Genomic DNA, 922746 nt, shown 5'->3' on the forward strand with positions numbered 1-922746 from the left:
CCGGGTTATTGATTCCCCGAGAACACCTGCCGAGCGCTGGCTGGTGGATACCGTAGCCGAGTTGGCGAAGAACGCCGGTATCGGGATGCCGGAGGTGGCTATTTTCCCGGCGTCCCAATCCAACGCCTTCGCAACGGGCTGGAACAAGAACGATGCCCTGGTTGCCGTCAGCGAGGGCCTTTTGCATCGCTTCAACAAGGACGAAATCCGGGCAGTTCTGGGCCACGAAATCGGCCACGTGGCCAATGGCGACATGGTGACCCTGGCTCTGATTCAGGGTGTGGTGAACACGTTCGTGATCTTCGCCTCCCGGGTCATCGGTTCGTTTGTTGACCGGGTGATATTCAAGAACGAAAGTGGGCATGGCCTTGGGTTTTTCGCCGTCAGCATCGTTGCCGAGATTGTCCTGGGCATTCTGGCCAGCACGATCGTGTTCTGGTTCTCCCGCCGGCGGGAATTCCGGGCCGACATCGCTGGCGCCCAACTGGCGGGGCGCACAGCCATGATCAGCGCGCTTGCAAGACTGAAACAGGAAAGTGAAGTGCCGGATCAGATGCCGGATTCGCTCCAGGCATTCGGCATCAATCGCGGAGCCCGGGGCGGCCTGAGCGCCCTGTTTATGACGCATCCGCCCCTGGAAGACCGGATACAGGCATTGCAGCACGCCAAGCTGTAAAAAAACGGGGCCCGAGGGCCCCGTTTTTTGTTGTACAAGTGAGACTCGTTCAGATTTTCAACTTGAACCCAATGGCCCGGAAACTGTCCTGCAGCGATTTGCTGGTGCCCTTGAGCTGAATCTTGAGACTGGAACACTCCCGACGGACCGGGTAATCACGACGGAGCCTGTCAAAGGCCGCACCTCGCTCTTCAACGGATCCGGTCATGGCATTCCGCAGCCGGGCATCGTCGGGACGAGGGTCATAGCAAGCCCTCAGCGCAATGCGGATGGCATCGTCTTCGTCGGCCGAGCTGGTAAAGGAAATCTTGCTGAGCGCCGGCTCGGGTAAAAACTGGCCGGCTTTTTTGCGAACCGGCAAGCCCAGAAACTGGCTAAGCGCCTGGTAGATCATTTCCGTCCCCTGAACCTTGCCTTCGAGGCTGTATCCGGCGATGTGCGGTGTCGCCAGCCAGACCCGGTCAACCAGTTCGGGGTGAATCCTCGGCTCCTGCTCCCAGACATCCAGCGCCACGGTCGGCGCGTTACCCTGGTCAAGCCGGGCCAGCAATGCTAACGAGTCGATGACTTCTCCACGACCAGCATTGATAAGGAGCTGATTTGCGCCCAGAGCCTCAAGCTCGGGATGACCAATCATATGCAGCGTGGGGTGGTCGCCTTCTCGCGTCAAAGGTGTGTGCAGGGACACCACATCACACTTCATGGCCTCTTCCAGCGACACAAACTCCTGATCTTCCTCTTCCCGATCCGCCCTGGGCGGATCACAGAGACGCACATCAAATCCAAGGCGCTCCAGTTTGTGGGCCAATTCACCACCGACATTGCCGACCCCCACAATACCAACGCTGAGCTGGGACCAGTCAGCAAGGCCACGCCGCTCCGCATGCAGCGAGAGCACAGACAACACGTACTCGGCAACACTGTTGGCGTTGCAGCCGGGCGCCGCCGAGAAGCGAATACCCGCGCCCTCGAGCCAGTCGAGATCGACATGGTCGGTACCGATGGTGGTTGTGCCAACAAACCGAACCCGACTGCCCTCAAGGAGCTCACGATTTACCCTGGTGACGGAACGAACCAGCACGATATCGGCATCCAGGACATCCTCGTTCGACATGGAACGGCCGGATACCCGGCGAATCTCGCCGATATCGCCGAAAAAGGAATCCAGTAAGGGAATGTTTTCGTCTGCTACGATCAACATGATGATATTCGGCCCTGTCAGTTCCTGCGCTGACGCTGATTGCGCCCACCCTGACCTCGTCCGCCGCCACCCTGCGGGCGACGACCGCGCTTGCGGGTAATTGGCGGATTGTCCATCGGCGCCATGAGCGCCTCATCGGGCACGGCAGTCTTCAGCTTCTGGCTGATGTAGGTTTCGATGGCGGGAAGCGCGAACGAGTCATCCTCACCGGCAAAACTGATGGAAACCCCGTGCTTGCCAGCCCTGCCTGTGCGGCCAATCCGGTGCACATAATCTTCGGCATTATCAGGCAGATTGTAGTTGAAAACGTGGGTGACGCCGTTGACGTGAATACCACGGCCAGCCACATCGGTGGCCACCAGGACCTGGATGCTGCCTTTTTTGAACTGGTCCAGGGTTTTGAGGCGCTTGTTCTGGGCTATTTCGCCTGACATCAGGGCAACTTTGACGCCCTGGTTCCTCAGATCTTCTTCCAGGTCACGGCACTGATCCCGGCGGTTGGCAAATACCAGCGCCTTTTCCACTTCCGGCCGCTTCAGGAAATTGACGAGCACCGGCAGCTTTTCATCGTCGCCCACCAGGTAGACGGTCTGTTCAACCCGCTCCGCCGTTTTCTGCTCCGGTTCAATTTCGACAAACTCCGCGTTGCTGGTCCACATGGAGGCGAGGTTCAGCACGTCCTGGTTGAACGTGGCACTGAACAGCAGGGTCTGGCGCTCCTCTTTGGGTGTGCATTTTCGGATAATGCGCTTCACATCGGGAATGAAGCCCATGTCCAGCATGCGATCAGCCTCATCAAGGATCAGGATGTCGAGCTGGTCCAGAAACACGTCCTGGGATCCGAGAAAATCGATCAGACGGCCCGGGGTAGCAACAAGGATGTCGACGATCTCATTCTGCAGCTGATCGCGTTGCTTGTCATAGTTCATGCCACCGACAACGGTTACTACGTTGTGGCCGGTATGCTGGCACAGTTGCTCAGCGTCTTTCGCGATCTGCATCGCCAGTTCCCGGGTTGGCGCCAGGGCCAGAACCCTCGGCTCGGAGGCAAAACGGTCCTTTTCGGGAATCGGGGTTTCCAGCAAACTCTGGATCGCCGTAATCAGAAACGCAGCGGTTTTGCCGGTGCCGGTCTGCGCCTGACCAATCAGATCTTCGCAGGCCAGTGTCCAGGGCAGTGTTTCGGCCTGAATGGGTGTGCAGTATTCAAAACCAATGGCCGTAATGGCATCCAGCAAACGTTTGTCGAGGTTCAGATCGCTGAATCTCAGATCGCCGGTGTGTTTTGGGTCAGATGTCATAAAGTCTCAGTTTTCCTGGGAATGTCCTGATTCAGAATATAGCGGAGCGATACGTCGGGCATCTTCATGCCAGCGTTCTTCTAGGGTTTCTCCGGTACCGTAAAATGTGGCCAGCGAATCAAAAAAACTCTGGGCCCGGGGCGGCAACCCCTGTTCCAGATACTCACCTGCCTGGTCTCTGACTCTATGCCGAAACCGCTCTTCATCGGCGGCGCCAACGCCGGAGAGGTTGTCCACGCTGATGTGAAAACGGGACCCTGCGGCCACCGAAAACAACCACTCAATGGCCTGGGGCTTGACCTCAACCTGCTCGAACGCCTGTTGCTGCTGCAGTGTCCGGCCATCCGGACAGTACCAGTAACCATAGTCATGAAGTGTGCGCCGGTGCTCACCAGCAATACACCAGTGGCTTATTTCATGCAAAGCACTGGCATAATAGCCATGAGCGAAAACGACCTGTGCGAGACCTTCCGGATCGCTGGCAGGCAAGTATTCAGGTTCATTACTGCCTTTGACCAGAACTGTCCGGTATGCTTCCCGGAAAAGGTCATTAAACAGCATGATAAGATCATTTGGACTGTGATTCATTGGGTGGCTATTGTGCGACTTTACCGCCCCCAATACCAGAGGGAACTTTGACAGTCACGTCGTGTCCATGGCTGGCGTGCGCCGGCGCCGATTGCGGTGTAACAGTCGCAATTGAAAAGACTCTGAACAGAGAGACACCAACCGGGAAATCTTACAATCAATGATGGCTTTTGCTGCAGTAACGACGATAAAACGCCAATGGGCAAATCCTCTGGGCCTGATTCTGGCACTCGCCCTTGTGTGTTTGAGTTCCCCCTCCGCCTGGGCACTCGGCGGCAATGGAGGCTCGCTTTTCGGTGGCCAGGGTAGCGACTTTCTGCCCGTCGACGAAGCGCTGCCCTTCAGTTTCTCGACCGACGCTGACACCGTGGTTCTCTCCTGGAATATCACGCCCGGGCACTACCTGTATCGCGACCGGATCAGCATCACCGCGACAAATCCCGAGGTAAGCCTGGGCGAACCCGCTTTCTCGGCGCCAGGCACGGTGACCGAGGACGAATTCTTCGGCAAAACCACCGTTTTCTTTGATCCCGTTGACGCCCGTGTGCCTGTCACGCTGCCTGCTGGCCTTCGGGAAGCCGAACTTCAGGTTACCTACCAGGGCTGCGCCAAAGCAGGCTTGTGTTACCCGCCCCAGACCCGGGATGTACTCTTCTACCAGGGTAGCGGCGGATCCGGCTCACAGGCCGCCGCAACAGCGGGTTTTGCGTCAGGCGACAGTGTTCCCGTCGACACGGAAACCGCCACCGGCCTCGCCGGCTTTCTGGCCCAGCAATCCACCCTGGTCATTGCCGGTGTATTTTTGCTCCTCGGGTTGGGACTCACCTTCACCCCCTGTGTGTTGCCCATGGTCCCGATTATTTCCTCGCTGGTTTCCGGCAGAAACACCCGGACAACCGGCCATGCCCTGCTCCTGTCCGGTAGCTATGTACTGGGCATGGCACTCACATACGCTGCGGCCGGCGTGCTGACCGGCCTGCTGGGGGCCAGCTTCAATCTTCAGGCACAATTGCAGTCACCCTGGGTTCTGAGCGTCTTTGCGCTGATGTTTGTCGTTTTCGCACTGTCGATGTTCGATCTGTTCGAAATCCAGCTGCCTCGCTTTATTCGCGAACCACTCAATGATGCCAGTCACCGGCTCACGGGGAGTCGGGTATTCAGTATTTTCGGTATCGGCGCCCTGTCAGCGCTGATCGTATCGCCCTGCGTATCTGCGCCACTCGCTGGCAGCCTGCTGTACATCTCGACGACCCAGGACGCCGTAATCGGCGGGGTTGCCCTGTTTGCGCTTGGACTTGGAATGGGCATTCCTCTGATTCTGGTGGCGGTGGGCGGCCGTAAACTCCTGCCAACAACCGGCCACTGGATGACCGCCGTGAAGCACTTCTATGGTGTGATGTTGCTGGCCGTAGCCATCTGGCTGGTAGAGCGCCTGGTGCCGGGGTGGCTGGCACTGACCCTATGGGGCCTCCTGGTCGCCATCACCGGCGTTCAACTGGGGGCCTTTGACGCTGCCAAGGCGGGCTGGGAGCGCACTCGTAAAGGTCTGGGTCTGGTCCTCTTCGCCTATGGTCTGGCGTTACTGGCAGGCGCCGTGGGTGGCGCCAATGACCCATTAAAACCTCTGGCACCATTCACCATTGCCTCAGCATCGTCAGGCGGCATTGGGACCGCTGGCATTCAGCACGCTGATTTCGTGCGGGTCGAACGGCCAGCGGATATCCAGGCGATGCTAGAACAGGCTCGTGAGCAGGGCCGGCCCGTGCTGCTCGATTTCTACGCCGACTGGTGCATCTCGTGCAAGGTGATGGAACGCAATGTTTTCAGCAAACCGGATGTAATCCAGGCGCTCAGCCCCTACACACTGCTTCAGATCGACATGACGGACAACACGCCCGAGCAGCAGGCTATGCTGGACGAACTGGGTCTGTTCGGGCCGCCAGCCATACTATTTTATGGCAGCAACGGGCAAGAACTTGCCCAACGAAGAGTGCTGGGCGAAATGGATCGGGAGGAATTCCTTGGTCACCTGCAGACGCTGAAGCCGGAAGTCTGACTGACAAAATCGCTATTGCCCCCGGCGTATCAGGTAGATAAACAGATCGTCCTCTTCCAGCTGTTTCACCAGTTCATGGCCGAGAAACTGGCAGAACCTCGGTATGTCCCGGGTGGTAGAGGGGTCTGTCGCCACAACCCGCAACACGCCACCAGGTTGGACATCGTTGATCCGATTATGAAGCATCATGACCGGTTCCGGGCAGAAAAGGCCCCGGGCGTCCAGCTCAAGGTCGTAGTCAGTTGCGGTCACACATCGTCTCCTGTCAATGAACCTGATTTTTCGTAAAAACCTGCTAAATTATTGTTTATAACAGTTAAACCACTTGGAGGTTTCTCATGATCCGGGTTCTGATCGAACGCCATATTGCCGAAACCCTTGAAACAGCCTACGAAGAACGGTCGCGCAAAGTTCTGCAGCAGGCTGTCAGTGCCCCCGGTTTCATTTCTGGCGAAACCCTGCTCGACAGCCACGACCCCAATCACCGGATAACACTGGCGAACTGGCGCTCCGAAGCAGACTGGGATCGATGGTTTCACTCCGATGAGCGCCGTGAACTCATGCTGGAGCTTATCCCCATGATGGACGAAGAAGAGCACATTACAGTGTTGGAGCAAAGCGCCTTTTAACCCGTCCGCTCGATGAAACAGGTTATTTCTTCCCTGTCATGGTAAAGGTGGCGGGCCTTAAGGCGAAAACCGATGCCCGCCTCTTTCAAGCCATCAACGAGAATGTCCCGGCAAATCAGCCACTCGTCATAGCGCTTTTTCATAGGCAACTTCAGATTGAAAACCGTGTAACGGCAAAGGCCGTAACCTAGCCAGGCCACAGCCAATTTTGCCGTTTTCCGGGGCTGATCCACAATGTCGCAGACCATCCAGTCGATGCCGCGCCTGGGCCGCCAACCATAACCATCCGCCTCAACATGCTCCACCTGTCCAGAGGCCATCAATTCAGGGTTCATTGGGCCATTGTCCACTGCGGTTACCATCATCCCCTGACGCACAAGCTGCCAGGTCCATCCGCCCGGAGCGGCCCCAAGATCCGCGGCCTTCTTGCCACCACCAAGGTAGTCCAACTCCTGTTCCGGGGGCAGAAACACCTTCCAGGCCTCTTCGAGCTTGAGGGCAGAACGACTGGGCGCTGATGCCGGCAGCCGCAGGCGCGGGATGCCACCAACGTAACGTGCCCGGTTATCCGCCAGACTGAAACCGACGACCGCCGACGTAAAATCGGGGAGGAAAACCTCCAGACGCGCCGGCGCAGGAGCATTCTGGTCAGCCTTCAGGAGGCCGGCTCCTCGCAAACCGCGGGAGAGCGGAGACACCCACTTTCGGGCAAAGTTTCCAAGGTCTCCATCCGCGTTGTTTTCCGGTAACCGGACTTCCAGCCGCGCACAACCCGGAAAACCGCGCCCAAGTCCACGGATTCCCTCGATAACAGCACCGACCCTGTCAGTCTCTGGCAGGCTGAATTGCCCGAGAACGACAATCCAGTCACGGACGAAGACCAGCTCATCAAGAGGCAGACGAGCCATCACATCATCGGCAGTTTCCGGAGCTGCCGGGTAGAAGCGCACCAGCCCCTGGTCTTTCAGGGGCTCGAAATACCCGAAAATACCTCGCTCCGAGGCTGAGTCGGTCATTTCACGGCCGGCTTCGGTTTCAAAGCCTGGCCGGCAAAACACAAGAATCTGTTCCATGCATTTCCTGAATCAGGGTCGGAGACCAACCCGTAAAAGTTGAAACTGTTTAACAGCTTAGATTGTCTTCTCTGGCTACACTTCCCGCTCTGATAACCGCGGGAAGCCATGAATGTCGTCCGTTTTGCATTTGATTGCCATTCTCTGCCTTTTGCTGGCCCCTGCCCTGGCGCTGCCAGACACGGGGTCGATGGCGTCGGACTGCCCCGTCCTCGAGGCCACCGATACTGCTGCCCGCGCTTCCCTGATGCAATACGTTTGCTATTACAGTGCGCCGCCGGGCGCGCCCGGACATGAAGCAAGGAATCCGGACCAACTCCCCCGAAGTATCGATTGGACCCCGGCAAACGGCCGGGACCTGGTATTCAGCCACACCAAATCCGTTTACTGGGTACACCTGCACGTCAGGAACTCCGGCGCTGAGCGGGCCGCCTGGTACCTGAAACTCAACTACCCGCTGCTGGACGAAGTCACATTCTGGCAGGCGGGTAATGATACTACAGAGACACTGGTTACCGGAGATCAGCGGCCTTTCGGGTCCAGGGCGGTAGACTACCGGTACTTTCTGCTTCCCGTCACACTGGATGGCGGTGAAACCCGGTCCCTGACGATCCGGATCCACAGCAATGGCGCTCTGAACGTGCCGCTCAGCTTTGAAACCCCGGCGGAAGTCATTGCCCGCAGTAATCATCTGACACTGACCCACGGGCTATTCTACGGCGCGCTCCTGGTCTTTGCGGTCTTCAACCTGCTGCTGTTCTTCAGCTCCGGCACCGGCTATTACTTCTACAACGCGTTTTACCTGGCAGCACTCGGACTGTTTCTGTTCGCCATGGGCGGCTTCGCGAACCAGTACTTCTGGCCAGACAACCCGGGCTTTGCCAATACATCCATCCCCCTGTCTTTGTCCCTTTGCGCCCTGGCCATGATCCTTTTCGGCCGGTCCTTCCTGGAAGTAGACCGCGGAACCATCTCGGAAACGGTCCTCAAAGGGCAGGCCTGGTTCTGCATTGGCTTCCTGGCACTGACACTGATACTGCCCTACAACAAAACCATTCTTCTCAATACCGTTCTCGCACTGACGGTTATTTCAAGCCTGTTCATCATCGCAGCGGTTCGTTGGCAACAGGGGTATCAGCCGGCCATGTGGTATCTGCTGGCCTGGCTGATCATGCTCGTTGGTGGTCTGATCTATGCCCTGGCGGCTTTTGGCTATCTGCATGACTTTCTTGCACGGGAGGCGCTGATGCAATCAGCAGTGGGAGGACAGGTGATCCTGCTGAACTATGCGATGGTGCAAAGGTGGCGCCTGCTGAACCAGAAGCTTCTGGACGTGGAACACAATGCAAGGACAGAACTGGAATTCAAGGTGCATGAACGTACCGCGCAGCTGCGGAACACCATGCGGGAACTGGAAAAGGCCAACCGCAAGCTATCGACACTGAGCCTGAACGACGCCCTGACCGGCCTTTACAATCGAAGGCACCTGAACAACATATTCCCGGAATTGTGCGCCGAAGCTCGGCGCACGTCCCAGCCACTGACCCTGGCGCTGGTCGATGCCGACCATTTCAAGAACATTAACGACACCTGGGGCCATGGCTTTGGGGACAGCTGCCTTCAGTTCATCGCCGAAATGCTGACCCGGCACGTGAAACGTCCCCGGGATGTTGCCATCCGATTCGGTGGTGAGGAGTTTGCGTTACTGCTGCCCGGAACCGATGCAAACGGAGCTTTGAATGTCTGTTCTGCATTGCTGCAAGACATCGCCAGGACGCCACTACTCTCCCCAGACGGCACCAAAGTGAGAATAACCCTCAGCGCAGGTATCGCATCACTCGACTCCGGAGAGACCCAGAACCAACTGTTCGAGCGGGCCGATGAGGCCCTGTACCGTGCAAAAAGCAAAGGCCGCAACCGCGCTGAGCTCTCTGAGGCTGTCGGGGTGCAGTAGAGATGAGGCTCAAAGCCGCTCGTCCACAAAGATCCGGGTTTCCCGGGCAGCCGCCACGATCAGCTCCTTTTGGGTCTGTGGCTGGCTTTTCAGCGGCTGGAAATCATGATTACCCCCTTCCAGCCAGTGCAAACGGATTCCCTCCAACTCCTGCTCATGGCCAGCCATCTCGGACGGTTTCCCGAACGGATCCCTTGTCCCCTGAAGCACCAGCATAGGGCAGTTCACATCCTGGAAGTGCCCGGTACGCCAGCGGTCGGGCTTACCGGGCGGATGGAAGGGATAACCAAAGCAGGCGACACCATCAATACCTTCCCGACGGCTCGCCAGAATGCTTGCCATGCGTCCACCCATGGATTTGCCACCCACCAGCACCCTGCTGCCAGATCCGCAATCTGATAGAACCTGGTCGACCACCCGGGTAAAACAGTCCAGCAACACTTGCTCTCTGTCGGGCGGTCGCTTCTTTCCATCCAGACGCCTTTTCTGCATATACGGGAACTCAAAACGTACTGTCTCAATGCCCTCTTGCTCCAGCGCTGCCGAAAGCTCCTCCATGAAGCTCGAATCGGCCGGCGCGCCGGCGCCGTGTGCCAAAATCAGTACAACTTTCGGCTCATCCTCATAGCCTTTGGTCTTAATCAACTCCACAGAATTCACCTCATTCAGTTAAGCGACTATCATTGCACTCAGGCAACACACATTCCCTTCGCTGAAACAACTCCAATAACGGCACTGAAAAGGAAGCCATGTTGCTGATTTCGGCGCATTTGACGGATGTCAGGACTTGACCTGAGTCATTGCAAACAGCTAATCGTTTCTCCATACTTGCGCCCGCATATTTCCCCACTTTAAACCCATTGGTAAGGCTATGAGCACAGTAAATGCAAACCTGACATACAACTACAAGGTGGTAAGGCAGTTCACCATCATGACAGTGGTATGGGGTATTGTAGGTATGTCCCTGGGTGTGCTGATCGCAGCGCAGCTGGTCTGGCCATCCCTCAACCTCGACCTGCCCTTCACCCACTTCGGCCGTCTCCGGCCGCTGCATACCAACGCCGTCATATTCGGCTTTGGTGGAAGTGCCCTCTTCGCTACCTCCTACTATGTTGTGCAACGCACCTGTCAGGCCCGTCTGATTTCAGATGGACTGGCGTCGTTCACTTTCTGGGGTTGGCAAGCGATCATTGTCTCGGCAGCCATTACCCTGCCGCTCGGCCTTACCTCTTCCAAGGAATATGCCGAACTCGAATGGCCGATCGATATCGCCATAGCCATTGTCTGGGTAACCTACGCACTCGTGTTCTTCGGAACCGTAATGAAGCGCAGCACCCCGCACATCTACGTGGCCAACTGGTTCTACGGTGCCTTCATTATTACGGTTGCGGCACTCCATATCGGCAATAACCTGGCCCTGCCAGCGAGCGCCTTCAAGTCCTACTCTGCATACGCAGGTGTCACCGACGCCATGATGCAGTGGTGGTATGGCCACAACGCCGTTGGCTTTTTCCTGACCGCCGGCTTCCTCGGGATGATGTACTACTTCGTTCCCAAGCAGGCCAACCGCCCGGTTTACTCCTACCGCCTGTCAATCGTCCACTTCTGGGCGCTGATCGCAACTTACGTATGGGCTGGTGGTCACCACCTGCACTACTCTGCACTTCCAGACTGGGCACAGACTGCAGGCATGGTAATGTCTCTGATTCTGCTGGCACCCTCCTGGGGCGGCATGATCAACGGCATGATGACTCTCTCAGGCGCATGGCACAAACTGCGCACTGACCCTATTCTGCGCTTCCTCGTGGTCTCCCTGTCGTTCTACGGCATGTCCACTTTCGAAGGCCCGATGATGGCCATCAAGACAGTCAACGCGCTTTCCCACAACACTGACTGGACCATCGGCCACGTTCACTCCGGTGCTCTCGGCTGGGTTGCCATGATCAGTATCGGTGCGGTTTATCACCTGGTGCCCAAGCTTTGGGGTGTTCAGGCGATGTACAGCTCTGCCCTGATCAACGTGCACTTCTGGCTGGCGACAGTAGGGGTTGTTCTGTACATCGTCGCGATGTGGGTAAACGGCATCATGCAAGGCCTGATGTGGCGCGCTGTCAACGAAGACGGCACCCTGACATACAGCTTTGTTGAAGCCCTGGAGGCCTCCTACCCCGGTTACTTTGTTCGCTTCATCGGCGGAGCCATTTTCGTGAGCGGCATGCTGCTGATGGCTTATAACGTCTACATGACCGTTCGCCAGAAAGATGCGGTTGCGCAGGACAACGCGGCAACACAGCCGGCGTAACGGGAGAGAATCAGAATGAAACATGAAATAGTCGAAAAGAACCTTGGTCTGATGATCGTACTGATCGTCCTGGTCATCAGTGGCGGCTTTCTGGCGGAAATAGTGCCGCTGTTCTTCCAGAAGAGTGTGAATGAGCCTGTCGAAGGCCTTGAGCCCCTCAGTGCTGTTGAGCTGGAAGGCAGGGACATCTACATTCGCGAAGGCTGCCACGTTTGTCATACCCAGCAGATCCGTCCGTTCCGTGCGGAGACTGAGCGGTATGGCCACTACTCCGTTGCGGGCGAGTTTGTTTATGACCGCCCGTTCCTGTGGGGATCCAAGCGCACCGGTCCGGATCTGGCCCGTGTAGGCGGTCGCTATTCGGACGCCTGGCAACGCCAGCATCTCTATAACCCGCGCAGCGTGGTTCCCGAATCAAACATGCCGGCCTTCCCGTGGCTGTTTGAGGACAAGGTAGACCACACCAAGACTGCTGCGAAGATGGAGACACTGCAAACACTTGGCGTGCCCTACACCGATGAGCAGATTGCCGAGGCGTCCGCTCAAGTGGAAGGCAAATTTGAAATCGAGGCTCTGGTCGCTTACCTGCAACAACTGGGCACAGTGATTTCAGAAAGACGGTGAATCAATGGATATCAATGAGTTACGCGGAGTTCACACACTTCTGGTGATGGCAGCCTTTTTCGGCATCGTGTGGTGGGCTTACAGCGCCCACCGCAAGAAAGCCAACGACGAGGCCGCACACTTGCCCTTCGATGATGACGACGTGGAAAAGCGTACGCTCGAACAGGAAAAAGCGGAGAAAAAACAATGAGTACCTTCTGGAGTATCTGGATCAGCGTGATCACGCTGGGTACTGTGTTTGGCTGCTGGTGGCTGCTTTGGGCGACCCGCAAGAGCCAGACGAGCGATACCGAAACCGACCGCACCATGGGCCATTCCTTTGATGGCATTGAGGAATATGACAACCCACTCCCCAAGTGGTGGTTCTACCTGTTCCTCGCTACCTGTGTATTTGCGCTAGGATACCTCGCGCTCTATCCGGGTCTGGGTAGTTTCAAGGGCTTGCTGGGCTGGACGTCGACCAACCAATGGGAAGCCGAGGTTGCCGAGGCTGAAGAGAAGTACGGGCCGATTTACGCCCAGTACGGACAGACCCCGGTGCCCGAGTTGGCAGAAAACAGCGATGCCATGAAAATCGGCCAGCGCCTGTTTGCCAACAATTGTGCGGTATGCCATGGCTCCGCCGCTCGCGGCCAGGTGGGCTTCCCCAACCTGACGGACGACGACTGGCTTTATGGTGGAACTCCCGAGGCCATCCTGAGTACGCTGCACAACGGTCGTATGGGCGCCATGCCTGCCATGGGAACGATGCCAAATATGACCAGCGAACAAGTCGACCAGGTGGTTAACTATGTTCTCAGTTTCAGTGGACGGGAAAAGGATGCCGACGCAGCCAAAGCCGGAGAGCAAGTGTTTGCCCAGGCTTGCGTTGCTTGCCACGGCGCAGACGGCAAGGGCAATCAGGCCATTGGCGCACCGAACCTGACAGACAACACCTGGCTCTACGGTTCTACCTATGAGTGGATCAAGGAGACTGTCGTGAACGGTCGTCAGAATATGATGCCCGCTCAGGATCGCCTGCTTTCGGACGATCAGATTCAGATTCTCGCGGCTTACGTCTACAGCCTCTCGAACTGAGTCAGCCGGCCGGGGTCAAGCCCCGGCCCGGTCTTTTCAACCCTGTGTCTGCGATGCGGGCACAGGCTTGAAAAGATCAGCAGCCTAACGGCCTGTTGCCCCGCATTACCATTTTCCTGGAGGTAACGATGAGCAGTGAGATTCCGGTCAAACAGGTTGACCCATCCTCTGACCCCTCCGACAACAACAATAAATCCGGAACCGTCGAGCTATACGCCAGCCGTAAGAAGATTTACGTCAAGGAAGTCAAAGGCTTCTTCCAACGCATCCGTAATGTCAGTCTTTTGCTGCTGATGGGGATGTACTTTGCGTTTGTCTGGTTCACCCTGGACGGACAACCACTGATTCATTTCGATCTCCCGGCCCGTGAATTCCACCTTTACGGGGCGACCTTCTACCCGAAAGATTTTATCTTGCTCTCGGGAATGCTGATTATCAGCGCTTTTGGTCTGTTTTTCATTACCACGCTATTTGGCCGGGTCTGGTGTGGCTACACTTGCCCCCAAACCGTATGGACCTTCATATTCATGTGGGTTGAGGAGCGTATTGAAGGCAGCCGAAACAAAAGGATGAAGCTGGATAAAGCTCCCAGCTCAGCAAACAAAATCGCCAAGAAATCCGCCAAGCACGCGGTATGGTTGCTCATAGCCCTGGCTACCGGGCTAACCTTTGTCGGCTATTTCTACCCCATTCGGGAATTGATTACCGATCTGTTTACCCTGCAGGCCAATGGCTGGGCCTATTTCTGGGTTGCCTTTTTCACTGTAGCCACCTACCTCAACGCCGGGTGGATGCGTGAGCAGGTTTGTCTGTACATGTGCCCTTATGCCCGCTTCCAGTCGGTCATGTTCGATCCCGATACCCGTGTGGTCTCTTACGATCCCAACCGCGGCGAGCCCCGGGGCGGACGAAAGAAAGGCGTGGATCCTGCGGAAGCGGGCTTGGGGGACTGTATCGACTGCGGTCAGTGCGTTCAGGTCTGCCCCACCGGCATTGATATCAGAGATGGCCTCCAGTACGAGTGTATCGGCTGCGCCCTTTGCATTGATGCCTGTGACGAGATCATGGACAAGATGAACTACCCCAGGGGCCTGATCCGCTACACCACAGAAAACGAGCTGGAGGGCAAAACCTCGAAGCTCCTGCGGCCCAGAACCTTTGGCTACGGCGCCGTGCTGTCTTTGATGATTGCAGCAATCATATTCACGATTGCCACCCGGGTCCCGGCCCAGATGGATGCTCTGCGTGATCGCGGCGCGCTGTTCAGCTTCAATGGCGAGGGTCGTATCGAAAACTCCTACACCCTCAAAATCGCCAACATGACAGAGGTTCCTCAAACCTTCTCCCTGTCGGTGACCGGGATGAAGGGAATTCGTATCCTGACTGACAGCTCGGTGACCGTAGAGAGTGGCGAAAACCGCGCGCTGCCCACTGTTGTCGATGTGCCGCCGGAATCCATTACCGAATCCAATAACGACATTCTGTTCAGGGCTCAATCAGAGTCAGATTCTTCACTGAGCCTGGAAACCGAAAGTCGATTCGTCGGTCCAACGCGCTGATCATTGATCAGCGTGCGCATCCGAACGTCTAAATGAGATAGAGATATATGACTACTGAAACACCCGTCGCACCCTGGTATCGCCAGCCCTGGTTCTGGTTCCTCCTGATTTTCCCGGGTGCGTCCATCATTTATTGCGCCGTTGCGATTACCATCGCTATCAACACGGAAAACTCAATGGTGACAGACGACTGGTCCAAGGAAGGCCGTGGGATCAACATGTCCATCGCGAGGGACCAGAAGGCCGCGGACCTTGGCATGGAAGCCCAGATTGACTTTCAGAACCGAAACGTCACGGTCAACCTGAGTACCGTGGAAGGTCCCGCGGACTTCCCGTATCTGATTCTCAACCTGTTCCATCCGACCCTCTCGGACAAAGACCGCACTGTCCAGTTCCAGCAGATCGCTCCGGGCCGGTTTGCCGGGAAACTGCACAGTGACATCGATGGTCGCTGGTACTATGACCTCAGAGGTCCCGCCAATGAGTGGCGCCTTAAGGGTGAAACCTGGTTACCTTCTGAAAGCGGCATTACCATCAAGGCCGGGGAGTCTGCCCAAGGTTGACGCACCTGGATTGCTTCCATTGCGGTGAGCCGGCTGACGGTGAGCCGCCCATTACCCTCGAGCTTGATGGCACAACCCACCACTTCTGCTGTCAGGGCTGCAAAGCGGTTTGCCAGACGATTCACAGCGAGGGTCTGACCGGTTTTTACGATTTCCGGACTGAACCGGCAGTCACGCCAAAGCAACTGACCAACGCCGAAGTGAACCGCCTGAGGGAACTGGATCACCCCCTGGTTCAGGAGTCCTTCGTGGCGCCAGTAAAAGGCGCACAGGAAGCTCAGTTGCTGATTGGCCGCATCACCTGCGCTGCCTGTATCTGGCTGCTTGAAAATCACATGAAGCAGCAAACTGGTGTCGTATCTTTTTCGGTGAATCACACCACACAGCGTGCCCGCCTGGTCTGGTCCCAGGATCAAGCGCCTCTGAGCGACCTTTTGATTGCCATCCATGAGCTTGGCTATACGGCTCGCCCCTATCAGGCAGACGAGGCAGAACAGGCCCTGAAGGCGGAACACCGTTCTATGCTGATCAGGGTCGCCATCGCGGGCATCGGCTCTTTCCAGAGCATGATGCTGGCATTTCCGTTGTACTTTGAACTGGTCAATGATCTCTCACCGGAGTTTGTCAGTTTTTTCCGCTGGTTCAGCCTGCTGGTCGCCACTCCAGTGGTTCTCTACAGCGCCGCCCCCTTTTTCCGGAACGCTCGCCGGGACATCCAGAGCCGGCACCTGACCATGGATGTGCCGGTTGCCATTGCAATCGGACTGGCCTACCTCGCCAGTGCCTGGGTAACAATAGTTGGTGGGGACGAAGTCTACTTCGAGTCCGTGTGCATGTTTACATTCTTCCTGCTGTTGGGTCGTTATATTGAAGTGCAGGCCCGCTACCGAGCCGGCCTGACCGGAAACGCCCTTGCGGGGTTCCAGCCGACCGTTGCCACACTGGTGAGCGGTGACGATACGGACATAGTCCCGGCGCATCAGATTCGCCCGGGAGATATCGTTCGGGTTCGACCCGGAGAAACTTTGCCAGTGGATGGAGAAATCGTGCGGGGCGAGTCCACCCTGAACGAAGCCGCGTTGACGGGAGAGTATCTGCCCGAAACCCGTTACCCCGGGGATACGGTTCATGCCGGCAGTGTGAACGGCGAAAACCCACTTGATGTCCGGGTGGTAAAAGCAGGTGCTCAAACGCGGCTGTCCGGTATTCTCCGGGTGTTGGATCGGGTGCAATCTGAAAAGCCCCAGGTCGCAATGATGGCGGACCGGATGGCGGGGAAATTTGTGGGACGGGTACTGATACTGGCACCCGTTGTCTGGATTGGCTGGTGGCTGGCAGGCGCTGATAATGCCTTCGACATCACCCTTTCGGTACTGGTGGTCACCTGCCCCTGTGCTCTGTCGCTGGCGACGCCCACCGCGATCACCTCCGCCACCGTCAGGCTGCGCCGTCTCGGGTTTCTGCCCACTCGGGGCCACACCCTCGAATCAATGAACACCATCGATACCGTGGTGTTCGACAAAACCGGGACATTGACCCGCGGCGAACTCAGCCTGACCGGAATCGATATTGTTGGCAGCATGGATGAAACAACCTGCCTGAAGCTCGCCGCCGGGCTCGAGAAATATTCCGAGCATCCCATCGCCCGCGTATTCCATCGGCGTGACACCGCAGCCGTCGAAAACGTAGAAAACCACGTCGGTGGGGGCCTCTCTGGCCAGCTGGGAGACAGGCCATTGTTCATCGGCCACCGGGGTTTTGTCCAACAGCATGTCAGTACACCCGCGCCCAGCGCCGAACCTCACCAGGGCATGGAGATCTGGCTCGCTTCGGATCGCGAGTGGCTGGCGTGCTTTCGGTTGGACGACCAACCCCGAGCCGATGCCCGTGCGGCGATCAGAGCTCTTCAGGACGCTGGTATTCGCACATTGCTCCTGAGTGGCGACCGGTCCGGACATGTTGAGCAGGTAGCAGGCATGCTGGGCATTGACGAAGCGATAGGACAAGCCTCTCCGGAAGAAAAACTGGCGGTACTGCAGAAACTTGAATCTGAAGGCAGGCACATCATGATGGTCGGCGACGGGCTGAACGATCTTCCGTCTATGGCCGGAGCGGGAATCTCGGTCGCCATGGGCACTGCTGCGGACCTGACCCAGCTCAAAGCCGATGCGGTACTTTTGAATGGCCAGTTGCTGCAGTTGGTTGAGGCCCTGAAAACTAGCCGTCAGACCCGGCGCATCATCCGCCAGAATCTCTGGTGGGCCCTGGCCTACAATGTCTGTGCGCTGCCCCTGGCTGCCGCAGGCATGGTGCCACCCTGGCTGGCAGCGATCGGGATGTCCCTCAGTTCCCTGGTGGTGGTGTTAAATGCACTTCGGCTTGGCAAAGCGCCTGCACAACCGCATCAGGATAATCCCCCGGTTGGCGCACAGGCGCTGTCCTGATACCGTAGCTTTATACTCGTTTTTTGAGGGTTCGCTGTGAAAATCGTAATGTTCCTCGTTCCGGTGATGCTCATCCTGGTAACTCTGGGTGTCGTGCTTTTTTCATGGGCGGTCAAGAACGGCCAGTACGATGACCTGGAAGGCCCAGCCCATCGGATACTTTACGATGACGATAAAGATATGATTCCGGACGACGCCCGCACTGACAAGACCGCCAAAGAGGCTTCTCCCCCAGAGCAAGCCGTTGAGGTCAGCGAGGCTGACAATCCCGATGAGGATAAACCTCAAAAAGGATGAGCCCGGAACTTTACCTCAGCTATCCAAGCGCCTTCCTCATAGGACTCCTTGGCAGCACGCACTGCCTTGGCATGTGTGGCGGCATCAGCGCTTCCCTCTCAATGGCACTGCCTGTAGGCCGGGGTTTCCGGGTACGACAGACGGTCATGCTGCTGGCGTTCAACTTTGGGCGCATCGGTAGCTATGTGCTGATCGCCACACTGGTCGCGCTGGCCAGTACCACGGCGGCCAGTCAGTGGAGCACGGCCGGTCTTGTGCTTCGCAGCCTGGCCGGGGTTTTGCTGATCTTCATGGGATTATCCATGGGGCAATGGTGGCAGGGTATTCGTTACGTCGAACGGGTCGGCGCTCCAGTCTGGGCTCGTCTCTCTCCCCTGACCCGTCGCTTCCTGCCGGTAAATCACGGGGGACAGGCGCTTGCCCTCGGAGCACTCTGGGGCTGGCTGCCCTGCGGGCTGGTTTACAGCACTCTCGGATGGGCAGCGCTACAACCGACGGTGGGCTCGGCAGCACTAACCATGCTGTTTTTCGGGCTTGGTACCCTTCCTTCCATGCTCGCAACAGGTTTTGCGGCCAACTGGATCCGAGGCTTGCAGAGCCACCAGTTGTTCCGGAAGGTCACCGGTGGACTGCTTATCCTCTTCGGGCTATGGACCCTGCCTTTCCTGCATCTGTTCGGACACTAGTGTCCCGTCTGGTTAATTCGTTGACCTACTGCGTGGCGCTGAGGCCCCTGGCCAAGGCGCCAGTACGCAGGTGTGGTGGTTCCACAACAAGTGCTGGCAACACCCGGCCAGGGGCCTCAGCGCCGCGCCCTTCGGGAGCCACTGAGAGCCTTGATAGCCGCGTTGCGCTGACTCGATTTGGAACCACCAAACCTTCGCCATCGCGCCTTGCTCTCAAGGCTCTCAGTGGCTCAGTAGATCAGCGAATTAACCAGACGGGACACTAGCTACCTAGATATTCAACACGTCCAGGCGACCGAAGTCAGTAGTGGCCTCAGGTTCGGCAGTGTGAACGGCCTGGCGTTTACCGCCGAGGCGCTTTCCTTCCCGAAAATCATAGAGGTTGGTATCAGCCAGGTGCGACGGCTCCACATTGCACATGGCCCGGAACATTGTCTCCAACCGGCCGGGGTGCTGCTTGTCCCAGCTCTGGAACATGTCCTTGATAACCTGGCGCTGCAAGTTCTCCTGAGAACCACACAGGTTGCAGGGAATAATTGGAAACTCTCTCAGACCGGCGTAGCGGGCGATATCCTTTTCGCGGCTGTAAGCCAGCGGCCGGATAACGGTATTGCGGCCATCATCACTGTGCAGAACTGGCGGCATGGATTTCAGTTTGCCGCCATAGAACATGTTCAGGAACAGGGTTTCCAGCAGATCGTCCCTATGGTGACCGAGCGCAATCTTGGTTACTCCGTGCTCTTCGGCGAAATTATAGAGAATTCCGCGACGTAGCCGGCTACACAGACCGCAGGTAGTCTTCCCTTCGGGGACTTTTTCCTTAACAATACTGTAAGTGTCCTTTTCGATGATGTGGTACTCGATACCCATGGAGGACAGGTACTCAGGCAACACCTCTTCCGGGAAACCGGGCTGTTTCTGGTCAAGGTTGACGGCAATCAGCTCGAACGAGACAGGCGCGCTCTTCTGCAGGTTAAGCAGGATATCGAGCATGGCGTAAGAGTCTTTTCCGCCGCTGAGGCAGCACATGACTTTGTCACCGGCCTCAATCATCGAAAAATCGGCAATCGCCTGCCCGACTTCGCGGCGCAGACGTTTCTGCAGCTTGTTCAACTCCAGCTTCTGGCGGCGTTCCCGCTCTGAGTTGAGGGATTGTTCGGCACTGGCGATCATTGCTTCGGACATACCAACTACGTTCACAGGTTAAATGGACGTGGGATTATACGCGTCACATGGATTCAGGGACAGGATACCAACATGGATACGTTGCAATCGAGTGAAGAAGCCGCTGGTAAACGGGAACAGAACCGCATCCGGAACCGGAGGGCTATCCTTCTCGCGGCGAGGGAATGTTTTCGCGAGCGGGGATATGAAAAATCGACCATCCGCGACATCGTCCGCCGCACCGGTCTTGCCGCCGGAACCTTCTACAATTATTTCTCCAGCAAGCAGGACATCTTCGCCGCCCTGCTCACTGACTTCCTGACCAACCTGAATAACAACCTCACGCGCCATCGGCGCGCTGCGCACACCACAGAAGATTTTATCCACTACGCCTACATGGCTTTGTTCACTGCGACCGCCCGGGATCCACTGGTTTACGAGCTCGCGCACCGAAATGATCGAGCGCTACGGGAGCTGTTTGGTTCGGATATTCTCGGTCTGACCATGCTGTCCCTGGAAGACGATGTTCGCGAGGCGATGGCGCGGGGACTGCTTCCGCAGATCGATCATGAATACCTGTGTGCCGCTTTTTTCGGCGTCGCCTATGAGACCAGCCTGACGCTTGCCAGGCGGGCCCACAGGAACCCGGATTCAGCGGAAGCTGAAGCGTTGACTGCAACCCGATTCTCGACCGCCCTGTTCATGGGCGGGCTTCCGCGGCTGGCTGCACTTCCCTGATGGCCGGGAGTACCCTACCATGGACTCCATGACCGAAAGCCAAGCCCCGATCAAAATGTCCTACCCTGGAGCGGTGAACGAAGATGACTGCCTGGAGCAGCAGATTCAACACCTGCTGGTGGCTGTTGAGCATGAAATCCGGTCAACACCGGCGGGCATGAATGAGCTGTCGCTGATCAAGGCGCTCCAGGGGCAACCGTGGGAGTTGCTTGGAGACGTTGTTTTCAGCGAACCCGAAAAACTCTACCCGGTTCATTTTCTGCTGTTCCACGTACTCTACCGTCTTCGGGACCAGTTGTCCGAGGCCGGCGAAAACCTCCAGATATCGCCTCTCAATATACGCATCGAAAAGCAGAGTGTGGTCAGTGGCGAGGGCGTTCCGGACGGTGTCGACACGCTTCGTCAATTCTATCTGGATCTTTCCCAATACCGTCTGCCGGAGGAAGCGATCCAACGGATGATGAATGATTTCTGGGCCGGTGAGCCCGGGCAGGCACCGGCCCAGGCCGAAACACGGGAAGCAGCGGAAATACTGGGCTTCCAGGCTGTCCCTTCTGATTTCCCGACCGTCAAGAAGCGTTTCCGCCGGGCGGTTATGAACGCCCACCCGGATCGCGGAGGCAAGACCGAAACCATTCAGGATCTGAATCAGGCCTTTGCCGTACTCAAAGCACACTTCCGTCACAACATCTGACCGGCCGGTTTGATCGCGTCGGAGCGAAGAAACACAGGAGACGATATGCCGCTCAAAGCATTCCTGAAAATTACCCTGGCTGTCGCGGTTATGTCGACCGCAACCTCGGCCCGGGCAGACCTCGTTGTTCTGCAGTATCATCATGTCAGTGATTCAACGCCGCCCGCCACCAGCACGTCTGTATCCCTGTTCGAGGGCCAGTTGGACATGATCTCGGATCTGGAGCTGGACGTTGTGGATCTACAGGAAGGCACCGAAACAACGCTGGCCGGTACCGATGAACAAGGCAATCGCATCGCCATTACCTTTGATGACGCCTACGACTCCGTCTACCATACGGCGGCACCACTGCTGGCCGAAAAGGCCTACCCCTACACGATTTTTGTAAATACGGAAGCCGTTGGCCGAACCGGCTACATGACCTGGGATCAGATTCGGGAGTTGGCCGAAAGACCGGGCGTAACCATTGCCAACCACAGCGCTGACCATGGGCATCTTGCCCGTAAACCGAACGAAAGTCAGAGTGACTGGCAAGCCAGGGTTACCAGCAGTCTCGACTCAGCCCAGGCGACCCTCTCAAGGGAATTGAAGGCGCCTGCCCCCATGTTTGCGTACCCTTATGGCGAGTTCGACGAAGCACTGGAGCGCAAAGTGGCTGAGCGGGGCTGGTACGGTTTTGGCCAGCAATCTGGCGCCATCGGCCAACAAACCGAGAAAACCCGATTGCCGCGTTTCCCGATGGCAAACGCCTACGGCCAGTTGGGAAGCCTTGAAAACAAGCTTCGCAGCAAAGCCTTCCCTGTTGATACCGGCACGCTGCCGGACGGGGTGATTTCGGAGAATCCGCCGACCCTGGTTTTCCCGCTGGTTGATCCCATTGATGCCAACAGGTTGACCTGCTTTGCCTCCGGCCAGGGACGTATCGACTTTAACGTGACTGATGGCAATGTAGCGGTAGAGGCCCCTAAAGCCTTCAATAGCAGGAGATTCCGTTACAACTGCACCCACCCTGCAAGCGATGGCAGCTACTACTGGCTGTCGCAACAGTGGCTGGATCTTAGCAGGCCAGAGGACTGAAACCTCATTCCTCCACCTGCATCAGGCCGATTTCACCGTGGCTGATGTGGGGGATTTTGCGGGGGCCGGCGGGGGTTTCGATAACAGTCTGACCGTTCAGGTCTTCATCTCGTGTAAACAGGACCAGCCAACGCTCGTCCTGTCCCGGGAAAGCGGGCACCCATGCTTCCAGGTAACCGCGCCGATGCCAGTTCTCCGGGGTAAAATCCATCACCAGGTCTGTTACCAGTCTCAACGGTGTCATCGACTCATCAAGAAACACCAGCGAGGGCACAAACACGCCGTCTTTGGCGTAGGAGCGCAGGCGGATAACCAGACTGCGATGCGTGCCCGCGTCCGGGAGTTCAATCAGTTGATAGGGGCTGGTGCCGGTGAGAAACGGATGGGTGGCTGAGTCGTCAGAGAGAGAAATGCCGAATTCCCTTCCCGATTGCCAGCTTTGCCGATCAGGGACATCCATGGATTCACAACAGCTGGCTGAAAACCGGGCAAAAAAATCATCGGTTTTAGCTTCAATACCCAGTATCGCGAAGGCGTCCGGATCATAACCCTCTACGGGAGCAGCGCCCGCTACAGCGGGGCCTGTCTGGTAAACGCTGGCCTCGGTGATCTGAACAGGCGGTTCAACCAGCCCTTTCTCAAGGTCAGAGCGGGTATCTGGTCGGTAATAGCTAACGCGTACATTGCCCTCGGCGTCGCGCCAGGTGAAATAGGGCTGCCGCTCGCCCGGCCGAACGTAACCGTCTTTCGCAAGCGCTTCGGCATCCGGATAGTTTTCAAGCGTGTACTCGGTTTCTTCTTTCAGCCCTGTCCCGGGGCTCGCGTCACTCTCTGAGCGGGCCGGTCCCTCGGCGGACGCTTGATCACGGGACGCCCCAGCATGGTCGCCCGTCCCCCTGGTTGCAGCCTCAACGATCGGCGAATATCGAACCCTGCCCTGCTCGTCTACCCAGGTAAAATAGCCTTCCCTTTCGGTGATCGTGGAGCCCCCTATCTGGCAGCCTCCGAGCAAGGCGGCCAGGAAAAGGCACGAAGCGGGTTTCAATAGCGAAGCGTTCATCACTGCAAATGACTACCTTCAGGTTAATGGCACCACTCAGAACCTGGTCCGGAAACTCAAGCCAGCCATGACAACCCGCAGCGATGTCTTGATATCGAGCCCCGCATACGGGTTATAAATAATATTGGTGATATTGTCGCAGTTTACGTTACAGCTGGTGTCCGCGGGAATCGACTCCACCGAGTGAAGGTAACTGAGATTCATGTCAATCTCGGTGTCCTTGTCCCACTGGTACCCCATACCAATGCTGTAAAGATTCGCCCCACCAAACGGCGCCATGACCTGTCGCTGATCATCCGGGATAACGGAATCCCGTATTTCCACGCCGGCACGCAGGTCCAGACGGGAGGACGCATGAAACTCCATACCAAACGCCCAGTTCCACTGGCTCTTGAACCCCAGAGGCAGCCTCAGGGTGTTTGGAGTGGCATTGTCCGGTGACAGGATCCGCGCCGCATTGAGGAACTCCAGGTTGCGGTCGAACCGGAAAACGAAGGCATCCCACTGTTCGTAATCGGTCCAGCCGATGTCAGCGTTGAGGGTCAGCTTTGGATGCACATCAACGCTGATGCCGGTCTGGAAGTGCTGGGGGTAGACCAGATCCATACTGACGTTGCCGGATTCCTTGGGCGCACCTGACGGAAGACTCAGGATCGCCGAGGTAATCGCACCCAGCACGGATCCGTTAACGCTCTGCCAGAAGCCGGACCAGTCATCGGTGTACTGGATTTCGAAGGTGCCCTTCATGTTCATTTCAGCTTCAGAGGTATAGCTCGCCCCCCAGCTGAACCAATCAGTTGGCTCCCACATCACCCCTAGTGCATAGGTGGGTGACAGGGTTTCCTGAACATTGATGTTCAGGGCTCCAATGTCATCCCAAGGACCGACATTACCGCCACAAAGCGCTAGCCAGGGCTGCAGGGGCTCGTCACCACTCTCGCAGTTGAAGGCGTCCTGCAGAACTTCAGCCACCCCCAGCAGCAGGTTGGGCGCCCGCATGTACTGGTCTGCCGCGATTCCCATATGGGACAGGTGGATACCGGCACCCACGGACCAGTCGTCATTGATTTCATAACCAACCGTGGGTGAGAGATAAGTCGTGCGCTGCAGCGCCGTGGCCTGGGGCTGGTAACGGCCAGGGTCGTCCTTGTCGCGATAAAAGCCGGCCGCCAGCGGCAGGTAGAACGCATTACCAAAGGTCAGTTTCGAGCCCGGCGGGTTGATGCTGATCCCCGCCGAAGGGGCCAGGGCCGGCCCCGGAGGCGCGCGAAGAATACCGTATCCGGGCAAATACAGGGCCACGTTGTTGGAGTGGCTGTGAGTATTGGCAACAGGGTCCCGTTGCTTTCCGGTCAGCGGATCCGTTTCGAGGCCGTCGATACCGAAAATTTCATACCCTTCCGGCGCTGTGAAGTCTGCGTCAATGTCGAGATAGACGCTCATCAGGTTTACTTCCAGCTGGCGCCCGTCCAGTTTGGTCAGGCCCGCTGGATTGTAGTGAATGGCCATGATCCCCGGCGGATCGGCAGTCACGGCATTGCCGAGCGCCAGCGCCTTGGGGTGAATGGTCAGGTTCTGCGCCAGCTGGGCATGGGCACCACACGATAGGGTCGTGGCAATCAGCGCCGCGAGAATCTGACGGTTGTGGATTTTCTGTCCCATGAAGTCCTTCCCTTCCCGTAGATCGTCAACGACACCAATCACTCTTTGAGACCGGAGAAGTTAATGGGCAGGGAGACCCCAAGAGAAAAGTCCGGGGCGTCCTCGGTGAGACCAATCCCGAGACTGGTATTCACGATAGTGGTATCGCTGATGCGCGTTCCCAATGACATGCTAAGGAAACCGGTCATCTGGTCCTGGGCAACGGCCTGATCGCCATTGGAGAAAGTCAGAATGGTTTCATCGCTGTAGCTGAGCTGAGCGGAAATACTCAGTGAAATATCGTAAGACAGGGAATAGGCAAAACCCGCCGAGCCGGACAGCCCGAACCCTGGATCCACCTCTTCAAGAAGCCGCGCACCCCTTACCTGCTGCAGGTTTTCAGCCGGCAAGTTATAGGTGGCACTGACGGACCCAAAGATCACCACCGGATCGAGGACTTTGGAAAGGCTTGCGCCGCCGCCGATCGAATAGTAACCGCTACCAGTAGACAGCTGCTCGTTGATATCGATTTCGTAGGGACTGACGCCGGTCTTGGTGGACAGGGTTCCAAACAGTGTGGTCGACATCTTGCCAGGCACATAGGCGAACGGCTGCCAGCGCCCGGTAAATGAAATATCGCCAAAGTCATAGACGTTGAGCTCATCCTGAGTGTCGTATTTGACCACCAGCGGAATTCGGGTTCCGACCGTCAGGTTGTCCAGCAGGCCATAATCATAGGAAAAGGAATTCGTAAAGCTGTGGGTCGCCGATGGCACCACATCCAGGTTTCTCACCGATCCATTGGTAATGGCCAGGTCAAGACGCTGGTCCGCAGTGTAGGAATAATCGAACGAGTAATTCAGGGAATGAGAGCCCTTTTTCTGCAACGAATAGTTCTTCTCGGCAGCCTGGAACACTTCCTCCAGTTGTTGCGAAGCATCTTCGTCGCCCTCTTGTTTGGCCAGGGCTTCCCGCGCCTGATCCACACTCCCTTCCTGCGCCAGGGCCATGCCCGGAAGCAGACCTGCCGTGGAAACAAGGATAAAACCTCGCACAAACCAACGATTCATCCTGACTCCCTTATTTTATTTGTAGTGTTCCTGACCCGGGACTACCCGGTAAATTAGTTCCGACGGTAGTGCAACTGCTTGCGGGTGTTCTCCACACTGCCGTCGGGATTGTTTTTCTGGCGTTCAAGCAGATTCTGGATCCGCCGCTGGGTGGACTCGTGAAACGCCGGTATCCTTTCCAGCGCCAGAAGGGTCATTGTCTGGTCATCCACAAAGCGAAGGTCTTCTTCCTTCAGCTCGAGGTTGTCCAGTGGTTTATCGCTGCCCGGGAAGACAATGAAGAGCACATTGTCGTCCCACTTCTCCTCGAACTGAGCCAGCGTGAAGGAGATATTCCCCACCGAGGGGTCTGCCAGATAGGCACGCCCGTCGCGAATCGTCCTCAATACCACGAAGTGTTTGAAACCCGCGTGATGGATGGGCACGATCGCCGGGTGATCAAGATCCTTGAGGTCATCAATCGTTGCCCGGAAGCCGCCTGAGGGATAACCGAGCGCTGTCACCAGTCGCTTCATATCCAGCATGGAAAAGGCGCGACGTTCCACGATACGTTCGCTTTCGCCGTAATGAAGCAGCCCCTCCATGACCTGACGTTCCGACAGGGTCCGACCCAGGTAGAAGTTCAGCACGGTGGTCAGCGCTGCACTTCCGCAGCTGTAGTCATAGGCCTGACGAACGATGTTGCGGAACTTCTGCTCGACCAGTGGCTCGACCCTGACATCCGATCGCAACTTTATCGGGCTCGAATCCACGTCCTGCTCAATAACAATCTGACCCTTCTCAAAAGGCTCCACCACGGTGGCTTCCTGCACCATGGTGAATGTAAGAATGGATCCAGCGAGCACCAGCAGCATGTCAGACGAAGTCCCTGTTTTTATTGGCCCCGTTATTCATCGGGTTACATGTTGTTACGGTAAGATACCGAAAAGCCTGCGCCCTTAAAGATAACTGTGCCTCAAATCTGTCGCTGCAGGAGGGGCCTTACGGAGGGGAATTGAGAACTGCTTCAAGACATCGGGAGGAATAAGGCGGCAGGCCCGGTTGCCGGGCCTGATGAGGGTCAGAGGGTAAAGACCACTCCGAGTAGCAGATAGCTCAGGACAGTCACCACCACTATGCCGAGCAGGTTCAGGGCGAACCCAGCTCTGATCATGTCGCCGATCTGCATGTGGCCACTGGAGAACACGATGGCATTGGGCGGGGTAGCTACCGGCATCATGAAGGCACAACTGGCGGCAATTGCAGCCGGTACTGTCAGTAGCAACGGCGACACCCCCTGACTAAGGGCCAGCGCCCCCAGCAACGGCAGAAACGCCGCCGCAGTCGCTGTATTGCTGGTAACTTCGGTCAGAAAAATGATCACGCCAACCACCAGCAGGATCATGACGAGCATCGGCAGGGCGCCGGCCACTCCGAGACTTTGGGCGATCCACTCCGCAAGGCCCGAACTGCTGATCACGCCGGCCATGGCCAGCCCCCCGCCAAACAGGAGCAGTACGCCCCAGGGAATACCCTTTGCAGTTTCCCAGTCCAGCAGAAATTCACGGTTGCGGGTATTCACCGGGATCAAGAACATGGCGATGGCCGCAGCAATGGCAATGCCGGTGTCGCTTAGCCAGGGCATCAATCTGTCGGATAACAGAGGCCTGAAGATCCAGGCACTTGCCGTAACAAGGAACACCAGTGCCACGAGCTTTTCGCCCTTTCCGAGCGAGCCCAACGCCTCAAGCTCTTGCCGAATGGCCTTGCCACCGTCGCCAGAGTTGCCAAGACCGAAGTCCCGGCGGGTCAGCCACCACCACGCCAGAACCAACATTACGATCGTTACCGGAACGCCAAGAAGCATCCATTGGGCAAAGCCCACGGAGACGCCCTGGTTTTCGCTCAGGTAGGCGGCCAGCAAGGCATTTGGCGGTGTGCCAATAAGTGTGGCAATGCCACCGATACTGGCAGAATAAGCGATAGCCAGCAGCAGGGCCGTGGCATAACGCCGAACGCCCTCAGGGTTATCATTGGTATCCATCATGGCTGCCACCGACAGACCAATCGGCAGCATCATAATGGCGGTTGCCGTATTGCTGACCCACATGCTCAGAAAGGCCGTGGCCAGCATGAATCCGGCAATCTGGCGTCGGGGCTTGCTACCCACAGCCTTCAGCGTCATCAGGGCGATTCGCCGGTGCAGGTTCCACCTCTGCATCGCAAGCCCGAGGGTAAATCCCCCCAGGAACAGGAAAATGATTGGATTGGCATAGGGCTCGGTGGCTTCACCAACGGTTCCAAGCCCGAGCGCGGGAACCAGCACGATCGGTAACAGGGCAGTGGCGGGGATCGGAATGGCCTCGGTGGACCACCAGGTCGCCATGAGCAGCATCAATCCGAGGGCGGACCATGCTTGCCCAGACATGGTTTCAGGAGGTGGAAGGAGAATAGTCGCCAGAAGAAACGCGGCTCCGAGGATGAGCCCGATCACCTGGCTGCGGGGCATTCCCTCCGGTTGGTTGTCAGCATTGAGTTCTTCCGACATACAGTCCTGTTCCATTAATCAGACATTCCACTCCGGCTCGCGGCACAGCGTCATAGCTCCTGAAGCTGGCGATCATGAAAACGCCCAAGCAGGATAAGCGCCAGGATGGCCCCGGACAATGCCCAGGCCATATCCGACTGAGTGTCCCAGACGTAACCCTGGGTGCCCAGAAATGCCTCGGCGGCTTCATCGCTGAGCAAGGCTACCCACCATTCAATCAACTCGTAAAAGGCGCTTACAGCAAGGCAGAAGCAGACAATAAAAAACGCAGCCCAGCGGCGACTGGAGAACACCTCGAAGCTAATGACCACTTCCCTGGCGACCATTGCGGGGATAAAACCCTGCGCCAGATGGCCAAGCTTGTCGTAGTTGTTACGCTCCCAGTCGAACCATTCCCGAAACCAGTCGAACAAAGGTACTTCCGCATAGGTATAGTGCCCGCCAACCATCAAGATGATGGCATGCACCAATATCAACACATAAACCAGCGGCGTAAGTGGATAACGGAAGAAACACCAGACAACCGCTGCGAAACCAACGGCGGCAGGCAGCACTTCCAGAACCCATGTGGCCCGATCCGTGGGCTCGATGGCAGACCAGACAAATACAGCAAGGAAGACCACCACCCAGACTGCGGGTGCAAATCGCTGGCTCATAAGTTTCCTTTTGTCCGTGATTATCCAGAGGCCCCGGCGCGCAGGAAGTGTCCGTATCCAGATTCCCTGCCCAACGCAGGTTGCACCTCACCATTCGTTACCGCAGGCCGGCCATTGATCAGCACCTCTCTGACACAACCAGGGACACGGTTAACCATTCTTTCCAGTCCGAAGTTTTCCATCTCGCCCCATTCAACCTGCTCCAGATCCTGATCAAGGCCACGGGGATCAAGTACCGTTATATCGGCCCGGTCCCCTACCCTGATATGACCTGCATCAACGCCAAGCCAATCTGCCTGTTCGCCGGTCAATCGGTGCACGGCCCGTTCGAGGGACATGATCGGCTCGCCCTCCCCGTGGCTTTCATTCACCAGCTTCAGAAACCGAAGCGGCAAGTTGTAGAAGGCCATATTCCGGATGTGGGCGCCGGCATCGGAGAAGGTGATCAGCGCGCCCGGATTGGTTACCATTTTTCGGAGCCTATCCTTTCTGTGATTCCCCACCGTGGTAAACCAGCGCAGCGAACGTCCATGGGCCACCACCATGTCGAGGAAGAAATCGACAACGTGGATGCCGCGGTCTGCCGCCAGTTCAGCGAAGTTTCGCCCGACGACACTCTTGTCCGGGCAATCGAGAATGACAGCATCACCGAAATCCCGCTGCCAAACGCGCGGAGAGAGCTTTTCCTTATAGAATTTCCGGAACTTCCGGCGGTACTGTTCGTCCTTGAGGAGATCGTTGCGCTCAAGCTGATCCCGAATATCCAGGGCCATTTCACCGGCACCGAATTCTTCGAACAGCACGATATCCATGCCATCGGCATAGACCGTGAACGGTGTCGGGAGCAGCTGCCAGCGAAAATTACCTCCAAAGCTGTTGGCCAGCCATCCAACCAGACTCGCCATCGGTTTGACCGTGGGGTTACCCTTGAGGTCGATCATCGCAATGAGGGTTGTTTTCAGCGGCTTTCTCAACCAGCCCAGGGTCTCTTTCAGGTACTGGGTCACCTGCAACGGATTGGCCGCATTCGGTGCGCCCTGGTGCACCCGCCCGTACCGCCGCAAAAGTGCATTCAGACGGCTGACCTCCCGCCATCGGGCGTAGGTGCTTGGCAAGCTCTTGGACCACTCCCGATCACCGTCCACCTTGTCCCATTTCAGGCACATGGTGGAAAGACCGAGGAACCCTTCCTGAAGCGCCTCCTCCAGCAGAGCCTCCATTTTTTGCTGTTCTTCGGGAGTCGGCGTCACGTTCCTGTCGGTGGCGCGATGAAGACCCATCACGGCGGTTCTCAGATCACTGTGGCCAAGAAAGCTGATGACATTGGGCCCCAGTGGATGCTGGTCCATGAACGCCACCCACTCTTTTGGTGTCTGCCAGGACTTGTGCTGCTTCAGAATGGGCAGCACTTTTTCCCTCGGGACCGTTTCCACCCGGGTAAAAATATCCGAGGCGTCCTCCGGATCGGAACAGACCATGCTCAGGGAACAACTGCCGATCAGCACCGTGGTAACACCGTGACGCACGGATTCAGACAGGGACGGCGCTACCAGCAACTCGGCATCGTAATGGGTATGGGTATCGAGAAATCCCGGCGTTACCCAGCAACCGCTGGCGTCAATCGTGCGCGTCGCAAGGCCGGGTTCGGGCTGCTGGTCAAAGACTTCGGCAACCCGCCCATCTTTGATGCCAACATGGGCGATGCGTGAGGGGCCGCCGGTACCGTCAAAGTAGCGGCCGCCGACAATAAGCGTATCGAACTGGTTCACCGTGCCAGTCTCCTTTTTGTTTTTATGTGCCGTCAGTCTAGCCAGCCAAACGTGATATGTCCTCTCATTTTAGCCTGCGGACCGTGCAATGCAGGCCATTAACGAAGACGGATACGGCTGCCGTCTTCAAGCTGACGATCCGGGTGTCGGACGACGTTGTCTGCCTCAGTCAATCCTTTCTGGATAACTGTATGAAATCCGTTTGTGCGACCGACCGACACGTCTGTCAGAACCGCAATGTCATCGACAACGCGGAATACCTGGTGCTGCCCATCAGTGACAAAGATGGCGGATCCCGGAACCTGAAGGACATTGTCGGAACGCCAGAGCAGAAACTCGGCGTCTACCCGATAGCCGTCCCCCAGGCTTTGCCAGGCATCAGCAGGACTGGTGATATCCGCAACCACCTGTACCCGCCTTTCTTCCACACCCAGGGCCGACACATCCTCGAATCCAACCGGCTCAACGCGCCGGACGGAAGCGTCCAGGGTGCCGCCACCCCACCCGGTGAGGCGCGTCACCATACCGGGTTGGAGATTCACGGCATCAAAACTCAATACATCCACAACCACCTCAAGCGCCCCGGGATCCCCCAGTTCCAGAATGGCTTCACCGGCCTGAATCACACCCTCGCTTTTTCGCGCAATTCCCAAAACAGAGCCGTTTACAGGGGACCTGACCGGCACACGTTCAACCGCTCCATCGCCGTTCGCACGCGCGGCAGACACCTCAAGGCGGGTTCGGGCCGCTGCCAGTTCGTGGGCCATCACTTCTTCGTCAAAGCGCGCGGAACGCAGAATGGCCTGGGTTCTGGCCGCAGCGGCCCGGGCCTGCTGCAAACGCTCGTCGGAAACAAAACGATCATCACTGAGTGCCTGGAGGCGGGCCAGCTCACGCACGGCGAGGTCTGCTTCAGCCTCGGCCGCCGCCACTTTTTGACGAGTGGAGTTCAGCGCCGAGCGGGCCGACTGCACCTTGGCCTCTGCTTCGGCCCGACTTCGGGCATCAAGGGTGCTGGCAGGCATGGGGTCAACCTCCGTCAGCAGCTCTCCCGGAATCACCGGATCCCCCACTTCCAGCAATACCCTGTGCAGATAGCCGGCAACCGGTGATGAAACGACGTATCGGTCACGCACCCGCGTTTTGCCCTCCTCCTTGATAGTGATTTCCATGGGGCCACGGGTTACCGGCGCCAGATCCACCCAGACCGGATCCGGTCGGATCGTGACCACAACCGCAACACTGGCGAGCATTACAAACACCCCCCAGAACAACCATTTTCCGGCAAACCCTTTTTTCGCCATAACCTCAGTTCACTCCCCGATTGCTTTCGCACCTATTCCCGTGTTTTCAACACCGCTACCAGATCCAGCCGTTTCAGGCGCCACCAGGCAATGGCCCCGGAAGCGATCGCCGATACCACCACGACCAACGCGGACATGCCAAGTGTCTGGCTGGTGATCGTCAAGGGCACCCGATACAGTTCGGTTTGCATGGCAGTAACAATCATGAGCGCCAGACCCTGGCCAATCAGCCAACCGAGGGGAATGCCCAGAAACAGCAAAAGCGCAACCTCTCCCAACAATATATGCGCAACTTCATTCTGGGTGTATCCCAGCACTCTCAGGCTCGCCAACTCCCGACCTTTTTCCGCCAGTGAAATCCGGATCGTGTTGTAGACCACTCCAAAAGCGATGATTCCGCCCATCAGGCTGTTGAAAAAGGTGAACGTCAGGAAGGTTCTCGCCAGGGTGTCGTAGAAGCTGTCGAGCATGGCCTGCCGGATGCTCAGGCCAAGCACTCCCGGGGTTTCGCGAAGACTGTTATAAACTTCCGAAGCCTTGTCCGGGTCCAGGTTGATCAGGGCCTGATTGATCAGGGGCCCGTCCCCCAGTGCCCGGTTGAGGGCATCCAGATCCATGTAGGCACCAACCCCGAGAAACTCGCTGGTGATACCGGCGACCGGAACCATAACCGTTCGGCGGTCGCCCTCCAGGAGCTCCAGCTGCAGAACATCTCCTGGACCGACACCCAGTTCATCGGCCAGAAAATCGGTCAACAACAACCCCTCCCTGGGGAGCGGAACCGGCTGCAGGTCACTGTCGATGACAAATTGCAGGCGCGCCTCGGAGGGTATTCCGGTGACTGCGCTTCGCCACTCCCGATGGCCGGAAACAAGACGTGCCGGGACCGAGCGTCGCCCCTCCACGTAACGTATCCCGGCTTGCCGCTGCAAGCCGAACAACGCCGCGCTGTTCACCGGATCAATAAAGGTCGCGGACAGATCCTGTTGCTGAACCCGTGCAAACTGCGTGTGGACCATCAGGGACACCGAGTCGAACTGGAAGTTGCCCACCATCACGATGGCAGTGGCCATAGCGACCCCAGTCATGGATAACAGGGTCCGGACCGGACGACGGGAGAGCTGGCGCACAATCATTCGGGAGGGCTGGGCGAAACGGATTCCCGAGAGCAGCTTTTCCACTATGGTCACCCGGTACCTGGCGGGCCCCTCAGGCCTCATGGCTTCAGCGGGCGGCAGTGCCGCTGCCTGCCTGATGGCTCGCCAGGCACCGAGCCAGGCGACCACAATTGTCATCAGCCCCAGCAGCACAACCCATGCGGGGTCAATGCGAAACAACAGCCCCGGAAAGCGGTAATAATCCATGTACAGTTCGCCGAGAGAGCGTCCAAGCCATAGGCCAAGGCCAAGCCCCGCCAGCAAACCGATGACGGCGATCACGATGACCAGTTTGCTGTAATGCCAGGCGATCTGACGGTTGCTATAGCCGAAGGCCTTGAGTACCGCGACGATATCCCGTTGGGTGCTGATCAGACGGCCAATCACCACATTCAACAAAAACATGGCGACACTCATGAAAATGAGGGGGAAAACCGTCGCCATGGTTTTCAGCTGATTGAGCTCGTCACTCAGAAAACGGTGGGAAAACTGGTCGTCCCGGCCAAAAGCCCCCGTTGCCCCATACCGGGCCAGCAATCGATCCAGAGCATCAATGACGGAGGCAGCAGAATGGCCAGGTTTGAGCGTCACCACCAGGCTGTTGAAAGCGCCCCGCATATCCATGGCGGATTCCAGGGACTCTCTGTTCATCCAGAGAACACCATACCGCTGATAGTCCGGCAGCATACCGCCCGGAGGAATGACGTAGATGAATTCCGGAGACTCAACAATGCCGGTTATCGTAAGAGCCTGCCGGCGGCCGTTGATAATGGCTTCAAACTGATCTCCCAGAACCAACTCATGCGCTTCGGCAAAGCTTCCGATCACTGCGATCTCCTGGCTTCGACCAGCAGCCGGGAGCCGTCCCTGGCGAATAAAAAGGCGGTTGACGTCAGGCTGACCTTCCGGCGGAACAGACACCAGGCGAGCCGACACCGGATCCGGGAACCCGGGTATTTCCAGTTTCGCAGCGCCTTCGACCCGCCCCTCGTACCTGGCGATACCAGACAGCGCAGCGATGTCCTTGAGGGTATGGCGTGGAGCCCGTTTGACCGGCGCAAAGACCTCGGCAAATTCGTGTTGTTCGTAATACTGGGCTCTGGTTGCCAACAGCGATGAATAGTTCACGAGAGACATCACGCACACGCCCACGCCTCCGGCAATAACCAGTGCGATGGCCAGTACCTGACCGCGCATCTGCCAGAGTTCCCGCCGTAACTTTACGTTCAGAACCGTGTTCAATCCCTTCGGGGACATCGCTGTTACTCTTCAGTGCCATTACCAGGACAAAGTGCGGGGGTCCTGGCGACGTTCATTAAGACGCTCACCGCTGATGTTGCCGTCCGAGAGCGTTATCACGCGATCCGCCATGCCGGCGATGGAAGCATTGTGGGTAATGATGACGGTAGTCGTGCCGGTCTCCCGGTTGGCTTTGTCCAGTGCCTCGAGCACCAATACGCCGGTGGCGGAATCGAGGGCGCCGGTTGGCTCGTCGCACAGGAGTACATCCGGTCGTTTGGCAATGGCCCGGGCAATGGCAACGCGCTGCTGTTCACCACCGGAAAGCTGGGCCGGAAAATGGTCAATGCGGCTCTTGAGCCCAACCAGTTCAAGTGCCTCTTCCGGCGTCATTGGATTGGTCGCTATCTCGTTCACTGCCGCCACATTTTCCCTGGCGGTGAGGCTGGGAATGAGATTATAGAACTGGAACACGAAACCCACGTGTTCACGGCGATAACGGGTGAGTTCGCGGTCGCCGGCAGTACTGAGATCAAAATCCCGATACCGGACTTCGCCGGTCGATGGCACATCCAGCCCGCCAAGAATGTTAAGGAGTGTGGATTTGCCAGAACCGGAAGCGCCCAGCATGACGACCAGTTCGCCGCCATAGAGATCCAGATCTACGCCACGGAGGGCATGAACCTGAACCTCCCCCTGATCATAGGTTTTCGTCAGGCCCCGGGTCTGGAATACGGCCGAGCCGGTCGTGGATGCCTGCAGTGGCTCCATGGTGTCACTCAGTCTTCGGCACAGTCCACGCAAACCGTGGTATATGGCAGAACCTGCAAGCGGCGTGGGTCAATGGCCTCGCCGCAGGATTCGCATTCGTCACCCACACCGTTATCAATCCGAGCCAGTGCATGTTCAATCTGAGCGAGTTCGGAACGGGTTTCGGTTTCCAGCGAATCGACCACTTCGTCGTTCTGGGTCTGGGTAGCCTGCTCCTCGAAATCCTTGTCTAACGCGCCCCCTTCCCGATGCTGATGCGCCTCATAACGGGAAAGTCTGGCCGTCAGGTCGGCTCTCAGTGTTTCAAGTTCGGATTTCCGGTTGGTCATATGGCGCCTCCTGCCTTGCCGGGAAAACATGTTCCTACAGTAAAGCATAAGCTGAACCCGGGATTGATGCTTGTCAAAATTGCGTCACGCAGGATGAGGCAGAATAGAATTCCATCAAACCCATACGCAAAGGAGTTGTGACCATGAACACCGAGCTTTTCGAAAAAGCGACCCGTCTGAACGAAACCCTGTTCGAACAATTTGGCAAGGCTGCAGAAATGCAGGTGAACGCCTTCCGACGCTATGCCGATGTCACCATGGAGCAGGCTAAAAAGGTATCGGAGGTCCGTGATCTGGAGAGTCTGAAAAGCCTGACTGGCGATCAGGCGGAAACCCTGAAATCACTGAGCGAGCAGTTCACCGCAGACTGGAAAGCCTGGCAGGACTACTTCAACGAAAGCAGGGAGCAGATTCAGAAGGTGTTCGAGAAAGCACCCGAGGCACCGGCCAAACCCGGCCCGAAAACCGCCAAATAAGGGATAGTTATGTTCGGTCTGGATACGCTCGGGAAAGCCGTAGGTCAGCTCGTCAACGGCTTCGAAACCAACGTCCGCCAGGGACAGCAGCAACTGGAGAAAGCATTGGGAGATGCTGGCGTCCTGGATGCGGCAACGCTCTCCACGATAACGGAAATGTCCGATGCCTACCGCACAATGGCCGAGGACCTGCTCCTGCACCCGCTCCGGTTTGCAGGAGCGGAACTGGATCTGGCCCGCAAACATGCCGCGCTGGGGTACTACACCCTTGTACGGCTCGTGGGCAAGGACAAGAAGCCCGTTGTCGAACCAGAGGCCGACGACCGACGCTTCCAGGCCGAGGAGTGGCACAAGCATCTACCTTTTGATGTCCTCCACCAGGCCTATCTGATCAACTCACAGGCCTTTCTGAACTGGGCGGCCGGCATGGAAGGGATTCCCCCGGCAGGACGAGACCAGATGCTGTTCTACGCCCGACACCTGACCAGCGCACTGTCACCCTCGAATTTCCCGGCCACGAATCCGGAAGTGCTCAGGATTACCTGGGAACGCAAAGGGATGAACCTGATCGACGGTGGACGGCAGCTGATCGAAGACCTGCGCCAGAATCCTTCCCTGTTCAATGTTGGCATGACTGATCGCTCTGCCTTCGAGGTGGGACGTAACCTGGCAACTACCCCGGGCAAGGTCGTGTTCCAGAACGAACTGATGCAGTTGATCCAGTACTCGCCAACAACAGAGACCGTCAGCAAACGCCCGTTGCTGATTGTTCCGCCATGGATCAACAAGTACTACATCCTGGACCTCACCGCCAGGAACTCCTTTATCCAGTGGTTGGTCAACCAGGGACAGACTGTTTTTATTATTTCCTGGCGAAATCCCGGGCCCTCCCTGCGGGACAAAGGCTGGGAAGACTACATGGAACTCGGGCCACTGGCGGCCATGGATGCGGTTACCGAAGCCACCGGCGAAGACCAGATGAATCTGATCGGCTATTGCATCGGTGGCACCCTGCTGGGCTCAACATTGGCCTGGCTCAAGAAAAAAGGCCGTAATCCGGTAGCCAGTGCTACCTATCTGACGACACTTCTGGACTTCTCGGACCCTGGCGGAATCGGTGTCTTCATTAACGACCACTCGATCCGGGGTATTGAGAAAATGCTGGAGCGCAAGGGCTACCTGGACGGTCGCGCTATGGCGTTCACGTTTAACCTGTTGAGAGAAAACGAGCTGTTCTGGTCGTTCTGGACCAATAACTACCTTAAAGGCCAGAAGCCCGCGGCTTTTGACCTGCTGTACTGGAACACCGACGGCACCAACCTGCCAGCGCGAATGCACAGTTACTATCTGCGCCAGATGTACCTGAATAATCGTCTGGTGAAACCAGATTCCCTGAATCTGCTCGGCGAGTCCATCAACCTGTCCGAAATCGATGTACCCTCTTTTTTCCTGTCCGCCAGACAGGATCACATCGCCAAATGGAAAACCACCTACAAAGGGGCGCTGGCCCACGGCGGTGATGTCCGCTTTGTGCTCTCCGGCTCCGGCCATATCGCTGGCGTGATCAACCCGCCCTACAAGGAAAAGTACGGCTACTGGACCAATGACACCCTGGTGCCGGATGCAGACGCCTGGTTCGAGAAGTCCGAACACCATCCGGGATCCTGGTGGCCTCACTGGCTCGAGTGGATTGCCCGTTTCTCAGACGGCGACGTGCCGGCTCGCATCCCCGGCGAAGGGAAACTTCCTGCGATTGAGGATGCACCCGGCAGCTACGTCAAAGTCAAAGCTGCCGAGGCCGTGAAGCAGTAGAGCTCTGCGTGGCCCGCATTCCTGCGGGCCAACGTATCTCGCCCCGCTTCCGCCGTTGTGGCACTATGGCCCGCTTGATGAACGGCGGAGAACCTCCCGATGTTTTATACCACCCTCGCGGCGATCGTGGTCGCCATGATCCTGTTTGCCTGGCTCGGACTCAGAGCCCGTCTCGCCGACGGCGGACTGGATGACTATGTAACGGCAAGAAACAGTCAGGGAGCCAGGGCCCTCGGACTGTCCTTCCTCGCTTCCGGCATGGGCGGCTGGATTCTGTTTGCCCCGCCTGAGGTTGGCGCACTGGTCGGCCCTCTGGCCTTGGCTGGCTATGCCCTGGGCGCCGCATTGCCGTTTATCGTGTTCGCCTTCTGTGGCCCCGCTATTCGCCGCTTCCTTCCGGAGGGACGCAGCATCGGCGAATTCGCCAACGCCTGTTATGGCAATGGCGTACGCCGCTACGTTTCGACGATCTCGGTACTCTATATGCTTTGCTTTCTGACCGCGGAGCTTACTGCCATTGGTGCCATAACGTCGCTGCTTTCCGGTATTGATGGCGGCATTGTGGTCATTGGCGTTGCCATAACCACACTGGTATACACCGCTGTCGGTGGTCTCAGGGCCAGCATCGTTACTGACCAATGGCAGGCGCTGTTACTGATCGGCTTGCTGGCTATCGTCAGTTTTGTTGCCGTAGGCAAGCTTCCGGACGCAGCACCCGCAGCGCTACCGGATATCCCTGCGTCGGCGGCCCTGAGCGTGGCGCTGACTCTGGTAATTGCCGTCACCGCCGCCAACCTGTTCCACCAGGGATACTGGCAGCGTTTATGGTCGGCTCGTGATACGGACGCCCTGAGCCGCGGCGCGTTGTTGGGCGGCGTGGTCACCATCGCCGTTGTCGCCGTGGTTGGCGGGCTGGGAATACTGGCGGCCATGAGCGGCGCCGACCTTGGCAGCCCGCCGATTCCGTTTTTTGCCTTGCTTGCTGATGCGCCGGCCTGGCTCGCTTTGCCGGCCCTGATCCTGGCCATCACACTCGTGGCATCCTCGGTGGATACCCTGCAGAACGCACTTGCGTCGCTGGCGGTTACCGAAAAACAGGGGTTGTCCATTGTAAGTGCCCGATGGTTTACCGTGCTGCTGATGATTCCTGTGGTTCTGGTGGCACTTCAGGGGATTTCCGTGCTGCGGCTATTTCTGATCGCAGACCTGCTTTGCGCCACGGCGGTTCTGCCTGTACTGATGGGGCTCTGGGGAAAAATGACCACGAAGGCGGCGATCCTGGGCTGTCTGGCGGGACTTTTCGGCGCGATTCTGCCCGGATGGATTACCGGTGGCAGCCTGATGGCCGGATTGGAAGCTGCCAGCTTCCCCGGCAGCATTCCCACCCTGATGCCTTTCGTTGGTGCCCTGGTAGGCTCCGGACTGGTCAGTGTCGTGATCGCGACCACAACCCGGAAACGCTAAGCGGCATCCTTGCTGTCCAGCGCCCTAGCTGGACAGCAATTCGATCGGATAACGGATCTTGGTTTGATCAACGCCCGGTCGGGCCCCGAAATCCACCAACCTCAGACGATTGCAGATCTTGCTCTCCAGCGCCGGCTCATTGAGTGTAGATTCCACCACCGAACAACTCGATACTGCACCGTTCGGCTCAATGACCAACTCCGGGGTAATACTTCCCTGCAGCGACGGTTTGCGCCGAAGCTCCCGGTTGTAGATGCTGTAGATCGCAGATTTGTTGGCATCCATGGTCCGGCGCAACTCTTCCTTGCTCCGGGTTCTGGCCGCAGTTTCCTGCTGTTCCTTGCGTGCCGCCTCTTTCACCGCAGCAACTCTCTCTGCTTCGGCAACTTCCGCGCGCTGACGCTCGGCCAGGGCGACCTGACCGGCCTCCCGGTTGAGCACTTCCTCGTTCACCCCACTGCTCTTCGCGCTCGCGGTCGCGCGCGAGGCCAAAGTATCACCGGTTTTGCGGGCAATAGGTTCCGCTGTATTGGCAACCGGGCCATCCAGCTTGACCGACTCCGCCAGCGAACTGAGTTTCTTCAGTTCGTTCCCCATTGCGAGAATACCGGTATTCTTTGCCTTCTCCCGCGCCTTGGCGACCTCTTCAGGCTTGGGTTCTGGCTTGGGCTCCGGTTTTTCGGCTACCTGAGGCTCCGGCTCGGGTTCCGGCATCACCGGTTCAGGAACCGGCTCCGGCTTGGGCTCTGGTTTGGCCTGTTCCACCGGCTTTTCCTCAGGCTTCGGCGGTTCGGGCTCCGGCTCGGGCATCACCGGTTTTGGGGGCTCCTTTTTCTCGATGATCAGCTTGGCCAGCTGAGGCGGCAGAGCTTCCTGTTCCTGCCTGTCACGTTCTGGCAGCTCTACCCAGCTGACATAACCTGCAATTGCAAGGAACAATGGCATCACAAAAACAGCGGCGGCCAACAACCGCTTACGTTCACCACGCTCCTGATTCCAGGGCAATCCGTACCGATAATCCATCATGGTCAGGCTCCCTGTTCCGCACGCTGATTAACCGCCAGGGAAATACTGGCGTAACCGGCGTCCACACAGGTGGACATGATTTTTTTCAGCAGCTCGTAGGGCAGTTCGCGGTCTGCAAGAATGGTAATGGGTCGACCCGCATCCGGGGCAGGTGCCGACGAGCGACTGGCCTGATAGTCCAGCTCCTGCTTCAGGGCAGGCTCCACCTGTCCGTCAAACGTCTGGAAGGCGTCGCGTTTCACTACCAGCCGACCGTTCACCAGGATATCCCGGTCTGTGACGGTCAGGGCCAAGACATCACCAGGAGGTTGCTGAGCGGTGGAATCCGGCAGTTTGATAGTGTTGTTCTGGTTCAATACCTGTACGTCGGAGGAGGAGTTCACCATCAGGAAGAACACCAGGATGGTGAAGATATCCATCAACGAGACCAGGTTCATCTTTCCCTGGCTTTTGTTGCGCCGGTAATGGCGTTTCTGGCGGCGGGCCTTGGCAGATTCTTTCATGAACTCACCTCCGCGGATCCCGAAGGCTGTGCGGGCGCATCGCCGAGAGAGATCTCGGGGAACAGCTCCGCTTCAACCACACTACCAGCCACAACCGCCTCGTATGAGCGCACCGTGTCCATCACCGAGACCAGAGACTGATAGGACGTCTGCCGGGACGGCATAATAATCACATCCTTCTTGTCCGGCACACGGCTCTTGATTTCCTTCATGACATCCTTGAGCAGAACGAAATCATACTCGCCCTCGCGCTGGGGGATGCTCTTGATCACGCCGCCCTGGTTATCCGCGACGACCAGGCGATCCTCATAGATCACCACCTGGATCTGCAGCTCTTCCGCCTGCTCGCCCGACAGGCTCTCACCGGTCGGGAAGTTGAGTTCCAGAACGCTGGTGTGGGCGAACACCATATTCAGCAGCAGTACCGGCACCAGCACAATCATGAGATTCATGAAGGGCGTGATGTCGAGATCGGCCTCACTTTGTAGGCGACGATGTTTCCGTCTCATGGCCTGACATCCTTCTGGCTGGTTATCAGGCCGGGCTACCGGCCGGAGTCGCTACCTGTGCCGGCGCAGCGGCATTCTGTCCCTGTGGTTGAGCGGCGGTCTTACTCCCGGAACCATCGCTGAGGAGGTTCAGGACCTTGATGCCCGCCATCTCAAAGCTGTCGACGATCTCATTGGTCTTGGTCTGCAGCAGTGAGTGGATCAGCAGCATGGGAATTGCAGACATAAGGCCGAAGGCGGTGGTGTTCATGGCAACCGAGATACTCTGAGACAGAAGGCTCGCCTTCTGGGCCGGATCCGCTGCAGCTACCGCGGTAAACGCTGCAATCAACCCAATAATGGTACCCAGCAGGCCGAGCAGCGTGGCAATGTTGGCCAGCGTGGCCAGATACTGGGTACGCTTTTCCAACCGCGGCATCACATCCAGCAACCCCTCTTCCATCGCGTATTCGATCTCTTCACGACCCTGGCGGCGGGCCAGGCGCTGAAGGCCGAAGCCGATCATCGTCGACATGGCACTACCGGATTCCTGGGTGTAGTTCAGGGCGCCCTTCAGATCACGCTTGGCGATCATCTGATGCAGGCGGTTGAAGTCCCGTCGGTTGGTCAGTTTCTGGGCGGAAAGGTAAACGTAACGTTCAATGGCAACAATGAGTCCGACAATCAGCACAACCGCAATCGGAAACATAAAAAAGCCACCTTCCTGGAAGAAGCGAACGGCGGTATCGATCATTTTCTGGGCACTCCATGGTCCGGTTTTCAGATCAGTCTAAGCGCGTCACTCCCCTGCAAGGGTAAGTTCGCGAAAGTCTGTGTGAGGGTTTGTTTAATCTTGCGCAGGAACACACTCATGACGTGACAGGCATCACACTCTACTGCCCTGTGTTGGCCTGTGTCTGTTTGATAAACACTTCGTGATACTTGATAAAACGCTGGAACTCATAGCGTTCCAATGGCCGGAGACCCTGATCAACCATCAGGCGCTCTTCTGGCGCACGCAACTCGTCCACTTCCGGTGGCTGCCAGGGCACCAGATACATCACCGTAGGCACTTCCTGATCGCCACGGATTCGCGTGCCCTCAATGGTAACCACACCCGGGGCGTCCTGGGCGAAGACCATCGGCGCCGTGGGCACCAGCGCGGAAACTGCCAGAGCGATTAGCGCGAGACGTTTCATATCACATAGTCCACATCAGATTCTGTTTTTGGCATCGAAGATCCAGTCTTCCAGTCTGGGGTGCGGCTCACTGGCCGCGGACTGATAACGCTCATAAAGGTCGACCGCCTCGGAAGGTTTACCCAGGTAGATATCAAGCAGGAAGGCCAGATTAAGGATAGCAGGCGCGTAATCCGGATCAGCAGACAGTGCCGCGCGATAATACCGTTCTGCTTCCTCGAATTCTCCTGCGTTCCGGGCAATTACTCCCAGATGATTCAGCGCCTGCACATGTTCAGGATTCATCGCCAGCGTGCGTTCAAACCAACTTTTCGCGGTCTCGGTATCCTCTTCGGTGAACGCAATAATGCCAAGGTTGGCCATGGGGCCGGCTTTTCCGGGGTAGTCGCTCACCAGTTGCTCGAATCGGGTTTTGGCCTCGGCGAGATTTCCCTCCTCCATGGCACTCACGGCCTTGGCGAATGACGCTTCCAGTGCAGCCTGCTCAACTTCTGCCTCAGACTCCGGCGGCGCCGGCGCCGTCACACACCCCGAAAGCGAAAACATCACGAAAAGACAGAGTCCGCAGGCCTTAATCGAGCTCATAGACAACCCCCTGGGTAACTTCTTCTTTCCGATAACGTCCGGGCAACAGGGCTTTCAAGGCCTCGTAACTGCGCTTGACCCATTCATCGAAAATGCCCTCCCGGGCCCGCCGGATATTCTGCTCGTGGATATCGATGGCGTTGTCCTCAAACGGGTAGGCCTGCTCTTCCAGGAGAAGCTCGTACTGAGCCAGTTCAAGCTCGCTCAATCCGGTGGGCCGCTCCGAGTCCATGAGATCGGCACCGAGGCGTGCATAGATGTGGGCGATCTGGTAACCAGCCTCGGTTGCAAATGATGAAAGGCCATAGCTGGCCGTCTTCTTGTAGGCGTTGACCGCTCGTTCAAGCGCATCGGTCTTCGCTGTCATGCTTTGATTGAGTGGCAGAGTCAGCCTGATGCCGTCATACCGGGCAAGGGCGTCGCGGGCGAGGATTGCAGAGGCTGACGCCGCAAGGTACCTCATGCGATCGTCCGCGGCGTCCGGGTCCCGGTCCACCGTTTCCATCTGCTTTCGCAACCAGTAATCCCTGCTTTCGGCATCCCCGTCTTCCTGATAGAGCTCAGCCAGCCGATTGGCCGCTTCCATGTAGACGTCCGTCGGCTCGGGGTGGCTGTTGGCGTAATTTCGCCAGGTATCAATCGCCTTCTCCCGGTTACCGGCCTGATCGTACAGTTCTGCTGCAATCAACAGGTTTTCCCTTCGCTCTTCCGGCGTCTTGGCGAGGGAGACCATTTGCTGGAGTTCGTCGGCGGCTCGCTCCCACTGCTCCGTTTCACGGTAGGCCAACGCCAGTTTTGCAGGGACTGTGTCAATCAGCTCGTGATTGGGGAAAGACCGCCTGAAACTGGTCAGCACACCGATGGCCTGCTCCCAGAGATTGGCGGTGATAAGAAGTGAGGCAGCATCGTATTCGGCGTTTGCCCGCAGAGCGGATTCTGGAACGGCCGTGCCGACTCGCAGGAATTCGCTCACCGCAGCCTCCACATTTCCGGCATCAGCTAACTGCTCCGCCTGTCGATAGACCGCGGCTGCCAGATTTTCACGAACGCCGCTTCTGCGTTCATCGTCTTCGGCCATTGTTGCCAGGGCGTCACGATAAGCCTGTTCAGCCTCGGCGTATCGGGCCAGTTCGGAGAGGCTGTGCCCGGATAACAGCAAAGCTTCCGTCGTCAATTCATCCGGGGGCGTGGGTTGCCAGGTAACAAGTCGGGCCGCCATATTGACGGTCTCTTCCCAGTTGTTCAGGTCAAATTCACGCTGCAGCGCAATGTAATACACCGCCGGCGCCCGGGCGTCGCCGGGAAACGCATTTGCGAACCGCAGCCGGTTCAGTTGTTGCAGCTCCTGATAGGCCATCCGCTCCGATACCGGTTCACTCTCCCAGGTTTGCGAGTACTCCCGGAATGCCAGCACCGAGGCATACCCGGCTTCAGCTGCCCGATCGGCTACTGTGTCTTCCGGATAGTCATAGGCCACGCGTTCGAAAGCTGCGATTGCTGCCGGCCAGTCTTCCAGCTCCAGGTAAGTCTCACCCAGAAGGAACAGCCGCTCCGGTGTACGGGGGTGGTCCGGGAAGGTAGCCGCAAATTCGGCGTAATAACTGGCGGCTTTGCGGTAATGATCGTCCGCCTGCTGATCATCCTCCGCCTCCCCTGCCAGCAGGTACTGGCGGTCCGCCAGTTCCGGCAACAGTTGTTCCAGTTGTTGCTCGATAAAGCCAATTGCATCGGGGCCCGCTGACTGCCAGTAATCGCTGTAGATTCCGTAAAGGCTGACAAAGCCGGCCTTTCGTTCAGGGATCGTACGGGTGAAACCGGCCAGCTCAAGGGTATCAATGATCCGGATGTGGTAGCGCGGCGCCCAGGGACTCTCCGGATGGTCTTCTATGTAGGCTTCGAAGACATCGATGGCATCACTGTATTGCTCTCTCTCGAGCAAGAGCTCGCTGTAGCGGTCGTAGACCAGGATTTCGTAGGGGCGACCACCCGTTTGGCGGAAAAGCGCCTGGAGGGTTTCCGCTCCGTCAAGGTACGACAGGGACAGCCCTACCACCCTGAACAGATCTTCGATCAGTGTCTGGCTTCGCTGATCCACGTCCGCCACCGGCCTGCCCTCGGGCATGACAAGATCAAGCACTTCAACGTAACTGAAGAGCGCTTCCTGGTATTGCGCCTGTTTGAAAAGACTCCAGCCCTTCATGTAATGCGCGTTCACCAGGAACGAGGGATCGGCCATGCGTTCCTGGCTCGCGAGGGTAACCTCGTCGAAAGCCTGTTCCGCTTCCCCGTATCGGCCATCGATAAACAACAGATCGCCGCGGCGGAATTGAGCCTCAACCCAGTATTCTGAATCCGGGTAGCGGCGGACCAGAGTATTCAGTGCATCAAGCTGCTGCGGCGTCGCGCCTCGAAGCTCCCAGGCTCTGGCAAGCTGATAATAGATCTGGTCATTGCCCTCACGCTCTGGATATTCCGACAGAAGGCGCTGGTAGGCATCGATGGCGCCGGACAGTTCATCGACAGCCGAATCCGCCATTTTCCGCTCCGCACGCTGGAATTCCAGATCGGCCAACCGATGCCTGATGGTAACCTGCTTGCGGGGATCCTCTACGAGTGGCAAAAGCGCCTTGTAACTGTCCATTACCGTTTCAATGGAAACATCTTCTGCGGGGTCGCTGACCGCCGCTGCATCGGCACTTTCCTGCCGCGTTTCGATCGCCGGAAGCGCAGCCAGTGTGCCCTCACGGACTCGCGGCATTTCTTCGCCACCGGCAGGCATCATCGACTGCAACATCTGGCAGCCACTCGCCATGACAAGGGCCCCAACCATGAGGAGGCCTTTAACAGTCCTGCCGGCCATCCGATTATTCATCACCGGCACCTGCATTTTGCGATGCGCGGAACAACTGGTCCGCCAGCCTCGCCTGGGCGTGGCGAGAGGCCAGCAGGTATCCATTAAGCTCCTGTTGCTGGGCAGCCAGCATCCGATCAACCTGCGCCAGGAGTGTTTGCCGGGCACTGCCTAATGCCTCGGACACCTCTGTTCCAAGAGTCGCGAGTTCCCGTTCGCTGGCAGCGATCCGCCGAGCCAGTTCCGCATGGCGGGCATCATCGGCCATCAGGCTTTCAACCCGTTGCCGCTGGGCCTGAAAGCTTTGCATCTCGCGATCCAGTTGCATGAGCTGTTTTTGCGCCGCCCAGCGATTGATTCCATAGTCATCCGCAATCCACCAATCGAAGTAGGCACGCATCCGCCGATACGTCGCACGCTGCCTGGCGGTCGTCGCGTCGTCAGGCAAATCCGCCAGAGTTTTCTCAACCTCAGCGAGCTTGTCTCTGAGCGCTTTTTGTTGCGAGGTCATGAAGAATCCCGCATCTTCGTCTGCCAGCGCCGAGGAAATTCTGTCCGTGAAGTCCTCGTGCAACTGCTGCCACTGGTCTGCCTGTTGGGTTTCGAGTGCCCGACGGGTCTCGGCAATACGAATCTGCCGTTGCTGCTCACGGGTCTCCAGCATGATCCGGAACGATTCAAACCTGGACTGCCGCTCGGCGATGAAGGACTGTATTCGGTAGAGTTCGTTCAATTCGGCAAGCGCCTGCTGGAACGTCTCCGAAGCCAGCACTTCCGCCATACCAGAATCGAGGGGCTGCACGCGCAGCCGGCCATAGGAATCTGTAAGAATCCCGTCGCTGTCACGGCTGAACTCAAGCTGGGCCATAAGGTTTTCTTCATTCAGCCGATCCCGGATGTTGTCGAGCTCCCTGATACGGGCCTCGTAATGGTCGGCCGCCTTTTTAAACGCAGGCAATGCTCGCTGTGGAGCGTTCATCTGCTCAAGAACATAGGCGCGGGCAAAGGGAACCTGCTGGCGCCAGGGCAAAAACAGTTCACGGTTCGCGAGAGTATCAAGGGCGTCGAGAGCCCTCTCCGGCCTGCCCTGGCCCGCCGCGGCAACGGCGTAGTCAAAGAGAGCCTGATCGGCGAACACGCCGGTCAGTGGCATGGCTCCCAGGACCTCCAGAGCTGCCTCAAACTGGTTATCACGCAGGTACAGGCCCGCAAGCGAGAGGCGAGCGCGGCCCAGCAGGCCCTCCCGTTCGGCATCTGGCTCGACGGAGTCAATGGACTGGTCGAGGATGGCGATGAGCTTTTTCAGTTCCTCTTCGGCGGCAGCTACGTCTGCCGCATCGAGAGCGGAGACCGCGGAATTGTACCGGAGGTAAAGGGACCAGATGTCCGTTTCGTCCAGCTGCTCCCGAAGCGAAGCCAGTTCGGGTTCATCATCAGGGCGGGCAGACATCATGACCAGCCGGGAGCGCAGATAAATCCATTCGCGGAAAAGATCGTGGTCGGCCTCGGCCAGTATCTCGCCATCGACACGATCGAGGTTCTCACGTGCGAGCGCCTGATTCCCCTCGAGGTAAAACACCTTACCGAGATAGAACCAGGCCTGGTTGCGAACATCAGGCGACAGATTGCTGCCGGCGCCATCGGCCCCGAGTAGCTGCGTAAACAACCTGCTCGCCTCTCGGGTCATCCCCCAGGACAGCATGAGCCCGCCCTCGACGAGAGCCGGATGATCTCCGTGTCCCTCAATGCCGCCCCGTTCGCGCGCCACGGCCAGCTGGGTCAGAGCCTCGAAGGCGTTACCCTGATGGTATTCGTACAGCGCCCAACCATAACGAAGGTCCTTCGCCCGCTCGGGTTGCGCCTCGTCGGCATGAACCGGAGTCATCATCAGCCACAGTAGGGCACCCGCGTAAATGAACGGGCGTCGACCTGAGAACTGGCTTGCTTTCAATCCCACGACGCGGCTTACTCCCACTCCACAATGGATACGGAGGGTTGGTAGTTGGAGGAGCGATCTTCAACGCGGATTTCCAGAGCGGCCGTTCCAGTGCCCTTCTCAAACTCCAGGGAGGCCGCCTGCTTGTAAGGCCGCTGATCCGGGCCGATTCCCTCAACAAACGCCGTCATCTCATGGACGCCGGTTTTCAGGTTGCCGACGTATAGCCGCTGCATGCCGCCGCGTTCAAGGGCAGTCACCTGTCGCTCCGTATACAGGTGGGAAGCAACAATCTCGTCGTCGACTTTCAGTTTGACCGCATCCAGCTTCAGAAACTTCCCGGCATCAACGCTGAGAAACACGGCAACCTGGGTATTGGCTGGAAAAAGCAGATCTTCCTCAAGGATAAACAGGTCACGATTCAGGCGTATCACTTTCTTCTTGAGCGCCTCCACCTGCTCGGCGACGGCTGTATCATCTTTCTCCGCCCCGGGATTGGTCTGGGCAAATGCGGGGGCTGTCAGGGCGAGGGTCAATGCCGCTAAAAGCACCGGAAATCGGGAGTTCAAGCAAGTGGCCATGGTCGTTCTTCCTGCATGCTCAGTATTCAAGAATCAACGACGCCCGGGTTACGTAGGCATCGAAGGAATATAGGGGTTCTTCGCCCGGGAGAAAGTCACCTGCTGCGGTGACATCCCGGAAGTTGTCATATTCAAAATTCAGCCAGTCCACCAGTAAGCTGAACTGCAGGCGATCGATGCCGGGAAGCGACGTCTGCTTCCATTCGTAGACCGCGCCCACCGCCAGGGTTGTCCCGGATAGGGAGCTGAGCTCCTTGTCACGGGCCAGGTGTGTCTGGGAGTTCTCGAATGGGAAAAGATCGCTGTAAAAGTCCGCCTCGCTCTGGCTGTAGTAACGAATGGAACCTTCAAGGGTCCAGTGCTGGTTCAATCCGTGCACGTATCCCAGTTCGACCGTGTGGGCATTGATGCCCCAGGTATCGGAAAAATAACGGTATTCACCGCGAATTGAGGCGCGATATGGCAGATAATAAAGCGCTCGCATGGCCACGGAGGTACTTGTTCGGGTTTCCGGATAACGTTCTGGTTGATACAGGAACGCTGTGGAATCGTTCGGGTCAATGTAGCGGTTCTGTCGGTAAGGGTTCTGCAGGAAGCCCTCATCCGTAACCACCTCAAGATCCAGGCCTACCAGGCTGTTGCGGGTGACGACCTGGCTCAGTCCGAGCTGATAGTTCCGACGATCAGCTTCCTCGCTGAAGGAATCGTTGCCGACCCGGCCCACTTCATCCCAGCCGCTGGCATAGCCCATGGTTACTGTGGACATGCCCCCGAAAAACTCCTGGCTGAGCGAGAAGTAAACGGTGTTGGCCTCGTAATCGTTTTCGGAACTGTTGGTGAAACCCAGACTCAAAATGGACTTATCGTGCAGGTAATCGACACCAAAAGTGTACTCGTTGCGTTCTTCCTCGTAGGGGCTCGCCGTGGCCAGAACGTCCACAGAGGCAGCCGAAACGGAGTCAACATAGTACTGGCCGGAAAACGAAACCGACGAGCCAATACCCTTGCGCACCAAAACTGAGGGGCCATCGATGACCATGCCACCACCGTCATAGCGGTGGTAGAGAACATCCACGTTATCCACTGGCAAGGTCGCCGCAATCGCCTGTTGCCCGGCCAACATCAGCACGAACAGAGCGCAGACGGAGCGTACTAACCTCTTGCCGTCAGTTACAGCCACAGCCACCCCCAGAACCGCCTTCTGCTCCCCGCGCAGACTCCCGGGACTGATAGACGTGATGCATATAGGAATCCGCCTTGCCATGACGGCTGAGACTCATGACCGGATCCGCCAGATTATCCCGTTCATAGGGTTTTACCCACGGCTTGATTGAGCTGCATCCAGAGATCGTGAAGGTCGCGACCAAAAGAGCAGAGGCAGTGAAGATCGACAAATTACGCATAAACGTTCCGTCCGAAAATTATTCGCGCACCAGCTCGCGAATCTGCTGTTCGTACTCGTCTTCGTAACCCGGCTGATAGCCGTAGTGGAGATACCGGGCATTACCATCGCGATCGATCATCACGGTCGTTGGCATGGCCTGGACTTCATAAAGCTCGCTCACCGAACTCTCCGGATCGTAGAGGATCGGGTAATTCACGGGTACCTTGTCCAGGAAGCGATGGGCCTCTTCCCGATTCTCATCCACATTGACCGCCAGAATCGTGAAGCCGAGATCCTTGTATTGGCTGTAAAGCTCATCCATCAGCGGCATTTCCTGGCGGCAGGGACCACACCATGATGCCCAGAAGTTCAGCATCACCACTTCACCACGATGGTCCTCCAGCCTCAGGTTTTCGCCGGAACGGCTTTCCAGGGTGAAATCCGGAGCTGGCACATTGATGGCCTCGGCGCCCGCCATGGGGCTAAGACAGGCCAGGACGCCCGCCACCGCCAGTGATTTTATGGATGCTTTCATAACCATTGCTCCTGTAATCAGAAAAAGACCGACAGGCCAGTGCTGACCCCTGTGTTCATGGAGGTTTTCTCGGCCCCAAGAACGTCTATTCGGTAGTAGTGCTGTCTTACACCAATCTGAACTGCAACGCTGTCCGTCAACAGAACCTGATAGCCCGCGCCGGCATTCAGGGTAAACCGGGTGTCACCCGCAAAATCGGTAGCGCCGGCACCCGCAATCAGATAGAAATTGGTGTTGAACGCGTAGTTCTCGGTGAGGAAGGCCTCACCCGGAAGCACGTTGTAACCCAGGTTGATGTTGTAATAGCTGTAATCCCGCTCGCTGTCGGTAAGCACCTCCACGTTACCGGCCAGTTTCTCGAAACTGGTTTCTCCACCCTCCGCGAAGCCGACTCCTGCCTCGAAAAAGAAGGACTCGCTGAGGTGGTAGGTGAGCTTGCCGCCATAAAGCAGCGATGACTCGAAGTCCTCGATATTGAGCACGCCCACAAAAGCGCCAATTTCAAAGTTCTCGGTGTCAATCAGCGCCTCGGTGACCGGCACCGGCGTAACATCCGGCTCGATCAGCGGCCGATCATCCTGGGCCTGGGTTGCTGTGGCTATGCATAGCCCTGCCCCGAGACACAGCGTTTTCAGAAAAAGATGCTTAGTCCGATTTTCCATTCTGTCGCTTCTTCGTTGGTGGACCGGGTAGTGAACACTTTGTAGTCCTTCACTTCGGCACGGATGAAATATCGATCGGTGATGTAGGCGCGGATGCCAAGCCCTGCATGGCCAATGCTGTTATCCCGTTCTTCGGGCTGAGCCAGAGTGGCCTTGGGATCAACCCAGATATGCCCGACCCCCAGGGTAAAAAAGGGTGATACCCGCCAGTCAGGAAATGGCTGATGCACCAGATTCGCATTAACCATCCTAATTTCCGAGGCGCTGCCCAGAATCTGAGAAGCCCAAAGCTCGGCGGACAGGTTTCTGGTCATCCAGAAGCCTCCGTAGCCTGCCGTGACAGCGGCACCGTCAAACTCCCCCATCATCAATCCGGCTTCCACCCGCCGGCTTTCAAAAGCCTCAAAATCCGGCACCTGAAGATCCACACGATTACCCGTGGCATCCACCGTCTGCGCAATATCCGCAACCGCTATCCAACCCTCCCGGCCACGGGCATCCGTCACTTTGATCCAACTTGTCTTGCGCTGGAGAATGGTCAGCCATTCCCCTTTTTCGCTGGTATGAAAAACCGGATAGCCCGTTGCCGGTCCGGTTCGCCAGGACACATAGGGCTCCGCCACCTGCACTTTCAATTCATCGTCTTCAGCCTGCCCCCACAGCCAGCCGGCCCAGCTCTGGGCCGGCAACAACAAAAGAAAGATAAGAATGGCGATGGGCATGGTGCGAGTTTCAGTCCTTGGATCAGTCTTCCGGAGCGTCGAACGGATTGTTGAAATACTGGCCGCCAATATCCAACCACTCTGCAATCAGTCGCAGTTCGGCGGGCGAGAGGAAATCCCTGTGTGAACCGTCGTCGGCGAATACATCGAAGAAACGACTGGCACGGGCACCGTTGACGGACATTGAAGCCTGCACCGGCACTGTTACCAGGATGGGTTGTTCATCTCCGTTGGCGTCCAGAATGGGATTGCCTTCTTCGTCCCTCAAAACCTCCCCGGAGTCCACGAGCACATCGATCAGGGCGCCGTTCACCAGTTCCTGCTCACTGTCCGGGAAGAGCAGTTCTCTGTAGGCGTTGAAGTGTAGCGGTTCATCGGGTGACGGGCCATCGCCCAGATCCAGTTGTCCAGCCGGCACTTGCTGAGCGTCCGCAGCATCGGTGTCCGTATGGCAACTGGTACAGGTGTAGTCATCCACGACCGCCATGGTGTCCGGGTCCAATACCTCCCGATTGACGCTCCACAGCGGATGAATATGCTGCTCGTAGTTGATCACAATCCGGCAATTCGGCGCCCAGTCGGTGGCACATACGCCGGATATCGGCGGCGGTGTCTGCAGATCGGCATAGGCGTAGGCAAAGCTGTCAGGCTTGGGATCCACGGCATCTCCGGACCATTCATCGGCATAGACCACATCCGGCGTCGGCCGGCGAATCTCGTTGATGCGGGCAAACACCTGAGCCATGGTTTCACCCATGTCGGCAAACAGAGCCGGGTCGGTATTCGGGAACGGAAGGCTGGTGGTTGCGGCCCCACCCCACACGGACGCTGGACCGGCATCCGGTCTGCCATGGGGTGTCGGACTGTTCGGGTTGTGGCACCCTGAACATTCAAGGGTCTCGCCGGGGCGCACCGTGAGCCAGTTCTGGTGCCGGTTGCCCATAGCGCCACCAACACGCTGGCCTTTCTCATCGAGAATACTGATGGCAAATGCAACATTGGCGGGCACCGCCACCTTCACTGACCCATCGGGCTCTATCGGCACGTAGCCCAGTATCTCCCGCATCAGCTGAGCCCGGCTGCGGCCAAAGGCGCTGTTGTCGAAATCCCGGACGTTCTCATCGGGGATGGCCACGGGCTTTTCCAATCGAAGGAATCTTGCCGGGCGATCTTCCGGCGGCGTTTGCAGCGGATCAGCCATTGCAGCAATACCAGTCGGCGTGGTGTCCACTCCATCGATATCATAGACGCTTCGAATGTGCAGGACGCCGTAGCCGGCATCGCCGAGGGCCCCCTCATCACCCGTGAACTGGGATTCCGGGATGAACCCTTCCAGAGGCCGCTCCTTCATCAGGACCGCCTCATCAAACTGAACGCCCTCTACCGGCGGGACCACCGGCCGCTGGGTTTCGCTGTTGATATCCAGAAGCCACAAACCGTAGACGGGCTCTGCGGGTTGATAGTCTTCGGATTGCAGGCGATCTTCCGTGCAGTTCACAATCCGGTCGGTCGCTGTTTCACGCAACCGGCAAGGTGTCCAACTGACCAGGTAGCGGTTGGTACCATCAAGCAGCGGTGAAACCGATGCATAACTGCCTTTCAGCGACAGTTGGCCATCCAGGCCCACGCCGGGCACAAGCGAGCGCTGGCCCGAACCTTCGGTGCCATCGAGACGAAGATTGGCCTCAACAAATTGGTCAACATCGACTTCCGCCAACACAGACGCGTAATCATCCGTTTCAAACGGCCTTAGCTGCACGAGCAGATTGCCGCTGTCTGATTTTCGTGGCTGCAGGTACTGTATGTCGTTCGCTTCTGGAACCGAATCGTGGGAGTGACGACCGAAAAGATAACTCAGGCCAGTGCCGTCAGGGTTGACGCGGTAGAGGTTCACACCGTTGTTCCGGGTTTGGCCGGCATTATCCCAGCGGCTGAAAACAATGGTGCCATCATCCGCCACCATGGGGTCGAGGTCGTGGCTCTGATTGAAGGTGATCTGTTCAATGTTCTGACCATCGTCGTCCATCACATGCAGAACAAACCCGGGGCTATCACCCTCCTCGTCCAGACCGGAGTACTGGGGTTTGCCTTCATCAAGCAGCACCGCCTTGGAAATCCGCTGACGTGTTGACGAGAAAACGATTCTGCCATCAGGCAGATAGGCTGGCGCAACGTCCTGCCCGGCCCGGGCGGTAACGTCCGAATCGATGATCCGGCGCAGGATGTCGGTACTAACGTCGTATTCCCAGATATTCCAGGTTGGCTGATCCTCGTCGTCTGCGTCCTCGATTTCCGGCGCACGCATGGCAAACAGCAGTCTGGAGCCGTCGTGGGAAACGTGGAGATCTTTCACGTCGTAACGCAACTGACCATTGTCATCAAGGAATTGCGGCCCCGCGAATGCTCTTGAGGCAATATCCCGCGTCTCGGCGTCCGCAGTGGCACTGGCCTTCAGAAACAGCCGCGCTCCGGGGCGGAAAGCGCTCGGGTCGGCCAGGTTGTCCTCGACAAGGGCCCCGGTGTTTTCGTCAAAAAGCAGAGCCCGTTCGACATAAGCCACAGGGTTCTCGACGACAACCGGATCCGCCTGCTGACTGTCGCTGCTCGAAAGACAGCCAGACAGAGCAGCAAGCGAGCCGAGTGCGACAGCCAGGCGAGCACTGCGAGAAATGGTTAGAGTGGGCGACTTAATTTCCAACGTGAGAAACCCTGTTTCGGATGACATTCCATGACATAAATTAAGTCGGTTCCGCTGGCAGGCTCCAAGGGTTTTACGTAACGCAATGTAATAACGTGGCCTACGGCTCAAAACGAAGGATATAGCAAGCCGTAAACTTTTAACAATTGTCAAAAAGCATTAATGTGCACATGCTATCGATCACCGAGGGAAAGGACATGACCGCCCGGAACAGGATCAGAAGCCTGCTTTGCAAGGCTTGCAGTACCGCAGTTCTCGTCGCATTGGTGTCTGGACAGGCCAGCCTTGTTCAGGCTGGACCCAGGGAGCAGGCCAAAAGAATCCACGATCGGGTCGCCGGCGTGCCACCCTCTGAAGTCGTCCTTGACGATATGGCGAGCGACATAGAGTCCGGCAGAGCGATTGATGCCGCCTTCACGGCCATGCAAGACAGCGCTTTCTACGACGTCACCCTGAAGAATTTTGCAGCCCCCTGGACCAACGAGGCGATGTCAAAGTTCGTGCCCCTCAATGATTACATTGCCACGGTGATTGGCCTGGTGCGGGACGGGGAAGACTTCCGAAAAGTTCTGTATGACGATGTTCTTTACATCGGGAATGCATCCCTGAACCTGCCAAACTACTCCACCAGCAACAACAACCACTATGAATCCCTCGAGAACAGTGGAGCCAGCCTTAAGGACAACCTGGAGCGGGTAAACCAGTCGACCTACACGGGCCTTCCTCCCTCGGCCACCGCCGGCGTCATTACATCAAGAGCTTCCGCCCGGGCTTTCTTCAGTGCCGGCACCAACCGGGCGATGTTCCGCTTCACACTGATCAATCACATGTGCAACGACCTGGAGCAGGTTGCGGACGTTACCTTGCCCACGGACCGCATTCGCCAGGATGTTTCCCGCAGCCCGGGTGGTGACAGCCGGGTATTCCTGAACAACTGCGTTGGCTGCCACACCGGCATGGACCCCATGACCCAGGCGTTTGCCTACTACGACTACGAGTATGACGCCAACACCGACCCCGATGGAGAACTGGGCAGGCTGGTCTACAACGCTATTGGCGAAACAGATCCAGAAACCGGCTCCAGGGTTCAGGGCAAGTACCACATCAACTCTGCAACCTTCGAGCAGGGCTATGTCACACCTGACGACAGCTGGGATAACTACTGGCGCCAGGGCGCCAATCGCCGACTGGGATGGGATCCCTCACTCCCGGGTTCCGGCAGCGGTGCCAAGAGCCTGGGTATGGAATTCGCGAATTCCGAGGCCTTCGCAGAGTGCCAGGTCAAGAAGGTGTTCGAGAATGTTTGCCTGCGACCTCCCTCCGACAGCGCAGACCGTTCGCAGGTAAGCAGTATGGTTGCCAGCTTCGCAAGTCAGGGTTACGACCTGAAGCAGGTATTTGCAGAATCCGCCGTGTACTGCATGGGGGAGTGAGGACGCTATGAAAACATTTAAAGGAATTTCCATGAGCTCCCTCAAATCGGTCCTTGCCATCACTGCCCTGGCCCTTCTGCTGTCAGCCTGCGGGGGCGAATCCACGGAACAACTGCCGAATACCTCCCAGAATTCCGGCACGGTTACCTACAACGGGCCTGCCCCCTCGACGGATGATGTGGCCAACTTCAAACGCACCGTGTGGGACAACCTCGTCACCCAGGATAAATGCGGCGCGTGCCACGGCTCCAATGGCCAGGCACCCACGTTCGTCAATGAGCAGGACGTTAACCTGGCTTACGCACAGGCGAATTCTATTGTTAACCTTTCTGATCCATCCCAGTCCACAATGGTGATAAAGGTGGCAGGTGGCCACAATTGCTGGCTCCAGAGCACGTCAGCCTGTGTGGACATTCTCACCACCTATATTTCCAACTGGGCAGGCGGGTCAGAAGGCTCTGCCAAAACCGTGGAACTTCGCGCTCCGGCGCTCAAAGAACCGGGTGCCACGGTTGCCCTGCCAAGCGACACTGGCCTGTTTTCCACCACGGTATACCCCGAACTCAGACAGTATTGCAGCGACTGCCATGCTGATGGTGGGCAAACCCCTTACATTGCCAGCGCCGATGTTACTACTGCCTACGATCAGGCGAAAAGCCGTATTGATCCTATGAATCCGGGCGCATCCCGACTGGTTGAACGTCTGCGCTACGACTTCCACAACTGCTGGGACGACGACTGCGAAGCCTCAGCCGATTTGATGGAACTGAAGATTCTTGAAATGGTCCAGGATCTGAGCGCCCAACCCGTGGACCCGGCAATCGTTGCTAGCAAGGCACTCAACCTGCAGGCAGACGGCCTGCTCGCAAACTCCGGCGGCCGGTTTGAAGACAACGTGATTGCCCTGTACGAATTCAAGTTTGGTGAAGGCCAGACTGCCTTTGATACCAGCGGCGTATCGCCAGCGCTGGATCTGACCCTGAGCGGAAACGTTGACTGGGTTGGCGGCTGGGGCATCGACCTTGGCCCGGCGGGCGAAAACGAGCAGGGCTTCATGATCCCCGCGGGCAAGGCCCAGGGCAGCACCACCGCCAGCCGGAAGCTGCACACTCTGCTGACCGCCTCCGGCGAATACAGCATCGAGGCCTGGGTCGCCCCGGGCAACATCACCCAGGAAGATGCCCGGATCGTGACCTACTCCGGCTCATCCACCACCCGCAACGTCACCCTGAGCCAGTCGCTCCAGCGTTACGAGGTACTGCATCGCAGCACCACCAGTGACGAAAATACGCCTTTCGCAACCCAGGACGCCGACATGCTCCTGCAGGCAACGCTCCAGCACGTAGTGGTTAACTACACCCCGGCGACCGGTCGCCAGATCTTTGTGAATGGCGTTCCAACCGGCGATGTTGATCCGGACGACGGCGGACTGCTGAGCGAATGGGACGACAGTTTTGCCCTGGTCCTGGGCAACGAGACCGATGGCAACTCGCCCTGGCAGGGCGCGATCCGGATGGTCGCCATCCACAATCGGGCGCTGACACCGGAACAGGTCCAGGCCAACTTTGAGGTGGGCGTTGGCCAGAAGTTCTACCTTCTGTTCGGGGTCTCTCACCTGATCGACCTGCCCGAGAGCTTCATCGTGTTCGAAGTCAGCCAGTTCGACAGCTACGCCTACAGATTCACCAGTCCCTTCTTTATCAGCCTTGATGACTCCGTCGAGCCATCAAATATTCCGCTGCGTGGCATGCGACTGGGTATTAACGGCAAGGAGGCAACGGTGGGACAGGCCTGGGCCAATCTGGACGTTACCCTCGACAGTGGCAGCTATGAACCGGGTACCGGGCAACCTCTCTCCTCCCTGGGCACCATCATCGCTCTTGAGAATGGGCCCGGAAACGATGAGTTCTTCCTGACGTTCGACCAACTGGGCGGAAACAACTTTGCCCGCTCCGAACCCTCGCTGCCGCCGCAGCCGGAACCCGCTGACCTGCCACCGTCATCGGAGATCGGCTTGAAGACTTTTGACGAGATAAACGAGTCCATGTCGAGGATGACCGGTGTTCCCACAACCAATCAGGCTGTATTCAACACATACACCACCGTGAAGCAGCAATTGCCTACGGTAGAGACTATTCAGGGTTTCCTGTCCTCTCATCAGATGGCCGTTACCCAGATGGCCATCCAGTACTGCGATGCCCTGGTCTCAAATGCGCAGCTTCGGGACCAGATGTTCCCAGGGTTCGATTTCTCCGCCCCGGCCAGCACCGCCTTCGACCACGGTGGCAAGAGCCTGGTTACCGGGCCATTGCTGTCGCGCTTTGTGGGCAGCAACCTGGCATCACAGCCTGGTGACAGCGCAATCGAAACGGAGCTCAGCGAGCTCATGGATAGACTGACCAGCTGTGATACAGGGTGTGAGCCTGACCGCACAGAAACAGTCGTGAAAGCAAGCTGTGCCGCCGTGCTTGGCAGCGCCACCACCCTGGTTCAGTAGAGGAAGCCGATCATGTTTATACGCAAATCCCGTAAAAAGCCTTTGGCCAACGGCAGCCCACTGCTCCACGACGATCACGGCAAGCCACGGACCCGCCGCGAATTTATCGCACAGGGCCTGATGGCAGGCTCAGCGACGGTGTTCGGTGCTTCCCTGTTCAGCCTGTTCGGTAATCCGAGAACAGCATCCGCGGCGCTCTCTTCAGACCTGGAAACGCTGAAAGCAAGCTGTGGCATCGCGGTTCAGGGCGCCGGCAAGATTCCGTTTATCTGCTTTGACCTGGCAGGAGGCGCCAACATTGCCGGCTCTAACGTGCTGATGGGCAAATCCGGTGGGCAAATGGATTTCCTGAGCACCGCGGGCTACAACAAACTCGGGTTACCAGGTGACATGCTGCCGAACGACCCGGCGTTCGTGAACACTGAGCTGGGCCTGGCGTTCCATTCGGACAGTGGTTTCCTGCGCGGCATTCTCCAGAGCACGAGTGCCGGCACCCGAGCAGGAATCGACGGCGCCATTATTGCGGCCCGCTCGGAAAACGACACCGGAAACAACCCCCACAACCCGATGTACGGCATCCATCACGCGGGTGCCGACGGCTCCCTGCTCTCCCTCATAGGGTCCCAGAGTTCGGAATCCGGCGGTAACTCGCTGGCACCGATGAACCTGATCAATCCGGAGGTTCGCCCCACCAAGATTGACCGGCCATCAGACGTTACCGGCCTGGTAGATGTGGGCGACCTGATTGGCATTCTGGATCAATCAGACGCGGTCGCCGTGATGGAATCCATTCAGCGCATCAGCGACGCCAAAATGAATCAGGTCAACACCGGCATCTCTACAGACGACGTCGTCAAGGATCTGGTTCGTTGCGGCTACATCAAGAGTGCAGACCTGGCAGACCGCTTCGGCAATCCGGCAGAACTGGATCCAGAGCTGGACCTCGAAATCGTGGGCCCTACCGGCATCTTCACCCGCGATGAGTTCAATAATAACCGTGAGTTCCGCAAAACTGCGTCTGTCATGAAGCTGGTGCTGAACGGCTACGCTGGCGCCGGCACGATCACCATGGGCGGCTACGACTACCATACGGGTGAGCGCGGAACCGGCGAACGTCGTGATGAACAGGCCGGTCGGTGTATGGGCGCCTGCCTGGAATACGCAGCCCGGGCAGGAATGCCATTGATGCTCTATGTGTTCAGTGACGGCTCGGTGTCGAGCAACGGCCGAATCGACGATTCCATGGACGGTCGTGGCAAGGGCGAATGGACCGGCGACAACCAGCAGACGGCCGCCTCGTTCTTCCTGGTTTACAACCCGGCGGGCCGCCCCACTCCGATTCGCAGGCAGATCGGCTTCATGCGCTCTGATGCGTCGGTGGAAACTGCCTCCAGTCCTGCGGCCAACAACGTCAACCAGTTGGTTCAGACCGTGCTGCTCAACTACATGGCATTGCACGGGGAACAGGGTGACTTCGGCACCCGTTTCAACGGCCACGGGCTGGGCAATGGGACATCTCAGGACAGCTTGATTGCGTTCTCGAATGTCGTGAACGGCACTATCGGAAATTGACGGAAACTGCTCGTTCCGCCCCTAGTCTGATTGGGGCGGAACGAGGCCTTCCGAAACGTGCATCATGCGCTGATCATCGATAACCACAACATCGATACCCTTCAAACGCTCTATCATCTCCAGTCCCTTTTTGGGCCCGAGCACGAAAACCGCCGTGGACAGGCCGTCGGTTGTTAACGCATCCTCGCCGATAATGGTCACGCTTTGGACACCCTGGACCGATTTGCCGGTCTCAGGCGACAGGATGTGATGAACCCTTTCTCCCGCCTCATCCACGAAGAACCGCTCGTAGTCGCCGGAGGTGGACACGGCCACATCCTCGAGCGGCAAAACCACCGCGTTGCGCCCTTCTGAACGGGGGTCCCGAATGCCCACGTACCAGGGCCGGCCCCGCTTGTCCCCTAACAGTCGCATGTCGCCGCCAGCACTCAGCCGGGCATGGCGAATGCCAAAACTGACCAGACGCTCGATTCCCAGATCCACTGCATACCCTTTGGCGATACCACCGAGGTCTACCAGAATCCCTGCCTGCCGGTATTCGACCGTCTGATCATCCTCATCAAGAATCACATCCCGAAAATTCACCCGCGGCAAGCCGGATCGAAGCTCCTCGTCCGTGGGCTTTTTGCCGGCCCTGAAGTCATACAGGTAACCCACTGAGCCAAAGGTGATGTCGAAGGCGCCCTGGCTGAGTAGAGAAACCTCCCGTGCTTTTTCAATCACCTCGAACAACCCGTCACTGACTTCTACTGGCCCGTCGGGTGCATTGCGGTTGAGCCTGGAGACCTCCGACTCTTCCCGATAGCGACTCATCTGTTCATCAACCTGATGAAAAACCGCCAGCACCTCTTTGCCAACCCGGTTCGCCAGCTCTTTATCCTCCGCCCAGAACTCCAGTTCGATAGGCGTGGTCATTGCGGTATCCGAAAACCGATACCACTCGGCGCTGGCCGACATCGGGACGATGACAAGCCCCATTGCCGCCACAAGAGACGAGAGAGTCGATCCAAGCCCGAATTTCCTGCGCTTTATAGTTACCAAGACCCACAAAACTCCATTGGCTGCCGCGAAGCCCACACCGGGCAATTCCGGAAAGTATATCCATTTCTTCGGCTGCAGCCGAACCGATTCATGGGAACAACATAGGCCAGACAAGATGCAGATCACTAACCTACAATTTGTTACCCAAAATTCCACTTTTGTCCCATTGTTGGCCTCATAATCAGCAGAGACACTAGCGTTGCTTAACAAATAATCAAAACAATGATTGGCAGCCCTTTTCCCCATTGGCGCTGCAATTCCGGAGGCCAACCTGAATGAACGTCAGAAAAGTACTCTTTTCTGCTTGTCTGCTGTTGCTGGCGAGCACCACTGTGTATGCCGAAACCCTTAAAATCGGCCTGAATTATCCCCAAACCGGTCGTTACAAGGATCAGGGTCTGCAACAACGTCTGGGCGCCTTTCTGGCGGTTGATGAAATCAATAAAGCCGGTGGCGTGATGGGGCGTCAGCTGGAGCTGGTGATCAGAAATACCCGCGGTGACCCTGCCCAGGGCGCAAAGAACACCGCAGAACTCATCGACCGTGAAGGCGTCCAGATGGTGTTCGGCGGTGTGTCCAGCGCCGTTGCCATTGCCTCAGGCAAGGCTGCTCGCGATCGCAACCGGATCTACTTCGGCACGCTGACCTACTCGAACGCCACCACCGGCGCCGAAGGGCATTCATACATGTTCCGTGAGCCCTACAACGCCTGGATGACTGCAAAGGCGCTCAGTCAGTATCTGACCACCAATCATGCGGAAGACGATTACTTCTACATTACCGCCGACTACACCTGGGGCTGGTCTGTGGAGGAGTCTGTTCGCAAGTTCTCGGGAACCGAAGACACTGACCGCCACCAGGGCGTGAAAACGCCTTTCCCCCGGGCACTGATTACCGATTTCAGGGAGGCGCTGGAGCAGGCAGAGGCCAGTAACGCCAAGGTTCTGATGATGGTCCTGTTCGGCGACGACATGGTGAGAGCACTGAACGTTGCCTACGAAATGGGCCTTACCAAGAAAATGCAGATTGTTGTGCCCAACCTGACCCTGGGCATGGCTCGGCAGGTAGGTCCCACCATTATGGAGGGCGTTATCGGTGGCTCCCCCTGGGTATGGAACGTACCCTACGAGCTGAACTATCCGAGAGGAAAAGAGTTTGTTGAGGCCTTCTCAGCTCGGTATGAAATGCGGCCTTCTACCGCTGCGGCCTCAGCTTACAGCATCGTCTATCAATACAAGGATGCAGTGGAACGTACCGGAACCACCAATACCGCCAGCCTCATCAGGGCCCTGGAGGGACATCGATACACGTTCCTGAAGGATGAGCAGTACTGGCGCGAATTCGATCACCAGAATGTCCAGACGGTGTATGTGGTGAAAGTAAAACCACGCAACACCATCATTGCTGACGAATACAGTTCCGATTATTTCAGCATCATTGATTCCATGCCCGGTGATCAGGCCGCACAAACCCGGGAAGAATGGGAAGAGCGGCGCCGGGAGGCTGGCAAGCCCCTCCAGCTCTAGATCCAAGACAGAGGGTCCGGCGATCAGAACAGATAGTCGGTTGTCAGTATTTTCGAGCTTCGTCCCCGCACAATGCCGGTCACCAGGTCCCGATTGCTCTCACTGGACTTGGTGGCCACGGTTGTGCGAATCGAGAACACCCGAAGGGCATCCGATACCGAAAGTGTGCCTTCCGCAGAGTCTTTGCGTCCGTTAAATGGCAGGGTATCGGGCCCCCTCTGGCACTGGGCATTGAGGTTGATCCGACCCACCTGATTTGCAAGCAGATCAATCAGCCTGCCCACCGTGTCGGAATCCGAACCGAAGATACTTAGCTGCTGCCCGAAGCTGGAATCCCGAACGTGCTCAATCACTTCCTGCTCATCCGAGAAAGCAGCAACAGGAATGACCGGCCCGAACTGTTCTTCATGATAGATGCGCATCTCGGCAGTGACCGGGTAAAGCACGGCAGGGTGAAAATACGTGCCGTTGACCTCGCCACCACACTCATTGACCACGGATGCGCCCTTGGCGATTGCGTCGTCTACCAGTTCCCTGAGAAACCCGATCTTGCCCGGCTCGGGCAATGGCGTCAGCGATACGTCCTGCTCCCATGGCATGCCCGCAACCAGTTCATTGACCGCATCCGATAGCTTGCTGACAAACTGGTCCGCAAGGGAATCATGGACAAACAGCAGTTTCAGGGCGGTGCAGCGCTGACCATTGAAAGACAGCGCTCCGCTGATACATTCACTCACGGCAAGCTCAAAGTCCGCATCCGGCAGCACGATGGCCGGATTGTTAGCGTCCAGGCCCAGCACTGCCTTTAAGCGATGCGGTTTCGGATGCATCTGTTTGAGCGCTGACGCACCCCGGTGGGTTCCTATAAAGGCGAACATGTCGACCTTGCCGCTTTCCATCAATGGCCCAACCGTATCCCTGCCCCGTCCGAAAATAATGTTGATGACTCCTGGCGGAAACGACTTCCGGAATGCATCCATCAGCGGGCCAATCAACAGCACACCGTATTTGGCGGGTTTGAAAACCACCGTGTTGCCCATGATCAACGCCGGAATCAGCGTCGTGAAAGTCTCATTGAGCGGGTAATTGAACGGCCCCATGCAGAGGGCTACCCCTACCGGTAGGCGACGAGTCTGAGCCACCACGCCACCGACGATTTCAAATCTCGAGGACCGGCGGTCAAGCACCTTAAGCTCATGAATCGTATCGTTTATATAGTCGCAGGTCCGGTCAAATTCCTTGCAGGCATCTTTCCGGGTCTTGCCGATTTCCCACATCAGAAGCTTTACCACGGCCTCCCGATGGTTACGCATCTCCGCGAGGAACTGCTCGACATGTTCGATTCTGTTGGCGACAGACATGCTGGGCCAGTCGCCACTTCCCTGACCGTAGGCCTGAACCGCCGCGTCCAGTGCTTCCAGAGCAGCCGCCTCATCCATCAGAGGCGTCCGCCCGATCAGCAGAGGTTGAGGAACTCCGTCGCCTTGCGCTGCTGAGCAAATCGGGCTGCGAACCTCTGCATAAGAACCGTCCCAGGGACGCAGTTCGCCGCCAACCAGGGTATGATTTAAGTTCACGCCTCCCTCACGGAACTCCTCCGGCACATCGGTTTCTTTCGGGAAAAACGTGGTTTGCATCCAGCGTGTTGGATCCATTTACATCTCCATCAGTGGGTTTCGCATTCGCCGGCCAGAATTCCGGAAGCCTCAGCCAGGGCTCCGGCGATCGTTCCGAATTCATCCGCGTGCAGTGAGGCACCGCCAATCAAGCCGCCATCAACGTCGGCAAGGCTGAACAGTTCATAGGCATTGGCAACTTTAACGCTGCCCCCGTATATCACCCGCAGCTCCTCGCTGATGTCGTCGGCTGACTCGGGCGCGCTTTTGGCGAGGAACTGACGGATCTGTTGATGCACCTCCGAAACCTGCTCCGGCGTTGCTGTTTTGCCCGTTCCGATAGCCCAAACCGGTTCATAGGCAACGATTCCATTAGCCATGGCCGCCAGGCCGACCTCGTCAATCACTGCCTGTAGCTGCTGTTCGATAATCAGACCGGTACGGCCCGACTCCCTGTCTTCCAGAGTCTCACCGACGCATAGCACCGGTGTAAGGCCGGACTGCAAAACCGAGCGGTATCGGGCTGCCACCTCCTGGTTGCCCTCGCCGAACAGTAGTCGGCGCTCGGAGTGACCCACGAGCGCATACCGGCAGCCCATTTCCTGAAGCATGGTGGCGCTGACCTCGCCGGTGTAGGCACCAGAGACAAACCCGGATGCATTCTGGGCGCCCAGCATGATGCCGGTATAGCCAAGCAGATCACGCACCTGGAACAGGTACGGATGCGGCGGGCATACCACCAGATCAACAGACTTACGGAACATCCGAAGTCGGGGTAAGACGCGCACCATCAGGGCCTGGTTTGCCTGGAGGCTGCCATTCATTTTCCAGTTTCCAATCAGAATCGGTTTTCTCATGGTGTTTCTCCCGCAAAGAAAGTCATGTATCGAGGGCACAACGTATAGCGCCGACACCCGGATAAAACGCGTGAGCGCCAAGATCCTGTTCAATGCGCAGCAGGCGGTTGTACTTGGCAACCCGGTCTGATCGGCAGAGAGAGCCGGTTTTTATCTGGCCTGATCGCGTTGCAACGGCCAGATCCGATATGAAGGTATCTTCGGTCTCGCCGCTACGGTGGGAAATCACCGTGGTGTAGCCGGAATCCTGAGCCATTCCGATAGCATCAAGGGTCTCGGTCAGGGTTCCGATCTGGTTAAATTTAATCAGCACTGAATTGGCAATGCCCTTCCTGATGCCTTCGGTAATGATTGAGGTATTCGTGACGAAAAGGTCGTCCCCTACCAGTTGGACGCGTTCGCCAAGTTTTTCGGTCAGAAGCTTCCAGCCGTCCCAATCGCTTTCATCCATACCATCCTCAATCGAGGCGATCGGGTACTTCATGGCCAGATCGAGCAGGTAATCCGAGAACTCTTCGGAAGTGAACTGCTTTCCAGCGCTCTTAAGGTTGTAATGGCCATCTTCATAGAATTCCGACGCGGCGCAATCGAGGGCAAGGACCACATCGGATCCGGGCCGATAGCCCGCCTTTTCGATGGCCGCCAGAATCAGATCGAGGGCTTCCTCGCTGGAACGCAAATTCGGCGCGAAGCCACCCTCATCGCCAACCGCGGTGGAAAGGCCGTTTTTGCGGAGCAACGCCTTCAGGGCATGGAAGGTTTCCACTCCCATGCGTAGCGCCTCACTGTAACTGGGCGCCCCGACGGGCTGGATCATGAACTCTTGGATATCAACGTTGTTGTCTGCATGGGCGCCGCCGTTGATGATGTTCATCATGGGCACCGGCAGGATGCTGGGGCCGTTGCAGCCGTATAGCTCGGCAAGATACCGGTACAGAGGCTGTTGCCGATAATTGGCCCCGGCGTTGGCCGTGGCCAGGGACACGGCAAGAATCGCATTGGCGCCAAACTCTGCCTTGTTGGGCGTGCCATCCATTTCGCACATGAGCCGGTCCATCACCAGTTGGTCAAACACCACACGGCCCTCCAGTGCTGGTGCTATGCATTCGTTAACGCACCGGACGGCTTGCAGAACGCCCTTGCCGTTATAGCGCCTGTCATCACAGTCTCGCTTTTCAAGCGCTTCCCGGGTTCCTGTCGAGGCACCGGATGGCACCCGGCCCTGCCCGACCACGCCGTTTCGGAGTTCCACGTCCACTTCCACTGTAGGCAATCCTCGGGAATCCAGAATCTCTCGAGCCGTCACTGTTTTTATATGTTCCATGGTGTCGTTCCTGTCACATCATTGTTGTTTGTGAATTTTATTTTCGGATAACGAACATTCTAAACATCTTAATATTCGTAAACGAACATCTTCAAGCGAAAATGAACGTTGGATCAGACAAATTTGTTATATGAAAACAAAAGTTGGTCAGTTGCCGATTTGTTTATTGGATCCGAAAGCGAGCCATCAGTGACTCAATGTTTGTCACCGAATCCTCCAACCGGTCACAGGTTGTGACCAAATCATCAATGCTTTCAAGCCCTTCAGCCGCAGAACCGCTGATATCACTGACCTGTCGGGCCACCGACTGACTGACGTTTTCCTGCTCGTCCATGCCGTGGCGGATGTGCTCAGCACCCTGATGAATCCGCTCCATCGCCGAGCCAATTCTGCCTGCGCCCTCGGAAACGCTGGCCATCAGCTCACGCACAGATCGCAGCTGTTCGAAGCTGGAGTTCATAGAGCTGACCGATTCCGACGCTTCTGCCTGAAGCCCTTCTACGAGGCTCCGGATACTATCGGTGCTCTCAGTAGTCTTTTGGGCCAGACCCCGCACTTCATCGGCGACCACTGCAAAACCGCGACCGGCATCACCGGCGCGTGCCGACTCGATGGCGGCGTTGAGGGCCAACAGGTTGGTCTGATTGGCGATGTCATCAATTGCCTCGGTAATCCTGCCAATATCGAAGGACGCCTGCTCAAGCTGACGCAGCTTCCCTGCGGTCTGCTCCGCCTGGACCTCCAGATCTGCAACACAGTCCATGCCGCGTTTAGCGGCAGAGAGATTGTCGTCCACCTGGATATTGACCTTGCCAACCAGATCATGGGTATCCCGAACCGATCTTGCCACCTCCCTTGCAGAAGCCTCCATTTCAGTCATGGCAGCCGCAATGGAACCAAGTTCGTCAGACTGAGTCCTTGTCCGTTCGTTGAATTCGCGGGCGAACCTCGCGTTGCCCGACGCAATCACCGAGATGTCTGACCCCGCCTGTTGCAAACTACCCAAAACCGTGGCCATGGCCTCCGACAGCCGGTTAACAGAACTCTTGAGATCAATAAATTCGCCGCAGGCAGGAAACTCGAGAACCTGTGAGTAGTCACCCTCGGCCATTGCAGCAAGATGAGCCTGGGTCACCTGCAGTGGCCTGCTGATCATTCGCCCCAGCCTGAACGAGGTTGCGAGCGTCAGAAGAACCACCACGGGCAACAACCAGTAGACCAATTTTTCCGAAGTCAGAGCGGTTGCATCCAGTGTGAACACCGAGGCGCTGGCACGATCAGAGACCGTCTTCGCAGCCTCATCCAGGGCTGACGCCAATGCTGCCAGATTCTCCTCGACCTCTCTGGCAACATTATCCAGCTCTAGCCGCCTCTGGCGATAACCCGAGTACTGGCTGATTATCCCGGCCTGGTCATTTACCGCAGACAGAAACGTCGTCACAAGTGCCGGCAAACCATCCAGACGTGGTACCTCCTCAACCAGGGCCGATATGTCCTGCTCGATGGTCTGGGTATTGAATCGGAGATTCTCGACTATGGCATCGAGCTGACGCGCATCCTCGGTGCTGACCATCTGCATGACCAACAACTCGATGTTCGCCAGATTCTCCATGACGGTAGTAAACAGATCACGGATGTAAATATCCCGGCCTGCCGGTTCGGTACCCTCCCGAACCAGGGTTCGTTTGATTTCCCCGTTATTGGCGAGAAATTCAGTCAGGCCAGTATTCACCGCATCCGAAACCGACAACACCCGTGCCTTGAGAGAGGCCAGCGCGTCAGTGCTGCGATCAAGTTTCGACAGCTGTGACTGAGCTGTCCTGTTGACAGCCTGCAGTGGAGGAAACATGGCAGAACTGTTCGTGGTTAACAGCGTGTCACCACTGCCGCGCAGTCGCTCAATGCTGTTGGAAAGCTTTTCCAGCCTGGCATCCAGTGCCTCCGGATCGTCGGCCGAGACTACCTCCACCACATACTTGGCGGTTTCAGAACGATGGGCTTCCATTTCCTGAATCAAACCGCTGAGCGGAAAAACATCCGATGTTAGTTTGTCCGTAGTTCCTGAAAAGGACGACATGACGCTGATATTGAACGCTCCCCAGCACACAATAATCACGCAAAGCAGGCCAAAGCCAGCGTACAAACGATGAATTACGGAGATTTTGTTCATTGGAAACACCCTTCCCGCTATCGACATGCAGAGGCGGGCCAAACGGTAGAAAAAGGGCCGGCAGGGTTAACCCCGGGAGGGGCTACCTTGAAATGCTTGATAAGGGGGGGACTATAAGCAACCGGCCAAAACCCACCGTGACAACGGTGCTCTGCCTGCCGCAACCAAAGGGTCCTGTTGCGACAGGCATTGCTCTTCAGGAATCAGCTCGCCTTAGCGCGCCTCTTCCCAGGTTTTCAGCAGCTCATCATAAGCAACGGTTTTGCCTTGCGGCTTCTCGTTTGCAAGCTTGGGCTTGGGTGCGCCTGGCTGGTCCAGCCAGTATTGCGGATCGCGCGGCTCATTCAGCTTCGGACCACAGGTCGGCTGGACATTGGCGCGCTCGAGGCGCTCCATGACACGATCTTGAGCCTGCGCAAGACCATCAAGGGCTTCTTGCGGAGTAGCTTCGCCACTGGCTGCCTGAGCGATGTACTGCCACCACAGCTGGGCCAGCTTCGGATAGTCCGGTACGTTGGTACCAGTGGGAGACCACTGAACGCGCGCAGGGCTGCGATAGAACTCAACAAGACCACCGAGCTTGGGAGCCATTTCAGTCATCGCCTCAGACTCGATATCGGATTCCCGGATCGGAGTCAGACCGGCAATGGTTTTTTCTAGAGAAACGGTCTTGGATACGGTGAACTGAGCATACAGCCACGCTGCAAGACGACGCTTCTCGGGCGTTGAGTCCAGGAAGGTCCAGGAGCCGACGTCCTGGTAGCCCAGCTTCATGCCTTCTTCCCAGTATGGCCCGCGTGGCGACGGCGCCATGCGCCATTTGGGTGTGCCATCTTCGTTCACCACCGGCAGGCCATCCTTGATCATGCTCGCGGTAAAGGCTGTGTACCAGAAGATTTGCTGGGCAACATTACCCTGAGCAGGTACCGGGCCGGCCTCGGAAAAGGTCATGCCTTGGGCTTCGGGTGGCGCATACTCACGCAGCCAGTCCACGTATTTCTCGGTGGCATAAACGGCAGCGGGACCATTGGTTGCACCGCCACGGCTGACGCTGGACCCTACCGGGTGACACTCTTCAACCCGAATACCCCACTCGTCGACCGGCAGACCGTTGGGCAGGCCCTTGTCGCCAGCACCCGCCATGGAGAACCAGGCATCGGTGAAACGCCAGCCCAGAGATGGATCCTTCTTGCCATAGTCCATGTGGCCGTAAACGCGCTCGCCATCAATTTCCTTCACGTGCACCGAGAAGAATTCGGCAATATCCTCGTAGGCTGACCAGTTGACAGGTACACCCAGGTCGTAACCGTAGATGTCCTTGAACTGCTTTTGCAGATCTTCACGTTCAAACCAGTCGGCACGGAACCAGTAAAGGTTTGCAAACTGCTGGGAGGGGAGTTGGTAAAGCTTGCCGTCAGGCCCGGTGGTAAAGTCGAGCCCGATGAAATCATCGAGATCCAGGGTGGGCAAAGTGAGGTCCTTACCAGCACCATTCATGATGTCTTCAACAGCCACCACTTTTCCATAGCGGAAGTGGGTGCCGATCAGGTCGGAATCGTTCACGTAGCCATCGTAGATGTTCCGTCCAGACTGCATCTGAGTCTGGAGTTTCTCGATAACATCGCCTTCCTGAATCAGCGTGTGGGTAAGGTTGATCCCGGTGATTTCGGAAAACGCCTTGGCCAGAACATTGGACTCATACTCATGAGTCGCTATGGTTTCGGAAACCACGTTGATGTCCATGCCACGAAACTGCTCAGCGGCTTTGGTAAACCACTCCATTTCCTTGAGTTGCTCTTCCTTGCTCAGAGTGGAGTTCTTGAACGCTTCATTAACCCACTTCTCAGCTGCTTCACTATATTGATCGGCACTGACATGCAGGCTCAAACCCAAGCTGGCAACACCAACGGCGGCGCTGAGCAACAGGGTCCTCGGATATTTATTGTTGTTGAACATATCCAACCTCGTTCGTCTTGTTATGAATGGAACGAAACAGCCGGGTTTCGTTTCCGCATTTATAGCGCTCTGGTCGCTATTCTTTTCACCGGAATCTCCCGTGATCGATTCCGATCATTAAAATAAAAATAGTTCGTTTACGAAATCATTACAAGTGTTTTTGCAGATTTTCTCGGGCGAAATGTTCGCAAAAACAACATAGCGAACATCCGGCTTCAAATTCATCCCCAACGCAACAACACCAGTAACCAGGCCACCGAAACCGCCAGCGCCACCCAGAGGGTGATATCGCTGACCGCCAGGAAGGTTAGATGTATATACGCAGCCGATAACAATCCGATAAACAACCGGTCACCACGGGTGGTGGCTATCGGCAGAAACCCCTTTCTCTCGGTGCACGGGGAGACAATTTCGTAAACCGTCATTACCGCTAGAATTCCCGCAATCACTGCAAAGAAGATGGCGACGGTCGGCGTCCAGTTCATCCAGGCAATCATAAAACGTCTCCTTACACGCGTCCGAGGGCGAAGCCTTTGGCAACATGGTTACGAACGAACCAGATCACCAGCAGGCCGGGAATAATGGTGAGCGAACCGGCGGCAGCCAGAACACCCCAGTCGATACCGCTCGCCCCTATAGTTCGGGTCATAATCGCCCCGATCGGCTGGGCATCCACGGACGTTAGCGTCCGGGCCAGCAGCAGCTCTACCCAGGAGAACATGAAGGCAAAGAAGGCCGTCACCCCGATCCCGGAACGAATCATCGGCAGGAACACCTTCACGAAAAATTTCGGAAAGCTGTAGCCATCAATATAGGCCATCTCGTCATACTCACGGGGAACACCGGACATGAACCCTTCCAGAATCCAGACAGCCAGGGGCACGTTGAACAGGCAGTGAGCCAGTGCCACCGCAATGTGGGTATCGAAAAGGCCAATGGATGAATAAAGCTGGAAGAAAGGCAGCAGGAAGACCGCCGGCGGCGCCATCCGGTTGCTCAGCAGCCAGAAAAACAGATGCTTGTCACCCAGGAACTTGTAGCGACTAAACGCATAGGCGGCAGGCAGGGCCACAAGTAACGTGATGACCACGTTGATCGACACGTAGATCATCGAATTGATGTAGCCGTTGTACCAGCTGGGATCCGTAAAGATCACGGCATAGTTATCCAGGGTGAAGTTCTGGGGCCAAAGGGTAAGCCCGCCCAGAATTTCCTGGTTGGTCTTGAACGACATGTTCAACAACCAGTAGATCGGAGTCAGAAGCAAAAGAATAAACAGCGTAATCCCGACGTTTTTCGAACGTGTCTGTCTCATCACACTCTCCTTATTTTTCTTTGTCGGCGTGCGTAATGGCGGTAAAGAAGAGCCACGAAATCAGCAAGACGATCAGGAAATAGATCAGCGAGAACGCGGCCGCGCGCCCGAGATCGAACTGCCCGATGGCCATAGTTGTAAGAGTCTGGCTCAGGAAGGTCGTGGAACTGCCGGGACCACCACCAGTCAGCACAAAAGGCTCTATGTAAATCATGAAACTGTCCATGAACCGCAGGAGAACCGCGATGATCAGAACGCTTTTAAGCCTGGGGAGCTGGATATACCGGAACACGGCCCATTTCGAGGCGCGGTCGATCTCAGCCGCCTGGTAGAAAGCTTCCGGAATCGCCCTCAGCCCGGAGTAGCAGAGCAGGGCCACCAGGGGCGTCCAGTGCCAGACGTCCATCAAGAGAACCGTCAGCCAGGCATCGAGGGTGTCTCCGGTGTAGTTGTAATCTATACCCAACTGGTTAATGCCCCATCCGAACAGACCGATATCGCCGCGGGCAAAAATCTGCCAGATGGTGCCAACCACATTCCAGGGAATCAGCAGTGGAATGGCCAGAAGAATCAGGCACAGGGAACCCTTGATACCGGATTTCGGCATCATGAGGGCAACACCGATACCCAGAGGAATCTGGATCAGCAGTACCGCACCCGAGAATATAAATTGACGAATCAGGGAATCCTGCAGGCGCTCATCAGTCAGTACCTCTTTAAACCACTCTGTGCCTACAAAGAACGCCTGGCCCGGGCCAAAAATATCCTGGACCGAGTAATTCACCACGGTCATCAGGGGAATCAGCGCCGAGAAGGCAACGAGCAGGAATACCGGCAGCACCAGCCACCAGGCTCTATTGTTTTGTACCTTTTGCATCACTGTTGCTCCTGTACCAGGAATTCATCCACATACAGCTTCAGCCATTGCCTCGGGAACGAGAGGTGAACCTTACTGCCAATCGATGCGGCGAACTCCTCGCTCTGCCGGACTTTCATTTTTTCATGGTCAAGCTGAACGGTAACAATCTTGTAGGTACCCAGGTCCTCTACATCCAGGACCTCGGCCTCGAAGGTGTCGTCTGAAGCCACAGAGGACACTTCCACAAACTCGGGACGGATTCCGATCTTGATGTTGGTGGACCTGGTCCGCTGCAAGACATCTACCTGCCAGGACTCGAGTGACACAACTGTGCTTCCGAAACACACGCCCCGGGGACACCGCTGCACTTCAATAAGGTTCATGCCGGGGCTGCCAATGAAAAAGCCCACGAAGGTATGGTTGGGCTGTTCGAACAGCTCGGTCGGCGTACCAAACTGGACAATCTGCCCGCCGTACATCACCGCTATCTTGTCGGCAAAGGTGGAGGCCTCGAGCTGGTCGTGGGTGACATACACCATGGTGATGTCAAACTGCTCGTGAATCTGCTTTAGCTTGCGGCGCAGTTTCCACTTGAGTTGCGGATCGATCACCGTCAGTGGCTCGTCGAACAGAATCGCGGACACGTCCTCCCGAACCAGGCCGCGGCCCATGGATACCTTCTGCTTTTCATCCGCGGTCAGGTTCTTCGCCTTCTTGTAGAGCTTGTCCTCTATTTCGAGGACCTCTGCAATCTCATGGACGCGGGCCTTGATCTTGGAGGCTGGCACCTTGTTGTTCTTCAGTGGGAACGCCAGGTTGTCGTATACCGTCATTGAGTCGTAAATGACGGGGAACTGAAAAACCTGGGCGATATTCCTGTCCCGGGGAGACAGTTCATTGACCCGCTTGCCGTCAAACAGAACATCACCTTCCGAAGGCTGAACAAGACCGGAAATAATGTTCAGCATGGTGCTTTTTCCGCAGCCCGACGGACCGAGCAGAGCGTATGCCCCACCTTTGTGCCAGACATGGTCAAGCTGGCGAATCGCGTAATCATCCGGCCCGGTAGGCATATCGCTGTAGCTGTGGGCGAGTGATTTCAATTGAATTTCAGCCATCAGACAGACCCTCCTGAAACCTGGGACGGTGTGTGCACCAGTTGCTCGTCGTTGTCGAAAACGAAAAGCTTGTTGATTGGCAGGTACACCTTGATGGGTGAACCCGTGTGGTACTGATGCACGCCCATCAGTTGCAACACCATTTCAAAGTGGCTGTTCTCAACGTGCATGAAGGTTTCAGAACCACTGATCTCACTGAGCTCCACCTCCATGGACATCTCCAGGTCATCATCACTGGTGGGCACCAGACCGATATGGCTGGGACGGATCCCGAACCAGTAATCACCCGGTTTCAGCTTCGCCAATTCCTGCGTGAGCGCGTGGTGGGAGTATTCGTCGAAGGTCACCTCGGTTTCGGAAACCCGGCCACGAATCATGTTCATTGGAGGCTCGCTGAACAATTGTGCAGCGAGAGTGTTCACCGGTGCCCGATAGACATCCATCACCGGGCCGGTCTGAACGACCTGCCCCTCGTGCAGTAATGTTGTTGTACCGCCGAGTGCAAGGGCTTCATTGGCCTCTGTGGTTGCGTACACCGCAATACACTGGCGCTCGCGGAACAGATCCCGCAGTTCCGCCCGGAGCTCTTCGCGCAGCTTGTAATCAAGGTTGACCAGTGGCTCATCGAAAAGCACCAGGGTCGCATCTTTAACCAGCGCCCGGGCCATGGCCGTTCGCTGCTGTTGACCACCCGACAGTTCCAGGGGATAGCGCTTCAGCAGAGGGTCAATCCGGAGCATCGACGCGGTTTCTTTCACCCGACGATCAATCTCGGAATCGGTCATCTTTGCAAGCCGCAGGGGCGAAGCAATGTTTTCGTAGACCGTCAGGTTGGGATAATTGATGAACTGCTGGTAGATCATCGAAATATTACGGTTCTGTACGCTCTGCCCTGTTACGTCCTCGCCGTTGTATATCAGACGGCCATTATCGGGCTTGTCTAACCCGGCCATCAATCGCATCAGCGAGGTCTTTCCGGCCAGTGTCCGGCCGAGCAGAACGTTAAAGGAACCTGCCTCAAAGGTGAGGTTGGCATCCCGTATGTAGTCGACACCGTCGACCTCACGTGAGAGATTCTCCAGTGTTAAGGACATAGGCTTTCCTTTTTGTTCTTGTGGAAACGCGCTTCGGGACCGGCATACACCGACCGCGAAAATTCGATTTCGAATCCACTAACGCAAACGGTGTACCACTTCTTTAAGGTTTGTAGGTATCTCTACCTACAGCACTGTTTTTCAAGACTTTAAATTTTTATGACGATTTCCTATCCGAAAATAGCAATGTTCGTTTAGCAATACTCTGTTCAAAATGAACATTGACGTGAACAGCATTTGCACAGATTATTGAGCAACAGCAAGGACAGGCCTGTTCCACTTTGCTGCTCGAATCGTCAACCAGAACAACAAACGAAAAACTGAGTGACGCCTGATGAGAAAAAACGAATATTCGGATTATCGAAGTGTGATTGCCGATTCCTGGAACCGCTGTATTGCCTGGGGCCTTGATCACGATCATGAGCCAGCACCGTTGAGACCAGAGCCCGCGAGGTTAGAGGAGATAAATCGACAGCACAGCGAACTGCTTTCGGTGACCGAAGCAGAAGTTCTGCCCTATTACCGAAACGTCCTATCAAACAGCCGATGTCTCATCCTGCTTGCCGATCAGCACGCAACCGTACTCAGCAGCTGGGGTGATGAACGCATCACCGAGACCCGTCTCAAACCCTGGTTCCAGACCGGTGCAAACTGGCAAGAGCAGAACTGCGGTACCAACGCTATTGGCACATCAATTGCGGTGGGGGGCCCCGTTCAGATTCAGCGTAATGAACATTTTCTGAAAACAAACCGGAGCATCATCGGCTCTGCCGCACCGATTTTCGATGCCCACCGCCAGATCGCGGGTGTTCTGAGCGTGTTTAGCGACGCCTATCTGCCTCAGGCTCACACGTTAGGCATGGTGCGACTGCTGTCCCAATCTGTGGAAAACCGCCTGATCAATCGTCAGTTCGGGCCGGATCACTTCCAGATCACCCTGAATACAACGGCGGACAACTTCGATAGCCCCTGGTCCGGCATTCTCGTGTGTGATGATTCCGGTCAGGTGATCGCCAGCAACCAGAGGGCAGATCAGCTTCTGGGAATGAACACCGTCGAAGCCAGGCTGGATGAGCTATTCACCCGCCACCGGAATCACATCCTCGGCCACCCTGAAACAGAAACCCTGCAACTGACCACCCGGAGCAAGGTCCGTCTTAGTGCCCGGATCAAACGCCCCACCCGAATCCCCGACGCCAACGGAAAAACAAAGCCTTCTCCAGTACCGGAGGACCTCCGACAATCCGCCCGACCGCTCGACATCGACAATCTTGATTACGGCGATTCCGCGGTCAAACGCTGTGCTACGCAAAGTCTCAAAGTTCTGGAGCGGGGTTTACCGGTACTCATCACCGGCGAAACGGGGGTAGGCAAGGAAGTGCTGGTGAAAGCTCTTCACCGCGCATCCCACCGCAAGGACCAGCCGCTGGTCGCGGTCAACTGCGCAGCCATTCCGCCGGAGCTGGTCGAATCGGAATTGTTCGGTTATGAAGCCGGTGCTTTCACCGGCGCAAGGGCGCAGGGATCACTGGGGTTCATACGAAAAGCGCACAAGGGCGTTCTGTTCCTCGACGAGATCGGCGAAATGCCTCTTTCTGCGCAGTCGCGTCTATTGCGTGTTCTACAGGAAAGGGTCGTTACACCGGTGGGATCCACCGACAGCGTCCCGGTCGATATTCTGTTGGTTACGGCAACCAATCGACCGCTGACCACCCGGATTGAAAACGGCCACTTCCGGGCCGACCTCTACTACCGCATCAACGGGTTGTGCGTCGAACTCCCAGCCCTTCGAAACCGTGCCGACAGGCGGATGCTGATACAGAGCCTGTATGCCCGGCACCGGGATCCGGGTCAGTCTGAGCAACTTTCACCGAAAGTCCTTTCGGCCCTGGAAGCCCACCCCTGGCCCGGTAACATCCGCCAACTGGTAAATGTGCTGAGGGTCGCCATCGCAATTGCCGACGGCGAGCAGGTGCAGGTTTGGCACCTGCCAGAAGATTTTCTTGCAGAGTTCGAGGCCAACCCCCTTGAACAGAGCGATCCACCGATGCAGGAACAGCCAGTTGCTGGTTCCGAAGCAGAAACCGAGGACACCCTTGCTAGAACCCTGCAAATTTACCGGAAATGCACCGGCAATATCTCGCAGGCGGCCAGAGAACTGTCCATCAGCCGCAACACCCTCTATAAGCGCCTGCGGGAAATGGGTGTTCGCTGACGTTCGTTGCCGCGGCCGCTTTGTTGTGTCAAAGCTTTTGCACCGCTTGGCTCCAGCCGTCGTAGAGCTTATCCCGATGCTCTTTAGTCATAACCGGCTCAAAATTCCGATCGCATCGCCACAAGTCCGAAAGCTCCTCGAGAGAGCCATAGACCCCGGCTTCCAGACCGGCGAGGTAGGCGGCGCCAAGCGCCGTGGTTTCAACCAGTGAAGGTCGATCCACCCGGGCGCCGAGAATGTCTGCCAGGAACTGGAGGACCCAGTTGTTGGCCACCATACCACCGTCGACTCTGAGGTTGACTGGGCGGATGCCGTCCTTTTCCATGGCTTTTTGCAGATCCTTGGTCTGGTAGCAGACCGATTGCAGACCTGCCGTCACAATCTCCTTGATACCGGTATCACGAGTCAGGCCGAATATCGCGCCTCTCGCGTTGGGGTCCCAATAAGGTGCCCCAAGCCCGGTAAACGCAGGCACCAGATAGACGCCGTGGTCGACCGGCGTCCCCTCTGCCAACGGCTCTGTTTCACAGGCATCCCGGATAAGCCGAAGCCCGTCCCTCAGCCATTGAATGGTGGCCCCGGCAATGAAAATACTGCCCTCAAGGGCATAGGTAGGCTTGCCATTTACCCGGTACGCCACCGTCGTAAGCAAACGGTGCTTCGACTGCAAAGCCTTGTCGCCAGTATTGAGCATCAGAAAGCAACCCGTGCCGTAGGTGCTTTTCGCCATGCCAATGCCAAAGCAGGTCTGACCGAACAGGGCCGCCTGCTGATCGCCGGCCACCCCCAATACCGAGGTGCCGTTGAGTGCCCCGCCCTCGGTGATCCGCCCGAACTGATCGGCGGAATCCATCACCTCCGGCAACAGCGATTCGGGAATATCGAAAAGTTGCAGAAGCTCCGGATCCCATTTCTGGTTGTGAATGTTGAACAGCAGCGTACGACTGGCATTGGTGGCGTCAGTACGGTGCTCACGGCCACCGGTCAACCGCCACAACAGGAAGCTATCAACCGTCCCGAACGCAAGCTCTCCGCGCTCCGCACGCTCCCTGACTCCAGCGACATTTTCCAGAATCCAGCGGAGTTTGGTGGCCGAGAAATACGGATCAACCAGCAACCCGGTTTTGCTGCTGACCCACGGCTCAAGCCCCTCACTCTTCAGGGATTCGCAGTAGGAGGCTGTCCGCCGGTCCTGCCAGACAATAGCGTTATATACGGGCTCCCCGGTTTGACGATCCCATACCACAGTGGTCTCGCGCTGATTGGTAATGCCCACCGCGATCACTTCATCGCGATCACCACATTCCTCAGCCATCACCGCGTCGCAGGTCTGCTTAACCGATGACCAGAGATCCTCCGGATTGTGCTCTACCCAGCCACTGGCCGGGAAATGCTGCGGAAACTCTTGCTGGCGGGTGGCGTGTATGTTGCCCTGCAGGTCAAAGAGTATGGCTCTGGAACTGGTAGTTCCCTGATCAATGGAGAGTATGTACTGGCTCATAGAATTTCGACCTCGGTTTCTTATTTTTTCGTATTTTTACTTTTTTGAACATAAATGCCAAGTGGTTTTCACGGCAAGCGCGCATCTGGCCAACCTGTCCCGGTAAAAAAGCTGCATAACCCGCTGAAAACCACTAAACTTTGGGGATGTTTTCGGACGCACTATATTTCGCATGAGAAAAATGACAGAGCGGAGGAGGTTTTAATGGCACAGCGTCGCCGACAGGATCTGATTATGGAGCTGATCCAGCAGAACGGTTTCGTCACCACCGAACAGCTGGTAGACCAGTTCAAGGTGACGCCTCAGACCATCCGCCGGGACCTGAATGAACTCGCCAAACAGAAGAAACTCCGCAGGCACCATGGTGGAGCCGGCATTGACTCCAGCACTGTGAACACCGCCTATCAGGCCCGCAAGATCATGGATCTTGAAGCCAAGGAACGAATTGCCGAAGCACTCGTGGAGCTTATTCCTGATAACTCCTCAATGTTCATCAACATCGGCACCACCACCGAAACCATTGCCAAGGCACTGCTTGAGAAAAACAACCTGCAGATCGTCACCAACAACCTGCACGTCGCATCTATTCTCTCCGCCAAAGAAGACTTCCATGTCATCATTGCCGGTGGGGAAGTACGTAACCGCGACGGCGGCATCGTCGGTGAAGCCACACGGGACTTCATCAATCAGTTCAAAATGGACTTCGGCATTATCGGCATCAGCGGCATTCATAACGATGGCTCCCTGCTCGATTTCGATTACCGCGAAGTCCGCGTCGCCCAGGCAATCATTGCCAACTCCAACCAGGTTCTTCTTGCTGCCGACCATTCCAAGTTCGGGCGCAACGCCATGGTCCGTCTCGGCAGCATCTCCCAGGCTGACCACGTGTTTACCGACCAGCAACCTCCTGTAGAGATCCGCCAATTGCTGACCGAGCATAACGTACAGCTTCATATCGTCTGATTTCTTTTCGGTCCCTCCTGTTCGAAAATGTGACCGCCTCGCTCTTTTCGTTTTTTTTCTATTTTTTCCTTTACGAATATCCTTGCCTTTCGCATAATAGTTCCATACCGCTTATTGAACATTGAAAAGTGCGCATCACAACAAAGCGTCTTTTCCAGTGGCGTCAGGAGATGACCAACAATGACTATGGAGCACGAACAGTTTGACGTTATTGTCGTTGGCGGCGGAGTCAACGGCACCGGCATTGCCATGGACGCAGCCGGGCGAGGTCTGAAAGTCCTGCTATGTGAAATGAATGATCTGGCTTCGGCTACCTCATCCAGCAGCAGCAAGCTGATACACGGCGGCCTTCGTTATCTTGAGCACTACGAATTCCGACTGGTCCGGGAGGCACTGGCTGAACGCGAGTCTCTGCTTCGCAACTCGCCACACATCATGTGGCCAATGCGCTTTCGGCTACCTCACCGCCCTCACCTGCGCCCGGCATGGATGATTCGAACCGGCCTCTTCCTTTATGACCATCTGGCAAAGCGTGAGATCCTGCCGGGCTCTCGCTCGATCAAATTCGGGGCAGACGATCCGCTCAAACCCGATATCACCAAGGGCTTTGAGTACTCGGACGGTTGGGTTGACGATGCCCGCCTGGTGGTTCTGACCGCAAAAAAAGCCCAGCAATTCGGTGCGCAGATTCTTACACGCACCAAATGCGTCAAAGCTGAACAGGGCTCCCGAGAGTGGCAAGTGACCCTCCGTGACATGACCGATGAGACCGAGAAAACCGTCTCGGCAAAGGCAATAGTGAACGCTTCGGGCCCCTGGGTGAGCCGGTTGTTCGGAGAAACGCTGTCGATGCCCGCCCCGAAGATGATTCGCATGGTTAAAGGCAGTCATATCGTTGTTCCGAGGCTGAACAAGGGAACCGAAGCCTATATTCTCCAGAACGAAGATGAGCGGATAGTGTTTGTTATTCCCTACGAGGATGAATTTTCGCTCGTGGGCACAACCGACGTGGACTACGAGGGTGACCCTAAAAAAGCCAAGATTTCGCCCGAGGAAACTGATTATCTTCTCAACATTGTGAACTCTCACTTCAAGCGACAACTTGTACCTTCAGATGTGATCTGGTCGTACTCCGGCGTACGCCCTCTGATGGATGATGAGCAGGAAAACGCTCAGAAAGCCTCGCGGGATTATTCTTTTGAGATCAACAGCGAGAAAGGCAAGGCACCGCTGATTTCAGTCTTCGGGGGCAAGATAACGACCTACCGCAAGCTGGCCGAAGCCGCGACTGACAAACTGTGCCAGTTCTTTCCCGAAGCCGGCGGACGCTGGACCAAGAAAGGGGTTTTACCAGGCGGTGACTTTGCCAATCACGAGGCTCTGGAGGAAACTCTGCGTCTCGACTATCCATGGCTCGCCGAGAAGGTCATCAGCCGCTATGTTCGCACTTACGGCACAACCAGCTATGACATTCTCAGAAATTGTACGTCTATGGAAGACCTCGGTATTCATTTCGCCGGAACTCTCTATGAACGTGAGGTCGAACACCTGGTCAAGAACGAGTGGGCCATGACGTCGGAGGATATTCTCTGGCGCAGGACCAAACAGGGGCTATACGCCAGCGACTCCGATATCGAATCCCTGGAACGTTATCTGATGAAAACTGTCACCACTGAAACTCGCAAAACTGCTCTCCACCACAGCGCCTGAAGCTCTCTCAGGCATCCTTGCTCCGGCCGGATAATTCCGCCCGGAGCTTTTTTCGGCGCTTCCACGGCCAGGGATTTTTGGCTTGGGAGAAGTCGGCCAGGCAGAGGAGACTCCTAAAACACGCTGTAAATACTTCCCTGTACGCTCGGCTCCGCCATCCATGGCTCCGGACGGTTTTAGGAGTCTCCTCTGCCTGCCCTCCCATACATTTTCGGAATCTCGGACAATAAAAAAGGTTGAGGAATTAACCTCAACCTTTTGAGCACCGACTTCCGAGGGTGCTTGCCTCTTTTTGAGACAATCAGAACGTCAGTTGCGAACCAAAGATGATCGCATCGTATTCGCCCTGACCATTCCCCGTGCCCAGTGTCGTGTATTCCGCCATCAGGGTGAGGTGGTCTGTTGCTGCGTAGCGGGCAAACAGCATGGTCAGATCGGTATCGTCACCATCACCGGCGATGAAGTCGTCCTCACCTTCACCATAACTGACACCGAGTGTGGTCCGGTTGATCTGATAGGTTGTTTCAACATACCACTGGCTTGCGTCTTCTTCGTTCGGGTCCAGGCGCGCGGCAAACACACCGTTGCCTGTGCCCTGGGTGATGCCGTAGTTGCCACGAACACTCAGACCACCCAGCGAGACGGAACCACCGAAATCGATACCAGACATAGTGTAGTCATCGAAGGTGCCGGTTTTGGAGTCCACATCCTGGGTAAAGCCACTGGACCAAAGGGAGAAGTTGTCGCCGGAATAGACCACGTTCGCTTCGATGCGGGGCATGGTGTACTCGGCATCAGTAACGCCATCCACTTTCGACGGGCTAAACAGACCAACCTTGAATTGCAGGCCACCCAAGTTGTTGGAGGTGTACATCACACGGGGCGTGAAGTTGGCGTAAAAGTACCCGTTACCGATGCGCCCGGCGGTGGCCGCCACCTGGTCTGGCCCGCCAATGAGGCCGACACCCAACGCGCTGCCGTTATCACCAATGGCAGGAACCCCATAGATCCCGAAGCCTTTTCCTATATTAACCTTGCCAAAATCACCTGCCACTGCAATCTCCGAGACCCGACTGCGGAACTCCGTATTGGCATCACCGGGCGCAATATTGGCATTCATCTGGAAGTGGCCTGACACCTCCAAGCCGTTCTGGGTGGGCGCATAGATGTTCGTTTGCAGTGTTGCGGGGTTAAAACCGGTTGTGATGGTGAAAGAATCCTCATCGGTTGGCTCGTCATAGTTTCCGAACACCGCAAAGATCGGAATATGGCCGTTGAAGCCCGCCTTCCACCCATTATCGGACTCGAAAGAAACTTCCGCCATGACTGGAGAGGAGACACCTGCCGCCAATACCAGTGCGGCTGCCATTGGGGCTTTCCGGAAAGAGCGGTTGTTGGACGATATAAAAACGTTGTTATTTTCGATCATGTTAATTTCCTGTTTTTGTTAGCGCTGAACTTTAGCCAGCCAACCGAAACACCTCGCCAAAAGCCTTAGCCCCGGCCAGGCGCGTGGCAGCCAACTGCGTTAACGAACCGATTTATTTTCGCTTTAAGACAAAACAGTTCGAAACAGCACAAATTTAGCGCTCAAAATTCCAAATGAAAAGTTTATGATCGAAAAAATTTTCGTTTAGACGTGCCGCACATAGGAAAAAATTCCATTTAATGACTTTAACTTGTTGTATTAAAGGTATTAAATCTCAAATAGCCTAATCCTAAAATTTTTCGTTGACGAACCTTTTAGCGAACCATATGATCGTAAATTGTACGAAAAGCAACAAAAACAAGAGACGATCATGAACAAACTCGCGTTGTTAATAGGGCTGACACTACTGATTGGCCCACCGGTAACCGCCGGGCCTCTTTTCGAGTCGCTCTCTGGGGAGAAGCAGTCGCAGATCCGCACGCTGATCGAAGACCATTTCCCGGATTCAACTCTGTCCGCGGATGAACAGGCGGAAGAGCTGGCCTGGTTTGCCCATGCAGCCTCTGAGCTAAAGGGAACAGAGATCTCGGTTCTGTCCGAACAACTGCCGACCCACGATTACGAGGCAGAAGTCCTGGCACCTGCTTTTTCCGAGCTGACGGAGATTCCGGTAACACACGATAGAAGGCCAGAGGGCGAAGTCATTCGCCAGATCAATCTCCAGCGAATCATGGCTGCCAAGGGCCGATACGATGCGTTCGTTAACGACTCAGACATGATCGGCACCCACTCCCGCAGCGGCTGGGCTCTCGCACTCAGCGATTACATGGAGGGCGCGGGCGAGGCATTTACCCTGCCTACCCTGTCACTGGAAGATTTCATTGGGCTGGAATTTGTTACTGGGCCGGATGGGAAGATGTACCAGTTGCCCGATCAGCAGTTCGCCAACCTTTACTGGTTCCGATACGACTGGTTCCAACGCCCGGAACTGAGGGTTCGGTTCATGGAGCGTTACGGTTACGAGCTTGGCGTGCCCGTCAACTGGTCTGCCTATGAAGATATTGCAGAATTTTTCACGGTACACGTTCGGGAAATTGATGGTGAAAGGGTTTACGGCCACATGGACTACGGCAAGCGTGATCCCTCCCTGGGATGGCGCTTCACCGACGCCTGGTTTTCCATGGCAGGCGCGGGTGATCGGGGTATTCCCAACGGCCTGCCCGTCGATGAATGGGGCATTCGTATGGAAGGCTGCCATCCTGTTGGCTCTTCTGTCAGTCGCGGCGGCGCCACCAACAGTCCTGCGGCGGTCTACGCACTGGCAAAATACATAGACTGGTTACAGCGCTTCGCGCCTCCTGAAGCCGCAAACATGACGTTTTCAGAAGCCGGACCCGTGCCGGCCAGAGGCCAGGTAGCACAGCAGATTTTCTGGTATACCGCCTTCACATCCGACATGGCAAAAGAGGGTTTACCCGTCGTCAATGAAGACGGCACTCCGAAATGGCGCATGGCGCCCTCTCCTCGCGGCGCCTATTGGCAAGAGGGAATGAAACTGGGATACCAGGACGTTGGCGCCTGGACCATTCCCAGGGCCATGGGTTCGAACCAGCAGAAAGCAGCTTGGCTTTACGCCCAATTTACCGTCTCGCGTACGGTATCACTGCAGAAGACCCTCTATGGCCTCACCCCGATTCGCCTCTCAGACCTGGAGTCGCCGCAAATGCAAGAAAAAGCGCCGACACTGGGCGGTTTGGTCGAATTCTATCGGAGTCCTGCCAGGACAGCCTGGTCGCCGACGGGTGTGAACGTGCCAGACTATCCCCGCCTGGCCAAACTATGGTGGCCTAACATCGCCGATGCGGTAACAGGCAAAGTCACTCCTCAGCAGGCGCTCGATAACCTGGCCGCAGCGCAGGACAGGACTCTGTCGGTCATTGAGCGTAATTTCCTGGCCGGTGATTGCGGCCCGAAAATGGCAAAGGAAGAGCAATTAAAGGACGCCGACTGGTGGCTGGCGCAGCCGGGCGCGCCCAAACCACGTCTGCGCAACGAGAAACCGCCGGGCAAAACCATCCGATACGAGGATCTGCTCAAGCAGTGGGACGTTGCTGCCAAATGAACACCGATGAAACTAGAGACTCCAGCGGACGTTGCCGGCTGAGCACACCGGCTATCCGTACTCGGGTGCGAGAAGAAGAGCCACCCGACGCTGCAGTTCAGGCACAACATCACTTTCGAACCAGGGATTGCGACGCAGCCACAGGTTGTTTCTCGGGCTGGGATGAGGCATCGGGAGAACATCTGGCCAGTAGTCCTGCCAATGTTGCACGTTGGCTGTTACGGATTTTCGGCCGTCGGCAAGGTGCCAGGCGTGCGCATACTGCCCGATAACCAGCGTGAGCCCAATCTGCGGCAGACGATCCAGCAGCAGGTTCCGCCAGGCTGGCGCGCACTCCGGCCGCGGCGGAAGATCTCCGGACTTGCCTGTGCCCGGATAGCAAAACCCCATCGGCAGGATCGCGAGCTTCTGCTCGTCATAGAAGGTATCCCGGGTAACCCCCATCCATTGCCGAAGCCTATCGCCGCTGGGATCGTTGAAGGGCAGCCCGGTTTCATGCACGCGCCTACCCGGAGCCTGCCCGACTACGAGAATTCTGGCGCTTTCAGATATCTGTATGACAGGCCTCGGCCCGCGTGGAAGAACGTCGGCGCAAATCGTACACGCCCGCACGCGCCGAACCAGGTCATCGAAGGGAAGCCGGGAAAGGTCCTCTGTCATGAGCGTTCCGTTATCAGGGTGATTGCATATACCGTCATTTCCCGTAACGATAGAGGCACAATCACGACACAACAAGTCTCGAAGGACACATCATGAATGCGAAAGCAGGCTCTCTCCCGCTGCCGGAAATCGATATCGAAGAGTTCCGGAAAGTTGTTCGCACGCGCCGCTCCATCAGGCGCTTCACCGATGAGCCGATTCCTGAGGCCGTGCTTAAAGATTGCCTGGAACTGGCAACCCTGGCTCCGAATTCCAGTAACCTTCAGCCCTGGGAATTTTTCGTTGTCCGCACGCCGGAGCTCAAGGCAGAACTCGCCCACGCCTGTCTTGGCCAGAATGCAGCGAAAACCGCCGCTGCGCTGATCGTAGTGGTTGCCCGACCGGATAGCTGGCGGGCTCATGCACGGCAAGCTCTTGAGGATTGGCCAGAAGAAAAACTGCCGCCCATCGTCGAAAAATACTACCGCAAAGTCGCCCCGATTCATTACAACCAGGGGCCGCTTGGTATTCTGGGTTTAGCCAAAAAAGCGGCAGGCCTTGCGGTGGGAATTACCAGGCCGGTGCCCCGGGGGCCCTACTCCAATTGCGAGATGAAAATCTGGGCTACCAAATCCACAGCCCTGGCTGCCCAGAACCTCATGCTTGCGCTCCGCGCCCACGGGTATGATTCCTGCCCCATGGAGGGTTTTGACGAGCATCGCGTGAAGAAGCTTATTAATCTGCCCGGAAAAGGATTGGTAACCATGGTACTGGCAGCCGGCCGACGGGCTGAAAACGGCGTCTATAACCGCCAGTACCGTTTTGATCAGCGCCAGATGGTGCACTACCTCTGATCCAGTAACGGCAATCCGGCCTCATACTTCCGGATTGCCCAGTGCCTCGGCAGCCCCCAGCAGGCCGGTGTAGGGCTCGGTGACCACATAGACCGGTGTGAACTCCAGCAGCGGGCGCATTCTTCCCTTATCCTCAAAGCCATTTCGGAACGGGCTTTCGAGAAAGAACTCGAGGAAACGGGGCAGGATTCCGCCACACAGGAAGACACCGCCTGTGCTACCCAGGGTCAGAACGCCATTGCCGGCTACCCGACCGAGAATTTCACAGAAATGGCTGAGCGTGTGGCGGGCCAGCCTGTCGGTGTTTTCTACCGCAGCCGCGGTGATTTTCTCCGGCGCATCCAGTGGCGCCGCAACGCCCTGAATCTCCGCATGGGCCTGATACAGGTTCAACAAGCCCTGACCGCACAGAATCCGTTCCACGGACACCCGGCCAAACCGGGCCTTGAGAATCCGCAGCACAGCCATTTCGGCATCGTCCGTGGGCGCGAAATCCACGTGGCCACCCTCGGTCATCAACGGCACCCAGCCATGCTCGATGGGCACTAACCCTGAAACACCGAGCCCGGTTCCCGGACCCATCACCAGCCTGGGGCGCCGGCTGTCACCGGGGCCGCCGCAAACATGCACCAGATGGTCGTTCGCAACGTGAGGAACGCCGAGGGCCATGGCGGTAAAATCGTTGATCACCTTGAACCTGGACCAGCCAAACTGTGCTCGGACTTCTTCGGTATCAAAAAGCCAGTGGTTGTTGGTCATCCGAACCTGGGTCCCGCGAACCGGTGAGGCAACAGCCAGACAGGCCCCGTCGACCTCCGAAACCCCAACCCTAGCCAGGTAATCCCGCACTGCGTCATCGAGGTTCGCATATTCTCCGCAGGGCAAAATCTTGATGGCGCGAGGCTGCACGGTTCCCTGTTCTACCAGGGCAAAACGCGCATTGGTGCCACCAATATCACCGACCAGTGAATAGTGTGTTGCTGTCATGCCTCGTGATTCCAGAAAAAGCTGGCCCCTTCCTCGGGATTGCTGGCAGCGCGTCGCATCCAGCCAAATAACTCCCGACCGTAGCCGCGATGATACCCGGTCAGGTCCGCTTTTTCAGATTCCCGGCCGGCGAACTCCTGATCATCCACGCGGATGGCAAGAACACCACTCTCGGCATCCAGACAAACCATGTCGCCATTCTTGACCTTGGCCAGCGGGCCACCGTCCAGCGCCTCCGGGTAGACATGGATCGCCGCAGGTACCTTGCCCGACGCACCGGACATACGGCCATCCGTCACCAGACCAACCTGGAATCCGCGATCCTGCAACACGCCAAGGTAGGGGGTAAGCTTGTGCAGCTCTGGCATACCATTGCTCTTGGGACCCTGGAAACGCACGATCACAATACAATCCCTGTCCAGATCCCCTGCCTCAAAGGCTGCCTTGAGTTCGTTCTGGTCGTTGAACACAACGGCCGGCGCTTCAACTTTACGGTGCTCCGGGGCAACGGCAGAGACCTTGATAACGCCCCGACCGAGGTTGCCATCAAGCACCCTCAGCCCACCATCGGGTGCAAACGGCTCGGCAACCGGGCTGAGCACATCCGGGCGAAGACTTTTTTCCGGCGCGGGCTTCCACACCAGTTGCTCATCCGACAACTCCGGCATCTCGGTATAGCGCTCAAGGCCATAGCCAACCACTGTGTTCACATCGTTATGCACGTATCCGCCGCTCAGCAGTTCCCTGATCAGGAACGGCGTTCCGCCAGCCTCGTGGAACGCATTCACGTCTTCCTGCCCGTTAGGGTAGATCCGGGTCATGGACGGAACCACGGAGGAAAGCTCGGCGTAGTCGTTCCAGTCGATGATGATCCCCGCCGCCCGGGCAATCGCTATCCAGTGAATGGTGTGATTGGTGGAACCGCCAGTAACCAGCAGCGCCACCAGAGCATTAACAATGCTCTTTTCATCCACCATATCGCCCAGACCCAGCTCGCCACCGTGAGGCTTGGACAGCCTGATCACCTGCTCGGTCGCCGCCCGGGTAAGCTCATCACGGAGCGGCGTATTGGGGTTCACAAACGCAGACCCCGGCATATGCAGGCCCATGACTTCCACCAACAGCTGGTTGCTGTTGGCGGTGCCGTAAAACGTACAGGTGCCGGGGCTGTGATAGGACTTGCTCTCGGCCTCCAGCAATTCTTCCTTGCCAACTTTGCCCTCGGCGTAAAGCTGGCGGATCCGCTGTTTCTCCTTGTTCGGGAGCCCTGAAGGCATTGGACCTGCCGGAAGCAGAATAGTGGGCAGATAGCCGAAGCTCAGCGAGCCTATCAGAAGGCCAGGCACAATCTTGTCGCAGATCCCCAAAAGCAGCGTGGCATCGAACATGTTGTGACTGAGGGCCACGGCCGTACTCATGGCAATGGTGTCCCGGGAGAACAGGCTCAGCTCCATACCCGGCTGGCCCTGGGTTACGCCGTCACACATGGCCGGCGTGCCCCCGGCCACCTGAGCCACCGACCCCATTCCACGGGCCGCCTCCCGAATAATATCCGGGAACTTTTCGTAGGGTTGGTGGGCCGAAAGCATATCGTTATAGGCCGTTACCATGGCCACGTTGGCCTTGTTCATGAATTTCAGGGTGTCTTTGTCGCCCTGATTACAGGCCGCGAAACCGTGGGCCAGATTGCCGCAGGACAGAGAGCTCCGGTGTGGAGACTGGGCTTTGAGGGCATTCATGCGGTTCAGGTAATCCTGCCGCGTTGGGCGACTGCGCTCGATGATTCTCTGGGTAACCTTATCTACGGTCGGGTGCATGGTGGGCTCCATTGCGTAATTTATTAGAGTGGTCGCTTTTAGACGTAATTTTACTTCCTTTTTTTGGCATTTCCACCGTTGAATCGTTCATTTCTTCTTTTTTTGTTGTTATATTTACTACATTACTAAGGTAAAACGAACAAAAAACGACCACCCGAGGAGTCAGACAATGACAATCCGTATCGCAATTAACGGTTTTGGCCGCATCGGTCGCAATGTTCTCAGAGCATTGTATGAAAATAACTACCGGAGCCAGCTACAGGTTGTTGCCATTAACGACCTTGGCGACGCCGAAACCAACGCCCATCTGCTCAAGTATGACAGTGTTCATGGTCGATTTGAGGCCGATGTCAGCCACGACTCAGAATCGCTGACAGTGAACGGCGACCGCATTGCCATCACAGCACTGCGCAACCCCGAAGAACTGCCCTGGAAAGATCACCGTGTCGATGTTGTTTTCGAGTGCACCGGGCTTTTCACCAAACGGGACAAGGCGGCAGCTCACCTGAAAGCCGGCGCGCGCAAGGTCATCATCTCTGCACCCAGCCCCGATGCGGATGCCATGATTGTCTACGGCGTGAATCACGAAACCCTGACCACCAATCACGACATTATCTCCAACGCGTCTTGCACTACCAACTGCCTGGCACCGGTTGTTGAAGCTTTGCACAAGGCCATCGGCATCGAGAGTGGCCTGATGACCACCATCCACTCCTACACCAACGACCAGAAACTGAGCGACGTGTACCACTCTGATCTTTACCGCGCTCGCTCTGCCACTCAATCGATGATTCCAACGAAGACCGGCGCGGCTGCCGCCATTGGCAAGGTTATTCCGGAACTTGAGGGAAAGCTTGATGGCCTCGCAGTTCGCGTCCCCACCATCAACGTATCATTGGTGGACTTTGGCTTTATCGCCAGCCGCGAAACGACCGTTGACGAAGTAAACGAAGCGATAAAAACAGCGGCCGAGAAAAATCCGGTTCTTGGTTATAATATCGAGAAACTGGTCAGCATCGACTTCAATCACAACGCACTTTCCAGCATCTATGATGCCAACCACACCCGCGTCCTGGGTCGTCACGTAAAAGTCATGGCCTGGTACGATAATGAATGGGGCTTCTCGAATCGTATGCTGGATAATGCCCTCGCCCTCATCGAGGCCGGCCAGTAAATCTGGCCGTTTCGGCTGATTCCGCTACTCTGTTCGAGACCATTTTTAAGAACCAAAGGACACCAACCATGCTCAGGCGTACCAAGATTGTCGCCACTCTCGGCCCGGCCACCGATTCACCGGAATCCCTCGCGGCCATTATCGCCGCCGGTGTGGATGTCACCCGACTCAACTTTTCCCACGGCAGCGCCGAAGAGCACATCGGGCGAGCCCGCCGGGTTCGCGAAGCAGCAGCGGCCCAGGGCCGGTTCGTCGCACTGCTGGCCGATTTGCAGGGCCCCAAGTTACGCATCGCACGGTTCTCGGAGAACAAGGTCACCCTCAAGGCAGGCCAGACGTTTATCCTGGACGCTGCCATGGACAAGGAGGCGGGTACCGAGGAAAAGGTCGGCATCGACTACGAGCAACTGATCGAAGATGTGGAACCGGGAGACATTCTGGTTCTGGACGATGGCCGCATTGAGATGGAAGTGCAGTCGGTCAGCGACCACAGCATCACTTCCACCGTGCTTATCGGAGGCCCGCTCTCGAATAACAAGGGCCTGAACAAGCGCGGCGGCGGCCTGTCCGCCGAGGCGCTGACGGAAAAAGACAAACAGGACATCGTGACGGCCGCCAAACTGGGCGCGGATTACGTGGCGGTTTCGTTTGTGCGTACTGCCGAGGATATGCACATCGCCCGGCGCCTGCTGAAAGAGGCCGGCTCCGACGCAGGCCTGGTCGCAAAAATCGAACGGGCGGAACTGGCCGACGATGTGGAAGCCCTGGACGCGGTAATCGAAGCATCCGATGCCGTGATGGTTGCCCGTGGCGATCTCGCCGTTGAAATCGGCGACGCCCAGTTGGTGGGCGTACAGAAGCACATCATCTCCCGCGCCCGCGTTCTCAACCGCGCGGTGATCACGGCCACGCAGATGATGGAGTCGATGATCACCAGCCCGATGCCAACGCGAGCCGAAGTCTCAGACGTTGCCAACGCGGTGATGGACTACACCGATGCAGTGATGCTGTCTGCGGAAACAGCCGTGGGCGATTATCCCAAGGAAGCTGTCGAAGCCATGGTGCGCATCTGCCTGGGCGCAGAAAAGCATCCGTCGATGCATCAGTCCAAACACCGGATTCACGAGAGCATGGAGGAAGTTGATGAAGCTATCGCTCTTTCCGCCATGTACGCCGCGAACCACCTTGAGGGTGTCTCGGCCATTATCTGCATGACCGAGACGGGTGCCACGCCGAGGTTGATGTCTCGCATCAAGTCGAGCCTGCCAATCTTTGCGTTTTCGCGCCATCACTCCACCCAGCATCGGGTCGTTATGTTCCGTGGCGTTCAGACGGTGCCTTTCGATTCAGCCAAGATTCCGAACGAGCGGACCAACGCTTTGGCGGTGTCGGAGCTGGTGAATCGCGGAGCAGTCAAGGACGGTGATCTGGTGGTGATTACCAAGGGTGATTATGTGAATGCCCAGGGTGGGACCAACACCATGAAGATTGTTCGGGTTGGTTCTGATATTCGCTGACTGTAAGCCTTCTTTCCAGCCCTTAGTCTATTGTGGCGTGGCCTTGTAGCCTGCGACAATGTGCGAATCGGCAGTGGGGTTCCCCTTTCCAAAAAACGCTACGAGCACATCCATGTGCGCTTGGCTGTGGCCATCCTTGGCCACAGACATTTTTGGAAAGGGGAACCCCACTCCCTCGTTCAGAATGTTGCAGTTTTCTCGGCGTGACAGTTTCTCGAGTATTGAGACCTACAAGGTTGCGACGAATACTCGCGTTATCGGAAGTTTTGCTAAGCGCTTCTGGGCGGGGCTGACGGGAATGTCGCTGGCCATGGATGGCCAGCGCCAAGCGCACATGGATGTGCTCGTAGCGTTTCCCGTCAGCCCCGCCCAGAAGCGCGCAAACGCCGAAACCGTCAGGCTACAAGAACGAGAACAAGACCAAAGTCAGAGGTCCGCCAGACTCCCCCGCGCAATCTCGGTAATCTGCGCCCAGTCTTTAGCCGCCACCACATCTGCAGGGGTCAACCAGGTGCCACCAACGGCCTGGACGTTGCCCAGTGCCAGGTAGTCTGCCGCGGTGTTTCGGCGGATGCCGCCGGTTGGGCAGAAGGTAACGTCCGGGAATGGCCCGCTAAAGGCTTTGAGGGCCGGGATGCCGCCGGCGACTTCGGCGGGGAAGAATTTGAATTCGCGGTACCCGAGGTTATAGCCAATCATCATTTCCGAGATGGTGGCAATGCCCGGCAACAGCGGGGCTTCGGAGGTTAGGCCGAATTCCAGAATGGCTTCGGTTACGCCCGGGGTGATTACGAACTGGGCGCCAGCGGCCTCTACCTGTCGGTACTGGGCAATGCTGGTAACGGTGCCCGCACCCACCCAGGCGTCCGGGATGGCTTTGCGGACTTCTTCGATGGCTTTTAGGCCGTGTTCAGTGCGCAGGGTAATTTCGAGGACGTTGATGCCGCCATCAACGAGAGCCTGGCAGAGGGGCACGGCGTCGTCGAGGTCTTGAATGGCGATGACCGGCACCAGGGGTGAGGATTGCAGTACTGACCTGACGCGCTCGCGATGGTAATCGGAAAGTTGGCTCACGGTTTTCTCCATAACAAATGTCGGGCGTTTCAGGGACTCCAGAACACCTGGAGGCCTGGTTTCAGGAAAGCTCTGATTGGCATCTCGAGCACCTTGTCCGGTTCAGACATAGCACGGTCCAGCGTCTGCAATTTGTCCTCGCCCTTCAGATGCAACGCGGTGAATCGGGCATCTCTAAGGGGTGGCCAGGTCAAGGTGATGCGTTTCTGCGGCTGCGACGCGGGCGTGGCGGGCGCAACGATTTCCTGGCATTCAGGATTCATCGCACTTTCCAATTCGGGTGCGTCGGGAAACAGTGAGGCGGTATGGCCGTCGTTGCCCATACCAAGAATCAGCACGTCGATGGGCAGGGCCAGGTTCACGAGCTCGGCCTTCACTCGCTCAAGACCCTCTGAGGGTGTCGCACCAGGCTGTTTGAGCGACAGGAACCGGGCCGAGGCCGCCTTATTCTGCAGCAGGTTCTCCCGAACCAGGCGGGTATTGCTGGCGTCATCGTTTTCTTCCACCCAACGCTCATCCGCCAGCAGAACGTCTACCCTGCCCCAATCCAGATCCTTGCCGGACAGCGCCCTGAAAAATGGCAGCGGCGTGGAACCGCCGGATACCACCAGGCTCGCCCTGGGCACCTCTCTCAGGCGGGCCGCCAGAAATCCCGCCACGGCATCAGCAAGATCCAGGGCCACGCCATCAGCGGTTTCACCTGAGCGATCACTGACACCCTCGGGCAAACGCAGATCAGACATCTTCATACCAGCTCCTGCCATCCCGGGTAATCATGGCGATGGAAGCAACGGGGCCCCAGGTTCCCGCCGCGTAACGTTTTGGCGGCTCGCCGCCATCCTTCCAGTTCCGAATAACCTGATCGACCCAGCGCCAGGCATACTCCACCTCGTCACGGCGCACGAACAGGTACTGGTTACCCTTCATTACCTCCCAAAGCAAACGCTCGTAGGCGTCGGGAATCCGATCGGTAACAAAGGTCTCAGAAAAGGTGAGCTCCAGAGGGCCTTGACGAAGTCGCATGCCCTTATCCAGGCCCTGGTCCTTGGTGAGGATCTTCAGGGCCATGCCTTCGTCAGGCTGAAGACGGATAATCAGCTTGTTGTTGGCAAGGTGCTTCTGGTCCGGATCAAAAATGTAATGCGGCGCAGGCTTGAAGTGGATGATGATCTGGGACAGCTTTTCGGGGAGGCGTTTACCAGTGCGAATGTAAAACGGGACACCTGACCAGCGCCAGTTGTCGATCTCTGCTTTCAGGGCAACGAAAGTTTCAGTAGCGCTGCCCTTGTTTGCCCCCTCCTCTTCCAGATAGCCGGGCACCGGCCTGCCGTTACTGGTGCCGGCGGTGTACTGGCCACGCACCACGTAACTGTCCATCATATCGGGCGTTATGCGCTTCAAGGCCTTGAGAACCTTGACCTTCTCATCCCGGATGCTGTCGGCAGACAGGTCCGAGGGCGGGTCCATGGCGATCAGGCACAGCAGCTGAAGCAGGTGATTCTGGATCATATCGCGAATCTGGCCAGCTTTGTCGAAATAGCCCCACCGTCCCTCGATTCCAACGCTCTCGGCCACCGTGATCTCCACGTGGGAAATGTGGTTCTGGTCCCACTGGGAGGCAAACAGGTTATTGGCAAAACGCAGAGCGATCAGATTCTGGACCGTTTCCTTACCCAGGTAATGATCAATCCGGAACAGCTGGTTCTCGTTGTAGACCTCGCCAAGCTCATCGTTGATCACCTTCGACGACTCCAGGTCGTGACCGATCGGCTTCTCGACCACTACCCGCGTCTTCTCGGTGCAGCAACTGGCGGCCCGCAGGTTTCGGGCTATGACGCCATACATGGACGGCGGGGTGGCCATATAAACAATAAGCTCATTATTGGCGTCATCACGCCACTCGTTGAGCACAGCAAAAGCGTCGGGCTCGTTAAAATCCAGAATCTGGTAATCGACCCGCTTCAGGAAGGATTCGGCCAGTCCAGCATCGAACTCTTCCGGCTTTACGTGCTGCTTGAGTTTGTCAAACAACTGCTGGCGCACGGTCTCGGTATCGGCATCTGAGCGGGCAATGGCCAGAACCCGGCTCCCCTCCGCCAAGAGGTTGGCGCGCTCAAGCTGGTACAGCGCCGGAAACAGTTTTCGCTGGGCAAGGTCACCCAAAGCTCCGAAGAGCATCAGGTCACAACGGGTATTGATCTTGTTGACCATTGGTTCCTTCTCTCTGGTGGGCAGTCCGTCGCAAAAACTCAACGACAGAACTCAATGTAGTAATTTTAACCAAATAATGACATCCAAAAATCGTTTTTCCAAGAAAAAACTGCGCTTTGTGATACTTTTACTACCCCAAAACCGGTAAAAAAGCGGTATAATCACCGCGTTTTCAAGACAACGACCGCCCATGATTCAGGGAGTACCATTGATGGCCGCGAACCAGGCGCACCGTGACGACAATCTGCTTGAGGACATCCAGTCCAGGCTGGAGACCCTTAACAAATCCGAGCGGAAAGTGGCCGAGGCCATTCTCCGTGACCCAAGCGCGGCCACCCGTTACAGCATAGCTGCCCTGGCGAGAGCCGCCGACGTCAGCGAACCCACCGTTAACCGTTTCTGCCGGGGTTTCTCGGCAACAGGTTTCCCGGATTTCAAGATTCGCCTCGCCCAGAGTATCGCCACCGGCACCCCCTACATCGGCCAGAACGTGGAGCCCGACGACACCGTTGCCGAATTCGCCGACAAGATCATGCTCAGTACCATTGCCAGCCTGGACAAGGCTCGGCAAGCGCTCGACCCGAAAGCCCTGGCAACGGCCATTGATTACCTGATCCAGGCCAAACAGATCAATTTCTTTGGCATGGGCGGATCTGCTGCTGTGGCTATGGATGCCCAGCACAAGTTTTTCCGCTTCAATATCCCGGTCATGTCCTACGACGACGCCCTGATGCAGCGCATGGTGGCGGCCGGAGCAAACGTGGGCGATGTTATCGTGCTCATTTCCTACACGGGCCGCACCCGGGAAACCGTGGATATCGCGCAACTTGCGCGGGCCAACGGTGCTACGGTGATCGGTATCACCAACCCCGATTCCCCCCTGGCGGAAAGCTGCACGGTAGTGCTGGGCGTCACCGCGCCGGAGGACACTGAGGTCTATATGCCAATGTCCTCTCGCATCATTCATCTGAGCGTTATCGACATTCTTGCAACTGGCGTAACCCTCAAACGCGGCGCGGATTTCCTCGGGCACCTCAAGAAGATCAAGGAAAGCCTCAAGCCCACCCGCTTCCCGCCGACCTGAGTCTCAGTGCCACAATAGAAGGGGTCAGCAGATACAAGAAAGCCCGGGCATTCGCACCGGGCTTTTCGCTGATCGCGGGGCGCCATTCGGCGCCTTTTTCATGAGGCGGATATCAGGGTCTCTCGACCTCCGCCCGATTTCGAAGGAACTGCTGGTACGCGGCGTATTCCCTCTGGCCTTCAAGAGATGCCAGGAATTCCCGAAGCTGGTTCAGTTCGATACCATCTTCCGAGACCTGCCCGTCCGTGACCTCGTCCAGCGCGATCACCGCGGCAGAATTGGCCATCACAGCCTTGCCAAACCGGGCGCCATCCGCCGGGCGCGGCAAAGAAAACACCTGCTGGAGAATGGCGGGACCTGCCTCGGAGGCGTTCCGTGCCAGCCCTTCATAGCTGGACCACTCACCAATACCCTCGGGGCTCTCACCTGACTCAAGGTCAGCGATAATCGCGTCAGCCCTTTCAGAAAGAGCTTCCCGCGTCTTGCGCTGCTCCAGCGTCGTCCGGATCTGATCGCGAACCTGATCCAGGGGCAGCTGCTCGGCTTCATGATACTTATTCACCCGGGCAACGACAGACACGTTGTCACCCACATCGATCAACTCGGTGTTGTAACCCGCGTCGAGGACATCTTCGGAAAACAACTGTCGTACCAGACCGGCGTGGTCAAACGGCGCCCGACCACCGTCACGGGTAACGCCGTTGGCCTCCCGCACCTCAAGCCCGAGCTCTTCGGCGGGGCCAGCCAGATCATCGGCGGCATACGCGGAGTCGGCAAGCTCTGCCCGGACTTCAGCAAACTGCTCACGAGCCTTTTCACGGGCCAGCTCACGACGGAGCTGGTCTTCCATTTCATCCAGAGACGGCACCTCGGACTCCCTGACATCCTCGAGGCGAATAAGATGAACCCCGAACGATGTCCGAACCGGCTCGGAAACTTCGCCTTCCTCAAGGGCAAACAGAGCTTCCTCGAAGGGCTCGGCGTAAATGCCACGACCGGCATAGCCCAGATCGCCGCCGTCTTCGGCCGAAACGGTATCAATGGAGTACTCCCGCGCCAGGTCAGCAAATGACTCCCCAGCCGCCAGGCGCTCCTGGATCGTTGCCATGGTTTCGTCCGCGTCACTGCCCTCTTCGATCAGGATGTGGGACGCCCGACGCTCCTCACTGGCCAAATCGGCCGCCTGCTGCTCGTAGTAGGCCTGAAGCTCCGCATCGTCAACTTCAATGCTCTCAGCAAGGGCACCCAGCGAAAGTGTGATGTAGGCAGCGTCTACACGCTCTGGCTGCTGAAACGCGCCCGAGTTTTCTTCATAGAAGGCTTCAACGTCAGCATCAGAAACCGATACTGCGTCCGCCACTGAGCTGGCAGGAATATCCAGTACCCGGAAACTGCGTGTCTGGTTCTGAATCTGGAGCAGCTGTTCGGCATTCTCATCCGCCACCAGGCCACTCTGAACGATACCCGCACGGATCTGGTTCACCACATATTGCTTGCGCATGGCTTCCCGAAACTCGCCCACGCCCATGCCCATATTACGGACTGTGGCCACAAAGCGGTCGCGATTGAACTGGCCATCCACCTGGAACTGCGGCATCTGGGTAATCAACGCATCGATATCAGCATCATTGAGCTCCAGTCCCTGAGCGTTGGCATCCTGGATCAGGACCTGCTCCTGGATCAGGGAATCCAGAACGTCTGTGCGAATCTGGTCTTCGTCAAGCATCGAGGGATCCGGGTTTTCCATTCTGGATAGCCGGCGCTGGCTCTCCATCTGGACCACGCGGAGAAACTCCCGCTCGGTAATATCCTCGCCGTTGACGGTTGCCACCTCAGGCTCGCCGGAGAAGCCGCCGACAATGGCGTCCATCCCCCAGATGGATAGCGACACAATAAGAAGACCAATGATGACCTTGGCGATCGTGCCCTGGGCATTGTTCCGAATATCTTGAAGCATGTTTCTCCCGGATCCCTGTTCAAGGTAGTGCAGTTTTATTCGTTTCAGCGCGCGGCGAAGGGCGGACCTAACGTAAAAAGGCGCACCCGGTGTGGAATGCGCCTTGAATTCTTCTTGGGTGGCTTCCTGCGACAGAAGCCACCGGAGAAAGAACCGTTACTTAACGGCGTCTTTCAGGGCCTTGCCTGCTTTGAACCCAGGCACTTTGGAGGCCGGAATCTTGATCTCGGCACCAGTCTGCGGGTTACGACCGGTACGAGCAGCACGCTCTTTTACGGAGAAGGTACCAAAACCGATCAGAGTTACCTGATCGCCTTTTTTCAGGGCACCGGTGATTGAGTTGGTCATTGCGTCCAGAGCACGGCCAGCGGCGGCTTTGGAGATATCTGCGGACTCTGCAATTGCATCGATAAGTTCGGACTTGTTCACACTAAACCCCTTCGATTTCAGGTTGAAGATGTTATAGGTTGGTTTGTTTTTTCTCGGACGTTCTCGACTATCGCATAAGCGGTCGGAGAATTCCATTCTTCACTTTTCTTATTCCTTTCGGCTTTATACCGGCATTCGGAATAGGGACTGACTGCGCGGGAGCCCTTGGTATTGGCTGCTTCACGGCGAAACAGTTATACCAATGGGCTCTCAGGCATGTCAACAACTCATCAAGGCTTTAATGTGTATTTATGCGCTCTGACGCGTCGCCTTCTTCGTCACGCGGCTTGCCAGAACCCGTTTCCGGAGATGAATCTTCAGCCCTGGGCTCGGGTGGATAGGCCAGTGCAATATCCAGCACTTCGTCGATCCACTTCACGGGACGAATCTCCAGCGACTCCTTGATGTTTTCAGGTATCTCCTTGAGATCCCTGACATTCTCATCCGGAATGATCACCGTCTTGATGCCACCCCGATGCGCTGCCAGAAGCTTTTCTTTCAACCCACCGATGGCAAGAACACGTCCACGCAGAGTGATTTCACCGGTCATTGCAACGTCGGCGCGAACCGGAATCTTGGTCAGAGAAGAAACCAGCGCTGTGCACATACCGATACCGGCACTGGGACCATCTTTCGGTGTCGCACCCTCCGGTACATGCACGTGCAGATCGTGCTTCTCGTGGAAATCATCGGCAATTCCAAGACCGGGTGCCCGGCTACGTACCACCGTCAATGCCGTCTGGATGGACTCCTGCATGACATCACCCAGGGAACCCGTCTTCACGACCCGGCCCTTGCCAGGGGTGAGGGCGCACTCAATATGCAGCAGTTCGCCACCCACCTGGGTCCAAGCCAGACCGGTCACCTGACCAATCTCGTTCTTTTCCTCGGCGAGGCCGTACTTGAATTTCTTGACCCCCGAGTAATCTTCGAGCATGTCCTGCGTGAGAGTGACAGAGACCTTCTCTCCGCTCTCCACATGGTCACGCACCACCTTGCGGCAGATCTTGGCAATCTCGCGCTCCAGGCCACGTACACCGGCTTCACGGGTGTAGTAGCGGATCAGGTCGCGAAGGGTGTCCTCTGGCAACTTGAGCTCATCCTTGCGCAGGCCGTTGGCCTTGATCTGCTTCGGCAACAGATAACGCAGCGCAATATTGACCTTCTCGTCCTCCGTGTAACCCGGGATACGGATGATTTCCATCCGGTCCAGCAGGGCAGGAGGAATGTCCATGGAGTTGGAGGTACACACGAACATCACATCGGAGAGATCGTAATCCACTTCCAGATAGTGATCGTTGAACGTGTGATTCTGTTCCGGGTCGAGGACCTCCAACAGCGCTGAGGCCGGATCACCACGATGATCCATGCCCATCTTGTCGATTTCATCGAACAGGAACAGCGGATTCTTCACGCCCACCTTGGACAGCTTCTGGAGAAGCTTACCAGGCAACGCACCAATGTAGGTTTTCCGGTGGCCGCGGATTTCAGCTTCATCACGCACGCCGCCGAGGGCCATCCGGGTGTACTTCCGGTTGGTCGCACGGGCAATGGACTGACCGAGCGAAGTCTTGCCCACCCCGGGAGGACCAACCAGGCAGAGCACAGGACCCTTGACCTTCTTCACACGGCTCTGAACCGCAAGGTATTCGAGAATGCGCTTTTTGACTTCATCGAGGCCGTAGTGGTCCCGATCGAGAATTTCACGGGCTTTTTCGATGTCGTGACGGACACGGCTGCGCTTCTTCCAGGGAATCGCCAGCATCCAGTCAATATAGCCACGGACGACGGTCGCTTCCGCAGACATCGGAGACATCATCTTGAGCTTGTTCAGCTCCGTTTCAGTCTTTTTGCGGGCCTCTTCCGGCAATCCGGCTTCTTCCAGCTTCTGCTCAAGCTCTTCGAAGTCGTTGTTGCCTTCGCCCAGGTTACCCATCTCTTTCTGGATAGCCTTCATCTGTTCGTTCAGGTAGTACTCCCGCTGGCTGCGCTCCATCTGCTTTTTCACGCGGCCACGGATGCGCTTCTCAACCTCGATCAGGTCGATTTCGCCATCCAGCTTGCCGAGCAGCAAGTCCACCCGCTTGCGGATATCCAGCGCTTCCAGCAGTTCCTGCTTTTCCGGAATACGCATTTCCAGGTGAGCAGCCATTGTGTCGGCCAGGCGCTCAAGCTCCTCAATACCGGTGAGAGCATTGGAGACCTCAGAAGGGACCTTTTTGGAGAGTTTCACGTACTTCTCGAACTCGTCCATCAGGGTCTTTATCAGGACCTCCTGCTCGCGCTCGGGCAGCCCCTCTTCATCCATCAGGACAGCGCCACCGGACAGGTACTCACCCTCGGAGATATCGCTGATGGTGGCTCGGGCGTTGCCCTCTACCAACACCTTGACGGTACCATCGGGCAGGCGAAGCATCTGCAGAACCGTTGCCAGCGTGCCCATGTCGAACACATCCTTCGGACCCGGCTCATCAGTAGAGGCGTCTTTCTGGGCTACCAGGAGGATTTCCTTGCTTCCTTCCATCGCGGCTTCCAGAGCCTGAATGGATTTTTCTCGGCCCACGAACAGTGGGACCACCATGTGCGGAAACACCACTACGTCACGCAGCGGAAGCAGCGGGTACTCTTGCACGGCATCTTCGGGTATACGGGTCATTGGGAATCCTCTGACGGTATTTACTTCAGCATATCACCCTTCATTGGGGCGCCCGCAAAAATTGCAATCTTTTTACTAAACGAAACAGGGCGGGAATATCGCGATACAAAAACGCGAAAAGGGGCGTTGCCGCCCCTTCTCATTTCAACTGCTAACCTAGACTCAATCCTCGGGCACAGCCTTGGCGTGATCACTGCTGGCGTAGATCTTGAAGGGCTCGGAGTCCCCGCTGATCACGCTCTCATCGATCACCACTTTGGTCACGTCATGCTCAGAGGGAATCTGGTACATGGTGTCCAGAAGCGTCGCTTCCATAATGGAACGCAGACCACGGGCGCCTGTCTTTCTCTCCATGGCCTTGCGGGCAACAGCCCGAAGCGCATCTTCACGAAAATCAAGCTCGACCCCTTCCATATCAAACAGCTTCTGGTACTGCTTGGTCAGGGAGTTCTTGGGCTCGGTCAGAATCTGCACCAGCGCTTCTTCATCAAGTTCGTTGAGGGTTGCCACTACCGGCAAACGACCCACAAACTCCGGAATCAGGCCGTACTTCACGAGGTCCTCGGTCTCCACATCCTTGATAACGTCGCCGGTGTTCTTGGCATCGTCCTGACTGGCAACCGAAGCAGAGAAACCGATGCTGTTCTTCTCGGTACGCTCGCGAATTACCTTGTCCAATCCGGCAAAGGCGCCACCGCAGATAAACAGCATATTGCCGGTATCAACCTGCAGGAATTCCTGCTGCGGATGCTTGCGACCTCCCTGCGGCGGGACCGATGCAACGGTACCCTCGATCAGCTTCAACAGTGCCTGCTGAACACCCTCACCGGAAACATCCCGGGTAATGGAAGGGTTGTCAGACTTGCGGGAAATCTTGTCGATCTCGTCAATGTAAACTATGCCCCGCTGAGCCTTGTCGACATCGTAATCGCATTTCTGCAGCAGCTTCTGGATGATGTTCTCGACATCCTCACCAACGTAGCCGGCTTCAGTCAGCGTGGTGGCGTCGGCGATCGTGAAGGGCACGTTCAGCATCCGCGCCAGAGTCTCGGCCAGCAGAGTTTTACCACTACCGGTTGGGCCAATCAGCAGAATGTTACTCTTGCCTAGCTCGACATCACCCTTGCCTTCGCCATAACGCAAACGCTTGTAGTGGTTGTAGACCGCCACCGACAAGACGACCTTGGCCCGATCCTGACCAATCACGTATTCATCAAGGGTATTGCGGATCTCGGCCGGTGTAGGAAGGCGATCGCTCGGCTCTTCCTGTGCATTCTCCTGGATTTCCTCCCGGATAATGTCATTGCACAGGTCGACACACTCGTCGCAGATGAACACCGAGGGCCCTGCAATGAGCTTTCGGACTTCATGCTGGCTCTTTCCACAAAACGAGCAGTAGAGCAACTTGCCGTTATCGTCGCCCCTGCCGTTTCTTTCATCTGCCATTGAAATACCTCTGATCTCGTTTTGCCGGCGTCACTGCCTGATACGCCGGCCAAGTATGATGCGATTACTTCCAGTATTATTTATTCGGTACGCGCTTATCAAGTATTGAATCGATCAGCCCATACTCTTTCGCCTGAGCCGGATCCATGAAGTTGTCACGGTCCGTATCCTTGGCAATAGTCTCCAGATCCTGACCGGTGTGATGGGCCAGGATCGAATTCAGGGTATGACGAATCTTCAGGATTTCACGGGTGTGAATCTCGATATCCGTTGCCTGACCCTGATAGCCACCCAGCGGCTGGTGGATCATCACTCGGGAGTTCGGCAGGCACGCCCGCTTCCCGGCAGCACCGCCCGCCAAAAGGAAGGCACCCATGCTGGCCGCCTGGCCAACACAAAGTGTGGCTACATCCGGCTTGATAAACTGCATGGTGTCGTAGATAGACATACCTGCAGTTACCGAGCCGCCGGGGCTGTTGATATAGAGGTGAATATCCTTGTCCGGGTTTTCAGACTCGAGGAACAGGAGCTGGGCCACAATCAGATTCGCCATGTGGTCCTCAACCGGACCCACCATGAAGATCACCCGCTCCTTGAGCAGACGGGAATAAATGTCGAACGACCGCTCGCCGCGAGCTGTCTGCTCGATAACAATCGGTACCAGTCCGGAATTGGTAACCATTGCGGGACCATCAATTGGTTTCTGCGTCATGATGCGCCTGAACTCCTTATGGACAATGGGTCGTGGACTCGCGCCACGGCAGTTTCAATAAAGTTGCACCCCATACTTTGCCAGCAGCGGCCCCAGATGAAAACAGCCGGGCATGCCGGCTGTTTTCAGGGGTCGGCCTTCGGGACCGGCTTTCTACTCCGATCCCGGGCAAAATCAGCGCTGGGGCTGACCGGCCTGAACGGCCTCTTCATATTTGACTTTCTTTTCTTTGACCTGGGCCTGCTCCAGCACGTGGTCAACAACTGCATCTTCCAGGACTGAAGACTCAATCTGAGACTTCTGCTCCGGGTTGCTGTTGAAGTGTGCAACCACTTCTTCTGGCTGTTCATACGTAGACGCGATCTCCTGGATCTTTTCGTCTACCTTGGCCGGGTCGGCTTTCAGGTCGTTTTTCTTGACCACTTCCTGGAACAGCAGGCCAGTCTTCACGCGGCGCTCAGCCTGCTCCTGGAAAATTTCCTTGGGCAGCTGCTGCGGATCAATCTGGCCGCCGAAACGCTGGACGGCGTCCTGACGGAGACGATCGATTTCCTGATCAACCAGGACAGCCGGAATATCCAGCTCAGTGGTTTCCAGCAGACCGTCAACAACGTCGTTCTTGACCTTGTTGGAAACCGCCTGCTTGAGCTCGCGCTCCATGTTCTTTTTGACTTCTTCGCGGAAAGTCGCTTCGTCTTCGGCATCAATACCGAACTTCTTGAAGAATTCGGTGTCAAGTTCCGGCAACTGCGGCTCTTCAACCTTGTGAATCTTGATCTCGAACTTGGCCGGCTTACCCGCCAGATCTTCGTTGTGGTAATCCTCCGGGAAGGTAACCTCGATTTCCATGTCTTCGCCGGCCTTACCACCAACGATGGCCTTCTCAAAGCCCGGAATCATCTGGCCGGAGCCCAGAGTCAGACGATGGCCTTCAGCGGCTCCGCCTTCGAATTCTTCACCGTCGATAAAACCTTTGAAGTCAATGGTCAGCACGTCCTTGTTCTTGGACTTGCGCTTGACTTCTTTCATGGTGGCCTGCTGACGACGCAGGTTGTCGATCATGTTGTCGACATCTTTGTCGGTGATCTCGGAAGTCAGCTTCTCGACTGAAATCTTGCTGAGATCGCCCAGCTCGATTTCCGGCAGCACTTCGAAGATGGCGACAAATTCCAGGTCTTTGCCCTCTTCCATGGTCTTTGGCTCGAACTTCGGCCAACCTGCCGGGTTGATATCCTGTTCCTGCAGTGCCTTGATGTAGTTGTCGCGCATAACCTCGCCAACGATTTCCTGGCGGACGCTGTCACCGAAACGACGCTTGACGACGCTCATGGGCACCTTACCCGGACGGAAACCGTTCAGGCGCACGGTACGCGCTGTTTCCTGCAGGCGTTTCTGGACCGCCTGGTCGATTTCCTGGGCGGGCACACCAATCGTCATTCGACGCTCGATGTTGGAGGTCGTTTCAACAGACACTTGCATGGAAGATCCTCAAATTACAGGTTCGGTATGTGAATGAAATTAAACCTAAAAGTCCGGTCCAAGGGAGATTCCCGGAAAAGGACCGAAAATTAAAAGCCGGTAGTTTATCATGCTTTGCACCGCCGAGAGAATCACCCTGCAATGTAGTTTGATGCTGCACAGTCACGGGACCGGCCGAATCTTGAAGACAGAGATGGGGACGAAAGAGGAAAAAGAAAGGGGTGGTGCGCGAGGAGAGACTCGAACTCTCACGGGTTGCCCCACTGGAACCTAAATCCAGCGCGTCTACCAGTTCCGCCACTCGCGCACAACAGAATGAAGAATGCCCGATGGCAAGCCTGCCATCAATCTATTCAACAAACGCGGAATCTACTCTGAAAGAAAAGTGGGGTGGACGAAGGGGATCGAACCCTCGACCGCAGGAGTCACAATCCTGAGCTCTACCAACTGAGCTACGTCCACCACATCGGGACATGCCTTTACTTTTCAACTTTGCTGGTTACGGTCGCTCCGGCGCGGACCAAGCCAACGACTTGATGGCGCGCCCGGCAGGACTCGAACCTGCGACCACCCGCTTAGAAGGCGGGTGCTCTATCCAGCTGAGCTACGGGCGCTTAACCGTTCGCCCACCTGAACATTCAGAAATTTGGTCGGGGTAGAGAGATTCGAACTCCCGACATCCTGCTCCCAAAGCAGGCGCGCTACCAGACTGCGCTATACCCCGTCTGAACTGAACAACAAGTGCCTCAGCAAAGTTGGCGCGCATATTACCGGCGCCGGAGGGTCCCGTCAACACGTATTTCCAAATTCCCTGAAACAACAGTCTCTTCAGTGACAAAGCGCCCTGACAAAAGTTCCGGCGCGCGCCGCCCAGACAACCGTCCAATTGGAGTTCCGGCGGAAGCATGAGACAATGCGGACCCTTCAATTTACCGATGCCCAACCGACAAGACGAGACATGACCGCCAAACTGATCAACGGAAAAGAGATTGCCGCCGAAGTAAGACAGCAAGTCGCCGCAGGGGTGGAAGCAAGAACCCAACAGGGGCTCAGAGCGCCCGGACTGGCCGTAGTCCTGGTCGGCAACGATCCCGCATCCCACGTTTACGTGGGTAATAAACGGAAGGCGTGCGACCAGGCGGGAATCCTCTCACTCTCATACGATCTGCCGGAAGACACTTCCCAGGAAGCGCTGGAAGCACTGATTGATGAGTTGAACGAGAACCCCACCGTGGACGGGATCCTGGTGCAACTCCCCCTGCCCTCGCATCTCGATGCAGATCCGATTCTGGTAAAAATCCGGCCAGATAAAGACGTTGATGGCTTCCATCCATACAACATCGGTCGCCTGATGCAGCGTAAGCCCACCCTGCGCCCCTGCACACCGGCCGGCATCATTACCCTGCTCGACAGCATCGACACGCCCTACAAAGGCCAGCACGCCGTCATCGTTGGCGCCTCCAACATCGTCGGCCGCCCCATGAGCATGGAGCTGCTATTGAAGGGTGCCACGACAACCGTGTGTCACCGATTCACGCCGGATCTGGAGAAGTTTGTTCGTGAGGCTGACATCCTGGTTGCAGCCGTCGGCAAGCCAGGCCTGATCAAGGGCGATTGGGTAAAACCGGGTGCAACCGTGATTGATGTGGGCATCAACCGGATGGACGACGGGAAACTGCATGGCGACGTTGATTTCGCAGCCGCTTCGGAGCGCGCAGCCTACATAACGCCCGTTCCCGGCGGCGTAGGGCCGATGACCATCGCCACCCTGCTGCAAAACACCCTCTATGCGGCTGATGTCTTGCATAGGGACTGAGCCCAGAGTCAGGGTTCAGGCTCTGCCTGATCCGACGTGCCACAAAAAACCCCGCCGAAGCGGGGTTTTTTATTTCGCAGCTCTTACTGCCCGTATTTGGCTTTCGCCTTCAGACGGTAAGCGTGCAGTAGCGGCTCAGTGTAGCCATTAGGCTGCTCGCGGCCCTTGAGAACCAGATCCAGCGCTGCCTGGAAGGCCACACTGTCATCGAAGTTCCCGGCCATCGGGCGGTACGCCGAATCACCGGCGTTCTGCTTGTCGACCACCGCTGCCATACGCTTCATGGTCTCCATGATCTGATCTTCAGAGCAGATACCATGGTGCAGCCAGTTGGCCAGCAACTGGGAGGCGATACGCAGAGTCGCACGGTCTTCCATCAGGCCGACATCGTTGATGTCCGGCACCTTGGAGCAGCCAACGCCCTGGTCAATCCAGCGCACAACGTAACCGAGGATACCCTGGGCGTTGTTGTCCAGCTCCTGCTGGATGTCCTCAGCGCTCAAAGAAGCAGGATCATCCATCACCGGTACTGTCAGGATATCGTCCAGCGCAGCGCGTGTGCGGCTTTCCAGCTGCTTCTGGACATCAGCCACACTTACCTGATGGTAGTGAGTGGCGTGCAGTGTAGCCGCCGTGGGAGATGGAACCCAGGCAGTGTTCGCACCAGCCTTCGGATGCCCGATTTTCGCTTCCAGCATGCCGGCCATCAGGTCAGGCATGGCCCACATGCCCTTACCAATTTGGGCAACGCCACGGAAACCGGTTTCCAGGCCGATGTCCACGTTCCACTGCTCGTAGGCATTGATCCAGGTCGCCTGCTTCATCGCACCCTTGCGGATAAACGGACCCAGCTCCATTGAGGTATGGATCTCGTCCCCGGTGCGATCCAGGAAACCGGTGTTAATAAACACAGCCCGCTCTTTCGCGGCGTGGATACAGGCTTTCAGGTTAACTGTGGTGCGACGCTCCTCGTCCATGATGCCGACCTTCAGGCTGAAGCGCGGCAGGCCCAATGCATCCTCCACACGACCGAAAAATTCGTTGGTGAATGCCACCTCTTCCGGCCCGTGCATCTTAGGCTTCACGATATACATGGAGCCTTTGGTGCTGTTCTGGAACTTGCCATTGCCCTTCATGTCGTGAATGGCGATCAGTGAGGTGATCAGACCGTCCATCAGGCCTTCCGGCACTTCGTTACCGTCTTTCAGCAGGATGGCCGGGTTGGTCATCAGGTGGCCGACGTTACGGATAAACATCAGGCTGCGGCCTTTCAGGCTCAGCTCGCTGCCATCTGCCGCGGTGTAGGTGCGATCCGCATTCATCTTGCGGGTCAACTGCTCGCCACCTTTCTCGAACGTTTCCTGCAGATCGCCCTTCATCAGGCCCAGCCAGTTGCGGTACGCAAGTGCCTTGTCGTCGGCGTCTACGGCAGCTACCGAGTCTTCGCAATCCATGATGGTGGTCAGTGCAGACTCCATCAGCACGTCTTTGACGTGGGCACCGTCGTCTTTGCCAATCGGGTGGCTGGCGTCAATCTGGATCTCGAAGTGCATGCCGTTCTTGACCAGCAGCACGCCGGTGGGCGCATCAGCAGCACCGGTGTAGCCAACAAAGCCGGCTTCGTCTTTCAGGCCCGTGGACTCACCGTTCTGCAGCTTGACGACCAGTTTGCCACCTTCAACTACATACTTGGCAGCATCTTTGTGACTGCCAGAGGCCAGCGGTGCCGAGCTGTCGAGCAGGTTGCGGGCCCACTCGATAACTTTGGCACCGCGAACCGGATTGTAGCCACGGCCTTTTTCAACGCCGTCTTCCTCGGAAATCGCGTCGGTACCGTACAGCGCATCGTACAGGCTACCCCAACGCGCGTTCGCAGCGTTCAGAGCAAAACGGGCGTTCATGATCGGCACCACCAGCTGAGGACCGGCCATGGTTGCCACTTCCGGATCGACATTGGAGGTGGAGATCTTGAACTCGGAAGGCTCGTCAACCAGGTAACCAATGTCTTTCAGGAAAGACTTGTATTCGGCCATGTCGAGCTTCTGGCCCTTGTGATCCCGGTTCCAGCTGTCCATTTTTTCCTGGATAGCATCACGCTTGGCCAGCAATTCACGATTGCGTGGCGCCAGCTCGTTCACGATCTTGTCAAATTCTGCCCAGAATTTATCGGCATCGATTCCGGTGCCCGGGATCGCTTCGTTGTTCACGAAATCATACAGATTCTTTGCGACCTGAATGCCGCCGACTTGTACGCGTTCTGTCATCGTTGTCTGCCTCAGTGGGTTACGTTTCCCGACTCCCCCTTCATCTTGAGGGGGCATTCTAATTTGAGCGCCGCATTGTAAGGGAAAATCCTTACAAGATCATTCCTGCAGGCGCAAAACTGGTCTGACCAACCGGCAGCTCCCGGAAATTCAGGCTTTACGCCAGGTCGTCCCCTCCCGGGAATCGTCCAGAATAATACCTTTCTCGAGGAGCTCATCGCGGATCCGGTCGGCCTCGGCGAAATTCTTTGCCTTGCGGGCATCAGCCCTGGCCTGGATCAGTGCTTCGATGTCTTCGGCGCTAAGCTCACCACCCGTGTCTGCCTGGAAGAACGCCTCGGGATCCTGCTGCAGCAGCCCCAGAACACCACCAAGCCTTACCAGAATCGCCGCACTTTGCTTGGCATCGTCTTCACGACCATCGCGACGATGCTGATTGATCTCGTTGGCAACAGCGTGCAGGACGGCAATTGCACCCGCGGTGTTGAAGTCATCGTCCATCGCCTCGGCAAACCGCTCGTCGTGCTCGGATTCCGGCACATCGGCGGCCTTGGCGGGCACGATGCCTCTAAGCGCATGGTACAAACGGGTCAGAGTTCGGCCGGCCTCAGCCAGATTTTCCTCAGAGTAATCCACCTGGCTACGATAGTGGCTGGAAACCAGGAAGTAACGGACCACTTCTGCCGGGTACTTCTCCATGATCTCGCGGATGGTGAAGAAGTTACCCAGGGACTTGGACATCTTTTCTTTGTTCACCCGGATGGCACCCGCGTGCATCCAGGTGTTCACAAAAGTGTGGCCAGTGGCACATTCTGACTGGGCAATCTCGTTCTCATGGTGCGGGAACAACAGATCCGGGCCACCGCCGTGAATATCGAATGTGTCGCCGAGACAGCAGGTGGACATCGCAGAGCACTCAATGTGCCAGCCGGGACGACCGTCGCCCCAGGGCGACGGCCAGCTGACCTCCCCTGCCTTTGCCGCTTTCCACAACGCGAAATCTGCAGGGCTTCGCTTGGCTTCCTGAACATCCACCCGCGCGCCCGCCAAAAGATCCTCCAGCTTTTTCTTGCTGAGCTTGCCGTAGTCATCAAAGGAATCGACCGCAAAGTAGACGTCACCATTGTCCGCTGCGTAGGCGTGGCCGCCGGCAATCAGTTTGTGGATCATCGCGATAATTTCGTCGATATACGCGGTGGCCCGGGGCTCTTCATCCGGTGACAGCACGCCGAGACGGGCTTCGTCTTCGTGCATGGCTTTGATCATCCGGTCCGTGAGCTCGTCATAGGGCTCACCGTTTTCATCCGCACGGCGCAGGATCTTGTCGTCAATATCGGTGATATTGCGCACATAGTTCACGTCGTAACCGCGATGACGCAGGTAACGGGTAATCACATCAAAGGCTACCAGCACCCGGGCATGCCCCAGGTGGCAGTAGTCATAGACTGTCATACCGCAGACATACATCCGGACCTTGCCAGGCTCAATTGGCCGAAACTCTTCCTTCTGTTGGGTCAGCGTATTGTAGATGCGGATCACTTGCCCCCCTTGCCCCAGGAATCCCTGAGCGTAACAGTGCGGTTGAACACCGGCCGACCGGCAGCCTCGGTATGGGCCTGATCACAGAAGAAGTAGCCTTCCCGCTCGAACTGGTATGGAAGATCCATACGGGGCGCGACAAGACTCTTTTCGACGCGCGCGCCTTTGAGAACCACCAGCGATTCCGGATTCAGGTGATCCATCAGATCGCCTTCCTTGTCACTGTCCGGCGACTCGTGGTTAAACAGGCGGTCATACAGATTGATGTCTGCCTCTACACTGTCACTCGCCGAAACCCAGTGAATCACGCCGTTCGGTTTGTAGCCCTCGGGATTGACGCCCAGGGTGTTGGGATCGTACTCACACTTGAGCTCGACAATCTGGCCATGGTCGTCACGAATCACTTCCCGGCAGGTCATCACATAGCCGCCACGGAGGCGTACTGCCTGGTCCGGGGCCAGCCGCTTCCATTTACGCGGCGGCTCCATTTCGAAATCTCCCCGGTCGATATACAGAGTCTGGGTCCAGGGCACTTCCCGCTCGCCCATATCCGGATTTTGCGGGTGCACTGGCAAGGTGAGCGTTTCGCTTTGATCCGCCGGGTAATTGGTCAGCGTGACTTTCAACGGGCGCATCACACACATGGCTCTCGGGGCCCGGGTGTTGAGGTCTTCGCGAATGGCGTGTTCAAGCATACCCACATCCACAGTGCCGCCGGCCTTGTTCACCCCGATCATGTCGCAGAAGGTGCGGATGGACTCCGGCGTGTAGCCACGCCGGCGCATACCGGAAATGGTTGGCATACGCGGATCGTTCCAGCCATCAACTACATTCTCATCCACCAGACGCTTGAGCTTCCGCTTGGAGGTGATGGTGTAGTTCAGATTCAGCCGGGCAAACTCGATCTGACGCGGATGGCAGGGGCCGGAAATGTTATCCAGCACCCAGTCATACAAAGGCCGGTGATCTTCGAACTCCAGTGTGCACAGGGAATGGGTGATTCCCTCCATGGCGTCGGAAATCGGATGCGTAAAGTCGTACATCGGGTAGATGCACCACTTGTTGCCGGTCTGATGGTGTTCGGCATAACGGATACGATAAAGGATCGGATCCCGCATGTTGATGTTCGGAGAGGCCATATCAATCTTGGCCCGCAGCACCAGCTCGCCGTTCTGGTACTTGCCGTCCCGCATATCGCGGAACAGTTGCAGACTTTCTTCCACCGGCCGATCCCGGTAAGGGCTGTTCCTGCCCGGCTCTCTGAGGCTACCGCGATACTCGGCCATTTCATCTGCCGTCAGGGCGCAGACGTAAGCCTTGTCCCGGGTGATCAGCTCCTCGGCGAATTCATAGAGGGCATCGAAGTAATCCGATGCGTACCGCACGTCGCCAGCCCACTCGTAACCGAGCCATTCAACATCCTGCTTGATGGCGTCGATGTATTCCTGGTTTTCCTTTTCCGGGTTGGTGTCGTCAAACCGCAGGTTACAGTCGCCGGAAAAGGTCTCGGCGATGCCAAAGTTCAGGCAGATCGATTTGGCATGACCGATATGCAGGTAGCCGTTGGGCTCCGGCGGGAATCGGGTAACCACCTTGCCGGTATGCTCTCCGCTGGCGATGGCGTCTTCGATCAGGCTCTGGATAAAGTTGTGGGCTTTCTTCGACTCGGCGCTCATACAATCTCTGTTAAAAGGGGAGTGAATCTTAAACCGCGTATTATACTCACAAATCCTTGCCGGACTCATGCATAGCGGGAAACTCTTGAGTACAATGGGCCCGTTAACGTACCTAACCTTTCTGAACAGGAAAACCTGATGATTCTGCTGAAAACCAACTACGGTGACATCAAGCTGGAACTGGACTACGACAAGGCACCGGAAACCGCCAAAAACTTTGAACAGTACGTTCGCGACGGTTTTTACGATGGCCTGATTTTTCACCGTGTGATCAGCAATTTCATGATTCAGGGCGGCGGCTTCGAGCCGGGCATGACCCCACGTAAAACCCGCGATTCGATTCAGAACGAAGCCGATAACGGACTGAGCAACATGCAGGGAACCATTGCCATGGCACGCACCATGGACCCGCACTCTGCCACAGCCCAGTTCTTTATTAACGTTGAGAATAACGGCTTCCTGGACCACACCGCCAAAAACGCGGAAGGCTGGGGCTACTGCGTGTTCGGCAAAGTGGCCGACGGCATGGACACGGTAAACGCGATTCGAGCAGTGCGCACCACCATGCGTGCAGGCCACCAGGATGTGCCTGCCGATGACGTGGTAATCGAAAAAGCCGAGGTTCTGGAGGACGCGTGACCACGCTGTTTATTTCAGATCTTCACCTCGAGGAATCCCGCCCGGATATTACTGAGGCATTTCTGGGCTTTCTCGACGGGAAAGCCAGTGGTGTTGATCAGCTGTATATTCTCGGTGATTTCTTTGAGGCGTGGATAGGAGATGACGAACGCACGCCGCTCCAGGAGCAGATTGCGACTGCCCTTCGAAAACTGCGGGACAGCGGTACCAGGATTTTCCTGATGCACGGCAACCGGGACTTTCTGATCGGCCAGGACTTCTGCGACCGGGCCGGCGCAACGCTGCTGGACGATCCGACGGTGATCGATCTGTATGGTACCCCTACCCTGCTGATGCATGGCGACAGCCTGTGCACCGCCGATGCGGAATACCAGAAGTTTCGGGCCAACATGCGTAACCCGCAGTGGCAGCAGATGATACTCCAGCGCCCCCTGAAAGACCGCCAGCAAATGGCCCGCCAGCTGCGGGAAATCAGCATGGCGAAAAATCAGGGCAAGGAGGAGTTCATCATGGACGTAACGCCCGAGGAAGTGGTCAAGGACTTGGAAACGCACGGTGTCCAGCGAATGATCCATGGCCACACCCATCGCCCCGCGGTTCATGAACTGACGGCCAACGGGTCGCCGGCAAAGCGTATTGTACTGGGAGACTGGGACAAGAACGTCTGGTGGCTTGAGGCAGAGCCAGGCAAGGAGCCCGAGCTATTCAAGGAGCCATTGTAAAAAAGCCGGGCAAATGCCCGGCTTTTTTAGTCTTGGTTTCAGTGCGCGAGTATCTGCTGGAGGAACTTCTGAGTTCTGGCTTCCTGTGGGTTGGTAAAGAACTCGTGGGGAGGCGCCTGCTCCACAATCTCGCCACCGTCCATGAAAATCACACGGTCCGCCACCGTCTTGGCAAAACCCATCTCATGGGTTACGCAGAGCATGGTCATACCGCTTCCCGCCAATTCAATCATTACGTCCAGCACTTCCTTGATCATCTCCGGATCCAAGGCCGAGGTTGGCTCGTCGAACAGCATGATCTTCGGCTTCATGCAAAGCGCCCTGGCAATCGCCACACGCTGTTGCTGGCCGCCCGAAAGCTGCCCCGGGAATTTGTTAGCCTGATCCGGGATCTTGACCCGCTCAAGGTACTCCATCGCTGATGCCTCCGCCTCCTTTCGGGGCGTTTTCCGCACCCAGATCGGCGACAGGCAGCAGTTTTCCAGGACGGTCAGGTGCGGGAAAAGGTTGAAATGCTGAAACACCATGCCGACTTCCCGCCGAACCGTATCGATATGGCGGACATCATCGGTCAGCTCGATACCATCAACAATGATTTTGCCCTGCTGATGCTCCTCCAGCCGGTTTATGCAACGGATGAAGGTGGATTTTCCCGAGCCGGATGGCCCACAGATGACAATTCTCTCGCCCTGATCAACGGTCAGGTTGAGATCTTTGAGAACATGGAAGTCCCCGTACCACTTGTGCATGCCCTCAACCCGGATAATCCCCGGTTTTTTTCCCGGCTGGTCCTTCGGCGGGGTCTGCATTTCTGAGGTTTGTGTTTGGTCTGTCATAGGATTACCCGTCAGGTCTTATGACCAGTGTCTAGTTTTCGTTCAAGGTTCTGGCTGTATCTGGAGATGCCGAAGCAGAAGACCCAGAAACAGAACGCCACAAATACATAGCCCTCGATGGCAACATTCTGCCAGGCAGGGTCGGTAACCGTGGACTGGACTGTGCCGAGGATATCGAAGAGGCCGATAATCAACACCAGCGTGGTGTCCTTGAACAGGGAAATGAAGGTGTTCACGATACCCGGAATAACCATCTTCAGAGCCTGCGGCAGGATGACCAGCCCCATTTTGCGCCAGTATCCCAGCCCCAGAGCATCGGCAGCCTCATACTGGCCCCGGGGAATGGCCTGCAGGCCACCGCGAATCACTTCCGCCATGTAAGCGGACTGCCACAGGGTTATACCGATCAGCGCCCGGGCCAGTTTCTCGAAATTCACACCTTCCGGGAGAAAAAGCGGCAGCATCACCGAAGCCATGAACAGAACCGTAATCAACGGAACCGCCCGCCACACCTCGATAAAGACCACACAGATCCCACGGATGATCGGCATCTCGGAGCGACGACCCAGCGCAAGCAATATGCCAATGGGCAAGGACGCAATAATCCCGATGTAAGCCAGGATCAGGGTCAGCATCAGGCCGCCCCATTTCGAGCTCTGCACTTCTTCCAGGCCGAAACTGCCTCCGGGAATCAGGAAGTAGCCAACAATGGGCAAACCAAAGATACCGAACAGCCCGAGCCACTTGCGACCAGGGAAACGCTCGATGAACTGGGGCACAAAGGAAACCGCCAGCAGCAGGAACATCACGTCGACCCGCCACTGCAGTTCATCCGGGTAGAATCCGTAGATAAAGAAATTCAGACGCTGGCTGATAAACAGCCAGCAGGCACCCGCTCCCGTACAGGCGCTCGGATCACTGCCAACAAAGTTGGCGTCGAGGAAAAACCAGTTGAGCAAAGGCCCTACACTGGTCACCAGCAGATAGGCCACACCCAGCGTCAATACCGTGTTGAACCAGCCGGAGAACAGGTTCTCCCGCATCCACTTGACCGGACGGAGCGCCTTCTTGGGTGCTTTCATGGTTGACTCGGTCATCATCGCTCCTTAATGGCCACAGCCCGGTTGTAGATATTCATGAACAGCGAGATCAGCAGACTGATGGTCAGATATACCGCCATGGTAATGGCGACAACCTCGACGGCCTGCCCCGTCTGATTCAGCGTGGTGCCCATGAAGACCGCCACGAGGTCCGGGTAACCGATGGCCGTTGCCAGGGAGGAGTTTTTCACCAGATTCAGATACTGACTGGTGAGCGGCGGAATGATGACCCGCATGGCCTGCGGTATCACCACCAACCTGAGGGTAAGACCATTGGGCAGCCCCAAAGCCTTGGAGGCCTCGGTTTGTCCCTTGCTGACCGACAGAATACCGGAGCGCACGATTTCAGCGATGAAGCTGGCGGTGTACAGCGACAGTGCAATCCACAGAGCCGCCAACTCCGGAATGATGGTAATTCCCCCGCCAAAGTTGAAGCCCCTGAGCGCTGGCAAATCCCACTCAAGAGGCCGACCGGCCACGAGATAAGAGATTATCGGTACCAGCACCAGAATAGCCACGCCGACCTTGAAGGTCGGGAAGATCTGTCCGGTCGCCAACTGGCGTTTTTTCGCCCATATCCGAATCCCGACGACAGCAGCGATGGCAAGCAGAATACCGCCCCAGACAATTCCGAAACCCTCCTGGGTCACTGGATCTGGCAGGTAAAGGCCCCGGTTGTTCAGGAACAGCGCTCCACCGACATCAACACTCTGGCGTGGTGACGGAAGATTGCTGAGTACGGCAAAGTACCAGAAGAAAATCTGCAGAAGCAGCGGTATGTTGCGGATCACTTCGATGTAAACCAGCGCCATTTTGGCCACAAGCCAGTTACTCGAGAGTCGCGCAACACCAATGATGAAACCGAGAATGGTGGCGGCAACGACACCCATCGCGGAAACAAGCAATGTATTGGTTAGACCAACCCAGAAGGTTCGGCCATAAGACATGGTTGCATCATAAGGCACCAGATTCATGATGATGCCGAACCCGGCGGTTTCACCGAGAAAACCGAAACCGGTGCTGATGCCACGGCTTTCCATGTTGGAAAGCGTGTTATCGACGAGAATCCATCCGCCCCAGAACACGAGGGCAATGGCTACCGCCTGAAAGAAGAGTGAGCGGACCCGGGGGTCGTACCAGGGCTTGGGCCCTGCAGGTCGGGTATCGATTGTTTGTTTTTTCATGGATTGTCCTGAAGAGCTTCCCTGTGGTTTACAGCATCAGAGATGACGGCGAAGCCTCCCACAGGAGACTTCGCCGTATGCCTTCAGGTCTTAACGGACCGGCGGCGCATACATGATACCGCCTTCAGTCCAGAGCGCGTTGATTCCGCGATCCAGTCCCAGCGGGGTATCCGGTCCTACGTTGCGGTCATACATTTCACCGTAGTTGCCAACCAGTTTCACGGCCTGATAACCGAAGTCATCCGGCAGTCCAAGCTTGGCACCCATGTCGCCATCGGTACCCAGCAGGCGCTGGATATTCGGGTTGTCGGACTTCAACATGTCGTCGGCATTGGCGCTGGTCACGCCCAGCTCTTCGGCGTTGATCTGAGCGAAAAGCACCCACTTGACGATGTTGAACCACTGATCGTCACCCTGGCGAACAACCGGGCCCAGGGGCTCCTTGGAAATGGTGTTCGGCAGGATCTTGGCTGAACTCGGATCAGACAGCTTCGAGCGCAGTGCCGCCAGTTGCGAACGGTCAGAGGTCAGAACGTCGCAACGACCCGCCGCAAAGCCCTGAACGGTTTGCTCGGAGGTGTCGAACACGATCGGCTTGAATTCCATGCCCTTGGCACGGAAGTAATCCGACAGGTTCAGCTCGGTGGTAGTACCGGCCTGGATACAGATGGTGGCACCGTCCAGCTGGGTCGCATCGTCCACACCGATACCCTTGTTGATCAAAAAGCCCTGACCATCGTAGTAATTCACGCCGGCAAAGTTCAGGCCCAGGGACGCATCGCGGGTCAGTGTCCAGGTGGTGTTACGGGAGAGCATGTCGATTTCACCCGACTGCAGGGCGGTGAAACGCTCCTTTGCAGTCAGTGGAGTAAACTCAACCGCGTTTGCGTCACCGAAGATGGCGGCAGCAACCGCGCGGCAGGTATCCACGTCGATACCGGTCCAGTTACCTTTTTCATCAGGCTGCGAGAAGCCAGGCAAACCGCTGGTCACGCCGCACTGGAGGTGACCTTTCTCCTTGACGTTCTCCAGAGTTGTAGCTGCCATGGCACCAGTGGCCGAGAACGTACCTACGGCCAGAGCAATCCCCAGGGCAATCGATTTCGTCTTTCTCATTGTCTTTTCTCCGAACATCAGTTGGTTTTATCGCGACGAGTGTAATCAGCAATTTGCAAGCCACTCGGCGTAAGCCGATGATTTATATTATTTTTATCAATCACCGGTGCGTTTCAGGCGAATCTGGAACGAAGTAATACCATTTCATGCACCAGTTCGGCGCTTTCGCTCCAACCCCATGCGCCAAAAAAAGGCAGACCAAGGGCCGCGCCTATTAAAAGTAGAACAAGGTTCGGGAAATGAACTAGTTTTTATGCAAAATTATTTCGAAATTTTGAAGACTGGGGGCTCTGCGTAGGTCTCGAGGCGCTTCCGCCACCCCGGCAGCCAGCGCTCCCGCTCGATGGGATTCTCCGCGTTTGCTGCCCGTCGCGTCAGAACGGTGTCAGCTGCTTCCCTGAATTTAACAAGGGCGCTCTGATCTGGTGATTCAGACATTTCCAAAAGCACCTGAAGCAGCCCCCAGCCCTGGCCCTCGTAGCGCTCCGTAGGCGAAAGCCCCTCGCCCTTGAAATTCACATAGTCGATGATGGCGTAAACGCCACCGGGCGTCTGGCTCAGAGACTCCAGCCGGGCAGCGATCTCTGGCTTTTGGTTATCCGGGGCTGCCTCAATAACCTTTGCAAGCGATTGCCTGGCGCGACGGAATATGAATTCAGCCTGGATCCCCTGGGTACCCGCCAGAAACTCTCGCAGCTCTGCTACTCGTGGCGAATCGTCTACAGCCAGAAAGTCTGCTTTTTCGCGCCAGGGAGCGTCAAAAGGCTCGAGCGCTCGCAACCATTCGGGAATATTGACCTGACGCTGTTCCATGTATTCCATAAGAGCCGGAAAACTTTCCACGAATCGCCCTTCAACGCCCTCCGGATACCAGATGAAGTGACCAATACCCAATGACGGAAACGCCTCGCCGTCGTTCCAGTGGACCAGACACTGAAAACGCCCTGCGCACTCGTTCCGGAAAATCTGTTGGCCTACCCAGTCCAGCTGAGCGGAGGTCAGTGCCAGGGAGATATCAACATCCGGACCAGTCAGTGAAGTAAGTTGTGGGCCATTTGATTCGGGCGCGTTATCCTCATTAGTAGAATCACAACCAGTGACCACCAAAACACTCATCAGAGAGAGCAATACAAGGTATTTACCAAACACCAGCGCCTCCGGGAAAGTCAGAATTGTGCACGATCACGCTACCGCATGTTCTGCCAGCCTGGCTTTTATGTCCTCCGGAATCGGCAGTGCCTTCTCGGTTTCGTAATCAAAATGAATTAACACGGCGACACCCCGGGCAATCTGCTTGTCGCCCTGCCAGGCTTCCTGAATCACATGAAACGAGGAATTGCCGATCTTACCGATACCTGTTTTGATCTTGACCGGAATATGCCAGTAGCTCTGTGCCATCAGATCAATCTCCAGTCGTGCAATGATCAGCGGCCAGGTCTCGGCTTCTAGGGTCGGGTGAAAAATACGGAAAACCGGCGTCCTGGCCTGCTCGAACCAGACTGGCAGAGTGGTATTGCTGATATGCCCGAGGGCATCGGTATCGCTGAAACGTGGTTCCAGTTCCAGATGAAACATAGCGGCTTCCCTCTTTCTGAAAACCGCCTACTATACACTGGCCGGGCCCAAAGACCCCAGAGCCGAGACTAAGGCAGGATACGCAGAATCCGTCCATCCGCACTGTCAGTGAGCAGATACACCGCCCCATCAGGCCCGGTAGCCACGTCCCGGATCCGTTCGCCCATTGCTTCGAACAGACTCTCTACGTCGCTTGCATCGCCAGCTTCCAGTGTGACGCGGTGAACGCTTTTATCGGCAAGGGCGCCGACCAGGAGGTTTCCCTGCCAGTCCGGAAACAGCTCACCCCGATAGCGGGTCATGCCTGAAGGGGCAATTGAAGGGGTCCAGCGCAACAACGGTTGCTCCATACCTTCCCGCTCAACAAAGGGCGTGATCATCGCGCCGGTGTAATCGATGCCGTGCGTGATCACGGGCCAGCCATAGTTGTGTCCCGGCTCGATAATATTTATCTCATCACCGCCGCGGGGGCCGTGTTCATGGGCAATCAAGACGTTTTCGACGGAATCAAACACCAGCCCCTGAACGTTCCGGTGCCCGTAACTGTATATTTCCGGCAGAGCGCCTTCCCTGCCAACGAAGGGGTTGTCGGCGGGAACACTGCCATCCGGGTTCAGCCTCACGATCTTGCCCAGATGACTGGACAGGTTCTGCGCCTGCTCCCGATAGTCAAATCCGTCTCCCAGCGTCACGATCAGCGTACCATCCGGAAGCCAGGCCATTCGGCCACCGTAGTGGGCGCTGCCTTCCTTGGCCGGCTTGGCACGGAATATCTCGACAACCTCCGTCAAGGCCTCCGCCTGCAACTGACCACGGGCCACGCACAGGTGATTCGCAGAGGCCGTCCCGCAAGCGTAGGCGAGAAAGACCAGTTGGTTATTCTCAAAGTCCGGCGACAACAGCACATCGAACAGACCTGCCTGAGCATCATTGAAAATCGGCGGAACTCCGGTAATCGGCGCCTGGCCGAGCTCCCACTCCTCTGAAATCATCCGCAACCGCCCTGCCCGCTCCGTCACAAGGGCGCCACCGCCGGGAAGAAACGCCAGGGACCAGGGATGCTCCAGCCCGGAAGTCAACGTCTCGACGGTGTAGTCGCTCAAGGACTGGGCCTGTGTCGGACCTGGCAGCGCCCCGAGGCCAACCGCCAGGCAAAAGGCCAGCAGGGTGCCTGAGGCGTGGCTACTGACCCCGGTGGCAGGCCTGGCAGTAAGTCTGGCGAACAGGGCTCCGGCAAATGCCGCGGTTAACAGCATGGCAAGCAGACCTCCCCCGGTTCGGGTCGCCGCAATCAGGGTTGGCATGGGAGCCAGGGCGTTAACTAACACTAGTGCAACCCACAGCCCGGATGCCCCGGCCAGGGCGAACAGTGGCACCCGAAGTCCGCGCCCCACGAAACGGGAAACGACCGCCGCAGCGCCCTGGGAAATAAGGAAACTGAGACCAAAGAGGAGCAGGTAGAGCGGCGCAAAAGAGACCAGATCATGCCCGGTGGCAGAAATGCGGGCGTCAAGCCCAACCGCCACCCCCATAGTCTGAAGGGCCCACAGGTTTAGCTGGGTCTGAACCACGGTGCCAAGAATTACCCCGACCGCCAGTGCCACCAAAAAGCTGATGACGTTTCTCTTCGTTAACTGCCGTCCTGCCATTGGTCCGCCTCCAAAGCCCTTTGCCGTTTATACGACCCATTCTGTCAGATACAAACACAAAAAAGCCGGAGCATCACGCTCCGGCATTTTTCGAGGCGGATTCAGCCCGCGAGCTCACTGCTCCACGAACGCCCGCTCAATCACGTAATGACCCATATCGCCGCCCCGGGCTTCCTTGAAGCCCATGTTGTTCAAGATGGCGCAGGTGTCCTTGAGCATGCTTGGGCTGCCGCAGATCATGAACCGGTCATTCTCCGGGTCAAAATCCGGCAGGTCGAGATCACGGGTGATTTTGCCGGTTTCCATGGCATCGGTCAGCCTCCCCTGGTTGCGGAAGTCTTCCCGCGTCACAGTCGGATAGTAAACCAGCTTGCCCTGGACCATTTCGCCGAAGTATTCGTTCTCCGGCAGCTCCTCGATCTCCTTCTGATAAGCCAGCTCGGAGACGTAACGCACGCCATGGGTCAGAATAACCTTATCGAACGCCTCGTAGACTTCCGGGTCCTTGATGATGCTCATGAAAGGCGCCAAACCGGTACCGGTGCTGATCAGCCACAGGTTCTTTCCGGGCAGAAGGTTGTCCAGAATCAGCGTCCCTGTCGGCTTGCGGCTCACCAGAATCTCGTCACCTACCTGGATTTTCTGAAGGCGGGAGGTCAGTGGACCGTCCTGGACCTTGATCGAGAAGAACTCAAGCTCTTCCTCGTAATTGGCACTGGCGATACTGTAAGCGCGCATCAAAGGCTTACCCTCGGTCTCCAGGCCGATCATGACAAAGTGCCCGTTCTTGAAACGGAAGCCCGGATCACGGCTTGTGGTAAAGCTGAACAGGGTATCGTTCCAGTGATGGACGCTGGTAACTTTCTCTTTAATCAGGTTGCTCATGTAAACCTCTTGCCTGTTCGTTACGCTTTCTTACGGCGAATGATTCAATTTTGGATTGCGCTAAGTCTAACCCGACACTAACCTATCGGGAAAATGGGATATTCTCATAACCTTATTCGAGTGAGCCGATTAAGAGCGAAAAGTTATGAAGTACAGTTTTCGACAGCTGGAAGTTTTCCTGGCAGCCGCCCATTTCCAGAACATTACCCGTGCTGCCGAATCGCTGGCCATGTCGCAATCGGCAGCCAGCAGTGCGCTGAAAGAACTGGAAAACCAGTTCGACATCCAGCTGTTCGACCGCGTTGGCAAACGGCTCCAGTTAAACGAGCTGGGGCGGCTTTACCGCCCCAAGGTGGAGGCCGTCCTTGCCCAGGCCAATGAGCTGGAACAGGCCTTCAGCAAACACACGGAGGTGGGCGCCCTAAAAGTCGGTGCCACCCTGACTATCGGGAACTATTTGGCCGTGGGGGTCATGGCCCAATACATGAATACCCCTACCCATCCCAGAGTCTCCCTCGAAGTCGCCAATACCAGCACCATTGCAAGACGAGTGAGGGACTTCGAGCTGGATATTGGTTTGATCGAGGGGGAATTGCAGTCTTCAGAACTGGATGTATTGCCCTGGCGGGGAGATGAGCTGGTGGTGTTCTGTTCGCCCAGCCATCCACTGGCCCAAAAAACATCCCTGACGGATGAAGACCTGCGCACCGCCACCTGGATCATGCGTGAGCAGGGGTCAGGAACCCGCCAGAGTTTTGAGCGGGGCATGCACGGCCTGTTGCCGGATCTGAATGTGCTGCTGGAGCTGGAACACACCGAGGCCATAAAACGGGCAGTGGAAGCCGACCTGGGGATTGGCTGCCTTTCGGAAGTGGTGCTGGCCGACGCGTTCAAGCGCGGAAGCCTGGTGCCGCTGACGGTACCGGAAAACCGTCAGTTTGATCGGCAGTTCTATTTCATCCTGCACAAGCAGAAATACCGTAGCGCCGGAATTGATGCCTGGATAGAGCTTTGTCGGCAGTTACGCTGAAATGGGCCCGCTGTGAAAGCGAAACTCCTGATCCGGATCTTCAATCAGCGCCCGCTCCAGGGCCAGAAAATCCTCCACACGGGCCGCGATCGGTCCACCAGCGGCCTGCTCGGCCAGAGTCAAGTAGTCCTGGTAATGCCGGGCTTCGGACTTCAGCAAACTGGTGTAGAAATCGGCGAGCTTCTCATCCAGGAACGGAGCGAGCGCGGCAAACCGTTCACAGGATCGCGCCTCGATAATGGCGCCCACAATCAACACATCCACCAGGCGGCCAGGATCTTCTGACCGGACTTCCTGTCTTAATCCTGCCGCGTATCGGGCCGGGGTAAGATGGCAATAGTCCACGCCGCGCTTTTTCATAATGGCGAGCACCTGCTCGAAATGCCGGAGCTCCTCACGGGCCAGCCGGGACATCTTGTTCAGCAGGTCGGTGTTGTCAACGTACCGGTACATCAGGCTGAGCGCGGTGGAGGCGGCCTTCTTTTCGCAATGGGCGTGATCGATCAGCATCAGGTCCTGGTTCGCCAGGGCATTGTCGATCCATTGCTGAGGGGTCCGGCACGGCAGGAAGTTGTGAATCTCTTGCAGGGCGTCGTTCATGGTTGAATACAGTTGTTGATTTGCGGCCGGCGAGTATAGCGCACTTAACAGATTCCTCCGACCTCTGTCCAACTTAACTTTATAAGGGGTTTCCTATAGAATGCAGCGCCAGATAAAGGAGTCTCTGAATAAACCCTGAAACCCCATCGGTGATTTGAGGCATTATTCAGAGGCTCCTGCGGCCTTTCCGCCAAAACCTCCCGCCAAGGCATGAAGCCAACGGCGCGGGACATTCCAACTGATGAGGGTCCATATCGTGTTAGAAGCCTATCGTGAACACGTTGCCGAACGTGAAGCCCTGGGTATTCCTCCCAAGCCCCTGAACGCCGAGCAGACTGCTGCTCTGGTCGATCTGCTGAAAAACCCGCCGGCCGGCGAGGAAGACACCCTGGTGTATCTCCTGGAAAACCGCGTACCGCCGGGTGTCGACGAAGCCGCTTACGTAAAGGCTGCGTTCCTGACTGCTATCGTAAAAGGCGAAGCTTCCTCTCCGCTGCTGGACAAGCCGACAGCAGTCAAGCTGCTGGGCATGATGCAGGGTGGCTATAACATTGCGACCCTGGTTGATCTTCTGGACGACTCCGAGCTGGCCGAGCTGGCCGGTGAGCAGCTGAAGCGCACCCTGCTGATGTTCGACGCCTTCAACGATGTGAAGGAAAAGATGGACGCTGGCAATCCGGTTGCCAAGGCAGTTATCGAATCCTGGGCCAACGGCGAATGGTTCACCAACAAGAAGAAGGTACCAGAGAGCACCAAGATGGTGGTGTTCAAGGTCACTGGCGAAACCAACACCGACGACCTGTCACCGGCTCCGGATGCCTGGTCCCGTCCGGACATCCCGCTGCACGCCCGCGCTGCCTACAAAATGGAACGCGACGGCCTGAAGCCGGAAGAGCCGGGCGTAACCGGCCCCATGAGCCAGATCGACGAGATCAAGTCCAAGGGTCTGCCCGTTGCCTTCGTTGGCGACGTAGTCGGTACCGGTTCTTCCCGTAAGTCGGCCACTAACTCCGTTCTGTGGTTCTTCGGCGACGACATTCCGGGCGTGCCGAACAAGCGTGCCGGCGGTGTCTGCATCGGTAACAAGGTTGCTCCGATCTTCTTCAATACCATGGAAGATGCCGGTGCCCTGGTGTTCGAAGCGCCCGTCGACGACATGAACATGGGCGATGTTATCGAGATCCGCCCGTATGAAGGCAAGATCCTGAACGAGGCCGGCGAGACTATCTCCGAGTTCAAGTTCAAGTCTGACGTGATCCTGGACGAAGTTCAGGCCGGCGGCCGTATCCCGCTGATCATCGGTCGTGGCCTGACTGCCAAGGCCCGCACAGCACTGGGCATGGGCGCGACCGACCTGTTCCGCCTGCCAAAAGATCCCGAAGCCGGCACCAAAGGCTTCACCCTGGCCCAGAAGATGGTTGGCAAGGCCTGTGGCCTGGAAGAAGGCAAAGGCGTTCGTCCGAACACCTACTGCGAGCCGCACATGACCACCGTGGGCTCCCAGGACACCACCGGTCCGATGACCCGGGACGAACTCAAAGACTTGGCTTGTCTGGGCTTCCAGGCTGATCTGGTTATGCAGTCTTTCTGCCACACCGCTGCCTACCCGAAGCCGGTTGACGTGGAAATGCAGCACACCATGCCGGACTTTATCCGTACCCGCGGCGGTGTTTCACTGCGGCCGGGCGACGGCATCATCCACTCCTGGCTGAACCGCATGCTGCTGCCGGACACCGTGGGCACCGGTGGTGACTCCCACACCCGTTTCCCGATGGGCATCTCCTTCCCGGCCGGTTCCGGTCTGGTAGCGTTTGCCGCGGCGACCGGCGTTATGCCTCTGGACATGCCGGAATCTGTTCTGGTTCGCTTCAAGGGCGAAATGCAGCCCGGCATCACCCTGCGCGATCTGGTACACGCCATCCCGCTGTACGGCATCAAGCAAGGCATGCTGACCGTCGAGAAGAAAGGCAAGATCAACGAATTCTCCGGCCGCATCCTGGAAATTGAAGGCCTTGAGCACCTGACCGTTGAGCAGGCGTTCGAGTTGTCTGACGCTTCCGCCGAGCGTTCCGCCGCGGGTTGTACCATCAACCTGTCTGAAGACTCCGTGGCCGAGTACCTGCGTTCCAACATCACCATGTTGCGCTGGATGATTGCCGAGGGTTACGGCGATCCGCGTACCCTGGAGCGTCGTGCCCAGCAGATGGAAGAGTGGCTGGCTGATCCGAAGCTCATGCGTGCCGACAAAGATGCCGAGTATGCACACGTCATCGAAATCGATCTGGCTGACATCAAAGAGCCGATCGTATGCTGCCCGAATGATCCGGACGATGCCAAGTTCCTGTCCGAAGTGGCTGGCGACAAGGTTGACGAAGTATTCATTGGCTCCTGCATGACCAACATCGGTCACTTCCGCGCCGCCGGCAAACTGCTTGAGCAGCACAAAGGCCCGCTGAGCACGCGTCTGTGGATGTCGCCGCCGACCAAGATGGATCAGGCGCAGCTGATGGAAGAAGGTTACTTCAACACCTACGGCACCGCCGGTGTTCGCACCGAGATGCCGGGCTGCTCCCTGTGCATGGGTAACCAGGCACGCGTAGCGCCGAAGTCGACGGTCCTGTCCACTTCCACCCGTAACTTCCCGAACCGCCTCGGCGATGGTGCCAACGTGTACCTGACGTCTGCGGAACTGGCGGCTGTGGGTGCGGTTCTGGGCAAACTCCCCTCCCCTGCGGAGTACATGGAGTACGCGAAGGACCTGAACAGCATGTCGAAAGAGATTTACAAGTATCTCAACTTCGACCAGATGGAGAACTACACCAAGAAGGCTGCTGAGGCGAATGTTGCCTGAGCACTGACCTTCAGGGTTTAGCTCCACGGAAACGCCAGCCCCCGGGCTGGCGTTTTTTTATGCCTGATTACCCACCCGGGATGCCCCTCCAATCAGTGGATAATCAGCCTAACCAGAATCGCAGCCACCATGACAAGGGTTATCCCCTTGATCCAGCGTGCGCCGCGTTTGCTCATATTGACCCGGGTAGCAATGAAAGCGCCGGTAACGTTGCCCAGTGCCAGGGTCAGGCCCACGCCCCAGCGCACCTGGTCGTTGAGGGCAAACACCACCAGTGCAGCAAAGGTAAACGGCAACACAATCGAGACCTTGAGCACGTTCACCTGGCGCAAGTCGATCTTGAGCATGTGGTATAGCACCACAAGGAAAAGCACACCGACACCAACCTGGATGAATCCGCCGTACATGCCAACAACAAACATCGCCAGGTAGACAGCCGGGCCAAGGCGCTCGGGCGTCAATGGACGGGTATTGAGAACCGGCTGTGGCAACAACATGAAGACGGAAGCGCCGATCATGGCCGACACCAGCACCCATTCGAACACGGCGTCGGAGACCCAGGTAGCGACCCAGGCACCCACCAGAGAGCCCAGAACCGCAGGAATCGCCAGGTGCAGACTGACAACAAGGTTGCCATGCCCCATGCGGTAGAAGCTGCCTACAGCAGTGATACTCTGCAGGGTTATCGCCACCCGGTTCGTGCCGTTGGCGACCTGGGGCGGCAGACCCAGAAACATCAACAAGGGCAGGGTCAGCATGGAACCGCCGGCAGAGAGAACGTTTATAAATCCGGCAATGCCGCCGATCGACAGTAAAGCCACGATTTCCAGAACAGTCACTCAGTGCGCCCCATCGAAGATTGGAGGATTCGAAAGGAGGAAGCCCCCGATCCGGAATCATTATGACCAAAAAAAGGACTCCCGGAGGAGTCCTTTTCACTTCTGACAACGCGTTTTGCGCGTTCTCTGTTTACCGTTCGATATGTTGGTATTCTCCGGCATCGGCAGTTGCCGAGCTCACTACCAGGATGGCAATGAAGGCAGCGATGAAACCGGGAATGATTTCGTAAACACCTGGACCACCCATGAACGAACCGTTCCAGCCCAGTGAAATCCAGATCATAACGGTGGCTGCACCGACAACCATACCTGCGATGGCCCCGGCACCGTTGGTGCGCGGCCACATCAGTGAAAGGATGATCAGCGGGCCAAATGCGGCACCGAAGCCGGCCCACGCGTTAGCCACCAGAGCCAGAACCTGAGAGTTCGGATCGGATGCGATAACGGCAGCGACCAGGCCGACGAGGACAACGCACACACGGCCAATATTCACGCATTCCTTGTCGCTTGCTTCCTTCCGCAGGAACAGACGATAGAAATCTTCTGTAAGCGACGAAGACGACACCAGCAGCTGACTGGAGATGGTACTCATCACCGCCGCCAGCAGGGCCGCATACAGGAAGCCTGTAATCAGGGGATGGAACAGCATGTCTGACAGAATAATAAAGATGGTTTCCGGATCCTGTACGTCCATGCCATTTCGGATGGCGTACGCGCGACCGAACACACCCAGTGAAATCGCGCCGATCAGGGAAATCAGCATCCAGCTCATACCAATGTTCCGGGCAACCGGTACATCTTTCAGGGTGCGGATAGCCATGAAACGCACAATGATGTGGGGCTGACCAAAGTAACCCAGACCCCAGGTAACCGCAGAGAGCCAGCCGATGAAGGTCAGCCCTTCCGTCCAGGACAGCAAGGTGGGATCGACCTCATTCAGTGTTTGCGACGCCTGGGCAAAACCCCCGCCGCCTTCACCAAAGAGCACAACCGCCGGCATGATGACCAGCGCCAGCATCATGATACAGCCCTGGACAAAATCGGTCAGACTCACCGCCAGGAAACCGCCCACCACGGTGTATGCCAGTACCACACCGAGGGTGATCACAATACCTACGGCGTAATCGCTCAAACCACCAAAGTTGAAAATGCCGGAAAACGCGCTTTCGAACAGCTTGCCACCGGCGACGAGGCCGGATGCCGTATAAACCGCGAAGAAGATCACGATGACGATGGCCGACACCGTACGCAGGGACAGGGCCTGTGTCGGAAAGCGGTTCGCCAGGAAAGACGGGATAGTAATCGCATTGCCATAGTGAACCGTCTGTTCACGCAGACGCGGGGCGACCAGTGTCCAGTTGAAGAATGCCCCCACGAGCAGACCAATACCGATCCAGGCCGATCCCAAACCCGACGCAAACAGCGCCCCGGGCAGACCCAGGAGCAACCAGCCACTCATGTCAGAAGCACCAGCGGAAAGCGCTGCCACCTTTGGACTCAGGGCGCGACCGCCCAACATATAGTCCTCAGAGGAAGACGTCGCTCTGCGCATTGCGAAAACGCCAATGGCAATCATGAGCGCGAAATATAAAAAGAGACTTATCCAAACACCAATAGCCATAGGGGCTCCTCCGGTTTAATGAGTCGGACCAGGTCCGCTCGCAAAGCACATGGCTGACCTGACGCCAACTCGCTGCACTATTCTTCTTTTCTTTCCAAGTTCCATCTCGAATGAAGCAGGAATTTTCCTTGTAACAACTTCCTGAACCTGAGCACACAAAGAAGATTTGCGACTCGCGCCCCGCACGCATGCATGAGACCGGGGCTCAGTCGCTATAACTTAGTATTAGTACGGATTCCGGGCTTACGAAATCCTACGATTCTTTTGCACAATCCTACGGGACTGGGAAACCGGCATGCCAAATCAGGCCACTCGGTCACCAACCTGCAGTCGTGAGGGCGTAGTCCCTTTGTATTTACGCAGTGCATTTGTCAGTGCACTTTGAGATGAGAAACCGGTTCGGTAACTGATTTCAGACACCGTAAGGGTCGTTTTAGAAAGGAGAGTAGCGGCCTGATCGAGGCGTGTCTGTAACAGGAACTGGTGGGGCGTTATGCCTGCCAACTCTCTGAACACCTCATGGAAACGGCTAACACTCAGGCAAGCCTCTCCTGCCATATCTTCGACGGTGATCTTTTTGTGGAGATTTTTGAGAATGTAACGACGGACTGCCTCAGGGCTGATGGCATTCCGGTTTGAGGAGAACGAACGGCCTTCGGTAATACGATCGGCCATGCAGTACAGAATGCTCGAAGCAAGGTGTTGCTGGAGCGTAATATGATCCGGTGCCCGGTCGAACTCGCCGGCGGCAAACTGAACCAGCCCGTGCAAACGACTGTCCATTTGGAGAGTCCGCGGCTTTTCAAAAACCCGCATCATGCGCTCGTAATCGGCGTGTGCTGGCGAGTTGACGGCCGGAGTAAGCGGATCAAGATTGATCACAAGAACATGATTCTTGTCGTTACCGCGATAATCGTGGCGCGCTTCCGTGGGCACCAGATAAGCTCTCCAGGTATCCAGTTGAGCCCCGGCTCCATCGACGCTCAACTCGGCTTCGCCACGCACCCCTATGACAATCTGGTGGTGTTCATGCCGGTGCTGGTGCGCGGCCATGGGAAGCTTCAGAAGTTTCGCGTTAACCATTAAAACTGCCAGCGTTTAACTGAGAATGTTCCTCAATTAAAGCAGAACATTACAGAAAGTGCACGAATGGAACTGGAACCCGAGGGAAAACTCACAGTTTTCAGTCAGCCTGTGAACGACTTAACCAGTGATTCAACAATTCCGAAACCTGCTCGGAAACCTCGGCCAGCGGGCGTGCAGCGTCAATCACGTGATACCTGGAGGGCTGGGCCATGGCGCGAGCGAGATAGGTCTCCCTGATTCGCTGAAAGAATTCCAGATCTTCCTGTTCAAAACGATCGAGGTCGCCCCTCTTTCGGGCTCTGGCCATCCCGGTGTCCACGGGGGCATCAAGGACAATAACATGGTCTGGGCGGATATCACCCTGAACCAGTGTTTCAAGAAGCGCAATTCGCTCCTCCGGAACACCACGCCCCCCGCCCTGGTAGGCAAAGGTCGCATCGGTGAAACGGTCGCATAAGACCCACTGGCCCTGCTCAAGCGCAGGCAGGATTCGGGTATGCAGATGCTGGGCCCTGGCGGCAAACATCAGCAGCAACTCGGTGATTTCGTTGACCGGTTCATCCCTGGGCGCCAGCAAAAGCTCGCGAACAGCCTCAGCCATGGGCGTGCCACCCGGCTCACGGGTGACGATATAATCGACGCCCAGTCCAGCGAGCGTGTCGGCTGCATTCGTCAGCTGGGTCGATTTGCCAACCCCTTCCGTGCCTTCGAAGGTTATGAACTGCCCTCGTACTCTCATCCGGCATCCTCATCAGAATCACTGTTTTTTGGCGCCGGTGAAGAGCGGTAGTCTTCACGCCTGTTTAACTGAAACTCACGTACGGCTTTCTGATGCTCTGCGAGCGTGCGCGAGAATTTGTGGGTGCCATCTCCCCGGGCAACAAAGTACAGGGCATCACCGTCATCCGGGTGCAGGGCCGCATGAATAGCTTCGCGGCCAGGCAGGGCGATGGGAGTCGGAGGTAAGCCATTGATTCGGTATGTGTTGTAGGGCGTGTGCGTGCGCAGGTCCTTACGCCCGATCCGGCCCTGATAGCTGTCACCCATACCGTAGATAACCGTGGGGTCGGTCTGCAGTCGCATTCCCTTCTGCAAACGGCGGACGAACACCCCTGCCACCTGCTCCCGCTCATGGGGCGCACCGGTTTCGCGTTCTACAATAGAGGCCATGATCAGGGCTTCGTAGGGATTGTCATAGGGCAAACCCTCTTCCCGAGCCGCCCATTCCTCGGCCAGTACTGTCTCCATCCGGTTGAAGGCACGCTTCAACAAATCCAGATCGGTCTCGCTACTGGTAAAGGCGTAGGTATCGGGGAAGAATCTTCCTTCGGGATGCTCACCCTCGGCTCCAACTGCCGCCATGACCTGCTCGCTGGTCCACTCGCCGGTGATTTTCTGAAGTCGCTCGGCCTGCGCCAGAGCGGCTCGCATATCCTTGAAGGTCCAGCCTTCTATAAACTGGACGTACCAGTGCTTGGTGTCTCCCGACACCATGACACCGATCATGTCCCTGGGGCTCATGCCATCAAGAAACTCGTACTGACCGGCCTTGATCCGCGTCTGCTCGGGCTCCAGCCGACCGTATAACCTCAGCCAGAGCCGGTCTGAAACCAACCCCTCAGCTTCGAGTCGACCAACGACTTCAATAAATGAACTGCCCTGGGGAACGTCAAACAGAAGAGGTTCTTCAAGCACCACCGGCTTTTTCAAGCCTTGTAGCCCCTGCCATACCCACAGCCCGGATCCCGCAGACGCGAGGACGGCGACACAAACGCACGCAAGCAATAACTTCTTGAGCAAACGATTTATTCCAGTGTTTCGAGAGGATTGAAGATTGTCGCAAGTCCGCTATCCACAGGCAAATGATGGCCGGCAATAGTGAGAACCGGAACAATGCCCAGAACGCTGTTCAGGAGAAACATTCCCTGACAATCGGGACCCAGTACATCGGGCACAGTGACGGGGCGCTCTGTTACCGGTTCGCCTCTCTGCCTCAGACGCTCCAGCAGCCACTGCCTGAGAACACCGGCAACCGCCAGACTCGACGCCGGCGGCGTCACCCATCCATCAGCCTGCCGCAGCAGGATGTTGGTACGAGTGCCTTCAACCAGGTTTCCCTCACGATCGGCCATGATGACCTCGAACAGCGATGGCTTGAGCTCGGCGGCCGCCAGGACCTGCTCCATCCGGTTCAGCGACTTGACCCCGGCCAATAACGGATTAACCGCCAGAGTTACCTTGGAGAAATCAACGGCGACACCATCAGGGTCCGGTGTCGGCGGCAAAGCCGATGCCGAAACCAGCAAATTGGGCTCCATCCCCGGATCAGGGCGATACCCCCGACCGCCACTGCCGCGGGTCAGGGTCAGCTTCAGAACCCAGCCGTCGCCCTTGAAGCGGTCCGCAAAACGTTGCCCCGCCTCGACGCAAACGCTGGCGAGCTCTTTGCGCGACACCTCGATACCCAATCGGCCGGCATCGCGCGCCATTCGTTCCAGGTGGCGGGATAGCAGAACCCCCTTCTGACCGGACATCCGAATGGTTTCAAACAGCCCGTCTCCATAGGCCAGACCCCGGTCATTGGCGGGCAAGCCACCGTCGTCAGCCCAGAAAAGACGAAACACGGCGGGGGTCAGCCTTCGTAGCGACGGAAAATCAGGGTGCCGTTGGTACCACCGAACCCGAAGGAGTTGGATAGGGCTACCCGCACATCCGCCTTACGGCTCGTGTGTGCCACAAGGTCCAGATCGCAACCCTCATCCGGATTGTCCAGATTGATGGTGGGCGGCAGGACCCCATCCCGAATGGCCAGAACCGAGAAGATCGCTTCCACAGCACCAGCAGCTCCAAGCAGGTGACCTGTCATGGACTTGGTGCTGCTCATGGCCAGCTTTTCGGCATGCGCGCCGAACACCCGACGAACTGCAGCCACTTCGGCCACGTCACCAACCTGGGTGGAGGTTCCATGGGCGTTGATGTAGTCGATTTCTTCCAGATCAAGGCCAGCATCACGAACTGCGTTCGCCATGGATCGGGCGGCGCCCTCGCCATCTTCGGGCGGCGCTGTAATGTGGTGGGCGTCGTCGCTCATACCAAAACCGACAACTTCACCGTATATGGTGGCGCCCCGCTCCTTTGCGTGTTCAAGCTCTTCAAGCACAACGACACCGGCGCCATCGCTGAGCACAAAGCCGTCCCGGTCTTTATCCCAGGGGCGGCTGGCCTTTTCCGGTTCATCGTTACGGGTAGACAGAGCCCGCGCAGCCGAAAACGCAGCCATACCGGTACGCGTCGTCGCCATTTCCGAGCCACCTGCCAGCATGACATCGGCGTCGCCATAGGCAATCGTGCGGGCCGCGTAACCAATGTTGTGGGTGCCGGTAGTGCAGGCTGTCACGATCGCAATGTTGGGGCCACGGTATCCGAAACGGATCGCGGCATTGCCGGAGATCATGTTGATGACGGAAGCAGGCACGAAAAACGGGGAAACCTTTCGGGGCCCCGACTTGTCCATGGTCAGGACGCTCTTCTCTATGTACTCAAGGCCGCCAATCCCGGAGCCGATTGCAATACCTACTCGCTCCCGATCAAGCTTCTCAAACGACTCCAGCCCACTGCTGTCAACTGCCTGCTGCGCAGCAATCAGGCCATAATGGATAAAGGCATCAAGCTTTCTGGCATCCTTCGGGGACAGGTAGGACTCCATGTCCAGATCCCGAATGGCCCCACCAATTCTGGTGTTATAGGCAGACGCGTCAAAGCGGTCGATCATACCGATCCCGCTGCGCCCGGCCTGAATCGCTTCCCAGGACGACTCCACGCTATTGCCGACTGGCGACAGCATGCCCATACCTGTGATGACAACTCGCCGTTTAGTCATAACCTGTTGCACCTGATCTTGTCCGAATGAATCTGAACGCCGATTGAACCTGATTTTCGGCCAATAAAAAAGCCGTCCCTCGCTATTTCACAAGGACGGCTTTTTGCCTGGCTTTCTTAAATGCAGAGTATCAGGTGTGCGCGACGATGTAGTCGATCGCGTCCTGAACACTTGTCAGCTTCTCGGCTTCCTCGTCAGGAATCTCGGTTTCAAACTCCTCTTCAAGTGCCATAACCAGCTCAACGGTGTCCAGTGAGTCAGCGCCAAGATCCTCTACAAAAGAAGATGAGTTCTGAACTTCGGACTCTTTAACGCCCAACTGTTCACAAACGATCTTCTTCACGCGCTCTTCAACTGTACTCATAATGTCCTCACTTTGTGTGTCAACCAAGCAACTCTAGTGCTGCCAGTTTAGTTTAAACCCTACCTGCAAACAAGCAGGGATTCTGATAAACATGTTGTGCGACAAGGGGTTGCGCACAGACCCCGAAAGGGGCTTATCCCATGTACATTCCGCCGTTCACGTTGATGGTTTCACCCGTCACGTATCCGGCTGCATCTGATGCCAGGAAGGCAACCACGGCTGCCACTTCTTCCGGCTCACCCAGACGACCCGCGGGTATGATTTCCAGCATAGCCCCACGCTGCTTGTCGTCCAGTTTTTTTGTCATATCCGTGTCAATAAATCCGGGAGCCACGCAATTTGCAGTGATACCGCGGTTCGACATTTCCTTGGCCAGGCTTCGGGTAAACCCTTCAACCCCGGCCTTGGCGGCGCAGTAATTGCCCTGCCCCGCATTGCCCATACCGGCAACCACGGAGCTGATATTGATAATCCGGCCCCATTTGGCCTTGGCCATCCCACGAAGCACGGCCTTGCTGGTCCGATAGACGCTGGACAGATTGGTTTCCAGAACCGAGGCCCAGTCATCATCTTTCAACCGCATCAGGAGGTTATCACGGGTAATGCCGGCATTGTTGACCAGAATCAGGGGCGCCCCCGATTTTTCCGTCAGCTCCTTCAAACCGGCTTCAATGCTGGCAGGGTCTGCAACGTTCATGACCATGCCGTAACCCTTGTAACCGGCCGACTGGAGATCGTTGGTGATGGATTCTGCACCGGCTTCACTGGTTGCTGTTCCGACAACTTCGGCACCCTGCGCGGCCAGCGCACGGGCAATGGCCTGACCAATACCGCGGGTAGCACCGGTGACCAGTGCGGTTTTACCTTCCAGAGACATGAATAACTCCCTTTCGTTTCAGGACTGACCGAAAGCGTCCAGCGCCTTCGCCAGCGAATCCGGGTCTTCGATACTGTGAACGGCCAAAGCCCGGTCGATACGTTTGGCCAGCCCTGCCAACACTTTTCCAGTGCCGCACTCGACTGCAACTTCGACATCATTGGAAACGAGGGCACGCACAGAGTCCGTCCAGAGCACCGGAGAATAAAGCTGCTTGAGAAGGTTGGCCTTCAGTGTAGCGGATTCGGTCTCGGCGGCAGCGTTAACATTTTGTATAACCGGGATGACAGCATCATTAAAGCGAACATCCTCCAACGCTTTCGCCAGCTCCTCCGCGGCGCCTTTCATAAGTGCGCAATGGGATGGCACGCTTACAGGCAATGGCATGGCCTTCTTCGCGCCTTTTTCCTTGCAGGCTTCGATAGCCCGTTCAACTGCGGCTGCCGAGCCAGCAATAACCACCTGACCAGGGGCATTGAAGTTTACCGCAGATACCACATCGCCCTGTGCCGCATCCTGACAGGCTGCCACAACGGCATCATCCTCAAGACCAAGGATGGCTGCCATCTTCCCTTCTCCAGCCGGCACAGCGTCCTGCATGAGCTCACCACGCAGGCGAACCAGCTTGACCGCTTCAACAAAATCGAGGCTCTCTGCCGCTACCAGGGCGCTGTACTCTCCCAGACTGTGACCGGCGAGAAAATCGGGAGAAGAACCGCCGGCAACAAACCACTGCCGCCAGAGGGCAATACTGGCCGTCAGGAGCGCAGGCTGCGTCACCATGGTTTTATTCAATTCCTCCGCCGGCCCCTTCTGGCAGAGATCCCAGAGGTCATAGCCGAGAACATTGGAGGCTTCGGAAAAGGTTCTGTCGATGATGGGCCAGGCTTCAGCGGCAGCCGAAAGCATGCCCACCGATTGCGACCCTTGTCCTGGAAAAATAAAGGCTGATTTCATAAGCGGGATCTTATCGTCATTGGGTGGTTACGTGAGATTAGCCAATAGTACAAGTTAGGCCAATTATCCGCGAATGCGTGGCCAAACCGGGACAGACTTTAGTCTCAGGCACTCAAAGCATGAGATCGTCGAGACGCTCGTTGATACGGCGGGGTACTTCCAGCTCAACTTCCCGAACGGCCTGTCGAATGGCCGACAACATGGCCCGCTCATTGGCGTTGCCATGACTTTTGATCACCACGCCCTGGAGACCGAGCAAACTGGCACCGTTGTGTCGGGAAGGATCCATCAATTGCAGAAGCCGACCGATAATCGGACGGGCCAGCAGGCCGACCAGTCGGCCGTAGAGATTTCGTGTGAAGGCCTGTTCCATCAGCTCTATGAGGAGACCGGCAACACCCTCGCCGGTTTTCAGGGCTATATTGCCGACAAAGCCATCACAGACGACCACATCGGCGACGTCCCGGAACAGATCGCTACCTTCCACATAACCGATGTAGTTGATGGTATCGCACTGGGCCAGCATATGAGACGCCAGCCGCACCTGTTCATTGCCCTTTATCTCTTCCTCACCGACGTTCAGAAGAGCGACCCTTGGTTCCGCCTGGCTGCAGATCGCAGAGGCCATCAGGGACCCCATCAGGGCATACTGATAGAGATTCTCGGCGGTTGAGTCGACATTGGCGCCGAGATCAAGGACGTGACAGCGCCCCCTGAGCGAGGGAATCAGTTTGGCAATAGCCGGGCGCTCGATACCCGGATACATGCGGATAATGGTGCGCCCGAACGCCATCAATGCACCGGTGTTACCGGCACTGACACAGCCCTGGGCCTCGCCATCGCGGACAAGACTCAGGGCGATGGCCATGGAAGAGTTTTTCTTGTGGCGGAGAGCGTGGGAGGGGCGCTCGTTCATCCGAACAACGTCTGCCGCCTCGACAATGCGAATTCGGGCGTGCCCCTCACGCAACAAAGCCTCGAGCTCGCTCCGGATTCCCACCAGAACGATGCTCAAGGCTTCGTTTTCACGCACCGCCCGCAGCGATGCGGCAACCACGACGGCAGCGCCGCGGTCGCCACTCATTGCATCAATCGTGATGGTGACCGGCTTCACCGTTCTGCCATCCGATTCGGGACGGTGCATAGCGGCAACGAGATTACTCGTCGCGTGCTTCGATTACCTGCTTGCCGCGGTAGAAGCCGTCCGGAGACACGTGGTGACGACGATGAACTTCACCAGTAGTCGCATCGGTGCTCAGAGCAGCGGCGCTCAGGGCGTCGTGTGAACGGCGCATGCCACGCTTGGAACGGGTCTTACGGTTTTGCTGTACAGCCATGATTATGCTCCTGACCTGTTAACGTAAACTTGTATTGCTGAATAAGTAACGTCTGTTCGTTAAATGTGCGCCGGTCTCACGAGGGACGACCCACGCCCGGTTAATGCTTTGTCTTCTTGAGATCCGCCAGGACACTGAACGGATTCTCACCCGACTTTCTCACCGGCTCTGCCCCGGAGCTGTCCGGCTCGTAAGCTTCCAGATCTTCCCGGGCAGGACACTGGTCCCGTTCGTGAAGCGGAAACGGCGGCAAAACCAGCAACAGCTCGTCTTCCACCATCGACCAGAGGTCCGCCGTAAAATCATCGGTCAAAAACGGCTCGAGCTCTTTCGGCAGCTGTTGCGCCTGCTCGTCACTGGTAACAAGACCCAGCTTGAACTCGGAGACCAGAGTCACGCTCATGGCGCCCATGCACCGCTGGCACTCCAGATCAACCGGGGCCGCCAGCTCGCCCGAAACAACGCGACGACGCTCACCATCCATAAAAAAAGACAGTTTGACCCGGCACGCAGCACCTTCCGAAAACCCGAGAACGGATCCCCGAAAACGGCCAAGCCCGCTGATGGGAATCACTCCCTCCAGTGTGCTGTTATGTTCCGCTAACCGGTAAGGATCAACAGATTTGGGCAACTCGGCGTTGGACGCGTTTGACATAGGCGCGCAATTTTAGGGGCGCAGCCGGCCGCTGTCAAAGACTTCGTTGCTTTTTCACGGGGGTTCCAGTGCAGATAGGTGTAATTTACGATAATCGCACAGCAGATGCACCGGCCAGGTACTTAAAGGACTCGATCAATGCCCCCAAAACCGCTTTTACTGGCGTCTTCATCACCTTACCGGAGAGCGCTCCTGGAGCGGCTTGGCTTGCCGTTCACCTGCGCAAGCCCGGATATCGACGAATCACCCTATCAGGGCGAGACCGGAGAGGCCCTGGCGACACGTCTGGCCGAGAGCAAGGCCCGCGAATTGGCGGACCGGTTCCCCGGCCACTGGATCATCGGCTCGGACCAGGTCGCCTGCCTGCCCGACGGCTCGGTACTGAGCAAGCCCGGCAACCACGAAATGGCGACAGAGCAGTTACGCCAGAGCAGTGGTCACAGGGTACTGTTTCTTACAGGCCTGGCGCTGCTCGACTCCGATTCCGGCAAAATCGACAGCCTTTGCGAGCCGTTTAACGTCAGATTCCGGGAACTGGCTCATGAGGAGATAGAAGCCTACCTACTGCGGGAGAAACCTTACGACTGCGCCGGCAGCTTCAAGATGGAAGGCCTCGGTATTACTCTGTTCGAGGCCCTTGAGGGCCGGGACCCGAACAGCCTGGTGGGCCTCCCCCTTATTGCCCTGAACGATCTGCTGAGGCAATGGGGCCGGAATCCCCTGCTGGAAAACCAACCTGCCTCATAAGACATTACCGAAGCTCGAGCCGGGACTCGACCAGTTGACTGGCAAAACCCTCGCCAAAGGCGACGCCAAGCTGATCAACAATATCCTGGAACGGCGATTTGCGACGGCTGTAGTCCACCAGTTCCTCCTGACCTATGATCTGCCGAGCAACGTGTGATGCGCTGCCGAGCCCATCAGCCAGGCCAAGCTCAACGGCCTGCTCGCCACTCCATACCAGCCCGCTGAACAGGCGCTCATCATCCGCCAGGCGATCACCACGCCCTTGCTTGACCGCTTCGATAAACTGTTGGTGGGTGTTTTCCAGGACACTCTGCCAGAAAGTGACTTCCTCTTCCTGCTCCGGCGAAAACGGATCAAGGAACGCCTTGTTCTCACCGGCCGTGTAGAGACGGCGATCCACGCCGATCTTCTCCATAACCTCGGTAAAGCCGAAACCGCCAGCCACCACCCCAATCGAGCCGACAAGGCTGGCCCGGTTGGCATAGATCTCATCCGCGGCCGCAGCAATGTAATAGGCTCCGGAAGCGCCGATGTCCGAGATCACGGCGTAGACCTTTTTCTCGGGATACTCCTCCCGCAGGCGCTTGATCTCATCGTAGACATACCCGGACTGCACCGGGCTGCCCCCCGGGCTGTTGATGCGCAGAATCACTGCTACCGAGTTTGGCTCTTCGAAGGCTGTTCGCAGAGAACCTACAATATTGTCTGCACTGGCCAGTTCGTCGGCAGCGATCGGACCGTTTATTTCTACCAGAGCCGTGTGCTTCCCGGTTACACCCTCCAGTGAATCGCCCAGGGGAAACTTGATCAAAAACAGCAAGGCAATCAGGTAACCAAACGTCAGGAACTTGAAAAAGATACCCCAGCGCCGGCTCTTGCGCTGCTCAGACTGCAGTGACATGACGAGTTTTTCGATGAGCTTCCAGTCACGTCCGGACTCGGGCGGAAGCTTCGGTGACTTACGCCCGAAAAACGGCTTACTTTCTTTTTCAGGCTCCACCGGTTTGTCACCCCAATCGGCAGACTTGTCAGATTCCCAGTCACTCATGTGCGCATCCTGTCAGCAACGTCAATGAATTCGGTCTGTTTACAGCCCCAGCACCCGCCGGAGGTCTGGCACGGATTCAACAATGGCATGAGGCGAATAATCACCCAACACATCCCGCTTGTGCACACCCCATTCAACGCCGATGGAGGGCATGCCGATACGCCGGGCCATATCAAGATCGTATCGGGTATCGCCAATCATCACCGCCTCTTCGGGCTCAATGCGATAGAAACGAAGAATCTCCTCAAGCATGGCCGGGTCAGGCTTGGAGCGCGTCTCATCGGCACAACGAGTGATCTCGAAGTGGTCGCCAAGACCGCTGGAAGCCAGCGCAAAGTCCAGGCCGCGCCGACTCTTGCCGGTTGCCACGGAACAACTGCGACCGGATCCTCGCAGATCTGCGACCACATCGGCCATACCCTCAAACACGTTTTGCGGCGTTGTCACCTTGCTGAAGAAATAGCGTCCGTATCCGTCGCGAATCCTGTTCATTTCTTCCCGACTGATACCGGGATAAAGCTTCTCCAGCGCCTCGACCATGCCAAGCCCGATAATATCCCGGTAAGCCTCACGCTCCAGGGCCGGAAAGCCCAGTTCGGTTGCCGCCTGATGTAGGCTGTCAGCAATATGCTCAACCGAGTCCACCAGGGTCCCGTCCCAGTCAAAAATTACTACTCTGACGTTCATTGATCGTTTCCTTTAAGACGCCCGGAAAGTTTCCTGAGCACGTCATTGAATGCATCGTCGTAAGGCGCCTCAAGGCGCATAGCCTCACCCGAGACCGGCAAGGTAAACTCCAGGGCCCGCGCATGCAGCATCAGCCTTTGCCCGCCAATGGACCGGAACGCCTTGAGGCTGACATCATCCATATACTTGTCGTCACCCGCAATCGGATGACCGGCCCAGGCGCTGTGCACGCGGATCTGGTGTGTACGACCGGTAACTGGCGACGCCTCGACAAGGCTGTAGCCCGCGTAATGCTCGAGGCAGCGGAATGTCGTCAGCGAGGCCTTGCCGGCAGCGTCAACCTTCACCCGACGCTCGCCATTGGGCATCTCGTAGCGCAGCAGAGGCACATCCACCCGGTCAACGCTGGCCGGCCAGTCGCCGGCGACCAGCGCATGGTAATGCTTGCGGATTCGTTTCTGGCGCAGCTCATCCTGCAGGTACCGAAGCGCCGACCGCTTCTTGGCCACCATGATCAGTCCGGACGTATCCCTATCCAGACGGTGAACGAGCTCCAGAAACTTTGCCGCCGGGCGTGCGGAACGAAGCACCTCGATCAACCCGAAACTCAGGCCGCTGCCGCCGTGTACGGCGATACCGGACGGTTTGTTGACCACCAGCATCTGCTCGTTCTCGAAAACAACCGCGGATTCCATCACGCCCTGCACCCGGGAGCCGGGCGCCACCTGATCCGGCTTTTCCTTTCGGGTGATCGGTGGGATACGCACCTGATCACCGGTTCTCACCCGGGAATCCGGCTTGACCCGCCCTTTATTGACCCGAACCTCGCCCTTGCGGATGACACGATAAATAATGCTCTTGGGCACACCGCGAAGCTGGGCAAGAAGGAAGTTGTCCACCCTCTGACCATCGTTGTCTTCGTCCACGGTAACCCACTGGACGCCCTGACGGACTTCTCCACGAACAGCCTGACTCTCACTACCGGCCCTGCTGGTTTTTTTTGCCCTCTCGGGCCGCGGTTGGGCTGGCTTTCTGCTCGCAGACTTTCGAGACATGAAGTTCCTTGGCTACTGGAGTGATTGCAGGATTGAACGGCTGCATGAATACTGTTATATTCCGGCGTGCTTTGCCGTTTGTCTACGGCCTGACCAACTCAAGTCAGAAGCCGGAGCGGCAGAAGTATACCGACACTATTCGAGAGTTTGAACGCCGTGCACCCAATCACTACCGGGAACGGCGAGAGAAATGCTCCCGGAGGACCAGGACAGATCTTCGAAAGGCTGCATCCTGTACCCGGGAGAGAGAAAAACCGCGCGGAAAACCGCGGGCGACATCGCGAAGAATCACTGCCACCCAGGGCCGGGCCGTCCAGCATACGAATACGACGTGAGACCCAGGCACCTGAGTGAACCTGAAAACGGATAACATGCGTCAACAGACACGAACCTTACACGACCTCTCCCTGCCCACAGGCAGCCGGATCGTCGGCGTTGGTCTCAGACCGAAAGGCTCAAACCCCAGAAGGGTCTGATTCGTCTGGCCGCCGGTCCGCCCTTGATGTAACAGGGCCCGCGGCACGCACATCCTGCTTCGCTGATGCGATCCCCTCCGGTTTTCTGTCAAATTAAACGACAGGAACTCTTTCTTTCCATGAAAAGAATGCTTATCAATGCAACTCATCCCGAAGAGTTGCGCGTCGCCCTGGTTGACGGCCAGCGTCTATTCGACCTTGATATCGAATCCAGCTCCCGCGAGCAGAAGAAAGCCAACATCTACAAGGGCCGCATTACCCGGGTCGAGCCCAGTCTCGAGGCCGCATTTGTGGATTTCGGCGCCGAGCGCCACGGCTTTCTGCCGTTGAAGGAAATTTCCAAGGAATACTTCAAGAAGTCGCCCGGCCAGATCGAAGGCAAAATCAACATCAAGGACGTTGTTTCCGAAGGCCAGGAAGTCATCGTGCAGGTCGACAAGGAAGAGCGTGGCAACAAGGGCGCAGCCCTGACCACGTTTATCTCCCTGGCAGGTCGCTATCTGGTACTCATGCCCAACAACCCCCGTGCTGGCGGCATCTCCCGTCGCATTGAGGGCGATGAGCGGGCGCAGCTCAAAGAAGCGATGAACGATGTTCAGGTGCCGAAATCCATGGGCATCATCGTTCGTACCGCCGGCATCGGCCGTACCACTGAAGAACTCCAGTGGGATCTGGACTACCTGGTGCAATTCTGGGAGGCCATCACTCAGGCCGCCGGCGAGCGCAAGGCACCCTTCCTGATTCACCAGGAAAGCAACGTTATCATCCGTGCGGTCCGTGACTACCTTCGCCAGGACATCGGCGAGGTTCTGATTGACGCTAATGGCGTCTATGAGGACGTCCTGAATTTCGTTCGTGCGGTCATGCCCACCTTCGAAAACAAGATCAAGCTATATAAGGATGAAATCCCGCTGTTCAGCCGGTACCAGATCGAAGGCCAGATCGAGACCGCCTTCCAGCGGGAAGTGAAACTGCCCTCCGGCGGCTCCATCGTGATTGACCCGACCGAGGCCCTGGTTTCCATCGACATCAACTCTTCCCGCGCTACGAAAGGCCAGGATATCGAGGAAACCGCGCTCCAGACCAACCTGGAAGCGGCAGAGGAAATCGCCCGCCAGCTGCGCCTGCGTGACATGGGCGGCCTGATTGTCATCGACTTTATCGACATGACGCCTGCGAAGCATCAGCGGGAAGTTGAACAGAAGATGCGTGAGGCCCTGGAAATCGACCGGGCCCGGGTTCAGGTGGGCAAGATCTCCCGCTTCGGCCTGCTGGAAATGTCCCGTCAGCGCCTGCGCCCCTCCCTGGGAGAGACACGCAGCGAAGTGTGCCCCCGATGTGAAGGTCAGGGCACTATTCGTGGCATCGAGTCCCTCGCCCTGAGCATCATGCGCCTGATCTACGAGGAATCGTCAAAGGACAAGACCGGCGAAGTACGAGCCGTTGTGCCGGTTTCCGTCGCCACTTTCCTGCTCAACGAGAAGCGCAAGCAGCTGGCCGACATTGAAGCCCGCCAGGAAGTGAGCGTTGTCGTGGTGCCGGTTCCGCATATGGAGACACCGCATTTCGAAATCATCCGGATGCGCCAGGATGAAACAACGCCCGAGCACATTTCCAGCCATCAGGTGGCCCAGGAGTACAGCGAGCGTGAAGAAGAAATCTTCGAGGCGCCGACCCCTGAGAAGCCGGTACGCGAACAGGCTGCGGTAAAAGCGATCCGGCCGAGCGCACCCGCACCCGCGCCTGCCCCGGCCGCACCAAAGGCTGATGAAACCACTGAACAGGAAGAAGGCCTCTTCCGCCGACTGGGACGCAAGATCGCTGGTTTCTTCAGTGGCGAGGAAGAACAGAAAGTCGAGAATCGCGAGCAGAGCCAGAGCCAGCGCGAAGATCGTCGCAACCAGGGCCGTCAGGACCGTCGCAAATCCCGGGTAGCCCGCGGTGATGACCAGCGTGCAGGTGGCAACCGCAGTGGCAACGAACGTCGCCAGGGCGGCCAGCAGGGCCGTGGTGACGACAACCGTGGCCGCGGCCGCAACCGCAACGACGAACAGAACCGTGGCAACCAGAATCGCCAGGCATCCGAAAACAAAGGCCAGGATAATCGCGGAGGCGACAACAAGAGCGCCGACAACAAAGGCTCTGAAAATCGTCGTGACAACCGTCGCGACAACCAGGGCCGCGGCCGCAACAGGCCCCAGCGCGACCCGAAGGATAATCGCGAGCAGAAGGACCAGAAGGATCAGGGCCAGCAGGATAATGCAGCCAAGTCCGGTCCAGCGGACAAGACCGGTTCAGAAGAGAAACGCAGAAAGCCACGTCGCCAGCGCAACCGCGACGGCTCTCCGTCTGAAGCACCGGCGTCCGCTCCGGCTGATCGAAAAGCCGCTCGTAGCGAGAAGCATCAGAAGGACACGCAGCCGGAAAACGGTCGTGACGATGCCAAGCCCGAAGTGAAAGCCGAGCAGGTAAAGGAAACAGTCAACAAAGCGTCTGATAAGCCCGAAACCAGCGCTGAGACTGCGCCGGCAGCCAGCGAAGCACCGAAACCGGAAGCTGCTCAGAAAGAGCCGGCAAAAGAGCAGAAGCCCGAGAAGGCATCCGCAGACAAAGCGCCGTCGGAGAGCAAGCCGGAAGCGAAACCGGCAGCGGAAACAAAACCCGTTGCAGAGAGCCCGGTTGAAAAGCAGGAAGCTGTTCAAGCGAAACCTGAAAAAGCCGAGCCCGCCAAGGCTGAACAAAGCTCCGAACCCCTTGAGAAGCCTGAGAAAAAGAGCGAAAACGTTACCGAGCAGGCGCAAGGCGCAGCCACAGACAAAGAGCCTGCCAAGAGCACCGCGGCCACTGATGAGCCAAAGCCGGTGACTGACCAGGCTCCCGAGAAAAAAGAGGCAGCTCCGAGGCCAAAGCCGGAGTCCAGCGCCACGGCCGACGGTGAACAAGCGCCGCGGGCGAAGAAGCAGCCGGCGAAGCCCAAGGAAGCGCCAGCCGCCAAGGCAGAACCGGAGGAGGCACCACAACCCGAGAAGGCTGAAAAGCCAGCGGAGGAGAAGGTAGCACCAGAGCGTAAGGCTCCCGAGGCTCAACCGGAGCCAAAGCAGCCGGAAGCAGCGCAGGCCAGCCCCGAAAAGGCCGAGCCCAAGAAAGCCGAGCCCGAAAAAGTTGAGGCCAAAACCGCAGAGCCAGTGAAGGAAGAGACGCCTTCCGCTCCGGAGGCAACAGCCAAGGACACGCCTGCCGATGCCCCGGCAGTCGACGTTCCTGTAACACCGGGCCGCGCTTACAATGATCCAAGAGAAGTCCGCAAGCGCCAGAAGGCCGCGGAAGAGGCCAAAAAGGCCGGGAGTAACTAACTGATGCTATCGAACTCCGACATAGAAGCGCTGGAAGACATCCTCTTTGCCGAGCCCTGGGGCGATGAAGCCCTGGATTTCTTCGGTTTCCATGGGGTGGTCTGCGCCAGCGTCGTCGGCCCGGCTGAACTGAGCGCGGAAGAAATCTTCCGCCTCGCCACGGGCACCGATCAGGTGCCCGACACCGGGATTCCCGAGGTGTTCAGGCGCTGCTCGACCCAGCTGGCCAATGACATGGCCCATTCCCTGGACATGGGGCAGTCTCTGGAGCTGCCGGAGCCGGAGGATGGTGACCCCATGAACGCACTGGAAAATTGGTGCGCCGGGTTCGTGGACACCTTTCTGGAACACGAAGAAGAATGGCTCGAAGCAGCTAGCGAAGAAGAAGCAGCGGACCTGATGGTGCCTATGCTGACACTCTCAGGACTGTTCGATGACGAGGACTTCCAGAAGGTTCGCAACAGTGAAAAGCTATCCCGGCAGATGGCCGACGCCATCCCGGACTCACTGACGGATCTGTACCTGCTGTTCCACGCGCCGGATTAAGCCGGCGCCGCACCCGGAACAGGTTGTCTGAACGAATGCCAGACCGGCTCAAGCCCGTCTGGCATTTTCATGATACGGCCAAGCTCACACCAGGGAGCGCCGGGAAAGTGAAAATCACTGCCCTGGGATGCCAGCAATTTCTCTTTCCGACAAAGCTCTGCAAGAAACCCCAGATCACCACTGGATTGACCTGAGGTAGACACTTCAATTGCCTGCCCCCCTGCCCTTCGGAAATCCGCGGTCAGCTCCCTGAGTTTGGTTGCCGTAAGCTGGTATTTTCGGGGATGGGCAAGAACCGCAACGCCACCTGCGTCGGTGATCCAGCGCACGACTTCTGGAAGCTCCGGCCAGAAAGCTTTTACATCACCGGGCTTACCGTTACCCAGATATCGCTTGAATGCCTGGGCAGCATTGCGAACAACGCCAGCCTCTGTCAGAACCTGTGCAAAATGTGGCCGTCCAGGCACGTCGCCACTGGCAGCCTCGGAGGCCTTATCGAGAAGGCCATCAACACCAAGCTTACCCAGGCGGTCCGCGATCATGCGGGCACGAGCCCAGCGATTCTCGTTCTGCTGCTCCAGCGCCTGCCTGAAACCGGCCTGCCCGGGATCAAAATCCAGACCGACGATGTGGATGGTCCGGCTTTTCCAGAGGCAGGAAAGCTCAACCCCGGGAATCAGGATGATACCCTGCGCCTGCGCAGCCGCCTCGGCTTCGGCAAGGCCAGCGATCGTGTCGTGGTCAGTAAGGGCCAGGTGGGTAACCCCCCGACCGGCAGCGCGCTCGACCAGTGCCGCCGGTGATAGCGCGCCATCGGAAGCCGTGCTGTGGCAATGCAGATCAATGCACAAATGCGGGTCTTGCGGTATAGTCACAAAATATCCTGAATCTTCAGATAACTGGCGGCTTGCCAGGGTTTAACAGTGTACCAGCCAACCCTTGCACGACACGACCGCTGATTGTCTGATCAACTATCCTGTCTTTGAAAACCTGTTCGGAGAGCTGAATGTACTACGCCATTATCAGTGAAGATGTCGAGAACAGCCTGCCGTTGCGCCAGTCTGCGCGTCCGGCTCACATCGACCGGCTTCAGGCCCTGAAAGCCGAGGGCCGATTACTTGTCGCTGGCCCTCATCCGGCGCTGGATACTCCTGAGCCCGGCGATGCCGGCTTTACCGGTAGTCTGGTAATCGCGGAATTTGACTCTCTGGAAGCGGCCCAGGCCTGGGCGGATGCCGACCCTTATGTGGAGGCAGGCGTTTATGACAAGGTTGTGGTAAAGCCTTTCAAAGCCGTCCTCCCGTGAGCGGGCCTTGGGGCCCATGAGTTTATTGTAATGATGGCACGCTTGCACGGCGGGGCATCTGTGACAAAATTGCGCTTTTAATCAGACTCAGATTTCAACCGCAGAATTTCAGGGAACGTAACCAGTGACGCTTTTTCGTCTAGCAATCAGTGTGTTGTTCGCAGTGTCCTCCATTGCTGTTGCCCAGGCAAAGACTGTCTGGGTTGACGACCAGTTGTACCTGCCAGTGAGGTCAGGCGCAGGTTCCCAGTTCCGCATCATTGAAAACGCGGTTCCCAGTGGCACGCCGCTGGAAGTCATCGAGGCCTCCGATTCCGGATACACCCTCGTTCGCACTCCCAAGGGCACCGAGGGCTGGGTTTCCAGTCAATACCTGAGCGAGACACCCATTGCTGCAGATCGCCTGCGTACGGCCAACCGTCAGTTGGAAGAAACGCGCGCTGAACTCGCCCAGGTAAAAGAGCAGCTGTCTAACGTCGTCACTGAGCGCAACGCGCTGGAAAGCTCTGAAGCCTCGCTTTCTGACCGTTCACAGGAGCTCCAGGAAGAGCTTCAGCGGATCAAGAGTATCGCCGCCGATTCCATCAATCTGGAACGTCGAAATCGCGAGCTGCGGGAAGAGAACCAGAAGATTCGCAACGACCTTGAAGTGCTCACGGCTGAAAACGAACGTCTGGAAGCCAGCAAGGAATACGATTTCATGTTGCTGGGCGCGGGCCTCGTTCTCGGTGGCGTTTTGCTCGCACTGATCATTCCAATGCTCAAACCAACAAGAAAAACCGACAACTGGGCCTGATGCCATGAAGGATTATTCAGAGAAACGCGATTTCCACCGTATGCAGGTGAACTCGGAGATTGAGATCAGCGACAGCCAGGGCAACCGCTTCAAAGGGATCTGCCGTGATCTGAGCGCGACCGGCATGCAACTCTACGTTGAGCAGGCCGTGAACGTTGGCGAGGAACTTCACACGGTGCTTCACTCCAGCAGTGATCAGTTTCCGCCGCTGGAGACTGTCTGCGAAGTCATTCGCTGCGAACCGGAAGGAGACGGGTTCCTCCTTGGAACGAACATCAGCGAAGTCACTCGCTGAACGAAAAAACGGCGGCCATTGGCCGCCGTTTTTGTCTCTGCCTCGAAAAGCCTCAAACCAGAGGCTTCCCAGAAACAATGATACCGTTGTTGTCGGCGTAGACGTAGTGTCCGGGATGGAAGGTAACGCCGTGGAAGGTGACCGGCACATTCAGGTCACCCAGGCCACGCTTTTCACTCTTTCTCGGATGGGTGCCAAGGGCCTGCACACCCAGGGCGGTGTTGCCAATCTCATCCACGTCGCGCACGCAACCATAGATGATCAGACCTGCCCAGCCGTTGCTCGCAGCCTTCTCCGCGAGCATGTCGCCCAATAGCGCATGGCGCTTTGAAGCGCCACCATCCACGACCATCACACGACCGTTCCCTGGCTGGCCAACCTGCTCTTTCACCACGGAGTTATCTTCAAAACACTTCACGGTCACAATCTCACCGCCAAATGCCTTGTTGCCACCGTAGTTATTGAAGCCGGGCTCTACAACCAGCACTTCCGGAAATTCGTCACACAGGTCCGGGGTAATTATCGTCGTCACGTTGTCGCTCTCCTTATCCTGGAAATAAACTCAGTCGATTTTTTCGTCGGCCAGGAAGAACCAGGTGTCCAGTACCGAATCGGGGTTCAGTGACACCGTATCAATGCCCTGATCCATCAGCCACTTGGCGAGATCCGGATGATCCGATGGCCCCTGCCCGCAGATACCGATGTATTTGCCGGCCTTCTTGCACGCCTGAATGGCGTTGGAAAGCAGCGCCTTGACCGCATCGTTCCGCTCATCGAAGAGGTGCGCGATGATGCCCGAATCCCGGTCCAGACCCAGGGTCAGCTGAGTCAGATCGTTGGAGCCGATGGAGAAGCCGTCAAAGTGCTCCAGGAACTGATCCGCCAGCAGCGCATTGGCCGGCAGCTCACACATCATGATGACCCGAAGACCGTTGTCACCACGCTTGAGTCCGTTCTCCGCCAGCAGGTTCACTACCTGTTCCGCTTCACCCACGGTACGCACGAACGGAACCATCACTTCCACATTGGTCAGCCCCATCTCGTTACGCACCTTTTTCAGGGCACGGCATTCCAGCTCGAAGCAGTCCCGGAAGGTATCGGAGATATAGCGCGATGCACCCCGGAAACCGAGCATCGGGTTTTCTTCATCCGGCTCGTACAGAGTGCCGCCGATCAGGTTGGCGTATTCGTTGGATTTGAAGTCCGACAACCGCACGATCACTTTCTTGGGCGCGAACGCCGCTGCCAGGGTAGAGATGCCCTCAACCAGCTTGTCGACATAGAAATCCACCGGCGAGCTGTAACCGGAGATGCGTTTCTCAACGGTCTGCTTGATATCCCGGGGCAGTCCATCAAAGTTCAGCAGTGCCTTGGGATGAACACCGATCATCCGGTTAATGATGAACTCAAGCCGTGCCAAACCAACACCTTCATTCGGCAACGCCTGGAAATCAAAGGCCCGGTCGGGATTGCCGACGTTCATCATGATCTTGAACGGGATGCTGGGCATGGAGTCCACGGTATTTTCCCGCAGCTCGAAATCCAGGGAGCCCTCGTAGATCATGCCGGTATCACCTTCGGCGCAGGAGACGGTCACTTCCTGTGCGTCGGTCAGCAACTCGGTGGCATCGCCGCATCCGACCACGGCCGGAATGCCCAGCTCGCGGGCAATAATGGCCGCGTGGCAGGTACGACCACCGCGGTCGGTAACAATGGCGGAAGCCCTCTTCATCACCGGCTCCCAATCCGGGTCGGTCATGTCGGTAACCAGCACATCGCCGGCCTGCACCCGGTCCATTTCCTTGATGCTGGTAATGATCTTCACCGGGCCACTGCCGATCTTGTGGCCGATGCTCCGGCCTTCCACCAGCACCTTGCCGGTCTCTTTCAGCAGGTAACGCTCCATCACATTGGCGGAAGCGCGGCTTTTCACCGTTTCAGGGCGGGCCTGAACGATATAGATCTTGCCGTCATCACCATCTTTGGCCCACTCGATGTCCATCGGGCGCTGGTAGTGCTTCTCGATAATCATCGCCTGACGTGCCAGGTCTTCCACTTCGGCATCGGTGATGCAGAAGCGGTTACGGTCATCCTGCTCCACCTTCACCGTTTCAACAAATTCACCTTCACCGGGCTTGGTGTGGTAAACCATCTTGATGGCCTTGCTGCCCAGATTGCGACGCAGAACCGCCGGCCGGTTGGCCTCCAAAGTGGGCTTGTGCACGTAGAATTCATCAGGGTTTACAGCACCCTGAACGACGGTCTCACCCAGACCGTAAGAGGCAGTTACAAATACCACGTCACGGAAGCCGGATTCTGTGTCGAGGGTGAACATAACGCCACTGGCCGCGGTCTCACTGCGCACCATTTTCTGGATACCAGCTGAGAGCGCGACCATCTTGTGGTCAAAGCCGTGGTGGACGCGGTAGGAAATAGCGCGGTCATTGAACAGCGACGCAAACACTTCCTTGACCGAGGTACGCACCTGTTGCAGCCCCACCACGTTCAGGAAGGTTTCCTGCTGGCCTGCAAAGGAGGCATCCGGGAGATCTTCCGCCGTTGCAGAGGAACGTACCGCAACCGCCATGTGTTCGTTGCCATCCTGCAGGGTGGCAAACGATTCCTTCAGGGCGTTCTCCAGGACATCCGGAAATGGCGTTTCAATGATCCATTGACGGATCTGGGCACCAACCCGGGCCAGTTCGTTAACGTCGTTGATGTCCAGGGCATCGAGAGCGTTGTCGATACGCTCTTTCAGTCCGTCAGTAGCGAGGAATTCGCGATAGGCGTGCGCTGTTGTGGCAAAGCCACCTGGAACGGTAACACCTGCGTTGGCGAGATTACTGATCATTTCGCCGAGTGAGGCGTTCTTGCCGCCTACCCGATCGACATCGGACATTCCCAGGTGATCAAACCAGATAATGTAATCTTCCAAAGCATGTCTCCCTTGAGTCTGTGAAGCTAAGAGCAAAATCGGGCCAGCGGTATCAAGCGGTAAAAGCAGACAATATCCACTGCGGAGTCTCGAACTTGGCGTGTATGATACTGTAACCTGCGGAAATTACCTAGGCCACCAAGCCAGGAATCAAGAACCAAGGAACCGGACAATACAGCATGAAACGCACTGCTTTTTTCATTTCTGATGGCACCGGCCTGACAGCCGAGGCTCTCGGGCACAGCCTTCTAGCCCAGTTCGAAAAGATCGAGTTTGAACGGGTTACTGTTCCCTACATTGCGGACGAAGAAAAAGCCCGGGAAATGGTCAAACGGATCAACAAGGCGGCCGAGACAGACGGCGCACGGCCTCTGGTATTCGACACCATTGTAAACAGCGATATCCGGGAAATCATCGCCACCGCCGAGGGTTTCATGGTGGACATCTTCGGTACGTTTCTCAGTCCCCTGGAACAGGAACTCCAGTCTTCCTCTTCCTATACCGTCGGTAAATCCCATGCCATCAACAATGAAGGCAGCTATGAACGCCGGATCAATGCCGTCAATTTCGCGCTGGATAATGACGATGGCGCACGCACCCGGCATTACGACGAAGCAGACCTGATCCTCGTTGGCGCCTCCCGAAGCGGGAAGACCCCAACATGCCTCTATCTGGCACTGCAATATGGCGTGAAAGCGGCGAACTATCCGATTACCGAAGAAGACCTGGCAGACCAGCAGATCCCGAAAGCCCTGAAACCTTATAAAGAGAAAATTTTCGGGCTGACTATCGAGCCGGAGCGGCTGGCAACCATCCGCAACGAACGCAAGCCAAACTCTCGATACTCATCCATCAAGCAGTGCATGCACGAGATCGAGGAAATTGAATTGATGTATCGGCGTGAGCGGATTCCGTACCTGAATACCACCGCCTATTCGGTTGAGGAAATCTCAACCCGAATCATGGTGACAACCGGTCTGAAGCGGCAACGCTAGGGGTACAAACGGCTGGAGGGCGTCATCGCGGCAGAATAAGAAATGGGCCAGACCAAGAAGAGGCCAGATGAACACTTCATCTGGCCTCTGTTGTTTTGGCTTTACAGTTCCTGAATGTTCAGGCCAAGCTTCTCGGCCCTAGCACGGTTTTCCGGACTGGTTACCACGGCCGTACTGGCTTTCTCGGGCACCAGCCAGGTTCTGGCCACACGCTTCAGGTCATCCAGGGTGACGGACAGCACCCGCTCCCGGAACCTGGCACGCTGCTCCGGGCTTCGCCCAAACAGCTTGTTGTGAAAAGCATGCCGAGCAGCGCCCGCGGGCGATCTGGGCCTGTCGAGTTGACCAATTACACCAAGAATCGACTCTTCAAGCTCCTGATAGTCGTGGTCATTGTCCTGAAGCCACGCAACGGCCGCGTCGAAATCGTCCAGCGTTTCCTCCAGGCGCGGATCACGGTAGGAGAAGAACCGGAACGTGCCATTCACGCTGTCCTGCCCGGCGCCGCCACCGTAAGCGCCACCCTTCTCCCGAATGGCTCGGTGCAGATAACCGTTACGCAAGAAACCACCCAGCACGGTCAGTGCCGCCGCATCGGGATGATCCACAGCGACAGTGCTGTAGGCCTTGGAACAGAAGTTAACCTGGGTAGAGGTCAGCCACGCCTCACGGGTGGTGTAATTGACCGGTTCCATTTTCCAGCCTGCAATGCCCGCTCCGGAGGCATCACGCCAGCAGGATTTCAGATCATCAACCATAGCCGGGAGCTGATCCTCTTCACCAATCACCAGGAACTCCCGACCCTGCTTGCCGATCTTCTCGTGCAATGCAGAAAGCTTGTCACAGAGCGCCGTCAGTTCCTCTGGATCCTTCAGGGCCTGATCGAGCTGCTTGGTGCCGCGAATACCGGCAAGACCACCCAGCCGGAAAGAAAGCCAGGCACCCGGACTCATACCCTGTGAAGCCGCGCCCATGGCCAGTGCATGGCCACTGCCGGTTACGGCCTGCTCGCGACGGGCCCGGATCTGCGCAATGATCTCCCTGATTCGCTCTTTCTCATCGAAGCGGGCACTGGTGTAGACATCCCGCAGAAGACGGGTCAATTCACTGCGATTACGGGCCAGCGCCTTGCCGTTGAAGATGATGTAACCGGACAGCGCCTGAACGTCATCAATCCGGCCTTTGGCGCTGAACGCTGCGCCGATACCACCAGACTCCGCAGAGATACGATCCTGCATTTGCAGGTAGTCCAGATCACCACAACCCACTTCGGAAATCAGCGTGGTGTAGTAAGGCACCAGAAGCAGCTCCTCTTCGGTCAGCGCCGGCACCGGGACAACAATCTGCTCGTAAACCAGACCGTTGGTACCACGGGCATAAACGGTTGCCGAAATGTCGCCGTCATAACGCCCTTCCGGCTCCGGCATCTGCAGAGGCACGTCTGACAGATCCACCTTTGGCAGAATGGAGTCATCGTCCTTCTGCATCTGGCGTTCTTCCAGCGCCCTGGCCCGGTCGACAATCATCCGGACCTCGTCATCGGTAAGCTCGGCCTTGCGACGGGCCAGCGCTTCACGGATGGCTTCCTGCCGGCGGGACTCGAGCTTTTCATCCGGCCGCAGGGTCAGGGTGACCCGGTGCGGGTTCTCAAGAAGCTTGCGGCGGATCAGATCCGGCACGTATTGCGGGTCCCGGATTTTCTCCCGGAGCGTTGCCAGGACCGGCTCCAGATCCAGCAATTCAACCGGATCACCGCCGTGCACCATGGGTGCAATGGCACTCATGATCAGCTGCAGGCCGTACGGGAACTGGTCACCAGCAATTTCCCTCTGGTGCAGTTCGAGCTGATGCAGGATGGCTTCCAGACGTTCCTGGCTGACGCCCTCCTCCACGACCTTGAGCAGCGTGGACTCGAGCAGGGCTTCCAGATCCTTGTGCTTGTCCGGCTCGCTACCTTCGATGCCGCAAACAAAGGTCATTTCACGGTTGGAGTCTTCCAGACCACACATGGGCGAAGGTGCATGACCAAGATCCGTCGTTTCCAGGGCTCGCATCAGTGGTGAGGCACTGTTTTCCAGCAGTACCGCAGAGAGCAGTTGACCCTCCAGGTTCTCCTGCAAATCAAAACTGTGGCCCAGCAACCAGCCCACAACGATGTGAGTCTTGTTGTCGGTCCCCTCGCCTTCGTTGACCGCATAGCCCTGCTCTACCCTGACCGGGGCGAACATGCGCTTCTCGTCGCGAACCGGAAGATCGATGTCCAGCCGGTCGAACCGTTTCAGCGCCAGCTCTTCAAACTTCTCATGATGCTCATGAGCCGGGATATCGCCGTAGGTGGCAAATATCGCGTTGCTGGGGTGATAGTGGTGGCGGTAGAACTGCAGCAGGTCGTCGTAGCTCAGATCCACGATGTGGTCGGGCTCGCCACCGCTGTTGTAGTGATAGGTCGTGGTCGGGAAAAGGTGGCTGCTGAGGTTCTGCCACAGCTGGGACGTGGGCGAACTCATGGCGCCTTTCATCTCGTTGTAGACAACACCTCGATAAACCAGGTCGGTGGACGGATCTTCCGGCTTATCGAACTCAAGGCGATGACCTTCCTGCGCAAAATCCAGCGGATCGAGCTTGGAGAAAAATACACAATCCAGGTAAACCGACAGAAGGTTGTCGAAATCCTTTCGGTTCATGCTGGCGAAGGGATAGGCCGTCCAGTCGCTGCTGGTGAAAGCGTTCATGAACGTGTTCAGTGACCGCCGAATCATCATGAAGAACGGATCACGAACCGGGAAACGCTCGCTGCCACACAATGCCGTGTGTTCCAGAATATGCGCCACCCCGGTGGAATCCATCGGGAAGGTACGCAGGGCAACGAAAAACACGTTTTCGTCGTTGTCGGCTGCCAGATGCAGATGGCGGGCGCCAGTCTTCTTGTGACGATACTCCTCGACCTCGAGGTTGAGTGTATCGATCCGGTGACTGCGAAGTTTCTCAAAGGCCGGATGAGTTGCGTTGTCGATCACTGCAGCCATTCAAACTATCCTGTCTTTAAACAATTGGAGAATTGTAGGGTAACACGTAGTATCGCTTATCATGCATCACTCCAGAAGCTATAGGGTACCGCGCCGTACATGACAACACCTGCACCTCAATCAAAGGCCGTTGAGGCCCCGGAAGTAGCCGCCTACTGGGCAGAACGTCGGCGGTACCTCGAGCGGATCCGGAGAGTACCGGAAGTCAGACAGCGCTTCTGGCGGGAAGTTGCCCTTTATCTGCTCCGCCGATTGCTCTGGTCATTCGGATTCTTCCCGATCTTCATCGCCTTCTGGGTGCCACTGGTGATGGCCAGCTTCAACCCGGTTGCGATGGCATCGGATCTGATTCCGGTGTTACAGAATTTCGTCGACTCGAACCCGGAGGTACAGGCAACGACCATTAGCACCCTGGCCATCGCGTGGGCTTCCATCGGGTTTTTCTTTCTCGTCTTCGATTTCGTGCTAACCCCTTTCAAATCGCCTTATCAATACGAAGCCGACGTGTACATGAGATCATGGGAGCAGCTCAACCATGATCAGCTTCCGGATAAAGTGTGATTTGGCCTGCATTCTCGGTAACTCCCCGTCACTTTCTGTTACATAGCGTTGCACTCACTGGGTAAGATGAACCGGTAGACAGAATTCCAAGAATGCAGGATCAAGAGGTTCCGTCATGGTCGATTTCAGACCGCTTCTGTTCGTCAATGCCCTGGCGCTCATGCTGCTGGTAACCGCCGGGTTCGCCTCGGTTCGCGATGACCTTCAGATAACAGAAGCCTTCGAACCACCCTCGACGGATCAAGCTGTTGCCTCTATCACTACCGAGCCCGAGCCAGCCCCCGAGCCTGTTCCGGAGGCATCCGCCAGAACCGAACAGGCTGCCCGGGAGTCGCGCCCACCCGTGGTGGAGGCCACTCCGTTTACCGTGCCATCCATGCCGGAGAACCCGGAGGTTCTGGCTGTAGCTGAACCGCCATCGGTAATGGCAACGAGAACAGACACCGCCCCGGCAAATTCGCAACAACCGGAAAAACAGCAGGGACCCCAGCCACCGACGCAGGCTCTGCTGGTACTACGCTCAAACGTTGTCGGCGATCAGGTCACCATCAACGGCAAGAAATATGGCGCGACCCGCCTGGATCTTGAGCTGGACCCGGGCCGCTACGAGGTCACCATCACCAAGCCAGGTTTCAAACCCTGGAACCGCTCCATTGCCCTGAAAGCCGGCAATGAGGTGACTCTGGTGGGCGAACTGGAGGCTCTGACCACGGTGAATTTCCGTGACGGGATCTGGATCGGTGGCGTGAAGACCGGTGATGGCACCTACCAGGACAACGATGGACTGCGCTACGAGGGGCATTTCGTGGATGGTGAATTCCACGGCCAGGGCACCGCGTGGTATCCCGATGGTGGCCGTTACGAGGGAGGCTGGTCTGCAGGAAACCGCGAGGGCGACGGTGAATGGCGCAGTGCCGACGGCTCGCGCTATTCCGGCGAATTCCGGGACAACCAGTTTAACGGCAAAGGCACGCTTACACTGGCAAACGGCGACATACTGACCGGCCACTGGAAGGACGGACAGCTTAATGGCCACGGTTCCCTGACCACCGCGGATGGCATGCTCTACGTCGGCGGCTTCCGGAACGACGAATTTCATGGCACCGGCACACTAACCTACCCCGACGGTCGCCATTACGAAGGCGAATTTTCCAACGGCGCCTTCCATGGCACCGGGGCAGAGGTCTTCGCCAGCGGCAAGAAATACGAGGGCGAATACATTGAAGGAAAGTTCCACGGTAAGGGCTTGCTGAAGAATCCCAACGGCAGCTCGATCGAAGCGACATTCCGTCATGGCGAGCCTTACGGACAGGTACGCCTGACCACAGCGGCAGGGGAAATTTTCACTGCCCGAACCACTGAACCCGGTGTCTGTTATCGGGACAAGAGCTACCGGGCCACAGAGTGCCCGAAACTGGAAGGCTGGTAATCAGAACGGCCCGATAACAAACGCGTTTGCAGTAAACGATTGAGGTAGTGACATGGCGATCAAGAACGCTCTGCTGGTAGATGACTCCAAGGTGGCCCGATTTGCCCTGAGCAAACTGCTGGAAAGTCGCGATATGGAAGTCAATATGGCTGGCTCGGCTGAGGAGGCCCTCGATTTCCTGAACAGCCAGGGGCGTCCGGATGTCATCTTCATGGACCATCTAATGCCGGGGATGAATGGCGTAGAGGCGACCAAAGCCATCAAGGGCAACCCGGAGACCGCCGGCATCCCCATCATCATGTGCACATCCAAAAAATCGTCATCATTCATGGAGGAGGCCAGGAACTTCGGTGTTTACAACATCCTCACTAAACCGCCGCAGACCGAGGGCCTCAAAGAGGTTTTGGACCAGCTGGCCAGTGATGTCACAGGCGGAAACTTGCCGGAGCCACCGCTGCAATCTGAGCCGGCTGCCGCGGAAGAGGACGAACTGCTGAACGTACCTGCAGATGCGTCGGTGGAACTGTCGCCCAAGACGGGCGATGCAGCCAGCCGGAGCAACCCGCAAGCCAATGTGGTGCCCTTGACCAGCGAATTGATTGAGCAGATCGCCCGTTCCGCAGTCAAAACTCACATCAACAACCGCCTTCATGAACTACTCAGTTCCCTCTTTGACGAGCAGTTCGATCACCTGAAGCGGGCTCTGGATGAATCCCGCAGCAAACAGGACGCGGTGATTGAGGAGCGCCTGAACGCCGTCACCGAATTGGTCGACGAACGGACCAAAAATCTGCGGGACGAAGTTGCCGCGGAGGTCAACCTGAACCTTGGCAGCGAACTTGCCGTGCTCAAGAAGGAGCTGAAAAAGAATTCCGGCTTCACGAGCGAGCATATGGCCGAGCTGAAAGATCACATCACGAGTGTTCAGACGATTGATACCGAGTTCTGGCAAACCCTTCAGTCCGAGGCTATTCAGCAAGCCCACGAGATCTCGAGGGAAACCGCTGAAGACATAGCCCAGCGCACAATCGACCTTTTTGTTGCGCAGCAGCGCTCGGCATCGTCCCGGGTCTACACCATTGGTCTTGCCATAAGTCTAGGCATCTTCAGCGTCGGGATTGCCTGGCTGTCTGGCCTGTTCGGTTGAGCAGGGCCCTGATCCTGTGCCAGTCTGCCGGGGTGTCCACATCATCGTGGATCCCCGGAATATCTACCCGGGTTGCACGCACCTCTGCAAGCAGTCGCCCGGCGCCCCTATCCCCCTCCAGATCCAACGCCAGCGGCCAGAGCCACTTGGGCAAATAGGCGGGCACACCCGGCCGGCCACCGTAATCTGCAGCGATGGGCTGTTCCGGTACAGAGCGGGCCGCCTTGCCAAAGGCCTCGAGGGCGTTCAGATCCAGTAACGGCTGGTCCGCCACCAGAACAAATACGCCCTTTACCGCTGGCCCCAGGCTGCGAAGCCCCGCTGACAGAGATGCCGAGATGCCCTCCTGCCAATCCGGCGCCCGCAACCAGGAAGAAGGTTGCCTCCGACAACGAAAGCGTATGAGCGGGTACCAGGCCCCACACACCACTCGAACTTCCGGACTGAGGATTCGGCCCTGGGCAATGGCGGCGTCCACCAATGTGCGGTTACGGCAGTCCGTGTCTGTCCCGTCACCAGAAGCCAGCGGCAGGAGGGCTTTCGGCCGACCGAGGCGGCTCGAGGCACCGGCCGCCAGTATCAGTGCCGGAAATTGCTGATCAATGTGCGAGTCGAGGTTTAAAATGATGAGTCCGATAGCAAAAAGAAATGAAGCAGTGGCGAACCGCCAGACTGCTGTATTCGGTGATTTTTGCTAGAATTCGGCCATCAATCAACCATACCCGCCTGGAAATTTGATGAACCATCTGTTTGTAGACAACCTGACCGTTATCGATTTTGCCTACCTGGACCCGACCCGTGGGCTGGTGGGTGAAAGCTGGATTGCGGATGTGGTGCTTGGCGGGGAGCTGGACGAACAGGGCATGGTGTTCGACTTCAGTAACGTAAAACGCACCATCAAGCGAGTGATCGATGAGCGTGTTGACCATCGCCTGGTGATTCCCCGCGGCTACCAGGGGCTGTCCTGGAGTGAGGAGCAGCCAGACACTTTTACCTGGGCACTCACGGACGGCAGCCAGATCATTCACCGCTCACCGGACGAGGCCAGTGTCTGGTTGTCCGCCGATAGGGTTGTGCCCTCGGCCGTGGCCTCTTTGCTGGAACAGGAAATAAAGGCCGTGCTTCCGGCCAACGTGATTTCCGTCGAGATCAATCTCCGGGAAGAGGAGATCGATGGTGCCTACTACCACTATGTCCACGGCCTTAAGAAACACCTGGGCAACTGCCAGCGCATCGCCCACGGCCATCGATCACCGATTCGTATCGACCGGAACGGCCACCGCGATTACGATCTGGAGCGCCGCTGGGCCAAGCTCTGGCGGGATATCTACGTGGGGTCCGAGGAGGATGTGGTGCGTCGCCATGTTGGCGAAGACGGCGTTCGCTATGTGACCTTCGAATACGAGGCCAACCAGGGCGAGTTTGCACTGACCCTGCCAGAGGAGCGCGTGTACATGCTGGATACCGACACCACGGTGGAGCTCATTGCCGCCCACATGGCCGACAAGCTCAAGGTGGAGTTCGCGACAGACACCATCCGGGTGAAGGCTTATGAGGGTGTTGGGAAGGGTGCCATTGCCGAGCGCTGAATAAATCCGGGGTCAGATGGCAATTTCATTTGACCCCATTGTTGTCTGACCCGACATTCAGACACAAAAAAACCGCCAGAAGGCGGTTTTGTTGATGGCTTCCCGGTGGACTAAACCGTCAAGCCGTATTGGCGTCCCCTAGGGGGTTCGAACCCCTGTTGCCGCCGTGAAAGGGCGGAGTCCTAGGCCACTAGACGAAGGGGACTAGAAATTGGTGGAGCCAGGCGGGATCGAACCGCCGACCTCAACACTGCCAGTGTTGCGCTCTCCCAGCTGAGCTATGGCCCCTCAACGGCTGCGTATATTAAGGATCCGCCCTATGGGCGTCAACCTCTGAAACACACTTTTTTTCAGTTTTCTGAACATCCCTGTTCAAGCCGTTTATTAATTCACCAAAGCGGTTAATGAATACCCAGAGCCGCGTATTCCTTTTCCACCTTCTTGGTTTCCTTCTTGGAGAATCCACCCATCACTTCCAGGGCATGCCGAAGCCTTGAACGGGTCATGTCCGGGCCCAGCAGCGCCATGGAATCCATGACAGACCAGGAATTCGGGGTGCCAGCAACCGCCACAAAAATGGAGAACATGAAGTCACCCATCTTCAGGTCCATGGCTTTGGCCAACGCCTTGATATCCGCGAAGATGGTCTCCTTGCTCCAGTGTCGCTGCGCTTCAAGCTTCCAAAGCGTGAACTGAAGAACCCGCTTGATCTGGGCTTCCTCCAGCTTGTTGTGGGCAAAGTCTTCCGGCCTCAGGTTGAGCATGCCGGAGAACATGAACTGGGCCATGGGCGCCACATCCGAAAACACCTCTGCCCTGCCCTTGATGTGGGGCACCAGAGCACGCAGGGCATCCTCATTGAACCACCACTGGCGCATGCGCTCCATGAACTGCTCTTCAGTCAGCTCTTCGCGCAGCCACTGGCCGTTCAGCCACCGGAGCTTCTCCACGTCAAACACCGGACCACCAAGGGAAACTCGCTGGATGTCGAAGTTCTCGATCATCTCATCCAGGGTGAACTTTTCCCGCTCGTCCGGCATGGACCAGCCCATGCGCCCCAGATAGTTGGTGACGGCCTCCGGCAGAAAGCCCATGCGCTCATAGAAATTGATGCTGGTCGGGTTCTTGCGCTTGGACAGTTTGCTCTTGTCCGGGTTGCGCAGCAGCGGAAGGTGACACAGCACCGGCATATCCCAGCCAAAATACTGATACAGCAGCTTGTGCTTGGGCGCCGAGTTGATCCACTCCTCACCACGCAGAACGTGTGTGATTTCCATCAGGTGATCATCGACCACATTCGCCAGGTGATAAGTGGGCATGCCATCGGACTTGAGCAGAATCTGGCAGTCCACCTGAGCCCAGTCGATCTCAATGGTGCCCCGAAGCATGTCGTCGATCTCGCAGATGCCCTCATCGGGCACTTTCATACGAATCACGTATGGTTCACCTGCATCGAGGCGGCGCTTCACTTCGTCCTCGGGCAGCTCCAGATCGCCCTTGATACCCGGGTTCAGACCCTGGGCCTTGCGTTCTTCCCGAATGGCTTCCAGCTCATCCGGTGTGCGGAAGCAATAAAATGCGTGGCCGGCCGTCACCAGATCCTCGGCATACTGCCGGTACGAGTGCTTGCGCTCGGACTGGCGATAGGGGCCGTGAGGACCACCCACGTCGGGGCCTTCGTCCCAGTTCAGACCGAGCCAGCGCAGCGCCTTGAGAATGTCCTGCTCGGATTCTGCGGTACTGCGGGCCTGGTCGGTGTCTTCGATACGCAGGATAAACTGGCCGCCGTGCTGACGGGCAAAGCACAGGTTGAACAGGGCCACGTAGGCGGTACCAACGTGAGGGTCTCCCGTGGGTGACGGAGCAATTCGGGTACGTACAGTCATGAAACCTTCCTGAAAAATCGGTGGCCGTTTGATAAAGCGGGCATTATACCGGCCAACGGCAGGTTTCGCATGATCAGGAAGTTAACGGGCACACCAGAAATACTAAGTAAGAAGTTTCTTTTGCCGGCCCCGGCCGAGTTTGTTATATTATAACATTACACATTAGCATCGCAGGATCTCACTTATCATGCGCGTTACCGGAAAAGCACTTTCTATTGCACTCCGAGCCGGCACCCTTTTGTTTCACAGCGCCCTGCAGGCCGAGACCCGTATTGTTACTTCCATCAAACCGGTTGAGCTGATCGTCAGTGCGATCGCCACGGAAGACATGCAGACAACGAGTCTCGTCCCGCCCGGCTCCAGCCCCCACAATTACACCATGAAGCCATCCCAGCGCCGGGCACTGGAAAACGCCGACGTGATTTTCTGGGTCGGGCCCGACATGGAAACCTTCCTTAATCGCCTTCTGGCAGGGCAGGAATTCAGCGGTCGAACGGTCGCGCTCATGGATGCCGAGCACGAACCCGGGGAAGTTACCCACGATGACCACGCGCACGACGAGCACGCGGACGATCACCATGGCCATGCTCACGAAGAGGAGGCCAAGGAGGAAGAACACCACAACGAGGGGCACGGACACGGCCATGATCACGGAGAAGGCGAAGACCCGCACATCTGGCTGGATCCCGAATTGGCCATCGAAATGGCCGGGACGATACGCGATGCTCTCTCAGGACTGGAAGGTGTTGACGCTGGCGCGTTGAACGAAAATTTCGAGCAGTTCAAAGCCAGCGTTCGAGAAACCGATGCCACTATCCGTGACCGCCTTGCACCGGCGCACGAAATCAGCCTGTTCGCCTATCACGACGCCTTTACCCGATTTGCCGAACACTATGAACTGAAACTCGAGGGCGTTCTGACGCTGAACCCGGAGCTGTCGCCAGGGGCCCGGCATATCGCGGAAGTGCAGGAAAAACTGCGCAACGCAAACCACCCCTGCCTCCTGACCGAACCGCAGTTCAACCGGCAGTGGTGGCGCTCGATCACCGAGAGCCTGGACGTGACCTTCAGCACCTGGGACCCTCTGGCCACTGACATCGCGGCAACGCCAGAAGGTTACAACAACTTCCAGCACAGCATTGTCGACGCGGTGCTCAAGTGCCTACCAGAGAATACTGAGCATTAACGGTATGGTGACGATGGCCAGCAAGGTCTGACCACTGATGATGCCCGCCATCAGGGGGGCATCGCCACCAAGCTGCCGGGCCAGAATGTAGGCAGAGGTGGCCGTGGGAAGCGCCGACAACAGCACGGCCACCTGAACCATCATTCCCTCAAGACCCAGCAACAAGGCCAGCCCCGCAGTCATCAGCGGAAATCCGACCAACTTCAGCGCCGATGACACAATAAACGGCAGTGAAGCGCCTCTGAGGGCCTTGAGCTGAAGCCCGGCGCCAACCGTCATCAAACCCATCGGCAACGCCAGATTGCTTAGCGGCTCGAGAATGCCGCCGATCAGCGGATGAAATCCGATTTCGAAGAAACTCCAGACCACGCCAATCACCGAGCCCACGATGAGAGGATTGGTCACAATCGCCTTGAATACTGGCACCAGCCTCACCGGCCCTTCCGTGGCCACCAGTGAAAACATCAGTATGCACAGCAGATTCAGCAACGGCACCATGATGGCAACCGCAATCGCCGTGAGGGAAAGGCCCTGATCGCCGAGCAGCATGCCGCCAGCCGCCAGGCCCACGTAGGAATTGAACCGGATAGCCCCCTGGTAAACCGAAGAAAAAACCGGGCCGGACCAGCGCCAGGACCATTGGGCAATCGCCAGGATCAGCGTCATCGCGATCAGCATGGCGCCAATGAGCAATGCAATGTCGCCATAAGCGGAAGCCGGCAGCCTGGCCTGCCCCAGCTTGAAGACCAACATGGCCGGAAACAGCACGTAGTAGGTAAACCGCTCCGCCTGGGGCCAGAAATCGCCGCCCGGAAAGTCAATGCGGCGGAACACATGCCCAAGCATGATCAGGACAAATACCGGCAGCAGAGCCTGCACCATCAGGGGCATACGTTCAAACTCCAGGGCAAGGTTGTTAACTTGGGTTTTATCGGAGTACAGTTAAAGAAGGACGAAATCATAGCAGAAGGAGTGCTTCTCCTTCAGGGAGGTTTTTTGCTATGGGCACATCAAAGCCGAGACTTTGCAGGCTTATCTATTTCAGCAGCGTTTCTTCGCACCTGCAGGAATCCGATTTAGACGACATCCTGGCAGAATCCACCAAAAGAAACGAGCGTGACGGCATCACCGGCCTGCTGGCTTATGATCAATTCAATTTCATGCAGGTTTTGGAAGGTGAGGAAGAGGCTGTCAACAGACTTTATCTTGGCATCACTGCCGATCCTCGCCACCAGGATGTTCGGCTGATCCAGTACGAGCAAATCGATCATCGCCAGTTTGACGATTGGGCAATGGCTCTGGCGAAGCTTCCCGAGGTTCCGGGCAATTACATCAACAAACTCTATGGTGGCTTCAAGCCCCAGCTGTTCTCCACTCGAGACGCTCTAATCTACTTCAATTTTCTCCGCAACTATCTGAAACGCGCTGCCTGAAGCCCGTTGTGGATTTCGCCAAAGCCTTACGGAAATCGGAAACCAATGCCTGTTAAACTACCACCCTTGTTTTCAACGTAGTTTTTTTCGTCACCCGTTTTTCGTCGACAACAGGTATCGCAATGTCTGGAATACCATCTGAGGACACCCTGCTGCACAACTCCGGCCCCTCCCGGCGCTTCTGCGTGGCCCCAATGATGGACTGGACCACCAGTCACTACCGTTATCTGGCGCGCCAGCTTAGCCGGCATACCCTGCTATACACCGAGATGGTCACCACCGGCGCACTGATTCATGGCGACACCGCGCGCTTTCTGCGCCACGATGAGGCCGAGTACCCACTGGCCCTTCAGTTGGGTGGCAGCGATGCCGGCGAACTTGCCCACTGCTCCAGGCTGGCACAGCAATACGGCTTCGATGAGGTTAACCTGAACGTCGGTTGCCCCAGCGATCGTGTTCAGAACAACATGATCGGTGCCTGCCTGATGGGCCACCCGGACAAGGTGGCAGAGGGCGTGCGCGCCATGATTGAAGCAACCGACCTGCCAGTCACCGTGAAGCATCGAATCGGTATTGATGGGCGGGAGTCCTGGGACGATCTCTGCGAATTCGTGGAAAAAGTGTCGGAAGCTGGCTGCCGGACCTTTATCGTGCACGCCCGTATCGCGATTCTTGAAGGCCTGAGCCCCAAGGAAAACCGGGAAGTCCCTCCGCTTAAATACGACTGGGTCTACCGGCTGAAAGCGAAATACCCGCACCTGGAAATCATCATCAACGGCGGCATCAAGACCTTCGATGAGTGCCACGAGCATCTCCGGCATACCGACGGCGTGATGCTGGGTCGGGAGGCGTACCACAATCCCTGGCTGCTGGCGGGAGTTGACCCGGAGTTTTTCGGGCAGGCCGCACCGGTAGAAACCCGGCATCAGGCACTTCGGGCCATGCTTCCGTTCATAGGGAGCGAACTTGAGCGCGGCGTATTCCTGACTCACATGTCCAGGCACCTTCTCGGCCTGTTCCACGGCCAACCTGGCGGTCGGCAGTTCCGTCGCTATATCAGCGAGAACGCCCATAAATCCGGTGCTGGCCTGGAAGTGATCGAAACCGCTCTGGAAAAGGTTCGTGAACCGGCGGCGCCGGAGATTGCCGAAGCTTAATCGCAGGCAATTGCCACCATACCTTTTGTTGTCTTGTTCCTGTCAGAGCGGCCCGTTATTGTAGGCATATAGCCAGCGCCCGGGATTCGGGCGCACCAATAACAGATCAACCGGGACGACAGGAAGAATGACCAGCAAGCTCGACCAACTGAAGACCATGACCACGGTGGTAGCGGATACCGGCGATATCGAAGCCATTGCGAAGTGGCGGCCGGAAGATGCCACCACCAATCCATCCCTGCTACTCAAAGCTGCAGCTTCCGACGCTTACCGGCCGATGCTGGACAAGGCTGTGGCAGAAGCCCGGCGGCATGGCGGCTCAGACGCCGAGCAGCTGACCATGGCCACTGATATGCTGGCCGTACTCGCCGGCCGAGAAATCCTGAACCTGATTCCCGGTGTGGTTTCGACGGAGGTGGATGCCCGTTTGTCCTTTGATACCGCCGGTACGCTCGAGCGCGCCCGCCGCCTGATTGAGCTGTACGACAAGCAGGGCGTCGACACCAGTCGCGTACTGATCAAGATTGCTTCTACCTGGGAAGGGATCCGGGCCGCCGAGCAACTGGAGAAAGAAGGCATTCACTGCAACCTGACGTTGCTGTTTTCTTTCATTCAGGCCGCTGCCTGTGCCCAGGCCGGTGCATTCCTGATCTCGCCCTTTGTTGGTCGAATTCTGGACTGGCACCTTGCCAGCACGGGCCGGGACAGCTACCCGGCCGCAGAGGATCCGGGGGTGCTTTCGGTATCCCGCATCTACAATTACTACAAGGCCAACGGCTTTAAAACGGTGGTGATGGGTGCCAGTTTCCGGAACACCGGCGAAATTGAAATGCTGGCTGGCTGTGACCGCCTGACCATAAGCCCTACCCTGCTGCAGGAGTTGCAGGACGACCCGGGCGATCTGCCGCGTCGACTGGTCGCCGACACCGCCAGCTCACCGGATCAGTTTGGCACCATCGACGAGAAACTGTTCCGCTGGGAATCCAACGAGGACGCTATGGCTACCGAGAAGCTGGCCGATGGTATCCGCCGGTTCACAGCCGACCAGATTGAACTGGAAAACCGGGTCCGGCAGCTGGCCAAGGCGGCCTGACGCGGCGCCTCAAACCAAACACAGAAGTGGGACTGTCCGATCATGATCGAGCGCCTGAAAAAACTGTTTGCGGCACCGGAAGCTGAACGCGAGAAGCCCGACAACCATCAGCTCGCAGTGGCTGCCACGGCATTGATGGTTCAGCTTTCCCGTGTCGACCAGGATGAAGACGAGCGCGAACTGCAGGCCATTGTTGATGGCGCAGTAAAAGCACATCAGGTAACCCGGGCCGAAGCCGAGGAAATTCTGGAAGACGCCCTTAGCCACGCAGACGATGCCACGTCGCTCTATGAATTTACCGGCCAGATCAACGAGTACCTGGACCAGGAAGGAAAACAGGCCCTGCTGGAAAGTATCTGGCGCGTGGCCTTTGCGGATGGCCGCATCGACAAGTACGAAGAACACCTTATTCGCCGCATGGCAGACCTGCTGCATCTTAATCATCGGGAGTTCATGCAGGCGCGGCACCGGGCGCAAGACGCAGGTTCTTAAAAGGAGACAGCATGCTAGCGATTCTTCATCCGAATACCGCTCTGGACAGCGAAGAATACCGACAGACCATGCACTACCTCGAGAATCTCCCGAACGTGTCGGTTCGGGTTCATGAGGTTCAGGGCGCCACCCAGAGGCTGACCGAAATCTACCTTCTCGGGGACACCAAGCCCCTGAACAAGGAAGAGATCGAAGCCCTACCTGCGGTCGAACGGGCCATACGCATTTCGGACGACTACCGTATTCTTGGACGCCACCGGGATGATCGACGGCAAAGCGGCTTCACCTACAACGGTGTCGAGTTCAGTCAATCCAACCTGAACATCTTTGCCGGGCTGTGCGCGGTTGATGTGCCCGAACACGTCGACATGATGATGAAGGCCCTGGAAGACCATGGGGAAGTCTGCACACGAATGGGCGCCTACAAGCCGCGCACCAACCCTTATTCATTCCAGGGCCACGGCAAGGGCTGCCTCCCCTGGGTGTTTGAAAAGGCGGGGAAACACGGCATCAAGGTGATCGCCATGGAGATCACTCATGAGAGCCACATTGAGGAAATCGACAACTGCCTCGAAAAGCTTGGCCGTCCCACCGGTGTAATGCTGCAGGTGGGCACCCGCAATACCCAGAACTTCGAGCTGCTCAAGGCCATTGGCCGCCAGAGTACCTATCCGGTACTGCTCAAACGCGGGTTCGGGATTACCCTGAATGAATCCCTCAACGCTGCCGAGTATCTGGCCAGCGAAGGCAACGCTAATGTCATCTTCTGCCTGAGGGGCATGAAGACCGAAGCCGGCCAGCCCCATCGGAACATGGTGGATTTCGCCCATGTGCCGGCGGTCAAGCGCCTCACCCGTATGCCAGTCTGTGTGGATCCTTCCCATTCGGTGGGCAGCCGCGAGCAGTCTCCGGACGGCATCCTTGATGTCATGCACGCGACCGCCCAGGGCGTCGTCGCCGGTGCCAACATGGTCCTCGTGGATTTCCACCCCAAGCCGGAAAGAGCCCTGGTGGACGGGCCCCAGGCCCTGCTGATGAACGAGCTGCCGGCGTACCTCGAAGACATACGCCTTTGCCACGACACCTGGAAGAAGCGCCAGGCCATTTACCAACGCCTGAAGGATGATGCAGCGGAATGATTGTCTACGGACACAGAGGCGCCAAGGGAGAAGCTCCCGAAAACACCCTTCCGGGATTTACGCATGCCTACCGGCACGGTATCCGGCATTTCGAACTGGATCTCGTATTGTCAAAGGACGGCAAGCCGGTACTGGTGCACGATCTTTCGGTTGACCGCACGACCAGCCAGAAAGGCAGTATCAGTCAGTACACGGCTGCCGAACTGGCTGCCATGGATGCGCGAAGAAACACCAGCTCCTGGCCCACACCCACGGGAATTCCCGCGCTGGAAGACCTTCTGGACCGGTTCGACGACCTCGAACACCTGCAACTGGAAGTCAAAAAAGACACGCGTCAGCGCCTGAACATTCTCAGCAATCGCCTGACAGAGGTTATTCAGCGACGCAATCTGTATCAGACGGTGGCCATAACCTCTTCCGACACCTGGTTTCTGAAACAGATCCGGCGGCGGAACAAGAACATCCGCATCGGCCTGGTCGCAGAGCGCAAATTCCCGCGCCCCTTGAGCATCGCGGGCCAACTCGGCTGTGAGTATCTCTGTATCAACTGGAAGCTTTGCTCGAAAGCGCTGGTTGAAAAAGCCCATCGAAAGGGCATGCACGTGTCCACCTGGACGGTGAACCGGATTCACGACATGTTGCAACTGGAAGAAATGGGCGTGGACAGCATCATCACTGACTATCCCACCAGCACCCGCATATTCTTCGACAACAGGGCCAGGTCAGCTCTGTCACTGCCACAGAGTCACGCCGGGGTGTCCGCCAGTAAAGAAGCCCTGTCAGCGGGTTGAATTCGGGATATGAAAGGTTGAGCCGGGGTCAGTTGAAGGCTTTCTTCTGACCCCTCTTGCGGCCTGCCCCGTTAAAAGATCCGGTTCAGACCGTTCAACGCCGCGACACGGTAGGCTTCCGCCATGGTCGGATAGTTGAACGTGGTATTGATGAAGTAGTTCAGAGAGTTGGCCTCTCCTTCCTGATTCATGATCGCCTGGCCGATGTGGACGATTTCCGCCGCCTGGTCACCGAAACAGTGGATACCCAGAATCTGACGGGTCTCCCGGTGAAACAGGATTTTCAGCATGCCTACCGCTTCTCCGGTAATCTGGGCACGGGCGAGATCCTTGAAGAACGCCTGTCCAACCTCGTAGGGCACCTTGGCTTCCGTCAGTTCGCGCTCGGTTTTACCAACGGAACTGATTTCCGGAATGGTGTAGATCCCGGTCGGCACATCCGACACAAAGCGGAAGTATGCGTCATCCACAATATCCGAGGATGCAGAGCGGCCCTGGTCATAAGCGGCGCTTGCCAGACTTGGCCAGCCGATCACGTCGCCCGCCGCATAGATGTTGTCCACTTCGGTGCGATAGTGCTCGTCAACGGCTAGTTGCCCACGGCCATTGGGTTCCAGACCGATATTTTCGAGGCCCAGCTTCTCGGTGTTCCCGCTGCGACCATTGCACCACAGGAATGCATCCGCACGGATTTTCTTGCCCGATTGAAGCGACAGCACCACACCGTGGTCGTCGCCTACAACCGACTCGTACTGCTCGTTGTGGCGAACCAGAACGCCATTATTTCGCAGGTGGTAACTCAGGGCGTCGGAGATCTCGTCATCCAGGAAGGACAACAGCCGGCTACCCGGGTTGATCAGGTCGACTTTTACACCCAGGCCCGCAAAGATCGAGGCATACTCTGACCCTATGACGCCAGCGCCATAAATAATCAGTGTGCGAGGCGTGTGAGACAGGTTCAGAATGGTGTCGGAGTTATAGATACGGTGATGACGGAAGTCCACATCGGGTGGCAGGTAGGGCCTGGAACCGGTGGCAATGATCGCCTGCTTGAAGTGCAGCGTCTCGGAGGACTTGCTACCCCGGACTTCTATGCGGTTCTGGTCGACAAAAAACGCCCGGCCGTTTATCAGATCCACGCGATTGCGAGAGTAGAACTGCGTCCGGAGCTTGACCTGCTTGCCGATGACTTTCTGGGCATTCTGAAGCACGCGCGGGAAAGAGAACCACCGAGGCTCCCCGATATCCCGGAACATCTGATTGGTGTTGAACGTAATGATCTGTTTGACGGAGTGGCGCAGCGCCTTGGAAGGAATGGTGCCCCAGTGGGTGCAGTTCCCGCCAACGGTAGGCTTGTCTTCGATGATCGCGACACGTTTGCCGTGTTTCGTCGCATTCATCGCCGCGCCTTCGCCGGACGGACCGGCGCCGATAACGACGACGTCGTAATGATGTTCTGCCATGCGCGCAGTGACTCCTTATCTACGTCGTGAAAAGATGGTTGTAATTGTCAAAACAGATCAGTGCTTGCTGGCCTTGCTGGCGTCGTAAGCCAGAGCCTCGGGCTCTTTACCCTCGTTGGCCAACCGTTCGTTTTCTTCTTCGCACTTCTGGGTATTACCACCGCAGATATCACAGGACTGGCTGATACCGAGCGCGCCAATCCCGCCGCAGGTTCCGCTGATGGGCTTGCGCCCGAGGATCACGCCAATAGACATGGCTGCAACCAGCAAAACCACGATGAAAAGAACCAAAAGAAAGGTACCCATGTTGCCCTCCCCTCATTGAGTCACGTAGGACGAAAAGGCCGGCGTCTGGTGCGTCTCGAAGCCTTCATCCGTCCTGACAATAAAATAGGCCGGGATATTTTCCCTTACCGCGAGCTCATTTGCCCGCTCGTAGCCCATCACATTAAAACCGGTTGCCATAGCATCTGCCGTCATACAATCGTCCGCGATAACGGTTACTGATGCCAGCTTGTGAGCAATTGGCTCACCCGTTTCAGGGTCTATTGTATGGGAATACCGACGCCCTTCCGATTCGTAATAATTACGATAATCACCTGATGTTGCCATAGCACGTGATTCCAGCGCCACCACGCGGTTTACCGCGCGCCCCTCGGCCATCGGCTGTTCTATGGCCAGTCGCCAGGTGCTGCCATCAGGTTTACGGCCATTGACGCTAACCTCTCCGCCAATCTCCACCAGGTAAGCTTCGACGCCTTCGCTCTCAAGAAAACGGGCAACCGCATCTACACCGTATCCCTTGGCGATAGCCGACAGATCCACATATTGCGGTGGTGTCGCACGCACGGCGGGCGGATCGACCCGCAGCTCGAGCTTCTCGAAGCCAGTGACGGCAAGAGCCCTGGAGAGAGATTCTTCTGACGGAATCTGCTCCGGGCGCGCCTCGGGGCCGAACCCCCAAAGATTTACCACCGGGCCGATGGTCACATCAAAGGCTCCATCGGTCATCGTTGAGATCTCTTCAGCCTTCTGAAGAACACGGAGCAAGCCCGCTGACACCGGAACCCACTCGGATTGATCTGATCGTTGATTGAAACGGGACAGCTCCGAATCCTCGCGCCAGGTCGACATTGACGCATCAACCCCTTCGAGCACCTCATCGATACCGCTGGCCAGAGTTTCAAGCCTCTCCTGATCCTCGGTCAATACGACATTGATGTGGTAGCTGGTGCCGAAGACAGGTCCGGAGATTTCCCAGATTTTTTCCTCTGGCTCAAACGAACAACCCGCCAGAACGGCAAAGGCCAGCGCTGTAAAAGCGCTGCCCAGGGCCACCCTGGCGGGTCGTACCATGCTGAATGTCATCAGAACTGCTTAGCCTCCAAAGTCATCCAGCATGATGTTTTCATCCTCTACACCCAGATCTTTCAGCATCTTGATGCAGGACGCGTTCATGATTGGGGGCCCACACATGTAGTACTCACAGTCTTCCGGAGCCGGATGGTCCTTCAGATAGTTCTCGTACAATACGTTGTGGATAAACCCTGTGGGGCCTTCCCAGTTATCTTCCGGCAGTGCATCGGAAAGAGCTACGTGCCACTCGAAGTTATCGTTCTCTTCCTGCAGCCCGTCGAAATCCTCCACGTAGAACATCTCGCGAACACTGCGCGCACCATACCAGAAGCTGATCTTGCGCTTGGAATTTAGACGCTTGAGCTGATCGAAGATATGGGAACGCATGGGCGCCATGCCGGCACCGCCACCGATGAAGACCATTTCCGCGTCAGTCTTCTTGGCGAAGAACTCACCGAACGGTCCCATCACGGTCACCTTGTCTCCTGGCTTCAGGTTGAACACATAGCTCGACATGATGCCCGGGTTATGGTCCGTGCCCGGAGGCGGCGTAGCGATACGAATGTTGAACTTGAGAACACCCTTTTCTTCCGGATAGTTCGCCATGGAATAGGCCCGGATGGTCTCTTCCTTGTTGACCGCCTTGTAGCGCCAGATGTTGTGCTTGTCCCAGTCCTCGTGGAACTCTTCCTCGATGTCGAAATCCTTGAAGTCGATCTCGTACGGAGGGCACTCAAGCTGAACATAGCCGCCGGCACGGAAGTCCACTTCCTCACCTTCAGGCAGCTTGAGTACGAGTTCTTTGATGAAGGTAGCCACGTTGTGGTTGGAGACAACCTCACATTCCCACTTCTTCACGCCGAAGAACTCCTCCGGCACCTCCACCTTCATATCCTGTTTGACAGGAACCTGACAGGACAGGCGCCAGCCTTCTTTCTCTTCACGGTTGGTGAAGTGGGTCTTCTCTGTTGGCAGCATCGCACCGCCGCCTTCCAGAACCTTGCACTTGCACTGGGCGCAGGTACCGCCGCCACCGCAGGCAGAGGAGAGGAAAATACCACTGTTTGCCAGAGTACCGAGCAGCTTGCCGCCGGCTTCGGTCTTCAGCGTGTGTTCTGGATCATCGTTGATCTCAATGGTCACATCACCGGTGCTTACCAGCCTGGACCGGGCCGCAAGAATCACTGCGACCAGGGCCAGAACGATAACGGTGAACATGACCACGCCGAGAATAATTTCTGTATTCATGGTCTCGCCTTTTCGTTAAACCGAATCACCGGGTGAATTACAGTGAGATACCGGAGAAGGACATGAAGCCCAGGGACATCAGACCAACAGTAATGAAGGTGATACCCAGGCCACGCAGGCCTTCCGGAACGTCACTGTACTTCAGCTTCTCGCGGATACCCGCCAGGGCAATGATTGCCAGTGCCCAGCCGAGGCCGGCACCAAAGCCGTAAACCACACTCTCGCCGAAGGTGTAGTCACGCTCAACCATGAACAGCGAGGCACCAAGGATGGCGCAGTTCACCGTAATCAGTGGCAGGAACACACCCAGAGCGGCATAGAGCGCCGGTATGTACTTGTCCAGAACCATTTCCATGATCTGGACGATGGCCGCGATTACACCGATATACGTCAGCAATCCGAGAAAGCTCAGGTCGACATTCGGCAAGCCTGCCCAATCCAGGGCGCCTTCGCGAAGGATGGTGTTGTACAGCAGGTTATTCACCGGCACGGTTACGGTCAGCACCACAACAACGGCAATGCCAAGCCCTGTCGCAGCCTCGATCTTCTTGGAGATGGCCAGGAAGGTACACATCCCCAGGAAGAACGCCAGAGCCATGTTTTCAACAAAAACGGCCTTCAGAATCAGACTGATATAGTGTTCCATCAGAAGGCCTCCTTCGCGACATGACGTGACATTTTGTAGTCAGGCTCTTCAACCTGCTCCGGCTTCCAGGTCCGCAGACCCCAGATGGCCAGACCGATAATGAAGAACGCGCTCGGCGGCAGCAGCAACAACCCGTTCGGGATGTACCAGCCGCCCTCGTTGACCACCGGCATCAGGGACACGCCGAACAGGGAACCGGCACCCAGCAGTTCACGGAAGAAGGCAACAAAGATCAGGAGCACGGAGTAGCCCAGACCGTTACCAACGCCGTCCAGGAAGCTCAGCCAGGGGCCGTTCTTCATGGCGAAGCCTTCCGCGCGGCCCATGACGATACAGTTGGTGATAATCAGACCAACAAACACCGACAGCTGCTTGGAAATCTCGTAGGCGTAAGCCTTGAGTACCTGATCAACCACGATTACCAGTGAGGCGATGATGGTCATCTGCACGATGATCCGGATACTGCCCGGAATCTGGGTACGTACCAGCGACACTGCGAGGTTGGAAAATGCGGTAACGGCAATAACCGCTGCACACATAACAAGAGTAACGTTCATGCTGGTGGTTACCGCCAGCGCTGAACAGATGCCCAGAATCTGCAGGGCAATCGGGTTATTGCTGAAGATCGGTTCGAAGAGAACCTGTTTGGCTGATGCATCTGCCATGATCAGACCTCCCCTTCACGAAGTTTTTGCAGGAACGGCGCGTACCCGCGGTCGCCCATCCAGTAGTTGACCAGTTGCTCAACGCCGCGGCTTGTCAGCGTAGCACCAGACAGAGCATCAACCTTGTGCTCCTTGTCCTGCGCGTCGGCGCCAACACCGCCCTTGACCAGTCGCACCTGAGGCTCGGAACGGTCTTCGTTGTAGACCTCCTTGCCAACCCACTGGCGCTTCCAGCGCGGGTTGTCCACTTCGCCACCAAGCCCCGGGGTTTCTGCGTGCGCATAGAAACCCAGACCTTCGATGGTGTTCAGGTCACCCTCAAGAGAAATGAAGCCATACAGCGTGGACCAGAGCCCGTAGCCGTGGATCGGAAGAACCACGCGGTTGATCTGGCCGTTCTCGCTCATGGTGTAAACCTTGGCAACATTCGGGCGACGCTTGATGCCGGCCTTGTCTTCCGAAGAAGGAATGTTGGTGGACATCTGCGGATCAGAAGCAGCCTTGTACATGTCGTACTTCATGGGATCCTGGACACCCACGTCGGACGGCTCGACAAATTCACCGGTATCGAGGTCGACAAGGCGAACATCAAAACGTGCGAACGCATCTTCGATCTGCTCGGCACTGGAGCCAGACTCCAGCATGCCTGCAGCAGAGAGGATGTTGGTCTTGATATCCAGATTCTGGTTCTGGATCTGGGCCGGCCGGAGCAGAACCGCTGCAGTGGACACCACCACAGAGAAGGCAATACTCAGAACCAGCGCAACAACCAGCGTGCGGGAGACGGTTTCTTTAGCTTTAGCCACGAGCAAGCCTCCGTTTGATGTTGGCCTGGACCACGTAATGATCCATCAGCGGCGCAAACAGGTTAGCGAACAGAATCGCCAGCATGATGCCCTCGGGGAAGGCCGGGTTGATGACACGGATCAGGATGGTCATGACGCCCACCAGAATGCCGAAACACCAGCGACCGGTGTTGGTCATCGCCGCAGACACCGGGTCGGTTGCCATGAACATCATACCGAAGGCAAAACCGCCCATAACAAGATGCCAATGCGCAGGAATTGCAAACATCGGGTTGGTTTCGGATCCGACGATATTCAACAGCAGGGACATGCCGATCATACCAATCAGCACGCCGCCAACAATCCGGTAACTGGCAATCTTCATGACCAGCAGTATCAGACCACCTATCAGAACCGCCAGGGTCGAAGTTTCACCCATGGAGCCCTGAATGGTGCCCACGAAAGCGCTCATCCAGCCAATCTGGGTTTCCAGGGCTTCCAGACCGCCACTTGCGGCCCAGCTCAACGCGGTAGCACCACTGAAACCGTCAACCGCGGTCCAGACAGTGTCACCGGAGATCTGCGCCGGGTAGGCAAAGTAGAGGAATGCGCGACCTGTCAGGGCCGGGTTCAGGAAGTTCTTGCCGGTACCGCCAAACACTTCCTTGCCGATAACCACACCGAAGGTGATACCCAGTGCCACCTGCCACAGCGGAATGGTGGGCGGGCAGATCAGGGCAAAAAGAACCGATGTAACGAAGAAACCCTCGTTTACCTCGTGACGACGCACGGTGGCGAACAGGACTTCCCAGAAACCACCAACCACGAAGGTCACGAAGTAAATGGGGACGAAGTACGCCATACCATAAACGAAGTTATCCCATACGCCAGCACCGGCACCGGTGATGGCAAGTGCCTGAATGAAGGCAGTCCGCAGGCCGCCGTCGGCAACCATGGCGTCCGGGTTGGACGCGAGGAAGCTGTTGGCCTGGAAGCCGATGTTCCACATACCGAAGAACATCGCCGGGAAAGTACACAGCCACACGGTAATCATGATGCGTTTGAGGTCGACGCCGTCGCGCACATGAGCGGTTGTGGAGGTTACTTTGCCGGGGGTGTAGAAAATGGTATCCACGGCTTCGTACAACGCATACCAGCGCTCGTACTTGCCACCCTTTTCAAAGTGATGCTCGATTCCATCGAGAAACTGTCTGATAGCCATCGTATTAGCCCTCGATCTCGATTCGGGTCAGGTTCTCGCGGAGAATCGGACCATATTCATATTTGCCCGGGCACACGAACGTGCACAGCGCCAGATCTTCTTCATCCAGCTCAAGCGCTCCGAGCTTCTGTGCCATCTCGGTGTCACCGACAATCAGCGAACGCAGCAGCTGCGTCGGAAGAATGTCCAGAGGCATGATCTGCTCGTAAGCGCCAACCGGAACCATCGCCCGCTCACTACCATTGGTAGTGGTGGTAAAGTTGAAAAGCTTTCCGCTGGTCAGCTTGGACAGGTAAATGTTCAGCACCGAGAACCGGTTCGGGCCCGGAGACAGCCATCCCATGAACTCGCGCTTGTTGCCCTCTTCAAGTACGGATACCTGGTTGGCAAAGCGGCCAAGGTAGGCGCAGGGGCCATCGCCGCGGCGACCACCGAACACAGAACCCGAAATCGGCCGGATCTCACAATCTGTGGCAACTTCGCCCTCCAGAAGTTCCTCGAGGCTGGCACCCAGACGGGTACGAACCAGGCGCGGCTTCAGGGCCTTGGGACCACCAATCGCGACAATACGCTCCACCGGCACTTCTCCGGATTCGAACAGTTTCGCGATGTCGATGACGTCCTGATAATTGATGCTCCAGACCGTCTTGCTGCCGGATACGGGATCCAGATGATGGATGTGGGTACCAACGTTACCTGCCGGATGCTTGCCATCAAACTGGTGCACCTCAACAGCGTCGGATTTGGGTACCGCCACGTTGGATCCGGGCTTGCCGGTAACAAACACTTTGCCCGTGGTCAGCTTGGTGAGAAGCGTGAGGCCTTTTTCAAACGCCTGGCTGTTCTCGCCAATGATCACCGTCGGGTCCGCTGCCAGCGGGTTAGTGTCCATCACCGACACGAAAATGGAGTGAGGGGCGGAGTCGATCTCGGGAACCTTGCTGTAGGGGCGCGTCTTGAATGCCGTCCACAAACCGGATTCCACAAGATTATCAACCACCTGCTGGCGTTCCAGGCCGGCAAGATCCGCTTCGCTGTAGCGGGCAAATGTCTCAGCCTCGTCGCCATCGATTTCGATAACGACCGACTGGAATACCCGACGCTCACCGCGGTTAATCTCTTTCACCACGCCCGCGGCGGGTGAAGTATAACGAACGCCTTCGGTCTTCTTGTCCGTGAACAGCAGCGTACCGCGCTTGACACGGTCTCCCTCTTTCACAGCCATCGTCGGCTTCATGCCGATGTAGTCAAAACCGATCAACGCCACGTGGCGAACGGGTTTGCCGTCTGTAATGGTCTGTTCGGGAGCGCCGCTGATGGGAAGATCCAGGCCTTTTTTGATCTTGATCATTAGCCTCATCCAATCATCAGAAACTTTTCAATGGATTCGTAACGCCCGACACCTGCGGCCCAGAAAAAACCATGAGAAACGTAGTGCCAGACGTACCCAAAATCGCGCCAATTATAGAGATTAAGGAATCCTATTTCCACCAGAAACCGGAACGGGTTAAGAGCTGGTCGCCAATCGAGCCAGTCAACTGGCCATAAAAGCAAAAACCCCGGCAACGGTTGCTGCCGGGGTTTTTGATGACCTTTACCTCACCAATCAGGTGCGTTCCGCTCAGTCTCTCGCACGTTTGGGGAAGATCGGGTAATTTACGCCTGCCATCTGGTTGACCACTCGCACCACCTGGGCACTGTAGCCAAACTCGTTGTCGTACCAGACATACAGGATCAGACGCTTGCCACTGGCGATAGTTGCCTGGGCGTCAACGATGCCAGCGTGACGGGAACCAACAAAGTCGGTGGAGACCACTTCCGGCGAATTGACAAAGTCAATCTGCTTCTGAAGTTCTGAATGCAGCGCCATGTCGCGCAGATAGTCGTTTACCCCTTCTACATCAACGTCTTTCTTGAGGTTGAGATTCAGGATCGCCATGGAAACGTTCGGCGTCGGTACGCGAATGGCATTGCCGGTCAGCTTGCCTTTGAGCACCGGCAGCGCCTTGGCAACGGCTTTTGCTGCGCCTGTCTCGGTAATTACCATGTTCAGGGCGGCACTCCGTCCGCGACGGCTACCCTTGTGGTAGTTGTCGATCAGGTTCTGGTCGTTGGTGTACGAGTGAACGGTCTCAACATGGCCGTCTTCGATACCGTACTCGTCCTCAATTGCCTTGAGCACCGGCGTGATGGCATTGGTGGTACAGGACGCTGCCGACAGGATCTTGTCGTCGTCGGTGATCCAGTCGTTATTGATGCCATAAACAATGTTCTTGATATCACCCTTGCCCGGAGCGGTCAGGATCACGCGGCTGACACCCTTCGATTTGAGGTGCAGGCCAAGCCCCGCCTCGTCACGCCACTTACCGGTGTTATCGATCACGATGGCGTTGTTGATGCCGTACTCGGTGTAGTCCACCTTATCCGGACCATCGGAATAGATGACCTTGATGTAGTTGCCGTTGGCGATCAGGGCCGATTCTTTTTCATCAACCGTGATGGTGCCATCGAACGGGCCATGCACAGAGTCACGGCGCAGCAGGCTGGCACGCTTCTCGAGATCGTTTTCCGCTCCACCCTGGCGAACGACGATGGCACGCAGGCGCAGATTATTACCGCCACCCGCTTTCTCAATCAGAATGCGCGCCAGCAGACGCCCGATACGGCCGAAACCATACAGAACAACGTCTTTGGTGTCGTTGTGGGCATCTTCCTCGGACTGAGCGGCGTACTGCCCTACAACAGGACCGATTTCACGCTTCAGAAATTCGGTAAGATCACCGCCCTCGTCCTTGAACTTGACTGCAAGCTTGCCGATATCCACGTGGGCGCGACCAAGATCAAGCTTGTCCATGGCCTGCAGGATCGGCAGGGTGTCGTGAACAGAAAGCTCGCTGTCTTCAACCTGGCGCACAAAACGATGGGCGCGGATGATGTCGATAACCGACTGGTTGATGATGGCGCGGCCGTATACAGAAGTAACCACATTGTTTTTGCGGTAGAGGCGGCCGATCAGCGGAATCATGGCTTCCGCGGTGGATTCTCTTTCTGTCCAGTTGGACAGGTGCTGATTGATCTGTTCGTGACTCACGCTTGGACCTCTGCAATTGGCACTTGGAAATTGGGGCGCACATTATCCAATTTAATCCGGTCGACCGCAAATACGGCGGGGCATGACCTTCGTATAGGTCGCGCCGGCTAATAACGCAAACGCCGACCATGGCGCCGGCGCCATGACAGTGAGGGGCGCGAGCGTTAGAATACGCGCCTCACCGCTCCCGGACATCCACAGCAGGAGAACCTGACCGCCCATGAGCCAAGGTGCCAGCACACGCCCGTCACCCCTCCCCCTGATTGCGCCCGAATTTCCGTCTCGGCCGGCCGATCACCGAACATGGGGTCAACTGCACGGCAGCAGTGAGGCGCTGGCCATCTGCGAAAGTGCGCGCGCGCACAAGGGTCTGACCCTGGTCATTACCCGCAGCACCGCCGATGCCATCCGGCTTGAGCAGGCCATGCGCTTCTTCCTGGGGCTACCCCCGGAAGAAGACGGCCCGGCGGTCAGCGACGACGGGCTGGAACTGCTGTCGCTGCCCGACTGGGAAACCCTGCCCTACGATCTGTTTTCGCCCCACCAGGACATTATTTCCCGGCGAATCCGGACCCTGCACCGCCTGCCCGCAACCAGCCACGGGGTTCTGGTGGTTCCTGCACGTACGCTGATGCACAGGCTGCCGCCAGTAAATTACCTCCAGGGCAACACCCTGCTTCTGGAAGTGGGACAGTCCCTGGATATCGAGAGCTGGCGAATGCAGCTTGAGGCGGCAGGCTACCGGCATGCCGAGAACGTCTACGAGCATGGCGAATACGCGGTCCGGGGCGCCATACTGGACATTTTCCCCATGGGCGCCAGCCAGCCCTACCGGATTGACCTGTTCGATGATGAGATCGAAACGCTCCGGACTTTCGACCCCGAGACTCAGCGCTCAATCGACCGGATCGAACGCATCGAACTGCTGCCCGCCTTTGAATTCCCCTGGCACAAAGAGGCGCGATCCGGATTCCGCAGCCGCTGGTTCGAGCAGTTCCCGGATGCCGACAAAGACACCCCCATCTATCAGGACGTGACTCACGGCATTACCCCGCCGGGCATTGAGTACTACCTGCCGCTGTTCTTCGACGAGACGGCAACCCTGTTTGACTATCTGCCAGGCGCCACTCACGTTTTTACTGCGGACGGACTGAACGATGCGGTCAGCCACTTTGACAGTGAAACCCGCAACCGGTACGAAGATCGTCGTCACGATCGCCTGCGGCCGATTCTGCCGCCCAAGCTCCTCTTCCTGCAGCAGGAAGAGCTGTTCGGACAACTTAAGGCCTTCCCGAGGGTAACCGTCTCCGCGGAGACAAAGGATGCCGCGGGATCGGTTAACTGCCCCACGACAACCTTGCCGGATATCGCCATGGACGGTCGAGCCGCAGACCCTGCCGGTCGCCTCAAGCGGTTTCTGGGAGAGTTCGACGGCCACGTGCTGATATGCGCCGAATCGTCCGGTCGGCGCGAGGCGCTGATGGAGAATCTTGGCGAACAGGGTGTTGAATTGAAAACCCTGTCGGGCTGGCAGGCTTTTCTCGACGATAAGGAAAGCCCCGTGGCCATCACCATTGCCCCGATGGAGCAAGGCCTGGTGCTGCCCGAGCATTCCGTTGCCCTGATCACCGAGACCGCCCTGTTCGGCGAGCGGGTACTGCAGCGGCGGCGCCGCGAGAAACCTACGGAAACGGACGATGCCGGCTTCCGGGATCTGTCGGAATTGCGGATGGGTGCGCCGGTGGTTCATATCGACCACGGTGTTGGCCGTTACCTGGGCCTGGAGACCATCACCGTAGAGGGCGAAGCGAGCGAATTCCTGATGCTTGAGTACGCCGGAGGCTCAAAGCTGTACGTCCCGGTCTCCAGCCTGCACCTGATTTCCCGCTATGCCGGCAATGACACCGAACACGCGCCGCTGCACAAACTCGGGACGGACCGCTGGAGCACGGCGAAACAGAAAGCCCTTGAGAAGATCCGGGATACTGCCGCCGAGCTGCTGGATGTGTACGCCCGCCGGGAGGCGCGCAAAGGCTTCAGCTTCGAGGATCCCAAGGAAGCCTATCGCGCCTTTGCTGCCGGCTTTCCGTTCGAAGAGACACCAGACCAGCAGGTTGCTATCCAGTCGGTGTTCGAGGACATGACCAGCGAGCAGCCCATGGATCGCCTGGTGTGTGGCGATGTCGGTTTCGGAAAAACCGAGGTTGCCATGCGCGCGGCGTTCCTGGCTACTTGGTCGGGCAAACAGGTGGCGGTTCTGGTCCCCACTACCCTGCTCGCCCAGCAGCATTATGAATCCTTCCGGGACCGTTTCTCGGATACCCCTGTGCAAGTCGAGCTGCTCAGCCGGTTCCGCACGGCTGGCCAGACCAGCAAGGCGTTGGAAGCGGTGGAGAAAGGCCGGGCCGACATCGTCATCGGCACCCACAAACTGCTGCAGGGCGACATCAAGTTCAAGAATCTTGGCCTGGTTATCATCGACGAAGAGCATCGCTTTGGCGTTCAGCAGAAGGAAAGACTGAAAGCACTGCGGGCCGAAGTGGACATGCTCAACCTGACCGCCACCCCGATTCCGCGGACGCTGAACATGGCCATGGGGCATCTGCGGGATCTCTCGATTATCGCCACTCCTCCGGCCCGGCGGCTCTCGGTGAAAACTTTTGTGCGCCAGAAAGACAACGCCATGGTCAAGGAAGCCATACTGCGGGAGATTCTCCGGGGCGGTCAGGTCTACTTCCTCCACAACGACGTGGCCACCATCGAGAAGACGGCAGAGGATTTACGTTCGCTGATTCCGGAAGCGCGGGTGGGCGTCGCCCACGGGCAGATGAGAGAGCGTGATCTGGAAAAGATCATGTCCGACTTCTACCACAAACGCTTCAACGTGCTGGTGTGCACAACGATCATTGAAACCGGCATCGACGTTCCCAGCGCCAACACCATTATTATCGAGCGGGCAGACAAGTTCGGCCTGGCGCAATTACATCAGCTTCGGGGCCGGGTCGGCCGTTCGCACCACCAGGCCTACGCCTACCTGCTCACGCCACCGCCGAAATCCATCACGGCGGACGCCAAAAAGCGTCTGGATGCGATTTCGGAGGCGCAGGACCTGGGTGCCGGCTTCATGCTGGCCACTCACGACCTCGAAATCCGCGGTGCCGGGGAGTTATTGGGGGAAGAACAGAGCGGGCAGATCGAAAGTATCGGCTTTACCCTTTACATGCAGCTGCTGGACGAGGCCGTCAAGGCCATTCGCGAGGGCCGAACCCCGAACGCCGACCTGCCCCTTAGCCACGGCACCGAAATGAACCTGAGAATCCCGGCTCTGATCCCCGAGGATTATCTGCCGGATGTCCATAACCGCCTGATGCTCTACAAACGGATTGCCAGCGTGGACAGCCCGGAAGCATTAAAAGAACTTCAGGTTGAAATGATCGATCGGCTCGGATTGTTACCGGATCCGGCCAAAAACCTGATCCGCCAGACCGAGCTTCGATTGCGTGCAGAAGCCCTGGGCATCGTGAAAGTCGATGCCGGCAAGGAGTGGGCGCGGCTCGAGTTTGGCAGCTCGACACCGGTGGATCCGCTGGTTCTGGTTAAAAAAGTGCAATCCGCACCTGACCAGTACCGGCTCGAAGGTGCCAACAGCTTCCGTTTTCGGCTGAAGGATGCCACAACCGGTGGTAAACTCGACGGCATTTCCCGGATGCTTGGCGAGCTGGAGCCAGCAAAAAATGACGCGTCCGGCTCATGAACGGCCGACCAACAAGTGGAGTACGACCCTTGCAAATTGATGGAATTCGCTGGTGCCGATACCCGACCCGGGCCATCCTGGCAGCTCTGCTTCTGAGCTTTTCTCTAACAGGCGCCGCACAGCAGCCTGAAAGGGCAACCTTGCCTCTTGAGCCCGGCACGCCGGTTCCGGATGACTACTACCGGGCGGAGTTTGTCATTCTTGAGCGGATCGTAGAGCCGGAAGCTGTGAACGAGCGGATGTCTGATCGCTCGGTAGAGCCGCCCCTTGAGACCGAAGAGGTTCTCTGGTCATCGCTGGAGGATGGCACCACGGAAACCACACTGGAATTGGCGCCCCAAAAGGATCTCCATCTTGCCAGTGCCGCCGCCAGACTCGAACGCAGTGGCCGTTACCGTGTGCTTGTGGCTGCCGGTTGGTACGAGGCGTTTCCACCGGATTACGAGGGGACACCCTTGCGGGTTGAAGCAGGTGACTGGCTAAACGAGGCTCGCACCCGGGAGGTGGAGGGACACATCACCATCGACCGGCAACGCTATTTGCACGTCAATGTGCATCTGAACCACTGGCAACTGGCAGAAGAGCCATCGGAGCTGCCAATAGAGGCTGCGACCGAGCTCTCTGAAGAAACACCCCCCGCCCCGGACGCATCCGGAGCGAGTGACTCCGCCCCAATGTCAGCAGCAACCGGAGAAGCAGCCGGTCAGCAACTACCGGTTCTGGCTGAACCCGCGCCCCTAGAATTGTTGACCTGGATTCGGGAAACCCGCCGGATGCGCAGTGAGGAAATCCACTTCCTCGATTCCCCCACGATCGGCGTGCTGGTATTTTTCAAGAAGATTGAGGCAACGGAGTAAGCACCCCAAGGCCAGCCATCGAGACTTCGAGGATCCGCTTGACCCCGGACATTCCCTGCTCGATGGCCGCCTCAATTTCTTCCATGGTGATGATATGGTCGGATTTTCCAGCCGCCCAGTTCACCACCAAACCCAGACAGACGTAACGCATTCCAAGTTCCGCCGCCAGCGCGGCTTCCGGCATACCGGTCATTCCTACCAGGTCGCAGCCGTCCCGCTCCATCCGGATGATTTCAGCCGCGGTTTCCAGCCTCGGGCCCTGGGTTGCGCCATACACTCCGAAACCGGAAAACGGCACGTTTTCTGCTCCGGCGGCATCAATCAGGATCTGCCGCGCGCTCTCGTCGTAGGGCCAGGTGAAATCAATGTGGGTCACCGAGTCCAGACTGCCCTCGAAAAAGGTGCTGGCACGCCCCCAGGTGTAGTCAATAATCTGGTCGGGAATAACCACATGGGCAGGTCCCATATCTGCATGAATACCGCCCACGGCGTTGACACCAACGACCGTTCGCACACCGGCATCGTAAAGGGCCTTGAGGTTCGCCCGGTAATTCACCTGATGGGGTGGAATACGGTGTGGGTTACCATGGCGCGACAGGAACATCACCGGCTGATCACCCAAGCGCCCCTCTACCAATGGCGCGGAAGGCATGCCCCATGGCGTTCCGGCTTTATTCTCGCCGGTGATTTCCAGGCCAGACAATGAGGTCAGGCCTGTACCCCCGATAATCCCGACAGGGTGCATTTTCTCCGGTGACGTCATTCTGACTCTCCTGAATCTTCTACATCTCCGGTGGTCTGGCGATTCTGCGATTTCTGCGCACTTTTCCCGGAGGAGGCTTCCCCACGCTTATCTGCCGAGTCGTCGGATTGCGATCCGGACAGCCGAACCCCCTCGGGCAAGTGCAGAGTCCGGGTCGGGAAGGCGACCTCAGCTCCGTAGCCTTCAATAATATCGCTGATCTTCAGCAGCACATCCTGTTTCACCTCGTGGAAAGGAACCCACTGGGTTGTCTTGGTAAAGCAATACACCATGATGTCCAGTGACGAGGCATTGAAGGCCAGGAAATTCACAATCAGTGTCTCATCGCTCTCGATATCCTCATGCTGCTGAAGCATGGCTCTGATATCGTCCACGATCGTTGCCATCTGTGCGACATCCGCATAGCGGATGCCAATGGTCTCGTAGATCCGACGATTGCTCATGCGCGAGGGGTTCTCAACCGCAATGGTGGTAAACGCGGCATTCGGCACGTAAAGAGGACGCTTGTCGAAGGTACGGATGGTCGTCAGACGCCAGCCGATATGCTCAACCGTACCCTCGATGTTCCGATCGGGCGATCGCACCCAGTCCCCGACCTTGAAGGGTCGATCCAGGTGGATGATAAAACCGCCGAAAAAGTTCGCCAGCAGGTCCTTGGCGGCAAAACCAACCGCAATACCGCCCACGCCGCCGAAGGCCAGTACCCCCGAAATGCTGTAGCCCATGGACTGCATGGCAATGAGCACGGCCGTAATGAGGACAACGGCCCGGGACAGTTTGCTCACCGCGTTGACGGTGGTGTAGTCCATGGGCTGTTTCATTTTCAGAGGAGATACGAGAATCCCCTCCGCTTCTTTGATCAACCGCAGAACCGCCCAGACCAGTACGAAGATGAAACCAATCTGCAGCACCGACTCATTGGCCTTGAAGATCTCCGCTTCCGAGTATTTGTGAGCCACTTCGGCAGCCCAATAGACCCCCTGCAGCCAGACAAACGCGACCACCGGCTTTCGAGCCGCATGCAGCAAGGCATCGTCGAACAGGTTTTTGGTCTGGCTGAATTTGCGTTCAAGAGCCGCGATTATGTGGCTGGCAATGTAGGCGACCGTGGCCGTTCCAAAAACCAGCGCAAAGACAACAATTCCAACGCGCCAGGCTTCAGACAGCAGCCCGAAATTCTCGATCCAGCCATTCACCATGGCCATAACATCCCCGATCATCGGATTCCTCTGGTCTAGACAGTTTTATCGAATGGAAACGGCCGTTCCCGGCCTGACGCGATCAAACAGATCAATAATGTCTGCGTTGCGCATCCGCACGCAGCCATGGGACAACGGCACGCCCATGGGCTCGCTGTCCGGTGTGCCGTGAATGTATATGAAGCGGCGGAAAGTATCGACACCCGGGCCCCTGTTTTTGCCCCACTCGCGACCGCATAGCCAGAGAATCCGGCTCAGTATCCAGTCGCGTTCGGGATGAAGCCGGGCGAGATCCACGCTGTAGGTTTCGCCGGTGGGGCGCCGGGCACGGAATACTGTCCCAACAGGAAGACCGGCGCCAATACTGGCCCGGACATAGTGCTCACCACGCGGAGTGCATCCGCTGCCATCGCTCTCTCCCGGCCCGTTCAGGCCGGTGGAAACCGGATAGGTGGCAACAATCTCTCCGCCTTCGCTTTTCAGCTGCAGGCGCTGAAGGGTCAGGTCAATATCGATTCGAACAGATGCGGGGTGCGTCAAAACCGGCCAGGCTCCCTTGGAGGTTCAGAGGGAAGCCTAACCGAGAGAGAGGAATTCAGGCAACCGAGACCTTGCTGCCAGCTGGCGGGATCAGCATGGCGTCTTCGGCCTGCATGCCGGCTGCCAGGAAAGGCACCAGGCGGGCAGCAATTTCCTGGACGGTGGTTTCCACGCCCAGCTTGTTCTGAAGAATATCGCGAAGCGCATCGCTGCTGGACATGGTGAACGCCGTTGCCCCCAGCATGAACTGGATACGCCAGTAGCGATCCACCGAGGAAAGCTGAGGCGTCGCTTCCTTGAGCAGGCGCATGAACCGGCTGAAGGGCTCGCTGTACTCTTGCTCAAGGAACTTGCGGAGATGGCCCTGTGACTGGGTATAGGCAAGCCCAAGCAGGCGCATGAAGATCGAGATACCCTTTTCGTTACGCTGGGGCATGCGCACCGCACTCTCGGTAAGCGCCCAGAGCGTCTGATTCAAGGTTGGAGGCTTACCGCTGCACCGCTCTTCCAGCTCATCGAACGCGTTTTCCAGTGTGGCGGAAAACGGTGTCAGAAAGCGCGCAAACACCGCATGAATCAGTGCGTTCTTTGAACCAAAGTGGTAATTGACAGCGGCCAGATTTACTTTAGCCTTACTGGTAATCATTCGGAGCGAGGTTTCCGAAAAACCCCGGTCGGCGAACAGCTCTTCGGCTGCATCGAGAATCCTGTCAACGGTATCAGACTGCGCCATTTTGTTATCAATGCCTCTAGCAAACGTCTGTTTGAAACATACGTTTGAAGCGCATCTGTGTCAAGTTCTCGGCTCAGGCTCTGCGGCGACTTCTTCCCACCCCTGATCAATCGCTTCCTGATTACCCTCGAAAAAGGCTTTCTGAACGCGGCTGTACGCCTTCTCTGCCTCCAGCAGGTAAATCAGGTAAAGGCGCACGTGCTCCCGGCGAGTCAACTGGCGTGCAAGGACCCGGTTCTCCGACAACCGCAACAGGTGGCCAAAACGCGTGTTCTTCAGCGCAGGGTTAAAATCCAACATCCTGGCACATTGCCAGATAAGGCCATCAGATCCCTCCAGGTGGGCAACGTGCTGCCTTGCCTCACGGAGCATCCGCTGCCGGGTCATAAGCAGATCAAGATAGGAAGGTTTTGTTGTGTAGATTCTGCGCACCGCCGGAATCCCGAGCAGCAGGATGATCACAAACGCACCGAAACCGCCGCCGGCAATCCAGGCTGGCACAAACCCGGTCAGCCCACTCAGAAAGATGGCTGCCGCAATCAAGGCACTGAATAACCAGAGGTCTCGGCCCCGACGCGCCTCGGCCATCGTAAAGTTGTCCGGCCAACCATTCATCGCCAGCAGCTCAAAGTCCATCAGCAGCACCCGGTCGCATTGACGAAGCATCAACCGGAGTTTGCGTTGCCGGGATTCCGCCAGAATCCTCTCGGGCTTGCTGCTACCAGCGTCCCGATGCTGATCACCGCCCGAGGCTTCTTCGGACCCGGTTGCGGTATCCGGCGCCTGATCAACGGGCAGCGTTTCCGCGCCTTTTGCGGCGTCCGCACCTGCAGCCGGCGCAGAAGGCTGGCTTCCCGCCTCCACGGGTGCGGGCACAGGATCGGCGGCCCGACCAGGGCGCAGCACGGGAGCCTGCGCCGGACTGTTTGCCCGGGTGGCAGCCTTACTCTGATTTTCAGCCATGGCAGATTGTCCGCATTCAGGGGTTATGAAGGGTATCGACCATGATGCAGGATACTTGAATGTTTACCCCGGTATACCGACATCAGTCGGGCCTTGGCATCAGTCAGCCCGCTCGCTATCCTTGGCGCACTTGCCGGAAAGGCGCCCCATACCACATTGAATGAGGTCAGGCTTATGTTCACAGGCATTGTCCAGGGCATTGCAACCATCGAAGACGTCACTGCAGAGCCCGGGCTCAGCACTTTTGCCATTCGCCTCCCCGCAGAAAAGGCAGATGGCGTTTCCATCGGCGCCTCGGTGGCAATCAACGGAACCTGCCTGACCGTCACACGCCAGGAAGACAGCGTGCTTTATTTCGATGCCATGCAGGAAACCCTGAGACTTACCACGCTGGGGGAGCTGACTACCGGGGACCAGGTGAATTTCGAGCGCGCCGCCCGGATTGGGGATGAAATTGGTGGCCACCTGCTTTCTGGCCACATACACACGGCGGCCAGCATTGTCGAAATACGGCGCACGGAAAACAACGTCACGCTATGGTTTGAGGTGCCCGAGGAATGGGCCCGCTACATCTTCCCGAAAGGCTACATCGCCATCAATGGCGCCAGCCTGACTATTGGCGAGGTACGGGGCAACCGGTTCAACATCCATCTGATCCCGGAGACGCTACGGGCCACAACCTTTGGGTCCTGTGAAGAGGGCCAGCGGGTGAATATTGAAATAGACAGCCAGACCCAGACCATCGTGGATACCCTGGCCCGGCTCGGGTATGACCGCCCGGCGCCAACATTGTAATCTGACAGGTTATTCAGCGGTTGCCAGCCCGAAACACCACGAACTTGGGGCTGGCGTCCAGCTGCTCCACTGACGAAAAGTACCGGCGCAGGCTTCGGTGATAGCCAAGGTGTCGATTTCCTACCAGGAGCAGGCGACCGCCCGGCCTCAGGTGTTGCGACGCCTGCTCGAATAACCGAAGTGCGATGTGATCACCGACCACACCACCCTCGTGGAACGGCGGGTTCAGTAGTATCAGATCAAAGGCTCCCAGATCGGACTCAATACCATCGCGATGGGAGAAAGCGGCTTTGGCATCCGGAAAGGCTTTTTCAACATTACGACGGGCACTGAGCACGGCCTGGCTTGAAACATCGCTGAAAACCAACTGCAGATCCCGTCGCTCTGACAGCGCAGCCAGGCCCAGTACGCCGTTACCGCAGGCCAGATCAAGCACCGAATCGCCAGCCCTGGCCGTCGACACCTCTTTGGCCACATGTGGCAACATCAGGCGGGTGCCGATATCCAGCTTTTCCCGGGCAAACACCGCCGGCAATGCCTCTATGCCCACATCACCTTTTCGGTCGCCCAATCGGTAACCTTTCCAGGTCGCTGACCAATCCGCCAGATTCGCAGCGCCCCTGTTACATCGAATCACCCGCGCTTTCTTTCGCGCCGGCAGCACCTGCTCTGTCCGTACAGCTTCGGCGAACACATCAACGCTTCTTGCCGGTAGATGCTTGATCATGCCGCCTGCCAGCAACACGCCCGAATCCGCCATCACGCGATTGAGCCAGCGCAGCAACCAGGCCAGATAGTCGGCCTGGCGGGGTATTCTCAATACCACCAGGTCAAACGGGCCCTCGGGCGCATTAATCCAGCTGAAAACAGATTCAGGTGGCGTGACTTCCGGGTTCAAAGAAGCATTATGTGCCAGGGCAGCGGGCAACACAGCACTGTCGGCCACCACGGTCGGCGAAAGCGCTGACAGCCCCAGTGAAAGAGCCCCGAACTGATCATCCACCACCAGAACCCGGGGCTCACCCAAGGCTGCCGCCGCGCAAATGGCTTCCTCGAGCAGAAGCTCGTCCGCCGCATCCCATGCCCTCAGCGTCGGATCACCAGTGCCTGGCCGGGCAAGAATCAGTGAGCCTCCGGAGAAATCAAGTTGGGCGGTTGTCATTTCGGGCATGCTGGAGGCCTTTTGTCACAAAAGCGCCATTCTAGGCTGTTTATTCTAGAAATTAACCCTAACGTGGAAGGTGTTCACGCTGAACATCCCTTTTCCGGTTGGCTCCGTTGTTCTGGACGCGAACCTCTTGCCCCTCACCCCAGGGGCTTTTTTCTTTCAGGACCGTCGAAAAGCGCGATAAACGGAAAAACGCTGATTCTCCCGCAATCGTTCAACCGGGCCGATACAGCGCTTCATCAATGGCTCGTAGGGCAGAAAACTGTTCGCCACCAGGCGCACCTCACCACCCGGCGCCAGATGGCGCACTACCTCCCGAAGAAAACGCTCAGTCATCGACAGGTCTGTTCTGACACCAGAGTGAAAGGGTGGATTACTGAGAATAACGGGCCATGAACCCTCGATGCCCGGAAGGCCGTCCGAAGCCATGATCCGCCCGGAAACGCCGTTGCGCTCATAGGTGGCCCGTGCACAGATAACGGCCTGGGACTGAACATCAATCCCGTCGATCGTTAGCCGGGAAAGGTCCTGCCGCTCTTGCCAGCGATGGAGCCAGGCACCGAGGACACCCGCACCACAGGCAAAATCCAGAACCGGGCCAGACCGCAGAGGCGCTCTGTCCAGCGTTTCCATAAGCAAACGGGTACCCTCGTCCAGCTCACCAAGACTGAAAATACCCGGCAGTCCGGCAACATCCAGATGAACCGACTGGCAGTCAATCCCGGTCCAGGTCATCCACTCCCGGAGCGAGAATTCTGGCAGAGGTTCGATATTCTCCGCACACCAGACCTGGCAATGCCGGGCGCTATCGGTCTTGGTAGCCTGCGACGCCACGGCCTTGAGTTGTTTCACGGCCCCGGCAATGCCTTCTTTCTTCTCACCTACCAGCACCAGTCGAGCGCGGGGTGCTGCCAGCCAGCGTGCCAGGGCAAGACGCAGATCAAGCTCCGCCCGGGCCTTGGGTAGAAAAACCACGAGTGTGTCAAAGGTACCGGCAGCCAGAGCAGGATCGTCGTAGCCAAAACAGATCTGCCAGCCATCGCGCCCGCTGAGTGAGGCACACACACCGGCATGCTCACTCATTGCCATACCGCCAGCGGGCAAATCCGTCAGCAGCTCACCAGCGGATACGCCCAAAAGGGCCAGCCTCCCCTGCATAAGGTGGCGGTTTCGCAACAGGACTTCATGGGAATTGGGCAATGACATTGATGGGCTTATCCAGAGTGGGTAGTTCAAAGACGGGATATGCTAACCGGAATGAGCCCTCGCGTCTCCCTTGAAAGACGGAGACCGGAGGGCCTTCAGAGAGGAAATACCATCAAATCTTCAATCACTTGTAACGGGCAACCGTTCCAACCCTCAGGGCGTCCTCCGGTGACATACCCCAGTCCTCAGCCTGACCGGCATCAGACGATTTCCGCCCCCGGCCCCGTGACTCCGCGCTGGCCGTGGCATCTTTCCTCTGGTTCAGAACTGTCAGGGCTTTTTGCATCAATTCTTTCATGGTCACACTCCTCGCTTACTGCAGGATCTACTCTAGCAAAGCAGGAGGTGACCAACTGTGATGACGCCGAGGGTCAGGAAGTGACGCCCTTCACGAATTTTTGACGCAATTTTACATTCTTCACTGCATGATTTTCTGGCGTCCAGAGCGTACCGGCCTCTGAACCAGCTCATCGATGCTGTTCTGCCGTACCCGCTCACGATCTTCCTCGCAGGCTACCGACAACCCCATATCCCGCAGAACCCCATCCGAGACATCGTAGACAAAGCCATGAACCGTGAGCGGCTGACCCCGCCGCCAGGCTTCCTGAACAATGCTGTTCTGGCAAACATGCCCCACCTGCTCAACCACGTTGAGTTCGCACAGACGGTCGACCCGATCCTGAACGCCCGGCAGGGCATCGAGTACTTGCTGATGCCGGTCACGGACATCCTGAACGTGTCGAAGCCAGTTGCTGATCAGTCCAAATCCTTCATTGAGCAATGCCGCCCTGACGCCGCCACAGCCATAGTGGCCAACCACCAGGACATGTTTGACCTTCAATACTTCGATGGCGAACTGCAGTACCGACAGACAGTTAAAATCCGTGTGGACAACCACGTTGGCCACGTTCCGGTGAACAAAAAGCTCCCCCGGCAGAAGATCGACGATCTGGTTGGCGGGCACGCGGCTGTCTGCGCAACCAATCCACAGGTATTCCGGTGCCTGCTGATTCGACAGGCGGGTAAAAAACTGCGGATCCTGGGCCTTGATACCGTCTGCCCAGGCCCGGTTTTTTTCCAGAAGATGGTCAAGCTGACCCATTATCCCACTCCGTTTGATGATTCCCGTCCGGCGATTGAACGGGAATACGCATCCCAAAGCAATACTCAGTTGGTCTGCACCTCCACCTCCGCATGGGGCTGATGCATGGTGCTCTGGGCCAGATCCAGCAACTCACGCAGGGCCACCGAGAACATGGCGTACTCCGGCTCCCGCACACCCTTGAGCTCGGAAAGCATGGATTTCCAGCGGTCGATCATCTGCTGATGGCGGGACAGCCACGCCTCAACGCAGGCCGGCACGTCTTCCGGCTTGTCTGCCAGCTTCAAGACACCAGTGGTTAGCGCCCGCTGCTGCCAGTCGAGATCTTCCCGGAAACTTTCCCGGGCCAGCGCCTGCCAGTGTGAGCCGGGCTGCAGCGATGCAATGGCGCTCGCGAACCAGTTCAGATCCAAGCGGTCACCCAGCTCATAGTAGAGATTGGCCACCGTCTTCAGTGGCATGCCAGAGGCTTCGTGGGCCTCGATGATACCCAGAGACGAGTAAAGGTGGCCGGTACCCGAAACCACGGACGCCAGCTCTGATGGCAACCCGGCATCCACAAGAGCCTGATGCCGTTTCTCCCAGGTGGTTTTCGCCTGATCACCAAGATACTCGGGCAGCCCAGCTGTAATCGCCCAGACGCTGTCGGCAAAGCGCTCCATGTGGTGCTGAATGCTCAGCTCCGCGCGACGGTTGCGCAACAGCCAGCGCACCGAACGGCGCATCAGGCGCATCAGGTCCTGCATCAGCTCCATCTGTAGCTGGGCTGAGACATGGAAATCCAGGGCTTCAATCCTGTCCCACCAGTTATCAATGCGGAACACGTCACGGGCGATAATCCAGGCCAGAGCAATAGAGGCCGCATCGGCACCCGTAGACTGGTTCAAACGCTCCACAAAGGTAATCCCCATGTGGTTGACCATGTCGTTGGCAATCTGTGTCGCGATGATTTCACGCCGCAGCTGATGCTCTCCCAGCTCCTTCGAGAATTTCTGGGTCAGATCCCTGGGAAACACCTTGTACATTTCACCGGCCAGCAGGGGATCGTCAGGCAGGGTGCTGTCGATCAGGGTCTGCTTCAGGTCGCCCTTCACATAGGAAATGAGAACCGACAGTTCCGGCCGGGTCAGCCCTTTTTTGTCCAGCTTGCGCTCGGACAGGGTCTCGTCATCGGGCAGGAACTCCAGGGCACGATTGAGCTTGCCCTCGCTTTCAAAGGTATTCATCAGCCGGCGATACTCTTCCAGTCGGGTCGCCGCATCCTCACTGGCAATACTGATGGCCTGGGTCTGCCGGTAGTTGTTCTTGAGCACCAACTCCGCCACGTCATCGGTCATCTCCTCAAGCATGATGTTGCGCTGCTTGTTGGTGAGATCACCCATGGCAACGGCCCGGTTGAGCAGGATCTTCATGTTGACCTCGTGGTCAGAACAATCCACACCGCCGGAGTTGTCGATAAAGTCCGTGTTCAGGCGTCCGCCCTTGAGCGCAAATTCAATGCGACCGAGCTGGGTAAGCCCAAGGTTGCCGCCTTCGCCGACCACCTTGCAGCGAAGATCCGAACCGTTGATCCGCAGACCGTCGTTGGCCTTGTCGCCCACATCACTATGGGATTCACTGGCACCCTTCACATAGGTGCCAATGCCACCGACCCAGAGCAGGTCGACCTGGGCCTTGAGGATGTGCGAGATCAGCATGTTTGGTGGCACACGATCCGATTTGATACCCAGCAGTTTCTTCATTTCCGGGCTGACCGGGATAGATTTCGAATTCCGGCTGAAAACCCCGCCTCCCTTGGAAATCAGCTTGCTGTCGTAATCGGTCCAGGCGGATCGCGGAAGTCCGAACAGACGCATACGTTCCTTGTAGCTCTTCTCCGGATCCGGTGAAGGGTCGACAAAGATATGCACGTGGTTGAAAGCAGCGACCAGCTTGGTCTTCTCCGAGCACAACATGCCATTGCCGAAGACATCACCACCCATGTCGCCAATGCCGATGGCGGTGAACTCATCCAGCCCGGGGTTGATGCCCATTTCCCGGAAATGCCGCTCTACAGAGACCCAGGCACCCCGGGCCGTGATGCCCATTTTCTTGTGGTCGTAACCATTACTTCCGCCGGAGGCGAAGGCATCGCCCATCCAGAAACCGTATTCCGCGGCCAGACCATTGGCGATGTCCGAGAAGGTTGCCGTACCCTTGTCAGCCGCCACAACCAGGTAATGGTCGTCGTCGTCATGACGGATCACCCGTTCCGGCGGCGCAATGCCGGCATCCACCAGATTGTCGGTGATATCCAGCAACCCCCGGATAAATGTCTTATAGGCTTCGATGCCCTCGGCCTGGAAAGCCTCCCTGTCCGACGGATCCGGCAGGCGCTTGGCCACAAAGCCACCTTTGGCGCCGACCGGCACGATAACCGCATTCTTGACCTGCTGGGCCTTGACTAGCCCCAGAATCTCAGTGCGGTAATCCTCAAACCGGTCTGACCAGCGCAAGCCGCCGCGGGCGACCTTGCCACCCCGCAGGTGTACGCCTTCGACGCGCGGCGAGTACACGAAAATCTCGAACATCGGCATGGGCAATGGCATGTCCGGAATCCGGGATGGATCAAACTTCACGCTAATGTAGGGCTTGGGACCACCGGACTCGCCATGCTGGTAGTAGTTGGTACGCAGGGTCGCCTGGATCAATTCCAGGTAGAGCCGAAGCACCCGGTCCTCACTGAGGTTCTCCACATTTTCGAGGCCGGCATTGAATTCGATTTCCAGTTTCTGCTGGGCCGCCTGGCTCTTCCCGGGGCTCTGGTAACGCTCCGGATTGAAACGTATTTCGAAAAATTCCAGCAGCAGGCGGGTCAGTTCAACGTGGTTCACCAGCGTGTTGGAGATAAAGGTCTGACTGTTGGAAAAGCGTATCTGGCGCATATACCGGGCGTAGGTCCGCAACAGCGCGATTTCCCGCCAGCTCATGTAGGAAGAGAGCAGCATCCGGTTGAAGGCGTCGTTTTCCGCTTCTCCGTACCAGACCCGGCGGAACAGCTCCTCAAAGATCGGACGGATACGATGAATATCGACAACAGTCCCCTGGTGAGCCTGGAGCGTGAAGTCGTGAATCCACACCGTTTTGTTGTGCCGGTCGATGACCTCGAAGGGGTGTTCGCCGATAACCCGGAAGCCGAGGTTGTCGAAGATCGGCATCACATCGGAAAGCGGCAACGGTTCGTCCGGGTAGAAAAGCTTGAAATGCAGCGTGCTCTCGTCTTCTTCCAGAGCCCGGTAGAAGCTCATGGCAAGGTCATGATTGTTCGCCGATGAAGCGATATGCTCCAGATCGATCGCCGCTCGCCTGGGCGAGAACATATCGGTGTAGCTGGCCGGAAAACCGCCCGCCCACAAGCGATAGAGCTCATTGCCCTGCTCTTCGCCCCAGGCCTCACTCAGGGCTTCAGACAACCCATCACGCCAGGACTGGGCAAGCTCGATAACCTTCTCCCGGATCTCCGCCGTGGGCAGTTGGCGGTTCTCGACCTGGGGTACCCGGATGGTGAACTGGACCCGCGCAAGGACCGACTCGGAAAAGTGGGTGACAAACTCGACGTCTTCCGCTCCCAACCGGTCAACCAGCACCTGTTCCACTTTCAGCCGTAGTTCGGTGTTGTAGATGTCCCTCGGAAAGAACGCTAGGCAGGTCACGAACTGGCCATAAACGTCTTCCCTCAGGAACAATTCGATCCGGCGACGCTCCTGGATGTACAGGATACTTTTGGCCACCTTGAGCAGCTCGTCCTGCTCGATCTGGAACAGTTCGTCCCGGGGATACACTGTCAGGATCTGCTCGAGTTCTTTGCCGGCGTAGTCGTCACGCAGAAAGCCGGACCGTTTCATCACGCTCTGGAATTTACGGCGCAGTAGGGGAATCTCGTCCGGCCGCTCGTTATAGACGCGGGCGGTGTAAAGGCCCAGGAACCGCCGCTCACCGACTACCTCGCCTTTGCTGTTGAATTTCTTGACTGCGATGTAGTCCGGGTAGGCGGGCCGGTGCACCCGAGAGCGCTGGGCCGATTTGGCGAAGATGAAAATATCATCGCTTCGGGTCATCTCGTGGCGCGTGCGCTGCGGCAGTTCGTTCAGGCGAACCCGGTCCGGGCGCTCATTATTGACCCGGAGGATACCCAGTTCGGAATTCTCTACCCGACGCACCACCATGCCACTCTTGTCCTTGGCAAAGTCGTACTCATCGTAGCCAAGGAACGTAAAATGGTCCCGGGCGAGCCATTCCAGAAACGCCCTGGCCTCTTCTTTCTGCTCCTCGTTAATGCCCGCCGTGGTGTTGTCCAGCTCACCGAGAATCTCGTTCACTTTCTCGGTAACTACCGGGAAGTCGCTGACAGCGATCCGCACCTCATGAAGCACGTTCTGCAGGGTATCTTCCAGATCACGGAGATCCTCGGGATTACTGTGCCGATCAATCTCGAGGACAATGAACGCCTCGTAGTCCGAACCGGAGGCTTTCTTTTTAGACGTGTGCAGCTTCTCGAGTTTGCCATTCTGGTCGCGGTTCACCTGCAGGATCGAGTGCTGGATAGAATGGGTACCGATTTCCCGGTGGTTGATCGCAATGCGCAGGGAATCGATCAGAAACGGAATGTTCGGATGCAGTATAAAAACAACGGTGTGAGTCGATTGCCAACCGTCACTCTCCAGGTCGGGGTTGAAAACGGCAACCGGAGTTTCCTCGGCAGACCGCTTCTGCAGAAACTGCCAGGCGGCCAGAACGGCGCCATAGGTATCCGCAAATCGTCGACTGACCAGCTCTTCAAGGGGAATATGAGCATAATGCTGCTTGGCAAATTCGCTGATTTTCTTGGCTTCGGTTTTGGAAATCTTCTTAGCGAAAGCGTCAGCCAACTGTTCAAAGAATTGATCCTTGCTGGCCACTGTCAGCGCATTCATGGTCGACCTCAGTTAGTGTGAAATAAACGTAATCGGCGTATCGTCACATAAGCATAGTCAAACCCTTGATTTTTGCCGGCCAGACGCCAAAACTTCGGCAACTACCTACGCACGATACGGGTTTCTCCGGAAAATCCTCAGATACAGAGAGCAGTCATTTCCAATGTCGCTACAGCATACGTTCGGTGAGTTACGGGGACAGTTAGCCAAACGGATAATCGGGCAGGAAAAACTGGTGGATCGTCTGCTGATCGCGCTTCTTGCCGACGGCCACCTGCTTGTAGAAGGCGCCCCGGGGCTGGCAAAAACCACGGCGATCAAGGCGCTCGCCGACCATCTGGAAGGCGACTTTCACAGAATCCAGTTTACGCCAGACCTGCTGCCCTCAGACGTTACGGGCAGTGAAATCTACCGCCCGGAAACCGGGCAGTTCGAATTCCAGCGCGGCCCCATCTTCCACAACCTGGTGCTTGCGGATGAAATCAACCGTGCGCCTGCCAAGGTGCAGTCTGCCCTTCTCGAGGCCATGGGTGAACGCCAGATCAGCGTCGGGATGCGCACGTTTCCGCTGGACCGGCTGTTCCTGGTGATGGCCACCCAGAATCCCATCGAGCAGGAAGGCACCTACCCGCTGCCCGAAGCCCAGCTGGACCGCTTTCTGATGCACGTGGTTATCCACTACCCGTCGGCGGAAGCGGAGAAGGCCATCCTGCATCTGGCCCGTAACGATTATCGTCACGGCCTTCCGAAAACGGACCTTCGCCTGACGCCAGACCAGGTGTTTGATGCCCGCACGGAAGTCGCGAACATCTACATGGCGGAACCCGTAGAGCAATATATGTTGGCCCTGGTGCTGGCAACCCGCGACCCGGCGGCACTGGACCCGGAACTGGCCCGGTGGACAGCCTTCGGCGCCAGCCCCCGTGGCACCATCGCCCTGGACCGCTGCGCCCGGGCGCTGGCCTGGCTAGACGGCCGGGATTACGTAACACCTGACGATGTCCGAGCCATGGCCTTCGATGTGCTACGACACCGCATCCTCCTAACGTTCGAAGCAGAGGCCGAAGGCATGACCGCTGACACGGTTATCGAACGGCTGATCGAACGTGTTCCGGTGAGCGCCTGAAGCCATCGACGGAAGCAATACACGGGAGCCGTCAGGCATGGGCAACACCGACGCAATAACGCACATCGGCCTACCGGATCTGATCCGCCTGCAGGCAGACGCACGGGCACTGAAACTGCCCTCTGCCCGCCCGGTTCGGACGCGTCAGGCCGGCTTGCAGCGCTCGCCGCAACGAGGCCGGGGCATGGCGTTTGCCGAGGTACGGTTGTACCAGCCCGGGGACGACATCCGTAGCATCGACTGGCGGGTAACGGCGCGGCGTCAGGAGCCCCATACCAAGCTTTATGAGGAGGAACGGGAACGGCCCGTTCTCCTTCTTTGCGATCTCGGCCCAAGCCTGTTTTTTGCCAGCACAGGCGCCTTCAAGCAGGTTCGTTGCGCACAGATCGCCTCCATTCTGGCATGGCTGGCACTCTGGTCGGGCGATCAGGTAGGTGGCATTGTCTTCAACGGCGAGACCCTGAGAGTGCTTCGCCCGGCGCGGCGGAAGAAATCAGTGCTGCGGCTGCTGGATACTCTCGATGAACTGCAAAGAACGGATAATCGAGCGCCGGAACAAAACGAGCCGTCCGGCCAGAGCCGCCTGGACATGGCACTGACCGAGGCTCGCCGGGTGGCCCATACCGGTAGCCGGATTTTCGTGATCAGCGATTTCCTGGATATCTCACAGGAGACGGGCACCCTGCTCGGCGCGCTCGCCCGCCATAACGGCGTCAGCGCCCTGAGGATCGTGGATCCATTGGAAAAAGAGCTGCCGAAAAGCGGACGCTTTGCGATAGCCGGCCCGGACGGACCGGTGTGGTTCGATGCCGGAAACCCCCGGTTCCAGAGGGCCTGGCACGAGAAAGTCACCAACCATGAACACCGGCTGGCAGAGTGTTTCCGTACCTCCGGCGTTACCATGGCAGAAGTGTCCACGGCGAATGACCCCGCAGCGACCCTCAAATTGCTGCTGGGACCCGGAGGCCGCATAGGATGAACCCGCAGGATCCACTCAGCCAGCTTCGGGACATTCACCTGCCTGAAACAGGGGGCCTCTGGCCTCCGGCGCCGGGTTGGTGGGTATTGGCCATTTTGCTCATTGCTGTGCTTGCTGCCCTGGTCTGGCTGTTTATCCGGCGGAGACAAAGAAACCGGTGGTTCCGCTCCGCTCGGGCCGAACTCGCCAGACTGGAACGATCAGCAGCCACGACCCCCGCGTGGTTCACACAACTGAACACCCTGCTGAAGCAGGCCGCCCGCGAGCGCTACCCGGAACAGCACCCGGAAGCGCTGACCGGCGATGCCTGGGTGGAATTCCTGTTAAAGACCGCCCCGAAGGACCGGGTTGCCTCCAGACCGGTTGCCGAAGCGCTGGTTCACAGTGCCTGGCGACCTGAGGTTTCAACCAAGCCGGCCGACGCCCTGGCGTTCGCCCGATTGTGGCTGGGAGGTCAGAAATGCTGAATCTCGCCTGGCCCTGGGCACTGGTTCTGGTGCTCTTGCCCCTGATTCTCAAATGGCGCAAGCCCGGAGCGCAATCGGTCGACGCGCCCGTGTTGCCGGTTGGCCACTGGCTGTCGGACCTGCCCGGTGTCAGTCGTCGTGGCAATGCCGTACCGCTCTGGCAGCAACTGTTGCTGTTCCTGATGTGGACGCTTCTGGTGGTTGCTCTGGCACGGCCGCAGCATGTGGGCGAGCAGGTCCAGATGCCCGTTTCCGGCCGGGATCTCATGCTGGTCGTCGACATTTCCCCCAGCATGGATGAGCAGGATATGGTCCTTCAGGGCCGGAGTATTAATCGATTGCAGGCGGTCAAGCGCGTGCTTGATGACTTTATCTCCCGCCGCCAGGGTGACCGGCTCGGTCTGATCCTGTTCGGCACCGAGCCCTACGTACAGGCGCCGCTGACCTTCGATCTGGAGACGGTCAGAACCCTGATGCGTGAGGCGGGCCTTGGCATGGCCGGGCGCGCCACGGCCATCGGCGACGCCGTGGGCCTGGCAACCAAACGCCTGAGAAACCGGCCCCAGGATCAGCGCGTTGTGGTCCTGCTGACTGATGGCGCCAATACTGCGGGCGAAATCACCCCAGACAAAGCTACCGAAATCGCCGCGGCCGCCAGCATTCGCCTGTACACCATTGGTATTGGCGCCGAGTCCATGGTGCAGCGTGGGCTGCTGGGTTCGCGCCGGGTCAACCCATCCAGGGATCTGGACGAAAACCTGCTAACCCGCATGGCCCAGCAGACCGGCGGGGAGTATTTCCGGGCGCGCAGCCTGCCCGAGCTGGAGCTTATCTACGAGAGCATTGATCGACTGGAACCGATCGAGCTTGAAGGCAAGTTCTATCGGCCGGTAACCGAGCTCTATGTCTGGCCTGCCGGTCTCGCGGTCATTCTGTGGCTGGCGCTGTTCCTCGTCCGCCACGGGCGGGAACTTGTTGCTGAAACACGCCGGAGCAAGGAGGAGGAAACGCATGTGGGCTGAGTTCCATTTCCTGCGCCCGCTCTGGCTGCTGTTAATCCTGCTGATACCGATACTGTATCTTGCATTCCGGCAACTCCGCATGGGCGACAGCGGATGGTCCCGGCTTATTCCGGCCCGCCTGCTCTCGCCCCTGATTCGTCACAACGGCAGCTCGGGCCAGTCGAACAAGTCACCTCTGGTTCCGGCCTCTTTGGCCCTGATCATTCTGTCCCTGGCCCTGGCCGGACCGGCCTGGCGGGAGGCACCGACACCGCTGAAACAACCCGGCGACAGCCTTGTGATCGCACTGGACCTTTCACTGTCCATGCTGGCAACGGACGTGGAACCTGATCGACTGACCCGGGCCAAACGGAAGATCCGGGATATTATCGAGCTTCGGGAAGGCAGCCTGACCGGCCTGCTCGTCTTTTCCGGCGATGCCCACGTGGTGACACCACTGACCGATGATGGCCGTACGATTGAGGGCATGCTCAACGTGCTGGACCCGGTGATCATGCCGGCGACAGGCAACCGGGCCGATCTCGCCGTTGCCCGCGCAAAGGCATTGCTGGAACAAGGCGCACCGGGCGAAGGTCGCATCCTGTTAATCACCGACAGCATCAACGACGACTACGAGGGTACCATCCGGGACACGCTTTCCGGCACCGGATACGCGCTCAATACCCTGGTCGTCGGCACCGAGAACGGAGGCCCCATTCCCCTCGCCCGGCGCGGTTTCATACGGGAGAACGGCGACATTGTCATCAGTCGTGCTGAACCCGAAGCGCTGGCGGCACTCGCCCGCAGCAGCGGCGGCCAGAGCCATGAGCTAACCCTGGACGACACCGATATTGAAGCGCTCGACCTGAGCCCGCGGGACAGTGACGACTGGCAGGATTCCGAGGACGGCCTGACGGTCAATCGCTGGCAGGATGACGGTTACTGGTTGCTCTGGCTCGCGCTGCCGCTGGTTTTGATGGGTTGGCGCCGGGGGGCTCTCAGTGCGCTTGCTTTGATCCTGCTGCCGGCCTGGCCGCAGCCGGCAGCCGCCATAAGCTGGGAAGAGCTCTGGCAGAGGGAAGATCAGCGAGCTCCCGCCTTGATTCAGGACAACCCGGAATCAGCCGCCCGCCAGCTTGAGGACCCGGAATGGCGGGGCTCCGCCCTCTATCGTTCCGGCAAGTTCGACAGCGCCGCCGAAGCGTTTGCGCGCAAACAGGGTGCCCGTGCCAGTTACAACCGGGGCAATGCCCTGGCCCGTGCCGGAAAACTGGAAGAGGCCCTGGCTGCCTATGATGCGGCGCTGAACGCAGCGCCTGACATGGAAGACGCCCTTCACAACCGGAAAATTGTCGAGGAACTTCTGAATCAGGAAAAGCAGAACCAGGATGGCAACCAGGATAACAACCAACAGGATTCCCGGAACTCCCAGGGCGACGGCAGTAATCAGCAACAAAACCGTCAGGGCCAGAACGGAAACAATGAAAGCGAGAATCCCAGCAGTCAGGGGAACAGTCAGCAGCAGAACCCGGAAAACAACGAGTCTTCGTCCGACACGGAGAATCAGCAAGGCGGCCAGACGGCTGAACAGAATCAACAGCAGGCGGGCGAGCGCGGAGATCCCGAGCAGGCTTCCGGGGAGCAGCAAACCCCGTCCGGCCAGTCCCCGGCACCCGCCCCTATCTCTGAAACGCCGCTGACCCAGAGCCAGGAGCAGTGGCTCAGGCGCGTCCCTGACAATCCGGGCGGATTATTACAGCGCAAATTTCTGCAGCAGTATCAACAACGCCAGACTCCATCCGATGAGGGCGATACACCATGGTAAAACGGCTGATGATTCCCGCCGTCTGTCTGTTTCTTCTGACGGCACTCTGGCTGCCGGCCCAGGCACAACCCCATACACAGGCTCGGCAACTGACCGTCGAGCCGGACCGGACCCGCCTCTATGAGGGCGAGGTTCTGACCCTGACCGTAAAAGGCAGCATGGAGATCGACATCAATCTCGGCAACCTGTTCGACTTCGACATGTCGAGCCTGCCTAAGCCTGATATCGAGAAAGTGGAACCCGATTTTGAAATCCTGGCCCAGAACCAGCAGTACAGTATCCGCACCGTAAACAGTCAGATGGTGGGTGAAATCACCTGGACCTACCAGCTGGCACCAAAAACCACCGGCGAACTGACCATTCCTGCACTCACCTTCAAGGATGCTGTTTCGGAGCCGGTTACCGTGGAAGTCGTCGACGGCTCGCCGCCAGACCAGGCCGCGCCTGGGCGGGACAGTTTTATCGAGCTGTCCGCCGATAAGGATGAAGTCTATGTGCAGGAGCAACTGATCCTGACAGTACGGCTTTTCTTCAGGGGCAACCTCATTCGCGGCGAGCTGTCTGAGCCGACCCATCCCCATGTGATTATCGAATCCCTGGGCAGGCAGCAGGAATTTTCACGCTATCGCGACGGTGTGCGATACCGCGTGGTGGAGCGGCGCTACGCGATCTTCCCCCAACGACCCGGAACCTTGAAGCTGCCCCCCGTACGCTTCGAGGGACAGGCCAGAGATGCCTCTGGCAGCCTCCGTTTCCTGAGGGACAGTGAGGAGCTTTTTGAGGTGCCGGTCAAGGATGTCCCGGCCCAGTTCAGTGGCGATACCTGGCTGCCGGCAACAGGCTTGTCGCTTGAGGAGTCCGGGCTTCCTCCGTCACTGGAAGTCGCGACCGGCGAAAACATTACCCGAGAGATCAGGCTGACGGCGGCGGGCTTGCCCGGGGAGGCGCTGCCACCCTTACCCGATACGGTCCCGGACGGACTGAGAAGTTACCCGGAAGAGCCAGAGAGGCAGACCGAAACAACGCCGGCAGGCCTGACCTCTTCGCTGAGGCAATCCGTGGCTCTGGTACCGGTTGAGGCGGGACAGATGACGTTGCCAGCCATTCGCATTTACTGGTGGGATACCGAAGCGGATCGGGAACGCGTTGCCGTCATCCCGGAAAAAACCCTGACGGTGACGGACCCGAATGCCGTCGCCGCCGAACCGCCGCAACCCGCGAATGGAGAACCGTCCCCTGAACCGGACACGATCAGCCCGGAATCATCGACGGACCGGACAGCACCGGAGGCCGGGTTGTGGCAGTGGCTCACCCTGGCGTTCGGCATACTCTGGGCCGGAACCTTGATGGCATGGTGGTGGTCGCGCAAAGGCGCCAAGAACGCCCCCGACTTTACTCAGCACAATGACGATGAAGATGTCGCCTTCGAGCACCTGATCACGGCCGTGAGAAGCGGTTCAGCCCGGACACCGGAGCTGCTGGTAGCATGGGCCAATCGGCACAGACCCGGCGAACACTTCCGTTCCGCGTCTGACGTTGTGCACCACTTCCAGGACGAGACCATGGCAACAGAGCTAGGCAAGCTCCAGGCCCGGTTTTTTGCGCCAGACCATGACAACGAAAACTGGGATGGACGGCCACTGGCCCGGACTCTTGAGGCCATTCGAAAGCGAAAACAGACGCGGGCAAACGCCGATCTGCCTCCGCTTTATCCCAAGGGCCTCTCCTGAGGATCAGTCAATCAGTTGCTGATCGATCACAACCGCTACAGGCGCTTCCTGGCTCTCGTTAACGGCTACAGGAACGTCGGTGCTGCCCTGCCAGTCTCCTGCTTGGGCGGCCACATTGCCGGAACGACTGAGACGGGCGGTTACAACCACCTCGTCAACACTGGAAATGGTAGCCTGCGGTGACATGGCGTACCGGTCGTCCAGCCGGATCTCCACCGGCAACTGGTCTGCCGTCAGCCGGGCTACTGCCAGAGGCGGGCCCTGCTGGACATTGGGCTGGCGAGCAAACAGGAACAGAGTGGTATCTGCAGGCACCTGATTCTGGAAGTCCTCGGAAAGCGTTACCCGAACGGTAACCCCAGCACCGGAGGTTTCGGCAGCGGCCACCTGTGCCGGTGGTTCCTCGCCGAGACGGGTGTAGGCTTCACGAATACCTTCCCGAATGGAGCCAATCTGGGGGTGGTCGGGTGCTACGGTTTCGATCCGCTCCCAGTACTCGATGGCTTCCCGATAGTTCTGCTGGCTGAAGGCGTTGATCCCCAGCAAACCGAGGGCATTCACTTCATCCGGGTTCAGCTCACGGGCCTGCTCAATGGCCGCCGTAACCTCTTTCGTCATGGCGCCCTGGCTACCGAAGAACAGCGCCTGGGCAGACAGACCATAAGCAACGGCTCGCGCCCGACTATCGTCATTAACACTGTCGGCCAGTTGCCGGAACGCCCAGGCGGCATCGTCGAAGCGTTCCAGACGCATGTAGGTGCGTCCCAGCATTGCCCAGCCGTCCGGATTATCCGGGCTGGCTTCCAGCCGTTCCCGGAGCTGCCCTGAAAGCTCGGTCATCTGGGCCTGCCTCGATCCTTCGGTGGTTCCCATTTCCTGCATGGTAATGAACTGTTCAACCCGGTCCATCGCGCCCCAGCGCTCATACAGATAAACCGTGGCAGCCGGGATCAATAGAATCGAGACCAGGGCCACTGCCATGGCACTCCTGCGGCCACTGATCACGGGCCTCACCTGGTCCTGCTCTGGAACGTCATCGAGCATGCTCCCTGCAAGCTCCTCCTTGAGTTGCCGGTAATTTTCGTCGTCCAGAATACCGGCCTCGTATTCGTTGTCGAGCTCCTTCATCCTGGAGCGATAGGCCATCAGATTCTGGTTTTTCAGGTCCGTCTGTTTCCTCGTGCCGAGCCGATGGAAAAAGACGGGGTACAAGACAAACAACAGGGCAAGAACAATCAGTACCGTTGCGGCAATCCAGAAAGTGTCAGTCATGGAGTTTCAGTCACAGGTTCAGAATTAAGAATGAGGTTGCGGCCAGGACATGCCGGAAAGTGCCGGCTTCAGGAGGATCTTTCCTGCTCTGCCAGCATTTTGTCGACACGGGCTTTCTCTTCAGTGCTCAACGCCGGGCCTGACGGCCCCGCTCGCCGGGAACGAATCACCACACCGGCAACCACCAGAAACCCGCCGAACACCGCAATCGCAGGTGTCGCCCAGAGCAGGAATGTCCGGCTGTCCAGCTCGGGTTTGTAGCGAACAAACTCACCAAACCTGCCAACGAGAGACTCAACGATTTCCTCGTTGCTGGCCCCGTCTTTCATCATCCGGTAAACAACATCCCGCATATCCTTCGAGATAGGCGCGTTGGAATCGGCAATGTTCTGGTTCTGGCATTTCGGGCAGCGCAGTTCCGAAATCAGGTTCTGGTAACGCTGCTCCTCGGCCCGATCCTCAAAATCGTATACGTCAGCGACATCGGCTGCAGCGATTCCGGCAAACAGAAGCGCAAAACCCAGGCAGAGGATCCGGAGCATCAGCCATTCCCCCGAACGTCATTGATGACCGGGAGCAACTTCTCCTCCCAGACCGTTTCATTGACCACACCCACGTGGCGATAGCGGACGACGCCGCCGGCGTCAATCACGAAGGTCTCCGGTGCTCCGTATACCCCCAGATCGAAACCGAGCGTGCCGCGGGGATCATAGATGGTCTGGCGGTAGGGATTGCCCAGGCGGTCAAGCCAGACCAGCGCATCCTCGCGGTTATCCTTGTAATTGAGACCGATGATATTGATGCCTTTCTCCTCGGCCAGCCAAACCAGGTCGGCGTGCTCGTCCTTACACGCGGGACACCAGGTTCCCCAGACATTCAACAGGCTGACCCGGCCGCGGAAAAGGCTCTGGTCCAGCATGGTTTCCGGGTTGTGCAGGTCCTTCAGGCTGAATGCCGGCACTGGCTTGCCGACCAGCACCGACTCCAGTTTGGTGGGATCCTTGCCAATACCCGCGAACAGCACCACACCAACTACGAGGGCGATCAGCAGCGGCAGAAAGAGCAGGACCCGCTTCATGAGGTTGCTCCGGCAGACGTGGCAGCGCCAGGCTCGGGCACCTTAGGTCCGGCCTGCACCTTCTGGTTGGCGCCTTCCCGGATCCGATACCGGCGATCCGAGATGGCCAGGAAGCCTCCAGCCGCCATAAACAGAGAGCCCAGCCAGAGCCAGCGTACAAGTGGCTTGTATTGCAGGCGAATGGCCCAGGCCTCGTCGGTGATGCGTTCACCAATGGCCACGAAGATGTCCCGGAACAGGCCGGCGTCGATATCGGCCTCGGTCATAACGCTCATACCGACTGAATACTGCCGCTTTTCAGGATGGAGCACGGAAACCCGCTCGCCATCCAGCATGACATCAAAGGTGCCGTATTGAGCCGTAAAGTTAGGACCCTGACGCGCACCGATGTCCTTGAACACGAACTGATAATCACCGACTGTCGCGACATCACCGGGCACCATGCGGACATCCCGCTCGATACCGTAGTTCGAAACCACCGTTGCGCCGGCCATAGTAATAGCCAGGCCAAGATGCCCGAGTACCATGCCGAAATAGCTGCGGGACTGGCGCTTGAGCCCATGAATGCGGCCTTTCCGGGAAGAGGACTTCTCCCAGAGATCCCAGAAAGTGGCAACCGTTACCCACATGGCGGAGAAAATGCCCAGGAACGCCCAGGGCTTGAAGCCGCCGTAACCGATCAGGACGGCCGTAGTGGCGACAATGCTGATGGCCAGGGGCCAGAGCAGCTTTCGCGCCAGCCAGCCACCGTCGGTTTTCTTCCAGCGCGAGAAGATGCCGGCGCCCAACAACAGGCCCGTCGCAACCGCCAGAGGACTGAACGTCAGGTTGAAGAACGGTTCACCGATCGACAGTTTGCCCAGATCCAGGTAATCAAGGACCAACGGATACAAGGTACCGACGGCAACCAGAAGCGTCGCTGAAACCAGAAGCACGTTATTAAGGAGCAGAAACACTTCCCGCGATAGCGAGCCATAGCGGGAGCGAACATGCACAACAGGCGCCCGGAATGCGTAGAGCGCGAGACTTGCGATCACTGTTACCGCGAGCAGGCCCAGCAGGAAAGTGCCCCGCTCCGGATCAGAAGCGAAGGCGTGAACCGAGGTAAGCACCCCGGATCGAACGAGGAAGGTGCCAAGCAGGCTGAGAGCAAATGTGACAATCGCCAGCAGCACTGTCCAGCTCTTGAACACGCCGCGCTTCTCTGTCACCGCCAGCGAATGCATCAACGCAGTACCGGACAACCACGGCAACAGCGAGGCATTCTCCACCGGATCCCAGAACCACCAGCCACCCCAGCCAAGCTCATAGTAGGCCCACCAGCTTCCGAGCGCGATGCCTAGGGAGAGAAACGCCCAGGCAACCGTGGTCCACGGGCGTGACCAACGGGCCCAGGCAGCGTCAAGCCGGCCATTGATCAGGGCGGCGATGGCAAAAGCGAACGCCACCGCAAAACCGACATACCCCATGTAGAGCATCGGCGGATGAACAATCAGCCCGAAATCCTGCAGCAGCGGGTTAAGATCCGCGCCATCGGCAGGCACATTGGGCAGCAGCCGGTCGAATGGGTTCGAGGTGAGAACAATAAACAGCAGGAAGCCCACACAGACCATGCCCAGTACCGAGAGCACCTGGGAGATCATCACCGCAGGCAGGCGGCGGCTGAACACAGCGACCGCCAAGGTCCAGCCTGCCAGCATCAGTATCCAGAGCAGCAGTGAGCCCTCGTGACCGCCCCAGACCGCACTGAACTTGTAATACCAGGGCAGCAGGCTGTTGCTGTTATTGGCAACATAGGCCACGGAAAAGTCGTCGGTCACGAACGCATGGGTCAGAACTGCAAAGGCAAGACCGATGAAAACAAACATGCCGGACGCCAAAGGCCTGGCAAATGCCTGAAGATTATCCCTGCCAGTCAGGGAACCGGCGAGGGGGACTACGGAAAGGAGCACTGCCAACAACAGCGCGAGAATCAGTGCAAGCTGTCCGAGTTCGGGATACATCAAAGGCCTCCAGAAACCAGGCTGTAAGATAAAACGGTTAGTAGGATACGGTTTCCGCGCTGCCACTGGCTTTTTGCTGGCCCTTCGCGGCCTTCTCCAGCGCATCCGCAACTTCCGGCGGCATATAGTTTTCGTCGTGCTTGGCCAGTACCTGATCCGCAACAAAACGACCGTTGCTGTCCAGTCTGCCCATGGCAACCACACCCTGCCCTTCGGCAAACAGGTCCGGAAGGATACCGGTGTACTGGATCGGCACGGACGCGTTGAAATCGGTCACCTTGAACTCAACCATCAGGCTGTCCGGATCACGGAGGACCGATCCCTCCTCGACCATGCCACCGGCGCGGATTCTGACATCCACCGGCGCCTCGCCTGCGGAAATCTGAGTGGGGTCGTAGAACAGATTGATGTTCTGGCGCAACGCGTAGGTGGTCAGACCCACAGCAATGCCCAGTCCCACCAGGAGGAACAGGACGATTGTCAGTCGCTTTTTTCGGATTGGATGCATCAGCTATCTGCCTTTCAGTCTTGGGAAACCTTGACGCGGGTGAAGGATGCTGCCGAAGCCGGGGCAGCCTGCTGGTCCTTCCGCCCGGCCTGGAACTCGTACCCTCGGCGGCAGGCCTCAATGGCCGCTTTGCGACGGCGCAGGGACCAGACCATCAGGCCAATCATCAGCAGGAAAAACGCAGCGTAACAGGACCACACATAGGGCCCGTGGCCTTCCATCACCATAAATGCCGAAAAGGAATCAAACGCCATACTTCAGACCCTCCCGGCCAACACGTAATCTTTAACCCAGCGCGTTCTCTGTTCGCGTAACAGAATCTCTGTTTGCATACGCAGACAGGCGAGCCAGCCAAACAGCAGATAAAGCCCCAACACGGACAGGAGCAACGGCACCCACATTTCTGCCGGCATGGACGGCTTCTCCGTCAGTTTGAACGTCGACGGCTGATGTAGCGTATTCCACCATTCAACGGAGTACTGGATAATCGGTATATTTACCACCCCGACCAGCACAAGCACGGCTACCGCCCGTGCCGCAGATTTTTCATCATTGATCGCCCTGTCCAGGGCAATTACGCCACCATACAGGAACAGCAGGATCAGCATTGATGTCAGGCGAGCATCCCACACCCACCAGGTTCCCCAGGTAGGCTTACCCCATACAGCGCCGGTAAACAGGGAAAGAAAGGTAAGCACCAGGCCCACCGGCGCAACCGACTTTACAAACACGTCGGCCAGTTTCATGCGCCAGACGAGAGTGACAACACCTGCCACAGCCATCATTACGTACACCGATTGGGCGAGAAAGGCCGTGGGTACGTGAATAAAAATAATGCGGTAGCTATTACCCTGGAGGTAATCCTTGGGCGCAAAGGCCAGCCCCCATACAATGCCTGCCATCAACAGCAGGACACCGCCCACCAGGAGCCAGGGCATCAGCCGGGCCGCAATCCCGAAGAACCATTTGGGAGAACCCAGCTTGTGAAAAAATTGCCACATCAGATGGTCACCGTTCTACCGTTACCTTGTTTTACCCGTTAGACAGGCTGATACGCAGCGCCGCTGCCGATGCGAAGGGCGCCAGAGTCAGTGCCAGTACCAGGAATGCCCCCATCAAGGCGACATACGCACCTACAGGCGCGCCCTCCGCGGCCGAAGCCACCGTGCCCGTTCCAAAGATCAGGACGGGAATGTACAGCGGAATGATCAGCAGGGACAAGAGCACGCCCGCTGACCGTAATCCAAGCGTCAGTGCCGCGCCAATTGACCCGATCAGGCTCAACACCGGTGTACCGATCAGCAGCGTTAGACACAAAACTCCGATGGAGTTCCCGTCAAGATGAACCATTACGCCCAAAACCGGCGTTAGTACCACCAGCGGCAGGCCTGTTAATACCCAGTGCGCCGCCGTTTTCGCCAATACCAGCAAAAACAGGGGCTGGGGCTGAAGCACCAGTTGCTCGAGCGTGCCGTCGTCAAAATCGTGGCGAAACAGATGGTCCAGTGACAACAACACCGACAGCAAAGCCGCCACCCAGAGGATACCGGCTCCGGCCTCCCGCAGGAATGACACTTCCGGGCTAACCCCGAGAGGAAAAAGGGTTACGACCATGACAAAGAACAGGAGCGGATTGAGCAGATCCTGCCGCTGCCGGAAGGCCACCTTCATATCCCGGGCGAACACAGCCTGCATCGCCGCCAGCGCTCCGACGGCATCCCGCTGCAAACTCAGCGCCGGCCGGCAATCAGCATTCATTGATCGCACCTCCACCCAGAACAATACGCTCCATACCGGGTAAATTGAGGTCATGGTGGGTTGTTACGACCACGGCACCTCCTTCCCGGGCTCGCTGTAGAAGCAGTTCTTCAATCGCACTGACGCCGCCCGAATCAATGGCCGTGAAGACTTCATCCAGCAGCCAGAGCGGCTCATCGGCGATCAACAGGCGCGCCAGGGCCACCCGTCTTTGCTGACCTGCGGAGAGATTCCGGCAGGGAACATCCTGAAACCCGGTCAACCCGGTACCGTCAAGCGCCTCGCGCAGAACCGGATCCGGCAGCGGCCGACGACCTGCCGTCAGTGCCCGGAGATTTTCCAGAGGCGTCAGCAACGGTTTGATGCCCGGCCGGTGGCCAAGATACAGGGTATTACGGAGGAATTCTTCACGCTGCCCGCATCTGGGCTTGCCGCACCAGAGCAGGTTGCCGGACCACGCATCATTAAGACCGGCCAGCATCCGCAGAAGAGTGGTCTTGCCGGAGCCGTTCGGACCCTCGACACGGGTGACCGTACCGGGCAGTATGGAGAACGACAGGTCACGGAACAGGATACGTTCATCCCGTTCGCACTGCAGATCAACAGCCTGTAATAACGGCTCAGACATCAGGGCCCCGTAACCAGGACGATGCTCGTGAAGACGGCATCGGGTGCATTCGTGACAGCGGCGGCCATGAACATTGTTCGCTCGTGACCTGCCGGCGCGGCGTATTATAACGAAAGCGCCGGCGGATTACTCTTGTCCAACATCAAATCAGTGACGATGAAACTACCCAGCGGACAGCAGCCACCGACACCCCCTGCCCAGCCTGCAACGCAGACTTCCCGGCCCGCGGTCACAACCGAAGCGGCCCGCGAGCCTGTGGCCGCATCAGCCCGGCAGCTGCTCGACCAGATGCAGCTGGCCAACAGGGAAACCACCCTGGCCCGGGTCGCGGAGATCATCAACCGCCAGGGTGGCAACAACGCGGATCTGTTGCTGGACATCCGGGGCAAATCGCTTCTTGTGCAGTCCGCTGTCGGCAAGACCGAGCTGGCGACCGGTGACTGGGTAAAAGTAATGCGTGCCGGCAACGAACTGCAGCTGATGGGTAAACTGGCGCCTGCCCCCGAGGCCGGGATTGCCCGGGCCCTGGCCCAACGTCTTCCCTGGCAGCAAACTCTGGACGGTGGCCTGGCCAGGCTACTGGGCACACTGACACAGGGCCTTCGACAGGAACCGCTTCCAGGGCAACTGCCATCATCACGAAGTCCTCAACCGCTTCCGGAAGCCGCCAGGCAAGCCATCGAACAATTGGTGTCGAGACTGCCCACGGGAAACAGCCTGACCCCCGGCTCGGGCGGCCAGGACGCAACACCCCAGCAGGTCCGCCAATGGCTGTCGGAAAGCGGGCTGTTCGCCGAGTCACGCCTGGCCCAGACACCGTCGGCCCAGCTACCCGATCTCAAGCTGGCGCTGGGCAGGGTGATCACCGCATTGCTTGCCCAACAGGGTAGCACTCCGGATCAGTTCAACCGGCTGACGCCGATTTCAACACCGGAGCTGATGCAGGCGCCACTGCAATTCCCCCAACCCCTGGCAACGCCCCAGCCCTCGGGCAGTGGCGACGCGCCCACCGTTGGGCAAATGCTTCGCCTGCTGGCCGGGATGCTCAACCGGATCACCGTCAATCAGTTACACAGTCAGGTACTCACGGCCAGGGGGGGCGGCGAAGCTCCGGGCCCGGCGCCCGCGTCGACTCTGGTACTTGATCTGCCGTGGCTGACACCACAAAACGAACCGAGACTGGCACAGGTACGGATCGAACAGTACCCCGAGAACAGCGAGTCAGAAACCAGGTCCGCGAAAACCACCACGGCTGAATGGCGGCTGTCACTGACCATGGATCTGGATGAGGCAGGCCCCCTGCACTTTGATGTTTCCCTCCGACAGCACGCGGTCAGTGCAAGGGTCTGGGCCGAAAAGCAGTCAACCCTTCGCCAGGTGAACCAGGAGCTTCCCGCCTTGCGGCAGAGCCTGAGCGATCTGGGCCTGGAAGTCACTGACCTGGACTGCCGCCGCGGCACGCCCCAGAGCAGCGTAACCCGACTCGAACACAGACTGGTGGATACCCGGGCATGACCTCAGAGACAGAGCATCACAGCAGAGCCGCCGTTGCGCTCAAGTACGATGGCGAGAAAGCGCCAACCATCAGCGCCACCGGCACCCATGAGCTGGCGGAAGAGATCATCCGCATCGCCCGGGAGCACAATGTTCCCCTTTATGAAAATGCGGAGCTGGCCAGCATTCTGGCGCGCCTGTCACTGAACGAAGAAATTCCCGAGTCGCTGTACCGGGTGATTGCGGAAATCCTGGCGTTTGCCTTCCATATTCGCGGGCTAACCCCAGACGATCGCAGACCCGGCGAGTCGGATGATTCAGTGAATCAGTGATCGGAGCGCCCAGGCCTGCTGCCAGTTGTCGCCACGCCTTGGCGCCACGGTGGTTTCAAAGTAATGACGCAGCCGGCGCCGGTCCTCGGGCTGGTCCTTGAGGGCTGAACCGATGATGTGGTGCATTAGCTGCTCCACCGTGATACTGCCCCCGCCGTAATACCAGGCGTTCAGGCTGGCCGCGTGAGCCACCGAAACCGCTTCCGCCGTCGACAGCGCCGAACCGGCGAGTCGGTCGGTACTGCGTCCATCAAGTGTCTGACCATTGCGCAGCTCGTGGAACATGGTCACCAGTACCTCGATGACCGATTCTTCAAGTGCCACCTCTATCCCGGCCCGACTGTTGGCCCTGCCAACCTCCCGGAGAACCACATCCATCTCGTCGGCCAGATTGCGGATCGGGCGTATTTCCTCGAAGTCCATGCGCCGCTTCAGGGCGGCGCTCATCCGGTGTACACCCTCATCAATACTGTTGGACGTGGCGATGACGTTAAAGCCTTCCCGCGCAAGCACCACCCCGTCGTCGCCCGCCAGCTCCGGAATCACCACAACCCTGTCGGACAAGACCGAGAGCAACGCATCCTGCAGCGCCTGCGGACAGCGGGCGATCTCTTCAAACCGCACCATTCGACCCTCCATCATGCCCCGCAGCAACGGGCTCGGAACCAGCGCTTTCAGACACGGCCCCTCGGTGTGCAGGACCGCCTCGTTCCAGCTGTACAACAGTTGCCCTACGTCGCTCACCGCCCCGCCCTGCAAGGTCAGGGTAGAGCCACCCGAAATGGCGGCAGCCAGCAATTCCGACAACCAGGATTTGGCCGTTCCCGGCTCGCCAACCAGCAGGCACCCGCGACTGGTGCACAGGGAAATGATGATCCGGACCACCATGGCACGCTCCGCCACGAACTTCCGTTCAATGCCGAGCTTCTCATCCCCCATCACGAACTTTTCCACCGCTCGCGGGGACATCTGCCAGCCGGGTGGCACCGGGCCATGATCCATCCCTCTCAGCTTGTCCAGCTCAGCGGCATAGACCACTTCTGCCGGTTCCCGCTGGGCTGCCTTTGTAACCGATTGCTTGTTGCTCATTCCTGACTCCTGCGGCCGCCGCGAACTTCCGGTGCCATGCGCTCTCTCGGGAGAATACGGGGCAGTTCGGACAGCGGAATTATGCCTTCAATAACATGGTCCAGAGCACTGTCCCGCATGGTCACCAGTCCGGCATCGAGAGCGCGCCAGCGAAGCTCACCGATGGGCGGTTGGCTGGAAATGGCATTCCGGATGTCCGAATCAACTTCCATATACTCGACGATCGCCACTCGCCCCTGGGTGCCGCGGCCGTTGCATTTGTCACAACCGGCGCCCTGAAAACACCGGAAATCCGCGGGCGGGCCGTCGGGAAACACCTCGGACAGAATCACCGGGTCCGGCTCTGCAGGCTGGCAACAATGCTTGCAGATGCGCTTGGCCAGCCGCTGGGCGATGACAGCCAGCAGCTCACCGGCAATGGAATTCGGGTGGATACCCAGATCATACAAGCGCTGCAGTGAATCCACCGCGTCGTTGCAGTGCAGCGTGGACAGAACCACGTGGCCGGTCTGGGAGGCCCGTATCGCCTCCAGAGCGGTTTCCTGGTCACGGATCTCGCCCACCAGAATGACATCCGGATCTTCCCGGACAAACGCCCTCATGGCATCGGCGAAACCAAAGCCAATTTCTGATCTGACCCGGGTTTGTTGAATGTTGTCGATGGAGTACTCGATGGGGTCTTCCACCGTGATAACTTTCCGGCGGCCGTCATCGGCAAGGGTCTGCAGCCCCGCATACAGCGTGGTGGACTTGCCTGACCCGGTCGGACCGACCACCAGCACCAGTCCCGCCGGGTTATCCAGCAAGCGCTGATAACGGGCACCGATCATGGATGACATGCCAACTTCGGCAATGGTCATGGCGCGGCCGGTCTGCGGCAGCAGACGTATAACGGCATGTTCGCCATGGAGCGAAGGCTGGGTCTGTATCCGCAGATCGTAGGCCATATCGCCGAGCTGCAGCCGGGACCGCCCACCCTGGGGCAGCCGGTGCTCGGCGATGTTCAGCTCTGCCCGCAGCTTGATGACGTTAATCACCCCTTTCATCTCCCGGGCCGACAGCTGGTACTGGGGCAGATCATGGAGATCGCCATCCACCCGAAGGCGAATGCGAATCCGGTCACCGTACTGTTCTATATGGATGTCGCTGGCTTTTTCACTTACAGCGTCCATCAGAATGGCTTCGTAGACAGACACCAGATAGGGGCTGACGTGCTTGTTTTTCGGATCCTTGCCCAGAAGCTGATCCTTGCTGCCAGTCGGGTCCGCCGCCTGATTCGGGGTTGGTTCCTGATCCGCTGCAAAGCGGCGCCCTTTGGCAGTCAGATCAAGAGCTGACCAGAGCCGACGAAAGTCCGTCGGTGTAACCAGCAGGCAGTCAACCACCTGGTTAGGACTCAACCGCTCGAGCTGATCAGTGCGCGCATCGGGATCGTCGGTCACAACCGTGATCCGACCATCTTCCTCGGCGATGGGTATCAGTCGTGAGAGATCCAGAAACGTTCGGGAAAATCGCCGGAACAGCGCCGGATGGAGATCCGGCAGAAGCTCGTCCGCGTCGGTGAAGGTCATGCCCCGCTGGCGGGCAAGAGAACGGTAGAGATCAATCTCTTCAAGATTCAGTTTCCGGCGGAGCACGTCCAGCAACCGGCAATTCTGCTTCGCTGCCTCCGCCTTTGCCTCGGCCAGGACCGCTTCGTCCACAACACCCTGATCAATGAGGATCTGCTCGACGTTACGGTTGAAGTCGACCCAGCCCAGGGTGCGCACACGCTTGAGCTTGGCACCCTGTTTTTCGAACATGGCCAGGCTCGGGACGGGTCCCGCTCGCCCTTCAAGACACACCAGGTGCCCCCCCTCACGAACCAGGTGCGCCAGGGCAGTCTGGTCCCTGACAAACGAGGTACACAACACGAGATCACAGAGTGGATCAGGCTCGGGCGCCTCTTCCGCACGGGCAACAACGACATCCACATTGTGCATACCCAGGCGGACAAACCGCTCTCTGGCAGCCTCTGCGACAACGGCATTCCGCTCCACGTACAGGACCCGATGGGCGAGCCCGGACAGCACAGCGGCAAAATAGCCTGAGCCACCGCCCACGTGCATCACCATCTGATCCGGTTCTATTTCCGGGAGCAGGGAGAGAATGTGGCTGACAGTTTCTTCGCGGGGAATGGAGTGGCCGGTTATCGAGGCAACCAGGTCAGAACCGGAAACAAAATCATGGCGGGATACAGATCGAAGGGCCTCAAGGGCCCTCGGATAGACTCTCTTCATTCAACAACGTCCGTAACGGCTTGGTATCAGGCCGCCTGACGTTTTCTGAGTGCTGACACCAGCTCGGCCTCGGGACGGGAAATTCCGCACGTGTTCATAAGATCGTCGATATCGGCGCCGAGATCAACCAGTCGAGAGGCTTCATCGTAAGAGATTCGCAGCGGATCGTTCTGGCGCATTTCGTCGAGCGTGGTCCTCAGCTCGTGCAACTGACGCTCACAGCTAACCAACCGCTGCCCTACCCCCATGCTGCCACTGGTGGTGGCATGCAGTTCCCGGCCAAGGGTATCACAGCGCTCTTTCAGCGTTGCTCTGAGACCACGTACCTGGCGCCCGAGAACCAGGCCCTGAACGAAAACCAGAGACAGGGCGGCAACAGTCAGCGCCCAGGGAAGGTATGAAGGAATTTCTGCAAACATGACGGATGTCTCCCGTTAATTGCCACGGAAGGCATCCATCGTGAGGCCTGCAACGGGTTGCCCCGGATCACAGTGCCGCGATTTCAGCCCACTCGTGGTCTGACAGCATCTTGTCGAACTCAACCAGAATGATCAGTTCGCCATCCTTGTTGCACACGCCCTGGATAAATTTGGCACTTTCCTCGTTACCCACGTTCGGTGCAGTTTCAATTTCGCTGGCTTTCAGGTACACCACCTCGGCGACGGAATCCACCAGAATGCCCATAACCTGGTTGGCAGATTCCATAACCACAATCCGGGTGGCATCGGTTACTTCGGCATCGGCCAGGCCAAAGCGCCGGCGGGTGTCGATAACGGTAACCACGTTACCCCGAAGGTTGATGATGCCGAGCACATAATCCGGGGCCCCCGGAACCGGAGCAATCTCCGTGTATCTCAGCACTTCCTGAATCTGCATGACGTTCAGACCGTAGGTCTCATCATCCAGCCGGAAGGTAACGTACTGCAGTACCTGATCGTCCTGGGCCTGATTGGTTTGTCCGCTCGGGGATGCCATAGCGATGTTTCTCCTCTTGGGCTGCCCGACGGGCAACCTGATCGTCAAAAAAATATCATCAGTGCCCAATACTATAGTTAAGGGCACAAACCGTGCCAGCACGGCTCGGTTTCATTCAGTAACCATTGTTTGCGTCAGCTCAGATCCAGATGGTGCTCTCTTTCCGCCCTCACCAGCAAGTCTGCCATGGTGCGCACATCAATCAGCGCACACATGTGGTCAATCACCGTGCCAGCCAGCCATGGACGCTTGCTGCGGGCTGTGCGCCAACGCACTTCGTCCGGCCGGAGGGTGAAGGACTGGGCGACGTCATCACAGGCCAGCCCCCAGTCGCTGTTATCCAGCCGGATCACAAACCGGTAGTTGTCCCGGGCATCAGGCGGCACCCGCCCTGCCATGATCCATTCGGCGGTATCCACCACCCTCAGGTTCTGATCCCGGTCCGGGCGGATTCCCATGTACCAGCGTGGACTTCCCGGGATGGGCCGGATCTCTTCTTCAATGCGGTGAATGGCACCGAGCAGAATCAGAGGCACCGCCAGCTGCAGACCGGCCACCGTGAAAATGAGACACTCAAAGGGCTGTTCTGACCACTCCGGGCGGGACGGCGGCGCGGCCGGCTCGGGCGCAGGCTGAGATTCAATCCTTGCCTTCGGCACCGGCGCTTCCGGCGCCTGTCGCACCACTGGCCTCTCTGGTTCCGCAGACGTTTCCCGGACCCGTTTGGGTGGTTCAGGTCTTGCCGCCGGTTTTTCGACGGTTGGCACGGATGCCGGTTTCGTGCGGGTTGCCACCCGCGGTTCCGGAGGTGCAGGTTTCACCGGTTCCGGCGCTTCGATTTCCTCCCGAAGCGCCGTATCAGTGGCCGTGTGCAGCAGCTCGTCAAGATAACTGGCAATGGCAGTTTCCGGATCCGCCAGCCGTGTCAATTTATCGTCAGCCATGCTGACGCTCCTTCACCCTGCCCACCCGGGCCATGAGATCATCCAGCAGATGACTGTAGGCGCGGACACCATGGGTTTCGGCATCCAGCGCGGACGGTGTTATGCCGCCCTGGCTGGCATCCCGGAACTTGGTGTCCACCGGAATCGCAAACTGCCAGAGGGACTCGCGGTAGGTCTTCCGCAACAGGTTCAGGCTTTTCACCGACGCCTGTGTCCGCCGGTCATACAAGGTGGGCACAATGGTGTAAGAAAGTTCGTTTTTCTGGGAACGCATGATCATCTTCAGGGTGTGGAGCATGCGCTCCAGGCCCTTGATGGCCAGAAATTCGGTTTGCACGGGAATGATCAGATGCTGGGCTGCCGCAAGGGCGTTAACCATCAGAACCCCCAGAGAGGGAGTATTGTCGAGCAGGACATAATCAAAGTCGTCCCAAAGCTGAGTCAGAGCCCGGGAAATGATCAGCCCCATGCCTTCCACGCCGATCATTCGTCGCTCAAGGGTAGCCAGGGCTGCACTCGCCGGCAAAAGGGACAGGCCCTTGCAGCTGGTCTCCGTAATCAGTTGGGCAGGTAGACCTTCCGGAACCTTGCCCTGGTGCTGGAACAGGTCGAAAACACTGTGCGCGATTGTATCCGGATCGTACCCGAACCAGCTGGTGAGCGAGCCATGCGGGTCCAGATCCACAACGAGAACACGCTTGCCACGTTCGGCAAGCAAGCCGCCCAGGGCGACCACACTCGTGGTTTTACCGACACCACCTTTTTGATTGGCTACTGCCCAGATTCGCACGCTTTGATTCTCCAGAGAATACATCGGTGTGGCCGGCAATTAACCGTTGCCACAGTCCCGTTTATCGGCCATTCCCCGGGCAACTTGAACCAGTCCTCGGAAAATCCGGCAAGCTGTTGCCGGCGCCTTATTGTTAACGGGGAGTAATACAGGAACCATGCCAATGGCTCTATACGCATCTGCCGACGATCGGGTCAGCGCATGGCACCGCGAATACTGGCGTCACGGGAGATCAGCAATACCACCCGGCGGTTTCTGCGGCGCCCTTCTTCAGTGTCATTCCGGGCAACCGGCTGATACTGGCCATAGCCGACAGCCGCGAGACGTTCCGGCTCGATGCCCTCCATCACCAGCATCCGGACCATGGCAGCCGCCCGGGCGGCTGACAATTCCCAGTTTGACGGAAATCGGGAGGTACTGATCGGCTGATTATCGGTGAAGCCTTCCACTTTGACGGCGTTGTCCCGGTTGTTCAGAACCGTGGCGATTTTCTCGACCACCTCGAACGCATCGTAGTGGGGCTCGGCATCACCGCTGCCAAACAACAGACTGTTGGGCAGATTCAGCTCCAGCCACTGGTCGCTGGTCTCAAGCGACACCACGCCCTGGTTGATCAGCTCATCAAACTCCATGGACAGCTGGTCAGCCATGGCTCGCAGCGCTTCGGTCCGCGCCTGCGCGTCCATCTCTGGATTTCGGGGCGCTTCGGTCACCGCCGGCGGGATTACGTTCTCGGCAGGCGCATTCACTGATCTCTGGGGCTGGTCGCCAATCTCGATTGGCTGGAAGGAGCGCTGGGGTGCATTGAAGACGCCAGTCAGGGTTTCAGAAAGGACTTTGTATTTGCCTTCGTTAACCGACGATACCGAGTACATCACGACAAAAAAGGCGAACAGCAGAGTGATGAAATCCGCGTAGGAAATCAGCCACCGCTCCTTGTTGTGCAGATCATCCTGGGGTTGCCTACGGCGCCGCATAAGTTGGCCTGCGCATGCTTACTGCAGGAAGCCCCGCAGCCGCAATTCGATGGATTTCGGGTTTTCACCCTCGGCGATGGCAATCAGGCCATCGATCATCATGTCCTCATAGCGGGTGCGCTCCCGCACGATACCGCGCATCTTGTTGGCGACCGGGAAGAACAGGAGGTTGGCCAGCGCCACACCGTAGATGGTGGCTACAAAGGCGGTTGCGATCCCGCTACCCAGGGATTGGGGATCCTCCAGGTTGGTCATCACCTGGATCAGGCCCATGACAGCCCCGATAATGCCGATGGTTGGCGAGTAACCACCCATGGCCTCGAACACCTTGGCCGACTCCAGATCCCTCTGCTCACGGGATTCCAGATCAACTTCCATAATGCCCCTGATGGTCTCGGTTTCGGCACCGTCCACCAGCAACTGCAGACCCTTGCGGGCAAAGGGCTCCGGCTCACGCTCGGCAAGACCTTCAAGGCCCAGCAAGCCCTGCTTGCGAGCTTTTACGCTCCAGTCAATGACTTTTCCGATGCCGTCTTCAAGGTTGATAAACGGCGGGAAAAAGACCCAGCGCACCTGAGTGAAAGCCCGCTTCAGCATGGGCCACGAGGTCTGGAGGATAGTCGCGGCCAGAGTGCCACCGATGACGATAATGGCCGCCGGCCCATTAAACAGTGAGCCAACCGCTCCGCCTTCCAGCAGGTTACCGCCAAGAATTGCGGCAAAGGCCAGAATGACCCCAAGCAGGCTCAGGATATCCATCAGCACACACCTTCAGCGAGGCGTGGCCCGATCTCGTCCAGGGACAATACGTCATCCGTCAGCCCTGCCTTGGCAACGGCCATCGGCATGCCGTAGATCACAGACGATTTTTCATCCTGGGACCATATATCCGACCCGCTCTGCTTCATCATCCGACAGCCTTCTTTGCCGTCCGAGCCCATCCCGGTGAGAATGACGCCGAGCGTCTTGCCCGGAAAGCTGCGGGCAAGAGAACCGAAGGTAACGTCTACGCAGGGTTTGTAATTGAGCCGCTCGTCCCCGGGCAAAATACGGATCCTGGCCTGTCCGCCCCGATTCTCGACCATCATCTGTTTGCCGCCGGGCGCCAGCAAAGCCAGGCCGGGCCGCAACACATCACCATCCTCAGCCTGCCGGACTTCAATCCGGCAGAGCTTGTTAAGGCGTTCGGCGAAGGCCGGAGTAAAACTCGCCGGCATATGCTGCACCAGAACAATCGGTGCCGGGAAGGTCGCGGGCAACACCGTCAGTACCCGCTGCAGGGCAACCGGGCCGCCGGTTGAAGTACCAATGCCAACAACGGCGTAATGCTTGGCCGGCCCACGGCGGCCATGGCGCCTGGGGGCCTCAGTTTCGCCCGGAGAACCTGCCGGCGCTGCCGGAGCCCGGGTATCAGGACGCTGACGCGGTGCTGGTTCCGGACGCGGGCGCCCTACAGGCTCCGGCGCCCGGGAGGCGGGAGCTGAAGGTTCCGCGCGGGACGGCGCAGGAGACCGGTTGCCGGGACGACTGCGGGCTACATCCAGAATCCGCTCAATCAGGATTTTCTGGAGCTGACTGTTGTCCCGGGCAATTTCTTCGAAATTCTTGGGCAGAAAATCAACGGCGCCGGCCTCGAGCGCATCCAGTGTGACCCGGGCACCCTCATAGGTGAGCGATGAGAACATGAGCACCGGTATCGGATGTTTGCGCATGATTTCGCGCACGGCAGAGATGCCATCCATCACGGGCATCTCATAATCCATGGTAATCACGTCGGGACGCAGCTTCTCGGCCAGCTCAACGCCTTCCCGACCATTGGTCGCAGCACCTACCACTTTGATCTGGCCGGAGCTGGTCAGGATTTCCGTCAGCCGTTTGCGAAAAAACCCTGAATCGTCAACGACCAGGACAGAAACTGTCATCCACTTCTCCTACCCAATCCATCGTTCTTCGGCCTTCTTTGGCAAAAAGCGCCGGAAGGCCCGGCTCAACCGTAATGCTGCAACAGGCTTGGCACATCAATAATCAGCGCAATCCGGCCATCACCGGTAATGGTGGCACCTGCCATGCCTGGCGTACCCTGGAGCGCTCGCCCAAGGGGCTTGATAACCACTTCTTCCTGACCAACCAGCTGGTCGACCACGAACCCGACCTGCTTGGTACCCATGGCCACAATGACAACATGGGCGTTATCGGGCACCTCCTGGCCAGCGCCGCCACGAACCAGCCAGCGCTTGATGTGGAATAGCGGGAAGACTTTATCCCGAACCACAATGCATTCGCGCCCATCGACGATGTTGGTCTTGGTCAGGTCCAGATGGAAAATCTCGACCACGTTGACCAGCGGCAACGCAAAGGATTGATCGCCCAGCATGATCATCAGGGTGGGCATGATGGCGAGCGTCAGCGGAACCTTGATGACAATGCGAGAGCCCTTGCCCAGCTCGGATTCGATGCTCAACTGGCCATTGAGCTGGCCAATCTTGGTTTTCACCACATCCATGCCGACGCCACGACCGGACACATCCGAAATCTGCTCCTTGGTAGAGAATCCGGCGGCAAAAATAAGGTTGTAACACTCCGAATTGGTCAGCCGGTCCGCTGCGTCCTGGTCGTAGATACCCTTTTCGACTGCTTTGCGGCGCAGGACCTCCGGATCCATGCCCGCGCCGTCATCCTCGATAAACAGCAGAATATGGTCTCCCTCCTGCTCGGCGGAGAGGGTAACCGTGCCCTGGCGGGGCTTCCCGGCCTTCTCGCGGACTTCCGGAGCCTCGATCCCGTGGTCCACCGAATTCCGCACCAGGTGAACCAGCGGATCAGACAGCGCTTCAACCAGGTTCTTGTCCAGATCGGTTTCCTCGCCATGCATCACCAGGTTCACCTCTTTCTTGAGGTTTCGGGCGAGATCGCGCACAACGCGGGGGAACCTGCCGAACACCTTTTTGATCGGCTGCATACGGGTCTGCATGACGGCGGACTGGAGATCAGTCGTAACCACATCCAGGTTGGATACCGCCTTGTGCATGTGTTCGTCTTCACTTTCGGCACCCAGACGCTGCAAGCGGTTACGCACCAGCACCAGCTCACCCACCATATTCATGATGTCATCGAGCCGCTTGGTGTCGACACGAACCGTCGTTTCCGCGGCCGGGGCATTCTCGCGAGCAGGCATCGCCGGTGCGGCAGCGCCTTTGGCCTCCGGCTTCTCGGCCGGCTTCGACTTTTCGGGCTTTGACGCGTTTGCTTTCGGTGAAGCTGGTTCTTTTGAGGATGCAGTCTGTTTCGGCGCTGAGGGCTGTTTTGGAGCTGCAGGCTCTTTCGAGGCTGAAGGCTCTCCGCCCGCGGTCGGGCTTCCGCCCTTGCCGTGAAGATCGTCCAGCAGTTTCTCGAATTCGTCGTCGGTGATCAGGTCATCGCCGCCAGCAGATCCGGCCTTGGCAGCCGGCCTTTCTTCTTTACCAGAAGCCTCTTCCTCGCCAGCTGGCGCACCGGCAAACTGACCTTTTCCGTGCAGTTGGTCCAGTAGCGCCTCGAATTCGTCGTCGGTTATTTCGTCGTCTCCAGAACTTTCCTGGTCACCGCCGGCCGATCCGGCGCTCGAAGCCGAGGAAACCTCCGCTGATTTCTCGTCCTGCAATGCATCCAGAAGCTGTTCGAACTCGTCGTCGGTGATGTCGCCACCGTCTTCTGCCGGTTCACTCTCTTCCTGCTCAGGTTGAGCGGCAGCGGCCGGTGCCCCCTCGCCTTCAGGCTGGGCCAAGGCATCCAGACGGGCAATCAGTTCGTCCGGCGCCGGTGTCAGCTCCTCATGATTGCGGACCTGCTCAAACATGGCATTGACGTAGTCGAGTGCTTCTAGAACCACGTCCATCAGTTCGGAATCCACCTTGCGCTTGTGATTACGCAAGATGTCGAAAACGTTTTCCGCGGAATGGCAGCAGTTCACCAGCGCTTCAAGCTGAAGGAAGCCGGCTCCGCCTTTCACGGTATGGAAACCACGGAAGATGGCGTTGAGCAGATCACTGTCGTCAGGATGTCGCTCAAGATCTACCAACTGCTCTGACAGCTTTTCGAGGATCTCGCCGGCTTCTACCAGGAAGTCCTGCAAAATCTCTTCATCAGCATCAAACGCCATGCGTTACCCTCATTATTCAGAAACCGAGACTGGACAACAGGTCGTCTACGTCGTCCTGCCCCGAAACTACATCTTCACGCTCATCGGCCTTGATCTGGGGCCCGACGCCCTTCTCTGCAGACTCTTCTTTTTCTTCAATCTGGTGCACCGTGCCCGTGAGCTGGTCCACATGACTGGCCATCACCACCAGGCTGAGCATCTGCTCCTCAACCTCTTTCACAAGGGCGGTGACCTTCTGGATGACCTGACCTGTCAGATCCTGATAATCCTGAGCCAGCAGGATTTCCGACAGGTTGCTGTACATGGTGTCGGCATCGGTTGCCATGCTGACAAAAAAGCGATCAATCCGGCCGTACAGCTCGCGAAACTCAGCCGGCTGCATTTCCCGGCGGCGCAGGCGCTGCCACTCATCACGCAACGCGGCGGCCTCGTCTCTGAGGGCATTGGCCACCGGCATGGTTTCCTCAACCAGGTCCATGGTCCGGTTGGCTGCTTCACCGGTCATCTGCACAACGTATTCGAGACGATCAGAGGCATCAGTCATCTTTGACAATGCTTCCTGCTGCTCGGCGTTACGGGGATCAATCTGGAAGTTCCGGATTGCTTCGTGCAGGCTCCGCGTCAGCCGCCCTACCTCACGGTACAGACTCTGATCCCTGACCTCGCTGAGTTCATTGATCAGGGTCATGGCTTTGGCATAATCACCCGCATCAACACTCTCGGCCAGTTCCGCTGCCTGCCGCTGGAGCTTTTCCGTCACCTCCGGTTCAAGGCCCCGATGGTTCTTTTTGCTATCGCTCATGAGAGCCATCCGACCTCTGGTTACTGGATTCTTTCAAAGATTTTCTCAATCTTTTCCTTGAGCACGGCAGCGGTGAACGGCTTGACCACATAACCGTTTACGCCTGCCTGGGCAGCGGCAACGATCTGGTCGCGCTTGGCCTCAGCAGTTACCATCAATACCGGCAGGGTTTTCAGATTCTCGTCCGCCCGAACGGCCTTGAGCAGGTCGAAGCCTGACATGCCCGGCATGTTCCAGTCGGTCACCAGAAAATCGTATTTGCCGCTTTTGAGCATTGGCAGTGCCGTGTTGCCGTCGTCAGCTTCATCGGTGTTGGTGAAGCCAAGATCACGCAGCAGGTTCTTGATGATCCGTCGCATTGTGGAGAAATCGTCCACAATGAGGATTTTCATGTTTTTGTCCAATGGGACCTCCAGTTAGTAACACCCGGAATTCGTTTGACCTTTGCGTTCAAAGTCTAGCAGGCCGCTGTTTTAACCGCTTATTGTCGGACCTTTGCTTCGGTTGTAAAGCATCGGTTACCAAAAACTACAGACTACCTCGTTGGCGACACAGACTGAACGCGGTCAGTTGTCCGATTCCTGACGCCAATCCGAGAGCCGTCCCCGAAGGCGCAGGGCTGCCTGGCTGTGAATCTGGCTTACCCTGCTCTCACTGACGCCGAGCACCGCGCCAATCTCCTTGAGGTTCAGTTCTTCCTGGTAGTAAAGGCTCAACACCAGCTTTTCCCGCTCCGGCAGGTCTTCAATCGCCTCAGCGAGGCTCCGCCGGAAGGCATCGGAGGACAACCCCTCAAGGGGATTATCCTGCGTCTCTGTCTGTTCTATCGGCAGCTCTCCGGATTCATTGAGCTCGTCGAGGCTAAAAAGTCGACCGCTGTTGGAATCGGAAAGGTAGGAGTGGTATTCGGGTAGCCCCATACCCAGCTCTTCGGCCACTTCCTGGTCGTGGGCTTCGCGGCCAAGTCTATCTTCAACGGCCTTGATGGCCTGGGAAATGCGACGGGCGTTGCGATGAACAGAACGTGGCACCCAGTCACCCTTGCGGATTTCGTCCACCATGGCGCCGCGAATACGGATACCGGCGTAAGTCTCGAAGGTAGCACCTTTGGTAGAACTGTAACGCTGGGCGGCCTCGAGCAGACCGATCATGCCGGCCTGCATCAGGTCTTCAAGCTGGACGGACGCCGGCAGGCGAGCCATCAGGTGAAGGGCAATTTTCTTGACCAGCGGCGCGTGCTGCTCAATGAGCTGAGCCGGCTTCTGCGCACTTGACTGGTTATAGATTCCGAGGTTTTTCGCCAATGTCATGTATCCGGTTTTTTGTTTGACTGGATCCGATTCAGACTTCGACGAGCCGCTCCACAAAAAATTCCAGATGCCCGCGGGGAGAGGACGGCAACGGCCAGCTATCTACCTTGTCCGCCAGCGCCTTGATGGCCAGTGAAGCTTTCGCCCTGGGATAGGCGTCCAGCACCGCACGCTGCCGCTGAACTGCTTTCTTCACGGCCTCATCGTAGGGGACTATTCCTACGTATTGTAGTGCCACATCGAGGAAGCGCTCGGTGACCCGGGTCAGTTTTTCAAACAGATGCCGGCCTTCCTGCTCATTCCGGACCTGATTGGCAAGAATACGGAAGCGGTTGGTTCCATAATCACGGTTCATCAGCTTGATCAGGGCATAGGCATCGGTGATCGAGGTCGGCTCGTCGCAGACAACCAGCAGCAGCTCCTGCGACGCTCTCAGAAAACTGACCACTGACTCGGAAATACCGGCGGCGGTATCAACGATCAGGACATCGATCTGATCACCCAGTTCGCTGAACGCATTAATCAGCCCGGCATGTTCCATGGGGCTGAGCTGGGTCATTCGTTGGGTACCGGAAGAGGCGGGGACAATCTTGATGCCACCGGGACCATTCACCAGAACGTCCTTCAGATCACAATCGCCCGCCAGAACATCCTGGAGGTTGCGATTGGCAGTGATGCCCAGCAAGACGTCGATATTGGCGAGCCCCAGATCGGCGTCGAGCAGCACCACTCTCCGGCCTTTCTGCGCCAGGGCAATTCCGAGGTTCACCGACACGTTACTCTTGCCGACACCACCCTTTCCGCCGGAAACTGCAATCACCTGTACCGGATGTGCTCTGCTCATACTGTTTTTGGTCTCTCGCCACGTTTCGCCGGCTTTGTCTCCGACGCCTGCTGTCAATCTGTCCGGTCTCAGGCGTGTTCTTTCAGGCCCTCTGCGACCGCTTGCTGTTGCTGGAGTGTTTTCAGCCGATCCACGGCCAACCGCACCAGCGGAACGGCTTCTGCGTGGTGCAGGTCTTCAGGAATCTTCTGGCCGTCTGTGTAATAGGCTACCGGCAGACCGGTTTCCATCACAAACCCGAGAGACTCGCCCAGCGTCAGGGCCTCGTCGATTTTGGTCATCACACAGCCCGCAAGATTTGCCATCTTATAGCAATGCCACACGGATTTCATGATGCGAGGCTGACTGGTTGCCGAGACCACCAGATGGGTTTTGATATTGTGATGGCTGCGAGCCAGTTCGGCCAGCTGTTCCTGATAGCCTTTGTCCGCACTGGTCAGTCCGGCGGTATCAATCAGCACCAGATGACGGTCTGACAGCTCGTCCAGAATATCGTCCAGACTGTGGCTCTCATCCACGACCCGAACCGGCACATTCAGGATCCGACCGAACACGAATAACTGCTCGTGCGCCGCCACCCGATAGCGATCCGTGGTAACCAGGGCCACGGAATCGGAACCATGCTTGAGCACGTAGCGAGCGGCGAGTTTTCCGATGGTGGTGGTTTTCCCGGACCCTGTCGGCCCCACCAACGCGTAGGCGCCGCCCTCATCCAGCCACTCCATGCGGGAGGTCCGGACCCCGGTACACAGCATTTTCAGGGACTGCTTCCAACCGTCTTCCAGACGCCCCGCCTTGTGACGACGGGAAATTGACCCCGCCAGATCACTGCCGAGGCCGAACTCCTGCAAGCGCTCGGCAAGCCTCTGCTGCACGGCGGTGGTCGCAGAAACCTCCGGCTCCGTTTGCGGCCGACGGCCCTGCATCATGTCTCTGAGCGAGCTGATCTCGGCCCGCATCTGCGCCAGCTCATCGGAATAGGCTTCCCTCGGCGCCTGTGGCAGAGGTTCAATATCACCAAAACCACCGCTCACCTCTTCCTGAATGGCAGCGAACGAACCGGCGTAGCTCGCGCCCTGCGATGCCCGCTTTTCCCGTACTTCACGGATGCGGTCCCGGGACCGGCTCAGCTCGTCCTCAAGACGCCTGTGCTGGTCGGCCTGCATCTCGGCCAAGCGGGACCCGTTGGTGGCTTCTTCTGCCTGGTTGCCCAGTCGCTGGCGCGCCATATTCTCGTCATAGTCCAGCGCCGTCACAATTTCGACACCGCCGTCGACCCGACGATTGGAAAGGATCACGGCGTCCGGCCCCATCTGTTCACTGACCTGCTTGAGCGCCTCGGCCATGGTCTGAGCAAAAAACCGTTTTACTTTCATGATGCCTCTTCCTCCACCGGCAACGCCGTGCCGGCGCTGTCCGCTCTGTCATCCGCGCCGTTACTGGCCAACGGACGCCACGATCGTAATCTGTTTGTTATCCGGAATTTCCTGGTACGAGAGCACATGGAGCCGCTCTACCCCGTAGCTGGCGAACTTCGCCAGCACCGGCCTCAGGGGCCCGGACACCAGCAGAATGGCTGGCTTGCCGAGCATCTCCTGACGCTGGACGCTCTCCTGAAGCGAGCGCTGGAGTTTTTCAACCATATTCGGCTCCAGGACCAGGCCAATATCTTCCTGTCCGCCGGATTGTTGACTCTGCTGAACAGACTTTAGCAATAACTGTTCCAGATCCGGATCCAGGGTGATCACCGGTATCTCTGATTCGTTGCCGCAGATACTCTGGACAATCATCCGGCGCAGGGACTGCCGCGCAACGGTGGTCAACAGCTTCGGATCCTGACTCTTCGGATGCACGTTCACGATGGCCTCGGCAATGGACCGCATGTCTCGGATCGGCACTTCTTCCTTCAGGAGGTTCTGCAGCACTTTCAGCAGCAGACTGATGGATACGGTGGTGGGTACCAGTTCCTCGGCCAGCTTCGGAGAAATCTTTTCAAGCTGATCCAGCCATTTCTGGACTTCCTCATGGCCCAGCAGCTCGTGGGCGTGTTTCTGCAGTACCTGGTTAAGGTGGGTCGCGACCACCGTACTGGCATCGACCACGGTATAGCCGAGCGTCTGGGCCTGGTCTTTCTTGTCTGGCTCAATCCAGCTGGCGTCCAGACCGAACGCCGGATCCTTGCCTTCAATGCCTTCTATCTTTCCGAATACCTGACCGGGGTCGATGGCCAGTTCGCGGTCCGGATGGATTTCCGCTTCGGCAATGGTCACGCCCATCAAGGTGATGCGGTAGACATTGGGCATCAGATCGAGGTTGTCTCGAATGTGGACCGAGGGCATCAGGAAGCCGAGATCCTGGGACAGCTTTTTACGAACGCCCTTGATACGACTGAGCAACTGGCCACCCTGTGACTTGTCCACCAGCGGGATCAACCGGTAACCCACTTCCAGACCGACAATATCGACAGTGGACACATCGTCCCAACCCAGCTCCTTGGTCTCTCCGGGGGCCGGTAGTTGACGCCCCTGATCGCCGCCAGCATCACCGCCTGGAGGCAGATCACGACCCGCCGGCCGTGGAGCCGCCCCGCCCGCGCCCCTAGCCGGGAATGCGCCATCTTCTTCGACGGTCTGTCTCTGGTGCTTCCAGATATACCAGGCAGCGCCGGCGGCCAGTGCACCCAGACCCAGGAAGGCCACGTGGGGCATTCCGGGAATCAGACCGAGAATGATCAGGATAGCGGCGGCAATGGACAGCGCCTTGGGCGCACTGAACATTTGCTGGAGGATCTGGCCGCCCATGTCCTGGCTGGAGGTAACCCGCGTTACCATGATTGCAGCAGACGTGGACAGCAGCAGCGAGGGAATCTGCGCCACCAGGCCGTCACCAATGGTCAGCAGCGCATAGCGCTCCATGGCCAGCCCGAAGTCCAGACCGTGCTGCAGCATACCAATGGCAATACCGCCAATGATGTTGATGGCAAGAATCAGCAGGCCAGCAATGGCGTCGCCCTTCACAAACTTGGACGCACCGTCCATGGAGCCGTAGAAATCCGCCTCCTGGGCGATTTCGGCACGACGATGTTTGGCCTCATCCTGATTGATCAGGCCGGCGTTCAGATCCGCATCAATCGCCATCTGCTTGCCGGGCATGGCATCCAGCGTGAAACGGGCGCTCACCTCGGAGACCCGGCCGGCACCCTTGGTCACGACCAGGAAGTTGATGATCATCAGGATCGCAAACACCACCAGACCCACGGCGTAATTGCCGCCGATCAGAACGGCGCCGAAGGATTCGATCACTTTACCGGCGGCATCGCCGCCTTCGTGGCCGTTCAGCAGAACAATCCGGGTGGACGCCACGTTCAGGGCGAGACGCAAAAGTGTGGCTACCAGCAGGACTGTCGGGAAGGACGCAAACTCCATCGGCCGCAGGGCGTAGACACACACCAGCAGAATGACAATGGACAGGGTGATGTTGAAAGTAAAGAACACGTCCAGGAGGAACGCCGGCATGGGCAGAATCATCATGCCCAGCAAGCCCATCAGCATGATGGGTATGCCCAGGTTGCCCCGCGTCAGGGTTTTGACGTTATTGAGGACTAAAGCTCTGTCCATGCCGGATACTTCTCCGATTGGCCGTGCCTGCAGGCGTTTTGAAGGTCGAAAATCTGACACCGGAGCGTCGTTTGGAAGGGTTATCGCAAGATCCGTACCACTCCTTAGGGGATTTCCGTTAAGCAGCCATTTGCGGCCTGACTCGCCTTGCCAGATGCGGTATCCTTGCGCCATTTGATCGCGACGCCAAAATTCCAACCAGACACACAGGTGACCCCATGCCAATCCACGAGGTAAAACACCCTCTGATCCGCCACAAGCTCGGCATCATGCGCCGTGCGGATATCAGCACCAAGAATTTCCGGGAGCTGGCACAGGAAGTCGGTGCGCTCCTGACCTACGAGGCCACCAAAGACTTCAATCTGCAGGAAAAGACCATCGAAGGCTGGGCAGGGCCGGTTAACGTGGAACAGATTCACGGCAAGAAAGTCACCATCGTGCCGATCCTGCGGGCCGGCCTTGGCATGCTTGACGGTGTCCTCAGTCTGATTCCGGTGGCCCGGGTCAGTGTTGTCGGCCAGATCCGCAATGAGGAAACTCTCGAGGCCAGCACCTACCTCGAAAAGCTGGTGGGCGAACTGGACCAGCGCATGGCCATGATTGTCGATCCGATGCTCGCCACCGGCGGCTCAATGATCTCCACCATTGACCTGCTCAAGAAGGCTGGCAGCACCGAGATCCGGGCCCTGGTTCTGGTTGCCGCGCCCGAAGGCGTTGAAAAGGTTCTGGAAAAACATCCGGACGTGTCTATCTACACCGCCTCCGTTGATGAGCGCCTCAACGACAAAGGCTACATCCTTCCGGGTCTCGGCGATGCCGGCGACAAAATCTTCGGCACCAAGCAAAAGGACGTTTAAGAATGCAGGACCATACCAACGACCCGGTCTGGAAACAGGCCATTGCTGGCTCCCAGATGCTGCTGGTGGCGTTCGGCGCGCTGGTTCTGATGCCACTGATTACCGGGCTGGATCCCAACGTGGCCCTGTTTACCGCCGGCCTGGGCACCCTGATCTTTCACGTGGTGACCGGCGGTCAGATCCCGATTTTCCTCGCGTCGTCCTTCGCCTTTATTGCCCCCGTGATTGCCTCCAAAGGCAAGTTCGGCATGGAAGAGACACTCGGCGGCCTGATGGCAGCGGGTATTCTCTATATTTTCCTCAGTGGACTGGTACGGATGCGGGGCACCGGCTTTGTCCGCCGCCTGCTGCCGCCAGTGGTTATCGGCCCGGTGATCATGACTATCGGTCTCGGCCTGGCGCCGGTTGCCGTTCACATGGCCTCCGGCCGCACCGGTGATGGCGCGAACCAGCTGATTCCCTACGACACGGCGATCTGGATCGCCATGATCTCGCTGGCCGTAACCATCATCATGTCGGTCTGGTCGAAAGGCATTTTCCGGCTGATTCCGATCATGTTCGGCGTTATCACCGGCTACATCCTCTCCGCGTTTGCCGGTATCGTGGATACCACGCCAATCCGGGACGCCGCCTGGTTCGCCGTTCCCAACTTTGTTGCGCCGGAATTCAGCTGGGGCGCCGTGCTGTTCATGATCCCCGTCGCCATCGCGCCGGCCATCGAACACATCGGCGACGTGCTGGCCATCGGCAACGTGACCCGAAAGAACTACCTGGAAAAGCCGGGCCTGCACCGCACCCTGCTGGGTGACGGCCTGGCGACCAGCGCCGCCTCCATGCTCGGTGGACCGCCCAACACCACCTACTCGGAAGTCACCGGCGCGGTTATGCTCACCAAGAACTTCAACCCCAAGGTCATGTGGTGGGCTGCCTGCATCGCCATTGTTCTGGCTTTCGTTGGCAAATTCGGCGCAGCACTGCAAACCATCCCGGTGCCCGTCATGGGCGGCATCCTCTGCCTGCTGTTCGGTTCCATTGCCGTCGTTGGCCTGAACACACTGATCCGCCACCAGGTAGATCTGTCGCAGTCTCGCAACCTGGTTATCGTAGGCGTTACCCTGGTGTTCGGTATTGGCGGCATGGTGCTCGGGCACCTCGAAGGCATCGCGCTCTGTGCGGTGGCTGCCATCATCCTGAACCTGATACTGCCCGGCAGCCGCGAGGCGTGGGGTAAAGCCGTCTATGAGCAGAAAGCCGACTGACAGCTCCGGCATCAGCTTCACTGCCCTGTATACCGGTGCCGTCTGGCACCGGTACGGGCTCTCTGACGACACCCTCATTACAGAAAAGGGCCGCTGGCTCTATCGCCTGATGACCCCCTTCGAAGCCGCCAGTCAGGCGACCATCGGCGGAAACATCCGCACCTTCCTGCTGCAACGACATCTCATTATCGACCACCTGATTGATCAGGCCATCCGCGACAAGGGCATTACACAAGTGCTGGAAATCGCCTGCGGCATGTCGCCCCGGGGGATTCGTTTACGGCAGAAACACCCCCTGCTCCACATGGTCGAAGCCGACCTGCCCGACATGGCCGCCCGCAAGGCCCTCCGCCTGATGGCCACGGGCCGCCTCGGCGACCACCACCAGGTCACGCCCATCGATATCCTCGCGGACTACGGTGAGTATCAGCTGGAAAAAGTGATCGACCGGGTATTCGAGAACGACCAGCCGGTGATCATCGTCACGGAAGGCCTGACCAGCTACTTCTCTCTGGAAACCATTTCCGAGTTCTGGCGCCGACTCGCCGCCACCATGGCCAAACGCCCGGGCTCGGTTTACCTCTCCGAAAGCTACTACCAACCCCGCCAGCCGGTTCTGAACACCACCCTCAAGGTGCTCGGTGGCGTCCTCGGCGCCGTCACCCGCAGCGAGGTATCTTTCCACTTCCAGACCGACGAAGAGACACGGGAGCATTTCCTGTCCTGTGGGTTTGCCTCCGCCACAGTGCACGATCCGCGTTCCTGGTATGGGACTCTGCCAATCCCCGAAAGCCGCGGAGAGCCAATGGTTCGGGTTATTGAGGCTGGCTGCTGACTTTCTGGAATTACAGCCTGCTAGTTTGAGGGATGCGTGGTGGTGAAAGGCCTTTCCAGGACACGCTACGAGCACATCCATGTGCGCTTGGCTGTGGCCATCCATGGCCACAGACAGTCCTGGAAAGGCCTTCCACCACCACTTGTCATAACCTCCAGATATCGCTCTGGATTTATTTTGCCTGGTTGAAAGTCTCGCCATTAACCAGGATTAGAACGCAGGTTGGATTAGGCGCAGCCGTAATAGAACCTACGATTCTCGGTTTTGATGATATCGAATGGTTCAAAAGCGGGTTGGCGGGTGGGCCTCCCAAAAATGTCGGCGGCCATGGATGGCCGACGCCAAGCGCACATGGATGTGCTCGTAGCGGTTTTTGGGAGGCCCACCCGACAACCCGCCAGCACCCAAACCCGCAGGCTACTTTCAGGAACCCAACTCCAAACTAAACGTCCCGCCGCAAATCCGACGGAATCGGGAACTCTGGCATACCGGGCTTGGGCCCGCGTCCCTTGCGGAACTGTCGGAGCTGGAACACATAGGCGAGCACTTGGGCAATGGCCATGTACAGGCCATCGGGAATCTCCTCGCCGATGTCGGTGTTGTGGTACACCGCCCGAGTCAGCGGCGGCGTTCTCAGGATCTCGACTTTGTTCTCACGGGCAATTTCCATGATCTTGAAGGCCACCTCATCGGCGCCCTTGGCCACCACTATCGGCGCGGCCATCGCCTTCTGATCGTATTTCAGGGCCACGGCGTAATGGGTCGGGTTAGTGATCACCACATCTGCCGTGGGCACATCCTGCATCATGCGGCGCTGGGCCATTTCACGCTGGAGTTGGCGGATCTTGCCTTTGACCTCGGGTTTGCCCTCGGTGTCCTTGTATTCGTCTTTCACCTCCTGCTTGGTCATGCGCAGTTTTTTCTGGTGATCGTAGATCTGGAAGGGTACGTCGATCGCCGCGATGATGATGGTGGCGCAGGAAAGCAGGAAAAAGCTCCAGGCGATGGTCCAGAGTACATGTTCCATGGCCGGGACCACCGGCTCCTCGGCAATGGCCAACAGGTCTTCCGTGCGCAGATCGAGGATCAGGATGGCCAAGGCCATTACCAGACCGACCTTGGCAATGGCCTTGACCAGTTCGATGAGGGAGCGCATTGAAAACATGCGCCCGAGGCCCTTGATGGGGTCCATGCGATTGAGTTTAGGGGCCACGGCTTTGCCGCTGATCAGCAGGCCGCCGATGCCGATGGAGCCGAAGATAGCGGCGATCAGCAGTAATACCAGAATGGGAGAGAGAGCCCAGGCCGCTTCCTTGGAGGATTCGATGAGCTGGACGCTCATGTGGCGCATGTCGAAGATGGCGGAGCGTTCGATAACGAAGCTATCGCGCATGATCGCCTCCAACGAGGCTCCCAGGCTGGCGCCGAACATCAGCATGCCGCCGGCGCCTGCCAGGAGGACAGCCATGGTGGCCAGCTCTTTTGAGCGCGCAGTCTGGCCCTCCTCCTTGGCTTTTTCGAGCCTTCGGGGGGTGGCCTCTTCCGTTTTTTCCTGACTGTTGTCGTCTTCTTCGGCCATAACTCTCTACGGCTGCCCCTGCAATCCCCGCATGAAATCAAACGTTTCCCGGGCGTACTGATCGAAGTGCGGCAGAAAATTGGCGTGCAGCACCCATATCGCAAACAATCCAAAAATCAGGCCAATCGGGAAACCCAACGCGAAGATGTTCATCTGGGGAGCGGCGCGCGTCATGACACCAAAGGAGATGTTGACGATCAGCACGGCGGTAACCGCCGGCAACGCCAGGAGCATGGCGGAGGCGAACATCCAGCTGATCCGGTGGGCCAATTCCCAGATTCCGGTCTGGCCGAGGCCTTCCATCCCGATGGGCAGGGTCCGGAAGCTCTCGATAAAGACTTCAAAGGCAACCAGGTGGCCGTTCATGGCCAGGAACAACAGGGTAATGGTGATGGTATAAATCTGGGAAAGTACGGGCACGTTCACACCGTTGGCCGGATCGACCATCGAGGCAAAGCCCAGCCCCATCTGCATGGCGATCATCTGACCGGCAATCACGAACAACTGCCAGAGTGCGGTCAGCGCAAAGCCCATGCCGACGCCGATGAGTATCTGCTGCAGGGTAATGACCACGGCATCGGCGCTCAGGGCTTCCACCTGAGGAACGGGCGGTATCATGGGCGCGATGAGTATGGTCATCAGCAACGCCAGCCCGAGACGGATCCGGGCCGGCACCAGCTGGGTACCGAAAATGGGGATCACCATCAGGAAGCTGGCCAGGCGGAACAGCGGCCAGAGGTGCTGGCCGACCCATTGGCCGATCACATCCGCGCTGATCTCCGCCGGTATCATCCGTCAGCCGATCAGGTAGGGTATGTTGCCGAACAACCGGTTGGCATGATCCAGCAGCTGCGTGAGCATCCAGGGGCCCCAGACGATGATGACGATCAACGTAACCAGCAGGCGCGGCAGGAAGCTCAGGGTCTGTTCGTTAATCTGGGTGGCAGCCTGGAAGGTACTGACCACAAGACCAATCACCAGCCCCGGGCCGATAATGATCGAGGCAAGAAGCACGATCATCCAAAGGGCTTCGCGCAGGATGTCGATAACGGTTTCCGGAGTCATGATGCCTCCTATATTCCGTAACTGGCGGCGAGTGTACCCATGATCAGGGCCCAGCCATCCACCAGAACAAAGAGCATGATCTTGAACGGCAGGGAGATGATGATCGGCGACAACATCATCATACCCATGGCCATGAGAACACTGGCCACCACCATGTCGATAATCAGGAACGGTATGAACAGGATAAACCCGATCTGGAACGCGGTCTTGAGTTCACTGGTCACGAATGCCGGCATCAGGATCCAGAAAGACACGTCTTGCGGCGTCTCGTACTGTGTATCGGAGATTCGCATGAACAATGCCAGATCGCTCTCACGGGTCTGTTCCAGCATGAATTTACGGAAGGGTTGGCTGGCCAGCTCGACCGCCTCCAGGGAGGTTACTTCCTCCTGCATGTAGGGTTGCAGCGCCACCCGGTTGGCCTCTTCCAGCACCGGTTTCATGATGAAGATGCTGAGAAACAGGGCCAGACCAAGAAGAATCTGGTTCGACGGTGTGGATTGCAGGCCAATCGCCTGGCGCAGGATCGCAAACACAACGATGATGCGGGTAAAAGACGTCATCATCATGAGCATGGCTGGCAGGAACGTCAGCGCTGTCATCAGCGCCAGGATCTGCAGGGTTACCGAGTATTCCTGAGCGCCCTCGCCTTCTCCGGGCGTCACAGTGAAGGCCGGTATACCGGGGATGCCGGAAGGCTCCTGAGCCAGCGCCAGTGGCGCCCAGACAAAGCCCGCCAAGACAATCAGGGATGGAAGCAGTCGCTTGATGGTTGCCGCAAGCATGGGGCTAGTCGTTCCTTGTCGGGGAAGTCCAGGATTTGCCGATCATGCCCTGCAGACGCCGGGCAAAATCACTGGAGCCGGCGCTGCCAGCCTCGACAACCGGCTCGTCAAACACATGCAGGGTCCGGATCGCCGATGGGGTAATACCCAACAGGATCTGCTGGCCGCCCACCTCAATTAGGGCGATACGCTCGCGAGCACCAATGGCCATCACCGACACCACCTTGATGGCGTTGTTGTTCATGCCGGTCATGCCATTCATACGGCGGATAATCCAGGCGCAGCCATAGATCACGGCAATCACTGCCACCAGCCCCAACCCCAGGCTGACAATGGTGCCAACGGTATCCGGGGCACGCACGGGTGAATCAGGGGCAACCGTCTTGGCAGTTTCCTGGGCAAAGGCCGGGTTGATCAGCAGCAGCGCCAGTACCGCAATGGATTTGGACCACATTTTACTTCTGCAACCGCTTGATACGTTCGCCCGGGCTGATCACATCGGTGAGACGGATGCCGAACTTTTCATTCACCATGACCACCTCGCCATGGGCGATCAGGGTACCGTTTACCAGCACGTCCAGCGGTTCGCCCGCAAGCCTGTCCAGTTCGATAACCGAGCCCTGGTTCAGTTGCAGCAGGTTCCGTATCGGGATCTGGGTGTTGCCCACTTCCATGGAAATGGTGACCGGTATATCGAGAATGACGTCGATATCCGGAGCAGGACCACCACCCATGGAGGGTTCGCTTCCGGTCTCGAATTCCTCCATGGGCGCAGCCTGAACATTGTCTTCGGCCTCTCCGTTCTCGCCGGCCTCTGCCATCGCAGCGGCCCACTCGTCCTCGCGTTCGCCCTCATCACCGGACTCTTCCATGGCGGCTTCCCACTCGGCAGCCAGCTTTTCGTCTTCGCTGAGCTCCTGCTCGTCTTTCTTGTCGTCGTCAGCCATTGCGTCCCACCTTCAATTGTTTCTTTACCTTGGGCACGGATGCCCGTTCATGAATTCTCAGTGCCAGTTTTCCGTCCCGAGTCCCCAGCGTTGCCTTGTAGATCGGGATGCCATTGGCCGTAACTGTCAGGTGTTCGGGAATCTCCACCGGGATAATGTCGCCGGCTTTCATCTTCGCGATGTCCCGCAACGATATCCGTCGGCGACAGACCGTTGTGTTGATCGGTACGTTCACCTCTTTGATGTCTTCCTGAAGCGCGTTGACCCAGCGCTCGTCGACATCGTCGATGTCGCTCTGTACCCCGGCGTCGAGCACATCGCGGATGGGTTCGATCATGGAATACGGCAAGGCAAAGTGCAGTTCACCGCCGCCACCGTCGAGTTCAATGTGGAAGGTGCTGACCACAACCACTTCACTGGGACTAACGATGTTGGCCATGGCCGGGTTCACTTCCGAGCTCAGATACTCGAAATCCACCTTGAGTACCGCATGCCAGGCTTCCTTCATATCGTGGAACACCTGATCCAGCACCATCTGGACGATCCGGGTCTCGGTGGGGGTAAATTCTCGGCCCTCGATCTTGGCATGACGGCCCTCACCGCCAAAGAAATTGTCCACCAGCTTGAACACCAGCTTGGCATCCAGGACGAACAGGGAGGTGCCACGAAGCGGGCGAACCTTACACAGGTTGAGACTGGTGGGCACGTAGAGGGTGTGAATATACTCGCCGAACTTCATGATCTGGACGCCGCCGGTGGAGACATCGGCGTTGCGACGCATCAGGTTGAACAGGCTGATGCGGGTGTAACGGGCAAAGCGCTCGTTGATCATCTCCAGGGTCGGCATCCGGCCCCGGACAATACGGTCCTGACTGGCGAGGTCATAGGACTTTATACCGGTGTCATCGGTCTCTTCGTAGGTATCAATGTCACCGTCGTCCACCCCGTGGAGGAGCGCATCGATTTCGTCCTGTGACAACAAGTCCTGCATACTTAGTCCTGCCCCTGAAGTACCGTGGCCCGTGCGCTATTGCACGACAAAATTTCTGAATAACACCCGCTTGATGGCGGGCTCGCCTTCCTGCTCCAGCACCTGATTCACCGTGGTCAGCATCCGCTCGGCCAGGCCACTCCGGCCCTCGGGCGTTTGCAGCTCGTTGAAGTTACTGCTACCGAGCACTGTCACCAGCTGGCTTCGAATCAGAGGCATGTGCAGCTTGGCAGCTTCAAGCGCCTGTGGATCGGTGGACTCCAGCGCCAGATAAGCCTGGGCGTAGCGTTGGCGGCCCTCAGCCTGAACCGTGGTAACAATGGCTTTTTCGATCAGGTAGTAGCTGCTGGGAATAAAGGTTTCCTCTGCAACCTCGGTTGCGTCACCCTCTTCCTCACCCATGCCCGGAAGACCGCCGCCCAGGAACCACAGGGTACCCACCACAGACAGCACAATGGCCAGGATCACCACCACAACCAGCATGATGATCAGCTTCAGTTTTCCCTTCTTGGCAGGAGCCGCTTCAGATTCGTTATTTTCAGCCATAATGTTCGCTTTGCCAGAAATCCGTCACGGGGAGCAATTTTCCGCGACTTTTCAGGATTGGATGCAAAGGGCGGGCCAGAACACCCAACCTTCCCGTTCAGAACAGCAGTTTAGCGTTGCCGGGAAGGATGGGCAAAGGAGATTGGAAGAGAATATCGAAGGGTATCAGGCGAAGATGTCTACTTCGCCTTTCCAGCTGAGATCAAGGCTGCCGGTGCTGATGCCTTCATCGTCCTGATCGCCAGCGACCAGCGATGCCGAACCGTTACCGGAGCCATCATCGTTTCCGGTGCCCTGCTCGCCGGTCTGCTGGCGAGGCGAATCGGAAACATCGAAGCCTGCCAACGACAGTCCCTGCTCACCCAGCATATCCCTGAGCCGGTGGGAATGCAGTTCAAGCTGGTCACGGACCACGGGATTGGCCGAATGGACCGTAATACTCGCCTGTTCGTTCTGCACCCGGACCTTGACCTCCATGGGGCCCATGTCCGGTGGTGTCAGGTGGATTTCGGCAACCGACATGTTGCGGGCCGTCAGCCAGCTGAGCTTGCCCACCAGTTTGTCGCCCCACTCTGCATGGCCTACCGGCACATCAATGGACGTAGCATAACCTCGCAATGGCGCAGCATTCTCGGCCGTCAGTTTTGCTGCCGCATTGGCATTATTCGCCGCTTGCTGGGACACCAGATCCATGGCGGACTGGAAGCGGCCAGAATTGATCAACGAGCCGGAATCCGCATTGCGGCCGGAGTCGGTGAGCACTGAGGCCTTCATGACATCTGTCAGTGTCGCATCGCCGGAAACACCGCCGGATCCGGACTGAGCTTTCTGACCCGAGGCCCCTGTGAGAAGGCCACTGAACAATCCGGCAACGGAATTCGTCTGGCCCGAACCCCCGGTGGCAGCGTTGACGCCGACTCCCGGCATTGTGGCTGACATGGCGGACTCACCGGCACCTCCGGCTTTTGGATTCAGCCAGGACTGCAACTCGACAAAGGTAAGGGGAAGCGCCGTCGGCTCTGATTTGCCATCACCGGCAACAGCGGCCTCGCCCGCGTCCCGTGATTCAGCATCCGTGGCAGCGTCGGCTTTTTCGCCACCCTTTGGATCAGCGTTCGCGTTTGCTTCCGTTTTCGTCTCTGAAGAAGTGTCCCGGGCCGCCCGGGATTCATCGGCAGATCTGGCCTCGGCGTTCCGATCCGCCTTCTGGCGATCGAGCCGCTTTTTCTCAGCCTGGGAGACAGAGTCAAAATCGCTTTTCCTGTCAGCCGGATCCCGGCTGGTTCCGGATTTTGACGGGCCGGGATCTTGTTGCGTCCCGGGCGCGGGGGTTTGGGGAAGAACCATCTGGGCCATGGCAACCTCTTGCCGCTTTTATCGCATTGTCGCCCTCACCTTGCCGGACCTGGCCGGTGCATGGGCGGTTAATCCACTCAATGCGAAGGACGAAGCAATTGTGATGCCAGCGCACACCTGCTTCGCCTGACAAAAGGCCTGAATCGACGTAATTCACCCCACCATCAAGCCATCCAGGCCTGCGATTACCTGTTCGAATTCCCGGGCGATGTCATCCACTAATCCCGAGGCATCGTCCAGCCGGGACTCCTTTCCTGCGATTTCCGCCTTCAGGCAGAGTTCGCCAAGCCTTGGGGCGCCAATATTGATACAACTGCCCTTGAAGCTATGGGCCGTCTTGGCAAAGGCGTCACTATCGTCAGCCCTCAGGGCTTCTTGCAATCCCCGAATCCTGTCGCGGGAATCTGCAACATAGGTCTGTATCAGCACTTCGAATTCGTCCTCCATGACGTCTCGAAGCTCAGCCAGTGCCTCCTCGTCCAGGTGTGGTTTATCAGTCATCTCGATTCTCCGCTGTACGGGCGAACTGCCAATCGTAGACAATTTCAACATGATTGCCCTGTTCATGAAACCTGATGGTCTCCGCCAGACGTTTCAACAGCAACAGGCCCCGCCCTGCATAGCGCCCGCTTATGGTTGGGGAATTACCGGGGGCCACGCTGGGATGATTGTTAAAATCAAACCCCTGGCCGCTGTCCTCACAGATAACACGAAGCCGACCTCCATCCGGTTTCAGGGAATGGTGCAGTGTGAACCGGATGTAGTGACCCTCCACGTTGGCCAGGCGCCGATTGCGCTCCGCGTAGTAGCGGCCAAAGCCCTCCGGTGAGTGTTTCCATTCTGACGGAAGTTCCAGAACACCGTGCTCCAGCGCGTTGTTGTAGAGTTCCGCCAGCAGGGTATAGATTTCGCCGCTCTTCCGTCGAAGCCCCGGCACCTCCATGCAGATGTGGAGCAACAGGGGCAGGGGACTGAACTCGCCGAGGGTCCTTTCCCGGATTTCATAGCTGCAGCGCCATTCCGCCGGCCCGGCAAGAGCAGATGGTGCGGCACGATCTGGCAGGGTAGCCAGCCCCGCCTCGTCCATCATTTCCAGACAGCAGAGCGTCAGGTCATCGCCATCCTCAAAGTTGCCGGTGAACCGGTGAACCGCGGACATCATGGCATCGAACGGATGGTCGCCACCGTCCAGCCGGTCAAGCGTGCCGTTAACGCCCTGCTCACCGAATACGTTGCCGGCGCTGTCGGCAGATTCCAGAAAGCCGTCGGTCATCATCAGCACCCTGTCGCCAGGGGCGGCACCAACCCTCTCGAAATCGGCATTGAACTGATCCGGCGCAAGGATACCGAGGGGAAGATGCCGCGATGGCAATGCCTGGAGTTCTCCGGTGGTCCGGATCAGCCAGCCATCGGGCAGACCGCCGTTCCAGACTTGCAACTGATTAAGTTTGAAATCCGCCTCGATCATGGCGCCACAGCAGAACATGCCCGTGGGCAGAATCCGTTTGAGTTTCTGGTTGATCTCGCGCAATACGTCCTGGCCGTTAAAACCCTTATTGGCCATGCCGTAGAAGATCTCGGCTACAGGCATGGCGCCGATGGCAGCCGGCAGACCATGGCCGGTGAAATCCCCCATGAAGATCAACATCCCGCCCGCCGGCCGCGGCGAGGCAAACAACACATCACCATTGAAAATGGACTGGGGCGAGGCGTGATAACGAATATTGGAGGCATCCAGGCAGCCGGAATGAGCCACGTTATCGAAGACCCGCTTGGCGATTTCCTGCTCTTCGGTAAGTTGTCGGTTGCGCTCACGAATGAGATCCCGCTGATCCGAGAGGGTCCGGTGCATCAATCGCATTCGGTTGAAGGCCTTGATCTTGGCTTCAATGATGATCCGGTTATAGGGCTTTCCCAGGAAGTCATCGCCACCGGCCTCCAGGCATCGGGCCAGAGCACCGGCTTCAGAGAGGGAGGTCAGGAAAATCAGGGGGACCAGCCGTTCACCTGCCAGGAGCTTGATCTGACGGGCCGCTTCCATGCCATCCATGACCGGCATCAGGGCATCCAGCAGCACCAGATCCGGCGCCTCCCGCTGGAAAACAGAGACCGCGTCCAGCCCGTTTGCCACATCAAGGACTTCGTGTCCCAGTCGCTTCAGCAGTGTTTTGAGGATCAGGCGATCGCTGTCCGAATCGTCAGCGATCAATATTCTCAGGGGACGGCTATGTTCTGCAACGGAATCATCCATGAGTACTCCGGCAGTCCGCGAGCATCAGCGGATATTGAAAAGTTGCTCGAAATTGGAGATTGAAAGGATACGACGGACATCGTTATTGCAGTTTTCGATGACGATTCCTGCGCTGTCACCTCCGGCATAATCACGGAGCAACAACAGCATTCCCAGCGCCGAGCTATCCAGGTAGGTGGTGTCAGACAGATCCACAATGTAATTCCGGATGTTCGGATCACCGTGCTCGTAGGCATCACGGAACGCCTGATGGGTGCTGAAGTCGAAACGCCCCTCTATCCTGATAACAAGAGTCTGACCGTCATCATCGCGGCGCGTCTGGATCGGCATTCCAAAACCTCCCGGGCTATCAAGAGCAGCATTTGACCGGCGTGTTCTACCAGCCCTACATCCGGTAAGGATAGCTGAGTGGTCTGATTTTGCATCTGTATTTGCTTGATGCGGAGCAAGATTCAGCGTCGACGTTGGTTAAAAGCCCGCCCCGCGGCCTCATCCGAAAGCTTCTGTTCCCGGAGATCCTGCTCCCTCTGCTCTTGCTGGCGGCAGGTTTCTATGTATTTTTCCATGCCACGCCGGCGCTCCCAGGCGTGCTGCCATTCCTTTTTGCGCGCCTCGAAGACCTTTTCCGCCTGCTCCAGCTGCGCCTGTTGCTGCCGGATTACCTGATCCAGTTGCGCAATAAAGGCCTGCCACGCCTGGAGCCTGGACACCTGCACAATCCCCTGCTGGCTGTTGCGAATCTGATCCCGGTACTCCTGCTGGTAGCGATTCAGGTTCTGGACCTGTTCGCGCTGCTGCTCCGCCAGCTTCCTGGCCTCTCCCATTCGCTCCAGGGCTTCCTGCTCCTTGCGCTCCTCCAGGGAAAGAACCACTTCCAGACGCCGGGAACGCAGCATCAGGCATCACCTCCGCCGCCAGCTGCCGGGTTCGGCACGGCCGACTTACGCCGATCGGGGGATCGACGCTCTGGCACCACCGCCAGCAACTGGTCAACACTTTCCTTCAGTGGTGCACTCTCATTCAGGCCCTGCTGCAGGAACTGGCGCATATTACCGATGTGAGTGATGGCAAAATCGGTCTCGGGATCGGAACCCTTCACGTAAGCGCCGACAGAGATCAGATCCCGGGCCTGCTGGTACCGTGAGTACACCTGCTTGAATCGCTGGGCCCTGGAAAAATGTTCGGTCTCGGTTACCTGCGGCATTACCCGGCTGATCGACGCTTCCACATCAATGGCGGGGTAGTGTCCCTCTTCGGCAAGCCGGCGGGAGAGTACGATGTGGCCATCCAGAATCGCCCGGGCAGCGTCTGCAATCGGATCCTGCTGGTCATCGCCTTCGGTAAGTACGGTGTAGAACGCCGTGATAGAACCACCTCCGGGGCGACCATTGCCGGTTCGCTCCACCAACTGGGGCAGTTTGGCAAATACCGAGGGCGGGTAGCCTTTGGTCGCCGGCGGCTCACCCACGGCCAGCGCAATTTCCCGCTGGGCCTGGGCGTAACGGGTCAGGGAATCCATCAACAGGAGCACGCGTTTGCCCTGATCCCGGTAATACTCGGCAATCCGGGTGGTCAGCATGGCGGCGCGCAACCGCATCAGTGGCGAATCGTCCGCGGGCGCGGCCACCACCACCGAGCGGGAAAGGCCCTCTTCGCCCAGGATGTCTTCGATAAACTCCTTTACCTCGCGGCCCCGCTCACCAATCAGGCCCACCACGGTGATGTCGGCATCGGTAAAGCGGGTCATCATGCCCAGCAACATACTCTTGCCCACGCCACTGCCGGCAAACAGACCCAGGCGCTGCCCCTGGCCGACGGTCATCAACGCATTGATCGCCCTAATACCCACATCCATCGACTGCCGCACCGGGGCGCGGTTCAGCGGGTTGATAATATCCCCGGTGAGCGCCACGCGGGCTTCGGCCTGCAAGGGGCCTTTTCCGTCCAGGGGCTCGCCACTGCCATCGACCACCCGGCCAAGCAGCTGGGGGCCAACCGGCACCCGGCTTGCGGCAGACAGAGGCACAACCCTGGCACCGGGCTTGAGCCCCTCGATTGCTGTCAGGGGCATCAGATACACCCGGTCGTCCTCAAAGCCCACCACTTCCGCCTCAACATTACCGGTGTTCTGGCCAAAAATGACACAGCGGTCACCGACCACCATGGGGCAGCCGACACATTCGAGGGTAAGGCCCACCATGCGGGTCAGTCGGCCGGAAAGTTCAGGCTCGGGCTCGTTTCCCAGAAACCCCTGAAAGCGGTTGAGGCGATCAGCGAGGCTCGAGGTCATCACCGTCACCTGTATTTTGCGCCGGCTTCGGATCGTCTGAGGAATCCCCGGTCTCCGGGGAATCCAGCACGTCCCGATGGAAACCGGTCAAGTCTTCCATCATGGAGTCCAGTTCCTCGGTTTCTCCGCCCTCACTGTCGCTCATCTGCTGGTCCAGCATGCTCTGCACGGCCCGCTGGAAACGTTTCTCAACCGTGAAATCTACCAGGCTGTGACGGGTTTCCACCTTACAGCCACCGGGCAGAATACTGGCGTCTTCAATGACGGAAGCGGACGCTTCGAGGCGGGCGGTCACCTCGCGAACCATTTCACAGTCTTCCGGGTTTATATGGATGCGGATGTTTTCCGCGGTGGAGGGTAGCGCCTCCATGGCGCGGCGAACCACGTGACGGATCTGAGAGGAGTCGATGGTCAGTTCACGATAGACCACCGCCCGGGCCAGAACCGTGGTCAGGTTGACCAGAGAGGTTTCAAGTTCGTCCTCGTGGCGCTTGATCGGCAGCAGCAACTCACCGAGCAGATGTTCGAGACGGTCAAGCTTGGTCTCGATTTCCTTGCGGGTATCGTCGTAGCCCTGACTTTTGCCTTGCTCCCTGCCCTCTGCCAGGCCGGTTTCCAGCCCATCCTGGTGGCCTTCCTCTTTGCCGGCCTTCAGGCCATCCTGGTAACCCTGTTCCCGGCCCTCATTATAGCCGTCTTCCCGGGCCGCCTCGCGAATCTCGTCAATGTCGGCGGCGGTGAGGGGTTTGACCTCGCGCTCCTCTTCCCGCGCTACTTCATTGCCACGGGCATCCAGCAGGGGCAGCTCCCACCGTTCATAGGCGGTCAGCTGTTCCTTGGGAATGCGATTGACGTCACGGGTGGAATCTTTCATCACATCATTTCTTCGCCGGCACCGCCGAGGGAGATTTCACCGGCCTCGGCCATACGGCGTGCAATGGTGATAATGTCTTTCTGGGCGGATTCAACTTCGCTGACCTTGACTGGCCCCTTGGCCTCAAGATCATCCTGCAGCAATTCCGCAGCGCGTTTGGACATGTTCTTGAAGATCTTGTTCTGAACCTCCTCGTCGGCGCCCTTGAGGGCCACCACCAGCACTTCCGAGGACACTTCCCGCAACAGCGCCTGGATTCCGCGGTCGTCCACTTCCTTGAGGTTATCGAACACGAACATCAGGTCTTCGATGGTACTGGCAAGGTCCGGATCCATATCCTTTATGGAATCCATCAGATTGCCTTCGATGCTCCGATCCATGAAGTTCATGATGTCCGCTGCCCGCTTGACCCCGCCAATGCGGCTGGTCTGGGAGGCGGCGCCACCCGAGAACTGCTTCTCCAGGATATCGTTGAGTTCCTGCAAGGCCTGGGGCTGGATACTCTCCAGTGACGCAACACGCATCATCACATCAAGGCGGACCTTCTCATCCAGGGTGCCAAGAATTTCAGCGGCCTGATCCGGATCCAGGTAGGAAATAACAATGGCCTGGATTTGCGGGTGTTCGTAGCGAATGATGTCGCCAACGGCCCGGGGCTCCATCCACTTGAGAGTATCGAGGCCGGTGGTATTGCCGCCAATCAGGATGCGATCGATCAGGCTGGATGCCTTGTCGTCGCCGAGCGCCTGGGTGAGCATCGTCCGGATGTACTCGTCATTGCCTACGCCAAGCCCGGTCTGCCCGCCTACGGCATCAACAAACTGGTTCATCACGTAGGTCACTTCGTCCTTGCTGACATCCTTCATCTGGGCCATGGCCACGCCCACACGCTGGACCTCTTTGGGGCCCATATGCTTGAGGATTTCTGCGGCATCCGCTTCGCCCAGTGACATGAGCAGAATCGCAGCCTGCTCCACACGCGGAATTTTCCGCTGCGGCTTTGATGGCTCACCGCCACCCTGTTGATTGGCTTGCTCAGTCATCGACGTTCACCCACTGGCGCATTACCTGTGCGACCCGCGCCGGGTCTTCGGCAATCAGCCCTTTCAATGCGTTCAGCTGCCTATCATAACCGTCTGTGGCACCCGGCAAAAGCAGATCATCCTGGGCGGACATGGCCTTGCGGAGCTCATCTCCACCCTCGATGTCATCAAGGCCCCCGTAACCACCGCCACTGCCGGAGCCGGAATCCAGGCCGCGTTCCCGCTGGCCACCGCCGGACAGGCTTTTAAGCGTTGGGCGCAGCAGCCCCAGCACGAGCACCAGAATCACCAGGCCTGCGAGCACTTGCTTCATCAGATCCCAGAACCAGGGCTGTTCCCAGAACGCCGGAGCCTCGAATTCAACGGATTCTTCCTGCGCAAATGCGGTATTCATCACCGTAACACTGTCACCCCGGGCAGCTGAATAGCCCACGGCGTCCCGAACCAGCATGCTGAGCCGCTGCAGCTCCTGCTCCGGCCAGGGCTCGTAGCTGACTTCGCCCGTTTGTGGATCCACTACTTTCATGTCGTCCACCGCCAGAGCCACGGTCACCCGCTTGACTCTGCCCAGCTCCTGACGTCGGTAGCTGACAGTACGGTCCATTTCATAATTCCGCGTGGATTCACTTCGCACGTTGACCGGTGCTGGCGCCGCCTGCTCACCATCACCGCCGGCAGCCTGCTCCGGCACCGTAGCATTAGCCGGCGGCTGGTTTGCCAGCGCACCGGGAATGCCGCCCTGTGCGCCGGCAGTGCGCCGTTCGGTCAGCTCACGCTCACTGCGCACCGCCTGCTGTTCGGGGTTGAACAATTCCTCTGCCTGCTCCACCGAGGAGAAATCGAGATCCGCCGACACTTCGGCACGATAGCGGCCATCACCCACGATGGGTCCGATGAGAGAGGCAACCCGACGTGTCAGACGCTCCTCGACTTTGGCGGTGTATTCGTATTGGTCCGCCATCTGATCCGCACCGCTCTGACTTTGCTTGCCCGTCAACAGATTGCCGTTTTGATCGACAACGGTTACGTGTTCCTTGCTCATCATGGGAACACTGCCGGCAACCAGATTCACAATAGCGTTGATCTGTTCCTGTTCCGGCCGGCGACCAGCGAAAACTTCAAGAAACACCGAGGCAGAGGGATCACGGGCATCGCGAACAAAGACAGAGCGCTCCGGGATAGCCAGGTGCACACGGGCATTCCGAACGCCACGCATGCTGGCAACGGTGCGGGCAAGCTCACCCTCAAGCCCGCGCCGGTATGAGATGGTTTCCATAAACTGCGACGTGCCGAGACCACGTTCCTGGTCCAGCAGTTCGTAGCCCATGGTTTGACGATCGGTGACACCTTCGGCCGCCAGCTTCAAGCGGGCGTTGTAGACCTGATCCGAGGGAACCAGCAATGCGCCGGTACGCGGATCCATCTTGTAGTCGATACCGTTGCTTTCGAGGATGGTGGTCACATCCTGGGGATTGTAGGATGAAAGATCACCCACCACCGGCTGATAGTTCGGCTCCTGAGCCCAGAGCACGACCGCCAGCCCCAGCGCCACGCTGGCGGCAAGCCCCACCATAAGCCCGATCTGGCGCAACAGGTTGAGCCGGTTGAACCCCATGAACAGGTCGCTACGGCTCTCTGGCGCGTCTCCCTCCCGGGCTGCGGGCATGTTGGAGGCATTGGTTTCTGCAGGTACGCTGGCCATGACTCTGCTCCGTTATCAGATCGGCATGTTCATAATGTCTTCGTAGGCCCGAACCACCCGGTTACGTACCTGGGTCAGCGCTTCGAAGGAGACAGAGGATTTCTGGGCGGCAATCATCACACGGGTGATGTCTACGTTCGGATCGCCCATGTCGTAGGCGGTTCGCAGATCCCCAGCCGTTTTCTGGAGGTCGTTGACGTTGTTCACCGCGTTGCTAAGCATGTCATTGAAGCTGGGCGTCTCCTGGGTTTCCTGAACCTGGCGAGGGCCGTCTATGCGACCACGAACCGATTGATCCTGCTCGACCCGCTGGTTCTGCATCATCTGTGAACGCAGGGACCTTATATCGGACAAAACACTGTTGATGTCGGCACGCTGAACCATAACTCTCTCCTGGCTCCGCCCTCCCAGGGACGGAATTGCTCTTGGGATAATCTCAACTCCGGTGAAGCAATTGGCAGGCCAAGTAGTTTTTAGATATAAATATCAGAAGGTTACGAACACAAGGACGGAGTCGTGAAAGTTCCATGACGGACTTTTGACGACGGGCAGCGTGCCCCCACCGGCATGGGGAATCGAAGATAAAAAAACGGCACCCCGAGGGGTGCCAATGAAGGAGTTCGTCTTGCAGGGGGTCAGACCAAGGCCATTTCGGCGTCCAGATCGATTCCGGCGTCGCGCATCTGGGCCAGCTTGTACCTGAGCGTGCGGGGGCTGATCCCCAATTGCTCTGCGGCCCTGTTGCGACGCCCACGCTCTTTCCGGAGTGTCTGAATAATAATACGGAATTCCTGCTGCCTCAGATCATCGCCCAGCGAAACCGCGCCCTCCGGCTCGTCACTGCGCAAATGAGAAGGTTCGTCTAGGGGGGAAAAGCCAGAGTCTGAAATATCCGGCTCGCCCGCTGCTGTGTTAGCAACGGTTTCGGTCATCGAAACCGGCGCCGCGCTGCGAAGGTCCGGCCGGCCGGTGATGCCCAGCTCCAGACACAGATCGCCAGAGTGAATGACATTTCCCTGGTGCAGCACCAGCGCTCGCTGGATGGCATTGTCCAGCTCCCGCACATTCCCCGGCCATTGATGATTCATAAGCGCACTTTTTGCGTCCTGGGCAAAGGTAATCCCGGTCAGCTTCATTTTGCGGCAATGCTTTTTAAGCAGCGAAGTAGCCAGTGGCATGATATCCAGCGGCCGCTCCCGGAGGGGCTGCCAGTGCATCGGGAACACTGTCAGACGGTAATAGAGGTCTTCCCGGAACTTGCCTTCGCGAACATAATCCGCCAGATCCCGGTTGGTGGTCGCTACAACACGGACATCCAGGCTGATGGTCTTGCGACCACCAACCCGCTCCACTTCTCGCTCCTGCAATACCCGCAAGAGCTTGGACTGAAGCCCGAGATCCATCTCCGAAATCTCGTCCAGCAGAATGGTGCCGCCGTTGGCCTGCTCGAATTTGCCGGGCGAGGAGGCGACGGCACCGGTAAAGGCACCTTTTTCGTGACCGAACAGGATAGCCTCCAGCATGTTTTCCGGTATTGCAGCACAGTTGATCGCCACGAATGGCTGCTCTGACCGCGGGGACTGCTGGTGAATAAACCGGGCAAGGACTTCCTTGCCAGTTCCGCTTTCCCCCGAGATCATGACGGTGGAATCGCTGCCGGCCACTTTGGTCGCCAGCTGGAACATCCGCTTGCTGATCGGGTCTTCTGCCACCGGTTCATCACTGGCTTTCTCACGCCCGCCGCCAACAACCTTGCTGACGGCATCCACCAGGAAACGCGGTTCGAATGGCTTCACCAGATAATCGATAGCACCGGCCTGCATGGCGGATACCGCATCGCTGATCTGGCCATAGGCCGTGATCAGCATCATCGGCAGGCCCGGGTACAGCCGCTGCACCTCTGCCAGAAGCTGGTGCCCTGACAGACCCGGCATGTTGACATCACTGACCACCATATCCACCGGAGCCTCGGCCAGTCGCTCAAGGGCTTCGCTGGCATTGCATGCTTCCCGAACCCGGAATTTTGCCAGTTCAAGGGTGGTTACCAGCGCTTCACGCAGGTCATGGTCGTCCTCAACAATCAGAATCTGGGCCTTGGCCATGGTTGCCTCCGATCAGTGTCTGTTACGTAATTGCGGCAAACGCAGGGTGGCTACAGCACCGCCCTGCTCCGGCGATTCAATGGAAAACCGTCCCTGATGCGCCTTGATAACGGCCTGTACCACTGCAAGGCCGAGACCCGTGCCATGGGACTTGGTTGTATAAAAAGCTTCGGTCAGCCGGGCAGCGTCTGAGGGTTCAAAACCAGGGCCGTTGTCCACAACCCGGATGACCAGTTCCCCGGTTTCCTCGGTTACCCGAACCGCCACATGGCGAGCGCCGGCCTCCAGGCTGTTATTCACCAGATTGGTACAGGCACCAACAAGGGCATCCCGATTACACATCAGCCGGCAGTCGCTGGAGATTTTGTTCTCGAGATTCACTGTCGCGCCCGGAGCCGGCTTCAGCCCCTCGACTGCCGATGCCAGTGCAGAGACCAGTTTGTCGGCAGATAACTCCTCGGCCAGCCGGGTTTCGCCCCGGGCGAAAATGAGCATATCCCGCACCTGCTGTTCCAGGTGGGTCAGGCGCGACATCAGGCGGGAAGCGCAGCGCTGGCGCATTTCTTCGTCCAGATCCTCCTGGCTCAGATGGCCACCGTAAAGAATGGCCGCGGACAGCGGAGTACGGATCTGGTGAGCGAGAGACGCAACCATCTTGCCCATGGCAGACAGACGCTGGGCGTGAGCCAGCTGCGCCTGAAGGTGCCGGGTTTCGGTGAGGTCTGTCAGCAGAATCAACTGGCCGGGCTGGTTTTCCATGGTCCGGATCTCAATGCTGACCCTGCGACCATCCTTCAGAGACACTTCGTGACCATCGTCCCGCCGGGGCGCAAAACAGCGATGGATGACATCAACCCAGCGGGCACCGTCGAGGGGCTCCCCCAGAAGGGCAATGGCTGCCGGGTTGGTCTGCGTTACCACGCCTTGGCTATCCAGAACGACAACGCCGGCAGGCAGTGCGTTCAGCAAGGTGGACAGACGATCTGCCAGCTGCTCTTTTTCTTCAAGCTCCTGCTGACGCTGGAGCGATTCCTGGTTCAGCTCGCCGGAAAGCTGGTTGACCCGGGATTCGAGGGTCCGGTAGGAGTCAGTGATCTGCCGCGACATCCGGTTGAACAATTCCAGGGCGGTATCCACCGCCTCATCGTCCTGTTCCGGAAACAAGGCGGTAACCTTGTCATTGACGTCCGCCGCAGCGTTGGTCTTTGTACCGCCCGCGCCGGACTGAAGAACAAATTGTGCCTGACTCATAACCTGACTCCCCGATCGGCCCGTCGGTTCGGGCCTCATAGTTCGGATACTTCGTTTGCAGGTTGTTAAGCCAGCACCGTGCCAACTTGTTTTTTTCTATATATTTCAGGAGGAAAGAGAATTCAGAAAGAGAGTGATGCCAATTTTACGTCGGTCAGAAACGGGAACGGCGCCTCAGGTTACGAACCTTTGACGCCGCTTCAGTAGCTTTAGAATCCGGACGATCCGGCTCAGGACTCCTCGGATTCCTCTTCCCTCAGCCCGTACTTGCGAACCTTCTCTACCAGAGTAGTGCGTCGGATCCGCAGCTTCTCGGCAGCCCTGGCCACAACACCGCCGGCCTCGTCGAGCGCCTGCTGGATCAACTGTTTCTCGAGGTTGGAGAGGTAATCCTTTAGGTCGATACCGTTCACCGGCAGCAATGCCGGGGCATCCAGGCCCACCAGGCCAGGAATACCGGAAGGCATACCGGTGTCCTCCACCGGGCGATTCTCATCATAGTCGTCAACGTAGCGGAACTTCTTGGGCAGCTCCTGCACGCCGATTACACCGTAGGGATGCATGATCGACAGGCGTTCAACAAGATTCGCCAGCTCGCGCACATTGCCCGGCCAGTCGTGCCTGCACAGACTCATGATGGCCGCGGAATTCATCCGCAGCGATCCACGCTTCTCTTTTTCCATCCGCGAAATGAGTTCATTAATCAGAAGGGGAATGTCTTCCACCCGGTCACGCAGGGCCGGCATCTCGATGGGGAACACATTCAGGCGATAATAGAGGTCTTCCCTGAAATCCCCGGATTCAATCATGTCTTCCAGGTGCTTATGGGTGGCGGCGATTACCCGCACATCTGCAGACTGGGTGCGATTGCTTCCCACCCGCTCGAAAGTGCGCTCCTGCAGAACCCGGAGAATCTTGACCTGCATGTTGAGCGGCATGTCTCCGATCTCATCGAGAAACAGAGTGCCCCCCTCGGCCATCTCGAAGCGCCCTACCCGGGCCGTGATGGCTCCGGTAAAGGCCCCTTTTTCATGGCCGAACAGCTCGCTTTCCAGCAGCTCCGCCGGAATGGCGCCACAGTTCACCGGAACAAATGGTTTATCACGACGGGAAGAATGGTAATGCAGGTTGCGGGCGACCACCTCCTTGCCGGTACCGGACTCACCGGTAATGAGAACGCTGACGTCCTTATCCGCCACCTGCTCCATCAGCTGGCGTACCTGCTGGACTTTTCGGCTGGTTCCCACAAGACTCCGGAAGAGCTGCAAACCGCGCTGCTGGCCACGCTCCCGGGAGCGGGTGAACTGATCCCGATAGATCTGGGCCCGGTAGAGCGAATCAACGAACTTGGTGTAATTGAGCGGCCATTCCATGCGAGCAATGATGCGACCGCTGGTCTCATCGGACAGCCCCTTGAGCTCAGGGTGACCAACAACCAGAAACGGTACGCCCTGAACGGCATCACAGACAGCGGTGATCGCCTCGGTGGCTCCTGCATCCTCGCCATTCACCACCGCGACCGCGATATCTGAAAGGCTTTCCTCATCACCACTGCTCAAAAGTGCCCTGGCTTCTCTCCGGCAAGGACCTGCTCCTCGCCAATGAACTCAAGAATGGTGACTATGTCCCGCAATCTTGAATCATCCTCGCTCAGCACCAGCACTTTGTTATTTTTAGACATTCAACCGAATCTCTTGGGGGATTTGTGCGGTATTTAAGACTGTAAGAACCCCAGAGTCAATTTTATGACGCTATTTTGGTCGGTTCGAAGAAACGTTCTGGTAGGCCTTCGCCGCACTCCGGTTCCTGTTTACACCCTTCAGGCCATCCTCCGCCTCCTTGCGGGCCATTCGGGCCGATTCATCGGCGGCGTCAATAAACTGCTGTAGTTCCTGCAAGCGGAGCCTCACCGGCTCCGCATCAACCTCTCCCGCTTCCAGGGCAGCCATCAGCGGCTCGACTGCCGGCTTCACCTGCTCGTTCAGCCCCGCCATCGCGTCCCAGTCCTTTTCGGCCAGGGCGCGACCGAGATCCGCCATCAGTCGATCCAGGTGGTCCAGGTGGTCCAGGTGGGCTTGCGGGTCTGCCATGTCAGTCTCCTTGGAAATCAGCGGCGAGCGGCACGACGGGCGGCGGAGGCAGTAAATTCGTTGCCACGGAACCCCGGGGCGAAATCGTACGCCGGGAATCCATTATCCAGCCCATCAACGTAGTAACGCTCCGCCTTCAGGTCGTAAGTCATTTCCATGGTAGTCCAGAATACCGGCTCACTGTAATAGCTGATGTTGTGAGCTTCCGACACACGCCACAGATTCCCCTCTGCATCGTATTCCTCGGACGCGAGGATCTGCCAGCTGTCTTCATCCACGTAAAACACGCGGCGATCATAAATGTGGCTGATACCGGTACGGCGTTTCGCTTCGACGACCCAAACCCGATGCAGTTCGTAGCGGGTAAGCTGCTGATTGATATGGCCCGGACGAATCACGTCGTCGGCTTCGATTTCTGGCCCGTGAAGCTTGTAGGCATTGTAGGGCACGAACAGCTCGCGCTTGCCTTTCAGCTCCCAGTCGTATTGGTTAGGCGCACCGTTGTACATGTCTTTCTGGTCGACTGACCGCAGCGAGGATGAATTCGGCAGGTCGGTTTCGTAGGCCAGGTTGGGCGACCGGCGAAGACGACGGGAACCGGAATCGTACCGCCACGCAAGACGCGGCGACCGCACCTGGTCAAGCGTTTCATGCACCAGCGTGATGGTGCCGGCCAGTGACGACGGTGAGACAGTGTCCGTCTTCAGGTAAAAAATCTTGTTATCGATTTCCGCCAGCTCCGCGCCCCTCTGGCTGTATGCGAAGAAGTAGTCGTAATCATTGACCACCGGGTTGTAGGAGCCATCCCTCTGGGGCGTTGCAGAGGCACTACGCAGGGAAATTTCTTCGCCCCGATAGCGCAGGATATGGTTCCAGATAACCTCCAGACCATTTTTTGGAATCGGGAAGGGACTGGTCATGATGGTGTCGCGAACGCCGTTACCATTGTCCAGCAACTGCGCTGTCAGCGCGTTCTCACGAAATTTGTCGTAGACGTGCTCGGGAAACGCGGCAGTCCGTCGGGTCTGGTAAACCGGCATGAAGAAGTCGGGCCCATACTTCTCCAGCATGGCAATGTGACCGTCTGAAAGCTTGTCCCTGTATAGCTCCAGGTTGTTGGAGGTAATAACGAAAAGAGCCTCATCTTCGGGAAACGGGTTAATTTCCACTTGCCCCTCACGCCAGCCGTCCGGCGGCGTGGCCAAACCTCCGGTCCATTCGGGTATGCTGCCTGAGCGGTTGCCCGCCTTTTCGGCTCCGACCGGGGTCAGTTCACCACCCAGCCGCTCGGCCTCGGCGGCCGTGACCTTGGACAGGGCCTGTCCAGAAAACCCGAGAAAAGCCAGTGCGACACCTGCAACGAGTTGGCTTCGCATCCCTTACACCTCCAGAAATTCATGCTGTTGGGTAGCCGCCACGAGCAGAACTCGCACAGCCGGGCGCCTTTTTGCCAAATTCAAACGGTCGTTTCAAGTGAATGTTTGTGTTTTATTGTGAAACCTCACCGCAGAGAGAATGGAAGAAATTTGATAGCGAAAATGATATGATGACGGATCAATTTTTCGGGGTTACACCCGCGCTGGGGGATTGAAGGTATTCCATGGCCTCGCAATGGCACTCACTGGTTTCTCAAAAGCTCTTTCTCGCCCGCACGCTGCTTCAGCCACTCGACCGGCCCACAGACGAGGCTCAGGAACAACGTCCCAACGAGGCGGAACAGGCCCTGCGCCGGGAAGCCGCTATTCAGGGGGCGATCGAGCTGCTTCTGCGGTCTCGAAAACTGTTGCTGGTCATGGTTGCGAGGCTATACCAGAGAAAATCAGAGGAACCTTCAACCCTTGATGAGCTGGTCGCTCTTATCGGGCCAGAACCGAGTGAAGTTGGCCGCCTGAAGGAGCTGGAACAGCGATCCGGGAGTTGGTGGAACCATATGGAGCAACTCGAGCGCGCCCAAAGCAGACCCCCGGCGACCAAAAAAACCGTGAGCGAGGAAAACATTATTGCGGTATCGGCCGATTCCGGACCGGATCGATCGTCGGCTGCTTTGATGAAAACGCTGACCGCCGTCAAACATTTTGCCGACGATCTGGAAGAGCAGCACAGCGAGTGGTAAGCCACTCCCAGCTCCGGTTATTCAAATCGTATTAACTTGAAGGTTTATTGAATGTCACCATCGTTTTTTGAAATCGTGCAATTGACCAATGGCGATTACGCCCTGCGCCGCATTGATGATGACAGTGCGCCACTGGTAAAAATCTCTTTTTCGGAAGAAGCCCGGGAAATGATGGAAGATCGGGATATGTCGGTTGCCAAAGCCATGATTGCAGCTGGCATTGAGGCTGTAGGCAATGTTGCCCACGATATCGACTGGGAAGATGACGAACTGGACGCCTCAGACGCCCAGCCCTCCTACACCCTGCATTGATCGGTTAACGCTGCCTGAGAACGACCCCGTGGCTATTGCCCTCGGCCGAGGCTCTTTGCAGGGATTCGAAGGCAGTTCGCCCCAGTTTACGGGTCCACATGACCACAGCGTGACAGGTGCCGGCACTGAGGGCTCGCTCTGCCAGGTCCTGGGCAGGATAGTCCGGTGTTGAACGCAGCACCAGCAATTCGCCGGCGACAATCCCGTGCATTTTTTGCCACTTGCTAACCAGCGCCTGGGGCGGGTCGATCCAGGCCAGCCAGCGCTTCTCCTGATTCAGCTGTGTCAGCATTGGCAACAGCAGCTGGAAATTTTCTACCTGGCCTTCCGGCAGAATGATCTCCGTCACATTGCCACAGACTTTGGGTTCGGTGGTTTCCGGAGCGCGTCGGGCGCGAATGACGGAACGTCGCTCGCGGGCGGCGGTTGCCGACACTGAACAGGACAGAGCATTGGGGTTGTAGGCCAGATTCTGATTAAAGCTCATTTGTTCCATAATTCACCCGTTATTCAAACTATCTGAGGCTATCCGAACCGCTCAGTGCAGGTCAGAGCGGCGGATAACACCAACACCCAGACCCTCGATGAACAGCTCCTGTTCGGTCAGGTCCACTTCGATCGGTGCGAATTCTTCGTTTTCGGCAATCAGGTAGACTTTCGAGCCTTCCTTGCGGAAACGCTTTACCGTTACCTCATCGCCAACCCGGGCAACCACCACCTGGCCGTTGTGAACATCCTGGGTACTGTGAACTGCCAGCAGGTCGCCATCGAGAATACCGATGTCTTTCATGCTCATGCCCCGGACCCGCAGAAGATAATCTGCAGACGGCGAAAAGAATTCTGGCTGCAGTGTGCAGTGATCCTCGATGTGCTCCTGAGCAAGGATCGGACTACCGGCAGCGACCTGACCAATGACCGGGAGGCCCAGGTCCTCTTCCGCCTCAGGCAGACGGATGCCGCGGCTCGCTCCCGGCACCATCTCGATGGCACCTTTCCTTGCCAATGCCCGGAGATGTTCTTCCGCGGCGTTGGCCGAACGGAAGCCCAGTTCTGCTGCGATTTCAGCACGGGTTGGCGGATAGCCGGTCTCGTCGACGTATCGGCGAATAATATCCAGTACCTGGGACTGCCTTGCTGTCAGCTTCATCAAGCTACTCCGCTATATCGGGATCGGGCCGCTGCAAAAATCAGCCTCTCGTAAGAGCGGCTCCGGTGGCCCTGTTTTTTTATACAGTAAAGTGACTATATACAGTGTTTTATCCAGTGTAAAGTCGGCTCCCTGATTTTCTTGCATCCGCTTAATAATGAGGATCAACAGCGGTGTGATATGGTTAGGGCACTATTCCTCACGAACCAGGGAGCACCATGACTCAAGTCAGTGCCTGCAGGATGCCTGACATCCTAAAGACGAACGAAGGGAAGGAACGCCGGGTTGGCGTCGAGATCGAACTGTCTGGTCTGGGCTACGATGAGCTGGTTACATTGGCGGCGGAGATGCTGGAGGGCACACCTGAGCTCAAGTCACGCTATGTGACAACCTTGCAGACAGCTCTTGGCGACTTCACGGTTGAGCTTGATTCCGATCCGATCAAGGATCTTGATCTGGCGGATGAGCGCCTCCCCGAGTCCATTCGAGAACTCGGTGGACAGGCGATGGATGTGATCGACGCCGCGGCCGAACGCGTGGTACCCCTCGAGATCATAAGCCCACCCCTGAAGTTTTCCAGCGTCGAGGTGATTGAAACGCTCGTCGACAAACTCAGGAACGCCGGGGCACTGGGTAGCCGGGACGCCATCTATTTTGCGTTTGGCCTGCAGCTTAATCCCGAGTTGCCCGACCTCAGCCCCGAGACCCTGGTTCGTTACTTCCAGGCGTTCGCGGCCCTGTATGAATGGCTCAAGCACCGGCATCAACTGGACGTCAGCCGCAAATTCACTACGTACATCGAACCCTGGCACGGCCGCTACACCGAGCTCCTGATGGAGGATAACTATCATCCGAACCTCGGGGAGCTCATGGAGGATTACCTGGAGTTCAATCCTACCCGGAATCGCGCGCTTGACCTGCTTCCACTGTTTGCCCACCTGGACAAGGAACGGCTGGAACGCCATGTTCAGGACCCCAGGATAAAAAGCAGGCCAACCCTGCATTACCGGTTGCCGGATTGCGACATCGACAATCCCGGCTGGCATTTCTCAACCGTTTGGAACGACTGGGTCGTTCTGGAGCAACTGGCCAACAATCCCGACGACCTGGCCGACATGCGGCAACTGTTCCGGGAGCGGCGCAAACTGAATCTTCACAACCTGACCCACAGCTGGCGGGAAACCACTGACGACTGGCTGGCCAAAAACGGGTATGTCTGAAGAGTCCAAAGAACAGGAACTTGAGGTTCCGGGCCTGACGATCGGCATCAGTGGTCCCGCTCGAAAAAGCCTTGCCCATCGCCTGATCAGCCTGGGTCTGCGCCTCCACGGTGCCCGGACCCACTATATTCGCCCCGGTTCACGGGTTGCCGTACCGATGCTTGATGGCCTGGTGCTGTCAGGCGGCACCCACGTCCATCCTGAACGTTATGGGCAGGAGCCACAGGTTACCGCCAACTATGACCGCAAGCGGGATAAAACCGATCAGTCACTGCTTGAGCAGGCTGAAGCTATTGGCATTCCCGTGCTCGGGATTTGCCGCGGCGCCCAGTTCATCAACGTTTTCCACGGCGGGTCCCTGTGCCAGAACGTGACACCGCTGAGGGTCAATACCCGGCATCGCCCACTGCTCTTGCCCCTGCAAACCGTGCGACTGGTAACGCACAGCCGGCTTGAGCAAGCCATGCGCTCCCCGGTGATCGGCGCCAACCGGATTCACAGCCAGGCCATCAAGCGCCTGGGCCGCAACCTGCGCGTGACCGCCGTGGACAATGATCTGTTTGTACAGGCTATTGAAAGCACCGGACGCCAATGGCTAACGGGCATCCAATGGCACCCGGAATACCTGCTCTACCATGGCGGACACCGACGCATCTTTGGCCAGTTCGTGGATGCTGCCCGCCGATACAAACTGGCGCGCCTGGAACCGGATTCCGACGACGCCTGATCCATCAACGGTTTCCAAAGGAGGCACTACCATGAACGGACGGAACCGAAAGCTCCGTTTAAACCTGAAGTCCGGTTTTATTCTCCCTCTCGCGCTCACAGTACCTGCTCTGACAATGGCAGGTGAGGTTACGCTCACTGGCGAGGGCAGTGTCCGATACGAGCCCGACAGCGCCAGACTCCAGTTCACAGCCAGTGCCGAGCACGAGCTTCCCCAGAAGGCCACCGAACGGGTAGCGGCCCTGATGGCGCAGTGGCGCGAGGGTATTACCGAGTACCAGGATCAGCTCAATGATTACTCAGACGCGTCGGTAAACCTTTACACCCGAACGTTGCCCGCATCTGAAAGGGAGGAGCAACCCCGCAAGCAGGCCGTTGCCTCCCAGACCGTCAGCTTCAGCATCAGTGATCTTACTCTGCTCAACCCCCTGCTCCAGCAGGCCCAGGCTGTGGGCCTGGATTACCACCTGGGCCCTCACCAGTTCTTCCACTCGGATGAGACCGGTATGGAACAGGAAGCACTGGCCAGAGCCATCGCAGACGCCCAGGCCCGCTGCCGATTCGTGGCCAGTCAGCTCGACCAGAGCTGTGGTGATGTGGTCACCATCAACATCAATGGCGGGCACCGCCCGGTACCAATGATGATGGCGGAGGCCAAATCCATGTCGGATACGGTATCGAGCGTGGGTGAGCGGGAAATCCGGGCCTCAGTGAGCGCCACCTTCGAGCTGGACTGAACTCAGAAATCCCGGGTGTAGAAGATATCCAGGGAGGCCGCCAGCCCGCTGGCAGCCTCAAGATAGAAGTAGCGGCCCAGATCGTAGCGCAGAGCGACCGTGGTTATCGGCTCGAAGATGCCGACACCGTAGCGGACACTCAGCTCATCCGTCAGATACCCGCTCGCCACCACCGAGGTCTGATCGCCGGAACCCTCCGCTTCCAGGGTGAGCTGGCGAATACCGAACTCTTCGCCAATTTGCCCCGTCACCTTGTTGGCCTGGGTCAGTCCCAGGGACAGCGCCGCCCGGCTCATCTGGCCCTCATCACCCCGGCTCTGGGGCGCCCGGCCAAGAATGACATAGGAAAGCGCCTCTGTCTGAGGCATGTCGGGGTTGGAGAATACTTCCGTCTGGGGCGACTGCACAGGGCCGGTCAGACGAATACCGGCCACGACGGTATCCACGGTGCGGACGGCCTCGATGTCCAGGTAGGGTTGGGTAAGGTTGCCCACGAACAACAGTCTTGCCCGCCTGAGCTTGAGCTCCTGACCATAGGCTTCATACTGGCCATTGACCAGTTGGAGCGTGCCACGGGTATCCATGTCATTGCCAATGCGAAGAGATCCCTCCAGATCACCGGTCACGCCGAAGGCGGCAAAAGTCACCTGATCTTCTCCAACAACCACGGTCACATCCATATTCAGCGATCGGACAACGGGCTCTTCCCGTTCCACGCCGACAATGACCTCATCCTCCGAGACCGACACGGCCTGGTCCGGCAAACCCTGTATCTCAATGTCGCCTCTTGGCACTCCGACCTGTCCGGATACCTCCAGGGCCCCCTCACTGAAAACGATGGTCAGATCCGGCTCCACCTCAAGCTGCGCATAAGGCTCCAGGTTGAATGGCACACGGCTGCCGGAAATCGTGATTTCCCCCCGGGGAGACTGTTGCCAGTCGATTTCCCCATCCACAATGGTCTGGCTTCGCGCATTGCTCCGGATCCTGCCACTGATCTCGGCCGAGTAACCGCCAAACTGAACGCTGGCGATCACCTCCTCGATCGGTACCGGCAAGCGGGGATCGGAAACCCGTCCATTCACCAGGTGCAGTTCGCCGGTCACCGCCGGCTTCATCAGCGGGCCGGAGAGCTGGCCCTGGCCGTTCACCCGACCGGCAACTTCGTCCAGCCCGGAAAGCAGTCCTGCAAGGGCAATATCCAGACCCTCGAGACTGAAGGAACCCTCAACGTTGCGGTCGTCCGAGTTCGGATCCAGGTTCATATCCAGCGTGAAATCGCCAAGCTCCGGTCCGGAGAGACGGACCGCAAGGTCGGCTTGTTTGGGCTTCAGGGCGACCTCGGTTGTCAGGGTATTGTAGGCGAGCGACTCCCACTCGCCGTCCACCAGCAACTGGAATTGACCTTCACCGGCGTCCAGGAAAAGGCGTCCGTCCGGACCGTCGCCGGTGGTGGTGAAATCAACCTCGCCGTTGATCCAACCGTCCCAACGTAACGTCTCCGGCAGCAAGGGAGCGAAGGCCACGGTTGGGAAGCGGTCGATACGATAGGCAATGCGGGGAACCGGAAGCAGTGTCTGGTCCTCGGCACAAACCGTACTCTCCTCCCAGCGCCAGCAATGATTGCCAAATGTGAGTTCACCATCGGCTTTGTATGCCAGGGTCGCCGGGGCCTGCAGCCGCCATTGTTGGGACTGTTCCGGAAGGTCAATCACGCCCCGGGACAGCTCTCCCTGCCAGGTTCTCCAGTCAGCGCCGGCCCCTCCTGCGAAACCCAGCTCAAGGTCAGCCTCGGCATGACGAGCTCCGATGCTCACGGTGTGCTTTCCCTGGGTGCCATTGGCTTCCAGAGTGAGCGTTTCAAGCTCTTGGCCGAACCCGTTGAGGTTTTCCGCCTGCAAACGGCTGACAAGGCGCATGCCGTCCTGCAGATCGGCCTCAAGACTGAGGGTTTCAATGGCGAGCTCATCCTGCCAGCCCAGGTTTTTGCCACTTGCACTCAGCTCGCCCTTCGGGCGCTCTGGTGTTCCCTCCGCCGTCAGAGTCGCTTGCAGATTCCCCGTCAGGCCAGGCAGGACAATTTCCGGCGCGGGCAGGTTCAGAGCCAGATCACCACGCAGAACGTCGCCCCAGGTACCGCTACCCTCAATACGGTTGTCACCCACCAACAACTGAAGGTCAGATAGTTCCCAACTGCCTGATGAGGTATCTAGCCGTCCCTGCAGAGACGCGGGATTGGAACGCCAGTCGCCCTTGAGATCCCATCCGGCATTCATGGCAGGTACCGGTCCATCCCCGAGTTGTCCCTCGGTCGTCACATCACCGCTGAGGTTGGCTTCCAGTACAGGTACCCAATAACCGGGATTGAAGTCTTTCAGGCGCAAAGCCGCCTGCCAGGAAAGCGGCCCGGAAAAGTTCACCGAGCCGTTGCCGGTAAGAGACCCGGCGCCTGTGCTGACGGCCAGGTTGGTCAGTGTGGTCTGCTCGGCATCGCCATCCACCGTGGTGGTCAGTTCCGCGCTGCCCTGAGGACCCTCGACACCGGCTTGAAGTTCTGCATGGTAGTTCCCCTCACGCCAGGACACGGTGCCATCCAGGGAACGAAGGGTTACCACTGGCGGCTCAAGGCCCGGGATCAGCGTATACCAGGGAAATCCGCGCAAACGGATGTCGGCACTGGCTTCGAGGCCCTCGCTCCAGGAGACATTGCCATTGGCCACGACATTATCTTGCCCTGCACCATTCTCCCTGTCTGCGGCCAACTCGATCCGGATGTTCTCGGCCGCACGAGTCGTCGCAAGGCCCTTCAGCGTCAGCCGTACCGGGCCTTTCGTGCCCGGAAGCGTAGCCTGCCCCCGGGTGCGAAAACCCTGCTGCAGGCTACCTTTGGCGTCCACAGACCAATCATTGAGCACAAGGGTCTCCGGCAGCGCCTGCGCTGCGCGGAACTGATCCGAGGTTAGCCTCAACTGTGCCGGGAGGGCCGGATCGAGCGGCTCGACTTCCCCCGAGAGTTCAGCATCCAGGTAGCCACGACTGGACGCAGCGACCATCAGGTCCCGAACGCTACCCGAAAGTCGGGCGTCGAGAAGCCACTCCTCTCCATAGGGCGGCGGGATGTCCGCTTTGACTTCCAGATTAACGGGCCAGTCCCGGCGGGTTTCTATCCGCCCAGCGGCGGACACGGTGTACTCGCCCAACTGATACCAGGCGCGCTTTATGTTCCAGGCAGCGCCCGACCCTCCGGCGTCCAGCTCAAACCGGTCCCAGACTCTGTTGCCGTTGAAGGTAAAAGGCCCAAGCCGGACGCCACTGATATTCAGCGCCAGCGGCAGGTCCACGCCCGGCAGTGTGATGGGGCTTCCGCCTTCGGATTTGTCCGCCGGGGGCAACTGGGAGACTTCGAGCGTCTCTGCCTCCAGATTCTCAATACAGAGCTGTTTTTGGAACAGACAGGAAGGGGACCAGTCCACGAGTGGCGACTCAACGACCACTTCGACCCCGTAACCACGCCATTGCAGGTGGTCGGCCTGCCACCGACCAAACAGAGATCCCCGGTCATTTTCCACCTGAAGCCCTGGCACCTGTTCTATAACCCAGGCGGTTCCCGTCTCGGAGCGCAGGGCCAGCAAAACAGCGGCCACCACAAGGACAGGCACGAGAATCAATACCGCCAGCCCCACCAGCAGCCAGAACCGGAGGCGTCGCTTGCGTGCCGTTGGCTCGTGCGGCCTGTCGTCTGATGTTTCCGGTGTCCTCGTCACAGCTCAGGCCCCATGGAAAAGTGAATGCGCCAATCCCCGCCAAATTCACGATCCAACCCTTTGGCGAGATCCAGCCTCAACGGCCCGACCGGGCTGATCCAGCGTATGCCGACACCGGCGCCGGTGGCCAGCGGGTCGCTCGGATTGTTGATCGCGTTGCCGTGGTCGACGAACATGGCGGCACGCCATTTGTCCGCAAACTGATACTGATACTCGGCGCTGCCAACCATCAGGAAGCGTCCGCCCACCGGCACGCCGTTATCATTCTCAGGCGACAGGGTTTCATAGCCATACCCTCGCACACTCTGGTCACCGCCAGCGAAGAAACGCAGGGATGGAGGCACATCTTCAAACCGGTTGGTTGCCACGGCCCCCGCCTGCAGACGACCCAGAAACCGGTGCTTGTCCGCCAGCGTAAACAGCCCCTTGACCAGTGCGTTTACATGAAGGATATCCACATCGGACAGCGCCGCCCGATGCGAACCGGTGACATCGAACTGCAGGCGATAGCCCCGGGATGGGTCCAGTGGCGAGTCAGTGTGGATTTTCGAGTAGCCCGCACCGGGCAGCAGGAGTGTGCTTGTGCCTTTCTCGTCATTGCCGATGTTAAAGCGCTCACCTTCCCAACGCAGCGACAATATCTGCAGCCAGCCGTTATCCAGCTGATGCTGCCACTGCTGCCCCAGGCTCAGAAGCTCCGATTCCACATTCTCGATGTCTTCCCGTTGATAACCGGCGCTCAGGCGGATCAGATCGGTCATGGGCGGATCCAGAGGCAGCTCGTACCAGGTAGTCAGGTTCTGCCTGGGTACCGAGAGTTCTGTCTCGGCGCCCCGCTTGTGCCCCATGGGATTGATCCAGTGTTCCCGCCAGTTTCCACGGAACCTGGGGCCGACATCGGTCGAAAATCCCACGCCCGCCGCCACGGAGCGGGCGTCGCGCCGGGTGAGATCAACGCGGACCGGAATCACGCCGTCCTCGGCACTACCCGGTGAGGCATCGATATCAACACTACTGAAATAGCCGCTGTTCAGGAGGTCCCGGTTGAGCCTTGCTACTTCATCAGCATGGAAGGGTATACCTGGCTCGAACGAAACGAACTGCTCCAGTAGACCGATCTCGAACCAGTGCCCCTCTTCAAAGGTTACCTCTCCGAGCCGGTACCTTTCGCCGCTATCATAGATAAGCGTAACCGCAGCGCTTCGGGTTGCCGGATCCACTTCCAGGGTACGGGTAACAAATTTGCCGTCGAAATAGCCACGCCGTCGGGCACGGGTCTGGATGGTATCTCGCAGGCTGGCATATTGCCCGTGGTTTAGAATGTCGCCTTCGGCCGGGTGCTCTGGCAGATCGGCGGTAAACCGTTCATCCGACGCAGCAGCCCCCCTGACCTCCACGGTCCGGGACGTAACTCGCACCGGCTCCCCCGGCGTAATGGACAGAACAAGCGTTGCCGTTGTGTCGGAATCACCCTCTTCAATCCGCCACTCAATCAGCGGGCTATAATATCCCAACGCCCGCAATGCCTCCTCGGCCTGACCAACGGCTGTGGGGGCATAACGCCTGAGATTACTGGCACTGCGGCCTTCGACCTCCCCGATAAACGCCTGGGCATTTGATTTCAGATCCGGGTAGTCTCCCTCCATGTTCACGACGACCTGTTGCGCGCAAACCCACGACGGCAGCCAGCAGAGCAACAAGATCAAAAGCCGGACCCGGCCCGAATTCACGACTTGGTAGATTGATAGCATCCGGCTATTTCAGTGTTGGTGGTAACAAGAAGGATTTCCGTTCAAGCGTGGGAGTTTAATGGCAGACGGTCAAGTTAATCCATGGTTGGCCTTTCGGACTGCCTTGAGCGGCTCAAGGGCGAGTCGTTTGTGGCGTTGAAATAAGCTAACCTGTCAGATACTTAGCAACAGACCGGACCCTGGCGAATGCTGAAGATAAATCGAGAAAACCTGAAATCCAGCCACCAGCTTGTCTGGTTCATCATTGATTTCCTGATGCTGGGCCTGCTGATCATCAACCTGGCGTTCATCATCTGGGACTCGATCTATAACTTTGTAGCCGTTCAGAATCTGCTGAAAGAGCATGCTCCGGCCATACAGTCGGCCTACCACCCCATCCATGAACGCTTCATCTTTTACGATCTGATCTTCGTCAGCATCTTCCTGACCGAGTTCTTCGTCCGCTGGGGTTACGCCATCAAGGCGAAAGTCTACGACCGCTGGTATTTCTACCCGTTTATCCACTGGTACGACCTGGTGGGCTGTATCCCGGTGGGAAGCTTGCGTTTCCTTCGTATCCTGCGGGTGATTTCCATCATCTATCGCCTGCATCAGTACAAAATCATTGATATCACGAATACCAGGATTTACCGCTTCGTGAACTTCTACTACGAAGCCTTTATGGAGGAGCTTTCAGACCGCATTGTGCTGAAAGTACTCAGCGGCGTGCAGCAGGAGGTCAAACGGGGCTCTCCGCTGTTCGACAAGATCCAGGAGGACATCCTCTACCCCCGCAGGGACATGCTCTCCGACTGGATCTCCAAGCGGGTCGCAGAGGCAGCCCAGGAAGGCTACGTGCCCAATCGCGGAGCCCTCAGAAGCTATCTGGAAGACAGGGTGGACAATGCCCTGAAACAGAATCTGGAACTGTCACGGCTGAAGTACCTTCCTGTGGTGGGTCCAACGATCCAGGAAACCCTGGAAGAAGCCGTCGGCGACATCGTTGCCCACGTTATTCACCAGATTCTCGAAGACCTGGCTTCTGCCTCCAACCACGCCTTCATCGAAGACATCGTGAACGTGTTCCTGCCGACACCCGGTGAAGTAAGGGCCGATGAAGCGCAGAACGAGGCGCTCATTAACCTGATCATTGAGATCATTGACGCCATCAAGGGACAAGTGAGGGTAAAACACTGGCGAGCGGAACTTCCGTGACCGACTGACGAGCCTTCTAAAACCAACAACAAAGAGACCATCCATGGATGCAACGCAATTGCCACTGCATTATCAGTCGGCCCATGACCTCTTGAAACAACTTGACGCCGGCACCCTGACCAGCGAGGCACTAACCACGGCCTTGTTGGAGAGAATCCGCGAGCATAATCCGACCATCAATGCCGTCGTGACCCTGGACGAGCAAAAGGCTCTCGCCAACGCCCGGAGGGCTGATGAGGAACGTGCAGCCAGCTTGGTAAGGGGCCCATTGCATGGTCTTCCCCTTACCCTGAAAGACACCTGGGAAGTGGCAGGCATGACCTGTACCGCGGGTGCCCCACCCCTGAAGGATCACAAACCCAACCGCCACGCCGATGTCGTGCAGCGGCTGGAAGACGCCGGAGCCATTATTCTGGGCAAGACCAATGTGCCCATCTACGCCACCGATCTCCAGAGCTACAACAAACTGTTCGGGGTGACCAACAACCCCCACAATCTGGCGCACACTCCCGGTGGCTCCTCAGGTGGTGCTGCGGCCGCCCTGGCTGCAGGCATGACACCCCTTGAAGTGGGCAGCGACCTGGCTGGCTCCATTCGCACACCCGCGCACTTTTGTGGCGTGTTCGGCCACAAACCAACCCGCTCGCTGGTGTCGTTTCGGGGTCACATCCCGGGGCCACCGGGAACCCAGTCCCGACCGGATCTGGTCGAGGGCGGCCCGATGGCTCGCAGTGCCGGCGACCTGGAACTCCTGCTGAGCGTCATTGCCGGGCCCCGGCCAGCTGAAGAGCGCACCTGGTCCCTGGCAATGGCACCCTCGGAATTAAAAAGTCTCGATCAGGCCCGAGTCGGCCTATGGCTGTAAGATCCCTTGTGCCCGATAGAGCAGGAGCTGACCGAGGGTTATCAGAACCTGGGCAACGCATTGTCTGAACGGGGCGCATTGGTCACTGAGGCCCGCCATCCATTGCTGAGCCTCGAACATATTCTCCCTGCCTATTTCAATCTTCTGGGGGCCCTGCTAAGCACCTCGCTGAAGCCCGCCCAGCGCCGACAGATGAAATGGATTGCCCGGCTGGAACCCTGGCTCAAATTTCTGGGGCCGATGACGCCTTTCATTGGTGAATACGGACGAGGGGTGAATCAGCCGGTCTACCAGTGGATGGCCTGGAGCGAAATGCGCGAGAAGATGCGGGCCGAGATCGAATCGTTATTTCAGGAAGTGGACGTTCTGCTGACGCCGGTGACACCCACCACCGCCATCCGGCATGACCACAGCCATCCGGTCTTCAAACGCCGGATTACCGTCGCCGGTCAACCAAGGGCGTACATGGACCAGTTCTGCTGGATCGCCTTCGCCACCCTGCTTGGTCTACCCGCCACCTCCGTCCCCATCGGACGAACGAAAGAAGGCCTGCCATTCAATGTTCAGGTGATTGGTGCGCCGGGGATGGACCTGACCACAATCGGTTTTGCGGGACTACTGGAAGACGCCGGGCTGGCTGGGTTTGTTCAGCCGGAAGGATTCTGAAAACGTGGAAGCGAAAAAAAGCCAGCACATGGCCGGCTTTTTTCAATGATGGTAGCGGGGGCTGGATTCGAACCAACGACCTCCGGGTTATGAGCCCGACGAGCTACCAGACTGCTCTACCCCGCATCAAACTGGTTGTTTCTCAGGGAACCCCTGATCAACGTGGCGCGCATGATAAGGGGTGTGATCGATACTGTCAAAGGAAAGTTCCGGATTTCCGAAAACTCACCTCTCCAGAATCGCCGTAACCCCCTGTCCGCCCGCGGCGCAGATCGAAATCAGGCCTCGTCCGCGGCCCTTCTCCTCCAGCAACTTGGCCAGAGTCGCAACAATTCGGGCACCGGTGGCCGCAAAGGGGTGACCGGTTGCCAGGCTGCTGCCTTTTACATTGAGCTTGTCGCGGTCAATGCTGCCCAGAGGCTTGTCCAGGCCCAGACGCTCCTTGCAGAAGGTCGGATCCTCCCAGGCCTTCAGGGTACAGAGGACCTGTGAAGCAAAAGCTTCATGGATTTCGTAAAAATCGAAATCCTGAAGGGTCAGCCCCGCTTTTTCCAGCATCCGGGGCACTGCATAGGCAGGTGCCATCAGCAGCCCCTCTTTCTTGTCCACAAAATCCACCGCCGCATTCTCCGAGAACGTCAGCCAGGCTTTCACCTCGTGATTGTTGGCCTTCGCCCACTCCTCGCTGGCCAGCAACACGCAAGAGGCGCCGTCCGTCAACGCCGTGCTGTTAGCCGCGGTCATGGTGCCGTTTTCCCGATCAAACACCGGCTTGAGCGTAGCCAGCTTCTCCAGCGTGGTATCCGGACGCAGAATGTTGTCCTTCTCCAGCCCCGCCATCGGCGTCAGCAAATCGTTGAAGAACCCCTCGTCATAGGCCCTGGCCAGCTTCTGATGGCTCTCCCAGGCCAGCTTGTCCTGATCCTCCCGGGCAATATCCCACTCCTTCGCAGTCACCTGTGCATGCTCGCCCATCGACATTCCTGTCCGAGGCTCGCCGTTCTGAGGCACCTCGGGCTTCAGATGTCCGGGCCGAAACCGCCCAAGAATTTTCAATCGATCCCCGGCGGTCTTGGCCCGGTTCAAATCCAGCAAAATCTCACGAAGCCCCTCACCCACGCCAATCGGAGCATCCGACGTGGTGTCGGTTCCGCCGGCAATACCACATTCAATCTGACCCAGGGCAATCTTGTTGGCCACCAGAATCGCCGCCTCCAGCCCCGTGCCACAGGCCTGCTGGATGTCATAAGCCGGCGTCTCCGGCGCCAGCCCACAACTCATCACCGCCTCCCGGGTCAGATTAAAGTCCCGGGAATGCTTGATAACCGCCCCAGCAGCCACCTCACCCAGCCGCTGGCCCTCCAGACCATAACGATCCACCAGACCTCGCAGCGCCGATGTCAGCAACTCCTGGTTACTGATCTTGCTGTAGACCGTATTCGACCGCGCAAACGGAATCCGGTTACCACCCAACACCGCAACGCGACGAATCGCCGAAGGGGCGGCGCTGGTCTTTTTCGAAGTAGCGGTTTTCTTACGTGAAGTTTTCGATGCTTCTGCCATGATCATTTCATCCGTTTTGAAGTAACCGTGATGTCAGGGGGAACATTGGGGGAAGGCTTCCCAGAACCGTGGAGCGCCAAGGATGGCGCGACCGAGCCCTACAGGGACGTATTCACGGGCGTGTTCTGGGAAGCCTTCCACCAATGTTCCCTGCACCCAGGTTGAGTTGTTAATGTCGACAGTTTAGCGACAACCGGAAACGCCTCATTGGCACCCCTGACAACACCCTACAGGCATTGAGTCAATCCAAAAACTATCCGATTCTTTACCCTGTAGGACGATTCGCATCCAGCAACCCGAATGCAAACACAAGGAAGCCCCCATGTCTGACCTCTATCTTAGAATAGTAAACACCCCGGTTGGCAAAACCGCCGCACAATCCCTGGGCCTACCAGCGCCCGTACCCCTGAAACGTCTCAAGCGAACCGATCAGCCATTTATCGAGGGCGACGTACTTGTAGGCGCAGCCAGCGGAGGCAAAGCCATCGCGGCAATCGGAAGCACCCTCAGCGCCAGTGCAGCCACATTGCACCACGCCAGCGGGAATGAACGACTGAAAGACTCGTCCAAGGCCGGCAACAAAGCCCGACCCATGGACCTGAATTCGGAAATCGATCAAAAATTTTCCGCCCTGGTGTTTGACGCCACCGGGTTGAAAGGACCCGATGACCTCCGGGCCCTTTACGATTTTTTCCACCCCACCATCAAGAAGCTCGGCGGCAACGCTCGGGTACTGGTCATTGGCCAAAACCCCGCCACTTGCAGAAAGGCGCCCCAGGCCGCTGCCCAACAGGCCCTGGAAGGCTTTGTTCGCAGCATCGGCAAGGAAATCGGAAAGAAAGGTTCCACTGCAAACCTGCTATGGATGGCACCCGGTGCCGAGCAGCAACTGGAATCCAGTGTCCGGTTCTTTCTGTCCACACGCTCTGCCTACGTGTCTGGCCAGGTGGTCAGGATCGGCAAAAGTGATTCGGCGCCTGCGACCAATCCTGTCGCTCCCCTGACAGGAAAAGTTGCCCTGGTTACCGGGGCCTCCCGCGGCATCGGCGCCGCTATTGCAGAAACCCTTGCAAGAGATGGCGCCACGGTTATCGGACTCGATATTCCGCCTGCCATGGAAGATCTGCAAAGAGTCACATCTGCCATCAACGGCAAGGCACTGGCTTGCGATATTACTGACGAAAAGGCGCCGACGCTCATCGCCGACTTCATCGATGAACATTTTGGCGGAGTGGACCTGGTCATTCACAACGCAGGGATCACTCGTGACAAAACCCTTGGCAATATGCCCGAGCACTTCTGGGATATGACAATTGCCGTAAACCTGACCGCCGAGGAATTGATCGACGAAGAGTTGGCCAAGCGAGAACTGATGAAAGAGAACGGCCGCATCGTCTGCATCTCCTCCATCAGCGGCATTGCCGGGAATTTCGGGCAGACCAATTACTCTACTGCCAAGAGCGGCGTGATCGGCTACGTGGAAGCCATGGCCCGGCAACTGAAGAATGGCGTAACCATCAACGCCGTTGCCCCGGGTTTTATCGAAACCCAGATGACCGCAGCCATGCCGGTCACCATCCGCGAAGCCGGTCGCCGGATGAACAGCCTCTCCCAGGGCGGGCAACCCGTTGACGTGGCGGAAACTATCGCCTGGTATTGCAGTCCTGCGTCCAGCGGAGTGAACGGCAACGTGGTGAGAGTCTGCGGCCAGTCGCTGATTGGCAAATAAAAAAAGGGCCGATCCTTTCGGATCGGCCCTTTTCGGAATTTTGGTGGGTGGTACTGGGATCGAACCAGTGACCCTCGCCTTGTAAGGGCGATGCTCTCCCAGCTGAGCTAACCACCCGGGGATACTGCATAAAAATGGCGGAGCGGACGGGACTCGAACCCGCGACCCCCGGCGTGACAGGCCGGTATTCTAACCAACTGAACTACCGCTCCGCATCAATTCTGACCCTCGGGCCCGAACCTGAAACCGGATGGGGTGATCCGGTGATGCATTTGAAAGTGGTGGGTGGTACTGGGATCGAACCAGTGACCCTCGCCTTGTAAGGGCGATGCTCTCCCAGCTGAGCTAACCACCCACTTTCAAGCCTTCCAAAGGCGCTCACTTGCTTGGCAGCCGCGCTGTCTCAACCAAGTGAGAGGCGCATTTTAAGCATTTGGCTGGCGGTGTCAAATATTTTCCCGGAATTTTATAAAAAAACCTGCAAGCCATTCAAAAGCGTACAGTTTTTGAGCAAACCTACTTTCTTGCAGCGGTCTTGCGCGTCGCTTTTTCAGCCCGCGGCACCGGCCGATCCTGCCCCGCCTTCTGCGCTTTTTCCTGGAGAGAAAGTTCGCTGACACGGCTGCGCCTGTCTTCGGGAACCGCTCGATTAGCGAGAGAGCAATTCAGATCGTCCAATCGTTTCTGCAGGTCACCCCAGCTATCCAGCAACTGGGGAACGACATCATCCGCCAGTCTTTCGAATCTGAGTCGAAGAGAATCCTTGAGAGCCATTGTTTTTAAATTTTCCCGAGCCATTCACCTTGCATCAGTGTAGTCAGCGCTCAGAAAATCCACCAGCCGCCTCCGGATTCTGCTTCTTCTCTGCGCTCCCGTTCCATCTCCAACTCCGCGTATTCCTGCTCCAGCCTCTTAATCTTGCGATCGGCTTCAAGAGGCACGGTTGGGCCACCACCGAACGGCCAGAACCAGGACGTGGATTCGTACTTGCCCTCCTGCTTCAGGCGCTCGATCTCGAGCTCACGCTCCTCCTCCAGCAGCACCAGTTGCCGCTCGTAATCCAGGTCTTCGTTCACTTCCACAATGGAGGTAGCCGCGTGGTTTGGCGCCAACAGATCACTGTTCAGAAAACGGGTGGAAACAATCTCCTCTGCCTGCATGGCATATTCCCGCGTTACCAGCTGGAGGTCGCCCTGGGTCAACGGATGATCCGGATCCAGGTCCGGATGCCGTTGGCCCGGTTCCGAAAGCTCGTTATAACGCAGGTAATAGATCTGTCCTGGCTCAACGTCCAGCGTGGCATCGGCGATCAGGCTAAGACTGAAGGAGTTCATGCCCTCCAGACCCAGCAAAGGTCGGCGCATGGCGATGTGGCGCTCTCCGGGGCTTACCTCGAGCCAGGTGAAGCTGTCGTTGCGAATGTTGAAATAGTGGGTGTCATCTATGTAGACACTGGGCGCTTCAATTTCATCAGCCGCCCATTGGGAGTGTGTCCTGTAGAAGTACAGCACCGCGTTGCGACGATCCCAGCTATCGTTGTCGATATGGACAAAATCATGCCCGGAAACCGGATGCAGGAACGACCCGACGCTTTTGCCGATGGACTGATAAACCGTACAGCCCGGCAACACCAGCAACAGCCACATCGCTGCCAGAAGCCGGGGAACAAGAAAAACGGAAGGCACTCGGGTTTTCATTGTTGTTAACTCTTCATCCTGATTGCGAGTTGCCTGATCTTAACAACTGCACAAAAACAGAAATGAGAGCTACCGCAAGGGATGGCTACAAACCGTTACAAAACCCGAAATGCCGATTGCAGGACCACGCTACGGGCAGCTACTGCCCGCTGATCTGGCTCCGTAATTGATTCACCTCTTCAGACAGCCGAACCAGACGGGAGGTCAGTTGTGACCGCGAGGCATCGATAGACTCAACCGTGCGCTTGAGACTGGCCACCTCATTACGGAGCGCCTGAACCCGTCCATCATCGGCCAGCTCATCGGTCTCCCGCTCCAGGGCCGAGATCCGGCCCTCCATGCCGCTGATTCCCAGCTTCTGCTCCTGCTCAAAACGCCGGATACGGCTCTCGATCACCTGATCCACATCCGCCAGCTGCTGGCTCAGTTTCGTCAACTGATCCGTTGCCTGCCGGTTGGCATCCTGCAGCGCTGCAATCGACGTCTCCGTTTGTTGTTTCAGGGCTGCAATATCGGCGGAAAGCGAGGACCGGACCTTTTCAACCGACGTCTCAAGCGAACCAATGGCCTGCTTGCCCTCCGCAAGGCCGGATTCCAACGCGGCAATCCGTTCCTGCTGCTCATCCAGGCGCTTCTTGTTGCGTTCATTGGCAATGGCCCAGAGTTTCCGGATCTCACTGTCTGCCGTGTCCAGACGCTTGGTATGCGCCGCGATCTGCTCCTCCAGAGTAGCGCCCCGCTCCTGAAGGTTTTCCCCCGTTTCCGAAAGCTCGCCCTCAAACCGAGCAAGCGCCAGCTTGCTCTGCCGCGCCCAGTAATCCGCTTCTTCAAGCTGCCCTTCCAACGCCTGAACCCGCTGCTCCTGGGAGTACCAGCCAACACCCGCGGCAACGGCCAGCACAATCAACAACACCCAAAGCATTGCCGAGCTACCGCGACCATTGCCGCCGCCACTACCGTTACCGCCCTTGCCACCTTTGGGAGGCTTCGTTGATGTCGACGATTCGCCTTTCCCTCCGGACGCTGGCCTGGACTTTCTTTCCGCCGCCTTCTTCGGCTCGGCACTACCAATCGGTCGTTCAGCCCTCAACTCATCATCATCTGGACGGATGGGTTCCATTACAGCTCCTGACTATGGACGGTTAAAACAATAGCGATCGATAATACCTGTACTTAGGCGCAGGTAAAAATAACGCCTTGCCAATACATGCTCTTGCACAGAGTCGGGGGGCTGGATGGAGGCTCTTTCCGGAAATGTCTGAAGCCAGGGATGGCTTCAGTCAAGCCCACATGGATGTGCTCGTAGCGTTTTCCGGAAAGAGCCTCCATCCTGCCCTACTCCGAAGCCATAAGTTTGCATGGTAAGTAGGCAAAACATACAATGGCCGGCTTTCCAATTATCACAGGACTGTTGCATATGCAGCCGCTTGTAGGACTCATCATGGGCTCCAAATCCGACTGGCCCACCATGGAACACGCCGCCGCCATGCTCGAAAAACTCGGCGTGCCCTATGAAACCAAAGTCGTCTCGGCCCATCGCACACCGGATCTGCTTTTTGACTATGCCAAAACGGCCGCAGACCGCGGCTTGAAAGTCATTATTGCGGGCGCCGGCGGCGCAGCGCACCTGCCGGGCATGGTTGCCTCACAAACCGCCCTGCCGGTCCTTGGTGTTCCTGTTCAGTCCAAAACCCTGAATGGTCTGGATTCATTGCTCTCCATCGTCCAGATGCCAGGCGGCATCGCTGTCGGCACCCTCGCTATTGGCAAAGCCGGCGCAACCAACGCTGGCCTGCTGGCAGCGCAGATTATCGGCACCTCAGACGACAGCGTACGCAAAGCGGTTGAGCAGTTCCGGGCCACACAGACCGAAACGATTCTGGACAATCCTGATCCTCGGGACCAGTAACAGGCAGGAGAACTCGAATGAGAATTGGTGTACTGGGCGCCGGCCAACTGGGAAGAATGCTGGCACTGGCCGGATACCCACTGGCCAAGACCTTTGTTTTCTATGACATGTCCGGCAGCCCCAGTGCCGGCCTTGGTGAAGTCATCATCGACCGCGAGGGCCAGTACCTGGACGATTTCCTCTCCCGGGTCGACCGTGTTACCTATGAGTTCGAACACCTGCCAGTAAACGTGGCCGAGAAAATTGCTGCTCACAAACCGGTTCACCCCTGCCCCCGGGCATTGCAGGTGTGTCAGAACCGGGAAGCGGAAAAGACTCTGTTCGGCGAGCTGGGCATCCCCACGCCAGAATGGAAAATTGCCGATAGCGCCGCCTCGTTGAAAGCCGCGGCCGAGGAACTTGGCTGCCCGGTGGTAGCGAAGTCCAACACCGAAGGATACGACGGCAAAGGCCAGGCCGTACTCAAATCGCCTGAGGATGCCGAGGCCGCCTGGGCCTCCATCGGCCACCCCCGCCTTATCGTGGAGAAGTTCGTCGACTTCCACCGGGAAGTGTCGATTATCGCCGTTCGCGCTGAAGACGGTGAGCTGGCGTTCTACCCGATGGCGGAGAACACCCACCACGAGGGAATTCTGCGCTACTCCATTGCGCCTGCTCCGAAGCTCGAGAAGCACGTTCAGGAAGATGCGGAGCGGTACATCAAGGCACTACTGAACGAATTGGACTATGTCGGCGTATTAACGCTTGAGTTGTTCGAGACAACCGATGGCCTGGTCGCCAACGAGATGGCGCCCAGGGTTCACAACTCGGGGCACTGGACCATCGAAGGCGCGATGACCAGCCAGTTCGAGAACCACATTCGCGCGGTAAGCGGGCACCCTCTTGGCAATGTTGCTCCACGTGGTTTGAGCTGCATGATCAATATCATCGGAGAGCACGGCGACATCGAGCGAATCCTCGAACTGCCCTACGCCCATGTTCATCTTTATAATAAGGGTGAACGACCGGGTCGTAAGCTGGGCCACGTAAACATACTGGCCGACAGCTACGAAGAGCTTGTCTGGCGGGTGAAGAACTGCGCCCAGTTCCTGCCGGGCAGCCCAGAGTTTAAAAGTTCTTTAACACCAAAGGGTTGATCTGACTCAAATCGACCCTATATTGGGGTAACGAACATCAACATAAACAGAGAGACAGGGAGAACGACCTCATGGCATTTGAACTTCCCGCACTGCCCTACGAAAAGAACGCACTGGAACCGCACATCTCTCAGGAAACACTCGAGTACCATTACGGCAAGCATCACAACACCTACGTCACCAAGCTCAATGGCCTGATCGAAGGTACGGACAACGCCAACAAATCTCTTGAAGACATCATCAAGAGTGCCAGCGGCCCGTTGTTCAACAACGCCGCACAGGTCTGGAACCACACCTTCTACTGGCACTGCCTGAGCCCGAACGGCGGTGGTGAGCCCACCGGTGCTGCCAAGGAAGCGATCGAGAAGGCGTTCGGTTCTTTCGAAGATTTCAAGAAAGAATTCAATGATAAAGCAGCCAACAACTTCGGTTCTGGCTGGACCTGGCTGGTGAAAAAAGCGGACGGCACCGTTGCCATCGCGAATACCAGCAATGCTGAAACGCCGTTGACTGGTGCCGACAAGCCGGTACTGACCGTCGACGTCTGGGAGCACGCGTACTACATTGACTATCGCAACTCCCGCCCGAACTACCTGGAAGCTTTCTGGAACCTGGTGAACTGGGATTTCGTAAACGAAAACCTGGCCTGATCCCGGCCTTGCTTCCAGACACAGTCTAAAACGACTGTGATCAAGCGCCCGCCCCTGGCGGGCGTTTTTGTGTCTGCCATACCCAAGCAATTACAATTTGATACAAGCACACTCTGAAATCTTTGGAAAAATCGCCGATACTCCATGAAGATATCGCGAACCTGAACCATACTTGGAAACAACCATCAGGGTGAGCCCCCACGCACATCACCCAAAGTGCGACACCTTTGCCCTGAACCTTGCAGATCAGCGGCTCTGCAAAAACCGGAACAAGACAGGCTTGAATGCAAAACTCCTTCGAGGTTGAACATCGCCTGGGCTATCGAATCTTACGGTGGATTCTTGCGGTGGCCCTTGCCAGTGGCGTCGTTGTCAGTGCCATACAGGTCATCCTGGACGCCCAACGTGTGTCCAGGGGGCTGGATAGCGATGCCAAGCAAACCATCGCGATGGTGAAAGACGCAGCCACCCAGGCGGTGTTCAGCATCGACGCCGAGCTCGCGCAACAAGTCGTGGACGGCCTTTTCGCCAAGGAAGCCGTCCATATGGCCCGCATCGTCCACCCTGACGGCGACCCACTGGGAGATCGCAGCCGGCCACTCCAGGAAACCGCTTTCCGCCCGGTCACCGATCCGATTTTCGACGCCGACCGGCTCTATCGGGAACCGCTTTTCCGCGAGGGTAATCCGGAAGACGTCTACGGCTTTCTTGACGTTCACTACGACACTGCAGCAGCGGCCCGCACCTGGTTGGACAGGGCGGCTGTCACTTTCGCTTCCGGCATGGCCACAGCTCTCATTCTCGGCATGGTGTTGTTCTATGTATTCCACCTGCTCCTGACGCGCCCCCTCCTCCGAATTGTCAATTCCGTGAGGCAGGTGGATCCTGCGCACCCGGATGACCGCCTGGTCACCACGCCATCCGGCCACCAGAGCGATGAACTCGGCCTCTGGGTCAACGCTACCAACAACCTTCTGGTGGCCATTGGCGACAGCCAGAAACGCCATCGCGAGGCGGAGGACCGGGTGAGCCGTCTCTCACGTTACGACCAGCTCACTGGCCTGCCCAGCCGGGATACCTTCATGGAGTTGTTGGTGCGGGATATTGAGGATGCCGCCAGGCGCAACGCCCAACTGTCGCTGATTGTCTGCGGCATCGACGATTTCAAATCGGTGAACGAGCAATGCGGTTTCCGGTCCGGGGACCTTATTCTACAAACCGTTGCCGACCGCCTGACCAACAAACTGGACAATGCCCGCTTCACCATTGCACGCCTCGGCAGCGACCAGTTCGTGGTTGTCCAGAAAGGACTTCGGGACGGGTTCCAGGCAGCAGACACAGCTGAGCGAATCCTGGCCTGTGTCAATGAGCCCATGCTGGTCGAAGACCAGAACATCTCAATCAGCGCCACCCTGGGGGTTGCTCTTTACCCCTCCGACACCAGCAAGGCAGACCGACTGCTTCAGAGTGCCGAACAGACCATGACCCTGGCCAAGCAGAACGGTCACAACCACTTCCAGTTCTATGTCGCCAGCATTGACCAGGAAATCCGGGACCGGAAGCAACTGGAAAAGGATTTGTCCCAGGCTCTTGGTAATCACCAATTTCATCTGGTTTACCAGCCCCAGATTAATCTGGAGAGCAAACGGGTAATCGGGGCAGAGGCATTGTTACGTTGGGAGCACCCGACTCGTGGCACGGTTCCCCCCGACTTCTTTATCCCGGTGGCCGAAGCAAACGGCTCTATCGTGGAAATTGGCCAGTGGGTTCTGGACCAGGCTTGTTGGCAGGCAGCTCGCTGGGCCTCGGACGGCTCGCCGCTTCGTATTGCTGTTAATCTCTCGGCCGTTCAGCTGCGCCAGGAAAGCATTGTCGATGATATTCTCGATACCCTGCGACGACACAAGATACCGGCCGGGCGGCTGGAGCTGGAGGTAACAGAAACCAGCTTCATGACCAACCTGTCAGACGCCGTAGCCAAACTCCACAGACTCAACAAAGCGGGAATAAGCATCGCGGTGGACGACTTTGGAACCGGCTACTCGTCACTGACCTACCTCAAACAGATGCCGGTACAGCATCTGAAGATCGACAAACAGTTTATCCGCGATCTGCTGGTCAATGAGGAAGATACCCGAATCGCCAATACCATCATCGACCTTGGCAAGAGTCTGAACCTGTCAGTGGTTGCTGAAGGGGTGGAAACGGCAGAGCAGGAATATTACCTGAGCCAGCGTGGCTGCAAGCTCGCCCAGGGCTATTTTTTCAGCAAGCCGTTGCCGCCGCGTGAATTTGAGACCTTCGTTAAAGGTTTTCACGAGCAGATCGTGGAAAATAACCTCTGAACCACTACCTCTAGGAGTTGCCATGGGAACCACTGTTATCGGCCTGATCGTTATCGCCGTCGTTGTTTTCTATCTGGTCTTTATCTACAACCGCCTGGTTTCCCTGCGCAACCAGTTCAAAAACGGGTTTGCCCAGATTGATGTTCAACTGCAGCGTCGGCACGACCTTATTCCGAATCTTGTGGAAGCGGCAAAAGCCTATCTGACCCACGAAAAAAGCACCCTCACCCAGGTGATGGAAGCCCGTAACAATGCGGTCAGCGCCCAAAAAGACGCCGCCAAGGATCCTGGCGATGGAACCAAGATCCAACGCCTGGGCAGCGCCGAAAACCTGCTCACCAAGGCGCTCGCAAATTTCTACGCCGTGGCCGAGAACTATCCGGAGCTGAAGGCCAACGAAACCATTCAGCAACTGATGGAAGAACTCTCCAGCACCGAGAACCGGGTCGCCTTTGCCCGCCAGGCCTATAACGACGGCGTCATGAGCTACAACATCTTCCGGGAGCAGTTCCCGAATAATGTTATCGCCGGCATGTTTGCGTTCAAGGAAACGTCGCAACTGGAACTGGAATCACCGGAAGCCCGTCAGGCACCGAAAGTGGCCTTCTGAGGCCCTGAATCATGGCTCATCCCGGTTTCTTTCAGCGCCAGGCCCACGCCCGGCGCAACACCACTCTGCTGGTTTTTCTTTTCCTGACGGCGGTCGCGTTTATCACGCTTGCCGTCTGCCTTGTGGGTTATTTTGTAACCCGTAGTGAATCCTCCGGTCTTGCGTTCCACCACTGGCTGCTCTCCAATCATGGCCTGTTGACCGCCGTTACGGTTGTCTCCCTGATTGTTCTGGGCTCCCTTCTCCGCTGGGTTGATCTGGCCGGTGGTGGCGACCGGGTCGCCAAAATGGTTGGCGCCAGGCCCATTGACCCCGATACCCGCGACAGTGACGAGCGCAAACTGCGCAACATCGTTGAGGAAATGGCTATTGCCAGTGGTGTCTCGGTGCCGGAACTCTATGTGATGGATCAGGAAACCGGCATCAACGCTTTTGTGGCCGGCTACACTCCCGGTGAGGCCGTCATGGTCGTCACCCACGGCGCCATCACCCAGTTATCCCGAGACGAACTGCAAGGCGTGGTCGCCCATGAATTCAGCCATATTTTCAACGGCGACATGCGGCTGAACGTTCGGCTCATTGCCCTCCTTGCCGGCATCCTGATGATCGGACAGATTGGCGGCTTTCTACTGCGCGCATCCCTCTACCGCGGCCACCGGGTGGGTCGATCACGGGACGGTCGGGCCCAGGCGGCCATGGGCATCATTGGTCTGGCCCTTTTTGTGATTGGCTATGTGGGCGTTTTCTTCGGCCGGCTGATACAGGCGGCGGTCTCCAGGCAACGCGAAATGCTGGCAGACGCATCCTCCGTGCAATTTACCCGCAATCCCGAAGGCATTGCCGGAGCGCTGTTCAAGATCGGAATGAAGGGCGGCTACCTGGACACAACCAGCCACGCCAGCGACATGAATCACATGTGTTTTGGCGAAAGTGCGCGGATGAAGTTCACCTCTTTGCTGGCATCCCACCCGCCCATAGATGAGCGAATCAATGCCATTCAGCCCGGCATGCTGGCCAGATTGCGAAGCCGACTCAGGGATACCGAACCAGGCGCCGATCTCTACCGGGGAGGCTCTGGAGCACCAGAAGCGGGCGCGTCCGGGTTCAGTGGCGCGGCAACCGACATACTCGAGCCGGTTACCGGCAGGAGTGGCAGAACCTCACCGCTTGCGTCCAGCCCGGAAAAAACCATAAAACCGGCCCGGAAATTTTCAGATCAGGTCGGCACTATCAACCGGCAAAGCGAAGATTTCGCCCTGCGTTTTCTAGAACGCCTGCCAGCCACCTTCCGAAACCTGCTGTACACCCGGGCCGGGGCCACGCAGCTCTGCTATGCCATGCTGATCAGCGAGCTGCCGCGTCCACAGCAAACGGAACGGCTGAACCTGCTGCCGGCACACCCGGTATTGGGCAGCCAGCCGGATCTACTCGAGAAACTGCTGCCGGCACTGAAAACCATCGGCGATGGCGTCCGTTTCCCTGCCCTGGAACTGGCCATGCCTGCCCTTCGCAAGCTCGACCCGGAAGAGCGGGAGTTGCTCATTACCAATGTCCAGAAACTGGTGGCGGCGGATAACCGGGTTACCCTGTTTGAACTCGCTCTGACAAGCTTCCTGTCACGCCACCTGGGCGACGAAGCAGCCAGAGTGGTACCGGTGCGCTATAAGAGCTACAAACCGGTCATGCCGGCCCTCCAGAGGCTCCTGAGCTTGATGGCAAGGGCTGGGTCTGAGTCCCAATCTGACGCCGAGAAGCTCTATCGGGAGGCCATGGCCGGCTTCATGAATGCAAAGGATGGAGTGGAGCCGGTTCTGGAAAAAGTCACCATGCGCCAGCTACGGGAAGCGTTGACCGCGTTGAACGGTCTTTCACCGCTGCTGAAACCGGCAATCATCGATGCCTGTGGGCACTGCATTACCTGCGACGGGAAAGTGGAAACCCGGGAGTACGAACTGATGCGGCTGGTGGCGGACCAGATGGATTGCCCGATGCCGCCACTGGCTGTCTGAGCGCTTACTGTACCCGGGTGCTGCCGTCTTCAAACAGCGCGTCCACTGTCGGACGCTGCTCTTCGGTGGGGATACCCAGCTTCTCCCGGATGTTCAGATTGACGTCCCAAAGCTGATTGAACTTGTCGGAAGTAGCCGCAACGGCCTCTTCCTTGCCCAGCATGATTTTGGGGCGCAGGAACACCAGCAGGTTGCGCTTCACCCGGCGCTCCGATTCGGAGGAGAACAGGCGACCAACGAACGGGATGTCACCCAGCAGGGGCACCTTGCTCTTGTTGACCTGGTAATCATCCCGGGTCAAACCGCCCAGCACAATGGTCTCACCATCATCCGCCAGTACGGTGGTCTTGATTTCCCGCTTGTTGGTGACGATATCCGAGGCGTTCTCGATGCTGTCTGCCACGCTTTCTGTGGTCTGCTCCACCACCAGACGCACCAGGCCGTCGGCACTGATGGTCGGGGTAACCTTGAGGGTCAGACCGATATCGCGACGCTCGATGGTGGTGAATGGATTGGTGGTGCCATCGCCGGTGACGGTGGACTGGCCAGTACGGAAAGGCACGTTCTGGCCCACGATGATCTCGGACTCCTGGTTATCCAGGGTAATGATGCTTGGCGTGGACAACAGGTTTGCAGCGGCAGACGTGGACAGTGCCTGAAGGAGAACCCCCCAGCTCACTCCATTTTCGTTCCGTTGGCCGGCGCCGATGGTGATACCACCGGTAGCCGGCGTGATGGCGGATCCGGTCAGAATCGCGCTGAGCACCTCACCCAGGCTGCGACCCACGTTACCGAAATTGGTGCCGGCAACCGGCGTGGATTCGCCGGACTCGTCACCGACCGCAACCTGGACACCCAAATCCTGGCCCAGTTCGTCGCTGATCTCGACAATTGCCGCCTCAATCATCACCTGGGCACGGCGCACGTCCAGCGCCGCAACAATCTGTTCGGCTTCCTGCATCAGGGATGGCTCACCCCTTACCACCAGCGCGTTCAGGCCCTCATCCGCAAACACGGCAAAGCTGCTTTGCGGTTTGGCGGCACCGCCGCCTCCCGAACCGGTACCTTCTTTCACCAGCTCGCCCATCACACCCTTAAGGATCTCAGTCAGGTTTTTGGCGTCGGCGTGTTTCAGCCTCAGGACCTTGGTGGTGCCGCCGGTGGCAGAGGGCTGGTCCAGCTGTCGAATCAGGCCGCGCATCTTTTCGCGGAAGGTCTCATCGCCCCGCAGGATAAGGCGGTTGCTGCGTTCATCTGCTGTGACGCTGTATTTTCTGGCAGCATTGTCGCCGCCGGCCCGGCCGAGTTCATCCGGGGCCAGTTCCTGCAGAAGGGTCACCATATCACCCACCCAGGCTTCCTGAAGCTGGATGACTTCCACTTCGTATTTGGACGGGCTATCCAGCTCCCGGACAATCTGCTCGATGCGCTGGATATTGGACGAGTGATCGCTGATGATCAGCGCGTTGGCGGCGGCCACCCCGGCCAGATGGCCGTATTTCGCCACGAGGGGGCGCAGAATCGGCACCAGCTCCAGGGCGTTGGCGTTGTCAATCTGGATAACCCGCGTGATCAGCTGCTCGGAGGGGGTTTCGGGAAAGCGCTCCAGAATCTCCGCCGACTGTTTGGCGTCAACCTGTTGCACCACCTTGATCACTTCTGCGCCCGGGATGGCGGTAAAACCGTGAACATTCAAGACCGCCAGGAACAGATCGTAGATTTCGTCCTTGTTCATGGGCGCGCTGGAGAGCACCGTTACCTTGCCCTTCACCCTGGGATCCACCACAAAACTGTACCCGGTAATGTCCGCGACCTGGGTCACGAACGCACGGATATCGGCGTCTTTCAGGTTCAGCCGCCATGTCTCGGCTTCCTGCCCATACGCCATGGACATAAAGGGAAGGAGAAAAAGCAGGACAATGGCCCGCAAAACATTGATCTTGTGGTTATACATCTGGCGATTTCGTCCTGTTTCGATGAACCCGGTCAGCGCCACTGCTCGGGTATGGCATAACTGATGGTGAGGATGGATCCGTCACGCTCGATTTCTATCTCCAGCTGGGCCTGGCCGCGCCAGTTCTCAAGCAGGGCCTTATCCTGGCTGATATCGCCCAGCCGCTGACCGTTGATAGCCGTTATCACGTCCCCGGCCTGCAGGTTGACGGCGTTAAGCATGGCGTTAGAGCCGTCATACACGTAACCGGACATGCCGCTATTGTCCACCGGGCTCAACCCGAAAGGCGCCAGTGCGGCAATGCCCTGGCTGTCAATCTGTTCACGGGCGCTGGCCAGGAACTCATCCGGTGATGATTCTGCAGGCTCCTCGGTCACTTCTGCAACCAGTTCAGACGACTGTTCCTCGAAAGTCAGGGATTCGTATCGCCCACCCCGACGAATCAGAACACGCCCGGGTTCCACTTCGGCCAGCTCGGCATTGCCGGGTAGCATCTCCCCTACCCGGTAATATGCGGTTTCTCCATTGCTCCCAGCAACTATAGCACCGGAGTCCTCCGGGCGCTGTGCGACAAGTACCCCTTCCAGCCGGAGCCGAAGCCGGGTTTCCGGAGCCGAGCGGCGAACCGCATCGGCCACCTCGACCGGTCGCTCAGACCGCCCGAAGAAATCGTAAACGGCTATGGACGTCGTCAAACGGCTACCGCCTGACAGACTGCCTGCACCGGCTGCGACCGGCGCGTCTGGCACCGGCCGGTCGTCCCAGGCGTATAACCAGGTCATCCGGGCGAGAGTGTTGGCCAAATACACCACCAGCACCAACAGCAACAGGTTGGCGAGGATCCGGGAAATCCGGCTCTGGGCCGGAATACTCAACAGCGCCATATTATCTTGCCCCCGGTACGAGAGGCTGGCGTACCCGGAATACGACATCACCCGGGCTGGCAGAATCCGGCCAGGGCTGGCCGGCGAGATCCACCATACGCTTGTAGACACGCAGTTCCATCATTCCGTTCCAGAACACGGTGGCATCTGCTGCTGGCCCCTGGCCGCCCTGCTCGGAGACTGTCAGCGCCACACCACCCTGGGAGGTATCCATCGTCGCCTGCATGGGCGGAAACTCGGCCTGCCCACGCTGGCTACCCATTGGCCAGGTCACCAGGCCGCCATCCCAGCGCCCCAGGCCTTCCGCCCGCGTAATCCGGTTATCGGCCCAAGCCATATTCAGACGGTCAATCATGACTTCGCCTTCAATCATGGCGCCGCCGCTCTGGAGGATCAGTTCCTCAAACTCGGCCACCGTGATCCGTCCGCTGGCATCAAGCTGGGCACTGGCCGGCCAGCCCACCGTAACATCGCCGTTGAGCGAGGATTGCGACGATTCCAGTGAAATTCGGGCTGGCCATTCCAGACTCGTGACCGACGGCATATAAAGGCGCCAGTCAACACGCACCGGGAAACCGGCCACCACAACCCCGGCTTCGCCATCCCAGAGTTTGCCGGCAACCTGCTGAACCTTTACCTGGGGAGGCAGAGATACATGGGCAGAGGCTTGCTGCCAGACCCATCCCGCAGGAACCAGAAAGACCAGTGACAGCAGATAAACCAGAGCGCCCAGCAGCAGGAGCAGAAATACCTTGCCGGGGCGGAGAAAGGATTTGGGTTCAGCGTCACTCATTCGGCGTTGCACAGATAATGGACCGGAAGCCGAGTCTAGCAAAGCCATGGGGCAAGTTCATGACAAAAAAACAAAAACCCCGCGTTGGCGTGAACCAACGCGGGGTTTTTCAGGGGCCGAGATCAGGCCGGCATTACATCATGCCGCCCATGCCTCCCATGCCGCCCATTCCACCCATGTCCGGCATACCGCCGCCGGCAGACTCGTCCTGTGGCTCATCCGCAACCATCGCCTCGGTGGTGATGATCAGGGAAGCCACAGAAGCGGCCGCCTGCAGAGCGGAACGGGTGACCTTGGCAGGATCCAGGATACCCATTTCCAGCATATCGCCGTAGGCTTCGGTCGCGGCGTTGTAGCCGAAGGAACCTTCGCCTTCGCGAACCTTGGCAACCACAACAGAAGACTCACCGCCTGCGTTGTAAACGATCTGGCGCAGAGGAGCTTCCATGGCACGGCGCAGAATGTTAACACCGGCTTTCTGCTCTTCGTTGATGGCGTCTACCTTGTCCAGGGCCGCAATGGCACGGATCAGGGTTACACCACCGCCCGGTACGATGCCCTCTTCAACCGCGGCGCGGGTAGAGTGCAGCGCGTCTTCAACGCGGGCCTTCTTCTCTTTCATTTCCACTTCGGAACCGGCACCAACCTTGATAACGGCAACACCGCCAGCCAGCTTGGCAACACGCTCCTGCAGCTTTTCCTTGTCGTAGTCGGAAGAGCTGTCTTCGATCTGCTTGCGGATCTGCTCAACGCGAGCTTCGATGTCCGCCTGCGCACCAGCACCGCCAATGATGGTGGTGTTTTCCTTGGTGACGTTCACACGCTTGGCTGTGCCAAGGTCATCCAGGGTGGTGTTCTCAAGAGTCAGGCCGACTTCTTCGGAGATTACGGTACCACCGGAAAGAATCGCGATGTCCTGCAGCATTTCCTTGCGACGGTCACCGAAGCCAGGCGCCTTGACAGCGTTTACCTTGACGATGCCACGCATGTTGTTCACTACCAGAGTGGCAAGCGCTTCACCCTCGATGTCTTCAGCAATGATCTGCAGCGGCTTACCAGCCTTGGCTACAGCTTCCAGCACCGGCAGCAGCTCGCGGATATTGGAGATCTTCTTGTCGACCAGCAGGATGTACGGGTCTTCCAGCTCGGCAGACATGTTGTCCTGGTTGTTGATGAAGTACGGAGACAGGAAGCCACGGTCGAACTGCATACCTTCAACCACGTCCAACTCGTCTTCCAGGCCTCGGCCTTCCTCAACGGTAATAACGCCTTCCTTGCCAACTTTTTCCATTGCATCGGCGATGATCTTACCGATGGTATCGTCACCGTTGGCAGAGATAGTGCCTACCTGAGCGATCATCTTGCTGTCGTCACAGGGCTTGGCCATATCACGGATTGCCTTCACGGCTTCCGTTGTGGCCTTGTCGATGCCGCGCTTCAGATCCATCGGATTCATGCCGGCAGTAACTGCCTTCACGCCCTCGTTAACGATGGACTGAGCCAGAACGGTTGCGGTAGTGGTACCATCACCGGCGGTGTCGTTGGCCTGGGAAGCCACTTCTTTCACCATCTGGGCGCCCATGTTCTCGAACTTGTCAGACAGTTCGATTTCCTTGGCTACGGAAACACCATCTTTAGTGATGGTCGGCGCGCCGAAGGACTTTTCCAGAACCACGTTACGGCCTTTCGGGCCGAGGGTCACTTTAACCGCGTCTGCCAGTACATTGACGCCCGCGACCATGCGCTTACGTGCGCTATCACCGAATCTAACGTCTTTTGCTGCCATGTCTTCTATTCCTGTTCGTTAAACCGAAGTTGTTGAATCAATCGGATTAATGAGAGTTCGTGCGATTCGCCTCAGCGATCACTCAAGCACACCGTAGATATCGCTCTCGCTCATGATGAGGAGCTCTTCGCCATCGATCTTGACGGTGTTCCCGGCGTACTGGCCGAAGACCACGGTGTCACCCACCTTGACCGCCAGTGAGCGGGTTTCGCCGTTTTCCAGGATGCGACCGTTACCAACGGCAATTACCTCGCCCTGGGAAGGCTTCTCTTTGGCGTTACCCGGCAGCACGATGCCACCCGCAGTTTTCTCTTCTTCTTCCTTACGGCGCACGACAACACGATCGTGTAGCGGACGAATTTTCATTGCTCGGTTTCTCCAATAGTCAGATTAATGTGGCAATGACATTGTTGATGTAGGTCGGACAGGCAACGCCTGGTCCGACAAATTGCCCGGCTGGATAACCAACTGTTTTCAGTGGAAATCAGCCCGCAGCGAACTTGTGGTTTCTATTTGGGGTAGCTGGCAGGTGTTTTCAACACCCCGGAGAGAAAATTTTTTCACTTTTTTTCGATCCGGTCCCGATCGGATTCCGTCTCATCCTGGTACTCGCCTTCGATGATGTCGCCATTGCTGTCCCGATCAAAAGGCCGCTGCCGGCGGAACGGGTTCTCCTGGCCGCCAAACGGATCCTGCCCGAACGGATTGGACCCACCACCGGCGCGAAAATAGAAGCTGCTGCCACGGCTTTGCCCAGCAACGACCATGCGCTTGAGCGCCTGTGCTGCAAGCCAGTGGCGCGTTCCGGGGATCAGGCACAGAAACCCGACCGTGTCGGTAATAAAGCCAGGTGTCAGCAATAGCGCACCACCAATCGCAAGGATCAGCCCCTCAGCCACCTCCTTGGCCGGCAATTCGCCACTGTTCAGTCGCTGATTGGCCTTCAAAAGCGTTGCCAACCCCTGCTGGCGAAGGAGCCAGGCGCCGATCACGGCGGTCAACAACACCAACCCGACGGTATTGAGTACACCAATCATGCCACCTACCTGGATCAACACCGCCATCTCGGCAATCGGCATGATTATGAATAGAAAAAGAAACACGGACATCGGGACCTCAGGGTCTGAGCAGGAATTTCAGAAGGTCTGGTATACTCGCAGTCCTTCCGTATCTAACAAGAAGCCACATTCATGGCTCTACGCACCAGCCATACCGGTGAAAAGACGCACAGCAACTGTAAAACCACTTGATAACAGTAGTTAGGGCAAAACATGAAACTTCAAGATTCCGTGATTGCAATCACTGGCGGCGGCCAGGGCCTTGGCCGCGCCATGGGCGAATACCTTGCAGCCAAAGGAGCAAAAATTGCGCTGATCGACCTGATGCCGGAGAAGCTGGACGAAGCCGTCACCGCCTGCGTGGCGGCGGGCGCCGAAGCCAGAAGCTACGTCTGCAACGTTGCGAAAGAGGAAGAGGTAGAAAAAACCTTCGAGGCCGTCGTAAAAGACTTCGGCCACCTCAACGGCCTGGTTAACAATGCCGGTATCCTCCGGGACGGGCTTATGGTCAAAGTGAAGGATGGCGAAGTTGAGCGCCGCATGGAGCTGTCCCAGTGGCAGGCGGTTATCGACGTAAACCTTACCGGCGTATTTCTCTGCGGCCGCGAAGCAGCGACCCACATGATCAAGAACGGCGACCAGGGTGCGATCATCAACATCGCCTCCATCTCTCGCGCCGGCAACATGGGCCAGAGCAACTACTCCGCTGCCAAGGCCGGTGTCTCTGCCCTGGTTCCGGTCTGGGCTAAGGAACTCGCCCGCTACGGCATCCGCTGCGCAGGTATCGCCCCGGGCTTTATCGAGACCGAAATGACCGCCTCCATGAAACCGGAAGCCCTGGAAAAAATGACGGCCGGCATTCCGCTCAAGCGCATGGGCAAGCCCGAAGAGATTGCTTCGGCTGCGGCGTTCATTTTTGAGAACGACTATGTATCAGGGCGGATGATTGAAGTGGATGGGGCTCTGCGGCTCTAACGGGTCGAGCTACCATTGAGTGGGGCGCCCAGAGCGCCCCACTACCATCGAAACCGAGACATCGAAACCCGCCCGTCGGTAACTTCGACACCTTCAGCTTCAAGCCGACTGACCTGCTCCTCAAATTTCTCGGACCCCACGGGAAAGGCAATCTGGCCGTTACTGCGAATCACCCGATACCAGGGCACGACATGTCCTTCCGGCAACTTGCCCAAGGCTTTTCCGATGTACCTCGCCTGCCGGCCCAACCCTGCCATCTCTGCAACCTGGCCGTAACTGACCACCTTTCCCTCTGGGACAGCCAGTACGACTTGCCAGATTTTCTGGTCTTTGGTCGGCTCGGACATCAAGGGCTCACCGCTTCTGCATCAGACTTCGATTCATTGCGCGGCGCCAACGCATCCAGTCGATGGCCATTTCGGATCATGAAAATGGCCAACAGAATCGCAGGCACGCCCATTATGCCGGCCACCAGGAAGAATTCGGCGTAACCAAAGCCCGCCACGACAATGCCGGAGAACCCACCGAGAAACTTGCCAGGCAGAGTCATCAGAGAACTGAACAGTGCGTACTGCGTAGCCGTGAACGAGGCACTGGTCATGCTGGAGAGCCAGGCAATCAGGGCAACATTGGCAATGCCGCCACTGAGGTTATCGGCGCTCACCACGGCGGCCAGGGTAATGATGTTGGGCGGGTACTGGGCCAGAACGACAAACAGAAGATTGGTGGCGGCGGTCATGATTGCGCCAAGCAGGAGAATCCGGCGAACCCCGTAGCGAACCACCATTACACCGCCGACCAGCGAGCCGGCAATGGTCATGAAGAAGCCAAAGATCTTGGTGACATCCGCCACCTGGGTTTTGCTGAAACCCATGAAGTCCAGGTAGAAGGGATTGGCCATAACGCCCATGGCGATGTCGGAGATCCGGTAAACGGCCACCATGAGCAGGATAACCAGAGCCAGCTCTTTGTAACGGCGAAAGAAATCGAGAAACGGGCCGGCCACGGCGGCGTAGAACCAACCAACCAGTCTTGCCAGGCGGGGATTCAGATGCGTTAGCTTGGCGGCCTCCTGTTCGATCTTGTGGGCAATGTCCTGGGCGGCGGCAAAGTGGTTCACGCTGGGCTCGCGAACAATGAGCACCGTGAGCGCGCCAACTCCCACCAGGGCCGCCATGACTTCATAGGACACCTGCCAGGACCAGAATTCCGCCAGGTAAAGAGCACCGGCGCCGGCAACCAGAAGCGCCAGACGGTAGCCAAAGATGTACGTAGCGGCGAGGGCGGCCTGGAGCCGTTCCTCGGCAATCTCGATGCGGTAAGCATCAATGGCCACGTCCTGGGTGGCAGAGGAGAACGCCACCAGCAGGCCACAAAGGGCCATCATTTCCGGCGCTGCCGTGGCATCCACGTGAGCCATCAAGTAAAGCCCTGTGGCGATACCTGCCTGCGCAAAGATAATCCAGCTTCGCCGCTTACCCAGCAGCCGGTCGAGCAGAGGCAGTTTCAGACGGTCCACCACCGGCGCCCAGAACACCTTGATGGAGTAGGTAATGCCAAGCCAGCTGAAGAACCCGATGGTGGCGGTTTCCACCCCGACATCCGCGAGACGGGCATTCAGCGTGGAAAACACCAGCAGGAACGGCAGCCCCGCCGAAAAGCCCAGGAATAGCAGGGCAATCACCTGCCAACGGGTATAGGTATGGAGCGTGTCCCGGATCAGGGTCAGGCGGGTGCCGGTTAAGATGGTGAAGCCTCCGGATCAGTCGCGGAAATTATTGAACTGCAGCGGGATATCCAGCTCAGCTTCCCTGAGCATGGCAATGGCTTCCTGAAGATCATCCCGTTTCTTGCCGGTCACCCGCACCTTGTCGCCCTGGATACTGGCCTGGACCTTCATCTTCTGGTCCTTGATCATCTTCACGATCTTCTTGGCCATATCGGTTTCAATGCCCTGCTTCAGCAGCAGGTGCTGTTTAACCAGCTTGCCGGACTTGCTGTCGCCATCCTCAGCCAGCGCTCGCGCATCGATATTACGCTTGGCAAACGCCATACGCAGCATATCCAGCAACTGTTCCAGCTGGAATTCCTGCTCGGCACTGATGGTAATGCCCTTGTCGTCCAGCTCAATGTCGGCTTCAACGTTCTTGAAGTCCCAGCGATTGCCCAGCTCCCGCTTGGCCTGGTCGACCGCATTGGTGACTTCGTGCATATCGATTTCTGAAACAATGTCAAAAGAAGGCATGGTCGTTATTCTCCAACAGGGTAAGAAGGTATACTTCTTCAATTTGCTGGGGATGATACCAACCCCAAGCATCTCCCGCACCTGACAACGGACTGGTAAAAGTAGATAACAATGCCAAATCTGGACCTTCCCATCCTCGTAGTAGACGACGCGAAATTCAGCAGTATGGTGGTTGGCCGCACGCTGCGAAATGCCGGATATCGCGACGTACGCATCGTGAATAACGCACCGGAAGCCCTGCAGTTAATCGAACAGCGCCCGGTAAGCGTTCTGATTGCCGACTGGCTGATGCCCGAGATGGATGGCCTTGAGCTGACGGACCAGGTGCGACAACAGGACGAACAGAACAATCACTACACTTACGTGATCCTGCTCACGGCACGGGAAAGCGTCGAGGCGCTTTCAGAAGCCTTCGACCGGGGCGTAGACGACTTCATCTACAAGTCCGACATGACCAAGCAGCTGATCCCCCGCATCTTCGCGGCAGACCGAATGGCTGACCGCCAGAACACTCTGCTGCGGGCCAACTCCCTGCTCATCGACAATAATCGGGAACTGGAATCTACCAACATCATTGATCTGGAAACCGGTCTCTGCAACACCAAATACGGTCGCGAGCGGCTGACCAAGATGCTGCGCCACGCTGAATCCCGAGGCGGCAGTTCTGCCTATGTACTGTGCGGCATTCGCAACTGGCAGGAACTGAAGCGCAAACACCCGCCCACGGTGATGAGCGAACTGGCCATCGGCATTGCCCGCCGACTGAGCACCCTGATTCGCCCCATTGATGCCCTGTGCCGCGTTGGCGACAACCAGTTCGCCATCATTGCCTACTTCCCGAACAGCGATCACTGCACCACCACCGCCTTCCGGCGCGTGTTCGACGGCATCAACCACAAGGCCCTGAAAACCACGGCCGGCTATATTTCCGTGGAAGCCGGCATGGTGTTGTGCAAAGCCGACGCCCAGAACGGCACACCCTCGATCCAGGATATGGAACGGGCAGCGGTGCAGGGGCTGGTGGATGCCTACGATACGCGTCGGTTTACCGAGACTGCGCCGGAGATCGGAGCGACCGCCTGAAGTGGCGACACACTCGGTAACACTGATACACACTTCACAAACAGACAGGAAAGGCCGGACGACTTATTCTGCGATTGTGGATTTAAGCAGTATCCCCCATGGTGGAGGAGCCGAGTAGTACCTCCGCCGCCATATGGGGAATCGAATCCACCGGATTAACGAATTTTTCAGGCACTTTCGTTCTTTCCTTGTTTTTTGGGCCAGCTTTTCAGCTGGCCTTTTTATTTTCTGCTCCAGACGTTTCCGCACCAGTTCCGTTATACTCCGGCTATAACGACTCCAAAAACAGTGCTGTAACCATGAAAACCCTCGGAACCGCCTCTGTCGCCGCCCTGCGCCAATACGTTCGTGCTGCCGAATCCGCCGGCGTGGATATCAATCGCCTTTTCGACCAGGCCGAACTGGACCAGAACATCCTGGACACCGACGACGGCCGCATTAACGGCGAGCAGTTCCAGCACTTTATCCGTTTATTGTGCGAACAAACCGGCAACCCGATCCTGGGCCTGGAAACTGGCGACTTCGTTCAACCCGGCTCCTACAGTGTGCTTGGCTACATCACCATGAGCTGCGCCACCCTCGGCGAAGCCGTGGCACGCATTGCGCCGTTCGAAAAACTCGTTGGAGACATGGGCACCACCAGCCTCGCCATGAAAGGCGACGACATCAAACTGACCTGGAACTGCAACTACACCGATCCTGTCGTTCGGCCGCAACTGGTGGATAACGTGTTTGCCTCCTGGGTGAACTACGCCCGCTGGCTTGCGGACAATCAGGAGGCGTCACCCAGCTCGGTAAAACTCCGCCGGGCCTCTCCGGGTTCAGAATTTGAAAAGGCCTATCAGGAACGCTGGCACTGCATGGTCACGTTCTCAGCAGATGAAGACAGCATCACCCTCAAGAAAAGCCTGCTGGAAACCCGCTTGCGGCAACCGGACCCTCTCCTGCGCAAAACCCTGGAAGCCCATGCCCTGAGCCAACTGGCCTCCCTGGATACCGACAGCGACCTGACTTCGAAGGTCCGCCATAGCATTCAACAACAACTGATGCACGGCATTACCCGGCAAGACATGGTGGCGGAAGACCTGGGAATGACGAGCCGAACCCTGCAGAGAAAACTCGGCCAGGAAGGCGTGTCGTACCAAAAACTATTAGATGAAGTGCGGCAAAAAATGGCCGAAGACTATCTTCGCAACAGCGAGTTGGCCATTCCGGATATTGCACTGAGGCTGGGATACAGTGAAACCACGTCGTTTCACAGGAAGTTCAAGGCGGTAACGGGGAAAACGCCCGGAGAATTCCGGGCGTCCGTAGAGCAGACTTAAAGCTTGCGGCCTTTGCCAGCGGCAATCCGCAGACGCAGCGCATTCAGCTTGATGAAGCCTTCTGCATCCTTCTGATCGTATGCACCCTGATCTTCCTCAAAGGTGGCGATCTTCTCGTCGAACAGCGAATCCTCAGATTTACGGCCAACCACGTCCACATTGCCCTTGTAGAGCTTCAGACGAACAGTGCCGTTCACATAATTCTGGGTCTGATCAATCAGCGCCTGCAGCGCCTCACGCTCCGGCGACCACCAGTAACCGTTATAGATCACCTCGGCATAGCGCGGCATGATGCTGTCTTTCAGGTGCGCTACTTCGCGATCCAGGGTAATGGACTCAATAGCACGGTGGGCACGCAGCATGATGGTGCCGCCCGGGGTCTCGTAACAGCCGCGGGACTTCATGCCCACGTAGCGGTTCTCCACGATATCCAGACGGCCAATGCCGTTGGCACCCGCCAGCTTGTTCAGGGTTTCCAGAACCAAGTGGGGCTTCATGTCCTGACCATCGATGGCAACAATATCGCCCTTCTTGTAGGTCAGCTCAACGTAGGTCGGCTCATCCGGCGCGGCTTCCGGAGACACACTCCAGCGCCACATATCTTCCTCGGCTTCCGCCCAAGGATCTTCCAGATTGATGCCTTCGTAGGAAATGTGCAGCAGGTTGGCATCCATGGAGTACGGGCTCTTGCCCTTCTTCATTTCCACCGGGATGTTGCGCTCTTCGCAGTACTTCAGCAGCTTCTCGCGGGAATTCAGGTCCCACTCACGCCAGGGTGCAATCACCTTTACTCCCGGCTTCAACGCATAAGCACCAAGCTCGAAACGCACCTGGTCATTGCCCTTACCGGTTGCGCCGTGGGAAATGGCGTCGGCGCCGGTTTCATTGGCGATATCGATCAAACGCTTGGCAATCAGAGGACGGGCAATGGACGTACCCAGAAGGTACTCACCCTCGTAGATGGTGTTCGCGCGGAACATCGGGAACACGTAATCGCGCACAAACTCCTCGCGCAGGTCCTCGATGTAGATTTCCTTAACGCCCAACGCCTCGGCTTTCGCTCGCGCCGGCTCAACTTCCTCGCCCTGGCCGATGTCGGCGGTAAACGTTACCACCTCACAGTTGTAGGTATCCTGCAACCACCGAACGATTACGGAAGTATCCAGGCCACCGGAATAGGCCAGCACCACCTTTTTGATATCAGACATGCCCTTGCTCCAGACTGAACAGAATGGATGTGTTGAAAATAAGGGCAGTATTGTACGGGAGAGCGGGGGGAATGGCTATTGGGCCGGGGTATTACCCAGCCCAATAACCGGGGATAGCATGGCAATCAGGTATTCGCTTCAGACAGCCTGCTGTTGGCCGCCTACGGCTTCCTCGCGAATGCCGTCCCAGCCTTCTTTGATGGCCCGGAGCAGATCGGCAACCTCATCAAGCTTGGCAACGTCATTCTTTGAATTCGCCTCGAACAGGGTCCGCTCCATGTAGTCATAGAGACCTTCCAGACGAACAGCCAGATCGCCACCCTTCTCAAAGTCCAGGAAGCTGCGCAGGCCGCCGATGATCTCAATTGCCTTGGAGATCAACTTGCCCTTGCCTTCGTAATCCTTCGCCTGCATCCGCGCCTTTGCCATGTTGATGCGCTCAAGGGCACCGTTGTACAAAAGCTGAATCAGCTTGTGAGGGTCGGCATCGGTGATGCTGGTTTGGGTGTTTACGCGCTGGTATGCCTGTAAACCGTTCATATCAGACCTCTTCGTTCGCTAACCGGCTAACGCCGATCAGTTGTTGTTCCGGTTGTTTTGGGGTGCAAGCGCGGCAAGCTGCTGGCTTACGTAATCCTGGGTGCTATTTAGCTGGGAAATCAGAGAGTCTGCAGCCGTAAACTGACTGACCAACCGCTCACGATAAGCTGCAATACGCTCTTCCAGTCGCGCCTGGTTCTCCTGAATCTGCTCAAGATCACGGTTAAGGCTCTCGGTGCGAGCTTCCAGAGCCCCATCGGCGCCGACAAAGCTGGTCACAAGATCAACCGTTCGCTCCGCCACGCCTTCCACAAAGGTAATGGAGCCACGGCTTCCGGTCTGATCGCCCAGAATCCGAACCTGTAGACCAGAGGCACCGCCATTGCCGTTATCAAGAAACAAAACCTGACCATCCCCTTGGGCTGTACGCCCACCTATCGTACCGGCGACGTCAGAACCGGCAGTTCCAGTGGCAACAGACAGGCCATAGGCAGATCCATCTTCCAAAGAAGTAATGCTTACGTTCGACTCGCTGCCATATTGGGAGGAAGTAAAGGTCAATTCCCCCCCGGTTCCAACGCTTACCTGTACTGATGAACCGGCCGCATTAAGCGCGTTATTTGCATTGAGCTGGGACTGAATTTCGTTGGCCAACTCCTGAGCGGAGTTATACGTTTGTTGCGTCAACTGCACGCTGACCGAGGTCTCGCCGTTGACCTGAAACGTAAGCTCGTCGTTCGTTCCGTCGACAGTTAGCGGAGAAGTAACCGCAGAGGAACCCACCAGACTACCCTGAGTCGCGGCCTGGGTGATGTTGATAGCGTACTCCCCGGGTTCGGTATTCACGCCACTCCGAACAAATTCCACCTGAGTGTCACTTGCCCGCCCCTGCTCAGCAAACAAAGCTGTTACATCATCAGGGTTGTTCTTAAGCTGCTCTTCAAACTTCGCCCGGTCAAACTCAAGGCCGCCAGTCTCGAAGTTAGTGGTAATGCCAACGTCGGCGAGGCTTCGAACACTTGCGCCTTCCAGTCCCGGAACAACCCGGGTCAAGATTTGGCGCAGCTGGTTCTGGATACCCCGGACGGTACTATCACCGGTGAGAAGGCCCCCAACGCCAGCCTCAGCGTTGAAGCCGGCAAGGCTATCAATTGTCCCCTGCAGGGAATTGAATTTGTCTACGAATCCCGCAACACGATCCGCTACAGCGCCATAGTCTTGCTGAACCTTAACAATGGACGTTCCAGTCGCTGCGATATCGAAAGTAAGACCATCAATAACATTCTCGAAGTTATTGGTAGAACGAGTAACTTCAACTCCGTTGATCTTCATGACAGCGTCAGAGGCGGCGATCGTCTCATTCAATCCAGAATCGGCATCCATTCCAGAGTTAAACGCAAACCGCGAAAGCCCCTGGTTATCCGTATCGGTACCGCCAGAGTCACCTGAAACAGAAATACTTACAGCATTGTCTGTGCCCGTCTCATCGGCAGACAGAACCAGCTGGAAACCATTGCCTGTATCGATGACACCAGCGGATACACCAGCATCCGCCTCATTAATAGCGTTGGCCAGCCCCTGAAGCGTGTCATTGCTGTTATCAATGGTGATATTCGTCGTGTTGTTGCCAACAGAGAGAGTCAGTGTGCCCTGGCCAACGCTCGTCGAGTCCCGGTCCGCAAAAACATCTCGAGACGCAAGTGCCTGGGCACTGGCCAAACTGGTCACTTCCACGCTGTAAGTGCCGCGATTGGCTCTGGCACTGTCGACGGATACAGCAATGTCTTCATTCGAAGAATTCGCTGAAAAAGCCTTCATATTATCGGGCGCGCTCAACTGCCGCATCGGGAGACGGAGCTCGGTGATGGCACTGCGCAACTGCCCATAGGCCGAGATCAGCGCTTGAGTCTGTTCTGTTTTCTGGGCAAGACGGTTTTCAGTCGGCGCCCGTTCGGCCTGGACCAACTGATCAACCAGGTCAGACGTCAAAACGCCGGAACCGATACCTAAAGATGAAATACTTGCCATAACCGTGCCTCCTCAAGGGGGCGAATCAACTCACTGTTCAAGTTATCGGCAAAATGCGGCAAAACTTTGCCTTTTTCTTTTCCCGATTTGTAACCGCTTGTAAAAAACAAGCTTATCTCATAACGCAGAGCACCGCCGGACCCTATCGGGTGCGGCGGTGCTGAAATACCGATGCTTAAATCGCTGCGTAAGCGGCAGTCGCTTACACTTTGATGTTAAACAACGTCAGCGGCTCATCCTGCTGCAAGTTTTCTGCCAACCTCATTGCCACTTCATCCGGAATCTGGCGAATCACTTCCTGGGTTTGCTGGTCTACTACACGAACAACCGTCTGCCCCAGTTCGTTATTCACTTCAAACTGCAGATCCCGCTGGACATTCTGAACATAACTGTTCAACTGCGACACCGCATCGTCAAGCTCTTCCCGCTGGGCCTCATTCTGTTTCTGAAGCTGTTCCGTTCTGGAAACATCCTGCGTTTGAGGAACTGTAGATGTGGGTGCAACGCGTCCCGCTGCTGAAGAGGCAAGGTCGGAGGCATTCCTGCCTTCGGCCTGAGATGACGAAATTGCCCGAGCCGGTGCTTGTTCACTGGTACGAACCAGCTTCAGATCCGGGCTGTTCAGGTTAACGTCATTCATAGCTTACCTCGCTATCCTAAAACGGCGCTAAGCCGGAACCCGAAGGTTCCGGCTATTACCGCTATGCCCCAATTACTGCAGGAGGGACAGAACCTGCTGGGGACGGGCGTTCGCCTGCGCCAGTACCGAGATACCAGCCTGCTGCAGGACCTGAGACTTGGACAGTTTCGCTGTTTCAGCTGCGAAGTCTGCGTCCAGGATACGGCTGTTTGCAGCGCTCAGGTTTTCAGAGGTGGTCGCCAGGTTAGCAATGGTGCTTTCGAAGCGGTTCTGGATCGCACCAAGGTCTGCACGGATGGAGTTGACCCGAGACAGAGCAGAATCTACAACTGCAATTGCTGACGCGGCACCATCTTCACTGCTGATATCGATCTGAGCTACTGTGTTCGCAGATCCATTGTTTACGGTGTTTGCAGCACTGTTAAATATTGAACCAGCGCCATCTGCAACACTTGAACTGGCCGAGAACGCCTGATCAGCTGACAGCTCGACGGTGCCTGTCACGACCGTAGAGTCAGTGTTGGTACCGGTGGTGTTTGCAGAGGTAAGCTCGATGGCTGTTTGAGCGGTTGTACCATCACCAGCACCTGCAACATCGATAGTGTCACCGTCACTAGCACCCAAGAAAGTCAGACCGATATCTTTACCAGTAGACTGCGAAAGCACAATCTCGTTGCTGGAGTTGATCTCGGCAGAAACACCTGTTGTGCCGGTCAAGCCATTAATTGCGTCAGCAAGAGCGGAGAGATCACCAGTTGTTACACTTGCAGTCGCTGTCGCTGATTGACCGCCACTTTCGATAGTCAAACTTACCGAACCACCAGCACTCAAGTTAGACAGAGTGGCAGAAGTTGAAGCCGTTGCAGAAACACCTGTAGATCCTGAAATATCATTGATTTGACCGGCAATCTGCTCTGCAGACTCGCCACCACTGAGGGTGAAAGAGCCCTGAGCAACAGGACCATTGATGGTAACGTCCTGGCCTGCAACAGTATTAGTGCCGGGAATTGCGGCTGCCGCATTTGCAGCTGTGCCCAAGCCGAAGTTGGCATCTTCACTGCCTGCAGTCAGTGAGTAGTTGGCCAGATCGGTAGTCTTGGCACTACCGACATCAACGGAAATAGTTTGGTTTGCATTCGCACCAACCTGGAACTTCTGGGCGCTAAAGCTCCCATCCAACAAATTCAGGCCGTTGAACTGAGTTGTCTCAGCGATCCTCTGCATCTCCTGCTGAAGCTGATTCACCTCTGCCTGAAGGGCGGAACGATCGGACGAAGAGTTGGTGGAGTTGGCAGACTGAATGGACAGGTCACGAATACGCTGAAGAATATTAGTGGTCTCTTCAAGCGCGCCCTCAGCAGTTTGTGCCAGCGAGATACCGTCATTCGCGTTCCGCTGCGCAACGTTCAGGCCACTGATCTGAGACTGAAAGCGAGTAGAAATTGCAAGACCAGCGGCATCATCCTTGGCGGAATTGATACGAAGGCCAGAGGAAAGACGCTGCAGGGCCTGATCAGACAGGCTCTGAGATTTGCCCAACTGGTTCTGAGCGGAAAGTGACGCAACGTTAGTGTTAATACCGAGAGCCATTATGCTTCTCCTTCGACAGGTGTCGTTATTTCATGGAAAAGGTCTGGCGCCCGTTTTCACTTTGGGAGCGCCGCCCTGTTACACCACTTAACGGCGGCCCCCTCTTATCCTTTAGAAAAAAAAGCCCATTTTTTGTAAAGGAATGTAAAACCCTCAAAAAAGCGGCAAACGCATGCCAATAAAAAGACTCTAAAACGTGGAAATCGTTCAAAAAAATAAACAACCCTTACATTTTAATTTAATACTTTCATAGCGTTAGGATCAACTTACAGAAAGTGGCACGCCCTTCGCTTGCACAGAGAAAAACGGCAATTAAACGAATACCTGCCGGTCACTCGTTGCCTTTTTCACATGAAGACGACGGACCGGCACCTCTGAGCAGGGAGAAGAGACATGCCTCAGATCATCAACACCAACATTGCGTCACTGAATGCACAGCGAAACCTTAATGCCTCGCAGGAAGATGCGAACGTTGCACTACAGCGTCTTTCCTCGGGCTTGAGAATCAACTCTGCCAAAGACGATGCCGCAGGCCTGGCAATCTCTGAGCGTTTCACCTCTCAGATCAAAGGCCTCAACCAGGCAATCAGGAACGCCAATGACGGCATTTCTCTTGCCCAGACGGCAGAAGGCGCCCTTGGCGAGTCCGGCAACATTTTGCAGCGCATCCGTGAACTGGCGGTTCAATCTGCCAACGCCACGAACTCGGCTTCCGACCGGAAGGCTCTGCAGTCCGAAGTTAACCAGCTAAAAGAAGAGCTGGAACGGATTGCAACTACGACTGAGTTCAACGGGCTCAAACTGTTGGATGGCACTTTCCAGGCCCAAAAATTCCAGGCGGGCGCCAACGAAAACCAGAGCATTGCGGTTTCCATTGAGGGAGCTCGCACAGACGACCTTGCCAACAATACGCTCTCTGCAGCCAACGCAACGCTCAACCAGGGTACAGGCTCTACTACGGCGGCCAACGCTACGCTCCCTGCGCAAAACACTATCGGCGCTCAAAACCTCACGATTTCAAGCTCCCTGGACAGCCAAGTTGTACCAATAACCGCCGGAGATACTGCTGAAGATATCGCCGCCTCCATAAATGATATAGCGGCGACCACGGGTGTTAACGCTACCGCACGAACCTCCGCGACCCTCAGCAATACGGCAACGACACCGATTGCAGTGCCACAAACCGTGTCCCTCACTATCTCAAATGGTAGCAGTTCAGCGACGATTTCAGCTCAAATTACCGAGGCCAGTGACTTGTCGGCCATCGCTCGAGAGGTAAACGCAGCCTCGGGCAAAACCGGAATAACCGCTGAAGTCGAAAACGATGGCAGCATCACTCTGGTTCAAGAACAGGGTAAGGACATAACCATTGAAGACTTTACCGCTACGGGTGCACAGCAGCTGGCGGTTCAGGGCAGCGGTGATCCGAGCGCTATTGAACTTACAAGTGGCGCTGCGAACGCAACTCGAATTGCTGGCGAGCTGACCCTTGATTCGTCAGTGAGCTTTGCGGCCACTTCAGACGCAACTCTGGCGGCAGGCAGCGTTCTGAACAGCGCGCAGAACATTGCAGCGGGCTCAACCCCGGAAGCCGTATCAGGAATCGACATCAGCACTGTTGATGGGGCGACCAGTGCCCTTGCCGTTGTTGATGCCGCTCTTGAGACCATCAGTGGCATCCGTGCCGATCTAGGTGCAGCTCAGAACCGCCTGGAATCCACCATCGCAAACCTGAGCACCACCTCCGAGAACCTCTCGGCAGCCCGTTCTCGCATCCGCGATGCGGACTTCGCTGCGGAATCCGCAGAATTGGCCCGGACCCAGGTCCTCCAGCAGGCCGGCCTGTCCGTCCTGGCCCAGGCCAACGCACGGCCGCAACAGGTTCTGCAGTTGCTGCAGGGTTAATGAGGCAGAGCGGGTGATGTCGGATTATGCCCCTGGCTAATCCGACCTACTTTTTGATCGCAGTGACTGCCGCGGCAGGTTTTATGAGGTGTCCCATGCAAGCCAAGCATCAAGTCCAGGTTTCCCAATCCCAACAGGCCCAGGTTGCCCGCCTGCTTCTGCAGGCCAATCTTGCCTACGGGGAGTCCAACAGTAACGGCCTCAGCCATATCCAGCGGCTGAAGGCCCGGCAGGAATGCCGGGGCTATCTGAACGAGGCGCTGGCTCTGGAGCCGGAGAATGCTGGCGCGCTGGGTCTTCTTGGCCGCGTGGAGATGGACGACGGGCAGCTTGAGAAGGCACACGCCCTGTTCAATGCCAGCCTGGACCACCAGCCGGGCCAGGTTCAGCAGTATTGCAACCTGGGTTACTGGGCACTGAAAACCGAGCGACCGGCGCTTGCGGAGCAGTACTTCCTGCAGGCCCTGGACTGCGACCGGCAATCTGCCGCCGCTTTCTGTGGGATTGCCCATTCGAAGCGGCTGCAGGGGCAGTTTGATTTAGCTTATTTGCATTATCGCAAGCTTCTGGAAACCGGCGCTGAATTGGATTCCGTATACAGCGGGATGCTCACTTGCGCCCAACATCTGGAAGTGAGCAAAGCCGATTCCGCACTGGCCCATGATGCGATCGCCCTGCTTCAGCGGGAGGGTTTGCCGCACCAAGAATTGGGTCGGTTTGTCGGCGCGATTATTCATCAACAGTACGATCTGGATAACCCGGATGCACAGATTTTCCTGGATGCGGCCAGCGAAGATGAACTGCTGATCCTTGCCCTCCAGAAAACTCTGATGCCAAATCCGGCCGTGGAAGAACTGGTGACAATGCTTCGTCGGGCGATCATTGCCGAAGTAGCACAAACCGTTGAACTACGGGACGAGCTGCAGCGCCTGACATTGGCCATCGCTCAGTACGCCGACAGAACCGGCTATGCCCTCGCTGCGGAAGATGACGAAGAACGACTGGTCTCAGCCATCAACGACAGCATCCAGGCCCAGTTTGCCCTTGGTGAGGAACAGGACGGACTCATCGGCTCACTGATGATCAGCGCGATGTATGGCGCCCTCTTCCATCAGCCCTTCGCGGTACAACTTGGCCAATGGAATCTCGTGGATTGGCCCCTGGCATTACAGTCAGTCCTGGCCGCCAGCTATTACGATCGGGCCGAAGAGGAAGCAATCAAGCAGAATTTCGATGAAAAGGCCGAGGAGCTCTGTCTGGAGAAGACCGATGTTCCCCAGGCATGGCCATCCTGGTCCCGGTTGGCCTATCGTACCGAAAGCAGCCTGAAAACCCTGATGGCCACTGAACTGGGGCTGGACACGGAAAATCTCCCGGCCACCCTTCGGATCATGGTGTGCGGTGCGCAGTCTGGCCAGCGGGCAATGGAACTGGCCGGCTATCTGGACGATGTGGAAGTGATCGCGGTGGATGAATCTCTGGCCAACATCGCCAAAGCCACACGCATGGCCAACGAGATGGGTATGGACAACATCGTGTTCTGGCCCTGGTCCATCGCCCAGCGTTTTGTGGCGGATGGCCACCAGGTGCACTGGATTGAAGTTGGTCGCCTGCCCTCACCGGCCATGAACACCCTTTCGCTTGCCGCCCTGGTTAACCAGGCCACTGGTTCTGGTGCAGTGGTGCACATGCACACTGCCATTGCGGAACAAACCGCTGGTGACAAACAGATTCGTAAACTGGTCAGTGAGCATAAGCTACAGCCCACACGACAGACATTGCGCCAACTCCGCCGGATGGTCCTTGCCAATCGCAGCGATGCCGGCTGGCAGGAACTGACCGCCGACGCTGATTTTTACAGCCTCGGGGGATGCAGGGACAGATGGTTTCGGCCCCAGGACACAGCCCAGCTGAAAGAGCTGATGGCCATGGCGAGTAACGAGGTGGAGTGGAAGCTTGTGAAAGCGCGGGATGTGGATGGCCACAGCCTCGCTACCGCACCGGTTCAGAAGCAGATCCAGGCGGAAGCCCTCGGCAGTGAAGTGCAGAGCCTGATGGGGCAGAATCTGAGCGTCTATTTCCTGAAGCGGCGTTGAACAGAAACCCGAGGTCAGATGCAGAGTATCATCTGACCTCGCTTCCGCACTCCGATCCTCAGATGTAGGGGATTAAAGACTCCCCATACAAATGCAGATCCTCGAGGATATGTCGCTTCTGCGGCGTCAGTTCCGGGTCTGCCGCCAGGCGCTGTAGTTCCTGGGCAAAAGCCTGCAGAGACCGCCAACCCTTCTTCGGGTGCATTAATCTCTTGCTGCGAAACTTCTCCCACCTTTCCATCTCTTCGCCCATCAGGCTACCCGGGTAATTCCGCGCCCGATAACGAAAGAGCAGCTCCTGCAGGCGATCGTCCTCAAAGGTCACCTCCAGCTCGCCAAGCGTTTCAATCGGCTGTTCCAGCACCCAGTCCAGCTTCTCGCGGTCAGTTTTGCTGATAAAGCCACCTGCATAGAGCTGTTCATCCGGGTCTGTCAGGTCACTTTCATGGGGCTGATCAAAAGCCTGGGCAATTCTGGCCGGCAAATCCGGCGCCTTGCGCAGCATGGCCAGGTTGGCTCGCAGCGTATCCCCGTCCAGGGCCAATTCTTCGAGGCGCTCCGGAGAAAGGGTGGATAGCATATTCGCCGGCGCCAGCACCGGGCACTTGTTCAATTGCACGCCTTTCAGAGGAAAGCGACTGACGCCCTCCCCCAATTCCGCCTGGGAAGTAAACACACGCTCACGAATCTGCTCAGAGCTGGCGGCGATCAGCTCGCTGGGGTCCTCGCGCAGGTCGTAAACAATCACCAGGTTCTTATTAGTTGGATGCTCGGCCACCGGAGCAACCAGTGCACAGCACCCACGGCTGGCCGGGTACTTGGCGGATATATGGAACACCGGCTTCATGGCAGCCGTATCCAGCATCGCCCGGGCCGAGTGTTTGTCTTTGTTCTGCAGAACAAAATCGAAGAGCTTCGGCTGTTTCTCCTTGATCAGCTTGGCCACTGCAATGGTCGCTTCAACATCCGACATGGCATCGTGGGCTGCTTCGTGGGCGATGCCGTTGGCAACGGTCAGCTCCTCCAGTTTGAAACTGGGGCTGCCATCTTCCTTGCGGGGCCAGTTGATACCTTCGGGGCGCAGCGCGTAGGTCAGGCGTACCATATCGATGATATCCCAGCGGGAATTGCCGTTCTGCCATTCTCGTGCGTAGGGATCGCGCAGGTTGCGGTAGAGGGTGTGCCGGGTCACTTCGTCGTCAAAGCGCAGGCTGTTGTAGCCAACCACACAGGTGCCGGGCTGACTGAAGGCTTCATTAATCTGGGCGATAAACTCAGCCTCGGGAAAGCCATCTTCCAGGGCCTTTTGCGGGGTGATTCCGGTAATCAGGCAGGCTTCGGGCGATGGCAGGTAATCGTCCGCTGGCTTGCAGTAAATCACCAGCGGATCTTCGATGATGTTGAGATCCGCATCCGTCCGCACGCCGGCAAACTGGGAAGGCCTGTCGTGAACCGGGTCTACGCCGAAGGTTTCGTAATCGTGCCAGTAAAACGAGCGGATCAAGGGACTGAGCTCCTGCCGAATGGGTTAAACACTGGCAGGAGTTTAGCATTTAAAACAATTGGGTACCCATATCGTCCCGATGGGTCTGCAACCGGTCCACGCCCTGGCTGATCAATTGGCTCATGTCCACTTTCATGCTTGTAGGCAGATTGATAAAAACACCTTTGCCAGCATTGATGACATTGGCACCGTCCGGGCTCTGCCATTCCACCCCCTCGCGCTGGAAGCCAATGAAGAAGTCGTTCGTGAAATCGGTCACGCCATCAGCACCCGCCTCACCCACGTACAGAGACTGCAGATGGGTCAAGGGTGCGCAATTGGTGCCCGAGGCACAGTCCGCCGTCCCATCATCAATACCAATATAACTGGCCCGATAATTGGTGGCCTGGGTGTTCTCATCGAAAAGCGTCGCGTCGAATTCCTGCCCGGATCCATCAACCAACTTCAGGCCGATATCGCCACTGAAGCTGCTGGTCAGCGAGGAAACCGACCCTCTCGCCTGTCCAAACCCCATACGAAAGCCGGAAAGCTTACCCTCGGCAGGGTCTTCCGCCAGCTCGATGTAGGGTTTGAACGCCTCGAAATGAACGGTATCTCCGGCACTGTAGGTGCGGCCATTGAACTGCTGACCGTCATTACGGGCAATATGGCCAAGCGCCACATGCTGCGCGGCAAAGTCCACGCCGCCATCAAGTTCGCCGGCTTGCACGTCATCCACGTTCATCCGGGTTTCCACATCCATGGTCAGCGTCATGCGCGTGAACTCATGAGGATTTCCCGGTATATCCTGAATGTTTTCGATCTGCATAAAAGCCTGCCCGGTCACCTCACCCATTGTTTCCTCTGAAATGGGCTTCAGCTCGGCCAGGGCAACGGGCGCAATACCCAGGCAGAACAGGGTGACGGCAGCGTATCCATACGCCTGCTGTCTCATAGTTTCGTGTCTCTGAAGTAAAATTTTAGAGCCAGTTTTCCGACGCCCGACCCTACTGCAGCCCGGATTGTTTTTGGTTTTTCCGGTGCTCACAGGCGGCAGTGTTTTACATTATTTTTTATTTGCCGCGGACACACTATAACCAAGGCAGATCGGCCAATAGAGTGAGCAGAGTCACAATCACCGTTTACAATTCAGTAATACTCAACCAACTTTGAATACAGTCACAAAACCTTTGGCTTAAAATACTTACAACGCCTTACCCATTGTTACGAATGCTGTAGCAAACGTGTACATAACAAATACTACTGGTATACTTTCGCACCTTATGACCAACCCTCTACGGCCCCATCAATGACCACCCGGATACTGATCTGCGACGATTCAGCCCTTGCCAGAAAGCAAATGGCCCGGGCGCTGCCGGAGGGATTGCGCGGAGACGTCAGTTTCGCGAAGGACGGTGTGGAAGCGCTGGAGAAGTTGCGCGGGGGAGAGGCAGAGCTGCTGTTCCTGGATCTGAACATGCCAGAGATGGATGGCTATCAGGTGCTGGAACAGGTTCGCAAGGAAGATTTGCCGGTCATGACCATCGTCGTTTCCGGCGATATCCAGCCCGAAGCCCGGGACCGGGTCAAAAAGCTTGGCGCCCTCGACTTCATCAAAAAGCCGACAGAGACCTGCACCGTACTTGACCTGCTGGTGGAATACGGAGTGTACCGCCCCGGAGAACTCGAAGATTCGGCGCTACAAGACAGCAGCCTGAAGAGCACAGGCAGTGCCGCTCCGGAAATCTCCGTTTCCCTGAACGACTACCTGCAGGAAATTTCCAACGTCGCCATGGGCCGGTCCTCCGATCTGCTGGCCCGGTTGTTACGTGTCTTCGTCAAACAGCCGATTCCCAAGGTCGCCTTCCTGGCCAACTCCGAACTGCACATGGCCATTTCCTCGGTCAGCGACAGCGACACATATTCCGCCGTGTGCCAGGGGTTCACCGGGGCCGGCATCGCCGGAGAGGCTCTTCTGCTGTTCGCAGACGCCAGCTTCCGGGAAATGGCGGAAATGCTTCACTACGACACCCTTGAGGGTGAAGCGGTGAACGTAGAAGTGCTGATGGATATGTCCAGCATACTCTTCGGAGCCTTCCTCAAAGGCATTGGTGACCAGCTCGACCTGAAACTCGGCCTTGGCCACCCCACGGTGCTGGGGCAACATCGCCAAATTACCGAATTGCTGGAACACCACAGCGCCCGTGAAGAACAGCTGCTGTGTATCGAAATCTGCTATGCCCTGGAAGACCGGGACATCGAATGCGACATGCTGATCCTACTTACCGAGGATTCAGTGCCTTTTCTCGAAGATCGCCTGCAATATCTGGTGGACTGACTCATGGCCATAGAAGAATCTGAAGCCAACTCCTTTCACTGGCTGATGGACATGCTGGAATCCGTGGAAGTGGGCCTTGTGGTGCTCGACCTGGATTTCAGGGTGGAAGTCTGGAACGGCTTCATGGAGAACCACAGCGGCATCACAGCGAGCAAGATCCAGGGCCAGGTGCTGTTCGACGTATTCCCGGATATCCCAAAAGCCTGGTTGACCCGTAAGGTAGACGCCGTCGCCTTGCTTAATACCAAAGCGTTCACCTCATGGGAGCAACGCCCTTACCTGTTCCAGTTCCGCAATACCCGGCCCATCACCGGCACCGAAGAGTACATGTTCCAGAATCTCACCATCAGCCCACTCTCCGGCACCACGGGGGAAGTGAACAAAGTGTGCCTGATGGTTTACGACGTAACCGACATTGCCAGCAGCAAAATGGCCCTGGAACGGGCCAATGAACAGCTGGCCAAACTGAGCATGACAGACCGCCTGACCGGCTTGCTCAACCGGGGCACCTGGGAAAACCTGGTGGACGCCGAATTCGAACGCTTCCGCCGCTACGGCCACACCACCAGCCTGGTGATGTTTGATATTGACCACTTCAAACCGGTTAATGACAACCATGGCCATCTGGCAGGGGACGAAGTGATCAAACACACCGCGAGACTCACCCGTAATGCCATCCGCCAATCCGACAGCGCAGGGCGCTACGGCGGTGAGGAATTCGGCATCATACTGCCGGAAACGGACGCAGAGGGCGCACGCATCATCTGCGAACGGATACGAGAAAGCATTGAGCAGAGCGTAGTCGAAACCAGCGTGGCACCAATCCGGTATACCATCAGCATTGGCATTGCCCAGTTAACGGAAGAGCCTGAGAACTATATGCAGTGGATGCAGAAAGCAGATGAGGCGTTGTACGCGGCGAAGGAGGGTGGCAGGAATCGGGTTGTGGTGGGTTAACAGCCCCTCTCCCGGAAAGGAGAAGGGCCAGCTGGTATCAGTCCTGCTGCCAGCTCTGTACAGCTTCCTTACCATGCTTCTGACGCCATTCGTTCAGCGTCTTGTGATTGCCACCACGGGTTTTAACCACTTCACCGGTGTGCGGGTTCTTGTAAGTCTTCATCGGGCGCTTTGGGCGGCTGCCAGCATTTGAATCGATCTTGCCGCTGGCCACTGATGGATCAATAGCAGAGAGAATCTGTAGTACATCCTTCGGTGACTTGTCATACTCCTTCATCAAGGCGCGAACCTTGTTTTCAAACTCCAGTTCACCTTTCAGAGCCTGGTCTTTTTCAAGCTGTTCCAGCTCTGCAGCAAGCTTTTCCATAAGCTGTTTTTTCTGGTAATAGTCGTTAATCTTTGCCATGGAATTAAAACCTTATTCAAATAGGGGTTTTAAAAACTTAATTGGAGTTGACCAAAAGTCAACCGAGATAATAATCAAATAAATGTGATCTGGCAAAATTATTTATTTACGAGCCTTTAATAAAAAAGCCAGTCAAATTGACCGGCTTTTAAATCAAACTCTGTACATTTTTTATACTTACAGCCGAAGATCCGCTTCGCCCAATGGCAAAACACCCTTCAGGTCAAACAGAACGCCATTGTCTTTCAAATAAGCTCGCAGTTCTTTTGAAGATTTGGCCGCATATTCACGATGAGGCACTGCAAGAAACAGCGCATCATAATCTCCGGCTTTCGGGGAATTCACCAGGGCAATGCCATATTCATGTTCGGCTTCGGCATTATCTGCCCAGCAGTCCGTTACATCTACGGAGCAACCAAAATCCTCCAGTTCCCGAATAACATCAATTACCCGCGTGTTCCGTAAGTCCGGGCAGTTCTCCTTAAAGGTAAGCCCCATCACCAAAACTTTTGAAGATGCCACAGTGTGCCCGGTTTTAATCATCGCCTTAACCAGCTCAGCTGCTGCATAGGGGCCCATGTTGTCGTTTACCCGCCGGCCGGACAGAATAATTTCCGGATGGTAACCAATAGCCTGGGCTTTGTGGGTGAGGTAGTACGGGTCCACACCAATGCAATGCCCACCCACCAGGCCGGGTTTAAACGGCAGGAAATTCCATTTGGTTCCCGCTGCAGCAAGCACTTCATGGGTATCAATTTTCAGGCGAGAAAAAATCATCGAAAGCTCATTCATCAGCGCTATATTCAGATCACGCTGGGTGTTTTCGATAACCTTTGCCGCTTCGGCCACTTTGATAGAACTGGCTTTATGGGTGCCTGCGGTAATAACACTGGCATATAGTGCATCCACTTCATCGGCAATTTCCGGAGTGGAACCAGAGGTTACTTTCATGATGCTGGTTACCCGATGCTCCTTATCACCCGGATTGATTCGTTCAGGACTGTAACCGGCAAAGAAATCGTTGTTAAACGCAAGACCGGATACTTTCTCCAGTACCGGCACGCACACCTCTTCGGTGGCGCCGGGATATACTGTGGATTCGTAAATCACAATATCGCCCTGCTTCAAAACCTTGCCTACGGTTTCGCTGGCTTTTACCAGAGGTGTTAAATCCGGGGTTTTGAATTCATCAATCGGGGTAGGCACCGTGACAATATAAATCTGGCAATCACGAATGCCTTCAAGATTATCGGTAAAAGACAAACCCGACGCCGCAGCCAATTCTTCCCGGGACACCTCACGGGTGAAATCAACGCCATCTTTCAGCTCGGCAATTCGTTTTTTATTGATATCGAAACCGACAATTTCCCGCTTTTCACCAAAAGCCGCGGCGAGAGGCAGCCCCACATAACCAAGACCAATAACTGCAATCTTCTTCATTTGAAATCCTTTGCGAGGAAGCTTAAAACGGCGCCCATACGCCCTATTCTGATGGAATAATTATGTCTGTAGCGGCCAGGGATTGAAAACACCTTTTCAATGCCCGCTTCGCGCCCTGATCTCCATGGACAATTCGAATCTCACGGGGAGGTATTGGTATCTCTGACACAAACTTCACCAGATCCGATTGCCCTGCGTGGGCCGAATAGCCGACAACCTGACGAATCTGAGCCCGAATATCATAACGCTCACCATCCAGCTGCACCCAGCCACCACGGGGACCGAAGGTAAGAATATCCCTTCCCGGCGTGCCTGCCGCCTGGTAGCCCACAAACAGAACATCGTTCCGTTTATCTCCCAGCATCGCCTTCAGGTAATTCACCACCCTGCCACCGGCGCACATGCCAGAGCCTGCCAGAACCACACAAGGGCGATGGGAACCGGCCAGGTAATCCACGGCGTTCAAATGATCGTCGTGGGAGTTGATCACTGTGAGTTGCTCGAAAGAAAGCGGATGCCGGCCCTGGCGCACCAAGTCTGTGGCCTCAGCATCCCAGAAGGGCTTCAGGTCTCGATAGATTCGGGTGAATTCCGCCGCCAGCGGCGAATCCACAACAATTTCCAGGTTGTTCCAGAGCTCTCCACCAAACTCATTGATAAGGCCCTCAATCTCGTACAGCAACTCCTGCGTGCGCCCAATGCTGAATGCCGGCACCAACACCGTGCCGCCGTCTTCCAGCGAGTGTTCCAGAACCGCCTTCAACCGGTAACGCCGCGTTTCCTGGTCCTCATGGTCTTTGTCTCCATAAGTACTCTCGATCACCAGCCGATCTGCTCGCTCGGGGGATTGGGGCGGGGGCAGCAACGGAGCATGGGGCGCGCCGAGGTCGCCACTGAACACAACCCGTTCTTCAGATTCGCCCGCACGTGCATCACACTCAACATAGGCCGAGCCCAGAATATGCCCAGCCCTCTGCAGCCGAACCGACAGCGAGCAATCATCCTCATCAAACACCGGATGCCACGTGCCATAAGGCAACGGCAACAGGCGGGAACGGATCAGTCCCAGAACCCGCTCAATCAACTGTCTGTCGCGGGTAAACCCGATCTTCAGGGCATCCTCCAGTATCTCCGGCAGCATAATGGCTGAAGGCTCGGAACAAATAATGGGCCCATCGAAACCCGCAGCCAGCAAATAGGGAATGCGCCCCACGTGGTCGATATGCACGTGGGTGACCACCAGAGCCCGGATATGATCAATGGGAAAATCAATGGAGAGATCAGACGCGGAAGCACCACGGCTTTCATCCTGGCCCTGGAACAGGCCGCAGTCTATGAGGATGCCGCTCTTGTCGGCCGCGTGACTAACGGTGAGCTCATGACAGGAGCCGGTTACGCCAGAGGTGGCGCCGTGGTGAGATATCGAGATCATGCTGAACGTCCTTGTTGATAGCTTTGAAACTGCCCCAGTCCTTGGGCAAATTTCTTGTTTGAACATCGGTTACTGAAAGTCTTCTTTCCTGACCGGGGAGTTCCTGTTTATGTCATGTGCGGCCACCTTGCCAACAACGGCTTTCAGGTGCTTCGGTGCCAACCCGAAGCCGGGGCGAACACTTCGCACATCGTCCCCGGAAATGACTTCACCGGCCTTGATATCATTCACAAAGTACAAGGAACGCCGAAAGAGTGCGTTACCCTGCTCGCTGGATTTCCGACCGTAATCGACCTTCCCGAGAGCCTTCCACGCAGTCTTACTATCCCGGCAAAGCGCTTTGAGATCCTCAGGCTCCAGGGAAAAGCTATCATCCGGCCCACCGCCAGAGCGATCGAGCGTGAAGTGCTTTTCAATGATCGCCGCGCCCAGCACGACGCTGGTGATTGCCGTTGTATTATCCAGGGTATGATCAGAAAGCCCTGTCACCAGGCCGAAACGCTGCTTCATGTCCACAATGGTTCGCAGATTATAGTCTTCCGCTGGCGCCGGATAGCCACTTACACAATGGAGAATCGCCAGCTGTTTACAGCCAGCTCCGCGCGCCGCATCAATGGCTTCCCGGATTTCCTCCGCATCCGCCATCCCGGTGGAAATGATCATCGGTTTACCAGTCCGGGCCACATACTCAATCAATGGCAGATCCACAGCCTCAAATGATGCGATCTTATAGGCTGGAGCGCCGAGCTCCTCAAGCAGATCGACGGCGGTGGTATCGAAGGGCGAACTGAAAATCGTGATGCCCCGCTCCCGGGCTCGCTCAAATAGAGGCTTATGCCACTCCCAGGGCATGTGGGCCTCTTCGTATAACTCGTAGAGGGTGCGTCCGTCCCAAAGCCCGCCTTTGATTTTGAAATCGTCGGCATCCGAATTCAGGGTAATGGTGTCGGGTCGGTAAGTCTGCAGTTTTACCGCATCTGCGCCGGCTTCAACCGCTTCGTCAATGATCTTCAGAGCCGTTTCAAGTTTACCGTTATGATTGGCGGACAGCTCCGCAATTATGTAAGGCGGCTGAGATGATGAAATTTCACGACCATCAATGACAATTTTCGCTTCACTCATAAACACGCCCTTAAACCTTTACTTCGAATTTTTCCACTCGGCAGCCAGAAGGCCAAAACAGATAACGTCGTGATAACGTTCTCCGTCGCAGTGTTGCTCTCTGAGGACACCTTCCCGGGTAAACCCGAGACGCTCATGGAAGCGGACTGACCGCTCATTAAAACCGAGCGCCTGCCCACAGAGTTTATGCAATTCCAGCTCTTCAAAGGCGTACCTCAAGGCAGCCTCACCAAGCGACCGCCCGGTTCCTGGCTCTGCATCCGGTGCCAGATAGAAGCCCCAGTCTGCAACCTGGGCACACCGGGTCAAGGAGATATTAACGAAGCCGACAGGGGCCGAATCAACCTCGTAGATCAGCAGCCACACACCGGGGGCTTCACTGTTACGGGCAAACCACTGCTCATGCTCTTCGGGGGAGATCTCATGGCTGGTGTACATAAACTGGCACACATCGGGATGATTCCGCCAACTAAGAACCCTCGCCAGGTCCCCGGAGCGCATGAGTCTCAGCCGCCCACTATTCATCCGAAACCTCCCGGAGGGCATCAGCCACACGCTGCACACCCAGGCCATCGCAGATTGCGGCAGCATTCTGGCTCATCTCAAGCAACCTTCCGGGCGCGAATACTTCACGCATCGCCCTGGGCAATGCCTCGACAATAGCGTCCGGCCAACCCAAACTGAGTGATGCACCTGCCCGTTCCAACGCCTCAGCGCCCGGGCGTTGGTTGTCAGCCATCACCACAAGCAAACTGGGCAAACCAAGGCAGCAGCGTTCCCAGGCAGAGCCCCCAGCGGCACCAATGGCGAGATCTGCCTTGCTCATCAGCTCCGCCATGTTGTTGGCATTGACTACCACCCGCGTATCCAGACGCATTGATTCCGCTTGCTCTATCACCTCGTCGATATGAGGACAGGCCGCCCCGAGAACGACGGTAACTCGGCAAGAGGCAACAACCTCGATGCTATCCAATACCCTCAAAACATTGCCGGTAACATTGGCTGCATCCACGCCCCCCATACTAACAAGTATGTTCCCGGGCTCCGGAGTTTTCCATTCTTCAACAGACAGTGCACGTACCCGTGAGAACTCGGGCCTGAGCATAGCGTAATCAGAGCCAATCATCCGCTTGGCGTGGCCCGGTACCAGACCATCGTAATCATCCGGTTTACGCCCAAGATTCTGGTCCAGTAGCAAATCACACTGATGCCTGCGGTCTGCAAGATCATCAATAGTCATCAGCCGCCTGCAACACGCACGAACCTGAGTTTCCCAGCGATGATCGAGCGAGTAGTGGTCTACCACCAGCCAGTCCAGCTCGATGCCTTTCAATGCCTGCAAAGTGTCAGAGGCATCGGCTTCCCAACTCACTCCCAGCCAGCCGGCGTGGGGTGGCGCGCTCTCAGGAGTGATTTCACTTTCTATGGATTCGACCGATGGAAGCATCAAAACATGATGCCCCCTGCTGCGAACTGCACTCTCCAGACTTCCCGGCTTCTGCCGCATTACGAAAAAGCATCGGGCACCGGCTTCTGCTAATGCATCTGCAAGGGTGAGACAGCGCATAACATGGCCAGAACCAATAAGCGTGGACGCATCCACCCGGAAAGCCACTGTAAGCGATTCAGCCATTGCGCGCCCGGGCTCTCAGCGCCTCAAACATATACTCGGCCGACTCCCAATCTTCAAGAGTATCAACATCCTGCACACGATAGCGGGGAATCGGGATTCCGACAGAGCCCCGCCCAAAGATCATCCGCTCCTCGAGCCAGGCCTCCGCGGTTCCCCAGTAAAACTGACCGGCATCGTGCCAGGCTTCTTCCAGATCCTGGGAACGTGTCGAAAACTGCTCCGGATGCATCATCTCCACCCGGCCACCATCGGCAAGGCGAAGTGCACGCTGAATGGGAAAGGCATAGCTGGTCACAGAAAAAGCGAAGCTACTGCCCGAAGATTCAAGCCGCCTTTCGCCCTCATGAATGTCCGCGGGCGTGATGAAAGGGGCTGTCGCGTAGATGCAGCAAACACGATCGACGGCATGGCCAGCGTTTAAGAACCACTCGACCGCGTGGCGGATAACCGGAAGCGTTCCCGTGTAATCGTCTGAAAGATGCTCAGGACGCATGAAAGGAATTGTCGCTCCGCGCTGCCTGGCTACTTCGGCGATCTTTTCGTCATCGGTTGAAACGATAACCTCGTCAAAGCAGCCACTCGCGCGGGCCGCCTCAATTGACCATGCGATCATCGGTTTGCCGCAGAAATCCCGGATATTCTTACCCGGAATCCTCTTGCTGCCTCCGCGAGCCGGAACTACCGCAACCTTCATACCGAAAGAGCCTGCTTCAGCGCTTCAACCACCGAGTCCTGCTGCTCAAACGTCAGGCCGTGGTACATGGGAATACTGATCGCCTCGCTGTAATAACCCATGGATTCCGGAAAATCATCGGGCGCGAAACCCATGGCCTCGTAATAGGGCTGGGTGTGGACAGGGATGTAATGCAGGTTGACGCCGATCCCCTGCTCCCGGAGCGACTCGAATACCTCACGGTGGCTAGCGCAAATCTCTGTCAGCTTCAATCGGATTACGTAAAGATGAAGGCCAGAATAGCTGTCCGGATGCTGCCATGGCGTCACCACAGGCAAATCCGCCAGCATCTCATCGTATCGCCGCGCCAACTCATGCCGACGGTTCACGAAGTCGTCCAGCCGCGTCATCTGGCTTAAACCCAGAGCCGCCTGTAACTCGGTCATACGGTAGTTAAAGCCCAGATCAACCTGCTGATAATACCAGGGGCCGTCTGGCTCATGGGTCATGCGGGCAGGGTCGCGGGTTATGCCATGGCTGCGGAGCAGCTCCATGCGCTGGGCCAGTTCAGCGTCGTTGGTGACAGCCATGCCGCCTTCCGCGGTTGTCACAATTTTTACCGGATGGAAGCTGAACACCGTGATATCGCTGTACCGGCCACTGCCAATAAACTCGCCCTGATACTTGCCACCAATGGCATGGGATGCGTCCTCAACAATGCGAAAGCCATAACGCTCAGACAACGCCTTGATCCGTTCCATGTCGCAAGGCTGGCCACACAGGTGTACCGGCACTACCACCTTGGGCAGACGATCCTGCTCTTTGGCCTGTTCCAGCTTGCGCTCAAGCGCATCCGGGCAAAGATTGTAGGTTCGGGGGTCGATATCAACGAAATCCACCTTTGCGCCGCAATAGAGACCACAATTTGCTGAGGCCACGAAAGTGACCGGCGAGGTCCACAGCCAGTCTCCGTCACCGAGGCCCAGAGCTGCGCAGGCAATGTGTAAGGCCGACGTTGCGCTGTTAACAGCCACCCCGAACTTTGCACCAACGTGAGTGGCCACCGTGTTCTCAAACTCTGGAACTCGCGGCCCCTGGGTCAGGAAGTCCGATTTGAGAACCTCATCAACGGCATCAATGTCCTCTTGCGTGATTTCCTGGCGCCCGTAAGGAATCATCAATCAGATACTCCCGATCTTTTCCCGGTTGGCATCAATCCAGGACTGCAGATCATCTTGAGACATCCATTCCGTGTTGTTGTCACTGGAATAAACGAATCCCTCAGGCACTTTCTTGCCGTCCTTGATACGCGCAGCATCGGCGCTCCAGTCATGAATGGCCGGCAAGATCTTGAAGTGTTCCGGGTACTCATAGGTGTAATAGGAATCCTCGGCGCCAATCATCTGCTCGTGCAGCTTCTCGCCGGGACGGATACCAACGATCTCGTGTTTGGCATCCGGCGCGACCACCCGGGCAAGGTCGGTCACCTTCATGGAAGGGATCTTCTTCACATAGATTTCGCCACCTTCCATATCCTCAAAGGCGTGCCATACCAGTTCCACACCCTCTTCCAACGAAATCATAAAGCGGGTCATCCGCTCGTCGGTAATGGGCAACACGCCCTGGTCCTTAACCGACATGAAAAACGGAATAACCGACCCACGTGACCCCATCACATTGCCGTAGCGCACCACCGCAAAGCGGGTATCATGGCCACCTGCGTAGGAGTTACCAGACACAAACAATTTGTCTGATGCCAGCTTGGTAGCGCCATACAGGTTGATAGGGCTGCTGGCTTTATCCGTCGAGAGAGCGACAACACGTTTCACACCTTTATCGATACAGGCATCGATAAGGTTCATGGCACCGTTGATATTCGTCTTGATGCACTCGAAGGGGTTGTATTCCGCCGTGGGAACAATCTTGGTGGCCGCCGCATGCACCACGTAATCCACACCATCCAGCGCCCGGTACAGGCGATCTTTGTCGCGCACATCACCGATAAAAAACCGAACGCGGTGATCGCCGGCGAACTTCTTGGCCATCTCCCACTGCTTCATCTCATCCCGGGAGAAGATAATCACTTTTCTGGGATTGAAACGCTCAAGAAGCATTGGAACGAAGGTATGGCCGAAGGAGCCTGTACCGCCGGTGATCAGTATGGAGCTGTTTTCAAACATCGGGTGTCAGGTGCCTCTGGTCTTTGTAGTTCGGCGCAAATGGCCAGCCAATAGTGTCCCTGCATGATAGAAGAAAAAAGGGGCAAGATCTTCCCGATCTGCCCCTTCTTTAAAAACCTCACCGGCCTCACCGAACAAACCGATTCAGGCCGGGAAGCGCCTTATCTTATCGGACTCTTGAGAAGCCACAGTTAACTGTCGATCACCATTGCACCATACCAGATCCGCCAAATCCCCATTGGGGGCAAACCCAGTCGGTGCCGTTTTAAGGATCTGAATGATCTCCTGACAATCAAAGTCATGGCTTGCCCGCATCAGACGGTTGAGAGTTTGCTCTACCTCACCCCAAGGCATCGAGACTTCCCTTGCCATCATGATCCGGGGGTGAGCCGTACCCTGCGGGTTGTCGCCAATCAACAACTCCTCATACAGCTTTTCTCCGGGCCGCAGCCCGGAGAATACGATTTCGATATCCCCATCCGGCCGATCGTCTGTTTTCTCCATCAACCCCATCAGGTGAATCATCTTTCGGGCCAGGTCGGCAATTTTTACGGGCTCGCCCATATCCAGAACGAACACTTCGCCACCCTGCCCCATGCTGCCAGCCTGAAGAACGAGCTGGCTGGCCTCAGGAATAGTCATGAAGTAGCGGATGATATCCGGGTGAGTGACAGTAACTGGCCCGCCATCCCGAATCTGATCCCTGAACAGAGGGACAACAGAGCCAGAAGAGCCGAGCACGTTGCCAAACCGCACCATGGAAAAGATAGTGCCTGACTGCCGCTGAGCCAGGCCCTGGAGCACAAGCTCAGCAAGACGCTTACTGGCACCCATCACATTAGCGGGACGCACCGCCTTATCGGTAGAGATCAGCACAAAGCGCCTCACCCCAGCCGCAATAGCCGCTTCCGCAACATGGAAGGTGCCGAACACATTATTCTGAACACCTTCGATAACATTGTGCTCAACCAGAGGCACATGCTTGTAGGCTGCCGCGTGGTATACCGTCTCTATGCCAAAACTCCGCATCGCGGTTTCGCAGCGCCGACGATGGGTAACACTGCCCAGTAACGGGTGGATTTCTACCCCAAGTGCCTCAATCTGATTAATCGCCTGAAGCTCACGCTCAATGGCGTAAAGAGAAAACTCAGACTGTTCGAAAAGCACCAATTTGGAGGGACGATGCAGAATGATCTGGCGACAGAGCTCCGAACCTATTGAGCCTCCTGCGCCGGTTACCATTACTACTCTTTCATACAGACTCGCGGCGACCTGTGCATTGTTTGGCTGCACGGGATCCCGACCCAACAAATCTTCAATCTCCAAATCCCGGATATCATTGATGCGTGCCTGGCCCGCCACCAGTTCGGACATGGTTGGAACGGTCTGCACCGGAATGGCGAGCGGCTCCAGCTTTTTCAGTAAGCGCTTACGGTCGATACCAGAATCGGCATCCAAAGCTAACAACAAACGCTTGATACGATGCTCTTTCACCACGCGCTCAATATGACTGATGTCGTAAACCGGGATTCCATTGATCAAGGCGCGGTGGTTTGCTCTCAGCAGGGTGATAAAAGCCGCAGGATGATATTCGGTGCCTTGATCCAGCGCGTTGGCAAGTTGCAGGCCAGTCTCGCCAGCACCAACAATCGCCACGAACTGTTTGTTGCGATGCCGCGGGCGATTTACAAGCATTCGGACCGTCATTCTGGTGCCGCTAACGAAGATGAATGCCAGGGCGCCGTATATGATAGGTACGGAACGGGGAACCTGTACTTCAAGCCAGTATCCCAACAAGATCAGGGTGATCGACGAAATCACCACCCCTGTTATCACCGTAATAAAGGCCCTGTCGCTCAGGTAACGAATGACGGCCCGATAAAGACCCAGCTTTATGAACACGGCGATTGTGAAGACAACCGTTAGCCCCGAAACAATCAGTTGCCCCTGATCGGGCACCCAGAACTGCTGCTCCAAGCGCAGTGAAAATGCCGCCCACAAGGCAAAAAACAGGACCACTACATCGGCAAAAACCGAGACCAGCCGTTTGTGGACCCGAGACAAATTCAGGAATTTTTCGAACATGGTGTTCCTTTACCAGAAAAAATGATCGCCAGCGTCATTCAACAGTAATACTTTCGGCCAGATTGAGAGGGTTGTCCACATCAGAGCCCTTCACAAATCCCCAGTGGTAAGCCAGACATTGCCTTGGATAATAAAGATTCAAAAAATTAACAAATAAGAAAGGTGACGATTACTGACCAGGGACTCTGTCCCCGGCCCCTTTACCAACAATCGTCAAAAAAATGTACCTGAAATAGGCCGCGAGATTGAGGCTTTGAAGCATTTTTTGATCCGTCTCTGCCAGCATAGCAGGCGTGGACATATCGATGTCATTCACCTGAGCCAATCCGGTTATCCCTGGTCGAGCAGCCAATACACCTCGACGTGCCCGCTCCTCAATAAGCTCTTCCTGATTAAATAGACAAGGCCTGGGACCCACCAGACTCATCTCCCCCTTCAACACATTCCAAAGCTGAGGCAACTCGTCCAGCTTGGAGCGCCTCAAAAACCGCCCGAATGGCGTTATGGCACTGGCATTTGCAAGATGGCTCGCAACCGAAACCGTGTCTTTCTTCATTGTGCGAAATTTCACCAACACGAACCGCTTCTTATGCCGTCCAACTCGTTCTTGGCGAAATAGAGGAGAACCAGTGTCAAATAGACCAATCAATATCAACAAAAGCAACAAGGGTAATCCAACCACCAACCCCAAAAGAGCAAACACAAAGTCCAACAACCGAATCACAAAAACCACCTATTAAGACAATTGAGTTTGGCGAAATCTACCCCTAGCCATTCTGTTTTCCAACCGCTCTAGCCAAGCCCTCTTCAACTGTGACAGGCGGCCGCCAATTCAGGACGTTACGGGCTTTTGAGATGTCCACCTGCAATGAGCCCAACAACCGTTGGGCAATCGCCTTTTTTCCCAAGAGGGTTGCTCCAAACATCAGTAGTCCGGAAGGTACCGGAATCAGGCGCAGGGGCCTACCCATGGCATGGGCAACGCCTTGTAACAACTCAGTCGTAGAAAGATCTTCTCCGTCACTCGCCAGGAATACCTCGCCAGCGGCGGCGGGATGGTTAATGCACGTGAGGATAAGATCAACCAGATTATCTAGTGCCACCAATGAACGTTTATTGTGAACAGCACCAAGAGGAAGAGGCAACCCCTTTCCCACAACTTTCACCATAGTCGCAAAATTGCCTTTCGCCTTGGGCCCATAGACTAACGTCGGGCGAATAATCACCAGCTCCATACCGATGTCAGTTGCAAGGCTCTGGAGTGCCTGCTCCGCTTCCATTTTGGAAATGCCGTAGGGATCTTCCGGGGCCGGCTTGTAATCCTCGGTAAAAGGATTCCCCTCAGACGTTTGCTCACCATTCACTTTAATGGAGCTGATATAGATGAAGCGCTTGACACCTGCTTCAATCGCCTGGCGGGCGAGGTTTAGCGTACCCTCTACATTAACCCTACGGTATTCCGCAAGTGGATCAGCCAACTCATCCTTCATGATATGAGCACGGGCTGCGGCGTGAATCACCACATGCTGTCCACCTATGGCCCCGGACCAATCCGTGTCAGCATCAAGATCATGCACTAATGCTTCGCGCGTGCAATTAACAGCTCCAGATTTTCTTACCGCACAAGTCAACTCTCGATCCGGCAAACCTTCAAGTGATTCAACCAGTCGGCGACCAACGAAGCCCGTAGCCCCTGTCAACAGTATTTTCACAGTAACTCCAGATTAAAAATTTTTAGGACCAAAAGCTAGGCCACAACTTTAATCAAACAATACTGTGGCGAGCTTTTCCGCCAGTTGCCCATACTCGTATTGCTCAAGTGCTGCTTTTCGACCATTAGCTCCCATCGCAGCCCGCCTTTCAGGGCTCATCTGATAGAGCTCTATGGTGGCATCAGCCAGTTGCTCGTCATCTTCGGCATCTATCTGGATCCCGGCTGCAGCGTCTTCGACGGGCCGGTAATCGCCAGACTCAATGCCATAGATAATTGGCTTGCCCGAGTACAAATAGTCAAAAAGCTTATTGGGGGAAACACCGAACCTGAACAAAGGGTCTTTGGATAGGCCTAAATAACAGGCGTCGAACTTAGCTAATATGGCTTGTATTTCGACCTTCGGAATCGGGTCAACAAAAAACACGTTATCCAGCCCCTTCTTGGCTACCAACTTCTTAAGCGCTGCCCTTTCCTTACCATCTCCAACTAAAACAAATGCAATTTCCCCGTGCCCCCTCAAACGCTCAGCGGCATCAACCAACGTATAGAGTGAGTTTGCAACTCCCAAGGTTCCGGTATAACCGACTATAAACTTGTCTTGGGGAAGCTGATCAACTGCTCTGGCATTCAAGGATGAATTGAGACTCACCTCATCCATTGAAAAGCCATTGGGAACCCACGCAAATTTCTCCCGCTTCATACCCCGGCTGACCATATGCTCTACTGAGTTTTTGAGATTAGAAACCACGCGGTCCGAGTCACGATATGCCTTGTCCTCCACCCACTGCATGAGTCGGATAAACGGATGTCTTCGGGAGTATCCGCCAATGTCCATCAATGTCATTGGCCAGATATCCCGGACTTCAAATACCAGTTTTGCACCAACCCGGCGGGCCAACGTTTTTGCTCCAAGAAACGATAGAAGGGATGGAGACGAGCAAACCACCACGTCGGGAGAATCGGGGATTTGTCTGAACAGCTTTCTGAGGCGCCAGGAAAAAAGAAACCAACCCAGGATTCGGCCCTTGCTATGGGCCTGCTCATAATGAGGCATTCTGACCCAAACAACTGTAAATCCCTCTTCCTGCTCTTCGAGCTCGAAGTCTGATGCAAGAGCCGGCTTCTTGCGTAAAAGGTGGTGAGAAGCGGACGTTATCAGAAAGACAGTATAGCCACGCTTGGCGAGTTCTTTCCCCAAGTAATAATGACGACCAGCGTAGCCGAAATCTGGCGTGGACGCATATTGGTTGATAATCCAAACTGTCTTGCTCATTAACCCGCCTTCAACAACTCATCCACAATCCCCTGTGAGGCCTCGCCGCCGCCATATAACTGCTCGGTATCCTTAACCCTCCGCCCAACATTCCGAGCAGCAGCTTCAACAATCTTCTCCTGATCTGCCCCAACCAGCTCATTGGCACCGACCTGGACTAATTCTACCCATTCAGTCTGGTCACGCATTGTTACGCACGCTTTGCCAAAGAAAAAAGCTTCTTTCTGCACACCGCCGCTATCTGTCAACACCAGCTGACAATGATCGAGTAACCAGACCATTTCAAAATACCCAACAGGGTCAATCAGATGAACATCAATTTCCAGGCCCTGTTCAGCGATAAGCTTACGGGCCCGCGGATGGAGGGGCAAAACGACAGGCGCCTCATTTTTATGAATATGGTTTAGTGCGTGAACGATATTCGACAACCTCTGAGGATTGTCCGTATTCTCGGCCCGATGCAATGTCGCCAGAACAAATTTTTCTGGCAGCTCACAGTCAGCCGGGGCAGCCGCCTTCTCCGCAAACAGTAGCGCGGCATCCTGCATGACATCCCCAACCTGAATTACTTTGGCAGGCTTACTAGCAAAACCCTCGTTCTCAAGGTTCTGGACTGCAGTGTTTGTTGGGCAAAACAGCAGATCACTAACCTGATCAGTAAGAATGCGGTTAATCTCTTCAGGCATTTGCATATTGAAGCTGCGCAGGCCGGCTTCGACGTGAGCGACCGGAACATGCAATTTTGCCGCCGCCAAAGCACCCGCTAATGTGGAATTGGTGTCGCCGTAGACAAGAACACGATCAGGCTTATGTTCTATAAGCGCCTTTTCAATCTCTGCCAACATCCTTCCCGTCATTTCACCATGGCTGCCGCCATGGATATCCAGTTGAATATCCGGCCTTGGGATAGCCAACTGATTGAAGAAGATGTCCGACATGTTGGCATCAAAGTGTTGGCCTGTATGCAACATTACCTCTTCGATGCCATCGGCCTGCTTGATAGCCCGGGAAACTACGCTGGCTTTGATGAACTGAGGGCGTGCGCCAATAATGGTGAGAATTCGAAACATAATTTTTCTTTACTTGCCAAGGGATTGATAAAAATCGAGCAGCTTACGCTCCTCGATACTCCAGTTGTAACGCTCCATCACAGCCTTCTGTCCATTCCGGCCCATTTGTTCGGCCTCTACCGGATGCGTGACAAGGTAATCGACTGCTTCCGCGATCGCGCTAGGATTCAGAGGATCGACGCAGATGCCGCACTCATTACCTTCGATTATTTGTTTCCAGAGGGCAAAGTGAGACCCAATCACAGGCACACCTGCACTCATGTACTCAAACATCTTATTGGGTTGTGCATCCTCGTGATTCGGTGCAGGTAAAAACGTAACCAAGCCACCCACACTTTTCTCCAGCAAACCACGGACTTCATCTCGCCCAACAAATCCTAACGCATCTACCTTTTTCCAACCTGGCAGAGTCTGGACTCTCTGTTCTACCAAAGGCTCCCCAAACCTTCCTGCCAACTTCAGGCGCGCTTCGGAGGTCACCTGCCTCATAGCCTCAACAACCTGCTCAATACCCCGAATTGCAGTAACGCCCCCGACGTAGGCCACCTGGGAAGACTTTCCTGCCCAGTCAATCTGTTCCGCGGAGAGCTCTCCAATTAGCGGAAAGTTATTAATATTAACCGAACGAATACCCATCGAACTGAATTTGTTAGTTATGAAGGGTGTTGCACCGACAACTGCATCCAGCCGACGACAAGCCCAACGCTCATATACAGAGAACAGCTTTGAAAGGAGCCATCGAGAGGGTTTATTTAAATAGGGCTTACTCAACAGTTGTTTTGGTAAATCCTCATGAGCATCAAAAATGACGGTTTTACCAATCTTTTTGAGCTTCAAGCCTACGGGTATCAGCTCAGGATCGTGAAAGTGGTAGAGATCAGCATCCAACTCCACTGCTCGTCGAAACACTCGCCCGGGAGCGTTTCTTATCCTATCCAGTCGCCCTTTTGGGCTCCCAACATCGTAAATAGAAACCCCATCCTTATTTTCATCGCCCTTTCCATCGGCGACAACCAACGACACGGAATACCCTGAATTATTAATAGATCTGCACTCTTTCAAAAAAATGCGGGTATCGTACCTTTCATGAACAGACGTTAAATGACAGATTGAGGTCATCTCTGCGCCCGATTTGATAATCTAAACAAAACCTTCCCCCAAAAAGCACGCATTCTTACCGGCAAGCTATTTTTTCCAGATTCCCAAGATGAGATGACTCTTCGAAGCTCCGGAGTTTCCGTGCGTGTGTACACCCACTTCAGCTGAGAAATATGCAAATTATGATATGAGGGAGTACAAAAGTTCACCCCGCCTTTCACGGCCGGATCCTCATACAATGACCAGCTACCATTGCACCAGTTACCAATATTATTATTAAGTGATTCAATGAGCTGCATAAACAGAGCATTGTGTTTTGCGCTATCACAGGAATCACAAAACTCTCGAAGGCCAATCATTGCATATAAGAAGCCATTCAATACATGGGTCGAACAATTTGACGGATACTCTTCTAAAAAGAATGATCCATCACCCAACTGTGACTGCACACCGCCTTCAGAAACAGGAAGAAAGAAGGGACTCAAAGACTTCTCAGCATGATCGAGATAGGCTCCATCATTGGTAACCCGATAGGCCCGGACAAGCACACTGGCGGCTTCGCCTTGGGCCATACATGAAATCCACGGCGCCTGCAGATCCTCCCAGTCAAAGTGATATTCATATCTAGCGTCATCAAAGCCCAGAAACCAATTTGCACACTTGAGAAAAGTTTCTCTGCTCCGTTGGCAACTATGCTCAACAAAGTTGTTGTAGTTGGCAAGAGCATAAGCCGCAACTCTGGTTGGGTTGTATTGTTTACCAACTGACTGATAAATCTTAAAAGGTATACCTAGCTTATCGACTGGCTCGTAATAGAATTCGAAATCATCCAGAGTAAAAGCAAGAGAAATTGGATACAGATTGCCATTTGGGTCTTCGTTAAAAGAAAATTCTTCGGTTCCGACCAAATACTTCTGCACATCACGAAGAATCTTCCTAGATATTATCATAAACTTCCTTTAGAACTTTTTCCTGTTCTTCCCAGCAATACCTCTTGCGAGCACTAAAAACATTAGCCTGGATGGCAGAGTAATCTTGCTTCAGAGAATCGATCACTGCCGCACGAAAGCTTGCAACCGTGTTTTCATGAGCAACAATACCCACACCTTCGCTCTCTACAAGCCTCCGAACCTCATAGAGATTCGACGTCAACACAGGAAGACCGGCCATTAAATATTCGAATATCTTGTTTGGTGAACAGTATCGATGGTTCAGGCAAGTGTCTTCATAAAATAATATGCCGTAGTCTGCGGAGCTCGTATAATTCAATAGAACGTCTTGACTCACGGCCGGATGAAAGAAAATTGTATTATAATCGCTCGCTTTTTCCCTTATTGCGCCCTCTAGAGGCCCATACCCCATACAGACAAGAACATTTTCATCTGACTCCAAATCGGAAAAAGCCTCGAGAATCAGCTCTATCCCTCTGCCGCCTTTTAATCCTCCCTGATACAGAAAAATTTTTTGATCAGCCCTAATGCCAAAGATTTTACGAAAAAGGTTTTTTCTTCCTTGGTCAATAAACCTTGGACAATTGAGAACGAGTTTAGGCTTTGCAATAGAATAATCATCAGCATAGCAGGATGCTATAGAATCACTGACTGTCAGAACTGAATCTGCACACCCAATCAACCGTCTTTCGAAAAACTTAAGAACTTTCTTAAGGAAGCTGGACATACCATCACGCTCAGTTTCATATTCATGACAGTCATAAACGACCTTCACATCGCCTCTTGAGAGCGTTTTTAAAAGGAACCCTATCGGCAATGCGCCAAGATCATTACAGTGAACAAAATCCACCTGGTTCCTATGTTTAATAAACACACGGACTACGAATTCGACATATTTAATCAGCTGAATTATAGGAATTTTTGGGAGTTTCTTTGATGAAAGTTTTATTCTATTAATTCTGAAGCCATCACCGCTCTCCTCTTCATTCAGTCCGCTTTCATGTAACGCTACGACTTCAACCGAAAACCCAAGCTTACGGAGAGCAACAGAGGTTTTGTGAACCCTAGCGTCGTTAGTAAAATTATTCAGAACAATATTAACGCACCTTTCCAAGACTAAATCCTTCCATCTCTTCTGCACAAAGAAAAAAGAGCCAATAAAACAAACGGGATATATATTTGTTTAGACATAAAAAACTCCTCACCACTTATCAAAGCGGTAAGAATCCAAAGCCCCATGAAGACGCAAAAATAAACGGAAAACGGTCTTGGGAGTTTAAATGCCAGGAAATAATATATAAAAATCAAAAAAAAGACCAACAATACTTTTATAATACCCCCTTCAAAAAACGCAGTAAGGATAAAATTATGGGGATAGTCCTTACCTCCATCTTCCCGAACATACTCGGGAAATGCGTAAAAACTTCGCTGTCCTAAACCAAAAGCCACCTGAAAAAGGTCGGAGCCAGAAAGTATCTCAATAGCATCATGCCACCTGGTAAGACGCGTACCTGAAGTGTCAGAGTCACTATCAAATACACTTAATGCTCTCTCAATCCTCTGATTCACATTTTCTACTTTTGAATCGCCTGAAAAATCGGAGTTGTATAAAAATGCAAGCAGCGATGCACTCAAAACCAAACCAACCAGCATAATAAAAACGAAGTTCCGCGCCCTTAAAAAAGACAAAGAAAACAAAACTACCAACGGAACGTAAAAAACGATCGAGCGCCGACTTCCGACGATAATTGCTATCATAAAAACCAATAGCACCAAGCAGAAATACAAAAAAACTTTAAATCGTGTCTTATCTAAATCAAAAAACATTGTAATCAAAGAGAAACACAGCATTAAAACGTACATGTTATAATCTAAAAACGGGGATAGGGTGAACTTTCCAACATAGCCTTCGGGCCTTAACATTTCTCCTGTAAATGCTTGGTGACACATAAAGTATATGAGCGCAAAAAAAGAAACAAAACCCGAGATATTTAAAATCTTTTTCAATATCCTCCCATCAAATCTTTGAAAATAAAGAAACATTACTGCAAAAAAAACTAGGTACCAAAAGTTCTTAACAATAGAAAATAGCGCATCCTCAGAAGATAAAGAATAGATACTATTGAACACGGAATATGCCCAATACAAATAAACAATCAGAAATAGGAATGACGACTCTTTATCTATTCGGTATTTTTTTCCTCCAGCACATAAACATACAAACATCGCCAAAAAAAGAACAACCATGGCAATACTATTGAGCGTAAAGCCCAAATAATTGACGAAGAAATAGAGTCCGTCCTCAAAAAACATAGAGGAAAAAACCACGATAACTAAAATATTTATAGTATTCTTAAAACTCACATATGCCATTACTTATAACTCAAGGCATAAAACATCCAAGCGTTGCTCCAGCGCACCATCTCCGTTTTATCTTTTATAAAAATTCCTGCAATTCTTTTTGCATTATTTATAAAATAATGATCTTCAGAAATGTACAGCACTTCCATGGTTTTTCTTATAGCCGCTAAAACCGCCCCCCTATCCTTTGGGCAAAGTTGAGATTGAAAAATCTTAAAAATAAGGATGGCCTCGGCCAAAGAATGCGATTGGACAGTCTTTTCGTGGTCTCGAATGATATACCCATCCGCAACGAAACTTCTAATGTAGAAACTCAGGAGTCTGCTTATTTCACCACCTAGGTCTTCCGAGAGAGCACCTCCAATTAGACAATCTATTTCTCTTAATGAACGCAATAAATAACCAGTGTGGTAATTGTCAATTGCAAGTTTCCGAGTCGGCGGCCCAGCGTATGGGTAGGTGTTTGTCTCACTAAAATCAGATAATGAATAATTAAGAGCACGCTGTATTAGAATTGTAAGGTGATCAGCATCTTTTGATCCTAGGTGTATCTTTTTGGCTAACAGTTCAGCATATAAAAGGTTGGCGTTATGGACATGATACTCAGTTATTGGGGTATACATGAAGCATATCTTGTCGTTCGAAAGTTCTTTGTATGGCACGTTCTCCAATAAGTCCAGAACTATTTTGTTAAACGTTTCTTTATAGCAAACTCTCTTTGTTTTCTTGTACAGGTCATAAAACGCATTAGCTACAAACGCAGTCGTAACTAAATTAGGAGTTTGAGTAGTTACGACACGCCCGCCTGGAAAGCTGTAGTCAATGTCGTGAGCCCACAAAAAAGTACCGGAAATTCGCTTCGACATAATAAGGTCGATAATCAGGTCTATTAGCTCATCATTCGGAGTGTCATCACATGCTAGGCCAGACAATATTAATGCCAACCCTTTCGAATAAACCGCTTTTTGCGGCCTCAACAGATAGACTGCGTATTCGCCTGAGTAGTAGATAAATCGTGAATAAACAGAGTTGATAACTTTTCTTACAATTCTATTCGGCACCTTATTTATCGCATGTCGGATCTTAATCGCTCTTTTGGAAAAATTTATGGCCGATGGATCGTATCCACAGAACGAGGTCTTAATCATCCGCTCAAGAACCTGGGCTCTGATTTCTTCAAACTCTTCCACTGAAACTCCTTCCTACCGCTGTAAAGACGATGACTACCAGTAAAAGGTAAGAAACTGAAAGACCTCCAGTTAAAGACCAAACTATATAGATATCTTTTGAACCAACAATTCCAAAATAGGCTAACGGAATCGATACTAGCGCTAGCCGGGAAAGCTCCCAATAGAAATACCATTTGTTCTTTTCCAGCGCCCAAAGAATCTTAGTGAGCGGCGACGCGAAAAACATCGTATACAACCCCAGTGACATGACGGATGCATATGAACCTGCTATGGCCCACTCAGCACCGAAAACGAACCCGAAAATTTCTTTGCCATAAAAATAGATTGTTAAGAAGGGCACAGAGCCGATAGCCAACAGAATCAATAGAAGCTTTAAAATTCGAGTTCTTAAACGAACGATAGTACCGGAATTTATCTCTTCAGCTGCATTTTTGTACAAGGCGTCTGAGATTGCTGAGGACACTACAGTGACTGGTATTTGTAGAACCCTTAACACTAGGCTTAAATAGCCAATGAAGCTGGAAGATACAAACAAGGATACCAATATAACTTTTCCGTTATTGTACATACCGTTTACGACTGCTGAAGGAAGATTTTCGAAAGGGAATGATCTGTATCTTCTTAGTACTGCGTAGACTGTTTTCTTGTTCACTTGCCCTAAATTCAATGGTTCGCGTTTGTTTTTTTTGAGCAGATATGTAGTGGAAATTAAATACGATGCAGAGTTTCCGAGGATCAAACCAAATTTTGTAAACCCCAATGCGCCCAGCGAGACGTTGCCAATTGCATTGGTCCCTGACATTACGACCTTGCCAGCTGCGCTCGATTTGTAATTCTTTAACCATAAAAGGCGATAATTTAAAGCATTATAAATGCCTAGAAAAAACACTGAGAATGGAACGAAATAGATCCATTCAACAGTTCCGCTCGACCCGAGAACATTTGCAATATCTTTGCCAAAACAGATACACACAGCTAAGAAAATCAGCGAAATCGCAGATATGATCAGCATTATGCCAACGCACAGGGAGTCTACTTCCGATTTCTCTTTCGGAAGCACAATGGCATACTCATATCGAAGTGTCACAAATATTGCCAAAAAGCCTACAAGTGCAACATAAATAGCGAAAACGCCAAATTCTTCGGGCGTGTATATCCGCGTTAGGATTGGACTTATAGCAATTGGAATAGCTTGGGCAACGCTTGTACCGGTCATTAGAGTCAGCACACTTCTGCTAAACTCCGAGCCAGGCTTTAAGGATTTAATCATCCAACTACCCGAATTTTGGGTTTTATGTAAGGGTTGTTAGTTATGCCTCTTTCCTTTTTCGAGACATTTGACAAGACCCTTTGTGCGGTGTTTTGTCGCGTTTGAGCGGTAAGATCTATCTTTACGTCGCACTACGGATTGGAACGGAACCAAGGCAAGTCGATATCTAATAATGCTGAGTTTGCGTAAGCTTCAGCACCCACCTCGTTCAGATGGTGATCATCACTGTATATAATTCTGCCGTTGAGGAAAGGTGCTTCAGAGAATACCGGTAACGTGTCCAGTTTCAGAAACTCTACATTCTGATAGTTTTCGGCAAGCTCAGCGAGTGAGTCGTTCGCAACGCTATAATTTTGAGCCTTTTCCCATTTCGTTGGCAAACCAATTGCCGAGAATCTTTGTATCCGATTTACATCATGGGTGAACTGGGGAACTTGTGACAGTATAAATATCTCTTTGGCATCGTGCTGTCGTAAAAATTCAGCAAATGCAGCGTTAAAGGCTTCGCTTTCGGTGTGCCTGCTCCATAAAGCGGCAATGAAGATTGACCGAGCTTTTCCGACTAGGGGGGAGACGGCGGCGATTTGACTTATACATGACTGCTGCACCCATTCAGGAATACGCTGATAGTCAAATTTGGGGATCGTAACACATCCGCTGGCGGTAATTATTCGTGCTTTGAAACCAACCTCTTTGCCAAGGTAATCAAAAAAGTGGTTCAGCATCGCGGCGTGGGAGTCACCCAGTACGAGTACTTCTCTATCACTACTCAGGTCTCCCTGAAGACAATTGCCTACGATTTTACCGTGACAGATAGTTTCTGGATCTGCATAGCGCCGGTATTCGATCGGTAATCGTTCTGGTGAAAAAGTTTCGTTCACTGCTCCCATGGCCTGTGACGTAGCAAGCACAGCTGATGCCAGCAGCCCCCAGCGAATAGACTGCCTTCTGCCAGTCTGTTTATGCCTGAACACTCGCTCTACACCGTAATAGGACAAAATGGAGAGGCTTAGTGTTGCCACGGCGAATACTAAGGTAAGGGCTGGATCCAACACCTCCGCTCCGCTGTAGTACCGCAAAAACGCCAAAACAGGCCAATGCCACAGATAAAGCGAATATGAGAGGGCACCGATCCACACCAATGTCCGGCTGCACAGGAATAGGCCTAAGAGGCCTCCTGCAGGTTGGGCCAGTAACACCATGCTACCAACAACCGGTATAAATGCCGCTAATCCTGGGAAAGCGCCCAGCTCTGGTTGTGCGACAGCCGCGAATGCAATCAATGCGATGCCGAGAATTGTGCCCCAACGGGGCCCACTTTCCGACACAGGTTTGAAAAACAATGCAGCAAGGCCGCCGGCAAAGAACTCTGGAAGGCGTGCGTATAGACTGTAGTATGTCGCTTGCTCTATACCTTGAACTCGTAGACGGTACTCGGCCAGAAGGGTCAGACCGGCCAAGAGTGAAACGAAGACGACTTTAAGAGCCCTAACTGGTAACAATAAGACCAATAAGGGAGCAAGCAGGTAGAACTGCATTTCGACGGCCAATGACCAAGTATGCAGCAGCGGCTGTTCATGATTTGCCGGAGCAAAGTAGTCACCAAACTCGGCGAAGTAATGATTGCTGGTGAACCAGGCGGCTTTTTCCAGCCCATCTTTGAAGATGGCAAAATCCTTTGGTAGGAATAGAATTGCCGCAATCACGGCCGCCATGATCAACATTGCAAAGTAAGCAGGCGCAATGCGCGTGAATCTGCTTACGTAGAAGTATTTGAGCGTCGCAGACAGGGTATAGTCTGGCTTGGATTTTTTGTTGATCAGAATGCTGGTGATAAGGAAGCCTGAGATCACCAGAAACACATCCACACCGACAAAACCACCGGGAAGCCAGGCCGGATTATAGTGAAAGACCATCACGGCGAGTACCGCGATGGCCCTCAGTCCCTGTATGTCGTTGCGGAAACCCGATGCGCTCAAGCTTTCAACGACTCCACAACCCTAGTTTGCTCTTCCTCAGTAATGTAAGGATGCATTGGCAGGCTCATCACCTTCTCCGCTGCCATATCTCCTTCCGGTAGATTCGCCCTTTCATCCGCGACCGCAGGTTGTTTGTTCAGCGGAATGGGATAATGCACGGCGGTAGGAATACCAGCTTCCTTAAGTTTTGACTGAACCATATCTCGATCATCCACGCGGATGGTGTACTGTGCCCATGCAGATACGTTGTGCTGCTCCAGGACAGGCGTGGTATTGATACCGGCCTCATTCATTAGCCGCGTGTAATTTCCAGCAGCCTTGTTGCGTAACCCAATTTCTTCTTCCAGCAGGGCTAATTTTGGCAAAAGAATAGCTGCCTGGAGTGTGTCCAGGCGGCTGTTTACGCCGACGCGTAAATGGTGGTAACGCCTGTCCTGGCCATGGCGGGCAATTTGGCGAAGGATGGTTGCCAGTTCGTCGTCGTTGGTGAAGATAGCGCCACCATCGCCGTAACAACCCAGCGGTTTACTCGGGAAGAAGCTGGTGCACCCAATCGTCGTCAGATTACAGGATTTGCGGTCTTTGTAACTGGCGCCGAAGCTCTGCGCACCATCTTCGATCACGGGAATTCCGTGCTTTTCCGCAATCGCATTGATAGCGTCGAAGTCGGCGCACTGGCCGTAGAGCGATACCGGAATAATCGCTTTGGTGCTCGCGGTAATGGCCGCTTCCAGTTTTTCGGGGTTCAGGTTATAGGTTCTTGGGTCAATGTCCACGTAGACGGGTTGGGCGCCCAACACAGCAGGTGTCTCTGCTGTTGCGATGTAACTGAAGCCCGGCACAATCACCTCATCGCCGTGCCCCACGCCAAGAGCCATCTGGGCAATTTGCAGCGCATCTGTCCCATTTGCCACCGAGATACAGTGCTTGGCTCCGCAATAAGCAGCGAGCTTCTCCTCCAGTTCAGCCACCTCAGGGCCTAGGATATATTTACCATGGGCAAGCACTTTCTGGATGTTCTGATCTATCTGGTCTTTAATTCGGGCTTGTTGCGCGGCCAGGTCTACGAATTGCATTTGGCAGGTACCTTTTTACTTGAACTATCTGAGAGCACTCTCAGGATTTGACCAATTGGTTGTCTTTAAGCACGTATCGGCTGCCGGTGTGAGGGCATGTAGTTTCCCCCTCCCCTTGCACGGGCAGATCCAGTTGTTCGCCGAATTCGCTCATCCAACCGATCTGTCTGGCAGGTACACCAACCATCAACGCGTATGCCGGGACATCCTTATTAATAACCGCTCCAGCACCAACGAACGCATATTCGCCAACGGTTACACCGCATACTATGGTGCAGTTGGCCCCCAGGGTAGCCCCTTTTTTAATCAGCGTGTCACGATATTCGTCCTTACGCTCAATGAGGGAGCGTGGGTTGTAGACGTTCGTGAATACCATGCTAGGGCCGCAGAATACGCCCTCTTCAAGGTGAACATTGTCGTACACGGAAACGTTGTTCTGGATTTTGCAGTTGTCGCCAATAGTTACCTTATTACCAATGAAAACATTCTGGCCCATGGAGACATTTTGACCAACTCTGGCGCCACCACATACGTGGACGAAGTGCCATACACGGGAGCCTTCGCCAATTTGAGCGCCTTCGTCAACTATGGCGCTGGGGTGGATGGTTACGGGCATAACTTATCCTCTTATTGTGAAGCCGGGTGAAGCACTCCCCCTTCCGCTGGGGAAAAGAGAGTGGGCGATCAGACTTTTTTGAGGAAGGGGTGATAATCGCCGGTCAGGCTTGCGAGTGTGGCATTTCTGATGGTGGCAACGGTCTCGATTGCTACGCGGTTTTCTTCCAAACCAAACCCGTTGCCTTTGAGAATTTCTTCGTAGCTACGGGTGTGGAGGTCTGTGAAGCCCCCAGAGAATTCGATTTCCTCGCCGTCTACTGTTATCGAACGGTAGGTGCGCTGGCCATCCGCCTTTGCGCTCTCCGGAACATATTTGTAGTCCACCGACAGGAACCAGCGAACCCGGGCTTTCTCATATTCCAGATAGCCGGCAGCCATAGTGTCGTCACTGTGATGGACCACGTTCTCCTGCAGCTCGCCAAAGATAAAATGCAGCATATCGTAGAAGTGAACACCGATGTTGGTGGCAATGCCACCGGACTTGTGTTCGTCGCCCTTCCAGGACTGCAGGTACCAGTGACCACGGGAGGTGATATAGGTGAGGTCGACTTCGTGCTTTGTCGCTTTCTGCTCTGTCTGCACTTTTTCCCGCAACGCGATAATGGAAGGGTGCAGACGCAATTGAAGTATGGTGTTTACCTTCTGCCCCGTGTCCCGCTCGATTTCTTGGAGACCATCAATATTCCATGGGTTCAGAACCAGGGGCTTTTCGCAAATGGCATCAGCGCCGGAGCGCAGTGCGAAACGCATGTGGGAGTCGTGCAGGTAGTTCGGCGAACAAATGCCAACATAGTCTACTGCACGGCCGCCGTTTGCCCTTCTCAGCTTGTCTATATGCCGGTCAAATCGCTCGAACTCGGTGAAAAAATCCGCGTCCGGGAAGAAGCTGTCGATAATGCCAACAGAGTCATTCTTGTCCAATGCCGCCACCAGATCATTTCCGGTTTCCTTGATGGCTTTCATGTGTCGAGGCGCGATATAACCGGCAGCGCCGATAAGTGCAAACTTTTTACTCACTCTTTAATTACTCCAATAACGATGTATGTAAATTATCCAGGGATGGTCAGAGACGCAGATCGGTCAGGTTCGAAGGAAACATATACTTCAGGTCGTAAACAAGGTGGTCATCTTGTTTACCTAATTTGCGGATGCTCCCTATGCCCATTGCTGCGAACTGCTGGTGGCCGACGGCAATAATAATCGCATCGTAAACACCGTGCTCAAGCTCGCTTACTGGCGCGATTCCGTATTCGTGCTCAGCCTCTTCTTTTGACACCCAGGGGTCATACACGTCTACCTGAGTGTTGTATTCCTTTAGTTCGCGCACAATGTCGATAACTCGGGTGTTACGTAAATCAGGGCAATTTTCCTTGAAGGTCAGCCCCATAACGAGCACACGCGCGCCTTCAACGTGGATACGCTTTTTGAGCATCCCTTTGACCAGTTGAGAGACCACATACTCTCCCATGCTGTCATTCAGGCGACGGCCAGCCAGGATGATTTCTGGATGGTAGCCAATGGCCTGCGCTTTATGGGTAAGGTAGTAAGGATCCACTCCGATACAATGCCCGCCGACGAGTCCGGGGCGAAACGGAAGGAAATTCCACTTCGTACCAGCCGCTTCCAGTACGGCTTCAGTATCAATATCCATTCGATTGAATATAACTGCCAGCTCATTGATGAGGGCAATGTTCAGGTCGCGCTGGGTGTTCTCGATAACCTTGGCAGCTTCAGCCACCTTAATGGTGCTGGCTTTGTGAGTGCCTGCCGTGATGATTTCGTTGTAAAGGTTATCTACCAGCTCGGCGATTTCAGGTGTAGAGCCCGAAGTGACTTTTTTTATGTTGGTAACCCGATGCTCTTTGTCGCCAGGGTTGATTCGCTCAGGGCTGTAACCAACATAAAAATCCTGGTTGAATTGAAGACCTGACGCTTTCTCTAGAACGGGCACGCAATCCTCTTCTGTAGCCCCTGGGTATACTGTCGATTCGTAAACAACGACATCACCCTTTTTTAGTGTCTTGCCAATGGTTTCACTGGCTTTGATCAATGGAGTAAGGTCCGGAGTTTTGTGCTCGGTAATTGGAGTCGGAACCGTAACGATGTACACATTCGCGGCCGCCAAATCTGCGAGGTTCGTGGTAAAGCTAAGCCCCTTCGCCTCGACGAGAAGTTCGTCCTCCACTTCAAGAGTGGAATCGTGCCCGGCCTGAAGTTCATTAATTCGGCTCTGGTCAATATCAAAGCCAATTACGTTGCGCTTTTTTCCAAATTCAGCAGCTAAAGGAAGGCCTACGTAGCCCAGACCTATAACGGCGATGGTGAGCTGATCTTTTTGCATCTTGATTAACGATTTCAGTTAGTGAATTGAAATGTGAGGGCTTAGACGCTGCATCACTGGCGCTCTGGTACTTGAACAGATCTCTTATGTGACCGGCGTTTTACTGTTTCGAATGAACGCAATTAGTAACACCAGAAAAATTCCCAGCATGCCACCCAACATGGCAGCAACGATAGCGATCAAAGCGCGTTTGGGGCCGCTCTTTTCCTGGGGTACTACTGCGGGGTCCACAGTTTTGAATATGTATTCATCCCGCGCATTGGCGAGCATTACTGTGCGGGTTTCGCTTTCAATAAGCTGGTAGAACACTTGCTGCATTCCCGCAATATTGGTTTCACTGAGTTTTTCTTCCAGATAGGCAATGCGAGCCTCTGATTCTCTTACATCCTGCTGACGCATATGTTCGTTGATGTCTTTCACCAACATATCAGCCCAGGACTTGGCAATTGGGGGAGACTGGCTTTTTACACTCAACGTCACCATGCCATTCTCTTTGTTTTCAGAAATACTCAGGTGGCTGTCTTTGAACTTATTCACCATGTCCCAGTCGCTGGGCAGGAGCGTCTCTCCTTCTTCATTGGTGAGCCATTGTTCGTCAGTCGGGTTGTATAGTTTACGGTCAATCACCCACTGGTTTTCCTTAATGTCCCATGCCTTCGTACCCATAAGAGGGATCATAAGATCGTGTCGATGGATAAATTCGGTCAGGAAGGCGCGGGACTTTAAGACTTCCTTGGCCATGACGGTTTTATTGGCACCTCCACCACCAAGGTTTATACCCGCCAAGCTCGCTAAACCACCAAGTTGGCCACCGATTCCGCTTGCAACACCTTCATCCTGGGTGGGCGCGAGAAGCACACTGGCCTGATAAATGTTGGGCTGACTTATAGCGTAGAACACACCGATAGCAGAGAAGATGATTGTAGTGACCAGAATTATCCATTTGCCCCGCCACAACGTCAGGAACAGCTCACGAAGATCTATTTCGTCATCCGGGTAATTGGCTGATTCCTTTGACGGCTCATACGTATGAGGTTCGTATTTAGTCATTACAGGTTTCCTACCGCTGCTGCACCAAGAGCCATCTGATAAACGATCTGACTTACGTTGGTCCACAGTTCCAGCTGATTCAAGCGGTCCACATCGATCGGCATGATGATCGTGTCTCCCGGTTCCAGTTGCTGGCTGCGGCCACCAAACCAACGGCTTTTCTCGGGCAGCATTACGGAACCGTCTGCTTTCACAACGTAGACTCTGCTGTCATCCGCCTGGCGGGTAGGGCCACCTGAGCGTTCCAGATAATCATCCACAGTCAAACCGGCCTGATGCAAATGACTGGTCGGGAACTGCACTTCCCCAAACACAGAAACCGACTGGGGTATATTGGGAACGCTCAAAGAGTCGCCATCCTGTAGGCGAATGCTTTGATACCCCTCATCCTGCATAACCGCAGCAAGGTCGATCACCATACGGCCTACAGGACGGCTGTTCTGTACGTCTTCCAACAAGCCCTGAACCTGCTGTATCCGCTGGGCGTTCTGCCCGCCGAAGGTATCGCCCTGGAGCTGGACACCGAGGAGGTCACCCTGCAAGCGTTCTTCGGCCTCTTGCAGGCGCTGGGCTTCCAACCGGCGAAGCTTCTGGCGGGTGAACACGGCTCCTCTCGGGAATGCGTTCTCAGTCAAGCCGCCCGCGCGGAGAATGACGTCCCTCAGAGTCTCCCCTTCACCAAAGGTGTACTCTCCCGGATAGCGTACCTCACCAGAAAGGGTGATTCGGTATTGTTTGTCAAAATCTGGAGTAGGCTGAATCAGGATAGAATCGCGGCTTTGAAGTGCTTGCCGCGTTTCCCCTGCCATTACATCGGCCAATGCAATCTGGCGGGTGATCACTCTGCGGTCGCCCTCTTCTGCAAGCTCCGATCTGGCCAGTTCCGCCGAAAGGAGCGAAGCTGAGTCTTTCAGGCCTCCGGCGAGGGCAATTGCATCGGCAAGCCCGCCGTTTTCAGGGATAGGATATTCTCCCGGATAGCGAACTTCGCCGGATATGGTGACAAACGAGGCAGGCTCGAGGGGCGTTGCCTGTATGCGAAGCTGCTTCACCAAACCTGGCAGTAGCTTCTCCCGCTTTGCATCCTGCAGCTGCCGCAGCTCGTCCTGCTCACTTTCAGTTAGTTGCTCTCGCTCCAGCATGGCAAGCCAACGGCGCTCTTCATAGTTCTGCTGGAGCTCCTCCCGCTGTTGGGGACGCAGATTGGCCAACTGTTGGTCGGACGGCTTCGAAATTCGCTCGCCTTTCTCCAGGCGCTCCTGAAGATCCTGGTATTCGGCGTATCTAAGGGCCCTTTCATCGAGTTCTGTTTTCTCCAGATCAGAGAACACGAGTAATTGGTCCCGTTCCTCAAGGATCAGATCGGCTTCACTACCGGGGCTGCGAAGGGCATCTCGCAGGTCAATCACCAAGGTGCTCAGGTGATCATCCGTGGACTTTCTTACGAGAAGCGCTACGTCGCGATCTGCCGCAGGCAAAAGGTCGTTTCGGAGATTTTTGAGGACAGATGACACCCTCATGCCGGGCACGAAGGCGTAGCGCCCCGGTCGCGTGGCGGCCCCACGAACTTCGATATACTGGCCGGTGATGTCGGCAATGGAAGCAATGGTGATGCGATCCCCTGGCAGCACCCGAGCACTCTGGCCCTTCTGCTCCGTGTAATCCGCTTCGGCGATAATTCTCAGGAAGTCTTCATTGGTGCGCTCAATTTTCACCCGCTCCGGATAGGCTTGAGGCGTAAGCCCCCCGGCCAGGCGCACTAGCTCTTTCAGGCTGGTCTCGTCTTCCAACTCGTAGAGGGCGGGCCGGTAGACTTCGCCATCAATACCCGCGCGCTCGCCGACTGGCGGAATGAAAACAACATCCCCTGGCTGGAGGCGGTGGTCGCCGGAGCTATCGCCATTGAGAAGCAGGTCATACAGATCCAGGGTGCCGATGAGTTCGCCGTTGCGCTTATGCTGCACAGTGCGCAGGGATCCGGACTGTTTTACACCGCCTGATACATACAATGCATTGGTGATGGTGGAAAGCGAGCTTACCGTGTAGGAACCAGGATTGCGGGCCTCGCCCAGGACAAACACGCGCATACTACGCAGTTCGCCAAGGGAAACACTGGCTTCCACGCCGATGTATTGTTCAGAGACCCGTTTACGGATCTGTTGGCGCGCTTCATCAAAGCTCAGGCCTGCAACGCTAAGAGGCCCGGAGTTGGGAAAGCTAATTGAGCCATCACGACTGACCGGCAGCTCAAGCTGTTGGTTTTCCTTGCCCCACAGCTGGATGCGAAGCACGTCTCCGGGGCCGAGGGTGTAATCGTTGGGAACGGGAATTTCCGTTACCGGAGCGAAGGTAGTCGGGCTACCTGCAAAGAGATCGTACCCGAAGGGTTGAAGCCCCCCATTTTTTCGGGCCAACTCTTCCTCTTTCTGCTGCTGTTCCTGCTCTTGTTGCATCCGCCGTTGGTTGTCACTCGCATCATTTTGTTCAGTCTCGACAACATCAATATTTTCAGGGCGTTGCTGGCTCTGGCGGCGACCCTGAATATTATCCAGGTCTATGCCGTACTGCCGAGCCAGGGCTTCTTGCTGGGCCCTTGGCAGGTTTTTGAACTGCTCAATCTGAGACGGGCTAATGGATTGGGCGGTGGCCGCCATTGGCAGAAGCAGAGCCAGCGGCAGCAATAAATTTTTAAGCTTCACAGTTATAAATCCGGCGGTTTGGTTCGGTAAAATTTAGAATCGGTAGGTCCAGGTGGCGCCCAAAGACCATTGGTCTTTTTCGCCGCCCAGGTACTGGATTTTCTTGTCAGTAGCCTGGAGGCTCAGGTCAAGCCAGCCATTCAAAAAACGATTGCCGTATCCAAGATCAAGAATGGCAACATCCTGGTCACTCTCGGGCACGGCATAGAAAATGTCGCTATCAGTCACAACTGCGCGGCTTACGCCATCCTTGTTTAGCCGGGCGAACGTCACTTTGGCAGAAAGGTTGGCACCACTATCGAAAAAGTTGAATGCACCCAGGGTTACCGCTTCTGCGTCACCATCAAAACTTGCCCCCATACTGCGGCCGTAATAGCGATAGCCAGAGCGGTAGCGGGAGTGGTCGTAGGTGATGTTGGGCATGGCATCGCCCAGGAAGTCGTCCGCCAGGGTGTTTGTGTACTCAACAAACCACTGCTGGTCAGCTTTGAATAACTGCGTCGTCCAGTCCGCGCCCAAAAGCCAGGACTTACGGGCTGGAAAGGCGCCCGCTTCGTCTTCGCCCATCATCTGAGCATATAGGCCCATGGATTGCTGACCAATTGCAAATCCGTAGCGCGCATCAATGCTGGCAAGCTGGTTGCCCGGGTCATCTTCTTCGAGCTGGCCGTTATCACGTCCGATCAGCGCGTTCCAAATCGTCGAGGCGCCCTCAGGCCGTCCTTCCCCACCGAACATGATGGCCCGTGAGAGACCAATATCCAGGCCCTCGATCGGGCGGAACGTGAGTCGCATGCCAATTAGTTTGGCATCGGGCACCGCACGATCACTTTCATACTGGCCGGCTAGCGCTGTGAACTGCCAGGGGCCGATCCAACTCAACCACGGGGATTCAAAAGCGTGGGTATTGTTCCGATTAAGCCAGAGTGCCGGCATGGGGCGGGCATTGTTGGAGAGAATGAGGCTGGATTGCCAGCCAGGCCCCCACCATCGGTCAATGGCCCCAACGCCCATCACCCAGTTACCTGCAGCGGCAGCCAGGTAGCTGCCATCAAGGCGAAGCTCTTCATCGTCATCGCTTTCATGGGCGTATGAGGGCTTAAGACCCAGGGCCCAGACTTCACCTTGCCACTGAAGGTTGATCGCCGTGCCAGCTTTCGCAAGTGGATTCTCATCAAAACCGCGAACTCCGGGTATCTCACTGCTGCCATAGAGGCTGTACTCGCCTCGGAAACCGTGCTGAGCCTGCTGTTCTTTTTCGAAGCGCAGGTAGGCGGCAGCGGCGCCTACCGAAGCTTGATCAGAACTGACGCTATTCTCAAGGCCACCTTGGACCACACTCCACATCATTGGCCAGGTGCTGATGGTGCGATCCATATGGCCACGGTCAGCCAGTTTTTGGGCCGCAAATCGCGCCCGCGAATCGCCAGGCTCAAGCCAGGGGGCCGCGGGGAGGGAAACACTTGTCAGACACGCTACCGCCCCACCGACCAGGGCCCAGTGTTTTAAGGTCATAGAATTGGATTATCTGAAAAACGACAGGAAACAGGCAAAAGGAAGGGGACAACTGACTCCCAACTGTATCCTTGTCGGTAGATGAATGAACTGTTTCAGAAGCGTGACGATTCTACGGCAATGTCCATGACAAGCAAGTGACAAAAAGTCTGACACATTGGTTATCAGGAGGTTATGGGGGTAAAGATTTGTTAAAGGTTTGGAAACTCAAAGTTATCGCTTACATTTCGTTCAGGTTGGCTCTAACCAAGCTTACAAACTCGGCAAAAAACGAGAGAAAGATGCCACCCATCAAACCCAGCATGGCAGCCAATGCCACAATCAGGCTCCGTGCAGGCCCTTTTCGTTCTGCCAGTTGGCGATTGAGCACCAAAAGTTCTGCAGGCTGGATTGAATGGAGAAGCACCTCAAGGGATAGGCGTTTATTCACTGCGTCGGCTATGGCTGCCCCCACGTCCTGAGCCCCCTCCAACCTGTCGATGGTTGAGGTCAAAGATTCGATTTGCCGTTCCAGGTTACTTTTAAGGGTAGATACCGCAAGAGATTGGGTCTGCTCCAGCTTCTCGATGAGTTGGTTGTGAATTTTCTCAACCATCTCAGAACTGACTGGCGCCGCTTCAGAGACAATTCGGACAAGCCCTGTATTCTCGGGATTCGAAAAGACTACATCGAAAGGAAGCGGCTCATCCTGTTCTGAAACGTGGGTAGCCTCGATTTCAGGAAGCCAACGATTTTCAAGCGTGGCGATCACGGTAGCCGGCTTTTCGATGAACCCCCCCGCATCCTTCTCGGCCAACTTAAACAAGCTGACATAGTCGTACTTCTCGGGTGTCAACAGGGCATAAACAATGCCCGCCATAAGTGTAACCAGAAACACAACGTAGAAGATTCGGCGGCGCTTCAGAAACGTGGAAGCCAGGTCTACAAGGCTGATCTCGTCATCAGGGGAGTTCTGAACTGAGCGCTGTCGTTCTTCCATACCAATTCATCTTTCCTATTATTAGGGCCACACACCAGTTACGCTTCTTTGGACCGGCGCTGCGAGCCAGCTCCACGGTCGTATCACTAGTTTTTTAGAGCCGAGACCGGAACCTTCACCCTCTGTTGCTTCTGCATAAAGTTGATTAACACTACCGCACGTGCCTCACCGTCGTATGCCTGGAATATCGCGTTGATGCCCTCAAATGGGCCTTCACTAAGCTGCACAGCCTGGCCAGGCTTGATACCACCCTGCTCCGCTACTGAGTTCAAACTATCCTTTATGTGCTGTATCACGTCACCACTGATGGGCGCAGGCTTGTTTGCGAATCCCACAATCCTAAGTACTCCGCGGGTTGATCGGAGTTTTGCCCACATGGGATCAGTTTGCTCCAGATTGACGAACAGGTAGCCCGGAAATAGTGGCTCGAGTCTCTTTGTGCGCTTGCCACCCTTGATTTTCTCCACCGCAATTTTCGGGTAGAAACAGGCGATATCCTGATTTTGGAGATGCTGCAGAGCTCGATCACCCTGCGCAGGCTTATATTGGAGTGCGTACCATGTCATGGCTTAGGAATGTACCAGCTGCCCGCCGCAATGAAATACGGATTTAACACATCTTGTTTACCATATTTCAAGGGCTTGCCATCGACCGCTTGAACTTTCCCACCAGCCGCTACCAGCACCGCCTGCGCCGCGCCTGTGTCCCACTCGCACGTTGGCCCCATGCGCGGGTATATATCAGCGTGCCCCTCGGCAATACGGCAAAACTTTAACGAGCTGCCAGCCTGCACGAGCTCGTGCTCACCAAGCTTATCGATAAAGGCTCTAGTTTCCGGGTTGAGGTGGTTCTTGCTGGCTACGACCCGCTTAATATTCTTGGGCTCTGCCACGCTAATTCTGTGAACTTTGCCGGTTCTATCGCGCATGTGTGCGCCCTCACCGACCACACCCCAATACGCTTCCTTTAAAGCAGGGGCAATAACAACGCCCATCACAGGCTCGCCATCCTCAATCATTGCTATGTTGACGGTGAATTCCCCAGTGCGCTGGGTGAAATCCCTGGTGCCGTCGATGGGGTCCACCAGCCAGAAACGACGCCAGTGCTTGCGTTCTTCCCAGGGGATGTCCTTGCCTTCTTCGGAAAGGATGGGAATGTCCCGGCTTATTCTGCGCAGGCCCTGGGTGATGATGTCATGGGCCGCGGTGTCTGCAGCGGTGATGGGCGAATCGTCGGCTTTGTAGCTCACCTTGAAGTCTGACTGATAAATGTGCAGCACTTTCTCACTAGCCTGGTCTGCTACCTTGATGACATCCGGGAGAATAGAGCTGTAATGCATGTGATTCGCTTCCTGCTTCAGATCAAAACGTTATGAACTAATATGGGTAATAGTAACACTCCCTTAACAAAGAACCAGAAGGACGCCTCTATGAAACTTCGCTTCCTTGGCGGCACAGGCACAGTTACCGGCTCCCGTTACCTGCTCTCGGACGATAAGCACCGAGTGCTGGTGGACTGCGGTATGTACCAGGGCGTGAAAACCCTGCGCCGACGCAATTGGGCGAAGTTTCCGGTGGATCCGTCCACCATTGATGCGGTAGTGCTTACCCATGCCCATATTGACCATTCCGGATATTTGCCAGCTCTGGTGAAAAACGGCTTTAAAGGCAAGGTCTACTGCACCAAGGCCACCCATGAACTGTGCAAGGTTCTGCTACCGGATGCCGGCTTTTTGCAGGAAGAGGATGCGAAATACGCTTTTCGCAAGAAATTCTCTAAACACGAAAAGCCCGAGCCGCTATTTACCGAGAAAGACGCCTGGGAAGCCCTCAAACATTTCGAGTCTCTGCACTACCATGAGACGTTCGAGCCAGCAAAAGGGTTCCAGGTTACCTTTACCCCGGCCGGGCATATTCTGGGCTCATCCTGCGTGCATGTTCACCACCAGGGGGCAGACAGAACGGTTGTGTTCAGCGGGGACGTGGGGCGGCAGAACGACATCATCATGCGACCACCGGAGCCGCTGCAGAAAGTTGATGTGCTGGTATGTGAATCGACCTATGGTGATCGTGCCCATGGTGAGACGGATCCGGAAGCGGAACTGGCCGAAATTATCACGAGAACGGCCGGGCGCGGCGGCATCGTGCTTTTACCGGCATTCGCCGTTGGACGGGCGCAGATGCTGCTTTATGTGATTCACAAGATTATGGGAGACGGGAAAATCCCTAAGCTGCCAGTTTTCCTGAACAGCCCGATGGCCATCAAGGCTACGGAGATCTTCTGCAAGCACCACAAGGAGCACAAGCTTAACGCCGCACAGTGTGAACTGATTGATGAGAAAACCACGTTTGTTCGAAAGGTGGAAGAGTCTATCGAACTGGACGCGGTGCGCTACCCCTGCGTGATCATTTCTGCCAGTGGGATGGCCAGTGGTGGGCGGGTACTGCACCACCTGAAGACACTGCTACCCAATCCCCGGAACAGCATTGTTTTCGCTGGTTTCCAGGCCCCGGGCACTCGTGGAGATGCATTGGTGAATGGCGCGGAATCGGTGAAAATTCATGGAGAGTATTGGCCGGTGAAGGCCGAGATTCACAACCTCGACTCGCTCTCCGCGCATGGTGATTACAACGAGATTCTTGCCTGGCTGGAGCAAGGCTCACTCAAGCCAGACAAAGTGTACGTCACTCACGGGGAGATGGTTGCGAGTGACGTTATGCGGAAACGGATTCGGGAGAGGTTTGGTTGGGATGTTGAAGTGCCTGAGCTGTTCGAGGAGGTTGATATTTAAACCTCAAAGTACGGCACATCCTTGGGGCCGATATGCATCCTTCCACTCGCTCACCGCGCTTCGATCAATTTCGCAGCGCCAGTTTCCATTCACACTTCTCTGGAACCGAATTACCAATCCATCCAGGGTCGGGTCCGAATTGCCCCCCATGGTCACTTCTATGTGACCTGAACCGTCAGGATTTGCCACTCCGATATTGGCCGCAACATCCCCGGTAGTCAGGTCGGAGGGAACGTAGCCGAGCTCTGTATTGGTGACCGGCCGGCCGTTGGTGACTTGGATTTCAAACGCAGACTTATAACTACCAAGCTCACCTATGACTCTGTTTATTTGTGTTTTCAGGGTATTGGACTGATAGATCGGTATTGAGATTGCTGCAAGAATTCCAATAATCGCCACTACGATCATTAGCTCAATGAGGGTAAAGCCCTGCTGCTGCCTATTCATGACGTTGCATTCCGGATTCCAGTTACATGATTGTCTTAATTAATGCAAAAGGCCGGCCAACACCGGAAATCGGCCACTGAGAAAACTCAGCCGCTACTGCGCGCTTTGCCTCGGGAAATTCCCGTGGAACCAGAATCGGGGCAATATGCCTTCACCTACAGTCTCAAAGTAATGCTCTTCGTCAATTCGCATTGCTTCGTAATAACTCCAGATGTCTTTCATCCATAACAACCAGGTTGTTGAAAGACCAAGGGCGAGAGTCAGGGCTATGAATCCGCGAATATGACGACGAGACGAGCGATGAATCAGATAGATACCGTCATCTCGTCCGGGAATAACCAAACCCCAGAAGGCAGCGAGCACAAACAATCCAACAAGCATTGAAGCCGGCGCCATGAACACCGCAGAGCCTCCCGCGTGAAATAGTGCGGATGAGACGGATGCTGTAATCGCAGTGAGCATTAAAAGCCGCTCACTATCCCGTGCCGACGCGAGCCTCAATCTTGCCTTGAAGAAATGCCTCATAGCCTGGGCAACCACAAGCCCAAGGCATGCAATCAACAGCCACCCATATTCTGCTGCCCACATGAGGTACATGTTGTGGGGGTGACCGAATTTCTTACTGTTCAAGTACCCATCGGTCAAAATCTCGTGGGTTAGCCAAGACTGCGGCCCCATGCCAAGAGGGAAATTCTGAATACTCATCCTCCAGGCTTCGATAAACAGTGGCAGGCGACCAGAGGCATCAGTTTTGACACTTGAAACATTTACACCGCCAGCCATCAATGACGGTAGGGCAACCGACAATAACAGCCAAAGCAAAACGCCAACCAAAAAATGTGCTAGCAAAATATTTACCCAGGGAAACGACTTCCTTCCCATTACTACAACAACGACTATAACGCCAAATACGATTGCAAGAAATGACCCCCTTCCCGCACTAAGGAAAAGCATCCACCACCAAATCGCGGCACCGATTAGAAGTAACATCTGCCAAAGTCGATGCCTGTTTAAAGGCTCTATCAGTGCAGCTAGGGGCAGTAGCGGCAGACACCATGTCGCAATGTGGTTCCAATAGCGGATGTTGACGAACCCCCAGGGGAGATAATCGACTAAATTTGTAACTCCATCACTTATTGCAAACAGATAAACGTTAACCGAAGCCAAACCATAAGTAACACAGAACACCGCTGCGGCAGCCGAGAGAAATTTGGCAAATTTGATGCTCGCATCCGTCCATGAGAGCCATGCGCCTATGAGAATGGCTGAAAAAAAGAAGCAGATGTACATACCAGGCTCCGCCCAGGCATATAGCTTGGAGTGGAACGGCGCTGCGAGTAGGAGAAATGCGGAACAAAGAAGTGAGGACGGAACCAGGTGCAGAATGGCACTTTTTAGATTCGTCGGAGGCTGGAAGAAGAGCATCGATGTCAACGCAACGATCAGAGAACCGCATAGAGTGACGAGAGCGAACCTTTGATCAGCGTAACCACCAAAAGGACTGGACGTAAAATCTATGAAAAGCGCAAAGAAGAACGCCAGAACAGTGCAAATTGAAATGATGGTCTGCCCTGAAACGGCCAGAACGCGAAAGTTTTTTGACATAGCACTTTGCTAAAGCCTCACGAGAGCGACCCAAGATTGCATTCATAGATTAAGAACGAAAGAGGCCCGGGAGCTTTTGTTCCCGGGCCTCTTCGGAATCAGACTGCAGCTCGCTCGTGCAAGTCAACAGTCACTATAGACCTACCACTTAAGAATGCGGGCAAGCTGTGGGTGCATAGCTGTCTTTCCACCCTTGCGCATCGGTACCGCCGCTCAGACCACAAGTCCAGATGCCACCCGCACTGCGAGAGAGAGTGATAGTCACACCAGCAACGTTCGCACCAGCGTCACCACCAAGATCAGCGGTAATAGAGGGAGTGGCAGTATCACCATCAGTGACAGTGATCTGAGCTTTACCATCGCCAATATCTGCAAGAAGATTTGACTCAGTAAATCCAAGATCTTCCTGGCCCACGCCAACGTTGGCCGGAACATCAGACACAATTTCACGACCCTGCAGCAAAGCGGATTCGGCCGCTGTTTTCAGGGCACTAACTTCAGCCACCGCGCGGGTTACCTGACTGCGAGCAGTGTAGTCTTGGTACTGCGGAATAGCAATCGCAGCAAGAATACCAATGATCGCCACAACGATCATCAGTTCGATCAGGGTAAAGCCCTTCTGAGCGTGATTGATTTGCATGTTCTTCATTTTCGACCTCTGTATTTGTCGTTGATCAACTCGTTACGGCCCGGGCCCGGTGGAGTCGTACCCCGTGGCCGGCAATTTGAGCCTGGTGAAGCAAATGCATCGTCCGTGCCAGGTTTTCCCGACCGCAAAATAATGAAAATTTATTGCCTACAAACAGCTAGTTAATGGGTTTGGTGGCTAAGTGCTATTACCTATCCGATCATATGACCGAATGCTCGCTGGCGTCAGTTGGTGACAAATTTTGTCAGGTCTGCGCGTCAGGCGAGCCTGTTTTTTTGAACATGGGGTCGCCCGATGCGCACAATCCTTTCCAAACCGCGGCCAGCGATCTAAACTCACTGGAATTGACAAAACTCCGGTTTCAGTAACTTAGGCTGCGTTTCTTACTTAATTTATGTCTACTAATAAAAGCAATATCACGCTTACGGGCCTTGCGAGGCGTTTCGTGGATGACGGGCTGCTGGATGAGGCGACGGCAAAAGATGCTTTCCTTCAGGCTTCCCAGAGCCGGATTCCTCTGATTACCTACCTTACCCAGAACAGCCTGGCCGATAGCTCGAAACTAGCGTTTTCCGCCGCTATGGAATTCGGGGTATCGGTTCTGGATTTGTCTGCGTTTCTTCCGGAAATGATGCCGGAGAAGGTGGTTGACGAGAAGCTGGTGCGGAAGCATAACGCCCTACCTCTTTATAAAAGAGGAAATCGACTGTTTATTGCGGTTTCTGATCCAACGAACATCCAGGCGCTGGACGAAATCAAATTCAACACCGGCCTGAGCACCGATGCGGTATTGGTGGATGACGCAAAGCTTCGGGAGGCCATCGACAAGTATCTAGAATCCCAAGACACCACCATGGGCGACCTGGATGACTCGGACCTTGAAGGTGTTGAAACCGAAGGTGGCGAACAGGAAGACGATGGTGCTGTCGTTGCCAGCGAGGTCGATGATGCGCCAATCGTCAAGTATGTGAACAAGATGTTGCTGGATGCCATTCGGGGCGGCGCCTCGGATGTCCACTTCGAGCCCTATGAAAAAGTCTATCGGGTTCGATACCGCACAGACGGCATATTGAAAGAAGTCTCTCGCCCTTCTATCAAGCTGGCCCCGAAGATTTCTGCGCGGGTGAAAATCATGGCCCAACTGGATATTTCCGAGCGGCGGGTACCCCAGGATGGCCGGATCAAGATGAAGCTATCCAAGACCAAGGCCATAGATTTCCGGGTAAACACTCTGCCCACCCTCTGGGGAGAAAAGATCGTTCTGCGGATTCTTGATCCCAGCCAGGCAAAGCTGGGCATTGATGTACTCGGTTATGAGGCGGACCAGAAAGAGATGTATATGGACGCCCTGAAACAGCCACAGGGCATGATTCTGGTGACCGGCCCGACCGGCTCCGGTAAGACGGTTTCTCTTTATACCGGCCTGAATATTCTGAACACCCCGGACATCAACATTTCCACCGCGGAAGACCCGGCGGAAATTAACCTGGAAGGCATTAATCAGGTAAACGTTAACAACCGTGTGGGGCTGGGCTTTGCGGAGGCTCTGCGGGCGTTTCTGCGCCAGGATCCGGATGTAATCATGGTCGGTGAAATTCGGGATCTGGAAACGGCGAATATTGCGATCAAGGCAGCGCAAACTGGGCACCTGGTTCTCTCTACCCTGCACACCAATAGCGCGGCAGAAACCCTAACGCGGATGATGAACATGGGAGTTCCCTCGTTCAACATCGCTACGTCGGTAAGCCTGATCATTGCCCAGCGTCTTGGCCGCAGGTTATGTAGCGCCTGCAAACAACCCTTTGATGTCCCAAAAGAGGTGCTGATAGAGGAGGGGTTCACACAGGAACAAATTGATACAGGCTTCACGTTGTACCGTCCCAAGGGCTGTGATAAATGCAATGGAGGATATAAAGGCCGCGTTGGTATATACGAGGTGGTCAAGATCACCGACGAGCTGGCGAGCATGATTATGGAAGAAGCCAGCTCCATCAAAATTGCAAAACAGGCTCAGGCCGAGGGCTTCCGTAACTTGCGCCAATCGGCACTTATGAAAGTGATCGAGGGCGTAACAAGCCTTGAGGAAGCCAACCGCGTGACGAAGGATTAAGCATGGCAGAGAAAGCACAGAAGCTGGAATCGTACGTTTGGGAAGGAAAAGACCGGAAGGGTAACAAGTCCAAGGGTGAGCTCACTGGTTCCAACCTTGCGCTCGTAAAAGCCCAGTTGCGCAAGCAGGGTATTATTCCGGACAAGGTGAAGAAAAAACCGAAACCGCTGTTCGGTGGCAGCAAGAGGATAACGCCTTTTGATATTGCCATGCTCACGCGCCAGCTTGCGACGATGATGAAGGCTGGTGTGCCTCTAGTACAGAGTTTTGACATTGTTGCTGATGGCCTTGAGAACAAGGGGCTGCAAGAGCTGGTGATGGCTATTAGAAATGACATCTCCTCCGGCACAAGTTTTGCCGGGGCATTGCGGAAGCATCCCAAACATTTTGATGACCTTTACTGCAACTTGGTGGACTCCGGTGAAAAAGCCGGTGCACTTGAGGCCATGTTAGATCGAATTGCAACATATCTTGAAAAAACCGAGCTGCTCAAGAAGAAAGTTAAAAAGGCAATGACTTACCCCATTGCCGTTGTGGTTGTGGCAATTATTGTGACGGCTATTCTTCTGGTGAAGGTGGTCCCTCAGTTTGAAAGCCTTTTCAGAGGGTTTGGCGCGGAACTGCCGGTTTTCACTCAGATGGTCGTGAACTTGTCGGAATGGATGCAAAGCTGGTGGTTCGTCGTTTTGCTCGGAATCGTGGGCACAATCTTTCTGTTCAAAGAAGCCAAGCGTCGGTCCCAGAAATTCTCGGATTTTGTTGATAAATACGTTCTCAAACTTCCAGTTGTGGGCGAAATTCTCGATAAGTCGGCCGTAGCCAAGTTTGGACGGGTTCTGTCGACAACCTTTGCAGCCGGTGTCCCACTCGTGGATGCGCTCGATTCGGTTGCCGGGGCAACCGGTAACGCAGTCTACCGGGATGCTATCGATCGCATCAAAAACGATGTATCGAGCGGCACCCAACTGCAAGCCTCCATGCGCCAACAGGACATCTTCCCTGTAATGGCCGTTCAGCTGACAGCCATTGGTGAGGAATCAGGTAACCTGGACGAGATGCTCGGAAAAGTTGCGGAACATTATGAGGCAGTGGTCGACGACATGGTCGATAACCTGACTGCCCTGATGGAGCCAATGATCATGGCGGTTCTGGGTGTTCTGGTTGGTGGCTTGATCATCGCCATGTATCTGCCGATCTTCCAGATGGGTCAGGTGGTTGGTTAAACTCACCGACCCGAAGCCCCGCTAGACCTTGAGTGGGGTCAGAAGGAAAAGCCCTCCTGACCCCAAGTTCCCCCCCGCCTGATTATCGGATAATTGATGATTACTCTGGACGCCTTTCTCGCCACGCCCTGGCTTCTTTTCCTCACTGTCACCCTGGTATCACTCTGCATCGGCAGTTTCCTGAATGTTGTGATTCTGCGACTGCCAAAAATGATGCATCAGGACTGGCGCTGCCAGTGCGAGGAATTCCTTGAGCTGCCTGAAACACAGCGTAAGGGTGAAGAGCGGGTTACTCTTTCCAAACCGGCCTCCACCTGCCCTTCCTGCGGCCATGGCATTCGGGCATGGGAGAATATCCCGGTAATCAGCTGGCTGGTTCTTCAGGGAAAATGCGCGTCCTGCAAGGCGCCTATCTCGCCACGTTATCCAATCATTGAGGCGCTAACGGCGATTTTCTCGGTGGTGACCATTGCTGTCATCGGGCCGAACGAGTCGGCGCTGTGGGCGCTTTTGTTGGTTTGGGCTCTGGTGGCTTTGACGGTTATTGATTTCGACACTCAACTACTGCCAGACAGTATTACTCTGCCCCTGATGTGGCTGGGCCTCGTGTTGAATTATTTCGGCGTGCTTACGGATTTCAACAGTGCCTTCTGGGGTGCGGTGGCAGGTTATCTCTCCTTGTGGTCTGTTTACTGGCTGTTCAAGCTGGTCACAGGCAAGGAGGGCATGGGGCACGGCGACTTCAAACTGCTTGCCGCACTCGGCGCCTGGCTGGGATGGCAGTTGTTGCCCGCGGTGATTTTGCTTTCCTCGGTTGTAGGTGCCGTTGTCGGTATCAGCCTGATGGTATTCAAGAAGCATGGGCGGGAAGTTCCGATTCCGTTTGGGCCCTATCTCGCTACGGCGGGATTGATTTGTTTGTGGTTTGGCAGTGAGATTCAGGCATTCTGGTACGGATTCCTGGGAGTCTGATTCATGAAGATTGTTGGCCTTACCGGCGGCATTGGTTCCGGAAAATCCACTGTGGCTCGCTTTTTTGGTAAGCACGGCGTGCACTGGGTGGACGCCGATGATGTTGCCCGTGAGGTGGTTGAGCCGGGAACGCCTGCACTGGAACGGATTTCAGAACATTTTGGGAAGAACATCCTCACTTCCGGGGGTGCTTTGGATCGGGCGCAGCTTCGTGGGATTGTCTTTGAGAAGCCGGAAGAGCGTGTTTGGCTGGAGTCGCTGCTGCATCCAATCATCCGCGAGGAATTGATTCGGCAGTTGAACCCGGAAAACTACCAGCTTCCCTACGTACTCCTGGTCTCCCCTCTCCTTCTTGAGACCGACCAGCACGAACTGGTTGACCGCATTATCGTGATCGACGTGCCTGAAGAGACCCAGATTGAGCGCACCATGGCCCGGGACACCAATTCCCGGGAGCAGGTTGAGCGGATCATAGCGGCTCAGATGTCTCGCGAAGATCGGCTGGCGCGGGCGGATGAGGTGATTGATAATGACCGCCCTCTGGATGAAGTAACGCGTCAGGTGCGGGAGCTGCATGAAAGGTTGCTGGTGGACTTTGGCTGACTGGTTTTCCCGCTATCGTATGGCAGCCCTTGCGGCTGTTCTTTCTCTGACGGTCTCTTCTCCAAGCTACAGCATTGAACCGGTGTTTGAGGTTCGGGAGCGTTCAGTGGCTGAGATTCTCTCGCCGGACCAGCTTCCGATCGGGTTCTATACGTTTGAGCCGGACGAATACTGGGCCGATCCCCGGGATTCCTACTGGCTGAAGTTCAGTAACTGGGTGCTGCGGCAGGAGCGTCTTCACGGGCAAAAGATCCAGTCGGTGGGCCAGTGGGCAGACCGTACCTTATCGGGCAGCGCCCAGAGCCTTCCCAACAATGAGAGCTACCTGCGCATAGGCTTTGCAACGGAATCCGAATACGGCGACCCGGCCCAGTTTGAGCCTGAGGCTCGGTTCCGGCTGGATATCCCCACCACTCGTCGGAAACTGCGCCTGGTGATCGAGAGCGAGAGCGAAGACCTGATTCCTCTCGGGGAGCGCCAGCGGGACCGGCAGCTTACGGAGCCCGAGCGTTCCGATACGGAAGCCACAGGTGCACTGCGTTACCTGACCCAGATTGGTGACGCCATCAATTTTTCCAACGATGTAGGTGTTCGCCTGCGACTTCCTCCAGACGCGTTCTGGCGGGCAACGGCTGAGAAACGTTGGCGGCTGGACGACAAGTGGATTCTGAACGCTCAGCAACGGTTCTATTATTTTCATCAGGATGGCTGGGGCGAGCGAACCTGGATTGGCGTTGGGCGCCCGGTGGGCAATGACTGGTATTTTCGCTCGTCTTCAGAACTGGAGTGGGTGCACAACGACAAGGAATTTGTTTCGGCCCAGATATTCAGCATGCGTAAGCGCATGAATAACCGCTTGATTGTAACGCCCCGGCTGGGCGTACTTGGGGAAAGCAAGCCTTCCTGGCGCACCACTTCAGCGTTCGGCGATCTCACGTTCCGCTACCGTCTACACAGCAACTGGCTCTATGCAGAGCTGATTCCAGCACTGGAATTCCCCCGGGAGGAGAGCTTTAAAGACCGAGCCTCTGTGGTATTTCGGGTGGAAATGTTTTTCTCCGGTATCATTGAGGATGATCGTTTGTAATGCCAAGACACCCCTCGAAACCCGCGACCGAGGCCCTTACTCTCACGCCTATCGCCATTACTCGATCATGCTTTCAGGACAAGTTCGGGGTGCCTCGCCAGCCGGGGTTGACCCGTCATGCCCGGGCCGAGCTGATTATCCAGCCACCGTTTGACCGGGAAGATGCCTTCCGTGGGCTGGAGACCGCCAGCCACCTTTGGCTGACCTTTCAGTTTCACGAAGCGGTGCGGGCAGACTGGCGGCCCGTGGTGCGCCCTCCCCGCCTGGGCGGCAATCGCAAGATGGGTGTGTTTGCCAGCCGGTCTCCGTTTCGCCCAAACAGCCTCGGCCTCTCGGTCGTTCGCAATGAGGGATTGGTGCGCAAAGATGGACAACTCATTCTCCGCATCAGTGATCATGACCTCATCGAGGGCACACCGATACTGGATATCAAACCCTACCTGCCATTTGCCGATTCAGTTCCTGAAGCGACATTGGGCTGGGCAGACTCGCCACCCACGGAAAAACTCGACGTGGTTTTTCTGCCGGAAGCGGAGGCCCAGATTGGCAAGCTGTCACCCGAAGAGTATCCGGAACTGCGAGCGCTGATCGAGGATGTGGTGGCTTACGATCCACGCCCCTCCTTTCGCAGAGGACGGGAAGAAGAGCGCATTTACGGAGCGCATCTGTACGATTTGAACGTGCGATTCCGATTCGTGAATGATCATTCACGGAAACGTGTCGAAGTGCTGACGGTCTGTTAAACTGCTTTTGGTGATTTTGTAGTCGACACAGGGAATATGTGCCTTGCCTTCAAAGCGGTTCTTCAAACGAATGGGAATACGACCACTGGCGGCAAGGTTGCTCGCCTACGTATTACTGTTCAGCCTTTTTTTGTCTCTGGTGGCAACGGGCATTCAGCTGATCGGAGAATTCGAGCGGCGCAAGAACGATCTGCTGAATGACCAGACACGGGCCGCCGAGTTGGTTTCCGGAAGCATGAGCAATAACATCTGGCTGATGAATTTCAGCGAGGTGGCCAACAGCCTGGATGATATGAAAGCAGTGCCCGCTGTCCAGTACGGGCGAGTGGTGACCAGCACCGGCGAAACCTTCAGCACCGGCACTTATCCTGAGGGCCGGGTCATATCGCAGACTTTTCCACTGGTTTTCGACCGCTCTAACAACCGCAGTCCTGAAAACGTTGGCACGCTCACCGTCACCTCCTCCATAGACCAGATCTACAAAGACCTGCGTAACCGCGCGCTCCTGAACCTTTTGTTTCAATCCATTGTTGTCATGCTGGGCACCCTGGGCCTGCTGGTGATCGTTCGTTTAACGCTGTCCCGGCATCTGGAATCCATGGCCGATTACGCCGCGCGGCTGAATCTCGACGCGCTGGTAGACCCGCTGAAGCTCAAGCGCAAACCCCGAAAAACGCCAGATGAACTCTCGGAGCTGGAGCAGGCCCTGAACAAGATGCGCCTGCAAATCCTTGAGGACACCCGCTCCCTGCGCCAGACCACGATCCAGTCCCAGGGTGAGCGGGACGAGGCGGTGCGGGCCAACCACGCCAAGAACCAGTTCCTGGCGAATGTCAGCCACGAACTGCGTATTCCTCTGCAATCAGTGCTGGGCTACGCCAACCTGCTCACCGATACGCCGCTGGATCAGGAGCAGCGGGAATATGTGCTGACCTTGTTGAGCGCCTCGGAAAGCCTCTCGGCCATCATCAACGACCTGCTGGATATTTCCAGCATGGAAGCGGGCAAGCTGGTACTCGAAGACATTCCCTTTGACCTCAGAGAAACTCTCAATGACCTGGTGCACATGCTTGGCTCTCGCGCCCGGGAGAAAGGCCTCGCACTGGAACTTCGGATCGACGAAAACCTGCCCTGGGCCCTGAAGGGCGACCCGGTTCGCATTCGCCAGATATTGTTGAACCTGACCTCCAACGCCATCAAGTTTACCGATTCCGGCCATGTGCTGATCAGTATCGAGGTGTTGGGCCGTCGGGATGACAAGGCTCGCCTTCGCATTGCCGTGGAAGACACCGGCGTGGGCATCAACCCGGAAGATGTTCCCCTGGTTTACGAGCCCTACGTGCAGCTTGGCCAACAGTTCCAGCGTCAACTGCCCGGTGCAGGCCTTGGCCTCACTATCTGCCGCCAACTGGTGGGCCTGATGGACGGGTCCATGGATCTTGAAAGCCGCCCAGGTGAAGGATCGACCTTCTGGATGGAACTGACTCTGCCCGTGGCCCCGGAGAACGCCGCCCGGGTTCGGCCGGATACCCGGATGGTGAAGAACCGCCGGATTCTGGTAGTGGATTCCTATGAGCTATCCCGCAAGATCACTCTGGAAATGCTGTCCCGGCACGAAGTGCACATCGAAGCGGTGAAATCCGCCGGCGAGGCGCTGACGTCGCTGCGCACGGCGTTCGATGGCCAGCAGCCGTTCGACGCGATCATTCTGGATGGCTTTGTGCCGGATATGGACAGCGACCTGCTGTGCCGGCAGATCCGTAGCAACCCGCTCTGGTCAGATATGCGCCTGCTGATCCTGTCGTCCAACCCGCAACGGGGCGACGCCGAACATTTTCGCCAGGCCGGTGCAGATGCCTTCCTGAGCAAATCTCTGCGAGAGTCCTGCCTGACCCCCATCCTCAACCAGTTGTTTGCCGATGCAGCCAAAGAAGAACGGCGCTTCCTGACCCGATTCTCGCTGCAGGCCACCACCGATACCGCCCGGCGCCGGGAGCTTCCCTGCGGCCGCATGAAGGTGTTGCTGGTGGAAGACAATCCCGTGAACCGCACCCTGACCCGTCGGCTGCTGGAGAAACTCGGTTGCGACGTGATGACCGCCAACGATGGCGAAGCTGCGGCCAGCCTCTGGCAGTGGCACCCGTTCGATCTGGTGTTCATGGATTGTGTGATGCCCCGTGTGGATGGCTTTGAAGCCACCCGCCGTCTGCGGGAATGGGAGAAAACCCACAACCGCGTGCGCATCCCCGTGGTCGCGCTGACCGCCAGTGCCATGGAAGAAGACGAGGAACGCTGCCGCCGATGCGGTATGGATTCGTTTGTTGCCAAGCCTGTCAATATTGAAATGCTGCGGGCAGTACTGGAACAATATTGTCAGGCGTCTGCTGCCTCCTGAGACCGGCTTACCGAACTACGGGCACAGACATCCAGACACGTTTCCGATACCCGAAGGCAACCATGAACGTTGAATGCCCAACCTGTAAAAAGTCCGTGGAATGGACCGAGACCAATCCCTGGCGCCCTTTCTGCTCCGAGCGTTGCAAACTGATCGATCTGGGAGCCTGGGCCAACGAGGAATACCGGGTACCCGCAGAGAACGCATCACCGGAGGATCTGGACCAGGGCGGCGAGACCACCCGGCACTGATCTGCGAAAAATGAAAGTTAACGGGGACTTACTGGCATTTAAGTTGAGTGGTCCGGTGCGTCCCGTTAACATACCGCCAATTCTGCTAAAAACGTAACGAAGGTGCACAACTATGAAAGCGTCCCGGATTTCCCTGATGGTTCTCTCACTGGCTGCCGCGCCTGCCTTCGCAGGTGACGTGGATCTTAGCCTTACAAACGACTCGGTGAAGGGCCAGGTAAACTTCTTCGGCACCAACAACGATATCCAGCTTGGCACCGGTTACACCTACCACGAAGGTGGCCGCGATATTTTTAACGCCGATTTCCATGCCCAGGGCCGCACTGCGATCGGTAACCTGCCGACTACCGCCGGCATCGGCATGCGCGGCATCTTCTGGGATCAGGGCCGTGCAGATGGTGGAGCGCTCGGTCTCGGCGGTTTCGCAACCGTCAACATCCCGAACGTGCCGGGCCTGTCGTTCACTGGCGGCCTGCATTACGCACCCAGCATTCTCTCGTTCGGCGATTCCGATGACATGACCAGCCTGGAGCTTCGTGGCAGCTATCGTGTGATCCGCAACGCAGAGGTTTTTGCTGGCTACCGTTACCTGAACACGGATATCGAGAATTCCTCACGAGACGTCAATCTCGATGAGGGCGTTATGGCCGGCATGAAGATTTTCTTCTGATTCATGCCTCATCTGAAACGGGCCCGTTCTCCCGGGCCTGTTTCACTTTCCCTCCCTGACTCTTTCGTGCTTTTCCTCACGCTTTCCCGAGAATCCGACTGTTAGACTGTCTGCCTGTATTTTCTGCACGGATAGCCAGGCATGCGATTCACTCTCGGTTTACTCCTCTCCTCGACTCTGGTGCTTACCGCGGGATGCGGAAGCGGCGAAGATGCCATTGCCGGCGCGGCCGGCCAGCCCAATGACTTCGCGGGAAACAAGAACCCGGTCGATGATTTCAGTTCCGGCAGCACCGGCGATTCCTCGAACACAGGCGGCCTGGCCAGCAATGAAGTCCGGGTAACCATGGAAGTACCGGGTGGTGTCACCAGCGACGGCGAGCCTACCCGCCGCAACCTGAGAATCGTGCAACCGGACAGGGTGAGTGTTTACTACACCAACCCGGCCTTGCAGAACCTGGGCGAGCCTCCCATTTCCAGCCGCACCGACAGCGAAGGTTTCACCATTATCGAATTCACAGAAGGCCTGCCCCTTGGACCGGATGTGATTATCGATGCCAGTTATGGCAACACCCGGATGCGAGCCCTGGCGGCCGATGCAGACCGGGATGTGAAGGTGAATCCTTTTTCCGAATATCTGGTGCGTAACACGCTCAGCAGCTATACGGCCGGTGAGTTCCAGACCATTCTGGATTGCGTTGCCGATGAAGGCGGCGAGCTATGCCTGAACAAGTATGTGTGGTCGACCCTCGCCGATCAGGTCCACGACTTTGAAATTGAGATTCCATCCAATGTTGGCCTCGGCGGTGCCCTGGATATTCTCGAAGATCGGGGAGACTTTGCCCGTTACGTGAGCGCAATGGCCGACTACGCGGTGCTCGATGAGACGTCCTCGGGAAAGATCAGCGCCAGTTCCGCAGACTACAATTCGGTATTTCTGGGTATCGAGCTGGGGCAGACCTTTCTCGAGTCTACCCTGAGCGGGTCCGGACAATGGGGTGTTCGAACGGCCCAGGAAGAGGTGCTGACCGATGATAATGGCACCGGCTATGTCTATCCGGCTCTCACCCTGACCAGCTTTGATGCCTTCAACATCCGAGTGACCTCTCTGGCCAACGATATCCCATACGATCGCGAGGCTCTGATTCACCAGGCGGGAAACGACTTCTTCGTTCGGGGCTCTGAATACTGGGAACGGAACACTCACTCTTCATCCCCCGGAGCAGCCACGCTGTTGCAAGACACTCGCCTGCTGGCAGGCCGGGCCCTGTATCAGAGCATTACCGGGCGGGGCAGCTCGAAAATTATTGGCTGGACTCGCAATCCCTACTATCTGGACGCCTTCACAAGTGCGCCTGAGGATGAAACCACGGGGCCCGACCGGGTGATCAGCGGCTATTTCAGCGCTGGCAAAGCGATCCAGCTGGAAGCAGACGGCGACCAGTTGCGGCGGCTGGGCACTCTGGAGGATCAGTATCAGTCGGTTCTTGAGGTCAATCTCCTCAGGAAGGAGGGATTCGACGCCGACAGTCTGAATGGCCGCGACTACAACATGCTGTATCTTGGAACCCGATTCAGCGACGAGACAACGCCTCTCTCCATTGAAGCAGGCGTTGGCCAATGGCAGATTTCTGGCGGCACAGTGAACCAATCCCAGAGCTTTACGTCATTACAACGAGACAGTTCAGGCGCTGTCACGACGGACTCCACCGGTACCCGAACAGAATCCTGGACCCTGAGCAACCGAACCTCGCGGCTCAGCAACGGGGATGTGGATATCGGACGACTGAACCTGGACATCACCACCGCTTCCGGTGATTTCCAGCGGCCAGATATTGGTGTCGGTGCCAGCACCCCGGATGGCACCCTGATGGCATTCAACCTGGACGATGGTCCGCTTGGAGACGGTATCCTGATTGCCGCGGAACAAACCGCGAACACCGTACCGGCTTCGGGACAGTTCAGGCTTCAGGGCGTGGCCCTGGCCCTGACATCGCAGACGAACCGCCTCCGACATTTTGACAATGCCCTGCTGGCCATCGAATCCTCAAGCTCGGCAACACTATCGCCGATTTCGCTGACCAGCACCCATTCCGTTGGTAACGAGACTGTGACAAAACCTGCGCTGGAGAACCTGGCGGACATCGACCTGACGCTCAGCCAACTGGGCGCCGGGAGGGTAGAGTTCACCTCAGGCAACCTTGTACTTGAGGGCTTTCACACCGCCAGTCAGGACCAGTTCTATTTGCGTTTCCGAACCAAAGGGGGTGGTGAGGAACAGATCGGTTTGCTGGTTGCAACACGACTGCCCTGACGGCAGTGGCATCCGACAAAACCCAACTGGCAAACGCTCTCGTATAACCTGTTATAATCATTGCTATATCGATTGAAACGAGAGGTTTTATGTCTGCGGGTAAACGGGCTGTCATACTGATGCTCCCACTGATTGCATTCGCGATCGGTGGTGGCTTTTATACGCCACAGGCCAGTATTGACCGGATCAACTCCGATAACACAGGCTCCGAACCCGCACTGTCTTCTCTGCCGCCGCTCCCAAGTTGGGCCAACGACGACCTGCCAGATTTTTCTCAGTATCAGGACACCACGGAAAAAAAGGCCGCGTTCTTCTCGTTTCTCTACCCACGGATCGTTCTGGCCAACTCACGAATTCTGATTGAACGCGACTACCTGGATAGCCTCGCTAAGAAGGAAACATTGACCAGCAAGGAGTATGATTGGCTGGCCCAACAGTCCGAGCGATTAAGAGTGGATGCCGAGCCCGGCAGCGACGAGCAGTTTGCCCTGCTACGCAAGCGTCTCGATGTGATTCCTCCGTCTCTGATCCTGGCACAGGCAGCCAATGAATCCGCCTGGGGCACCTCCCGGTTTGCCACGAAAGGTAATAACCTTTTTGGACAGTGGTGCTTTTCAAAAGGCTGCGGGCTTGTTCCCCGCGGCCGGGCTGAGGGCGCGAGCCATGAGGTGGCCAAGTTCTCATCACCCTACCGCTCGGTTCGTGCGTACATACAGAACCTGAATCGCCACCCGACCTATCAGTTTTTGCGGGACGTCCGGCTCGAAGACCGCCGTGATAATGCGCCTCTATCAGGCCTGGAGCTCGCAGAGGGTCTGCTTGGCTACTCCGAGCGCGGAGAAGAATACATTGAAGAAATCCGGGCAATGATTCACTACAACAACCTGGAGTTTTACGACGACGATTTCCGCAGCGTGGTTAGAAACCTCGAACCCGGCAGCCTTGAACAGCTGGCTTCTACCGAAGCGGAAACCGGTTTGCTACCCCGCCAATCATCACTGAAAACCAACCCGGCTGAAGGTTAGAGACCCTACCCCATGCTCGATTTTCTCCCCGCGCCGCTGAAGGGGACTTTGGCGGCCCTGCTCATCCTGTGTAACACGTTGGTACTGATTCCGTTTCTTCTTGCAGTCGCCCTGCTTAAACTCGTTCTGCCCATTACCGCCGTTCGCAAGGGCTGCACGGTGATCCTCAACACCATCGCGTGGGTCTGGATTGGCTTCAATAATCTTCTGATGGATCTTCTGCACAAGGTCGACTGGGATGTGCGGGGCTTAGAGAATCTCAGCCGGAAGCACTGGTATTTTGTCACCTGCAACCATCAGAGCTGGGCCGACATTCCCGCCATTCAGTATGTGCTGAACAGCCGGATCCCGCTGCTGAAGTTCTTCCTGAAGCGACAACTGATCTGGGTGCCATTACTCGGGGTTGCCTGGTGGGCGCTGGATTTTCCCTTTATGCACCGCCATACCAAAGAGCAGATCGCCAAACGCCCAGAGCTGAAGGGGAAGGATGTGGAGGCCACCCGGGCTGCCTGCGAGAAGTTTCGCTACACCCCGGTGACGATCTTCAACTTCATGGAGGGCACCCGTTTTACGCCCGAGAAGCATAATCGCCAGAATTCACCCTACAAGCACCTCTTGAAACCGAGAGCAGGCGGAACGGCTTTTGTACTGGGCGCGATGGGCGACATGATTCACACCATGCTGGATGTCACGATCGTGTATCCCGAAGGCAGGGGCGGCTTTTGGGATTACCTTTGCGGGCGAATCCGAAGGATTATTATTGACGTTCGGACGCGGGAAATTCCAGGCGAGTTTCTGGGAATGGATTACGAAAACAACCGGGAGACCCGGATTGCGTTCCAGCGCTGGGTGAGCCAGATTTGGGCCGAAAAAGATGCGCGAATCGATGAGCTTAAAGTAGCCCAAGCTCCCGGGCCCGGACAATAGCCTGGGTTCGGGATTTCACTTCCAGCTTGGCATTGATTCGACGCGCGTGGGTTTTCACCGTGTGCAGGGAAATATGCAGCTTGTCAGCTATTTCCTGGTTTGAAAGCCCTTTTGCAATCAGCTCAAGCACGCCCTGCTCCCGCTCACTTATGGGTTCCGCCAGGGTGTCCAGGGTACCCGCGACCTCACGGAGCTCAAACACCTCACCCAGCGCTTCTTTGAACGCACTTTCAGGAAGCTGACCAAAGCCCTTCGTCATTAGCTCCTGCAACTCGTTCCTGAGCTCCCTGAAAGGACTGATGAAGTGCTCTGCAGCAGCCTCATTGACGACGGTAGACAGAATCTTCAGGGCAACCACCGGTCCCTTTTCATCCAGAACGATCACAGCCTCAAGCAAACGCATGTGTAGCTCTACGCCCCATGGAATGGCTCCCTCATACCGTTCACGGATACCCTGGAGGGTTTCCCGGGCCTTTATCAGGTCACCGCGGGCGAGGTCGACCCGAACCTGAAGGCAGTCCAGCAGGCCCGGCATCATGGGGAAAAGCTCCGGTACGCAGCCCGCTTCCCGGTAAGGAGCAAGCTTTCGAACCGCCTGATCGGCACTGTCGATCTGATTCTGCGACAACCAACAGTTGGCTTTCAGGGCCTCGAGAACAGGTACGAACAGTGATTCGTCGACTTGCCAGGAATGCATGGTGCGCTCGGCCCGACCAATCCAGACAAAGGCATCCTCCAATCGACCCTGGGCTCGACACATCAAGACACGAATGGTCATCGCCAGCAGCAGACCAAGATCCCTGGTCTGTTCAGCATGACGCCCACATGTGACCAACAGGCGATCTGCTTCCGCTTCGCGGCCCTGATGCCAAAGCACAAGCACCAGATTCAGTTGCAGGCGGGTTTCACCAATCCGGGCAGGACGCGAGAGCTCCTGCATGGCGGTATCGAGACCGGTGCGCAACAATTGCTCTGCATGTTTCAGGGCGCCTTTGCCCAGTTCGATCCGGGCATGGGCATAAACCGCCAGTGCTTCCGAACCGGAATCGCCCGCTTCCCTTGCGAGCCTCGACGCAGCCCGGTTTGCTTCCCGGGCCTCCGGGAATCGACCCGCGGCGCACAATGCACTGGAACGGACCATCTGCGTGACAAGCTGGCCCTGAGTACTGAGTTCCCCGTCAGCCAGGGCCTCATCAGCCATGTCCAAAGCCGGCCCAACACTGCCCTCGCCCCTCAGGATAAACGCTTTCAAGGCACAAATCCGTGCAGCCTGCTCCTGTCGGTCAGCCTCGGCCAGACCATCAATCAGCGCTCGAGCCTGGCGGAACTGGCCGCCAATTGCATGAACCCAGCTATAGACAATTCTGAGTCGCACGCTTCGTTCCAGGAGCTGGGCCGGCAAACTCTTGCGAAGGCGCAGGAGCGATGCGGTATCCTGACCCAACAGCAAAGCCTCTGATCCCTCAGATGCGATGCGGATGACTTCCTCGGCATCTCCAGACAGTAGCGCGTATTTCAATGCTTCCGGGAACTGGTCGCGCACGCCAAACCATCGGCTCGCCTGCAGCATCCGCTCCGAATAACCGGCCATTACGGGCGACTTCAGCCATTCCTGCAACAACGGATTCACACGGAACCAGCGACCACGACCCGGCATAGGCTTCAGGGGCAGCCCTCGCTCGGCAGCCTGAGAGGGAACAAAGCCAGCTTCAGGCAGGAGTGGCTCAAGCGCCAGGAACAGTTCATCGGAGCACAGTTCAAGTTCTGCAATACCCCGCATGGACCGCATCTGCCCCGGGGTCAGATTGCCAAGCACCGACTCCTTCAAAAACCTTTCAACGCTCGGTGTTTCCTGAATGGGTTTGCGCTCGATATTCTGAGCAACCTCCCGACGATACAGCGCCAACGGCGTCGCCCAGCCCTCGGTCATATAGTAGAGGTTATCGACAGCAACACTGGTGAGTTCGCTCTTCGCCGTAGCGGACCGGAAAAACTCGAAGGTTTCTGAACGGGAAAACTCAAGGGTTTCAGACCCGATGCGGGTGAAACGGTTTTCCAGCTCGAGGCTGTGTGTTTCGAAAGGTAGCGCCTTACGGGAGATAAGAACGATGGACGAACCACTCGGAAATTCCATCACCAACTGTTGAAGCAGGTCCACTACGGCGGGATTGCTGAGATTCTGGAGGTTGTCCAGCACCAGGACCCGTGGCTGGCCGGAACCCTCACGCGCCAAAGCGGCCTGCATCATCGAAAGGGTATCCGAGAAGGTGGCGCCGCTCTGGAGCCCCTGCTCTGGGGTTTCAGGTAGATCCACGGCAATGGCAAGCAAGGTCAGGAAGCGGGATGGTGCATTATCCTGGGAGTTCAGCGTAATCCAGCGGACTTGATCGGCAGCCATTTGAGCGCTGACGAGGCCGCTGACCACAGCGTGGGATTTGCCGTAACCACAGGGCGCCTCCAGAAAAAGAACACCTCTGGAAGTCAGTGCTTCGGAAATCCTGGTATCAAGCTTTGGCCGAACCATTGAATCGGAGGGAACCGGGGGAATATGAACCCGTTGTCTGAGCAGGTCCCTGATTAACTCGCCCCGTTGAAGACCACTGTTCGCTGACTGGAATTCGTCGTTGGCTGCACAGCCATCATTGAATGGTTTCACGCACTGCCCCATTTAGCTCCGGCTCGCACTGCCTTGCACCGCCGGAAAAGTGGATCTTGCACTGACTTTTCAATGGCGACCGACATCGGGTACGCCTTTAGTATGATAAGAAGGTTAAACCAATTGAGGGGTGGGCTGCAAAATTTTGACGTGAAAGGGTTTTCCAGGGTGTAAAAAAAACGGCGGGCCGTGAGGCCCGCCGTTTTTTGGTCTTCTGCAGAACCCTTACCGGGTACCGGCGCGGCGCAGTGCGGCCGGCGTGTAATCCCTGGAGCGACGCTCAACGCCAAACTCATACGGGTTCTCTTCCTCGTTGGTCAGACCAAGCGCGAGGTAGCGGCCAGAGAGCAGGTCGTACAGCGTCTCAATGGCGTACCAGGGCACGTTCTGATCGTAGAACTGCATATTGTGGGCTTCTGCAACACGCCAGAGTTCGCCACGGCCGTCGTAATGATCAATGACGGATGCCTGCCAGGAGTCCTCATCAATGTAGAAGTCACGCTGGGCATAGATGTGGCGGGCCCCTTCTTTCAGGGTTGCGCGAACATGCCATACACGGTGCAGCTCGTAGCGAGTGTAATCCTGATTGATATGACCAGCCTGAATGATCTGGTCATAGCTCAGACTGCGATCGGTCAGCTTGTAGGAGTTGTACGGAATGTACATTTCCTTCTTGCCAACCAGCTCCCAGTTGTAGCGATCCGGAGCACCGTTGAACATGTCGAAGTTATCCGAGGTACGCATACCGTCAGACGCGGTACCCGGTCCGTCATACGCTACCTGAGGTGCCCGACGAACCCGACGCTGACCGGCGTTGTAAACCCACGCACGGCGAGGCTCGGCAACCTGGTCGATGGTCTCGTGTACCAGCAGTACGTTACCGGCGAGACGTGCCGGAGCGGTAATGGCCTGCTTGAAGTAAAACAGAACGTTCGCATCCTCGTCCGGATTGTAATCCGAGAGGTAGGTACGCCAGGTAAGCTCGTCCTGGAATTTCACAACAGAGAAATCACCACCTTCAGTCGGCGTCACCTGACCAACGGTACGCTGTACAGAACCACCTCTGTAACGGGTAATGTGGTTCCAGATTGCCTCCAGACCATTCTGGGGAATCGGGAACGGGGTGGCAGACTGATAGTTGCCCAGACCGTTACCGTCCTTGATCAGCTCAACCGTGGTCGCGTTTTCAACGGTCTGCTCCATGACCTCTTCAGGATAAGCAGCCGTACGATGGGTTTCATACACAGGCATGAAGTAGTCATCGTAGCGCTCGATCATCGCAACCTGGCCCGGGGACAGATTGTCTTTGTACTGCTCGACGTTACTCTGATCGATGGTGAACTTGGGCTGCTCATCCGCGAACGGATTCACGTAAATGCCGTCATTGTTGTAGCCGGGAGGCGGCGTTGTCAGACCACCGGTCCAGGCAGGAATGGCGCCACCGTTACCGGCTTTTTCTGCACCCATCGGTGTCAGCGAGTTACCCAGCTTGGCCGCTTCTTCAGCAGAAACCGCACCCCAGGCCTGGCCGGCAAACATGCTCGCTGCCAGGACGCCTGTGGCCAGTAGTTTCTTGTTTAGTTTCATTTAAATTCCCTCGTTCAACGAATTCTTTCCGGGTTCAGAATGAGTATGAAACGCTAGCACTCACGAAATCGCGGTCAGTCAACTCGTTATACGGCTTGCCGCCGAAAAAGTTTGTGTAACCGATGTTGCCGGTAATCTTGTTCTGGTACACCGCCTGCAGAGACAGACCGATGGCCTTGCTGCCTTCGTTGAAAGCACCGCCCGGCTGTGGGCTGTAACCCTCAACATCGTGGCTCCAGGCCAGCTGCGGTGAAAGGTTAACACCGGCCAGCGCGTTCGGGTAATCCCAAACCAGGCGGGTACGGTAACCCCAGGAGAAGTCAGTTGTGAAGCCTTCGTTGTTGCAGTAATTGACGTTGATGTTTGCGCCATTGGCACAGAGATCCAATCCACCAAGACTATCTAGCGGCAAGGTTCCAATTCCAAACGTGCCCGAACGACCGTAGCGGGCCTCGTCATAATCAGGAAGATCATGCACGTAAGTCGCACCAAACTCCGTGATAAGAGACAGGCGGCTGGCGCCCATTACCTGATCAAAGAACTTGATCAATGTGAACTGGGCCTGAGACACATTAAAGCGATCGTAACCAGCAACCGGCTTTCCGGCCAGATTAGCGCCACCACTCTCCTCAAGACGCTGAGCTTCCAGCTTGCTCAGGATATCGCCGGCCGGACTACGCTGCTGCAGACCACCAAAGATGAGCTCAAAGGCATTCCACTGCAAGGGTACGTTGTCGCGGAAGCTATATTCAGCGCCGAGCGACCAACCGCCCGGGGTCGTGGTATTGATGCTGATACCGTACAGATTGATGTTCTCAGGATACTCGATAAAGTAGCTCGGGAAACTGGAGAACGGGAGACTAGGGTCGTTCTGCTGCGTAGCAGTTGGGCTGGACGGGTTGTTCACCAGACCACTGACGTACGGCAGACGGCTATTATACTTGATGTAGTAGAAACCAAGCTCTGAATCGTTCAGTTCCGGCACATACCAACGCACGGCGACACCAAACTGGTCTTTGGAATCGGCTTCCTTGTCTCCAAGCCGGGGAGCAATAAAGCCCTGCGCATAGGCCTCTGAATCCGGCAGCTGGCCGGCGAGCAGAACAGGACCGCAACCATCAGCTGCGAAATCGTTGGTTGAGAAGAAAGTTCCGCAGTCGTCAGGGCGAACTGGCTCCCAATCCGCCTGTACAAACGTCTCGACAGTAACGTTTTCAGTGATACCGGCGGACATGTAGAACATTTCAACCGGGAGAAGCGCGTCTTTCAGTTCGGAGCCAGGCGCCCGGAAGGCGGGCACATCCACCGGGTTGATGACGTTGATGCCGCCTGGAATAAAGGTGCTCTCACCCCAGCTCACAACCTGCTTGCCGTAGCGGAGGCTGACAGGGACATTTCCGAAATACCAATCGGAGAAAACATAGGCGTCAAGGATTTCGCCGCCAGAAGCGTTGTCTTTGGCCTCCGGATTCAATTCGCGCTGCTGGCCAACAAAATCAACAGCCCTGTTCTCATCTTTGAGTTCGAAGTCATACCAATAACGGCCACGCAAAAGACCGCCGACCCGTGTCAGGTAGGGGTTGTCAACGTAGTAGTTCAGGTAAAGCTCACTATTACCCTTGACGATCTTGGAGTATGTGTCGCCACTCTCGAAGTTGAGGTTGCCATCGTCGTAGTTGTTGGTGGATGCGCCGATATTTGCAAGAGGCTGACCCGGAGTATATTCGGGGCCAAGGTTACCCTGACCAATCAGACGCTTGTCACGGTCCTCTACCCGCCAACCTACACCTGCGGACAGCGTGGTGTTGAACTGGGCTTCCACATCACCCACATAAAACGAATAGGCGGCTGCCTGACCGGACATCCCGGCTGCAACTGCCACGGCCAGCGGTAATTTGGTCCAACGCTGCCATTGATGTGTTTTTCTTGTCATTGGAAGGCTACTCCATTGTTGTTCTGAGTCGCTGCTCTGATTATTGGTGTTCACGATGTATTGGAGGCTTCATGCACAGTGCTCGTGATGTTGGCACTATAGCTAACGCCTTCGGGCGCTTTGATCAGTCAAAAGTATGATTTTGCTATCATCCCCCTGTAAACGCCGTTTGCCGCCGGGTTCCGTCGCACAGAATCACTATAGACAACAAAATTAGATGCAACCACTTTGGTTTTGGTGGTTTTTTTGCAGTTTTAATTGTCGCTTCAGGTAAGGAGAGGCGCCGATGGGGTGAATGTTTCTCCGGGAACCGCTACGAGCACATCCATGTGCGCTTGGCGTCGGCCATCCATGGCCGCCGACATTCCCGGAGAAACATTCACCCCCTCAGCACCGGGCCATGGAGTTCGCCTTCAACTAACACCGCAAAAACGATTGTTGAGGAACGCGTACCCAGGGACTCCCGCACCTGCCAAGCTCCCAGGCTTAGAGCATCTCAATCGCCATGGCCGTAGCCTCGCCGCCACCGATGCAAAGAGCTGCAACGCCCTTCTTTTTTCCGTAACGCTGAAGAGCGTACATTAGGGTGACCAGCAGGCGGGAGCCGGTGGAACCGACGGGGTGACCTTGGGCGCAGGCGCCGCCGTGGATGTTGACTTTTTCGGGGTCGAGGCCGAGTTCGCGAATCGGCATCATGGCGACCATGGCGAAGGCTTCGTTGATCTCGAAGAGGTCGACGTCGTCTTTGCTCCAACCGGTTTTGCCGAACAGGGTTTCGATGGCGCCAACCGGGGCGCAGGTGAACTCGGACGGATGCTGGGACTGGGTGCTGTGGCCGACGATGCGGGCCAGGGGTTTGAGGCCGCGTTTTTCAGCCTCGGACTCGCGCATCAGGAGCAGTGCAGAAGCGCCGTCTGAGATCGAAGATGCGTTGGCGGCTGTAACCGTGCCGTCTTTGGCGAAGGCCGGGCGGAGACTCGGGATCTTGTCGATGTTGGCGTTGTGGGGCTGCTCGTCGTCCTCAACGACCACCTCGCCTTTGCGGCTTTTCACAGTTACCGGAATGATTTCGTCTTTCAGCAGGCCTTCCTCAATAGCTTTCTTGGCTCGCGTGAGGGAGGTGATAGCGTATTCATCCATTTCTTCCCGGGTGTAGCCTTTCTTGTCCGCCATTTCCTGGGCAAAGGCACCCATCAGGCGACCGGTTTCGGCGTCTTCGAGGCCGTCCAGGAACATATGATCCTGGGGTGCCTGGCCCGGGCCCATGCGGTAGCCGCTGCGAACACCCTGCAGGATGTAGGGAGCATTCGACATGCTTTCCATACCACCGGCTACCATGATGTCATTGGTGCCGGCTTTGATCAGATCGTGGGCGAACATGGCGGCTTTCATGCCGGAGCCGCAAAGTTTATTGATGGTGGTAGCCCCAGTGTGATCCGGAAGGCCGGCCTTGCGCATGGCCTGGCGCGCCGGGCCCTGTTTTAGGCCGGCAGGCAGGACGTTGCCCATGATGACTTCCTGCACGTCCGCGGGCTGCAGACCAGCGCGTTTTACGGCCTCGGCGATGGTGATCGCTCCAAGATCGGTTGCGCTGACACTGGCCAGGCTACCCTGGAATCCACCCATGGGGGTACGAACCCCGCTCACGATAACGACGTTGTCTGTGCTCATTTCTGAATCTCTCTGTTGGTTGTCTGGCAGGTTCTTGTCGGATTGCGCTGTGCTGATCCGACCTACGCAGGGCTGTTTTCTTTTTTATGGTTTGTGCGGTGCTTCGAGGTATTCCCGGGACTGCATTTCCAGCAGTCGGGATTCGGTACGCTCGAATTCGAAGCCGAGGCGGCCACCGGTGTAAAGCTCTGTGATAGGTGCCGCCGCCGAGATGATGACTTTAACGTTGCGGTCGTAAAATTCGTCAATCATATTAATGAACCGGCGCGCCTGATCGTCTTTTTCTTTGCCCAGAACGGGCACGTTGCTGACGATGATGGCGTGGAACTGCCTGGCCATCTCGATGTAATCGTTCTGGCTTCGTGGGCCGTCGCAGACGTCTTTGAAATCGAACCAGACCACGTCGTCTGCGTGCGCCTGGGCCGGAATTTTACGGCCATTGATTTCCATCGTTTTGCTGTGTTTTCCGGCCTCAACCGCCAAAGCATCGAAACTTTTTCGCAGGCTGACATCCGCATCTTCATCGAGAGGCGAATGGAACAGCTCCGCCTGCTCGAGCGTCCGCAACCGATAGTCTACGCCGCCATCAACGTTGACCACATCGGTGTGCTTTTTGACGAGCTCAATAGCGGGCAGGAACCGGGCGCGTTGGAGACCATCCTTGTAGAGACCATCCGGGACGATGTTGGAGGTACATACCAGGGTGACGCCGCGACTGAATAAACCATCCATGAGAGTGGCAAGGATCATGGCGTCGCCAATGTCGGACACAAAAAACTCGTCGAAACAGATAACGCGAGTTTCATCCGCAAACTTCTTGGACACGAGCTCCAAAGGGTTTTTCTCGCCCTTGAGCGATTTGAGTTCGCTGTGGACACGCTGCATGAAACGGTGGAAGTGAACCCGCATCTTGCGATCAAAAGGCAGCGACTCGTAAAAAGTGTCCATGAGGTAGGTTTTGCCACGGCCTACCCCACCCCAGAAATACAGGCCCTTGACCGGCTCTTCCTTGCCTTTTTTGAGCTTGCGGAAAAGTTTGGCCTTGGGCTTGCTGCGATCCCTTTCGGCTTCAACAAGTTTGTCGTACAGTGACTGAAGGCGCTTGACCGCATCTTCCTGGGCCGAGTCCTTCTGGAAATCCGGGCGTTCAAGATCCTTCTGGTAACGTTGCCAAGGGGTCATGGTCGCACTGGTTTCGGAGGACATCGCAGCTGTCATCAAGGTATTCCCGGAAGTTGATCGTAAATTTGGGCGCCGTATTGTCTCGCATTTGGCGATTTTTCGCCACGTTGGCCGCCTGGGCAGCAATACGACGATTGGCGCAGGCCACAATCATGGGATGATGGAGCCTGGGGCGTTATACTCGTCGAACAGGGGCTTGGCTCACTTCTAGGTAAAAGGACGACACAGCATATGACAAACCTGATTCTGGCAGCGATTGCCGCATTGGTTGTTGGCATTGTCATCGGGGTATTTGTTGGCCGTTCCGGGCAGGGAACGTCGCTTCGGCAGCGCCGGGCGGAACAGCAGATTGAGGAACTGAGAAGCGAATATACCCGCTACCAGGCCCAGGTGAACGAGCATTTCATGGAGTCGGCCCATTTGCTGCGCCGCTTCAACGATGCCTACCGCGATGTGAACCAGCATATGGCACGCGGCGCCAACCGGCTTTGCAATGACGAAGACTGGATGGAGGAGCTGGCGCAGGAGACTTCGAAGAAGCGCCTGGAGGAGGTTCGCGAAGACGCTTCCGAGCCGCCGCGGGATTATGCGCCGAAGACAGATCCCAAGGATTCCGGCACGCTTGCTGAGGACTTTGGGCTCAAGAAGGGTGACAAGGCTCAGCAGGCCTAACTCGCATAGTTCTGGTAATTCGGCTTGCTGCAGGACTGATGGTTCGGGAGAGGGAGCCTGGTATGTACCCCTTTCCGGGAACCGCTACGAGCACATCCATGTGCGCTTGACGTCGGCCATCCTTGGCCGCCGACATTCCCGGAAAGGGGCACACACCACGCTCCATCTGCTTCTGTGCAATTCGCGCCCTGCCTTCGCCTAATCACCTGTTCCTGATTAGACAGGGTTATCGCAATCAATAAATTTGTGGTTTACCCCAAACGCCTCCTCCAACGCCTTCCCTAGAGCCTGAACGCCGTACCGCTCAGTAGCGTGATGCCCGGCAGCGTAGTAATGAATGCCGCACTCCCTTGCTGTATGCGTCGTCGGCTCCGAGATTTCACCGCTGATGTAGGCATCGAGGCCAGCGTCCAGAGCAGTGTTGATAAACCCCTGAGCAGCGCCGGTGCACCAACCTACCCGTTTGATCGCAGCCGGACCCTCGCCAACCCAGAGCGGTTCACGGTGAAGCTGTCTGGCGATGTGAAGACCGAATTTCTCGGGAGACATCGCTTCTTCCAGCTCGCCTTCCCAAACCAGACCACCTAACGGACGCGGATTCTTGATGTTGAGAATATTCGCAAGCTGACGATTGTTGCCGTATTCGGGATGGTCATCCAGCGGGAGGTGGTAGGCGACCAGATTGATATCGTTGTCGAGAAGCTGTTTCAAGCGTTCACGTTTCATGCCCTGGATTCGCTGGTCCTCACCTTTCCAGAAGTAACCGTGGTGGACCAGGATCATATCTGCGTTTGCTTCAATGGCGGCTTCGATGAGCGCTTTTGAGGCTGTCACGCCAGAGACGACGGTATTGATTTCGGACGTGCCTTCAACCTGCAGGCCATTCGGACAGTAATCCTGGAAATTCTCTGGCTGCAGCCATTCGCCGATTTTCTTAAGGATGTCGTTTCGTTCAGCCATCAGTAATCGCTCCGGACTATTTTTGAGAAGTTCGACGAGCGAGGCGGGCACCCCTTTCCGGGAATGTCGGCGGCCAAGGATGGCCGACGTCAAGCGCACATGGATGTGCTCGTAGCGGTTCCCGGAAAGGGGTGCCTGCCTTGCGCTGCCCGCTAGCCCAAAGGCTAGAGTGATTCGAGCCCAGCAATCAAAGCATCGTTCTGCTCAACAGTGCCGATGGTGATGCGCAGGAACTCGCTGATTCGGGGCTTGTTGAAGTGCCGAACGATAATGCCCTGCTCACGAAGGCTCTTCGCCAAAACCTCACCCGGCTGGTCTTTATGACGGGCAAAGATAAAGTTTGCCTTTGAGGGTAACACTTCAAAACCCAGCCCCTCGAGAGCGGCCGTTACGCGCTCCCGTTCGGAGATCACGCCATCGCAGCACTTCCGGAACCAGGCCTCATCCTCGTAGGCCGCTTTCGCACCGGCCAGGGCCAGGCGGTCCAGCGGGTAGCTGTTGAAGCTGTTCTTCACCCGGTTCAGGGCCTCGATCAAGTCCGGATGACCGACGGCAAAACCTACGCGCAATCCCGCCAGTGAACGCGCCTTGGAAAGCGTTTGGGATACCAGCAGGTTCGGGTATTTGTTGACGAGGGTGATTGCCGACTCGCCGCCGAAATCAATGTAGGCCTCATCCACCACCACGACGCGGTCCGGGTTGGCCGCCAGGATCTCTTCAACATGCTGCAACCCGAGATACCGACCGGTTGGCGCGTTTGGATTCGGGAAGATCACGCCGCCGTTGGGTTGTTTGAAGTCCTCCGGGTTGATTTCAAAGCTTTCTGTCAGTAGTACTTTTTTGCTCTCGATGTTATAGAGGCCGCAGTAAACCGGATAGAAGCTGTAGGTGATGTCCGGGAACAGGATCGGTTCGCCGTGCTGGAACAAACCGAAGAAGATGTGTGCGAGGACTTCATCGGAGCCGTTGCCGAGGAAGATCTGTTCCGGCGTTATCTTGTGGTAAGCCGCAATGGTCTCGCGCAGGCTTTCGCCTTCCGGATCGGGATAGAGGCGCAAGCCGTCGTTCAGTTCGGCCTGGATGGCTTCGATGACTTTTGGTGAGGGGCCGAAGGGGTTTTCGTTGGTGTTCAGCTTCACCAGGTTGGCCATTTTTGGCTGTTCGCCTGGGACGTATGGAACCAGGTCGTTTACCAGGGGGCTCCAGAATTTGCTCATCGATTATGCACTCCATTTGGTGCAGACGGGCGACAGGCAGGTCACTCTCCGAGAACCGCTACGAGCACATCCATGTGCGCTTGGCGTCGGCCATCCATGGCCGCCGACATTCTCGGAGTGTGACCTGCCCGCCGCCCTGCATACATAGGGGGTGAAGTCTTTTAATCTTTAATACGATATTCCGCCGACCGGGCGTGTGCCGTTAAGCCCTCGCCGCGGGCCAGAACCGACGCCACCCGACCCATGCGGTCTGCACCGGCAGCGCTGAAGCCGATGATGGAGGACCGTTTCTGGAAGTCGTAGACGCCCAGCGGTGAAGAGAACCGTGCGGTGCCGCTGGTGGGCAGCACGTGGTTCGGACCGGCGCAGTAGTCACCCAGGGCTTCGGCGGTGTAGCGGCCCATGAAGATGGCGCCAGCGTGGCGAATGTCATCGAGCATGGCCTCGGGGTCTTCAACCGACAGCTCCAGGTGTTCCGGGGCTATGCGGTTGGACACTTCGGCGGCTTGTTTCAGGTCGGCGACGTGGATCAATGCGGCGCGGTCGGTCATGGAGGTGCGGATGATGTCGGCACGTTCCATGGTGGGAAGCAGTTTGTTGATACTGGCTTCGACGGCATCCAGGAATTCGGCATCTGGGCTGATCAGGATGGACTGAGCTTGTTCGTCGTGTTCTGCCTGGGAGAAGAGGTCCATGGCGATCCAGTCGGGATCGGTCTTTCCGTCACTGATCACGAGAATTTCCGACGGGCCGGCAATCATGTCGATGCCGACAACGCCAAACACTTCACGCTTGGCGGTGGCAACGAAAATATTGCCGGGGCCGACGATTTTATCCACGGCCGGGATGGTTTCTGTACCGTAGGCCAGCGCGCCTACGGCCTGGGCGCCGCCAACGGTGAATACGCGGTCGACTCCGGCAATCGCTGCCGAGGCCAATACCATGTCGTTCACCACACCATCCGGCGTTGGAACGACCATCACCACTTCACTGACGCCGGCGACCTTTGCCGGAATAGCGTTCATGAGCACGGATGAAGGGTAAGCAGCCTTGCCGCCGGGCACGTACAAGCCCGCCCGGTCCAATGGCGTTACCTTCTGGCCAAGCACGGTTCCGTCTTCGTCCTCATACTGCCAGGACTTCTGGTTCTGGCGTTCGTGGTAGTCGCGAATTCGCTCAGCCGCTTTTTCAAGGGCAACCCGCTGGTCCTGGGGAATCGCATCCAGGGCCTGCTGCAAACGGCTTTGGTCCATTTCCAACTCGGCGACGGAGCCAACCTTCAGGCGATCGAATTTCTCGGTAAATTCCAGAACCGCCTGGTCACCCCGGGTTTTCACCTCATGCAGGATATGGCGCACCGACTCGTTCACCTGATGATCAACGCTATCGTCCCAGGCCAAAAGTTTGGCCAACGCATCATTAAAGTCACTTTGGGAAGCGTTCAATCGGGTGATCTTGGCGGTCATAACTCAAATCCTGTATGGGATTAACGACTAACTGACTCTGGCCGGCACTGACATTAGGTCCGGCGTTTATCCACAGCTGCGGACATCTTTTCGATTATGGGGTTAATACGCTCGTGTTTCATCTTCATGGAGGCACGATTGACAACCAGCCGGCTGCTGATGTGCTCAATCAGTTCCCGGGCCTCGAGACCGTTCGCCTTCAGCGTGTTGCCGGTGTCGACAATGTCGACGATCTCGTCGGCCAGCCCGAGAATCGGAGCCAGCTCCATGGCGCCGTATAACTTGATGATGTCTGCCTGACGGCCCTGGGCCGAGTAATATCGGCGGGCCAGGTTTACAAATTTTGTTGCCACCTTGATACGACCGGATGGCGGAGTCTGATCTTTCGGGCCGGCGGTCATAAGACGACACCGGGAAATGTTCAGATCCAGTGGCTCATACAGCCCTTCCCCACCATGCTCCATCAGCACGTCCTTGCCGGTCACACCAAGGTCCGCCCCGCCGTACTGAACATAAGTCGGCACGTCTGTGGCCCGGATAATCAGAACCCGAACATTGGGGTCCGTTGTCGGGAACACCAGTTTGCGCGACTTTTTGACGTCGTCGATCAGTTCGATTCCTGCTTCCGCCAACAGCGGCAGGGTTTCTTCCAGGATTCGTCCCTTCGACAAGGCGATGGTTATGGAATCTGTCATGGATTCTTCCGGTTTCCCGTAGTGTCTGGATAGATGTCTTTCACGCTGGCAGGCGGCGGATGGTGGCACCCAGCAACTGCAGTTTCTCTTCGATACACTCGTACCCGCGGTCTATGTGATAGATGCGATCTACGATGGTATCGCCGTCGGCCATGAGGCCGGCGATGACAAGGCTTGCCGAGGCCCTGAGGTCCGTGGCCATAACCGGCGCACCGGTGAGGTGGTCCACGCCCTTGATGATCGCGGCGTTGCCCTCAAGCGTGATATCCGCTCCCATGCGGATCAGTTCCTGAAGGTGCATGAACCGGTTCTCGAACACGGTTTCCACAATGGTACCGGTGCCCTCGGCCACGGCATTCATTGCAGCGAACTGCGCCTGCATGTCGGTCGGGAAGGCCGGATATGGCGCTGTACGCAGGCTAACCGCTTTCGGGCGATTGCCTTTCATGTCCAGTTCAATCCAGTCCGGGCCGGTGTTGATGTGGGCGCCGGCCTCTTCAAGCTTGAGCACAACGGCTTCGAGCAGGTCTTCCCGGGTATCCTTCAGTTTGACCCTACCGCCGGTTGCAGCCGCAGCGACGAGATAGGTACCGGTTTCAACACGGTCTGGCAGTACGTTGTAATGGCAACCGTGCAGGCGCTCAACACCGTTGATTTCGATGGTGGCGGTACCGTGACCTTTGATGTCTGCGCCCATGGCGATCAGACACTCGGCGAGGTCAACAACCTCCGGCTCGCGGGCCGCGTTTTCCAGGATGGTTTTTCCGTCTGCCAGGGCAGCCGCCATCATAAGATTCTCGGTACCGGTTACGGTGACCGTATCCAAGAAAATGTGCGCGCCTTTCAGACGACCGTTGGTCTTGGCCTTGATGTAGCCATTCTCGACCTTGATGTCCGCGCCCATCATTTCCAGGCCATGGATGTGAAGGTTCACCGGGCGACTACCGATCGCACAACCGCCGGGCAGGGATACTTCTGCTTCGCCGAAGTGAGCGACCAGAGGACCCAGCACCAGAATGGAGGCCCGCATGGTTTTCACCAGCTCGTAAGGGGCATGGAAGTGTTTGATGGTGTTGGCATGGATTTCCACGCTCATTTTCTCATCAATGATCACTTCAACACCCATGCGACCCAGAAGCTCGATCATGGTGGTTACGTCGTGCAGGTGCGGTAGATTGCCTACGGTTACCGGCTCATCCGCCAGCAGAGTTGCTGCGAGGATCGGCAGTGCGGCGTTCTTGGCACCGGAAATCCGGATTTCACCATCCAGAGGCTTGCGGCCTCTGATCAGAAGTTTATCCACAATAAATATCCTGTTTTGTCCGGGCCGTTCAGCCCTGGCGCTCAGCCCATTCGGCCGGAGTAAATGCTTTTGGATGAAGGGCGTGAATCGAGCCATCCATGATCTGCTGGAACAGCGCCTTGTTGATCAACTGCTGGCGCTTGATAGTCGGCAGGCCTTCGAATACGTCACCCACCACGACGACCAGGTAATGGGTACCATCAACCTGTACCTGAACTTCACAGCCGGGCAACGCTTCTTTGACCAGCTCGGTGACTTGGGCGGCATCCATAGAAAATCCTCGGGTGTTTTGAAATCAGGGGCGAGATTGTAACCAATTCCGGCGCTCGGGTCAGCTTTAGCGTCCGGTCAACAAAGGGAGCGAGGCCGGAATAATCAGTGGGCGGGATGGACGGCTTCCGGACCAAACCCCTCAAGCTGATCATCAAGATTACTCAGGGCCGCCAGCGAGGCCAGACGGCCGCTGACGCCCCGAAACGAAAGGGCAACGCCCGCCTGATGCGCCAGGCGCTGCCAGCAGAGCAGCATGGAGAGAACAGCACTGTGGGCCGTCACCAGCCCATCAAGGTCGACGACCAGATCGGCAGAAGCCAAACGGATCAGCTTCTCACCCTGCTTTCTCAAGCCGACCACGGTGTCTGTGTTCACTTCACCGGTCACGACAAGCAAGCCGTCCAGGAGCTGAACCACAGGCGAGCCGCTGGTCATGATTGGTTGCCTTCCTGATCGAGGTTCAGACTTTCAACAGCGTCGCTCCACCCATCAATCACCGCCTGGATCTGGCCACGGTTTTCTTCCATTTCCTGGCCGAATCGATCCCGGAAAGCCAGGCCTATGTTGACGCCCTCAACAATGACGTTTTCCATCAGCCACTTGCCCTCCGCCGTCTTGTACATTGAATAGGTCACCGGGTAGCGATTACCGGAGGCACTGATCACTTCCATTTGCACAGAGGCTCGATCGTCACTCTGGGGGTTGATGGTCGCCTCCTTCACCTGGATTTCGAAATTCTCGGCATTGACCAGCGCCTGGGCATAGCTGTCAAACAAACTGCGCTTGAATTTGGCCACGAACTCGTCTCGTTGCTCAGGCGTAGTCTGGCGTGCGTAACGACCCATCACCCTGGCAGCGATGCGGCGGAAGTCGACAAAATCGGTCAGAGCCTCATCCATGCTTTTATAAAAAGCCTCTGGATCCCGCTCATAGAGTCCGCGCTCCTCGTTCAGCTTGTCCACCAGACGCTGGGTATTGTTGTCCACATACTTGCGAAGCTCCTCAGCTTCACTCGCCTGGGTCGGCGCGACCAGAGCCAGGGCCATGAAGAGGCCGATCAGAATGTGGTGTCTCAGTGCAAACATCAGGATCTCCTGTTTGATCTTTCCGGCCCGAATCAACGGCCCGATGCAAAGTTACTGATCAGCCGTTCCAGGTTCATGGCCGACTGTGTCGAATAGAAGGTATCGCCCTCTTTCAGCGAATCCATCTCGGCGCCAATCGATATATCAATGTACTGCTCGCCGAGCAGGCCGGATGTACGTATAACTGCGGAACTGTCCGACGGGATATTGTCCACGTCCGAATGAATCGACATCTCGACCCGAGCCTGGAAGGTTTCCGTGTTCAGGCTGATGGATTCGATGGTGCCAACCGTTACCCCGGCCATCGAGACCCGACCGCGGGGCGTGAGCCCGCCCGTATCGTTGAAATTGGCGTAAATGGTATAGGTGCTCTCGGCCGACTTCGGCGACAGCCCGCTAACCTGCAGCGCCAGGAAAAGCAGGGCTGCGCAGCCTGCTATCATGAACAGGCCAACTACGATTTCAGTGGTTCTCTGTGCCATTTCAGGCTCCGGTAATATCTCGTTGATCGATGTTTCAGAAATCGCCAAACATGACAGCGGTCAGTACAAAATCCAGCCCCAGCACCGCCAGCGATGAGTACACCACCGTCTTGGTGGTCGCCGAACTGATACCTGCCGATGTCGGCACGCAGTCATAGCCCTGGTACACCGCGATCCAGGCGCAAACAAAACCAAAAACAACGCTTTTGATGACGCCGTTCAGGACGTCATCCACAAAATCCACAGACGACTGCATGTTGCCCCAGAAGGAGCCTTCGAACACACCCAGCCAGTCCACACCCACAAGCATACCGCCCCAGATGCCGACTACCGAGAAAATCACCGCCAGTACCGGCATGGCAATAAACCCGGCCCAGAGGCGAGGCGCAATGACACGCCGCAGCGGGTCTACACCCATCATTTCCATACTGGATAGCTGTTCGGTGGCTTTCATCAAGCCAATCTCTGCCGTCAGAGCCGAACCCGCGCGGCCGGCAAACAGCAATGCTGTCACCACCGGGCCAAGCTCACGCACCAGGGTCAGCGCAATCATCTGGCCGATGGCCGCTTCCGAGCCGTAGTCGCTCAGAATAGTGTATCCCTGAAGCCCCAGCACCATGCCGATGAACAGGCCCGACACCACAACAATGGCCAGAGAGAGCACGCCAACCGCATAAATCTGTTTCATCAGAAGCGGGAAGCCCGTTGCCGGCCGGGGAACACCGCCCAGAACGCCCGCCAAGAAACGACCGGAACGACCGAATGAAGAAACGATATCCAGCCCAAGGCGTCCGAATGCCGCTATTCTGTCAATCAAGAGGCACCTCCCGTCAGGCCGAAGTCACGGGCAGCGCCTTCTGCCGGATAATGGAACGGCACCGGACCATCCGGCTGCCCCTGCAGGAATTGCTGGACCTTCCCGGAAGGATGCTCCCGGAGCTCCTCCGGTGTGCCCTCACCGATTACCTTGCCATCCGAAATAATGCAGGCGTAATGGCAGATGCTCAGGGATTCGGGTACATCGTGGGAGACCAGCACACTGGTCAGTCCCATGGAGCTGTTCAGATCCCGTATCAGCTTGACCAGCACGCCCATGGCAATCGGATCCTGGCCGGCGAAGGGTTCGTCGTACATGATCAGTTCGGGATCCAGGGCAATACTACGGGCCAGGGCAACCCGGCGGGTCATCCCCCCGGACAACTCCGAAGGCATCAGCTGGCGAGCGCCGCGCAGGCCAACAGCTTCCAGCTTCATCAGAACAATGTCGCGGATCATGTCTTCCGGCAACTTGGTGTGCACGCGGAGCGGAAAGGCAACGTTCTCGAAGACAGTCAGGTCGGTAAACAGCGCCCCGCTCTGAAAGAGCATGCCCATCCGTTCGCGGAGACTGTAGAGAGCCTTGCGTTTGAGCTTTGGCACCTCGTGACCGTCCACCATGACACTGCCGGAATCTGGCTTGAGCTGACCACCGATCAGACGCAGCAGCGTGGTTTTACCGGTTCCGCTGGGCCCCATAATGGCAGTGATTTTGCCGCGGGGAATATCCAGACTGACACCGTCGAAGATACGGCGCCCTGAACGGGAGAACACGACATCCTTGAGCGATATGTAAGCCGGTGAATCCATAGTCCCTACCTTTCAAAGAGGCGCTACATTATGCCATGGAGCGCCCGAGCTCAATCCAAAGAGCGCAAAATGTACTGATAGCAATGATCAGTTTGACTGAACTTCCTGTAACCGGGCATCGTTGCCGGGGGAAAATGGTATACTCTGCCCCACATTTTCAATGTCCCGATAGCCAGGCCCTTAGCCCGATGACCGAACAGACTGCCCACGATTTCCGATCTTCTGCCATCCGCGCCATTCGCATCGAGCGTGACGCCATTGATGCACTTGAAAGCCGGATCGACGACCAGTTCACCCGTGCCTGCGAAGTCATCATGAACTGCAAGGGCCGTGTTGTAGTGACCGGCATGGGAAAATCCGGCCACATCGGCAACAAGATAGCGGCCACCCTTGCCAGCACCGGTACACCGTCGTTTTTCGTGCATCCCGGAGAAGCAAGCCACGGCGACATGGGGATGATCACACCGCAGGACGTTGTCATCGCCATTTCCAACAGTGGCAACACCAGCGAGGTGGTCACGATTCTGCCCCTGATCAAACGTATGGGCGCCCCGCTGATCAGCATGACCGGCAATGCCACGTCCACCCTGGCCCGGGAAGCCGTCGCCAACCTGGACGTCAGCGTCATGGTGGAAGCCTGCCCCCTGGGCCTGGCGCCCACCTCCTCAACAACCGCCACCCTGGTCATGGGGGATGCACTGGCCGTTGCACTGCTTGAGGCCCGCGGATTCAGTGCCGAGGATTTTGCGTTCTCCCACCCCGGAGGCAGCCTTGGCCGCCGGCTGCTGCTTCGGGTTTCCGACATCATGCATACAGGCGATCAGATTCCCGTTGTTAACGAGGGCACACCCCTGAGCGGCGCTCTCCTTGAAATCTCCCGCAAAGGTCTGGGTATGACCACCGTCGTAAACGGGGAAGGCACGCTTACCGGCATATTTACGGACGGTGACCTGCGCCGGACTCTGGACCGGTCGGTTGATATTCATCATACGCCCATCAACGAGGTGATGACGCGGAATGGTAAAACCATCCAAGCTGATCATCTGGCGGCGGAAGCGCTGAATATCATGGAGGAAATGAAGATCAATGCCCTGCCCGTGACGAACGATAGCGGTGCTCTAATCGGCGCCATCAACATGCACGACCTGCTGCGGGCCGGCGTCATCTGATGGGCCATGAGGAGTTTTTCGACATGAAGCATCAATGGCCTGAGCCACTGCTGGAAAAAGCCGCCAAAATTCGACTGATCGCACTGGATGTGGACGGCATCATGAGCGATGGCAAGCTTTACTTCAGCGCTAACGGTGATGAACTCAAGGCGTTCAACATCTTGGACGGCCTGGGACTCAAGCAACTCATGGCAGCCGGCATTACTGTGGCCGTTATTACCGGTCGGAAGTCACCCCTGACCGAAAAGCGCATGCGGGATCTGGGCATATCGCATCTGATGCAGGGGCGTGAGGACAAGAAAGTGGCCCTGCAGGAACTGGTCAGCACCATGGATCTCAGCCCTGCGGCCATCGCCTACATGGGTGATGATCTGCCAGACCTGCCGGCGCTCCGGTTTGCCGGGCTGGGAATCACCGTACCCAATGGTTACTGGCTGGTGCAGCAACATGCCGATTACTGCACCCGAACCCGGGGTGGCGAGGGCGCGGTGCGCGAAGCCTGCGACCTGCTGCTGACCGCCCATGGCAAGCTTGATGCTGCGCTTGCACCCTACCTGGAGCTAGAGGCGTGAACTGGCTCCCGGACCGGCCCTGGCTGCGAACACTGGCGCTGGCTGGCACTGTGGTGGCCGCGGTCTTTTTGCTCTGGCAAAGCGATGAACCGCCGGTCATTGATGATGAGGCAGCCGCGCTACGGGGCGATGCCGAACCGGACGGCTTTGTGGTCAATGGCAATTACACGTCATTCGACGAATCGGGCAAGCTGAAAATCCGGTTCTCCAGCCCCCGCATTGAGCAGTTTGAAGAAGGTAACCTGGCCACCATGGAGTCTCCCCGTGCCGAACTGTATGGCGGCGACAATGTTCTGCCCTGGATTGTTGAAGCCGAGAATGGCAGCCTGCTGCAGAACCAGAACCTGGTCTATCTCACTGACAATGTCCGGATTCAGCGCAGTATTGGTGAACGGAACGCCACTCTGACAACATCAACACTGACGCTGGATAATGACCGGGGCATGGTATATACAGACGCACCCGTAGAAATACGCGACGTTACCGGCATAACCCGGGCCACGGGCATGAAAGCGTGGATTGACGAGCGGATTCTGGAACTGAACTCCCAGGTGGAAGGACGCTATGAAACCGGAAACTAACCGATACCGGAGCCTGCTGGCCGCCCTGCTGACAGTCGCAATGGCTGGCCCGGTGGCGGCTTTCGACCTTGATTCCGACATCCCCATCAAGGTTACCGCCGACAACGCCCGCCTGGACGATGGCCAGGGCATTGCCACTTACACCGGCGATGTGGAACTTGAACAAGGCAATACCCGCCTGAACGCGGAGCGTGTGGTCCTGTACCGTACAGAGAACGGCCTGAGCCGCATCGAGGCCTCGGGAACCCCCGCAAGATACAGGCAGCCGGCGCGCGAAGGTGAAGGTGAAACCGACGCCCGCGCCCTGAATATTACCTGGTCCGCCACCGACAGCCAGCTGACCTTTGAACGGGAAGCGGTGATTGAGCAGAATGGCAACCTGTTCCGCGGCGACGTGATTCACTATGATACCGCTGGCCGCGTTGTAACCGCAGAAGGCGGCGCCGAGACCGGCGATGGCACTGGCCGGGTAGAAATGGTGATCCAGCCGCGAAGCGCCGACAGACGCACTGACAAACAGGAAACCGATGGCAGTTCTGAGAGCCAGTAACCTGGCAAAGAGTTACAAGCAGAAAAAAGTGGTTATCGATGTGTCCCTGGAAATCCGAAGCGGGGAAATTGTCGGACTGCTAGGCCCCAACGGCGCCGGGAAAACCACCTGTTTCTACATGATCGTGGGGCTGGTTCCTGCCGATCACGGGCGGATTACCATCGACAGCCGGGATATTACGCCGCTGCCGATGCACGGTCGGGCCCGTCAGGGCATCGGCTACCTGCCACAGGAAGCCTCGGTTTTCCGCAAACTGTCTGTGCGCGACAACATCATGGCGATCCTTGAGACGCGGCAGGGCCTGAGCAAGGCAGACCGGCAGAAAAAGCTCGAGGAGCTGCTGGAGGAATTCCACATCACCCATATCCGGGACAGCGTTGGTATGGCCCTGTCCGGTGGTGAGCGGCGACGGGTGGAAATTGCCCGGGCCCTGGCCATGGAGCCGGCTTTCATCCTGCTGGATGAGCCCTTCGCCGGTGTTGACCCTATATCCGTCAGCGACATCAAACACATTATCCGGCATCTGCGGGACAAAGGGATTGGCGTGCTGATCACCGACCATAACGTGCGCGAGACTCTCGATATCTGCGAGAACGCGTACATTGTTTCCGGCGGGCACATCATCGCCTCCGGCAATGCTGATGCGATCCTGGCCAATCAACAGGTCAAGGAAGTCTACCTCGGGGACGAATTCAGGCTGTGACAGTGAATGGCTCATTGTTTTGATGATCTGTAGCAAGTAAACTCGGCAAAGAACTTGCTAGGGTAAAGAAAAACCGCGGCAAGTAACCGGCATATAAAGATTTTTTCAAGACCTATGACACAAAGCGCTGATGAGTGACGGATCCTGAACCATGGTTATGAAAGCCTCCTTACAGTTAAAGCTGGGTCAGAGCCTGACCATGACACCCCAGCTGCAACAGGCGATCCGGCTTCTCCAGCTATCTACCCTCGACCTCCAACAGGAAATCCAGCAGGCACTGGAATCCAACCCCATGCTGGAGACATCCGAGGACGACGATCAGACCGACACGTCCACCGAGAGTGACGAGCGCGAGGCCAATGCGGCCGAGTCTGCTGCCGAGACCACGCCGGAACCGTCCAGCGACTGGGACGAATCCGAGAACGGCCCGGACTGGTCGTCGGAAAACGAGATTCCGGATAACATTCCGGACGACCTGCCGGTCGACACGGCCTGGGATGACATCTACCAGTCCGCCCCTGCCCCGGCAGCCCGCAACGACGATGAAAACGATCACGATTTCGAGACCCGCAACTCGCCCACCGAGACCCTTCAGGATCACCTGGAATGGCAGCTCAACCTGACTCCCCTGAGTGAGCGGGACCAGGCCATTGCCCACGCCCTGATGGACGCCGTGGACGAGCGGGGCTATCTCACCAGCCCTCTGGAAGAAATCCACGCCGGGCTGCTGGACGAGAACGAAGAAGACCCCCTTGAACTGGATGAAGTGGAAGCCGTCCTGCATCGCCTCCAGCACTTCGATCCCCCTGGCGTGTTTGCCCGGGATTTGCAGGAATGCCTGCTGATCCAGCTTAATCAACTACCCCCGGAAACACCCTGGCTCGCCCAGGCACGCCTGGTGATCACCCACTACATCAACCTGCTGGGCAACCGGGACTACGCCCAGCTGTTGCGTCGCAGCCGCCTGAAAGAAGATCAGCTCAGGGAAGTCCTGGCGTTGATTACCGGCCTCAATCCGCGCCCGGGCGACGTGATTGATCGCGCCGAGCCCGACTACGTGATTCCGGATGTCATCGTTCGCAAGCACAATGGCCGCTGGCGTGTTGAGCTGAATCCGGAAATTGCACCGCGCATCCGGGTAAATGCCAGCTATGCTTCACTTATAAGGCGTGCAGACAGCAGTGCAGACAACACCTACCTCCGCGATCAGTTGCAGGAGGCGAAGTGGTTTATCAAGAGCCTGCAGAGCCGCAATGAGACCCTGCTGAAAGTAGCGACCCGTATTGTCGAGCACCAGCAGGGTTTCCTGGATTACGGCGAGGAAGCAATGAAGCCGTTGATTCTCTCGGACATTGCCCAGGCGGTGGAAATGCATGAATCAACGATTTCACGGGTAACCACCCAGAAATACATGCATACCCCCAGGGGTATTTTCGAACTGAAATATTTCTTCTCCAGCCATGTCAGCACTGATGAGGGCGGAGAGTGCTCTTCCACGGCCATACGCGCGATGATCAAGAAGCTGATTGCCGCCGAAACACCCAAAAAGCCGTTGAGCGACAGTAAAATTGCAGCCATGCTAGGGGAACAGGGTATCAAGGTTGCGCGACGCACCGTTGCCAAGTACCGGGAGGCCATGCACATTCCGCCGTCCAACGAACGCAAGCGGCTGGTCTGAATACCCCGGGACGGGATGCAACACCGTATTCGCCGGCGCACAATGCGCCAGCACCCAGACCGGCTCCCGGGAGCCGGCATGATGACAACAGGAGACGCCTATGCAACTCAACATTTCAGGCCATCACGTAGAACTGACTCCCGCACTGAAGGATTACGTTTCAGAGAAGTTCGAGAAGCTCGAGCGTCACTTTGACCACATCAGTAACTGCCAGGTGACCCTGGAAGTGGAAAAGGTGCGCCAGATTGCGGAAGCCACATTGCACGTGGTAGGTGGTGAGATTCACGCAAAGGCAGAAAACGAGGATATGTACGCGGCCATTGATGCCCTTATCGACAAGCTCGACCGTCAGATCCTCAAGCACAAGGAAAAGAATGTAGAACGGATGCACGGAAACGGCTCTCGCTAACGCGCTGTTTTCATGCACTTCATCTAATCGAGCTGCGACATGAGTAACGTGTCGCAGCCTTTTTTTTAACGGAAATGCAGTCGATCCATGAGCGACACATCCCTGACCATAGACAACATTCTTGCGCCGGAGCTCACCCTCTGCAGGGTAGCTGCGTCCAGCAAGAAACGGGCCCTGGAGTTTATTGCCGAGCAAATAAACCATCAGGACAACACGCTCAGCGAGACCCAGCTCTTCAACAACCTGATTTCCCGTGAGCGCCTGGGCAGCACCGGCATTGGCCAGGGAATTGCCATTCCCCACTGCCGCCTGGAAGGACTTGATCACGTGGTGGGTGTGCTGATGACGCTTGAAGAAAGCGTGGAGTTCGATGCTATCGACAATCAGCCAGTGGATCTGATCTTTGCCCTGATTGTGCCAAAAGAGGCGACGAGCGAGCACCTTGAGCTGCTGAGCCAACTGGCGGAGAAGTTCAACGAGCGGTCATTCTGTGATCGCCTCCGGCAATGCGAGGACGCCAGCACGCTGTACCAGCGCATGACCGCCTCAGGCGGCTGATATTCACTGCAGTGGAGGTAAGGTGGTCATGAAGCTGATTATCGTCAGTGGCAGGTCCGGTTCGGGCAAGAGTACCGCACTTCATGTGCTGGAGGACCTCGGGTTTTATTGCATCGACAATCTTCCTATTGGCCTGCTCTTCCCCCTCACACGGGAAGCCGCCAGCCAGACCAGGCCTGGTCGACTGGGCAAGATGGCCGTCAGTATCGATGCGCGGAACCTTTCCGGCGAGCTGGCCAATTTTGAGGAGATCTACCGGCGCCTCCAGGAAACCGGGGTTACCGTTGAAATCATCTTCCTGGACGCCGACGAGCAGTCGCTTCTGCAGCGTTTTCACGCCACCCGCAGAAAGCATCCGTTGAGTGACGACAGGACCTCTCTCCGGGAAGCCATTACCAGCGAGAAGAAACTGCTGGAGCCCCTCTCCAAGCTTTCCGATCTTTACGTAAATACCACCGGCATGTCCATGTACGAGCTGCGGGACATGGTCAAGCAGCGCGTGGTCGGTCGAAAAGATCAGGAACTGGCTCTCCTGTTTCAGTCTTTCGGCTTCAAACACGGCGTGCCGCTGGATTCCGACTACGTTTTCGATGTCCGCTGCCTGCCCAACCCCTACTGGGATACCAGCCTCCGCAAGTATGTCGGTACGGATCAGCCGGTTATCGAGTTTCTGGAAAAAGAACCGGCAAGCCGGAAGATGATCGAGGACCTGAAATCATTTCTGGATACTTGGCTGCCCTCTTTTGCAGACAGCAACCGCAGCTACATGACCATTTCCATTGGTTGTACCGGCGGCCAGCACCGGTCGGTGTATGTGTGCGAGCAGTTGGGTGAGTACTTCCGGCAACGGTACAGCAATGTGCAAGTGCGGCATACCGAGCTGCCACACCTGCAGACCCGGGAAGAGATCTGATCGAGCCATGATTCGCCGCCCCATTACCATTATCAACAAACTGGGCCTGCATGCGCGCGCCACTGCGAAGCTCGTCAACACGGCATCCGAATACGACAGCAGCGTGCGTATCAGTGGCAAAGGCCGGGATGTGGACGCGAAGAACATCATGCAGGTGATGATGCTTGCCGCCAGCAAAGGAACCGATGTGGAGCTTATTGCCGACGGACCGGACGAGGAACAGGCCATCGAAGCATTGGTGGAACTGATTAACAACTATTTCGGTGAGGGCGAGTAATTCCGCCTTCCGTACGGCATTCACCTACAACTCTTTCTCACCGATAGCGCCTAACTCCGCTATAATACAGGCGTTTTCTGACGCCGGGTGATTCATGACCGATATTCTGGAAAAAAGCCAGGCCCGCCAGCGTCTTCGTTCCCTGAGCGAAGCGCTGGACAGTGGCGCACTGAAGCAGGTTGCCCGCATCCTGAACGGTGGCCTGAGCCCCAGTGATATTGCCCATTTGCTGGAATCCTCACCGCCCCGGCAGCGGGCCCTGCTGTGGAACCTGGTGGACAAAGACCTCGAAGGCGAGGTTCTCCAGTATCTCAGTGATGATATCCGAGGCTACTTCCTGAGCCAGCTTAATGCTCAGGAACTGGCGGACATCATCGAGGATTTCGAGTCAGACGACCTGGCCGACCTGCTGCAGCAGCTGCCGGATACGGTCATCCAGGAAGTCCTGGAGACCATGGACGAGCAGGACCGGCAACGGGTGGAGGAAGTTCTCTCCTATCCGGAGGACACCGCCGGCGGTCTGATGAACACCGACACCATCACGGTGCGCCCGGACATCAGCATAGACGTCGTACTGCGTTACCTTCGGCGGCACCGCAACCTGCCACCCATGACGGACAGCCTGATCGTGGTCAGCCGGCGGGACGATTTCATTGGCATGCTGCCCATCACGAAAATGCTGGTCTCCAACCCCGCCTCCACCGTGCGTGAAGTCATGGATACCGACATCGAGCCTATTCCCGTGAGCCTCTCCGACACCAAGGTAGCGACATTGTTTGAACGCTACGACCTGATCTCGGCGCCGGTGGTGAATGAGGAAGGCCGACTACTAGGGCGCATAACCATCGATGACGTGGTTGACGTTATTCGGGAGGATGCGGATCACTCCCTGATGAGTATGGCGGGCCTGGATGAAGACGAGGACACCTTCGCACCGGTCTGGAAGACATCGCGCCGCCGTGCCATCTGGCTGGGGATCAACCTGATCACCGCCCTGATCGCATCGGCTGTGATCGGGCTATTCGAGGAGACCATCGCCAAGGTCGTGGCCCTTGCAGTACTGATGCCCATCGTCGCAAGCATGGGCGGCATTGCGGGCAGTCAGACCCTCACCCTCGTCATCCGCGGCATGGCTGTGGGGCAGATCAGCGGTGCCAACGTCCGCTGGTTGCTGAACCGGGAGTTCCTATCTGGCATCATGAATGGAATACTCTGGGCCGCCGTTGTTGCCGGTGCCGCCATGCTCTGGTTCCAGGATGTGATGATCGGAGCGATCATTGCTGCCGCGCTGGTGATCAATCTTGTCGCCGCAGCGCTGGTTGGCACGGTTCTGCCACTGTTTCTCAAATCTCGCAATATTGACCCGGCCCTGGCAGGCAGCGTGATTCTCACGACTGTGACCGATGTAGTCGGGTTCATGGCCTTTCTTGGCCTCGCGACGATTTTCTACGCTTAAGCGGATCTCGGATTTATGAAAGACCATCAAGACAACGACGCGCCGGAATACGACGGCCCTAGCAAATCTCAGCTGAAACGGGAAATGCACGCCCTGCAGGATCTGGGCAAGCGGATGCTGGGCCTGAGCAACGATCAGCTGGAGACCTTGCCAATCAGCGACACCCTCCGCGCCGCGATCGAGGAATCCCGCCGTATCCGCCAGAACGAGGCCAAACGACGGCACCTGCAATACATCGGCAAGGTCATCCGACAGGAAGATGATCCTGAAGCCCTGGCGAGAGCCATCGACGCCTTCGATGCCGGTAGCGAAGAGCACACCCGCAGACACCACCTGGCGGAACGCTGGCGGGACCGGATGATTGCCGAGGGCGATCCCGTTGTTGGCGAATTCTTCAGCTACTGCCCCAGTGCCGATATGCAGCACCTGCGAAACCTTGCTCGAAACGCCCGAAAAGACGTCGAAAAACAGAAGAACACCGGCCAGGCCCGGAAACTGTTCCGTTATCTCAGGGAGTGCATCGACGACGCCGAGGCCATGTGAGCCGTTGGCTCAACCTTTGAGCCGGCGGTGCTCCCACACCGGCATCCGGGCGCGCAGATTGGCTACCTGATCGGCGTCCAGTTCGGCGGTGACCAGACCCGGGCCTTCTCCCATTTCCGTCACGATCCGCCCCCAGGGATCACAGATCAGGCTGTGGCCATAGGTGCGACGGCGCTTGCTGTTCTGGCCACCCTGGCCAGGCGCCACTAACCATACCTGGTTCTCGATCGCGCGCGCCCGGATCAGCGGGTACCAGTGGGCATCACCGGTCTGCCAGGTGAAAGCGCTCGGAAGGCAAATCCAGTCCACCTCCTGCTCACGCAGCAGCCTGAACAGCTCCGGAAAGCGAAGATCGTAGCAGATCGCCAACCCCAGCTTGCCCGCGGGCGTATCCACGGTCACTATCTGTTCGCCGGGCTCGAAGGTGTCCGATTCGCGGTATTGACCATGGGCATCTTCCACCATGGCATCGAACAGGTGAATCTTGTCGTAACGGGCAACTTCCTTACCCTGGTCATCAAAGACAATGCAGGTTGCCCTGACCCGATCCTCCAGATCTGAGCCGTCCGGTCGTTTGGCCACGGGCATCGACCCGCCAACGATCCAGAGCCCCAGTTTCCGGGCCTGTTCGGCCAGGAAAGTCCTTATGACAGGCTCGGACCCCGCCTCCTGGCGACCACGATCAATCATCTGACTGGTGGCCAGAACCGCAAAATTCTCGGGCAGTACGGCGACCGAGGCGCCCTGCTCGGCAGCCCGGGCCAGCAACTGTTCCGCTTCGCGCAGATTGGCGTCGATGTCATGACCGCTGACCATCTGGATGGCTGCGACCCGGTTGGAAACACGCTTGTTCATGACTGCCTCCGATATTGCCAAACAGAAAAGTTATTCGCCGGTGTCAAAAACCCGTTGCAGATTCACTTCCGGCTCGTCCCATGAGCCGGTCACGCTGTAGGTTGCGCTTGTCAGCCTGCTCAAAGGATCGCCCAGAATCTTGTCCAGCACAAACAAGGCGCCGCCGATCGGCGCACCGGCACCCATGAGCAGCGCCGCCAATGGCAGATTCTGAGTCAGGGGCAACACAACCACAAGCCGCATATCCAGCTCCTCGCTGGCCATATTGGTCGTACCACTGAGTTTGAAGGCGCCGGATGGGCCCACTATCTGCAGTTCGGGATCCATGGTCAGCAAGCCATTGATGATCTGCGCCTTGCCCGAGATCGCGTCGAATGCCACCCCACGCTCATACAGATCGGAAAAGTCGAGCTTCAACCGGCGCCATAGAGTGTCAGAGTTCAGCAGATTGAACACCCGGAACAGTTGCGCCGTGTTGTTTCGCTCCAGGATCACGCCCTCATCCAGCCTGAGACTGACCGAGCCACTGAGCTCCGGTATGGAAAGCTCATCCGGACGACCGGGCCAGTCCAGATCCAGCTCTATGTTGGTCCCCTCGTTAGTGACCGGCATTTCAGTGTCGAGGAGCTCGTTCAGATCCGCGAGCGCCCCCCCGCTGATGGAACCTGTAAACCGGCTGGTTTCCCGGTCTCCGACGATGCTCCAGCTCATGTCGCCCAGCAGTGTCAGGGAATTCAGGCGCCCCTCGATGTCATTTACCTGCAACCGGAAGGGTTCAGGGCGGAGCCGGAAGGCCCACTGCCCCAACGATTCGTCGTTCAGTTGCAGTTCCGAAATCGAGACGTCGATATCCGGCCAGTTTCCCATATCCAGTGCGCGGAACGCCTCAAGCTGCTCTTCCAGGGTCAGTAATTCCGGCGAATCCTCAGAGGGTGTCTCACTGCGTACGAGCCGTAACACCTGAAAATCGGCCTTCACCGTGTCGCCATTTTGCGGAATTGTCAGTCGCCCTTCGGCGCGTTGCGAGCTGGTGGTCACCACCCACCGGTCACCAAGATCGAGGGCATTGATATCAATATCGTTCAACACCTGCGGGCCAAGGTGCAGGCGGCCAAGACGCAAATCAAACCCGGTCTCTTTCCATAACAAATCGAATGTTGCGCGGTTTTCCCAGTCGCCCGTAATGCCAAGCCCGCCGGCGGCCGAGGGATTGATGGTTGCCCGCAGCGGTGCTGCCTCATCCGCCGTTTTTGACAGTGGCTCCGGCCAGTCAACTGCCAGCCCCTCAAGAGTGGACCGCACGCGGATCCCCGACGTTGAATCCGATCCCACGTCGAGGTCCGCGGTATAGGTAACATTGCCCTGCAAACCAAAACCCGAACTGGTCCCAAGTCCCGCCTGCTCAAACACCCCGGGCACCGGTAACGTTCCCGACTGCCGGATGGTAAGGGCATTGCCCGCCCGGGACTTGCTGAAGGCAATGGTTACCGGTTCATCGAAAAATTCGGCAGTCAAAGGGCCACCGGAGAAGCCGTTTTCGCTGTGGTAGGTCAGTTCACCCTGAACCGACCGCCAGGCCAACCCTGCCGAGGGGTAGGAGACGGTGCCTTCCTGTGCGGCAATCTTTGCCTCAACCACGGGGGGCTGCTCCGCCCCCAATGGCAAGTCGATATCAAGATCCAGCTGATACTCACCACCATATTCAAGCTTCTGGGCCTCTGTGCCTGCCATGTCACCCAGGGGGCTATTTTCCATCCAGAACCCGACCGATTCGCCGGGCACCCGTGCCGAGGCATCCACCCTTATCCGTGTGCCTTGATCGGAGGGCACCACGCGAACCGTCCCTGGATCGAGATCCAGGCCACCGGTCTGACCTGCTTCGAGTCGGACCAGCGTGTCGCCATTGTGAACCCTGACACTTCCCCGGGCACCCGTGACCTCCGGCCAGGCGTCATCGTAGCGGACAGATGCCTGTTCGAATTCATAGATCATTGAGGTGACGAAGGAGCCCCGGGGTGCACCAGAACCTATCTGACCATGGCCGAAAAACGTCCCTGAGGTAATATCGGCCTCGAGAATGGCGGTCGTGAGCCAATCGTACAAACCGGGGTTTACCGCCTTAACCGGAACGAAATCCGCCAGCATGTCGGCGTTGCCGTTTTTCACCGACACTTTCAGCCCCAGATTGTCCTCACCCTCTCGATCCATCCTGAGGTCAAAAGCACCGTCCAGTTCGGTGGCCTCGCCGTAACGCATCCGTACGCCATCCGAAAACACACGGGTAATAGCGCCATCCAGCAGCCAGGTCACTTCGCCCTCAAGTACGGGGAATGACCAGGCGCCCCCGAAAAGCTGGGGAAAATCCAGAGAAACGGGCGACTCGCCGGCGGCAATCCGGACATAGCCTCGTTGCCGGTCCAGAGCGATGTCTCCGTTTACAGAGGTAACGCCGGGCGAGCCGCCGTGGGCCCGAACACTAACGTCACGCAACCGGCCGGAAAGCTGAAAGTCTTCCGGGGCGCCCTCGGGGAAGAAGATTCTCAACTGGTCCAGAAAGCCACCGGGCCGATAGTCCTGCAGGGCCCGGAGTGCACGCTCCGGCAATAACGGAAGCCGCGCAGCGAGGCGACGTGTGGGCGCAAGCGGAAGGGCGTCGGCAATGACGGACATGCCTCCCTCCGACGGCGCCAACCTCAGACTGAAGGGTGAAACCACATCGCCGTCCCAGGTCCACTGGAGCTGCTTCAGATGCCACTCGCCAAGGGCGAAGGCCCCGGATTCGACCACTGTCTCATCGGTCATCACCGTATCGTGGCGACGCCAGCCAAATCTCGCGCGGATGTCTTCCAGTGGCGCCAGGGATTGAGAGCCTACACCCAACTGCAGATAGGGGGTCCGCACCGTACCGGTCACCTGTTGCAGCAAACCGTTGCGGAACGTAAGCCAGGCTTCACCACCAAGATCGAAGCCTTCCACCCGGAGGGATCGCCACTGGTACTCGTCAACCAGCCCGTCGAACAGCCGGCCGGAATCGACGCCAAGGTACAACTGGCCGGTAAAGTCACCCCGGAAAAAATGCTGGCCCACGAGGGCAAAACTGGCCAGCTGCTGGGTAGTACCAGATTGCATGGCACGGCCGGATGCGTGGAACAATCCACGGCGGTAGTCGAGATCCAGCTGGGGAATATCCAGATGGCGCAGGTTGCCCTGGTTATCCCGGATACCAAGATTGACGCGGGTAATCTTGACGTAAGGATCAGAGAGCCAGTCACCGGCAAGCTCCAGCCACTCCTGCAACTGATTGCTGACCGGTTCCGGTATTTCTGCGCCCCTCACCGCAACATCACCGCCGCGCTCCTGATTCACGGTCAGTTCCAGACCGTCTGCCTGGAAGTCCTCAAAGACAATCCTCAGACGCATCAACGAGGCCAGTGCAGCAAAGCGGATATTCAGATGCTGAAGGTTGGCAACGACAATTCCGGTGTCAGGGTGAGTGACCTGAATGTCGCTGGCCGTAAAGGCGGGGTCGAGCCAGTACCACTGGGATGAAAGGCCACCGATGCTGACATCATGGCCCAGTCGGTCTGACAGCTCACGAGCCAGATCATCGCGAAAGCTGTCCACATTCTGGGTCAGTTGGCGGCCAAGACCGGCGTATAGGGCCAGCAGCACCAGAAGTGTCAGCAGCATCCACCAGATCAGGCTGGCGAGCCGCGCCAAAAGCCGAACCGGAGGGCTCTCGGGCAGGTTCTCCGGAAGCGGCGGTTCGTGGTCAGCGGAGGACATTCAGACCCCTTAACCCGGTAACCGGCGCAGTTTCCCGGCATCAGAGCAGAACAACATCGTACTGCTCCTGGCTGTAGAAGGGCTCCACCTGGAAGCGAATGGTCTTGCTGATAAAGGTTTCAAGATCGGCCACGTTATCGGATTCCTCATCCAGCAGGCGATCTACCACGCTCTGGGAGGCCATCACCAGATAGCTCTCGGCATCATAGGCGCGATTTACCCGGAGAATTTCCCGGAAAACCTCATAGCAAACGGTCTCGGTGGTTTTCAGAAAACCCCGTCCATCGCAGATGGGGCAAGGTTCGCAGAGCACCTGACCAAGGCTCTCTGTGGTTCGTTTGCGGGTCATTTCCACCAGGCCCAACTCGGAGACGCCGGTGATCTTGGTCTTGGCGTGATCCCGCTCCAGCATCTTCTCCAGCATCCGATGGACCTGGCGCTGGTGCTCGGGATCTTCCATGTCGATAAAATCGATGATGATAATGCCGCCCAGGTTTCGCAGGCGCAGCTGACGACTGATGGCCCGAGCCGCTTCCAGGTTGGTCTTGAAGATGGTTTCTTCCAGATTCCGGTGCCCGACGAAAGCCCCGGTATTGATATCAATCGTGGTCATGGCTTCGGTCTGGTCGATAATCACATAACCACCGGACTTGAGCTGGACCTTTCGGCTCAGGGCCTTCTGGATTTCGTCCTCGACCGAGTAAAGGTCGAAAATGGGGCGCTCACCGGGGTAGTACTCGACCTTGTCAGCAAATTCCGTAACGAACTCCTCGACAAACTCCATCACCCGCTGATGACTCTCGCGGCTGTCGATACGCACCTTTTCGGTCTGGGGCCGGATCAGGTCACGGATGGTCCGAATGAACAACGGCAGATCCTGATACACAACCGCCGGCGCCTGAACCCGGGCAATCCGTTCGTGTATGGACTGGCTTAACCGGTGCAGATAAGCCATGTCGCCAATAAGATCCTCAGGTGACGCCGCTTCCGCGGCCGTCCGGATGATATAGCCGCCCTGAACATCCTGATCCTCGGCGGCGGCCTCCTCAACGAGCGTTTTCAGCCGGGCCCGCTCGGTGTCGTCCTCAATTCGCTGCGAAATACCAACGTGGCTAACGCCTGGCATAAACACCAGATACCGCGACGGAATTGAAAGCTGCGTGGTAAGCCGGGCGCCCTTGGTACCGATCGGGTCCTTGGTAACCTGGACGACCAGGGACTGACCTTCGCGAAGAAGGCTGCGAATATCAGGAACGGTTTTGGGGGTGTCGGCGGGCTCATCGCCATTGGACTGACTCGGAACCACATCGGAGGCATGGATGAATGCAGCCCGCTCCAGACCAATATCGACGAACGCCGCTTCCATGCCCGGTAAAACACGCACCACTTTGCCCTTGTAGATGTTCCCGACAATGCCTTTCCTGCTGGTGCGCTCTATGTAGGCTTCCTGCAGCATGCCGTTTTCAACCAGGGCCACCCGCGTTTCCACCGGGGTGACGTTGATAAGAATCTCTTCACTCATAATGTTTGGCTCTCCAGACTGCGCGGCCAGTTTTTCCAGACCGGGTAACCGGCACCAGCCAGCAATGCGGCGGTTTCCTGCAGCGGCAGACCAACCACGGCACTGTAGCTACCCCGGAGCTCATTAACAAAAATACCACCAAGGCCCTGAATTCCATAACTCCCGGCCTTGTCCATGGGTTCGCCGCTGGCCACGTAGGCGTCGATCTCTGCGGTGGAAAGCTGCCTGAAACAAACTTCGGTGATGACCAGAACAGACTGGCATTGCCCTTCTGAGGCCAACGCCACGGCAGTCATGACTTGATGGGTGGCGCCGGAGAGGCGGGCCAGTGTTTCCCGGGCTTCGGTGAAGTCTGACGGCTTACCGAGTATCTCGCCAGCGAGCACCACCGATGTATCCGACCCAAGTACCAGGCATTCCGGCGAGGACCCAGCCACAACCAGCGCCTTCTCCCGGGCCAAACGTTCCACATAGTGTTCCGGGGTTTCATCGGGCTCCGGTGTTTCGTCGATGTCCGCCGGACGAACCGAAAAATTCAGGCCGATTTGCTGCAACAGCTCCGCCCGGCGCGGCGAAGCCGAGGCGAGAATGATTGATGGCATGGCTAACCCAGTTTGCGGTTAATGTTGTCCAGCAGGATACAGAATACCGGCCATACCAGGGCGCTGGTCAGGGCCGGCCAGAGGTAGCTGAAGCCAGCATCATCAGCCCCCAGCAATTGCTTTACGAAATGCACCAGCATCTGATTGATGCCCAACAACAGGAACACCATCAGGCACTGCTGGGGCATTGGATACATGCGCAAACGCTGGTGGATAGTAAGCACCAGGAAAGCGATCAGGGCCATCGCCATGGCGTTCACGCCAAGAGGCGTGGCTTCCAGCACATCCAGAAGCAGGCCCAGACACCAGGCCAGCAGGATGCCGAACTGGGCCGGAGCCCGGAATGTCCAGTAGAAAACGACCAGCCCCAACCACTCCGGGCGGAACTCGAACCAGCCCACAGGAAACAGGGAAATACTGAACACCAGGGCAACGATCACGGAAAGCACAAAGACCGGATAGCTGATTACTGACAACATCAGTCCTGTCCTCCCTGGCTGGCATCTTCGGCGACGTTGGCAGCGGATGCGCCCTCACCCTCGTCGGTTTCGATCGGCGCGGCATTTTCCGAAGGGAATACTACCAGCACCAGACGGCTCTGATTCAGTTGCGCCTTGGGTGTGGCTTCAATGGAGACAAAAGGTTCGCCCGGCTCCTTGGATATTCGACTGACTTCCGCGACCGGGTAGCCCCTCGGAAAACGGCCACCAAGACCGGAACTGACAAGCAGGTCGCCCTCGCGAATATCTGCCGTATCCGGCACATGAACGAGATCCAGGGTATCCGTATCGCCGGTACCCAGCAGGATGGCGCGCAAACCGTTACGCACAACCTCCACCGGAACGGCGTGGCTGCTGTCGGAGACGAGCAAGACGCGGGAGGTAATCTGGCTGCTCTGCACCACCTGGCCCATCAGACCATGGGCGTCCAGAATGGCCTGGCCCGGCGACAAGCCGTCACTGCGCCCTTTGTTGATAATAATCTCGTGGGAAAAGGGATCCGGGGAGACACCGACCACCTCGCCAACGATGACGCGGTCATCCAATACTTCTGATGAGTTCATCAGGCGGCGCAGCTCGTTGTTCTCGGAAGCAAGCGCGGCGTATTTCAGGGCGCGACGCTCGAGGATTAGCAAACGGGCCCGGAGATCTTCATTCTCTTCCTGAAGATCCTGTTTATTTTCAAACAGCCCGGCGAACCAGTCGGAAAATTCGTAGGGCGCATTCCCCAGCCAGTACACGGGTGCCAGACCGGTTGCAATGGTACTTCGCACCGTTGAGAGCTTGTCGAAACGCGCATCGGCAACCACCAGGGCTGCCGATACGAGAAGAACGATGAGGAGTCTGAAGCCGGGAACAGGCCCCTGGACAAAGATGGTTTTAATGGCGAGCCCTCCCCACAGGATTATCCCTCCTGAGAGAACATTCCGATGCCACCCCGGTCAATCACTTCCAGCGCCTTGCCGCCACCACGGGCCACACAGGTCAGCGGGTCTTCAGCGATAATCACCGGCAAGCCGGTTTCCTCACTGATCAGTTTGTCCAGCCCGCGCAGCAGTGCGCCGCCGCCGGTCAGAACAATACCGCGCTCGGCAATGTCGGACGCCAGCTCGGGCGGAGACTGTTCCAGAGCACTCTTGACGGTCTGAACGATCTGCGCCAGGGATTCCTGCAGCGCGTCGAGAATCTCTTCGCTGTTGAGGGTAAATGCCCGGGGCACACCCTCGGCGAGGTTGCGACCGCGCACATCGATCTCGCGGATTTCGAGGCCTTCGTATGCGCAACCGATTTCGTGCTTGATACGCTCGGCAGTAGAATCACCGATCAGGCTGCCGTAGTTGCGACGCACGTAGGTTACGATGGCTTCGTCGAATTTGTCACCGCCCACCCGGACAGACTCTGCGTAAACGATGCCGTTCAGGGAAATAATGGCGATCTCGGTGGTACCACCGCCGATGTCCACGATCATGGAGCCGCTGGCTTCTTCAACTGGCAGACCGGCACCAATGGCGGCGGCCATGGGCTCTTCGATCAGAAAGACTTCCCGGGCGCCAGCACCGAGGGCGGACTCGCGAATGGCCTTGCGCTCTACCTGGGTAGACTTGCTGGGCACGCACACCAGTACTCTCGGGCTCGGGGTAATGAAGCTGTTCTCATGCACCTTATGAATAAAGTGCTGGAGCATTTTTTCGGTTACCACAAAATCTGCAATCACGCCGTCTTTCATGGGGCGGATCGCGGTGATGTTGCCCGGGGTACGGCCGAGCATGCGCTTGGCTTCAGCGCCAACAGCGGCAACCATTTTCTGGGAATTATTGGTGCGAATGGCCACTACCGAGGGCTCGTTCAGCACGATTCCGCGCTCACGCACGTAGATCAGGGTGTTGGCGGTGCCCAGGTCGATGGACAGATCGCTGGAGAAGATGCCTCGGAGTCTTTTTATCAACATTCGTGTAGTTTCAACCTGAGAGTTGCAGTCGCAAAGAAAAGATGCGGCAACTTTAGCAGTGAGCACCCCTGCAGGCAAGGCGCGAACGGGCCCCAAGCCTTACGGTTCACACATTTACCTTATGGGCTGGGGCCTCCCGCCATTGTTCGAATCTGTTACCATACTCGCTTTGGTTTTCTGGCCCTGGTGAAGGGCCATTCGGGGAATCCTTTTCAAAACACGCTACGAGCACATCCATGTGGGCTTGTTTCGGGCCATCCATGGCCCTCTACAGTTTTGAAAAGGATTCCCCGAACGGCCCCGAAGCTCAGGTTTGGCCCTCGTTTTCAAAAGATTTATTACCGACATTTCATTTACCTGGGAGGCAATGCGTGACCATTTCCCGTGAGGACATTGAGAAAGTCGCTGTGCTCGCCCGCATTCGTGTGGATGACGAGCAGGTTTCGGCTCTGGAGAAGGATCTGGGCAATATTCTGGATCTGGTGGATCAGCTGGCGGCTGCCGACACCGATTCGGTTGAGCCCATGGCCCACCCGTTGAATGCAGTCCAGCGCCTGCGCGCTGACGAGGTAACCGAGACCAATCAGCGGGAAGCGTTCCAGGCGATTGCGCCGGCTACCGAGAACGGGCTTTATCTGGTTCCCCGAGTGATCGAGTGAAAGGACACGTCATGCATAACAAATCCGTAGCAGAGCTTTCCCGGGACCTGGATAGCGGCCAGGTCTCCAGCGTGGAGCTGACCCAGGAGTTCCTCGACCGCATCAAGCGGGAAGATTCGAAGTACAACAGCTTTATCACCGTGACCGAAGAGCAGGCCCTGGCCGATGCCCGGGCGGCGGATGAGAAGCGGGCAGCCGGAAATGCGACGCCCTGGACGGGCGTTCCTTTCGCGCACAAGGACATTTTCTGCACCAACGGCGTTCGCACGACTTGCGGCTCCAAGATGCTGGAGAACTTTGTCCCCCCTTACGATGCGACTGTCACTTCTAACTTCCGTGAGGCAGGGGCCGTGTGTCTGGGCAAGACCAACATGGATGAGTTCGCCATGGGGTCGTCCAACGAGAACAGTTTTTTTGGTGCAGTGACCAACCCCTGGGGCCTGAGTGAAGGTAATAAGCGGGTGCCGGGCGGTTCATCGGGCGGGTCGGCTGCGGCGGTTGCCGCTCGACTGATTCCGGCAGCTACCGCCACGGATACTGGCGGCTCGATCCGTCAGCCAGCGGCACTGTGTGGTGTTACTGGCCTGAAGCCCACTTATGGCCGGGTGTCCCGGTACGGGATGATTGCCTTTGCCTCCAGTCTCGACCAAGGCGGCACCATGGCTCGCACAGCGGAAGACAATGCACTGATGCTGAATGTGATGGCCGGCTTTGATCCGAAAGACTCAACATCCATTGACCGTGAGGTTCCGGACTACACGGCCACCCTGAACGAGCCGCTGAAAGGTCTGAAGATTGGCCTGCCGAAGGAGTACTTTAGCGACCAACTAAGCCCGGCGATGGAGCAGCAGATTCGCAACGCAGTAAAGGAATACGAGAAACTGGGCGCCACGGTTAAAGAGGTATCGCTGCCAAACGCGAAGCTCGCGATTGCTGCCTACTATGTAATTGCTCCAGCAGAGGCGTCCGCCAACCTGTCCCGTTTTGACGGGGTTCGCTATGGCTACCGCTGCGAGGATCCCAAGGATCTGATGGATCTTTACACCCGCTCCCGCGCGGAGGGTTTTGGCGAAGAGGTGAAACGTCGGATTCTCGTGGGCACCTACGCTCTCTCGGCCGGCTATTTCGATGCCTATTATCTCAAGGCCCAGAAGGTTCGGCGGCTGATTCAGCAGGATTTCATCAATGCCTTCAAGGAAGTGGATGTGCTGATGAGCCCCACCACACCCTCGCCGGCATTTATTCAGGGTGAAAAAACCAGCGATCCTGTGACCATGTACCTGGAAGACGTATTCACCATCGCCATCAACCTGGCGGGTGTACCGGCCATGTCTGTACCGGCCGGTTTCGTGGACGGTCTCCCGGTGGGTCTTCAGATCATCGGGGATTATTTCTCCGAGGCCCGTTTGCTGAATGCCGCCCATCAATTCCAGCAGGTGACCGACTGGCACCAGCGTGAACCGCAATAAGCCCGGGACAGGCCCCCTTACAGGAGATAGCAACTATGCAGTGGGACATTGTGATCGGGCTGGAAATTCACGTTCAGCTCGCCACCAAGACCAAGATTTTTTCAGGCTCCAGCACCGCTTACGGCGCCGAGCCCAACACGCAGGCCAACGCCGTTGACCTGGCCATGCCCGGCACGCTGCCGGTCCCCAACGAGCAGGCTTTCCGCTACGCGGTCATGTTTGGCCTGGCAGTGAATGCGGAGATTGAGCGCCGCTCCATGTTCGAGCGGAAAAACTACTTTTATCCGGATCTGCCGAAAGGCTATCAGACCACCCAGCTGGAGCGTCCGATTGTCGGCCCCGGTTTCGTGGATATTGATCTGCCAAACGGTGAGACCAAGCGCGTTCGCATCCATCACGCCCACCTGGAAGAAGATGCCGGCAAGTCCCTGCACGAGGATTTCCACGGCATGACCGGCGTCGATCTTAACCGCGCGGGCACCCCACTGATCGAAGTGGTCACCGAACCGGATATGAACAACGCGGAAGAAGCCGTTGCTTTTGCCAAGAAGCTGCACAGCATCGTGACGTCGCTGGGCATCTGCGACGGCGATATGTCCCAGGGCTCTATGCGTTTTGACGTCAACATTTCGTTGAAGCCGAGGGGCTCCGACACGCTGGGCACACGGACCGAGACCAAAAACCTGAACTCGTTCCGGTTCATGGAGCAGGCCATCGCCCACGAAGTCGAGCGGCAGATGGACATACTGGAAGACGGCGGCAACATCGTGCAGGAAACCCGCCTGTACAACGGCGACCGTGACGAATCCCGCTCAATGCGCACCAAGGAAGAAGCCAACGACTACCGCTACTTCCCCTGCCCGGACCTGCTGCCGGTGGAAATCGATGATTCCTTTATTGAGGAAGCTCGCAACAGCCTTCCGGAACTGCCGGACGCTCGTAAAACCCGCTTTATGGAGCAGTACGGCCTGAATGACTACGACGCCGGCCTGCTAAGCGGCGACTCGAAACTGGCCACTTTCTTTGAAGAAGCGGCCAGCCAGGGCAAAGACGCAAAACTGGTCGCCAACTGGATCCAGGGCGAATTCTCTGCGCGCCTGAATGCAGAGGAGAAATCGGTTGCCGATTCGCCCATCAGCGGCGCTCAGCTGGGCGATTTGGTGGTACGGATTGCCGACAATACGATCTCATCCGCCGGCGCAAAGAAGGTGTTCGAGGCGTTGTGGTCTGGTGAGAACGACAGCGTAGACGCCATCATCGATGCCAAGGGTCTGAAGCAGGTGTCTGACACCGGCGCCCTGGAAGCCATGGTAGATGAGGTTCTGGCGGGCATGCCGGACCAGGTGGCGCAGTATCAGAACGAGGAAGACCCCAAGAAGCGAAAGAAGATGCTTGGTGGCTTTATGGGGCCGCTGATGAAAGCTTCTAAAGGCCAGGGGAACCCGAAGCTTTTCAACGAGATTCTTGTTCGCAAGCTTGGGGGGTGACCTTCTGGCTTTGGGTCGCAGCTTTTGTCTGTGGCCCTAGCCTGTTGGAACTGGGGAAAGCCTCGGCGGGCAGCTTCTCCCAAAAACCGCTACGAGCACATCCATGTGCGCTTGGCGTCGGCCATCCTTGGCCGCCGACATTTTTGGGAGAAGCTGCCCGCCAAGGCCATGGATCCCTGCGATAACGCTCGGTAGTTCAGACCAAACGGGCCCAAAGATCATGCTCATCGGCATGCTCAACAACCGCCTGAACAATCTCACCCGGAACAAGGTCGGTCTCGTCGTTAAGGTAAACCATGCCGTCGATCTCCGGCGCATCAGCCTTCGACCGACCGATAGCACCCTCCTCGTCGACTTCATCAATCAGCACATCAATCGTCTGGCCGATTTTGGCCTGCAAGCGGGCTGCTGAAATCTCTGCCTGTTTTTCCATGAAACGGGCCAGGCGCTCTTCTTTGACTTCCTCGGGAACCGCACCTTCCAGTTCGTTGGCTTTGGCGCCCTCCACCGGGCTGTATTTGAACGCGCCAACACGATCCAGTTGAGCCTCGTCGAGCCAGTCCAGCAGGTACTGGAAGTCCTCCTCGGTTTCACCGGGGAAGCCGACGATGAAGGTGGAGCGGATGGTGAGTTCGGGGCAGATCTCACGCCATTTGCGGATGCGCTCCAGGGTTTTGCTGTCGTGGGCCGGGCGCTTCATGGCCTTGAGTACTTTTGGGCTGGCGTGCTGGAACGGGATGTCCAGGTACGGCAGGATTTTTCCCTCGGCCATCAGCGGAATGATGTCGCCGACATGAGGATAGGGATAAACGTAGTGCAGGCGTACCCACACGCCCATTTCGCCGAGCGCTTCGCACAGTGACTGCATCTTGGTCTTGAGCGGCCGCCCTTGCCAGAAGCCGGTGCGGTATTTGGTGTCGACGCCGTAGGCGGAGGTATCCTGGGAGATGACCAGCAGCTCTTTTACACCGGCATCCACCAGGCGCTGGGCTTCGTCCATCACATCGCCAATGGGCCGACTGACCAGATCACCGCGCATGGAGGGGATGATGCAGAAGGTGCAGCGATGGTTACAACCTTCGGAGATCTTGAGGTAGGCGTAGTGCCGCGGGGTCAGTTTGATTCCCTGCGGCGGAACCAGGTCGGTGAACGGATCGTGCTGCTTTTTCTGCGGAACGAACTGGTGAACCGCGCCGACCACTTCTTCATAGGCGTGGGGGCCGGAAACCGCCAGCACACCCGGGTGAGTATCGCGAATCTTGTCGGCCTCTACACCCATACAACCGGTGACAATCACCTTGCCGTTTTCGCTGATGGCCTCACCGATCGCATCCAGCGACTCCTGTTTGGCGGCATCGATAAATCCGCAGGTGTTGACCACAACAATGTCGGCGTCGTCATAGGTCGGGACAACGTCGTAGCCGTCCAGCCTGAGCTGCGTGAGAATGCGCTCGGAGTCGACGAGAGCCTTGGGACAACCGAGGCTGATGAAACCGACTTTGCCGTTGCCGGACGAGGCGGGGATCTGGGTGTTATCTGTCATAGAAGGCTTGGAATTCCCGGAGCTCAGCGCGAGCCCACAAATGAATGAAGGGCGATATTTTACACCAGCTCAGGGACCGCCTGCAGCAAAAGTCCGACGAGTATTGGAACGGATGGAAACTGACGGACGTCAAAATTTGTGACGTCTTGTTCAGAAAGATTTAACAAATCTGCCACTATAGGCGGCAGGCTTCTTGCTGATCACAAAGTAAACAACTACACTTTCATTCGCTTATCATGCGTTTAAGTGTTTTTCTGGAAGGGATTTATGGGAAAGGCAGCATCATTCGCAACCAGACACGCCAGAAGAGTCAACATGAAACCTGTCGCCGCCAAATTGAATTTGCGCAACCAACAGCGAGTGGACGTAGCCACCGACATTACTATTGAGAAATCGGACGGCTGCTGCCTGACCTGTTCGGTATCCAATCTCTCCCGCACGGGCGTCATGATTTCCTGTAATCAGGAAACGGTGAAACAACTCATTCCCGAGCAAAAGGCCCCGGCTCCAGGACACTGGATTGCCGTGAAGACCCGATTCTCCGTGCCGGTCGTTGCAACGCAACCGGTTTCCATTATTGCCGACGGCAACATCGTTCACATGCGACGCATCGCAAGGGACGAGTTTCAGCTGGGCATCCAGTTCGCTGAGTTTGAAGGTAACGGCTTCGATTACGTCGATCGATACGTTGCCAAACTGTTGGCTGACTCCCGCAATCCGGCCTGACCTCGACCTGCCTGCTGACGAACGACCAGGTCCCACCACTGCTATATTGTTATAACGCCAATGTCTAGTTGGCCGTCTTCTTATGCCCTTATCCCCTCTGGTATAGTTGCCGTATTCATTCGCACAGCCAACACGGCCCGCACGGCGGCAACGGATTATCATGACCACATACAACCTCACGCACCTGAAACAGCTGGAAGCGGAAAGCATCCACATCATCCGGGAAGTGGCAGCCGAGTTCGACAATCCGGTAATGCTGTATTCCATCGGCAAGGACTCCGCGGTAATGCTTCACCTGGCCCTGAAGGCCTTTTACCCGGGTAAGCCGCCCTTTCCGTTGATGCACATTGATACGACCTGGAAATTCCGGGACATGATCAAGTTCAGGGACAACGTCGCTGAGAAGTTCGGCCTCGACCTGATTGTGCACACCAACCAGGAAGGCGTGGATCAGGGAATCGGGCCGTTTACTCACGGCAGCGCGAAACATACCGATGTCATGAAGACCCAGGCCCTGAAACAGGCGCTCGACAAGTACAAGTTTGATGCAGCCTTCGGCGGTGCCCGCCGAGACGAGGAAAAATCCCGGGCCAAGGAACGCGTGTATTCGTTTCGGGATGAGTACCATCGCTGGGATCCCAAGAACCAGCGTCCCGAGTTGTGGAATATCTACAACGGCAAGATCAACAAGGGCGAGAGTATCCGGGTGTTTCCGCTGTCCAACTGGACGGAACTGGATATCTGGCAATACATCTACCTTGAGAACATCGACATCGTTCCGCTCTACTATGCTGCCGAACGCCCGGTCGTTGAGCGCGATGGCACCCTGATCATGGTGGACGACGACCGTATGCCATTGAAGGAAGGCGAGAAACCAATGATGAAATCGGTCCGCTTCCGGACCCTGGGCTGCTACCCGCTGACAGGCGCCATCGAATCCGAAGCCAACACGCTTCCTGACATTATCCAGGAAATGTTGCTGGCCAAGAGCTCCGAGCGCCAGGGTCGGGTAATCGACCACGATTCAGCCGGCTCCATGGAACAGAAAAAGCGGGAAGGGTATTTCTAAGATGTCACACCAGTCTGATCTGATTGCAGAAGATATTCAGGCCTACCTGAAACAGCACGAAAACAAGGAGCTCCTGCGCCTGCTCACCTGCGGCAGCGTGGATGACGGCAAGAGCACCCTGATCGGCCGCCTGCTTCATGACACCAAGATGATCTACGAAGATCACATGGCCAGCCTGAAAACCGACAGCGCCAAGATGGGAACGACGGGCGAGAAACTCGACCTTGCCCTCTTGGTCGACGGCCTGCAGGCCGAGCGCGAACAGGGCATCACAATCGATGTGGCCTACCGGTACTTCTCCACCGACAAGCGCAAGTTCATCATCGCTGACACCCCGGGCCATGAACAGTACACCCGTAACATGGCCACCGGCGCGTCTACCGCCCAGGTCGCGATCCTGATGATCGACGCCCGCCACGGTGTTCTCACCCAAACCCGGCGCCATTCCTACATCGCGTCTCTGCTGGGTATTCGGCACATCGTAGTGGCCGTGAACAAGATGGATCTGGTGGATTTCAGCGAAGAGCGCTTCAACGAAATCAAAGACGATTACCTGGCGTTTGCCGCCAAGCTGGGCCTGAAAGATATCCGTTTTGTGCCGCTGTCCGCCCTTGAAGGCGACAACGTGGTAAACAAAAGCGAGAACACACCCTGGTTCACCGGCCAGCCCCTGATGGAGATTCTCGAAACCGTGGAAGTGGGCCGGGACAAGAACCTGGAGCATTTCCGCTTCCCGGTTCAGTACGTTACCCGACCGAACCTCAATTTCCGGGGCTTCTGCGGCACCATCGCCTCCGGCGTGATCCGCCCGGGCGAACAAGTGATGGCCCTGCCCTCGCGGCGCACCAGCACGGTCAAGGAAGTTGTCACCTTCGATGGCAATCTCGAAGAGGCCTACATTGACCAGGCGGTCACCCTCACCCTGACCGATGAAATCGACATCAGTCGCGGCGATATGCTGGTCAAGGTGGAAGATGAGCCCGAAGTGGGCAACCGCTTCAACGCCAATATCGTCTGGATGACCGACGCCCCCCTGGAAACCGGCCGCCTGTACGACATCAAGCTGGGACCGACCTTTACCTCCGGCACGGTGAAAAAGATCCACCACCAGACCGACGTAAACACCCTGGAACAGCAGGCCAACCCAAGCCAGCTCCAGCTGAACGAAATCGGCCTGTGCGAGCTGACCCTGAACCAGCCCATCGCCTTCGACGCCTACCAGCGCAACCACGCCACAGGCAGCTTCATCGTGATCGACCGGCTCTCCAACGTCACCATCGGTGCAGGCATGGTGGCCGGCCTGGCAGATTCCGGCGAATCGCTCGATCCGGTTTCTGTGGAAGAACGCGAGCGCCGACTGGCCCAGAAACCGGCGATCATTGCCTGTAATGGTCGCCAGGCGCCGGCACTGGCTCTCGCCGTTGAGCGTGCGCTGTTCGACCAGGGCAAAACCGCCGTGGTGGTCACCGAAGAAAACGCCGGCGATGCCGACGAACGCCGCCGCGTGGCCCAGCTTCTGACTTCCCACGGCCTGGTTGCCATTGCCGTTAACCTGGGCACTGACATCGCCAACGCCGCAACAACCGCCGACAACGAGCAGGAGATTCCTGAGGCTGTTGGCAAACTTGTGCAGGAGTTGATTCGCAGCAAGCGGGTCTAAGCTTTGAACTGACTGGAGATATCCCTACTTCGGTGGCTGGCTACTTTAGTGGCTGGCGCCGGGGTGGGGGTATCTTTTTCTTTGTGAAAAGCAACTCGCTTCGCTCAGACATCTTTTCCCGGCAGAAAAAGATACCCCCACCCCACCGCCGGCATACTCTGTTGCCAATTCTCGAAGCAAAAATGTGGAGAAAGATTCAACTACTGCGTTGGGCGGACCGCTTAAAGGCCCGTGGACGTGGGGCAGGTAGGTCTTTTTCTGGAGAAAAAAATGTCTGAGCGAAGCGAGTTGTTTTTTCGCAAGAAAAAGACCTACCTGCCCTGCGTCCCACCCCCAGAACCAGCAGACTACGAATGAATCCAACACCAGAACGTGGCAGAATCCCGCCTCTCTGAGTTAACCGAAACAACGAACAGGAGCTGCAAAATGGCCATCAAACATCTCCGCACTGCCTTCGCCAGCCAGTACCAGCCGGGCCAGCCTGCCCGCCTTGTGACCGGTGAGGCCCTGCAGGAGCCCGGTGGCGATTACGAGGGCCTGCACAAGCAGATGAAGCGCCTGTTCAACAGCAAGCCCGGTAAGAAATACGGCCGGTTTTCCGAAGACCTGGGCGAGTGCCCGTTCAGCGCCTGGCTGAAAGACTACCTGGAAGACAAGCAAACCTTCGGCGCCATGACCGACCGCCTGTTCGGACAATGGCAGGAGCTCCTGACCGGCAGTCAGGAAGAGTTCGATGGCCATCTGATGATCGTCCACGATGCCCTAGCGGACGCCGAAGTGGTTTACCTGTTTATCCTGGAAACCGACAGCGCCATGCGGTTCGATGGCAACCAGTCACTGGATGCGACCGACGTCCTTAGCCTGTCTCGCCTGAATCTGGCCGTTCGCATCGAGCTGGACGACTGGCGCGGCAACAACCCCGCGGAGAACTATCTCACCCTGGTTCATGGCCGAGGAACGGGTGAGCCGGGCGAGCTGTTCATCCGTTTGTGTGGGTTTACCAATCAGGTGGATGTGGAAAAGGAAACCATGACCTTCCTGGATGCGGTGGAAGCTTTTGCCAAGTCCTCGGAGCCCGAAAAAGCCGGCGAGGTTCGCAACAAGGCCTATGAGTTCTGTAAGGAGCAGCATGCCCTGGGCGAGCCGGTCGAAATCGAGGCATTGTCCGGCTACCTGGACGAGAGTGAGCCGCAACGCTTCAAGGAGTTTGCCTCAAAAACTGCTGAACTGCCGGAAAGCGGCGTGCTGCACCCGGACCATCGGAAAGTGAAAAAGCTGGTACGGATTGCAGGCTCCGGAGGCGGAATGAGCGTGTCCTTCTCTTCCGACCTGGTGAATCAGGCGGTTTACTACGACCGCGACAAAGATGCCCTGACGATTACCCGGCTTCCCAAGGCTTTGCGGGAGCAGCTTCAGCGGTATCTTGAGGCTCGCGAGGAGTGATGGGCTCTAGCTTTTGCTAAGTAGCCTGCTCGATTTGGGGGCTGGTCCAGAGGTGGGAGGCCTTTTCTTCTGGGAAAAGCAACTCGCTTCGCTCAGACATCTTTTCCCGACAGAAAAGACCTCCCACCCCCGGACCGATCTCACAGAAGAGTAATTTTCTTTTTATTGCTCATCTGCGGTGACTTTGGGTTCGTCATCCCACCGTGGGCGATTCGCCCTTAACTTTCTTACTTCCTGCATCCAGCCCACACCGTCGACCAACTCACCCGTTTCCGGGTCTATCGGCGGGTACGGCAAATTGCGGTCGTCGCAGTAGCGTTTGACGGTGGGCTGACACCAACAGAATAAAAGGCGGTTGTACTCGTCATCCGGCATCCGGCGCTGATCGAACATGCCGGCCAGCTTCCGCTGCCTCTGGGCTTCGGACAGGACAATCGCGCAGGCAGACGATACATTCAGCGACTCCACCATCCCCATCATTGGGATAACGATGTGCTCGTCAGCCTGAGCCGCGGCATCAACGCTGACGCCATCCACTTCGTTACCCAGGATTATCGTGCACGGCAGGGTGTAATCCACATCCCGGAAATCAATGGCCCGGTCGGAGAGCTGTGCGGCGTATAGCTTGTGGCCCTGCCCTTTCAGCGCGGAAACCGCTGCTTCCATGCTCCGGTGGGTGTGGGTGGTGACCCAGTTGTAGCTGCCTCCGGCGGTTTTCCGGAAAGCCCGAAATCCTTCCTTGGGCCAGACCACGTGCATGTTGGCCAGGCCGAAAGCATCGCAGGAGCGAATGATGGCGGAGAGGTTCCGGGGTTTATGAACCTGGTCGGTGAGGACGCTCAGATCCGGTTGCCGGGTGTTCAGGGTTTGTTTGATCCGGGAGAGGCGTTCGGGGGTCATTTTGGTGTTTGGGTATTAGGTTGAAGGATTTATCGTGAGGCTCGTCGAAACCATAAGCGCCAAATAGTACCACAACCGAACTAGCAACTAGCCGAGACAAAGGTGGTTGAAGTTTAAGCACCCCGTTATAATACGCAGTTCCTTTTTGCTGGCGCCCCGTTTCAAACACCAGTTCCCGGCGCAACATCCATCAGATTACGTGAGACCCATGGCCAAGAAGCTGTACATCAAAACCCACGGCTGTCAGATGAACGAGTATGACTCTGCCCGCATGGCAGACCTGCTCAAAACCGGTGAAACCGTCGAAATGACCGATTCACCCGATGACGCCGACATCCTGCTGCTGAACACCTGCTCCATTCGGGAAAAAGCCCAGGAGAAGGTGTTCCACCAGCTTGGCCGCTGGAAAAAGCTGAAAAGCAAAAAGCCGGAAATGATAATCGGCGTGGGTGGCTGTGTGGCTTCCCAGGAAGGCCAGGCGATCATTGACCGCGCACCTTACGTGGACATGGTCTTCGGCCCCCAGACCCTGCATCGCCTGCCGGACATGATTACCGAAGTGCGCGCCAAGGGTAACGGTGTTGGCGTGGTGGACGTCAGCTTCCCGGAAATCGAAAAATTCGACAACCTGCCCGAGCCCGGCGCAGACGGCCCTTCCGCGTTTGTTTCAATCATGGAAGGCTGCAGCAAGTACTGCACGTTCTGCGTGGTGCCCTATACCCGCGGTGAAGAAGTCAGCCGCCCGGCAGACGATGTGATCGCCGAAGTGGCCCACCTCGCCAGCCAGGGTGTTCGCGAGGTTAACCTGCTGGGCCAGAACGTGAATGCCTACCGTGGCGAAACCCACGACGGCGACACGATGGACCTGGCGGAACTGATCGAGCTGATCGCCACCATCGACGGCATTGATCGCATCCGTTACACCACGTCCCACCCGGTGGAATTCTCGGATGCTCTGATTGACGTGTACGAGCGGGTTCCGGAGCTGGTCAGCCATCTGCATCTGCCAGTTCAGAGCGGTTCCGACCGCATCCTGGCGGCCATGAAGCGCGGCCATACAGCGCTGGAGTACAAATCCAAACTCCGCCGCCTGCGCAAGATCCGCCCGGATATCAGTTTCTCGTCGGACTTCATCATCGGCTTCCCGGGCGAAACCGAGAAGGACTTTGAAGACACCATGAAGCTGATCAACGACATCGGCTTCGACATGTCCTTCAGCTTCGTATACAGCGCCCGTCCGGGCACACCGGCGTCAGACCTGCCGGACGATACGCCATTGGATGTGAAGAAGCAGCGTCTGAGCATCCTGCAGGATCGCCTGAACCAGAGCGTGATGGACATCAGCCGCAAGATGGTTGGTAGCACCCAGCGGATTCTGGTGACTGGCCTGTCCAAGAAGGACCCTGGCGAATACGCAGGGCGTACCGAGAACAACCGGATTGTGAATTTCCGGCACGAGAATCCGGAGGTTGTTGGGCACTTTATTGATGTCGATATTGTGGAGGCCTATCCCAACTCACTTCGCGGTGTGCCCGTGAATTCCGAGTTTTACTAAAGCTCGGGTCCTATTCGTCTTGGGTTTGGAGTTTGGCGAGTGGTGGGGCTCCCCTCCCAAAAACCGCTACGAGCACATCCATGTTCGCTTGGCGCCGGCCATCCTTGGCCGCCGACATTTTTGGGAAGAAGGCCCCACCGCTCTCCGCTGATTGCTCCGTTGCATGCCAAAACCAGAAGGCAATGCACAGGGCCCCAGCTTGGATTAGACGAAGTCGTGATCCAACAATGTGCCTGTTACGAGTTAACCTGTCGGATTGCGCCTCCGGCTACTCCGATTTACTTGTTTTTTAGCATTCGGGCCTGCACATAGAACTTAAAGGGCAAGGGCCGGAGGGGCTTTCCAAAAACGTGGAGCGCCAGGGATGGCGCGACCGAGCCCTACAGGGACGTATTTACGGGCGTTTTTTGGAAAGCCCCTCCGGCCCTTGCCCGTTAACCGAACATCAGAAATACGTACTCCCAAACGAAAAACCCAGGGGAGTAAACCAAACGGAGCACTTTTGAACGCCAACGATCACAGACAATTTGACCTGCACCCGGTGGACCAGCGTCGGCTGGCGACGCTTTGTGGCCAGTTTGATGAAAACCTGAAGATGATTGAAAAACGCCTGCACGTGAAAGTCGGCAGGCGCGGCCACCATTTCCGAGTTGAGGGTGAGACCGAGCATGTGGCGGCGGCCGTTGAGGTTATCCGGCATCTCTATCGGGAAACCGAGGCTACCGATGACCTTCCTCCGGATACCGTGCATCTGTTTATCCGGGAAACCGGTTTTGAACGCCTGCCCGACGACGTGCCCTACGATGGCGCTGTGACGGTCATCAAGACCCCCAAGCTTCAGGCCAAGCCCCGGGGTGCGAACCAGCAGAAGTATGTTCATAACATCCGCACCCACGATATTAACTTCGGGATTGGGCCGGCGGGTACCGGCAAGACCTGGTTGGCAGTGGCCTGTGCCGTTGAGGCCCTGAAAGACGAGCAGGTAAAGCGGATTTTGCTGGTTCGGCCCGCGGTCGAGGCCGGCGAGAAGCTTGGTTTTCTTCCCGGCGACCTCGCGCAAAAGGTCGACCCATACCTGCGCCCGCTGTACGACGCTCTCTATGAAATGCTTGGGTTTGACCAGGTTACCCGGCTGATTGAGAAAAGCGTGATCGAGATTGCGCCGCTGGCGTTCATGCGCGGCCGCACGCTGAACAACTCGTTCATCATTCTGGACGAAAGCCAGAACACCACCCGGGAGCAGATGAAGATGTTTCTGACCCGGATCGGCTTTGGCTCCACGGCTGTGATTACCGGCGACACCACTCAGGTAGACCTGCCACGGGGTCAGAATTCGGGGCTTATTCACGCTGCCGGGGTTCTGAGCAAGGTATCGGGTATTGGGTTCACACGGTTCGAAGCAAAGGACGTTGTTCGGCACCCGCTGGTACAGCGGATTGTTGAGGCCTACGATTCCTTTGACGACGGGAGTGCGACGGGCCAGTGAATAAGCTGACTGTGGATTTTCAGCAGGTTTTTGAGGCGCCAGGGATACCTTCGGAGACGCAGGTTCAAAAATGGGCGCAACTTGCCTGGCAGGGCGAGGATCCGTCCGAGGTGACGGTCCGTATTGTCGGAACCGAAGAAAGTCAGGCCCTGAATCATCAGTACCGTGGGCGGGACTACCCGACCAACGTGTTGTCCTTCCCATTTGAGGCGCCAGCCGGTATAACGGTGCCATTGGCCGGAGATCTGGTGATATGTGCACCGGTTGTCGAGAAAGAGGCCATGGAACAGGAAAAAAACCTGGTCGCCCACTGGGCGCACATGGTGGTGCACGGCATGTTGCATCTCCAGGGTTTTGATCATATTGAAGACGAAGATGCCGAGGTCATGGAAGCCCTCGAAGTCCGACTGCTTGCGCAGCTCGGATTCGGCAATCCCTACGAAGCAGAGGAAACGGAACAAGACTCATGAGCGACGATCAGTCGAGTCGCAGTCAGGGCGGCAAGTCCTGGCTGGAACGTATATCCCAGGCCTTCTCCAGCGGGCCTGAGTCCGTTGAGGACGTGCTGGAAATCCTGCGGGACGCCGAGTCCCAGAACATCATCGATGTTGATGCCATGAGCATCATCGAAGGTGCCATGCAGGTGATCGACATGCGGGTGGATGAGATCATGATTCCCCGCTCCCAGATGGTCACCGTTAAGGCATCCCAGGAGCCCAAGGAGTTCCTGGGCGAGATCATGGATTCTGCACACAGCCGGTTCCCGGTCATCGGGGACAGCCAGGACGACGTGATTGGCGTTCTTCTGGCCAAGGATCTGCTTCCCCTGGCTCTGAACAACGACCTCAACTGGAATCGTATCCGGGAAATTCTGCGCCCGCCCACTTTCGTGCCCGAGAGCAAGCGTCTGAACCAGTTGCTCAAGGAATTCAAGGAAAACCGTAACCACATGGCCATTGTGGTGGACGAATACGGTGGTACGGCCGGCCTGATCACCATTGAAGACGTGCTGGAACAAATTGTGGGCGAAATCGAAGATGAGCATGATTTTGATGAAGAGACCCACATCAAGGCCCGGGGCGATGGCAGCTATGCCGTAAAAGCGGTAACACCCATTGATGATTTTAATGAATTCTTCGAGACCGAACTGGACGAAGAGGAATTCGACACCATCGGTGGCGTGGTTCTCAAGGAATTCGGACACCTGCCCAGACGGGGCGAATCGGTTGAATTCGGCGGTTTGCGCTTTACCATTGCCAACGCCGATAACCGTGTAATCCGTCTGCTGCAGGTAACCCGAAGTGAACAGTGACGCGAAAAATACCAGAGCGCTGAAGACCCCGCTTTCCTCAAACGCATTACTTGGCGCAGCAGCCCTTCTGGTTGCCGGCGCCATGCAAACCCTGACCTTTTCACCGTTCAACCTCTGGTGGCTGGGACCGGTTTCAGTCCTTCTTATTCTCCTCGTGACGATTCCGCTGGCTCCAGAGAAGCTCTTCCGGGCCGGTTGGCTTACTGGCCTGGGGCTGTTCGGCAGCGGCGCCAGCTGGGTCTACGTCAGTATCAGCGAACACGGTAATACCGCCATTCCGATTGCCGTTTTGTTGACGGTTCTCTTTGTTGCAGGGCTGGCGCTGTTCCACGGCCTGGCGTTCTGGTTCTGGGGCAAGCTTGCCAAGGAGAGTCCCGCCAGGCGTCTGATACTGTTTCCCGCTATCTGGATACTTGGCGACTGGCTTCGGGGCTGGCTGCTTACCGGTTTTCCCTGGCTGTATCTTGGCACAGCACATACGGACGGCCCGCTCGCCGGGCTGGCACCTCTGACCGGCGTGCATGGCATCACTTTCTGGATAACGGCCACAGGGGCCGCACTCTACGGGAGCTGGTGGCTCCTGAAACACGCCAAGCCGGTTGCTGCGGGCGTCACTCTTGCGGTGGCGCTGATTCCCTGGCTGATTGCCCCGGCCATGAACCGTGTCGAGTGGACGGAGCTAAACGAGGAGCCTACCTCGTTTGCCGCCATGCAGGGCAACATTCCCCAGCAGATCAAATGGGATCCCGAGTTCCTGAAGGATCAGATCGTCACCTACCTCGGCATGACCGAGGATCACTGGGATACGGATCTGATCCTGTGGCCCGAGACCGCCATTCCGATCCCTCAGGACCAGGCTGGCAAGATCATTGATCACATCAGTGAACAGCTGGGCGACAACAGTACTCTGATTACCGGAATACCCTGGTACGGCTTCAGCGACCGTATTGAAGATTTCACGTTTCACAACAGCATCATGGCCATCGGCAATGGCGAAGGGATCTACCACAAGCAGAAGCTCGTGCCTTTCGGCGAGTACGTGCCACTGCAAAGCGTGCTGCGGGGCCTGATCGGTTTCTTCGATTTGCCAATGAGCGATTTCAGCCGGGGACCGGCGTGGCAGGATCCACTCAAGGCCAATGGCGTCAATGTGATGCCATTCATTTGCTACGAAGTCGCCTACCCGGATTTCGTCGCCTTCAATGCCCGGGGCGCGGGCCTGCTACTGACCATCAGCAACGATGGCTGGTTCGGCGACTCCATTGGCCCGTTGCAGCACCTGCAGATTGCCAGAATGCGGGCTCTGGAGACGGGTCGTTACATGCTCCGCGGCACCAACAATGGCGTCACCGCGATCATTAACAACCGCGGTCAGCTGACCGAAACCATCCCCCATTTCGAGCGCGCCACCCTGACTGGCAAGGTGTTCACCGCCACCGGCAGCACGCCTTACATGCAGACCGGCTCCTGGCCCGTCCTGACCCTGGCGGTCATTCTGATTGTCTTTGTCCGGGAGCGGGTCATTCCTCCTGTTTCGGCCAGCGGCTCGTAACCCGCTCGTAGTAGTGGGAGCCGCAGGCTTCACAGGGTTCAAGGTGGCTGGTGGCTGTCAGGCAGCGCATATGCCCGCAGTTCAGGCACTGGAACATGCCAGCAGTGGCCACCTCGCCTGAAATGTACTGGCCCACTTCCTTGTTTTCCAGTTTCTGTCTGAGTTCCAGGAAGTCGACGACGGTTTTATCAGCAACCGAGAACAAACTGTCCGCCAACTGGTGTTCCAGCAGCGCGATATCAAGCTGCAACCATTCGCTCAGGCCTTCACCAGTCTCCTCGACAAAATGCAGTAGGTGTTCAAGATCCCGCTGCAGATAAGCACCCAGGAGGTTTGCCTCATCCCGGGTCATTTCCTCGAGTTCGTACTCGAACTCCACCGCTTTCTGGACCTCTTCTTCGAGGTTCTGGAGCGATGTTTCTTCCAGGTCATGGAGACGCGTTTTTACCCGCTCCAGCATACGGTCGTAAACTTCCAGTGCCTTGCCTGAGAGATGACTTCTTTCTGGTTGTGTCATGTTGACTCCTTGATACCGCAAATCTGGGTGCAAGAGCCGGACTGCGTCCTCTCTTTCCGGGACACGCTGTGAATACATCCCTGTACGCTTGACTGCAGCATCCATGCTGCAGACAGTCCCGGAAAGAGAGGTCGAAGCCCGTCTCCCAAACCTTGGGAAAACACCTGCCGACTCCACTGCTTATGCCTGGGGCGCTGGCGGCGATGACTCCCCGGGACTGTGAGCAGCATGGATGCTGCGATCAAGCCTACACGGACGTATTCACGGCGTGTCCCGGGGAGTCATCGCCGCCAGCGCTACCCCCATATCAGCAAGTCTGGCACAAGAACAGAAAATTGGCAGACTACCTGTAAAGGCTAGTGTGCGTTAGAATGTCGGGCCCGCTCCGGACGTGATTTTTGATACAGGCTTTTATTTTTCCACACAAGGTAATTTCGGTAATGGCAGGAATGGACGAGCAATACAATCCCCGTGACGTAGAACAGAATGCCCGTGATTTCTGGGAAGAGAACAAGACCTTTATGGTCAAGGAAGAGCCGGGCAAGCCCAAGTACTACTGCCTGTCCATGTTCCCCTACCCCAGTGGCAAGCTGCACATGGGGCATGTCCGTAACTACACCATCGGCGATGTGATTTCCCGCTATCAGCGCATGCAGGGCAAGAACGTGATGCAGCCCATGGGCTGGGATGCATTTGGTCTTCCCGCCGAGAACGCCGCCATTGCCAACAAGACCGCGCCGGCCAAGTGGACCTACGCCAACATCGAATATATGAAGAACCAGCTCAAGCAGTTGGGCTTTGGTTACGACTGGGACCGGGAGCTGGCTACCTGCAAGCCGGATTATTACCGTTGGGAGCAGTGGTTCTTCGCCCGCCTGTACGAAAAGGGCCTGGTGTACAAGAAAATGTCCACGGTGAACTGGGATCCGGTGGATCAGACGGTTCTGGCCAACGAGCAGGTTGTGGATGGCCGGGGCTGGCGTTCCGGGGCCCTGGTGGAACAGAAGAAGATTCCCCAGTGGTTTATACGCATTACCGATTACGCCGAAGAGCTGCTGAACGATCTGGACCAGCTGGAAGACTGGCCTGAGCAGGTCAAGACCATGCAGCGCAACTGGATCGGCAAGTCTGAAGGTACCGAGCTGACCTTCCCGCTGAAAGACCGGGACAGTGGCCTGACCGTTTACACCACGCGCCCCGACACCCTGATGGGTGTGAGCTACATGGCCGTGGCCGCAGAGCATCCGCTGGCGAAAGAGGCGGCGGAGCGCCATCGGGACGTGGCTGACTTTGTCGAGGAGTGCCGAAACAGCAAGACCGCGGAGGCCGAGCTGGCCACCATGGAAAAGCGCGGCATCGACACCGGTTTTAAGGCAATTCACCCGCTGACCCAGGAAGAGATCCCGATCTGGGTCGCCAACTTCGTGCTGACTGACTACGGCACCGGTGCCCTGATGGCGGTTCCTGGCCACGACGAGCGGGACCATGAGTTTGCCCGCAAATACAAGCTGCCCATCAAGCAGGTTATTGCCGCCCGCGATGGCCGCGAGATTGATGTGCAGGAAGAAGCGTTTACCGAAAAAGGCACGCTGGTGTCTTCTGGCAAATACAGCGGCCTGACCAGCGAGGAAGCCTTCGACGAGATTGCCAGCTACCTGGAAGAACAGAATATCGGCAAGCGCACCGTCAACTACCGCCTGCGCGACTGGGGCGTATCCCGCCAGCGTTACTGGGGTGCACCGATCCCGATGATGACCCTGGAAGATGGCACAGAGATGCCGGTGCCCGATGACAAGCTGCCGGTACGTCTGCCGGAAGATGTGGAAATGGACGGTGTCCAGTCTCCCATCAAGGCCGACCCTGAGTGGTGCAAGACGGAGTTCAACGGCCAGCCGGCGACGCTGGAAACAGACACCTTTGATACGTTCATGGAGTCCTCCTGGTACTACGCGCGATTCTGCAGCCCCAATTACGACCAGGGCATGCTGGACCCGTCCGCAGCCAACTATTGGTTGCCGGTGGATCAGTACATCGGTGGCATTGAACACGCGATCCTGCACCTGCTTTACGCCCGCTTCTTCCACAAGCTCCTGCGGGATGTCGGGCTGGTAACCAGTTCAGAGCCATTCAACCGGCTGCTTTGCCAGGGCATGGTTCTGGCGGAGACCTATTACCGCGACGATGGCAAAGGCGGCAAGGTATGGATTTCGCCCGCCGACGTGACCGTCGAGCGTGACGAAAAGGGGCAGCCCGTTCGAGCAGTACACAGGGAAGATGGTGAGCCGGTGGTTTCCGGCGGCGTCACCAAGATGTCCAAGTCCAAGAACAACGGTATCGATCCCCAGGCTATTATTGATGAGCACGGCGCCGATACGGTTCGCCTGTTCATGATGTTTGCGGCCCCGCCAGAACAGTCCCTGGAGTGGTCGGACAGCGGTGTTGAAGGCGCACACAGGTTCCTCAAGCGGGTCTGGCGTCTGGTGAACGAACACGCCGTCGCCGGCCCGGCACCCGCTCTGGACGCGGCAAGCCTGAGCGATGACCAGAAAAACCTGCGGCGCAAGACTCACGAAACCATTGCCAAAGTCAGTGACGACATCAGCCGTCGGCTGACCTTCAACACGGCCATTGCCGCGGTGATGGAGCTGCTTAACGAGGTCGGCAAACTGCAGGGTGACGAACCCCAGAACCGTGCGGTACGCCAGGAAGCGCTGGACACCGCAGTGCTTGTGCTGTCGCCGATCGTTCCGCACATCTGCCACACCCTCTGGCAGGCGCTCGGCCACCAGGAGCCCGTGGTTGATGCACCCTGGCCAAAAGCCGATGAAGCCGCCATGGTTCGCAGCCAGATCCAGGTGGTACTGCAGGTGAATGGCAAGGTGCGGGCCAAAGAAGACGTGCCTGCCGACATCAGTAAGGCGGACCTCGAACAGCTCGCCCTGGAAAACGAGAATGTCATGCGCTTTACCGAGGGAGCGACGGTGCGCAAGGTTATCGTGGTCCCCGGCAAACTGGTGAACGTGGTGGCTAACTGATATGTCCCGGCACTCCGCTCTGAAATCGTCAGCACGCCTGATGCTGACCGCTGTAATGGCGGCGCTGCTTGGTGGTTGCGGATTCCAGTTGCGGGGTGCGCCACCGGTTTCTTCGGCCCTCGAGCCTCTTGCCGTGGATTGCTCCTCACAGGTGCCCGACACGCTGTGCCGTTCCTTGCGTGAACAGCTGAACCTGGGCAATGTCCGTATGGCGCCATTGGCGGAGGCCGACTACATTCTGCGGCTGAAGAACTTCGAGCGTGACCGTCGCGCAAGTGCCATCACCGCCCAGGCCGCAGCCGCGGAATACACGCTGCGTCACTCTGTTGATCTTGAAGTAATCAGCGCGGATCGGATTCCCATGGTGGGCACGACACGCCTGACCACTAGCGAGAGTTACCGCTACGACGAAACCAACGTGCTGGCAAGACAGCGGGAAGAAGAGACCCTCCGCCAGCAAATGGACGATCGTCTTGCGCAGCAGGTGATATTCCGGCTGGCACCATTGACCCCGCAGCGCATCGACGCCATCCGGGCGAATTACCAGCGTGAACAGGAAGCCGACGCCCCAGCCACAGGCCAGCCATGAAGACCAATCCAGGCCAGTTATCCCAGCTGCTGAAAAAGGGCCTTTCGCCCGTCTATCTTATATCCGGGGACGAACCCCTGCTGGTTCAGGAGTGTTGTGACCAGGTTCGCAAGGCCGCAAAAGACGCCGGTTTTCATGACCGCCTGACCTTTCACGCTGACCACCAACTGGACTGGAACGCCGTTGGTGAGGAATTCAGTGCCATGTCCCTGTTCGCGGAAAAACGGCGCATCGAGATTCACTTGCCAACCGGCAAGCTGGGCGACGGCCGCGCGGTACTGGAACGAGTCCTGGCCGACCCTCCCGACGATATCATCCTCGTGCTCATCAGTGCCCGTCTGGACGCGGCGGAAACACGCCGCAAATGGTACAAGGAGCTCCAGGGAAAGGGCGTGCACGTACCGGTGTGGCCCGTCGATGCCGACAAGTTTCAGGGTTGGCTACAGCAGAGGGCCAGCAACCGCGGCCTCAGCCTGACCCGGGGTGCCCTGGCCATCATGAGCGAACGCCTCGAGGGCAATCTGCTCGCCGCGAGCCAGGAGCTCGACAGACTGTCACTGCTCGCAAACGGCAATACCATTGATGAGGAAACCGTTGAACAGGCGGTCCAGGACAGTTCCCGATTCAATGGCTTTGAACTCGTGACCGAGCTGATCAGTGGCCGCGCGCCCCACGCCGGCAAGATGATCACTGTGCTTCAGCAAGAGGGAGAAAACCCGCTCGGTTTGCTATCGGTCCTCAGCCGGGATCTGAACCTGCTTCTCGAGTTGAAATCTGCGACCGGCCAGTCGGAAAATCCCGCCGCATTCCTGAAAAAACGGGGCGTATTCCAGCCGCAACGTGCCCGTGCAATGGAACAGGCCGCTCGCCGGCTGAACCGGAACCAACTGAATGAGGCGATCACCCTGTGCAGCCAGATCGACCGCGCGGCGAAAGGCTTCGATTCCCTCTCCCCCTGGCACTATTTGCGGGATATGTCTGCCCTGCTCGCCGGCCGTTCCTGATCTGAATCAAACTCAGCCTTCGTTGTGCCCTGTTGGCCCTGCCGGCCCCTTGACAGTTTTTTACGATCGGGCGCATTGTAAGCACACCAACAATCCAAGGAGGTGCTTGACATGAGTCTTCAAGAAGAACTCAAGAAGCTGTCGGAAAAAGTGAAACAATACCGGGATGAGGCGCGCGTCCAGATGCATCTGGCCCGTGAAGACGTTAAAGACGAATGGGAGGATCTCGAACAGGATTGGGATCGTTTCAGAAGCAAGATCGATGAAGTTCTGCACGATGCAGAGAACGCGTCCCAGGAAGCTCGTCAGACCGCATCAAAACTTGGCGAAGACCTGAAAACCGGTTACCAGAACATCCGCAACAAACTGAAGTAATACTGTTAACCCGTTAACATTACGCCACAAATTTCTAGCCTGGAGGCTCCGTGGTTTGGAGCCTCTGTGCCATACTTCACAGTATCCGTGAACAAAGCGTCATAGTTTTGACCCGCTTGATCAGATCCTGACCAGTGAGGCCCGAATTGACAGGGTGCTTGAACACACTGCGAGGTATAAAAGGCGTATGAAACGATTCTTACTGATACCCACAGCACTTGGCCTATTGCTCACCACTACCCTCGTGATTGGCCAGAATACCCGGTTCAGTGATCCAAAAACCGTTGTTTCCGATCACTTCTGGGGCGACCTTTATGCCAGTGGCGGCAATTCCTTCTTCTGCAACACCGCCTTTACAAGCAAAGGATTCGTTCTGACGGACGGTTATGTCTATCCACTGGCCGATGTCCGCAGCGCACTCGACTGCGGCACCTCGCGTCAATGCGAACAGGATAACCGATACCGTCAGATCGCGTCCGACATGCACAACATGGTACCGGTACGCAGCCGCACGGAGATGGGCCGGCGAAACGCTCGTTACGAGGACCTGGGCTCGTCAGTAAGCGAAGACGAATGCGGCATTCGCCAGAGCGCCCAGTTCTTTGAGCCCCCGGGGCGGGTAAAGGGAGATGTGGCGCGCACGGTGGCCTACATGGTGGACACCTATGATTTGCCCTGGCTTGGCTCCTCAGCGGTGTTCAAGGGCTGGAACAGGCAGGACCCGCCGGATGATAGCGAGCTGACCCGTCATGGCCGCATTGTCGAAATCCAGGGTAATGACAATCCCTTTATTACCAATCCGGAAAGAATGGAACGACTCTGAGAGTCCGGGAAACTCGCCCTGCTGACCAGTTAACCATAAAAAAACAGGCCCGAGGGCCTGTTTTTTTATGCCTGAGTCTTGCTGGCTAATCAGAACTCTTCAGCCGTCAGCGCCATCATGGAGTCGCTGCCGCTGCGAATACCTTCAGCCAGTGAAACGGTCTTGGGCAACAGGCGGTCAAAGTAGAAGCGCGCGGTCTTCAGTTTACCGCTGTAGAATCCAGAGGTATCTGAATCCGCCTGTGGCGCAGCCGCTTTGACGATTTTCGCCCACATATAACCCAGAGCGGTCAGGCCAAACAGATCCAGATAGTCCACAGACGCTGCGCCAATGGCATTCGGGTTATCGCCAGCCTGTTTGATCACGTGCTCGGTAACGTCATCAAGACGCTCAACCGCAGCAGCAAGCGGCTCAAGGAACGGGCGCAAATGCTCGTTACCACTGTTCTCCTCCAGGAAGTTTGCGACGTCCTGTGCAAACAGCTCGTAAAGCTTGCCCTGGGTGCCGACCACTTTCCGGCCCATCAGATCCAGTGCCTGGATACCATTGGTTCCTTCGTAGATCTGGGTAATGCGACAGTCACGAACCAGTTGCTCCTGCCCCCACTCGCGGATGAAACCATGACCACCAAAGACCTGCTGACCCATGATGCAGGTATCAAGGCCGCGATCGGTGAGAAATGCCTTGGCCACCGGTGTCAGCAACGCCACCATACCTTCGGCGTGTTTGCGACGCTCATCATCCTCGGCAAACTTGGCGATATCCAGCCACTGGGCCACGTAGGTTGAGAAAGTACGACCGCCCTCCACATAGCCTTTCATCGTGAGCAGCATGCGCCGGACATCCGGGTGCACGAGGATTGGGTCTGCCGCCTTCTCAGGCTGTTGGGCACCGGTCGGTGCACGGCTCTGGATACGATCAAGGGCGTATTCCCGAGCGCTTTGCAGAGAGGCTTCGGCCGCGCCGATCCCCTGGATACCAACGCCCAGGCGCTCGTAGTTCATCATGGTGAACATCGCCGCCAGACCCTTGTTTTCTTCGCCGACCAGCCAGCCTTTGGCGCCATCGAAGTTCATTACGCAGGTCGCAGAACCCTTGATGCCCATTTTCTTCTCGAGGGAACCACAACTGAAGCTGTTGCGCTCACCCAGGGAACCATCGTCATTCACCAGGAACTTGGGTACCAGGAACATGGAAATGCCCTTTGGACCTTTCGGCGCATCCGGCAGTTTGGCCAGCACCAGGTGGATGATGTTCTCCGCCATGTCGTGCTCGCCCCAGGTGATAAAGATCTTGGTACCTGTAACGTTGAAGGAGCCGTCATCGTTCGGTTCCGCCTTGGTGCGGATGATCCCGAGGTCTGTGCCGGCGTGGGGCTCGGTCAGATCCATGGCGCCGGACCAGACACCGGAATACATGTTGGGCAGGTACTTTTCTTTCAGCTCATCACTGCCGTGGGCGTCCAGCGCGAGGCAGGCGCCGGCCGTAAGCATGGGGGCCAAGCCAAATGCCATGTTGGCGCCCTGCATCATTTCCTCGAACTGCGCGACGAGGGTCTTGGGCATGCCCATGCCGCCAAAGTCCGGGTTGCCGCCAAGACCGTTCCAGCCGCCTTCAACGATGGTCTGGTACGCTTCCTTGAAGCCGTCCGGAGACGTCACCTCACCGTCGTTCCATTTGCAGCCCTGCTCGTCACCCTCGCGGTTCAGGGGCGCAAGTACACCACTGCTGATCTTGCCGGCTTCTTCAAGAATGGCGTCCGCCGTTTCCGGGTCCACATGCTCGGCAACCTTGGGCAGTGAGGCCCACAGTGCGGGGGCATCGAAAACCTCATTCAGAACAAAGCGCATGTCACGTAGGGGTGCCTGATAATCAGCCATCTAAAACTCTCCAAAAATTCTGTCAGTCTGTTCAGGTGGCAAAAGGGCCTCAGTCTGGGCCAGTCACACCTGCTCGGGCTATGTGTCCGCTGAAGATTATTTTTATGGGCGCCTATTCTACCCTAAAAGCGGACCGCAACTCATGAAAAAAGCCCGCCTCCGGGGAGCGCGGGCTTTCTGTCCTCTGGAACCGTCCTTCGGTGCCCGCGCCTTAGATGGCGAAGGCTTCCTCCGGCATGTCCATCAGGCTGTCAGCGCCAGCCAGCATGCTTTCTGCGTGGCCCTTGGCCCGGGGCAGCATACGCTTGAAGTAGAAGCGCGCAGTCTGGATCTTGGCGTTGTAGAACATCTCTTCAGTGGTACCCTCAACCATCTTGTCCAGGGCAACCTTGGCCATACGGGCCCACAGGTAGGCAAACACTGCGTAACCGGAGTACATCAGGTAGTCCACAGAGGCCGCGCCCACTTCCTCACGGTTCTTCATGGCAGACATACCAATTTTGGTGGTCAGCTCGCCCCATTCCTTGTTCATCGCCGCCAGCGGCTCGATGAATTCCTTCAGCTGCTCCTCTTCCGCGTTTTCCTTGCAGAACAGATGCACCTGCTTGGTGAAGCCTTTCAGGGATTCGCCCTGGGTCATCAGAACCTTGCGGCCCAACAGATCCAGCGCCTGAATACCGGTGGTGCCTTCATAGATCATGCCGATACGGGCGTCACGAACGTTCTGCTCCATGCCCCACTCGGAGATAAAGCCGTGACCACCAAAGACCTGCATACCCAGGTTCGCTGCCTCGTAACCGATTTCGGTCAGGAACGCCTTGGCGATCGGTGTCAGGAAGCCCAGCGCCTCATCGGCTGCCTTGCGCTCTTCTTCGGTTTTGCCGCTGTGAACAACGTCTGCCTGCTGTGCCGTCAGGTAAATCAGGGCACGGGCGCCTTCGGCAACCGCTTTCTGTGTCAGCAGCATGCGACGAACGTCCGGGTGAACAATGATCGGATCAGCAATGCCTTCAGGGTTCTTGGGACCGCTCAGTGAACGCATGGCCAGACGCTCTTTGGCGTAGGCGAGTGAACCCTGGAAGCCCAGCTCGGCGGCACCCAGCCCCTGGATCGCAGTACCGATACGGGCGGTGTTCATGAAGGTGAACATGCAGTTCAGGCCCTTGTTCTCCGGCCCGATCAGCCAGCCCTTGGCGCCGTCGAAGTTCATCACGCAAGTGGCGTTGCCGTGGATACCCATCTTGTGCTCGATGGAACCACAGGAAACGGCGTTGCGATCACCAGCAGAGCCATCTTCGTTCGGCAGACACTTGGGCACGATAAACAGGGAGATGCCCTTGGTGCCTTCCGGTGCGCCCGGCAGACGCGCAAGAACGATATGGACGATGTTCTCGGCCATGTCGTGCTCACCCGCAGAGATAAAGATCTTGGTACCGGTGATGGCGTAGGTGCCATCAGCATTCGGCTCGGCCTTGGTGCGCAGGGTGCCGAGATCGGAACCGCAGTGCGGCTCGGTCAGACACATGGTGCCGGTCCACTCGCCGCTGATCAGCTTGGTGAGGTAAGTCTGTTTCTGCTCTTCGGTACCATGCTCTTCAATGGTGTTGGTTGCACCGTGGCTCAGGCCCGGGTACATGCCAAAGGACCAGTTGGCGGTGCCCACCATTTCACTCATGACCAGACCGAGAGAGTGCGGCAGTCCCTGGCCACCGTAGTTGGGATCGGCGGTCATGGACGGCCAGCCGCCTTCCACATACTGCTGGTAAGCTTCTTTGAAGCCAGTCGGTGTCTTCACACCGTCCTCGCTCCAGGTACAGCCTTCCTTGTCACCCACCTGGTTCAGCGGAGACAGAACCTGCTCACAGAACTTGGCACCTTCCCCGATAATGGCATCCACCATATCCGGAGTAGCGTCTTCGGCACCTTCCAGGTTGGCGTAGTGCTGCTCGCTGTTCAGCAGCTCGGTCATTACGAATTTGATGTCACGCAGGGGCGCTTTGTACTCAGGCATGGAATCCACCTCGGTTCTCGGGCTCAGCTGAATCAGGTTTGACAGCTTCTGGCCTTGGGTTTGCTCAGACACCGCAACGCAATGCGCTGCAGCCTTAATTAAACACTTGTTTGAAACATACGTTTACAGGCACAGAATTGTCAATAGCCGGATGCAAAATTTGTGTTGCGAACTGTCACCGGATCACGCGCCACAGCAGCGCATGGGGCCGGATCGCACCTTAAGTGCCGGATATCTATGAAAGGACCTGGATGTTGGAAATTAACCGGTCAGGCAGACACCGGTTGGAAAGAGGAAACTCGGTTTTCGTCACCGTTCTGATCAGACTCTCCCATGGCGGAGACCTCCCGATAAGCATCGCTCGCGGTTCTTGACGAAGCGCCCGTTTCGGCGGCCAGCTCCGACTGGGCCTGGAGCATGATCTGCATCGCCTGGGCAGCCACCGCTCGATCCTGGCCGGAAGGCTCCGCCGGCGCCATGGCCGCCGCCCGGACAATTCGCATTTTCTCGATAGTGGCCTGGGGATCACCCTGCACCGGAGACAGATCAATGGAGACTTCACCTCCCACCGCATACTGGGCGCCGTCCGGCCCCCGCTGGTAGGTGAACGACATGGCGCCGGCGTGCTGGCCGCCAACCGCCTGGTGCGCGGCTTCGTGGGCACGAACTTCACGATCCCGCGCTTTCAGCTCGGTCAGTTGTTTCAGCTCTTGCTCTGTGAGTCCCTGAGGATTGTCGGATTCCCCGCTCCGGGGCCCGGAGTCGGGATTTTCCCGCGCAGATTCGGCTTTGCCTGCAGCCTCAGTAGATCTGGCTCCGGCGGTCGGCGCCTCCGGCTTTGCCGATACTGGGCCCGTGGCCTGGACTCGCGGAGAAACCTGGCCCTGAAACGAGGCCGCTGGGATAGTTGGGGAAACAGGGGGGAGAGATGAAAGCACGAGCCAGGCGCCCTTTCAGTAATCAGGCCATGATATCAAGCAGCGTTCCGAGTGTTTCGTCAGCGGTTTTTACCACTTGTGCGGACGCTTCGACACTTCGCTCATAAATCTTGAGATCAACAATGGGTTCAACGAGGCTGCCCGCGCCTTCCGCGGTCCCCTGGGGACCATCAGTACCACCACGAGCAATCTTGCGGGCGGCATTTTCCATACCGACCATGCCATCCTGGATGCCCTGAATCCCAACTGCGAGAGTGTTACTGATCATAACTGCGCTGCCCGATGACCATAAATTGACTTCATTAAGCCACAAACCTGGTCAATTTTCAAACAGCCCATCGATATTCAGATAACCAGCCAGCATTTCAGGCCGCGCCTGCTCCAGCCACGGAAGAATACCCAGACAGGGCGCTCCCATGTGGTTAACCAGATAGTTCAGGGTGTCCTGTTCGCAACTCATGGGCTCAGGCTCGGTGCGATTGGCAACCCAACCTGCCACTCTGAGACCGTCACTTCTGATGGCCTCTGCCGTAAGAAGCGCATGATTAATACAGCCAAGGCGCAGTGAAACCACGAGAATGACCGGCATGGACAGCTGGCGCGGAAACTCTGAATAGGTTTCCCGATCGTTGAGCGGGACCCGCCAGCCGCCGGCACCCTCAACCAGCAGAAGGTCCGCCGGACGAATCTGCAATCCGCGGCAGAATCCAACCAGACGATCAGACGTAATGTGTCGCCCAGCCTGTTCAGCCGCAACATGCGGTGCAATGGCAGGCTCTAGCGCCACCGGGTTGATCAACTCGTAGGCCAGCGGCTCAGTAATGGCGTTCTGCAGAATAAGGGCATCTTCGTTGCGAAGGCCTTCCGGCGTCCGATCGCAACCCGAGGCGATGGGCTTCATCGCCAGGGTGTGCTTACCCATCGCCTTGGCCGCCTGAAGAATGGCTGCGGTTACCAGGGTTTTCCCAACCCCGGTGTCGGTGCCCGTTACGAAAAAGGATTGCTTGGCCATGTGTATTTCCAGTTAACGACTCTTACGGTTTCTGCCAGTACACCCAGGCAGCCTCATAGCTTGCCATGATAGTGCCGTCCGGCTCTTTGGGGTACTGCCTGCACATTTCCCGCATCCGCCCCGGTGCCGTGGCCGCTCGTCGCCGGCCAGCGCCGCGGAAGCCCGCGCCAAGATGGCGAAGCTCACCCGCCAGGGCCATCGGCGATTCGTAGGGTAAGCTGATAGTGCGCTCTTCAACAACGGCATCCGGTAATTCGGCACGCACCTTGGCCTGCAAGGCAAGGTCAGTCTCGAAGCGATTTACGTGCTGATGGCCAGGATCCGCCGCCTGCCAGGCCGATTTCAACTCACGGAGCGTACCGTCAAGGAGTGTGGAGACCATCAGATCCCCACCTGGCCGCAGGATCCGCCGGCATTCCCGAAGCACGGCGCCGGGGTCATCACACCACTGAATCATGAGATTGCTGAAAATCACATCGACACTGCTATCCGGCAAAGGCAGGTGTTCGGCATCGCCCACGATCCAGCTTATTCCCGCAGGCCCATTCTTGCGAGCCTGTTCCAACATTCCAGGCGACAGATCAACCCCACTCAACGATTCAATCTGCCCGAAATCCGCAAACTTTCGGGTAAACCAACCCGTGCCACACCCCAGGTCCAGCAATGTTAGATCATGATCCTGACTTTCCCGGAACTCGAACTTCTGCAGCATGGTATTGCCCATGAAGCGCTGCAGTCTTGAGGCACTTTCATAGGTGCCACTGGCAATGCCAAAGCCCCGGGCAATATCAGACTTGCGAGTATCGGAAATGCCCCGGGCTATCTGGTTGGTCGAGATGCTCATAACGCCCATGACAACGCCTTTTGAGTGGCAAAAAACGCCTGTATCGCCTCCCAGCAATCCGAAGCCGAGCAGCCGCCCGGCCAGTGCGCCATACCCGGTACGACCGCATGACCGCTTGACGTCGGAATAGCGAGATCACCCGCCCACGACCTGACCACAATATCGTTCTCACCCATCACATGAAGGGCCGGTGTGGCGAGTGAACGCCATAACGCCCTCTGGTCCTCGCTTTCCAGCCAGGCAAGACTCGTGACGAGGTGTTCATGCGAGACCAGAGTGCCTTTCTCAAGCCACGGCTTGAGCCTCTGCCGCTCCTGTTTTTCGTCCGCAGAACCGTTGATCATCAACAACAGAAAATGCAGCCAGTAGCGCTGTGGGTCCCGGCGGACACCACGGGCAAACGCCCGAAAGTCGCTTTCCGCCATACCATTGAGCCAGCGTTCGTCGGCCACAAACTTCGGAAAACCACCGAGGGTAATAACACAGGACACTGCACCGGTCTCACGCCCGGCGGCCTCCATCACAACCTGACTGCCCAGGGACCAGCCCATCCAAACTGACGGCTCCGGATAAAGTGACAACAGCTCGTCCGTCACCTCCGAGAGCGACTGGCAGCGGCTCAGCAGCTCATCGTCCAGAGACACGGCAACCACCTCCCCCGGCCAATAGCCATAGAGCCCAGATAACATCTCTGCACGAACGCCCCAGCCAGCAACCACCACCAGACGCGGACAGACCCTGCAGGAACTCATACCGCCATGTCCGTTTCTTGAACCAGATGCCGGCAGTCTGACAGCGCGGTCAACAGACAATCCAGGTTCGCCTGGGAATGAGCGGCACTGAATGTAACCCGCAATCGCGCCTCCCCCGCGGGAACCGTCGGCGGGCGAATGGCCGAGACCAGCAAGCCGCGCTCCTCCAATGCCTGACTGAGCGCCAGCGCGTCGTGATTGTCGCCAACCATGATCGGCTGGATCGGAGTACGTGAAGGCATCAATTCATACCCCATGGCCGAGGCTTCCCGACGAAACCGCGAAACCAGACCCAATACATGCTCGCGGCGCCCCTGATCCCGCTCAATAAGATCCAGACTCGAAATGGTTGCCATGGCAAGAGCCGGCGGCATCGCCGTCGTATAGATATAGGTTCTGGCCTTCTGAACCAGATAATCCATCAGCAGCGATGGCCCGGCCACGAATGCGCCACTGGTTCCGACCCCCTTGCCCAGGGTGCCGATCAACACAGGGACATCCTCTTCGGACAACCCCGCTTCAGCGACGCTGCCACGCCCTTCAGGTCCGAGTACGCCAATTCCATGAGCATCATCAACCACCAGTAACGCATCGTGGAACCGGCAGACCCGGGCCAGCTCCGCCAGGGGCGCAATATCGCCGTCCATGCTGAAGACCCCGTCGGTCACCACCAACTTGTGCCCGGAAGTCTCCGCCAGCATCGCCTCCAGCGCCGCGACATCGCCATGAGCGTAACGGCGAACCCGGGCCCGGCTCAGGATACAGCCGTCGATGATCGACGCATGATTCAGGCGATCCGAAAAAATCGTATCGCCCCGCCCGGCCAGCGCCGAAATAACCCCCATGTTGGCCATGTAGCCGGTGGAGAAAAACAGCGCCGAACTGCGCCCGGTAAATTCCGCCAGACGAAGCTCCAGTTGGTGATGGGCATCATGGTGACCACAAATCAAATGGGAAGCCGCGCCCCCAAGACCTGTCTCGGGAAGCGCATCACGCAGGGCCTCAATATTGGCAGGGTTATTGGCAAGACCCAGGTAATCGTTGCTGCAGAACGACAATAAAGGTTTGCCGTCAGCAATCAGAAAAGGCCGCTGCGGACCCGCCACATGCCGACGTGTCCGGTACAGACCGGCCTGTTTCCGCTCTTCGAGTTCAAAGGCAAAGTCCCGCACGATAGCACCTGGAGGTTAACTCAACGGCCCGGGCAACGAGCGGGTAAGGCTCCCCGGGATTGTAGAGGGCCAAGGATGGCCCGAAACAAGCGCACATGGATGTGCTTGTAGCGGATCCCGGGGAGCCTTACCCGCTCGTTGCTTCCCCAGGGTCAAAGGTTCAGGCAGATTCCCGTGTCGCGTCATAGAACATGTGTCGGGTCGCCTCATACTCCACGGCCTCGGCAATCGCCTCTTCTTCCTGCTCCTCCGACGCACACTGCTCCCGCTGCTCTGGGCGAATACCGAGGCGTTTGAACAACAGCATATCGGCATCGGCCTCCGGATTGGCGGTGGTCAGGAGCTTCTCGCCGTAGAAGATCGAGTTGGCACCAGCCATGAAACACAGAGCCTGCATCTGCTCATTCATGTTTTCACGCCCAGCTGACAGGCGAACGTGGGAAGCCGGCATCAAGATCCGCGCCACCGCAATAATCCGGATGAACTCGAACGGATCCAGGTCCTCGACGTCCTCCAGAGGCGTGCCTTTCACCTTCACCAGCATATTCACAGGCACACTTTCCGGATGATGGGGCAGGTTCGCGAGCTGAACCAGCAGTCCGACCCGGTCATCCTCGTCTTCGCCCATACCCATAATGCCACCGCAACAAACCTTCATTCCGGCCTTGCGAACATTGTCGAGAGTGTCCAGTCGATCCTGGTAGGTTCGAGTGGTGATGATGTGGCTGTAGTACTTCTCAGAGGTATCCAGGTTATGGTTGTAGTAATCCAACCCGGCATCGGCCAGTTCTGCCGCCTGCTCCTCTTTGAGCATGCCAAGGGTCATGCAGGTCTCAAGCCCCAGGGACTTGACCTGTTTGACCATGTCCAGAACATAAGGCATATCCTTCTTCGAAGGGCTGCGCCAGGCGGCGCCCATGCAAAACCGGGAAGCCCCCTTTTCTTTCGCAGCCCTGGCCTCAGCCACCACCTTTTCAATTTCCAGCAGCTTCTCTTTCTCGAGGCCGGTGTTGTAATGACCGCTCTGGGGACAGTATTTGCAATCCTCCGGGCAGGCGCCGGTCTTGATCGACAGCAAGGTGCTTACTTGCACCTCGTTAGGATCAAAATACTGGCGATGCACACTCTGGGCACGGAACAGTAGATCGTTAAAAGGGAGTTCGAAAAGCTCGCGAGCTTCCTGCAGTGTCCAGTCGTGGCGGAGTTCTGTAGCGGTCATGTAAAAGTCCTGTTAACCTTTCCCGGTCTCTGGGTTTACGGATGAATCAGATGATAAAGGGACTGAACTGGCTGTCAACCTTCATGGACAAAAAGGTTAACAGCATCAGGCACGGCGGACTGTGTGTCACCTGCCTTTCCTCACAGGCATTCAACGGCTTATGCCAGCCTTGCCGGGGCGACCTACCAGTGAACCGCTGGCACTGCCGCTGCTGCGCCCTGCCCCTGGCTTTTCCCTCCTCGGAGCTGCTCTGCGGTGACTGCATGAAACACCCGCCGGCTTTCGATAGCTCTTTTATTCCCTGGCGCTACCAGTACCCACTCGACGGCATGATTGGCCGATACAAGTATCGGGGCCAGCGCAAGTTCGGAAGACCATTGATGGCGGATTTTGCTAACTTGGTGCAGAAGGCTCGGCTCGATGGTGCTATCGCAATGCCAGAAGTACTGGTACCCGCGCCAATGGATGCGCGGCGACGCCGGCAACGCGGCTTCAATCAGGCCCAGGACATTGCCGAGACGATTGCCAGCACCCTGGACGTCCCGGTCGCCAACGGACTTGTCAGAAGGGTTCGCCGTGTCCGGTCTCAACGGGAGTTGAACCGGGAGGCCCGACTGGCGAATCTTCGCGGGGTATTTGAGGTCATCCCGCCAGTGCCAGAGCGAATAGCGATTGTCGATGATGTGGTGACCACCGGCGCGACCGTCAGGGTTTTATCATCAGCACTTCGGGAGGCCGGCGCCCGGAACATTCAGGTTTGGGCACTAGCCCGGACGCCAGGTTAAGACAGCAAAGCTTTTACACGTTCAGCAATTGCCAGGCAGGATGTTAAACCCGGCGATTCGATACCGAACAGATTAACCAGTCCCGGCAAACCGTGCGTCTCTGGACCATCAATCCGGAAATCCGCGAAGCCACCATCGGGGCCTCTTAGCTTCGGTCGGATGCCGGCATAGGCGGGCTGAAGTCGGGTCGGGTCGAGTCCTGGCCACCATTGGCGGATGCCTCTGGCGAAGCCTTCCTGGCGGCTGGGTTCCACGGTGTAGTCTTCCTTTTCGATCCACTCTACATCCGGACCGAAACGGGCCTGGCCAGCGAGATCGAGAGTCAGGTGGATACCCAGGCCCCCGGGTTCAGGAACCGGATAGATCAGGGTCCTGAAAGGTGTTCGTCCGCTGTAGCTGAAGTAGACGCCCCTCGCGAACCATTGCCGGGGAATGCAGTCGTCGGGCAGACCTGCCCAGTTTTTTGCCAGCGGGACGGCGCCGAGCCCGGCGGCGTTAATGACATTTTTCGCTTCCAGAATTAGCGGGGTTTCTCCTGCTACGTTTAGACGGTGCCGCTGGCTATCCGATTCAGCAGCCGCTACCGGTGAGCGTAGAGCGAGCTGGCCGCCGGCATCATGGAGCTCGCCAAGCAAGGAGAGCATCAGCCCGTGGCTGTCGACAATACCGGTTTCGGGGGACCAGAGCCCCGAGCTGGCGCAAATACCCGGAGCGCCTCGGGCGACTCTTTCGCCATCATACAGCTCAAGTTCAACACCGTTGCTGGCTGCCGCAGCCTGAATATCAAAGAGCTTGTCATTCTGTGCCTCGTCGACGGCAACAATCCACTTACCGCATTTACGGTGTCCAACCTTGTGCGTCAGGCAATAGTCGTAAAGCTGCCGTCGACCCTCAACACACAACTCCGCCTTCAGTGACCCTTGGGGGTAATAAATGCCGGCATGAATGACTTCGCTGTTTCGTGAGGAGATGCCCTCACCAAACCGGTCTGAGCTTTCCAGAACGATGACCTCATGCCCGGCTCTCGCCAGAGCGCGGGCAATAGCCAGCCCAATGACACCGGCGCCGATAACAACGGTTTGGATTTCCAGCACTTCTGTCGACACTTATGGTTGGCCCTGCTCCACTGACAAGACGTTGAGCATATCCTATACCGCCAGCCCGGCGAAAACGGGCGCCGGCGGGCTCAATACATTACTCAAGAGCCCATACCGGTTATACTTGGCTCCGGAAAGTAGTGCATGGAGCCCGGCTTATGATGTCTGACAGGAAGCAGTTTGTTCTGGTAATGGTGGTGGCGGCCCTCTTTGTCGGGTGGCTAGGCTGGCGGGGCTTTGAAGTAATCAGCCTGAACGAGCGGCTGAAAGCGGATGAGGTGGTTGCCAGCTACCCCTACAAGCACCGGGTACTGAGGGTGGAGGGCGACACGGCCATTATGAGCTCACTGCGGTCCCACACCACGTCCACCCACAAGGCGCTGAGTGCGGTATTTCCGAGTATGCGCAATCTTGGGGACAGTCATCGCGACTGGCAGCGGGCAGAACGCGAGCTTGCACAGGTTCAGGCCCGTGCCGGAGACGTTATTCTTGGGGCTTCTGGCATCAGCCGTATCCGCTGGGAGCTGGACGAAAACTGGTACCATCTGCAAACCATGAAATCCAAATACGACACAAGGCTCTGAAACGCCCTTTATGACCCATGACCCCTCACTTGCGGCATCCACCCACCCCTACGATTCCCTGACGCCGGATATCATTCTGGATGCGATGGAAGAGGCAGGGTTTGCGGTAAGTGGCCGGCTGTTCGCGTTGAACAGCTATGAAAACCGGGTCTATCAGGTAGGCCTGGATGAAGGCGCCCCGGTAATTACCAAGTTCTATCGGCCGGGCCGATGGAGCGAAGCGGAAATCCGCGAGGAACATACATTCACCCTGGAGCTCCTGGAAGCCGACATTCCGGTTGTAGCACCTATGAAGCTGGCGACCGGGGACACGCTCGGGCGCCATGGTGAGTTCCTGTTTGCGGTATTTCCGCAGCGTGGCGGGCAAGCACCAGACACCAGTGTTACCGATACCCTTTACCGGCTGGGGCAATGGCTGGGTCAGATCCACAATATTGGCGCCAAAAAACCGTTTGCCCATCGCTCGGGCATGGATTTGCTGGATGGCATCGAAGCCAGCAATCGGCTTTTGTTACGGGGAGACTGGATTCCGACGGATCTCAGGCCAGCCTGGGACAGCCTGATTCCTGACCTGCAAAGACTCTGTGCCGCTCGGGTTGACGAAGCCGGTCCGGTGGAAACCCTGCGACTTCATGGCGACTGCCATGCCGGCAATATTCTCTGCCGGGACGAACAGATGCTGTTCGTGGATCTCGACGATTGCCGCACCGGGCCCGCCATTCAGGATATGTGGTTGCTGCTGAACGGAGACGACTTCGAGCGCGGCGCCCAGCTGGGAGAGTTGCTGGAGGGCTATGAAATGTTCCGTGATTTCAATCGCCGCGAGCGCCACCTGATTGAGCCGCTGCGCTGCTACCGGCAGATTGCCCATTGCGCGTGGCTGGCAAAGCGCTGGGACGACCCTGCATTTCCGCGCTTCTTTCCCTGGTTTGCCCAGCCACGGTTCTGGTCAGACCAGATTCTGTCGCTCCGGGAGCAGTTATCAGCCTTGCAGTCACCGGCCATCACGGTGCCGGGACAATACTGACCAACACTTTTAATTCGTTTGATTTGAGGTATGCATGAGCCAGAATGAGGCCCGTTACACCGTCCGTAGCCTGATCGTAACCGCTGTGGTTGCGGCTATTGGCACCGTTCTTGTATTGGAGATGAGCGGCAGGATCAACCACAGCGAGAACAAGGATCATATGCCTGTTGGCGATTTCCAGGCCATCCATGTAACCGAGGAGGATCCGTTTCGCATGTCGCCCAAAGCCTCGGAACTGCACGCCGTTTGCGAAAATGGTTACCTGGCAATTGCCGCCGATGTGGATCCCTCGTTCCGGGGAATCCTGGTGGACTATAAAAATCGCGGCGTACGCTGCTCAAGGCCCTCCCCGACCGGGCCTGCCGTTCTGCCCGCTCCCGAGACTCCGGACACCAATGAATAAATCCCGCAAGCCGTCGGAGGCACCCGAGCAGACCACGGACCGGCTGTTTGCCACAGAGCGCCGGCCGGAGGACTTCCGATTCGACGCATCGGTGGCAAGGGTGTTTCCGGACATGATCCGGCGCTCGGTGCCGGGCTACACTACCGTCATTCCGATGATCGAGGTTATCTCGGAGCAATATGCCCAGCCCGCCACCAACTGTTATGACCTGGGCTGCTCACTCGGCGCTTCCACGCTGGCAATGCGCCATGGTATCGCCAATGCGGACTGCAACCTGATCGGAGTGGATAACTCGAGCGCCATGATCGAACGCTGCGAGCATTACATTGCACTGGACGACAGTGCGCTCCCCGTTACCCTCAGGTGCGAGGATATTCTGGACACCGAGCTGAGTAATGCCTCGGTGACCACTCTGAATTTCACCTTGCAGTTTGTCGATCCGGAGAAGCGGGCCGGCCTGCTTGCGCGCATTGCTGATGCCACGCGTCCTGGCGGTGTCCTGATCCTGTCGGAGAAAGTTCGCTTTGAATCTGACGACGAGCAAGCCATTCAGACCCGACTGCATCACGAATTCAAGCGCGCCAACGGCTATTCGGATCTTGAAATAAGCCAGAAACGCACGGCGATCGAACAGGTGCTGATTCCCGAAACACTGGCTGCGCACAAGGCGCGCCTGTTGTCGGCAGGTTTCGATGACGTGGTGGTGTGGTATCAGTGCTTCAACTTTGTTTCCATGCTCGCCATAAAGGCCAACCAAACCACCGAATGACCATGGCAGACTTTGACTGGAAAGCCCGGTTCGGGCCTATCATCGATGAACTTGAGAAAGACGGCCTGGAGCATTGGGCGACGCAACTCCAACAGCAACTGACCCACCGCTTTGAGGACCGCCCCCACGGCGATCTCGATCGCTGGCAAGCTGCCCTTGACCAGCTACCCGGTCTGACTCAGATAGACGCGCAACTGGACCAATCCGCGGTAACCCTGACCTCCAGGCAGCCCCTGACCGTGGCACAACGGGAGCAACTGGAACTCGGATTACGCGGCCTGATGCCCTGGCGCAAAGGCCCCTTCGACTTCTTCGGTACGTACATCGATACCGAATGGCGCTCTGACTGGAAATGGGACCGCGTGTCGCCTTACCTTTCAGACCTTTCCGGTCGTCGCATACTGGATGTGGGTTGTGGCTCCGGGTATCACTGCTGGCGCATGCTGGGCGAAGGCGCGGGTCGGGTGATCGGCATCGACCCGGGGTTGCTGTTCCTGTTCCAGTTCTTCAGCGTCAAGGACTACCTCGGTGATGTCCCGATAGACCTGCTGCCCGTTCGGATGGAAGACCTCCCCGCCGACCTTGAAACCTTCGACACCACCTTTTCCATGGGGGTTCTCTATCATCGGCGCTCACCGCTCGATCATCTGCTTGAACTGAAGGGAACACTTCGCAGGGGCGGGGAACTGGTGCTGGAAACACTTGTCGTTGAAGGCCCTGAGGGCTTCAGCCTGATGCCCGAGGATCGCTATGGGCAGATGCGGAACGTCTGGTTCCTCCCGTCCTGCGACACACTGCTGCGCTGGCTGGACCGCACCGGCTTCCGGAATGCCCGGGTGGTCGATGTCACCCCTACGACCTCAGACGAACAGCGAAGCACCGACTGGATGCGTTTCAACTCCCTCCAGGATTTTCTGGATCCGAACGACCCCTCAAAAACCGTGGAAGGATACCCGGGGCCGTTGCGTGCTACCGTGATTGCCGAGAAGCCCTGAACACAAAAAACCGCCGTGCCTTTTAAGCAGGGCGGTTTTTTTAACGTTGGCGATTACTCGCCGAACGGGTGACGCAATGTAATCGTCTCGATACGATCCGGACCAGTAGATATCACATCGATCGGCGCTTCGATCTGCTCTTCCAGGAAACGGATGTAGGCCTTGGCGTTCTCCGGCAACTGATCGACACTGGTCAGGCCAACGGTGCTTTCGCTCCAGCCGGGCAGTTCCTCATAAACCGGCTCGATGTCCTTGTAGCTGTCGCAGCCGATGGGCGGCCGGAAAATCTCGCCGTTAGGCGTCTTGTAGCCTACGCAAACCTTCACGGTTTCCAGTCCGTCCAGCACGTCCAGCTTGGTCAGACAGATACCGGACACACTGTTGATCTGGATGGCGTGGCGCAGAGCCACCGCATCGAACCAGCCACAACGGCGGGCGCGCCCGGTTGTAGTGCCGACTTCGTTGCCCTTCACCGCCAGGTGGTTGCCCATATCGTCGAACAGTTCGGTCGGGAACGGTCCGGAGCCTACACGGGTGGTATACGCCTTGGTGATCCCCAGCACATAGTCGAGGAACAGCGGGCCGAAGCCGGAACCGGTGGCCGTGCCGCCAGCGGTGGTGTTGGAAGAAGTCACATACGGATAGGTGCCAAGATCGATATCCAGCAGCGAGCCCTGGGCACCCTCGAACAGGATATTCTCTCCACGCTTACGGAAATCATGCAGCATGTCAGTCACGTCTGCCGCCATGGGCAAAATTTCCTCGCCCATCTGCTTCAGCTCTTCCAGTGCGGCATCAATGTCCTCAACCTCTTCCTTGAAGTACTCGGTCAGGATGAAGTTGTGGTACGACATGATCTCCCGGAGCTTCATTTCGAAGTCGGCGGGATTGCACAGATCGCCCAGGCGCAGGCCACGACGGGAAACCTTGTCTTCATAGGCCGGGCCAATACCGCGACCGGTTGTGCCGATCTTGTCGACACCACGAGCCCTTTCACGGGCCTGATCAATTCGAACATGAGTACGCAAAATGATCGGGCACGCCAGGCTGATACGCAGGCGATCGCGAACCGCCACATCATTGGCTTCCAGCTCGCGCACTTCTTTCAGCAGAGCCTCGGGCGACAGGACAACACCGTTGCCGATGAGGCAATAGACGTGTTGCCGCAGAATGCCGGAAGGAATCAGGTGAAGCGCTGTTTTCTTGCCGTCAATTACCAGGGTATGACCGGCATTGTGCCCGCCCTGGAAGCGGACAACCGCTGCAACCTTGTCGGTCAGCAGGTCAACAATCTTACCCTTGCCTTCATCACCCCACTGGGTGCCCAGCACAACAACATTTTTACCCATGATTCTCTCTCAATGCGGCTGCCCCGCAGGACAGGCGTTTCGCAAGTTTACCTGTAAATGAATTCACCGAGGCCCCGGGGGCATCAGCCCAGCTTCTGCACAACCCATTGGCCACCCTGTTTGACCAGCTCACGGTCACAGCCTCTGGCGGCAGGGTTAACGCCCTCGTCTTCGGGAAGGGCACGAACAACGGTTTCCGTCATTCTCAGACCGGAGATCACGCCTTCCAGGGCGGGGTCGACATCCGCCGGCGCCCAGATAGCGCCGGCACTGCGAGTCACGCGCTCGCCAAGAGAGACGAGCGAGCGAATATCAAGACTGAATCCCGTTGCCGGGCGGGCGCGGCCAAAGTCACTTCCGATGGCATCATAACGGCCACCCTTGGCCACGGAATCGCCGTGGCCCGGCACGTAGGCTGCAAACACCAGGCCCGTGTGGTAGTTGTAGCCACGAAGCTCACAGAAATCGAATCCGAAGCTGATATCCGGGTAATCCCTTCCCAGCATGTCAGACACACGCCCAAGCTGGTCGAGTGCCGCGTCCAGGCTGTCAGAGGCACCCTGCAGGATCCGACGGGCCTCGTTCAAGGCTTCCGGGCCACCACTGACCCGGGCAAGCTCACGCAAACGAGCACCCGCAGACCCTGGAGGGCATTGACCCAACAGTTGATCAAGCTCCGGCACCGATTTGCGGGCCATGGCGTCAAAAATGGCGCTCTCCGTATCCCGATCAAAATCCGCCTCGCCGATCAGACTCTCATAGATGGCAACATGAGCCAGATCCAGATGGATACGGGGCAAGCCGGCAACCCTGAGGGTTTCCAGCATCAGGCTGATCACTTCCATATCCGCTGCTTCGGAGCCACTGCCAAACAGTTCGCAGCCGGCCTGAATCGGTGTTCGACCTGTCAGCATGTGCCTTGGGCGGGTGTGGAGGACGTGCCCGGCATAGCAAAGACGGGTGATCCCTTCCTGGCCCAGGGTATGGGCATCAATGCGCGCTGCCTGAGGCGTCATATCGGCGCGAACACCCATCATCCGCCCGGTCAACTGATCGGTGAGCTTGAAGGTCTGAAGCTCCAGATCGTTTCCGGTTCCGGTAAACAGGGATTCGAGATATTCAATGAGCGGTGGGATTACCAGCTGGTAGCCCCAGCGCTGGCAGGTATCCATTACATCCCGACGCAGGGATTCGATCCGTCCGGCCAGTGGGGGAAGAATGTCCTCTACCCCGTCTGGCAGTAACCAGCGATCAGATACTGTCATGAGATTCCGTTGTCCGTTATATCCGCTCCGGCACAGGTGGCTGGGGGGATCACACAGGATTTAAGGCGGCACTCGGCAAAAGCCCGACACAAAACCGGCAGAATTTTACACGGTTGCCGGGCACAAAAAAACCGGAATACAGAGGTATTCCGGTTTTTGGTCTCAACGTGCAGGGTTAACGGGCACCCTGCGGATCGTTCAGGAACTTCATGAACGCGCTGTTGGAATCAATCACCATGATGTCATCCTTGCTCATGAAGGTATTGCGGTAAGCCTGCAGGCTTCGGTAGAAGCTGTAGAATTCCGCGTCGGAGCCGTAGGCATCGGCGTAGATTCTGGCCGCTTGACCGTCACCTTCACCCCGGGTTTCTTCTGACTGGGCAAAGGCTTCAGCCAAAATAACGGTTCTCTGACGATCGGCATCGGCACGAATACCTTCGGCCAACTCCCGACCCCGCGAACGGAATTCCTGAGCCAGTTTCTCACGCTCGGTCGCCATCCGACGGTAAACGTTTTCGCTCACCTGACCCGGGAATTCGATAGCCTTGACACGAATGTCCAGGACCTCGATACCGAATTCATTCTGGGCGGTCTGGTTTACGCGATCCCGCAGAGTGTGCATCAGCTCATCTCGCTGGCCCGAGACCACTTCCACCATGGTCCGGATACCAAACTCGTCCCGCAGGCCGTTATCAACACGGGAGGACAACAGGGACTGAGCGCGGAACTCGTCACCGCCGGTCGCCCGATAGAACTGGTCCACATCACGGATCTTCCAGGCAATATACGAATCCACATCCAGCGGTTTCTTCTCCACGGTCAGATACTGCCGTGAGGGCAGATCCATGGTGAGAACCCGGATGTCGAATTCACGAACCTGGTCGATAACCGGAACCTTGAAATGGATACCGGCCTGGATATCGGTCTCTACCAGCTCACCGAACCGGAGCAGAACACCCCGATGGGTTTCCGGAATGATGTACACACTGGACAGTACCAGCAGGACAACGATCAGGGCGCCTGCAAGGCCCACTACACCTTTAGGTCCCATAATTATCTGCTCCTCCGAACGGTAGTATCCTGCCTGCTTCGCAGTTCCTGAAGAACCTGATCAGTCAGGGTCTGGATGTCCACGTTGCCCTGGTTGTTGCCGGAGGATGAACCACCGGTACGGGGCAGCGAGCCCTGGGTCAGTCGATCAAGCGGCAGGTACATCATGTTGCCACTGCTCTCCGTGTCAACCAGGATCTTGCTGCTGTTAGCAAGGACTTCTTCGACCGTCTGTAAGTACAAACGTTCGCGAGTGACTGTCGGAGACATCTGATAGACGGCCAGAAGCTCAAGGAAACGCGAGGTCTCACCACGTGCCCGCTCGATCACCTCTTCCTTGTATGCATTGGCTTCTTCGATCATGCGCTGGGCCTCACCACGAGCCTCCGGAACGATCCGGTTGCGGTAGGTTTCAGCTTCTTCCTTCACCCGCTGCTCGTCCTCACGGGCCCTCTGGACTTCACGGAAGGCATCCTGGACCGCTGGTGGTGGCTGGGTGCTTTCAACGTTAACCCGCACCAACTCCAGGCCAGTGCCGTATTCCCGCAGGAACATCTGGAGCCTTTGCTCAACCCGCACGGCCAGTTCTGCACGACCTTCGGTCAGTACGTCGTCGAGTGTCGAGCTACCGACCTCGTGACGGATCGCACTATCCGTTGCAAAGGCCAGTGCCTGGTTGGAGTCACGCACATTCAGCACGTAGGCTTCAGCGTCGCCAACGCGGTACTGAACCTGAAGGTCAACCGTTACCAGGTTTTCGTCCTGGGTCAGCATCTGGCCACTGGACTCAGCGGTACGCACGTTAGTCACGCGGACCTTGGTGACGCTATCGATCAGTGGCACCTTGAATCTCAGGCCAGGATTCTCGGTCTGGTGGTATTCACCGAAACGGAGAACCACCGCCCGCTCCTGTTCGTCCACGGTATAGAAGGACTGGAAGATGACATAGCCGACCACCAGTATGGCTGCCAGTGCGAGAATCGCACCAAAACCACCGGCGCTGCCGCCGCTACTGCCACCGCTGCCGCCGGACTTGCCACCCTTGCCGCCCAGCATCTTGTTGAGCTTGTCGAGACCTTTTTTCAGCGCCTCATCGAGGTCTGGCGGCCCCTGATCATTGCCGCGTCGACCACCACCGGTACCCCAGGGGTCATTGTCGTTACGGTTTCCACCCGGTTCGTTCCAGGCCATAGTGCTCTCCGTTACTGACTTATAAATAGAATGGCTGCAAATACTAGGGATTTATCTCCGCCCCGGCAATAGCCGCTGCGGTTTCAGGCGTGACCCACGTCCAGCCTGACTGACTTTTCATTCACACCGGCGCGGCTCAGCAGCTGATGCCAATCCCGGTTCTGCAGGCGTACCTCAACCACTGTGTCGCCGGTATCCCGGTATTCCTCGCTGATCACCGATCCTGCCTCATGCAACAGTGCCCGCAATTTGCCATCCGCGGGACCCAGCAGGACAAAGTGGTGAACGACATCTTCGGCCACCCGCTCCACGATCGCATCGAACAACCCGTCCAGGCCTTCGCCAGTAACCGCGGAAACCCACGCTCTCACCGGGATGCCCTCTTCGTTGCGCTCAACCCGAGGCGTGAAATTTTCGAGCAGATCAATCTTGTTGAACACCTGCAGCATGGGAATGTCGTCCGCCCCGATCTCCGCAAGCACTTCCTCAACCTGCTCAATGTTCTCCTCGCGGCGCGGGTCATGGCTGTCGATGATGTGAAGCAGCAGCGTCGCCTGCGTTGTTTCCTCAAGCGTCGCCCGAAACGCCTCAACCAGCTTGTGCGGCAGATGCCGGATGAAGCCCACGGTGTCGGCCATTACGACCGGCCCGACATCCGGAAGTTCCAACCGCCGCAACGTCGGATCCAGCGTCGCGAACAGCTGGTCTGCAGCATATACGGAGGAAGTGGTAATACGGTTGAATAAAGTGGATTTACCGGCGTTGGTATATCCAACCAGCGATACGGTGGGGATGTCAGCCCGCTGACGGGCCCTGCGGCCCTGGTTGCGCTGGCGACGAACCTTTTCCAGACGCTTGTGGATAGACTTGATGCGCTCCCGCAAGAGCCGGCGGTCGGTTTCCAGCTGGGTTTCACCAGGCCCGCGCAGCCCGATACCACCTTTCTGTCGCTCAAGGTGGGTCCAGCCCCGAACCAGTCGCGTGGACATATGCTCGAGCTGCGCCAACTCTACCTGAAGCTTACCTTCGTGAGTCCGTGCCCGCTGAGCGAAGATATCAAGAATCACACCGGTGCGGTCCAGCACACGGCACTTGAGCTCGTGCTCAATGTTGCGCTCCTGGCGTGGGCTCAGGGCATGGTTGAACAACACCACATCCGCTTCGTTCGCCGCTACTGCATCACGAATTTCTTCCAGCTTGCCCTCACCAACGAAAAATCTGGGGCTGGGCTGCTTGCGGGACCCGGTAACGGTCGAGACAGGCTCAACACCGGCAGAGGTGACCAGTTCCCGGAACTCACCGGGGTCTTCGGTACCATCGTGGGCAGTAAAATCGATGTGGACGAGGACCGCGCGCTCACCGACATCAGGACGTTCAAACAATTGGCATCAACTCCGGGGTAAACACATGATGAGGGTCATAAAAACAAACACCCGCGACCATAAGACCCTCAACGGGATCCTCTGGAACGCGGGTGGCAAAATCGGGAAACGGATGGATCAGTCTTCAGACTCGCCCTCTCCTCCCGGAGCCTGCTGCGGAATGCGGACATTTCGGGCAGGAACCACAGTGGAAATAGCGTGCTTGTAGACCATCTGGCTGACAGTATTTTTCAGCAAAATCACGAACTGGTCAAAAGACTCAATCTGGCCCTGAAGCTTGATACCGTTGACCAGAAAGATGGAAACCGGAATGCGTTCCTTGCGCAATGCATTGAGGTAAGGGTCTTGTAACGAATGCCCTTTTGACATGTGTTTTCTCCTGTTTTTAGTAAATGCAGATCGTCATTTGTCAAAATTAAATGTGGTGCGAAGTCGGATTTTTTTCAAGGCTACCTCAGCGATATGTTTGTCGCCGCTGTCCAGCCAGTCCACATCTGACCACTTACGCAACCAGGTCAACTGCCGCTTCGCCAGTTGGCGTGTTGCTGCCACTCCCTTGCTGACAAATGTCTCGTAGTCGTCTTCCCCGGACAAATAGCTCCAGGCCTGGCGATATCCGACACAACGCATGGAAGGGAGATCAGGGTGCAGGTCGTCCCGGATCATCAGAGCCCGAACTTCATCAACGAACCCCGCCTCCAGCATTTTCAGAAACCGCAGGCGAATCCGCTCATGAAGCACCCGCCGCTCAGGCGGCGTCATGGCAAGTTGAATTACAGTATACGGAAGCAAAGATGTTTCGTCTGCCTGCCAGCGAGTGAAATAGGTGTAATCCTCAATGTCGCCGACCTGCGCCACTGCCGTCGTTTGCTCACAGCCACCCTGATCGGCTCGCCAGAACTCCGAAATCGGCTTGCCAGTAAGGCGCAATACCTCCAGGGCCCGCATCAGACGCTGCCGGTTGTTCGGATGGATCCGCTCGGCTGCCACCGGATCACTGGCCCGCAGCTCTTCATGCAAAGCCTCCCAACCCCGCTCCTCTGCCTCCTGCTCCAGCGCCCGTCGTACGTCGGAGCTGGCCGATGGCAGACCGGACATTCCATGCAGCAACGCTTTGAAATACATCATGGTGCCGCCGACTAGAAGCGGGATCCTGCCTGCGGCCGTTATTTCGGCCATGGCGGTCAGCGCGTCCCGACGGAAATCCGCAGCGGAGTACGTTTCCGCCGGATCGCAAATATCGATCAGCCTGTGGGGCGCCCTCGCGAGCTCTGCGGCCGTGGGTTTGGCCGTTCCGATATCCATACCCCGATAGATCATTGCGGAATCCACGCTGATGATGTCGCAAGGCAGGTGGTCGCAGAGCGCCATGGCCAGGTCTGTCTTTCCGGAAGCCGTGGGCCCCATCAGAAAGATGGCAGGAGGCAGTGACACCTCAGCGCCCCCGGAGAAACAGCTTGTCCAGCTCAGACATGGTCACCAGGGTCCATGTCGGCCGGCCATGGTTGCACTGGCCACTGCGCTCGGTCGCCTCCATGTCCCTGAGCAGCGAATTCATCTCCGGAATGGTCAACTGCCGGTTGGCACGCACTGAACCATGGCATGCCATGGTGCCGAGCAGCTCATGCGTCACCGCCTCGACGCGATCACTCTGACCGTGCTCAATGAGATCCGCCAGAACGTCACGCACCAGCTGTTCTGTGTCAGCACCCCGCAGAAGCGCGGGCACCTGCCGCACAGCGAGGGTTTCCGGACCAATCCGCTCAATCTGGAGACCCAGCTTCTGCAGTTCTTCACCGTGACTCTCGGTCAGGGCTGCTTCTTTCTGGCTGACCGCCAGCGACAGCGGCACCAGCAACGGCTGGCTTTTAAGGTCCTGCTCGGCAAGCGCCCGCTTCATTCGCTCATAGGTAATGCGCTCGTGGGCCGCGTGCATGTCCACAACAATGAGCCCCGCACGACCCTGGGCAAGAATATAGATCCCGTGCAGCTGGGCGATGGCATATCCGAGCGGCGGCTCCTGGTCACTGTCTGCAGGCGGTGTTGGCATTGGCGTGGCGGCGCGATCGCTTACGGGCATAGCCTGCTGTCCGTCGCTTCCGCCACCGGCATTCAGGGACTGATAAAACGCCATCTGATCGCTGGCGCGCCACTCCTGTTGGGGCTGTGACTGTCCGCCAAAGCCGGCGCCTGAGCCGCCGGGGTAACCATAGCTGGATACCGATGGCTGGCCGGTCCAGCCCGCCTCTGCAGAGGCACCGGTGGCCGGAACAGCTTCCTGACCCTGGGTGACTGCTTCGCGACCAAAGGACTGCGCCACCGCGCCGCGGAAATGATCGTCCGGCCGGACATCGGCCAGCGCCTTGTGCAGGGTTCTGAAGATGAAATCGTGAACCAGCCGACCATCCCGGAACCGGACCTCGTGCTTGGTCGGGTGGACGTTTACATCGACGGTGGCGGGGTCGACTTCCAGATACAATACAAACGCCGGGTGCCGGTTATTGTAGAGCACATCCCGATAGGCCTGGCGCACGGCATGAGCTACCAGGCGGTCACGAATAACGCGACCGTTGACGAAGAAATACTGAAGATCGGCCTGGCTGCGCGAAAATGTGGGAAGAGCGACCCAACCCCACAGGCGCAGCCCGGTGGCCTCCGCATCAATAACCACCGCGTTATCGATAAACTGCTGGCCGCACAGGGATCCAATACGACGCTCGCGATCGAGGGCCGATTCCGCTGGCCTGAGGCTTTGAACGACACGCTGGTTATGGCGCAACGTGAAGCCGGCATCGAAACGGCTCAGCGCTTGGCGCCGCACACATTCTTCGACGTGATTGAATTCTGTCTTTTCAGTACGCAGGAATTTGCGGCGAGCCGGGGTGTTAAAAAACAGGTCGCGCACTTCAACGGTCGTTCCGACAGGATGCGCTGCCGGCGAAATTCTCGCGTCCATTTCCCGGCCCTCGACCTCGACCCGAGAGGCCGCTTCCTGCGACTCGGTCCTTGATGTCAGGGTAAGACGGGAGACAGAGCTGATACTGGCAAGCGCTTCTCCCCGGAAACCCAGGGACGCCACGGCTTCCAGATCGTCCAGACTGGCAATCTTGCTGGTCGCATGGCGGCTTAGCGCCAGGGGAAGATCGTCTTCCTCAATACCACTGCCGTCATCCCGAACTCGAATCAGCTTGACGCCGCCCTGCTCCACATCAACATCGACGCGGTTGGCGCCGGCATCCAGGGCATTTTCAACCAGTTCTTTGACGACAGACGCGGGGCGCTCAACCACCTCACCCGCGGCAATCTGGTTCGCGAGCCGAGGTGACAGCAATCGAATGGGGGGCATGTTACAGAAAAACCTCTTGATCAGGACGCGGGAATACGAATGGTTTGCCCTACCATAACACGGTCGTCCCGAAGGTCGTTAAACTGCATCAGCTCACTGACGGTCGTCTGATTTTTCCGGGCCACGCCGGATAGCGTGTCTCCACGCTGTATCCGGTAGTGGCTGATGCTGTTTCCACCCTGGCGATTCTGTTTTTGCCACGCCAGCAGGGTTCCAGGCGGGGGCGTTTTCTGGAAGTAGTCATCTATGCCTTTCATGATGGCGCCGGCCAGCTTGTTGCGGTACCACTCAGTGGCCAGGTTTTTCTCTTCCTGAGGATTCGATATGAAGCCTGCTTCCACGAGAATGGAGGGAATATCCGGTGATTTCAGAACCGCGAAAGCGGCCTGCTCAACGCCAGGCTTGTGCAACTTCGCCACGCCGCCCAATTTACCCAGGACCGAACTGCCAACCCCCAGACTGGCGTTGATACTGGCCGTCATGGAGAGGTCCAGCAGAACACCGGCAAGCATGTCGTCACGGCCATCAAGGGACAGCCCGCCGGCACCGCCGATCAGATCCGACCGGTTCTCACTATTGGCCAGCCAACGGGCAGTTTCACTGGTGGCGCCGCGTTGGGAAAGGGCGAAGACCGAGGCACCTTTGGGTTGTGGTGTACGGAAGGCGTCGGCATGGACCGAGACAAACAGATCAGCGTTGTATTTCCTGGCCAGAATCGTGCGATTGCGAAGGCCAATGTAGTAGTCCCCGGTTCTGGTCAGCTTGGCGGTATAACCTGGCCGATCATTGATGAGGTTGGCCAGGGTTTTCGCCATTTTCAGAACCACGTCCTTTTCACGGGTTCCCCGCGGACCAATAGCACCCGGATCTTCCCCGCCGTGCCCGGCATCAATGACCACAATAACGTCCCGCTTCCCGGATGAATCCTGGGTCACGGTGGGCGTTGTCGCCTTTTCCAGCCGGCTACCACTTTCATCAATCAGGTCGACAACCAGTCTGTGGCCGTACTGCTGATTCGGCTCGAGCTGAAAACTCCGCGGTTTGATGTCAGCCTTGAGATCCAGAACGACGCGCAAATCGGTGCCGTTTCTGGGGGCACTGCGGATTCTCTTGATCGGACTGCCGGAAAGGTCCAGACCGGAAAAATCGGTCTTCAGGTTGGCATTCTTGAGATCGATCACCAGCCGCGCCGGGCCGCTCAGGGAGAAAATGTTGTGCTCCACCTGCCCGCCAGTGTCCAGAACCAGCCGGGTATGATCGGGCGCGGGCCAGATACGGGCACTCTCGACCTGTGTCGCCGCCGAACCGTGAAACGCCAATGTCACAAGCAATAGCGCAATCGGCCAGACCAGTTGTTTACTCAGCTTTGCACAATTCATAAAGCTTACCTGCCAGTTTATTCCCGGTTCCGAGCTCACTATGACGCCGGACCAATCAACTCCAGTTCGTTCAGCACCCCGGCGCCCAGCTCTGAGCGGGCCCTGAGGACTACAGAGCGCCCCTCTCCCCGGGTTTCGAGATGAACCTCCAGGTCCGGCTCGGGCAATATGCCCTTGCCTCTTTCGGGCCACTCGATCAGGCACAGGTTTTCGGCGGAAAAATAATCGCGGATGCCCATGTATTCCAGTTCTTCGGCGTCGCCCAGGCGATAAAGATCAAAATGGTAGGTCGGTGGATTCAGAGTCTCGTAGGGCTCTACCAGGGTATAGGTCGGGCTCTTTACGGCCCCCTCATGACCCAATCCGCGCATGACGCCCCGACTGATGGTGGTTTTACCCATGCCAAGCTCACCATCCAGATAAACAACCAGACCATGGCCAGACTCCACGACGGTCCTGGCCAGCTCCCGACCGAGATGCTCGGTTTCGGCCTCGTTCTCCAGAAAAACCCGACGCTCGTTACCCATTATGCTCATAACGATTCAGCCCCCGGACTCCTTTCAGATTCCCGAAACACCAACGGCAGCGCATCGATGACATCGGTCGGTATCAGTCCGATAAACCCCGTGGTTCTCGCAGCACGGTCAGCCGCAGCAAGGTGCACGGATGCGCCCAGCACGGCCGCTTTCTGTGCGTCGCCAATCTGAGCCAGAACAGCCGCAACAATACCTGAGAGCACATCTCCCATTCCGCCAGTCGCCATTCCGGGATTGCTGCCACTGATGATATCCAGGCCGCCGTCCTCAGACGCGACAACGGTGCCTGCGCCTTTCAAAAGCACCGTGCCGCCGTACAGCGCCTGCAGCTTTCTGGCGGCGGCCATCCTGTCTGCCTCAACTTCGGGCACCAGGCAATTCAGCAACCTGGCCGCCTCGCCCGGATGAGGAGTCAGGATGTGATTATCCGCCGGGATGGCTACCCGACCAGACAAAAGGTTCAGCGCATCCGCATCCAGCACCCGCGGCTTGCCGCTGGCAACCACCTGCTCGAGCATCTGCTGGCCCCAGGCGCTTCGCCCGATACCCGGGCCACACACGACAACCGAGGCAGCATCAAGCAACGTCGGCAACTCCGAGCCATGGATCAGGCCATGAACCATGACAGATGGACATCTTGCTAGGGCCGCTGTCACATGCTCGGGGCGGGTCGCCAACGACACGAGCCCGGCACCCGATCGCGCCGCAGCCTCTGCCGCCAGCAGGCCGGCCCCACCGAATCCGCGATCACCCGCAACCACCAGCACATGCCCGAATCTTCCCTTGTGAGCGTTGGCAGGCCGGGGTGGTAGCCAGGGCATCACAGAACCCCAGTCACGACGGCGGGCGATGGGCTTCTGGCCGCTACCGGCGATACCCTCGTCTGTATCCAGAGATTCGAAAACCACCTCGCCGCACACTGCCGCACCTTGCCCCGTGAACAAGCCAGCCTTGAGCCCGATAAAGGTCACTGTCCTGGCTGCGTTAACCACATCCCCCTCGGCCGCTCCCGTGGTCGCATTAAGCCCGGAGGGCAGATCCACCGCAAGGACTGGCGCTGAAGCGCTATTACATCGGCCTATCAGAGTCGCAAACGGTTCCCGGGGGACACCGGACACGCCAGTACCGAGCATGGCATCAACAATCAGGCCCGCGCTGGCAAACAGATCGTCCAGCGATGACTCGCCGAGAGCCTCGAGGTCAAGAACATCTACACCGTCCGCCAGGGCCTTTTGCCAGGCTTTACGGGCGTCGCCGGACAATTTGCCGGTTGGCGCAACTGCGACACAGCTGACGTCCAGACCGTGCCTTTTCGCAATTGCCGCGACCAGGTAACCGTCACCACCGTTGTTACCCGCACCGCACAGGACCAGCACCGAGCCGCAGTTTGGCCAATGCCGTACCAGGCAGCGAAAAGCGGCGTGGGCGGCGGACTGCATCAGCTCAAAACCATCAACACCTTGCTGATCAATCACATAGCGATCGATCTGCCTCACCGCATCGGCGGAAAACAGTGCGTCTGGTAGACTGTGCCCAGCGGACGGCGGCATGAACCTTTGCTCCCGTTACAGAAACCGGTTTAAGAAAATTGGCCAGATACCTGTAAAGCATAGCAAAACAGTAGAAAAGGTCATAACTTAATCAGATTAAATATCCGTACACGGGTTCAGCACCGAATTCCAGCATCGGCAGTCACTATGAGCACCACAGCAACCTGTACCACGACACACCCGGAACTTGCGGATCTGCCGTCGCTCATCCGCCAGTGGGCAGCTGAATTCGGGTTTGCCGATGTGGGCATTACCAACGCGGACACGGGCGAGCACGCCGACCATCTGAAGGACTGGCTTGCGGCAGGTTACCAGGGCGAAATGGATTACATGGCCCACCACGGTGACAAGCGCTATACGCCTGCCTCTCTGGTGCCGGGCACCACGCGGGTTATATCCGTGAGAATGGACTATTTGCCCTCACCAGACAGTCCTAAAGAAGCGCTTACTAACCGGGAGGGTGCTTATGTCACGCGTTATGCGCTGGGTCGGGATTACCACAAACTTATCCGTAAGCGTCTTGCACAGCTGGCAGCGAAGATTGATGAGGCCGTTAGCGGATACGATTACCGGGCTTTTGTAGACAGCGCTCCGGTGCTGGAACGCGCACTGGCGCAGAGAGCTGGTCTCGGCTGGATCGGCAAGAACAATATGCTGATTCACCCGAAGGCCGGCTCGTTCTTTTTCCTCGGGGAAATCTTCACCAGCGCCCCCCTGCCCATCGATGAACCCTTTGAAACGGATCATTGCGGCAGCTGTTCGGCCTGCCTCGACCTTTGCCCGACGGACGCCTTTGTTGGCTCGCACAAGCTTGATGCCCGACGTTGCATCAGCTATCTCACCATCGAGCTGAAAGGGAGTATCCCAGAGGAGCTGCGACCGCTAATGGGCAACCGGGTTTTCGGTTGCGATGACTGCCAGCTGGTGTGTCCATGGCAGAAGTTCAGCAAACCGACCAGCGAAAAGGACTTTCAACCGAGGCATGGGCTGGACAACAGCTCCCTGGCAGAGCTTTTTCTCTGGACCGAGGAGCAGTTCCTCAAACGCACCGAGGGCTCTGCGATTCGGCGCACAGGCTACGAGGGCTGGCTCCGCAACCTGGCGGTCGGGCTGGGCAATGCGCCGTCAACCATCCCGGTAATTGAGGCCCTGAAAAAGCGCGCGGACCACCCTTCCGAGATGGTCCGCGAGCACGTCCAGTGGGCTCTGAAGCGGCATGGCCTATAGCTTGAAGAACTGTTCCCGGTAATGACGCAGTTCGTTGATGGAGTCCCGGATGTCGTCGAGTGCAAGGTGGCTACCTTTCTTTTTTACGCCGGCGAGGACATCCGGGCGCCAGCGGCGGGCAAGTTCTTTCACTGTGGATACGTCAAGATTCCGGTAATGGAAGAAGTCTTCCAGTTCGGGCATGTATTTGACGAGGAACCGGCGATCCTGGCCAATGCTATTGCCGCACAGGGGTGACTGGCCCTTTTCTACGTGTTTTCTCAGGAATTCGATGGTCTGCTGTTCGGCTTCAGACTCGGAGATATCGCTTTCCTGAACGCGTTTGGTGAGTCCGCTTTCACCATGGGTACGGGTGCACCATTCGTCCATGGAGTCCAGAAAGGATTGTGGCTGATGGACGGCAATAACCGGTCCTTCCGCGACAATATTGAGTTCCGAATCGGTGATAATTGTGGCCATTTCGATGATCCGTTCTTTTTCCGGATCCAGGCCTGTCATTTCCAGATCGATCCATACGAGGCGATTGCTTTCTGCCATTTTGTTACCAGCCTTCTGAGTGCGGTGGTAGTGGGACTGGGTCCGGCTTTCCGGAAACCGCTACGAGCACATCCATGTGCGCTTGGCGTCGGCCATCCATGGCCGCCGACATTTCCGGAAAGCCGAACCCAGCCCCGCTGCGAAATCAGGTGATATACCCTCAACATCTCGGCATTGCCCAAGCCGAGTAGCTACGATTGCAGTATGATGGCACACCAAGGGCGAAACTTTCATCTGGTTATCCGGGACATAAATGGCAAAACGGCGACTGAACAAACAGCAACAATTCCGTATCAAGAAAGTCCAGGAAGAGCGTGCGGCCCGGGCGGCGCGCAAGGAGAAGAAGGTTCAGGAGCAGGCCGACGCCGGCGAGCTCGGGCCAGAGCAGGAAGGGTTGGTCATTGCTCACTACGGGCAACAGCTGGATGTCGAGGCGCTTGAAGGTGACCAGGAAGGCAATGTGGTTCGCTGCTTTGTTCGGGCCAACATCGATAGCCTGGTGACCGGTGACAAGGTTGTCTGGCGGCCAGGGAAAAACGAAACCGGGGTTATCGTTGCCCGAAGTGAGCGTCGCAACCTGCTGCAGCGGCCGGATAATTTTGGTGCCCTGAAGCCGGTGGCCGCAAACATTGATCATATTATTCTTGTGATTGCGCCGGAGCCGGAACCTCACGATAACCTGATTGACCGGTATCTGGTGGCATCCGAGATCACAGACATTCCGGCAGTGATTCTGTTGAACAAGACCGATCTGATCACCGACAGCAACCGGGAGTACATCGACGCGCTTCTGGGCCGGTATGAGGCTCTGGGCTATGAGGTGGTTCGAACGTCTGCCGCTGAGTCCGGTGATAAACCTTCGCCAGAGGTTGAGGCACTGGTGAAGGATCAGACCAGTGTATTTGTGGGGCAATCCGGGGTGGGCAAGTCATCCATTATCCAGACCCTGATGCCCGATGAGGCCATTCGCGTGGGGGCTGTTTCGGAGAGCACCGGCAAGGGGATTCACACGACAACCACGGCTAAACTGTTCCACCTGCCGCTCGGAGGCGATCTGATTGACTCGCCGGGGATCCGTGAGTTCGGGCTCTGGCATATGACAGCGCAGGAGATCGAGTATGGCTTTCGGGAAATTCGGGAGGTGATCGGCACCTGCAAGTTCCGCAACTGCCGGCACATGGGTGACCCCGGTTGCGCCATCGACAGAGCTGCGGAGGAAGGGAAAATCAGCCCGGAGCGGCTGAAAAGCTTCCACCGGATTCTTCAGGATATGACGGAGCAGCAGGCCCGCGGGCTGAAGCTGGACTGACGGACCCGAACGGCCTTACCAGTTGAGCTCGCCAGGGGCCGGCTCTTCTTTTTCCTGCAACCATTCCCCGCTTTCCAGACGCTCACGGGCCGCCTCACGCTCCGCCTCGGTCGGCTGGGTCAGATCAATCAAGGGCTCATCTGACTGGCCGGCAGTGCTCTGAATATTATCGACGGTCTTCTTGTTCAGAACGATAATGGAGATGCGGCGATTCACCGGCGCGTTCGGATCTTCCTTGTCGAACAGTACGGAATCACTCAGGCCAACCACGCGAGCAATCTGCTGCTGACGCACCCCCCCTGCAACCAGCGCTCTTCGGGCGGTATTTGCCCGGTCTGCCGATAATTCCCAGTTCGTGTAACCCGGCCGGCCGCTAAATGGCGTGGAGTCGGTGTGCCCGGTAATACTGAGCTTGTTGTTCACTGAACCCAGAGTTTTCGCAAGCTCAAACAGAATATCCTGAGAGTAGTACTTCAGCTCGGCCCGGCCGCTGTCGAACATGGGGCGACCGGAGCGATCGACGATCTGGATGCGCAGGCCCTCGTCGGTTATATCGATCAGCAACTGATCCTTGAACTCCTGCAAAGTCTCATCCTGCTTGATTTGCTCCTTCAGCTCCTGAAACAACTCCTGCATACGTCGCTGTTCAAGAGTTTCAGAGAGCTCATCCACCACTTCGTCTTCAATCTGGATCTGGCTCGATTCGATATCCGGACTCGCCTCGTTGACGACCGAGGCACTGCCCTCAAGATCCACAGGGTTTGGAGAACCACCCTCGGTGAAGCCAACGGGATCCCGAAAGTAACCCTCAACCGCTTTTTTTTGCTCCGGCGATGCCGTAGCGGTTAACCAGAGAACCAGAAAGAAAGCCATCATGGCGGTGGCGAAATCGGCAAACGCGACCTTCCAGGAGCCACCGTGATGGCCACCTGCAACAACCTTTTTCCGTTTGATGATGATCGGCTGTTCTTCCACGAATCGGCTCCGGGTTCAGATGAGGGCGGTATTACTTGGAACGAACGTGATCATTAAGCTCCTGGAACCCAGGGCGCTTATCCGTGGGCAACGCCTTGCGGCCAAACTCAATGGCCATTTGCGGCGCTTGCCCGGAAACCGTCGCCACAATCGCTGATTTGACGCACTCGTAAGCCTTCAATTCGTACTTCGCAGCGTGCTCCATGGCGATAGACGCAGGACCCACAAAACCATACCCCATGAAAATACCCAGAAAGGTACCCACCAGTGCTGCAGCCACACTGAGACCAATCTTTTCCGGGCCTTCAGTGAGAAAGTTCATGGTAATTACGATACCCAGCACCGCAGCGACAATACCAAGCCCCGGCAGCGCATCGGCGATTTTGTTGACCGCGTGAGCAGGCTCCTCAAGCTCGTGCTGACGACTGTCGATCTCATTCTCCATCATGCCTTCCAGCTCGTGGGTCGCCATATTTCCGGAGCTGATGATGCGAAGATAGTCCGTGATGAACGCGAGCAGTTCCTTGGACTTCATGACGGCTGGATATCGACTGAAAATCTGGCTTGCCTCGGGATTATCGATGTCCTCCTCGATCGCCATGACGCCTTGTTTACGGGATTTATCGAAGATCTCGTAAAGCAGACTCAGCAGATCCATGTAGAAAGCCTTTTTATAGGGTGAGCCTGTGAGTAACTGGACTCCCTTACCAAAGACTTCTTTGAGCGTATGGACGGGGTTAGCAATGATGAACGAGCCCAGAGCCGCCCCGAAAATGATTAACACTTCGGTTGGCTGCCAGAGCACCATCAGATTGCCGCCGTGGAGAACATAGCCAGTCAATACGCTGGCCAGAACAATAATCGAACCGACGATCAGTAACATAGAATCTACGCACGCCTTATTTTCTTGGTTATCGGCCGGAGCCGGAAGCTGTCACGCAAAAGGTGACACGATAATAGCAAGGCCGCGTCATAACCGCGAAGCCATGAAACAATTTCTATACAGGTAGCAGTCTTTGGTAAACTTCGCGCCTTTGAGCGCAAAGGATCACATCTAATGTTCGACAAGCTTTTTGTTCTTAGCCAGTACATCACGCCGCAACTGGGGGTATCCAACCTCGCCGGCCGTCTGGCGGACAATGACCGCTCCCCTGCGCTCAAGAACCGGGTTATAAAATGGTTTATCGGCCGCTATGGCGTTGACATGAGCGAAGCCGCCGAGCCTAACCCTGAAGCCTACGCCACGTTCAACGATTTCTTCACCCGGGAGCTGAAGCCTGGCATCCGCCCCCTGGCGGACGGCGAAAAAACCCTGGTCAGCCCCGTTGACGGAGCCATCAGCCAGCTCGGCCAGGTCACCGGAGACCGGGTTTTCCAGGCAAAGGGCCAGTCGTTCAGCCTGAGCGAGCTGCTCGGTGGCGAAGAGGCGACCACCGCCCCGTTTGCCGATGGCGAATTTTCTACAATCTACCTCTCGCCCAAGGACTATCACCGGATCCACATGCCGATGGCCGGCACGCTTCGACAGATGATCCATGTTCCCGGCAAGCTTTTTTCGGTCAACCCGGTAACCGCCGAAAATGTCCCGAATCTGTTCGCCCGCAATGAGCGGGTTGTCTGCATCTTCGACACCGCTTCCGGCCCCATGGCCCTGGTACTGGTTGGCGCCATGATTGTCGGCAGCGTGGAAACCCGCTGGGCAGGCGTTGTTGTGCCCGGCAGTCGGCAGGTCACATCAACACGGTACGAAGGCGAGCAGGCCATCAGCTTCGATAAGGGTGAAGAAATGGGCCGGTTCCGCCTGGGCTCCACTGTGATTATGGTTATGCCAAAAGGCTCCGTCAGTTGGAACAGCGATCAGGTGGCCGGCAAAACCGTTCGCATGGGCGAGGCGTTCGGCGCCCTGGCGTGATCACGTTCGGCAGGCTCAAGCCCGCTCGAACGAAAACGCCAAGACCTCACGGATGTCCTGCACTCCCAGCTTGAGCATCAGCAGCCTGTCCAGCCCGAGTGCGACACCGGAGCACTCGGGCAAGCCCTGATCAAGCGCAGCGAGAAAAGCCTCATCCAGCCCCATTTCAGGCTTCCCAGATCGCCTGCGCAGCTCGTTATCGGCCTCAAAGCGCAACCTCTGTTCTCCTGGATCGGTCAATTCCCAGTAACCGTTACAAAGCTCCAGACCATCAACATAGAGCTCAAAACGATGCGCGGTCTCATAGCCGTCAGACTTCGAAACTCTGGCCAGTGAAGCCTGCGAGGCCGGATATCCCGTTATAAACACGGGCCTGCGACGTCCCAGATTCGGCTCCACGGCAAAACTCATCAGCAGATCGAGGCAGCCATCCCGACCAAGGTCAGCCAATTGCTCTGGTTCCAGCCACTCCTCACAGCGGCGCATCAGTTCACGGTCCGTCGCTGCGAACGGGTCAATGTGCGCCCATCGCCTGAGTGCATCGCGATACTGAATGATTTCCGGCCGCTCGCAGCCCAGCCAGCCACAGACAAGGTCCGACACCTCAGCCATGAGCGTCACATCGTCAAAGCCTGTCCGATACCATTCGAGCATGGAGAATTCGGGGTTGTGACGACGCCCCTGTTCGCCATTGCGGAACACCCTGGAGATCTGAAAAATGGATCCACAGCCGGCCGCAAGCAAGCGCTTCATGTGGTACTCGGGAGACGTCTGGAGCCACCCGCCTGTGCGTGTGCCGGCAGAAACCTGCGCGGGGATGCCGTCAAGATTGACATCGGTAACGCCACATCGCCCAAGCACTGGGGTTTCGACTTCCAGCACTCCTCGCTTCGCAAAAAAGCCGCGCACAAACGACAGTTGTTGTGCGCGGCTTTTCAGGGCAGCCTGCGAGGCAGAGGGCTGCCAGACAGGTTCGCGGGTCATGACCGGATCAACTGCTCTTTACCCGGCTCACGTACTCGCCAGAGCGGGTATCAACTTTCAGGACTTCGCCAATGGTGATGAACAGGGGTACGTTGACAACCGCACCGGTAGAGAGTGTTGCCGGTTTGGAACCACCCTGGGCGGTGTCACCTTTCATGCCCGGATCGGTATCAACTACCTCCAGCTCAACGAAGTTGGGGGGCGTTACGGACAGCGGCGAGCCGTTGTAGAGCGTTACCGTATAAACGTCCTGCTCTTTCAGCCACTTCAGCGCATCGCCAACCGCCTTGGCATCAGCCGGGTACTGCTCGAAGGAACCGTCAGTCAGCATGAAGTGCCAGAATTCACCGTCGGTATAGAGGTATTCCATGTCCTGATCAATGACATCCGCAGCTTCCAGACTTTCGCCGGACTTGAACGTGCGCTCCCAGACCCGGTTGGTCATGAGGTTACGCAGCTTTACGCGGTTGAAGGCCTGCCCCTTACCGGGTTTGACAAACTCGTTCTCGAGAATGATGCAGGGGTCGCCATCCAGCAAAACCTTAAGACCGCCGCGAAATTCATTGGTAGAATATGAAGCCATGAAATGTCCACCTGACAAAATGCTGTTTAGAATTCGAAGGGCGTTATGATACAGCGAACCCCCGCCCGTATAGAAGCCCACCTTTCCGACCACGAACAACGCAGCTGGCAGCAACTGCTTTCGGGCGCTGTTACGTCGCCGAAGGAGCTGCTCCGCCGCCTGGAGTTGCCCGAGGAACCGTGGCTTGCAGGGGCAGAACAAGGCCACCGGCTTTTTCAGATCCGGGTACCTGAACCCTTCCTCAACCGGATGGAGAAGGGCAATCCGGCCGACCCTTTGCTCAGACAGGTGCTTCCGCTGGCCGACGAAGCCGGCCACGCGCCCGGTTTTGTCAGCGATCCTCTCGAAGAATCCGGCGCCATCGCCACCACCGGGCTCATCCGCAAGTACCGCAGCCGGGCCCTGCTCATGGTAACCGGACAGTGCGCGATCAACTGCCGGTACTGCTTCCGCAGGCACTTTCCGTACGACGAGCAACGCCTGAGCCCTCACGACCGGCAGCGGGTAATTGATACCCTTGGCGCCAGCCCGGAAATCAACGAAGTCATCTTCAGCGGCGGCGATCCCCTGGCCGTCAATGATCGCCTACTCAGTCAGTGGGCAAGCGCTATCAGCGGCATACCCAACGTCCGCCGGCTGCGCCTGCATACCCGCTTGCCAGTTGTGATTCCCCAGAGGGTTTGCGACGAGTTACTGAAGTGGCTGTCGACGACTCCGCTCCAGGTAGTGATTGTCCTGCACATCAACCACCCGGCAGAGATCGACGGCCCCACTCGCCGTGCGCTCGGATACCTCCGGGCCGCAGGCGCAACGCTCCTGAACCAGAGCGTGATCCTCAGGGGTGTAAATGATCGAACGGCGGTGCTTGAAGAGTTGAGCGAGACCCTGTTTGATGCGGGCGTCCTACCCTATTACCTGCACGCATTTGATCCGGTGACAGGCGCTCACCATTTCGACGTATCCGATGATGAGGCCCGAAATCTGGTGCGTGAGCTGCTGAAGCGCCTGCCCGGTTTTCTGGTGCCGAAGCTGGTGAGAGAAGAGCCTGGCAAGGAAAGCAAGACCCCGATCAACCTGTTCCCGTGACCGGTTTCGCAAAAAACGGCCCAAATTCACTTGTCAAAGATTGTCAACTCATGATCTTCTCGCTTTTTACGACTGGTTTGCTACTTTAAAGTCCAGTACCGTTAACGATAAAAACATGTATTTACGGCGTTTTCCTGACAGGCCGGCGGACACCCGGTAACCGCCAGCCAGGCAGGGCCAACCCCGGAATACCACCTGTGGTCCAGACATTGGCATGCATTCATGGAAGGTAAGACCCTGAAACCTGATCTCCGCGTTCCCGAACAGAAAACGGCCAGCCTGTCGTTCTGTGACACGACGCCCAAGGCGTTCCGGGTCTGGATAGACCAATTGCCGATGGCCAATATCGGCGAGGTGTCACGACAGCTCTACCACGCCATTATCGAACTGAATCACCTTTTCCTGGCGCCCCAGCAGCGCATGCAGTTCCTGGAATTGATTCGGGAAAAGATTCATTTTGTCTGTAATGAGCTCTCCCGCCACTACCTCGGTCTTGCCGTGGCGCTGCCCGAAAAACAAAGGAAGATCGCCAATCTGTCCCAGGCGCTCCAATTACATCTGGCCGGCGGCTACAAGCTGTGCGTTCTGGAGTTTATCGACAACGGGGGACTGGACAAGAATCGGCGCCAGATTGCCACAGCCGCACACCGGGCCATTTCCGAGCTGTCGGCAACTATTCTGAGATCGCACCAGCTCTACTGCCCGAGCCCCGCCCAGAGCTGGCTGGAGTGCCACCGTCTATTCCGGTTTGCACACCGCAACAAGCTCTCAGTAATACAGGTGGAGGACGACACACTTCAGCATCGCCGCACCAGCTCGGTCGCCGACAGCTACAAGCGTATCCTCCTGCTGGGCTGTGCGCGCCCGAATCAGCTGCGACAGGCTGAGCTTCTGCACGTCTATGAACTCTTCGAATCCTGGACGGACCATACCCGGTGCGGACCGGATGTTGAGGACGACAGCCTGTTTGTAATCAACATGGAACGGGACAACCCGCCGGTTTACCGCAGCCTTCTCGAACAGAAACCAGGTGACGACAGCTTCGGCTTTGATACCCGGGATCTCTCGGCGATGCTGTCGGAGACGCTCCATGCCCGTCGCGAGCACAAAGATACCGATCACGAACTTCAGGTGCCGGCAAAGGTAAGCGACACCCTGCTCACCCACCTCAGCCAGGCCCTCGGCATTCTCGCGAAGCGGAACTTCAACCGTATCGCGAGCCAGGGGTCCCTTGAAGTCTGCGTGGGCCTCACAGCCGCGCACTACTTCATTGCCGGTGAGAAAACCTTTACGGAATTCGTGAATGGCAACGACAACGGCCATCATGAAGAAGAAAACCTGTTCGTAAGGTCGTCGCGCCAGAAGCAGGACGCCTGGTCAGGCGCCCACGACGCCAGTCCCAGCGACGAACGGCTTCACGCCGGCGACACGCCGATCAACTTCAAGGGTTCCTACGGCAACTCCCAGGCCCCGTCGACCGACCGGAACCGGCCAAAGTCACACCACTCTTTCCTGATCAACACCAGCCCCGGTGGCTACTGCGTTGCATGGGAAAGCAATGTGCCTCCGTCATTGCAAGCCGGCGAGGTGCTGGGCGTTCGTGAGCAAAGCTCACATCCCTGGAGCGTGGCGGTGGTGCGCTGGATTCGACAGATCAAGAACCAGGGCACCCAGGTGGGCATTGAGCTGCTCGCACCGAGCGCTTCACCCTGCGGCGTGCGCCTGATCCAGAAAGTGGGCAACAGCAGTGAATACCTGCGCGGCCTGCTGTTACCGGAAATCAGCGTGGTCAACCAGTCAGCCACACTGATCACGCCTCGCCTGCCATTCCAGTCGGGGAGCCGCATCTCCCTGCTCCATGATGGCCGGGAAGATCAGGGTCAGTTGTCTCGCAAGGTGTCCTCCACTGGCAGCATCAGCCAGTTCGAACTCAAGCTGCAGAACGCGGCAACGCTGAATGCTGGCGCACCGCCTGCATCATCCGGAGCCAGCGAGGACGAATTCGACTCGCTCTGGCCATCTCTATAAGGTCTCCAAACTGAGACACCGGAAGCCCGCAGAGGGTTGTTATTGATCGGCAACCCCTGCATCATTCAGCGTTAGTGAATGAACCGTGTATCACGAGATGCCCTTCGAATGCAGAAAAAGAACGCGACCGTACACCTGCTGATTCTGGATCCATCGCAAAACGATGCCGAATCGCTGGTCAGCCTCCTCCGCAACTCCGGCAAGGCTACCCGAGCCCACAGAATCACCTCGGAAGAAGATCTGGAAGAAACGCTCAAGGCCGGAAACTGGGATTTGCTTCTGGCCCGCGACCTGGAGCAGGAATTTTCGGCCGACGACGCCCTCGCCATGATCCGCCGGATGGACAAGGACATTCCGTTCATTCTCCTGACGGAACAAGAAAGCCGGGAGCGCACAGTAGGCATGATGAAGGCAGGCGCCCAGGATACGGTGTCGTTCGAGCACACCGATCTTATTGTGCTGAAGGTCAATCGTGAGCTGGCAGCTCTTGACGAACGTCGCCGGCGCCGTGTTCTGGAGTCCCATCTGCGGGAAGCGGAACAGCGGTGCCAGTTGCTGCTGGAAAGCTCCAAGGATGCGATTGCCTACATCAATGATGGCATGCACATCTACGCCAACCAGTCGTACATGGAGTTTCTCGGGTACGATGACATCGACGATCTAATCTGCGTTCCGGTGCTGGACACCCTCACCCCGGAAAGTCAGGAGAAGTACAAGGAATTCATGAAGTCGTTTGCCGAAAAGGGCGAAGACGGCATGACCATGAATTGTACGGCTCGACGCAGCGACGACCACGAACTGAACGTGACCATGTCGGTCTCGGCCGCCACCTACGACGGTGAGGAATGCACGCAGATCGTTCTGCAGCCAGAGCACAGCGATGCAGAGCTGGAAGAAAAGCTGCGCCAGATCAGCAGCCAGGACCTTCTGACCGGGCTGTATAATCGTCAGTACCTGATGGATGCACTCGCTGAAGCAATTGCCAACGCCGGCAAGAAGAATGAAACCGGTGCACTCGCCTACATCGCCCTCGATAACTTCATGAGCATGAAGGGCCAGGTGGGCATTTCCGGCGCCGACCTGCTGCTTGGCGACCTGGCAAACCTGCTCAAGGAGCAGGCCGGCGAAGACCTTGCCTTGGCCCGATTGAGCGATGATGCCTTCAGTCTGCTGAGCCAGCCTTGCGATGAGTCTTCTATGGCAGGACACGCCGAGCGCATCCGCAAGGCGGTTGAGGACCATCTGTTTGATATCAATGGCCGCACGGTCCAGCTGACCGTGAGCATCGGTGTTGCCGCGATTACGGAGAATTCGCCGAAGGCCGAGGAACTCATGGCCAGGGCACATACGGCATCGGCGGAAGTACGCAAGCTAGAGGGTCATGCCGAGGGCAACGGTGTGGTGGTCTACAACCCTGCCGACTTCGAAACTCTGGATCAAAGCAATTCAGTGGAGGCGATTCAGAAGGCTCTGGAAGAAAACCGCTTCCGGCTGCTGTTCCAGCCAATCATCAACCTGCGTGGCGAAGGCGAGGAACATTACGAGGCCTTCGTGCGCATGCTCGACAAGGACAATGAGGAAGTCTCACCCTATGACTTCCTGCCGCCAACAGGTCCGAGCGACACCGCGATCAAGATTGACCGCTGGGTCATTCTGCAGACCATCAAACAGCTGTCCAGCCATCGCTCACGGGGCCACGATACCCGCCTGTTCCTCAATGTGACGGCCGAAACCCTGCAGGATAAAACCTTCACGCCCTGGCTGAGCGTTGCCCTGAAAGCCGCACGGCTGCCGGGCGATTCCCTGATCTTCCAGATCCGGGAAGGCGATGCCAACAATTACATGAAGCAGGCGAAAGACTTCACCAAGGCGGTTCACGAGCTTCACTGCAAGGTATCCATCTCCCAGTTCGGCTGCGCCCTCAATCCGTTCAACACCCTGAAACACATCGATACGGACTATGTGAAGATCGATGGCTCCTTCACGGAAGAAATCCAGAAGAGCGACGAGGCCAAAGAACAGGTCAAGGAAATGGTCAAGAGCCTGCAGTCCAGCGGCAAGCTCACCATCATCCCGCTGGTAGAGAATGCCGGCGTTCTCGCCACCCTGTGGCAGGCTGGCGTGAACTATATTCAGGGCTACTACCTGCAGGCACCAGTACCTGAAATGAACTACGACTTCGGCGACAACTGAGCCTGAACGGCTCAGAAGTCGGCGTTTTCCAGACTCTGATTGGTTTCGCTCTCACGGAAACCAATCAGATACAGGATCGCATCCAGCCCCAGCGTCGAAATCGCGTGGCGCGCTGATTCCTTGACCAGGGGCTTGGCGCGGAAAGCCACACCCAGGCCTGCCTGGCTCAGCATCGGAAGGTCGTTGGCGCCATCACCGACGGCAATAACCTGTTCCCGGGAAATATGCTCTTTCTCGGCGATTTCCAAAAGCAGTTCCGCCTTTCGCTTGCCGTCGACAATCTGCCCGGAAACCTTGCCTGTGACCTTGCCACCCTCAATCTCGAGTTCATTGGCGTAGATGTAATCGATACCGAGTTTGCGCTGAAGGTGGCGCGCAAAGTAGGTGAAGCCGCCCGACAGGATTGCAGTGCGATATCCCAGCGCCTTGAGACTGAGGATCAGGTGCTCTGCACCCTCAGTCATCCGCAACCGCGAGGCGATTCCCTCGAGGACCGATTCATCCAGGCCTTTCAGAAGTGCCAGGCGCTCGGCAAAACTCTGGCTGAAATCCAGCTCGCCCTGCATGGCCCTTTCGGTAATCTCTGCCACCTGCTCCCCGACTCCGGCCTCCGCAGCCAGCTCGTCGATCACTTCGGCTTCGATCAACGTGGAATCCATGTCAAAGACCACCAGCCGGCGATTGCGGCGGAAGATGGAATCTTCCTGGAAGGCGATATCCACATTCATTTCGCCAGCGATGTGCAGGAAATCCGCCCGCAGTTTCTCAAGATCTGATGGTGTGCCTCTTACCGAGAACTCGACACAGGCGATGCGATTGTCTGCGGCATTCAGCGAGGGTCTGGCAGACAGGCGTGAGATGTTATCGATGTTCAGACCATGACGCGCCGTGATGGCGGAAACCCGGGCAATCTGCTCGGCTTTGATATCCCGGGCAAGCAGCGTCACGATGTAGCAGGCCCGATTCCGGGCCGCGGCCCAGGATTGGTACTCCTCGACGGTGATCGGCGCGAACCTGACCTGCAGATCCAGAGCGTGTAGCCGGAACAGCAGGTCACGAATGACGGGCGAGGATTTGGACTCATCCGGAATCTCGATCAGGATGCCCCACGTCAGGTGGTCGTGGATCACCGCCTGACCGATATCCAGGATACGCACATCGTAGCGCCCCATGATGCCAGTGATTTCCGACGTCAGACCGGGCTTGTCACGCCCTGAGACGTTAATCAGGACCAGTTCACTCACTATCGGTACCCTCGCTGTCAGAGCCCGCTTCTTCCTGCGCTCGGGCGGCGGAAGGAATCACGTCAATGCCATCCACCCGCTGCAGCCCTCTGGGCAGCTTGTGGCCGCGGCGGCCTCGTTCACCGAGGTAGTGTTCAAGATCACTGAACTGAAGCCCCATCTTGCGCTTACCAGCGCGTATCTCCAGCTGGTCATCCTCGGCAAAGACTGCTACTGCCACCACATATTCTTCACGGCTCTGAACCCTGGCCGAGGGAATGCTGATGATCTTGTTGCCTTTACCCTTGGCCAGTTCCGGCAATTCGCTCAGCGGGAACACCAGCATCCGTCCCTCGTTGGACACCGCCCCCAGATACAGCGTTTTCTCGGTCGTCGGTATGGTCAGTGGAGGCATGATCTTCGCGCCCTTGGGGACACTGACTACTGCCTTGCCATTGCGGTTCTTGCTGATCATGTCGTTCAGCGACGTAACAAACCCGTAGCCACCGTCGGTAACCAGCAACGCCTTACGGGACGGATCTCCCATCAACAGGCCTGAGAAGCTGGCACCGGAGGGCGGGTTGATGCGCCCTGTAAGCGGCTCACCCTGGCCTCTGGCAGATGGAAAACTGTGAGCCATCAAGGAATAGGCCCGCCCGGTAGAATCCAGGAATATCGCCTGCTGGTTGTTCCGTCCCCGAGCCGCGAGGGAGAAACGGTCACCGGCTTTATAACTCAGACCTTCCGGCTCAATGCCATGCCCCTTGGCGGCGCGAACCCAGCCTTTTTCAGACAGCACAACCGTAACGGGGTCGTTCGAGATCAGGTCCACTTCACTGAATGCCTTGGCCTCCTCACGCTCGACTATCGGTGAGCGACGGTCATCGCCAAAGGTCTCGGCATCGGCTTGCATCTCGCTCTTGATAAGTTCTCGCAGGCGATCCTCGGAACCCAGAATGGATTGGAGCTCATCCCGTTCAGCCGCGAGCTCATCCTGCTCGCCCCGGATTTTCATTTCCTCAAGCTTGGCCAGGTGACGCAGCTTCAGTTCGAGGATGGCTTCGGCCTGATCGGCGGACAACCCGAAACGGGCCATCAGCTCGGCCTTGGGTTTGTCTTCGGTACGGATGATCTCGATCACTTCATCAATATTGAGGTAGGCAATCAGCAAGCCTTCCAGGATATGCAGGCGAGCGAGAACCTTGTCCAGACGGTGCTGGAGCCGGCGGATGACAGTGGTGCGTCGGAAGGTCAGCCATTCGGTGAGGATCTGGTGCAAACCCTTCACGCCCGGTCGGCCATCGTTACCGATCACATTGATGTTCACCCGATAGGTTTTCTCCAGATCGGTACTGGCAAACAGGTGCGCCATCAAACCATCCAGATCAACCCGGTTGGATCGGGGCACGATCACCAGGCGAGTCGGGTTTTCATGATCGGATTCGTCACGAAGGTCCGCCACCATCGGTAGCTTCTTGGTCTGCATCTGATGGGCAATCTGCTCCAGAACCCGGTTGCCAGAGACCTGATGCGGCAGATCCGTAACCACGATCTCACCACTCTCACGGATCCAGCGGGCCCGCATCCGCAGCGACCCGCGACCGGTTTCGTACATCTGACGGATGTCCTTGCGGGGGGTAATGATTTCCGCCTGGGTCGGAAAATCCGGGCCCTTGATGTGCTCGCAGAGTTCATCAACCGTCGACTCCGGCTGGTCCAGCAGGCGTATGCAGGCTGCGGTGACTTCCCGAACGTTATGCGGCGGGATATCCGTGGCCATACCAACGGCGATACCGGTGGTGCCATTAAGCAGAACATGGGGCAACCGGGCCGGAAGCACTGACGGCTCATCCATGGTGCCATCAAAGTTGGGCACCCAGTCCACCGTTCCCTGCCCCAGCTCTCCCAGCAGAACTTCCGCAAACGGTGCCAGGCGGGATTCGGTATAGCGCATGGCAGCAAAGGACTTGGGATCGTCCGGGGAGCCCCAGTTACCCTGCCCGTCTACAAGTGGGTAGCGGTAGGAAAAAGGCTGAGCCATGAGCACCATGGCCTCATAACAGGCGCTGTCGCCATGGGGATGAAACTTACCCAGCACATCACCCACGGTACGGGCAGACTTCTTGTACTTCGAGGTGGATTTCAGTCCCAACTCGGACATGGCATAGACGATTCGCCGCTGAACCGGTTTCAGGCCATCGCCGACATTCGGAAGTGCCCGGTCGAGAATGACGTACATGGAATAATCGAGATAGGCCTTTTCCGTGTAATCCCGGAGCGAAACCCGCTCGAAGCCTTCATCCGTTGTCTGAAACTCTGGCATGGATGCCTCTTTGATTGCCTGTATTGCCTGATTTGAATAGTGTCCGTGATCCTGCTTCCCGGGCCGGGAATAATCAACGCAGAAACGGGAGCGGACATTATATGGAGCACGGCGCCGATACACCAACAACCGGCGAATTTATTGGCCAAAACCGTCACACCCTTGCACAGGCATCTGATTCCAATAGCGGAATTCCCGAATGGAGTGTCCTCAAGGTGAGCCGTATTCTCCTCTTCAGTGAATAGAAGACCGTTTTACATCTCTAACAAGCGGAACACTATGAAACCCAACATCAAAGCCTGCGGGCAAGCCATGGTGACAGCCCTGGTAAATGCGGTTCTGGCGGTGACGCTGATGCTTCTGGTTGAGTTTGCAATCAGCGGCAGTTTCCAGGTTCCGGAGACCTATCTCTGGGCAGGGTTACTGATCTGGGTCGTTATTTTCGCGGGACAATTCTGGCGCCAGAGGCACCTTTGCCAATCCGGTGACACTCACCGGGAATCACCAGACCCTTCCAGATAACCTGTCCATGCTCCCGGCAAGTCACTTCTAACTGATCGGGAGCAATTTCTCTACTGTTTCTCAAATCAACCGTCTTCCCGGTGCTATATTTGGCAATAAGCCATTCTGGCAATGCGGGAGAGACGTATGGATTTTGGTAAGCGCCTGGGACTCCGGGTAAAAATTGCTTTGCCTTTCGTTATCACGGCTGTCGCCCTGGTTGTTATCGGACTGTTTGCCGTCAGCACTGTCCGAAACCTGGTATCCGACACTGACAATATTGCCGACACCTATCTGCCTTCCGTCAGCGAAATCCTCAACGGCGACCGGGATCTCTACCAGGCGCTGGTGGCCCAGATGGCCTATGTGGACGCCCAGTCCAACAATGAAAATGGCGAGAATTACCTGGCCAGTTTTGACGAGAATGCCGGCCAGGCCCTGGACCGCTTCAACACAGCAGTTGGCAGGCTTGAGGGTACGGGCGTCTCCGACGTTGCTCGAGGATTCGATGCTGCCTATGAGCGCTGGCTGGGATCCGCCCAACGGGTTCTTGAGCTGGCAGAAACAGGGGACCCGGAGCAGGCAAGAGCCCTGGCAGCCAGCGAAACCAACAACCTCTTCGACAATCTCAGAAATTACTTCGACGAGGTCGGCGCTCACGCTGACGCACGTGCCCAGATTCGCGCGGGTGAAGCCTCTTCAGAGGGCCAGAGCAGCTCGGTAACCATCCTGCTAATCACAGCCGTCGCTATCCTGATCAGTATTGGGCTGTTTGCCGTGTTCCTGAAATTGATCATCAGCTCTATCGCGGCGCTTCGGGATCAACTGGACAATATTGCCCAGGGTGAAGGCGATCTGACCCAGCGGATCCCTGTGGAGATGGATGATGATCTGGGCAAACTCGCAAAAAGCTTCAACCTGGTTCTCGAGAACCTGCAATCCATGATTGGTTCCATCCAGCAGTTGACCCGGGAGCTTGGCACCGGAGCCACGGATCTCGCCCGGGCGGCGAAGGACAACAATGATGGCGTGACTCGACAGACCGACTCTATTTCCATGGTCGCCACAGCCATCAACGAAATGCAGAGTGCGATCGAAGAGGTTGCCGGTAATGCCTCAAGAGCGGCCGAGATTACCCGCGATGCCGAAGAAAAGGGCAAGAACGGCGCACGAATTATCCGCAACTCCTCAGAGCAGGTGCATCGTTTGGCCGCACAGATTTCAAAAGCTGTGGAGGTTATCCGCAAGCTATCTGACGATTCCGACAACATCACATCCGTGCTGGACGTTATCAGGGGCATCGCAGAACAAACCAACCTGCTGGCGCTGAATGCTGCCATTGAGGCGGCGCGAGCCGGTGAGCAGGGACGCGGCTTTGCTGTGGTTGCCGATGAAGTGAGGACCCTGGCGCAACGGACCGGCCAGTCGACGGAAGATATTCAGAAAATGATCACAACGTTGCAGGCTGGCGTTGCCGACATCGTGTCGGTGATGGAAACGGGTAGCAAAGAGGCGAGCGAAACCGAGAAGCTGGCCACCGATGCGGAGTCTGAGCTCAAGGCCATTCTTGAAGCCATGGCCAATATTGCAGACGTGAATACCAGTGTCGCGTCGGCCACCGAGGAGCAGACTCAGGTTGTGGATGAGATCAACCGCAGTATTACCGAGATCAACGATCTGGCTACGGAGAGCGCAAGCCGGTCGAGGGATATCGACGGAATCAGTGAGTCCCTGGAAGGCTATGCGAGAGAACTGGAAAGTCAGACAGGCAGATTCCGGGTCTAGGCCCGGAATCTGACAGTGGCAGGGTCAGCCAGTATTACTGCCGGATACCCTCGACAGAAATGATGATCTCGACGGTCTCGGAGGCCTTTCCGAGATCCATCTGGATGCCGAAGTCCTTGAGGCGAAGCTCAGTTTCAGCTTCAAAACCCATGCGGTAGCCACCCCACGGGTCTTCCCCGTGGCCCAGCATTTCCGCGTCAAGGGTCACTTCTTTGGTCACACCACGGAGGGTCAGGTCGCCGATAATGTCGGCCTCGCCTTCTTCATCCAGAACAACGCGCTTGCTCTTGAAGGAAGCCTCAGGAAACTCGTCGACGTACAGGAAATCTTCACTACGAAGATGCTTGTCCCGCTCGGCGTGATTGGAATCCACGCTCGCGGTGTCAATGGTGACGTTAACGGTGCTGTTTTCTGGGTTCTCGGCGTCGTAAACGAATTCGCCGTCGAAATCGTTGAATCGACCGTAAAGCCAGCTGTAGCCAAGATGAGAAATCTTGAAGGTTATGAACTGATGGGCGCCCTTTTTATCAAACGCATAGGTGCCACTGTGTTCGTTAGCATTGACTGCACCTACAAGCGCCATCGACACGGCCGAGGCAAGCAGAACTTTTTTCATGGTTATCTCCCTTATTGCATTGGTGCCCGACTTCCGGGCGTTAAACGATAACTAAACGGCCGGCCAGTCACTTTCCTAACATACGCCGTAATGTGCGGTCGCGATCAAGCAAATGATGTTTGAAGGCGCCAGCCGCGTGAATGGCAGCAAGACCGACAATGGCCCAGGTGGACCAGTAATGAACGGTTCCGGCGGTGTCCTCCATTCCCTTTATCTGGCCAGTGACCGATGGCACTTCAAACCAGCCGAACACGCTGATCGAAGACCCGTCGGCGGTCGATATCAGGTAGCCGCTGACCATGGCGACGAAAATCAGCACGTACAGGAGAAGGTGGGCCGCATGGGCGCTTCGAATCTCCCAGCGCTTGTGCCCATCCAGCGGATCCGGCGAAACATTCACCGCTCTCCAGACCACCCGGAAAAGCATCAATAAAAACAGCAGTATGCCAACGCTGCGATGAATATCCGGACCTCGGCGATACCAGTCGTCGTAATAGGACAAATCCACCATCCAGAAGCCGAGCCCGAACAGGCCGAAAACAGCCAGAGCAACGACCCAGTGATTCACGATGGTTACAAGCCCGTAGTCGGCTGAGGTATTCCTGATTTGCATGATGAAAATTCACCCTGTTCCCTGGTTACATCGTTGGAGATAAGTCTAGAAACTTGGTTGTATGAAAAAAATCAAAATCTTTTGCAGCGCTACATCAGAAATTCTGACCATTCGCCCGGGCGTTTGCCTTTGGTCGCATAGGGGTTTTACGGATTGTTCAAAATTATAGCAACGATAAACTTGGCCCATACTTGAATGCCCCGTCTGGGGCCTCATTGACCGAGAGGACAGGACATGGAACTCGAATTCGACGAAAGCGTGGTTGTACCCAGTAATAACTGATTCTCTGGCGGTCCGTCCGGACCGCTGGGCTCCCCTCTCTTCTTTCCCCTTGCAGACCCTCAAAGATACAAACCGTTTCCAGTTTCTACATGAAACAGTGGTAATAAACGCGTTTTTTTGGCAATCTTCCTTCCAACTATCAGTAACTTCCCGATTTTTCTGGCGAAACCTGTACTGATAAAAGACAGTTCAGGCGCCAAACTGGGGCGACTGATGCGTTCGTTAAATCAACCAGAATCATCTATGTCGAGACGCCTCCCTGAAAAGCTGACAGCTCCGGAAGTGGACCTGTTGTCTCCTATGCTGAACAGGGACGGTGACACATGGACCGCAGATTTTCGCGGACTGACGTTGAGAACAGCACTCCAGCCGATTTACAGCATTTCACACAAGCGTATCGTCGGCTATGAGGCCCTGATCCGGGCCTTTGATACGGATAACTCCGCGGTACTGCCGCTGCACCTGTTCCAGCTACCGGCCTCCGAGGCGGAGAACCTTCTCCTTGACCGGCTTTGCCGCTATCTGCACATACGCAATTACAGCGGCATCCGCGATCAGCTGAACTGGCTGTTCCTCAACGTTTCGCCCCAGGTGGTAACCAGCGGCAGCCAGGCCGATTCGTTCTTCGGACAGCTTCTGGCCAAAACCGGCCTACCTCCACACCGGATTGTCATGGAAATTGTTGAGCAACCCACAGACGACGCCGAAAGGCTTCGGGAAACGGTTGCCTATTACAAGAAACTGGGCTGTCTGACGGCCATTGATGATTTCGGTGCCGGCCACTCCAATTTCGAACGAATCTGGAACCTGTCACCCGACATCGTGAAACTGGATCGAAAACTGCTTACCCGTGCGACAGACGATCACAAGGCACGCCAGATTCTGAACGGCATCGTGTCACTGCTGCACCAGTCCGGCTGCCTGGTTCTTCTGGAAGGCGTGGAAACCCGTGATCAGGCAATGATTGCGATCGATGCGGGCGTGGATTTCGTTCAGGGCTTCTATTTCCGCAGACCGAGCACAGACCTCGACCAACTGACCCACTCACCCGCCGATTTCGATCATCTGTTGCAGGAATACAAAACCCGCAACCAGGTTACCCTGGACCCGACCCGGCAACTGGTGGACTTTTTCAGTGGCTTCTTCGACCACGCAATCACGAAGCTTCGCAGCGGGATGAGCATGCAGCAATCCTGTCTGGAATTGTTGAACCACCCAGCCGTTTCCCGCTGCTACCTGGTCGACGACAAGGGCGTTCAGATGGACGACACCCTGGTTTCCGATGCGGGCACACGCAGTATGGACCCGCGTTTCAAACCCCTGGAGAGCACCAGCAGCGCCGACTGGTTTCGCCAGCAGTACCTTCGCCAGGCGCTGGCTCAACCGGAAAGCCTGCACGTAACCGCCCCCTACCTTTGCGTCACCGGAGCCTATATGTGCGTGACCCTGTCACTGGGGTACTATCAGGGCGGCAAGCTTCAGGTGCTGTGCTGCGACATTCTCGCCAACCCGACCGAACAGCGCTCATAGACCGGGAGTGATGTCGTAGACCACGGCAATAACCACAACGGTAACGGCACCAATAAACACGTTCATGGGTAAACCGACCCGCACGAAATCACTGAACCGGTAACCACCAGGCCCGAATACCATCATGTTGGTCTGGTACCCAAGCGGCGTGGCAAAACTGGCGGACGCGGCCATCATCACCGCAATCACAAACGGCTCGGCGGCCACCCCCATACTGTTCGTCATCGACAGAACGATGGGAATGACCAGGACCGCCGCCGCATTGTTGGTAATAACCTCGGTCAGGACCGACACCACGAGATAAACCAGCAGGATCGTTAACAGTACGTCGCCCTGACTGAATTCAAGGATGCCTGCAGCCACAAAGCCTGCCGCGCCGGTCTGTTCCAGAGCCGCGCCCATGGCAAAGGAGGCCGCAATGGTAAGGATCACCGGCACATCCACGGACTTCTGGGCCTGGCCCACCGAGCAGCAGCCAGTCAGAATCATTCCTGCGGCGCCCAGCAGGGCCGCGTTAAGCATGCTCAGGGTGCCACAGGCAGCGAGACCCACCAGCACCAACAGGATTCCCCAGGACAGCCACGCCCGGTCATGCCGGGGTGTCTCGGTTTCCAGGTCATTAATGAGCAGGAAGTCCTTGTTATAGCGCTGTCGGCTGACAAACGCGGGGCGGGCCTCGAGAAGCAGCACATCGCCAGGTTTGAGGCGGATATTCCCCAGGTTGCCGGAAACACGCTCCCCACCCCTGGCAACGGCCAGCACAACCGCACCGTAACGGTCCCGGAACCGGGCGTCGCGAATGGTCAGCCCCAACACATCGGACTGAGGCGACAATGCCGCTTCAACCAGACGCCGTTCCGCCCGATCCTTGCTCAGACTCGGCTCGTCTTCATGGACTGAGGGGACGATACCGTTTATCCGCAGGAGGTCAGAAATGGCCTGGGTATCACCGGCAAACACCAGACGATCGCCACCCCTGAGTCGCTCCTCCGAGGGCACCGCCGTAACCACGCTGCCATCGCGTTCGATCTCAACCAGATACAACCGCTCAAGCTCCCGGAGCCCGGCTTCACCAACAGTCTTGCCGACCAGCGGCCCGTCAAACGACACCGCGACCTCCAGGGTAAACTCCCTCATGGAGCCAAATTTCTGCTGATCCTTACGATCCGGAAGCACACGGGGCATAACCAGCAGCAAAGCGGCCACGCCGATCACCGCCACCGGCAGCCCGACCGCCGTGATCGAGAAAATGGAGAAGCCCTCTTCGCCGGTTAGCTGCTGGTACTGGCCGTTGACGACCAGATTCGTGCTGGTGCCGATCAGTGTCAGGGTACCCCCGAGAATGGCGGAGTAGCTCAGGGGAATCATCAATTTGGACGGTGAGATACCGATCTTGCGGGACCACGCATGAACCGCCGGGATCATGGTGGCGACAACCGGGGTGTTGTTGAGAAAACCACTGAGAAGGGACACCGGGAGGGCAATCCGTGCCTGGGCAGAACGAACGGTCTTGGGATTGCGAAGCAGGTGATGCACCAGCAGATCGACACCGCCGGAATGATGAATGCCCGCAGCCACCACAAACATGGCAACCACGGTGATCAGACCACTGTTGCTGAACCCGGCGAGCGCCTGGTCCGCGGACACAATCCCGCTGGCACTGAGCACCACGAGCACACCCATCATCACCAGATGGGGCGCAAATCGCCCTGCACTCATCAGTATCAACGCGGTGCCTGCGAGGCCCAGCGCAAACCAGCCCTGCCAGTCCATCAACGGTTCTTCCCGATCAGAAAACTGGCAGGATAACGACTTTGCAGAAGACAGAGAAAGAATAAAGGATGCTTTTTATAGCATCTTATAGAATATTAAACTTCGATGTCCGCCATGTTGCCGTAGGTCTCGAGCCACGCCCTTCGATCGGATGCGCGCTTCTTGCCCAGCAACATGTCCATGCGGCTATCGGTATCATCCCCGTCTTCGATGGTCAGCATGACCAGGCGACGGGTGTCCGGGGCCATGGTGGTCTCACGCAGCTGAAGCGGGTTCATCTCACCCAGACCCTTGAAGCGGGTCACCGAAATCTTGCCCTTGCGCTTCTCCGCGGCAATACGGTCGATAATGCCCTGCTTTTCATGTTCATCCAGGGCGTAGAAGGTTTCCTTGCCCAGATCTACCCGATACAGCGGCGGCATGGCAACGAACACATGGCCGGCGGCAACCACAGGGCGGAAGTGTTTGACGAACAACGCGCACAGCAGCGTGGCAATGTGAAGGCCATCCGAGTCCGCATCAGCAAGGATGCAGATCTTGTTGTACCGAAGGCCATCCAGCTGGTCAGAACCGGGATCTACACCAATGGCAACGGCAATATCGTGAACTTCCTGGGACGCCAGGATCTCGCCCGAATCAACCTCCCAGGTATTGAGGATTTTCCCCCGAAGCGGCATCACCGCCTGAAACTCCCGGTCCCGGGCCTGCTTGGCGGAACCGCCTGCAGAATCACCTTCTACGAGGAACAGCTCGGACCGGGCGGTATCCCCACCAGAACAGTCCGCCAGCTTACCCGGGAGTGCGGGGCCCGAGGTGACTTTCTTGCGGGCCACCTTTTTGCTGGCTCGCAGCCGACGCTGGGCATTGCTGATGAAGAGCTCGGCCAGTGCTTCTGCCACATCGGTGTGCTGGTTGAGCCAAAGGCTGAAGGCATCCTTGACCACGCCGGAGATGAAGGCCGCGGCCTCACGGGAAGACAGACGCTCTTTGGTCTGCCCTGAGAACTGGGGCTCCTGCATCTTGAAGGACAGGACATAGGCTGCCCGTTCCCAGATATCTTCCGGAGAGAGCTTAACGCCACGGGGTAGCAGGTTGCGGAACTCGCAGAACTCGCGCATCGCTTCAAGCAGGCCGGTACGCAGCCCGTTCACATGGGTGCCGCCCTGGGCCGTGGGAATCAGGTTTACGTAGCTTTCCATGATCGCTTCGCCGCCCTCGGGCAGCCACTGGATGGCCCAGTCCACCGCTTCCTTGTTTCCGGAAAAGCTGCCGGTAAACGGCTCAAGCGGCACAACCTCGATATCGGCAAGGGCCGTGCGCAGGTAGTCCCGCAACCCGTCTTCGTAAAACCATTCGTCTTTTTCCCCGGTTTTTTCCTGGAGGAAAGTAACCGTCAGGCCCGGACACAGAACCGCCTTTGCCCTCAGGTTATGGCGGAGCCGGCTAACGGAAAAATTGGGGCTGTCGAAATAGGTTACGTCGGGCTTGAACTTCAGGCGGGTACCGGTGTTGCGCTTGCCCACGGTATCGATCACTTCAAGCTCGGACGCTTTGTCGCCATTGGCGAACGTCATCCGGTGCAATTGGCCATCGCGCTTGATGGTTACTTCCAGATGGGTGGACAGTGCGTTGACTACGGATACACCGACACCGTGGAGACCACCGGAAAAGTTGTAGTTCCCCTGAGAGAATTTGCCGCCGGCGTGCAGGCGGGTAAGGATCAGTTCAACGCCAGGCAGGCCTTCCTCTTTGTGCAAATCCACGGGCATGCCGCGGCCGTCATCTTCAACGCTCAGCGAGCCATCGCTGTACAACACCACGTCGATGCGTTTGGCGTGCCCTGCCAGCGCCTCATCCACACTGTTGTCGATAACTTCCTGCGCCAGGTGATTGGGCCGACTGGTGTCTGTATACATCCCCGGCCGCTTGCGCACCGGATCCAGGCCGCTCAGTACTTCAATAGCATCGGCGTTATATTGTTGCTGGCTCATGGGCAGGAACTGACTCCGCGATTGATATGAAAAGCTGAGCCATAGCTTAGGGATTCGTGAGGAAAGATCAACGGTTGTTTTCGGCGCGGGTGATCTGGATATCATCCCAGCCTTCAGCGGTCACCGCGATGACCGCGCAGGGGGTGGTGAGCGCCTGGGTGACGATGGTGCCAGGGGCGGGTTCAGCCACTCTGACCCTCAGCTCCAGGGTTCCGCCACGGATCTCAGAGGAGTCAAGGGTGACACTGTAGCCGCCGGTTGGCTTCTGGCCAATTGAAGCCAAAACGATGTGTTCTCTTTCAAACTCAATAGTTTTGAGCGCCTCGAGAGAGAGGTTTCGCCCGGGCAACGCTTCCAGCTTCTGAACGTCCTGACGGCTTGCCAGATGAACATGGCCGGGGGCCGTAAGGCCACAGTGCGCCGACTGCGTGATCTGGCGTGCTAGCGGCCCACCTTCTGCGGTTTCTGAACGACTGCTTGCACATCCGGATAGCATCAGCGTTGCTGCCAGAAGACAGACAGCGCGAAAGTGAATGGGCATCAACGATTGACCTCCAGGTTTCTCACCGGCTCAGCAGCTGTGCTCCCGGGTTTTTTCAAACGATAGCCCTCGAAGCCGGTGCGGGGCAAACCCATGGAAGCAATGGTCGGGCGCCGGAAGCTCGTGCTCAGAGTAACGCCGGTGACCCGCTCTTCCCCGATGACGATCTTCTCTGGCAAGCCATTTACCGGGTACTCGGCACAGGCCTCACCGCTCTCACAAATAAAGCCGTTGTTGTCCATGTCCGTTCCGGCCACCAGGAAATACTCCCCGGGTTCTATGTCGTCGAAGGAGAAGCTGTAACTTCCATCGCGGGCCGTCACCACGCGCTGTTCGATGGTTTCGCGGCTTTCATCAGGGCTTACCAGCAGTACGTAATGGCGACCTGCGTCTCGCTCATCAGCCAATTCCCTGAGGTCTATCGAAACTGGAACCTTCAGGGTTCCGGTTTCGCCACCAGCACTGTAGTCAATCTGAATCGCCGTCGCATAACTCTGCCCGTCATCGACATTTTCCTCCAATACCGAGACGGCCACCGAGCCCGGCAGAGAGCTGCCAGCCGAAAGCGCCGGATCTAGAGAAATCAAAGTTGAATCGAAGGCAACGTTATCAACCACGACAGATTCGCCTTCGGGATAAACGGTAAAATCAAGCTCGCTATTGAAGCGTGCCCGGTCAAACTCGATGGCAGAAGGCGAAGAAAGGACTATCGTGCTCACGGATCCGTCCAGAGCCGCGTCAACTGACTTGAGCGCATTTATCAGACCAGCCCCATATTCGGTACTGTTGCCTACGTTCTCTGTCAGCACACCACTGACCATCCAGGCCCGAAACTGGCCGGGAGTAACTCCCTCAGGGTTTGCCCCTTTCATCAAGGCATAAACGCCTGCAACGTGCGGAGCAGCCATTGAGGTACCCTGTAATCCTGCATAGGAGCGGATAAAGTCACCACCATCATCAACCCCCCAGGTGCTGATGACCAGGTCGGCGTTACCATCCAGATTCGCGTCTCTGGTCGCATCCCCGCCCGGCGCAACAAGATCCACTGAACCACCAAAATTGGAGTATGAGGCGCGCACCTTCCCCGCATCGACTGCGCCAACGCCAATAACTCGCTCAAAGGCGGCTGGATAGGTCAACTCATCGGTACCCTGGTTGCCAGCCGCAGCGACAACCAGCTTTCCATTTGAGTCCGCCCGGTTTATGGCTGCCTCCAGAACGGTGCTGGGGCCAACGCCGCCCAGACTCAGGTTTATGACATCGATATCGGGGTTGTCGGCAGCCCAATTTACCGCCGCGACAAGATCATCCAGAGTGCCCGCACCATCCCGTCCAAGCACTCTGACGGGCCAGAGTGTTGCCGCCGGCGCAACACCGTCTACGCCGGCCGAATCCTTGAGTGCAGCTACAATGCCGGCAACGTGGGTTCCATGGAAGTTACTGCTCTGAGGTTTACCGTCACCCGGATCAGCCGGGTTGTTGTCATAGCCCAAGGGGTCATTGAACTGTGGATCGATATCCACTTCAGCAGACACATAATCGAGAATTCGTCCGGAATTGAACGGAATGACATTGGTGTCCAGGTCCAGGTGCCAATCGCCATAGGTTTGCGGAGTGGAAGTGAACAGGCCGGTGTCCATCACAGCCACTCCAACCGAGTTACCAAGGGTCGGCGCCGCTTGCCAGGCAAGGGGCGTACTGATGAGAGGCAGATTCCATTGCAAAGATGACAGATCACGGTCCGCCTGAGCCCGGTAGATATAGTTTGGCTCTGCCACCTCCACGCCCGGCTGCGACTTCAGATTGGTAATCCAACGAAGGGTCTGGTCCCGCAAGGCCCCGGAAGCGCTGGACGATTGGGAAGCGACGGCACCAACAGGTTCACGCCTTACTAGCCAGGCCCCCTGCCCCAGTGATTTCGCAGAGGAGGCCGACAAAGCTCCTGCGAGGCCCTGCGGATCCAGGCGCCCCTGCTCTTGCGGCGACATCACCACAATGGCCTCGTCCGGAACAAACTCCGGCTGGCTGTAATAGGAGCTCGAAAAATTGGTAACGCCGGTTGTCGAAACAGACAGCACGTACCGGAATGGACCGCCACCGGCTGTTCGGAGACTTATTTCCGCGGGCCCTTCTGCGGGTGCAGTGACCATCAAGGCTGTATCGCCGGCACCGGAATCTGAGTCCGAGGCGCCGCTCTGATCAACCGACAGGCTAATCGAGGGGGCTAAAAAATCAGAATCCCTGAAAACCTGAACGGTAATCGTGCTGCCCGCTGCGAGATCCGCGCGGAATGTATCCTGCTCGTCAGCGAAATACTCGAAGATAAACTCGCCGGAATCGGGGTAGATGCCTGAAGTAGCGCTCAAATAACCACCCAGAATACCTGTTGAAGGCACTAACTGGGCGGTACTGAAAGAATCGTTGGACACCGCTTCATTGACCCGACTGTCATCAGCCGTATCCGAATCCACTCGCGTTCCACTTTCGATAGAAATAGTTCCGCCGAGCCCGGGCTCCTGCGAATCGAGGCTGTCGCCACCGCCGCCACCTCCGCAACCCACGAGGAGAAATAGAGCTGAAAAAACTGAGATCAATTTTGATGAGACACCAAAAGACATAAGTCAGGCCACTGGCAGAAGATCGATTTTATTTCCTAGGGTATAACAAACACGTTCCTTGCGAGTGTTCGGTTTCGTTCAAACTACGTTTCCTCTTGTATTCCAGATGCAAAAAAACCGCCTGTAGTTTCCCTCAGGCGGCCTTCTTTATCTCACTTCAACATTACAACGCGTAGAACAGCATCGGCACAAAGGCCACGAACAACAGTGTGGGGCCCATCACAGCCAGGGGCAGCAGCAACCGCTCATAGCGATGCCAGAAGGAACCTGTGCGCTCTGCCGCCAGTACTTCAGTCTCGCCCACCACTTGGCGGGTGAGCAGGTGGTTCAGCGCCACTGGCGGGCTCAGGTAACCGAGCTCAAATGCCACCAGACACACAATCCAGAAGTGCAGCGGATCAATACCCAGCTGGATCGCCGGCTGGGCAATGGTCGCCGACACCAGGATTACCGCGCCGAACGGGTCCATGACCATGCCTATAACTGTGAGCATCACGACGATCACCAGCATGGCGATCCAGGGACTGGTCAGGTCCTCCGGGAAGAGCGCGTGAACGATATCGGAGCGCTCCAGGATTCCCCCCAGGCAGATGGAAAACCCGATCAACGCCAGCAGCGCGCCAATGTGCACTGCCGAATCGCTGGCAGCGGCCGAGCTGCGTGCCCAGAACACCTGGGAACGGGTCTGGCCCTGCTCACCACGACTCCGGCCGGAATCCAGCAACACCAGCGCGAGCATTACCAGCGGCAGGATCAAAGGAGCGCTGTACTCGTTGAACTTCAAGCCGAGAACAACCCAGATCGACAGGATAACCAGAGCTGCCACGGCCACATAAGGCAGCAGGGCCCGGCTTTCCGAGAGAGCCGCACGGAAAGCGCCGGGCGCCGGACGAGGCTTCCAGTTTCCCTGGGTCTTGCAGACAATCAGTGAAAACAGCGTTGCCGACATGATGAAGACCCAGAAACCCCAGCTGTACATCTCAGTGGTTGTCACTTCCTTATTGAGAGCCGCCACAACAACGATCAGCAGGCACGGGTTGAGCACCACGCCGAGGCTTCCGGACATGGCAGTCGTTGCCAGGGAAAGCTGCCGCCCTGCCCCGGCTCGGCGCAGCTCGTCATACACAACACCACCCACGGCCAGGATGAAAATGCCCGATGCGCCGGTGAACGCTGTCGGAAACGCCGTTGCGAAGATAATCACCGAAGCCAGCATCGGCGCTGGCAGATTAAAAGGTTTGATGAGATTGAGCAGGAGCTCGGGAATTCTGGTCTGCTTCAGCATCATGCCCACCAGCACATAAAGGCCGATATTGATGAACATGGATGACAGGTTGGACATCATTCCAAAGTAGATCGCCAGGCCCGAGGCATACCCGTCTACCAGGAAGAAATAACTCATGGCGATCAGGCCCATGGCACAGTACAGAGGAATCACCAGACCGGACGAGACGGAAAGACCGCCGGGGCGGATACGTTCCGGAACGTTCAGGAAGCGCACTGCATTGATCACCATGAAGAGGCCGAAGACCCCGCCCCAGGCATATTGAAGGCTCATCGTACCGTCCGAACCCGGCGACGTGGCCAGCTTGCCCAGGTAAGCGTTCAGCGACAGCACCATCAGACCATTAACCACAAACTGCACACCCTGGCTCAGCCGCCATTCAGCTCGATTGCGGGGCAGGCGCAACGCTATGTGGTCCGTGTCCAGCGCAGCGATTGCCGCAGCCATCGCGAACATCGCAATGAACAGGTACTTGGTTAGCTCAATGTTCTCGAGCAGGAAGTTCGCAAGTCCCTGCTCTAGCGTCTTGAACGCCCCTAGGGCTGGCGTAGCGTGGGCCAGGTTCTGTTCATAGACGTCGTATTGCTGCTGGCAGAGTTCCAGATTGCTCTGTAGCGATTTGCGGATGGCATCGGGATTGGGCGGTGAGCTGAACAGATCACCGGGGTCGGGCTTGTAATTGGCCACCCGGCGAGCCACTTCGGCATCAACATCCATTTCCAGCTGACAGGACGGCTCTGTCGCATCGGGATTCAGCAGATAATAGTTCGGCCAGGTCTGTTCTCCGACCCAGAGCAACCGGGAATGGAGCGAGTTGCCCATCCCCAGCAGCAGGGTAAACAGCAGGAGAAGCAGCAGAACCGCCCCGTAAATGCGATGTACGGGGTATAGGGTCCGTGCTGCCGGAGCGGTAATTGCTCGCCAGTTCATGATGGTTCCGCCCCGTTATTCGCGGTTGGCCGCGGTGCACTCGGCTGCAGCAGGGTTACTTGCACAGCGGATCTTGCTGAGCAGCCCCATCATTTTCGGGTGATACACATCCGGCGCCCCGTTCAGGCCATCGCGCATCTCGATCCGGTTCTCCCGGAACATTTCCTGATAGCCGCGGATGTCTTTTTCAGGAATGCGCACCCATTTTTCTTCGGGAATGGCTGCTTCCTGGCCTTCAATCAGCCCCATGGCCTGAGGAAACATATTCCAGGCAACCTCACGGGCTTTCTGGGCGGTGTCGTCGTCCAGCACGTCATCACGGGCAACCATCTGAAGCGTCAGCTGTGCCAGCGGATAGTCCACAACCCCGCCGCTTTCGCCGATGCCCTTATAGAGTTCCAGAGCTTCGTAAGCAAAGGCCGGCGCATAGGCGGTATCCACCGAACCGTTGTTAAACTTGCCGGCGAAGTTGGTGATGTCGGAGGGCACGACCGTGGCTTTGACGAAGTTCACCATGTGAATCGCGTCTTTCTGATAGTCGAGAGTTGCCATTCGCTTGCCCGCCAGCTCGCCGGCAGTATCAATACTGCGATCATTTACAAACAGGTAACCGGCACCCACCGGTATGATACCGAGCACTTCGTAACCGTTATCCTTCATCAATGGCGCGGCTTTCGGCTGCGCCAGCGTGGCCAACAAGGTTTTCAGGTTGTCGTAGGTGGGCAGCGCTCCCACAGCGCTGATGCTGCCCGTGAACTTGTTGAATGGACGAATCCGGATGTCCGTGGCGGCAACGGCATCGCATTGTCCGGCGTTAAAATCACCGATCGCCACGCCCTCATCGGTGTAGGGTTTCAGCTCGAAATCCACGCCGTGGCCCTTCATCTCTAGCGCATAGTCTTTGACGAAGTTGTAGAAGTCGCCATTGGCGCCGATTACATCGAACACGCACATGGAAACAGACTGTGCCGATGCCAGCGGAGCGGCGGCCACAAGGGCCATGGCAGCGAGGGATTTGCGGATCATATCGACCTCCGGGTCATTCTTGTGTTTGTCAGTTTTCAGAGGATGTCGGCAACCTGCCTCACAGCAGGTCGTCCAGATTCATGGTTTCGACGTTGTCGGTTTGCCGCTCGGGGCTCATCCTGCCGAAGAAGGATTGCGGCGTTCGATAGCCGTAATTGGCGGTCCAGTGCTTGTCAGAGGAAAAGCGCACCACGCCCGCCGCGACTTCATCCACCAGACGGTACTCGTCCCAGACCTCCATAGTTGCATCGGCCTCGGCGAAACTGGCGATGGCTTGCTCAAGCTTTTCCGGGCGACCAAAGGTTTCGGCGGCGACCGCTTGAAGCGCGTGCGGAACCCGCATGCCTTTTTCAACCCCCAGTTCCCGGCTGTGCTCAAGCATCTGCCAGGGGTCCGGCGCCAGAGCCGGACGGGTGTCGGGCAGCAGCAGCCAGACCAGGGCCCGGATGGCGTTTGGCATACCGCCCCACTTTTCATTGTCCAGACAGGTAGCGGCACGCTCGGCCTGGGGAGCGATGTTCCTGGGGACTCCGGCCATGGCGCCGGAATTGGCATCGTTTACGATTGCCTGCATACCGGTCAGCAAGCCCAGCAGGAAGGTGATTTCGTCCTGTTCGGTGAACAGAAAGGGGCATTCAAGGGGCTCAGCAGCGGGATCAAACTCGTAGGCGGCCATTGCTCGTTTGAAGGAGGCATACCGGCGTTTCGCGGTCAGCGCATTCAATCGCTTTGCCACTTCCCTGGCGTCCTTTGCCGCTTCCACATCTCCCTCATAATCCGCTCTGAGATAGGCGAGCTCAGCTTCCCAGGCCTTGTACTCGGCACAGTTGCCTGCCAGAAGCATCAACAGGGAGCCGGTGGTGTCAGGTGCATCGGTGACCCGCGAGAAGGAATAGAGCAGCGGATCCACGCCCTCGCCCAGCGCACACGCCATCTGGGTGTCGGACATCTGCAACACGTAGGGCGTGGCTTCGCCCTCCGAATAATTGGAGAGCACAACGCCGGTGGTGGTGTAGATGGGGTTGGCCGAGCAACCTGTGAGTATGGCAACGGCTGCCAGCGAGAGAGCTTTGAGGCGAGCCGCAAAGACATGCGGTCCGAGCTTTGCCAGAGAGGAGATCATATTTCACCCTGCATCACGTTGTTTTTGTTTGCCCGATCTGAACTCGGTTTTTGTCAACGGGTGCAAGAATGCGGTGAAAACTGTCCTACAAAAATGGCTCGAATGCCGATTTTGTTATGCCGATCGGGCCAATGGCCCGGAAGGAAAGGATTTTGCCAGAATATTATTGATATAAAACAATGACTTTTGAAAACGCCAATCCGCTCACAGAGCCATCATTGCCATTACCTGATCGGTCAGGCCATCCAGTGTCAGCCCTCCCCGCTCCGGTTTGTACCAGGTTACTGTCCAGCTGAGAGCGCCAGTCAACATCCGTCGAACAACGAACGGATCCGCCTCCAGCGCGCCCTCGCGCTTCAATGATTCCAGCACATCCAGCCACAGTTTCTCGTAGATGTCCCGAAGCTCCAGCACTTCGCCCTGGGACGGGGCCGACAGACTCCGCCATTCAAATACCAGGACCGCCATCGCTTCGCCGGTCTGGCCATTGATAGATTCAAGTTCCGCGCGGATCAGTCCACGAAGCTTCTGCCTGCTGGTATCGGCGGCTTCCAGAGCCGCCTGCATGAGCGCGGTGTTCAGCCGGATGGTTTCTACCATCACTGCCTTGAGGATCTCTTCCTTGGTTCGAAAGTGGTGGAACAGGCTGCCGGATTGAATACCCACGGCAGCGGCAAGATCACGAACTGTAGTGCGCTCGTAGCCTTTTTCCCGGAAAAGCCGTGCCGCCTCAGTGAGCAGACGGCCGCGAGCGCCTTTGGGGTCTGACACAAGGTTTTCTGCGATCAGGGACTGGAGGATCTGGTTCTGGCTCACTACGGCTACCCGGTTGGCATAAGAGGCCTTTAATTCTACCTGAAACATGCCTGTTTACAAACCAAGCGCTTGCTTGGTATTGTCATCTCCATCGTGTGGCAAAGCCGCCACCGCTCCCATTTTCAATCAGCAATCATTTACAGGGCACAGGAAGATGGCTGAATCCCCCAACACTGTTCGCATCGGATGCTCCGCCGCCTTCTGGGGCGACACGGAAACGGCTGCCGCGCAGCTCGTCCACAAGGGCAATATCGACTATCTGGTAGCCGATTATCTGGCCGAAATCACCATGTCGATCATGGCGGGCCAGAAAATGAAGGACCCGTCCCAGGGGTATGCACGGGATTTCGTACAGACGGTCATGGGCCCCTTGCTCGGAGACATCAAGGAAAAGGGCATTCGGGTGCTGGCCAACGCCGGCGGCGTCAACCCGGTGGCCTGTCGTGACGCCCTTCAGGCTCTCTGTGAAAAAGCCGGCGTGGACATGAAGATCGCCCTGGTTCTGGGCGACGACCTTCTGATGAAAAAGAAAAATCTCGCAGATATGGGCGTCAAGGAGATGGGTTCCGGCCAACCGATGCCCGCAATGATGGTCAGCCTGAATGCCTATCTGGGAGCGCCAGGTCTGGTTGCGGCTCTGGAACAGGGCGCGGACATCGTTATTACCGGCCGGGTGGCAGACAGTGCCCTGGTATTGGCACCGCTGGTGCACGAGTTCGGCTGGAGCTGGCAAGACTACGACAAACTGGCCCAGGGCAGCCTGGCCGGGCATCTGCTCGAGTGCGGTGCCCAGTCCACCGGCGGCAACTTCACAGACTGGGAAGCGGTAGCTGGCGGCTACGCCAACATAGGATTCCCGATAGCCGAAGTGAGTGCCAACGGCGACTTTTTTATCACCAAGCCCGAAGACACCGGCGGGCTGGTTAGTCGTGGCACAGTTGCGGAACAGCTGGTCTACGAAATCGGTGACCCAAGGGCCTATCTGCTGCCGGACGTTACCTGCGATTTCACAGGTGTAGAGCTGGAGGAAACCGATAAAGACCATGTACAGGTTCGGGGCGCACGGGGGCTGCCACCCACCGACAGCTACAAGGTATCGGGCACCTGGCCGGATGGTTTCAAGTGCACGGTCACCTTCCTGCTGGCAGGAATGAATGCCAGGGCCAAGGCCCAGACTGTGGCACAGGCAATTCTGGCCAAGACCTCACGCATGTTCAGCGAACGTGGCCTGCCCGATTACGGCGAGACCAGTATTGAGCTTCTGGGTACCGAAACCACCTATGGCGCTCATGGCCGTGGCGAGGATTGCCGCGAAGTAGTGGTCAAGATCAGCACCGCCCATGCCAAGAAAGAGGCCCTTGTGCTGTTTTCCCGCGAGATTGCCCAGGCCGCCACCGGTATGGCACCGGGCATCACCGGGATTGTGGGTGGTCGGCCGACCGTGTGGCCGAAGATCCGGTTGTATTCATGCCTGGTGCCGAAAACGGAAGTCGATGTGTCCGTGGATCTGGGCGGCCAGCGGCAAGCCATTGAGGTTGAGACAAGCGGCGGTTTCGATAGCAGTGACCTCCAGCCCCAGTCGTTCACACACGATGCAGGCGACACGGATATCACTGTGCCGCTGGTGAAGCTTGCCTGGGCCCGCAGCGGCGACAAGGGCGACCACACCAACATTGGCGTGATCGCCCGCAAACCAGAATTTCTGCCGTTCATTGAAACCGCGCTGACGGAAGCGGCGGTTGCGGACTGGATGGCCCATACCCTGAATCCGGAAACCGGCCGGGTGACCCGCTGGGCCATGCCCGGTCTGCAGGCCATCAATTTCATGCTGGAGCACAGCCTTGGCGGCGGTGGAGTGGCCAGCCTGCGGATTGATCCCCAGGGAAAGGCGTTTGCCCAGCAGCTATTGGAGTTTCCGGTGCCTGTTCCTTCTGGTCTGGTTAAAGATTGATTTATTGGTGCATGCACTCTGGTTGATAGCGCGTCCCGGGACACGCCGTGAATACATCCATGTAGGCTTGATCGCAGCATCCTTGCTGCTCACAGTCCCGAAACGCGCTACCAACCAGAGCGCCCGAACTTTGAAAGGGTCTTCGTTACTATGAGCTATCAGTCTGTGTTTCATCCCGACTTGTTTAAGGGCCAGGTGTATATTGTTACCGGCGGCGGTTCTGGTATTGGCCGGTGTACGGCCCATGAACTCGCTGCCCTGGGCGCACGGGTTGCCCTGGTCGGCCGCAAGGCCGAGAAAGTGGAATCTGTGAAAGCAGAGATCACCGAGGACGGCGGCATTGCGTCCGCCCATGTCTGTGATATCCGTGAAGAGGACTCGGTCAAGGCCACGGTGAAGGCGATCATTGCCGAACACGGAGGCCTGAATGGTTTGGTGAACAATGCCGGCGGGCAGTTCCAGGCGCCGCTGACCGGGATCAACCAGAAGGGCTGGGAGACGGTGGTTCGAACCAATCTGACCGGCGGCTTCCTGATGGCACGGGAATCCTACACCCAGGCGCTGTCAAAAACCGGGGGCGCTATTGTAAATATCGTGGCCGATATGTGGGGTGGTATGCCCGGCATGGGACACTCCGGCGCCGCCAGGGCCGGCATGGTGAACTTTACCCAGACAGCCGCCGTTGAGTGGGGCGCGTCCGGGGTTCGGGTCAATGCGGTTGCTCCGGGCTGGATTGCTTCCAGTGGCATGGATAACTATCCCGAGCACATGAAGCAGTGGATCCGCAGTCTCGGCGATAACGTGCCCATCAAGCGTATGGGCACCGAAGCCGAAGTCAGCTCGGCCATCTGTTTTTTACTCAGCCCGGGCGCAGCGTTTATCAGCGGGGATTGTCTGCGGATCGACGGTGCTGCGTCACAGGGAGGTCGGGTCTGGCCGTTACCGAAAGCCAAGAACAACGAACCCTACAACGGCTTTCACCGGGCCATCACCCCGAAAGTTCTGAGCGACGACTGAGGAGCTGACCATGCAGGTACTTGAATCCACGGTAAGCTCCACGTCCGAGGACTTCCGCACCAACGCCGAAGCCATGGACGCCCACATCACCACGTTCCGGGACGTTGAGCAAAAGGTTCTGGATTTGGCGGAAGCCGCCCGGGAGAAGTTCACCAAACGGGGCAAGCTGCTACCAAGAGACCGGATCAACCGGTTGCTGGACCGCGGCACGCCCTTTCTGGAACTCTGCTCCCTGGCCGGCTACAAGATGCACGACGACAAGGACGGCAGCCTTGCCGGCGGCGGGATCATCGCCGGCATCGGTTATGTAAGCGGCATCCGCTGTCTGGTGGTGGCCAGCAACAGCGCCATCAAAGGCGGCACCATTACCCCTGCCGGCCTGGACAAGACGCTGCGCCTGCAGCAGATCGCCATGGAAAACAAACTGCCGGTGGTATCCCTGTCCGAGAGCGGCGGCGCCAACCTGAACTACGCCACCGATATTTTCGTGCTCGGCGCCCGGGGCTTTGCCAATCAGGCGCGGATGTCGGCTGCGGGCATTCCCCAGGTCACCGTGGTTCACGGCAATGCCACTGCTGGCGGCGCCTATCAGCCGGGTCTGTCCGACTACGTGATCGTGGTGCGCGAACAAGCCAAGATGTTCCTGGCCGGCCCACCACTGCTGAAGGCAGCAACCGGCGAAGTTGCCACCGATGAGGAACTTGGCGGCGCGGAGATGCATGCGACCGTGGCAGGAACGGCAGAATACCTGGCCGAAGACGACGCCGACGGCATCCGCCAGGCCAGAAACATCCTCGAAGCCCTGCCCTGGAACGAGCAGCTGCCACCCCGGCGCGAGCTTCAATGGGAGGAACCGCTCTACCCGGCCGAGGAGCTGTTGGGTGTCATCCCGGCGGATTCCAAAAAGCCCTACGATGTGCGCGAAATCCTCGCCCGCATTGCCGACGGTTCAAAGTTCATGGACTTCAAGAACGAGTTCGACGACCAGACCGTCTGCGGCACCATCCGAATTGAAGGTCATTCAGTCGGCATCATCGGCAACAACGGCCCGATCACCCCGGCTGGATCCGCCAAGGCCGCCCAGTTCATCCAGCTCTGCGACCAGGCCGGAACGCCGCTTTTGTTCCTGCATAACACCACCGGTTTCATGGTGGGTACTCACTCAGAGCAGAACGGCATCATCAAACACGGCTCGAAAATGATCCAGGCTGTGGCCAACTGTCGGGTGCCAAAGGTCGCAATTGTCATCGGCGGTTCCTATGGTGCAGGTAACTACGCCATGTGCGGACGTGGTCTGGACCCGAGGTTTATTTTCGCCTGGCCCAACAGCCGAACCGCCGTTATGGGCCCGGCACAGGCCGGCAAGGTTATGCGCATAGTGGCAGAAGACAAGCAACGTCGCGGCGGCATGGAGCCGGATCCGAAGACACTGGATTTTCTGGAGCAGGCCACGGCGAAGAAACTGGAAGAAGGCTCAACGGCGCTGTTCGGAACGGCCCGATTGTGGGATGACGGGCTGATTGATCCTCGGGATACGCGGCGGGTTCTGGCTTTGGTTCTGGACGTTTGCCGAGAGGCGGAGGCTCGGCAGTTGCGGCCTAATACGTTTGGGGTGGCCCGCCTGTAGGCTTTCTGGGTTTGGTGGGGCCCGCCTCTGGGATTTCTTGTTTTGCGGGAGGAACTGGTTGGGGCACCCTGTCCAAAAACCGCTACGAGCACATCCATGTGCGCTTGGCGTCGGCCATCCATGGCCGCCGACATTTTTGGACAGGGTGCCCCAACCAGTTCGTCGAAATGCAGAGGTCACGCTTTTAGCCAGCATGCTTTTCAGCCGAAGCATGCGAAAAAACAACCGTAGGTCGGATTAGCCGAAGGCGTAATCCGACAAAAAAGCCAGGCCAATCCGCCAATCTGTCGGGTTACGCCTTCGGCTAACCCGACCTACAAAAACAACAAAACTGTCAGCAGGCAGCAACAAATTTACAGACATAGGCAGGTGTGTGGGGCCGCTTCCAGAAAATGTCGGCGGCCATGGATGGCCGACGCCAAGCGCACATGGATGTGCTCGTAGCGGTTTTCTGGAAGCGGCCCCACACATCTGCCACCCAAGCTAAAGAACGTGCTCCACAACAACGAAGGCACGAACTTTCTATAAGCAGGAGAACAACAAAGTGAAATTCACAGCCGAACACGAAGCCCTTCGAAAAACCGTCCGCGATTTCGTGGAGAAGGAAATCAATCCCCACTGCGACGAATGGGAAGCCGCCGGGGAATTCCCGATTCATGAACTGTTCAAAAAGCTCGGAAACCTCGGAATCCTCGGAATCCAGAAGCCGGAGGAGTACGGCGGTATGGGGCTGGATTACAGCTACAACCTGGTGGCTGCGGAAGAGCTTGGCATGGCCCATTGTGGTGGTGTGCCGCTGGCCATCGGGGTTCAGACCGATATGTGTACCCCGGCCATTTCCCGGTTTGGATCTGATGAACTGAAACGCAGTTTCCTCGCTCCGGCCATTGCCGGCGACATGGTGGGATGTATTGGCGTCAGTGAAGTTGGCGCAGGTTCTGATGTGGCGGGGATGAAAACCACTGCCAGGAAAGACGGCGACGACTACATCATCAACGGCTCCAAGATGTGGATCACCAACAGCCCCAAATCGGATTTTATCTGCCTGCTGGCCAACACCTCGGACGACAAGCCCCACAAGAACAAGTCTTTGATCATCGTGCCCACGAAAACGCCGGGCATCTCCTTCAGCCCGCACCTGAACAAGCTCGGCATGCGCTCTTCCGAAACCGCCCAGATCTTCTTTGACGACGTCCGTGTGCCACAGCGCTACCGGATCGGCGCCGAGGGCACCGGTTTCATGATGCAGATGCTGCAGTTCCAGGAGGAGCGGATCTGGGGTGCGGCGAACGTTATCAAGGCGCTGGAAAACTGCATCACCAAGACCATCGAGTACTGTCGCGAGCGGAAGACCTTCGGCCAGCCGCTGATCGACAACCAGGTAATCCACTTCCGCCTGGCCGAACTGCAAACCGAAGTCGAGGCCCTGCGCGCCCTCACCTACCAAGCCTGCGAGCTGCACGTCGAAGGCAAGGATGTGACTCGCCTGGCCTCCATGGCCAAGCTCAAGGCCGGACGTCTTGGGCGTGAGGTTACAGATAGCTGCCTGCAGTACTGGGGCGGTAACGGTTACATGTGGGACAACCCGATTTCCCGGGCACACCGGGATGTTCGACTGGTCTCCATCGGCGGTGGTGCCGACGAAATCATGCTGGGAATTATCTGCAAGATGATGGGCACCCTTCCGGGCAAGAAGCGCGACTAACAAACGGACGGTGGAGTCACTTATGGACCAGGTACCGCATTGCGAAACACTGCTTCTGGAAAAACAGGGCCCAACCCTGTTTATCACCATCAACCGACCGGACGTGCGCAACGCCATGAGCCTCGAGATGGTGGCGGAACTGTCCGCGGTGTTCACCCAGATTGAAAACGACCTGCACATTCGCGCCGTCGTCATTCGGGGCGCCGGTGGGCACTTCTGCGCCGGCGGCGATATCAAAGACATGGCCGGTGCCCGCGGCCAGAAAGCGGCCGAGGGTGAGGCGGACCCGTTCTATCGTCTGAACCGTGCCTTCGGCCAGATGATTCAACAGGTCAACGAATCCTCGAAAGTGGTCATCGCGATCACCGAAGGCGCTGTCATGGGCGGTGGATTCGGTTTGGCCTGCGTTTCCGACGTTGCCATCGCCGGGCCGAGCGCCAAGTTCGGCATGCCGGAAACCTCCCTCGGCGTGATTCCCGCCCAGATTGCGCCGTTTGTGGTTGAACGAATCGGCCTCACCCAGGCCCGGCGGCTGGCCCTGCTGGGTTTGAGAATCGATGCAAACGAAGCATGCAGTCTTGGCATCGTTCACCAGGCGGCTTCTTCAGACGATGAACTGGAGGAGATGCTGACAAGCGCTCTGGATCGTGTCCGCCACTGCGCACCGGTAGCCACGGCAGAAACCAAAGCGTTGCTACACAGGGTTGGCCATGAACCCATGAGCGGTTTGCTGGACAGCGCGGCTGAAAAATTTGCGGAAGCCATCCGGGGAAGCGAAGGAACGGAGGGCACCATGGCCTTCATGCAAAAACGTCCACCAGCCTGGGCAGGCGAATCCGAATGATGCGGAGCGAGGTTGGGAGCCGTCTGGCTTCCAGAAAATGTAGAGGGCCATGGATGGCCCGAAACAAGCGCACATGGATGTGCTCGTAGCGGTTTTCTGGAAGCCAGACGGCTTCCGGCCTCGCGGCGAACTCCACAGGGGAAAACAAGAACATGCTAAAAAAACTGTTAATAGCCAACCGAGGCGAAATCGCAGTCCGGGTGATGCGTACCGCGAAAGCCCTGGGTTACCGCACCGTGGCCGTCTACTCCGAGGCTGACGCCAAAGCCATGCACGTGGAACTCGCCGACGAGGCCGTCTGCATTGGCCCGGCACAGGTATCCGCCTCCTACCTGAACAGCGATGCAATTCTTCAAGCCGCCCGCAAAACCGGCGCCGACTGCATCCACCCGGGATACGGCTTCCTCTCCGAGAATGCCGCCTTCGCCAACGCCTGCAAAGACGCCGGATTGGTGTTTGTTGGCCCTCCCGCCTCGGCCATCGAACTCATGGGCAGCAAGCGCCGATCCAAAATCGCCATGCAGGAAGCCGGCGTGCCAGTGGTGCCTGGCTATGAAGGCGACAACGCCAACGACGACGAACTGATCGCCGCCGCCAAAGACATCGGCTACCCCCTCATGATCAAAGCCTCTGCCGGCGGTGGTGGCCGCGGCATGCGCCTGGTTGAGAGTGAATCCGAACTGGCCGACAACATCAAACGGGCCCGTTCCGAATCAAAACAGGCCTTCGGCGACGACGAACTGATCCTGGAAAAAGCCGTGATTGAGCCCCGCCACGTGGAAATCCAGGTGTTTGCGGATCGCCACGGCAATGCGGTCTACCTCGGCGAACGGGACTGCTCAGTACAGCGCCGACACCAGAAAGTAGTGGAAGAAGCACCCTCCCCCTTTGTCACGCCGGAACTACGACAGGCCATGGGTGAGGCTGCAGTCAAAGCGGCTCTGGCCTGCAACTACGAAGGCGCCGGCACCGTCGAGTTCCTGGTCGACAAGCACCGAAACTTCTACTTTCTGGAAATGAACACCCGCCTGCAGGTAGAGCATCCGGTCACCGAACTCATTACCGGTCAGGACCTGGTCGCCTGGCAGCTCAACGTGGCCGAGGGACGCCCGCTGCCGCTCGGCCAGGACGATATTCACCTGAATGGCCATGCCATTGAGGTTCGACTCTATGCAGAAGACCCTGCCCACGGATTCACACCCCAGACTGGACCGCTATACGCCTTTGAACCAGCCGAAGGCGAAGGTTTACGGTTTGATACCGGGGTACGATCTGGAGATGCTATCACTCCCCACTACGACCCGATGCTGGCAAAAGTAATTGCCTGGGGCCAAAACCGAGATGAAGCCCGCCGGCGGCTGATCCGCTCGCTTGAGGACACGACCGTGTTCGGCGTGACCACTAACCGCCATTTCCTGAGCCGGATTATCGCAGACGAGACTTTCGGGGCCGGCGGGGCGACCACGGCCTTCCTGCAGCGGGCCTTCAAGGACGATCCGTCCCTTCAGCCGCAAAACCTGACCATTCGCCAATTGGCCCTGGCCGCCTGCGTGCTCGACCATAGCATTTCGGGCCAGAGCGCCTGGAGCAATGCGCCGGCCACCATGACGCCCATCAAGCTGGAAACCGGCGACACCACTGTCGAGCTACTGGTGACCCGCAGCGGCAGCCGGCTGTCTGTGAGTATGGGCGAAACCCGGCATTCCCTGGTACTTGAAAGCCAGAGGGATGGCCATTTGTGCATTATCGACAACGGCGTTCGTCAGGCCTGCCAATATCACCGCCAGGGCGATTCCCTATATTTGCAAGCGTTCGGGCAATCCTGGTCGGTTCGCGATGTTACCCACCAACCAGCCAGGACTGCTGGCGGCGCGGGCAGCGGTCGCATCCAGGCGACCATGGATGGCGCCATCATTGATGTGTTGGTTGAGGCTGGTCAGAGCGTTCACCAGGGCGATACGCTGGTGATACTGGAAGCCATGAAGATGGAGCATCCGGTAAAAGCAGACCGGGACGGCAGAGTCGCCGAGATTCTTGCGAGCAAGGGCGATCAGGTGAAACGCAGTCAGTTACTGGTCCAGATAACCGCCAACGAGACGGCCGAACAGGAGAACGAGGCATGAGTACCATGCGTGATCGTACCGTTTTTATCACCGGCGCCAGCCGTGGCATCGGCCGGGCCATCGCCCTCGCCGCCGCCCGTCAGGGCGCGAACGTAGTGATTGCCGCCAAATCAGACACGCCTCATCCGAAGCTGCCAGGCACGATCCATACGGTGGCGGAGGAAGTTCGGGATGCTGGAGGCAAAGCGCTACCGCTGGTTCTGGATGTCCGGGATGAAAAACAGATCCGCCAGCGCATTGATGAGGCCGGCGAGCATTTTGGCGGCATCGACGCACTGGTAAACAACGCAGGCGCCATTCGGCTAACCGGTGTGGAAAACCTCAAGGTCAGCCGGTACGACCTGATGCATCAGGTCAATGCCCGGGCCGTCATGGCCTGCAGCCAGGCCGCACTGCCCTGGCTGAAACAGTCGGACCGGGCTCATATCCTGAGCCTGTCGCCGCCTCTGAATCTGAATACCCGGTGGTTCGCCCAATATGGCCCCTATACCACCACAAAATACGCCATGACCATGCTGAGCCTGGGCATGGCGGAGGAGTTCAGGCGGTACGGCATTGCGGTTAACACGCTGTGGCCAAAAACGCTGATTGCCACGGCAGCCATCGAATTTGAGGTTGGCGGGCCCCAGATGATGGCCCAGGGCAGGAAGCCGGACATCATGGCCGATGCTGCTGTCAGCATCCTCAACCGGTCGTCTGAGACTATGACTGGTCAGACCCTGATCGACGAGGACCTGCTACGGCAGGACGGTATCACCGACTTCGAGCATTACCGGTATGAGCCGGGCGATAAGCCCCTGATGCCGGACCTGTTTCTGGACTGAACCCGAGGCATGCGTTGTTCCGGGCTCAATGTCCACACAATAAAAGGGACCAATGGAAAAACCATGAGCCAAGACAACGTATCCGCATTAGACATTGCCCGCAGCCTGCCCGGAATATTCCGGCGCTTGCCGGCCATAACCCGGGGGCTGTATTACTATGCCCTGAAAAACGAGAACCGTGAGCTTACGCTCGGCACTCTTATCGAGAGCAATGCCCGGAACCTGGGAAGCCGGCCCGCCATTCTGTTTGAAGACCGCTCGATCACATGGAGCGAATTGGATGGCTGGGCCAACCGCATTGCCCGCTACCTGCAGGACCAAGGGCTTGCCAAAGGGGATGCCATTGCGATCTTCCTTGAAAACCGCCCCGAATTGCTGGCCGTGGTAGCCGGCGCAGCCAAACTCGGCGTCGCCTGCGCCATGCTCAATACCTCCCAGAGAGGCAAGGTACTCGAACACAGCATCAACCTGATCGAGCCCAAAATGGTGGTGGTTGGCGAGGAACTGGTCGAGGCGTTCGACGGCATAAGGACAGATCTCAAGACCGCCCATCCCCAGCCATTCCAGTTTCTGGCAGACACCAACACGCTGAACGCCTTTGGGGACGCACCAACCGGTTACGCCAACATGGCCGAGCAGGTCAGCACCTTCAACAGCGACGCCCCGGTTCTCAGCGATGCGCCGAAAATGGGCGATACCGCCATCTACCTGTTCACCTCCGGCACCACCGGCCTGCCCAAGGCCGCCCCGGGCTCACACCGCAAATTCATAATGGCCTACGGCGGGTTTGGCCTGATGTCTCTGGCCATGAAGCCGGAGGACGTTCTTTACTGCACGCTCCCCCTTTATCACGGCACCGCACTGCTGGTCTGCTGGGGCTCCGTCCTGGCCGGTGGCTCCGCCATTGTCCTGCGCCGCAAGTTCTCCGCCAGCGCCTTCTGGGACGACGTTCGCTATTACCACGCCACCACCTTCGGCTACGTCGGCGAACTCTGCCGCTACCTGCTGAACCAGCCACCCAGCGAACAGGACCGGAACCACAGCCTCACCAAAATGATCGGCAACGGCCTCCGCCCGTCCATCTGGAAGGAATTCAAGGAGCGCTTCGGGATAGAGACAGTCGCAGAGCTTTACGCCTCCAGCGAAGGCAACATCGGCTTCAGCAACTTCTTCAACATGGACAACACCGTGGGCTTTTCCACCGCCCCCTACAAGCTGGTGAAATTCCACGACGGCACACGGGATCCCGTTCGTAACGAAAAAGGCTTCATGCAGGAAGTCGCAAAAGGCGAGCCCGGCCTCTTGATCGGCGAGATCACCAAGAAATGGTCGTTCGAGGGTTACACCCAGAAAGAGGCCACGGAAAAATCGATCCTCCGCAACGCTTTCAAGAAGGGGGACGCCTGGTTCAACACTGGCGATGTCCTGAAGGAAATCGGGTGCGGCCACCTGCAGTTCGTCGACCGTATGGGCGATACCTACCGCTGGAAGGGCGAAAACGTCTCAACGACGGAAGTGGAAAACATCATCGACGGCTCGGGGATGGTCGAGGAAGCCATCGTCTACGGCGTCGAGATCCCCGGCACCAACGGCAAGGCCGGCATGGTGACCCTGGTTCCCCACAGCAATGGCCGAGAGTTCGACGTGAACAGATTATTCGCCTATCTGCGGGACAATCTGCCGGCCTATGCAGTACCGGTGTTTGTGCGTATCACCCACGCCATCGAGAAAACCGGAACCTTCAAATACCGCAAGGTGGATATCCAGAAGCTGGGCTATTCGCTTAGGGACGGCGAGGAAGTCTATGCCTGGTTGCCCGGGACTGATGGGTATACCCTGCTGACGCCGGAGCTGGTTTCGGAGATTGACTCGGCTTCGGTCCGGTTTTGATGATTGGCCTTTTGTCTGGGCCCTAGCCTTATGGATTAGCGGATTGGTGAGGGTGGGCACCTCCTCCCAAAAACCGCTACAAGCACGTCCGTGTGCGCTTGTTTCGGGCCGTCCATGGCCCTCTACATTTTTGGGAGGAGGCACCCACCCTCACCACCGGGCTATTGCGTTATAGTCTTGATACTCAGAGATACCACTGATTCCCGAAGTTGCCGGTTGGGAGCACTTCCCAAAAATGTCGGCGGCCATGGATGGCCGACGCCAAGCGCACATGGATGTGCTCGTAGCGGTTTTTGGGAAGTGCTTCCAACCGTCAACCTCACAAAGCTTTCAGGCTTCGATAAAACTCAGGAGCCGACTTTAAGCACAACCTTGCCGGTCGCTTTCCGCTCGGTCAAAGCCCCCAGAGCCTTTGCGTAATCCTCAAAGTCATAGACAGCACTGATCTTCGGATCAATCTTGCCCTCTGCATAGAGCTTCATCAGCTCCATCATGTTCTGGGCGCTGGCCTCCGGCTCGCGTTGTGTGAAACTGCCCCAGAATACGCCAACAACGGAACAACCTTTCAGAAGAGTCAAATTTGCCGGGATTTTCGGAATCTCGCCGGCCGCGAAGCCGATGATCAGGTGGCGGCCATTCCAGCCCATGGCGCGGAGGGCCTGTTCGGTGAAGTCACCGCCTACGGGGTCGTAGATGACATTCACGCCTTTGCTGTGAGTAAGCTTCTTCACCGCGTCTTTAAGAGGCTCTTCGGCATAATTGATCAGCTCATCTGCGCCTGCTTCCTTGGCAACCGCTAGCTTTTCAGCCGAACTGGCGGCTGCAATAACCTTCGCGCCCATGGCCTTGCCGAGCTCAACCGTTGCCAGGCCCACGCCACCGCTAGCGCCCAGAACCAGAAGCGATTCGCCAGGCTGAAGGTTGCCGCGCTGCTTAAGGGCGTAATAGGAAGTTCCATAAACCATGGTGAAGGCCGCAGCCTTCTCGTCGGACATGCCATCAGGGACGGGGAGAAGATTCTGCTCCGGCACGATGACTTCTTCGGCAAAGGCGCCATAACCTGTCAGCCCAGCAACACGGTCGCCTACCTTGAAGCGGGTTACCTTGTCGCCAACCTCGATAACCTCACCCGCCATTTCGCCACCCGGAGAAAAAGGCAGGCTCGGCTTCAACTGATATTTGTTCTCGATGATGAGGGTGTCCGGAAAATTCAGGCCGGCGGCTTTAACGCGCACTTTGACACCGCGGCCTTTCACTTCGGGGCTGGGAACTTCTTCGATGACCAGCTTCTCGGCCGGACCATATTCCTTGCAGAGGATGGCTTTCATGAGTGCTCCGTTTTTGTTTGATCGGATTCCAGGCGGCAGGCGCCTGTGATTGTTATCCGTCAAGCTAAACAGAGTCTTAACATGAAGCAAATAAAGTTCTTTTATCTAAGCGCATAAGCGGCGCTTATTTCTCAGAGCGAGTCCATTCAGAGCATGGTCCCGCCGATCACGAGAGCGCCAACCAGAACCACCCCGGCCACAATCAGGCCAGTTTTCATTCCTGAGGACAGCACCTGAGGCGCGTCGCCGACAGATTTAGGATCATCACGGGTAGACAGATTCTGTTCCTGGCTGGAGTTGCGAACGAGCTCGATCATTTTCTCGCACTGTTCAGAGGTGAACGCGGCCGGATCAAAGGATTCAAGTCCCTGATCATCCAGAAATGCCCGAACGTCCCTCGAAAGCGGCACGTATTTCATGGACCAGTTACTGAACGTTCGGCTCTTGAGGGGCTCTTCTATCAAGGTGACGATGTTGCGGTGGCGGTCATCCTTCAGGATCCTGTCATACGTGCGACGGACGGCGTCCTCTTCACCTTCCAGATACTGGAAAAACCGGTCGTTTCCGTAGTAGAGGCCACCGACCAACTGGTCTTTGGCATTGTTCTTACGGGAGGTCATCAGAATTCGTGCAACGTGGGGTTCAACACCCTTTTCCACCGGTTTGGCTTCGAACGTGGCTTCACTGGCATAGGCCAGACGCATCAGGGACATAGCAACTCCGTACAACAGGATACAGGTAATTTGAATGCAAGATACGTTCAGAACTGTCGCTATGGATCACAGTCCGGAGGCCCGCGCTTTCTAACACCTATCTGGCCTCAGGTGAAAGCCATCCGCTTTTTCGCTATTCTGCGCGCTTTGACTTTAGGCATCCGGCCACTCCTGGCCTATCTCGGGGCTCGCCATGATCGACATCATCTACGTGCTTGAAATGGTTGGAATCGTCGCGTTTGCGATTTCCGGCATGATCGTGGCGCGCTCCAAAAATATGGATCCTGTGGGCGTATTTACCATCGGCTTCATCACGGCACTCGGTGGTGGCACCCTGCGCGATCTGATCATGGACAACCACCCTCTTTACTGGATCAAGCACGAAGAGCAACCGATGCTGATTCTGGCCATGGCGGTTGTCTTCAGCTATTGGAAAAAAGCAGAGCGGCTGCGGGAGTCAAGAATTGTGTTCCCCGACGCCATCGGACTCGGCGTTTTTTCCATCCTTGGCGCCCAACTGGCCCTGGATCTGGGACATTCCTGGTTTGTCGCTTCCCTGCTAGGAGTGATGACGGGCACCTTTGGCGGCGCCCTGCGGGATACCCTCTGTAACGAGGTCCCCTATATCTTTCGCAAAGACCAGATCTACGCCTCGATCTCATTCGCCGGATGCTGGCTGTACTTTGTCTGCCAGTGGTTCCTCGACAACGAGGTCCTGCCGCTGACCATTGGCCTGCTTTTTATCGTCATCGTGCGGATGCTGGCGGTCCGCTTCGATATCCGGCTCCAGCGTGACTCTCACAGCAACTAACGCCACATTCGCTTTGACGAACTGTCAATCATCCCTTGGCCTCAGGAGGCTGAGCCGGTAATATTGCCGTTTTTTCACGCAATTCAAGAATTCCGTCCAGACCAGACCCCCAAACACAAACTTTCAGCATCCTGTGAGGCAGACACCCGTCATGCTTGAACGACTGTTCCAACTCCAGGCCCACGGCACCACTGTTCGTAAAGAAGTGGTTGCGGGCATTACCACCTTCCTGACCATGGCGTACATCATCGTGGTCAACCCGAGCATCCTGTCATCGACCGGCATGGATTTCGGGGCTGTCTTTGTTGCGACCTGTCTTGCAGCCGTGATCGGCACCCTGATCATGGGGCTGTGGGCCAATTACCCGATCGCCATGGCACCAGGCATGGGGCTAAACGCCTTTTTCTCCTTCACGGTCGTCGGCAGCATGGGCTACAGCTGGCAGATAGCGCTCGGAGCGGTGTTCATTTCCGGCTTCCTGTTCTTCCTGCTGAGCATCTTCAAGGTGCGGGAATGGATCATCAACAGCATTCCCATGTCCCTGCGCTTCGGCATCTCCGCGGGCATTGGCTTCTTCCTGGCCCTGATCGCCCTGAAGAATGCCGGCATTGTTGTGGATCACCCCGCCACGCTTGTGGGGCTGGGCGAAGTGAAAGTGGCAGAGAGCCTGCTGTTTTTCGGCGGCTTCGTGCTGATTTGCGCACTGTCCTTCCGCCAGGTAACCGGCGCCGTCATGATTGGTATTATTGCGGTTACCGGCGTAGCCATGGCTCTGGGAATGGTGGAGTACAACGGTCTGGTTTCAGCACCCCCGAGCATAGCGCCGACGTTCATGCAGCTGGACCTGGCGGGCGCCCTGAATATCGGCATGATCAGCGTGATCTTTGCGTTTCTGTTCGTCGATCTGTTTGATACATCCGGCACCCTGATCGGCGCCGCACAGCGCGGTGGCCTCCTCGACAAGGACGGCAAACTGCCGCGCCTCGGCCGGGCCCTGATGTCAGACTCGATTGCGACCATGTCCGGTGCCGCCCTCGGTACCTCAACCACCACCAGCTACATCGAATCCACCGCGGGCATCTCCGCCGGCGGCCGAACCGGCCTGACCGCTGTCGTGGTTGCCGCGCTGTTTCTTGCTTGTTTGCTGCTGTCACCGATCGCCAGCATCATCCCTGCCTACGCCACCGCACCGGCACTGCTTTACGTGGCGGTTCTGATGGCCAGCGGCCTCAAACTGATTGATTGGGAGGATGTCACTGATGCAGCCCCGGCTGTTGTCACCGCCCTGATGATGCCTTTGACCTTCTCCATTGCCAACGGCATCGCCCTGGGATTCATCACCTACGCCATTCTGAAGGCACTCAGTGGCCGCTGGGCAGATCTGAACGCCAGTGTTGTTATCATTGCGGTTGTGTTTGTTCTGAAATTCATTTTCCTGGATGCGGCCTGATCCGCCTCCAGGGCATTAACCGGAACGTTTATGGATTATTTTTCTGAAAGCATCAAAAAGGCCATTCGCACGGTCCCGGACTGGCCAAAGCCGGGCGTGGCCTTTCGCGATATAACCACGGTACTGCAGGACAAGACTGCCTTCCGGAAACTGATTGATGCCTTCGTACACCGCTACCACGGCCACAAGATTGATGCCGTGGCAGCGGTGGATGCGCGCGGCTTTATCATTGGCTCGGCACTGGCCTATGAGCTCAACGCGTCCCTGGTACTTGTCCGCAAGAAAGGCAAGCTGCCGTTCGATACGCTGGTGGAGGACTACGAGCTTGAATACGGTACTGCCTCCGTAGAGCTGCACAAGGACGCGTTCAAGCCGGGCGACAACGTGGTTCTGGTGGATGATCTGATTGCCACTGGCGGCACGATGCTCGCCGCAACCCGTCTGATCCGCAGGATTGGCGCGGAAATTGTGGAAGTGGCAGCCATGATTGATCTGCCCGATCTCGGCGGCTCCCGCAAGCTGCAGGACGAAGGCCTTCAGGTTTATACTGTTTGCTCGTTTGAAGGGGAATAATCAACAGCAATCAGGAGACGACCATGCCGGATTACCAACACCACTGGAAGGATGGCACACCCGTCCATCTGCCACTGGGAAAGATCGTCTGCATTGGTCGCAACTACGCCGAGCATGCCCGGGAGCTCAATAACCCGGTGCCGGATGAACCGCTGCTGTTCATCAAACCCGCAACCTCGGCGGTGCATATCACCCGTCCCCTGGATTTTCCAAGAGACCAGGGGGCGGTTCACTTCGAGACCGAACTGGCGGTTCTGATCGGTCGCCCCTTGACCCAGGCTTCAGCCAGCGAAGCCAAATCCGCGATACTGGGCTACGGTCTGGCACTGGACCTGACTCTGCGGGATCTCCAGGGCAAACTCAAAGAAAAGGGCCAGCCCTGGGAAAGAGCGAAGGGGTTCGATGGTGCCTGTCCGCTTTCGCCGTTTGTCCCGGCCGATAAGTTTCCCGATGCCCCCATTCACTTCACAATGGACATTGATGGCAACCGCCAGCAAACCGGCGATACTGGCGATATGCTCAACCCCATCATTCCCCTGATCGCTCACATCAGCAGCCAGTTCACTCTGCTGCCCGGCGATGTGGTGCTGACAGGAACACCAAAAGGCGTGGGCCCGCTGGTTTCTGGCCAGACCCTGTCGCTTGAACTGGAAGACCTGCTGTTCGTGGAGACCAAAGTGGTTTAACGTGCAGGGCCGGCTAAACCCAAATCCGGTCAAAGGCGTACATCTGTTTATGGCAAAGAAACCGGTAACTTCCCGACGTGGTCGCTTCTTCAAACTCGCTGGCATGACTGCCTCTGTGGCAGGGCAATATGCCGGCCAGCGTGCGCGCCGCCTGTTCCGCTCAGAAAATGACGAGGGCGCCCAGAGCGAGAGCTACACACGCATGGCCGACCAGATCGCCGATACCCTGGGCGAGCTGAAAGGGGCGGTCATGAAAGTCGGACAAATCGCTTCCCAGACCCAGGACTTTCTGCCCAAGGAATTTTCGGACGCGCTCGAGAAGCTTCAGAAAGAAGCCCCGCCCATGCCTTTTGAGGTCATCGTGGGGCAGATCGAATCGGAACTGGGGAAACCGGTCTCCGAGCTTTTCGAGTACCTGCAGGAGACACCCTACGCTGCGGCTTCCATCGGCCAGGTGCATCGCGCCAGACTCCACGATGGCACCGATGTCATTGTGAAAATCCAGTACCCCGGCGTGGACGAATCCTGCGATTCAGATCTCAAACAACTGCGCATGGCACTGAGATTGGGCGGCCTGCTGAAAATGCCCAAGGAGTCGGTCGACCGGCTGTTCGCCGAAATCCGGGAGCGACTGAAAGAAGAACTGGATTACGAGAACGAAGCACGAAATATCGAACTCTTTCGGGAGTTCCACAAGGATCAGTCCTGGGTGCTCATCCCTTCCGTGGCGAAGAGCCACTCAACCCGACGTGTCCTGACGATGGAACTGGTTGAGGGAGATCACGTCAGCAAGGTTACGAGAGACCGGTACGACCAGGACACCATCAACCTGATAGGTCACCGGATCTTCATGCTCATGGCGGACCAGCTTTTCCGTTTCCAGTGCATCCATGGCGATCCCCACGCCGGCAACTTCGCCTACCGGCCTGATGGCTCCATCGTCATGTACGACTTCGGCTGCGTAAAGAAGCTGAAACCGGAAATCATCGCCGCCTACCGCAACGCCCTGGTTTCTGCCCTCGAGGAAGACTACGAAGCGCTTGACCGTCATCTGATTGACCTGGGCGCGCGTGTCGGAAGCCAGCCAGCGGTGGATGAAGCCTACTACGCTATGTGGCGGGACATTCTGGTGGTGCCCTTCGAGGATCGGGAGGTGCCCTATAACTTCGCAGAAGCCGACATCCACAAGCGCGTGGCCGAGAAAACCAGCACCGTGTTCAAATACCTCGACTACTTCAAGCCGCCGGTGGAAAGCATCTTTATCGACCGGATGATTGCCGGTCATTACTGGATGCTGAAGCGGCTGGGTGTTCAGGCCGCGTTCAGGGAAGAACTGGAAAGGTACCTGAAAGCCTGAACCCTACAGGTAATGGGCAACCCACTCGGCAACACCCTCGACGGCACCCTTGCGAATAAACCGGGCCCGTGACACTGACGCCGGCTCGCCCGGGTCAATCACGGTGATGGGGACATCTCTGTCCACTTCGTAAACCAGTCCTGCAGCCGGGTATACCTGCAGAGACGTTCCCACGATCAGCAGGTGATCGGCCGTGCGGACAACTTCGGCAGCCTTGTCCAGCATGGGCACTTCCTCGCCAAACCAGACAATATGAGGACGAAGCTGGGCGCCACGGTCGCAGGTGTCGCCCGGGTTAATATCACGATAACCGATGTCATAAACCAGCTCCGGATATTTTGAACTGCGCGCCTTGGTAAGCTCACCGTGCAGATGAATGACGTTGCTCGCGCCACCCCGTTCGTGGAGATCGTCCACGTTCTGGGTGACCACGGTGACCCGGTAGCGCTGCTCAAGCTCCGCCAGCAGCTGATGGGCCCGGTTCGGCTGGGAAGAGGCGAGCTGGCGGCGTCGGTCATTGTAGAACCGCAGCACCAGCTCCTGATTGCGCGCAAACGCCTCGGGCGTAGCCACATCGTAGACGCTGTGCTGCTCCCACAACCCACCGTTGTCCCGGAAGGTGGAGAGACCGCTTTCGGCGCTTATGCCCGCGCCTGTCAGCACTACGATATGATCCTGCATCAGTCGAAAATCTTGCCCGGGTTCATGATTCCGTTGGGATCGAATACCTGCTTGATTCCCCTCAGGTAAGCGATTTCTGCCTCGCTACGGGTGTACTGCAGATACGGCTTCTTGGTCATACCCACGCCGTGCTCGGCAGACACGCTGCCCTGGTAGCGTTCGACAATCTCGAACACCCATTTGTTTACCTGTTGGCACTTCTCGAAGAAATCCTCGTTGGCCATGTCCTCTGGCTTGAGGATATTCAGGTGCAGGTTGCCATCGCCGATGTGCCCGAACCAGATAATCTCGAAATCCGGGTAGTGCTCGGTGACCACGGCATCAATTTCCTGCAGGAAGCCCGGCACCTTGGATACGACCACGGAAATATCATTCTTGTAGGGCGTGCGGGGCGCGATGGACTCGGAAATGCGCTCGCGCAGCTGCCAGAGGTTCTGGGCCTGGGTTTCGCTCTGGCTGATCACGCCATCGAGCACCCACCCGTTCTCCACGCATTGTTCAAATAGAGCCATGGCATCGTCCATCACCTGATCAGAGACAGATTCGAACTCCAGCAGCGCATAATACGGCGCCTCGGTTTCAAACGGCGCCTGAACCTGACCGTGGGCCAGGACGTGTCCCATGGCTTGATGGGAGAAAAACTCGTAGGCGGTGAGATCAATCTTTTTCTGGAAAGTCTGCAGCACATCCATGGTGTTGGTCAGGTCATTCAGACCCAGCACCAGCACCGTCAGGTTATCCGGCTTCCGGGACAATTTCATGGTGGCTTCGGTGATGAAGCCAAGTGTGCCCTCCGCGCCGATGAACAGATGACGCAGATCGTAACCCGTGTTGTTCTTCTCCAGATCCTTGTTCAGATCCAGAATATCGCCCTTGCCGGTCACGACCTTGAGGCCGGCAACCCAGTCCCGGCTCATACCATAGCGAATCACCTTGATACCGCCGGCGTTGGTGGAGAGGTTGCCACCGAGCTGGCTGGAACCGGCGGAGGCAAAATCAACCGGATAGTAAAGACCGTTGTCTTCAGCACAATTCTGCAACTGCTCGGTCACAACACCGGCCTGACACCGAACCGTCCTGTCGCTGGCATTGAAATCCAGAATCTGGTTCATGTTGTCGAACGCCACAACCACCTCACCATTGGCGGCCACAGCACCGGCACTCAGACCTGTCCGGCCGCCAGAGGGCACCAGTGCCACCTGATTCTCGTTGGCGAACTTCACCAGCGCCTGCACCTGCTCGGTGGTCTTGGGCAACGCGATCGCCAGGGGCTTGGGCGGGTAGATCTTGGTCCAGTCCTTGCCATAAGTGTCCAGATCCGCCGGGTCGGTCAGCACCTTGCCGGGCGCGTCGCCGGTGGCCATCAGGTCTTTGAGGGAAGCAATGATCTGTTCAGAATTCATGAATTTTTCGGTCTCGTCAGGTTTGGGCCGGAGCATCCTGCAACAGGAATCACAGACAGTTGATTCAGGCAAACCGGCGCGCTGTGAAAATCTTTGTTTATGGTATCATACCGCCCCTGTTCTGTGAGCCAGCCCTGACGATCACTGGCCACGGGTCATTTCACGTGACGAAAGGTTCGGAAGCAAGCCCATGTCAAATACGTCTCTTGAGAAGAGCAAAATCCGTATCCTGCTGCTGGAAGGCGTGCATCAATCTGCCATTGATACGCTGAATGCTGCGGGCTATACCAACATTGAGTACCTGTCTCACTCGCTGGCCGAGGAAGAGTTGATCGAGAAGATTGCCGATGCGCACTTCGTCGGCATCCGTTCCCGCACCCAGCTGACCGAGAAAGTATTTGAAGCCGCCAAGAAGCTGGTGGCTGTGGGCTGCTTCTGTATTGGCACCAACCAGGTGGATCTGCAGGCGGCCACCCGGCGCGGTATTGCCGTTTTCAATGCGCCTTTCTCCAACACCCGGAGCGTCGCGGAACTCGTTCTCGCCCAGGCCATTCTGCTCCTGCGCGGTGTCCCGGAGAAAAACGCCAAGGCCCATCGCGGCGAGTGGCTGAAATCCGCCAAGGACAGCTATGAAATCCGTGGCAAAAAACTGGGCATTATCGGCTACGGCAACATCGGCACCCAGTTCAGCGTCCTGGCCGAGGGCCTGGGCATGGATGTGTACTTCTACGATGTCGTCTCAAAACTGTCGATCGGCAACGCCACCCAGGTAGGTACGCTCCAGGAGCTGCTCAACATTGCCGATGTCGTCAGCCTGCATGTGCCGGAAACCCCGGCCACCAAGTACATGTTCAAGGCCGAGCAGTTCGCCCAGATGAAACCCGGCAGCATTCTCATGAATGCGTCCCGCGGCACCGTGGTGGACATCGATGCCCTGGCCGATGCTCTGGGGAGCGGTAAACTGCTCGGTGCTGCCATTGACGTATTCCCGGTTGAGCCCAAATCCAACGACGAGGAATTTGTCTCTCCGCTGCGGGAGTTCGACAATGTCATCCTGACCCCTCATGTTGGCGGCTCCACCATCGAAGCCCAGGCAAACATCGGTCGGGAAGTGGCAGAAAAACTGGCCATGTACAGCGACAACGGCACGTCGGTTTCTTCCGTGAACTTCCCGGAAGTCGCTCTGCCGTCACACCCCAATCAGCACCGTCTGCTGCATATCCACGAGAACGTTCCCGGCGTGATGTCAGAGATCAACCAGGTGTTTTCAGAGAATGGCATCAACGTTTGCGGCCAGTATCTGCAGACCAAGGAGGACATCGGCTATGTTGTCGTCGACGTGAACAAAGAGTACGGCGAACTGGCGCAGGAAAAGCTGCTCAAAGTGAAAGGGACCATTCGCTGCCGCGTACTGTTCTGATTAACGGCCAGATATAAAAAAACCGGAGCCTGTGCTCCGGTTTTTTTATGGCTGCGAACGCCCTGCTTACTGCATGGGCACCAGCGTCAGCTCAACACGACGGTTCTGCTCACGGCCGGCCGCGGTATCATTTGAGGCAACCGGGTAGCGTTCGCCGTAGCCAACAGCACGGGTACGCTTCGGCTCAATACCCTGGTTCAGGAGGAAGTCACGCACAGATGAGGCGCGACGCTCACTGAGCAGCTGGTTGTAGCTGTCAGAGCCGGAGCTGTCGGTATGCCCCTCAATCTGGATGATGGTCTTGTCATACTCCTTCAGTACCAGAGCCACGGATTCCAGTGTTCCGCTGAATGACGGCTTGATGCTCGATTCATTCAGATCAAAGGTGATATTGCCTGGCATCACCAGTTCAATCTCATCGCCGTTGCGCACCACGCGAACACCAGTGCCCTCCAGCTTGCGACGCAGCTCGGCTTCCTGTTTGTCCATGTAGTAACCAACGCCACCGCCAATGGCCGCGCCGCTGGCCGCACCAATCAGGGCACCTTTTCCGCGGTCACTCTTGCTGGAGGTTGCCGCACCGATAGCCGCACCGCCAATAGCGCCGATGATGCTTCCCTTGGTCGCATTCGAAGTTTTCTCTTCACCGGTGTAGGGGTCGTAGGTCATACAACCGCCGAGACCGAAAGTTGCCACCATAAATACAAGAATCATCTTCTTCACAGCTTTCTCCTGTGCCTGGTTTCTTCAGCCAACCCGGTTTAACGGGTCTTTTCCGCCGAGTTCGTGAATGTATCAATAATGGTATTGAATACGGTTGCCTGCAAATCCTGAGCTTCGTTCACAAGATGATGACGTCCGTCAGGGATTTTCCGTTCCTCAACCGAGGAAAATTTATTCCGGATAATACGCAAATTGTGTTGCCAGTCGACTGTCAGATCCTTCTCACCTTGCACGACGGTCACCGGAAAGTCGACCGGCCGCGCAGATTCGATATGGGGGACCCATTTTCGGAGTGCACTCACCCAGTCGACATGCACTGCCCTCGCCTGAAGCGGGTCGTACTCCCGCAAGAACCTGAGGAAACGACCGTTGCCACTGTTCTCTGCAAATACCCTGCGCCAGCGGGAAATAAACGGCTTCACCATGCTATGCAGTATTTTTGCGCCCAACCAGCCGGCCGGCCTCACCAGGGGCGCCAGAAGCACCACTTTCCGGAAGTCGGAGGTTTGCTGGCTGTGATGGTTGGACAACAGATAATCAATCAGGATCGCTCCACCGGTGCTCTGCCCAACCGCGAACCAGGGCTGACGCAACTTGTCCCTGACCTGAGCCATCACGTCTGACAGAACGCCCTGATACTCAAGAAAACTGCCAATGGCTGCGGGCGTGCCGCTGGAAAGGCCATGGCCGGGCTGATCGTAGGCCAGCACATCAAACCCGGCTCCCAGGCACCGATCGATCAACTGACTGTACAACCCGACGTGGTCGAAATAGCCGTGCAGAATGAACACCGTTCCACGCTCTGTTGACTGGTCCGGCAATCGGAAATAATGCACCATGACTTCATGACCGCAGGCTTTGACGTAACCCTGATGATAAGCAACGTCCGGATGTTCCACCCAGAGATCCAGCCCATAAAAACGACAATAGGCCACCATTTCATCACTAAGATCACGCGAGCAGGTCGGGTCGAAGGGTTCGAGTCTGTCCAGAAGTGAGTGCCTGTCCCAATCCGGTATTTCTATGGTATCCGTTTTCCAGTACACGTAGAGTTAAACGCCTGTCATGAATGAGTTATCTATTTCGGGGTTTCAATCCTAACCTATAGCGGGCCTAACCCATAGCAGGGGAAAGACACAGATGTTGCAACACGTTTTAGAGAGTGCGTTGCGCCAGACCATGAACCGGCTGGTCAGACCGGTTCTCAACCCGGCGGTACCGGTGCCACTTCAGCGACGCATTGTGCGCCAGGCTTATCGGAGTTCGACACCACCGAGAGGCGCGAAATTCGAGAACATAACCATTGGGGGAGTGCCAGCAACCAGGACAACCTTCGGCAATGATCCCCGGGGCGCCGTTCTCTATCTCCACGGCGGAGGCTACATCATCGGGTCCTCGAGTACCCACCGTGGCATAACCGGGCATCTGGCGAAAACAACCGGCTGCGCCATCGTTACGCCGGATTACCGGCTGGCGCCCGAGTTTCCGTTTCCCGCTGCGCTGGATGATGCCGAAGCCTGCTGGAACGGGCTTCTGGAGGCTGGCCTGAAACCGGACCAGATTGCCGTCGCCGGCGATTCCGCTGGCGGGGGGCTCTCTGTTGCCCTGGCGATGCGACTGCGCGATAAGGGCCTGCAGTTTCCGGCATCGCTGACGGCGTTTTCACCCTGGATAGACCTCACCCAGGAGCAGCTTTATGCGCCGGAAATTGAGCCGGTACTTCAGGCCAGCTGGACCAGCAAGGCCGCCAGGCTTTACGCCGGAAAGGAACCCCTCACCAACCCGTTGATCTCGCCGATCTTCGGGGATTTAAGCGGCCTGCCACCCTTGTTGATCCAGGTAGGCAGCCAGGAAATCCTGCTGAACGACGCCGAACGGCTGGCCGAGGCCGCAAGCCGGAACGATGTGGAAACCCGCCTTGAGGTCTATAACAGTCTTTGGCACGTTTTCCAGGTACACAGTGGTCAGCTGGATCGAGCCACTGCCGCGTTGGAAACCGCAGGCGAACACATCAAACGTCATCTGGCAGACTGAGCTCGCCCCGGGCCAGGGCCTCTTTCCTGGGCCGGGGCCATTGCTTGATGCGCCACTCCAACCGTGAAGCCCGGCTTCTGTCTCCGGCTGGCGCGCTGAACACCAGTTCCAGTGGCCCCTTCCCCCTCAGACTACGCGCCCCCCGGGGAGCGCCTCCCTGATGTTCATTGAACCGCCGCTCAACGTCAGTAGTTATGCCGGTATAGAGCGAACCTCTGGCGGTTCGAACCATGTAGACAAACCAGTCAGCCAAGGTTCAGGGCCTCTTCCCGATCCTTCACTTTTTTCTGCTGAATCCATAGCCCCATCATGATCAGAACCAGGCCAATGTATGTGGAGGGCAGGATATGCTCGCCCAGAATAAAGTAGATGAACACCAGCGAAAGGAACGGAGAGATAAAAATCAGGTTGCTGACTTTCGAAGTGTTCTCCGCTTTTTTCATGGCATAGGACCAGAGCACGAAAGCGATACCCATCTCGAACACGCCTACATAGAGCGCTGCAACCAGCGACGTGCCCGGGGCAAAACTGAGCCCCTCTGTCCACCAGCAAATCAGCAGAATCACCGGCAATCCACACAGGAAATTCAGGAACAGGCCAACCACCGGATCCCGGGTATCCCGTGTGGCGATAATCCAGTAGGACGCCCAGACCACCGTGCTTCCGAGGGCGAGAGAAACGCCAAGTGGATCCTCGAAGCTGAGCGAAGTGACAGCCCCGCGGGTGGCAATCACCACGACCCCGGCATAACAGATCAGGCCCGCGACAATATCCAGTTTGCGTAGCCGGTGCCCCAGAAAGGGTACCGACATATAGGCCAGCACCAGAGCCCAGGTGTAGTTCAGCGGTTGCGCTTCCTGGGCGGGCAGTCGGTCAAAGGCACCGAACAACAGGAAATAGTACAGACAGGGATTGATCAGCCCCATGCCAAAAGACTGGGCATACTGTTTGCGACTGAGCGAGAACACCAGGTGCCAGCGCCCCTGAAGCATCAGGATGACGGCCATCACAACCACCGACGCACTGCACGCAATCAGCAGCATCTGAACGGGCGCGAGCTCTCTGAGCGAGAGCTTGAACGCGGTTGCCACGGTAGACCACAACAGCACCGTGCCAAGGCCATAGAGCATCGCCTGCTTCTGGTTTGTCATTCCCGGCCTCCTGCCCAACACTGAAACTCCATGAACTGTCTCCTGTATGCACTTGATCGTCTGGGTCGACAGTGTAATTCAATCCAACCCCGTAACCCACGGCAGTGCGCATTCTTGTGTTACCTTGTATGGCAATATCAACCAAGGATCGAGAAAACTGGAGTTCCCGTTATGCCCACCGTCCGTTTCAGGTTCTGGCCATTGAGCCTGGCATTGGCCATTGCACTGACCGGTTGTTCAGACAGCCAGACCAGCGGTGAGGACGAGACCGCCGATGTCCCGGAACCCCCCGATTACCCGGTTACCTGGCGTTTTGCCCTTGAGGAGATAGAGGGTAGCGTTCAGCATGCTTATGCCGAAGCGTTGAAGGAACGGATTGAGGAGCGTTCCGACGGCAGGATTGAAATCGATATTTTTCCCTACGGTTCTCTGGGAACCTCGGCACAGCTTACTGAACTGGTTCGCAATGGTTCCATAAGCCTGGCGTTCGCCTCCCCCGGGCATCTTGCCAACACCATCCCTGAAGTCGGTCTCTTCACGCTGCACTATGTTCTTCCGGACGACGCCGACGTTACACGAGAGATTCTGGCCAGTGCAGAATTGCTCGAATTGTTTGAATCGCCCTATGCCAACCAGAACATGAAACTGCTGGGTTTCGTGCCTGAAGGCTGGATGGCCTGGACAGCTAACAAGGCGCTGCGGTCGCCGGAAGACTTCACCGGACAGCGAATCCGAACCATGACCTCCGACATGGCGGAAGAAACCTTCCGGGCCTATGGTGCCGAGCCCAGCCAGATCCCCTATTCCCAGGTATACAGTGACCTGCAGCTGCGCAAGATCGATGGCCAGAGCAATCCGGTTTTCGCCATCGAGGAAATGGATTTCTACGAAGTGCAGACCACCATGACCCTGGCGCGACCGGCCCAGTTCGTCGCTTCAGTGGTCTCGAATCTTGAGTGGTACGACGCCTTGCCCGAAAACCAGCAACAATGGCTCGACAACGGACTCAAGGACGTCGCGCAGATCGCCTGGGAGACTCAGGAGGAGCTGAATCAGACCCGGCTTGAGCAGATGCTGGAAGGGGGCCACATGAAAGTGGTCCGCCTGACCGATTCAGAACGCGAGGCGTTTCGGGAAGCCAGCATGCCGGTGCGTGACATTTACCTCGAGCGCACCGGTGAAAGCGGGCAGCGTATTCTTGGCAGGTTGAATCAATTGATTGAGCAAACGGAAACCCGCAAGCAAAGTTCAGGGGTTTCCGGTGACGGGGACTGAGACAAACCTTACGCCCTCTGAAGCCAACGCACTTGCGCCCGTTGCAGTCAGCTCGGAAATAAACCGGAACTGATCCTTCAACTCGATCGGGTATGCCTTCAGCCGATAACACATGCCCCAGGGTTTGTTGGAGACCACCACCACGACAGGCCGGAACGTGCGAGTAAGAGGACAGGTGTAGGCCACATCCCGCAAGAGCGCCATAACCCGGCTGACGTCATGGTGGGGTTCAAGGTTGAACTCCGCCACGCACATCAGGTTATCCGTTCCGTTGTTGGCGTTGGCAATGAGGGACGCCCAGAGTTTGCCGTGGGGTATCAGCACCACGGTATCATCCGGCGTAACAAGTTCCGCGGCTCTGGTGCCAATCGAACGGACCTCTCCGTACTGCCCGTCCACCTCGATCCAGTCGCCGGGCCGATACGGCATTTCGTAGAGGGTTACGATTCCGGCAATCAGGCTGTTCGCGTAATCCTTGAAGGCAAACCCGAGAGCCAGTCCCAGGGCTCCGAAAATGGCAACCATGTTCTCGAACGAAGGTTCCACCAGGATCGGAACCACAACGATGATGGTCACCACGATAATGATCAATCGCAGCAAGGGCACCGACGCCAGGATATAAAACCGGGGCTTGCCCCCGAGTTTAACTGCGATTCTCGGAAACAGCTTCTGTATTACGATGATCAGGCCCGTCGCCAGCAGCACAACCATCAACGATTCCAGCAACGCTTCCGACGTGATCGCTGAAAACGCCTCCCGAATGCCAAGATCACCCATCACTCATCTCCTAGAAAGTGTCGACCGGAAATCCCCAGCTCTGCAAATGCCGACGAATCGAGGGGTATCCCTGAGCGGTGACTTGCCAGCGACCACCAGATGACTGCTGCTCAATCAGATCCGCGCGGGCCAGACGTGCCAGCACAAACCCTGCCTCATGTTCCGCGACCCCTGTTACCAACTGCAGATGAGAGGCGTCCAGTCCATCGTGCAACAGCAGGGCGTGCAATAGCAGGCCAATGTTGTCGCCCTGGCTCTGGGGGACCGCTGGCAAACCCAATTGATCAAAAGGGATAACCCAGGCCCGGGTGACTGAACCGCCGTCTGAAGAACCCGGGCCGGATTCCTCCGTGCCCGCCTCTTCTTCAGGGCGGGCTCTCAGCGCGCGTCGCCATATGGCCAGCGCAACACCGGGATTACCTCTTGCTACTGAGGTGAGATCCCGGAGAAAGCCACTGTGTTTGCGCTTTTTCCCGTCATTTCCTTCCGTCATCGGCAATACCCAAAGGCCATCGTCTGCCATTCGGGCCGTGATTGAGTAATCACTATCACCGGCAGCAAGGGATTCGAACCATTCACCAAGTTCGACTGCTGCCATCGGCGAAGGTGTCATCGGCGAAAAGTGCGCATCCCTGAAGTAAGAGGACCAGAATTGCCAACACCAGCTCGAGCAACCAATAGCACCAGGAGCAGTGCCTCCCGCGGCAACCCGACGGAGTAATTCCCGAACCAGAGCCAGTCCGGACAGATGGCGCAGCCAGAAATCAGCCAGTTCCGGAATCACCCACGGCCTGGAAAGATCCTGCGTGTCCCACCACTCCCTGGCGCCCTGTTCATCAAGAAGCAGATTCTCGGGTGGCAGGATCAGCGACCACCGGCCCGCCTCGCCCTCTTGCTGCAATTCAAGCTCGGGAAAACACTCAAGGGCAGAACGAATACCCGAGAACGGTGGAGCCACCAGTAACGCAACTCTCTTGCCGGAATCATCGTTTAGCCCAAGCTCTACAAGGGCCCTTGAGAGGACTTCCGCCAGCACGCTTGGATCTGGCCGCGGTGCAAAGGATTCGAGCCGGGCGGCTGAAAGTTCCGGAAGGTTATCGAGGCTTTCAAACACTTCCTTTTCTGCAACCACGCCCGCCCGAATCTGGGCCAGGGCATGGCGCAACGCATCTTTGAGTGAACGTCTCACGGACGTTTCAGGCACTTTCCACTGCTCAACCGGAATCAGGCCGCCGGGCATCCACACGGATCCTGCCTTGTTTACTGGCTTATCCTTCAACCTCATCGCTCCCTTGCTTACCGTCCCTTCAATTACTCAGGAACCAGCCAACCAATATCGTGAGACAAATTCAAAACGTCCGACCCGGCAACATCGCTCATCATTGCGGCAAACCGGGAGTCAAAACCCCAGGGTGGGTTTACCACCAGCATCCCCGATCCGACCATGCCTCGCTCCGGCGGATTATTCAGATGCACCTCACTGCAGAGTATCTTGCGCGCATCAGTGCCCCTGACCGCATCTTTCAACTGTTCCTGCAGGCCACTGGTCAGTATCGGGTACCAGACAAGAAAAATGCCATGACGACACTTATGCCATGCTTTCCCCAAAGTGTGCGCCACTTCAATGTAGTCGGTTTTGACCTCGTAAGAGGGATCAATCAGCGTCAGCAGGCGCGGCTGTCTGGGAGGCAACTGTCTTAGCAGACCTGCCAGGCCGTCCCGTCTGAGCACGCGAATGGGAGCCTCGGAAGCCCAGTCCGCCAGTTGCTCGCCCTCAGACGGATGCAGTTCAAACAGCGTCAGCGCATCTCCATCCCGTAGAAAATGCTGAAACCACGCAGGAGAACCGGGATAAACGGACAGCTCACCACCGCCGGCATTGAATCCTGTCAGCACGTCCAGAAACGGCTTCCAGTCCCCGGACAGCAACCGATCTCTGGCGCCCCAAAGTCTCTGAACTCCGTGGTCGGCTTCTCCAGTCTTGCGGGCCCGCTCACTTCGCAGGTCGTATATGGCACTGCCGGCATGGGTATCGAAACAGGCAATACCGGAGGCCTTCGCCCGCATCATGGTCTGGACCAGTGCCAGGGCTCCATGTTTCTGGACATCGGCGAAATTGCCGGCGTGGAAGGCGTGCAAATAACTCAACATACAAGAATAGCTCCCTGGTGACGGGGCCATTAAGCCCGATCACGGTTGCCCGGGGCAAGAGCACAATCGTCAAACCTGATCGATCGAGTCCGTTTCCCGCTTGCGTTTCGATAAAACGGAACTCATAATATTTAACGCGAATATTTCTCATTATTACTACTATTAACAGAACTTGGAAAAAGGAATGACGCCCATGTTTCGTCCAGCACCCCTGGCATTGACAGTAACCGCTCTGCTCACTGCAGGCTGCGCTAATCATCCCTGGTCCACCAAGGACTATCAGCCAGCAACCAAAGACTCAGTGGTCGATCACTACGCCGATCTGGCTCATGCCAACTACGAAGATGCCCTGATCACCGCCCGCGCGCTGGACGAAGCAACTGACCGCTTGATCGCCAATCCGACCGAAGCCAATCTGGCGACCGCAAAAGAAGCCTGGCTGGCAGCTCGAGTTCCTTATCAGCAAACAGAAGTGTTCCGGTTCGGCAATGCTATTGTCGATGACTGGGAAGGCCAGCTGAACGCCTGGCCGCTTGATGAAGGCCTGATCGATTATGTGAAGGCAGACGGGTACCAGCACGAGCTGGGCAACGCCGGTGCCACCGCAAACATCATCGCAAGCAACAGTATCAATGTGGGTGGTGAAACACTGAATGTGGCATCTCTGTCCCCTGCACTGCTCGCAGATCTGAACGAAGTTGGCGGTTCTGAAGCCAACGTTGCTACCGGCTACCACGCGGTTGAATTCCTGCTTTGGGGTCAGGATCTCCACGGTTTTGAAAGCGGCGCCGGTGAGCGTCCGGTAACGGATTACGCGAAGGGCGCTGATTGCACAAATGGCAATTGTGAGCGTCGTGGCGAATACCTGGATGCGGTAACAGACCTTCTGGTATCCGACCTCGAGTGGATGGTGGCCCAGTGGGCGCCGGGCGCCAGTGACAACTACCGGGCGCAATTGACCGCTGCAGACGCCAATCAGGGCGTTCAGAAAATGCTGTTCGGCATGGGTTCACTGTCTCTGGGCGAGCTGGCCGGCGAGCGAATGAAGGTTGCTCTGGAAGCCAATTCCTATGAGGACGAGCACGACTGCTTCAGCGACAATACCCACAATTCGCACTACTACAACGGCCAGGGTATCCAGAACGTCTACACGGGTACCTATCGTCGCGTGGATGGCAGCCTGGTGACCGGCCCTTCCCTGTCTGACCTGGTTCAGCAGAGCGACCCAGAGCTGGACGCCCGTCTTAACAACCAGCTGGACGCCTCCATGGAAGCCCTGGCGCTAATGAAGGCCCGCGCGGAGAGCAGCGAAAATCCCATGGCTTTTGACACCATGATTGCACCCGGGAATGCCGAGGGAACTCGTATCGTCAACGGCGCTATCATGGCGCTGGTCGCACAGACCGGTTCCATTGAGCAGGCTGCGCGCGACCTGGGTATTGAAGCCCTGTCTCCCGATGATGCCGGCCACGCGTTCTGAGCATGATGAAACCGCTTGCCTTAATCGGGGCGCTGGCGATTGCCAGCGCCCACGTTTGCGCCGAGACTCACGCGGGCTATCCGATCCAGACATCTCCGGCCTCCGGTGGTGAGGGCACCGTACAACAGTCAGATACCAATGCCTACTCGCTTCCCCAGGGCAATCTGTCCATGACCAAACGTCTGGATTTCAGTGTCGGCAACAGTTTCTTCCGGAACCCCTGGGTCGAAGCTCCGGCAAGCACTGACGCCCGTGACGGCTTGGGCCCGCTGTTCAATACCAACTCCTGCCAGGGATGTCATATCAAGGATGGTCGCGGACACCCACCCGGTGTCGACGAGCCGCCGGTCTCCCTGTTTTTGAGACTGGCAGTCCCTGCTGATCCGGAGCTGGACGCAGACGTTCTGCGCAAACACGGTTTTAAACCGGCGCCAGTATATGGCAGCCAGCTCCAGACAGCCGCGCTTCCTGCAGCGAAACCAGAGGCTGATTTGATCGTCGAATGGACGCCAGTGAAGGAAACTCTTGCGGATGGGACGGTGGTGGAACTGCGCAAGCCTGTATACCGCATTGAGAACCCAAATTATGGGCCACTGCCCGAGGACCTTCTGGTATCGCCCCGGGTAGCACCCCAGATGATCGGAATGGGTTTGCTGGAAGCCATCCCCATCGAAGACTTGCAAGCTCGCCATGACCCTGATGATGCGGACGGAAACGGCATCTCCGGAAAGCTTAACCAGGTCTGGGATCTGGCAACGGAACAGACAGTGCCCGGTCGATTCGGCTGGAAGGCAGCCGAGCCGGATGTCCGACAGCAAAGCATGGGTGCGTTCGCCGGAGATATGGGGCTGACTTCTACTCTGAAACCGAAAACCGACTGCATGCCCGAGCAGAATTGTGAGCGGTTTACCCATGGCGGTGAACCGGAGGTAAGCGACAAGGTCGCCAACTTCGTGACTTTCTACGCCAAGAGTCTGGCAATACCCGCGCGTCGAGATATTGGGTCTGAATCCGTCCAGCAGGGGGCAAGGCTGTTCAACGAAGGTGGCTGCGCTGGCTGCCATACGCCGAGACATCAGACCGGCGAGGTTGCCGATCGCCCGGACCTTAGCAACCAGGCTATCTGGCCCTATTCGGATCTGTTGCTGCACGACATGGGTCCTGCCCTGGCCGACGGCCGCGATGAATTCCTGGCCAATGGCAATGAATGGCGAACCCCGCCGCTCTGGGGCATTGGCCTGGCCCAAGTGGTGAATCCGCAAGCCGGGTTCCTGCACGACGGCCGCGCCCGAACTCTGGAAGAAGCCGTGCTCTGGCACGGTGGCGAGGCTCAGGCGGCCGCCGACCGATACCGCCAGATGTCGCCCGAAGATCGATCCGCTCTGATCGATTTCCTGAATTCACTCTGAGGATCAGCCATGCAAGGGATCACCAGACTGCTGTGCACCTCTATCCTGACACTAACCTCGCCCCTGGCGTGGGCAAGCGATGCCAACACCCAGGCCCGCCAGCAGTGGTATGAAGGCATTGCGACCGGCTATCAATCGTTGACCACAGAAGCGGGAGAGCTGGCTGAATCCGCCCGTGACTACTGCCAGAATCCAGCCGAGGGAAGCCGGGAACACGTGGAAGCCGCCTGGCTGAATGCCTTCCTGGCCTGGCAGAAGGTGCGCTTAGTCGATTTCGGCCCGGTCGAAAACAACAACCTTTCCTGGCAGTTCCAGTTCTGGCCGGATCCGAAGAATCTGATCGCACGGAAAGCGGCTTACCTGATCGGAAACGACGAACCGATCACCCCGAGCGTGATCAATCAGTCCGGTGTCGCTGTGCAAGGCTTCCCGATGATCGAATATCTGCTGTTCGACCAAGAGTTCAATGCCGGGGAAACTTCACTCCCAGTCGCCCGGACCTGCGAGCTGCTAACGAACGTCGCGGAACACGTGAAAAGCAACAGTGACGCATTGATGGCTGGCTGGCAGTCTTTCAGACCGCACTATCTGGAGACCGAGCAGTACTTCGACACCACTATCCGAGCGGGTATGGCAACACTGGAAATTCTGGAAGAAAGAAGGCTGGCCCAACCCATGGGTCTTCGCGGCAGTAACAAACGCAATCCTTACATCGCGGACGCCTGGCGCAGCGGCAAAAGCCTGCAGACTGTCGCGGCGACTGTCGACGGCCTGAACCGGTACTTTTTACCAGGGCTCGAAATTTCGCTGGAAGCAAAGGGGGCGTCCGACCTGGCAGACCGCATTCGCAAACAATTCAACGAGGTTCAGCAGAACTTTCCCGGTGCCCACCTACCCCTGGCAACGGCTTTGAAAGAAGAAGACCAGTTCCGGGCTCTGCAGAGCCTTTACGTTGATATTTCCCAGTTGACCACGCTGGTGAATGACCAGGCGGCAGTGGCACTTGGCGTAGTACGAGGCTTCAACTCGAGCGATGGCGACTGAGGAACCTGATCCTATGCTTTTGAACCGGAGAGCCCTTCTCAAGGCGTCCATTGCCGGCGGCGTTGCCGTGGGCCTGACCGGCTGTTCCCTGCTGCCCCGAAAAGCGTCAGTCCAACCTGATGGCTATGCCGGCGCCGTCGGGTTCCCGGATGGCAGTTTTGGAGTCAGCGCATTCAACCGCAACGGCCGGATAGTGTGGCAGGCGCCTGTCGATTCCCGCTGCCATAGCGGCTGCAACCGACCGCACCAGCAAGAGACCCTGTTTTTCGAGCGCCGCCCGGGTTGGTCATTCTACGTTTTCGATAGCACTACAGGTGCCCGGAAACACCATATTTCAGCCGAGCCGGGCGAACACTTTGTTGGCCACGGTGTGTTCTCGACCGATGGCCGACACCTCTACGTCACCGCCAGCCGGTACGATCAGGGCGCGGGGATCATCGCAGTCTACGATGCCGAAAAGGGTTATCGGCGGACAAAAACCTTTGATCTGGCGGGAATCGGCCCCCATGAGCTGACCTTGCACCCCGACGGCGAAACCCTGGTGATCGGTCTCGGAGGCATCCTCACTCACCCGGATTACGACCGCATGAAACTGAATCTGGACACCATGGATCCAGCCCTGGTACTTATGAATCGTCACTCCGGCAAAATCGTTGGCCGTTTCAGGCCGCCCCACCACCAGCAAAGCGCCCGCCATGTCAGCGTCAGCGGCGATGGCCGCGTGTATGTGGCCTATCAGCACCAGGGCCCACTCTACGAAACGCCGCCTTTGTTGGCACGTCTTGAAGAGGGAACTTTGCGGGAATACCGATTCGATGAGGACACCCGGACAGCGTTGGCCAACTACATTTCCAGCGTGGTTGCGCATCCGGAAACCGACCTCGTGGCTGCGGCTTCGCCGATTGGTGGAACGGCCATTATCTTTCGGGGCAAGACCGGTGAGCTGGTCAGCCGCGCACACATCGCCGATTGCGCGGGCATCCAGACCCTTGCCGGAGGGGACTTTCTTGTTTCCTCCGGACGGGGAAAACTTATCCGGCTCGGCGCCGGCAAACCCGCCAGAGAACTCGCAGATCTATCCGTTCACTGGGACCACCATCTGGTCTGATCGCTCGCAGTTGCCGTAATCCGGACTTAAGGATACCGCGCCACACTGGTATCCTTTCGACACATTTTCCGGAGGATAGCGGTTTGCCTGAGAGCAGAAAGGACACCATCGAACAACTTTATGGCCTGATTGCCAACGAAGAAGATGCCCGGGTCTGCAAGGATATTCCTGAAGAGGCCTGTCGCGAGGTACCCCGCAATTTTTTCCTCATTCTCGCCAGTAACGTACTGACCAAGCTGGGCGATCTGCTGATCAGCCCGAAAACCGTGCTGGCCTGGTTGATGAGTGCCATAGGTGCTCCCGCCCTGGTGGCCTGGCTGGTTCCGATCCGCGAATCCGGCTCTCTCGTTCCACAAATGGTCATCGCGGCCTGGGTGCGCCGCAAACCGGTTCGCAAGTGGTTCTGGACGTTGGGCAGTTTCGGACAGGCCGCCAGCGTGGTGGCGATGGCAGCCAGTGTCTGGTTCTTCGAGGGTTATGCAGCCGGCTTCGGGATCATTGCCGCTCTCATTGTGTTTTCCCTGGCCCGCGGCTTTTGCTCCGTCTCCATGAAAGACGTTCAGGGCAAATGCATTCCCAAGACCCGCCGGGGCAGGCTTGGCGGACTGGCGTCCACCATCGGTGGCACGGCAACCGTCGTTTTAACCGGCCTTTTATTCTGGGAACGTGGCGACCCCACGATTGCCTTCTACACCGTGTTGCTGCTTCTGGCAGGGGCACTCTGGGTAATTGCCGGTTTTCTGTTTGCCGGAGTTCAGGAGCATGAAGGCGAAACCGGTGGCGGTGGAAACGCCATCAACGAGGCGTTCCGCAGCCTGTCCCTGCTCCGTGATGACATCCCCTTTCGTAATTTCGTGATCACCCGGGCCCTGCTTCTCTGCTCTGCCCTGGCATCTCCCTATTTCGTGGTCCTGGCACAAAAGGAGTCGGATATCGGCTGGATGCTGGGCATTTTCCTGCTCGCCAGCAGTCTCGCAAGTTCCCTGAGTGCCAGTTTCTGGGGCTGGGCGGCGGACACGTCCAGCCGGAGGGTGATGATCCGTGGCGCGGCAATGGCCAGTGGCACCTGCCTGATCGTCGGCACTGCAGCACTTACCCTGGGGCAAGACCTGGGCAGCGTGTGGTTTTATCCGGTGGCTTTCTTCGTGCTCAGCATCGCACATGCTGGCGTCAGGCTGGGGCGCAAAACCTATCTGGTGGATATGGCCGGGGGCAACAAGCGCACCGATTACACTGCCGTGAGCAACACGGTCATTGGCGTTTTGCTGCTTGTCACAGGCGGCCTGACCGCTCTGGTATCAATGATCTCCCCAGTCGCGGTCATTATGGTTCTCGGCCTGATGGGCCTGGCCGGGATGTTCAGTGCGATACGACTCAAAGAAGTTACGGAGGACTGATCGAGGCGCGCAGTCAGGAGGGCGCCTTGCCATCGTTCAGAGCGAGCGCCCCCTTTACAATCCGGTAGATAATCCAGATCGAAATACCGAGAAGAATAAACCAGCCTATGATCAGTGGCGTGGTAACAATACCGATCACCGTCCAGAGCAGGCCTATCCAGAACGTACGAATCTGCCAGCGGAAATGCCTTTCCACCCAGGTATTACGCACGTCATCCAGTTTGACGTAATTGATGATCACGCCCACCAGACCGGTAATGCCTCCAACAAAGAATGAAAGCGCCTGAAGGATGTAGACTACTACCGCCAGGTTCCGGGCAGGATCTGAGCGACGGGACGCGGGGTCCGCGTCGGCAGGAATAAACTCCGGTTCAGTCAAAGCAGGTCTCCTATTTGACGATTAACCGGAGTCTACCACAGCGCCCATCGCCGGAAATCCGCGGGCGGTCAGTGATTGTCCGGACGATAACCCAAACGGAACCCACCCCAGTGTTTGCCATTCACATAGATTGGTACGGAGAGGTCATGCATGATTTCGCCGGTATCCCGACGGTAGGTTTGCAAGAGCATGGTCTCGGTATGCTGGCCACAGCGAATACCGGTACGGTCGTTGAACAGCCGCTTGCTCCTGCTCTTGACCAGATCCACCTTGGGATCGCCTGTTGGCGCGTGGGCGAAATCGCGGTTGTGGGTGGGCACGTATCCGTCGGGGGCAGCGGCAATGGCAAAGACAATGGCCTCGTGAGCATTTTTCACCTGCTCCTGAATAGCAGGCAGATATTGGTCGGTAAACTTGTCAAAGGTGCTGGAGTACTTTGGCGGATGAGTATTCGGGATCGGCGTACGGGACTTGTCGAACAGCGCGCTTTCGGAGAGTTTGCCGTCGCGGATGGCCTGCTCGAACATCTGACCAATCTGGTCCGCGCCGGCCCGGGCCTGATCGAAGAACGGCCGGTGATAACTGGCTTCGCTGTTCAATGCGAATGACGCGTTGGCTTTTTCCGCAAGCTCCATCAGCGTAGCCGCCTGCTCCGCAAGCGATGAAACGCTGGTATCACTCTCGGAAATCTGGTCACGCACGGTTTCAATCGCAGAGAAAACCTGGGCCAGACTCTGCTCGTTGTTCTGGTCAATCTCGGCTATCCGTGCGACCTGCTGCTGTACACGCTCCGACTGATCGCTGATCTGTTCCAATCTCTCTCCAACGCTCTCCACCGAAGTCAGCCCCGCCTCGATGCTGCGGGCCAGGTCTTCAATACGGGAAACGATCAGCGTAGTGTCCGAGCGTATTTCCTCCAGGGTTTCTGCGACCTCACCGGTTGCCTGGGCGGTCCGACCAGCGAGCTGGCGTACTTCATCGGCGACGACCGCGAACCCGCGCCCCTGGTCACCAGCCCTCGCCGCCTCAATGGCGGCATTGAGTGCAAGCAGATTGGTCTGTTCAGCGATACCCTGGATGGTGGTGGTCACACCCTGGATCTTGTTGGACTTCTCATTCAGCTCCTGGATCAGCCGCAGGTTTTCCCCGGACTGCTGGTGCACCTCCCTAACACTGTCGATGGCGGAGATCAGGGCTTCACGACCCTCGGTGCTTACCTGTTTGTTCTGCAGCGCCATGGTGGCTGCATCGGTGGCCTGCTCCGAGGATTCCCGCACGGTTTCGGTAATCTGCCCCGCGTAATCGGCCATTTGCGCAGTTTCTTCAACCTGGCGATCCAGCCGCAGCTTCAACTGATCGGCCGCGAAAGACACCTGGGCGGCGGAAATCGCGTTCCTGTCAGCGCTACCGGAAAGCGTTTCGACGAGCGCGCGCCCCGCCCTCGCATCAGCTAGCAACTGATGACATTGCGCATGCAGTGGATGATCTTCAGCCAGGGTGCCGTTATTCAAGGCCTTGAGGCCACGCTCAGTCGGCTCCAGGACACGAACAATCATGAACCCGCCGGCAGCAACGAGACCTACGACAAGCCCGATGAGCATTGAGGTAATTTCAAGACCTAGCAACGGCGCCACCGCTGCGCAGACGACTGCAAGAAGTCCGGCAACCGCCATCCCCCATAAAACTGAAGCCCTATCCAGTAACCCCATGGAAACCTCGTCTTTTTTGTTGTTTCTGCAAGCATCTTGTTATTAAAGGCCATTGTGGAGACTAAAGAATTGACATGAGTTTATAACTCATACTTTAGTGTATTTAATAACCATATCGGCGGGGAATAGCGTTTCTGAAACAAAAAACCGCAAACCCGACTCACTCTGTAAACGAGTGGGCCGGGTTTGCGGTGTTCAGATGACTACTTTGGCGTTGGCTCAGGCGCCGATCACGCCACCGTCGTCCTTGGTAACGATCACGGTTGCATCGCGGGGGCGAGGATCACTGGAGTCCGGCCAGTTACCTTCCGGATGCTGGATGTTGACAAACATGGTTTTCACATCCGGCGTGGAAACAACCCCCGTCACCTCACAACCCTGGGGACCTACGAAGAAACGCTTGATTTCACGAGTCTCCGGATTGGCAGCCAGCATCATGTTGTTCTGGTAGGGTGCAGCGTCGGAGCCATCGGTCTGGATCCAGAGACGACCGTTGTAGTCGAACCAGAGGCCATCCGGGCTGTTGAAGATATTGTCGTCGGTCAGCGAAACGATAACTTCGTCACCCACTACGGTTTCCGTACCCTGCTCACCGGCAAAGACGAAAATGTCCCAGTCGAAACTGGTCGCGGTGTGATCGTTACCCTCTTCGCTCCAGCGGATGATATGACCTGTACGGTTATTCGCGTTGGGGTTGGCCGCGTTAACCTGATCTTCAGTACGACGGGAATTGTTGGTCAGGGTGAAATAAACCTGGCCTGAATTCGGGTCAACCGCACCCCATTCCGGGCGGTCCATGGGGGTTGCACCCGCGATATCGGCAGCCAGGCGTGTATTCAGAAGAACGTCAGCCTGATTCTCGAAGCCGTCGAAGGCAATGTCGCCAACGGTCGTACCCACTGCAGCATCAACCTTGGCCTTGAATTCAGCATCATTGAGGTCCAGCGACAACCAGTCGCCGGAGCCGTCGTCATTGAAGCGGGCTACATACAGAGTGCCTTCGTCGAGGAGGTATCCACCGGCTGTGGCGGCATAGTAAGGCTTCGACGATACAAACTTGTAGATGTACTCGAAACGGGAGTCATCGCCCGAGTAACATACCACCGGCTCGCCTTCCTTTGCCGGCGCGAAGATGACACCCTCATGACCGAAACGACCCAGGGCAGTACGCTTCTGCGGCTTGCTTTCCGGGGTAAAGGGATCAATCTCGACCATGTAGCCATAGGTATTGGCTTCATTTCGGTAATCATCGGCAGCGGATGCGCCGATAGAGCTTACATTGAGTCGAACGTACTGATCCTCAGCACTATCAGCCAGTTCCCAGTCATAACGGCTGGAGCTTCCAACACCATGGCGGGTCTGCTCCCGGGGCTTCGTGGCGTCGCTGTTTGCAAAGTAGCCGTGCCAGTTTTCCTCAGCAGCCAGGTAAGTGCCCCAGGGTGTCGGCCCCATCGCACAGTTGTTAAGCGTGCCGCGGGTCTCGGTGGCGTCCGGGCTGTATTTGGTGATCAGCTTGCTGTAGCCGCGAACCGGCCCACGAATGTCCATTTCGGTGTTGCCGGTGATGCGACGGTTGAACGGGCTGCCAAAGACAATGTCCCACTTTCCGCTGGTGTCGCGTTTGATGTGCACCACAGAAACACCGTGCGCTGCGATTTCCTTACGGACTTCATCCGCCGGACGTACGCCACCGTTATCCGATGCCTCGGTGGCACCATTGGCGTGCAGAGCGCCCTGATTGATGTACTCATGGTTCATCACCAGAAGGCCTTCGGTTGAGCTGTTGCCGCCGGCCTTCTGGTCAATCGGGAAGAAGTGCACGCCGTCGTGGTGCATGCCCATCTGTTGTTCCTGCTCCGCACCGGTGTTCGTGCCATCCGGCTTGTACTCCGGGTAGGAGCCGGTAATCGGAGTGCCCCACGGCAGGAACGCCTCAGTAGAGTACCCTTCGGGAACAACCACCTCGTTGGCTGTTGATGTCGGTACCGCCTTGAAGCCGATATCGGTACTTGAAACATTGCTGCTGGTGGTGCCGTCGTTACTGTCGCTGCCACAACCTGCGAGGCCCAGGCCCATCACACTGGCAAGGGCAGCTCCAACGCTGCCTTTCATCACTGTACGGCGCTGCATGCGTGCGGCCAGAACCTGGTGGAAAGGGTTGTTGTCAGTGTGGTTGACTACCGGCTCGTAGTTGGGATCCAGATAGTTGGGATCAAGGTCGTGCTTAGCCATGTTTTTGCCTCTCTCAAAGAACAGCGGGTCGGTGTTGTTGAGAGGCCAGTTTCGGCGGGAAATATGACAGTAAGGGTAAGTTTAAAAGACAAATTCGTTAACATTGCTTTACAAGGGCGGCCACCGGAACACCGACCGCCTCGCAAAGACTGTTGCTGCGAAGCGGTCAGCCCACCCGGTTACTGCTGGGTGGCTTCTTCGTAGCCTTCTTCAATGGAATCGCCAGCTTCTTCGGCGGCATCAGTCATGGCATCACCAGCTTCCTCTGCGCCTTCCTGCAACTCGCCCATGGCACTTTCATCCTGGCCGGTGGCTTCTTCCAGGGTTTCCTCGGTGGAATCCGCCGCGTCGTCCATCATCTCTCCGGCGTTATCCGCAGCCTGCTCGACATCCACGCCTTCGTTGTCTTCCGAACTGCAGGCTGCAATGCCGAGCGTCAGAACCATCAAAAGTGCACTCAGTGTGAGCTTGTTCATACCATATCCTTCTGTTGGTAAGCATTTACAACGGTGCACAGAGTACGGGGCGGTTGGCCCCGGGGCAATTACCGGCCCATTACCCTTTCGTTAACCGGCACTGTCCGAGAGCAACTGGCCATCGATGGTAATAACATGATCGAACGGGAGCATGGTTCCGCGCCCGAGCAACAGAAAATCCTGCCCGGCGCGACTGAAGAGATCGCGAATAACATCATGAACCAGACAAATCTGACCGGCGCTGTCACGGTAAACAACTTCGGTAAGCCTGCCGGAAGACAAGTACTCCCGAATGATTCCCTGAACAGAATATGAGGCGGTCGCAGACGACGGATTGGGCATGGCTGATTCTTCCTTGTGATCAGACTCTTGTTGTTCAGATGAGTTTGGTCCAGAAACCGGCTTTCTGCCAAAGAAATGGTAATTGTCATTTTGAGCCAAGGTTCCAGACAGCTGTCGACGCCCGTTGCATTGTTGGATTGTCGGACATAAATTGCAGGTACGCGCACTGCAAGGGAGACAACAATGAACGCCAAAACCCCGGATAACCTGCAATCACACAAAATCTCGGCGCCCGCTGAAAAAGACGCCTCTGGCAACTGGAAAGACCCGAAGCGTTACATGTGGCTACTCGGTCCCGCACTGCCAGGAATCGGACTGGCCGCACTGACCGGCTATGCCCTGGCTCCAAAAAAACTGAAAGCCCTGGCATGGACTGGCCCGGCGCTGGTACACGGCATCATCCCTGCCCTGGATCGGGCTATCGGCGAGGATAAGAGCAATCCACCGGAATCGGCGGTGAAGACACTGGAGCAGGACAAGTACTACGACCGGATTGTGAAAGCATTTATTCCGACCCAGTACGCCATGACCTTCATGGGTGCCTGGCTTGCCAGCCGCAAAAACACACCTCTGGATGACAAGATAGGGCTCACGCTGACGGTTGGCGCTATCAATGGCGTCGGGATCAATACCGCCCATGAGCTCGGCCACAAATCCAACAGACTGAACAAGCTGCTGGCCATGGCAGCCCTGGCACCCACCGGCTACACCCACTTCGTTGTTGAGCACAACTTTGGTCATCACAAGCGGGTAGCCACGCCGGAGGATCCTGCCAGCAGCCGTATGGGCGAGAGTTTCTGGAAGTTCCTGCCACGCACGGTGCTCGGTGGAATCAAATCATCCATCAAGATCGAGAAGGCGAGGCTTGCCCGCAAGGGCAAGAACTTCTGGAGCCTGGACAACGAGCTGCTGCAGGGATGGGCCATGAGCGCCGGGTTCTTTGGCGCCACAACGCTGGTTTGCGGCCCGAGAGCGGTTCCGTTTCTGGCGGCCCAGGCGGTTTACGGTGCCAGTTTGCTCGAGAGTGTGAACTACATCGAGCACTACGGTCTGCTGCGCCAGAAAGACAAGAACGGCAAGTATGAGCGCACCCAACCAGAGCACAGCTGGAACAGCAATCACATTGTGACCAATCTGTTCCTGTATCAGCTCCAGCGGCATTCAGACCATCACGCGCATCCACAGCGCAGTTACCAGGCTTTGCGGCATTTCGAGAAGGCTCCACAACTACCCGGTGGTTATGCCTCGATGCTTCTGCCGGCCTATCTGCCCCAGTGGTGGTACGAAACTATGGATAAGCGGGTGATTGATCACTACGAGGGAGATCTGAGCAAAATCAACTGGGATCCGGACCGGAAAGAGGAGCTGATGGCCAGGTATGCGGACTACGCTGCTGAGGTAGCTGCTGAAGCGAAGGCTCGCCGCGAATCCGCGAATTCCGAGGCTGCCTGAATATAGCCGCCTGCCAGCTCGGGCCCCAACCTTCAGGCTCGAGTGCAGGCGGCCAACCGGGGTCTTCCTTCCGGGAGACGCCGTGAACCCATCCGTGGGGGCTTGATCGCAGCATCCTTGCTGCTCACACTCCCGGAAGGAAGACCCCGGTCGGCTGCCCTGAGCTCTGGCGATATAGTCAGGTTTCTTTATAAGCGCTAAAACCCGTGATTTCTGACCAAGTTGAGCCGTTACTTACCTTTGAAAGCGGCCTCTCGACGTTCCAGGAATGACTGAATTCCCTCCTTTACATACTCACTGGCCATAACCGGCTGAAGGTCCGGGAACAAACGCTGCTTCGCAGCCTCCTGCCCTTCGCTGACAGCAATTTTTGAGGATTTAAGACTGCCCTGGACACCCAATGGCGCCGCCCTGGCAATTTTCTCGGCAATTTCCAACGCGACGTTGAACTGCTCGCCGGGTTCCACCAGTTCCTGAATCAACCCCCACTGATACGCCTGATCGGCGGTCCACTCATCGCCAGTCAGCAGGTAACGCTGGGCATTGCCCCAGCCGATTTCCCGTTGCAGGCGGATGGTGGCACCACCACAGGCGAAGATGCCCCGCTTCACTTCGAGTTGGGCAAAGCGCGTTCCTTTAGCAGCGACGCGCACGTCGGTGTTGAGCATCATCTCAACGCCGCAAGTGAAGCAGATGCCCTGGGCGGCGAAGACCACGGGTTTGGTCAGCGCCTGACCGGTAATGTGGAAGGGATCCAGTTCGCCCTCACCCGGTTCAATGCCCTTGCCGTTGGCAAACACACCCGCCCAGTCGTCCAGTTGCAGGCCGCTGGTGAAGTGGTCGCCCTCGGCGTACATCAGCCCGACCCGTAGCTCCGGGTCGTTTTCCAGCTGGTGGTAGGCCGCCGCAATCTGGTGGTACATCTCGCGGTTCATGGCGTTCATTTTTTCCGGGCGGTTCAGCCCGATCAGCAAGATGTGATTTTTCTTCTCAACATTTACCAGAGCCATCAGAACCACTCCGATTTCATGTTCAGGCAGGTATCGTCCTGATTGCGCAGCAGCACCAGATCCTGAGCCACGGTTGGCAATTCCCAGTGGAAGAAGTATTGGGCCGCCTGCAGTTTGCCCTGGTAGAAATTGCGTTCATCATCGGTATTCGCGGAACCCAGGGCATGGGAGGCCGCATTGGCCTGACGCAGCCACATCCAGGCCACCATAATGTGCCCGAACAGGTGCAGGTAGCAGGAGGCATTGGCCAGGGTTTTGTCGGGATCGCCTTCCATCAGGGATTTACCCAGGCTTTGGGTAACCTTCACTGCCTGCTGCAGGGTTTCACTCAGGGACAGGGCCCATTGCTGGCAACGATCGGTGGTGGCTGCCTGCAGGTCCACCTGCATTTCCTGCATGAGCAGCTGCAAACCGTGGCTCTGATCCTGCCAGATCTTACGGCCCAGCAGGTCCATGGCCTGGATACCATTGGTGCCTTCGTGAATCGGGTTAAGGCGGTTGTCACGCCAGCACTGCTCTACCGGGTACTCCCGGGTGTAACCTGCGCCACCGTATACCTGAATGGCCAGGTCGTTAGCCTTGGGGCCGTATTCGGAAGGCCATGCTTTGATCACCGGAGTGAGCAGGTCCAGCAGCTTTCCGGCTTCCTGGCGTTTCTGTTCGTCCGGATGGGTGTGCTGGTCATCCATCAGTCGTGCGCCATAGAGGCAGAGAGCCAGGCCACCTTCACTGTAGGCTTTCTGGGCCAGCAGCATGCGACGGACATCGGCGTGATCAATAATCGGCACCTGCGGGCTTTCCGGGTTCTTCTCGCTGGCCTTGCGCCCCTGCAGGCGGTCTTTGGCGTATTCGAGGCTGTGCATGTAACCCCGATAGCCGATCACGGCAGCGCCGAAACCGACACCGACCCGCGCTTCGTTCATCATCTGGAACATGTATTTCAGGCCCTGATGGGGCTCGCCCACCAGATAGCCGTGGCAGGGGGCATCGTCGCCGAAACTCAGTGCAGTAGACGTGGTTCCCCGGTAGCCCAGCTTGTGAATCAGGCCAGCGAGGCTGACGCCGTTGCGTTCAGTGGGATTGCCTTCATCATCCACCAGAAACTTGGGCACGATGAACAGGGAGATACCTTTCACGCCCGCCGGCGCGCCTTTGATCTTGGCCAGCACCATGTGAACGATGTTGTCAGTGATGGACTGCTCGCCGCCGGAGATATAAATCTTCGCGCCCTTGATCAGATAGTGCCCCTCATCTGTGGGCGACGCCGATGTCCGAATATCCGCAAGGGAGGAACCAGCGTGGGGCTCGGTCAGGGCCATGGTGCCGCTGAAACGACCGCTGAGCATGTTCGGAAGAAAGGTGGTTTTCTGCTGTTCGTTGCCGAAAACCCGGATGAGGTTGGCGGCAGCTGTGGTCAGAAACGGGTAACCCGCGGTGCCGGGGTTGGCAGCTGTGAAGAAGCCGTTGCAGGCGGCCATGACCGATTCAGGCAACTGCATGCCACCCAGTTCATAGTCGTAACGTCCTGCGATAAAGCCGGCTTGCGCATAGGCGTCGAAGGCTTCCTTCACTTGCGGCAGCATCTCGACCTGGCCGTTGACGAACTTTGGTTCGTCCTTGTCGGCGGCGCTGTTATGGGTGGCAAACTTTTCCCGTGCCATCTTGTCGGCGGTTTCAATGACGGCATCGAAGGTGTCGCGGTTGTGTTCGCTGAAGCGCTCGCGGGTGGTGAGGTTTTCGGTATCGAGAACTTCGTAGAGCTGGAACGCCAGGTCGCGGCGGTCGATCAGGGTGTCGGTCATGCTTGGTCTCCTGTTTGATGTCGTTAGCCTCTCACAACTGGTTTTTCCTGGAAACCGGCGTTTATGACATAATTATGGTCAATATTGCCACTGATGGCCTAATTTGGAGTTTGCATGCGAACGGTCTCTGTTATCGGTTTTGATGGCGCTTTAGCCAGCGCTATCACTGGCATTATTGATCTTTTCCGTCTTGCCGGCGTTACCTGGGCGCGGATTAACGATGAAGCGCCGACACCCCGGTTCACAACCCGGCTTCTGACGAAGGAAGGAGCGCCCTGCCGCTGCATTAACGGACTGACTATTCAGCCAGACGGAGCCTGGAACGATTTGTTACCGGGTGGCGACGACAGCGATCTGGTGGTGATACCGACTATTGGTGGTCCTATCGAAGCCGTTCTGGCCGGGAATTCGGAGCTTATTGAATGGCTGGGCGCATTTCGGTCTTCAGACGCCGGGCAGGTGCGGGTAGCCAGTAACTGTACCGGTGCGTTCATGCTGGCCGAGGCGGGGCTGCTGGATGGTCGTCAGGCGACGACGCATTGGGGCTTCAGCCATCAGTTCCGCCAGCGCTTTCCGGCGGTGAACCTTCAGCCGGACAAGCTGGTAACGGTGGACGGCGACATTGCCTGTGCCGGGGGCGGCATGGCCTGGTGGGATTTGGGGATCTATCTGGTCGAACGTTACGCGGGGGCTCAGGTGGCGCGGGAGCTGGCGAAGGCGTTTGTGATTGATGCGGGGCGGACCAGCCAGGCGCCTTATAGCGCCCTGCAAGCTCGCCGTTACCATTCTGATGCCGCCATTCTGAAGCTGCAGGACTGGCTGGACAGTCATTACCGGGAACCTGTTACCCTGCAACGCCTCGCTTCACTCAGTGGTCTCACCGAGCGTTCTCTGATTCGCCGATTCAAGGCAGCCACTGGCGACACGCCCACCGGGTATCTACAACTTCTCAGGATTGAGGTGGCACGTCAGCATTTGGAGAAATCGCGGTTACCGATTGATGAAATCACCCAGTTGGTGGGCTACGAAGACGTGAGTTCGTTCACGCGTCTGTTCCGCAAACATACCGGGCTTTCACCGGGCGCCTACCGCTCTCGCTTTGTCAGGTAATGTCTGGTCGGTCCTGCCTGGCCCGGGTTATGCATCGGTTTCCACTGAAGGCCAATGTTCGGCCTGAAACGTAAAGAATACCGACAGGTGTCACTATGGGGAGGTCCGCCATGAATGCACCGATCAGACAAAGCCAGGCAGAGATTCTGAGCAGGCTGTACGACATGAAGCGCAAGCAGATCGAGCAGGCACTGCAGCAGGGAAACAGCCTTCGAAGTCAGGTACTTGAAGCTGAAGCCGAGGCGATTTCAAATGCCCTGAAAGCCGCCCGCTAGCCAAACCAAACCCTTCTATCCGGAGCCATACTTCTTCAGACGCCGGCTCCAGCGCTGCTTCGCATACCGGCGGAGGTTCGAGACATTATCGGTTTCATCCATGATTTCCGTGCCCAAAAGTGTCTCCAGTATGTCCTCCAGCGTCACTATTCCCAGCCAGGTTCCCAATTCGTCATAGACGACGGCCAGGTGTTGCCGCTCTCGCAGCATGTCCGAAAACAGGAATTCGATGTTGGTGTTGCCTTTCACTCGCTTGATCTTGCGCATGTGATCGAGCAGGTCGACATCGGAATCGAGGTTGATCAGGTCTGCCCGATGCAGGTACCCGAGCGCCTCGCCTTCCTCATCGATTACCGGGTATCGGGAGAACGGTGATTTGCTGACCTGCTCCCGGAACTGGTCGTAAGTGATGCCCGGATCAACGTACTTGCAGACCGTCCTTGGTGTCATCACAGAACTGACCTTGATCTCGTGGAATCGCAGGACGTTGTGAATCATGCGCCGTTCGTCTTCGTCCAGGGCCTGCTGATCCTTGCCGATCTCCGCCAGGGCGCTGATCTCCGCACGGATATCAACGTCGGCCTCACCAGACCCAATTCGACGGGTGACCTGTTTGGACAACCAGATGAACGGTAGCAGCGCCTTGATCATGAATCCCAGAATAGCTGGCAGCCGTGGCGCGATACTCCGCCAGTATTTGGCGCCAATGGTTTTGGGAATAATTTCCGAGAATATCAGGATAGCCAGGGTCATTACCGCAGAGGCAATGCCGAGCCAGGCTTCCCCAAAAACCACAGTCACCTGGGCGCCAACGCCGGTCGCGCCCACGGTGTGGGCAACCGTGTTCAGTGTAAGGATTGCAGACAGCGGATCGTCCACATTATCTTTCAGTTTTCGCAACCGCGCGAAAAGCTTCGGCTTCTCTTTTTTTAGTGAGGCGATATAGCTCGGAGTCACCGAAAGCAAGGCCGCCTCTAGAATGGAGCATAAAAAGGAGAAGCCAATCGAGAGCACTGCGAAGGCAATTAGTAATGTCATAATTTGGCTGCGACTTCCGTTCCCTGCCGGATGGCCCGTTTGGCGTCCAGTTCTTCGGCGACGTCTGCACCGCCGATCAGATGCGCGGTCACCCCAGAGTCCGATAACTCGTCGAAAAGTTCCCGATAAGGTTCCTGGCCTGCACAAATAATCACATTGTCCACAGCCAACACCCGACTCTCCGTGACCTTGCCATCTTTGTCGGTCAGGGAGATATGCAGCCCCTGGTCGTCAATCCGCTCATAGCGACAGCCCCTCAGCATCTCGACTTGACGGTGCTTCAGGCTGTTGCGGTGCACCCAACCCGACGTCTTGCCCAGACCGCCGCCGACCTTGCCGGTTTTTCGCTGCATCAGGTAAATCTTTCGGGGCGACGGTGTTGGCTGGCGCTCGGCCAGGCCTCCGGGGCCATCGAAGTCCGGGTTGACGCCCCATTCCGCCTGCCAGTCGGCAACGCTGACCTGCTCGCCTTCGGGATGGTGGCTGAAGTCGTGCGTCAGGAACTCGCTGACATCGAAGCCTATACCGCCGGCACCAATAACCGCCACAGTCGCACCAACCGGTTTGTTGTGACGGAGCACATCGAGGTATCCGAGCACATTGGGATGATCGATGCCTTCAATTGCCGGTGTTCTCGGCTTCACGCCAGTGGCGATCACCACATCATCAAAGCCCTGGGCCTTGAGTGAGTCCGCGTCCACGCGCGTGCCCAGCTTCAGGTCGATCTCCAACAGCTCTATCTGGCGCTGGTAATAACGAAGGGTTTCGTAGAATTCTTCCTTGCCCGGGATGCGTTTGGCGTAGTTGAACTGACCGCCAATCCGATCGTCTGCGTCGAAAAGGGTCACCTTGTGGCCCCGTTTCGCGGCGGTGGTTGCTGCTGCCAGCCCCGCAGGTCCGGCCCCCACCACTGCGACCCGGCGCACAACCGGCGCTACCGTCAACACCAGCTCGGTTTCGTGGCAGGCCCTCGGGTTTACAAGGCACGATGCCCGCTTGGCCTGGAAGGCATGGTCAAGACACGCCTGGTTGCAGGCAATGCAGGTGTTGATTTCGTCACTGCGCCCCTGCTCGGCTTTGCGAACAAACTCGCTGTCCGCCAACAGAGGCCGGGCCATCGACACCATATCCGCCTTTCCGGCGGCGAGAATCTCTTCTCCTTTTTCGGGGGTGTTGATGCGGTTGGTGGTACACACCGGGATATCCACTTCGCCATAGAACTTGGCGGTGACATCGGCGAAGCCGCCCCGGGGAACCGAGGTAACGATGGTGGGCACCCGGGCTTCATGCCAGCCAATCCCGGTATTGATTATGGTGGCTCCTGCCTGCTCAATGGCCTTGCCCAGCGTCACGATTTGCTCCCAGGTCTGGCCACCCTCGACCAGGTCCAGCATGGACAACCGGTAGATAATGATGAATTCAGGCCCAACAGCTTCGCGCATACGGCGGACAATCTCCACGGGCAGGCGCATACGGTTCTCGTAAGGGCCACCCCACTTGTCCGTTCTCTTGTTGGTCCGCTCACACAAAAACTGGTTGATGAAATAGCCTTCGGAGCCCATCACCTCGACGCCATCATAACCCGCAAATTTGGCGAGCTTCGCGGCACTGACGAAATCGTTGATCTGACGTTCAACCCCTTTCGAGGAAAGGGCGCGGGCCTTGAACGGGCTGATCGGCGCTTTGGTTGCCGACGCAGAGACAATCAGAGGCTGGTAGCCATAACGCCCTGCGTGCAGGATCTGCATACAGATCTTGCCGCCGGCCTCATGCACCGCGCCGGTCACATGACGATGCAAAAGAGCCGTTGCCCGATTGTTCATGGTCGAGGCAAGGGGGGCCAGCTGCCCAACCAGATTGGGCGAGAAACCGCCTGTCACCATGAGCCCCACGCCACCTTCTGCGCGCTCGGCAAAGTACCGCGCAAACTTGTGGATGTTCCAGAACCGATCTTCCAGGCCCGTGTGCATGGACCCCATCAGCACTCGGTTCTTAAGTTCAGTGAAGCCGAGATCCAGGGGTTTCAGAAGGTTGGGATAGGTGTCGCTCATGGGACTCTCTCAATAAATATTTATCGCGAGTATACACTTGATCAATGGCAAGTTGACTTGACCTTCCAGACGGGGCACGTATCATCGGCAATCAAGTTTCATTGACGGAGCAACCATGACCGCAAGGTCCTTCGGCTGCACAAGAGTTACCCGCCCACCTGTTACCGCTGACATCGCGCGGCACCGGGGACGTCTTCCGTACTTCCCGGACCCGCCTGCCTTCTGCTGATCCACCCCACCCGCCATGCCGTAAAGGGAACGTTGCCCGATGTGCAGGGTGGCCGGCCGGAGACTAGACTCAGGCAAACATGCCTTCAATACTCACGTAAAAGAAAACCAATAACGAGGTTGCGATGTCGCTACCGCTGGTTGTTTTACTGCCTTTTCTGGGTGCCATAGCCGCACCCCTGTTCGCCCAGGGCGGCAGAACGGCGATTGCCGTTGCATCTTCTGTACCCGCGTTGATCGCACTCGCAGCCCTTTTCCCGCATTGGGAAACCCTTGCTGACGGCGGCGTTGTGCTGCACAGCTACGAATGGCTCCCCGCGCTCGGTCTCTCCTTCAGTTTTCGTCTGGACGGGCTGTCCCTGCTGTTCGCTCTGCTGATCCTGATCATCGGGCTGCTGATCATTCTTTACGCCCGCTATTACCTGAAAGCCCATGAAAACGTCGGCAAGTTCTACGCCCTGCTGCTGTGCTTCAAGGGATCGATGCTCGGCATCGTGCTTTCAAGCAACCTGCTCCTGATGATGATTTTCTGGGAACTGACCAGCCTGACCTCGTTCCTGCTGATCAGTTTCTGGACCCATAAACAGGACGCCCGCCGTGGCGCCCGGATGGCACTCGCGGTAACCGGCGGCGGCGGCCTTGCACTGCTCGCCGGCATCCTGATCATCGGCAACATTGTTGGCAGCTTCGAACTGGATGACGTGCTGGCAGCCGGAGACCAGATAAAGGCTCATGCCATGTATCCGGTCGCCCTGACCCTGGTTCTGCTGGGCGCGTTCACCAAATCGGCCCAGTTCCCGTTCCATTTCTGGCTGCCTCACGCCATGCAGGCACCGACACCGGTATCTGCCTACCTGCACTCGGCTACCATGGTCAAAGCCGGCATCTTTCTCATGGCCCGGCTGTATCCGGCCCTGGCAGGTACTGAACAGTGGTTCTACATGGTCAGCTTTACCGGCATGGCCACCCTGCTCATTGGTGCCTATGTGGCCATGTTCAAGCACGACCTGAAAGGCCTGCTTGCCCACTCGACGGTCAGTCACCTGGGCCTGATCACCCTGCTGTTCGGCATGGGCACCCAGCTTGCCGCCGTGGCTGCGGTGTTCCACGTCATCAACCACGCGACGTTCAAAGCCTCCCTGTTTATGGCCGCCGGTATCATCGACCATGAAACCGGCACCCGGGACATGCGGCGCATCAATGGCCTTTGGCGTTACATGCCGCACACCGCAACCCTGGCCATGGTGGCCGCCTCATCGATGGCAGGCGTACCACTGCTGAACGGCTTCCTGAGCAAGGAGATGTTCTTTGCCGAATCCCTGGAGCTGAACCTGCCGGGGCTCTGGGCCTGGCTACCTCCGATCGTTGCCACACTCGCGGGTATTTTCGCGGTGGCGTACTCAGCACGTTTTGTCCACGATGTGTTCTTCAACGGCAAGCCCGTCGATCTCCCGATCTACCCACCGCATGAGCCTCCACGCTACATGAAGTTTCCGGTGGAGATCCTGGTATTTGCCTGCATCATGGTCGGCGTGTTCCCTGCTGTTTCCGTTGGCCCGCTGCTCCAGATTGCAGCGTCCGCCACGCTTGGCGGCGATGTGCCGGACTACACGCTTTCTGTTTACCACGGCTTTAACCTGCCGCTGGTCATGAGCTTCGTCGCTTTCTTCGGTGGACTGTTGATGTACAGCCAGCGTCAGCGCTTCTTCGACTTCCACGCCCGGTTCAAGGAAATTGATGAGAAGGCGGTATTCGAAGCGGTGGTGCTGCGGGTTGTCGATCTCGCCAACAGATTTACCACGCGCATCGAAAATGGCTCGCTTCAGCGATACGCCATGCTTCTTCTGGTAAGCGCTATCGCGGTCGCAGCCATGCCGCTTCTCGGGCTTGGCATTTTTGTCGGCGAAAACGGACTGAGCCCGGTGGATTTACCAACAGGGATCGCGGCCGTTCTGTTGATCTTCTGTGCTCTGACAACGGCCATCCTGCACCGTCAAAGGTTCTATGCCCTTGTTTTGCTGAGCGTCGTCGGTCTGATCGTGGCTCTGGCTTTCGCCCGTTTCTCAGCACCAGATCTGGCAATGACACAACTTTCCGTTGAGGTCGTGACCATTGTTCTCCTGATGCTGGCAATCTTTTACATGCCTGCATGGACGCCCATCGAGACACCACTGAAACGCCGGTTGCGGGATATTGCCATTGCGGCGGTAGCCGGCATTGGCATGACGCTGGTCACACTGGCGATGCTGACCCAACCGTTCAGTTCGATTTCTGATTTCTTCCTAGAAAACAGCAAAACCGGCGGCGGCGGCACCAATGTGGTCAACGTGATCCTGGTGGACTTCCGGGGCTTCGATACCCTGGGTGAGATTACCGTTCTTGCCATTGCTGCCCTTGGCATCTACGCCATGCTGAAGGACACGGCCCTGACGCCACCTCCCAGCGACGGCGAGGGACATGCATGGACCCGGGATTCCCACCCGCTGATGCTGAGGTTGATTGCCCGGCCCATGCTGCCACTGGCACTGATGGTATCCGCCTTCATTTTCCTGCGGGGTCACAATTTGCCCGGGGGCGGCTTTATCGCCGGCCTGGTGACTTCGGTTGCCCTTATTCTCCAGTACATTGCCAGCGGTATGGACTGGACCGAAGACCGAATCACTGTCCGTTACCACAACGTGATCGGCCTTGGCCTGCTCTTCGCAACAGTTGCCGGCGCCGGAAGCCTCGCCTTTGGCTATCCGTTCCTGACCTCCACGTTCGATTACATAACCTGGCCTGTGGTTGGCAAATTCGAGGTCGCGTCTGCACTGATTTTTGATCTGGGCGTCTATCTCACTGTGATCGGCGCTACCTTGCTTGCGCTGGTCAGTATCGGCCGGATATCTCCCCACTCCGCCATAAAGAGTAAAAAGGAGGGTGCATAATGGAGCTTGTTTTTGCGCTGGTAATTGGTGCCCTGACGGCATCCGGCGTTTATCTGATTCTGCGGGCTCGCACCTTTCCTGTCGTGGTGGGACTGACCATGCTGTCCTACGGGGTGAATCTCTTTCTCTTCTCCAGCGGTCGCCTGGCGACCGGCCAGCAACCGGTCCTCGGAACGGCTTCGAGCTATTCCGACCCGCTGCCACAGGCACTGGTACTGACTGCTATCGTGATTGGTTTCGCCATGACCGCGTTCGTTGTCGTCCTGTCACTGCGCAACCTGGCGGACAACGAGGACGACCACGTGGATGGTAAACAACCCTACAAATCGCCTGCTCCGGAACAGGAAGAGGAGGTAAACGGTAAATGAACCACTGGCTTACCGCTCCTGTTCTGATTCCGCTGCTAGGTGGCATTCTTCAGGCTTTCATGGGCTATGCACCCATCAGTCTTCGCCGCACCCTGGCACTGGCTACAACCGTTTTGATGCTGGTTTCCGCCATCGTGCTTCTGGTACTGGCAGACGACGGCAGCTATCGCATCTATGCGTTCGGCAACTGGCAGCCACCGTTCGGGATCGTACTGGTCCTGGACCGTCTCGCAGCACTTATGCTGGTCATGACGGCCGTGCTGGCCCTGTTCTGTCACATCTATTCGATCGGCGGTGCCGACGAGGGCAACCGCCAGTTCCATGCACTTTTCCTGTTCCAGCTGATGGGTCTGAACATCGCCTTCCTGACCGGTGACCTGTTCAACCTGTTTGTTGCCTTCGAGGTGCTGCTCATTGCCTCCTACGGGTTGCTGATGCATGGCGGTGGCACGGTAAGGACCGTTCCGGGCCTGCACTATGTCGTGCTGAACCTGATAGGCTCCGCCGTGTTCCTTATCAGTGTTGGCATGATCTACAGCGTCACCGGCACCCTCAATATGGCAGACCTGGCCGTCAAGATTCCGCAGGTGTCCGGGGAAGGTCTGAACATAGTTAAAGCCGGCGGCATGATGTTACTGGTGGTGTTCGGTCTCAAGGCCGCGATTCTACCCCTATGCTTCTGGTTACCCCGCGCCTACTCCAAAGCCACGGCGCCCGTGGCCGCGCTGTTTGCGGTGATGACCAAGGTTGGCATATACGCCATTCTGCGGGTCTATCTCCTGATCTTCGGCGACGACGCCGGCGAACTCGCCAATCTGGGCATGGACTGGCTGTTCCCCATTGCCCTGGCCACCCTCGCCATGGGGGTTATTGGTGCGCTGGGGTCCGGCAGCCTGAAAACCCTGGTCGCCTGGCAGGTCATCATTTCCGTGGGCACTTTGCTGGCACCGATTTCGCTCGGGTCCGAAGCCGGTCTGTCTGCTGCCCTGTTCTATCTTTTGAGCACCACCTGGACGGTTGGCGGCCTGTTCCTGGTATCAGAGCTGGTGGCCAACCAAAGGGGCTCGGCCAAGGATCGAATCGTTACCGCCCCCAAAATGCAGAACCGCACTTTCCTGAGCGTGCTGTTCCTGGTCGGAGCCGTAGCAGCGGCTGGCCTTCCGCCATTGAGTGGCTTTTTCGGCAAAGTCCTGATTCTGCAATCTGTTCAATCGGGAACCGAAATGGCATGGCTCTGGTCAGTACTTCTGATCGGCAGTTTCCTGACCGTTATCGCGTACAGCCGCGCTGGCAGTATCGTTTTCTGGCGCACGGTGGATGGTCATCTGGAAAAGCCAGATCCGCTCAACGGCCGGATTTCTGTCGCAGCCGGTGCCCTGACTGCACTGGCAGTGGTGATCGTTGTGCTGGCTGGCCCGATTACCCGCTACACCGATGCCACGGCCGAACAGTTGCACAACAAGGATGCCTATATTGAGATCCTGCAAACCAAGATGGTCAGGGAGGACAGCTGATGCTTGATCGCCTGAGTTTTCCCCAGCCCTGGCTGAGCCTTACCCTTTTTATCACCTGGCAGTTTCTGAGTGACGGAATAAGCGGTGGCAGCGCAGTACTGGGCCTGATCCTGGCATGGGCAATACCGCAGATAACCCAGGGCTTCTGGCCGGATCCGCCGGCATTCATCAAAGCCTGGAGAGTGCCCGCCTACCTCCTGCGCGTTGTCTGGGATATTGTTATCGCGAGTGTTGAAGTGGCACGGCTCATCCTCAGCCCGCGGCCGGCACGTCCCGCATTTGTCTGTTATCCCCTGGAGCTGGAGCACCCTCTGGCCATCACGATTCTGGCCAGCACTATCTCGTTGACGCCCGGCACTGTGAGCGCTGACGTCAGCGATGACAACAAGCTGCTGCTGATTCACGCGCTTGACGCCGAGGACGACCAGACAGTTATCGATACGATCAAAACCCGCTACGAGAAGCCTCTGCTGGAGATGTTCCAATGATAGTCATCGCCCTCTACATCACCATTGCCATGGTCACTGTGGCGGCGCTTCTGAATGTATACCGTCTGATCAAGGGGCCGGATGCACCCGATAGAGTGCTGGCACTTGACACGCTCTACATCAACGCCATTGCTTTGATTATTCTGCTCGGCCTCACACTCGGAACACGCATGTACCTTGAGGCGGCTCTTCTGATTGCTGTCATGGGCTTTGTTGGAACCGTCGCCATGGCCAAATATCTGAAGCGGGGCAGCGTCATTGAGTAAGCCCGCACCCGGCACACAAATGCTCCTGGAGGAAACATCCGATGAATCCCTACGCTGAATTCGCCATCTGCCTGCTTTTGATCATCGGTGGCGCATTTACCCTGATCGGCGCCATTGGCCTGGCTCGCCTACCGGACTTCTTTACTCGCCTTCATGGCCCCACCAAAGCAACCACGGTTGGAGTGGGCGCCATCGTCATCAGCTCTGTGATCTACTTCAGCACACTTGGACAGGGCATCGGTATTGAGGAATTCCTGATCACGGCCTTTCTGTTCATGACGGCCCCTGTGAGTGCCAACTTCCTGGCAAAAGCTGCCATGCATTTGAAGGTTAACACCACAGAAAACACCCGGGGCCATCCCTGGGACCAGTAATTCAATCAACAAGTCCAAGAACTTTTTGTGCCAAGGAATCGTATTAAATACTGATTATAAAAACCGCCGTTAACTGCAGGACGTTTTAACTTGGGTCTTAAAGGAGCACCCTTGAATGATGTTACTGGCTGTGCTTTCGGGATTTTTGCTGGCTGTGGCGGTTCCCGCGCTCTATCGCGTGGCAGGTAAACACATTGGCTGGGTGCTGGCCCTTCTCCCCGCATTGCTCACGGCCTATTTTGTCAGCCTCATCCCGGCGGTCAGCGGCGGTGAAACTCTTCTGATTCGTAACCAGTGGATGCCCGGACTCGGCGTCTCGCTGGATTTCATGGTTGATGGCCTGGCACTGGTCTTCGCGCTTCTGATCAGCGGTATCGGAACCTTTATCCTGATCTATGCCGGTTCCTACCTCCAGGGCCACAAGGATCTCGGCCGATTCTACGTCATCATGCTGTCGTTCATGGCGTCGATGCTTGGGCTGGTATTATCCGACAACCTCATCACTTTTTTCGTGTTCTGGGAACTGACCAGCATCACGTCCTACATGCTGATCGGCTTCAACCATGAAGATGCAGAAGCCAGGAAATGCGCCCTGCAGGGGCTCTTCGTCACAGCGGGAGGCGGCCTGGTACTGATGGCCGGCCTGATTCTCCTGATCTTCATCACGGGGAGCTATTCGTTCTCCGAGATACTGGCATCCGATCTGGCCATTCACGACCATGGTTACTACACCGCGGCGGCAGTTTGCATACTCATCGGAGCCTTCACCAAGTCTGCGCAGGTACCATTTCACTTCTGGTTACCCAATGCCATGGCTGCGCCCACCCCCGTTTCTGCCTACCTGCACTCGGCGACCATGGTCAAGGCCGGCGTCTATCTGCTGGCGCGCCTGAATTCATCCATGGATGGGGATGCACTGTGGAGCAACTCCCTGATGCTTTTCGGCGCTGCGACCATGCTCACTGGCGCCTACCTGGCCTACAGTAGCACCGGCATCAAGAAGGTGCTGGCATACTCGACGGTCATGGCGCTGGGCACCCTCACCATGCTCATCGGGATCGGCACGGAAAAGGCGATCATCGCTTTCGTCTGCGTTCTGGTGGCGCACTCGCTGTATAAGGGCGCCCTGTTCATGCTGGCGGGCGCACTGGACCACGAAACAGGCACCAAAGACATCACGAAAATGGGCGGGCTCTGGCGCAGCATGCCGAGGACCGCGGTTATCACCGGGCTGGCTGCATTGTCGCTGGCAGGGCTTCCGCCACTCTTCGGCTTCGTTGCCAAGGAACTGATGTTCGAGTCGGTTATCAACTCGCCGGTGTGGCCATGGGGGCTCCTGACAGCAGCTGTCGCTTCGTCGATTCTGGTCGTGGCCGTAGCGGGACTGGTTTTCCTGAAGCCGTTCTTCGGTCCCGTTCGCACCACTCCCAAACAGCCCCACGACGCGCCCGTCGCCATGCTGATTGGGCCGGCAGTATTGACCCTTCTGGCGCTGATTTTTGGCGTGGCGCCATTTGTGCCCGCAATCTTCGTACTGGATGCCACAGTCTCATCCGTCTATGGCACTGGGGTGACGACGGCTCTGGCCCTGTGGCACGGAGTGAATGTTCCATTGATGCTGTCTGGCGCCAGCCTCCTCGCAGGCTCCCTGCTTTTCATAACCTGGCAGCGACTGCATCCGACGCTTTATGCCGTCAACACGGCCGCCAGCCGCTTTGGTCCGGAGGCGGGCTATTTCCGATTCATGCTCGGGATCACCCAAGTTGCCAGCTGGCAAACCCGGGTGCTGCAAAACGGGGTTCTGGGCATCTATCTGCTGATCCTCGTTCTGGTCACTTTCGGTCTGACAGGCTACACGCTGTTCACCCGCCACGGTTTCCAGCTGGATTTCGATTTCAGCAATGGCTACTTCTACGAGTTTGGCATCGCTCTTCTTATTGTCGCAGCCACCGTGTTTGCCAGTGTCACCCGGTCCCGGCTGGGTTCCGTTGCGTCAGTCGGCGTGCTGGGTTTCGGGGTGGCCCTGATATTCATTCATTTCAGCGCGCCGGATCTTGGCATCACTCAGCTCCTCGTGGAGACCCTGACTGTGATACTGCTGGTCCTGGTGCTCTTCAAACTGCCGCCTTTCGTCAACCTCTCATCGCCGTGGGAACGTTATCGGGACCTGTCCGTGGCTATCTTTGCCGGCGCGACCATGACCCTGCTGATGCTTGCGGTGCTGGATATCCAGTACTTCGACAGTATTTCCAGCTATTACATTGAAAACAGTTATGGCCTGGCCTTCGGCAAAAACATCGTCAATGTAATTCTGGTGGATTTCAGGCAGCTGGACACCCTGGGGGAAATCTTTGTTCTGGGCCTTGCGGCGATGGGGGTTTACTCGATGGTCAAACTCAGGGCGGAGGACCAGCACAAGCCATGAAAACCAACACGCTCATACTCCACACCGCCGCTCTCGCGATTATGCCGCTACAACTGATGTTTTCGGTGTTCCTGCTTTTGCGCGGGCACGACGAACCCGGTGGCGGTTTTATCGGTGGACTGGTGGCGGCAAGTGCTTTTGTGCTTTATGCCTTCGCGTTTGGCGCCGAATCAACCCGCAAGCTGCTGCGTGTCAGTCCCCGGGATATTCTGGCGGCCGGGTTGCTCTTCGGTCTCGCCTCAACAATCCCTGCCTTCTGGACTGGCCAGGCCATGCTTACCGCACTCTGGTGGGAGGTTCCACTCCCCGGTGAAGGCTACCTGAAACTATCAACCGTTCTGATTTTCGACATTGGCGTGTACCTGGCCGTCCTGGGAACGCTGATGACCTTTGTGATCAGCCTGATGGAGTCGGAAGAATGAACCGTGCATTCATTGCCAGGGAGGGGGCTCAGTTATGGAAACCTTGATGGCCTATGTCGTTGGGCTGCTTTTTACAGCCAGCATATACATGATGCTGCGCCGCTCCATCGTCAAACTCGTCATTGGCCTGATCATTCTGAGCAACGCGGCCAACCTTCTGATTTTCGTGGTCGCGGGTTTGACCCGGGGCGCACCACCGCTGATTCCCGAGGGGGCGAGTGAAGTCGTTGGAGCAGTGGCCGATCCGCTGCCGCAAGCCCTTATTCTCACCGCCATTGTGATTGCTTTCAGCGTCCTGGCGTTCGCCGTGGTTCTGATCCGTCGTGCCTACGAAGTGGTTGGAACCGATGACCTGGACAAGATGAAGGATACGGATACTTGAACCCGGAACTCGTTCTCCCGATCCTGATACCCCTGACAGCCGGAGCTCTGTCCCTGGCATTCTGGCGCTCCATCACGCTTCAGCGGGTCCTTGCAGTTGTTGCCACCGGGCTGTTGCTGGCAGCCGGCATCTGGCTCATGAGTTCAACCATTGAGCAGGGCTTTCTGGTGGTTGAAATGGGCAGTTGGCCTGCGCCCTTCAGCATCGTGCTGGTGTCCGATGTTCTTGGCGCCATCATGATTGTGCTAACCGGCATTATCGGCCTTGCCATCGCAATCTATTCGCTGGCCTCAACACCGAAAGGTCATGAAAAATTCGGTTATTACCCCCTGATGCACCTGCTGCTCGCCGGCGTAGCCGGAGCCTTTCTGACTGGCGATATATTCAACCTGTTCGTCTGGTTCGAGGTGATGCTGCTCGCATCGTTTGCCCTCCTGACCCTGGGCGGGGAGCGAGCCCAGATGGAAGGCGCCATCAAGTACGTGACCCTGAACCTGTTCTCGTCGGCCATTTTTCTCTCCGCCGTGGGCCTGCTCTACGGGATGGTGGGCACCCTGAACATGGCGGACATCGCACAGAAACTGAACAGCGTCGAAGACCCTGGCATGGTGACGGTGGTCTCGCTGATGTTCATGGTATCGTTCGGCATCAAGGCGGCGGCATTTCCCCTGTTTTTCTGGCTCCCTGCCTCCTATCACACGCCGCAAGTCGCCGTCTCAGCGCTGTTTGCAGGGCTCCTGACCAAGGTAGGGGTTTACGCACTCTATCGGGTGTTCACGCTGATCTTCACGCAGGACGTCGCCTACACACACACCATATTACTCTGGGCCGCGGCCCTGACAATGCTGACCGGCGTTCTCGGCGCGGCGGCGCAGTTCGAATTCCGGCGAATCCTTTCTTTCCACATTGTCAGCCAGATCGGCTACATGCTGCTCGGGCTGGCGCTATTCACGCCTCTGGCCCTGATTGGCGGCGTGTTTTACATCATGCACCACATCATTGTGAAGACGAATCTGTTCCTGGTGAGCGGCATCACCTACCGTCTGCTTGGGAGCTATGAGTTGAAGAACCTGGGCGGTGTTTACCGTCAGCGCCCGTACCTCGCTCTGTTGTTTTTGATTCCGGCGCTCTCGCTCGCCGGTATTCCGCCTTTGTCCGGTTTTTTCGCCAAGTTCATTGTGGTGAAAGCCAGCCTGGAAGCCAGTGAATACATGATCTCCGCCATCGCTCTTCTGGTTGGCTTGCTGACCCTGTACTCAATGATCAAGATCTGGGCGGAAGTCTTCTGGAAAAAGGTTCCCGACCATGTGACCGATGTCGGCAGGCTCAACGGCGAGATTAAAAATACGCACAACTGGGCCTACTATGTGCCGGTGGTCGGGCTTGCGGCTTGCACGCTCATTATTGGCCTTTACGGCCAGCCAATTTACGTTCTGGCCGAGACGGCCGCAGACCAGTTGATGAACCCGCAGCTATACATAGAAGCGGTTCTTGGAGGGACGCCGAAATGATTGGCCTGTTCTGGAACCTGCTGCTTGCAATTGCCTGGGTGGTTCTCAGTGGCAGCGTCACTGCCATGAACCTGCTGGCCGGCTTCTGCTTTGGCTACATTGCGCTCATGGTTCTGCAAAACCAGGTGCCCGCTTTGAAGGGCTACTCCCGGAGAATTCCGAGATTAATCGCCTTCCTGGCCTTTTTCCTGAAAGAGCTGGTGAAATCCAACCTGCGGGTTGCCTACGATGTCGCCACGCCGGTTTGGCACATGAAGCCCGGTGTGATCGCATTTCCGCTACAGGCACGTACCGATATGGAGATCATGTTCGTCAGTAGTGTGATCTCACTGACACCGGGGACCCTCAGCCTGGATGTTTCCGATGATCGACGGGTGCTGTTTATCCACGCCATGTTTCTTCAGGACGAGGAACAGCTCAGAAATGACCTGAGAGAACTGGAACACCGAATCCTCAAGGTTATGCGCTAGGAGCCCACCATGCTTGGAATCGCCATTAATATTGTGTATCTCATGCTGTCCCTGGCGTTACTTTTTGCCTTCATCCGTTTAACCCGGGGCCCTTCCCTGGCGGACCGCGTGGTTGCACTTGAGCTGATTGCTTCCGTGGTGGTTGGCTACGTTGGGGTTCACGCCATTGATACCGGTGTCTCCAGTTTTCTTGATGTGGCGATCGTGATATCCCTCACCGCTTTCCTCGCGGCAATAGGGTTCGCCAGGTTCCTGGAGCGTGGAGGCGTCAAGGATGAGTGAAATTTTCGTTTCCATCCTGTTGCTGGCAGGGGCCTCATTCATGGTGCTTGCGGCCATCGGCATCGTAAGACTGCCAGACCTGCCAACACGCATGCACGCATCCACCAAAGCAGGCGCGATGGGCGCGATACTCACGATGGCCGGGGTAGCACTGCACTTTTCAGACAGCGCGGTCGCGGCAAGGGCAATCGCCTTCATCGTGTTTATCCTGTTGACCGCTCCGATCGCTGCTCATGTCATCGGGCGGGCAGGTTACTTCACCGGAATTTCGCTCTGGAGCGGTACCACCAAGGACGAACTGCGGGAACGATACGATCCGGACACCCACAAGCTTTACAGCGGACTTGAAACCAAAACAGACCGAGCAGTGCCCGACAATAACAAGGACGGCTCAGGCTGATTATTTTGTCATTGGAAGTGCACGAAATTCCCGTATAGTAGGCTGCCCACATCATTCGAGGAGCCAGCATATGCTGCAAGTAAATGAATATTTCGACGGCCAGGCCAAGTCCATTTCCTTCCAGACCTCGACTCTGCCAGCCACCGTTGGCGTGATCAGCCCGGGCGAGTACGAGTTTGGTACCAGCAAGAAAGAAACCATGACCGTCATCAGCGGCGCCCTCACTGTGCTGCTCCCCGGCATGGAAGAGTGGATGACCTACGGTGCCGGCGAGAGTTTTGACGTAGCGGGTCAGGCCAGCTTCAAGGCAAAGACCGACATCGATACGGCTTACCTCTGCACCTACGAGTAATTCTGCACCTACGAGTAATATCGCTGCCCCTGAGGGGCGCGTCCGCAGAGCGAAACGGATTTCGCACCTAAGCCACCGTTCGCTCTGCATTTTTTCACGCTTTTCGGTTCCTGTTTCAGCCAATCTGTGTCAGATTTATTCCTGTTTCTCGCGATAACACCAACAACTGGGAAAGAGGACACACGTAATGGCACAGACACGCATTCTCCCCCCGGCTGAAAACGCCTATGAGTACCCGCTGCTGATCAAACGACTCCTGCTCTCGGGCCCCAGGTACAATCCAGACCAGGAAATTGTCTACTCCAACCGCAGCAAGTACACCTATACGGATCTCGTCGAGCGCATTCACCGCCTGGCAAACGCATTGACCGATGCCGGCGTGAAACCGGGCGATACGGTTGCGGTCATGGACTGGGATACCCCCCGGTACCTGGAGTGCTTCTTTGCCATTCCGATGATTGGCGCCATTCTGCACACCGTCAACATCCGGTTGTCGCCGGACCAGATTGTTTACACCATGAACCACGCCGAAGACGATGTGGTTCTGGTTCACGACGATTTCCTGCCGATCATTGAGGCCGTCAAAGACGAGATCAAAACGGTCAAGACCTGGATTCAGCTCACCGACAGCGATACCGCACAACAGGCACCTGTTGAGGCTGTCGGGGAGTATGAGGACCTTCTCGCCAGGGCCAATGACAAGTTCGACTTCCCCGATTTCGACGAAAACAGTGTAGCGACCACCTTCTACACCACGGGCACCACCGGGAATCCCAAAGGCGTCTACTTCAGCCACCGCCAGCTGGTACTGCACACGCTGGCCATGACGGGCACCGTGGCGTCATTCGACGAGATGCCGCTGATGCGTTCCTCGTCGGTCTACATGCCAGTGACGCCCATGTTCCATGTGCATGCCTGGGGCGTGCCCTATGCCGCCACCATGATGGGCATCAAACAGGTATATCCGGGCCGCTATGAGCCGGAGCTGCTGGTCGATCTGCTCAAGGAACACAAAGTGACTTTCTCTCACTGCGTGCCCACGATCATGCAGATGATGATGGCCACCGAATCTATCAAGACGGCTGATCTGAGCAACTGGCACGTCTTGATCGGCGGCAGCGCACTCACCAAAGGGCTTTGCGACGCCGGGGCCAAGCTCGGCATCAAACTTTACACCGCCTACGGCATGTCTGAGACCTGTCCGCTGCTCTGCGCGTCGCACCTGAAGCCCGAAGACCTGGAACTGCCTCTTGAGCAGCAAACTGCGATCCGGGTGAAGACCGGTATTGCGACGCCCATGGTTGAGCTGGAAATCGTGGACCCCGACGGTAACCCGGTTCCCCATGATGGCGAGGCCAAGGGTGAAATCGTGGCCCGCGCTCCCTGGCTGACCCAGGGCTATTTCAAGGAGCCTGAGAAAGGCGAGCAGCTCTGGGAAGGTGGCTGGCTTCACACCGGCGACGTAGCGTCCATGGAGCCGGACAACACCATCACCATCAAGGATCGCATCAAGGACGTGATCAAGACCGGTGGCGAGTGGCTGTCTTCACTGGATCTGGAAAACCTGATCAGCCAGCATTCCGCTGTCGCCGGTGCTGCCGTGGTTGGCGTGCCAGATGAGAAATGGGGCGAACGCCCGCATGCTCTGGTCACCCTGAAGCCGGGCGAGCAAGCCAGTGCAGAGGATATCCAGAACCATCTGAAGCAGTTTGTGGAAAGCGGCGAGATCAATAAATGGGCGATCCCGGAGCATATTGATTTCGTGGAAGATATTCCGAAGACCAGTGTTGGCAAGATCAACAAGAAACTGATTCGGGATCAGTTGCAGTAATCAGTGAGGCGTTTGGGAAGGGGCCAGATGACACACCTCATCTGGCCCCTTTTTTATAGGCCAGAAAACGTAAAATCCACCTCAGGCTTGCGGCCGTCAATAATGTCCGCAAGGGCCGCGGCGGAACCACAGGAATGGGTCCATCCAAGGGTGCCGTGTCCGGTATTCAGGTAGAGGTTGGCGAAGTGGCTTTTTCCGATGTACGGCACGTTGGAGGGCGTCGCAGGCCGTAAACCGGTCCAGAACTCCGCCTGATCCCAGTAACCTGCTTCGGGCATGACTTCCGCTGTGCGACGCACGATAGCCCGGCAGCGGGTATAGTTCAGTTTCCGGCTGTAGCCGTTCAGTTCGGCCGTGCCCGCCACGCGCATGCGATCACCCAGGCGGGAATAAACCAGCTTGTACTCGTCGTCAGTGAGGCTGACATTGAACGCCGCCTCCTCGTTCTTCACCGGTACCGTAATCGAATAGCCTTTGGCCGGATAGATGTTGAGGAAAATACCGAGCTGACTGGCGAGCGCCGCACTGAAGCTGCCCATGCTCAGCACGTAGGCATCCGCGCGCAGCGTCTCATGATGGCCGTCCCGAAGGGTCTGGATCCCAAGTACCCGCTCGCCGGCGCGTTCGAAGCTCAGGATTTCAGTGCCGTACCGGAACTCTACGCCGGCCTCCGCGCAGCGTTTTGCAAGGTTCTGGGTAAACATCCGGGCATCACCGGATTCGTCTTCCGAGGTGTAGGTTGCTCCGGCAATCCGGTTGCGGATCGGCTTGAGTGCCGGCTCCAGCTCTACCGCCCGCTCTGCATCGATAATCTGACGGTCGCACCCAAGATCCTGCATGATCCGGGTCGGCTCCATGGCACCGTCAAACTCCGCAGGATTGGTGTAGAAGTGCAGGATACCCTTCTCGAGATGGTTGTACTCAATGCCCGCTTCCTCACGCAGAGCCTGCAACTGGCTGCGGCTGTAGGTGCCGAGATTTACCATCTGGCGGATGTTGTGGGCAGCCCGGGCCGAGGTGCACTGCCCCAGAAAAGAGAGCGCCCAGCGCCACTGGGCAGGATCCAGTCTTGGCCGGAACAGCAGAGGCGCGTCGGGCTGGAACAGCCATTTCATGACTTTCAGAGGGGCGGACGGGTTGGCCCACGGCTCCGCATGGGAAACGGAGATCTGACCGCCGTTGGCATAACTGGTTTCCAGGCCGGCCTGGTTCTGGCGATCAACCACAGTTACCTGGTGCCCCTGCTTCTGCAGATACCAGGCCGTGGTAGTACCCACAACGCCTGCGCCCAAAACCAGTATATGCATGCTTGCCTCCGGTCGAACAGAATCCGCCATCCAACGGCATAATTGCAGGGATTTCTGGGCAGATTCCGGTTGGTATGAAAGTCGGGATTTATTAACGCGGGCTCTATTGTAACGTGAGCGTGGGGGATTTGCGTGTTATACCATCAGCCACCGGCGCGCTTCACCGTCCACCCCTTTTGCTCAAGCAGCGGAACCAGAAGATCCCGCTGGTCGCCCTGGATTTCGACCACACCATCTTTTACCGTGCCACCGGTGCCGCATTTGGCTTTCAACACCTTGGCATAGGCTTTCAGTTCTTTGTCGTCCAGTGGAATGCCGGTAATCAGGGTGACACCCTTACCCTTGCGGCCCTTGGTCTCCCGGCTCACTCTGACAATGCCATCCCCGGCAGGCCGTGATGATGTACCGCAGGTACATTCATTCACGGGGTTACGGCAATCCGGGCACATACGCCCCTGCTCGGTCGAAAAAACCAGACCGCCCTCAGATCGCTTCTTCATTCTGTCTCCGTGCTATTCCTGTCTTGTAACGCCTTCAATCGAGACCAGGAGGATACTTGGTAAACATTTCGGCCACGACCTCGTCGATCAATTCTCTTCGGGTCTCGGGTGACTGGTTTTCATTGAGATAGCGCCGACTGGCGGCGCGCCAGACAACTTCTTTCGACTTGCTGTCTGCCAGCTCTACAACCAGCTTTCCCTCTTCAATTTCACGTACCGGTGGCGGCGCAGACAGGGCCCAGCCGAAATTCCCGCTACCAAATCCAAATCCGAGCCCCAGCCCCGTCTGCTCAAGACGCTCTTCGGGCACGATCTGCCAGCTAACCAGCAAGTCGGCCTCTGCTTCAGGGACCTGTTTCAGCGCTTTGCGATTCAGCTCTCGCTCAACGGCACTGCGCACCCGAGTGCCGTCGAGTGAGGTAAAGGAAGACGAATCGGTGCCACCGGCAAACGCCCAGGAGGAATAATTACCGAAAACCACGGAAGAGTTGTAGTCGGTCACCACGTTGCTGGCACAACCGGTCATGGCCAGTGCAACAACTGCTAACATCAGAAAACGCATCATGATTCCTGTCCTCGATTGAGACTCAGATTTACGAACAGTATACGCCTCGCAGACGCACAACGATGCCCCCGGGATCCGTCACCTTTCTAAACTGTAATCCAGTTTATGGGCATCGCAGAAGGCTCCGAATGCCTCGACCTGATCCTCGGGGACCAGAACACCAGCCCGTACCGAGGCCCCGTAATCCACCGATTCCACCGATGCCCCGTTCATCTCACACCAGTGCCGCAGCGGTTGCTCGTCAGCAAATGACAGGAGCACCAGCACGTCCACCATGGGCTTCTGGACCACCCGATCAACAGCCGACAGCACGCTCTCTGCAGCTCCGGCATAGGCTCGCACCAGGCCACCGGCGCCCAGTTTGATGCCACCAAAGTACCGGACCACCATCACCAGCACATCTCCCATATCCTTGTGCTGAATCACGTTGAGAATCGGCTTCCCGGCCGTTCCGGACGGTTCACCATCATCGTTCATACCAGCTTCGGCGGCAGAACCGGGACGCCCGATCTGGTAGGCCCAGCAGATATGCCGGGCGTCCGGATGGTCCTGGTGGGCCTGTTCCAGCCAGTCCTTCACCTCCTCCCGCGAACTCACCGGGGCTACCCGGGCAATGAACCGGCTTTTCTTCACTTCCGTTTCACGCTCAAGGTATCCTGCCGGAACGGGGTAATCTTTTTTCATGGACAACGACCTATGGCCTCTGAAGACGAATACAACAACCCGGGCACGGCAAAGCCCGCGAAGATTCGGAAAGCGGCCTGCGGAATCCGCTTTGACGAAGACGAGCTGCAGGAGGGTATCGACTTTTCCGGCGCCGAAAAACTGAAACCTTCCGACCCGGAGCCGGAGTCAGCCGCCCCCGAAAAACACCGGAAGGCGAAGCGTCACCCGTAAGCCGCCAGTTTCTCCCGCTGCTGCCCCGATCACGCCATCGTGGGCCGCTACGATGTCTCTGGCAATGGCCAGGCCAAGCCCCCAACCCGCGCCCCCGCGAGACTTGTCTGCGCGGAAGAACGGCTCGAAAAGCTGACCGATCAGCTCATCCGGAACGCCCGGCCCCTCGTCATCAACCGTTAGCGTCAACCAGTCATCGGCCACCGTCACGGCCAGATGAACAGCCCTGCCAGGTGGCGTGTGGTCGAGGGCGTTCTGCAGGATGTTGTCGATGGCTCGCTGTAAAAGCCCTTCATCACCCAGCACCGACGCCCTTGAACTTTCCGGCGACACCACGAGTTTGCAGTCCACACCCTGGTGCTCGGCATAGTCCGCTGCATCCTTGAGGACCTGATTGATCACATGCACCAGCCGGAGGGGCTCGCGCTCGATATCGCCGCCGGCTTCGGTAACCCGGTATAACGTCAGTATCTGACCGGTCATGGTTTCAAGCCGTTCGTTCTGGCGCAGAATGCTGGCCATCAGCTCTTCATCTGCACCGGCCTCGTTTGCCAGCTCAATGGCGATACGCTGGCGGGTGAGCGGCGTTCGCAAATCGTGGGAAATATCCCGAAGCAAATGTTTCTGGCGTTCCAGCAGACTGCAGAGCTGTTCGGTCATGGCATTGAAAGCCGTGGCCAGTTGCCCCACCTCATCCCGGCGTTGGGCGATCTTTTCGCTGACTCTCAGAGAATTATCCCCGGCCGCAATCGCCTGGGCGGTGCTTTCCATGTGTTTCAACGGTCGCGATACCAGGCGGGCGATCCACCAGCACGCCAGTGAAATCATCAGCAGGGCCAGCCCGAGCTCGATGGCCCTGAAGAATCTCGGGTTGAGCCAGCCGGCGCCCTGCACCCGTGGCCAGGCCACCAGCCGGTAACCGCCGCCAACGTCCAGTACCGCGGGTTTCTGCGGGTACCAGCCAGACTTCATGCGGTCGCGGATGAACGAGGGCAGCTTGCCATCGTTTTCATCCTGTTCGAGCAACACCAGAAACAGTTCAAGACGCTCGCCTTCGTCCCGCAGAAAGCGCCACGCTTCGCCACGGTCGCCGGCCTCGCGGATTGCGATAGCTTCTTCGGCCAGATCCCTTAGACCTGCCTGGCGCTCGATGGCTTCCCGCTCTCGGTCCAGAAGCATCCTGGTTGCAAGGTTACTGGCCACCACGGTGACCGCCATGGCCAGCCAGATCGACAGGAAGATCCGCCAGAACAGAGGGAACATGGGCCGCTGTTTCATTCCGGCACCCGATAGCTGTAACCCAGCCCCCTAACGGTTTCGATACGGGGCGGGTCGTCGTTACCCAGTTTTTTGCGAAGGTTACTGATGTGCATATCAAGGGTGCGGTCGTAAGCTTCGAGGCGCCGGCCCAGCGCCCATTGCATGAGATCGGTTTTGCGGACCACGCTGCCTGCATGTGCCAGAAGAACCTGCAGAACCTCGTACTCGGTGGCGGTCAGCTCCATCGCCACATCGTCCTGGTAGATGCGGCGATGGCCCGGCTCGACACGGAGATCGCCATAGGTCCGGGCCGCATTGACTTCGGTTTTCTGGTCCCAGGCAATCCGCCGCAAAAGCGCCTGCAGCCGGGCCACCAGCTCGCGCGGATTACAGGGTTTGGGAATATAGTCATCTGCACCAACCTCGAAACCGACGATCCGATCCGTTTCGTCGCCCCGGGCGGTAAGCAGTACCACGGGCAGATGGGTCTCTGCCCTCAGTTCCCGCAACACCTCGAGGCCACTGATATCCGGCAGCATGATGTCCAGCACGACAATATCGCAGTCCTGACCCAGCGCCAGCGCGAGGCCGTCCCGGCCATTGGCAGCTTCCCGAATGGTAAATCCCTGATTGGTCAGGTAACGGGCAAGCAATTCCCGCAATTCATCATCGTCCTCGACCAGTAACACCCTGTTCTGCATGTCGCTTCTCCACCTGTCGTGCCGACCACAGTTGCTGCTGAAGTCTAACACGCTACCCGCAAACCACTGATTCGGGCCAGGTCACTTTGCAGAACCTTTACACTGACCCCGGGGTGATCAAAAGCCGCCTTCTGACGTATGGTATCGGGTACATAAAGGAGTTTTCCCTCACCATGTCAGAACCCGGACCAGCGACACTCACACTGGAAACCTGCACCAGCATCAATGATATTCCCGCCCCTGAGTGGGAGCGGCTGGCTGGGCATAGCAATCCATTTCTTCGTTACGAGTTTTTCCAGGCACTGGAAGCGTCCGGATGCACATCCCCGGAAACGGGGTGGTCGCCACGTCACCTCGTGTTCCGAAAGGCTGGCAGAATCGTCGGCCTTGCGCCGGCTTTTCTGAAGAGCCACTCCATGGGGGAATATGTGTTTGACTGGGCCTGGGCCGATGCATACCAACGGCATGGGCTGGCGTACTATCCAAAATTACTGATCGCCATTCCCTTCACGCCATCCGCAGGCCCGAGGCTGCTGCTGGATCCGGACATTCGACAACAGCTGGTACCGGAACAGGTTCATCACCTGTTGGACAGGCTGACCGATGAACTGGGAGCCCACTCCTGGCACCTGCTGTTTCCCGGCAAAGAGGATCAGGAGCTGCTTCAACACGAGCAGGCCTTACATCGCATCGGATGCCAGTTCCACTGGCATAACCATGATTACCGTAATTTCGAGGACTTTCTGGCGGCGCTGACTTCCCGCAAGCGCAAGTCCATCCGCAAGGAACGTCGCCAGGTTGCGGACCAGGGAATTTCCTTTACACGCTTTCATGGCCGGGATATTCCGGAGCACGTGCTTTCCGCGTTCTATGTGTTTTACCAGGCGACTTATCTGAAAAGGGGCCAACGACCTTACCTCAACAAGCGATTCTTTGAGCTGCTTCTGGAACAGCTACCCGAACACGTACATCTGGTGATGGCAGTGCGCGAGGGCGAAATGATTGCCGGTGCCCTGTTCCTGGCGGGCAAAACCACCCTCTACGGGCGTTACTGGGGTTGCCTTGACGAATACAACCACCTGCACTTTGAAACCTGCTACTACCAGGGCATCGAACTGGCGATGGACCTCGGCCTCAGCCATATTGATGCCGGCGCCCAGGGCGAACACAAACTGGTACGTGGCTTTGAGCCGGTAATCACCCACTCCTGGCATGGCGTTCTGCACCCCGGCTTCCGCGAAGCCATAGAAAACTTCACCCGAGAGGAGGCGGACCACGTGCGTGCTTATTTCAGCGATGCGGAATCCGCCCTGCCCTTCCGACAGCAGACGCCGGATTAACTTCTATACTGATAGACCCAGACTGGATTTACGCGGGGGTCAGACACCATGGATACAGACCCATTGTGGAGCATGTTATCGGCAGGCGGCCTGCCGCTTCTGCTTTCAGCGGCCGCCCTGGGCCTGGCCGTGATTGCCCTGTTCATCGGATCGGGCGCTCGCCGGCGTAGCGAGGACCAGTTGACCGCATTACGGGAGCGTTCCGATACGCTGTGGCGGGAAGTTGACGACATACGGGTAGCACAATTCAATCGTCCGGGTGAGTCCGGCAATGGCGCTTCAGGCTCCCCAGTTGAAGAAGCCCGCTATCAGAAAGAAGTGGAAGCCTACGCCAGGATCTGGCCACAGGTATGGAATCTTCATGAACGCCTGGGCATGTTCCTGAGGGCGGTTGAAGGCGGCGAAGCGGCCGGCGAACTCAGACTGGAAGCTCGCAATGCGGCCCTGGAGGCCCGAGAGCTGCTTAACCGGAACCGCCCTTTCTGCACAGAGTCCGTCGATGAACTGGTTACCCGGCTGATTGATGCCGAGATCAAGGCGCACCTTGCGGCCTGCCAGTATCTGGACCTGCTAAAAGATGTCCCTAGCGACTCATCCAATCACGATCGCCGGGTCTTACAGGACAAATGCCACAGCCTGCACGAGGGCGAGGCCCGGGAGCTGATGAACCAGCTGGTCTCGTCCATTCGGCACCGGACAATTCGCAGTAACTAGGGAGCGCCTGTTCAGCTGTTGGCGATACGGAAACCGACTTTCATTACGACCTGATAATGGCCCACCTTGCCATCAACGATATGGCCGCGGGTTTCGATTACCTCAAACCACTCCATGTTGCGAACGCTTTTACCACATTCCTCAAGTGCATTCTCAATGGCGTCTTCAATGCTTTTCTTGGAAGACCCGACAATTTCCACTTTTTTGTACACGTGATGGTCAGACATTAAAGCCTCCTGGGAATTGCGATTTGTATTTCTGAGCCTAGAAGACAAGCGTCCTCACGGCAAACCACAGCCCGGTACAAGCCTCATCCGCCAACCCACGGCTGGCGTATCTGTCCCCTATAATCCAGGTAGTCGTGCGGAACTTTCTGTCACTCAGAGGGTCCCGTCTACCCCACGCTTCGGACTGAGTTCATGAAACGATTTTTCAGATACACCGGCTGGTTCTTCGGCGCCGTGCTCCTGCTGCTGGCTGGCCCGATTCTGCTTGCCACCAGTGGCAGCCTGCAGGGAGCCGAGAGCTGGCACACAGCCACCCGGGAAAGCGCCCGGATTGCCCCTCTGCCAGAACAGGCCGAGGAAGCCATCGTTCAGGTATACGGCGCCCGGGCATGGAGCTGGCGAGGTTACTTTGCTGTCCATACCTGGATAGCCACCAAGGAAAAAGGGGCCAGCCATTATCGGGTTCATGAAGTGACCGGCTGGCGCAGCTACGTGGTCAATTCCCGGCCAGGTGAGCCCGACAGACACTGGTACGGTGCAAAGCCGAACCTCTATGCCGATATCCGCGGCGAAGAAGCCGAAAAGCTGATTCCCGACATCTACCAGGCAGTGGCGTCCTACCCCTACCCGACCGAATACGAAGCCTGGCCCGGCCCCAACAGCAACACCTTCGTGGCCTGGGTAATCAGGGAGGTTGAGGGCCTCGATGTGGCTCTGCCGAACCACGCGATCGGCAAGGACTACCTCGGCGACCGTATTATCGCAGAGGTTCCGGGTGGCGCGGGTTATCAGGTCTCGCTGGGTGGGTACTTTGGTGTGCTGGCGGGTGTCCGCGAGGGACTGGAGCTGAACCTTCTGGGCCTATCCTTCGGTATCAACCCGTTGGCTTTGGGGATCAAACTGCCAGGCATCGGCGAGTTAGCGCTTAGAAACCCCAACCCGATAGCTGAAAATTCCCCTTAGGTTCGGGAAACAGGCGGGCAGGGGTTCCCAAAAATGTGCGGAGCCATGGATGGCGGAGCCAAGCGTACACGGACGTATTTACAGCGTTTTTTGGGAACCCCTGCCCGCCTGTTTCGTGCTCCAAATCCAGACATCAAAGACTGGCAAACTCCAGATACCGGCTCGCCGCCTGCTTCTTCTCGTCCTGGCTGTTCAGCATTTCCAGCCGCATCTTATCGATCAGCTTCAAATAGTCTGCAATGGGAGACTCGGGCTTACCGGCGTCTTTCGATTCTTCGATAAACGCCTTCTGCTTTTCACGAATTTCATTCAGCTTCTCGAGCGCCGAACGTATCGCTTCCACCCTGGCCTCCACCAAGCCACTACCGCCTCGGTCTGGCGAGCCACGCTCCGCGCTCAGGACCGTCTCAGCGGTCGGCGCTTCGACGGTATTCTGTTCTGCAAGGTCGATTTCTTCCAGGGTGCGAACCTCGCCGTCGGTCGTCAGATAGATTCCCGAACCCTTGATCTGGCCCAGCGGCACACCTTGACTGTTGGCCAGCGTGAAGCGGTCTTCTACATTGTCCACGTACAGCGCCTGAACCCCGACTTCCTCCAGGGATTTCAAAGCCTGGGAGCCGTCCGCGGTTTGCACCCACACGGACAGCGATTTAAAGATCTCATCACTGGCGTCAATCCAGCGGTTACCGTCGTCATCGAAACGGGCCAGCTCGCCAAAGCCGGAGCCGCTCCGGGGACCAAACAGTTCGGAGCCGTCGTCCACTTTGCCGTTGCCATTTCGGTCCAGCACCAGGTAGCCGCTACCGCTGCCCAGGGTGGCAAACTGCCCGGTTTCACCGTTACCGTTCAGGTCGAACTCGAAGAGGGTATCGGTCAGGCGGGCTGTGGCAGAGCCAAAGTTGATCACCAGAGGGTCGGTGAGTGGCCGTTCCTGAATCTGCACCAGTTCCGAGTACTCGTAGGTCCGGGACTGGGACTGTCGCAGTGAGAGGGTGAAGTCGATGGTCTCGCCATTCTCCAATGCGATGGTGCCAGTGGAGGCAAAGCTTCTGGATTCGCTCTCCGAGTAAAACACATAGCGTCCGGCAGAAACCGAGAGACTGCCCCGACCCTCGACACCCGCATCACCACCGAGCGCGGCACGGCTAACGCTCAGTGCCTGCTGGCCCATCAGAAACAACTCTGAGGTTTTCTCGGCAAGCTGCGCACTGGTAAAGACGCTCTGCTGACCGCCATTCGTCACGGTGCTGCTGCCGCTGAACGCGAGCTGCTCCTGGCTGCTGTAACGATAGGCAGCCTGGCGCATGAGCGTTAACTCTGAGCCAACCGCGTTTTCATTGGCCTGCGGCGCAGCGGCAGATTGCCGGTTGATGCGGAGCTGCGTGCTGTCGAAAGCCGATACCTGGCGGGAACTGTCCTGGAAAAGCGAAATCTGGCTGGAGGAAATCATGGCTCTGGGCACCTGTAATTACTACACAGGTATATCGGCCGCAGCCTCCCGGACTTGAGCACTTTTTAATCACTTCAGATTCGAGAGGTTAGGCCAGAAACCGCACGATTCCGGCAGCCGCAATCCCGGCGGCAATGGCCGGGAGAGGTTTACGCAACGCCAGCATGGTAACCGCCGTCGTGGTCAGGGCCGCCAGCGCACCAGCGTCCCCCGTCACTGCCATGGGCACAATGATGGCAATCAGGACCGAGCTGGCCATGGTGTTGATAAAGCTCTCGATACGAGGATTGATCTTCACGAACGACATGATGAACACGCCGCCAAAACGGGTTACCAGTGTAACGGCGGTCATGATCGCAATCAGGAACAGAATACCGGCTGTGGTGGTCTCAACGGTCATGGGTGCTGTCCTCCGCGTCAGAAGCAGGCGCAGGCTTTCGCTCGAGCCAGAAAAACCCGATCGCACCACCGGCGAGCGCGCCCACGACGACGTGGGTATTCGCCGGCAACCATTTCCAGGCCGCCAATGAAGCCAGCGCTGTAACGGTCCAGGCCACGAGCACTCTCGGGGATTTCTTGCCGCCCAGCGCCATGGCCAGGAGGAAACAGCCGAGAACCATGTCCAGGCCCAGGGATTTGGGATCCTGCAGAAGGCCACCAAAATAGACGCCCAGACCGGTCCCGATGATCCAGGCCAGCCAAAGAGCCAACCCGCCACCAAGGATAACCTCCAGGTTTCGTCGGCCACTCTGGTATTCCTGGGCCGAAACCGCCCAGTTGGCATCGGTTAGCAACAGCAAGAGACCATAGCGCTTGCCCGGCGAGACATCTTTCAGCATCGGGTACAGCGAAGCGCCCATAAGCAGATGGCGGGAATTGATGGCAAAGACCACCGCAATCATCGGAAGTACAGATACCTCGGTGCCCCACATATCGACGGCGGCAAACTGGGAGGCCCCGGCAAAAACCGTCGCACTCATCAGCACCGCCTGAAGCGGCTCTAGGCCTTTCTGGGTAGCTGCCAATCCAAAGGCAGCGCCAAACGCCACCACGAATAACGAGATGGGAAGCAGCCGGAAAAACTCCACCCGTACCCGGGCCGGCTGAAGCTGATAAGAATAGGAAGCGACAGACATCCGGGGAAACTAGGTCAGTTTCCCCGATCCGCGTATAGGTAGTTTCCGCAGAATGGGGCACATCTGCGACTAATGGACCAGATCCGCGCAACGCATGAGGGCATTTAACCTCATGATTGCCTCAAATGTTTACCAAGGAGGCGCCTGAATCCGCGGATGAGCCTTGTATCGGATAGTTCACTTTCGCATGTTGACGTTAACGTCAATTGCGGCTAGTTTGTTTTTCGTCCAGCCCCAAAAGGGCACTTTCGGTGGGCCACCCCCCAGCGGATATACCGGACACCTGAAATCGGAACGCCGGCCACAAGCCGGCAGACAAGAACAAGATACCCGCTCATGCCGAGATCCGGCCGGTGGGAGAGGATTTCACAATGCTATTCAGCCATCCCGAGTTCGATAACCACGAACATCTGTCCTTTTTCTGCGATCCCGAAACCGGCCTGAAGGCCATCGTTGCCATCCATAACACTTCCCGCGGCCCAGCATTGGGAGGCTGCCGAATGTTTCCCTATGCCTCCGATGAAGAGGCGGTTCGCGATGTCTTGCGCCTTTCGCGGGGCATGACCTACAAATCGGCCCTCGCCAACCTGGATCTGGGTGGCGGCAAGTCAGTGATTATTGGCGACCCGCGCAAACAGAAAACCGAAGCGCTGATGGAGGCCATGGGCCGCCATCTGGAAAGTCTTGGTGGTCAGTACATTGCGGCGGAAGACTCGGGCACCAGCGTACCCGACCTCAAGGTCATGGGCCGACACACCAGCCACGTTGCGGGAATTGCCTCGCGCACCGGCTTCGACGGCAACCCAAGCAACGGCGACCCGTCACCGGCGACAGCCTACGGCACCTTTATCGGCCTCAAAGCAGCGGTAAAACACAAACTTGGGCGGGACGACCTCAACGGTTTGAAGGTAGCCATTCAGGGCATCGGTAATGTCGGTTTCCGGTTGGCCAGACACCTGAAGGATGCCGGCGCTGATCTCTGGGTCTATGACATCCATGACGACAATATGCGGCGGGCCGTGGATCAGCTGGGAGCCAAGCCAGCGGCTGCCGAAGACATATTGTCACTGCCTGTGGACGTGGTAGCGCCCTGTGCCATGGGGGCAGTACTGAACGATGACAGCATTCCCCAACTGAAGGCCCGGATCGTCGCCGGCGCCGCCAACAATCTGCTGGAACACCCTGAGCACGATGCCATGCTGCAGGACCGGGGCGTTCTCTATGCACCGGACTTTGCCATCAATGCAGGTGGCATCATCGATGTGTTCTACGAGCGCGCCGGCGCCACACCGGAAACCGTTCGCGCCCACGTCGATACCATCGGCGATACCCTGACCGAAATCTTCAACCGTTCCGACCGCTCGGATCGCCCCACCGGGGAGATTGCCAACGAGCTTGCCGAGGAACGGTTCAAAAAGCACACCGCCGGAGCCGGACAGGCGTCCGAGCGATTGGCCCGCACCGGCTGAGCTGACACCGGCGCACCCCCAGGAAGCTGCAGACAGCTGCGGCTTCCCTCTTAAACCCTGATACAAAAACAAATACTTCGGGAGATAGTTATGTCTGTCACTTCTTCAGATTCCGCCGCTTATTCCGGGGCGCTTGAAGGTTCAAACGCCCAACGCGGGCTCTGGTCATCACGTCTGGCCTTTATTCTCGCCGCTACCGGCTCTGCCGTCGGCCTGGGCAATATCTGGAAATTTCCTTATGTCACCGGTGAGAACGGTGGCGGCGCCTTCGTGCTGGTGTATCTGCTGTGCATCGCGGTCGTCGGGATTCCTATCATGATGGCGGAAGTCATGATCGGTCGTCGCGGTGGCAGGAGCCCTGTCAAGAGTCTGAGCCTGATCGCCGAGCATGACCGACTCAAGCCGGCCTGGAAGCTGGTCGGTGCCATCGGCATTCTGGCGGGTTTTCTGATTCTGTCGTTCTACTCGGTCATCGGCGGCTGGGCCATTTCCTACGTAGGCACAACCGCCACCGGCCAGCTTGCCGGGCAGTCTGCCGATGCCGTAGGCGCGATATTCTCGGGCCTTCTAAGCGATCCCACCAAACTGCTGGCCTGGCATACCCTGTTCATGGCTATGGTGATGGTTGTGGTAGTGCGAGGCGTTCGCTCGGGGCTTGAGCGGGCTGTCAGCATTCTCATGCCGGCCCTGTTCGTACTGCTGCTGATCGTGGTCGGCTATGCAATGACAACCGGGCACTTCGGGCAAGCCGCCGCATTCCTGTTCCAGCCCGATTTCTCCAAGCTCACAACATCCGGAATACTGGTCGCCCTGGGGCACGCGTTCTTCACCCTGAGCCTTGGTATGGCGGTCATGATGGCTTATGGCTCTTACCTGCCCAAGAACATTTCCATTGCCAAGACCTCGATCACCGTATCGGTCATCGACACCGGCGTGGCGCTGCTCGCAGGCCTGGCCATCTTCCCGATTGTGTTCGCCAACGGCCTTGAGCCGGGAGCGGGGCCGGGGCTGATCTTCCAGACCCTGCCGCTGGCCTTCGGCCAGATGCCCATGGGCTCCCTGTTCGGCACCCTGTTCTTTGTACTTCTGATCTTTGCCGCCTGGACGTCGGGGATTTCGCTGTTGGAGCCGATTGTGGAGTGGCTGGAAGAGCGTAAAGGCATGAACCGCACCGTCAGCACACTAGGCGCCGGTTTTGTCTGCTGGGGACTGGGCATTGCCTCGATTCTGTCCCTGAACCTCTGGTCCGACTTCGCACCGCTTGGCTTTGTCCCCATGCTGGAAGGCAAGACCATTTTCGACCTGCTGGACTTCTTCACCGCCAACATCATGCTGCCCCTGGGCGGACTGCTGGTGGCCCTGTTCGCGGGCTGGGTGATGTCACGTCAGGCCATGGAGCGTGAACTGGCACTGTCACCGGCCATGTTTAACCTGTGGCTGATCACCGTGCGTTTCATCACGCCGGTTGCCGTGGCAGTGGTGTTTATCTACAACCTGATGTAACCCACCGCTAAAGCTGATCGAGGGAGGCCTTCAGGGTCTCCCCGATCCTCGCGTTCAACTTCAAATCTACCAGATCTTCAGCCCGCGTCCGCCCCAGGTTCAGGGTGGCAATGGGCTTGTTCCATTCGTTGGCGTACCGGCAGAAACGGAACCCGGAATACACCATCAACGACGAACCGATGACCAAGAGGCCATCACTGGCCTTGAGCGTGTCCAGGGCGGAGTAGACCCGGTCTTTGGGGACGAAATCTCCGAAGAACACCACATCCGGCTTCAGAATCCCTTCGCACTTCGGGCAATCCGCCAGCCGGAAATCTTCGAAATCCACATCCAGATCGGCATCGCCATCCGGCGCTGTCTCGGCGGTGTATTTCTGGAACCCCGGGTTCAGATCGGCGCAACGGTCGTGCACCTCATCCCGCGGGCACCGGTAGCCGCAACTCATGCACACCACCTCATCGGCCCGCCCGTGCAGGTCCGTCACCGCCCGGGTGCCTGCCTTCTGGTGCAACCGATCCACGTTCTGGGTAACCACCAGACTGCTGTGGTTGAGCAGTTCCAGGTCAGAGATGTAATGGTGGGAAGGGTTGGGCCTGGCATTACGCATGACCGGCCAGCCAATCAGGCTGCGGCCCCAGTAGCGCTGGCGGGTGTAAACATCTTCCATGAACGCCTTGTGCTGAACCGGCTGCTTGCGCTTCCAGGCGCCATCGCCGTCCCGGTAGTCCGGGATGCCCGAATCGGTACTGACCCCTGCGCCAGTCAGGATCAGCAAGCGAGGATGGCGCTGAATAAACTCCGCCAGCAACGCCCCGGCCTCCTCCGGCTCATGCAACACCGGCGGCTGCTCCGGCTCGGGCAGGCGCTGGCTGGAGCTGAAAGGTCGGCTGCGGTGCGTGGTTAAAGACATACAGGCTCCGGTTTCTCAGCCCGGCTTACGGGCCACATACACGGTGTTGAACGATTCCCTGTTCTGAAATGGATTGAAGAAGGATACGACATGGCAGGCCACATCGGTGAACACCTCGTTGAGAACGGCCATGAACTCGTCATCTTCGCCCTCGTTCGACCACATGGCAAACACCCCTCGGGGCTTCAGTTGTCGGGCCATCAGCCTCAGGTTGTTGGCGGTGTAGAAGCTGGCACTGGAATCGTGCAGCAGCGCCCGGGGGGAATGGTCGATATCCAGAAGAATGGCATCGAATGGCTTGCCGGGGTTCTTCGGATCGAAACCACCCTCTGCCGGATCGGCAATCGCCAGGTCGAAGAAACTGCCATGGACGTAGCGGTTCCGGGGATCGGCATTCAGATCTTTACCAAGAGGCACCAGCTCCTGCTGATGCCATCCGATCACGGGTTTCAGATACTCAACCACCAGCAGTTCGGCAACATGCTCGTGCCTGAGAGCCGCCACCGCGGTGTAACCCAGGCCCAGGCCACCAACAACCACCCGAAGATCATCGCCCTCGGTTTCGCCCAGCCCGATATCAGAGAGAGCCACTTCGGCATCCACAAACATGCTGGACATCAGGAATTCCTCGCCCAGCTTCACCTCGTAGATATCCCGGTCACCAATGGCCGGAATCCGGCGCCGGCGCAGAGTGATCTCGCCGATTACCGAAGGCTGGCTGTCAATCTGTTCGAAAAGCAGTCCCATCTGTTCAGACCTTGCGAGTGGATTCATCAAGACAGGAACGCAGAATACTCCGCATCTTCTCCGAGCCCAGCTCGTTCATCAGTTCAATGTTTCTCTGCGGGATCCCATCCACATCAGGATAACTGTCAATCGCCGCTTCCAGACTGGCTTCCCGCAAGAGGTGCAGCATGGGAAATGGCGAACGATTGGTGTAGTTCTCCGCCGCATCGGGCTCGGTGCCCGCAAACTGGAAATCCGGATGGAAACTGGCGATCTGATAAACGCCTTCCATATCCAGATACGCCAGCAAACCATCAGCCGCATCAAGGAATTCATTGTAGGGCCCGAAGTCCTGCAATACACCCGGATGGATCAAAAGCGTGGTTTCAATCTCCGGCTCATCTTCCAGGCGCTGGAGCTCCGAGTGCAAGGCCTGTAACAGCTCGTCTTCCGTTTCAGCTTCCGACACAACGAAACGAACCCTGTTCCGGACCAGTTCGCGTTTGGCGAACGGACACAGGTTGTAGCCAACGACGACGTCCTCGACCCATTTCCGGGTTGCAGTAACTATTTCGGTCTCACCCATGCTGATCGCTCATTTTCACGAAGCCCACTCAAAAGTCTGGTCGGGCAGCCGGGGAGGGCTGTCCAAAACTGTGCGGAGCCATGGATGGCGGAGCCCAAGCGTCACATGGATGTGCCGCAAGGAGCGTGTTTTGGACAGCCCTCCCCGGCTGCCCAGTCTCCGAAACCTGGGCCTAAGAAGAGCCTCAGAGGCTCATAAATACCCCTGGCTACGAAGGTAATCATCATAGGAACCACTGAAATCAGTCACCCCATCAGCCTTAAGCTCAATAATTCGCGTAGCCAGCGAAGAAACAAACTCCCGATCATGGCTGACGAAAATCAGTGTACCCGGATAGTTCTCCAGCGCCAGGTTCAATGCCTCGATGGACTCCATATCCAGGTGGTTCGTGGGCTCATCCATCAGCATCACATTGGGCTTCTGCAGAATCAGCTTGCCGAACAGCATCCTGCCCTGCTCGCCGCCCGATATCACCCGCACCGATTTCCCGATATCGTCACCGGAGAACAGCATGCGGCCCAAAGTACCGCGCACCAGCTGCTCGCCGCCCTTGGTCCACTGGGACATCCAGTCGGTCAGGGTTTCATCCTCGGCAAAGTCCGCCGTGTGGTCCTGGGCGAAGTAGCCCACTTCCGCACTGTCGGTCCACTTCACCTCGCCACTGTCGGGCGTATAGGCCCCTGACATGCACTGCAGAAGCGTGGTTTTGCCAATGCCGTTGGGACCGATGATGGCGATTCGCTCGCCGGCTTCGACCTGCAGGTTCAGATTCTTGAACAGGGGCTTATCATCAAAGCCCTTGGTCATGTTCTTGAGAGTCACCGCCTGGCGGTGAAGTTTCTTGCCCTGTTCAAAACGGATAAACGGGCTCACCCGGCTTGAGGGCTTCACCTCTTCCAGCTGGATCTTGTCGATCTGGCGGGCACGGGAGGTGGCCTGCTTGGCCTTGGAGGCGTTGGCCGAAAAGCGGCTGACGAACTGCTGCAGCTCGGCAATCTGCGCCTTTTTCTTGGCGTTGTCCGAGAGCATGCGTTCCCGGGCCTGGGTGGCGGCGGTCATGTATTCGTCGTAGTTGCCCGGGAACAAGCGCAGTTCGCCATAGTCCAGATCCGCCATGTGGGTGCACACGCTGTTCAGGAAGTGGCGGTCGTGGGAAATGATAATCATGGTGCTGTTGCGGGCCACCAGTATGTTTTCCAGCCAGCGGATGGTGTTGATGTCCAGATGGTTGGTAGGCTCGTCCAGCAGCAACACATCAGGATCGGAGAACAGCGCCTGGGCCAGCAACACCCGCAGCTTCCAGCCCGGTGCCAGCGCGCTCATTGGGCCGTTGTGTTGCTCCAGCGGAATATCCAGGCCAAGCAACAGCTCGCCGGCGCGGGCATCGGCGGTATAGCCGTCCATTTCAGCGAACTGGACTTCCAGGTCCGCGACCGCCATCCCGTCTTCTTCGCTCATCTCGGGCAGGGAATAGATCCGATCACGCTCTTTCTTGACCTGCCAGAGCTCCTCATGCCCCATGATCACGGTGTCGATAACCGAGCAATCCTCATAGGCAAACTGGTCCTGGCGCAGTTTGCCCAGCCGAACATTGGGTTCCAGCATGACCTGGCCGGCGGACGGCTCAAGGTCGCCACCCAGGATTTTCATCAGCGTGGACTTGCCACAGCCGTTGGCCCCGATCAGGCCATAGCGATTACCGTTACCAAATTTGGCGGAGACGTTTTCAAACAGGGGTTTAGCCCCGAATTGCATGGTGATATTGGCGGTGGAGATCAAGAAACAAACCTGTCGATGTGGGGCCGGGCATGCGCCGGCGAAAAGAAAGCCGGCATTGTACAGGTTTGCCCGGTGGACTGTGAGGCCGCAGAAACACGGATAAAAAGGGCTTGCCTCTGACGAGCTCTGCGGGCAGCATTCCGGTTCTGATGTATACATTCATCCGACACAAGGACATTGATCATGGCACAGGCTACAGCGCGCCACATTCTGGTAGACAGCGAAGCGAAATGCGAAGAACTGAAAAAGGCGATTGAAGGCGGACAGGACTTTGCCGAAGTGGCAAAGCAGCACTCCTCCTGCCCCTCCGGTCGCAACGGCGGAGATCTTGGCTCCTTTGGCCCGGGCCAGATGGTTCCCGAGTTCGACAAGGCGGTTTTCAACGGTGAACTGAACACCGTTATCGGTCCGGTCAAGACCCAGTTTGGTTATCACCTGCTGGAAGTGACCAGCCGCAGCTGATGATTCCTGGTTCCATACCGGGACTGCAAACCACCGGCCGGCGGCTACCGCTGCTGGCCGGTGCCGCTTCTCTGCTCATCGCGCCTTTCCTGTTTGTCGGCGGGCCTGACTGGGCCTCGGGGCCACTCCTCAAATCGGCCTGGAACCTTGGCCACATCCTTCTGTTTGCACTACTCACTCTGGCGGTCAGACCCTGGCAGTGGCTGAGTGGCTGGCGTCTCTGGCTCGCGGTTACCGTCGTCTTGCTGGTGCTCGGAATTGGTATCGAGTTGCTCCAGGGCGGACACAACCGCGACATGGATGGGCGGGACCTCCTGCGCAACCTGATTGGCAGTTGGCTGGTTATCGCATGGCGCCCCTTGCTTACATCAGAGCGGCGAAACTCTCTCGGCGAAGGCCTGGTGGCCGCATCCGTTGCGCTGCTACTGTGTTTTGAGCTGGGAGCTACCGGCATGGTGGCTGCCCGGCAATGGCAGGTACACGAACAACTTCCTCTGCTATACGATTTCACCCATCAGGATCCCGGCGCATTCTGGACCGGCAGGCTCACGGTCTCTGCCGACCACTCGCTGAATAATGCGCAGAGCCTGAAACTTGATCTGGGCACTGAAACCTACTCGGGGGTCTCACTCAACAATCTCCCGGCCGATTGGCGTGATTACGAGACACTGAGCATTACCCTGTTCAATCCCTCAACCGCTCCCCTGACGCTGACGCTTCGAATCAATGACGTAGCCCATGACCGCAGCGATCATGCCTACAACGACCGCTACAACACCCGCCTGACACTGGGTCCTGGTTCCAATACCTTCACCCGGAAACTGGCCGACATCGAAAACGCTCCCGATGGCCGGTCCATGGATATGTCCCAAGTCAGAAGAATGGGGCTTTTTGCGGTTCGCCTGCCCGAGCCACGCACTGTTTATCTGTTGGATCTGAGACTGGACTAACCGAGCGTCCAGGGATTATCGGTTATCGGTTCGGCGCCAGCGTCGGTAACCAGAATCGTTTCACTACACCCAATGCCCCATTGCCCGGGAATACGCAAACAGATGGGCAGGTGGAAAACCATGCCCGGTCGAAATTCCACATTGCCACCCCTGGCGATGAAGCCCGAGCCCTCCACCCAGGATGGCGGGAACTGCGCGCCCACCGTGTAGCCAAATACCCCGGAGAAAAACACCTTTCCGGCCAATGGCTGAAGCGCCTTCTCGGCGTTCTGGGCGGCCTCGTCGAAAGTGACTCCCGGGCGGATCGACGTCAGCAGGGTATCCACAATCCGACGGCAGCTGTCATGGACCCGACGCATTTCAGCCGATGGCTCGCCACCAGCAACAACGGTCTGCATCATGGGTGCGGTGTAGCGGTTCCAGGCCGAGCCGAATTCCAGAAAAACGGGGTCGCCTTTCTGCACCACCGTACGTTTGTGATTGCAGTGGATCACGCTGCTGCGACGGCCGGTAACAACAATTGGCTGCATGCTCATGAATTCACTGCCGGCCGCCAGCAGCGCCCTCGCGCCTTCGGCGGCAATGTCATTATCAGTGACGCCCGGCTGGACCGCGGCCACGGCCGCCCTGAAACCTTCGGCTGTTATCCGGGCGCTTTCACGCAGGCACCGGATTTCGGCATCGGACTTGACGATCCGGATCTGCTTCAACAGACCGCCGTTGTTCAGAAATCTTACTCCGGGCATCCGAGCTTGCAGGCCTTCCAGCACGCCCTGGCGCAGAGAGCCATGCCAGGCATCAATACCCACGGTCTCCACGCCGTCGTTCAGGGCCTGAACCAGTGGTTCCAATACCTCGCCGATGCCTTCCCACCGGTATCCGCTGACCCGGGCGACCCGGGTTGTCATCATCGCAGGCCCCATTTCGATGGACGGCACCTGCAAGAGCAGGTCCTCCTGGGTAACCACCAGGGCCACGTGAACGGATACTTCAAAGGTGCTATAGCCAGTCAGGTAGAAAATATCCGAAGGATCGGTCAACAGCAGGGCGCCAAAATCCTCCCGGGCCATCCCATCCCGGACACGAGCAAGTCGTTCGTCGAACTCCTGCTCCGGAAACGGACACTCCAGCCCCCTCAGTTGTGAGGACAAGGCTTTCTGATAGGCATTGAAATCCATAACGACACTCCTCACTCGCATATACTAGGGAGATTGGACCCTATTCTGGCTTTGCACAAATCGCACTCACCAAATAATTCAACAATCGGGAGAGCCTATGGACCGCGAGCAACAGGGTAACGGTGCCGTCCAGGTCAGTGTTGAATTGGGAGCGCTGACCAGCGTTGCCAACGACCCGCAAGTGGCAGTCCGTGTCGGCCCCGTGGTTGCCTCCCTGGTGAACGGTGTGTGTGGCGACCCGTTGTTGCAGCTCCGGCTTCTGCACCAATCCCGCAGCCTGTTGTTTGATCTGGGAGATACCGGTCGGATGCCGCTCAGGTCCGCGCATCAGGTGACTGACATTTTCATCACCCATTGCCACGCCGATCACATTGGCGGTTTCATGTGGTTCCTGCGCAGCCGGATCGGCTACTTTCCGCCCTGCCGGCTGTTCGGCCCGCCCGGCCTGATGCGGCACATTGCCGGAATGATCAGTGGCATCCTGTGGGATCGTGTGGAAGACCGTGGCCCCAGATTCGTGGTGCACGAATGCCATGGCGACCACCTGAAACGGTGGAAAATCACCGCTGGCGACACCGCTCCCACGCCTCTGGAAGACCAGGCCACACCAGACGGGGTTCTGCTCCGGGAACCGGACTTCCAGATTCGTGCAGCCATGCTCGACCACGGCACGCCTGTTCTCGCTTTCGCCTGGGAACCCTTTGGCAAGCTTCAGGTTCGCAACGACCAGTTGCAGGCTGAGGGCCTGAAACCCGGCGCCTGGCTGCATGATTTGAAAATGGCTGTGCTGCGCCAGCGGCCGGACGAACTGATCTCGCCGGACACAGGGCGCACGCTGCGCGCCGAAGACCTGGCCAGGAAGCTGCTGATTCAGGCGCCGGGGGAAAAGGTGGTCTACGGAACGGATTTCGCCGATACGCCCGAGAACATCCGCAAAATGACGGAACTGGCGGAAGGTGCCCACACGCTGTTCTGCGAGGCCTCATTCATGGCCGCAGATGAAGCGCAGGCCCGGCACACCCATCACCTGACCACGAGGGCCTGCGCCCGCATCGCTGAAGCGGGACAGGTCCGGCAACTGATTGCCTTCCACTTCTCACATCGTTATGACCGAAGGCGGGAAGAAGTGTACCGTGAACTGAAGGGATTCACTGACCGCCTGGTGATTCCGGACTGAGGAACCGCGACATCTGCTTGCCTATGCTTTCCACCGGCTCGGTAATCGCCTGCTGGATGCTGTTGGTTACAACTTTCGAGAAAGCCGAGCCGGCAGAGCTCTCCAGGAACTCCAGGTAGAGATCCATCTCCTGGGCACCGATGTTCTGGTAGGTATACAGATAGCTGTCGTAAACCTGCTGACCTACCACGCCCCTGAGCATGCTGCGCTGGCTTTCAATGCGTTGGCGCAGCTGCTCGTAATTGGCCGAATCACTGCTGAACGCCGCCATTGCCGTTGCCAGGCCGAGCTGCACTGCGATCGTTGTATCGACCGCGCTTTCTGTGGCCCGCGCAGCCCGATCAAACCGATCGAACATTTCCGCTTTGCGCGTGCCCTTGTACCGGCTGTTCAATTCCATGGCACTGGACTGGATTTTCGGCCAGGCCGAGGGTTCCGAAGCTGCAATCTCGGCCGAAGAAATCTTTCTGGCCACAGGGGTTTCGTACCAGTCATGGACTGCCTGGAGCTGCGAATCCGTGAGTTTGGCTTGCAGATCTTTAATGATCTGCTGCTCGATATCCACGGAATTGAAACCGCTGCTCACGATGTTCCCGATGGTATTGGCCATCATTGGAGGAAGCTGACCATTCTGTTTGAGTCCTTCCCGGATTCCCTGGCTCATCATGGCCGGGTAACGGGCCACGATATCGTCAACAGGCGATACTTCCAGCACCTGACGGGCATCCGGCGCTGCCTGGGCAGTACCAGTAACAAGAAGTGCTGTGATTAAAAGAGGTTTAATTATGGGAAATCGCGTCATTTACCTATCATCCCGAGTGAATCATTGATTCCCTTATGCCATGGGTTCGAGGCAGGCAGCAAGCAATCCCGCGGCCCTGGAGATGACGGTTTGGTAGGAATGCGAAAGAAACGTCCACGTAAGACCAAAAGTCGGCAACTGGCTCTTGAAACCTGGAACAGCCGGGCAAGATGGTATGGGCTTCCAATGCTGGGGCTGCTGATGGGTCTCTGGGCAACGCTCCGCTTCAGCCTGTTGGCACCGGATCCTCCGGCAAACCCGGAGAACATCTGTGAAATCTTCCGGGAACACCCGGTGTGGTATGACTACGCCAACGACTCCAGGCAACGCTGGGGCACACCCATCGCCACCCAGTTAGCGTTTGTCTATTACGAGTCGTCATTCCGCAGCCATGCGCGTCCACCACGCACACTGCTCTGGGGCTTTATTCCCTGGACCAGGCCCACAACCGCATACGGTTATGCCCAGGCCCTCGACCCGTCCTGGCGGGAATACCTGCAGGCCAATGGCGAAGGCTGGTTCACCGTTCGCACCGACATGGAACACGCGCTGGATTTCGTGGGCTGGTACAACCAGCTAAGCCACCGGCAGCTTGGCATTCCCTTCTCGGCGCCCAGAAAGCTGTACCTTGCCTACCACGAAGGCCGGGGCGGATACGCCCGCAGAAGCTTCGAAGAGAAACCGGACGTGATGGATCTGGCCGCCCGGGTACAGACCCGGGCCTTCCGATACGACAATCAGCTAAAAACCTGCGAGCAGGAATTCCAGTGCTGGCGCTGGTACCAGTTCTGGCCGTTCTGCGGCTGACGCTCATCAGAAAGCGGAAGAAATCTCCATCTGAGACTCCAGCGACTGCAAGCGTTCCACCAGATACTCCATAACGATACGGACCCGGGCCATTTGCTGGGTATCCTGGTTTACATGCAGCCAGAGATCCACGCTCTCACCCTCCAGCGGGTCCGACAGGCGGCGGAGTTCACGAGTGCTCTCCCCCAGGTAGCAGGGCAAAACCGCCAGGCCGGCACCGGCTTTCGCCAGCGCGTGCATGGATTGCAGGCTGTTGCAGCGAATGAAAGAGGTGACGTTCTTCAACTGTTTTCTGTACCACCGGCCCGTCGCCAGATGGCTGAAGGTTTCATCCGGTATGATCCAGAGGCAACCTTCCGGACGGTTTTCCACGTCCATGTCACGATGCCGCCGGCAATAGCGGGCCGACCCGTAAACGGCGGATTCGATGGAGGCGATTCGCTCGCCTTCCAGAGTTGCCTGCGGCTTGTTCTCGGGCCGCAAGGTGAGATCCGCTTCCCGATGGCTGAGGTTCGCCACATCGTTATCAGTAAGCGTCTCCAGCTCGATATCCGGGAACTCCCGAACCAGCTCGGCCAGGATCGGGCTGAGCAGCGCGCTCATCATTGCGTCTTCCGCCGCCAGCCTGACTTTGCCCACCGGCGCCGAATCCTGCCCGACCAGTTTGCGTTCGAGATTTTCCATCTCGATGGCCAGCCGATCCGCCTCCCGGAACGCGGTCTCCCCCACGGGGGTGAGCTGAAGTCCATCCCGGCTGCGTTCAAAAAACTGCACACCCATCGACTCTTCCATCTGGTCGAGTCGCCGTAAAACTGTGGTTTGGTGCACACCCAGTAATTCGCCGGCCTTGGCTAGCGTTCCGCCTATTGCCAGCGCACGTATATATCGAAGATAATCCCAATCCATAGTTACTGCATATTTGCAACGTGAGTACGGATTTTAACGTATTCAAACTGCAAATAAGAACCCTTAGAATCGCTTTAAATTAAAGGTAGATCCCTAACTAACCTACCTACCCAAATCAATACACTCATTAAAAAGGAGGAAGGCGCTATGACTCAGAACCATATCGCAACCGTAAACCCGCTGCCGTCCAGTATCCTCCACAACAGTGCTGAGGTCAGGCGCCAGTATACCCGTGCTGCGGCAAAGCAGGCGGTACAGTTTTTCAGTCGCAAGATGCGGAGCTTCAACCGGAAAGCAGCAAACGTTGCTCCGGACATGAGCCAGATGCAGGGCGGCCACTAAAACGGCAGCCGAATCTGGCATGAGCGGGGAGATCGCTCAGGCTGAGAACAGAAAGAACATAAGGATTTGAAAACGCCGTTGGCTCCCAGGGAACCAACGGCGTTTTACGTTAGCGGATCAGAATTCCCAAACGACTTTTTTCTTCTGGCTGAACCAGTCGTCCATCTTCTGGTTGTAGAAATCTTCTATCACATTCCGCTTGATCTTCATGGTCGGCGTCAGCATGCCGTTTTCCATAGTCCAGGGCTCCCGAACCACCACGACAAAAGCTACCTTCTCGTGGGACTCGCACTCCGCGTTCACCGCCTCCAGTTCGGCCGCAAGTTCCTGCTCGAGCTCACCGCGATCCATTCCGGTCTCCAGTTCATCCCTGGCCTCTTCCGACAGCAGGACCATCAGGCAAGGCTGCGGCTGGTTGGCACCGGCCACACAGACCACTTCGGCCTTTGGATGATTAAACCGGTTTTGGATGGGCACCGGCACCACGTATTTGCCTTTGGAGGTTTTGAACAGATCCTTTACCCGGCCTGTGATACGGAGGGTGCCGTCCCTATCAATCTCGCCCATATCTCCGGTTTTCAGGAAGCCATCCTCGGTGAGGTCCTCCTTGGTTTTCTCCTCATTCTTGTAGTAACCCAGCATCTGGCCCGGGCTTTTCACCTGGACTTCTCCGCCCTCTCCGATGCGGTGCTCAACCCCTGGATTCGCCATACCTACCGAACCGGCGCGAGCCTGGCCTGGTCGGTTGGCGTGGGAATAGCCGAAGTTTTCCGACATCCCGTACACTTCCAGCAGCTCGAGCCCAAGGTTGCGATACCAGTTAACGATGTCCGCTGACAGCGGCGCTGCGCCGGTCAGGGCTGCCCGACAATAATCCAGCCCCAGCTGTTTCAAGACCTTCTTCTTCACCAGGCCGCTGATAATGGGGAGACTGAAGAGCAGCTTCTGCTTTTTTGGCGGCAGTTTGGCATTTACACCAAGATAGAACTTCATCCACAGGCGCGGGACCGAGAAAAACAGCATCGGCCTTGCCCGCTGCAGGTCCTCCTGGAAGGTGTCCAGGGAATTCGCAAAGTAGAGATGAAAGCCATAGTAGAGGGACTGCGTTTCGACGGCTGCCCGCTCGGCCACGTGAGCCAGGGGCAGGTAAGAAAGCATGCGCTCGTCAGAGGAAACCGGGAACAACTGCTGCAGGCCATCAGCTACTGAAATCATGGTCCGGAAGCTATGCATGACGCCCTTGGGGCGACCGGTGCTGCCGGAGGTATAGACAATCGTGGCCAGGTTATCCGGATCCGGCAGCTTGGGCTGCGCAGGCGACTGTTCGGCCACAATTTCCGACCACTTGGGCGTATCATCCCGTGGCGACAGGGGCAGGGAAATGAGCGGCAAATCTGCCGGAATGTGGTTCTTGATGTCGTTCCAGCCGTCCGCGGTCCCGTCCAGTTTTCCGAGGAACAGGAGCTTTGCCTCACTGTGCTCGAGAACGTAGGCAGCAGTATCTCCGTTGAGCGTGGGATAAAGTGGCACCGAAACATGGCCTGCCGCCCAGATTGCCAGATCGGCCAGGATCCAGTGCGCGCTGTTTTTGCCGAGAATACTGATATTGCTGGGTTCCGGAAGCTTCAGGCTGTCCAGGTAAGCCGCCATGCGGGATACCTGATCGGCTGCTTCTCTCCAGGTAATATCTTCCACCCGGCCATCCGGGTAAGGCTGAGTAAGGTAAACGTTGTCGGGGGTTTCCTCTGCCCAGTAATACAGGCAATGGAGTGAGGTCTGCTTCCGGGGGTCTACCGCCATAAACGGCTCCTTTTTGTTATTGTCCTTCGTGTTTAGGTCATGCCATTGCGATTCATACTAGCGTCATTTCAGACCCGCTCAATAGCAATTAGTGCCCGCGCCATTGGCAAATTAATCCTCGCCCGAGAACTGTTACTCAAAATTTTTCGTAACATTTGTCAAGTTTGAGCTAGTGTGAAGGGTGAACACCCTCCTTTTCGAGCAAATTGGATGTAGCCATGAGCAAACCAAAACGTTCGTTTTTAATCTTTCCGGCCTGGGGCATCATTCTTCTGGGTTCCGGTGCCTTTTTCTACAGCGCCTATGCGGGCATGCTGGGCACCTGACCCGGGAAAACCGTTTTAACGCCGAAACCGGGTTTCGAGGACAACGGCAGAGTTGGTCCTCTCAACTCCCTCAAGGTTGCCAATGTCATCCAGCACGGCGCTCAGCTCCTCCAGGGACTGGGCTTGAACAATGGCAATAAGGTCGTACTCCCCACTGACGGAAAACAGCTGCGATACCTGGCTGATTTGCTCCAGGGCAGCATTGGTTCTGCCGGTGAGCTTCTGGAACACCTTGATCGATACGTGAGCCTCCACCTGGCTCGCCGAAAACTCCCCCCCCAACTGAACCGAGTAACCACGGATGACACCGCTGGCCTCCAGCCGCGCGATACGGTTCTGCACCGTCGACCGTGACACATGCATGGCTTTGGCGAGCTCGGTGACACTGGCCCGGGCATTCTGCCGCAGCAGCATTAGCAGTTTCTGGTCCCGCGAACTGATCATATTGCCAAACCTACTTTACAGTTTGTATCCATTGTAGATCATTTCGATCATTCTGCAGCTGCATTATGGCGCTGACGGCTTTCATACTGGGCCCAAAACAATGCCCAGGAAGATCGCCATGATTATTCGACCGATTACCCCCAAGGATCTTGACGCCCTGATGCAGATCGCAGTGGAATCCGGCCCCGGCTTCACCTCGCTGATGCCGGATCGCGATGCCCTGAGCCGCAAGATCGATCATTCGGTTGAGAGCTTCGCACGGACTGTGACCACTCCCGGCGATGAGCGTTATCTTTTTGTGCTTGAAGACAGTGCGACCGGCCAGATTATGGGGACCACCGGCATAGAAGCTGCTGCTGGCTTATCCCGCCCGCTCGTGCATTTCCGCCGTAACGCGGTTATCCATCACGAGGAAGATCCCCGGAAACGTCACGTCGAGGAAAGCCTTACCCGATGCCAGCATTACACCGGCTGCACCGAGGTATGCTCGCTGTATCTTCGGCCCGGATTTCGCCGGGCCAATGCGGGCAAGCTCCTGTCACGGGTTCGCTTTCTGTTCATGGCACTGCACCCGGAGCGTTTTGCGGACACCGTTATTGCAGAAATGCGCGGCGTTTCAGACCATGCCGGCCAATCCCCGTTCTGGGACTGGCTCAAACATCACGTAGCAGATCTTGATTTCATGTCTGCCACACAGCTGGCCTGCTGTGGCCAGAGCGGTTTTGTTGAACGCTTTATCCCCGCAACCCCATTGTTTACCCGGCAGATGACCGATGCAGCCCGGGCGGTTATCGGCCAGGTCCATGAAGATACGCGCCCTGCCCGACACATGCTGGAGCGCGAAGGTTTTCGCCACCGGGGCTTCGTGGATCTTCTGGATGGAGGGCCAACACTTGAGTGCGCCAGATCGGACATCGCCAGCGTGCGCGATACCCTTCTTACCCGCGCAAGGCTACAGAAAGGCAACCGGAGTTCCTGGAATATTGCTGGAAACACCGTTGGATCCGCTATAGTTGCCAATGCTGGCTGTTCGGGCTTCAGGGCTACGGTAACCGAGCAGGTCCTGCCGAACCCCGATGCCAATAGCCTGTCAGTGCCAGAGCAACTGGCGAACGAACTGAACCTTGGCGGATATAGCCTGGCCTGCTATCTGCCACTGAGCCAGTCCAGGGAAGGGTCACGGGGACGTCAACAGCCCTGCCAAAAACCGGTTACTGAGGAGATTCGCTATGCACACTGATCCGGACACCCTGTTTGCGAGACTCTGGGAGTCGTACCGCCAGGTAACCCCTTCGGCCGATCGCATACATAAAATCCTGGGCGCCGAAGAGGGGCAGGCCATCGTCAACGACCACATTGCGCTTCGCACCTTCAACCTGGACCCTGTTCGGCTGGACGCTCTGGCAGAGCATTTTCTCAGCCTCGGCTATGAAGAAGGTGGCGAATACCACTTCGAGGCCAAAAAGCTTTATGCCCGCCACTATGAGCACCCCTCCCGGGAACTGCCCAAGGTGTTTATTTCCGAGCTGCTTGTAGAGCAATGCTCGCCGGAGCTGCAATCGGTGGTTAAAAGTCTTGTCGGCCAGGTAAAGCCGGAGGCGGTTACTGCCGATGATTTTCTCTATTCGGGTCGCCATTGGGAGGTCGACTACGACACCTACCGCCAGCTGATGAAGGAAAGCGAGTACGCCGCCTGGATGGCCGCCTGGGGCTACCGCGCAAACCATTTCACGGTCAGCATCAACCATCTGGAACAGTTCGGTTCGGTTCCGGAAATCAATCAGTTGCTGAAAGATCATGGCTATACGGTGAATTCATCCGGCGGTGAAGTAAAAGGCTCCCCGGAAGACTTGCTGGAGCAGTCCTCAACCATGGCCGACCGGGTGCCGGTTACCTTTACCGACGAGACGGTAACCATACCCAGTTGTTTCTACGAATTTGCCCTGCGTTATCCGAAACCGGATGGCCGGCTCTACTCGGGCTTCGTAGCGGCATCGGCCGACAAGATCTTCGAGAGCACGAACGCCGGCAGCTGAGTCTGCATGCAAAGACTCGCGGTCACGACCACCCCTGTTCACCGATCAGGGGAACGAACCGGACTGCGCCGAGGTCCTCGGTCCGGAATTCGTTCTCCGTCAGCCGGGTAACACGTTCCAGCGACTGAACCGAATGCTCCGACCCCACCGGTATGACCAGGTGCCCGCCAACCGCTAGCTGATGCTTCAATGAGTCCGGCACCGCTGGCGCACCGGCAGCCACGATGATGCCATCGAAAGGCTGGTGCTCGGGCCAACCTATCGTGCCATCGCCACAGCGAACCCGGACATTGTCAAACCCCTCGGCGGCCAGCGTTCGGGCTGCGCGATCGGCCAGTTCCTGAACCCGTTCGATGCTGAACACCTCGCTTGCAATACAGCCCAGAACGGCAGCCGCGTAACCCGAACCTGTCCCGATATCCAGAACCCTTTCTCCACCCTCCAGATCCAGTGCTTCCGTCATCAACGCCACGATGTAAGGCTGCGAAATGGCCTGCCCCGCGCCTATCGGAAGAGGTCCATCATCGTAGGCGCAGTCCTTCATGCGCTCGGGAATGAAGCGCTCACGCGGCACCCGACCCATGGCATCCAGCACCAGCGGCGACCCGATTCCACGGGCTCGAAGCTGATAATCCACCATGGACGCTCTCTGCAACTCGAAGCCATTGTCCTGATTCATGACGCTCTTCCTTCCCCTGGTCTGGCTGCTTACCGGCCGTTACAAAGCAGTAACTTTTTTACAACGGCGCGCTTGAGATTATCTGTCTACTTTTTAGACATCGGTAATGACACATACAACCACCGAATGCCAAAAACAACAAACGGACAACGGGTCCACGAACCGGCCAACCCGTTGCCGAGGAGGAGAAATGTCGACATCCGTAAACCACCTCGACGAACGCACGCGGGACTCCGCAGAGCTGCTCGAAGAGATCATGCCCTCTGCCATTACCCTGGCCATGATGCTTCGTCACCGTAAAATGGCGGCCTGGCTACGCACCGAATTTGATGGATATCAGGATGTTGCTGCCGCACCGCCTTATCGTAGGCAGCTACACGGGCACATTGTTGCCAAATCCCCCCAGTATGGTTGGATCCCCGCTCCAGTAGATGATCAGCAAAAAGAGGAGTTTGGCTACATGGATCTGCTCGAGGGCGTGAAAGCTCTTGAGAAAACCTGTGTGAGTTGCAAAAAGGGCAACGGCAACCGGGTTTTGCTGGAAAAAGACGAGATGGCCGTGTTGCAGAAGCAGATCAACCTGACCGCCGAGCTGGCCATCAACCTGAGTCGCGACGTTTATTGCCGGCTCCTCAGGACCGTTCGGGCTGCAATCTACCTCTGGACCCAGGAACTGATGGCCGAGGGCATTGCCGGGGAGCACAACCACTACAGTCCGGACGAGCGCGCCAAAGTTGCGCACCTGGACGACCCCGAGAAGTTCTGGCGACGGGCCATGGACGATGTCGACAGCCTGCCAATACCAGACGTGCGGGTGACCGGTTTCTTTGAACGGGTATTCGGGCGCGCAGGCTGAGCCTCGCGCCCTGGCTGCTACCAGAGCACGCTAACAATACCGACGCTGCTCACCAGCAGCAGCACGGTTCCCAGCAGACGGAAGAACACCGGAGTCTCCGCCTGGAGAATACGGTCATGGGCGTAGAGCCCAATTACGTGGCCGACGGCTGCGCATGGCAGCAGCCAGAGGTGATGGATAAGTTGCAGATCGATGCCGGCCCAGACGAAAGCGGCCATCTTGATCAGCACCAGAATGAACCAGAGCGCGAACAAGGTATCCCGCAGTTTTTCTTTGGGCAGGTGCTGAGCTGCCACGGCAATGATCAGGGGCGCACCGATAAGGGAAGTGCCACTGATGTATCCGCCCACCATGAGGAATATCGCGTCGACCGTTTTGCTGCCACTGCGAAACGGTCGGTTGATGATGTAGGAGACAGAATAAAGCGCCACGATAACGAAAATGATGGCACTCAGGATGTCACTGGGCATGGTAATCAACCCGAATACACCAATCAGCTTGGGCACAATCATGATGGCGAGGATCCGCCACAGGTATTGCCAGTCGACAGTGCCCGAGCCCGCCTCGCGTTGCTTGCCTGCCCCGGTGCGATTGTTCATCCAGATTGTCAGGGATGAAAACACCAGAAGGTGGACCGCAATGATCGGCAGAAAGACGAGCGGTTGATCAAGAACCAGCAACAGAAATGGCAGGGACAGAACGGCGCCACCGAATCCCAGTCCGGAGCGGACAAAACCACTCCAGACGAAAATCAGGGCAATCAGCAGATATTGGTAAATCGCGAGATCAGACATGGATTCCCGGTTGTCGTCAAAAGGGCCGTCGTTTATCCGGAACTGGTCTAAGCTCAGTTAGTTGCGAAGAAAAACAACATTCCCCGGAGGATGTGAATGGCCCTGTCATGGAAACAGAAGTTCCTGCTGTTGATTGTTGCAACGCTGATTGGTCTGGCGATTGCCACTCTGGCCTCCCTGAGCGGGCTCGGCAAGGTATCTGACGCTTATGAGGCCCGAAGCGAAGCAAGAGCCTATGAATCCGCGTCCCTGACCCTGCTGAACGACTGGCTGGCACTCGAGAGAACGAGTGAAAATCTGGAACCTAACCAGGTTGAGAACTATCAGGAGAGACTGGCGTCGCTCGCGGCCCAGTCATCGGCACTCAGTGAATCCGCCGGAACCCTGCCGGGTGACGCGATAAAGACCACTGCACAACAAATCCAGGAGCAGGTTGCGGAGTATACCCGACTTCGCACCGAATGGCTGGCCCTGAATCAACAGCTGGGCCTCACTCCGTCCAGCGGTTTGAGAGCAACAATGTCCGAAGCCATAAACGACAGGCTTCGGCAAATCAGCATTTCCATCTTTAACGACGACATCAACACCATCGCCTCCACCTACCGCGACTACCTCTCTACCTTCGATGCGACCTACGCCGAGTCAACCCGTGAGGCCCTGGCGCGGATGCAGACCACCGTCACGGAGATGGACTGGCAGGAAATTGACATCGGCCAGGCCGTCCAGGCGTTCGCCAATGCCTTTTCCGATGCCGAATCGCTCATCGCCAACCTGTCTGCCATTGAGAACCAACTGTCAGCCACCGGCACCCGTATTCGCGATCTGATTGCCGAGCAGAACACCCTCCTCCGCCAGGACATTATTGTGGCAACCAGCCAGCAGGCCGAAGAGGCCCGCGCCGCCTCAACCTGGCTGATCATTGCAACCGCTGCTGCGGTGGTCATTATCCTTATCCTGACCCTGACGACCGCCTCAAGAACCCTGGTGAAACGACTCAATGAGACCGTAAACCTGCTCACACGGGTCGCCGGCGGTGACCTCAGTCAGCGCCTTGAGCCAGGCAGGAATCCGAACGATGAATTCAATCGCCTGGGCGAAGCGGCCAACAAGATGCTGGACGATGTCTCGGACGTTATCGGGCAAGTCGTCGAGGGTAACCGCACGCTGTCATCGCTTCAGGTTGAACTGGATGCTCTAGTAGAACAGATGGGCAGAAACGGCGAGCAAGTTGAAGACGAGACCGAGCAGACCGCCACTGCGGTTCAGGAAATTTCCCACACGGCGGTCGATATTGCCCAGTACACCCAGTCAGTCAATGACGCTGTTCAGAGCGCCAACGGCGCCGCCCATTCCGGTGCCGAGGTGGTCAGGCAAAGCGCCAAGACCATGACCGAACTGGCCGAAAGAATCCAGAAAACCCACGATCAGGTCAGCCAGCTGAGCAAAACCGGCGAGAAGGTCAACTCCATCGTTGGCGTAATCAACGGCCTGGCTGAACAGACCAACCTGCTGGCATTGAATGCTGCGATTGAGGCGGCACGAGCCGGCGAGGCCGGACGCGGTTTCTCGGTTGTTGCCGACGAAGTTCGGTCTCTCGCAGAGAAGACCGTATCGGCAACCAACGGGATTGCCGAGATCGTGGAATCCCTCAACCGTGAAACCCAGGCCATTTCCAGACTAATGAAAGAGGGCCTGACTTCCGCAGGTGAGGGAGAGGAAAGCTCGAGAGAGGCGGCACACTCGATCGAACAGATCACCGGCTCGATACAACAACTGGCTGGCGACATGAATCAGGTGGTGTCCTCTGTTGAGGGGATATCAACGACCACCGAGGAAATCGCCCAGAAGGTGGAGCAGATCCACGGGCACACCCGGGAAACCTCGGATATCCGCCAGAAGCTCAACGCCCATATCGAACGACTGTCATCCCAGGTAACCACCCTGACCCAGGCCTCACAGGGCTTCCGTCTGTAACAGTGGGCCCTGGACAGGTTGCACGGCAGGGTTTCAGGCGTTAGCATGCTCGATACTGTACATTTAAACAGTATCGAGCATGCCCATGAAAACTCGCGCCACGGCCCTGAATCCCCACAACCGGTTCCAGCCCATTGTCACTGACCGGGAGGCAGACCATGACTGGTATCACGACCCCGAAGACGACCTGAACCCCGATACGCTCGCTACGGAAGTCGTCCTTGAGACCGCAAAATCCATAATCAGTCGAAATACGTCACCGGACGTACCGTTCGACCAGTCGATCAATCCATACCGTGGCTGCGAGCATGCCTGCATTTACTGTTTCGCCCGCCCTACCCACGCCTATTGGGACATGTCACCGGGGTTGGATTTTGAAACCCGGCTGATCGCCAAACCCAACGCCGCCGCCCGCCTGAGAGAAGAGCTCGACAGGCCCGGCTACCGGGTGTCGCCCATCGCCCTGGGCGTCAATACGGATGCCTACCAGCCACTGGAGCGGGACCAGAGGATTACCCGCCAGGTGCTGGAAGTTCTGGCCGAGTATCGCCACCCGGTGTCGATCATTACCAAGGGCGCGCTCATCCTCAGAGACCTTGATCTGCTCCGCGAAATGGCTTCTGATGGGCTCTGCTCTGTGCGGATCAGCCTCACCAGCCTGAGCAACGACCTGAAACGACGCATGGAGCCGAGGACCGCCGCACCGGCCACCCGCCTCAAGATGATCAGGCAGCTCTCGGAGGCCGGCATTCCGACCGGTATCATCCTCGGGCCGGTAATCCCCTTCATCAACGATCACGAAATCGAGTCGATTCTGGAAGCCGCTGCAGAGGCGGGCGCCACCCGTGCCAGCTGGATCATGCTGCGGTTACCCCATGAACTGGACGAGCTGTTCCAGGACTGGCTGCAGCGGCACTTCCCGCAAAGGGCCGAGCATGTGATGAACCGAATGCGCGACCTCAGGGGCGGCAAGAGTTATGACGCCACCTTCGGCCGCAGAATGACGGGCACGGGCCCTTACTCGGACCTGATTCGCCAGCGTTTCACCAAAAAAGCACGGCGTTTGGGGCTGAACCTCCATGCAGAAGAACCGCTGCGAGGTGATCTTTTCCGGCGGTCAGGTGGGGAACAAATGCCGCTGTGGTAGCATCAGACTATTGCACTTTACCACCGCGAATAAGGCCTCTCAGGGATGAGGTGGAGAACACCCATGCATGGAATCAGACGTTTTTCCTTCGCCACAACATTGTTTGCCCTGCTGGGCACCCTCTGGCACCCCGTTTGCCTGGCAGCCGATGAAGCCATTGTTGCCAGGATTGAGGCCATGGAAGCCGGCTTCCCGGTTCAGGTACTCGGAAGCCGGTTATTGGCCCACTCGGCACTGTCAGCCTTTTACGGGGCCGACGGGTACCAGCCAGCATGGAAATCGGCTGAGCTTCGCCGGCAGTTGATTGATTCGGTTGAACAAGCCAGTCATGACGGTCTGAACCCGGCTGACTATCACGCGGATATTCTCTCGGGCCTGGCACTCAGACCCATGAGCGATTTCTCTGAAGACCTGAGGGCCGATCTGGACCTGCTGTTCTCTGACGCTTTTCTGATGCTCAGCTCACACATGCTGGTCGGCAAGGTCAACCCGCAGACGGTTCACGCCGAATGGACCGCCAACAGGCGCCAGCGCCAGATGGAATCCGTTCTGAAGGATGCGTTGCAGCGCTCGGATATCACCGGCACGCTGGATTCACTGCGTCCGGCCGACCCAGCTTACCGGAAGTTGATGGCTGCAAGGCAGGACCTGACCAGACTGCTGGGCCAGCCCTGGTTACCTCTGGCGTTGAGCCCGACCATTCGCCCCGGCGACAGGGATGAGCGGCTCAGTGAGGTCCGCCGACGACTCTCTCTATTGGGAGAGCTTGCAGAATCACCGGCAACGTTTTCAGATCCGCGTGACTACGACGCGGAGCTTGAATCTGCGGTCATGCGCTTCCAGGCTCGACATGGGCTTGAAGCCGATGGCCTTATCGGGAAGGACACCCTGACAGCACTGAACCTGATACCGGTGGAACGCCTGCGCCACATTGACGCCACGCTCGAACGATGGCGGTGGCTGCCAGAATCACTCGGCGACACCTATGTCCTGGTCAATATCGCCGGATTTGAACTGAAGATGGTGGAAAACGGCGCAGAAGTACTGCGCAAACGAGTGATCGTCGGCCAGCCCTTCCGCCAAACGCCGGTGTTCAGCGATCGCATCCGGTATCTGGTGTTCAATCCCACCTGGACCGTACCGCGAACGCTGATGATTCAGGATCAATTGCCCCGGATTCTCCGCGATCCGAACTATCTCTCCCGACTCAATATAAGCGTTTACCGTGGCTGGGGCGCTGACCGGGAAAGAGTGGACCCGCTGGAGGTTGACTGGCCATCACTGAATCGGAACAACTTCCCGTACCAGTTGGTGCAGGAACCCGGCCCTCAGAATGCCCTGGGTCAGATCAAGTTCATGTTTCCGAACCAGTACGATGTTTACCTGCACGATACGCCGGGGCGCGGCCTGTTTTCCCGGGCCGAGCGTTCATTCAGCTCTGGCTGCATCCGGGTTGAGCAACCTTTTGATCTTGCAGAGCGACTTCTGGCGTCGGCGCCCGACTGGTCCCGCGAAAAGATTGACCGGGTGGTTTCCGAGGCACAACCCCAGACTGTCGTGCTCCCGGAGCCGGTGCCTGTGCACATCCAATACTGGACCTCCTGGGTAGATAACGAGGGCAGGCTGCAGTTCCGCAATGATCTGTACAACCGCGATGCACGCCTGATTGATCAGCTCCGTGGAACCGCCGAGGGAGATACGCGCTACAATACTCCGGTAGCCGGCTCGGGCCCGGCACAGGACAAGCTCTGAAACAGGATACGCGCATCAGTTGAGGAGATATCATGAAACAGACCCTGCTATTGGTTTTCGGGATACTCTTACTGCAGGGATGTCAGTCGCTGCCACCCGCCGAAGACGAAATTGACGGAGACACCGTTTTCGTCAGCGCCAACCATTGTCTCAACGAATACCTGGATGATCTTGAAAAGGTTCACTACGGTCCCTGTCTCAAGGTCATTGCGATAAATGGCAATGAGCCGGCTGTAAGAGAAGACGGATTCATTGAACTACCGGCAGCGACAGCGCTGACCATTGGCGTGAGCTGCGTTTATCGCCACGCCGACGGCTCGCCTATTCCGGCAACCATGGAAAACGTAGACTTTGCCGTGAGCAAAAACACGTTCGCAAAAGCCGGCCAACGCTGGTACCTCCACGCTCACAAACAGGCCCGTAGAGTTGTCGGCTGTGAGCCCACCCTGTCGCGCTCGGTCTATCCCACGAATGACACTAATTAGTGCCAATGCGCGGTGGGACCGGATTCTAACGCTTTCAGATGGCAGGACCCTGGCGTTCACGGACGTTGGCGATCCCCTCGGCTACCCGATTGTCTTTGGGCACGGTATGCCGGGCAGCCGTCTGGAAAGCCGCTTCTTTGATGAAAAAGCCAGGGAGCATGGGTTTCGCATCCTGACCCCCGACCGCCCCGGTATTGGCAACTCCGATTTCCAGCAAGGGCGCAAGCTGCTCGATTACCCGGCCGATATCGAGCAGCTTGCCGATTCTCTGGAATTGGCGCGATTCAGTCACATCGGCTGGTCCAGCGGCGGTTCCCGGACCCTGGCCTGCTGTTACCGACTCGCGGATCGGGTTGATCTCGGGGTCTGCCTTTCCGGGCTCACCCATTTTGCGGAATATCCAGGCTCCGGCGGACTGGTTCAGGCCACACGATGGCCGGGCCCGCAACTGGTCAGGCTCAGTCCCCGATTGACCCGGCTGGCCGTCACATTGATTGCCTGGCTATCCAGGCGTCACCCGGGACTGTATCTCAAAAGTGCCGAGGAAATGGCCAGCAGGCATGACCGCCAGCTATTGAGGAAGCTATTGAGCGACGGCGAATTCCAGCGTGATCAGCTCATGTGTCTCAACAGTGGCGGACGAGCCATTACCACCGATTTGCTGACCGAACTTGGAAACTGGGGGTTCAGTCTTCGCGATGTCCGGACCCCGGTATTCATCTACCAGGGCGAGGAGGATCCATTCGTGCCCATGGACTACGCTCGCCACCTCGCCAAAAATCTACCAGTCGCAGAACTGACCCCGATGCCCGGCCTCGGTCATCTGTACCCGCTTTGCCGGGACTTTCAGGATCAGCTTTTTCAACGTCTCACTCGGCAGCTGGACCGCCATCAAACAAAGGAGTCACAGACACCATCATGACCAACAAAATCGATATCCACTATTGCACCGGTTGCCGCTGGCTTCTGCGCTCGGCCTGGATGGCGCAGGAGCTGCTGACAACCTTCGAAGGCGAGATCAGTGAATTGAGCCTGCACCCCGGCACTGGCGGCATTTTCGAGGTATGGGTCAATGGCAAGCGGGTCTGGTCCCGCAAGCAAGACGGCGGCTTCCCGGAAATTACCAAACTCAAGCAATTGGTTCGCGACCAGGTTGCACCGGAACGCTCCCTTGGCCATTCCGACACCAAAACCGGCACCTCAGAATAATCATTCAAAAATACTGACAGGCTGTGTCGATATTCTTCGCTTTTAGAGAAGGCGCTGCGCCCCGATAGTACTCCTCGTCCAATTCAACAACATGAAAGGGTATCTATGAGCGACGTGATGCAATCCATCAAATTCAACACCATCGAGGTACCTAATCGATTCGCCCTGGCACCAATGACACGCACCAGTGCGGAGCCGGACGGCACCCCGAATGCCCTGATGGCAGACCATTACGAACGCTACGCGAGGGGCGGCTTTGGTCTGGTGATCACCGAGGGAACCTATACCGATGACAAGGCAAGCCAGGGCTATGCCAACCAGCCCGGCATCATCAACGAAGCGCAGATAGATGGCTGGAAGACCATTGTCGAACGGGTACACGCCGCAGGCAGCAAGATCATCGTTCAGTTGATGCACGCCGGCGCGCAGTTTCAGGCCAACCGTTTCACCGACCAGCCACAGGGGCCCAGCGAAGTTACCCCAAAAGGCGCCCCGCTTGGTTTCTATGGCGACCAGACTGAGTGGCAAACGCCCAGCGCCATGATCAGGACCGACATTCAGGCGGCGGTTGAAGGTTTTGCACAATCCGCCGCCAATGCGAAAGCCGCCGGCTTCGATGGCATTGAGATTCACGGGGCCAACGGCTATCTGTTGAATCAGTTCCTGAGCACCTACTTTAACCAACGCGACGATGAGTACGGTGGGTCACTGGAAAACCGGCTGCGCCTGGTGGTTGAAGTGGTCCGTGCGATTCGCGAGGCCGTTGGCGAGGACTTCACCTTAGGCATCCGCCTGTCTCAGGGCACAGTCACTGATCCAGACTACCAGTTGCCGGAAGGCGAAGCCGGATTCCGTCAGATTGTGGAAGCGGTCCGCGATGCAGGTGCCGATTTCGTCCATACAACCGACGGTGACGTTAACCGGAAGCATTTTGTAGAGGGTGATGAGAGCCTCGCTGGCGTGGCCGCCAGTGTTGAAGGGATCGGTCTTATCCTCAATGGCAACATTGATGAAACCAACTGCCAGGATGTGGCCAACCAGTTCCCGGACACATTGCTTGCCGTGGGCAAGAAGGCGCTCGCAAACCCGGACTTCGTGCAGCGCCTCAAGGACGGCAAAGAGATTGCAGACATCGATTTCGCGATGCTGCAACCGAAGGCCACCATTTCCAACGAGCTGGCCTGGCGCAAGCAGAACGCCGCCTGAGCGCCTTTCTCTCCCGAGAAATGCAGCCGGAGGAACCCACAGCGGGGCCTCCGGCGTAGCTACTTCAAGCTGCTATGCTGACATTACAAGCCAACGGGAGACTGAATGACTTCTGACATCAGTATTGTCTGGCTGGGAACCATTGCCAGCCTGCTGGCGGGCCTCGCCAGTGGCGTGGGCGCCCTGGGTGTGTTTCTTGTCCGTACCCTCACCCATAAACTGCAGGACGGTATGCTGGCTTCAGCCGCGGGCGTGATGTTGGCGGCTTCATTTTTTTCTCTGTTACTACCTGGCCTCGAGTACGGCGAACAGATTACTGGCGAAACCTGGACCGCCGCGCTGATTGTCATTTTCGGCCTGCTCTCCGGTGCCGCTGCCCTCTACTTTGTGCACCAGAAGCTGCCGCATCAGCACTTCGAGCTGGGCCGGGAAGGATCGAACGCTTCTTACATCCGTGGCATATGGCTCTTTATTGTCGCTATAACCCTCCACAACTTCCCCGAAGGCATGGCGGTGGGCGTCGGTTTCGCCGGCGGCGATGTCAATAATGGCTATGTTCTTGCCACCGGTATCGGACTCCAGAACATTCCGGAGGGGCTGGCCGTCGCTTTTTCGCTATTGGCCATCAACTACTCGCGAATCAAGGCCTTCAGCATTGCCCTGATGACTGGATTGGCCGAGCCCCTGGGCGGTCTCTTCGGAGCGACGCTTGTCTGGCTTGCCGAGCCAATAATGCCCTGGACCCTGGGCTTCGCAGCGGGCGCCATGCTGTTCATCATCAGCAACGAAATCATCCCCGAAACCCATCACCGGCAGTGGAAAATCATGTCCACCTTCTGCCTGATGGGCGGTTTTGCCGTGATGATGTTCCTGGATGCTACGTTGGGCTAACCGCCCAGACACCCGCCAGGGCTTCCAGAGCCTCCGCGATCAGAGGCTCGCCCTGTCGGTCCTGGTGCCATACGAAACTGAGCGCGCAAGGCAACTGCAACCCCTCAACAATTTCCAGGCCGGTTTCCTGGCGCTCAGCCATCGCCAATGCATCCCGCGCGAGACTCAAACCCACACCTGCCCTGACCAGGTCCAGCATGCACGCCTCCTGATCGACCTGGGCTACGCCCCGCGGCATTAACCCCATGGGTTCCAGAGTGCCTTTAAGCAGCCGGTGATGAACGGAGTCTTCTGGGGTCACAATCCAGGGCATAGCTGCCAAGTCGGACCACTGGGCCGACCGAAGCCTCGGCCCCCAACCCGCCGGCGCAACCACATAGTAGTGAAACCGGGTCAGCTCACGGTGAACCACATCCGGCGCCAGTGCACCCGGCCCGACGCCGGGCGGCGCCAGAAAAAAGCCGACATCGAGGCGGCCATCCCGCACCTGCTCCAACACGCTGCCACTCATACCCTGACGCAGTTCGGTTTCCAGTTGTGGCGCCCGTTCCACCAGGCGATGCAGAAACGCCCCGAGACGGATAAATTCCGGATCCACGATGGTACCAATTCGCAACCGCCCTCGAAGGGTGTTATGCAATGCCCGGGCGCTCTGCTCAAACGCCGCCATGGCAGAGAGTGCTTTTTCAGCCGAAGGCAAGAGAGCCTGACCATCGGGGGTCAACACCAGACCCTGGGGCTTGCGCAGGAACAGTTTGAGTTCCAGTTCGTCCTGCAGTTGCTTGAGTTTGAGGCTGACAGCGGGCTGAGTCAGATGGAGGCGAGTGGCGGCGCGGCTTACGCTGCCCTCACGGGCGACAGTAACGAACGCCCGAAGGCTCTGAAGGGGGTACATAAGCGTCTCGTTTCAGGTTCTTGATATAAGATTACCTTATATCTGGCTTTTGAAAATCTCAATTGCTTTACCCCTTTGCCACACCTAACCTGTATGGTCAGAAATTACCCAAAGCTCCTTAAGGGCCCTTAGCAGAATGCATTTCTGCCATTTCGAGCGGCCAATCGCGAAAAGACAGAGGCATCCATGACCAACGCAACCATCCAGCATTATATCAATGGCGAAATATCTCTCGGCACATCCAGCCAGTCCCAGGACGTGTTCAATCCGGCCACTGGACAGGTCACAGGCCGCGTAGCGCTGGCCGGCCATGAGGACGTGGACGCTGCTGTTGCTGCCGCCGATGCTGCATTCCCCGCCTGGGCCGACACACCGCCCATTCGCCGGGCCAGAGTCATGTTCAAGTTTCTGGAACTGTTGAACACCCACAAGGATGACCTGGCCCGCGCCATCACCGCGGAGCATGGCAAGGTATTCACGGACGCCCAGGGCGAAGTAGCCCGGGGCATCGACATCGTCGAGTTCGCCTGCGGAATTCCCCAGCTTCTGAAAGGCGATTACACCGAGCAGGTCAGCACGGGTATCGATAACTGGACCACTCGCCAGCCTCTCGGCGTGGTCGCCGGCGTTACTCCGTTCAACTTCCCGGCGATGGTGCCCATGTGGATGTTTCCGGTAGCCATCGCAGCAGGCAACACCTTTGTCCTGAAGCCCAGCCCCCTCGACCCGAGCGCTTCCCTGATGATCGCCGACCTGCTCAAACAGGCCGGCCTGCCCGATGGCGTGTTTAACGTAGTTCAGGGCGACAAGGACGCGGTGAACGCCCTGATCGAACATCCGGATGTCCAGGCCCTGAGTTTTGTCGGATCCACCCCGATTGCCAATCTGCTTTACGAGAAAGGCGCCAAGCACGGCAAGCGCATTCAGGCCCTCGGCGGGGCCAAGAACCACATGGTGGTGATGCCGGACGCCGATCTCGACAAAGCAGTCGATGCCCTGATCGGCGCCGCCTACGGCAGTGCCGGCGAGCGCTGCATGGCCATCAGTGTGGCGGTGCTTGTCGGGGATGTTGCGGACAAGATCGTGCCAAGACTGGCCGAGCGGGCCCGAAGCCTGAAAGTGAAAAACGGCGAACAGCTGGATGCCGAGATGGGCCCGATTGTTACCGCCGCCGCACACCAGCGCATTACCGGCTACATTGACAAGGGTGTGGCAGAAGGTGCCGAGCTGGTCGTGGATGGCCGGGAGTTCGATGCCTCGAACACCGGCGATGGCTGCGCCGATGGTTTCTGGATGGGCGGTTCACTGTTTGATCACGTCACGCCCGATATGACGATCTATCGTGAAGAAATCTTCGGACCGGTTCTGGCCTGTGTCCGGGTACCCGATATCGCAACGGCGATTCGTCTGATCAACGACCACGAATTCGGCAACGGTGTCAGCTGCTTCACCGAGAGCGGCAGCGTGGCCCGGGAATTTGGCCGCCGAATCCAGGTCGGCATGGTCGGGATTAACGTACCCATTCCCGTACCCATGGCGTGGCACGGCTTTGGCGGCTGGAAGCGCTCGATGTTTGGCGACACCCACGCTTACGGCGAAGAGGGCGTGAAGTTCTACACGCGCCAGAAATCCATCATGCAGCGCTGGTCCGATTCCATTGATGCCGGTGCGGAATTTGTGATGCCGACCGCCAAGTAACTACAGAACCAGCAGCGGAGAAAACGCCATGTCCGACAACAACAATGCGACGGGACATCAGGAGTTCGATTACATCATTATCGGCGCCGGCACTGCCGGCTGCCTGCTGGCCAACCGGCTGAGCGCAAACCCGGAGAATCGGGTGCTACTGATCGAGGCTGGCGGACGGGATAACTACCACTGGATTCATATCCCGGTGGGCTACCTGTACTGCATCGACAATCCGCGAACAGACTGGCGTTTCCGTACCGAGCCCGATCCTGGCCTGAACGGCCGATCTCTCATCTACCCCCGCGGCAAGACTCTGGGAGGCTGCTCCAGCATCAACGGAATGCTCTATATTCGTGGCCAGGCCCGGGATTACCAGCAGTGGGCCGAAATTACCGGCGAGGACGCCTGGAACTGGGACAACTGCCTTCCCGATTTCATGCGCCACGAAGATCACTACCGCCTTGATGAGGGCGGCGATGCCGATCCGGAGCACCGCAAGTACCACGGTCACGGCGGGGAATGGCGTGTGGAGCATCAGCGCCTGAAGTGGAAAGTGCTGGAGGACTTTGCCACTGCCTGCGTCGAGGCGGGCATACCCCGGACCCGGGATTTCAACCGCGGCGACAACGAGGGCGTGGATTACTTTGAGGTGAACCAGCGCTCCGGCTGGCGCTGGAATACGTCCAAAGCGTTCCTGAGGAACGCGGAAAAGCGTTCCAACCTGACCCTGTGGCACTCAACCCATGTATTAGGGCTCGAGACAGAAAACGCCGGCTCCGGACCTCGCTGTGTCGGCGTTCGGGTCGAGCGGTCTGGCGGAGATGACGTTATCGCCCGGGCAAAACGGGAAGTTATCCTGTCCGCTGGCGCCATTGGCTCCCCGCAATTGCTGCAACTCTCGGGCATTGGTCCCGCCGACCTCCTCAAGGAACACGGCATTGATGTGGTTGCCGACCTGCCCGGCGTTGGCGAGAACCTCCAGGATCACCTGCAGATCCGGTCTGTGTACAAGGTGAAAGGGGCCACAACGCTGAACACCATGGCCAACTCCCTGATCGGCAAGGCCAGAATTGGCCTGGAATACCTGCTTACACGCTCGGGGCCGATGAGTATGGCGCCCTCACAGCTGTGTCTGTTTACCCGCAGTTCCGAGGAATACGATTACGCCAACATCGAATACCATGTGCAGCCCCTTAGCCTGGACGCTTTCGGGCAGCCGCTTCACAATTTCCCGGCCATCACCGCCAGCGTTTGCAATCTGAACCCCACCAGCCGGGGTACGGTGCGCATCCGCAGCAACGATCCAAAACAAGCACCGGCGATATCCCCCAATTACCTGAGCACGCCGGAAGACCGGAAAGTCGCGGCAGACTCTTTGCGGGTGACGCGCCGCATTGCCGAACAGCCCGCGTTCATGCAGTACCAGCCGGAAGAATTCAAACCCGGACTTGAGTACCAGACCGACGACGAGCTGGCGAAGCTGGCGGGCGACATCGGCACCACGATCTTTCACCCGGTGGGCACTACCCGTATGGGGCGAGCCGATGATGAACAGGCAGTAGTGGACCCACACCTGAGGGTCCGGGGTGTGGCGGGATTGCGCGTGGTGGATGCCGGGATAATGCCCACGATCACCAGCGGCAACACCAATTCTCCAACCCTGATGATTGCCGAGAAGGCCGCCAGGTGGATTCTGGCGGGTGATTGAGCATTGAACTGATTGCAGTTTCCAGGTTTTTACCGGCGGACAGGCTGCTAGAATCGGCAGCCTGTTTCAATTGCAAAGGACTGACCCACCATGACGCTTGCAACCTGGCTGACCGTGGTCACCATCTGCATTCTGGGCGCTATGTCCCCGGGACCCTCGCTGGCACTGGTGCTCAAGCAGACGCTCACCGGTGGTCGGCGCAACGGCATCATCACCGCTCTTAGCCATGGCATCGGTGTCGGCATCTATGCCTTTCTGAGCATCCTCGGGCTCGCCGCCATCATCACCGCCTCGCCAACGTCGTTTTCAATTCTGCAATGGGGCGGCGCCCTGTACCTGGCCTGGCTGGGCGTGAAAGGACTGATGGCAAAGCGGCAGGCGGATGACGAACTGCCAGAGCCGCCCACCACCAAAAGTGCGGCCCGTGACGGTTTTCTGATTGCCTTCTTCAACCCGAAAATCGCGGTATTCTTCCTGGCCCTGTTCAGTCAGGTGGTGGGCACCGACACCAGCCTGATGGCCAAGTTCGGCTATGCCGCAACCGCCCTTGTCATTGATACCAGCTGGTACCTGATCGTTGCCTGGCTGTTCTCCAACCCGAAATGGCTGACCCTGCTCAGACAGAAAGCCGTGTGGTTCGAGCGTATCTTCGGGGCCATTCTCATTGGCCTGGCTGGCCGTCTGGTTGTCGAGATTCTGAACGGGAAATAACCGGCTCAGCCCGCCAGCTGGACAATCTCATCGTACTCGCGCGTCTGGACCACCTGCTCGGCCGCGGGCTCTGAGGCCAGCCTACACGCCTCATTGACCATGGCACTGGCCACTGTTTGCGCCTCAATGCCGCGGTACTTATCCAGGGGACCGATCAGCAGACGGTTCACCAGCGGCATCGCTTTTATGCCAAGGGCCTCGGCGGTGCGCTGTTCTTTGCGATCGCCCAACAACAGACTCGGGTGATAGATGGACAGGTAGGGATAGTCGAGATCTCTCAGGGCGTCTTCAAGCTCGCCCTTTACCCGATTATAAAAAATAGTCGACGACGACGAGGCTCCAATCGCAGACATCAGGATGAACGCTCGTACTCCACGGGAGCGACCCAGCTCACCGGCTTTCATCGGGTAGCCCAGATCCACCTTCCGGAACTGATCCTGTGAGCCCGCTTTTTTGATGGTGGTGCCCAGGCAGCAGATAATCACATCCACATCGAACAGTTCGGCGTGATCCTCCAAGCGATCGAAATCGACTTCATGCTGTGCCAGTTTGTCATGCAGCGTCGGCAGTTTGTGCCTCACCAGCGCCACCACCTGCGTAACCTCTTCTCTGCCCAGCAAACCCTGTAGCACTTTGCCACCAGTCAGGCCGGTAGCGCCCAGCAACATCACCCTCATAATCGTCTTTCCCCCATAACCGACTTACCATCCTACCAAAGACCCGCAACAAACGCTGACAGGATGGCGTAAGTCTCCCCGACCGCGGATACTAACGATAGAATCAGAGTTTTACTTTACGGGTAACGGAGACCTGCTTGAAATCGCTTTTGCTTATCCTCGTGACTGTCATCTTCCTTACCGGCTGCCAGGAATCCCCTACCGGCCGGGACCGCCTGGCCCTGGTTCCCGAAGCTGTTCTGGCTGATATGGGCCAGGAAAGCTTCGCGCAGATGAAGCAGCAGAATGCCGTAATCACAAGGCCTGACATCAACCGCTTAGTACAGTGTATTACGGAAGCTCTGGTCAGCGCCGCCCACACCCGATATCCGGACGCTCCAATGCCACAGTCCTGGGATATTGCCGTCTTTGAAAATGCCACACCCAACGCTTTTGCCCTGCCCGGAGGCAAGATCGGCGTGCATTCAGGGCTACTCGAACTGGCCGAAAACCAGGCCCAGCTGGCCACGGTCATTGGTCACGAAATAGCCCATGTTCTTGCCGACCACGGCAATGAACGCCTGACCCAGGAGCTGGGCCTGCAAGCAGGAATGCTGCTGGTGGGCCTGTTCACCGAAAGTGAAATTGCGGAGAACCAGATACAGCAGGCTCTGGGCATTGGCGCCCAACTGGGTATTACGCTGCCGTTCAGTCGTGCCCATGAGGAGGAGGCCGATTTGATGGGCCTGGAAATCATGGCCCGGGCCGGTTTTGAACCGGGCCAGAGTGTCAGGCTCTGGCAGAACATGGCGCAGGCTTCGGGCGCACAACCGCTGGAATTTCTATCCACCCATCCGAATCACGACACCCGCATTGCCTCCCTGCAAAATCAGCTGGAGACTGCCCGCTCGGTTTTCGAAACGGTTCCTCCAGCCAACTGTCAGATCTGATCAAGTCGCACTCACCGTATAATTGACTATCATCAAGTCTAGCGGCGCGTTAAAACTGAGGCAGATTCCATGGTGGAACGCTTGCCACATCCGGATGGTTTCCGGCTGGTCCTGACACCTAACCGTTCCCTCAGCTGGCATGGCAATGTCCGGATCTGGGCCGCCCTGTTCGTGCTTTCAGCCCTTATCGCAACGGGCTTTACGCTTATGGGCGCCTGGGTGATTATTCCGTTTGCCGGGCTGGAGCTGATTGCCCTCGCTTGCGGCATCTACCTGACCTCACGGGAGTGCCAGCGGCAGGAGGTGCTGTCCATCGACGATGAGGACATTCATCTGGAGAAAGGCAGAAAGCGCAAGCAGGCCGAGTGGACCCTTCCCACCCGTTATGCGCGGCTGAGGGTTGCCTCACCACCGCACCCGTTCACACCGGCTAAGCTCTCCCTGACCCATCGGGATACCGAAGTATCAATTGGCGGCTTCCTGAACATCGAGGATACCGAAAAGCTCATTGGCATGCTTGAGAAGAACGGGTTGCTGATCGAACGCAAAGAGCCCGATCCGCAGATCGGGCTCTGGTTCTGAAAATTCCGCCCATCCCTGATTGCTTATTCGTAGCTGGCAGCGATTCTTTCGATCTCTCCAGCCTCACGAGCCTCGTCCAGAGCCTGCTGGAGATCCTCGATCACAGCCGGATCGGTGTTGTTGCTGAATGCCAGATACATGGGCGTCTCCCGGAATACCAGAACCGGCTGCAGCCCGGTGATACCGTGCTCTTCCTCTGCCATCAGGGGGCCCACCAGGCCGTCTGTAACCCACAGGTCGGCCTGGCCGAGGGTAAGGCGACGAGTGTTCACATCACCTGAAACCCCCATCACCACGTTGAATCCCTGATCAACCAGGTACTCGGACATCACATCGCCCTTGTACCCGGCGATTCTCAGGTCTTTGGCTTCTTCCAGGGAGTCCAGAGTGATATCGGAGTCTGGCGCGGCGAACAACGTCCACTTGATTGATGCCAGAGGACCTACCCATTGAAACTGATCTTCCCGCTCGTCGGTGCGCGCGGTGCAGAACAGACCATGATTTTCGCGATCCTGTACCCAGTTGTAGGCGTAACTCCAGTCCCGCATTTTCATCACGTAGTCATAGTCGACCCGGGACAGCATCGCCTTGACCATATCCGCACAGATGCCGGTTATGTCGTCTTCATTGTGGGCGAACCCTTTTCCGGTTTCAGAGGCATTATAGGGAGGGTAGTTTTCCGTAAAGATATACAGGCGCTCGGCCGCAAGGACCGGGAGGCCAATGGCCGACAGGGTCAACGCGATGAGGCCGGTTTTAATGCCTGTGATTAACTTCGAGGAGACCGGTGCAGTTTCTGTGGGCATTCTCTAGTCCTTTTCGACGATTCAGCTGGAACGGAAGTCAGGCGGCCGCATTGAGTGGCCATAAACCAGGGATATGATTGCAAAAGCGACACACTGGCATTTAATGTCAGCCTTCTTGGTTGATTATGCCAGCAAAACCCATGATTGCGTTTCCTGCAGAAAAAGTCAGTGACAAAACGTATCTGGAAAACCTGCCATCTTTCTGTGGAGCTCAGGTGCCACCAGAGATAACGTCTCCTGCGTCACCGTCGGCAGTACTGACAATCCTGTCACCAATCACACGCAGGCAGCCGCTCTTGCAGACTACGTTGAGAGGCGTTCTGGAGACCACATCCCCGTCGGCCGTAACGGTCTTAGGTTTGCCGGTGTGTACCAGGCAGCGTTGGCTCCTGATATGGACCAGCGTACTGGTGCGCCGAGGAGTTTGCCGGTTCAGGCGAACCATCAGAAACGTGAACAAAAGCTGAAGAATGGGGCGTGGCCGGACCGCGACAATAGCCAGCTGGCCATCGCTGACGGATGCCTCGGGAATCTCGTTGCCACCGCCAAAAAAAGCGCCATTGGCCACCGCGATGGAAAGCCACCGGCCCTTCACGACGCCCCGATCGCAACGGATGGTTGCCCTGAAGCCTCGCTTCGCATTCAGCCGGCGTAATAATTCGACCACATAGCTGAAACGCCCGAAGAGCTTTTTTTCGGTATCGCGGGATTCCCGTGCATGGAGGGTTCCCATGCCGACATGGGCAACGTTCAAAAACATACCATCACCATAATCCGCGACATCCACCATTTGCGTTCGGCCGCTGGCAATCAACTTACACAGTGCTCCCGGCTGGCGGGGAAGCCCCAGATTCCGGGCAAAGTCGTTGGCTGTACCAGACGGCAGGACAGCAAGGGTGGCCCCCTTCGCCCGGCAAACGGCGGCGGCCCGGCTTACCGAACCGTCTCCGCCCGCTACAATAAGCGTGTCCCGGTCGTCGAGCCTGGTGCTCCAGTCGGATTCCTCAAAGTCAAAGCATCGAGGATCGTGGATACCGGCAGTTGCCAGGTGCTCCAGCCAGAACTCCCGGCCACGCTCACCATCGCCAGCACCGGAATTGCATATCAGCCAATAAGCCATGGCGCTTGTCTCTGCTCCCCTGCTCCATCACAATCCTTTAGACCATTCCCTCACAATAATGAACAACAAGGCAAGCTCGATGGATTTTGTCAGAACCCCGGAAAAACGCTTTGAACGACTCCTGGATTACCCGTTTGAGCCCCACTACGTGGAGGTGGACGGGCTGCGTATGCACTACGTGGATGAAGGGCCGGCCGACGCAAGTCCCGTTCTGATGATGCATGGCGAACCTTCCTGGTCCTACCTCTACCGGCATATGATTCCGATCTGCGCGGCGGCCGGCCACCGGGTTATCGCCCCGGACCTGATCGGTTTCGGCAAGTCCGACAAACCCACGTCCCTTGACGACTATTCCTACCAGCAGCACATGGACTGGATGCAGTCGTTCCTCGATCAGCTCGGACTCACCAACATCACTCTGGTATGCCAGGATTGGGGCTCATTGCTGGGGCTGCGGCTGGCGGCGGAGAATCCGGAGCGGTTCCGGGCCATTGTGGTGGGCAACGGCATGTTACCTACCGGCGATCAGAAAGCCCCGCCGGCGTTCAAGATCTGGAAGAATTTTGCCCTGCACAGTCCCTGGTTTCCCATTGCACGGATCATCAACACCGGCTCTTTCCGCAAGCTGGGGCCCGATGAAATGCGGGCCTACGACGCCCCCTTCCCTGGCAAAAAGTACAAAGCCGGCGCCCGGGCCTTCCCCAGACTGGTGCCGATGCACCCGGACGATCCCGCCAGTGAGGCTAACCGGAACGCCTGGAAAGTGCTCGAACGTTGGGAAAAGCCATTTCTGACCACCTTCAGCAATGGCGATCCGATCACCCGGGGCGGCGACGCCTATATGCATAAGCGGATTCCTGGCGCAAAAGACCAGCCCCATGTAACCCTCAAGGGCGGTCATTTTCTTCAGGAAGATTCACCCGTGCCCTTCGCCCGGGCCATCAATGATCTGCTCGCGACACTCGCCTGAGTGGTGTAGTCCTGAGGGTGGCAAACTCAATCCTGGCCCACCGGCACCCGCGGCCGGTAGTGCCAGGAAGACCAGCTGTACAGGCCCAGTGCAATCCAGATCACCAGAAAGCTCGTCAGTTGGGCGTCACTCAGAGGCTCGCCAAACACCAGCAGGGCAATAAAGAACTGCAGGGTGGGATTGATGTACATCAGGAAGCCGACGGTCGCCAACCGCAGGCGCCGGGCGGCACCGGCAAAAAGTAGCAGCGGAATGGCTGTCACAATGCCGCTGGCCATCAGCAGGCTGCCAATGTAGGCACTGTCGCCGAAGTGCGACATTCCCTCGCTCGCCAGCCATCCAAAGGTCAGCAGGCCGACCGGCAACAGCAGCATGGTTTCAACGAACAGGCCGGAAAGCCCATCGAGCACCACCTGTTTTCGAACGAGGCCATAAGTACCGAAACTCATGGCAAGGGCGAGTGAAATCCACGGCAGTTCACCAAGCATCGCAAGCTGGATCAGAATACCAACGCCTGCGAGCACCACCGCAGCCATCTGCCACGGCCCCATGCGTTCGCGAAGCACGAGCATGCCCAGGGCGACATTCACCAGTGGCGTCAGGAAATAGCCCAGGCTGGCCTGGAGAACATGGCGGGTTTCCACGGAATAAATGTAGATGCCCCAGTTGGCGGCAATGAGCAGCGCACAGGCAAGAACGCGCCAGAGCTGCTTCGGATTCGCCAATGCCGCTCTCACAGCAGGCCAGCGACGGAGGCCACTTATGACCACAGCGAGAAAAACACAGGACCAGATGATCCGGTGAATCAAGATTTCAAAGGCCGGCACACCCTCAAACAGGGCAAAGAACAGAGGAAAACAGCCCCAGATCGTGTAGGCACTCAGGCCATACCAGACCCCTTTGGTCGCATCCGTCATGTATTAGCCACTCCCGGACACCCTTCCTAGGCTGGTTTTTTCTGGGTGGCAACCAGAGCCACACCAACGATAGCGATGAGCCCGCCTGTCATTGCCAGTCCTCCAAGGCGCTCATCGAACAGCAGATACGCTTCCAGCGCGGTAACCGGAGGCACCAGGTAGAACAGGCTGGCCACCTGGGAAGCAGCACCCTGGCGTATCAGCCACATCAGAAGAAGGACGGCGCCGGTGGATAACCCAATCACAAGCCAGGCCATGGACAACTGCAACTGCAGGCTCCACTCAACCTCGCGGGTTTCGAGGGCGAAGGCTCCAATGGCAAACAGGGCGGCCGCTGCCGCAAATTGGATCAGCGTGCCGGCCACCAGATCCGCGCTGGCGCCGAAGCGCTTCTGGTAGACCGTGCCCATGGAAATTCCAGCGAGGGCAAAACCCGCCCAAAGCAGGCTCCAGGGAGAAAAGCCGGAGGCCTGACCACTCATACCGAACTTCTCAAGGAGGACAAGCGCCACACCGACCAGCCCCAGAATAAGTCCAATCCACTGACGTCCGCTGACTGTTTCCTTGAGGATTGCCACCGCCGCCGCCGCCGTCACCAGGGGTTGCAGCCCCACAATCAGGGAAACAATTCCGGACGCCATGCCATCCTGAATCGCGTAGTAGACACCGCCCAGATAGCAGCCATGCACCAACATCCCGGTAACCGCAAGGTGTCCGGCACCTCGCCAGCCCGGCCAGCGGGTTTTCATGACCCAGGCCAGGGCTCCAAGCACCACCAGTGTCAGCAGCATGCGGATCAGCAGCAGCGTAAACGGCTCCGCAAAGGGCAGACCGTACTTGGCGCCGATAAAACCAGTACTCCACAGCCAGACGAACAGCGCGGGCACGAAAAACGAGTAAAACAGTGAGCGCATGAAACTCAACCGGATTCGATGTATTTGTCAGTCAGCTTACTTTATAAGTTAGCAGGCAAACAAAACAGATACAGAAATCCGGTTTCGTGACCGGTACAGTTTGTCAGGCACGGGTCTCCGGCAGCCTTACCTCGATAGCCGGCTCGGAATCGTGCCAGTTACCCTCCCAGGTGACTTCGGGTGCTGCGCCCGGCCGGGGCGTAATGGTGACGGACACGGATCCGAAACTGGTCGGTGCCGGTCCGAAGCGGATTGGTTTGTCCTGCTCCAGCCACCGGGGAGGGATACCAGCTCCGAGAATGAGACGATCTCCCTCCTCCCGGACAAAGCAGTTGCGGACCATCAACACCCACTCGGCCGACGCCCAGACATGGTGACCATCGCCCATACAGCCGCCCTCGGTCGCCGGATGAATGGCTTCCGGCCATTGCCCGGTGGGCGATGCCAGGCCGGCCACCGTATCCACCAGATCCAGGAATCGAGCATCGCCCGCACGCAGGAGAACCTGAGCCACATGCAGGGTGAGGTAGGCGTTAAGGCCCGAGTGAATCATGTCCTGATAGAACGCCCCTTTTACAAAGCATTTTTCGAGGAGGAATTCGGCACAGTCCAGCAACCTGGGATCATCCGGCTCACACAGCTGGGTCGGATAACCCATCGCCAGTGAGCCAATGGCGCCCGCATCCAGGCGGCGATAGGGTGAGGCCGGCATTCCCGGTCGCTTGAGTCGCTGCTCGCAGGTTGCCAGGCTGCGATCCACCGTCTGGCTGAACTCCCGGGCACCGGCGCCGAAATGCTCGCCGATTTCCCGGTCAATCGTGGCAAACAGTGATTCGGCGGCCTTCAGGCCGGCGATGCCCCAGAAGTCGTCCCAGTAGTAATAGTCATTGGGCCCCAGGTGTTCGGCGCTGAATCCGGCGGGCAAAAGGCCAGCGTGAGGCCCTTCGATATTTTCACTCAGGCGTTTATTCTCGATCCAGCGAGCGCCCTTGCGCACCGGCTCCTGCCACTCCGGGTGCAGAGGTCGACCCGTAAGCTCATGGAACCGCCTCAGAATCCAGAGCACTTCTCCATTGGCATCCCATTCCCCTTCCTGGGAGCGGAAATAGCCGTTTTTCAGTTGCCGCGCCGGGAACTGGTAGAGCGCCCGCTCAGCGCGATCTGTAAGACCTGCACAGAGCAAGGCATGGATAATGAACGCGGCATCGCGAAACCAGAAACGCTTGTAGGTATAGGGCCCGGGGTACACATCTTCCGGAGAGTGCAGCACCAGGGAATTCAGGGCGGCGTCATAGAGGAACTGCCAGTTTTCGTCGGGGCACTCCAGGCGGGCATGGCCATGAAGGGCGGCCGCCCAGCCGTCAGAGCGAATAACTGGCGCCGACTCATCCTGCAGCGGCACCCTGAGCCTGAGCTCCGACTCCTCACCTGCTTCGACCCGGAACAGGGCCGCTGCGGTGACCATGCCGACGTCGCACTGCCCTTCGCACTGGTCTTCCTTGTCCTGCAGATGAATCCGAACATCACCCTCGCGATAGTTCGACACATGATGCCGCTCTGCCGGGCGACTGAAAAACACCGCCTGCTTGCCATCTATGGTCCAGGCGTCTCTCTGCTCGGACAGCCGGACCTTGTTGATAAAGCTGATTCCTTCAGGATTGGCGGGGCGCAAGGATATGACCAGAGAGCCGGAAGTCTCGGCCCGGGCCTTCACGACCATTTCGCAAACCGCCCGGCCGTTTTCGACTACCACCCGGGAACGACTGGTCAGGGCCAGCCCGTCCAGTTCGGACTCTGTGACCACGCAGGGACCACCCTCAAGTTCCTGGCGTTGCCGGGCCGTCTTGCAACGTGAGGGCAGAAGGCACCGGCCATCGTCCGCCAGCAGCCACGCATCCAGTGACCAGCCGTCATGGAACGGTGTCAGCAACCCCCGGGGATCCACCACGGGCAATTCATCCACATCCGGCTGTCCGATGGCCGTCCAGTTACGGTTACTGAGATTGATGTGGGTAATCGAAAATGCCCGGGGAATGAAGGCAATGTCTTCGGGGTCAAACTGGCGCTCCACCCAGTATGGCCAGACCCAATCAAGGTTGTGCTGGATGACCCGACTGTTGATCAGCCCCCGCGCATGGAAAACCACGCCGGCCCTGAGCAGTTCGATGGGCTCGCCGACTTCCGAAGGCTGGGCAAAACTGTGAAGTTTCCCGAGCAGCGCGATCGGATCGAGGAAACCATGGCGGTGGGCCACGCGTTTTACCAGGTAACGCCAGGGCAGCCACTTCATCCAGCTCATTCGTTTGCCTCCTGTTCTGTTGGCTCAGTCTCGACCTTGTAACGGGCGAGTGCCCGCCGGGCGAGACGATTGAGAAACACAACGGCCAGTACCGTGCCTACGAAACCGGCACCGTAAATGGCCCACTCCAGGGGTGAACGGCCGGTTTCCCGCACACCCAGAGTTGACAGGTCGGCGGCAAGCGAGCCGAGATACACGTTATGCAGGGAAAAGGGAATCACACCGAAAAAGGTGCCGACAACGAAACCGCCAAACGAGAAATTGGTGAGACCGAACAGAAAATTGGACAGCTTGCCGGGGAAGAAAGGGATCAGGCGGGTCAGCAGTACGATTTTCCAGCCGTGAGGCGCCATTTCGTTGCTAACGACAGACAATCGCGCGCGGCTGCGAATGTACACACGGGCGTGCTCACCCAGAAAATGCCGGGCAACCAGAAAGGCAATGGCCGAGCCCAACGTAGTGCCCACAACCACGTAGGCTGTGCCTTCCAACACGCCGAACACGAAACCCGCTCCGGTGGTCAACAACACCCCGGGCAGAAGCAGCACCATGGCCAGCACCATGATGCCGACAAACAGCAGAGCCGCCCAGGCCCCCTGGGTATCAAACCAGCGCAGAAGCTCGACGACCTGCTGATGCACACCGAAGGCGTAAAGCAGACCGACTATCAGCCCAACGGCGGCAATGCTCCCGCCCATCCAGAGGACGGGCGACTTCTTCCAGTTGCTCATGGCCTCACCCTAACGCGGGAGGGCACCGGGTCTCAAAGGCCGGACAGGTCATCCGCGCTTTATGAGCTACTGAGAATCGACTGGAGTTTCTGGGTCAGATCGACTGCCTCTGCCCCCAACGGCGTGAGATAGCCGCCATCTTTCTGGCTGATCAGCCCCTTGGCATGAAGGTTTTCGGCGGCCTTCACCGTTTCCGGAGCCGCCGAATGGGCATGAACCTTGAGCCCTTCCTGAGTCGAGGTGGAAGGAAATTGGCCCAGCAAATTGAGTTCGGCAAGGTGATCAACAGAGAATGGCATGGCATTTCCTCGTATTATTATCGGGGGTTTACATTCAGCATAGCCGATTCACACCATGAAGCTTTCACGAATTCTCAGCAACCGGAATGACATCAGTCGCCGTCAGGCCAATTTTCTGATTGCTTCCGGTCGGGTGGCCGTAAATGACGTCACCTGCCGCGATGCTGCTGCCGAGGTGGATCGGTTTTCATGCGTACGGATGGACGGCGATATCATTCAAGAGGCTGAAGCCTGCCATTACCTCATGCTCCACAAACCTGCAGGTTTTCTGAGTGCAACGCTCGACGACACCCATCGGACCGTGATGGAGCTGATCTCGCCAGAACTGCGCGAGGATCTGCACATTGCCGGACGACTCGACCGCGCCAGCACGGGCCTGCTGATTCTCACCAATGATGGCCGCTGGTCACGCCAGCTCACCGAGCCCCGAATCAAGATCCCGAAAGTCTACCGGGTCAGCACCGCCTATCCGATCTCTCCAGAGACCCCTCATCGATTCGCGGAAGGCATCTGGTTTGAGTTCGAGCAACTCACCACCTCACCTGCTGGCCTGGATCTTCTGAGCCCCTGCGAAGCCAGAGTGACCATTTACGAAGGCCGCTACCATCAGGTGAAACGCATGTTCCATGCCGTCGGTAATCGCGTAACGACCCTGCACCGGGAACGGATGGGGAATATCCGGTTGGACGAAGACCTGGCGGCCGGCGAATACCGCTCACTGACTGCTGAAGAAATCAACCTGATGCCGGATTGATCTGCCTCACAAACGCAGAGCCAGCATGGGCTATGCTTTCAGGGTAGCTCCAACAGAAACAGGGAAGATTCAAGGCAATGCCAAACCAGACGAGCGATTTTTACCCACGGCCACTGCGTCATCTCAGCAGCTACCTCTCGGGGCTGGTGCAGGGAAAGCTCTGGCTGAAGGTGCTCATTGGCATGTTCCTCGGGTTGATTACAGGCACGCTCTTGGGACCGTCGGTGGGACTCGTGGAACCGGAAACCGGGACGTTGATCGGTAACTGGCTGGCTTTCCCGGGGCAACTGTTCCTCGCCACCATCCAGATGATCGTAATCCCCCTGGTAATTGCCTCGGTGGTTCGCGGGCTCGCCGCCAGTGAAGACCTTGAACAGTTGCGCAAGCTCGGCCTGAGGGTCACCGGCTTTTTCGTAATCACGACGGCCATGGCAGCATCGATAGGTCTCTGGATCGGCGACCTGATCAACCCCGGCAGAATGATGGCAGGGCTCGGCACTCCCGTTGCGGCCGGGGAAAACAGTATGCCTGTCGCCTCAATGCCGGGTGTGGATGAGCTGCCCAAGACCCTGATCGGGCTGCTACCGGGCAACCCGCTCGATGCCATGGTTGAAGGCCAGATGCTCCAGGTGGTGATCTTCTCCATCATTGTCGGCATTGCCCTGGTGAGCATGGCCCCGGAAAAATCCAGGCCCATGCTGGACCTGCTCGATTCCCTCCAGCAAATCTGCATGACGGTCGTACGCTGGGCAATGCGCCTTGCCCCGATTGCCGTGTTCGGCCTGATGGCCCAACTCACAACCACCCTGGGATTCCGGGCAATGCTGGGCATGGCATCCTACGTCGCAACCGTCATTGCGGGCTTGCTGGTACTTCTGGGCGTTTACATGCTGATCCTGAAGCTGCTCGCCGGCCAATCCCCCGTCCGGTTCCTGAAAGACACCCGGGATGTGCTGTTGCTGGCCTTTTCCACATCCAGCTCGGCGGCCGTCATGCCGCTTTCCATAAGAACCGCCGAAGACAAGCTCGGTGTCCGGCCGTCGGTTTCCCAGTTCGTGATTCCCCTGGGCGCCACCATCAACATGAACGGCACGGCACTCTACCAGGCCGTTGCTACCATCTTTCTGGCACAGGTCTACGGCATTGATCTCAGCATGGGCAGTATGGCGCTCGTGGTCGCCATGGCTGTGGGCGCGTCCATCGGCTCTCCCGCCACACCCGGGGTAGGCATCGTGATCCTTGCCATGGTGCTGCAAACCGTGGGCATTCCTCCCAGCGGCATCGCACTGATCATGGGTGTGGATCGAATCCTGGATATGTGCCGGACGGCCATCAACGTGACGGGCGATCTGGTGACCTGCAGACTGATGGAGAATCTGGCGGGAAAGAGACTGCCGCCCGAACCAGTACCGGAAGAAACGTCTTGATCGGGCGGAGGTGACTTGACCAGCGCTGGGCCAGGTCAGATGCTGTCGGAGCGTTTTTCCGAGTCCTGCAACTCCTCCTCGGTGTTGTTCCATTGCTCTGAAAGCGCTTCATAGGCATCAGAGAATCCCTTTCGAGCCTTCTCCCAGGCAGATGCCGAGCTGTCTTTCAGTTCCTGATACCAGTTTTGAACACGTGCCCTCTGTTCCCGCAACGACTCGAGGCTCTTCTGGGACCGCTCCCGGGCGGTATCGCTCATATCGTCCCAGTTTTTCGAGAGTTGTTGCTCAAGCTCCTGGATGCGTTTATCCAGGGCCGACAATGTTTTGTTGATCGAATCCTCGGCCTGCTCTTTCTGATCAGAACCATACTCCTGAAGCGCCTCACCCAACTCACGGGTTTCCTGCTTAAGCGACTCCACGGAAGAATCCTCGGGTGATGTTTCGGCCAGGGCCGTTCCTGAAAACAGTCCAGCAAAAACGATCGCAAGTGCGTAAGTCCAGTTCTTCATCATTAATTCCTCCCAACACATCATGGGACTGTAGCAGCGAGGTCTGTCTGGATGCACCTTAACTTGAGCTAATACTGAAGTTCAGTATTGCGGCGAAATAAGGCTCTCGACCACCGCCTCACAGACCTGATCCTGATTGAGACCCTCCCCTTTCACCGTCACGTCCGCATACCGGGAATACAGTTCAAAACGCTCTTCGAACAGGGCGTCCAAAGATTGATCCGGCCTCCGGGAAATGCCCCGCATGCTGTGATCGCCGATTCGCTCGATAACCAGTTCAAGCGGGATGTCGAGAAACACGACGGTGCCGTTGCTTTTGAGATGTTCCATGGCACGTTCACTATAGACGGCGCTGCCTCCCGTGCTGATAACCTTGTGCCGGACATCCAGCTTGAGAAGCACCTGTTCTTCTATTCGACGCAGGGCTTCGTAGCCATCCTGGTCTACAATTGCCTGGAGAGTACGATCGGCTTCTTCCTGAATGAGCAAATCGGTATCGACAAACCCGAAACCCAGACGTTTGGCCAGCAGCACACCCACCGTGCTCTTGCCACTGCCGGGCATGCCGATGAGAACGAGGTTGCCTGTGTCGGTCGGGTTAACCATGATGCTCTGGAGGGACCTCTTCATAGAATGAGAACTGGCCGGCATTAAACGCAGAACGTAACATTTTTACGACACAGCGCGCGCTTTATTCCGACCCGCAAGCCCGTATAATTCAGCCAACGGCGGTATTCAAAGAATACCTGAAGCCGGCCACAGACGGCATCTTTCGCGAGTGAGTAATGAACATCGGCAGATCTCTTCTGATCCCATCCATCGCAGCTCTTGTGCTTGCCCTGTCCGCATCCGCCCTGGCGGACGGCATCAAGCGTATCGTGCACCCGGATGGCACCGTCGAATTCACCAACGTAAAAAGTGCCGGCCAGCCCAGAGCCTCCAGCGGTAACGACACCGTCTACCGCTATACGGATGACAACGGCGTGGTTGCCTACAGCAGTATTCAGCCGGCTGCTGCCGAGTTCGACGTTATCCGTTTCCACTGCTATGCCTGCGACCCGGAATCCAGCGTCGACTGGCGCAAAACGCCGCTGTTCACCAAACCCTTCAATTCAGAAATCCAGACCGCGGCACAGGAGTTCGGAGTTGATCCCGCGCTGGTCCGCGCTGTGATTCACGCCGAATCGGCCTTCAATGAAAAAGCCCTCTCCCCGGTGGGAGCCCAGGGGCTAATGCAACTCATGCCCGGCACGGCTGAAGAACTGGGTGTACGGAACGCGTTGGCGGCTGCCGAGAATATCCGTGGCGGGGTGCATTATCTGGCCAAGATGCTCGACCGGTTCAATGGTGACATCCGGCTGGCCACCGCCGCCTACAACGCGGGGCCTGGCGCCGTCAGTCGATACCAGGGGGTACCGCCCTACGCCGAAACAAAGGCCTATGTCGAAAGGGTTGGCATCCTTCACGAGCGCTACGCCGCTCTGTAGGCCCCTCAGAGGTCCGATAACCAATGAATTTCAAGCGTCTGGAGACCTTCATCTGGGTTGCAACGCTTGGCAGCTTCCGCAAGGCCGCCGAGCACCAGCACACCACCCAGCCAGCCATTTCAAACCGAATTGCCGCGCTTGAAGACGAGCTTGGCGTCAGGCTGTTCGAGCGGGAATCCGGGCACAGCAAGCTTACAAGCAAGGGGCAGGAGCTGCTGCCCTATGCCGAGAAAATTGTCTTCATGGCCCAGCAGCTGCGCAAGCGCGCAGACCGGGGGGCGTCGCTCTCCGGCATTCTCAGGCTCGGGGTCTCCGAAACAATTGTGCACTCCTGGCTGCCGCGTTTTTTCCGGGAACTGCACGAAACGGCCCCCAATCTGGATGTGGAAATTACCGTGGATGTCTCCGGCAACCTCCGATCCGGTTTGCTGGACCGGAGCCTCGATCTGGCCTTCCTGATGGGGCCCGTATCTGAGCCGAAAATTGAAAACCGCGCGCTTTGCAGTTTCCCACTGATCTGGGTCGCCAGTCCCGAGCTCAACCTCCCGGATCGGCTCCTGGCTCTCAAGGAGCTGGCCGAATGGCCCATCATTACTTATGCCAGGAACACCAAACCCTTTGCTGAAATCAGCCAGAAATTCAGCGAGATGGATGAACTCCCTGCCCGTTTCTATTCCTCAAGTTCGCTGGCAGCCTGCCGGCAATTGACCCTGGATGGCATTGGTATCTCTACGCTTCCGCTGAGCGTGATCAAGCATGAACTGGAAAGCGGTCGTCTGGTCCAGCTCAACACCTCGTGGTCGCCCTCCGAGCTCGCCTTCACCGCGTCTTATTCCGGTGCCCCTTTCAACCCGATTGCCGAACTCGCAGCAAACCTTGGTGTGATGGTTTCTGACGAATACGACCGGACAACACATCACGAAAACTTATCGCCAGACCTAAAAAACGATAATTAGACTTTTTCACCAGCCGGTATACCCTGAAATTTAGTTGTAAAAAACAATTTCAATCAGGGGTTACCGTCATGCACACCGGTGCGTATTCCGATTTCAAGAACAACCTGCTTGATCAGGCCTCAGAATTACGCGCTCGCATTCGTTCGGGCGCCCACACAGCGCCCACAAGTGGCCTGGCCAACAGCCTCTTGCAGGGGAACGTGGTCATCCTGCCGTCCGAATGGGCCGGGGATTTTCTCCTATACTGTCAGAATAACCCGGTTTCCTGTCCCCTGATCGGCATGTCTCAACCCGGGGACCCGACCCTTCCCGACCTTGGACACGATCTGGATATCCGGACCGATGTGCCTGAATACCAGGTTTTCCGGAATGGCGAGCGAGCAGAGACAGCCACAGACCTCAAGAGCCTCTGGCGGGACGACCTGGTGACCTTTGTCCTGGGCTGTTCATTCTCGTTTGAGGATGCCTTGATCAGGGCCGGGCTCTCGGTGCGGAACGTGGACGAGGGACGGAACGTTTCAATGTTCCGCTCGAATATCGCTACCCGGCCCGCCGGCCCGTTCAGTGGCAACATGGTGGTCTCCATGCGCCCGTTCAATGGTGCGGATGCAATCCGCGCGATACAGATTACGACCCGCCTGCCAAAGGCCCACGGTGCACCGGTTCATATCGGCGATCCGGCGCTCATTGGCATTGAGGACGTTAACCAGCCTGATTTTGGAGATCCGGTAACGATCAGGCCGGGCGAACTTCCGCTGTTCTGGGCCTGCGGGGTTACCCCGCAACTGGCCCTCGAGAACGCTCGCCTGCCTTTCGCAATAACCCATGTACCGGGAAAAATGCTGCTTACCGAGCGGCTGAATGAAGAACTGGCGGTACTCTGAAGCCGCCGTTCAACTGAAACGATAAAAAAACAGAAACACGGGAGATTCGTTATGTTCAAAAAACTCGCCACAGCCACCCTGGTTACCGGGGCGCTGCTGACTTCATCCGTCCAGGCTCAGCAATGGCACATGCCAACGCCTTACGGCGATGCCAACCTGCCTACCCAGATTGCCTACGGTTTTGCCGAGGACATTAAAAACGGCACCGATGGTGACCTCACCATCACCGTTCATTCCGGTGCCTCCCTGGTCAAGCACCCGGAAATTCCCCGGGCAGTAAGAACCGGTCAGGTGCAGCTGGGTGAAATCTTCATCGGCATCATGGGCAACACCCATCCGGTGTTCAAACACGACAACATTCCGTTCCTGGCAACCAGCTTCGAAGATGCCAAAAGACTCTGGGAAGCCGCCAAGCCCCAGATCGAAAAGCAGCTGGACAAGGAAGGCATGACCCTGCTTTACACCGTGCCATGGCCAGCCCAGAGCCTGTATACCAAAGCCCCGGTCAACACCCTGGAAGACCTGCAAGGCCTGAAGATGCGGGCTTACAGCCCTTCCACTTCGCGTCTCGCTGACCTGATGAACACAACCCCGACAACGGTTCAGGTGCCCGAGATCCCGCAGGCGTTCAGCACCGGCATTATCGATGCCATGATCACCTCACCGTCGACAGGCGCCAACGGGCAGGCCTGGGATTACCTTTCCCACTACACCGATATCAAGGCCTGGATTCCCAAGAACGTTGTGGTCGTCAACAAGCGTGCTTTCCGTCGCCTGAGCGATGAACAGCGCCAGGTGATCCTGGATGCGGCCGCTGCTGCCGAGGCCAAAGGCTGGGAAGGCGTTCGCAAGACCGCCGCGGAAGACACCGCCACTCTGGCGGAAAATGGCATCACGGTCTCCGAACCGTCTGATGAACTGATGGCCGAACTCCAGAAGATCGGCGACATCATGGTGGAAGAGTGGAAACAGGAAGCACCGGAAGAAGTCGGCGCTATCCTCTCCAACTACCGCTAAAAGTTCACTCAACGGAAGCCTCCCGAGTATCGGGAGGCTGTTCCGGGAGGCATCCGTTATGAACTCTCTTCGAGAGAAATTTTATCTGGCATCCGGCTACGCTGCTGGTTTCTGCATCGCCCTGATCATGGTCGTCATCCTGGCGCAGATCGTCGGCCGCCTGTTCGGCTTTATCATTCCATCAGCGGAAGACGTGTCCGGCTGGGCGCTTGCAGCCTCCACCTTCTTCGGTCTTGCCTACACCTTTCATAACGGCGGCCATATCCGGGTCACCCTGGTTATCCAGAAGTGGTCGGCACGGCCGAGATTCTGGCAGGAGCTGGTCGTACTTATTTTCGGGTTCGCACTCGCCTGCTATATGACATTCTATTGCTGGCACATGGTCTGGGAATCCTACATTTTCGAGGAGGTCTCCCACGGCTATATTCCCGTTCCCATCTGGATCCCGCAGGTTCCGGTTGCACTGGGGATGACCGCACTCAACATTGCCATCCTGGACGATCTGGTTGCTGTGATTCGCAAGCGCACACCGTCCTATCAGCAGCATGAAGACGAGCTGAACCTGGAGGACGTGTAATGGATATCGCGTTTCTCTCCATTGTACTGGCCGTGGCGATGATCCTGATGCTCGCGGTGGGCGTGTGGGTATCTCTGACGCTGGTTGGCATTGGCGTTCTGGGCCTGCTGCTCTCAGGCAACGATCAGATCGGCCTGTTGTTCGCCACATCGAGCTGGGGCGCAAGCACCAGTTGGTCCCTGACCGCCCTGCCCATGTTCATCTGGATGGGCGAGGTTCTGTTTCGTACCCGACTTTCAGAGGATCTGTTCAAGGGGCTGGCGCCCTGGATGGGCGGACTGCCCGGCAAGCTCCTCCATGTGAATATTCTGAGCTGTGGCATTTTTGCGGCAGTTTCCGGCTCCTCGGCTGCCACGGCCGCAACCATTGGCCGAATGACCCTGCCGGAACTGAAGGCCCAGGGTTACAGCGACAAGATGGCGGTAGGCACCCTGGCCGGCTCCGGCACGCTGGGGCTGTTGATTCCGCCCTCCATTATTCTGATTGTTTATGGCGTGGCCGCGGAAGTTTCCATTGGGCGCCTGTTTATTGCCGGTGCTCTGCCCGGCCTGATGCTGGTGGCCATGTTCATGGGTTACACCATGATCTGGGCCAAGCTCAACAAAGATCAGCTGCCAACCACCAAAAAGGAAAATCTGGCGTTCTCGGTCAAGATCAAGGCCCTGAAGATGCTGCTCCCGATCGTTGGCCTGATCATTTTCGTACTCGGTTCTATCTATACCGGTTTTGCCACACCAACCGAAGCCGCTGCGCTGGGCGTGTTCGGCGCGCTGATCATCGCGGCCGCAACCGGTTCACTCAGCATCCAGAGTTTCAAGGACAGCTTGTTGGGCGCTGTGAAAAGCTCCTGCATGATCGGCCTGATTCTCGTCGGTGCCCACTTTCTGACCCTGGCCATGGGCTTCCTGGGTATTCCGCGGGAACTGGCCGCCTGGATCGGCAGCATGTCCCTGTCACCGTTCGAACTTCTGGTTGGCCTGACAGTGCTGTTCGTCCTACTCGGCTGTTTCCTGGACGGGATTTCGGTTGTGGTTCTGACCGTGGCGGTTGTCATGCCGATGGTTCAGCAGGCCGGCATCGACTTGCTCTGGTTCGGGATCTTTATTGTGCTGGTGGTAGAGATGGCACAGATTACGCCCCCGGTGGGCTTCAACCTGTTTGTCATCCAGGCTCTGACAGGTAAAGACATACTGTACGTGGCCCGGGCAGCCCTGCCGTTCTTCCTGCTGATCATGGCAGCACTTTTCCTGATCGGCTGGTTCCCGGAGATTGTCACCTACCTACCCCAGACCATGAGCCAGGGGTAATGCAGGACACAACGTTTTTCGGAGGTACACAATGAAACTCAACTGCGACATGGGCGAGAGCTTTGGCACCTGGACCAAGGGCATGGATGCCGAAGTCATGCCCTACATTGATATGGCCAGTATTGCCTGCGGGTTTCATGCATCCGACCCGCTGACCATGGACCACACGGTCAAACTGGCTCTGGCCCAGAACGTGACCATTGGCGCCCACCCGGGCTACCCGGACCTGCTGGGGTTTGGCCGTCGGGACATGGACTGCCGCCCGGACGAGCTCAAGGCTATCCTGGTTTACCAAATGGCGGCGCTCAACGGCATCTGCCAGGTACATGGCACTTCCATCTCCTACGTGAAGCCCCACGGCGCCCTGTATAACCGGATGATGGTCGATAACACCACCTTGTCCGTGGTTATGTCCGCCGTTCGCTCCTACGCACCAAAGTGCCCCCTGGTGGTCATGGCAACGCCGGACTGGCAACAGGTCAAGGATCGCGCAGACGAATACGGCATCGAGGTCTGGTTCGAGGCGTTCTCTGATCGCGCCTACAGCGACGAGGGCAGACTGGTAAAACGGTCGGTTCGCGGTGCCGTGCACGAGACAACCGAAGCCATTGAGGCGCAGGTCACCCAGATTATCCGCGAAGGAACGGTCACCTCGATCTCGGGCAAACCTATTCCGATCAAAGCGGACACCATCTGTATTCACGGCGACAGCTACCATGCCGTCGACGCCGCACGGCATATGCGACAGGTCGTGGAAGCGCTATGAGGATCGAGTCGGTCAACGAAAACACCTGCATGGTGTATTTTGGCGACCAGATCGGTGCGGAATCCGCAGGCCTGGTCAAGCGGGCCACGGACCGGCTGCGGCGCGACATGTCCGACCTCATTGTTGACCTGGTCCCCTCATACACCTCAATTCTGGTGACCTGGGATCTGGAACAGGCTGACCGGTTTGCCATCGTCCGCAGGGTGCGCGCAGCGATCGACTCCGAGGATGATGGTTCCACCGGGGGCGACTCTGCCCGCATCGTCGAGCTCCCCGTCTACTATGATCCCGAAGTGGGTCTGGACCTGGAGGATGTCTGCGAGCATGCCGGCCTGTCCCGGGACGAGGTCGTTCGCATTCACAGTGAACAGCTTTATCAGGTCTACGCCATCGGCTTCGCTCCGGGGTTTGCCTACCTGGGAAGTACCGACGAACGGATTGCCATTCCGCGGAAATCCACGCCCCGACTGAAAGTCCCTACCGGCAGCGTCGGTATCGCAGGTACCCAAACCGCAATCTACCCGAGCTGCACACCGGGTGGCTGGCAAATCATTGGCCGCACGCCGCAGAAAATGGTGGATTGGGACAGCGACTCTCTGGCCCTGGTACAGGTCGGCGATCAGGTGCGCTTTCGCGCCATAAGCCGGGACGAATTCCTCGAGCTGGGAGGCAACCTCGATGAGCTTTGAAGTCCTCGAACCCGGAATGCTCGCCCTTGTTCAGGATGCCGGCCGCCACGGCTACCAGCATATGGGCGTGACCACCGGCGGCCCCATGGACGAGTTTGCATTTTTCTGGGCGAACCGCCTGCTGGACAATGATCTCAATGCCCCACAGATCGAAATCACCTTTGGCAGGTTCAGCCTGAAGGCGAACCATGAGGCCTGCATTGCCATTACCGGCGGCGATCTGGGCGCCCGTATCAACGATCAGGCCATTGCGCCCTGGCGCACCCATCACATCAATAAGGGCGACAGACTGGACTTCACCGCGCCTGTGAGCGGCTTGCGGGCCTACCTGGCGGTCAGCGGCGGATTCAAGCCAGCCATGAAGCTTGGCAGTTGCGCCACCGTGGCACGCGAGGGCCTGGGCGGCCTGGATGGCAAAGGCGCGAAACTTGCCAAGGGCGATACGCTGGAGTTTGAGAAAAACGCATCGTTTGTTGAAGCTTTTCTTCCCGAGCCGGAAGTCCCCGATTATCAACAACACCTGCGCCTGGGGGTTATTCCCGGCTATCAGTATCGGAGCTTCCCCATAGTTCAGCGGGAGAAGTTTTTCTCGTGCGATTACGAAATCAGCCAGAATATTGATCGCATGGGCTATCGCCTGAAGGGCGATGCGATTCATTCGGATCTGGACGGGATTATTTCGGAAGGGATCGCCTACGGAGCTATTCAGGTGCCCAAAGATGGCCAGCCAATCGTTCTGATGAAAGACCGGCAAACCATCGGCGGCTACCCGAAAATCGGCTGCCTGAGCGCGCTGGATGCAGGCCTTCTGGCCCAGCGTGGGCCGGGATCATCGGTGAGCTTCTTCCTCTCGGACGTTGCCGAGGCCGAAGGCCGCCGAATGCTGTTTAACCAGAGGCTGAAAACAGGCGCGCCCGGCGTCAGGTAGACCTGACGCCGGGCGCGTTTGGCACCGATTGTCGCCGCTTATTCCGAGGCGGCAATCAGACTGGCGTTACCGCCCGCGGCCGTTGTGTCGACACACAGGTGGCGTTCGATCACAAATCGCTGATCCAGCGTGTGCTCAGTGATCAGCGGTAGCAACGCACCGTCACGCTTGGCCAGTGCCTCGCGATATGCTTTTAGCAGGGGCTGATCGCCACAGCTGACTACCGCCTCGAAGCCATCGATGGTTGCCAGTGCTTCCGGCTCCAACAGGCCCTCGGCGCCAACAATCGGCATCCCGGCCTTGTTCGCTTGATCGACCACATCCTGGGTGCCCGGTGCAATCACCACCACCTTGTTGCCCTGTGACAACGCGGTACCCGCCTGCTCCAGAGCAGTTTCCTTGTCCGGTCCCAGACACAGCACCACGCCACGGGCATGGTTGGACAGGCGGTTGGTCTCACCCGTTGGCCCGGGTAGCGCTTCCACGTGAGCGTCCAGTGGCTCCGGAACATTGCCAAAGATGGGCCGGATTGCGTCCATACGAGCTTCAGGCCTGGACGCCTTCAGTTTGTCCAGCTGCCCGATGAGCTTCTGCAACTGCTTGGCATCCACCTTCCTGGCGTTCGAATCCGCCTCGCGCTCGACCGTTTCACCTTTCAGGAAACGACGGACGTACTGCGGACCACCGGCCTTTGGACCGGTGCCAGACAGGCCTTCACCACCGAATGGCTGGGAGCCCACGATGGCACCGATCTGGTTGCGGTTCACATAGGTGTTACCCACCTTGATCCGGCTGGTAATACGCTCGACGCGGCGATCCACACGGCTGTGGATGCCAAACGTCAGGCCGTAGCCCTTGGCGTTGATGTCGTCCACCACCTTGTCGATGTTCTTCGCCTCGAACGTGGCCACGTGCAGGACTGGCCCGAAGATTTCTTCTTCCAGCTCCTCAATACCACTGACGCTGAGAACTGCCGGCGAAACGAACAGGCCTTTCTCGGGGACTTTCATTTTCTTCAGCAACTTGCCGTTGCGCTCGAACTTCTCGCAGTGGTCCACGATCTTCTTGCGGGCGTTCTCGTCGATCACCGGGCCCACATCCGTGGACAGCAGCCAGGGATCGCCGATGCCGAGCTCTTCCATTGCACCGTAGAGCATTTCCAGAAGGCCATCGGCAATGTCTCTCTGCACATAGAGCATACGCAGGGCGGAACACCGCTGACCGGCACTCTGGAACGAAGACGCCAGCACGTCACGGACGACCTGCTCCGGCAATGCCGTGGAGTCCACGATCATCGCGTTCAGACCACCGGTCTCTGCCACCAGCGGCGCGTCCGGCGCCATGTTCTCGGTCATGACCTTGTTAATGCGCTGGGCAGTAGCGGTAGAACCGGTAAAGCACACGCCGCTCACCCGCGAATCGGAGGTCAGGGCTGCACCCACGGTTGCGCCGGTACCCGGGACCAACTGGATGGCATCCTTCGGGATACCCGCCTGATGCATCAGTTCCACGGCGCGAATAGCCAGCAGGGATGTCTGCTCAGCCGGCTTCGCTACCACGGTGTTACCTGCCGCGAGGTTGGCCAGAATCTGCCCGGTGAAGATCGCCAGCGGGAAGTTCCAGGGCGAAATACAACACATCACGCCGCGGGCATCGCCGCTGTCTTTATAGCGGATGGCCTCGTTGGCGTAGTACTGTGAGAAATCGACCGCTTCACGGATCTCAGCAACCGCATCCAGCAGGGATTTGCCCGCTTCGCGGGTCGTGAGCGCGAACAACTCGGCGTAGTTCTCCTCGTACAGGTCGCCCACCTTGCGAACGCAGGCAGCACGCTCTTCAGCCGATTTGGCGGACCAGCTCTCGAACGCGGCCGCCGCTAAGGTAATCGCGGTGTCTACATCAGCATCGGAGGCCTGGGTGACGTGGCCAACCAGATCATCCGGATCGGCCGGGTTACGTACCACCTGGATTTCGGTACCGGCCACCTCGCCCGCAATCAGCGGACCACCTTTCCAGCGATAGTCTTTGTAGGCTCCGCGACCTTTCTCGATCTCGTTAACCGTGACCGGATCGGTAATATCCCAGCCTTTGGAGTTGCGACGCTGATCGCCAAACAGCTTGAACGGGTGCACGATCGCCTTGCTGGAAATGTTATTGCCCATCTCCTCAACACTGACAATCGGGTCCTTGGCGATCTCTTCCGGTGTGATGCGCTTGTCCACAATCTGGTTCACGAAGGAGCTGTTGGCACCGTTCTCCAACAAACGACGCACCAGGTACGCCAGAAGATCCTTGTGCGGGCCAACCGGCGCATAAATGCGACAGGGCACGCCACTGACCTTCAGAACCTCATTGTGCAGGGATTCGCCCATGCCGTGGAGGCGTTGGAATTCGTAGTTGTCCACACCCTTGGTCTTGGCCATTTCGAGAATGGCAGATACCGAATGCGCGTTGTGGGTGGCGAACTGTGGGTAAATCCGGTTCGTCATGTTCAACAGCTTGGTGGCACAGGACAGGAACGAGACGTCACTGCAGGCCTTGCGGGTAAACACGGGGAACCCGTTCAGACCCATCACCTGGGCACGCTTGATTTCAGCATCCCAGTAGGCACCTTTCACCAGACGCACCATGAACTTGCGGTCGTACTTCTCGGCCAGCCCGTAGAGCCAGTCGAGTACGAAAGAGGAGCGCTTGCCATAGGCCTGAACAACCACGCCAAAGCCATCCCAGCCTGCAAGCTCGGGATCCGCCACCAGCTCCTCAATCACATCGAGAGACAGATCCAGACGATCCTGCTCCTCGGCATCGATATTGAAGCCCATATTCGCAGCCGCGGCCTTTTTGACCAGTTCGCGGGCCCGGGGCAGCAACTCGTTCATGACGCGCTCTTTGTTGCCGTACTCGTAACGGGCCAGCAGGGCGGATAACTTGACCGAGATGCCCGGGTTCTTGCGGACATCGCCCTTGCTCGCCTTGGCAATGCTGTCGATGGCGTTGGAATAGGAGTCGTAATAACGCTTGGCGTCATCATCGGTGCGGGCAGCTTCGCCCAGCATGTCGTAGGAATAGGTGTAACCCTTGGCCATGTATTCCTTGGCCTCATCCTGGGCTTCATCGATATCGCGACCCAGAACGAACTGTCGACCCATCTCTTTCATCGCCTGACCGGCCACGGTACGGATGACCGGCTCGCCGAAGCGCTTGAGCAGCTTGCGCAGGGTTTCACCCACGGTGTTGCGCTCGGAATCCTTGAGCAGGTTGCTGGTCATCAGCAGGGCAACGGTGGCGGTGTTGATCAGCCCAGAGGACGCCTTGCCCACGTGGGTGCCCCAGGCACCGGAGGTGATCTTGTCTTCGATCAGCTCGTGGATGGTGGTGTTGTCAGGCACCCGCAACAGCGCCTCGGCCAGACACATCAGGGCAACGCCTTCCTTGGTCGTCAGGCCATACTCCGCCAGGAATTTTTCCATGATGGTGGACTTGGCATTCTTGCGAACGCTGCGCACCAGTTCAGCCGCACGAGCGGAAATGGCGTCGCGCTCGGCCTGGGACAACTGGGCACCGGCAATCATCTCGTGGATAACCTTGTGCTCGTCAGCGAGATAATAATCACGAATCGCCTGCCGGCTATCGACAAGCTCGGGCGTCTGTGATTGCTGCGGTCTCATAGTTGTACCCTCTTAGTTGTTTGTCTCTCCGGCATTCTACCGAGATCGACAAAGACTATTTCGCTATAAATTCAAGGCAAGCGTGCCATTACGTCTTTAATACATCACAAAAAATTAATAATTTTCTCCAAAAAACGTGATTTTCGGTCACTTTGCCTGTCGTAGTCCTGCTATGCGGCTTTCAATGCCAGCTCTCTGAGCACTCCATGAGCCACCGAGAAAACGGCACAATCCACATCATTGGCGGCCTGCATGTCGTTCAGCATCCGCTCCCAGCGGGCGAGTAACATCCGCTTGTTCCCCCGCCACGCCTCAATCCGTTTCTCCGGCGTTCCGTCGCCATCAACGGGCTCGGAAAACACGCTGAGCGTGAGATTCCGTAACTGATGGTCCAGCTCGTCCCTGAAATGAATGGTCGCCAACACTTGCCAGTGGCCATTTGCCCGGAAGGCCCGCATTTGCCGGTCCAACCAGGTCAGGTTCAGGCTTTCACCGAGGGTGAAATACACCCAGGCCACCGACTCCAGCTTCTCGTCCAGCTGACGGGCGATCTCGACCATGTCCATCAGCCAGTAGCGGCTTTCCGCGGAAGCGCACCAGGCGGAAAGATCTTCCGGAACCATCCGCTCACAGTATTCAGCATAGCGTTCATACCAGCGACTTGCAGGAATCACCGATTCAAGTCGGCTTTTCGAGGCCAGCACATCCGCCATGGGAGCCCGGTAATGGTCGATACAGGAAACCGGGTCCAGCGCCTGCCGGCGGTTCTGCAAGAGCCAGCTGGTGCTTCGGGTCACCAACCGGATGGCATCGGCGAACAGGTCTGCCTGAACGCCGGCGTCAATTTTTCCATCCAGTGATTCCATACTCTCCCAATGGGCGTCTACGTCATGTATTCGCAGGGAGATCAGGTAGGCCGAGGCAATCCGTCCAGCATCAGCCCCGGTAGCGCTGCGTATCCGGTCAAACCAGGTGATCCCCATGCGATTTACCATGTCGTTGGCAATCTGGGTGGCCGAGATTTCTGCACGCAGGGGATGGGCCCCCACCGCTTCCGGGAAGGCGGCCAGCAGAGAGGCCGGGAAAGCCGAGTGCAGCGCAGAATTGAATCGCGGGTCATGGACGATCGGTGATGCGACCAGGGCCTGCTTGAGTTCAATTTTTGCGTAGGAAACCAGTACCGCCAGTTCAGGGCGTGTCAGGCCGCCGCCGTGCTCACGGCGAGCCTGCAATTCTTCATCCGACGGAAGAAATTCGAGACTGCGGTCCAGTTTGCCTTCTGTCTCCAGCCTGCGCATCAGCCGTTCGTACTGGTCTGCGGTGGCAACTGCGGGGTTCTGGGCAAGACTCAGCGCCATCGCCTGTCGGTAATTGTTGCGCAGCACCAGTTCGGCCACCTCAGACGTCATGGCCCTGAGCATCCGGTTGCGCTCCGGAAGCGACATCAGCTGTCGGTGCACCAGGTCATTCAGCAGAATCTTGATGTTCACCTCATGGTCCGAGCAGTCGACGCCACCGGCGTTATCGATAAAATCACTGTTCACGGAGCCGCCACGACGGGCGAAGTCGATCCGGGCCTTCTGGGTAACACCCAGGTTCCCGCCTTCTCCCAATGCCTTGCATCGCAGTTCGTTACTGTCGATTCGAAGCGCATCGTTGGCCTTGTCGCCCACATCCTCATGGGACTCCGAAGGCGCCTTCACATAGGTCCCGATACCACCGTTCCAGAGCATGTCTACCGGCGCTTTCAACAAAGCGCTGATCAGATCCGCAGGCGACAGGCTGCGTGCCTTGATGCCCAACACCTTGCGCATCTGCGACGACACAGGAATAGACTTCATGGACCGGGAGAAAACACCGCCCCCGTCGCTGATCAGCTGGGTATCGTAATCGGCCCAGGATGAGCCGGACAGTTTGAAAAGCCGCTCTCGCTCGCGAAACGAGGCCGCAGCATCCGGATCCGGGTCGACAAAAATATGCTGGTGATTGAATGCACCGATAAGTCGAATTCGGTCGGATAGGAGCATGCCGTTGCCGAATACATCGCCACCCATATCGCCAATACCGACTACGGTGAACTCATCGCTCTGGGTATCGGTGCCTTTTTCCAGGAAGTGCCGTTTCACCGACTCCCAGGCGCCCCGGGCGGTGATACCCATTTTCTTGTGGTCGTAGCCCTCACTGCCCCCGGAGGCAAAGGCATCGCCCAGCCAGAAGTTGTACTCTGCCGCCAGTGCGTTGGCGATATCGGAAAACGTGGCTGTGCCCTTGTCGGCGGCGACCACCAGATAGGTGTCATCGCTGTCATAGCGAACGACATTGGCAGGAGGGACTACCTGGCCGTCATCAAGGTTATCAGTGATATCCAGCAGCCCCCTTATGAAGGTCTGATAGCAGGCAACCCCTTCTTCGCGAACGGCCTCCCGAGAGCCATCCCTGGGCGGCTGCTTCACCACGAAGCCACCCTTGGCGCCTGCAGGCACGATCACCGAGTTCTTGACCTGCTGGGCCTTCACCAGGCCAAGGATCTCCGTACGGTAATCCTCAATCCGGTCGGACCAGCGAAGGCCACCCCGCGCCACTGGCCCGGCACGCAGATGCACGCCTTCAATTCGGGGCGAGTACACAAAAATCTCGAACTTTGGCCTTGGGCGCGGTATGTCAGGAATCGACGACGGGTCCAGCTTGAGCGACAGATAGGACGGAAACCCGCCATCCTCCCGGACCTGGAAATAGTTGGTTCTCAGCGTTGCCCGAATGAGCATGAAGAAACGCCGCAGAATGCGGTCGTCATCGAGGCTCGCCACCGCTTCCAGCGAATCCCGCAGCTCTGCCTCAAGCTTTTCTGTCCTGGACTTACGTCCTTTTACCCCGGGCTCGAACCGATTGAAAAAGAACGCCACAAGCCGCGACGTGATATCCGGATGCCGGGCCAGGGTTTCTGCAATGAACGGCTGGCTGAATCCGAATCGCAGTTGTTTCACGTAGCGGGCATAGGCTCTGATCAGCGCCACTTCCCGCCAGCTCAGGCCGCAGAGCATGATCAGCTGGTTGAAATCGTCGTTTTCTGCAAAGCCGTTCCAGATCTCACGGAACGCCGACTGGATCAGCGGCCTTGCAGCACTCAGGTCGGCTTGCCGGCACCGGTCGTGGAGTTCGACGGTAAAATCACTGACGCCGAAATTTTCGCCATCCCGTCGACGAACCCGGTAGGGGTGCTCGCCCAGAACCCGCATACCCAGGTTCTCCAGAATCGGAATCACATCTGACAGGATAACCGGCTGGCCTTCGCTGTAGAGCTTGAAGTGGAATCCGGTTTCGGAGGGATCTCGGGGTTGGTAGAACCGCATGGGCACATCGGTGCTGACGGCAATGGACTGGATCTGCTCAATATCGGCAAGTGCCTCGGACACCGGAAACCTCGCCCGGTAGGCCGAAGGAAACCCGCCACTGAACACCTGGGCATAGCGCCCGCCAATCGACTCGCCGAAACTCCGGACCAGTTCGCCGTGGAGGTCGTCATCCCAGGATCGGGACTCCTCCACCATCCGGGCCACGATCTCCCGGAGTTCAAGGGAGTCGTCGTTATCGGACGCCTGGTTCTGGAGGACATCGGCAAGCTGTTCCAGCAGGGTTTGTTTTTGTAATGCGCGGGAATCGGTCATCGAAACTCTCCGGACTTGGTAAACGTTCTTACTGGGCTGATGAACCTACCAGTATACGCAAGGCCGGAAAGTCACTTAGACCATATAGTTTCGGATTAGAGGAGTTTCGATTATATTTGCCATATGATTTAGCCGTTAATTTAACCTGGAACAGACAACATGGCCGAATTGGATCGAATAGACCAATCCATTATTCGCGAGCTTCAGAAGAACTCCCGAATCACGGTTACCGAGCTTGCGTCCCGGGTGGGCCTTTCCAAAACGCCCTGCCAGGTGCGGATGCGCCGGCTTGAGGAGCACGGCTATATCACCGGTTACACGGCTCTGGTTAACCAGACCAAACTTGGTCTCAGCCACATTGCCTTCGCACAGGTTACCCTGAACGACACCAGCAGCGGCGCCCTGACCGCCTTTAATAAAGCTGTTCAGAGCGTCTCGGCGGTGGAGCAGTGCCACATGATTGCCGGCAACTTCGACTACCTGCTAAAAGTCCGAACCCGCAACATGCAGGAATACCGGCAGGTTCTTGGGGAGGAAATCTCGGCTCTGCCCCACGTGCTGCAAACCAGCACGTTTGTGGTTATGGAGAACGTCAAGGACGCCGGGCTCTGAGAGCAACCTCCCCTTAGCCGGCGCCAAACCATCTATTCGGACTGCTCGTACTTGGGCTTGTAACCGCTGGCGTCCACCCGGGGTCGATCCGTCTCGGCTTCTGACAGTGGCTGGACCTCCTCGAGGCTTGCCAGAGAACGAAGCGTGAGTCGCTGGTACTCTTCTGTACCCTTTCTCTTCCAGGCGATTTCCTTGTCGCTCAGCATGCGCATAACCTTGGCCGGCGAGCCAACAATCAGCGATCCCGGCTCACAGGTAAACTTCGCCTTAACAAACGCGCAGGCGCCAACAATGGAGCGGGGTGCAATGTGCGCCTCATCCATCACCACCGCATTCATGCCCACCATGGCATCTTCGCCGACAACGCAGCCGTGCAGGATTGCGCCATGGCCGACGTGTCCGTTTTTCTCGACAACCGTATCCATCCCGGGAAAGGCATGCATGACACACGTGTCCTGAACATTCGACCCCTGTTTCAGAATGATCCGCCCGAAATCTGCACGCAGCGAAGCCGCAGGTCCCACGTAGCAATCCGGTCCGATCCAGACATCCCCAATGAGAACGGCGGTTGGATGCACATAGGCGGACGGATGAACAACAGGAACAACGCCTTCTATACTGTAGCTGGGCATAACGGTCTCCTTCGCGGACGGGCCTGGCAGCGCTCCGCCAAACGACAGGCTGAACGTGGGACCCGAAAAGTCATTGTGATTCATTTTCTGTATCACATTATCCTTTTCCGGGAGATTTTTCATACCTTGGCGCCTGTTTTGAGACGAGAATCCACCCCTGCAATGGCCCAAACCTGAGAGCTCTGATGAATTTTTTTTGGATATTCAGCAATATAGACAAAGCAGGCGATCACCTCCGACCAAAGTGATACAGAACCAAGCCAGCACAATCCTTGACGAGTATCAATTCTAAGATATACTCATTTTCCACATTCGATAGCAGTGTGCCGATTTAACACACCTTTCGCGCTATCCCCCCTACAACAAACAACAGGACATACCGCCATGACTCAGCCGAGCATTCTTCTTGAAATCGATCAGGGCGTGGCTCTGCTTACCCTGAACCGTCCGGACAACCTGAACAGTTTCAACGTTGAAATGCATGAGCGTATGCGCGATGCCATCAGCACCGTGCGCAAGGATGAGTCTGTCCGTGTACTGGTCATCACCGGCTCCGGCCGGGGTTTTTGTGCGGGGCAGGATCTTTCCGACCGCAGCGTCTCACCAGATCAGGAAATGCCGGACCTGGGCGCCTCTCTGGAGAACTATTACAACCCGCTGATGCGGAGCCTCCGGGATCTGCCGATGCCCGTGCTCTGTGCGGTTAACGGGGTGGCCGCTGGCGCCGGCGCCAACATTGCCCTGGCCTGCGACATTACCCTGGCAGCCCGTTCTGCGAATTTCGTTCAGGCCTTCTGCAAACTGGGGCTGGTACCCGATTCCGGCGGCACCTGGACTCTGCCCCGGGTAGCGGGCATGGCACGTGCCAAAGGCATGGCACTTCTGGGCGACAAGATCAGCGCCGAGCAGGCCGAGAACTGGGGCATGATCTGGCGTTGCGTTGATAACGAGCAACTCATGGAAGAGACCATGAAACTTGCCCGCCATTTCGCGACCCAACCGACCAAGGGCCTTGCACTGATCAAACGGGCACTGCACGCCAGCGCCAGCAACACCTTTGAAGAGCAGATCAATCTGGAGCGCGATCTGCAGCGCATGGCGGGACAGACCGAAGACTACCGTGAGGGCGTTGCCGCCTTCATGGAAAAACGCACGCCGAACTTCAAGGGGAAATAAGCCATGCCGGCACTGGATACTCAAACCAAAGTTGCCGTCGTCGGCGCCGGCGCCATGGGCTCCGGCATTGCCCAGGTGGCCGCCCAGGCAGGCCATCAGGTTTACCTGCACGACCAGAGAGAGGGTGCCGCCGAGGCGGGCCGTGACGGTATCGCCAAACAGCTTCAACGTCGTGTCGACAAAGGCAAGATGCAGCAGCAGGAGCTGGACGATGTTATCGGCCGGATTCACCCGGTTGCAAAGCTTGATGACGTCGCAGACGCCGGGCTGGTGATCGAGGCCATCATCGAAGACCTCCAGATCAAACGTCAGCTGCTGGCGAGCCTTGAAGACATGTGTACCGCCGATGCGATCCTCGCCACCAACACCTCCTCCATCTCTGTGACCGCCCTCGGTGCTGACATGAGCAAACCGGAGCGTCTGGTGGGCATGCACTTCTTCAACCCGGCACCCCTGATGGCGCTGGTCGAAGTGGTCATGGGGCTGGCGACCTGCAAGACCGTTGCCGATACCGTCCATGCCACGGCCACCGCCTGGGGCAAGAAGCCGGTGTATGCAACGTCGACTCCGGGCTTCATCGTGAACCGCGTGGCCCGTCCGTTTTATGCAGAGAGCCTTCGCCTCCTTCAGGAGCAGGCCACCGATGCCGCCACACTGGATGCGATTATCCGCGAAGCTGGCCAGTTCCGCATGGGCGCATTCGAGCTGACCGACCTGATCGGACACGACGTCAATTATGCGGTTACCAGCTCTGTTTTTAATTCCTATTATCAGGACCCCCGCTTTCTGCCGTCACTGATCCAGAAAGAACTTGTGGAAGCCGGTCGCCTGGGACGCAAGAGCGGACAGGGGTTCTATCCCTATGGCGAGAGTGCGGAAAAGCCGCAGCCAAAGACCGAGCCTGCACATCAATCCGATGAGTCCGTGGTCATTGCCGAAGGCAATCCCGGCGTAGCCGCACCGCTGCTGGAACGACTGCAAGCAGCCGGCCTGACCATTATCGAGCGCGACGGCCCGGGCCAGATTCGCTTCGGCGATGCGGTACTGGCACTTACCGACGGCCGGATGGCTACCGAGCGTGCCGCCAGTGAGGGCGTCGCCAATCTGGTGCTGTTCGACCTTGCGTTTGACTACAGCAAAGCAAGCCGGCTTGCCCTGGCGCCTGCCGATCAGGCGTCCGACGCAGCGGTTTCCTGTGCCTGTGCTTTACTGCAAAAAGCGGGTATCGAAGTCAGCCTGATCGCGGACCGGCCGGGGCTGGTCATCATGCGTACCGTCGCCATGCTGGCGAATGAAGCGGCCGATGCGGCTCTTCACGGTGTTGCAACGGTCGCGGATATCGATCTGGCAATGAAAGCGGGCCTGAACTATCCCGACGGCCCCCTGAGCTGGAGCGACCGCCTGGGCGCGGGCCACGTGTTCAAGGTGCTCACCAACATCCAGACCAGCTACGCAGAGGACCGCTATCGCCCTGCCCTGCTGCTCCGGAAGAACGCATTTGCACAGAAGGGGTTTTATTCATGAGCGAGATGGATCCGCAAGTACTCGCCGAAGAATGCGCCAAGGCCATGTTCGCGCGGGACCGCGCCAGCCAGAAACTGGGTATGAACATCGAGTCCGTTGCCCCGGGCAAGGCAGTGCTCACCATGACGGTCACCGGCGACATGATCCAGGGCCACGGCTCCTGCCACGGCGGTTACCTGTTCACCCTGGCCGATTCGGCGTTTGCGTTTGCCTGTAACAGCTACGACCGCGCCACCGTGGCCTCCGGTTGCAGCATTGATTACATGTACGGCGCCAAAGAGGGCGACCTGCTGACCGCCACCGCCGAAGAACAGGCCCGCGGCGGCCGCACCGGCGTTTACGACATCACACTAACCAATCAGGACGGCCGCAAGGTTGCCCTGTTCCGGGGCCGCTCCTATGAGGTTCGTGGCACCGTACGCAATTCGGAGGAAACTGCATGAGCGCCGACAATATCCTGAAAGACGCCTACATCGTCGATGCCATCCGCACCCCCATCGGTCGATACGGCGGTGCTCTCTCCGCCGTGCGGGCAGATGACCTGGGCGCCATTCCTATCAAGGCCCTGGCAGAGCGCCATCCGGATCTGGACTGGTCGAAAATTGACGACGTTCTTTATGGCTGCGCCAACCAGGCCGGTGAAGACAATCGCGACGTTGCCCGCATGTCCCTGCTACTGGCGGGTCTTCCGGTGGACGTACCGGGCAGCACCATCAACCGTCTGTGCGGTTCCGGTATGGATGCAGTCGGCAGCGCCGCCCGGGCCATCCGTACCGGCGAAACACAGCTGATGATTGCCGGCGGCGTCGAATCCATGTCCCGTGCTCCCTTCGTTATGGGCAAGGCCGACTCTGCATTCAGTCGCAAGGCGGAGATTTTTGACACCACCATCGGCTGGCGCTTTGTAAACCCGGTACTGAAAAGGCAGTACGGCATTGATTCCATGCCCGAGACGGCGGAAAACGTTGCGGCCGACTTCGGCATTTCCCGGGAAGACCAGGACGCGTTCGCCCTGCGCAGTCAGCAGCGGACCGCGGCTGCCCAGAAAGAAGGCCGCCTGGCCGCTGAGATCACACCGGTCACGATTCCCCGCCGCAAGCAGGACCCGCTGGTGGTGGACACCGACGAGCATCCCCGGGAAACCAGCCTGGAAAAACTCGCCTCTCTGCCAACCCCGTTCCGTGAAAACGGCACGGTGACTGCGGGCAATGCGTCCGGCGTGAACGACGGAGCCTGCGCACTGCTTCTGGCGGGAGCCGATGCCCTCAAACAGTACAACCTGAAACCCCGCGCCCGGGTAGTTGCCATGGCAACGGCTGGCGTAGAGCCACGGATCATGGGCTTTGGCCCTGCACCGGCCACCCGAAAGGTTCTGGCCACCGCTGGTCTGGAACTGGCAGATATGGATGTTATCGAGCTGAACGAGGCATTTGCTGCGCAGGCCCTGGCGGTTACCCGGGATCTCGGCCTGCCGGATGATGCCGAGCACGTAAATCCGAACGGTGGCGCCATTGCCCTCGGCCATCCCCTGGGCATGAGCGGCGCCCGGCTGGTAACCACTGCCCTGAATGAACTGGAGCGTCGCCACGCCGCGGGCCAGAAAGCCCGGTATGCCCTCTGCACCATGTGCATCGGCGTTGGCCAGGGCATCGCACTGATCATTGAACGGATGGATGCGGTGGCCTGAAGCCACTCGCCAACAAGAACAAAGACCCTTATTCGACAAGAACAACGCAGGACAGAACCATGACCTTACCACTGCAAAAACTTGGCAAACTTGACCGCATGGAAACCGCCAGCATTGATGAGCTGCGCCACGAACAGCTGCAGCGTCTGCGCTGGAGCGTTGTCCATGCCTACACCAACGTGCCGTTCTACCGCAAAGCGTTTGATGACCAGGGCCTGAAGCCCATGGACATCAACTCGCTGGAAGACCTGGCCAAGGTGCCATTCACCACCAAGGCGGATCTGCGGGACAACTACCCGTTCGGCATGTTTGCCACCCCCATGTCCGACGTGGTGCGGGTGCACGCCTCCAGTGGTACCACCGGCAAGCCAACCGTCGTCGGTTACACCCAGAGTGATATCAACACCTGGGCCGACATTGTGGCACGGTCCATCCGGGCCGGCGGCGGCTCCCGTGGCGACAAGGTTCATGTAGCCTATGGCTATGGCCTGTTCACCGGCGGTCTGGGCGCCCACTACGGTGCCGAACGCCTTGGCTGCACGGTTATTCCGATGTCCGGCGGCCAGACCGAGAAACAGGTTCAGCTGATCAAGGATTTCGAACCGGACATCATCATGGTGACGCCGTCTTACATGCTGAACATTGCCGATGAAATGGAGCGTCAGGGCATTGATCCCCATAAACTGCCCCTGCGGCTCGGCATTTTCGGCGCAGAACCGTGGACCAACGCCATGCGATCCGAGATCGAGGAGCGCCTCGGCATCGAGGCTCTTGATATCTATGGCCTGTCGGAAGTCATGGGGCCGGGCGTGGGCATGGAATGCATTGAAACCAAAGACGGCCCGACCATCTGGGAAGATCACTTCTATCCGGAAATCATCAACCCGGAAACCGGTGAAGTGCTGCCTGATGGTGAATACGGTGAGCTGGTCTTCACGTCATTGACCAAGGTGGCCCTGCCGATTCTGCGCTACCGCACCCGCGACCTCACCCGCCTGCTTCCGGGCACAGCGCGCCCGATGCGCCGGATTGACAAGATTACCGGTCGCAGCGACGACATGCTGATCATTCGCGGCGTCAACGTGTTCCCGAGCCAGATCGAGGAGCAGGTGCTCAAGTGCGAGGCCCTGGCACCGCACTACGAGATCGAGGTTTACAAGGAAGGCAACCTGGACTGCGTGGATATCCGGACCGAACTGAAACCCGGCGTAACCGACACCCCCGAGAGTCGTGCTGCGGCGGCCAAGGAACTGGCGCACCACATCAAGTCCTACATCGGCATCAGTACCCGTGTCGAGGTGGTGGAAACCAACCGTCTGGCACGCTCGGAAGGCAAGGCCAAGCGCGTGTTCGATCGCCGTAACCAGTAAATCCGACCGACCAGCAGAGAGTCAGCACGCAGCGGATGCCGCTGACTCTCGCTGCTTTTCCCACCACCAGGCCCCGCAATCACCGATTTAAAATTGCTTTCCGTTTGCTGATCTCAATAGCATTTGCTCACGTATCACTTTTTTTATTATGCAAATCAGCACTATAAGATCTCATAAGGAAGCTTTTAGATATAACATGACACACAAAGACTGTTCTTGATATTTATTCAGTATCATATAATATGGAGTCATTGATCCTCAGTTGTTATTGAGGGTTCTCTGTTCACGGACAACAGAACAACAAGCCCGATCCGGAGGTATTTGTTTATGTACGCCCAGCTCGTTGAAACCGGCGCCAAGCGCCTTAAGACCAAAGAAGAGATGTCGCCCGAAGAGCGCGACTTTCAGGAAAAGGTCGACGCCGAAACCAAAATCGAACCCAAAAACTGGATGCCGGAAGGCTACCGGAAGACCCTGATTCGCCAGATTTCCCAGCACGCCCACTCTGAAGTGGTCGGCATGCTGCCGGAAGGCAACTGGGTTACCCGCGCGCCTACGCTCAAGCGTAAGCTCCAGCTGATGGCCAAGATTCAGGACGAAGCGGGCCACGGCCTGTACCTGTACAGCGCCATGGAAACCCTGGGTGCTGACCGTGACGAAGAGATCGAAAAGCTGCACCAGGGCAAAGCCAAGTATTCCAGCATCTTCAACTACCCGACCCTGAACTGGGCGGACATGGGTGCCGTTGGCTGGCTGGTAGACGGCGCCGCCATCGTTAATCAGGTGGTGCTGCAGCGTACCTCCTATGGTCCCTATTCCCGCGCCATGATCCGCATCTGCAAGGAAGAAAGCTTCCACCAGCGTCAGGGTTACCAGATCCTGCTGGACATGATGCGCGAAGGCACCGAGGAACAGAAAGCCATGGTGCAGGACGCCATTAACCGTCTGTGGTGGCCGGCACTGATGATGTTCGGACCGCATGACGACGAGTCCCCGAACTCCCAGCAGTCCATGGCCTGGAAGATCAAGCGCAAGAGCAACGACGAACTGCGCCAGATGTTTATTGACCAGACCGTGCCGCAGCTCGAATTCCTTGGCTGCACTGCACCAGATCCGGACCTGAAGTGGAACGAAGAAACCGGCCATTACGATTTCGGCGAAATCAACTGGCAGGAGTTCTACGACGTCCTCAAGGGCAACGGTCCCTGCAACCGCGAGCGCATCAAGACTCGCAAGAACGCTATTGACGAAGGTGCCTGGGTCCGTGAAGCGGCCGTCGCCTACGCCGAAAAACAAAAACAGCGCGCACAAGCCGCCTGATACCGGAGGAATACAACATGTCTGAATGGCGCCTTTACGAAGTCTTTGTACGGTCCAAGCACGGCCTGAACCACAAACACGTGGGCAGCGTGCATGCCGCAGACGCCGAGATGGCCATGGAAAACGCCCGTGACCTTTACACACGCCGTAACGAAGGCGTAAGCATCTGGGTGGTTCCCTCCGACGCGATCACGGCGTCCGCGTCCGACGAGAAGGAAGTGCTTTTCGATCCGTCGGAAGACAAGGTTTACCGGCACGCTTCCTTCTACAAGCTGCCCGATGAAGTCGGACACATGTAAGGAGCGGTACCCATGACACAAACAGAAGCATTAAAGGAATACCTGCTGCGCCTGGCAGATTCCGACATGATCCTCGGCCAGCGCCTTTGCGAGCTGTGTGGCAAGGCCCCGGCGCTTGAGGAAGAGATGGCACTGATGAACGTTGCCCTCGACCTCGTCGGCCAGGCTCGCAACTGGTACGAGTATGCAGCCGAGCTGATCGACGATGGCCGCGATGCTGACAAGCTAGCCTTCCGCCGGGACGCTCACGAGTATCGCAACCTGCTGATGACCGAGCAGCCCAACGAGGACTACGCCGTCACCATGGGCCGTCAGTTCTTCTTCGACGTTTACCACTACTTCACGCTCAAGAGCCTGACCGAATCCAGCGACGAGCGCATTGCCGGCATCGCTGCTAAGGCGCTGAAAGAGGTGACCTACCACCTGCGCCGCTCCTCGGAGTGGGTGAAGCGTTTTGGTGATGGCACTGAAGAAAGCCACCGCCGCATGCAGGACGCCGTCGACATCCTCTGGCGTTTTACCGGCGAGCTGATTACGCCGGACGACACCGATCGTGTGATGGCCGAGGCGGGCATTGGCCCGGATACTGACCAGCTGGCCAAAGACTGGCGCGGCATGGTCAACGAGGTGCTCACCCAGGCAACCCTGACTCCTGGCGCGGAAGACGCCTGGATGTACATGGGTGGCAAGCACGGCGAGCACACCGAACACCTCGGTTTCATCCTGGCAGAAATGCAGTTCCTGCAGAGGGCCTATCCCGATGCCACAACATGGTGATTCAGACAGCCGGTCAGCTGTCGACATTCTGATTGCCAGTGATCGGGTGCCGGCCAACGCCCGCCCCGATCTGCTGACAGAGGACGACATCTGGGCACTTCTTGAAGAGGTCAAAGACCCTGAAGTGCCGGCAGTCAGTGTCGTGGAGCTCGGCATTGTCCGGGCGGTTCACTGGGACGGTAAAGAACTGTCCATTGACGTGACCCCGACCTACTCCGGGTGCCCGGCAACCGAACTGATTGAGGAGCTGATCGCCGAGGCGCTACGCGCCGCTGGCTTCCGCGATCCGAAAATCAAACAGGTGCTGACCCCTGCCTGGACCACCGACTGGATCACAGACGAAGGCAAAGAAAAGCTTCGGGCGTTCGGTATCGCGCCACCCGAGGGCAGCTCCAGCAAAATGAGCCTGCTTGGAGAACCGGAAGTCATTGCCTGCCCTCATTGCGGCAGCAAAGACACCGAACGGGTCAGCGAGTTCGGATCCACCGCCTGCAAAGCCCTTTATCGTTGCAAGGAATGCCTCGAGCCCTTCGACTATTTCAAATGCATCTAGAGCCGATACGATCATGAACAAATTTTACTCACTGACCCTCAAAGAGGTCAGACCTGAAACAAGAAACGCCGTATCACTTGCTTTTGACGTGCCGGAAGATCTGGCAGACAAGTTTAACTACCAGCAGGGCCAGCACCTGATCGTGCGCACCAAGCTGGATGGCGAGGAAGTTCGCCGCTCCTACTCGATCTGCCGAAGTGTCAACGACCAGGAGCTTCGCATCGCCGTCAAACAGGTTCCGGGCGGTCGCTTCTCCACCTTTGCCAACGAGCAGCTCAAGCCCGGCCAGACTCTGGAAGTCATGCCGCCGCAGGGCCATTTCTCGGTTGATCTGGACCCCGAGCGTGAAGGCAACTACCTGGCGGTAGCCGCCGGCAGTGGTATTACTCCGATCCTCTCGATCGTGAAGACCACCCTGGAAACCGAGCCCAAGAGCGAGGTCACCCTGTTCTACGGCAACAAGGCCACCAGCAGCACCATGTTCCGTGACGAGCTGCAGGACCTGAAAAACGAGTACATGTCTCGTCTTAACCTGGTGTACATCTTCACCCGTGAAGAACAGGACATCGACCTTTACAACGGTCGTATCGACCACGAGAAGTGCGACAAGCTGTTCGATCACTGGATCAATGCCAAGGAGCTCACGGCGGCCTTTATCTGCGGCCCGCAGATGATGACCGAGACCGTGCGCGACTCGCTGCTGAACCACGGCATGGAAAAGAGCAGGATCCACTTCGAACTGTTTACCCCGGCTGGTGGTGTTCCCCAGGCCCGGAAAGACCGGGATCCGGCACACGTCGATCCCCAGTCAATCAGTGAAGTAACGGTGATCGCTGATGGCCGCTCACTGACTTTCCCGCTGGTGCGCGACACCAAGAGCATTCTGGATGCCGGCAATGAAGAAGGCGCGGACCTGCCCTATTCCTGCAAGGCTGGCGTCTGCTCCACATGCCGAGCCAAGGTCGTGGAAGGCGAGGTAGAGATGGACCAGAACTTTGCACTGGAAGACTACGAGGTGGAAGCCGGTTACGTGCTCTCCTGCCAGTGCTACCCGATCAGTGACAAGGTGGTTCTGGACTACGACGAAATGTAGTTTCCGCCCCCAAAACAAGACAAGAGCAAGGCAAGTCCCGCAGCAACGGGGCTTGCCTTCGCGTTTCAGAAACGAATGGAGTTTCCCATGTCAGTCCTGAAAAGTTTCATTGCCGGCCAGTGGGTCGGCGAAAAGCCCGCCAAGGCTCTGCCAAGCGCCGTTAACGGCGAGATCGTCGCCCACACCCACGACGACACTCTCGATTTCAAGAACGCTGTTGAGTATGGCCGCAAGGTTGGCGGCAAAAACCTCATGGCGATGGATTTCCAGGAGCGCGCCCTGGCCCTGAAGGCCATGGCCCTGTACCTCCAGGAGCACAAAAAAGAACTCTACGCCCTGTCGATGCATACCGGTTCCACCAAGGGCGATAACGGCATCGATATCGACGGTGGTTTCGGCACGCTGTTTTCCTACGCCAGCATGGGCCGCCGCGAACTTCCCTCGGGCAACGTGGTTCACGAAGGCCCGGTGACTCCGCTGGGCAAGAACAACCACTTTGCAGGCACCCATATCCTGGTTCCCCGCGGCGGCGTTGCGGTTCACATTGACGCCTACAACTTCCCGGTGTGGGGCATGCTCGAAAAGTTTGCACCCACCTTCCTGGCAGGCATGCCGTCCATCGTGAAGCCGGCCACCTCAACCTGCTACGTGACCGAACTCGCCGTCCGCCTGATGCAGGAATCCGGCGCGCTTCCGGAAGGCAGCCTGCAGTTGATCATTGGCAGCACCGGCGACCTGTTTGACCATCTGGAAGAGCAGGATGTGGTGACCTTCACAGGCTCGGCCGCAACGGCACGGAAGCTCAGGAACCACCCGAACATCATCAATCGTTCGATTCCGTTCAACGCCGAGGCCGATTCACTGAACAGTGCTATTCTGGCGCCGGACGTCACCCCGCAGCACGAAGAATTCGACGTCTTCGTGAAGGAAATCCGCCGCGAGATGACCGCCAAGGCCGGTCAGAAATGTACCGCCATTCGTCGTATCTTCGTACCGAAAGACCAGGTGAACGCGGTCTGCGACAAGCTGAAAGAGCAGCTCTCCAAGATCACCGTGGGTGATCCCTCTGTCGAGGGCGTTCGCATGGGTGCACTGGCCTCCGTCGACCAGCTGGAAGATGTGAAAGCCAACATCCAGGAATTGCTCAAGACCAGTGAGCTGGTTGTGGGTGGCGAAGGCAACTTCAAGGCTACCGGCGATGGCACCGAGAAGGGCGCGTTCATCGAGCCGCACCTGCTGCTGTGCCGGAACCCGGAAAGCGGCTGTGGTGCCCACGATATCGAGGCATTCGGCCCGGTTGCTACCGTCATTCCTTACGACACCATCGAGGACGCGGTTGAGCTTTGCTCCAGGGGCCGCGGCTCCCTGGTCACCACTCTGACCACCCGTGATCCCGCCATTGCTGGCAGGGTCGCCCCGCTGCTGGCCGCGTTCCATGGCCGCCTGCACCTGCTGGATGCCGAAGCCGCAAAAGAATCCACAGGCCACGGTTCTCCTCTGCCCATGCTGAAGCATGGCGGCCCCGGTCGCGCCGGTGGTGGTGAGGAACTGGGCGGTATCCGTGCGGTTCACCACTACCTGCAGCGGACCGCAATCCAGGGCTCACCCAGCATGCTGGCTGCGGTTACCCGCGAGTATGTACGCGGTGCCGATCTGATCGAAACCGACGTGCACCCGTTCCGTCGCCACTTCGAAGACCTGCAGATCAACGAATCGCTGCTGACTCACCGACGCACCGTTACCGAAGCCGACATCGTCAACTTCGGCTGCCTGTCCGGTGATCACTTCTACATGCACTTTGATGAAATCGCAGCGCGGGACTCCCAGTTCGGCAAGCGTATTGCCCACGGTTATTTCGTGCTTTCCGCTGCTGCCGGCCTGTTTGTCTATCCGGGCGAGGGCCCCGTGCTGGCTAACTATGGTCTGGACACACTGCGCTTCATTGAACCGGTTGCCCCGGGAGACACCATCCGGGCACGACTGACCTGCAAGCGCAAGATCGATCAGGGTCGGACATCTCCGGACGGACATCCTCAGGGTGTAGTGGTCTGGGACGTCCAGGTTCACAACCAGAACGACGAAATGGTTGCGAGCTACGACATCCTGACACTGGTTGCCAAGAAGCCCGAGTAACACCGGGCTTTCCTGTTTTCTCCCTGTCCTGGACCCCAGGGGGAAAGCGTCAGGCAAATAAAAGGGGGACAGGTCGCAAGACCTGTCCCCCTTTTATTGGTGCAAGAAAAACCCGGGTGTTTACATGCCCAGATAGGCCTCCCGCACCTTCTCATTGCTGAGCAGCTCACGGCCGGTCCCTTCGATCACCACCTTGCCGGTTTCCAGCACGTAGCCGCGATCCGCCAGAGCCAGCGCCTGGGAGGCATTCTGCTCTACCAGGAAGATGGTAATACCCTCTTCCTTGAGTTCCTTGACGATGTTGAAGATCTCCTCGATGATCAACGGCGCCAGACCCATGCTGGGCTCATCCAGAAGCAGCAGTCTTGGCTTGGCCATCAGGGCACGGCCCATCGCAAGCATCTGTTGCTGGCCACCGGAGAGCTCGCCTGCCAGGTTATGGCGCTTCTGTCGCAGAATCGGAAACTTGGTGTACATCCGTTCCAGATCGTCCATTACCTCGGGGGTTTTGCCACGGGTATAGGCGCCCAGAAGCAGGTTGTCATGAACGCTCAAGTCCTTGAACACCTGCCGGCCTTCAGGCACCTGGACGATGCCATCAGCTACCCTCTGATCGGCAGTGATCTTTGAGAGATCCTTGCCTTCAAAGGTGATGGCACCCCGGTCTGTGGGCTGAAGACCCGAGATAGTCATCAACAGTGTGGATTTGCCAGCACCATTGGCGCCTACCAGTGACACGATCTCACCACTGTTGATGTGGATGTCCACATCATGCAGGACTTCAATCTGGCCGTAGGAGGTCACCAGTCCCTTGATGGACAGCATCTCTTCTTTGGCATGAGGCGCCGTCACCCGGTCTGCGTGCTTCAGGCCAAGACCACCGAATTTCTCGGGTGTATAGCTGACAATCTGGTGCCGCAATTCCCGGAATTCCTCCCGGACGCGCTCACCGAACAGCGGATCGTTTTCCACGTCCCGCGCTTCAATGATCTGCTGCCAGTCTTCCTCGGTCAGGAGTTTACGGGCCCGTGGAATAACCACGCCCTCTTCCTTGCGAATGTGTTTGCGCAAGGCTTCCGTGAAACGGGCCAGAGCATGGCTGAACTCTTCGCGACCTTCCGGCCAGCCTCTTTCGCACTCCGCCAACAACTGGCGCAACTCCACCAGCTTTTCATGACCGATGACATAGCCCTTCGCCAGCTTCTCCAGAAGAGGCGCTGTCTCGGGGGACTTCTCACTGAGCCGTTTGTAGAGCTCAATGTCAGTGGGCGTGCTATGCACCCGCTGGGAGAAGTGCTGAATGTAATCAAAAATGGTCTTCAGCAGCCGCTCATCCGGGCGCTGGTCGTTAAGGTTCATATCACTCAGCAACTGGTCCAGCAGATCCAGGATCCGCCACAGCGCCTGGTGCTCATGAACAATAATCCGTACGGCCTGCTCACTGCGTGACTGGGCAGGCGCCATTTCAGTATTTTGCTCGCTCATGTGAAATGTCTCCTTGCTCAGCCACCCAGATAGGCGGCGATAACATCCGGGTTCTGGCGAATTTCCTCGGGGGTCCCTTCCGCCAGAACACGGCCATAGTTAAGCACCAGCAACCGATCGGATATCCCCATCACCAGTTTCATGTCGTGCTCAACCAGCATGACCGTGGTGCCCTGATCTGCAATCTTCCGGATCAATTCCTCCAGAGCCGCGGTTTCAACCGCGTTCAAACCGGCAGCAGGCTCGTCCAGGAGAATGACCTTGGGTTCCGCAGCGAGTGCCCGGGCTATCTCCAGTCGCTTGAGCGCGCCATAGGACATCGCCGAGGCTTCAGCATCCAGGTAGTCGCCGCACCCCACATATTCCATCAGTTCGGCCGCACGCTTACGTGCCGCGGCCTCGTTGCGGCGCAGCGAAGGCAAACGGAACAGGGTGGTAAACAGACTGCTCTTGAGCTGCAGGTGCCGACCGAGCATCACGTTCTCGATGGCGGTCATGTTCATGCAGATCTGCATCTGCTGGAACGTTCGGCACATACCCCGCTCCGCCAGATCATTCGGCTCCAGCTTTGCGGTGCTTTCACCGTTCAGCCGGATCTCGCCCTTGGTCGGCGTGTAAAGCCCTGTGATCAGGTTGAACAGCGTTGTCTTACCGGCACCGTTGGGGCCGATAACGGAATACACCTGACCGGCTTCAACCGAAAAGCTGACGCCCTCCACGGCATGGACACCACCGAAGGCCTTATCCAGCCCCTTTACTTCGACCAGTGCTGTCATGCCTCACCTCCCGCTTTCTTACGCATCTTTTTGGAAACAAACGCGGTCAGTGTGGGCAGCAGCCCTTTGGGCATAAAAATCATGGTGAGCATCAGTATCAGGCCGAACATGACATGCTCCAGCTCCTGGAAATCTGCCAGGACCTGCGGCAAAAGCTTCAGCACCACGGCACCGAGGATCACGCCGAAGGTAGAACCCATGCCACCCAGTACAACCATGGTGATGAAGAGAATGGAAAATTCGAAGCTTGCGACCGCAGGCGTAATGAAGCCCTGGAAGTGGGCGTAAAGGCTTCCCATCAGGCTGGCGTAGATTGCCGAGATCACAAACACCAGGCTTTTGTATTTCGCGGTGTTCACGCCAACAACGCTGGCAGCCACTTCCGAGCCGTGAACCGAACGCAGTGCCCGGCCAATCGGCGATTCAATGAGGTTCAGGGCAAACCAGACTGCTACCAACAGCACCACGCTTGCAAAGATATACCAGGCCTGAAAACCTTCGATTGGAATACCGAACAGCGAATAGCTGCCAAAGGCGCTCAGCTCCCAGCCAAAGATTTCGAAGGCCGGCACCGGCATACCGTCTGGCCCGCCGGTAAGTGCACGCTCGTTGTTCAGGATGATGGCAATGATGAAGCCAACGGCAAGGGTTGCCATGGAAAGGTAGTGGCCTTTCAGGCGCAGAATCGGCCGGCCAACAATCCAGGCAATAGCGCCCACAACGATGGCTCCGACCACCAGAGCGGGCACCGACGACCAGCCATAGGTACCTGTAGCGATGCCGGTGAAATAAGCGCCGAGGCCAAAGAAGCCGGCATGCCCCAGGCTGATCTGGCCGGCAAAGCCTACCAGCAGGTTAAGGCCAACCACCGTAGCGGCAATAATCGCCATCTGGGTAACCAGTTCGTAATGGAACGGGTTGCCCAGAAAAGCGGGCAGAATAATGAGAATGAGGGCGAGAATCACCAGCCCCCGGAGACGCGACTGCATAAAGGTGTTTAACATCAGACGCGCTCCACTACCTTGGCACCAAACAATCCGCGGGGCATGAAGAACAACACCAGCAGGATCATGGAGAACGCCACGGCATCCTTGTAGTCTGATGAAATGTAGCCGGCCGCCATGGCTTCAACGATACCAAGCGACAGACCACCGACAACCGCACCAACGCCGCTACCCAGGCCGCCAATGGCAGCCGCCACAAAGCCTTTCAGCCCGAGAATGATACCGATGTCGTAGGACGTGAACGTGATCGGGGCAACAACAATACCGGCCACAGAGCCCAGTAATGCCGAAACCATGAATGCCAGCATCAGAACCATCTGAGTCCGGATACCGACAAGGCGCGCAGCCTCCTTGTTCATGGATGTCGCCAGGATAGCCTTGCCAATCAGTGTCTTGGTAAAGAACAGCACCAGGCCGACCACCAGGATCGCGCCAATACCGAGAACCCAGAGGCTCTGGCTATTCAATACCGCTCCGAAAACTTCAATAGGCTGGTCTGTGCTGAAATTCTGCATCACGTGGTATTCCTTGCCCCAGACAACCTGGGCAATACCACGGATAAAGATCGACGCCCCGATGGTGATAATGATCAGGGTAACAACATCGGCCTGCTTGGCAGGTGCAATCGCGAACCGCTGCAGGGCGACGCCAAGAATACCGGCCAGAATGACCGCCAACACGACTGCCAGGATCATGGGCACGCCCATGGCCGTAAGCGAAACCGTAGCCATGCCTCCAATCATCAGAAACTCGCCCTGGGCGAAGTTGATGACGTGACTGGCGTTGTAGATGAGGGTAAAGCCGAGGGCTATCAGGGCGTAAGTCGCACCGATAGTAATCCCGGTGAACAGGTACTGTAAGAATTCTGCGAGCATAGCGGTGGTTCCGGTCGAACATCGGCTGGCGACTTACCCTGAATAGGGGTCGTCGCCAGCCGCGAGACAGGTTAAAGGGGTATCAGTCGATCAGTTTCCATTCGCCATTCTGGACTTCCAGAATGCGGAAGGAGTCTGGATCAAGGCCGTTGTGGTCTTCCGGTGACATGTTGAATACACCGGTTACGCCGACATAGCCCTGGATATTCTCCAGTGCGTTACGAACGGCTTCCGGATCGGTCGAGCCGGCTTCTTCCATAGCGCGGACCGCCAGCATCAGGCCATCGTAGGCGTAGGCACCGAAGGTGGACACCTTGGAATCCCAACGGGCTTCGTATTCAGCCTTGTAGTTCTGAACCACTTCTTTCTGGGGATCGTCGTTCGGCAGGGAATCCGGCACCAGCAGCGGGGACGCTGGCAGGCGAAGGCCTTCTGCAGACGAACCGGCGAGTTCGAGGAAGCTGTCGGATGCAACGCCGTGGGACTGATAGAACGGGAGTTCCATGCCCAACTGAGCATAGTTGCGGGTTACGATGGCCGGGCCCTGACCGAAACCGAAGTTCAGCACCGCTTCCACACCACTTGTGTTACGGATATTGGTCAGCTGGGCGGTCATGTCTGTATCAGATCCGCTGTAGGTAACATCGGCCACAACTTCCATGCCCATCTGTTCGGCGACTTCCAGAGTCTGTGTGCGACCGGAGCTTCCGAAACCACCCGTGCCTGAGATCAGGCCGAACTTGGTGATACCGCGGTCTTTCATATCGCTCAGGATACGTTCCGCCGCCATGCGATCAGTCTGGGGGGTCTTGAACACCCACTTCTTGACCGGGTTGGTAATAACGACCGCACCGGCCAGGGAGATAAACGGCACCTGGGCCTGTTCAATCAGAGGAACCGCCGCCATGGTGGCGCCGGTGGTACTGCCGCCAACGATGATATCAACCCGGTCCGAACGGATCAGGCGACTGGCAAAGTTGCGGGCAGAGGAGGCGTTGCCAACGTCGTCGTAGTGGATCAGCTCCAGCTGACGACCAAGTACACCACCTTCTTCGTTGATTTTTTCGACGTACATCTCGAGCGTTTTCAGCTCGGGATCGCCGAGAAAGGATGCCGGACCTGTGACAGACAGGAAGGAACCGATCTTGATGGGTTCAGCGGCCTGTGCGCTCATCATCATGAGGCCGGCGGCTGCGACGGCTGCGCATTTTCCTGCGCGACGAATCACTGTTTTAAACATTGTTTTTGTTCTCCCGTTTTTTGCAGGGGCTTGAGTTTTTGTTTCTTCGCTCCCGGTATGATTCGATACCATTGACGAATATCAAATGAAGTTATTGTATCATAACGCTCGTGTCAACTGATTTCCGGGAGTGCCAACGCGGCTCTTTCAGTAAAGCCGACACTGGCGGAACACGCCAGCACCGCTGATCGAAAGACAAACCTTTACCTGACACGTAAGAACCGCATAATACGTGGAACATGTTTCATTGATTCTTATTTGCGAACTCAGGCCATGACTGCAAAAAGCCAGCTAGAACTGCTCGTCAAAAACTTCCAGAAGAAGCGACCCCTCCGGGCCGGCTCTCTCATCATCACCATCTACGGTGATGCCATCGTTCCCCGCGGCGGCAATGTATGGCTGGGCAGCCTGATGAAGCTGGTCGAACCCATGGGTATCAGCCAGCGACTGGTCCGCACCTCGGTGTATCGACTGGTCCAGGAGTCCTGGCTGCAGACCGAGAAGGTGGGCCGTTGCAGTTATTACAGCCTGACCGGCCCTGGACTGCGTCGGTTCGAGCAGGCGTTTCAGCATGTTTACAATCTGGATACCGAAGAATGGAGCGGCAGCTGGTGCCTGGTTTACCTGAACCAACTGTCACCGGAGCTAAGACAGAAAGTCCGTGAAGAATTGAAATGGCTCAGTTTTGGCAGCATGGCACCCGGGTTGATGGAGCACCCGCGGTTTACGCGTAGCGAACTGATCCCGATGCTTCAGGAGTGGGGCGCTCTGGACGACACCATCGTGATGCAGACCATGCCCATGGAGCAGAAGAGTCCAAGAGCCCTCAGGCTGCAAGTTCGCGAAAGCTGGAACCTCGAGGAGCTGGGCGGTCGCTACAGGCGCTTCCTGAGCCAGTTCCGCCCTTTGTGGCGGGAACTGCAGACAGAAGATACCCTCAGTCCCGAGGAGTGCCTGATTCTCCGGATCCTGCTGATCCACGAATACCGAAAGATCCTTTTGAGGGATCCACTGCTGCCGGATGAACTGTTACCTGGTGACTGGGAAGGCCGCAGCGCCAAACAGCTTTGCCGCAACCTTTATCGGCAGATCTATGCGCGCGCTGAGCAGTGGCTGGACGCGAACCTCGAGAACGCTTCTGGTCCGCTTCCGGGGCCCGGTGAGAAGTTCTACAAACGCTTTGGCGGCCTGAGAGATACCGCTGCCCAGACTGACCTGAGGACGGAACCGGAGGTGTTGTAACCGACGGTCAGTCAGGTGATTTGCCGTCAGCGGAAGAGAGCTGCTTTCTGGTTGCCAGGCGCCCCTCCCGACGGATCTGTGCGTTTTTGAATCGGCGCCGCTGCTCCTCCGTCTCCGGAATCACATCCGGTACCTCCACAGGGCTGTCATGCTCGTCCAGCGCAACAAAGGTGAAGAAGGCCGAGAGAATATGCCGGGTATCGCCGGTATAGCTGTTCTCCGCCTCTACCCTGGCCCCGATCTCCATGGACGAGCCCCAACTGCGGTTCAGCGACAGGCTGAACAACAGCGTATCATTTCCCTTCGCCGGCGCCCTGAAATGGATTGAATCCACGGCAGCCGTCACACAGACATGGGCAGAATGTCGTTCTGCCACAACCAGCGCCAACCGGTCGCATTTGGCCATGATCATCCCGCCGAACACCGTGTCGTGGGAGTTCATGTCGTTCGGAAATACCTTGTAAACGTGCTTCTCAATTGCAGATGCTGAGACGGGCTTTGAAGGCTTGTCAGCCATTAATGATCCTCTTTTTCCGGTGCCGATGAAGCAATTACCTCTCTGACGACATTCGCGCTGTGCAAAAATGCCGCCTGCTCCTTTTCATCCAATCGCGGATGCAGAACTCGCTCAATGCCATTACGGCCAACAACCGCAGGCAAGCTCAAGCAAACATCATCCACACCGAGAAAGCCGTCAACGCGAAGACTGACCGGTAGCGTGTGCTTCGAATCATTTGCAATGCATTCAATGATCTCTGCCGCCGCCAGGGCAACCGCATAATTGGTACAGCCCTTGTGTTTCAAAACCTCAAAACCCGCACGGGACGCTCTCTCGAACAAAGCATACCGGCCGGGCGTAGCATCGAGTGTTTCGCCACCAACATCCGCGCAACTCATGGCGGGAAACTGGCTGTCTCCGTGCTCGCCCAGAATGTAGGCGCGAATATCCTCACTGTGGATGCGAAGCTCTTCTGCCAGTAATTGGCGAAACCTGCTCGAATCCACCAATGTGCCGGTTCCGATAACCTGATTCGGACGAAAACCGCCAAATTCCAGAGCATAATGCACCAGAACGTCCACCGGATTCGACACCATCACAATCTTGCAGTCGGGCGACATCCTTGCCAACTCTGGCATCAGCTCTTTCATTAACTGGACATTTCCCTGCGCCAGTTCCAGACGACTGCTCATGTTTTTTGGCGTGGGAACGGATGCGCAGACGGCAATCACATCCGAGCCGGCGGTATCGGAAATCGTACCGGCAGTAACTTGTGCAGGCGTATTTACAAACAACTGACCGTGGCGAAGATCAAGCACATCACCCAGCACGGATTCTTTGCTTCGGCCAACCAGAACCAGTTCATCGATAATGTTTTTCAACGTCAGCACGAAAGCCAGCGTCGACCCGACATTCCCCAATCCAATGACTGAAACTTTCATGTGACCTCCGCAGGTTTTCTTTCACTTCCCCTCGCCTGGGCTCTACGAGCCAAGTGAAGAACAATAACCCCCAACGCCATCACCACCAGGGTCAGCCAGAGACCGTTGGTATAGTTACCTTCGACATCGGCCAGATAGCCGACCACGGCGGGTGCCATCATCTGTGCAATGCCATAGCTGAAAGTCAGCCTGCTCATGGGCCGCGAGGGATTCTCCGGGAAAGCCCGCCCCACCATCGCCAGCATCATGCTGACGATACCGATGAAGCTGACGCCATAGATCACCGAGCTGACCATCACACTGGCCAGGCTGGTATTTACAATCAGCATCAGGATGCTTACGGAGTTCAGAGTGTAGGCCAGGTATAGCGCCAGCCACTGCCCCCACCGACGGGAGAACACATCCCACAACCAGCAGGCCGGAGTAGCAGAAAGGCCTGCAATCAGCCAGACCAGCCAGCCCTGCCCCTGAAGCTCGGGCATGGATTCAGCAATAGCCACCAGAAAGGTAGCCGTGACCACATAGCCAACGCCGGCGCAGAAATACGCCAGTTGCAGGATACGTATGAATCGACTGCGCTCGTCGCCACCAGCGGTTGTCCCCGTTTTTGGCAAGGCACAGGCGCGGTAATCGGGCATCCAGCGCCAGGCGGGGATCAGCAACGCCAGGGCCACCAGACCATAGATCACCCATTGCTGGTCCCAGGTAAACGGATCCTTGATCAGTTCCGCGGTAACAGCGGTCAGAACAATCCCGAGCCCGATGCCGGAAAAGAAAACGCCAAGCTCGGACTTCTGGTTGTTCTTGATCAACCAGCTCATCAGCAGACCCGCGCCAAGCAACATGCCCGCGGAGGTGCTCAGCCCTGAGATGAAACGCAGGATGAACCAGAGCCAAACGTTGGTGGTGTACCCCATGAGAACCGTCGAAACCACAGCGACCACCAGCCCGAGCTGGTAAAGCCTGACTTTGAGACCGAGATCGCTGATGCGGGTAATCAGCACTGCACCAGTCAGATAGCCGGCGTAGTTAACCGTCGCCAGCATGCCGACAACGGATTTGCTCAGCCCCAGTGCAGCCACCATCTCCGGGATCATGGGCGTGTAGGAAAACCGGGCAATCCCCACCATGACCACAACAGCAATCACGCTGGCGACCAGCACCTTTATCGTTTCTATTGGCTTCACAGGGTTTCCTTACTTCGGAACGGCTTCAGATCAGGCGCGACCCAGGAACTTGCGCTCCTCCACGTTGATGCGAATGCGATCGCCGGTGGAGATGTGCTCGGGAACCTGAACAACCAATCCCGTGGCAAAACGGGCGGGCTTTGTTCGGGCCGTCGCAGAGCCACCCTTCACAGACGGGTCCGTCTCCTCGATTACCAGCTCAACCGTGGGCGGAAGAGCCAGCGAAACCGGCGAATCCTTCAACAGGATGACCATCACGCCCTGAGTATCTTCGGAAATGAACAGCAGCTCGTCGGCAATGGCCTCGCGGTTCAGGCTGTACTGGGTGAAATCCTCGGTATCCATGAACACGTATTCATCGCCATCGGCGTAAGAAAAGGTGGCTTCCCGGCGAGTGAGGTCGGCCAGGTTAAGCATGTCCGAATCCTTGAAGGTCTCGTCCAGCTTCTGGTTGGTCACGACATCGTACATGCGCATGCGGTAGAGACTGCCGCCGGCCCGGCCCTGGGGCACTGAACGCTCGATGTCCTTTACAAAATACACCCGACCATCGTATTCAACGGCGGAGTTCTTTTTGATTTCACTGGCTCTGGGCATGTCTTCTGTTTCCGTAAAATAATTGGGGTTTTGGGGCTGCTGATATATCACGACTTCGCCCCGGAATCGATAGCTCTTAGCCTACTAGAGCTCTCACATCAGATAGAAAGCGGTCAACCTGTTCATTGGTCGTTGCCCAGGAACACATCAGGCGGGCACTGCCTCCAATAAAGTTGTAGAAGCGCCAGCCTTTGGCCCGCAATGCTGCCTGCAACGGCTCCGGCATTTCCACGAAAACACCGTTGACCTGTCTCGGGTAGCGTAGCTGGATACCGGGAAGGCCTTCCAGACCCGCGGCAAGACGCTGGGCGCAGGCGTTAGCGTGGCGGGCGTTCTGCAACCACACATCGCCTTCGAGAAGCCCGCACCAGGGTGCAGAAATATAGCGCATCTTGGAGGCCAGCTGACCAGCCTGCTTACAACGCCACTCAAAGTCCTCCGCCAGAGACCGGTTGAAGAACACCACCGCCTCGCCGAGCGCCAGGCCGTTCTTGGTACCGGAAAAGCATAAGACATCGACACCGGCCTTCCAGGTAATCTCCGCTGGATGCACATCCAGCGCAGCCACCGCATTGGCGAAGCGGGCACCGTCCATATGAATATTGAGCTTGTGGCGATCGGCGACCGACCGGATAACCTTCAGCTCCTCCGGTGTATAGACCGTGCCAACCTCTGTGGCCTGGGTCAGGCTCAGCGCTTTAGGCTTTGGGTAGTGAATATCGGTTCGTTTGGTTACCAGGTGCTCGATACTCTCCGGTGTCAGCTTGCCGTTCTCGCCCTGCCCCAAAAGCAGTTTGGCACCGTTGGAGGCATACTCCGGGCCACCGCATTCGTCGGTTTCAATGTGTGCCAGCTCATGGCAGATCACGCTGTGAAACGACTGACCGATGGACGCCAGAGCCAGCGAGTTGGCAGCGGTGCCGTTGAACACGAAGAAAACATCGCAGTCGGTATCGAACAGCGTTCTCAGACCATCCGCCGCTTTTTGCGTCCAGCTGTCCTCGCCGTAGGCCGGCTCATCCATTCGGTTGGCCGCTTCCATGGCTTTCCAGGCCTGTGGGCAAACACCGCTGTAGTTATCGCTGGCAAACTGTTCGGACTGGGACACAACCGCTCCTGAAAACTGGAAGGAAAGCCTTTAACGTTATAGGAACCGCCAGCCGTTGCCAACTTGCCAATCACCCGGTTGCCACCGGATCGGCGGAATGGCGAAGCCCGATACTTTATACTCGTGCCCCTGGAAGCCATCATCATAAGGACCCTCTTGCCATGAGGCGTTTCAATATCGCCAGCATTCCCGGCCGGATTATTACCGCCATTATTGCAGTCGCCTGCCTTGCCGGCAGCTATTACGCAATGACAACAGGTCTGGGCAAGCTCACCGAGGCCCGGCAACTGGAACGACTCCCGGAGACGCCCGTCGGGGCCCTGACCACCGGGCCTTATGTGATCGCGGGAGAAATCACGGATCAGCTGGGAACTCTGGAAACGCCCTATTCCAAAACCGAAGCGGTCTACTACCGGTACAAACTGGAAGAGGAATATCGCGACTCCGACGGTGATCTGCGTATCCGCACCCTGGATTCCGGAGCTCGGGGTCGCAATTTCCTGCTCAGGGACCAGACCGGCTCCGTCACTGTGGCAGCGGGCGGCAATCCTGACGCAGCGGAATGGATACTGGACCGAACCTATCGCCAACAGTCCGGCCGGCGAATCTATTCTGAGTGGGCGCTGGTTCCCGGCCACACAGCTCGGGTGATCGGCCAATACAGCAGCGAAAGCACATCGCTGAACTTTGCTGGCCTCGAGGATTTCAGCCTGCCAGCCATGGTATCCAGGAACACCCTGGCCGCGGACAGTGGCGACCGGTTCTTCGACGCTGCCATCCGCATTTCCATCGCAACGGGTCTGCTGGCTCTGGGCATCGCGCTGATACTTCCCCTTATCAGGATTCACCGGTTCTGGGTCTATGTGTTGGTGATGACTTTTGCGGTCTCTGGAACACTTTCGGTACTGGGCATCAACAAACTCCGGCAGGAATGGTCTGCCATCGCCAACTTGTATGAGGCCCGCTATCAAAAAATCGACGAAACAAGCGCCCGCTCACTGGTGCTAGCCGACGTCGCTGCTTTACAGCAATTGATCCGCCAGAGCACCAGTGGCTGGCTGGACCGCTGGATGTTCCGGAGCGTGGTCCAGAATCGCCTGCCAGTCCCGGAGCTTGACGAGCAGACCGCCAGCATGGCCCGATCCATCGTAGCCAGCCAGCCTGCTGGCCGATACCAGCATGCCTGGACCAGCCGAGGGCTTGCGGTGGCCAGCATTATTGCCGCCCTGCTGCTTTTGTGGCTGTCCATTCGCACCGTCAAGTTCAAGCGCCTGATCGAAGCGGTGCCCACCAGCAGCACCCGGGGACTCAGTTTTGGTCTCTCGGAGCTCAAGGCGATGGTGGATGTCGATGATGAGCACCCTCCTCTCCGGGATCCACTGAAAAACGAGAAATGCGTGGCCTTCGACTACAAGGTGGAGGAAAAGCGGGGGTCGGGAAAAAACGAGAAATGGCGGGTCATCGAGCATCGGGAAGAACGAGCACCTTTCTGGCTGGAGGACAACGAGGGAAAGGTTCTGGTCCAGCCAGACGGTGCGAAGATCGAATATCCGCAGTACCATTCAGAGCGCCAGGGCGACAGGCGTTACACCGTTCGATTCCTCGATACCTTCGTGAACGTTTACTGCCTGGGCTTTGCCGGCCTGGATCGCGATCAGCCGGACCGGCTCACCATCCAGAAGGACGAAGCCTCACCCTTCCTGATCAGCGGTAATGAAGAGGAAGACATTGTGCTGGACAGAGGGGCGCGGGGTTTCGCGGGCATCGCCCTGACACTCGGGCTGTTCCTGTTCTCCACCACCGCACTGTTTGCTGCAGACGGCGGTTTCAGCCCGGACAACCTGATTCTGTCGGCTCTTACGGTACCGACCATCTTGCTCATCTACACCGGAATACTTCACTACAACGACATTGTGTTCCTGAAAAACCGCGTGGATCGGGCAGCCGCCAATATCGACACCATTCTCCAGCAACGCCATGAGCTCTGGCCCAACCTCGAGAAAGTCGTCAAGGCGTCTCTAGCCCATGAAAAGCAACTGCTGAAAGCCATTGCCCAATTACGCAGCGCAGACCCTGTCGAAATGAGCTCGAACGGGCAGGCAGACAAGTTGATGCAGTTTGAAAAGAAGGTAACAAATGCGCTTCAGGCCCGGATCGAGGGATACCCGGACCTGAAGAACAATGAGGTGATTCAGAAATTCATGTCGATCATGGCAGAGACGGAAAACTACCTTTCACTGCTGCGAAACAGCTTTACCGAGAGTGCCATGATCTACAACACGCGGATCCAGTCGTTCCCGGACGTGATCCTGGCAAAGCTGTTCCGTTTTCGTGAAGCACAGCAGTTAAGTTCGGAAACCTGAACTAGCCGTTCAGGCCAAGGTGCTCGGCATCCTGCTCAATGCAACGATCCAGCAGCGCCAGGTAGTCCGCCTTGGCCTTCACCTTGGTTTCACGATGGGCACGCATGTTCAGGGTTTTGAAATGGAGCGCCAGTTCGGTGGCCCGCTCAACCAGCTTGTCCTGGGCAACCACCTCATCCAGGAAACCCGCCTCTACGGCGCCTTCCGGATTGTATATTTCGGCATTCACGACGGAACGGTAGAAGTGAGCCGGCGCCAGCCGATGGCGGGCAATTTCAATCCCGGCATGGTGCATGGTCATGCCGATGGCCACTTCATTCAGACCCAGTTTGAAGGGCCCCTCAATACCAATACGGTGATCCACTGACAGCAGAATAAACGCGCCCTTGGCAATGGCATGACCGCTACAGGCACCGATAATCGGCAACGGGAACGCCGCCAGACGGCGGGTGAAGGTGGAGCCGGTCTTGACCAGCGCAGCTGCCTCTTTCGGCCCCTTCTGCATTTCTTTCAGGTCATATCCGGCAGAGAACACGCCTGGCTGGCCGGTCAGGATCACAACGGCCTTATCCTGCTCTGCCCGATCCAGCGCGGCATTGAGCCCCTGGAACACTTCCTGGCTCAGGGCATTGGCCTTGCCATTGCTGATGGCAATCGTCGCAACACCGTCTTTCAAATCATAACTTACCAGATCAGTCACCTGTTCTACCTCTTTACCGGAATTAAAGTGAGCGTTTGTTTACTTCAGTGAGCCTGATTGTGTGTTACGCGGGGCCGAGTTTCAATATCAGATGGTCATGTCGCTATGACAGTTCCGGGAATGGACTCGATAAATTGGCCGCAACGGTCGCAAAGCGGACATTCAAACTCTGGATAGCGCTGGGTCCACTCGCCATACCCTGACAACGTAAATTCACCAGTAGTTGTCGATCAGAAACTGATTAACGTTGTCGATGTTTTCTTCGTAGCAGGATCGTGCGCCGCATTCGCCGCCTGCTTCCCAGTACGTAGCGGAACGTTGGGTTACCCGATTGAGTTCATTTAGTTCCCGCTGTGATTCAGCCAGCGTTTTCTGACCGGATCGCTGTCCTCGGATCACCGCAATATTGACGGCGTCGGCTTCGCTGGCAACGATCAGAAACTTTTCGGCCTCAACGTATCGCGTGCATTTCTTTACGTGACAGTCCCGTACGTCCACCGCGTGAACTTCGCAGATCTCGGCGTAGGCGGGAATCGCTTGCCATTTTCCAGGCATTTCTGACGGACCAGTCGCCGCTACCGCACGAATGCTGTACTCCCTGGGCCAGCCATAGGTATCTTTGCAATGGCGGGCTGGGTTGCCCTTTACGTCTGGCGTATACAGTAACGGACGATAAACAAACGATCCGGTTCGGTTGTCGTAATGGCCCTTGCCAACAATCGCGCCGGGCTTGTGCCCCATCTCTTTGCCCAGCCTGTCCGTCATGGTCACATGCAAGGCTAGATCCTGGTTTTCACCCCGAAACGTCTCTATGGAACCGTATTTCCCCACCATATTCAGACCCACCAGTTCTTCAGGCATGGTAGCCGCTCGCTTCTGTTGAGCCTGGACTCTCATCGCAACAACCTCGGCGGCCAAAGGCGCTCGAGTAGCATGTAGATCCTGGGTTCCGCGCTTCTGCCAGCTGGCTGGGGAGCCTCTCAGGCCGCGCAACTCGTAGGCGGGCTTCATGGTTTGGTCTGTGGCTGGACGGCCGTACATCAACTGGGTGACGTACATCTCTGGCGAATCTATATCTGAACTGCTGCGATCGCCATTGGAGAAATACTCGCCAATCGAATAAAACAGGATAGTAAGGTAGTTGGGAAATCTTCGATCAGGAAACTGTTCGTCTATCGTTGAAATCAGATGCTCATTAATCAGCGCAGCTTCCTGGGGGTGGTAGCGATAGCCTTCCACCTGTTTGCCAAATCGATCTGTCACCGTTTGCTCGAGCAGGTGCACCAGCGACCCATCCGGCTGGGCTTTTCTAAACGCGATAACCCGGAACTGAATATCTTCGTCTTTTACCCAGCGTTCGTTGGGGCTCTGCAATTCATGAGTGGTGACTACAGCGTAATAGTAATCTGTGCCATTGGTGTAGATGAGCTTACCGGGTGGCAGATTGCGTTCACTGAGATGATCGATACTCGCGGCAGCGGATTGTATACAGGCCGCCAAGACAAATACTTTGAAAAAAAATCGAGCTATGGCAAGACAACATGGACGCTTCATGTCGTGATCTCCGCAAGCAATGCAATATCGCTGACCAGTTTAACGGTACCTCGACTGCGTCACGGAGGCCTTGTGCTGACCAAGTTCCGAGCCAGGCGCACTGAGGATTGATATGAGCGCAGGCATCCAAATTAGTCTAGTCGAATCAGTGGTCGCAAAGTAGAAATTCAGGTGAATGAACAACCCTTGCCCTTGGAAAAGCTCAGCTTCTTTATTCCAGGAATATTCGCAACTGAAAGCCAGAGATCTCAGGCTCTCCAAACTTGGCGCTAACTCTCTCAGTTTGGAAGATGCTTTTTTCTCTGTCTCAACATGTACATGTAGATCTTGATTGCGGGAATCGAGTAACAGGCCAAGAAAGCGAGGAACAGCCAGACTGGAGACTCTGAGTATCTCAGTAAAATTTTCCAGACAATGATGTTCTCAAGAGACATGCCCAATGGGTAAAGCACAATGAAAGAGTTGTAACGCAACCAAACAAGCAGCTTGCTCGCTTTTCTGATGTAGTAGAGATAGCGTATTCCGTCTGCTACCGCCCATACCATTGCCAGGAAAACCGCTATCCAAATAGGCCCAACGGATATAAACACAAACAAAGCAAGAGTGACTGCCAGCCTTGCGCCTACCTGAGCAACGCTCGCTGCCACTTGTGAGCTGATCCCGCGTTTGATTGCCGATAAGACTTCAGTAATTGCCCCAAACTGGGATAGAGCAACCACATAAATCAGCTGCGTGACAGAGAAATGGCCCAAGGCAACGGTCAGGCCAACAAGCAGAATGGAAACCTGCAAACACAATTGAATAATGTTGTATTGGATTGCATGGCGCATGGACAAAAAAACAGCCGATTTCTTCAACGGCCCGGCCGCGGCAATTTGGGTAGCATGTCTTCTACGTCAATCGTGTAGGTAGAGAAAAAAGCTTCCGCCGCTTCAATTAAAGCAGTCTCGTTGTTAAGTATCCCGAGATAGACCGGCCACTCGGCGTCTACCAGTTCCGTGCGGTAAAGCTCCGGATCGACGTCCCCCAGCTGTGCAAGAAACCGGAACTCCGTTTCGTTCATTACAATGTAATCGCAGCGTTCGTGCAGAAACATTTGCAGCATCTGCCCGGCGTTGTACGCGTCATGGCGCACCAGATGGCTCCCGATCCGCCGCTCGAGCCGATCACTGTAGACAAACCATCTGCGAAGACAAATGCCTCCCTTGAGGTCGTCGAAGGAGTCCGGTTGCCGGCCAGGTTGCGCGAAGACGCGATCACGCCAGGTCAACAGCGGCCCCACGGCGTGCATTCGATCCGGCAAAGGCATCCATAACGGGTTGGCGAAAACCGCGTTGGCTAGCCCTCGCTCCAGAGCCCAGGGCTGGCGTTTGCGCGCCATCGGGAGGAAATCGGCTGCGATACCGGTCTGAAGGCTGAACTCTTTGATCACCTCGACCAGAATGCCCTCTTTGAGGTCGTTGCCGTAATAAAACGGCAGAAAGCCTTCGTCCGATCCCATAATCTTGAGCGTTTGGGAAGAAGCTGGGAGGAGCCAGAATGCCATGATGATAAACAGGACTACTCTCATTCGGTCCTCGGTGGAGTGATCACTCGGATAAAGCGGTCGCTTGCCCGACTATGCCTTGCTCGGTACAGACAGTTTGGCTCGAATTCTGGCCACACGCCATGAAAAAGTCGACATCGCTGCAACGTCAGCTTTACCCACAAAAACTGTGGATAACTTTGTGGGAACAGCTCGGATAGGTGTCTTCAGCCCTGCAATGGCAGGGCCTCAGCAATTGTGGCGTTTTAATGACCGGCCAGCGAATAAATGGCCTTATCAGGCTAGCGAATACCCTTGGACTGCAGCCACTGACTGATCTGCGCCTGATTCATGGCGCCGCTCTGGCGGGCGACTTCCCGGCCATTCTGAAACAGGATCATGGTAGGGATGCTGCGAATGCCAAACTGGCCGGCCGGGCCCTGGGCCTGTTCGGTATTGAGCTTGGCAAAGCGTACCTTGCCCCGCCAGTCTTTAGCAGCCTGCTCGAACTGGGGCGCCATCATTTTGCAGGGGCCACACCAGCTTGCCCAGAAGTCCACCAATACCGGCACATCACTGCGCCCTGTATGGGCAGCAAAGCTCTGGTCCGTAAGTTCCAGGACCTGATCCGGCCACAACGGCTCTTTGCAGGCACCGCAATTGCCACCCGCTGACAGTTTATCCACAGGTACGCGATTAACCTTGTGACAGTGGGGACAGACCAGGTGTCGGATGTCAGTCATGATTAATTACCTTCAGGTTGTATACTGGAATAGATGATCTGGGCAGACGAAAAGAAATCAAGCTGGGGTTCAGGATGAAAAGACTCGATGGCAAGACCGCTTTGATCACCGGCGCGGCCCGCGGCATTGGTGAAGCAATCGCCATTCAGTTCGCTGAGCAGGGAGCAACGGTCATCGTATCGGATATTGATGACCAAATGGGACAGGCACTGGTTGATGGCTCAAAACTGGACATGCACTATCTTCACCTGGACGTCAGCGATGAGTCCCAGTGGATAACCTGCGCCAAGTCTATCGAAGATCAGTTCGGTGGGCTGGACATTCTGGTGAACAATGCCGGGATTACCGGTTTCCTCGAAAGTGCTGGCCCCCACGATCCGGAGCACCTCGACCTTGCTTCCTGGGAGACAGTCCACGCCACGAACCTGAATGGCGTTGCTCTGGGCTGTAAATATGGAATCAGATTGATGAAGTCCTCGAGGTCCGCCAGCATCATCAACGTTTCCTCACGATCCGGGATTGTTGGCATTCCCGGGGCGGCGGCTTACGCATCCAGCAAGGCCGGCGTTCGGAATCATACCAAGTCAGTCGCGTTGTACTGCGCCGAAAAAGGCTATCCGATCCGGTGTAATTCCATCCATCCCGGCGCCATCATGAGCCCCATGTGGGAAGCGATGCTTGGAGAGGGAGAAGCAAGAGAGGCCGCGATAGCCGAGGTTGAGGCTGGCGTTCCAATCGGAAGGATGGGAAAACCCGAGGATGTTGCCTATGCCGCCCTTTACCTCGCCTCTGACGAATCAAACTACGTGACCGGCATTGAGCTGAACATCGACGGGGGCATACTGGCCGGAAGCGCCTCTGCTCCGGCCAGACGATAAGGCCGTCTTCAGAAATCGGACATTACGTCCTGAAGATCCTGCTTGAGCTCTGCAGGTTCGGTGATCCATACCGTTTTATCGAGGCCGGGAAACACGCCCACATCAAGGCCATCCCTTGTTAGGCCTGGAACCCATTTCCGGAAAAAGTCTGGCAGTGAAATACTGCGGGGCGTCAGCTCCTCGCCGCCGTTGACGTATTCGGCGGCAAATCCCGAAGCCGGCCACACGGGCAGATATTCCACGTCGCCATCGTCCGAGGCGATCTTGAGAAACTGGCTCTCGCCGTTCACCAGAATCCATATTTCCCGCTCTTCGGCCACCTGGCTCAGGAAGTAGTCGTACCGCTCTTCACCATCCATTTCCATTACTTGATTGAGGTCTTCACCGCTCATGTCAGGTACGCCACTCCAGTCGTTTGCTTTTGGGTATTTGCCGGAGACTAACACGTATTTGGCAGAGACTGGCGGCCGCTTTTCCAGAACATGACCAGCAGCGCTGCAAGGGCCAAGTTGCCGAAGAGCATGAAGGGGTACATTTCAGGGGAAATTCGCAACCATTCACCGGTGAAGTTCATCATGGCGTGGAAAATCAAGACCGCCAGAATGCTTCGACCAGTGCGGTTATAAACGAGCACAATCAACAACGTATGGCAGATGATCATCGGCATCCACCAGTAAAGCTCGGGGTGAAACGTGGTGTTGGCGTAATAGCCGGGGAAAAAGACGAAGGGTGCGTGCCACAGCGCCCAGACCACACCGTTCACCAGGCCCCCTACAAGGGGACTGAAGCGCTGTTGCAGGGCCTCCAGATAAAAGCCGCGTAACCCAACCTCTTCAACTGCCGGGAACACAAAGGAAAGAACCAACAAAAACAGCAAGGGCCCGGGATTAACAAACAACTGCCAGTTCGCATCGAGGGGCTCGCCAGCAACGCCCAGAAGCATTGCCAGGCCGGCCATGGCAAGATCGTAAGCAAGCCAGAACAACAGGATGATGAGCCACCAGCGGCCAGGTATACGACGCCAGTCTGTCAGGCGCCGCCACAGGTCTTCCAAGTGCTCTTTTCCACCGTTCGCCGCTGCAATGCCAAGACCGGCAACGACAGGGCTCGCCCCGCCAATCAAAAACCAGATCAGGTTTGGAAATGCCCAAACCGAGGAATCCGAGAGCAACACCGGTATCCAGAAGATATACGCCCAACCCAGGTAAACCAGAGGAAAGGCCACCAACGGTTGCTTTTTCAATAGCACTACACTCGTCTCCACTTAACTGCGTATTATCACTGTGTGTTGGAACCGGCCTACCCCGCATTCGGCCACAAACGGGACGCCAGTGAATGCCTTCAGAAGATCACATCACACAACCCGATTCCATTCCCTTTCGCTCGTTAAACCTGTTTCTGTTGCTGAGTTTCGACATTGCTCGGTGGGAGCCCTGGCTGCAGTCATCGTCTGGCTGAACCGCGAAACAATGTTTACACGTAAATACTGCATCATTGAGGTCGTACCCCAGAAAACCGCGCCCAATCCACCATAATCGGAGCTTCCGAATGAAAAAGCACCTTGCCCTCCCGGCTCTGTTCATCGCGATGCCTGTCTTCGCGCAACCGGCGCCTCCTCAAAAGGGGTTCAGCGGTGAAGTCTCACTGAATGCAGGGATCATCTCTTCCACGTCCAACTTTAACGTCGATGGCGACCGAACCATCAGTTCCCTCGATAACAAGGCGGACAGCGAGTCAGAGGGCCTGATCGCGCCCCTCGGCAACGTTGCCTACACCTTCGGCGATGGACTGAATCAGCAGATTTACTTTGGTACCACCAGGGAAGATATTGCGGTCGGCACCCTGGCCGTGCAACTCGGGTATAAATACAGTCTCAGCTCGGGCACCGTGGTGGATGTTTCCTTTCTGCCCACGGTGATTTCGGGAGAAACCTGGCAAAATCCTTATCAGCTCAACACGCCGAGGAAAGAAACAGACGTCTCGGGCAACGCCTACCGTCTGCGACTTAACAGCATCTCCGGCTCCGGCTTCAGCCTGGATCTCGCCTTTGCAACAACGGATGTCGAAGATGATCTGACGGCGGGTACAGACCTGGCCCGGGATGCAGACAGTTACTACACGAAAGGTAGCTACCGCTTCACCGTCTCGCCGACCAGCTTTGTCTCACCCTCTGTTATTTACATCCAGCACGATGCCGATGGCAGTGCCAGCAGCTTCGACGCCTATGGAGCCGAAGTCAGCTGGTTCAATATTCTGGACCGGCACAGACTGGTTTTGACCGCAGGATTCACAAGACGGGATTACGACAGCGCCAGCACCCTGTTCAACAGGACGCGTTCGGATGATGAGTTCAGTCTGTTCGCAGCCTACGAGTACCCACAGTTCATGGGCTGGAAGGATTGGTCGTTTATTTCGTTTGCAGGCTACGGCGACACCCAGTCCAACCTGACCTTCTACGATGAATCCTCGTATCTGCTTGCAGTGGGGCTGAACTACAAGTTCTGATCAGCCCCGGCTTTAATCGGCTGAACCCTAGGATCGAGCCCTCGCCATACGGAACAGGGCCTCTGGCGAGATTCGCTTGATCCAGAGGGCAGCCATTTCCTTGCCCTTACCCACCGGGATTTCGCGCTTCTTTGCCTCGAGACCCTTGAACACCACCTCGGCGCACTCGGTCACATCCATGCCGCCAGCAATGTCCTCATCTTCCTTGCCGTAGGCTGAGCCGTCACCGGCAAGGGCATTGCGGGAAATATCCGTGCGAATGAAACCGGGGGTGATGGTCGAGACGCTCACGCCCTCGCCTTCAACCTCGGCCCGTAAAGCATCGAAGAATCCCATAACGGCATGCTTCGCTGCACAATAGCCGGTACGCATGGGGGCGCCGACTTTACCGGCGACGCTGGAGGTCACGGCGAGGTGGCCTGAGCCACGCTCGAGCATATGGGGAAGCACCGCTTTGGTCAGGGCAATCTGGCCCATGACATCCACATCCATCAGTTTCTGGTAGACCGACATGTCTGTGTCCTTGCACAGGGACCGTTGCGAAACGCCGGCGTTGTTCACCAGCAGATCGACGGTACCGAACTGAGCCCGGACCGCCTCAACCTTGCCCGGAAGTGAATCCCAGTCGGTAACGTCCAGTGGGAGTACCAGTACCTGCCCGGTTCCTGTCCCGGCGGCAGCCCGGCAACGTTCGGCAACACGCTCCAACTCATCTTCCCGGCGAGCGGAAAGCACCAGACGGTCGCCATTCTTCGCAAACTGCAAGGCAAGTGCTTCACCAATGCCAGAGGAAGCACCGGTTATCCAGACGGTTTTGGCAGACATGAAGGGTCCTCGAGAAATCTCAGTTTTCCACCATCCGGGCCCGAAGCCTGGGTAGCTGAGCCGGGTAGTGTTCCTGAATGAAGGTTACCATGCCCTCCCGGACCGCACATCTCAGGTCCCAGTTCTTGCTGGAGTTGGCGGCGCTCATCAAAAAACGCACCTGGATGGCCTGATCACTGGAATCGGTCACCTGCACTGAGGAAAATTCGCCATCCCAGAGCCCCGATTCATTGAGCAGGCGAGTGAATTCCTGCCGGAGCGGTTCAACCGGCATGGTGTAGTCGACCCAGATAAACACTGTTCCCAGCAGCTCTGCGGTATTCCTGGACCAGTTCTGGAACGGATTCTCGATAAACCATTGCAGTGGCACTACGAGGCGGCGCAGATCCCAGACCCGCAAGACCACATAGGTGGCTGTTACTTCTTCCACCCAGCACCACTCACCCTGCACATACAGCACGTCGTCTATACGGAAGGGTTGGGTCAGGGCAATCTGCATGCCGGCCAGCAGGTTGCTCAACACAGGACGGGCCGCGAAACCGAGAATCAGGCCACCGACACCCGCGGAGGCGAGAAGGCTGGCGCCCATGTGCTGAACCGATTCAAAGGTCATCAGGGCAGCGCCAAGACCGATGATCACGATGAGGATGTTAAGTGCGCGGACCAGGAATCGGGTCTGGGTTTCGACCTTGCGGGCTCGCTTCCACTGCCCTTCCAGCACCGGATTGAGCGCAACAATGACTTCGCCAATAGCCGAGGTCAGTCTGACTGCCGCCCATGTGATGGCAAGGATGAGCAGCAGGGTGGCGACCTGCTGAATGGCTGAGATCAAGGGCAGATCCGCTGGCGCGGCGGCCAGGGAACCGACCAGGGTAAGCAGGCAGAAAACGACACCCAAAGCCCGAGCAGCGGCATCCAGGAACAGCCGGATGACCGTTCTGGACTCTGAGAAATGCCGGAACACAGCGAGGGCCAGACGGTAAACGATGTAAGTAACCGCAACCGCAAGAATCGCCGAAGACCCCGGCCACAACCAAGCCGTGAAACCGGCTTCAAACGATTCCAGCATCAGCCCTCCAGGAGCTTTCGATCATAGGAGTTCGCGGGGAAGTACGTCCCTGTCCCGCTGTGTTCCATAAAAGCCTAGACCAGCCCTTGCTCACGCGCCATTGCCATGGCCGCTTTCGGCCCGGTCCAGAGCGAGGGAAGGATGATCAGTGAAACCGGAATCGCCGTCAGCACAATAAACTGCTGGAGCACGCCGATCTGGCCCGCCCCCATGTACAGAAGAATCGCTGCCATCAATGCCATGGCACCCCCCCAGAAGACACGGATCCACGGGTTCGGTTCGTCATGGCCTGCCCCGACCATGGCAATGGAATAGCTCATGGAGTCGCCGGTGGTGGCCACGAAAATGGTTGTCAGCAGCAGAATCGCAGCCGCCATCCAGGTGCCGCCGGGCAGGGCCTGTGCCACGGTCAGTGTGGCCACATCAAAGCGGAAGTTGTTCAGTGCTTCGGTCAGGTCGAAGGTGCCGGCAAGCTGGTGGTAAATGCCGGAACCACCGAGCAGTGTGAACCAGATGGTGGTCGCGATGGGCGCCAGAACGGCCACGGCCAGAACCATTTCCCGAACCGTCCGGCCCCGGGAAATTCTGGCGACGAAGACCGCCATTAACGGCGTGTAGCCAATGAACCAGGCAAAGAAGAACACCGTCCACCATTTCATCCACCAGGCCGGGGCGGTTTCAGCGGTCATGGTTGCCATGGCAAAGAACGAGGTGACGTATTCGCCCATCGACTGGGTGTAGGTATTGGCCAGGAAGAGCGTTGGCCCGAAGACAAAGATGACCCCGGCAATGACGAGCGCCAGAATCACGTTGAAACGGCTCAGCAACTGAATGCCCTTGTGCAGTCCGGTCATGGCAGAGGTCATGTAGACGCCGGCCAGCACCACCAATACCGTCAACTGAGTGCCATATCCATCCGATACGCCAAACAGCTCATGCAACCCAAAACTCATCTGAGTGGCCAGAAAACCGATGGGGCCAACCGTCCCCGCTACCACGGCAATCACACAGAAGGCATCGATAACACCGCCAAGGCGCCCTTGAATGACCTTCTCACCAAACACCGGGTATAGCAGGGTTCTTGGCTGCAGGGGTTTGCCCTGACCGTAGTGGGCCCGGGTCAGCACCAAAGCTGTAAGGGAGCCCAACACGGCCCAGGCCAGGAAACCCCAGTGCGTGAACGACTGGGCCATGGCGGGCGCGACCGCTGCGGCCGAGCCAGCTTCGGTATCAAAGGCCGGCGGTGTGACAACGAAGTGGTAAACCGGTTCCCCGGCAGCAAAAAACACTCCGCCCCCGGCCAGCAGGGTGCACATGATCATCGACAACCAGCGAAAACGACCAATCTCCGGCCGATCCAGTCCGCCGATTCGGGCAGCGCCGGCCCGGCTCAGGGCTGTTCCCATAGCGATGAAAAACGTGAGTAGCAGCAGCACCTGGAAAAAAGAGCCCAGATAGGTTGCAGTCCACGCAAACCCGGCTCCGATCAGGTCGGCCACGTATCCGCTGTCGACGATCGAGGCACCCACGAACAGAAGTATGAAGCCGATCGTGAGCACTAGAACAACGGGATCACTGTCTGCAAGCGGCCCGCTTCGGGCTCGCGGGAGAGATTGGGATTGAGCGGTCATAAGGTCTGCCTCCGGAAGAAAAAGCCGCGCAGGCTACAGGAAGTGAATGGATCATGCACGGGGGATTTCTGAAAATACGCATGGTCTGATGAAATATGCCACCGTATTGTTAGGATTCTACCTTTCAAGGAGATCACTCTTGTCGCATCTGCACCTGGCCATACTGCTGGGCATGACCGTAGCGCTCGGGCCATTGGCACTTGATGCCTACCTGCCCGCTTTCCCGGACATTGCCGACGGTTTGGGCGTTGATCACGGGCACGTGGGGCTCACGCTCAGCGCCTATGTCACCACCCTGGGGCTTGCCCAGCTGGTGGGCGGCCCCCTGTCTGACCGATACGGTCGCAAACCGGTGCTTTTCGGTGGATTGCTAATTTTTATGGCAGGTGCAGTCATGGTATCGCTGGCTGACACCCTGTCCGACATGGTGTTCTGGCGGATCGCGCAGGGCATTGGTGGCGCTTTCTGTGCGGTGTCGGTTCCTGCGATTGTTCGCGACGAAGTCAGTGGACAGGACGCTGCCCGGCTGTTCGGGCTCATTGGCCTGATCATGTTCATAGCGCCCGCTGCGGCGCCGTCGCTGGGTTCACTGATGCTTGCACTGGGTGAGTGGCACTGGATATTCCTGATGCTGGCCGGCTATGCCGCGTTTCTTGTGCTGACTCTCCAACTGGCGCTTTTCCCCAGGCTTCAACCGCGCACACCGACAACCACGCCCATTCGCTCCCTGGTGACCAATTACCTGCTGGTGCTGAAACACAAAACCACCATGCGTTTTATCGGCATTCAGGTTCTGTGTTTCAGCACTATGCTCCTGTTCATCACCCACTCCTCATTTATCTACCAGGAATGGTACGGGCTCTCCAACAGCACCTTCGCCCTTCTGTTCGCCGCCAACATTGCGTTCATGGCTGCCCTGAATCTGACTAACCGTCCGCTGCTGAGGCGATTTTCCTCGGTGCAGTTGGTGCGTGCCCAGGTTATTGCACAATGCCTGGCTCTTGTGGCTCTGGTTGCCAGCGTGCAGTTCCAGGGGCCCCTCTGGCTGGTGGCAGGGTGCATCATCGTTGCCATCGGCTGCCAGGGCGGCATCGTGCCCAATAACATGGCCAACGCCATGGAGTTCTTTCCGAATCTCAGCGGCACTGCGGCGGCTCTTCTGGGCGCATCGCAGTTCACCATTGCCGGGGCAGTCAGCACCCTATCCTCTGTTTCTGGAGACCAGACACTCCTGAGCATCGCAGTTTCAATGCTTGCCTGTTCATCGGGTGCCGTTCTTCTTGCACTGGGCGCGCCCCGAGCGGTAGCTTTGGCCAAAGAATCCGGCTTGTAACAATTTCGGCAAAGGAATCGTCTGAACAGTTTTAGGGGGAAATTGAACCATCCCCCACCCACAAGACGTATTGCTGTTAGCAAACACAACAAAGGACGTGTCCAGAAATGACAATGCCAATACCGGAAGTGCAGTCCCCCAGCCGAGCCCTCAAACCCGGAGTCGGCCTGCTTAGAACGCCGGATCTGAGTGTTGGGTCTGTGGAGGACAAACGCGCCGAAATTGCTTCCTACTTCATCAACACCTTTGATACCTACACGCGCCTCTTCGACTGCCTCGCCGGTGATTCGGGCTATTTCCAGAAGTCGATTCCCCTGAGACACCCCCTCATTTTTTACCTCGGCCACACCGCAACTTTTTTCGTCAATAAACTGGTGCTGGCCAAACTCCTTCCAGAGCGCATCGACCCTCACATGGAGTCGATTTTCGCGGTGGGCGTTGATGAGATGAGCTGGGACGACCTGGACGAAGATCATTACGACTGGCCCACCGTTGCCGAGGTGCTGGATTATCGCGTTAAAGTCCGCGCCACCGTTCTGGACCTGATTGAAACACTCCCGCTCAGCCTGCCGATCAACTGGGAGAATCCCTGGTGGCCGATCGTTATGGGTGTTGAGCACGAACGCATCCACCTTGAGACCTCGTCCGTGCTGATCCGGCAACACGACCTCTCAAAGGTGCGGCCGCAGCCAGAATGGGAGCCGATTCGCGAGACCGGGGAAGCACCCGAAAACGAACTTTTCACCGTACCGGCTGGCACAGTTTCCATCGGCAAATCATACGACGACGCCTTCTACGGCTGGGACAATGAGTACGGCGAACACGAGGCCCAGGTTGATGAGTTCAGGGCCAGTCAGTATCTCGTCAGCAACCAGGAATTCCTGGAGTTTGTTGAAGCCGGTGGTTACCAGGAAGATCGATTCTGGAGTGAGGAGGGTTGTGCCTGGCGGCAATTTGCCAGGGCGAAGCATCCGACTTTCTGGCGCTGGCAGAACGGTTGGCATCTGCGCCTTATGACTGAAGAGGTCGAGATGCCCTGGGACTGGCCCGTCGAGGTGAACTACCACGAGGCCAAAGCCTTTTGTGAGTGGAAACGGGAGCAAACCGGCCAGCCAATCCGCCTGCCAACCGAGGACGAGTGGTACCGCCTGTGCGCCGAGGCCGGCATCGAAGAAGTGGGCCATGATCCCGCCAATGCCAACCTGCATCTCGACCATGGAGCATCCTCTTGCCCGGTTACCCGGTTCCGGCACGGTCAGTGGTTCGACGTTGTTGGCAACGTCTGGCAATGGACGGAGACACCGACCTATCCGTTCGATAATTTCAAGGTTCATCCGCTGTACGACGATTTCACAACGCCGACGTTCGACGGGCAACACAACCTGATCAAGGGCGGATCCTGGATTTCCTGCGGCAACGAAGCCCGATTGTCGGCTCGTTATGCGTTCCGCAGGCACTTCTTCCAGCATGCCGGCTTCCGCTACATCGCCTCCGAAAACGAGGCCGTGCAACCCAACGCCTACTATGAAAGCGACCGGTTGCTGACTGAATACGCGGAATTCCACTTCGGTGACACCTGGTTTGGTGTCGAGAACTTCCCCAAAGCCCTGGCGGATCTTGCCCTGGATGCGATGACGGGCAAGCCAACCGGAAAAGCCCTGGATCTGGGCTGTGCCTGCGGCCGGTCCAGCTTTGAATTGGCAAGGCGCTTTGACGAGGTGGAAGGTGTCGATTTCTCGGCCAACTTTATCAGGCTGGGCGTGGAGATGGCCGAGCAGGGCTCCATTCGCTATGCGCTGGCAGAGGAAGGTGAACTGGTCAGCTATCACACCCGGACACTTAAAGAGCTGGGTCTTGAGGAATGCTCAGGTCGGGTAAGCTTCTACCAGGGCGATGCCTGTAACCTGAAACCGCAGTACTCGGGCTACGACCTTGTTCTGGCGGCCAACCTCATTGATCGCCTTTACCGCCCAAGGCGCTTCCTGGACAGCATTCACGAGCGCATTAACGACGGTGGCCTGTTGGTCATTGCCTCTCCCTACACCTGGCTGGAAGAACATACGCCCAAAGAAGAGTGGATTGGCGGTTTCAAGAAGGATGGTGAGAATCACACCACGCTGGATGGCCTGAAAGAACACCTCTCACAGCATTTCCGGTTAGTCAGTGAGCCGAAAAAGGTGCCTTTCGTTATCCGCGAAACCCAACACAAGTTCCAGCATACCCTGTCTGAAGTGACTATCTGGGAGCGCTTGCCGCGCTGATCAGCGCGGTGATCTCCTCACTGATCGCCTCGTGGTCCACCAACTGATCGAACCAGTTGGTGGCCACCTGACCGGTTGTCAGCCCCAACAGCGTCCCCAGCACGATGCCTCTGTGAACGTTATCGCCACCGAGGTTGGTGTTCATGCGAAGCGCCAGCCATGGATCGTTCCGGTACTTGTAGGCCAGGTAAAGAACGACCGGCCAGGAGTCGGAGATATAACACGCTGGCGAATACATCCGGCCCACAACCTGGTTGTCGGGCAGGTTCCGCTTGACCAATCCGACGACATCCAGCCCGCCAGCACCCTTGCCAGCCTCTGAAAGCAGCGCCTTGATACCCTCGTCATCGGGACCTTCGAGCAGACCACAGAGCAGTTTTACGTAGCGGTCGCATACCCTCATCAAGCTCTCATCCGGATGGGTCAGCGCAAGATGGTCCCGACAATGGGCCTGAACACCGGTTACGTCCCTGCCACGGAGTCGCTCCGCAAACACCAGTGCAGCAATCGTCACCAGGCCACCGATGGAGGGCGTATCGTGGGTAACCATGGCACACTGCTGCGCCGGTAAACCCTTCGCATAATTGGCGAAAAACCCTCGGTGGTAGGATTCAGCATAAGTATCCGGATGCGCCGGTGGATCGGCGGTCATAAAGCCGATGTACGCCGAAAGAAACGCCTGAGAACTGTATTCACCGTTCCCGTCCGCCAGGGAACGCATGAGCACGCGGCTGCAATGGGCATTCAGGGTATTCTCTCCCGCACCCATGCCATGGTGATAATGCACGTTCGGCACATTCCAGAACTGGTCGCGGCCCTTGAGGATAACCTCGCCTACAATTTTCGGCTCCGCCTCAGCATTTTGACCATAACGGCGACCACCACGGCGGGTGGAGTGCAAAGACATGATCGACGAAGGATGGAACTCCGGTGCGGCCTCGAATTTCTGGACTCCGCCGGGAAAAGCCCTTTCAATGTCCATGGGGTTGTAATACCAGTGGACGGGCATGGCGAGGGCATCAGCAACGAACTGTGTTTTCAGTGCGTTCGTGACTCGAGAATTACGCACCGGATCAATGCTCACAATCACACCTCCTGGAACAACGGGATCATCCCGAAGACTGGCAAGCACCAAAAGCGGTATTTTTGATGCGGGGACTGGTTTATCTTAACCATAGGAAACCACGTTCCTTTTACGTTCATCACCCAGAAACAGAGCTGCTCTGGCTCGGTAATCGGAGAAAAATGCATTGAGTGACAACCCCGCTGGACTGGTTGAAGATAGCTCTGTTTACAGAACCTTATTGGAATCAACCAGAGCGATTCCCTGGAAAATCAACTGGCGAACCATGCGATTCGAGTACATAGGGCCCCAGATTGAAGCCTTGCTCGGCTGGTCCCAGGACAGCTGGCTAACCGTAGACGATTGGGCCACCCGCATGCACCCCGAGGATCGGGAGCGGGTTGTCAATTTCTGCGTATCGCAATCCGAGGCCGGAGTCGATCATGAGGCGGACTATCGGGCCCTGACGGAGCAAGGAGAATACGTCTGGTTGCGGGATGTAGTGCATGTACTGCGTGACGATAACGGCGATGTCGAGGCTCTTATCGGCTTTATGTTCGACATCAGCGAGCGCAAGAAAACCGAGGACGAATTGGTCGCACTGCAGAAAAAACTGGAAGAGTACTCTTATAAGGATGGACTTACCGGCGTCGCAAACCGCCGAATGTTTGATACCGTCATGAACGAGAACTGGAACCACGCCATCCGACACCAGTCCTCTTTGTCAGTCATACTGCTCGATATCGACAATTTCAAAGCGTACAACGATCTGAACGGCCATTTGCAGGGCGATGAGTGTCTCAAACGAATCGCTACGCTACTGGAGAACGCGGCCCAACGTCCCCGCGACTTCGTGGCAAGGTTCGGCGGTGAGGAATTCGTAATCGTCTTGCCCGAAACGGACGCGTCAGCTGCCATCAGTGTGGCTGAACGTTGCCGTCAGTTACTCCTTGAGGAACAGATTCCCCAGGGGGACAGCCCGAACAGTAAAAAGGTTACGATGAGCATGGGAATAGGCACTGTGGTTCCCTCACGCGACGACTGCATCGCCGATTTCCTGGATCTGGTCGACCAGCGACTCTACAAAGCGAAGCGGGACGGCCGTAATCGCATTGTCTTCGATTAAAAGAGAAAAGGCCGCGCAGCAATCTGAGCGGCCTTTATCCCGACTAACTTACTTCTGGACTTGCTCGAAGTAACCGGTCAGACGGTCCTTGTTCGTTGCAGCGGCTGCAGTGAGCTTATCCACGGCGCCTTTCGCAGAGTCGTAATTGACCGCTTCGCCTACCTGAATGACACCGGCCATGTTCAGCGCAGCGTGGGGAGTGCATTTGTACACGTATACCCCTTCTTCGTTGAGCGTTACCGTAATGCCTTCGTTGATAGCACTCTGCCAGCCTTCAGCACCCTCAGGTACTTCTACGGAAACGGAGTTATGTGCTGGATCGACAAGAACAAATTTGACGGTATCGCCAGGCTCGGCCTTCACAAATCCCGGCTCAAAGACCATGGCGCCGTCAGCGCCGGAATTCTTCATTTCAACGACGTGTTCCGCCGCCATCGCAACCCCGGAAATCAGAGCGAGCGCGAATGCAGCAACGGTGTGTTTAAGCGTTAATTTCATAGTGACTTCACCTCATTGGTTGGTCATTGAAAGCACTAGGTACTACGCATCCTACCCACATCAGGATCCCTTTCGACTCTAAGGGCATATCCTTATGGGAATGACACCACTCGTTCGCCAGGGATCGGTCCTGAGAACCAATGAGGGTCTGTTTCGTACAAACTGCCATCGTGTCTGCGGATATTGAATGATGGCGGAACTACAGATCGACGGCATACACCACCAGCAGCTCTCCCAGGTTGGAGTAAGCCGGCAGTTCGAGCAGGAGCTGCGCTGCAGTCATGCGGGGGAAACCGGTGCCGTGTGGATTTACCGGGGAATTCTGGCGACGCGCCCCCGAAAAGAGCTGCTGGATTTCGCGACGGAGCACCTGGCCTCGGAGAGCGAGCATCTGCGATTCTTTAACCAGCTTCAGTGCTGCTATCGCCCGAGCCTGCTGCTGCCACTGTGGCGCCTGGCCGGCTTTTTGACGGGGCTTATCCCGGCATTGATGGGAAAACAGGCGATTTTCGCCACGATCGAAGCCGTGGAAACCTTTGTTGACCTGCACTACCAGGAGCAGATCAAAACGCTTTCTCCGCATGCATGGCGCGAGTCGGAGCGGGCTATACTTGCAGGATTCGAGACATGCCGGCTCGACGAAGTCCACCATCGTGACGAAGCCGGGCAATATCGATCCGCTGAGGCGAGTCTTGTTCTGAGGCTATGGACAGGGCTCGTAGGGGCCGGTTCCAAAGCGGCTGTCCAGTTTGCCCGACTGATTTGAGAGTCATTCCATGAGCCTGATATCCAAACCCTTTGATGACAGCGGCGTTGACATGGTGGACGAGATCGCCCAGTACGGTACGGCCATCTCGAAACGGCTCGAACAATTCCGATCGAAACGCCAGCTTCGCCACGACACACCCGGCGGCTACTCGGGCATCGCGATCGCCGCTTCCATCTGCAGCGCGATGGGAAACATCATCGAACGCTCGAACCAGGAGCCTTTTCGTGCCGGGTACGCCCGAGCGGCCCAAACGTTTTTCTTTGAACACGTCTCCCCGGATGCACCATCAATCCCTGCAACTGTTGAGGATTGCCGCTCTTCGCCCGAGCTCCTGCAGGTCATCAATGCCTTATTGGCAGACGACCAGATACTGCCCGCCGATGGCAGCGTTTCACTCCGGACTGTCATGATGGCTCTGGTCTGGTCGGCACTGACCTTTGCAATGGAGTCTCTACCGCCGGAGCAAGCTCGCTCCTATGTGCAACAGCAGATTTTGAACGGAGACCGGGAATCGGCTCGCCACTAGGCAAAAGGGGTTTATGCAACAAAAGACGATCACTGACGAAACCTTGCGGATGGGCGTTGACGTCCTGTCTGAGAGAGATCCCGACCTTTACGAGGTGCGAGCCCGACTTGGATACCCGCCAACCTGGATTCGCGAACCCGGGTTTACATCGTTGGTCCACATCATTCTTGAACAACAGGTCTCGATCAAAGCCGCCGCCACCATGTTCCAGCGGCTAGAGTCCCACCTTGAAATGGTAACGCCTGATTCTGTGAGGCGCGCCGGCGAGTCCGGGCTCAGGAATGTCGGGCTCACACGGCAGAAATCCCGGTATTGTGTTGAGCTGGCCAATCGGATAGCGAGTGGTGAGCTGGACCTCTCCCGCCTCGCAACACTTGACGATGCCGAGGGCCGAAGCCACCTTTTGGATATACCCGGTTTGGGGCCCTGGACCGTCGACATCTATTACATGATGGCCTTGGGCAGGCCGGACGTCTGGCCCCAGGGCGATCTGGCACTGGCATCCGCAATACAGGACATCAAAAAGCTCGATGCCCGCCCGACAAAGAATGAGCAGCTGGCCTTTGCCGAACAATGGGGGCCGTGGCGCGCGGTAGCGGCTCGTATGCTCTGGATGCATTACCTGGACGCCCGAGGTCAGTGAAGGAGGAATTGTGATCTACGAAACTGAAATGAAACATCTTGCCCGCTGCGTGGAACTGGCTTCAATGGCCGTTGATAGCGGGAACCCGCCGTTTGGCTCTGTGCTGGTGGATGAGACCGGTGCCGTCAGGTACGAAGGACACAACGAAACCGCTGGCGGTGATGAGACCCGCCACCCGGAGTTTGAGATAGCCCGTTGGGCGGCTGCCAACATGACCCCGGACGAGCGAGCAGCTTCAACGGTCTATACCTCTGGCGAACACTGCCCGATGTGTGCGGCTGCCCATGGTTGGGTGGGGCTCGGCCGCATCGTCTACGCAAGCTCTTCAGAGCAGCTTTCAACCTGGCTGGATGAACTGCACGTGGCGCCACCGCCCGTTGCAACCCTGCCAATCAACCAGGTGGTTCCGGGCGTTCCCACCGAGGGCCCCTTCCCCGCGCTGGCAGACGCAGTGCGCGAGCTACACCAGCGTTATGCTTTGGCCGATCGAAACAAAACATAATTTCCAAGCAGGGCCAGGGATGCGCCCAGCACCGCGGTTGCTGTCCATTCAAAACCCTCGAGCCAGGTCGACACGCTCAGGGCGACCACCGGGAAGAGCACGGTGGCGTAGCCAGCCTTGTCGGCCCCGAGAGTCTGGATAACGGTGATGTAGCAATAAAAGGCAATGATGGAGCCGGGCACCGCCAGGAAGACGGTTGCTCCCCAGAATGTCGCCGCAGTGGGGACCACCCATTCCACACCCTGAATCAGGCACCAGATGCCAAGAATCACCGCGCCGTAAACCATGGCCCACGCATTGGCGAGGAAGAGCGGCACCTTGGACATCCGCACCTTGATGCTGACCAGGTTACCCATGGAAAACCAGAAGGTTCCGGCAATTGCGAACAGAATGCTGGTCGCCGTGGCATTGCCAAGCTGCAGATCATGCCAGAACAGAAGGGCCACGCCCGTGATACCCAGAGAAATTGCCGGATAGAGCCGGGCAGTCGGTCTCAGGCGCAACCAGAGCCAGCCATTCAGCGCGTTAAACAGAGCGGCCAAAGAAAACACCACCGCCAGCAAACCGCTTGTCATGGATTCAGCCGCACGATAAATCAGCAGGAAGTTGATGCTGTACAGGGTTGCCCCCTGCAGCACCAGCCAGCCGTGCTGTTTGAGGGTCAGTTTTTCCAGTCTGCGCACCAGAGTTACCACCAGCAATGCGACGGCAGAGGCCATGACGAATCGGTAGAAAACGGATAGATCGACCGGCGCCGCTTCAACCTGCAAACGAATCGCTGTCCAGGTGAGCCCCCAGATCAGTACCGTCAAACCATAGTGAACAGAGATGGGCATGGCGTTGATTCCTGTTGCTATCGGGAACAATCGTTGAGCAGGCACGAGCATAGGGCACAAGCCACACCAAAACTTGTCAGATCCTGCTGAACCATGGATGATTCTTGCGGAGGCTCCCTATGCAGACTGGTTCCAAACCCATGCCCGAATGCCCAAAGCAATTGCAGCCGGCCAATCGCGACATTGTCGATACCCTGAGAACGGCTGGCGTCGCTCCGCAGCGAATGCTTGAACTGGATCAGGGGCGGGCTCTGGCGCAATGGCAGAATCGTCAGGGCGAAGTGCGTTACGAGCGACCCAGACACCATGCTCTGAGCATCTACATAGACAAGGGCGAGCAGGCCCGAAGGGTATTGAACGGAAAGGTTGTAAGCCAGGGCTTTCCGGGCGCCGTCTGCCTGTTCCCGGCAGGCAGCCGCTCAAGTTGGCAAATCAGCGGACAGTTCGAATTTTTTCATCTCTATTTCAACGATCTGGACGTCGCCCGATGCGCCGAACAGACCTGGGATGCCGATCCGGACAAGCGTCAGCTTTCCGAGCTGTACCACGCCGAGGATCCGGTTCTCGCCCAGGCCGGCAAGCTACTGGCACTCAGCGACTGGCAGGCTCCCGGCCAGACCATGGCCATGGACCACCTCGCACAATGGCTCCTTCTCCAGGTTGTCAGTCGCCATTCCGGCGTCCGACAGACACTGCCGGAAGTCACGGGGCAGTTGTCATTTCGGTACCGCAGAATGCTGCAGGAACGAATCCACGCTCATCTGGATCAGTCATTAACGCTTGCCGAAATGGCCAGTTGGGTCAACCTGAGCCCCTATCATTTTGCCCGGCTTTTCAGGGCTACGTTCGGTTGCGCGCCTTATCAATATGTCCAGGAACAACGCTTGATCCTGGCTCGCGACCAGCTTCGGAACAGCCGAGACAAAATCACCGCCATTGCGCTCTCGTGCGGATTCAATGATTCCAGTCAGTTCAGCCGGGCGTTCAAGTCCAGGTTCGGAGTCAGCCCTTCAGGCTATCGATCCCACTCAGGGTCCGATCAATGAAGCAACATGGATCCGTTTCAGACTTCATGAAATAATACTTTGTTTATCAAAGCGTTCAGACGAGCACTATCCATGGCCATCGCAACTCGCCCCGAAAAACAGCCGAATGCAAACGGGTTTACGCTGATCGAACTGGTTCTCGTCGTTGTCATTCTTGGAGTTCTGGCCGCCTTTGCACTGCCACGATTTTCGGACCTCTCAACCGATGCCCGCCTGGCGGCATTGGATTCACTGGAAGGCACGATGAAAAGCACAATAGGAATAGTGAGAAGCAAAGCCTATGCACAGGGGCTGTCCCCAGCAGCCAGCAATCCCGGCGGAATACAGACCAACTATGTAATAGAAACTGAAGCGGGCCGCTCGGAAGTCGACTGGCGCAACCTGTGCCCAGAAAGCCGCGCCGAGGCGGATGATACGCTAACAATGCTTGATTACATCTCGGTGGACGCCAACGATTCCTCCCTGGAGACCTTCGTCGACAACCAGTACACCCGTGTAGGGTTTTCTTTGCCTGCAGGATCTGGCGCCGGCCCCGGCTGCTATGTCGAATACGATTCCTTCGGCGATCCGGAATGCACGGTGACCCAGATAACCTCGGAATGCTGACACACGTCTTATCCGAAAATCGGTTGAATGCAGCCTACTTTACCAAGCCAGACCGGGGCACAAGGCACGCCATTGCGGTGAGCGAAACATCCCGGAAAGTCGCCTCTGAAGCAACAACACTCGGGAATCGATCGTAAAGCATCCGACGGCAAGTAGAGGTTCTTGCCTCGGCTTTTTCGACGCAATCAGCGTGAACCTTCGTGCCACTGCCTTCGCCCGCGGCGTCGGAACAGAAGTCCGGAATCTGGGTGAAAATCCAGTCGACTGCGGCACTGAGTTCAACGGGATTGGCCCGGAGATTGGTCAGGCGGTTTGCATCAATTGGGTCGGGCTGTTCACGGGTCTGGTCCCATAGAACAAATAGCAGGGCGGCAGATACCAGTACAACAGTGACCTTGGGAAACTTCATGGGCGCCTTTTCAATCCGGTGAATCAGATCGCCGATCATAAACGCTCAGGCATCTGCTGTCCCGGTTTCCTATACTTATCTGGATTTCAACCAAACGGGCTTTCCAAGGAAAGCGTCCTGCCAATCAGACAACCCTGTCGCTCAAGCCAAAAGGAGTTTTGCAAATGACCACACTGATCGTTGGTCTCATTCTGTTTCTGGGCGTGCATTCGCTTTCAATCGTAAACGAGCCCCTGCGCAACCGACTGAACGCGTCCATGGGCGAGGGAGCCTTCAAAGGACTGTATTCCGTGGTGTCCCTCGTCGGTCTGGTTCTAATCGTCTGGGGTTACGGCGCCGCCCGGATGGATCCGACGGTGATCTACATGCCGCCCGCCTGGCTCAAGCATGTGGCCTTCCTGCTTCTGGTGCCTGTTTTCCCTTTGCTGTTTGCCACCTACCTGCCGGGTAAGATCAAGGCAAAACTGAAGCACCCCATGCTCATTGCCGTCAAGCTCTGGGCTCTGGCTCACCTTCTGGCGAACGGGATGCTCCACGACCTTCTGCTGTTCGGCTCCTTCCTTGCCTGGGCGGTAGCCGACCGGATCTCCATGAAGCGCAGAACCCAGCGCGCCATCACAACGTTGCCAGCGACCAAAGCCAATGATGTCATTGCGATCGTTGGCGGCCTTGCCGTGTATGTGGTCATGGTGGTGTGGGCCCACCAGTGGCTCTTTGGCGTGTCGCCGGTCTGATTGACCGGCACTTACCTGGACTAGAGGCCCTGGGCCCCGCGGCGCAACCAGTCGTGCACGAACGCAAGCTTGCGCTGCGCCGTTTCGGACAGGACAAACGGGTAGAGGTCAGACAGTCCCATGGAGCGGTTCACATGGTTAACCCGGATGGCCAGTGACGCAGCAACATTGATCAGCATGGCCGTGTCGGGCTCCGAGTAGGGATCCCAACCCTGTCTCGGCACCTCGGGCGAGGTCAGACCGGATGACACCAGGCTGTCGGTGATGTCCGTAAGGTGCAGCAGGTGTGCCGCAGTCTCCGCCCAGTCCTCGTGCGGGTGTGCCGAGGCGTAGCTGGTCAGGTAAAACAGTCGCCAGTCTTGCGGCGGGCCGTTATGGTAGTGATGCTCAAGGGCCGCCGGATAATCGGCGCGTTCATCACCGAACATCTCCCGGAACGCATCCAGAAAGTCTTTACGCAAGCTCAGGCGCCACCAAAGCATGTGGGCGATTTCATGGCGCATATGGCCGACCATGGTTCGATAGGGTTCGTCCAGGGCCTGCCGTCGGGTGGCACGAACCACGGGATCCGCCTCTGCGACGCTGATGGTTACCACGCCGTTCGCGTGCCCCATGGCAACCGGGGTCAGCCCCTCGGCCAACATGTGGAAAACCGGGCGCGTGCCCGGATCCTCAGGGCGAAACCAGTGCCAACGGCCGAGGTTGTCCAGCACCCAGCGCTTGGAGGCTTCTGTCTCGGCCCAATTGGGCATGGCGTTAGGAATATTGGGGTCGGGCGCCAGAGCAGTCATCGCGCAGGAACGACAGAAGGCCCCCTGTTCAGGCGCAATCCAGTTGCAGCCGATGATGTCCCGGTTCGCGCAAAAGGGCGGCATCGGGACGAAAGACCTGGCCTGTGGATCGTACGCGACCGGTGTGCCCTGTGCCGTGGTGAGATTGTCAAACCACAGGTTTCCGGAACCAACCGGGTTGGAAAAAACCTTCATAGAGCTGGTGCTCCTCTTGAACGGCAGTAAGCTCGAAAATGTGTTGCCGTTCTTCCGAACCTATACCCTATAGACAAGGAACACCAGCCAGACCACCAAATCGACCGGGTATCACTTACACGCTGATCACCAGATCGTCGTAATCAAAACGTACTTTCGGTAAGCCGGAGGTTCGGTCACGGGCACTGCGGTAACCCAAAGCAACGATGGCAGTAGTCTCAAGGCTCAGTTTTGCCAGTCCAAGTACGTCATCGTAGGCTTGGTGATCGAAACCGGTCATCGGGCAGCTATCTACTCGCATTGAAGCTGCCGCAGTGAGCAGGGTCCCCAGGGCAATATAGGCCTGCTGGTGCGCCCACACCCGTTTTTCTTCTCGGGATTTGGCTGCAAGCGCCTCTTTCATGTGCGCCACATAGCCGGAGATATCCTGGGCAGGTACGTCGCGGGTTTTCACAAACTGGGTGACATACCTGTCGACCGTGTGGTCACCAATATCCGTTTGCGCCGCAAAAACGATCAAGTGAGAGCAGTCCAACACTTTCTGTTGGCCAAAAGAGTAGGCCAGCAAATCCTGCCGAACCGACTTGCTCTCGACAACCAGAATTTTATAGGGCTGCAGTCCATAAGAAGAGGCGCTCTTGCGAGCCGCATCAACCAGTGTTTCCACCGTATGGGCACCAAGCTTTTCGGGTGAAAACTCGCGGACGGCGTAACGCCAGTCCAGGGCTTCATGAATGTTCATAGCGATATCTCCAGTAAAGATTCAAAGATCGGCAAATTAGCGATTAGAGGCATACGGTATTGCAATTGGCCGCAACGGAGCGGCGTCTCCGCCACGAATCTTTAGAGGTGTTCCAATGAACGCGAACTCGTACACCTTGTCTTCTGCCAGTTGCTCCAGGTTTACCAGTTCCATAATCGTGACGCCCTGCTGGGCTAGCAGGTAAGTATGCACGGGCACGTAGTTTTCGCTGTCCTCGGACGGGAATCCCTCAAAGCTCAGATTGTCAGCGCCCAGCGACAATGCCTGCTTGTCTCCGGCCAAATAGTGCGCTGCATCCATTCCCAGCCCAGGCGCATTGACCATAAAGCGGCGTCCATCGCTGTAATGGCGCATGCGGCCGGTGCGAATCAGCACCACATCGCCCGGGGCAATATCGGTCCCCTGAACGGTCAGCGTGTATTTGATGTCTTCCCGCGTAATTCGATAGCCGGGCGAAAGCTCGTCAAGGCCTTTTGCCGCGGGAATATCCAGCAGCACGCCCCGGGCAATAATCGGCGGCAGTTTCTCTACGCCTGTCCGATTCCAACCCCGGTCGCCCAAATGCTCCTCAGCGGAAAAATGATTCCAGACCTTGCCGTTCAGGCCGAAATGGTTAAGTGCGTCAATATGGGTGCCCGTGTGCGCGTACATTGAGAATGCTGAGCCTGTGTAGCTGACGTGCGCGTTCATCTCGTCGCCTACCGACATGGGATCGTCCACTTGGGTGCCCTTAGGAGTATGGGTCATCCACATCTGGAATCGAGGGTCTCCTGCTTCCTGCCAGCTGGGCATGCCGATGTAGTACTCAACGCTAAGATCGTAGGTTGTCGCCGGGTTCAGGTTCTCCAGCGCCGCTTTTCGGGATTCCGGGGTGATCATGTTCAAGCGACCAATTTCATCATCCGGCCCCCAGGGGCTCGAAGCCACATCAGCGCCCAACACAATGGCCGGTGCCAGAATAGTGGCAAGAAAGGTGGATTGGAAAAGTGCAGTGCGATGGTTCATAGAGTTGCCTCCTTCAGGTTGAAGTAGCAACTCTAGGGGTGCGTAAACGCCCAAAAAACAGACTGAACAGAACTATATATTTTCCAAAACGGAAACAATAAAGGAAAGAAAGAAGATTAGCCGCGAGATTGCCGCTATTCCCAGTACGGCTTCTCTCCCAGATACTGATCGAGGTGATCAAGTAGCAGACGGACCTTCGTGGGTTGCTTACGCCCGGGTGGGAAAAGGGCAAATACAGTGTAGGGTTCGGGTGGATAGTCGGGAAGCAGAGGAATCAAGGAGCCTGATTCAATATCTTCCTGCACCAAAAAGCGTGGGAGGTAACCGATGCCAGCCCCACTCAAAAGACTCTGGCGGATTGCCAGACTGCTGTCTGTTCGAAAGTTGCCACTGACCATCACTTCCTGATCACCGAGCTTCCAAACCCTCGGCCTGTCATGGAGAGTAAACGTCAAGCAATTATGCCTGGCCAGATCCGATGGGGCATGAATCTCCGGGACATCCTTCAGATACTCTGGTGATGCACAAACGATGTTCCTGGACTTTCTGAGTGGTCTGGCCATCAGGCTCGAATCCGCCAGGGAACTGCGAACCCGGATGGCGATATCAACGCCCTGCTCCACCAGATCGACCATCCGATCGCTGAGCTGCAAATCGATATCGATCTCGGGAAAGCGGTTCAGAAAACTGTCGATAGCCTCTGAGATGTGGGTCAGCCCGAAAGACATTGGCACATTCAGCCTTATTGTCCCCTTTGGCTCCGCCTGAAACCCTCTTGCCTCCAGTTCTGCGTCTTCCAGTTCATCCAAAAGGGCTTGGGTACGCTTGAGAAAGGCAAACCCCGCATCGGTCAGGTTCATTCGGCGAGTGGTTCGGTTGATCAGCCTCGTATCGAGGTCCCGTTCCAGAAAAGCGATGTGTTTGCTGACTGTCGCCGCAGTGATCTCCAGGTCATCCGCAGCCCGGGTAAAACTGCCCAGCTCCGCCACTCGCCTGAAGATGTTCATCGCTACCAGCTTGTCGGTGGCCACTGAACGCTCCTGATTATTTCCGATTTGGAAGAAGTATTGTTCGAATGCGCCCAGTTATCAACTTAATCAATTACGGCAAACTGGCTCACGGTAATGCCCCTCACAACCCGGAGCACTCAGTGATGATAGCCTCTATGCAGCGTTCGCTTTTCCCGCCGCAGGCCGCAGTTTGGGGCCTCCTGCTGGCCAATGGATTCCTGATCGCCTTGATGTTGGCGCTGGCAAAAGCAGCAACATCCCAAGGTATGCCGGCCGTCACTTATGCTTTCTGGCAAACGCTTATTGCAGGATCCGTTCTGCTGGTATTCTCCCAGAAACGCCGCTCTCTGCTGGAACGTCGCCTGAGCTGCTATTTTCTTATCAGCGGTCTGACCGGTATAGCGGTCCCGAATGTCATCGGGTTTTATCTGGTGACAAAACTGGGGGCAGGATTCACGGGCATCATGTATGCCCTGCCACCAATATTTACGTTTCTGATCGCCACTGGCATGGGGCTCGAAAAACGCAGCTGGATCAAACTGGCCGGGCTATCAATTGCGGTCATTGCCTGCGCCTGGATCGTGCTGCAACGTCATTCTGAGATCAGCAGCCCTAACCTTCTCTGGTTCGCCATGGGCCTGATCATCCCAGCCATGCTGTCTATCGGTAACGTCTACCGTTCAGTGGCATGGCCTGATGCAGTAAAGCCCATGGTCCTCGCAGCAGGGACATTGCTGGCTTCAGCTATGACACTTGGTCTGTTTGCAGGTCTGACTGGGACGCCCATTTTTCCCGTAGGCACAGGATCTTACCTTCTTGGTATTGTCATTCTGCAGGGCCTTTTAACTGCGCTGACCTACCTCTGCGCCTTTGAACTCCAGCGTCGCTCCAACCCGGTTTTCTACAGCCAGCTCGGCGCGGTCGCCGCCATGTTCGGGTTACTGATTGGCGTAATCTGGTTCAACGAGCACTACTCAATGAGCATCTGGCTTGGCGCCCTCGTGGTTATCCTGGGGCTCCGGATAAGCAACAGAACGAAACCAACGAGCCCTGAAACCTGAGTCATCAAGGGCATTCATAACCAACCCTCAAACAAATTCATTTGCCTGATCCGGATGCCGTTTCTAGGATGGTGGCTTCTGTCGCCCAAAATAAAAATCACACCCCGGGGAACAAGGCACCATGACTTTTCGCTCCGTACTGATTGCCAATCGCGGCGAAATCGCGATCCGCATTGCCCGAGCCTGCAGCGAACTGGGATTGCGGTCTGTGGCCGTATTCTCTGAAGACGACGACGCCAGCCTGCATACCCGTATGGCCGATGAGGCGGTGGCTTTAACGGGCCATGGCGTAAAGGCTTACCTGGATGGAGCGCAACTGATAGACGTCGCAAAGGCCCATGGCTGCGAGGCGGTCCATCCTGGCTACGGATTCCTGGCGGAAAACGCCGGTTTTGCCCGCGCATGCGAACAGGCCGGGCTGATCTTTATTGGCCCTTCGCCCGACGTGTTGGAGGGGTTTGGTGACAAGTCGGCTGCCAGGGCCCTGGCAGAGCGCTGCGAGGTTCCCCTGATAAAGGGAATCAACAGATCGGTGTGCCTCACCGAGGCCCGCGCCTTCCTGGACGAGCACGGGCCTCTTATGATCAAAGCGATTGCCGGTGGCGGCGGCCGCGGCATGCGGGCGGTTCACGCCGAAACAGAACTTGAGCAGGCCTTCCAGCGCTGCCAGTCCGAGGCTCAGGCAGCGTTCGGCAACGGCTCACTTTACGTTGAGCAGTTGATCGCTCGGGCAAGGCACATCGAAATCCAGATAGTCGGCGACGGTACCGGAGCCGTCAGTCACCTCTGGGAACGCGACTGCAGCCTGCAACGGCGAAATCAGAAGCTGATCGAGATTGCACCGAGTCCTTTACTGGACGCCTCGATCCGGGACGCCATGATCGACTGCGCCCTGAAACTGGCCGGCGCCGTTAACTACCGTGGTCTCGGCACCTTTGAGTTTCTGGTGGACGAGGACCACCCCGGCCGTTTCTATTTCATGGAAGCCAATCCCCGCATCCAGGTAGAGCACACCATCACCGAGGAGATTACCGGCGTTGATCTCGTTCAAACCCAGCTGCAATTGTTTGGCGGCCAGAGCCTCACTGATCTGGCTCTTGAGTCGGCACCCACCGTGCGGGGCTTCGCGATTCAGGCGCGAATCAACAGCGAAACGCTCCACGCCGATGGTCATGCCACCGCCGCTACCGGCACACTGAGCACCTACGAGCCACCGTCTGGCCCGGGTTTACGGGTCGATGGCTACGGGTACACCGGTTACACCATCAGCCCTTCGTTTGACTCCCTGCTCGCCAAGCTGGTTGCCCATGGCGGCGATTACCCTTCAACACTTCGGCGGCTTTATCGCGCCCTGTGCGAATTCCGGCTAACCGGTGTCAGCAGCAATATTGGTCTGCTGCAAAATCTGGTCCGCCATTCCGGCGTGGAAACCTGGGCTGTTACCACCCGCTTTGTCGAAGACAACCTGAAACACCTGATCCCGGAAGCGACCAAAACCGCTCACCCGCGCCTGCACTTTGGCAACGCATCTGCCTCGGCGGTCGACGAAAGCCCGGGCGCCATCGCCGCACCGGCGGGCACCATCGGCATTGAGGCGCCCAGTTCAGGCACGGTTGTCAGTATCGATGTGACACCAGGAGATTCCGTCGCCATCGGCGACCCGGTGGCGGTGCTTGAAGCCATGAAAATGGAGTTTGTGGTCAAGGCAACCAACTCCGGCATCATCCACGCTATTGCCGCAGAACCAGGGACAACGGTGAACGACGGGCAGGCACTGGTCTACCTGGAACCAGCCGACGTCGAGGCCGGCGGCATTCAGAATGAAGAGACGGTTGATTTGGAGTACATCCGGGCCGATCTCGCCGAGGTTCTGGAGCGTCATGACCTGCTGACTGACCAGCGCCGACCGGAGGCGGTCGCAAAGCGGCGTAAAACTGCTCAGCGAACCGCTCGTGAGAACGTTGAAGACCTGCTCGACCCCGACAGCTTCAATGAATACGGAGCTCTTGCACTGGCGGCACAGCGACGCCGACGTTCGGCGGACAAAGTGGCTGAAATGAGCCCGGCGGATGGCCTGATTACCGCCATTGGCACCGTGAACGCGCCGGCATTTGGCCCCGAAGCCGGGCGTTGCGCCACCATGGCCTACGATTACACGGTGTTCGCAGGCACTCAGGGGCTGACGAATCACCGCAAGGCAGACCGAATTCTTGCTCTGGCGGAGCAATGGCGAATCCCACTGGTTCTATTCGCGGAAGGCGGCGGGGGTCGCCCATCCGACACCGACGCCAACGGCGTGTCCTTTCTGGACTGTCATACCTTTGTCAGCATGGCACGGCTCTCCGGCGTCGTGCCCACGCTCGGTATTGTGTCCGGCCGTTGCTATGCCGGCAACGCAGCCTTGCTCGGCTGCTGCGACACCATCATTGCCACCAGAGACGCCAATCTGGGGATGGCGGGACCCGCCATGATTGAAGGCGGCGGCCTTGGGCGGTTCAGCCCGGAACAAGTGGGGCCGGTGTCCGTCATGGGGCCCAACGGTGTGATTGATGTCCTGGTCGAGGACGAAACTGAAGCGGTCAGTGTCGCGAAGAAATATCTGTCCTACTTTCAGGGCACGTTGGAAGGCTGGCAGTGCGACGATCAACGACGGCTACGCCACCTGATTCCGGAAAACCGCATGCGGGTCTACGATATCCGTCAGGTTATCGAAACCCTGGCCGATCAGGACAGTGTCCTGGAACTCCGCAGCCAGTTTGCGCCAGGCCTGATCACGGCGCTGGTCCGTATTGAAGGTCGTCCCATGGGCCTGATCGCCAACAACCCGGCCCACCTGGGCGGAGCGGTCGATTCCAGCGCAGGCGACAAGGCTGCCCGCTTCATGCAGCTCTGTAATGCCCACAGCCTTCCGATCCTGTCACTGTGTGACACACCGGGCTTCATGGTGGGGCCTGACGCCGAAAAACAGGCCACCATTCGCCACATCTCACGTATGTTCGTGGCGGCAGCCAAACTCAGTGTGCCTTTCTTCACCGTGATTCTGCGTAAGGCGTACGGTCTTGGCGCCCAGGCCATGGCAGCGGGCAGCATGCTCACCCCCTTCTTTACGGCCGCCTGGCCAAGCGGTGAGTTCGGGCCCATGGGCTGGGAAGGCGCCGTGCGCCTGGGCTTTGCCAAAGAACTGGCTGCCCAGCCTGATGAGGAATCAAGGCAGAAGATGTTCGATACCCTGGTCGCCAAAGCCTATGAGCAAGGCAAGGCACTCAACGTGGCCAGTTATCTGGAGATTGATGCGGTGATCGACCCGCAGGAAACGCGGGCGTGGTTGATACGCGGACTTAATTCCACTTCCGGCATTCAGTCTGGGGAAGGCGGGAAATTCGTCGATACCTGGTGAGCGGGGGCTCTAGAATTGGCTTCTGCCCCGCAACAGAACCTGGAAATCATCAATACTGTCGTCGCCATCCAGGGGAAAGGCGAAGTCGAGGTGCAGCATGCGCTGCACCTCAATGCGGCTGGACGCCAGCCGAATGCCGAAGCCAACATCCTTCAGAACACCTTCGTCCGGCCCACTGTTCCGGTCGTCAGTGAACCAGGCCCGGCCGACGTCGGTGAAGATTACACCACCAACCCGAAACAGCTTGAACGGATGCCAGTCCGGGAAATAGCGCCGCTCCAGGGTCCATAGCAGCCTGCGGTCACCCTGCTGGTATTCGCTGGGATAGCCACGCAGGCCGTTCTCCCCGCCAATCAGCAGTTGCTGATCGGCTGTCAGATTGTGTGCTGCGGTGAACGCGAGATTGGTGTACCAGCTGTTCCAGCGCTCTGAGCCGCCATGGAAGTACTGAACGCTCACTGTGCCCAGCAGGTTTTCCACCCGATCTTCGTCGAGACGGTAGGTGCCGCTCTGGCTGAGGGAATAGCTGGCGTAGTTGGTCTCCGAGGCATGCAGCGCATCCTGGAAATCCATATTCAGAACCACCCGGTCTTCTGTGGCACCCAACCCGCTGCCCGAGTAGCCCAGCTCTGTCCGCCAAACGAAACCGTCCCGCACATCTTCCACCCGCTGGAGCCGGGTCAGGTTGGTCATTTCACGGAAACGGTTCTGGCGGTAATCAAAGCCAATCCAGGGGTAACTCAGGGTCCTGTCGTCCGGAAAGATGTCGAGATCGGGTTCGTTGGGCAAACGGTCGAACATGAGTGCATTGTAGCGGTAGCCGGCGAGCAACCTCAGTTGCCGGCTGTCCCTTTCCGCCAGGCGCCAGCCTCCATCGATACTGAAGAACTCCTGGCTGCGCCGATAATCGGCAATAGCCTTTGCGCCGACATAGCGGGATTCTTCCCTTACGTCATCGATGCCGCTCAACCCAAAACGCCAGTTGGTGGTCTCGCTGAAGAAAGGCCTCTCAAGATAGGCGCCGCGGCCCCGGCCGTCGCTTCTCTCATCGAACGAGAACCCCGCCTGCCAATGCGAACCCAGTACATTGGGATCATCAAAATACAGACTGGTTTCGGTGCGGTCCGGGTCCTTCGCATAGCCGATTCCAAGGCTCTTGCCTGATCCGGCAAAGTTGGGGTCAGACAACCCGAAGTTGGTGGTATTCTCGCCCCCGGATCGGGATACCCCCACGCTCGGGAACAGTGTCCAGGTATCCCTGGTAAGCACGCTTACCTCAACCTCGTTGCCACAAACCCGGGTTACGCCTACCCAGGCAGCGGTCAAATACTCACGCTGGCGCAGCACCCGCTCGGATTCGGAGATAAGCTCGGGCTCGTAGACATCGCCTTCTTCAAACACCAACTGGGCCCGCAAGGCGGACTCCCAGGTAGGCGTGTTGAGCGCGTTCAGAGTTCGATAGAGCGCGTTGTCCTGCTCAGGGTCGGTGGTATCAAAGATGGGACGGCGAAGAACTCGGATGCTGGCGATGCGTGCATCCTCGGAAATCACCAGATCGTTCTGGCGGGCGAGCTGATCTCTCGGTTTGTCCAGATCAATGGCTTCCGGCTGGATACTGCTGGCAATACAATCGCCCTGGCCCGATTCGGCGGCCAGGCAGGATCCGGCAAAAACCATTCCCGAGACAACAAGCGTTTTCCTGGAAACCATACTGACCTCTCGAGGCGCCCAGACAATAATTTAGCCCAGCGATGCCTCCATGTCAGCGTTCAGGCGGTCTCCAGACAGGGACATCCTCCTGCTTCGGCTCATCCCAATCACTCTGCATGGCACTGCTGAGTGCTTCTTCCAGCTTCATGAATAACTCACCGTAGCGGGGGCTGAACCGGATGCCCTCCTCGATTTCCTTCCAGGCGTCGAACAGCTCATCCTCGTGGGCTTTTTCATTGTCGAGGAAGGCCCAGGTCATCTGACGGGCACGCATCGGGTGCACACCCATGGCGGTCAGGGCATGACCACCGAGTTCAAGTGCCGAATGATAGGTTTCACTCACCACATCATCGGCCCCGGCCTCGCGCAGTCGGTATCCGTGGCCTCTGTCGAAAGCGCGGGCCAGCACCCAGACACCGGGGAAGAACTGCTTCACATGCTCCACCATCTGCACCGAACGGTCACGGTCGTCGATCGCCACGACCAGCAGCCGGGCCTGTTCGATGCCTGCGGTTTCCAGCAAATCCGGGCGACTCGCATCCCCGAAAAAACTTTTGATATTGATCTGCCGGAGGTTCTCGATCTGTTCGATCTCATGGTCCAATGCAACGATGGGAACATTATTGGCCCGCAATAGCCGGCAGACAATCTGGCCGAAACGACCAACACCAGCGACGATAACCGGCGCCTGTTCATCGATGGTATCCGCCTCGCGCTCGTCGTTTTGTGAACGACGATAACGAGGTAAGACAATCCGGTCGTACACGATAAACAGCAAAGGCGTCAGGAACATCGACAGCGCCACCACCAGTGAGAGGACCTGTGACGTTTCCATGGGAATCACGTTGTTCTGGACACTGTAGGTCAGAAGCACAAAGCCAAACTCACCGGCCTGTGCCAGGGACAACGTAAACAGCCAGCCATTACTGCCATGAACCCGGAACAGCAACGCCAGGCCGAGCAGAATCGCGGCCTTGACTGCGATCACCGCAACCGCAAGTGACACCACCGTACTCCATTGCTCGGACAACACATCGAAGTTGATGCCCGCGCCAACGGTGATGAAGAACAGGCCCAGCAACAGTCCCTTGAACGGTTCGATGTTCGCTTCCAACTCATGCCGGAATTCACTGTTAGCCAGAACGACACCAGCCAGGAAGGCCCCAAGCGCCGGGGACAGATTTACCAGACTCATCAGGGCCGCAATCCCGATGACCAGCATCAGCGCCGTGGCGGTGAATACTTCACGCAAGCCCGACTGCACCACATAACGAAACAGGGGCCGGCTCAGATAGTGGCCGCCAACAATCACGGCACCAACGGCCGCCACCACAACCAGCCCATGAGCCCATCCCGAGAGATTATCCACCAGGCTGAGGTGACCTTGCTGGGCGTCGGAACCTGCTGTGGCGTCCATGAGTTCCGGCAGGGCCAGCAAGGGGATAAGGGCGAGCATCGGAATAACAGCGATGTCCTGAAACAGCAGGACAGAGAAAGCACTGCGACCACCTTCGGTTTTGACCAATCCCTTTTCGTTGAGGGTTTGAAGAACAATCGCCGTGGACGACAGAGCAAAGATCAGACCGACCGCAATGGCTGTCTGCCACTGCAGTCCCAACCATGCGGCCACTGCCATGCCTGCAGCCGCCGTCAGCACCACCTGCAGCCCGCCCAGCCCGACCAGGCGCACACGCATGGCCCAGAGCGCCCTGGGGTCGAGTTCCATACCCACCAGGAATAGCATCATGACCACACCAAACTCGGCAAAATGCTGAATGGTATTGGCTTCCTGCCCTACCAGCCCCGTGACCGGTCCAATAACCACACCGGCCACGAGATACCCGAGAACAGAGCCCAGCCCCAGGCGTTTTGCCAGGGGCACAGCGATGACTGCTGCCACCAGGTAGATAAAAGCCTGGACAAAATAAACTGTCATCAATGATTTCCTTGATTCAAAGTCGGGCGGCTAGAGGAAATGCGCAATACTATTACCTGCAGCACCGTTTAGCGTAGACCGAGGAACGCCTCTTTGACATGCGAGGCAAGCGCATCATTAAGGGGATTTGAACCCCGGCGTACCAACGCCAGCTGATAGAAGCCGATTTCCGGCAGGCTATCACCGGCAACCTCTTTCAGAGGCGGACGAATCAGGCTTTGCGGAAACGGGGCCACGGCGAGATCCGCCAGCATAGCGGCCTCCTGACCGGAACAATGCTCACAGGTGTAGGCAATCCTGTAAGGTATACCCGCTTTGTCCAGTGTCCGAAGGGTCATACGCCGCCAGGCACATCCCTCATGGGCCATGGCAATCGGGAGCGGGGAACGCTGATAGGCCGATGAGCCCTCTCGCCCGGCCCAAACCAGCGGTTCCTCGTGCACCACCTCACCGCGGGGAATACGCCCCTCATCGGCCACAGTTACCAGGGTCATATCCAGTTCCCCGGCGTCCAGGCGAGCGAGATTCTGTTTGCTCGAACCAACCACGACATCCACCAGCACGGCGGGATAGGATCTGGCAAATTCTGCCAGAACTTCCGGCAGAATCCGGGTACCCACATCGTCAGATGTGCCAATACCCACTTTCCCCTCAAGGGTTGGCGAAACGAAATACTGCACGGCCTCTTCATTCAGGCGCAGCAATCGGCGCCCATAATCAAGAAGAACCTCCCCTTCTGCGGTCAACGTGACACGCCTGGGTTCGCGAACAAACAGGGTTTTCCCGAGGTTCCGCTCAAGCTGTTTGATCTGCATGCTCAGGGCGGAAGGTGTTCGGTGAACGGCTTTGGCGGCACTGGTAAACGTGCCATGTTCCGCAATGGCAACGAAACTCCGGAGCACATCGTTATCAAGCAGAGGCATGTTCATGGGCGGACCCTACGGATAGATTTATGGCCGGCAACTGCCTTAAGCATAACTGAACAAGATCTTAAATTCTTTTCGTTTGATTGAAGGCAGAGAGAATACCAGAATAGCGGCTGTAGGCACCCGTAGGCGAGTTACAAGACGTCTCCAAACGAGCTGCTGCAAGTCATTCACCAACAGTCGGGGCCGTAGACATGTTGAAGAGCACAGAGCATCAGGCACACTCCGCAATGCAGCCGATCACCTCCTGGATTGAGGGATATTCCAGACGCCAGCAATTCCGCCGTATGGCAGAGTCATTGCTGAAAGAAAAAGATGATACGCTTTCGGATCTTGGCTACGACCGCCATGATCTGGAAGGCGCCTTGCACCTTCCCATCCGGAACGATGCAATGCAATACATCGAGGCACGTCGTTCCAGACGTGCTGTGGAAGCGCGCAGAGCCAAAACTCCTCGGCTCGCAGGCTAAGCGCGCGGCAATTCCGAGAACCGTATCAGGTTATACTCGCCTGTCAGCACATCGGCCAGATGGCTGATGTGCTCGGGCGTGATTTCACAGCAGCCGCCAACAACACCTGCGCCGTCATCCAACCACTGTTTCACCTGAAGCCCATACACCCCGGGTGACACGTCCTGCCTGGCTTCCAGTTCATCCACCAGCGCTCCGCCGGCCATTGGTTCAACTGTTTTGAACGCGTTTGCGTAGCCACCCGTGCAGGGGTAAAGGCCGGCCAGTTCAGGCATTGCCTGCGAAATCACTTCCGGGTCGCAGCAATTGAGCATTATCGCCGTTGGCCCTGACGCCCTCACCGCTTCAACAGCCTCAGCGAGGGTCTCCCCTGACCGGAGCTTGCCATCGGCTTCCAGTCTGAAAGCCACTCCGAAGGGTTTGCCTGATTCATTGGCGGCAGCACAGGCGGCTTTCGCCTCCAGCGAGTTGGTCATGGTTTCGATGAGGAAGACGTCCGCCCCACTCTGCAGTTTAACGAGGATGTCGAATTCCGATTTCAGATCCTCGAACGTCCGGTCAGGCTGGCTCCGATAGCTTCCGACCAGGGGCGGCAGGCAGCCGGCGATATCAACGTCGGCACCCGTTAACGCGATGGCGCGCTCCAACACCTCGAAAGCCCGTTGATGGATTGCACCAATCTCGTCACCAAGGCCTTCTCTGGCCAGTCGCGTGGGCGTTGCAGCATAGGTGTTCAGTGTCAGGGTACGGGCGCCGGCCCTGATAAAGTCAGCATGGACATCGGTAACAACGTCCGGCTGCTCCCGCATTACCGCCACTGACCAGAGCAGTGACGTAACATTCATGGCCCTGCGGTAGATTTCCTGGCCCAGGCCGCCATCGAGAAGTGCAACAGATTTCATAAAGTACTCATCAGGGTGTAACGATATTGAACCGGCCCTGAGGCTTGTCCAGCATACTGAAAAAGCCTATCAGGTCGAGCCGGCTTCCCTCAAAGCTGATCTCGTCGCTGAACAGAAGTTCCTTCAGCCCCGCACGGCCGATCAACAGATCCACAAACAAAGACCGCGTCAGATTCAATGTGGCGTCAGCGGGAGTGTCCTCATTAACCAGTCGGTTGTGAAGCACGGAATGTTTCAGAGTCAGCAGATAACTTTCCTTGAGATCCGTGAAGGTAATCTTGATGACGGCGCTCTCCCCTTCTGCGTCTTCGGCCTTCAGCCGCACCGCCATGCTGTCGAAGAACAGGGATACCGGCGTGTTCAGCAGCACTTCTCTCATCATCGCCGGTTTGATGCCCTCTTCCGGCGAACCATGGCGCAGCTCGTATGCCCCCGTCAGGTAGAAGTCCCGCCAGGGGGCGGATTCCGCCTGATAGCCAAGCTGGTCATAGACGTTGGCCAGAAGCTGTTTTGCATCGTCATTCCCCGGCTCGGCAAAGACCACCTGATTGAGCAATTCCGCCAGCCACCGGTAGGTGTCGCGCCCTTCGCTAGCCCCCATGGCAGAGGCCGCCTCGAAATCCTCGCGGGCTCTTTCCAGAACCTTTTCAGCGCCACCCATCATCTGGACATAACGCTGGGCCGAATCACTTTCCGGAAGTGGGTCTAGCTGAGCCGGGTTCGCTGTAAACCACCCCAGGTAGTGCTGATACACCGCTTTGGCGTTGTGAGACACGGTGCCGTAGTACCCCTGGTTATGGAACGCCCGATTCAGCTCCGGCGGCAGCTTGAGCTGATCGGCGATCTCCCTGGGCGTCGCACCCTGATTCATCAAACGCACCGTCTGATCGTGAATGAACTTGTAGGTATCCCGCTGAACAGCCAGGAAGTCCTGGATATTCTCTTGGCCCCACAGCGGCCAGTGATGGCTGCCGAAGTAGATATCGGCGTCGGCAAACAGAGTCTTTGCTTCGTCGATAAAGCTGCTCCATAGACGGGCATCCCGAACCTTCGCGCCCCTCAGGGTGTAGATGTTGTGCATATTGCGGCTGACCAGCTCGGCACCGCAAAAGGCCTTTTGTTCAGGGAGGTAGAAGGTGAACTCTGCAGGCGCTTCGGAACCAGAGACAATCTGGAAAATCATCGGAACGCCGTCCACCTCCAGCTCCGTACCGGTTTCGCTGATCAGATCCGTCGCCGGGGCAAAGCCAAAGATGCCAAAAGCCGGGCCTTTGCCCAGACCAGTGCCAACATGGCCGCGTTCGTCTCGATCCAGACGCTTGCCATACATGAACATGGCCCGGCGTGTCATGGCAGGGCCGGCGATAATGTTCTCGCTGGTTGCCTCCTCCTCAAAGCCCTCTGGCGCGATAATCCGCAGGTTGGCTTTTTCCTCGTCCGAAAGGTGCTGGAGAATGCCCTGCACGCCGCCAAAGTGATCAATGTGGCTGTGGGTAAAGAGAATCGCTCGCACCGGCTTTTCGCCCAGATGTTCTCGAGCAAACAGGAAGGCTTTGCTGGCAGTCTCCCGGGCGGTCAGAGGATCCACCAGGATCCACCCGGTTTCGCCTTCGATGATCGACATGTTCGCCAGGTCGTAACCCCGGATCTGGTAGAGCCCGTCGGTGACCTTGAACAACCCGTGAATGTTGTTGAGGGCAGCCTGGCGCCAGAGGCTTGGATTGACCGAGGCCGGGGCGTTTTCTCCATCCTCGTCAATAAATCCGTAGGCCGGCATGTTCCAGACTTCACCGCCTTCCAGATGATCAATGACCAGTTCAGGGTCCCGGGCAATCAGTCCGCGTCGCGCGTTCTCGAAATCGTCACGGTTATCGAAGGGTCGCTGGTCCAACACATCCCGATTGGCCTGCTCGGTCGTGGCGGTCGGCGCAGTGTGTCCGGCGCTGTTGGCTGCGGAAGAATCAGGACCGGAATCGCAACCCGTCATCACTAGGGCAATGCCCAGCAAAGGAGCGAAAAGAAACTTTCGGGATAGTGGCATATGGGGAAACCTTTTCGGTCTATTGTTATTGGTTACCCCAAGTTTACTTCAGGGTGGGCCTGCATCTGTGCAAATTAGCCAAAATACTCCTGAATCCACTCGAACAGTTTGGTGGTTGTCATGTCGTTGAGCGCCATCTGCTGAAAGTCGTTCCCCACTTCGTCTTCAATGGTCACGAACTGGTACAGAAGAGTGCCCGGCTGTTCATCGTGAAGGATCAGCGTAATCCTTCGGCGGGTACGCAGGCAGTCAATGGTCATCACATCCGCCGGTATACCGGCATCGCGCATACCACGGCGCACCTCTACCACCGGATTGATGTGCTGATGGGTTGCCTGGATGCGGGCATGGGCATCGCTGGCAAGGTCGGACAGGGTTTTCAGGGGATCTTCAGACATCGGAAACCTTTTGATGAGACAAACACTCAGTTCTTCCTGATCTCAGAGTAGCACTCAGCCAGGTAGTCTATGAAAGCTCTCACCGCCGGGCACTATCAAAATCAGCCCCCGGCAGGCAGGGTCCCATGCCACACCGGCAACTCCAGATCCTCCGGATCGTCATTCGGATCGCCGGTGCGGCTTTTGAAGGCCCCTTCTTCAATCGGTATCCGGAACAGCGCGGTTGCCTTTCGTTCCTTGTCATTCGGCGCCCTTACCTGCTCCCACCGCCCCGGCTCGATCTGGTTGATGATGGCACGGAACGCGGCATCAAAGGCGGCATGGTCCGTGACCGGCACAGCATGGCCATACAACACCAGTGACTCGTAGTTGGCACTGTGGTTGAACGCCGATTTTGTCATCACCCATTCATTTGTCACGGCGAAGGAAATGCAGAGCAATACGCCCGATTCCAGACGCCGGGACAATCGTCCACCATTGAGCGTGTGCACATAGAGGTCGTCGCCCAGTCGCCAGGCAGTGATCGGGATGATGCGAGGCTCGCCATCTTCCACAAATCCTAGATGCGCCGTTTTGAGCCGATCAATCAGCCTGTAGGCTGTTTCCCTGTCATAGCTGGCTCGCTTTACCGCCCTCTGCACCCTGCTGCGTGGACAAGAAGTCAGCGGGGAGGCGCTGGGCCCGGCCAAATCAGTCGTTGTCATCAGAAGCTCCTTTCCGGTCTTGCACTTCACAAAATGTACTTCTATTGAAAGGCACTTCTGATACCATCGAAAGATCCAGATTATGACTTTTGATAGGACCAGTTGATGTGATTGATGATATTCGCTTGGACAGCGCGCATCCTCTGCAGCATCAGCTGTATCAACGGTTGTCCGAACGGATACTCGACCAGCGCTACCCACCCGGGCGCCAGCTTCCGCCCAGCCGCCAGATGGCGAAGGATCTTGGCATCAGCCGCAATACGGTGAACGCCGTTTATGAGCAGCTCAAGGCGGAGGGCTTTCTTCAAAGCAGAGCGGGCAAGGGTATCTTCGTCCATGAAGAAATCAAATCAGCGATAAACCCCTCAGGGCCGGGCCTGGAGAAATCCGGTGGCGTTTCCATGAATTTGCCACCGCTGCCGCCACTTCCAGCGGGAACGCCGAAGCCTGTTGAAGACGCCAGTTTGCCATTCCAGCCGGGCTTGCCAGACCTGGATGCATTCCCCATCCGCAGCTGGAACCGGATCCTGCACCACCAGGAAAGCCGGCGAACACTGAGAGGGTATGACAGCATCCAGGGATTCCAGCCCTTGCGACGCGCCATCGCCGCTTACGTCAGAACGTCCCGAGGGGTTCGCTGCGAAGAACACCAAGTCATAATCACCAATGGCGCGCAGCAAGCGCTCTCGCTTATTGCCGACGTTTTCCTGCAACGGGACGACAGTATCCTGTGTGAAAATCCGGGATACCGGGGCGCCCGGAACGCGCTGGGCCGGTTGGGCAATCCCGTGATTCCAATCCCCCTCAGGAACCACGTCCTGGATGTGGAAGCGTTGCCGGGCCTTGAACCTGCCGGGGCCAAGCTCCTGTTCTGCACGCCCACGCACCAATACCCCATGGGCGGCATCCTCGACCTTTCCCAGCGAATGGCTCTGGTGCAATGGGCCCAGCAAAACGGATGCTGGATCATCGAGGACGACTACGACAGCGAGTTCCACTTCTACAACAAACCCTTCGCTGCCATTCAAGGCCTGTACGAGAATTCACCCGTGCTCTACATGGGCAGCTTCAGCAAAACGTTACTACCAGCATTGCGCATCGGCTATCTGGTGGTCCCGGAAGCGGTTGTCGACCCCTTGCTCTGGGCCAAGCAGATCAGTGGTGGAGAGACCCCTCTTCTTGTCCAGGCAACCATCGCCGAATTCATTGAGAGTGGTCAGTTCACACGCCATCTGCGGCGAATGCGTCAGCTGTACCGGGACAAATGGCAACTCTTCCAGAGCGAGGTTACGAAAAAGCTCGGCGGACTTGCTCAACCGGTGGCGGAAAGCGCGGGGATGCACCTGGTACTTGAAGGAGATTTTGACGACCTGGCGCTGAGCCAATGGTTGAAAGCCAGGGGATTTGGCAGTACACCGCTGAGCGCGCACTTTCTGGGAGATTCCTCCAGAACCGGCCTCGTAATGGGATTTGCGAGCGCCAACGAGCGCGAGATCAGAGAATGCGTCAACACCCTGCAATCGGGGCTCACCAAACCATGACATCAAAGTACGAAAAACAGATTCTTACCGCATGGAACTCAAATGCCTCGCCCTGGATCAGGGCCGTGGAACAAGCGGGCATTCGAGCGCCGGGGAACCTCTCCAGCAGCAGTGTTTTAAGAGTGATTGAAGATTACGCCCCCTCGGGTGGCTCAATTCTCGACGCAGGATGTGGCGAGGGCTGGTTGATCAGAGAATTAACGCGCCTTGGCTACCGAGGCACCGGAACAGATGCCGTGCCGGAATTGATCGAATATGCCCGGCAACAGGGAGAGGAAGACTTCAGGGTCCTCAACTACGAACAACTGGAAAATGCCGACCTGGGCACGTTTGATCTTGTTGTGAACAACTTTGCCTTGCTGGGAGACACGTCGGTGACCGCGTTTCTCAAGGCCCTGCCCAAACTTCTCAATCCCGGTGGTGCGTGCGTCATCCAGACTCTCCATCCTGTCGCCTTTTTCCATCAAGGAGAATACGCCACTGGCTGGAAGCCCGGAACCTGGGCTGGCCTTCCCGGCGATTTCGGCGATCCGGCTCCCTGGTACTTCCGAACGCTCGCCGGTTGGCTCAATCTGTTCAGGACATCCGGATTGACGTTGGCAGAAATCAGGGAACCTGCCAACGAGGGCCAACCGCCCCAATCGATTATTTTTGTGGTTCAAAATACTCGGAAAGCTCAGCGGCCAGAAAATCAAAAACCGTCCGAACCCGAAGGTTCATCCTGAGTTCCCGATGTGATACCAGCCAGACATCGCCGCCAAAAACCCTATCCTCGAAGACTCTCTCTACTTCAGGCTCTGCATCACCCAACTCAACGGGCATCATGCCAATACCGATACCCGTCCGAGCCATTTGCCAATGCACCAGATGGCTGTCCGTCCTGGCAACGAATTGCTCTTCCCGCAGCTTGAGGCCACGCTGCGCCAGGGCTCCCACGTATCTCTCATTGTTTGAAAGAAAGCCTATGAATGGGGCCTTACAAAGATCCTCGGTCAACGGCGATGGCAGATCAGCCAGGATTTCGGGTCTGGCGTAGAGAGTCGCCGAGAATTCCCCCACCTTGCGGGCAATCAGATCGGGTTCTGTGGGTCGAAAGTTCCGGATGGCAATGTCCGCAGCACGGCGGCGAAGATCGCTGGCCTCATTGGAGGCAACAAGGTTGATACGTATTCCGGGATACTGGTACCGAAGCCTTTGAAGAATTGGAGGCAGAATGTAAGCGGCAGTGATTTCAGATGCCGAAATCGCAATCTCACCCTCAATGGACTTCGCCTGACCCGTTGCCGCAAGTGAGAGGCTGCTTGCGGCCTCTCCCATCGCTCTGACATAGGCAAGCAGTTCGAGGCCATTCCGAGTCAATTCCAGCCCACGACCTCCCCGCTCAAACAGCGCCGTAGAAAGTTCCTCTTCCAACGCCGCAACCTGCCTTCCGAGGGTCGGCTGCGAAACCCCCAGAGCCTTTGCTGCAGCAGAGAGGGATCCTTCCTCGGCTGTCACCAGGAACGCACGGGCTCGGTTCCAATCGAAGTTAACGGTTCGCCAATTCATTCAAATATGCATATCTGCAATAAATTTCTGTCGATACTACCAACAGAAGTGAAGAGATAGAATCTGTTCCCGGAATTAAATCAACCGCCCTGAGAGACGAACTCATGAATTCATCCATCCGTTTCTGGAACCGCAGCGCTGCTCGATACGCCCGCCGTCCCATCCCGGACCAGAACGCCTATCTGAGAAAGATCGCCCTCACCCAGAAATATCTCAATCCGGAAATGGATGTTCTGGAGTTCGGCTGTGGTACGGGATCAACGGCCCTCATTCACTCGCCCAGAGTACGCAGCTACCTGGCAACCGATGCCTCCTCCCGAATGATAGACATCGCCCGAGAGCGAAAGGCAGGAAAAGACGCCGACAACCTTCGCTTTGTGGTTGCCACACTTGAGGATATGCAACATCGGCAGCAAGCGTTCGACGCGATCCTGGGGTTGAACATCCTGCACCTCCTCCGACACCCCGAAGTTGCGATACAACGGGTTTTCAGCATGTTGAAACCTGGCGGAGTGTTCATCAGCAACACCGCCTGCCTTCAAGATACTTGCCCCTATTTGAAACCAGTTGCGTCCCTGGCCCGAGGTCTGCGACTCGCGCCCTATGTAAATTTCTTGTCCCGTTGCCAGTTGGAGAGGCATCTGGAGTACGCCGGATTCCAGATTGATTATCGCTGGGTGCCTGAAACCTCAAAAGACGTTTACTTCCTGATTGCCAGAAAACCAGAATCATCATGAGAAGAGCAATATCGATCGATTGAAACAGCTGTTGGAAAACCCGCACTGGGATGGCAAGCTTCCCTGAATCCAAGGCTCGCTGAATGGCGGCCTCAATCTGAAGGAGAATTCAATGGGAAGTTCAAAGCTGGTCGGTATCGTTTTGCTGGTGGTTGGCGTCGGCCTGCTGTATTTCGGCTACCAATCAACCCAGTCACTGGGGAACCAGTTGTCCGAAACGGTCACGGGGCGTTTTACAGACCAGACCATGTGGTATCTGATCGGCGGGGCGGCCGCGGCTGCAGCCGGCGCTTTCCTGACATTTTTCAAGAAATAATCCTGCCGGTTTTTCACCGCTCGGGCCTGACCACAAACCAGCTGGCCAGGACGAGCGCTCCGAAAACCGTGTAGGCCAGAATAAACACCCAGTCCGGCGCACTGTAATACAGAATGGACTGCAGCCAGTGCTGGATAAACGATCCCTCATAGCCCGCCTCCCCGGCCTTTGCCCGAAGCGCCATTTCCCAGGTCGTAAGTGGGCAAAGCACACCCAGCCAGGATTGCAGAACCACTACAACAATCACAATCAGGTGGCTGAGACGGAACCAGAAATTGCGAACCCAGCGCCACTGGCAGAAATAGCCGGCAAAGGTTGCCATCAGCCCAAGGATGACAAAAACCACCAGCATCGTGTGCAGGATCAGGAGCGCATCAGCAAAGATCAGTAACCAGCGGCTATCCATCGCTACTCGACGTCCACTAGGCCATTACGTATCTGGCGCGACCCTGTTTTTTCGCGCGGTACAATGCCTCATCGGCCCTTCGAATCATTTCATCGATGGAATCAAACTCGGTGGCCAGGCCCTGACAGATTCCAATGGAACAGCTAAGTTCCTTGCTATCGGGGCTATCCTCATTTGGAACCGCGCGGTCCTGCCATTGTTTCAGAACCTCTGCAGCAAGAAGTTCAAACCGGTCGGCATGTTCGCCCTCAATGACGGCCATGAATTCCTCGCCGCCGTATCGCCCGAGGATATCGGTCTGTCTTTTGAATACCTGCCTCATGATGTCAGCCTGCTGTCGAATAGCCTGATCACCCTGCTGGTGGCCGTAGTGGTCGTTGAACTGCTTGAAATGATCAAGATCCATCATAAGTACGGCGAGTCTCTGATTGGAGCGCCGCTGCCGGGCAAACAAACGCCCGGATTCACTCATCAATGCCCGGCGATTGAAGAGATCGGTCAGTTCATCGATGGTGCTCAGGCCAACCAACTGCTCGTTGGCCTCCTGAAGCTGCCCCAGCAGTCGATCAATCCTGTGCCGGCCGATCACACCGACAAACAGTGAGCCGGCCACGAACCCGGCGTTCATCCAGGTTCGCTCGCCGTAAACGGAATCCATGAGCATCAAGCCGACAAAGCCCAGAGAACTGAGCACCATCGCGGTCAGCGCGTAATGGAATTTCATTCCAAAAACAAAGAAACCGAAGAAGGCGTACAGCAACGTCCCTTCGTAAGGAAAGCTGAATGCTGCCTGCTCCCATGCCACGTGGATCAGGTAGTAATTGGCGTAGGTAATGCTCAGAACAGTCGCCAAAAACGCGGTCTGGGCAAAGCGAAGAAATTGCGGGACGAAGGTGAAGGCGAGCAGGCCTGCGAGAATCGGAAGCTGAATGAGGGCTCTGTTCGTTATGTAGGCGCTCGCCAGATCCGGCGGGATCAACTGAAGATCACCAATCATGAACAGGGAGATCAGAATGCCACCCACCACGATGGAGAATCGCAGCATGAGCATGTCGCGGGGGGATACCGTATTCGCTTCAACCGAGGGAGTCGGCATAAAAATGGAGCTCACAACGCACTTTATTCCCTGTACCTGCCGAGTCTAAACAAATTCTCGCCCTGACCACCAGCAAATAAACGAATCAAAAGAGGTACTACCTGTACAATTTTCCCACACACCTCACTCAAAAATCAGGATTTCCACCATTCGACGGGCCGGGTTTTCGGATTCGTCGGATCCTCCCGAAAGGGCCTCCCCTGTGCCATCAATCGTAATAAGAAGATCACCAGTTTGCCCCAACTCCGCCAGCAGAGTATCGAGATATTGCTTAACCGCCGCTGCACGGCGTAGCGAAAGCAGGTAATTGTAGGTTTCATCCCCTACGGCGTCTGCTTGCCCCCTGAGCGAGATGAGAGCGCCTTCCTTGACGCCTTCCATGAGACGATTAATCCGGTCTTTGGCCTGCTCACTGAGCGTACTGTCATTGAGGGCAAACAAAACCGTTTCCCGAATCAGCATTCTGCGACCACAGTCGTCACCGCGGCAGTTGGCAGCCTCGAAACGGTCGAGGCGTTCAGACAGACTTTTTATTGCGTCTGCATTTTGCTTCTGCAACGCCTCCAGGTTAGCCAGCCTGGCATTCAACGCGCCCATGTCCGGGCCTTGAACCGACCGGTCGATCACTTCGGCACTATCCGATTCGCTATAGATATAACTGCCAGTATCAGACTCAATCGCGATAATGCGCGCGCTCAGGTTGGTCCAGAGTATGTAAAAAACGACCGCCACCAGTATGAATCCGATCGCGGTTAGAGCACTCCTCATGGCGGCTACCCCGTTATACCGGCAGGAGAAAACAAGTCAGAAACCGTGCGGCCCCTGATCGCTGACGCTGCACGTTGGAATGCATGACAGCCAGATCTTTGTTGAGTGCACGGATCTGGACGCCGCTGCGGTAAACGTTCCGGAAACTCAAATTGGCATGCATCCCGAATCGGGTGGTGGTCTGCCATGCGAGCAGCTGGTCCGGACTGTTGCTGGGAGTCTCCTCGCCATCTGTGCCGTCACTGCCGCGGGCAGAAAGCAACAGGGTGCCATCGCCCACGGCATCAGAGGGTACAAAAGCAACCACATAAAACATCCGCCCGAATATTAAAGAGGCCAGCTGCCAGCTATACCGGGTGCGAAGACCGATACGCTCACTCATCCCCACGAACTGCCTCCAGGAAAAGATCACAGCATCACCTGGCTTGAGGGTCCAGACCACAATCCGTTCATCGGCGGGTAACCGACGATATGGTGCTGCCCCGCCAACGCGGGCGCCTGTCCATACCCGGTTCATGTGCCAGGCCCCGCGCAAGAAGCGGGAGAAGAAGGCCTTTTGGGCCTGCGGAGTCACCTCATCAGGCGGCGCATTGGCGAAATCATAGCGTTTGCTAACGTATATCAGCTCTCCCATATCTGGCGTGAGATCGAGACGGTCTGACACCTCTCGCACCCCGCCGGACTGTCCGGGCTCTGACTGTGGCTCAAACTGAATCACACGCTCGCCATCAACCTTCGCTCCAAAAAATACCCGCGCAAAAATGTACATCAGACTCTTGATGACAACGAGGATCAACACGAACCATGAAACCCAAGAATAGATATCAACAACAGCGTAGATCACGCTCAACTGCGTCTTTATGGCCGTTTCCATATCATGGAAAGTCGCACTCAAATCCTCGCGGGCAACATCAACAAGGTTGCCGGCACCGCTTGTGGCAAGCTCCGCATAGCCCTGCGTTGCGCGATCAAGGCTCTGGCGCTGTGACTCGCGCTTTTCAGCATAGGCCTCGTTCAGCGGTTCCTTGACCGACGTTTCTGCGCATGACGCCGTCTGGAAAACCCAGGGCAGGAAACCACTACAACCCGGTGGTGCCATTTCTGGCTCTACATCAGGCAAGGTCTTGGGCACCTCTTGCTCATAGAACGACATCATTGCGGCAGCCACGGCTTTCGGGGACGATTTTGCCCTCGCGTCGAGGTCATCAAGCATTCTGAAAGCGGCCTCTTCCTGATCATCGAAATAGGCGCTGATCGCACGATCGATGTTCTGCCTCCGGTTTGCTTTCGGGTCGGAGTCCGCCATGAATTCCAGACTGTAAAGTTGGTTATCGACCCATCGATCAACCTGCCGGGAGGCTGCCAGGCCAAGCGCCAGCAACGTCAGGAACGGCAGGTAGAAGACCAGTGTTTTGCGGCAAGTCTGCAATAGAAAAGGTCCCGACTGCCTGCGAAGCAACGGGAAATTCTCCCGTACCAACAAGCGCGCAATGCGCAGCGCGAAGCAAAGCATCAAGAACTGAACAATCAACCAGAGCCTGTAGCCCAGGGCGCCTTCTGAATAAAACACTGCGGCGAACAGCGAAACACCCAGAAGCGACAGGTAAACCGTAGATCCCATAGGAAAGACCCAGAGCAGAGCCACCAACACTGCCAGACACAGCAGTTTGTAAGTCATGGAAATCTGCCAGGCTCTGTAAGCATCACTTGCCCAGAGATAGGTGCTGATTCGTGCATCAAGGTCCCGCAGCTGTGTCAGAGCCTGCTCAGTATCCGATCGTGCTGTTTGGATCGATGTCAGCTCCACTCTCAATGCCCGGCGAGTGGTTTCCAGGGCATTACGGTGACGGATAACCTTGTTTCGCCCTTGCCTGAGCTTCTCCCCCAACACCTTGTTCGCCAGTCCAAGGCTGAAACGCGAGACTATGGCCAGATCACGCAGCGACTTATCAATCATACTCAGGTGCGAGTTAGCCTGAGCGATCTTCAGCCTCAATGCCGTTATCTGAACAGCAATCTTGGCAGCCCGCTGGCTGACGTTCGTGTCCCAGGCACCACTCCGTTCTGAAAGCTGGTCCAACTCGCTCAGTAGTTCGGCGCGCTCGAAACGGAACAGCCCCGTGTCCGTATGATCTATGTCACCAATCCTGCTTCGGAGTGAGTCCAGGTCCGGTAGCTCAGCACTTTCTCTGGCGAGCTTTTCATTTTCGTAGAGCCTCTCCTGGGCATCCCAGGCGCTTGGAAACGGTTCAGCCAGCTTCTCAGGAGGGAAAAAGACCAGCGCCAACCAGGGCAAAAGCAGTGGCATCAGGACAAAGCGTCGCAGAACAACGCACGCCGCGATTCCAACAACGAAAACGACAAGGCAGAGCTCTGGGGGAAGGAACATCAGGCTTTCAACCTCAAGCCCAAAGCGCTCGTCAAACATGGAAAAAGGAGAAATGTGGCCAGTAACCACAGCCGGAGCGATGCCAAGTGCGATGGCAACCCACAGGGTGTAGCTGGCACCGCGCCTGGTCATTGAGTGAATTCCTTCTCGCCAAAGGAGTAATTGGAAGTGTAGTCCAGTTTGCTGCCGTCGCCCGACGCACCAAAGGAGTAACTCCGGCTCCAGATCGCACCGTATTGAAGCAGAGAGGTTCCTGCCAACGGCTCTTCAACAGTGCCTTTGTGCACTATGCACAATATCTGGCGGACTGCGCCGCAAGATTCGACCCGATAAGCCTCCATGGCACAAACGTTGCCAACTCCCTTGGTGTTACCCAAGACACGGAGAGATCGTCATGACCACTGAACCTACACCCAAAGAACAGGATTATCCCTTAAGCCCGGTTCCCATGGATCAGCGCAAAAGCGTCTGGTCCATGGGGTTGGTGCTCCTTGGCTTTACTTTCTTTACCGCCACCATGTGGGCTGGTGGCAGCGTTGGTGTTGCCTTCGACTTTTCCACAATGCTGATGGTTCTGGCGGTCGGCAATCTGCTGCTGGGGCTGTACGCAGCAGGGCTGGGTTATATCGCCGCGAAGACTGGCCTGAACACAGCCCTGATGAGCCGGTTCACCTTTGGCGAGCTGGGCAGCAAGCTGTCCGACTTTATTCTGGGTTTCACCCAGATTGGCTGGTACGCCTGGGGCACGGCCACTATGGCAATTCTGCTGGTCAAACTCACCGGGATGCCGGAAGGGATGACAACACCGCTGATGGTGCTGTTCGGGTTCGCCTTCTGTGTTACTGCGTTTATCGGTTACCAAGGACTGGAGTGGCTATCGAGGGTTGCCGTCCCCGCCATGATTATTCTGGTCGCCGTCAGTATGTCCATCGCCACATCCGATGCTGGCGGCCTGTCCGGGCTGCTGGCTATTACCCCGACCAATGAGATGAGCGTTGCAGCTGCAATCACGCTGGTCTTCGGCACCTTTGTCAGTGGCGGCACCCAGGCCACCAACTGGACCCGCTTCGCGAAATCCGGCAAAACCGCTGTGATCGCCACATTGCTTGCGTTCTTCCTTGGCAACGGTCTGATGACCCTGATCGGCGCCTTTGGTGCCCTCGTTTACCAGCAAGCCGACATCGTCGACATCATGATCGCCCAGGGCCTCGCCACACTCGGTATCCTGATGCTGTTCCTGAATCTCTGGACCACCCAGGACAACACGGTTTACAACTTTGCGGTCGCGGGCTGCAACCTGATCCGTACCCGCCGCCGAAAATCGGTGACCATTGCTGGTGCCGCGATCGGGACAGTTCTGGCGGTACTGGGCATGTACGAATGGCTGATCCCGTTCCTTGTTCTGCTTGGCACCTTTATCCCGCCGATCGGTGGCGTCATCATGGCAAGCTACTTTGTCGGCTATAAACGCCAGTATCCGGAGCTGACCACGGTTACGCTGCCAGCCTTCAACTTCCCTGGGCTCGCGGCCTACGCCATCGGCTCCGCAGCCGCCTATACTTCTCCCTGGATTGCGCCCATTGTGGGTGTTCTCGTCGCGGCCCTGAGCTACAGCATTATTCTGGTTGTCAGCGAAGCGGTCCGTGAGCGTAAAGCCCAGGTGATGGGAGCGATCTGAGTGACCCTGCGATGCCGGAACGTGCCACACCTCCCCGGCCTGGATGCCATTCGGCTCCGGGGCGGGGAGTCCGCCGGGGATAACCCGGTACGCTGGCCCTATGTAGCGGAAAACCGCTCGTTCAAGAGCTGGGTCAAAGGTGGCGAACTGGTTTTTGTTACCGGCATCAGCCGACATCGCAGCCCCCAGAATCTGGCGGAATGCCTGTATGAGGGCAAGGAATGCAATGTCTCCGGACTCGTTGTCCTGACCGGAGATGCTTACATCGGTCAACTGCCCAACATGTTATGCCGGCTGGCCGACGAGCTTGCGATACCTCTGTTCGAACAGCCCTATTCTCTGCCCATGGTGGAAGTCACGGAAGCCATCGGCAGGGCCATTGTCTGGTCCGAACACACATCGATTGAGCAGATGGATCAAGCCATCCTGGCCGATTATGCAGACTTGCTCGATGCCTGGATTACCTGCCGGGGCAACCAGAGCGCCATGGCAGAAGCATTGGGCTGTCACAGGAACACAGTACGCAACAGAATGAACCAGCTCAGTGAATCAATGCCTGGCCAGGGCACCCCGACAGAACAATTCAGAACACTGTTACTGGCACACCTGCTACTGAGACCATAGATGCGGGTTAGCCACTGACCGGAGATAAAATGACTAAACCATTGAATGCAATAGCGAACGCACGTCTACAGGGCCGGGATGGGCTATTCCGGCTTGAGATCAGCAACGGACGCTTTTCAGGTATCACCGCCCAAGCCGAAAATACCACCGTCAATGAAGGCGAACTGGATGCCGGAGAAAATCTGGTCACAGCCCCTTTCGTGGAGCCACACATCCATCTCGACGCTGCCATGACCGCCGGGGAGCCGCGCTGGAACAAGAGCGGCACCCTGTTTGAAGGCATTGAATGCTGGTCCGAGCGCAAGACAACCCTGAGCCACGACGATGTGATCAGTCGCGCCAGCCAGACGCTGAAGCTCTTTGCCGCCCATGGCATCCAGTACGTGCGTACCCACGTGGATGTGACCGATCCGAACCTGACTGCCCTCAAGGCCATGCTTGAGGTTCGCGAACAGACCGCAGCCTTCATTGACCTGCAGATCGTCGCGTTTCCCCAGGAGGGCATCTGGTCTTTCAAAAACGGGCGTGAGCTCATGGAGGAAGCCGTGCGTCTCGGCGCTGATGTGGTGGGTGGCATTCCCCACTTCGAGTTTACCCGGGATTACGGTGCAGAGTCGGTTCGCTGGCTGATGGAGCTTGCCCATAAAAACGACCGACTGGTGGATGTTCACTGCGACGAAATTGATGATCCGGAATCCCGGTTCCTCGAAGTTCTGGCCGCCGAGGCCCTGAGACTCGACTACGGTTCCAGGGTATCCGCCAGCCATACCTGTGCAATGGGCTCCTACAACGATGCCTACTGCAGCCGCCTGTTTCGATTGCTGAAAAAGTCAGGCCTGCGCTTTCTTTCCATGCCCACTGAAAGCCTGCATTTGCAGGGCCGATTCGACAGCTATCCCAAACGCCGTGGCATCACCCGGGTCCCCGAGCTGCTTGATGCCGGACTGAAAGTCGCCTTTGGCCAGGACTCAATTCGCGACCCCTGGTATCCAATGGGCAACGGCAACATGCTCCGGACCCTTGATGTCGGCCTGCACGCCTGCCATATGCTGGGCATGAGCCGGATCGACCGTTCACTGGAGCTGATCACCGAGAATGGCGCGGCTGCGCTTGACCTTGATGAGTATGGCCTTGACGAAGGGATGCCAGCACGATGCGTGGTTCTTCAGGGGGCCTCGCCCTATGAAGTGCTACTCGGGCAGCGACCGGTGCTGGCGTCTGTAAGGGACGGGCAGGTGTTGGTCCGGCGGGAGGCCTCCCATCCGGAAACCGGCCTGATGCTTTAAGAGCATTATGCGGCTCAGAATAAAAGCGTGAGGCCGCCGGTCACCACAGCGAACAGCACGGATAGACCAATCACGGTCCGCCAGGGGAAAGGCGGAGGCGGTGGTTCAATCGCCAACTCCTTTTCCAGGTAGTTACGAAGCAGACGAGTGTTGCGGGTGTTGGCTTTATAAACCGCGTCGAAGGCATCGCCTACCACTGGCAACAGCCCGCCGAGAAAGTCGATGCCCATGTTCCGCAACATGCGCATCTTCACCGCCTTGGTGGCGCCTGCTCGCTGCGCTTCCACCAGTACGTATCCGGCCAGGACCAGGCCCACGGCGTCCCCGACCACGGGCAGCAGGCCAATTACGGCCTCCGCGCCAATCCGTACATTGGTGAACGGAATAGCGATGTTGCTATCGGTAAAGCGGCTGAACTTATCCAGCCGTGCCAAAATGGCCCGTTGCCGGGCTTCGGATGGTTTCTGCATTCTCTCTCCAACGAAGGCGCTCACTCAGGCTTTGCGCTGATTTCTTCGAATGCCTGAACCAGGGTGTCGGGTTCCTGGGCGCCGGAGATCAGGTATTTACCGTTCACGATGAAGGCCGGCACCGCAGAAACACCGGCCTGTTGATAGGTTGCTTCATCCTCGCGTACCACGTTGGCGAATTCATCGGAATCCAGAATCTGCTTTGCCCTCCCGCGGTCCAGCCCCAGGCTCTCGGCACAGGCCAGCAACACGTCCTGGTCTGAAACGTCTTCCGCCTTTCCAAAGTAAGCCTCGAAGAGCGCCTGCTTCATCTCCGTCTGCTTGCCCTGCTCAGCCGCCCACTTCACCAGCCGATGGGCGTCGAAGGTATTGCAGGTGAAGCGCTCCTGCATTTTCTCAAAGTTGAGGCCCAGATCTTTCGCGATCGTCATCATCTGATCCTGGGTCGCGCGCATTTCCTGCTCACTTCGACCGTACTTGCGGGCCAGGGCCGGCAGGATGGGCTCGCCCGTGCCAGAGTGGTCCGGGTTCAGTTCAAACGCGTGCCATTGCAGGCCGAATTCATACTCCGACGCCAACTGTTTCATAGCCTGTTCCAGGCGGGCATAACCAATCGCGCACCATGGGCAGGCAATGTCGGAAACAATGTCGATGTTGATCGTTTTCATGGGGTATCCCGTTAATTGCGTTTAGACACGATACTGCCAGCCTAACACGGAGACAGATCAGCCATCTCCCGCCAGATGTTCCCGGATCAGCTCTGCCATCTGCCGGGCCGGTTCAGTCGGACGGCCCGACGGCCGATGCAGGGCCATCTCGATGGATTGCAGGGCCGGCATACCGCTTCGTTCGTCCAGAACCCGCAGCTGGGGTGTGAGCATATCGCGGGTTACGGGCACCACCGCCAACCCGGCCACGACAACGGGCATCAATCCTGTCATCGACTGGCTTGAGTAAGCCAGGCGCCATTGCCGACCCGCAGAAAACAGCGCCTGTTCTGCCACCTCTCTGAACACATCAGCGCCCGGCGAGTAAAGCGCGAGAGGAATGGGATCTGTAAGGGACGGCTGTTTCTCGGCGCCAACCGCCCACACCAATGGCTCCCGGCGAATCACTTCGCCCCCGGGCGAACGGGTCTGACGGGTCACAACCGCCAGGTCCAGCTCACCAGCCTGCACCTGCTCCAGCAGCCTGACGCTTGATCCGCAGATAACCTGCAGCTGAACCGCCGGGAACAGCTGGCTGAAATGGGAGAGAACGGAGGTCAGCAGAAACGCATAGTCTTCCGGGATACCCAGGCTCAGTTGCCCCGATACCTGCCGCTGCCTTAGCGAATCCAGTGCCTCGTTGTTAAGGGCCAGCATCTTCCGGGCGTAACCGATCAGTTGCTCGCCCTCCGCGGTAAACCGAATACGCCGGCCCTCTCGCTCGTGAAGGGACACCTCCAACAGGGCTTCCAGGCGATGCAACTGCATGCTGACAGTTGACTGGGTATAGGCAAGCCGGTCAGCCGCCGCGGTTACCGTTCCCGTGTCGGCAATGGCCACCAGTGTTTGCAGCACGTTCAGATCCAGAATACGGGGACGCAATTCATCAACTCCTGTGATGCTTTTAATCACTAAACGTTGTTTTTGTGATATCTCAAGCGAGTATATCCTCCCGCTGTCAGATCACAACACACCAGCTAAAGGAGGACTGCCCATGAGGATTGTCAACGCGCCCATACGTCTGCCCAACATCCTGAGCATCATCGCGGCTCTGGTTGCCGTCGTTCTTTGGGCTGTTGCCCCTTTGCTGGTCGATGCAGCGCGTTCCATCCCGCCCTTCCAGCTTACGACCATCGCCCTGATCAGTGGCGCACTGGCCGTGCTGCCCATGAGTTTCCGGGGCCGCGAAGCGCGTAAATCTGTGAAAGTATCCTGGCAATGGAAGCTGGTGATTTTCGGTCTTGTGCCTTTGCTGGTTCTGGGGGCGGTCGGCGCCTACCTGGCCGGGCTTGGCATGGTACCCACCGCAGAGGCGTCATTGATCACCTATACCTGGCCGGTCATGTTCATCCTGATCAGCCAGTGGGCCTTCCATCGGCGGATCGCCCTCCCGGTTATTGCGGGGGCACTGATTGCCTTTTCCGGCGCGGCTTTGCTGCTGGGCCCGGAGGCCCTGAATAATGGTTTTTCAGGCAACCTGACCGGTTATGGGCTGGCTCTTCTGGCTGGGGGTTGCTGGGCTCTTTACTCCTGGATCTGCCAGGCAACACCCGTAGCGATCGCTCCTGTCATGCCAGGCCTGTTCCTTCTGGCTGGCGCCGGAGCGGCAGCCGCAGATACCGTTTCCGGCTCCGCCCATGTGCTGCCTTCAGGAACCGCGCTCGCCGCTGGTGTCGCCCTGGGTCTGGGTCCATATGGCCTGGCCATGGTGGCCTGGGATCTGGCATTAAGGAAAGGCCCTACCGCACTGGTGGGCAGCCTGGCCTATGCGGTACCTGTGCTGGCCGCTCTTTTCCTGGTACTGGCCGGAATTGCTGCGCCAGACTGGCGGCTTCCGCTGGCTGCGATGCTCGTAGTTCTTGGTTCGCTGGTGGCAGCCAGCCGTCGACGAGCCTGAACCTGACACATCGTCGAGCAAGGCGACCAGTCCAAGGCTACCTATCGGCCTTTCCCGGAAGAGATGCGTATACTCCTCATGTGTAACTCAAACCGCAGAGGAGTATGCCAATGGCCGACGAAGACACGCTCACCGCCCTGAAAACCGCCTTTACCTTCATGCCCCAACCGGTCGAAATCAATCGGTTCGAATACGGCGACGATGCTGACAGAATTCTCACGCAGGTGAATTTCGTGCGGGAAGTACTGGTCAGTCACGGCATTGATCCGGAAGAAGTCGCCGGTGAGATCAACCCGGACTCGTCACCTAATTCCTGTTACTGAGTCGACCGTCCTCCAGGAGAACGCATGCCTTATCAGTTCGAAGACCTGAAAAAGAGCTGTCAGACGGAATGGCAAGCCTATATTGAGCACAGCTTTGTGCAGCAACTGGGTAATGCGTCGTTGGCGCCCGAAGCGTTCCAGCATTACCTCAAGCAGGACTACCTGTTCCTGATCCAGTTCGCGCGTGCCTTTGCTCTTGCAGCCTATAAAAGCCCGACACTGTCGGATCTCCGCCAGGCCAAGGAAGGTTTGCAGGCCATTGTGGATGTGGAGCTGGATTTGCACATCAGCTACTGCAAGGAATGGGGAATTTCCGAACAAGAGCTGGCCGAACTACCGGAAGCCCGCGCCACACTCGCCTACACGCGCTATGTTCTGGATACCGGCAACCGTGGTGATCTGCTGGACCTCCACGTCGCCCTGTCGCCTTGCATGGTGGGTTACGGTGAAATCGCCAACTGGCTGAACAGCCGGGCGGAAACGATTCGGGGTGAGAACAACCCTTACGACGCCTGGATCGCCATGTACGAGAGCGACGAGTTCCAGGACGCCATGCAGGCAGAGATCAGCTGGCTCAATGAGCGACTGGCCGAAGTCTCCCCTGCCCGCTTCAAGGAACTAACCCGGATTTTCAGCGACGCCACCCGGCTTGAGATTGATTTCTGGGAAATGGGCTTGAAGCAGAGCGATTAACCTGTGCTACCAGCTTTGCAGTTGGCGCGCAGGCTGGAGTTCAAGCCTGCGCCGCCCGCTCTTCCCGCAATCTGGCCCGCACATTCATCAACACTTTCCCGTACCGGTTTTCACCCCGCCGATCCCGGCCACAACCCCAGAAATAATCGAAATTGCTGTTTTCAACGATTTTCGTGTCGCCGGTATCCAGCAGAGCCTCCGCCAGCTCGGGGTGGGTGCGGCAGCGCACGTAGATCCCCCGCGTCATAACGGTTTCGCGCACCTGTTTCCAATCCCGCCGCAGGCTCTTGTGACGCTTGCGCCCAAGCTTTCCTGCCTTGCCGGGCGTGTCGGCGTTGCGCACCTTTTCCTGGCGGTTGTCGTCTGTGAACTTCATTCCCTGGAAATAGTGTTCCACGGTTGGCCAGATCTTGCCTTCCAACTCGAAACTGTAGGCGGCATGGGTGCCCAGCGGGTTTTCCGGGTCGGTTCGTGACATGAACAGATCGTTCTCGCCGTTGTCGTCGGGGAAGAGAGACATTCGTGCAATCCTTTAAAATATAAGTGGTCCTGCAATACCCCTAGTATCAACGAGTCCGCGCCAGGGGTCACGCCAATAAATCTGCTCATCTGCAAGACTAGAGATCTCGCAGGTATCCAGCACCCAGCTGTGCAATCTGGCCCCGAATCCAGGCCACTCGCTCCAACACATACGAAGATAGCGAATTGACCCGCAGGACTTTCGGATTCGGGAGTACGGCCGCGAGCAGCGCGGCCTGGTACTCGGTAAGGTGACGGGCAGGCTTGCCGAAGTAGGCCTGGCTGGCGGCTTCAACGCCATAAATTCCGGGGCCAAACTCGGCAATATTCAGATAAACTTCCAGTACCCGCTGTTTTGGCCAGAGGCCGTCTATTACAAGTGCCAACCCCGCCTCGATGGCCTTGCGAATGAAACTGCGACCGTTCCAGAGAAAGAGGTTCTTGGCCGTTTGCTGGGTGATGGTACTGGCTCCTCGAAGCCCGTCGCCGGCCCGGTACTCCGAGAGCGCCTGGCGAACCGCCTCAAAATCCACGCCCAAATGATGCGGGAACCGCTGGTCCTCGCTGGCAACCACCGCCAGCGGCATCCAGGGAGAGATCTCGCCCATGGGCACCCATTCATGGGCGAGGGATTTGTTCGCGCCCTGAAGCTGATAACCCAGCATGAAGGCCGAGGTGGGTGGATTTACGAACCGGAACATCAGGACCACCAACAGCACCAGCACGATAGCGCCGGCGCATAGCAGCAAAAACCATCGCAAAAGCTTGCGACCACCTGATGCTCTGGCCATCAGTTCAAATCCTCATCTTTGTACGAGCGAGTTCCCGGCCATAATTGACCAACGGGCCGCACAGCGCGCAAACTGCTGATAGCGATTCTGCGAGAGCGTATGCCACTACCATGCCTGCAAAAGTAAAAACCCGGATTCTCTTTCATTCCAGACGCCTGAATATATACCTGGTCCGATATCCAGAGGGCCACAAGGTAGGGCCGCACGTGGACATGGTTTCCGAGGGCCGGCTCTACAAACTCAATTGGGTTCTGGCGAAACCCAAAGCCGGTGGCGAATTCATCTGCGACAAGAATATTTTCAACCTTTTTGGAAGATTGTATCTGTTTCGCCCGGATCTCTATGAGCATCGGGTATCAAAGATCGAGCGCGGAAATCGATGGCTGTTGAGTTTTGCGTTGACTTCCGGACTCCATAACTCAAGCAGGACAGTATCATGATGTATTTTGCCCATGAAATGAGCCGTGCCGCGCTGATGCCCTTGCGCATGATGACAGACGCACAGAGCAAATTGCTCAGGCACCCTCTCAGCCCTTTGTCCCGCTTACCTGGCGCTCGCAGTATTGCTTCCGCCTACGGCGTGTTCGGCGACCTGACCCGACGCTACCCGAAACCGGCCTTCAATCTGCACACAACGGTGTGCGATGGGGAGGAGGTCGACATCAGTGAAGTCATCGTCAAACGCAAACCCTTTGCCCAGCTCAAGCATTTCCAGCGCAGCGTATCTCGCCCCGATGACCCGAAACTCCTGATCGTTGCGCCCTTGTCCGGGCACTTTGCCTCACTGCTGCGTGGCACTGTGAAGGAAATGCTGCCAGACCACGACGTCTACATCACCGACTGGCGTGATGCCTGCAGGGTTCCTCTCTCCGCGGGCGACTTTGGGCTGGACGACTATATCGACTACGTGATCGATTTCATTGAAGAGCTTGGGCCGGACACTCATGTATTGGCGGTTTGCCAACCAGTCGTGCCAGTGCTCGCGGCTACCGCCATCATGGCCGAGGACAATAACCTCGCGACACCACGCTCACTCGCCCTGATGAGCGGCCCCATAGATGGACGCGTCGACCCCACCGCGCCATGCGAGCTGGCCACTAAACACAATCTGGCGTGGTTCCGGCGCAATCTGGTTCACCCTGTGCCCGCGCCTTATCCGGGAGCCATGCGGAAAGTTTATCCCGGCTTTCTGCAGCTGACCGGTTTCGTGAACATGAACTTCGACCGCCACGTAGACGCCTACCGGGGCCTGTTCAAGTCCATGCGGAACAAGGAAGTCGAGAAAATCAGGCGCCATCGTGAGTTCTACGACGAGTACCTCGCTGTCATGGATCTGCCGGCCACTTACTACCTCGATACTATCAAGCGTGTCTTTCAGGAGTTCCACCTTGCCCGGGGTTGCTTCATGCACCGGGGCCGAAAAGTGAACCCGGCCGCCATTGAAAACACGGCATTGATGACAATCGAAGGCGAGAAAGATGACATTTCCAGTCCGGGACAGACCCGGGCCGCCCACGACCTGTGCGTGAACATCCCGGATGCCAGGCGTCTGCACCATCTGCAAAAGGGGGTTGGCCACTACGGCGTCTTCAACGGCAGCCAATGGCGCGAATCCATTGCGCCTCGGCTCAAGACGTTCATACGGGAAGCGTGACGGAAATCACATTTTCTTGTCGCGAATCCGGTGCTCTGCTAGCTTGAATGAGGTGATCAATAATAAGGAATAACAACCAGAGCGGACCACCGCTCCAGGGAGGATTTCATGCAGGATCTGAAGGGCAAGGTCGCCCTCGTAACCGGTGCCTCACGCGGCATCGGTCGTCACATCGCACTGCAACTTGCCCAACGCGGCGCCGACGTCGCCATCAACTACCGCTCCCGCCAGTCTGAAGGCGAAGAAGTCGCCAAAGAAATCGAGGCAACCGGCGTCCGGGCACTTTCCTTCAAAGCAGACCTGTCAAAAATGCCGGAAGCGCGCAGCCTGGTTCGCCAGGTCCAGGAACAGTGGGGCCGTATCGATATCCTGGTGAACAACGCCGGCATCACCAAAGACAAGTCCATGAAGAAGCTTACCGACGACGATTGGAACGACGTTCTCGACACCAACCTGGGCAGCGTCTACGCCACGTGCTCCGAAGTGTTGAAGATCATGATGGATCAGAAATACGGTCGCATCATCAACATCACCTCTTTCGTCGGGCAGGCGGGCAACTTCGGGCAAGCCAACTATGCGGCCAGCAAGGGGGGCATTATTGCGTTTACCAAGACCCTGGCACTGGAAATGGCAAAGTACAACATCACGGTCAATGCCATTGCCCCGGGCTTCACTGAAACCGAAATGCTGGCCCAGGTCCCGGAGAATATCCGTGAACAGATCATTGCCAGGGTTCCGATGGGTCGTTTTGGCAAGCCGGAGGAAATTGCCCGCGCCGTGGTCTTCCTGGCCGCAGAAGGCGATTACATCACCGGCCAGCAGATCAACGTTAACGGCGGCGTTTACATGTAACACCTGAAAGACAGAAGGCGAAAAAATGGCTGACAAACCAATAAAAAAGCAATCAACGCCTGACTTCGAACCCAATGTGGTAAGCCGCTCTCTGGCGCGAGTGGGTGTCCATGGTGGTCACCTGCTCAAGCGCTCCATAATGCGACGTTTGCGCGGTGGCCCGCCCAATCCGGCCAGCGTGGGGAGCATGACCAAACCCTTCGTCACCCTGACCGGCAAGCTTGCAACCCAGCCAGACACGCTTCTGTTTGCACAGATGCGGCTGCTCAAGGACACCAGTCTGTTCTGGTCTGGCATTCTGGCCAGCGGTATTGGCAAGAAACCGTTGACCGTAGCCGAACCAGAGCCTGGCGACGGTCGCTTCCGTGACCAGGCCTGGAACGACGTCATCGCCTTCAACGCCCTCAAGCAGGCGTATTTACTGTCAACTCGCTGGGTGATGGACACCATCGACGATGTCCGGGATCTGGATGATCACGATAGACGGAAAGTCCGTTTTTTCACCAGCCAGATGACCGACGCCCTCGCACCCAGCAACTTCATTCTGAGCAATCCGGAAGTGTTGCGCACAACCGTCAAGACACGAGGCAAGAACCTCCTACGCGGCCTCGCCAACCTGCTGCGTGATCTGGACGAAGGCAAGGGCCCCATGCCTTTCCGCATGTCCGACCCGGACGCGTTTGAGGTGGGCGACAATCTGGCCAACACACCCGGCGACGTGGTGTTCCAGAACGACCTGATGCAACTCATCCAATACCGGCCGACCACCGAGACCGTCCATCGCCGGCCCTTGCTGGTGATACCGCCCTGGATCAACAAGTATTACATCCTTGATCTTGGCGAGAAAAAATCGTTCATCCGTTATTGGGTGGAACAGGGCCACACCGTGTTTGTGGTTTCCTGGGTAAATCCCGGCCCGGAGTTGGCACACAAGACCTTTGAAGACTACATGCTCGAAGGTCCGGTCGCCGCGATGGATGCCATTGAACAGGCAACCGGTGAGAGCGAAATCAACACGGTTGGATACTGCATCGGTGGCACCCTGCTTGGTTGCACACTTGCCTGGCTGGCGGCCCGCGGGGATGATCGGGTAAAAAGCGCGACGTTTCTCAACAGCATGATGGATTTCTCGGAAGTCGGCGATCTCGAAGTGTTCATCGACGAGGACTCTATTGCCAAAATCGAAAAGGCCATGAACAAACAGGGCTATCTTGAAGGCGCTTCCATGGCAACGGCCTTCAACATGCTGCGGGCCAACAGTCTGATATGGTCTTTTTTCGTCAATAATTACCTTCTCGGCCGCGACACTGCGCCCTTTGACCTGTTGTACTGGAACTCGGACGCCACCCGCATGCCAGCGGCCATGCACAGCTTTTACCTCCGCAATATGTACCTGAACAACCGGCTGCGTGAGCCCGGGGGTATTACACTGGCGGGTACACCGATCGATTTGAGAAAGGTAAAGGCCCCCGCCTACTTTGCATCTGCGATTGAAGACCACATCGCACCCTGGATCTCCTGCTACAAAGGCGCACGTAACCTGGGCGGCCCGTTGCGTTTTGTCCTCGGCGGTTCAGGGCACATCGCCGGCATCATCAATCCGCCCGAGAAGAAGAAGTACGGCTATCGCCTGAACGAAGACAACCCGGCCAATCCAGAGGAATGGCTGAAAGGTGCCGAGCAGTTTGAAGGTTCCTGGTGGCCCGATTGGGTGGCTTGGGCCGAGCAGTTCGGTGGCGGTGAAGTTAAGGCTCGCATTCCGGGAGAGGGCAATCTGCCGGTTATTGAACCGGCGCCCGGGGCTTACTTGCGCAACGAGCCGGCGCCTCCAACCCCAATAGTCAGAAAACCAAGGCAACCGTCGAGAAGGAAAGCGGCTTCCGGTAAACAGAAAGTAAGGTCTCCCGAGGGCGCCTGAGTCGGCGCCCTACTTCAGTTCGGATACCAGATCGCCGTTCCGACAGTTTTCAATCGCGCCTTTAATGCGGTTCATATCTGCCTTCGCTAGCGTGTCCCGAGACATATAGAGAGAGACAGGCAGCGTGCCCGCGGGCTGTTCGAAGACATTCACAACCTCCGGGCCGAACAGATCCCCGACAAGAAGGGCGGGCAGAACGATGGCATCCAGGCGGTCGTAGTGAAGCATGGCGACCAACTGCATCCAGTCCGTCACCTCTTCGATTCTCGGGTTTTTGTCGGTAATGAACTGTTCACCAACAAAGCTCCGAGGCAGCCCATATTTAAGGCCCGAGGTTTCAGATATCGGCGGAAGTTGGCGATTCGAGACAAAAACATAGTCCGCCGAAAATAACTCACCGGCGAACTCGCCGATTCTGTCCCGACGCTCACTCTGGGCAAGGGGCAGAACCATCGAGACTTCTCCCGAGTGCAAATACCCCAGGCCTCTTTTCAGAGGCACCTGAATATACTGGGGCTGGATGTCAGCGCGATCAAAGACACATTCGTAGAGCGGCGCCAGGGACCCATGGAGCTTGCCATCGGAGTACCCGATCACGCCCTTCAATCCTTCACCAACGGCGACAGGAACCGAAGCGGCCGCAAGTTTCGAAAAGAGAACCAGCACGCCAATGACGATTGGAAAGGTTAAATAATGCATCGCTCCGCTCCATGAGGCTGCACGCTTTCACTTTATACGCACACGATCGTCCACGTTCGCTTGGTTTTCCGTAAGGATCTGTACTTATCGCCCCAGATACCTGAAACGTAGCACATTCTGATACTTATCGATGTATTTCTGATTGATGAGACCAATCACACCCGATTTCCGCAAATCGTCGAAGCATTGATCAAAGGCTGCGGCGAATGCGGGGTTCCGAAAAACCATCTTGTGCGGCGCCGGGTTGAAGATTGGCGCGAAACGAAAAGCATCAGACTGCGAGGGCCAGCTTTCACCGCGGCGCTTCTTGTCGAAGATTCTTCGGTTCACTTCGGCGACCACGAATCCGTCGGCCAGGATCGCATCGACCCGGCCCATAAACAGTAGCCGGGATTGAATGGTCTGATCGGCGATCTCGGTGAGGGAGGCGAATTCGGGTACATTGTCGCTGATTCCCAGCACATCGACCCCTTCGCGGAAGGTCACCACGTCAAGACCGGCGAGGTCTGTGAGCCTTTCGATCGGGCCTACTCGAGAATGATTGTAGAAGGCACCGTTCTGGTACCAGATGTAGGCGGATGTGGAATAACCGGGAAGACGCCAGTGCAAAGGTACTGTGGCAATAGCATCGAAGTCCTGACGATCCGTGTAGGTTCTTGCATGGCGCTCAAAAGGCTGCATGATGAATTCGGCCTCAAATCCGCACTCATCGAAAGTCGCCAAAACCAATTCAATATCTCGCCCCTCGAGACTTGGCTCCGCTGCCCCCGGTATCTCAGCAGCAAGAACTGTTAGCCGCGGCAGTGGCTCCGAATTCGCGACCAGCGGGAACCCTGTCAGAAGCAATAAAAAACACTGGGCGAGCGTTGAAATCTTCAAACCGCTGTCTTCTCACCTCGGGCTAAAAAGTTCAGTTTTTGAACAATATCCTTATCCCGGCGTGCAGGCAATCACTCTGAGCAAATGCCTGCAAACCAGGATGCACCTCAGCCCAGGAGACACTCCTTGGCCTCATTGATGCGCGCCGCCAGGTAATTGCTGCCACCATGGTCCGGGTGAAGTTTTTGCATCATCCTTCGGTGAGCCTTGATGATCTCTTCGCGACTGGCTCCGGGCTCGAGCCCCAGGATGTCCAGCGCTTCGCTCTCGGTAAGCGGGCCGCTCGTATTGCCACTGCCGCCCGACGGATCGCTTTCAGAGGCCGCCTCATCGTCTGCTCGCCAGGAGTCTCCGAACCGGCGATCCAGGTAAGTTTCAAGTAGCCGGGCAGAATCCTCGTCCTGGCCGCGGCAATAGCGCAATAGCTCGAGGAACTCGCTTTCGCTTAGCTCCGCCAGTTCTCTCCCTTCCATCGGGCCCTTGATGATCTTGCCGCTCATGATTCCCGAGTCGTGGTCCAGAGTCATTTCCAGAATATCGCTGGAAACATGGGACTGGTTGCCCGACTTGGCCCCGGCACCGCCGGCCACGCGACCGAGCCCACCACGTAATAGAGATGGCAGCAGGCGACGCAACAGAGGATAGAGAAAGGCCAAACCGGCGAAGACAAAATGCAGTCGCCCGGTTACAGCCAGCAAGACGACGATGCCGATACCGGCCAGCAGAACCAGCTTGAGAATGGCGGCATTGCGCTGACTGGCAGGCTGATTGCGCAACCACACCCAGGCCACAACCGCGACAACGATGGCAACAAGCGTTAAAGGCACTCAAATACCCCGGGCACACCGGCCCATCAATGGATTCTCACAAACACTATCGGATCTGTCTGGTCAGGCGTTTCACTTCCGGGGAACTACGGCTGGAAAAATCTTGCAGCGCCTTGGCTCCTCCGGAAGCATAGACCGCAACTGCCGCCATAAGATCCTTGAGCACCTGAGGACTGTTACGGTCAAAGGGTGCGTATGCGCCCCCTGAAAGCTTGCTCACCTGCTGGAAAACCGCCCTTGCATGGGCATCATTGCCCTCATGAAACATGAACACCGGTGTGCGCAGCATTCCCAGTTCCCCGGCGGTGTGACAGAGCTCGTCCACCGGTTCCTCGCAACAGTCACCGATAAACACCACAGCTTTGACGGGCTTTGCACGGGTCTCTTTCACCGCGTGGGCCAATACCCGGCTGATCTGGGTGCGCCCACCGAGGCAGGAAACGCCGTTCATCAGATTCAGCAACTGCCCGGTTTCGGTCACAAACCCCGTGGCCTTGAACTCACCGAAGCCACGGTAGTAGCAGAGCTGAATGGCCAGGCCACCCAGATCCCGGGTTGCTATGAACAGTTCGCTCTGCAGATGGCAGGCCTGGTCCCAGGTAGCTTCCCGGCTTGCAGTCGCGTCCAGCGCGAAAATCAGCCGCCCCTGCCCGCCACCCTGCTTGGGCAACGTGCGAACCTCATTGATAAACTGGTCGATCGCCTGTTTGTCGGATCGGGTGCGTAGCTCTTTATCGGACATAGGCTCCTGGAAATCACGGCGGCTGAAAAAACTGACGCTAAAATAGTAGGGCATAGATCGCGCAATTCACAGGTTTGACGAGGGCAACGCATGGTGAAAACAGGGCGTTGGTACCGAATCAGGAGTGCGGCCAGATTCCGGCTTTTGCTCCTTGCTCCCCTGCTTTTGACCGCCATTGCGCTGCCGAGCATGGCGCATGCTTCAAACACGTATTACCTGCTCTATCGCCAATGGCAGCCTTACGATTGGCCCGAGAATGTGCCATCTGCCAACGAGGTCACCCGCTCACAGCGAGGACTCGGCTGGCAAGCCCAGGGCTCTGGCAGCGTCTTAGGTATTGATTACGATTACCAGCCACTACGCATCCGTACAGGCGAGCCGGCCCACAACGGGCACCTGCATCGGTTAACCTCCGGTGGCGAATGGCGGCATCAGCTCTACCGCCTGGAAGCGCGGGCCGGCATCGCCGGTACCTCCAATATGTTCAAATATCAGGATTTTCACAGCGATGTCCTTAACGGGCGTGTCGCGGTCTTTCGGGCCGTAAACAGCTCCAGCGCCCTGAGCCTGGGTATCGGCGGCGATCACAGGTTCGGCTCCTTCCGTTGGCTCCCCAGAGCACGCTGGGAACAAAGCAACGCACACGGCCATTGGCTGGTAGACCTGCCTGTTTTGATGCAGTGGCAGAGCCCGGGGCAGGTTTGGGCGTTCCGGGTGGAACGAAACGGGGACCGTTGGGCCACGCTGGACAAGGACAGGGAAGTAGAAAGCGCGCTCTATTTACGCGAGTGGAGAACCCAACTGACTTATCGGCTGCACCAGGGGGGACAATCCTGGCCAACCATCGTTCTTGGTATAGGAGCCAGTCTGGCTACCCGTGTTCAATACAAGGACCTGAACACGGGCACCGAGGATCTGAGCCTTGGGGATGCCCTGCTGGCAAGCCTCAGGCTCGATTGGTAGATCCAGGTTCCGAGACCGGATCCAAACCGGGTATCAGCCTACCCGGTTGAGTGTTACGTCGATGTTGCCACGGGTCGCGTTGGAATATGGGCAAACCTTGTGCGCTTCATCGATCAGCTGCTTGGCCTCGGCGTCGTCCATACCCGGGAGGCTGATGCGCAATTCCACTTCAATGCCAAACCCATTGGGGATCTGGCCGATGCCAACCACGCCTTCAATGGAAGCATCCTCCGGCATCTTGAGCTTGTCGCGACCGGCCACAAATTTCATGGCGCCGATAAAGCATGCGGAATAGCCTGCAGCAAAAAGTTGCTCCGGGTTGGTCCCCTTGCCGCCGGCACCGCCCATTTCTTTCGGGGTTGCCAGCTCTACATCGAGAATGCCGTCTGACGAAATGGCACGGCCGTCACGACCACCGGTTGCTTCTGCATGGGCACGATAGAGCACTTGTTCGATAGACATAACACTTTCCTTTTTCCTTCGAATTTGAACAGAAATACCTTCCGAGGCATTTCCGCGCGACGATTTTCTAAACGACGCGTCGCCCCGTTTTATGCGATAGAAATGGTTAACTGGATCAACCCGCCAGCGCGGCCCGCACTTTCTTGCTCAAATGCCCCATCTCAACCCGGCCAAGTACCTGGGGCTTCAGTTCATTCATCACCTTACCCATGTCCTGCATGCCCTGGGCATCCGTTGAACTGATGGCCATCCGAATCAACCCGTCAAGATCATCCTCGCTGAGGGCCGCCGGCATGAACTCCTCAATGATCACCATTTCCGCTCGCTCTTTATCGCCCAGTTCCTTGCGGCCGGCTTCATCGTACTGACTGGCCGCGTCGCGGCGCTGTTTGAGCATCTTGTCCAGCACCTTGAGAACATCCTCGTCATTGAGCTCGCGGCGTTCATCAATCTCGATCTGCTTCACGGCAGACTGGGCCATGCGCAAAGTAACCAGGCGGGTTTTATCCTTGTTCCGCATTGCTTCTTTTACCGCGCTGTACAGTTGTTCCTTAAGGGTTGGTGCCGTCATTGCTGATCTCCTGTTGTTTGGCTTTGTTCTGTTTTATGGGGACGAATCGGGAATAATGCAAAGGGTGGGAATTCCATGATTCCTGCTGCACTGTAGAATGCAGGCATCCGAGGAAAGAAAAAGGCGCCAGGAACAATGATTGATTTCCGCAGCGATACTGTGACCCGCCCTACCCCCGAGATGCGCGAAGCCATGGCCAGCGCCGAGGTGGGAGACGATGTCTATGGCGACGACCCGACGGTTAACAGCCTGCAGGCCTACGCCGCCCAGCGGCTCGGCTTCGAAGCGGCCCTTTTTACTGCCACAGGCACCCAGGCTAACCTGCTTGCCATCATGAGCCATTGTGGCCGCGGGGATGAGTATCTCTGTGGCCAGTCCGCTCACAATTACAAGTATGAGGGCGGAGGCGCCGCGGTGCTGGGCAGTGTCCAGCCCCAACCGATCGAGAACGAGCCGGACGGGAGCATTGATCTGGAAAAAGCCCGGGCCGCGATCAAGGCGGACGATTTTCATTTTGCCGTCACCCGTCTGCTCTCCCTTGAGAACACCATCGGAGGCAAAGTACTGCCCCTTGAGTACCAGGCGCAGGCCCGTGCGTTCTGCGACGAACACGGGCTTCTTCTGCACCTGGACGGCGCACGTGTCTTCAATGCCGCCGTAAAATCAAACTGCGATGTCACCGAAATAACCCGGCACTACGATTCCGTCAGCGTGTGTCTGTCCAAAGGCCTGGGCGCACCGGTCGGATCGCTGTTGCTGGGGTCGGAATCATTCATCAAGCGGGCCACCCGGCTGCGCAAAATGGTGGGAGGCGGCATGCGCCAGGCCGGCATTCTGGCCGCCGCGGGACGTATCGCGCTCGAAAAGGGGCCGCTTAGACTGCTCGAGGACCATGAAAACGCCGAATACCTGAGCAACGGCCTGGCAAAGATTCCGGAACTTGAGGTCAACCCGGCCAGTACCCAGACCAACATCGTTTACGCAAGGTGCAAGGCGGGCCAGGCGTCACAGCTGAAAGACTACCTGGCCGAACAGGGCATCCTGATTACGGCCGGAGACCCGATCCGCTTTGTGACCCACCAGGATGTCAGCCGTGAGGATGTCGACACGCTGCTGACGGCCATCCGGCAATTCTACCCGTCCTGACCGGATACTCTCGCTCAAAAAAGGGCCCCTCAATGAGGGGCCCTTCCAGCGTCACCTTATATCAGCCTGGGGTTACACCATCTTGCCTTCGGCAATCAGCAAGCGGCGTTCATGATGAAGGCCTTTGAACAGGCTGTAGGTCATCACCAACAGCACCAGCGTAAACGGCAGCCCGACACTCAGGGCGCCAGCTTGCAGAGCGTTGAGGGCTTGTTCACCGCCAACGAACAGAAGCACCCCGGCAATGGTCCCTTCAGTGACCGCCCAGAAGATGCGCTGGGCTTTCGGGGCATCGGTCTTGCCGCCAGACGTGATGCTGTCAATCACCAGGGAACCGGAATCTGAGGATGTAACGAAGAACGTCAACACCAGAGTGATCCCGATAAACGAGGTGATTCCAGACAGTGAGATATTTTCCAGCATCTGGAACATGGCCAACGACACTTCGGTAAGACCCTCGGAACCCAACACGCCAATCTCGTTCTGGACCTGATTAAGCGCCCCGCCTCCGAATGCGCTCATCCAGAACAGAGTAATGATGGTCGGGATGATCAGAACCGCCGTGACGAACTCACGCACCGTGCGACCATGGGAGACCCGCGCGATAAACATACCTACGAACGGTGACCAGGAAATCCACCAGGCCCAGTAGAAGACCGTCCAACCATGGAACCAGGTGGTGTCTTCCTCGCGGCCAAAGGGATTACTGAGCGAGAACATATTGGACGCGTAGGAGACCGACGTATCCCAGAGCCACTGGAACACGGCAAGTGTGGGGCCGGCAAATATTACAAACAGAAGCAGCAGCCCGGCCATGATCATGTTCGCGTTACTGAGAATCCGGACACCACCATGGATCCCCCGAATCACGGAGAGGGTAGCAACAGCCGTAACGCCGGCGATCACGCCGACCTGAATATTCAGGCCTCCCTCAATATCAAACAGGTAGGAAATACCGGATGCCGCTTGCTGGGCGCCAAACCCCAGCGAGGTTGCAAGACCAAAGATGGTCGCCAGCACCGACACAGTGTCGATAACATTGCCGGGCCACCCCCACACCTTGTCTCCCAGAATTGGAAAAAAGGCAGAGCGAATGGTTAGCGGCAGGCCTTTATTAAAGGCAAAAAACGACAGCGAGAGCCCGACAATCGCGTAGATTGCCCAAGGATGCAGACCCCAGTGGTACATCGTTGCGCCCATCGCAAGGCGGGCACCCTCAGCAGTGTTTGGCTCAACACCCAGGGGCGTTCCATACCAGTCGGTGTAATAGGCCACCGGCTCGGCAACCGACCAGAACATAAGCCCGGTACCCATACCAGCTGCGAACAACATGGCAAACCAGGACAGCAGAGAGAACTCTGGCTTGGCATCAAGCCCGCCAATCCGAATCTTGCCCACCGGCATGAAAATAAGGGCCAGACAGAAAACAACAAACAGGTTTGCGCTGAGAAGAAAGCCCCAGTCGAACACAGCGATCGCACCATTCTTGGCGCTATCGAGCAACTCCTTTGCACCTGCGGGGAAAATAAGTGTTCCGACAACGAAGGCAACAATCAGGATTGCGGTTAACGGAAATACGATATTGTGGATATCGAAGCCGAACTTCTCGATATTATCCTGACCGGCTACGTAGTCGGTCTGATAATCGTCTGAAATGACGTCACCCAATGTGAGGACTCCTATGACTGCATAACCCGGCAGTCGGTTGGAAAGTTTACCTCTCTAAGTGCCACCCCAATATTTTGAACTCTAAGAATTAAAATTTCCAACTCTGTTAGACTTGGGCGCTACGAATCCTCGCAAGGCCTGAAGGTTCCCGCTGATGAAACTCAACCCCTTTAACACCCGCATCGGTCTGGCTCTGGGAGGCGGCGCTGCCAAAGGCATTGCGCACATTGGTGTGCTGAAAGCGTTTGAAGAAGAGCAAATCAAGATTCATTGCATTTCGGGTACGAGCGCCGGCGCGCTTATCGCGAGCTATTACGCTTTCGGCCGCCCGGCGGAATCCATCCTCAGCATTTGCTCAACACTGAACCTCTCCAAAATCATCAACTTTACCTTTGAGCGCGGCGGGCTGTTCAGCACCAACGCCATTCGGGAGATGATTCACCGCGATCTGGGCGATGTCCGGATCGAGGACGCCGAGATTCCGCTGGCCATCTGTGCCACGGATATCGAAACCGGTGAACAGCTGATCTTCCGGGAAGGCAATCTGGCGGATGTCGTCTGCGCCTCAATGGCGGTTCCCGGCCTGTTTGTACCTGTTGAAATCGATGGGCGGATTCTGGTGGACGGGGGGCTGGTGGAAAACGTCCCCATTTCGCCATTGGCCAAAATGGGTGCTGGTATTACGGTGGCCGTTGATCTCAGCCATGTCAGCCGTTATCCGAAGCCGGACAACACCTTCGATGTCATTTCCAACGCCATCAACATTGGCATCGATTTCAACACCCGCAAGCAACTGAAGCATGCCGACATATCGGTACCTCTGGACCTGAGCGACTACAGCCTTACCAATAACGCCGACCGCGTTGACGAGCTTTATCGGGAAGGCTATCACCCGATGAAGAAGAAGATCCGCCAGGTACTCTGGTACAAACGGATGCATGTTGCCATAAGCCTTCTGAAAACAACCCGAACGTTGATGCCCTTCAAGGTGCCCGAGATTCTGAAGGAGCTCAGGCGCCACGGCTTTGCGGTGCGCAATCGTAATTAGCCACTTAATCACCGACAGCGGTGAACCAAAACGCTCTTTGCAGACTACTCTTCACACCCGACCATTTTTCAATGCGAACGGAGCTAGCGCATGATTACAGTTCACCACCTCAACAACTCCCGCTCACAGCGCGTTCTCTGGATGCTGGAAGAACTGGGTGTTCCCTACGAGATCAAGCATTACCAGCGAGATCCCAAGACCATGCTGGCCCCCGAAAGCCTGAAAAAGGTGCACCCGCTTGGAAAATCCCCGGTGATCACAGACGGCGATCTGGTGGTGGCCGAATCCGGTGCCATCATTGAATACCTGGCGCACACCTACGGCAAAGACACCATGCTCCCGGAGAGCGGGGGGCAAGCCTGGCTCGACTACACCTATTGGTTGCACTACGCCGAAGGCTCATTGATGCCGCCTCTGGTGTTGCGCCTTGTCTTCGAAAAGGTAAAAACCAGCCCGATGCCGTTCTTTGTTAAACCTGTCGCCAAAGGCATTTCGGACAAAACCAACGAGATGTTTATCGGCCCGATGATCAAGACCCACCTGGATTTCGTGGAAAGCCATCTGGCGAAGAACACCTGGTTCCTGGGGGACAAACTGAGCGCGGCGGACATCCAGATGAGCTTCCCGCTTGAGGCTTCCGTAGCCAGGGGCATCGTCGGCAGGAACCGGCCTCACATCAGCGGATGGGTCAAACGCGTTCATGCCCGACCGGCTTATCAGAGGGCGCTCGAGAAAGGCGGTGATTACGACTTCGCCTGAAGACCGGCGATCTGATTGCGGCTAAAAGGAGTATCAAATACTGAATTCACGGATGGAGATACTGGAATGAAAGAAGTTCGCAGAACCACGCTACCCGTTGTGGAAATGGCGAAAAGCAACGAAGAGTTCCGGCAGGTATTATGGACCGGAGATCATACGCAACTCGTTCTGATGGCCATTCCCGAAGGCGGCGAGATTGGCGGTGAAGTTCACGAGGGACATGATCAACTGCTTTATTTCGTCTCGGGCGAGGGAGAAGCGACGATCGGCGAAACGAAGGTTCCTGTAAAGGCGGGCGACGTCAGCATCGTGCCCTCGGGTACCTTTCACAACTTCAGTAACACCGGAAACGGCATGCTCAAGCTTTACACAACCTACTGCCCACCAGAGCACGCCCCGGGAACCGAGCATGAAACCAAGCAAGAAGCGGATGCCGCGGAATGAATCCGCGGCCTACAGTCGCTTCAAGAAATTATCCAATGCCTGATTAACCGGATCCGGATGCGACAGATTTGCGGCGTGCCCTGCACCTGGAATCACGACCAATTCCGCATCCGGGATCTTGTCCGCCATCACCTGTGCCCGCTCCATCGGAATCGCAATGTCAGCATCGCCATGGATAATAAGCGTGGGCTGGGAAACCTCTGAAAGACGCTCTGTCAGGTCATCGCGGCTTGCCAGCGTCTGGAAGTTGTTGCCGATGTTTGCCGCCGACATCGTTTTCCACTTTTCCTTCCAGTGTTCACTGTCAGGGTAATCACTTCCCAGAATGATGTTGGCAATGGTGGTACCCACTTCCGGGGTCAGCCCCTGCTCCATAAAAGAACTGATCAGTTGCTGGTAGAGGGGCAGTTTTTCTTCCTGCTCGGTGCCTGCCTGGCTATCAAGCATCACCAGGCCGACCACCCGATCAGGATGAGTCAGAGCACACCGTAGTGACATGAAGCCACCCTGAGACATCCCTACCAGAACGGCTTTTTCTACGCCCAGATGCGTGAGCAGTGCAGCCAGGTCATCTGCCGAGTCGTAGTAACTGAAGGGCTCGGGCTGGGCAACGGCGGTGAGCCCGTGCCCACGCTCATCCCAGGTGATACAACGGAAACGGTCGCGAAACGCCGACACCTGCGGAGCAAACATGTCGTGGTCCATCAGCAGACCGTGCGAGAACACCACGACCGGTCCAGTCCCGCCAGTGTCCTCGTAGTAAAGCCTTTGGCCATTTACCTCGGCGAAAGCCATCACACATCCTCTTTTGTTGTTTGTTGTCGGATCAGCATAGCATCCTATGCTCTTAGCAGTCTGTCCATCTGCCAAGAGGCGCTCGGCCAGGCGATGGTCTAACCTTGATCCTGCATCTCGTTGACTGCGGCCTTTTCTGGCTCAGAAAGCGTACACCCAAAACAAAAACAGGAACCGGGGACCGTATGATTTTTGATTACATCATTGTAGGTGGCGGATCGGCTGGCGCCGTGATGGCGGCGCGATTGAGTGAGGACCCTGATGTCAGCGTCTGTCTCCTGGAGGCAGGCGGCAAGGGCGATCACTTGTTGACCCGCGCGCCAGCTGGTGTGGTCGCGATCATGCCCGGCCATGGCAAGATCAACAACTGGGCGTTCAATACAGAGCATCAGCCCGAGCTGGCTGGGCGTCGAGGATTCCAACCCAGAGGCCGTGGGCTGGGTGGTTCCAGCCTGATCAACGCAATGCTTTATGTGCGTGGACACAGCGCGGATTATGATGGATGGGCCGAGCTGGGTTGCGACGGATGGGGATGGGACGATGTTTTGCCCTACTTCCGCAAAGCGGAATGCCATGAAGGTGGAGCCAGCGAATACCATGGGGCCGATGGCCCACTGCATGTTTGCAAACAGCGATCACCAAGGCCCATTTCCGAAGCCTTTATCGAAGCGGCTAAAGAGCACGGCTATCCCGCAAGCGACGACTTCAATACCGGCGACAACGAGGGCGTTGGCCTCTATGAAGTTACCCAGTTTCATGACACCGAACGCAACGGTGAACGCTGCTCCACCGCTGCGGCGTATTTGTATCCGATCATGGAACAGCGCAACAACCTAAAGGTTGTGACCGGTGCCCGTGCGACCCGAATTCTTTTTAACGGAAAACGTGCTTCCGGCGTTGAGTATCGACTCAAGGGCCGATCGCTCACGGCCTCAGCCAACCGCGAAGTCATCCTATCCGCCGGTGCCTTCGGCTCCCCGCAGTTACTTCAGCTATCCGGAGTGGGAAACCCTGAAGACATCCTCCCGCACGGTATTCCCATGATTCACGAGCTGCCGGGCGTCGGCCGAAATCTGCAGGATCATCTGGATTTCATTCTGGCCTACAAGTCCGCGGATACCGATAACTTTGGCTTCAGTTTAACGGGCATGAAAAACATGCTTCGCCATTCCCTCCAATGGCGAACGGCTGGGACGGGTATGATTGCCTCGCCCTTTGCAGAGGGGGCGGCATTCCTGAAGTCTGACCCGGAACAGGACAAGCCAGACCTGCAGCTGCACTTCGTCGTCTCCATCGTGGAGGATCATGCCCGTAAACTGCATTGGGGACACGGCTTCAGTTGCCACGTCTGCAACCTGCGGCCGAAATCCCGAGGGCGTGTTTTTCTGCTCAGCGCCGACCCAATGGCCGATCCCGGCATCGACCCCAACTATCTGTCCGATCCAGACGACCTGAATCTGACTATCAAAGGCGCAAAAATCACCCGGGAGATTCTCGAAGGGCCTGCACTCTCGCCGTACCGACAATCCGAAATGTTCGGCGTTCACGACGGCATGAGCGATGAGGAATGGGAACGCCACATTCGCGCCCGCGCGGATACGATCTATCACCCGGTAGGCACCTGCAAGATGGGCATAGATGATCTGGCCGTGGTTGACTCCAGCCTCAAGGTTCACGGGCTTGAGGGTTTGCGGGTGGTCGACGCTTCAGTCATGCCGACTTTGATTGGTGGTAACACCAACGCCCCGACGATCATGATTGCCGAAAAGATCGCCGATACGATTCGAACCGACGGATAAAGGCCTCACTACAGGTGCCAAAATGACAACAAAAGACAAACCAGTTGCTCTAATCATCGGGGCCGGAGACCACCTAGGTTCTGCCATCGCCCGGCGCTTTGCAAAGGAAGGCTTCCACCTTGTGGTCACCCGCCGGCGCGGGGATCTTGATCTTCTCAGCTCGGAAATTCAGGCTCTCGGCTCGAGCGCGACAGCCATCCACTCCGATGCAAGGGACGAAGACCAGGTCATTGAGCTGATTGAACGCGTTGAGTCAGAGCATGGCCCAATACGGGTAGCCGTCTTCAACGTTGGCGGAAACGTTCGATACGATATCTGCGAGACCAGCACCCGGATCTACCGGAAAGTCTGGGAGATGTGCGCACTGGCCGGTTTTCTGGTCGGGCGCGAGGTCGCAAAGAAAATGCTGCAACGCAATGAAGGCACACTCCTCTTTACCGGCGCCTCCGCCAGCCTCCGCGGCGGACGCGGCTTTGCGGCCTTTGCCGGCGGTAAGCATGCGTTGCGCGCCCTGGCGCAAAGCATGGCAAGGGAACTGGGCCCTCAAGGGATACACGTCGCTCACGTGGTGGTGGATGGCCTCATCCGCAATGAAGCCACGGCAGAATTTTTGCCAGACCTCTATGCGAGCAAGGGCGAGGACGGCATTATCGAGCCCGACGACCTCGCGGAAATCTATTGGCAGCTACACAACCAGCCACGCTCAGCCTGGACTTTCGAGCTCGATGCGCGGCCTTTCTCAGAGAAGTGGTGACGCCCCGTAGAAGCTGAGTCGGACTATCAGGAGCCGGGTATCAGCCGGCTCCTGTCGTTCCTAGACGTAGAAGTCCAGCTCCTCCTGGGATTTCAGAAGATCCCGCATCTTGATCGGATCGTCACCGAAGAAGAACACAAGCCCCCAGTGAGTACCAAAAGCGGATCGGTCCGGAACTGTTTCCTCCGCAGGGGCCACCAGCTCGTGAGACTCGAAGTAAGGATGCTCAATGCACTCTTTGGGCATTTCCAGCTTGCTCACCACGCGGCGTCTCGGATACACACCAAAGCAGCCGGCATAACCTTTAGCATCGACCACTTCGCGGGGGAAGAAGGCATCGACCTCTTCCTTGGTGCTCTTGGGATCAAACACCAGCATGGAAGCCTGGTAGGCATTGAATCCATACGCGCGTTCAATCAATTCGAAGGCCTTGAACCCGGGTGGGCGATACGCAACTTCGCCAAAGTACATGGTGCCGTCGCTGGTTACAAAGTACTCCGGATGGATCAGACCGAACTGGATATCAAATGTTTTGACCAGCAACTCGATCTGCTTGGTGATTGCTTCGCGCCAGCTTTCAAGTTCCTTCGTGGCAGGAACAAATACCGAGTAACCCAGGGTGACGTACTCTGAAATATTCAGGAATTTGATTTTGCCATCGTGGATCCAGGCCTCAACAGCGAATTCCCAGCCACTCAGGTGACTTTCCATGAGCAGGGGGTATTCCTCGTCCGGAATCGTATCGATTTCTTCCAGCGTCCGGATCATGCGGTGACCCAGGCAGCCGGCTTTATCGAAGGCCTTCACGTGAATCGGATCGTCCGGGTCACCATCCAGTTTGAGCAGCGTCTGGTTAACCCGCTTCATGAAGCGAATGATGTCATCCTTTTCGTGGGCTTCTTCGAAAATCCCGACGCGAATACCACCAAGCTGGGCCCGACGTTTCATCAGCGCCTTGTCCCGGAACAAAATGGACTGGCCGTACATACGCGGATTATTCAACAGGACAGAGTTGATCGCGCCTGACCATTCCACCGTTTCCTCGAACAATGGGATTGCGACATCCACGCCTTCGGCTTTCAGCTTTTCAGCGATTTCCATGGACCGATCGTTCAGGCGAACAAAATCCCAGGGGATGAAAGGAATATTGTTGGCCGTGCAAAAATCGGCAGCCCAATCCGGGGCAACCACGATATAGCGGCGATCGAACTTTTGAGCCGCCTTGATCGCATTAATACTCCAGCCCAGAAGGGCAATATAGCCCTTGTTTGGATCCTTGGGTGTTTCCGTTCCGAGTACCGAGTCCATGGAGGGATCGCGCCAGGCCAGCACTTCCTGCGACATTTTGGATTCCGGTGTGATCGCCATAAGTTAACCTTTTATATTCGAAATAACGCAAAGGGCATTGGCAACAGCCCGATACGTCAGACCAGAGTGTCCCAGCCAAACGCGGAAATTAGTTTCCATACACAACAATCTAGACCCTTACAGGCCAGGAAGCGAGCCCGACCCTCCACTATCAAGACGATTGCGAAAGGATCTCGAGTCAAAAGATGCAAGCATCCAAAGGCCTGCCTGCAGAGATTTTCCGTTTTATCCCCGCAGCCTGTAGAAGGGTTCTAGAACCGGCTTCAATCCTTTTGCATCGTCAATGAACAGCTGCAGATGCGGGAAGGGAATCTCTATACCGGCGGCATCCAGGGCTTCTTTCATCTGCTCGAGAATATCGGCCATGATTCTGGGCCGAACATCCAGGTTATCCGGCGTTATCCACACTTTGACTTCGAGGTTCACTGACGAATCACCGAGGCTTTTGAGCAAAACACGGGGCTCCATGCCAGCGCCCTGCAAAACTTCGGGATGAGCCAGCAAAACCGGCATCAGCACTTCCCTCGCCGCCTTCGCAGATTCCTTGTAAGCAATCCCCACGGGAATATTCAGGCGTGTCACGCCCTCTGCGCTGTAATTGATGATATCCGTGGAGGCAACACTGTCGTTTGGAATCATCGTGAAGATATTATCCCGGGTTCGCAGCCAGGTGGTTCGCAAGGCAATCTTCACCACTTTGCCTTCCTGTCCGTTGATAGTGACCCAATCACCGATGCGAAAAGGCCTTTCAATGAGCAGGGTGATACCCGCAATGAAATTGGAGAGAGTGGATTGCGCTGCAAAACCAACGGCAATACCGACGATGCCCAGACCGGCGATAATCGACACAACATCGAAACCGAACTGGGCAAGCACCGATACCACCGCAAGGGTTGCGGCGATAACCGCAAACAGATTCTCGACCAGTTGCCGGATGGAAGGATCCATTCGATAGCGTGAAGTGCCTTCCTTGATCAGACGCCGGAAAACTACCCAGACCACGTAGAAACCGAGGACCATGAAACCCGCCCTCGCCATCGCCTTAAGAACCTCAGGAGAAACCCCGAATTGCGCAAGAATAACTACCAGCGCACCCAACCCGGCCAGATAGCGCAGGCCGCTGCGCATCTGGATGTAAAGAGGGGTTTTGGTTCGCCGCTCACCAAGGCCCAGCCTGATGGCAGCGATCAGAATCAGATAAACGCCCAGGAAGACGCCAAGGTAGATTACAGAGACCAGCAGCTGGCCGAGTATCTGTACCAGCAACGCACCCCAGTCGAGATTCTCGCCTGACACTGCCTGAAAGGCATCGCCAAGATTTCGACGGAGCTGTTCAATCAAATCTGCACCGAATGATTCCATCATGATCTGCACGACACCTTTGCTGTCCATACATCAAGTAAAGGCGCGAATGGCATTTTGCTCAAATGCCGACCCGAGCCTCTTTGAAGCGTATGTGCAAGTTACATTGACGGATCACTCTGCAAGGTGCTCAATATAAGAACGACGACCTTGTGGAGGAGATAACAATGAAATGGATTGTGCTCGCAGTAATTGTCGCGATCATCGCCGTCTGGCTGTATCGGGGCAAACGCAAAAACTATATTGAAGATCCTGATGTGAAAACATTCGATGAGAAAGACTACTACCTCACATCGAATGACAACGCCTCAGATGACGAGTCCTCCCCCGATCAGAGCAATCCTCGTCACTGAGATGGGCGTTACTTTTTCAGGCTGATCTGCTTTGAACCCGTGGGGGATACTTGTCCGCTTTTGCCCTTGCCGACGTATTCCACAGATCCGCCCGCTTTCAAAAACGCGGCTGTCTGTTCTTCAATCGCAGCAGAGGTCAGGGTAACTTTCTCGGGTTTCTTGCTCATAGTGATATCCAGGTCGGGATGGCTTAATTAATATCGTAAGCCCTCCATTATACCTGAAGTGGCTAAAAATTGTTCGTTCCCTATAGACTACGCGCTTCACGCGCCTCAGCCACGCTCCCCTTGTTCTCAACATTTGTATAACCGGCACGCTCCAGAGCCGATTTTGCTTTACCTGCCCTGTTGCCACTGCGGCAATAAAGATTAATCTCGGTGTCTTTGTCCGGGAACCTCTCGGTAACCTCCGCAACGATCTGGTCATGCGGAATCAGCGGGTCTCCATCTATGTGGCTTTGCCGATGTTCCGCCTCTGTGCGGACATCGATCCACACGGGCTTTGCATGCGCTACTATCGGTGCCAGCGCAAGTGATAGCAGGATTAGCACCGCTTTCACTGAAAAAGACACTCTCATAACCAACTTGCTCCCTATTTTGAGACTCTACAATTAGTCTATACGGGTAAACTTGCCGGAGGAGTTCACCGCATGGAAACCGCTGACATCTTCCTGTCGCTGCTGTTCGGCTGCATCGGTTTCGCCTATTTCATGTATGGCCGGCGCAGGAAAAACATCGTCACCCGCTACTGCGGCATTGCCATGATCCTGTATCCCTACCTGGCCAGCAGCGCCTGGGAGATGCTGGCAGTGGGTGTGGGGCTCATGGTTGTGCCACGGTTTGTCGAACTCTGATGCCGGATTAATGCCCCGTTACTATCCCTTCACAAAGACGCCTGAAAGTTGCGCACTGCCCCTCCGCGTGCCACGGTTAGAACACAACCCTGAAAAGGAGGATGGCAAATGCTCTATTGGGCTATCGTCTGTCTGGTAATCGCGATCATTGCGGGCGTTCTTGGTTTTGGAGGTATTGCAGGAACGGCCGCCGGCTTTGCGAAGATATTGTTCTTCATTTTTCTGGTACTGCTGGTTGTATCTTTAATAGTGAACGTCTTCCGGGGCAAGGGCCCCAAAGTCTAGGGCATGTCCCGAACGCCAAAATACACTTAACCTTTCCGTTGGGGACCTCGCATGTTCGAGAGTGAAATCCCACCACTGGACATCATTGTCCGCCTGCTCATGGCCGCCGGTTTGGCGCTGGTACTCGGGCTTGAGCGGGAACTGCGAGGGAAACCCGCGGGGCTCCGCTCTCACATGCTGGTTTCCGTAGGAGCCTCTGCATTCATTCTGATTGGCTTGCATATCCTGATGACGACCGCAGAAGGCGACCCTTCGGCACGGATAGACCCGTCGCGGATCGTTGAAGGTGTGATCGGCGGTATCGGGTTTCTCGGCGCCGGCTGCATTATTCAAAGCCGCGGAAGCGTTCAGGGCATTACCACCGGCGCTTCCATCTGGATTTGCGGAGCGATCGGTGTCGCCTGCGGTCTGGGCACGCTGGTTCTTGCCAGCATGGTGACCGTGTTGGCACTCATTATCATGGTTGTGCTGGGCCGGTTTGAACGGGAAATGATCGAGGAATGACGAACTGGCAGGCCAGCATGTCGTCCCGGCTGAGCTGAAATCCTAGAGCCGCTCAATAGACTTGAGCAGAGAATTGAAAGCCCTCGAAAAGCTCGAAGTTTGAACCGGGCGCTAAAACAGAACCAGGTCTGCAAAAGCTGCCGTTGGAAATCAGAATACCCCTGTCTCAGCCAACTGCCGAATGATCTGAATCGTCTCAATGTCTGTGGCTACATAGGCCTGTTCAAGATACTGGTCATAGGGCATCGAATCACCACGGTTCTCGATGCTCGCTGTTTCATACCGGAAACGGACAAACAGTGATGCCGGCTCGGGCTCTTCGATATCCATAACAAGTGTTGCGGCCGGGAGGGTAGCCGTTGGCTGGGTCCGATACTCTATCCTCGCCTCGTGCCAGAAAGTGACTTCATCGACCACCTGCAGTCCCGGCAGCTGGAGGCTACGCTTCAGGTAAGCCGGACCCTGATCCAGAACCTCGTAATCATCGACACCAACGAGGAACTTGTCCGGGCGCCGGGCCCTGAGCACCAGCCCCTCCCACACCTGGAATCGGGTCAGAACCGGTAGCTCCGGCTTGGTCAGGTCGTTTATCTGAACGATATGCTCGAACGTCATCTGGCCTCCTGTCGTGCGCATCGTAAGGCATGGTTTCAATTGCTCGCTTTTTTGCGATGAATGCCGGGCCATTAAATCTCGATTCAGGGTTCGGGTACGCGTTTAAAAAGTTAACAGCCTACAATTCAAAAGGATGACCACTGATATGGTCCCAGTGCAAACTAATGGTCAAATAATTCATAAAAGGGAACGTTAAATCCCAGTGAACTATCGCCAGCTCTTTCTTGCTCTGATCCTCGGAATCCTCGCCCTTGCGCTCTGGTTGAGCCCAGAGTTCAAACAGATTGCGGCCGGCGTTGCCATTTTTCTGTTCGGAATGCTCTCGCTGGAGAACGGGTTTCGCCAGTTTACCGGCGGCTTTCTCGAGAACGTGCTGCGTCGCACAACAGATACGATTCCGAAAAGCCTCGGTTTTGGCATCGTCAGTACCGCCATCATGCAGTCCAGTTCCCTGGTATCGGTGATCACGATCTCGTTTTTGAGCGCCGGCTTGCTTCCGCTGATCACGGGTATCGGCATTATCTTCGGCGCCAATCTCGGCACTACGACCGGCGCCTGGTTGTTCGCCACCATCGGTATGAAAATGAGCCTTTCGGCCTTTGCTTTGCCGATGCTTGTCTTTGGCGTGGTACTGAATTTCCAGCAACCACGAGCCTGGAAAGCCTTCGGTGCAGTTCTCGCCGGGCTCGGGTTTCTGTTTCTCGGCATCGATTTCATGAAGGCGGGATTCGAAAGTTACGAGTCGGCTGTCGATCTGCGCGAGTATGCAATGGACGGTGTCGCAGGACTTCTTGTCTACACAGGCCTCGGAATTCTGGCGACCGTCGTGATGCAATCCAGCCATGCGACGCTGGCGCTGACTCTGGCCGGTCTGGCCACGGGGCAGATTACCTACGAAAACGCTCTGGCACTGGCCATTGGTGCGAATATTGGCACAACCGTCACCGCGCTGATCGGTGGTCTGGGTGCAAATATCACTGGCAAGCGTCTGGCAGGCGCCCATCTCCTGTTCAACGCGGTAACGGCAGTGATCGCCCTGGTGCTGATCGAGCCCCTGCGTTGGTCAGTGGATGCCCTGTCAGCGCTCATGTCGATCGCCGACGATGACTATACGATCAAGCTCGCGTTATTCCACACACTGTTCAACTGCCTTGGTGTCGCCATCATGCTGCCATTGATCTCGAGAATGGCGCGAGCACTCGAACGCTGGCTGCCAGAGCGAGAGGAAGAGGTCGCCGCACAGCCGCGGTACCTGAATCAGGCTGCGATGGACTCACCCGATAGTGCAATCGCGGCAGTGCGCAGGGAGGTATGGCACCTGTTCGATCAAGCATTCGTTATCCTTGCCCATGGCCTCCACCTGCACCGCGAGAATATTCGCCAGACCGATGACCTTGCAGCGATGATTAACAATTCCCGGGAACGCATCGATATCGACATCGACCTGATCTACCGACAGCGGGTAAAACGCCTGTACAACGCCATTCTCGACTTTATTTCCGCGCGAATGACCCGGGAATCACCGGCAAATTCCACCGAATCGCTTTACCGCCTTCAGCATGCGGCCTCGGAGATGGTCGAAGCCATCAAGCATGTCAAACACCTACGCAAGAATCTCACAATTTATATGGCGTCGGATAACGCCACGATTCGTAAAGAGTACAACGAGCTTCGGCTGCGAGTCGCGATGGTATTGCGTGAGACCCATCGTTTTTACGAAGGCCGGTTCGAGGATGCCAGCACAGCGATACTGGAGCTCGACGAGATCGCTGTGCGTGCGCGAGTAGACCGCGAATCGATGGTCGGGCGTGTCACAAAACTCCTGGGCGCAAAGCGGATTGATGCCGCCATGGCTACATCCCTGCTAAACGATTCTGCCTACGCCAGCGAAACCGTCGATGCTATTCTGACAGGAACCCGCGAGCTCCTGACTGCCATGGATGTTGAAGCTGCTCGAACCACAGAGCAGCTGTCGGTGAGCGACGCAGGGCGGGCAGAGGTCATGCCATGATGAATTCCGAGTAGGCTTGAAACAGAGGGACGGAACAGTGGGTTTCAAGGATCTGGTGGAGAAGCTTGACGATATTCTGGGCGACCATGACAAAGGTAAATCTCTGGCGCTTGAAGAACTGAAGCGTCTTGAAGAGCGCCTGGTGGAGAAGCAGGAGAAATACCGCGACCGACTGACTTCCGGCGCCCCGGGGGAAACACCCGCTCAAACAGAAGTTCGCCTGCGAGTTGTTGAGGCGCAACTTGCCAAACTGAGGGAGCTTATGGAAGAGGATAGGCTTTCTTGACCTCGAAATCCTGGCTAAGCCATTTGCGCCCCCACAAGATACCGTTTCGGCGCCGATTCGCCCGAGCGTCCGTCGCCCTTATCTTTCGAAGCACAGAAAACGGTGGCAAGGAGCTGCTCTTTATCCAGCGAGCCCGTCGGGAGGGTGACCCCTGGTCTGGCGACATGGCGTTCCCGGGCGGCCGCCTGCAACCTGAAGATGCATCTGCACGAGCCGCTGCCGAGCGGGAAACACTGGAAGAAACCGGCATGGATCTGAGGCGCCACGGCCGCTTTCTCACCCGGCTTTCCGACCTGGTCACCCGCCATCACAGCCGCTGGCGCCCGATGGTGATCACCCCCTATGTGTTCGAGTGGCGGGGACCGAAGTCGGTCTCAACGAACCACGAAGTCGAGCGAGCGGTCTGGGTGCCGATGGACTACCTCGGCGCAGACGCGAACCAGGGCCGACTTTCCTGGCGCACGCCCCTGGGCACACTCAACATGCCCTGTTGCCGTTACCAGGATGCCTGCATCTGGGGATTAAGCTACAGCATGTTGCAGGAGCTACTGGCATTGGCCCCTGGCAAGAATGAGAGTTCGATCCATGACCGTTGACCGTAACCGCCTTGCCGCTCTCGCTGCGGAACCGCATTTCTATCGGGGCAGGTACCGCAACCTGGAGCCAGTCCCCCGACATGGCATTGGCGATTTTATGCGCTGGCAACTGGCCCCGGGCCGCAACTTCCCGAAGGGAAAACGCTTCACGCTGCTGCGGCCAGATACGCATTCCCTGATGAGTCCGCCCAAAGAACCACAATTGGTCTGGCTGGGTCACGCCTCGTTCCTGTTCCAGTATCGTGGTCTGAACGTGCTCACCGACCCGGTCCTGTCGGAACGCGCCAGCCCCTTTCAACTGGTCGGGCCGAAGCGTTACACACCGCCGGCCCTGACGGTCGCAGACATGCCGCCGATTCATTTGGTGCTGATTTCCCACAACCACTATGACCACCTTGATGAAAAAACCGTGCGCCAGTTACACCGGCGCTTCGGAGATAACCTGCGCTTCTGCATTCCCCGAGGGCTCAAGCAATGGTTCGAGAAACGGGGCATCCATAACCTGTTGGAATTGGACTGGTGGCAATCCGAGCCCCTGTCTGGCAACCGCGAAGTGTTCTGCCTTCCGGCCCAGCACTTCAGCGGCCGGACCCCCACGGATACCAACACCTCACTCTGGTGCAGCTGGCTACTGGAGATCGACGGTTTCCGGCTCTATTTCGCCGGCGATACCGGCTATGGGGGAATCTTCAGGAAAATCGGCGAGCTGTTCTCGCCCATTGATCTGGCGCTGCTCCCCATTGGAGCCTACGACCCGCGCTGGTTCATGGCGCCGGTGCACGTGGCCCCGGAAGAGGCGGTGAGCATTCATCAAGATATCGGTTCCCGACAGTCGGTGGCGATGCACTGGGGCACGTTCGTGCTCACCGACGAGCCCATGGACGAGCCGCCCCGACGGCTAAGGGCCGCCCTGGAGCGACAAGGGCTGAACGAAACGGACTTTCGGGTGATGCAGCACGGGGAAGTCTGGTCGCCACGCCCGGGTAGCGATCCGGATTCAGAAATACCCCAGTAACCTGCCGAGAGCCAGTGCGCTGATCCAGACTACCAACGAGAGCAAACCCCCTGCCCTGAGGGCCAAAGGCATGGGTGACTCCATCGGCAAGCCTCGTATATCCCGGCGCGCCATTACCCGCCCCAGAGTCAACGCATTCAACGCACCCAGCACAACAAAAGCAATTTTCGCCTGGAACAGCGGAGAGGCGGCATAGTCCGGAGCGTTGGTGGCGAACAACAACAGTCCGCAGATAACCGCCAGCGCCAGACCAATTGCTGCCGTAACGCGGAGCACATCAACAAATACCATCACCGGGTAGTTCCGCCAAAGCCCCAGCAGACGCAGATCCAGCGGCACGATGCTCCCCACCAACAGGGAAACGCCGAGTATATGGCCGGCGTTTACCAGCGGGTACATGAAGGTGGAATTGCGCAGGGCTGAGACAAAGGCCAGATTTTCAACGGAGATCAGCGCTTGCTCAATCATCCCGGAATTCAGGACGTGCGGCCGGGGTACAAATTGTAATCCTGCCCGTCAATCACAACCCGCTCAGCCTTCACCAGACGCTCGTTCTCCCGCGCAGAACGATGGCCGTGCACGGTTATTTCCTGACCCTGGCTCAACATTTCTTTGGTAAGCCCAACACGGTCGTTGCGCCAGGGCTGACCAACCTCCACAACCCAGTCCTCGCCATCCACGCGCAGTGTCACCTCGCCATGGGGATTTCCAAGGCGTACTGACTGAATGACTCCAGTAATTTCAAATTCCTCATCTGTGGCCCACGCCCAGCCGTGGTGGGCCTGTGCAGCAGAGGCAACGACTAAAGCAGCAAGAAAGGCAACACATATCAGATAGGTAAAACGAAGCTGAGGCATATCGAATCCTCTTATCGCGGTTTTGTCGGGACAATGCGCCCCGCACACTCGTTACTACTCAACCAATGTACGAAATTGCTATTACACCAGACTATGACCGGCAAGCCAGAGAATCGTGCCCGAGCAAGGACAGACGTCTAGAGCCGAACAACCCCCGCCCCCTGATCGTGCAACCAGCGCCGCCAGTCGAGGGCCAGCATGCTTACACCACCAATGTAATTGTCGTTGACCAGATAATAGGAGATGGTGCGATCACCCCGATTAAAGTTGTGCATCAGGCGCACCACAAAGTTTCTTCGGGTAGGTTTGGACATCAGGAAATACACGAACTGGCCAGACTGGGCCCGCAGGCTTCCGCGCCCAGACAGATCAGAATGTCGCCACTTATTGCTTGGCAGCTTCAATAGCTGATCGATGCCCGCCAGACGGCCCTGTTCAAGTGCCTGATCAACCACCCACTGATTTTCACGGTGGCGCTCAAAATACAAGCCGGATTCATCGCGCTCAATGGTCTCCATCTGCTCTGCCAACCCTTCGTTCAGCCAGGCTGGCGCATAGGGAACGATGGTATCGACAACCGCATGACTCACTTCGTGCTTGATGGTTTTGAAGGTGAGATTTCTGTTTTTACGAACATAGACGACGATCTGGTGTTCGGACGGTATGTAAAGCCCGTAAGAGGCAACAGCCATCCCCCTGTTCCGACGGACGAGGTAGTTCCGGTATGCCGCGCTGTCTTTGAGAATCAGGATATTGACCGGCACTGTCCTGTGCATATCAAAAGACATTACCCGGTCGAAGAACTCATACACGTTGTTAACGCCTTCAACGATCTGCTGGTGTTCTTCTTCGCTCAGCTCAACATCAACAGTTCTGATATCGATCTCAAAACGGGACCATTCAGAGGCACCTGGCTTAACATTGACCACTTCCTGCGCGACCCGGTGATCCTGCCGATCGCCAAAATGCACCTGGCCGTTTTCATCCACCCATTTATAGATCTTTGCAGAAACCGGGCACGCAGCCATCATAAACAGCGTTAAAACCACCACTGGATGCACGGCTTTCCTCAACCTTTTAAACACTGCGCCTTACCCGATCAAAAATTGGAAAACGGTTTGGAAAAACAAAACGGTACAGCGAAATAAAGGTGCCGCCAACGCCTATAAGTGCAAAGTCACGCCGTTTTCCTTGAGGACTTTCGTGATGTTCTCAATGTTCGGTGGGCCGGGCGGAATTTCCCTGTCCACCGCACTAAACATCTGCGTGGCCATACTCCCTGCGCCAGTCACTTCCAGCATCTCGCCACCCTCTGGCCCATACTGGAACGAGTGCACCGCACCGGCCGGTACGAACACCAGCGTGCCTGGAACGCAGGTCTCCTGTTTGCCCTCACAGGTAAAATCAACGCTTCCCTTGAGAACAAAAAACGCCTCATCCCAGTCATGACTATGCGGGGGCGGCCCCATGCCCTGCTCACCCTGCTGGAACGTAAACTCCTGTCCCTGAGTGACCTTCTTTGCGGCGAGAACGGTTACATCCGTACCGACTACACTCAGCGCACCCTGGTAATCGCTCGGTTTAACGATAATTGAGTGCCTTTCCATTGGTATGCTCCTGGCAGGCGGTTCGAGCCCCTCCAGGAGCATGGTGCTGAGCCAGCCTGTAACGTTTGATGGCAAAAAATCGCATGAATCCGGCCAACAACAACTGGTCGTTATTGAAGTCTAGAACAGACTGCAAAAAGCACACGGAGAATTCAGTGAGGGGAAATCGGATTTACAACGACGCTAGCGCCGCGGGCCGGCAATCACACCGATCCGCATGCCTGCCCCCTTCGAGCGCTTAGTGGTGGTGGCCACCCGGGCCATGGGCGTGACCGTGGGCTATTTCTTCCGAGGTCGCAGCGCGCACATCAATCACTTCAATATCGAAAGTCAGGGTTCTGCCCGCCATCGGATGGTTGGTGTCAACGTCGGCAAATTTGTGGCCCACCTTGGCAACAACCACATGGCGCGGGCCCTGTTCGGTTTGCACCTGAGCGACCATACCCGCCTTCCAGCGTTTGGCGCCCATCAAGTGCTTGATCGGCACCCGCTGAATGGCGTCGGGCTTGCGGGGCCCGTAGGCCTTATCCGGAGTGACTGTAACGCTGAACGTATCACCCGCATCGCGACCTTCCAGGGCTTCTTCAAGGCCCTTGATGATGCCGCCGTGTCCATGCAGGTAGGCGTTCGGCTCACCTCCGTGGGAATCTTCAACAACGTTGTCTTGCTCATCACGCACACTGTAATGGAACAGGACGACTTGGTTCTTTTCAATTGGCATAAGGCTCTCTTTCACGTTTAAAGATGCGCCATTGTAACCGGCAGCGGCTGTAACGTCAGAGTGGAAATTGGCTTCAACCCTGCCAATACGCCTTACTTGCCTCATCCATCGGAAAGAAATGCTCAATCCGCAAATTCTGAGCAGTCACATCCAGCGGCGTGCCTATCGTTGCGATGGTGGAAAAGATTCTGAGCTGTTCGTCGCCCAGATTCAGCGTGAAGGGAATCGCCGGGTAATCCAGGTGTTCCACCACGTGGCTTTTCCAGCTTTCTGGCACGCCAGGCACCGTCAGAGCCTGCTCCAGCAATCGATTGGGCTGATCCCGGAAGGGGCCGGCAAGATGCTCATGGTAGACACGTTGCAGCATGTGGCAGGCGATATTCTCCCAATCACCCACGAAGGGCTTCATGCCATGCTCATCCAGCAGCGAGAGCAGAAAGTTTGGCCGGGCCGGAAACCGGGCCCCCAGCTCAATCATCCTCGCCATCATCGCCTGCATGGCTTGGTTGGCCATCACCAGATAATACTCGTGGTCAAACACCACGGCCGGGTACGGCAGATGCCCCGCCAGCAAGTGCTGAAGCGCCTCTCTGATCATGGCCATACCTGGCGCGCTCAGATCCTGATCGGAGTAGACCTGGCTGTAACCCGCCGCAGACAGGAGCCGATTGGTTCCGGCCAGGTCCGCCTTCAGCATCTGCGCTAAATGCAGAACCATACCTTTGCTGGGCTTGCTACGGCCGGTTTCCAGAAAGCTGATGTGCTTGGGCGACACCTCACACGCAAGTGCAAAATCCATCTGGCTCAGGCGCTTGCCCTGCCGCATTTCTCTGAACAGAGTACCGAAGGCGCTCATTGGGCTTCCCGTAAATTCCGTGTATTTGGCCATTATCCTGGCCAAGGGTAGGCGGAACCATTACCTCACAGGTAATTGAGAGGATCACCGCCGGGGTAGAAGCTTTGTAGTGTAGTCCAACCCATTGCGAAACCCGATTGAGGTGACCACATGAAAAATCTAGTCCGTCGATTCAGCGTGAAGCAAATTATCCTGAGCGATGTCTTCCTCTCCACGCCCCTGGCGCTGGCGTTAATCCTGGCTGCAGAACCAATTGCTCAGTGGGCGGGCGGCCCTGGCGCAACATTCTATATGGTGGTCGGCGTCGTGATGCTGCTGTGGTGCGTGGATATGGCCGTTATCGCCAGCAAGGAACAGTGGCAAGAGAAGTTCCTCAAGCTGATGATTATGGTAGATGTCACCTGGAGCCTGATGGCCCTTGCCCTGATGGTCTGGTTTGCCCCAAGCCTGCAGCCTCTGGGCTGGGCGCTGTTCGCCCTGAATGTGCTGGTTCCGCTGGACATGGCATGGATGAAGCGGGTTGCCAGCAGCAAACCAGAGCAGCCTGCGTTCGGCTAATGAGTTGCTCGAAGAACTGATCTTGTGTGGCTGGGCGCTTCCAGCCACACAATTGCCAGTTGTTTTGTGGTTTGACGGTTTAGATTTCCAGAGGCTCACACCTCATTCGCCTTCCGAAACTGCCCCTGATAATCAAAAACCCGTTCCTGCACCTGCCAATAGTGCTTCTGCTTACGCGCAATCACGAAATCCGGTGCCGGCAATAAGGCCTCCAGCTCAAGCACCTCATCCGCTGAGCTGAACGCTTTCGGGGCCTGGCTATTGGCAAAACGACGCCCGAACAGTTTATTAAAAACAGCGCGTGGGCCCGGCTTGCTGAAATCAAACGACTCGCCGAGTTCTTCCCCATCTTCCCCGTGATAGGTGATCTTCAACTTGCGGCCATCGGCAACCAGCGATATCCCGGCGCAGCGGATGACCATGGCATCCTTGAGTTTCAGCGCATCTCTCAGCTGATCATCCGGGTCGATGATGGCTTTGTGGCACTGGTGACAGTTGCGGGCCGCAATATCATTCTCTGCCCCGCAATGCGGGCACTCCTTGAAGCGAAAACGGTAATCGCACTGCTGCGGGCGTTCATCCTGAACCCCGTCAGCAGGCTCGAGCAGTCCCTGACAACGACGCCCGTAATGCTCAATCACCAGGCCTTCACCGTCAGTCTTGCCCCAGAAAATGTTTGCAAACCCACATCCCGGGCAGAACACCTGCACCGGTTCACTGTCGGGGTTCGGCTTTGGCTCCCCCACTTCCGGATGATGCAGATTCACATGGTTGCCGGCGTAATCGATCACCAGGCAATCCTGTTTACCCTCATCCAGACGAAGTCCGCGGCCTACTATTTGCTGATAGAGACTCACCGACTGGGTGGGCCGAAGAATGGCGATGAAGTCCACATGGGGCGCATCAAAGCCCGTGGTGAGCACAGACACGTTCACCAGATATTTCAACTGCTGCTGCTTGAAGCGCTGAATCAGCAAGTCCCGATCCTTCAGATCGGTGGCGCCCGTTATCAGGGCAGTTTCGTGTTCTGGCAGGTACCCGGCGACCTCCCGCGCATGCTCCACGGTGGCCGCAAAGATCATCACGCCCTGACGCTCGGCAGCCAACTCCACAACCTGCTCAATGATCGCCCGGGTCACGCGCTTGTGTTTGCTCAGCAGCTGGTTAACGTCCCTCTCGGCGTATTCGCCAAAGCGGTCCCGGGGCAGCGCAGAGAAATCGTATTGCGCCACTGCCGCGTTCACCAGCTCCGGCCGGGTGAGATACCCCCGGTTGATCATGTAACTCAGCGGTAGCTCGTAAATGCAGTGCTGAAAAGGCTTGTCATCCTCGCCCCGAACAAAGCCCCGATAGTGATAGCGATAGATCCAGCCCATGGCCAGACGGTAAGGCGTAGCAGTCAGCCCGAGCACTTTCAGAGAATCGTTCTGTTGCCGCAAGAGCTCTATGATGCGCTGATATTGGCTAGTTTCTTCTCCGCTGACGCGATGGCATTCATCAATAATGACCAGCGAGTATTCGTCCCGAAACTGATCCAGGTTCGCCGATACCGACTGCACACTGGCAAAGGTCACCTGGTGGTGACTTTCCTTCCGCTTCAGCCCGGCGGAGAAAATTCCGCCGGTTAATCCATAACTCTGATACTTGGCGTGATTCTGCTCCACCAGCTCCTTTACGTGGGTTGCCACCAGGATCTTTCGCTTCGCGAGACGCGCCAACTCGGCAATAACCAGGCTTTTCCCCGCACCGGTTGGCAGCACGATAACGGCGGACTCATCGGTTTTCCGAAAATGAGCCAGCGTGGCGTCAACCGCTTCCCGCTGGTAAGGCCGGAGTTTGAAAGGAGCATTCATTTTGGAGGGCTTACTCGTTCTCAGACGGTGTGTTTCGGCTCTTAATGTTCATTGATAAATGCTCATGTGCACAACACCACTGACTGCTATCTTTGAATTGAGGAAGTAGAGGCGTTTGAGCTGACAGATACCCTGAGTTCTCCTCCAGGTCCATTACCACAGATCAGCAACCTGACTGGATAAAAGGAATCAGTCAGGCCTCCGTTTTCCAGTATAAGGAGATATTGCATGAGCAATTATATGTCGATATTGGGCACCGTCGGGATTGCCGGCATCGCCGTCGCCATCACCGGTTGCGCAGGCTCCGTGGAGCCCCCCACCTCTCAAATGCGAGCCGCCGAATCTTCCGTTCAACAAGCGGTGTCATCCGACGCAAGAAACTTTGAGCCAGTGCTGCTGAATCAGGCCCAGAACAAGCTTGCCGATGCCGAAGAGCTCATCGACGATGAAATGAGCGAGGAGAATTATCAGAAAGCATTGCACCTTTTGGAACAGGCATCCGTCGATGCTCAGTTGGCCGGCGCGCGTGCCGAAACTGCAAAGGCCAAACAGGCTGTGGAAGAGATCAACAGGAACATTGAGTCTCTTCGCCAACGCATGAATGGAAGCCAGTAAGGGCGCCAGCTTAAACAGGAGATTGATATGAACAATCGATACATGATTTTGAGCATGGTTGTCGGCTTTTCCATCTTCCTGGCCGGATGTGCCAGTACGCCCAAGGACAATCAGATGGTTGACGAAGCAAAGGCGGCCTATGAGGACATTCGAACCGATCCAGACGTTGCCCGCAGTGGCGACCGCCAGCTGAGAAGCGCCAGGGATCAGCTTGCCCGCGCTGAGCGATTACTGGAAGAGGGTGCCAGCACCGCGGAAATCGAGCATGCGGCCTACCTGGCCAATCGCCATGCCGAGATTGCCCGGGAGCAGGCCGAACGCGCCAAGCTGCAGCAACAGATAAACTCCGCCGAAGAAAGACGCAAGGAACTGGAGTTGCAGGCTCGCTCTGCAGAGGCCCAGGCTGCCCAGCAGGAAGCTGCTGAATTGCGCCGTCAAATGGAAGCTATGCAGGCCGAACAGACAGACCGCGGCATGGTACTTACCCTGGGTGACGTTCTGTTCGACCTGAATCGTGCTGAACTGAAACCTGCCGGGGAAACGACAGTAGGCCGCCTGGCTGAATTCATGGCTGAATATGAAAACCGTCGCGTGCGCGTGGAAGGATACACGGACAGCACCGGAGCAGAATCTTACAACCAACAACTGTCAGAGCGTCGGGCTGAGGCTGTAAGAGAGGCTCTGATGGATAGAGGTATTAATCGGGCCCGGATTGAAGTGCAGGGATTCGGGGAACAATACCCGGTTGCGACGAACGAAACATCCGCAGGGCGCCAACAGAACAGGCGGGTCGAGATAGTGATTTCCGATGCGGACGGAAATATAAAAGAACGTTAGAACGCGAATGAACACCGGAACAGAGTGTTTGCCCAGCAAACAAGTCTGTTCCGGTTTCTCGCAACAGTTGAAAACTTTGCTATGCAGGGCCTCCTAATTAGCGTACTGTCTTTCTCGTTGGAAAGATCTAGCAAAGCATTTCACGAATAAGACCTCTTGTGTTGCCACACCTTTTGTCCTGTTTTTGATCCTGCACGTTTTTTTATTTCCCGCATATCGCTGATCAATGATCACAACGATCCTTTGACGGCGAGTTATTGTCAAATCTGGTGTATGACCATCAGGCAGCGCTCCTGTCAGATTGATCCTCCACCGGTATTCCATCCTGAAACTGCACGTTGTCCACGACCAGCTTCAGTTGGTTGAACCCCTTGATCCGCTTCCAGCGTTTCTGGGCGGATTGGAGCAACTTGAACACCATCGATAACGTGGTGTCGCGATTGCCACAAGACCGGCTCCGCTTGGTTCTCAGCCGTACTGTGGCGAAGGTGGATTCAATCGGATTGGTGGTCCGTAAGTGAATCCAGTGAATCGCCGGGAAATCGTAGAAGGCCAGCAGCTCATCCCGGTCCTTCTCCAGGTTTTCCATGGCCTTCGGGTACTTGTCCCGGAACCGCCGCAAAGCGCTGTCAAACGCCTTGTGGGCGCTGTCACGAGTCTCTGCCAGGTAGATCTCATGCAAGGCTGACTTCACCTTCGGTTGCACCGACTTGGGCAGCTTGTCCAGCACATTGGCCGTCTTGTGCACCCAGCACCGCTGGTGCCGGGTGTCCGGAAACACTTTGCTCAGAGCCTTCCAGAAGCCCAGTGCGCCGTCACCCACAGCCAGCCTGGGCGACGGCTCCAGACCACGTTCCCGCAAGTCCGTGAGCAGCTCTCGCCAACTGGCCTCGGACTCCCGGTGGCCATCCTCGACAGCCACCAATTCCTTGTGGCCATGCTCAGTCACGCCGATGATTACCAGCAGACAGAGTCGATCGTCCAGCCGGACGTTGCTGTACACGCCGTCGGCCCACCAGTACACATAGCGTTTCTGGCTCAAGTCCCGGCGCTGCCAGTCCTTGTGCTCATCCAGCCACTTCGCCTTGAGCCGGGAGACCGTGTTCGCCGACAACCCGTTGGCCTGCTCGCCGACCAGCGCGCTCAGGGCCTCCTGGAAGTCACCGGAGGAGACGCCCCGCAGGTAGAGCCAGGGAATCAGTTCCTCCAGACTCCGGGCACGCTTCAGGTAGGGTGGCAGCAGGTGGCTGTTGAAGCGAATGCCAGAGCCACTGCGGTCCCGGACTTTGGGAACCTGGACTTCTACGTCGCCGACGCCGGTCTGAACAGTGCGTTTGGGAAGGTGCCCATTGCGCACCACAGCACGGCGGCCATCCGGTGTCTTGACGTCTGCGCACTGCTTCAACAGGCTCTCCAGCTCCGTCTCGACAGCCTGTGCAATCAGATCACGGGCACCCTGACGGATTAACTCGTGCAAGGGATCGTTGCCGGCTACCTCTGGTTGTGAAAGAGCATGCAGGTTAGACTTGGACATGGCGTATCATTCCTCTGTTGGTTGTGATCGTCGCGGTGATCAACCAACAGGATACGCCACCCCTTCAACCTGCTTCCATACACCAGAAATCACCATAACTCTTTGACGGCACCTTATTGATTAATTTCAGGATAACTATTTATGTCTACAATTACCGGCAACGTTAAGTTCTTCAACGAAGCAAAAGGTTTTGGTTTTATTACTCGTGAAGGCGGCGCAGACGTCTTTGTTCATTACAGCAATATTCAGGGTGGCGGTTTCAAAACTCTGGCCGAAGGCCAGGAAGTTGAGTTCACCGTGACTCAGGGCCAGAAAGGCCCGCAAGCAGAAAACGTTATTGGCCTGTAAATAACAGCCAATAAGTGATCAAAAAAGGCAGCCTCAGGGCTGCCTTTTTTTGAACACACTAAGCGATTTACCCATCCGTTTTTCATAGGTTAATAACGCCGCAACAAATCCCGATAAAGCCGGTTATTCCAGTCCTGGACAATAATCTGAGACCTAAAAAGTTGCCACAATTCCCAGGAATAAACGATGACAAGCAGGATAACACCGAGCCAAACCAAACCAGCGACGAAACACCCTATTGCAACAAGCAAAGCGCCAACATCTATCAGCCCCCATTGCCAGCGCCCCAGGTAAAAATGGTGCAACCCGGTGACAAAAAACCAGTTAAGTGCCGCGTAGGTGTCCGGGTCCTTCACCGCCTTCCCGGCTTGCCGGTAGAATTCCGCCCGCTGTTCTTCTGAAAGCTCTCGAATCGCCTTTCTGAGGGCTTCTTCCTCGGCATCAACCTCTTCTTGTCTCAGCATGCCCGATATCCCCCGTGACCGGCTCAATGCATTTGCAGATCGCGTCCGGCCTGTTGCACCTGCGAAGGCGGTGAAACGTTAACCTCACTCCCTCATAGAATCCGAACCGGCGGATAGCTTCCTCGGAGTAAGCCGAGCAACTCGGCTCAAAGTTGCAGTCGATGCCAAACCATCGAGTACCACCGCCTGTCCGACGATAAAACCCGATGGCCTTCAGTGCTAACGCCTGCAGCACCGGTTAGCGCCCCAGGGTCACAATCACGGATTCACGCTGCCAGAACAGCCAGAAACGCTTCATCTCCAGAACCTGGAATACCACCTGCCAACCCTCGGCAGCATACCGATTTAATTCTGCTTCAATTTTTTTCAAAGGCAGGCCAGAGGAGCCGAGCAGGAGCGTGCCACAGCCACCTTCCGAAATATGGACCATCTTGTATTCGGTGAAACGTTGAGCCGTCATTCCATTTCCTTATGTTTGAAAATTTGTCCCTGATATTAGGGACTTGAAAGCCTATCCCAAATTTGAGGCCCGATAAACCTCGCAGTTCACATCGCACTATCAGGCAACCCCAGGGCCCTATTGATCAGTCGGACTTTCAATTTCAGCACCGGAAACACAAATAAGTAACCACCGGTTATTTACAGGCAGGAATCGCCGCAGTATATTAAGTGACTATCGTTCATTTAAATGGAGAGAATCATGTCGTACGTGGTTATCACTGGCGCCAGCGCCGGCATTGGCGAGTGCTTCGCCCGGGCACTCGCCGCGGAAAAACAGAATCTGATTCTGGTGGCTCGCCGTGAGGAGCGCCTGAATGCTCTGGCCGCAGAATTAAAGAAACAGCATGGAATTGAGGCCATCGTCCTGAAAGCCGACCTGGCGGACCAAACCGGCGCCGACGCACTGGCCCGGCGGATCAACGAGGGCGGCTGGCCGCTTGCCGGCTTGATCAACAACGCCGGGTTTGGCGACCGCGGCGCCTTTGCCGATCTGGCCCTGGAACGACAGCTGGCAATGATCCAGGTGAACATCACCTCGCTGGTCTACCTCACCTGGCAGCTGCTGCCAGCCCTGCGCAAAGAGAGCGGCAGTTTTGTGATCAACGTGGCTTCCACCGCGGCATTCCAGGCCGGGCCGAATATGGCCATTTACTACGCCACCAAAGCGTTTGTGTTGTCGTTCTCCGAAGCGCTTCATGAGGAACTCAAAGGGGCAGGTGTTGCGGTGAGTGCCTTGTGCCCGGGTGCCACCGATTCGGAATTTGCCCAGGAAGCACACATGACTGACACCAAACTCTTCAAAGCCGGCACCATGACAGCCGAGGATGTGGTCAAGAAATCCCTGGCCCAACGCAGAAGCGCCATTGTTATTCCGGGGCTGCGCAACCTGCTGATGGTCTGGTCTGGTAAACTCTCGCCCCGTGCCGTAACACGACGGCTGGCCGGGTGGCTGCAAGCCTGATGTGGGCCAACAAACGAGCATTTTGAGGTGGTTTTGAAGCACAGACTATGCGGTGGTAAACAACGCGCCCGGACCGAGTCGGACAAGGCGCTGCGGGAACAGCAGATACTCGATGCGGCGGAAAGGCTGTTTCTGGCGCACCGGTTCCACGGCCTGACCCTGGCGGATGTGGCCCGCGAAACCGGGCTCACCAAAGCGGCTCTATATCGCTACTTCCGCAGCAAGGAACTGCTGTTCATTGCCGTTTATCGCCGCGCAATGTCAGGCTGGGTTTCAGACGTTGAAGCGATTGGCCCAGACGGCTTCCCTGAACAGTTCGTTGACCGCATTCTGGCTCATCCCGTGTTCTGCGGTCTCACCGCCATTCTGCACATTGCTCTTGAAACCGGCCTGAGCGAAGAGGAGGCCCGGGAGTTCAAACTGTTCCTGCTGTCACAGTCCCGGCGCATCACCGCTGTCATCGGCAAAGCAACAAACCGGGAAGAAGCCGCTTGCCTGCGATACCTCCTGCAGTGCCAGCAAGCACTGATTGGCTGCTGGCATATGTCTCACCCGCCGGAGCCGGCCCGAAAAGCCATGCAGCTGGAACCGCTGACCGTTTTCCAGCTGGAGTTTTCGGATACGTTAAGGCAGCACCTGTTCCTTCTGACCGAAGCCTTTATACGTCAATAATTCCAAGCAACAGGGCAATAATCATCTCGATTAACAGGGCTCTGAGGGGCTGCACAATACAACACGGAAGAGCCCATTCTTGCCGTCTGGCCCCACAAAAGAGCCGTCTGGTTGCAGGCCGGATATACCATCTTCATCAAATCGCAATGACACAATCATTTCGGCCGGCGCAGCCATTTTGAAATCCAGGATTTCGGTCACAACACCGTAATTGACGCCATCAACCGCGAACTGCTGCCCTTCCCTCGCGATCACGCGGGTATAACCTGAAGGGCTAGAGGCAAGCAGCAGACTCTTGCGGTTATTGATGTCCGCCTCATCGCTCGCCCGGAATGCCGCCCAGGATTGCCGGCTGAACGCCAATCTGGTTGTGTTCGAGCCCAAGCTAACAGCAAGCTCCACACCGGAGGCATCCGGCAAACCTCGAACGGGATCCCCTTCCTGGAAAAACACCTCCGTGGTGGCACTGGTTCCGTCGTTGGTCCAGACCAGCAAAGCGTCTTCCTGATCCAGGGTGCCGGAGTTGACCAGGAAGGCCACGGAGTCGTCGGCGCCCACATCGAACGAGTTCGTGCCGCCAATAAAGCCGGTGACCTCAAAGAGCGAGCCATCATCCAGCAGGAGCGTCTGCTCGCTACGGCTGATCCGGGTAAAATCTCCGTTACCCAGCGAATCGGTGTAGATGCCCCGATTGGCCGGCCCGGAAACCCCTCTAAGGGCGTAGTAGAACACTTCACCGTTATCGGTCAGCAGAGGTCTCGCCGAGTTCAGGTTATAAATAAAGTCCCGCGCTGAGCCGCCAGCCTCCCGCACGACCTCCCGATAGCTGCCATCGGCATTACGGACGTATATACCAGTGTCCTCCGAGCCGGCCAGCGCCGTCCCGTCCGCGTTTTGAAGCGAAAGCCCAAACACCAGTTGCTCTGCCTGGTTGCTGTCGAAATCGAGGGAACCAAAGTTTTTAGGCTCGAGGTTACCCGGCAGCAACGTCTCGCCAGCCTTGAGCGACTGGCCCTTCTGCCCCAGTCCGGTAATCGACCACAGAGCGCCACCCGCAGGATACGTCGAGTCATCGGATACCCTGGAAGCATCCGTGTTCGAACCCGGCTTAAAGGTAACGGCCCCACTACCATCCGAACTGACCAAGGAGAATACCCGGTTGCCCTGGACGTTTTCGGCAAAATAAATATTTCCCGCATCCAGTGTCGGGAACTCGGTGCCATTCCTCGCAGGGTCGCCTTCCCGGGCGATCACAGACGTTGTGCCGGCATTGCTGCGTAACAGCACCTCATTGTTAAGCCCATCGACCTGATCCGTCACCGAGCCCGATTGCTGATTCAGGATACCGCCGAAGATGATTTGACCCGTGTTATCGATCAGTACGTTGAAAAAACCGTTGTAGGTGGCATCGCTGGAGGGCAGCGTGGCGTCGTCGGCCTGGATCAGGCTCAGGCCCGCGCCCGAGCTGTAGCTGAAAATACCGTCTCTCAAGCTACCACTGCTGTCCGTCTGATCGGTTGCACCGAGAATTGCGACGGTGCCAGACTGATTAACATCAAACCTCAGCTGGGTGCCAACTTCACCGCTGAACACGGCGCCACTGCCAATGCCCGGCGCCGGATCGCCACTGACCACGATGGGCGTGATCCCGCTGTCCAGGCCATCAACCGTCACTTCACTGGAATCGGTACAGCCCTCACTGTTGCAGGCGGCAACGACATAACGGGCGCCGTTGCGTTCGGTCAGGCTGATATTGTTGGTGTATTCGTTGGTAGTCAGGTCCGAACCTATCTGGGTGAAGCCACTCACGCCGTCCGGGTCTTCAAACACCTGGTAGAAGTCTGCGTCGGCCACTGCCGGCCAGGTAAAAGTCAGCGTCCAGTCATCGTAGGCGGGCGTAACCACTGGCGCGGCTGGTGCGCCAGAGGCTGTGCCACCACCCCCGCCATCACCGCTGCTGTCCCCGGTATCACCGCTGTCAGCGACATCATCGCCACCGCTCTGCTCGCTGGAATCTTCCCCAACCAGGTCATCATCATTTGAATCACTGCTCCGTAAGCAGCCCGCCAAGGCAAAGCACACGGCCAAAACGGTTAACACCCTGAGTAACATAACATTCAATGTTTTCATTCGACTGCCTCCTTGTTCGTAAAGCCTCTGCTTTACGCTGTCCATCACTAGGCTATCGGACATGAACCAACGGCAGCAGACCGCACCTGGGGGGACCTTGGCCCGCTTTGACTCCCCCATTCGAGGGGGCTATGGTGAAAGAGCGGCAACCCAAGAGCATCAGGACGATCAAATGAAGTTGGGGTTTATTCTGGAAGATCACGCAGGCGCTCAGGATTGGCTGCGCGACGTGCTCAAGGAAGTTTTTCCGGAGATTTCGGTGACCGTTGCCGACCGGCTCACCGAGGCGAGGGACAAACTGTCTCATCTTCAACAGGCGGATCTTGAGCCAGACATTGCTCTGATTGATCTCAGCCTGCCAGACGGTAGTGGCATCGACTTTATTCGCGATCTGCGCGAGGCGGTGCCAGAGTGCCTCTGCATCGTGATAACCATCCACGACGACGACCGCCATGTGTTCCCGGCACTACGGGCCGGTGCCAGGGGATACCTGCTGAAACAGCAATCCCAATCCGAGTTAGCTCGCCGGCTGGCGGGTATTATTGACGATGAGCCGCCACTGTCGCCGTCGGTGGCGAGGCGGGTCCTGGCAACCTTTGCACCGCCGGATACCACCGCACAGCCGGATCTAACCCCGCGTGAGCAGGAAGTACTGGAACTGATTGCCAGAGGCTTCACCCTGGCTCAGGTTGGCCAGGCCCTGGGCATTACCCGCCATACAACGGCCGGTTACGTGAAAACCGTGTATCGCAAGCTGGAGGTGTCCTCCCGGGCGGAGGCCACCCGGGAAGCCATGCGAATGGGTATGATCGACAACTAGGCTACCGGCAGCGTCAGCTCCACGACAAAGCCGCCTTCCACCAACACCCGGCAATCAACGCGACCGCCCAGGTCTTCGGCACGAACCTGCATGGTCCTGAGGCCGTGCCCGTCACCCTGACCATCCGAGTTGTTCGCTTTGCCGTTGTCGGAAACCCTCACCGACAGAGACTCCCTGTCACGCCCCCACGTTACCTCTACCCGATCAGCATTGGCGTGTTTGATGATATTGGAAATTGCCTCCCTGAGAATGCGCGCGATATTGGCAGCGGCCCGGGCCGAAAGCTCCTGGTCCGACAGACTCATGGGATCTGCCTGCCAATCCAGTTCGATACCCGAGTCCGTCAGCCGCTGGCGTATTTCGCCCTCACAGCCGTTGGCCACCTCCAAAAGGCTGGCTGGTTTCCCTGCAGTGGTGTCTACCAGCCCATGGAGGTCCCTGAGGGCCGATCGGGCCACCTCGCGCACCGTTCCTGTGTCAGTGGCGTACACGAGGCTCAGCAACCGGGCACCCAGATCGTCATGAAGGTCCCGCATGATTCTGCTGCGCTCCTTTTTCGCTCCCGCATCACGGGCCTGCAACGCCTGCAACGCTTTGCCGGTGAGGTCATACAGCAGGTTCGCCACCCGCATATCCTCCTTGGTAAACAGCCGAGCGCCATTGCTGGCAAATTCAAGGCTGGCCCGCCGCGAATCGCCCGGAAGCGCTGGCAGCTCCATCAACACACCGTCCGACGATACTGCCACCGCGGTCATTTTATCCGACGCATCGGGCATCTCCAGGTTCAGCGGCTGGAAGGTCATACGCAGCAAGTCCGGCCAGGCCCGGCGAACTTCCGCTTCCGTGGACGCAGAGAACAGCTTATCCACCAGTTCGCGGAGAGCCTCGTTCAGAGAAATGCTGGAACGCTGCCCGAATCGATCCCACAGCCATTGCCGCAATGGAAAGTAAAGCCAGCCCGCAATGGCAAGCGAAAGAGTCAGCGCATAGGTGCTGGTCAAACCAACACCCATGATCAGGATCGCATCCAACACCAGCACCATCAGCCCCCCGGCAAACCAGAGCCAGGTCTTGAACCACCACCGCTCAATATCAAACAGGCGATAGCGCACCAGCCCCGCCGCGATGCCGAGGTACAGAATCAGGTAGGCGCCGAACCCCACCAGCAGCGGCACGAGCGGGGGGTGGCCGAAGGCTGGCGGTATGATCACCAGCCCCATCAGCAAAACACTGCCCAGGAAAATTGCCAATACACACCATTTCAGGGCAGCGCGTTCGAGGGGGCGACCTTTCGAGGCCACCCATTGGGCACCCGCAAAGCACAAGCCAAGCACATAACCGACGACAATAGGCAGGTAGACCGTCACCTGGGCGCTTTCGCCCACCTGGAGTTCGCTCAGAACCCACATGATCAGTGCGATGCAAATCATCAGTGCCGGAACGGGAAAACGGGCAAGCGGGCGCGGATACACCCAAAACAGGGAGACCAGGGAAGCGTTCACCATGAGCGTGGCTAGGTGGTTAACCGCAGAAACCACCGCAAACACATCGCCACTCAGCACAAACTCCCGATCGCCGTAGATGGCAAGAGTCAGGGTGTTCACCATGGTTGCTACGCCGGAAAGCGCGTAAAGCCGGGTCGCTGCGCTTTTCGGGCGGAAGGCCCAGATGCCAACCGCCACCATCAAAGCAATCATCCCGTAAAAGGTGTGAATCGAAAAGCCGCCCGAGAGCTGATGCCACGGCGTATCGATGGCCACAGCCGGCACCTGGTCACCGGATGCGAGAACAAACCGTGCCCCGCCTGAGCGCAGCGCCTGATCCAACTCGGTCTGGCGCTTCATAAACAGATTAAGATCGGTGTGGCTCAGCAGGTCTGGTTCTTCCATCACCAGATTTCCATGCAGCGGGATTTGCCGGCCATCCGCCGCTTGCAGCCCCACAATTACGCTGCCCACCCGAATAACACCGGCGTTCGGTGAATCCGGGTGCACCCGATCAACCCGGAGCCCTTCCGGCCCATCATGGGGCGAAAGCTCGAGCCCCAGCCAGGGCGACGACAGCGCAACCTGCGCTGAGATGGCAATGGCCGCCAGGGCCACGACGGCAATCAGCAGAAACCGCTGCCTGGGTGCCATCTGAAATCCTCCACAATCCCTATAGATTGCTTTTCAGATTAGCCACCCGAGGGAGGATTTGCGACACCCTGAATGAGGGGGCCGGTTTTCCCACGTTAACGTCGATCCAGTGAAACAAAACTGATGATTCCGGTTCTAAAACCGGATAGCACGGCGCAGAATTCCAAAATGCCTGAAATCCTTCGGGGAAATCGATATGAACAGACAGCTGACATTCATCACCCTCGTATTCTTCTTGACCGCCAGCGCCCGGGCCTCTGAGCCTGCCGTCTACACCGGCCTGCTGAGCAATACCGGGGCGGGCGGCTACGACACAGTCAGCTACTTCGAAACGGGAAAACCAGCCAAAGGCTCGCGCGAATACACCACAGAGCACCTGGGCGTAACCTGGCGATTCGCGAGTGCGGAGAACCTGACGCGCTTCGAAGCCAATCCTGAACGCTACTTGCCTGCCTACGGCGGCTACTGCGCCTGGGCGGTTGCCCAAGGCTACCTCGCCAAAGGCGACCCTCAACACTGGGCCATCCGCGATGGCCGGCTGTATCTCAACTACAATGAGTCAGTTCAGGATCGATGGCTGAAGGACACAGAGGGCTTCATTCGTCAGGCAGACGCCAACTGGCCAAAGATTCTGGAATAACGAATAGAATTGGTCTCGGTTTAATCTCAAACACACCGGTGGTAGCAAGCCCGCCAGCGGTCTGCCCCGCTGCAAATACCGTACTATTCATGATGCATTTTAAATCAGGACCGGGGTGTCTTATGGAATACGAACACGCTATTGTGAAATTTGAAGGCGACGTTGCCGTTCTGCTCTGCAACGGCTGTGGCATCAAGATCACAGAGGGCACCAAGCACGAGGACCGTGAGCATTACTGCACCATGTGCATGAGCGGGAACTGCAAAGCGAAATTTAAGAAAGGGAACTGAAATCACCGCTGGAGTTGAATATCCGCCAGAGTGCCCGGCAACTGAATGCTCTGCGCAAGGTCGGCGATATCTCGATTCAGAGGGCGGTCGTTGGTCAGCCGAGGCACCCTCAAGCGAACCCAGGCCAGCAATTCGGCAACTGCGTTGCCGGGGGCGTAATCCGGGGCTTGCTGCAATCTCAGGTCCACAGCCTGGGCCACCATTAACGCATCAATGGCCAGCAGGTTCTTCAATAAAGCTAGAAGCTCTGCGGTGCGGCGGGCGCCGATCGTTCCCATGGTGACCACGTCCTGATTATCGCCGTTGGTCGGTATCGACTGGATAGACGCCGGAATCGCTTTGGTGCGCATCTCCGCGAGCAGGGCGCTGGCCGTCACTTGGGCACCCATAAAGCCACTCTGAAGCCCCGTGTTGTCGGGTTGCAGAAACGCCGGCAGGCCTTTGTTCAGCCGTGGGTTGCACAGACGGGCAATCCGCCGCTCCGCGTGCACGGCCATCGTGATAACAGCGTTGGCCAGGGCGTCTGAGGCAAACGCCACGTGCTGGCCGTAAAAATTGCCGCCATGGAGCACGCCGTCTAGATCGTCCGGAAGAATCGGGTTATCGGTCACGCTGTTCAGTTCGATATGAACAATCTGGTTGTGCCAGTCGATCTGATCGCTGACGGCGCCTAAAAGCTGGGGCGCACAGCGCAGGCTGTAGGGGTCTTGGATGGCGCTGTCCAGGCGGGTCACTTCGCCGGGACTGACCGTATGCGAATCTTCTGATCTTTGATCTGTTGGCTTGACCAGAAGATTCAACCATCGGTGCGGGCGCTGCTGGCCCGAATGAGGCCGAACCTCACCGAAAGCCGGATGCCAGGCTTCCAACCTGCCATCTAGCACTTCAGCATGGCCTGCGCATAGCAGCGTGCTCCAGCGCAGCGCCCGTTCAGCGCCTGTTCCATTCAGACCTGCAATGCCGGTCATTGCAGACGTGCCGTTCACCAGCGCCAGGGCATCTTTCCCGCCAGGCTCAAACGGCTTGATGCCAATACTCCGCAACACCTCGTCGGCCCGCCTGGGCTCACCGCCCGCCAGACACATCTCGCCCTGCCCCATCAGGGCGCCGGCAATGTGAGCAAGCGGGGTAAGGTCGCCGCTGGCACCAACGGTGCCCATGGAGGGCACCACCGGAACGGCATCGCGATTCAGGCACTGCAAGAGCGTATTGAAAGCCGCGGGAGAAATGCCCGAATGGCCTTGCGCCAGGGCACTGATGCGCGCCGCCATCGTAGCGCGGGTTTGCAGGCGGCTCAGGGGTGCGCCAACGCCGGCGCTCAAGTGGGCAATGAGGTTTCTCTGCAACGCTCCGGAATAATCACTGCCCACCAGGGTATCGGCCAGTGGCCCGTAACCCGTGGTCACACCGTAGATGCGGCGGTTTTCCTGCAGGTAGCGAGAGAGGCGATCGTGGCTGGAGACAATATTGCGTTCCACCGCCTCGGTCAGAAGTAACGGCAATCCGTGGGCAACGGCTTCAAGCTGGTTCAGCGATAAACCCGCGGTGGTGAGTTCCACACACTTACCAGTCACAGAGTTTTCCCATGGCGTTCCTGGGCAGCGCATCGCCCAGCGTCAGGTTGATGGGGCGTTCAGCGGCAGAAAGACTCGCCTTCAGCCAGTCACGCAGTTCGGCTTTCAACCCATCATTTGCGTGATGTTCGGCAACAATGAAAGCTTTCAGGCGCGTGCCATGGTCGGTCGCCATCGGACGCACAGAACAGCTCTCGACCCCGGGGTGACTTTCAATGAAGGCCCTGACCCGGTCTGGCCAGACGTTGACACCGCCCACCTGGATGGCCTCATCTCGCCGCCGCAGGGGAATCAGGGTACGCTCTGATTGCCATTCAACGTGATCGGGTAACAGGCCGACAGTGCCCGCATCAGACACCAAATGGTCGCCATCCTGCCTCTTCCAATGTCGGAATAGCTGAAAGCCACGCCCGGTCTCCGTGCGCCATGCAATGCCGCCGGTATCGCTGGCGCCGTACACCTCAATCATCGTCTCCAGGCCCTTCGCCAGAGCCGCCCGAACAACCTCCGGTGGGCAAGGCCCAGTCGACGTCACGCCGATCACTCCCGGCGGCAGCGCATGGCGGGCACTGCCCAGATACTGCCACCACTCCGGAACGGCCAGCAGCAGGTCGCCATGCTGGAGGTTGTGATGGGCTTCTTCAACAGCCTCTCCACCGTGGATAAGCGTCAGGTTCAGTTCCTCACTAAGCAGCGGTCCCCAGATGAATCCATAGATATGATGCAGGGGCACCAGGGCAATGATGCGCCGGGCATTACCAACAATCTCTCTGATTTCCCCGACTTCCGAAAGAAGATGAGCAAGCCTCTGGGCCACCAACTTTGGTTCGCCCGTGGTGCCGCCAGAACGGAACCAGATCTGATCGAGCGTGCCATCGTTGAGGTTGTCACAAATAAGTTCACTCCATTCGCTCAATCGATGGCGCCGCAACAGCCATTCCTCAGCGCCGGTTTTCTCAAGCTCAAAGAACTCCGTCACACGACGGGCAACCGCCAACTCATCCAGAGAATCCAGTGCGGCTGGGCCATCTCGCAAATGGTCGCTGGCCTGTAAATCAAGCAGCAATTCGTTTACTGCTACCCCACGGTCGGCAGCCAGCGTCGCAGCCACCAAGTGCTGCAGGGTTGCGATGCAATTAGAACGGGAAAGCGGCATGGTCAGTACTCAACGGCGTTTAATACAGGTCTGAGGCTACGATTGCTCATGAACTTCATCACCAACGGTTACGCTGATTTGTTAAAAAACGACGTTCGCCTGGCTGAGGCTTATGTAAAAAATTGTCAGCAGCCGCTTATCCGTGCACCGATTTCCCGCCTTGTACGTAAGGTTTGACAACCTATCTACTGCTGTAAGGGGTGCACTGAATGAAAGTGAAACGCGTGAAGTTTGAAGTGGAAGACCTCGAAAACGCGATGTCCAGTCTGAGCGACTCCGAAATCGATAACCTCATGTTCGGCGCCATTGAGCTGGACGCAGAGGGCACCATCCTGCGTTACAACATTGCGGAATCCGAACTGACCGGCCGAAAGCCCGACGAGGTGATTGGCCGGAATTTCTTCAACGACGTTGCTCCGTGCACCAACAGCGACGAGTTTTCCGGGCGCTTCTTCAAAGGGGTCGAAACAGGCGAATTCAACGCCGTATTTGAGTATGTGTTCGATTACCAGATGGAGCCGACCAAAGTGCGGATCATCATGATCAAGTCTGTCAGCCAAGACACCTATTGGCTGCTGATCAAGCGTAAGCTCCTGAATGAGACTCGGGAGCAGCGTCATTAGACCTGTTCCGTTTTTCGAAAGCGTCCTACCCTTGGGATTATCATTTCAGCCGGCTTAAACTGCCCTGCAGCAATCCAAGGAGCCATACTCATGCAAACCATCCTAGGTGCAAGCGGGCAGATTGGGCGGGAACTGGCGCTCAGCCTGAAACGCGACTTTACCAGTGACATACGGCTGGTCAGTCGAAAGCCGCAGAAAGTAAACGACACCGACCAGCTGGTCAGCGCGGACCTGCTGAATGCCGATGACGCCTTGCGAGCGGTTGAGGGCTCGGGCATCGTCTACGTGACCGTGGGTTTGCCAATGGACACCAAGCGCTGGGTGGAGCAATGGCCTGTCCTGATGCGCAACATCCTTCAGGCCTGTGAGCGACACAACGCAAAACTCGTGTTTTTCGATAACACCTACATGTACCCGCAAACGGCAACACCCCAGACCGAAGAAACGCCGTTTCAGCCCAATGGCGAGAAAGGGGAAGTTCGCGCCGCCATCGCCAGAGAACTGATGCAAGCGATGGACGAGGGGCGAGTGAATGCCATGATCTGCCGCGCCCCGGAGTTTTATGGCCCCGGAAAAACCCAGAGCATCACCAACGCGACAGTCCTCAACAAACTGAAAGCCGGCAAGAAGCCAACCGTCTTTCTTCGCGACGATACGCTACGAAGCCTGATCTACACGCCGGACGCCAGCCGTGCCATGGCCCTGCTGGGCAATACGCCCGACGCCTACGGACAAACGTGGCACCTGCCCTGCGATGACCAGCGCCTGACCTATCGGCAATTTATTCAGCTGGCGAGTGAGATCTTCCATACCGACAGCCAATACAAGGTACTCAAGCGCTGGCAGCTGAAGCTGGCCGGGTTGCTGAATCAGCAAGTACGGGATGCAGCGGAGCTGTTGCCACGCTACGAGGTGGACAACATTTTCGTGTCTGACAAGTTCAAAAAGCGCTTTCCGGAGTTTCGCGTAACAACTTTCCGGGAGGGTTTGACGGCGGTGGCAGAAGAGCCGATGGCTGCACGGAACTAACGGAACGAATCCAAATGGCAATCAGGTGGCATTGGCAATGAATGAGACAACCGAAGCAAAAACGCCCTCCGCACGGCCGCCCGAAAAGAAGGGCTTCAGTGGCTTACACGTCTTTGGCATTGTGCTGCTCACCATCGTTGCCACAGCAAGCATTGGTTACTGGTGGTTAAGCCACTATGTGTTTCCAGACAACTTCGAACCCGTAACCCTGAATGCCAGTGAACAGGATTCACTCAACACCAAACTGAATACGCTGGGCATTGATACCCTTGGCGGTGAACCTGGCGGCCCGTTGCAGCCGGAGCCCTACAGTGAGGAAGGTGCCAGCCGGGAGGTACGCTTCAGCGAGCGGGAACTCAATGGCATGCTCGCCAACAACACGGATCTGGCTCAACGCCTTGCCGTCGATCTCTCGGACGATCTTCTGAGCGCTGTGCTTCTCGTGCCTTTTGAAGAGGGTTTCCCTGTACTCGGCGGCCGAACGGTGCGAGTAAATGCGGGAGTTGAACTCTCCTTTGCCAACGGTCGCCCGCTGGTTAAGTTAAAGGGAGTGAGCCTGATGGGCGTTCCCATCCCCAACGCCTGGCTGGGCAACCTCAAGAACGTGGATCTGATCAACGAGTTCGGTGCCAACCCGGGGTTCTGGCAATCCTTTGCAGCCGGCGTGGACTATATCCAGGTCCAGGATGGGCGGTTGCTCGTTCGGCTCAAGGAGTAGCCCCTGACGTGTTTCGTGGCCAACTCAGAAGCAGATCGTATGCCCGATTCAGTTCTGCGTCATAAGCTCGTAGGGCCGCTCCAGCGCAGAACGTACATCGCCAATAGAAAACACCCTGGCGAATTCCGCGAATCGCTGCCCGTCAAACCAAAGCTGGACAACAGGCAGAGAAAAAATACCCTGCGCCGCACATAATGGACCGGCAGTCTCCTGACAATCGATGTAAGCGGTGGCCAGCTTGGGGAATTCCTCGTTGGCCAGCGCCTCCAACCGCGGCTTGATGGCCTGACAGACGCCACAGGTTGCTCCCCCATATAGAAGCAGCACCGCAGGGCTGGACTTCAACAAGTCCGCCAAAGTCTCTTCTGAACAGACTTTCTGCATAACTACATCCTGATGAGCATGACCGGTTTAATCTCCAGCGCCTGCCGCGCAAACTCGGCATCCGGCCAGAACAACAGCCAGCCGAGCACCGCAAGATTTAGGATCACATAAACCCAGAAGACCACCTGAAACGAGGTTTTGCGGGTTTTATGACGAAAGAATTGTTGGCCCACCAGCGCACCCGGCCAGCCACACAGAAGCTCAAAAAGGTGTAGCCGTCCCTCCGGCACGCGCCGGTTGCCACTCTCGGCGGCTCCTTTGTCGATCGCGTACATCAAGAAGGTAACCAGGCTCATCACCCCATAAGCCACCGGCAACAGAACCGGCACATAGCCCAAAAGATACAACGTCGACACCGCTCCACCGACTGCAGCAGCAATCAACAGCGCAACCCATACTCCGGGCGCGACCGCTGCGCGATGCCGTGCGACGCCGGCGTACTGGAAACTGGCCGCTCTTAACCGCCCTTTCTCGTCTTTGGTCTGCGAGTAAACCACCTTACGGCTGGCCGAGGGCCTGCCCTGCCCCTTGTAGGCGCTGATGTGAGCAAACAGACGCTCGCCCCCGTTTTCCGGTGTGATAAAACCGAAGCCCTTGGCATCGTTCCATGAGGTGAGAGAGCCTTTTTGATTCACTTATTTCTTCCCTGAATAGTAAGTTTTGTGCCTGACACAAAAAGCCCGCAGCACTGAAACAAGCTCCAGAGCGGACTTTCCGTGACATTTCACGAGATTTTACTCCGGTTAGCCCCTCAGTTCATAGCAAGCTCACCAACGCTCGGCTACCATGGCGCGCCGCCATAAGCTCCGGCGTGTCGGCAGGGAATAACTCAAAATAATCAATTAAGTAAGAAGGAATCTACTGTGCGAAACGCAAGGATCCTGGCAGTGCTGGCTGCTCTGCTGTACCTCACAGGCTGCGCCTCCGGCGCCAAAATGGGCAACATGGTGTATAAGGGGCCAGTGAAGGCCTACGACACAGCCCTGGAAGACAATGTGGATGTCACCAACGTATCTGGCGGTGAAAAAACAAACCCCGCCTGGACTTCTGAAATCGACAACGACGCGTTCGCTGGCGCCCTGAAGCAAACCCTGCAGAAACAGGGACTGCTCGCAGGCTCCGGCCGCTACCAGCTCGAAGCGCTCCTGCTGGAAGTTGACCAACCCATGTTCGGTCTGGACTTCGAGGTAACCACCCACGTGAGATACATCCTCACTGACCGCGAAAACAACGGTGCCGTGGTTCTGAATGAAACGGTTGTCGCCCCCTACACCGCCACCATTGGCGATGCATTTGCCGCTATCAAGCGCCTGAGACTGGCCAACGAAGGCTCCGGCAAAGCCAACATTCAGGGTCTGCTCGACAAACTCGCCGAACTGCAAATCCAGCCCGGTGACGTCTCCCTCACGCAATAACGTTTCTGGAACCACGTTCTACAACAAGGAAGAATCATGAAGTACTCCCTACTCCTCACACTCGCTGCAATCGCGTTTCTGTCGACCGGTTGCGCGTCGGTCGTCTCAGGAACCGACCAGAAGCTCACCTTCAACAGCGAGCCCGAAGAAGCCACCGTTACGGTTTCCGGCCGAGTGCTCGGTAAAACGCCACTGACAGTGCCAGTGGACCGGGGCTCCAACCAGTCCATTACCTTTGAGAAGGAAGGCTACGAGACCTACACCGCTCAGCTCTCTACCTCAACCAACCCCTGGTTCTTCGGGAACATCGTGATCGGCGGGCTTCTGGGTTCCACTACCGATGGTGTTTCAGGGGCCATTCACGAGTTCTCACCGGACCAGTACTTCGTCACCCTGAAGCCTGACACCCCGACCGGGATCTCCACCTCCAAGCCGCGACAGATCAAGGAAATCATCATCGCGTTCAGCGGAGAGTTTCGCCACCAACTGGCGAGCGGTGGCGGTGAAAAGGTGGACACCATCGTGCAACTGCTGGGTGTCGATGCCTCCCAGAAAGACACCACCATCCGGGCACTGAACCAGCTCGCGCTGGCGAACCAGAACGACCTGGAGCTGGCCAAGACGATTATTGAGGTTTACGGCGTTCAATAGAGCGCCACTCTGGAAAATTTCCGGCCATTACATGGATGTTTTATCCCCTTCGGACATTCCATCCTTTTTCATGGCCTCTTTTTCCATAGCCTCTTTCTTCATGTCCTCATCCATCATGCTTTCGGTCTTCATCCCGTCATGCATGGTGTCCATGGTGTCGGACTTCATGGAGTCTTTGGCCATACCGTCACCTTTCATGTCGTCCTGCATCATGGTGTCGTCCATTCCCTTGTTGCCCTTGTCCATGTCGTCCGCATGGGCCGGGGCCATCAGGGCCAGGGTGGTACCGAGGGCCAGAAGCGTCGCTGTCAGGCTTTTCATTGTGCATTCTCCTTATTGGAAATAGTGTCTATTCGACACTGCCGACCCCATACCTGAAGACCAGCAGCATCAGAATGCAGACTAAGCAGGAACGCTTACGCGGCCGTCACGGCTGGGTAAAAAGTCGATCAAGGAAAGGTCACAAAACCGTCACGGGGGAGCGGGCGGATTTTGTATCTCCCTATATCGCCGTCTCCATAAGCATGCTAAAAGACTCCTCCCGGCAATAGCCCGGGCATTCTCCCCATCAGGATCTCAGCATGTCAGACAAATTTTTCTTCAAAGGCCGGCAGGACGCACGCCAGCACCACACCACTTACGGCGGCTTTCAGACCAACGCCAGCCAGAAGAGTGGCAGCAAGAAATACCCGCTTACGCTGGTGGTGACCAGTGACGCGCGCAAGCAGGAAGTCGAAGCGCAAGTGGCCAGGGCTAAGCTGTACGCGAACATTTCGGTGGATACCCGCGAGGGCGCCGTTGAGTCCATTACCGAGCTCACTGCTATCCTGACCAAAGGCGGGACGGTTACCACGGTAAAATCGCCTTCACGTAACGATATCTGCAACTGCGGTAGCGGGCTCAAATTCAAGAAGTGCTGCGGCTGATAACCGGCGGGCACGGGGGAAATGGCTATGATTGTTTGCGGTGTTGAGCTTACCGGCAGTGATGCAGTGGTGTGTTTCCTGAATATGGACCGGGGGCAGTTCAATCTGCCGGAGTGCAAGGTGCGCAAACTGTCACTGCCAAAAAACCACAGCCGTGAAGACCTGAAGCAGTTCCAGGCGGCCTTTGCGGCGTTAATGGCCGAGTACGGCGTGACTCACGTCGCGATCAAAGAGCGAATGCCAAAAGGCAAATTTGCCGGTGGCGCTGTCAGCTTCAAAATGGAAGCCGCCATTCAACTGATCACCGACATCGAATTGCGGGTGACTCTGCTGCCCTCCGCTCTCATCAAGTCCACACTGGCAGCCAATCCGCTGCCCATTGCGTTTGCAGAGACGGGGTTGAAGGCCTTCCAGGAAGCGGCCTTCGTTTCCGCCTATGTAGGGCAGCTACAGAGCCAATGACTTCCCGGCTATCGGAAGCTCGAACGCGGGTCACTCAGCGTCCCTGGAGCGGTGAGACGGTGCGATAACTATCTATCGCTCAATCATTTCAACAATCTCATGGGACGACTGCGCCATCGGCTCAAAATGCGCCTGCTCGCCCGCGGTGAGCACGGAGACATGGCGAACCTGATAGATCGCATAGGTGGCGAGCAAGCCCAGAACAACGGCCATGTAAACAGGCATGCCCTGCGGGCCCACCAGATTCATAATCAAACCCACGAGCAGAGGCGCCAGGGCAGCGCCCGCACCGTGCAGTACCAGCATGTCCGTGGAACCGGAAACCACCTCGTCGGGGTGCAGCTGATCGAGTAGTTGCGCCACACCCAGCGGGTACAGCGAGAACGACAGACCGCCCCACACAAAGAACACCGCCATCAGTGACGTGTTGCTCCAGGCCAACGGCATCATCAGGCACATTCCAGCCGCCAGCGCCGCCACAACGACCAGCACCTTCCGACGGTCCTGAGTATCGGAAAACCGGCCGATAGGGATCTGCAGCAACGCACCGCCCACAATGGTGAGGCTCATCAACAGCCCCACCTCCGACAACCCGAATCCGAGCTTGCTCGCGTACAACGGCGCCATCGCCCAGAAAGCGCCCATGGCCAGGCCGGAGAGCGCCGAGGTAGCAACGGCCAGCGGCGCAAAGCCGATGATTTTCTTCAGGCTGCTCTTAGCCCGCTCGGGAATGTGGGGTTGGCTGCGACTGCTGATGGTGATGGGCAGCAGCGCCCAGCAACTGAGGATGGCCGACACCGAAAACAGTACCAACAGCTCGCCCGGGCTCAGCCTGAGCAGTTGCTGAGCCAGGGCAATTCCCCCAAGGTTGACCACCATATACATGGCGAAGACCCGCCCGCGCTCGTGCTTCTCAGCGCGGGCGTTTAGCCAGCTCTCCGTCACCGTCATCAGGGTGACCAGGGACAATCCGTAAAGAAAGCGAAGCGCCATCCATGCCCAGGGATCAACCCATAGGGAGTGCAGCAGCGCGATGGACGCGCACACCGCCGCGCAGAAAGCAAAGGTACGGATATGGCCCATGCGGCGGATCAAACGGCCACTGATAAAGATGCCGCAGGCGAACCCCACGAAAAAGCCGGACATGATGACGCCGATCCGCGCCGTGGAAAAACCCTGCTCATTGGCCGTAACCGCCAGCAGCGTATTCAACAAGCCACTGCCGAGCTGTAATAGCGCGACACTCGCGAGAATTGCACCAATAGGGCGCATTAAAGTCCAGATACACACCTCCCTGCCCTGAAATGAAAGGGCTTGTTTGCCTCAGACAGCAAGCACTTGGGGTGTGTTGTTCAGTTTTTGTATCGCCCTGATCGCCGTGCCACTGCTTACTGGCCTGCAATCGCTGCGCCATAGGTGACGCTGTTAAATCCGATTCCGGTATGAAAGCTGCAACGCATTCCTTATCTGAGCAAAAGTTTCGATAGGAGCAGACTATGTTACTGGCCACCGATCTCGATGGTACTTTTCTCGCGGGTGATCCCGATAACCGCCTCAAGCTCTACCGACTGGTTGCCGCCCACCCCGAAATAGACCTGGTATTTGTGACCGGTCGCGGCCTGGAATCCGTGCTGCCGCTGCTGTCCGACCCCACCATTCCGCAGCCGGACTACATCATCTGTGACGTCGGCTGCACCGTGGTTCACGGCGAGACCCAGCAGGCCATCCAACCGCTGCAAGGAGAGATCGACGAGCTCTGGCCGGGCGAACAGATGATCGAAGACGCCCTGCTCCCCTTTGACGGCCTGCAGCGACAGGAAGTCCCCCAGGAACGCCGCGTGTCCTATTTCTGCGCCGGCGATGTGGTCACTGACAAGATGGTCGCCCGCATCGAGGCGCTGTCCTGCACTGCGCTCTTCTCCAACCACAAGTACCTGGATATCCTGCCCCAGGGCGTGAACAAGGGGCGTACCCTGTCACGACTGGTGAAACACCTGAACGTCGACCCGGAATCCGTGCTGGTGGCCGGCGACACCCTGAATGACCTGTCGATGTACGAGCACGGCTTCAAAGGCGTGTGCGTGGGCGAATCTGAGCCCGGCCTGCTGGACGCTACCATGCACAAGGCAAGGGTTCTTCACGCCGTGGCCACCGGCTGTGGCGGTATCCTTGAGGCGTTCGAACACTTCGGGTATCTCGGCCATCTGGGCATTGAAGCGGAAGCGCCGGACTACATGAACCGGGGCAAATCCGACCTGGTGATCGTGTACCACCGCCTGCCCTACGAAGAAGTGGTGGAAAACGGCGAACTGATCCGCCGTCGCCCCAAATCCCCCAATGGCATCATCCCCACGCTGCTGAGCTTCTTTGCCGACGGCAAAGCCGGCTCCTGGGTGGCCTGGTCCATTGACGACCCGGACCTGGGCCCGTTCCAGACCCACACCGAAGTGGATACCGACCGTTACGAAAAACTGGTGGCCGCGCGGGTGCCCCTAAGCAAAGACGACGTCGAGATTTTCTACAAGCGGTTCTCCAAGGAAGCCTTCTGGCCCACCCTGCACACCTTCTGGGAACGGGCCACCTTCCACGATGATCACTGGCAGGTGTTCCTCAAGGTCAACAAGCAGTTTGCGGAGCGCGCGGCCGAGGAAGCCGCAGAGAACGCGGTGGTGTGGATTCACGATTACAATCTATGGATGGTGCCGGCCTATCTGCGCGAGATTCGCCCGGACCTTACCATTGCCTTTTTCCATCACACCTATTTCCCATCGGCAGACGTGTTCAACGTGCTGCCCTGGCGCCGTGAAATCGTTGGCAGCCTGCTGCAGTGCGATCACATCGGCTTCCACATTCCCAGGCAGGCGGAAAACTTTGTTGATGTGGCTCGCGGTGTCACGCCCCTGGAAGTCACTCAGAAAGCCGGCTGTGCGCCCCGGTTCCTGACTTACGGCTGTGCCGTGGGCCTTGATGAGATGAGCACCGAAATCAAGGTGAATGATCGCAAGATCGGCCTGGGCGCCCACCCGGTGGGGCTGGACCTGAACCGGGTGCGACATGCACTCGCAGACCAGAGCGTGATTGACCGCATGGAAACCCTGCGTGAAGAGCTGAAGGACGTTCGGCTGATTCTGTCGGTCGAGCGCCTCGACTTCACCAAAGGCATCATCGAAAAACTGGATGCCTACGAACGCATGCTCAACGAGCACCCGGAGCTGAAAACCAAAGTTACCCTGATGATGGTCTGCGTGCCGGCGGCCGCCGGGATGACCATCTACGAGGAACTGCTTTCGCAGATCGAGCAGACGGTCGGTCGCATCAACGGCCAGTTCGCACAGGTGGGCTGGACGCCCGTGCAATTCTTCTTCCGCGCCCTGCCATTCGAGGAACTGGTGTCTTACTACACCATGGCAGACGTGATGTGGATTACACCGCTGCGGGACGGCCTGAACCTGGTGGCCAAGGAATACATTGCCACCCAGGGCCTGACCCAGGGCAGTGGCAGGCTGGTGCTCTCGGAATTCGCCGGCGCCGCCGCCGAACTGCGCGGTGCCATCCTGGCCAATCCCCACCACCCCCAGGACCTTGCCGACACCTGCTACTACGCCCTGGCCATGAGCCGCAGCGAAGCACAGAATCGGCTCAGCGAGGCCTTTGAAGTGGTCAGCCGTTACGACATCGATTACTGGGGGCGGGAATTCATCGACACCGCCGAACAGCGCCGCGCCACCAAACTGGAAAAGATTCTGCCCATTGGTCATTGCGCCGCCTGAACGGAGGAAACCACACCATGTTGCTCAAAAATGCGGTGCAGCTGATCTGTTACCCGGACCGGATCGGCAACAATCTGAAAGACCTTTACACCGTGGTGGACACGCATCTGTCCGAAGCCATCGGCGGGCTGCACATCCTGCCGTTTTTTCCCTCCAACGCCGATGGCGGCTTCTCGCCGCTGACCCACAAGGAAGTGGACCCGAAGGTGGGCACCTGGGACGACATCGAAGCCTTTACGGCAAAGTACGATCTGTGCGTGGATCTGACGGTTAATCATATCTCAGACGAATCGCCGGAGTTCACCGACTTCATTGCCAACGGCTTCGACTCGGAATACGCCGATCTGTTTGTGCACGTGGACAAATTCGGCGAGATCTCACCGGACGACATGGCGAAGATTCACATCCGCAAGGAGAAAGAGCCCTTCCGGGAAGTGACCCTGTCCAACGGCACCAAAACCCGAGTGTGGTGTACCTTCACCGAACAGCAAATCGACCTGAATTACGAATCCGACCTGGCCTATCAGCTGATGGAAAGCTACATCGGATTTCTGACATCAAAAGGCGTTAATCTGCTGCGGCTCGACGCCTTCGGATACACCACCAAACGGATCGGCACCAGCTGCTTTCTGGTGGAACCGGAGGTGTATCAAATCCTCGACTGGGTCAACCAGGTTGCCTTGAAACACGGGGCGGAATGCCTCCCGGAAGTACACGACCACACCAGCTACCAGTACGCCATCAGCCGGCGCAACATGCACCCCTATGGCTTCGCCCTGCCGCCGCTGCTGCTCTACTCACTGCTGGACGCCAACAGTGTGTATCTGAAGAACTGGCTGCGCATGTGCCCGCGCAACATGGTCACCGTGCTGGATACCCATGACGGCATCTGCATTCCCGATGTGGAAGGCGTTTTGCCGGATGAGAAAATCAAAGTACTGATCGACAACATCGACGCCCGCAGCGCGGACCCCATCATGCGGCGCTCAGCGGCCAACATTCACAGCGTGGGTGCCATCTATCAGCTCACCTGCACCTTTTATGACGCGCTGATGCAAAACGACGACGCCTACATCGCCGCCCGGGCCATCCAGTTTTTCACCCCGGGCATCCCACAGGTTTACTACGTGGGGCTACTGGCCGGCTGTAACGATCACGAGCTGATGGAACAAAGTGGCGAGTTGCGAGACATCAACCGCCATTACTACACCCTCGAAGAAGTGGAGCAGGACATCCAGAAACCGGTGGTACAACGCCTGCTAAGCCTGATGAAGTTCCGCAGCAACTACCCGGCCTTTGATGGGCACTTCGAACTGAACTATTCCAACAACTCAAGCGTGGCCATGGCCTGGCGCCATGGAGACTATTACTGCCACCTGTTTGTAGACCTGAACTTCAAAACCGTGAAGGTCACGTATACCGATGTGGAAACGGGGGAAAGCCGACAACTGGAGTGCTGACCGAGGGGCTGGATGCGCTGTATGAGGTTATTGATCGGGTCTCATGCTTCAATCAGCGCGCATCTCCCGAATGCGCATCGGCATGCCGTCGATACGGCGGAAAATAGCGTCGAGATCGAGACTGGATTCGCGGCTTTTGATACCGCCGTCTTTGCCGATCAACAGGACCCGGCCATACGAACGGGACTCATCAAGAAAAGCCTTGATGTCGCTTTCGAGGCTGCTCGAAACCGCTTTCTGATTTGAAACCACATCCGACCCGGTGTTCACAAACCAGACAATATCCCGGTCGTCGATCTCGGCCCGGGCACTCCTGAGCGTTTCGATCTCACCGCCATTTTCACTGGTGGCTTGAACCAGGATAAGCCGGTTTTTCCACTGGTAGTCGTCCAGCCTGTTCATGTCGGCCCCGTGTGTCGTCAGTGTGATAAGCGAAAGCACCACCGTCAGAGTGGCTTGCCTTATGGTGGCGACAAGATTGGAGCTCATGCCTCTGTTCCCCTGAACATTATCCCAAGACGATACGAGAATTTGGGCTCACCTGATCATAATGGCTGCCGTTTGAAGCTTACATTGGTTGTAGAGCTGACCAAGCTGCAGCGAAAAGCGGAACCGAAACGGAAACCTCAGGTAATGATATAGTTACCAGCAAAACGTAGTCGTAGGTTCAGGTTTCGACACCCCTCGTCACCCCACCCACAATCAAAAAGAGCACCGTCGTGATCCATTTCAAACAGGGCAGGCCTCCTCACAAACCGGTTGAAAACGCATCTGCACAGGGCTTTACCTTGATAGAGCTGGTCATGGTGATTGTCATCCTGGGTATTCTCGCTGCCTTTGCTCTGCCACGCTTTGCGGATCTCGGTTCAGACGCCCGTGTTGCCACCCTTGAGGCTCTGGAGGGTGCCATGCGCTCGGCCGCGGGCACTGCACATTCCCTCGCAGTGCTTCAGAACAAAACCGACTGCGCAGCTGATCCAACCGTGGAAATGGGAGGGGAAACGGTCACCCTTCGCTGCGGTTACCCCTGCCCTCATCCCAACGGCATTGGCAGGGCGGTTGACGCCACAGGCAACTACTCATTCGTTGGCGGAAACTGCGGTGGCCAATTGGGAGCAATAGATGTGCGGATCACTGACGCGCCGGATCCTCCCAATTGCAAGATCCGCTACACGTCCGCCCGGCAGGACAGGCAACCCGCCATCGCATTGACTACGAGTGGCTGCTAGTTATAAAACGTTGGCATATTAATGACACCGAACCGTTGGTGGCGATACTCCGAACTGACTCAGCTCAATAATCTCACCAACCACACCACCCTCACCTTGAGACGCCCCTCATTAATCGGCAGAGAAAGCGCCTAAGGTCGGCAAGCACCTCAAGCGCTTTCAGAAACTCGTCGTGGTCGCGAATCTTTCGCTGCAGTGAGCAAAGCAAATCACTGCAGCGTTGTATTCATGACGTTTTCATCGGATCAAATACGGGCTGGATTAGCCAGCTGTAGCCTTGAGATCCATCTTCAAAAGACGATCAATAGTCTCCTTTCGAATCTTGGACACATCGCTCATTTCAAAGCGCTCTGCGTCACGTTTGGTCAGCTCTACCTGCAACCGATCTTGTTCGGCCAATGTTGGATCAAGCAATGGTTCCACCGTAATCATGGATTGGGCGCTCCGGCGACCTCGCACGCTGGCAACAATGTTTGAAGCGATGGAGATGGCATCAAAATCCCCCTCGAAGTTCTCAAAGTGCCCGTCTTCCGACTCTTCATCAAAGGTAAGTTCGGTCACTTTCACGACCTGGTTATCAAGTTGATCACGCATCGCCCCAATATAGTCTTGGAGTAGATCTGCACTTTCATCTGAGATGCTGCGGCGATAGCCATCCATCCGCCCGTTGCTCATCAGCTTTTCCTGCAGATACTCGGGCGCTCTGTATTCAGCCAATTCTCCCTCAAAACGAAGGATCTGCTCTTTGGCGCGATTCACGTTCCGCTCGACCGTGCCAGGATTGCGAAGGTCGACCGTTTTACCGCGCTGGGCGTTCCGGTAGGCATTTTCTGCAGAGTCTACGGTTAAGTACAGTCCAGTTGGCTTGCTGCTCCAACCGCCTTCTTTGCCAATTTCGGCACGTACCTGGTCGAGTTCGAGCAGATACTTCTTAGCCACTTTGGCCACTTCTGAACCTTTGGTGCCGTAGTTGTTCCCGCCAGAAAGATCTTGGATGTAGAGACACTTACCCCATTCATCAAGCATGTTTACAGGAAGGCGCCGTCGCTGGGACGGGCATGCAGCAGGTTTGGTCTTACCCGAAAAGTCAATGTAGCGGTAGCGTTCAAGCGGATTGGCATCGTAACGCTTATTGATACCCGAGGTTGCAACGACCTCGTTCAATTTGGCAACAGAGGTCTCCCTGAGCTGGTTATATGCACCAATTGCCGCATTGAGCTTTGTCCTCGCCGATTCATACTCAGCCTTGGCTGCTTTCACGTCGCTCTGATACTTGTTCAGCTTGGCGTCGTACTGAGTAATTTTTGCCTCAAGCTCAGCAATTTCCTTTTCCTTCCCGGCGATTTGCTCGCTTACCTCACTTTCAACACGTTTGATATACCCGCGGACTTCGTCCTGAATAACGCTCTCAATGTTGGACATATCAGGAAAGCCCTCGCCTTCAGGAAAAGTCAGCGAAAGAGACGGCATTTCACCGCCCGCCCGGATCGCTTTAAAGACTTCATCGGGATAACTGAACCTGTCATCGCCCGAATAAGTCATCAACGCGATGCGATCGTTTTCGAACTGCTCGATAAGTGCAAAGGTACCCGCCTTTGCACCGTAAACATCACCACGTATATCCACGATGTCAGCGATATCGCTTGCGATCTGGGTATCGAGGTATCCAGAACGGGGCACATCGCTACAGCCGACGAAAAGCACGGAGAAAGCAATACCAACTGTGCCGAGAAGCTTTTTGAAAGTCATAATTTTCCTTGATTATGGGCATCAAAGTTTTTGGCTGGCATTGCCAGCCAAACTAAAAGCAATCAGCCGCTGTGTTTCTCCAGCATTTGATCAACCATCGGCTTCAGCATTTCCCGGGTCATGGTGCGAAGCTTAGTCGCTGAAATTGTCTCGAGACCAGAAGTACCACTTGCCCACGTCACGTCGCTTTTCTGCTCGTAAAGGATTTCTTCCTTGCGGCTACGAATCATTTTCATGACGCCTTCAAGCTCAATGGTAAGCCCACCATCTTTCAGGATCTGCCCCATGTAACGGATCTGGTTGTCGATGCCTTTTACGTTACCAACTTCCTCCAATCCTGCTGATACCACCGCATGGACACCCAGCGATTGGCCAACCTCATGATAAATGGAGTCGATCTCGTAATCGGGCGTGATGCGCGGATTGATGGGACCGTTGACCTTACGAAGCTCAGCGCGGAATTCTTCAGGCGACACGACACGAAACTTGCCGGATTCTTCCAGCAGGTTGTGCAGTTCGGTAATCATCGCCTGGTACATGAGCACGTTGTCTTTTGGGTAATCCGTTAGACCGTCAGACAGATCGGCGACAGCCACTGACTGAACCTGCATAAACACGTCTGATCGAACAGGATCTTCGAGTTTGTTCGGATTTACATTCTGGAGATCAGTTTCAAAAGCAGCTCCGCGCATGCTCATGATGACGCCACAACCCTGTAGCGAAAGAAGAGAGAAAAGAAGGGCAATCGTGATGAAAGTCTTCATTACATGTTTCCTGTTTGAGTTTGATGCTTGGGGAACCCTACCCTCAGTACTTGCCTTCGCGGACGCGGCCAAACGTGGAGGTAGGGGCCCAGAGATTCATCAATATTCTGAATTTCTCGAAAATGCATCGCCAAAGACGCGATGCATTACAAAGGGAGCGGAATGAACAGAAAAAGACAAAGGGCGTTCGCTTAAAAAAGGAGCCAAATCTAGGTGTAGCTCACAGCGGCAACGCCCATCACTTCTTCAGGCTTGAGGGGCACTCTCTGGCTTATTCGAGATTTTCTCGACATTGAGCGCGATCGACAGTGCGAGAATAAGGAACTCCTTCGCCAGCGACAGGCCGATCACACCAAAATAGGTAGAGGCAAGTGTGGAGAGAAAAATACCGAATCCACCGCGGTAAGCTGAAGCAGCCATAACGCACGCAGCTACGATACCAACGAACCAGGACAAGAAAATAACGCCGTCCCAAGACGTCTTAAGCCATTCGAAAACGGGAAATTCAGTGTGGGAGGTAGGCTTGGCTGATTTACTACTGTTGCGCATTTCTGCCAACCGGAACGCAGCACCTTTCCAGATCGTCCACGGAATCGTAAACACCCGTAACACGCAGACAATCAAGGCTTGCAAAATGGCTGGAATCACTGCGTTCGTTAATTCTTTCATTGTATCTCCTAATAGTTTTTATGCGACTCAATTCGCGGCATGAAAACTAACAAAATCACAGTAATTCAGCCAGTTAGTAACGGTCATATAATGTAAAATGACAAGTAAATTACGCCAATTATTCCAGTGAGAACATCCAGGCTTTGAATGTGTTTCGCAATAGGTCGGGCATTCTCCCCACCAGGATCTCAGGATGTTAGACAAATTTTCTTCAAAGACCGGCAGGAAGCGCGCAAGCAGGAAGTCGAAGCGCAGGTGGCGACACGAGAACCTAGTCTCACCTGATCATACCCTGGCCTGCCTTGGCATCAGCGCAACACAAAAACCAGCAGGATCAGGACCAAGGTAATATTCAGCCCCCAGATGACCAGAGAAAGCCGCCGCCGCTGAGTCAGCCGCTGGATTGGATTAGTCATAGCTGAACCGCTCCGAGAGAATCTGGTGAGCGGGTGTGCCCCGCTGGATCAGGTGATCCTCAGCAACGTCCATCATGGCCGCCGGCCCGCACATTACGAAGACCCAGCCACGGAACTCCTGCTCTGAAAAGACACGGTCCATCAGCGCTGCATCAATGAAGCCGGTCTCTCCCTGCCAGTCTTCTGGCGGCTCTGACAGCACATAGACCACACCCTCATCACCCAACTCGTCCTGATAGGCGATCTGCTCGGCGATCCGGTTGCCATAAACCACCTTCACCTTGCGCGAATCGCTGGTCAGGCGCATTTGCCGGAGTATGCCCAGCAGCGGCGCGAGGCCAACGCCACCGGCGATGAGCGCGACCCCGGGTTCTTCGCGTTCCTCGACCGTAAGGTTGCCATAGGGGCCATCCAGATAGGCGACGGTGTCAGGTTTTATCTCGCCAATGGTTCGGGTGAAGTCGCCAAGCTCCTTGATCATGAAGGAGACCTCCGGCCCGGCCGCCGGTGCTGCGGAAATGGAGAACGGGTTTTCGCTCATCGAGAACGGGCTACGCCCCAAGTTCAGCCAGGCGAATTGCCCGGCCTTGTAATCCAGACCACGGTGACCGTTGGGGGTCACGGTCACTTCCCATTGCTTGGGCGTCAACCGAACGACGGACGTCACGCGCCAGGGGCGAGCCTTCTGCAGCCAGGGGACCACCAGGTAAACCATCAGCAATGACCCAACCGCCACCCCCGTCATGACCAGCCACACCCAGGTCATCACCGGCTGCGACCCGTAACGCCCGGCATACACGGTATGGTGCAACAGAAGTACCGCGATCAGCAGCGCGCCAATTCCGTGTAACAGGCGCCATGTCTCGTATCGGTAGCCCAGCTGGGTGCGGCCGATGGCCATCACAACAAGGCCGGTAAGCAACAGCCAGGCGACAATGCCTGTCGCCAGATCAGAAAAATCCGTTGTGAGCGTCAACTGGCGCGTGGGGTCCCATGGGCGCTGCCCTCCTGTCGGCGTCCCCTGGTAAAGAAACGGGTGCAACAGAGCAAAAGCCAGGGCTGTGCGAGCCATAACCTGGTGAAACCGCATGGTCACATCCATGCCGACGCCATTGGAAATGGCCCGAAAACGCCCGGACAGTATGAATTCCGCGAGGATCATCGAGAAGGCAAGAATGCCAAGGCCGGAGGCCAGTTCCTGGTGAAACTGGCGTGGTGGACCTCCTACCCATGCGGACAGGAGCAACGGCAGGGTAACAGCGACAAGGTAAGCAACGATCAGAAGGAGCGGTTTCATCTGGCTAGTTTGCTTCCCTTCCTTTAGTCATTCAATCTACCCAACTTCAAAGCCTGCCAGAAACCCTCATCCCAACGCAGTCACGTGACATGGAGTGGAACGTCGATCTCAGTCGATGTAAGGCCCCTTCAGTATAGCCCTTGAACACGGAGATCGAGTCGGGTGCTTCAATCAGAGCGCATCTCTCGCATGCGCATTGGCATGCGGTCGATACGGCGGAAAATAGCGTCAAGATCGAGACTGGGCTCTCGGCTTTTCATACCGCCGTCCTTGCCGATCAACAGAACCCTCTCATCCGAACGGAACTGGTCAAGCAGAGCCTTGATCTCGTTCTCTAGACTGCTCGAAACCTCATCCTGATTTGAAACCAGGTTTGCGCCGGTGTTTACGAACCAGACGATATCACGGTCATCGACTGCGGCCCGGGCACTCCTGAGCGTTTCAATTTCGCCGCCATCCGCATCTGCGGCTTGCACCAGAATGAGTCGGTTTTTCCACTGGTAGTCGCTCAGGCTGTTCATGTCGGCTCCGTGCGTGGTCAGCGTGATGAGTAAAAGCATCAACGTCAGAACAGTGCGTTTCTTAGTGATGGAAAAAGTGAAGCTCATTTTCTTGCTCCCGTTATCGTTCTCCCTGTAGAGCTACGAGAGTTTGTGCTCAGTTGATCAAGCGAACTGCCTGAGTGGATCGTGAAACCAGTGGCGACTAGCAGATAAGCGGCTGCAAAGACTTCGACAAATCAAAGCCCAACTGCTGGGCGACCAGTGCGCCGGGCCAGTGACAACACAGCTCGAACAGGTGCAGCGTGTTTTCCGCGATGCGCTGACCGCCCCGCTTTGCTGACCGCTTATCAAAATACCCAAATCGGGTATTTTTGTACCCAATTTGGGCTTCGAATGCTTCGACTGGATTTCATTGGCTCAATGAGGTGAGGAGCCCTGGATTCGATGCAAGAGTTTGACGATACGTTTTTCAATCGCCCGTTAGCCTGAGCACGGCCTCCTCGATCTCTTCTGCAATTTTAAGAACACTCTGAACCAACGCAGGGCTCAGGTCGATCTCCCCTTCATATTCCGCCAGATTTCTCTTTTTATGGGCTTGATCAAGCACCCGCCATTTCGCCGCCGACAACCCCAGGGTGTGTTGTAAACATTGAAAGACGAGATAGCGATTGTCCGACCGATAACCGCAATGCCGTAAAGCGGCGAGTGACAGCGCATGTGCAGCGTTATACGAGAGATCAAAACGGCTTTCGATGCTAAGCGATTCAAAACGTGCATCGTTCAAACGAACGGTCCCAGAGCGTATCAATCCTTTGATTTCTTCTCCATCGGGAGGCTCCCGATGCAGCTTATTAATCTTGACCAGATTGTCGAGAGATTCCGAATTCATCCAAATTCCCTTTAAGTAGGATGTAAGGCCCATCCAGGACCCTGGTAAGGAAAGATTGCTGTTTTACAATACGGCTTCTGAAGTCGCTTCGAGTATACACCGTAGGATTAATGGTCCGAGCGAGCGAACGTTCTGCCGGATCAAGGGTCTCGAAAATATCTTCCAGACTCACAGTGTCGGATACTAGCAAGAGATCAACATCGCTTCCCGCGTGATCAACACCCTTCGCCACCGAGCCGTAAAGCAACGCGATATCAATCTCAGGGTACAGAGGTTGCAACGCAGAATCGATCTGAGATTCTGGGCCGAGCAATTTCGTCACCAGAGAGGCGAGCTCAAAGTAAATCGGGGATTCTCTATTTACTCTGTAGCGCTTTTGCCGACCTCGATGATCTTGAAAAACGAGTCCGCAATCGACCAGCCGCGCTACCTCTCGTTGCACTGCACCAGACCCTGCGCCAACCGCATCAATTACCTCACGTAGAGCAAATTCGGCATCGGGCCTCAAGAAAAAAAGCTTTAAAACCTTTTGCCGGGTCGCGGGGAAAAGCGCTTCCGCCATTCCCATTTGCTTCGAAAGCTGTTGATTTCCCATACAAACCCCGAAATACCCAATTAAGGTACAATTATACCCAAAATGGGTCGGAAAGCACCTCTCTAAAACTGTGGCTGAAGAAACCACAGAAAACCTCTGCGACATTGGCGCCGAGGACTGCATCGTTGGCATCTCCGGGTTCATCTTCGGCTCGAGAGCCCGAAAGGAAAAGCCGATTCCATGGCCTCAAAAACCGTATCAATATCCTTTTCAAGCACCCGCTCGACGTGAATGTGAAACATACCTACTCCTCAAAAACGCCCTGTCTTGAACGATACGCTTACGCCTAATCAAAAGAATGGGGGATGTTTTTCAGAAGCTCGGCGTTTGTGGGATACTTCTCAAGCAGCTCAACCAACTTTTTTGTGCCCTCTAGCGGTTTGAGACCGCCAAGCGCCCGGCGCAATGCTCTTATTTTGTCTAAATCTTTTGGATCCAACAGCAGCTCTTCACGGCGTGTACTGCTTTTCGAAATATCCAGCGCGGGAAAGATTCTCTGATTCGCAACGTCTCTCGATAACACCAGCTCCATGTTCCCCGTGCCCTTGAATTCCTCAAAGATAACCTGGTCCATGCGGCTACCGGTATCAACCAGAACGGTTGCCAAAATGGTCAGCGAGCCGCCATTCTCGATATTTCGTGCAGCGCCAAACAACCTCCGCGGGATCTCCATCGCTCGAGCATCCACCCCGCCAGACATAGTACGACCGCTGCTCTTTCGCTCCGCATTATGCACACGCGAAAGCCTCGTGAGAGAGTCAATCACAATCATAACGTTGTGACCCTCGCCCGCTTGTTCGCGGGCGATATCAAGAAGTTCATCGGCAACGCGAACGTGATGAGCATAGCTTTCATCCGAAGAAGAAGCGTGTACCTCAGCCGGGACGGTACGCCTGAAATCAGTGACCTCTTCGGGTCGCTCATCTATCAATAACGCGTACAGTTTAATCTCGGGATACGCCTTTCCCACCGCCTGGCAAATGTGTTTTAAAACCGTCGATTTTCCAGACCCCGGCGGCGCAACGATCAAACCTCGCTGCCCCATGCCAATTGGCGTGATCAAATCCATCGCGCGCACCGTGAGCTGTTCGGAACCCAACTCCAGCCGAATCCCCGGCGCGGGATTGATAGCCACAGCATTTAAAAAACGTTTTTGTGGATCAGCCTCACTTTCAACCTCAACCTTAGCTTCGGTTTCCGTAGCCACTGGTTTAGGGTCTTTTTTTCGTGTTCCGGTTAAACCTAATGTCTTTCTCGTCATGATTGTTTGATAGCTCTTGTTTGATACATATTTTTCGAAAAACACAGCCCAAGGCAAAACACCAGCGTGCACAAAATACGTCTGTCCCGATTTTCACTCATCCGAACGGTCACAAAGGAACGTGAAAGCAGGCTGGCGAGTATGACCACGCTGCACCATTTCTGCTACCTGGAAAATACTGGATGCTATCCTGCAGTTTGATCAGCTCTATGAGGCACCCATGACGAAGCCAAAACGAATCTACCTCGCCGGCCCGGAAGTTTTCTTCCCTGCAGCTGAACATCAGGCCATCGTGGCCGAGAAAAAACGCCTGCTACAGGAAAACGGACTGGAGGGCGTAGACCCGCTGGATACTGAACTGGCACTGTCCGCCAACGAGGCGAAATTCAGGCGCGGGCATCGGATCTACCGGGCCAACCGGGAACTGATGGACAGCTGCGAGGCCATCATCGCCAACCTGACCCCCTTCCGCGGTATCAGCGCGGACCCGGGCACCGTCTTTGAGGTGGGGTATGTGATCGGACAGGGTAAACCCGCCTTCGGGTTTACCCTCGAAAGCCGATATTACCGGGAACGAGCAGGCGCCACCGACCTGGACGAACTGGGCCATACCATTGAAGACTTTGAAATGAGCGACAACCTGATGATCGAGGGCGGAATCTACAGTTCCGGTGGCCAGCTCTTCGTGGCAGAGCAGCCCGGCGAACACCGGTACTTTTCGGCCGAGCTGTTCCGCCGTTGCGTGAGGGCGATAAAAAAATAAATCTGTCCCGGTTTCCACAGCGCATGAACGGCAATTGCAAAGTGAAATTCAAAAAGAGAACCTAGACAAAACACTTCGCGATGCCCGAGGGCGAGACCAAACCTTATGGGAAAAAGGAGCATTCAGTGATGTTTGATTTCCTCGGCCGGCGCGTCATCGTCGCTGGCGGCAGCAAGGGTATTGGCCGGGCAATCGCGTTGGGGTTTGTCCGGGCCGGGGCCAGCGTCTCTGTGTGCGCCCGCGGGCAGGCGTCCCTGGACGCTCTGGCAGAAGAAGTGGCAAGCGAGGGGCTGGCACTGCATGTGGCCCCCTGCGACATCGGCGACAAGGCCGAGCTGGAAACTTATCTGCAGAACGCCATGGGCGAGCTGGGCGGCCTGGACGTGCTGGTCAATTGCGCATCGGCATTCGGGCGGGAAGACAACGAAGAAGGCTGGTTGAGCAGTGTTGAAGTGGATCTGATGGGCACGGTTCGCGCCGGCCACATCTGCCTTCCGGCACTCAAGGAAACCGGGGGCACGATCATCAACATTGCCTCCATTGCCGCCCTGCACGCCTCGACACGCACCGCCCCCTACGCAGCCATCAAGGCCGCGGTCGCTCACTACACCGGCAGCCTGGCGGTGGCCATGGCCCCGCATAAAGTGCGGGTTAATGGCATTGCCCCGGGCTCGATCGAGTTTCCGGGCGGCGTGTGGGATCAAGCCCGGCAGAACAATCCAGAGCTCTACCAGCGTATTCGCGAGGGGATTCCTTTCGGGCGCCTGGGCACGCCGGAGGAAGTCGCCGACGTGGCGTTATTCCTGGCCTCCGATATGGCCCGCTGGATTACCGGCCAGACACTGGTGGTGGACGGTGGCCAGGTTTTGTCCTGAGCCGCCAACTCATCGCACAAGGAGTTTTATAACGCCCATGCCCGAATCGACCCCAATGCAAACCCTGCTGGACACACTTCCCCAATGCGGCCGCGTTGAGTGGATTGGCATCCGCCCTGCACGCGGCGAGCCCATGCAGGTGCTCCAGAGGGCAACGGCCAGCCCGGGCAAAGGGCTGGACGGAGATCGATTCAAGGGCCGCGACACCAGCAAACGGCAAGTGACCCTGATCCAGAAAGAACATCTGCATGCCATTGCCTCGTGTCTGCAGCGGGAAGCCATTGAACCCGAGGTTTTCCGGCGCAACATTGTGGTGTCTGGACTGAACCTGCTGGCCCTGAAAGGCAAACGGTTCCGGATCGGTGGTGTGGTGCTGGAATACACGGGCCTGTGCCACCCCTGCAGCAAGATGGAGACGGCCCTCGGGCCGGGTGGGTACAACGCCATGCGTGGGCATGGAGGCATTACTACGCGGGTGGTTGAAGGCGGTGAGCTGGCTCTTGGTGACGAAGTGCAGGCGTTGCTAATACCCCAGCCCTGAGTCATCAGTGGACACAAAGTCGGCCATCGTTCAAATCAGATCCTCCTCAAAGCATCATCAAGATCCAACTTGCGAAAGGTTTGGCGCAACGTGTCGCCGGCCAATCGTGCCTCCCATTGTCTGCGCTGTTCCCGCATCGATCCGTCGGCAGGCAGGGAGTCGAGAACGGACAATGCATAATCCCGGAGCAACTCACTCCGACACTCGATAACAAGATCGGACGACGCCGCCGTACCGGACTCCGAGTAGGCAAAGCAGTGCTGGACATTGCGCCTGGCGCTTTCCCGTTCAACCGGTGAGATCGCCACCTCCCGCGCGTCGTTGTCGGGAACCAGTAAAACGTTCACGCCCCGCCCGGTAATGGCCTCGGCGGTCTGCTGCGCGCCTTGTGGAACGTGGACGTTCTTGTGGTTTGGCCAGATGTCGAACATGCCATAGTCGGCACAGGGGGCCTCTCGCTGAAACGTAAAGAAATCCGGGTAGGAATAAAACTCTGGACCCCGCTCGCGATAGCGGTCATAGAACGCGGTAACGTAGGCCATGATGAGGGTCATTGCACCAATGCCCTCAAACCGATGAGGGACAATGATGCCAAGGCGATCGGTATCCTGAAACGACGAAAACAAGTCCGCGTGCGGAATGGCCTCGCCATCGTGGGTGATTTTGAAATCGCTGCCTCGCAGGCTGCTGCTGTGCATGGTTATGTCGAACGCTTTCAGCAAATGGGCCTGTCCCGATTCTGAGCGGTCACCCGGTTTCCCGAGCTTCAGCTTTCACGGACAGTGGAAATACCGTCGATCTCAGTAACCGTTTTTGCATCCGCCCGCTCAATGATTTTGAGAAGTGTAGATTGAATGATTTCGTCTTCCCTGGCATCACCGCCACTTGCGAACGTTTGCTTCTGGGGTTCCGCGCCCTCCTCCTCGGTATAAGAAATCACAACTTCGCTGGCTGAATCGGGGGTTTTGCCAGAGCTCGCTTTACCAAAGTACTCCAGCGAAACCAACGGATAGCCGTGAAAGCCCTTCTTGACCTGCTTTGCGATACGCTTTTTTGCTTTATCCACATTCATAGTGAGGGCCTGTCGCTGCGGTTGTTATCTGAGTGCATATCCACACCCAGTCGATACCATTCGCCAATTCTATGCCCTTAACCCCATCCAAAATAGCTCTGCGCCGGTTTTCGCTGTCACCGTAAAAACCGGGCCAGGAAATCCAACTGATCCTCGATGGACTGATCGAGAGCTTCGCCCCGATAGACATCAAAATGACCGACCGGATAGTGCTTCACTTCCGCCTTCGGCATTCTCGCGGCCGCTTTAACCGCAGCACTCGCCGGGGCGACGGTATCGTGGTCGCAAATCAACACCAGTGCCGGGCAGGCGACTTTGCTGGCCAACCGGATGGGCCGGAAAAGAGGAATGGCATAACTCACGCCCGCTGCGACGTAATTCGACGCGTTATCGGCCAGCAAGGGAACATACCCCTCCTGGCAGTCCTCAGCCGTCATCATGCCCAACTCGCCCGGGCGGCCGGCCGATGCAATATACCGGGGAGCCATTCCCAGCCCGCGACGCAGCCAGTCGACCGTTCCGTGCCAGGTCAAGCGCAGCGCCTGCATGAGGCCGGCATAACCGACTACCCCAAGCAAAGACGCCAGACCATCCATCATCGGGCACTGGGAGATGGTGCATTGCACATTGCCATCCTTTGCTGCGGCTGCAATCACCAACCCGCCAGAAAACGACGTTCCCCACAGGCAAATGCGGCCGCCATCGATACGATCCAGCTGCCGCGCGAAATCCAGTGCCGCCAGCCAATCCGCCACTTCCTTCCAAGGGCTCAGCGTCTGCCGTGGCTGGCCATCACTGTCACCGAAATGGCGGTAGTCAAAGGCAAAAACCGCGTAACCCGCATTGCAGAAGGCCTCCTTAAACGGTGCCAGACCACTGGCATGAGTCAGCCCAAAACCATGGGCCATGACGACACACGGTAACCCTTTACTGCCGGCATCCGGCGTGTAAAGAACACCGCGACAGGTTGTGCCATCGCTCTGAAATTCCAGGGGCGTTTCGATCATTGTTTGGCTCGCATGCTTGAAGGTCGAGAGTCTCAGGATAGCTCATTGCTTCAGGATCAAACCGGCAGTTCAATAATCTCACCAACCACACCGTCTTCATTCACCTGCAGCCGCCCTACCGTGATCGGAAGCGTAAAACGCCGGGGCCCGGCGCCACCGGGATTGAAGTAAAGCACGCCGCCAATCCATTCATTGCGGGGTTTGTGGGAATGGCCGGCGATCACCACTCGGTAACGGCCTTGCGGATCGAATTCGAGGGTTTTCACGTCGTGAAGCATGTAAAAGGCATGGCCGAGAAATTCCAGATCCTGAACATCAGGGAGCGTCGCTGCACGGCCTGATGTATCGATATTGCCGCGGATAGCAACCAGGGGAGCGATGGCCTCCAGTGCTTCCAGAACCTCATCCCGCCCCACGTCACCGGCATGCAGGATCAGATCCGAGCCTTCCAAAGCCGCCAGGGCTTCGGGACGCATTTTGCTGTGGGTGTCTGCGATTACCCCGATTTGCATGTTTACGCCTCGTTCAGTCTCTCAGTCGACCTACCTGGCCCGTGCGCGTGGCCAGGCAGATAAGCGTTGCTATAGTGAAACAAGCCCGCCTCACTCACATAGTGGCGAGATCCAGTGCAAACCTACAACCCATGGCAGGAGTTTCCCATGCCCACTTACACCGTCACGGTCGCGAATCTGTCTCTGTCGCCGCAGCAGAAATCGCAGATCGCCGAGGCCATCACAGCGGCTCACAGCGCCCAAACCGGCGCTCCCCGGTTCTTTGCCCAGGTTCTGTTTTCTGCGGCCAATAAGGGCGACCACTTTGTGGGTGGCAGAGCGAACACCGCGCCTCAGGTGTTTGTGCACGGCTTGGTGCGGGAGGGCAGAAGCATTGAGATCAAACAGGCCCTGATGAGCCAGATGCTTGAAGAGATAGTTCGAGTTGCGGGCATCACGGCTGAGGACGTCTGGGTCTATCTGCAGGACATTCCCGCCATCCAAATGATCGAGTTTGGGCGGTTTTTGCCAGCGCCGGGCGATGAAGCTGAGTGGGGAAAGGGATTTTCTCCGGAGAAGCGCGCCAGCTTACCCAGATAACCGCAACCATAGATCTGGCACGGTTTTCCGCGGTTCCGGCTTTACTGCTAGTATTCAGGACCACCATCCGAGACAGGGACAGCTCAAACACGATGAACAGCAACTACAAAATCGCTCTTCTCATCGACTGTGACAACGTCAGTCACCAATCCATCGAAGGGGTACTCCAGGAGCTCGCCAAATACGGGGCTGTGAACGTGCGCCATGCCCACGGAAACTGGAACGGTCCGCAACTGGGTGGCTGGATCGAAAAGCTCCACGCCAACGCTATCCGGCCGGTTCAGCAGTTTGCCTATACCACCGGCAAGAACGCGACCGATGCCTCAATGATCATTGACGCCATGGACCTGCTCTACAGCGGGAACGTCGATGCCTTCGCCCTCATGACTAGCGATTCCGACTTTACCCCTCTGGTGATGCGAATTCTCGAAGCTGGGCTGCCCGTCTTTGGCTTCGGCGAGCGCAAAACCCCCATGCCGTTCGTTAACGCCTGTTCGCAATTCATCTACACAGAGAACCTGCGCGAAGAAACCGAGGAACCCGATAGCGTCAGCAACGGGGGCACGCCAAAACCAACCGTGGAAACCAAGTGGGGACGGAACAAACTGAGGGGCGACACCGTATTGGTGCGAACCCTACGAACTGCGGTGGAACAGACGGCTGATGATGATGGTTGGGCCCATCTCGGCAAGGTTGGCCAATACATTTCCAATAACAGCTCTTTCTCCCCGGTGAACTATGGGTACAAGAAGCTGAGCGATCTTATCCGAGCCAGTGAACTCTTCGAGATGAGTGTGCGTGATAAAAACGTTTTCTATATTAAAAGCCCCGAAAAGTAGATCTTTCCCGATTTTCCTGTCCCGGTTTACTCGGCTTCCCCTAAAACCAACATAAAACCCCGGAAAACCGGGGTTCACAAACATCCTAAATCAGAACTAGATCACCAGTTGTAGCTATACCCCAATAACACAGCATCAAAGCTGTCACTGGCGTCGTAGTTCAGAGCAAACCTGTGATGCTCACCAGCCCAGAGCGCAGCTCCGATTGAGGTAACGGACTCAGACTCTTCCTCATTCGTATCGGAGAAGCCTCCGCTGATCTCCAAGGCGCCAGGTACTGCCCAGATTCTGGCAGCCAAGCCATACGACATAGCGCTGTCATCTTCAGTAGCGCATAAACCATCTGCACAAAGCTCGATTTCTGAACTGACGTACCCGATGCGAGGAATCAAATCAACGCGGTCACCTAGGGGGACGGGAATGTAGAGATCTAGGTTGACTGAAGAACTAGTGATTTCAGTGCGATTACCTTCATTCGCGAATGCACTGGCGCCAGCGCCAATCGCAAAGTTGCCAGCAACCTGAAAAGAACCATTCAGTGCGGCTGCGCCAAAATCCTCGTATACCTCGTTGAGGAACACGATTTCCTCATCTGGTGTTACCTTACCGAGTTGAATACCCAGCGTGCTATACGAAAAATTGCTTTTGCCAAGACCCGCATTAAGATCCTGGGCCGCTACTGGAACCGCTGCAATCGCAAGAGCGGCCGCCACCGTAAGTGAATTCATTCTTATCATTTGTATACCCTCATACATTATTAGGTGACAACCGTGTCACCCTTTGAAGTTTCCCCAGAAAGAACAGACTATAAACATTCGCCCTCGCCTTACTCGGCTCGGTCCAACGGGGCTACATGATCAAGTTGCTCAGCAAGAGAGCTTGTTCAAGCATGCTTTTCCGGAGCTCGGCAAGGTACAGCGGAAATCAGCCAGTTACTACGGTAGGTCCCTTACCTTTTTCAGGGTTTAACAATTCATCACCAAAGAAACAGGCAGCACCAAAAATCACTGCTAGGCTTAGGTAGGAAACTAAATCTAAGAAAAGCATGGAGCTAGCTGTGAAAAACCGTCCTGACTTCCTCACCGGCGGAGAACCTGCCCGACTTATTCCGATAGCCGCAGACAGCGCAAGAGAACAGAAATCCGTCTCCGTTATCCTCGCCGGACTCCGCTCCGTGCTTGAGCTGCGCCAGTCTCTTTTAAAATCCCTGAACGTGCGTGTCGGAACGAGCGCAACCCTGGAAGCCTGGACAGAGGTGGTTTTTCAGAACGAGGACAAGAAAGCCGTAAAGCTAAAAGATCGACCCGATGGGCTGTTGATCCTACGTACCGGTCGGCGTGAATGGCGAGCGTTGATCGAAGCCAAAGTTAATAACGACACCATTGGTGAAGACCAGGTATCGCGTTACCTGCAACAAGCAAAAACCCACAAGCTGGATGCAGTGATCACCATCACCAACCAGTTTGCTGCACTACCAACCCACCACCCGGTAAAACTCCCGAAAAACGCCACCAAGTCTGTCGCCCTATATCATTGGTCGTGGGCATTTATCCGCACACAGTGCCAGTTGCTACTTAAAAACGATGGCGTTGAAGATGAAGACCAAGTGTTCATCCTAAGCGAGATACTGCGTTACTTGGAAAGCGACCGCTCCGGGATCAGCCATTTCGACCAGATGAATAGCGAATGGAAAGATGTCGTCAACAAGGTGAAGAGCAACGCACCACTCGCCAAAACCAGTGACGAAGTTCAAAACACAATAGCCGCGTGGCACCAGGAGCAACGGGATCTGTGCCTGATCATGTCCCGCCTGACTGGCAGCGACGTCTCACTGAAGCTGAAAAACGACCACCGCTTGGACCCAGCGAAACGCCTGAAAGACGATGCAGAAGCCTTTTGTAAAACACCGGCTCTGCAATGTGCGCTTAACATCATTAACGCGGCGGCTGATCTGGAAGTTACGGCGGACCTTCAGCGGCGAATGATTTATTGCTCAATGCGCCTTGCAGCGCCGAAAGACAAGCAGAGCACCAAAGCCAGAGTGAATTGGCTCCTGCGGCAACTAAAGAAGACCGAACCAGCCGGTTTTTTCGTTCGCGCCACCAGGCCCGGAAAAGCAGAAACGACCTATCAGACTTTGAAGGATTTGCGGGATTCGCCGGAGTTGCTGGAATCGGACACCTCCAACACTGCTGCGACGACGCTGGAAGTGGTTTACGAGGTGGATCTCGCAGGGAAGTTCAGTGGACGGAAAGTGTTTGTTGAGGAACTGGAAAAAGCAGTTCCGCACTTTTATCAAGAAGCGGGACAACTTTTGAAAGCTTGGACGCCGCCGCCGCCAAAAATCCCGAAATCCGAGCGAGCTCCCGAGGGCAAAGAAGTCGACGAACCTTTAGGACCTTGATTTATCTGTGCATTCACTTTCTTAACTAAAGGCGAAGAGATGTTATTCAGAACCACGCGCGCAGTGATAATTACGTTAACAACGCTAATTCTTTTGTCAGGTTGCACCTCGGTTCAATACAACGGCGCAAAGACTGAAATGCAGAAGGTCAACTATCCCCCAATTGACAAGACGGTTACTGCCTATGTCGGCGACCACATGGTAGAGAAAGGTGTAATTTCTCAGATAGAAGTTCTACGAGTACTTCAACCGATCGACGGTGCGATGTACAACATTCCTGCAAAGACTTTTGCCCAGCTCGGTTTCGACTCATCGCAAGACTTTTACGAGGCGTCGGGCGTGACCAAGAACCCTTTCGCAGATCCGTTCAACGCCCTTTCAGTTGATCACAACCAGGACTCGCAGATCTGTGTGGTTACTATCTTCGGCGTTGAAAGCTGTTATGCAGGCCAGTTTGAACGACAAGAAGTGGTTTCAGAAAGTAGCAACAGTTTCCAACAAACACTGATTTACAGCGGCCGTGTCGGAGATAAAATCAACATCGGTTATCGTGAATTTTCAAGCAATCTGGCACGGCCAGCGTTTAACAACGAGGTTGAGTATGACCTAGGGGAGAGTTCGACTATTGGATACAAGGGCGCACTTATAGAGGTCATCGAAGCGAACAATAACAGCATTAAATACAAGCTATTAAGAAACTTTCCCGACCCTACTGACCGACGGTGAAGGGCCAAACACCAAAAAAGATCTATGTGCCGGAAACCGGCTTCCCCGGTTTCCGGAGTTGCGTCCCAAGTCCTTAAAGTCGAAAGACTCTAGACTAGGATACTAAGCAAAGCATCTTTATCAGGATCACTACATTGCGCGCAGTACCCTTTCTTATCGACGCGAATTCAAACACCAGGCCACTTTTTCGCCTTGCTTTCAATGAAGGTTTCACCGAGCAGTGGCTACAAGAGCAACTGTTCAAAAACCCGAGCAGCCTTCCTTTCGGTGAAATAAATCCTGGTTACAGAGACGTGGTGCCTTTATGCATGGAAATGGGAACAGGCGCTGGACCAATAGATATCGTTTACGTAACTCCACAAGGCAAAGTGGTCATTGTGGAAACCAAGCTTTGGAGAAACCCAGAGGCTCGAAGAAAAGTAATTGGGCAGATTCTTGATTACGCAAAAGAGCTGCAAACCTGGAGCTATTCGGACCTGCAACGTGAGGTCACTCGCAGAACCGGGGAAAAAGGAAATATCCCCTACGAGTTGGTCAAACGACACTTCCCCAACACAGAAGAAAGCGAATTTGTTGATGGCGTAAGCAACTCGCTAAAGCAAGGTGATTTCATGCTTGTGATCGCGGGAGACGGCATTCGCAGCGACACTCAGGCGATGGTCCAATATTTAGATCTTACCGCCAATATGAAATTTACACTGGCAATGATTGAAACTGCGGTGTACCAAACCGAGGACAGGGACTTGACGTTTATCCAGCCTCGTACATTATTCCAGACGAAAGAGATTCAGCGAACGGTTTACATTTCGGACTTTTCAGAACCCACGACCCAGCAAGAACAGATTCAAGACGAAATAAACCCTCTTTTTGAGCAATACCATGAATTTTGGAAAGAGTTTATTGATCAACTAAGACTCGACGACCCAGAACAACCGATAGCAAATCCGCTCGCCAGAGGTAACGTCTTCTTTTCATTGCCGCCCTCCTCAACTACAGCTTGGATAACATTATATTTTTTAAAAGCTGCTTCTGAAATTGGCTGTTTTTTGCGACTGTCGAGCTCTGAAGAGGGTGTAGCGCTGTACCATGCTTTAAAAGAGGACGCTGAAGCTATTGGAAATGAGCTACCGTATGCGATCGAATGGGACGACAAGAATTGCCGTGTTATTACACACAAACGAGTGCAGGGTGAGTGGCCCCCGGTACGAGATCAAAACACAAAATCCTATTTTTCGGGCGCTGTGAACGCTTTCGTAAATACATTCAGGCCGCGTTTAGAACGGTTAAGTGAGAGTCCCGACTAAGCTCACTACCCTTTTCTTCGCAAAACTAATTGTCACTGCCTTTCGAGTTCCGGTATGACTCACAGGCCTTATCTCGCTCTCGCGCCAACCTAGGATTACTATTTCCCATGGACGCAACCGTCGCCGCATTGCAGGCCTGACGCATCTCTTCCAATCCGGATAGCGCTTCTGCCGAGCCCAAATTAGCCACAGTAGGTTTGAAAGACAGAGCTGCATTACAGTACATATTCTGGACTGCTACCTGCTGCCATTGGTCTGACCCTGCCCGCCTAAGCTCCGAACAAAGTGCATTGAAGAGCCGAGAAGCCTTCACGGTACATTCGGAAAACTGACCGATGTTCTGTTGATAGTTCGCACAGACACTCTCCGGACGAATTCGCCATAACTGGTGCTGATAAGAGACAGGCGTACCCTCATATTCGATGGTTACGGGAGTAACCTGAAGGTTTCTAGATTCATTGAAATGACTCGACACCGTCGATTGAACAGTATTCAGGTAAGCGGAAAACACCAAACTCACTGGGTCCAATGCTTTGTACTCCGAAACAGATCCAGATTGGGGATAATAAAATCAGGCCACGCATTTCACACCTGAACAGTAAATTTTCAGAAACTTTGAGCCCTAACATTAGTACTAGTGGGCGACGACGAAGCGCAGCGTCCCGTTGACCATCTTGTTAACCATCGAAGTCCGCCTTGGCTAGCTTTCGCATGTCAAGCTCCAAGGCCGACAAAATATTAGCCTGAATTATTACAAATTTTGTCGGATCTACTGCCGAAGGCGATTTCTCTCCTGAAAACTGTTCAAACACGGCAGCAAGTTCCTTCTTCTTTTTTGCGGCCTTATTTTGCTTTCCGTGGTCAACGTCATGCTCATTCAATGTTCGGAGATCATTTACGTTCACAAACGATGGTGGGAGATTGCCCTCTAGCCTCGTGCCAATACTTTCCCGAAATATAAAGTACAGGTTTTCGATAAAAGCCTTGTAGTCATCCATCCCTTTTGTGGGCTTGGATAACTCAGATGTGAGTGCTTTAATTGTTTTGTTAGTTGGCTTGAATAAATCTTTCCCATGGTGGCCGCTATAGATGTTATTAACTTCATAAATTAGCTGTCGCACCGACTCCGCCAAGCGGCTAATCTGCTCGTCTAGCGATTTTGAAAGAGAATTACTTTGCGGAACCTCTGAATAGAATGACGGATCATACTTAAAAAGTTTTCTAAGAAGAATGTCGTTCCTAGTCTTCGGCCCAGATTTAACATTAGCATTGACAGTGCGCTGAAAAGCTACGTAATCATGGTCTGTTGCGGCTTGTCCCAACTCAACTTGCTTAGAAAGCTCTGCTAGAAAATGATCTATAAATTTTGCCAGTATTTTATTTTGCTGGCTCTTCAAGCCAACTCTTTGCAGATGGCAGCAAAATGTGATGATAGCCTGCACGATTGTTCTGTTGCGCAAGTGCTTGTCTGGATTAGGCAGCTCTTTGTGAAGCAAATCCAAAGACTTCCTAACTTGTTTTGCGACAGCTGAATTACCTGAAAAACCCGCTTGTTGTAGAAAAACCTCTCTTATGTCATCAAACCGAGTTCCACAATCAAGCCCCTCTATCTCCAAAACCATGACTTTGGCACAAATATCAAAATATGCGTATCGTTTCCCTGAGACGGATGTTGTTTCCAAGAAAAACTTATGCTTGGCAAGCTTGGAACAATAATCTCTTAACTTACTATGAATAGAGTTAAGTTTTTCGCTGCTCGTTAATGGTAGACCTTCTTGTAATCGCTGAAAAAACTCTTTTTGGTCTTCCTCTTCAGCATCTTCAATGACATCAAAATTAATTTCGTAGTCATCGAAAGCGTCAGAAACATCATCTGGCAAACCTTCATAGCTCGCAGCACCAAATTCCGCCGCAGATTCAGCCGTAAGCTTAAGCTCCCCATCAAAGAATTCCCATATCGCACTTAACCTTTGCTGGCCATCCAATACGTCATATTCTTTTGGGCTATCATTGGTTAGAAGGAAATAAAATTTCGGCAGCTTCCAGCCTCTCAGCACGGAATCAATCAATTTTTGCTTTTTTGCTTTATTCCAAACTTCTTCGCGCTGCCAGTCAGGGATTTCGTACCGATCCCTACGTTTGTAGATTTTATCGAGCGCAATTCGTTCGGATGTCATCTTCATACTTTGATTCTCTTTTTCTCAATTGCTTAACAGTCATTAGATAGCGCGCTTCGTTATTGCAAACATTTGAGCGTAAAAAAGCTCAGAGCTGAAAACTCAGATTTCGCCAATTAAACCATTTAAATTAACGAGCCACGCTGCGTTAAAACTCTGGTCGCGGCGTAATCATTTGACAGCTTTGTTAATGCGATAACGAAGCACCAACCATCCCCTTGCACTTGGGAAATGCTTTACAGCCAAAAAACGCCTTTCCAATATTCTCTCCGCGCTTCGCCGTGCGCTTTACCATCTCACCCTGGCACTTAGGACACCGTGGCTCACTGCTTTTCTTCGCCGCAATTTCCTTCACTTGCGCCACGTGCTTCCGGTGATTTCTGAACGTGCCCGCCAGCCGTCCGGATTCAATGGCTTCGATCACCTTCTGAACCTCAACATCCGACAGCCGCTGCACGGTTTGGGCTTTGATATAACGGACATACCCACCACCGTGGGTCACGTTCTCCGGCATGGCCGTTTTGAACGTCGAATCCCCCACAAAGACCACTACCGAAAACACCTGCTCATCAGTCAGGTCCAACAGGTTTTGCAGTGTCTTCACGTGTTTGTAGTTCTGGTGCAGCGGGTTCTGAAATTTCTGCGAGTACTTGAAGATCTTCTGCGTCCAATACCGCTGCTTGGCGTTGCCGAAAATCCACCCTTTCATATTCTTGGTTTCCACCACGAACACGCCGTACCGGGAGACGATGATGTGGTCGATCTGGGTGGTGCCGTCTTCGGTGGGCAGGGTGACGTTCTTGATCAGGTGGTAACGGGTTTTATCGAGAAAGAGTTTGGCGGAAAGGTTTACCACCGCTTCCCCAGATTTGCCTTTGAACCAAGGCGATTTGATGACCGCCGCCACGATAAGCAGGGGAATCAGGTACCAGATCTCGATCGGAATGTTGTTCTGGAGGGTTTGCAGTAGCTGGGTGTGTTCCATCCGTTATCCTTAACAGCGGCGTCAGTCCGTTTCTTATCACTACACACTAGCCTAATCGTAAGGAAACTTCCTACCCGTCGGACGTAAAATTTGGTAACTCGAATATGAAAAAGCCGCTCAGGTTTGGAGCGGCTTCATAAACCAATTAGGAGCAGAACAGCTAAGACTTTTCCTCAGTCTTGCTCATCACGCTTATGCTTCATCAGTGCGTAGATGCCCGCAGCCACAGCCGCACCAGCCGCCAGGAAGTATTCAATATGCACACCATCACCCAGCGCTTCGTGGCCAGCGTGGCCGAAGACAGCGCCTGAGATCAGCAGCAGGCCGGCAGTCAGAGTCAGTCGGTTAGTCAGTTTCATGGTCGTTTCTCCGTAGTTCGTTTGTATCTCAAAATCCGGTGTCGTTAAGCAGTCTCGGCAAGCTTCTCAGGCCGCCGCTCCGGCAACATGCCCCGCTCCAGGATGAAGCTGATGATCGTTTCCAGCCCTACCCCGTCGTACAGGTTGGTGAACACGAAGGGGCGTTCGCCACGCATTTTCTTGCTGTCCCGCTCCATCACGTCCAGGGAGGCGTGCACCTGTTCGGCGATGTCGATCTTGTTGATGATCAGCAGGTCGGATTTGGTGATGCCGGGGCCGCCTTTGCGGGGGATCTTGTCGCCGGCGGAGACGTCGATCACGTACAGGGTGAGGTCGCTCAGTTCCGGGCTGAAGGTGGCGGAGAGGTTGTCACCGCCGGATTCCACCAGCACCAGTTCCAGGTTCGGATGGCGGTTTTGCAGGTCGTCGATGGCCGCCAGGTTCATGGAGGCGTCCTCACGGATGGCTGTATGGGGGCAGCCGCCGGTTTCCACGCCGAGGATGCGGTCTGCGGCCAGGGCTTCGTGGCGCAGGAGGAAGTCGGCGTCTTCCCGGGTGTAGATGTCGTTGGTCACCACGGCGATGTCGTAGTGCTCCCGCAGGGCTTTGCACAACTGGCGCAACAGGGCGGTTTTACCGGAACCAACCGGGCCACCCACTCCAACTCTCAGACAATGTGTCATGGCAGATCTCCTCAATTGTTATTCAGCTTCTGAAAAGCCGTGAATACTGTGTTTCATGCATTGCACTTCCGAGCGCCAGTCCCGGCAGGATGGGCCCGAGTTCGTGATCGTTTCGTTCCAGGGCCGTGTCCACCGCCACTGCCAGTTGCGGCCGCAGCCGTTCAATGATGCGCTGTGCGGCGGTATGGCCGAGGGGCAATGCCTTGCAGGCCACCGCGAGCTGGTTTTCCAGCCAGGCCCAGGCGAAGCCGAGCAGCGTCTGGCGCACGGGCACAAACCGTTTATGGGCGGCCCAGGCGAACATGGTGATGTAGCCCGGCTCTTCCGGAATCAGGTGTGGCTCTGGCAGCAGCTCGAGGTTGCGCAGCAGGGTGACCAGGGCACCGCCCAGGCGGGTATCCTCGTCGCTCAGTTCGGCGGTTTCCCGGGTGGCGTGCAGCCAGTCGTTCCAGTGGGCCAGCGTCTCGGCATTGCTTTCCGCCCAGGCAGCCTGCAAACGCACCAGCAGGGGCAGTTCGCAGCGGCTCAGGCCATCTTCCAGCACGCCTTCAATCCACTCGGCCAGTTCGGCTTCGTTGTTCACCCAGCCCAGTTCGAAGGCGCTTTCCAGGCCCTGGGACCAGGCGAAGGCGCCGATGGGCAGTGCGGGGCTCACCAGTTGCATGAGGCCCAACAGGGCCAGATCGCCAGCCGGGCCCGCGCCGGCCTCAGTGGGTGTGCTTGTGGCTGTGGCCATGGCTATGCCCGTGGTCGTGATCGTGTGAATGGCTGTGCCCGTGGCTGTGACCGTTTCCATGTCCGTTTCCATGAGAGTAGCCGGCCTGGGTGTAGGCACCGGGTTCCGGGTCGAACGGGGCGGTGTGGTGAATCAGCGTGGCGCCGAGGCGTTCCGCCAGTTCTTCCAGCACGTGGTCCGGGGTGATACGCACGAAGGCGCCCTTGTCATCCATACCGATGGCCAGGGTCACGTGGCGGTTGCCCAGGTGGTAGCACAGGCGGGCCAGGGGCTGGCCGTTTTCGATGCGGGCGGTCACCACCTGCTCTTCGGCCGCGCGGATGCGGATGATCTCGCCGGTTTTGGCCTGCAGCAGGTCGCCGTCACGGAGTACCGGGCCGCGGTCGAGAAACAGGCCCACGTCCACTTTTGTTTGAGTGGTGGCTCGCAGGCGGCCACGAATGCGCAGTTCGTAGGGCAGGATCAGGTTGTCGAGAATCTCGGAGCTCTCGATCCCGGCCGCTTCCTGTTCACTCAGTCGTTTTGTCAGTTCCAACATAGTGTGTTCCTCTCAGAGCAGCCCTGAGCTGTCTTGATTAAAAAAGATGATAACGCTGGGCCAGGGGCAGCTCGGTGGCGGGCTCACAGGTAAGCAGTTCGCCATCGGCATGCACTTCGTAGGTTTGCGGGTCCACGGTGATGTGCGGGCACGCGTCGTTCAGTTTCATGTCGCCCTTGCGCACGTCACGCACGCCCTTGCAGGCGGATAATGGGCTGTCCAGGCCAAGCTCTTTGCCAATGCCCGCATCAATCGCAGCCTGGCTCACAAAGCTCAGGCGGGTGGCACTGGCCGCTTTGCCGAAGGCGCCGAACATGGGGCGGTAATGCACCGGCTGGGGCGTGGGAATCGAGGCGTTCGGGTCGCCCATGGGCGCGGCGGCAATCATGCCGCCCTTGAGAATGGTGGCGGGCTTAACGCCGAAGAACGCGGGGCTCCAGAGCACCAGGTCCGCAAGCTTGCCCACTTCCACGGAACCCACTTCATGGGCAATGCCGTGTGTGATAGCCGGGTTAATGGTGTACTTGGCGATGTAGCGTTTTGCGCGCAGGTTGTCGGCGCCCAGGTCTTCGTCTTCCGGCAGCAGGCCGCGCTGCTGTTTCATCTTGTGGGCGGTCTGCCAGGTGCGGCACACCACTTCGCCCACCCGGCCCATGGCCTGGGAGTCTGAGGCGATCATGGAGATCACGCCCATGTCCTGCAGGATATCCTCGGCGGCGATGGTCTCGCGGCGGATGCGGGAGTCGGCGAAGGCCACATCTTCCGGGATGTTCGGGTCCAGGTGGTGGCACACCATCAGCATGTCCAGGTGTTCGTCGATGGTGTTCACGGTGTAGGGCCGTGTCGGGTTTGTAGACGACGGCAGCACGTAATCCTTGGAGCAGGCGGTGATGATGTCCGGTGCGTGGCCGCCGCCGGCGCCTTCGGTGTGGTAGGTATGGATACAGCGCCCCTTGAACGCGGCCAGGGTGTCTTCCACAAAGCCGGATTCATTCAGGGTGTCGGTGTGGATCGCCACCTGCACGTCGTACTTGTCCGCCACCGTGAGGCAGTTGTCGATGCTGGCCGGGGTGGTGCCCCAGTCTTCATGCAGTTTGAGGCCAATGGCGCCGGCCTGGATCTGCAGTTCCAGGGATTCCGGCAGGGAGGCGTTGCCCTTGCCCAGGAAGCCGATGTTCATGGGCAGGGAATCCACCGCCTGGAGCATTTTGCCAATGTGCCAGGGGCCCGGCGTGCAGGTGGTGGCGTTGGTGCCCGTAGCCGGGCCGGTGCCGCCACCGAGCATGGTGGTGATGCCGCTCATCAGCGCCTCTTCCACCTGCTGGGGGCAGATGAAGTGAATGTGGGCATCGATGCCGCCGGCGGTGAGAATCTTGCCCTCACCAGCGATGATTTCAGTGCCGGGGCCGATCACGATGGTCACGTCGGGCTGGGTATCCGGGTTGCCGGCCTTGCCGATGGCGGCAATGCGGCCTTTCTGGATGCCCACGTCGGCTTTGACGATGCCCCACCAGTCCAGAATCAGGGCGTTGGTGATCACGGTGTCCATCACCGCCGCATCGGCGCGCTGGCTCTGGCCCATGCCGTCGCGGATAACCTTGCCGCCGCCGAATTTTACTTCGTCGCCGTAGTGGGCGGCGTCGCTTTCCACTTCAATCCACAGGTCGGTGTCGCCGAGCCGAACCCGGTCGCCGGTGGTTGGGCCGTACATGTCGGCGTAGGCTTGTCGGGTAATTTTCATTTCTGGCCCTCCAGTTTGCCCATGACTTCCTGCCGGAAACCGTAGATTTCACGCCCACCCGCGAACGGGATCAGCGTCACTTCGCGGCTCTGGCCGGGTTCGAAGCGGATCGCCGTGCCCGCCGCCACATCCAGGCGGTAGCCACGGGCCTTGGCACGGTCGAAATCCAGCGCCGGGTTGGCCTCGGCAAAATGGTAGTGAGAGCCAATCTGGATCGGGCGGTCGCCGGTATTGGCCACCTCTATCTGGATGCGCTCACGGCCTTCGCAGAGTTCGATGTCGCCGTCTTTGAGCTGGTATTCACCGGGGATCATGGCGCGCTCCTTACACGATGGGGTTGTGGACGGTGACGAGCTTGGTGCCATCGGGGAAGGTGGCTTCCACCTGCACTTCGTCGACCATTTCGGCGATGCCGTCCATCACGTCATCACGGGTGAGGACTTCTGTGCCGGCGGTCATCAGCTCGGCCACGGTACGGCCTTCGCGGGCGCCCTCCATGATTTCGGCGCTGATCAGGGCCACGGCTTCCGGGTAGTTGAGCTTCAGGCCTTTGGCTTTGCGGCGCTCGGCCAGCAGGGCTGCGGTGAACAGCAGCAGTTTGTCTTTGTCTCTTGGCGTTAATTCCATCGTTGTTTGCTCCGTTGATCGCGTCGCATTCTGCTTGTTATTCAGGTCAGCCAGATTCGGGGAACGCTGGCCGGCTGGCCGGTGAGTCTTGGTCTGATCAGTTCCCAGGCTTGCTGACACAGGGCCCAGGCTTCGTTTCGTTCCTGCCCCAGGTAGCGCAGCAGCACTACACCCCGTCGGCGGGTCACCGCCCAGCGGTGGCTTTCCGGCAGGGTTTCCCTGAGTTCTTCAATGGCGGCGGCTTCGTCGTCCAGGCCGACCACCCAGAGAGTGGCCTGTACGGTGGCGCCGCCCTGGCCCCAGTAGCCTTTGAACCGAGCGTGGTCCGGCTCCATAAGCTGGCGTTCCAGCCACAGGGGGCGGCCGTCCATCAGCAGGCGGAATTTCTGCTCCAGATGGCCCGAGACAAACGGCAGCTTGCTGGCCGGGCGGCCGAGGGCGAGGATTTCCCAGCCGATGCATCGGGCGCCGGCTTCCAGTTCGATGGTGGTGCTCTGTTCGCCCCGGGAGCCATCAAATGCCAGGGTTTCCTGGGGCAGGTATTCGAGAATGCCGCCCTGCTCCACTTTCAGCCGGGTGTGCTGGGCCCAGGCGACGCCGTGGCTGTCGGCCTTGTAGAGTTTGGCCGCCGCTGGCGTGGTGAGCAGGGTGTGTGAGTCTTTACCTACCCGCGCCTCGATGCTCAGGGCATCGCCACTCACCAAGCCGCCCGGCGGATGCAGCAGGTACACGTGGCAACAGCCATGGCGGCCTTCCGGGTAAAACGGACGTTGCACCCGCAACGGGCCTTTGTGGCGCACATGGGTCATCCGGGTGGCGGTGTTGCTGCCATCCGGCCGGGCGTCGAAGCCCAGGGCAATGGACGCGGCCCAGTGCCGCCCGGCGTCGAAGCGATGGCCGGAGTCGTGGGCGGGTTCGATGCGTTCAAAAACCGTCATACCGTCAGGTGCTTCTTGATGAGTTCATCGGTCAGGCCCGCGATTTCGTCTTCCGCCACCCGGCGACCCCGGTCGAGAATGGCAAACCGGTCGGCGTATTTGCGGGCGAACGGAAGCTTCTGCTCTACCAAAAGCACGGTCAGGCCGTCTTCCTCGATCAGCTTGCGAATCACCTCACCAATCTGGGCCACGATGTTGGGCTGGATGCCCTCACCCGGTTCGTCGAGGATCAGCAGGCGCGGCTCGATCACCAGGGCGCGGCCGATGGCCAGTTGCTGCTGCTGGCCGCCGGAGAGGTCACCGCCGCGGCGATGGCGCATTTCTTTCAGCACCGGGAAGAGTTCGTACACCCGCTCAGGGATTTTCTTGCTGCCGTCCTTGCGTACCGCCAGGCCGGTGCGCAGGTTTTCTTCCACGGTCAGCAACGGGAAGATCTGCCGGCCCTGGGGCACATAGCCAATGCCCAGGCGGGAGCGGTCTTCCACCTTCTTTTTGGTGAGTTCCACGTCGCCGGCAAATTCAATGCTGCCATTCTTGGTGGTTTCCTCGCCCATGATGCATTTCATCAGGGTGGTCTTGCCCACGCCGTTGCGGCCCATCACGCAGGTGCACTGGCCCTGGGGCACATCCAGGTCCAGATCCCAGAGGGTGTGGCTTTCGCCATAGAACTGGTTGAGCTTTTCAATCTTCAGCATTACGCCTCCTCCCCGAGATACACCTTGATCACTTCCGGATCGTTGGAGACCTGATCCATGCTGCCTTCCGCCAGCACACTGCCCTGGTGCAGCACGGTCACCTTACGGGCGATGGAACGCACGAAACCCATGTCGTGCTCCACCACCACAACCGACTGTTTGCCGGCCAGGCTGGTGAGCAGCTCGGCGGTGCGTTCCATTTCCTGCTCGGTCATGCCCGCTACCGGCTCGTCCACCAGCAGCAGGCGGGGCTTCTGCATCAGCAACATGCCGATTTCCAGCCACTGCTTCTGGCCGTGGGAGAGAATGCCGGCCAGGCGGTCACGGAGGGATTCCAGGCCGATCATCTCCAGCACTTCGTCGATGCGATCCCGGTATTCGGCTTTCATCACGGCAGTGAGCGTGGGGAACACGCGCTTGTCCGCCGCCATGGCCAGTTCCAGGTTTTCGAACACGGTGAGGGCTTCGAATACGGTGGGTTTCTGGAACTTGCGGCCAATGCCGAGGGTGGCGATGTCCGGCTCGTTCATGGTGAGCAGGTTATGGCGGCTGCCGAACCACACCGAGCCGGTGTCCGGGCGGGTTTTACCGGTGATGATGTCCATCATGGTGGTCTTGCCCGCGCCGTTGGGGCCGATGATGCAGCGCAGCTCGCCGTCGTCGATGGTGAGGTTGAGGTTGTTGATGGCCTTGAAGCCATCAAAGCTTACGTTCACGTCCTCCAGGTACAGGATAGGGCCGTGGCGCACATCCACGGGCGACTGCACCTGGGTGAGGAATTCAAACACGTGCTCCCGGTCTGCCAGTTCCTTGAAAATGCTCATGCGGTTGCCTCCTGGCCAGCAGGTGTATCGTCATCGGCGTTGGCTTTGCGGCGTTTCTGCAACAACCCGGCAATGCCCTTGGGCAGGAACACGGTGACCAGCACGAAGAGGCCACCAAGGGCGAATAGCCAGGCGTCCGGCATGATGCCGGTGAACAGGGTTTTGGCGTAGTTCACCAGGAGTGCCCCGATGACCGCGCCATAAAGCGTTGCACGGCCGCCCAGGGCCACCCACACCACGATCTCGATGGAGAACAGCGGCGAGAATTCACTGGGGTTTATGATTCCTACTTGAGGCACATACAGCGCCCCGGCCACACCCGCCAGCATGGCGGAGACCACGAACACGAACAGCTGCACCCGCTCCACCCGGTAGCCCAGGAAGCGGGTACGGGCCTCGGCATCCCGGCAGGCCACACTCACCCGGCCCAGTTTGCTGGTCACAATGCCGCGGCAAATCACGTAGCCAATGGCCAGGGCGATACCGGTGGCAATGAACAGCCCGAGGCGGGTGGCGTCGGTACGCAGGTTAAACCCGAGAATGTCTTTGAAGTCAGTGAGGCCGTTGTTGCCACCAAAGCCCATCTCGTTGCGGAAGAAGGCCAGCATCAGCGCGAAGGTGAGCGCCTGGGTGATGATGGAGAGGTACACCCCGGTCACCCGTGAGCGGAAGGCCAGGAAGCCGAACACCAGCGCCAGCAGGCCCGGGGCCAGCAGCACCATGATGAAGGCAAACCAGGCCATGTCGAACCCGTGCCAGAACCAGGGCAGCTCCTGCCAATTCAGGAACACCATGAAGTCCGGCAGGATGGGGTCGCCATACACGCCGCGATCACCAATCTGGCGCATCAGATACATGCCCATGGCATAGCCGCCGAGGGCAAAGAAGGCGCCATGGCCCAGGCTGAGGATACCGAGGTAGCCCCACACCAGGTCCACTGCCACCGCCAGCAGGGCGTAGCAGAGGTATTTGCCCAGCAGGGTGACGGTAAAGGCGCTCACGTGCAGGGCGCTGTCCTGGGGCATGAACAGGTGAAGGAAGGTCACCAGCACCACGGCCGAGAACAGCACGCCGAGAAAGATCTGGGTTGAACGTTCCTGCAGGGGTCTTGTTAACCACATAACTTAACCCTCCGCTGCCCGGCCTTTCTGGGGGAAGAGCCCCTTCGGCCGTTTCTGGATGAACAGGATGATGAACACCAACACGATGATCTTGGCGAGTACGGCACCGGCCCAGGGTTCGAGCAGCTGGTTGATGGTGCCCAGGGAAAGCCCGGCAATGAGCGTGCCCCAGAGGTTACCGACGCCGCCAAACACCACCACCATGAACGAGTCGATGATGTAGTTCTGGCCCAGGTTCGGGCCCACGTTGGTGAGCTGGGACAGCGCCACACCGGCCAGGCCAGCCACGCCGGAGCCCAGGGCAAAGGTCATGATGTCTACCCGGGTGGCGCGGATGCCCATGGAACGGGCCATGGCGCGGTTCTGGGTAACGGCGCGCACTTCCAGGCCCAGGCGGGTCTTGCGCATGATCAGCATCAGCCCGGCGAAGACGATCAGAGCGAAGGCCAGGACGTATAGACGGTTCAGGGTCAGCGACAGCGCGTCGTTGATCACCAGGGAGCCGCTCATCCAGTCCGGCGTTACCACGGTGCGGTTTTGCGGCGAGATCACGGTGCGCACCAGCTGCTGCAGGATCAGGCTGATGCCGAAGGTGGCCAGCAGGGTTTCCAGCGGCCGGCCTTTGAGGTACTGGATTACGCTGCGTTCTATGATGATGCCGGCGGTGGCCGCCACCATGAACCCGGCGGGAATCGACAGAATCAGCGCCAGTCCGGGTTGGCCGGGAAAGAGTTGCTGCATGCCCCAGGTGGTGTAGGCACCCAGCATGATCAGTTCGCCGTGGGCCATGTTGATCACGCCCATCACGCCAAAGGTGATGGCCAGGCCGATGGCGGCGAGTACCAGAACCGAACCAAGAGAGAGGCCGAAATACAGGGTCTCGGCGGCGCGGTTCAGTTGGAGTTTCTGTTCAATGCTTTCGAGGGCCTTGGCGGCACGTTGAGCCAGCGCCTCGTTGTCACCGCGAACGGCTTCGTTCAAAGCGGCGCGGGCCCGGGGATGCAGGCTCCCGGCGAGCACGTCCACGGCCTCCAGGTTGCCCTCGCCCACCCGGTAGATGGCCAGGGCTTCTTCAATGCGGTTGCGGACGGCCGCATCTTCTTCTTTCGCCAGCTGAGCCTCGAGCGGCTCGACCAGGGAAGCATCCACTTTGCCCATCATGTCCTGCGCGGACGCTTCGCGCACATCCGGGTCTTTGGCATTCAGGTCCAGCATGGCCAGTATGCCTTCAAGCTGGCCCCGTATGCGGTTATTGATGGCGACTCTGTCCAGCTCACGGCGGGACATTTCACCCATATTCTCTCCGGTCAGCGGATCGGCAATTTCCCAGTCCCTGCCCCGGTTGTTCAGTACCAAAACAACCTGCCCGGTGTCTTTTACCCGGCTCAGGCGGTTATTTCCGTAGGCTTCGAGCCAGCCCCTGGCTCTTTCATCACCACTGCTGACAATGGCGTTCACCGCCTCTTCCACTTTACTGGCCGGCGCTTCTGCGAGATTGATCAGCAGAGCCTTGCCAGGATCCTCTTCCTGCGCCGTTGCAGGTAGCGATAGCAGGGAAAACAGGGCGATAAGCAGCAATGTGAGCGATCGGCAGATGCTCATGAGAGTGTCCTGTCTGTTTCAAGCGTGTTGCGGGGCAACAACCGGAGGCAGCGCCTGCCACCCCCGGTTGTCCACGGTGCTATTTCACAGCGCTATGCTGTCCTGGCCTTATTCGGCTTCAGCGGCCATTTCGCCCGCAGACGCGCCACAGGTGCCGGTTGCGGTGTTAAACGTTCCGCAGAACAACGGCTTGCGCCAATCTGCAATCATGTCCCGCGAACCAGGCAGGTAGTCAGACCAGGCATCGCCCGCGACCAGACCAGAGGTTTCCCAAACCACAGAGAACTGACCGTTGTCCTGGATCTCGCCGATCAGCACCGGCTTGGTGATGTGGTGGTTGGGCATCATGGCGGCGTATCCACCGGTGAGGTTGGGTACAGTTACACCGATGATGGCGTCTTTTACCGCGTCAACATCTGTGGTGCCGGCCTTCTTGACCGCTTCCACGTACATGTTGAAGCCGATGTAATGCGCTTCCATCGGGTCGTTGGTGACCGCTTCATCATTGCCGGTGTGCTCGATCCACTGGTCGATGAAGTCGTAGTTGGCGTCGTTGTCCACGCTCATGAAGTAGTTCCAGGCGGCCAGGTGGCCAACCAGCGGGCCGGTGTCGATGCCGGAGAGTTCCTGCTCGCCTACGGAGAAGGCAACGACCGGGATGTCGGAGGCCGCAATACCCTGGTTGCCCAGCTCACGGTAGAACGGCACGTTGGCGTCACCGTTAATGGTGGAGACTACCGCGGTCTTCTTGCCGGCAGAGCCGAAGCGCTTGATGTCGGAGACGATGTTTTGCCAATCCGAGTGACCGAACGGCGTGTAGTTGATCATAATGTCTTCCTTGGCCACACCCATGTCCATCAGGTAGGTCTCAAGGATCTTGTTGGTGGTGCGCGGGTAGACGTAGTCGGTACCTGCCAGAACCCAGCGCTCCACGCCGATTTCGTTCATCAGGTAGTTAACCGCAGGAATCGCCTGCTGGTTGGGCGCAGCGCCGGTGTAGAAGACGTTTTCGGAGGATTCCTCACCCTCGTACTGAACCGGGTAAAACAGAAGGCCGTTCAGCTCTTCCACCACCGGCAGTACGGACTTACGGGAAACCGAGGTCCAGTTACCGAAGATCACGTCGACCTTTTCCTGGGCCAGAAGCTCGCGGGCTTTTTCAGCAAACAGCGGCCAGTTGGAGGCCGGGTCTACAACAACCGCTTCCATCTGACGACCAAGCACACCGCCCTTGGCGTTCTGTTGTTCGATCAGCATTTCAACGGTGTCTTTCAGAACGGTTTCACTGATGGCCATGGTGCCGGAAAGCGAATGCAGGATGCCCACCTTGATGGGATCTTCCGCTGCAACGGAGTTAAAAGAGATGGAGAGAGCGAGCGCAGAGAGTCCGAGTTTCACGTGTTTTTTGAGGTTCATTTCAGGCGTCCTTTTCTTAGTTGGGTATGCAGTTCGTCTTCAAACGCAGCAGGGCCTTTGCATCTGCTGTTCCATAACCCTTATATCTCCATTAAAAACAGCGGCTTATCTAGTATACAAGGCAACCCAGAGGCATCCGTGCTCCTGAATATGCCTCTGCAGTGCAGCATTCCTGAGCGTTTTTGGTGCGGCCGCACCTGATACGGGCAGAGCTGAACCGCCTTGTGCCTCAAAAATACTCATAACCTTATGTTTTCTGGTCACTATCAAGAAAAATTGGCAAATGGCACAAGCATTGCCATTCCACATGTATACAAGTTGATTACGCACATGAGGATGACCAATGCCTTCAATGCTCGGATGGACCATCAGGGACTGGCAGCAAGCCTATAAAGAGGGCGCTACGCCCGAGTCATTGCTGGGTGAGTTACTGACCGGCCTGGACACAACAGACGTTGCCTGGATTTCGCTTCTGGACCAGAAAGGCCTGGATGAGGCCCTTGCCGGGCTGAAACAGAAACTCCAGGACGCCGGCGGAGAGATCGACAAGCTGCCGCTCTACGGCATTCCCTTTGCCGCGAAAGACAACATTGATGCGGCAGGATTTGAAACAACGGCGGCCTGCCCGGCCTTTGCCTATACCCCGGAAGAAGACGCCACCACCGTGGCCAGGCTCAAGGCCGCCGGCGCCATCGTCATTGGCAAAACCAACCTGGACCAGTTCGCAACCGGCCTGGTGGGCACCCGCTCTCCCTACGGCGCCGTGCCCAACAGTTTCAAACCGGACGTGGTAAGCGGCGGCTCCAGCTCCGGTTCGGCTTCTGTGGTTGCAAGAGGCCTGGTGCCTTTTGCCCTGGGTACCGACACCGCCGGTTCCGGCCGGGTGCCTGCCGGGCTGAATAATCTGGTAGGGCTGAAACCAACCAAAGGGCTGTTCAGCATTCGCGGCGTGGTGCCGGCCTGTCGTTCACTGGATTGCGTGTCCATTTTTGCGCTGACCGTGAATGACGCCGGCCTGGTCTCGGATACCATGGCGGGCTTCGATGCCGCCGATGCGTTTTCCCGCAAGCCTCCCTATGCGCTGCCTCTGGATGGGCCCGCCCTTCGGCGGCCCGGCCCCATCCAACGACTGGCGATTCCCGACCACCCGCAATGGTTTGGTGATCAGCAGGCAGAAGCGGCCTGGAATACCGCCATCAGCCAGTGGCGACAACAGAATGTAGAACTGGTGCCGCTGGATTTCAGCCCCATGCTGGAACTGGCTGCACTGCTCTACGAAGGGCCCTGGGTGGCTGAACGCCACGCGGCGGTGGAATCGTTCATGGCCAGCCACGGCGATGATATGAATCCGGTGGTCAAAGGCATTATCAGCAAGGCCGGGAATTTCAGCGCCACGGATACCTTCAAGGCCCAGTACCGCAAGGAAGAGCTGCAGCGCCAGATCGATGAACTGTTAGCCGATGTGGATGCGCTGCTGGTGCCCACGGCTCCGACGGCTCCCACCATCGAAGCGGTAAATGCGGACCCGGTTGCCCTGAACAGCCAACTCGGCACCTACACCAATTTCGTGAACCTGGCCGATATGAGTGCGCTCGCAGTTCCTGCCGGTTTCCGGGACGACGGCCTGCCCTTTGGCGTTACCCTGATCAGTGGCGCCTGGAAAGACACCGAGCTGCAACGTCTCGCGTGCCAGTGGCTGAATGCCCACCCGACACCTCTGGGCACTACAGGCAACGACCGCCCCGAAGAAGCCCCCGGGGCCGCCATTTCGACACCCACCATCAAGGTGGCCGTTGTTGGTGCCCACCTCAGTGGCATGCCGCTGAACACCCAGCTCAGTGAGCGCTACGCGGTTCTGCTTGAGCAAACCACAACGTCTGCCAACTACCGGCTGTTCGCCCTGCCAAACACCACACCACCGAAGCCGGGGCTGAAACGGGCGGCCCCTGGCGAAGGCAGGGAAATCATTGTGGAAGTCTGGGAAATGCCGGCCTCGGCCTTTGGCTCCTTTGTGGACCTGATTCCTGCGCCGCTGGGTATAGGCAACGTCGAGCTGGCTGATGGCCGGTGGGTAAACGGTTTTGTTTGCGAGGGCTACGGCTTCGAGGGTGCAGAGGACGTAACAGAGTTCGGTGGCTGGCGCGCCTTTATCGCTTCCAGAGCCTGACCATACCGGGGCAATCTGGCGCCCCACGAGGGAAACGGTGCCAATGGCAAACCCTAGACGAAAAGAGTCCGTAGCCGACAGGGTCTATGAGGCCCTGAAAGAGGACATCTTCGAGTTCCGCCTGATCCCCGGCGACCGATTCAGCGAGGGGGATGTCGGCACCCGCCTGAACGCAAGCCGGACACCGGTGCGGGAGGCGCTTTACCGCTTGCAGCGGGAGGGCCACGTGGAGGTGCTGTTCCGCAGTGGCTGGCAGGTAAAGCCATTCGATTTTCAGCAGGTGGAGGAACTCTATGACCTGCGCATCACCCTCGAACGGGCGGCCGTGCACAAAATCTGCAACCTGCCTGAAGAGCCTGCAGCACTGCGAACCCTGGTAGCCCTCTGGAACCCGGACCATCCATCCGAACGCGCGGTGGGCAGCACCGTCAGGATGCTGGACGAGAGCTTTCACTGCGATCTGGTGGCCGCTGCCGGAAACCGGGAGATGACACGAATTCATCGTGAGATCACCGACAGGCTGAGAATTGTGCGGCGCCTGGACTTCAGCCGGGACGAGCGTATTGATGCCACTTACGTGGAGCATGCCGCGATTCTGGAGGCACTGCGCAACGGGCAGGCAAGCGAGGCGGCGGATCGTCTCACCCGTCATATCCGTGCCAGCCAGAAGGCCGTGCGGGAAATCACCATGGAGCGAATCCGCGAGGCGGCTGCGGCCCACCGCAGTGAGCAATAAATTGCCTCTCAGGTCCCGAAAATACTGAACTCAGGTTCATAATTGAACCCGCCGAAACGCTTACAGATTCGTAAGATATATCGCACAAACCATGGAGCGATTCTCCGATAGGTAGGAATTCGATACACAGTAGAATGATCAGTGTCAGGGATGACAAGCCAGCAAGGAACGTTGGCTCAAGGACGAGAACTCCAGGGAAGAGCCCTCCGCGGCTCGGGAGTTGCCCGAAGGATCAGGGCTTACAGGGATGATCACAGGGAAGACGCGCTCAGGATGAGTCGCACGCCTGAGGGAACAGGCAGGGGTCAGCCACGGAATCGGGGATCACAAGGAATGTGGTCCCGTCCGTGCACTTCCCATACCCACAGACATTTCTGCTCTCTTCTTACATTTCGCTTCTGCTGCTTTGCGCCCTGGCACACAACCATAAATGCAAATCTCAGGAGCTTGAATTCATGAAGCGCACACCGCTTTTCGCAACTCTCATTCTGCTGTTCAGCCTGGTTACCGGTTTTGCCTACGCCCAGGACGCCGCTATCAATATCAACACAGCCGATGTGGCTACCCTCGCCAGCCTGAACGGCATTGGCCAGAGCAAGGCCGAGGCGATCGTTGCCTATCGCGAAGCGAATGGCCCTTTTGCAGTTACCGCAGACCTGGCAAATGTGAAGGGCATTGGCGAACGTACCATCGAGAAAAATGCCGCGCGCCTGACCGTGAAGTAATACCCCGGGCAGTGGCGCGCTGCCGCTGCCCTTCCTCTTTCTGAATCCCCTCCCTTCCTCTTTACGGCTGCCCATAAAGTCGTCTGGCAACACCGCGCTCGCCACCCTATTATTGCTGGATAACAATTCAAAAACCGTTGAGCATCCGCACATGGTTGATCCGATCAAGGTTTATCCTGCAAAACCCGCGAAAGTCTATTTCTACGGCACCTGTCTGGTGGACATGTTCTACCCCGATGCGGGCATTGCCGGCGTGGAACTCCTGGAACGTGAAGGCATCGAGGTCCTGTTTCCCCAGAACCAGACCTGCTGTGGCCAGCCCGCCTACACCTCCGGTTACCACGACCAGGCCCGGTCGGTAGCCAGGGCCCAGCTCGACCTCTTTCCCGGCGACTGGCCCATTGTGGTGCCGTCCGGCTCCTGCGGCGGCATGATGCGCAAGCACTACCCGGACCTGTTCAAAGACACTACGGATGAGGTGAAAGCTGCTGAGATTGCGGGCCGGGTCTGGGAGCTGACGGACTTTCTGCTCAATGTGTGCCACATCAAACTGGAAGATTTGGGCGAACCCACCACCGTGGCCATGCACACCTCCTGCTCCGCCCGCCGTGAGATGGGCGTGGCCGAAGTGGGCCCTAAGCTTCTGGGCCAGTTGAAGAACGTGAATCTGGTGGAGCAAATCCGGCCGGAGGAATGCTGCGGGTTTGGCGGCACCTTTGCGGTTCGCCACCCGGAGATCTCCGGCGCCATGGTGAGCGAGAAGGTGGATGCACTGGTGGATACCGGCACCAGACAGTTTGTCACCACCGATTGCGGCTGCCTGATGAACATCGCCGGCTACGCAGAAAAGAACCAGAAGCCTGTTGAAGGCCAGCACATTCTCAGTTTCCTGTGGTCGCGCACCCAGGGCAAAGGGGGGCAGCAGTCATGAGTGAGACAGCCGAGCACACTGGCCATCACATCGACGTAAAAGAGTTTCACCCGCGGGCTCAGGCGGCCATCCACGACCCCAAGATCCGCAAGAATTTCCGCAGCGCCATGGACGGGCTGATGTCCAAGCGCAAGACGGCGTTCGAGGGCTGGGATCTGGAAACCCTCCGGGATCTCGGTGCCAACGTTCGCCTCCGCGCCCTGGCCAACCTACCAGACTTGCTTGAGCAGCTAGAAAAAAAGCTGATCGAAAACGGCATCAAGGTGCACTGGGCGGTGGACGGCGACGAGGCCTGCCGGATTGTGCGGGATATCTGCAAGGCCCGGGATGCCAAGACGGTGATCAAGGGCAAGTCCATGGTCTCCGAGGAAATGGAGCTGAACCATTACCTGGAGGAACAGGGGATCGAAGCCCTGGAATCGGACCTGGGCGAGTACATTGTGCAGTTGGCGGATGAAACGCCATCGCACATCATCATGCCGGCGATTCACAAGAACACCGGCGAGATCTCCCAGTTGCTGCACGAGAAAACCGGCACGGATCTCTCCAACGATGTGGAATACCTAACCGCCAGCGCCCGCCTGCAATTGCGGGAAAAGTTCATGAATGCCGATGTGGGCGTTTCGGGGGTTAACTTTGCGGTAGCGGAGACCGGCACCCTATGCCTGGTGGAAAACGAAGGCAATGGCCGGATGACCACCACGGTGCCCAAGTGCCATATTGCCGTTACCGGTATCGAGAAGGTAGTGCCGAGCATGGAGGACGTCTCTGCCCTGCTCGCCCTGCTGACCCGGTCTGCTACCGGCCAGCACATCACCACCTACTTCAACATGATTTCCGGCCCGCGCAAGGCCGAGGAGCTGGACGGGCCGGAGGAAGTGCATCTGGTGCTGGTGGATAACGGCCGCTCGTCGATCTACCAGGACGACGAGCTGCTGGACACCCTGCGCTGCATACGTTGCGGCGCCTGCATGAACCACTGCCCGGTGTACACGCGGGTAGGCGGCCATGCCTATGGCACCACCTACCCGGGGCCCATCGGCAAGATACTGATGCCCCATCTGATTGGCCTGGACGAAGGCCGGCACCTGCCCAGCGCCTCCAGCCTGTGTGGCGCCTGCGGTGAGGTCTGCCCGGTGAAAATCCCCATTCCCGATCTGTTGGTGCGACTGCGCCAGGAATCGGTGGATGGCGACAAGCTCCACCCGGCCAAGGTCCGTGGCCACGGGGCCAAGCGAAGCTCCATGGAAGCGATGATCTGGAAAGGCTGGGCCTGGATGCACGCCAGCCCCGGCATTTATCGCTTCGGCACCGGTGCCGCCAGCAAATTCAGGGCATTGCAGCCCTCGAAAGCCGGCGCCTGGACCGATTACCGCACTGCACCAAAACTGGCAGCCAAAACCCTGCACCAGCGGATGAAGGAGCGTGGCCAATGAGTTCCCGCGAAACGATTCTTCAGCGTCTGCGCAACCGAACCGGCGGTGAACTGACGGTGCCGGAGTGCGACTTCTCTGTTCTGGTACGGGATGACTGGTCGACAAAGGAGCGTATCGAGCGGTTCGAGAAGATGATCGAATCGGTCCACGGCGAGGTGCACCACTGCACCGAAGACATGTGGATGGACCGCCTGGCCGAGGTGCTGAACACTCGCGGCGCCAGGAATCTGCTGATTCCGAAGCAACACGAAATCGGACAGTCCCTTCGCACTGCCGGTCGTAACGATCTGCCGGAACTGCTGATCTACGACGAGCCTATCGAAAGCTGGCAGGGGCACCTGTTCAACGAGGTGGACGCCAGCATTACGTCCACCCGCGGCGGTATTGCCGAAACCGGCTCGCTGATCCTGTGGCCAAACGAGGACGAGCCACGGCTCATGAGCCTGGTGCCGCCGGTGCACATTGCCGTGCTACGGGCCTCTGAGCTCTATACCACCTTCCACGAAGCCATGAAGGCCCAGAACTGGGCCGCTGGCATGCCGACCAATGCCCTGCTAATCTCTGGCCCTTCCAAAACCGCTGACATCGAGCAAACCCTTGCCTACGGTGTTCACGGTCCCAAAGAGCTGATTGTGTTGATTATTGAATGATCCAAGGCGCCCTGTTGATCGCCCTGGCTGCCCTGCTATGGGCGACCACGGGCATTGTTGCGAAATTTCTGTTTACCGGTACCGAGCTGCAGGCCATTACATTGGGCTTCCTGCGACTGGCGGTGGCCTTGCCGTTTTTCTGGCTGCTGATGCGACGGGAGCAGGCACGCCTTGAGCGGGCCAATCCGGGCGCTAAAGTGCCCGGCAGTTCCCTACGGAGCCTCACACGCCAGACCCTGATTCCGCTGGCAGCCCTTGGCCTGTTCCAGGCGTTCTACCAGGGCAGCTACCTTCTGGCCGTGGACCTCACCGGTGCCGGTATCGCCACCCTGATCGCGCTCTGCCTTCCGCCAGTGCTGGTGGCAATTCTTGCTGCGCCTCTTCTGGGAGAGAAGCCCAGCCTTTTGACGGTTCTGTCGCTGTTTGCCGCCATCGCGGGCACGGGCATGCTGGTTCTCAGCGATATGGACACAACCGGTACACTCCGGCTTGCGGGCATTCTGGTGGCGTTACTGGCCGCCTGTGTGTACACCGGTTTCACGCTGACCAGCCGTTACAGCTCTGCCGGGACACCGGTGTTCACCACGGCATTTATCTGCTTCTTCACGGCGGCGCTGATTCTGTTGCCGGTGGTCGCCCTGTCTGGCGGATTCGAGGGGCTGGAAACCCTTGGTATCGGGCACTGGCTGATGGTGGTGTATGTGGGGGTGGTGCCAACCTGTATTGGCTATGTGTGCTTTTTCTCTGGCATGAAAACGACACCGGCCACGCTCTCCAGCATCATTGTGACTCTGGAACCGCTGTTTGTGGCGCTGCTGGCCTGGGTGTTTCTGGAGGAGATTCTGGGGCCGATTGGTATTGCGGGGGCACTGATACTGACCGCAGCGGTGGTGGTGGCCTCCCGCTACGGCCGTAAACCCGCAGCCGGCCAGGAGGCCGGTGCGGAGTAAGGAAGATCAGTCTTCCTTGCGCTGTTTCTCAAGCATGTCCGGCTGCAGGATTTCAATCCAGTAGCCGTCCGGGTCTTTGATAAAGGCCAGGCCTTTCATCTTGCCGTCGTCCGGCTTTTTCACAAACTCCACACCGAGCTTTTGAAAGCGGTCGCAGGCGGCGTAAACGTCTGGCACCGCTACGCCGATGTGGCCGAAGCCCTGGGGTTCGTCGTTACCATTGTGGTAGCCGAAGTCGTTGTCGTCTTCGGTGCCCCAGTTGTGGGTGAGCTCAAGCATGGCTTCGCGGCCGAAGGTGTAGGTGGTGCGGTGGGCATCGTCCTGCGGCACGAGGCCGGCCTGGCGATCATCCAGGTAGCCAAGGAAATACAGGGTGAACTTCATTTCGGGGAAGTCCAGTTTGCGAACGAGGCGCATGCCCATCACTCGGGTGTAGAAGTCCATGGAGCGCTCGGGTTCTTTGATGCGCATCATGGTCTGGTTGAAGACGTAACCTTCGGTTTCGGGAACGGTTTCTTCGTATAGGCCAGGGGCCTGTTCGAAATGCTTGGGCATGTTGGTTTTCCCTTTTTTTCGCAGGATTCAAAGGTTATACCTGTGTGCGTTTCAGGGAGATTTCAAGGGCGTGAAAAAAGACCCCGGGGCCAGAGACGAACCGCCGGGGTCTTGAGGGCCGGTTTTTTAGGCCGGCGTTTCTTCAGAGACGCTCTGAAGCTGTTGTGGCCTATCGGTTCAGGCCGATCTGGGTTTGGGGGCTGGCCGAGGCATGAGGGGTAATTTCTTTCGGGAAGCCGAACTCGCTTTGCTCAGACATTCGTTTCCCTGCAGAAATTACCCCTCATACCCCGGCCGGCTCACTTTGTTGCCGGCATCTCGTTTGGGCCGCTTGGGGGTTTTGCCCGCAGACATTATGCCAACTGGTGTTCTTCTCCTTCGTAATAAGCCTCCACTCTTGGGTTCATTACCCGCCGCCAGAGTGGGGGGAACATCGCCAGGACGATCATTGCGGAGTAGCCAGCCGGGAGCTGGGGGGCTACTTCGTGGTGGCGGAGGATCTGGTATCTGCGTTTGGCCCAGGCGTGGTGGTCGCTGTGGCGTTGGAGGTGAAACAGGAAGACGTTGGTGAGGAAGTAGTTGCTGTTCCAGCTGTGTTCCGGGCCGGTGCGTTCGTAGCGGCCGTTGTCGAGTTTTCTGCGGTGCAGGCCGTAGTGTTCGAGGTAGTTGACGATTTCCAGCAGGGTGAAGGCGATGAAGCTCTGGCCCAGGAAGAAGAGGGCGCCAAGCCAGCCGAAGGCGATGGTGAAACCAGCCAGTGCCAGGGCGCTGATGCTGTACCACCAGATCAGTTCGTTGCGCCAGCTGAGGGCCTTGTGGCCTTTGCGTTGGAGGCGTTCGGCTTCCAGTTTCCAGGCATTCAGGAAGTTGCGCATGTAGGCCTGGGGCAGGAAGTTGTAGAGGGACTGGTTGTAGCGCGAGGAGGAGGCGTCTTCCGGGGTGGAGACGTGAACGTGGTGGCCGCGCAGGTGTTCGACTTTGAAGCCGGCGTAGCAGACCAGTGACAGCAGGAAGCCGCCAGCCCGGGTTTCGAGTTTTTCGTCTTTGTGGATGAGTTCGTGGGCGACGTTGATGCCGAGGCCTCCGACGATGCCGATGGAGACGATCCAGCCAATACTGCCCACCAGGCTGAAGGTGCCGGACGCCAGTTCCAGCATGCTCCAGACCAGTAAGGCTGCAAAGCCTGCCACCCAGCCCAGGGTAATCGCTTTATAAAACCGTTCGCCGACCATCCGCGGTACGTCGGTTTCTTCATCCGGGTTCAGGGAATCCTTGCCGAGCAGCATGTCCAGTACCGGGATGATCCCGAACACGACCACGGGGACGCCCCAGGAAAACAGGTTCACCAGATCAGTGGCCTGGCCGGCGGCCAGCAGCAGAGGCGGCAGCAACAGGGGCACCATGGCGATCAGGTAGCTGTACTTCTTGAGGGTCAGCAAGATCCTTCGGCGGGTGGCCTCGCGATTGACCGATAACTGCGTTGTGCGCATTGGGTTCTCTCCATCAAATGCTTGTTGGTGAAACTCTGATCACCTGTTGTTTTCTGCATTATTGTCCTACAATACATCAGTCGTCAACATTTCTGGCGAGGTTTTTTGACAATCGTCAGGAAGCCCCGCCGAATCAAGGCGTTGTCGCTATGGCACTCAGAGGCTGTGATAAACTCATGCGCATACACTCTTCCGCCGGTCGGCTTACCGCAGCAGCCGACCGGTTTTTACGACCTGTCCAGAGAGCCTTTATGGATTTTCAGGTGCCGAACACACTGGCCGAGCAGATTGCCAATTACCTGGCAGAACGGATCATGACCGGGCAGATTCGCCCGGGTGAGCGGATTCAGGAGGCCACGCTCGCCGGTGAACTGAAGGTGAGCCGGGCATCGGTGAAGGAAGCCCTGTACACCCTGGAGCGCTGGCATCTGGTGGAGATCACGCCCCGTAAGGGCGCTTCGGCAACCCGGCTGGATGCGGCACACGCGTCGGAGCTCTACGACGTTTATATGCACTTGCTGATGATGATGGCGGTGCGTTTGTGCGAGCGCTGGCAGGAACGCGACAAGCCTCTGGTGCTTGGGGCGGTGAGCAAGGTTGTTGACAAGATAAACGATGGCTCTGCCGACATCTCCGGGGTGGTTGAGGCGAGTTTTGATGTGATGGATGCCTGTTGTGAGGTGGTGGGGAATCCGTATCTCACGGAGGCGCTGTCGAATTTCAAGCCGGCGGTCAGTCGGGCCTATTATCTGAGTGCCGATCGGTATCGTCGGGGTTTGACGCAGACCAGTGAGTTTTTTGCCAATCTTCCGCAGGCGGTGCTGGCGCGGGATTCGGTCAAGGCGCAGGCGTTGATACGGGAGTTTGCGGAGCACCAGAAGTCTCTTATTCAGCAGGCTTTGGCTTCGTAGTCCGAGCTTCGCCCTTCATCTTTTGGTGCCTGCAAATCGGGCGGGAGGTCTTCCCAAAACACGCTGTGAATACATCCGTGTACGCTTGGCTCCGCACAGTTTTGGGAAGACCTCCCGCCCGCTTTGCCCCAACCTCTCCGGTGGCCTCTTCGTGTGACAGAGCTCACGGATCTTTTTCGCTTCACCCCCTATCGTAACAGTCTGTAACAAACCAAAGTTTTTGCTGCATTGGTTGTGCTGTCCCCCTGCGGCCCGGGGAGCGTTGAACGCTCACCACTAAAAAACAATAAACCAGACTTTTGGGGCCACCATGACTCAGTCACTTGCCTGTCGACGAAACACCACATCTTCCACTCTCTCGCTCTGGGTGCTCGCCCTCTCGCTGCCATTGCCAGCGATGGCGGAGTTCAAGCCGTTGGACGATGGGGCGATGTCGGGTGTGACCGGGCAGGCAGGTGTGACGATTGAGCTGGAGACCAAGCTCAGCATTGATCGGTTCAGCTGGATTGATGAGGGTTCGTTGAATGTGAACGGGCTGCGGTTATCCGGGCAGAACGATACGGTGCTGGATAACATGAAGCTGACGATCGATATTGCCGGCGATGGGGAGGTGCTGGAGCACGGGTTTTCGGAGATTGCCCGGCGGGCCGATGCGGGGTTGTTGGACCCAACCAATCCGGATGTGGCCGATGCTCTGGCGAAGTATTCCGTCGCGGGCTCTTTTGGCAAGCAGTTCAATAGCGGTGATCTGGTGATGCACCTCGGTGCAACCGATTATGGCGATCCAACCAGTCTGGATGAATACCTGCAGGCGGTGGATTTTGAGCTGGCGGTGGACAGTGTGACCACTTCAGGCAGCGAGGGTTCGGCGACGCTGTTCTCGGACGTTATTCTGCAAGGGCATATCGGGCCGACGGATCTGGTGATTCGTAACGGGGGCAGTTCCACTCGCACTCTGGCGAACGGCAACGAGGTGTCCGGTTCTGAACTGCAGCTGGATACCCATTTCGAAATTACCGACGGCAGTCTGAACTGGGATGCTGCGGATGTGATTCTGCTGTTCAACTTTGCCGCGGTCGGTATTGAAGGACTTCAGATTCATAATCGGCGCGGCGATGACACGCTGGGCCATTTCGGTATGGCCAGTGCCACTGCAAAGCTTTCCAGGGGCACGAGTGCCGCTTCGGGCAACGATGGGCTTTCGGTGCATGATGTTGAGTTCCGGGCGGATATTGATATGCCGGTCTTCAAGATGGGCGGTACCAGTATCGGCAGTGTTCAGTTCACGGACTTCGCCATCACCAACACCACCATGATGGTGTATGGCCACTAGCCCGACACTGGACACCGACCACACCCTACCCTGTAAACTGCCCGTCTCACTCTGACGGGCAGCCCATGACTGACTCCACTGAAATCAGCTATTCAAAGCGCGCTTCTGGAAAAAGACTGGCGATGTTCAGTCTGTTGTTTCTGGTACTCACCGCTGCCGGGCTGTATACCGTTTACCATCTGTTCGCCGAACGCACCCTTACCTTCGATACCAGGCTGATCGCTCCGGGAACTCTGTTATCGGTGGCTGGCCTTCTGCTGGTTTATTTCATTTCGGATGGCCTTCGGCTCTATTTTACGCTGAGAGCCCTGGGGCACAGGATTCCCCTGCCGGCCATGGTGCGGCTGGTGTTTATCAATCTGTTCTTTTCCAACATCACGCCGATGGCCACCGGGGGCGGTTTCGCCCAGATCTGGTTCCTGAGCCACCATGGCGTTCCGATTGGGCGTGCGACGGCTGCGACCACGATCCGGACGATCCTGGCGGTGCTGTTCATATTTTCGCTGACGCCCGTATTCCTGCTCACGCTCAAACCCCTGGACGGTAATTCCATCACTGGCGATATCGGCACCGCTCTGGCAATTCTGATTGCGTTGTACCTCGGCTTTTTCCTGGTTCTGCTGTTCCGGACCCGCTGGCTGATCGGCCCCCTGACCCGGCTGCTGAGGGCCGCGCGTCGGCTCCATCTGATCAGTGAATCCCGCCATCGGCGCTGGCAGTTCAAGGCACGCCGGGAAATGCTGCGGCTGTCACGGAGTTTTGGTGATTACCTGCGTGGTGCGCCGGTGTTCGTCTGGCTGTCCATCCTGTTCACCGCCGTGTTTCTGCTTAGCCTGTTCAGCTTCCCGGCGCTGCTGATGCACAGCCTGGACTACAGTGTTGACTATGTGATGTCCGTGGGCCTGCTGGTTGTGACCACCTTCGTGATGTACTTCTCGCCCACGCCGGGCGCCTCAGGCATCTCGGAGGGTGTTTTCGGGAGCTTCTTCCGGGATATCCTCTCGGGAAACCACCTGATTCTGGTCATCGTCTGCTGGCGTCTGCTGACCATCTATCTGGGCATGATTATCGGGCTGGTGGTGCTACAGAAGGAACTTGTTGCCAATCGCAGGAGAGCCGGATGATCTTCCGAAACCCACTCAAGCTGCTGTTTTACCTCTGTCTTCTGGTGGTGTTTCTGCTGGTTGGCTACAAAACCTACCTGAATCTGTTCACGGAGGATTTCGAGGGGGTTCATACCGAGCAGGTAGAACGGATTTATCAGGCACTTGAACCCGGCGAGCCCTTCAGTTTTGCGGTGGTGGGCAATATCAATAACTCGGTGGGCATCTTCGAGGACCGCATCATTCCGGAACTGAATCGATCCGGGCTGGATTTTCTGGTTTCGGCGGGGAACGCTGTCAGTGGTGGCGGCGAAGACAAGTACCGCGCACTCTACGGCACTCTGAGCCACCTGGAGATCCCCTATCTGCTTACCTTCGGCGCCCACGAGTACGAGGATTTTGGCAGTTTCCGATTCTACGATCACTTCGGCCCGCACTTCTTCAGTATCGAGGCCGGCAACAGCCGGCTGATTTTCCTGGACAGCACCGGCAAAACACCCTGGCGCTGGCAGATCCGCTGGCTGAAAGACCTGTTGGCCCAGGACACCTCCCGGGCACGGATACTGTTTATTGGCCACCCTCCCCTCCATCCGGACGAGAATGCCCCGTTTGATCAGAAGGACGATTACCTTGCGCCCCCCGAGTTCCGGGATGCCCTGCTGGCGGCAATCAGGGACCATGGCGTTGACCGGGTATTTTCCGCCAATCTTTCGCTCTATGCCGAGGAGCAGGTAGGCGAGACCACGTTTGTGACGACCGGCGGTGCCGGTGGGCTGGTGATGAACAATGACACCAGCTTCTATCACTACGTGCGGGTGAACGTAGACGCCGACGGCGAGGTAAGCCACAGCCTCCAGCGGCTGGAAGTGGGCCAGCACCCGATCCTGAAGCGCCTGGAAAGCCTGTGGTTCTTTATCTACTCGCTGTTCTATACCGGTTATCTGAACTTTATTCTGATCGTCGCCGTGTTTGCGGCCATTGCGATCAAGCTGTACGGCGCCATTTTCATCGGCAAGGATTATTACCCGGACTACGACCTGGACCCCTCGCCCTGGCTGGACAAACCGATGCGGGTGGCCATGTTTACCAACAACTACCTGCCGTTCATCGGTGGGGTACCCATTTCCATTGAACGGCTGCGCCGGGGCCTGGAAGCGCTTGGCGATAAACTGCTGGTCGTGGCGCCCCGCTACAAGGGGCAGCCGGAAACCGAATCCCACGTTTTGCGAGTGCCCTCGCTACTGGCCATGGGCGAGAAGCGGGAATTCCGGCTGGCCAATATTTTCCTCGGGCGGATTCGCAAACGGGTACGGGCGTTCAAGCCGGATATCATCCATCTGCACCATCCGTTCTGGCTGGGGTCGCTGGGCCTGTTCGTGGCGCGCACCCTGAACATCCCGGCCATATACACCTACCATACCCGCCTGGAGCATTACGCCCACTTCGTGCCGCTGCCCGGCATGCTGTTCCGGAACCTGATTTCCCACGCGCTGATCAAACGCTTTGCCAACAAGTGCGACGGTGTGATCGTGCCTACCTACTCCACGGAGGAATACCTGCGGATGATCGGGGTTAAAACACCGACCTTCGTGCAGCCTACCGGCATTGAATATCACAAGTTCCAGGAGGTTCAGGAAAAGGACGTCGAGCAACTCCGGGAGAAGCTGAAGCTCAAGAATGAGAAAGTGTTTGTCAGTGTTTCCCGGCTTTCGAACGAGAAAAACATCGACTTCATGATTGAGGCCATTGATGCCCTGCGGCGGGAAACCGATGTGCCCTTCCGGTTCCTGATGATCGGCGATGGCCACCAGAAGGACCGCTTGCAGAAGAAGATCGAAGACCTGGGACTTCAACAACACTTCACCCTTGTTGGTGCCGTGCCGCCGGACGAAATGGCCACCTGGTACCGACTGGGGGATGCCTTCCTGTTCGCCTCCATCTCCGAAACCCAGGGCATGGTGATTCTGGAGGCTATGGCTGCCGGTTTGCCGGTCGTAGCGGTTCGCTCCAGCGGTATTGAAGACGTGGTCCGACACGGGTTCAACGGCTTCAAGACGCCGGAAAAACAGGACCAGTGGCGGGCGCAGGTCAAAAAACTTCTGGAAGACGACGAGCTGCGCGAAAAACTCTCCGAACAGGCCCTGGAATTTGCCAGGGACTACTCCGTAGAGCAGTTCGCCCAAGACGTTCGCACAATCTACGCCACCACACTCGCCATGGCCGCGAAGAAACGAAAAGGCTCGATAATCCATCCTGAATAGGTGGGGTTACAGTTTTCCGCAGCGGCCTGATCGGGCTAGACTGAATTCACGTATTACAAAGATAGTTTTAGCTATCTGACCTGGTTAATTATCGGAGACTAACGTGAGCGGCATCCCCGTCGGAATCAGCACCTGCCTGCTGGGCAAGGAAGTTCGCCATGATGGCGGCCATAAGCATTCCCGCTACTGCACCCAAGTGCTCTCGAGACACTTTGATTTCCGCTCCATCTGCCCGGAGCTGGAAGCGGGCCTGGGCGTTCCGCGCCCGGCGATCCACCTGCGCGAATACAGTGATGGCCTGCGCCTGATCGAGACCAAGGGCGCGGCGGACCACACCGACGCCATGCAGGGCTTTATCGAACAGGTGATGCCTACCCTGGCAGACCTTCGTGGTTACATCCTGATGGCCAAGTCCCCCAGCTGTGGCATGGAGCGGATCAAGGTACATAACGAGGATGGCAATGTAACCCGCCGGGATGGCCGGGGCATGTTTGCCGAGGCGCTGCTGAAGGCCTACCCGCTGATGCCGGTGGAAGAGGAAGGCCGACTGAACGACAACATGATCCGGGAGAATTTCGTTGAAAGGGTTTTCGCCTACGACGACTGGATGCAGAACGTGGCCGGAGACAAGCTCTCGGCCAGGGCGCTGATTGAATTCCATACCCGCCACAAATTCCAGCTTCTGGCTCACTCCGAAAAAATCTACCGCCAGCTTGGTCCGATGCTTGGAGACCTGAAGTCCGAGCCGTTGGAAGACATTGCTGAACGCTATATCCACCAGTTCATGGAGGCCATGAGCAAGAAGGTAAGCCGGGGTTCACACATGAACGCCATGCAGCATCTGATGGGCTACCTCAGGGATTCCATGGGCGATGAAGACCGCAAGGTGTTGATGGAGCAGATGGAGGCCTACCATCGTGGCGAGGTACCGCTGGTGGTTCCCATGACGCTGCTGCGTATGGCCCAGAGAAGGGAGCCGGTGGATTACCTGCATGCCCAGCAGTACCTGACGCCTTATCCCGATGAGCTGGGACTCAGAAACAACGTCTAGAAACCGTAGAGCAGCGAGAGTGACGTTTCGGTGTCGGTGTTTTCGGAGCCGGCCGGAGCGTCAGACACGTGCTTGACCCGGAAAGCCGCCTTCATGGAGAGGTTGCCCACCACGTTCGCCTGCAGCGATGTTTCCGATTCGGTCACCGTGTTGTTTTCGTCCAGGCCAACTTCGGTGCTGAGCTTCTGACGGAACAGGGAATTTTCCGAAAGGGCGTAATCAAACTGGCCAGCAAGGCGGGCGATGGCCTCTTCCTCGGTGTCCTCGCCTTCGGCATTCACCATATCCAGCTTGTTATACCGATAACCGACACCGGCTGACAGGTCGAGGAAGGACCGCTCACCAGAGTTCCAGACCCGGTTGCCATAACCCGTGGTTACCGACGATTCAAAATCGTAACCGGAGAAGCGGTCATCCTCATAGGAGCCACGGAGAAACCAGTACTGGTTCTCGGCGAACTTGTAGTCGGTCTCCAGGGCGGCCTGATATTTCTCGGCAGTGGTTTCGTCTTCAGTCTCGGAATAGTTGGTGCGGAATTCGCCGGTGTTGCGCCAGGTTTCGACTTCATGGACCAACCCCAGGCGCCCCTTGATGTTGGTCTCTTCGGTATTGCCCGAGGTAATCAACACACCCAGTTCGGTTTCGCCCTTCCAGTTATCGGCGTCCTGCGCGCTGGCAAAGGGCGCGATAGCAACTGCGGTAATGGCTACAGCCTGTCGTAAATCCATGAAGTCTCCTTTCTGGGTTGGTCAGGCCCCGTCGGTGCTTCTCGCCCTCTCGCCATCCAGGCTTTTCCGGGCCTGACGTTCTCTTTCAGCCTTTTTCCGCGCCTTGCGCTCGGCAATGATGCGCGCGGCTTCCCCGCCCACGTGGGCTTCGCCCCGCTCCTCTGCCAGGCGCATCTGGCGTTCACGCTCGGCAAACCGGGCTTTCTGCTCTTCGGTCAGCGAATCAATGCACTGATGGCAGCTCACACCCTGCTCATATTCGGGGCGCTGCTTGTCTTCTTCGGTAATCGGCCTGCGGCAGGCATGGCACTGGTCGTAATCGCCACGCTCCAGCCGGTGGTTAACCGTTACCCGGTCATCAAAAACAAAGCACTCTCCGTGCCACAGGCTCTGCTCTTCCGGTACCTCTTCCAGGTATTTCAGAATGCCGCCCTTGAGGTGATAAACCTCTTCGAAACCCTGCTCCTTGAGATAGGCGGTGGATTTCTCGCAACGGATACCGCCTGTGCAGAACATAGCCACCTTCTTGTGCTTCGAAGGATCCAGGTTCTGCTTCACGTATTCCGGGAACTCCCGGAAGGTATCCGTGGCCGGATTTACGGCATTCCTGAAGGTGCCGATTTCCACTTCGTACTGGTTGCGGGTATCCACCAGCACCACGTCCGGATCGGAAATCAGATCGTTCCACTCTTTTGGATCCACATACGTGCCAACAATCCGCTTCGGATCGATACCGTCCACACCCATGGTGACGATCTCTTTCTTGAGCTTCACTTTGGTGCGTTTGAACGGCTGGATGTCCACAAAGGACTCTTTGTAATCAATGCCGTCGAACCGCTCGTCGCTGGCGATCCAGGCTTTCACGGCATCAATGCCTTCGCGGCTGCCGGCAATAGTGCCGTTGATGCCTTCGCGCGCCAGCAGCAAAGTGCCATGCACGTCTTTATCAAGCATCAGATCCAGCAGCGGCTGGCGGAGGGATTTGTAATCGTTCAGGACTGCGAACTTGTACAGTGCGCAGACAACAACGTTATTGCTCATCATATTCTCCTGCGGGCCGGACCGTAAATCCGGAGCATGGTTTCGGGGTTCATCTGAGGCGGGAGCCTGAGAGGGCGCAAATTTTAACCAACTCAGGCTCACGATCAAGTGCGGGGTTACCCGTGGCTCAACAGGTCACTCCGCCCCGTTGGCCAGTTCACGTTCAACTACGGCAGAGAGCTGTCCCCAGCCGGGACGAGTCAGGCGGATGTTATCCACCAGAACCGTTGGTGTACTGGTGACTCTCAGTTGCATGGCCACCTGGCGGCTCTGCTCGACAGCTTCCCGGTGCAATTCGGTGGTCATGCACCGGCGGAAGCGCCGCTCTTCAAGGCCCAGATCACCGGCGTAGCGGGTAAAGGTGGCAACCGGATCGTTCGAGCCGCTCCACTCGGTCTGGGAATCGTACAGGCGTTCGTGCATGGCCCAGTAGGCGTCCTGGTCTCCGGCACAGCGTGCTGCCTGGGCGGCTGGCATGGCGTTCTGATGCTGCTGTAATGGCAGATCAAAGTAGACAAAGCGAACCTTGCCCTCAGCCACATACTCTTCCTTCAACTGCTTGCTGGCAGAGGCAAAGTTGCCGCAGGCGGGGCATTGATAGTCGGCAAACTCACGCACCACGACCGGTGCGTCGTCGGGACCCACGGAGACACCGAACTGGTCCAACTGGGCGGGGAAGTCCTCGGCATTCGGAGCGGCCACAGGCAGCCCGTCAGACGTGGGTTTTGGTGGAGCGGTCAGGAAAAATACGCCAAGAAGCACTGCCGCAAGCGCAAGCAGTCCGATACCCGCATACAAAAGCTTGTTTGATTTTCCTTTTTGGGGCGGCGGCGCACCGGTTTCCTTGCGACGTTTTGCTTCACCCATGGAGGGACTCCTTATTGTGTTTCTGGTTTCCGGAATTAATTAGCTCGCGACCGTTTTCAGATCGAGCGTGGCACGCTAAGATCCTTTATATCCTACAAAAGTTCCAACAAAAATTAAGGAATCCTCATGCCATTGCCCGCTTCCCTGACAGACTCTCTCTCACTGCCCCTGGTGGCCGCACCCATGTTTCTGATCTCCGGGCCCGAACTGGCGCTGGCCTGCTGCAAGCAGGGCATCGTTGGCAGTTTCCCGGCTTTGAACCAACGCACCAGCGAGGGCTTTGAGGAATGGCTGATCCAGATGAACGAAGAGCTGGCCGCTTACCGAAGCGCCAATCCGGAAGCAAAAACGGCGCCCTACGCCGTGAACCTGATCGTGCACCGGACCAATCCGCGCTGGCAGGCAGACCTGGAACTGTGTGTTAAACACAAGGTGCCCATCATCATCACCTCACTGGGTGCCGCCAGCCAGGTGGTGGAGGCGGTGCACAGCTACGGCGGGGTGGTGTTCCATGACGTGACCAACCAGAAGCATGCCCGCAAGGCGGCCGAAGCCGGTGTGGACGGCATTATTGCCGTGGCAGCGGGTGCCGGTGGCCATGCGGGCACGATCAACCCGTTCGTTCTGGTGCATGAAATCCGGGAAGTCTTTGACGGCACGATTTTGCTGGCCGGGGGGCTGTCCCATGGTGAGGATCTGCTGGCGGCCCAGGCCCTCGGTGCGGACCTGGCCTACCTGGGCACCCGCTTTATCAACACCTTCGAGTCCGAGGCCGATGAGGCCTACCGGAACATGATCATTGAAGCGGTGTCAGGCGACATAATTCATACCCCGGCGGTATCCGGTGTGCCCGCCAGCTTTATGCGCCAAAGCCTGGAAGCGGCCGGCTTCCCCATGGACAAACTTAACCAGGCCGGCGAGATCAACTACGGCGAAAAACTGAAGCCCATTGATGATGAAGCCAAGGCCTGGAAAACCGTGTGGTCGGCCGGCCAGGGCGTCAGCCAGATCCACGACGTGCTCACCGTCCCGGACCTGGTGAGCCGTCTGACCGACGAATACAGAAGCGCCCGGGAACGCCTGCTATCCCCGGGGCACTAGACCTGGAACTGAGAGGCTTTGTCCTTCAACGAGGTCAGTGTCCGGGCAATCTGGCCGCTGGCCTCGTCGGAGCGCTCAATGGCTTCTACCGTCTGGCGGGATGAGCCTGCAATATCGCTCACGCTCACGCTGACCTCACTGGCATGCCGGCCCTGCTCTTCCGCCACGGATGAAATAGCCATGGCCCGATCCTGAAGGCTGCTGAGCAACTGGTTGATCCGGTCGAAATGCTCGTCAGCCCGACGGAACTCCGACGACGACTCCGCAACTTGCCCTGACACCTCGCCAATGGCGCTGACCGCCTGCCGGCTGCCCTGCTGCAGACGTTCAATGATGGACTGGATTTCAGTGGTGGATTCCTGGGTCCGGCTCGCCAGAGTGCGGACCTCATCGGCCACCACGGCAAAGCCCCGGCCGGATTCTCCGGCGCGAGCGGCCTCGATGGCGGCGTTGAGAGCCAGCAGGTTGGTCTGCTCTGCGATGGCGCCGATCACCGACAGCACCGATCCGATTTCCTTGCTCTGGTGGTCCAGCTGATTGACCGCTTCCACCGCCTGTTCAACATTACGGACTACCTGATCCAACCGGTTCCGCACTTCCCGGGAAATCCCCGCGGTGGCCTCACTCTCGGAACTGACGTTGCTGACCGAGCCTGCGATATCCTGAATGTTTTCTGCCACCTCGGAAATACTACGGGACATGGCATCCATGGTGCCGGACACCTCCGCCACTTCCTGTTCCTGACGGTTCACGGCCGCCACCGCACTGCGGCTGATGTCACCCTGAGCCTGGGCCTGGCCGGCGGCCGATTCGGCAGACTCTTTCACGTCGGAGACCAGCTCCTGGATACGGGCAATGAACCGGTTCACGCCCTCGGCCATCTCAGTAAGCTCATCCTTGCCTTTCATGGACACCCGGCGGGTAAGATCGGCCTCGCCATCGGCGATACCCCAGATCGCCGAGCTCAAACGGAAAACTCTGGGCAGCAAGCCTCCGCCGAGCACCAGTGCCACCAGCAGGATCAGAACCACCACGGAACCGATTGCCAACATGCTCAAATTGGCGGAGAGGCTCGAGGCTTCGGTATTCAACGCCTCCACAGTGTTCTGGATTCTGGAGCGAGTGTCAGCGTCCATACTCGCCAACTGCTGCTGGAGGCGCTGGTTAACCTGCTCGGTTTCTGCTTCGAGGGTGTCATGCAGCGCGTCGATGCTGCCGGTTATGGTAGCGCTGAATTCCTGCTCCAGAGCCGCCAAGTCCTGATTGATGCCTTCGAGCGACAGTCCCAGCTTCAGCTGACCAATGGCGGAACCCTGGGGAGCGATATCGGCAGTAATGATGACCACGTTGGGATCGCGACTTGCCGCATCCAGGACCCGATTTGCCGCACCACGACCTTCCCCCTGCTCCATTAAGGTGCGCACCCGGTCATCGGTGCGGTCCACATAACGGGTCAGGCGTTCACCGTACTGGTCGTAATACACGGCAAACAGAACCGATTCACGGGCGTCGGCCAGTTCGACAAGATCGGTGAGGCGCGGGACATCCCGATCCCAGATCAGCGGGGCCGCAACAGCGGCGAGGACATCAGCCAGACCCTGGGCTTCCGCCATGACAGCAGTGCGAACGTTGCCGGCAACGCGTTCCTGCTGCGCCGTCTGCTGGCGGGTGAGTTCGGCGGAGAGTTCCTCGGTGGTCTTCTGCCGCATGGTCTCCAGGCGAGTTCGAACATCCTCGCGGGTGTCCCCGAAGGAGGCACTGACCTGCTGGCTGCTGGCCTCAAGGGCGGCCCCTGCGGTGTCTACCAGGCGCTCTACCTGGCTGGAAATCAGCCACTGGCTGACCAGGACCTGAACCAGACCGGCAACGACCAGAACAACAAAAACCGGTCGGAGAAGGCGGCTAGAAATCAGCCGCCGGATAAAACTGAGTGACATACGGACTCCGCTAGCATGTGTGCTTCATGCATCCTGCACAGTCGGCAACAGCGTCCCTGCTTGGCGTGTCCGTATGTATAGCAAAACCCGGGCCGGAGTGGGCCGCATTTATGTACGGGTTTTGTAGTTAATCGTCATCGCTTTCTTCCAGATCGATTTCGTCGGCGATGAAGTTGTTCCCGTTCCTCGAATATTCAACTTCGAGAATCAAAAGCTCGCCATCATCAAAACGATCAATAATTTCACTTTGAGTATTACTGTCGTAAACCGCTGGTCCGGCATCGATCGATACACCGAGAACCTTGATGGTGCTCGGAGTGATGCTCGTAAGCTTTCCTTCAAGCTCGTAAAGATCTCGATCATCGAAATCTGCAATTTCGTCATCAACCTCCACCTTCAAAGCTTCGATAAATACATCTGCACCCTGCTCTTTCTCAATGCCCTCGACCTCCACTGTGGTCGAACCAATGGGGAGGGTCTGGAATGAGATACCAGAGCCGTCTTCGACAGTGAAGGCAGTCGTCGACGAAATCCGAACTTCAACACCGCCGACTAGGAAAGAGTTGTCAGCAGAGGAAGAAACTACTCCCTTCACTTTCGCATTGCCGTCCCGGAGTTCAATTTCTTCCGCTTCAACAACCGTATCCGAGACGAACTGCCCTTCCACCTGTATCAGGAGCCCTTCGGTAAGCTCGTCGAGAGTAATGCTGTCATCCAGTTCGGTTGCATCTGTCACCCGAACGGTCAGACCTCCCATCGTAAACTCTCCCGGGCGTGAGCTGATACCGGAAGCGGTATAGGGCGCATCAATTGTCGCGGTGAACTCGATATCGTCAGCACTGCTGCGACTGAAGCGTCGGGCGTCGTCCCGGTCAATGGTAGCGGCAGTCACCACGCTTCCTGACAGGGTTCCTTCTACCTCCAGGACAGCGCCGTTGATCAGGTTCGCCTCGGTCAGGTCTGATCCAAAACTGACGCTGTTCTCATCATATTCAACGGTGATCGTGCCAATCGTGAATTGATTCTGGGATATATCCACCGCTGACAATGTGCCTTCCAACTCGATACTAGTCAGATCCGGATTGATGACCTCAATGTAGCCGGCCCGATAGGAGCCATCGGCCTGACGCCAGGCGCTGACACGGACATGATCTGTGATAGAGGGTTCGCCAAGCAGTGTGGCGTAAGTTGTGCCGCGAACCACCGTCTGGCGATCAACCCGCACGGATTGCCCCATCACTGAAAGGGTCACGAATTCACCGGCACCACTTGGATCGGCAGTCACCAGGTCTACCGGACCCCGCAATGTATCGTCGTAACTGAGCTTCTCGGCCGTGCCTTTGCCATCATCAAACCACTCGCCTTCAACCCTGAGAATCATTCCTTCGCTCAGAAGGCCTTCGGCAGTGATGCCGTCATTGCTTTCCACTTCCCGATTCGGAATGTCATCGGTGCTGAATTCAACGCCATTAACAAAAACACTTCCGAATCCGGAAACCGGACCAACGCTGGACCCGGTGCCCCGGATACCACCATCGGCAACATCAAGACCTCCGCCAGCGCCACCGCAGGCGGAGATCGCCCCGAAGACCACTGTTCCGGCTGCCAGCCCAATAACACGATTGCAGAAGTGCCGTTTCATAACTTTTATCTCCGTAGCCGGCGTTCCTGGCCGGCATCTGTCATATCGCTTCTTTAAAGCGCCTGCGGAAACTTTTTTATTCCCCACCCCGGCCGCCGTTTCCGGCGGGCTCTTCGAAGAAGAAGATGCTCACGCCGGTTCGGACGGGCTCACCGGATACACTTTCAGTCTCTTGACCGGATATATCCCGATCATGGGGACCAAGCCACTTGTCCAGTTCTTCCAGAAGAGACTGGGACCGTTCGGCTGCGTGCCTGCGCCAGCGCTCCATCACTTCCGGAGGGATATTGTTGTAGGTCAGGGTTCGCTGGAACAGCGGTGGCTGCCCGGACTCGTCACTGACCAGATTGTGATCAATGGTTGCGATGAGATCCGATACGTCCTCACCGAAAATCTGCAGCATTTCCTCGCTATCTCCGGCCGGGACAAAGGCCCTTTGCTGCAGGACCAGGCGGCCAGATTCCCCCTCCACGGAAACCACCCCCACCCGAAGCAGTTCATCCAGCACGGAACGGGGCGGCATGTCGCCGCTGTAGCGTTTGACCAGCTCACTGAAGCTTGCAGGCCCGTCGAAAGCCAGCATGGCAGGCTCTCCGTCCTTGGCCTGAAACACCGCATCGTGGACCCAGCCCGATACCACCCGGGACGCCCGGTTGGTATGGAGCACGTCGCGGCTCCCAGCATCCTCCCCTGCCAGGATCTCCCGCTGGCGTTTGACTTCCTTTCGGGTCAGCCCGGTCATGACTGCAGCCCGTGAGTCCGTGGGCTTTCGCCGGTTGTCGGTGAAGTCCTCCAGGGCGGCTTCCACGTAGGCACGTTTAACCAGCTCGGAGAACTCTCCGAAAGGAATACCATTGCGCAACAGCAACCTCGCCAGAGGGCGCAGAATGCGAAACAGCGCTTGATGCAGGGGGTTGGGCTTTTTCATGTTTGGGATTGTATTCCCATAGCGACTTCGAAAGCCAGAATGCGGGCCGACAACACCACGGCCCGCTCCGGCGGTTCACTGATCAATCATCGCTGTCGTCGACCTCGACGTTCTCGGTCAGCTCATACAGGCCGCCACTGGTCTGGCGGTACCCGATTTCGACTTCATCACCAACCTGAACGCCGGACAGGCTGTAGCCATTGCGAAGCACCTCAAGATTCATAATGGTGATGGAGTCGACACCGATCGAATCTACCCGTGCTTCGAGTTCGAAATCGTCATCCTCGTCATCATCCTCGCGCTCAATGCTGATGGCTTCCAGGAACCCTCCGTCACTGCTGCGCTGGCGACCCTCAATTTCGAGATAGTCTCCCACCTGCAGGCTCTGGATATCCTGGACGCGACTGCGACGGTCATCTTCGTCATCGTCGTCGTCATCAATCAGAGTATTGCCGGTCAGCTGGACCCGAACGCCACTGACGACCATGGTTTCATTGGTCAGATCAAGAGACTCGATGCGACCATCCAGCTCGGCATCGGAATCCCGGCCTTCGATTTCTTCAGCCACCAGGACGCCATTGCGGAAATCCCCTTCCACTTTCACAAACAGGCCATCGGCAAGGCTGCTTTCGCGGAGATCGTCGAACGACGTGCCACCATCAATCTGGACGCGCACCCCATTCACCGAGAACTGACCACTGGCGGCGTCATAGTCATAAATGCTTCCGGAGATTTCTACATCGTCATCATCGTCGAAGAGGTCGTCCTCATCATCGATCTCCTCGGCCATGATGGTGTTGCCGTCCAGGTAGCCTTCCACTTCCACCACGATTCCGTTTGCCAGATCGTCCAGGGAGAAGCCGTCATCGCCGACAGCGCTGGCGTAATCAACCAGAAAACCGTTGATGGTGAAGGTCTGGGCGCTTGTGTCCAGATCGGCAACAACGCCTTCGATTTCTACTTCGTTGTTGTCATCGAATTCCAGGCCAATGGCCCGGGCACCAACAAAGCTTGCCCGAAAGCTGCCATCCTCAAGGCGCCAGGCGCTGACCCTTACACGATAGCCCTGGGGATTGCCGGCAAGGGCCGTTGGTGTTGCGCCGCGGAAGACGGTTTTGCCATCCAGGGCAATGCTCTGGCCAAGCATGGTCAGAGTTCCGGTGCGGGTAACCTCATCCCAAGTCATGCCGGAAATCGGCCCGCGCAGGGTATCGTCATAACTGACTTTGTCCGCCCGCCCCTGACCACTGTCATCCCAATCGCCCTCAACTTTGAGGATCATGCCCTTTTCGAGCTGATCCTCGCGTTCCAGGCCATCGTCGCTGCTAACGCTGCCGTTGGTCTCAAAGCGTGTACCGTTCACGTAAACACTGCCGAAACCGGAAACCGCCCCGACACTGGTCCCCGATGAGGCATCACTTGTTGAGGCGTCTCCAGAGCCGCCGCCTCCGCAAGCGGCGAGCGCGCCAGCAAGAGCGCCGGTCATGGCCAACTTCACTGCAATTGCTAAAGGTTTGTGATTCATCGTTCTTCTCCAGGCTTGATATTGCGTCCGCGGGCGACCACGCTTAACCACCCAACCATAAATTGGGATATTTTTCCCAACCCGTTATTTGGGAATTTATTCCCATTTTCTGGAGTTGTCCAGTTTTTGATCATGAAAATTTTGTGAACTTTATGGGGTGGAAAACGTAAATCTTTGAACGTTCAGCCAAAACAGGTTTATTACCATGCTGGGATTTTTGAAAGGCGATCCGAAGAAAAAGCTGCAGAAACAATACGAGGCGAAACTTGCCAAAGCACTGGACGCACAGCGCAACGGCGACCTGCGGACCCATGGAACCCTCATGGAGGAGGCCGAGAAAATCTATGCCGAGATACAACAGCTTTCTTCACAGGAAAAATAACAGCGGCACAGAAGCCCACCAGGTTCTACAATTTGTCATCGGAAGCGCAACTGGCAAATTGGCATAAGCATGAAAGTTCTCCCGGGTGTCTTTACAGGGTTCCTGTTAACGTTTTCAGCCCTGATGTTTTTCGCCCAGTCCGCTTCGGCGGAGCGGCGCGCGCAGCTCAGGTTCTGCGAAGATCCCTGGGCCCCCTACACACTGGGAGAGATTGACTCTGTGCCCGAGGGCGGTATTGCCGTCGAGTTATTCAAGGAACTCGGAGAAAGGCTGGACGTCGACTTTCAGCTAAAGCTGTTACCGTGGAAACGTTGTCTCTTGTGGGCAGAAACCGGCGACTACGACGGCGTCATGCTTCTGACCCGGAACGATGAGCGGGCAGCCTACCTAACGTTTACCGATTCTGTTCATGAAGACAAAAACCTGGTCTGGCACCAGGCAAACAGGCGTTTCGATCACAGCTTTGAAAACTTTGCCGACTTCAAGGGTGTTCGTATCGGTGTAACAGCCGGGTTCAACTACGGTGAAAGGTTCAACCAAGCCGTTGATGAATTCGATCTTGTGGTTGAAGAGGCGCCGAACATATTGAGCAACCTCCGGCGCCTCGACCTGGGACGTGTAGACGTATTCCTGGTCAACAAACCTGCAGCCGAATTTTCGATGGTTGAATTCCCCGATTTGCGACAGCGGCTTACTTACGCAGATGGCCCTTTCGAAGCCCTGCCGTTTTATATAGGGCTGTCCAAGGCATCACCCGTGATCTTCGAGCTGGAACGTTTCAACCAGGCCATCGCCCACATGCGCGATGAAGGCACCCTCGAAAGGATTTTCAGCGCTCAGCCAGTGCCCTGATCCGGAGACAGCTGGGCCAGCCGCTGTTCCAGGCGCGCGACCTTCCTGCGCATGGTTTCAACTTCATCCAGCAGTTCCAGCGACATGGCCAGCCCCGGCAGATTCATTTTCAGATCCCTTTGCAGTCTCTGGGCCTTGCGCAGCCGGCTGAGGGCCGCTATGTCGAACTGCCAATGAACGGTCTCGGGCAAATCTTCTAACGGGGCGATGATGCCGAAATTGACCAGTTTGATAACGAACTCTGCGTGGCACTCGCCACGTTCGCAGATTTCACGCAGGGTGAAGGTGCTGCCACTCTGGTCAAGTACCTCTACCGTCAGCACATGATCTTTCTTGCTCATACCTTACTCCCGCTCACACGTGAAGCTTGCTGCGTGGATTGAATTGCTTCTCGGCCTCGGCCAGCTGCTCGTAGAGCTTTTCGGCCTCGGGGCTGTGTTTCTCGGGCATGGCGATCTGCAGGATGACAATCTGATCGCCCGGATGCTTGCCCGGGAAACCCTTACCCTTGAGGCGCAGCTTCCGTCCACTGGTGGAGCCCTTCGGCACCTTCACATTCACCTTTGAGCCAATCGTTGGCACGGTCACCGTTGCTCCCAGAGCCGCTTCCCAGGGGGCGATCGGAACCGTGACCAATACGTCCCGGCCCTCCACCGTGAAATGCGGATGGGGTGCCAGCTCCACTTCAATGAACAGATCGCCTGGTTCTCCGCCACCAACGCCCGGCGCCCCCTGGCCTTTGAGGCGAATATGCTGGCCCTCGCGCATGCCTGCGGGAATCTTCACTTTCAGGGCCTTTTGCCGCGGCATCACCCGGCCATGCTCATCGGCCTCATGTACCGCAAAAGAAACCTGCTTTTCACAGCCGTGAAACGCTTCTTCGAGGAACAGGGCGAGCCTCGCATGCACATCCTCACCGCGCATTCTCATGTTCTGGCGGAAACCGCCACCACCGTAGCCCCCGGAGAAACCGCCCTGGCGACCACCTCCGAATATCTCCTCGAAGAAGTCGCTGAACTGGCGCGCGTCGGCATCGGTATAACCTCCGCCACCGAATCCGGCACCGCTTTGCCAGCCCGGAGGCGGCTCGAAAGAACCATCCGCCCTGGCGCCGTATTTACGCAGCTGGTCGTACTCCGCGCGCTTCTCGGGATCTTTCAGTACTTCGTAGGCTTCACCCACTTCCTTGAATTTGGTGTCGGCGTCCTCTTCCTTACTGACATCCGGATGGTATTTCCGTGCCAGCTTTCGGTAGGCTTTTTTTATCTCCTCGGCGGAGGCAGACTCACTCACACCGAGTACGGCGTAATAGTCTTTGAAGTCCATCAGGATCCTCACCACTGGTTATTCTGCTGGGCGTATGCCCGCTTACTAACCACTATATTTGATGAGATTGGGGAAATTACAAGGGGAAGGTCGTTCGTACTTGAGGTGGGTCAGGCATTTGGGGCGGAGATCCGCCCCAAATGAATAACAGAACTTACTTAACTTTCGGATCCAGCTCACCGGAGGCGTAACGCTCGAACATGCGCTCAAGGTTCACCGGCTTGATCTTGCTGGCGTTGCCGGCACAACCGAAGGCTTCGTAGCGTGCGATGCACACGTCGGTCATGGCCTTCATGGTTTCCTTGAGGAATTTGCGCGGGTCGAACTCGGCCGGGTTTTCAGCCAGGAAGCGACGAACGGCACCAGTGCTGGCAAGACGCAGGTCGGTATCAATGTTGACCTTGCGCACGCCGTGCTTGATGCCCTCTACGATTTCTTCGACCGGCACACCATAGGTTTCCGGAATCTCGCCACCGTATTCGTTGATGATCTTCAGCCACTCCTGGGGTACGGAGCTGGAGCCGTGCATAACCAGGTGGGTGTCCGGGATGCGGGCGTGGATGGCTTTTATCTGGTCGATGGCCAGGATGTCGCCTGTGGGCGGACGGGTAAACTTGTAGGCGCCGTGGCTGGTGCCGATGGCGATGGCCAGGGCATCAACGTGGGTTTTCTTGACGAAGTCCGCCGCTTCTTCCGGGTCGGTCAGCATCTGGCTGTGATCCAGGGTACCTTCCGCACCGATGCCGTCTTCTTCACCGGCCTGGCCGGTTTCGAGAGAACCCAGACAACCCAGCTCGCCTTCCACGGAGACACCACAGGCATGGGCCATTTCAACGGTGCGACGGGTAACGTCGACGTTGTATTCGTAGTCGGTGGGGGTTTTACCGTCTTCACCGAGGGAGCCGTCCATCATCACGGAGCTGAAGCCCAGCTGGATGGAGCGCTGGCACACGGAGGGACTGGTGCCATGGTCCTGGTGCATGACCACCGGGATGTGCGGGAATTCTTCGATGGCTGCCAGGATCAGATGGCGCAGAAATGGCGCACCGGCGTACTTACGGGCACCGGCGGAGGCCTGGACAATCACCGGCGAATCGGTTTTGTCCGCGGCTTCCATGATGGCGCGCATCTGTTCCAGGTTGTTGACGTTAAAGGCTGGCACACCGTAACCATGCTCGGCGGCGTGATCCAGCATTTGCCGCATCGAAATCAGGGCCATGGGTCGTCTCCTTCATTTGGACTTTGGGGATAGTTAGATTCTTTCAGTAACTCGTTACGCGCCGCGTTCTTCCAGCACCGCTACTGCCGGGAGCGTCTTGCCTTCTACGAATTCCAGGAAGGCGCCACCACCGGTGGAGATATACGAGATTTTGTCAGCAACGCCGTACTTGTCAACGGCGGCGACGGTATCACCACCGCCGGCGAGGGAGAAGGCGTCGCTATCGGCGATGGCCTGAGCAAGTGCTTTGGTGCCGTTGCCGAACTGGGCGAATTCAAAAACGCCAACCGGGCCGTTCCAGAGGATGGTTTTGGCGTTTTTCAGCAGTTCAGCGAATTCGCCCGCGGTCTCCGGGCCCACGTCGAGAATCATGTCGTCCTCGGTGACGTCGGAGATGTTCTTGACCGTTGCGGTGGCGGTTTCGGCAAACTCGCTGGCGACCACCACGTCGACCGGCAGCGGGATTTTGACGCGGCTGGCGATGTCTTTGGCGGTGTCGATCAGGTCGTGCTCGCACAAGGACTTGCCCACCGGGTGACCGGCCGCTGCCAGGAAGGTGTTGGCGATGCCGCCGCCCACGATGATGGAGTCGCAAACCTTCTCAAGGGCGTTGAGCACGTCCAGTTTGGTGGAGACCTTGGAGCCGCCAACGATGGCCACCACGGGTTTGGCCGGGTTATCCAGGGCTTTGCCCAGGGCTTCGAGTTCGGCCGCCAGCAACGGGCCTGCGCAGGCTTCGGGGGCAAACCTGGCCACGCCGTGGGTGGAGGCCTGGGCGCGATGGGCGGTGCCGAAGGCGTCCATCACGTAAACATCGCACAGAGCCGCGTACTTCTTCGCGAGGTCTTCGTTGTCTTTCTTTTCGCCCTTGTTGAAGCGCACGTTCTCAAACAGGACAACTTCGCCATCGGCCACTTCAACGCCATCCAGGTAGTCCTTGATCAGGCGAACTTCCTGGCCCAGCACCTTGGTCAGGTGGTCGGCGACCGGCTTCATGGAGGAGGCTTCGTCGTACACGCCTTCTTCCGGACGGCCCAGATGGGACATCAGCATGACTTTGGCGCCCGCGTCTTTAGCCGCTTTGATGGTGGGCAGTGACGCGCGAATGCGTGCGTCGCTGGAGACTTTGCCGTCCTTGACCGGCACGTTCAGGTCTTCGCGGATCAGCACTCGCTTGCCGGCGAGGTTAAGGTCGGTCATTCTCTTGATGGCCATAACGTTCGTCCCTTCAACAAAATTTCAGATTAAGAATGTTTGGTTAACCAGCTTTTGCTGACATCGAGCATCCGGTTCGCGAACCCCCACTCATTATCGAACCAACACAGCACTTTCACCATGGTGCCCCCGGTGACCCGGGTCTGGCCGCCATCCACCACGCCGGAATGGGCGTCGTGGTTGAAGTCGGAGCTGGCCAGCAGTTCGTCGGTATAGCCGAGTATGCTCTTTAACGGGCCGTAAGCGGCCTCTTTTAACAGCCTGTTCACCGCTGCCACGTCGGTGGCTTTGCCCACATTCACCACCATGTCGATGGCGGAGACATTCATGGTCGGAACCCGCATGGCGACCGAACTGAACTTGCCTTCCATGCTCGGCAACAACCGCTCAATACCTTTCGCAAGACCGGTTTCCACCGGAACGATGTTGTGCAGGGCGCTGCGGGTTCGTCGCAAATCCTGGTGGTGGTAGGCATCGATAACCGGCTGGTCATTCATGGCCGCGTGAATCGTGGTGGTACTGCCCTGCTGCACACCAAAGGCGTCGTCCAGTACCTTGATCACAGGCACCAGGCAGTTGGTGGTGCAGGAAGCGGCTGCAACGATCACATCTTCCGGTGTGAGATCGGCGTGGTTGACCCCGTAGACAACGGTGCGGTCCACATCGGACTCGGCCGGCTGCGAGAAAAGCAGGCGGCTGGCCCCGGAATCGATGTGCTTCTCGGCCGTAGCACGATCCGAGAAGGCGCCGGAACATTCCAGCACCAGATCGACATCAAGCAGGCGCCAGGGCAGCTCTGCCGGGTCAGCGTGACTCAATACGCGGATGGCATCGCCATTGACCATCAGGTCCTGACCCGAAACCGAAATGTCACCCTGGAAACGCCCGTGGGTGGAATCGTATCGGGTCAGGTGGGCAATGGTGTCGATATCCGACAATTCGTTGATCGCGACCACCTGCAGGTGGTCGCGGAAGCCGTTTTCATAAAGCGCACGCAACACGCACTGGCCGATTCGGCCGTACCCGTTGATGGCGACACGAAAAGGCGCAGAGTCCGTCATCAGGCGTCCAGAAGCTCAGCAGCCACTTCCAGAACATTGTCGACGGTGAAGCCGAATTCCTTGAACAGCTCACCGGCCGGCGCGGACTCACCGAAGGTGGTCATGCCGATGATGCGACCGTCCAGGCCAACGTACTTGTACCAGTAATCGGCAATGCCGGCTTCAATGGCGATGCGGTTGGTGACATCCAGCGGCAGGACCTGCTGCTTGTACTCGGCGCTCTGGGCATCGAACACGTCCGTGGACGGCATGGAAACCACGCGCACGTTCTTGCCCTGATCACGAAGCTGGCCAGCCGCATCCTGCGCCAGGCCGACTTCGGAGCCGGTGGCAATCAGGATCAGGTCCGGCGTGCCTTCGCTGTCTGACAGGATATAGGCGCCCTTGGCTACGTCCGCCAACTGTTGGGCATCGCGCGGCTGTGCCGGCAACCCCTGACGGGAGAAGACCATGGCGGTCGGGCCATCGGTGCGCTCAAGAGCTGCTTTCCAGGCCACTGCGGATTCAACAGTATCCGCCGGACGCCACATGCTCATGTTGGGCGTGGTACGCAGGCTCGCCATCTGCTCGATCGGCTGGTGTGTCGGGCCGTCTTCGCCCAGGCCGATGGAGTCGTGGGTGAACACGAAGATGGAACGCTGCTTCATCAGCGCAGCCATGCGCACGGCGTTGCGGCAATATTCCATGAAGATCAGGAAGGTTGCGCCGTAGGGTACGAAACCACCGTGCAGGGCAATCCCGTTCATGATGGCGGCCATGCCGAATTCACGAACGCCGTAGTAGATGTAGTTACCGCTGGCGTCTTCCTTGGTCAGCCCCTTGGAGCCAGACCAGATCGTCAGATTGGAGCCGGCCAGGTCGGCAGAGCCGCCCATCAGTTCCGGCAGCAGCGGGCCGTAGGCGTTCAGAGTGTTCTGGGACGCCTTGCGGGAAGCCACAGTCTCGGCCTTGTCCTGGCACTCCTGGATGTATGCCTGGGCCTTCTCGGCAAAGTCGGCAGGCAGGTCGCCAGCCATGCGGCGCTTGAACTCAGCCGCCAGTTCCGGCTCCGCCTTTTCGTAGGCGGCAAACTTCTGCTCCCACTCGAACTGGGCAGCAGCACCTTTTTCACGGGCATTCCAGGCACTGGCAATGTCGGCCGGGATTTCGAACGGGCCATGCTGCCAGCCCAACTGCTCGCGGGTCAGGGTGATTTCGTCGTCACCCAGGGGGGCACCGTGACAGCTTTCCTTGCCCTGTTTGTTCGGGGAACCGAAGCCGATGATGGTCTTGCAGCAGATCAGCGTGGGCTGCTCGGTGTTGGCGCGAGCGGCTTCGATTGCGGCGCGAATAGCGTCGGCGTCGTGGCCGTCGACTGCGGGAATCACCTGCCAGCCGTAGGACTCGAAACGCTGCGGGGTGTTATCAGTAAACCAGCCGTCAACTTCGCCATCGATGGAGATGCCGTTGTCGTCGTAGAAGAACACAAGCTTGCCGAGGCCCAGGGTGCCTGCCAGGGATGCCACTTCGTGGGAGATACCCTCCATGAGGCAGCCGTCGCCGAGGAACGCATAGGTGTAGTGATCAACAATCTCGTGGCCCGGACGGTTGAACTGCGCTGCCAGGGACTTCTCGGCAATGGCGAAACCAACGGCGTTGGCAATGCCTTGGCCGAGGGGGCCGGTGGTGGTTTCAATGCCCGGGGTGTAGCCATATTCGGGATGGCCCGGCGTCTTTGAGTGCAGCTGACGGAAATTCTTGATGTCGTCGATGGAAACGTCGTAACCGCTCAGGTGCAGCAGGGAATACTGCAGCATGGAGCCGTGACCGTTGGACAACACGAAGCGGTCCCGGTTGGCCCACTGAGGGTTGGCCGGGTTGTGGCTCAGGTAATCGTTCCACAGTACCTCGGCGATATCCGCCATACCCATGGGCGCACCCGGGTGGCCGGACTTGGCTTTCTGAACCGCATCCATGCTCAGCGCGCGAATGGCGTTGGCGAGATCTTTACGAGACGGCATTGACGTTTCTCCAGTGTTTTGCAGGAAAAGAATTCGTAGTGATTAAAGGGCGATCAAAATGAGGCGCGTATTTTCGCCGATTAGTGTGTGCCGGGGCAAATCGGCATGTGCCTGTTTCACGATTGTTTGCCTGTGGATTTCCGAAAGGTCTGATTTCAAAGAACGATAAATCTATATCAAAATTTTTTGATATGCCTATTGATTGACCACCCGAAGCCCCCTACACTTCGTTTCCATGACATCCATGAACACACACGCCGATAACCTGTCCTCCGTGGACGCACTGGCCCCGATCTTCAAAGCAGGCGGGGATCCGTTGCGCCTGGAGATTCTGCGTGTGTTGAGACGGGATACGTTCGGAGTTCTGGAGCTGAGCCAGTTGTTTGATATGCGCCAGTCCGGCATGAGTCACCATCTGAAGGTAATGAACAAGGCTGGTCTGCTTGAGCCCCAGCGTGAAGGCAATGCGATTTTCTATCGTCGCCCACTGCACCTGGACAGCGACAAGCCAACCGACCAGACCATCCGGCAGATATTTGAAGCGGTAGACCGGGTGCCACTGCCACCACATCTGCAGGAGCGCATTGAGGCCATCCGCACACAGCGCGCAGACCAGTCCCAGGCTTTCTTCGCCCGGCATGCGGAGCAGTTCCGCGAGCAGCAGGAACTGATCGCCGCTTTTGATCTTTACGCAGAGCCGGTCGCGGAAATGATCCGAAAACGGTCCCGCAAGCATCAATGGCAGGCCGCACTGGAAATCGGCCCCGGCGAGGGTGCCTTCCTGCCGGTTCTGGCAGAGCTTTGTGGGCATGTGGTTGCCCTGGATAACAGCCGGGACATGCTGGCCAAGGCCACCCGCACCTGCATTGACGAACGGCTGAACAACATCGACCTGATAGAAGGTGTTACCGACACCCTGCTGGCAAGGGGCGACGCCTTCGACCTGGTCGTTGCGAATATGGTTCTGCATCACGTGCCCAGCCCCGCTGACATCTTCCTCGATGCCGCGGCGTTGATGAACAACGGCGGCTGCTTCGTAATCAGCGACCTGTGCAGTCACGACCAGGACTGGGCAAAAGCAAACTGCGGTGATCTCTGGCTCGGGTTTGAGCCGGAAGAGCTTACCACCTGGGCCGCGGACGCCGGCCTGGTTGCCGGAGAACAGCTGTTTATCGGCTTGCGGAACGGGTTCCAGATCCAGGTCCGGGAATTCTGGAAACACAGCGGTCAGATTTGACGACCTGGATCGCAATATCAACAAATTTTGATATACGAATACGTAGTTTTACGTATCCTCACACAGACCAACAAACCGGATACCGGAAAGCGCTTTAAGAAAACCGCTTACCGGCCTGAATTTGAATCGCTCACAGAGGAGCATGCGCTATGGCTGACTACAACATCTTCACTTCCGAATCGGTCTCTGAAGGCCATCCGGACAAACTGGCAGACCAGATCTCTGATGCCGTGCTGGACGCCATCCTGACCGACGACCCCCATGCCCGCGTTGCCTGCGAGACCATGGTAAAAACCGGTGTGGCCATCGTTGGCGGTGAGATCACCACCAGCGCCTGGGTGGATCTGGAAGACCTGGTGCGCGGTGTCATCAAGGACATTGGCTACACCTCCTCGAAAGTGGGCTACGACGGCGACACCTGCGGCATCATCAACATTATCGGCAAGCAGTCCGTCGATATCGCCCAGGGCGTTGATCGCCAGAAGCCTGAAGACCAGGGTGCCGGCGATCAGGGCCTGATGTTCGGCTATGCCAGCAACGAAACCGACGTACTCATGCCGGCGCCGATCACTTTCTCTCACCGTCTGGTGCAGCGCCAGGCCGAGGCCCGCAAAAGCGGCCTGCTGCCGTGGCTGCGCCCGGACGCCAAGAGCCAGGTGACCTGCCGCTACGAAAACGGCCGAGTTGCCGGTATCGACGCGGTAGTTCTGTCCACCCAGCACGATGAGGACGTGACCCAGGAAGACCTGAAAGAAGCGGTGATGGAACTGATCGTCAAGCACGCCTTGCCGCCTGAGCTCCTGCACAAGGACACCCAGTTCCACATCAACCCGACTGGCAAGTTCGTGATCGGTGGCCCCGTTGGTGACTGTGGCCTGACCGGCCGCAAGATCATTGTCGACACCTACGGCGGAATGGCACGCCACGGTGGCGGTGCGTTCTCGGGCAAGGATCCGTCCAAAGTTGACCGCTCTGCCGCTTACGCCGGCCGTTACGTAGCCAAGAACATCGTCGCCGCCGGCCTGGCCGACAAGTGCGAGATCCAGGTGTCCTACGCCATCGGCGTGGCCCAACCGACGTCGATCTCCCTGAACACATTCGGAACCGGCAAGATCAGCGACGACAAGATCATTGAGCTGGTACGCCAGAACTTCGATCTGCGCCCGTATGCGATTACCAACATGCTTGACCTGCTGCATCCGATGTATCGGGCAACGGCCGCCTACGGCCACTTCGGTCGCGACCCCTATGAAATGACGGTCGGCGGCAAAACCTTTACCGCCTTCCCGTGGGAAAAGACCGATCGCGCCGCGGCCCTGAAGGATGCTGCTGGTATCTAAACCGATTTCGGGCGTATGTCATCAGGCATACGCCCAAGCCAAACTGATTGAACTGACAGGAGAACACCATGAGCACTCCCGCAGAAAAGCTGAACAGCTTTGACGATTACAAAGTTCGCGATATTTCCCTGGCCGGCTGGGGCCGCAAGGAAATCAAGATCGCTGAAGGCGAAATGCCGGCCCTGATGAAACTCCGCGAGAAGTACAAAGCCGAGCAGCCGCTGAAAGGCGCGAATGTGATGGGCTGTATCCACATGACCATCCAGACCGCCGTGCTGATCGAGACGCTGATCGAACTGGGTGCGAACGTGCGCTGGTCCTCGTGCAACATCTTCTCTACCCAGGACCAGGCCGCGGCCGCCATCGCTGCGCAGGGCATTCCCGTGTTTGCCTGGAAAGGCGAAACCGACGAAGAGTACGACTGGTGCCTGGAGCGTACGGTCGGAGCCGATGTAGACGGCTGGGAACCGAACATGATTCTGGACGACGGCGGCGATCTGACCGCCCTGCTCCATGAGAAGTACCCGGAAATCCTGGCTAACTGCCACGGCGTGACCGAAGAAACCACCACCGGTGTTCATCGTCTGCAGGAAATGCTGCGCGAGGGCACTCTGAAGGTACCGGCCATCAACGTGAATGACGCGGTCACCAAGGCCAAGAACGACAACAAATACGGTTGTCGCCACAGCCTGAACGACGCCATCAAGCGCGCTACCGACCACCTGATGGCAGGCAAGAAAGCCCTGGTGATCGGATATGGTGATGTCGGCAAGGGCTCTGCTGCTTCGCTGCGTCAGGAAGGCATGATTGTAAAAGTGACCGAGGCCGACCCGATTTGCGCAATGCAAGCCTGCATGGATGGATTCGAAGTCGTGTCTCCGTACATTGACGGCGTGAACACCGGTACCGAATCTGCCGTGAACCGCGACCTGCTGCAGAACACCGATCTGCTGGTCACCACCACCGGCAACATGAACGTGTGCGACGCGCACATGCTCAAAGCCCTGAAAAGCGGTGCCGTGGTGTGCAACATCGGTCACTTCGACAACGAGATCGATACCGCCTACATGCGCAAGAACTGGGAATGGGACGAGGTGAAGCCGCAGGTGCACGTTGTGTACCGTGACAAGGCCACCAACGACCACCTGATCCTGCTGTCCGAAGGCCGCCTGGTAAATCTGGGCAACGCCACCGGTCACCCGTCACGGATCATGGATGGCTCCTTTGCCAACCAGGTTCTGGCCCAGATGTACCTGTTCGAGCGCAAGTTCGCCGATCTGCCGGAAGATGCCCGCGAGAAAGGGGTATACGTTCAGGTTCTGCCCAAGCACCTGGACGAGGAAGTGGCTCGGGCCATGGTGGAAGGCTTTGGTGGCGTGATCACCAAGATGACGCCGGAGCAGGCCAAATACATCGGTGTACCGGTCGAAGGCCCGTACAAGCCAGAAAGCTACAAGTACTGATCGGGTAAACAGATGCAATCCCAGAAACAGTTCAAGCGCCGTTTCAGCTTTGAGTTTTTCCCGCCCAAGACCGACCAGGGCAAGGAAAAGCTGCAGAACGTGCGCAACCAGCTGGCCGAGGTGAACCCTGACTTTTTCTCGGTTACCTTCGGCGCCGGTGGTTCCACCCGGGACCGTACCATCGAGACCGTGCTCAATCTGCATAGCCAGGGCATTTCCACGGCACCTCACCTTTCCTGCGTCGGGGGCACCCGCCAGGAAATCGGCGAGCTGCTGGATCTGTACCGGGAGCACGGAATCAACCGGATTGTCGCCCTGCGGGGCGACATGCCATCCGGTATGGGAGCCGCCGGTGAGCTGCGCTATGCCAACGAGCTGGTGGAGTTTATCCGCGAGCACAGCGGCGATACCTTTAACCTGGAAGTAGCCGCGTACCCTGAGTTTCATCCCCAGGCCCGCAACGCCGAGGAAGATCTGAAGAACTTTGCGCGCAAGGTTCAGGCCGGTGCGAATAGCGCCATCACCCAGTACTTCTTTAATGCAGACAGCTACTTCTACTTCATCGACCGGCTGGAGAAAATGGGCGTTACCATTCCGGTGGTACCGGGCATCATGCCCATCGTCAATTTCTCCAACCTGGTTCGTTTCTCCGACATGTGCGGCGCGGAAATTCCTCGCTGGATTCGCAAACAGCTTGAAGCCTATGGCGACGACAGCGATTCCATCCGCAAGTTCGGTGAGGAAGTGGTTACTGAGATGTGCGAGAAGCTCCTGGCGGCAGGCGCGCCAGGCTTGCATTTCTACACCCTGAATCAGGTAGAGCCCAGCATCAGCATCTGGAAGAATCTGGGCATCAGTGAGCGGGAGAAGATTGCGTTTTAAGGCATCGCGCTATCCGCTCTCCACGAAATAAAAAGGGGCAGATGAACACTTTCATCTGCCCCTTTTTTATTCCCCGTCCGGCGGGACCTCCCCGCCAAGCATTTGATTTCCTGTGCACATCTGCGTAATAGTCTAAAGTGTATGTGATGCAGTTCCATCAACGCTCCCCGGAGATCGCCGTCAACAGCAGTGATTGGTCCGGCTTGCCTTACCGGGCAAATGGAGCCTCATAAGAAAGAAAAGGAGAATGTATGAGCACGAAGTGGCTGAAGACCGTAAGCGCCAGCCTGGCACTGACCGTTGCCGCAGGAACCGTGAGCGCAGAAACCCTGCGCGTCGTCACTGACCCGAGTTTCGTTCCGTTTGAAATGATGGACCAGGAAACCGGTGAGATGATCGGTTTCGATATGGAGATCATCCGCGAGGTAGCCGACCGTGCAGGTTTCGAAATTGACCTCAACACCATGGATTTCAACGGCATCATCCCGGCCCTGCAAACCGGCAACGTCGACATTGCCATTGCCGGCATCACGATTACTGAAGAGCGTGAAGAAATCGTCGATTTCTCCGACCCGTACTACGACTCGGGTCTGCGAATCCTCGTTCGCGAGGGTAATGACGACGTTAGTGAATTCGACGACCTCGAAGGCAAGAAAATCGGCACCAAGATTGGTAGCACCAGTTATGACTACCTGGTCAAGAACCTTGACGCCGATGACGGTGTAACCCCCTACCCGGGCAGCTCTGATATGTACATGGCGCTGATGTCCCGTGCCATTGACGCAGTGTTCTACGATGCGCCAAACGTTGGCTACTTTGCCCGCACCAAAGGTGAAGGCAAGGTGACAACCGTCGGCCCGCTGTACGAAGGCCAGCAGTATGGTATCGCCCTCAAGAGTGGCAGTGAGTGGGTTGATGATGTAAACGAAGCCCTTGCCGCAATGAAGGAAGATGGTACTTACAAAACCATCTACGAAAAATGGTTTGGCCCCATGCCCGAGGGCATGTAAGGGCTCCCGGACCCCAGAGGTCTGATTCCCTTTGCCGGGGCTTCACTGCCCCGGCACTTCGTGACTCCAAAACTCTGCGGAGACTCTCACTGTGGAATTCCAGTTTCAGTTCGACTGGCAGGCAGCCATCGACTCCATCCCTTTTCTGATAAAAGGGATCCCCTACACCCTGCTGATTTCCTTCGGCGGTCTTCTGATCGGTTTTGCTCTGGGCATTTTCTTTGGCCTGCTGAGCATCAACAAGAAGTGGTTCCTGCGGTGGCCGGCAACCGCCTACATCGAAATCTTTCGTGGCACACCGATCCTGGTTCAGGTCCTCTTTATCTTCTACGGCCTGCCCGACCTGATTGGCGGTCCCATTGATCCCTTGACGGCCGGCATCGCGGCCATCGCTCTGAACTCCGGCGCCTACATATCCGAGGTGGTCCGCGGTGGTGTTCAGTCCATCGATAAAGGCCAGACCGAGGCCGGCCTCTCTCTGGGGCTATCCCGTACCCAGACCTTCTGGTCTGTCGTGTGGCCTCAGGCGTTCCGCCGGATGATTCCGCCGCTGGGCAACCAGGCTATCGTCAGCATCAAGGATACATCCCTGTTCTCGGTGATTGGCGTGGGCGAACTGGTACGCCAGGGCCAGATCTATATTGCCAACACCTTTACCGCGTTCGAGGTGTATTTTGTGGTCGCGATCCTATACCTGGCCATTACCCTGTCCCTGTCCATCATTCTCCGCTTCGTTGAGCGGCGCGGACTGGCTTCTGTCTGAAGGAACGTTACCCATGACTCAGATTGTGAAAATGAAGGGCATGAACAAGTACTTCGGGAAACTGCATGTCCTTAAAGATATTGACCTTACCGTTGAACAGGGCGAAGTGGTGGTAATCATCGGCGCCAGTGGGTCCGGCAAATCTACCCTTATTCGCTGCGTGAACGGACTTGAAGAGTATGAATCCGGAACACTGGAAGTGGACGGCCAGCAGCTCGCGCCCAAGAGCGGCAATCCGAAAGCTCTGGCTGAAATCCGCAAGGAAGTGGGGATGGTATTCCAGCAGTTCAATCTCTTCCCTCACCTCACGGTGAAGAGAAACATTATGCTGGCGCCCAAGAAGGTCAAAGAGACTCCCGAAACCGTCGCCAACGCCACCGCAGAGCGTTTGCTGAACCGGGTAGGCATCGGCAACCAGGCCGACAAGTACCCCAGTCAGCTTTCCGGCGGACAGCAACAGCGGGTCGCAATCGCCCGGGCGCTGGCGATGGAACCTCGCCTGATGCTGTTCGATGAACCCACCTCAGCACTCGATCCGGAAATGATCGGTGAAGTGCTGGATGTTATGCGGGAGCTGGCCAAGGAAGGCATGACCATGATGGTCGTCACCCACGAGATGGGCTTCGCCCGTGAAGTAGCCGACCGCGTGATCTACATCCACGAAGGTGCGATTGTGGAACAGGGCAAACCGGACGATGTGTTCGACAACCCGCAGAACGAACGCACCCAGGCGTTTCTTTCGCGGGTTCTTGCGCACTGAAGCAACCACGCAATCAGCCCCCGCTTCGGGGGCTTTCTTTTCTTGCCCGACGTCTAACCTTGAAGACTAAACTGTTCACAAATTAGACAACTCGAATCCAGCGGCTATCCTTATCTGAGCGGTCAATAGTCAAAGGGAGGTGTCTATGCGCGTGCCTGAGATCCGTCACTACCTGCTGCCATCACTCTTACTCCTTTCCGTGTCCAGTTTAGCTCTTGCGCAGTCGGCAGAAGAGTTATTAAAGGAAATCAACGAGCGCAAGGAGCGCATCAATCAGTTCCGAGCACTGCTGAATGATCCCGACCAGAGCACCCGACTTGCAGCCCTGGATGTCATGCTGAAATCCGACGACCTTGCCATGAAGGAAGTGGCTTATGGAATTGGCTTCAATAGCGCCGATGATGCGATGAGAGCGCTGGCCTTGAAAGGAAAATTCAGAGACGTCACCGTTCTGCCATTTAAACTGACAGCCGGCGAAAAGGAAACGGAAGCCGAAAAAAGCACTCTGCAAAAGCTGGCGAACTCTTACAGCTTCAAACTAGGCGAGTTTCACGAGGACACGGGTCAATTCACTTTCTCTGGTGGCGACTATCCCCCCGGGAAATACAATGGACAGATAAGTGGAACGGGGCTTGAGTTCCAGTCTCGTTATTGTCAGGGCTACTTTACGCTGGGAGACAGTGCAAATCTGAATGGAGAACTGCGTTGCAGCGGCGCCTACGAAGGAACCTACAGCGCCACAGCAAGGCTACAGTAGTTACCTGACGGGGATCACCAGGCCGGCAAGCCCAACGCCGGTCTCATCACCCCAGTGAGAATAGATTCGTAGCATTACCTTTCGTGCACGGACTGGCGCAAAAGCCACCTCCCTAGAACCGTCAGAGATAAAGTAGGTTCTCGTCACTACGGGCATCCAGCCTCCGTCTTCCCTGGAGCTGACAAGAAGCTCAAAGTCGCGTGGCAGACGTTCCGGAGGAACAACGCCATCCCCGATCAGTACCACTCGGTCAATCGCATGCACCCGGTCTCCCTTCAGGTCGACAACCACTTCGATTGGGAATCCGTGTGGTTCGGCCAACCAGACAGTACCGGAGTCATTCTTATCAATAAGGTTTGATACCCGGTACTCGGCGGACAACGCCGGACTCGACCAACTATCAACTGTTACTGCCAGATTGCCCTCGCTGGCATCAGCTCCGTCGGGCGAGGTTGTTGGTGTTTCCAGGCTACCAGTTGCCATGCCAAAAAATGGTCGCACGGTTTCCAAGGCGCGATCGAACCGAAGCACCTTGCCTTCTTCACTCTGCGGATCAACAGACATCAGAATTCCCGCCGGTGCATTATCCAGCACCAGCAAACTGCCACTGAGACCTTTGTACAACTGGCTTTCAGGCCCGACGGGGCTGACTCTCAGGTACAGAAGACCCACATCCGACACCCGGACGTCTCTCCGGCTCAGACTGCCGTCCGAATTAACCGATACGATCTGGCCGTTTCCCGCCGTCGACAAGACCCGATCCAGGGAAGAGAGAGCGCCCAGATCAAAGTCACAGCCATCCGTGACGGCTCCGGTCACACGCAATACAGCAAGATCGTAACCAAAGCGTTGTAAAAGATCGGCTTCTCCTCTGGGCCGGGCACTGCTTCCACCGACCAGGGTGGCGAAGAAACCATCACCGATCACGTGCGCGGGGGTGACGGCATAACACTCATTCAGGCGGCTCATCAGCACTGCCTGCCCGTGCTCCCCAGCCTTGACATAGGCCTGGGGAGGTATCGCCTCTGCCGTGCGAAATATCTGAAACAGAATGAAGAGGACCAGAGCTCTCGTTCTAATCACGGGTTGACACATCCCTCAGAATTTCACGAACGTTGGTATAGATCTCTATTGCTGCGAAAAGCAGGGCTCCAATACCAGCGAGAAAAGACAGTAAGGGGTCGTAAAGGAACCGGGCCCAGCTCGTGGCTCTTATCTGATATCCTGAACTGCCCAGCCTCTCTACCTTAACGTGGTCCGCGCTTCCGTGGGCAACGAGCTGGATGGCGTTCAAGGCCTCGGTGAACCTTTCCTGATTGGAGGGTTCGATTCTCAAAAAACCCTCGACAACCGCTTCATCATGCTCTTCGGGCTGCGCCCAGAACCCGACCTTGTCGCCCCGATCCAGCTCACTGGTACCCGCATTGTAGCGGGTATCCCGGAAAAGCTGCTCTTCAAGCACGTTGACGGTTCCCTGCAGCAGAACAATGTCGACGCCACTGCTCACATCATCCCCAACAACAATAGTTCCCCGAAAGGGCCAGACAAGTGGCCGGTCGTCCGACGACACTGTCAAAGAAGCCCAGTTTCCGAGAAGCCGATCGTCGTTATCGGGACTGACGATGCTGCCAACCGCCCCTTTGGTGGTACGAAGCGTGAGCCGAACATCCTGGATACCGTGACGCTGTATATCCACCCGGGTACCCCGGCGAATCAAAAGATAAGCATTCTCTGACAGTGATATTGCGGCATCCTCTGTCGTGAAAGGATCCGTGTACAGGACGGCCCCGCCCACACGCCACTCAGAGAAAGCACCATCGGATGTAACCAGAGACGCGGTTTCCGTTACGGCATTCAGTGTAAAGATGCGATCACGGCCATCCAGATACAGGCCCAGAAAAACCAGGATAAGTCCTGCTGAGAAGCACAAAGCCACCTTGCGGGACTGCTTATTCAGGCTCATTGCAGACAGAAACCGGATTCTGCGAAGACGCTTTCTTGCTGAATAGACAAGTCCCATACGCTTCACCCACCAGCTCTATCGGGCAAACGCACGACAAGCTCTGTCGGCGGCATCATCCGATCAAACCGTCTGCGCATGATGCGAAGGGCCAGGCTTCCCGTCCCGGCATCGGTAATGGGCACCGTGCAAATCGTGTCGTATCCGGTTCGGCGGCCCTCGCGGATAAGACCACATGCAATTGTCCGGGCGGAGGCATCCGGCGAAGTAACCACCGCAAAGGTATCCGACCGGCCGGAATTAACCAGGATATCCAGAGAGTCCGGTAATTGATTACTTTCTCCACGGAAAGCGATCAGAACAGGGCCACGCTCCACCTCATTGCAATCGCCCTCGTATCCGAGGACAGAGAGGTCCTTTCCCGCGTAGCGGCTGAGGTCATATTCAGAGTGGTTAGGCACCCGAACCCTGTCAGCCTCCGTTCCAGCCGGCCAGCGAAAAGTGTTTTCAGACCAGTACAATCCATCACGGGAGACTACCCGGACACAGACGTCCTCACCTTCCCTTACCGGTGATGAAAAAAGCGACAGGGTCTGAGCGGGCCTAGCATTCGAGGCCAGCACACCAGCCACAACCCGACCACTAACGGACGCCTCTTTTGTCAACGATTCCAGAAACCTGTCGCCTTTAAGCGTTAGCTCTGCAACGGCATCCTGAGCTGACGCACCCTGGGAGAAAATAGCGCACGAAAAACTGATTGTCAGAAAAACCGCGCGATAGTCCATGTTCCGCTTCCTTAGCCAAAATCATGAAAGCGGATGGCCTGCACAGCAATAATCAGGACCCAATCCGGATGTGTATCGTTAAATATAGCAGGGAAATCCGTCACGAACGGGACTCTCCCCACCCTACTCAGTTGACATGCAACTCAGAGTACGAAAGGCCAGTGCATAAAGCACCTCGTCACCCATCGCTCCGAAGCTCGTAAATCAGCAGTGAAATTGAAACGGCTCAATTGCCAATAACCACCGACCCCGACCCAATAGTCACACCACCGCATGAAATCGCACCACCTGTCACCGCCGCCGGTTTGCCGTTGATCATGACGGTGGACGAACCACCGGTGATGGTGCGCGGATGAGGTGGATGCTTGGGTTTGGAATGAGGTGCCAGCGGGTCGCCTACCCGGGCAACGGGCCTGCCATCAACCAGCACATCGGGGGAACCGGCAATCACCGGCGTGGGCGGGAAACCTTCGTGATCGGAGCCGAGGTCTCCGAGCAGAACAATCGCTTTACTCATGTCGCGTCCTTTGCGTTATTTGCCGGGCCATCCTGGCCCGTTGCGGGTAAAACGGCAGTTTATACTGAAGCGCTCTTCCAGCCAAACCCATCGATCTCACAGTGTGACGGAATCAAGAGCGAGGAAACGTCAGGCAATACCGGGCCAGCTCGACCCGAAATCCGGGTGGCCGATATCCGCTGTTAACTGTAATATCCGCACAGGTTAACAGCGACAACCCAGAATCAGACCGTCTGACGGAGAATTATCATGCGCAATGCTGACCTCGTCACCCGTGGCCTCAAGTCCGTGTGGCACCCCTGCACCCAGATGAAAGACCACGAAGGCGCCGTGCCCCTGGTGCCCATCAAGCGTGGCGAGGGTGTCTGGCTTGAGGACTTTGAAGGCAATCGATTTATCGATGCCGTCAGCTCCTGGTGGGTCAATCTCTTTGGCCACGCCAATCCGAGAATCAACGCGGCGATCCAGAAGCAGATTGGCGAGCTGGAACACGTTATCCTCGCCGGTTTTACCCACGAGCCGGTGGTCAATCTGTCCGAGCGACTGATTGAAGTGACCCCGCCCGGTCTGAACAAGGTCTTTTACGCCGACAACGGCTCCTCGGCCATCGAAGCTGCCCTGAAGATGAGCTTCCACTACTGGAAGAACCACGGCAAACCGGGCAAGAAGAACTTTGTGAACCTGAGCAACAGCTACCACGGTGAAACCCTGGGCGCCCTTGCACTCGGCGATGTCTCGCTCTACAAGGACACCTATCAGCCGCTACTGATGGAAGTGCTGACAGCGCCCTCCCCGGACGCCTTCAACAAGGAGCCGGGTGAGACCGACGAAGCCTACGCGCTGCGACAGTTTGAAGCCATGGAAAAGCTGCTGGCCGAGAAGCACGACGAAATCTGCGCCGTGGTGGTGGAACCGCTGATCCAGTGCGCCGGCGGCATGCGGATGCACCATCCCATATACCACACCAAGCTGCGGGAAGCCTGCGACCGCTATGGCGTGCACCTGATTGCGGATGAGATCGCCGTCGGTTTTGGTCGCACCGGTACCCTGTTTGCCTGTGAACAGTCGGGCATCACTCCGGATTTCATGTGCCTGTCCAAGGGGCTTACCGCCGGCTACCTGCCTCTGTCGGTGGTACTGACCACCGATGATGTCTACAACGCCTTCTACGATGACTATGAAACCCTCAAGGCGTTTCTGCACAGCCACAGCTACACGGGCAACCCCATTGGCTGCGCCGTGGCGTTGGCGACCCTGGACATCTTCCGGGATGACAATGTGATTGAGAGCAACCGCGCGCTCTCCACCTGCATGGCCGAATCGGTGGCGCACCTGGCAGACCACCCCAATGTCGGCGACATCCGCCAGCATGGGATGACTTTGGCCGTGGAGATGGTGAAAGATAAAGCGTCGAAAACGCCTTTTCCCTGGCAGGAACGCCGTGGCATTCGTGTTTATCAGCACGCATTGACCCGCCAGGCCTTGCTTCGCCCCCTGGGTAATGTGGTTTACTTCATGCCGCCTTACGTGATCACTGAAGAGCAGATCCGCCACCTGGCCCAGGTTGCAACGGAAGGCATAGAGATTGCGGTTCGCGACTGACAACCGCCAGGAACCTGAGAGACCAGCTCATGCGCATACCCCGCATCTATACCAATTCTGCCCTTGCCCAGGGCAGCACTGCCGAACTTGATGACAACGCCGCACAGCATGTGGGCCGGGTATTGCGCATGCAGCCGGGACAGGAGCTACTGCTCTTCAACGGTGATGGCAACAACTACCCCGCCACCATTTCCAGTGCCAGCAAGAAGAACGTGGAAGTCCAGGTTGGCACCCCGGAAGCCAACACCACCGAATCCCCACTGGAAATCGTTCTCGGCCAGACCCTCTCCAAGGGTGACCGCATGGACTACGCAGTGCAGAAAGCGGTGGAAATGGGTGTTACCCGTATCGTGCCGCTAACCACCGAACGATGCGACGTAAAACTGAAGGGCGACCGGGAAGACAAGCGCCTGCGCCACTGGCAATCCGTTGCCATCAGCGCCGCCGAGCAGTGCGGGCGCGCCAGGGTGCCAGAGATCCTGCCGGTGATGACGGTTTCCGAGTGGCTGGAACACAGCCGCGATTGCGAAGTCCGCCTGGTTCTCCACCACCGCACCGAACACGCGCTGAAGTCCATCATTCCCCCAGAGCGGGTGGCTCTCATGATCGGCCCGGAAGGCGGCCTCTCTCCCGAGGAAATCGCACACGCAGAAAAGGAAGGCTTCCTGCCGGTAGCCCTCGGCCCCCGGGTACTGCGAACGGAAACCGCCCCGGTCGCGGCCATGGCGCTTTGCCAATGGCTGTGGGGCGACATCGGCGGCTGACCGGCACCGACCGTACCGCCGTCTCATGTTGGCACGCAAGTCATTGACATAACGGGGTGCCAACAACATTATCCCTGTCGACTCCGGAAGCAAAAAAACGATCACACGCGAGTAACGGGATGACAAGCCTGCTAAGCACCCAAGAATTCTGGCAATACCTCAGTATTCCGGTCATTGCCGCCCTGATTGGCTGGACCACCAACTGGCTTGCCATCAAGATGACCTTCTACCCCCTGGAATTCATCGGCAAACCACCGCTGCTTGGCTGGCAAGGTATTATTCCCTCGAAGGCCCGCAAAATGGCGGCCATCAGTGTCGACGCCACTATCTCCAAGATCGGAACCGTTCGGGAGATCTTCCAGCAGATCGATCCGAAAGTTCTCGCCACCCATATCGTTCACTCCGTCGAACCCCGCATCGAGGAATACGTGGACGAAATGATGCTCAAGGAATACCCCACCTTCTGGGAAAACCTGCCGGCCTCGGCCAGGAAGATGGTCTACGATCGCGTCCGCAAATCCACGCCCCAGCTCGTGGACAACCTGGTGGAAGATGTCTCCGACAACATTGAAGACCTGCTGGATATCAAGGGCATGGTTATCGAGCGCCTGGCCAGCGACAAGGAGCTGCTGAACCGGATCTTTATCGAGTGCGGTGAAGTGGAATTCCGGTTCATCATCAACTCGGGGCTCTACTTCGGCTTTTTGTTCGGCCTGATCCAGATGGCAGTCTGGTATGTCTATCCGAGCTGGTGGGTGCTGCCTTTCTTCGGTCTTCTGGTGGGTTGGGCAACCAACTGGATTGCCCTGAATGTGATTTTCCGGCCGCTGCACGCCAAAAAAGTCGGCCCCTTCCGGATTCAGGGTCTGTTCCTGAAACGCCAGCCGGCCGTGGCAGAGTCGTTCTGCCACATCGTGACCCACGAGATACTCACCGTTGGCAACATCATCAACGCGATTCTCGATGGGCCCAAGGGTGATCGCGCCCGCAACATGGTCAAGAAGCACATCAAACCACTGGTGGATGAAACCGCCGGCATGGGCAAAGCGCTGACCCAGATGGCCTTCGGACCCACCGGCTTTGCAACGCTCAAGAACAAGGTTGGCGAGAAGGCCATCGAAATATCACAGACATCGTTCAACAACCCGGTGTTCGAGAGGGACCGGGCCAGAGCCGTCGAATCGATCATGGTCGAGCGGATGATTGCACTGTCTTCCGAAGAGTTTCAGGACTTGCTACGGCCCTGTTTCCAGGAGGATGAAATCAAACTGATTCTGGTGGGCGCATTCCTCGGCTTTGGCGCCGGTATCTGCCAACTGGTGTTCGTGTTCGGGGAGTCGTTCCTGTAAATTCCTGCCATAATTCACCGGCTTAAAACCTGTGCAAGGATGCGTCGTACATCTATACTCTCGGAAACGGAGGTTCATTACTTCGCACAGGTTCGACCCGGAGGCAACGGATGCCAGGTTTTCTCTCCTGGATTTCAGGATTATTCCCAAGCAAACAATCTGCACCACCCGCTCCGGAAGCGCGGCTGTTCAATCCATCCCCGGAGAAACCGGCGACCGACATCCCTGACACCAGCCCGGAGCTTGCCCAACAGCTTGAGGAACATCTGTTCTGCTGGCTGCTGGATGCCGAGCCGGCAGCCCTCCGCGCTGACCTTTCTTCCTACGAGGACGTGCTGGAGGAGCTTTATCGGCGGCTCACCAGCAACAAAATGGAGGAACTGCCTCGCCAACCCATGAGCCTGCCCATGCTCATGCGGGCCCTGTCCGACGAGTCCACCGACCGCCAGCGGCTCACGGAGATCATTCTTGGTGATCCCTCGCTGACCGATCAATTGCTTCAGATTGCCAATAGCCCCTACTTCCGAACCAGCGACCACGCCATCGAATCGGTGGACCAGGCGGTATTTGTACTGGGGGTAGATGGCATCCGGAACGTGATTTCCGCGGCGGTTATGCGCCCCATGATGGCCGCAAGGAACAGCCGGGAAGCGCTGTTTGGTCAGCGTGGCTGGCGCTGGGGCCTGACCTGCGCGCGAGCCGCAGAACTCATTGCCAGAACCCAAGGCGAAGACACCAGTGCACACTTTATGGTGGGCCTGCTGCCTTCACTGGCGTACATCACGATCCGCCGCGAACTTCAGCGAATCTGCCGGTCGCGCACAGCAATCGGCGAACCGGAGCCGGCGCTTATTCGGCATGCTCTGGCTAGATACCAGTGGGCTACCTGCCAGCTCCTGGCGAACGAATGGAACCTTCCCCCCAAGTACCATGCCTACCTGCTGGCCGCGGAACGGCCAGCCCCGAAACAGAAGCACACTCCGCTGACGGACGGCATGGTTATTGGCACCCGGGAAGTGCTGAGGCACGCCCATCAGCGCAACCTCGCAGAAGAGGACCTGCCAAAAGTGGTGCGCCTGACCCCGGATCAGATCAGCAACATTCGCAACGCGCTGCAGAAGATGCTTCGGGAAGGCGGCCGTTCAACTGTCAGAAGTTGAGACAGGCTCCCTCTCCGCCACAGCTCCTGGTTTTTCCTTTGCCTCGTCGCCGCGCAACAACTCCGCAAAGGTTCGTGTTTCCTCCACCTTGCGGACTCCCACCAATTCGGCGGGAATCACTTTCGGGAGCCGATCAACAATCCGGTCCTCGTCGTGGCGAACAACCCTGAGAACGTCTCCGATCGTTATCAGATCCAGCGCCCGCCCGGGCACCAGTCGATCGCCCTGACTCCCGGCCAGGCTCAGTAAACCGGCACGGATCAGTTTGTCACTGAGAGCCCGGGTTACCTCACCCGGCACCCTCAGCTCGTATTCCAGTAATTCCTGCTGGGGCGCAGGCTTGCCCTCGCTGAAGGGCTTGGCCACCAGCCACATGGTCGCCAGCGCCACGTTTTCCTGCAGCTCTGGTGCCAGTTGCACCTCGCGCCGCTTGGCCACGGAGCCGGGATTCTGCAGATAGAACCCGATGCTGGCGCCCAAAAGGAGAATCATCCAGTTCAGATAGATCCAGATGAGCAGAATAATGCCGATGGCGAAACTGGAATAGATTGCCGCGTACTTCGCAGACCCGGCAACGAAAGAGGCGAACAGCATGCCGGCCGCCTGCCAGGATACCCCGGCTACCAGACCACCGATGGCCGCATAACGGAGCTTGACCCGGGTATTGGGCATGAATACATAGACGAATGTGAAAGCGCCAACCACCAGGAAAAACGGGGTGAACCGGCTGGCCACAAGAATCACCGAGCCGAACGGTTCGATTTCGATGAGCTTCTGGACGATGGTTGAGGAAAAAATGGTCGCGCTGACGCCAATGGCCGAAACCATCAGAAGCGGTCCCACCATGATCACGCTCAGGTAATTGCTGAATCGCTGCGCCATGGAACGCATGTCTGGCACGCGCCAGATCATATTGAAGGAACGCTCGATTTTCTGGAGCAGTGACACCACCGTATAAACCAGCAGCGCCAGGCCCACCGATCCCAGTACGCCGACTTTCATATTATCGACGAAGCCCAGGATCTGTTCGGCAAGATCAATGCCCTGCGGTCCCAGCGGCTCAAAGAACTGGAACAGGAACGGCTCCATCCGCTGATGCACTCCCAGCGCCTTCAATACCGAGAAGCTCAGGGCAAGGAGGGGCACGATACTCAGCAGGGTTGTGTACACAAGACTCATGGCGTGGAGAGTCAATTGTCCACTGAGAACATCCCGGGCCATCGCATAGGCAGTGCGGCCGACCTTGTACAACCAGGTCCAGGGCCAACTCTGGGGCGGATTGGGATTCGCCAGAATCCAGCGCTCAGCTGCCTGAAGCCGGTCTTTTAATTGGAATGAAGCCACTTTAGGTCCTGTCGTTCCATGTTTTGTTCAGATTATCAGTCAGATATCCGGTGTAACCAGAGTATGGCCGATTAACGGCAGTTTGCGAGGGCTACACATCCAATATAACCATATCATCATTTATTACTTCCTCTTATAACAGATCTTCTGTAAAAAGGCCGCTATTCAAGAAATGGTATTTTCTGATCAGGTATTTTCTCATGCGAATCAAACTTGCTCTGGGCGTTGCTGCACTTACCGCCTTCTCACCGGTGACTGCCCTGGCCACCAACGGCTATTTCAGTCACGGCTACGGCACCATCAGTAAAGGCATGGCCGGCGCGGGCACTGCACTGTCCCAGGACAGCATTGCAGCGGCAACCAACCCGGCCGGTATGGCTTTTGTCGGGAACCGGATTGACGGTGGATTCGAAGTTTTTTCGCCCCGGCGGGAATATTCAGTTAACGGCAACCCTGGACCGGGCGACATGTTCCCTCTGGCGCCCGGCAGCTATAAAAGCAGCCGCAACGGTTTCGTTATCCCCCATCTGGGCTTTAATCGGGAACTTTCCGACACCACAAGTTTCGGCGTTTCGGTGTTTGCCAATGGTGGCATGAATACCGACTACTCTGGTGAAAGTGGCGGGCCTTTCTACGCAGGCCGTACCGGCGTAAACCTCGAGCAGCTTTTTATTGCTCCGACCTGGTCCTGGGAGTTCTCCGACAACCAGGCCTTCGGCATTTCACCAGTCATTGCCTATCAGCGCTTTGAAGCTGAAGGCCTGCAGAGCTTCGCGCCATTCTCGTCAGACCCGGGCGCACTTTCCAACAACGGCACCGACGATGCCTGGGGTTACGGTTACCAGATCGGCTGGCAAGGTGAAATCACCGACACCCTCCGCGGCGGCCTGAGCTGGCGCAACATTCTGAAGATGAACGAGTTCGACAAATACCGCGGCCTTTTTGCGGAACAGGGCGACTTCGACATTCCCCAGATGTTCAACGCGGGTATCGCCTGGTCTGGACTTCAAAACCACTGGTTTCTGCTGGATATCCAGCACATCCGTTACAGCGAGATCAACAGCGTGGGCAACCCGCTGCTGCCCAATCTGCAGACCGCACAGCTCGGCAATGATAACGGCGCAGGCTTTGGCTGGGACGACATGACCATCGTCAAGCTGGGTTGGCAGTGGCAGCAAACACCGGCGCATGCCTGGCGGGCCGGCGTCAGCTATGGAGAGAATCCTATCTCCGACGAAGATGTGCTGTTCAACATCCTGGCGCCGGGCGTTCAGGAGTGGCACTTCACTGGCGGATTCACCCACAGCTTCAGCGAAACCCTCGATGTGTCTGGCATGGCCTTTTATTCCCCGGCCAAGACAGTGACCGGTCCCAACCCGCTGGCACCGAACCAGACCATTGATCTGGAAATGTACCAGCTCGGCGCCTCGGTGAGCGTGGGCTGGAAATACTGATCTCCCAGGGCCAGTCAGCAAAGCCCCGGATCCTCCGGGGCTTTGCTGTTACAGCACAGATTTCAGGTTAACAGCGGTGATGCCGACGATCCTCTGCCGCGCTTCCCTACTGGCCCAGGCCGAGTGCGGGGTCACAATCAGATTGGGAATATCGCCCGCCAGCAAGGGATTGCCGTTGCGGGGCGGTTCCTCAGTCAAGACATCGAAACCGGCGCCGCCGATCTCTCCGGCGCGAAGCGCATCCGCCAGCGCCTGTTCGTTCACCAGGCCTCCTCGGCTGGTGTTGATGAGCAACGAGTCAGGCTTCATCATTTTCAGTTCGCGGGCACCGATCAGATCCCGGGTCTCGTCGGTCAGCAGGCAGTGCAGCGAGAGCACGTCTGCCTGGGGCAGCAATTCGTCCAGTGGAATTCGCGAATAGCCATCGACCACACCCGGCTCCTGCCCGGGCCGAGCTCCAAGAAGAACCTTCATACCAAAGGCCGCAGCCCGCTCCGCAACGCCCTGCCCCAGATCGCCGTAGCCGACAATACCGAGAGTGCGCCCCTCCAGCTCCATGATCGGATGATCCATCAGGCAGAACATGTCACTTTTGCCCCAGCGCCCTGCCTGGACATCGCGGGTGTAATCCAGAAGCCGAGTGGCCAGTGCCAACATCAAAGCCATGGTGTGCTGCGCCACCGTTGAGCGGCCGTAGTTGGTCACGTTCATGACCTTGATGCCGTGATCCTTCGCCGCCGCCTGATCGATGTTATTCAATCCGGTCGCCACCACGGCGATGGTCTTGAGTTCGGGGCAGGCCTCGAAATGCTCACGGGAGAGCACGACTTTATTGACCAGCACGGTATCGAACCCCCGGATACGTTCCAGTATCTGATCTGGCGTGGTCCGATCATACTTTTCCAACCCGCCGGTCACCGACTCGATGGGCGAGAGATCCACATCGTCGCCAAGGGTTTTGGCATCAAGAAACACCGCTTTCATACTTTTCTCCTGAATCCAGATGGCCACAGATTAGGGTAGACTTGGTTAAACGTCCAAAACTCAACATGTCCAAGCACGAACAGGGTATGAACCATGGAACATGAATTCTGGCACGAACGCTGGGCCAAAAAAGAAATCGGTTTCCACGAGGGCACGGTTAACCAGTATCTCCACGACCATTGGCCGGAACTGGCTGGCAAAGGCACCGACGCCGTTTTCGTGCCCCTCTGCGGCAAAGCCCACGACATGTGGTGGCTCCACGACCGCGGCCACCCGATCATCGGTGTGGAGCTGAGCGAACTGGCCTGCAAGGACTTCTTCGAAGAAGCCGGCGAGAAAGCCAAAGTTCACCCCGGCGAACCCTTCATAACCTTCAAACACGACAACCTGCAGCTCTGGTGCGGCGACTTCTTTCAACTGGTACCGGAAGACCTCAAACACGTTCGACTGGTCTACGACCGGGCCGCCCTGATCGCACTGCCGCCCCACATGCGCAGAGACTATGTGAACCACCTGACCGCCATCATCCCCGACGGCACCAGAATCCTGCTCATCACCCTGGACTACGACACCGAAATCAAGGGCCCGCCGTTCAACGTCAGCAACGAAGAAGTGCAGGAACTCTACCAGGACGACTACAAGATCGAGCACATCCTGACCAACACCCTGGCCAAGGATCATCCGTTTACAAAGAGAAAAGGTCTGGAAAACGCCTCTGAAAGCGTCTTCCGTTTAACCAAACTCTAGCCTGCCTTCAGGCGGTCGCCTCCGCGGCCTGATCGGAGTGTATCGGGTGGCTTTCTGACAACGAATTTGATGTCTGAGCGAAGCGAGTTACCAATTCGTTGTCAGAAAGCCACCCGGTGCACTCCAGCCCCCTCACACTGTCCCCCAGAAACCCGGCAAGCTACAAAACCAACACACCCGCCTAACATAATTTAATGAACCTTAACCACTCACACACTGTCCAACTCCCGAACCGTGAACTAAGCTCAAAGTAAGCAAGCCGACCTCGACAAGATCGTGCACAGGCTTGTAAGTATCCATTCCTTCCACCCATAACTAAATAAACCGCCCGGACGGGCGGAACTGACTGCAACGGGGAAATTGCGTGAACTGAAAGCTGAAGATACAGCGAGCGAGGGCGATCTATGAGCATACTGCAGCACTTCAAAGACCGGTATGAGAGTACTCAGGAAGAAGAATACAGTCTTGAGGAATACCTGGAGATCTGCAAAAAGGACCCAACGGCCTACGCCACGGCCGCTGAGAGAATGTTAATTGCCATCGGCGAACCAGAGTTCGTCGACACCTCGAAAGATCCGAGGCTTTCAAGGATATTTTCCAACAAGGTCATCAAGCGGTACCCCGAGTTTTCCGAGTTCTATGGCATGGAAGACGCCGTAGAAAACATCGTCTCCTTCTTCCGCCATGCCGCCCAGGGCCTGGAAGAAAAGAAACAGATTCTTTACCTGCTTGGTCCCGTGGGCGGTGGTAAATCCTCCCTGGCGGAAAAGCTCAAGTCACTGATGCAAAAAGTGCCCTTCTACGCCATCAAGGGCTCGCCAGTGAACGAATCTCCACTTGGCCTGTTCGATCCGGCCGAAGACGCCCAGATCCTGGAAGAAGAATACGGCATCCCCGCTCGCTACCTGAAAAACATCATGTCGCCCTGGGCCGTTAAACGGCTGCACGAATTCGGCGGCGACATCAGCCAGTTCCGCGTTGTAAAGATGTATCCGTCGGTACTCGACCAGGTTGCCGTTTCCAAGACCGAACCCGGGGACGACAACAACCAGGACATTTCCGCCCTCGTGGGCAAGGTCAACATCCGCATGCTGGAGGATTTCTCCCAGGATGATCCGGATGCCTACAGCTTCAGCGGTGGCCTGTGTAAGGCCAACCAGGGCCTGATGGAGTTCGTGGAGATGTTCAAGGCTCCCATCAAAGTCCTGCATCCGTTGCTGACAGCGACCCAGGAAGGCAACTACAACACCACCGAAGGCATGGGCTCGGTGCCCTTTGATGGCGTAATCCTGGCCCACTCCAACGAATCAGAGTGGCAGACCTTCCGCAACAACAAACACAACGAAGCGTTCCTTGACCGGGTCTATATCGTCAAGGTGCCCTACTGTGTTCGGGTGACGGAAGAAATCGAGATCTACAAGAAACTGCTGAGCAACAGCTCCCTGGAAGGGGCTCCCTGCGCGCCCGACACCCTGGACATGCTGGCCCAGTTCTCGGTGCTGTCGCGCATCAAGGAGCCGGAAAACTCCAGTATCTTCTCCAAGATGCGGGTTTATGACGGCCAGAACATCAAGGACACCGACCCGAAAGCCAAATCCATCCAGGAGTACCGTGACGCCGCCGGCGTGATGGAAGGTATGGACGGGCTCTCCACACGTTTCGCCTTCAAGATCCTGTCCAAGGTGTTCAACTTCGACACCACCGAAGTGGCTGCCAACCCGGTGCATCTGCTCTACGTTCTTGAAAAACAGATCGAACAGGAGCAGTTCCCTGCTGAAACCCATGAGAAGTATCTCCGGTTCATCAAGGAATTCCTGGCACCGCACTATGTGCAGTTTATCGGCAAGGAAATCCAGACTGCATACCTCGAAAGCTACAGCGAATACGGCCAGAACCTGTTCGACCGTTATGTCACCTATGCTGATTTCTGGATTCAGGATCAGGAATACCGGGATCCGGATACCGGCGAGATCCTCGACCGCTCCTCAATCAACGAAGAGCTGGAAAAAATCGAGAAACCGGCGGGTATTTCCAACCCGAAGGATTTCCGCAACGAAGTGGTCAACTTCGTCCTGCGGGCCCGGGCGAACAACGGTGGCAAGAATCCGTCCTGGCTCAGCTACGAGAAACTGCGCGCCGTGATCGAGAAGAAGATGTTCTCGAACACCGAGGATCTGTTGCCAGTGATTTCTTTCAACCCGAAAGCGAGTCAGGAAGATCAGAACAAGCACAAGCAGTTCGTCGAGCGTATGGTCGACCGAGGCTACACGGAGAAGCAGGTGCGGCTGTTGGCTGAATGGTACCTGCGGGTTCGCAAGTCTCACTAAGTCAGTGACCATTCACTGAGCTGGAGTAACGCCATGGGAATGACCCACATAGTCGACCGGCGACTGAACGGTAAGAACAAGAGCGCAGTGAACCGTGAACGATTCCTGCGCCGTTACCGACACCACATCAAACGTGCGGTGTCGGATGCTGTTCAGAAACGCTCGATCACCGATATAGAGCGGGGCGAGAAAGTCAGCATTCCGTCTCGCGACATTGAAGAACCCATCTTTCACCATGGCCAGGGCGGCAAGCGGGAGATGGTGCATCCGGGCAACCAGGAATTTGTGGCCGGTGACACCATTCCCAAGCCCGATGGTGGTGGGGGCCAGGGCTCCGGGCAGGGGCAGGCCAGCCCGGACGGGGAAGGCATGGATGAGTTCGCTTTCCAGATAACCCAGGAAGAGTTCCTGGATTTCCTGTTCGACGATCTCGAACTGCCCAATCTGGCCCGCAAGAAACTCAAGGATACCGAGGCCTTCAAGTACGTCCGCTCCGGCTTCAGCACCGATGGGGTGCCGGCCAAGCTGGATGTGGTGCGCTCATTGCGAGGCGCCCACGCCCGACGTCTGGGCCTGGGAGGGGCGCGCAAGAAGAAGATCCGGGATCTGGAGAAACAACTGGAAGCCTTGAAATCGGCGCCCGAGGATCTGGACCCGGCGTTCAGCCATGAGGATCAGATCCAGGTACTCGAGGAGGAAATTGCGCGACTGAAAGCAAACGTTCGCCGCATTCCCTTCATTGATGAAATCGACCTGCGCTATCGCCAGCACCTGAAAAAACCGCAGCCGGCCACCAGCGCCGTGATGTTTTGCCTGATGGATGTATCCGGATCCATGACCCAGATGCACAAGGACATCGCCAAGCGGTTTTTCATCCTGCTGTACCTGTTCCTCAAGAAGAACTACAAGAAGATCGAAGTGGTCTTCATCCGGCACCACACCAGCGCCAAGGAAGTGGACGAGGAAGAGTTCTTCTATTCGCGGGAAACCGGGGGCACGATTGTCTCCAGCGCCCTCAAGCTGATGCACAAGATTATTGAGTCCCGTTATTCCCCGGCTGAATGGAACATCTACGCAGCGCAGGCGTCCGACGGTGATAACTGGAACGATGACTCGCCGGTGTGCGGCAAGATCCTGGCCGACAATATCCTGCCACTGGTGCAGTACTTTGCCTATGTGGAAATCACGCCGCAGGACCATCAGATGCTCTGGTATGAATACGAGAAGATTCAGGAGCAATTCCCCCAGAGCTTTGCCCTGCAGCAGATCGCCGACCCCGGTGAAATTTACCCTGTATTCCGCCAGCTGTTCGAGAGGAAAGCCGCATGACTAACCTCATGGACCGACCCAATCCGCCCGAAAGCGACCAGCCCAGGGCCCGGGAGCCGATTTCCACGGGCTCTGAGTGGACCTTCGAGCTGATCCAGGAATACGATGACGAGATTGCCAAGTGCGCCGCCGAGTTCGGCCTGGACACCTACCCGAACCAGATCGAGGTGATCAGCGCCGAGCAGATGATGGACGCCTACAGCTCCGTGGGCATGCCCGTTGGCTACCATCACTGGTCCTTCGGCAAACAGTTTCTCAGCACATCCAAGGGCTATCAGCGCGGCCAGATGGGCCTGGCCTACGAGATCGTGATCAACTCCAATCCCTGCATCGCCTACCTGATGGAGGAAAACACCCTGCCGATGCAGGCGCTGGTTATTGCCCATGCCTCTTATGGCCACAACTCCTTCTTCAAGGGTAACTACCTGTTCCGCACCTGGACCGACGCCAGCGCGATCATCGATTACCTGGTGTTTGCCCGTCATTACGTGGCGGAGTGTGAGGAGCGCCATGGCGTGGACGCCGTGGAGGAGATTCTGGATTCCTGCCACGCCCTGATGAACTATGGGGTAGACCGCTACAAGCGGCCAGCCCCGATATCGGCGTCGGAAGAAGTGCGGCGCCAGAAAGAGCGGGAAGAATACCAGCAGAGGCGCATCAACGATCTCTGGCGGACAATACCGAAGCTTGACGAAGACGATGACCCGGTAAGGCGTCGCAAACGCTATCCAGAAGAGCCCCAGGAAAACATTCTCTATTTCATCGAGAAGAACGCGCCCCTGTTGGAAACCTGGCAACGGGAAATCATTCGCATCGTGCGGAAGCTTGGGCAGTACTTCTATCCCCAGCGCCAGACCCAGGTCATGAATGAAGGCTGGGCCACCTTTTGGCACTACACCCTGCTGCATCGCATGTACGACAAGGGGCTGGTGACCGACGGCTTCATGCTCGAGTTTCTCCAGAGCCACTCGGCGGTGGTGTACCAGCCGCCATTCAACAGCCCGTGGTATTCGGGCATTAACCCATACACCCTGGGATTCTCCATCTTTACGGACCTGCGCAGGATCTGCGAGAACCCGACAGACGAAGACCGTGAGTGGTTCCCGGACATCGCCGGCAGCGACTGGCTGGAAACCCTGCACTTTGCGATGAAGAACTTCAAGGATGAGAGCTTCATCCAGCAGTTCCTCTCCCCCAAGGTAATGCGGGATCTGAAACTTTTCGCAATCCAGAATGATGATCAGGAAGATGTGTACCGGGTAACCGCCATCCACGATGACCCCGGCTACCGGGACCTGCGAGAGAAACTGGCGCGCCAGTACAACCTCAGCTATCGCGAACCCAACATTCAGGTATGGAATGTGGATGTGCGCGGCGACCGCTCACTGACCCTGCGCCATATTCCCGTGGACCGCGTCCCCCTGGGCAAGGAAACTGATGAAGTCCTGCGGCACGTGCACCGGCTATGGGGCTTTGATGTGCACCTCGAGAGCGTGGACGATGGCACCGTGGTGGAGGACCACCACTGCCCGCCCAGAGAAGTTGAGGAGGATTAAGCCGGCAATTCAACGCTGACCCTCAGGCCCCCGAGGCCTGAACGTGTCAGCGTGAGGGTCCCGCCATAGATTCTGACAAGGTCGTTCACGATCGAGAGTCCGAGTCCAGACCCCGAGCGCTCTTCGTCAAGGCGGGCACCCCGGCTGAGAGCCCCGGCGCACTGGGTTTCGGACATTCCCGGTCCGTCATCTTCGACAACGATGGAGAGACTCTCAGGCGATTGCTCAAGAACCAATTCAACGCGCTTTTCTGCCCATTTGACAGCATTTTCCAGCAAATTACCGACTATTTCCTGAATATCCTGCTGCTCGAACCTGACAGGCCCGGCCAGTTCAAGATTCTTTTCAAACTGAACGCCCCTGCGCGAGGCGAGCCCCTCCAGCGCGGCAAAGACCGGAGTCAGGGCCTCAGCCAGATCGGTTTTCCGACCCAAGCCGACCGGGCCCGCCGCCGACGCCCGGGCCAGATGATGCCTGACAGCGGCATTCAGGCGCTGCAGTTCCGCCCGGAAAGCCTGTTGTTGAGACGCGGGTAACTGCTCGGATAACGTGCCCAGCACAGACAGCGGCGTTTTCAGCGCGTGAGCGAGATTGCCGGCCGCGGAACGGCCACGTTCAATCAGCGTCTGGTCCCGCTCGAGGACCAGGTTAATCGCCCGCGCAAGGCGGGCAAGTTCCTCAGGAAGATCGGTTGCGAGGCTATTCTGTCGACCGGCTTCGACACTCTTCAGGCTTTTTTCGACGCGTCTCATGGGATCAAGACCCCAGCGTATCTGGAGCCCGATAAGGATCAACAAGAGAACCCCAAGCGTCGCCAGAGACACAGCAAGCAACCTGTGGAAACGAGCGACCTCGGCTCGAACTTCGGTCAGGTCGGCCGCCACTGATACATGCAACGGGTCCGGCAGGTTCGGAATCTGGATCGTGCGCGCCGCCACTCTCAGCGTTTGCCCCCCGGGGCCTGCTGACTGCCGATAGACAACCTGTGAACCTTCTACAACTGGAAGCCGCTGATCCCACAGGGATCGTGAGGTGATCACGCGTTCGGCACCATCAGTTACCTGCCAGTACCAACCTGAAAAAACCCGCTCAAACCGCGGGTCGCCCAATTGGCGCTCCAGGACCAATGCATCGTTGGGAAGGTCATAGGCGACACCGGCAATCACCACATTCAGCAGGGAATCCAACCGGTTGTTAAATGATGTATTCACGGCCTCGCGGAAATTCCAGGCCAGCAGCCCTCCAGCGACAGGCAAAACCAGCAGAATCAACACAAGGGCGGACACCATCATCCGTCTGGCAATGCCCCAGCGTTTCAAGCCCGACAGGATCATGCTGGAGCTTTCCCGCCATTCATCCGGTAACCTTGGCCACGAACGGTTTCGATCGACTCTCCGCCAAGCTTCCGACGCAACCGGCTGACCTGGACATCAATCACATTGGAATCCGGCTCCTGATCACCGTCATACACATGTTCGGAAAGTTCGGTACGGCTCACTACCCTCGGGGCGGCGTGGATCAGGCGGGACAGCAGCCTGAACTCCTGGGCGGTCAGGGCAACCGGCATTCCGGCACGCGTGACTTGCCCTGCGTGGGTATCCAGGGCAATTTCGCCGACCGTAATCATCGGATGGGCATGACCATGGGCCCGGCGCATCAGCGCACGAAGCCGGAACAGGACCTCCGCCGTTTCGAACGGTTTGGTGACATAATCATCCGCCCCGGCAGAAAAACCGGCGGCCTTGTCGGACCATCGCTCCCGGGCTGTCAGTATCAGGACCGGCAGGTCAATTCCTCGCTCCCGCCAACCAGCAAGCCATTGCACACCGCTACCATCAGGCAATCCGAGGTCCAGAATCACCACGTCGTAGCGTTCAGTGCTCACCAGAAAATCTGCACTGCGACCATCTTCTGCCACTTCCACCAGGAGCCCGGCATTGCTCAGCGCAGCGGCAAGGCCCTCGGCAAGAGCCCTATCATCTTCCACCAGCAATACTTTCATCGGCGCCTCATCCCCTGGATATTACGACCTTCCATTTCAATTATTTCACCGGTTTGGGCATCCACTTCAAATTCCACGACCTGTCCCTGAGGCCCAAGAAGCTCGATCTCGTATATCCGCCGGCCATCATCGTGATCCAGGTCCACATCGATTACGTCACCGATCCAGTCCTTCGAAAGGCTCTTGAGAATCTCGCCAAGAGGTTTGATTCTACCCGCCTGTACCTCCCGGTGCAGGCTGTGCCAATCCTCATCGTCATCGGCAAGAGCGTTGGGCACGCCAGCTACCGAGGCGATCACCAGCACCAGCAATACCGTGAGCACCGAGAGACGGAGGTAGTGATTTGCTGCTTTCGTGGCATTTTTCATGGCGTCATTTTGTCAAAGCCCGGATGAACGAATCATGAACGGAGCACTCACGCTGCGGTAAGCACATCCCGCCTAGGATGCACTCAGGTTGACGGGAAAACCCTTCCTGTCTCCGATCCTGTTTTCAAAACTTTCAACGGCACTAAGGAGATTACTATGAAGACGATCATAGCGCTTGCGCTGGCCGGCGGCATGATTTCCGCTCCCGCAGCGATGGCAATGGGCTCTTTTGAGGATGCTGAACGTATTCTTAAGGCGGGCAGCGACTATGGCATCACCCAGTTCCGAAGTCTCGAATTTGAGTATGAAGGCTATGACGATATAGAACTGGAAGGTTGGGTCGACAACGATTGGTATGTTGAGCTGGACATGAACGACGATGGCTCTATAGAACGAGAGCAGCGTCGCAAGCACGCCGGAGAGCCTTCCGGACTGACTGCGGAAGAGGTCCGCAACTACCTGAAGGCAGCACAGGCAGAAGGAATGGACAGGCTCGAGGAGCTCAAGGTCAGTTCCCGGGGCTATATTGAAGTGGAAGGTAATGACCCTTCCGGCCAGGAACTCGAAATTGATTTTCGCGTCGGCGACCTGACGCCGGTCAGGATTGAACGGGATGACTAAAATTGACTGACGGGCACGCAGCCATGAAACCAACAACGCCGGGGCCGGTCCTAGCCGGCCCGGTCTTGCGACATGCAGCACCGGACTCACTGGTGCTGTGGCTGGTAACCAGTGAGCCGGCAGAGTTTGCCGTTCAGGTGTTCCATGACACCCAGACGCTTCTGAACCGGCCGCTAGCCGATTCAGAGGTGATCCGGCTGCGAATGGGTACCCGAGCCTGGCTGAACCTGCTGACCATTACGCCTGAGGCTACTCTCCCACAGGACACCCGGCTGGAATACGACCTGGGGCTCACCACCGACGGCTCAGAGGCTTGCCAATGGATCCGGACGTGGGCTCCACATCTCTGCCCCGAGGGCCGGGAGAGGCCAGGCTTTACCCTGAAATCCAGGCTGGACCGAATACTCCACGGCTCTTGCCGAAAACCCCACCACCCCTCTCCTGACGGGCTGGTTCGAGTGGATGAAGAACTGCAGAAGGCACAGAAGCTTGAGGACGTTCCGTCTCTGCTCCTGATGACCGGCGACCAGGTTTACGCCGATGATGTGGCCGGCCCTATGCTGCATGCCATCCAGTGTGTCATTCACCAACTGGGCCTTTACCAGGAGGTACTGGAAGGCGCCTCGCTGTCGCACAGCAAGGAACTGACTTCGGTGGCGAATGCCTATTACCACCGGGATGAACTGCTGCCGGAATCCGAATTCAATGAAGACCTGACCGAGCGTTTCTTCGGTGGCGTTCGCAAGCCGGTGTTCACCACCGCCAATGCCGGCAATCACCTGATTTCCTTTGCCGAGGTGATGGCCATGTATCTGCTGGTCTGGTCCCCGGAGCCCTGGGCTTTTGTGACCAGTGCCGAGCCGGTCGATGAGCCGGACGAGCTGGCGCGCTATCGGAAAGAACAGGCCGCCATCAACGAGTTCCGCAAGAGCCTTCCGCAGGCAGCGCGGGCCATGGCCAACGTGCCCGTCTATATGATCTTTGACGATCATGACGTGACGGACGACTGGAATCTCTCCGCGCTCTGGGAAACCACCGCTTACGAACACCCCTTTTCCCGACGCATTATTGGCAATGCCCTGCTGGGCTATCTTTTGTGCCAGGGCTGGGGCAACCAGCCTGGCAATTTCGGGCAGCTTATCGAACAGTGTCACAGGCTGTTCGAGTCCAGCAACGGGCAACACGAGCTGGATACGGCCATTAAGGATGATCTGATCGACCAGCTGTTCCACTTTCAACACTGGCACTACAGCCTGCCAACATCACCCAGACTGGTGGTGCTGGACACCCGCACCCATCGCTGGCGGAGTGAAATCCGGCGCAGTCACCCCTCCGGACTGATGGACTGGGAATCACTGACCGATTTTCAACACGAAATCATGGGCGAGGATGCCGTCGTGGTGGTTTCGCCGGCGCCGATGTTCGGGGTAAAGCTCATCGAGATGATCCAGCGGGTGTTTACCTTCTTTGGCAAGCCGCTGTTGGTGGATGCTGAAAACTGGATGGCGCATCGGGGCGCGGCCAGTGTGCTACTGAATATTTTCGGCCACCCCCGAACGCCCCGACACTTCGTGATTCTCTCAGGCGATGTTCACTATTCGTTTGCCTACGATGTGAGGGTGCGCCACAAACAGAACGGCCCCCGCGTCTGGCAGATCACCAGTAGCGGCATCAAGAACGAATTCCCCAACGCCCTGCTAGAATGGCTGGACCGGCTCAATCGCTGGCTGTTCGCACCCTGGTCGCCCCTCAACTGGTTCACCAAGAGACGGCGTATGTGGATTTCCCCCAGGCTACCCGAGGGCCGGGAGGCCGGCGAGCGGCTGTGGAACGGCGCGGGCATCGGAGACGTGCGACTGGATGACGAGGGCGCACCCACCGCCATCCGACAACTGGATGCCGGCGGCGGGGGTACGATTTTCAAACAGCGGGCTAAAGACGACTGATCAGGCGTTGACCGAGGGCAGCCCGGACAGGGCCATGGCCAGTTCCTGTTCGTCGTATTCATGGTCGCTCAGTTCACCGGCGAAGTAGGAGGTGTAGGCCGCCATATCAAAATGGCCATGACCGCAGAGGTTGAACAGGATCACCTCTTCCTTGCCTTCCCGCTTGCAGCGCAGGGCCTCATCAATGGCGCCCTTGACCGCATGGTTGGCTTCCGGAGCCGGGACAATACCCTCGTTCCTGGCGAACAGGACACCCGCCTCGAAGCACTCACGCTGGGTGTAAGACACCGCATCGAACAGCCCTAACTCTTTGGCGTGGGACACCAGCGGTGCCATACCGTGATACCTCAAACCACCAGCGTGGAATCCCGGCGGTGTAAACCCGGAGCCCAGAGTGTGCATCTTGGTGAGCGGGGTCATGTGGGCGGTATCGCCGTAATCGTAGGCGTATTTGCCCCGGGTCAGCGTGGGACAGGCCGAGGGCTCTACCGCCACAATCCGGGATTTCTCGCCGCCTCTCAGGGCGTGCCCCATAAACGGGAAAGCAATTCCTGCAAAGTTGGAACCACCGCCAGTACAACCCACGATCACATCGGGCCAGCAGTCCGCCATTTCCATCTGCTGCATGGCTTCCAGGCCAATGATGCTCTGGTGCAGCAAGACATGATTGAGCACCGAACCCAGGGCATACTTCGTGTTCGGGTCCTGGACCGCCAGTTCCACCGCTTCGGAGATGGCAATACCCAGGCTGCCAGTGTGGTCCGGCGTCTCAGCCAGCACCTTGCGGCCGAACTCGGTCAGTTCCGAAGGCGAGGCCACACATTTGGCGCCGTAGGTTTCCATGACCGCCCGGCGATACGGTTTCTGGTTGTAGGAAACCCTAACCTGGAACACCGTAACGTCGATATCGAACAGAGAGCCGGCAAAGGACAGCGATGTGCCCCACTGCCCTGCACCGGTTTCGGTGGTGAGAGTGCGGATGCCCGCTTCGCGGTTGTAGAACGCCTGCGGAATCGCGGTGTTCGGCTTGTGGCTGCCGGCCGGGCTCACGCCTTCGTATTTGTAGAAAATCTTTGCCGGCGTGCCGAGGGCCTTCTCGAGGCGATGGGCCCGATAAAGCGGCGCCGGACGCCAGAGGTTGTAGACATCACGCACCGGCTCAGGAATCTCTATTTCCCGTTCGGTGGTCACTTCCTGTTCGATCAGCGCCATCGGAAACAACGGTTCCAGATCCGATGGGCCCACCGGCTGCTGGGTACCCGGGTGCAAGACGGCCGGCAGCGGCTCGGGGAGGTCCGCCTGCAGGTTGTACCAGTATTTCGGCATCTGGCTTTCTTCGAGAAGGAACTTGGTTTGCATGAATTAAAAATCCCTACTGTTTGTGTTGTTATCGCCCCTCAGAATACCCATTCCAGGCCCGCATAAAAAGTTCTTCCCGGGGCGGGTTCGAAATAGCCCCGATCTTCCACCGGGCGGTTCGCATTGGCGTTTATCCGCACGTTACTGAAGTAGTCCTGATCCAGCAGATTGCGGATCCCGGCATACAGGTTCAGGGTCTGATCCGCCATGCGCACTGAATCGCCGGCACGTATACCGACCAGCCAATAGTCACTCACCAGGGTCTGGTTGCTGTTTTCGGCGTAGAACTCGCCCACATACTGCCACTCCAGAGCCGCGAAACGACCGGCTGCACCGCGCCACTCCAGCTCGCTCACCCAGAGCTGCTCCGGCAGACCTGGAATAGCGTTGCCGCTGGCGTCGTTGCCCTGCTCATCCACAAAGTCCCTTAGCTCGTAATCCGCCAGGGTCAGCGCGCTGGTTACCCGCCAGGCGTACGAAAGGTCCCAGGCCAGACCGAGTTCAAAGCCATTGCGACGGGTTTCACCGGCGTTTTCGTAGAAGGTCTGATCGCCCATGTTAAAGGGCAGGATCTCGTCCTCCACCCGGATTGAGAACAGGGCCATGTCATAGCTGAGGCCACGGCCAAGCATGCCGCGCATACCCAGCTCGCGATTCAATGCCTGCTGCGGCTCCAGCTCGGGATTGAAGCCGCCGCCATTCGGATTGGCAAACTCGGTAAAGGTGGGTGACTCGAACGCCGTACCGAGGGTGGCATATACCTGGTGCGCCGGTGCCAGTTTGTAGCTGATACCGGCAACGCCACTGTATTCCCGGAAAGTCCGGTTGCCCGAATCATCGTTACCGTCTTGCAGCCAGTCGTCGTCAATGGCCAGACGCAACCGGTCGAACCGCACGCCAAGGGAGACGTTGAGTGCGTCGCTCAGCGCCAGGTCGCCCTGGCCAAACACCGCCACATTGGTAGCACTCTGGTTTTCCGCCTGGGTCTGGCCGGTGATATCGCCATCGATAGACACCGAATAGCGGCGCCGGTCGTCGGACTGATGGTGAACATCCAGGCCGGTAACCCACACCAGCGGCAATCCGGCCAGAGTCGATTCCTGCTGGTACTGGGAACTGATGCCGTAAAAGTGCCGGTCGTAGGCTATGCGGCTGCTTCCGGGAAACGGCAACTGCTGTGCGAAATCCCGGTGAGTGTAGAAGGTATCGAGGGTGAGTTGGCCGGGAAGGACGCCCGAGTCTTCAAATCTTACACCCAGGGTCTGCTGGTTCACGGTCTGGCTACTGTCCAGCCTCTTGGCCAATGCGGTGGCCTGCTCCGGATCTTCTTCGGCCTGGGCCAGGGTGAGCCCACCCGGATCTTCGGATTTGGGGTTATGGAGCGCGTTGAATGTGGCGGTTACCCGCCGTCCAGAATCCAGATCCCGTGCCACACGGGCGTTGAACAGGGCTTTCTCTGCCTTGCTCTGTTCCCGGTGGCCATCAAGAGTTAGCCAGGAAAGCGTTGCTATACCGCTGGTATCACCATCAACGCCATTTCCCTGTATCGCGGCCTTGCGATAGTCGTCACTGCCGCCATCGAGCCGCAGCCGACCGCCCTGGGGCAACTCATCACCCAACGCCGTGGAAATATCGATCACACCACCCGCGGCATTCCCATACTGAACGGAGGCAGGCCCCCGAATGACCTCGATTCGCTGGGCGGAATCCAGATCAATGGCATCGATCTGGGACTGACCATCGGGCAGCGTGTAGGGGATGCCATCCACCTGTATCCGGATACCCCGAATACCGAAGGGCGCTCTGGCGCCAAATCCGCGAGTAGACAATCTTAGATTCTGGGCGAAATTGTAGCGGTTCTGAAAGAACAGGCCCGGGACAGTGTTGAGTGATTCATCCAGTTGCAGGCGCTGCTGGCCCTCACGGATATCGGGTGCGTTGATAACAGAGACCGCCGCGGGCGTTTCGTACAGATCCCGAACCAGTCTTGGTGACGTTACTTGAAGCACTAGCTCCTCATCGTTGTCCAATGACGACTGTGCAATCGCTGGAAGCGAGCTCGACATCCACACCGGTGACAGAACAAGCACTGCCAGGTAGTTATTCCTGCTCAAGGGGCCTCCTCAGGGTTCGCTTATCAAGGGTTCTCTTGATAACGGGTACGCCAGCGATGGGGAAATGGAGTTATCCCATTGAATCCATCGGAAGAGCCGGCTCAGGCGGGGATCCAGGCTTCAAGCAGATCGACCAGCCAGGGCACGAGCAAGGCGGTAGCGAAGGCGGAAAGCGCCATCGCAAGCCCGGAAAAAGCACCCATCTGCGAACTTACCTGAAACGCCCGGGCGGTCCCGATACCGTGTGCTGCAACACCCATGGCAATGCCCCTGGCGGTGTCATCACGAACCCGGATCCACTCAAAGAGCTTGGTGCCCAGAACGGCGCCGGTGATGCCCGTGATAACAACCAATACGGCGGTCAGCGACGGAAGGCCGCCAATTTTTTCGGAAATCCCCATGGCCACCGGCGCCGTTGCCGATTTCGGTGCCAGGGACATCTGGATCTCCGTGGAGCCGCCCAGAAGACGGGCCAGGCCAATGGAGCTGCCAGCGGCGATCACCACGCCGCAAAAGAGCGAAATGGTCACCGGCAACCACAGCTGTCTAAGCCTGGAAAACTGCTGATACAGGGGGACGGCCAACGCCACCGTGGCCGGCCCCAGCAGAAAGTGAACAAACTGGCCGCCTTCAAAATAATCGCTGTAGGAGGTGCCTGTTGCCAGCAGCAGGATAATGAGCATGGCGACGGACGTGACCACCGGGTTGGCCAGAGGGTTGGAGTTGGTTTTCAGATACAGCCGGTAGGCCAGGCCATAGGCCACCAGGGTGATCGTGAGCCCCAATAGCGGTGATGCGGAGAGATATACCCAGATGTCTTGCAGGCCCGGCTCATTCATCGCCACCCTCCTTTTCAGCAAGCGGCTTGGCAAACCAGCGGGTGGTCACCTGCATAATCAGGGCGGTGGCGACCATAGTAATTACCGTGCTCAACAATAGCGCCAGGGTTATCGGAAGCCACTCGTCGGCGATGCGGCCAAAGTGCGCCATCATGCCCACGCCAGCGGGAACAAACAGAAGCGAGAGATGACTGAGCAAGGCCGTGGACGCCTGATCGACAGACTCCGGCGCCTTGCCCCGTATCATCAAAGTTACGAACAGCATCACCATGCCAAGTACGGGCCCGGGGATGGGAACACCGAGCAATCGAACTGTAACCTCCCCTACCAACTGGTAGACAAGCAGAAGGGTAATGCCGTTCAGGAACTGCATAACGCAGGACTCCAGTCAGTTTTTGCTCTGTACCGTCGAAATGGGAATGATGCTTCGACCATACATGGCGAGAACAAAGCCGATGGGGAACATCAGCACCCCGTATACCGCAGCCGGGATCGACATGGCGCTGGATTCCAGCAGAGTCAGGGTGACCATGAGGGCAATGGTGCCGTTCTTTACACCCAACTCCACCGCCACTGCCAGGGATTCCCGCTGGGTCAGACCCGCCACCCGGCCGGCCGCCAGACCAAGACCAATACCGGCCAGATTCAGCAGGATGGTTGCCGGCCCCGCCTGCTTCAGGAGCTCCCAGATCTGGTCGCGAACCCCGTACACCAGCGCCACGATCAGCACCGCCAGCACAATGCCACCGAAGATACTCACAATGCCCTCTGCCTTGCGGGCAACTTCCGGCTTACGGGTGCGAACCACCATCCCGATAGCGACCGGGAAGAGCACGATGCCAATCAGCATGCCCACGGTTTTCCAGACCGGCAGCACAATGTCTTCCTCGGTTCCCATGTAGTGCTGAAGGGCAATATTGGTAAACAGCGGCAGGGTGAGAATGGTGATCAGGCTGGCGCTGACGGTCAGTACTATGGACAGGGCAATGTTCCCCCGCGAGAGCAGCACAAACAGATTCGAGGTGGTGCCTCCAGGGCAGGCGGCGATGATCACCAGTCCGACCGCTATGGCCGGCGGAACCGCCAGCAACGTGGCCAAAATGAAGGCGATGAGCGGCATGACAAGAATCTGGGCAATGGTGCCGACGATCATCCCTTTCGGATACACCGCCACCTGGCGGAAGTCTCGTATCGTCAGGGTCATGCCGATACCGATCATGATGATGAACAGAGCAATCGGCAGTCCTGCCGAGATAAGCGGGCTGGATTCCACAACGCCTCCGGATGTTTTTGTTTTTACTGCAACCAACCGATGAAAAGTAGCACACACTCGCCTCTTTCGGGAGACTAAAACGGCAAAGGTTTGAGGTGATAAGGCACTGCAGAACCGGGGAACTTTATGACCTGAAACATCGTGTCACGAAGCAGTTGCAAGTATACTTGCATGAGATAACTAAAATACCTGAATACTGGTGGAGACGCACAAGGAATGAAACGCCTGGGAACGCTGGATGCCTCTTGGCTGGCCGTAGAATCTGAAGACACCCCCATGCATGTGGGCAACCTGCAGATCTTTTCGCTACCGGAGGGCGCCCCTGAAACCTTCCTCCGGGACATGGTGACCCGCATGAAGGAAACCGGCGATGTCGCGCCCCCCTGGGGTTTAAAGCTTGCCTGGTCCGGACTGTTGGGTCGGGTACTGGCGCCGGGCTGGAAAGTCGACAAGAAAATCGATCTGGATTACCACGTGCGTCACTCGGCACTGCCGCGCCCCGGCGGTGAACGGGAACTGGGCATATTGGTATCGCGCCTGCACTCCAACCCCCTGGACTTTGCCCGCCCACTCTGGGAATGCCACGTTATCGAGGGCCTCGAGAATAACCGTTTTGCGCTCTACACCAAGATGCATCATTCCATGATTGATGGCATCAGTGGTGTACGCCTGATGCAACGGGTACTGACAACCGATCCCGACAAACGGGACATGCCGCCACCCTGGTCGGTTCGGCCGGAGCGCCGTCGCGGCAGCAAATCCGATTCCGAGGCCAGCGTGCCCGGCGCGGTCTCACAGGCCATGGAGGCACTGAAACTGCAAGCGGATATGGCGCCACGTCTGTTGCAAGCGGGCAACAGGCTGGTGCATTCGGTCCGTCACCCCGAGGATGGTCTCACGGCACCGTTTACCGGGCCCGTGTCCAAGATCAATCACCGGGTTACCGGCCAGCGCCGGTTTGCCACCCAGCATTATCAGCTCGACAGGATCAAGGAGCTTGCCCACGTTTCCGGCGCTTCCCTCAACGATATCGTTCTGTACCTGTGCGGAACTGCCCTCAGGCGTTTTCTGCTGGAACAGAATGAACTGCCGGACGCTCCCCTCACAGCCGGCATACCGGTTAACATCCGGCCGTCCGATGACGAAGGGACAGGCACCCAGATCAGTTTCATGATCTCTTCGCTTGCGACCGACGAAGCCGATCCGCTGACCCGCCTGCAAAACATCAAGGCATCAACGAGAAGGGCCAAAGAGCATTTGCAGAAGCTGCCCAAAAGCGCGCTCACCCAGTACACCATGCTCCTGATGTCGCCTTATATACTGCAGCTGATGTCCGGCCTTGGCGGTCGCATGCGGCCGGTATTTAACGTCACGATTTCCAATGTGCCGGGCCCCCAGAGAACGCTCTACTACGAGGGCGCGAAACTGGAAGCCATGTACCCTGTCTCGCTGATTACTCACGGTGGCGCTTTGAACATCACCTGCCTGAGCTATGACGGCTCACTGAACTTCGGCTATACGGGCTGCAGGGATACCCTGCCAAGCATGCAGAGACTTGCGGTTTACACGGGTGAAGCACTGGACGAACTGGAAAGCCTGATTCTTCCGCCAAAGGCCAAACCGAAAGCTGCGGCCAAGCCCAGTGCGCCGCGCAAACAGCCGACGAAAAAGAGTAAAGCGGACTGATACAACGGACAATCAGCCCGCGCTTTGCCAGTGGGCGGCGCCCACGAAAATCAGTTGCAGGAAGCGGGTGGTCCGCTTCCTGATCTGCTCGATCTGATAGTCGTCGTCGGCGGATACGCCGAGCAGATCAGTCAGGCTGAAGGCGACACTGCGCACCACCAGATCACAGGTCATGTCCAGATCCTGATCGGTCAGATGGTCCACCAGCCTCAACCTGCGCAGATCATTGGCAAGCTCACTGGCAAAGAAACGCATCTCGCTCCGGATACCTTCCTGCACCGCCCTGCTCTCACCGGCCAGCCCCTGGGCCATGAACAGAAAGAAACTCCGGTTGGCCTGCGCGTGGCTGATAAAGATGGCCACCGACTCTTCAATCAGTTTGTCCGCCTGCAACACATTCGCCCGGGCTTCTCGCATCATCCTGCGTAGCACCAGGCCCAGCTCATCCACAAGCTGCAACCCCAGATCGTCCATATTGCGGAAATGCCGGTAAAACGAGGTGGGCACCACGCCTGCCTGACGTGTCACCTCCCGGATACCAAGACTGGCGAAATGCCGGCCCTTGCCTACCAGGGTTAACGCCGCGGTCATCAGTTTCTCGCGGGTTTCACCGGGCTTTCTTCGCTGTTTTTCCGCCATCCTGTACCCATACCGCCTGCCGTTAGCCAATGGTTCACAAGTGTACACATCCCAAAAAATAAAAGTACAGAATGCTTGTCATTTTGAGCCATTACGAGCTCAGCCGTTGTCTGCTGACGCAGTCGTGTGTACATTCGTACACATTAGTGAACACTTGTACACACGGACAACAGAAAGCCTCAGGGAGGCAATGACCATGTTAGCGAAACAGACCCAGCAAAAAGCCCTTCACTGGCTCGGCAGGCAGCTATTCAACCGGGATGACCCGGAAGCGTTTTTTGACCCACTGCTGGAACGCATCAACCCCATGTGGGTACAAGAGTACACACCGGCCAGAGTGGAGCAGATCCTTCCTGAAACCGGGGACACCAAGACACTGGTTCTGAAACCGGCCAGGCGCTGGTCGGGCTTCCGCGCGGGCCAGCATGTGAACATCTGTGTTGAAGTGGATGGAATACGCCGAAACCGCACGTTCAGCCTCTCGAGCTCACCCCTGCTCTGGCAGGAACAGGGACTGGTCACGCTGACCATCAAACGCCTTCCCGGCGGCCTGGTGACCAACTGGCTTCACGATCACCTGCAAACTGGTGCGGTAATCGGTCTGGGCGAGGCCTTTGGTGATTTTCTGATACCAGAACCGGTCCGGCCGGTGCTGTTCATTGCCGGTGGCAGCGGCATCACGCCAGTGTTGAGCCAGCTTGAGACCATGGCGGCCCTGAGTTACCGGGCACCGGTGACACTGCTGTATTTCGTCAGAACCCGCGATGACGTTATCGCCCGGGAGAAACTGTTGGCCCTGAAGGCACGCTATAGCGCCCTCACGCTTAATATCATCGCCACCAACGAGTCCAGGGAACCCCGCTACCTGCGTGGCCAGGATCTGGATGCAGTGCCGGGCATCAAGGCTCGGCAGGTCTATCTCTGCGGCCCCAAAGGCCTGATGGATCTGGCCCAGGACCTCCTCTCCGAGAGAGGCTTTGCTGACGCGGATATCCACAGCACGTTCTTTTCCGTGCCAAGTGCCAACCTTGGAAACGAAACGCTCGGTGGTGAGGTTCAGTTTGAGAGCAGCCAGATGATGGTCGGTTCCGAGGGCGATGCCACCCTGCTGGAAATCGCCGAAGCCGCCGGACTGACCCCGCGCCACGGATGCCGCATGGGCATCTGCCACCAGTGCAGTTGCCGGAAAACCACGGGTACCGTCATCAACCGTCTGACCGGCCAAACTTCCGGCCCCGGCGAGGAGACTGTCCAACTTTGTATCTCCGTTCCCCGCGGCCCGGTCTCACTCGACCTTTAATAACCCACATCCGATTTTATTGCGGGGTAAGAGTGCACCGCAGGGAGTATGACCATGAAAAAGATGACCGAAGCGCAACTCGCAGAACTTGAAACAGATCTGAACGCGATCCGGGAGGAGGTTCTGGCGGACCTCGGAGAACGGGACGCACGTTACATCCGGAGAATGATCCGGCTGCACCGGAGTCTCGAAGCCGGTGGCCGGATCATGATGCCATTCGGCTTCCTTCCGCCGGTGTTCGTTGCTGCCACGGCAACCCTGGGCATTGCCAAGATCCTGGAAAATATGGAGATCGGCCACAATGTCATGCACGGCCAGTATGACTGGATGAACGACCCGAGCCTGCATTCCCAGACCTACGAGTGGGATACGGTCTGCACAGGTGACTCCTGGCGCCGCACCCATAACTATGAACATCACACCTACACCAACATCATCGGCAAGGACCGTGACTACGGCTACGCCGTCTTACGACTGACCGATGACGAGCCCTGGAAACCCTGGCACACGCTGCAGTTCATCAATTACATTCTGCTTAGCGTGTTCTTCCAATGGGGCGTGGGCCTGCACGAACTCGAAACCGAGAAGCTGCGAAGCCGGGAAATAAGCTGGCGGGAAAAACTGCCGTTCCTGAAGCAATTCGCCCGCAAGGGTGGCCGCCAGGCCTTCAAGGATTACGTGTTCTTTCCGCTGCTCACCTTGCCGGTGGCGCCTGTTGTTCTGGCGGGAAATGTTGGCGCCAACCTGATCCGTAACCTCTGGTCATCCACCGTGATTTTCTGCGGCCATTTCACACAGGATGCGGAAACCTTTACCGAAGAGGAGTGTGAGGGCGAGAGCAAAGGCCACTGGTATCTGCGCCAACTCACCGGGTCTTCAAACTTCACCGGTGGTCGTTGGTTGCACATCCTGAGTGGGCACCTCAGTTACCAGGTAGAGCACCACGTGTTTCCTGACCTGCCTGCCCACCGATATCCGGAAATTTCCGCGAAGGTGCAGGAAGTGTGTCAAAAGCACGGCATACACTACAACACAGGTAGTTTTGCCAGTCAGTATGGAACAGTCATCAAGAGAATATTGAGGCATTCCCTGCCCGGAAAGATGGCTGGGCTTGCCAGAGCTGCCTGACCGGGTCGAGCCGGCCAGGCAAGCGAAGGGGGACCTGGCCGGTTCAGGCTATCTGAAGCAATCTCAAAAGCTGGGGTCTGTGCTGTTCCTGAATGACGTCGGCAAGCGTGTACTTGTCGAGCACCTCCAGAAACGCTTTCAACGCTTCCCCAAACATTGATTTGAGACCGCACACCGGCGTTATCTTGCACGCATTCTTGGAGGAGAAGCACTCCACGATGCTCAGATCCTGCTCGGTTTCCCGCACCAGGATGCCGATGCTGATATCCGAGGGCGAACGATGCAGACGCATGCCACCTTTTTTGCCACGGATAGTCTCTATATAGCCTTTTTTGTTCAACTGGTGCACCACCTTCATAAGGTGGTTTTTGGAGATATCATAACTGTCGGCGATTTCCTGTATGGTCGCCAGACGATCACCCTGTACTGCCAGATAAATCAGTACTCGAAGTGAATAATCCGTGTAACGGGTGATGTGCATTCAAAGCTCCAGTCGTTATGACAATCGTTCAGTAAGAAGGGCGGGTCACCAGGTAACATGCGGTGCCGCATAAAAACACGCCAGAAATCCCCAGCACCAAACCGGAAGCGCCCAACACAAACAGCATGCCCCAACTGAGCGCCATCATGCTGCACGCCAACACCTTTGCCCTTGCCGGCACCGCCCTGCGTGTGCGCCACTGATCAATGGCCGGCCCAAACCTCGGGTGATCTTCAAGCCACTGGGCAAAGGCTGGCGATCCCTTGCTGGCAAAAAAGGCGGCCAACAGGACAAAGATCGTCGTGGGCATAAGCGGCAAAACCACCCCGGCAAATGCCAGACCGATTGATATATACGCAAGAATGCGAAATCCGGTTTTCCCGATACGATCGCCCATCGCGGGGTTCTCACCAAGGTTCATAACTGCATCTATTCTACCGGGATTCAATGAACAGGTCTGCCCAACCGGCTAAGAAATACGAGTCGTGCCACATAGGCCACCTTGATGCCGACCGCGAAAATCAGCGTCCCGATGTGCGCCGCAATCTGAACGGGCATCGCAAGTGCACCTGCCAGAGGGTAGGCACACGCAATTGTGATCAGTAAACCCAGCACCGATAGTCCCAGAGCGCTGTTCGCCGCGAACAGCCATTTTTCGAAGCCACCCATAATCAAACCCTTAACATATATTTCCAATACTTTTTTAAGATAGCCACACTCTCGTGAGAAATCAACCATAAAGATTGCGCTGTTCTGCACGAATACCTCTAAATCAACTACGCATTCGGGGATACCCCTAGAAAAAGTTGACACCTGAAATACATCAAATCAATATTTAGTCATTAAAGACATATTTTGTATAAATGTTTTAGGAGAAATGACCATGAAATCAGAACACGTCAAACGGAGCAAAACAGGGGGAGCGCACCATGGCTAAATACCGCCGCCTATGGTTTTTGCTGATCGGGATCTTGGCAGCAACATTCACATTGCTGGGCTATTTCGGAGCCGAGGTTTATCGCGCAGCACCGCCAATTCCAGACAGGGTTGTGTCAGCAAACGGCGACACCCTGATGACGGAGAAAAGCATTCTTGACGGGCAGACGGCCTGGCAGTCCGTTGGCGGCATGCAACTAGGCTCGATATGGGGTCACGGCGCCTACCAGGCGCCGGACTGGACCGCCGACTGGTTGCACAGGGAGCTGGAAAACTGGTTGGAAATAGGCGCCCGGGAAGAATACGGAGAGGGCTGGCACAGCCTCAGCGCGCAACAACAGAACGCCTTGCAATACGAACTGAAAACCGAGTATCGCGCCAACACCTACGACAGTAGTCGTGGCACCGCAGAAGTCTCGGAGCGGCGCGCAAAAGCGATAAAGCAGACCGCCGACTACTATCACAACCTGTTCGGTGCTGACCCTCTGCTGCAGTCCACGCGGGAAAACTATGCCATGAAGGAAAACACCCTGCCGGACCCGGAACGGCGGGAAAGGCTGACCGAGTTTTTCTTCTGGACGGCCTGGGCCGCCGCCACCGAGCGGCCGGACAGCAACGTTACCTACACCAATAACTGGCCGCACGAGCCCCTGATCGACAACAGGCCGAGCGGAGAGAATATAGTCTGGTCGCTCATCAGCGTGGTGCTTTTAATTGCAGGCGTTGGCGGCCTGATCTGGGCCTGGGCCTTCCTGCGCAAAGAGGATGAAGAACCCGAAGCGCCGCTCAAGGATCCGCTGGCTGCAGTCGGGCTCACGCCGTCCCAGAAAGCATTGGGCAAATATCTTCTGCTGGTTGTAGGTCTGTTCACGTTCCAGGTCATGGTGGGCGGCTTTACTGCGCACTATACGGTTGAAGGACAAAGCTTCTACGGAATCAATACTTCCGAGTGGCTCCCCTATTCCCTGATGCGTACCTGGCATATTCAGTCCGCCATGTTCTGGATTGCGACCGGTTTTCTCGCCGCCGGCCTGTTCCTAGCCCCCATCATCAACGGCGGAAAGGACCCGAAGTTCCAGAAGCTCGGTGTAGATATCCTGTTCTGGGCTCTGGTCGCGGTGGTTGTCGGCTCCTTTATTGGCAACTTCCTTGCTATCAACCAGATCATGCCGGCCAACCTCAGCTTCATGCTGGGCCACCAGGGTTACGAGTATGTCGATCTTGGCCGCCTCTGGCAGATCGGAAAGTTCCTTGGCATCGTGTTCTGGCTGTTGCTGATGCTCCGCGGCATCGTTCCCGCCCTGCGCCAGCCTGGCGACAAGAACCTGCTGGCCCTGCTGACTGCCTCGGTCGTTGCCATTGGCCTGTTCTACGGCGCTGGTTTCTTCTACGGTGAGCGCACTCACATCTCGATCATGGAATACTGGCGCTGGTGGATCGTTCACCTTTGGGTCGAAGGCTTCTTTGAGGTGTTCGCTACCGCTGCCCTGGCTTTCATCTTCTGCAGCATGGGTCTGGTGTCCCGCACCGTGGCAACATCGGCCAGCCTGGCATCCGCCAGCCTGTTCATGCTGGGCGGCGTGCCCGGTACCTTCCACCACCTTTACTTCGCCGGCACCACCACGCCTGTGATGGCGGTAGGCGCCACCTTCAGTGCGCTGGAAGTGGTTCCGCTGGTGGTACTCGGTTACGAAGCCTGGGAGAACTGGCGCCTGAAGTCCCGTGCACCATGGATGGAAAACATCCGCTGGCCGCTGACGTTCTTTGTGGCGGTTGCCTTCTGGAACATGCTGGGTGCCGGCGTACTCGGGTTCATGATCAACCCACCGATCGCTCTCTACTACATCCAGGGCCTGAACACCACGCCGACCCACGCCCATGCTGCCCTGTTCGGTGTTTACGGATTCCTGGCCCTGGGCTTCGCGCTGATGATCCTGCGCTACATTCGCCCGCGCATTGTCTTTGACGAGCGTCTAATGAAAGTCGGCTTCTGGTGGCTGAACATTGGCCTGGTAATGATGCTGTTTACCAGTCTGTTGCCGGTCGGCTTCATCCAGTTCATTGCCAGCGCCAGCGAGGGCCTGTGGTACGCACGCAGTGAGGCCTTCATGCAGAGCGATATCCTGCAGACCCTGCGCTGGGTCAGAACCATTGGGGACGTGGTCTTCATCGTCGGAGCCCTCGCCGTCACCTGGCAAGTGGTGAAAGGGGTCTTCTTCCCGGACCTGGAGCCGGTTGCCCTCGAAACTGATGAGAGCGGAACAGCCAGCGAGCTGAGCGCCTGATAGAGAGTGCGGGCCAGGGATGGCCCCTCTTTCTGAACCTCAACCAAGGAGTACTGTCATGACAATGACTGAACCTGTAACCAAGGCATCCAACGAAGAGTTGATCGAACATATCCTTACCCGTTATCACGACACTCACCGGGACCAGCTACCGGAACTGGTTCGGCTTTCCGAGCGGGTGGAAAGGGTCCACGGCGGCCATACCGACTGCCCTGCAGGCCTCTCGGCTCACCTTGCGCAGATGGCCGAGGAACTGGAGACCCATATGGCGAAGGAAGAGCAGATTCTGTTCCCGATGATCTCCCGCGGCATATCCGGCATGGCGTTGGGTCCAATCTCCGTCATGCGCGCAGAGCATGAAAGCCACGATTCGGCCCTCATCCGCCTGGATACGCTCACCAATAATCTGAGCCTCCCCGAGGATGCCTGCAACACCTGGCGCAGGCTCTATGAACAGATTGCTGTTTTTCGTGAAGACCTGAAGGAGCACATTGCTCTGGAAAACTCGGTGCTGTTTGCCCGGATAGACGGCCTGACTGCCCAAGGGTAATGGGCTTACCTCCCGAGGGGTATCGGAATTGGTGATCCAATCTGCAATACTTGGGCTATACTCAGGTTAAAAAACAACCGGCAACAGGACCCTCCCGATGTCCCAGAACAAGCTGACAGACCGTTTTGGTCGCACTGTCAATTACGTGCGTCTGTCCGTCACTGACCGTTGCGACTTCCGCTGCGTGTACTGTATGGCCGAGGATATGACCTTCCTGCCCCGTCAGCAGGTTCTCACCCTCGAAGAAATCGCTCGCGTTGCCCGTAGCTTTGTGGATCTCGGTACCGAAAAAATCCGTCTGACCGGCGGCGAACCGATGGTACGAAAGGACATTCTGGAGCTGGTCAAGGAAATCGGTACCTACGGCTTGCGCGACTTCGCCATGACTACCAATGGCAGTCAGCTCGCCACCATGGCAGAGCCTCTGCGCAAGGCGGGGATGCACCGCCTGAACATCAGTCTGGATTCTCTGGACCCCGAAAAATTCCGCAACATCACCCGCACTGGCAAACTCTCGCAGGTTCTGGACGGTATTGATGCTGCCCGGGAGGCCGGCTTCCGGGGCATCAAGATCAATACCGTGGTCATGAAAGGCCGCAATGATGAAGAGGTCCCCGAGCTGGTCGAGTTCGCCCGGAAAAAGCAGGTGGACATCACCTTTATTGAAGAGATGCCCCTGGGCGAGATTTCCGAGCACGATCGCGGCCTGGCGCTGTGCACCAGCGAAGAGGTTCGGGACATTATCCGCAAGCACCACGAGCTGGTTCCGGCAACCGAGGATTCCGGCGGTCCAGCCCGCTACTACCGTATGGAAGATAGCGAAACGCGGGTGGGTTTCATTTCTCCCCACTCCCACAACTTCTGCTCGACCTGCAACCGGGTCAGAGTCACCGTTGAGGGGCGGCTGCTTCTTTGCCTCGGTAACGAGCACTCGGTGGATTTGCGCCGCGTGCTGCGTGGAAACCCGGTGACCGATGACAAACTGCGCGAGACCATCATCAACGCCATGGATCTGAAGCCGGAGCGGCATCACTTTTCAGCGAATGGCGATGTGCAGATTCTCCGCTTCATGAACATGACCGGCGGCTAAGCGGCCAGTACAACGAAGGGGGCAGATGAAGACTTTCATCTGCCCCCTTTTTCATTTCTGGTGGTCCATTCCATCCATACTGTGCATTGCCATGCCGCTATTCAGGTGGTCCATGGTGATTTCCTGAAAAGCCAACACCTTACCGCCATGTTCTCCTGCGAATGTCTCGGCCTCGGCCTTTGCTGCAAATGAAGCAAGCGTTGGCCCCATTGCGCCTGTACGACTGGAACCGACCACATAGAAAGCGTCACGGGCATCAATCAGGGCAGTGTCGGTGGGGCTTTGCCATTCGGTCTGGGCCATATCGTGCACATAAAGGGTGTGATCACGGTTTGCATTCTCTGGCTGCAAGAACCACGCGAACATGTCTCGAGTGGAGCAGAATTTTCGAACCTGCTGGTCTTTTTCAGTGAAGGCCTGGCCTTTGGGGCCGGGAAAACCCTCGATAACCATGCCGCAGACGTGGCATTCGTCGCCGCTTTCGAAATGGACCGGACCAGGCGTGCCGGTGGATTGCTCCTCGCTGCCTGAGCAAGCGGTCAGCGTAATAACTGCAAAGACGGCGAGGAGCCAGTTGAGTTTGCTTGTGTTCATCGGGACAACTCCGTTCAGATACGGCGGTTTCGGAAAAGTAACAGGGCGCCTGCCAGCGGGATGACAAACCAGAACACCAGACCTATCCACAGTCCCGTGGCCCCAATGGGAAGGTCGGCTCCCAGGCTGAGAACGCCACTGAGCTGTGCGCTGTCGCCGAAGGCAACAATATTAAGCAGGCGGTAAATGTCGGTGGGATTGAGCATCAACAGCCAGGGCAGCAGTTCCGCGCTGAACTGGCCCTCGCTGGCCACAAGGGTTCCCAACAGCATCAGATCGAAGATCAGTACGAAGAAAAACCAGATCGCCAGGGCCAGACCGGCGGCGATAGGCTTTTCGCTGACCCGAACACTGATCACGTAGGCAAGGGCAATAAACCCCCATCCCAGCAGCACGGTGGAGCCAATAAACCGCAGCATGGCTGCCGCGAGACTGGCAATGGCAACGTCTTCCACCAGCACGGCAATAGCAACGCCAGCGACACCGAAACCGATCACAGTGGCAAGAGCAAGGGTCAGGCCGTGGCCCAGGAACTTGCCCAGCAGCAGTTGGCTTCGACTCAGCGGGTACGTCAGCAGCAGCAGGAGCGTGCCACCCTCCTCTTCGCCGACGATGGCATCGTATGCCAGGAGCAGTGCGATCAAAGGAATCAGGAAAATTCCCAGGCTCGCGAGACTGGCGATGGTGGCTGGCGTCGAGGCGTAGCCAACCTGGCCGGAGGCCGCGGCGCCGAACCAGGCGATGCCGAGGGCCAGGGTGGCGAAAACCAGAGAGATCGCCATCAGCCAGCGGTTGCGCAGGCTGTCGCTCAGTTCCTTCCGGGCAATGGTCCAGATGCTGGTCATTGGCAGCCTCCCCGATGGGCCAGGCCACCGGCACCGATAAAGTGCACGTAGATATCTTCCAGGCTGGGTTGGTGAATACCCACATCAGCCAGTTCACCCGATTCGAACAGCGTTTGCAGCAGAGCCATCTTCTCCCGCGGTTGTACATCCACCCTCAAACGGCCATTGCCGGCTTTCACCATCAGCCCGTTGCGACTTGCCGAGCGATCGACGACCTTCTCAAGTGCACAAATGCTGTTGGCAGGATCCAGCGACAGTGTTACCGGCATGTTCGCCTGCCTGCGGAGCGCGGTCAGATCACCGGCCGCTTTCAGTGCGCCCTCAGTCAGAATCGCCGCCCGGTCAATGTAGGGCTCGACACCCGGCAGAACGTGGGAACACAGAACAATCCCCGCGCCCCCATCCCGCAAATCCCGGAGCAGCCGGTAAAGATCGGCCGTGGCCACCGGATCCAACCCCACGGTCGGCTCATCAAGCATGAGAAGCTTCGGCTTGCCCAAGAGCGCCTGGGCAAGCCCTAGGCGCTGCCGCATGCCTTTGGAATAAGTTTTGGTGCGGGCATCCATGGCATCGCTCAAACCCACCTGCTCCAACAGCTCGGGCACCTGTTGTAACGAAGCGCCTTTGAGCCGTGCGAAATGGCTCAGGATCTCCCGCCCGGTCAGCTGCGGGTAGAACATCACATTCTCCGGCAGGTAACCAATGTGCTGGGTAACCTGAGGATCTCCGGCATGGCCGCCAAGCACCGATACCGTGCCCTGGGTCGGCTGCATCAGGCCGAGGATAAGCTTGATCGATGTGGTCTTCCCGGCACCGTTGTGGCCGAACAGACCCAGAATCTCACCCGGCTCCAGGCTCAGATCAATACCTTGCAGCACCGGGCTCTTGTCGTACCGGTAACTCACATTTTCAAGACGAAAACAGCTCATCGGATCTCCGTTTTCAGATCGGCGGGAATTCGCATCAGGGGATGAGAATCGGCAACTCCTGCGTCTTTCACTACCGGAAACGTATCCTGCACCCAGCGCAGGGTATCCACTGCCGGGCTGAACATCAGAATCTTTGCTTCCGGATACTTCCACAGTAGCCGATCAATATTGTCGTTGGGCTCATAGGGCACGTCGCCAACCCCATCCTGATTGCGATCCCAGCCCAGATAATCGCTCCAGTAATTACCCCTGCCATCCCTGGACCACTCCTGGGTCCGCGTGGCCACATACTTCACCTGGCGCTGGTTGTTTACGAACGCGTTGCCAAACACCTCGTTGTCTTCCGAACCGGCGGTCAGGTGAATCCCGATGTTACTGTCGGCAAGTACATTGCCTTCGAACGTGTTGTACAGCGAGTTGTAGATAAACACCGCCTTGCCTTCGGCGCCTTCAATGGTCACCCCTGCGGTCTGGCCCTGTGACACGCCCTTCACCACGTTCCCCCGCAGCTCTGACTGGGTAATGAAATTCATCAGAATCCCGTAGTTCTCATCATTCACCGACCGGTTGTTGATCACCGTCAGACGCTTGCTCTGCATCAGCGCATAACCCGTTCGCGTGTTCCGGGTAACGTTGTTCTCAAGCAGATTGTTCATCGAGTACATGTAATGAATGCCATAACGCAGATCCGCCATCTCATTGCCGCGGATCGTATTGTTATTGGCCGTCTCGATATAGATCGCATCCCGGGTCTGACGAATGTCATTGCCCTCAATCAGGGCCCCGGTCGTGTTGAACAGATGAATCCCGTTACCCCGGTCATTCGGACGCAGCGAGTCATCACCTCGAATCGTATTATTGCGAACCGTCACATCCGACGTTGCATCCAGCCACACCCCAAAACCCGGCCCCTCTAACCGGTTGTTCTCCACCACGGCACCACGCGCCTCCCGGGCCACAAAAATCCCCGCATCCAGCTCGTTCAGATTGCTGCCCCAGTTACGAACGGCACAGCCGGAAAACGTCACCTCCTCGGCGACGATATCCACCGCATTGCCCTGCCCGCCCGGGTCAATCACTGTTTCTTCATGACAAGACACAGACACCCCGGGCACCCGGATTGCCAGAGACGAAATCTGTTCAGGGGGAAGCTCAAAGCTCGCACCAGGCTCCAGAGCATCAAGCTGTTCTTGCAGGTCCGCTTGCGCGGTCAGCGAAAACAGAGCGACTGTCAGGGCCACTCCATAACGCACGATTCGATACATCAACGTTTCTCAAAAGTAAGGAAATTGGCGAACTGCACTCTGTCTCAAGCAAATCGATGGCAAAGGGCTTTCCGAAACCGTAGAGGGCCAAGGATGGCCCGATCCGAGCCCTACAGGGACGTACTCGCGGGCGTGTTTCGGAAAGCCCTTTGCCATCGGTTTGCCACTCCCAAACAGCAGGCTTGCCGGGGCCCGACCATCAGGCCCCGGGAAGACCGACCTAAATCAGGCCTTCTCTACAATCATGCGACCGCGCATCTCCATATGCAGCGCATGACAGAACCAGTTGCAGTAGTACCAGTGCACCCCGGGGCGATCCGCCTTGAAGGTCACTGAAGACGTCTGCTGCGGACTGATCTCCATGCTCACGCCATGGTTCACCATGCAGAAACCGTGAGTCACATCCTCAATGGTGTCCAGGTTGGTCACGTACACCGTCACCTCATCACCCTGCTTCACCTTGAACTCGGTCATCCCGTACTGCGGCGCAATCGAGGTCATGTAAACACGAACCTTGTTGCCATCCCGGATAACCTTGTTGTCGGCTTCCAGAGTCACACCATCCTTCTTGGCCTGCTCAACAGCAGAGGCAAAGAACGGATCGTCGCGCTCGTAGATCTTCCGTGTCTTGATCTGATCACGACGTACAAGGATACAGTCGTGGGGCTCAGCGAAGGTCGGGCCGTCGTGAACCAGCTTCATCTCCTCGCCGGAGATATCGATCAACTGGTCGTTCTCCGCGTGCAGAGGTCCAACCGGCAGGAACCGGTCCTTGGAGAACTTCGACAGTACCACCAGCCACTTGCCATCAGCATCCCGGGATTCGGTCAGGGACGCGTGGTTGTGGCCCGGCTGATAATGCACGTCCAGCTTCTGGCGGATGTAGTTCACATCCTCGCCGTTGTAGTGCCTGATGGCATCGGCAATGTTCCACTTGGCCACCTGGCTGTCGATAAACAGAGTGGTGTAGGCATTGCCACGGCCGTCAAAGGTTGTGTGAAGGGGCCCAAGACCCAGTTCTGGCTCGCCCACCACGGTATCCCGCGGCTCGATCTTGCCATCAAACAGATCATCCAGCTTGTCGATCGCAATGATGGTCACCGTCGGAGACAGCTTGCCGTTGGCAATGAAGTATTTGCCGTCCGGGGAGGTATTCAGGCCGTGCGGGTTCTTCGGAACCGGAATGTAACGGGTCAGCTCCGAGCCGGCACGACCGTCTACCACAGGCACCTTGGAATCACCCAGGGTCTTGTAGTTGCCATTCTTGACCGCCTGTTCAATACGCTCGATGTTGAATACAACGGCCCAGTCGCGATCGTTGCGCATGGTACCGGCCAAATCCAGCGCCTTCTCCGAGTTGTAGCAGGTGGAGCAGGCGTATTTGCCGGTGTAGTCGGCATCGGTGTTATCGAGGTTACCGTCAACAATCACCTGGAAGGCCACCTCCATGGTTTCCGCATCCAGGGCGTTAAACATGGTAAAGCTGCTCTCAAGGCTGGTGTCGCTGCCGTCATTCGGATGGGGAATGACATACTCGGCGTTGCAGAACACATACTTGGTCTTGGGCACCTTCTGAAGCCGCAGGCCGTGAATGGCCTGAACGTTCGGAATCGTGGTGATCTTGTCACACTTCATGATATCCAGACGGATCCGGGCTACCCGGGTGTTGGCCTTGTCGTTGATGAACAGGTATTTGCCGTCGTAACGACCGTCCGTCATGGAAATGTGGGGGTGGTGGGAATCGCCGTTCAGGTGGGTATTGTCATGGCCCAGAACGTCCTTGCTCTCGTTGGTGATGCCCCAACCCGTGGCGGAGTCCACGTTGAAAACCGGAATCCGCATCAGTTCACGCATGGAGGGCACACCCAGAACCCGTACTTCCCCAGAATGACCACCGCTCCAGAAGCCGTAATACTCATCCAGCTCACCGGGGTGCACAATAAAGTTGTTACGGGCTTCTTCGGCCGCCGCAGCGAACGACTCACGGGACATCACTGCACCTCCAAGCCCCGTTGCACCGGCCACGCCGGCCAGTGCTGCTGCGCCCATGAACCGGCGACGGCTCTGGCCGCTTTCCGGCAGCTCCGGCGTATTCCTGGTCAGATCATCTTTCTTTTTCATAACATCCAACTCCGTTATTGGTAATGGCGGTTTTACTTCTCATGCTTTCTTTTTATGGGACTGCTCAAGTCACCTGAACCACTGGAATTTCCTCCGGGTGGCCCGGTGCGTTACGACCCCGGCGCTTGCCGCGCCGTTTTACGATCAGCGGCGGGCACTTGTGGTCATCGAAATAGGTCATCTGGCAATCCAGGCAGTAATGGCATTCCATGTAATTGATGTGCCCGTCCGGGTGGATGGCCTGTACCTCACACTCGTGATCGCACAGCCGGCAGGGATTGCCGCATTCCTTGCGCCGCTTGAGCCAGTCGAACACCCTCAGCTTGGTCGGCAACGCCAGTGCTGCGCCCAGCGGGCACATGTACCGGCAGAACACCTTGCGGGTGAAAAGGTTGACCACCAGCAGCAGGGCGGCGTAGATGACAAATGGCCAGCTGCGATCGAATTTCAGGGTGATAGTGGTCTTGAAGGGCTCAATCTCGGCCAGTCGCTCGGCGGTTGCCATGGAGTCCAGGGATACACCGAACAGCACCAGCAGAACGATGTACTTGATGGCCCAAAGCCGCTCGTGCAAAGCGAATGGCACGGTGTACTGGGGTACCTTGAGTTTGCGGGCGATCTCGTTCAGCAATTCCTGCAGCGCCCCGAACGGACACAGCCAGCCACAATAAACCGCCCTTCCCCACAGCAGTATGATGCCGGCGACCACGGCCCAGAGGATGAAAATGACCGGATCAATCAGGAAGGTGTTCCAGCTGAAGCCACTGATGAGACTGTTGGCAAAGGTCAGCACGTTAACGATGGACAACTGACCCATCGCATACCAGCCAATGAACACCAGGGTATAGGTGAGAAACGCGTGGCGGATCCAGCGCATCATTTTTGGCTTTTTGACCAGCCAGTCCTGGAAGAACAGGATGAACAGCAGGACGCCGATGCCAACGCCCAATACCGTGATCTGGAATTCACGCTGGTACCAGACCTGCACCCACATGGGCTGGTCCGCCAGCATTTCCTCTTCGGTCAGGACCGGTGCGGGTCGGGTATAGTACTGGCCCGGTAACTGGTAAGTGAGCGGGAAAACCTGAAACTCACTGTCCAAGGGCCCGGTCTGGCGCTTGACCGTGAGTTCCAGAGTCCATTCGGTGCCAGGGTCAAAATTGTACTGCTGGCGAATGATGAAAATCGCCATCTCGGAAAACTCCGGCATGCCCTCGGCATAAACGTCACTCAACCGGTAGAAATCCAGATCACGGAAGTTAAAGGTGTCACCAAACTGGCGAATCTGGATACGATCGAAGATGCCGCCGCGAACGTAACCCGATCCTTTGAAGGAGTAGTCACCGCTGGCCATGACGGCGATCGCATGCTCGCCTTCTTTCAGCTCACCGGTCAGCCACTGGAACTGGCTCTCGCCCAGCAGGTTGCGACCAATGGTGGGTACATCCAGATAAGCGGTGTACAGGTCGATAAGGGGCTTGCCACGCTGTTTCTTCGGCGTGGTATCAATGCCTTCCGCAGCAGTTCCCTTGAAAGCATCATCCACCTGGCCCCTGGTGAGCTTGAGCCGACGTACAGACCCTTCACCCAGCAGCGTTTGCCAGCTTTTCTCCTGGAAGGTGTCGGCCTGAATGTTCGCGGGTGACGGACGGGCATCGCTCAGGCTCTCAACCAGGCCCAGCTCCGCCGCAACGCGGTGGGCGGACTTCATAATGACCTCGTTCACTACCATCACCGTGACGGTAGCGCCCGACAGGCCGTCCACGGCCACCTTGCGTTCCGTGGAGGTTCCGCCAACAGTCACCCGCTGATCTGCCTTCAGACCCACGTACTGGTCGGTAAACTCGTGCAGCTTGGTCTCGGGAATACCAACAAGCAGAATCGGTTCGTGATGCTCGATAACACGGGTATTTACGATGCTCCCTTCGGTATCCAGGACCACGACAATATTCAGAGGCTTGCCCGAATAGGCCGGAGTCTGAACAAAATCCAGGGACTGATAGGCATACCCTTTGAGCTCATCTCCCGAGTACAACTCCTGAATTGCCCGGTTGCCCTCACGGGGCTCCACGGCATCCACGCCGGGCAACGTTTGCTGTATTACCTGGCGACCGGCCACCGGTTCGTATTCAGACAGCGGCGCTGCTTCCAGAGCCGGGGCTATGACGAAGGCAAAAACGAGGAAAACGAGGCGGAAAAAAGCGGACACAGAAGACTCCTGGAGAAAAACGCCCTATTGCTTCAGCCTAGGCGAATTAGAGGAAAATCAAATACCTCTTATTGAATACACCCGGCGGATGGTTCCATCTCATAAACGCTGTCAGCCGAGGCTGACAGCGTTGCCCTGTGAATCGAGAGGGAGGTAGTTGTTGATATGGCCAAGACGGATGGACTCCACCATCATGGTCAGCGGCTGCTGCGCCTCATCGGTGGACGGGGGCGTGCCACCGCGCCCGGACATGGCGGCGACGAAGACGACATCCCACGCCTGGCCCGTAGCCCGGGATTCCTCAGAAAGGACCTTAAAATCCGGTGCCTCATCGGGGGTTTTGTCAACGCAGACCACCGGCGTCAGGGCACCACCCTCGCCGCGCTCAAAGGCGGCTTTTTCTTCCGGCGAAGCCTCGTCCGGCAACTCGGCCCGACAGAAAACGAATAGCAGGCGCTGAGGTTCCTGCTGGCTGTAGGAGGCCTGAATCAGGTCGCTGTAACTGCTGATCATGCTGGTGAATCCTTGCTGGTTCCGGGCCGCTGCGCTTTACGCCTGGCGGGCAATGAGCTGATCGGACGAGGCGAGTCTGCGTATTTCGTCGCACACTTCTTCCACGGCATCGTTGCCGTAGCTCTGTCCATAGTGTTTCTTGAAGCCGAATTCGTAGAGGCGGACATGGTCATCGGGCTCGACTCCAATGTTCTCCAGACAGGCACGGGCGCAATGCAGTGGGCAGCCATCGATCACCGTGAGCTTGCGCCCGGATCTGGCGGTCTTGACCAGGGAGGGCACCTTGCCACCCACGCCGGAGATGCAGGACATCTCGAATTCACCGGCATGGTCGAGCGTCACTGCTGCATTGTTGGCCAGCTGTGCGACATCGGAGCAGCCAGAACAGGAGTAGATCAGCGGTCGCTGCTTTCTTGCTGTCACGCTTCCTCCTTTCGGGAGCCTGGAGGGTGGATAATTGGCGGTTACTGGCTGATCTCAATCAGGCGACCGGGATCGGAGATAAACAGCCGACTGCGATTGACCCGCACAAGGCCGTTGGATCTCAGGTCCGCCAGAATCCGGGAGAAGGTTTCCGGCTGCATGGCCAGTCTGGACGCGACCAGGCACTTTGGTAGCGGCAGCTCCACCTCACCGCCCTCTTCTGCTCCGTTGGGCAGCAGGTCGATCAGGTAGCGGATCAGCCGGTCCCGGGCGTTCTGAACGGTCATGATCTCCAGGTCGTGAAACCGGGAAACCGCGCGTTTCGCGTAGTGCCGAAGCGCCGCCTGGGCATATCGGGGATTACTTTCCAGCATGTCCTGATAGGCCTTGACCGGGATCATCAGAACTTCGCTGGATTTCAGCGCCTCGGCGTAGCAGGCGTAGCGTGGCGGATCAGCGTAAATCATGACTTCGGCGAAGCAGTCGCCTGGGGCGATGCTATCGAGGGTCCGGTCGATGCCGGAGGAATCCAGGCGGTAAAGCCGCAAGCGACCAGAGATCACGAAGAAGAAGTTGTGGGCCGGCATGTCCTGGCGATAAAGCAACTGGTGATGGCCAAGACGGACTCTTCGGGATTGCTGGATCAGGTGCTGCAGGTCCTTGCCGCTGAGTTCCGAGAACAATGGATGACTGCGCAGGGCCTGGAGGCCGTCTTCGTCGTCAAAGGGTTTGCTGATGGCGACAAGCACGGGTTTGGTATAGCGGGTTTGGGCCGCTTGGGTCAGTGCCATGGGGCTATCCTCTTTGCATATTCATGCATTCGAAATCATGATTTAAATAGTAGAAGGATACGGGGCGAAAATCGCTCCCCCCATGGGGGTAGTTGAGGGGTTATTCGGGAGTAATTGATCTATCGCAAAGTGTTTTATGGCTAACTAATTGAGCACCGAGAACCAAGAATTTGGGCGTATGGATTGCGAGCACAGGCTGGCACGGAGCTGCTTCCCAAAACACGCTCCTTGCGGCACATCCGTGTGGCGCTTGGGCTCCGCCATCCATGGCTCCGCACAGTTTTGGGAAGCAGCTCCGTACCAACCTCCGGGCAGTGGAGTCACCTTCTCTCGCTACCCTTCACTGCATAAGGGGTGAGTCAGGCAACTCCAGATCCACACCTTCCACCCCGGTTTCCGCGGCCAGAACCTGCAGGTACTGACGGAATGCCCGGCGGGTTACGCTCTCGCTCAGGTACTGCCGGATTTGCGGTTTTACATGCTCATAGGGAAGTTGCTGGCCGTCGATTCGCTGGTCGACGCGGACGATGTGCCAGCCGTAGCGGGTTTCGATCAGTTCCGGGTTGAGGCCTTCTTCCAGGGACAGGACGGGGCGCTCGAATTCTTCCACTGTCTGGCCCTTGCTGATCTGGCCGAGGCTGCCGCCCTGATGGCGGGATTCGCAGGCGGAGTATTGTTTGGCCAGTTCGGCGAACTGGGAGCGGCCGTTGATGAGGGACGACAGCAACTGTTGGCCGGCTTCTTCCTGGCGGATGCGTTCCTGGACGTCGTCCGGGGCGGCGGCAAGGAGTATGTGGCTGACGGCCATCAGCGTGGGGCTGCGGAAGCGGGCCGGATTGGCGTTGTAAAAGCGTTCGCAGTCCTCTTCGGTTGGGTCCGGTACGTTGAGTTCGAGTTCCAGGACACGGGCAATGCGGTCTTCTTCATCGGCAATGTCATCGAGCTTGAGACGGCTGGCCTGTTGCAGGAGGAGCTCGCGGATAACGAGGCTTCTGGCGGCTTCGTGCCAGGCTTCGGCGACTTCTTCGGCCGGGTGGTGCTGCATTTCCCGGGCGATGTCGTCTTCGTGGATCAGGATTTCCCCGACGTACACCGGCGGGAACTGGTTTCTGGGTTTTTCGGCATCGCCGACGGGGATGAGTTGCATAGCAATAACCTCGGTAAACATGGGGTCAGATGAATGCTTTCATCCGACCCCGTTTTCATTTGCATCAGGCGCGCTTGCGAACCACCTGGTACCTGCGCCCGAAATACTCCACCGGCACGCTGAGCATGTGCACCAGTCGGGTAAACGGGAAGAGTACGAAGATGGTCAGGCCCAGGAAGATGTGGGTCTTGTAGATCCAGTGCACGTCGGCAATGTAGCCGGCCACGCCGCCCTGGAGGGTGACAATGCCCTGGGCCCAAGCGGAGAACTTGAGCATGGTGCTGCCATCCAGGTGACCCATGGTGGGCAGAATGGTCAGCAGGCCGAGGGCCAGCTGAATGACAAGGATGACGATGATCATGTTGTCCGCAAAGGTGCTGCTGGCCTTGACACGTGGATCGGTCAGCCGGCGCCAGGCGAGCATGCTACCACCGATAATGGCCATCACGCCGGCGATCCCGCCAACCACGATTGCCATCACCTGCTTGGTTCCGGGAGTCATGAACGGCTCATAGAGTGCGTGCGGTGTCAGCAGGCCCACTAGGTGGCCGAAAAAGATCACCAGTACGCCAACATGGAACAGCACGCTGGCCATCACCATGTTCTTCTTGCGCAACATCTGGCTGGAGTGAGCCTTCCAGGTAAACTGGCCCTGGTCGTAGCGGGCCCAGGTTCCAATCACCAGAATGGCGATCGCAATGTAGGGATAAACCCCGAAAATCAGTGTGTTCAGATAGGACATCATTTCCGTTTCCTCCTGCGCCCTCAGGCGCGCCCTGCCTGACGGGGTGTTGCATCCGTCATCAGCTGATCACTCAGGTGAATGGTCTGGGTCTGTTCCAGTTCGCGGCGGCGCTGACCAACAACGCTGCTACTGCTGCAGGAACTGCCCTGATCATCGACAAACTTCACCATTTCCTCTTCCCAGACCTTGTCCAGGGCCTCAGGCGTGTCGTCACGTTCTTCCGAGGCGACAATCTGCGCCAGCTCCTGGCGATTGGCATTGCGGCCCGACAGGACCAGCAGGGAGTCCATCACCACGTGATAAAAGCTCTCCCGCTGGTACAGGCGCTCGCCCAGCAGTCCGAGGATGTGGTGGATGTCCTCCAGCCAGTTCCGGATCTCGTCCCAGGGGCGAGTGGAAAGGTATTCCAGGAACAGCGGCAGGTAGTCCGGCAGCTCCCGGGCGTCGATCTCCAGACCGTTGGTGCGGTACTCCTCCATCAGGTCCACCATGGCCTGGCCCCGGTCGCGGGATTCCCCGTGCACGTGTTCGAACAGCAGCAGCGACGTGGCGCGGCCTTTGTCGAACATGCCGACGTAGTTTTCCTGCATGTCCAGCAGGTCGCCATCGCACAGCATATCCACACAGCGCAGCAGTTGCTCCTTGTTCTGCCTCGGCAGCCGGCTGTCCTCGAGGACAGCGGCAATCAGGGCGTCTTTGGAGGCCTGGAGTTCTTCGGTCGGGTACTCAAGCACCCTTGCCAGTACTTTCAAAACTTGCATATCGGCCTCCTTATTCCTGCAGTTGCTTCGGATCGACCTGCTTCACGGTCGACAGCTTCTGGACCATGCTGGTGGTCTGTTTACGGCCACCGAACATGTTGAACTTGCTGTCGCCGTTGCAGCCTTCACCGAAGCTGAAGCCGCAGCCGTTGCGCTCGCCATGGGCGGTGGCATCGGGGAAGGCTTCCTTCGCCAGCTCACGGTGGCTGGTGGGGATCACGAAGCGGTCCTCATAGTTGGCGATGGCCAGGTAGCGGTACATCTCGTCCGCCTGGGCCTTGGTCAGACCGGCTTCCTCAAGGGCGCGCAGGTCTTCCTTGCCTTCCACGGTCTCTGCGCGCTTGTAAAGGCGCATGGCCATGATCCGCTTGAGGGCCAGCACGATCGGCTTCTCATCACCGGCGGTAAGCAGGTTGGCCAGGTACTTCACCGGGATCCGCAAGCTTTCGATCTTCGGCAGTACGCCGTCGAACTCGACCTTGCCGGCCTCGGCGGCAGACTGAATCGGGCTCAGGGGCGGTACGTACCAGACCATGGGCAGGGTGCGGTACTCCGGGTGCAGCGGCAGGGCCAGCTTCCAGTCCACCGCCATCTTGTAGACCGGGCTCTGCTGGGCGGCTTCGATCACATTCATCGGAATGCCATCTTTCTTCGCCTGCTCGATCACTTTCGGGTCGAACGGGTCCAGGAAGATTTCCAGCTGCTTCTCGTACAGCTCATGCTCGCCCGGGGCGCTGGCCACTTCTTCGATGCGGTCGGCGTCGTACAGCAACACGCCCAGGTAGCGAATCCGGCCGACGCAGGTCTCGGAGCACACGGTGGGCATGCCGGCTTCGATCCGCGGGTAGCAGAAAATGCACTTCTCGGACTTGCCGGTTTTCCAGTTGAAGTAGATCTTCTTGTACGGGCAGCCGGAGACACACATCCGCCAGCCACGGCACTTGTCCTGGTCGATCAGGACGATACCGTCTTCCTCACGCTTGTAGATGGCACCGCTAGGGCAGCTGGCAACGCACGCCGGGTTCAGGCAGTGCTCACACAGACGCGGCAGGTACATCATGAAGGTGTTTTCAAACTGGCCGTAGATGTCCGCCTGCACCTGGTCAAAGTTCTTGTCCTTGCGGCGCTTGGCGAACTCGGTACCGAGAATCTCTTCCCAGTTCGGGCCCCATTCGATTTTTTGCATGCGCTGGCCGGAGATCAGCGAGCGCGGCCGTGCCACCGGCTGGTGCTTGGTGTCGCCAGCGGTGTGCAGGTGCTGGTAATCGAAATCAAACGGCTCGTAGTAATCGTCGATCTGCGGCAAATCGGGGTTGGCGAAGATGTTCGCCAGCACCCGGAAACGGCCACCGATCTTCGGGCGGATCTTGCCGGAGCTGTCACGCATCCAACCGCCCTTCCACTTGTCCTGGTTCTCCCACTCTTTCGGGTAGCCGATACCGGGCTTGGTTTCGACGTTATTAAACCAGGCGTACTCCATGCCTTCACGGCTGGTCCATACGTTTTTGCAGGTCACTGAACAGGTGTGGCAACCGATGCACTTGTCCAGGTTCAGCACCATGCCGACTTGGGAACGGATTTTCATTTTACAGCCTCCTGAACAGTGTCATTGCCTTCACCGTCGAGCCAGTCGACGTTGTGCATCTTGCGAACCACCACGAATTCGTCGCGGTTGGAACCTACGGTGCCGTAGTAGTTGAAGCCGTAGGAATACTGGGCGTAACCGCCAATCATGTGGGTCGGCTTCGGGCACACCCGGGTAACCGAGTTATGGATACCGCCACGGGTGCCGGTGATTTCCGAGCCCGGAATGTTCACGATCCGCTCCTGGGCGTGGTACATCATGACCATGCCCGGCATCACTCGCTGGCTGACCACTGCCCGAGCTGCAATCGCGCCATTGGCGTTGAACAGCTCGATCCAGTCGTTGTCTTCGATCGCCAGTTCTTTGGCATCGTCTTCACTCAGCCACACGATTGGCCCACCGCGTGAAAGGGTCAGCATCAGCAGGTTGTCGCTGTAGGTGCTGTGGATACCCCACTTCTGGTGCGGCGTAATCCAGTTCAGCGCTTTCTCGGCATTGCCGTTGCTGCGCTGGTTCAGCATGCTGCTGACCGTCTTGGTGTTGATCGGCGGACGGTAGACCAGCAGGCTTTCGCCAAAGGCGCGCATCCACTCGTGGTCCTGGTAGAACTGCTGACGGCCGGTCAGGGTGCGCCAGGGGATCAGTTCGTGAACGTTGGTGTAGCCGGCGTTGTAGGACACATGCTCGTCTTCCAGGCCAGACCAGGTCGGGCTGGAAATGATCTTGCGCGGCTGCGCCACGATGTCCCGGAAGCGGATTTTTTCCTCTTCCTTGTTGGTGGCCAGATGGGTGTGGTCCAGACCGGTAATGTCGGAGAGCGCCTGCCAGGCCTTGACCGCAACCTGGCCGTTGGTTTCCGGCGCCAGAGTCAGGATCACTTCCGCAGCATCGATGGCGCTCTCAATTTTCGGGCGGCCGGCGTTGGCACCGTCGATGTGCTTGAAGTTCAGGTCCCCCAGGAACTTCACCTCTTTCTCGGTGTTCCAGTTGATGCCTTTGCCACCGTTCCCCAGCTTGTCCATGAGCGGTCCAAGGGAGGTAAAGCGCGCGTAGGTGTTCGGGTAATCCCGCTCAACGGTCATGAAATTGGGCGCCGTCTTGCCCGGGATCAGCTCGCACTCGCCGCGCTTCCAGTCCTTCACATCGAACGGCTGGCCCAGCTCGGCCGGCGCGTCGTGCAGCAACGGCAGGGTGACCACGTCTTTCTCGACACCGAGATGGCCTTCGGTGGCTTTCGAGAACGCCTTGGCGATGCCCTTGTAGATTTCCCAGTCACTGCGCGCTTCCCAGGCCGGATCGGTGGCTGCGGTCAGCGGGTGGATGAACGGGTGCATATCCGAGGTGTTCAGGTCGTTCTTCTCGTACCAGGTGGCCGTCGGCAGAACGATGTCGGAATACAGGCAGGTGGTGGACATGCGGAAGTCCAGGGTCACCAGCAGGTCGAGCTTGCCTTCCGGCGCCTCGTCATGCCATTTGACCTCTTTCGGCTTGGCGCCACCTTCGTGGCCCAGGTCCTTGCCCTGCAGGCCACTCTTGGTGCCCAGCAGATATTTCAGCATGTACTCGTGGCCCTTACCCGAGGAACCCAACAGGTTGGAGCGCCAGATGAACAGGTTGCGCGGGTGGTTCTGGGGCGCTTCCGGATCCTCACTGGCAAACGCCAGGGAACCGTCTTTCATGGATTGGGCCACATAATCAGCCACTTCCATACCCGCCTTTTCAGCCTCGGCCGCAATACCCAGCGGGTTGCGGTTCAGCTGCGGCGCAGACGGCAGCCAGCCCATACGCTCGGCGCGCACGTTGTAGTCGATCAGGCTGCCACCAAATTTGGATTTGTCCGCCAGCGGAGACAGGATCTCGTCGACACCCAGCTTCTCGTAGCGCCACTGCCCTGAGTGCGCGTAAAAGAAGGAGGTGGAGTTCATGTGCCGGGGCGGACGCTGCCAGTCCAGACCAAACGCCAGCGGTTGCCAGCCGGTCTGCGGGCGCAGCTTCTCCTGGCCAACGTAGTGGGCCCAGCCACCACCGCTCTGGCCGATGCAGCCACACATGATCAGCATGTTGATCAGGCCACGGTAATTCATGTCCATGTGATACCAGTGGTTCATACCGGCACCCACGATGACCATGGAACGGCCCTTGGTCTTGTCGGCGTTGTCGGCGAACTCACGGGCAATGCGGATCACTTTCTCGGCGGGCACGCCGGTGATCTTTTCCTGCCAGGCCGGGGTGTAGGGCTTCACCTCGTCATAGGAAGTGGCACCGTCATCCTCGCCCAGGCCACGGCTGATACCGTAGTTGGCGACCATAAGGTCATAGACGGTGACCACGCGACCTTCGGAGCCATCCGCCAGCTGGACCTTGCGGGTGCCCAGCTTGTGCTTGAGGATGTCCTTGATTTCCACATGCTTGAAGTGGTCGTGCTCGATACCACCGAAGTACGGGAAGGCCACGTCCACAACGTCGTCGTGTTTCTCGACCATGGACAGCTGCAGGTTAACATCGGAGCCCTTGGCGGTCTGTTTCAGGTTCCACTTGCCCTTTTCGCCCCAGCGATAGCCAATAGAGCCATTGGGGGCCGTCAGCTCACCGGAAGCCTCGTCGATTGCGATGGTTTTCCACTCGGGGTTGTTCTCTTCACCCAATCCGTCCACCAGGTCGCTGGCGCGCAAGAACCGGCCCGGCACGAAGCTACCGTCGTCCTTTTCTTCCAGCATGACCAGGTAAGGCATGTCGGTGTAGCGACGCACGTAGTCGGTGAAGTACTCACTGGGCTTGTCGACGTGGAACTCTTTCAGGATGACGTGGCCCATGGCCATGCCCAGGGCGGCATCGGTGCCCTGCTTGGGGTTCATCCACTCGTCGGACAGCTTGGAAACTTCGGCGTAGTCCGGCGTGATAGCCACGGTCTTGGTGCCTTTGTAGCGCACTTCGGTGAAGAAGTGAGCATCCGGGGTACGGGTCTGGGGCACGTTGGAGCCCCAGGCGATGATGTAGCCCGAGTTGTACCAGTCGGCGGATTCAGGCACGTCGGTCTGCTCGCCCCAGGTTTGCGGGGAGGCCGGCGGCAAGTCGCAGTACCAGTCGTAGAAGCTCATGCAAACGCCGCCAATCATCGACAGGTAGCGGCTGCCGGCTGCGTAGGAGACCATGGACATGGCAGGAATCGGCGAGAAGCCGATGATGCGGTCCGGGCCATACTTCTTGGCGGTGTAGACGTTGGAGGCGCCAATCAGCTCGTTCACTTCGTCCCAGCTGGAACGCACGAACCCGCCCATACCCCGGCGTGGCTTGTATTCCGCCGTTTTCTTGGGATCTTCAACAATAGACGCCCAGGCATCCACCGGATCCTTGTGCTCAACCTTCGCCGCACGCCAGAGCTTCATCAGATGCTTGCGCATAAGCGGGTACTTCAGGCGGTTGGCGCTGTACATGTACCAGGAGTAGCTGGCACCACGTGGGCAACCGCGGGGTTCATGGTTGGGCAGATCCGGACGGGTACGGGGGTAATCGGTCTGCTGGGTTTCCCAGGTCACCAGGCCGTTCTTGACGTAGATTTTCCAGCTGCAGGAACCGGTGCAGTTTACGCCGTGGGTGGAACGCACGATCTTGTCGTGCTGCCAGCGCTGGCGGTAGCTGTCTTCCCACTCGCGACTGACTTCGTGGGTTTCGCCATGGCCGTTGGCGAACGGCTCGCGCTTCTTCCTGAAGTAATTCAGTTTATCGATCAAATGACTCATGGTCTCTTTCTCCATCAACCCGTCTGCTGGATCGTTGCTCCGATTTGAGACCATTGTGTGTGAGAAAAACCGCGAAATCTGCGTGGTTACTACCTCATAACCCGCTTCTACCACCCAGGGGGTAGGCGGCCTATATCCCCGGGTGGAGAAGGTGCTCGCGCTCGTGCCGGCGACTTTCCCGGGCAAACAGGAACAGGCAGCCCACAAGTAAGAGGAAGAGAATCATGAAGACCGCACTGCGGATGCCCAGCCAGTGGTTCACACTGCTGAAGATCACTGGTAGAAGAAACGCCACGGAACAGGCGCTAACCAGAAGCAGCCCGGCAACAAAGGCCGCCACAGGCCGATTTTCGATAATGACCAGCCGCTGGAGACTACCCATGGTGCAACCCATGGCCAGCCCGAGAGTCACCACAAACACGCTCTCGACCTGCATGGGCAGGGCAAATTCAACACGGATCATGGCGTCGACGCCCTGGATGAAGAGCGTCATGGGTGGGTAGGACAGAACAAACAGCGCAATCAGGCAGACAACCAGAGCTCGGCTGACAACTCTTGCACTGCCGAACCGATCGGAAAAACCTCCGCCAGCGATCTGGGCCAGGGCTCCCGGAATAACAAACCATTGCGCCAGCCGGGCACCGGAATCCACCGGCAGCTCGAACTGTGACGACAGATAATCCGGCAGCCACAACGCCAGGGCAAAAAAACTACCGGCGACAATGCCAAAATAGCCGCAGAGCTGACCGGCTCTCCTTGACTGCATCTGGCGCAACAAGACCCTGACTGACGTTTCAGCGCTCGGGTCCGCCGCCGCGTCTTCCGGATCGGTCAGCATGACCAGCAAAGCAAGAACCAGCACCAGGACGATGAGGTACGCCAGCGGCACCCCGTGCCAGGAAAAAGCTTCATGAAACAGAGGCACCAGGTAGTAGTTGAATCCGGCGCCGGTGACTCCGGCACCGAATACCCCCAGGACAAGGCCCAGGCGTGGAGATTCACAGTGTCCCGTCACGAACTGTAACCCGGCGCTGTAGAATCCGCCCGCCAGCCCCAGTCCTCCAGCGGCGATCAGGTAGCCTGGAAAGGTGTCGGTGATTAAAAGTATCAGCATGCAGGCGGCAAGTCCGGCCAGACAGATCAGCATGATCCGACGGGCACCGAATTTCTGTGCAGCAATCCCTGCCGGAACGGCGAGTGCTGCCCCAACCGCCATCGGCATCGCCAGCAGGAAGCCAAACTGGATGTCGCTGAGATCCAGTTCCAGGCGCAGGTGGACTCCGGCTACCGCGAACAGGGTCCAGCATCCGGCAGCAACAACGAAGCCCGCCATCGCCAGCGGCAGTACCACCGCCAGTGACGCCAGCCGGTCCTCTGCACCATCCCTTTCGGACTTCATTACTTTTGCTCTGCTAAAAACCTGCTTTTCAGTTTCATCTTTTGATCACAAAAGGGTCAAAGATTATGATGGGTTACCAACCATTGGGGTAATTGACTATCCTCAAGGAGGTATCAGGGACTGTCCGGGCCGGGCATAATTCAGTCCGTCCCGCCAAATACATCGATGCGCAAAAGAGTCAATGACACCCAGAAGCCCGCTTGTAACCCGAATCGCCATCGTCGTCGGCGCCGTAGTGCTGACAGCCATTGTCAGCATGGCGACCACGCTTGCGGTTTCCAAAAGCATTGAAGGCAATGCCACCGCCATCAATCTGGCAGGTGCCTTGCGCATGGGGGCATTCCAGTTACTGGCCCGGAGTGCCGGCCCGGAAGCGCCGGCATCGGGGCCAGATTCCATCGTTCAGATGCTCGAACGTTACGAGGCCAAGCTGGCCGATTCGAGCATTACCCATGCGATCCCCGAGAGCCGGGAGCATCCGCTTGCCATTCAGTACCAGATGATTCTGGAATCCTGGGAAACCATGCTCCGGCCGGCCATGCAGAATCACGATCAGGGCACGCCCATAACCGTGAATATGCTCGCCTCAACGCAGCAATACGTTGATCGCGTGGACCAACTGGTCAAGATGCTGGAACAACGCACCGAGGCGCGCATTGACCTGCTGCACCTGATCCAGATCATCAGTCTGGCCTTTTCAATCCTGATCATCGTCGCGCTATTCATTGACCTGAAAAACCGGATTCTGCGGCCATTGCGCAAGCTGGTGAGCATTGCCAACGCCGTTGGCGAACAAGATTTCTCCCGCCGAGCCGACCTGGCCGGCTCGGACGAGCTCGCGCAACTGGGCCAGGCCTTCGACCAGATGACCAGCGAGCTGGCATTGACTTACCACGAGCTGGAGGAACGGGCACGCCTGAAAACGGAAGAGCTCGAAAAAAGCCACACGGCCCTCCAACTGCTGCACTCGGCAAGCCGCGACCTGTTCGCCAAGCACGACCTGTGTCACGGAGCGATCCCCATGCTTCAGGAACTTGAGCAGCTTCTGGGCATCGGGCCGATCCGCCTCTTTCTCCATGACAAGCAGTCCTCGGAACCAGTGGAAGCCATCACGACAGCCACCCGGGAACGCCCTTTCTACTGCCGTGATCATCATTGCAATGCCTGCCTGGTGACACCAGAGGCGTATGACGAGCTTCCCGTGGAAGCCAACGACGGTCGCAGACTCCTGCTTCCAATTCGCACCCCCGGGCAATTACTGGGTACTTTGGAAGTCTGGTACCCGGCCAAGGAAGGTCTGTCAAAAACCAACCGCCGCCTGCTGGAAACCCTCAGCGACCAGCTGGCCACCGCCATTTTCCTGGAACGTCAGATCACCGAGGAGCAGCAGCAGACCCTCGCCGAGGAGCGCACCGTGATTGCGCGGGAGCTTCATGATTCTCTGGCCCAGTCACTGTCATACCTGAAAATGCAGGTGGCCCGATTGCGCCGTCTCAATATTGAGGGCGAGAAGCAAGAGATTCACGAGGCCATTCTCGATGAACTGAGTAACGGCCTGAACAGTGCTTACCGGCAGCTCAGGGAGCTGCTGGCTACCTTCCGCCTGAAGCTAGATACGCCGGACCTGTTCACTGCCCTGCAAAAGACCATTGAAGAGTTCTCGGAGCGGCTGGGTAAACCGGTTGAGCTGCACTACAATCTGCCACCGCAAACCTTGTCGCCAAACGAGGAGATCCATACCCTTCAGATCGTGAGGGAAGGCCTGGCCAACGCGGTTAAACATGCGGATGCCACAGACATAACCGTGGATGTCCTGTTCGAATCACCGCAGGTGCGGGTCCGGATTCGGGACAATGGCAAGGGGCTGCCCGGCAGTGACCAGCCCGTCAATCACTACGGCCTGATCATCATGCAGGACCGTGCCCGAACGCTGGGCGGCAAAGTCGAAGTAAGCAACCGGGAGGAAGGGGGTGTGGAAGTCACCCTGGGCTACGTCCCCAAAAGCCGGAACCTGATTCCTACAGAAGCATCAAATGCCTGACAACAAGAGAGAACCTGATGTCTGAGTCACCCGCAAGTATTCTGCTGATCGATGATCACCCGCTTCTTCGCCAGGGCATCAAACAGCTGATCGACATGGAAGACGATATGGTCGTGGCTGGCGAGGCCAGCAACGCTGCCGACGGTATACGGCTGGCAACCGAGCTGGAGCCAGACCTGATCCTGATGGACCTAAACATGCCGGAGATGGACGGTATTGAAGCCCTCAAGAAGTTGCGGGAACAAAACATCAGTTCCCGCATTGTCATGTTCACAGTCTCTGATCAGGAAGACGACGTGGTAGCGGCTCTCCGGGCCGGCGCTGACGGTTACCTGCTGAAGGACATGGAGCCGGAAGACATGATCACCCAGCTCCATCAGGCGGCGGTCGGCAAAATGGTCATCAGCGACCGACTCACCACGCTGCTGGCCGAAGCCCTGCGCTCCAACAAGCCCCAGCAGGCATCACGCCCGGATTTTGACAGCCTGACCCCAAGGGAAAAGGATATCCTGCGTCTGATCGCCGAGGGACTATCCAACAAGATGATTGGCCGCAAACTCGACATCAGTGACGGAACGGTTAAGGTGCACGTGAAGCACCTGCTGAAGAAACTGAACCTGCGTTCCCGGGTGGAAGTGGCTGTCTGGGCAGTAGAGGAAGGCCTTCACAAGGGCTGAGTTATATCAAATCCTTCCGGAGAACTTTGCTTTACTCTAGGCCGGTTACTGACCGCCCGGAGTAAAGCATGGCTTTTCCACTAGCTTCCATCACCTCGCTGAACTCTCCCCTCGTGGAGCAGACGCTTTCGGTCTTTCGGGAATACCTGCCCTCCCCCGTGCCCGTGCTGGGCGCTATTGATCGCCGAATCCCGGTGCCCCTGAAGCAGCTGGCCGTAGAAGCGCCGCTTAATCGCATTTTTGCCCGGGCAATCGAAGACGGAGAATTTGATGACTTCGAAGGGCGGCGTATTCGCCTCGAGGTGCATGGTGGACAACCCGGTATCACCATTGGCTTCTGGGCCGAGCGCCTCAGAGTGGTCGACGGCCCTGGCGAGGCAACCATCCGCGGCTCAATGGCTGCTTTCAGAACGCTCGCGGAACGCAGGCAGGATCCCGATCAGTTGTTTTTCCAGCGTCGGCTGGTCATTGAAGGCGACACCGAACTGGGACTGCGCCTGAAAAACCTGCTCGACAGCGTGGATTGGAGGGTGAAGTTTGACTACCTTTCCACAAGATTCAAGAGCCGACCGTGGCGGCAAAGCAAACCCCAAATTTGAGGAAACCCAATGAATAAACATGATAGTGAGCTCCCAAAAACCTTCGTTGCCTTCAGGGATCGATTTCCAGAGCTTCAAGAAGTGCACCAGCAGCTCGGTAAAGCCCTCGCCGATGCCGGCCCTCTGGATGAAAAAATGCGCGCTCTGGTAAAGCTCGGCGTTTGCGTGGGAGCGGGTCGTGAATCGGCGCTGAAATCCCACGTTCATCGCAGTCTGGAACTGGGCCTCACACGCGAAGACATTGAGCACGCACTGGTGCTGGGCATGAACTCGATAGGCTTTCCTGCGACGGTGGCCGCCTGGCAATGGGCCCAGGAAGCGCTCAGCCAGGCATAGAGCTCAAACCGTTCTGATTCGTTTGGCCTTCACACTAAGCGCGCTGACGTTTTGAGGAGGGCCAGACGTCTCAAAGCTGGCCGCCCAGGATAAAATCTCGAAGCGCCACTGCATTGTTGTGCTCGGTATCTTTGGCAGCAAATACCAGCGTTACGCGCTTGTGGTCATTGAGCAGTTTCCGGAGCGTATCAAGGTCCTCAGAGGCATCGTCAGATTCAAGCTCTTTCAGATAGCGTTCACAAAATTCAGACCACTTGTCCGGATCATGGCCGAACCATTTGCGCAATTCGGTAGACGGTGCCAGCCCTTTCAGCCAGTGTGCAATGTCGGCATCTTCTTCGGCCACGCCCCGAGGCCAGATGCGATCCACCAATATGCGCAGACCGTCTGAGCGGCCAGAGGTTTCGTAGGCTCGCTTCAGGCGGATATCCATAAGCGCTCCCCCTCCTGAATTTCCCAGCCAATTTAACTCCGGATAATGAATATCTCTTGTAGTTTACGCTAATAGAATAACAGCCGAAGTCGCAGCAGCAGGTTTATCTGGATCAAGTCGGGACCAGATCCATCCCCGGCTTGCCATACCAGTACCCGTTGCAGGGGGGCGCCTCCACCAAATTCAGCGGATCGGTGGCCGGCAATTCACCCCGGCGTATCTGATCAAAGCGTCTGACCACTTCCTCCATGCCCTGATGCTCCGGGCTCAGGCGCACGGTGCTTACACCCATACGCTCCATATCCGGCAACTCCCGCATCAGATCGTAACGGGAGCCAGACAAGGTGGAAATGCCGTTGATACGGAACAGCTCCTGGCTTTCCCGGGAGCGCAATTCCATGCCATCCGGATGCTGCAGGCAGCGGAACTCACAATTGTCCTTGGGCAGGTTGTAATGGCGGGCGGTAAAGCAGCGGGAGGACCATGCCAGGGGCAGGAAGCCCCAGGAAAACACTTCGGCGGGAAGGTCCAGTTCTTCCTGCTGCAGCTCCCTGATTAACTGCTCAAGGGTTTCCTTGCCCAGCTCCACCGGCAGGTTCCATGCTTTCAGCCCCTGTTTGGCGAGGATCTTCAGGGTTGCGGTGTTGTAGATGTTCATCGAGGGACCGGTAACAAACGGAATCCTGTTCCGGATGGCCACCTGCAGAGCGCTCTGATCGTTGGCTTCCACCAGGAATTCATCCTGCTCACAAAACCGGCGCAGGCGACGCAAATCGGCCTCCGACTCAATCAACGTGAGCGTGGAGAGCACCACATTCTTGCCACAGGCTTTCAGATCACGGGCCAGATCGAGCCAGTCATCCGGTTTCAGTTCCCGCCGTCGGGAACACACCACTTCGCCCAGATAGATGGTATCCACCGGCCACTCGGCGGCATTGGCATAGAAATCGAAAACGGTCTGCCTGGACCAGAACCACAGGATCGGCCCCAAGGATAACTTCAACATGGATGGTAAAACCCTATTTCCATTTGCGATGGTAAGCGCCCAGCGTTGTCAGGCCGCCCTCGGAAAGCCCCGCAAGCGTCTGCTGCCACTGAGGTTCAACAGTGAAGCCGTCGTGGCCGGCCTCAAGCTCGTCCAGGGCATGGCGCCAGGTTCTGGCTACGTCTGCGATGTAGGACGGGCTTCGTTGGCGCCCCTCAATCTTCACGGCACTGATACCCAACGCCTGAAGCTCCGGCAACAGGTCCAGGGTGTTCAGGCTAACCGGCTCCTCAATGGCATGATAAACATTGCCTTCAACCTCAAAACGACCTTTGCACAGCGTCGGGTAGCCGGCAGATTCGCCCTGGCCATAACGGTCAATCAAGACATTGTTGAGGCGGGACTCAAGCCCCAGGGGTGTTTCCTGCCAGCGCACGGCCTTGGCCGGTGAGCAGGCACCTCGAGTATTAGGGGATTCGTCGGTCAGGTAGGAGGAGAGATAGCAGCGGCCCTCGGCCATGATGCAGAGGCTACCGAAGGCAAACACTTCCAGTTCCACCGGGCTGTGTTTGGCCACACTACGAACCTGATCCAGTGACAGAACCCGGGGCAGCACCGCCCGGCGAATATCGAAGTTGTCCTTGTAGAAGTAGAGCGCTTCGTGGCTCGTGGCAGACCCTTGAACTGAGAGATGCCGTGGGATGTTGGGATACCGGTTGGCGGCATAATCCAGCAGGCCCATGTCGGCCAGAATGATGGCGTCCACACCAAGACTTGCGGCGCGGTCTACCGCCCCCTTCCATTGCTCCCAGCCGTCTGGTTGCGGGTACGTATTGATGGCACAGAACACTCTTGCACCGTGCGAGTGGGCATATTCGACACCCTCTGCGGCGCGCTTTTCGTTGAAGTTCAGGCCAGCAAACTGACGGGCGTTGGTGCTGTCACGAAAACCGAAATAGACGGCGTTGGCACCGTTTTCCACGGCGGCTTTCAGGGCCGGAAGGCTACCGGCAGGGCAGACAAGTTCCATGGCATTTTCCACTACTAGAATGCCCATACGTTACCGGCACTTACGCAGTAAATGCCTTGACCATTGTCAGCCTCGGGCAAGCCGCTCTCCTCGCTGGTTCATCGACCGAGGGACCTACCCCGGGAGAGGTACCCTCCGCATTGCTACGTACCAGCACCGTTTCTTGATCAATATCAGGCAATTAACACACGATCACAGGAACTTACACACCTGAAACTACCCCATCGGTTACCCCGTCAAGATTATAGAACCTGTGCGGGACAGGCCGGGATAATTGACTTAACGTCTATTTGATCAAGGCACGGCTATGAAACTCATTAACAACCTCTCTATGCGAGGCAAGCTGGTTACCCTGGTGGTGCCGGCTCTGCTCGTTATTCTCTTCTTTGCCGCAGGCAGTATCGTGCTGAGCTATGGAAAACTCGGCGACATGCGTGAACTGGGCGAAATGGTGGAACTGGCCCAAGCCGGCGATCCGCTGACCGAAGCTTTGCAAAAAGAGCGTGGCCGTTCTGCTGTGTTCCTTGCCAGCAAACCGGGAAGCGATGCTGCTCGCCAGGCTGAGAGAGACCTCAGGGACCAACGGAACCAGACCGACAACCGGATTTCGGCCTACTTTCGTGAAATCGAGGCCCTGCTGGCTGACACGGAGTTCGATCAGTCGGTTGAAGCAAGCATTCGGTCTGTCCGTGAGGGTCTCGGAAATCTTGGTGCCCTCCGCAACTCGGTGGACAACCGCAGCGACGCTGCTCCCCGCTATACCGCGATGATTATGGAGCTGATCGACCGGATTGGCCTCATCGTCCGGCGCTCGACGGATCCAGAAATTACTCGCGAGGTTAACGGCTACTATGCCCTCGCCAACGTCGCAGAGATGGCCGGTCGCGAGCGGGCTGCCGGCGCGTCGATGATTCGCAGCGGTGACTTCAATCTGCCTGCCGTGGCCCGAATTGCACGTCTTGGCGGCCATCAGGAGGCCTACCTGAATGAAGCCATGGCCATGCTGTCGGCGGATGACAAGACACGTGAAACCCTGGAAAAACAGCACCTGAGTGTCGCGAGCCAGGCTCTGGCGGAGCGTCGTGAAACCTTGTTCAGCAGTCCATCTGGCATGTACGCACTGGACGCATCTGACTGGTTTGCCACCACAACCCAGAGAATCGGTGTCCTCAATCAGGCCAGACAGGAAATGCTCTCCGGACTCATGAGCCTCGCCTCGGCAGGCGTCGCCGATGCCCGTCGAGACCTGATGGTGGCTGCCGTCATTTCCGCCGGCGCGGTTCTGATCGTCTTGATCCTGATGCTGGTTATCATCCGCGCGATCAATTTGCAGGTCGGTCGACTGCTGGATGGAGTACGCTTTGCCATGGACAACAAGGACCTGACCCGCGAAATCGAAATTTCGAGTCGAGATGAAGTGGGCACCATTGGCAAGGCCATCAACGAGTTGTTCGGACGCTTCGGCAATGCCTTGCTGCACATCGACAAGTCCAGCGTCCAGTTGGCCACCGCCACGGAAGAGACCAGCTCCACCGCCGGTCAGAACGCCAGCCAGGTGAAGAACCAGCAGCAACAGATTGAGCAAGTGGCGGCGGCGACCGAAGAAATGTCCGCCACCTCCGAGGAAATCTCACGGAACACCCAGCAGGTTGCTGATGCCGCACGCAGTGCCATGGAGAAAAGCCGGAGTGGCGAGCAGGTATTGCACGTAAGCGTGAAGAGCATCCGGTCGCTGGCCAGGTCTGTTCAGAAGGTGAACGAGGTGATCGAAGAGCTGGAAAGCCGCAGCTCAACCATCGCCGATGTGGTCGATGTGATCCGGAAGGTTGCCGACCAGACCAACCTGCTGGCGCTGAACGCGGCTATTGAAGCCGCCCGCGCCGGCGAGCATGGTCGAGGGTTTGCGGTGGTCGCCGACGAAGTCCGCACTCTGGCGCAACAGACCCATGAATCCACCACCCAGATCGAGGAGATTATCACCAGCTTTCAGAGCATTACAGACAATGCCAGCCGCTCGATTGTCGAAAGCCATAAGTTGGCTAACGCCACCAGTGAGCAGGCGTCCGAGCTGGAGCAGACCTTCGCGGATATCCTGACCGACGTGAACAGCATCTCCGATATGGCCGGCCAGATTGCGACCGCCTCTGAAGAGCAGGTGGCGGTTACCCGGGAGCTGGCGGGCAGTATGGAATCGGTCAGTGAAGCCGCCATACTGACGCTGACCGGCTCCCAGGAAATCACCGAGGTGACCGGCGAGCAGGCACGGCTGGCCAGGGTCCTTCAGGACCTTGCCAACGAGTTCAAGGTACCGGCCTACAGCTGATACCAGCAAGACGCAAAAGGGGCTCTCCGGAAACGGACAGCCCCTTTTTTGGCTCTGCAAATGAACATGGGGTCAGAAGAAAGCACTCTTCTGACCCCGACCCTGCCGCTACGATCAGATAATCCGCGAGAACCGCTGGCTGGCGCCCTCTTTGCGGTACAGATCAAAAATCTGGCAGATCGCCCGGATCAGCAACCGTCCTGCGGGCTGAACCTGCAGTGCATTGCCATCATCGGCAATCAGTTCATCCTGAACCATGGGCTTCAGACGGCTGAGCTCATCGGCAAAATAACGGTTCAGATCTTCGTTCCAGACGTCTGCGAACAGCTGGCGATCCAGACGGAACTGGCAGATCAGCTGGCCGATCACCCAGCGGCGGATGCGGTCATCCCGGGTCAGGTTCACGCCTTTGGTGATCGCCAGTTGGCCGGCATCGATGGCCGCTTCCCAGGAAGGCAGGTCGTGATTGTTCTGGAAATAGGCGTCGTCGGTCTGACCAATGGCGGAAACACCCAGGGACACAAGATCGCACTCGGAGTGGGTGGTGTAGCCCTGGAAATTCCGGTGCAGGCGTCCCTCCCGTTGCGCAACGGCCAGGCTGTCATCCGGCTTGGCGAAGTGGTCCATACCGATGTATTCGTAGCCGGCCTCAAGAAGGCGGTTGATGGTGTTGTGCAGGATGGTCAGCTTCTGCTGGGGGCTGGGCAGGGTGTCGCCCTGAATCCGGGTCTGCGGATAGAAACGCTCCGGCAGGTGGGCATAGCTGAACACAGAGAGCCGGTCCGGCGACATATCGATCACCGCCTCCAGCGTCTCCGCAAAGCTCTCCGGCGTCTGGTACGGCAGGCCGTAGATCAGGTCCAGGTTAATAGAACGGAAGCCGATGCGCCGCGCCTCATTGAGCACGGCTTCGGTCATGGCCCGGGGCTGGATGCGGTTGACCGCTTTCTGAACCTCCGGGTTTACATCCTGTACCCCCAGACTGATCCGGTTAAAGCCGAGGTTCCAAAGGGTTGGCAGGGTATCCTGATCCACTTCCCGCGGGTCAATCTCCACACTGTAATCCCGCTCCTCACCGGTTTGCAGTTTGAACAGCTCCCCGTAACCCGCCATCAGGTGTTCCATCACATCCTTTGGTAAAAACGTGGGGGTACCGCCGCCCCAGTGCAGCTGGGTTACTGGCCGGTCGGCCCCGAACAGTTTTGACTGGATGGCCGCCTCTTTCAGCACCCGCTCTACGTAAGGCATGGCCTTGTCACGTTTTTTGGTGATGACCTTGTTGCAGGCGCAGTAGTAGCAGAGGTGCGCGCAGAACGGCAGGTGGGTGTACAGCGACAGCGGTCGGCCACTGGCCTTGCTGCGAGCCGCTGCTTTCACCATGTCCTCAATCGGGTAGTTCTGATTGAACTCGACGGCCGTGGGATAGGAGGTGTACCTCGGGCCGCTCAAGTCATAGCGACGGATCAGGGCGTCATCCCAGATGAATTCTGGCAGTGTAGCGTCTTGGGCTTTGAGTGCGGATGTGGGGGTCATGTCAAACTCGGGGTCAGATAAAATCGGGGCCATTCTAAGGCAATCCCTGTCGGCTCTTTTTGATGCGTGTCAGCTGAACGTTGGTTTCAGTTTACCAACGCTGCATATGAACCACCCTTGGGCTGTTGGCGTACTTGGTTTACCCCTTTGTGGGCATAGCCCGCAGCTTACTGATTGGAGGATTCCCCAGCATGGCCAACCTGATTCTGATTCTCGGCGACCAGTTAACGAGAAACATCAGCGCTCTCGACAACGCCGACAAGGATCGGGATCTCGTGGTGATGGCCGAAGTCCATGAGGAAGCCAGCTACACCAATCACCACAAAAAGAAAATCGTACTGCTGTTCAGTGCCATGCGTCACTTCGCCCGGCAACTGGAGAGCGATGGCTGGCAGGTTCACTACCAGGCCTATCACCCGGACAACGAGCACCAGAGCCTCGAGGCAGTGGTTGGCGAGCAGGTTAAGCAGATCAATGCCAAGAGCGTAATCACCACAGAGTGTGGTGAATGGCGGCTGCATGAGCAGATCAGTGGTTGGCACGAGCGCCTTGGGGTGCCGGTGGAAATCCGGCCGGATTCACGGTTCATTGCCACCAAACAGGAATTTGCAGACTGGGCCGAGGGCCGCAAACAGTTGCGGATGGAGTTTTTCTACCGCGAGATGCGGCGCAAGACCGGGTTGTTGATGACTTCCGACGGCGAGCCCGAGGGTGGTCAGTGGAATTTCGATGCGGACAACCGGAAGAAATGGACCGGCAAGCCGCCAGCCCCCGCACCATTCCGGATAGAGCCCGATGCCATTACCCGGGAGGTTATCGCCCGGGTGGATGAGCACTTCAGCGATCACTTCGGCACAACCGACGATTTCCATTTTGCCGTTACTGCCGAAGACGCTCAGGCGGCGCTCGAGCACTTCATCGATTATGCCCTGCCCTGCTTTGGCGATTATCAGGACGCGATTTCGGACAACGAGGACTGGCTGTTTCATTCCATCCTGTCGCCCTACATCAATTCCGGGCTTCTGGATCCGGTGGCGGTTTGCGAGGCGGCCGCTCAGGCGTGGTATTCAGGCCGTGCACCGATCAACGCGGTGGAGGGATTTATCCGTCAGGTACTGGGCTGGCGCGAGTTCGTGCGGGGCATTTACTGGATGAATATGCCGGGATATGCCAAAGAAAACCGTCTGGGCAACACCCGCGCCCTGCCCTGGTTCTACTGGACCGGGGACACGAAAATGCGGTGCATGCACAAGGCCATTGATGCCACCCGCCGCAACGCGTACGCCCACCATATTCAGCGCCTGATGGTTACCGGCAACTTCGCGCTGCTGGCGGGTATCATGCCAGAGGAAATCTGTGACTGGTACCTGGCGGTGTACGCCGATGCCTATGACTGGGTGGAACTGCCCAACGTGCTGGGGATGGTCATGCACGCGGATGGCGGCTACCTGGGCTCAAAGCCCTACGCCGCCAGCGGCAAGTATATCCAGCGCATGTCGGACCATTGCGCCAACTGTCATTATAAGGTGAACAAGGCCACCGAAGATGACGCCTGCCCGTTCAACGCCCTGTACTGGCATTTCATCGATCGCCATCGGGACGACTTTGCCAAAAACCCGCGCATGGGCATGATGTACCGGAACTGGGACAAGCAGAAGCCCGAGAAACGGGAAGCGCTGCTCCAGCGCGCCGAATACCTGCTGGCGAACGTGGAGCAGCTTTAAAACCGCAACAGCCAGTCAGTGCGGGGCGATCCGCTTCTCCGTTTCCGGATCGAAGAACACGACCTTCTTCATATCGAACATCAACTCGGCAGTCTCGCCCCAGGTCACCGGGTGTTCCGGATCAATCCGGCAATGAACGTTGGTATCGTTCAGCTGAATCAGAGCAATAACATCCGGACCAGTGGGCTCGGTCACTTCGATGGTGAACTCGCCCTTCGCCACCAGGGTCTGGTCGTTTTTCTGATCCTGAGGCTGGGTGATGTGCTCCGGCCGGATACCCAGAATGACCTTTTTGCCCACCCGGTCGGCCAGATATTCCGGCACCGGAAGCTTCACCGACCGGCCATCATTGCCACGCACTTCCACCTGCAGACCACCTTCACCCTGCTCCACAGTCACCGGCACAAAGCTCATCGCTGGTGAGCCCATGAAACCGGCCACAAACAGGTTTTCCGGTCGGTCGTAGACTTCTTTCGGTGTGCCCAGCTGTTGCAACTCGCCATCCTTGAGCACTGCAATCCGGTCCGCCAGAGTCATCGCCTCGATCTGGTCATGAGTGACGTACACAATGGTCGTTTTCAGGCGCTGGTGCAGCTTCTTGATCTCGGTGCGCATCTCCACCCGCAGCTTGGCATCCAGGTTGGAGAGCGGCTCGTCAAACAGGTAAATACGAGGCCGGCGGGCTAACGCTCGGCCCATGGCTACCCGCTGCTGCTGACCGCCAGACAGGTTGGCTGGCTTCTTGTTCATAAGCTGGGAGATTTGCAGCAAATCGGCCACCCGCTCTACTTCCTGATCAATCTCGTGCTTTGGCAGACCGCGGATCTTGAGGCCGAATGCGATGTTCTCCCGCACAGACATGGTCGGGTAAAGAGCATAGGACTGGAACACCATGGCAATGTCCCGGTCTTTGGGCTCCATGGTGGAGATGTCCTTGCCGTCCAAAACTATCGAGCCATCGGTGATGGTTTCCAGGCCGGCGATGGTGTTCATCAGGGTCGACTTTCCGCAGCCGGAAGGGCCAACGAGTATCAGGAATTCACCGGAAGCGATGTCGATGTCGATGCCCTTGAGGGTTTCCTCGGCAACGCCCGGATAGGTTTTGCGGATGCTCCGCAGTTCCAGTTGAGACATTATTGTTATCCTCTCAGGTCAACCTTTGACAGATCCGGCGGTCAGGCCCCGGATGAAGTATTTGCCGGCAACGATATAGACCACCAGCGTGGGCAGCGCCGCGATCATGGCTGCCGCCATATCCACGTTGTATTCCTTTACCCCCGTGCTGGTGTTCACCAGATTGTTGAGCGCCACGGTGATGGGCTGGCTGTCACCGCTGGCGAACACTACGCCGAACAGAAAATCGTTCCAGATCTGGGTGAACTGCCAGATCAGCGACACCATGAAAATGGGTGTGGACATGGGCAGCAGGATACGGAAGAAAATCGTAAAGAAGCCGGCGCCATCAAGCCGCGCTGCCTTGATGAGCGCATCCGGAATGGCCACGTAGTAGTTCCTGAAGAACAGCGTGGTGAAGGCCACCCCGTAAATCACATGAACCAGCACCAGGCCGCTGGTGGTATTGGCCAGGCCAAGTTTTCCGAGTGTTGCAGCCATAGGCAACAGGACCACCTGGAACGGAACAAAACAGCCGAACAGCAGCATTCCGAAAAACAGGTCAGAGCCCTTGAACTTCCACTTGGACAATACATAGCCGTTGAAGGCACCAAGCAACGTGGAAATCAATACCGCAGGCACGGTCATCTTGAACGAGTTCCAGAAATAACCGCTGATCCCCTCACACTGAACACCGGTGCAGGCCTCGGACCAGGCTTTGGTCCAGCCAATGGTAGTCCAGTCCGTGGGCAGAGCCATCAGGTTGCCGGTTCGGATATCCATGGGTGTCTTGAAGCTGGTCACCAGCATGATAAATAGCGGAATCAGGTAAACCAGGGCGGCCAGGAGCAAAAGCCCGTAGATGGCCACGCGGCTGGGACGAAAGCCGGTGCGAACCACATCAGTCATGGCGTTTCTCCCTCAGTTCCGAATACAGGTAAGGCACGATCAGGGCCAGAATGGCGCCCAGCATCAGCATGGCACTGGCGGACCCCAGGCCCATCTGGCCACGGGTAAAGGTGTGGGCATACATGAATACCGCCGGCAGGTCGGTGGAGTAGCCCGGACCACCGGAGGTCATCGCCATCACCAGATCAAAGCTCTTGATGGCTATGTGAGCCAGAACCATCACTGCGCTGAAGAATACCGGACGCAGGGACGGCAGGATGATTTTCCAGTAGATCAGCGGCAGGCTGGCGCCATCGACCCGGGCGGCGCGGATAATGGAGGAATCCACACCGCGCAGCCCCGCCAGAAACAGCGCCATGACGAAGCCGGAGGCCTGCCAGACGGCGGCCATTACGATGGTATAGATAGCCATGTCCGAGCTGACCAGCCAGTCGAAGCTGAACGAGGTCCAGCCCCAGTCGTGCATGAGTTTTTCCAACCCGAGGCTGGGATTCAGGATCCATTTCCACACGGTGCCGGTGACAATCATCGACAGGGCCATGGGGTAGAGGTAGATGGTGCGGATCGCACCTTCCTGACGAATCCGCTGATCCAGGAAAATGGCCAGGATCACCCCAATAACCAGGCAACTGAGAATGAAAAGACCGCCGAAGATGCCCAGATTGATCGAGGCGGTCAGCCAGCGGTCGTTGGCCATCAGTTTGGCGTACTGATCGAAACCGACAAAGTCATACACCGGCAGGAAGCTGGAGCTGGTAAACGACAGCACACCGGTCCAGAGCATGTAGCCGTATATGCCGACACCGATGAGGACAAATGTGGGCGCCACAACCAGCTTTGGCAGCCAGCGCTGCAACGCGTCGAGAAAGCGTGACGGCGCCCTGGCCACCCTGGCGGGTTGGCGTTGAATGTGTTCCATGATGAGTCTCCCGAGAGGATCGCGGGCCACCCGAGTGGGGCGGCCCCTACCGGATCAGAGTGCCGCCTGAATAGCTGCCGCCAGCTGGTCAGTCGCCCGGGCCGGATCCTTGTTATCGGAGTTCACGAAGTTGGTGACAACATCAAAGATCTGGCCCTGCACGTAACTGGTGGTAGCCAGGCCATGGGCAAAGCTGGGCACCAGGCCGCCGTCCTCAGCACTGCTTTTGAACGTGTCCATGGACGCCTGCGCACAGGTGTCAAAGTCGGACATGTCCATGTCGGTACGAACCGGGATCGAACCCTTGGCCTTGTTGAACACGGCCTGGAACTCCGGCTCCATGATCGTGCGGGCCAGGTCTTTCTGGGCCTTGGTGTTGTCCTCATCGCTGAGACTGAACATGGCGAACGAGTCGACGTTAAAGGTGAACTGACCACCGGTACCCGGTGCCGCGGCACACACATAATCCTCACCCGGCGTCAGACCGGCAGCAGTGAACTCACCCTTGGCCCAGTCGCCCATGATCTGCATGGCGGCTTCGCCCCGAATAACCATGCCGGTGGCGGTGTTCCAGTCACGCCCGGCGGCATTGTCATCCACGTAGCTCATCACCTTGGCAAACTCGGCGAAGACCTCTTCCATCTGTGCGCTGTTAATTACGTCCATGTCGTGCTCAACAAAGGCACTGGCGAAGTCGTCCGGGCCCATGACCGCAAGCGCCACGGCCTCGAAAACCGTTGCGTCCTGCCAGGGCTGGCCTCCGTGGGCCAGAGGAATAATGCCTGCCGCCTTAAGCTTCTCAGCGGCCTGATAGAACTCATCCAGGGTCTTGGGCACACCCACACCGACCTTGTTCAGGGTCTCAGGATTTGCCCACAGCCAGTTAACCCGGTGCACATTCACCGGCACCGCGACATAGCTGTCCTCGTATTGCATGACATCGGCAATAACCGGTGGAATCAGTTGACCCCAGTTGTTGGCCTCCGCCACGTCATCGAGACTGGTTAGAAACCCAAGCTTGGCCCATTCCCGGATATCCAACCCCTTGATCTGGGCGGCAGCCGGAGGGTTGCCGGAAACAGCGCGGGTCTTGAGCACGGTCATGGCGGCTTCACCGCCACCGCCGGCCACGGCAAAGTCCTTCCAGGTGTGGCCCTGATCTTCCATCATTTCTTTCAGTGCGACCGCCGCGCGGGCTTCCCCGCCAGCTGTCCACCAGTGCAGAACTTCAACTTCACCGGCCTGGAGCGCCTGGGCCGGAAGCAATGCCGCGGATACGGCTGCAGCGGTGAGAGTCTTCTTGAACGTAGTCATGGTCAATTCCTTCCTGTTTTATTGTCTTGATCAGGTTCAGAACCAGATTTCCATCTGGGT

At 57.2% G+C, this 922746-nt stretch carries 858 protein-coding genes, 10 tRNA genes and 2 pseudogenes (2 of these 870 running past the window's edge); 356 read left to right on the forward strand and 514 right to left on the reverse strand.

The window, feature by feature from the left end; genetic code table 11:
- Positions 1 to 676, forward strand: the 3' portion of a protein-coding gene (gene htpX, locus EDB94_RS02350) for a protease HtpX (protein WP_053112243.1). It extends 206 nt beyond the left edge of the window; 676 of the gene's 882 nt are visible here — the last part of the coding sequence; its start codon lies beyond the left edge, outside the window; it ends in the stop codon at positions 674 to 676.
- Between the two features lie 49 nt (positions 677 to 725).
- On the opposite strand, the gene pdxB is transcribed toward htpX, so the two are convergent.
- Genes pdxB through EDB94_RS02365 form a run of 3 tightly spaced genes read right to left on the reverse strand, consistent with a single transcriptional unit; the run spans position 726 to position 3739 of the window.
- Positions 726 to 1877, reverse strand: coding sequence for a 4-phosphoerythronate dehydrogenase PdxB (gene pdxB / locus EDB94_RS02355; protein WP_108017357.1), 1152 nt, complete (start codon positions 1875 to 1877; stop codon positions 726 to 728).
- Positions 1878 to 1894: 17 nt separating this feature from the next.
- Positions 1895 to 3178 (reverse strand): DEAD/DEAH box helicase, encoded by a 1284-nt coding sequence (locus EDB94_RS02360; RefSeq protein ID WP_053112247.1) that lies wholly within the window; start codon positions 3176 to 3178, stop codon positions 1895 to 1897.
- 6 nt (positions 3179 to 3184) lie between these two features.
- Positions 3185 to 3739, reverse strand: a complete 555-nt coding sequence (locus EDB94_RS02365; protein ID WP_108017358.1) for an elongation factor P hydroxylase — start codon at positions 3737 to 3739, stop codon at positions 3185 to 3187.
- A 187-nt stretch (positions 3740 to 3926) separates the two neighbouring features.
- On the opposite strand from EDB94_RS02365, the gene dsbD reads away from it, so the two are divergent.
- Positions 3927 to 5822: a protein-disulfide reductase DsbD gene (gene dsbD, locus EDB94_RS02370; protein ID WP_108017359.1), complete on the forward strand. Its 1896-nt coding sequence runs from the start codon at positions 3927 to 3929 to the stop codon at positions 5820 to 5822.
- A gap of 12 nt (positions 5823 to 5834) precedes the next feature.
- Here the strand turns inward: dsbD and tusA are convergent, their stop codons facing one another.
- A complete protein-coding gene (tusA, locus tag EDB94_RS02375) occupies positions 5835 to 6074 on the reverse strand; it encodes a sulfurtransferase TusA (protein WP_014577444.1) in 240 nt (79 codons plus the stop codon).
- Between the two features lie 86 nt (positions 6075 to 6160).
- On the opposite strand from tusA, the gene EDB94_RS02380 reads away from it, so the two are divergent.
- Positions 6161 to 6451, forward strand: coding sequence for an antibiotic biosynthesis monooxygenase (locus EDB94_RS02380; protein ID WP_014577445.1), 291 nt, complete (start codon positions 6161 to 6163; stop codon positions 6449 to 6451).
- On the opposite strand, the gene rlmM is transcribed toward EDB94_RS02380, so the two are convergent.
- On the reverse strand, positions 6448 to 7524 hold the full coding sequence (gene rlmM / locus EDB94_RS02385) for a 23S rRNA (cytidine(2498)-2'-O)-methyltransferase RlmM (protein WP_108017360.1): 1077 nt from the start codon (positions 7522 to 7524) through the stop codon (positions 6448 to 6450). The two genes, EDB94_RS02380 and rlmM, sit on opposite strands and share 4 nt — an antisense overlap.
- 112 nt (positions 7525 to 7636) lie before the next feature.
- Between rlmM and EDB94_RS02390 the strand changes: the two genes are divergently transcribed.
- A complete protein-coding gene (locus EDB94_RS02390; protein ID WP_108017361.1) occupies positions 7637 to 9478 on the forward strand; it encodes a diguanylate cyclase in 1842 nt (613 codons plus the stop codon).
- A 9-nt stretch (positions 9479 to 9487) separates the two neighbouring features.
- Here EDB94_RS02390 and EDB94_RS02395 read toward each other — a convergent pair whose 3' ends face one another.
- Positions 9488 to 10129: an alpha/beta family hydrolase gene (locus tag EDB94_RS02395; RefSeq protein ID WP_108017362.1), complete on the reverse strand. Its 642-nt coding sequence runs from the start codon at positions 10127 to 10129 to the stop codon at positions 9488 to 9490.
- Between the two features lie 220 nt (positions 10130 to 10349).
- On the opposite strand from EDB94_RS02395, the gene ccoN reads away from it, so the two are divergent.
- The 9 genes from ccoN to EDB94_RS02440 all read left to right on the forward strand — a co-directional run bounded on the left by ccoN (position 10350) and on the right by EDB94_RS02440 (position 19030).
- Entirely contained in the window at positions 10350 to 11780 is a 1431-nt protein-coding gene (ccoN, locus tag EDB94_RS02400) for a cytochrome-c oxidase, cbb3-type subunit I (RefSeq protein ID WP_014577449.1), read from the forward strand.
- A gap of 15 nt (positions 11781 to 11795) precedes the next feature.
- Entirely contained in the window at positions 11796 to 12404 is a 609-nt protein-coding gene (ccoO, locus tag EDB94_RS02405) for a cytochrome-c oxidase, cbb3-type subunit II (protein ID WP_014577450.1), read from the forward strand.
- A 4-nt stretch (positions 12405 to 12408) separates the two neighbouring features.
- Complete coding sequence (locus tag EDB94_RS02410) at positions 12409 to 12594, forward strand: CcoQ/FixQ family Cbb3-type cytochrome c oxidase assembly chaperone (RefSeq protein ID WP_014577451.1); 186 nt, start codon at positions 12409 to 12411, stop codon at positions 12592 to 12594.
- Positions 12591 to 13481, forward strand: coding sequence for a cytochrome-c oxidase, cbb3-type subunit III (gene ccoP, locus EDB94_RS02415; protein WP_062782529.1), 891 nt, complete (start codon positions 12591 to 12593; stop codon positions 13479 to 13481). Before EDB94_RS02410 ends, ccoP begins: the two co-directional genes overlap by 4 nt.
- A 128-nt stretch (positions 13482 to 13609) precedes the next feature.
- Positions 13610 to 15040, forward strand: a complete 1431-nt coding sequence (ccoG, locus tag EDB94_RS02420) for a cytochrome c oxidase accessory protein CcoG (protein ID WP_108017363.1) — start codon at positions 13610 to 13612, stop codon at positions 15038 to 15040.
- A gap of 47 nt (positions 15041 to 15087) precedes the next feature.
- A complete protein-coding gene (locus EDB94_RS02425) occupies positions 15088 to 15603 on the forward strand; it encodes a FixH family protein (RefSeq protein WP_014577454.1) in 516 nt (171 codons plus the stop codon).
- Positions 15600 to 18047 (forward strand): heavy metal translocating P-type ATPase, encoded by a 2448-nt coding sequence (locus tag EDB94_RS02430; protein ID WP_108017364.1) that lies wholly within the window; start codon positions 15600 to 15602, stop codon positions 18045 to 18047. The genes EDB94_RS02425 and EDB94_RS02430 overlap by 4 nt, the downstream gene beginning before the upstream one ends.
- Positions 18048 to 18083: 36 nt before the next feature.
- Entirely contained in the window at positions 18084 to 18344 is a 261-nt protein-coding gene (gene ccoS / locus EDB94_RS02435; protein WP_260312500.1) for a cbb3-type cytochrome oxidase assembly protein CcoS, read from the forward strand.
- Positions 18341 to 19030 (forward strand): sulfite exporter TauE/SafE family protein, encoded by a 690-nt coding sequence (locus EDB94_RS02440; RefSeq protein WP_041645285.1) that lies wholly within the window; start codon positions 18341 to 18343, stop codon positions 19028 to 19030. Before ccoS ends, EDB94_RS02440 begins: the two co-directional genes overlap by 4 nt.
- Before the next feature lie 270 nt (positions 19031 to 19300).
- Here EDB94_RS02440 and ttcA read toward each other — a convergent pair whose 3' ends face one another.
- Entirely contained in the window at positions 19301 to 20215 is a 915-nt protein-coding gene (gene ttcA / locus EDB94_RS02445) for a tRNA 2-thiocytidine(32) synthetase TtcA (RefSeq protein WP_108017366.1), read from the reverse strand.
- A 72-nt stretch (positions 20216 to 20287) separates the two neighbouring features.
- Here ttcA and EDB94_RS02450 point away from each other — a divergent pair, with 72 nt between their 5' ends.
- The 3 genes from EDB94_RS02450 to EDB94_RS02460 are packed head-to-tail and all read left to right on the forward strand — an operon-like array spanning position 20288 to position 22703.
- Positions 20288 to 20932: a TetR/AcrR family transcriptional regulator gene (locus EDB94_RS02450; RefSeq protein WP_108017367.1), complete on the forward strand. Its 645-nt coding sequence runs from the start codon at positions 20288 to 20290 to the stop codon at positions 20930 to 20932.
- 19 nt (positions 20933 to 20951) lie between these two features.
- Entirely contained in the window at positions 20952 to 21626 is a 675-nt protein-coding gene (locus EDB94_RS02455) for a DNA-J related domain-containing protein (RefSeq protein ID WP_108017368.1), read from the forward strand.
- Between the two features lie 45 nt (positions 21627 to 21671).
- Positions 21672 to 22703 (forward strand): polysaccharide deacetylase family protein, encoded by a 1032-nt coding sequence (locus EDB94_RS02460; protein WP_108017369.1) that lies wholly within the window; start codon positions 21672 to 21674, stop codon positions 22701 to 22703.
- A 4-nt stretch (positions 22704 to 22707) separates the two neighbouring features.
- Here the strand turns inward: EDB94_RS02460 and EDB94_RS02465 are convergent, their stop codons facing one another.
- From EDB94_RS02465 to EDB94_RS02515, 11 genes are all read right to left on the reverse strand, one after another.
- The gene (locus EDB94_RS02465; RefSeq protein WP_108017370.1) at positions 22708 to 23763 is read right to left on the reverse strand and encodes a MalM family protein; all 1056 of its coding nucleotides are present in this window, start codon (positions 23761 to 23763) and stop codon (positions 22708 to 22710) included.
- 36 nt (positions 23764 to 23799) lie between these two features.
- A complete protein-coding gene (locus tag EDB94_RS02470) occupies positions 23800 to 25425 on the reverse strand; it encodes an OmpP1/FadL family transporter (RefSeq protein ID WP_108017371.1) in 1626 nt (541 codons plus the stop codon).
- Between the two features lie 38 nt (positions 25426 to 25463).
- On the reverse strand, positions 25464 to 26474 hold the full coding sequence (locus tag EDB94_RS02475) for a hypothetical protein (RefSeq protein ID WP_053112282.1): 1011 nt from the start codon (positions 26472 to 26474) through the stop codon (positions 25464 to 25466).
- Between the two features lie 53 nt (positions 26475 to 26527).
- Positions 26528 to 27328 (reverse strand): C39 family peptidase, encoded by an 801-nt coding sequence (locus tag EDB94_RS02480; protein ID WP_014577465.1) that lies wholly within the window; start codon positions 27326 to 27328, stop codon positions 26528 to 26530.
- A 206-nt stretch (positions 27329 to 27534) separates the two neighbouring features.
- Positions 27535 to 29001 (reverse strand): DASS family sodium-coupled anion symporter, encoded by a 1467-nt coding sequence (locus tag EDB94_RS02485; RefSeq protein WP_108017916.1) that lies wholly within the window; start codon positions 28999 to 29001, stop codon positions 27535 to 27537.
- A 50-nt stretch (positions 29002 to 29051) separates the two neighbouring features.
- The gene (locus EDB94_RS02490; protein ID WP_108017372.1) at positions 29052 to 29657 is read right to left on the reverse strand and encodes a DUF2238 domain-containing protein; all 606 of its coding nucleotides are present in this window, start codon (positions 29655 to 29657) and stop codon (positions 29052 to 29054) included.
- A gap of 20 nt (positions 29658 to 29677) precedes the next feature.
- Positions 29678 to 31426 carry an amidohydrolase family protein gene (locus EDB94_RS02495; protein WP_014577468.1) on the reverse strand — a complete coding sequence of 583 codons (1749 nt, stop codon included), beginning with the start codon at positions 31424 to 31426 and terminating at the stop codon, positions 29678 to 29680.
- Between the two features lie 98 nt (positions 31427 to 31524).
- Positions 31525 to 32730, reverse strand: coding sequence for an efflux RND transporter periplasmic adaptor subunit (locus tag EDB94_RS02500; RefSeq protein WP_108017373.1), 1206 nt, complete (start codon positions 32728 to 32730; stop codon positions 31525 to 31527).
- A 32-nt stretch (positions 32731 to 32762) separates the two neighbouring features.
- Positions 32763 to 35144: an ABC transporter permease gene (locus EDB94_RS02505; protein ID WP_108017374.1), complete on the reverse strand. Its 2382-nt coding sequence runs from the start codon at positions 35142 to 35144 to the stop codon at positions 32763 to 32765.
- Positions 35145 to 35165: 21 nt separating this feature from the next.
- Positions 35166 to 35897 carry an ABC transporter ATP-binding protein gene (locus tag EDB94_RS02510; protein ID WP_108017375.1) on the reverse strand — a complete coding sequence of 244 codons (732 nt, stop codon included), beginning with the start codon at positions 35895 to 35897 and terminating at the stop codon, positions 35166 to 35168.
- Positions 35898 to 35905: 8 nt separating this feature from the next.
- A complete protein-coding gene (locus EDB94_RS02515; protein WP_008174687.1) occupies positions 35906 to 36226 on the reverse strand; it encodes a TraR/DksA family transcriptional regulator in 321 nt (106 codons plus the stop codon).
- 143 nt (positions 36227 to 36369) lie between these two features.
- On the opposite strand from EDB94_RS02515, the gene EDB94_RS02520 reads away from it, so the two are divergent.
- From EDB94_RS02520 to EDB94_RS02530, 3 genes are all read left to right on the forward strand, one after another.
- Entirely contained in the window at positions 36370 to 36702 is a 333-nt protein-coding gene (locus EDB94_RS02520) for a phasin family protein (RefSeq protein ID WP_108017376.1), read from the forward strand.
- Between the two features lie 9 nt (positions 36703 to 36711).
- A complete protein-coding gene (locus EDB94_RS02525) occupies positions 36712 to 38514 on the forward strand; it encodes an alpha/beta hydrolase (RefSeq protein WP_108017377.1) in 1803 nt (600 codons plus the stop codon).
- Positions 38515 to 38613: 99 nt separating this feature from the next.
- A complete protein-coding gene (locus tag EDB94_RS02530; RefSeq protein WP_108017378.1) occupies positions 38614 to 39978 on the forward strand; it encodes a sodium:solute symporter family transporter in 1365 nt (454 codons plus the stop codon).
- A 24-nt stretch (positions 39979 to 40002) separates the two neighbouring features.
- Here the strand turns inward: EDB94_RS02530 and EDB94_RS02535 are convergent, their stop codons facing one another.
- The 15 genes from EDB94_RS02535 to EDB94_RS02605 all read right to left on the reverse strand — a co-directional run bounded on the left by EDB94_RS02535 (position 40003) and on the right by EDB94_RS02605 (position 55175).
- Entirely contained in the window at positions 40003 to 41004 is a 1002-nt protein-coding gene (locus tag EDB94_RS02535) for an AgmX/PglI C-terminal domain-containing protein (RefSeq protein WP_008174678.1), read from the reverse strand.
- A 2-nt stretch (positions 41005 to 41006) separates the two neighbouring features.
- Positions 41007 to 41507, reverse strand: a complete 501-nt coding sequence (locus tag EDB94_RS02540; protein ID WP_008174676.1) for a biopolymer transporter ExbD — start codon at positions 41505 to 41507, stop codon at positions 41007 to 41009.
- Complete coding sequence (locus EDB94_RS02545; protein ID WP_108017379.1) at positions 41504 to 42016, reverse strand: biopolymer transporter ExbD; 513 nt, start codon at positions 42014 to 42016, stop codon at positions 41504 to 41506. The genes EDB94_RS02540 and EDB94_RS02545 overlap by 4 nt, the downstream gene beginning before the upstream one ends.
- A gap of 25 nt (positions 42017 to 42041) precedes the next feature.
- A complete protein-coding gene (locus EDB94_RS02550; protein WP_014577476.1) occupies positions 42042 to 42749 on the reverse strand; it encodes a MotA/TolQ/ExbB proton channel family protein in 708 nt (235 codons plus the stop codon).
- Positions 42750 to 42888: 139 nt separating this feature from the next.
- On the reverse strand, positions 42889 to 43194 hold the full coding sequence (locus tag EDB94_RS02555; protein ID WP_108017380.1) for a hypothetical protein: 306 nt from the start codon (positions 43192 to 43194) through the stop codon (positions 42889 to 42891).
- 15 nt (positions 43195 to 43209) lie between these two features.
- On the reverse strand, positions 43210 to 43779 hold the full coding sequence (locus tag EDB94_RS02560) for a tetratricopeptide repeat protein (RefSeq protein ID WP_108017381.1): 570 nt from the start codon (positions 43777 to 43779) through the stop codon (positions 43210 to 43212).
- Positions 43766 to 46651: a tetratricopeptide repeat protein gene (locus EDB94_RS02565; RefSeq protein WP_108017917.1), complete on the reverse strand. Its 2886-nt coding sequence runs from the start codon at positions 46649 to 46651 to the stop codon at positions 43766 to 43768. Before EDB94_RS02565 ends, EDB94_RS02560 begins: the two co-directional genes overlap by 14 nt.
- Positions 46644 to 48587 (reverse strand): hypothetical protein, encoded by a 1944-nt coding sequence (locus EDB94_RS02570; protein ID WP_260312501.1) that lies wholly within the window; start codon positions 48585 to 48587, stop codon positions 46644 to 46646. Before EDB94_RS02570 ends, EDB94_RS02565 begins: the two co-directional genes overlap by 8 nt.
- Before the next feature lie 8 nt (positions 48588 to 48595).
- Positions 48596 to 49147: a hypothetical protein gene (locus EDB94_RS02575; protein WP_041645288.1), complete on the reverse strand. Its 552-nt coding sequence runs from the start codon at positions 49145 to 49147 to the stop codon at positions 48596 to 48598.
- Positions 49148 to 49166: 19 nt separating this feature from the next.
- Positions 49167 to 50270: a DUF3570 domain-containing protein gene (locus EDB94_RS02580; protein WP_049784481.1), complete on the reverse strand. Its 1104-nt coding sequence runs from the start codon at positions 50268 to 50270 to the stop codon at positions 49167 to 49169.
- Between the two features lie 43 nt (positions 50271 to 50313).
- On the reverse strand, positions 50314 to 50550 hold the full coding sequence (locus tag EDB94_RS02585; RefSeq protein ID WP_041645289.1) for a DUF4266 domain-containing protein: 237 nt from the start codon (positions 50548 to 50550) through the stop codon (positions 50314 to 50316).
- An 18-nt stretch (positions 50551 to 50568) separates the two neighbouring features.
- Positions 50569 to 51072 (reverse strand): TlpA disulfide reductase family protein, encoded by a 504-nt coding sequence (locus tag EDB94_RS02590; RefSeq protein WP_014577483.1) that lies wholly within the window; start codon positions 51070 to 51072, stop codon positions 50569 to 50571.
- Positions 51073 to 51083: 11 nt separating this feature from the next.
- On the reverse strand, positions 51084 to 51728 hold the full coding sequence (locus EDB94_RS02595) for an outer membrane beta-barrel domain-containing protein (RefSeq protein ID WP_108017382.1): 645 nt from the start codon (positions 51726 to 51728) through the stop codon (positions 51084 to 51086).
- Positions 51698 to 52450 carry an SH3 domain-containing protein gene (locus EDB94_RS02600; protein ID WP_108017383.1) on the reverse strand — a complete coding sequence of 251 codons (753 nt, stop codon included), beginning with the start codon at positions 52448 to 52450 and terminating at the stop codon, positions 51698 to 51700. The genes EDB94_RS02595 and EDB94_RS02600 overlap by 31 nt, the downstream gene beginning before the upstream one ends.
- A 22-nt stretch (positions 52451 to 52472) precedes the next feature.
- Positions 52473 to 55175, reverse strand: coding sequence for a PD40 domain-containing protein (locus EDB94_RS02605; protein WP_108017384.1), 2703 nt, complete (start codon positions 55173 to 55175; stop codon positions 52473 to 52475).
- 170 nt (positions 55176 to 55345) lie between these two features.
- Here EDB94_RS02605 and EDB94_RS02610 point away from each other — a divergent pair, with 170 nt between their 5' ends.
- Genes EDB94_RS02610 through EDB94_RS02620 form a run of 3 tightly spaced genes read left to right on the forward strand, consistent with a single transcriptional unit; the run spans position 55346 to position 60650 of the window.
- Positions 55346 to 56581, forward strand: a complete 1236-nt coding sequence (locus EDB94_RS02610; RefSeq protein ID WP_108017385.1) for a hypothetical protein — start codon at positions 55346 to 55348, stop codon at positions 56579 to 56581.
- 31 nt (positions 56582 to 56612) lie between these two features.
- Positions 56613 to 59078, forward strand: coding sequence for a LamG domain-containing protein (locus EDB94_RS02615; protein WP_181258999.1), 2466 nt, complete (start codon positions 56613 to 56615; stop codon positions 59076 to 59078).
- A gap of 12 nt (positions 59079 to 59090) precedes the next feature.
- Positions 59091 to 60650 (forward strand): general secretion pathway protein GspF, encoded by a 1560-nt coding sequence (locus EDB94_RS02620; RefSeq protein ID WP_108017387.1) that lies wholly within the window; start codon positions 59091 to 59093, stop codon positions 60648 to 60650.
- 21 nt (positions 60651 to 60671) lie between these two features.
- On the opposite strand, the gene EDB94_RS02625 is transcribed toward EDB94_RS02620, so the two are convergent.
- Positions 60672 to 61691, reverse strand: a complete 1020-nt coding sequence (locus EDB94_RS02625) for an FAD:protein FMN transferase (RefSeq protein ID WP_404935306.1) — start codon at positions 61689 to 61691, stop codon at positions 60672 to 60674.
- 275 nt (positions 61692 to 61966) lie between these two features.
- Here EDB94_RS02625 and EDB94_RS02630 point away from each other — a divergent pair, with 275 nt between their 5' ends.
- Entirely contained in the window at positions 61967 to 63217 is a 1251-nt protein-coding gene (locus EDB94_RS02630; protein ID WP_053112319.1) for a substrate-binding protein, read from the forward strand.
- Between the two features lie 23 nt (positions 63218 to 63240).
- Here the strand turns inward: EDB94_RS02630 and EDB94_RS02635 are convergent, their stop codons facing one another.
- The 10 genes from EDB94_RS02635 to EDB94_RS02680 all read right to left on the reverse strand — a co-directional run bounded on the left by EDB94_RS02635 (position 63241) and on the right by EDB94_RS02680 (position 75526).
- Positions 63241 to 64872 carry an NADP-dependent glyceraldehyde-3-phosphate dehydrogenase gene (locus EDB94_RS02635; protein WP_014577493.1) on the reverse strand — a complete coding sequence of 544 codons (1632 nt, stop codon included), beginning with the start codon at positions 64870 to 64872 and terminating at the stop codon, positions 63241 to 63243.
- Between the two features lie 11 nt (positions 64873 to 64883).
- Positions 64884 to 65690 carry a triose-phosphate isomerase gene (gene tpiA / locus EDB94_RS02640; protein WP_014577494.1) on the reverse strand — a complete coding sequence of 269 codons (807 nt, stop codon included), beginning with the start codon at positions 65688 to 65690 and terminating at the stop codon, positions 64884 to 64886.
- A gap of 22 nt (positions 65691 to 65712) precedes the next feature.
- Positions 65713 to 67014 carry a phosphopyruvate hydratase gene (eno, locus tag EDB94_RS02645; RefSeq protein ID WP_041645293.1) on the reverse strand — a complete coding sequence of 434 codons (1302 nt, stop codon included), beginning with the start codon at positions 67012 to 67014 and terminating at the stop codon, positions 65713 to 65715.
- Between the two features lie 163 nt (positions 67015 to 67177).
- Entirely contained in the window at positions 67178 to 69184 is a 2007-nt protein-coding gene (locus tag EDB94_RS02650) for a methyl-accepting chemotaxis protein (protein WP_108017388.1), read from the reverse strand.
- Positions 69185 to 69397: 213 nt separating this feature from the next.
- Complete coding sequence (locus EDB94_RS02655) at positions 69398 to 71140, reverse strand: ABC transporter substrate-binding protein (RefSeq protein ID WP_014577497.1); 1743 nt, start codon at positions 71138 to 71140, stop codon at positions 69398 to 69400.
- Positions 71141 to 71361: 221 nt separating this feature from the next.
- Positions 71362 to 71637: a DUF2160 domain-containing protein gene (locus EDB94_RS02660; protein WP_014577499.1), complete on the reverse strand. Its 276-nt coding sequence runs from the start codon at positions 71635 to 71637 to the stop codon at positions 71362 to 71364.
- A gap of 11 nt (positions 71638 to 71648) precedes the next feature.
- Entirely contained in the window at positions 71649 to 72455 is an 807-nt protein-coding gene (locus EDB94_RS02665; protein WP_008174643.1) for a carbohydrate ABC transporter permease, read from the reverse strand.
- 10 nt (positions 72456 to 72465) lie between these two features.
- On the reverse strand, positions 72466 to 73332 hold the full coding sequence (locus tag EDB94_RS02670; protein WP_014577501.1) for a carbohydrate ABC transporter permease: 867 nt from the start codon (positions 73330 to 73332) through the stop codon (positions 72466 to 72468).
- On the reverse strand, positions 73332 to 74432 hold the full coding sequence (locus EDB94_RS02675; protein WP_014577502.1) for an ABC transporter ATP-binding protein: 1101 nt from the start codon (positions 74430 to 74432) through the stop codon (positions 73332 to 73334). Before EDB94_RS02675 ends, EDB94_RS02670 begins: the two co-directional genes overlap by 1 nt.
- Positions 74432 to 75526 carry an ABC transporter ATP-binding protein gene (locus EDB94_RS02680; protein ID WP_062782466.1) on the reverse strand — a complete coding sequence of 365 codons (1095 nt, stop codon included), beginning with the start codon at positions 75524 to 75526 and terminating at the stop codon, positions 74432 to 74434. Before EDB94_RS02680 ends, EDB94_RS02675 begins: the two co-directional genes overlap by 1 nt.
- Before the next feature lie 334 nt (positions 75527 to 75860).
- Between EDB94_RS02680 and EDB94_RS02685 the strand changes: the two genes are divergently transcribed.
- Positions 75861 to 77741 carry a sigma-54-dependent Fis family transcriptional regulator gene (locus EDB94_RS02685; protein WP_108017389.1) on the forward strand — a complete coding sequence of 627 codons (1881 nt, stop codon included), beginning with the start codon at positions 75861 to 75863 and terminating at the stop codon, positions 77739 to 77741.
- A gap of 28 nt (positions 77742 to 77769) precedes the next feature.
- Here the strand turns inward: EDB94_RS02685 and glpK are convergent, their stop codons facing one another.
- Entirely contained in the window at positions 77770 to 79242 is a 1473-nt protein-coding gene (glpK, locus tag EDB94_RS02690) for a glycerol kinase GlpK (protein ID WP_092029869.1), read from the reverse strand.
- A gap of 204 nt (positions 79243 to 79446) precedes the next feature.
- Here glpK and EDB94_RS02695 point away from each other — a divergent pair, with 204 nt between their 5' ends.
- Both EDB94_RS02695 and glpD read left to right on the forward strand, forming a co-directional pair.
- Positions 79447 to 80205: a DeoR/GlpR family transcriptional regulator gene (locus tag EDB94_RS02695; protein WP_053112348.1), complete on the forward strand. Its 759-nt coding sequence runs from the start codon at positions 79447 to 79449 to the stop codon at positions 80203 to 80205.
- A 180-nt stretch (positions 80206 to 80385) separates the two neighbouring features.
- Positions 80386 to 81915 (forward strand): glycerol-3-phosphate dehydrogenase, encoded by a 1530-nt coding sequence (gene glpD / locus EDB94_RS02700; protein ID WP_108017390.1) that lies wholly within the window; start codon positions 80386 to 80388, stop codon positions 81913 to 81915.
- A 301-nt stretch (positions 81916 to 82216) separates the two neighbouring features.
- On the opposite strand, the gene EDB94_RS02705 is transcribed toward glpD, so the two are convergent.
- A complete protein-coding gene (locus EDB94_RS02705; RefSeq protein WP_014577508.1) occupies positions 82217 to 83344 on the reverse strand; it encodes a porin in 1128 nt (375 codons plus the stop codon).
- Between the two features lie 370 nt (positions 83345 to 83714).
- Here EDB94_RS02705 and EDB94_RS02710 point away from each other — a divergent pair, with 370 nt between their 5' ends.
- Positions 83715 to 85466: an ABC transporter substrate-binding protein gene (locus tag EDB94_RS02710; protein WP_041645296.1), complete on the forward strand. Its 1752-nt coding sequence runs from the start codon at positions 83715 to 83717 to the stop codon at positions 85464 to 85466.
- Positions 85467 to 85517: 51 nt separating this feature from the next.
- Here EDB94_RS02710 and EDB94_RS02715 read toward each other — a convergent pair whose 3' ends face one another.
- Entirely contained in the window at positions 85518 to 86126 is a 609-nt protein-coding gene (locus tag EDB94_RS02715; RefSeq protein WP_041645298.1) for a uracil-DNA glycosylase family protein, read from the reverse strand.
- A gap of 92 nt (positions 86127 to 86218) precedes the next feature.
- Between EDB94_RS02715 and EDB94_RS02720 the strand changes: the two genes are divergently transcribed.
- Positions 86219 to 86959, forward strand: a complete 741-nt coding sequence (locus EDB94_RS02720) for a nitroreductase family protein (protein WP_062782451.1) — start codon at positions 86219 to 86221, stop codon at positions 86957 to 86959.
- Positions 86960 to 86980: 21 nt separating this feature from the next.
- On the opposite strand, the gene EDB94_RS02725 is transcribed toward EDB94_RS02720, so the two are convergent.
- On the reverse strand, positions 86981 to 87946 hold the full coding sequence (locus tag EDB94_RS02725) for a glucokinase (protein ID WP_014577512.1): 966 nt from the start codon (positions 87944 to 87946) through the stop codon (positions 86981 to 86983).
- The gene (gene edd, locus EDB94_RS02730; protein WP_108017391.1) at positions 87943 to 89763 is read right to left on the reverse strand and encodes a phosphogluconate dehydratase; all 1821 of its coding nucleotides are present in this window, start codon (positions 89761 to 89763) and stop codon (positions 87943 to 87945) included. Before edd ends, EDB94_RS02725 begins: the two co-directional genes overlap by 4 nt.
- Before the next feature lie 169 nt (positions 89764 to 89932).
- Between edd and gap (EDB94_RS02735) the strand changes: the two genes are divergently transcribed.
- Positions 89933 to 90937 carry a type I glyceraldehyde-3-phosphate dehydrogenase gene (gap, locus tag EDB94_RS02735; protein WP_108017392.1) on the forward strand — a complete coding sequence of 335 codons (1005 nt, stop codon included), beginning with the start codon at positions 89933 to 89935 and terminating at the stop codon, positions 90935 to 90937.
- Positions 90938 to 91005: 68 nt separating this feature from the next.
- Entirely contained in the window at positions 91006 to 92454 is a 1449-nt protein-coding gene (gene pyk / locus EDB94_RS02740) for a pyruvate kinase (protein WP_008174617.1), read from the forward strand.
- 426 nt (positions 92455 to 92880) lie between these two features.
- Here pyk and EDB94_RS02745 read toward each other — a convergent pair whose 3' ends face one another.
- From EDB94_RS02745 to zwf, 3 genes are read right to left on the reverse strand one after another with little or no spacing between them, the layout of a single operon-like run.
- Positions 92881 to 93540 carry a bifunctional 4-hydroxy-2-oxoglutarate aldolase/2-dehydro-3-deoxy-phosphogluconate aldolase gene (locus EDB94_RS02745; RefSeq protein ID WP_181259000.1) on the reverse strand — a complete coding sequence of 220 codons (660 nt, stop codon included), beginning with the start codon at positions 93538 to 93540 and terminating at the stop codon, positions 92881 to 92883.
- 17 nt (positions 93541 to 93557) lie between these two features.
- Positions 93558 to 94271 (reverse strand): 6-phosphogluconolactonase, encoded by a 714-nt coding sequence (gene pgl / locus EDB94_RS02750; RefSeq protein ID WP_008174611.1) that lies wholly within the window; start codon positions 94269 to 94271, stop codon positions 93558 to 93560.
- Positions 94264 to 95739 (reverse strand): glucose-6-phosphate dehydrogenase, encoded by a 1476-nt coding sequence (zwf, locus tag EDB94_RS02755; RefSeq protein ID WP_108017393.1) that lies wholly within the window; start codon positions 95737 to 95739, stop codon positions 94264 to 94266. The genes pgl and zwf overlap by 8 nt, the downstream gene beginning before the upstream one ends.
- A 211-nt stretch (positions 95740 to 95950) precedes the next feature.
- On the opposite strand from zwf, the gene EDB94_RS02760 reads away from it, so the two are divergent.
- A complete protein-coding gene (locus EDB94_RS02760; RefSeq protein ID WP_008174607.1) occupies positions 95951 to 96823 on the forward strand; it encodes a MurR/RpiR family transcriptional regulator in 873 nt (290 codons plus the stop codon).
- 112 nt (positions 96824 to 96935) lie between these two features.
- Here EDB94_RS02760 and EDB94_RS02765 read toward each other — a convergent pair whose 3' ends face one another.
- The 10 genes from EDB94_RS02765 to EDB94_RS02810 form a co-directional block, all read right to left on the reverse strand.
- The gene (locus EDB94_RS02765; RefSeq protein WP_108017394.1) at positions 96936 to 98780 is read right to left on the reverse strand and encodes a SurA N-terminal domain-containing protein; all 1845 of its coding nucleotides are present in this window, start codon (positions 98778 to 98780) and stop codon (positions 96936 to 96938) included.
- A 156-nt stretch (positions 98781 to 98936) separates the two neighbouring features.
- Positions 98937 to 99209 (reverse strand): HU family DNA-binding protein, encoded by a 273-nt coding sequence (locus EDB94_RS02770; RefSeq protein ID WP_008174603.1) that lies wholly within the window; start codon positions 99207 to 99209, stop codon positions 98937 to 98939.
- A 238-nt stretch (positions 99210 to 99447) separates the two neighbouring features.
- Entirely contained in the window at positions 99448 to 101865 is a 2418-nt protein-coding gene (gene lon, locus EDB94_RS02775; protein ID WP_108017395.1) for an endopeptidase La, read from the reverse strand.
- Between the two features lie 162 nt (positions 101866 to 102027).
- On the reverse strand, positions 102028 to 103311 hold the full coding sequence (gene clpX, locus EDB94_RS02780) for an ATP-dependent Clp protease ATP-binding subunit ClpX (protein WP_008174598.1): 1284 nt from the start codon (positions 103309 to 103311) through the stop codon (positions 102028 to 102030).
- Positions 103312 to 103387: 76 nt separating this feature from the next.
- A complete protein-coding gene (gene clpP / locus EDB94_RS02785) occupies positions 103388 to 104023 on the reverse strand; it encodes an ATP-dependent Clp endopeptidase proteolytic subunit ClpP (RefSeq protein WP_039882061.1) in 636 nt (211 codons plus the stop codon).
- 174 nt (positions 104024 to 104197) lie between these two features.
- Complete coding sequence (gene tig / locus EDB94_RS02790; RefSeq protein ID WP_108017396.1) at positions 104198 to 105502, reverse strand: trigger factor; 1305 nt, start codon at positions 105500 to 105502, stop codon at positions 104198 to 104200.
- A 222-nt stretch (positions 105503 to 105724) separates the two neighbouring features.
- Positions 105725 to 105809: transfer RNA gene (locus tag EDB94_RS02795), tRNA-Leu, on the reverse strand.
- Positions 105810 to 105888: 79 nt separating this feature from the next.
- Positions 105889 to 105964, reverse strand: a tRNA-His gene (locus tag EDB94_RS02800).
- A 75-nt stretch (positions 105965 to 106039) separates the two neighbouring features.
- A tRNA-Arg gene (locus EDB94_RS02805) sits at positions 106040 to 106116 on the reverse strand.
- Between the two features lie 33 nt (positions 106117 to 106149).
- Positions 106150 to 106226, reverse strand: a tRNA-Pro gene (locus tag EDB94_RS02810).
- Between the two features lie 234 nt (positions 106227 to 106460).
- Here EDB94_RS02810 and folD point away from each other — a divergent pair.
- Positions 106461 to 107318, forward strand: a complete 858-nt coding sequence (gene folD / locus EDB94_RS02815) for a bifunctional methylenetetrahydrofolate dehydrogenase/methenyltetrahydrofolate cyclohydrolase FolD (RefSeq protein WP_041645301.1) — start codon at positions 106461 to 106463, stop codon at positions 107316 to 107318.
- Between the two features lie 83 nt (positions 107319 to 107401).
- Here folD and EDB94_RS02820 read toward each other — a convergent pair whose 3' ends face one another.
- From EDB94_RS02820 to EDB94_RS02830, 3 genes are all read right to left on the reverse strand, one after another.
- Complete coding sequence (locus EDB94_RS02820) at positions 107402 to 109582, reverse strand: malate synthase G (protein WP_108017397.1); 2181 nt, start codon at positions 109580 to 109582, stop codon at positions 107402 to 107404.
- Positions 109583 to 109732: 150 nt separating this feature from the next.
- Positions 109733 to 111121: a cysteine--tRNA ligase gene (cysS, locus tag EDB94_RS02825; RefSeq protein WP_108017398.1), complete on the reverse strand. Its 1389-nt coding sequence runs from the start codon at positions 111119 to 111121 to the stop codon at positions 109733 to 109735.
- Entirely contained in the window at positions 111118 to 112797 is a 1680-nt protein-coding gene (locus EDB94_RS02830; protein WP_108017399.1) for a glutamine--tRNA ligase/YqeY domain fusion protein, read from the reverse strand. The genes cysS and EDB94_RS02830 overlap by 4 nt, the downstream gene beginning before the upstream one ends.
- 138 nt (positions 112798 to 112935) lie before the next feature.
- Here EDB94_RS02830 and EDB94_RS02835 point away from each other — a divergent pair, with 138 nt between their 5' ends.
- The gene (locus tag EDB94_RS02835) at positions 112936 to 113436 is read left to right on the forward strand and encodes a peptidylprolyl isomerase (RefSeq protein WP_008175011.1); all 501 of its coding nucleotides are present in this window, start codon (positions 112936 to 112938) and stop codon (positions 113434 to 113436) included.
- Positions 113433 to 114158 carry a UDP-2,3-diacylglucosamine diphosphatase gene (locus tag EDB94_RS02840; protein ID WP_108017400.1) on the forward strand — a complete coding sequence of 242 codons (726 nt, stop codon included), beginning with the start codon at positions 113433 to 113435 and terminating at the stop codon, positions 114156 to 114158. The genes EDB94_RS02835 and EDB94_RS02840 overlap by 4 nt, the downstream gene beginning before the upstream one ends.
- Positions 114159 to 114196: 38 nt before the next feature.
- On the opposite strand, the gene EDB94_RS02845 is transcribed toward EDB94_RS02840, so the two are convergent.
- From EDB94_RS02845 to EDB94_RS02880, 8 genes are all read right to left on the reverse strand, one after another.
- Positions 114197 to 114967, reverse strand: coding sequence for an amino acid ABC transporter ATP-binding protein (locus EDB94_RS02845; protein WP_014577526.1), 771 nt, complete (start codon positions 114965 to 114967; stop codon positions 114197 to 114199).
- A 38-nt stretch (positions 114968 to 115005) separates the two neighbouring features.
- The gene (locus tag EDB94_RS02850; protein ID WP_053112375.1) at positions 115006 to 116091 is read right to left on the reverse strand and encodes an amino acid ABC transporter permease; all 1086 of its coding nucleotides are present in this window, start codon (positions 116089 to 116091) and stop codon (positions 115006 to 115008) included.
- Positions 116091 to 117278, reverse strand: coding sequence for an amino acid ABC transporter permease (locus EDB94_RS02855; protein ID WP_014577528.1), 1188 nt, complete (start codon positions 117276 to 117278; stop codon positions 116091 to 116093). Before EDB94_RS02855 ends, EDB94_RS02850 begins: the two co-directional genes overlap by 1 nt.
- Positions 117279 to 117368: 90 nt before the next feature.
- Positions 117369 to 118394 (reverse strand): amino acid ABC transporter substrate-binding protein, encoded by a 1026-nt coding sequence (locus EDB94_RS02860; protein WP_041645303.1) that lies wholly within the window; start codon positions 118392 to 118394, stop codon positions 117369 to 117371.
- A 261-nt stretch (positions 118395 to 118655) separates the two neighbouring features.
- Complete coding sequence (locus EDB94_RS02865; protein ID WP_108017401.1) at positions 118656 to 119543, reverse strand: hypothetical protein; 888 nt, start codon at positions 119541 to 119543, stop codon at positions 118656 to 118658.
- Between the two features lie 33 nt (positions 119544 to 119576).
- A complete protein-coding gene (locus EDB94_RS02870; RefSeq protein ID WP_014577531.1) occupies positions 119577 to 119969 on the reverse strand; it encodes a thioesterase family protein in 393 nt (130 codons plus the stop codon).
- 68 nt (positions 119970 to 120037) lie between these two features.
- On the reverse strand, positions 120038 to 121618 hold the full coding sequence (locus EDB94_RS02875) for a PQQ-dependent sugar dehydrogenase (protein ID WP_108017402.1): 1581 nt from the start codon (positions 121616 to 121618) through the stop codon (positions 120038 to 120040).
- A gap of 114 nt (positions 121619 to 121732) precedes the next feature.
- Positions 121733 to 122503 carry a ferredoxin--NADP reductase gene (locus EDB94_RS02880; protein WP_008174999.1) on the reverse strand — a complete coding sequence of 257 codons (771 nt, stop codon included), beginning with the start codon at positions 122501 to 122503 and terminating at the stop codon, positions 121733 to 121735.
- A 145-nt stretch (positions 122504 to 122648) separates the two neighbouring features.
- Between EDB94_RS02880 and EDB94_RS02885 the strand changes: the two genes are divergently transcribed.
- Complete coding sequence (locus EDB94_RS02885) at positions 122649 to 123533, forward strand: LysR family transcriptional regulator (RefSeq protein ID WP_108017403.1); 885 nt, start codon at positions 122649 to 122651, stop codon at positions 123531 to 123533.
- On the opposite strand, the gene EDB94_RS02890 is transcribed toward EDB94_RS02885, so the two are convergent.
- Positions 123525 to 124133, reverse strand: coding sequence for a tRNA-(ms[2]io[6]A)-hydroxylase (locus tag EDB94_RS02890; RefSeq protein WP_062782417.1), 609 nt, complete (start codon positions 124131 to 124133; stop codon positions 123525 to 123527). The two genes, EDB94_RS02885 and EDB94_RS02890, sit on opposite strands and share 9 nt — an antisense overlap.
- A 256-nt stretch (positions 124134 to 124389) precedes the next feature.
- On the opposite strand from EDB94_RS02890, the gene EDB94_RS02895 reads away from it, so the two are divergent.
- A complete protein-coding gene (locus tag EDB94_RS02895; RefSeq protein WP_104270136.1) occupies positions 124390 to 126984 on the forward strand; it encodes a bifunctional aconitate hydratase 2/2-methylisocitrate dehydratase in 2595 nt (864 codons plus the stop codon).
- Positions 126985 to 127076: 92 nt separating this feature from the next.
- Here the strand turns inward: EDB94_RS02895 and EDB94_RS02900 are convergent, their stop codons facing one another.
- The 13 genes from EDB94_RS02900 to EDB94_RS02960 all read right to left on the reverse strand — a co-directional run bounded on the left by EDB94_RS02900 (position 127077) and on the right by EDB94_RS02960 (position 138600).
- Positions 127077 to 127823 carry a sulfite exporter TauE/SafE family protein gene (locus tag EDB94_RS02900; protein WP_108017404.1) on the reverse strand — a complete coding sequence of 249 codons (747 nt, stop codon included), beginning with the start codon at positions 127821 to 127823 and terminating at the stop codon, positions 127077 to 127079.
- A gap of 130 nt (positions 127824 to 127953) precedes the next feature.
- Entirely contained in the window at positions 127954 to 129444 is a 1491-nt protein-coding gene (gene putP, locus EDB94_RS02905) for a sodium/proline symporter PutP (protein ID WP_053112384.1), read from the reverse strand.
- Between the two features lie 303 nt (positions 129445 to 129747).
- Entirely contained in the window at positions 129748 to 130527 is a 780-nt protein-coding gene (locus tag EDB94_RS02910) for an AraC family transcriptional regulator (protein ID WP_108017405.1), read from the reverse strand.
- Between the two features lie 100 nt (positions 130528 to 130627).
- Positions 130628 to 131269 (reverse strand): dTMP kinase, encoded by a 642-nt coding sequence (gene tmk, locus EDB94_RS02915; protein ID WP_108017406.1) that lies wholly within the window; start codon positions 131267 to 131269, stop codon positions 130628 to 130630.
- Complete coding sequence (mltG, locus tag EDB94_RS02920; RefSeq protein ID WP_053112390.1) at positions 131266 to 132330, reverse strand: endolytic transglycosylase MltG; 1065 nt, start codon at positions 132328 to 132330, stop codon at positions 131266 to 131268. The genes tmk and mltG overlap by 4 nt, the downstream gene beginning before the upstream one ends.
- Before the next feature lie 5 nt (positions 132331 to 132335).
- Positions 132336 to 133154: an aminodeoxychorismate lyase gene (pabC, locus tag EDB94_RS02925; protein WP_108017407.1), complete on the reverse strand. Its 819-nt coding sequence runs from the start codon at positions 133152 to 133154 to the stop codon at positions 132336 to 132338.
- An 8-nt stretch (positions 133155 to 133162) separates the two neighbouring features.
- Positions 133163 to 134410 carry a beta-ketoacyl-ACP synthase II gene (fabF, locus tag EDB94_RS02930; protein ID WP_008174978.1) on the reverse strand — a complete coding sequence of 416 codons (1248 nt, stop codon included), beginning with the start codon at positions 134408 to 134410 and terminating at the stop codon, positions 133163 to 133165.
- A gap of 130 nt (positions 134411 to 134540) precedes the next feature.
- Positions 134541 to 134774, reverse strand: coding sequence for an acyl carrier protein (gene acpP, locus EDB94_RS02935; protein WP_008174976.1), 234 nt, complete (start codon positions 134772 to 134774; stop codon positions 134541 to 134543).
- A 133-nt stretch (positions 134775 to 134907) separates the two neighbouring features.
- Positions 134908 to 135651, reverse strand: coding sequence for a 3-oxoacyl-ACP reductase FabG (gene fabG, locus EDB94_RS02940; RefSeq protein WP_008174974.1), 744 nt, complete (start codon positions 135649 to 135651; stop codon positions 134908 to 134910).
- 18 nt (positions 135652 to 135669) lie between these two features.
- Complete coding sequence (gene fabD / locus EDB94_RS02945; protein WP_039882075.1) at positions 135670 to 136608, reverse strand: ACP S-malonyltransferase; 939 nt, start codon at positions 136606 to 136608, stop codon at positions 135670 to 135672.
- 112 nt (positions 136609 to 136720) lie between these two features.
- On the reverse strand, positions 136721 to 137722 hold the full coding sequence (plsX, locus tag EDB94_RS02950; RefSeq protein WP_014577545.1) for a phosphate acyltransferase PlsX: 1002 nt from the start codon (positions 137720 to 137722) through the stop codon (positions 136721 to 136723).
- A gap of 43 nt (positions 137723 to 137765) precedes the next feature.
- Positions 137766 to 137945, reverse strand: a complete 180-nt coding sequence (gene rpmF / locus EDB94_RS02955) for a 50S ribosomal protein L32 (protein WP_008174968.1) — start codon at positions 137943 to 137945, stop codon at positions 137766 to 137768.
- A gap of 100 nt (positions 137946 to 138045) precedes the next feature.
- Positions 138046 to 138600, reverse strand: a complete 555-nt coding sequence (locus EDB94_RS02960) for a YceD family protein (protein WP_108017408.1) — start codon at positions 138598 to 138600, stop codon at positions 138046 to 138048.
- Between the two features lie 138 nt (positions 138601 to 138738).
- Here EDB94_RS02960 and EDB94_RS02965 point away from each other — a divergent pair, with 138 nt between their 5' ends.
- Positions 138739 to 139347, forward strand: coding sequence for a nucleoside triphosphate pyrophosphatase (locus EDB94_RS02965; RefSeq protein ID WP_108017409.1), 609 nt, complete (start codon positions 138739 to 138741; stop codon positions 139345 to 139347).
- A 4-nt stretch (positions 139348 to 139351) separates the two neighbouring features.
- Here EDB94_RS02965 and EDB94_RS02970 read toward each other — a convergent pair whose 3' ends face one another.
- From EDB94_RS02970 to rluC, 3 genes are read right to left on the reverse strand one after another with little or no spacing between them, the layout of a single operon-like run.
- Positions 139352 to 140395 (reverse strand): S49 family peptidase, encoded by a 1044-nt coding sequence (locus EDB94_RS02970; protein WP_014577547.1) that lies wholly within the window; start codon positions 140393 to 140395, stop codon positions 139352 to 139354.
- Between the two features lie 39 nt (positions 140396 to 140434).
- Positions 140435 to 141082, reverse strand: a complete 648-nt coding sequence (locus tag EDB94_RS02975; protein WP_014577548.1) for an HAD family hydrolase — start codon at positions 141080 to 141082, stop codon at positions 140435 to 140437.
- Positions 141079 to 142137, reverse strand: a complete 1059-nt coding sequence (rluC, locus tag EDB94_RS02980) for a 23S rRNA pseudouridine(955/2504/2580) synthase RluC (RefSeq protein ID WP_108017410.1) — start codon at positions 142135 to 142137, stop codon at positions 141079 to 141081. The genes EDB94_RS02975 and rluC overlap by 4 nt, the downstream gene beginning before the upstream one ends.
- 595 nt (positions 142138 to 142732) lie before the next feature.
- Between rluC and rne the strand changes: the two genes are divergently transcribed.
- The gene (rne, locus tag EDB94_RS02985) at positions 142733 to 145966 is read left to right on the forward strand and encodes a ribonuclease E (RefSeq protein ID WP_108017411.1); all 3234 of its coding nucleotides are present in this window, start codon (positions 142733 to 142735) and stop codon (positions 145964 to 145966) included.
- Positions 145967 to 145969: 3 nt separating this feature from the next.
- Positions 145970 to 146512: a YecA family protein gene (locus tag EDB94_RS02990; protein WP_008174953.1), complete on the forward strand. Its 543-nt coding sequence runs from the start codon at positions 145970 to 145972 to the stop codon at positions 146510 to 146512.
- On the opposite strand, the gene EDB94_RS02995 is transcribed toward EDB94_RS02990, so the two are convergent.
- Entirely contained in the window at positions 146509 to 147387 is an 879-nt protein-coding gene (locus EDB94_RS02995; RefSeq protein ID WP_108017412.1) for a PHP domain-containing protein, read from the reverse strand. The genes EDB94_RS02990 and EDB94_RS02995 overlap by 4 nt on opposite strands.
- Positions 147388 to 147518: 131 nt before the next feature.
- On the opposite strand from EDB94_RS02995, the gene EDB94_RS03000 reads away from it, so the two are divergent.
- The 3 genes from EDB94_RS03000 to EDB94_RS03010 all read left to right on the forward strand — a co-directional run bounded on the left by EDB94_RS03000 (position 147519) and on the right by EDB94_RS03010 (position 148909).
- Positions 147519 to 147818 carry a YciI family protein gene (locus tag EDB94_RS03000; RefSeq protein WP_008174948.1) on the forward strand — a complete coding sequence of 100 codons (300 nt, stop codon included), beginning with the start codon at positions 147519 to 147521 and terminating at the stop codon, positions 147816 to 147818.
- 124 nt (positions 147819 to 147942) lie between these two features.
- Entirely contained in the window at positions 147943 to 148614 is a 672-nt protein-coding gene (locus tag EDB94_RS03005; RefSeq protein ID WP_039882073.1) for a TIGR04211 family SH3 domain-containing protein, read from the forward strand.
- A 4-nt stretch (positions 148615 to 148618) separates the two neighbouring features.
- Positions 148619 to 148909 carry a PilZ domain-containing protein gene (locus EDB94_RS03010; RefSeq protein WP_008174945.1) on the forward strand — a complete coding sequence of 97 codons (291 nt, stop codon included), beginning with the start codon at positions 148619 to 148621 and terminating at the stop codon, positions 148907 to 148909.
- 52 nt (positions 148910 to 148961) lie between these two features.
- Here the strand turns inward: EDB94_RS03010 and rraA are convergent, their stop codons facing one another.
- Together rraA and ppsA are read right to left on the reverse strand one after the other, a co-directional pair.
- Complete coding sequence (rraA, locus tag EDB94_RS03015) at positions 148962 to 149441, reverse strand: ribonuclease E activity regulator RraA (protein ID WP_108017413.1); 480 nt, start codon at positions 149439 to 149441, stop codon at positions 148962 to 148964.
- 30 nt (positions 149442 to 149471) lie between these two features.
- Entirely contained in the window at positions 149472 to 151808 is a 2337-nt protein-coding gene (ppsA, locus tag EDB94_RS03020) for a phosphoenolpyruvate synthase (protein WP_404935307.1), read from the reverse strand.
- A 215-nt stretch (positions 151809 to 152023) separates the two neighbouring features.
- Between ppsA and EDB94_RS03025 the strand changes: the two genes are divergently transcribed.
- Positions 152024 to 152839 carry a pyruvate, water dikinase regulatory protein gene (locus EDB94_RS03025; RefSeq protein WP_008174940.1) on the forward strand — a complete coding sequence of 272 codons (816 nt, stop codon included), beginning with the start codon at positions 152024 to 152026 and terminating at the stop codon, positions 152837 to 152839.
- 101 nt (positions 152840 to 152940) lie between these two features.
- Here the strand turns inward: EDB94_RS03025 and EDB94_RS03030 are convergent, their stop codons facing one another.
- The gene (locus EDB94_RS03030; RefSeq protein WP_108017415.1) at positions 152941 to 155865 is read right to left on the reverse strand and encodes an insulinase family protein; all 2925 of its coding nucleotides are present in this window, start codon (positions 155863 to 155865) and stop codon (positions 152941 to 152943) included.
- Positions 155866 to 155964: 99 nt separating this feature from the next.
- Between EDB94_RS03030 and EDB94_RS03035 the strand changes: the two genes are divergently transcribed.
- The 3 genes from EDB94_RS03035 to EDB94_RS03045 all read left to right on the forward strand — a co-directional run bounded on the left by EDB94_RS03035 (position 155965) and on the right by EDB94_RS03045 (position 159002).
- Entirely contained in the window at positions 155965 to 156426 is a 462-nt protein-coding gene (locus tag EDB94_RS03035) for a hypothetical protein (protein ID WP_108017416.1), read from the forward strand.
- Positions 156427 to 156541: 115 nt separating this feature from the next.
- Positions 156542 to 157855: an MORN repeat-containing protein gene (locus EDB94_RS03040; RefSeq protein WP_108017417.1), complete on the forward strand. Its 1314-nt coding sequence runs from the start codon at positions 156542 to 156544 to the stop codon at positions 157853 to 157855.
- A gap of 52 nt (positions 157856 to 157907) precedes the next feature.
- A complete protein-coding gene (locus EDB94_RS03045) occupies positions 157908 to 159002 on the forward strand; it encodes a response regulator (RefSeq protein WP_108017418.1) in 1095 nt (364 codons plus the stop codon).
- On the opposite strand, the gene EDB94_RS03050 is transcribed toward EDB94_RS03045, so the two are convergent.
- Complete coding sequence (locus EDB94_RS03050) at positions 158962 to 159639, reverse strand: NTP transferase domain-containing protein (protein ID WP_108017419.1); 678 nt, start codon at positions 159637 to 159639, stop codon at positions 158962 to 158964. The two genes, EDB94_RS03045 and EDB94_RS03050, sit on opposite strands and share 41 nt — an antisense overlap.
- A gap of 100 nt (positions 159640 to 159739) precedes the next feature.
- Between EDB94_RS03050 and EDB94_RS03055 the strand changes: the two genes are divergently transcribed.
- The gene (locus EDB94_RS03055) at positions 159740 to 160591 is read left to right on the forward strand and encodes a 6-carboxytetrahydropterin synthase (RefSeq protein WP_108017420.1); all 852 of its coding nucleotides are present in this window, start codon (positions 159740 to 159742) and stop codon (positions 160589 to 160591) included.
- 129 nt (positions 160592 to 160720) lie between these two features.
- Here EDB94_RS03055 and EDB94_RS03060 read toward each other — a convergent pair.
- From EDB94_RS03060 to gltX, 3 genes are all read right to left on the reverse strand, one after another.
- Positions 160721 to 160796: transfer RNA gene (locus EDB94_RS03060), tRNA-Glu, on the reverse strand.
- 7 nt (positions 160797 to 160803) lie between these two features.
- A tRNA-Ala gene (locus tag EDB94_RS03065) sits at positions 160804 to 160879 on the reverse strand.
- 113 nt (positions 160880 to 160992) lie between these two features.
- Positions 160993 to 162477 (reverse strand): glutamate--tRNA ligase, encoded by a 1485-nt coding sequence (gene gltX, locus EDB94_RS03070; RefSeq protein ID WP_108017421.1) that lies wholly within the window; start codon positions 162475 to 162477, stop codon positions 160993 to 160995.
- 187 nt (positions 162478 to 162664) lie between these two features.
- Here gltX and EDB94_RS03075 point away from each other — a divergent pair, with 187 nt between their 5' ends.
- Positions 162665 to 163663 (forward strand): zinc ABC transporter substrate-binding protein, encoded by a 999-nt coding sequence (locus EDB94_RS03075; RefSeq protein WP_108017422.1) that lies wholly within the window; start codon positions 162665 to 162667, stop codon positions 163661 to 163663.
- On the opposite strand, the gene EDB94_RS03080 is transcribed toward EDB94_RS03075, so the two are convergent.
- Complete coding sequence (locus EDB94_RS03080) at positions 163640 to 164554, reverse strand: AEC family transporter (protein ID WP_108017423.1); 915 nt, start codon at positions 164552 to 164554, stop codon at positions 163640 to 163642. The genes EDB94_RS03075 and EDB94_RS03080 overlap by 24 nt on opposite strands.
- Before the next feature lie 110 nt (positions 164555 to 164664).
- Here EDB94_RS03080 and EDB94_RS03085 point away from each other — a divergent pair, with 110 nt between their 5' ends.
- The 6 genes from EDB94_RS03085 to EDB94_RS03110 all read left to right on the forward strand — a co-directional run bounded on the left by EDB94_RS03085 (position 164665) and on the right by EDB94_RS03110 (position 169768).
- Positions 164665 to 165096 (forward strand): BLUF domain-containing protein, encoded by a 432-nt coding sequence (locus EDB94_RS03085; RefSeq protein ID WP_108017424.1) that lies wholly within the window; start codon positions 164665 to 164667, stop codon positions 165094 to 165096.
- Positions 165097 to 165218: 122 nt separating this feature from the next.
- A complete protein-coding gene (gene dusA, locus EDB94_RS03090) occupies positions 165219 to 166253 on the forward strand; it encodes a tRNA dihydrouridine(20/20a) synthase DusA (protein ID WP_108017425.1) in 1035 nt (344 codons plus the stop codon).
- A 127-nt stretch (positions 166254 to 166380) separates the two neighbouring features.
- Positions 166381 to 167346, forward strand: a complete 966-nt coding sequence (tal, locus tag EDB94_RS03095) for a transaldolase (RefSeq protein ID WP_108017426.1) — start codon at positions 166381 to 166383, stop codon at positions 167344 to 167346.
- 42 nt (positions 167347 to 167388) lie between these two features.
- Complete coding sequence (locus tag EDB94_RS03100) at positions 167389 to 167838, forward strand: TerB family tellurite resistance protein (protein ID WP_014577563.1); 450 nt, start codon at positions 167389 to 167391, stop codon at positions 167836 to 167838.
- 11 nt (positions 167839 to 167849) lie between these two features.
- A complete protein-coding gene (locus EDB94_RS03105; RefSeq protein ID WP_108017427.1) occupies positions 167850 to 168977 on the forward strand; it encodes a 3-deoxy-7-phosphoheptulonate synthase in 1128 nt (375 codons plus the stop codon).
- Positions 168974 to 169768 (forward strand): glycerophosphodiester phosphodiesterase, encoded by a 795-nt coding sequence (locus tag EDB94_RS03110; RefSeq protein ID WP_008175052.1) that lies wholly within the window; start codon positions 168974 to 168976, stop codon positions 169766 to 169768. The genes EDB94_RS03105 and EDB94_RS03110 overlap by 4 nt, the downstream gene beginning before the upstream one ends.
- A gap of 71 nt (positions 169769 to 169839) precedes the next feature.
- On the opposite strand, the gene sthA is transcribed toward EDB94_RS03110, so the two are convergent.
- The 10 genes from sthA to EDB94_RS03160 form a co-directional block, all read right to left on the reverse strand.
- On the reverse strand, positions 169840 to 171231 hold the full coding sequence (gene sthA / locus EDB94_RS03115; RefSeq protein WP_008175054.1) for a Si-specific NAD(P)(+) transhydrogenase: 1392 nt from the start codon (positions 171229 to 171231) through the stop codon (positions 169840 to 169842).
- 57 nt (positions 171232 to 171288) lie between these two features.
- On the reverse strand, positions 171289 to 171537 hold the full coding sequence (gene nqrM, locus EDB94_RS03120) for a (Na+)-NQR maturation NqrM (RefSeq protein ID WP_008175057.1): 249 nt from the start codon (positions 171535 to 171537) through the stop codon (positions 171289 to 171291).
- Positions 171538 to 171549: 12 nt separating this feature from the next.
- The gene (locus tag EDB94_RS03125; RefSeq protein WP_108017428.1) at positions 171550 to 172599 is read right to left on the reverse strand and encodes an FAD:protein FMN transferase; all 1050 of its coding nucleotides are present in this window, start codon (positions 172597 to 172599) and stop codon (positions 171550 to 171552) included.
- Between the two features lie 9 nt (positions 172600 to 172608).
- A complete protein-coding gene (gene nqrF / locus EDB94_RS03130) occupies positions 172609 to 173835 on the reverse strand; it encodes an NADH:ubiquinone reductase (Na(+)-transporting) subunit F (protein ID WP_014577567.1) in 1227 nt (408 codons plus the stop codon).
- A gap of 37 nt (positions 173836 to 173872) precedes the next feature.
- Positions 173873 to 174481, reverse strand: a complete 609-nt coding sequence (gene nqrE, locus EDB94_RS03135; protein WP_014577568.1) for an NADH:ubiquinone reductase (Na(+)-transporting) subunit E — start codon at positions 174479 to 174481, stop codon at positions 173873 to 173875.
- Entirely contained in the window at positions 174481 to 175146 is a 666-nt protein-coding gene (locus tag EDB94_RS03140) for an NADH:ubiquinone reductase (Na(+)-transporting) subunit D (protein ID WP_008175066.1), read from the reverse strand. Before EDB94_RS03140 ends, nqrE begins: the two co-directional genes overlap by 1 nt.
- 2 nt (positions 175147 to 175148) lie before the next feature.
- A complete protein-coding gene (locus EDB94_RS03145) occupies positions 175149 to 175952 on the reverse strand; it encodes a Na(+)-translocating NADH-quinone reductase subunit C (protein ID WP_014577569.1) in 804 nt (267 codons plus the stop codon).
- A complete protein-coding gene (locus tag EDB94_RS03150) occupies positions 175945 to 177153 on the reverse strand; it encodes an NADH:ubiquinone reductase (Na(+)-transporting) subunit B (protein WP_108017429.1) in 1209 nt (402 codons plus the stop codon). Before EDB94_RS03150 ends, EDB94_RS03145 begins: the two co-directional genes overlap by 8 nt.
- 4 nt (positions 177154 to 177157) lie before the next feature.
- Positions 177158 to 178504, reverse strand: a complete 1347-nt coding sequence (locus tag EDB94_RS03155; protein ID WP_014577571.1) for a Na(+)-translocating NADH-quinone reductase subunit A — start codon at positions 178502 to 178504, stop codon at positions 177158 to 177160.
- Positions 178505 to 178774: 270 nt separating this feature from the next.
- The gene (locus EDB94_RS03160; RefSeq protein WP_014577573.1) at positions 178775 to 180244 is read right to left on the reverse strand and encodes a glyceraldehyde-3-phosphate dehydrogenase; all 1470 of its coding nucleotides are present in this window, start codon (positions 180242 to 180244) and stop codon (positions 178775 to 178777) included.
- Positions 180245 to 180464: 220 nt separating this feature from the next.
- Here EDB94_RS03160 and mfd point away from each other — a divergent pair, with 220 nt between their 5' ends.
- Together mfd and EDB94_RS03170 are read left to right on the forward strand one after the other, a co-directional pair.
- Positions 180465 to 183998 carry a transcription-repair coupling factor gene (mfd, locus tag EDB94_RS03165; RefSeq protein ID WP_108017430.1) on the forward strand — a complete coding sequence of 1178 codons (3534 nt, stop codon included), beginning with the start codon at positions 180465 to 180467 and terminating at the stop codon, positions 183996 to 183998.
- 29 nt (positions 183999 to 184027) lie between these two features.
- Entirely contained in the window at positions 184028 to 184855 is an 828-nt protein-coding gene (locus tag EDB94_RS03170; protein WP_108017431.1) for a CsiV family protein, read from the forward strand.
- On the opposite strand, the gene EDB94_RS03175 is transcribed toward EDB94_RS03170, so the two are convergent.
- From EDB94_RS03175 to EDB94_RS03195, 5 genes are read right to left on the reverse strand one after another with little or no spacing between them, the layout of a single operon-like run.
- Positions 184830 to 185618 (reverse strand): S-methyl-5'-thioinosine phosphorylase, encoded by a 789-nt coding sequence (locus tag EDB94_RS03175; RefSeq protein WP_108017432.1) that lies wholly within the window; start codon positions 185616 to 185618, stop codon positions 184830 to 184832. The genes EDB94_RS03170 and EDB94_RS03175 overlap by 26 nt on opposite strands.
- The gene (locus tag EDB94_RS03180; RefSeq protein ID WP_014577578.1) at positions 185615 to 186838 is read right to left on the reverse strand and encodes a mechanosensitive ion channel family protein; all 1224 of its coding nucleotides are present in this window, start codon (positions 186836 to 186838) and stop codon (positions 185615 to 185617) included. Before EDB94_RS03180 ends, EDB94_RS03175 begins: the two co-directional genes overlap by 4 nt.
- A gap of 24 nt (positions 186839 to 186862) precedes the next feature.
- Positions 186863 to 187357, reverse strand: coding sequence for a L,D-transpeptidase (locus EDB94_RS03185; RefSeq protein ID WP_062782327.1), 495 nt, complete (start codon positions 187355 to 187357; stop codon positions 186863 to 186865).
- A gap of 55 nt (positions 187358 to 187412) precedes the next feature.
- Entirely contained in the window at positions 187413 to 188090 is a 678-nt protein-coding gene (locus tag EDB94_RS03190) for a TetR/AcrR family transcriptional regulator (RefSeq protein ID WP_008173132.1), read from the reverse strand.
- Between the two features lie 60 nt (positions 188091 to 188150).
- Positions 188151 to 189053, reverse strand: a complete 903-nt coding sequence (locus tag EDB94_RS03195) for a hypothetical protein (RefSeq protein ID WP_108017433.1) — start codon at positions 189051 to 189053, stop codon at positions 188151 to 188153.
- A gap of 174 nt (positions 189054 to 189227) precedes the next feature.
- Here EDB94_RS03195 and EDB94_RS03200 point away from each other — a divergent pair, with 174 nt between their 5' ends.
- Positions 189228 to 189848: a riboflavin synthase subunit alpha gene (locus EDB94_RS03200; RefSeq protein ID WP_088556918.1), complete on the forward strand. Its 621-nt coding sequence runs from the start codon at positions 189228 to 189230 to the stop codon at positions 189846 to 189848.
- A 13-nt stretch (positions 189849 to 189861) separates the two neighbouring features.
- Here EDB94_RS03200 and EDB94_RS03205 read toward each other — a convergent pair whose 3' ends face one another.
- The 5 genes from EDB94_RS03205 to EDB94_RS03220 form a co-directional block, all read right to left on the reverse strand.
- Complete coding sequence (locus EDB94_RS03205) at positions 189862 to 191010, reverse strand: class I SAM-dependent methyltransferase (RefSeq protein WP_108017921.1); 1149 nt, start codon at positions 191008 to 191010, stop codon at positions 189862 to 189864.
- Positions 191011 to 191175: 165 nt separating this feature from the next.
- Positions 191176 to 192222, reverse strand: coding sequence for a class I SAM-dependent methyltransferase (locus tag EDB94_RS03210; protein WP_108017434.1), 1047 nt, complete (start codon positions 192220 to 192222; stop codon positions 191176 to 191178).
- Between the two features lie 124 nt (positions 192223 to 192346).
- Positions 192347 to 192520, reverse strand: a complete 174-nt coding sequence (locus EDB94_RS20675) for a hypothetical protein (protein WP_008173126.1) — start codon at positions 192518 to 192520, stop codon at positions 192347 to 192349.
- A 120-nt stretch (positions 192521 to 192640) separates the two neighbouring features.
- Positions 192641 to 193324, reverse strand: coding sequence for a carbonate dehydratase (gene can / locus EDB94_RS03215; RefSeq protein WP_008173125.1), 684 nt, complete (start codon positions 193322 to 193324; stop codon positions 192641 to 192643).
- Between the two features lie 65 nt (positions 193325 to 193389).
- Positions 193390 to 198276 (reverse strand): NAD-glutamate dehydrogenase, encoded by a 4887-nt coding sequence (locus EDB94_RS03220; RefSeq protein WP_108017435.1) that lies wholly within the window; start codon positions 198274 to 198276, stop codon positions 193390 to 193392.
- A 163-nt stretch (positions 198277 to 198439) separates the two neighbouring features.
- On the opposite strand from EDB94_RS03220, the gene EDB94_RS03225 reads away from it, so the two are divergent.
- From EDB94_RS03225 to EDB94_RS03250, 6 genes are read left to right on the forward strand one after another with little or no spacing between them, the layout of a single operon-like run.
- On the forward strand, positions 198440 to 199402 hold the full coding sequence (locus EDB94_RS03225; protein ID WP_108017436.1) for a MoxR family ATPase: 963 nt from the start codon (positions 198440 to 198442) through the stop codon (positions 199400 to 199402).
- A gap of 37 nt (positions 199403 to 199439) precedes the next feature.
- Positions 199440 to 200381, forward strand: coding sequence for a DUF58 domain-containing protein (locus tag EDB94_RS03230; protein ID WP_108017437.1), 942 nt, complete (start codon positions 199440 to 199442; stop codon positions 200379 to 200381).
- On the forward strand, positions 200378 to 200848 hold the full coding sequence (locus tag EDB94_RS03235; protein ID WP_008173120.1) for a DUF4381 domain-containing protein: 471 nt from the start codon (positions 200378 to 200380) through the stop codon (positions 200846 to 200848). Before EDB94_RS03230 ends, EDB94_RS03235 begins: the two co-directional genes overlap by 4 nt.
- Positions 200842 to 201870, forward strand: coding sequence for a VWA domain-containing protein (locus EDB94_RS03240; protein ID WP_082220533.1), 1029 nt, complete (start codon positions 200842 to 200844; stop codon positions 201868 to 201870). Before EDB94_RS03235 ends, EDB94_RS03240 begins: the two co-directional genes overlap by 7 nt.
- A complete protein-coding gene (locus EDB94_RS03245) occupies positions 201860 to 203674 on the forward strand; it encodes a VWA domain-containing protein (RefSeq protein ID WP_108017438.1) in 1815 nt (604 codons plus the stop codon). The genes EDB94_RS03240 and EDB94_RS03245 overlap by 11 nt, the downstream gene beginning before the upstream one ends.
- A complete protein-coding gene (locus EDB94_RS03250; protein ID WP_108017439.1) occupies positions 203668 to 205404 on the forward strand; it encodes a BatD family protein in 1737 nt (578 codons plus the stop codon). Before EDB94_RS03245 ends, EDB94_RS03250 begins: the two co-directional genes overlap by 7 nt.
- A 3-nt stretch (positions 205405 to 205407) precedes the next feature.
- Here EDB94_RS03250 and ccmI read toward each other — a convergent pair whose 3' ends face one another.
- The 9 genes from ccmI to ccmA form a co-directional block, all read right to left on the reverse strand.
- Entirely contained in the window at positions 205408 to 206676 is a 1269-nt protein-coding gene (gene ccmI / locus EDB94_RS03255; protein WP_062782307.1) for a c-type cytochrome biogenesis protein CcmI, read from the reverse strand.
- A gap of 68 nt (positions 206677 to 206744) precedes the next feature.
- Entirely contained in the window at positions 206745 to 207218 is a 474-nt protein-coding gene (locus EDB94_RS03260) for a cytochrome c-type biogenesis protein (protein ID WP_014577595.1), read from the reverse strand.
- Positions 207218 to 207754: a DsbE family thiol:disulfide interchange protein gene (locus EDB94_RS03265; RefSeq protein ID WP_108017440.1), complete on the reverse strand. Its 537-nt coding sequence runs from the start codon at positions 207752 to 207754 to the stop codon at positions 207218 to 207220. The genes EDB94_RS03260 and EDB94_RS03265 overlap by 1 nt, the downstream gene beginning before the upstream one ends.
- Positions 207751 to 209757 (reverse strand): heme lyase CcmF/NrfE family subunit, encoded by a 2007-nt coding sequence (locus tag EDB94_RS03270; protein ID WP_108017441.1) that lies wholly within the window; start codon positions 209755 to 209757, stop codon positions 207751 to 207753. Before EDB94_RS03270 ends, EDB94_RS03265 begins: the two co-directional genes overlap by 4 nt.
- Positions 209758 to 209794: 37 nt before the next feature.
- Positions 209795 to 210265 (reverse strand): cytochrome c maturation protein CcmE, encoded by a 471-nt coding sequence (ccmE, locus tag EDB94_RS03275; protein WP_014577598.1) that lies wholly within the window; start codon positions 210263 to 210265, stop codon positions 209795 to 209797.
- Positions 210266 to 210279: 14 nt separating this feature from the next.
- Entirely contained in the window at positions 210280 to 210519 is a 240-nt protein-coding gene (gene ccmD / locus EDB94_RS03280) for a heme exporter protein CcmD (protein WP_014577599.1), read from the reverse strand.
- A 3-nt stretch (positions 210520 to 210522) separates the two neighbouring features.
- Complete coding sequence (gene ccmC, locus EDB94_RS03285) at positions 210523 to 211266, reverse strand: heme ABC transporter permease CcmC (protein WP_108017442.1); 744 nt, start codon at positions 211264 to 211266, stop codon at positions 210523 to 210525.
- Positions 211267 to 211297: 31 nt separating this feature from the next.
- Positions 211298 to 212023: a heme exporter protein CcmB gene (ccmB, locus tag EDB94_RS03290; protein ID WP_062782291.1), complete on the reverse strand. Its 726-nt coding sequence runs from the start codon at positions 212021 to 212023 to the stop codon at positions 211298 to 211300.
- Complete coding sequence (ccmA, locus tag EDB94_RS03295) at positions 212013 to 212651, reverse strand: cytochrome c biogenesis heme-transporting ATPase CcmA (protein ID WP_108017443.1); 639 nt, start codon at positions 212649 to 212651, stop codon at positions 212013 to 212015. Before ccmA ends, ccmB begins: the two co-directional genes overlap by 11 nt.
- Before the next feature lie 132 nt (positions 212652 to 212783).
- Between ccmA and EDB94_RS03300 the strand changes: the two genes are divergently transcribed.
- Together EDB94_RS03300 and EDB94_RS03305 are read left to right on the forward strand one after the other, a co-directional pair.
- The gene (locus EDB94_RS03300) at positions 212784 to 214166 is read left to right on the forward strand and encodes a flagellar hook-length control protein FliK (protein ID WP_260312502.1); all 1383 of its coding nucleotides are present in this window, start codon (positions 212784 to 212786) and stop codon (positions 214164 to 214166) included.
- A complete protein-coding gene (locus tag EDB94_RS03305) occupies positions 214163 to 214477 on the forward strand; it encodes an EscU/YscU/HrcU family type III secretion system export apparatus switch protein (protein WP_014577604.1) in 315 nt (104 codons plus the stop codon). The genes EDB94_RS03300 and EDB94_RS03305 overlap by 4 nt, the downstream gene beginning before the upstream one ends.
- Here EDB94_RS03305 and EDB94_RS03310 read toward each other — a convergent pair.
- From EDB94_RS03310 to flhA, 16 genes are all read right to left on the reverse strand, one after another.
- The gene (locus EDB94_RS03310) at positions 214463 to 215566 is read right to left on the reverse strand and encodes an AAA family ATPase (RefSeq protein WP_014577605.1); all 1104 of its coding nucleotides are present in this window, start codon (positions 215564 to 215566) and stop codon (positions 214463 to 214465) included. The two genes, EDB94_RS03305 and EDB94_RS03310, sit on opposite strands and share 15 nt — an antisense overlap.
- Positions 215563 to 217845: an ATPase, T2SS/T4P/T4SS family gene (locus EDB94_RS03315; RefSeq protein WP_108017444.1), complete on the reverse strand. Its 2283-nt coding sequence runs from the start codon at positions 217843 to 217845 to the stop codon at positions 215563 to 215565. The genes EDB94_RS03310 and EDB94_RS03315 overlap by 4 nt, the downstream gene beginning before the upstream one ends.
- A 26-nt stretch (positions 217846 to 217871) precedes the next feature.
- Positions 217872 to 218264 carry a DUF2802 domain-containing protein gene (locus EDB94_RS03320; RefSeq protein ID WP_108017445.1) on the reverse strand — a complete coding sequence of 131 codons (393 nt, stop codon included), beginning with the start codon at positions 218262 to 218264 and terminating at the stop codon, positions 217872 to 217874.
- Positions 218265 to 218331: 67 nt separating this feature from the next.
- Complete coding sequence (locus EDB94_RS03325; protein WP_008173094.1) at positions 218332 to 218820, reverse strand: chemotaxis protein CheW; 489 nt, start codon at positions 218818 to 218820, stop codon at positions 218332 to 218334.
- Positions 218821 to 218954: 134 nt separating this feature from the next.
- Positions 218955 to 219764: a chemotaxis protein CheW gene (locus EDB94_RS03330; protein WP_108017446.1), complete on the reverse strand. Its 810-nt coding sequence runs from the start codon at positions 219762 to 219764 to the stop codon at positions 218955 to 218957.
- A complete protein-coding gene (locus tag EDB94_RS03335) occupies positions 219757 to 220554 on the reverse strand; it encodes a ParA family protein (RefSeq protein ID WP_039881985.1) in 798 nt (265 codons plus the stop codon). Before EDB94_RS03335 ends, EDB94_RS03330 begins: the two co-directional genes overlap by 8 nt.
- 194 nt (positions 220555 to 220748) lie before the next feature.
- On the reverse strand, positions 220749 to 221531 hold the full coding sequence (gene motD / locus EDB94_RS03340; protein ID WP_108017447.1) for a flagellar motor protein MotD: 783 nt from the start codon (positions 221529 to 221531) through the stop codon (positions 220749 to 220751).
- 18 nt (positions 221532 to 221549) lie between these two features.
- Positions 221550 to 222290 carry a flagellar motor protein gene (locus EDB94_RS03345; protein WP_008173090.1) on the reverse strand — a complete coding sequence of 247 codons (741 nt, stop codon included), beginning with the start codon at positions 222288 to 222290 and terminating at the stop codon, positions 221550 to 221552.
- Positions 222290 to 223453 carry a chemotaxis response regulator protein-glutamate methylesterase gene (gene cheB, locus EDB94_RS03350; RefSeq protein ID WP_108017448.1) on the reverse strand — a complete coding sequence of 388 codons (1164 nt, stop codon included), beginning with the start codon at positions 223451 to 223453 and terminating at the stop codon, positions 222290 to 222292. The genes EDB94_RS03345 and cheB overlap by 1 nt, the downstream gene beginning before the upstream one ends.
- Positions 223454 to 223518: 65 nt before the next feature.
- A complete protein-coding gene (locus EDB94_RS03355) occupies positions 223519 to 225669 on the reverse strand; it encodes a chemotaxis protein CheA (RefSeq protein WP_108017449.1) in 2151 nt (716 codons plus the stop codon).
- Between the two features lie 16 nt (positions 225670 to 225685).
- The gene (locus tag EDB94_RS03360; RefSeq protein ID WP_053115437.1) at positions 225686 to 226471 is read right to left on the reverse strand and encodes a protein phosphatase CheZ; all 786 of its coding nucleotides are present in this window, start codon (positions 226469 to 226471) and stop codon (positions 225686 to 225688) included.
- Positions 226472 to 226491: 20 nt separating this feature from the next.
- Positions 226492 to 226875 carry a chemotaxis response regulator CheY gene (gene cheY / locus EDB94_RS03365; protein WP_008173086.1) on the reverse strand — a complete coding sequence of 128 codons (384 nt, stop codon included), beginning with the start codon at positions 226873 to 226875 and terminating at the stop codon, positions 226492 to 226494.
- 162 nt (positions 226876 to 227037) lie between these two features.
- A complete protein-coding gene (locus tag EDB94_RS03370) occupies positions 227038 to 227781 on the reverse strand; it encodes an RNA polymerase sigma factor FliA (protein WP_014577616.1) in 744 nt (247 codons plus the stop codon).
- Positions 227782 to 227812: 31 nt separating this feature from the next.
- Positions 227813 to 228625 carry a MinD/ParA family protein gene (locus tag EDB94_RS03375; RefSeq protein ID WP_041646273.1) on the reverse strand — a complete coding sequence of 271 codons (813 nt, stop codon included), beginning with the start codon at positions 228623 to 228625 and terminating at the stop codon, positions 227813 to 227815.
- Between the two features lie 68 nt (positions 228626 to 228693).
- Positions 228694 to 230001 (reverse strand): flagellar biosynthesis protein FlhF, encoded by a 1308-nt coding sequence (gene flhF / locus EDB94_RS03380; RefSeq protein WP_108017450.1) that lies wholly within the window; start codon positions 229999 to 230001, stop codon positions 228694 to 228696.
- A 60-nt stretch (positions 230002 to 230061) separates the two neighbouring features.
- Positions 230062 to 232242 (reverse strand): flagellar biosynthesis protein FlhA, encoded by a 2181-nt coding sequence (flhA, locus tag EDB94_RS03385; RefSeq protein WP_053112468.1) that lies wholly within the window; start codon positions 232240 to 232242, stop codon positions 230062 to 230064.
- 218 nt (positions 232243 to 232460) lie between these two features.
- On the opposite strand from flhA, the gene upp reads away from it, so the two are divergent.
- From upp to EDB94_RS03400, 3 genes are read left to right on the forward strand one after another with little or no spacing between them, the layout of a single operon-like run.
- Positions 232461 to 233099, forward strand: coding sequence for a uracil phosphoribosyltransferase (gene upp, locus EDB94_RS03390; protein WP_008173081.1), 639 nt, complete (start codon positions 232461 to 232463; stop codon positions 233097 to 233099).
- Positions 233100 to 233101: 2 nt separating this feature from the next.
- On the forward strand, positions 233102 to 234358 hold the full coding sequence (locus EDB94_RS03395) for a uracil-xanthine permease family protein (RefSeq protein WP_104270016.1): 1257 nt from the start codon (positions 233102 to 233104) through the stop codon (positions 234356 to 234358).
- Positions 234339 to 235193 (forward strand): class I SAM-dependent methyltransferase, encoded by an 855-nt coding sequence (locus EDB94_RS03400; protein WP_108017451.1) that lies wholly within the window; start codon positions 234339 to 234341, stop codon positions 235191 to 235193. Before EDB94_RS03395 ends, EDB94_RS03400 begins: the two co-directional genes overlap by 20 nt.
- Positions 235194 to 235635: 442 nt before the next feature.
- On the opposite strand, the gene flhB is transcribed toward EDB94_RS03400, so the two are convergent.
- The 24 genes from flhB to EDB94_RS03515 all read right to left on the reverse strand — a co-directional run bounded on the left by flhB (position 235636) and on the right by EDB94_RS03515 (position 257441).
- Entirely contained in the window at positions 235636 to 236772 is a 1137-nt protein-coding gene (flhB, locus tag EDB94_RS03405) for a flagellar biosynthesis protein FlhB (protein ID WP_062782263.1), read from the reverse strand.
- A 6-nt stretch (positions 236773 to 236778) separates the two neighbouring features.
- Positions 236779 to 237564 (reverse strand): flagellar biosynthetic protein FliR, encoded by a 786-nt coding sequence (fliR, locus tag EDB94_RS03410; RefSeq protein ID WP_014577623.1) that lies wholly within the window; start codon positions 237562 to 237564, stop codon positions 236779 to 236781.
- A 3-nt stretch (positions 237565 to 237567) separates the two neighbouring features.
- The gene (gene fliQ / locus EDB94_RS03415; protein WP_008173075.1) at positions 237568 to 237837 is read right to left on the reverse strand and encodes a flagellar biosynthesis protein FliQ; all 270 of its coding nucleotides are present in this window, start codon (positions 237835 to 237837) and stop codon (positions 237568 to 237570) included.
- A gap of 8 nt (positions 237838 to 237845) precedes the next feature.
- Positions 237846 to 238622, reverse strand: coding sequence for a flagellar type III secretion system pore protein FliP (fliP, locus tag EDB94_RS03420; RefSeq protein ID WP_014577624.1), 777 nt, complete (start codon positions 238620 to 238622; stop codon positions 237846 to 237848).
- Positions 238623 to 238626: 4 nt separating this feature from the next.
- A complete protein-coding gene (fliO, locus tag EDB94_RS03425) occupies positions 238627 to 239076 on the reverse strand; it encodes a flagellar biosynthetic protein FliO (protein WP_014577625.1) in 450 nt (149 codons plus the stop codon).
- Between the two features lies 1 nt (position 239077).
- Entirely contained in the window at positions 239078 to 239569 is a 492-nt protein-coding gene (gene fliN, locus EDB94_RS03430) for a flagellar motor switch protein FliN (RefSeq protein ID WP_108017452.1), read from the reverse strand.
- A complete protein-coding gene (fliM, locus tag EDB94_RS03435) occupies positions 239562 to 240560 on the reverse strand; it encodes a flagellar motor switch protein FliM (RefSeq protein WP_062782258.1) in 999 nt (332 codons plus the stop codon). Before fliM ends, fliN begins: the two co-directional genes overlap by 8 nt.
- A gap of 36 nt (positions 240561 to 240596) precedes the next feature.
- The gene (fliL, locus tag EDB94_RS03440; protein WP_062782255.1) at positions 240597 to 241106 is read right to left on the reverse strand and encodes a flagellar basal body-associated protein FliL; all 510 of its coding nucleotides are present in this window, start codon (positions 241104 to 241106) and stop codon (positions 240597 to 240599) included.
- A gap of 165 nt (positions 241107 to 241271) precedes the next feature.
- Entirely contained in the window at positions 241272 to 242462 is a 1191-nt protein-coding gene (locus EDB94_RS03445) for a flagellar hook-length control protein FliK (RefSeq protein ID WP_108017453.1), read from the reverse strand.
- 153 nt (positions 242463 to 242615) lie between these two features.
- Positions 242616 to 242963, reverse strand: a complete 348-nt coding sequence (locus EDB94_RS03450; protein WP_092033257.1) for an Hpt domain-containing protein — start codon at positions 242961 to 242963, stop codon at positions 242616 to 242618.
- Positions 242956 to 244713, reverse strand: coding sequence for a PP2C family protein-serine/threonine phosphatase (locus EDB94_RS03455; protein WP_108017454.1), 1758 nt, complete (start codon positions 244711 to 244713; stop codon positions 242956 to 242958). Before EDB94_RS03455 ends, EDB94_RS03450 begins: the two co-directional genes overlap by 8 nt.
- Before the next feature lie 24 nt (positions 244714 to 244737).
- Complete coding sequence (locus EDB94_RS03460) at positions 244738 to 245043, reverse strand: STAS domain-containing protein (protein WP_014577632.1); 306 nt, start codon at positions 245041 to 245043, stop codon at positions 244738 to 244740.
- A gap of 122 nt (positions 245044 to 245165) precedes the next feature.
- Positions 245166 to 245609: a flagellar export protein FliJ gene (fliJ, locus tag EDB94_RS03465; RefSeq protein WP_062782244.1), complete on the reverse strand. Its 444-nt coding sequence runs from the start codon at positions 245607 to 245609 to the stop codon at positions 245166 to 245168.
- On the reverse strand, positions 245609 to 247003 hold the full coding sequence (gene fliI / locus EDB94_RS03470; RefSeq protein WP_014577634.1) for a flagellar protein export ATPase FliI: 1395 nt from the start codon (positions 247001 to 247003) through the stop codon (positions 245609 to 245611). Before fliI ends, fliJ begins: the two co-directional genes overlap by 1 nt.
- Positions 246984 to 247877, reverse strand: coding sequence for a flagellar assembly protein FliH (locus EDB94_RS03475; RefSeq protein ID WP_108017455.1), 894 nt, complete (start codon positions 247875 to 247877; stop codon positions 246984 to 246986). The genes fliI and EDB94_RS03475 overlap by 20 nt, the downstream gene beginning before the upstream one ends.
- A complete protein-coding gene (gene fliG / locus EDB94_RS03480) occupies positions 247877 to 248920 on the reverse strand; it encodes a flagellar motor switch protein FliG (protein WP_008173060.1) in 1044 nt (347 codons plus the stop codon). The genes EDB94_RS03475 and fliG overlap by 1 nt, the downstream gene beginning before the upstream one ends.
- Positions 248913 to 250622 carry a flagellar basal-body MS-ring/collar protein FliF gene (fliF, locus tag EDB94_RS03485; protein ID WP_014577636.1) on the reverse strand — a complete coding sequence of 570 codons (1710 nt, stop codon included), beginning with the start codon at positions 250620 to 250622 and terminating at the stop codon, positions 248913 to 248915. The genes fliG and fliF overlap by 8 nt, the downstream gene beginning before the upstream one ends.
- A 15-nt stretch (positions 250623 to 250637) precedes the next feature.
- Positions 250638 to 251006 (reverse strand): flagellar hook-basal body complex protein FliE, encoded by a 369-nt coding sequence (fliE, locus tag EDB94_RS03490; RefSeq protein ID WP_008173058.1) that lies wholly within the window; start codon positions 251004 to 251006, stop codon positions 250638 to 250640.
- Positions 251007 to 251257: 251 nt separating this feature from the next.
- A complete protein-coding gene (locus EDB94_RS03495; RefSeq protein ID WP_014577637.1) occupies positions 251258 to 252724 on the reverse strand; it encodes a sigma-54 dependent transcriptional regulator in 1467 nt (488 codons plus the stop codon).
- 12 nt (positions 252725 to 252736) lie between these two features.
- Complete coding sequence (locus tag EDB94_RS03500; protein ID WP_014577638.1) at positions 252737 to 253975, reverse strand: PAS domain-containing sensor histidine kinase; 1239 nt, start codon at positions 253973 to 253975, stop codon at positions 252737 to 252739.
- 230 nt (positions 253976 to 254205) lie between these two features.
- Entirely contained in the window at positions 254206 to 255486 is a 1281-nt protein-coding gene (locus EDB94_RS03505) for a sigma-54-dependent Fis family transcriptional regulator (RefSeq protein ID WP_260312530.1), read from the reverse strand.
- A gap of 44 nt (positions 255487 to 255530) precedes the next feature.
- Complete coding sequence (locus EDB94_RS21005; RefSeq protein ID WP_260312503.1) at positions 255531 to 255656, reverse strand: hypothetical protein; 126 nt, start codon at positions 255654 to 255656, stop codon at positions 255531 to 255533.
- A 70-nt stretch (positions 255657 to 255726) separates the two neighbouring features.
- Positions 255727 to 256065, reverse strand: a complete 339-nt coding sequence (locus tag EDB94_RS03510) for an SOS cell division inhibitor (protein ID WP_108017456.1) — start codon at positions 256063 to 256065, stop codon at positions 255727 to 255729.
- Positions 256066 to 256082: 17 nt separating this feature from the next.
- On the reverse strand, positions 256083 to 257441 hold the full coding sequence (locus tag EDB94_RS03515) for a DUF1329 domain-containing protein (protein WP_108017457.1): 1359 nt from the start codon (positions 257439 to 257441) through the stop codon (positions 256083 to 256085).
- A gap of 224 nt (positions 257442 to 257665) precedes the next feature.
- On the opposite strand from EDB94_RS03515, the gene EDB94_RS03520 reads away from it, so the two are divergent.
- Together EDB94_RS03520 and EDB94_RS03525 are read left to right on the forward strand one after the other, a co-directional pair.
- Complete coding sequence (locus tag EDB94_RS03520) at positions 257666 to 258178, forward strand: DUF6586 family protein (protein WP_108017458.1); 513 nt, start codon at positions 257666 to 257668, stop codon at positions 258176 to 258178.
- 51 nt (positions 258179 to 258229) lie between these two features.
- Positions 258230 to 258490 (forward strand): hypothetical protein, encoded by a 261-nt coding sequence (locus EDB94_RS03525; protein ID WP_008177453.1) that lies wholly within the window; start codon positions 258230 to 258232, stop codon positions 258488 to 258490.
- 4 nt (positions 258491 to 258494) lie between these two features.
- On the opposite strand, the gene EDB94_RS03530 is transcribed toward EDB94_RS03525, so the two are convergent.
- Positions 258495 to 258986 carry a cell division inhibitor SulA gene (locus EDB94_RS03530; RefSeq protein WP_008177450.1) on the reverse strand — a complete coding sequence of 164 codons (492 nt, stop codon included), beginning with the start codon at positions 258984 to 258986 and terminating at the stop codon, positions 258495 to 258497.
- A 42-nt stretch (positions 258987 to 259028) separates the two neighbouring features.
- Entirely contained in the window at positions 259029 to 259640 is a 612-nt protein-coding gene (lexA, locus tag EDB94_RS03535) for a transcriptional repressor LexA (RefSeq protein WP_008177448.1), read from the reverse strand.
- A gap of 215 nt (positions 259641 to 259855) precedes the next feature.
- Between lexA and EDB94_RS03540 the strand changes: the two genes are divergently transcribed.
- Genes EDB94_RS03540 through EDB94_RS03550 form a run of 3 tightly spaced genes read left to right on the forward strand, consistent with a single transcriptional unit; the run spans position 259856 to position 262320 of the window.
- Positions 259856 to 260857 (forward strand): amidoligase family protein, encoded by a 1002-nt coding sequence (locus EDB94_RS03540; protein WP_108017459.1) that lies wholly within the window; start codon positions 259856 to 259858, stop codon positions 260855 to 260857.
- The gene (locus EDB94_RS03545) at positions 260850 to 261584 is read left to right on the forward strand and encodes a gamma-glutamyl-gamma-aminobutyrate hydrolase family protein (RefSeq protein WP_008177443.1); all 735 of its coding nucleotides are present in this window, start codon (positions 260850 to 260852) and stop codon (positions 261582 to 261584) included. The genes EDB94_RS03540 and EDB94_RS03545 overlap by 8 nt, the downstream gene beginning before the upstream one ends.
- A gap of 31 nt (positions 261585 to 261615) precedes the next feature.
- On the forward strand, positions 261616 to 262320 hold the full coding sequence (locus tag EDB94_RS03550; protein WP_014577645.1) for an SIMPL domain-containing protein: 705 nt from the start codon (positions 261616 to 261618) through the stop codon (positions 262318 to 262320).
- A 2-nt stretch (positions 262321 to 262322) separates the two neighbouring features.
- On the opposite strand, the gene EDB94_RS03555 is transcribed toward EDB94_RS03550, so the two are convergent.
- Complete coding sequence (locus EDB94_RS03555) at positions 262323 to 266084, reverse strand: translocation/assembly module TamB domain-containing protein (RefSeq protein WP_260312504.1); 3762 nt, start codon at positions 266082 to 266084, stop codon at positions 262323 to 262325.
- On the reverse strand, positions 266081 to 267730 hold the full coding sequence (locus tag EDB94_RS03560; RefSeq protein ID WP_108017460.1) for an autotransporter assembly complex family protein: 1650 nt from the start codon (positions 267728 to 267730) through the stop codon (positions 266081 to 266083). Before EDB94_RS03560 ends, EDB94_RS03555 begins: the two co-directional genes overlap by 4 nt.
- Before the next feature lie 291 nt (positions 267731 to 268021).
- Between EDB94_RS03560 and EDB94_RS03565 the strand changes: the two genes are divergently transcribed.
- Together EDB94_RS03565 and EDB94_RS03570 are read left to right on the forward strand one after the other, a co-directional pair.
- Positions 268022 to 269029 (forward strand): hypothetical protein, encoded by a 1008-nt coding sequence (locus tag EDB94_RS03565; protein ID WP_014577648.1) that lies wholly within the window; start codon positions 268022 to 268024, stop codon positions 269027 to 269029.
- A gap of 43 nt (positions 269030 to 269072) precedes the next feature.
- Positions 269073 to 270560: pseudogene (locus tag EDB94_RS03570) on the forward strand (amidase family protein).
- A 49-nt stretch (positions 270561 to 270609) separates the two neighbouring features.
- Here the strand turns inward: EDB94_RS03570 and EDB94_RS03575 are convergent.
- Both EDB94_RS03575 and EDB94_RS03580 read right to left on the reverse strand, forming a co-directional pair.
- A tRNA-Met gene (locus EDB94_RS03575) sits at positions 270610 to 270686 on the reverse strand.
- Between the two features lie 99 nt (positions 270687 to 270785).
- A complete protein-coding gene (locus EDB94_RS03580) occupies positions 270786 to 272123 on the reverse strand; it encodes an acetyl-CoA C-acetyltransferase (protein ID WP_108017924.1) in 1338 nt (445 codons plus the stop codon).
- 322 nt (positions 272124 to 272445) lie between these two features.
- Here EDB94_RS03580 and EDB94_RS03585 point away from each other — a divergent pair, with 322 nt between their 5' ends.
- Positions 272446 to 273852, forward strand: coding sequence for a 3-oxoacyl-ACP reductase (locus EDB94_RS03585; RefSeq protein WP_108017462.1), 1407 nt, complete (start codon positions 272446 to 272448; stop codon positions 273850 to 273852).
- Between the two features lie 41 nt (positions 273853 to 273893).
- Here EDB94_RS03585 and EDB94_RS03590 read toward each other — a convergent pair.
- The 6 genes from EDB94_RS03590 to EDB94_RS03615 all read right to left on the reverse strand — a co-directional run bounded on the left by EDB94_RS03590 (position 273894) and on the right by EDB94_RS03615 (position 276669).
- Positions 273894 to 273969: transfer RNA gene (locus EDB94_RS03590), tRNA-Val, on the reverse strand.
- Between the two features lie 18 nt (positions 273970 to 273987).
- Positions 273988 to 274064: transfer RNA gene (locus EDB94_RS03595), tRNA-Asp, on the reverse strand.
- Positions 274065 to 274131: 67 nt separating this feature from the next.
- Positions 274132 to 274207, reverse strand: a tRNA-Val gene (locus tag EDB94_RS03600).
- Positions 274208 to 274368: 161 nt separating this feature from the next.
- The gene (locus tag EDB94_RS03605; protein ID WP_260312505.1) at positions 274369 to 274626 is read right to left on the reverse strand and encodes a hypothetical protein; all 258 of its coding nucleotides are present in this window, start codon (positions 274624 to 274626) and stop codon (positions 274369 to 274371) included.
- 50 nt (positions 274627 to 274676) lie between these two features.
- Positions 274677 to 275549: a DUF2846 domain-containing protein gene (locus tag EDB94_RS03610; RefSeq protein ID WP_108017464.1), complete on the reverse strand. Its 873-nt coding sequence runs from the start codon at positions 275547 to 275549 to the stop codon at positions 274677 to 274679.
- A gap of 139 nt (positions 275550 to 275688) precedes the next feature.
- Positions 275689 to 276669: a hypothetical protein gene (locus EDB94_RS03615; protein WP_108017465.1), complete on the reverse strand. Its 981-nt coding sequence runs from the start codon at positions 276667 to 276669 to the stop codon at positions 275689 to 275691.
- Positions 276670 to 276966: 297 nt separating this feature from the next.
- On the opposite strand from EDB94_RS03615, the gene purE reads away from it, so the two are divergent.
- The 6 genes from purE (at position 276967) to EDB94_RS03645 (ending at position 284208) form a co-directional block, all read left to right on the forward strand.
- Positions 276967 to 277458, forward strand: coding sequence for a 5-(carboxyamino)imidazole ribonucleotide mutase (purE, locus tag EDB94_RS03620; protein ID WP_108017466.1), 492 nt, complete (start codon positions 276967 to 276969; stop codon positions 277456 to 277458).
- A gap of 17 nt (positions 277459 to 277475) precedes the next feature.
- Positions 277476 to 278594, forward strand: a complete 1119-nt coding sequence (locus EDB94_RS03625; protein ID WP_108017467.1) for a 5-(carboxyamino)imidazole ribonucleotide synthase — start codon at positions 277476 to 277478, stop codon at positions 278592 to 278594.
- A 71-nt stretch (positions 278595 to 278665) separates the two neighbouring features.
- Complete coding sequence (gene sodB, locus EDB94_RS03630; RefSeq protein WP_008171376.1) at positions 278666 to 279244, forward strand: superoxide dismutase [Fe]; 579 nt, start codon at positions 278666 to 278668, stop codon at positions 279242 to 279244.
- A gap of 284 nt (positions 279245 to 279528) precedes the next feature.
- Positions 279529 to 281589, forward strand: coding sequence for a bifunctional diguanylate cyclase/phosphodiesterase (locus tag EDB94_RS03635; RefSeq protein ID WP_008171375.1), 2061 nt, complete (start codon positions 279529 to 279531; stop codon positions 281587 to 281589).
- A gap of 22 nt (positions 281590 to 281611) precedes the next feature.
- The gene (locus EDB94_RS03640) at positions 281612 to 282199 is read left to right on the forward strand and encodes a LemA family protein (protein ID WP_014577658.1); all 588 of its coding nucleotides are present in this window, start codon (positions 281612 to 281614) and stop codon (positions 282197 to 282199) included.
- Between the two features lie 11 nt (positions 282200 to 282210).
- Positions 282211 to 284208, forward strand: a complete 1998-nt coding sequence (locus EDB94_RS03645) for a M48 family metallopeptidase (protein ID WP_108017468.1) — start codon at positions 282211 to 282213, stop codon at positions 284206 to 284208.
- A gap of 4 nt (positions 284209 to 284212) precedes the next feature.
- On the opposite strand, the gene gspD is transcribed toward EDB94_RS03645, so the two are convergent.
- The 6 genes from gspD to EDB94_RS03675 form a co-directional block, all read right to left on the reverse strand.
- Positions 284213 to 286162, reverse strand: coding sequence for a type II secretion system secretin GspD (gene gspD / locus EDB94_RS03650; protein ID WP_108017925.1), 1950 nt, complete (start codon positions 286160 to 286162; stop codon positions 284213 to 284215).
- Between the two features lie 32 nt (positions 286163 to 286194).
- Complete coding sequence (locus tag EDB94_RS03655; RefSeq protein ID WP_008171367.1) at positions 286195 to 287046, reverse strand: type II secretion system protein N; 852 nt, start codon at positions 287044 to 287046, stop codon at positions 286195 to 286197.
- A gap of 1 nt (position 287047) precedes the next feature.
- Positions 287048 to 287839: a type II secretion system protein N gene (gene gspN / locus EDB94_RS03660; RefSeq protein WP_108017469.1), complete on the reverse strand. Its 792-nt coding sequence runs from the start codon at positions 287837 to 287839 to the stop codon at positions 287048 to 287050.
- A gap of 133 nt (positions 287840 to 287972) precedes the next feature.
- Positions 287973 to 289625, reverse strand: a complete 1653-nt coding sequence (groL, locus tag EDB94_RS03665; RefSeq protein ID WP_008171364.1) for a chaperonin GroEL — start codon at positions 289623 to 289625, stop codon at positions 287973 to 287975.
- Positions 289626 to 289703: 78 nt separating this feature from the next.
- Positions 289704 to 289991 (reverse strand): co-chaperone GroES, encoded by a 288-nt coding sequence (gene groES / locus EDB94_RS03670; protein ID WP_008171363.1) that lies wholly within the window; start codon positions 289989 to 289991, stop codon positions 289704 to 289706.
- 194 nt (positions 289992 to 290185) lie between these two features.
- Complete coding sequence (locus EDB94_RS03675) at positions 290186 to 290734, reverse strand: FxsA family protein (protein WP_108017470.1); 549 nt, start codon at positions 290732 to 290734, stop codon at positions 290186 to 290188.
- A gap of 162 nt (positions 290735 to 290896) precedes the next feature.
- Here EDB94_RS03675 and EDB94_RS03680 point away from each other — a divergent pair, with 162 nt between their 5' ends.
- Positions 290897 to 291658 (forward strand): SDR family oxidoreductase, encoded by a 762-nt coding sequence (locus EDB94_RS03680; protein ID WP_108017471.1) that lies wholly within the window; start codon positions 290897 to 290899, stop codon positions 291656 to 291658.
- A 41-nt stretch (positions 291659 to 291699) separates the two neighbouring features.
- Here EDB94_RS03680 and EDB94_RS03685 read toward each other — a convergent pair whose 3' ends face one another.
- The 3 genes from EDB94_RS03685 to EDB94_RS03695 form a co-directional block, all read right to left on the reverse strand.
- Entirely contained in the window at positions 291700 to 292005 is a 306-nt protein-coding gene (locus EDB94_RS03685) for an MGMT family protein (protein WP_062782100.1), read from the reverse strand.
- Positions 292005 to 293342 (reverse strand): AmpG family muropeptide MFS transporter, encoded by a 1338-nt coding sequence (locus EDB94_RS03690; protein WP_181259001.1) that lies wholly within the window; start codon positions 293340 to 293342, stop codon positions 292005 to 292007. The genes EDB94_RS03685 and EDB94_RS03690 overlap by 1 nt, the downstream gene beginning before the upstream one ends.
- Positions 293343 to 293420: 78 nt before the next feature.
- On the reverse strand, positions 293421 to 293903 hold the full coding sequence (locus EDB94_RS03695; RefSeq protein ID WP_008171349.1) for a YajQ family cyclic di-GMP-binding protein: 483 nt from the start codon (positions 293901 to 293903) through the stop codon (positions 293421 to 293423).
- A 111-nt stretch (positions 293904 to 294014) separates the two neighbouring features.
- On the opposite strand from EDB94_RS03695, the gene EDB94_RS03700 reads away from it, so the two are divergent.
- Entirely contained in the window at positions 294015 to 294986 is a 972-nt protein-coding gene (locus EDB94_RS03700; protein ID WP_108017472.1) for a response regulator, read from the forward strand.
- A 299-nt stretch (positions 294987 to 295285) separates the two neighbouring features.
- A complete protein-coding gene (locus EDB94_RS03705; protein WP_108017927.1) occupies positions 295286 to 296311 on the forward strand; it encodes an AraC family transcriptional regulator in 1026 nt (341 codons plus the stop codon).
- Here the strand turns inward: EDB94_RS03705 and EDB94_RS03710 are convergent.
- The 5 genes from EDB94_RS03710 to EDB94_RS03730 form a co-directional block, all read right to left on the reverse strand.
- Positions 296308 to 297519 (reverse strand): argininosuccinate synthase, encoded by a 1212-nt coding sequence (locus EDB94_RS03710; protein ID WP_041645340.1) that lies wholly within the window; start codon positions 297517 to 297519, stop codon positions 296308 to 296310. The two genes, EDB94_RS03705 and EDB94_RS03710, sit on opposite strands and share 4 nt — an antisense overlap.
- 138 nt (positions 297520 to 297657) lie before the next feature.
- Positions 297658 to 298059 (reverse strand): flagellar export chaperone FliS, encoded by a 402-nt coding sequence (fliS, locus tag EDB94_RS03715; protein ID WP_108017473.1) that lies wholly within the window; start codon positions 298057 to 298059, stop codon positions 297658 to 297660.
- Between the two features lie 36 nt (positions 298060 to 298095).
- Positions 298096 to 300087 carry a flagellar filament capping protein FliD gene (gene fliD, locus EDB94_RS03720; RefSeq protein ID WP_108017474.1) on the reverse strand — a complete coding sequence of 664 codons (1992 nt, stop codon included), beginning with the start codon at positions 300085 to 300087 and terminating at the stop codon, positions 298096 to 298098.
- 202 nt (positions 300088 to 300289) lie between these two features.
- The gene (locus EDB94_RS03725; protein ID WP_108017475.1) at positions 300290 to 300727 is read right to left on the reverse strand and encodes a flagellar protein FlaG; all 438 of its coding nucleotides are present in this window, start codon (positions 300725 to 300727) and stop codon (positions 300290 to 300292) included.
- A 72-nt stretch (positions 300728 to 300799) separates the two neighbouring features.
- Positions 300800 to 302317: a flagellin gene (locus EDB94_RS03730; protein ID WP_108017476.1), complete on the reverse strand. Its 1518-nt coding sequence runs from the start codon at positions 302315 to 302317 to the stop codon at positions 300800 to 300802.
- Positions 302318 to 302710: 393 nt separating this feature from the next.
- Between EDB94_RS03730 and EDB94_RS03735 the strand changes: the two genes are divergently transcribed.
- Both EDB94_RS03735 and EDB94_RS03740 read left to right on the forward strand, forming a co-directional pair.
- Positions 302711 to 304222: a flagellin gene (locus EDB94_RS03735; RefSeq protein ID WP_108017477.1), complete on the forward strand. Its 1512-nt coding sequence runs from the start codon at positions 302711 to 302713 to the stop codon at positions 304220 to 304222.
- A 95-nt stretch (positions 304223 to 304317) separates the two neighbouring features.
- Complete coding sequence (locus EDB94_RS03740) at positions 304318 to 306318, forward strand: tetratricopeptide repeat protein (RefSeq protein ID WP_108017478.1); 2001 nt, start codon at positions 304318 to 304320, stop codon at positions 306316 to 306318.
- A 58-nt stretch (positions 306319 to 306376) separates the two neighbouring features.
- On the opposite strand, the gene sbcB is transcribed toward EDB94_RS03740, so the two are convergent.
- Together sbcB and EDB94_RS03750 are read right to left on the reverse strand one after the other, a co-directional pair.
- Positions 306377 to 307822, reverse strand: coding sequence for an exodeoxyribonuclease I (gene sbcB / locus EDB94_RS03745; protein ID WP_108017479.1), 1446 nt, complete (start codon positions 307820 to 307822; stop codon positions 306377 to 306379).
- 49 nt (positions 307823 to 307871) lie between these two features.
- Positions 307872 to 308756 (reverse strand): hypothetical protein, encoded by an 885-nt coding sequence (locus EDB94_RS03750; RefSeq protein ID WP_108017480.1) that lies wholly within the window; start codon positions 308754 to 308756, stop codon positions 307872 to 307874.
- A 354-nt stretch (positions 308757 to 309110) separates the two neighbouring features.
- On the opposite strand from EDB94_RS03750, the gene EDB94_RS03755 reads away from it, so the two are divergent.
- Positions 309111 to 310139: a response regulator gene (locus tag EDB94_RS03755; protein ID WP_014577680.1), complete on the forward strand. Its 1029-nt coding sequence runs from the start codon at positions 309111 to 309113 to the stop codon at positions 310137 to 310139.
- A gap of 3 nt (positions 310140 to 310142) precedes the next feature.
- Positions 310143 to 311096 (forward strand): sensor domain-containing diguanylate cyclase, encoded by a 954-nt coding sequence (locus EDB94_RS03760; RefSeq protein ID WP_108017481.1) that lies wholly within the window; start codon positions 310143 to 310145, stop codon positions 311094 to 311096.
- A gap of 37 nt (positions 311097 to 311133) precedes the next feature.
- On the opposite strand, the gene EDB94_RS03765 is transcribed toward EDB94_RS03760, so the two are convergent.
- From EDB94_RS03765 to cysQ, 31 genes are all read right to left on the reverse strand, one after another.
- The gene (locus EDB94_RS03765) at positions 311134 to 311502 is read right to left on the reverse strand and encodes a histone-like nucleoid-structuring protein, MvaT/MvaU family (RefSeq protein ID WP_108017482.1); all 369 of its coding nucleotides are present in this window, start codon (positions 311500 to 311502) and stop codon (positions 311134 to 311136) included.
- Positions 311503 to 311679: 177 nt separating this feature from the next.
- Positions 311680 to 312942, reverse strand: a complete 1263-nt coding sequence (gene tviB, locus EDB94_RS03770; RefSeq protein WP_108017483.1) for a Vi polysaccharide biosynthesis UDP-N-acetylglucosamine C-6 dehydrogenase TviB — start codon at positions 312940 to 312942, stop codon at positions 311680 to 311682.
- 43 nt (positions 312943 to 312985) lie between these two features.
- Entirely contained in the window at positions 312986 to 314374 is a 1389-nt protein-coding gene (locus EDB94_RS03775; protein WP_108017484.1) for an MBL fold metallo-hydrolase, read from the reverse strand.
- 69 nt (positions 314375 to 314443) lie between these two features.
- The gene (pseI, locus tag EDB94_RS03780; protein WP_108017485.1) at positions 314444 to 315496 is read right to left on the reverse strand and encodes a pseudaminic acid synthase; all 1053 of its coding nucleotides are present in this window, start codon (positions 315494 to 315496) and stop codon (positions 314444 to 314446) included.
- An 18-nt stretch (positions 315497 to 315514) separates the two neighbouring features.
- Complete coding sequence (gene pseH / locus EDB94_RS03785; RefSeq protein WP_311316502.1) at positions 315515 to 316021, reverse strand: UDP-4-amino-4,6-dideoxy-N-acetyl-beta-L-altrosamine N-acetyltransferase; 507 nt, start codon at positions 316019 to 316021, stop codon at positions 315515 to 315517.
- Complete coding sequence (gene pseG, locus EDB94_RS03790) at positions 316014 to 317129, reverse strand: UDP-2,4-diacetamido-2,4,6-trideoxy-beta-L-altropyranose hydrolase (RefSeq protein ID WP_108017487.1); 1116 nt, start codon at positions 317127 to 317129, stop codon at positions 316014 to 316016. Before pseG ends, pseH begins: the two co-directional genes overlap by 8 nt.
- Positions 317122 to 317823 (reverse strand): pseudaminic acid cytidylyltransferase, encoded by a 702-nt coding sequence (gene pseF, locus EDB94_RS03795; protein ID WP_108017488.1) that lies wholly within the window; start codon positions 317821 to 317823, stop codon positions 317122 to 317124. The genes pseG and pseF overlap by 8 nt, the downstream gene beginning before the upstream one ends.
- Positions 317820 to 318980: a UDP-4-amino-4,6-dideoxy-N-acetyl-beta-L-altrosamine transaminase gene (gene pseC, locus EDB94_RS03800; RefSeq protein WP_108017489.1), complete on the reverse strand. Its 1161-nt coding sequence runs from the start codon at positions 318978 to 318980 to the stop codon at positions 317820 to 317822. Before pseC ends, pseF begins: the two co-directional genes overlap by 4 nt.
- A gap of 3 nt (positions 318981 to 318983) precedes the next feature.
- Positions 318984 to 319982, reverse strand: coding sequence for a UDP-N-acetylglucosamine 4,6-dehydratase (inverting) (gene pseB / locus EDB94_RS03805; protein WP_108017490.1), 999 nt, complete (start codon positions 319980 to 319982; stop codon positions 318984 to 318986).
- Between the two features lie 144 nt (positions 319983 to 320126).
- Entirely contained in the window at positions 320127 to 322067 is a 1941-nt protein-coding gene (locus EDB94_RS03810; protein ID WP_108017491.1) for a nucleoside-diphosphate sugar epimerase/dehydratase, read from the reverse strand.
- Between the two features lie 169 nt (positions 322068 to 322236).
- Positions 322237 to 322791, reverse strand: coding sequence for a sugar transferase (locus EDB94_RS03815; RefSeq protein ID WP_108017492.1), 555 nt, complete (start codon positions 322789 to 322791; stop codon positions 322237 to 322239).
- Positions 322792 to 322834: 43 nt separating this feature from the next.
- A complete protein-coding gene (locus tag EDB94_RS03820) occupies positions 322835 to 323779 on the reverse strand; it encodes an SDR family oxidoreductase (protein WP_108017493.1) in 945 nt (314 codons plus the stop codon).
- A 48-nt stretch (positions 323780 to 323827) separates the two neighbouring features.
- The gene (locus EDB94_RS03825) at positions 323828 to 325054 is read right to left on the reverse strand and encodes a glycosyltransferase family 4 protein (RefSeq protein WP_108017494.1); all 1227 of its coding nucleotides are present in this window, start codon (positions 325052 to 325054) and stop codon (positions 323828 to 323830) included.
- Positions 325054 to 326124, reverse strand: a complete 1071-nt coding sequence (gene wecB / locus EDB94_RS03830; RefSeq protein ID WP_108017495.1) for a non-hydrolyzing UDP-N-acetylglucosamine 2-epimerase — start codon at positions 326122 to 326124, stop codon at positions 325054 to 325056. The genes EDB94_RS03825 and wecB overlap by 1 nt, the downstream gene beginning before the upstream one ends.
- Positions 326125 to 326133: 9 nt before the next feature.
- On the reverse strand, positions 326134 to 327243 hold the full coding sequence (locus EDB94_RS03835) for a glycosyltransferase family 4 protein (protein ID WP_108017496.1): 1110 nt from the start codon (positions 327241 to 327243) through the stop codon (positions 326134 to 326136).
- Entirely contained in the window at positions 327240 to 328142 is a 903-nt protein-coding gene (locus tag EDB94_RS03840) for a D-glucuronyl C5-epimerase family protein (protein WP_219908227.1), read from the reverse strand. The genes EDB94_RS03835 and EDB94_RS03840 overlap by 4 nt, the downstream gene beginning before the upstream one ends.
- A gap of 16 nt (positions 328143 to 328158) precedes the next feature.
- The gene (locus tag EDB94_RS03845) at positions 328159 to 329286 is read right to left on the reverse strand and encodes a glycosyltransferase (protein ID WP_146162189.1); all 1128 of its coding nucleotides are present in this window, start codon (positions 329284 to 329286) and stop codon (positions 328159 to 328161) included.
- Between the two features lie 2 nt (positions 329287 to 329288).
- The gene (locus tag EDB94_RS03850; protein WP_108017499.1) at positions 329289 to 330545 is read right to left on the reverse strand and encodes an O-antigen ligase; all 1257 of its coding nucleotides are present in this window, start codon (positions 330543 to 330545) and stop codon (positions 329289 to 329291) included.
- On the reverse strand, positions 330545 to 331723 hold the full coding sequence (locus EDB94_RS03855) for a hypothetical protein (RefSeq protein WP_108017500.1): 1179 nt from the start codon (positions 331721 to 331723) through the stop codon (positions 330545 to 330547). The genes EDB94_RS03850 and EDB94_RS03855 overlap by 1 nt, the downstream gene beginning before the upstream one ends.
- On the reverse strand, positions 331710 to 332993 hold the full coding sequence (locus EDB94_RS03860) for a lipopolysaccharide biosynthesis protein (RefSeq protein ID WP_108017501.1): 1284 nt from the start codon (positions 332991 to 332993) through the stop codon (positions 331710 to 331712). The genes EDB94_RS03855 and EDB94_RS03860 overlap by 14 nt, the downstream gene beginning before the upstream one ends.
- Before the next feature lie 131 nt (positions 332994 to 333124).
- Positions 333125 to 334972 (reverse strand): acyltransferase family protein, encoded by a 1848-nt coding sequence (locus EDB94_RS03865; protein ID WP_108017502.1) that lies wholly within the window; start codon positions 334970 to 334972, stop codon positions 333125 to 333127.
- Positions 334969 to 336048: a DegT/DnrJ/EryC1/StrS aminotransferase family protein gene (locus EDB94_RS03870; RefSeq protein ID WP_108017503.1), complete on the reverse strand. Its 1080-nt coding sequence runs from the start codon at positions 336046 to 336048 to the stop codon at positions 334969 to 334971. Before EDB94_RS03870 ends, EDB94_RS03865 begins: the two co-directional genes overlap by 4 nt.
- A gap of 40 nt (positions 336049 to 336088) precedes the next feature.
- Positions 336089 to 336664 (reverse strand): UDP-2-acetamido-3-amino-2,3-dideoxy-D-glucuronate N-acetyltransferase, encoded by a 576-nt coding sequence (gene wbpD, locus EDB94_RS03875; protein ID WP_108017504.1) that lies wholly within the window; start codon positions 336662 to 336664, stop codon positions 336089 to 336091.
- Positions 336665 to 336732: 68 nt separating this feature from the next.
- Positions 336733 to 337683, reverse strand: a complete 951-nt coding sequence (locus EDB94_RS03880; protein ID WP_260312506.1) for a Gfo/Idh/MocA family protein — start codon at positions 337681 to 337683, stop codon at positions 336733 to 336735.
- A gap of 46 nt (positions 337684 to 337729) precedes the next feature.
- Positions 337730 to 339007, reverse strand: a complete 1278-nt coding sequence (tviB, locus tag EDB94_RS03885; RefSeq protein ID WP_108017505.1) for a Vi polysaccharide biosynthesis UDP-N-acetylglucosamine C-6 dehydrogenase TviB — start codon at positions 339005 to 339007, stop codon at positions 337730 to 337732.
- An 84-nt stretch (positions 339008 to 339091) separates the two neighbouring features.
- Positions 339092 to 340057 (reverse strand): Wzz/FepE/Etk N-terminal domain-containing protein, encoded by a 966-nt coding sequence (locus tag EDB94_RS03890; protein ID WP_108017506.1) that lies wholly within the window; start codon positions 340055 to 340057, stop codon positions 339092 to 339094.
- Positions 340057 to 342756 carry an SLBB domain-containing protein gene (locus tag EDB94_RS03895; RefSeq protein ID WP_108017507.1) on the reverse strand — a complete coding sequence of 900 codons (2700 nt, stop codon included), beginning with the start codon at positions 342754 to 342756 and terminating at the stop codon, positions 340057 to 340059. The genes EDB94_RS03890 and EDB94_RS03895 overlap by 1 nt, the downstream gene beginning before the upstream one ends.
- Positions 342757 to 342789: 33 nt before the next feature.
- Complete coding sequence (locus EDB94_RS03900) at positions 342790 to 344271, reverse strand: capsule assembly Wzi family protein (RefSeq protein ID WP_108017508.1); 1482 nt, start codon at positions 344269 to 344271, stop codon at positions 342790 to 342792.
- Between the two features lie 220 nt (positions 344272 to 344491).
- The gene (locus EDB94_RS03905) at positions 344492 to 345250 is read right to left on the reverse strand and encodes a Wzz/FepE/Etk N-terminal domain-containing protein (protein WP_108017509.1); all 759 of its coding nucleotides are present in this window, start codon (positions 345248 to 345250) and stop codon (positions 344492 to 344494) included.
- Positions 345251 to 345336: 86 nt separating this feature from the next.
- Positions 345337 to 345816: a transcription/translation regulatory transformer protein RfaH gene (gene rfaH / locus EDB94_RS03910; RefSeq protein ID WP_108017510.1), complete on the reverse strand. Its 480-nt coding sequence runs from the start codon at positions 345814 to 345816 to the stop codon at positions 345337 to 345339.
- Complete coding sequence (cysQ, locus tag EDB94_RS03915) at positions 345813 to 346589, reverse strand: 3'(2'),5'-bisphosphate nucleotidase CysQ (RefSeq protein ID WP_108017511.1); 777 nt, start codon at positions 346587 to 346589, stop codon at positions 345813 to 345815. The genes rfaH and cysQ overlap by 4 nt, the downstream gene beginning before the upstream one ends.
- A 90-nt stretch (positions 346590 to 346679) precedes the next feature.
- Here cysQ and EDB94_RS03920 point away from each other — a divergent pair, with 90 nt between their 5' ends.
- Positions 346680 to 348041 carry an MBL fold metallo-hydrolase gene (locus EDB94_RS03920; protein ID WP_108017512.1) on the forward strand — a complete coding sequence of 454 codons (1362 nt, stop codon included), beginning with the start codon at positions 346680 to 346682 and terminating at the stop codon, positions 348039 to 348041.
- Between the two features lie 3 nt (positions 348042 to 348044).
- Here the strand turns inward: EDB94_RS03920 and EDB94_RS03925 are convergent, their stop codons facing one another.
- The 3 genes from EDB94_RS03925 to EDB94_RS03935 all read right to left on the reverse strand — a co-directional run bounded on the left by EDB94_RS03925 (position 348045) and on the right by EDB94_RS03935 (position 350742).
- Complete coding sequence (locus tag EDB94_RS03925; protein ID WP_108017513.1) at positions 348045 to 348488, reverse strand: pilin; 444 nt, start codon at positions 348486 to 348488, stop codon at positions 348045 to 348047.
- Positions 348489 to 348581: 93 nt separating this feature from the next.
- Positions 348582 to 350093, reverse strand: a complete 1512-nt coding sequence (locus EDB94_RS03930; protein WP_108017514.1) for an O-antigen ligase — start codon at positions 350091 to 350093, stop codon at positions 348582 to 348584.
- Between the two features lie 148 nt (positions 350094 to 350241).
- Positions 350242 to 350742: a pilin gene (locus tag EDB94_RS03935; RefSeq protein ID WP_311316503.1), complete on the reverse strand. Its 501-nt coding sequence runs from the start codon at positions 350740 to 350742 to the stop codon at positions 350242 to 350244.
- Positions 350743 to 351136: 394 nt separating this feature from the next.
- On the opposite strand from EDB94_RS03935, the gene pilB reads away from it, so the two are divergent.
- The 12 genes from pilB (at position 351137) to EDB94_RS03995 (ending at position 365061) form a co-directional block, all read left to right on the forward strand.
- Entirely contained in the window at positions 351137 to 352852 is a 1716-nt protein-coding gene (gene pilB, locus EDB94_RS03940) for a type IV-A pilus assembly ATPase PilB (protein ID WP_108017515.1), read from the forward strand.
- Positions 352853 to 352854: 2 nt separating this feature from the next.
- Positions 352855 to 354075: a type II secretion system F family protein gene (locus EDB94_RS03945; RefSeq protein ID WP_108017516.1), complete on the forward strand. Its 1221-nt coding sequence runs from the start codon at positions 352855 to 352857 to the stop codon at positions 354073 to 354075.
- A 96-nt stretch (positions 354076 to 354171) separates the two neighbouring features.
- Positions 354172 to 355047, forward strand: a complete 876-nt coding sequence (locus EDB94_RS03950; RefSeq protein ID WP_108017517.1) for an A24 family peptidase — start codon at positions 354172 to 354174, stop codon at positions 355045 to 355047.
- Between the two features lie 3 nt (positions 355048 to 355050).
- On the forward strand, positions 355051 to 355650 hold the full coding sequence (gene coaE / locus EDB94_RS03955; RefSeq protein ID WP_108017518.1) for a dephospho-CoA kinase: 600 nt from the start codon (positions 355051 to 355053) through the stop codon (positions 355648 to 355650).
- Positions 355643 to 356737, forward strand: a complete 1095-nt coding sequence (locus EDB94_RS03960; protein WP_108017519.1) for a hypothetical protein — start codon at positions 355643 to 355645, stop codon at positions 356735 to 356737. The genes coaE and EDB94_RS03960 overlap by 8 nt, the downstream gene beginning before the upstream one ends.
- Positions 356737 to 357480 carry a tRNA (N6-threonylcarbamoyladenosine(37)-N6)-methyltransferase TrmO gene (gene tsaA / locus EDB94_RS03965; RefSeq protein WP_092030962.1) on the forward strand — a complete coding sequence of 248 codons (744 nt, stop codon included), beginning with the start codon at positions 356737 to 356739 and terminating at the stop codon, positions 357478 to 357480. The genes EDB94_RS03960 and tsaA overlap by 1 nt, the downstream gene beginning before the upstream one ends.
- 70 nt (positions 357481 to 357550) lie before the next feature.
- Positions 357551 to 359875 (forward strand): response regulator, encoded by a 2325-nt coding sequence (locus EDB94_RS03970; RefSeq protein WP_260312507.1) that lies wholly within the window; start codon positions 357551 to 357553, stop codon positions 359873 to 359875.
- A 62-nt stretch (positions 359876 to 359937) separates the two neighbouring features.
- Positions 359938 to 360126, forward strand: a complete 189-nt coding sequence (gene yacG / locus EDB94_RS03975; RefSeq protein ID WP_008170214.1) for a DNA gyrase inhibitor YacG — start codon at positions 359938 to 359940, stop codon at positions 360124 to 360126.
- Positions 360127 to 360238: 112 nt separating this feature from the next.
- Positions 360239 to 360796: a YfaZ family outer membrane protein gene (locus EDB94_RS03980; RefSeq protein ID WP_014577720.1), complete on the forward strand. Its 558-nt coding sequence runs from the start codon at positions 360239 to 360241 to the stop codon at positions 360794 to 360796.
- A gap of 141 nt (positions 360797 to 360937) precedes the next feature.
- Positions 360938 to 363109, forward strand: a complete 2172-nt coding sequence (locus EDB94_RS03985; RefSeq protein ID WP_108017521.1) for a hypothetical protein — start codon at positions 360938 to 360940, stop codon at positions 363107 to 363109.
- Between the two features lie 89 nt (positions 363110 to 363198).
- Positions 363199 to 364134, forward strand: coding sequence for a glucosaminidase domain-containing protein (locus tag EDB94_RS03990; RefSeq protein WP_108017522.1), 936 nt, complete (start codon positions 363199 to 363201; stop codon positions 364132 to 364134).
- 12 nt (positions 364135 to 364146) lie between these two features.
- Positions 364147 to 365061 carry an acyltransferase gene (locus tag EDB94_RS03995; protein ID WP_108017523.1) on the forward strand — a complete coding sequence of 305 codons (915 nt, stop codon included), beginning with the start codon at positions 364147 to 364149 and terminating at the stop codon, positions 365059 to 365061.
- Here the strand turns inward: EDB94_RS03995 and EDB94_RS04000 are convergent.
- The 5 genes from EDB94_RS04000 to zapE form a co-directional block, all read right to left on the reverse strand.
- Complete coding sequence (locus tag EDB94_RS04000) at positions 365027 to 367729, reverse strand: LuxR C-terminal-related transcriptional regulator (RefSeq protein WP_108017524.1); 2703 nt, start codon at positions 367727 to 367729, stop codon at positions 365027 to 365029. The two genes, EDB94_RS03995 and EDB94_RS04000, sit on opposite strands and share 35 nt — an antisense overlap.
- Before the next feature lie 213 nt (positions 367730 to 367942).
- A complete protein-coding gene (locus EDB94_RS04005; RefSeq protein ID WP_014577723.1) occupies positions 367943 to 369304 on the reverse strand; it encodes a DUF1329 domain-containing protein in 1362 nt (453 codons plus the stop codon).
- A gap of 34 nt (positions 369305 to 369338) precedes the next feature.
- A complete protein-coding gene (locus EDB94_RS04010) occupies positions 369339 to 371237 on the reverse strand; it encodes a DUF1302 domain-containing protein (protein WP_108017525.1) in 1899 nt (632 codons plus the stop codon).
- 486 nt (positions 371238 to 371723) lie between these two features.
- Positions 371724 to 372908 (reverse strand): thiolase family protein, encoded by a 1185-nt coding sequence (locus EDB94_RS04015; protein WP_108017526.1) that lies wholly within the window; start codon positions 372906 to 372908, stop codon positions 371724 to 371726.
- 84 nt (positions 372909 to 372992) lie between these two features.
- Positions 372993 to 374090, reverse strand: a complete 1098-nt coding sequence (zapE, locus tag EDB94_RS04020; RefSeq protein ID WP_169702221.1) for a cell division protein ZapE — start codon at positions 374088 to 374090, stop codon at positions 372993 to 372995.
- A gap of 231 nt (positions 374091 to 374321) precedes the next feature.
- On the opposite strand from zapE, the gene EDB94_RS04025 reads away from it, so the two are divergent.
- Positions 374322 to 374762 (forward strand): YhcB family protein, encoded by a 441-nt coding sequence (locus EDB94_RS04025; RefSeq protein ID WP_008170195.1) that lies wholly within the window; start codon positions 374322 to 374324, stop codon positions 374760 to 374762.
- Between the two features lie 216 nt (positions 374763 to 374978).
- Here EDB94_RS04025 and EDB94_RS04030 read toward each other — a convergent pair whose 3' ends face one another.
- The 11 genes from EDB94_RS04030 to EDB94_RS04080 all read right to left on the reverse strand — a co-directional run bounded on the left by EDB94_RS04030 (position 374979) and on the right by EDB94_RS04080 (position 383869).
- A complete protein-coding gene (locus EDB94_RS04030) occupies positions 374979 to 375722 on the reverse strand; it encodes a Nif3-like dinuclear metal center hexameric protein (protein ID WP_108017527.1) in 744 nt (247 codons plus the stop codon).
- A 164-nt stretch (positions 375723 to 375886) separates the two neighbouring features.
- Positions 375887 to 376939 (reverse strand): histidinol-phosphate transaminase, encoded by a 1053-nt coding sequence (gene hisC, locus EDB94_RS04035; RefSeq protein ID WP_108017528.1) that lies wholly within the window; start codon positions 376937 to 376939, stop codon positions 375887 to 375889.
- A 161-nt stretch (positions 376940 to 377100) separates the two neighbouring features.
- Positions 377101 to 378405, reverse strand: a complete 1305-nt coding sequence (gene hisD / locus EDB94_RS04040) for a histidinol dehydrogenase (protein WP_108017529.1) — start codon at positions 378403 to 378405, stop codon at positions 377101 to 377103.
- Between the two features lie 53 nt (positions 378406 to 378458).
- Positions 378459 to 379100 carry an ATP phosphoribosyltransferase gene (hisG, locus tag EDB94_RS04045; RefSeq protein WP_014577730.1) on the reverse strand — a complete coding sequence of 214 codons (642 nt, stop codon included), beginning with the start codon at positions 379098 to 379100 and terminating at the stop codon, positions 378459 to 378461.
- Positions 379101 to 379140: 40 nt separating this feature from the next.
- Entirely contained in the window at positions 379141 to 380403 is a 1263-nt protein-coding gene (gene murA / locus EDB94_RS04050; RefSeq protein ID WP_014577731.1) for a UDP-N-acetylglucosamine 1-carboxyvinyltransferase, read from the reverse strand.
- 28 nt (positions 380404 to 380431) lie between these two features.
- Positions 380432 to 380674, reverse strand: coding sequence for a BolA family protein (locus tag EDB94_RS04055; RefSeq protein ID WP_008170179.1), 243 nt, complete (start codon positions 380672 to 380674; stop codon positions 380432 to 380434).
- Between the two features lie 104 nt (positions 380675 to 380778).
- Complete coding sequence (locus tag EDB94_RS04060) at positions 380779 to 381111, reverse strand: lipid asymmetry maintenance protein MlaB (protein WP_108017530.1); 333 nt, start codon at positions 381109 to 381111, stop codon at positions 380779 to 380781.
- Positions 381108 to 381761: a phospholipid-binding protein MlaC gene (locus tag EDB94_RS04065; RefSeq protein ID WP_108017930.1), complete on the reverse strand. Its 654-nt coding sequence runs from the start codon at positions 381759 to 381761 to the stop codon at positions 381108 to 381110. Before EDB94_RS04065 ends, EDB94_RS04060 begins: the two co-directional genes overlap by 4 nt.
- A 32-nt stretch (positions 381762 to 381793) precedes the next feature.
- On the reverse strand, positions 381794 to 382243 hold the full coding sequence (mlaD, locus tag EDB94_RS04070; protein ID WP_008170174.1) for an outer membrane lipid asymmetry maintenance protein MlaD: 450 nt from the start codon (positions 382241 to 382243) through the stop codon (positions 381794 to 381796).
- Positions 382244 to 382277: 34 nt separating this feature from the next.
- Entirely contained in the window at positions 382278 to 383060 is a 783-nt protein-coding gene (gene mlaE / locus EDB94_RS04075) for a lipid asymmetry maintenance ABC transporter permease subunit MlaE (RefSeq protein ID WP_008170172.1), read from the reverse strand.
- Positions 383057 to 383869 (reverse strand): ABC transporter ATP-binding protein, encoded by an 813-nt coding sequence (locus EDB94_RS04080; RefSeq protein WP_108017531.1) that lies wholly within the window; start codon positions 383867 to 383869, stop codon positions 383057 to 383059. Before EDB94_RS04080 ends, mlaE begins: the two co-directional genes overlap by 4 nt.
- Positions 383870 to 384057: 188 nt before the next feature.
- Between EDB94_RS04080 and EDB94_RS04085 the strand changes: the two genes are divergently transcribed.
- The 12 genes from EDB94_RS04085 to yjgA all read left to right on the forward strand — a co-directional run bounded on the left by EDB94_RS04085 (position 384058) and on the right by yjgA (position 393278).
- Entirely contained in the window at positions 384058 to 385038 is a 981-nt protein-coding gene (locus tag EDB94_RS04085) for a KpsF/GutQ family sugar-phosphate isomerase (RefSeq protein ID WP_108017532.1), read from the forward strand.
- A 23-nt stretch (positions 385039 to 385061) separates the two neighbouring features.
- The gene (locus EDB94_RS04090; protein ID WP_260312509.1) at positions 385062 to 385610 is read left to right on the forward strand and encodes an HAD family hydrolase; all 549 of its coding nucleotides are present in this window, start codon (positions 385062 to 385064) and stop codon (positions 385608 to 385610) included.
- Positions 385607 to 386191, forward strand: a complete 585-nt coding sequence (lptC, locus tag EDB94_RS04095; RefSeq protein ID WP_108017534.1) for an LPS export ABC transporter periplasmic protein LptC — start codon at positions 385607 to 385609, stop codon at positions 386189 to 386191. Before EDB94_RS04090 ends, lptC begins: the two co-directional genes overlap by 4 nt.
- The gene (gene lptA / locus EDB94_RS04100) at positions 386175 to 386741 is read left to right on the forward strand and encodes a lipopolysaccharide transport periplasmic protein LptA (RefSeq protein ID WP_108017535.1); all 567 of its coding nucleotides are present in this window, start codon (positions 386175 to 386177) and stop codon (positions 386739 to 386741) included. The genes lptC and lptA overlap by 17 nt, the downstream gene beginning before the upstream one ends.
- The gene (gene lptB / locus EDB94_RS04105; RefSeq protein WP_014577739.1) at positions 386719 to 387444 is read left to right on the forward strand and encodes an LPS export ABC transporter ATP-binding protein; all 726 of its coding nucleotides are present in this window, start codon (positions 386719 to 386721) and stop codon (positions 387442 to 387444) included. Before lptA ends, lptB begins: the two co-directional genes overlap by 23 nt.
- A 157-nt stretch (positions 387445 to 387601) precedes the next feature.
- On the forward strand, positions 387602 to 389122 hold the full coding sequence (locus EDB94_RS04110) for an RNA polymerase factor sigma-54 (RefSeq protein ID WP_108017931.1): 1521 nt from the start codon (positions 387602 to 387604) through the stop codon (positions 389120 to 389122).
- A gap of 100 nt (positions 389123 to 389222) precedes the next feature.
- Entirely contained in the window at positions 389223 to 389531 is a 309-nt protein-coding gene (gene hpf, locus EDB94_RS04115) for a ribosome hibernation promoting factor (RefSeq protein ID WP_014577741.1), read from the forward strand.
- Positions 389532 to 389618: 87 nt separating this feature from the next.
- Entirely contained in the window at positions 389619 to 390089 is a 471-nt protein-coding gene (gene ptsN, locus EDB94_RS04120; RefSeq protein ID WP_014577742.1) for a PTS IIA-like nitrogen regulatory protein PtsN, read from the forward strand.
- 28 nt (positions 390090 to 390117) lie between these two features.
- Positions 390118 to 391002: an RNase adapter RapZ gene (gene rapZ / locus EDB94_RS04125; protein WP_008170152.1), complete on the forward strand. Its 885-nt coding sequence runs from the start codon at positions 390118 to 390120 to the stop codon at positions 391000 to 391002.
- A 7-nt stretch (positions 391003 to 391009) separates the two neighbouring features.
- On the forward strand, positions 391010 to 391279 hold the full coding sequence (locus EDB94_RS04130) for an HPr family phosphocarrier protein (RefSeq protein WP_062781917.1): 270 nt from the start codon (positions 391010 to 391012) through the stop codon (positions 391277 to 391279).
- A gap of 94 nt (positions 391280 to 391373) precedes the next feature.
- A complete protein-coding gene (mgtE, locus tag EDB94_RS04135) occupies positions 391374 to 392735 on the forward strand; it encodes a magnesium transporter (RefSeq protein ID WP_108017536.1) in 1362 nt (453 codons plus the stop codon).
- Positions 392736 to 392750: 15 nt separating this feature from the next.
- Positions 392751 to 393278 carry a ribosome biogenesis factor YjgA gene (gene yjgA, locus EDB94_RS04140; RefSeq protein WP_108017537.1) on the forward strand — a complete coding sequence of 176 codons (528 nt, stop codon included), beginning with the start codon at positions 392751 to 392753 and terminating at the stop codon, positions 393276 to 393278.
- A gap of 9 nt (positions 393279 to 393287) precedes the next feature.
- Here yjgA and EDB94_RS04145 read toward each other — a convergent pair whose 3' ends face one another.
- The 7 genes from EDB94_RS04145 to EDB94_RS04175 form a co-directional block, all read right to left on the reverse strand.
- Positions 393288 to 394133 carry a carbon-nitrogen hydrolase family protein gene (locus EDB94_RS04145; RefSeq protein ID WP_108017538.1) on the reverse strand — a complete coding sequence of 282 codons (846 nt, stop codon included), beginning with the start codon at positions 394131 to 394133 and terminating at the stop codon, positions 393288 to 393290.
- A gap of 30 nt (positions 394134 to 394163) precedes the next feature.
- The gene (locus EDB94_RS04150) at positions 394164 to 397919 is read right to left on the reverse strand and encodes a YhdP family protein (RefSeq protein ID WP_108017539.1); all 3756 of its coding nucleotides are present in this window, start codon (positions 397917 to 397919) and stop codon (positions 394164 to 394166) included.
- A gap of 40 nt (positions 397920 to 397959) precedes the next feature.
- Positions 397960 to 399441 carry a ribonuclease G gene (gene rng, locus EDB94_RS04155; RefSeq protein WP_014577748.1) on the reverse strand — a complete coding sequence of 494 codons (1482 nt, stop codon included), beginning with the start codon at positions 399439 to 399441 and terminating at the stop codon, positions 397960 to 397962.
- Positions 399438 to 400043, reverse strand: a complete 606-nt coding sequence (locus tag EDB94_RS04160) for a nucleoside triphosphate pyrophosphatase (protein ID WP_108017540.1) — start codon at positions 400041 to 400043, stop codon at positions 399438 to 399440. Before EDB94_RS04160 ends, rng begins: the two co-directional genes overlap by 4 nt.
- 2 nt (positions 400044 to 400045) lie before the next feature.
- A complete protein-coding gene (gene mreD / locus EDB94_RS04165) occupies positions 400046 to 400522 on the reverse strand; it encodes a rod shape-determining protein MreD (protein WP_053112679.1) in 477 nt (158 codons plus the stop codon).
- Entirely contained in the window at positions 400522 to 401355 is an 834-nt protein-coding gene (gene mreC / locus EDB94_RS04170) for a rod shape-determining protein MreC (RefSeq protein ID WP_404935308.1), read from the reverse strand. Before mreC ends, mreD begins: the two co-directional genes overlap by 1 nt.
- A gap of 92 nt (positions 401356 to 401447) precedes the next feature.
- Positions 401448 to 402488, reverse strand: a complete 1041-nt coding sequence (locus tag EDB94_RS04175; protein WP_008170134.1) for a rod shape-determining protein — start codon at positions 402486 to 402488, stop codon at positions 401448 to 401450.
- Between the two features lie 374 nt (positions 402489 to 402862).
- Between EDB94_RS04175 and gatC the strand changes: the two genes are divergently transcribed.
- From gatC to gatB, 3 genes are read left to right on the forward strand one after another with little or no spacing between them, the layout of a single operon-like run.
- The gene (gene gatC / locus EDB94_RS04180; RefSeq protein ID WP_014577753.1) at positions 402863 to 403150 is read left to right on the forward strand and encodes an Asp-tRNA(Asn)/Glu-tRNA(Gln) amidotransferase subunit GatC; all 288 of its coding nucleotides are present in this window, start codon (positions 402863 to 402865) and stop codon (positions 403148 to 403150) included.
- 11 nt (positions 403151 to 403161) lie between these two features.
- Positions 403162 to 404619, forward strand: a complete 1458-nt coding sequence (gene gatA / locus EDB94_RS04185; RefSeq protein ID WP_108017542.1) for an Asp-tRNA(Asn)/Glu-tRNA(Gln) amidotransferase subunit GatA — start codon at positions 403162 to 403164, stop codon at positions 404617 to 404619.
- Positions 404620 to 404654: 35 nt separating this feature from the next.
- Positions 404655 to 406106, forward strand: a complete 1452-nt coding sequence (gene gatB / locus EDB94_RS04190; RefSeq protein WP_108017543.1) for an Asp-tRNA(Asn)/Glu-tRNA(Gln) amidotransferase subunit GatB — start codon at positions 404655 to 404657, stop codon at positions 406104 to 406106.
- Positions 406107 to 406302: 196 nt separating this feature from the next.
- On the opposite strand, the gene rimO is transcribed toward gatB, so the two are convergent.
- Positions 406303 to 407649 (reverse strand): 30S ribosomal protein S12 methylthiotransferase RimO, encoded by a 1347-nt coding sequence (gene rimO / locus EDB94_RS04195; protein ID WP_108017544.1) that lies wholly within the window; start codon positions 407647 to 407649, stop codon positions 406303 to 406305.
- Positions 407650 to 407964: 315 nt separating this feature from the next.
- Between rimO and EDB94_RS04200 the strand changes: the two genes are divergently transcribed.
- From EDB94_RS04200 to EDB94_RS04215, 4 genes are all read left to right on the forward strand, one after another.
- Positions 407965 to 408375, forward strand: a complete 411-nt coding sequence (locus tag EDB94_RS04200) for a PilZ domain-containing protein (RefSeq protein WP_008170127.1) — start codon at positions 407965 to 407967, stop codon at positions 408373 to 408375.
- 160 nt (positions 408376 to 408535) lie between these two features.
- Complete coding sequence (gene cysD / locus EDB94_RS04205) at positions 408536 to 409444, forward strand: sulfate adenylyltransferase subunit CysD (protein WP_014577758.1); 909 nt, start codon at positions 408536 to 408538, stop codon at positions 409442 to 409444.
- Between the two features lies 1 nt (position 409445).
- The gene (gene cysN / locus EDB94_RS04210) at positions 409446 to 411104 is read left to right on the forward strand and encodes a sulfate adenylyltransferase subunit CysN (protein WP_053112684.1); all 1659 of its coding nucleotides are present in this window, start codon (positions 409446 to 409448) and stop codon (positions 411102 to 411104) included.
- Between the two features lie 426 nt (positions 411105 to 411530).
- The gene (locus EDB94_RS04215; RefSeq protein ID WP_053112685.1) at positions 411531 to 412547 is read left to right on the forward strand and encodes a nucleoid-associated protein; all 1017 of its coding nucleotides are present in this window, start codon (positions 411531 to 411533) and stop codon (positions 412545 to 412547) included.
- Between the two features lie 162 nt (positions 412548 to 412709).
- Here the strand turns inward: EDB94_RS04215 and trmH are convergent, their stop codons facing one another.
- Complete coding sequence (gene trmH / locus EDB94_RS04220) at positions 412710 to 413447, reverse strand: tRNA (guanosine(18)-2'-O)-methyltransferase TrmH (protein WP_062781881.1); 738 nt, start codon at positions 413445 to 413447, stop codon at positions 412710 to 412712.
- Positions 413448 to 413655: 208 nt separating this feature from the next.
- Here trmH and miaB point away from each other — a divergent pair, with 208 nt between their 5' ends.
- From miaB to lnt, 5 genes are all read left to right on the forward strand, one after another.
- Positions 413656 to 415002, forward strand: coding sequence for a tRNA (N6-isopentenyl adenosine(37)-C2)-methylthiotransferase MiaB (miaB, locus tag EDB94_RS04225; RefSeq protein WP_108017545.1), 1347 nt, complete (start codon positions 413656 to 413658; stop codon positions 415000 to 415002).
- Between the two features lie 502 nt (positions 415003 to 415504).
- Entirely contained in the window at positions 415505 to 416488 is a 984-nt protein-coding gene (locus tag EDB94_RS04230; protein ID WP_108017546.1) for a PhoH family protein, read from the forward strand.
- Positions 416485 to 416958: an rRNA maturation RNase YbeY gene (gene ybeY / locus EDB94_RS04235; protein WP_108017547.1), complete on the forward strand. Its 474-nt coding sequence runs from the start codon at positions 416485 to 416487 to the stop codon at positions 416956 to 416958. The genes EDB94_RS04230 and ybeY overlap by 4 nt, the downstream gene beginning before the upstream one ends.
- Entirely contained in the window at positions 416955 to 417800 is an 846-nt protein-coding gene (locus EDB94_RS04240) for an HlyC/CorC family transporter (protein WP_008170107.1), read from the forward strand. Before ybeY ends, EDB94_RS04240 begins: the two co-directional genes overlap by 4 nt.
- A complete protein-coding gene (gene lnt / locus EDB94_RS04245) occupies positions 417790 to 419352 on the forward strand; it encodes an apolipoprotein N-acyltransferase (protein ID WP_108017548.1) in 1563 nt (520 codons plus the stop codon). Before EDB94_RS04240 ends, lnt begins: the two co-directional genes overlap by 11 nt.
- Here lnt and EDB94_RS04250 read toward each other — a convergent pair.
- Positions 419321 to 419869, reverse strand: a complete 549-nt coding sequence (locus EDB94_RS04250) for a zinc ribbon-containing protein (protein ID WP_041645366.1) — start codon at positions 419867 to 419869, stop codon at positions 419321 to 419323. The two genes, lnt and EDB94_RS04250, sit on opposite strands and share 32 nt — an antisense overlap.
- A 449-nt stretch (positions 419870 to 420318) precedes the next feature.
- On the opposite strand from EDB94_RS04250, the gene leuS reads away from it, so the two are divergent.
- The 5 genes from leuS to EDB94_RS04275 all read left to right on the forward strand — a co-directional run bounded on the left by leuS (position 420319) and on the right by EDB94_RS04275 (position 425695).
- Positions 420319 to 422904 carry a leucine--tRNA ligase gene (gene leuS / locus EDB94_RS04255; RefSeq protein WP_108017932.1) on the forward strand — a complete coding sequence of 862 codons (2586 nt, stop codon included), beginning with the start codon at positions 420319 to 420321 and terminating at the stop codon, positions 422902 to 422904.
- A gap of 1 nt (position 422905) precedes the next feature.
- Positions 422906 to 423493, forward strand: coding sequence for an LPS assembly lipoprotein LptE (gene lptE, locus EDB94_RS04260; RefSeq protein ID WP_041645369.1), 588 nt, complete (start codon positions 422906 to 422908; stop codon positions 423491 to 423493).
- Complete coding sequence (gene holA / locus EDB94_RS04265) at positions 423490 to 424497, forward strand: DNA polymerase III subunit delta (RefSeq protein WP_108017549.1); 1008 nt, start codon at positions 423490 to 423492, stop codon at positions 424495 to 424497. The genes lptE and holA overlap by 4 nt, the downstream gene beginning before the upstream one ends.
- A 111-nt stretch (positions 424498 to 424608) precedes the next feature.
- On the forward strand, positions 424609 to 424872 hold the full coding sequence (locus tag EDB94_RS04270) for a hypothetical protein (protein ID WP_008170101.1): 264 nt from the start codon (positions 424609 to 424611) through the stop codon (positions 424870 to 424872).
- Between the two features lie 187 nt (positions 424873 to 425059).
- Positions 425060 to 425695 carry an endonuclease gene (locus tag EDB94_RS04275; RefSeq protein WP_108017550.1) on the forward strand — a complete coding sequence of 212 codons (636 nt, stop codon included), beginning with the start codon at positions 425060 to 425062 and terminating at the stop codon, positions 425693 to 425695.
- A gap of 89 nt (positions 425696 to 425784) precedes the next feature.
- On the opposite strand, the gene EDB94_RS04280 is transcribed toward EDB94_RS04275, so the two are convergent.
- The 9 genes from EDB94_RS04280 to bioB all read right to left on the reverse strand — a co-directional run bounded on the left by EDB94_RS04280 (position 425785) and on the right by bioB (position 435523).
- Positions 425785 to 427575, reverse strand: a complete 1791-nt coding sequence (locus EDB94_RS04280; protein ID WP_108017551.1) for an acyl-CoA dehydrogenase C-terminal domain-containing protein — start codon at positions 427573 to 427575, stop codon at positions 425785 to 425787.
- 211 nt (positions 427576 to 427786) lie between these two features.
- Positions 427787 to 429586, reverse strand: a complete 1800-nt coding sequence (locus tag EDB94_RS04285; protein WP_108017933.1) for an acyl-CoA dehydrogenase C-terminal domain-containing protein — start codon at positions 429584 to 429586, stop codon at positions 427787 to 427789.
- Between the two features lie 269 nt (positions 429587 to 429855).
- Complete coding sequence (locus tag EDB94_RS04290) at positions 429856 to 430524, reverse strand: putative metalloprotease CJM1_0395 family protein (protein ID WP_108017552.1); 669 nt, start codon at positions 430522 to 430524, stop codon at positions 429856 to 429858.
- Between the two features lie 22 nt (positions 430525 to 430546).
- On the reverse strand, positions 430547 to 430792 hold the full coding sequence (locus tag EDB94_RS04295) for a flagellar basal body rod C-terminal domain-containing protein (RefSeq protein WP_014577776.1): 246 nt from the start codon (positions 430790 to 430792) through the stop codon (positions 430547 to 430549).
- Positions 430793 to 430843: 51 nt separating this feature from the next.
- Positions 430844 to 431536 (reverse strand): dethiobiotin synthase, encoded by a 693-nt coding sequence (bioD, locus tag EDB94_RS04300; protein WP_108017553.1) that lies wholly within the window; start codon positions 431534 to 431536, stop codon positions 430844 to 430846.
- Positions 431537 to 431558: 22 nt separating this feature from the next.
- Positions 431559 to 432389: a malonyl-ACP O-methyltransferase BioC gene (gene bioC / locus EDB94_RS04305; protein WP_311316504.1), complete on the reverse strand. Its 831-nt coding sequence runs from the start codon at positions 432387 to 432389 to the stop codon at positions 431559 to 431561.
- The gene (locus EDB94_RS04310) at positions 432377 to 433132 is read right to left on the reverse strand and encodes an alpha/beta fold hydrolase (RefSeq protein ID WP_108017554.1); all 756 of its coding nucleotides are present in this window, start codon (positions 433130 to 433132) and stop codon (positions 432377 to 432379) included. The genes bioC and EDB94_RS04310 overlap by 13 nt, the downstream gene beginning before the upstream one ends.
- The gene (gene bioF, locus EDB94_RS04315) at positions 433129 to 434304 is read right to left on the reverse strand and encodes an 8-amino-7-oxononanoate synthase (protein ID WP_108017555.1); all 1176 of its coding nucleotides are present in this window, start codon (positions 434302 to 434304) and stop codon (positions 433129 to 433131) included. Before bioF ends, EDB94_RS04310 begins: the two co-directional genes overlap by 4 nt.
- A 160-nt stretch (positions 434305 to 434464) precedes the next feature.
- A complete protein-coding gene (bioB, locus tag EDB94_RS04320) occupies positions 434465 to 435523 on the reverse strand; it encodes a biotin synthase BioB (RefSeq protein WP_008170083.1) in 1059 nt (352 codons plus the stop codon).
- Positions 435524 to 435786: 263 nt separating this feature from the next.
- On the opposite strand from bioB, the gene EDB94_RS04325 reads away from it, so the two are divergent.
- A complete protein-coding gene (locus tag EDB94_RS04325) occupies positions 435787 to 436308 on the forward strand; it encodes a ComF family protein (RefSeq protein ID WP_260312510.1) in 522 nt (173 codons plus the stop codon).
- Here the strand turns inward: EDB94_RS04325 and EDB94_RS04330 are convergent.
- Positions 436305 to 437402, reverse strand: coding sequence for an NAD(P)/FAD-dependent oxidoreductase (locus EDB94_RS04330; RefSeq protein WP_108017557.1), 1098 nt, complete (start codon positions 437400 to 437402; stop codon positions 436305 to 436307). The genes EDB94_RS04325 and EDB94_RS04330 overlap by 4 nt on opposite strands.
- 161 nt (positions 437403 to 437563) lie before the next feature.
- On the opposite strand from EDB94_RS04330, the gene EDB94_RS04335 reads away from it, so the two are divergent.
- The 5 genes from EDB94_RS04335 to cmoB are packed head-to-tail and all read left to right on the forward strand — an operon-like array spanning position 437564 to position 441183.
- A complete protein-coding gene (locus EDB94_RS04335; RefSeq protein ID WP_008170078.1) occupies positions 437564 to 437989 on the forward strand; it encodes a hypothetical protein in 426 nt (141 codons plus the stop codon).
- A 10-nt stretch (positions 437990 to 437999) separates the two neighbouring features.
- Entirely contained in the window at positions 438000 to 439016 is a 1017-nt protein-coding gene (locus EDB94_RS04340; protein ID WP_008170076.1) for a serine/threonine protein kinase, read from the forward strand.
- Between the two features lie 34 nt (positions 439017 to 439050).
- On the forward strand, positions 439051 to 439419 hold the full coding sequence (locus EDB94_RS04345) for a hypothetical protein (protein WP_008170074.1): 369 nt from the start codon (positions 439051 to 439053) through the stop codon (positions 439417 to 439419).
- Positions 439412 to 440188: a carboxy-S-adenosyl-L-methionine synthase CmoA gene (gene cmoA, locus EDB94_RS04350; RefSeq protein ID WP_008170072.1), complete on the forward strand. Its 777-nt coding sequence runs from the start codon at positions 439412 to 439414 to the stop codon at positions 440186 to 440188. The genes EDB94_RS04345 and cmoA overlap by 8 nt, the downstream gene beginning before the upstream one ends.
- Before the next feature lie 2 nt (positions 440189 to 440190).
- Entirely contained in the window at positions 440191 to 441183 is a 993-nt protein-coding gene (cmoB, locus tag EDB94_RS04355) for a tRNA 5-methoxyuridine(34)/uridine 5-oxyacetic acid(34) synthase CmoB (protein ID WP_181259003.1), read from the forward strand.
- A 53-nt stretch (positions 441184 to 441236) separates the two neighbouring features.
- Here the strand turns inward: cmoB and EDB94_RS04360 are convergent, their stop codons facing one another.
- From EDB94_RS04360 to EDB94_RS04410, 11 genes are all read right to left on the reverse strand, one after another.
- Positions 441237 to 442532: an adenylosuccinate synthase gene (locus tag EDB94_RS04360; protein WP_108017559.1), complete on the reverse strand. Its 1296-nt coding sequence runs from the start codon at positions 442530 to 442532 to the stop codon at positions 441237 to 441239.
- An 83-nt stretch (positions 442533 to 442615) separates the two neighbouring features.
- Positions 442616 to 443797, reverse strand: a complete 1182-nt coding sequence (locus tag EDB94_RS04365; protein ID WP_108017560.1) for an ATP phosphoribosyltransferase regulatory subunit — start codon at positions 443795 to 443797, stop codon at positions 442616 to 442618.
- A 175-nt stretch (positions 443798 to 443972) separates the two neighbouring features.
- Entirely contained in the window at positions 443973 to 444848 is an 876-nt protein-coding gene (gene hflC / locus EDB94_RS04370) for a protease modulator HflC (protein WP_008170064.1), read from the reverse strand.
- A gap of 2 nt (positions 444849 to 444850) precedes the next feature.
- Positions 444851 to 446038, reverse strand: a complete 1188-nt coding sequence (hflK, locus tag EDB94_RS04375) for an FtsH protease activity modulator HflK (protein WP_053112707.1) — start codon at positions 446036 to 446038, stop codon at positions 444851 to 444853.
- Positions 446039 to 446121: 83 nt separating this feature from the next.
- Complete coding sequence (hflX, locus tag EDB94_RS04380; protein ID WP_008170060.1) at positions 446122 to 447420, reverse strand: ribosome rescue GTPase HflX; 1299 nt, start codon at positions 447418 to 447420, stop codon at positions 446122 to 446124.
- A 117-nt stretch (positions 447421 to 447537) separates the two neighbouring features.
- On the reverse strand, positions 447538 to 447789 hold the full coding sequence (hfq, locus tag EDB94_RS04385) for an RNA chaperone Hfq (protein ID WP_008170056.1): 252 nt from the start codon (positions 447787 to 447789) through the stop codon (positions 447538 to 447540).
- A gap of 33 nt (positions 447790 to 447822) precedes the next feature.
- The gene (miaA, locus tag EDB94_RS04390) at positions 447823 to 448827 is read right to left on the reverse strand and encodes a tRNA (adenosine(37)-N6)-dimethylallyltransferase MiaA (RefSeq protein WP_219908233.1); all 1005 of its coding nucleotides are present in this window, start codon (positions 448825 to 448827) and stop codon (positions 447823 to 447825) included.
- Positions 448828 to 448855: 28 nt separating this feature from the next.
- Positions 448856 to 450766 carry a DNA mismatch repair endonuclease MutL gene (mutL, locus tag EDB94_RS04395; RefSeq protein WP_108017562.1) on the reverse strand — a complete coding sequence of 637 codons (1911 nt, stop codon included), beginning with the start codon at positions 450764 to 450766 and terminating at the stop codon, positions 448856 to 448858.
- 20 nt (positions 450767 to 450786) lie between these two features.
- Positions 450787 to 452145: an N-acetylmuramoyl-L-alanine amidase gene (locus tag EDB94_RS04400; RefSeq protein ID WP_062781842.1), complete on the reverse strand. Its 1359-nt coding sequence runs from the start codon at positions 452143 to 452145 to the stop codon at positions 450787 to 450789.
- A 38-nt stretch (positions 452146 to 452183) separates the two neighbouring features.
- Positions 452184 to 452681 (reverse strand): tRNA (adenosine(37)-N6)-threonylcarbamoyltransferase complex ATPase subunit type 1 TsaE, encoded by a 498-nt coding sequence (tsaE, locus tag EDB94_RS04405; protein WP_041645383.1) that lies wholly within the window; start codon positions 452679 to 452681, stop codon positions 452184 to 452186.
- Entirely contained in the window at positions 452678 to 454231 is a 1554-nt protein-coding gene (locus tag EDB94_RS04410) for an NAD(P)H-hydrate dehydratase (RefSeq protein ID WP_108017563.1), read from the reverse strand. The genes tsaE and EDB94_RS04410 overlap by 4 nt, the downstream gene beginning before the upstream one ends.
- A gap of 147 nt (positions 454232 to 454378) precedes the next feature.
- On the opposite strand from EDB94_RS04410, the gene queG reads away from it, so the two are divergent.
- Entirely contained in the window at positions 454379 to 455458 is a 1080-nt protein-coding gene (gene queG / locus EDB94_RS04415; RefSeq protein WP_053112712.1) for a tRNA epoxyqueuosine(34) reductase QueG, read from the forward strand.
- Here queG and orn read toward each other — a convergent pair.
- Positions 455453 to 455995 carry an oligoribonuclease gene (gene orn / locus EDB94_RS04420; RefSeq protein ID WP_108017564.1) on the reverse strand — a complete coding sequence of 181 codons (543 nt, stop codon included), beginning with the start codon at positions 455993 to 455995 and terminating at the stop codon, positions 455453 to 455455. The genes queG and orn overlap by 6 nt on opposite strands.
- Before the next feature lie 253 nt (positions 455996 to 456248).
- On the opposite strand from orn, the gene rsgA reads away from it, so the two are divergent.
- On the forward strand, positions 456249 to 457304 hold the full coding sequence (gene rsgA, locus EDB94_RS04425) for a small ribosomal subunit biogenesis GTPase RsgA (protein WP_108017565.1): 1056 nt from the start codon (positions 456249 to 456251) through the stop codon (positions 457302 to 457304).
- A 15-nt stretch (positions 457305 to 457319) separates the two neighbouring features.
- On the opposite strand, the gene motB is transcribed toward rsgA, so the two are convergent.
- Together motB and motA are read right to left on the reverse strand one after the other, a co-directional pair.
- The gene (gene motB / locus EDB94_RS04430; protein WP_053112714.1) at positions 457320 to 458279 is read right to left on the reverse strand and encodes a flagellar motor protein MotB; all 960 of its coding nucleotides are present in this window, start codon (positions 458277 to 458279) and stop codon (positions 457320 to 457322) included.
- Positions 458280 to 458310: 31 nt separating this feature from the next.
- Entirely contained in the window at positions 458311 to 459162 is an 852-nt protein-coding gene (gene motA, locus EDB94_RS04435) for a flagellar motor stator protein MotA (RefSeq protein WP_008174118.1), read from the reverse strand.
- Positions 459163 to 459336: 174 nt separating this feature from the next.
- On the opposite strand from motA, the gene asd reads away from it, so the two are divergent.
- Positions 459337 to 460191 (forward strand): archaetidylserine decarboxylase, encoded by an 855-nt coding sequence (asd, locus tag EDB94_RS04440; RefSeq protein ID WP_014577803.1) that lies wholly within the window; start codon positions 459337 to 459339, stop codon positions 460189 to 460191.
- A gap of 15 nt (positions 460192 to 460206) precedes the next feature.
- Here asd and epmA read toward each other — a convergent pair whose 3' ends face one another.
- Positions 460207 to 461175: an EF-P lysine aminoacylase EpmA gene (gene epmA / locus EDB94_RS04445; RefSeq protein ID WP_108017566.1), complete on the reverse strand. Its 969-nt coding sequence runs from the start codon at positions 461173 to 461175 to the stop codon at positions 460207 to 460209.
- Between the two features lie 7 nt (positions 461176 to 461182).
- Entirely contained in the window at positions 461183 to 461758 is a 576-nt protein-coding gene (efp, locus tag EDB94_RS04450) for an elongation factor P (RefSeq protein WP_041645387.1), read from the reverse strand.
- A 45-nt stretch (positions 461759 to 461803) separates the two neighbouring features.
- On the opposite strand from efp, the gene epmB reads away from it, so the two are divergent.
- The 3 genes from epmB (at position 461804) to EDB94_RS04465 (ending at position 467065) form a co-directional block, all read left to right on the forward strand.
- Entirely contained in the window at positions 461804 to 462844 is a 1041-nt protein-coding gene (gene epmB / locus EDB94_RS04455) for an EF-P beta-lysylation protein EpmB (RefSeq protein WP_108017567.1), read from the forward strand.
- 222 nt (positions 462845 to 463066) lie between these two features.
- Positions 463067 to 464872, forward strand: coding sequence for a GTPase (locus tag EDB94_RS04460; protein ID WP_108017568.1), 1806 nt, complete (start codon positions 463067 to 463069; stop codon positions 464870 to 464872).
- Positions 464873 to 464980: 108 nt separating this feature from the next.
- Positions 464981 to 467065 (forward strand): EAL domain-containing protein, encoded by a 2085-nt coding sequence (locus tag EDB94_RS04465; RefSeq protein WP_108017569.1) that lies wholly within the window; start codon positions 464981 to 464983, stop codon positions 467063 to 467065.
- A gap of 11 nt (positions 467066 to 467076) precedes the next feature.
- On the opposite strand, the gene serB is transcribed toward EDB94_RS04465, so the two are convergent.
- Together serB and parC are read right to left on the reverse strand one after the other, a co-directional pair.
- Positions 467077 to 468309 (reverse strand): phosphoserine phosphatase SerB, encoded by a 1233-nt coding sequence (gene serB, locus EDB94_RS04470; protein ID WP_014577810.1) that lies wholly within the window; start codon positions 468307 to 468309, stop codon positions 467077 to 467079.
- A complete protein-coding gene (parC, locus tag EDB94_RS04475; protein WP_108017570.1) occupies positions 468302 to 470611 on the reverse strand; it encodes a DNA topoisomerase IV subunit A in 2310 nt (769 codons plus the stop codon). Before parC ends, serB begins: the two co-directional genes overlap by 8 nt.
- A 279-nt stretch (positions 470612 to 470890) precedes the next feature.
- On the opposite strand from parC, the gene EDB94_RS04480 reads away from it, so the two are divergent.
- Together EDB94_RS04480 and EDB94_RS04485 are read left to right on the forward strand one after the other, a co-directional pair.
- Positions 470891 to 471133, forward strand: a complete 243-nt coding sequence (locus EDB94_RS04480) for a hypothetical protein (RefSeq protein WP_014577813.1) — start codon at positions 470891 to 470893, stop codon at positions 471131 to 471133.
- 126 nt (positions 471134 to 471259) lie between these two features.
- Positions 471260 to 472897, forward strand: coding sequence for a methyl-accepting chemotaxis protein (locus tag EDB94_RS04485; RefSeq protein WP_108017571.1), 1638 nt, complete (start codon positions 471260 to 471262; stop codon positions 472895 to 472897).
- A 34-nt stretch (positions 472898 to 472931) separates the two neighbouring features.
- Here EDB94_RS04485 and EDB94_RS04490 read toward each other — a convergent pair whose 3' ends face one another.
- Both EDB94_RS04490 and EDB94_RS04495 read right to left on the reverse strand, forming a co-directional pair.
- A complete protein-coding gene (locus EDB94_RS04490; protein WP_108017572.1) occupies positions 472932 to 473513 on the reverse strand; it encodes a YceI family protein in 582 nt (193 codons plus the stop codon).
- A 67-nt stretch (positions 473514 to 473580) separates the two neighbouring features.
- A complete protein-coding gene (locus EDB94_RS04495; RefSeq protein WP_108017573.1) occupies positions 473581 to 474126 on the reverse strand; it encodes a cytochrome b in 546 nt (181 codons plus the stop codon).
- Positions 474127 to 474651: 525 nt separating this feature from the next.
- Here EDB94_RS04495 and EDB94_RS04500 point away from each other — a divergent pair.
- Positions 474652 to 475938 carry an EAL domain-containing protein gene (locus EDB94_RS04500; RefSeq protein ID WP_108017574.1) on the forward strand — a complete coding sequence of 429 codons (1287 nt, stop codon included), beginning with the start codon at positions 474652 to 474654 and terminating at the stop codon, positions 475936 to 475938.
- On the opposite strand, the gene EDB94_RS04505 is transcribed toward EDB94_RS04500, so the two are convergent.
- From EDB94_RS04505 to EDB94_RS04540, 8 genes are all read right to left on the reverse strand, one after another.
- A complete protein-coding gene (locus tag EDB94_RS04505; protein ID WP_108017575.1) occupies positions 475933 to 477711 on the reverse strand; it encodes an SLC13 family permease in 1779 nt (592 codons plus the stop codon). The genes EDB94_RS04500 and EDB94_RS04505 overlap by 6 nt on opposite strands.
- Positions 477712 to 477806: 95 nt before the next feature.
- Entirely contained in the window at positions 477807 to 479702 is a 1896-nt protein-coding gene (gene parE / locus EDB94_RS04510) for a DNA topoisomerase IV subunit B (RefSeq protein WP_008174087.1), read from the reverse strand.
- 67 nt (positions 479703 to 479769) lie between these two features.
- On the reverse strand, positions 479770 to 480243 hold the full coding sequence (locus EDB94_RS04515) for a protease complex subunit PrcB family protein (protein ID WP_041645392.1): 474 nt from the start codon (positions 480241 to 480243) through the stop codon (positions 479770 to 479772).
- A complete protein-coding gene (locus EDB94_RS04520; protein ID WP_181259004.1) occupies positions 480243 to 482714 on the reverse strand; it encodes a S8 family serine peptidase in 2472 nt (823 codons plus the stop codon). The genes EDB94_RS04515 and EDB94_RS04520 overlap by 1 nt, the downstream gene beginning before the upstream one ends.
- A gap of 310 nt (positions 482715 to 483024) precedes the next feature.
- A complete protein-coding gene (locus tag EDB94_RS04525; RefSeq protein WP_108017577.1) occupies positions 483025 to 485076 on the reverse strand; it encodes a TRAP transporter large permease subunit in 2052 nt (683 codons plus the stop codon).
- A gap of 15 nt (positions 485077 to 485091) precedes the next feature.
- Positions 485092 to 486102, reverse strand: coding sequence for a putative solute-binding protein (locus EDB94_RS04530; RefSeq protein ID WP_108017578.1), 1011 nt, complete (start codon positions 486100 to 486102; stop codon positions 485092 to 485094).
- A 58-nt stretch (positions 486103 to 486160) separates the two neighbouring features.
- On the reverse strand, positions 486161 to 487225 hold the full coding sequence (locus EDB94_RS04535; RefSeq protein WP_108017579.1) for a hypothetical protein: 1065 nt from the start codon (positions 487223 to 487225) through the stop codon (positions 486161 to 486163).
- 204 nt (positions 487226 to 487429) lie between these two features.
- Positions 487430 to 488089, reverse strand: coding sequence for a TetR/AcrR family transcriptional regulator (locus EDB94_RS04540; protein ID WP_014577825.1), 660 nt, complete (start codon positions 488087 to 488089; stop codon positions 487430 to 487432).
- 106 nt (positions 488090 to 488195) lie between these two features.
- Between EDB94_RS04540 and EDB94_RS04545 the strand changes: the two genes are divergently transcribed.
- The 8 genes from EDB94_RS04545 to EDB94_RS04580 all read left to right on the forward strand — a co-directional run bounded on the left by EDB94_RS04545 (position 488196) and on the right by EDB94_RS04580 (position 500022).
- Entirely contained in the window at positions 488196 to 489992 is a 1797-nt protein-coding gene (locus EDB94_RS04545; RefSeq protein WP_108017580.1) for an acyclic terpene utilization AtuA family protein, read from the forward strand.
- 150 nt (positions 489993 to 490142) lie between these two features.
- Positions 490143 to 491009 (forward strand): SDR family oxidoreductase, encoded by an 867-nt coding sequence (locus EDB94_RS04550; RefSeq protein WP_108017581.1) that lies wholly within the window; start codon positions 490143 to 490145, stop codon positions 491007 to 491009.
- Between the two features lie 10 nt (positions 491010 to 491019).
- The gene (locus EDB94_RS04555; RefSeq protein WP_108017582.1) at positions 491020 to 492636 is read left to right on the forward strand and encodes an acyl-CoA carboxylase subunit beta; all 1617 of its coding nucleotides are present in this window, start codon (positions 491020 to 491022) and stop codon (positions 492634 to 492636) included.
- Between the two features lie 544 nt (positions 492637 to 493180).
- A complete protein-coding gene (gene atuD, locus EDB94_RS04560) occupies positions 493181 to 494341 on the forward strand; it encodes a citronellyl-CoA dehydrogenase (protein ID WP_014577830.1) in 1161 nt (386 codons plus the stop codon).
- Between the two features lie 22 nt (positions 494342 to 494363).
- Positions 494364 to 495185, forward strand: coding sequence for an enoyl-CoA hydratase/isomerase family protein (locus EDB94_RS04565; RefSeq protein ID WP_108017583.1), 822 nt, complete (start codon positions 494364 to 494366; stop codon positions 495183 to 495185).
- 152 nt (positions 495186 to 495337) lie between these two features.
- The gene (locus EDB94_RS04570) at positions 495338 to 497308 is read left to right on the forward strand and encodes an acetyl/propionyl/methylcrotonyl-CoA carboxylase subunit alpha (RefSeq protein ID WP_108017584.1); all 1971 of its coding nucleotides are present in this window, start codon (positions 495338 to 495340) and stop codon (positions 497306 to 497308) included.
- The gene (locus tag EDB94_RS04575) at positions 497305 to 498132 is read left to right on the forward strand and encodes an NAD(P)-dependent oxidoreductase (RefSeq protein WP_008174063.1); all 828 of its coding nucleotides are present in this window, start codon (positions 497305 to 497307) and stop codon (positions 498130 to 498132) included. The genes EDB94_RS04570 and EDB94_RS04575 overlap by 4 nt, the downstream gene beginning before the upstream one ends.
- Positions 498133 to 498195: 63 nt before the next feature.
- Entirely contained in the window at positions 498196 to 500022 is a 1827-nt protein-coding gene (locus tag EDB94_RS04580; protein WP_108017585.1) for a long-chain-acyl-CoA synthetase, read from the forward strand.
- Between the two features lie 347 nt (positions 500023 to 500369).
- On the opposite strand, the gene EDB94_RS04585 is transcribed toward EDB94_RS04580, so the two are convergent.
- Together EDB94_RS04585 and EDB94_RS04590 are read right to left on the reverse strand one after the other, a co-directional pair.
- On the reverse strand, positions 500370 to 501350 hold the full coding sequence (locus EDB94_RS04585) for an NADPH:quinone oxidoreductase family protein (protein ID WP_108017586.1): 981 nt from the start codon (positions 501348 to 501350) through the stop codon (positions 500370 to 500372).
- Positions 501351 to 501496: 146 nt separating this feature from the next.
- The gene (locus tag EDB94_RS04590; protein WP_008174059.1) at positions 501497 to 502063 is read right to left on the reverse strand and encodes a BLUF domain-containing protein; all 567 of its coding nucleotides are present in this window, start codon (positions 502061 to 502063) and stop codon (positions 501497 to 501499) included.
- Positions 502064 to 502256: 193 nt separating this feature from the next.
- Here EDB94_RS04590 and EDB94_RS04595 point away from each other — a divergent pair, with 193 nt between their 5' ends.
- From EDB94_RS04595 to EDB94_RS04615, 5 genes are all read left to right on the forward strand, one after another.
- Entirely contained in the window at positions 502257 to 502874 is a 618-nt protein-coding gene (locus tag EDB94_RS04595) for a trimeric intracellular cation channel family protein (RefSeq protein WP_008174057.1), read from the forward strand.
- Positions 502875 to 503025: 151 nt separating this feature from the next.
- Complete coding sequence (locus EDB94_RS04600) at positions 503026 to 504324, forward strand: NCS2 family permease (RefSeq protein WP_108017587.1); 1299 nt, start codon at positions 503026 to 503028, stop codon at positions 504322 to 504324.
- A 30-nt stretch (positions 504325 to 504354) separates the two neighbouring features.
- Positions 504355 to 504897 (forward strand): adenine phosphoribosyltransferase, encoded by a 543-nt coding sequence (locus EDB94_RS04605; RefSeq protein ID WP_008174054.1) that lies wholly within the window; start codon positions 504355 to 504357, stop codon positions 504895 to 504897.
- Between the two features lie 23 nt (positions 504898 to 504920).
- A complete protein-coding gene (locus tag EDB94_RS04610) occupies positions 504921 to 505583 on the forward strand; it encodes a fumarylacetoacetate hydrolase family protein (RefSeq protein ID WP_108017588.1) in 663 nt (220 codons plus the stop codon).
- 49 nt (positions 505584 to 505632) lie between these two features.
- The gene (locus EDB94_RS04615; RefSeq protein WP_108017935.1) at positions 505633 to 506940 is read left to right on the forward strand and encodes an AarF/ABC1/UbiB kinase family protein; all 1308 of its coding nucleotides are present in this window, start codon (positions 505633 to 505635) and stop codon (positions 506938 to 506940) included.
- Positions 506941 to 506943: 3 nt separating this feature from the next.
- On the opposite strand, the gene EDB94_RS04620 is transcribed toward EDB94_RS04615, so the two are convergent.
- Positions 506944 to 507621, reverse strand: coding sequence for a Sir2 family NAD-dependent protein deacetylase (locus tag EDB94_RS04620; RefSeq protein WP_108017589.1), 678 nt, complete (start codon positions 507619 to 507621; stop codon positions 506944 to 506946).
- Positions 507621 to 509024, reverse strand: coding sequence for an FAD-binding oxidoreductase (locus EDB94_RS04625; RefSeq protein ID WP_041646296.1), 1404 nt, complete (start codon positions 509022 to 509024; stop codon positions 507621 to 507623). Before EDB94_RS04625 ends, EDB94_RS04620 begins: the two co-directional genes overlap by 1 nt.
- A 190-nt stretch (positions 509025 to 509214) precedes the next feature.
- On the opposite strand from EDB94_RS04625, the gene serA reads away from it, so the two are divergent.
- A complete protein-coding gene (gene serA, locus EDB94_RS04630; protein ID WP_008174043.1) occupies positions 509215 to 510444 on the forward strand; it encodes a phosphoglycerate dehydrogenase in 1230 nt (409 codons plus the stop codon).
- Positions 510445 to 510510: 66 nt separating this feature from the next.
- On the opposite strand, the gene EDB94_RS04635 is transcribed toward serA, so the two are convergent.
- Positions 510511 to 511158, reverse strand: coding sequence for an OmpA family protein (locus EDB94_RS04635; protein ID WP_227497835.1), 648 nt, complete (start codon positions 511156 to 511158; stop codon positions 510511 to 510513).
- A 47-nt stretch (positions 511159 to 511205) separates the two neighbouring features.
- Positions 511206 to 512213 carry an alpha/beta hydrolase gene (locus tag EDB94_RS04640; protein ID WP_108017590.1) on the reverse strand — a complete coding sequence of 336 codons (1008 nt, stop codon included), beginning with the start codon at positions 512211 to 512213 and terminating at the stop codon, positions 511206 to 511208.
- A 94-nt stretch (positions 512214 to 512307) separates the two neighbouring features.
- On the opposite strand from EDB94_RS04640, the gene EDB94_RS04645 reads away from it, so the two are divergent.
- Positions 512308 to 513201: an alpha/beta hydrolase gene (locus tag EDB94_RS04645; protein WP_108017591.1), complete on the forward strand. Its 894-nt coding sequence runs from the start codon at positions 512308 to 512310 to the stop codon at positions 513199 to 513201.
- On the opposite strand, the gene EDB94_RS04650 is transcribed toward EDB94_RS04645, so the two are convergent.
- Both EDB94_RS04650 and EDB94_RS04655 read right to left on the reverse strand, forming a co-directional pair.
- Positions 513179 to 513433: a GIY-YIG nuclease family protein gene (locus tag EDB94_RS04650; protein WP_014577843.1), complete on the reverse strand. Its 255-nt coding sequence runs from the start codon at positions 513431 to 513433 to the stop codon at positions 513179 to 513181. The two genes, EDB94_RS04645 and EDB94_RS04650, sit on opposite strands and share 23 nt — an antisense overlap.
- A 13-nt stretch (positions 513434 to 513446) precedes the next feature.
- Positions 513447 to 514352 (reverse strand): DMT family transporter, encoded by a 906-nt coding sequence (locus tag EDB94_RS04655; protein WP_053112741.1) that lies wholly within the window; start codon positions 514350 to 514352, stop codon positions 513447 to 513449.
- 171 nt (positions 514353 to 514523) lie between these two features.
- On the opposite strand from EDB94_RS04655, the gene dctP reads away from it, so the two are divergent.
- Positions 514524 to 515627: a TRAP transporter substrate-binding protein DctP gene (gene dctP, locus EDB94_RS04660; RefSeq protein WP_008174031.1), complete on the forward strand. Its 1104-nt coding sequence runs from the start codon at positions 514524 to 514526 to the stop codon at positions 515625 to 515627.
- Here the strand turns inward: dctP and EDB94_RS04665 are convergent.
- From EDB94_RS04665 to EDB94_RS04675, 3 genes are read right to left on the reverse strand one after another with little or no spacing between them, the layout of a single operon-like run.
- On the reverse strand, positions 515601 to 516404 hold the full coding sequence (locus EDB94_RS04665; RefSeq protein WP_108017592.1) for a mechanosensitive ion channel family protein: 804 nt from the start codon (positions 516402 to 516404) through the stop codon (positions 515601 to 515603). The genes dctP and EDB94_RS04665 overlap by 27 nt on opposite strands.
- Positions 516405 to 516414: 10 nt before the next feature.
- On the reverse strand, positions 516415 to 517689 hold the full coding sequence (locus EDB94_RS04670) for a hypothetical protein (RefSeq protein WP_260312512.1): 1275 nt from the start codon (positions 517687 to 517689) through the stop codon (positions 516415 to 516417).
- Positions 517690 to 517715: 26 nt separating this feature from the next.
- A complete protein-coding gene (locus tag EDB94_RS04675) occupies positions 517716 to 518555 on the reverse strand; it encodes a 23S rRNA (adenine(2030)-N(6))-methyltransferase RlmJ (protein ID WP_108017594.1) in 840 nt (279 codons plus the stop codon).
- Positions 518556 to 518748: 193 nt separating this feature from the next.
- Between EDB94_RS04675 and EDB94_RS04680 the strand changes: the two genes are divergently transcribed.
- The 5 genes from EDB94_RS04680 (at position 518749) to EDB94_RS04700 (ending at position 524993) form a co-directional block, all read left to right on the forward strand.
- Positions 518749 to 520035, forward strand: a complete 1287-nt coding sequence (locus tag EDB94_RS04680) for an imelysin family protein (protein WP_108017595.1) — start codon at positions 518749 to 518751, stop codon at positions 520033 to 520035.
- 2 nt (positions 520036 to 520037) lie between these two features.
- A complete protein-coding gene (locus EDB94_RS04685) occupies positions 520038 to 521444 on the forward strand; it encodes a di-heme oxidoredictase family protein (RefSeq protein WP_108017596.1) in 1407 nt (468 codons plus the stop codon).
- A 9-nt stretch (positions 521445 to 521453) separates the two neighbouring features.
- Positions 521454 to 522488: an imelysin family protein gene (locus tag EDB94_RS04690; protein WP_108017597.1), complete on the forward strand. Its 1035-nt coding sequence runs from the start codon at positions 521454 to 521456 to the stop codon at positions 522486 to 522488.
- Positions 522489 to 522501: 13 nt separating this feature from the next.
- Positions 522502 to 523596: a DUF1513 domain-containing protein gene (locus EDB94_RS04695; protein WP_108017598.1), complete on the forward strand. Its 1095-nt coding sequence runs from the start codon at positions 522502 to 522504 to the stop codon at positions 523594 to 523596.
- 83 nt (positions 523597 to 523679) lie between these two features.
- On the forward strand, positions 523680 to 524993 hold the full coding sequence (locus tag EDB94_RS04700; protein WP_108017599.1) for an MFS transporter: 1314 nt from the start codon (positions 523680 to 523682) through the stop codon (positions 524991 to 524993).
- Between the two features lie 13 nt (positions 524994 to 525006).
- Here EDB94_RS04700 and EDB94_RS04705 read toward each other — a convergent pair whose 3' ends face one another.
- The 5 genes from EDB94_RS04705 to EDB94_RS04725 all read right to left on the reverse strand — a co-directional run bounded on the left by EDB94_RS04705 (position 525007) and on the right by EDB94_RS04725 (position 530131).
- A complete protein-coding gene (locus EDB94_RS04705) occupies positions 525007 to 525372 on the reverse strand; it encodes a membrane protein (RefSeq protein WP_041645407.1) in 366 nt (121 codons plus the stop codon).
- 68 nt (positions 525373 to 525440) lie between these two features.
- Entirely contained in the window at positions 525441 to 527081 is a 1641-nt protein-coding gene (locus tag EDB94_RS04710) for a methyl-accepting chemotaxis protein (protein ID WP_088556675.1), read from the reverse strand.
- Positions 527082 to 527300: 219 nt separating this feature from the next.
- Positions 527301 to 529313: a PhoX family phosphatase gene (locus EDB94_RS04715; RefSeq protein ID WP_108017600.1), complete on the reverse strand. Its 2013-nt coding sequence runs from the start codon at positions 529311 to 529313 to the stop codon at positions 527301 to 527303.
- 179 nt (positions 529314 to 529492) lie between these two features.
- Positions 529493 to 529789 carry a hypothetical protein gene (locus EDB94_RS04720; protein WP_108017601.1) on the reverse strand — a complete coding sequence of 99 codons (297 nt, stop codon included), beginning with the start codon at positions 529787 to 529789 and terminating at the stop codon, positions 529493 to 529495.
- A gap of 90 nt (positions 529790 to 529879) precedes the next feature.
- Entirely contained in the window at positions 529880 to 530131 is a 252-nt protein-coding gene (locus tag EDB94_RS04725; protein WP_041645413.1) for a hypothetical protein, read from the reverse strand.
- A gap of 183 nt (positions 530132 to 530314) precedes the next feature.
- Here EDB94_RS04725 and EDB94_RS04730 point away from each other — a divergent pair, with 183 nt between their 5' ends.
- The gene (locus EDB94_RS04730; RefSeq protein ID WP_014577857.1) at positions 530315 to 531583 is read left to right on the forward strand and encodes an alkane 1-monooxygenase; all 1269 of its coding nucleotides are present in this window, start codon (positions 530315 to 530317) and stop codon (positions 531581 to 531583) included.
- A 230-nt stretch (positions 531584 to 531813) separates the two neighbouring features.
- On the opposite strand, the gene EDB94_RS04735 is transcribed toward EDB94_RS04730, so the two are convergent.
- Positions 531814 to 532593 (reverse strand): crotonase/enoyl-CoA hydratase family protein, encoded by a 780-nt coding sequence (locus EDB94_RS04735; protein ID WP_108017602.1) that lies wholly within the window; start codon positions 532591 to 532593, stop codon positions 531814 to 531816.
- Positions 532593 to 534395, reverse strand: coding sequence for an acyl-CoA dehydrogenase (locus EDB94_RS04740; RefSeq protein WP_088556670.1), 1803 nt, complete (start codon positions 534393 to 534395; stop codon positions 532593 to 532595). The genes EDB94_RS04735 and EDB94_RS04740 overlap by 1 nt, the downstream gene beginning before the upstream one ends.
- A 114-nt stretch (positions 534396 to 534509) precedes the next feature.
- Here EDB94_RS04740 and EDB94_RS04745 point away from each other — a divergent pair, with 114 nt between their 5' ends.
- Complete coding sequence (locus EDB94_RS04745; protein ID WP_108017603.1) at positions 534510 to 535505, forward strand: GlxA family transcriptional regulator; 996 nt, start codon at positions 534510 to 534512, stop codon at positions 535503 to 535505.
- Between the two features lie 110 nt (positions 535506 to 535615).
- Positions 535616 to 535780 carry a hypothetical protein gene (locus EDB94_RS20680; RefSeq protein WP_014577861.1) on the forward strand — a complete coding sequence of 55 codons (165 nt, stop codon included), beginning with the start codon at positions 535616 to 535618 and terminating at the stop codon, positions 535778 to 535780.
- A gap of 15 nt (positions 535781 to 535795) precedes the next feature.
- On the opposite strand, the gene EDB94_RS04750 is transcribed toward EDB94_RS20680, so the two are convergent.
- Both EDB94_RS04750 and EDB94_RS04755 read right to left on the reverse strand, forming a co-directional pair.
- Positions 535796 to 536818 carry a CNNM domain-containing protein gene (locus tag EDB94_RS04750; RefSeq protein ID WP_108017604.1) on the reverse strand — a complete coding sequence of 341 codons (1023 nt, stop codon included), beginning with the start codon at positions 536816 to 536818 and terminating at the stop codon, positions 535796 to 535798.
- A complete protein-coding gene (locus EDB94_RS04755; RefSeq protein WP_108017605.1) occupies positions 536815 to 538869 on the reverse strand; it encodes an NADPH-dependent 2,4-dienoyl-CoA reductase in 2055 nt (684 codons plus the stop codon). Before EDB94_RS04755 ends, EDB94_RS04750 begins: the two co-directional genes overlap by 4 nt.
- Positions 538870 to 539222: 353 nt before the next feature.
- On the opposite strand from EDB94_RS04755, the gene EDB94_RS04760 reads away from it, so the two are divergent.
- The 15 genes from EDB94_RS04760 (at position 539223) to EDB94_RS04830 (ending at position 553109) form a co-directional block, all read left to right on the forward strand.
- Positions 539223 to 542024, forward strand: coding sequence for a monovalent cation/H+ antiporter subunit A (locus EDB94_RS04760; RefSeq protein ID WP_014577864.1), 2802 nt, complete (start codon positions 539223 to 539225; stop codon positions 542022 to 542024).
- Entirely contained in the window at positions 542024 to 542392 is a 369-nt protein-coding gene (locus EDB94_RS04765; RefSeq protein ID WP_108017606.1) for a Na+/H+ antiporter subunit C, read from the forward strand. Before EDB94_RS04760 ends, EDB94_RS04765 begins: the two co-directional genes overlap by 1 nt.
- Positions 542389 to 543906: a monovalent cation/H+ antiporter subunit D gene (locus EDB94_RS04770; RefSeq protein ID WP_014577866.1), complete on the forward strand. Its 1518-nt coding sequence runs from the start codon at positions 542389 to 542391 to the stop codon at positions 543904 to 543906. The genes EDB94_RS04765 and EDB94_RS04770 overlap by 4 nt, the downstream gene beginning before the upstream one ends.
- Positions 543906 to 544394 carry a Na+/H+ antiporter subunit E gene (locus EDB94_RS04775; protein WP_014577867.1) on the forward strand — a complete coding sequence of 163 codons (489 nt, stop codon included), beginning with the start codon at positions 543906 to 543908 and terminating at the stop codon, positions 544392 to 544394. The genes EDB94_RS04770 and EDB94_RS04775 overlap by 1 nt, the downstream gene beginning before the upstream one ends.
- Positions 544391 to 544660, forward strand: a complete 270-nt coding sequence (locus EDB94_RS04780) for a K+/H+ antiporter subunit F (RefSeq protein ID WP_062781700.1) — start codon at positions 544391 to 544393, stop codon at positions 544658 to 544660. The genes EDB94_RS04775 and EDB94_RS04780 overlap by 4 nt, the downstream gene beginning before the upstream one ends.
- A gap of 41 nt (positions 544661 to 544701) precedes the next feature.
- Entirely contained in the window at positions 544702 to 545034 is a 333-nt protein-coding gene (locus EDB94_RS04785) for a Na+/H+ antiporter subunit G (protein ID WP_014577869.1), read from the forward strand.
- Positions 545035 to 545149: 115 nt separating this feature from the next.
- Positions 545150 to 547459 carry a putative monovalent cation/H+ antiporter subunit A gene (locus tag EDB94_RS04790; RefSeq protein WP_219908228.1) on the forward strand — a complete coding sequence of 770 codons (2310 nt, stop codon included), beginning with the start codon at positions 545150 to 545152 and terminating at the stop codon, positions 547457 to 547459.
- Entirely contained in the window at positions 547456 to 547881 is a 426-nt protein-coding gene (locus EDB94_RS04795; protein WP_062781697.1) for a Na+/H+ antiporter subunit B, read from the forward strand. The genes EDB94_RS04790 and EDB94_RS04795 overlap by 4 nt, the downstream gene beginning before the upstream one ends.
- Positions 547882 to 547915: 34 nt before the next feature.
- On the forward strand, positions 547916 to 548263 hold the full coding sequence (locus EDB94_RS04800; protein WP_014577872.1) for a Na+/H+ antiporter subunit C: 348 nt from the start codon (positions 547916 to 547918) through the stop codon (positions 548261 to 548263).
- Positions 548260 to 549774 carry a Na+/H+ antiporter subunit D gene (locus EDB94_RS04805; protein WP_108017607.1) on the forward strand — a complete coding sequence of 505 codons (1515 nt, stop codon included), beginning with the start codon at positions 548260 to 548262 and terminating at the stop codon, positions 549772 to 549774. Before EDB94_RS04800 ends, EDB94_RS04805 begins: the two co-directional genes overlap by 4 nt.
- Positions 549771 to 550244: a Na+/H+ antiporter subunit E gene (locus EDB94_RS04810; RefSeq protein ID WP_014577874.1), complete on the forward strand. Its 474-nt coding sequence runs from the start codon at positions 549771 to 549773 to the stop codon at positions 550242 to 550244. The genes EDB94_RS04805 and EDB94_RS04810 overlap by 4 nt, the downstream gene beginning before the upstream one ends.
- A gap of 9 nt (positions 550245 to 550253) precedes the next feature.
- Entirely contained in the window at positions 550254 to 550526 is a 273-nt protein-coding gene (locus tag EDB94_RS04815) for a monovalent cation/H+ antiporter complex subunit F (RefSeq protein WP_014577875.1), read from the forward strand.
- The gene (gene mnhG, locus EDB94_RS04820; RefSeq protein WP_014577876.1) at positions 550519 to 550926 is read left to right on the forward strand and encodes a monovalent cation/H(+) antiporter subunit G; all 408 of its coding nucleotides are present in this window, start codon (positions 550519 to 550521) and stop codon (positions 550924 to 550926) included. The genes EDB94_RS04815 and mnhG overlap by 8 nt, the downstream gene beginning before the upstream one ends.
- Before the next feature lie 70 nt (positions 550927 to 550996).
- Positions 550997 to 551278, forward strand: coding sequence for a pyrimidine/purine nucleoside phosphorylase (locus tag EDB94_RS04825; RefSeq protein ID WP_088827498.1), 282 nt, complete (start codon positions 550997 to 550999; stop codon positions 551276 to 551278).
- A 187-nt stretch (positions 551279 to 551465) separates the two neighbouring features.
- Positions 551466 to 553109: a fatty acid--CoA ligase gene (locus tag EDB94_RS04830; protein ID WP_108017608.1), complete on the forward strand. Its 1644-nt coding sequence runs from the start codon at positions 551466 to 551468 to the stop codon at positions 553107 to 553109.
- 53 nt (positions 553110 to 553162) lie between these two features.
- Here EDB94_RS04830 and EDB94_RS04835 read toward each other — a convergent pair whose 3' ends face one another.
- From EDB94_RS04835 to EDB94_RS04850, 4 genes are all read right to left on the reverse strand, one after another.
- On the reverse strand, positions 553163 to 554416 hold the full coding sequence (locus tag EDB94_RS04835; RefSeq protein WP_108017609.1) for a D-amino acid dehydrogenase: 1254 nt from the start codon (positions 554414 to 554416) through the stop codon (positions 553163 to 553165).
- 143 nt (positions 554417 to 554559) lie between these two features.
- Positions 554560 to 554916, reverse strand: coding sequence for a translation initiation factor Sui1 (locus tag EDB94_RS04840; protein ID WP_104269875.1), 357 nt, complete (start codon positions 554914 to 554916; stop codon positions 554560 to 554562).
- Between the two features lie 34 nt (positions 554917 to 554950).
- On the reverse strand, positions 554951 to 555478 hold the full coding sequence (locus EDB94_RS04845; RefSeq protein WP_169702224.1) for a DUF4136 domain-containing protein: 528 nt from the start codon (positions 555476 to 555478) through the stop codon (positions 554951 to 554953).
- 81 nt (positions 555479 to 555559) lie between these two features.
- Positions 555560 to 556165: a YigZ family protein gene (locus EDB94_RS04850; RefSeq protein ID WP_008173946.1), complete on the reverse strand. Its 606-nt coding sequence runs from the start codon at positions 556163 to 556165 to the stop codon at positions 555560 to 555562.
- A gap of 12 nt (positions 556166 to 556177) precedes the next feature.
- Here EDB94_RS04850 and EDB94_RS04855 point away from each other — a divergent pair, with 12 nt between their 5' ends.
- A complete protein-coding gene (locus tag EDB94_RS04855; RefSeq protein WP_008173944.1) occupies positions 556178 to 556378 on the forward strand; it encodes a hypothetical protein in 201 nt (66 codons plus the stop codon).
- On the opposite strand, the gene EDB94_RS04860 is transcribed toward EDB94_RS04855, so the two are convergent.
- Together EDB94_RS04860 and EDB94_RS04865 are read right to left on the reverse strand one after the other, a co-directional pair.
- On the reverse strand, positions 556334 to 557656 hold the full coding sequence (locus EDB94_RS04860; RefSeq protein WP_108017610.1) for a HAMP domain-containing sensor histidine kinase: 1323 nt from the start codon (positions 557654 to 557656) through the stop codon (positions 556334 to 556336). The genes EDB94_RS04855 and EDB94_RS04860 overlap by 45 nt on opposite strands.
- Positions 557653 to 558339 carry a response regulator transcription factor gene (locus EDB94_RS04865; RefSeq protein WP_108017611.1) on the reverse strand — a complete coding sequence of 229 codons (687 nt, stop codon included), beginning with the start codon at positions 558337 to 558339 and terminating at the stop codon, positions 557653 to 557655. Before EDB94_RS04865 ends, EDB94_RS04860 begins: the two co-directional genes overlap by 4 nt.
- Before the next feature lie 173 nt (positions 558340 to 558512).
- Between EDB94_RS04865 and EDB94_RS04870 the strand changes: the two genes are divergently transcribed.
- Positions 558513 to 559679, forward strand: a complete 1167-nt coding sequence (locus tag EDB94_RS04870; protein ID WP_108017612.1) for a GNAT family N-acetyltransferase — start codon at positions 558513 to 558515, stop codon at positions 559677 to 559679.
- A gap of 48 nt (positions 559680 to 559727) precedes the next feature.
- Positions 559728 to 560393: a hypothetical protein gene (locus tag EDB94_RS04875; RefSeq protein ID WP_108017613.1), complete on the forward strand. Its 666-nt coding sequence runs from the start codon at positions 559728 to 559730 to the stop codon at positions 560391 to 560393.
- A gap of 11 nt (positions 560394 to 560404) precedes the next feature.
- On the opposite strand, the gene EDB94_RS04880 is transcribed toward EDB94_RS04875, so the two are convergent.
- On the reverse strand, positions 560405 to 560620 hold the full coding sequence (locus tag EDB94_RS04880; protein WP_108017614.1) for a dodecin: 216 nt from the start codon (positions 560618 to 560620) through the stop codon (positions 560405 to 560407).
- A gap of 192 nt (positions 560621 to 560812) precedes the next feature.
- Between EDB94_RS04880 and EDB94_RS04885 the strand changes: the two genes are divergently transcribed.
- On the forward strand, positions 560813 to 561583 hold the full coding sequence (locus tag EDB94_RS04885) for a DUF3750 domain-containing protein (RefSeq protein WP_108017615.1): 771 nt from the start codon (positions 560813 to 560815) through the stop codon (positions 561581 to 561583).
- Positions 561584 to 561716: 133 nt separating this feature from the next.
- Here the strand turns inward: EDB94_RS04885 and EDB94_RS04890 are convergent, their stop codons facing one another.
- The 3 genes from EDB94_RS04890 to EDB94_RS04900 form a co-directional block, all read right to left on the reverse strand.
- Positions 561717 to 563033: a hypothetical protein gene (locus EDB94_RS04890; protein WP_108017616.1), complete on the reverse strand. Its 1317-nt coding sequence runs from the start codon at positions 563031 to 563033 to the stop codon at positions 561717 to 561719.
- A gap of 88 nt (positions 563034 to 563121) precedes the next feature.
- Positions 563122 to 563433: an AzlD family protein gene (locus tag EDB94_RS04895; protein ID WP_008173928.1), complete on the reverse strand. Its 312-nt coding sequence runs from the start codon at positions 563431 to 563433 to the stop codon at positions 563122 to 563124.
- Positions 563423 to 564169 carry an AzlC family ABC transporter permease gene (locus EDB94_RS04900; RefSeq protein ID WP_008173926.1) on the reverse strand — a complete coding sequence of 249 codons (747 nt, stop codon included), beginning with the start codon at positions 564167 to 564169 and terminating at the stop codon, positions 563423 to 563425. The genes EDB94_RS04895 and EDB94_RS04900 overlap by 11 nt, the downstream gene beginning before the upstream one ends.
- 371 nt (positions 564170 to 564540) lie before the next feature.
- Between EDB94_RS04900 and EDB94_RS04905 the strand changes: the two genes are divergently transcribed.
- Positions 564541 to 565638 carry a Glu/Leu/Phe/Val dehydrogenase gene (locus EDB94_RS04905; protein WP_108017617.1) on the forward strand — a complete coding sequence of 366 codons (1098 nt, stop codon included), beginning with the start codon at positions 564541 to 564543 and terminating at the stop codon, positions 565636 to 565638.
- 90 nt (positions 565639 to 565728) lie between these two features.
- Complete coding sequence (locus tag EDB94_RS04910) at positions 565729 to 567141, forward strand: sodium-dependent transporter (protein ID WP_108017618.1); 1413 nt, start codon at positions 565729 to 565731, stop codon at positions 567139 to 567141.
- 7 nt (positions 567142 to 567148) lie between these two features.
- On the opposite strand, the gene EDB94_RS04915 is transcribed toward EDB94_RS04910, so the two are convergent.
- The 4 genes from EDB94_RS04915 to EDB94_RS04930 form a co-directional block, all read right to left on the reverse strand.
- Positions 567149 to 568051: an NAD-dependent protein deacetylase gene (locus EDB94_RS04915; RefSeq protein WP_108017619.1), complete on the reverse strand. Its 903-nt coding sequence runs from the start codon at positions 568049 to 568051 to the stop codon at positions 567149 to 567151.
- Positions 568052 to 568066: 15 nt separating this feature from the next.
- Positions 568067 to 568798 carry a spermidine synthase gene (locus EDB94_RS04920; RefSeq protein ID WP_108017620.1) on the reverse strand — a complete coding sequence of 244 codons (732 nt, stop codon included), beginning with the start codon at positions 568796 to 568798 and terminating at the stop codon, positions 568067 to 568069.
- Positions 568799 to 568802: 4 nt separating this feature from the next.
- A complete protein-coding gene (locus EDB94_RS04925) occupies positions 568803 to 569363 on the reverse strand; it encodes a DUF1415 domain-containing protein (RefSeq protein ID WP_108017621.1) in 561 nt (186 codons plus the stop codon).
- A gap of 192 nt (positions 569364 to 569555) precedes the next feature.
- A complete protein-coding gene (locus EDB94_RS04930) occupies positions 569556 to 571142 on the reverse strand; it encodes an ABC-F family ATPase (protein ID WP_108017622.1) in 1587 nt (528 codons plus the stop codon).
- 183 nt (positions 571143 to 571325) lie between these two features.
- Here EDB94_RS04930 and EDB94_RS04935 point away from each other — a divergent pair, with 183 nt between their 5' ends.
- Together EDB94_RS04935 and EDB94_RS04940 are read left to right on the forward strand one after the other, a co-directional pair.
- Positions 571326 to 571604: a peptidylprolyl isomerase gene (locus EDB94_RS04935; protein WP_008173912.1), complete on the forward strand. Its 279-nt coding sequence runs from the start codon at positions 571326 to 571328 to the stop codon at positions 571602 to 571604.
- On the forward strand, positions 571604 to 572554 hold the full coding sequence (locus EDB94_RS04940; protein WP_108017623.1) for a succinyl-CoA synthetase subunit beta: 951 nt from the start codon (positions 571604 to 571606) through the stop codon (positions 572552 to 572554). Before EDB94_RS04935 ends, EDB94_RS04940 begins: the two co-directional genes overlap by 1 nt.
- Here EDB94_RS04940 and EDB94_RS04945 read toward each other — a convergent pair.
- Complete coding sequence (locus tag EDB94_RS04945; RefSeq protein ID WP_108017624.1) at positions 572551 to 573732, reverse strand: Xaa-Pro peptidase family protein; 1182 nt, start codon at positions 573730 to 573732, stop codon at positions 572551 to 572553. The genes EDB94_RS04940 and EDB94_RS04945 overlap by 4 nt on opposite strands.
- 97 nt (positions 573733 to 573829) lie before the next feature.
- On the opposite strand from EDB94_RS04945, the gene EDB94_RS04950 reads away from it, so the two are divergent.
- Entirely contained in the window at positions 573830 to 574909 is a 1080-nt protein-coding gene (locus tag EDB94_RS04950; protein WP_108017625.1) for an MBL fold metallo-hydrolase, read from the forward strand.
- Here EDB94_RS04950 and EDB94_RS04955 read toward each other — a convergent pair.
- A complete protein-coding gene (locus EDB94_RS04955; RefSeq protein WP_108017626.1) occupies positions 574881 to 575711 on the reverse strand; it encodes a DUF2059 domain-containing protein in 831 nt (276 codons plus the stop codon). The two genes, EDB94_RS04950 and EDB94_RS04955, sit on opposite strands and share 29 nt — an antisense overlap.
- Before the next feature lie 99 nt (positions 575712 to 575810).
- On the opposite strand from EDB94_RS04955, the gene EDB94_RS04960 reads away from it, so the two are divergent.
- Complete coding sequence (locus EDB94_RS04960; protein ID WP_108017627.1) at positions 575811 to 576518, forward strand: lysozyme-like domain containing protein; 708 nt, start codon at positions 575811 to 575813, stop codon at positions 576516 to 576518.
- A gap of 6 nt (positions 576519 to 576524) precedes the next feature.
- Here the strand turns inward: EDB94_RS04960 and EDB94_RS04965 are convergent, their stop codons facing one another.
- Positions 576525 to 577424, reverse strand: coding sequence for a LysR family transcriptional regulator (locus tag EDB94_RS04965; protein ID WP_014577912.1), 900 nt, complete (start codon positions 577422 to 577424; stop codon positions 576525 to 576527).
- 147 nt (positions 577425 to 577571) lie between these two features.
- Between EDB94_RS04965 and EDB94_RS04970 the strand changes: the two genes are divergently transcribed.
- Positions 577572 to 577766, forward strand: coding sequence for a hypothetical protein (locus EDB94_RS04970; RefSeq protein WP_039882018.1), 195 nt, complete (start codon positions 577572 to 577574; stop codon positions 577764 to 577766).
- 117 nt (positions 577767 to 577883) lie between these two features.
- Here the strand turns inward: EDB94_RS04970 and EDB94_RS04975 are convergent, their stop codons facing one another.
- Both EDB94_RS04975 and EDB94_RS04980 read right to left on the reverse strand, forming a co-directional pair.
- Positions 577884 to 579566 (reverse strand): AMP-binding protein, encoded by a 1683-nt coding sequence (locus EDB94_RS04975; protein ID WP_108017628.1) that lies wholly within the window; start codon positions 579564 to 579566, stop codon positions 577884 to 577886.
- Positions 579567 to 579907: 341 nt separating this feature from the next.
- The gene (locus tag EDB94_RS04980; RefSeq protein WP_014577916.1) at positions 579908 to 580336 is read right to left on the reverse strand and encodes an Lrp/AsnC family transcriptional regulator; all 429 of its coding nucleotides are present in this window, start codon (positions 580334 to 580336) and stop codon (positions 579908 to 579910) included.
- A gap of 118 nt (positions 580337 to 580454) precedes the next feature.
- On the opposite strand from EDB94_RS04980, the gene EDB94_RS04985 reads away from it, so the two are divergent.
- Both EDB94_RS04985 and EDB94_RS04990 read left to right on the forward strand, forming a co-directional pair.
- On the forward strand, positions 580455 to 581576 hold the full coding sequence (locus tag EDB94_RS04985) for an arginine N-succinyltransferase (protein ID WP_260312513.1): 1122 nt from the start codon (positions 580455 to 580457) through the stop codon (positions 581574 to 581576).
- Positions 581566 to 582372 (forward strand): DUF1338 domain-containing protein, encoded by an 807-nt coding sequence (locus EDB94_RS04990; protein WP_014577918.1) that lies wholly within the window; start codon positions 581566 to 581568, stop codon positions 582370 to 582372. The genes EDB94_RS04985 and EDB94_RS04990 overlap by 11 nt, the downstream gene beginning before the upstream one ends.
- Before the next feature lie 22 nt (positions 582373 to 582394).
- On the opposite strand, the gene EDB94_RS04995 is transcribed toward EDB94_RS04990, so the two are convergent.
- Positions 582395 to 583051, reverse strand: a complete 657-nt coding sequence (locus EDB94_RS04995; protein ID WP_108017630.1) for a protein-L-isoaspartate(D-aspartate) O-methyltransferase — start codon at positions 583049 to 583051, stop codon at positions 582395 to 582397.
- Positions 583052 to 583241: 190 nt separating this feature from the next.
- On the opposite strand from EDB94_RS04995, the gene EDB94_RS05000 reads away from it, so the two are divergent.
- Positions 583242 to 583907 carry a hypothetical protein gene (locus EDB94_RS05000; RefSeq protein ID WP_108017631.1) on the forward strand — a complete coding sequence of 222 codons (666 nt, stop codon included), beginning with the start codon at positions 583242 to 583244 and terminating at the stop codon, positions 583905 to 583907.
- Between the two features lie 17 nt (positions 583908 to 583924).
- Here EDB94_RS05000 and EDB94_RS05005 read toward each other — a convergent pair whose 3' ends face one another.
- Positions 583925 to 584701 carry a TSUP family transporter gene (locus EDB94_RS05005; protein WP_053112770.1) on the reverse strand — a complete coding sequence of 259 codons (777 nt, stop codon included), beginning with the start codon at positions 584699 to 584701 and terminating at the stop codon, positions 583925 to 583927.
- Between the two features lie 96 nt (positions 584702 to 584797).
- On the opposite strand from EDB94_RS05005, the gene EDB94_RS05010 reads away from it, so the two are divergent.
- From EDB94_RS05010 to EDB94_RS05045, 8 genes are all read left to right on the forward strand, one after another.
- Entirely contained in the window at positions 584798 to 586675 is a 1878-nt protein-coding gene (locus EDB94_RS05010) for a methyl-accepting chemotaxis protein (RefSeq protein ID WP_108017632.1), read from the forward strand.
- Positions 586676 to 586760: 85 nt separating this feature from the next.
- Positions 586761 to 587822 carry a PA0069 family radical SAM protein gene (locus tag EDB94_RS05015; protein WP_108017937.1) on the forward strand — a complete coding sequence of 354 codons (1062 nt, stop codon included), beginning with the start codon at positions 586761 to 586763 and terminating at the stop codon, positions 587820 to 587822.
- A gap of 63 nt (positions 587823 to 587885) precedes the next feature.
- Positions 587886 to 589574 carry a murein L,D-transpeptidase gene (locus EDB94_RS05020; protein ID WP_108017633.1) on the forward strand — a complete coding sequence of 563 codons (1689 nt, stop codon included), beginning with the start codon at positions 587886 to 587888 and terminating at the stop codon, positions 589572 to 589574.
- A 32-nt stretch (positions 589575 to 589606) separates the two neighbouring features.
- Positions 589607 to 590059, forward strand: coding sequence for a hypothetical protein (locus EDB94_RS05025; protein ID WP_062781613.1), 453 nt, complete (start codon positions 589607 to 589609; stop codon positions 590057 to 590059).
- Complete coding sequence (locus EDB94_RS05030) at positions 590046 to 590981, forward strand: alpha/beta fold hydrolase (protein WP_108017634.1); 936 nt, start codon at positions 590046 to 590048, stop codon at positions 590979 to 590981. The genes EDB94_RS05025 and EDB94_RS05030 overlap by 14 nt, the downstream gene beginning before the upstream one ends.
- A complete protein-coding gene (locus EDB94_RS05035) occupies positions 590978 to 591268 on the forward strand; it encodes a SelT/SelW/SelH family protein (protein WP_062781607.1) in 291 nt (96 codons plus the stop codon). The genes EDB94_RS05030 and EDB94_RS05035 overlap by 4 nt, the downstream gene beginning before the upstream one ends.
- Positions 591269 to 591373: 105 nt before the next feature.
- Complete coding sequence (locus tag EDB94_RS05040) at positions 591374 to 592474, forward strand: NADH:flavin oxidoreductase (RefSeq protein WP_108017635.1); 1101 nt, start codon at positions 591374 to 591376, stop codon at positions 592472 to 592474.
- A 105-nt stretch (positions 592475 to 592579) separates the two neighbouring features.
- Positions 592580 to 593365 (forward strand): ZIP family metal transporter, encoded by a 786-nt coding sequence (locus EDB94_RS05045; protein WP_108017636.1) that lies wholly within the window; start codon positions 592580 to 592582, stop codon positions 593363 to 593365.
- On the opposite strand, the gene EDB94_RS05050 is transcribed toward EDB94_RS05045, so the two are convergent.
- Entirely contained in the window at positions 593352 to 594260 is a 909-nt protein-coding gene (locus EDB94_RS05050) for a LysR family transcriptional regulator (protein WP_108017637.1), read from the reverse strand. The two genes, EDB94_RS05045 and EDB94_RS05050, sit on opposite strands and share 14 nt — an antisense overlap.
- Positions 594261 to 594446: 186 nt before the next feature.
- On the opposite strand from EDB94_RS05050, the gene EDB94_RS05055 reads away from it, so the two are divergent.
- The 3 genes from EDB94_RS05055 to EDB94_RS05065 all read left to right on the forward strand — a co-directional run bounded on the left by EDB94_RS05055 (position 594447) and on the right by EDB94_RS05065 (position 598368).
- Positions 594447 to 595958 (forward strand): CoA-acylating methylmalonate-semialdehyde dehydrogenase, encoded by a 1512-nt coding sequence (locus tag EDB94_RS05055; protein WP_108017638.1) that lies wholly within the window; start codon positions 594447 to 594449, stop codon positions 595956 to 595958.
- Positions 595959 to 595986: 28 nt separating this feature from the next.
- Entirely contained in the window at positions 595987 to 597657 is a 1671-nt protein-coding gene (locus tag EDB94_RS05060) for a GMC family oxidoreductase (protein ID WP_108017639.1), read from the forward strand.
- A 90-nt stretch (positions 597658 to 597747) separates the two neighbouring features.
- Entirely contained in the window at positions 597748 to 598368 is a 621-nt protein-coding gene (locus tag EDB94_RS05065; RefSeq protein ID WP_108017640.1) for a LysE family translocator, read from the forward strand.
- A gap of 5 nt (positions 598369 to 598373) precedes the next feature.
- On the opposite strand, the gene EDB94_RS05070 is transcribed toward EDB94_RS05065, so the two are convergent.
- Positions 598374 to 599045, reverse strand: a complete 672-nt coding sequence (locus EDB94_RS05070; RefSeq protein ID WP_108017641.1) for an NAD(P)H-binding protein — start codon at positions 599043 to 599045, stop codon at positions 598374 to 598376.
- A gap of 137 nt (positions 599046 to 599182) precedes the next feature.
- Between EDB94_RS05070 and EDB94_RS05075 the strand changes: the two genes are divergently transcribed.
- Positions 599183 to 599974, forward strand: coding sequence for a M48 family metallopeptidase (locus tag EDB94_RS05075; protein ID WP_108017642.1), 792 nt, complete (start codon positions 599183 to 599185; stop codon positions 599972 to 599974).
- A 69-nt stretch (positions 599975 to 600043) separates the two neighbouring features.
- Positions 600044 to 600556, forward strand: a complete 513-nt coding sequence (locus tag EDB94_RS05080) for a DUF2244 domain-containing protein (protein WP_008173864.1) — start codon at positions 600044 to 600046, stop codon at positions 600554 to 600556.
- A 23-nt stretch (positions 600557 to 600579) separates the two neighbouring features.
- Here EDB94_RS05080 and EDB94_RS05085 read toward each other — a convergent pair whose 3' ends face one another.
- Positions 600580 to 601362, reverse strand: a complete 783-nt coding sequence (locus EDB94_RS05085; RefSeq protein ID WP_053112779.1) for an ABC transporter substrate-binding protein — start codon at positions 601360 to 601362, stop codon at positions 600580 to 600582.
- Positions 601363 to 601573: 211 nt separating this feature from the next.
- Entirely contained in the window at positions 601574 to 602482 is a 909-nt protein-coding gene (locus EDB94_RS05090) for a diacylglycerol kinase family protein (protein WP_108017643.1), read from the reverse strand.
- 79 nt (positions 602483 to 602561) lie between these two features.
- Here EDB94_RS05090 and EDB94_RS05095 point away from each other — a divergent pair, with 79 nt between their 5' ends.
- A complete protein-coding gene (locus tag EDB94_RS05095) occupies positions 602562 to 603452 on the forward strand; it encodes a haloalkane dehalogenase (RefSeq protein WP_108017644.1) in 891 nt (296 codons plus the stop codon).
- 26 nt (positions 603453 to 603478) lie between these two features.
- Here EDB94_RS05095 and rarD read toward each other — a convergent pair whose 3' ends face one another.
- The 5 genes from rarD to EDB94_RS05120 form a co-directional block, all read right to left on the reverse strand.
- Positions 603479 to 604369: an EamA family transporter RarD gene (gene rarD / locus EDB94_RS05100; RefSeq protein WP_108017645.1), complete on the reverse strand. Its 891-nt coding sequence runs from the start codon at positions 604367 to 604369 to the stop codon at positions 603479 to 603481.
- Positions 604370 to 604395: 26 nt separating this feature from the next.
- Positions 604396 to 605283 (reverse strand): DMT family transporter, encoded by an 888-nt coding sequence (locus tag EDB94_RS05105; protein WP_014577944.1) that lies wholly within the window; start codon positions 605281 to 605283, stop codon positions 604396 to 604398.
- A gap of 103 nt (positions 605284 to 605386) precedes the next feature.
- Positions 605387 to 607582 (reverse strand): hypothetical protein, encoded by a 2196-nt coding sequence (locus EDB94_RS05110; RefSeq protein ID WP_108017646.1) that lies wholly within the window; start codon positions 607580 to 607582, stop codon positions 605387 to 605389.
- A complete protein-coding gene (locus tag EDB94_RS05115; protein WP_108017647.1) occupies positions 607579 to 608313 on the reverse strand; it encodes a TVP38/TMEM64 family protein in 735 nt (244 codons plus the stop codon). Before EDB94_RS05115 ends, EDB94_RS05110 begins: the two co-directional genes overlap by 4 nt.
- Positions 608314 to 608372: 59 nt before the next feature.
- Positions 608373 to 608612: a TIGR02647 family protein gene (locus tag EDB94_RS05120; protein WP_008173849.1), complete on the reverse strand. Its 240-nt coding sequence runs from the start codon at positions 608610 to 608612 to the stop codon at positions 608373 to 608375.
- A 55-nt stretch (positions 608613 to 608667) separates the two neighbouring features.
- Between EDB94_RS05120 and EDB94_RS05125 the strand changes: the two genes are divergently transcribed.
- Together EDB94_RS05125 and EDB94_RS05130 are read left to right on the forward strand one after the other, a co-directional pair.
- Complete coding sequence (locus EDB94_RS05125; RefSeq protein ID WP_108017648.1) at positions 608668 to 609366, forward strand: pseudouridine synthase; 699 nt, start codon at positions 608668 to 608670, stop codon at positions 609364 to 609366.
- Between the two features lie 77 nt (positions 609367 to 609443).
- On the forward strand, positions 609444 to 610793 hold the full coding sequence (locus EDB94_RS05130; RefSeq protein ID WP_108017649.1) for a dicarboxylate/amino acid:cation symporter: 1350 nt from the start codon (positions 609444 to 609446) through the stop codon (positions 610791 to 610793).
- 35 nt (positions 610794 to 610828) lie between these two features.
- Here the strand turns inward: EDB94_RS05130 and EDB94_RS05135 are convergent, their stop codons facing one another.
- Both EDB94_RS05135 and EDB94_RS05140 read right to left on the reverse strand, forming a co-directional pair.
- Positions 610829 to 611305, reverse strand: a complete 477-nt coding sequence (locus tag EDB94_RS05135; RefSeq protein ID WP_088556610.1) for a hypothetical protein — start codon at positions 611303 to 611305, stop codon at positions 610829 to 610831.
- A 78-nt stretch (positions 611306 to 611383) separates the two neighbouring features.
- Complete coding sequence (locus tag EDB94_RS05140; RefSeq protein WP_108017650.1) at positions 611384 to 611908, reverse strand: shikimate kinase; 525 nt, start codon at positions 611906 to 611908, stop codon at positions 611384 to 611386.
- Between the two features lie 179 nt (positions 611909 to 612087).
- On the opposite strand from EDB94_RS05140, the gene EDB94_RS05145 reads away from it, so the two are divergent.
- The 9 genes from EDB94_RS05145 to EDB94_RS05185 all read left to right on the forward strand — a co-directional run bounded on the left by EDB94_RS05145 (position 612088) and on the right by EDB94_RS05185 (position 619913).
- Entirely contained in the window at positions 612088 to 612789 is a 702-nt protein-coding gene (locus EDB94_RS05145; protein WP_062781562.1) for a lytic transglycosylase domain-containing protein, read from the forward strand.
- A gap of 23 nt (positions 612790 to 612812) precedes the next feature.
- Entirely contained in the window at positions 612813 to 613745 is a 933-nt protein-coding gene (locus EDB94_RS05150; RefSeq protein ID WP_062781561.1) for a LysR family transcriptional regulator, read from the forward strand.
- A 68-nt stretch (positions 613746 to 613813) separates the two neighbouring features.
- A complete protein-coding gene (locus tag EDB94_RS05155) occupies positions 613814 to 614629 on the forward strand; it encodes a putative hydro-lyase (protein WP_053112788.1) in 816 nt (271 codons plus the stop codon).
- Between the two features lie 51 nt (positions 614630 to 614680).
- Positions 614681 to 615646 carry a TRAP transporter substrate-binding protein gene (locus EDB94_RS05160; protein WP_014577954.1) on the forward strand — a complete coding sequence of 322 codons (966 nt, stop codon included), beginning with the start codon at positions 614681 to 614683 and terminating at the stop codon, positions 615644 to 615646.
- A 58-nt stretch (positions 615647 to 615704) separates the two neighbouring features.
- Positions 615705 to 616223 (forward strand): TRAP transporter small permease, encoded by a 519-nt coding sequence (locus tag EDB94_RS05165; protein ID WP_014577955.1) that lies wholly within the window; start codon positions 615705 to 615707, stop codon positions 616221 to 616223.
- Positions 616223 to 617530 carry a TRAP transporter large permease gene (locus tag EDB94_RS05170; protein WP_014577956.1) on the forward strand — a complete coding sequence of 436 codons (1308 nt, stop codon included), beginning with the start codon at positions 616223 to 616225 and terminating at the stop codon, positions 617528 to 617530. The genes EDB94_RS05165 and EDB94_RS05170 overlap by 1 nt, the downstream gene beginning before the upstream one ends.
- Positions 617531 to 617561: 31 nt before the next feature.
- Entirely contained in the window at positions 617562 to 618296 is a 735-nt protein-coding gene (locus EDB94_RS05175; protein WP_008173825.1) for a 5-oxoprolinase subunit PxpA, read from the forward strand.
- The gene (gene pxpB, locus EDB94_RS05180) at positions 618293 to 618985 is read left to right on the forward strand and encodes a 5-oxoprolinase subunit PxpB (protein WP_108017651.1); all 693 of its coding nucleotides are present in this window, start codon (positions 618293 to 618295) and stop codon (positions 618983 to 618985) included. The genes EDB94_RS05175 and pxpB overlap by 4 nt, the downstream gene beginning before the upstream one ends.
- Complete coding sequence (locus EDB94_RS05185; protein ID WP_014577958.1) at positions 618975 to 619913, forward strand: biotin-dependent carboxyltransferase family protein; 939 nt, start codon at positions 618975 to 618977, stop codon at positions 619911 to 619913. Before pxpB ends, EDB94_RS05185 begins: the two co-directional genes overlap by 11 nt.
- 38 nt (positions 619914 to 619951) lie before the next feature.
- On the opposite strand, the gene putA is transcribed toward EDB94_RS05185, so the two are convergent.
- Together putA and EDB94_RS05195 are read right to left on the reverse strand one after the other, a co-directional pair.
- Entirely contained in the window at positions 619952 to 623581 is a 3630-nt protein-coding gene (gene putA, locus EDB94_RS05190; RefSeq protein ID WP_108017652.1) for a bifunctional proline dehydrogenase/L-glutamate gamma-semialdehyde dehydrogenase PutA, read from the reverse strand.
- A 170-nt stretch (positions 623582 to 623751) separates the two neighbouring features.
- On the reverse strand, positions 623752 to 627246 hold the full coding sequence (locus tag EDB94_RS05195) for an NAD-glutamate dehydrogenase (RefSeq protein WP_108017653.1): 3495 nt from the start codon (positions 627244 to 627246) through the stop codon (positions 623752 to 623754).
- Positions 627247 to 627405: 159 nt separating this feature from the next.
- Between EDB94_RS05195 and EDB94_RS05200 the strand changes: the two genes are divergently transcribed.
- Positions 627406 to 627858, forward strand: a complete 453-nt coding sequence (locus EDB94_RS05200; RefSeq protein ID WP_008173814.1) for an Lrp/AsnC ligand binding domain-containing protein — start codon at positions 627406 to 627408, stop codon at positions 627856 to 627858.
- Between the two features lie 32 nt (positions 627859 to 627890).
- Here the strand turns inward: EDB94_RS05200 and paaY are convergent, their stop codons facing one another.
- The gene (gene paaY, locus EDB94_RS05205; protein ID WP_008173812.1) at positions 627891 to 628490 is read right to left on the reverse strand and encodes a phenylacetic acid degradation protein PaaY; all 600 of its coding nucleotides are present in this window, start codon (positions 628488 to 628490) and stop codon (positions 627891 to 627893) included.
- 384 nt (positions 628491 to 628874) lie between these two features.
- Here paaY and paaG point away from each other — a divergent pair, with 384 nt between their 5' ends.
- The 11 genes from paaG (at position 628875) to paaZ (ending at position 640422) form a co-directional block, all read left to right on the forward strand.
- Complete coding sequence (paaG, locus tag EDB94_RS05210; protein WP_008173811.1) at positions 628875 to 629666, forward strand: 2-(1,2-epoxy-1,2-dihydrophenyl)acetyl-CoA isomerase PaaG; 792 nt, start codon at positions 628875 to 628877, stop codon at positions 629664 to 629666.
- Between the two features lie 3 nt (positions 629667 to 629669).
- Entirely contained in the window at positions 629670 to 631190 is a 1521-nt protein-coding gene (paaH, locus tag EDB94_RS05215; protein WP_108017654.1) for a 3-hydroxyacyl-CoA dehydrogenase PaaH, read from the forward strand.
- Complete coding sequence (gene paaI / locus EDB94_RS05220; protein ID WP_014577964.1) at positions 631187 to 631633, forward strand: hydroxyphenylacetyl-CoA thioesterase PaaI; 447 nt, start codon at positions 631187 to 631189, stop codon at positions 631631 to 631633. The genes paaH and paaI overlap by 4 nt, the downstream gene beginning before the upstream one ends.
- A complete protein-coding gene (pcaF, locus tag EDB94_RS05225; RefSeq protein WP_181259006.1) occupies positions 631630 to 632877 on the forward strand; it encodes a 3-oxoadipyl-CoA thiolase in 1248 nt (415 codons plus the stop codon). The genes paaI and pcaF overlap by 4 nt, the downstream gene beginning before the upstream one ends.
- A 59-nt stretch (positions 632878 to 632936) precedes the next feature.
- Entirely contained in the window at positions 632937 to 634247 is a 1311-nt protein-coding gene (paaK, locus tag EDB94_RS05230; protein WP_014577966.1) for a phenylacetate--CoA ligase PaaK, read from the forward strand.
- A gap of 327 nt (positions 634248 to 634574) precedes the next feature.
- Positions 634575 to 635567, forward strand: coding sequence for a 1,2-phenylacetyl-CoA epoxidase subunit PaaA (paaA, locus tag EDB94_RS05235; RefSeq protein WP_008173802.1), 993 nt, complete (start codon positions 634575 to 634577; stop codon positions 635565 to 635567).
- A gap of 17 nt (positions 635568 to 635584) precedes the next feature.
- Entirely contained in the window at positions 635585 to 635866 is a 282-nt protein-coding gene (gene paaB, locus EDB94_RS05240; protein WP_014577967.1) for a 1,2-phenylacetyl-CoA epoxidase subunit PaaB, read from the forward strand.
- A 12-nt stretch (positions 635867 to 635878) separates the two neighbouring features.
- On the forward strand, positions 635879 to 636643 hold the full coding sequence (paaC, locus tag EDB94_RS05245) for a 1,2-phenylacetyl-CoA epoxidase subunit PaaC (protein ID WP_008173798.1): 765 nt from the start codon (positions 635879 to 635881) through the stop codon (positions 636641 to 636643).
- Positions 636627 to 637196: a 1,2-phenylacetyl-CoA epoxidase subunit PaaD gene (gene paaD / locus EDB94_RS05250; RefSeq protein WP_008173796.1), complete on the forward strand. Its 570-nt coding sequence runs from the start codon at positions 636627 to 636629 to the stop codon at positions 637194 to 637196. The genes paaC and paaD overlap by 17 nt, the downstream gene beginning before the upstream one ends.
- Positions 637197 to 637209: 13 nt before the next feature.
- Positions 637210 to 638289 carry a 1,2-phenylacetyl-CoA epoxidase subunit PaaE gene (gene paaE / locus EDB94_RS05255; protein ID WP_108017655.1) on the forward strand — a complete coding sequence of 360 codons (1080 nt, stop codon included), beginning with the start codon at positions 637210 to 637212 and terminating at the stop codon, positions 638287 to 638289.
- 87 nt (positions 638290 to 638376) lie between these two features.
- Positions 638377 to 640422, forward strand: a complete 2046-nt coding sequence (gene paaZ / locus EDB94_RS05260) for a phenylacetic acid degradation bifunctional protein PaaZ (protein WP_108017656.1) — start codon at positions 638377 to 638379, stop codon at positions 640420 to 640422.
- Between the two features lie 120 nt (positions 640423 to 640542).
- Here paaZ and EDB94_RS20840 read toward each other — a convergent pair whose 3' ends face one another.
- The 6 genes and pseudogenes from EDB94_RS20840 to EDB94_RS05285 form a co-directional block, all read right to left on the reverse strand.
- On the reverse strand, positions 640543 to 641247 hold the full coding sequence (locus tag EDB94_RS20840; protein WP_041646303.1) for an ABC transporter ATP-binding protein: 705 nt from the start codon (positions 641245 to 641247) through the stop codon (positions 640543 to 640545).
- A 210-nt stretch (positions 641248 to 641457) separates the two neighbouring features.
- A pseudogene (locus tag EDB94_RS20845) lies at positions 641458 to 641907 on the reverse strand (hemerythrin domain-containing protein); the annotation flags it as partial.
- Between the two features lie 17 nt (positions 641908 to 641924).
- Positions 641925 to 642683: an ABC transporter ATP-binding protein gene (locus EDB94_RS05270; protein ID WP_108017658.1), complete on the reverse strand. Its 759-nt coding sequence runs from the start codon at positions 642681 to 642683 to the stop codon at positions 641925 to 641927.
- Complete coding sequence (locus EDB94_RS05275; protein ID WP_108017659.1) at positions 642680 to 643687, reverse strand: branched-chain amino acid ABC transporter permease; 1008 nt, start codon at positions 643685 to 643687, stop codon at positions 642680 to 642682. Before EDB94_RS05275 ends, EDB94_RS05270 begins: the two co-directional genes overlap by 4 nt.
- Positions 643687 to 644562, reverse strand: coding sequence for a branched-chain amino acid ABC transporter permease (locus tag EDB94_RS05280; protein WP_014577972.1), 876 nt, complete (start codon positions 644560 to 644562; stop codon positions 643687 to 643689). The genes EDB94_RS05275 and EDB94_RS05280 overlap by 1 nt, the downstream gene beginning before the upstream one ends.
- Before the next feature lie 82 nt (positions 644563 to 644644).
- Positions 644645 to 645802, reverse strand: a complete 1158-nt coding sequence (locus EDB94_RS05285) for an ABC transporter substrate-binding protein (protein WP_014577973.1) — start codon at positions 645800 to 645802, stop codon at positions 644645 to 644647.
- A 273-nt stretch (positions 645803 to 646075) separates the two neighbouring features.
- Between EDB94_RS05285 and paaX the strand changes: the two genes are divergently transcribed.
- Positions 646076 to 647044 carry a phenylacetic acid degradation operon negative regulatory protein PaaX gene (gene paaX / locus EDB94_RS05290; RefSeq protein WP_014577974.1) on the forward strand — a complete coding sequence of 323 codons (969 nt, stop codon included), beginning with the start codon at positions 646076 to 646078 and terminating at the stop codon, positions 647042 to 647044.
- 7 nt (positions 647045 to 647051) lie between these two features.
- On the opposite strand, the gene EDB94_RS05295 is transcribed toward paaX, so the two are convergent.
- From EDB94_RS05295 to EDB94_RS05315, 5 genes are all read right to left on the reverse strand, one after another.
- Positions 647052 to 647561 (reverse strand): acyl-CoA thioesterase, encoded by a 510-nt coding sequence (locus EDB94_RS05295; protein ID WP_108017660.1) that lies wholly within the window; start codon positions 647559 to 647561, stop codon positions 647052 to 647054.
- Positions 647561 to 648484, reverse strand: coding sequence for a malate dehydrogenase (locus EDB94_RS05300; RefSeq protein WP_108017661.1), 924 nt, complete (start codon positions 648482 to 648484; stop codon positions 647561 to 647563). Before EDB94_RS05300 ends, EDB94_RS05295 begins: the two co-directional genes overlap by 1 nt.
- Positions 648481 to 649671 (reverse strand): YbfB/YjiJ family MFS transporter, encoded by a 1191-nt coding sequence (locus EDB94_RS05305; protein ID WP_108017662.1) that lies wholly within the window; start codon positions 649669 to 649671, stop codon positions 648481 to 648483. The genes EDB94_RS05300 and EDB94_RS05305 overlap by 4 nt, the downstream gene beginning before the upstream one ends.
- Positions 649672 to 649701: 30 nt before the next feature.
- The gene (gene yeiP / locus EDB94_RS05310; protein ID WP_062781535.1) at positions 649702 to 650268 is read right to left on the reverse strand and encodes an elongation factor P-like protein YeiP; all 567 of its coding nucleotides are present in this window, start codon (positions 650266 to 650268) and stop codon (positions 649702 to 649704) included.
- 76 nt (positions 650269 to 650344) lie between these two features.
- A complete protein-coding gene (locus EDB94_RS05315) occupies positions 650345 to 651376 on the reverse strand; it encodes a low specificity L-threonine aldolase (protein WP_108017663.1) in 1032 nt (343 codons plus the stop codon).
- Positions 651377 to 651537: 161 nt separating this feature from the next.
- On the opposite strand from EDB94_RS05315, the gene EDB94_RS05320 reads away from it, so the two are divergent.
- A complete protein-coding gene (locus EDB94_RS05320; RefSeq protein WP_108017664.1) occupies positions 651538 to 653739 on the forward strand; it encodes a LemA family protein in 2202 nt (733 codons plus the stop codon).
- Position 653740: 1 nt separating this feature from the next.
- Here EDB94_RS05320 and EDB94_RS05325 read toward each other — a convergent pair whose 3' ends face one another.
- The 5 genes from EDB94_RS05325 to trxC all read right to left on the reverse strand — a co-directional run bounded on the left by EDB94_RS05325 (position 653741) and on the right by trxC (position 658261).
- A complete protein-coding gene (locus EDB94_RS05325) occupies positions 653741 to 654439 on the reverse strand; it encodes a crotonase/enoyl-CoA hydratase family protein (protein ID WP_108017665.1) in 699 nt (232 codons plus the stop codon).
- 213 nt (positions 654440 to 654652) lie between these two features.
- On the reverse strand, positions 654653 to 655939 hold the full coding sequence (locus EDB94_RS05330; protein WP_146162190.1) for a hypothetical protein: 1287 nt from the start codon (positions 655937 to 655939) through the stop codon (positions 654653 to 654655).
- A gap of 332 nt (positions 655940 to 656271) precedes the next feature.
- The gene (locus EDB94_RS05335) at positions 656272 to 656850 is read right to left on the reverse strand and encodes a protein tyrosine phosphatase-like domain-containing protein (RefSeq protein WP_146162191.1); all 579 of its coding nucleotides are present in this window, start codon (positions 656848 to 656850) and stop codon (positions 656272 to 656274) included.
- Positions 656847 to 657563: an ABC transporter substrate-binding protein gene (locus EDB94_RS05340; protein WP_108017668.1), complete on the reverse strand. Its 717-nt coding sequence runs from the start codon at positions 657561 to 657563 to the stop codon at positions 656847 to 656849. Before EDB94_RS05340 ends, EDB94_RS05335 begins: the two co-directional genes overlap by 4 nt.
- A gap of 257 nt (positions 657564 to 657820) precedes the next feature.
- Complete coding sequence (gene trxC / locus EDB94_RS05345; protein WP_108017669.1) at positions 657821 to 658261, reverse strand: thioredoxin TrxC; 441 nt, start codon at positions 658259 to 658261, stop codon at positions 657821 to 657823.
- 74 nt (positions 658262 to 658335) lie between these two features.
- On the opposite strand from trxC, the gene EDB94_RS05350 reads away from it, so the two are divergent.
- Positions 658336 to 659139 carry an SDR family oxidoreductase gene (locus EDB94_RS05350; RefSeq protein WP_088559126.1) on the forward strand — a complete coding sequence of 268 codons (804 nt, stop codon included), beginning with the start codon at positions 658336 to 658338 and terminating at the stop codon, positions 659137 to 659139.
- A gap of 8 nt (positions 659140 to 659147) precedes the next feature.
- Here EDB94_RS05350 and EDB94_RS05355 read toward each other — a convergent pair whose 3' ends face one another.
- Together EDB94_RS05355 and EDB94_RS05360 are read right to left on the reverse strand one after the other, a co-directional pair.
- Positions 659148 to 659531: a DUF2750 domain-containing protein gene (locus tag EDB94_RS05355; protein WP_108017670.1), complete on the reverse strand. Its 384-nt coding sequence runs from the start codon at positions 659529 to 659531 to the stop codon at positions 659148 to 659150.
- A gap of 47 nt (positions 659532 to 659578) precedes the next feature.
- Complete coding sequence (locus EDB94_RS05360; RefSeq protein ID WP_108017671.1) at positions 659579 to 660388, reverse strand: type II CAAX endopeptidase family protein; 810 nt, start codon at positions 660386 to 660388, stop codon at positions 659579 to 659581.
- Positions 660389 to 660687: 299 nt separating this feature from the next.
- Here EDB94_RS05360 and EDB94_RS05365 point away from each other — a divergent pair, with 299 nt between their 5' ends.
- Positions 660688 to 661644, forward strand: a complete 957-nt coding sequence (locus EDB94_RS05365; protein WP_108017672.1) for a DUF2860 domain-containing protein — start codon at positions 660688 to 660690, stop codon at positions 661642 to 661644.
- A 27-nt stretch (positions 661645 to 661671) separates the two neighbouring features.
- On the opposite strand, the gene EDB94_RS05370 is transcribed toward EDB94_RS05365, so the two are convergent.
- From EDB94_RS05370 to EDB94_RS05380, 3 genes are all read right to left on the reverse strand, one after another.
- A complete protein-coding gene (locus EDB94_RS05370) occupies positions 661672 to 662469 on the reverse strand; it encodes an SDR family oxidoreductase (RefSeq protein WP_108017673.1) in 798 nt (265 codons plus the stop codon).
- Between the two features lie 19 nt (positions 662470 to 662488).
- Positions 662489 to 663538 carry a mechanosensitive ion channel family protein gene (locus EDB94_RS05375; RefSeq protein ID WP_014577996.1) on the reverse strand — a complete coding sequence of 350 codons (1050 nt, stop codon included), beginning with the start codon at positions 663536 to 663538 and terminating at the stop codon, positions 662489 to 662491.
- 74 nt (positions 663539 to 663612) lie between these two features.
- Complete coding sequence (locus EDB94_RS05380) at positions 663613 to 665169, reverse strand: BCCT family transporter (RefSeq protein WP_062781498.1); 1557 nt, start codon at positions 665167 to 665169, stop codon at positions 663613 to 663615.
- A 139-nt stretch (positions 665170 to 665308) separates the two neighbouring features.
- Here EDB94_RS05380 and EDB94_RS05385 point away from each other — a divergent pair, with 139 nt between their 5' ends.
- Both EDB94_RS05385 and ovoA read left to right on the forward strand, forming a co-directional pair.
- A complete protein-coding gene (locus tag EDB94_RS05385; RefSeq protein ID WP_108017674.1) occupies positions 665309 to 666502 on the forward strand; it encodes a multidrug effflux MFS transporter in 1194 nt (397 codons plus the stop codon).
- A 107-nt stretch (positions 666503 to 666609) separates the two neighbouring features.
- Positions 666610 to 668763, forward strand: coding sequence for a 5-histidylcysteine sulfoxide synthase (ovoA, locus tag EDB94_RS05390; protein ID WP_108017675.1), 2154 nt, complete (start codon positions 666610 to 666612; stop codon positions 668761 to 668763).
- Here ovoA and EDB94_RS05395 read toward each other — a convergent pair.
- The gene (locus EDB94_RS05395; protein WP_181259007.1) at positions 668738 to 669847 is read right to left on the reverse strand and encodes an ADP-ribosylglycohydrolase family protein; all 1110 of its coding nucleotides are present in this window, start codon (positions 669845 to 669847) and stop codon (positions 668738 to 668740) included. The genes ovoA and EDB94_RS05395 overlap by 26 nt on opposite strands.
- Before the next feature lie 166 nt (positions 669848 to 670013).
- Here EDB94_RS05395 and EDB94_RS05400 point away from each other — a divergent pair, with 166 nt between their 5' ends.
- Entirely contained in the window at positions 670014 to 670952 is a 939-nt protein-coding gene (locus EDB94_RS05400) for a sensor domain-containing diguanylate cyclase (protein WP_108017676.1), read from the forward strand.
- 48 nt (positions 670953 to 671000) lie between these two features.
- On the opposite strand, the gene EDB94_RS05405 is transcribed toward EDB94_RS05400, so the two are convergent.
- Entirely contained in the window at positions 671001 to 671450 is a 450-nt protein-coding gene (locus EDB94_RS05405; RefSeq protein ID WP_108017677.1) for a pseudoazurin, read from the reverse strand.
- 187 nt (positions 671451 to 671637) lie between these two features.
- Here EDB94_RS05405 and EDB94_RS05410 point away from each other — a divergent pair, with 187 nt between their 5' ends.
- The 4 genes from EDB94_RS05410 to EDB94_RS05425 are packed head-to-tail and all read left to right on the forward strand — an operon-like array spanning position 671638 to position 673890.
- Entirely contained in the window at positions 671638 to 672216 is a 579-nt protein-coding gene (locus EDB94_RS05410) for a demethoxyubiquinone hydroxylase family protein (protein WP_108017678.1), read from the forward strand.
- Between the two features lie 10 nt (positions 672217 to 672226).
- Complete coding sequence (locus EDB94_RS05415) at positions 672227 to 672745, forward strand: hypothetical protein (protein WP_108017679.1); 519 nt, start codon at positions 672227 to 672229, stop codon at positions 672743 to 672745.
- Between the two features lie 13 nt (positions 672746 to 672758).
- Complete coding sequence (locus EDB94_RS05420; protein ID WP_108017680.1) at positions 672759 to 673388, forward strand: DNA-3-methyladenine glycosylase; 630 nt, start codon at positions 672759 to 672761, stop codon at positions 673386 to 673388.
- A 10-nt stretch (positions 673389 to 673398) separates the two neighbouring features.
- A complete protein-coding gene (locus EDB94_RS05425) occupies positions 673399 to 673890 on the forward strand; it encodes a nucleoside deaminase (protein ID WP_227499637.1) in 492 nt (163 codons plus the stop codon).
- Here the strand turns inward: EDB94_RS05425 and EDB94_RS05430 are convergent.
- The gene (locus EDB94_RS05430; protein ID WP_108017681.1) at positions 673860 to 674726 is read right to left on the reverse strand and encodes a DMT family transporter; all 867 of its coding nucleotides are present in this window, start codon (positions 674724 to 674726) and stop codon (positions 673860 to 673862) included. The genes EDB94_RS05425 and EDB94_RS05430 overlap by 31 nt on opposite strands.
- 119 nt (positions 674727 to 674845) lie before the next feature.
- Here EDB94_RS05430 and EDB94_RS05435 point away from each other — a divergent pair, with 119 nt between their 5' ends.
- Together EDB94_RS05435 and EDB94_RS05440 are read left to right on the forward strand one after the other, a co-directional pair.
- Positions 674846 to 675772: a helix-turn-helix domain-containing protein gene (locus tag EDB94_RS05435; RefSeq protein WP_108017682.1), complete on the forward strand. Its 927-nt coding sequence runs from the start codon at positions 674846 to 674848 to the stop codon at positions 675770 to 675772.
- A gap of 72 nt (positions 675773 to 675844) precedes the next feature.
- Complete coding sequence (locus EDB94_RS05440) at positions 675845 to 676378, forward strand: prepilin-type N-terminal cleavage/methylation domain-containing protein (RefSeq protein WP_108017683.1); 534 nt, start codon at positions 675845 to 675847, stop codon at positions 676376 to 676378.
- Positions 676379 to 676412: 34 nt separating this feature from the next.
- Here the strand turns inward: EDB94_RS05440 and EDB94_RS05445 are convergent, their stop codons facing one another.
- The gene (locus EDB94_RS05445; RefSeq protein ID WP_062781486.1) at positions 676413 to 676826 is read right to left on the reverse strand and encodes a hypothetical protein; all 414 of its coding nucleotides are present in this window, start codon (positions 676824 to 676826) and stop codon (positions 676413 to 676415) included.
- A gap of 125 nt (positions 676827 to 676951) precedes the next feature.
- Here EDB94_RS05445 and EDB94_RS05450 point away from each other — a divergent pair, with 125 nt between their 5' ends.
- Positions 676952 to 677521, forward strand: a complete 570-nt coding sequence (locus tag EDB94_RS05450) for an NnrU family protein (protein WP_062781484.1) — start codon at positions 676952 to 676954, stop codon at positions 677519 to 677521.
- Positions 677522 to 677541: 20 nt separating this feature from the next.
- On the opposite strand, the gene EDB94_RS05455 is transcribed toward EDB94_RS05450, so the two are convergent.
- The 4 genes from EDB94_RS05455 to EDB94_RS05470 form a co-directional block, all read right to left on the reverse strand.
- Complete coding sequence (locus EDB94_RS05455) at positions 677542 to 678507, reverse strand: putative zinc-binding metallopeptidase (protein ID WP_062781481.1); 966 nt, start codon at positions 678505 to 678507, stop codon at positions 677542 to 677544.
- Positions 678508 to 678622: 115 nt separating this feature from the next.
- Positions 678623 to 679249 carry an NAD(P)H-dependent oxidoreductase gene (locus EDB94_RS05460; RefSeq protein ID WP_108017684.1) on the reverse strand — a complete coding sequence of 209 codons (627 nt, stop codon included), beginning with the start codon at positions 679247 to 679249 and terminating at the stop codon, positions 678623 to 678625.
- Positions 679250 to 679285: 36 nt separating this feature from the next.
- Entirely contained in the window at positions 679286 to 680275 is a 990-nt protein-coding gene (locus EDB94_RS05465; RefSeq protein WP_108017685.1) for a cyclase family protein, read from the reverse strand.
- Between the two features lie 134 nt (positions 680276 to 680409).
- Positions 680410 to 681306, reverse strand: a complete 897-nt coding sequence (locus EDB94_RS05470; RefSeq protein WP_108017686.1) for a LysR family transcriptional regulator — start codon at positions 681304 to 681306, stop codon at positions 680410 to 680412.
- Between the two features lie 134 nt (positions 681307 to 681440).
- Here EDB94_RS05470 and EDB94_RS05475 point away from each other — a divergent pair, with 134 nt between their 5' ends.
- A complete protein-coding gene (locus EDB94_RS05475) occupies positions 681441 to 682346 on the forward strand; it encodes a DMT family transporter (protein WP_108017687.1) in 906 nt (301 codons plus the stop codon).
- A gap of 121 nt (positions 682347 to 682467) precedes the next feature.
- Positions 682468 to 685743: a carboxyl transferase domain-containing protein gene (locus EDB94_RS05480; RefSeq protein WP_108017688.1), complete on the forward strand. Its 3276-nt coding sequence runs from the start codon at positions 682468 to 682470 to the stop codon at positions 685741 to 685743.
- Between the two features lie 9 nt (positions 685744 to 685752).
- On the opposite strand, the gene EDB94_RS05485 is transcribed toward EDB94_RS05480, so the two are convergent.
- From EDB94_RS05485 to EDB94_RS05495, 3 genes are all read right to left on the reverse strand, one after another.
- Positions 685753 to 687453, reverse strand: coding sequence for a BamA/TamA family outer membrane protein (locus EDB94_RS05485; protein ID WP_108017689.1), 1701 nt, complete (start codon positions 687451 to 687453; stop codon positions 685753 to 685755).
- A gap of 52 nt (positions 687454 to 687505) precedes the next feature.
- Positions 687506 to 689389: a monovalent cation:proton antiporter-2 (CPA2) family protein gene (locus EDB94_RS05490; protein ID WP_108017690.1), complete on the reverse strand. Its 1884-nt coding sequence runs from the start codon at positions 689387 to 689389 to the stop codon at positions 687506 to 687508.
- Positions 689390 to 689457: 68 nt separating this feature from the next.
- The gene (locus tag EDB94_RS05495; RefSeq protein WP_008172373.1) at positions 689458 to 690318 is read right to left on the reverse strand and encodes a LysR family transcriptional regulator; all 861 of its coding nucleotides are present in this window, start codon (positions 690316 to 690318) and stop codon (positions 689458 to 689460) included.
- A 191-nt stretch (positions 690319 to 690509) separates the two neighbouring features.
- Between EDB94_RS05495 and EDB94_RS05500 the strand changes: the two genes are divergently transcribed.
- A complete protein-coding gene (locus EDB94_RS05500; RefSeq protein ID WP_227519286.1) occupies positions 690510 to 690785 on the forward strand; it encodes a hypothetical protein in 276 nt (91 codons plus the stop codon).
- Here the strand turns inward: EDB94_RS05500 and EDB94_RS05505 are convergent.
- The 4 genes from EDB94_RS05505 to EDB94_RS05520 form a co-directional block, all read right to left on the reverse strand.
- Positions 690782 to 691687, reverse strand: a complete 906-nt coding sequence (locus tag EDB94_RS05505) for a homocysteine S-methyltransferase family protein (RefSeq protein ID WP_108017691.1) — start codon at positions 691685 to 691687, stop codon at positions 690782 to 690784. The two genes, EDB94_RS05500 and EDB94_RS05505, sit on opposite strands and share 4 nt — an antisense overlap.
- A gap of 10 nt (positions 691688 to 691697) precedes the next feature.
- Positions 691698 to 693728 (reverse strand): alkyl/aryl-sulfatase, encoded by a 2031-nt coding sequence (locus EDB94_RS05510; RefSeq protein WP_108017692.1) that lies wholly within the window; start codon positions 693726 to 693728, stop codon positions 691698 to 691700.
- Positions 693729 to 693802: 74 nt separating this feature from the next.
- Positions 693803 to 694126, reverse strand: a complete 324-nt coding sequence (locus tag EDB94_RS05515) for a hypothetical protein (protein ID WP_062781459.1) — start codon at positions 694124 to 694126, stop codon at positions 693803 to 693805.
- Positions 694127 to 694227: 101 nt separating this feature from the next.
- Entirely contained in the window at positions 694228 to 694830 is a 603-nt protein-coding gene (locus tag EDB94_RS05520; protein WP_108017693.1) for a pyridoxamine 5'-phosphate oxidase family protein, read from the reverse strand.
- Positions 694831 to 694937: 107 nt separating this feature from the next.
- Here EDB94_RS05520 and EDB94_RS05525 point away from each other — a divergent pair, with 107 nt between their 5' ends.
- Both EDB94_RS05525 and EDB94_RS05530 read left to right on the forward strand, forming a co-directional pair.
- Positions 694938 to 696371 (forward strand): PLP-dependent aminotransferase family protein, encoded by a 1434-nt coding sequence (locus EDB94_RS05525; protein WP_108017694.1) that lies wholly within the window; start codon positions 694938 to 694940, stop codon positions 696369 to 696371.
- Positions 696368 to 697096: a bifunctional 2-polyprenyl-6-hydroxyphenol methylase/3-demethylubiquinol 3-O-methyltransferase UbiG gene (locus EDB94_RS05530; protein WP_181259008.1), complete on the forward strand. Its 729-nt coding sequence runs from the start codon at positions 696368 to 696370 to the stop codon at positions 697094 to 697096. The genes EDB94_RS05525 and EDB94_RS05530 overlap by 4 nt, the downstream gene beginning before the upstream one ends.
- Here the strand turns inward: EDB94_RS05530 and EDB94_RS05535 are convergent.
- Positions 697017 to 697919 (reverse strand): LysR family transcriptional regulator, encoded by a 903-nt coding sequence (locus EDB94_RS05535; RefSeq protein ID WP_108017696.1) that lies wholly within the window; start codon positions 697917 to 697919, stop codon positions 697017 to 697019. The genes EDB94_RS05530 and EDB94_RS05535 overlap by 80 nt on opposite strands.
- A 104-nt stretch (positions 697920 to 698023) precedes the next feature.
- Here EDB94_RS05535 and EDB94_RS05540 point away from each other — a divergent pair, with 104 nt between their 5' ends.
- Both EDB94_RS05540 and EDB94_RS05545 read left to right on the forward strand, forming a co-directional pair.
- The gene (locus EDB94_RS05540; RefSeq protein WP_108017697.1) at positions 698024 to 698656 is read left to right on the forward strand and encodes a bifunctional 2-polyprenyl-6-hydroxyphenol methylase/3-demethylubiquinol 3-O-methyltransferase UbiG; all 633 of its coding nucleotides are present in this window, start codon (positions 698024 to 698026) and stop codon (positions 698654 to 698656) included.
- A 112-nt stretch (positions 698657 to 698768) separates the two neighbouring features.
- On the forward strand, positions 698769 to 698972 hold the full coding sequence (locus tag EDB94_RS05545; protein ID WP_014578027.1) for a DUF3185 family protein: 204 nt from the start codon (positions 698769 to 698771) through the stop codon (positions 698970 to 698972).
- Positions 698973 to 698985: 13 nt separating this feature from the next.
- Here EDB94_RS05545 and EDB94_RS05550 read toward each other — a convergent pair whose 3' ends face one another.
- The 4 genes from EDB94_RS05550 to EDB94_RS05565 form a co-directional block, all read right to left on the reverse strand.
- On the reverse strand, positions 698986 to 699378 hold the full coding sequence (locus EDB94_RS05550; RefSeq protein WP_108017698.1) for a DUF2784 domain-containing protein: 393 nt from the start codon (positions 699376 to 699378) through the stop codon (positions 698986 to 698988).
- A gap of 16 nt (positions 699379 to 699394) precedes the next feature.
- Positions 699395 to 700489, reverse strand: coding sequence for a GGDEF domain-containing protein (locus EDB94_RS05555; protein WP_146162192.1), 1095 nt, complete (start codon positions 700487 to 700489; stop codon positions 699395 to 699397).
- 108 nt (positions 700490 to 700597) lie between these two features.
- Entirely contained in the window at positions 700598 to 701242 is a 645-nt protein-coding gene (locus EDB94_RS05560) for an OmpA family protein (protein ID WP_108017700.1), read from the reverse strand.
- 13 nt (positions 701243 to 701255) lie between these two features.
- On the reverse strand, positions 701256 to 703763 hold the full coding sequence (locus EDB94_RS05565) for a hypothetical protein (protein ID WP_108017701.1): 2508 nt from the start codon (positions 703761 to 703763) through the stop codon (positions 701256 to 701258).
- 262 nt (positions 703764 to 704025) lie between these two features.
- On the opposite strand from EDB94_RS05565, the gene codB reads away from it, so the two are divergent.
- Genes codB through codA form a run of 3 tightly spaced genes read left to right on the forward strand, consistent with a single transcriptional unit; the run spans position 704026 to position 707219 of the window.
- On the forward strand, positions 704026 to 705309 hold the full coding sequence (codB, locus tag EDB94_RS05570) for a cytosine permease (protein WP_108017702.1): 1284 nt from the start codon (positions 704026 to 704028) through the stop codon (positions 705307 to 705309).
- Positions 705310 to 705933: a PucR family transcriptional regulator gene (locus tag EDB94_RS05575; RefSeq protein ID WP_108017703.1), complete on the forward strand. Its 624-nt coding sequence runs from the start codon at positions 705310 to 705312 to the stop codon at positions 705931 to 705933. It abuts the gene before it with no gap.
- Between the two features lie 29 nt (positions 705934 to 705962).
- The gene (gene codA, locus EDB94_RS05580) at positions 705963 to 707219 is read left to right on the forward strand and encodes a cytosine deaminase (RefSeq protein ID WP_062781437.1); all 1257 of its coding nucleotides are present in this window, start codon (positions 705963 to 705965) and stop codon (positions 707217 to 707219) included.
- Positions 707220 to 707233: 14 nt separating this feature from the next.
- Here the strand turns inward: codA and EDB94_RS05585 are convergent, their stop codons facing one another.
- From EDB94_RS05585 to EDB94_RS05595, 3 genes are read right to left on the reverse strand one after another with little or no spacing between them, the layout of a single operon-like run.
- Positions 707234 to 707689: a DUF4112 domain-containing protein gene (locus EDB94_RS05585; RefSeq protein WP_108017704.1), complete on the reverse strand. Its 456-nt coding sequence runs from the start codon at positions 707687 to 707689 to the stop codon at positions 707234 to 707236.
- Between the two features lie 20 nt (positions 707690 to 707709).
- Entirely contained in the window at positions 707710 to 708357 is a 648-nt protein-coding gene (locus tag EDB94_RS05590) for a DsbA family oxidoreductase (protein WP_108017705.1), read from the reverse strand.
- A gap of 57 nt (positions 708358 to 708414) precedes the next feature.
- Positions 708415 to 709278: a LysR substrate-binding domain-containing protein gene (locus EDB94_RS05595; RefSeq protein ID WP_041645483.1), complete on the reverse strand. Its 864-nt coding sequence runs from the start codon at positions 709276 to 709278 to the stop codon at positions 708415 to 708417.
- A gap of 112 nt (positions 709279 to 709390) precedes the next feature.
- Between EDB94_RS05595 and EDB94_RS05600 the strand changes: the two genes are divergently transcribed.
- The 3 genes from EDB94_RS05600 to tenA all read left to right on the forward strand — a co-directional run bounded on the left by EDB94_RS05600 (position 709391) and on the right by tenA (position 711309).
- Positions 709391 to 710293, forward strand: coding sequence for a DMT family transporter (locus EDB94_RS05600; RefSeq protein WP_108017706.1), 903 nt, complete (start codon positions 709391 to 709393; stop codon positions 710291 to 710293).
- A 110-nt stretch (positions 710294 to 710403) separates the two neighbouring features.
- The gene (locus EDB94_RS05605; RefSeq protein ID WP_108017707.1) at positions 710404 to 710616 is read left to right on the forward strand and encodes a penicillin-binding protein; all 213 of its coding nucleotides are present in this window, start codon (positions 710404 to 710406) and stop codon (positions 710614 to 710616) included.
- Between the two features lie 24 nt (positions 710617 to 710640).
- Positions 710641 to 711309, forward strand: coding sequence for a thiaminase II (tenA, locus tag EDB94_RS05610; RefSeq protein ID WP_014578040.1), 669 nt, complete (start codon positions 710641 to 710643; stop codon positions 711307 to 711309).
- Between the two features lie 40 nt (positions 711310 to 711349).
- Here tenA and EDB94_RS05615 read toward each other — a convergent pair whose 3' ends face one another.
- Together EDB94_RS05615 and mtgA are read right to left on the reverse strand one after the other, a co-directional pair.
- A complete protein-coding gene (locus EDB94_RS05615) occupies positions 711350 to 711829 on the reverse strand; it encodes an NADAR family protein (protein ID WP_108017708.1) in 480 nt (159 codons plus the stop codon).
- A gap of 97 nt (positions 711830 to 711926) precedes the next feature.
- Positions 711927 to 712619 (reverse strand): monofunctional biosynthetic peptidoglycan transglycosylase, encoded by a 693-nt coding sequence (mtgA, locus tag EDB94_RS05620; RefSeq protein ID WP_108017709.1) that lies wholly within the window; start codon positions 712617 to 712619, stop codon positions 711927 to 711929.
- A 110-nt stretch (positions 712620 to 712729) separates the two neighbouring features.
- Between mtgA and EDB94_RS05625 the strand changes: the two genes are divergently transcribed.
- The 4 genes from EDB94_RS05625 to EDB94_RS05640 all read left to right on the forward strand — a co-directional run bounded on the left by EDB94_RS05625 (position 712730) and on the right by EDB94_RS05640 (position 717043).
- Positions 712730 to 713059, forward strand: coding sequence for a 2OG-Fe(II) oxygenase (locus EDB94_RS05625; protein WP_082813960.1), 330 nt, complete (start codon positions 712730 to 712732; stop codon positions 713057 to 713059).
- Complete coding sequence (locus EDB94_RS05630; RefSeq protein ID WP_108017710.1) at positions 713056 to 714273, forward strand: polyhydroxyalkanoate depolymerase; 1218 nt, start codon at positions 713056 to 713058, stop codon at positions 714271 to 714273. Before EDB94_RS05625 ends, EDB94_RS05630 begins: the two co-directional genes overlap by 4 nt.
- A 108-nt stretch (positions 714274 to 714381) precedes the next feature.
- Entirely contained in the window at positions 714382 to 715125 is a 744-nt protein-coding gene (gene fabG, locus EDB94_RS05635) for a 3-oxoacyl-[acyl-carrier-protein] reductase (RefSeq protein ID WP_014578046.1), read from the forward strand.
- 25 nt (positions 715126 to 715150) lie between these two features.
- Positions 715151 to 717043, forward strand: a complete 1893-nt coding sequence (locus tag EDB94_RS05640; RefSeq protein ID WP_108017711.1) for an alpha/beta hydrolase — start codon at positions 715151 to 715153, stop codon at positions 717041 to 717043.
- A gap of 9 nt (positions 717044 to 717052) precedes the next feature.
- On the opposite strand, the gene EDB94_RS05645 is transcribed toward EDB94_RS05640, so the two are convergent.
- From EDB94_RS05645 to EDB94_RS05660, 4 genes are all read right to left on the reverse strand, one after another.
- Positions 717053 to 717742 (reverse strand): hypothetical protein, encoded by a 690-nt coding sequence (locus tag EDB94_RS05645; RefSeq protein ID WP_108017712.1) that lies wholly within the window; start codon positions 717740 to 717742, stop codon positions 717053 to 717055.
- Positions 717743 to 717826: 84 nt separating this feature from the next.
- Positions 717827 to 718621, reverse strand: coding sequence for a transporter substrate-binding domain-containing protein (locus tag EDB94_RS05650; protein WP_260312514.1), 795 nt, complete (start codon positions 718619 to 718621; stop codon positions 717827 to 717829).
- 107 nt (positions 718622 to 718728) lie between these two features.
- Entirely contained in the window at positions 718729 to 719448 is a 720-nt protein-coding gene (locus EDB94_RS05655) for a DnaJ domain-containing protein (RefSeq protein WP_108017713.1), read from the reverse strand.
- 46 nt (positions 719449 to 719494) lie between these two features.
- Positions 719495 to 720190 (reverse strand): hypothetical protein, encoded by a 696-nt coding sequence (locus EDB94_RS05660; RefSeq protein ID WP_062782169.1) that lies wholly within the window; start codon positions 720188 to 720190, stop codon positions 719495 to 719497.
- A 189-nt stretch (positions 720191 to 720379) separates the two neighbouring features.
- Here EDB94_RS05660 and EDB94_RS05665 point away from each other — a divergent pair, with 189 nt between their 5' ends.
- Positions 720380 to 721153 carry a hypothetical protein gene (locus EDB94_RS05665; RefSeq protein WP_146162193.1) on the forward strand — a complete coding sequence of 258 codons (774 nt, stop codon included), beginning with the start codon at positions 720380 to 720382 and terminating at the stop codon, positions 721151 to 721153.
- A gap of 33 nt (positions 721154 to 721186) precedes the next feature.
- Here the strand turns inward: EDB94_RS05665 and EDB94_RS05670 are convergent, their stop codons facing one another.
- Positions 721187 to 721615 carry an organic hydroperoxide resistance protein gene (locus EDB94_RS05670; RefSeq protein WP_008172436.1) on the reverse strand — a complete coding sequence of 143 codons (429 nt, stop codon included), beginning with the start codon at positions 721613 to 721615 and terminating at the stop codon, positions 721187 to 721189.
- Positions 721616 to 721730: 115 nt separating this feature from the next.
- A complete protein-coding gene (locus tag EDB94_RS05675; protein ID WP_108017715.1) occupies positions 721731 to 722186 on the reverse strand; it encodes a GatB/YqeY domain-containing protein in 456 nt (151 codons plus the stop codon).
- Between the two features lie 135 nt (positions 722187 to 722321).
- Between EDB94_RS05675 and ltaE the strand changes: the two genes are divergently transcribed.
- The gene (gene ltaE, locus EDB94_RS05680) at positions 722322 to 723332 is read left to right on the forward strand and encodes a low-specificity L-threonine aldolase (RefSeq protein ID WP_108017716.1); all 1011 of its coding nucleotides are present in this window, start codon (positions 722322 to 722324) and stop codon (positions 723330 to 723332) included.
- 72 nt (positions 723333 to 723404) lie between these two features.
- Here ltaE and EDB94_RS05685 read toward each other — a convergent pair whose 3' ends face one another.
- Positions 723405 to 725000: a BCCT family transporter gene (locus EDB94_RS05685; RefSeq protein ID WP_008172442.1), complete on the reverse strand. Its 1596-nt coding sequence runs from the start codon at positions 724998 to 725000 to the stop codon at positions 723405 to 723407.
- Positions 725001 to 725154: 154 nt separating this feature from the next.
- Here EDB94_RS05685 and EDB94_RS05690 point away from each other — a divergent pair, with 154 nt between their 5' ends.
- From EDB94_RS05690 to EDB94_RS05700, 3 genes are all read left to right on the forward strand, one after another.
- Positions 725155 to 726048: a patatin-like phospholipase family protein gene (locus EDB94_RS05690; protein ID WP_008172443.1), complete on the forward strand. Its 894-nt coding sequence runs from the start codon at positions 725155 to 725157 to the stop codon at positions 726046 to 726048.
- Positions 726049 to 726138: 90 nt separating this feature from the next.
- A complete protein-coding gene (locus EDB94_RS05695) occupies positions 726139 to 726807 on the forward strand; it encodes a glutathione S-transferase family protein (RefSeq protein WP_008172445.1) in 669 nt (222 codons plus the stop codon).
- A 66-nt stretch (positions 726808 to 726873) separates the two neighbouring features.
- A complete protein-coding gene (locus tag EDB94_RS05700) occupies positions 726874 to 727251 on the forward strand; it encodes a cupin domain-containing protein (protein ID WP_108017717.1) in 378 nt (125 codons plus the stop codon).
- Positions 727252 to 727260: 9 nt separating this feature from the next.
- Here EDB94_RS05700 and EDB94_RS05705 read toward each other — a convergent pair whose 3' ends face one another.
- Entirely contained in the window at positions 727261 to 728046 is a 786-nt protein-coding gene (locus tag EDB94_RS05705; protein ID WP_108017718.1) for an alpha/beta fold hydrolase, read from the reverse strand.
- A 185-nt stretch (positions 728047 to 728231) separates the two neighbouring features.
- Here EDB94_RS05705 and EDB94_RS05710 point away from each other — a divergent pair, with 185 nt between their 5' ends.
- Entirely contained in the window at positions 728232 to 729845 is a 1614-nt protein-coding gene (locus EDB94_RS05710; RefSeq protein WP_108017719.1) for a GMC family oxidoreductase, read from the forward strand.
- A 22-nt stretch (positions 729846 to 729867) separates the two neighbouring features.
- Entirely contained in the window at positions 729868 to 730599 is a 732-nt protein-coding gene (locus tag EDB94_RS05715) for an SDR family oxidoreductase (RefSeq protein WP_108017720.1), read from the forward strand.
- Between the two features lie 60 nt (positions 730600 to 730659).
- Here EDB94_RS05715 and EDB94_RS05720 read toward each other — a convergent pair whose 3' ends face one another.
- Both EDB94_RS05720 and EDB94_RS05725 read right to left on the reverse strand, forming a co-directional pair.
- The gene (locus EDB94_RS05720) at positions 730660 to 731967 is read right to left on the reverse strand and encodes a carboxylate--amine ligase (RefSeq protein ID WP_014578068.1); all 1308 of its coding nucleotides are present in this window, start codon (positions 731965 to 731967) and stop codon (positions 730660 to 730662) included.
- A gap of 225 nt (positions 731968 to 732192) precedes the next feature.
- A complete protein-coding gene (locus EDB94_RS05725; protein ID WP_108017941.1) occupies positions 732193 to 733332 on the reverse strand; it encodes a mechanosensitive ion channel family protein in 1140 nt (379 codons plus the stop codon).
- Between the two features lie 164 nt (positions 733333 to 733496).
- Here EDB94_RS05725 and EDB94_RS05730 point away from each other — a divergent pair, with 164 nt between their 5' ends.
- Positions 733497 to 733682: a hypothetical protein gene (locus tag EDB94_RS05730; RefSeq protein WP_014578070.1), complete on the forward strand. Its 186-nt coding sequence runs from the start codon at positions 733497 to 733499 to the stop codon at positions 733680 to 733682.
- Positions 733683 to 733690: 8 nt separating this feature from the next.
- Here the strand turns inward: EDB94_RS05730 and EDB94_RS20685 are convergent, their stop codons facing one another.
- Complete coding sequence (locus tag EDB94_RS20685) at positions 733691 to 733849, reverse strand: hypothetical protein (RefSeq protein WP_008172456.1); 159 nt, start codon at positions 733847 to 733849, stop codon at positions 733691 to 733693.
- Between the two features lie 80 nt (positions 733850 to 733929).
- Entirely contained in the window at positions 733930 to 734259 is a 330-nt protein-coding gene (locus tag EDB94_RS05735) for a rhodanese-like domain-containing protein (protein ID WP_108017721.1), read from the reverse strand.
- 72 nt (positions 734260 to 734331) lie between these two features.
- Between EDB94_RS05735 and EDB94_RS05740 the strand changes: the two genes are divergently transcribed.
- From EDB94_RS05740 to EDB94_RS05750, 3 genes are all read left to right on the forward strand, one after another.
- Positions 734332 to 734535, forward strand: a complete 204-nt coding sequence (locus tag EDB94_RS05740; RefSeq protein WP_008172460.1) for a hypothetical protein — start codon at positions 734332 to 734334, stop codon at positions 734533 to 734535.
- Positions 734536 to 734643: 108 nt separating this feature from the next.
- Positions 734644 to 734820, forward strand: coding sequence for a DUF1328 domain-containing protein (locus EDB94_RS05745; RefSeq protein ID WP_014578073.1), 177 nt, complete (start codon positions 734644 to 734646; stop codon positions 734818 to 734820).
- A gap of 51 nt (positions 734821 to 734871) precedes the next feature.
- Positions 734872 to 735324: an MgtC/SapB family protein gene (locus EDB94_RS05750; protein ID WP_014578074.1), complete on the forward strand. Its 453-nt coding sequence runs from the start codon at positions 734872 to 734874 to the stop codon at positions 735322 to 735324.
- Positions 735325 to 735474: 150 nt separating this feature from the next.
- Here EDB94_RS05750 and EDB94_RS05755 read toward each other — a convergent pair whose 3' ends face one another.
- Positions 735475 to 735939, reverse strand: coding sequence for an AtaL-like protein (locus EDB94_RS05755; RefSeq protein ID WP_181259009.1), 465 nt, complete (start codon positions 735937 to 735939; stop codon positions 735475 to 735477).
- A gap of 202 nt (positions 735940 to 736141) precedes the next feature.
- Between EDB94_RS05755 and EDB94_RS05760 the strand changes: the two genes are divergently transcribed.
- From EDB94_RS05760 to EDB94_RS05775, 4 genes are read left to right on the forward strand one after another with little or no spacing between them, the layout of a single operon-like run.
- The gene (locus EDB94_RS05760; protein WP_108017723.1) at positions 736142 to 737950 is read left to right on the forward strand and encodes a Na/Pi cotransporter family protein; all 1809 of its coding nucleotides are present in this window, start codon (positions 736142 to 736144) and stop codon (positions 737948 to 737950) included.
- A 37-nt stretch (positions 737951 to 737987) separates the two neighbouring features.
- Positions 737988 to 738236, forward strand: coding sequence for a hypothetical protein (locus EDB94_RS05765; protein ID WP_108017724.1), 249 nt, complete (start codon positions 737988 to 737990; stop codon positions 738234 to 738236).
- Positions 738233 to 738832, forward strand: a complete 600-nt coding sequence (locus tag EDB94_RS05770; protein WP_108017725.1) for a CoA pyrophosphatase — start codon at positions 738233 to 738235, stop codon at positions 738830 to 738832. The genes EDB94_RS05765 and EDB94_RS05770 overlap by 4 nt, the downstream gene beginning before the upstream one ends.
- Complete coding sequence (locus EDB94_RS05775; RefSeq protein ID WP_108017726.1) at positions 738822 to 739847, forward strand: MBL fold metallo-hydrolase; 1026 nt, start codon at positions 738822 to 738824, stop codon at positions 739845 to 739847. The genes EDB94_RS05770 and EDB94_RS05775 overlap by 11 nt, the downstream gene beginning before the upstream one ends.
- On the opposite strand, the gene EDB94_RS05780 is transcribed toward EDB94_RS05775, so the two are convergent.
- The 6 genes from EDB94_RS05780 to EDB94_RS05805 form a co-directional block, all read right to left on the reverse strand.
- Complete coding sequence (locus EDB94_RS05780) at positions 739830 to 740315, reverse strand: hypothetical protein (protein ID WP_108017727.1); 486 nt, start codon at positions 740313 to 740315, stop codon at positions 739830 to 739832. The two genes, EDB94_RS05775 and EDB94_RS05780, sit on opposite strands and share 18 nt — an antisense overlap.
- An 8-nt stretch (positions 740316 to 740323) precedes the next feature.
- Entirely contained in the window at positions 740324 to 740704 is a 381-nt protein-coding gene (locus tag EDB94_RS05785) for a DUF6152 family protein (protein WP_041645503.1), read from the reverse strand.
- Positions 740705 to 740841: 137 nt separating this feature from the next.
- Positions 740842 to 741756, reverse strand: a complete 915-nt coding sequence (locus EDB94_RS05790) for a DUF4124 domain-containing protein (RefSeq protein ID WP_108017728.1) — start codon at positions 741754 to 741756, stop codon at positions 740842 to 740844.
- Positions 741757 to 741867: 111 nt separating this feature from the next.
- A complete protein-coding gene (locus tag EDB94_RS05795; protein WP_108017729.1) occupies positions 741868 to 742311 on the reverse strand; it encodes a cupin domain-containing protein in 444 nt (147 codons plus the stop codon).
- Positions 742312 to 742549: 238 nt separating this feature from the next.
- A complete protein-coding gene (locus tag EDB94_RS05800) occupies positions 742550 to 743032 on the reverse strand; it encodes a peptidylprolyl isomerase (RefSeq protein ID WP_041645505.1) in 483 nt (160 codons plus the stop codon).
- Positions 743033 to 743105: 73 nt separating this feature from the next.
- Positions 743106 to 743888: a helix-turn-helix domain-containing protein gene (locus EDB94_RS05805; protein ID WP_108017730.1), complete on the reverse strand. Its 783-nt coding sequence runs from the start codon at positions 743886 to 743888 to the stop codon at positions 743106 to 743108.
- A 150-nt stretch (positions 743889 to 744038) separates the two neighbouring features.
- Between EDB94_RS05805 and EDB94_RS05810 the strand changes: the two genes are divergently transcribed.
- Positions 744039 to 744446, forward strand: a complete 408-nt coding sequence (locus EDB94_RS05810; RefSeq protein ID WP_181259010.1) for a hypothetical protein — start codon at positions 744039 to 744041, stop codon at positions 744444 to 744446.
- 95 nt (positions 744447 to 744541) lie between these two features.
- Here EDB94_RS05810 and EDB94_RS05815 read toward each other — a convergent pair whose 3' ends face one another.
- On the reverse strand, positions 744542 to 746299 hold the full coding sequence (locus tag EDB94_RS05815) for a DEAD/DEAH box helicase (protein WP_108017731.1): 1758 nt from the start codon (positions 746297 to 746299) through the stop codon (positions 744542 to 744544).
- Between the two features lie 228 nt (positions 746300 to 746527).
- Between EDB94_RS05815 and EDB94_RS05820 the strand changes: the two genes are divergently transcribed.
- Positions 746528 to 746914, forward strand: coding sequence for a DUF4398 domain-containing protein (locus EDB94_RS05820; protein WP_108017732.1), 387 nt, complete (start codon positions 746528 to 746530; stop codon positions 746912 to 746914).
- 27 nt (positions 746915 to 746941) lie between these two features.
- Positions 746942 to 747751 carry an OmpA family protein gene (locus tag EDB94_RS05825; RefSeq protein WP_062781367.1) on the forward strand — a complete coding sequence of 270 codons (810 nt, stop codon included), beginning with the start codon at positions 746942 to 746944 and terminating at the stop codon, positions 747749 to 747751.
- Between the two features lie 280 nt (positions 747752 to 748031).
- Here EDB94_RS05825 and EDB94_RS05830 read toward each other — a convergent pair whose 3' ends face one another.
- Positions 748032 to 749285, reverse strand: coding sequence for an IS256 family transposase (locus EDB94_RS05830; RefSeq protein ID WP_008172221.1), 1254 nt, complete (start codon positions 749283 to 749285; stop codon positions 748032 to 748034).
- A 141-nt stretch (positions 749286 to 749426) separates the two neighbouring features.
- Here EDB94_RS05830 and EDB94_RS05835 point away from each other — a divergent pair, with 141 nt between their 5' ends.
- Positions 749427 to 749633, forward strand: a complete 207-nt coding sequence (locus tag EDB94_RS05835) for a cold-shock protein (protein WP_008172483.1) — start codon at positions 749427 to 749429, stop codon at positions 749631 to 749633.
- Between the two features lie 89 nt (positions 749634 to 749722).
- On the opposite strand, the gene EDB94_RS05840 is transcribed toward EDB94_RS05835, so the two are convergent.
- Genes EDB94_RS05840 through EDB94_RS05850 form a run of 3 tightly spaced genes read right to left on the reverse strand, consistent with a single transcriptional unit; the run spans position 749723 to position 750557 of the window.
- Positions 749723 to 750097 (reverse strand): hypothetical protein, encoded by a 375-nt coding sequence (locus tag EDB94_RS05840; RefSeq protein WP_108017733.1) that lies wholly within the window; start codon positions 750095 to 750097, stop codon positions 749723 to 749725.
- Positions 750075 to 750332, reverse strand: coding sequence for a membrane protein insertion efficiency factor YidD (gene yidD / locus EDB94_RS21010; protein ID WP_085987845.1), 258 nt, complete (start codon positions 750330 to 750332; stop codon positions 750075 to 750077). The genes EDB94_RS05840 and yidD overlap by 23 nt, the downstream gene beginning before the upstream one ends.
- 3 nt (positions 750333 to 750335) lie before the next feature.
- A complete protein-coding gene (locus tag EDB94_RS05850; RefSeq protein ID WP_014578093.1) occupies positions 750336 to 750557 on the reverse strand; it encodes a DUF4177 domain-containing protein in 222 nt (73 codons plus the stop codon).
- A 240-nt stretch (positions 750558 to 750797) separates the two neighbouring features.
- On the opposite strand from EDB94_RS05850, the gene EDB94_RS05855 reads away from it, so the two are divergent.
- Both EDB94_RS05855 and EDB94_RS05860 read left to right on the forward strand, forming a co-directional pair.
- Positions 750798 to 751559, forward strand: coding sequence for an SDR family oxidoreductase (locus EDB94_RS05855; RefSeq protein ID WP_108017734.1), 762 nt, complete (start codon positions 750798 to 750800; stop codon positions 751557 to 751559).
- Between the two features lie 27 nt (positions 751560 to 751586).
- Positions 751587 to 752231 (forward strand): TetR family transcriptional regulator, encoded by a 645-nt coding sequence (locus EDB94_RS05860; RefSeq protein WP_108017735.1) that lies wholly within the window; start codon positions 751587 to 751589, stop codon positions 752229 to 752231.
- Positions 752232 to 752261: 30 nt separating this feature from the next.
- On the opposite strand, the gene EDB94_RS05865 is transcribed toward EDB94_RS05860, so the two are convergent.
- Positions 752262 to 754361, reverse strand: coding sequence for a hypothetical protein (locus EDB94_RS05865; RefSeq protein ID WP_108017736.1), 2100 nt, complete (start codon positions 754359 to 754361; stop codon positions 752262 to 752264).
- Positions 754362 to 754533: 172 nt separating this feature from the next.
- On the opposite strand from EDB94_RS05865, the gene EDB94_RS05870 reads away from it, so the two are divergent.
- Complete coding sequence (locus EDB94_RS05870; protein WP_108017737.1) at positions 754534 to 755181, forward strand: response regulator transcription factor; 648 nt, start codon at positions 754534 to 754536, stop codon at positions 755179 to 755181.
- On the opposite strand, the gene EDB94_RS05875 is transcribed toward EDB94_RS05870, so the two are convergent.
- Positions 755178 to 757319, reverse strand: a complete 2142-nt coding sequence (locus EDB94_RS05875; RefSeq protein WP_108017738.1) for an ATP-binding protein — start codon at positions 757317 to 757319, stop codon at positions 755178 to 755180. The genes EDB94_RS05870 and EDB94_RS05875 overlap by 4 nt on opposite strands.
- Before the next feature lie 196 nt (positions 757320 to 757515).
- On the opposite strand from EDB94_RS05875, the gene EDB94_RS05880 reads away from it, so the two are divergent.
- Positions 757516 to 757959: a YHS domain-containing (seleno)protein gene (locus EDB94_RS05880; protein ID WP_108017739.1), complete on the forward strand. Its 444-nt coding sequence runs from the start codon at positions 757516 to 757518 to the stop codon at positions 757957 to 757959.
- A 122-nt stretch (positions 757960 to 758081) separates the two neighbouring features.
- Positions 758082 to 758249 (forward strand): hypothetical protein, encoded by a 168-nt coding sequence (locus tag EDB94_RS20690; protein WP_008172490.1) that lies wholly within the window; start codon positions 758082 to 758084, stop codon positions 758247 to 758249.
- Between the two features lie 2 nt (positions 758250 to 758251).
- On the opposite strand, the gene hutH is transcribed toward EDB94_RS20690, so the two are convergent.
- Positions 758252 to 759823: a histidine ammonia-lyase gene (gene hutH, locus EDB94_RS05885; protein ID WP_181259011.1), complete on the reverse strand. Its 1572-nt coding sequence runs from the start codon at positions 759821 to 759823 to the stop codon at positions 758252 to 758254.
- On the reverse strand, positions 759813 to 760979 hold the full coding sequence (locus EDB94_RS05890; protein ID WP_108017741.1) for an AMP-binding protein: 1167 nt from the start codon (positions 760977 to 760979) through the stop codon (positions 759813 to 759815). The genes hutH and EDB94_RS05890 overlap by 11 nt, the downstream gene beginning before the upstream one ends.
- A gap of 209 nt (positions 760980 to 761188) precedes the next feature.
- On the opposite strand from EDB94_RS05890, the gene pyp reads away from it, so the two are divergent.
- The 3 genes from pyp (at position 761189) to EDB94_RS05905 (ending at position 763349) form a co-directional block, all read left to right on the forward strand.
- The gene (gene pyp / locus EDB94_RS05895) at positions 761189 to 761602 is read left to right on the forward strand and encodes a photoactive yellow protein (protein WP_108017742.1); all 414 of its coding nucleotides are present in this window, start codon (positions 761189 to 761191) and stop codon (positions 761600 to 761602) included.
- A 90-nt stretch (positions 761603 to 761692) separates the two neighbouring features.
- The gene (locus EDB94_RS05900; RefSeq protein ID WP_108017743.1) at positions 761693 to 762631 is read left to right on the forward strand and encodes an NAD-dependent epimerase/dehydratase family protein; all 939 of its coding nucleotides are present in this window, start codon (positions 761693 to 761695) and stop codon (positions 762629 to 762631) included.
- 37 nt (positions 762632 to 762668) lie between these two features.
- Positions 762669 to 763349: an arginine N-succinyltransferase gene (locus EDB94_RS05905; RefSeq protein WP_108017744.1), complete on the forward strand. Its 681-nt coding sequence runs from the start codon at positions 762669 to 762671 to the stop codon at positions 763347 to 763349.
- 48 nt (positions 763350 to 763397) lie between these two features.
- Here the strand turns inward: EDB94_RS05905 and EDB94_RS05910 are convergent, their stop codons facing one another.
- Complete coding sequence (locus EDB94_RS05910) at positions 763398 to 763733, reverse strand: co-chaperone YbbN (RefSeq protein ID WP_108017745.1); 336 nt, start codon at positions 763731 to 763733, stop codon at positions 763398 to 763400.
- Between the two features lie 2 nt (positions 763734 to 763735).
- Entirely contained in the window at positions 763736 to 764368 is a 633-nt protein-coding gene (locus EDB94_RS05915) for a cold shock and DUF1294 domain-containing protein (protein WP_108017746.1), read from the reverse strand.
- A 228-nt stretch (positions 764369 to 764596) separates the two neighbouring features.
- Here EDB94_RS05915 and EDB94_RS05920 point away from each other — a divergent pair, with 228 nt between their 5' ends.
- A complete protein-coding gene (locus EDB94_RS05920; RefSeq protein WP_260312515.1) occupies positions 764597 to 765148 on the forward strand; it encodes a hypothetical protein in 552 nt (183 codons plus the stop codon).
- Positions 765149 to 765184: 36 nt separating this feature from the next.
- Positions 765185 to 765799, forward strand: a complete 615-nt coding sequence (locus EDB94_RS05925) for a PEGA domain-containing protein (protein ID WP_108017747.1) — start codon at positions 765185 to 765187, stop codon at positions 765797 to 765799.
- 27 nt (positions 765800 to 765826) lie between these two features.
- On the opposite strand, the gene EDB94_RS05930 is transcribed toward EDB94_RS05925, so the two are convergent.
- A complete protein-coding gene (locus tag EDB94_RS05930) occupies positions 765827 to 766120 on the reverse strand; it encodes a hypothetical protein (RefSeq protein ID WP_108017748.1) in 294 nt (97 codons plus the stop codon).
- 260 nt (positions 766121 to 766380) lie between these two features.
- Here EDB94_RS05930 and EDB94_RS05935 point away from each other — a divergent pair, with 260 nt between their 5' ends.
- Together EDB94_RS05935 and EDB94_RS05940 are read left to right on the forward strand one after the other, a co-directional pair.
- On the forward strand, positions 766381 to 766725 hold the full coding sequence (locus tag EDB94_RS05935; RefSeq protein WP_014578104.1) for a PBPRA1643 family SWIM/SEC-C metal-binding motif protein: 345 nt from the start codon (positions 766381 to 766383) through the stop codon (positions 766723 to 766725).
- A gap of 27 nt (positions 766726 to 766752) precedes the next feature.
- The gene (locus EDB94_RS05940) at positions 766753 to 767187 is read left to right on the forward strand and encodes a DUF3010 family protein (protein ID WP_108017749.1); all 435 of its coding nucleotides are present in this window, start codon (positions 766753 to 766755) and stop codon (positions 767185 to 767187) included.
- 72 nt (positions 767188 to 767259) lie between these two features.
- Here the strand turns inward: EDB94_RS05940 and EDB94_RS05945 are convergent, their stop codons facing one another.
- Positions 767260 to 768459 carry an MFS transporter gene (locus tag EDB94_RS05945; RefSeq protein ID WP_041645517.1) on the reverse strand — a complete coding sequence of 400 codons (1200 nt, stop codon included), beginning with the start codon at positions 768457 to 768459 and terminating at the stop codon, positions 767260 to 767262.
- 224 nt (positions 768460 to 768683) lie between these two features.
- On the opposite strand from EDB94_RS05945, the gene ggpS reads away from it, so the two are divergent.
- Positions 768684 to 770957 (forward strand): glucosylglycerol-phosphate synthase, encoded by a 2274-nt coding sequence (gene ggpS / locus EDB94_RS05950; protein WP_108017750.1) that lies wholly within the window; start codon positions 768684 to 768686, stop codon positions 770955 to 770957.
- Positions 770958 to 770974: 17 nt separating this feature from the next.
- Complete coding sequence (gene gtfA, locus EDB94_RS05955; protein WP_108017751.1) at positions 770975 to 772417, forward strand: sucrose phosphorylase; 1443 nt, start codon at positions 770975 to 770977, stop codon at positions 772415 to 772417.
- A 48-nt stretch (positions 772418 to 772465) separates the two neighbouring features.
- On the opposite strand, the gene EDB94_RS05960 is transcribed toward gtfA, so the two are convergent.
- A complete protein-coding gene (locus tag EDB94_RS05960; protein WP_108017752.1) occupies positions 772466 to 772906 on the reverse strand; it encodes a DUF4174 domain-containing protein in 441 nt (146 codons plus the stop codon).
- A gap of 230 nt (positions 772907 to 773136) precedes the next feature.
- Here EDB94_RS05960 and EDB94_RS20850 point away from each other — a divergent pair, with 230 nt between their 5' ends.
- Positions 773137 to 773646: a Tfp pilus assembly protein FimT/FimU gene (locus tag EDB94_RS20850; protein ID WP_311316505.1), complete on the forward strand. Its 510-nt coding sequence runs from the start codon at positions 773137 to 773139 to the stop codon at positions 773644 to 773646.
- A 261-nt stretch (positions 773647 to 773907) separates the two neighbouring features.
- Here the strand turns inward: EDB94_RS20850 and EDB94_RS05970 are convergent, their stop codons facing one another.
- The 9 genes from EDB94_RS05970 to rho form a co-directional block, all read right to left on the reverse strand.
- Complete coding sequence (locus tag EDB94_RS05970) at positions 773908 to 775395, reverse strand: hypothetical protein (RefSeq protein ID WP_108017753.1); 1488 nt, start codon at positions 775393 to 775395, stop codon at positions 773908 to 773910.
- A 62-nt stretch (positions 775396 to 775457) separates the two neighbouring features.
- Complete coding sequence (locus EDB94_RS05975) at positions 775458 to 776159, reverse strand: hypothetical protein (RefSeq protein WP_108017754.1); 702 nt, start codon at positions 776157 to 776159, stop codon at positions 775458 to 775460.
- A 246-nt stretch (positions 776160 to 776405) separates the two neighbouring features.
- A complete protein-coding gene (locus EDB94_RS05980) occupies positions 776406 to 776828 on the reverse strand; it encodes a hypothetical protein (protein WP_108017755.1) in 423 nt (140 codons plus the stop codon).
- Positions 776829 to 777236: 408 nt separating this feature from the next.
- Positions 777237 to 778541, reverse strand: a complete 1305-nt coding sequence (locus EDB94_RS05985; protein ID WP_108017756.1) for a ferric reductase-like transmembrane domain-containing protein — start codon at positions 778539 to 778541, stop codon at positions 777237 to 777239.
- A gap of 167 nt (positions 778542 to 778708) precedes the next feature.
- Positions 778709 to 779149, reverse strand: a complete 441-nt coding sequence (locus EDB94_RS05990) for a DUF4174 domain-containing protein (protein WP_108017757.1) — start codon at positions 779147 to 779149, stop codon at positions 778709 to 778711.
- 97 nt (positions 779150 to 779246) lie between these two features.
- Positions 779247 to 779426 carry a DUF1294 domain-containing protein gene (locus EDB94_RS05995; protein ID WP_108017944.1) on the reverse strand — a complete coding sequence of 60 codons (180 nt, stop codon included), beginning with the start codon at positions 779424 to 779426 and terminating at the stop codon, positions 779247 to 779249.
- A gap of 87 nt (positions 779427 to 779513) precedes the next feature.
- Positions 779514 to 779933 carry a hypothetical protein gene (locus EDB94_RS06000; RefSeq protein WP_108017758.1) on the reverse strand — a complete coding sequence of 140 codons (420 nt, stop codon included), beginning with the start codon at positions 779931 to 779933 and terminating at the stop codon, positions 779514 to 779516.
- A complete protein-coding gene (locus tag EDB94_RS06005) occupies positions 779896 to 780528 on the reverse strand; it encodes a nucleotidyltransferase domain-containing protein (RefSeq protein ID WP_260312516.1) in 633 nt (210 codons plus the stop codon). Before EDB94_RS06005 ends, EDB94_RS06000 begins: the two co-directional genes overlap by 38 nt.
- A 286-nt stretch (positions 780529 to 780814) precedes the next feature.
- Positions 780815 to 781861, reverse strand: coding sequence for a transcription termination factor Rho (gene rho, locus EDB94_RS06015; protein ID WP_260312517.1), 1047 nt, complete (start codon positions 781859 to 781861; stop codon positions 780815 to 780817).
- Between the two features lie 148 nt (positions 781862 to 782009).
- On the opposite strand from rho, the gene EDB94_RS06020 reads away from it, so the two are divergent.
- The 3 genes from EDB94_RS06020 (at position 782010) to EDB94_RS06030 (ending at position 783968) form a co-directional block, all read left to right on the forward strand.
- Positions 782010 to 782552 (forward strand): nucleoside 2-deoxyribosyltransferase, encoded by a 543-nt coding sequence (locus EDB94_RS06020; protein ID WP_108017760.1) that lies wholly within the window; start codon positions 782010 to 782012, stop codon positions 782550 to 782552.
- Positions 782553 to 782680: 128 nt separating this feature from the next.
- Positions 782681 to 783427: an SDR family NAD(P)-dependent oxidoreductase gene (locus EDB94_RS06025; protein WP_260312518.1), complete on the forward strand. Its 747-nt coding sequence runs from the start codon at positions 782681 to 782683 to the stop codon at positions 783425 to 783427.
- A 37-nt stretch (positions 783428 to 783464) separates the two neighbouring features.
- The gene (locus EDB94_RS06030; RefSeq protein WP_108017761.1) at positions 783465 to 783968 is read left to right on the forward strand and encodes an MOSC domain-containing protein; all 504 of its coding nucleotides are present in this window, start codon (positions 783465 to 783467) and stop codon (positions 783966 to 783968) included.
- A gap of 35 nt (positions 783969 to 784003) precedes the next feature.
- On the opposite strand, the gene EDB94_RS06035 is transcribed toward EDB94_RS06030, so the two are convergent.
- From EDB94_RS06035 to EDB94_RS06050, 4 genes are all read right to left on the reverse strand, one after another.
- Positions 784004 to 784690, reverse strand: coding sequence for a hypothetical protein (locus EDB94_RS06035; protein ID WP_108017762.1), 687 nt, complete (start codon positions 784688 to 784690; stop codon positions 784004 to 784006).
- A gap of 44 nt (positions 784691 to 784734) precedes the next feature.
- Positions 784735 to 785040, reverse strand: coding sequence for a hypothetical protein (locus tag EDB94_RS06040; RefSeq protein WP_108017763.1), 306 nt, complete (start codon positions 785038 to 785040; stop codon positions 784735 to 784737).
- A 116-nt stretch (positions 785041 to 785156) separates the two neighbouring features.
- Positions 785157 to 786047: an alpha/beta hydrolase gene (locus EDB94_RS06045; protein ID WP_108017764.1), complete on the reverse strand. Its 891-nt coding sequence runs from the start codon at positions 786045 to 786047 to the stop codon at positions 785157 to 785159.
- A gap of 56 nt (positions 786048 to 786103) precedes the next feature.
- Positions 786104 to 786559 carry a metallophosphoesterase family protein gene (locus EDB94_RS06050; protein ID WP_108017765.1) on the reverse strand — a complete coding sequence of 152 codons (456 nt, stop codon included), beginning with the start codon at positions 786557 to 786559 and terminating at the stop codon, positions 786104 to 786106.
- Between the two features lie 147 nt (positions 786560 to 786706).
- Here EDB94_RS06050 and EDB94_RS06055 point away from each other — a divergent pair, with 147 nt between their 5' ends.
- Positions 786707 to 787138, forward strand: a complete 432-nt coding sequence (locus EDB94_RS06055) for a tautomerase family protein (RefSeq protein WP_108017766.1) — start codon at positions 786707 to 786709, stop codon at positions 787136 to 787138.
- Positions 787139 to 787230: 92 nt separating this feature from the next.
- Positions 787231 to 787977 (forward strand): NYN domain-containing protein, encoded by a 747-nt coding sequence (locus EDB94_RS06060; RefSeq protein WP_108017767.1) that lies wholly within the window; start codon positions 787231 to 787233, stop codon positions 787975 to 787977.
- A 101-nt stretch (positions 787978 to 788078) separates the two neighbouring features.
- Here EDB94_RS06060 and EDB94_RS06065 read toward each other — a convergent pair whose 3' ends face one another.
- Positions 788079 to 788714 carry an outer membrane beta-barrel protein gene (locus EDB94_RS06065; RefSeq protein ID WP_146162194.1) on the reverse strand — a complete coding sequence of 212 codons (636 nt, stop codon included), beginning with the start codon at positions 788712 to 788714 and terminating at the stop codon, positions 788079 to 788081.
- A 320-nt stretch (positions 788715 to 789034) separates the two neighbouring features.
- Between EDB94_RS06065 and EDB94_RS06070 the strand changes: the two genes are divergently transcribed.
- The 3 genes from EDB94_RS06070 to EDB94_RS06080 all read left to right on the forward strand — a co-directional run bounded on the left by EDB94_RS06070 (position 789035) and on the right by EDB94_RS06080 (position 792411).
- On the forward strand, positions 789035 to 790381 hold the full coding sequence (locus EDB94_RS06070) for a hypothetical protein (protein WP_260312519.1): 1347 nt from the start codon (positions 789035 to 789037) through the stop codon (positions 790379 to 790381).
- A 39-nt stretch (positions 790382 to 790420) separates the two neighbouring features.
- Positions 790421 to 791107 carry a hypothetical protein gene (locus tag EDB94_RS06075; RefSeq protein WP_108017769.1) on the forward strand — a complete coding sequence of 229 codons (687 nt, stop codon included), beginning with the start codon at positions 790421 to 790423 and terminating at the stop codon, positions 791105 to 791107.
- Positions 791108 to 791241: 134 nt separating this feature from the next.
- Entirely contained in the window at positions 791242 to 792411 is a 1170-nt protein-coding gene (locus EDB94_RS06080) for a DUF4268 domain-containing protein (RefSeq protein ID WP_108017770.1), read from the forward strand.
- 677 nt (positions 792412 to 793088) lie between these two features.
- On the opposite strand, the gene EDB94_RS06090 is transcribed toward EDB94_RS06080, so the two are convergent.
- From EDB94_RS06090 to urtA, 15 genes are all read right to left on the reverse strand, one after another.
- Positions 793089 to 794594 (reverse strand): DUF262 domain-containing protein, encoded by a 1506-nt coding sequence (locus EDB94_RS06090; protein ID WP_108017772.1) that lies wholly within the window; start codon positions 794592 to 794594, stop codon positions 793089 to 793091.
- Between the two features lie 181 nt (positions 794595 to 794775).
- Entirely contained in the window at positions 794776 to 795573 is a 798-nt protein-coding gene (locus EDB94_RS06095) for a nuclease-related domain-containing protein (protein ID WP_108017773.1), read from the reverse strand.
- Between the two features lie 173 nt (positions 795574 to 795746).
- The gene (locus EDB94_RS06100) at positions 795747 to 795932 is read right to left on the reverse strand and encodes a hypothetical protein (protein ID WP_108017774.1); all 186 of its coding nucleotides are present in this window, start codon (positions 795930 to 795932) and stop codon (positions 795747 to 795749) included.
- Positions 795933 to 795976: 44 nt separating this feature from the next.
- A complete protein-coding gene (ureG, locus tag EDB94_RS06105; RefSeq protein ID WP_108017775.1) occupies positions 795977 to 796615 on the reverse strand; it encodes an urease accessory protein UreG in 639 nt (212 codons plus the stop codon).
- Positions 796616 to 796637: 22 nt separating this feature from the next.
- Positions 796638 to 797351, reverse strand: a complete 714-nt coding sequence (locus EDB94_RS06110) for an urease accessory protein UreF (protein ID WP_108017776.1) — start codon at positions 797349 to 797351, stop codon at positions 796638 to 796640.
- Entirely contained in the window at positions 797323 to 797889 is a 567-nt protein-coding gene (locus tag EDB94_RS06115; protein ID WP_108017777.1) for an urease accessory protein UreE, read from the reverse strand. The genes EDB94_RS06110 and EDB94_RS06115 overlap by 29 nt, the downstream gene beginning before the upstream one ends.
- Before the next feature lie 37 nt (positions 797890 to 797926).
- Positions 797927 to 799630, reverse strand: coding sequence for an urease subunit alpha (gene ureC, locus EDB94_RS06120; protein ID WP_014578128.1), 1704 nt, complete (start codon positions 799628 to 799630; stop codon positions 797927 to 797929).
- A complete protein-coding gene (locus EDB94_RS06125; protein ID WP_053112902.1) occupies positions 799627 to 799944 on the reverse strand; it encodes an urease subunit beta in 318 nt (105 codons plus the stop codon). Before EDB94_RS06125 ends, ureC begins: the two co-directional genes overlap by 4 nt.
- A 10-nt stretch (positions 799945 to 799954) precedes the next feature.
- Entirely contained in the window at positions 799955 to 800257 is a 303-nt protein-coding gene (ureA, locus tag EDB94_RS06130) for an urease subunit gamma (protein ID WP_008175208.1), read from the reverse strand.
- Between the two features lie 41 nt (positions 800258 to 800298).
- Positions 800299 to 801195, reverse strand: a complete 897-nt coding sequence (locus EDB94_RS06135; protein WP_108017778.1) for an urease accessory protein UreD — start codon at positions 801193 to 801195, stop codon at positions 800299 to 800301.
- Positions 801192 to 801890, reverse strand: coding sequence for an urea ABC transporter ATP-binding subunit UrtE (gene urtE / locus EDB94_RS06140; protein ID WP_088827170.1), 699 nt, complete (start codon positions 801888 to 801890; stop codon positions 801192 to 801194). The genes EDB94_RS06135 and urtE overlap by 4 nt, the downstream gene beginning before the upstream one ends.
- Positions 801890 to 802714 (reverse strand): urea ABC transporter ATP-binding protein UrtD, encoded by an 825-nt coding sequence (urtD, locus tag EDB94_RS06145; protein WP_108017779.1) that lies wholly within the window; start codon positions 802712 to 802714, stop codon positions 801890 to 801892. The genes urtE and urtD overlap by 1 nt, the downstream gene beginning before the upstream one ends.
- Complete coding sequence (gene urtC, locus EDB94_RS06150) at positions 802711 to 803835, reverse strand: urea ABC transporter permease subunit UrtC (RefSeq protein ID WP_108017780.1); 1125 nt, start codon at positions 803833 to 803835, stop codon at positions 802711 to 802713. The genes urtD and urtC overlap by 4 nt, the downstream gene beginning before the upstream one ends.
- A gap of 3 nt (positions 803836 to 803838) precedes the next feature.
- Positions 803839 to 805437, reverse strand: a complete 1599-nt coding sequence (gene urtB / locus EDB94_RS06155) for an urea ABC transporter permease subunit UrtB (protein ID WP_108017781.1) — start codon at positions 805435 to 805437, stop codon at positions 803839 to 803841.
- A 108-nt stretch (positions 805438 to 805545) separates the two neighbouring features.
- The gene (gene urtA, locus EDB94_RS06160; RefSeq protein ID WP_062781280.1) at positions 805546 to 806853 is read right to left on the reverse strand and encodes an urea ABC transporter substrate-binding protein; all 1308 of its coding nucleotides are present in this window, start codon (positions 806851 to 806853) and stop codon (positions 805546 to 805548) included.
- A 352-nt stretch (positions 806854 to 807205) separates the two neighbouring features.
- On the opposite strand from urtA, the gene atzF reads away from it, so the two are divergent.
- The 7 genes from atzF (at position 807206) to EDB94_RS06195 (ending at position 814448) form a co-directional block, all read left to right on the forward strand.
- Positions 807206 to 809020, forward strand: a complete 1815-nt coding sequence (gene atzF, locus EDB94_RS06165; RefSeq protein ID WP_108017948.1) for an allophanate hydrolase — start codon at positions 807206 to 807208, stop codon at positions 809018 to 809020.
- A 43-nt stretch (positions 809021 to 809063) separates the two neighbouring features.
- A complete protein-coding gene (locus tag EDB94_RS06170) occupies positions 809064 to 809756 on the forward strand; it encodes a GntR family transcriptional regulator (RefSeq protein WP_008175230.1) in 693 nt (230 codons plus the stop codon).
- 455 nt (positions 809757 to 810211) lie between these two features.
- Positions 810212 to 810481: a ComEA family DNA-binding protein gene (locus EDB94_RS06175; protein WP_014578138.1), complete on the forward strand. Its 270-nt coding sequence runs from the start codon at positions 810212 to 810214 to the stop codon at positions 810479 to 810481.
- A gap of 151 nt (positions 810482 to 810632) precedes the next feature.
- On the forward strand, positions 810633 to 811412 hold the full coding sequence (locus EDB94_RS06180; RefSeq protein WP_108017782.1) for a (Fe-S)-binding protein: 780 nt from the start codon (positions 810633 to 810635) through the stop codon (positions 811410 to 811412).
- A complete protein-coding gene (locus tag EDB94_RS06185) occupies positions 811409 to 812848 on the forward strand; it encodes a LutB/LldF family L-lactate oxidation iron-sulfur protein (protein WP_014578140.1) in 1440 nt (479 codons plus the stop codon). Before EDB94_RS06180 ends, EDB94_RS06185 begins: the two co-directional genes overlap by 4 nt.
- A complete protein-coding gene (locus EDB94_RS06190; RefSeq protein WP_108017783.1) occupies positions 812845 to 813498 on the forward strand; it encodes a lactate utilization protein in 654 nt (217 codons plus the stop codon). Before EDB94_RS06185 ends, EDB94_RS06190 begins: the two co-directional genes overlap by 4 nt.
- Positions 813495 to 814448 carry a DMT family transporter gene (locus EDB94_RS06195; RefSeq protein ID WP_108017784.1) on the forward strand — a complete coding sequence of 318 codons (954 nt, stop codon included), beginning with the start codon at positions 813495 to 813497 and terminating at the stop codon, positions 814446 to 814448. Before EDB94_RS06190 ends, EDB94_RS06195 begins: the two co-directional genes overlap by 4 nt.
- A 6-nt stretch (positions 814449 to 814454) precedes the next feature.
- Here EDB94_RS06195 and gloA read toward each other — a convergent pair whose 3' ends face one another.
- Positions 814455 to 815003 (reverse strand): lactoylglutathione lyase, encoded by a 549-nt coding sequence (gene gloA / locus EDB94_RS06200; protein ID WP_014578143.1) that lies wholly within the window; start codon positions 815001 to 815003, stop codon positions 814455 to 814457.
- Between the two features lie 353 nt (positions 815004 to 815356).
- A complete protein-coding gene (locus EDB94_RS06205; RefSeq protein ID WP_108017785.1) occupies positions 815357 to 816493 on the reverse strand; it encodes an alkane 1-monooxygenase in 1137 nt (378 codons plus the stop codon).
- A gap of 251 nt (positions 816494 to 816744) precedes the next feature.
- Here EDB94_RS06205 and EDB94_RS06210 point away from each other — a divergent pair, with 251 nt between their 5' ends.
- The 5 genes from EDB94_RS06210 (at position 816745) to EDB94_RS06230 (ending at position 823152) form a co-directional block, all read left to right on the forward strand.
- The gene (locus tag EDB94_RS06210) at positions 816745 to 817404 is read left to right on the forward strand and encodes a GntR family transcriptional regulator (protein WP_053112911.1); all 660 of its coding nucleotides are present in this window, start codon (positions 816745 to 816747) and stop codon (positions 817402 to 817404) included.
- A 310-nt stretch (positions 817405 to 817714) separates the two neighbouring features.
- Positions 817715 to 818737 (forward strand): DUF6160 family protein, encoded by a 1023-nt coding sequence (locus EDB94_RS06215; RefSeq protein ID WP_108017786.1) that lies wholly within the window; start codon positions 817715 to 817717, stop codon positions 818735 to 818737.
- A gap of 65 nt (positions 818738 to 818802) precedes the next feature.
- Positions 818803 to 819861, forward strand: coding sequence for a lysylphosphatidylglycerol synthase transmembrane domain-containing protein (locus EDB94_RS06220; RefSeq protein ID WP_108017787.1), 1059 nt, complete (start codon positions 818803 to 818805; stop codon positions 819859 to 819861).
- Positions 819858 to 822101 (forward strand): glycosyltransferase, encoded by a 2244-nt coding sequence (locus EDB94_RS06225; protein ID WP_108017788.1) that lies wholly within the window; start codon positions 819858 to 819860, stop codon positions 822099 to 822101. Before EDB94_RS06220 ends, EDB94_RS06225 begins: the two co-directional genes overlap by 4 nt.
- Before the next feature lie 103 nt (positions 822102 to 822204).
- On the forward strand, positions 822205 to 823152 hold the full coding sequence (locus EDB94_RS06230; protein WP_108017789.1) for a DUF523 and DUF1722 domain-containing protein: 948 nt from the start codon (positions 822205 to 822207) through the stop codon (positions 823150 to 823152).
- On the opposite strand, the gene EDB94_RS06235 is transcribed toward EDB94_RS06230, so the two are convergent.
- The 3 genes from EDB94_RS06235 to EDB94_RS06245 form a co-directional block, all read right to left on the reverse strand.
- Positions 823149 to 823880 (reverse strand): YdiY family protein, encoded by a 732-nt coding sequence (locus EDB94_RS06235; protein ID WP_108017790.1) that lies wholly within the window; start codon positions 823878 to 823880, stop codon positions 823149 to 823151. The genes EDB94_RS06230 and EDB94_RS06235 overlap by 4 nt on opposite strands.
- Positions 823881 to 823901: 21 nt before the next feature.
- Positions 823902 to 824921: a rhodanese-related sulfurtransferase gene (locus EDB94_RS06240; protein ID WP_108017791.1), complete on the reverse strand. Its 1020-nt coding sequence runs from the start codon at positions 824919 to 824921 to the stop codon at positions 823902 to 823904.
- A 135-nt stretch (positions 824922 to 825056) separates the two neighbouring features.
- Positions 825057 to 825788 carry a thioredoxin domain-containing protein gene (locus EDB94_RS06245; protein ID WP_053112916.1) on the reverse strand — a complete coding sequence of 244 codons (732 nt, stop codon included), beginning with the start codon at positions 825786 to 825788 and terminating at the stop codon, positions 825057 to 825059.
- Positions 825789 to 825914: 126 nt separating this feature from the next.
- On the opposite strand from EDB94_RS06245, the gene EDB94_RS06250 reads away from it, so the two are divergent.
- Positions 825915 to 826889 carry a nitronate monooxygenase family protein gene (locus tag EDB94_RS06250; RefSeq protein WP_108017792.1) on the forward strand — a complete coding sequence of 325 codons (975 nt, stop codon included), beginning with the start codon at positions 825915 to 825917 and terminating at the stop codon, positions 826887 to 826889.
- Here the strand turns inward: EDB94_RS06250 and EDB94_RS06255 are convergent.
- From EDB94_RS06255 to EDB94_RS06270, 4 genes are all read right to left on the reverse strand, one after another.
- The gene (locus EDB94_RS06255; RefSeq protein WP_108017793.1) at positions 826886 to 828826 is read right to left on the reverse strand and encodes a methyl-accepting chemotaxis protein; all 1941 of its coding nucleotides are present in this window, start codon (positions 828824 to 828826) and stop codon (positions 826886 to 826888) included. The two genes, EDB94_RS06250 and EDB94_RS06255, sit on opposite strands and share 4 nt — an antisense overlap.
- A 127-nt stretch (positions 828827 to 828953) precedes the next feature.
- Complete coding sequence (locus tag EDB94_RS06260; RefSeq protein WP_108017794.1) at positions 828954 to 830468, reverse strand: DUF5666 domain-containing protein; 1515 nt, start codon at positions 830466 to 830468, stop codon at positions 828954 to 828956.
- Between the two features lie 76 nt (positions 830469 to 830544).
- Positions 830545 to 831396 (reverse strand): DUF6502 family protein, encoded by an 852-nt coding sequence (locus EDB94_RS06265; RefSeq protein WP_062781253.1) that lies wholly within the window; start codon positions 831394 to 831396, stop codon positions 830545 to 830547.
- Positions 831397 to 831478: 82 nt separating this feature from the next.
- The gene (locus EDB94_RS06270) at positions 831479 to 832921 is read right to left on the reverse strand and encodes a DUF5666 domain-containing protein (RefSeq protein ID WP_108017795.1); all 1443 of its coding nucleotides are present in this window, start codon (positions 832919 to 832921) and stop codon (positions 831479 to 831481) included.
- 205 nt (positions 832922 to 833126) lie between these two features.
- Here EDB94_RS06270 and EDB94_RS06275 point away from each other — a divergent pair, with 205 nt between their 5' ends.
- Both EDB94_RS06275 and EDB94_RS06280 read left to right on the forward strand, forming a co-directional pair.
- Positions 833127 to 833303 carry a DUF6435 family protein gene (locus EDB94_RS06275; RefSeq protein WP_108017796.1) on the forward strand — a complete coding sequence of 59 codons (177 nt, stop codon included), beginning with the start codon at positions 833127 to 833129 and terminating at the stop codon, positions 833301 to 833303.
- 69 nt (positions 833304 to 833372) lie between these two features.
- Positions 833373 to 834155 carry an ABC transporter substrate-binding protein gene (locus EDB94_RS06280; protein ID WP_108017797.1) on the forward strand — a complete coding sequence of 261 codons (783 nt, stop codon included), beginning with the start codon at positions 833373 to 833375 and terminating at the stop codon, positions 834153 to 834155.
- Here the strand turns inward: EDB94_RS06280 and EDB94_RS06285 are convergent.
- The 6 genes from EDB94_RS06285 to tkt form a co-directional block, all read right to left on the reverse strand.
- Positions 834140 to 834496: a chaperone modulator CbpM gene (locus tag EDB94_RS06285; RefSeq protein WP_108017798.1), complete on the reverse strand. Its 357-nt coding sequence runs from the start codon at positions 834494 to 834496 to the stop codon at positions 834140 to 834142. The two genes, EDB94_RS06280 and EDB94_RS06285, sit on opposite strands and share 16 nt — an antisense overlap.
- Positions 834497 to 834509: 13 nt before the next feature.
- Positions 834510 to 835481 (reverse strand): DnaJ C-terminal domain-containing protein, encoded by a 972-nt coding sequence (locus tag EDB94_RS06290; protein ID WP_108017799.1) that lies wholly within the window; start codon positions 835479 to 835481, stop codon positions 834510 to 834512.
- Between the two features lie 154 nt (positions 835482 to 835635).
- Positions 835636 to 836700 carry a class II fructose-bisphosphate aldolase gene (gene fba / locus EDB94_RS06295; protein WP_008175283.1) on the reverse strand — a complete coding sequence of 355 codons (1065 nt, stop codon included), beginning with the start codon at positions 836698 to 836700 and terminating at the stop codon, positions 835636 to 835638.
- A 54-nt stretch (positions 836701 to 836754) separates the two neighbouring features.
- Positions 836755 to 837915, reverse strand: a complete 1161-nt coding sequence (locus EDB94_RS06300) for a phosphoglycerate kinase (RefSeq protein WP_108017800.1) — start codon at positions 837913 to 837915, stop codon at positions 836755 to 836757.
- Between the two features lie 29 nt (positions 837916 to 837944).
- Entirely contained in the window at positions 837945 to 838976 is a 1032-nt protein-coding gene (gap, locus tag EDB94_RS06305) for a type I glyceraldehyde-3-phosphate dehydrogenase (RefSeq protein WP_108017801.1), read from the reverse strand.
- Positions 838976 to 840976, reverse strand: coding sequence for a transketolase (gene tkt, locus EDB94_RS06310; protein ID WP_108017802.1), 2001 nt, complete (start codon positions 840974 to 840976; stop codon positions 838976 to 838978). The genes gap (EDB94_RS06305) and tkt overlap by 1 nt, the downstream gene beginning before the upstream one ends.
- 244 nt (positions 840977 to 841220) lie before the next feature.
- Between tkt and EDB94_RS06315 the strand changes: the two genes are divergently transcribed.
- The 8 genes from EDB94_RS06315 (at position 841221) to EDB94_RS06350 (ending at position 849188) form a co-directional block, all read left to right on the forward strand.
- A complete protein-coding gene (locus tag EDB94_RS06315; protein WP_227499645.1) occupies positions 841221 to 842213 on the forward strand; it encodes a metalloregulator ArsR/SmtB family transcription factor in 993 nt (330 codons plus the stop codon).
- A 149-nt stretch (positions 842214 to 842362) separates the two neighbouring features.
- Positions 842363 to 843553: a methionine adenosyltransferase gene (gene metK / locus EDB94_RS06320; RefSeq protein ID WP_062781245.1), complete on the forward strand. Its 1191-nt coding sequence runs from the start codon at positions 842363 to 842365 to the stop codon at positions 843551 to 843553.
- A 68-nt stretch (positions 843554 to 843621) separates the two neighbouring features.
- Entirely contained in the window at positions 843622 to 845016 is a 1395-nt protein-coding gene (ahcY, locus tag EDB94_RS06325) for an adenosylhomocysteinase (RefSeq protein WP_108017803.1), read from the forward strand.
- A gap of 12 nt (positions 845017 to 845028) precedes the next feature.
- Positions 845029 to 845898 carry a methylenetetrahydrofolate reductase [NAD(P)H] gene (gene metF, locus EDB94_RS06330; protein WP_014578167.1) on the forward strand — a complete coding sequence of 290 codons (870 nt, stop codon included), beginning with the start codon at positions 845029 to 845031 and terminating at the stop codon, positions 845896 to 845898.
- Positions 845899 to 846149: 251 nt separating this feature from the next.
- Complete coding sequence (locus EDB94_RS06335) at positions 846150 to 846908, forward strand: transporter substrate-binding domain-containing protein (protein ID WP_008175305.1); 759 nt, start codon at positions 846150 to 846152, stop codon at positions 846906 to 846908.
- 91 nt (positions 846909 to 846999) lie between these two features.
- Positions 847000 to 847671 (forward strand): amino acid ABC transporter permease, encoded by a 672-nt coding sequence (locus EDB94_RS06340; RefSeq protein ID WP_014578168.1) that lies wholly within the window; start codon positions 847000 to 847002, stop codon positions 847669 to 847671.
- Positions 847672 to 847684: 13 nt separating this feature from the next.
- Positions 847685 to 848431 carry an amino acid ABC transporter ATP-binding protein gene (locus EDB94_RS06345; RefSeq protein ID WP_014578169.1) on the forward strand — a complete coding sequence of 249 codons (747 nt, stop codon included), beginning with the start codon at positions 847685 to 847687 and terminating at the stop codon, positions 848429 to 848431.
- A gap of 145 nt (positions 848432 to 848576) precedes the next feature.
- Complete coding sequence (locus tag EDB94_RS06350; protein WP_062781244.1) at positions 848577 to 849188, forward strand: hypothetical protein; 612 nt, start codon at positions 848577 to 848579, stop codon at positions 849186 to 849188.
- Here the strand turns inward: EDB94_RS06350 and EDB94_RS06355 are convergent, their stop codons facing one another.
- From EDB94_RS06355 to EDB94_RS06370, 4 genes are all read right to left on the reverse strand, one after another.
- On the reverse strand, positions 849189 to 850157 hold the full coding sequence (locus tag EDB94_RS06355; RefSeq protein WP_108017804.1) for a hypothetical protein: 969 nt from the start codon (positions 850155 to 850157) through the stop codon (positions 849189 to 849191).
- Between the two features lie 106 nt (positions 850158 to 850263).
- On the reverse strand, positions 850264 to 851208 hold the full coding sequence (locus EDB94_RS06360; RefSeq protein ID WP_146162195.1) for a hypothetical protein: 945 nt from the start codon (positions 851206 to 851208) through the stop codon (positions 850264 to 850266).
- 5 nt (positions 851209 to 851213) lie between these two features.
- Complete coding sequence (locus tag EDB94_RS06365) at positions 851214 to 851933, reverse strand: hypothetical protein (protein ID WP_062781239.1); 720 nt, start codon at positions 851931 to 851933, stop codon at positions 851214 to 851216.
- Between the two features lie 226 nt (positions 851934 to 852159).
- The gene (locus EDB94_RS06370) at positions 852160 to 852450 is read right to left on the reverse strand and encodes a type VI secretion system PAAR protein (protein WP_108017806.1); all 291 of its coding nucleotides are present in this window, start codon (positions 852448 to 852450) and stop codon (positions 852160 to 852162) included.
- Positions 852451 to 852699: 249 nt separating this feature from the next.
- Here EDB94_RS06370 and EDB94_RS06375 point away from each other — a divergent pair, with 249 nt between their 5' ends.
- The 4 genes from EDB94_RS06375 to EDB94_RS06390 all read left to right on the forward strand — a co-directional run bounded on the left by EDB94_RS06375 (position 852700) and on the right by EDB94_RS06390 (position 857325).
- Positions 852700 to 854052 carry an adenosylmethionine--8-amino-7-oxononanoate transaminase gene (locus tag EDB94_RS06375; protein ID WP_108017807.1) on the forward strand — a complete coding sequence of 451 codons (1353 nt, stop codon included), beginning with the start codon at positions 852700 to 852702 and terminating at the stop codon, positions 854050 to 854052.
- A gap of 29 nt (positions 854053 to 854081) precedes the next feature.
- Positions 854082 to 854816 carry a 16S rRNA (uracil(1498)-N(3))-methyltransferase gene (locus EDB94_RS06380; RefSeq protein WP_108017808.1) on the forward strand — a complete coding sequence of 245 codons (735 nt, stop codon included), beginning with the start codon at positions 854082 to 854084 and terminating at the stop codon, positions 854814 to 854816.
- Positions 854817 to 854935: 119 nt separating this feature from the next.
- The gene (locus EDB94_RS06385; RefSeq protein WP_108017809.1) at positions 854936 to 856165 is read left to right on the forward strand and encodes a DUF445 domain-containing protein; all 1230 of its coding nucleotides are present in this window, start codon (positions 854936 to 854938) and stop codon (positions 856163 to 856165) included.
- A gap of 110 nt (positions 856166 to 856275) precedes the next feature.
- Entirely contained in the window at positions 856276 to 857325 is a 1050-nt protein-coding gene (locus tag EDB94_RS06390) for an HDOD domain-containing protein (RefSeq protein WP_108017810.1), read from the forward strand.
- Here the strand turns inward: EDB94_RS06390 and EDB94_RS06395 are convergent.
- Positions 857308 to 858669 (reverse strand): YihY/virulence factor BrkB family protein, encoded by a 1362-nt coding sequence (locus EDB94_RS06395; protein ID WP_108017811.1) that lies wholly within the window; start codon positions 858667 to 858669, stop codon positions 857308 to 857310. The genes EDB94_RS06390 and EDB94_RS06395 overlap by 18 nt on opposite strands.
- 200 nt (positions 858670 to 858869) lie before the next feature.
- Here EDB94_RS06395 and EDB94_RS06400 point away from each other — a divergent pair, with 200 nt between their 5' ends.
- On the forward strand, positions 858870 to 860123 hold the full coding sequence (locus EDB94_RS06400; RefSeq protein ID WP_108017812.1) for an OmpP1/FadL family transporter: 1254 nt from the start codon (positions 858870 to 858872) through the stop codon (positions 860121 to 860123).
- 48 nt (positions 860124 to 860171) lie between these two features.
- Here EDB94_RS06400 and EDB94_RS06405 read toward each other — a convergent pair whose 3' ends face one another.
- Entirely contained in the window at positions 860172 to 861107 is a 936-nt protein-coding gene (locus tag EDB94_RS06405) for a D-2-hydroxyacid dehydrogenase (RefSeq protein ID WP_108017813.1), read from the reverse strand.
- A 93-nt stretch (positions 861108 to 861200) separates the two neighbouring features.
- Between EDB94_RS06405 and tmpT the strand changes: the two genes are divergently transcribed.
- The 4 genes from tmpT to EDB94_RS06425 all read left to right on the forward strand — a co-directional run bounded on the left by tmpT (position 861201) and on the right by EDB94_RS06425 (position 867066).
- Positions 861201 to 861854: a thiopurine S-methyltransferase gene (gene tmpT / locus EDB94_RS06410; RefSeq protein WP_108017814.1), complete on the forward strand. Its 654-nt coding sequence runs from the start codon at positions 861201 to 861203 to the stop codon at positions 861852 to 861854.
- 404 nt (positions 861855 to 862258) lie between these two features.
- Positions 862259 to 864181 carry a PrkA family serine protein kinase gene (locus EDB94_RS06415; protein WP_008175348.1) on the forward strand — a complete coding sequence of 641 codons (1923 nt, stop codon included), beginning with the start codon at positions 862259 to 862261 and terminating at the stop codon, positions 864179 to 864181.
- Between the two features lie 39 nt (positions 864182 to 864220).
- Entirely contained in the window at positions 864221 to 865510 is a 1290-nt protein-coding gene (locus EDB94_RS06420; RefSeq protein ID WP_206748289.1) for a YeaH/YhbH family protein, read from the forward strand.
- A complete protein-coding gene (locus EDB94_RS06425; protein ID WP_108017815.1) occupies positions 865507 to 867066 on the forward strand; it encodes a SpoVR family protein in 1560 nt (519 codons plus the stop codon). Before EDB94_RS06420 ends, EDB94_RS06425 begins: the two co-directional genes overlap by 4 nt.
- On the opposite strand, the gene EDB94_RS06430 is transcribed toward EDB94_RS06425, so the two are convergent.
- Genes EDB94_RS06430 through EDB94_RS06440 form a run of 3 tightly spaced genes read right to left on the reverse strand, consistent with a single transcriptional unit; the run spans position 867063 to position 869436 of the window.
- Positions 867063 to 868400 carry a HAMP domain-containing sensor histidine kinase gene (locus EDB94_RS06430; protein ID WP_108017816.1) on the reverse strand — a complete coding sequence of 446 codons (1338 nt, stop codon included), beginning with the start codon at positions 868398 to 868400 and terminating at the stop codon, positions 867063 to 867065. The two genes, EDB94_RS06425 and EDB94_RS06430, sit on opposite strands and share 4 nt — an antisense overlap.
- Positions 868397 to 869068, reverse strand: coding sequence for a response regulator transcription factor (locus tag EDB94_RS06435; protein ID WP_088556375.1), 672 nt, complete (start codon positions 869066 to 869068; stop codon positions 868397 to 868399). The genes EDB94_RS06430 and EDB94_RS06435 overlap by 4 nt, the downstream gene beginning before the upstream one ends.
- Entirely contained in the window at positions 869065 to 869436 is a 372-nt protein-coding gene (locus EDB94_RS06440; protein WP_108017817.1) for a PepSY domain-containing protein, read from the reverse strand. The genes EDB94_RS06435 and EDB94_RS06440 overlap by 4 nt, the downstream gene beginning before the upstream one ends.
- Positions 869437 to 869592: 156 nt before the next feature.
- Between EDB94_RS06440 and EDB94_RS06445 the strand changes: the two genes are divergently transcribed.
- Both EDB94_RS06445 and EDB94_RS06450 read left to right on the forward strand, forming a co-directional pair.
- On the forward strand, positions 869593 to 870057 hold the full coding sequence (locus EDB94_RS06445) for a hypothetical protein (protein ID WP_108017818.1): 465 nt from the start codon (positions 869593 to 869595) through the stop codon (positions 870055 to 870057).
- 23 nt (positions 870058 to 870080) lie between these two features.
- A complete protein-coding gene (locus EDB94_RS06450) occupies positions 870081 to 872003 on the forward strand; it encodes an alkaline phosphatase D family protein (RefSeq protein ID WP_108017949.1) in 1923 nt (640 codons plus the stop codon).
- Here EDB94_RS06450 and EDB94_RS06455 read toward each other — a convergent pair whose 3' ends face one another.
- The 5 genes from EDB94_RS06455 to EDB94_RS06475 form a co-directional block, all read right to left on the reverse strand.
- Positions 872004 to 873362, reverse strand: coding sequence for a TrpB-like pyridoxal phosphate-dependent enzyme (locus tag EDB94_RS06455; protein WP_108017819.1), 1359 nt, complete (start codon positions 873360 to 873362; stop codon positions 872004 to 872006). It lies immediately after the preceding gene.
- A 38-nt stretch (positions 873363 to 873400) separates the two neighbouring features.
- Positions 873401 to 875476, reverse strand: a complete 2076-nt coding sequence (locus tag EDB94_RS06460; RefSeq protein WP_108017820.1) for a TonB-dependent receptor — start codon at positions 875474 to 875476, stop codon at positions 873401 to 873403.
- A gap of 101 nt (positions 875477 to 875577) precedes the next feature.
- Positions 875578 to 876315, reverse strand: a complete 738-nt coding sequence (locus EDB94_RS06465; protein WP_014578190.1) for an LrgB family protein — start codon at positions 876313 to 876315, stop codon at positions 875578 to 875580.
- Positions 876308 to 876688 (reverse strand): CidA/LrgA family protein, encoded by a 381-nt coding sequence (locus tag EDB94_RS06470; protein WP_014578191.1) that lies wholly within the window; start codon positions 876686 to 876688, stop codon positions 876308 to 876310. The genes EDB94_RS06465 and EDB94_RS06470 overlap by 8 nt, the downstream gene beginning before the upstream one ends.
- A gap of 15 nt (positions 876689 to 876703) precedes the next feature.
- Positions 876704 to 877588, reverse strand: a complete 885-nt coding sequence (locus tag EDB94_RS06475) for a bile acid:sodium symporter family protein (protein WP_041645550.1) — start codon at positions 877586 to 877588, stop codon at positions 876704 to 876706.
- Positions 877589 to 877804: 216 nt separating this feature from the next.
- Between EDB94_RS06475 and EDB94_RS06480 the strand changes: the two genes are divergently transcribed.
- Positions 877805 to 879274, forward strand: coding sequence for a wax ester/triacylglycerol synthase family O-acyltransferase (locus EDB94_RS06480; RefSeq protein WP_014578193.1), 1470 nt, complete (start codon positions 877805 to 877807; stop codon positions 879272 to 879274).
- Positions 879275 to 879286: 12 nt separating this feature from the next.
- On the opposite strand, the gene EDB94_RS06485 is transcribed toward EDB94_RS06480, so the two are convergent.
- A complete protein-coding gene (locus tag EDB94_RS06485) occupies positions 879287 to 879913 on the reverse strand; it encodes a TetR family transcriptional regulator (RefSeq protein ID WP_014578194.1) in 627 nt (208 codons plus the stop codon).
- 196 nt (positions 879914 to 880109) lie between these two features.
- Between EDB94_RS06485 and EDB94_RS06490 the strand changes: the two genes are divergently transcribed.
- Both EDB94_RS06490 and EDB94_RS06495 read left to right on the forward strand, forming a co-directional pair.
- A complete protein-coding gene (locus EDB94_RS06490; protein ID WP_260312520.1) occupies positions 880110 to 881213 on the forward strand; it encodes a ferredoxin reductase in 1104 nt (367 codons plus the stop codon).
- Between the two features lie 54 nt (positions 881214 to 881267).
- Positions 881268 to 882341: an acyl-CoA desaturase gene (locus EDB94_RS06495; protein WP_108017822.1), complete on the forward strand. Its 1074-nt coding sequence runs from the start codon at positions 881268 to 881270 to the stop codon at positions 882339 to 882341.
- 43 nt (positions 882342 to 882384) lie between these two features.
- On the opposite strand, the gene EDB94_RS06500 is transcribed toward EDB94_RS06495, so the two are convergent.
- The 3 genes from EDB94_RS06500 to EDB94_RS06510 are packed head-to-tail and all read right to left on the reverse strand — an operon-like array spanning position 882385 to position 883581.
- Positions 882385 to 882822, reverse strand: a complete 438-nt coding sequence (locus EDB94_RS06500; protein ID WP_014578197.1) for an Rrf2 family transcriptional regulator — start codon at positions 882820 to 882822, stop codon at positions 882385 to 882387.
- A gap of 28 nt (positions 882823 to 882850) precedes the next feature.
- A complete protein-coding gene (locus EDB94_RS06505) occupies positions 882851 to 883243 on the reverse strand; it encodes a YbaN family protein (RefSeq protein WP_108017823.1) in 393 nt (130 codons plus the stop codon).
- 23 nt (positions 883244 to 883266) lie between these two features.
- The gene (locus EDB94_RS06510; RefSeq protein ID WP_260312521.1) at positions 883267 to 883581 is read right to left on the reverse strand and encodes a hypothetical protein; all 315 of its coding nucleotides are present in this window, start codon (positions 883579 to 883581) and stop codon (positions 883267 to 883269) included.
- A gap of 170 nt (positions 883582 to 883751) precedes the next feature.
- Between EDB94_RS06510 and EDB94_RS06515 the strand changes: the two genes are divergently transcribed.
- The 3 genes from EDB94_RS06515 to moaA all read left to right on the forward strand — a co-directional run bounded on the left by EDB94_RS06515 (position 883752) and on the right by moaA (position 887683).
- The gene (locus tag EDB94_RS06515; protein ID WP_108017825.1) at positions 883752 to 886043 is read left to right on the forward strand and encodes a nitric-oxide reductase large subunit; all 2292 of its coding nucleotides are present in this window, start codon (positions 883752 to 883754) and stop codon (positions 886041 to 886043) included.
- A 58-nt stretch (positions 886044 to 886101) separates the two neighbouring features.
- Positions 886102 to 886593, forward strand: a complete 492-nt coding sequence (locus EDB94_RS06520) for a hemerythrin domain-containing protein (protein WP_260312522.1) — start codon at positions 886102 to 886104, stop codon at positions 886591 to 886593.
- Positions 886594 to 886690: 97 nt separating this feature from the next.
- Positions 886691 to 887683, forward strand: coding sequence for a GTP 3',8-cyclase MoaA (moaA, locus tag EDB94_RS06525; protein ID WP_014578199.1), 993 nt, complete (start codon positions 886691 to 886693; stop codon positions 887681 to 887683).
- A 51-nt stretch (positions 887684 to 887734) separates the two neighbouring features.
- Here moaA and EDB94_RS06530 read toward each other — a convergent pair whose 3' ends face one another.
- The 15 genes from EDB94_RS06530 to EDB94_RS06600 all read right to left on the reverse strand — a co-directional run bounded on the left by EDB94_RS06530 (position 887735) and on the right by EDB94_RS06600 (position 906750).
- Positions 887735 to 888277, reverse strand: a complete 543-nt coding sequence (locus EDB94_RS06530; protein ID WP_108017827.1) for a nitrous oxide reductase accessory protein NosL — start codon at positions 888275 to 888277, stop codon at positions 887735 to 887737.
- 14 nt (positions 888278 to 888291) lie between these two features.
- Positions 888292 to 889122 (reverse strand): ABC transporter permease, encoded by an 831-nt coding sequence (locus tag EDB94_RS06535; RefSeq protein ID WP_062781192.1) that lies wholly within the window; start codon positions 889120 to 889122, stop codon positions 888292 to 888294.
- On the reverse strand, positions 889119 to 890051 hold the full coding sequence (locus EDB94_RS06540) for an ABC transporter ATP-binding protein (RefSeq protein WP_108017828.1): 933 nt from the start codon (positions 890049 to 890051) through the stop codon (positions 889119 to 889121). The genes EDB94_RS06535 and EDB94_RS06540 overlap by 4 nt, the downstream gene beginning before the upstream one ends.
- A complete protein-coding gene (locus tag EDB94_RS06545; RefSeq protein ID WP_108017829.1) occupies positions 890048 to 891316 on the reverse strand; it encodes a nitrous oxide reductase family maturation protein NosD in 1269 nt (422 codons plus the stop codon). The genes EDB94_RS06540 and EDB94_RS06545 overlap by 4 nt, the downstream gene beginning before the upstream one ends.
- Positions 891317 to 891541: 225 nt before the next feature.
- Positions 891542 to 893437: a TAT-dependent nitrous-oxide reductase gene (gene nosZ, locus EDB94_RS06550; protein ID WP_108017830.1), complete on the reverse strand. Its 1896-nt coding sequence runs from the start codon at positions 893435 to 893437 to the stop codon at positions 891542 to 891544.
- A gap of 64 nt (positions 893438 to 893501) precedes the next feature.
- The gene (gene nosR, locus EDB94_RS06555; RefSeq protein WP_108017831.1) at positions 893502 to 895646 is read right to left on the reverse strand and encodes a transcriptional regulator NosR; all 2145 of its coding nucleotides are present in this window, start codon (positions 895644 to 895646) and stop codon (positions 893502 to 893504) included.
- 111 nt (positions 895647 to 895757) lie between these two features.
- The gene (locus EDB94_RS06560) at positions 895758 to 896159 is read right to left on the reverse strand and encodes a hypothetical protein (RefSeq protein WP_062781182.1); all 402 of its coding nucleotides are present in this window, start codon (positions 896157 to 896159) and stop codon (positions 895758 to 895760) included.
- Positions 896160 to 896195: 36 nt separating this feature from the next.
- On the reverse strand, positions 896196 to 896582 hold the full coding sequence (locus EDB94_RS06565) for a putative zinc-binding protein (protein ID WP_108017832.1): 387 nt from the start codon (positions 896580 to 896582) through the stop codon (positions 896196 to 896198).
- 41 nt (positions 896583 to 896623) lie between these two features.
- Positions 896624 to 897373: a Crp/Fnr family transcriptional regulator gene (locus EDB94_RS06570; protein WP_062781179.1), complete on the reverse strand. Its 750-nt coding sequence runs from the start codon at positions 897371 to 897373 to the stop codon at positions 896624 to 896626.
- A gap of 340 nt (positions 897374 to 897713) precedes the next feature.
- Positions 897714 to 898520, reverse strand: a complete 807-nt coding sequence (locus tag EDB94_RS06575) for a peptidylprolyl isomerase (RefSeq protein ID WP_108017950.1) — start codon at positions 898518 to 898520, stop codon at positions 897714 to 897716.
- Positions 898521 to 898584: 64 nt separating this feature from the next.
- Positions 898585 to 899262, reverse strand: coding sequence for a respiratory nitrate reductase subunit gamma (gene narI / locus EDB94_RS06580; RefSeq protein WP_108017951.1), 678 nt, complete (start codon positions 899260 to 899262; stop codon positions 898585 to 898587).
- A 23-nt stretch (positions 899263 to 899285) separates the two neighbouring features.
- The gene (gene narJ, locus EDB94_RS06585; RefSeq protein ID WP_108017833.1) at positions 899286 to 900026 is read right to left on the reverse strand and encodes a nitrate reductase molybdenum cofactor assembly chaperone; all 741 of its coding nucleotides are present in this window, start codon (positions 900024 to 900026) and stop codon (positions 899286 to 899288) included.
- A 10-nt stretch (positions 900027 to 900036) separates the two neighbouring features.
- A complete protein-coding gene (gene narH, locus EDB94_RS06590; RefSeq protein ID WP_062781173.1) occupies positions 900037 to 901611 on the reverse strand; it encodes a nitrate reductase subunit beta in 1575 nt (524 codons plus the stop codon).
- Positions 901608 to 905351 carry a nitrate reductase subunit alpha gene (locus EDB94_RS06595; protein WP_108017834.1) on the reverse strand — a complete coding sequence of 1248 codons (3744 nt, stop codon included), beginning with the start codon at positions 905349 to 905351 and terminating at the stop codon, positions 901608 to 901610. The genes narH and EDB94_RS06595 overlap by 4 nt, the downstream gene beginning before the upstream one ends.
- Positions 905352 to 905481: 130 nt before the next feature.
- Positions 905482 to 906750 carry a nitrate/nitrite transporter gene (locus EDB94_RS06600; RefSeq protein WP_104270712.1) on the reverse strand — a complete coding sequence of 423 codons (1269 nt, stop codon included), beginning with the start codon at positions 906748 to 906750 and terminating at the stop codon, positions 905482 to 905484.
- Positions 906751 to 906931: 181 nt separating this feature from the next.
- Between EDB94_RS06600 and EDB94_RS06605 the strand changes: the two genes are divergently transcribed.
- From EDB94_RS06605 to EDB94_RS06620, 4 genes are all read left to right on the forward strand, one after another.
- Entirely contained in the window at positions 906932 to 908791 is a 1860-nt protein-coding gene (locus EDB94_RS06605) for a HAMP domain-containing protein (protein ID WP_108017835.1), read from the forward strand.
- A gap of 17 nt (positions 908792 to 908808) precedes the next feature.
- The gene (gene narL, locus EDB94_RS06610; protein WP_062781167.1) at positions 908809 to 909468 is read left to right on the forward strand and encodes a two-component system response regulator NarL; all 660 of its coding nucleotides are present in this window, start codon (positions 908809 to 908811) and stop codon (positions 909466 to 909468) included.
- 68 nt (positions 909469 to 909536) lie between these two features.
- Complete coding sequence (locus tag EDB94_RS06615) at positions 909537 to 910067, forward strand: SCP2 domain-containing protein (protein WP_108017836.1); 531 nt, start codon at positions 909537 to 909539, stop codon at positions 910065 to 910067.
- Positions 910068 to 910076: 9 nt separating this feature from the next.
- Positions 910077 to 910403: a carboxymuconolactone decarboxylase family protein gene (locus tag EDB94_RS06620; RefSeq protein WP_108017837.1), complete on the forward strand. Its 327-nt coding sequence runs from the start codon at positions 910077 to 910079 to the stop codon at positions 910401 to 910403.
- 70 nt (positions 910404 to 910473) lie between these two features.
- On the opposite strand, the gene EDB94_RS06625 is transcribed toward EDB94_RS06620, so the two are convergent.
- From EDB94_RS06625 to EDB94_RS06635, 3 genes are all read right to left on the reverse strand, one after another.
- On the reverse strand, positions 910474 to 910836 hold the full coding sequence (locus tag EDB94_RS06625; protein WP_108017838.1) for a DUF488 domain-containing protein: 363 nt from the start codon (positions 910834 to 910836) through the stop codon (positions 910474 to 910476).
- A gap of 112 nt (positions 910837 to 910948) precedes the next feature.
- Positions 910949 to 911842 (reverse strand): U32 family peptidase, encoded by an 894-nt coding sequence (locus EDB94_RS06630; RefSeq protein ID WP_108017839.1) that lies wholly within the window; start codon positions 911840 to 911842, stop codon positions 910949 to 910951.
- A 13-nt stretch (positions 911843 to 911855) separates the two neighbouring features.
- The gene (locus EDB94_RS06635; RefSeq protein WP_108017840.1) at positions 911856 to 912851 is read right to left on the reverse strand and encodes a peptidase U32 family protein; all 996 of its coding nucleotides are present in this window, start codon (positions 912849 to 912851) and stop codon (positions 911856 to 911858) included.
- A 307-nt stretch (positions 912852 to 913158) separates the two neighbouring features.
- Here EDB94_RS06635 and EDB94_RS06640 point away from each other — a divergent pair, with 307 nt between their 5' ends.
- Positions 913159 to 915174, forward strand: coding sequence for a methyl-accepting chemotaxis protein (locus EDB94_RS06640; protein WP_108017841.1), 2016 nt, complete (start codon positions 913159 to 913161; stop codon positions 915172 to 915174).
- A gap of 114 nt (positions 915175 to 915288) precedes the next feature.
- On the opposite strand, the gene hemN is transcribed toward EDB94_RS06640, so the two are convergent.
- Positions 915289 to 916707: an oxygen-independent coproporphyrinogen III oxidase gene (gene hemN, locus EDB94_RS06645; protein ID WP_108017952.1), complete on the reverse strand. Its 1419-nt coding sequence runs from the start codon at positions 916705 to 916707 to the stop codon at positions 915289 to 915291.
- A 191-nt stretch (positions 916708 to 916898) separates the two neighbouring features.
- On the opposite strand from hemN, the gene EDB94_RS06650 reads away from it, so the two are divergent.
- A complete protein-coding gene (locus EDB94_RS06650) occupies positions 916899 to 918431 on the forward strand; it encodes a cryptochrome/photolyase family protein (protein ID WP_108017842.1) in 1533 nt (510 codons plus the stop codon).
- Between the two features lie 15 nt (positions 918432 to 918446).
- On the opposite strand, the gene EDB94_RS06655 is transcribed toward EDB94_RS06650, so the two are convergent.
- The 5 genes in view from EDB94_RS06655 to EDB94_RS06675 are tightly spaced (at most 54 nt apart) and all read right to left on the reverse strand, a layout consistent with a single transcriptional unit that may run on beyond the window.
- Entirely contained in the window at positions 918447 to 919565 is a 1119-nt protein-coding gene (locus tag EDB94_RS06655; RefSeq protein WP_108017843.1) for an ABC transporter ATP-binding protein, read from the reverse strand.
- Between the two features lie 18 nt (positions 919566 to 919583).
- The gene (locus EDB94_RS06660; protein WP_014578203.1) at positions 919584 to 920453 is read right to left on the reverse strand and encodes a carbohydrate ABC transporter permease; all 870 of its coding nucleotides are present in this window, start codon (positions 920451 to 920453) and stop codon (positions 919584 to 919586) included.
- Entirely contained in the window at positions 920446 to 921372 is a 927-nt protein-coding gene (locus tag EDB94_RS06665) for a carbohydrate ABC transporter permease (RefSeq protein WP_108017844.1), read from the reverse strand. Before EDB94_RS06665 ends, EDB94_RS06660 begins: the two co-directional genes overlap by 8 nt.
- A 54-nt stretch (positions 921373 to 921426) precedes the next feature.
- Positions 921427 to 922686, reverse strand: a complete 1260-nt coding sequence (locus EDB94_RS06670) for an ABC transporter substrate-binding protein (RefSeq protein ID WP_219908230.1) — start codon at positions 922684 to 922686, stop codon at positions 921427 to 921429.
- 36 nt (positions 922687 to 922722) lie between these two features.
- Positions 922723 to 922746, reverse strand: the end of a protein-coding gene (locus tag EDB94_RS06675; RefSeq protein ID WP_108017845.1) for a carbohydrate porin. 1425 nt of this gene lie beyond the right edge of the window; the window shows 24 of its 1449 coding nt (coding positions 1426-1449); the start codon falls outside the window, past its right edge — the gene reads right to left on this strand; its stop codon occupies positions 922723 to 922725.

Origin of the sequence: Marinobacter sp. 3-2 (genome assembly GCF_003751355.1) — a bacterium.
Classification (GTDB): Bacteria; Pseudomonadota; Gammaproteobacteria; order Pseudomonadales; family Oleiphilaceae; genus Marinobacter; species Marinobacter adhaerens.

Coding starts and splice junctions, on each gene's coding strand:
- EDB94_RS03990 (WP_108017522.1), top strand. CDS start 363,199: ATGTCTGCGGGTAAACGGGCTGTCATACTGATGCTCCCACTGATTGCA.
- EDB94_RS03980 (WP_014577720.1), top strand. CDS start 360,239: ATGAAAGCGTCCCGGATTTCCCTGATGGTTCTCTCACTGGCTGCCGCG.
- EDB94_RS05730 (WP_014578070.1), top strand. CDS start 733,497: ATGAAATGGATTGTGCTCGCAGTAATTGTCGCGATCATCGCCGTCTGG.
- EDB94_RS05495 (WP_008172373.1), bottom strand. CDS start 690,318: ATGAACATGCCTCTGCTTGATAACGATGTGCTCCGGAGTTTCGTTGCC.
- paaK (WP_014577966.1), top strand. CDS start 632,937: ATGACCTTACCACTGCAAAAACTTGGCAAACTTGACCGCATGGAAACC.
- EDB94_RS03310 (WP_014577605.1), bottom strand. CDS start 215,566: ATGAGCAACAAGCAATCGGTTACAAAGGCAGCCCAGCGGGAACCGGCA.
- EDB94_RS05005 (WP_053112770.1), bottom strand. CDS start 584,701: ATGTCTGATCTCGCGATTTACCAATATCTGCTGATTGCCCTGATTTTC.
- EDB94_RS04955 (WP_108017626.1), bottom strand. CDS start 575,711: ATGACGCGATTTCCCATAATTAAACCTCTTTTAATCACAGCACTTCTT.
- EDB94_RS05800 (WP_041645505.1), bottom strand. CDS start 743,032: ATGCCAATTGAAAAGAACCAAGTCGTCCTGTTCCATTACAGTGTGCGT.
- EDB94_RS05750 (WP_014578074.1), top strand. CDS start 734,872: ATGTTCGAGAGTGAAATCCCACCACTGGACATCATTGTCCGCCTGCTC.
- EDB94_RS05530 (WP_181259008.1), top strand. CDS start 696,368: ATGACATCAAAGTACGAAAAACAGATTCTTACCGCATGGAACTCAAAT.
- EDB94_RS03460 (WP_014577632.1), bottom strand. CDS start 245,043: ATGCCGATCCAGACGCGCCGCGATGATGACGGTCAGACTCTTGTTATC.
- EDB94_RS02850 (WP_053112375.1), bottom strand. CDS start 116,091: ATGACCGAGTCAACCATGAAAGCACCCAAGAAGGCGCTCCGTCCGGTC.
- EDB94_RS06260 (WP_108017794.1), bottom strand. CDS start 830,468: ATGAAACGGCACTTCTGCAATCGTGTTATTGGGCTGGCAGCCGGAACA.
- EDB94_RS03210 (WP_108017434.1), bottom strand. CDS start 192,222: ATGTCATTGCCCAATTCCCATGAAGTCCTGTTGCGAAACCGCCACCTT.
- EDB94_RS06490 (WP_260312520.1), top strand. CDS start 880,110: ATGTTAGCGAAACAGACCCAGCAAAAAGCCCTTCACTGGCTCGGCAGG.
- EDB94_RS05275 (WP_108017659.1), bottom strand. CDS start 643,687: ATGTTAAACACCTTTATGCAGTCGCGTCTCCGGGGGCTGGTGATTCTC.
- narJ (WP_108017833.1), bottom strand. CDS start 900,026: ATGCAAGTTTTGAAAGTACTGGCAAGGGTGCTTGAGTACCCGACCGAA.
- EDB94_RS06215 (WP_108017786.1), top strand. CDS start 817,715: ATGACTCAGTCACTTGCCTGTCGACGAAACACCACATCTTCCACTCTC.
- EDB94_RS06430 (WP_108017816.1), bottom strand. CDS start 868,400: ATGATCCTGTCGGGCTTGAAACGCTGGGGCATTGCCAGACGGATGATG.
- urtC (WP_108017780.1), bottom strand. CDS start 803,835: ATGTGGTTAACAAGACCCCTGCAGGAACGTTCAACCCAGATCTTTCTC.
- EDB94_RS04360 (WP_108017559.1), bottom strand. CDS start 442,532: ATGGGTAAAAATGTTGTTGTGCTGGGCACCCAGTGGGGTGATGAAGGC.
- EDB94_RS04770 (WP_014577866.1), top strand. CDS start 542,389: ATGAACCACTGGCTTACCGCTCCTGTTCTGATTCCGCTGCTAGGTGGC.
- EDB94_RS05070 (WP_108017641.1), bottom strand. CDS start 599,045: ATGAGGGTGATGTTGCTGGGCGCTACCGGCCTGACTGGTGGCAAAGTG.
- EDB94_RS02525 (WP_108017377.1), top strand. CDS start 36,712: ATGTTCGGTCTGGATACGCTCGGGAAAGCCGTAGGTCAGCTCGTCAAC.
- EDB94_RS02890 (WP_062782417.1), bottom strand. CDS start 124,133: ATGAACGACGCCCTGCAAGAGATTCACAACTTCCTGCCGTGCCGGACC.
- EDB94_RS04650 (WP_014577843.1), bottom strand. CDS start 513,433: ATGGTTCGAACCGCCAGAGGTTCGCTCTATACCGGCATAACTACTGAC.
- EDB94_RS05930 (WP_108017748.1), bottom strand. CDS start 766,120: ATGAAAAGCCTGACAGCGACGCTTCTGGCCCTCGGTACCACCCTGGCC.
- EDB94_RS06640 (WP_108017841.1), top strand. CDS start 913,159: ATGAAACTCATTAACAACCTCTCTATGCGAGGCAAGCTGGTTACCCTG.
- EDB94_RS03890 (WP_108017506.1), bottom strand. CDS start 340,057: ATGACTAAATACGAACCTCATACGTATGAGCCGTCAAAGGAATCAGCC.
- EDB94_RS03315 (WP_108017444.1), bottom strand. CDS start 217,845: ATGAAGAGAGTCTATCCGAGGGCCCTTGAGGCCCTTCGATCTGTATCC.
- pseF (WP_108017488.1), bottom strand. CDS start 317,823: ATGAAGGTTGCGGTAGTTCCGGCTCGCGGAGGCAGCAAGAGGATTCCG.
- EDB94_RS03945 (WP_108017516.1), top strand. CDS start 352,855: ATGGCAGAGAAAGCACAGAAGCTGGAATCGTACGTTTGGGAAGGAAAA.
- EDB94_RS06635 (WP_108017840.1), bottom strand. CDS start 912,851: ATGGAACTTGTCTGCCCTGCCGGTAGCCTTCCGGCCCTGAAAGCCGCC.
- EDB94_RS04730 (WP_014577857.1), top strand. CDS start 530,315: ATGAACGCCAAAACCCCGGATAACCTGCAATCACACAAAATCTCGGCG.
- EDB94_RS03775 (WP_108017484.1), bottom strand. CDS start 314,374: ATGATCTCGATATCTCACCACGGCGCCACCTCTGGCGTAACCGGCTCC.
- EDB94_RS05690 (WP_008172443.1), top strand. CDS start 725,155: ATGAAACTCAACCCCTTTAACACCCGCATCGGTCTGGCTCTGGGAGGC.
- fliR (WP_014577623.1), bottom strand. CDS start 237,564: ATGATACCGGCGGAGATCAGCGCGGATGTGATCGGCCAATGGGTCGGC.
- EDB94_RS02655 (WP_014577497.1), bottom strand. CDS start 71,140: ATGTTCAACAACAATAAATATCCGAGGACCCTGTTGCTCAGCGCCGCC.
- EDB94_RS06385 (WP_108017809.1), top strand. CDS start 854,936: ATGACAAGCCTGCTAAGCACCCAAGAATTCTGGCAATACCTCAGTATT.
- EDB94_RS06515 (WP_108017825.1), top strand. CDS start 883,752: ATGGCTAAATACCGCCGCCTATGGTTTTTGCTGATCGGGATCTTGGCA.
- EDB94_RS03375 (WP_041646273.1), bottom strand. CDS start 228,625: ATGAGCAGAGCACATCCGGTACAGGTGATTGCAGTTTCCGGCGGAAAG.
- EDB94_RS03140 (WP_008175066.1), bottom strand. CDS start 175,146: ATGGCAGATGCATCAGCCAAACAGGTTCTCTTCGAACCGATCTTCAGC.
- moaA (WP_014578199.1), top strand. CDS start 886,691: ATGTCCCAGAACAAGCTGACAGACCGTTTTGGTCGCACTGTCAATTAC.
- EDB94_RS06370 (WP_108017806.1), bottom strand. CDS start 852,450: ATGAGTAAAGCGATTGTTCTGCTCGGAGACCTCGGCTCCGATCACGAA.
- EDB94_RS03560 (WP_108017460.1), bottom strand. CDS start 267,730: ATGGAGGGAGACTACCCGGATCTGAAATCAAATGCCCAGGCGTTTATC.
- EDB94_RS05175 (WP_008173825.1), top strand. CDS start 617,562: ATGAAACTCAACTGCGACATGGGCGAGAGCTTTGGCACCTGGACCAAG.
- EDB94_RS06575 (WP_108017950.1), bottom strand. CDS start 898,520: ATGCAACTCATCCCCGTCGGCGATGCCGAAAAACCCAGAAACCAGTTC.
- EDB94_RS04030 (WP_108017527.1), bottom strand. CDS start 375,722: ATGGCTGAACGAAACGACATCCTTAAGAAAATCGGCGAATGGCTGCAG.
- EDB94_RS04270 (WP_008170101.1), top strand. CDS start 424,609: ATGAGTCTTCAAGAAGAACTCAAGAAGCTGTCGGAAAAAGTGAAACAA.
- rarD (WP_108017645.1), bottom strand. CDS start 604,369: ATGACGGATGCGACCAAAGGGGTCTGGTATGGCCTGAGTGCCTACACG.
- ggpS (WP_108017750.1), top strand. CDS start 768,684: ATGTTACTGGCCACCGATCTCGATGGTACTTTTCTCGCGGGTGATCCC.
- EDB94_RS04980 (WP_014577916.1), bottom strand. CDS start 580,336: ATGATCAGTTCGCGGGACCAGAAACTGCTAATGCTGCTGCGGCAGAAT.
- ahcY (WP_108017803.1), top strand. CDS start 843,622: ATGAGCACTCCCGCAGAAAAGCTGAACAGCTTTGACGATTACAAAGTT.
- hfq (WP_008170056.1), bottom strand. CDS start 447,789: ATGTCAAAAGGGCATTCGTTACAAGACCCTTACCTCAATGCATTGCGC.
- EDB94_RS03635 (WP_008171375.1), top strand. CDS start 279,529: ATGCAAAACTCCTTCGAGGTTGAACATCGCCTGGGCTATCGAATCTTA.
- lptA (WP_108017535.1), top strand. CDS start 386,175: ATGAAACCGGAAACTAACCGATACCGGAGCCTGCTGGCCGCCCTGCTG.
- EDB94_RS04790 (WP_219908228.1), top strand. CDS start 545,150: ATGATGTTACTGGCTGTGCTTTCGGGATTTTTGCTGGCTGTGGCGGTT.
- EDB94_RS06440 (WP_108017817.1), bottom strand. CDS start 869,436: ATGAAAAATGCCACGAAAGCAGCAAATCACTACCTCCGTCTCTCGGTG.
- EDB94_RS05515 (WP_062781459.1), bottom strand. CDS start 694,126: ATGTCTGAAGATCCCCTGAAAACCCTGTCCGACCTTGCCAGCGATGCC.
- fliD (WP_108017474.1), bottom strand. CDS start 300,087: ATGGCAAGTATTTCATCTTTAGGTATCGGTTCCGGCGTTTTGACGTCT.
- EDB94_RS05835 (WP_008172483.1), top strand. CDS start 749,427: ATGTCTACAATTACCGGCAACGTTAAGTTCTTCAACGAAGCAAAAGGT.
- EDB94_RS04545 (WP_108017580.1), top strand. CDS start 488,196: ATGGCTGAATCCCCCAACACTGTTCGCATCGGATGCTCCGCCGCCTTC.
- EDB94_RS03760 (WP_108017481.1), top strand. CDS start 310,143: ATGGCCATAGAAGAATCTGAAGCCAACTCCTTTCACTGGCTGATGGAC.
- EDB94_RS03155 (WP_014577571.1), bottom strand. CDS start 178,504: ATGATCAAGATCAAAAAAGGCCTGGATCTTCCCATCAGCGGCGCTCCC.
- ttcA (WP_108017366.1), bottom strand. CDS start 20,215: ATGTCCGAAGCAATGATCGCCAGTGCCGAACAATCCCTCAACTCAGAG.
- fliP (WP_014577624.1), bottom strand. CDS start 238,622: ATGCTTGCGGCAACCATCAAGCGACTGCTTCCATCCCTGATTGTCTTG.
- fliI (WP_014577634.1), bottom strand. CDS start 247,003: ATGACCTCGAGCCTCGCTGATCGCCTCAACCGCTTTCAGGGGTTTCTG.
- EDB94_RS05280 (WP_014577972.1), bottom strand. CDS start 644,562: ATGCTCGCAGAATTCTTACAGTACCTGTTCACCGGGATTACTATCGGT.
- EDB94_RS04975 (WP_108017628.1), bottom strand. CDS start 579,566: ATGGCGGTAGACCCCCGGAAGCAGACCTCACTCCATTGCCTGTATTAC.
- EDB94_RS04550 (WP_108017581.1), top strand. CDS start 490,143: ATGAGCTATCAGTCTGTGTTTCATCCCGACTTGTTTAAGGGCCAGGTG.
- EDB94_RS04215 (WP_053112685.1), top strand. CDS start 411,531: ATGGCCATCAAACATCTCCGCACTGCCTTCGCCAGCCAGTACCAGCCG.
- EDB94_RS04150 (WP_108017539.1), bottom strand. CDS start 397,919: ATGTCCTCCGCTGACCACGAACCGCCGCTTCCGGAGAACCTGCCCGAG.
- EDB94_RS05085 (WP_053112779.1), bottom strand. CDS start 601,362: ATGCCCACAGAAACTGCACCGGTCTCCTCGAAGTTAATCACAGGCATT.
- EDB94_RS05195 (WP_108017653.1), bottom strand. CDS start 627,246: ATGACCGATTCCCGCGCATTACAAAAACAAACCCTGCTGGAACAGCTT.
- EDB94_RS05465 (WP_108017685.1), bottom strand. CDS start 680,275: ATGAACCATCGCACTGCACTTTTCCAATCCACCTTTCTTGCCACTATT.
- epmB (WP_108017567.1), top strand. CDS start 461,804: ATGATACAGCGAACCCCCGCCCGTATAGAAGCCCACCTTTCCGACCAC.
- metK (WP_062781245.1), top strand. CDS start 842,363: ATGGCTGACTACAACATCTTCACTTCCGAATCGGTCTCTGAAGGCCAT.
- EDB94_RS05975 (WP_108017754.1), bottom strand. CDS start 776,159: ATGAAGACTTTCATCACGATTGCCCTTCTTTTCTCTCTTCTTTCGCTA.
- EDB94_RS03920 (WP_108017512.1), top strand. CDS start 346,680: ATGAAACTTCGCTTCCTTGGCGGCACAGGCACAGTTACCGGCTCCCGT.
- EDB94_RS04655 (WP_053112741.1), bottom strand. CDS start 514,352: ATGACAAACCAGAAGCAGGCGATGCTCTATGGCCTTGGCACGGTGCTG.
- EDB94_RS06530 (WP_108017827.1), bottom strand. CDS start 888,277: ATGAACACAAGCAAACTCAACTGGCTCCTCGCCGTCTTTGCAGTTATT.
- EDB94_RS05170 (WP_014577956.1), top strand. CDS start 616,223: ATGGATATCGCGTTTCTCTCCATTGTACTGGCCGTGGCGATGATCCTG.
- EDB94_RS04130 (WP_062781917.1), top strand. CDS start 391,010: ATGATTCGCCGCCCCATTACCATTATCAACAAACTGGGCCTGCATGCG.
- EDB94_RS02440 (WP_041645285.1), top strand. CDS start 18,341: ATGAGCCCGGAACTTTACCTCAGCTATCCAAGCGCCTTCCTCATAGGA.
- ccoO (WP_014577450.1), top strand. CDS start 11,796: ATGAAACATGAAATAGTCGAAAAGAACCTTGGTCTGATGATCGTACTG.
- EDB94_RS06445 (WP_108017818.1), top strand. CDS start 869,593: ATGAAGACGATCATAGCGCTTGCGCTGGCCGGCGGCATGATTTCCGCT.
- EDB94_RS05340 (WP_108017668.1), bottom strand. CDS start 657,563: ATGAGAGTAGTCCTGTTTATCATCATGGCATTCTGGCTCCTCCCAGCT.
- paaI (WP_014577964.1), top strand. CDS start 631,187: ATGAGCGAGATGGATCCGCAAGTACTCGCCGAAGAATGCGCCAAGGCC.
- EDB94_RS05060 (WP_108017639.1), top strand. CDS start 595,987: ATGTCCGACAACAACAATGCGACGGGACATCAGGAGTTCGATTACATC.
- EDB94_RS06225 (WP_108017788.1), top strand. CDS start 819,858: ATGATCTTCCGAAACCCACTCAAGCTGCTGTTTTACCTCTGTCTTCTG.
- EDB94_RS04845 (WP_169702224.1), bottom strand. CDS start 555,478: ATGCGTTTTCTGATGTTAGCAGTTGTTGCACTGGCCATGACCGGTTGT.
- paaZ (WP_108017656.1), top strand. CDS start 638,377: ATGTCAGTCCTGAAAAGTTTCATTGCCGGCCAGTGGGTCGGCGAAAAG.
- EDB94_RS02605 (WP_108017384.1), bottom strand. CDS start 55,175: ATGTCATCCGAAACAGGGTTTCTCACGTTGGAAATTAAGTCGCCCACT.
- EDB94_RS03950 (WP_108017517.1), top strand. CDS start 354,172: ATGATTACTCTGGACGCCTTTCTCGCCACGCCCTGGCTTCTTTTCCTC.
- EDB94_RS04710 (WP_088556675.1), bottom strand. CDS start 527,081: ATGGGGTTACTGGATAGGGCTTCAGTTTTATGGGGGATGGCGGTTGCC.
- EDB94_RS06415 (WP_008175348.1), top strand. CDS start 862,259: ATGAGCATACTGCAGCACTTCAAAGACCGGTATGAGAGTACTCAGGAA.
- EDB94_RS05415 (WP_108017679.1), top strand. CDS start 672,227: ATGAGCCTGATATCCAAACCCTTTGATGACAGCGGCGTTGACATGGTG.
- EDB94_RS05600 (WP_108017706.1), top strand. CDS start 709,391: ATGAGGATTGTCAACGCGCCCATACGTCTGCCCAACATCCTGAGCATC.
- mnhG (WP_014577876.1), top strand. CDS start 550,519: ATGAGTGAAATTTTCGTTTCCATCCTGTTGCTGGCAGGGGCCTCATTC.
- sthA (WP_008175054.1), bottom strand. CDS start 171,231: ATGGCAGAACATCATTACGACGTCGTCGTTATCGGCGCCGGTCCGTCC.
- fabG (WP_014578046.1), top strand. CDS start 714,382: ATGCAGGATCTGAAGGGCAAGGTCGCCCTCGTAACCGGTGCCTCACGC.
- EDB94_RS03395 (WP_104270016.1), top strand. CDS start 233,102: ATGCAGGACCATACCAACGACCCGGTCTGGAAACAGGCCATTGCTGGC.
- EDB94_RS03230 (WP_108017437.1), top strand. CDS start 199,440: ATGGGCAACACCGACGCAATAACGCACATCGGCCTACCGGATCTGATC.
- EDB94_RS02425 (WP_014577454.1), top strand. CDS start 15,088: ATGACTACTGAAACACCCGTCGCACCCTGGTATCGCCAGCCCTGGTTC.
- EDB94_RS04715 (WP_108017600.1), bottom strand. CDS start 529,313: ATGGCTAAGCACGACCTTGATCCCAACTATCTGGATCCCAACTACGAG.
- EDB94_RS02550 (WP_014577476.1), bottom strand. CDS start 42,749: ATGATCGATACCGCCGTTCGCTTCTTCCAGGAAGGTGGCTTTTTTATG.
- EDB94_RS05135 (WP_088556610.1), bottom strand. CDS start 611,305: ATGATGAAGAACTGGACTTACGCACTTGCGATCGTTTTTGCTGGACTG.
- EDB94_RS03220 (WP_108017435.1), bottom strand. CDS start 198,276: ATGAATGCGCTGACAGTGGCCAGCAAGGATCAATTCTTTGAACAGTTG.
- EDB94_RS03000 (WP_008174948.1), top strand. CDS start 147,519: ATGTACTACGCCATTATCAGTGAAGATGTCGAGAACAGCCTGCCGTTG.
- groL (WP_008171364.1), bottom strand. CDS start 289,625: ATGGCAGCAAAAGACGTTAGATTCGGTGATAGCGCACGTAAGCGCATG.
- EDB94_RS05165 (WP_014577955.1), top strand. CDS start 615,705: ATGAACTCTCTTCGAGAGAAATTTTATCTGGCATCCGGCTACGCTGCT.
- EDB94_RS03265 (WP_108017440.1), bottom strand. CDS start 207,754: ATGAAGCGGGTCCTGCTCTTTCTGCCGCTGCTGATCGCCCTCGTAGTT.
- EDB94_RS06240 (WP_108017791.1), bottom strand. CDS start 824,921: ATGAGCAATAACGTTGTTGTCTGCGCACTGTACAAGTTCGCAGTCCTG.
- EDB94_RS06040 (WP_108017763.1), bottom strand. CDS start 785,040: ATGAATGTGGATAAAGCAAAAAAGCGTATCGCAAAGCAGGTCAAGAAG.
- EDB94_RS05815 (WP_108017731.1), bottom strand. CDS start 746,299: ATGAATGCTCCTTTCAAACTCCGGCCTTACCAGCGGGAAGCGGTTGAC.
- EDB94_RS02595 (WP_108017382.1), bottom strand. CDS start 51,728: ATGGAAAATCGGACTAAGCATCTTTTTCTGAAAACGCTGTGTCTCGGG.
- EDB94_RS05050 (WP_108017637.1), bottom strand. CDS start 594,260: ATGTACCCCCTTCAGAGCCTTCGGGCGTTCGTTACTGTCGCCCGTGAG.
- EDB94_RS04605 (WP_008174054.1), top strand. CDS start 504,355: ATGGATTATTTTTCTGAAAGCATCAAAAAGGCCATTCGCACGGTCCCG.
- EDB94_RS06485 (WP_014578194.1), bottom strand. CDS start 879,913: ATGGCGGAAAAACAGCGAAGAAAGCCCGGTGAAACCCGCGAGAAACTG.
- EDB94_RS05985 (WP_108017756.1), bottom strand. CDS start 778,541: ATGAAACCGCTCCTTCTGATCGTTGCTTACCTTGTCGCTGTTACCCTG.
- EDB94_RS04925 (WP_108017621.1), bottom strand. CDS start 569,363: ATGGGTGAGACCGAAATAGTTACTGCAACCCGGAAATGGGTCGAGGAC.
- EDB94_RS05645 (WP_108017712.1), bottom strand. CDS start 717,742: ATGCATTATTTAACCTTTCCAATCGTCATTGGCGTGCTGGTTCTCTTT.
- EDB94_RS05805 (WP_108017730.1), bottom strand. CDS start 743,888: ATGAGCGCCTTCGGTACTCTGTTCAGAGAAATGCGGCAGGGCAAGCGC.
- EDB94_RS05855 (WP_108017734.1), top strand. CDS start 750,798: ATGTCGTACGTGGTTATCACTGGCGCCAGCGCCGGCATTGGCGAGTGC.
- EDB94_RS02480 (WP_014577465.1), bottom strand. CDS start 27,328: ATGCTGCTGGTGCTCGCTGGATCCATTCTTACATTCACCATGGTGCAG.
- EDB94_RS03750 (WP_108017480.1), bottom strand. CDS start 308,756: ATGAGACAGCAGGCGTATGGATACGCTGCCGTCACCCTGTTCTGCCTG.
- EDB94_RS03190 (WP_008173132.1), bottom strand. CDS start 188,090: ATGGCGCAGTCTGATACCGTTGACAGGATTCTCGATGCAGCCGAAGAG.
- EDB94_RS05370 (WP_108017673.1), bottom strand. CDS start 662,469: ATGTCTGCCAAAACCGTCTGGATAACCGGTGCTTCCTCTGGCATTGGT.
- gatB (WP_108017543.1), top strand. CDS start 404,655: ATGCAGTGGGACATTGTGATCGGGCTGGAAATTCACGTTCAGCTCGCC.
- EDB94_RS05700 (WP_108017717.1), top strand. CDS start 726,874: ATGAAAGAAGTTCGCAGAACCACGCTACCCGTTGTGGAAATGGCGAAA.
- motD (WP_108017447.1), bottom strand. CDS start 221,531: ATGCGGCGCCGTAGGCAACCCCAGGATGATCTGCACAACAAGGAGCGG.
- EDB94_RS04635 (WP_227497835.1), bottom strand. CDS start 511,158: ATGATTCTTGTATTTATGGTGGCAACTTTCGGTCTCGGCGGTTGTATG.
- ccmB (WP_062782291.1), bottom strand. CDS start 212,023: ATGAATGCTGATTGCCGGCCGGCGCTGAGTTTGCAGCGGGATGCCGTC.
- EDB94_RS05990 (WP_108017757.1), bottom strand. CDS start 779,149: ATGAGCTTCACTTTTTCCATCACTAAGAAACGCACTGTTCTGACGTTG.
- yeiP (WP_062781535.1), bottom strand. CDS start 650,268: ATGCCCAGAGCCAGTGAAATCAAAAAGAACTCCGCCGTTGAATACGAT.
- fliO (WP_014577625.1), bottom strand. CDS start 239,076: ATGTGGTCCAAATCCATTGCGGTACTGGCGCTGCTGCTGATCAACCCG.
- EDB94_RS06480 (WP_014578193.1), top strand. CDS start 877,805: ATGAAACGCCTGGGAACGCTGGATGCCTCTTGGCTGGCCGTAGAATCT.
- EDB94_RS04485 (WP_108017571.1), top strand. CDS start 471,260: ATGGATTTTGGTAAGCGCCTGGGACTCCGGGTAAAAATTGCTTTGCCT.
- EDB94_RS03695 (WP_008171349.1), bottom strand. CDS start 293,903: ATGCCTTCTTTTGACATTGTTTCAGAAATCGATATGCACGAAGTCACC.
- EDB94_RS02720 (WP_062782451.1), top strand. CDS start 86,219: ATGAATGCGAAAGCAGGCTCTCTCCCGCTGCCGGAAATCGATATCGAA.
- EDB94_RS06315 (WP_227499645.1), top strand. CDS start 841,221: ATGAACACACACGCCGATAACCTGTCCTCCGTGGACGCACTGGCCCCG.
- EDB94_RS02885 (WP_108017403.1), top strand. CDS start 122,649: ATGAAGTACAGTTTTCGACAGCTGGAAGTTTTCCTGGCAGCCGCCCAT.
- EDB94_RS02975 (WP_014577548.1), bottom strand. CDS start 141,082: ATGAACGTCAGAGTAGTAATTTTTGACTGGGACGGGACCCTGGTGGAC.
- EDB94_RS03525 (WP_008177453.1), top strand. CDS start 258,230: ATGTCACCATCGTTTTTTGAAATCGTGCAATTGACCAATGGCGATTAC.
- queG (WP_053112712.1), top strand. CDS start 454,379: ATGAGCACCACAGCAACCTGTACCACGACACACCCGGAACTTGCGGAT.
- EDB94_RS04755 (WP_108017605.1), bottom strand. CDS start 538,869: ATGAGCGACACCTATCCCAACCTTCTGAAACCCCTGGATCTCGGCTTC.
- tsaA (WP_092030962.1), top strand. CDS start 356,737: ATGCCAAGACACCCCTCGAAACCCGCGACCGAGGCCCTTACTCTCACG.
- EDB94_RS04950 (WP_108017625.1), top strand. CDS start 573,830: ATGGACCGCGAGCAACAGGGTAACGGTGCCGTCCAGGTCAGTGTTGAA.
- putA (WP_108017652.1), bottom strand. CDS start 623,581: ATGAGACCGCAGCAATCACAGACGCCCGAGCTTGTCGATAGCCGGCAG.
- EDB94_RS04365 (WP_108017560.1), bottom strand. CDS start 443,797: ATGACAGTATCTGATCGCTGGTTACTGCCAGACGGGGTAGAGGACATT.
- rfaH (WP_108017510.1), bottom strand. CDS start 345,816: ATGACATGGTACGCACTCCAATATAAGCCTGCGCAGGGTGATCGAGCT.
- EDB94_RS06270 (WP_108017795.1), bottom strand. CDS start 832,921: ATGAATCACAAACCTTTAGCAATTGCAGTGAAGTTGGCCATGACCGGC.
- EDB94_RS02410 (WP_014577451.1), top strand. CDS start 12,409: ATGGATATCAATGAGTTACGCGGAGTTCACACACTTCTGGTGATGGCA.
- yacG (WP_008170214.1), top strand. CDS start 359,938: ATGAACGTTGAATGCCCAACCTGTAAAAAGTCCGTGGAATGGACCGAG.
- EDB94_RS05695 (WP_008172445.1), top strand. CDS start 726,139: ATGATTACAGTTCACCACCTCAACAACTCCCGCTCACAGCGCGTTCTC.
- EDB94_RS02490 (WP_108017372.1), bottom strand. CDS start 29,657: ATGAGCCAGCGATTTGCACCCGCAGTCTGGGTGGTGGTCTTCCTTGCT.
- EDB94_RS03675 (WP_108017470.1), bottom strand. CDS start 290,734: ATGTCCGTGTTTCTTTTTCTATTCATAATCATGCCGATTGCCGAGATG.
- EDB94_RS04695 (WP_108017598.1), top strand. CDS start 522,502: ATGCTTTTGAACCGGAGAGCCCTTCTCAAGGCGTCCATTGCCGGCGGC.
- EDB94_RS02585 (WP_041645289.1), bottom strand. CDS start 50,550: ATGCGTAATTTGTCGATCTTCACTGCCTCTGCTCTTTTGGTCGCGACC.
- EDB94_RS06360 (WP_146162195.1), bottom strand. CDS start 851,208: ATGGGACTTGTCTATTCAGCAAGAAAGCGTCTTCGCAGAATCCGGTTT.
- ureC (WP_014578128.1), bottom strand. CDS start 799,630: ATGAAAATTACCCGACAAGCCTACGCCGACATGTACGGCCCAACCACC.
- EDB94_RS04910 (WP_108017618.1), top strand. CDS start 565,729: ATGTCTGTCACTTCTTCAGATTCCGCCGCTTATTCCGGGGCGCTTGAA.
- EDB94_RS06540 (WP_108017828.1), bottom strand. CDS start 890,051: ATGAGCTGTTTTCGTCTTGAAAATGTGAGTTACCGGTACGACAAGAGC.
- EDB94_RS06450 (WP_108017949.1), top strand. CDS start 870,081: ATGAAACCAACAACGCCGGGGCCGGTCCTAGCCGGCCCGGTCTTGCGA.
- mgtE (WP_108017536.1), top strand. CDS start 391,374: ATGACCGATATTCTGGAAAAAAGCCAGGCCCGCCAGCGTCTTCGTTCC.
- EDB94_RS05880 (WP_108017739.1), top strand. CDS start 757,516: ATGAACAGACAGCTGACATTCATCACCCTCGTATTCTTCTTGACCGCC.
- EDB94_RS03040 (WP_108017417.1), top strand. CDS start 156,542: ATGGTCGATTTCAGACCGCTTCTGTTCGTCAATGCCCTGGCGCTCATG.
- EDB94_RS02540 (WP_008174676.1), bottom strand. CDS start 41,507: ATGAAAGAATCTGCCAAGGCCCGCCGCCAGAAACGCCATTACCGGCGC.
- EDB94_RS04855 (WP_008173944.1), top strand. CDS start 556,178: ATGGCCTCTGAAGACGAATACAACAACCCGGGCACGGCAAAGCCCGCG.
- EDB94_RS04765 (WP_108017606.1), top strand. CDS start 542,024: ATGGAGCTTGTTTTTGCGCTGGTAATTGGTGCCCTGACGGCATCCGGC.
- EDB94_RS05420 (WP_108017680.1), top strand. CDS start 672,759: ATGCAACAAAAGACGATCACTGACGAAACCTTGCGGATGGGCGTTGAC.
- EDB94_RS05935 (WP_014578104.1), top strand. CDS start 766,381: ATGTCAGACAAATTTTTCTTCAAAGGCCGGCAGGACGCACGCCAGCAC.
- EDB94_RS06660 (WP_014578203.1), bottom strand. CDS start 920,453: ATGACTGATGTGGTTCGCACCGGCTTTCGTCCCAGCCGCGTGGCCATC.
- EDB94_RS04480 (WP_014577813.1), top strand. CDS start 470,891: ATGAAACCCAACATCAAAGCCTGCGGGCAAGCCATGGTGACAGCCCTG.
- codB (WP_108017702.1), top strand. CDS start 704,026: ATGACCACTGAACCTACACCCAAAGAACAGGATTATCCCTTAAGCCCG.
- EDB94_RS05980 (WP_108017755.1), bottom strand. CDS start 776,828: ATGAAAGAATTAACGAACGCAGTGATTCCAGCCATTTTGCAAGCCTTG.
- EDB94_RS06055 (WP_108017766.1), top strand. CDS start 786,707: ATGCCCACTTACACCGTCACGGTCGCGAATCTGTCTCTGTCGCCGCAG.
- ccmE (WP_014577598.1), bottom strand. CDS start 210,265: ATGCATCCAATCCGAAAAAAGCGACTGACAATCGTCCTGTTCCTCCTG.
- EDB94_RS06380 (WP_108017808.1), top strand. CDS start 854,082: ATGCGCATACCCCGCATCTATACCAATTCTGCCCTTGCCCAGGGCAGC.
- EDB94_RS05900 (WP_108017743.1), top strand. CDS start 761,693: ATGCAAACCATCCTAGGTGCAAGCGGGCAGATTGGGCGGGAACTGGCG.
- EDB94_RS05670 (WP_008172436.1), bottom strand. CDS start 721,615: ATGTCTATCGAACAAGTGCTCTATCGTGCCCATGCAGAAGCAACCGGT.
- EDB94_RS04680 (WP_108017595.1), top strand. CDS start 518,749: ATGTTTCGTCCAGCACCCCTGGCATTGACAGTAACCGCTCTGCTCACT.
- pseC (WP_108017489.1), bottom strand. CDS start 318,980: ATGATTCCTTACGGGCGCCAGGAAATCACGCAAGAGGACATTGATGCC.
- EDB94_RS03740 (WP_108017478.1), top strand. CDS start 304,318: ATGCAAGCCAAGCATCAAGTCCAGGTTTCCCAATCCCAACAGGCCCAG.
- ovoA (WP_108017675.1), top strand. CDS start 666,610: ATGACAATGCCAATACCGGAAGTGCAGTCCCCCAGCCGAGCCCTCAAA.
- EDB94_RS02860 (WP_041645303.1), bottom strand. CDS start 118,394: ATGAGAAAGACGAAATCGATTGCCCTGGGGATTGCTCTGGCCGTAGGT.
- EDB94_RS03605 (WP_260312505.1), bottom strand. CDS start 274,626: ATGGCTCTCAAGGATTCTCTTCGACTCAGATTCGAAAGACTGGCGGAT.
- EDB94_RS03755 (WP_014577680.1), top strand. CDS start 309,111: ATGACCACCCGGATACTGATCTGCGACGATTCAGCCCTTGCCAGAAAG.
- ccmC (WP_108017442.1), bottom strand. CDS start 211,266: ATGTGGCAATTTTTTCACAAGCTGGGTTCTCCCAAATGGTTCTTCGGG.
- EDB94_RS03200 (WP_088556918.1), top strand. CDS start 189,228: ATGTTCACAGGCATTGTCCAGGGCATTGCAACCATCGAAGACGTCACT.
- EDB94_RS05940 (WP_108017749.1), top strand. CDS start 766,753: ATGATTGTTTGCGGTGTTGAGCTTACCGGCAGTGATGCAGTGGTGTGT.
- EDB94_RS03905 (WP_108017509.1), bottom strand. CDS start 345,250: ATGGAAGAACGACAGCGCTCAGTTCAGAACTCCCCTGATGACGAGATC.
- EDB94_RS03625 (WP_108017467.1), top strand. CDS start 277,476: ATGAGAATTGGTGTACTGGGCGCCGGCCAACTGGGAAGAATGCTGGCA.
- EDB94_RS06545 (WP_108017829.1), bottom strand. CDS start 891,316: ATGTATCGAATCGTGCGTTATGGAGTGGCCCTGACAGTCGCTCTGTTT.
- EDB94_RS05435 (WP_108017682.1), top strand. CDS start 674,846: ATGCAGACTGGTTCCAAACCCATGCCCGAATGCCCAAAGCAATTGCAG.
- paaG (WP_008173811.1), top strand. CDS start 628,875: ATGACTCAGCCGAGCATTCTTCTTGAAATCGATCAGGGCGTGGCTCTG.
- EDB94_RS05585 (WP_108017704.1), bottom strand. CDS start 707,689: ATGCAGAAACCATCCGAAGCCCGGCAACGGGCCATTTTGGCACGGCTG.
- EDB94_RS05705 (WP_108017718.1), bottom strand. CDS start 728,046: ATGGCTTTCGCCGAGGTAAATGGCCAAAGGCTTTACTACGAGGACACT.
- EDB94_RS06205 (WP_108017785.1), bottom strand. CDS start 816,493: ATGCGCACAACGCAGTTATCGGTCAATCGCGAGGCCACCCGCCGAAGG.
- EDB94_RS04535 (WP_108017579.1), bottom strand. CDS start 487,225: ATGATCTCCTCTCTGGCAAAGCTCGGACCGCATGTCTTTGCGGCTCGC.
- EDB94_RS02510 (WP_108017375.1), bottom strand. CDS start 35,897: ATGGAGCCACTGCAGGCATCCACGACCGGCTCGGCCGTATTCCAGACC.
- EDB94_RS04880 (WP_108017614.1), bottom strand. CDS start 560,620: ATGTCTGACCATCACGTGTACAAAAAAGTGGAAATTGTCGGGTCTTCC.
- EDB94_RS02610 (WP_108017385.1), top strand. CDS start 55,346: ATGACCGCCCGGAACAGGATCAGAAGCCTGCTTTGCAAGGCTTGCAGT.
- EDB94_RS04340 (WP_008170076.1), top strand. CDS start 438,000: ATGACCCATGACCCCTCACTTGCGGCATCCACCCACCCCTACGATTCC.
- wbpD (WP_108017504.1), bottom strand. CDS start 336,664: ATGCCCGTAACCATCCACCCCAGCGCCATAGTTGACGAAGGCGCTCAA.
- glpK (WP_092029869.1), bottom strand. CDS start 79,242: ATGAGCCAGTACATACTCTCCATTGATCAGGGAACTACCAGTTCCAGA.
- EDB94_RS04240 (WP_008170107.1), top strand. CDS start 416,955: ATGAGCGACGATCAGTCGAGTCGCAGTCAGGGCGGCAAGTCCTGGCTG.
- pilB (WP_108017515.1), top strand. CDS start 351,137: ATGTCTACTAATAAAAGCAATATCACGCTTACGGGCCTTGCGAGGCGT.
- EDB94_RS04555 (WP_108017582.1), top strand. CDS start 491,020: ATGCAGGTACTTGAATCCACGGTAAGCTCCACGTCCGAGGACTTCCGC.
- fabG (WP_008174974.1), bottom strand. CDS start 135,651: ATGTCTCTGGAAGGTAAAACCGCACTGGTCACCGGTGCTACCCGCGGT.
- EDB94_RS02880 (WP_008174999.1), bottom strand. CDS start 122,503: ATGAGCAACCTGATTAAAGAGAAAGTTACCAGCGTCCATCACTGGAAC.
- mtgA (WP_108017709.1), bottom strand. CDS start 712,619: ATGGCCAGAGCATCAGGTGGTCGCAAGCTTTTGCGATGGTTTTTGCTG.
- putP (WP_053112384.1), bottom strand. CDS start 129,444: ATGGCTATTGGTGTTTGGATAAGTCTCTTTTTATATTTCGCGCTCATG.
- EDB94_RS05785 (WP_041645503.1), bottom strand. CDS start 740,704: ATGCCTCAGCTTCGTTTTACCTATCTGATATGTGTTGCCTTTCTTGCT.
- EDB94_RS05065 (WP_108017640.1), top strand. CDS start 597,748: ATGACGCTTGCAACCTGGCTGACCGTGGTCACCATCTGCATTCTGGGC.
- EDB94_RS04285 (WP_108017933.1), bottom strand. CDS start 429,586: ATGCCTGAGTACAAAGCGCCCCTGCGTGACATCAAATTCGTAATGACC.
- EDB94_RS02675 (WP_014577502.1), bottom strand. CDS start 74,432: ATGGCTGAAATTCAATTGAAATCACTCGCCCACAGCTACAGCGATATG.
- EDB94_RS03925 (WP_108017513.1), bottom strand. CDS start 348,488: ATGAATAGGCAGCAGCAGGGCTTTACCCTCATTGAGCTAATGATCGTA.
- EDB94_RS04830 (WP_108017608.1), top strand. CDS start 551,466: ATGGCACAGACACGCATTCTCCCCCCGGCTGAAAACGCCTATGAGTAC.
- EDB94_RS03110 (WP_008175052.1), top strand. CDS start 168,974: ATGATTGTCTACGGACACAGAGGCGCCAAGGGAGAAGCTCCCGAAAAC.
- EDB94_RS04840 (WP_104269875.1), bottom strand. CDS start 554,916: ATGAAGAAGCGATCTGAGGGCGGTCTGGTTTTTTCGACCGAGCAGGGG.
- cysN (WP_053112684.1), top strand. CDS start 409,446: ATGTCACACCAGTCTGATCTGATTGCAGAAGATATTCAGGCCTACCTG.
- groES (WP_008171363.1), bottom strand. CDS start 289,991: ATGAAAATTCGTCCGCTACACGATCGTGTTGTCGTGCGCCGTAAGGAA.
- EDB94_RS05870 (WP_108017737.1), top strand. CDS start 754,534: ATGAAGTTGGGGTTTATTCTGGAAGATCACGCAGGCGCTCAGGATTGG.
- EDB94_RS02845 (WP_014577526.1), bottom strand. CDS start 114,967: ATGCAGACCCCGCCGAAGGACCAGCCGGGAAAAAAACCGGGGATTATC.
- EDB94_RS02545 (WP_108017379.1), bottom strand. CDS start 42,016: ATGAGACGGAAACATCGTCGCCTACAAAGTGAGGCCGATCTCGACATC.
- EDB94_RS06110 (WP_108017776.1), bottom strand. CDS start 797,351: ATGGCCACAGCCACAAGCACACCCACTGAGGCCGGCGCGGGCCCGGCT.
- EDB94_RS04025 (WP_008170195.1), top strand. CDS start 374,322: ATGACAAACCTGATTCTGGCAGCGATTGCCGCATTGGTTGTTGGCATT.
- EDB94_RS04505 (WP_108017575.1), bottom strand. CDS start 477,711: ATGGACTGGCAGGGCTGGTTTGCGCTGGGCCTCGCAGGCACCGCGTTG.
- EDB94_RS04625 (WP_041646296.1), bottom strand. CDS start 509,024: ATGAATTCTGAACAGATCATTGCTTCCCTCAAAGACCTGATGGCCACC.
- EDB94_RS05150 (WP_062781561.1), top strand. CDS start 612,813: ATGAATTTCAAGCGTCTGGAGACCTTCATCTGGGTTGCAACGCTTGGC.
- pseB (WP_108017490.1), bottom strand. CDS start 319,982: ATGTTTGAAAACAGCTCCATACTGATCACCGGCGGTACAGGCTCCTTC.
- EDB94_RS05490 (WP_108017690.1), bottom strand. CDS start 689,389: ATGACAGTTTATTTTGTCCAGGCTTTTATCTACCTGGTGGCAGCAGTC.
- EDB94_RS04860 (WP_108017610.1), bottom strand. CDS start 557,656: ATGAAACAGCGGCCCATGTTCCCTCTGTTCTGGCGGATCTTCCTGTCG.
- EDB94_RS03240 (WP_082220533.1), top strand. CDS start 200,842: ATGCTGAATCTCGCCTGGCCCTGGGCACTGGTTCTGGTGCTCTTGCCC.
- miaB (WP_108017545.1), top strand. CDS start 413,656: ATGGCCAAGAAGCTGTACATCAAAACCCACGGCTGTCAGATGAACGAG.
- EDB94_RS02365 (WP_108017358.1), bottom strand. CDS start 3,739: ATGCTGTTTAATGACCTTTTCCGGGAAGCATACCGGACAGTTCTGGTC.
- EDB94_RS02725 (WP_014577512.1), bottom strand. CDS start 87,946: ATGACAGCAACACACTATTCACTGGTCGGTGATATTGGTGGCACCAAT.
- EDB94_RS04785 (WP_014577869.1), top strand. CDS start 544,702: ATGAATCCCTACGCTGAATTCGCCATCTGCCTGCTTTTGATCATCGGT.
- EDB94_RS05320 (WP_108017664.1), top strand. CDS start 651,538: ATGAGGCGTTTCAATATCGCCAGCATTCCCGGCCGGATTATTACCGCC.
- cheB (WP_108017448.1), bottom strand. CDS start 223,453: ATGACAGTTTCTGTCCTGGTCGTTGACGATTCAGGGTTTTTTCGCAAA.
- EDB94_RS03900 (WP_108017508.1), bottom strand. CDS start 344,271: ATGACCTTAAAACACTGGGCCCTGGTCGGTGGGGCGGTAGCGTGTCTG.
- EDB94_RS05480 (WP_108017688.1), top strand. CDS start 682,468: ATGACTTTTCGCTCCGTACTGATTGCCAATCGCGGCGAAATCGCGATC.
- EDB94_RS05520 (WP_108017693.1), bottom strand. CDS start 694,830: ATGACAACGACTGATTTGGCCGGGCCCAGCGCCTCCCCGCTGACTTCT.
- EDB94_RS04760 (WP_014577864.1), top strand. CDS start 539,223: ATGTCGCTACCGCTGGTTGTTTTACTGCCTTTTCTGGGTGCCATAGCC.
- EDB94_RS04335 (WP_008170078.1), top strand. CDS start 437,564: ATGATGTCTGACAGGAAGCAGTTTGTTCTGGTAATGGTGGTGGCGGCC.
- pdxB (WP_108017357.1), bottom strand. CDS start 1,877: ATGTTGATCGTAGCAGACGAAAACATTCCCTTACTGGATTCCTTTTTC.
- paaB (WP_014577967.1), top strand. CDS start 635,585: ATGTCTGAATGGCGCCTTTACGAAGTCTTTGTACGGTCCAAGCACGGC.
- EDB94_RS04905 (WP_108017617.1), top strand. CDS start 564,541: ATGCTATTCAGCCATCCCGAGTTCGATAACCACGAACATCTGTCCTTT.
- EDB94_RS02575 (WP_041645288.1), bottom strand. CDS start 49,147: ATGGCCACTTGCTTGAACTCCCGATTTCCGGTGCTTTTAGCGGCATTG.
- EDB94_RS04665 (WP_108017592.1), bottom strand. CDS start 516,404: ATGGGTGATCTTGGCATTCGGGAGGCGTTTTCAGCGATCACGTCGGAA.
- EDB94_RS05565 (WP_108017701.1), bottom strand. CDS start 703,763: ATGACCAGGCGCGGTGCCAGCTACACCCTGTGGGTTGCCATCGCACTT.
- EDB94_RS02390 (WP_108017361.1), top strand. CDS start 7,637: ATGTCGTCCGTTTTGCATTTGATTGCCATTCTCTGCCTTTTGCTGGCC.
- EDB94_RS02990 (WP_008174953.1), top strand. CDS start 145,970: ATGCTATCGAACTCCGACATAGAAGCGCTGGAAGACATCCTCTTTGCC.
- EDB94_RS04890 (WP_108017616.1), bottom strand. CDS start 563,033: ATGATTTCCTCCAGCCAGATTTCGCTTTTCCAGGACAGTTCCCGCCAG.
- EDB94_RS05675 (WP_108017715.1), bottom strand. CDS start 722,186: ATGACGGCACCAACCCTTAAGGAACAACTGTACAGCGCGGTAAAAGAA.
- EDB94_RS06560 (WP_062781182.1), bottom strand. CDS start 896,159: ATGATCAGCAGTTACAGCGACCTGATTCAGGCCTCCTACAGCCAGCAG.
- EDB94_RS03260 (WP_014577595.1), bottom strand. CDS start 207,218: ATGCTCCGGATCCTCTGCCTGGGTTTTGCGCTTCTGTTTGCCGGAATC.
- EDB94_RS06290 (WP_108017799.1), bottom strand. CDS start 835,481: ATGGACTTCAAAGACTATTACGCCGTACTCGGTGTGAGTGAGTCTGCC.
- fliG (WP_008173060.1), bottom strand. CDS start 248,920: ATGACTGAGCAAGCCAATCAACAGGGTGGCGGTGAGCCATCAAAGCCG.
- EDB94_RS06245 (WP_053112916.1), bottom strand. CDS start 825,788: ATGGGTGAAGCAAAACGTCGCAAGGAAACCGGTGCGCCGCCGCCCCAA.
- tmk (WP_108017406.1), bottom strand. CDS start 131,269: ATGAGAGTACGAGGGCAGTTCATAACCTTCGAAGGCACGGAAGGGGTT.
- EDB94_RS03055 (WP_108017420.1), top strand. CDS start 159,740: ATGAACCATCTGTTTGTAGACAACCTGACCGTTATCGATTTTGCCTAC.
- EDB94_RS04055 (WP_008170179.1), bottom strand. CDS start 380,674: ATGGATGCCGCCCAAGTCACCGAGCTGGTCAAAGAAGCGTTGCCCGGC.
- dctP (WP_008174031.1), top strand. CDS start 514,524: ATGCCCACCGTCCGTTTCAGGTTCTGGCCATTGAGCCTGGCATTGGCC.
- upp (WP_008173081.1), top strand. CDS start 232,461: ATGCCAATCCACGAGGTAAAACACCCTCTGATCCGCCACAAGCTCGGC.
- EDB94_RS05715 (WP_108017720.1), top strand. CDS start 729,868: ATGACAACAAAAGACAAACCAGTTGCTCTAATCATCGGGGCCGGAGAC.
- EDB94_RS03035 (WP_108017416.1), top strand. CDS start 155,965: ATGACAACACCTGCACCTCAATCAAAGGCCGTTGAGGCCCCGGAAGTA.
- EDB94_RS02660 (WP_014577499.1), bottom strand. CDS start 71,637: ATGATTGCCTGGATGAACTGGACGCCGACCGTCGCCATCTTCTTTGCA.
- EDB94_RS04275 (WP_108017550.1), top strand. CDS start 425,060: ATGAAACGATTCTTACTGATACCCACAGCACTTGGCCTATTGCTCACC.
- EDB94_RS03655 (WP_008171367.1), bottom strand. CDS start 287,046: ATGGCGCTGTTGAGTATTCCGGCCCAGAGCCGGATTTCCCGGATCCTC.
- ureA (WP_008175208.1), bottom strand. CDS start 800,257: ATGGAATTAACGCCAAGAGACAAAGACAAACTGCTGCTGTTCACCGCA.
- EDB94_RS04540 (WP_014577825.1), bottom strand. CDS start 488,089: ATGTTTCAGGTAGAATTAAAGGCCTCTTATGCCAACCGGGTAGCCGTA.
- fliE (WP_008173058.1), bottom strand. CDS start 251,006: ATGGTTCAGCGTGCCGACATCAACAGTGTTTTGTCCGATATAAGGTCC.
- EDB94_RS04825 (WP_088827498.1), top strand. CDS start 550,997: ATGCTGCAAGTAAATGAATATTTCGACGGCCAGGCCAAGTCCATTTCC.
- EDB94_RS06250 (WP_108017792.1), top strand. CDS start 825,915: ATGCCATTGCCCGCTTCCCTGACAGACTCTCTCTCACTGCCCCTGGTG.
- sodB (WP_008171376.1), top strand. CDS start 278,666: ATGGCATTTGAACTTCCCGCACTGCCCTACGAAAAGAACGCACTGGAA.
- EDB94_RS20690 (WP_008172490.1), top strand. CDS start 758,082: ATGGAATACGAACACGCTATTGTGAAATTTGAAGGCGACGTTGCCGTT.
- EDB94_RS05120 (WP_008173849.1), bottom strand. CDS start 608,612: ATGCCATTCTCTGTTGATCACCTTGCCGAACTCAATTTGCTGGGCCAA.
- EDB94_RS04615 (WP_108017935.1), top strand. CDS start 505,633: ATGGCAAAGAAACCGGTAACTTCCCGACGTGGTCGCTTCTTCAAACTC.
- EDB94_RS05145 (WP_062781562.1), top strand. CDS start 612,088: ATGAACATCGGCAGATCTCTTCTGATCCCATCCATCGCAGCTCTTGTG.
- EDB94_RS04325 (WP_260312510.1), top strand. CDS start 435,787: ATGAAACACCCGCCGGCTTTCGATAGCTCTTTTATTCCCTGGCGCTAC.
- EDB94_RS04060 (WP_108017530.1), bottom strand. CDS start 381,111: ATGACCAGCGGCTCGCCTGTGGTTCAGCTCCTGGACGGCTTGCTTGTC.
- EDB94_RS04865 (WP_108017611.1), bottom strand. CDS start 558,339: ATGCAGAACAGGGTGTTACTGGTCGAGGACGATGATGAATTGCGGGAA.
- hpf (WP_014577741.1), top strand. CDS start 389,223: ATGCAACTCAACATTTCAGGCCATCACGTAGAACTGACTCCCGCACTG.
- EDB94_RS05020 (WP_108017633.1), top strand. CDS start 587,886: ATGCATGGAATCAGACGTTTTTCCTTCGCCACAACATTGTTTGCCCTG.
- EDB94_RS03370 (WP_014577616.1), bottom strand. CDS start 227,781: ATGACATTGGCGAAAAACCTCGGAATCTATAACCAGTCAAGTGCGCAG.
- EDB94_RS05925 (WP_108017747.1), top strand. CDS start 765,185: ATGAAGTACTCCCTACTCCTCACACTCGCTGCAATCGCGTTTCTGTCG.
- EDB94_RS05545 (WP_014578027.1), top strand. CDS start 698,769: ATGGGAAGTTCAAAGCTGGTCGGTATCGTTTTGCTGGTGGTTGGCGTC.
- EDB94_RS02535 (WP_008174678.1), bottom strand. CDS start 41,004: ATGATGGATTATCGGTACGGATTGCCCTGGAATCAGGAGCGTGGTGAA.
- EDB94_RS02465 (WP_108017370.1), bottom strand. CDS start 23,763: ATGAACGCTTCGCTATTGAAACCCGCTTCGTGCCTTTTCCTGGCCGCC.
- paaD (WP_008173796.1), top strand. CDS start 636,627: ATGCCACAACATGGTGATTCAGACAGCCGGTCAGCTGTCGACATTCTG.
- EDB94_RS06335 (WP_008175305.1), top strand. CDS start 846,150: ATGAGCACGAAGTGGCTGAAGACCGTAAGCGCCAGCCTGGCACTGACC.
- EDB94_RS03860 (WP_108017501.1), bottom strand. CDS start 332,993: ATGATTAAATCCTTAAAGCCTGGCTCGGAGTTTAGCAGAAGTGTGCTG.
- EDB94_RS03710 (WP_041645340.1), bottom strand. CDS start 297,519: ATGTCTGATATCAAAAAGGTGGTGCTGGCCTATTCCGGTGGCCTGGAT.
- EDB94_RS06465 (WP_014578190.1), bottom strand. CDS start 876,315: ATGAATGAGCCGGGCCTGCAAGACATCTGGGTATATCTCTCCGCATCA.
- EDB94_RS05735 (WP_108017721.1), bottom strand. CDS start 734,259: ATGAGAGTGTCTTTTTCAGTGAAAGCGGTGCTAATCCTGCTATCACTT.
- EDB94_RS06535 (WP_062781192.1), bottom strand. CDS start 889,122: ATGACCAGCATCTGGACCATTGCCCGGAAGGAACTGAGCGACAGCCTG.
- trxC (WP_108017669.1), bottom strand. CDS start 658,261: ATGACTGACATCCGACACCTGGTCTGTCCCCACTGTCACAAGGTTAAT.
- EDB94_RS05105 (WP_014577944.1), bottom strand. CDS start 605,283: ATGCGCTCACTGTTTTACTCGTTTTTCGTGCCCGCGCTGTTCGTCTGG.
- EDB94_RS04250 (WP_041645366.1), bottom strand. CDS start 419,869: ATGACACAACCAGAAAGAAGTCATCTCTCAGGCAAGGCACTGGAAGTT.
- EDB94_RS02835 (WP_008175011.1), top strand. CDS start 112,936: ATGATTCTGCTGAAAACCAACTACGGTGACATCAAGCTGGAACTGGAC.
- EDB94_RS05710 (WP_108017719.1), top strand. CDS start 728,232: ATGATTTTTGATTACATCATTGTAGGTGGCGGATCGGCTGGCGCCGTG.
- dsbD (WP_108017359.1), top strand. CDS start 3,927: ATGATGGCTTTTGCTGCAGTAACGACGATAAAACGCCAATGGGCAAAT.
- EDB94_RS04780 (WP_062781700.1), top strand. CDS start 544,391: ATGATAGTCATCGCCCTCTACATCACCATTGCCATGGTCACTGTGGCG.
- dusA (WP_108017425.1), top strand. CDS start 165,219: ATGTCTGGAATACCATCTGAGGACACCCTGCTGCACAACTCCGGCCCC.
- EDB94_RS05720 (WP_014578068.1), bottom strand. CDS start 731,967: ATGGCGATCACACCGGAATCCAAAATGTCGCAGGAAGTGCTGGCCTGG.
- EDB94_RS21005 (WP_260312503.1), bottom strand. CDS start 255,656: ATGTCTAAAAATAACAAAGTGCTGGTGCTGAGCGAGGATGATTCAAGA.
- EDB94_RS03330 (WP_108017446.1), bottom strand. CDS start 219,764: ATGGCTGACGATAAATTGACACGGCTGGCGGATCCGGAAACTGCCATT.
- EDB94_RS02505 (WP_108017374.1), bottom strand. CDS start 35,144: ATGTCCCCGAAGGGATTGAACACGGTTCTGAACGTAAAGTTACGGCGG.
- EDB94_RS06620 (WP_108017837.1), top strand. CDS start 910,077: ATGAATAAACATGATAGTGAGCTCCCAAAAACCTTCGTTGCCTTCAGG.
- tenA (WP_014578040.1), top strand. CDS start 710,641: ATGCCTTATCAGTTCGAAGACCTGAAAAAGAGCTGTCAGACGGAATGG.
- EDB94_RS05780 (WP_108017727.1), bottom strand. CDS start 740,315: ATGATTGAGCAAGCGCTGATCTCCGTTGAAAATCTGGCCTTTGTCTCA.
- EDB94_RS05440 (WP_108017683.1), top strand. CDS start 675,845: ATGGCCATCGCAACTCGCCCCGAAAAACAGCCGAATGCAAACGGGTTT.
- EDB94_RS04200 (WP_008170127.1), top strand. CDS start 407,965: ATGAAACCTGTCGCCGCCAAATTGAATTTGCGCAACCAACAGCGAGTG.
- eno (WP_041645293.1), bottom strand. CDS start 67,014: ATGGAACATATAAAAACAGTGACGGCTCGAGAGATTCTGGATTCCCGA.
- EDB94_RS06025 (WP_260312518.1), top strand. CDS start 782,681: ATGTTTGATTTCCTCGGCCGGCGCGTCATCGTCGCTGGCGGCAGCAAG.
- atzF (WP_108017948.1), top strand. CDS start 807,206: ATGCTCGGATGGACCATCAGGGACTGGCAGCAAGCCTATAAAGAGGGC.
- tmpT (WP_108017814.1), top strand. CDS start 861,201: ATGGAACATGAATTCTGGCACGAACGCTGGGCCAAAAAAGAAATCGGT.
- EDB94_RS05295 (WP_108017660.1), bottom strand. CDS start 647,561: ATGGCTGACAAGCCTTCAAAGCCCGTCTCAGCATCTGCAATTGAGAAG.
- EDB94_RS04725 (WP_041645413.1), bottom strand. CDS start 530,131: ATGCCCAATCCGTCGTCTGCGACCGCCTCATATTCTGTTCAGGGAATC.
- EDB94_RS05095 (WP_108017644.1), top strand. CDS start 602,562: ATGGATTTTGTCAGAACCCCGGAAAAACGCTTTGAACGACTCCTGGAT.
- mfd (WP_108017430.1), top strand. CDS start 180,465: ATGAGCCAAGGTGCCAGCACACGCCCGTCACCCCTCCCCCTGATTGCG.
- fliS (WP_108017473.1), bottom strand. CDS start 298,059: ATGAACGGTTTACAGGCATACCAGCGCGTAAACACCCAAACCAGCATC.
- EDB94_RS03930 (WP_108017514.1), bottom strand. CDS start 350,093: ATGTCAAAAAACTTTCGCGTTCTGGCCGTTTCAGGGCAGACCATCATT.
- bioB (WP_008170083.1), bottom strand. CDS start 435,523: ATGACCGCTACAGAACTCCGCCACGACTGGACACTGCAGGAAGCTCGC.
- urtE (WP_088827170.1), bottom strand. CDS start 801,890: ATGCTGAAGATTGAAAAGCTCAACCAGTTCTATGGCGAAAGCCACACC.
- fliL (WP_062782255.1), bottom strand. CDS start 241,106: ATGGCTGAAAATAACGAATCTGAAGCGGCTCCTGCCAAGAAGGGAAAA.
- rapZ (WP_008170152.1), top strand. CDS start 390,118: ATGAAGCTGATTATCGTCAGTGGCAGGTCCGGTTCGGGCAAGAGTACC.
- EDB94_RS02455 (WP_108017368.1), top strand. CDS start 20,952: ATGGACTCCATGACCGAAAGCCAAGCCCCGATCAAAATGTCCTACCCT.
- EDB94_RS03510 (WP_108017456.1), bottom strand. CDS start 256,065: ATGGCAGACCCGCAAGCCCACCTGGACCACCTGGACCACCTGGATCGA.
- EDB94_RS03320 (WP_108017445.1), bottom strand. CDS start 218,264: ATGTTTGCAGAAATTCCTTCATACCTTCCCTGGGCGCTGACTGTTGCC.
- EDB94_RS05615 (WP_108017708.1), bottom strand. CDS start 711,829: ATGTCTCTCTTCCCCGACGACAACGGCGAGAACGATCTGTTCATGTCA.
- EDB94_RS03640 (WP_014577658.1), top strand. CDS start 281,612: ATGGGAACCACTGTTATCGGCCTGATCGTTATCGCCGTCGTTGTTTTC.
- EDB94_RS05745 (WP_014578073.1), top strand. CDS start 734,644: ATGCTCTATTGGGCTATCGTCTGTCTGGTAATCGCGATCATTGCGGGC.
- nqrF (WP_014577567.1), bottom strand. CDS start 173,835: ATGAATACAGAAATTATTCTCGGCGTGGTCATGTTCACCGTTATCGTT.
- EDB94_RS03935 (WP_311316503.1), bottom strand. CDS start 350,742: ATGAAGAACATGCAAATCAATCACGCTCAGAAGGGCTTTACCCTGATC.
- EDB94_RS05485 (WP_108017689.1), bottom strand. CDS start 687,453: ATGGTTTCCAGGAAAACGCTTGTTGTCTCGGGAATGGTTTTTGCCGGA.
- EDB94_RS06505 (WP_108017823.1), bottom strand. CDS start 883,243: ATGAACCTTGGTGAGAACCCCGCGATGGGCGATCGTATCGGGAAAACC.
- EDB94_RS05475 (WP_108017687.1), top strand. CDS start 681,441: ATGCAGCGTTCGCTTTTCCCGCCGCAGGCCGCAGTTTGGGGCCTCCTG.
- EDB94_RS03725 (WP_108017475.1), bottom strand. CDS start 300,727: ATGAATGACGTTAACCTGAACAGCCCGGATCTGAAGCTGGTTCGTACC.
- EDB94_RS04080 (WP_108017531.1), bottom strand. CDS start 383,869: ATGGATTCACCGGCTTACATATCGCTCAAGGATGTCGTGTTCTCCCGT.
- EDB94_RS04065 (WP_108017930.1), bottom strand. CDS start 381,761: ATGTTTGCACTGAGACACCACATTCTGATCGGCCTCTTCATGGCCCTG.
- mreD (WP_053112679.1), bottom strand. CDS start 400,522: ATGTTGTCAGTAATCAGCTATCCGGTCTTTGTGCTTTCCGTGATCGTT.
- EDB94_RS05285 (WP_014577973.1), bottom strand. CDS start 645,802: ATGTTTAAAACAGTGATTCGTCGCGCAGGAAAATGCGCAGCCGTCGCA.
- gap (WP_108017392.1), top strand. CDS start 89,933: ATGACAATCCGTATCGCAATTAACGGTTTTGGCCGCATCGGTCGCAAT.
- EDB94_RS05945 (WP_041645517.1), bottom strand. CDS start 768,459: ATGCGCCCTATTGGTGCAATTCTCGCGAGTGTCGCGCTATTACAGCTC.
- EDB94_RS05865 (WP_108017736.1), bottom strand. CDS start 754,361: ATGAAAACATTGAATGTTATGTTACTCAGGGTGTTAACCGTTTTGGCC.
- narH (WP_062781173.1), bottom strand. CDS start 901,611: ATGAAAATCCGTTCCCAAGTCGGCATGGTGCTGAACCTGGACAAGTGC.
- EDB94_RS06435 (WP_088556375.1), bottom strand. CDS start 869,068: ATGAAAGTATTGCTGGTGGAAGATGATAGGGCTCTTGCCGAGGGCCTT.
- gloA (WP_014578143.1), bottom strand. CDS start 815,003: ATGCCCAAGCATTTCGAACAGGCCCCTGGCCTATACGAAGAAACCGTT.
- EDB94_RS02710 (WP_041645296.1), top strand. CDS start 83,715: ATGAACAAACTCGCGTTGTTAATAGGGCTGACACTACTGATTGGCCCA.
- EDB94_RS04995 (WP_108017630.1), bottom strand. CDS start 583,051: ATGAATCAGGACAATGGCTTCGAGTTGCAGAGAGCGTCCATGGTGGAT.
- EDB94_RS06060 (WP_108017767.1), top strand. CDS start 787,231: ATGAACAGCAACTACAAAATCGCTCTTCTCATCGACTGTGACAACGTC.
- clpP (WP_039882061.1), bottom strand. CDS start 104,023: ATGACGCAGAAACCAATTGATGGTCCCGCAATGGTTACCAATTCCGGA.
- EDB94_RS04600 (WP_108017587.1), top strand. CDS start 503,026: ATGCTTGAACGACTGTTCCAACTCCAGGCCCACGGCACCACTGTTCGT.
- EDB94_RS03195 (WP_108017433.1), bottom strand. CDS start 189,053: ATGGCTGAAAATCAGAGTAAGGCTGCCACCCGGGCAAACAGTCCGGCG.
- EDB94_RS06280 (WP_108017797.1), top strand. CDS start 833,373: ATGAAAGTTCTCCCGGGTGTCTTTACAGGGTTCCTGTTAACGTTTTCA.
- EDB94_RS05450 (WP_062781484.1), top strand. CDS start 676,952: ATGACCACACTGATCGTTGGTCTCATTCTGTTTCTGGGCGTGCATTCG.
- EDB94_RS02635 (WP_014577493.1), bottom strand. CDS start 64,872: ATGGATCCAACACGCTGGATGCAAACCACGTTTTTCCCGAAAGAAACC.
- hisC (WP_108017528.1), bottom strand. CDS start 376,939: ATGAGCAAATTCTGGAGCCCCCTGGTAAACGACCTGGTTCCATACGTC.
- EDB94_RS02470 (WP_108017371.1), bottom strand. CDS start 25,425: ATGGGACAGAAAATCCACAACCGTCAGATTCTCGCGGCGCTGATTGCC.
- pyp (WP_108017742.1), top strand. CDS start 761,189: ATGAAAGTGAAACGCGTGAAGTTTGAAGTGGAAGACCTCGAAAACGCG.
- can (WP_008173125.1), bottom strand. CDS start 193,324: ATGGGTCAGCTTGACCATCTTCTGGAAAAAAACCGGGCCTGGGCAGAC.
- tsaE (WP_041645383.1), bottom strand. CDS start 452,681: ATGAGCATAATGGGTAACGAGCGTCGGGTTTTTCTGGAGAACGAGGCC.
- flhB (WP_062782263.1), bottom strand. CDS start 236,772: ATGGCCGAAGAAGACGACAACAGTCAGGAAAAAACGGAAGAGGCCACC.
- EDB94_RS05155 (WP_053112788.1), top strand. CDS start 613,814: ATGCACACCGGTGCGTATTCCGATTTCAAGAACAACCTGCTTGATCAG.
- EDB94_RS06670 (WP_219908230.1), bottom strand. CDS start 922,686: ATGACTACGTTCAAGAAGACTCTCACCGCTGCAGCCGTATCCGCGGCA.
- EDB94_RS04795 (WP_062781697.1), top strand. CDS start 547,456: ATGAAAACCAACACGCTCATACTCCACACCGCCGCTCTCGCGATTATG.
- fliN (WP_108017452.1), bottom strand. CDS start 239,569: ATGGCTGACGACGACAAGAAAGACGAGCAGGAGCTCAGCGAAGACGAA.
- EDB94_RS05460 (WP_108017684.1), bottom strand. CDS start 679,249: ATGAACATTCATGAAGCCCTGGACTGGCGTTACGCCGTCCGCGAGTTT.
- EDB94_RS05000 (WP_108017631.1), top strand. CDS start 583,242: ATGTCGACATCCGTAAACCACCTCGACGAACGCACGCGGGACTCCGCA.
- EDB94_RS04900 (WP_008173926.1), bottom strand. CDS start 564,169: ATGTCTGTCGCTTCCTATTCTTATCAGCTTCAGCCGGCCCGGGTACGG.
- fliQ (WP_008173075.1), bottom strand. CDS start 237,837: ATGACTCCGGAAACCGTTATCGACATCCTGCGCGAAGCCCTTTGGATG.
- acpP (WP_008174976.1), bottom strand. CDS start 134,774: ATGAGTACAGTTGAAGAGCGCGTGAAGAAGATCGTTTGTGAACAGTTG.
- trmH (WP_062781881.1), bottom strand. CDS start 413,447: ATGACCCCCGAACGCCTCTCCCGGATCAAACAAACCCTGAACACCCGG.
- rlmM (WP_108017360.1), bottom strand. CDS start 7,524: ATGGAACAGATTCTTGTGTTTTGCCGGCCAGGCTTTGAAACCGAAGCC.
- pxpB (WP_108017651.1), top strand. CDS start 618,293: ATGAGGATCGAGTCGGTCAACGAAAACACCTGCATGGTGTATTTTGGC.
- EDB94_RS05840 (WP_108017733.1), bottom strand. CDS start 750,097: ATGCTGAGACAAGAAGAGGTTGATGCCGAGGAAGAAGCCCTCAGAAAG.
- EDB94_RS02855 (WP_014577528.1), bottom strand. CDS start 117,278: ATGAAAAAACAAACAATCGATACCCGACCTGCAGGGCCCAAGCCCTGG.
- EDB94_RS02695 (WP_053112348.1), top strand. CDS start 79,447: ATGGCACAGCGTCGCCGACAGGATCTGATTATGGAGCTGATCCAGCAG.
- yjgA (WP_108017537.1), top strand. CDS start 392,751: ATGAAAGACCATCAAGACAACGACGCGCCGGAATACGACGGCCCTAGC.
- EDB94_RS04575 (WP_008174063.1), top strand. CDS start 497,305: ATGAGTACCATGCGTGATCGTACCGTTTTTATCACCGGCGCCAGCCGT.
- EDB94_RS06180 (WP_108017782.1), top strand. CDS start 810,633: ATGGTTGATCCGATCAAGGTTTATCCTGCAAAACCCGCGAAAGTCTAT.
- hisD (WP_108017529.1), bottom strand. CDS start 378,405: ATGACCGCCAAGATCACCCGATTGAACGCTTCCCAAAGTGACTTTAAT.
- EDB94_RS06065 (WP_146162194.1), bottom strand. CDS start 788,714: ATGATAAGAATGAATTCACTTACGGTGGCGGCCGCTCTTGCGATTGCA.
- EDB94_RS05910 (WP_108017745.1), bottom strand. CDS start 763,733: ATGCAGAAAGTCTGTTCAGAAGAGACTTTGGCGGACTTGTTGAAGTCC.
- EDB94_RS03075 (WP_108017422.1), top strand. CDS start 162,665: ATGCGCGTTACCGGAAAAGCACTTTCTATTGCACTCCGAGCCGGCACC.
- EDB94_RS06175 (WP_014578138.1), top strand. CDS start 810,212: ATGAAGCGCACACCGCTTTTCGCAACTCTCATTCTGCTGTTCAGCCTG.
- EDB94_RS04685 (WP_108017596.1), top strand. CDS start 520,038: ATGATGAAACCGCTTGCCTTAATCGGGGCGCTGGCGATTGCCAGCGCC.
- rng (WP_014577748.1), bottom strand. CDS start 399,441: ATGAGTGAAGAGATTCTTATCAACGTCACCCCGGTGGAAACGCGGGTG.
- EDB94_RS05035 (WP_062781607.1), top strand. CDS start 590,978: ATGACCAACAAAATCGATATCCACTATTGCACCGGTTGCCGCTGGCTT.
- EDB94_RS03540 (WP_108017459.1), top strand. CDS start 259,856: ATGACTCAAGTCAGTGCCTGCAGGATGCCTGACATCCTAAAGACGAAC.
- EDB94_RS04885 (WP_108017615.1), top strand. CDS start 560,813: ATGAAACGATTTTTCAGATACACCGGCTGGTTCTTCGGCGCCGTGCTC.
- EDB94_RS03445 (WP_108017453.1), bottom strand. CDS start 242,462: ATGGCCCAGATGGTTCTTCCCCAAACCCCCGCGCCCGGGACGCAACAA.
- EDB94_RS04460 (WP_108017568.1), top strand. CDS start 463,067: ATGGAAGGTAAGACCCTGAAACCTGATCTCCGCGTTCCCGAACAGAAA.
- EDB94_RS05010 (WP_108017632.1), top strand. CDS start 584,798: ATGGCCCTGTCATGGAAACAGAAGTTCCTGCTGTTGATTGTTGCAACG.
- EDB94_RS04610 (WP_108017588.1), top strand. CDS start 504,921: ATGCCGGATTACCAACACCACTGGAAGGATGGCACACCCGTCCATCTG.
- EDB94_RS06100 (WP_108017774.1), bottom strand. CDS start 795,932: ATGAAACTGACTAACCGACTGACTCTGACTGCCGGCCTGCTGCTGATC.
- motA (WP_008174118.1), bottom strand. CDS start 459,162: ATGTTACTGATCGTCGGTTCGATTATTGTTCTGGCCAGCGTATTGACT.
- EDB94_RS04965 (WP_014577912.1), bottom strand. CDS start 577,424: ATGGATTGGGATTATCTTCGATATATACGTGCGCTGGCAATAGGCGGA.
- EDB94_RS05410 (WP_108017678.1), top strand. CDS start 671,638: ATGATGGCGGAACTACAGATCGACGGCATACACCACCAGCAGCTCTCC.
- EDB94_RS05665 (WP_146162193.1), top strand. CDS start 720,380: ATGGCGCATGCTTCAAACACGTATTACCTGCTCTATCGCCAATGGCAG.
- EDB94_RS04985 (WP_260312513.1), top strand. CDS start 580,455: ATGATTATTCGACCGATTACCCCCAAGGATCTTGACGCCCTGATGCAG.
- hflK (WP_053112707.1), bottom strand. CDS start 446,038: ATGGCCTGGAACGAACCGGGTGGAAACCGTAACGACAATGACCCCTGG.
- EDB94_RS05960 (WP_108017752.1), bottom strand. CDS start 772,906: ATGAGCTCCAATCTTGTCGCCACCATAAGGCAAGCCACTCTGACGGTG.
- rsgA (WP_108017565.1), top strand. CDS start 456,249: ATGGCAAAACGGCGACTGAACAAACAGCAACAATTCCGTATCAAGAAA.
- EDB94_RS06455 (WP_108017819.1), bottom strand. CDS start 873,362: ATGCAAACCAAGTTCCTTCTCGAAGAAAGCCAGATGCCGAAATACTGG.
- EDB94_RS02665 (WP_008174643.1), bottom strand. CDS start 72,455: ATGAGACAGACACGTTCGAAAAACGTCGGGATTACGCTGTTTATTCTT.
- EDB94_RS06350 (WP_062781244.1), top strand. CDS start 848,577: ATGCGCGTGCCTGAGATCCGTCACTACCTGCTGCCATCACTCTTACTC.
- EDB94_RS03515 (WP_108017457.1), bottom strand. CDS start 257,441: ATGCGAAGCCAACTCGTTGCAGGTGTCGCACTGGCTTTTCTCGGGTTT.
- EDB94_RS03305 (WP_014577604.1), top strand. CDS start 214,163: ATGACCTCAGAGACAGAGCATCACAGCAGAGCCGCCGTTGCGCTCAAG.
- EDB94_RS02830 (WP_108017399.1), bottom strand. CDS start 112,797: ATGAGCGCCGAGTCGAAGAAAGCCCACAACTTTATCCAGAGCCTGATC.
- EDB94_RS03645 (WP_108017468.1), top strand. CDS start 282,211: ATGGCTCATCCCGGTTTCTTTCAGCGCCAGGCCCACGCCCGGCGCAAC.
- EDB94_RS04000 (WP_108017524.1), bottom strand. CDS start 367,729: ATGGGGCAGTGCGTGAAACCATTCAATGATGGCTGTGCAGCCAACGAC.
- EDB94_RS02380 (WP_014577445.1), top strand. CDS start 6,161: ATGATCCGGGTTCTGATCGAACGCCATATTGCCGAAACCCTTGAAACA.
- EDB94_RS03345 (WP_008173090.1), bottom strand. CDS start 222,290: ATGGATATCCTGAGCCTGCTTGGGGTCATTCTGGCCTTTGCCGCAATT.
- EDB94_RS06265 (WP_062781253.1), bottom strand. CDS start 831,396: ATGAAAAAGCCCAACCCCCTGCATCAAGCGCTGTTTCGCATTCTGCGC.
- EDB94_RS03475 (WP_108017455.1), bottom strand. CDS start 247,877: ATGAAAGATTCCACCCGTGACGTCAATCGCATTCCCAAGGAACAGCTG.
- EDB94_RS05810 (WP_181259010.1), top strand. CDS start 744,039: ATGAAAAATCTAGTCCGTCGATTCAGCGTGAAGCAAATTATCCTGAGC.
- EDB94_RS05430 (WP_108017681.1), bottom strand. CDS start 674,726: ATGCCCATCTCTGTTCACTATGGTTTGACGGTACTGATCTGGGGGCTC.
- EDB94_RS04310 (WP_108017554.1), bottom strand. CDS start 433,132: ATGAGTTCCTGCAGGGTCTGTCCGCGTCTGGTGGTGGTTGCTGGCTGG.
- EDB94_RS04720 (WP_108017601.1), bottom strand. CDS start 529,789: ATGAACAAGCTCACACTGAGTGCACTTTTGATGGTTCTGACGCTCGGC.
- EDB94_RS03025 (WP_008174940.1), top strand. CDS start 152,024: ATGAAACGCACTGCTTTTTTCATTTCTGATGGCACCGGCCTGACAGCC.
- paaY (WP_008173812.1), bottom strand. CDS start 628,490: ATGCCCAGCTACAGTATAGAAGGCGTTGTTCCTGTTGTTCATCCGTCC.
- EDB94_RS03985 (WP_108017521.1), top strand. CDS start 360,938: ATGCGATTCACTCTCGGTTTACTCCTCTCCTCGACTCTGGTGCTTACC.
- serA (WP_008174043.1), top strand. CDS start 509,215: ATGTCAAATACGTCTCTTGAGAAGAGCAAAATCCGTATCCTGCTGCTG.
- EDB94_RS02960 (WP_108017408.1), bottom strand. CDS start 138,600: ATGTCAAACGCGTCCAACGCCGAGTTGCCCAAATCTGTTGATCCTTAC.
- EDB94_RS03825 (WP_108017494.1), bottom strand. CDS start 325,054: ATGAGCAAGACAGTTTGGATTATCAACCAATATGCGTCCACGCCAGAT.
- EDB94_RS03810 (WP_108017491.1), bottom strand. CDS start 322,067: ATGTTCGAAAAATTCCTGAATTTGTCTCGGGTCCACAAACGGCTGGTC.
- purE (WP_108017466.1), top strand. CDS start 276,967: ATGCAGCCGCTTGTAGGACTCATCATGGGCTCCAAATCCGACTGGCCC.
- paaA (WP_008173802.1), top strand. CDS start 634,575: ATGTACGCCCAGCTCGTTGAAACCGGCGCCAAGCGCCTTAAGACCAAA.
- EDB94_RS06275 (WP_108017796.1), top strand. CDS start 833,127: ATGCTGGGATTTTTGAAAGGCGATCCGAAGAAAAAGCTGCAGAAACAA.
- asd (WP_014577803.1), top strand. CDS start 459,337: ATGTTCGACAAGCTTTTTGTTCTTAGCCAGTACATCACGCCGCAACTG.
- EDB94_RS03580 (WP_108017924.1), bottom strand. CDS start 272,123: ATGGCAGAAGCATCGAAAACTTCACGTAAGAAAACCGCTACTTCGAAA.
- EDB94_RS03325 (WP_008173094.1), bottom strand. CDS start 218,820: ATGGCATCCCCGAGCGGACAAACCAATCAGGCCCAGGACGATCAGGTA.
- EDB94_RS05630 (WP_108017710.1), top strand. CDS start 713,056: ATGATGTATTTTGCCCATGAAATGAGCCGTGCCGCGCTGATGCCCTTG.
- miaA (WP_219908233.1), bottom strand. CDS start 448,827: ATGGGGCCCACGGCTTCCGGAAAGACAGACCTGGCCATGGCGCTCTGC.
- EDB94_RS04085 (WP_108017532.1), top strand. CDS start 384,058: ATGACCGAACAGACTGCCCACGATTTCCGATCTTCTGCCATCCGCGCC.
- tkt (WP_108017802.1), bottom strand. CDS start 840,976: ATGCCGTCTCGTAAAGATCTCGCCAACGCCATTCGCGCGCTGAGCATG.
- EDB94_RS06135 (WP_108017778.1), bottom strand. CDS start 801,195: ATGACGGTTTTTGAACGCATCGAACCCGCCCACGACTCCGGCCATCGC.
- EDB94_RS04690 (WP_108017597.1), top strand. CDS start 521,454: ATGCAAGGGATCACCAGACTGCTGTGCACCTCTATCCTGACACTAACC.
- EDB94_RS02515 (WP_008174687.1), bottom strand. CDS start 36,226: ATGACCAACCGGAAATCCGAACTTGAAACACTGAGAGCCGACCTGACG.
- EDB94_RS04895 (WP_008173928.1), bottom strand. CDS start 563,433: ATGACCGTTGAGACCACCACAGCCGGTATTCTGTTCCTGATTGCGATC.
- EDB94_RS04990 (WP_014577918.1), top strand. CDS start 581,566: ATGCACACTGATCCGGACACCCTGTTTGCGAGACTCTGGGAGTCGTAC.
- EDB94_RS06365 (WP_062781239.1), bottom strand. CDS start 851,933: ATGGACTATCGCGCGGTTTTTCTGACAATCAGTTTTTCGTGCGCTATT.
- epmA (WP_108017566.1), bottom strand. CDS start 461,175: ATGACCCGCGAACCTGTCTGGCAGCCCTCTGCCTCGCAGGCTGCCCTG.
- EDB94_RS02500 (WP_108017373.1), bottom strand. CDS start 32,730: ATGGCGAAAAAAGGGTTTGCCGGAAAATGGTTGTTCTGGGGGGTGTTT.
- EDB94_RS03550 (WP_014577645.1), top strand. CDS start 261,616: ATGAACGGACGGAACCGAAAGCTCCGTTTAAACCTGAAGTCCGGTTTT.
- EDB94_RS03205 (WP_108017921.1), bottom strand. CDS start 191,010: ATGACAACCGCCCAACTTGATTTCTCCGGAGGCTCACTGATTCTTGCC.
- EDB94_RS03085 (WP_108017424.1), top strand. CDS start 164,665: ATGGGCACATCAAAGCCGAGACTTTGCAGGCTTATCTATTTCAGCAGC.
- EDB94_RS04490 (WP_108017572.1), bottom strand. CDS start 473,513: ATGAAAAAAGTTCTGCTTGCCTCGGCCGTGTCGATGGCGCTTGTAGGT.
- EDB94_RS03970 (WP_260312507.1), top strand. CDS start 357,551: ATGGGAATACGACCACTGGCGGCAAGGTTGCTCGCCTACGTATTACTG.
- EDB94_RS02485 (WP_108017916.1), bottom strand. CDS start 29,001: ATGTCGGAAGAACTCAATGCTGACAACCAACCGGAGGGAATGCCCCGC.
- EDB94_RS05540 (WP_108017697.1), top strand. CDS start 698,024: ATGAATTCATCCATCCGTTTCTGGAACCGCAGCGCTGCTCGATACGCC.
- urtD (WP_108017779.1), bottom strand. CDS start 802,714: ATGAGCATTTTCAAGGAACTGGCAGACCGGGAGCACGTGTTTGAATTC.
- pseI (WP_108017485.1), bottom strand. CDS start 315,496: ATGAGTGAAGCGAAAATTGTCATTGATGGTCGTGAAATTTCATCATCT.
- EDB94_RS06020 (WP_108017760.1), top strand. CDS start 782,010: ATGACGAAGCCAAAACGAATCTACCTCGCCGGCCCGGAAGTTTTCTTC.
- fliM (WP_062782258.1), bottom strand. CDS start 240,560: ATGCAGGACTTGTTGTCACAGGACGAAATCGATGCGCTCCTCCACGGG.
- EDB94_RS03870 (WP_108017503.1), bottom strand. CDS start 336,048: ATGCAATTCGTAGACCTGGCCGCGCAACAAGCCCGAATTAAAGACCAG.
- EDB94_RS05115 (WP_108017647.1), bottom strand. CDS start 608,313: ATGAGCAACTGGAAGAAGTCGCCCGTCCTCTGGATGGGCGGGAGCATT.
- EDB94_RS03730 (WP_108017476.1), bottom strand. CDS start 302,317: ATGGCTCTCGGTATTAACACTAACGTTGCGTCACTTTCCGCTCAGAAC.
- narL (WP_062781167.1), top strand. CDS start 908,809: ATGTCTGAGTCACCCGCAAGTATTCTGCTGATCGATGATCACCCGCTT.
- efp (WP_041645387.1), bottom strand. CDS start 461,758: ATGGCTTCATATTCTACCAATGAATTTCGCGGCGGTCTTAAGGTTTTG.
- EDB94_RS04280 (WP_108017551.1), bottom strand. CDS start 427,575: ATGGCTGATTATCAGGCACCCCTACGTGACATGCGCTTTGTTCTGAAT.
- EDB94_RS05200 (WP_008173814.1), top strand. CDS start 627,406: ATGGCCGAATTGGATCGAATAGACCAATCCATTATTCGCGAGCTTCAG.
- tpiA (WP_014577494.1), bottom strand. CDS start 65,690: ATGAGAAAACCGATTCTGATTGGAAACTGGAAAATGAATGGCAGCCTC.
- EDB94_RS03180 (WP_014577578.1), bottom strand. CDS start 186,838: ATGATCGGGGATGTTATGGCCATGGTGAATGGCTGGATCGAGAATTTC.
- urtA (WP_062781280.1), bottom strand. CDS start 806,853: ATGAACCTCAAAAAACACGTGAAACTCGGACTCTCTGCGCTCGCTCTC.
- EDB94_RS04835 (WP_108017609.1), bottom strand. CDS start 554,416: ATGCATATACTGGTTTTGGGCGCAGGCGTTGTGGGTACTACCACGGCC.
- zwf (WP_108017393.1), bottom strand. CDS start 95,739: ATGGTCAACAAGATCAATACCCGTTGTGACCTGATGCTCTTCGGAGCT.
- EDB94_RS02615 (WP_181258999.1), top strand. CDS start 56,613: ATGAGCTCCCTCAAATCGGTCCTTGCCATCACTGCCCTGGCCCTTCTG.
- EDB94_RS04465 (WP_108017569.1), top strand. CDS start 464,981: ATGCAGAAAAAGAACGCGACCGTACACCTGCTGATTCTGGATCCATCG.
- EDB94_RS06570 (WP_062781179.1), bottom strand. CDS start 897,373: ATGGCACTGACCCAAGCGGCCCAAACCCGCTATACCAAACCCGTGCTT.
- EDB94_RS06495 (WP_108017822.1), top strand. CDS start 881,268: ATGAAAAAGATGACCGAAGCGCAACTCGCAGAACTTGAAACAGATCTG.
- EDB94_RS06595 (WP_108017834.1), bottom strand. CDS start 905,351: ATGAGTCATTTGATCGATAAACTGAATTACTTCAGGAAGAAGCGCGAG.
- EDB94_RS20680 (WP_014577861.1), top strand. CDS start 535,616: ATGAATGCACCGATCAGACAAAGCCAGGCAGAGATTCTGAGCAGGCTG.
- EDB94_RS06300 (WP_108017800.1), bottom strand. CDS start 837,915: ATGGCCATCAAGAGAATGACCGACCTTAACCTCGCCGGCAAGCGAGTG.
- EDB94_RS04775 (WP_014577867.1), top strand. CDS start 543,906: ATGCTTGATCGCCTGAGTTTTCCCCAGCCCTGGCTGAGCCTTACCCTT.
- EDB94_RS04525 (WP_108017577.1), bottom strand. CDS start 485,076: ATGAACTGGCGAGCAATTACCGCTCCGGCAGCACGGACCCTATACCCC.
- EDB94_RS03680 (WP_108017471.1), top strand. CDS start 290,897: ATGAAACTTCAAGATTCCGTGATTGCAATCACTGGCGGCGGCCAGGGC.
- EDB94_RS05380 (WP_062781498.1), bottom strand. CDS start 665,169: ATGACCGCTCAATCCCAATCTCTCCCGCGAGCCCGAAGCGGGCCGCTT.
- cmoB (WP_181259003.1), top strand. CDS start 440,191: ATGGCAGACTTTGACTGGAAAGCCCGGTTCGGGCCTATCATCGATGAA.
- EDB94_RS04160 (WP_108017540.1), bottom strand. CDS start 400,043: ATGCCATCAATCATTCTCGCCTCGGCTTCGCCGCGCCGGGCGGAGCTG.
- lptE (WP_041645369.1), top strand. CDS start 422,906: ATGTCCCGGCACTCCGCTCTGAAATCGTCAGCACGCCTGATGCTGACC.
- EDB94_RS04400 (WP_062781842.1), bottom strand. CDS start 452,145: ATGAATTGTGCAAAGCTGAGTAAACAACTGGTCTGGCCGATTGCGCTA.
- ccmD (WP_014577599.1), bottom strand. CDS start 210,519: ATGGCGTTTGATTCCTTTTCGGCATTTATGGTGATGGAAGGCCACGGG.
- metF (WP_014578167.1), top strand. CDS start 845,029: ATGCAATCCCAGAAACAGTTCAAGCGCCGTTTCAGCTTTGAGTTTTTC.
- EDB94_RS03850 (WP_108017499.1), bottom strand. CDS start 330,545: ATGGCATATGTGAGTTTTAAGAATACTATAAATATTTTAGTTATCGTG.
- parC (WP_108017570.1), bottom strand. CDS start 470,611: ATGCCAGAGTTTCAGACAACGGATGAAGGCTTCGAGCGGGTTTCGCTC.
- EDB94_RS05055 (WP_108017638.1), top strand. CDS start 594,447: ATGACCAACGCAACCATCCAGCATTATATCAATGGCGAAATATCTCTC.
- EDB94_RS05640 (WP_108017711.1), top strand. CDS start 715,151: ATGGCTGACAAACCAATAAAAAAGCAATCAACGCCTGACTTCGAACCC.
- EDB94_RS04565 (WP_108017583.1), top strand. CDS start 494,364: ATGGACCAGGTACCGCATTGCGAAACACTGCTTCTGGAAAAACAGGGC.
- EDB94_RS02360 (WP_053112247.1), bottom strand. CDS start 3,178: ATGACATCTGACCCAAAACACACCGGCGATCTGAGATTCAGCGATCTG.
- EDB94_RS05300 (WP_108017661.1), bottom strand. CDS start 648,484: ATGAAAGTTTCAGTCATTGGATTGGGGAATGTCGGGTCGACGCTGGCT.
- EDB94_RS04110 (WP_108017931.1), top strand. CDS start 387,602: ATGAAAGCCTCCTTACAGTTAAAGCTGGGTCAGAGCCTGACCATGACA.
- EDB94_RS04800 (WP_014577872.1), top strand. CDS start 547,916: ATGGAAACCTTGATGGCCTATGTCGTTGGGCTGCTTTTTACAGCCAGC.
- EDB94_RS06500 (WP_014578197.1), bottom strand. CDS start 882,822: ATGCACATCACCCGTTACACGGATTATTCACTTCGAGTACTGATTTAT.
- EDB94_RS04875 (WP_108017613.1), top strand. CDS start 559,728: ATGGATACAGACCCATTGTGGAGCATGTTATCGGCAGGCGGCCTGCCG.
- EDB94_RS06210 (WP_053112911.1), top strand. CDS start 816,745: ATGGATTTTCAGGTGCCGAACACACTGGCCGAGCAGATTGCCAATTAC.
- EDB94_RS06400 (WP_108017812.1), top strand. CDS start 858,870: ATGCGAATCAAACTTGCTCTGGGCGTTGCTGCACTTACCGCCTTCTCA.
- EDB94_RS03735 (WP_108017477.1), top strand. CDS start 302,711: ATGCCTCAGATCATCAACACCAACATTGCGTCACTGAATGCACAGCGA.
- EDB94_RS02870 (WP_014577531.1), bottom strand. CDS start 119,969: ATGTTTCATCTGGAACTGGAACCACGTTTCAGCGATACCGATGCCCTC.
- hflC (WP_008170064.1), bottom strand. CDS start 444,848: ATGGGACCTAAAGGTGTAGTGGGCCTTGCAGGCGCCCTGATCGTTGTC.
- EDB94_RS03705 (WP_108017927.1), top strand. CDS start 295,286: ATGAAAACCCTCGGAACCGCCTCTGTCGCCGCCCTGCGCCAATACGTT.
- EDB94_RS03030 (WP_108017415.1), bottom strand. CDS start 155,865: ATGGCTGCAGTGATCGACAACGCAACTCATCCGGCCTTTGAGAAACTT.
- lon (WP_108017395.1), bottom strand. CDS start 101,865: ATGACCCGTATACCCGAAGATGCCGTGCAAGAGTACCCGCTGCTTCCG.
- fba (WP_008175283.1), bottom strand. CDS start 836,700: ATGGCCCTGATTTCGATGCGGCAAATGCTGGATCACGCCGCCGAGCAT.
- cmoA (WP_008170072.1), top strand. CDS start 439,412: ATGAATAAATCCCGCAAGCCGTCGGAGGCACCCGAGCAGACCACGGAC.
- parE (WP_008174087.1), bottom strand. CDS start 479,702: ATGAGCCAGCAACAATATAACGCCGATGCTATTGAAGTACTGAGCGGC.
- EDB94_RS04675 (WP_108017594.1), bottom strand. CDS start 518,555: ATGTTGAGTTATTTGCACGCCTTCCACGCCGGCAATTTCGCCGATGTC.
- EDB94_RS05030 (WP_108017634.1), top strand. CDS start 590,046: ATGACACTAATTAGTGCCAATGCGCGGTGGGACCGGATTCTAACGCTT.
- rluC (WP_108017410.1), bottom strand. CDS start 142,137: ATGTCTCGAAAGTCTGCGAGCAGAAAGCCAGCCCAACCGCGGCCCGAG.
- EDB94_RS03610 (WP_108017464.1), bottom strand. CDS start 275,549: ATGAAAACCCGAGTGCCTTCCGTTTTTCTTGTTCCCCGGCTTCTGGCA.
- EDB94_RS04595 (WP_008174057.1), top strand. CDS start 502,257: ATGATCGACATCATCTACGTGCTTGAAATGGTTGGAATCGTCGCGTTT.
- EDB94_RS03530 (WP_008177450.1), bottom strand. CDS start 258,986: ATGGAACAAATGAGCTTTAATCAGAATCTGGCCTACAACCCCAATGCT.
- EDB94_RS06045 (WP_108017764.1), bottom strand. CDS start 786,047: ATGATCGAAACGCCCCTGGAATTTCAGAGCGATGGCACAACCTGTCGC.
- EDB94_RS06195 (WP_108017784.1), top strand. CDS start 813,495: ATGATCCAAGGCGCCCTGTTGATCGCCCTGGCTGCCCTGCTATGGGCG.
- ccmI (WP_062782307.1), bottom strand. CDS start 206,676: ATGACTGACACTTTCTGGATTGCCGCAACGGTACTGATTGTTCTTGCC.
- ppsA (WP_404935307.1), bottom strand. CDS start 151,808: ATGTCCGATGTCGATCGGGTAGGCGGCAAGAACGCCTCACTCGGCGAA.
- EDB94_RS04145 (WP_108017538.1), bottom strand. CDS start 394,133: ATGAACAAGCGTGTTTCCAACCGGGTCGCAGCCATCCAGATGGTCAGC.
- EDB94_RS05905 (WP_108017744.1), top strand. CDS start 762,669: ATGAATGAGACAACCGAAGCAAAAACGCCCTCCGCACGGCCGCCCGAA.
- EDB94_RS06600 (WP_104270712.1), bottom strand. CDS start 906,750: ATGAAGTCCGAAAGGGATGGTGCAGAGGACCGGCTGGCGTCACTGGCG.
- EDB94_RS05560 (WP_108017700.1), bottom strand. CDS start 701,242: ATGAGGAGTGCTCTAACCGCGATCGGATTCATACTGGTGGCGGTCGTT.
- EDB94_RS02555 (WP_108017380.1), bottom strand. CDS start 43,194: ATGAAACGTCTCGCGCTAATCGCTCTGGCAGTTTCCGCGCTGGTGCCC.
- holA (WP_108017549.1), top strand. CDS start 423,490: ATGAAGACCAATCCAGGCCAGTTATCCCAGCTGCTGAAAAAGGGCCTT.
- EDB94_RS05510 (WP_108017692.1), bottom strand. CDS start 693,728: ATGCCACTATCCCGAAAGTTTCTTTTCGCTCCTTTGCTGGGCATTGCC.
- EDB94_RS02590 (WP_014577483.1), bottom strand. CDS start 51,072: ATGGTTATGAAAGCATCCATAAAATCACTGGCGGTGGCGGGCGTCCTG.
- EDB94_RS05110 (WP_108017646.1), bottom strand. CDS start 607,582: ATGAGCTGGATGAAGTGGCTGCCCTGGCGTTACCTGGTAAAACGCGTG.
- EDB94_RS03545 (WP_008177443.1), top strand. CDS start 260,850: ATGTCTGAAGAGTCCAAAGAACAGGAACTTGAGGTTCCGGGCCTGACG.
- edd (WP_108017391.1), bottom strand. CDS start 89,763: ATGCACCCGACCGTAGATAAGGTTACCCAGAGAATCATCGAGCGCAGT.
- EDB94_RS04570 (WP_108017584.1), top strand. CDS start 495,338: ATGCTAAAAAAACTGTTAATAGCCAACCGAGGCGAAATCGCAGTCCGG.
- EDB94_RS02530 (WP_108017378.1), top strand. CDS start 38,614: ATGTTTTATACCACCCTCGCGGCGATCGTGGTCGCCATGATCCTGTTT.
- EDB94_RS05775 (WP_108017726.1), top strand. CDS start 738,822: ATGACCGTTGACCGTAACCGCCTTGCCGCTCTCGCTGCGGAACCGCAT.
- EDB94_RS03010 (WP_008174945.1), top strand. CDS start 148,619: ATGAAGGATTATTCAGAGAAACGCGATTTCCACCGTATGCAGGTGAAC.
- EDB94_RS03175 (WP_108017432.1), bottom strand. CDS start 185,618: ATGACGTCACCGGAGAAAATGCACCCTGTCGGGATTATCGGGGGTACA.
- EDB94_RS06190 (WP_108017783.1), top strand. CDS start 812,845: ATGAGTTCCCGCGAAACGATTCTTCAGCGTCTGCGCAACCGAACCGGC.
- rimO (WP_108017544.1), bottom strand. CDS start 407,649: ATGACAGATAACACCCAGATCCCCGCCTCGTCCGGCAACGGCAAAGTC.
- pgl (WP_008174611.1), bottom strand. CDS start 94,271: ATGTCTGATCTGCGTTTGCCCGAGGGTGTCAGTGATCGCTCAGGTGAA.
- EDB94_RS05090 (WP_108017643.1), bottom strand. CDS start 602,482: ATGGCTTATTGGCTGATATGCAATTCCGGTGCTGGCGATGGTGAGCGT.
- EDB94_RS03700 (WP_108017472.1), top strand. CDS start 294,015: ATGCCAAATCTGGACCTTCCCATCCTCGTAGTAGACGACGCGAAATTC.
- EDB94_RS04870 (WP_108017612.1), top strand. CDS start 558,513: ATGTCAGAACCCGGACCAGCGACACTCACACTGGAAACCTGCACCAGC.
- EDB94_RS06630 (WP_108017839.1), bottom strand. CDS start 911,842: ATGTTGAAGTTATCCTTGGGGCCGATCCTGTGGTTCTGGTCCAGGCAG.
- EDB94_RS05605 (WP_108017707.1), top strand. CDS start 710,404: ATGGCCGACGAAGACACGCTCACCGCCCTGAAAACCGCCTTTACCTTC.
- narI (WP_108017951.1), bottom strand. CDS start 899,262: ATGTCCTATCTGAACACACTGATTTTCGGGGTTTATCCCTACATTGCG.
- EDB94_RS03765 (WP_108017482.1), bottom strand. CDS start 311,502: ATGGCAAAGATTAACGACTATTACCAGAAAAAACAGCTTATGGAAAAG.
- EDB94_RS03100 (WP_014577563.1), top strand. CDS start 167,389: ATGATCGAGCGCCTGAAAAAACTGTTTGCGGCACCGGAAGCTGAACGC.
- EDB94_RS06420 (WP_206748289.1), top strand. CDS start 864,221: ATGACCCACATAGTCGACCGGCGACTGAACGGTAAGAACAAGAGCGCA.
- tal (WP_108017426.1), top strand. CDS start 166,381: ATGACCAGCAAGCTCGACCAACTGAAGACCATGACCACGGTGGTAGCG.
- EDB94_RS03235 (WP_008173120.1), top strand. CDS start 200,378: ATGAACCCGCAGGATCCACTCAGCCAGCTTCGGGACATTCACCTGCCT.
- EDB94_RS04530 (WP_108017578.1), bottom strand. CDS start 486,102: ATGATCCGCAAATCCCTCGCTGCCATGGCCCTTGTGGCCGCCGCTCCG.
- ccoG (WP_108017363.1), top strand. CDS start 13,610: ATGAGCAGTGAGATTCCGGTCAAACAGGTTGACCCATCCTCTGACCCC.
- EDB94_RS02965 (WP_108017409.1), top strand. CDS start 138,739: ATGCCCCCAAAACCGCTTTTACTGGCGTCTTCATCACCTTACCGGAGA.
- EDB94_RS03250 (WP_108017439.1), top strand. CDS start 203,668: ATGGTAAAACGGCTGATGATTCCCGCCGTCTGTCTGTTTCTTCTGACG.
- EDB94_RS04585 (WP_108017586.1), bottom strand. CDS start 501,350: ATGAAAGCCATCCTCTGCAAGGAATATGGTCCGGCCGAGAAGCTGGTC.
- tviB (WP_108017505.1), bottom strand. CDS start 339,007: ATGCAAAAAGATCAGCTCACCATCGCCGTTATAGGTCTGGGCTACGTA.
- leuS (WP_108017932.1), top strand. CDS start 420,319: ATGGACGAGCAATACAATCCCCGTGACGTAGAACAGAATGCCCGTGAT.
- clpX (WP_008174598.1), bottom strand. CDS start 103,311: ATGGCAGATGAAAGAAACGGCAGGGGCGACGATAACGGCAAGTTGCTC.
- EDB94_RS05160 (WP_014577954.1), top strand. CDS start 614,681: ATGTTCAAAAAACTCGCCACAGCCACCCTGGTTACCGGGGCGCTGCTG.
- EDB94_RS05550 (WP_108017698.1), bottom strand. CDS start 699,378: ATGGATAGCCGCTGGTTACTGATCTTTGCTGATGCGCTCCTGATCCTG.
- paaC (WP_008173798.1), top strand. CDS start 635,879: ATGACACAAACAGAAGCATTAAAGGAATACCTGCTGCGCCTGGCAGAT.
- EDB94_RS20840 (WP_041646303.1), bottom strand. CDS start 641,247: ATGCTGTCCATCAAGGGACTGGTGACCTCCTACGGCCAGATTGAAGTC.
- EDB94_RS03045 (WP_108017418.1), top strand. CDS start 157,908: ATGGCGATCAAGAACGCTCTGCTGGTAGATGACTCCAAGGTGGCCCGA.
- EDB94_RS04295 (WP_014577776.1), bottom strand. CDS start 430,792: ATGATCAGTAACACTCTCGCAGTTGGGATTCAGGGCATCCAGGATGGC.
- EDB94_RS04960 (WP_108017627.1), top strand. CDS start 575,811: ATGCGAAAGAAACGTCCACGTAAGACCAAAAGTCGGCAACTGGCTCTT.
- EDB94_RS05445 (WP_062781486.1), bottom strand. CDS start 676,826: ATGATCGGCGATCTGATTCACCGGATTGAAAAGGCGCCCATGAAGTTT.
- EDB94_RS06650 (WP_108017842.1), top strand. CDS start 916,899: ATGGCCAACCTGATTCTGATTCTCGGCGACCAGTTAACGAGAAACATC.
- EDB94_RS04940 (WP_108017623.1), top strand. CDS start 571,604: ATGATTCCTGGTTCCATACCGGGACTGCAAACCACCGGCCGGCGGCTA.
- EDB94_RS20675 (WP_008173126.1), bottom strand. CDS start 192,520: ATGAAAGAATTGATGCAAAAAGCCCTGACAGTTCTGAACCAGAGGAAA.
- EDB94_RS06235 (WP_108017790.1), bottom strand. CDS start 823,880: ATGGATTTACGACAGGCTGTAGCCATTACCGCAGTTGCTATCGCGCCC.
- EDB94_RS02745 (WP_181259000.1), bottom strand. CDS start 93,540: ATGGAGAAAACCGTGAGCCAACTTTCCGATTACCATCGCGAGCGCGTC.
- fliJ (WP_062782244.1), bottom strand. CDS start 245,609: ATGCTGCGTTCCCGGCGTCTGGAAGTGGTTCTTTCCCTGGAGGAGCGC.
- cysQ (WP_108017511.1), bottom strand. CDS start 346,589: ATGCATTACAGCTCTATTCTCCCGGATGTCATCAAGGTAGCAGACCAG.
- EDB94_RS02715 (WP_041645298.1), bottom strand. CDS start 86,126: ATGACAGAGGACCTTTCCCGGCTTCCCTTCGATGACCTGGTTCGGCGC.
- EDB94_RS05185 (WP_014577958.1), top strand. CDS start 618,975: ATGAGCTTTGAAGTCCTCGAACCCGGAATGCTCGCCCTTGTTCAGGAT.
- nqrM (WP_008175057.1), bottom strand. CDS start 171,537: ATGGGTACCTTTCTTTTGGTTCTTTTCATCGTGGTTTTGCTGGTTGCA.
- EDB94_RS05080 (WP_008173864.1), top strand. CDS start 600,044: ATGGTGGAACGCTTGCCACATCCGGATGGTTTCCGGCTGGTCCTGACA.
- wecB (WP_108017495.1), bottom strand. CDS start 326,124: ATGTTTCGAATTCTCACCATTATTGGCGCACGCCCTCAGTTCATCAAA.
- EDB94_RS03455 (WP_108017454.1), bottom strand. CDS start 244,713: ATGGATGATTCCGTTGCAGAACATAGCCGTCCCCTGAGAATATTGATC.
- EDB94_RS04010 (WP_108017525.1), bottom strand. CDS start 371,237: ATGACAAGAAAAACACATCAATGGCAGCGTTGGACCAAATTACCGCTG.
- nosZ (WP_108017830.1), bottom strand. CDS start 893,437: ATGAAAAAGAAAGATGATCTGACCAGGAATACGCCGGAGCTGCCGGAA.
- pcaF (WP_181259006.1), top strand. CDS start 631,630: ATGAGCGCCGACAATATCCTGAAAGACGCCTACATCGTCGATGCCATC.
- EDB94_RS04495 (WP_108017573.1), bottom strand. CDS start 474,126: ATGCAAATCAGGAATACCTCAGCCGACTACGGGCTTGTAACCATCGTG.
- cysD (WP_014577758.1), top strand. CDS start 408,536: ATGACCACATACAACCTCACGCACCTGAAACAGCTGGAAGCGGAAAGC.
- EDB94_RS02910 (WP_108017405.1), bottom strand. CDS start 130,527: ATGGTTAACGCGAAACTTCTGAAGCTTCCCATGGCCGCGCACCAGCAC.
- EDB94_RS06220 (WP_108017787.1), top strand. CDS start 818,803: ATGACTGACTCCACTGAAATCAGCTATTCAAAGCGCGCTTCTGGAAAA.
- gap (WP_108017801.1), bottom strand. CDS start 838,976: ATGACGGACTCTGCGCCTTTTCGTGTCGCCATCAACGGGTACGGCCGA.
- EDB94_RS05755 (WP_181259009.1), bottom strand. CDS start 735,939: ATGACGTTCGAGCATATCGTTCAGATAAACGACCTGACCAAGCCGGAG.
- EDB94_RS03360 (WP_053115437.1), bottom strand. CDS start 226,471: ATGAGCGATAGCAAAAAGAACCATCGGGGCCTTGAACCGGAGGTGACG.
- ccoP (WP_062782529.1), top strand. CDS start 12,591: ATGAGTACCTTCTGGAGTATCTGGATCAGCGTGATCACGCTGGGTACT.
- tviB (WP_108017483.1), bottom strand. CDS start 312,942: ATGAAGAAGATTGCAGTTATTGGTCTTGGTTATGTGGGGCTGCCTCTC.
- EDB94_RS04735 (WP_108017602.1), bottom strand. CDS start 532,593: ATGGCTCTGGTAAATGTTGAGAAGAAAAATCACATCTTGCTGATCGGG.
- EDB94_RS04945 (WP_108017624.1), bottom strand. CDS start 573,732: ATGGATTTCAATGCCTATCAGAAAGCCTTGTCCTCACAACTGAGGGGG.
- mlaD (WP_008170174.1), bottom strand. CDS start 382,243: ATGGCACAGAGAACCACTGAAATCGTAGTTGGCCTGTTCATGATAGCA.
- EDB94_RS03565 (WP_014577648.1), top strand. CDS start 268,022: ATGCTGAAGATAAATCGAGAAAACCTGAAATCCAGCCACCAGCTTGTC.
- EDB94_RS04580 (WP_108017585.1), top strand. CDS start 498,196: ATGAGCCAAGACAACGTATCCGCATTAGACATTGCCCGCAGCCTGCCC.
- EDB94_RS03400 (WP_108017451.1), top strand. CDS start 234,339: ATGAGCAGAAAGCCGACTGACAGCTCCGGCATCAGCTTCACTGCCCTG.
- ltaE (WP_108017716.1), top strand. CDS start 722,322: ATGATTGATTTCCGCAGCGATACTGTGACCCGCCCTACCCCCGAGATG.
- EDB94_RS06115 (WP_108017777.1), bottom strand. CDS start 797,889: ATGTTGGAACTGACAAAACGACTGAGTGAACAGGAAGCGGCCGGGATC.
- bioD (WP_108017553.1), bottom strand. CDS start 431,536: ATGGCCAAGCAATCCTTTTTCGTAACGGGCACCGACACCGGGGTTGGG.
- EDB94_RS04515 (WP_041645392.1), bottom strand. CDS start 480,243: ATGCCCATTCACTTTCGCGCTGTCTGTCTTCTGGCAGCAACGCTGATG.
- EDB94_RS06605 (WP_108017835.1), top strand. CDS start 906,932: ATGACACCCAGAAGCCCGCTTGTAACCCGAATCGCCATCGTCGTCGGC.
- EDB94_RS05740 (WP_008172460.1), top strand. CDS start 734,332: ATGGAAACCGCTGACATCTTCCTGTCGCTGCTGTTCGGCTGCATCGGT.
- EDB94_RS06405 (WP_108017813.1), bottom strand. CDS start 861,107: ATGAAAGCGGTGTTTCTTGATGCCAAAACCCTTGGCGACGATGTGGAT.
- EDB94_RS06075 (WP_108017769.1), top strand. CDS start 790,421: ATGTTATTCAGAACCACGCGCGCAGTGATAATTACGTTAACAACGCTA.
- EDB94_RS04090 (WP_260312509.1), top strand. CDS start 385,062: ATGAAGCATCAATGGCCTGAGCCACTGCTGGAAAAAGCCGCCAAAATT.
- flhA (WP_053112468.1), bottom strand. CDS start 232,242: ATGGACAGAGCTTTAGTCCTCAATAACGTCAAAACCCTGACGCGGGGC.
- EDB94_RS05890 (WP_108017741.1), bottom strand. CDS start 760,979: ATGCCGCTTTCCCGTTCTAATTGCATCGCAACCCTGCAGCACTTGGTG.
- tig (WP_108017396.1), bottom strand. CDS start 105,502: ATGCAAGTGTCTGTTGAAACGACCTCCAACATCGAGCGTCGAATGACG.
- EDB94_RS05375 (WP_014577996.1), bottom strand. CDS start 663,538: ATGCTGGAATCGTTTGAAGCCGGTTTCACGGCTTGGTTGTGGCCGGGG.
- EDB94_RS02600 (WP_108017383.1), bottom strand. CDS start 52,450: ATGCCCATCGCCATTCTTATCTTTCTTTTGTTGTTGCCGGCCCAGAGC.
- EDB94_RS03150 (WP_108017429.1), bottom strand. CDS start 177,153: ATGGCTATCAGACAGTTTCTCGATGGAATCGAGCATCACTTTGAAAAG.
- EDB94_RS03105 (WP_108017427.1), top strand. CDS start 167,850: ATGCTAGCGATTCTTCATCCGAATACCGCTCTGGACAGCGAAGAATAC.
- EDB94_RS02680 (WP_062782466.1), bottom strand. CDS start 75,526: ATGTCCTTAACACTGGAGAATCTCTCACGTGAGGTCGACGGTGTCGAC.
- EDB94_RS04410 (WP_108017563.1), bottom strand. CDS start 454,231: ATGCCGCCGTCCGCTGGGCACAGTCTACCAGACGCACTGTTTTCCGCC.
- EDB94_RS02560 (WP_108017381.1), bottom strand. CDS start 43,779: ATGAGCTCGATTAAGGCCTGCGGACTCTGTCTTTTCGTGATGTTTTCG.
- gtfA (WP_108017751.1), top strand. CDS start 770,975: ATGTTGCTCAAAAATGCGGTGCAGCTGATCTGTTACCCGGACCGGATC.
- rne (WP_108017411.1), top strand. CDS start 142,733: ATGAAAAGAATGCTTATCAATGCAACTCATCCCGAAGAGTTGCGCGTC.
- EDB94_RS02620 (WP_108017387.1), top strand. CDS start 59,091: ATGTTTATACGCAAATCCCGTAAAAAGCCTTTGGCCAACGGCAGCCCA.
- EDB94_RS05040 (WP_108017635.1), top strand. CDS start 591,374: ATGAGCGACGTGATGCAATCCATCAAATTCAACACCATCGAGGTACCT.
- EDB94_RS03270 (WP_108017441.1), bottom strand. CDS start 209,757: ATGTATCCCGAACTCGGACAGCTTGCACTGATTCTCGCGCTGTTGTTG.
- ccmA (WP_108017443.1), bottom strand. CDS start 212,651: ATGTCTGAGCCGTTATTACAGGCTGTTGATCTGCAGTGCGAACGGGAT.
- EDB94_RS05045 (WP_108017636.1), top strand. CDS start 592,580: ATGACTTCTGACATCAGTATTGTCTGGCTGGGAACCATTGCCAGCCTG.
- lptB (WP_014577739.1), top strand. CDS start 386,719: ATGGCAGTTCTGAGAGCCAGTAACCTGGCAAAGAGTTACAAGCAGAAA.
- urtB (WP_108017781.1), bottom strand. CDS start 805,437: ATGAGCATCTGCCGATCGCTCACATTGCTGCTTATCGCCCTGTTTTCC.
- EDB94_RS05015 (WP_108017937.1), top strand. CDS start 586,761: ATGAAAACTCGCGCCACGGCCCTGAATCCCCACAACCGGTTCCAGCCC.
- EDB94_RS06615 (WP_108017836.1), top strand. CDS start 909,537: ATGGCTTTTCCACTAGCTTCCATCACCTCGCTGAACTCTCCCCTCGTG.
- EDB94_RS05795 (WP_108017729.1), bottom strand. CDS start 742,311: ATGGAAAGGCACTCAATTATCGTTAAACCGAGCGATTACCAGGGTGCG.
- fliF (WP_014577636.1), bottom strand. CDS start 250,622: ATGGCCAGCGTACCTGCAGAAACCAATGCCTCCAACATGCCCGCAGCC.
- zapE (WP_169702221.1), bottom strand. CDS start 374,090: ATGACCCCTTGGCAACGTTACCAGAAGGATCTTGAACGCCCGGATTTC.
- EDB94_RS03615 (WP_108017465.1), bottom strand. CDS start 276,669: ATGGAACCCATCCGTCCAGATGATGATGAGTTGAGGGCTGAACGACCG.
- EDB94_RS06170 (WP_008175230.1), top strand. CDS start 809,064: ATGGCAAACCCTAGACGAAAAGAGTCCGTAGCCGACAGGGTCTATGAG.
- EDB94_RS02705 (WP_014577508.1), bottom strand. CDS start 83,344: ATGATCGAAAATAACAACGTTTTTATATCGTCCAACAACCGCTCTTTC.
- EDB94_RS06355 (WP_108017804.1), bottom strand. CDS start 850,157: ATGAGCCGCCTGAATGAGTGTTATGCCGTCACCCCCGCGCACGTGATC.
- EDB94_RS05025 (WP_062781613.1), top strand. CDS start 589,607: ATGAAACAGACCCTGCTATTGGTTTTCGGGATACTCTTACTGCAGGGA.
- EDB94_RS03245 (WP_108017438.1), top strand. CDS start 201,860: ATGTGGGCTGAGTTCCATTTCCTGCGCCCGCTCTGGCTGCTGTTAATC.
- EDB94_RS04740 (WP_088556670.1), bottom strand. CDS start 534,395: ATGACCGACACCCTGATCGACCGCCGCGACCTGGCGTTCCAGCTCTAC.
- EDB94_RS03500 (WP_014577638.1), bottom strand. CDS start 253,975: ATGAGTCAGGCACAATTTGTTCTTCAGTCCGGCGCGGGCGGTACAAAG.
- gltX (WP_108017421.1), bottom strand. CDS start 162,477: ATGACTGTACGTACCCGAATTGCTCCGTCACCCACGGGAGACCCTCAC.
- EDB94_RS05875 (WP_108017738.1), bottom strand. CDS start 757,319: ATGGCACCCAGGCAGCGGTTTCTGCTGATTGCCGTCGTGGCCCTGGCG.
- EDB94_RS06095 (WP_108017773.1), bottom strand. CDS start 795,573: ATGGAACACACCCAGCTACTGCAAACCCTCCAGAACAACATTCCGATC.
- EDB94_RS04590 (WP_008174059.1), bottom strand. CDS start 502,063: ATGTCCCTGATGCGTCTGGCCTATGCCAGTGAAGCCACGTTCGAAGCC.
- EDB94_RS02650 (WP_108017388.1), bottom strand. CDS start 69,184: ATGAACAAAATCTCCGTAATTCATCGTTTGTACGCTGGCTTTGGCCTG.
- nqrE (WP_014577568.1), bottom strand. CDS start 174,481: ATGGAACACTATATCAGTCTGATTCTGAAGGCCGTTTTTGTTGAAAAC.
- EDB94_RS06345 (WP_014578169.1), top strand. CDS start 847,685: ATGACTCAGATTGTGAAAATGAAGGGCATGAACAAGTACTTCGGGAAA.
- EDB94_RS04915 (WP_108017619.1), bottom strand. CDS start 568,051: ATGTCTTTAACCACGCACCGCAGCCGACCTTTCAGCTCCAGCCAGCGC.
- EDB94_RS06000 (WP_108017758.1), bottom strand. CDS start 779,933: ATGAATTCGGAATCTCTCGACAATCTGGTCAAGATTAATAAGCTGCAT.
- EDB94_RS05820 (WP_108017732.1), top strand. CDS start 746,528: ATGAGCAATTATATGTCGATATTGGGCACCGTCGGGATTGCCGGCATC.
- EDB94_RS04015 (WP_108017526.1), bottom strand. CDS start 372,908: ATGAGCACAGACAACGTCGTTATCGTGAGCGGGGTTCGTACCCCCATG.
- folD (WP_041645301.1), top strand. CDS start 106,461: ATGACCGCCAAACTGATCAACGGAAAAGAGATTGCCGCCGAAGTAAGA.
- EDB94_RS03125 (WP_108017428.1), bottom strand. CDS start 172,599: ATGACATTCAGCATGGTACGACCCGCCAGGGTGGCCCTGGGCAGCGCT.
- EDB94_RS06255 (WP_108017793.1), bottom strand. CDS start 828,826: ATGTCACTCAGTTTTATCCGGCGGCTGATTTCTAGCCGCCTTCTCCGA.
- EDB94_RS06090 (WP_108017772.1), bottom strand. CDS start 794,594: ATGAAGATGACATCCGAACGAATTGCGCTCGATAAAATCTACAAACGT.
- EDB94_RS02685 (WP_108017389.1), top strand. CDS start 75,861: ATGAGAAAAAACGAATATTCGGATTATCGAAGTGTGATTGCCGATTCC.
- EDB94_RS05850 (WP_014578093.1), bottom strand. CDS start 750,557: ATGACGGCTCAACGTTTCACCGAATACAAGATGGTCCATATTTCGGAA.
- EDB94_RS06625 (WP_108017838.1), bottom strand. CDS start 910,836: ATGGATATCCGCCTGAAGCGAGCCTACGAAACCTCTGGCCGCTCAGAC.
- EDB94_RS02565 (WP_108017917.1), bottom strand. CDS start 46,651: ATGAATAATCGGATGGCCGGCAGGACTGTTAAAGGCCTCCTCATGGTT.
- hemN (WP_108017952.1), bottom strand. CDS start 916,707: ATGACCCCCACATCCGCACTCAAAGCCCAAGACGCTACACTGCCAGAA.
- EDB94_RS02765 (WP_108017394.1), bottom strand. CDS start 98,780: ATGCTTCAAGATATTCGGAACAATGCCCAGGGCACGATCGCCAAGGTC.
- EDB94_RS03585 (WP_108017462.1), top strand. CDS start 272,446: ATGTCTGACCTCTATCTTAGAATAGTAAACACCCCGGTTGGCAAAACC.
- codA (WP_062781437.1), top strand. CDS start 705,963: ATGACTAAACCATTGAATGCAATAGCGAACGCACGTCTACAGGGCCGG.
- mutL (WP_108017562.1), bottom strand. CDS start 450,766: ATGCCCCCCATTCGATTGCTGTCACCTCGGCTCGCGAACCAGATTGCC.
- orn (WP_108017564.1), bottom strand. CDS start 455,995: ATGGCAGAAAGCAATCGCCTCGTATGGATCGATCTGGAAATGACAGGC.
- fabD (WP_039882075.1), bottom strand. CDS start 136,608: ATGAAATCAGCCTTTATTTTTCCAGGACAAGGGTCGCAATCGGTGGGC.
- EDB94_RS04920 (WP_108017620.1), bottom strand. CDS start 568,798: ATGGGACTGCTTTTCGAACAGATTGACAGCCAGCCTTCGGTAATCGGC.
- EDB94_RS02460 (WP_108017369.1), top strand. CDS start 21,672: ATGCCGCTCAAAGCATTCCTGAAAATTACCCTGGCTGTCGCGGTTATG.
- EDB94_RS03995 (WP_108017523.1), top strand. CDS start 364,147: ATGCTCGATTTTCTCCCCGCGCCGCTGAAGGGGACTTTGGCGGCCCTG.
- EDB94_RS02630 (WP_053112319.1), top strand. CDS start 61,967: ATGAACGTCAGAAAAGTACTCTTTTCTGCTTGTCTGCTGTTGCTGGCG.
- EDB94_RS02580 (WP_049784481.1), bottom strand. CDS start 50,270: ATGTTGGCCGGGCAACAGGCGATTGCGGCGACCTTGCCAGTGGATAAC.
- EDB94_RS06665 (WP_108017844.1), bottom strand. CDS start 921,372: ATGGAACACATTCAACGCCAACCCGCCAGGGTGGCCAGGGCGCCGTCA.
- pyk (WP_008174617.1), top strand. CDS start 91,006: ATGCTCAGGCGTACCAAGATTGTCGCCACTCTCGGCCCGGCCACCGAT.
- EDB94_RS06655 (WP_108017843.1), bottom strand. CDS start 919,565: ATGTCTCAACTGGAACTGCGGAGCATCCGCAAAACCTATCCGGGCGTT.
- EDB94_RS04005 (WP_014577723.1), bottom strand. CDS start 369,304: ATGAAACTAAACAAGAAACTACTGGCCACAGGCGTCCTGGCAGCGAGC.
- EDB94_RS02450 (WP_108017367.1), top strand. CDS start 20,288: ATGGATACGTTGCAATCGAGTGAAGAAGCCGCTGGTAAACGGGAACAG.
- EDB94_RS05535 (WP_108017696.1), bottom strand. CDS start 697,919: ATGAATTGGCGAACCGTTAACTTCGATTGGAACCGAGCCCGTGCGTTC.
- EDB94_RS06285 (WP_108017798.1), bottom strand. CDS start 834,496: ATGAGCAAGAAAGATCATGTGCTGACGGTAGAGGTACTTGACCAGAGT.
- EDB94_RS02970 (WP_014577547.1), bottom strand. CDS start 140,395: ATGAGTGACTGGGAATCTGACAAGTCTGCCGATTGGGGTGACAAACCG.
- EDB94_RS05500 (WP_227519286.1), top strand. CDS start 690,510: ATGTTGAAGAGCACAGAGCATCAGGCACACTCCGCAATGCAGCCGATC.
- EDB94_RS06185 (WP_014578140.1), top strand. CDS start 811,409: ATGAGTGAGACAGCCGAGCACACTGGCCATCACATCGACGTAAAAGAG.
- EDB94_RS02875 (WP_108017402.1), bottom strand. CDS start 121,618: ATGGCAGGACGGCAGTTAACGAAGAGAAACGTCATCAGCTTTTTGGTG.
- EDB94_RS04670 (WP_260312512.1), bottom strand. CDS start 517,689: ATGAGGTTGAAGGATAAGCCAGTAAACAAGGCAGGATCCGTGTGGATG.
- EDB94_RS05405 (WP_108017677.1), bottom strand. CDS start 671,450: ATGAAATTAACGCTTAAACACACCGTTGCTGCATTCGCGCTCGCTCTG.
- glpD (WP_108017390.1), top strand. CDS start 80,386: ATGACTATGGAGCACGAACAGTTTGACGTTATTGTCGTTGGCGGCGGA.
- coaE (WP_108017518.1), top strand. CDS start 355,051: ATGAAGATTGTTGGCCTTACCGGCGGCATTGGTTCCGGAAAATCCACT.
- EDB94_RS06030 (WP_108017761.1), top strand. CDS start 783,465: ATGCCCGAATCGACCCCAATGCAAACCCTGCTGGACACACTTCCCCAA.
- EDB94_RS03495 (WP_014577637.1), bottom strand. CDS start 252,724: ATGGCCAAGGCCCAGATTCTGATTGTTGAGGACGACCATGACCTGCGT.
- gspD (WP_108017925.1), bottom strand. CDS start 286,162: ATGTATAACCACAAGATCAATGTTTTGCGGGCCATTGTCCTGCTTTTT.
- EDB94_RS05505 (WP_108017691.1), bottom strand. CDS start 691,687: ATGAAATCTGTTGCACTTCTCGATGGCGGCCTGGGCCAGGAAATCTAC.
- EDB94_RS05455 (WP_062781481.1), bottom strand. CDS start 678,507: ATGAAGGTTTTTTCCAACCCGGTTGGTTCCGGAAACCTGTGGTTTGAC.
- EDB94_RS06425 (WP_108017815.1), top strand. CDS start 865,507: ATGACTAACCTCATGGACCGACCCAATCCGCCCGAAAGCGACCAGCCC.
- ureG (WP_108017775.1), bottom strand. CDS start 796,615: ATGACACATTGTCTGAGAGTTGGAGTGGGTGGCCCGGTTGGTTCCGGT.
- EDB94_RS06390 (WP_108017810.1), top strand. CDS start 856,276: ATGCCAGGTTTTCTCTCCTGGATTTCAGGATTATTCCCAAGCAAACAA.
- EDB94_RS03080 (WP_108017423.1), bottom strand. CDS start 164,554: ATGCCCCTGATGGTGCAGGCTCTGCTGCCGGTATTTGTCCTGATCATG.
- EDB94_RS02760 (WP_008174607.1), top strand. CDS start 95,951: ATGGCCGCGAACCAGGCGCACCGTGACGACAATCTGCTTGAGGACATC.
- EDB94_RS05140 (WP_108017650.1), bottom strand. CDS start 611,908: ATGGTTAACCCGACCGACACAGGCAACCTCGTTCTCATCGGCATGCCC.
- EDB94_RS06125 (WP_053112902.1), bottom strand. CDS start 799,944: ATGATCCCCGGTGAATACCAGCTCAAAGACGGCGACATCGAACTCTGC.
- EDB94_RS05660 (WP_062782169.1), bottom strand. CDS start 720,190: ATGTCCGATAAAGAGCTACGCACCCGATCCGACAAACAGGCGATCGAC.
- EDB94_RS04645 (WP_108017591.1), top strand. CDS start 512,308: ATGTTGCAACACGTTTTAGAGAGTGCGTTGCGCCAGACCATGAACCGG.
- EDB94_RS05125 (WP_108017648.1), top strand. CDS start 608,668: ATGAAGCTTTCACGAATTCTCAGCAACCGGAATGACATCAGTCGCCGT.
- pseG (WP_108017487.1), bottom strand. CDS start 317,129: ATGGCTGAATCGCTTACAGTGGCTTTCCGGGTGGATGCGTCCACGCTT.
- paaE (WP_108017655.1), top strand. CDS start 637,210: ATGAACAAATTTTACTCACTGACCCTCAAAGAGGTCAGACCTGAAACA.
- EDB94_RS05625 (WP_082813960.1), top strand. CDS start 712,730: ATGCCTGCAAAAGTAAAAACCCGGATTCTCTTTCATTCCAGACGCCTG.
- EDB94_RS05270 (WP_108017658.1), bottom strand. CDS start 642,683: ATGACAGCACTGGTCGAAGTAAAGGGGCTGGATAAGGCCTTCGGTGGT.
- EDB94_RS02520 (WP_108017376.1), top strand. CDS start 36,370: ATGAACACCGAGCTTTTCGAAAAAGCGACCCGTCTGAACGAAACCCTG.
- EDB94_RS04970 (WP_039882018.1), top strand. CDS start 577,572: ATGACTCAGAACCATATCGCAACCGTAAACCCGCTGCCGTCCAGTATC.
- EDB94_RS05970 (WP_108017753.1), bottom strand. CDS start 775,395: ATGACTTTCAAAAAGCTTCTCGGCACAGTTGGTATTGCTTTCTCCGTG.
- EDB94_RS05830 (WP_008172221.1), bottom strand. CDS start 749,285: ATGTCCAAGTCTAACCTGCATGCTCTTTCACAACCAGAGGTAGCCGGC.
- paaX (WP_014577974.1), top strand. CDS start 646,076: ATGACTGCAAAAAGCCAGCTAGAACTGCTCGTCAAAAACTTCCAGAAG.
- EDB94_RS03835 (WP_108017496.1), bottom strand. CDS start 327,243: ATGACCTCAATCTGTCATTTAACGTCTGTTCATGAAAGGTACGATACC.
- EDB94_RS04810 (WP_014577874.1), top strand. CDS start 549,771: ATGATTGGCCTGTTCTGGAACCTGCTGCTTGCAATTGCCTGGGTGGTT.
- EDB94_RS04935 (WP_008173912.1), top strand. CDS start 571,326: ATGGCACAGGCTACAGCGCGCCACATTCTGGTAGACAGCGAAGCGAAA.
- flhF (WP_108017450.1), bottom strand. CDS start 230,001: ATGAAAGTAAAACGGTTTTTTGCTCAGACCATGGCCGAGGCGCTCAAG.
- EDB94_RS03685 (WP_062782100.1), bottom strand. CDS start 292,005: ATGTCCGAGCCGACCAAAGACCAGAAAATCTGGCAAGTCGTACTGGCT.
- EDB94_RS05590 (WP_108017705.1), bottom strand. CDS start 708,357: ATGAAAACGATCAACATCGACATTGTTTCCGACATTGCCTGCCCATGG.
- EDB94_RS05355 (WP_108017670.1), bottom strand. CDS start 659,531: ATGAGCGGTGAAGACCTCAATCAAGTAATGGAAATGGATGGTGAAGAG.
- EDB94_RS02475 (WP_053112282.1), bottom strand. CDS start 26,474: ATGAATCGTTGGTTTGTGCGAGGTTTTATCCTTGTTTCCACGGCAGGT.
- fabF (WP_008174978.1), bottom strand. CDS start 134,410: ATGACTAAACGGCGAGTTGTCATCACAGGTATGGGCATGCTGTCGCCA.
- bioC (WP_311316504.1), bottom strand. CDS start 432,389: ATGGGCGTTATGAGCATCTCGACCAACCAGATAGCCCGGGGCATTTCC.
- EDB94_RS05825 (WP_062781367.1), top strand. CDS start 746,942: ATGAACAATCGATACATGATTTTGAGCATGGTTGTCGGCTTTTCCATC.
- EDB94_RS03355 (WP_108017449.1), bottom strand. CDS start 225,669: ATGGCGTTTGATGCTGATGAAGAGATTTTGCAGGACTTCCTGGTAGAA.
- ccoN (WP_014577449.1), top strand. CDS start 10,350: ATGAGCACAGTAAATGCAAACCTGACATACAACTACAAGGTGGTAAGG.
- EDB94_RS06520 (WP_260312522.1), top strand. CDS start 886,102: ATGACAATGACTGAACCTGTAACCAAGGCATCCAACGAAGAGTTGATC.
- EDB94_RS03520 (WP_108017458.1), top strand. CDS start 257,666: ATGGCCTCGCAATGGCACTCACTGGTTTCTCAAAAGCTCTTTCTCGCC.
- ptsN (WP_014577742.1), top strand. CDS start 389,619: ATGAGCGACACATCCCTGACCATAGACAACATTCTTGCGCCGGAGCTC.
- EDB94_RS05725 (WP_108017941.1), bottom strand. CDS start 733,332: ATGATGGAATCATTCGGTGCAGATTTGATTGAACAGCTCCGTCGAAAT.
- EDB94_RS06375 (WP_108017807.1), top strand. CDS start 852,700: ATGCGCAATGCTGACCTCGTCACCCGTGGCCTCAAGTCCGTGTGGCAC.
- EDB94_RS05365 (WP_108017672.1), top strand. CDS start 660,688: ATGAAAAAGCACCTTGCCCTCCCGGCTCTGTTCATCGCGATGCCTGTC.
- EDB94_RS04620 (WP_108017589.1), bottom strand. CDS start 507,621: ATGCAGGATCATATCGTAGTGCTGACAGGCGCGGGCATAAGCGCCGAA.
- EDB94_RS05130 (WP_108017649.1), top strand. CDS start 609,444: ATGCCAAACCAGACGAGCGATTTTTACCCACGGCCACTGCGTCATCTC.
- EDB94_RS06050 (WP_108017765.1), bottom strand. CDS start 786,559: ATGCAAATCGGGGTAATCGCAGACACCCACAGCAAAATGCGTCCCGAA.
- pseH (WP_311316502.1), bottom strand. CDS start 316,021: ATGAATAGTGGGCGGCTGAGACTCATGCGCTCCGGGGACCTGGCGAGG.
- gspN (WP_108017469.1), bottom strand. CDS start 287,839: ATGAGTGACGCTGAACCCAAATCCTTTCTCCGCCCCGGCAAGGTATTT.
- EDB94_RS06470 (WP_014578191.1), bottom strand. CDS start 876,688: ATGCAGTTCCTGAACGGCATTACCCTTCTGCTTGTCTACCAGTTGGTA.
- EDB94_RS04815 (WP_014577875.1), top strand. CDS start 550,254: ATGCTTGGAATCGCCATTAATATTGTGTATCTCATGCTGTCCCTGGCG.
- EDB94_RS04750 (WP_108017604.1), bottom strand. CDS start 536,818: ATGACATTACTAATTGCCTTCGCAGTGCTCTCGATTGGCTTCTCCTTT.
- EDB94_RS02670 (WP_014577501.1), bottom strand. CDS start 73,332: ATGCAAAAGGTACAAAACAATAGAGCCTGGTGGCTGGTGCTGCCGGTA.
- hisG (WP_014577730.1), bottom strand. CDS start 379,100: ATGACAGATTCCATAACCATCGCCTTGTCGAAGGGACGAATCCTGGAA.
- gatA (WP_108017542.1), top strand. CDS start 403,162: ATGCATAACAAATCCGTAGCAGAGCTTTCCCGGGACCTGGATAGCGGC.
- EDB94_RS04850 (WP_008173946.1), bottom strand. CDS start 556,165: ATGAAAAAAGATTACCCCGTTCCGGCAGGATACCTTGAGCGTGAAACG.
- EDB94_RS20685 (WP_008172456.1), bottom strand. CDS start 733,849: ATGAGCAAGAAACCCGAGAAAGTTACCCTGACCTCTGCTGCGATTGAA.
- EDB94_RS06005 (WP_260312516.1), bottom strand. CDS start 780,528: ATGGGAAATCAACAGCTTTCGAAGCAAATGGGAATGGCGGAAGCGCTT.
- EDB94_RS04500 (WP_108017574.1), top strand. CDS start 474,652: ATGTCGAGACGCCTCCCTGAAAAGCTGACAGCTCCGGAAGTGGACCTG.
- EDB94_RS04345 (WP_008170074.1), top strand. CDS start 439,051: ATGAGCCAGAATGAGGCCCGTTACACCGTCCGTAGCCTGATCGTAACC.
- EDB94_RS03225 (WP_108017436.1), top strand. CDS start 198,440: ATGTCGCTACAGCATACGTTCGGTGAGTTACGGGGACAGTTAGCCAAA.
- EDB94_RS02820 (WP_108017397.1), bottom strand. CDS start 109,582: ATGACAGAACGCGTACAAGTCGGCGGCATTCAGGTCGCAAAGAATCTG.
- EDB94_RS03450 (WP_092033257.1), bottom strand. CDS start 242,963: ATGACTGATAAACCACACCTGGACGAGGAGGCACTGGCTGAGCTTCGA.
- EDB94_RS04745 (WP_108017603.1), top strand. CDS start 534,510: ATGCGAACGGTCTCTGTTATCGGTTTTGATGGCGCTTTAGCCAGCGCT.
- paaH (WP_108017654.1), top strand. CDS start 629,670: ATGCCGGCACTGGATACTCAAACCAAAGTTGCCGTCGTCGGCGCCGGC.
- rpmF (WP_008174968.1), bottom strand. CDS start 137,945: ATGGCTGTACAGCAAAACCGTAAGACCCGTTCCAAGCGTGGCATGCGC.
- EDB94_RS05350 (WP_088559126.1), top strand. CDS start 658,336: ATGAAAAGACTCGATGGCAAGACCGCTTTGATCACCGGCGCGGCCCGC.